Origin of the sequence: Kribbella sp. CA-245084 (assembly GCF_050942355.1) — a bacterium.
Lineage (GTDB): Bacteria > Actinomycetota > Actinomycetes > Propionibacteriales > Kribbellaceae > Kribbella.
Window position 1 is genome coordinate 8,069,687 of record NZ_CP192053.1, and the last position, 900,493, is coordinate 8,970,179.

Here is a 900,493-nt window from a genome sequence, read left to right on the forward strand (position 1 = left end):
GCGCCACCGCCGTACTGGAGATGGACGGCGCGGTGATCGCCTACGGCCAGCTGGTCGGCGGTGCGGACGGGCTCAAGCACCAGCCGGACTTCGCCCGCGTGCTCGCGATGAACGCTCTGATCCTGCGGCGGTACGGCGACCCCGCGCTGGCGGTCGCCTCCGCGGACGCGGCGACCCAGCTGTTCCTGCAGCTCGCGGACCAGATCAACGAGAGCCCGCAGTCTCTGTCGTACGCGCGCTACCTGTGTACGGCGACCGCTGTGTCGGCCGACGTCCACGCGTCCGAGGGGCGGCTGGACCTCGCGCTCGAGGCGGACGAGATCGGGCTGACGACGGCCGACACGCTTGCCGACTCGGACTCGCCGACCGACATGCGCACCCTGGTCGCGGCCCTGGTCAGGAAGGGCAAGCACCTCGGCATCATCGGCCGGCTCGAGGGTGAGTCGTGCCTGCGTACGGCGTACGACACCGACGGCGAGACGGCTGTCCGGGTGGTCGAGGAGCTGGACCGCGGGCTGCCGCTGACGCTCGTCGCAGCGCTGGAGAACGCGGAGATCAAGCTCGGGCCGTTCGAGCAGTACCACCGACTGCTTGCGCTGAGTGAGCCCGCGCCGGGGATGACGCTGGCGACGGTGTCGGGCCGGACCGACCCGGAGTCGGCTGCCGTCCGTGCGACCGAGCTGGCCGAGCTGGTCCGGCCGCTGCTGATGCAGGACGCCGACGCCGGATTGACGCTGGGGCTGGAGGCGCACTACCTGTTCGCGATCTCGTCGGAGCGCGAGTCGCACCGGATGCGATACGAGACCAGCACGTACGTGCCGATCTGGGCGCAGCTCCTGCTCGACGTCTCGGAGGCGTACTACCAGGCCGGCCGGACTGAGATGGCGCTCGACCTGGGCGGCTGGTGCGCGGAGGTCGCCACCGCGCTGATCCCGTTCACCGACGACAACGACACCATGAAGGACCTGGCCGGGTCCTGCTACCGGCACCACGGCGACCTGCTCGCGGCCGCCGGCGACCTGACCGCGTCCCACCACGCCCACGAGGCCGCCCAGCAACTCCAGCTCGGCGGGTAGGTAACCCTGGGGTAATTGACCGGATCCCGTTGCGGGCGGACGCTGACGCTTGGGAGGGGGTGCGGGAGATGGATGTCGTAGAGCTACACAACCGCACGGTCACGAACTTCGCGGAACTGGTCGCGGAAGTCGCAGACAATCAATGGGCGGAGCCGACGCCCTGCTCGGACTGGGACGTCCGGGCGCTGGTGAACCACGTGGTCGGCGAGGAACGCTGGACCGTGCCGCTGATGGAGGGCAAGACGATCGCGGAGGTCGGCGACGCGCTCGACGGTGATCTTCTCGGTGACGATCCGGCCCGTACGGCGTCAGCCGCAGCCCGCGAGGCGACGGCCGCGGCGTCCTGGTCGATCGACAAGGTGCACCTGTCGTACGGCGACGAGGATCCACAGGAGTATCTGCGCCAACTCGCGGCCGACCATCTGATCCACGGCTGGGACCTGGCGGTGGCGATCGGCGCTCAACCGCGGCTCAACGCCGACCTGGTCGCCGAGGTCGCGACCTGGTTCGCGGAACGCGAGGACATGTACCGCTCGGTCGGCATCATCGGCCCACACCTCGACGGCTTCACCACTCCAGCCGACCAGCTGCTGGCCGCCTCGGGGCGTGACCCACGCTGGAGCCCGGCGTTCGGTGTGCTCGAACGGTTCGGGAACGCCTTCGACACGGCGGATCTGGAGACGGTGATGTCGCTGGTCACCGACGACATCGTGTTCGAGTCCACCTCGCCGGCCCCGGACGGCACCCGTCTGGAGGGCGCTGACGCAGTACGGGCGGAGTGGGCGCGGCTGTTCGCAAACACCGACGACCCGCACTTCGAGACCGACGAGACGGTGGTGCTCGGTGAGCGCGCCGTCGTGCGGTGGCGGTACTCGTGGCGTGAAGCATCCGGCAATCGCGGGCACGTCCGCGGGGTCGACGTACTGCGGCTGCGCGACGGGAAGATCGCCGAGAAGCTGTCGTATGTGAAGGGTTAGTCGGCGCGGAGGGCACCGACGAAGAGGCCGGCCTCTTCGTCGGTCATGCCGGTCTCGGAGACGACCAGGGCGGTGGCCTGGTGGAGCTCACCTGCGGCCTTGAGGGCGCGGGTGCGCTCGGCCAGGTTCGTCCCCGGGCGGCGGACGAGCGGCGTACCGGTGGTCGGCGGCACGTAGCGGCCGAGGCGGATGTCGTCGACCAGCTCCTTGGACTGCTTGAGGTCCAGTCCGGTGCGGTCGCGGATCAGCTTCACCGCGTGCACCGCCTTCTTGGTGGTGATCAGGAAGCGCACCTGGTCCACATCATCGGGAGACAATTGGCCCCGCGCTGCGGCGAGGGCAACATTGTCCGTGTCCTGGCTGCTCCGTCGGCTGAAAAGTCCCATGCCGCAATCCTTCCAGAACCGTCCAAGCTGTGGGGACTCGGCGCATTTCGCTCAGCCTGCGAGCAGATTGCGAATCTCGTCCCAGGCCTGTGCGCCGAGCTCGCGATCGGCAGCGTCGGTGCCACCGCGCGCCATCCGCTGCCCGACCGACTTCGGCTCCTCCCCCGGCAGCACCAGTCGATGCCCGGCCTCCGGCCCGACCAGGAGACGGGTCGGACGCTCACCGCGCCGGCGGACGATCTCCTCCGCGAACTCCACAGCCGGCCACACCTGGTCGTCCCCGCCGGCGATCAGCAGCACTTCGCCGATCCGCTCCACCGGGATCCGTGTCTCTTCCGCCGCGCTGAGCAGGCTTTGGCGGTACAGACCGGTGTAGCTCGGCGGGTCGTCCTCGGCCTTCCAATCCTGGTCGAACGGCACGAACGGCAGCGGCTCGCCCCGCCAGGTCCACGCCGACCGCTGGCTCCCGTCCTCCAGCACCCGGCCCCAGACGTAGGCGCTCGGGGCGAACGCGACGACCGAGTCCACCCGCTCGTCGAGCGCACCCAGCAGCAGCGCAGCCTCGGCACCCCACGAGCTGCCCATCACAACCAGCCGATCGTTGCGTTGAGCCAGCTCGTCGAGCGGGAATGACTCCAGCGGCACCTCGTGCGTGACGGTCCACCGCGGCGCGAGTACGTCGTACCCCTCCGCCTCGAGCAGCCGAGCACGCTGGACGTCCGGCGCACCACTCGAACCGTGCAGGAGCAGTACGCCGGTCATGGGGCCTCCCGGCCTGGACTGAGGAGCGGAGGGAGCGAAGCGACCGGAGCGACGAGGGAAGGCCGGGAGTCACAGCCCCGTGACCCGCCGCGACGGAGTCGCGGCATTCAATACAGCCTCAACCGACGACGACCTCGACCCGCTGGAACTCCTTGAGCTCCGTGTAGCCCGTTGTCGCCATCGCGCGCTTGAGGGCGCCGACCAGGTTCATCGTGCCGTCCGGGACCCAGGACGGGCCGAACAGGATCTGCTCCATCGTGCCGGTGACGCCGACCTCGACCCGCTCGCCGCGGGGCAGGTCCTGGTGCCAGGCCTCGGCGCCCCAGTGGAACCCGCCACCCGGGGCATCGCTCGCTCGCGCCAGCGGCGAACCGACCATCACAGCGTCCGCACCGCAGGCGACCGCCTTCGCCACGTCGCCGGACCGCCCGACCGAGCCGTCCGCGATGACGTGCACGTACCGCCCGCCGGACTCGTCCATGTAGTCCCGCCGCGCCGCGGCCACGTCGGCCACCGCACTCGCCATCGGCACGGCAACACCGAGCACCTTGCGCGTCGTGTGCGCCGCGCCGCCGCCGAAGCCGACGAGCACGCCGGCCGCACCGGTCCGCATCAGGTGCAGCGCGGCCTGATGCGTCGCGCAGCCGCCGACGATCACCGGTACGTCGAGGTCGTAGATGAACTGCTTGAGGTTGAGCGGCTCCGCCTGCCCGGACACGTGCTCGGCGGACACCGTCGTACCGCGGATGACGAACAGGTCGACGCCCGCGTCCACGACGTGCTTCGCGAACTGCTTGGTCCGCTGCGGCGACAGCGCACCGGCCACAGTCACGCCCGAGTCGCGGATCTCCTGCACCCGCTGGGAGATCAGCTCGGGCTTGATCGGCGCCGCGTAGATCTCCTGCAGCCGGTGCGTGGCCTGCTTCTGATCGAGGCTGGTGATCTCCTCGAGCAGGCTGGTCGGGTCTTCGTACCGCGTCCAGAGACCTTCGAGGTTCAGTACGCCGAGACCGCCGGCCTTGCCGATCGCGATCGCAGTGGCCGGCGACATCACCGAGTCCATCGGCGCGGCCAGGATCGGCAGCTCGAACCGGTACGCGTCGATCTGCCAGGCGACCGAGACCTCCTCGGGGTCCCGCGTCCGGCGCGACGGCACGATCGCGATGTCGTCGAACGCGTACGCCTGCCGCCCACGCTTGGCGCGGCCGATCTCGATCTCGGTCATCTGGTTCCTAACGGGTTGCAGGCGGTCAGCGGCCGGAGTAGTTCGGGGCCTCTACCGTCATCTGGATGTCGTGCGGGTGGGACTCCTGGAGGCCGGCGGAGGTGATGCGGACGAAGCGGCCGTTCTCCTGGAGCTCCGGGACGGTGCGGGCGCCGGTGTACCACATCGACTGCCGCAGGCCGCCGATCAGCTGGTGCGCGACGGCCGACAGCGGGCCCCGGTACGGAACCTGGCCCTCGACGCCCTCGGCGATCAGCTTCTCGTCGGAGCCGCCGTCGTGCTGGAAGTAGCGGTCCTTCGAGTACGACTTGCGCAGGCCGCCGGACTGCATCGCGCCGAGCGAACCCATCCCGCGGTACGCCTTGAACTGCTTGCCGTTGATGAACACCAGGTCGCCCGGCGACTCCTCGCAGCCGGCCAGCAGCGAGCCCAGCATGACCGTGTCCGCGCCGGCGACGAGCGCCTTGGCGATGTCACCGGAGTACTGCAGGCCGCCGTCGCCGATGACCGGGACCCCGGCCGGCTTGCACGCCAGCGACGCCTCGTAGATCGCGGTCACCTGCGGCACGCCGACGCCGGACACGACCCGCGTCGTACAGATGGAGCCCGGACCGACGCCGACCTTGACCCCGTCCGCGCCCGCGTCGACCAGCGCCTGGGCGCCCACGCGGGTCGCGACGTTGCCGCCGACGATGTCCACGCCGCGGGTCGCCGGGTCGGCCTTGAGCTTGCGGATGATCTCGAGCTGCGCCTGGGAGTGACCGTGCGCGGTGTCCACGACGAGCACGTCGACACCGGCCTCGACCAGGGACATGGCCCGCTTGTACGCCTCGCCGAAGAAGCCGATCGCGGCGGCGACCATCAGCCGGCCGCTGGCGTCCTTGGTGGACAGCGGGAACTTGTCCCGCTTGACGAAGTCCTTCAGCGTGATCAGGCCGGTCAGCTTGCCGGCCTCGTCGACCAGCGGCAGCTTCTCGACCTTGTGCTTGTGCAGCAGCGCCATCGCGTCGTCGGCCGAGATGCCCTGCTTGCCGGTGATCAGCGGCTGCTTGGTCATCACCTCGCGGACCGGGCGGGACAGATCGTTCTCGAACCGCATGTCACGGTTCGTCACGATGCCGACCAGCACGCCGGCGTCGTCCACGACGGGCACGCCGGAGATCCGGTACTGCGCGCAGAGCGCGTCGGCCTCGCCGATGCTGGCGTCCGGGCCGATCGTGATCGGCTGGGCGATCATGCCGGACTCGGAGCGCTTGACCAGGTCGACCTGCTGGGACTGGTCCTCGATCGAGAGATTGCGGTGAAGGACGCCGAGACCGCCCTGGCGGGCCATCGCGATCGCCATCCGGGCCTCGGTGACGGTGTCCATCGCGCTCGACATCAGCGGGATGTTCACCCAGACATTGCGGCTGACCCGGGACCGGGTGACCGCCTCGGAGGGGATGACGTCGGACTCGTTCGGCTGCAGCAAGACGTCGTCGAAGGTGAGGCCGAGGACGGCGAACTTGTCGGGAACTCCAGCGGGTGTGATGTCCATGGGTAAAACGAGCACCTTTACACGGCGAGTACGGAGCCCCATCCTATCCGCGCGCCCACGGACCCCCGAATCGGCCGTCCACAGCACTCCGCCCGCCGCGGACGAGCGGCGGGCGGAGCGGGTGGTCGACTACTTGTTGACCGGCGCGTTCACGACCTGCAGGATCGCCAGGACGTCCGCGTCGGCGGTGGATCCGTGCGTACGCTCGATCGCCGCGTGCTTGCCCTCGGGGTACGCACCGGTGGAGTGCTTGCCGGTCGGGTAGGTCTTGCGGACCGAGCCCGTGGTGACGTTGCCGCTCGAGTGCTTCGCGCCCTTCGCCGCCGCGGGCTTCTTCGCGGTCGCCTTCTTGACCGTCGGCGGCTTGCCTGCCACCTGCGAGCCACCGAAGAACTGCTCGGCGCTCTCGATCGCGATCGGCTCGCCGGTCGGAGTCGGCAGCACCGGCACCGCGCCCAGGGCCTTGTCGAGCAGGTCGGCCACGTCCGGCACATCCGGAACCTGGGTGACCTCGTCGCCCGGCTTCTGATCGTCACCCGGCGTGCTCGTGTCCGAACCGCTGGTGTCGCTCGCACTGGTCCCGTCCGCCCCGGAACCATCGGTTTGGCCGGTGTCGCCCGTCGGCGTGGTGGTCGGCGTACCCGTCGGGTCGCCGGACACCGTGTTGTCGCCTGTGCCGGTGTCGTTCGGCGGCGGCGTGGTGTCGGTCGGCGTCGACGGCGGATCCGTCGGCGTGCTGGACGGCGTGTCCGTCGGCGTCGTCGGAGGCGGCGTCGGCGTGGTCGTCGTGTCGGTCGTGCCGTCACCGGTGGTGTCGGTGGGCGGATCCGTCTTGGTGTCGGTCGGCTTGTCGGCGCTGACGTTGTCCGGGTCGTCCGTCTTGATCCCCGTCGGCACCGGGATCGTCGGCTTCTCCAGTACCGCGGACGGCTTCTCCGGCACGACCGCCGACGGCGTCGTCCTGATCTCCATGGAGTTCGGGTCGAGAGCGGAGAGCGAGCCGACCTTGCCGGTCGCCTGGGCGGCCTTCTCGGCCTGGGCCTGCTTCTTGTAGTCCTTGCCGACCTTGACGATCTTGGTCTTGTCCATCACCGGCAGACCGTCGAGGTCTTCCTTCGGGAAGCTGGTCTGCGGACGGACCGCGTCGACCATCTTCTCGATGACCTTCTCGTACGGCGACAGCGGGTCACCGTTGACCGCTGCAGCCACCCCGGAGACCGACAACGCGGCCACCGCGGCAACTCCGAGCGCCAGACCGCGCGTCGCCATCTTGCGGGCGAACGGGTCGGTGATCGGGTTGAGCGCGGCGCAGCGCGCCAGGAAGCTCTCCGGATCGTCGATGGTCTCCACCGGGAGCTCGTCCTCGACCTCTACCGCCAGCCGCAGATCGGCCAGCAGCGCGACGGCCAGGTCGTGCTCGCCCGCCGCACGGGCGGACTCGCCACCGGCGGCCAGAAGATCGAGCAGTGCGTCATCAGCCTCGATCGCGTCCAAGTCGAAACGGTCAGCCATGATGCCCCTCCCCTGCTCTTCCTCGTTCCAGCTGTGCTTCATGCCCCACATACCCCCTGAGCGTGTTCAACGCCCGATGCTGTGCGACCCTCACCGCCCCCGGTGTCATCCCCAGTGCCCGGCCGGTCTCCTCGGCTGACATCCCCGCAACGACCCGAAGGCGCAGGATCTCGCGCAGTTTCTCCGGCAGCTTGTCCAGCAGGTCCATGATGTGCTGGACCTCGGACTGCCGAACCGCGCGCTCCTCCGGTGTCGGTGACTCGTCCGCGCCGTCCGGCAGGTCCGGCGTCGAAACGTCGGCCACCGCGAACGCACGCTGGGCATCGGCGACCTTGCGGGCCGCGATGCCGTAGACGAAAGCCTCGAAAGGCCTCCCCTCGTCGCGGTACCGGCCCAGCGCGCCGAATACTGCGACACAAACCTCTTGTGCGACGTCGTCGACCATGTCGGCGCCGCCGGGATAGGTCCACAGACGGGACCGTACGTAGCGGTGCGCCACAGCGCGCACCCTTGTGAGCAGGTCATTGAGAGCTGTGCGGTCCCCGTCGCCGGCCAGCGCGGCAAGATCCTTAAGCTCGACCCGGTCGTGGGTGTCAGGTACTCGGACCTCGGTCACCCCTCGCCCCCTCGTGTTCAGACCGGTTCAGCCTGAAAGATGGTACGGCGCTCAACTCTTCTTGCCTAGTGGCAATTCGTGGTCACTACCGGCCGCTTGATCACGATCTGTCACTACTCACGAGTTCACTGATCTCCCTCTCGACCAGCCCGGCGGGATCCACGTCCCTACCGGCGAAATGCCCTGCCAGCTCAAGCGAGAGGACCCCGTGGAGGCGGGTCCAAAACGAAACTGCCCGGTCCGGTCCGACGGCCTCGACCAGCACGGTCAGGATCTCGTCGGAGATCGCGGTGGTCTCGTCGGGCGCGTGATAGCCAGGCACGGGCGTCCCATAGATCAGCAGATACCGCTGCGGGTCGGCCAGCGCCCATGCTCGAATGACCTGAGCCAGTCCGACCGCGTCCGTGCCTCCGTCGTACGCCGTTCTGACCGTGTCGGCGAGGCTGCGGTACGCGTCGCGGATCAGCGCGGTGATCAGCTCGTCGCGGCTCGCGAAGTACCGGTAGAGCGCCGGCCCGCTGACGCCCATCTGTTTGGCAATCGCGTTCAGGGACAGGGCGGAGACCCCTGCCTCGGCGATCTGCACCCACGCGTGCTGCTTCACCTCGTCACGCACCTGAGCGCGATACCGCTCCCGTGGCCCAGCCATGGTTAGAACCTCTCACGTCGGTGCGGTGAACCGGATCAGCTCGGTCGCGTGGGCGCCGCCCCAGTCGATCGGAGTACGGCCGGTCTCCAGCCAGCCGGCGTTGCGGTAGAGGTGTACTGCGGCGCCGCGGTTGTCCACCACCTCGAGGGCCAGATCGCGGTTGGCCGCGGCCGCCGCGGTGACGCAGTGCTGGAGGAGTTGGCGGCCGATGCCGCGGCCAGTCGCCTTAGGATCGACGAAGAGGCGCTCGACTTCGGCGCCTGCCCCGGCGGCGGTGAGGACGACATGTCCGACCACCTGTTCGCCGTCGATCGCTACCCAGATGCCGAGGGCATCCTTCGGCGTCAACCACAGCTCCGGGTCCGCGGGCCAGTTGATCGGATAGCCGGCTCGCTCGTGGACGGCCCGGAGGATCTCGACGCACGCGGGCAGGTCTTCGTCACGACGCTCTCGAATCAGCACAGGCCACATACAAGCACCGCCCGGCAGGTGACCTGCCGGGCGGTGCTGTGTACTACGCGAACTGCGAGGAATCAGTGACCGTGGCCGTGGCCGTGACCGGCCGCCGCGGGCTCCTCGTCCTCGGGCTTGTCGACCACCAGCGTCTCGGTGGTCAGCAGCAGCGCGGCGATCGAGCCGGCGTTGGCGAGCGCGGACCGGGTCACCTTGACCGGGTCCAGCACACCGCTGCCGAGCAGGTCGCCGTACTCGCCGGAGGCCGCGTTGAAGCCGAAGCCCGGCTCCAGCTCGGACACCTTGGCAACGACGACGTAGCCCTCGTAGCCGCCGTTCTCGGCGATCCAGCGCAGCGGCTCGACGACCGCCTTGCGGACGATCCGGACACCGGTGGCCTCGTCACCGTCGAGCTCGAGGTCCTTGTCCAGCACAGTGGCCGCGTGCACGAGAGCGGAGCCGCCGCCGGCGACGATGCCCTCCTCGATCGCGGCCCGGGTCGCGGACACTGCGTCCTCGATCCGGTGCTTCTTCTCCTTCAGCTCGACCTCGGTGGCCGCGCCGACCTTGATCACGCAGACGCCGCCGGCCAGCTTGGCCAGCCGCTCCTGCAGCTTCTCGCGGTCCCAGTCGGAGTCGGTGCGCTCGATCTCGGCCTTGATCTGGTTGACCCGGCCTTCGATGTCCTCGCCCTTGCCGGCGCCCTCGACGACGGTCGTGTTGTCCTTGGTGACCACGATGCGGCGCGCCGTACCGAGCACCTCCAGACCGACCTGGTCGAGCTTGAGGCCGACCTCCGGAGCCACGACCTGCGCGCCGGTGAGCGCGGCCAGGTCCTCCAGCATCGCCTTGCGGCGGTCACCGAAGCCCGGCGCCTTGACGGCGACCGAGGTGAAGTTGCCGCGGATCTTGTTCACCACGAGGGTGGACAGCGCCTCGGCGTCGACGTCCTCGGCGATGATCAGCAGCGTCTTGCCGGACTGCACGACCTTCTCCAGCAGCGGCAGCAGGTCCGCGATCGCGGAGATCTTGCCCTGGTGGATCAGGATGTACGGGTCCTCCAGCACCGCTTCGCCGGCCTCGGCGTCGGTGATGAAGTACGGCGAGATGTAGCCCTTGTCGAACTGCATGCCCTCGGTGAACTCGAGCTCGGTCCCGAAGGTGTTCGACTCCTCGACGGTGATCACACCGTCCTTGCCGACCTTGTCGAACGCGTCAGCGATCAGCGTGCCGATCTCGGCGTCGCGCGCGGAGATCGTCGCGACGTGGGCCATGTCGCCCTTGTCGTCGACGGTGCGGGCAGTGTCGACCAGCTTGGCGGAGATGGCCTCGACGGCCGCCTCGATGCCGCGCTTGAGGCCCACCGGGTTGGCGCCGGCGGCGACCGCCCGCAGGCCCTCGTGCACCAGTGCCTGCGCCAGCACCGTCGCGGTGGTGGTGCCGTCACCGGCGATGTCGTTGGTCTTGGTCGCGACCTCCTTGGCCAGCTGCGCGCCAAGGTTCTCGAACGGGTCGTCCAGCTCGACCTCACGGGCGACGGTGACACCGTCGTTGGTGATGGTCGGGGCGCCCCACTTCTTGTCCAGGACGACGTAGCGGCCCTTCGGGCCCAGCGTCACCTTCACCGTGTTCGCGAGCTTGTCGACGCCGCGCTCCAGCGCGCGCCGAGCGTTCTCGTCGAACTCGAGGATCTTCGGCATGAAAAATCCAGTCCCTCTCTGAAATCGCTAAATCGTTGCAGGCTCGAACCATCGCTGTGCAGTAGGCGAACCCGCCCCACCGCCCCGGTCAGGCCCAACACCGACTCCGCCCCGGCGCCGGTAGGGGCACCAGGGCGGTGTCGGTCAGGAACAGCGAGCGGTCGTCACTTGCTGACGACTGCGAGGATGTCGCGGGCGCCCAGGATCAGGTAGTCCTGGCCGTCGTACTTGACCTCGGTGCCGCCGTACTTGGAGTAGATGACCTTGTCGCCGACGGCGACGTCCAGCGGGACGCGGTTGCCGTTGTCGTCGATCCGGCCGGGGCCGACGGCGAGGATCTCGCCCTCCTGGGGCTTCTCCTTGGCGGTGTCCGGGATCACCAGGCCGGACTTCGTGGTCTGCTCGGCTTCGAGCGGCGCGACGAGGACGCGGTCCTCGAGCGGCTTGATCGTGACCGACACTTGCTGACCTCCACGGTCGATTTGCTTGGCTGCGTTCATGGTGGTCGCGCTCCCCTGCCGTCGCGGGGGTCAAGGGCCGGACCGCTGGCACCCTCGCATCGAGAGTGCCAACACCGAATCTAGGCCGCGATTAGCACTCGGTCAACTCGAGTGCCAAAGGATTCTCACGCTGAGACGTAGGAACCGGTGACCATGCAGGTACAGAATGTGGTCATGGCTCTGCCCAAGCTGTCCGGCCGGACGATCGCGCTCCTGGCCGCCGTCGCCGCGGTCGCGGTCGGAGCCGTCGCCGCCAGCGCGTCGAAGCACGAGTCACCGGCCGCCGCCGCACCCGCCGCCGCTCCGGCACCGAAGCCTTCGACCGACCAGGATGTCTCCCACGACGCCACCGCCGCCGAGTTGAAGGCAGCCGCCGCCCTACCGCAGTGCCGATCCGCCCAGCTCGTCCCGGTCAACCGCAGCTGGGGCATCCCGATGCCGTCGATCTACGCCAGCATGAGCACCACCTGCAACCTCATGTACGGCGACGACCCGTACCGCGGCTCCAACCGGTACGGCGACCCGGACACCGCCATCCAGGTCCTCCAGCGCAACCTGAACTTCTGCTACGGCACCAAGCTCGCTGTCGATGGCATTTACGGCAGCAATACCCGCGCGGTGATCAAGCAGGTCCAGCGCAAGCACCACCTGGTCGTTGACGGCATCTACGGCCCGAAGACCCGCTCCGCGATGAACTGGCGGCTCTACTCGATGGCAACGCGAAGCTGGAGCAGGAGCTGTTCCAGCCCCCTCTAGGGCACGCCCTAAAGTTGCGCGGGTGACAGTCACGGCGTTGCTCGACGGGCCGGGTGCGGAGGTGCTCGCGGCGGCGTGTGCGGAGTACGAGCCTGGGCGTGAGCTCCAGTTGGTCGAGAAGCTTCGGCGCCGGTACGACGCGACGCTGGTCACCACTGCAGTCACGCAGGCCGCGCTGCGGCACCGGGCGGTGACCAAGTTCGGTGCGGACGCCGAGCACATGTACTTCACCCCGGACGGTCTGGAGCAGGCCACGCGGACCACAGTCGGCACCCATCGCGCCGTACGCCTCGCAGCCACCATGCCGGGCGCCAGCGTGGTGGACCTTGGCTGCGGGATCGGCGGCGATCTCATCAGCGCCGCACGCGCCGGCCTCCGGGTAACAGGTGTCGAGCGTGACCCCGAGACCGCAGCTACCGCTCGCGCCAACCTGGCCGCGCTCGGACTGGCCGGCGAAGTACTAGTAGGCGAAGCCGAGTCGACCGACCTCACGCCGTACGACGTGGTGTTCGCGGACCCGGCCCGGCGAGCGGACGGGCGGCGGGTGTTCGACCACAACGCCTACTCGCCGCCGTGGACTTTCGTACTGGAGCTACTGCAACGCACCGCCTGCGTGAAGGTGGCGCCCGGCATCCCGCACGACGCGATCCCCGCTGGTGTGGAGGCGGAGTGGATCAGTGACTCCGGCGAGGTGAAAGAGGCCGCACTGTGGTCCGGCCAGCTCTATGGAGGTACGCCGCGCCGCGCGACCCTCCTGCCCAGCGAGGCCACCGTCTCGGACGCACCGGAGGCGGAGGACGGTCCGGTCGGTCAGTACATCTACGAGCCCGATGGTGCGGTCGTGCGAGCCGGTCTGGTCACTGCGGTCGCTGCGGCGGTGGATGGTTGGCTGCTGGATCCGCGCATCGCTTACGTCACTGCAGCGAAGTACGTCGCGACTCCGCTGGCCTCGGCGTACGAGGTGGTGGAAGAGCTGCCCTACAAGGAGAAGGCGCTGCGCTCGTGGGTGCGTAGCCAGGACATCGGGACGCTGGAGATCAAGAAGCGCGGTGTGGACCTGGACCCCGCCCAACTGCGGAAGAAGCTCGCCCCGAAGGGTTCGGCGTCCGCGACGCTGATCATCACCCGCATCGGGCGGGACGCGGTCGCCTACTCCTGTCGCAGACTGGCCGACCGCCATGGCCGATGACACCCAACCGCTCCGGTCAGAACTCTTTCCTTCTGCGGGCGCGCACGAGTGGGCCTCCGGCGGCACCAGCTCGATGCAGACCCACGAGGAAGGGCATCTGGTGTACGCGGCCCGCGGCGTGCTGTCCGTCCACACCGAGCGGGGTACGTCGATCGTCCCCGCCAACCGAGTCGCTTGGACGCCGGCTGGGTTCACGCACCAGCACCGCGCCCACGGCGAGACCGACATGCGAATCGTCTTCCTATCCCGCGCACTCGCCCGGCACGTCCCGGACCGCCCTGCCGTGTTCCTGGCCTCCGGCCTGGCCCGCGAGGTACTGCTCGCCCTCACCAGCCGCCAGCTCGACGACGACGCTCGCGCCCGCCTCCAGCGAGTCCTCGTCGACGAGCTCCACGAAGCGACCGAGCAGCCACTCCAACTACCGGAGCCACGCGACGACCGCCTGCGCACGATCGCTCAGCACCTCCGCGAGAACCCGGCGGACAACACCTCACTGGCCGAGCTGGGACGCAAGGCCGGCGCGGGTGCCCGCACCCTCAGCCGCCTGTTCCGCGACGAACTCGGCATGACGTACTACGAATGGCGCACGCAGCTGCGGATCTACCACGCCCTCGTCCTACTCGCGGACGGCCACGACACGACGTACGTCGCGCATGCCTGCGGCTGGGCGAACCCGAGCGGCTTCATCGCGGCGTTCGCGGCCGTCGTCGGAACGACTCCGGGACGCCACTTGCGTTCGACGCATATTCGAACATATGATCGATCTCGCGAGCGGGTCTCCGGGTGACAAGCCGGCGGGCGAGGTGCTGCGTCTGCTGCTGCACTCACCCGGAGGCCCGCCACTAACTGCTACAACGTGTTCAGCAGGGATTCACCTGGGTGAGGGAGGCTGGCATGAGAACCGGTTGGCCGCTGACCGTTCGCCTGGGGAGCAAGCGGTGCGCGTTACCCCCGGGCCTCTGTCACCACGCCCGCTGCGAACTATCGCGCCACGCGGAAGCGTTCCTTCACCGGCAGCCGGAGCCGCGCCAGCGCAATCCCGCCGATCGCCGACGCCACCTGGGCGCCGACCTCCGGCAACTGCTCGGTGCCACCGCCGGTCGGCGTCTGCCTGACGAAGTCGGCCACCAAGCGATCCCAGTCCTTCGGGCGCCGCAGCATCGCATGTCCTTCGCCCACGAGCGAATACGTCCTCACCGCCGCCCCGGCAGCCCGTAGCCTCTCCGCGTACGCCGTGGTGCCGGCCGGATCGGTGATCGTGTCGTCGGTGCCGTGCACGAACGTGACGGGCGCCCGCACCGCGACGAGCGGTTCGCCGGCCGGCAGCCACGGGGCCAGCGCGAGCACACCGGCAACCCGCGGATGATCGCCGGCGGCGACAACCGCACGCCCACCCATGGAATGCCCGATCAGAAACACCCTTGAGATCACGGGCGGCAGCTCGTCCAGGACGGTCCGCAGATCAGCCGCAGCGTCACCGCCGTCGTTCCATCCCCGGAAGCGGTACCTCAGGAACCCGACGCCGGCGTCCGGTGCGGCCGACCTCGCGACCGCCGCGAAGGGCCACATCCGCAGCAGCGCCGGCCGCCACAGGTGCGGGTCGGCGCGTGAATGTTCCTGCCCACCGTGTGCAAGCAGCACCAGGTCGGTCGCCCCTGCCGGATGCCGGACGAGATCGACACCCGGACGCCTCACGGCTGGGTGTACAGCTCGGTCGGATCCTGGCGGATGGCCATCATCCGGCCCGGCACCGTCTCGGTGAAGCCGTACGAACGGTAGAGCTCGTGTGCGTCAGCAGTCGCCAGCAGCACCTGCCGCAGGCCCTTCAGCTCCGGATGGTCGAGCAAGGTCGAGACGACGAACCGTCCCAGACCGTGCCCGCGGTGCGACTCCAGGACGAACACATCGGCTAGCCACGCGAACGTGGCCCGGTCCGTCACCATTCGCGCGTACGCGACCATCGCTCCGTCCGCGTCGTACACCCCGAGGTTCAAGGAGCCCGCGATCGCCTTCTCCACGATATCGCGCGGGATCCCGGCCGACCAGTACGACGTACTCAGGAAGCCTTGCACCACGCCGGCGTCGATGCGCTCCGCGTCGTCATCCGCCTCGAAGCCGTCCGCCCCGGTCCACTTCACTTGTTGAGCACCTCCGTGATCGGCATCGACGAGTCGGCCGGAAGATCCAGGGGCGACGGCGCCTTTCCGGCCCGGACGAGCTCCGAGCCCAGCGCGGCGACCATCGCACCGTTGTCGGTGCACAGCCCCGGCCGCGGCACCCGTACGGCGATACCCGCCGCGGACGCGCGCTCCTCGGCCATCACCCGGAGCCGCGAGTTCGCCGCGACACCACCACCGATCAGCAGGTGCTCGAAGCCGCGGTCCTTGCACGCGTCGATCGCCTTGCGGGTCAGCACGTCGCAGACCGCCTCCTGGAAGGCCGCCGCGACATGGTTCACCGGCACGTCCTCACCGTCCCGGCGCCGCGCCTCGACCCAGCGCGCGACCGCGGTCTTCAAACCGGAGAACGAGAAGTCGAACCGGTGCCGCTCGAGATCGCGCTGCGACGTCAGCCCGCGCGGGAAGGTCACGTACAACCTGTCCCCGCCGTCCCGCGCCGCCTTGTCGATGTACGGGCCGCCGGGGAACGGCAGCCCGAGCACGCGCGCGACCTTGTCGAACGCCTCACCCGCAGCGTCGTCGATCGTGCTGCCCATCGGCTCGACGCCGTCGGTGATGTCCTCGACCGACAGCAGCGACGAGTGTCCGCCGGACACCAGCATCGCGACGCAGCCCTTCGGCAGATCACCGTGCTCCAGCGTGTCGACGGCGACGTGGGCCGCCAGGTGGTTCACGCCGTACAGCGGCTTGTCGAGCGACAGCGCCAAACCCTTGGCAGCGGCGACTCCGACCAACAGCGCGCCGGCAAGACCGGGCCCGCTGGTCACCGCGACCGCGTCGACGTCGGTCGGCTTGATGCCGGCCGTCTCGCACGCCCGCCGGATCGTCGGCACCATCGCCTCGAGATGCGCGCGACTGGCCACCTCCGGTACGACGCCGCCGAACCTGGCGTGCTCCTCGACACTCGACGCGATCGCGTCGGCGAGCAGCGTCTGCCCGCGCACGATCCCGACGCCGGTCTCGTCGCACGACGTCTCGATCCCCAGGATCAGGGGCTCACTCATCGATCCTCCACCGCATGATCACCGCATCCTCGCCGTCACCGTAGTACCCACGCCGCCGGCTGATCTCCTCGAACCCGAAGCCCGCGTACAGACCCCGCGCCGATTCATTGCTCAAGGCAACTTCCAGTAGAACCGTCCGGCCCGCACACCGGTCCAGGGCCGCCGTCATCAGCTGGCCGCCGATCCCGGTCCGCCGCTCGTCCGGGGCGACCGCGATCCGCAGTACCTCGACCACGTCCTCGACCACCGGCGGCAACAGCAGTACGACGTACCCGACGACAGCACCTTCGTCCGCGACCAGGATCACCCGGTCCTCGGACTGCCGCTCGAACTCGTCCGACCAGCCGACCGTACTCCAGGCCTGCGGCCCGAAGCACAGCTCGTCCAACGCGACCAGCGCGGGTTGATCGTCCGCGCGAGCCGCTCTGATCGCAGGTCTCACAGCACGCTCTTGGGCCCGGCCGACATGGTCACGTCCGGCCGGCGCAGGTACAGCGGATCCGGAGCCACAACCTCGAGCGTCCGAGTCGCCACGCCGGTCGCGAGCACCTCGGCCGACGGGTACTCCGCAACGTCGGCATCGGCCACGCCCAGCACGTCGGCGTACAGCGCTGCTCCGCGACCGATCACCGGCAGACCGGACAGCACATGCGCGACCTCGGCCGGCTTGTCGACCGCGGGTCCCTCCAGCCGACGACGACTGCCGTCCGCGGCCGGGCCGTCGTACAGCGCCCAGTAGATCTCCTTGCGCCGCGCGTCCGTCGCAACCGCGACAGGCAACGTCAGCGACGACTGCCGCGCGACGACGTCGAGGCTGCAGACGCCGGAGACCTCGATCCCCAGCGCCTCACCCATCGTCCGCGCGGTGACCAGCCCGACCCGCAGCCCGGTGAACGGGCCAGGGCCGACGCCGACCGCGATGCCGGTCAGGTCGCGAGGTGTGACGCCCGCAGATTCCAGCGCCGCTGCGATTGCAGGCGCGAGCAACTCGCCATGGCGCAGCGCGTCCACTGTCGTCGACGAGGCAACGACCTCGCCCGTCGGCGTGGCCAGTGCGACCGTCACTGCGGCGCTCGAGGTGTCGAAGGCAAGCAACATGTCAGTTCTTCTCCAGTACAGACACCCGTACGCCGGACGCCGCCCAGCGCGAGCCCACCGCCGTGATCCGCAGCGCTCGCGTCTCGTCGGTGTCGTCGTCGCCACGGGTGATCACGATCTCGATGCGGTCCTGCGCCAACGACTCGGCGATGCCGTGGCCCCATTCGACCACCGTGACCGCATCCTCCAGACTCGCGTCCAGATCAAGGTCGTCCAGCTCCGCGAATCCACCGAGCCGGTAAGCGTCAACGTGCACCAAAGCAGGCCCGCCAGACAATGAGGGGTGCACCCGCGAGATGACGAAGGTCGGCGACGTCACAGCGCCCCGCACCTTCAGTCCGGCACCAAGTCCCTGGGTGAACGTCGTCTTGCCCGCTCCCAGATCGCCGGACAGCACGAGCAGGTCGCCTGCCCGGAGCTGACCGGCCAACTCTTCGGCGATCGCCCGCATGTCCTCGGCAGTCGGAACCGTCAGCTCGACCGGCAAAGCCTTCGCATAGATCAGGTTCTGCGCTTGCTGGTCGACCACGGAGTACCCGCGGCGCCGCCAGAACTCGACGGTGTCCGGCAGTTCGACGCGCGCGATCAGGTTCACCCGACTGAGCCCACGCCGTACGGCGACCTCCTCGGCGCAGCCGACCATCGCCGAGGCGACACCACGGGCCTGGCTGCGCGGGTCCACGGAGACGCGGCGCAAGTTGAGGACGTCGCCGATCTGCTCGAACAGCATCGCGCCCACCGGGGCGCCGTCGATCAGCACCAGCAACCCACCGTGCTCGGCAACGGCCGCGGCAACGGTGGTCGCGTTCTCGGACAGCGCCGTCGACGGCGGGTCGAGCACCCGCCGCGCAGAGAAGGCGTGATGGATCACGGTCACGATGTCGTCGACGTGTTCGGCTGTGGCGTCGACGACGTGCAAGTCGGTCATACAGGTCCTAGGGGGTGTCTGATGGGTTCACGCCGTAGCGAGGAGGTGCTCGGTGCGGTGCATCGGCGTGCGGGGGCGAAGGTCTCGATGCGGGTTTCATCGTGGCCTTCGCACCCGTGCGGCGAGGTGCCGTGCCGAGCACCCCGCAGTAGGCGTGAACCCATCAGACACCCCCCAGGGATTGTTCGGCTCTCTCGATCATCCCAAGGAGGGCTGCGGTGAATTCACGGTGGTGCTCGATCAGGCCCAGGTGGCCGCAGTTCTTCACCTCGACGAGCTCGGCGCCGGGCACCCGGCGGACGATCTCCTCGGCATGCGCGAACGGCGTCAGATGGTCCTTGTCGCCGCCGATCACCACGCACTCGACCTTCTGCAGCGGCTCGAGGGAGTCGAACTTGTCGTGCAGCGCGAAGATCGGGTAGAACTCCGCGATCACCTCGATCGGCGTCGCCGCGATCATCTCGTTGACGAACTCGGTGAACGCCGGCGGCACCTCGGAGCCGAACGAGTACTTCCGGGTCAGCAGGTAGCTGATGTCCGAGCCGGCCTTCCGGCTGCGCTCGACCACATCGGGGATCCGCGCCAGGGCGGCGACCGTCGGCGTCGCAAGGGATCGCGCGAGCATGCCGAGCTTGCCCGGGAACACGATCGGTACGCCGTCCAGCCCGCCCGCGCTGGTCGAGCACAGGCCGACGCCGATCACCCGGTCGCCGAAGAGCTCCGGGTGCTGCTCGGCCAGCGCCATGATCGTCATGCCGCCCATCGAGTGACCGATCAGGATCACCGGACCGGTCGGCGCGAACCGCTCGATGATCCCGTACAGATCCATGCCGAGCTGCTCGATGCTGACGTGCGACTTCGGCGACCGCCCGGACCGGCCGTGCGAGCGCTGGTCGTAGAACACCATCGTGCCGATGCCGGCCAGGTCACGGCGCTCGAAGTGCCAGGCGTCCATGTTCAGCCCGTAGCCGTGCGCGAAGATCACCGTTAGGTCCTCGGGCGGCAGGGGTAGCTTCCGGCCGAGTCTGCGCTTGGGCGGCGGAGCGGGTCGCCGGGATCGCTTCAGCTCGTCCACTTCGACGTACAGCTCGACGCCGTCGTCAGCGGTGAAGATGTGCGCCGTACCGCGCTGCGACCCGAACGGCTCAGCCTCGAGTTGCTGGCGCTGGCCCGATCGCCGACCGATGACTGTGCGCTCGACCGCGACTCCCGCGGCAGCGCCCGCTGCCAGCACTCCGACCGCGGCTCCGATGAGACCGGCGGTCCGCCCTGCTTTGGACACAGCCGATCTACCTTTCGCTGTCGACGTACCTGCGCGGGATCCGGGCGCCCAGGCGGGTGACGATCTCGTAGTTGATGGTGCCGGCCGCGTCGGCCCAGTCGTCCGCCGTCGGCTCGCCCGACGTACCCGAGCCGAACAGCACGACCTCGTCGCCCGCGGCAGCCTCGTCGTCCTCGAGGTTGACCACGCACTGATCCATACAGATCCGGCCGACGACAGTACGACGCCGGCCGCCGGCCTGGACCGGGGCCCCGTTCGACGCGTGTCGCGGCAGACCGTCGCCGTACCCGAGCGGGATCAGGCCGAGCGTCGACGGACGCGGCGCGGTCCAGGTCAGGCCGTACGAGACACCCGCACCGGACGGCACGCGCTTGACCATCGCGAGCCGCGCCTTCAGCGTCATCGCCGGCTTCAACCCGAGCTCGGACGACGGCAGCGCATGCCCGAACGGCGACAGGCCGTACGTCGCCACGCCCGGCCGGACCAGATTGAAGTGCGTCTCCGGCAGCGCGAGCGTCGCACCCGAGTTCGCCAGGTGCTTGAACTCGGCGTCGATGCCGAACGACTCCGCGACCTCGACCGCCTCGGTGAAGGTCGCCAGCTGGGACTCGTTCACCGGGCTCTTGGGCTCGTCGGACGATGCCAGATGCGACCAGATTCCCTTGACCTCGATCCGCCCGGCCGCCTGCTCGCGCACCGCAGCCCGGATCAACGCCGGCCACTCCTCCGGTACGGCGCCACCGCGCGACATGCCGGTGTCGATTTTGAGGTGCACGCGGGCGGGCCGATCCGTCACCCCCGCCGCCAGCTCGTCGATCTCCCACGGCGCCCCAGCGGACAGGTCGATGCCGGCGTCGATCGCGTCGGTCAGCGGCTCGCCCGGCGTGGTCAGCCAGCAGAAGATCGGTCCGGTGTCACCGGCCTCGCGCAGCGCGAGTGCCTCCTCGAGCACCGCGGCGCCGATCCAGCCGGCGCCGGCCTCGCGGGCAGCGCGTGCGACCTGCACCATCCCGTGCCCGTAGCCGTCGGCCTTGACCACAGTCATCACCTGCGCGCCCTCGGCACGGGCACGCAACGTGGTCACGTTGTGGCGGATCGCAGCGAGATCGACGACCGCCTCAGCGCGAACCGGACGTGACTGAGGAGTAGACATGGTTGGTCCAGTGTCTCAGGCGGCGTGGATCAGGTCGGCGAGGGCCGTCATGTTGTGGAAAACCGTATCCGCATCGGAAAGTTTCGCCGGGTCCGTCATGCCTGCGTACCCGAATACCTTCATACCGGCCGCGACGGCTGCCGCGACGCCGAGCGGGCTGTCCTCGATCACCAGGCAGTCGGCCGGCTTCACACCCATCGAACCGGCGGCGTGCAGGAACAGATCCGGCGCGGGCTTGCCGTGCGCAACGTCCTCGGCGCTGAAGATCCGCCCCTCGAAGCGGTGCAGGAACCCGACCGCGGTCAACGCCGTACGGATCCGCTGATGGGTGCCGGAGGAGGCCAGGCAATACGTGATGCCGCGGGCGTCCAGGTGATCGAGGACAGCCTCAACGCCCTCGATCGCCTGGAGCTGGGCGAATCCCTCGAAGAGCCGCTGGTGGTACCGGTCCTCGAGATCCGCCGGCAGCGGGTGCCCCAACTGCGCCTCGGTCTTCTGCCGCATCGAGGCCATCGAGCCGCCCATGAAGTCCCGCACGGTTTCCTCGAAGGTGTACGGCAGCCCCGCCTCGGTCAGCAGCTCGGCCAAGATCGTGTTGGCCAGCCGTTCGGAGTCCACCAGCACACCGTCGTTGTCGAAAATCACGAGTCCGATCACACCGGAAACCCTAAGCGGCCACTGCTGAGTGCAGTGGCCGCCGGGGTACGTGAGAGCTATCTGGGGGTCAGTTCTCCTGGATGGAGAAGTCGGTGAAGTTGAAGCGCTGCTTGGTGTTGCCGGTCGAGACGACCTCGACGCCGAAGTCGACCTGCCAGGTGGTCTGCTTCGGGGCCCAGCCGCGCTTCGCCATGTCGTTGAAGAAGCTGGCCAGCGGCATCGTGCCGGACTTCTGCGTTACCTGGGACACGTACGCGGTGTAGCCGTTCTCGTGCCAGACGTCGTACGTGAAGCCGCCGAAGGTCACGGTGCCAATCTTGTCGCCGGCCGGGACCTGCTTGGAGTTGTCGGTCCAGATCATCAGCTCGTTGTTCAGGCCGTCGCCGATCCAGGCGTCGAACGCGACGTTGTAGATGCAGGCGGAGCAGTTGGCCGGCGTGGTGGCCGCGAACTTGGCCGACTGGATCTTCGACAGCGGTACGTCGTTGTAGTCCTTGTGCACGTTCGGGTACGCCTGAACACCCTTGTCGCCGGGCAGCGGCTGGGTCACGTCGAGGAACCAGTTGTTGTAGTTACAGGCGCTCAGCGTGTAGGTGCCGTTGTCGTTGTTCCACATGTTGTTGTGGACGTAGTACGCACCGAACGTCCGGCCGTCACCCTGGTTGTTCGTCGAGGTGGTGACGAACGACGGGTTGGTGCAGGTCGCGCTCGGGCTGCCGGTCGACGTGGGCGTCGTCGTGGTCGGCGGGGACGTCGGAGGGGTCGACGTGGTCGGGGGCTTGGTCGGGGTCGACGACGTGGTGTGCGTCGGCGTCGCCGTGGGAGTGGTCGTTGCCGGCGGCTTCGTCGGCGTCGACGTGGAGGTCGGCGTCGGCGTGGTCGGCTGCGCCGGTACGGCGGCGAAGTCGTAGTGAACCGTGTACGTCAGCTTGGTGCCGGCGCGGTACTTGTTGCCGTCGTACCGCACGGCGCGCAGCCGGTAGCTCTTGTCGGTGGTGCGGCTCGGGTCGATCGACACCATCGCGGGACCGGAAGCGGTCGCGGTGATCGCGACCGGCTTCTGGCTGAAACCGTGCAGGACGGTGCAGCCGGAGTACGCGTCGATGACGCAGGTTTCGACGCGTCCGACGTTCGGGAGGGCAGTTACCGTGCTGTCCGCTGCGTTCGCAGTCGAGACCGGCGAGTCCTTGGCCGCATGGACGACGATCGGCGCGGCCACGAGCGCACCGACTGCAAGGACCACCGCCGGGACGAGCTTGCGACTCCGGGCAGTTCGGGTGGGGGGCATGCGAAGAGATCCTTTGTTTGCTCGACGGGTCGCCCTGTTGCCCCAGAACCTCAGCGCGGCCCTCAACTGTTCGATTGAATCCCCAGAAGGGCCGGTTTGTCCGGCCTTGTCGTGCTATTCGCTCTCGCGTACGGCGGTGACGTTATCGAACCGTGATCAGGCCTGCCAACCCTGGGTACCGATTTAACGCAACGCGAACGTGCGCGGTGACGTCCTCTGGGTGTGAACAAACGGATGATCGCTCTGGCCGGAACCGTGCTTCTGCTGGCGGGCTGTGGCCAGAACACAGCCACCGATTCCGGCGCCTCGCCGGTCGGCAAGACGTTCCTCTCCACCTCGGTCACCGAGGACGGGAAGCCGAAGCAGCTCGCTCCGAAAACGCGCGTCCGGCTGCAGTTCACCGACGACGGGCGGCTGGTCGCGGACGCCGGCTGCAACTCGATGCAGACCGACGTGTCGACCAAGGACGGCAAGCTCACGCTCAGCGGCGAGCTGGTATCGACCGCGATGGGTTGCCCCGGTCCGCAGCAAGGCCAGGACCAGTGGCTGGCCGGCATCATCAGTGCGAAGCCGACGTGGAAGCTGGACGGCAACAAGCTCGATCTCGCCACGGGCAGTACGACGATCTTCCTGACCGACCGGGAGATCGCCGAGCCCGACCTCGCCGTCGACGGCACCAAGTGGGCGCTGTCCTCGGTGATCACCGGCGAGGCAGCTTCGCACCAGGCCGGATCCGAGAAGGCGTGGATGACTCTGAACGGCGAGCGTGTTACCGGTTCAACCGGTTGCAACGACTTCCAGGGCACGGTCGCGCGGTCCACCGGCAAACTCACCTTCGGCGAACTCGCCACCACGCGCCGGGCCTGCGCCGGCGAGCCCGCGGCACTGGAATCCCAACTGCTGAAGGGATTGAAGGGCGAGGTGACGTACGAGGTCGACGGCTCGACACTGAAGCTGCGCTTCTCCGGCGGCGGCCTGGACTTCACGGCGGCACGCTGAGGCAAGTGATTGAGGAACACTGGACAGTGCTCGTCCGGGCCGTGGAGCACCCGGGCGAGCAGGTCCGAAAGGCGGCTGACTACGCGATGCGGATATCGAAGGCCTGGACCTCGTTTCGCGTTGTTTCGTAGGAGACGAGCAGGTGGCCCTGGTCCTTCAGCTGGGCGCGTTGAGTGGCGGTCAGCGGGATTGTCCAGTGCTGGACGCCGCGGGTGATGGCTTGCGTCGCCTGGTTGACCAGGTGGCCGCTCATGTTGGGGGACCACGGTGGCGTGGCGCCGTCGGTGATGGCGCACGGGGTGAAGCCGTAGTCCGGTGGCGGGTCGGTGGTGCAGGACGTCGTCCAGACCGGGATCGCTGCTAGTTGTCCGCTGGTCACGAAGGCCCTTGCGGTGCCCGTGCCCTTGGACGAGGTGACCAGGTCGACTCCTGTCGGGCGGACCGTGCTGGACAGGATCTTGAGGTCGTCGGTCGGGACGCGGCCGGAGATCGGCACGCCGTTGCGTGCGGACTGCGCGATCGTTTGCGGTGACAGCGCGCCGTTGAGGTTCGGGTTCGAGACGTTCGGCGGTGTCGGTGTGGTCGAGCGATCGGACGGCGGGGTGTAGCCGGGGAGCGTGGCCAGACCCCAGCGGTACGGGTCGGACTGCACGGACCCGAGCGCCGACCATGCCAGCCGCGTGCTCATGTCGATGTGGCGCAACGTCGTCGTACCAGGTGCTGACGTGTCGTCGTTGTCGTACGGCGTGATGTTCAGACCGAGCCGTGACGGGTCGACGGCGGCCGGGAGGTCGGCGAGCGGGATCTTCACCTCGAGGTCGTACCCGCCACCGGCGTACGCGTGCGGCACTGTCGTCTGGTTGCTGCCGACCCACTGCGCAGTCGACGCGACCTGGACGCCCGGCGCGTTGCCCGTGTCGAGCGCGCCGCTCGAGTAGCCCTGGTGGTTGTCCGCGTCGCGTTCCCAGCACGGTCCGCCGCTCTGGGTGAACGGGAAGACGCCGAGCTTGAACGTGTTCGCGGTGTCCTTCAGCGCCTCGGATGCATTGCCGCGCGGGTCGAGCAGGATCTCGACCGAGTCGGCCTGCCAGTGGCCGACGCATTCCGCCGGGGTCACGGCGTACGACTGGTAGTCGTCGCGGACGTGGATGAAGAAGAACAGCGCGTCGTCGGACCAGCTGACCTTCGCCGTACTGCCTTCTCCTGTTGACGAAACGCCGCAGTCGTCGACGCCCGTGCAGGTCGCTGCGCCCTGCCAGATGCGGCCGAGGTCGAGCGTCTGACCCGGGTACTCACCCGGCTCGGCCTTGCCGTCGACCACCGGGGTTGCCTGCGGGATGACGGTGGTCGGGACCAGTGTGAGAGTCAGCGTCTCGGTGCCGGTCGCGGTGTGGATCGGGATGCTGACGTTCTGATTGGCCGGCAGGGTTGTGTCGGTGTTGGTCAGTTTGAACGTGACCGTCTGGTCGGCTCCGGGCTGCACGTCGTACGGCTTGGACGCCGCGTCGATCGTGAAGTCCGCCGGCAGATCGAGCGAGACCGCGCCGGTCTGCGGCTGCGTGGACCAGTTGTGGACGACGACCGGTACGTCGATCGTCTGGCCGATGCCCATCGACTGGATCGCCTGCGAACGGCCGAGGCGATTGGCCTGCGGCGCGGTGTTCTGCAGCCACTGGTCGTACTCCGCCCAGTTGCCCCACCGCTGGAAGCGTCCCTCGGCGGCGGCGACGATACGTACGACGTTGTCGGTGTAGCCGGTCGCGTGCTTGGTCGTGTAGAGCGCGGAGACCTTCGCGTTCTGGTCGACTGTCGCGTTGGCGGCCGGGGTCACGGTGAACGTCAGGTCGGCGGACGGCTTCTCCTTCACCTGCTGCGGACCGCTGACCGACCAGCCGGCCGGCACCGTCAACGCAACGTTGCCCTTAGCAAGCTTTCCGTGCGGCGCCTTGAGGTGGACGGTCGCCTGGAACGGCTCGCCGGCGACGTTGTAGAAGCGGCTGAAGGTGAGGTTCTCGAGCGTTCCGAGCGGGAGTCCGCCCGGATCCGGCTTCTTCGCGCCGAACAGGATCGCGTCGTCCCGACCGGCCGCGGTGTTGCTGTTCGGCTGGAACGGTACGAACGACTCGGTCATGCCGAACCGCGGGCACGCTGGGACCGAGACGCCCTTGTACATCACGCGACTCTGCGTCGGGTACGCCGCGCGTCCCTCGTCGGCCACCTGCTGCCAGATCTTCCGCGTACCAGCGGTCTGCGCCTGCGAGTTGCCGGCCGGCCAGGTGTACGGCGAGTTGTAGCCGGTCCACACGCCCGCGACGGTGTCGACGCCGGTCGGGGCGAATCCGGTGGTGCAGTTCGCCGCGGTCGTCGTACCGCCGGTCCCTGCTGTGCTGCCACCGGAGAAGACCTTCTTGACCTGCCACGTGCTGAGCGCGTGCGGGCCTTTCAGTTGCTCCGGGAACATGGTCGGGTCGGCGGCCGCGAGCACGCCTTCCCAGATCAGGCGGCCGGCCTGCTGGTGGTTGCCGTGTCCGGCGGCCAGCGTCGGCGTGAAGCCGATGTAGATCTCGGGCTGCGTCTCGCGGATCACGCGCGTGACCCGTCGGAGCGTCTCCTGCTCATCCCAGAAGTACTGCGTCAACGGCGCACTCTGGTTGTAGAAGAAGTCGATCCGGTCGAGGTTGAAGATGTCGACGGTGCCGGAGCGGTAATGCGCGACGCGGTCCTCGTTCTCCCGGCGCAGGCCGAGATCGGGCCCGAGCTCGTTACCGGCCGCGTTCCCGCCACCCTCACCGCGGGTCACCTGGATCACGCCACACTTCACGCCGTACAACTGATGCCACACCCCACACGGCCCGATGATGCTCGTGTCGTCATCGGGATGGGCCCACTCCCCCATCACATCGATCTTCGTCTGGCGATCAGCCACATAAGGCCGCGCCGAGGCAACTGCCGGAACCGGCAGCACCGCAAGTAGAACCAGAACCAAAAACCCCACAAGTCGCTTCACGTGCACACTCCAAAGGCGGCGGAGGCACTAGCAAACCCAGTCCTACGTCCGACCCACCCACCCGCGCAACAGGAATCGCGCGCCCGCCACCGCGACCAGCCCCCGCGCGCTGCCGCGCGTGCGACGACGACCCGTGGGTGGTAGGTGCTCGCGGACAGGTGAACAGCTTGAGCTGTCGTGCATGGAACCACCGGTCGTCTGGCGCTGGGCGGTTGCCGATCGAATACTTACGGACTGTCGGGTTCTGCGTGCCAGGTTTGCCAGAGTTGGCCGTAGGGGCCGTTGGTGGTTACTAGGTGGTGGTGGGTGCCTAGTTCTACTAGTTGGCCTGCCTCCATGACGGCGATTCGGTCGGCGTCGTGGGCGGTTTGTAGGCGGTGGGCGATTGCTATCACGGTGCGGCCCCGGAGTACGGCGGCGAGGGACTGTTCTGTTTGGCGGGCTGTTTTGGGGTCCAGGAGGGAGGTGGCTTCGTCCAGGATCAGGGTGTGGGGATCGGCTAGGACCACGCGCGCCAAGGAGAGTTGCTGGGCGCTGGCGTCGTCGAGTTTGGTGTCCTCGCCGAGTTCGGTGTCGAGGCCCTGGGGCAGGTCGTTCCACCAGGTGGCGCCGACGGCGTTCAGGGCGGCGTGCAGTTCCTCGTCTGTCGCGTTCGGCTTTGCGATGAGGAGATTGTCGCGGACGGTGTCGTGGAAGACGTGATGGTCCTGGGTGATGAGTACGACGTGCTCGCGCAGCTGGTCCGGCGGGAGATCGGCAACCGGCGTACCGCCGATCGTCACCGACCCGATGTGCGGACGATCGAGACCAGCGAGCAGACGCGCCAGGGTCGACTTGCCGGCTCCGGACGTGCCGACGATGGCCAGGCGTTCGCCGGGCTGCACGACCAGATCGATTCCGTGCAGTACGTCGCGGGCGCCCGTGTAGCTGTAGTGCGCGTTGTCGACTCGGATGCGGTCGCCGGCGACGTTCTCGGCCCGCGGCGTCTGCTCAGCCTGCGGGATGTCCGCGAGGCCTTCGACGCGGGCGTACGACGCTCCGGCGCCTTGCAGCTGTTCGATCCAGACCATCACGGTGTCCAGCGGACCGACGAGCTGGCGCAGGTACACCGTTGCGGTCACCACGATGCCGAGGCTGACCAGATCATGGAGGTAGAGGGCGCCGCCGATCAGCAGGACTCCCACCACGGGGAGCGCCAGCGCGACCTCGGACCACGGGAACAGAACGGTCCGCAGCCAGAGTGCCGCCAGTCGCGCCGATCGGGCTTGGGTGATGGACGCTTCGGTCACCTCCGTACGACGGCGCTCCAGTCCGAGGAGTTCGACCGTACGGGCGCCCTTCGCCGTACTGGCGACGACATCCGTCATCTCCGCACCCGTCGCGGCAACCGCCAGGTAGACCGGTCGCGCACGTCGCATGTACCAGCGCACCGCCGCGCCAACGCCGAGCAAGCACACGAGCCCGCACAGCCCGAGCCGCACGTCCAGGACGAGCACCGCGACGATGAGGAACAGAGCGTGGACGCTGGCCACGAGAACCTCAGGCACAGCGGATCGCAGCGTCACCGCGACGACGGACGCATCTGTACTCCCTCGGGCGATCAGGTCCCCGGTCGGAAGATGGTCCGCAACGCGCGGAGGCAACGCCAGGGTCCGCTGCAAGAAGCGCTCTCGGACCCGCGCCGCCGTACGCTCGCCGAACCGATAGCCGATCTTGAGCGCCCACCACGCCAGCACTGTCTGTACGACGGTGAACACCAGCGCACCGAACGCGAGCCGATCCACCGCGCTGAGCACGTCACCGGAGCCGGCTCGGATCGTGTCGATGATTCGCCCGAGCAGCCACGGACCGACCAGACCGGCCGCGGCGGCAAGCCCGTTCACCAGGACGACTGCGACGACAGAACGACGGTCCGCGCCCAAGTCACGGATCAACGCGGCACGTACTTCGGCGGGCCCTGCGACCGGCAGCTGCGTACTCATTGGGCATCACCCTGGGCCCGCGATACGAGGTCGCGATAGTAGGGATCGCTGCGCAGAAGGTCCGCGTGCGTCCCGGCTGCCGACACCTTGCCGTCGACCAGGACGATGACGTCGTCAGCACGGTCCAGTACGAGGGGCGACGTCGTGGTGATGACCGTTGTCGTGTCGCGCCTGACATCGCGGATGCGGTCAACCATCGCCGCTTCGGTGTTCGCGTCGACCGCGGAGGTCGGTTCGACGGCGAGCAGTATGTCGGGCGTCGCGTAGATGGCGCGAGCGAGCCGGATTCGTTGCCGTTGGCCACCGGAGAGATCGCTTCCGCCGGCGGCGATCGTCGCGTCCAGACCACCAGGCAGTGCCTCGACGATGTCCTCGGCGACGGCCACGCGGAGCGCCGTACGAATCCGGTCGTCGTCGGGCTCGATGCGCCCGGCAACAACATCGCGAACCGTGCCGGCGAACACCTCGGCATCGTTGTCGGCAACAACTAAACGGCGCCTGAACTCCTCACGCGCGGGCTCGTCGATCTCCATACCTGCTTGGGAATCGGTGTGCACCTGCCCGAGTCGCTCGATCACCGCGATCGCCTCCGCCGGGCGCGCAGAGACCAAGGCAGTCAGGGCGCCGGGCCTGATGACCACGCCCGACTCCGGGTCCGCCAACGGGACGGTGCCGATCGACGCCGGGTCGCCATCGTTGCGCTTGGCAACTGGCAGGTTGAGCAGGTTGATGATTCGTTGCCCTGCCACCCGAGCGCGGGCGATATCCCCGCCGCCCTCGATGAAGAACGACACCGGTACGACGAGCACCGCGACGTACCCGTAGACGGCGACGACATCGCCGATCGTGATCGCCCCGGTCGCAGCCATTCGCGCCGACAGCCATGCGACGGCGGCGAGGAACAGCGCCGGCAGACCGGTCGACAACGCGACGACCCAACTGGTGGGGCCGGCGACGCGGTAGCCGCGTCGTACCAATCGCTGCGACTGGTCTTGATACCGCTCGGCGACGAACTGCTTGCCGCCGAGACCGTTGAGGACGCGGAGTCCCGCGAGTACGTCGACCAGGCGGACCGTCAATCGTCCTTGGTGCACGCGGTACTCGCCGCCTGTGCGTTCGATGCGCTGGAGGAACGGGCCGACTGCGATGGCGAGCAGCGGTACGCCGGCGAGGACCACCGCGGCGAGCAGGGGGTTGATGGTGAACAGCACGACCGCGACGACGGCGTACGCGATGACTGCGCCGACGCCGGGGCCGGTGACGGTCAGCGCCATCGCGACCGTGTACACGTCGGCGATGCCGACGGTCACGACCTCACCAGCGCTCACCCGCTTCGCCAGTGAGGCACCCAAGCGGCTCGTGTGCCAGACCGTCGCCCGCACCGCGCGGAACGACGCGTCCATCCGGATCTTGGTCATGGTTCTGTGCCGCGCAATGCCGAGCAGCGCGTTCGTCACGCTGACCGCAAGCAGGAGTAGAGCCCAGCCGACGAGCGCGGACGTATCGCGTGCAACAAGTCCGTCGTCAACGGCGCGGGACAGCACCCATGGCGGCACGGTCAAGCCGACCGTCCAGCAGGTGCCCAGCACCGCACCCAACACGATCCGCCGGCCCTGCGAGCGGGTCAGCCAGTAGAGGAAACGCATGGGACTCGCGAGGTTGCTCGCGGTCGGCGGGACCCACGTCTCCTTCATCGTGTCCAGCCACGCGCGTACGACCGCCCCTCGCCGCCCACGGTCGCTGGCCATGCCCCAGATCCTTCCAGCTATATCGGGCCATCCGGGCCTTTGTGATTGGCTTCACAAAGGCAGTGTGCTCAGCTGTGCCGGTCGAGGAACGAGGCGAGTTCGACGACGTACTGCGGGCGCTTGTCGCGGCGTACTGAATGGCCTGCGCCGGCAATGTGTGCGGCTTGGAACTCGCCGGCCGCTGCTCGGGCGCAGCGCTCGGCGTACTCGGTGGAGATCAGGCCGCCGCGGTCGGTGTCGCCGTGGATCAGCAGCACCGGGCAGGTGATCTCGGCCAGCAGGTTGGTCAGCGGCACCGGGTCGCGATACGGCAACTCGAACAGCTGCGGGTTGACCTGCGCCTTCGACACGGCCCACGGCTCAAGCTCGTCCTCAGGCCAGTCGGGATCCCCCGCCCGCCCCCGCGCCATCCGCGCCGCCACATCCAGCCCCCGCAACTCCGCAAGCCACCCCGGCATCAACATCGGCCCATCCTGCTCGTCCCCGGCCAGCAGGTCCTGGTCGCCGCCCGGCGCCTCCTGGTCGACGGCCAGCTCACCGGTCGGCGCGACCTGATCGGCGGCCGGCGGCCCGGTCGGCGGGTCCTCGAGCACAACCGCCCGGACGAGGTCCGGTCTCGCCGCGGCCAGGTAGGCGGCCGCCATCGCCCCCATCGAGTGTCCGACCACGACCACTCCGCCGTTAGCCGGCTGGCTCGACAGTACGAGCGCGGCATCGTCGCGATGTGCGGTGTAGCTGACGGGTTCCTGCGGAAGCCCGGACTCCCCATGCCCGCGCGCATCGATCGCCAACGCCCGGATCCCCGGCATCGCCCCGATCAACGGCTCCCAGCACTGCGCAGAGTCGGAAAACCCATGCAGAAAGGCAACCTCAGCCCCCGCCTCATCCGTCCGATACCACGCCAGATGACCAGTCCTACCGCGCACGCTGAACATGCCTGCGGACGATAGCGCACCGCGAATCAACCGCCCAGAACATATCCGCGCGGCTTCGCGCGACGCGCCCGTCAACCGCCCAGGAGGTAGCGCGTGGCTTCGGGGAGGGCGGCGGCTACGGACATTGCGGTGATTGGGCCTGAGGAGGAGGCGAGGTTGGCGGCGGCGGCGTGGAGGTAGGCGCCTACGCTGCCGGCGTCTAGTGGGGTTAGGCCGCTGGCTAGGAGGGAGCCGCAGAGGCCGGCTAGGACGTCGCCGGCGCCGGCGGTGGCTAGCCAGGGGGTGGCGTTGGTGTTGACGCGGACCTGACCGTCGGTGGATGCGATGACGGTGGTGCTGCCTTTGAGGAGGACGGTTACGTCGTACCGTTCGGCGGCCAGGCGGGCGTGTTTGAGGCGCTCGGCTTCGACCGTGGCACGGTCTACGTCGAGGAGCCGGGCCAGTTCGCCGGCGTGAGGCGTGGCCAGTACGTCGACGTGGTCGCCGGAGTCGTCCAAAGCCTTCAGGCCGTCGGCGTCGAGGACCACGGGTTCTTCGGCGTCGAGCAGTTCGCGGATGCGTGGAATGTCGAGCTCGTCGCCCAATCCTGAGCCGATCGCCCATGCCTGCACGCGGCCGTTGCCGGCGACGATCTCAGGATGGGCGGCGCGAACAGCTTCCGCGACGGTGTCGGGGCCGACGTACCGGACCATACCTACTGGTCCGCCGAGGGCGCCGGAGGTCGCGATGACGGCGGCGCCGGGGTACTGCGTGGAGCCGACCATCAAGCCCAGTACGCCGCGGGAGTACTTGTCGGACTCGCCGTGGGGGACGGGGTAGAGGCGGCGGATGTCGGAGGTCTGGAGGGACTCGACTTCGGCGGGCGGGAGGTCGAGGCCGATGTCGATGAGGTGGACCGGGCCGCAGGCGGTGGCGGCGGGGTCGATGAAGTGGCAGATCTTGTGGGTGCCGAAGGTGACGGTGAGGGCGGCGTTGACGTGAGGTTCGGGGGCTTCGCCGGTGTCGACGTCGACGCCGGACGGGGTGTCGACAGCAACGATCGGTACGCCGAACCGCTCCGCGAACTGCACCACCGCCAAGGCGTCCTCGCGGAGTCCCGGTCGCCCGCCGATCCCCACAATCCCGTCCACCACAACATCCGCGCTCCGAATGAGCCCTTCGACGCCGGACGGGGAGATGAGGCGGCCGCCGGCTGCGTGGAGGGCTTCGGTGCCGGCCTGGTGGGCTTTGTCGGACAGGAGGATGGCTGTGACTTGGGCGCCGCGTCGTGCTAGCCGGGCGCCGGCGTACAGGGCGTCGCCGCCGTTGTCGCCGGAGCCGATGAGCAGGACCACGCGGGCGCCGTACGTGCCGCCGAGAAAGTTGCTGATGGCAACTGCCAGGCCGGTGGCGGCGCGTTGCATCAGGGTGCCTTCGGGGAGGCGGGCCATCAGGTCGGCCTCGGCGGCGCGGACCTGCTCGACGGTGTGCGCGCTGCGCATGGTCAGCCCTCCAGGATCACCACGGCCGAGGCGATGCCCGCGTCGTGGCTGAGCGACAGGTGCAGGTTCTGTACGCCGAGCCGCGACGCCTGCGCCGCCACGGTCCCGCTGATCTCCAGCCACGGCCGGCCGGTCTCGTCGGTCTGTACTTCGGCGTCGTGCCAGTGCATGCCCGCGGGAGCGCCGAGCGCCTTGGCCAACGCCTCCTTCGCCGCGAACCGAGCCGCCAGCGAGGCTGGCGGCTTCACCGCCTCGAGCGGCGTGAACACCCGCTCCCGCAAATTCGGCGTCCGTTCCAACGTCCGCATGAACCGATCCACGTCGACCACATCAATACCCACGCCGACGATCATGCTCGCCAGCCTAACGGAGGGGTGCAGCTCGACAGGAGGTGTCCGCCGATCGTGCCGGATTCCTCGTGTGCTCAGGCGTGGCGTCGGCGGCAGTGGGCGTATACGTCCTGTCGAGCTGACCTACCCCGGGGCAGCGGTGGAGTTGCGGACTCTCATGTCCACGGCGAGATCCAGGCGGAGGGCGGCGGGGGTGCGGCCGCGGGAGAGGTCGAGGACCACGCGGGCTGCGAGCTCGGCCATCTGGTGGAGCGGTTGGTGGACGGTGGTGAGAGCCGGCGTGACGAACTGGGCGACCGGGAGATCGTCGTACCCGACGACGGACAGATCGCGCGGGACGTCCAGGCCGAGTTCGCGGGCGGCCTGATAGACGCCGAGGGCCTGCATGTCACTGCCGGCGAAGATCGCGGTGGGGCGGTCGGGTAGCCGCAGCAGGGCGAGCGCCTCGCGGTGCGCGCCGCCGACCTCGAAGTCGCCGTACCGGATCAGCGCCGGATCGACCTCGATGCCGGTCGACCGCAGGGCGTCGGTATAGCCGTCGACGCGTTGCCGTGAGCAGAGCGTCTCGATCGGGCCGCCGATCATCCCGATCCGGGTGTGGCCGAGCGTGCGGAGGTGGGTCGTCGCCATCCGCCCGCCGTTCCAGTTCGCCGAGCCGATCGACGGTACGTCGTCCCCCACGTCGCCGACCGGATCGACGACCACGAACGGGATCCGCCGCGCCTCGAGCTGCGCGCGCTGGTCCGTGTCGAGGTCCGAGAACACCATGATCACGCCGAGCGGCCGCCGGTTCAGCACGGATTCGATCCACTGCTGCCGCGGCCGCAGCGCGCCGCCGCACTCGGACAGCACGAGCTCGACGCCCTCGGCGCGGGCGACCTCCTCGACGCCGCGGATCAGCTCCATCGCCCACTCGCCGCCGAGCTGGTTGAACACCAGGTCGATCATCGGGCTGGCCGCCGTGCCCGGGCTGCGCCGTCGGTACCCGTGCTCCTGGATCAGGCTCTCGATCCGGGCCCGGGTCGCCTCGGCCACATCCGCGCGCCCGTTCAGCACCTTGGAGACGGTCGGCACCGACACGCCGGCCTGTTCCGCAATTTTCGCAATGGTCGGTCGCTCGTTCACCACACCCCCTGGCTCGAAACTTTCGAACCAGCTTAGCGGTGGATCGTGCGCCCGTGGGTATCCGGTACGCCGCTGAGCCGGTAGAAGAACGTGTTGACCTGGTCGCGCCACTCCCGTGCGTTCACGAGCTGCGCCTCGAACCGGGCCGTGATGTTCTCCCGCACCACCGGCTCGAACCGCTCGGCGATCACCCGCCAGCGCGCGACCATCGCCTCCACCTCGGCGTATCCCTGGAAGTGCGTGTCGTAGATGTGCTGCAGCACCGTGCTGCCGTCGTGCAGAACGTGGTCATAGGCAACGTGATGGAAGAACAGCAACAGCTCGTCCGGGCACGTGGTGACGTCTTCGTACGTGCCGGCGAGCGGTTCCGGATACTGCCCGGTGAACCCCGACCCGGTCTTCACGGTCCGGTCCACGCCGACGCCGTACCGATCGGCGAAGTGATACGTCCCGCGCCCCGAGTACTCGTACCCGTTGACGCTCGGCCCGTAGTGGGTCTGCGGCGTGACCATGAACCCGACGCCCAGCGGCGCGGTGTACCGCTCGTACGTCCGCCACGATCCGGACATGATCGTGACGAGCTCGCTCCGCGTTCGATCATCCATCGCGAACGTCGCTGCGGCCCACTCGTGCAGCAGGCTGACCGGATCCGCGGCCGGCTCCCACGCCAGCCGGCCGAACGCGTAGAGATTGCTCTGAGCAAGTTTGTGACCGGTCCAGTTGGGGGCATCGCCAACGTTGGATACAGCAACGATCGCGCCGATGCGGTCGGCAACCGTCGTACCGCCGCCGCCCGTGGTGTCGAACTGCAGGATCTCCCGCCACCAAGGCGCGAGGTAGCACAGATCCTGCTGCTGCCCTGAGTACTCCTGCGTCACCTGCAACTCGAGCGCGAACACGGTCTCCTGCAGCTCACCGAGCAGCGGCGACATCGGCTCGCGGACCTGGAAGTCCGTCGGTCCGTGTTTGACCTGCAGTACGACGTTCTCCTCGAACCGCCCGTCGAGCGGGATCAGGTGGTCGTACGCCGCCCGCGCACGATCCGCACCGCGATCACGCCAGTCGTGTGCCTGCTCGTCACCGGAGTACCGCCAGAACACCGTCCCGCCGTACGGCGCAACCGCCCGCGCGAGCAGGTTCGCGCCCTCGGCATCACGGCCCGCCCGAACTACGAGACCGCCGAAGTCCGGTACGGCGTCGTACACGCGGCTGATCGTTGCCGACCACCAGCGAGCCACCCGCTCGTCCGACGGATCGTCGGTGAACTCGACCGAGAGGCTCACTGCGATCCCGTACTCGCGGAACATCGCCGCCAGACGGGCCACCTCGGGCAGGTCGGCGTTCGCGAGCGCGACCGCGTTGATCCCGATCGACGCCAGCAATCGCGCGTACGCACGGACCCTGGTCAGGTCGGCTACCGCGCTGCCGTCGCGGAAGAATATCGATCGACCTGAGTACCCGCGTTCGACGGCACCGGACAGCTGGTCCCAGTGGTCCAGCATGCGGATCGGCACGGCCGGCTGTTCGACGACGGTGAAGTCGCCGCTCATCCACTCGAAGTACCGGAGCAGGTAGAAGTAGCCGTAGAGCAGTCCGTGTCCGCCCTCGGCCGCGACGACGAGATCGTTGCCGCGTCGTACCACCACGAATCCTTCGACGCCCAGGCCGTGCTCGGGCACTGCCGCCTCGACCTCGCGCCATAACGGGGTCTCGCGGACGCGGGTCATGATGCACACGGCAACTTGTACGTCGGTCCGGAGACGGCGCGTCTGCCGGAGCTCGGCACGGATCGTCTGAGCCAGCGCTCCGGAGGCGTGGACAGTCACCTCGGGAAGCCGCTGCGTGCCGAGCCAGGCGGGGTCGTCGGTCATCGACCGTGATCTTTCCACACCGGGCGGTCGCCGAAAGTTTCGACGTTGTGCCGCAGCTGAGACGAAGGCCACGTCGGCCCGATGTGGGTGCAATCCGCGCCGGTGGGAAGAATGGGCCACATGCTGCAGCCGTCGCGGGAGGTGACTCCCTACACCGAGCTCGACCGGGCCACCTGGGCGCAACTGGCCGAGACCACGGTCTCCCCGCTGACGGCGGACGAGGTCGAGCGGCTTCGCGGTCTCGGTGACGAGATCGATATGGACGAGGTCCGCGAGGTGTATCTGCCGCTGTCGCGGATCCTCTCGCTGTACGTCCGGCACGCCCGCGCGCTGCACGCCGACACCGAGAGCTTCCTCGGCAAGCCGGCCGCGACCCGCACCCCGTTCGTGATCGGCATCGGCGGATCGGTTGCCGTCGGCAAGTCCACGACCGCCCGCCTGCTGCGCGAGCTGCTGGCGCGCTGGCCCGAGCACCCGCGGGTCGCGCTCGTCACCACCGACGGTTTCCTCTGGCCGAACGCCGAGCTCGAGCGCCGGAACCTCATGCAGCGCAAGGGTTTCCCGGAGTCGTACGACCGCAAGTCCTTGCTTCGCTTCGTCGTCGAGGTGAAGTCAGGCATGGACGCGGTCGAGGCGCCGGTCTACTCGCACCTGCATTACGACCGCATGCCCGGCGTACGGACGACTGTCGAGCAGCCGGACATCCTGCTGCTCGAGGGGCTGAACGTCCTGCAGCCGGCGCCCCGGCACGCGGACGGGAAGAGCGGCCTCGCGGTCAGCGACTTCTTCGACTTCTCCGTGTACGTCGACGCCGCTGCCGATGACGTCCGGTCCTGGTACGTGGCGCGCTTCCTCAAGCTGTGGGAGACGGCGTTCCGCAACCCCGAGTCGTACTTCGTCCGGTACGGCGAGCTGAGCCGCCAGGAAGCGATCAAGAAGGCGGAGTCGCTCTGGGACGGCATCAACGGCCCGAACCTGCGCGAAAACATCCTCCCGACTCGCTCCCGCGCGACCCTGGTCCTCCGCAAGGGTCCCGATCACGCCGTTCGCTGGATCAGGCTGCGGAAGCTTTAAGCGCCGGTACGACGGCGACCGCGACGACTGCGGCGGTCAAGGCGAACGCGATCGAGAAGCCGACGCCACCGACGACCGCGCCGAAGATCAGCGCGCCGGCACCCCAGCCCCCGTCGTACGCGAGGTTCCACAGGGCGCTGACCTGGCCGTAGCGGGTGCGGTCGACGCGGTTGTACATCAGGGTCAGGGTGAGGTTCTGCGCGGCCCCGAAGCCGATGCCGAAGCAGGTCGATCCGATGAGGATCGCGATGGCACTCGGGAGGAAGACCAGCGATCCGGCGCCGACCGCAGCGAGGATCAGCGCGGGTGCGAGCAGTTTCGCAGGGCCGATGCGGTCGGCGTACCGACCCGCCAACCAGCGAGCAATGGGGGCCGCGATCGCCTGCAGCAGAAGGGCTGTGGCGACCAGCGACTGCTTGTCTCCGGCAACGGCCAGCGGCAGGAACGTGACGCTGATGCCCGCGGCAACAGTCACTGCGGCGAAGATCAGGGTCGGGATCAGGAGACCGCTGCGCCGTACGCCGCCGAGTACCTTCACGTGCTGCTCTTCTTCAGAGGTGTTCACCCTCGCGGGCAGACCGACCAAGGCGACGAGCCCGGCGAGTGAGGCGATCGCGGCGATGACGAACAGTGCGCCGAAGCCGATCACGTTGGTCAGGTAGACGCCGAGCGGGAGACCGATCACCGCAGGTACGCCGACAGCCACGCCGTACACGCCGAGCGCCTCGCCGCGGCGGGTGGACGGGGTGAGGTCGGCGACCAGTGCTACTGCTCCGACGACCAGGATCGCGAGGCCGGCGCCACGGACGACGCAGACGGCGAGCACGACCGGCAGCGCTGCGGAGGTCAGCAGCACCAGCGAAGGTGCGCCGAGGAGCACCAGCCCGAGTCCGAGGACGACCTGGTATCCCCAGCGAGCCAGCATCCGCGGCACCAGCAGCTCCACGGCCACCGCGGAGAACATCATCGCGGCAGTCGACAGCCCCGCGCCGACGCCACCGGAGCCGTTCGCCGCCAGGTAGAGCGGGACGACCGAGGTGAGCAGATACATGCTCAGGCCGGAGCCGAAGACCATCGCCAGCAGCCGGCCGAACTGGCTGGTCAGCAGACGGTCGGCAGCAACAACCTGCACTGTGGGGATCTCGCACGCGGTGGTCATGACACTCACGCTAGAGACATACCGGTCCGCCCTACAGATCCAGTTCTGGACCGCCCGAGAGGACCAGTTGGTCGGTGATGAAGGCGCTCAGGCGGTTCAGGGCGGCGTCGATCTCGGGCAGGGTGACCGCGCTGCACGACAGGCGGAGTGCGTTGATCGGGGCGTCGCCGTCGTAGAAATGGCTCATGGGAGTCCACAGGACGCCGTACTCGTGGGCCGACTTCTCGAGGAGGGCGTCGTCGACCGGGAACGGGACCGTGACGACAACGAAGAAGCCGCCGGCGGGGATGGTCCAGGTGATCTCGCCGTTCGGGAAGCGGGTGGCTAGGCCGTCGGTGATCGCTTGGAGGTTGGCGGCGTAGACAGCGCGCTCGCGTTCGTTGGCGGCGACGAGGCTGCAGTCGTTGGCGAGGAGTTTGCCGCCGACGACCGCCTGGGCGACCGGTGAGGTGTTGACCGTCAGCATGCTCTTCAGCTTGGAGAGTTCGTCGGCCAGCAAGCCTGTGCCGACGGTCTGGTCCGCGACGACGTAGCCGACTCGGGCTCCGGGCAGACCAGTCTTCGCGAACGAGCCTAGGTAGACGACTCGGCGCGAGGTGTCTAGGGACTTCAGAGTGGGCATGCGCTGATGACCCTGGGCCGGGAAGAGACCGTACGGGTTGTCTTCCAGCAGCAGGATGTTCTCGGCTGCGGCGATCTCCAGCAGCTTGTGCCGGGCCGAGACGTCCATGCTCAGCCCGGATGGGTTGGCGAAGTCGGGCATCACGTAACAGGCGCGCGGACGCCGCCCCTCCGCGCGGACCGACTTCAGCACGGTGGCCAGCTCGTCCTCCTCCCCCACCGGTACGACGGGGAGGTCGACGAGGCGGGCCGCGCCGGTGATGCCGACGTACGTCGGGGAGATGGCGAGCAGTACGTCGTCGGGGCCGGCGCAGAGGGCGCGCAGCGTCAGGACCATCGCCTCCTGGCAGCCGACCGTGACGACGATCGCCTCTTGGTCGACGTGGATGTCCTCGTCGATCGCGAGGTTGCGCGCGACCAGGTCCTGGATGATCCCCTTCGTCCGCCCGTACTGGAAGATCGTCCGCCGGACCGCGGCCTCGTCGTACCCCTGGTCCCGCAGGTACTGCGCGAACAGGTCGAGGTACCGATGCAGATCGTCGAGCGCGAAGAACTCCTCGGTCGGACGTCCCGCGGCGAGCGAGATCGCGTCCGGGTAGTGGTGCGAGATCTCGTTGAGGAAGTTCATCGAGTTCAGCGCCCGGTCGGTGAGCGAGCCGTGCAGGTCGCTCAGCTCGAGATCGGCCATGTCGCTCTCCCCACGCTCAGTTCCCGTACTGCGGCCAGATCCGCACACCCCGCCAGCAGCATCGCGTCCCGCACCTCCCGGCCGAGCAACGCCAACGCCTCATCCGCGCCTGCCAGAGCAAGTGCCCACAGCAACGGCCGTCCGACCAGTACGCCGGAAGCGCCCATGGCAACCGCCTTCAGCACATCGAGCCCACTCCGTACGCCGCTGTCCAGCAACACCACGCAATCCTTGCTGACAGCATCCACAACCGGGCCCAGGGCATCGATCGACGCGACCGCACCGTCCAGCTGCCGGCCACCATGGTTGGACACGACGACTCCGTCCGCACCCACTTCAACGGCCCGTCGAGCGTCCCTAGGGTCCAGAATCCCCTTCACCACAAGGGGGATCGGACACCGCGTCCGTAGCCACTCCAGATCCCGCCACGACACGGCCGGCTCGAACGCGGAAGCCGTGTGCGCAGCCACCGCCGACAACCCCGGTGTCCCCGCGTGCGCTTCTGTCACTTTGTCGACAAGGTTCTCCGGCGCGACGTCTGGCGGGAGCGCGAACTCGTTGCGGATGTCCCGCAATCGTCGGCCCATCACCGGTACGTCGACCGTCACCATCAACGCGCTGCACCCCGCGGTCACCGCTCGCTCCACCAGGCTGGTCACTACGCGACGGTCCCGCAGCCAGTAGAGCTGGAACCACGACTGGGTCACCCCGGCGATCTTCTCCAGCGGGACGCTGCTCAGGGTGCTGATGGTGTACGGGATGCCGGCTCGCGAGGCGGCCGCGGCCAGGAGCAACTCGCCCTCGGGGTGCAGGAGCTTCTGGTAGGCCATCGGTGCAACCGCGAACGGCAGCTCCCACCGCGCGCCGAGGACCGACCAGGAGGGGTTCGGCTTCGCCGTGCCTGTGAGGATGCGGGGGGTCAGCGTGATTGCGTCGAAGGCGGCGCGGTTGAGGCGAAGGGTGTGTTCGGAACCGCTGCCACCGGCAACAAAGTCGTACACAGCCGCCGGAAGAGCCTCACGAGCAAGCGGCTCGAAGTCAGCGAGAGTCTCAGCCATCTGTGAAGGTTCTGGCTAGCCAGGTCGATGCCTCGGCCATCGCCTTCTTGCCGCCGTCGAGGATGCCGGACATAGCGAAGAAGCCGTGGACCATACCGCTGTAGCGGCTGAGGGTGGTCGGTACGCCGGCCGCATGGAGCTTCTCGGCGTAGTACTCGCCCTCGTCGCGGAGCGGGTCGTACTCGGCGGTGATCACCAACGCGGGCGGCAGGTCTGCGTGCGACTCCGCGAGCAGAGGCGAGGCCAGCGGGTTCTGGCCGTCTGCGGGATCGGACAGGTAATGCTTCCAGTACCAGCCGACTGAAGTGTTGTTGAAGAGGTACGGGTCGGTGCCGTTGCGCATCGAGATCGTGTCCGAGCCGTACAACGTGTTCGGGTACACCAGCAACTGTCCCGCCAACGCCGGACCGTTGTCGCGGGCAAGCAAAGTCACCGCTGCCGCCAGGTTGCCACCGGCACTGTCTCCACCGACCACAAGTCGCGCCGGATCAACCTGCGGCTGCGCTGCGATCCACTGCGTCGCCTTGTGGCAGTCGTGGACGGCCGTGGGGAACGGATGCTCGGGCGCCAGCCGGTATCCAACGGTGACGACCTGACAAGGTACGGCGTTCGCGAGCTTGCGGCTGATGCCGTCGGCGGTGTCGATGCTGCCCAGTGTCCAACCGCCGCCGAAGAAGTAGACCAACGTCGGCAGCGGACCCTCCAGGTCAGGGCGATAGACCCTCAGCGGCAGCCCGTCGTCGGTCGTGACGTCCTCGACGGAGTGGACCGGCTCGACCTCGCCGCCCGCGGCCCGGATCGAGGCGAGGTCCGCCTCCCTGGCCTCGGCCAGCGTCTGGGTGTAGAGCTGCGGCACCTGGTGAGACTCACGTTCGGCGCGCATCGCCTCGACCTGTGGATCCAACGGCATCGGTTCACCCCAATCGGATCGGCATGGACGCATGTCCACGCAGCAGCAGGCTATGACTGCGAACCGGCTCCCCCGCCAGTTGCAGCTGCGGGAATCGCTGGAACAACTGCCCGAACGCCGCCCGCCCTTCCATCCGAGCCAGCCCGGCGCCGACGCAGTAGAACGGCCCCGCACCGAACGACAGGTGCTGCAGATCCACCCGGTCCGGATCGAACGTGTCAGCGTCCGGATGCTTGGCCGGATCGCGGTTCGCGGCGCCGGGCAGGATCAGCACCAGACTTCCCTCGGTGATCGTCTCCCCGGCCAGTTCGAGGTCGACCGACGCCTTCCGGCTGATCAGCTGGACCGAGCTCTGATGCCGCAGGATCTCCTCGACACAGTCCGCGGCCCGGGCAGGCTCGTTGCGCAAGGCATCGACCAGGGCAGGCTGAGCGAGCAGCAGCTCGAGTCCGTTGGTCAGCAGATTCATCGTGGTGACGAAGCTGGCGTTGACCAGGACCAGCAGGTTGTCGATCAGCTCCTGCTCGGCGAGCTCCGAGTCAACCAGCGAACTCACGAGATCGTCGCGCGGCTGGACCCGGCGATCGGCAAGCATCCGCGCGTAGTAGTCGTTCAGCTCGTCCGCGGCCTGATTCGCGGCGGCCAATCGCTCCGGAGCCTTGCCACCGAGGTCGAGGTAGTCGTCGATGGCCTTCGTCCGGTCCCGGAACCAGCCCAGCTCCGACCGCGGGATGCCCAGGAACGTGCCGATGACCGTGATCGGCAAGCGATACGCGAAGTCCACGAAATCGATCACCTGGCCGTCCCGGCCGGCCTTGCCCAGATCGTCGAGCAGCTCGGTGGCCAGCGCCTCCACGACCGGTTCGAACCCGGTCAGCCGACGCGGCGTCAGCACGGCCTGGAACACCTTGCGCATCCGCAGATGATCGGGCTCGTTCTTGAACATCATCGACCCGCCGAGCCGCCGCAGTACGGCGTCCTGAGGGTCCGGGTCGGCCGTCAGCAGCCGGCCGAATCGCGTGTCCTTCAAGGCTTCCTGCGCCGCGTCGTACCCGTTCACGACGACGGCGTACGGCGAGGTGCCGGGCTCGATGCGGCAGACCGGGCCGATCCGATGCAGCTCCGCGAAGAGCGGCATCGGATCGCGACGGCCCTGCTCGGAGCCGAGGGCGGCGAGAATCTCGTTCGCACTCCGAGCAGCCATGTCAACGCACCAGGTTCAGCGGGACCGAGGCCGCCATCAGCTGGTAGCCGGCGTCGTTCGGGTGGATGTGATCACCCGAGTCGATGTCCGCGCGCAGCTTCGACGGCGCAGCCGGGTCGCGCACGACCTTGTCGAAGTCGAGCACACCGTCGAACTCGTGGCTCGACCGCAGGTAGCTGTTCACCGCCTGCCGGGTCGCCTCCTTGGCCGGCGTCCAGCTGTCCGTGCCGGAGAGTCCTTCGAACGGCGTGATCGTCGTGACCAGGCTGCGGATACCGCGCTCCTTGGCTTGTACGTTCACCTGCCGCAGCGCGCCGATGATCTCGGCGGCGGAGTCGTCGGACATCCAGATGTCGTTGATGCCGAGCTCGGTGATCACGGTGCGTACGCCGGTCTGTGCGAACACGTCCTCGTTCAAACGGGCCAGCGAGTTCACGCCGACCTCGCCGAAGCCGGGGAACGCGCCGTTGTCGGACGGCTCGGTGCCCTCGTGGTTGAGCCGGCTGCCGGCCAGACCCGCGTTCAGCACGCTCGGGAACGGCTTGTGCCCGGCCGATGCGGCCAATCGCTCGGCGAGCTGGTCCGGCCAGCGGTTGTTGGCGTTCGGCGTGCTGTTCGTGCCGTCACTGATCGAGTCGCCGAGGACGACGATCGAGCCGGCCGAGTCGTCGGTCTGGACGTCGACACCCGACAGGAAGAACCAGCAGCACCGACGTGTCGTCGGGTAGTTCGCGCCGCCCGGGTCGCTGACGTGGTTGCCGACGCCGACGAAGTTGTCCTGGATCGACGAACCGTGGAACGTCGTCGGGCCGGTGTTGTCCTGGAAGTACAGGCTGACGACGAGGTCGTCGAGCGTGCCGATCCGCAGGTTGACCGGGTCGCTGAGCAGCTCGCTGCCCTTGACCATCGACGCGCTCCCCGATCCGTTGAACGTCAACGTCCGCAGGGATGCCGGGTCGATGTCGGACAGTTCCGGCGTCGCCTTGTTGGGCTTGGCAACGGTTGCGGCGGCGACCGTGACGGTCTTCTCGCCGTAGATGTTCGACAGCCGGACGCGGATCCGGTTGCCGCCGACGGTCGGGCGGATGTTCAGCCGGACGCTCTGGTCGGTCAGCCCGAGATTCGTCGAGCCGGTCGCGTCGCCGTGGGTGACCGCGGTCGCCCAGGTCCCGACCCATTGGGCGTCGTTGTGGCCACTGAGAGTCGAGCCGGCCAGGCTCGATCCGGCGAGAGTGAGAGCCGCGGTGACCGCAACCGCGCGCCAACTGCTGGAAATGGACATGGACTGACCTCCAGGCGGAATGGATGCGGACGGAACGTAATACGCCAGAAGGAATCCGGTCAATGAATCAGAATGCATTTCTTTCGGTCCCGGCGCAGCGGTTAGCGGACCGGTTCCACTCCCGAATCGCAGGGGTATTCCTTCACACCGCGCAGGGCGCCGATCGAGTAGAGTCACAAGGGACGGCTGGGGGTGGCCGCGCATCCTAGGGGAAGCAGACGAGAATGCCGCCTGATTTCGTCATGCCCGGAAACAGTACCAATTACGTGGGCCAGGTCCTGCAGCTGTTCGAGGAATTCTCCGGGCGTCCCGCACTAGCCCGCGGTGACCGTTCCGCGACGTACGGTGAATTGATCGCCGACGTACTGCGGTTTGCAGGCGCATTTCGCGATGCCGGCGTCCGGCCGGGCGGCAAAGTGCTGGTGATGGCGGCCAACTGCTTCGACGCCCCGGCGCTCCAACTCGCCCTCCACCTGCACGGTTGCCGGGTGTTGTGGAGCGCGCCGATCACGTCCCGCCGCGAGATCGATCGCTTCGCGGCGCTGGCCGACGCCGACTTGTTCGTGTACGACGAAGCGAGCGAGCTCGGCCAGGAGCTGGCGGACTCGCTCGCCCCGATGCCGGCGTACCGGATCGCTGAGCTCGACTCGTCGACGCCGTACGAGATCAGCGCGACACCCGCGCCGGACTCGGTGTTGCAGACCAGCGGGACGACCGGCGATCCGAAGCTGGTTCATCACACGCAGGCGTTCTACGAGCAGATCCTCGAGTTGGCCGCGGCCTTTGTCGCACAAGGGTTTCCGATGCTCCGGCACTACTCGGGGTCACCGCTGTGGCTGGCGAGTGGACAGATCACCACGTTCTTCAACCTGTTCACCGGCGGGGTGCTGTTTCTGACCGACACGTGGTCGCCGGAGGAGTTCTACCGGATCGTGCCGACGGAGCGGATCACATCGACGTATGTCACGCCGCCGATGTTGTACGAAGTGCTTGATTATCCCGGTGGCGCGGAGGTCGATTGCAGCAGCTTGTTCATGTTCAACGTCGGCGCGGGTCCGGCGACGCCGGCGCGGTTACGGCAGGGGATCGAACGCTTCGGTCCGGTACTGCGGATCGTGTACGGGCTGAGCGAGTGCGTCGTGGTGACCGCGCAGCCCGGGTTGACCGCGGACGCGCGGCTGGCGTCGGCGGGCACGCCGTACGGCGATGTGCGGATCGAGATCCGGGACGACGACGGGAAGGTGCTGCCGAACGGACAGACCGGCGAGGTGTGGGTGCAGAGCAACCTGGTCTTCGCCGGGTACCTGAACCAGCCGGAGCTCACGGCCGAGACGCTTGTCGACGGATGGCTGAGGACACGCGACCTCGGGTACGTCGACGACGACGGCTTCCTGTTCCTGGTCGACCGGGTGCACGACATGATCGTCACCACCCGCCGCAACTGGGCGATCTTCTGCCGGCCGATCGAGGACGTGCTGAGCAGTCACCCGGCGGTCAGCACCGCGGCGGTCATCGGCGTCCCCGACCCGGTTGTGGGCGAGGCGGTGCATGCGTTCGTTGTCGTGCGTTCGCCGATCGCAGCAGAAGAGTTGCAGGAGCTGGTGACCACGACCCTGAACGAGATGTGGGCGCCGGCCGCGATCGACTTCGTCGACGAGCTCCCGCTGACGAGGATCGCGAAGGTCGACAAGGTTGCCCTCCGCAAGCTCTACGCCGAGCTGCACCCACAGTCATGACACCCAAACGCGGTCTCGTCATCCTGTTCATCGCGGACGTGCTGTCCGCGGTCGGCAGCCGCATCACCATGGTGGCGATCCCCTGGCTGGTGCTCGTCACCACGGGCAGCGCGGCCCGGATGGGTCTGGTCGCCGCGGTCGAGCTCGTGCCCTACATCATCGCGAGCATCATGGCCGGCCCACTCATCGACACCCTCGGCCCCCGCCGTACGTCGATCCTCGCGAACCTCTCGAGCGCCGTCGCGGTCGCGGCGATCGCGGCCACGACCAGCCTGGGCTTCGCCGCCCTGCTCGTCCTCGTCGCGGTCGCGGGCGCACTCCGCGGTGCAGCCGACCGGGCGAAGGATCTGTTGGTACGCCCAATGGCCGAGGCTGCCAACGTCGAACTGATCCGCATCACGTCCCTGCACGAGGCCCTCGCCCGTGGCGCGACCCTGCTCGGCGCACCGCTCGGCGGCCTGCTGATCTTCTGGACCGACGCCGCCAGCGTGCTGTGGATCGACGCGGTGACGTTCGTGATCTGCGCAGTCCTCGTCGCCGCCTTCGTCCGCCCGCCCGAGGTCGTCGCGGACACCCGTCGGGACAAGTACTTCCGCTCCCTGGCCGAGGGCTTCTCGTTCGTACGACGGGACGAGCTGCTCGCGACGATGCTGATCACGACGTTCACGATCAACATCTTCGCCAGCGCGAGTACGGCGGTCTTCATCCCGGTCTGGGTCCGCGACGAACTCGGTTCACCCGCCGGTCTGGGTCTCACACTGGGGGCATTCTCCGCCGGCGCCTTGCTCGGCAGCATCACGTTCGCCGTACTCGCCACCAAGGTGCCGCGCTACCTGACCTTCGCGATCGGCGCCTTCGTCGGCGGTAGTCCACGGTTGCTAGTTCTCGGTCTCAGCGACAACCTGGCCCTGGTCATGGTGGTGACCTTCCTGTCCGGCATCGGGATCGCCGCGATCAACCCCGTCTTCGGCGCTGCCCTCTACGAACACGTCCCGAAACATCTCCAAGCCAGAGTCATCGGTCTGGTGGCAGCGACATCATTCGCCGGCCTTCCACTAGGTGCCTTGCTGGCCGGTGAGTTGGTCAGCGCCCTCGGCCTGACCCCGGCTTTGATCTGGTCAGGCCTTGCCTGCCTGGTCGTCAGCGTGTTCCCCTTGGTCCACCGCCGCCCCGGGAAGGTTCTCGACGCACCGAGCCCAGTGGAGGCAACGTGAACGAAGCCACTGACCCCTACTGCCTCCGCCCCGGCGAGAGCCTCGAGCTCCTCGCAGACCATCCGTGGCGGAGGTTCGTCGTCCTGGGTGACAGCGTCGTCGAGGGATTGTGCGAGCCGGTCGAGGGATACAGCGATCTCCAATGGGCGGATCGCATCGCCGCCGAGCTCCGCGCCGTACGTCCCGAGCTCGCCTACCTCAACCTCGGCGTCAGCGGACTGCGGACTCGCGAGATCCTCGCCACGCAGCTCGAGCCGGCTCTTGCCTTCGGCCCGGATCTCGCCCTGGTCGTTGGCGGAGGCAACGATGCGTTCCCGGCGACGTACGACGCGGACCGGGTCGATCGCGAACTGACGCTGATGATCACCACGCTGCAAGGTGCGGGCGCGGAGGTGATGACGCTCGGCATGTTCGACATCTCGTACAGCCCCGCTGTCGTCGACTGGTTGCGTCCGGGCCTCAGGCAACGAATGCGAACCCTCTCCGATCACACGGCCGAGATCGCCGAGCAGCTCGGCACGATCCACATCCACCTGACCGACCACCCGCTGTCGACCGATCCGAGTCTCTACAGCAGCGACGGTCGCCACGGCAACGCTCGGAGCGATGCCGTCGCGACCGCCGAAACACTCAGAGCGATCGGGCACCGCCTCAAGGCACCAGCAGCAGACCACTCGTCAGCGCACCCTGGCCAACGTTGACCACCGGCCCCGCGCCGGGAACCGTGAACCGGAGGTAGGCGCCGGCCGCCGTACCTCCGAACAGGTACGGCGCGATGCAGAACGGCACGTCCGCCTCCTGCGTCTCCTCGGTCTCGAGTTGCACGAACTGCATGGTCAACCGGTCCACGTCGACGTGCTGCTGGACGATGTACCCGCCCTCGCTCAGGGCTTCCTCGACTGCGTTCGCCCAGGTTGCCTCATCGACCTCAGGACCGACCACCACACCGACTCCGCCGTACGAACCGTTGGGCTTGAGCACCAGCTGGTTGCGGTCGGCAAGTACTCGATCCCGCAGTCCGGCTGACAGGATCTCGGTCCGCGGGACGTGCTGCCGGACGACCTCGGCATCCACCGGGTCCAGCTCGTAGAGGTCGCTCCACAGCCAGGCCAGGATCGTCTTGCTCGCCAGCAACCAGCTCGCGGTCGCGGTGAACATCCGCACCGACCCGCCGGCGACGGCCGTCCCCAGCGCATCCAGTCCGTCGCTCGGCTTCATACCTTGCGGGACGAACATCCGCAGTACGGCGTCGATCGGCCCGTCGTCGACGCAGAGTCGACCGTCGGCGTCCAGCGTGAGCCACTCGACCGGATACACCCGCATGTCCAGACCGAGCTCACGACCGCGCTCACTGAACGGTTCGAGCAGCTTGATCATCGCCAGGCCGTCCTGCGAACCCGGGTATGTCCCGCCGGTGGTGAAGACCATCGCCAGCCGATCGTCCCCGGTCAGCTGTAACGCCGATCGGACGGCCTCGTACCGCGCGTCGACCGCCGACGCCGGCGCCGTCAACCCAAGATCGTCCAGCACAGGGTCGCCCGCGTAGGCGTTGAGGAACCGGTGAGCGACCCCGTCCGAGTCGTGCGCCCCGCCGAGCGCGCTGTCGATATTGGCCTCCACGACGTACGGCGTCCCGTTGCTCAGCAGGATGTCCGCGCGTACGCCGCCGAGCAGGTCCTCGCTCAACGGCAGGTCCTCGTCCAGCAGGTCGATGTATCCGACCGGCATCCCGAGCGCGCGCCGCAGCTCCCCTGCAGTCGTTGCCCGCCGCAAACACGCGCCCAGGATCAACCGCGCGACGGTTGCCGACAGCTCCGTCATCGATCGGTAGGTGGTGGCAGCCATGATCGGCGGCCGGAGCGGTCGCCACTCCTTGTTGTGCGTCGCCACCCCGTCGTACACCTCCCGCCACGCGGCAGCCCCGCGCGTCACGAGCGCCGTCCGGGTTGCTTCAGGCAACTGGTTCCACACGTCGGTCATCGGTCCTCCAGTACGGCGTTGATCGCGGCGACGAGTTGGTCCCGGTCGGGCTGGATCGCTCGGTCGAGGGCAAGTGCGAACGGCAGGACGGCACCGTCGGGCCGGGTCACGCGGCGAGGTGGGGCGTCCAGGGTGAAGCGTTCGGCGGCGACCGCGAGGATCTCGGCGGCGAATCCGCTGGTCCGGTTGGAGTCGTCGATCACGACGAGGCGGCGGGTCTTGGCGACCGACTTGGCCAAGCCGTCGAGGTCGAGTGGGTAGACGGTGCGCGGATCGAAGACTTCGACCGAGATCCCTTGCCCGGCCAACTCGTCCGCAACGGCCAGCGCATCATGGACCAGGTGGCCGAGGGCAACGACCGTCACATCGTCGCCGGCCCGCACCAGTCGCCCAGTGCCGAGCGGGACAGGCGCGAGGGTGGGGAAGTCGACGTCTTCCCGGACTCCGAGCGCGCCTGAGGGTGCGAAGAAGACCACCGGGTCGTCGTCGCGGATCGCCGACACCAGGAGGCCGTAGGCCTCCGTGGGAGTTGCGGGGACGACGGTCTTGACGCCGACGTGGGCGAGCAAGGTGTAGGGATGATCCGAGTGTTGGCCGGCCCAGCCGGTGCGGGAGCCTGATCCGGTGACGACGTAGGTCACGGGGACCTTGCACTGGCCGCCCGTCATCAGGGAGAACTTGTGGGCCTGGTTCGCGATCTGTTCGAAGACCAGGAACAGCAGCGACGGGATCTGGAACTCGATCACCGGGCGCATCCCGGCCAGCGCCGCGCCGGTCGCGAAGTTCGTGAAGGCCTGTTCGGAGAGCGGGGTGTCGAGTACGCGGTCCGGGCCGAAGCGGGTGAGCAGTCCAGCGGTCAGGTTGGACGCGGCGACGCGGATGTCCTCGCCAAGGAGGAAGACGGACGGATCGTTGTCGAGGGAGTCGGCGAGGGCACGGTTCATCGCCTTCAGGTACGAAAGCTTCGGCATCAGGGCATCACCGCGTACAGGTACTTGAGCGCCTCGGCCGGATCCGGATAGGCGCTGCCCAACGCGAACTCGGCCGCCACGTCGAGGATCGCCTCGACCTCGGCGTCGACCTGTTCCCGCTCGTCGTCCGACAACCGTTCGCCTTGGATCACGACCGGATCCCGCGACCGACCGAACGCGAGCTGATCGGCCGAGCGGTAGTCGAGCCGGACGCGATGCTCGAACGTGTGGTGCGCGTCGAAGCGATACGTCATGCACTCCATGAACGTCGGCCCCTCGCCGGCCCGAGCCCGCGCAACCGCCGCTGTCGTTGCCTCCAGCACCGTTTCCGGATCCTGCCCGTCCACGATGTACGCCGGGATGCCGAACGCTTCTGCCCGCTCCGTGATGCTCCCGGCCACCGCCGACTCGACCGGCATCGTCGTCGCATACCCGTTGTTCTCGCACACGAAGACCACCGGCACTCGCCACAACGCAGCCAAGTTGAGTGCCTCCAGCAACATCCCTTCGTTCATCGCACCATCACCGAAGAACGTGACCGCGACCGTGTCCCGCCCTTGCTTGCGATGGGCCCACGCGGCTCCCGTCGCGATCGACGCGGCAGCGCCGACGATCGCGTTCGCCCCGAGAATCCCCAAGCTGAAGTCGGCCGCGTGCATCGAGCCGCCACGCCCCTTGTTCAGCCCGCTCTCCCGTCCCATCAGCTCGGCGAGCAACCGGCGCGGGTCGACCCCGCGGGCAAGCACATGGCCGTGCCCGCGGTGCGTGCTGGTGATCACGTCGTCCGGCGTCAACGCCGCGCACACGCCCGCCGCGATCGCCTCCTGCCCGACGTACGGATGGATCCCACCGACGATCTCCCCGGACCGCACGAACTCGATCGCCCGCTCCTCGAAGCGACGGATCAAGCGCACGGTCCGGTAGAGATCGACAGTGCTCATCTGGTCAGGCCTTCACAGCCGCGAGGATGGCGTCCCAGAGCCGGGCGCGGGCGGCGAGTGCGCCGTTGATGGTGTCGGCGCAGGCGTCCCACTTCGTCTGGTCGTCGCCGCAGAGGTCGGTGACCATCTGCATCGCCATCGGGGTGTGCTGCTCGCCGTCGACCTCGATGTGCCGCTCGAGATAGTCGACGAAGGTGTTGAGCCGGTTGGACCGCTCGTTCACCGCGACGACCTGCTGGAACATGTCCGGGATCAGATCCTCCCGCCCGAACGCGAAAGCCGCCGCCTGGCAGTGGATCGGCGCGTTCTCGATGATGTCCCAGGTGGTTCCGGCAAAGTCGATCGACGCCTGCGGTACGCCGGCTGCCTTCAACGAGTCGAGCACGGCACCGCCGTTCCGCAGCAGCTCGACCAGCTCCGTGATCGCCGAGGTGTCGGATCCGGCCTCCACCATCCCGTTTACGTACAGCTCGAAGTGGCTGATGAAGCCGTCGCCGAGCTCGTCGCTCTCCTCGACCATGACGATGTCGTTGATCAGCCGACGGCTGCCGGTATGCGCGGTCGGGATCCACGGCACGGTGACACAGGTGAGTTCGCGTTGCAGGGACTTGAGCAGCGACATGAAGTCCCACACCGCGAACACATGGTGTTCCATGAAAGTGACGAGGGCTTCGTGCGTGTCGAGGTTCGCGTACAGCGGGTGCTGGACGACCTTGTCACGGGCATCGCTGACGGCCTTCTCCAACTGCTCGATGCCGGGGTGCGTCTGACCCCAGTCGTAACGGGACATGTCCTGATCTCCTAGCGGTCGGCCCAGAGGGTCGGGCAGTAGTCGGGGTCGGCGTAGTCGGGGTGGCCGGCGGCGGTGCGGCGTACCAGGGCGTCGTGGTTGTAGGCGGCGAGGGTTCCGTCGCTGAGGGGGAACTCGCGGTAGGCGTTGGCGCCGTCCTGGAGGTGCAGCGAGATCGCGCGGCGCGGGCGGTCGGACACGTTGGCGCCGCTGCCGTGGTACGTGCGGCAGTGGTGGAAGTTCATGTGACCGCGCGGGATCGTGATCGGCAGCTTGGTCACCTCGACGCCGTTGTACGCCGCGTTCTCGGCCAGCATCTGGTCGAGCTGCGACCGGTCCCGCTCGGCGAAGTGACGTACGACGGTGTCGTCCGAGCCGATCTCCTGCCAGCGGTGGCTGCCGTCGACCATCGTGATCGTGCCCATCTCCGGCGGGCAGTCGTGGAACGGGATGAACGCGGTCAGCATCCGGTCCGACGACGAGGACGACCAGTAGTGCTTGTCGAAGTGCCAGGGCACGATGTTCGAGGGTTCGCCGGAGATCGGCGGCTTGTAGATCATCGTGGACTGGAAGATCCGGATCTCGTCGGTCTGCGCGAGCCGGGCCGCGACCGCGCCGATCAGCGGCTTGCGGAGGATCTTGGCGAGACCGTCATGCTCGTAGTGCACGTAGTCGTTGTGCCGCTGGACGTCTCCCTTCGACGGGTCCCAGTACGCGAGCTTGGGCGGTGCGAGCGGGAGGGTGCGGTCGCGCTCGCCGGCGTAGTACCGCTCGCTGGCGTTGACGAGCTCGTCGGTCTCGTCGTCGGTGAGCAGCTTCTTGGAGAGGTACCAGCCGTGCTCGTTGAAGAAGGCAACGTCCTCGTCGGTGGGGAGGAGCTCGATCTCCTCCTCGGACAGCTTGAACTCCAACGTCATGAGACCCCCTCGAGCTCGCGCTCCTTCGCCTCGTACAGCGCCTTGATGTTGCCGCTGCCGAACGTCATCGCGCCGCGGCGCTCGATGATCTCCAGGAACAGCGTGCGGCGGACATGCATCGACTCGGTGAAGATCTGCAGGAGTTGACCCCAGTGGTCCCGGTCGACCAGGATGCCGAGCTTCTCCAGGTCCTCGATCGGCGTCTCGACTTCGCCGACCCGTTCGGGCAGCGCCTTGTAGTACGTCGACGGCGACGCGAGGAAGTTGACGCCGCGACCGGCGAGCGTGCTGACGGCCTCGACGATGTTGCTGGTGCGCAAGGCGATGTGCTGTACGCCGGCGCCCGCGTGCCAGCTGAGGAAGTCGTTGATCTGCCCCGGACGGCGGTTCGGATCCGGCTCGATCAGCGTGAATGTGACGTGCTTCGACGGGCTCTGGACGACGGTCGACTCCATCCCCTGCCCCGCGACCTCGATGGTTTCCTCGAAGATCGGCAGGAACCCGAAGACCGTCTCGTAGAACTCGACCGTCGGCTTCAGCTGCCCCGACGGTACGCAGATCGCCAGGTGGTCGATCTCGCTGAACAGCTTCTCGTCCGGCCCGCTCGCCGGCTCGGTGATCTGGATCGCGCCAGGCAGGAACTCGTGCCGCGGTCCACGCCGTTCGACGAGCCGATGGATCACATCGCCGAAGCCACCGACCTCGGCGATCACGACCGTCGTCTCCTGGTCGGTATAGATCACCGGCGCGGCGACCGATTCGGCGCCCCGGGCAAGCAACTCGTTGTAGGCACCCCCAGCGTTGTCGACCTCCAGACCGACGACGGCGACCCCGTCACCATGTCGTTGGACATACGCGGCCGCCGGATGCTCTGCGGTCAGGCCGGACGTCAGCACGATCTGTACCGCGTCCTCGCGCAGCAGCAACGAGCGCTGGCCGGGCAGGCCGGTCTCGGGTCCGCCTTGGCCGTGTATCTGCAGGCCGAACGCGTGCCCGAGGTAGAACGCCGCCTGCCGAGCGTCGCCCACATACAGCTCGACGTGGTCGATCCCGTAGATCTCCATTACGCCATCTCCTCACTGTTGATGTCGCGCCGCTCCGGCGTTGTGGCGGTGCCGAGGAGCAGGCTGACGTTCTGACCGCCGAAGCCGAACGAGTTCGACAGCGCATACTCGAGCCGGACGTCGCGGGGCTCCTTGCGGACGTGATCCAGCGGGCAGGCCGGATCCGGGTCGTCCAAGTGGTACGTCGGGGGCAGCAGCCCGGTCGTGATGGCACCGACTGCCGCCACCGCCTCGACCACACCGGAGGTCCCGAGCATGTGGCCGGTCAGCGCCTTGGTCGAGCTGACCGCCGGCTGGTGCTCGCCAAAAGCTTTGCCAATAGCAACCGACTCGGCCACGTCTCCGAGCTTCGTACTGGTGCCGTGCGCGTTGACGTAACCGACCTGCTCGGGCCGGATCCGGCCACTTGCCATCGCCAGCCGCATACACGCCGCAGCGCCCTCCCCGTCGGGCCTCGGAGCAGTCGGATGATGCGCGTCGGAGTTCACCCCGTAACCCGCCACATCCGCATACCCGGCGGCACCTCGGGCTGCAGCATGCTCTGTGCTTTCCAGTACGAGGAGAGCGGCGCCTTCGCTCAACACGAACCCATTCCGCCGTACGTCGAACGGCCGGCTCGCCTCGGCCGGGTCCTCCCATCCACGAGCCAGCGCCCGTGCGTTGGCGAAGGTCTCCGCGAAGGTGGGGAACAGCGGAGCCTCACTCGCTCCGCACAACACCACGTCGACCTCGCCGGAACGGATCAGCCGTACGGCGTCGGCGATCGCCTGGGCGCCGGATGCACACGCCGTACCGACTGAGGACGTATATCCGCGGATGCCATGGCGGATGGCGACTCGGGCGGCCGGCATATTCGGGAGGATGCCGGTGAGGAGGTACGGGCTGACCGCGGCGCGGCCGCGTTCTGCGCGGGACAGGACTTGCTGCTCGAGGGTCGCCATCCCGCCGACCCCGCCCACGATGATGCCGATCCGCTCGGGATCGACGGTGTCGCCGACGACCAGCCCGGCATCGGCGAGCGCGTCCGCGGCGGTGAGTTGGGCGAGGATGACGGTGCGGTCCATCACCTTGCCGTCGGGGCCCTTGGTGAGGTCGCCGGCGTCGAAGGGCGGCAGGATGCCCGCCAGTTCGATCGAGTTGGCGATCGGGTGGTCCGCGGGTGGTTTGACGATGCCGGATCGCCCGTGCAGCAGGGCGTCGTACGCCTCGCGTGGGGTGCGGCCGACCGGAGTCATCAGGCCGATTCCCGTGATGGTGGCGTTCATGAGCGAGCCTCCCGGAGGGCGACCTTGCGGACCTTTCCGGTCACCGTGACCGGCACCTCGCCCGTGCCGACGACAGTGACGTTGCGAAGAATTGCGGCGACCTCTTCCCCGACGGCTGCGCGTACGTCGGCGGTGCGGTCGCGGTCGGGGGCGTCCGGGGAGAGTTCGAGCAATACGTCGGCGACGTACCGGCCCTCGTCCGGGGTGATGATCACCGTGCAGTCGTCGACCTCGGGGAGTGCCGCGAGGATGCGTTCCTCGGACATCGAGGTGAAGAGTTGCGGACCTTCGAAGCCGGCTACCGCATCCGGCACGCGGTCGAGGTGGAAGTAGTGGCCGGTGTCGTCGCGGTACGCGAGGTCGCCGGTGAGGAACCAGCCGCTCAAGCGGAAGCGGTACGTCGTCACCGAGTCGTTCCAGTAGCCCGGCGACACGGACGGCGAGCGGAAACCGAGCAGGCCGACCTTGCCCGGCGGCAGTTCCTCGCCGGTCGAACTCAGGACAGCTGCCTGCGCGAACTCGTACGGCTTGCCGATGCAGCGGCCGTACTGGTCGCTGTCGACCGTGTGCGTGATGTGGAAGCCGTTGTGGCCCATCTCGCTGGAGCCGAGACCGTCGATGAAGTGACTGCCCGGGACGGTATGGCGTCCTTCGCGGGTGACCCTCTCACGGGTGCCGACGGCAACGAGTTTGCGGATGTGGGGTTCGTGCGCACAGTCGCCGGTGTTGAACCACATCCGGACCGAGTCGAGGTCGTGGTTGCTCAGGTCCTCGCGGGCGAGTCCGGCCCAGGTGACCGCGAATCCGTAGACCGAGTGCGGCTTCCAGCGCTCGATGTTCCGCAGGACGTACGGCGCGTCCTGGCTGGAGAGCAGGAGCATCTCGGCGCGGTTGCCGAGGACCTGGTTGACCATCAGGACCGTCGCCGTGTGCGGCATCGGCAGCGCGTTCAGGATCCTGTCGGTGCCTTGCGCCTGCGGCATGGTCAGGAGGTGTTTGAGAGCGGCGTACAAGGTGGTGTGGGTGTGGAGGACAGCCTTCGGTACGCCGGTGGTGCCGCTGGTATGCGTGATGACGACCGGGTCGTCCGCGTGATGCTGGTAGTGCTCGGGGGCCTTGGTGGGATCGCCGACGGCCTCGCGTGGCTCGGCGAGGACGTCTGTTTGCAGGAGCGGTTTGTGAGCCGCATCCGCGAGTACCGCGGTCGCGCGCAGCCGGCGGATGTACTCGTCGGCGATGGCCGGGGCCATCTTGCCGTTCATCAGGGCCGGGATCGCACCGACCCGCGTCAGCGCGAGGAAGCTCAGCACAACGTCTTGCGCCTCGGTCGCCCAGACGGCGACCACGTCACCGCGGGTGATGCCGTGGTCGTGCAGCCACGCCGTACGTGCTTGAACTCGTTCGTTGAGTTCACCGAGGGTCAGGGGGTGCTCGGCCGGGAAGTGGTCGACCGGGGTGTCGAAGGTCAGGCCGGGGCCGCTCGGGTCGGCGCCGTACTTGAGGACCGTTGCCAGGACGTTGCCGGTGCCGATGTCCGGATCGGCGGCCAGTTGGGCTCTGAGACTCTTCACGTCGGATCTCCCCCACTCACGATCTGCGCGAACGCCCGGTCCGCGGTCACCTGCACGATCAGCACCTGCTCGGCGTCTCCGTCGGCGAGCAGCAGCTCGGCCTCGTCGGGTCCGCCGTTCGTCACGCACACCACCGGGCCGCGCAGCTCCCACTTGGCCGCGATCCATCCGGCGATGCTGTTGGGCACCGACTGGAAGAAGTACAACGGACCGATGCGCTTGCCCTCGGCAACTGCTTGCCTCACGTGCTCCGCGCCGGCGCGATCACCTTCACTCACGAGCACGATCCCCGTCAGCGGTTCGGTATCCACCTGAGCCAGACACCGCTCAGCAGCCGCAACCACCATCGGATTGAACGCCGACCCCACAAACCCCGGCACCCCCGGCAGTTCGCCGCCATCCCAGCGCCCCTCGGCCAACGTCTTCATCCGACCCGCACCACCAATGCGGTATTAGCCCCACCAAACGCAGAGTTGAGCGACATGGCGTACGGCGAGGTAACCAACCGAGGCGCATCCAAAATCAAATCCACCTGACAGGCCGGATCCGCCTCCAGAAACCCAGCATTAACCGGCAACTTCCCTTGCCGAAGCGCAGCCACCATCACCACAAACTCCACCAACCCCGAAGCCTCCAACGCATGCCCGTGCACGCCTTTCGTAGAAGAAACACCTGGCCCGCCTCGCCCCGCTCGGCCGGCGGCGGTGAATGCCGCGCCGGCAGCACTCATTTGGTGGGTTGACTCACCAGGCTGGGGGTTGGCCAACTGCATTCGGGTGGGTGAACCCACAATCTGGTGGGTGAGCCCACCAAACGTGTGGGTGAGGGCGGCGGCTTCGGCGTTGTCGGCGAAGGCCGTGCCGGTGGCGTTGGCGTTGACGTAACCGATCTGGTCCGGAGCGACACCGGCCTTACGGAGTGCGCTCTGGATGGCGGCCGCCAGTCCGCGCCCGCTCGGCGCGGGTTGGACGGGGTGGTGGGCGTCGCCGGTGCGGGAGCAGGCGAGTAGCTCGGCTAGGCCTTCGCCTGGTTGGAGGACTACTGCGGCTACGCCGTCGCCCAACAAGGTGCCCGTGCGGTCTAGAGAGAAGGGGCGGACGGCGCCGTCGGTTGAGAGGGCTCGGCCGGTGTCGAAGAGGGCGTACTGGTAGGGCTCGACCAGGTAGGCGGCGGCTACTACGACCCGGCTGAGGCGACCTAGGCGGATGAGGGTGGCTGCGTCGGCGAGGGCTGTGGTGGCGGAGACGCAGGCTGAGGTGTACGTGCGGAGTTGGCCGAAGTCGCGGGTGGGCGGCTCGTGGAGGGCGAGCAGGAGCGGTGTCGTGTTGCGGTCGACACCGGCCTGCGCGCACGCCTCCGCGATTGCATGGTCGAGTTCTTCTTCCAGCGTGCCGGCGTCCACGGCGATCGCGGCGTGGTGCGTACGGCGGTTGCTCGTGTCGAAGCGCGTGACCTCGGCGAAGGCCGGCGTACCCGACAACTGCGCCGAGGGACCACGGCCGAGCGCAGTCATGATCGACATACCGGTGACGGCGACCGGCAACGACTCAGACATGGCTCGTCAGCACTTCGCGGAGTACGGCGACCGCGTCGTCGATCGTGCTCATGCGTTCGAGCTGGTCGTCGTCGAGCGCGACGCCGTACTGCTGCTCGACCTGATGGACCAGCCAGGCCAGTTCCATCGAGTCGAGCCGTTCGGCGTCCGGCGGGCGCGGGCCGAGGCCGGCCAGCCAGGTGAGGATCTCGGCCCGCCCGGGCGGGGGTGGGGTCAAGGTCATCAGACCTGCTGAGCTACCCGGCCGGCCACCTCGGTGGTGAACTCGCCGACCGTCATCAACGCCAACTGCTCGGACTCGTCGTCGGAGAACCTGACCCCGAACCTGTCCTCGACCCGCACCGACAGGTCCGCCAGCGCGAGCGATTCCAGATCCACCCCGGCCGGCCCGAGCGTGGTGTCGTCGTCGACACCTTCGGTGTCGTAGTTCATGTCCTGCAGCTGCGCAATGACGAATGCGCGAACCTCGTCCTTCATGGGGTTACCTTCTTTCGGTGGGAGCTCCGGTACATGTCTGGGTGGCGCCGGCCGGCGCCGAGCCGCGCGCGGCGGCCCACACACTTCTGCTCGAGTTGGCGGGCACGCTCGTCCCCAGTCCTCGGCTCAGCCACGGCCCGGACGGTCAGCCGCTCGTCCCGGGGCTGGCGGTGAGCGTCAGCCACACGCATCACCTGGTCGCCGTCGTCGCGTCGTACGACGGGCCGCTTGGCGTGGATCTTGAGGAGGTGTATCCCCGCGAGGTGCAGGCGTTGGCCATGCGGTGGTTCGGCGCGGAGGAGCTGGCGTGGACGAAGCGGCAACCTGATGAACTGATCGCCTTCCTTCGACTGTGGACGGCGAAGGAAGCCGTGGGGAAGGCGCTTGGGAAGGGATTGCGCGGGACGGGGTTGCGGCGGGTGATGCCGCTTGGAGGTGGAGTGGTGGAGTCGGAGCCGCACCTGTTGGTGACGTATGTGCCGTGGCCTGGTGCGGTGCTGGCCCTTGCGGCGCCCGTCGGCCTGACGGAGATCGTCGTCCATCACGAGACCGCTTTGCGCAGCGTGGACACGTCACGGACGAGCTTGCCGGTGGTTGTCCGAGGCAACTGATTGAGCAGGTGCACGGTGCGGGGCCGTTTGTACGTCGCCAGCTGCTGCGCCAGCTCCGCCTCGAGATCCACCAACGACCGCGGCTGGTTCAGCTGCACGTACGCCGTGATTGCGCCGTCGAAGGCGACCACCGCGGCCTCGACCCCGCGCAACGACGCGAGCGCCGCCTCGACCTCCGTCAGATCGACCTTCAACCCGCCGACGGAGACCTGCGAATCCAGCCGGCCCTTGATGCTGACCAGCCCCGTCTCCGGATCGACAACGCCGGCGTCCCGCGTGTGCAGCCAGCCGTCGGACCAGCGGGTCGGATCGGACAGCCCGAGGTACGGCGACTCCGCGCGAGCCACCTGCAGTTCGCCGTCGACGACGCGGACCGAGATCCCTGGCGCGGGCCGGATCGCCGGCCGGTGCTCGCCGTACAGGTCGGTGCCGATGACCCCGACCTCGGTCATCCCGTACATGTTCCCGAGCGGTACGCCGTACTTCTCCTCGAACGCCCGCGATACCGCCGCCCGCACCAGCTCCCCACCCGTGGTCATCCGCTTGAACTGCGGCAACCACGGCGGATCCTGCACCGACGCGAGCAACCCGATGTGGAACGGCACCCCGAGCACCGTCGCCGGTGTCGTCGCCGCCCCGATCGCCTGCACGATCGCATCCCCCGTGAGACGAGCGGGCGGCTGCAGTTCGACGCCGGCATGCAGCCCGTGGAGCAGACCGCCCACCAGACCGAGGACATGCACCATCGACGGCAGCAGGATCAGTCGCTCACCACGCTGCGGTACGCCGTCGATCTGCGTGTACCGCAGTACCTCCGCGACCAGGTCGTCCGCAGTACGCCCGATCACCTTCGACGGCCCGGTCGATCCCGAGCTCAGCTGTACGACGGCATGCGCGGTGCCGGCCGGATGACCGGAGTAGCTCGCCAGGTCCGTGTCGACCTCGACGAACGTCCGCAGCCCGGACTGCACCGGACGCTCCGGCGACACGACGACCTGCGGCACCAACCGCTCGATCGCCCGCCGGACCTCGTAGTCGGTCAGCCGGTGGTCGAGCAGAATGGCCTGCCCGCCGCCGCGCCAGATCGCCAGCAAATGCGTCACGAACGCCATCGACGGCGGCAACCGCAACGCCACCGCACCACCCGGCCGGAAACCGGACTGCGCCAATTCCGTTTGCCGTCCGAGCACCAAACGGCGTAATTTCAAACGATCAATAGGATCGGGCAGCCGGAAGCAAACCTCGTCGTCCGGCCCGGCCAGCAAGACATCGTCGACCCACTCTGCCCCTAGGGTGGTCCCAGGCACAACGACAGCACCATCGGTCATCCGAGCTCCAAAGTTCTTTACACACAAAGGATTCGAAGACCAGTGCCCCCACCAAGGCCTGGCGATGACGCGACGATACGACACGATCACACAACTGCGCCATGAACCAGCGGCAATGAAAAGCCCTCGATCGAGTCATTCAAATAGCCGAATTGCAAACCGCTCGAAATCGTCGGGCAGGTTAGAAATACAGTCGCCCGCATCGACTGGATGCCGGGTTCTCCCGCACCGGACACGCGGCCCGGCAGACCGCCGCGCGTCACCGACTCTTGACCCACCGTGCGCGCGTGGGTAACTTTCGCGTCGTGGGGGAGTATCTGTAATTCAATTACCTTGGCGCTCGCCCCTGCCCGCCTGCACAGAGTTGGTGACCCCCATGGAACTGACCCGCCGCCAGACCCTCGGCCTCGCGGCGGCGACCGTCGCGGGGACGACGGTCGCTGCCAGCACGAGCGCAGATGCCACCCCGAACCGCTGGGTCCGCGACACGATGCGCCGGATGACGCTCGAGCAGAAGGTCGGCCAGCTGTTCGTCTGCTACGCGTACGGCCCGACGGCCGGCACCGCCGACGCCCGCAACACCAGCCTGTACGGCGTGGCCACGCCGGCCGAGGTGGTCGCCAGGTTCAACCTCGGCGGCGTCATCTACTTCACCTGGACCGACTCGACGAAGGACCCGCAGCAGATCGCGCGCCTGTCGAACGGCCTGCAGGAGGCGTCGCTCGCCAACAGTGGCATCCCGCTGCAGATCGGCACCGACCAGGAGCACGGCTCGGTCGTCCGGGTCGGTCCGCCCGCCACCCAGTTCCCCGGCGGGATGGCGCTCGGCGCGACCCGCTCAGCGGCGTACGCGCGCTCGGCCGGAGCGATCGCCGGCCGCGAGCTGAAGGCAATCGGCATCACCACCGACTTCGCCCCGGATGCCGACGTCAACGTCAACCCGCTGAATCCGGTGATCGGTGTCCGCTCGGTCTCCTCCGACCCGACGTTGGTCGCCGAGCTCGTCGCCGCACAGGTGAAGGGCTACCAGCGCGACGGCCGCGTCGTCTCGACCGCGAAGCACTTCCCCGGCCACGGCGACACCGCGACCGACAGCCACACCGGCATCCCGGTGATCGGTCACACCCGCGAGGAGTGGACCCGGATCGACCTGCCGCCGTTCCAGGCCGCGATCCGGGCCGGCATCCAGTCGATCATGACCGCGCACATCGTCGTACCGGCGCTCGATCCGTCCGGCGATCCGGCGACGTTGAGCCGGCCGATCCTGACCGGGATCCTGCGCGAGCAGCTCGAGTTCGACGGGGTCGTGATCACCGACTCGCTGGGGATGCAGGGCGTCCGCGACAAGTACGGCGATGCCGAGATCCCGCTGCGGGCGATCGAGGCCGGCGTCGACCAACTGCTGATGCCTGTCGATCCGGGGCTCGCCTACACCTCGGTCCTCGACGCGGTGCGCAGCGGCCGGATCAGCGAGGCCCGCATCGACGAGAGCGTCGGGCGCATCCTCACGCTGAAGCACGACACCGGTCTGGTCGACCATCCGTACGTCGACCTGGCCCGCGTCGCGAAGATCGTCGGTACGCCGGCCAACTACGCCGAGGCCCAGCACATCGCGGACCGCAGTACGACGCTCCTCCGCGACGACGCCGCCCTCCTGCCGCTCTCCCCCGCACCGCGCACGATCCTCGTCACCGGCTACAGCCCGACAAACCTGGCGACGGCGCTGCAGTCCCGGGGCGCGACCGCGGTCGTGAAGGACACCGGCACGACGCCGACCGACGCCAAGATCGCCGACGCGGTGGCGACGGTGGCGGATCTGACGGTCGTGCTGACCAACAAGGCATGGGACACGGCGGTCACCGACAAGCAGGCCAAGCAGCAGAAGCTCGTCAACGCGCTACTCGCGACGGGACGACCGGTCATCGTCGTCCCGGTCCGCGACCCGTACGACGTCGCGTACTTCGACCCCGCGCCGACGACACTCGTCACCTACGGCAGCACAGCGCCGTCCATGGAGGCGCTCGCCAAGGTCCTGTACGGCGAGATCGCGCCAACGGGGAAGCTCCCGGTGGAGATCCCCGGCAAGCCGGATCCGAACGGCGGCCCCGTGCCGGTCATGCACCCGTTCGGCCACGGCCTGACCTTCGACGCGAAGCAGACCCGCCTGACCGTTGCCTCTTACAACATCCACGCGGGCGCCGGCGAGGACAACGTCTTCGATCTCGACCGCACCGCCCAGGCCCTGAAGGCGCTCGATGCGGATGTGATCGGCCTGCAGGAGGTCGACGTCCACTGGGATGTTCGTAGCCAGTGGCTGGACACTCTCGCCGAGCTCGCGGCCAAGCTGGGCATGCACTTGGCGTTCGCGCCGATCTACGACTTGGACCCGCCCGCGGCCGGTCAGCCGAGGCGTCAGTACGGCGTCGGGCTGCTCTCCCGCTTCCCGCTGATCCGGACCGAGAACCATCCGATCACGCGCCTGTCCACGCAGGATCCGAATCCGGTCCCTGCCCCCGCGCCCGGCTTCCTCGAGGCCGAGCTCGAGGTGCACGGACGTCGGCTGCATGTCTACTGCACGCATCTGGACTATCGAGCCGATCCGTCCGTTCGGCAGCTGCAGGTAGCAGACACGCTCAAGATCCTGGCCCAGGACCGCAAGAAGGATCTGCAGGTGCTGGTCGGCGACTTCAATGCGGAGGCCTCGGCGCCCGAGCTGGCCGGGTTGTGGACGCGGCTCACCGACTCGTGGTCCGCGGCCGGTTCGACGACCGGCGGGCCGTACACCTACCCGGCGGTCGCCGCCACCAAGCGGATCGACTTCGTCACGGTCGGTACTAACCTGAATGTGCTCCGTGCCGAGGTGCCCGCCGAAGTCCCCGTGGCTGAGGCTGCCAGCGACCACCGCCCGATGATTGCTGACCTCTCGTTCCGTCCCTGAGGAGATGCCCATGAAGCGACGTAGTTTGCTGGCCGGCGCCGGTGCGCTGGCCGCCGCACCGCTGATCGACGTACCGGCCGCCCAGGCCGCAGAGCCCGCGTCGAAGCGCAAGGTGATGACCGGCGCCGAGGTGCTGGCGAAGGACGGCTGGCGCGCGCTGGCCGGGCAGAAGGTCGGCGTGATCAGCAACCCGACCGGGATCCTGCCGGACTACCAGCACATCGTCGACACGATGCACGCGTCCGGGAAGGTGAACATCGTCGCGGTGTTCGGCCCCGAGCACGGCTTCCGCGGCAGCGCCCAGGCGGGCGGTTCGGAGGGGGATCACGTCGACCCGCGCACCGGGATCATGGTCTACGACGCGTACGGCGCGAACGCGGACAAGCTGGCCGGCCTGTACGCGAAGTCCGGCGTCGAGACCGTCGTCTTCGACATCCAGGACGTCGGTGCCCGCTTCTACACCTACATCTGGACGATGTTCGAGGCGATGCTCGCCGCGGTCCGCACCGGCGCGAAGTTCGTCGTCCTCGACCGCCCGAACCCGGTCGGCGGCTACGCGCGCGGTCCGATGCTGAAGCCCGGATATACCTCGGGCGTCGGTAAGAAGGAGATCGTCCAGCAGCACGGTATGACCGTCGGCGAGCTGGCCCGCATGTTCAACGCGGAGTACCTGCCGCTCGAGCCGAACGGCGGCCGGCTGAAGGAACTCCAGGTCATCGAGGTGTCGAACTGGAAGCGCGACCAGCTGTACGACGACACCGGTCTGACCTGGGTGATGCCGAGTCCGAACATGCCGACCCCGGACACCGCCCTGGTGTATCCGGGCCTGTGCCTGTTCGAGGCGACCAACATGTCCGAGGGCCGCGGTACGACGCGGCCGTTCGAGCTGATCGGCGCGCCGTACGTCGACTATCGGTGGGCCGAGGCGCTGCAGACCAAGCACATCCCGGGAGTCGCATTCCGGGAGGCGTACTTCACGCCGACGATCAGCAAGAACGCCAACGTGCTCTGCGGCGGCGTCCAGGTCCAGATCACCGACCCGCACAGCGTCGAGGCGATCACGGCGGCGACGCACATGATCGTCGAGGCCCGTAAGCTCTACCCGGAATTCACCTGGCGGGAGGAGACCCCACCCGGCCGGTGGATCGATCTCCTGACCGGCTCCGATCGGTTCCGGACCATGCTTTTGGCGGATGCGACCGCCGAGGAGATCGTGGCAGCCTGGAAGCCCGAGACCGACGCCTGGACGGCGCGGCGGGCGAAATACCTTCTGTACAAGGGCGCGCACCGATGAGACGGCTGGCGGCGCTCACGATTGCTTCGGCGGTGATGGTGACGATGGGAACGCCTGCAGTTGCTGGCGGCAACAATTCGGGCCGGTTCGACCACCCGTACGACGGGTACGCGCCGAAGTCGACGCTGCTGCGTGACTCGACCCCGGCTGCCGCGGGTCTCGACCCGGCGCCGATCGACGCGGCCCTGACCCAGGTCGCCGGCTGGACGCAACCGAGCGGAGCGACGAAGCCGCTGTATGCCGGCGCGGTCACGCTGCTCGGCCACGACGGGAAGGTCGTCACCCGGACGGCCACCGGCATGGCGCTGAAGTACGCCGACGGCGCCGGCACCGAGCTGCCGCCGGACCAGCAGATCCCGATGCGGACCGACACGATCTTCGACCTGGCGTCGGTCTCGAAGCTGTTCACGTCGATCGTCGTGATGCAGCTGGTCGAGAAGGGCAAGATCGACCTGGACGCGCCGATCGCGACGTACGTCCCGGAGTTCGCGGAGAACGGCAAGGAGTCCGTGACCGTCCGGATGGCGCTCACGCACACCAGCGGCTTCCCGTCCTGGCTGCCGCTGTGGAGCTCGCAACCGGACCCGGCCTCGCGGCTGCACATGGCGCTGACCGCGAAGCTGCAGAACCCGCACGGCTCGACGTATCTCTACAGCGACCTGAACCTGATCTCGCTCGGCGAGGTCGCGCACCGGGTGACCGGCAAGACGCTCGACAAGCTGGTCGCCGACGGCATCACCAAACCGCTGCAGATGCGCGACACCGGCTACAACCCGGACCCGAAGAAGAAGCCCCGGATCGCAGCCACGGAGTACCAGACCTCGCCGCCGCGCGGGATGGTGTGGGGCGAGGTGCACGACGAGAACGCCTGGTCCCTGGGCGGCGTCGCCGGACATGCGGGCGTTTTCAGTACTGCGGACGACCTCGCCGTGCTGGCGCAGACGTTCCTGAACGGCGGCAGCTACCGCGGCGCGCGGATCCTCAAGGAATCCTCGGTCACCGCGATGATCACGAACTTCAACCAGGGCTTCCCGGGGAACGACCACGGCCTCGGCTTCGAGCTCAACCAGCGGTGGTACATGGGTGGCTTGTCCGGGCCGCGCGCAGCCGGCCACACCGGGTACACCGGCACGTCGATCGTGATCGACTTCGACTCGCGCTCGTTCGCGATCCTGCTGACCAACCGGGTCCACCCTTCGCGTGATTGGGGTAGCAACAACCCGGCCCGCAGGGCTGTGACCCAGGGGCTCGCGCTGGCGCTCGGCGTCGGCCCGCGCCACGGCAAGGACGCCTGGTTCTCCGGTACGACGGACGGCGCGACCACCACGCTCTCGACCAAGGTCGCCGTACCGGCGGGCGGAGCGAAGCTGGCCTTCGACCTGTTCGTCGACACCGAGGACACGGATCTGCTGTATCTGGAGACGTCCGCGGACGGCTCGACCTGGACCAAGGTGCCGTTCTCGGTGCGTGATCGCGGCTCGGTGACCGATACCGACGGCTCGATCAGCGGTTCCGGCGACCGGCACTGGCATCAGGCGACCGCGGAGCTCGGCGCCGGCGACCAGACGATCCGGTGGCGGTACACGAGCGACCCGCTGTACCAGGGCCGCGGTGTCTACGTCGACGGTGTGAAGATCACGAGCGGGACTGGTGTTCTTCTCGACGGTGAACGAACGCCTGAATCATTTACCGCAACAGGTTGGAGACTTTCGCGTCGGTGACCCCACTTCGTGCATAGTCGCCGTACCGTGGCTGTCATGAATTCAACGACCTCTCCAGAACCCACGGGGCCGCTGCTGGTCCGGGTCCGCGCGGTGATGCCCGCGCTGGCGCCGGCCGAGCAGCGGGTCGCGAACGCGGTCCTCGCGGACCCGGGCGGAGTGGCGGCGATGACGATCTCCGAACTGGCCGAGGTGGCCTCCACCTCGGAGACCACGGTCATCCGGTTCTGCAAGCAGATCGGGGTCCCCGGCTACCCGCAGCTCCGCCTGCAGTTGGCGGCCCAGTCGGCGACGGAGAGCCTCCGGCCTGAGGTGGGTGGCGACATCGAGCCGGGCGACTCGCTGGCCGATGTGGTCAGCAAGGTCGCGTTCGCCGATGAGCGAGCGGTCCGCGAGACCGCGCAGCAGATCGACGTCGACGCGCTCGCCAAGGTCGTCGACGCTGTCGTGAAGGCTCCGCGGGTGGACCTCTACGGCTTCGCCGCGAGCTCGTTCGTCGCGCTCGATCTGCAGCAGAAGCTGCACCGGATCCGGCGCGTGGCCTTCGCGTGGTCCGACGTACACATCGCGCTGACCAGCGCCGCGCTGCTCGGCGAGGGCGACGTCGCGATCGGAATCTCGCACACCGGCACCACGGTCGAGGTCGTCGAGGCGCTCGAGGAGGCCGCCAAGCACGGCGCCACCACAGTCGCGGTGACAAACTTCCCGCGGTCTCCGCTGGCGCGTACCGCGGACCTCGTGCTGACCACGGCTGCGCGCGAGACGACGTACCGCTCGGGGGCGATGGCTTCGCGAATCGCGCAACTCACAGTGATCGACTGCCTGTTCATCGGGGTCGCACAGCAGGTGCTGCCGGATGCGCGGAAGGCGCTCGAGGAGACCGCCAGCGCGGTCCGCGGGCACCGACTCAAAGGATCCGAGTGACGTCAACCGTTTCCGTCAAAGATGAACGGAATTGAAAATCCTTCAGTAGAAAACTAACATCGATCCTGTGACCTCACCGACCGAGCAGCGCAACCCGAGGACGCTGGCCATCGATGCGGTGGGCACGTCCGAGATCCTCCAGATGCTGAACAACGAGGACGCCCGCGTCGCGGGTGCCGTGAGTGCAGTGATCCCGGAGCTGACCAAGGCCGTCGACGCCGCCGTCGAGGCGGTCCGCGGCGGCGGCCGGGTGCATTACTTCGGCGCCGGTACGTCGGGACGCCTGGCGGTCCTGGACGCCGCCGAACTGCTGCCCACGTTCCACGTGCCGGACGGACTGGTGGTCGCCCACCACGCCGGTGGGATGGAGGCGCTGCTGCGCGCGGTCGAGAACGTCGAGGACTCCGAGGACGGCGGCGCCGCCGATGCGGTCGCGGTCACCGGCCAGGACCTCGTCGTCGGCCTCGCCGCTTCCGGAAGCACGCCGTACGTCGCCGGCGCCCTGAAGGCCGCCCGCGCGGCCGGGGCGACCACCGTGCTGGTCACGTCGAACCCGGACGCCCCGCTGGCGCCGCTGGCCGACGTCGTGATCGCCGCGGACACCGGGCCCGAGGTCATCGCCGGCTCGACCCGGCTGAAGGCCGGCACCGCGCAGAAGATGATCCTGAACGCGTTCTCGACGACGCTGATGATCAAGCTCGGCCGCACCTGGTCGAACCTGATGGTCGACCTGGTGGCGACCAACAAGAAGCTCCGCGGCCGGATGCTGCGCATCCTCGCCGAGGCCACCGGCGCCGACGAGGCCGCCTGTGAAGCCGCCCTGGCCGAGGCCGACGGCGAGCTCAAGCCCGCCCTTGTCCACCTCCTGACCGGAACACCCGTCAGCGAGGCCCGGACCGCCCTGGAGGCTGCTCACGGCCGCGTGGCGACCGCCCTAGCCGAGCTCCGCAACCCCAGCTGACCGCTCCACCGGCGGGTGCACGACCAGCGTCGCCACGATCAGCGCCATGAACACGGCGGTGAGGGCGAACGGGATCGGGATCAGCGGGTCCAGCAGGACCAGGACAGCACCGAGCGGTACGACGAGATTGACGGTCCGATCGGCATTGTCGCGAATCGCGATCCACCAGATGCTGAGGACGAAGATCGCGATCGGGATCGTCACCGTGTAGGACGCGGCGACGTCGCTCAGCTCGGTGTGGTGCGTGATGCTGTCGATCTCGACCTCGATTCCGGCCGAGAACGCACCGGCTGCGGCGAACACGAAGTAGTGCGTGTAGCCGTACCGCAGTGAGCTCGTGAACGACCTGATCGCGGTGTGATGCGGCGGCCAGAAGTAGATCCACCACATCGCCGCGGTGACCACGAGCGTGAGTACCGAGAGCGCGATCAGCGGGCCGAGCGACTCGTGGTCGTGGACGGCCTCGATGATCGCGTTGGCGGACGCGAGCAGGCTCTCGCCGAGCAGGATCAGCGTGAACAGGCCGTACCGCTCGGTGATGTGGTGCGGGTGCCAGGGCGTCGTCCAGCGCCGCTCCGCCACCACCGGTACCGCGAGCTCGGCAAGCACGAAAATGCACCAGGCGACCACCACCACCGGCCCGGACATCACCAGCGTGGTCAGCCAGAGCACCTGCACGATGGCGATCCCACCGGCGTACCGCAGGGTCGCCTGCCGGCTCTCCCCGGTCCGGTGGGACGCCCGCAGCCATTGCGCGATCATCGCGACCCGCATCACGACATAGCCGAACACCACCACGGTGAAGTCGCGGTCGGCGAAGACCTGCTCGATACCTGCGGCGAGCACGAGTACACCGCTCATCTGCAGGATCGTCAGCAGCCGGTACAGCCAGTCGTCGGTGGCGAACGAGGTGGCGAACCAGGTGAAGTTCATCCACGCCCACCAGATCGCGAAGAACACCATCGCGTACGACCCCAGGCCGTCGACGATGTGCTTGTCCGACAGCGCGTGGTGCAGCTGGGACGCGGCGACACTCACCGCGACCACGAACACCAGGTCGAAGAACAGTTCCAGCGAGGACGCGGTCCGGCCGGGCTCTTGCGGGTCCCTCGGGCGCATAGGGATCAGCCGCGACCGCGTCATCGTCATGGCGCTTAGGCTAAACGGAAATATCCACCGAGGGGCGGAGCTTGGCGGCTGCGGCCAGGGCGTCGTGGGCCGGGTTGTCCACGAACTCCTCGAGGAGTGTCGCATCGGCCGGGTTCTGCAGCTGAGGGAGCGCGATCTGCTCGTACGCCGCCTGGAAGCGCGGGCCCCAGCGACGGGTGCCGAGGCGGGCGGTGCGCGAGCAGTTGTCGACCATGTACGCGACGTCGCGGGCGTGCATGTACGGCAGCAGCGAGTCGACCGCTTCGATCACCGACTCGTTCACGATCTCCGACCAGGCGTGCCCGCGGGCGGCGAACTCGTCGACCTGCGCCATCATCGTCGCGACGAACAGTCCCGCGGTGACCGGATCAATGGTGCTGTCTGATCCCCGGCGGGCATGGACCGCGGTGCTGTGCGACCACATCGGGCTGCCGCCGATCTCGGTCATCGGCCGGGTCGCGAGCCGCTGCTCGGCCAGGATTACGCTGCGCAGTTCGGTGCCATCGGCAACTTCATCGTAGATCTCCGCGACCAGGTCACGCGCCGGCCGGTACGCCGCGGAGTACGCGCGGTCGAACAGGTCCTGATCCCCGCAGGCCGCCCGGACAGCGACCAGGCCGTCGTTCGAGATCGTCCGCGCGATCGGCCCGGTGATCGCCTCGGTGGAACGCTCGTACGCCGTCACCGGATCAGCCCCGTCGATCCGGAAGTACCTGTACATCGCTTCCACCAGCCCGTGGACGGCGCCGAGCAGGATCGCCCGCTCACCGACGATGTCGGACCGGTACTCGTCGGCCAGCGTGGTCGCGAACGTGTACGGCGACCCGAGCCCGATCGACCACGCCAGGGCCCGATCCCACCCGTGCCCGTCCGGATCCGCGTGGACGGCGATGCTCGCGTTGATCCCGGCGCCGTTGACCGTTTCGCCTTGCCGGTAGAGACGGCGAACGGAATCTCCCATCCCCTTCGGGCAGACCGCGATCACCGGATGCCCTTCCGGGAAGTCCGACCCGATCGCGGTGAGGTGCCCGAGGAGGAATCCGTGGGACAGGCCAATGGTCGCGCCTGGCTTGAGCACGGCGAAGATCTGCTCGTGGTTCGCCGCCAGCGCCGCATCCGCGATCAGCAGAATCACCAGATCCGAAGCTTGGGCAACCTCGAGCCAGCCCCCCAACGTCCCGTTCTCTTCGGTGAACCCCTGCGTCCGAGCATCCTCTGCAGACGCCGACCCCGGCCGAAGCCCAACGCTCACAGTGATCCCGGTCCCGGCGAGCGAGTCCCGCAGGTTCAACGCCTGCGCCCGTCCCTGCGGCCCCCAGCCGAGTACGCCGATGCGCTCTACCCCGTGCAGCGCTTCGGGCAGCAGCGGGAACAGATCCCGCCCGCCCCGCACGATGGACTCCGTCCCACCCGGCACGACCATGCTCTCGACCTGAAACACCGAACTCTTCATGCCTCCAGTCAAAGGGCGGTGCGTACATTGCAGCAAGCGCAATGTACGTACCGCCCCGTTGCAGGAGGTGAAAGGCTAGAGGCCGACGGCCTTCAAGGGGTTGGGCCACGCCTTCAGCGCGGCGTGGAGGGCTGGATCCTCGGTGGTTGCGAGGGCCTCGTCGTACGCGCCAGTGATGACGTCGGCGATGCGGACCGGCGCTCCGGTGTCGGCGGAGCGGACGGCGGCCTCGACCATGGCGAGGCTTACGACGTTGGAGTGGACTTCGGATTGCGGGGTCGTCGACGTACGGACCGCGTTGACGAACTCGACCAGCGAGCCGGCGATCTCCTGGGGCTCGTCGGACATGGTGGCGAGGAGGGGCTCGCCCGACGTGAGCTCGGCGACGGGTGCGTTGTCGCCGTCCCAGGTTGCTGTGCCGCCGGCGGTGCTCGCGCGCCAGAAGCCGTTCCAGGACGTCTCCAGGCCGGGCGCGCACCAGCTGCCGTCGAAGGAGAAGCGGGTGCCGTCGGCGTACGTGAAGATCGCGGACGCGGCCGCGTTGCCGTCGAACCAGCTCCACGGCGGGTTGTACGAGTCGCAGTACACCGAGACCGGCTCGGAGCCGATGAGCTTGCGGGAGAGGTCGAACTGGTGGATCGCCATGTCGACGAGGAGCGGCTCGGCCATGCGTTCGCGGAAACCGCTGAAGTGTGGCGCTTTGTAGAACTCGCACGACAGTGTGCCGATCGGGCCGAGCTCGGCCAGCTGACGTTGGAAGGCTGCTACGGCGCGGAAGTAGCGCCGGGATTGCGAGACCATCAGCAGCTTCCCGCTGACCTCGCTCGCCGCCACCATGACCAGGCACTCGCGGACCGTCTCGGCCAGTGGCTTCTCGCAGAGAACCGGGAGGCCGCGGAGCAGTGCGTCGACGCTGACTTTCGGATGGGCTACCGGGACGGTCACGTCGATGACCGCCTCGGCATCCTTGCTCAGCTCGTCGATCGAGGTCGCGATGGGGAGGTCGGTGAAGCCGTGCTGGTCAGCAGCCGCCCGGGCGGTCTCGAGGTCGAGGTCTACCAGGCCGACCAGCCGTACGTCGGGATTGGCGGCGATCGTGCGGAGCCAGGCGCGGCCCATGCCGCCGGCGCCGACCTGGAGGAGACGCAAGGGGTCAGGCATCCGCGCCGTCCTCAACAGACTCAGCCTCGATCGGGCCCTTGTAACCCTGACCGTTGAAGAAGTCGTCGGTCTCGTACCGCAGCAACGTCGGCAACGCCCGCTCCGGCAGATCGGTGCGAGCCCACTTCACGCCGTTCGCGATCACCCTGCGGACGTCCTTGTGGTGGTACACCGGGAAGTCCTGGTCGCCGGGTGAGAAGTAGAAGATCTTCCCGTGCCCACGACGGAACGTGCAGCCCGAGCGGAACACCTCGCCGCCGGAGAACGACGACACGAAGATCAGTTCGTCCGGGACGGGGATGTCGAAGAACTCGCCGTACATCTCCTGCTGCTCGATCACGATGGGATGCGGGACGCCCTCTGCGATCGGGTGCGTCGGGTTGATCGTCCACACCAGCTCGCGATCGCGCTCACTGCGCCAGCGCAAGGTGCACGTCGTACCCATCAGCTTGCCGAAGATCTTGGACCAGTGACCGGAGTGCAGCACGATCAGCCCCATGCCCGAGAGCACGTGCTGGTACACGCGGTCGACCACCTTGTCGTCGACCTCACCGTGCGCGGCGTGCCCCCACCACACGAGTACGTCGGTCTCGGCCAGCACCTCCTCGGTCAGGCCGTGCTCCGGCTCGTCCAGCGTCGTGGTGGTGACCTTGGCGTCGGTGAGGTTCTCGGCGATACCGGCCGCGATCGTGTTGTGCATGCCGTCGGGATAGATCTCCCGGACGTGCGGCTCGATCTGCTCGTGCCGGTTCTCGCCCCAGACGAGTACGTTCGTCATATTCGTTGTCCTTAAGGGTTATTTGACGGCCCCGCCGATGGCACCGGCGGCGATGTACTTCTGCGCGACGACCAGCAGCACGATGGCCGGGACCGCCGAGAGCACCGCGGTCGCCATCACCGCGTTCCAGTTCTGCACCTGCGTGCCGAGGTACTGGTAGATCCCCAGCGTCACCGGCCGTACGCCGCCCTTCGTGGTCAGCGTCAGCGCGAACAGGAAATCGCTCCAGGAGAAGAGGAAACTGAACAGTCCCGCGGTGATCAGCGAGTTCTTGCTGATCGGCAGCACGATCGCCACGAACGCCCGGAACAGCCCGGCGCCGTCCACCCGCGCGGCCTCCACCAGCGACGGCGGCAGCGACATCATGAACGAGCGCAGGATCAGGATCGCGAACGGGATCCCGCTGCTGCAGTTCGCCACGATCAGCCCCGGGATCGAGTTCAGCAGCCCGATCCGTTCGTAGGCCGTGTACAACGCGTTCGCGATCACGATCCCCGGGATCATCTGCGAGATCAGGATCGCCAGCAGCCCGATCGACACCCAGCGGGACCGGAACTGCGAGAGCGCGTACGCACACGGTGTCGCGATCGCGAGACTCAGTACGACGGTCCCGGCCGCGATGATCATGCTGGTGACGAGGTTGCCGCCCTGCTCGTCGAGGGCGCGTTTGTAGCCGGTGAACGTCGGGTGCAACGGCAGGAATCCCGCGGTCAACGTGTTCCCGGACGGCTGCAGGGACGCGTTGACCATCCAGTAGACCGGGAACAGCATCACGGCAAGGATCACGATCCCGATGACGGTGTACGCCGTACGTCGCATGCTGCCCTCCTACTCGTCGACTGCGCGGCGGGTGCTGCGCAGGTAGAAGATCGCGAACACGAACGAGATCGCGATCAGGATGTTGCTCAACGCCGCGCCCTGCCCGAACTTGAAGTCCACAAAGGATTTCTCGTACGACTGGGTCGCGAGCGTCTGCGTCGCGTTCGCGGGTCCGCCCCCGGTCAGGCCGAGGATGATGTCGAGGACCTTGATCGTGTAGACGACGCCGAGCATCAGCACCACGCCCGCCACCGAGCGCAGGTTCGGCCAGGTGATGTGGACGAACGCACGCCATCCGGTCGCACCGTCGAGTTGGCCGGCTTCGTACAGCTCGTCCGGGATCTCGCTGAGACCGGAGTACAGCAGCGTCACGTTGAACGGGATGCCGATCCAGATGTTCACGCCGATCACCGCGATCAGCGCGACCGACGGCGAGTTCAGCCACGGCACCGGATCGTCGACGATATGCAGGCCCGTCAGGGTCCGGTTCAGGATGCCGCTGTCCTGCTCGAGGATCGAGCGCCAGGTCGCACTCGACACGATCAGCGGCAGCAGCCATGGCAGCAGGAGCAGCGAGCGCAACAGGCCGCCGAGCGGGAAGCGATTCCGGAAGAACAGCGCCAGGCCGAGCCCGATCACGAATTGGAACGCGATCGACCCGATCGTGAACAGCGCGGTGTTGAGCATCGCGTCCGCGAACAACTTGTCGTGCACGACCGTGGAGTAGTTCTGCAGCCCGACCCACGGCGCGACGCCCGTGAAGAACGTCTTCAGGGTGTAGTCCTGCAGACTCATCAGCAGGTTCTTCACCACCGGGTAGCCGAACAGCGCGACCATCGCCACCGCGGCCGGCAGCACGAACAGGAGCTTGGTCAGGTCCTCGCCCCGGCGGCGCCGGCCGCGAACTCGCTCGCGGCCGGCCACCGTCGTACGTGTCAGAGCCACCATGGATCAGCCTCCGGACGCCTGCTTGAAGGCGTCCTGGGGCGAGGCCTTACCGGTCAGCGCCAGCTGGATGGCCTGGTAGATCACCTTCGCCGCATCCGGCCACTTGTCGCCGAGCTTGCCGGTCCGGGACCGGGCGGTCTTCACCTGCTCGGTGAAGGCCTTCATCGACGGCACGTCCTTGACGTACTGGTCGAGCAGCGCGGTCTTGGTCGGAATGGTGTACCGGGCCTTGGCCCAGGCCAACTCGTTCTCGTCCGAGTTCAGGCACTTCACGAAGTCCGCGGCCTTCTGCTGCTTGGCCTGGTCCTTGTTCAGCGGGACCGTCCAGGCCTCGCCGCCGAGCGGCGCGACCGGGGTCTGATCCGGCTTGTTCACCGGGAACGTGACCACGTCCCACTTGATCTTGGGGTTCTTGTTCAGCGACGGGATCTGCCACGGGCCGTTGACCATCATCGCGGTCTTGCCGGCGATGAACTGGTCGTTGACGTCGCCCTGGGTCCAGTTGATCACGCTCTTGCTCGCGGACCCCGACTTGACCAGATCCGTCCACAACTGCAGGGCTTCGGCCACCTGCGGGCTGGTCAGGTCGGTCTCGTCACCGCCGTTGGTCCACATCGCCGGCAGGAACTGCCAGGAGCCCTCGTACGTCGCGTTGGCGTTGAACGCCATCCCGTACCGGCCGGGCTTGGTGAGCTTCTTGGCCGCGGCCTTCAGCTCGTCCCACGTCTTCGGCGGTTGTACGCCGGCCTCGGCCAGCATGTCCTTGTTGTAGAACAACGCGATCGTGTTCGTCACCGGGGCAAGTCCGTAGAGCTTGCCCTGGTACGACGTCGCGTCGACCATGCCCTTGATGACTCCGTCGCCGGTCAGACCCATGTCGTTCAACGGCGCGAGCGCACCGGTCGCGGCGATCTGCTGGACGTCGGGGTTGTCCAGCATCAGCACGTCGGGCAGCGTCTTCGAGGACGCCTGCTGCAGCACCTTCTGGATCAAGGTGTCACCAGGCACCGTCTCCCGCTGGATCGTGATGCCGAGCTGCGTCGCACAGGAGTCAAGTCCCTTCTGCACAAGGGATTTGTCCGGGTCGTTGTTGTAGTAGTCCAGGATCGTGAGGCTCTTGACGCTGTCGCCGGACGAGGACGACGACTGGCTGCCGCCGCCGTTGTCGCCGCAGGCGACCAGCAGGAGCGACACCGTCGTCGCACCCGCTAGCGCGGCGGCGATCCGCTTGCTGATCATGACATCGGACTCCTTCTAAGCGTTTAACCAAGGGACGAGGAAAACCTGTGATGCTCTTGTCGATTGGGCGGTAAACCGCTTAACTGAGGCGTTGAAGGACTATGTTCCGTAGGTCACATCGCTGTCAAGAGGTCAGAGGGGGTTGAATCGATGGTCACGATGCGGGACGTCGCTCAGCGTGCCGGGGTGTCGATCGCGACCGTCTCGTTCTTGCTGAACGACACCAAACCGGTGACGGCGGCGACCCGGGCGCGGATCGAGCAGGCGATGGTCGAGCTCGGATACCGGCGCAACATGGTGGCCCGCGCGCTGGCCAGTCGGCGTACCCACATCATCGCGATGGCGTACCCGGCACTCGAGCACCGGTTCGGGATGTCGACGGCGGAGTTCTTCACCAGCGCGGCCGAGGCGGCGCGCAAGGAGGACTACCACCTGGTGCTGTGGCCGGTCGGCAACGACGGGGTCGAGTTGCGCGAGCTGCTCGGGCAAGGCCTGGTCGACGGCGTCGTGCTGATGGAGGTGCAGCTGGACGATCCGCGGGTCGACGTACTGCAGCAGGCCGGTACGCCGTTCGCGTTGATCGGCCGGACGACCGAGCTCGAGGGTTTGTCGCACGTGGACATCGACTTCGACACGACGGTCGAGGACGCGGTGAAGCATCTGTACGAGCACGGGCATCGCGAAATGGCCTTGATTTCGGGCGATCTGGACGATCCGCGGTTCTATGCCTATGGTCCATGGGTCCGCACCGAGGACGCCTATCGCCGGGTCGCCGCCTCGTACGGGCTGCCGGTCGTCGTACTGCCCTGCTCGGACACAACTCAGGCCGGCAAGCTCGCCGCGGAACGCTTGCTGGCCGAGCATCCCGAGACGACAGCGATCCTGGTCCTGAACGAGTACGCCGCGCTCGGCGTCGTCTCCGGCCTGCGGCGCAGCGGCCGCGAAATCCCCGCCGACATGTCAGTCCTGTCCCTGCTGATGGTCCCGGAAACCGCGGCGATGACAGACCCAGAACTCACGATGATGCGAACCCCGGGTCCCGAACTCGGCCAGCTCGGCACCGAAGCTCTCATCCGCGAACTCGAAGGCGCCGACCCGCTCCCGCCCCAACTGGTCCCCGCCAAACTCTTCCCCGGAGCGACGGTCACAGCCCCCAAAGCGCCGCAACCAAAGGCCGCCGCAGGTCGCCGCGCCGCACGCAAAGCCCGATCGTAAGCGGCTCCAACTCCCCCGGCACCTCAACGAGCTGCTCTCGCACAACTGACGACTCGAGCACCAGCCGCGGCACAACTCCTGTCCCACATCCGAGGGCTACCAGGGCGAGCAGCGCTTCATGCCCATCCGGCTCGGCCGCAATCGTCGGCTTCGTCCCAGTCTTCCGGAACCAGCGGTACGCCGCCTCGCGGACGAGCCCCCGCGCCGGTACGACGTACGAGCCGTCGGGTTCGGTGTCCCGTGCATGCACCAGCACGAGATCTGTGACCGCGACCGGACGACTCACCAGCGTCTGCGGCAGGCGCTTCGGGATGCCGGCGACTGCCGCATCCACCTCGCCCTCGTCGAGCCGCGCGAGCGCAGCCGCCGCATCGCCTGTGCGCACGTCGAGCCGGATCTGGGGATGCGTTGCCCGCAGCGGCCTGAGAAGGTCGGGCAGCAGTGTCTGACATGCCGTGACGGTGGCGAAGATCCGCAGGTCGCCGGTCAGCCCGGCCGGCTCGTCGGACGCCGCTCGATAGTCGTCCCACAGCTCCAGCGCCTGCTCGGCGTAGGCCGTGAACCGCCGACCCTCTTCGGTCAGTACGACGCCCCGCGGCCCCCGATCCAGCAACCGGGCGCCGACCCGCGTCTCCAACCGCTGGATCGTGCGGGTCAGCGTGGCCGCGCTGACGTGGCATTCGAGGCTGGTGCGTCCGTAGTTCAGCGTCCGCGCCAAATGCAGGAACAGCTCCAGCTCTCGATGCTCCACTACAACTTCAGCGAAGTCGCAACCACGTCGGCCAGTGAATGGGCGATCTCGCGTGCGGTGTCCGAGGACTCGGCTTCGACCATGACGCGCACGAGGGCCTCTGTGCCCGACGGGCGCAGCAGGACCCGGCCGGTGTCGCCCAGGCGCGCGGTGGCCTCGGCTACGGCGGACTGGACTGCGTCATCGGTGCCCGCGCGGTTCTTGTCCACGTCCTTCACGTTGACCAGGACCTGCGGGAGGCGGGTCATCGCGCCGGCCAGGTCGGCCAGGCTCTTCCCCGTCTGCGCGACCCGGGCCAGCAGCATGACCGCGGTCAGCGTGCCGTCGCCGGTGGTGGCGTGGTCGGACAGGATCACGTGCCCGGACTGCTCACCGCCGAGCTTGTGGCCGCCGGCCTTCATTGCCTCGAGCACGTACCGGTCGCCGACCTTGGTCTGCTCGACCGCGATCCGCTCCCGCACCATCGCCTGGACGAAGCCCAGGTTGCTCATCACGGTCGCGACGACCGTGTCGTTCGACAACCGGCCGCTGTCGCGCATCGCAAGCGCCAGTACGGCGAGGATCTGGTCCCCGTCGACGAGCTCGCCGCTCGCGTCCACCGCCAGGCAGCGGTCCGCGTCGCCGTCGAGCGCGATGCCGACGTCGGCGCGGTGACCGATCACCTCACGCTGCAGACCCTCGATATGCGTGGATCCGCAGTTCAGGTTGATGTTCAGGCCATCCGGCGCGGCGGCAACCGTGACCACCTCGGCACCGAGCCGGCGCAGTGCCTCCGGCGCGGTCTGCGAGGCAGCGCCGTTGGCGCAGTCGATGACGACCTTGAGGCCGTCGAACCGGTTCGGGGCCGAGCGGACCAGGTGCGAGACATATGTCTCGAAGCCCTGCCCGTCGTCGGTGACCCGGCCGACGGCGGCGCCGGTCGGACGCTGCCACTCCTCGTTCATCCGGGCCTCGATGGCGTCCTCGATCACGTCGTCGAGCTTGATCCCGCCGCGGGCCAGGAACTTGATGCCGTTGTCCGGCATCGGGTTGTGGCTGGCGGACAGCATCACACCGAGATCGGCGCCGGTCGAGCCGGTCAGGTACGCGACGGCCGGGGTCGGCAGTACGCCGAGCCGGACGACGTCGACGCCGGCGCTGGCAAGACCAGCGACAACGGCGGCTTCGAGGAACTCACCACTGGCACGAGGATCCCGGCCCACAACGGCGCGCGGCCGGTGCCCTTCGAAGGCACCGGCCTCGCCGAGTACGTGAGCTGCCGCGACCGAGAGGTCGAGCGCCAGCTCCGCGGTCAGGTCCACGTTCGCCAGGCCACGGACTCCGTCCGTACCGAACAAACGCCCCATCAGGTGATCAGCGCTTGCTGTACTGAGGCGCCTTACGGGCCTTCTTGAGACCGGCCTTCTTACGCTCCTTGATCCGCGAGTCGCGGGTGAGCAGACCGGCCTTCTTCAGACCCGGGCGGTTGGCCTCGAGGTCTGCCGCGTTCAGGCAGCGGGCCACACCCAGCTGCAGCGCACCGGCCTGGCCGGTGATGCCGCCGCCGTTGATCCGCGCGATCACGTCGTACGAGCCCTCGAGGCCCGCGACGACGAACGGCTCGTTCACGTGCTGCTGGTGGACCTTGTTCGGGAAGTAGACGTCGAGGTCCTTCCCGTTGACCTTCCACTTGCCGGTGCCCGGGACGATCCGAACGCGGGCGATGGCCTCCTTGCGGCGACCAGTGGCGCCGGCCGGGTTGATCACCGCGACCCGACCCTGCTCGGCGCGCTGCTCCGGAGCCGGGTTGGTCTCGGAGGTGTAGGCGACCGGGCCCTCGGTGTCGATGGGGACCTCGGTGTCGAGTTCTTCGGTCTCGGTGGTGATGTCGCTCACGCTGTGAATCCTCGTTTACCTGGTTCGTCGATCGCTTACTGGGCGATCTGGGTGATCTCGAACGGCTTCGGCTGCTGGGCCGTGTGCGGGTGCTCCGGGCCGGCGTACACCTTCAGCTTGGTCAGCAGCTTCCGGCTCAGACGGTTCTTCGGCAGCATCCCCCAGACGGCCTTCTCGACGGCCTTACGCGGGTCCTTGTCGAGGATCTCGCCGATCGGCGTCGCGGTCAGACCACCCGGGTGACCCGAGTGGCGGTACGCCAGCTTGTCGGTCCGCTTGGTGCCCGACAGGGCAACCTTGGAGGCGTTGACGACGATGACGAAGTCGCCGCCGTCCACGTGCGGTGCGAACGTCGGCTTGTGCTTGCCGCGCAGCAGGGTGGCGATCTGGACGGCGAGCCGACCGAGCGTGACGTCGGTGGCGTCGATCACGTGCCACTCACGAGTGACGTCAGCAGGCTTCGGGCTGTACGTGCGCACGGTCGTTGACCTTCGTTTCTCAGAGGTTGACTAAAACTGGACGTCGGCGAGCGGTCAGCCGACACGGCATCGACCTGGAACGCACAACAGCAGCCCAGAATACCGGCGACGGCACGCGTGGGTCAAAGCGAGCCCACACGCCGAGGGGACCCCGGCTTGGAAGCAGCTGAGGACCGCACTAGTTTAGCGGTGAAGATTGCAGTCCGAACCCGCGTCCCGCCGGCTGATCTACCCTCATTCATCCAGGCGATGACGCCAGCTTCCGAAGAGGGCATTGTGACCGAACAGTCGCTCACCGTCCGGGACAACCGGACCGGCAAGGACTTCGACCTTGCCATCACCGATGGCACCATCCGTGCCGCCGACCTCAAGCAGATCAGCGCATCCGACGGCGACGGTGGCCTGGCCACCTACGACCCCGGCTTCGTCAACACCGCGTCCTGCCGCTCCTCCGTCACGTTCATCGACGGCGACAAGGGCATCCTGGAGTACCGCGGGTACCCGATCGAGCAGCTCGCCGAGCAGTCCAATTACCTCGAGGTCGCGTACCTCCTGGTGAACGGCACGCTGCCCAACAAGGCGGAGTACGAGGCCTGGGCCCACGACGTGACGTATCACACGTTCGTGCACGAGAACCTGAAGACCTTCATGCAGGGCTTCCGGTACGACGCGCACCCGATGGGCATGCTGCTGGCCTCGGTCGGCGGGCTGTCCACGTTCTACCCCGAGTCGCGCAACATCTTCGACGAGGAGTCGCGGGCGCTGCAGATCCGCCGGCTGATCGCGAAGATGCCGACGCTCGGCGCGTTCGCCTTCCGGCACGCACAGGGCAAGCCGTACGTGTACCCGGACAACGAGCTCAGCTACACGGCGAACTTCCTGTCGATGCTGTTCAAGATGAGCGAGCCGAAGTACGCCGCCGACGACCGCCTGGTGCGGGCGCTGGAGATCCTGTTCATCCTGCACGCCGACCACGAGCAGAACGCGTCCACGAACGCGGTCCGCGCGATCGGCTCCACCCAGGTCGACCCGTACACCGCGGTGGCCGGCGGGATCGGAGCGCTCTACGGCCCGCTGCACGGCGGCGCCAACGAGGCGGTGCTGAAGATGCTCCGCCGGATCGGCTCGGTCGACAACGTCCCGTCGTTCATCGAGGGCGTGAAGAACGGCGAAGAGCGGCTGATGGGCTTCGGCCACCGGGTCTACAAGAACTACGACCCGCGCGCCAAGATCATCAAGAAGGCCGCCGACGACGTCTTCGAGGTCACCGGCATCAACCCGCTGCTGAAGATCGCAGTCGAGCTGGAGAAGATCGCGCTGGAGGACGAGTACTTCGTCTCCCGCAAGCTCTACCCGAACGTCGACTTCTACTCCGGCCTGATCTACGAGGCCCTGCAGTTCCCGCCGGAGATGTTCACCGTCCTGTTCGCCATCCCCCGCACCTCCGGCTGGCTGGCCCAGTGGCTGGAGATGCTCGGCGACGGCGACCAGAAGATCGCCCGCCCCAAACAGATCTACACCGGCGAACGAGGCACCCAGTACGTCCCCATGGGCGACCGCTGACCTCTCACCTGAACAACCCCTCGACCCGATGGTCGAGGGGTTGTTTTTGTTAGAGGACACCGCGCAGAAAGGACACCACTTCGCGGCGGCTCTCTTGTCGGCCGCCTCCGGCGGCGTGCACAGGCAGTTTTTTTGCGGCAGACCTATTCGGCGCGTGTGCTGCCCGTGGGGAGCCAGGCGTGCGTGGACCGCCTACCTGCTGAAAGCCCTCGACGCCGAGCGCGGTCCGCGTACGCCACAGGACGCGACCGGCAGAACGGCCCGCGCAGCGGCCCCCTCTCCAGGCCCCACGACGGGGCAGCACCTGCGCCAACCACTTCCACCCGGATACGCGGTCTGCGCACGCCGCCGGAGGCGGCCAACAAGACGGCCGCCGCGAAGCGGTGACCTTTCCACGCCCCTCGACCAGCAGCACCCGCGCCAACCACCTCCACCCGGAAAGGCGTGCCGCGCACCCCGCCGAAGGCGGCCAGCAAGACAGCCGCCGCGAGGCGGTGTCCTTTCACGGCGCTCCACGGGGCAGCCCGCCGCCGAACACATCCACGCGTGCCGACGGTTCCTGCACGCCGCCGGAGGCGGCCGAGCTGCCGCGGAGCGGTGTCCTTTTGGTGGCGGAGGTGGGCGGGGGTGTGGATTGGAGATGGCCCCGGGCGGGCTGTGCCTCGGTCCGGGGCCATCTGGCGCCTCTGGGGACTAGGACGCCGCTGGAGCGGTGGCTGGTTCCCGTAGGTGGGTGATGAGTTGTTCGACCTGGCCGCGAGCTCGGATCATTGCCAGGTGGTCGATGTAGTCGCGGGACTCGACGATCAGGCCGTCGCGGACGCGGAGTACGAAGATCGCGGGGGCGGTGAAGGGCTCGCCGGTCGCCAGGACGGTGCCGGCGTAGTCGAATTCGGCGACGATCACCTCGGGGTCGGCGGTCTGGTGGACCCGGATGTTGGCCGGCTGGAAGCGGACCAGCTCGCTCACCCGCGGTCCGTTCACGCCGAAGTGCTCCGCGAGGGCGGCGCGGGACAGCAGCGGGTGGTCGCCGTACGGGTTCATCGGGTGCCGTACGTCGGTCTGTTCGGCGTACAGCTCGGGCAGTACGGCGAAGTCGCGGTCAGCGACGCCGTGGACCAGCTTCAGGAAGACCTCTTCGGGAGTCATCGGGTTCCTCACAGGAGATAAACGGAGTGACGACTATCGAATATATGGAGTAACGACTTCGTTTACAACCCTGGGCCGGTTCGCGGCGTCTCTTAGGCTGAGGGCGACGAAGGGGAGCTGGGGTGCGAGCAGACGCGCGCGACAACCGGGCGAGGATCATGACCGCGGCGGACGATGTCTTCGGGCGATCGCCGAGCGCGTCGACCGACGATGTCGCGCGGCTGGCGGGGGTCGGTATCGCGACCGTGTTCCGGCACTTCCCGACCAAGACCGAGCTGCTCGAGGCCGTGCTGACCTTGCGACTCGAGCGCCTGCGGGACCGCGCGCTCGAGCTGGCCGGCAGCGACGATCCAGGCAAGGCATTCTTCGAGTTCTTCACGCAGGTCGTGTCCGAGTCGGCGTCGAAGCTGGCGATCGGCGAGGCCCTGACGGCAGCCGGAGCTGGTGCCGGCGAGGAAGCGCGGGCGGCCGGACGCGGCATGCGCGAGGCATTCAACGGCCTACTTACCGCAGCACAGCGGACCGGCGCGGTGCGGTCTGACGCGGAGATGGCCGAGGTGTACGCGCTGATGATCGGCGCATCCCGCGGCGCGACCGCGGCCAAGCTCGAACCGCTGGTACGCGACCGGATGCTCGGCCTGATCTACGACGGCCTGGCGCCGCGTTCGTGAGACGCCACTGGCGCTCCTGGTCCCGCCTCCGCCGAGTCCTCGTCTCGGTGGCGCTCGCCGTCGTCGTTGTGGTGATCGCCCCCCTCACCACCTATGCAGCCTCGCTGAGACTGCAGTACGCCGGTGAGCCGTCCGCCGAGGCGCGCACCCGCAACCACGACGCACTCTGGCTCGGCCACGCCTGGGTCGACGGCCGCAAAACCACCGCCGACGTCACCGCGCTCGCCCAGCGCCTGCAAACCACCGGCATCCGCGATGTATACGTACACACAGGACCGCTCGAGCACGACGGCTCGTTGCCATTGGCAAAGGTTTCGCCGAAGGCGCGCTGGTTCGTCGACGCGATGCACGCGGCGGCCCCCGCCGTACGTGTGCAGGCCTGGCTCGGCGACGTCGTACAACCCGGCAAGAACCCCGGCATGAACCTCGACGATCCCAAGGTCCGCCAGCAGGTGGTCGCATCGGCGAAAACCGTTCTACAGCAGGGTTTCCAGGGCATCCACTACGACTTCGAGCCGGTCCGCTCCGGTTCGAAGGGCTTCCTGGCGATCCTCGACGAGACCCGCGCGCTCAAAACCACACTCTCGGTCGCAGCCGCGCAGATCGACCCGCTCTGGTACCTGCACGCGATCCCGATCGACAAGTGGTGGTCGCAGGAGTACTTCGCCAAGGTGGCGAGCCGGGTCGACCAGATCGCCGTCATGTCCTACGACACCGCCATGCCACTCGAGTCCTTGTACGGCGGGTACGTCGCCAAGCAGACCACGCTGGCGCTAGAGGTCACTCCCCCGAACACCCTCCTCCTCATGGGCCTCCCGGCGTATTGGGAGAGTAATCCGTCCCACTGGGGCCACGCCGAGACGGTCACCGCAGCAGTCCGCGGCGCCCGCCTCGGTCTGGGCAACTCAACCCGCCAGAACTTCGGACTGGCTCTGTACGTCGACTTCGCCGCCACCGAAGACAACTGGACCGCCTACCGCGACGGCTGGTGCGTCGAGCCCTAGAACGGGCTAAAGCGCGCCAGTACGAGGATCAGTGCGCAAACGGTCAGAAACGCGACGTCGATCACCAGACAGGGCGCGACCCGACGACCGACCGCCTCTGCCGGCAGACCGGTGCGGGACCGCAGCCGGAGCGTCTCGAAGACAGCAGCCGCGCGAGCCGTCTCCTTCTCGGCTATGCCGCCGACGACATGCCAATCGTCCCCACTCTCGAGATTCAGCCGGTCCTCATCGACCTCGACCGACTCGACGGACCGCCAGGGCACGCGGCGCTCGAACCAGCCACTCCGGATCCACAGCTCAGTAGCGGTTGCCGTCACCCGGTAGAACGTCCGTACGCCGACAAAGTGGACCAATTGCCCAGCGATCAAGGTCCCCGCGATCGCCGGGAACCACTCGCCCGACACCGCAAAGGCGCCGATAGCAACAGGTCCCAGCACCAGTACGGCGACCAGCCCCGGGCGATCCCACCAAGGCCGAGGCTGCAGGGGTACCTCCCACGGAAGCGTGGGCAACTCCTGGGCAGGCTCGAACGGCACGCTCGGGACTTCTCGCCGGACGCGATCCTGAGGCAGGCCAGCCACCGGCTCGTTGCCCCACGGCATCCGGCGCGGCGCACGGAACGGACCCACCGGCCGGAGCACCTGCTCACCGAGCAGCAACGACGGCCAGCTGCCCTCAGCAAGGTCGCCGAGCAGCAACGCTTCGCCGCGGTACCGCCGAAGCGTCTCCTCCCACTCCCGCTTGAGCTTGGCCGGCGCGTCGTTCTCCTCCTCGTCCAGCGCGTCGAAAGCGTCGAACAGCCGCGCATCGCCTTCGTCATCGTCCAGTTCGGTGTCCAGGAAGCCGAGCAGGATCGCGCCGTCCGCCGATCGGACCGCGAAGGCGCCGGTGGAGTCCGGCTCGATGCGCACCGGAAGACCTTGTCCCGTCCAGGACCTGCGCGGGCGGGCCCGGCGGACGCGTACGTCGCGCAGTACCAGCAGGACCGCCAGTACCCAGGCGCCGCCGGCGACCGTGTACCAGTAGGTGTAGTCGGCGAGCTCGGCGCGCGGCCGCAGCCAGCCGCTGTCGGCGGGGTCGACGAAGACCGGGATGCTCGCGCCGATGGCGTAGTCGTCCAGCATGGTCACGGTGTGGTGGCGGCCGTCAGGTAGCTCGAGAACGAGGTCCCCGTCGTCGGTCTGGCTCTTCACGACAGCTGTCTGCTCGACAGCGCGTCGCAGGTGGGTTTCCTCGCGCTGGTCCTGCCAGCGCATCAGACTGAGCGCACCGACGCCCACGAGCACCAGAGCCCCGGCCACGAGAAGCCTGATCGTCACACCGATCCGTGTGGCCGCTGGGACCTGCACTTGCTGCCGTGGCACACCGGCAACCATGGACCGCTGCCTGCGGCGACTGACGACGAGCCAGACGAGCAGAGCGGTGCACGCAGCGCCGTACACCGTCCAGGCAGTACGTGCGCCTGCCACGTCGTCGTACCGAAGCTCGATGGTCAGGAACAGCACGCCCGCTGCGGCCGCGAGGATCGGCTGCCACCACGACAGCACGAGCGAGGCGAAGCAGACGATCAACGCCAGCGAGAAGGTCCGGTCCGGCCCACACACCGTGGGGTCCTCGACCGAGCACCGACCGGTGTCGGACGCCACGGACACCACGATGGCCGCGACCCAGCCCGCGGGCATCAGCCAGCGGTAGATCCAGCTCGGAACAACGGTGCCGGCCCAGCGGGCAGCCACATCGGCTGTCATTTGGAGTCCCCCTCCATGAGGTGGGAGAACTCTAAGGGTCAGCGAGCCCGCTCGACGCGGCCTTCGTCCCAGACTGGTTCGTCCGGCTCGTAGACGGAGCCGTCGGCGCCGAAGACGAGGTAGCGGTCGAAGCCGCGGGCGAACCACCGGTCGTGGGTCACGGCGAGCACTGTGCCGTCGAAGGCGTCCAGCCCCTCCTCCAGTGCCTCTGCGGACTCCACGTCCAGGTTGTCGGTCGGCTCATCGAGCAGGAGCAGCGTTGCACCGGACAGCTCGAGCATCAGGATCTGGAACCGGGCCTGCTGCCCACCGGACAGACTCTCGAACGTCTGCTCGGCCGCATGCGCCAGCTCGTACCGGTCCAGCTTCCGTGACGCCAGCTCACGCCCCATGCCCTCACGGTGGTCGTCACCGCGGTGCAGGATCTCCAGCAAGGTCCGGCCCATCAGCTCCGGGTGCTCATGCGTCTGCGCGAACCAACCGGGCCGTACTCGCGCACCGAGCTTCGCGTTGCCGGTGTGCGCGACCGGAGCGATCTTGACCTCACCGACGGGCTGGTGCTCCACATCGGGATCCGAACCACCGTTGGCGAGCAGCCGCAGGAAGTGCGACTTCCCGGACCCGTTCGATCCCAGTACGGCGACACGTTCGCCGTACCAGACCTCCAGGTCGAACGGCTTCATCAGACCGGTCAGCTCGAGCTGTGTGCAGACAACGGCCCGCTTGCCGGTGCGGCCGCCGGTGAGGCGCATGCTGACCTTCTGCTCGCGCGGCAACGCCTGTGGCGGCCCAGCCTCCTCGAACTTGCGCAGCCGGGTCTGGGACGCGCGGTAGCGCGACGCCATGTCGGAGTTGTACGCCGCCTTCTGCTTGTACATCAGCATCTGCGCGCGGAGCTTCGCGTGCTCCTCGTCCCACCGCTTGCGCAGCTCCTCGAACCGCTCGAACCGGTGCCGCCGCGCCTCGTGGTACGTCGCGAAGCCGCCGCCGTGCGTCCACGCCGTATTGCCCGCGGCACCCAGCTCGACGGTGACGATCCGGGTAGCGGTGTTGGCCAGCAGCTCCCGGTCGTGGCTGATGTACAGCACGGTCTTGTCACTAGTGCGCAGCTGCTCCTCGAGCCAGCGCTTCCCCGGTACGTCGAGGTAGTTGTCCGGCTCGTCCAGGATCAGCACCTCGTCCGGTCCGCGCAGCAAGGCCTCCAGCACCAGGCGCTTCTGCTCGCCGCCGGACAGCGTCTTCACCTCACGCCAGCGACAGCGGTCGAACGGTACGCCGAGCGCGGCCGTCGTACACACGTCCCACAACACCTCAGCGTCGTACCCGCCGACCTCGCCCCAGTCCGACACGGCCTGTGCGTACTTGAGCTGGGTCTTCTCGGTGTCGTCCTCCATCATCACCAGCTCGGCCTTGTCCAGCTTGGCCGCGGCCTGCTGGATCCGCTCCGGCGCGACGGCCAGCAGCAGGTCGCGGACGGTCGACGAGTCCCGCACCGAGCCGACGAACTGCCGCATGACTCCCAGCCCACCGGACCGGGAGATGCTGCCGCTGTGGGCCTTCAGGTCGCCGGCGATGATCCGGGTCAGCGTGGTCTTGCCGGAGCCGTTCGCACCGACCAGTGCGACCTTCGCACCGTCGCCGACGCGGAACGTGATGTCGTCCAGCAACACCCGCCCGTCCGGCAGCTCGTACCCGACTCCAGCTACATCCACGTGACCCATCCCCCCAGTCTGACCGTCCGGCCCCCGCCCCGGCGACCGGTTATCGTTTGCCGGTGCCGCGCAACCTGAGAGGACGCGAGATCCTCCCCCACACGCGGGAGTACCAGTGGGTCGCGAGCATCGTGGCCGCGGTAGAGCGCCGTACCGGCGTCCCGTCGTCCTGGGACAGGCGGCTGTACGACGAGCACAGCGGCACCGGCGCGACGGCGGAGTACGACGGGCCGATGACGGTCAGCCGGCAGCTCGTCCTCGAGCCGGTGATGCGCGCGTACGACGCAACCGGACCGCTCGACCTCGACACGGTCGGCTGGGCCCGGATCGGTGCGATGACCGTGATCCACGAGACCGACCACCACCAGCACCCTGCTGGCGACGAGCACGCACCCGATGCGGTCCGCTTCTACTCGCCGGAAGCGGAGGCGGTGATCGAGGGCCTCGCCGACAGCAACCGGGACCGGATCGCTGACCCAATCATCCAGGACATCGGGATGGACAAGGCTGTCCCGCGGATCCTCGAGGTGCACGCGGTGATGCCGTACGCCGGCTACCAGGCCGGTGTCGAAGGGGTGCTGCACGGTCTGCACACGCTCAGCGGCCGGTCGCAGCACGAGGTCTGGACCGCCGTCGACCAGACTCCGTTCGTACAGCGGTACAACGCGATGGCCGACGTCGTCATCGACTCCCGGCTGGCGGGTCTGGTGCCGCCGGAGCACCGGTCTCAGATCAGGCTCCAGCTGAGTCAGCCGTTGAAGGAGGAGCTCGGCGGGCTCACTGCCTACACGGCGGAGACGGAGCCCCCGGTCCAGCTCGCCGTACGGGGTCGTGAGACCGCGACCAGGGCGGTGCAGCGGCTGGAGCAGGAGCTGAGCACAGTCGAGCAGCACTACCAGCAGTACGGCGAGCACCCGCCGCGGATGCCGATGTCCGCGGAGCAGACGGCGCTGGTTCAGCGCATCGAGGCGCACTACGGGCGGTCGACCGACCTGGAGACCGCACACCTCCGACGGTTCGTGGACAGCTCGGCCAGTGCTCGGCTGGGCGGCGCTGCGGGCGGGAGTGGTGCGGCCGGCGGGGCTGCGGCAGCAGCGGCGTCGGGGCCCGCAGTGGCCTGGGGCGGTTGGCGGCCGGACAGGTCTCGTTCGGATGGCGGAGCGGCGCGGTAGGCGACCCTCTGGCGAGGAATGATCGGCGCCGATGGACGCATATCGTGAGGCGCAGCGGCTGTACGCCGAAGCAATGTTGTCGACTGCCACGGGGCAGGAGCGGATCGCCGTACTGCAGCAGACACTGCAGCGGATCGGCGACCTGGTACCGCAGGCCGCTCCGGACGAGCGGCCCGCAGTACTGCTCATGAACAGCTCGATCGCCCAGCTGATCGCCGGGGAGAGCCGATGAACGGGATGCCCGAGCGCGGTGCGGAGATCCTCCCGGACACCTGGGAGTACCAGTGGTTCGCCTCGGTCGTCGCCAAGACCGAGGAGTTCGCCGGACGGCCCTCCCACTGGAACAGGAAGCTGTACGACCAGCCGGGAGCGATCGCCGGCGTCATCGAGGCCGACGGAAGCATGACGATCAGCCGGGAACACGTCCTCGACCCGGCCCGTCCCGGTTACACCGAGGGCCGTTCGCTCACCCACGACGAGCGCTACGCGGCCGGGGGTGCGACGAGAATGGCGGTGTTCCGGGCGCGGGCCTCGCTGTCCGGGCTGGGAGACGACACCGGCCCCGGCGTGTCGCCGATCGGGTCGCTGGAGGACATCGCCCTCGAGAGCGCACTCGCCGACCGCTTCACGGGGACGTACGGCGGCCGGATCGCCGAGAGCCTGACCGAGCAGGACCTGCCGGTGGACAGCTTCCCGGCGTTCCCGGCGTACACGACGGCCACGGACCGGCTGATGTACTCACTGAGCAGACCCACCGATCTGGGCCCCGGCGAGCTCCGCGACCTGCTCGAGAGCACGGATCGTTCGCAGCGGTTCAACGTGATCGCCGACCGGGTGATCGACACCCAGCTCGGCGACCGGGTGCCCGAGTCGCACCGGGACCAGCTGCGCCAGGACCTGACCGGATCACTGCGGCGCGGGCTCAGCGGCCTGACCATGGCCGAGTGCAGCCAGCTGACGCACCAGGGCTCGAAGCTGACGTGGGGCCATGACGCCGCCGAGCTGACCGAGATCGAGTTCGACGTCAATCTCGAGGACATCAAGGCCCACTACGACTCGTGGGACGCAGAGCACCCAGGGGTGAAGCCACCCGAACTGCCTGACTCGCTGCGGGAGACGTTCCTCGACCGAGAGGAGGACATGCGGCAGATCTGGGCCGAGCGGGGTTGGCCGGCGCAGCAGCCGGTCGCCGGCCGCGAACAGGAGTACTACGAGGGGCTGCGCGAGCAGATCTACCCGAACGAGCGCGAGCAGGAGATCGCCCAGCTGCAGCAATTCCTGTGGTCGCACACGGCACCGAGCCGGCACACGGATTCAGCAACTGGTGCCGGCGAGCGACCCAACAACGTGCACGACATCGGTTCGACCCGCAAGGGACAGCGCGGAATCGAGTAGCTACCAGTCCTTGAGCGCGTCCAGGTAGGTGCCGCCGGACGGACGGACCGACCCGGTCATGAACAGCTTGAGCGGCGCGGAGAACAGGCCGTACGTGTGCGTGCCGGTGAAGAAGCCGGCCGACTCGCAGCCGTCGTACCAGACCCAGATCTCGCGGATGCCGTCCGCGGTGTCGAACCGGAGCACGATCGCCTCGGACGGCTTGGAGACCTGCGGCGCGCACTTGAACACCGGGAGCTTCGCGTTCCGCTCCGGCAGCACCTTGATCTCGTTGACCACCTGCTGCGCGGTCGCGGCGTTGAACGACTCCTGCCCGAGCAGACCGGTCCCGCCCTCGGCGAAGCCGTAGCGGCAGGCACGCAGCCCGGTCACCACGGTGTTCAGGTCGAGCCCGGTGCCGGCCGGCACAGCGTCCGGACCAGGAGCAGTCAGGACCGGATGGTCTACCGGACACCCAACCTGCGCCTGTGCAGAGGGCCCCACGCCTTCGGCCGTGTTCGGAGCCAAAGCCTTACTGTCTCCACTGGAGTTGCTGTTGCTGTCGCTGGTGGCAACCGGTGACTCTCCACCGGCAAAGCTCCACACACCACCGATCGCAGCAGCAACCAGCACGGCACCGGCTGCCACCGACCACGTCTGACGACGCCGGTGCACACGTCGACGGGCCTCCCGGGCCAGTCCGCTCGTCTGTAGGTCACTCTGTACGCCGGCCTGGTTGTGCAGGGCAGACGTGAACTTGGGGCCGAGCTCCTGCTCAGGGTCGTGCTCAGGCATCCTCGGCTCCTTCCGTGCTCTCAGTGCTATCGGTGCTCTCGGTACTCAGCGTGGTCTTCAATGCAGCCAATGCTCGATGGACATGCGACCGTGCGGTCGCCTCGGCGCAGTGCAGCAGCTGCGCGATCTCGGCGTACGACAGCTCCTCGTAGAACCGCAGTACGACGGCTGCGCGCTGCTTGTCCGGCAGCGTCGCGCACAGCGCCCAGATCGCCTCCGACTCGGCGCGTGCCGCCGTACCGTCGGAAACAGCTCGCGCAGTCCGCACCGGATCCGCAGCAGGCGCCTCACGGCGACGGAACTTGCGCCACCAGGAGATGTGCGCATTCACCACCATCCGCTTCACGTACGCCTCAGGATCGTCAGCCCGGCTCACCCGGCCCCACCGTGCACAGGCCGTCGTCAGCGCATCCTGTACGGCGTCCTCGGCCAGGTTGGCGTCTCCGGTCAGGACATAGGCGAACCGCAGCAGGGCGTCCGCCTTCGCGCTGACCCACACCTCGAAGTCAAGCGGCCCTGTCCGCGCCTCCGCTGCCACCAAGGCTGCCTCCATACCCCTCAGGACGGCGCCGGGGCCGCGTTCGTTGCACGCAGTACCCGGAACCCTTTGGCGCTGCCGATCCGCTCGCAGGGGTAGCCCTGCTCGGTCAGCCAGCGCTGCAACGAGTCGCCGCCAAGGTTCTTGCCGACGACGAACCTTGCCACGCCGCCGGGGGCAAGGCGAGTCAGCCAGCGCAGCAGCATCTTGTGTAGCTCCGGCTTGCCGATGTGGATGGCCGGGTTCGACCAGATCTGGTCGAACAGCAGGTCCTCGGGTACGTCGTCCGGCAGCGCCGCATGCACCCGCTCGGCCACCCCCGCGGCCGCCGCGTTCACCCCGGTCAGCTCGAGCGCCCGGTTGTTCACGTCGACGGCCCACACCGTCGCCTTCGGGACCTCCAGTGCCAGCGCGCAGGCGATCGGCCCATAGCCACAGCCCAGGTCGAGGAACGTACCGGCCTGCTTCGGCGGCTCGGTCTCCCGCAGCAACACCGCCGTACCGATGTCCAGACGGTCCCGGGAAAACACACCGGTCGCTGTCGTGAAGACATACGGCTTCCCCCAGATCCGCGCCTCGACGGTACGCCGTACGTCCGCCGACTGCGGGTCCGCGGAGAAGAAGTGGTCACCCACGCTGATGCACCTCTCCCCTGACCTGCCTGGCCTGCAACGCCCGTGCGGCCAGCTCGTCGTCTGCCGGATACCGCACTTCCTCCAGCGTCAACCCGTGTGCCGGCAGCACGGACACAGCCGAGTCCCGCACCTTCCCAGCCAGTACGACGCCCGGCCACTCCACGTCCCGCCGTCCGTCGCCCACCGGGATCATCGAGCCGACCAGGGCACGCACCATCGAGTGACAGAAGGCATCCGCGATCACAGTGCCCTCCAACTGGCCGATACCCGTCCGCTGCCACGAGAAGTCCAGCAGCGCCCGCACTGTGCTGGCACCCTCCCGCTTCTTGCAGTACGCCGCAAAGTCGTGCTCACCGAGCAGACCGGCCGCGGCGGCGTTCATACGGTCCACGTCGAGCGGTCGCCCTACCCGCAGTACCTGTCCCCGGGTCAGCGGGTCCCAGCCGGCCGGGTCGTCGCACAGGCGGTACACGTACCGGCGGGCCAGAGCGGAGAACCTGGCGTCAAAGCCCTCTGGAGCCGCCGTGACGGCCGTGACAGCTACATCCTCGGGCAGGACGCCGTTCAGCCCTCTCAGGAGCCTCAGCGGGTCTACAGCGCCTTCGACGTCGACATGGGTGACCTGGCCGCGAGCGTGGACCCCGGTGTCGGTCCGGCCGGCACAGGTCACGGTCAGCGGCTCCGGCAGCCGTAGTACGACGCGGATCGCTTCTTCCAGCGTGCCCTGCACGGTACGGAGTCCCTCTTGACGCGCCCAGCCGTGGAAGCCGGTTCCGTCGTACCTGAGGTCTATCCGCCAACGCACACGGCAATCTAACGCAACAGAGCCCCCTCACCGTGCGGTGAGGGGGCTCTGAAGGAGTGCTTACTTGTCGTCGTCCTCGGTCTCGCCGGCCTTGGCGAAGCCCGCGGCCTCGGCGTCCGCCTCGGTCTTGAACCAGACCTCGGCGACCGTCTGGTCGTACCACGGCGACTCGGTGGTGTGGAACTTCATCGAGTTCTCGTTGCCCTTGATGGTGAAGCCCTCGGGCGCGGAGCCGTCCTCGAGCGGGGCGGCGGAGTTGTCGAACTTCCCGGCCACGACGTCCTGGACCTTCTCGTCCTGCGGCTCGTCGGCCTTCTCCTCGGCCTTCGGAGCGGCCGCCTTCTTGGCCGGAGCCTTCTTGGCGGTCTTCTTCGCCTTCGGCGAGTCGGCCAGCGCCTCGACCAGCTCGATCTTCGCCATCGGGGCGTTGTCGCCCTTGCGCGGGCCGAGCTTGGTGATCCGGGTGTAGCCACCCGGACGGTCGGCGTACCGCTCGCCGATCTCGGTGAAGAGCACGTGCACGATGCTCTTGTCCTTGATCCGCTTCATCACCTGACGGCGCGAGTTCAGGTCACCACGCTTCGCCTTGGTGATCATCTGCTCCGCCAGCGGCTGCAGGCGCTTGGCCTTGGCCGCGGTGGTGGTGATGGCGCCGTGCTCGAACAGCGACGTCGCGAGGTTGCTGAGGATCAGCTTCTCGTGCGCCGGGCTGCCGCCCAGCCGGGCACCCTTGGTGGGGGTAGGCATCTCATACTCCAGAAATCTCAGGCTCGTCGAGCCGTTGGGATTGGGCCCGACGGGCCTTGGTCAGCTCAGTACTGCTCGGTCTCGGCGAAGCTCTCGTCCTCGTCGTCCGCCTCGTTGCCGTAGGCACCGGACGCGGCGCGGAGGTCGAACCCGGGCGGGGAGTCCTTCAGCGACAGTTGCATCTCGGCCAGCTTCAGCTTGACCTCGTCGATGGACTTGGAACCGAAGTTGCGGATGTCCAGCAGGTCCTGCTCGCTGCGCGAGATCAGCTCACCCACGGTGTGGATGCCCTCGCGCTTCAGGCAGTTGTACGACCGGACGGTCAGCTGCAGGTCCTCGACCGGCAGGGCCAGGTCGGCGGCCATCTGCTCGTCCACCGGCGACGGGCCGATGTCGATGCCCTCGGCCTCGACGTTCAGCTCGCGAGCCAGACCGAACAGCTCGACCAGGGTCTTACCGGCCGACGCGACGGCGTCGCGGGGCAGCATCGACTGCTTGGTCTCGACGTCGACCACGAGGCGGTCGAAGTCGGTGCGCTGCTCGACACGGGTGGCCTCGACCTTGTAGGTCACCTTCATCACCGGCGAGTAGATCGAGTCGACCGGCATCCGGCCGATCTCGGCGTCGGCGGACTTGTTCTGTACGGCGGACACGTAACCGCGGCCGCGCTCGACGACCAGCTCCATCTCGAGCCGGCCCTTCTCGTTCAGGGTGGCGATCTTCAGGTCCGGGTTGTGCACCTCGACACCGGCCGGCGGCGCGATGTCGGCGGCGGTCACGTCACCGGGGCCCTGCTTGCGCAGGTACATGGTGACCGGCTCGTCGTGCTCGGACGAGACGACCAGGTCCTTCAGGTTCAGGATCAGCTGGGTGGCGTCTTCCTTGACCCCGGCAACGGTCGAGAACTCGTGCAGGACACCGTCGATCTTGATGCTGGTGACGGCTGCACCCGGGATGGAGGACAGCAGGGTCCGGCGGATCGAGTTACCGAGGGTGTAACCGAAGCCCGGCTCCAGCGGCTCGATCACGAACCGCGAGCGGTACTCGTCGACGACCTCTTCGGTCAGGGTGGGGCGTTGTGCGATAAGCAACTTCGTGTTCCTTCTCTGTCGCGACGACCACTATTTGAGGTCGCGAGGGGTGAAGAAGACACCGGACCGGCCGGCGGCCCTGGGGCCACCGGCCGGCACGCGGTCAGTTCTTCGAGTAGAGCTCGACGATCAGGTGCTCGGCGACCTGGGTGTCGATCTGCTGCCGGGTCGGCAGCTGGTGGACGAGGATCCGCAACCGCTCGGGCATCACCTCGAGCCACGCGGGGACGACACGCTCTGCGTGCGCCTCGCGGGCGATGATGAACGGCGTCGTCTCGACCGACTTCTTCTTGACATCGATGATGTCGTGAGCAGCCACCCGGTACGACGGGATGTTCACCTTGACGCCGTTCACGGTGAAGTGACCGTGGACGACGAGCTGACGGGCCTGCCGGCGCGTCCGGGCCAGGCCGGAGCGGTAGACCACGTTGTCCAGGCGGGACTCGAGGATCTGCAGCAGGTTGTCACCGGTCTTGCCGGAGCGCCGCGAGGCCTCCTCGTAGTACCGGCGGAACTGCTTCTCGAGAACGCCGTACGAGTAACGCGCCTTCTGCTTCTCGCGCAGCTGGAGCAGGTACTCGCTCTCCTTCGGGCGGCCGCGGCCGTGCATACCCGGCGGGTACGGACGACGCTCGAACGCCTTGTCGCCACCGACGAGGTCGACCCCGAGACGGCGCGACTTCTTGGTCATAGGTCCGGTGTAACGGGCCATGGTTCGCTACCTTCCTCTCTCTGGGGTCAGACCCGGCGCCGCTTGGGCGGGCGGCATCCGTTGTGGGCGACTGGGGTGACGTCCTGGATGGTGCCGACCTCGAGGCCGACCGCACCCAGCGAACGGATCGCGGTCTCACGGCCGGAGCCGGGACCCTTGACGAAGACGTCGATCTTGCGCATGCCGTGCTCCATCGCGCGGCGTCCGGCAGCCTCGGCGGCCATCTGCGCGGCGAACGGGGTCGACTTGCGCGAACCCTTGAAGCCGACGGTTCCCGCGGAGGCCCACGAGATGACCGCGCCGGTCGGGTCGGTGATCGTCACGATCGTGTTGTTGAACGTGCTCTTGATGTGCGCGTGGCCGGCGGCCACGTTCTTCTTCTCCTTGCGGCGCACCTTCTTCGCGCCGGCCGCGCTGCGGCTCTTGGGAGGCATAGGTCAGTTGCTCCTGGGGTCGACGGTCATCCGGGTCACTTCTTCTTCTTGCCGGCGATCGCCTTACGGCGACCCTTGCGGCTACGGGCGTTGGTCCGCGTGCGCTGACCACGCACCGGCAGGCCGCTGCGGTGCCGGCGACCCTGGTACGACCCGATCTCGATCTTGCGGCGGATGTCCGCGGTCACCTCGCGACGGAGGTCACCTTCGATCTTGTAGTTGCCTTCGATCCAGTCCCGGAGCTTCACCAGCTCGTCGTCGCCCAGTTCGTGGACGCGCTTGTCACCGGAAATGCCGGTGGCTTCGAGCGTCTTCAGGGCGCGAGTACGACCTACACCGAAGATGTAGGTGAGAGCGACCTCGATGCGCTTGTCGCGCGGCAGGTCGACCCCTACGAGGCGTGCCATGTGGCGGTGTTCCTTTCGTCGGCAGAGGTGTGGTGGCGCGCCGCGTCCCCGCCCGCCTCGGTGAGAAGTTGTTTCACCGGCAGGGCCCCGGCCTCTGTTCCGGGGGCAACATCCGGGAACTTCTCCCGGATGAGCGTGCGCGCTGTGGTGCGAAAGTGCCTGTGTACTGCGTAGGGCTTTGTCAGCCCTGCCGCTGCTTGTGCCGCGGGTTCTCGCAGATCACCATGACCCGGCCGTGACGGCGGATCACCTTGCACTTGTCGCAGATCTTCTTGACGCTCGGATTGACCTTCATCGAGCTACTTTCTTCGACAGGTGTTGGTGGGTCTTACTTGTACCGATAGACGATCCGACCCCTGGTGAGGTCGTACGGCGACAGCTCCACGACGACCCGGTCCTCGGGGAGGATCCGGATGTAGTGCTGCCTCATCTTGCCGCTGATGTGCGCGAGCACTTTGTGCCCGTTGGACAGCTCAACACGGAACATCGCGTTCGGCAGGGCCTCGACGATGGTGCCCTCGAGTTCGATTACTCCCTCTTTTTTGGGCATGTCCTCGCACTTCTGTAGACGTGACTGGCTATGGCTACAAAGAGCCAAGGAAAAAGTGTACGCCACGCACCCACACGAAACCCAATCGAGCCCTCCGGTCAGGTATTGGTGGCCGCCCACTGCTCGCCCTCGCGCCAGACCTGCTCGGGCATCAGATCCAGCAGATCACAGGCTGCATCCAATTGTGCGAGCGCAGTGACGGAATCGCGGTACGCCGGGAGGATCGCGACGAACCGCCGCCCTTCGCAGCTGAAGCCGAACGGGGGTACGTCGGCCAGCGCCTCGACCGCCCGCGGGTGCAGGATCGCCATCGCGTGGTCCTCGCGGCCGTTGAACAAGCGGTACTGCGCCGGCAGCCCGTCGAGGGTGAGCGGCAGCGGCAGCAGGCTCGCCGCCGCAACGGGCGAAAGGCCCGCGGGCAGCACCTGCAGCGGCGGCAGGGGCCGATCCACCTGGAGGTCGAGGAAGTCGAAGCCGAGCTCACGTCGCCGTACCTTGTGCCGGAACCGTCCGGTCCAGAACTCCCGGCCGCGGTGCCGGCCCGTGGTCACGTCCACGATCGCGGCACGCGGATCGACGTCGAACGGTGGGAACGGCCAACGATCCCGCAGTTCCTCCCCCGAGGCGCTGATCCGCCAGCCGAGCTGGTGCGCCGTGTCGGCCCACGCCTGCTTGCGGCGGCCGTCACCGATCCGCAGCGCCAGCGTGAACCCGATCAGCACCAGGAACCAGATCAGCACGAACCAGCCCACCCAGCGCGGCTCCAGCAGCAACCCGACGATCGCCAGCGGTACGGCGATCGCGAACCAGATCACGTAGACGACCGCAGATCCGTGATGCAGCTGCCACGCCCAATCCGGCCGAAGCCGTGGGGCAGCGACGCGGCGACTGACCGGGGCCGCCGTCAACGGCGCCTGCCGAGGCCGCCGAGGGCGATGATCGCCCAGGGAATCAGCAGCCAGACCGGCCAGAACGACGGCCAGTGGCCGCCGTTGCCGAGACCGATCACGAACCAGATCACGACGTTGATCAACACCACGCCGGTGAAGCCGCCGATCGCGTTCCCGCGCTTGTGCGGGTGGTTGTCCTTCTTCCGCTCCGGGAAGTCACCGGGCGCAGGCGCCGGCTTGGTGTCCTGCACGACCTCGGGCGTCTTGTACGTGCTCACCGGCGGCAGGTCCCGCACCAGCGGCTCGAGCTCGCCGTACGTCTGGACGGTGTAGAGCCGGTCGAGGCGGGAGGAGAACTCGGGCTGATCCAGCCGGCCGTCCGCGAACGCATCCCGCAGCCGTCCGGCGATCTTGTCGCGGTCGGCTTCGGTGAAACGCTGGTACGGCTGGTACTGAGGCATGTCTCAAGTGTGCCTCAGCTACGGTCCGCTCCGCGTCCCCCGACGGGTGGACGCCAGCGGTCCGTCAATCAGCCAGTGGGCCGAACTTGATCCCGAGCTCGGCCAGCTTGGACTCGCCGCCGTCGATCGCGGTCAGCACCCACGGTCCTTGCGGAGTGAGAGTGAACGAGTGCTCGGTGTGCGCGGCCGACCGGCCGTCGTCGGTGACGACCGTCCAGTCGTCCTCGAGCGTGTGGTTGTCCTGCTTGCCGAGGGTGAGCATCGGCTCGACGGCCAGCGCCATCCCCTCGACCAGCTTCGGGCCGCGGCCCGGGCGACCGAAGTTCGGCACGTTCGGCGGCTGGTGCATGGCCGAGCCGATCCCGTGCCCAACGAAGTCCTCGACGATCCCGTACGACGAATTGGCGCGGACGTGCGCCTCGATCGCCGCCGAGATATCGGTCAACCGGCCGCCGAGCCGCGCCGCGGCGAACCCGCGCCACATCGACTCCTCGCAGATCCGCGCGAGCTCGAGCAGCTCGTCCGCGGCCTCGCCGACACCGACGGTGATCGCGGCGTCGCCGTGCCAGCCGTCCACGATCGCGCCGCAGTCGATCGAGATCAGGTCCCCGTCGGCCAGCACCCGGCCGCCCGGGATGCCGTGCACGATCTCGTCGTTCACCGACGCGCAGATCGAGCCGGTGAAGCCGTGGTACCCCTTGAACGACGGGGTCGCGCCGGAGGACCGGATGTTGTCCTCGGCGATCGCGTCCAGCTCGCCGGTGCTGATCCCGGCCTTCACCTGCCCGCGGAGCAACTCCAGCGTGCGGCCGACCACCAGGCCGGCCTTGCGCATCGCCAGAATCTGCTCGCGGGTCTTGATCTCGATTCCGCGGTCCCTGAACATCTCGCCTTACTTACTCGGTGACGGTCTTACTCGGTGACGGTCTTGAGAGCGGCGAGCACCCGCTCGCTCACTTCGTCGATCTCGCCGACACCGTCGACCTCCACCAGCAGGCCGCGCTCGGCGTACACCTGCAGCAGCGGCTTGGTCTCGGCGGTGTAGACGTCCTGCCGGTGCCGGACGACCTCTTCGGAATCGTCCGTCCGGCCTTCGATGTGCGCCCGCTTGGTCATCCGCTCGACAAGTACGTCGATATCGGCGACCAGCGCGACCACGGCGTCCAGCTTGTGGCCGTGGTCGGCCAGGATCCCGTCCAGCGTGCCCACCTGGGCCAGCGTCCGCGGGTACCCGTCGAGCAGGAAGCCTTCGCCGGCGTCGGCCTCGGACAGCCGGTCACGCACCATCGAGTTCGTGACCTCGTCCGGGACGTAGTCGCCGGCATCCATGTACCGCTTGGCCTCGACGCCCAGCGGCGTCTCGTCCTTGACGTTCGCACGGAAGATGTCGCCGGTGGACACGGCCGGGATATTCAGGCGATCCGCAAGCACCTTTGCCTGCGTGCCCTTGCCCGCCCCGGGCGGACCCATCAGCAACATTCTCATCAGCGCAGGAACCCTTCGTAGTTTCGCTGCTGCAGCTGAGACTCGATCTGCTTCACCGTGTCGAGACCGACGCCGACCATGATCAGGATCGACGTACCACCGAACGGGAAGTTCTGGCTCGCGTTCAGCAGGACGAGAGCGACCAGCGGGATCATCGAGATCGCCGCGAGGTAGATCGCGCCCGGCAGCGTGATGCGGTCCAACACGTACTTGAGGTATTCCTCGGTCGGCCGACCCGCCCGGATCCCGGGAATGAAGCCGCCGTACTTCTTCATGTTGTCGGCGACCTCCTTCGGGTTGAAGGTGATCGAGACGTAGAAGTACGTGAAGAAGATGATCAGGGCGACGTACGTCACCATGTAGATCGGGTGGTCGCCCTTGACCAAGTTGCCCTGGATCCAGTTCGACCAGCCCTTGCCTTGCTGGAACTGACTGACCAGGACGGGGAGATACAGCAGGCTCGACGCGAAGATCACCGGGATGACGCCGGCCTGGTTGACCTTCAGCGGGATGTACGTCGACGTACCGCCGAACATCTTCCGGCCGACCATCCGCTTGGCGTACTGGACCGGGATCCGGCGCTGGGCCTGCTCGATGAAGATGACCGCGGCCATGATGACCAACCCGATCGCGATCACCACGACGAACGTGGTGACGCCCTTCTGCTTGCGGATGCTCCACAGCTGGGTCGGGAAGGTGGCGACGATCTGGGTGAAGATCAGGATCGACATACCGTTGCCGACGCCGCGGTCGGTGATCAGCTCACCGAGCCACATGATCACGCCGGTACCGGCGGTCATGGTCAGCACCATCACGCTGATGGTGAACCAGTCGTCCTTGTACAGCAGCGGCTCGGTGCAGCCCTGGAACAGCCGGCCCGGCGTCCGGGCGAGCGCCACGAACGCGGTCGACTGCAGGATCGCCAGACCGACGGTCAGGAACCGGGTGTACTGGGTGATCTTGGCCTGTCCCGCCTGGCCCTCCTTCTTCAGCGACTCCAGCCGCGGGATCACCACGGTGAGCAGCTGCAGAATGATGCTGGCGGTGATGTACGGCATGATGCCGAGCGCGAAGATCGCGAGCTGCAGCAGCGCACCGCCGGAGAACAGGTTGATCAGGTTGTAGAGGTTCGCGTTCGCGCCGCCCTGCGAGATCTTGATACAGGTGTGTAGCGACTGAACGTTCACGCCCGGGGCCGGCACGACCGAGCCGATCCGGAAGATCACGACGATGAAGAGCACGAACAAGATCTTCCGGCGCAGGTCCGGAGTCTTGAACGCGTTGGCAAAGGCGCCTAACACCCTGTCCTCCCACAAGTTTCCCTCGCCGCGGGCACGGCAGGGGCCTAGCTAAGCCGCTGGGCAAGAGACGAGCCAGGGCTCGTCCGACCGGCGCAGGATATCAAGCACCGGGCGTTACGAGCCCTGGACCACGTGTCACACCTCGGTCGTGGTTCCCCCGGCCGCCTGGATCTTGTCCGTGGCGGACTTGGAGAACTTGTGCGCCGAGACCTGCAGAGCCACGGTCAGTTCGCCGTCACCCAGCACCTTGACCGGCTGACCGCGACGGACCGCGCCCTTGGCGACCAGTTCGGCTACGCCGACCTCGCCGCCTTCGGGGAACAGTTGTCCGAGCTTGTCCAGGTTAACGACCTGGAACTCCACCCGGTTCCTGCTCTTGAAGCCCTTGAGCTTCGGCAGCCGCATGTGCAGCGGCATCTGGCCACCCTCGAACCACTCGGGGATGTTGTTGCGGGCCTTGCTGCCCTTGGTACCGCGGCCGGCCGTCTTGCCCTTGCTGCCCTCACCACGACCCACGCGGGTCTTGGCGGTCTTGGCACCGGGCGCCGGACGCAGGTGATGAACCTTGAGCGCCATGTCAGTCGACCTCCTCGACGGTGATGAGGTGGCGAACCGCACGGACCATACCGCGAACCTCAGGCTTGTCCTCGTGGACGGCGGTGTCGCCGATCCGCTTGACGCCCAGGGTGCGCAGCGTGTCGCGCTGGTTCTGCTTGCCACCGATGCCGGAACGGGTCTGCGTCACCTTCAGGCGTGCCATCAGGACGACACCTCCGCCCGAGCCTTCAGCAGGGCCGCCGGGGCAACGTCCTCGACCGGCAGACCACGGCGCGCGGCCACGGCCTCCGGGGTCTCCAGGCTGCGCAACGCCTCAACGGTGGCGTGCACCACGTTGATGGAGTTGGACGAGCCCAGCGACTTGCTCAGGATGTCGTGGATCCCGGCGCACTCCAGTACGGCGCGTGCCGAGCCACCCGCGATCACACCGGTACCGGGAGCGGCCGGACGCAGCATGACAACGCCTGCGGCCTTCTCGCCCTGGACCGGGTGCGGGATGGTGCCCTGGATCCGCGGCACCTTGAAGAACGCCTTCTTGGCCTCCTCGACACCCTTGGCGATCGCCGCGGGCACCTCCTTGGCCTTGCCGTAACCCACACCGACGGTGCCGTCACCGTCACCGACGACCACGAGGGCGGTGAAGCTGAAGCGACGACCACCCTTCACGACCTTGGCGACACGGTTGATGGCTACCACGCGCTCGATGTAGGCGGTCTTGTCCGCCTGCTGACCGCGACCACCGTCGCGGCCACGGCGCTCACCACCGGCGCCGCCTCCGCGACGCTGCTGGCCTCCGCTCATTTCGAACTACCTTCTTCCCTTGTCGCCATCAGAAGCCGAGCCCGCCCTCGCGGGCGGCGTCGGCCAGGGCTGCAATGCGGCCCTGGTACTTGTTCCCGGCCCGGTCGAACACGACCGAGTCGATCCCGGCAGCCTTGGCACGGTCGGCGATCAGGCCGCCGACGGTCTTGGCCTTGTCGGTCTTGTTGGCCTCGGCGCCGCGCAGGTCGGCCTCCATGGTGGAGGCGGAGACCAGCGTCTTGCCGGCCACGTCGTCGATGACCTGAACGAACAGGTGCCTCGAGGACTTGGTGACCACCAGCCGCGGCCGCTCGGCCGTGCCGTTGATCTTCTTCCGGACCCGGATCTGCCGACGCAGCCGGGAAGCCGTCTTCTTGGCGGAGTGCTTGTGCGGACGCAGTCCGATCGCCATGGGTTACTTACCAGCCTTTCCGACCTTGCGGCGCACCTGCTCGCCGGCGTACCGCACACCCTTGCCCTTGTACGGCTCGGGCTTACGCAGCTTGCGGATGTTGGCGGCGACCTCACCGACGGACTGCTTGTCGATGCCGATCACCGAGAACCGGGTCGGCGCCTCGACGTTGAACGTGATGCCTTCCGGCGCGTCCACCGTGATGGTGTGGCTGTACCCGAGCGAGAACTCCAGCTGGGTCGGTCCCTTGGACAGGACGCGGTACCCGACGCCGACGATCTCGAGCTTCTTCTCGTAGCCGTCCGTGACACCGGTGACCAGGTTGGCGATCAGGGTGCGGGACAGGCCGTGCAGTTCCTTGCTCTTACGCAGGTCGTCCGGACGGGTCACGGCGATCGCGCCGTCCTCGTCGCGGTCGACCGCGATCGGCTCAGCGACGACGTGCGACAGCTGACCCTTCGGACCCTTCACAGTGACCGTCTGGCCGTCGATCGTGACGTCGACGCCGGACGGGACCGTGACCGGGAGTTTTCCGATGCGAGACATTTCAGTGGTCCTCCTTCCGGTTCTTCGTCACCAGACGTAGGCGAGGACTTCCCCGCCAACGCCCTTGTTCTTCGCCTGACGGTCGGTCAGCAGTCCCTGGGACGTCGAGATGATCGCGACGCCCAGGCCGCCGAGGACCTTGGGCAGGCCGGTCGACTTCGCGTAGACCCGCAGGCCCGGCTTGCTGATCCGGCGGACGCCCGCAATGGAGCGCTCCCGGCTCGGGCCGAACTTGAGGTCCACGATGAGGGTCTTGCCGACGGCGCCCTCCTTGGGCTCCTCCACCTTGTAGGAGGCGATGTAGCCCTCCTGCTGGAGAATGTCGGCGATACCCTGCTTGATCTTGCTGTACGGCATCGCGGTCGACTCGTGGTACGCCTGATTGGCGTTCCGCAGACGCGTCAACATGTCTGCGATCGGGTCGGTCATCGTCATGGCCTGGGGCCTCTTTCCCGCCGTGGTTTCGCCGGCTGGCGACCTACGGTGACTAGATTTTGAATGGGGAGAAGTTCGGGGGTGGAGACGGTCACCAGCTGGACTTGGTCACACCGGGCAGCTCGCCCCGGTGCGCCATCTCCCGCAGGCAGATCCGGCACAGGCCGAACTTGCGGAAGACCGCCTTCGGCCGGCCGCAGCGCTGGCAGCGTGTGTAGCCACGCACCGCGAACTTCGGCTTCCGGGCCTGCTTGACCTTGAGTGCTGTCTTCGCCACGTCAGTTCTCCTTGAACGGGAAGCCGAGCGCCCGCAGCAGGGCCCGACCCTCGTCGTCGTTCTTCGCGGTGGTCACCACGGTGATGTCCATACCCCGGACCCGGTCGATGCGGTCCTGGTTGATCTCGTGGAACATCACCTGCTCGGTCAGACCGAAGGTGTAGTTCCCAGTGCCGTCGAACTGCTTCGGCGACAGCCCGCGGAAGTCGCGGATCCGGGGCAGCGCGAGCGCCAGCAGCCGGTCCAGGAACTCCCACATCCGGTCGCCGCGCAGCGTCACGTGGGCGCCGATCGGCATCCCCTCACGCAGCTTGAACTGCGCGATCGACTTACGGGCCTTGGTGACCTGGGCCTTCTGGCCGGTGATCGCGGCCAGGTCCTTCACCGCGCCGTCGATCAGCTTGGAGTCGCGCGCCGCCTCGCCGACACCCATGTTCACCACGATCTTGGTGAGCCCGGGCACCTGCATGACGTTGGCGTACTTGAACTCGTCCTGCAGCTTGCCGACGATCTCCTCGCGGTACTTCGTCTTCAGCCGCGGCTGGACCTTGGTCTCGGTAACTGCCGTGCTCATCAGATCTCCTCGCCGGTACGCCGGGCGATCCGGACGGACCGGAAACCGGTGTACGTCGAACCGTCGGGACGGCGCTTCTGCACCTCGACGCGGTTGTAGCCGACGCGGGTGGTCACCTTCTGCTTCTTGCCGTCCTTGTCGACCTCGACCAGAAGCGCCACGTTCGAGACGTGGATCGGGGCTTCCTGGGTGACGATGCCACCGGTGGTGCCGCCGCGCTGGGCCTGCTGCACCTTGGTGTGCTTCTTCACCCGGTTGACGCCCTCGACGATGACCTTCTCGTCGTCGGGGAAGACCTGGATGATCTTGCCCTCGAGGCCCTTGGACTTACCGGCGATCACACGGACCTGATCGCCCTTCTTCACGTGCAGCTTCTTCTGCTGGGCCATCTCAGAGCACCTCCGGCGCGAGCGAGATGATCTTCATGAAGCGCTTCTCCCGCAGCTCCCGGCCGACCGGCCCGAAGATACGGGTGCCGCGCGGCTCACCGTCGGCCTTCAGGATCACCGCGGCGTTCTCGTCGAAGCGGATGTAGGAGCCGTCCGGACGCCGGCGCTCCTTCACGGTCCGCACGACGACCGCCTTCACGACGTCACCCTTCTTGACACCACCGCCGGGGATCGCATCCTTGACGGTGGCGACGATCGTGTCACCGACACCGGCGTAGCGCCGACCGGAGCCACCGAGAACGCGGATGCACAAGATCTCCTTGGCACCCGTGTTGTCGGCGACCTTCAGTCGCGACTCCTGCTGGATCATCTGTTGATCTCCTGGTTGTCTCGCTGGTTCTCACTCACATGAGCCTTGCGGAACGAATAATTTCGATTGGTTGCCGGCCGGAGCCGGAACTACTTCGCCTTCTCGAGGACCTCGACGACGCGCCAACGCTTGGTCGCCGACAGCGGCCGGGTCTCCATCAGGAGGACGCGGTCGCCGATCCCGGCGGCGTTCTGCTCGTCGTGCGCCTTGAGCTTGCTGGTACGGCGGATGACCTTGCCGTACAGCTTGTGCTTGACCCGGTCCTCGACCTCGACGGTGACGGTCTTGTCCATCTTGTCGCTCAGCACCAGACCCTCACGGGTCTTGCGGCGGCCTCGCGCCTCGGGGGTCGTGCTCACGGTCTCGTCCTTCACGTTCTCGGTCATGCGTTGGCCTTCTCACTGTCGTCCGCAGTCTCGTCGGCCTCCGCCTCGGCAACCGGGGCGTCGACCTCCTCGGTGATACCGAGCGCACGCTCGGACAGCACCGTGTAGATGCGGGCGATGTCCTTGCGGACGGCGCGCAGCCGGCCGTGGGACTCCAGCTGGCCCGTGGCAGCCTGGAACCGGAGGTTGAACAGCTCCTCCTTGGCTTCACCGAGCTTGGTCATCAGCTCGTCCCGTCCGAGGTTCCGCAGCTCGGCGGCGGTCAGGGTAGCCATCAGTTCTCACCTGCCTCTCGGGAGATGAAGCGGCACTTCATCGGCAACTTGTGGATCGCGCGGCGCATCGCCTCGCGAGCGATGTCCTCCGGAACGCCGGAGAGCTCGAACAGCACGCGTCCGGCCTTGACGTTGGAGATCCACCACTCCGGCGAACCCTTACCGGAACCCATCCGGGTCTCGGCAGGCTTCTTGGTCAGCGGACGGTCCGGGTAGATGTTGATCCACACCTTGCCGCCACGCTTGATGTGCCGGGTCATCGCGATACGCGCGGCCTCGATCTGCCGGTTGGTGACGTAGTGGTTCTCCAGCGCCTGGATACCGAACTCACCGAACGCCAGCGTCGTACCGCCCTTCGCGGCGCCGGAGCGCCCCGGGTGGTGCTGCTTGCGGTGCTTGACCTTGCGGGGGATGAGCATGGTTCAGCTCTCCGTTCCGGTCGTCGCGGCCGGCTTCTCGGCCGCCGGGGCGGCCTCGGCCTTCGGCGCGTCGTTCCGGGCGTTGTTGTCGTCGCGACGACCACCACGGTCACCACCGCGACCGCCACGGTCTCCACCGCGACCACCACGGTCGCCGCGGTCGCCACCGTCACGGCGGGCCGGACGGCCACGCTGCTGGGTGGCGGCGCGGGCAGCGGCCTGCGCCTCCCGCTCGGCGCGGGTACCGGCGACGTCGCCCTTGTAGATCCAGACCTTCACGCCGATCCGGCCGAAGGTCGTCCGGGCCTCGTAGAAGCCGTAGTCGATGTCGGCCCGCAGCGTGTGCAGCGGGACGCGGCCCTCGCGGTAGAACTCCGACCGCGACATCTCCGCGCCACCGAGCCGGCCGGAGCACTGGATCCGGATGCCCAGGGCGCCGCCACGCATGGTGGTCTGCATCGCCTTGCGCATCGCGCGGCGGAACGCCACGCGGCCGGACAGCTGCTCGGCCACACCCTGTGCGACCAGCTGAGCGTCGACCTCGGCGTTCTTCACCTCGAGGATGTTCAGCTGCACCTGCTTGCCGGTGAGCTCCTCCAGCGATCCGCGGATGCGGTCCGCCTCGGCGCCACGGCGGCCGATCACGATGCCCGGACGGGCGGTGTGGATGTCGACCCGGACTCGGTCACGGGTGCGCTCGATCTCCACGCGGGAGATGCCGGCGCGCTCCATGCCCTTGCTCAGCAGACGACGGATCTTGACGTCCTCGCCCACGTAGTCCTTGTACAGCTTGTCGGCGTACCAACGGCTCTTGTGGTCGGTGCTGATGCCGAGACGGAACCCGTGCGGGTTTACCTTCTGTCCCACGTCAGGACTCCTTCTTCTCAGCGGTGGCCTTCTTGGCGGCCGACTTCTTCGCGGTCGCCTTCTTGGCCGGCTTGTCGGCGGCTTCTGCCTTGTCGGCGGCCTTCTTGGCCGTCTTCTTGGCGGGAGCCTTCTTCGCCGTTTCCGCGGTGTCCGCGGACTTCTTGGCGGCCGTCTTCTTGGCCGGGGCCTTCTCGACCGGCTCGTCGGTGACGCGCGGGGTGACCACGATGGTGATGTGGCTGGTCCGCTTGTCGATCCGGGTGGCCCGGCCCTGCGCACGCGGGCGGTGACGCTTCAGCGTCGGACCCTCGTCCACGAGGACCTTGGCCACGACCAGGTCGGCCCGGCTCAGGTGCTCGGTGCCCTCGGCGTTCGCCGCGGCGCTGTCGACGACCTTGTACACGGTCGCGGCAGCGGCCTGCGGGGCGAACTTCAGAGTGGCGAGTGCGTCGTCGACGCCCAGACCGCGCACCAGATCACCCACGCGGCGCGCCTTCATCGGCGTCACGCGGACGAAGCGCGCGACCGCGAAGGCCCCGGGCTGCTCGCCCAGCAGGCTCTCGCGACGGGCGCTGATCGCCCTACGCTCTTGAACGCTCATGATGTTCGAATCTCTCCGTAGGTTGCTTTCGCTTCGTCACTGACCATGGGTCAGCGACGCCGTGACTTCCGGTCGTCCTTCTCGTGACCCTTGAACGTCCGGGTCGGTGCGAACTCGCCGAGCTTGTGCCCGACCATCGCGTCCGTCACGAACACCGGCACGTGCTTGCGGCCGTCGTGCACCGCAATCGTGTGGCCGATCATGTCCGGCACGATCATCGATCGGCGGGACCAGGTCTTGATGACGTTCTTGGTGCCCTTCTCGTTCTGCACCTCCACCTTCTTTGCCAGGTGGTGGTCGACGAACGGGCCCTTCTTCAGGCTGCGTGGCATTCTGGCCGGCTCCTATCAGCGCTTCTTGCCGGCCTTGCGGCGCCGGACGATCATGCGGTCGCTTTCCTTGCGGGTGCGGGTACGGCCCTCAGGCTGACCCCACGGGGACACCGGGTGGCGACCACCCGAGGTCTTACCCTCACCACCACCGTGCGGGTGGTCGACCGGGTTCATCGCGACACCGCGGACGGTCGGGCGCTTGCCCTTCCAGCGCATCCGGCCCGCCTTGCCCCAGTTGATGTTCGACTGCTCGCCGTTGCCGACCTCACCGAGGGTGGCGCGGCAGCGCACGTCGACCATCCGGACCTCGCCGGACGGCATCCGCAGGGTGGCCATCCGGCCTTCCTTCGCGACCAGCTGGATGCTGGAACCGGCGGAGCGGGCCATCTTGGCGCCACCGCCCGGCCGCAGCTCGACCGCGTGGATGGTGGAACCGACCGGGATGTTGCGCAGCGGCAGGTTGTTGCCGACCTTGATGTCCGCGGCCGGGCCGTTCTCGACGACCGTGCCCTGCTGCAGGTTCGACGGGGCGAGGATGTAGCGCTTCTCGCCGTCCACGTAGTGCAGCAGCGCGATCCGCGCGGTGCGGTTCGGGTCGTACTCGATGTGCGCGACCTTGGCCGGCACGCCGTCCTTGTCGTACCGCTTGAAGTCGATCAGCCGGTACGCCCGCTTGTGACCGCCACCGTGGTGCCGGGTGGTGATCTTGCCGGAGTTGTTCCGGCCGCCCTTCTTGGGCAGCGGACGCAGCAGCGACTTCTCGGGGGTCGAACGGGTGAGCTCGACGAAGTCGGCCACACTCGAGCCACGGCGGCCCGGGGTCGTCGGCTTGTACTTGCGGATTCCCATTACGACTGGCCTCCGAAGATATCGATGCGGTCGTCACCCTTGAGGGTCACGATCGCCCGCTTGGTGTCGGGACGCTTGCCGAAGCCACTGCGGGTCCGGCGGCGCTTGCCCTTGCGGTTCAGCGTGTTGACGTCGGCGACCTTGACCTTGAACACCTTCTCGACCGCGAGCTTGATCTCGGTCTTGTTGGCGTCCGGGTCGACCTCGAACGTGTACTTCTGCTCGTCCAGCAGGCCGTAGCTCTTCTCGCTCACGACCGGCCGGCGCAGCACGTCACGGGGGTCCTTGTTGACTCCGTGGCTCATGCCCCAGCCTCCTCATTCAACGCAGTCTCCTCGGCCTCAGTCGACGTGGCGACGGCCTTGACGGACTTGCCCCGCGGGGAACCCGCCACGAAGGAGTCGAGCGCGCTCTTGGTGAACACGACCGCGTCGCTGCACAGCACGTCGTACGCGTTGAGCTGGTCGGCCGCGATCAGGTGCACGTGCTGCACGTTGCGCAGGCTCAGCCAGGTCAGCTCGTCGGCGCGGTCGACCACGACCAGCGCCTTACCCGGGTCGGTGACCTGGGAGAGCACCTTCAGCGCCGACTTGGTGGAGGGCGTGTCGCCGTCCACGAAGCTCTCGACGACGAACACGCGGCCGTCGCGGGCCCGGTCCGACAGCGAGCCGCGGAGCGCGGCGGCGATCATCTTCTTCGGGGTCCGCTGGCTGTAGTCGCGCGGCACCGGGCCGTGGACGACGCCACCGCCGGTGAACTGCGGCGCGCGGGTCGAACCCTGGCGGGCGCGACCGGTGCCCTTCTGGCGGTACGGCTTGGCGCCACCACCGGACACCTCGCCCCGCGACTTCGCCTTGGCCGTGCCCTGACGGGCCGCTGCCAGCTGGGCCACCACGACCTGGTGGATCAGCGGCACGTTGACCTGTACGTCGAACAGCTCGGCCGGAAGCTCGGCGGAGCCCTTCTTGCTGACCTTGTCGCCCTTCACGACGACGACGTCGACGGTGCTCACTTCGCAGCTCCCTTCGCGGCGTTGCGGATCAGCACCAGACCGCCCTTGGGGCCGGGTACGGCGCCCTTGAGCAGGATCAGGCCGCGCTCGGTGTCGATCGCGTGCACGCTGATGTTCTGCGTCGTGATCTGCTCGGCGCCCATCCGGCCCGCCATCCGCAGGCCCTTGAAGACCCGGCCCGGGGTGGCGCAGCCGCCGATGGAACCCGGCGAACGGTGCTTCTTGTGCACACCGTGGGTGGCGCGGAGGCCGTGGAAGCCGTGCCGCTTCATCACACCGGCGAAACCCTTGCCCTTGCTGGTCGCGGATACGTCGACCCGCTCACCGGCCTCGAAGGCCTCGGCCTTGATCTCCTGGCCCAGCGTGTACTCGCTGGCGTCGGCGGTGCGCAGCTCCATCAGGTGGCGCCGCGGCGTCACGCCGGCCTTGTCGAAGTGGCCGCGCAGGGGCTTGGTCACCTTGCGCGGGTCGATGTCGCCGAAGGCGATCTGGACGCCGTCGTAGCCGTCCCGGTCCGCGGTGCGGACACCGGTGACGACACAGGGCCCGGCCTGGATCACGGTGACGGGGACGACACGGTTGTTCTCGTCCCAGGTCTGGGTCATGCCGAGCTTGGTGCCCAGCAGACCGCGCGTGTTCTTGGTAGCAATGCTCATTGGCTGTTCGCGTCCCTCAGAGCTTGATCTCGATGTCGACGCCGGCCGGCAGGTCGAGACGCATCAGCGAGTCGACGGTCTTCGGCGTGGGGTCGATGATGTCGATGAGCCGCTTGTGGGTGCGCATCTCGAAGTGCTCGCGGCTGTCCTTGTACTTGTGCGGCGAGCGGATGACGCAGAACACGTTCTTTTCCGTCGGCAACGGCACCGGGCCAGCAACCTTCGCACCAGTACGCGTCACCGTGTCGACAATCTTGCGTGCCGAGCTGTCGATGACCTCGTGGTCGTAGGCCTTCAGCCGGATGCGGATCTTTTGTCCCGCCATCGCTTCGCTTCGTCCTTCTCTATCGTCTTTCGGTGCGTTGCTCCGACCCCCGCGGTCGGGTGTGTCGCGTACGCGGCACGCGCGTGACCCACCGCTTCTTCGACCTGGGATGGTGATCGGGGCCCGGTCTCGGACCGGAACCTCGGCATGGTCTCCGGTCCGGCGCACCAGCCAGATCGGAATGATCTGGGGCGCGCCCCGGCGGCCTCGCCTGAGCAACCTGAATATTGTGCCAGAGATCAGCGCCGAAACGCCAATCGGTTGGCTCCGCGCCTGATCCGGTACCACCTGAGCGCCGGATCAGGCGCAAAGCAGAGGTCCGCGGGGCTCAGACTGCGAGCCCTCGCGGACCTCGTGGGATCACTTGAGGATCTTGGTGACCCGGCCGGCGCCGACGGTGCGGCCACCTTCACGGATCGCGAACTTCAGACCCTCTTCCATGGCGATCGGCTGGATCAGCTCGACCGACATGTCGGTGTTGTCGCCCGGCATGACCATCTCGGTGCCCTCGGGCAGCGTGACGACGCCGGTGACGTCCGTGGTGCGGAAGTAGAACTGCGGACGGTAGTTCTGGAAGAACGGCGTGTGCCGGCCGCCCTCCTCCTTCGACAGGATGTAGACCGAAGCGTCGAAGTTGGTGTGCGGGGTCGTGGTGCCCGGCTTGATGACAACCATGCCGCGCTCGACGTCCTCGCGCTTCGTGCCGCGAAGCAGCAGACCGACGTTCTCACCGGCCTGGCCCTCGTCGAGCAGCTTGCGGAACATCTCGATACCGGTGACCGTGGTGGTCTGCTTCTCCGGACGGATGCCGACGATGTCGACGGTCTCGTTGATCTTGACCACACCGCGCTCGATCCGGCCGGTGATGACCGTGCCGCGACCGGTGATGGTGAAGACGTCCTCGACCGGCATCAGGAACGGCTTGTCGACCTCGCGCTCCGGCTGCGGGATGTAGGAGTCGACCGCGTCCATCAGCTCGATGATCGACTCGCCCCACTTGGCGTCGCCCTGCAGCGCCGGGTGTGCGGCAACCCGCACGATCGGCGCGTTGTCGCCGTCGAACTCCTGCTCCGAGAGCAGCTCGCGAACCTCGAGCTCGACGAGCTCCAGGATCTCCTCGTCGTCGACCATGTCGCACTTGTTCAGCGCGACGACCATCGCCGGCACGCCGACCTGACGGGCGAGCAGCACGTGCTCACGCGTCTGCGGCATCGGGCCGTCGGTGGCGGCGACGACCAGGATCGCACCGTCCATCTGGGCCGCACCGGTGATCATGTTCTTGATGTAGTCCGCGTGACCCGGGCAGTCGACGTGCGCGTAGTGCCGGGCCTCGGTCTGGTACTCGACGTGCGCGATGGAGATGGTGATACCGCGCTGACGCTCTTCGGGCGCCTTGTCGATCTGATCGAAGGCCGACGCCTCGTTGAGGTTCGGGTACTTGTCGTGCAGCACCTTGGTGATCGCCGCGGTAAGCGTGGTCTTACCGTGGTCGATGTGACCGATGGTACCGATGTTGACGTGCGGCTTGGTCCGCTCGAACTTCGCCTTCGCCACTGGGGCCCTCCTGGATAAATGTTGACTACGCCGTACGCCGACGCGCTGTGGGTGTGGTGGTCAGGAGCGAGAGATTACTCGCCCCGGGCCTTCTTGATGATCTCTTCCGCCACGTTCTTCGGAACCTCGGCGTAGGAATCGAACTGCATCGAGTAGGACGCGCGGCCCTGGGTCTTGGACCGCAGGTCACCGACATACCCGAACATCTCGGACAACGGCACCAGAGCCTTCACGGCCCGGCTGCCACCGGGGCCTTCGTCCATCGACTGGATCTGGCCACGGCGTGAGTTGAGGTCGCCGATCACTTCGCCCATGTAGTCCTCGGGGGTGATCACCTCGACCGCGAACATCGGCTCGAGGATGACCGGGGTCGCCCGCCGGGCCGCGTCCTTGAACGCCATCGAACCGGCGATCTTGAAGGCGAGCTCGGAGGAGTCGACATCGTGGTAGGCGCCGTCGGTCAGCGTGACCTTGACGTCCACCATCGGGTAGCCGGCCAGTACGCCGAACTCCATCGCTTCCTGCGCGCCCTCGTCCACCGACGGGATGTACTCCCGCGGGATCCGGCCACCGGTGACGGAGTTGACGAACTCGTAGCCGCCTTCGCCGCCGGCCTCGACCGAGGTCGGCTCGATGTTGATGATCACACGCGCGAACTGACCGGAACCGCCGGTCTGCTTCTTGTGCGTGTAGTCGACCTTCTCGACCTTCTTCTTGATCGTCTCGCGGTAGGCCACCTGCGGCTTGCCGACGTTCGCCTCGACGCGGAACTCGCGCTTCATCCGGTCGACCAGCACCTCGAGGTGCAGCTCGCCCATACCGGCGATGATCGTCTGGCCGGTGTCCTCGTCGGTCCGGACCTGGAAGGTCGGGTCCTCCTCGGCGAGCCGCTGGATCGCGACGCCCAGCTTCTCCTGGTCGGCCTTCGACTTGGGCTCGATGGCGACCGAGATGACCGGGGCCGGGAACTGCATCGACTCCAGCACGACCGGCTTGGCCGGGTCGGACAGGGTCTCACCGGTGGTGGTGTCCTTCAGGCCCATCACGGCGACGATGTGGCCGGCGCCGATCGACGCGATCTCCTCACGCTTGTTCGCGTGCATGCGGTAGATCTTGCCGATCCGCTCCTTGCGGCCCTTCGTCGGGTTCAGCACCTGCGTACCGGTCTCGAGCTTGCCCGAGTAGACCCGGATGAAGGTCAGCTTGCCCAGGTGCGGGTCGGCCGCGATCTTGAACGCCAGCGCCGAGAACGGCTCGTCGTCGGCCGGCTTGCGCAGTACGACCTGCTCCGCGTCCTTGACGTCGTGGCCCTCGATGGCCGGGACGTCGAGCGGGCTCGGCAGGTAGGCGTTGATCGCGTCGAGCAGCGGCTGGACGCCCTTGTTCTTGAACGCCGTGCCGGTCAGCACCGGGGTCAGCTTGCTGGCGATGGTCGCCCGCCGGATACCCGCGACAACCTGCTCCTGGGTGGGCTCGTCACCCTCCAGGTACATCTCCATGATCTCGTCGTCGGCCTCGGCCAGCGTCTCGATCAGCTTGTCGCGCCACTCGGCGGCGATCTCGGTGTGGCTGGCCGGGATCTCCTCGACGGTGTAGTCCTCACCCATCGTGGTCTCGCCGCGCCACGTCAGCGCGCGCATCCCGACCAGGTCCACGACGCCGATGAAGTCGGCCTCGGAACCGATCGGCAGCTGCAGCACCAGCGGCACCGCGGCCAGCCGGTCGACGATCATGTCGACACAGCGCATGAACTCCGCGCCGGTCCGGTCCAGCTTGTTGACGAAGCAGATCCGGGGCACGCCGTACCGGTCGGCCTGGCGCCACACGGTCTCGGACTGCGGCTCGACGCCGGCGACACCGTCGAACACGGCGACAGCGCCGTCGAGGACGCGCAGCGAGCGCTCCACCTCGACGGTGAAGTCGACGTGGCCCGGGGTGTCGATGATGTTGATGGTGTGGTCTTTCCAGGTGCAGGTCGTCGCGGCGGACGTGATCGTGATGCCGCGCTCCTGCTCCTGCTCCATCCAGTCCATCGTGGCGGCGCCGTCGTGGACCTCACCGATCTTGTAAGTGATACCGGTGTAGAAGAGGATCCGCTCGGTCGTCGTCGTCTTGCCGGCGTCGATGTGGGCCATGATCCCGATGTTGCGAACCTTGGCCAGGTCGGTGGTGATTTGTACGGCCACCTCGGTGGTCTACCTCTCGATTCTGTACTGCTGTCAAAGGGTGAGCGCTGGGGTCCGGATCGGACCCCGGATCACCAGCGGTAGTGGGCGAAAGCCTTGTTGGCTTCGGCCATCTTGTGCGTGTCCTCGCGACGCTTCACCGACGCACCGAGACCGTTGGACGCGTCCAGGATCTCGTTCATCAGGCGCTCGGACATGGTCTTCTCGCGACGGGCGCGGGAGTACGACGTCAGCCAGCGCAGCGCCAGCGTCGTGGAGCGACCGGGCTTGACCTCGATCGGCACCTGGTAGGTGGCACCACCGACGCGGCGGCTCTTCACCTCGATGCTCGGCTTCACGTTGTCCAGCGCACGCTTCAGCGTGATCACCGGGTCGGTGCCGGTCTTGGTGCGAGTGCCCTCGAGCGCGTTGTAGACGATGCTCTGCGCGATCTGCTTCTTGCCGTCGACCAGGATCTTCGAGATCAACTGGGTGACGAGCGGCGAACTGTAGACCGGGTCGATGATGACCGGGCGCTTCGGGGCGGGGCCCTTGCGCGGCATTAGCTCTTCTCCTTCTTCGCGCCGTAGAGGCTGCGAGCCTGCTTCCGGTTCTTCACACCCTGGGTGTCGAGCGAACCGCGGATGATCTTGTACCGGACACCGGGGAGGTCCTTCACGCGGCCGCCGCGGACGAGCACGATCGAGTGCTCCTGCAGGTTGTGGCCGACGCCGGGAATGTAGGCGGTGACCTCGATACCGCTGGTCAGGCGGACACGCGCAACCTTACGAAGCGCCGAGTTCGGCTTCTTCGGCGTGGTCGTGTAGACGCGCGTGCACACACCACGACGCTGAGGGGAACCCTTCAGGGCCGGCGTCTTGTTCTTGGACACCTTGTCCTGGCGGCCCTTGCGGACCAGCTGGTTAATGGTGGGCACCGCGTGGGTCTCTTTCTGTCGTCCGGCTGGGTTTGTAGCTCTTACCTGACCCCCGCGGTCGGGTGTGTCGCGTGCGCACGGGCACACCGAGGCCTTAATCTCAAGACTGTCGGCAAGAAGTCCCGTGCCACGCGGCCCGACCCGTTGGACGAGGGGCACGCATGACGGCCCAAGGAAGACCCCGGGCACGATCGTTAAGACTAGCGGGTGCCTCAAGCACGGTCAAAATGAGTAATCAACCACGGTCGAGGAGCTTCCGCTTTTCCAGTGTACAGGGCCCCCGGTTTGGCCTTTGGCAAACGCTTCCAGGGGCCCTGCCAACAGCGGTCAGGCGCGGAACTCGACGTCGGTGATCAGGCCGTCGATGACGCGGTACAGGCCGAGTTGCGGGGTCGGCCCGCCGTCGTCGTACGACACGACGTGCTCGACGACCCACTCCCCCAGCATCAGTCGCTGGACGATTTCGGTCTTGCACTGGCCGGCGTCGAAGCGCGGGCGGTAGTGCTCGCGCAGGAACCGGCGGCCCTTCAGCTCGGTGCCGTCGGCGAGCAGGATCCGCGCCGTCGGCGAGTACATGGCCAGGAAGGCCTCGAGGTCGTGCGCGTCGAACGCGGCGTGCTCGCGGCTGATCACCCGGGCTGCCGGGGTATCGGCGGTGACGGCCGCGACCGTCGCCATACCCAGATCGGCCAGCGGGGCCTGGACTGAAGCCGCAGGAGGGGCTGTAGCAGGGGCTGGAGTGGCTTTGGGGGCCGGGGCGGGTGTCTGCCGGGTAGCGGGGCCGGCAGGTGCCTCCTTGACCGCTGTGGCCGGTCTGGCGGCTGACGTCGTCCGCCGGGTCGAGGTCGTCTTCTTGGTGGCCGGGGGTGGGACGAGGAGCTTGCCGTCGTCACCGGGCTCCTCGCCGAGGTGGGCAATAGCCCAGTCGAGAGCCTTGGTGACGGCGGCGCGTGATTCTTCGGTGTGGTCGAGCATGTCGAACCCGTGGTGCCCTTTCGGTACGTCGATGATGTCCAGCGCGGCGCCTCCCGCGGAAACGAACTCCGCGACCGGACCGGCGAGCTCCTCACGCTCGAGTCCAGCTCTGGTCAGCAAAACCGGCACGTCCTTGTGTTTGCCGATCACTTCGGCGGCGGTTACCAAATCGTCGACACCGGGCGGGGTGGCGAGCAGGGGGTAGGTCAGGGCGACGAACCGCAACCAGTCGGGGCGGCTGTCCAGCCACTCCCCGGCCAGCAGGCCGGCGCCGGAGAAGAACCACAGGCCGACCCGATCAGGGTCCACCCGCGGATCCGAACGCAGTACGCCGACCGCGGCCTCCACCTCGTCCGCGGCCGCGACCAGTCGGTCGAGACCGTGGATCAGGCTGTGGTCGACGACCGCCGCAACCAGGCCTCGCCTGGCGGCTGCGGTCGCATAGCCCTTGTAGACCGGCCACGCCCGAGGCATGACCTCGAGACCGGCAGGTCCGGGACCCCCGTGCACGAACAGAATCGCTCCCGTCCGGGCAGTGCCGGACGGGCGGTAGAAGTCGATCTCCCCCAGGCTGTCAACGCGCACACCTGGATCGTCCAAGACTCCCAGGACGAAAGGCCTCAGATAGGCCGGGAGATCCGTCATGCACCAATCTTGGCCTATCCCCGGGACACTTTCAGCCGCCACCCCGAGTGTCTTTTCCAGCGCCGGTCATACAAGCTTTTGAATGCCGCGAGGGCGGCACCCCGAAGTGGGGTGCCGCCCTCGGCGGTTTGACTGCGAATCAGTTCTGGTAGGAACCGAGGTCGAAGTCGTCGAGCGGGACCGACTGGCCCGAGGACGGGCCGAAGTCGTAGTCGTACGACTCGTAGCCGACCATCGAGTACATCGCGGCCTTCGCCTCCTCGGTGGGCTCCACCCGGATGTTGCGGTAACGGTCCATGCCCGTACCGGCCGGGATCAGCTTGCCGATGATGACGTTCTCCTTCAGACCGACCAGCGAGTCGGACTTGCCGTGGATCGCGGCCTCGGTGAGGACGCGGGTCGTCTCCTGGAAGGAGGCGGCCGACAGCCACGACTCGGTGGCCAGCGAGGCCTTGGTGATACCCATCAGCACCGGACGACCCGAGGCCGGCGTACCGCCCTCGGCCACGACGCGACGGTTCTCCGCCTCGAACATGATCCGGTCCGCGAGCTCACCCGGGAGCAGGTTCGCGTCGCCGGACTCGATCACCGTGACCCGGCGCAGCATCTGCCGGACGATGATCTCGATGTGCTTGTCGTGGATGGCCACACCCTGCGACCGGTACACCTCCTGGACCTCGTCCACCAGGTGCTCCTGCGCCTTGCGGACACCCAGGATCCGCAGAACCTCCTGCGGGTCCGGCGTACCCTGCGTCAGCTGCTGACCGACCTCGACGTGCTGACCGTCCTCGATCAGCAGCCGGGCCCGCTTCGACACCGGGTAGGCGACCTCCTCGGAACCGTCGTCCGGGGTGAGCACCAGCTTCCGGGTCTTGTCGGTGTCCTCGATCGCGATCCGGCCGGCCGCTTCGCCGATCGGCGCCTTGCCCTTGGGCTGGCGGGCCTCGAAGAGCTCGACCACACGCGGCAGACCGTGGGTGATGTCATCACCCGCGACACCACCGGTGTGGAAGGTACGCATCGTCAGCTGCGTACCCGGCTCACCGATGGACTGGGCCGCGATGATGCCGACCGCCTCGCCGATGTCGACCGGCTTGCCGGTCGCCAGCGAACGGCCGTAGCACTTCGCGCAGGTACCGGTCTTGGCGTCACAGGTGAGCACCGACCGGACCTTGACCTCTTCGATCCCGGCCGCGACCAGCTTCGCGATCGACACGTCGCCCAGGTCGGCGCCGCCGGCGAGCACGACGTTGCCGTCGGCGTCCAGGGCGTCGGTGGCCAGGGTCCGCGCGTACGCGCTGGTCTCCACGTTCTCGGCGTGGACGACCTTGCCGCTCGGGTCCTTCTCGCCGATCTGCTTCGGCAGGCCCCGCTCGGTGCCGCAGTCCTCCTCGCGGATGATCACGTCCTGCGAGACGTCCACCAGACGACGGGTCAGGTAACCCGAGTCGGCGGTCCGCAGCGCGGTGTCGGCCAGACCCTTCCGCGCACCGTGGGTGGCGATGAAGTACTCGACCACCGACAGGCCCTCGCGGAAGTTGGACTTGATCGGCCGGGCGATGATCTCGCCCTTCGGGTTGGCCACCAGACCACGCATACCGGAGATCTGCCGGATCTGCATCATGTTGCCTCGGGCACCGGAGTGCACCATCATCCAGATCGGGTTGTCCTTGGCGAAGTTCTCCTCCATCGCCTTACCGACCTCGGCGTTGGCGCCGGTCCAGATCTCGATCAGCTCCTGCCGCCGCTCGGACGAGGTGATCAGACCCCGCTCGAACTGCTTCTGGACCTTCTCGGCCTGGGCCTCGTACCGAGCCATGATCTCCGGCTTGGACGGCGGCGTGCTGAAGTCGTCGATCGACACGGTCACCCCGGAACGGGTGGACCAGTAGTAACCGAGGTCCTTCAGCGCGTCGAGGGCGTGTGCGACCTCGACCTTGGTGTACCGCTCCGCCAGGTCGTTGACGATCCCGCCGAGCTGCTTCTTGCCCACCTCGGTGTCGACGAACGGGTAGTCCGCCGGCAGCGCCTCGTTGAACAGCGCCCGGCCCAGCGTGGTCTCCAGCGCGAAGCCGCCGTCGGCCAGCTCGACCGCGTCGGCCGGTGCCGCGGAACCGCTCAGCCGCAGCGAGATCTTGGCCTGCAGTGCCAGCTCGTGGCGGTCGAAGGCCATGATCGCCTCGGCCACCGAGCTGAACGCCCGGCCCTCGCCCTTGGCGCCGTCCTTCAGCATCGTCAGGAAGTAGATGCCGATGATCATGTCCTGCGTCGGCATCGTGACCGGACGGCCGTCGGCCGGCTTCAGGATGTTGTTGGTCGACAGCATCAGGATCCGGGCCTCGGCCTGCGCCTCGGCCGACAGCGGCAGGTGCACCGCCATCTGGTCGCCGTCGAAGTCCGCGTTGAACGCGGAGCAGACGAGCGGGTGGATCTGGATCGCCTTGCCCTCGATCAGCTGCGGCTCGAACGCCTGGATACCCAGCCGGTGCAGGGTTGGTGCACGGTTGAGCAGAACCGGGTGCTCGGTGATGACCTCTTCCAGCACGTCCCAGACCTGGGCGCGCTGACGCTCGACCATCCGCTTGGCGGACTTGATGTTCTGCGCGTGGTTGAGGTCGACCAGCCGCTTCATCACGAACGGCTTGAACAGCTCCAGCGCCATCGCCTTCGGCAGACCGCACTGGTGCAGCTTCAGCTGCGGGCCGACCACGATGACCGAGCGGCCCGAGTAGTCGACGCGCTTGCCCAGCAGGTTCTGACGGAAACGACCCTGCTTGCCCTTGAGCATGTCGGACAGCGACTTCAGCGGCCGGTTGCCCGGGCCGGTGACCGGACGACCGCGGCGGCCGTTGTCGAACAGCGCGTCGACGGCCTCCTGCAGCATCCGCTTCTCGTTGTTGACGATGATCTCCGGCGCGCCCAGGTCGAGCAGCCGCTTGAGCCGGTTGTTCCGGTTGATCACCCGGCGGTACAGGTCGTTCAGGTCCGAGGTGGCGAACCGGCCGCCGTCGAGCTGAACCATCGGCCGCAGGTCCGGCGGGATCACCGGGACGCAGTCGAGCACCATGCCCATCGGGCTGTTGTTGGTGGCCAGGAACGCGGTGACGACCTTGAGCCGCTTCAGGGCACGCGTCTTGCGCTGGCCCTTACCGGTCTTGATCGTCTCGCGCAGGTTGTCCGCCTCGGCCTTCAGGTCGAAGGTCTCCAGCCGGCGCTGGATCGCGGCGGCACCCATGGCGCCCTCGAAGTACTTGCCGAACCGCTCCTTCATGGCGCGGTAGAGGATCTCGTCGCCCTCCAGGTCCTGGACCTTGAGGTTCTTGAACCGGGTCCAGACCTCGTCGAGGCGGTCGATCTCGCGCTGCGCACGGTCGCGCAGCTGCTTGACCTCACGCTCGGCGCCTTCCTTCACCTTGCGGCGTACGTCGGCCTTGGCGCCCTCGGCCTCGAGCTGCGCCAGGTCCTCCTCGAGCTTCTTCATCCGCTGCTCGATGTCGTTGTCACGACGGTTCTCGAGCTGCTTGCGCTCCACGTCCACCCGGCCCTCGAGCGAGGACAGGTCGCGATGCCTGGCCTCGTCGTCGACGTCGGTGATCATGTACGCCGCGAAGTAGATGACCTTCTCCAGGTCCTTCGGGGCGAGGTCGAGCAGGTAGCCGAGCCGCGACGGGACACCCTTGAAGTACCAGATGTGGGTGACCGGCGCGGCCAGCTCGATGTGGCCCATCCGCTCGCGGCGCACCTTGGAGCGGGTGACCTCGACGCCACACCGCTCGCAGATGATGCCCTTGAAGCGAACGCGCTTGTACTTGCCGCAGTAGCACTCCCAGTCCCGGGTGGGACCGAAGATCTTCTCGCAGAAGAGACCGTCACGCTCGGGCTTGAGCGTCCGGTAATTGATCGTCTCCGGCTTCTTGACCTCGCCGTGCGACCACTGGCGGATCTCATCCGCGGTCGCCAGGCCGATCCGAAGCTCGTCGAAGAAGTTCACGTCGAGCACGATGTGTTATCTCCCGTTGCTAAAAGTGGTCTGAGTGAGTTGGTTGTTGATGTCAAGCGGCAACCCGCTCAGACCTCCTCGACACTGTTCGGCTCGCGCCGGGACAGGTCGATGCCCAGTTCCTCTGCCGCCCGGAAGACGTCCTCCTCGCTGTCGCGCATCTCGACCCGGCTTCCGTCGGACGAGAGCACCTCGACATTGAGGCAGAGGGACTGCATTTCCTTGACCAGAACCTTGAACGACTCCGGGATACCCGGCTCCGGAATGTTCTCGCCCTTGACGATCGCTTCGTACACCTTGACCCGGCCGACGACATCGTCGGACTTGATCGTCAGCAGTTCCTGCAGCGCGAAGGCGGCACCGTAGGCCTCGAGGGCCCACACCTCCATCTCGCCGAACCGCTGGCCACCGAACTGGGCCTTACCGCCCAGCGGCTGCTGGGTGATCATCGAGTACGGACCGGTCGACCGCGCGTGGATCTTGTCGTCGACCAGGTGGTGCAGCTTCAGGATGTACATGTAGCCGACACCGACCGGTTCCGGGAACGGCTCACCCGAACGGCCGTCGAACAGGCGTGCCTTGCCCTGCCCGTTGACCATCCGGACACCGTCGCGGTTCGGCAGCGTGGAGGACAGCAGGCCGGTGACCTCGTCCTCGGTCGCGCCGTCGAAGACCGGGGTGGCGACGTTCGTCATCGGCTCGGCCGCGCCGGCGCCGATCTTGATCAGCCGCTGCGCCCACTCCTCCTCGTTCTCCGGGTCGACCTCCCAGCCGCGGGAAGCGATCCAGCCGAGGTGGGTCTCCAGCACCTGGCCGACGTTCATCCGGCCGGGCACGCCCAGCGGGTTGAGGATCACGTCGACGTGGGTGCCGTCCTCGAGGAACGGCATGTCCTCGACCGGAAGGATCTTGGAGATGACGCCCTTGTTGCCGTGCCGGCCGGCCAGCTTGTCGCCGACCGAGATCTTCCGCTTCTGGGCCACGTACACGCGGACCAGCTGGTTGACGCCCGGCGGCAGCTCGTCGCCGTTGTCGCGGTCGAAGACCCGGACACCGATGACGGTGCCCTCCTCGCCGTGCGGCACCTTCAGCGACGTGTCGCGGACCTCGCGCGCCTTCTCACCGAAGATCGCACGGAGCAGCCGCTCCTCCGGGGTCAGCTCGGTCTCGCCCTTCGGGGTGACCTTGCCGACCAGGATGTCACCGGTGGTGACCTCGGCGCCGATCCGGATGATGCCGCGCTCGTCCAGGTCGGACAGCATCTCGTCGGAGACGTTCGGGATGTCCCGGGTGATCTCCTCCGGACCCAGCTTGGTGTCGCGAGCGTCGACCTCGTGCTCCTCGATGTGGATCGAGGTCAGCAGGTCCTGCTGTACGACGCGCTGGCTGAGGATGATCGCGTCCTCGTAGTTGTAGCCCTCCCACGTCATGAACGCGACGAGCATGTTCCGGCCGAGGGCCATCTCGCCCTCGTCGGTGCACGGACCGTCGGCCAGCGGCGTACCGATCTCGACCCGCTGACCGGCGTCGACCAGCGGGCGCTGGTTGATGCAGGTGCCCTGGTTCGAGCGGCGGAACTTCGCCATCCGGTAGGTCTGGTACGTGCCGTCGTCGGCGGCGATCTCGATCAGGTCGGCCGAGACCTCCTTGACCACACCCGCCTTGTCGGACACGACCACGTCGCCCGCGTCGACCGCACCGCGGAACTCCATGCCGGTGCCGACCAGCGGCGCGTCCGAGGTGATCAGCGGCACCGCCTGGCGCTGCATGTTCGAACCCATCAGCGCGCGGTTGGCGTCGTCGTGCTCGAGGAACGGGATCAGGGCCGTCGCGACCGACACCATCTGGCGCGGCGAGACGTCCATGTAGTCCACGTCGTCGACCGGCACGAGCTCGACCTCACCGTGGCGGCGACGGACCAGCACGCGCTCCTCGGCGAACCGGTTCTCGTCGTTCAGCGCGGCGTTGGCCTGCGCGATGACGAACCGGTCCTCCTCGTCGGCGGTCAGGTAGTCGACCTGGTCGGTGACCTGGCCCTCGACGACCTTGCGGTACGGCGTCTCGACGAAGCCGAACGCGTTCACCCGGCCGTACGACGCGAGCGAGCCGATCAGGCCGATGTTCGGGCCTTCCGGGGTCTCGATCGGGCACATCCGGCCGTAGTGGGACGGGTGCACGTCGCGGACCTCGAAGCCGGCCCGCTCACGGCTCAGACCACCCGGGCCGAGCGCGTTCAGCCGGCGCTTGTGGGTCAGACCCGCGACCGGGTTCGTCTGGTCCATGAACTGCGAGAGCTGGGAGGTGCCGAAGAACTCCTTCAGCGCCGCCACCACCGGACGGATGTTGATCAGGGTCTGCGGCGTGATCGCCTCGACGTCCTGGGTCGTCATCCGCTCGCGGACCACCCGCTCCATCCGGGCCAGGCCGGTGCGGAGCTGGTTCTGGATCAGCTCGCCGACCGTGCGCAGACGGCGGTTGCCGAAGTGGTCGATGTCGTCTTCCTCGACGACGATCTCGCCCTTCGGGGCCGGCAGCTCGGTCTTGCCTTCGTGCAGCGCGACCAGGTACTTGATCGTGGCGACGATGTCGTCGACGGTCAGCACCGCCATGTCGTGCGCCTCGTCACGGCCGAGCTTCTTGTTGATCTTGTAGCGACCGACCTTGGCCAGGTCGTAGCGCTTGCCGTTGAAGTAGTAGTTCTCCAGCAGCGCCTGCGCGGCCTCGCGGGTCGGCGGCTCACCCGGACGCAGCTTGCGGTAGATGTCCAGCAGCGCGTCGTCCTGACCGGAGGTGTGGTCCTTCTCCAGGGTCAGCCGGATCGACTCGTACTCGCCGAACTCTTCCAGGATCTGCGCGTCGGTCCAGCCGAGCGCCTTGAGCAGGACGGTGACGTTCTGCTTGCGCTTGCGGTCGAGGCGGACGCCGACCATGTCGCGCTTGTCCACCTCGAACTCCAGCCACGCGCCGCGCGACGGGATGATCTTGGCGGTGAAGATGTCCTTGTCGGACGTCTTGTCCGGCGTGCGCTCGAAGTACACACCGGGCGAGCGGACGAGCTGGGACACGACGACCCGCTCGGTGCCGTTGATGACGAAAGTGCCCTTGCGCGTCATCAGCGGGAAGTCGCCCATGAAGACGGTCTGGCTCTTGATCTCACCGGTTTCGTTGTTCATGAACTCGGCGGTGACGAACAGCGGCGCGGAGTACGTGACATCGCGCTCCTTGCATTCGTCCACCGTGTTCTTCGGAGGCTCGAAGCGGTGGTCGCGGAACGACAGCGACATGGTGCCGCTGAAGTCCTCGATCGGGGAGATCTCCTCGAAAATCTCTTCCAGGCCGCTGGGGCCGGACAGGTCCGACCGCCCCTCGGCCTCGGCGGCGGCCACACGGGCCTGCCACGTTTCGTTACCGACCAGCCAGTCGAAACTGTCCACCTGAAGCGCAAGCAGATCCGGAACCTGGAGCGGCTCGGAGATCTTTGCGAAGGAGATGCGGCGGGGGCCGGTGACGTTGGAAATGCTGTCGGACTGGGGGTTGCGCGAGGCGACCAAGGGGCGTCCTTCCACGGGCTCGCAAAATCACATCGGTGCTGGGAGCGCACGCCAAGCCGCCCCAGTCAAGTCGAGACCCGAAGCCGAGGCGAAGAAAAGGCAGCGCAAAGCAATAGGCTACATGATCCAGGCAAGCCTGTCCAATGGGGTCCAATAGTCTGCCGTTGGACCACCCACTCCGTCAAGGACCGACCCGGGATCTCCAGCAGGTAGATCACCCACGAGCCACCCGGCGTCCTCTTGGTGCGGAGTCACCTAGAGGTTACAGTCCGGCGATCTCCTGGACCAGCCATCGATCGCCGTTTCGGACCATTGTGAAGCGGGTCCGGTTCAGATCCACCCGGGGACTACCCTTCGTGATCGTGCTCGTGGTGGTCTGGTTGACGAAGATGATCAGCGTGACCCGGTCGGCGTCGCCGTCGCGGACCCCGACCTCGCGGACGTCGGCCTTCACCGTCGCCTTGGTCTTGGTCGCCAGCTCGCCGGCCACCTTGGCGGTCGCGTCGAACTTCTGGGCGAAGTCCGGAGTCATCGTCGCGCGGGCCGCGGCGAAGCTTTTGTCCAGGTCACGGTAGTCATAGCTGAGTGCGGTCTCGGCCGCCTTCCGGCCTGCGGCGGCGGCCTGGTCGCGGGCGTCCTCGGCCTGCTTCCCGTGCCACGCCTTGACCCCGAGCACAGCCGCCACGACCAGCGTGATGACGACGACCAGACCGAGGGCTGCCAGCAGTACGTCGCTCTGCCGACGGTCACGCTTTGTGACGACAGCGGGCTTGGGTTCGGCCTTCGGGGGCTCGGGTGTGGCTGGTGTCACATCCTCCGGAGGGGTATCGGACACCTTTTCTTCGACTTCTTCGACGACCGGGGCCTCGTCCAGCGTGGGCGTCGCCCCGGAGGTGCGGCGCTGGCCGGCGATGCGGGGGCGATTGCGGCGGTCTGCCATCAGCCCACCACCTGGAGGTCGGCGGTCAGCCAGTGGTTCTTCTCCCGGACCAGGTCCAGCTTTATCCGGTACCGGCGCTCGACCCCGTCGGTCGAGGCCGTGTTCGTCACCACTGCGTTCACGATCACCAGCACCTGGGCGGAGTCCTTGTCGTTCGAGACCACGGCAGCCTCCTTCACGTCTCCCTTGGAGGTCGCCTTGTTGGTCACCACGTCGGTCTTCACGGCATCGATCCCGGACTGGAACTCCTGTTTGAACTGCCCAGTCGAGTCGTCCAGCACCCGCTTCGAGTCCGCGTCCCAGGTCTGGTAGTCGTACGTCGTGAAGTCCAGCGCCAGCTGCCGCGCCGCCTTCATCGCGCCGTCGCGCTGCGAGTCGGCGGCCCGCTGCTTGCTCAGGCCGACCACCGACAGCGTCAGCCCGGCGAGCGCCACCAGGAGCAGCACGCTGAGCGCCCACGCCAGAATCATCCGGCTGTTCCGTGCGATCACTTGCTCGTCACCGGTCCGAGGATCAGGGCCTTCCAGGAGTCGCTGCCGAGCAGCTCCTCCTGTCCGCCGGTCGAGCCGAGCGTCAGCGCCGGCATTCCGTCCGAACCGCCGGCCTCGCCGGTCACCGGGTCGTACCCGACGCCGTAGCCGGTCCGGTTCAGGTCGCGCGACGACGGGCTCGGCTTGTTCTGCGAGCCGCGGACGTTGATCCCGCTCGACGGGCTCGCCGTACAGCCGGCCTTGGTGTTGGCCGGGGTGTTCGTCGTTGCCTGCGGGACCCGCTTGGCGGTGCCGCCGTACCCGGGCCGGCAGGCCGGCGGGGTCAGGCCGACGACCAGCCCGAAGTGCGCGTCGTAGTGCCCGGTGCCCGGGTCCTTGGCCGGTACGACGTACCCGCCCATCGCCACCGCCGGGTAGACGACGAACAGTTGCTCGACGGCATCCAGCCGGACCGCGGTCAGTTCGCTCACCGTCAGCAGGTTACCCAGCAGCACCGCGATGTCCGCGCGGTTGTCCTGGATCAGGCCGGTGATCTGGGTGGAGGCGAGCGAGCCCTGGTCGATCACCTTGCGCAGGTTCGCATCCGAGCTGACCAGGGTGTCGGACAGCAGCGCGAGGTTCTTCGCCCAGGTCTTGATCGCGTCGCCGCTGGCCACCTGGGTGGCGAGCACGGTGTCGCCGTCGTTGATCAGCTTGATCGTCTGCAGCACGTTGGCGTCCGCGGTGTCGATCAGCTGGCCGGAGCTGTCGATGATCTTCTGCAGATCGGTGCCCTTGCCCTTCAGGGCCTCGCCGAGCTCGCGGACGGTCGTCTTCAGGCTGTTCTTGTCGACCGAGTTCACCAGCTGGTCGAGGTTCAGCAGCAGCTCGGTGGTGTCGATCGGTACGGCGGTGTCCTGGCGCGCGATCTTCGAGTTGTTCTGCAGGTACGGCGATCCGTCGCGGCGCGGCTGCAGGTCGACGTACTGCTCGCCGATCGCCGACCGGTTCGCGACCACTGCCATCAGGTCGTTCGGGATCTTGAACTTCTTCTCGATCACGAGGTTCACGTCGACGCCGTCGGACAGCAGCTTGAGCTGGCCGACCCGGCCGACCGGCTGGCCGCGGTACGTCACCTCGGCGCCGGAGAAGATACCGCCGGACTCGGCGAAGCTGGCGCTCACGGTGTAGTCGGTGTCGACGACCAGCTTGTCGACCTGGGCGTACTTCGCGCCGACGAACGCGACGCCGACGACGGTGATCAGCAGGAACACCATCAGCTGGATCCGGACCGCTTTGGTGATCATTTGACCGCCCCCGGCATCAGCGCGCGGGCAAGGTCAGGATCGAACCCGGACCGCTTCAACTGCGGCGTACAGACCGGCAGCCCGAGAACGGTGATGCAGGTGGTCGCCGTACCGGTCGGGACCGGGAGCGTCGGCAGGATGCCGCCGCCGCTCTTGCCCGGACTGGTCGGCAGGTGCACCGGGAGGCTGATCCGGCCGGTCGGCAGCGCTGTCGGGCCGACTGTCGGCAGGTTCAGACCGAGCAGGCCCTTGAGTGCCTTCTGGGTGTTCACGTCGAGGGTGATCCCGAGGTTGGTGAAGTCGCCCTTCGCGGCGTTGGCGGCCTGGTCCGGGAAAGGATAGGTGAACAGCAGCTCCAGCGACTTCGGCAGGTTCGCCCCGGCCTCGGCCAGCTTGGTCAGGATCGGGTACAGCGACTGCAGGTTGGCCACCAGGTCCTTCTGCGCCGAGGTGATCACCCGGGTCGCGGTGTTGCCCAGCGTCGCCAGCGCCTGCAGGGTCTTGACCAGCGCGGCCCGCTGCTTGTCCAGGGTCGCGATCGACTTCGGCAGCGAGTCGATCGCGGTCGCCAGCGTCGCCTTCTGGGCGTTGAGCTTCTTGGCCAGCGCGTCCACCGAGGTGATCGCGGTGACGATCCGAGCCTTGTTCTGGTCCAGGGTGCCGACGAAGGTGTTCAGCTGGGTCAGCACGTCCCGGATGGCCGGCTCGTTGCCGGTCAGCGCCTTGTTCAGCTCCTGGGTGATGATCTGCAGCTGCGCGACACCGCCGCCGTTCAGCAGGAGCGAGAGCGCCGACAGGACTTCCTCGACCTCGACGTTGCTGGTCGTCCGCGACAACGGGATCAGCTCGCCGTTCTCGAGCTCGCCGCGCGGCTGCTCGGAGCCGGTCGGCCGCGACAGCGACACGAACTTCTCGCCGAGCAGGCTGGTCTGGCGGATCGTGGCGTGCGTGTTGTCCGGCAGCGCGAGGCTCTTCGGCAGCTTGATCCGCACCTTAGCGATGTACCCGTCCAGCCAGACCTTCTCGACCGTGCCGACGGTGACGTCGTCCACCTTCACCGTCGACTTCGGCACCAGGTCCAGGACGTCGGCGAACTCGACGGTGACCGTGTACGACGGGCCCTTGATCTTCGCGCCGCCCGGCAACGGCAGCGAGTACACGCTGAAGTCGCACCCGGTCAGCAGGGTCGCAAGCGCGAGCACTCCGGCAACGATCGACGTACGGCGCTTCACTTGACCAGCCCCCCGAGCGTCGGATCCACGGGGTCAGGGCTATTCAACGGAGCCTTCGGCGTCGGGGCCCACGGCGTACCGGCCGGGCCACCGCTGACGGGCGCGTTGGCGCCGGTCAGCTGGGTGATCAGCGGCAGCTTGGCCAGGGCGTCGAGGACCGGCTTCAGCGCCGAACAGGTCGACATCGACTGGTTCGCCTGCAGCAGCAGCGAGCAGATGAACGTCGCCGGATCGTCGAGCTGAGCCGGGTTGATGCGCTGGTCCAGCGTGCCGAACTGCGGGTTGTAGATCCGGGCCAGGTTGCCGAGGCCGAGCGGCGCCGTGTCGAGCACCTCGGCGATCGCGGCCTTCTCCTTGACCAGGATCTGCGACAGCTGAGTGGCACTGCTGACCGTGGTCTTCACCAGACCGCGGTTGTCCTTGACGAACGTCGCGACCTCGCCGAGCGCAGTCGCCAGCAGCGACAACGCGGAGCCGAGGTCCTGACGTTCGCCGGCCAGAGTGGTCGAGACCGCCGCGAAGTTCGAGTTGAACTGCCGGACCAGCTGGTCGTTCGCCGCCAGCGCGGACACGAACGTCTGCAGTTGCCGGATCGTGTTGAACAGCGCCGAGGAGTTGCCCGACAGCGTGCTGGTCAGCTTCGAGACGTCGGTGATGGTCTGGTTCAGCTTCGCGCCCTGGCCGTTCAGGTTCTTCGCCGAGACGTCCAGCAGCCGCGCCAGCGCACCCTGGTCGTTCGCGCCCTTCGGCCCGAGCGCCACGGACAGGTCGTTCAGGCTCTGGTAGATCTGGTCGAGCTCCAGCGGTACGGCGGTGCGCTCGATCGGGATCTGTGCGCCGTCGGCCATCACATCACCCTTGGAGTACGCCGGGGTGAGCTGGATATACCGGTCGGCGACGATCGACGGCGAAGCGATGACGGCCTTCGCGGTCGCCGGCACCTTGTGCTTGGCGTCCCACCAGAACTTCACCCGGACGGTCCGCCCGGCCGGGGTGATGCTCTCCACCTCGCCGACCTTGATGCCGAGGATCCGGACGTCGGACCCGGGGTACACCGAGACCGCGCGCGGGAAGTACGCCGTCGCGGTCACTCGGTCGGGCTTCGGCCACAGCGTCACGGCGCTGACCGCGAGGATCACCACGACCACACCGATCGCGATCAGCCGGGACAGGGCGTTGACCTTCATCAGCCGCCACCTCCCAGGATCGCCGGCAGGCCGGGAATCGGGACCTTCGGAAGCGGGATCTCCGGGACCGGCGCCAGGTTCTGCAGGTAGGTGTCGAACCACGGCCCGGTGCCGAGTGTGTTGGTGAAGACCCGGACGAACGGCGCCAGACCCTTGATACTCGCGTCCAGGGAGGTCTGGTTCTGCAGCAGGACGGCGAGGACCGCGTTGACCTTCTGCAGTGTCGGGGCGAGATCCTTGCGGTTCTCCCGGACCAGCGCGGTGATCTGCGAGGACAGCTGCTGCGTCGACACCAGCAACTGGTGGATCAGCGCCCGCCGCGCCTGCACGGCCTGGAAGACGGTGTTGCCGTCCTTCATCAGCTTGATCAGCTGTTGGTTGCGGTCGGCAAGGACCTTGGTGACCACGTTCGAGTGCTGGAGCAACAACTTGAGCTGCTCGTCGCGGGCGGCCACGTTGCGGGACAGCCGGGACAGCCCGGTCAGCGAGGCCTGCACCTCTTCGGGCGTGTTCTTGAAGGTCGCCGACAAGGTGTCCAGCGCCTTGGCCAGCTGGGCGGTGTTGATCCGCTCGGTCGTGTTGGCAAGATCGGTGAACGCGTCCACGACGTCGTACGCCGCAACCGTCCGCGCCAGCGGGATCTCCGAACCGGGCTTGAGCTTCCCCTGGCCGGCCGGGTCGAGCTTCAGGTACTTCTGCCCGAGCAAGGTCTTGATCTTCATCTCGGCGCCGGTCTGGTCGCCGAGCTTCACGCCCTTGTCGACGACGAAGTCGACCCGGACGTGGGTGCCCTCCAGCTCGACCTTGCGGACCTTGCCGACGCGGACGCCGGCCACCCGGATCTCGTCGTTCGGCTTCAGGCCGCCGGCCTCGGAGAACTGCGCGGAGTACTTCGTCCCGCCGCCGATCAGCGGCAGGTCCTGCGCCTTGAACGCGGCCAGCATGATCAGGCCGATGACGGTCAGGCCGATCACGCCGATCGTCACCTGGTTCTGCTCGCGGAACGGCTTCACTTCTTACACCTCGCCGAGTTGAGGTCGTACGCGACCGGAACGCGGGTCCCCGTCGGCAGCGTGACGTTGCCGTCGAAGTTGCACAGGTAGAAGTTGAACCAGGAGCCGTACGACGCGGTGCGGGTCATCGAGTTCAGCTTCTGCGGCATGAACTGCAGGGTCTTCACCCAGATCGCCTGGGTGTCGTCGAGCGTCGAGGCGGTGATCCGGAGCTTGTCCAGGTCGGCCTTGATCGGCACCCGGGTCTGCTGCAGCAGGCCGGCGGTCTTGGTGTTCAGCGAGTTGATCGAGCCGAGCGAGTTCAGGATCGGGGTGACGTCCTGACTCAGGCCGGTGATGAACTGCTGCAGGTTGACCAGCAGCTGGGAGAAGTTCTGCTGGCGCTGCGAGACGATCTGCAATGTCGAGGTCAGGTTCGTGATCAGGTCGCCGATCACCTGGTCCGCGTCGGCCAGCGTGGTGGTCAGCGACGCGGTCTTGGCCAGCAGCGACTCGATCGTGCCGCCCTCGCCCTGCAGCACCTTGATCACCTCGAACGCGAACTGGTTCACGTCGGCCGGCGTCAGCGCGGTGAACAGCGGCTTGAAGCCGTTGAACAGCACCGACAGATCCAGCGCGGGAGTCGTGTGCTCCTTCGGGATGATCCCGTTCTTCTTCAGCCGGTCCCCGCCGCCGACGCCGTCGGTCAGCGCGATGTACCGGTTGCCGACCAGGTTCCGGTACCGCAGCGTGGCGTGCGTCGAGGTGTCGACGACCTGGTCGGAGTCGACGCTGAACGTCACCATCGCCAGCGTGTCCTGGTACAGCTGGATCTTGTCGACCTGACCGACCTTCACACCCGCGATCCGGATGTCGTCGCCCTGGTTCAGCCCGACCGCGTCGGTGAACACGGCGCGGTACTTCGTCGTCGAGTTGAAGGTGATGTTGCCGATCGTCACCGCGAGCAACGCGGTCGCGATCGTGGTGATCACCACGAAGATCCCGAGCCGGACGGTGTCGAACGTCGTCTTCTTGTCGAAGAAGCTCATCCTAGGTTCACCTGGCCTCCGCGGAGCAGCGGTCCGACCAGCAGTGTGGTCAGGTCCGGTACGTCCTCCGGCGCGACGCCCATCTCGGGGCCGACGACCGAGTCGACGACCTTCTGCTCGGCGGGCGTGCCGACGCCCTGGGTGTCCATCGCGAACCCGGGCATCGCCCGGTTCAGCTGCAGGTCGAGCGGGAAGCGCTGGTTCTTGCCGTGGTCACCGATCACGCCGTCGTCACCGGTGATGTAGGGCGCCGGGTTCTCCTGCGTGTACGGGCCAGGCTTCGACCCGGGTTGGCTGTAGTTCTTGCCGACGCAGGTCGGGCCGCGGTGGTCCTTGTAGGCCGGGAGCTCGTTCGGCTCGTACGGCGTCGGCTGGTTGGTGATCAGCTCGAGGTTGATGTTCAGCCGGCCGTCGCGGAACGTGTCGTTCAGGATCGGGGCGGTGTCGGCCATCACCTGCAGGAAACACGGCACCTCGGGCGAGTACTTCTCGAGCAAGTCGAGCACCGGGCGGGTGACCTGGCCGAGCCGGATCACGCGGTCCTCGTTCTCCTTGAGGAACGCGTTGCCCGTCGTCGACAGGTTCTGCACGTTGCCGAAGAACTGCTGCAGTTGCTGTTCCTTCTCCACCACGGTGTTGCCGGTGATGGTCAGGTTGCGCAGGGCACGGACCAGGTCGGGCGTCACGTCGCCGTACAGATCGGCGGTCTGGGTGAGCTTGACCAGGGCGTCCATCAGCTTGGGGATGCTCGGGTTCAGCTTCTTCAGGTAGCCGTCGAGCTGGGTCAGCGTGCCGGCGATCTCGGTGCCGCGGCCCTCGAGTGCGGTCGCCAGCGTGTTCAGCGTGGCGTTCAGGTCGGCCGGGTCGACGGCCTGCAGCAGCGGCAGCGCGTCGTTCAGCACCTTCTCGATCTCGATGCCGACCGCGGTCTTGTCCCGGCTGATCACGTCGCCGGCCTTGATGTGCTGGCCTTCGGGGCCGTTCGGCGGGACGAGTGCGACGTACTTCTCGCCGAACAGCGTCTTCGGCAGGATCCGCGCGCTGACCGCGCTGGAGATCTCGTCGACCTGGTCGGGTTTCAGCGACAGCTTGACGGTCGCCTCGTCGCCGTCGGTGGAGACCCCGCGGACCTCGCCGACGATGATCCCGCGCAGCTTCACGTCCGCATGGTTGTTGAGCTGCAGGCCGATGTGGCTGGTCTTCAGCTCGATGTCCACGGTCTTGGTGAAGACCTTCGCGTAGAACGCGTAGGTCAGCCAGAGCAGGAAGCACAGCACGCCGATGAAGGCGACGCCGAGGATCTTGTGCGAGATCAGCTTGGTCACGTCAACCCGCCAGCCTGACGGTGGTCGTCGTACCCCAGATGGCCATCGACAGCAGCAGGTCGACGACGTTGATCACGACGATCGACGTCCGTACGGCGCGACCGACCGCGACGCCGACGCCGGCCGGACCGCCGGTCGCGTGGTAGCCGTGGTAGCAGTGCACCAGGATGACCAGCACCGAGAACACCAGCACCTTGCCGAACGACCAGAGCACGTCTCCGGGTGGCAGGAACAGATGGAAGTAATGGTCGTACGTGCCGGTGCTCTGCCCGTAGAACGTGGTCACCGTGAGCCGGGTCGCGAAGTACGACGAGAGAAGACCCACGACATACAGCGGGATGACGGCGACGAGCCCCGCGATGATCCGGGTGGTGACGAGGAACGGCAGCGACGGGATCGCCATCACCTCGAGGGCGTCGATCTCCTCGCTGATCCGCATCGCGCCGAGCTGCGCCGTGAAACCGCAACCGACCGTCGCAGCGAGCGCGATCCCTGCGATCAGCGGGCCGATCTCACGGGTGTTGATGTACGCCGACACGAAGCCGGCGAACGCCGACGTACCGATCTGGTTCAGCGCCGAGTAGCCCTGCAGGCCGACCTCGGTGCCGGTGAAGAAGGCCAGGAACGTGATCACGCCGACGGTGCCGCCGATGACCGCGAGCGCGCCGGTGCCGAGCGTCACCTCGGCCAGCAGCCGGAAGATCTCCTTGCGGTACCGCGTGACGGACTTGCCGGACCAGGCGAGCGCCTTGATGTAGAACGCGAGCTGTTCACCGAGGTGGTCGAGCGAGTTCAACGGCTTCTTGACCAGGTTGTCCATCAGGGCCGACACGTCACGCACCCTTCGGCGGGACGAGCTGGAAGTAGATCGCGGTCATCGAGAAGTTCGCGACGAACAGCAGCATGAACGTGATGACGACGGACTGGTTCACCGCGTCGCCGACACCCTTCGGGCCGCCGCCCGCGTTCACACCCTTGTACGCCGCGACGACCGCGGCGATGAACCCGAAGACCAGCGCCTTCACCTGGCCCTGCCACAGGTCTGGCAGGTGTGCGAGCGCGGTGAACGACGCGATGTAGCTACCGGGCGTGCCGTCCTGCAGGACGACGTTGAAGACGTAGCCGCCCATCACGCCGACCACGCTGACGAACCCGTTCAGGAAGAACGCGACCAGCATCGTCGCCAGCACCCGCGGTACGACGAGACGCTGGATCGGGTCGATGCCGAGCACCATCATCGCGTCGAGCTCTTCACGGATCTTCCGCGAGCCGAGGTCCGCGCAGATCGCGGAGCCGCCAGCCCCGGCGATCAGCAACGCGGTCGCGATCGGCGACGCTTCTCGTACGACGGCCAGCACCGCGGCCGAGCCGGTGAACGCCTGCGCGCCGAACTGCTTGATCAGGCCGCCGACCTGCAGCGCGATCACCGCGCCGAACGGGATCGCGACCAGCGCGGTCGGGATGATCGTCACGCTCGCGACGAACCAGGCCTGCTGGAGGAACTCCTTCACCTGGAACGGCCGGCGGAACGTGGCCCGGCCGGTGTCGAGTGCGAAGGCGAACAGCGAACCTGCGTGCTTCAGCGGGGCGGTTGCAGACACTGTCACCTGGCGCCCACCACGTTCGACTCGAACGAACCCGGGGGCGGAGTCACGCCGTTGTCCCGGCACCAGGCGCCCGGCTCGCGCTGGGTCGGCCGGAGCATGCCGCTGCTGGGCAGCTGCTGGATCGGGATCGGCGGCAGCGGCGGCAGCTCCTGCCCGGCCTCGGCGGCCAGCTCCTCGGCGTCCTTCTCCTCGGACATGCCGATCGGGCCGACCATCTGCGCGTTCAGGAACTGGCGGACCACCGGCTCCTCGCTGGACAGCAGCATTTCCCGCGGGCCGAACATGGCCAGGTGCCGGTGGTACAGCATGCCGATGTTGTCCGGGACCGTCCGCGCGGTGTTCACGTCGTGGGTGACGATCAGGAACGTGGGGCTGAACGCCTCGTTCAGGTCGATCATCACCTGGTTGAGGAACGACGTCCGGACCGGGTCGAGGCCGGAGTCGGGCTCGTCGACGAGCAGGATCTCGGGATCGAGGACCAGCGCGCGGGCCAGGCCGGCCCGCTTGCGCATCCCGCCGGAGATCTCGCCGGGCAGCTTCCGCTCGGCGCCGACCAGGCCGACCATCTCCATCTTCTCCATCACGATGGAGCGGACGTCTGACTCGGACTTCTTGGTGTGCTCGCGCAGCGGGAAGGCGACGTTGTCGTACAGGTTCATCGAGCCGAACATCGCGCCGTCCTGGAACAGCACGCCGAACAGCCGGCGGATGTCGTACAGCTCGCGCTCGCTGCAGGTGGCGATGTCGGTGCCTTCGATCCAGACATGTCCCTTGTCGGGCTTGAGCAGCCCGATCAGCGTCTTCAGGAAGACCGACTTGCCGGTGCCGGACGGGCCGAGCATCACGCAGATCTCACCGGCCGGCAGGGTCAGGGACACATCGCCCCAGATCAGCTGGCTACCAAAGGACTTGGTGAGACCTTCGACGCGGACTTCGACGCCCACCGGTCCTCCTCACGGGAATCTTTCTGGCTGCCCCGAACCGACGAGTACGCGGTATCAACGACGGAGCAGTGGCCTAGGTTACGCACGAGTACGGTTTTCCGTAACCCCTGGAAGTCAAGCGGTTGCGATACTAACCATCACGGAATGGCAGAAGGGCGGCCCCCTTGCGGGGACCGCCCTTCTCTACACATTCGTTACGCTCCTTGACGGAGCGTAACTCAGATCACTTGAGGGTGACGGTGGCGCCGGCGCCCTCGAGGGCCTCCTTGGCCTTCTCCGCGGCAGCCTTGTCGACCTTCTCGAGGACGGCCTTCGGGGCCGACTCGACGAGGTCCTTGGCCTCCTTCAGCCCAAGGCTGGTGAGACCGCGCACCTCCTTGATGACCTGGATCTTCTTGTCGCCCGCGGCCTCGAGAACGACGTCGAACTCGTCCTGCTCGGCGGCCTCTTCGGCCGGGGCGCCTCCGCCCGCAACCGGGCCGGTGGCAACGGCGACCGGGGCGGCGGCGGTGACGCCGAACTCCTCCTCGAACGCCTTAACGAACTCCGACAGCTCCAGCAGGGTCAGTTCCTTGAACTGGCCGAGGAGCTCTTCGGTGCTGAGCTTCGCCATGATGGCGGTCCTTCCTGACAAATGTTGCTTGGTGATCACTGATGGGGTGTTACGGATGAGATCTGCCTCAGCTTTCGGCTGAAGCGGTCTCCTCGGTGCTCGCCTCGGCAGGTGCCTCGACCGTGTCCTGCACGGCCGGCGCCTCGTCCGCCACTGCATCCTGCACAGGAGCGGCTTCGGCCGGCAGCTTGTCCTGCAGCGCCGCGAACAGGCGCGCGGCCTGCGACAGCGGAGCAGCGAACAGCGACACCGCTTGCTGCGGGGCCGCCTTCATCGCACCTGCGAGCTTCGCGAGGAGGACCTCACGCGACTCCAGGTCAGCGAGCTTGCTGATCTCGTCAGAGCCGAGTGCCTTACCGTCAAGCACTCCACCCTTGATGACGAGCAGGGGGTTCGCCTTGGCGAAGTCACGCAGTCCCTTGGCCGCAACCACCGGATCGCCCTTGATGAAGGCGATCGCGGAGGGGCCTTGGAGCAGCGAGTCGAACGTGTCGACACCTGCGTCCTTGGCAGCGATCTTGGTCAGCGTGTTCTTCACCACGGCGTAGTTCACGTCGTCACCGAGCGCAGTCCGCAATTCCTTGAGCTGCGCAACGGTGAGACCGCGGTACTCGGTCAGCACGGCGCCGTTGGAGCTACGGAACTCGTCCGTCAGCTCCGCGACAGCGGCTGCCTTGTCCGGCCTCGCCATGGGGGTCTCCTTCTATCGGCTTCCACGCCAAGGACCCCTGAGACAAAAGAAACGCCCCTGCGCAGGCGCAAGGGCGTGAACAAACGTGCTTCACTTTCCAAGTCACCTACGCGGGCCGCCCACCTGAGTGGGACTTTCAGCTACCTAGGGCAGCAACCAGCGGTCTTCGGCAGTAGACAGTGTGCCTTGCGTACACACGCTTAGCAAATCCGCTGCGGATGAGGCGGGATCCACCGGTGCATCGCCGTCGCCGCGGCCCATCCTGTTCCGGCCATGATGACGATCGCCGGCCCCAGCCCGAGGAGCGCTGTCGCCCCCGCCAGCAGCAACGGCCCAGCACCGTTTCCAGTGTCCGCGAAGAGTCGGAACGCACCCAAGAACTGAGCCCGTCCGATCTGCGGTGACGCGTCCGCACCCAGCGTCATGATCACGCCGGCGCCCAGCCCGTTCCCGATCCCCATCAGCATCGCGACGAGAGTCAATGTGACGGTCGTGTGTGTGAGCGGTAGTAAGAGGTGTGCCAGCCCCAGCACGAACATCGACGGTACGGCGACCCACTTGCGACCCAACCGGTCCATCACCGAGCCGGCTGGATAGAACAGCAACATGTCGACCGCACCGGACAGTCCGAAGATGATGCTGGTCGTCTGCGGATCCAGCCCGATGTGCAGCGCCCATAGCGGGATCACCACCTGCCGGGACGCACGGACGGCTCCTACTAGTAGTGCGCCGACGCCGAGAGTTCGCAGTACCGGGAGGTGGTCGCGGATGACGACCCAGGTCGACTGTGCGGCGACTGGTGTGCGCCCACGGGTGTGTGCGACGTCGGGCAAGCTCACCAGGACCGCACAGGCAAGCAGTGCAGCCACCAGGTGGACCCAGTAGGCACCGTCCGTACCGAGGAACTTCATCACCAGCGCACCGAGGAACGGGCCGATGAAAGAGCCGATGCGCTGTACGCCGCCCAGCGTCGACAGTGCGCGAGCGCGGAGCTCGATCGGCACCGCCTCGCTGAGATATGCCTGCCTAGCAAGGCCCCAGACCGCACCGGCCAGTCCGGTGCAGCCGATGGCGATGGCTAGTCCCCAGACGCTTTGCACGAGCAGACAGGCGGCCAATGCGAGCGCAACAAGGACGGTGGCGCCCAGCATCGCTTTGCGTTCACCGATGCGGTTCGTCAGCGCACCAGCTGGGATGTCGCCGATCACCTGCCCCAGTCCGGCTGCTGCGACGACCAGACCAGCCACAGCTACCGATGCGCCGAGATGAGTTGCCGAGAGCGCTACTACCGGAGCGATGGCGCCCTGACCGATTCCGTACAGCAGGGCCGGCAGATAGACCGCCGGTGCGATCTTCCAGAGACTTCGGGCCTGGGACATCACCGGCCGCCGGCCAGCGCCGTACTGCGGTCCCGTGCGACCGGGGTGGCGCCCAGCAACTCCGACACCGACCAGGCACCCGCGACGACCCGCATCCCGAACTCCTCCATCCGATCCACCGGCATCCGCATCTCGGGGCCGGACACACTCAGACAACCCGCGACCTGGCCGGAGTAGCCGAACACCGGCGCCGCCACACTGCAGATCCCTGCGGTCCGCTCGGTTCTGGACATCGCGTACCCGCGCCGGCGGATGTCCGCGAACTGCTCGGCCAGTACGTCGGGATCGGTGATGGTGGCCGGCTGGACCTGCTCGAGCGGACCCTTCAGGACCTCCTGCTGCCGCTCGAACGGCAGGAACGCGAGCAACGACTTCCCCGGCGCACCGAGCGGCAACGCGACCGGCAGGCCGAATTCCGTGTAGGTACGGCGCAACTGGTGGTGACTCTCGACCTGGTCCAGTACGACGCGCTGCCCGGACGGCAGCAGCTCGTGCACAGCCGCGGTCTCCCCTGTGTCATCGCGAAGTGCACGGAGCACTGGCATCGCAGCGTCCCGCAGGCCGGCCGGAATCCCACCGCTGTGCGCGAGCTGCACGACCAGCGGGCCGATCGCGTACCGCCGGTGAGCCGTCTGCCGGACGAGCCCGTTCTCCTGCATCGCCAGCAACAGCCGATGCACCGTGCTCGTGGACAGTCCTGTCGCCCGGGCCAGATCGCTGATCCCGAGATCCGGAGTACGCGCGTCGAAACACCGCAGGATCGCCACAGCCCGGTCGATCGACTGCACCGATCCGCGGGTTTCCTGCATTGTGAAACCATATCCCGCCATGCGGGAAAGCGCGCGGGCATTCCAAAGCCCGGACCACGACGGGTCCGGGCTTCGGGTGGATCAGCTGAGGACGGCGAGGGCGTCGATCTCGACCAGCATGTCCGGCAGCGGCAGGCCGGTGAAGACGGTGGTGCGGGACGGGAGCACGCCGCTCGGGGTGCGGGTCGACACGAACTCGGCGTACGCCTCGTTCATCGCGGCGAAGTTGTCGCGCTCGGTGAGGTAGACGCGCAGCATCACCACGTCGTCGATACTCGCCCCGCCGGCCTTCAGGATCGCTTCGATGTTCTGCAGGACGCGGGTGGTCTGCGCCTTCACGTCACCGTGGAACACGAAGTCGCCACTGGCCGGGTCGACCGAGCCCTGGCCGGACACCTGCAGGATGTTGCCCTTGCGGACGCCTTGGGAGAACACGGGCATCGGCGGCGGCGCGTCGGTGGTGGAGACGACGGTCTTGTCGGACATCAGGTCTGACACCTCTCAGTTGTAGTCGGCACTGATCGCGTTGGCGGTGGCGAGCAGCTCGGGTAGCAGTTCGAGCACCTGCTCATAGTTCAGCAGTACGTCGGGAACCGACAGCGACACGGCCCCCACAACGCGACCGGTGCTGTCCTTCAGCGGCGCACCGATGCAGTTGATGAACGCCTCGTGCTCCGCCTTGTCCTGGGCCCAGCCACGCTCCCCCACCGCGTCCAGCTCATCCCGCAGCCGGTCCGGGTCAGTGATCGTGTTGGGCGTGTACACGTGGTAGTCCAGCGACTCGACGATCGCCTCCCGCCGCCGCTTGGGCTGCGCGGCAAGCAGGACCTTCCCGACGGCAGTGCAGTGCAACGCAGCCGGTACGCCGACCTGCGAGTACATCCGGACCGATCGCACACTGTCGAGCTTGTCGACGTAGATGACCTCACCGTTCTCCCAGGCCGCCAGGTGGACGGTCTGGCCGGTCTTCTGGTTCAGCTCACGCAGATGCGGTGCGGCGACTTCGCGTACGACGTGTTGCTCGCGGGCCAGGTCCGCGAGAGCGAACAGCCTCGACCCCAGCCGATAGCGGTGCGCGGCGTCCCGGCGTACGAACCGGTCTGCCTCCATGGTGCGCAACAGCCGCAGCACTGTGGTCTTGTGAACACCCAGCTCGGTGGCGAGCTGGTCCAGCGAGCGCTCACCCTCACCGAGACTGGTGAGGATCTGCAGCGCCCGACCGAGGCTTTGGCTCATGCCGGGCCGATCTTCGTTGCCGCCCACTCCTCGTCGGAGCAGTTCAGCAACCGCTGCCGCACCTCCGGCGCCGGAGGTGGCGCGTGATCCTCTGGCGCGGTCAGCACAGCCGCCGCCGTCAAATGCCCCAACCGCAACCGCTGGGCCATCGAAAGCTCCTGCAACGTGCCGGTCAGGAACCCCGCCGCGAACGCATCGCCAGCCCCGACCGTCTCGACCACGTCAACGGACAGTGCTGGGACCTCAGTGCGTCCGTCAGGCTCGAGCACCATCGCGGTATGCGCGTCGTCCTTCACCACCAGGGTCTTCGCCCCCAGACGCTCGTACAACTCGTCCGGATCGCTCGTCCCGGCGAAGACCTCCGCCTCATCCGCCCCGATCAGCACGATGTCGGCCGCCTTCAGCAATCGCCATAGCGGCGCCGGATCCTTGTCCCGCCAGAGCATCGGCCGCCAGTTCAGGTCGACACTCAACAGGAACGACCGCGGCTCCGTGGCCAGCCGCTCCAACATCTGCGCGCTGCTCGAGGAGATCGCCGCAGTGATGCCGGTGGTGTGCACCAGCCGCGCCTGCTCGAGCCGTTCGCGCACAGCAGGCCGGTCCAGGAACGCAGGGTCCATAGCTGCAGCCGCGGAGCCGGTCCGGTAGTAGTGCATCCGCGACCGACCGTCCTCCGACTCCTTCACATACAGAGCCGTCGGCCGGACCGCATCCACCTCCACGCCCCCGACGTCAACGCGCCGCTGCTGCAGGTCCCGCAGTACGTGCTGGCCGAACCCGTCGTCTCCCAGCCGTGAGATCCACGCCGTCGGAATCCCCAGCGCAGCAAGCCCGCCGGCCACGTTGCACTCGGCGCCGCCGACCGACCGCCGGAACACCTCGACATCCGCAAGAGGCCCCGGCCCGCCGGCCAGCATGATCATCGCCTCGCCGATGCAGACTGCGGCCGTCTCAGGGAGCGGTTCGGGCATCGGCACTCCTTGGCGGCGGGGTGATGGGATGGGGTGTGCGTTGACGCAACTTTGGCCGCGATGCTACAACCGACGAGTCAGAATACGCAATGAGCGTTGCGTATTCTGCAACTTCGACCCCAGGGGATCAGATGCCTGCTTACGATGCCGCCGCCGTCGCCGCTCTCGCTGACCAGCAGGTGAGCTGGCGGGACAAGGCCCTGCCGCCAGGTTTCTGGGGCCGGACCGTCGCCGAGCTCGTCGCCGATCGGCCACGGCTCTCCCAGCTGCCCACCCCGCTGATGACGCTGTCCGCCCCCGGCCTGCGCCACAACGTGGACACCCTCGACACCTGGTGCAAGCGCCACGGCGTCGAGCTCGCGCCGCACGGCAAGACCACGATGGCGCCCGCGCTCTGGGCGATGCAGCTGGACGCCGGCGCCTGGGCGATCACGCTCGCCAACGGCTTCCAGCTCGGCGTCGCCCGCGCGTACGGCGTACAGCGGGTGCTGATCGCGAACGCCGTGATCTCCCCGCTGCAGCTGCGCTGGATCGCCGACGAGCTCGCGGCGGACCCGTCGTTCGAGGTGATGGTGTGGGCCGACTCGGTTCGCACGGTCGAGATCATGGAGGCAGCGCGGTCGGCGTACGTCGGACCAGACGCACGCCCGCTCGATGTGATGGTCGAGGTCGGTGGCATCGGCGGCCGGACCGGCGCCCGCGACGCCGAGACCGCTCTGGCCGTCGGCCATGCGATCGCGGACGCGCAGACCCTGCGGCTTGTCGGTGTGGCCGGGTACGAAGGTGCGATCGGGCATGGGGTCGACGAGGCCAACCTCGAGGAGGTCCGCGCATACCTGCGCGACCTGGCCGAGGTCCACCATCGACTCAAGGGCGTGTACGACGCGGACGTCGTACCCATCGTCAGCGCGGGCGGGAGCCAGTACTTCGAGCAGGTCGCGAAGGTCCTCGCATCCGAGGCCGGCGACGGCGCCCGGGTGGTACTGCGATCGGGCGCGTACATCACCCACGACGACGGGCTGTACCGCCGGGTGTCCCCGCTCGGCGAGCACCCGCGGACGGACGGCGAGCAGCTCGTCCCGGCGATGCACGGCTGGATGCGGATCACGTCCCAGCCCGAGCCGGGCCTGGCGATCTTCGACGGCGGGCGTCGCGATTTCCCGTTCGACCAGGACTGGCCCGAGCCGCAGCTGATCCGGCCGCGGTCCGAGGGTTCGCCGATCCTGCCGGCCACCGGGATGACCGTCACGAACCTGAACGACCAGCACGGCTACCTGCGATTCGGCGACGAGCAGTCGGTGGTGATCGGCGACGAACTCCGTGTCGGCCTCTCCCACCCCTGTACGGCGTTCGACAAGTGGGGCCTGATCCCGGTCATCGACGACCCGGACGCGGCCGATCCCGTCATCGTCGACCTGGTCCGGACGTTCTTCTGAGATGACCGACCTACTCATCACGGGGGCGCTGGTCATCGACGGCTCCGGCTCCCCCGGGTACCACGCCGACGTCGCGGTCGACGCCGGGCGGATCGTGGTCATCGGCAACGACCTGCCCGCCGCGGACCGGACGATCGACGCCGACGGGCTGGTGCTGTCACCCGGGTTCATCGACATGCACTCACACTCCGACCTGCAGATCCTGGTCAACCCCGACCACACCGCGAAGGTCAGCCAGGGCGTCACGCTGGAGGTGCTCGGCCAGGACGGGCTCTCGTTCGCGCCGATCGACGATCCGACGCGGGCAGTCGTACGTCGTCAGATCGCCGGCTGGAACGGCGAACCGGACGACTTCGACTTCACCTGGTCGACCGTCGCCGGGTACCTCGATCGCCTCGACGAGGGCGTCGCCTGCAATGCGGCGTACCTGGTCCCACAGGGCACGCTGCGGATGATGGTCGTTGGCACGTCCAACCGTCCCGCGAGTCCTGATGAGCTTGCCACGATGAAGCAACTGCTCGCGGACGGCCTGCGCGACGGGGCTGTGGGGATGAGCAGCGGGCTGACCTACACGCCCGGCATGTTCGCCAGCACCGACGAGCTCGTCGAGCTCTGCAAGGTGATTGCGCAGCACGGCGGGTACTACGCCCCGCATCAGCGCTCCTATGGCAAGGGCGCATTAGAGGCGTACAGCGAGATGGTCGACGTGGCACGTCGTTCCGTGTGCGCGCTGCACCTCACACACGCGGTGATGAACTTCGCGCCGAACGCCGGCCGCGGAGTCGAGCTGGTCGCGATGATCGACGAGGCGCTCGCCAGCGGGGTCGACCTCACCACCGACACGTACCCATACTTGCCTGGGGCAACCACTCTGGCCGCGATCCTGCCGAGCTGGACCGCCGAGGGCGGGCCGGACGCGTTGCTTTCGCGGCTTCGCGATCCGGCGGCGCGGTCGAAGATCACCTACGAGCTGGAGCAGGTCGGCTCGGACGGCTGTCACGGCTGCGTCGTCGAGTGGGACACGATCGAGATCGGCGGCGTACGCAACCCGTTGCTGTCCGACGCCGTCGGCCACACTGTCGCCGAGCTTTCGGCACGCTCCGGCACTCCCGCCGCCGACATCTTCTTCGACATGCTGGTCGGCGACGATCTCGCCACGTCGATCCTGCAGCACGTTGGCCACGAGGAGAACGTCCGCGCGATCATGCGGCACCCGTCGCACACCGGCGGCTCGGACGGGATCCTCGTCGGCGGCAAGCCCCACCCGCGTTCGTGGGGCACCTTCCCCCGGTACCTCGCGCACTACGTCCGCGAGCTCGGCGTACTCGAGCTGGCCGACTGCATCCACCATCTGACCGGCCGCCCGGCGCGCCGCCTCCGCCTGCCCGACCGGGGTTTTGTCCGCGAGGGGTACGCCGCCGATCTGGTTCTGTTCGATCCCGGGGCCGTTCGCGACGCCGCCACCTTCCCCGAGCCTCGCCAACAGGCCGAGGGAATTCCGTACGTGTTCGTCAACGGCACGCCCGTCATCGACGACTCGCACCGAACGACCGCCCGCCCCGGGCACGCCATTCGCCGTACCACCAGCTGAGAGGAACTTGTTGTGAACACCGTGGAGCTGCTTCGAGCCGACCGGGTGCTGACCGTCGTCCGCGCCCCGGAGATCTCCGACGCCCGCGACCTCTGCGCCGCACTGGTTGCCGGCGGCATCCATGTCGTCGAGCTCACCTACACCACCCCCGACCTCCCCCGGCACCTGGAACGCGCCGCGTCCACCGCCGCCGAGACCGGGGCAGTGGTCGGCGCCGGTACCGTACAGACCGCGGACCAGGCAACCCAGGCGATCAACGCCGGCGCCCAGTTCCTCGTCACCCCGGGCCAGGGCCCCGAAGCCGCCGCCGTCGCCGAGGCAGCGCGCGCCGCGGGGATCCCCGTCGTACTGGGCGCCTTCACCCCCTCCGAGGTGATGACCGCGCTCGCTCTCGGCTCGGCCGCGGTGAAGATCTTCCCGGCGCACCACCTCGGCCCGAAGTACTTCAAGGACCTCAACGGCCCGTTCCCCGGCGTGCCGCTGATCCCGTCCGGCGGCGTCAACGCCACCAACGCCCACGACTTCCTCGCCGCCGGCGCTCTGGCCGTCAGCGCGGGCACCGACGTCGTCTCGCCCGCCGACGTCGCCGCCGCCAACTGGTCGTCGATCACCGCCAAGGCGAAGACCTTCTGCGCCGCCCTGTAGCTACTGGACGGTGATGCTGCCGTAGCTGGATCGCAGGTAGAGATGGCGGGTGGCAGTGGGATCGTTCGGCACGTGGAGGTCTGTGGAACCCTGTGCGGCGACCGCGTCGATCGCGTACGTCGCACTGCGCGGCACCCGCAAAGTGAGCGATCCGTCGCTCGTGGTCGCCGACACCTGGTCGGGCGGGTTGTCGAAGCTCAGCGTGGCCGAACCGCGTTGGACGTCCACCGAGACGCGCGGACTCCGCACCTGCACCAGGTCTGCCGATCCGTCGCTGACCGTCAGGTTCAGCGGTGACGCGACGCCGACCACGTTGGCCGAGGCTGTCTCGACCTTCGCCTGGACTGCCGCGGATGCCGGCACCTCCACGGTCAGATCTACCGAGCAGTGCACGTCCGGGCACCTGGTCTCGACGAGCAACTGACCGCCGGCTGTGGACACCTTCACGTCCGGCTTCGCCACGGCATACGTGCCGTCGACGTTCACATGCACCTGCCCGTCGACACTGGCCAGCACCTGGGTCGGCACATCGGCCGTGATCCGCACCCCGCCGGCCCCCGGCACGAAGCCGGCCGAGTAGCTGTACGACAACTTGCCCCGGATCAACGACGACGTCACCGCGGCGCCGGTGATGACGAGCACCAGCAACGGCACCAGCCCGATGATCAGCATCCTTCGCTGCGCGCTCGTCATCACGTGCCCAGGAACTTGAGGACAGCGAGCACCCGGCGATGCTCTCCGTCGGTCGGCGTGAGGTTGAGCTTCAGGAAGATGTTGCTGATGTGCTTCTCCACGGCGCCTTCACCGACTACCAGCGCCTGGGCGATCCCGCCGTTCGACTTGCCCTCGGCCATCGCGCGGAGAACGTCCTGTTCCCGGGGGCTCAGCATCGCCAGCGGATCCACCCGTCGCGAACGCACCAGCAGCTGCGAGATCACCTCCGGGTCCAGCGCCGCGCCGCCGCCCGCGACCCGGCGCAGTCCGTCGATGAACTGATCCACATCGGCGACCCGGTCCTTCAGCAGGTACCCGACACCACCTGGATTCCCACCAATCAGCTCGCTCGCATACCGCTCCTCGACGTACTGCGAGAGCACCAGCACGCCGACGTCGGCGTACTGCTCGCGGATCACCAACGCCGCCCGCAGTCCTTCGTCGGTGAACGTCGGCGGCATCCGTACGTCGACCACGCACACGTCGGGCCGATGCGCCGCGACAGCCTTCAGCAGTTCGTCGCCGTCCCCGACCGCCGCGACCACCGTGCAGTCCTGCTCCTCCAGCAGTCGCACAATGCCTTCACGCAGCAGCACCGAGTCCTCGGCGATCACCACCCGCAGCTCAGCCACAAGGCACCTCCGCGATCAGCGTGGTCCCGCCACCGGCCGGGCTGTCCACCGTGAGTCGTCCATCCACACCCGCCACCCGGTCCGTCAGTCCGCGCAACCCGCTACCGCCCGCCGGGTCGGCACCACCTCGCCCGTCGTCGCGTACCTCGACCCGCAGTACGTCGCCGACCCGTGTCACCAACACCTCCGCTTGTGCCGCCTCAGCATGCTTGGCCACGTTGGCCAGCGCCTCCGTCACGACAAAGTACGCGATCGACTCGATCGTCAGCGACGGTCTGGGCTGTACGTCGACACTCAGCCGCACTGGCACCGGTGAGCGGGCCGCAACCGCGGACAGCGCCGCGTCCAGACCACGATCGGTGAGCACCGGCGGATGCAGGCCCCTCGTCAGATCGCGGATCTCGGCGATCGCCTGCATCGCCTCCGAATGCGCCTCCTCGATCAGCGTGCGTACGGCGGGCTCCTTGTCGCCCAACCGGTTCTTCGCCCGCCCTAGTGTCATCGCCAGCGACACGAGCCGCTGCTGCGCGCCGTCGTGCAGGTCGCGCTCCATCCGGCGCCGCTCGGCCTCGACCGAATCGACCACCTGCTGCCGGCTCGTCACCAGCTGGGAGACGCGCTCCGCCAGCGCTCCGGTCTCGGATCGCCCGAGCAGCGATCGCGCGAGCTCCGCATCCAGGGCCGACGCCGCGCGGATCAGCCAAGGCGATGCCAGCAGCAGGAAGAGCGCCGCGATCGCCGACGCCACCGACGCCTTCGTGACCGTGTCGATCACGAACGGCCCGAGCTGCGCCTGCGAGGCGGCGAAGTGCGAGTAGTACGCCGGTAGCGCGATCAGCACCGGCGGGATCGACCAGGCGACCACGATCAGCACGATCCAGGTCATTGCCAGCGGCAACAGCAGGACGTAGTACAGGAACTGCCGCCACAGTCCTTGGTCCGTCACCGCCTGCCGTGCGTCGGCGATCCGGGAACCGGTCGGCAGCGGCGGTATCAACGGCTGGATCTGCTGCCCACGGGTGATCCGCGCCCGGGCGAGCTCCCAGCCGGCCAGGTAGTAAACGAATCGGTTTGCGCCGACGGTCAGCGGGATCCCGATGAACGCCAGCGGAAAGGCGAGGATCCCGATACCGACGGTCAGCAGGAGCAGCAGGCCGGACGTCAGCACGACCACCGCGTCGCCGAGCAGGTGGATCGTTGCCAACCACAAGTACGGCGAACGCCACAGCCGCCACGGAGCCCAGGGGACCGGGTTCGCAGCAACCGTCATCCGGACCACCTCCCCGTGTCAGCGCCTGCTTGCCGTCACAACTTACGTCGTCGGGACGGGCAGCCGGCATGAGGACATCCCACGGACCTGACCGGGGGTTATCCCCACCCCGGTTCGTGGGCTGACCGGACTGTGCCGGGCGACCGCCGCCGGGATGCTCGAAGACATGACGACGACACTCGGCAACAGGGCATCTGACACCCTGGACGGCAAGCTCGGCGACGCGATCGACGACCGTGTGGCCGACGCTCTCGAGGACTACATCGCCGAGGGCAGGCTGGACGGCCGGATCCGTCCGCGCCGATCCCCTCAAGGGCTGGCCGCGCTGGTTGCCGCCGGAGTTGCCGCGGTGCTGCTTCCGTGGTGCCTGATTCTCGCGGCCACGCTGCCGAGCACCTACCAGGCTGGTCATTGGAAGCTCACCTGGATCGGGCTCGACTGCGGCACCGCGATCGCCGCGGGCCTCACGGCGTACCTGCTGCACAAACGCAACAGGTACGCCGCTCTGACCGCTATGGCCGCCGGGACGCTGCTGACGGCCGACGCCTGGTTCGACGTGAGTACTGCGTCGGCCGGCTTCGACCGCACCCTCTCGCTGACCGAGGCTCTGCTGCTGGAGCTGCCCCTGGCCGTGTGCGCCTTCGTGGTCGCGGCCCGCGAACTCAAGACGCGATGAGCTCCATCACCGGACCTTCGTGCAGCGCCCGGTACACCTTGTCCCGCAGGGAATTGGCTTCCGCGTCGGTGAGGGTCCGGTCCACCGGCCTCAGTACCAGCCTGACCAGCAGATTGCGTTGACCCGGCGTCAGCTGGAGGCGTTCGCGGGCAGCCGTCGGCAAGTCGTCGTACGACGTTTCGCCCAGCACCTCCAGTGACTCCGCCGCATCGGCGTCCGGTCCTAGCGCGGCGCGGACCTTGTCACCGAGGACCTCCGCCGACACATCAGCTTCCTGTCCCACGACAACAGACAGGTCGCGTCGTACCGGCGGCATGGACGAGACCGGCTTGTACGGCGAGAGATCCAGCATCTGGCTCGCCACCCGCGGCTCCGTCGACCTGAGCAGGCGGATGTCGCGGATGCCCTTGCGGAGCATCATCAGCCGGTCGAGACCAGGTCCCATCGCGAGCCCGGTCCAGCCCTCGTCCAAGCCGGCCATGCGCAGGACGTGGGGCGCCGCCACTCCGCACTCACCGATCTCGATCCACTGATCGTCCAGCAGAACGTCGATCTGACGGCCGTGGATCGTGTACGGGTGCACCGCCGGCACAGTGCGGTAGGTCTGGCCGGGGAGGATCGTGTCGACCAGGCGGGCGATCATCTCCTCCAGCTCCGGCTCCCCCAGCGTGACGTTGCGGCTGACCCGCCACAGATCGAGCTGGTGCGGGGTCCCGGTGTGCTGCCAGTCGACCGAGTCGCGGCGGTAACAGATACCCGCGCAGATCATCAGCACGTCGGATGCGTCGGACTTCGCCAGCTCACGCAGCGCGGGCGGGATCATCGCCGACGTGTGGCTTCGCAGTACTTCGGCGTCCGAGACGTAGCGCGTGTAACGGGCCTCGCGGGTCACCGCGTCGGTCGCGTACCCGAGGTTGTCGTAGTTGTCGGCCAGCGGTACGACGGGATGATCGCGGCGCGTCCAGATCTCGGTGTACGGCCAGGCCGCGCCGAGAGCCGTACGGATCGAATCGACGACCAATTGGACGGCGTGTGGTCCCTGAGCGGGGTCCGTGAGGTCGCGGAGGGCCAGGGCAGCGTGCAGTTCTTCAGCGGTGAGGACAGACATGAGTTTCTCTCCAGGATGACGGTCTCGACGGGGGTCCACCCCGGTCGGCCGCGGTCACCTCAGGAGAGAGCGCAGCAGCAGCTCACCCCGTCGGCACCGTCGTGCCGGCCGGGGCGCAGAAATCGCCGCCCGTACTGCGTCATACCGTCCACTGTACCGGCCGCACACCAGCCCCGCCCGCGAAATTCATCCCGCCCCGGCCGGAGCGAGTGCGACGATGGGCCGCATGCGATGGATCGACACTCTGGAAGCTGCGGCCGCCGAGAAGCTGCCGGAGGCCGTGCACCGCTACTTCCGGCAGGGCTCCGCGGGCGGGGTCAGCGTCGGCGAGGCGACCGCGGCGTGGTCGGCGTACCGGTTCCGGCCGCACGTGCTGAACGATGTCTCCGCGGTCGATCTGCGGACGACCGTGCTCGGCGTACCTGTGGACGCACCGATCCTGGTCTCGCCGTCGACGATGCACCGGATGGCCGACCCGGACGGCGAGCTCGCGATGGCGCGCGGCGTCGGCGCGGCCAAGTCGCTGCTCGGGATCTCCAGCAACGCGGGCACGACATTCGGCGAGCTCGGTGCGACCGGGGTGCCGTGGTGGCTGCAAATCTATGTCCTGCGGAACCGCGAGATCACCCGGCGCATGCTCGACGCCGCGGTCGAGGCCGGCGCGCGTGCCGTCGTACTCACCGTCGACACACCGGTGGTCGGCCGGAAGGAAGACGACGGCGACACGGTCTGGGACCTGGCGCAACCCGGACAGTTCCTGGCCAATCTGCCCGACGGCGAGTGGAGCGACGACGACCTCGACAAGGCCGACGACCTGAACCCCGACGTCATCGGCTGGCTCGCCGATCGGACCGGTCTACCCGTGGTCGTGAAGGGCGTACTCCGCGGCGACGACGCCAAGCGCTGCGCAGACGCGGGCGCCGCCGGAATCATCGTCTCGAACCACGGCGGCCGTCAGCTCGACGCCTCGATCCCGACCGCCCAGGCCCTGCCCGAGGTCGCTGAAGCCGTTGCCGGAACCGGGGTCGAGCTGTACGTCGATGGCGGGATCCGTCGCGGCGAACATGTCCTCGCCGCCCTGGCCCTCGGCGCCCGAGCCGTCTTCGTCGGCCGGCCGGCGCTCTGGGCACTGACCGTCGATTCGTCGGCAGGCGTGACCCGGCTGCTCACCGATCTCGGCGAAGAGCTCGAGCACACCCTCCGCCTGGTCGGCCAGCCGACGCCGTCATCGCTGACCCCCGACCTTGTCACCCTCAGGAGATGACGTTGCGGATCGTTGGCCTGAACGCGTTCCTGCCCGGCTTCCGGCTCGTCCACGAGTTCGCCGAACAGAACGGGCACGAGCTCGTGCTGGTGGTGACGCTGCCCGAGACCGGCAGGTACGGCGCTGCCGATCCGATGGTCGCCGGCCTGCCGGACGACATGAACGTCCTGATCACCCGCAAGCTCCGCCCCGTCGCCGCTCCGGTGATCGCCGCGCTCCGGCCGGACGTGGTCATCTCGGCCGCGTTCCCCCGGCTGATACCGGACGAGATCCTCGAGATCCCGAAGTACGGCGCGATCAACTGCCACCCGTCGCCGCTACCCGCAGGACGCGGACCGACACCGCAGCGGCTGATCTACGAAGGTGACGAGCGGGTCGGGGCGACGGTGCACCGGACCGCGTCGGAGTTCGACACCGGCGCCATCCTCGCCCAGCGCATCACGCCGCTGCCCGAGGATCTCAACGGCACCGGGCTGATGCAGTCCTGGGGGACGCTGCTGCGCGAGTGCCTCGCCGAGGCCGTACCGCGTCTGGTGGCCGGTGATCCCGGCGAACCGCAAGATCCTGCGTCGGCCTCCGAAGCGCCCTTCTTCACCGACGCCGAACGAGTCCTGGATCTGACCGAGCCGGCCCGCGTCATCCGCCGCAAATGCGCCGCCCTCAACGTCACGTCCCCCAGCGCCCAGGCCGACCTGGACGGCGCGACCCACCTCATCATCCGCACCGACCCGGCTGATCTGCCCCGCTCAGCTGCACCCGGCACCATCATCGAGGGCCACGACGACGGCTGGACCGTCCAGACAGCCGACGTCGCCCTCCGACTGACCCGAGCCTGACAAGCAGAAAGCCCCCGGGAGAACCCGGGGGCTTTCTGTGCGAAGAGGTGAGGCTCAGGCCTCGATCGACTCCTCGGACAGGTTGCGGGACAGGTTGGGGTCAACCTGGACACCCGGTCCCATCGTGGTCGAGAAGACCGTCTTCTTGATGTAGCGGCCCTTCGAGCTGGCCGGCTTGAGCCGCAGGATCTCGTCGAGCGCGGCGCTGTAGTTCTCCACCAGCTGGGCCTCGTCGAACGACGCCTTACCGATGATGAAGTGCAGGTTCGCGTGCCGGTCGACCCGGAACTCGATCTTGCCGCCCTTGATGTCGTTCACGGCCTTCGTCACGTCCGGGGTGACCGTGCCGGTCTTCGGGTTCGGCATCAGACCACGCGGGCCGAGAACGCGGCCGAGGCGGCCGACCTTGCCCATCAGGTCAGGGGTCGCGACGACGGCGTCGAAGTCGAGCCAGCCGTCGGTCACCTTCTTGATCATGTCGTCGTCGCCCACGAAGTCGGCGCCGGCGGCCTTCGCCTGCTCGGCCTTCTCACCGGTGGCGAAGACGAGGACCCGTGCCGTCTTGCCAGTGCCATGCGGAAGGTTGACGGTGCCGCGCACCATCTGGTCGGCCTTGCGAGGGTCGACCCCGAGGCGCATCGCGACGTCGATCGTCGAGTTGAACTTCTTGCTGCCCGCCGCTTCCTTGGCCAGCTTGATGGCCTCGAGCGGGGTGTACAGGTGATCGAAGTCGATCTTGTCCGCGATCGCGCGGTATGCCTTGCTGCGCTGTGCCATTTCCTTGGTCTCCTGTGTGCGAACGGTGTTGATCGTTCGCGGGTTGTGGTGATCGGGCGAGGTTGCGCCCTGCCACTCCTGCTGGTCCGCCGCGGCGGACCGGGTGACGTTACTTGTCGACGACGACGCCCATCGAACGGGCGGTGCCCTCGATGATCTTCATCGCGGCGTCGATGTCACGGGCGTTGAGGTCCGGCATCTTGGTCGTGGCGATCTCGCGGACCTGGTCCTTGGTGATCTTGCCGACCTTGTCGCGCTGCGGAACGGCGGAGCCCTTCTGCAGACCGGCGGCCTTCTTGATCATCTCCGGCGCCGGCGGCGTCTTGGTGACGAACGTGAAGGAACGGTCTTCGTAGATCGTGATCTCGACCGGTACGACGTTGCCACGCATGGACTCTGTCTGGGCGTTGTACGCCTTGCAGAACTCCATGATGTTGACGCCGTGCGGGCCGAGCGCGGTACCGACCGGCGGGGCCGGCGTCGCGGCACCGGCCTGGAGCTGCACCTTGACCAGGGCAGCGATCTTCTTCTTGGGAGGCATTCTGTCGGGTCCTTAGACTTTCTGGATCTGGTTGAAGCTGAGTTCCACCGGGGTCTCCCGGCCGAAGATCTCCACCAGGGCCTTGATCCGCTGGGCCTCGGCATTGATCTCCGTGACTGTGGCGTGCAGGGTCGCGAACGGCCCGTCGACCACCATGACCGAGTCTCCGACTCCGAAGTCGGCGACCTCGACCTTCTTCTTGGCCGCGGTCTTGGCGGGTGCGGCGCCGGCTTCGGCAGCCGCCGCTTCGGCCGCCGCCACGACGGCCGGAGCGAGCATCTTCTCAACCTCTTCGAGGCTGAGCGGGACCGGCTTCTGGCTGTTCCCGACGAAGCCGGTCACCGACGGCGTGTGCCGCACGGTCGACCAGGACTCGTCGGTCAGGTCCATCCGGACCAGCACGTAACCGGGGAGGACGGTGCGCTTGACCATCCGGCGCTGACCGTTCTTGATCTCGGCGACCTCTTCGGTCGGCACGATGATCTCGAAGATGTAGTCCTCCATGTTCAGGGAGTTGATCCGGTTCTCGAGGTTGCCCTTGACCCGGTTCTCCATCCCTGAGTACGTGTGGACGACGTACCAGTCGCCGATCTGCGAACGCAGCCGGCTGCGGAGCTCCTCGAGCGGGTCGCCCGGCTCCTCCGGCTCCGGCTCCGCCTCTTCGGCGTCCTCGTCGTCGGCCTCCGCAGCGGCGGCGGCTGCCGCCAGCGCGTCGGCGTCGGCGTCGTCATCGTCGGCCTCACCGCTGGAGAAGACCACCTCGTCGGCAGCAACGGGCTGCTCGGCGGTGGTCAGCGGCGCGGTCTCGGCGGTCTCCTCGGCCAGCTCCTCGGCGGCGTCCTCGACATCCTCCTCGGTCACCACCTCGGCGTCCTCGGCCTCGTCGGCGGCAGCGACCACGACAACCGGCTCGTCGTCGGACGTGTCGTCGTCCGCCGGCGGCGTCTCCGACTCGTCGTCGGCGGCGTACTCGTTGTCGGACTCTTCCTCGACCACGTCCTCGTCGCTGTCCTCGTCGTCGAGGTCCGCGAACGGGTCGTCATCATCGTCGTCGTCGTCACCGAACAGGTCGTCATCGTCGGTGGCGTTCTCGTCGAAGTCGACCTCGAGGTCGACGTCGGAGTCGGATACGTCGAACTCGTCCTCGTTGTCGAGGATCTCGTCGTCGCGCTCGGACACGTCGTACTCCGTCATCTGGATCGGGGTCTGTCTGCTTCGGGTCGGGCCGGGGCCCTGGGCCTACGGTGGGTCGTTCGGCGAACCTCAGCCGAAGATCTTGAACATCGCCCAGCCGAAGGCGAGGTCGAGGACCGAGACGATCGCGATGACGAACACCACGAAGGTCAGCACGACCACGAAGTAGGTGGAGAGCTGCTTGCGGGTCGGCCAGACGACCTTGCGGAGCTCGGCGACCACCTCGCGGTAGAAGCGCACCAGTCCACGGCGCTGCTTGCCTTCCGCAGGCTTGCCGGCGCCGGACGGTGCCGGGGTGCGCGTCTCCGTCACGACCTACCTCTTTCGCTAGCGGCGGCCTGACCGGCCCTGCGCCGGTCAGGATTTGCAGGGCACGAGGGACTTGAACCCCCAACCTTCGGTTTTGGAGACCGATGCTCTGCCAGTTGAGCTAGTGCCCTCTGCAATCCATCCGGACGCCGCGTCGGACCTGATCTCAGGCATGCCGGATCAGGGCCACCAACGCCCGGACTAGAAGAGTGTACGGGGTCTGAGCCACCTGGTCGAACTGAGGCCCTAGCCCGTACGACCCCCTGCCGGGCGCCGCACCGCGGTCAGAACCATACAGCCTCCAACCGTTCCCAACGGACCGCACCCCTGGCGTGTTCCCGGCGACCGTCCCGTGAAACCGGAGAGCACCGCCGGACGGCCTGGTGCCAGGATGGAGGCCATGGGTTCCAGGATCTCGGCGCGGATCGGCGCCATCAGTGAATCGGCGACGCTGGCGGTCGACGCCAAGGCGAAGGCACTCAAGGCGGCCGGACGGCCGGTCATCGGGTTCGGCGCGGGTGAGCCGGACTTCCCGACGCCGGACTACATCGTGGAAGCAGCGGTCGCGGCGGCGCGGGATCCGAAGAACCACCGGTACAGCCCGGCCGGCGGCCTGCCGGAGCTGAAGCAGGCGATCGCGGTCAAGACCAAGCGGGACTCCGGCTACGAGATCGAGCCGGCCCAGGTCCTGGTCACGAACGGCGGCAAGCACGCGGTGTACAACGCGTTCGCGACGCTGCTCGACCCGGGCGACGAGGTGCTGCTGCCGGCGCCGTACTGGACGACGTACCCGGAGACCATCCGGCTGGCGGGCGGTGTGCCGGTCGAGGTCTTCGCGGACGAGTCGCAGAACTACTCCGTCACGGTCGAGCAGCTCGAGGCGGCCCGGACCTCGCGGACCAAGGTGCTGCTGATCTGCTCGCCGTCGAACCCGACCGGTGCCGTCGACAGCCCGGAGACGATCGAGGCGATCGGCCGCTGGGCGCTCGAGCACGAACTGTGGGTGATCACCGACGAGATCTACGAGCACCTGACGTACGGCGATGCCCGGTCGACCTCGATCCCGGTCGTCGTACCCGAGCTGGCCGACAAGACCGTCGTACTGAACGGTGTCGCCAAGACGTACGCGATGACCGGCTGGCGGGTCGGCTGGATGATCGGCCCGAAGGACGTGATCAAGGCCGCGACCAACCTGCAGTCGCACCAGACCTCGAACGTCTGCAACGTCGCCCAGCGGGCCGCGCTCGCCGCGGTCTCCGGCGACCTGAGTGCGGTCGACGAGATGAAGAAGGCGTTCGATCGCCGTCGGCGGACCATGGTCCGGATGCTCAACGAGATCCCCGGCGTCGAGTGCCCGGAGCCGACCGGCGCGTTCTACGCGTACCCGTCGGTCAAGGGTGTGCTCGGCAAGGAGATCAACGGACGGACGGCGTCCACCTCGGCGGAGCTGGCCGACCTGATCCTGGACGAGGTCGAGGTGGCGGTCGTGCCGGGTGAGGCGTTCGGTGCGCCGGGGTACCTGCGGCTGTCCTACGCGCTCGGCGACGACGACCTGGCCGAGGGGCTGAGCCGGATCGCCAAGCTGCTGGGTTGACACCTGGATTTCGTCCGGCGGGTAGGGCCTCGGTAACCTTCGGTAATGACGCAGCGGGATCTGCGGGTGCTGCCGAAAACACACCTGCATCTGCACTTCTCCGGGTCGATGCGGCATCTGACGCTGGTCGAGCTGGCGGACAAGCACGGGGTCCGGCTGCCGGACGCACTGCGGACGGACTGGCCGCCGGAGCTGTCGGCAGCGGACGAGCGCGGCTGGTTCCGGTTCCAGCGCTTGTACGACATCGCCCGTTCGGTGCTGCGGACGGAGGACGACGTGCGGCGTCTGGTCCGGGAGGCGGCCGAGGACGACCGCGCCGACGGGTCACGCTGGCTGGAGATCCAGGTCGACCCGTCCGGGTACGCGAACCGGTTCCACGGGATCACGGAGTTCACGGACCTGGTGCTCGACGCCGCGCGCGATGCGTCGCAGTCGACAGGCATCTCGGTCCAGGTGATCATCGCCGCGAACCGGACCCGTCATCCGCTCGATGCACGGACGCTGGCGCGGTTGGCATCGCAGTACGTCGGCCGCGGGGTGGTCGGGTTCGGCCTGTCCAACGACGAGCGCCGCGGCACGACGTCCGAGTTCGCCCCGGCCTTCCGCATCGCCCGCCACGCGGGGCTCCTCGCAGCACCCCATGGCGGCGAGCTCTGCGGTCCGGCGACGGTACGCACCTGCCTCGACGAGCTGGGCGCCGGCCGCATCGGCCACGGCGTACGTTCCGTCGAAGACCCTGACGTGTTGAAGCGCGTGGTCGACGCGCAGATCGCTCTGGAGGTCTGCCCCGCCTCCAACGTCTCGCTAGGCGTCTACCGCCGCCCCGAAGACGTCCCCCTCCGCTACCTCTACGAGGCCGGCGCCCGCATCGCCCTCGGCGCCGACGACCCCCTGCTCTTCGGCTCCCGCCTGGCCGAACAGTACGAAACCGCCCGCACCGTCCACGGCTTCACCGACCCCGAGCTCGCCGACCTGGCCCGAAGCTCGGTCCTGGCCTCCACCGCCCCACCCGAAACCCAAAAATCCCTCCTAACCGAAATAGACCAATGGCTAGGAACCCCAGCAACAGTCCCAGCCTGACCGTCTACCTCGCCCGCCACGGCCAGACCGAGTGGAACGCCACCGGCCGCCGACAGGGCCGGTTGGACTCACCACTCACGGCCCTCGGCCTGCAACAAGCTGGGCAGAACGCTGAGCTGCTGTCCGGGGAGGGCATCGACGCAGTCTTCGCGAGCCCGCTCGGCAGGGCGGGAAGGACAGCTTCGATCATCGGCTCGACGCTCGGTCTGACCGTGACGGTGCTCGACGAGCTGTCCGAGATCGACCACGGACTGTGGTCGGGGCTCACGTCGGGCGAGATCGACGCGGGGTGGCCGGGGCAGCGTGGGGTTCGCGAGCGGGACAAGTTCGGGTTCCGGTTTCCCTGCGGTGAGAGTTATGCGGACGGAGATGTGCGGGCCGGCCGGGCGCTGGCTGAGGTTGCGCGGGCCGGCGTACGGCGGCCGTTGCTGGTGTCGCACGAGATGATCGGGCGGATGCTGCTGCGACAACTCGGCGTACCGGATGCGCTCGGGACGCGGCAGCCGTCCGACGTGGTCTACCGCGTGCAGACCGGTGCCACGGTCGAACGGTTGACCAGTGCAAATTAAGTGCTGGGCGAGTTCCGGTTCAGGTCGTTGCCTGGGGATTTGGGCGGGCCTAACTTTGCTGGCATGACGCCGACGAAGATCCTGCTGCCAGAAGACGAGATGCCGACACGGTGGTACAACGTGCTGCACGATCTGCCGACGCCTCCGCCGCCGGTGTTGCATCCGGGGACGGGGCAACCGATCGGGCCGGATGATCTGGCGCCGCTGTTCCCGATGGACCTGATCATGCAAGAGGTCTCACAGGAGCAGTACGTCGATATCCCGGGCGAAGTGCTCGACGTCTACCGGCTGTGGCGACCCAGCCCGCTGTACCGCGCCCATCGGCTGGAGAAGGCGCTCGATACCCCGGCACGCATCTACTACAAGTACGAAGGCGTCTCCCCGGCGGGATCACACAAGCCCAACACCGCCGTCCCACAGGCGTACTACAACGCGAAGTCCGGCGTCCGGAAGCTCACCACCGAGACCGGCGCAGGCCAGTGGGGGACGGCGTTGGCCTTCGCCTGCGCGCAGTACGACTTGGAGTGCGAGGTCTGGCAGGTGCGGGCGTCGTACGACCAGAAGCCGTACCGGCGGACGATGATGCAGGTCTTCGGCGCGACCGTGCACCCGAGCCCGTCGGATCTCACCGAGGCCGGACGGAAGATCCTTGCCGAGCACCCCGACTCCCCCGGTTCCCTCGGGATCGCGATCAGCGAAGCAGTCGAGGCCGCGGTGCAGGATCCGGAGGTGCATTACGCCCTCGGCTCGGTGCTCAACCATGTGCTGCTGCACCAGACGATCATCGGCGAGGAAGCGCTGATCCAGCTCGCGATGGTTGGCGAGACCCCCGACCTGCTCGTCGGCTGCACAGGCGGCGGGTCGAACTTCGGCGGCCTCGCCTTCCCGTTCCTGCGCGAGAAATGGGCCGGCCGGATGTCACCCGTCGTCCGCGCGGTCGAGCCCGCGGCCTGCCCGTCGCTGACCCAAGGCACATATGCGTACGACTTCGGCGACACCCTCGGCATGACACCGCTGATGAAGATGCACACGCTCGGCCACGACTTCATCCCCGACCCGATCCACGCCGGCGGCCTGCGGTACCACGGGATGAGCCCGCTGATCAGCCACCTGTACGAGTCCGGCGAGATCGAGGCCGTCGCCAAACCGCAGTCCGAGTGTTTCGCGGCAGGCGTTCAGTTCGCCCGCACCGAAGGCATCGTCCCGGCCCCCGAGCCGACGCACGCCCTCGCCGCCGCCATCGAGGAAGCCCAACGCTGCAAGGAGTCCGGCGAGGAGAAGGTCATCCTCACCGCCCTCTGCGGCCACGGCCACCTGGACCTCGCGGCGTACGACGCCTACCTCTCCAACGCGATGACCGACCGCAGCTGGGACGACGCCGAGATCCAATCAGCAGTCGCCGAAGCCCTTACCCGCCTGCCCGCCCTTGGCTAGTGTCTGACTCAGGACACTAGCGTCCGCCGCGTTTCCACCACGGCTTCGGGCGCTTGGCGACAGCGGTGAGCCAGTCCGGCGGGATGGCCCATCCGCGCGAGCTCAGCGCCTCGAAGTAGCCGGCCTTCAGGCTGTCCGGCAGCCAGTACGTCGCTCTGCGCTGCCCGGACGCCTCGAAGTACGTCGTCCGTCGGCGCTGGCTCCAGACCGTTGCCTGGCTGGAGCTGTACGCGAGCCGCACGTAGTCCCAGCGCGCCTGCTCGTCGTCCATATCGAACTCGCGCTCGGGCACACGTGCCGTGCCGCGGGGTTCCTGATCGATCTCGTCGATCAGTTTCTGTACGACAGCGCGGTCGTCGGTCATCTCTTCCGGCAACCGCAGCCCGACCGGATCCAGCACGACCGCACCCAACCGCGGCCGAGCCACCTCCAGAAACACCTCGAGCAGCGCGAACCCTTCCTCGGCCCGCCCGAACAGCTCCAGCTCGGCACGCAAGGTAGTAACCGCTTCCTCGACCACCCGACAACCCTAAGGGCTGCCCACCCCGAGTGGAGGGGCTGCCCCTATCTGCCCCGGGTTGCCCCGCGATGCCCCGCCGTGCTCACGCTCAGCAAGCATGGCGGCACGGCGTCATCGCTGTTGCCACGCTGATTTACGGCCACGAAGCGGTCCACGATTGCGGCCAGAACCCTTTCCCAGCAGTGTTTTCGGGGCAGCTCGGGGCATCGTGGGGCAGATCATCCACAAGGCCCGATTTCGTGGTCGCAGAGGGTGTTCGGCGTCTTACAGTTACCGCCATGTCAGAGCCCAACGAGATGTTGCGCGGCGCGCGAGAGAGCACACCCTCGCGCCGCGCGCCGGGCGAACACATGTCCCGGGCCGAGCTCGCCGACGCGATCTGTGCCTGGCTCTGGGACACGACCGAGATCAAGTACGAGCTCGACGGCCACTACATCGCCAAGCTGGAACGCGGCGCCGTCCGCTGGCCCGGCGCCGCCTACCGCTCCGGTCTGCGTCATGTCCTCGATGTTGCCGCCGACAACGAACTCGGGTTCTTCCCGCCGTCCGGCATCGCCGTCACCGAGCCGGAGCCGACACCGCCGTCGATGGTCGGCCACGACGACGACCTGGTCCACGCGAGTGACGAGTCCATCGCCCTGCTGTCGTTCGCCGAAGAGTCCAACGTCGGCGAGCTCACCGTCGAGCAGCTGCAGGCCGACATCGAGCGCATCGCACAGTCCTACCTCCGTACGCCGACCAGACCGCTGTTCGCCAAGAGCCGCGCGATCCGCGACCGTGCCTTCGCGCTACTCGCCGGCAACCAATCCCCACGCCAGTCCCGCGACCTGTACTCGGCAGCCGGCTGGGCGATCACCATGCTCGCCTGGATGTCCGTCGACCTCGGCCGCCCCGACATCGCCGAGAGCCACACCCGCACGGCCTGGGCCTGCGCCGAGGCCGCGGACCACGACGTACTGCGGGGCTGGATCCGCGCCACCCAACACACCGCCGCCTTCTGGCAGGAGGATTTCGCCCGCGCCGCGGCGTACGCCGAAGACGGACTGCGGTACTCCGCCGGCACCTCACGACTGTTCCTCGCCAGCGCGGCGTCGGTCGACAACGCCCGCGCCGGCCAGCCCGACAAGGCCCGCGACATGCTCGACCTGGCCCAACAGCTGTCCGTGCGCCAGGCCGACTCCGAGCCGGGCGGCCTCCTGCTCTGTACGCCGGAGCGCGCCGAGGGATTGTGGGCGGATACCTATCTCGCCTTCGGCCAACCGGAGCACACGTCGAACCACGCCGATCACAGCGTCGCCCTGTTCGAGGCGGCGCCGTACGTGCTCCGGAACCCGGGATCCGAACGCATGGCCCGTTTGCAGCAGGCGAAAGCGCGGCTGCTTCTCGGCCAGCTCGACGGTGCGATCGAGGCCGTCGAGCCGGTGCTGGATCTTCAGCTGGAGTACCGCGTTCGCCCGCTGATTCATCGCCTCGCGGAGGTCGCGGCGCTCACGTCGCCGTACGCCCGCACGCCGAAGGCGCGCATGCTCCGCGCGCGCATCGCCGAGTTCACCCAGCTCCCGGCACGCAGGAAAGAGGACCAGACATGATCCAGGACGTCCGCGATCACTGGTACTGGCGCCCCAACTGGCGGCCCGGGCGATCGTTCTACACCTGGCATGTCGTCTTTCCGGAAGACTCCGTGGTCACGGAGGTCCACGCGGCGTACCAGCACCTGGTCGACTCGCTCCCCGGGATCACGCCGGTGCCGGTGCGGTGGCTGCATCTCACGGTCCAAGGAGTCGGCTTCACCGACAAGGTGCCGCGGGCGGATCTCGACCTGATCGTCGAGGCCGCGCGCCGGCGGCTCGAGCACTTCCGGCCGTTCGAGATCAAGCTCGGTCGGGCCGTCGTCGATGTCGAGAGCCTGCAGCTCCCGGTGGAGCCCGTCGACCGGATGCGCCGCCTCCGCGCCCAGCTGCGCGCCGCGATCACCGACGTATGGGGCCGCGACTCCGTGCCCGCCCTGCCGGAGCTCGATCCGCACATCTCGCTGGGCTACTGGAACCAGGTCGCCCCGGCCGAGCCGCTCGAGAAGCGCGTCAAGGCGCTGGGCGGCGGCATCGCCAGGACCGAGCTGACCGACGTCACGCTGATCGAGCTCAACCGCGACCACAGCCAGTACGAGTGGACGCCGTACGCGACCGTGCCGCTGGGCATCCACGTGTCACGCGACGGGACCGGCGGATGAACGCCACCGCAACCAGCCTGTACGCCGGGGACGCGGCCGCACGCGTCATCCGAGCCCTCCTTGACTTCCGCAGCCTGTGGACAACCCATGACCTGGTCACCACCAGTGGCATGCCGGCCCAATCCGTACGCCGAATCATCGACGCCCTCGACCAGGAAGACCTGGTCGAACGCCGAGCCCCCGGAGTAGTCACCGTCCCCAGCTGGCTGGCCCTGGTACGCCGCTGGAACGAGGACTTCCGCTTCACCCGCAACACCCACCTCACCTACTGGCGCACCAAACCCGGCACCCCGCCTCTCCTGGACCGAATCCCCTCCACCCCGATCCGCCACGCCGTCACCGGCACCACCGCAGCCCACCACTGGTCCCCAGAAACCCCCGTCGGCCGCACAGTCATCTACACCCCAGATGCCCAAGCAGCGGCCACCCTCTGGGAGCTAGTCCCAACCGAGACGAGGTACAAGTCGGTCGTGCTGGCCGAGCCCGAGTCGGACGTCGTCTACACCCGCTCCCGCAAGACGCCCACAGGCCTCCGTCTGGCCGCTCCCGCCCAGGTCGTCGCAGACCTACTCACCGGAGCCGCAACTTCCCGCACCTCGACCGCGGCCCCGTTGACCCAGTGGATGCAACAGAACGAACTCGAATGGCGCTACTGACCGTAGGCGCGGATTGAGACGACGTGGGCTCGGGGGGCTCCGTTGGTGCGGTTTGTGGTGAGCCGGAGGTGGGTGGTTCGGGTGGGGGTTTGTAGGTGGTGGTGTTGGGTGCGGTGGTGGTTGGCGATGACGGTGGCAATGGGGTGCCAGGGGGTGTCGGGGCCAGTGCGGGATTCGAGGGTGTAGTCGGAGAGGAGGGTGGGGAGGGACTCGAAGGGGGTGCGGTGATGGTGGAGGTTGATGAGGTCTTCCTGGACGTCGGCGTCGAGGATGACGACGACCTCCGAGAGTTCGACCGGCTCGGGCCAGGTGAGTTCGAGCCACGGGTTCGGGTCCCACGCGAGGTCTTCGGAGGACCAGAGGTTAGGCCCGCCGTAGGGGCGCGAGTAGCCGCCGATCACCTTCGAGGGTGCGTACGCCGCGGTCTCGCCGAGGCGGATGCACAACCCACCGCGGGGCAGGATGTGCTTCCAGGCGCGGAACTGTTCGGTCCATTGCTCATCGGGACCCGGCTCGCGATGGACGAAATGCACCGTGCCCGGAAGCGCGGTCGACGCCGTGTGGACGGAGATGTCCGGCGTCTTCCGCAGTACGACGAAGGCGTTGGCCGGGGCGGACGGGTGCCACGACAGCGGCACCTCGATCCACCGCTTCTCACCCGCGGGTACGTCGATCGTGCAGGAGCCGACGAGCGCGGCGGGCAGGTAGTTCTGCGGCTTGACCGGATCATGCAGCTCGACGGTCAACGACCCGCCGGCGGAGTCGACGAGCAGCTCGAAACCGTCCAAAGCCGGGTCAACCGGGATGACCATGCCCAGATCATCTGTCAGCGCCAGAGTGCCTGACGAAACCTCGACCACCGGGCGGGTCAGCGTCGAGGACGCCCTCACCGAAGCAGACAAAGCAAGGTTCGCAGGATCGTCATCGACCACACCAAGGACGGACGAGTCGGCGCGGGTGAGTGTGTGCTTCACCAGGTCGAAACGCGAGCGCGCCACCTCCCGGGGCGACAAACCGTTGCGCAGGGCAATGGAAGCGCCGACCCCGGCCGCCTCGCCGAGCAGCGCACATGTCGCCATCACCCGCGTCGTACCGAACGCTACGTGACTCGCGCTGATGTTGCGGCCGGCCATCCACAGGTTCCGCACGTTCCGCGAGTACAGCGACCGCAACGGGATGTGGTAGTTCCCGTCCGGATGCCAATGCTTCGACCCGTGCTCGGCCGCATAAACGCCACCAGGCGGGTGCAGGTCGATCGACCAACCCCCGAAGGCAACACGGTCCTCAAACAGAGTCTGTTCCAGAACATCCTGCTGGGTCAGAACATGATCACCCAGGAATCGCCGGTACTCGCGCTTCCCCGGCACCGACCCGATCCACTCCAGCGTCAAGTTGTCCGCATCGAACCGCCCGGAGTTCTTGATGTAGTCCCAGATCCCGTAAACCACGCCCTGCAACTCGTCCCGGATCGCCTCGTTGTCGTCGACGACGTCGAGCGAGCCGCCCCACTCGATCCACCAGAACGCGCACCCGTTCATATCGGTCCGGATCACCCGCCGATCCGGGATCGCAGTCTCGGTGACGTCCTTCGCGAACGACGGCGGCACGAACCGCACCGGCTCGCCGGCGTCCTTCGTGTAGAAGAGAATCGTGCTGCCGAGCGTGTTCGAGTCCGGTACGTCCGGCGCCCACGACTCGTCATACAGAGATCGAGGCTCCCGCCCGGTCCGATACTCGGCCCCGGCGAGCACCCCGACCAGCCCGTCACCCGAGCAGTCGACGTACGCCGGACTGACGAACCGGATCTCCTTCTCCGACCCCATCTGCCACCCGGTCACCGAGCTGATGACACCGTCGGAAGCCTGCACCGAACGCACATCAGTGTTCAGGTAGAGCGTGATCAGCGGCTCGGCGCGGACCGCCTCGAGCAGCACGAGATCCCAGTAGTACGGGTTCCCCAGCGGATTCTGGTACTGGTTCTCGACGAACAGCTCGCCCATGATCCCGGTCTCGCGGGCGAAACTCTGGACGCCGTGCGCGGTCGCCCCGCACACCCAGACCCGCACCTCGCTGGACGAGTTGCCGCCGAGCACCGGCCGGTTCTGCACCAGCGCCACGCTGCTCCCCTGCCGCGCGGCGCCGATCGCCGCGCAGATCCCGGCGAGCCCGCCGCCGACGACGGTCAGATCGGTCTGGACCTCGAGCTGCTGCATGCAGAAACCTTTCAGGTATCAGGATTGACGAAGGTGTCGGGATGGAGATCGGTGTCCGGATGTACGACGGGTTGCCCCGGCCCGTTCGGGTGGTTGGCGGTGAGGTGATCGGGCACCCGCTGCGCGACCAGCACGAACAGCAGGCCGGCCGTCAGTACGTCGCTCGCACGGCCGGCGAAGAACTCGGTCCAGTTGGCGCCGTTCGGCGTACCGGTGTCGAAGGTGACGTCGGCCAGCCGCGCGATCGGCGAGTCGACCATGCCGGTGATCGCGACCGTCAGCGCCCCCTCGTCGTGTGCCCGGCGGACGAACTCCAGCGTCGTCGGGTCGGTCCCGGAGCGGGTGACGGTCAGGGCAACGTCCCCGGAGCCGAGCAGCCCGGCACCGATCTGCGATGACTGCGGTCCGTCGAAGAACCACACCGGGATCCCGATCCGCAGCAACCGGATGTAGAGCTCCCGGGCCGGGACCGCGTCGCCCCATTCGCCATAGATATGAGTACGGCGTGCGCCGGCGATCGCGTCCGCGACCCGCGTCGCCGCGGCGAGATCGATCGCGGCGAGCGCGTTGCGCAGTGCGTTCGCCTGGGTCGACGCGAGCACGTTCAGCACCTGCTCGGGCGGATCGGCCGGACCGATCGCCATCCCGATGTCGCTCGCCCACCCGGCCTCCAGCCCGCGGCCGACCTCCATCGCCAGTGCCGCCCGTAGCGCGGGATAACCGGCGTACCCGAGGTGCGTCGACAGGCGCGTCACGGTCGCGGCCGACGTCTGGGCGACCTCGGCCAGCTTGGTGATCGACCCGCGCGCGACCTCGTCCGGGTTCGCCAGGATGTGCTCGGCGACCCGCTGCATCGCACCGTTCAGCTCGGGCAGGGCCCGCTTGACCAGCTGCAACGGGCTCGGGCTACCAGCTCTCTCCATGTCTGCCATCCAGCGATCATCACGTATAGACGAACTGGGCACTGGCCACACCGTCGGTGTCGCTCACCACCCGCACCCAGTGCGCACTGAACCCAGGCGGGAACACGTGCGTCCGAATCTGCCCCGGCTCAACTGTCAGCGTCTCCACCGCGCCGAACCGCCCATGCCCGTGGAAGTCGATCTCGACCGTCACGTTCATCGCCGAAGAGCCGAGGTTCTCCAGGTGAAGGCACTTCCCGTCGAACCCCGTCATCAGGTACGGATCCGACGGCACTCCGGCTTCCACCGGCGTCTCCCACCACGGCCCGCCCCAACCGGCCGGCTTCCCGAAGCTCCACAGATCGTCGGTCTTCCCGAACCACAACCCCGACTGCGGCTCTGCCGTCGTCGGGTTCAACCCGTGACTCGGCGACGCGTTGTCCGCGCCAGCGACCAACATCCCGCGCCACGAACAGAAGTCACCCAGCACCCACAAGTGCGTCGAGATCGGCCGCACGCCCCAGATCCGCCCGCCGTACGCCCACGGCGACAGCTCGTAGAACATCCCGTGATGGTCGAGCAGCAGCCGCTCGTGCTCGACCTCGCGGATCCGCGGCCATTCGGTCTGCCACTTGTGGTCGAAACAGTGCGACGCCTTCGGCAGCCGGTACCGCGTCCACTGCTGATCCGCCTCGGTGAACACCTCGAGGATCGCCGACGCCCGGTCCCAGCCGGTCGCGAAGATCGTCCCGCCGAATTCGTGCCGCCCGCCGATCGCGGTGAACGGATCCTCCCGCAGTACCTTCCACGCGCTCCCGTCGTACTCCGCCAGCCGGCCGCGCGACCGCTGACCGGCCCACTCGGGCTCGGCGTACTCGTTGGAACACACGACGAGCCGACCGAACGACGTGTAGCAGTCCTTGTAATGGACCTTCATCTCGCCGTCGGTGCCGAGCTCGTCGTTGAGGTCGAAGAGCTGCGTGCATTCGTACGTCGTGAGGTCGAGCTCGAGCAGCTCGCCTTCCATCGCCAGCACGTACACGTGCGTGTCGGGCTTGGTCAGGTGTCGCGCCGTACCGCAGACGCGCAACGGCTGCAGCTCCGGGATCGTGACGATCTTGTGGTGCTCGTCGATCACGTGCGGCCCGAGTACGAGCTTGGACGTCGGGAAATGCACGAACCGGTTGGTGTACGTGCCGTCGACACCGAGCGTCTCGGCGACGATCTCCATCGAGAAGTCGGCGTCGATCCGGCGAAGGCTGACGCCCGCGCCGGACGGAGCCTTGTGGGAGTTGTAGTTCTGGACGTAGAGCTTCCCGTTCCACGGCATCAGCGAACCGACACCGAGCTCGCTGCGCGGCGGACCGAAGTCGCCGATCTGGGCGAGATGCGGGAAGACACCTGAGACGTTGTTCATTTGATCCCTGTGTGAGTCATGGCGGCGATGAACCGGCGTTGCAGGACGACGAACACGATCAGCACCGGCACGATCGAGATCACCGAGGCGGCCATCGTCAGGCCGGGTGCGATCTGTCCCTGTTCGTCGACGAAATTAGTCAGGCTGAGCGGCAGCGTGTAGCGATCCGGGTTGCTGATCAGCACCAGCGGCGTCTCGTAGTCGTTCCACGACCAGACGAACGCGAGGATGCCGAGGGCACCCATCACCGGTGTTGCCAGCGGCAAGTAGATCCGGGTGAACACGCGCCACTCGTTCGCGCCGTCCATCCGGGCCGCTTCGGCGAACTCGGCCGGCTGGCTGATGAAGAACTGCCGCATCAGGAACGTGCCGAGGACGGTGAACATGCCGGGCAGGATCAACGCCCACAACGTGTCGTAGAGGCCGAGCTTCTGGAAGTAGATGAACCGCGGCACGAGCAGCAACTGCGCCGGGATGATGGCGGTCGCCAGATACAGCAGGAACAACTTGTCGCGGCCCTTGAACGACATCCGCGCGAAGGCGTAGCCGGCCATCGTCGCGGTGATCAGCTCGCCCGCGACCCGCAGGACAGCGACGAAGATCGAGCGGCCGAACGCTGGGAGGACCGAGGTCGCACCGGTCAGCACCGTGGTGAAGTTGTCCCACTGGAACGGGTTCGGGATCCACTGCATCGGGATCTTGTACGCGGCCACGTCGGGCTTCAGCGCGGTCGAGATCATCCACGCGAACGGCGCGAGGAACGCCAGCGCCAGGATCCACAACGGGATCCCCCACATCCACTTCTTACTCATTGAGGGCCCTTCCTCGCTGCGCACGCCAGGTCAACAGCGTCAGGACGAGTACGCCGACGAACGTCACCAGGCCGATCGCGGACGCATAGCCGAACCGGTAGAACTGGAAGCCTGTTTGGTACATGTAGTACGAGATCGTCGTGGTCGAATCGCCCGGACCGCCCGCGGTGATCAGCGCGATCAGGCCGAAGCCCTGCGATGCCCCGATGATCAACGTGACCAGCAGGAAGATCGTTGTCGGCAGCAACGACGGCCAGGTGATCACACGGAACTTCGCCCACGCGGACGCGCCGTCGATGTCGGCCGCTTCGTACAGCTGCCGCGGTGCGTCCTGCAGCGCGGACAGATAGATCAGCGAGCAGTACCCGACGCCGCCCCAGATCGCCATCACGATCAGCGCGGGCAACGCCCAGTGCGAGGAGGCGAACCAGCCCGGTTGGATGCCGAAGGCATCGAGGACCTGGTTGACCAGGCCGGCCTTCGGGTTCATCAGCATCAACCACGTCATGCCGATCGCTACCACGTTGACGATGTACGGAAGGAAGAAGATCGCCCGCAGTACGGCGCGTCCCGGCAGCGGGCGGTTGAGCGCGATGCCCAGGGCCAGCCCGAGTACGACGGTCAGCGGGACCGACACCACGACGTACACCAGCGTCAGGCCGATCGCGTGCCAGAAGCCGGGGTCACGGGCGATCGCGACGAAGTTGTCGATGCCGTTGAAGGTGATGCCGCCGAGACCGGACACCAGGTTCCAGTCGGTGAACGCGAGCACGACCACGCTGATCAGCGGGATCAGGGTGAACGCGATCACGCCGAGCAGGTTCGGCGCGATGAACAGGAAGCCGATCCAGCCGCGCGGTTTGATCCCGGGCGCCTTCTCGGTCCGGACCCGCGAGGCGGTGGCGACTGCGGCGGTGGCCATCAGGGCCTCCTCTCGTTACGGGCGATCGCGGCGTCGGCGAGCCGCCGTACCTCACGGATCGCGACGCCCGGGTCCTTCTCGCCCAGCCAGCACAGGTCGCGCTGCTGCTTCACGGCGAGAGTGATCTCGGGGAACCCGGTCAGCCGGGTGTCGGTCGCGAGCTTGGGATCCGCCTCGAGGACGACGCGGCGGAACGAGTCCATGTCGAAGTACTTGTCCGGCTCCTTGCCGAGCATGCCGGTGATCACCTGGTCGTCGGTGACGCCGCCGAGCGCGGGCAGCTTGCCGCCCTTGAGCATCGGCGTCGCGCCCTCGGTCAGCCAGAACTTCACGAACGCCCAGGCCGCCTCGAAGTTCGGCGACTTCGGGTTGATCATGATGAAGTTGCTGTACGAGCCGCCGTTCCAGTCCTTGCCGTCGACGGTCGGCGACGGGGCGAACGAGACCTTGAAGTCATGCGGGTACTTCTTCGCGTCGTACAGGTAGCGCAGGTTGAACGGCGCGGTCGACCAGAGATGGAACTCCTCGGTCAGGAACGAGTTCTGCTGGTACGCATCGAGGTGGCGGGCGAGCACCTCGGTCCACGGGAACGCCGTACCGTCGGCGATCATCTCGCGGCCGACCCGGAACCCTTGCTCGAAGTGCGGGTCGCCGAAGTTGCTGCGGTTGCCGTCGTACCAGTAGTTGGGTCCGAGGACGATCCGGGCGATGTCCGGGACCGTGTAGGCGCCGACGGTCTTGTCCGTGGTCAGTCGCTTCGCCGTACTGCGGAACTCGTCGATGGTCCACGCGTCCGGAAGGTCCACGCCGGCCTGCTGCCGGAGCTTCTCGTTGAACAGCACGAAGAACGGCTCGCGTGCGGTGGCGAGCGCCTTCACCTTGCCGTTGTCGATGTACGACCGCGGCTGCTCGGTGTCGAGGAACACCTTCAGGTCCGGGTCGTTGGTGACCCGGTCGGTCAGGTCCGCCGCGAGCCCGGACCCGGCCCTCAGCGCCATCGCGCCCTGCGAGTAGGTGAAGTACACGTCGATGTCGACGCCACCCTGCAGCGCGGTATCGAGCTTGAGGTTGCCGCGATCGTCGTTCACGAACCGTGTGTAGTTCACCGCGTACTGCGGAAACTTCGCCTGAAACGCCTTCACCACATCCCCCGGCCCAGACGCGGCCGGCACCCCACCCCAAACCTGCAAAGCCCCCGACTGCCCGCCGCCGCCACTCCCACACCCCGGCACCACGGCAGCCGCCAACCCCGCACCCATCCCCGCGAGAACCTCCCGCCGAGAAAATCTTTTGCGCCTCACACTCCACCTCCCGCCAACTTTCGCAAAAGATTAGCGAGACCAGCCACTCAGGGGAAGAGCATCTGTAAAACTTTTTCAGAGACCGCGAAGGCCGGCTACCGACAGGAGGTAGTGCCCGAGCAGCACCGGTCGCAGCCGTCCCGCCTCCGCAAGACCGGCTGGGCCGCGCACTACCTCCTGTCGTTAGCGACCCCGGACCGCACGCTCTCCACGACCCAGGCCGGGTCTCCGATCACCTGTTGATAGGTGAACCGGAGGACGAGCCAGCCGGCGGTGACCAGATCGTCGTACCGTCGGCAGTCCGCAGCGAAGGCCGCCGGGGAACCGTGGAACTCGTACCCTTCGGCCTCCAGCGCGACCCGCGCCGCTCGATGACCAAGGTCCACCCGAGCCCGAGTGCCACCGGATTGCACAACAACCTGGGACTCGAATCCGCCGATTCCCGCGGTGATGAGCAGGCTCCGGAGCATGGACTCCAGGAAGCTCTCCGACTGCCTAGTGGCCTCAGCTGCAACGCGAACCGCGTTCGGTCGGCCTGGCCCACGCATCGCGGCGGCCGCTGACTCGAGTTCGTCCTTGGTCAGCCGGCCGGTGGCGAGCGCAGCGTCGGCTATCGCCAGCGCCTCGCCGAAGGGCAGGATCCGGGCACAGTCGAGCACCGTTCGCAGAAGGGAGGTCAGCCGGTCGGCACGCTCTGCCCGGGAAACTCCGGCCCAGTGCAGCTCGGCCGGACGCCCGGCTCTCGGTCTCCGGTTCGCGGGAACCGTCACATGCGGCTTCTCCGGCCGCACGAGCACCGGCAGCCCCCAGGCAACCGCGGCACTCGTGTGTGAAACGACCCCGTCATACCCGATCGCAGCAAGCCGGGCCTGCCCGAGACTCGCCAACCCATAAACCCCACGGGCGAGCCGTTCAATTTCACCCCGCGCAACCGCCGCCTTCAACGCCGCTGACGTCACACCGGACAGCTGGGCGGCCGTCGCACAACCACCCAACCGATCCAGGATTTCAGCAACCGACGGCACCCATAGATCGTCCTGGATTCGGCCGGACCGGGGCCGAAGTTGTCCACAGGCTTGCTAACGACAGGAGGTAGTCACCTCAGCCAGCCGCCGCCACGCTCAACCGACCCTCGGGAGCGCCGGCCGGAGGCACTACCTCCTGTCGTTAGCCCCTCAGAGGGAGCAGTTCACCAGGACGGGTTCGTTTACCAGGGTGATGTTGAAGGAGTGTTGGACCTGGGTGCGGACGTGGGTGGCCAGCGTGAGGAGTTCTTTGGCGGTGGCTCCGCCCTGGTTGGTGAGGGCCAGGGTGTGTTTGGAGGAGACGGCGGCGGCGCCGATTGTGTAGCCCCTGGAGACGCCGGCGTGCTCGATGAGCCAGGCTGCGCTGGTTTTTACCCGGCCGTCGGGTTGCGGCCATTGGGGGGCGCCGGCGGGGACCTCGGCGGGGGTGTCGAGGATGGGGTTGGTGAAGAAGGACCCGGCGCTCCAGGTGTCGTGGTCGGCGGGGTCCAGGACCATGCCCTTGCTGCGGCGCAGGCCCAGGACGGCCTCGCGGACCTCGGCCATCGGCGCGCGGGAGCCTGGTTCTACGTCCAGGACCCGGGCCAACTCGGCGTACCCGACTTCCGCGGACAGGTCGCCCAGCGTCAGCTGGAAGGTGACCTCGAGTACGACGTATCGCGACGGGTCGGCCTTGAAGCGGGAGTTGCGGTAGCTGAACCCGCAGTCCGCCGCGAAGATCGTCTCGACCTTCCCCAGAACCCGGTCCCAAACCCGCACCGAAGCGATCGTCTCGGCGACCTCGTGACCGTAGGCTCCGACGTTCTGCACCGGTGTCGAGCCGGTCAGGCCGGGGATGCCGGACATCGACTCGAGACCGCTCCACTCCTCGGCGATCGCGCGTTGTACGACGCCGTCCCAGTCCTCGCCGGCCGCGATGTTCACCATCGCGCCGGAGCACATGTCCGCGTCGACCCGGATCCCCGCCGTCGCGATCTTGATGACAGTCCCGCGGAATCCGTCATCGCCGATGACCACGTTGCTGCCGCCCGAGAGCAGCAGCACCGGCTCGCCGGCGGCGTCCGCGTCGCGGACCGCGGTGATCAGGTCGTCCTCGGTACTGACCTCGAGGAACTTGTCGGCCGGCCCGCCGATCCGCAGCGTGGTGTAGTCGGCCAGCGACACATGCGTACTCACTGGACGCGCACGACCGCCCTGGCCCGGCCGAGTACCTTCTCCTCGCCGGCAACTGCAGTGATGTCGATCTCGGCCCGCCCGTCCACGACCTTGTCGACCTTCGCCGAGAACGTCACGTTCACGCCCTTGTCGTCATCCGGTACGACGACGGGCTTGGTGAACCGCACCCCGTACTCCAGCAGGTCGGCCGGATCGGAGATCCAGTCGGTGACGACGCGTACTGCGGACGCCATCGTGAGCATGCCGTGCGCGATCACGCCGGGCAGACCGAGCGCGCCGGCCATCCGGTCGCTCCAGTGGATCGGGTTGAAGTCGCCGCTCGCCCCGGCGTACCGGACCAGGTCCTCGCGCCGCAACGTCACAGTCAGCGGCGGGAGCTCGGTGCCTACCTCGATCACGATTCACCCCGGTTGTGCGAGATCGTCGACGTCGACGTGGCGATCGGGTCGCCGTCGACGGTGGTCAGGGCGGTCTCGTACATGATCACCTCGACGTCACCGGCCTTGCGCACGGTGGTGATGGTCGCGGTCGCGGCGATGTCGTCGCCGGCCTTGATCGGGCGGGTGTAGCTGAACTTCTGCGCACCGTGCACGATCCGGTCCAGCCGCAGGCCGAGCTCCTCGTCGTTCAGCAACTGCTCCAGCGCGCGGCTGCCGAGCATGAACGCGAACGTCGGCGGCGCGACCGCGTCATCACCGGTGTACGCCGGGTTGGGGTCGCCGATCGCGGCGGCGAACTCGCGGATCTTCTCCCGGCCGACCTGGTAGGACTCGGCGGCCGTGTAGCTCCGGCCGACCATCGTGGCGTCGATCGTCATATCCGCTAACCCTACTGGCAGACTGTTCCCCGGGTGCCGCCGCCCACGGTCCGACTGGGGAAGGTTGATGGTGACGGCAGTTGCTGGACTGGCGCAGTATGCGCCGAGGTACAAGGTGCACCTCGGTGTGCCGGAGGGTTCGGACTGGCTTCGGGTGGACCGGATTCTCGAGCCGGGCAGCCCTGAGCTCACCGAGCTGCTCAAGCGTGACGACGAGGCCAGCAACCACCGCACCGCCCACGCGAATGCGCTCAGCATGATGTCGTTCTACGCCGGCCGCGCACCGGCGACCGCGCTCCTGCTCTGGGCGCTGGAGGGCCGCGTCCTCGACATCCGCCCGGAGAACCTCTGGGTCCGCCCGCACGAGGGCCACGGGATCGCAGCCGTCGCCGTACGCTCCGCCACCTTCCTCCCCGGCGGCTTGGAGACGCTGTACGACGTCGTACTGCGCCAGCACCTGCTCCCACTGTCCGAGGAGCTGCACCAGCGGACGCGGGCCGGGCTCCGGCAGGTACACGGTGCGGTCGCGGCCGGATGTGCGATGGGCTTCTGCGCGGCGACCCGCGAGGAGACCACCGTGGAACCGGCCTATCTACTGGACCGCTGGCGGACCTTCGTGGCGAAGGCACCCGGCGGCCTCGAGCGGCTCGGCGACGTGGAGGTCGCGGCCGGGAAGCTCGTCTACCTGCGGAACACCTGCTGCCTCTACTACACGAGCGAGGTCGGCAGGGGCACGCTCTGCGGCTCCTGCTGCCTCACTCCGCGTGACGAGCGTCTCACCGCGTACGAGGGCGGCCGCCCGATCCTGACCGTGTGAGGGGACAGCAAAAGGGCCGCTTCGGCAATCCGAAGCGGCCCTCGCAAAGACGCTGAGATCAGCGGGTCTCGCGGTGATCGGTGTGGTCGTTGCACCGGTGGCAGTACTTCTTCAGCTCAAGACGGTCCGGGTCGTTACGCCGGTTCTTCTTGGTGATGTAGTTCCGCTCCTTGCAGACCGTGCACGCCAGCGTGATCTTCGGGCGAATGTCGGTTGACTTGGCCACTGCTGCCTCTTCTTGTCAGGAGTGCGCAACTGAGGTGATCGCACTCTCGAGATACTGCATCGGTGGTGGTAGCGGGGGCGGGAGTCGAACCCGCGACACCACGATTATGAGCCGTGTGCTCTAACCACCTGAGCTACCCCGCCGGGAGAGTTCGCCATCCCACCCGGAGGTGGGACGCCGTTCTCAGAGCCCCTTTACGGAATCGAACCGTAGACCTTCTCCTTACCATGGAGACGCTCTGCCGACTGAGCTAAAGGGGCGGGCCGAGGAGAGAGATTACACGGTCCGCCACCTCGATGTGAAATCGAGCCGGCCAACCCTGCAGGCCCCTCAGTCCGTCCCGGAAAGCATACCGGTTCCCCGGAGTGCTTCTGACCAATTTTCAGTCGAGTACGGCGTCGTCCGCGGAGAAGTCGTCCGACGCGTCGACCGGCGGGTTCGCCAGGTGCCACCGGACCGAAGTCAGCAGGGTCCCGGCCGGGTCCGCGGGCGTCCAGCCGAGCACCGTCCGCGCCTTCGACGAGTCGACCAGCAGGTGCTGCGCGACGGTCCCGGTGAGCAACAGATCCTCCGGCAGCAGGTCGTCCCGCACCTTCACCAGCTCCACGTCCGCAGCGTCCGCCGCCGCCAGGATCTGTTCGGCAAACAGCCGGTACGGCGCTGTGGACGGTTCGGCCAGGTTGAACGCGCCCGGGAAGTCCCCTGCGAGCGCCAAGGACACCGCGGCGGCCACGTCCCCGACGTACACGCGGCTGAAGAGGAACTGCCCCGATCCGACCGGTATCCGCTTCCGGCCCGCGCGCACACGACGCAGTACGAACTCGAATCGTGTCTGGTAGTCGTGCTCGCCGTAGACCGCGCCCAGCCTCAGCACAGTCGCCCCACGCGGCAGATACCGCTCCTCCATCTCCAGGTTCTCGTACTGCGATCCGTCGATGAATCGGCGCTCCCGCAGCGGCGACTCCTCCGTCAACGGCAGGGCATCCGTCGTACGGTCCGAGTGCACACCGTCGTACGCGCGGTAGACGTCACAGCTCGAGATCGCGATCAGCTTCACCTCCGGTCCGACCGCACCGAGCGCTGCGTCGGCGGCCGCGGCGTTCATCCCGGAGATGTCGACCAGCGCCTCCGGGTCGAACGGTTTGAGCGCCGCAGCCAGCGCCGCGCCGTCGTGGCGGTCCACATGGGCATGCTCGACCGGTGCCAGGCCGGACGGCTCGTGGTCGCCGCGGTGGACCACCAGGAGCGTGTGTCCCTCCGCGGTCAGGCGTTCCACGACAGCCCTGCCGATGAACCGGGTTCCACCCAGAATCGCGATTCTCATGCGCACAGTCCTATCGGTCCGGGCACCGGGAACCCAGACTCGTCTGCGACCGGCAGAAATTCGATGTCGAGAAGGGCCGGGCGGCTTCGTCGTAGGAGTAGGACCTAGGAGAAGGAAGGACAGCTCATGACTGCAATGCCGACAGTTGTCTCGGCTGAGGAGTGGGAGAAGGCTCGCGCGGAGCTGCTGGTCGCGGAGAAGGCGGCCACTCGCGAGCAGGACCGGCTGGCCGCTCAGCGCCGCCGGCTGCCGATGGTGGAGTTCCCGGAGTACACGTTTGCGTCGGTCGACGGGCCGGTGACGCTGCTGGAGCTGTTCGGCGACCAGCAGCAGCTCGCGCTCTACCAGTTCATGCACTCCGGCCCGGATCACTTCTGCCCCGGCTGCACGCACTTCACCAAGCACGTCAGCAACCTCGACATCCTGGCGCGGAGCGGCCTCGCCTGGGCGACCGTGTCCGACATGCCGATCGACCAGATGGCCGGCTACTGGAAGAAGATGGGCTGGGACGTCCCGTTCGCCTCATCGGCAGGTACGACGTTCTCCGCCGACTGCGGCGCCGGCGGCGGTTTCCTCCTCAACATGTTCCTGCGCGACGGCGACACCGTGTATCGGACGTACTCGACCGGCTCGCGCGGGGTCGACCGCCTGCTGTTCGTGAACCACCTCCTCGACCACGCGCCGTACGGCCGCCAGGAGGACTGGGAGGACTCCCCCGAAGGCTGGCCCCAGGACCCGACGTACGGCTAGGTCATCTGGGCTTCTTCTCGCCTGCGGTCACCGGTAGCCCGAGGCGGTTACCGGCGACCGGGGCGGGGCAGGTGCCGTAGGCCGTGAAGGCGAAGGGCAGGTTGACCGTGCGGTTGAAGTCGATGACCACTGAGCCGTCCCGCCCGACCGGTCCGGTCGTCACCGTGCGCCAAGGGGCGGTCTCCTCGCCGTTGGTCTTGTCGTGGAAGGACAGGTTGAGGCGCCCGTCTCCGGCGGCCGTGGCGACCAGTTCGTACGCCGTACCGCCTAGTGCGACATGCACCGCGCCAACCGCGGTCACATGCTGGCGTAGGTCCTCCCGCGCAGTGGACACCTCCACTCGCTGCGGCTTCGCGATCGGCGTGAAGTAGCCGGTGACGACCCAGCGGTCATCCAGCGGGTACGTCGGTACGCCAGTGAACTCCTGCCTCGTTGCTGCCCGTGGGTCCCGCTGGCGTACGGCGTACCGGCCGCCGCGGAGCACCAGCTCGACCAAGCGGTCGCCGTACAGCAGCCAGCTGAGTGAACCGGCTTCGGAAACGCTGGCGGACACCGTGCCGTTCACGGGCTCACTGCTGAGTGTCAGCTGCCCGTCGGCCGTCACGTGGGCACGCTGGTCGTCGGACCACCAGATACCTGGCAGGCCGCGCAGTGCGACCGGTGAGGTCGGCAGCCAGTCGAAGGCGACGACGGACAGCCAGCCGTAGTCGGTGTCCAGGTCGCGTTCGCGCGCTGCGTGCCAGGTGTGCCAGTCCTGCTCGAGGTCCGAGATGACGGTCATGACGCCTTCCTCTGTTCGCGGTGGGCTACCTCGGAGCGGACCAGCGGGATGACGTAGCGGCCGAAGTCGATCGCTACGTCGTAGATGTCGTAGCCGCGGGCGGAGAAGATGCGGATGCCGAGGTCGTAGTAGTCGAGGAGCGCGGCCGCGACGGTGTCCGGCGTACCGACAAGTGCCGTCGAGTTACCGCCTCCACCGGTAACACCGGTCGGCGCGGTCCAGAGCGCGCGGTCGTGGCGCTCGCCTTCCGCGACGGCCTTGAGGAGGCGCTGGGAGCCGGCGTTCTCGGGCGTCTTCGAGCGGAGACGTGTCGGAGCGGGTCCGTTCTTGATCCGGCCGAGGATGCTCTCCGCCTTCTCCCAGGCGAGTTCCTCGGTCGGCGCGATGATCGGCCGGAACGCGATCTGGATCGTCGGGCGATCTGCCCGCCCGGCGCGAGCCGCCTCGGCGTCGATCGTGGCGAGCTGGTCGCGGGTCCCGGCGAGCGGTTCGCCCCAGAGCGCGAAGATGTCCGCCTCGGCAGCACCGACGGCGTACGCCGCAGCGGACGAACCACCGAACGAGATCCGCGGCCGCGGCTGCTGGAGCGGTTTGATGTCGGCGAGGAACTGCTCGAACCGGTAGTGCTCGCCGTTGAAATCGAAGCGCTGGTCCGAGGTCCAGGCCTGCTTGAGGATCTGGATGAACTCACGCGTCCGCCCGTAGCGGTCGTCCTTCGGGAGGAAGTCACCCTCGGCCGCCTGGTCCGCGGTCGAGCCGCCAGTGATCACGTGTACTTCGAACCGGCCGCTGCTGAGGTGGTCGAGCGTCGCGAACGTCTTCGCGGTCAGGGTCGGGTAGGCGACGTTCGGCCGGTGCGCGACGACCAGGTTGATGTGGTCGGTACGGCCGGCGACGTACGCCGCGACCTGGGCCGGGTCGGGCGATCCGGAGTGATAGGCGAACAGGATGCGGTCCCAGCCGTTGTCCTCGTGGGCGCGGGCGAGCTTGGACGTGTACTCGAGATCCAGCGGACCGCCGGTTCGCGGCGTGACCTCGCTGGCCGGGTTGGTCCCGGCGATGCCCAGGAACTCAACTGGCATGGCGTTCTTCCTTCCGTATGGTGGGTGCGAGCAGCTTGAGCAGGTCCCGCGCCACGGCGTCGTTCTGCCGGAAGCCGGGACCGTTGAAATGCGGGCGGGAGAACCCGGACGAACCGGCCGACCCCGACACGGACGGCCCGAGCAGGAACAGCGCTTCATGCGTGGACCCGTCGGCGCGGATCGCCCGGGACCGCGAGTCAGCCTTGAGCTGCCCGCCACCGAGGCTGATCCCGTCCGCCGCGAACAGTTCGTCAGCCGCCAGCGCGCCGGAGTCGAGCAGACCGCGCAGCAATGGATCGTTCGTCGCGAGTACGTCGGGCCGCGGCAACCGCGCTTCGACGAATGCTCGCGCGCGTATCTCGCCGGACACATTGGGGCTTGTAGCAACGAATTGATCGTTGTCGATCGCAACGTCCAGATCAGGCCCGGCGAACCGCACGATCCCGGCGCGGTGCAACGCGAGCAGTTCTTCCAACCTCCGCGGCGGCGGCCCGCTGGCCACGAACGAGAAGAACCCGTGCCACTCGGTCTCGACCTTCCGCACCCGATCCTCATCGGACAGCTGCCCCTCGGTGATCGCCCGGGACAGCACGCTGTAGATGCTGAGCAAGGCGTTGAACACCGCAAGATCCGCCGAGTACTTCGCATCCGCTCGCCTCAGCAGATCGCCTTCGATCAGCCCAGTCATGAACCGCTCGAAGCCTTCCCGGTCCTCGAAGACCAGACCGTCCAGAGGCCGATCTACCTCGCGCCGGACGAACCGATCCGCAGCATCCGGCACAGCAGAAGTCACCACAGCCTCGAACTCGGAAGACCACTCATCCAGGGCATTCGAGAACTCATCCCACGGACCTCGGATTCGTTCGGGGTGGGCAGTGAACAGTTGCTTGTAGTGGGCGTACGCCAGCTCCTTCTCGATCAGCGGCGCCACATCGCGATCGAAGTCGAGCACGCCTTCGCCAAGGGCCTCGGCAGCCAAGTACCGCGTAGGCACCGGCTTGGTCCCAGCAACGGTGTAGCCGAGCTTCGCGTGGTACGGCACGCCTCGCCGCGACCCGACGTACAAGATCGGCTCGTCACCGGACGGGTGATAGGTCAGCAGCCCGTCGCACTCGTCGTACCAGCCGCCGCGCCCCTCGGTGAGCAACACCATCAGGTCGATGAACGCCTGACCGAACCCGCGCACGATCACCGGCGCCCGAGGCCACAACCCGTCGAGCTCGACGTCGGCGGTATAACCAGGCGGGATATACGTCAGCCCAGCGTCAGCCGCCTGCGCCGCCCACGCGGACTCCGATGCCGTAGGCAACCGATCCAGGTAGCCGAGGGCAAGTACTACCGCGTCGGCCGCGATCTCCCGACCGGACTCGAGAACCACCCGCTGGTCCGCGGTGAGCTCGACGGCCCGCTCGCGATGGGTGGTCACGGTCGCGGGGAGATCGCGGACGACGCGCTCCCACACCCACGCCAGGTACTCCGCCTGTACCAGCCGCGGCGGGAAGTCCATCGGCCCCGGCTGCTCGAGCCCGGCCTTCTCCAGGATCACCGCACCCTCGCCGGCAACCCAGGTCGCGAGGTCCGGGCCGGGCACGATCGGCCCGTCGCACTCGACCGACTCGTCGGTGAAGATCGTGACGTCCGACGTCATCGAGTTCATCCACAACAGTCGCGACTGCTCCCGCCGCCAGATCCGCCCACCACCCACCGGATACGGATCCACCACATGGATCTCGACGTCGCGCCCCTCGAGCAACTCCCCGGCACTGGCCGCGAACCGCTCGAGCAACCCGACGGTCCTCGGCCCACCACCCACGAACACGATGGTTGCCTTCCAGGGATGCAGCTCCGCCAAACTCATGCCTGCAGCCCGAGGTGCGAGCGGAGCGTCATCCCGGCGTACTCCGAACGGAAGACACCGCGCTCCCGCAACAACGGCACCACCCGGTCGACGAACTCGTCGAGGCCGCTCGGCGTGAGGTGCGGGACAAGCACGAAGCCGTCCGCGGCGTCCTCCTGGACGTGATGGTTGATGGCCTCGGCGACCGTGGTCGGCGAACCGATGAACGTCTGCCGGTTCTGCTGGTTGATCACGGTCTGCCGCAGCGACCAGCCGTGCGCCTCCGCCTGCGCCCGCCACTCCGCGACGATCGGGAACGGATCGTTGTACCCGACCCGCCCCTGCGTCACCGACGAACCCACCACCGGGTCCTCGGCCGGCAGCGGACCGTCCGGGTCGTACGCCGAGAGGTCGCGTCCCCACAGCAGCTCGGCGAGCACGAGCGCGGTCGGACCGGACACCTGCTGCTCCCGGATGTACGCCGCCTTGTCCACCGCCTCGTCGTCGGTATCAGCGACCACGACCGTCACCGCGGGCATGATCTTCAGCGAATCCTCGCTCCGCCCGTACTTCGGCAGCCGCGACTTGACGTCTTTGTAGAAGGTCTTCCCGGCCTCGAACGTCCCGTGCCTGCTGAAGATCACGTCCGCGTCGGACGCCGCGAACTCCCGACCCTGGTCGCTGTCACCCGCCTGGATGATCACCGGCCGGCCCTGCGGCGACGGCGGCAGGCCGAACCGTCCATGGATGGTGAAGTGCGCGCCGTCGTCCTCGAAGGCCCCAGCGCCCTCGCGGGCGAACGCACCCGCCGCCTGGTCGAGGACGAGCTGGTCCTCGCTCCAGGAGTCCCAGAGTTTGCGGACGATCCGCAGCGATTCCTGGGCGCGGACGTACCGGTCGGCCTTGTCGAGGTATCCGCCGCGGCGGAAGTTCTCGCCGGTGAACGCATCCCAGGACGTCACGACGTTCCACGCCGCGCGCCCGCCCGACAGGTGGTCGAGCGTGGACAGTCGCTTCGCCAGCTCGTACGGCTCGTTGAACGTCGAGTTCACCGTCGCCGCGAGCCCGAGCTGCGTCGTCACCGCAGCCAGCGCGCTCAACACAGTCAACGACTCAGGCCGGCCGACCACGTCGAGGTCGTGGATCTTTCCCTTCACCTCGCGCAGCCGCAAACCCTCAGCCAGGAAGAAGAAGTCGAACGTCCCTCGCTCCGCCGTCTCCGCCAAATACCTGAACGAACCGAATTCGATCTGCGACCCCGTCAGCGGATCCGCCCACACCGTCGTGTTGTTCACACCCGGAAAGTGGGCCGCCAGATGAATCTGCTTGGTCATCGCCGACTCCCCGCCAACCGGTTCCCCAACCCCAGCCGCCCTCGCAAACTCCCACCCCGCGCGGCGGGCCTGACTAGGCCGCCCTCGCGCAGCCGTGGAATCACCTCGTCGGCGATGAGCGGCACGTCGAGCTCGAGGGAAGCCGGCCGGAGGTGCACGCCGTCGGCGCCGGCCTCGGCCCATCGCTCGATCAGCTCGAGCACAGCATCCACGCCATCCACGTGCGGCCGCGCTGCCACCGACACCAGGAGGAGTGGTCCTCCGGCCGTCCCGCCGGCGTTGGAGGTCAGGGCGACGCTCCGGCGACCGACATCCGCCGTCACGATCACACTTCGTCGAGCGGGGTCCCTCAAGGCGGACAGGTAGCCTCCCACGTCGTCGGACTCCGGCAGCAGCACCAGCTCGGCGTCGGACGCGGCCTCCAGCGCCTCGGACGTGTTTACCCGGATCGCCGTCACGGGGTGCCCTTGTGGCGGTCGCGGCACGATGGACGGGCCCTTGATGTTGAACGACGGCGATTCGAAGTCGACGTAGTGCAGCTTCTCGCGGTCCACGTACCGGCCGGTGGACGCGTCGCGGATGATCGCGTCGTCTTCCCACGAGTCCCACAGCCGGCGGCTCACGTCGACGACGTACCGCGCCTCCCGCCACGTCTCCGCGGCAGGGGCGGGCTCGCGTCGACCCACCACCGCAGCCGCCGCGGCCGACGACGACACGTCCGCGACCCATCCACCCCGCCCACCAGAAATATGGTCGAGCGTCGCCACCGACGCCTGCACATGGAACGGCTCCGTGTGCGTCACCGTGATCGTCGGCAACAACCCGATCCGCTCCGTCAACGGCGCGATCCGCGCAGCCAACCCCAGCGCATCCAGCCGAACACTCACGCGATCAGGTACGTCGTCCGGCGCCTCCATCGCGTCCACGAACGTGACGAAGTCGACCCCCGCCGCCTCCGCCCGCTGCACCGCCCGCAAGGCCAACTCACCGGTGAGAATCGCCCGCGGATCAACCTCCGGCCCACGCCAGGCAGCCGGATCCGCACCCGCACCATCGATCTCGAGACCAACGATCATGACGCCACCTTCAAAGCCACCGGAATCTCCTTCGTGAAGGGCAGTGGACCGATCGACTCGGGATCGATCGACGTGTCGAACTGCGGCTCGAACCCGGCCGCCAGATACAACCCGGCCGCCTCCGGCTGCCGCGGACCCGTCGTCAGGTACAGCCGCCGATACCCAAGATCCGCAGCCGCCGTCTCCAACTCGTTCAGCACCCGACGTCCCAACCCCTGCCGCCGATGCAGGTGAGACGTCCACATCCGCTTCACCTCGGCGGTCTCGTCGTCATACCGACGGATCGCGCCGCCGGCCACCGTCTGACCGCCGTACCGCAGCAGCACGAACGCCCCGCCGCTCTCGACGTGAAAATCGGACGCTGGTACTTCGGTCAACTGCGTGTTCGCATTCGTACGGCCATAACGAGTGCTGTACTCGACCACGAGATCCGCCAGCAACGGCGCCGCCTCAGGATCCTCCGGCCGTACGCGGACCGCCTCGACCGCAGCTGCCTGCACCGCCCCGCCCTCGACAACTTGCTCGCCCTCGACCGTCGCCAGAAACGCCTCCGTCACGCCGTACAACGGAACGGAGGCCGCCGGATCGAGCAGCAGCCCGCCCCCGTCGTACAACCGGATGTGCGACGACAACACGAACCACCCTTGCCCGATCGCCCCCGCGCCAAGGCTCGTCAGCACCGGCCGCAGCGCGTAGTCGATCACCAGCACATGCGCCGGCGTGCCGCCCGTTGCCAACGGCAACACCGTCTTGCCCTTCAACGCGTACTGCGGCAGCAGGTCGAGGAACACCTTCAGCAGACCGGAGTACGCCGCCTTGTAAACCGGCGTCGTGACGACGACAGCATCCGCAGCCTCGAGGACCGCGGCCGCCGCAGCGATCGCCGGATGATCGGCCTGACCTCGCAGCAACGGCTCGGCCGGAAGGTCGCGCAACACGATCGGCGTGACGGTGTGACCGTGGCTGATCAGGCGCTTGGTGACATAGTCGAGAACGGCATCCGTACGGGACGGGACCGAGGGACTGCTCGAGAGAGTTGCAATGGTCGCCATCGAGTTCTCCTATTTCTTCGGCAGACCGGGCGGGTTGATCAACGACTTCGGGACGGCCTCGGCCTGCAGGCCCCACTTGGCCAGGACCTTCGCGTAACTGCCGTCCGCGATCGCCGCGTTGAGCGCATCGGCGAGCGGCTTGACCAGGCCGTCGTCCTTCTTGGTGGTGATGCCGACCAGACCCTGCACGGGATAGCTGGACGAGACCGTGCCGACGATCTCGGTCTGGTGCTGCGTCGCGACGTGGTGCGACGCGTTCGGGTTCGGGCCGAGGTACAGGTCGATACGGCCGGACTGCAGCGCGAGGTACGTGTCCGCGGCCTGCTGGTAGTACTTGAGGTTCGCGGGTTTGCGGCCGGCGGCGACGTTCTGTTTGTTCCAGTCGACGAGGATCGCTTCCTGCAGCGTGCCGGAGCCGACCGCGACGGTCTTGCCGGAGATGTCGGCCGGGCCGCTGATCTTCAGACCGGAGTCCTTCTTCGCCTCGAAGGCGTGCAGGCCGAGCCGGTACGTCGCGAAGTCGTACTTCTCCTTACGCAACTCGGACACTCCGATGTTCGAGATCCCGACCTGGTACTTGCCGGAGTCAAGCCCGAGGAACAGGTTCTCCCAGCTGGTGGTGTCGATCTCCGCCTTCAGCCCGAGCACGCTCGCGACCAGGTAAGCAATGTCGATCTCGACCCCGATCGGCGTCTTGTTGTCATCCGCCGTGAACCCCAGCGGCGGCAACCCACCACCTGCCGACCCGTTGCCCACCACAAGGTTCCCGCTCTCCCGCACCTTCGCAGGCAACTCAGCCGCAATGCTGTCGACCTTGGTCGAGGTGATGTGCTCTTGCTTCGCCGAGGTGTCAAAGGCAACTTCTGACGGTGCGGTCGCATTCGTCTGCGGGTCAGCGCACGCAGCCGCAGCCAGCAGAACCACCGCGAACAACAAACTCCAACGCTTTCTCATCAGTCGTCCTCAGCTCGTCAGTTGGAGGCCGGGAGGGTTGATCTCCGAAGTGCTGACCGCCTCGTTCGAGACGTTCCAGCGGGCGAGCACATTGGCGTAGCTGCCGTCTGCGATCACCGCGTTGAGTGCCGCCTGGTACGCCTTCACCAGCCCGTCGTCCTTCTTGGTCGTCGCAGCGATCAGCCCCTGCAGCGTCGGCCCGGCGCCGGAGAACTTCCCGATCGTCTCGATCTCGCCGGACGTCTTCACGTGGTACGCGATCGACGGATTCGGCCCGAGGTACGCGTCGATCCGCCCGGAGCTCAGCGCCAGGTACGTGTCGGTGTTCTTCTGGAAGTACTTGATCGTTGCTGCCGGCAACCCAGCCTTGACGTTCGCCTCGTTCCAGTCGACCAGGATCTTCTCCTGGTTCGTCCCGGACCCGACCGCGATCGTCTTCCCGGCGATGTCCTTCCCGCCGGCGACCCGCCAGCTGCCGCCCTTCTTCGCCTCGAACGCGATGTCGTCCTTGCGGTACGTCGCGAAGTCGTACTTCTGCTTCCGCTTCTCCGTCACGGTGATGTTCGAGAACCCCACGTCGTACCTGCCGGAGTCGAGCCCGACGAACAGGTTCTCCCAGCTCGTCACCTCGATCTCCGGCTTCAGCCCGAGCGCCTCGGCGACGAGGTACGCGATGTCGACCTCGAGACCGATCGGGGTCTTGTTGTCATCGGCATAGAACCCGAGCGGCACGCTGCCGGACCCGAACCCGCCGCCGACGATCAACGTCCCGCGATCGCGAACCTTGGCCGGCAGCAATGCGGCAGCGGCATCGCTGCGAGTGGTGGTGACCCGGTTCTGCTCGGCCGACGCATTCACGCCGGTGTCCGAGGCAGCGGTTGCCTGCGCGCCGCAGCCGGCAAGGGTGAGCAGCGCAAGGGAAAGGACAAGAAGCCGTTTCATCAGAGAACCTTCGAGATGAATGCGCGCGTGCGCTCGTGGACAGGGTTGTCGAGCACCTCGCGTGGTGCACCCGACTCGACGATCCGGCCGTCGTCCATGAAGATCACCGTGTCGGCGATCTCGCGGGCGAAGCCGATCTCGTGGGTGACGACGACCATCGTGGCGCCGTCGCGGGCGAGCTCCTTGATCACGTCGAGGACCTCGCCGACCAGCTCCGGGTCGAGCGCACTGGTGGGCTCGTCGAACAGCAGGACCTTCGGTTTCAGCGCCAGCGCGCGAGCGATCGCGACGCGTTGCTGCTGCCCGCCGGACAGCTGCCGCGGGTACACGTCGGCCTTGTCGGCGACCCCGACCCGCTCGAGCAGTTCCCGCGCGTACGGCTCGACCTCGCTGCGCTTACGCCGTTGCGCGGACACCGGAGCCTCGACCACGTTCTGCAGCACGGTCAGGTGCCCGAACAGGTTGAAGGTCTGGAACACGAACCCGACCTGCGACCGCTGCCGCAGGATCTCCCGCTCGCGCAACTCGTGCAGTTTGTCGCCGCGCCGCTTGTACCCGATCAGCTCGCCGTCGATCCGGACCAGCCCGCGATCCACCTTCTCCAGATGGTTGATCGACCGCAGCAGCGTCGACTTGCCCGATCCCGACGGCCCGAGGATCACGGTGACCGCGCCCGCCGGTACGTCGAGGTCGATGCCCTTCAGTACTTCGAGCTCGCCGAAGCTCTTGTGCACACCCTTGACGTCGATCATCGCGTCGTACCTCGCGCGAAGCGGCGCTCCACGTAGTACTGCACGATCGACAGCAGCGTGGTCAGCACGATGTACCAGACCGTCGCGACCATCAGCAGCGGTACGACGCGGCTGTTGCGGCCGTAGATCACCTGCACCTGGTAGAAGAGCTCGGGGATCGCCATCACCGACACGATCGACGTGCCCTTGAACAGGCTGATCACCTCGTTCGCACCGTTCGGCAGGATCGACCGCATCGCCTGTGGCAGCACGATCCGGAAGAACTGCCGGATGCGCGGGATGCCCAACGCCGCCGCCGCTTCCAGTTGGCCGGCGTCGACCGAGATGATCCCGCCGCGGATGATCTCCGCGGCGTACGCGGCCTGATGCAACGCGAGCCCGAGTACGGCGGCACCGAGCGGACCGAACAGGTCGTTCGTACTGAAGTGCACGAACTCCGGGCCGAACGGGATGCCGATGCTCAACTCCTTGTACAGGTACGCGATGTTGAACCAGAAGAGCAGCTGCACGATCAGCGGGATCGAGCGGAAGGCCCAGATGTAGCCCCAGGCAACTACTTGCAGGAAAGGGCTACTGGACAAGCGCATCGACGCGAGGACCGCACCGAGCACGAACCCGAGCACCGTGCCGTACACGGTCAGCTGCACGGTCACCCAGAGCGCGGAGAAGATCGTCCTGGTGGCGAAGAACTCGAAGAACGTCGGCCAATCCCAGCCCGGGTTGGTGGCGAGACCGTGCACGAACATCGCCAGCAGGACGAGCACAACGGCGACACCGACCCAGCGCCACGGATGCCGGCGGGCGACAACGGGCAGGTCGGCTTCAAGCGGTACTGCGGACATCGGCGGGCCGGATGTACCGGACACAGACGTGACTGACGTGGTGGACACGATGAGACTCCCTGGCGGTGGGCAGGCTTCGCGGACGTCCGGAACGGGACGTCTCAGCGGTACGAGAAAGGGTTCAGGTCAGCGCAGACACAGCGCGCTGGAGACCCGGAGAAGGTCGATGTGGAGGCGGTAGTACGGCGGCTTGCGCGTCATCCCCGTCTCCTCTCGTCGCTCGTGTCATTTCAGTATGGGACGCCATTGAAAGTTTAGTAAGTCGGTCGACAAAGCTCTCAATATATGGACGGCTTATACCGGTCCGGAGGGCCTGCTCGGCGCCAATCGGGCGGTGATCCGCGTCACGCCGATAGTTGAGTCTTCACTGGGCAGGTTCACGCCTGAGTGTGCACACGGCGGCAGGACGGCCTTACCCAGTGTGTTCGATTTCGTTGATCTAGTCGCAACCTGTGTTTGAGGCGTTTGAGATCTCCTCGTTATGGTCGTTGAGGTCGCCGTACCCCCTCAACGGCGAACGCCCCTCCCTGGAAGGTTTTCTCGTGCCTACGCACCAAGACGTGCCGGAAGCTGATCGGCCGGCATCACGTCGTCCGACTGCCCCGCGCCGGGTGGCCAAGCACCGCTCACTCAGTCGACTCGCAACCCGCCGTACCCAGCTGATCGGTCTGACCGCCGCTCTGGCTGCCGCAGCCGGTACGACCGCCGTCGGGCTCAGCTCGTCGGCCGCCGGTCCGGCCGCCGCGAACGAAGGCACCGGCCTGAGCCCCTCACAGGCCGGCGCTCTCACCTCGGCCCGGATCGACCGTCGGGACCTCGGGTCCCGCGATGCGTCCCGGATCGACCTGTCGCTAGCGGCAAGTCAGAAGGCAGCGGCCGACAAGGCCGCCAAGCAGCGCGCCGCGAAGCTGGCCGCGAACGCGACGCTGACGCAGCGCCGGGCACTCGCCCTGGCGGCGGCGAAGGCGGCCGCGGCGAAGAAGGCAGCTGCCTCGGCCAAGGCCCTGGCCGTGGCGAAGCAGGAGGCGATCGCGAAGGCGGCCGCCATTGCGAAGGCCGCGCCGAAGATCGTCCTCCCGACGACCGGGTACCACCTGACCGCCCGCTTCAACCAGGCCGGCGGCCGCTGGGCCCACAACCACACGGGCCTCGACTTCGCGGCCCCGATGGGTACGCCGGTCCGTTCGGTGATGGCCGGCGAGGTCATCCAGGCCGACTGGGAAGGCGCGTACGGCCGGCAGGTGAAGGTGCGTCACGCCGACGGCACGGTCACGTCGTACAGCCACATGGAAGAGTTCGACGTCTCCGTCGGCGACTCGGTCCAGGCCGGCTCGATGGTCGGCCGCATCGGCATGACCGGCAACACCACCGGCCCCCACGTCCACTTCGAGGTCCTCCCCGGCGGCGGCGCCCCCATCGACCCCGAACCCTGGCTCCGCAACCACGGCCTCAACCCGTAGTCCGCTAGCGTTCCCCCACACACTTCCAAGAGGGGGAACTCTTGAAGCTCTACAAGACGACGCTGGCTCTGCTTGCCCTGATGGCATCCAGCCTTGTCACGATCCAACCGAGCCAGGCGGCCACCGCGCGCGTCGCGGCGGCTACCTGCTCGTTCAAGGTGCCGGCCAGGCTCGCGATGACTGCGGCAAACACGCACTACGCCGTTCCGCTCGGGAGCGACTGTCCGGCCACGATGGTCCGCGGTGCCTGGGCGGCGACCTTCAAGAACGGCAACGGCGAGACCGTTCTCTGCCAGAACGGCACGTGCCCGGGCATCTCGTTGTCGACGGGGTTCGTTCCGGTCGGCAAGGTCACCTGGGTGGGCGACGCCTCCGGCGGCGTCGACCAGAACAACCAGAAGGTCGCAACCCTGCTGCCTGCCTACTCTGAGGTCAGGTTCGGCTCGTCGGCGAGCGTGAATGCCGGACGGAAAGGCACGAGGACCGCGTTCCTGACGACGGTCTGGTACTTCAACCCGAAGACCGACACCTACTCCCGCTGGGCCGGCCGCAAACTCCTGCTGCAGTACCAGGAGATCGGTACGACGACCTGGAAGGGTCTCGCGTACACCACCACGAATGCCAGCGGGCAGGCGGCGTACACCTACTACCCCGGTCGGACTCGCAGGTATCGCGTGTACGTTCCGGCGTCGACGTCAGTCTGGGACTACTACGGCCCAAGCATCAGCCGTTAGAGCATTTTGGCCATGTCGAGGGCGGCTATCAGGGCGCCCTCGATGAGGAATTCGTTGGGGTGGGTGCCTTCGATGATGTAGCCGTGGCGTTCGTACAGGGTGCGGGCGGCGGTGTTGGTGCTGTGGACGTGGAGTGAGATCTTGCGGGCGCCGCGCAGTACGCCCTCGGCTGTCGCCGCGTCCAGCAGCGCGGATGCCGCGCCGAGCCGTCGCGCCGTGGGCGCGATCGCGAGGCCGTTGATCGTCAGGACGCCGGCGCCTTCTGGGAACGGGTACTTGTCCTGCAAGCGCAGATACCCGACCACCTCGCCGTCGTACTCCGCGACCAGGTGCGCCTCCGGACCGCTGCGCGCGAAGAACGTGTCCTTCAGATTCTCCTGGTACGACGGGAAGCCCGACGACGCGTCCCACGACACCTGCTCGATCGCGAGCAGCGCGGCATCGTCCTCCTCGACGGCACGTCGTACGGTCACCTCGTGGTCGGCTGAAGGCCGTTCGTCACTCACCGCACCATCCTCTCCCGCAGACCGGGCCAACCGCTTGCCGGGTCAGGTATCGATGCGAGCCTCAGGCAGTACGACGGTCGCCGTCAGCCCGCCGTCCACGTTCGCGACCAGTTCGAGCCGCCCGTGATGGACCTCGACGATCCGATCCACCAGCGCCAACCCCAGCCCGTGCCCCGCGCCGTACCTGCTCTTCGCGAACGGCTCCACAAACGTCCGCACCACGGCCGGGTCGAGCACCGCGCCGTCGTTCCGTACGACGAGACTCCCCCGGGCGACCGTGACGACGACGGCGCCACCACCGTGCCGGATCGCATTCTGCACCAGATTGGTTACCAGTTGATGCAGTAACACATCGTTGCCCTCTACAACGGCCTCCTGGGGCTCGGACGAGAGCCGCACCCCAGCCTCGGCCGCCTCCGACGACAGAGCCGGCCACGCGGACCGCAGTACCGTGGCCAGATCGACCGGGTCCAGCTCCACTTCCCGGTTGCTCAGCGCGGTCAGACTGAGCAGCGTTTCAACGATGTTGATCCCGCGCTGATTGGTCTCCGCCAGCCGCTTCACCAGCTGCGGCACGTCCTGATGCTCGGGATCCGCCTGCGCCACGTCGAGCATCGTCTTCATCACCGCGTGCGGCGTCCGCAACTCGTGCGAGGCGTTCGCCGCGAACCGCCGGTACTGCTCGAACGACCGCTGCAACCGCTCCAGCATCTCGTCGAACGTGTCGGACAGATCGGTGAACTCGTCCCGGATCCCGGTCAGCCCGATCCGATGATCCAGCGAGCCGCTCGCCGCCTTCCGCGCCGCGGCGGTGATGTCCTGCAGCGGCTTCAGCATCCGGCCCGCGAGGAACCACCCGCCGACGAGCCCGATGATCGCCAGGACTCCCAGCGCCCATCCGGACAGCGTTACCACCAGGTGGAGGATCTCGCCGCGGGTCGGCGCGGGCTGTTGGTCGCGCGGGTTGGCGGCTGTGAGCGGGTAGTTCGGCACGATCCGGAAGACAAGCCAGATGATGCATGCGACCACGGCGCCGGCGACGACCAGCAGACCCGCGTAGCTCAGCGTCAACCGCAGCCGAACCGTCAGCCGCGGCCGCCAAGTCATCAGCCGTTCGTCGCTCATGGCTCACCGATTCGGTAGCCGACGCCCGGCACGGTGTGGATGACCCACGGATCACCCAGCCGCTTCCGCAACGCCGAGATCGTCAGCCGGACCGAGTTGCTGAACGGGTCCGCGTTCTCGTCCCAGGCCTTCTCCAGCAGCGTTTCCGCGCTGATGACCCCGCCGCGCGCCGCCATCAACACCTCCAGTACGGCGAACTGCTTGCGCGCGAGCTTCACGTAGCGCCCGGAGCGGTACACCTCGCGCCGGTACGGGTCGAGCCGCACCCCGGCGTACTCGATCACCGTCGGCGTGGCGGCAGCGGGCCGTCGTACCAGAGCCCGAAGGCGTACGACGAGCTCGCGCAACTCGAACGGTTTCGTCAGGTAGTCGTCGGCGCCGAGCTCGAACCCGGCGACCTTGTCGTCGAGATCTCCTGCCGCGGTGAGCATCAGCACCCGGCATCCGATGCCTTGCGCAACGATCTGCCGGCAGACCTCGTCGCCGCTGATGCCGGGCAGGTCGCGGTCGAGGATGACCACGTCGTACGCGTTGACCGTGACGGATTCGAGCGCGGCGCTGCCGTCGAACGCCAGATCGGCCGCGATCGCCTCCAGCCGCAGCCCCGCCTGGATCGCCTCGGCGAGATAGACCTCGTCCTCGACGACTAGCACCCGCATACCACCCATTGAACCAGGCCGGGCGTATCGAAAACGTATCCGGATTTACAGACGCTCTCGCAACATCGCCTTGGATGAACTGTCAGCATGCTCACCGATCACCGCACCACCGTCGTGGCGATTGTTGCCGCAGTCACCTGTCTGGGGCTGGCCTCGTGTACGGCGGCCTCGGCCCAGGACGACGCAACCCCGTCGACGTCAGGCTCGAGCGGCCCACCCCGCTCGGCAGACGGCGTACTCCCCGACCACACGTCGGCGTACGACACCGATCTGCCCGGCATCGCCAAGCTCGACCCGGCGCTCCGCAAGGCTGTCCAGCAAGCCGAAACCGCAATGCAGGACGACGGCATCAAGATGCAGGTCACCACGGGCTGGCGAAGCAAGAAGTACCAGGAAGAGCTGCTGGACAAGGCAATCCGCAAATACGGCAGCAAGAAGAAGGCCCTCGAGTACGTCGCCGAACCCGACGCGTCCCACCACGTAACCGGCCACGCCGTAGACATAGGCCCCACCAACGCCGACGACTGGCTCTCCCGCCACGGCAACCGCTACGGCCTCTGCCAAACCCTCACCAACGAAATCTGGCACTTCGAACTAGCAACCAAACCAGGCAAAGCCTGCCCCCCAATGACCGACCCGACGAAGAGCTAGCGCCGAATGGCTGCACCTGGGGGATAAGCCGGAGGTGGGTAGGAGCGCGCGTAGCTGGCGGGCTGAGGAGCGGAGCGACGAAGAACGACTGCGTAGCACGCGGAGTCCGGCGGTAGCCGGAAAGGATGCACCGGCGATGAGCCGGGGGGCGGGTGGGGGCGGGCATAGCAGTTGCGGCGGAGGAGCGGAGCGACGACAGAGCGGCTGCGTAGCACGCGGGGGTCTACCAGCTAGCTGGGTTCCTGGGGTGGGTTGGGGTGGGTTGCTAGGGGGCGTTGGACCCAGGCGACGTCGTGCCAGGTGTTGAGTTTCCAGCCGATGGCTCGGTAGGTGCCGATTGGTTCGAAGCCTAGGGACTTGTGGAGGCCTTCGCTGGCTGGGTTCGGGAGGGTCATGCCGGCTACGGCGGTGCGGTAGCCGCGGGCGGTGAGGCGGGTGAAGAGAGCCTCGTAGAGCGCGCGGCCGGCGCCGGTGCGGCGGCGGCCCGGTTCTAGGTAGACGCTGACTTCGCAGGACCAGCGGTACGCCGCGCGCGGTTTCATCGGGCCGCCGTACGCGTAGCCGATGACGCGATCCTCGTCCTCGACGACCAGCCAGGCATGGGTCGACTGGGCCTGAGCGATCCGCGAGGCCATCTCAGCAACGCCAGGCGGGTCGATCTCGAAGGTGATGGCGGAGTCGGTGACGTAGGGGGCGTAGATCGCCGCGCAGGCCTCGGCGTCGGCTGCCGAGGCGTCTCTAACCTGAACCATGGCACGATAGTAGCCACAACTGCCGCTATAGTGGCAACGTGATTGACGATCTGTCTCGCTCTCTGGCCGCGACCGTGCAGCAGGCCCGCACGGCGCAGGACCTGTCCGTGAACGCACTGGCCGAGCGATCCGGAGTATCGCGAGCGATGATCGGCAAGATCGAGCGCGGCGAGGCGCAGCCCACCGCCGTACTGCTGGGGAAGCTGTCGGGAGCACTCGGCATGACGCTGTCCGAGCTCGTCGCCCGCGCGGAGAACACCGGCGAGCTGCTGCGACGAGCACAAGACCAGCCTGTCTGGACGGACCCGGTCACCGGGTACCACCGCCGCGCGGTGTCCCCGGTGACCGAATCACCGCTGGAACTGGTCGAGGTAGAGCTCCCGGCCGGCGCATCGGTCTCCTACCCGGCCGACGCGTACATCTTCAAATACCAGCAGCTCTGGATCCTCGACGGCCAGCTCCGCTTCCACGAAGGACCACAGGTCCACGAACTGCAGCCCGGCGACTGCCTACAGCTCGGCCCACCCTCGGCGACAACCTTCCACAACCCGGGTACGGCGCCGTGCCGCTACCTCGTCGCACTCGTCAAAGGCCGCGCCTGAAACCAAACAGCGAGCGCGTCCCGTAGACCGTCTCGCTCGACAACCCCGTCGTGCTCCGCGGCCCATGCGACATACCCGTCGGGTCGAATGAGCAGAGCGATCTGACGATCGCCGCGGCCGGTGACCACGTCCACCCCAGCAGGTACGTCGGTTGTGGCGAAGGCGCCGTCCGTGGTCAGGTCCACGAGGAGCGGGCGGCCAGGGCGCATCAGCTCGGCCAACCGAACCGACGCAGGGAATGAGGAGGAGCCCAGAGCCGACCCGGAGGCCGAGGCGGACTCGGCGCGGGCGGGCGATGGTAACTCGGGAACCTCCAGCGTGAGGTCTGGCGCCCAGCGGCCGATGAGTGGGTGGGGCCCGTCGTAGTACCGAATGTCCGCGCCGGTGATCAGCTCCGCGATCCGCTGGACGTTCCGCGGCTCGGTCAGCAGCTCACCGAACAGCTCCCGCAACGCCGTCACTTCATTGCCCGGAGCAACCAATGCGGTCTGCGCCTGCGTCTGCATCACGACCCGCTCGCCGACCGGCCGCCGCTCGGACTCATAGGTGTCGAGCAGCCCCGCCGGCGCGCGCCCCTGAACCTCCGCCGCCAGCTTCCAGCCGAGGTTGATCGCATCCTGCAACCCGAGGTTCAACCCAGGCCCGCCCATCGCCGAGTGAACGTGGGCAGCATCTCCGACCAGCAGCACCCGACCTTCGCGATACCGATCCGCCAACCGACTGTTCCCGCCGACAAGCCGGCGCAGCAGCCGAGGCCCGTCACCCTCCGGCGGTGTCAGCGGGAGATGCACACCAAGCACGCGATCGGCGCTCGCCTGCAGCTCCTCGAACGTCATCTCGACGTCATCGGCAGGATCGTCCCACTCACCCGTACTCACCGCAGAACGCCCGGGGAACGGCGCGAACACGAACATCCCGCGCTCCGTCCGGTGGTGCATGAACGGCGGGATCACGCCGTACCCCGGGATCCTCAGCGCGCCAGACGGATCGATCAGCTCAGCAGGCACCAGCGCACTCGCCGTACGGGAGACCATGCGGTCGTTCGTCACGCCGGGGAAATCAATACCGGCCAGCTTGCGGGTGAGGCTGTGGCCGCCGTCGGCGCCGACGAGATAGCGGGTCCGCAGCTCGTACACACCGTCGGGACCAGCGACCTCCACCGTGACCGAATCCGCGTCCTGCGCCAGACCCGTCAGCGAATGACCCGGACGAATCTCGGCGCCGAGTTCCAGCGCCCGCTCGCGGAGTACAGCCTCGACCCGGACCTGGGGCACGGGCAGCATATAGACCGGGTTGTCCTCGAGCCCGGCGAGCGGCAGCTCCATGGCCCCGAAGATGTACGCCGGTTGTGGTTGCGGCGGACCCGGCGTACCAGCGAGGGGCTCGTACAGCCCGCGTCGGTCGAGCATCCGCACGACCTGGCCGACGAGGCCGTTGGCCCGCGGGGTGGAGTTCGGTTCGGGCAGCCGCTCCAGCACCAGCGGCTGGACCCCGGCCAAGCGCAGTTCGATGGCGAGCATGAGGCCGTTCGGTCCGGCCCCGGCAATGACGACTTCGGCATCCATGACGTTCCTCCATAGGCATGACTGACCACCCCGGCGACTGACCGGGGGAATCAAGAAGTTGGTTTATTCAGGCACTGGCAGGCCGGCCTCGATCTGGTCGAGCGCCTCGGTCAGCAGGTCGGCGATCGAGCGGGGCGGATCGGCCCGCATCCACTCGGCCATCACGACCCCTCGGGCCGCACCGATCACGTCGGCGACGAGCCGCGGGTACATCCCGGTGATGCCGGTCCGCTCGGAGATGGCGGCCGCCAGCTCCTCGCCGACCCGGGCGTAGGCGAGCACGATCGCACCCTGCAGCGCAGGCTCGGTCATCATCAACCGGATGCCCTTGACCCACTGCTCGTCCGGCGGCGTCCGTCCGCCGTGGCCCTCCGCACCGAGCGCGAAATGGGCCTCGATCGCGGCCCGGATCGCCACCCACAGCGGCTCGTCGGCGGGCCGGGCGCGCAGCTCCTCGGCGATCTTCAGGCTGCGATCCACCTCGCGCGCGGCGATCGCGTCCGCCTTGCTGTCGAAGTAGTTGCGGAACGTCCGCAGCGAGACCCCGGCCTCCGCGGCGATGTCCTCGATCCGGACCGCGCCGTACCCGCGCTCGACGGCGAGCCGGACGGCCGCCCAGCTCAACGCGATCCGCGTCTCCTGCTTCTTCCGCTCCCGCAACCCTTCGGCCATGATCCGACGGTAGCAGAAGTTGCCGAAAGAGCAAAGATGCCTTTTAGGCAAATTTACGACAACTCGGGAATCCCGCCAGCCCGCCATGGTTGGGTTACGACATGACGGTGTCCCCGCTGGTCTGGGTGCTGACCTTGCTGGCGATTGTCGGCCTGCTGCTGTTCGACTACTTCTTCCACGTCCGGTCGGCGCACGTCCCGACGCTGCGCGAGGCCGCGGTCTGGTCCGCGCTGTACGTCGGGATCGCGGTCCTGTTCGGTCTCGGCGCGCTGGTCCTCGGCGGCACCGAAATGGGTTCGGAGTACTTCGCCGGGTACGTCACGGAGAAGGCGCTCTCGGTCGACAACCTGTTCGTGTTCCTGATCATCATGACCGGCTTCCGGGTGCCCCGGGAGAACCAGCAGAAGGTGCTGCTGGTCGGGATCGTGGTCAGCCTGATCGCCCGGGCCGGGTTCATCTTCGCCGGCTCGGCGCTGCTGCACACGTTCTCCTGGGTGTTCTACCTGTTCGGGGTCGCGCTGCTGCTGACCGCCGGAAACATGCTCAAGCCGGAGACCGAGGAGTCACACCAGGCGCAGAACATCGTGGTCCGGCTGGCCCGACGCCTCTTCCGCACCAGCGAGGAGTACGACGGCGACCGGCTGACCACCGTGGTCGACGGCCGCCGGATGCTGACGCCGATGCTGCTGGTGATGGTCGCGATCGGCGCCACCGACCTGCTGTTCGCGCTCGACTCGATCCCGGCGATCTTCGGCCTGACCCAGAACGTGTACGTCGTCTTCACCGCGACCGCGTTCAGCCTGCTCGGCCTACGGCAACTGTTCTTCCTGCTCGACGGCCTGCTGGACCGGCTGATCTACCTGTCGTTCGGACTCGCCGCGATCCTGATGTTCATCGGCGCCAAGCTGATCCTGCACGCGCTGCACGAGAACAACCTGCCGTTCGTGAACGGCGGAGAGCACGTCGAGGTGGTCGAGATCAGCACCGGCCTCTCGCTCGCGGTGATCCTGGTCGTCCTGCTGATCACGATCTTCGCCTCACTGTTCAGCACCCGCGGGCGGACGCAGACCGCGATGGCCCACATCCGCCGCGACGCCAACGCGTACCTCGACCCGGAGTACACCGACGACCCGGACGAGCGCGAGCGGGTCTTCCAGCGACTGCTCCGCGCCCGCGACCACATCACCGACCTTGGCCCGAAGGCCAAGCAGCACGTCCTGAACGAGGACGACCTGATGGCCCTGTGCCGCCAGGTCGGCGAAGCCCACGCCACCGCCCACTCCGACCACGAGATCCGCCCTAGCCTTTGACAGCTCCCGATGCCAGCCCGCTGACGTAGAAGCGCTGGAGACCGATGTACAGCACCACGCACGGGATCATCGCGATCACCGCGCCGGCGACGAGTGAGCCGAAGTTGATCTCGCCGTACGCGCCGGCCTGCACGTTCACCAACGCGACCGGCAGCGTGTAGAGCCTCTCCTTGGTCAGGAACGTGAGTGCTCCGAGGAACTCTGTCCAAGCAGCCAGGAACGCGTAGAGCGCGACGGTCGCCGCGCCCGGCATGATCAACGGGCGAAGTACCGAGCCGAGCATCCGGAACGTGCCGCAGCCGTCGACGTGGGCCGAGTCCTCGAGCTCGACCGGGACCGAGGCGAACGAGTTCCGCATCACGAAGACGCCGAACGGCAGGTTGACCGTCGTATAGAACAGCACGAGCCCGAGCAGGCTGTCCGTCAGCCGGAGCGTATTCATCTCCAGGTACAGCGGGGTCAGGATCGCCTGGAACGGGATCATCATCGACACGACCACGAGTGCGAACAGTACCGGCGCGCTCCGGAACCGGAACCGCGCGAAGCCGTACCCCGCGAACGTCGCCAGCAGCGCCGTCAGGATGGCGGTGCTCAGGGCAACGATCAGACTGTTGCCGACAGCCCGGACCAAGTTGCCCGGTCCCTCGATCAGCGTCCGGAAGTTGTCCCAGGTCAGATGGAAGAACGTCGATGCGTTCGGCGCCGCGACGATCACGTCGTTCGGCTGCACCGACCGGAAGAGTGCCCACAGCAACGGTACGGCGAAGACCAGGAAGGCGCCGCCGCCGCCGATCACATAGAAGGTGTTCTTGAGTCTCATCAGTCCTTCTCCCGAAGCAGCCGGAACTGGGCCGCGGTGACGAGGCCGACCACGATGACGAGCACGATCGACAGCGCGGTCGCGGCACCGAGCTGTAGCTGGACGAAGGCCCGGTTGTAGATGTACTGGACCACCGTCGTGGTGTCGGTCCCCGGACCGCCGCGGGTCAGGATGTAGAACTGCGAGAACGCGAGCAGCGATCCGATCACGGAGATGATCACGGCCATCGCGATCGTGCGTCGCAGGATCGGGATCGTGATCTCCCGCTCGGTCTTCCACCAGCCGGCGCCGTCGAGCTCGGCCGACTCGTAGTACTCCCGCGGGATGGCCTGCATGCCGGCCATCAGCAGCATCATCGTCAGCCCGCTGACCGCCCAGATGACCAGTACGCAGATCAGTCCGGTGGCGAGCGGCCCGTCCACCAGCCAGGCCGTCGTACCGTCGGTGATCCCGAGCTTCTTCAGCACGATGTTGATCACGCCGCTCTCCGGCTGCGCCTCCAGGACCGTGACGAAGCTGAGCGTCGACAGTCCGACGACGAACGGGAGGAAGAAGACCGTTCGCAGAAACGTCGAGCCGCGGCGCTTGCGACGTACCAGGACCGCGAGGGCGTAGCCGAGCACCAGGATCGGCCCGGTCACGATGACCGTGTAGAGCAGCGTGTAGAGGACGGACTTGGCGAAGGCGGCATCGGAGACGATCGCGGTGTAGTTCTTCAGCCCGCTGAACTTCACCGAGCCGATCAGCGGCCAGTTGGTCAGCGAGATCACCAACGCGAACCCCAACGGCACGAGCACGAAGACGCCGACGAAGAGAACCGCGGGGGTGACCAACAACAACCCGGTGCGTCCCGGGTGCGTCAAGGACGAGCGCGGCGTACTCATGCCTGCCCCTGCTTCAGGATCCGGTCGTAGTTCTGCTGGGCTTCCTTCATGGCGGCCTCCAGTTCGCCGTCGAACACGGCGCGGCGGAACATCTGCAGCCACGGCCCGTCCGGCTGGTTGTAGAGGAGGTTGTAGGACAGCGTGGTCGGCGCGTACCCCTCCTGGATGCGCTCCAGTGGCAGGGTCGCCAGCGGATACTTCTTCGCGAACTCCGCAGTCCGCGCATCCGACCGCACCGGTGTATAGCCACCGGCGGGCAGATCGATCTGTTGCGGCAGATCCAGCGCGAACCGCACGAACTCCCACGCCCCCGATGCATTCCGAGCCCCGCGTGGGATACACATGTTGTCGCCGCCGTCGAAGAACGCCGCACCGCCGTCAGGCCCGGACAGCAGCCGCGGCGTGACCTTCTTGTGGAACGCATCGTCTGACCCGGACACGACCACGCTGTAGTTCGACGGGAAGATGCCAATCTTGCCGGCTCTGAAGTCGCTGCCCCACCGGGACGCGTCGTCGGAAAAGTTTGCCCTCGGCACCAATCCGTCCGTCCACAGCTTCTGGTGCAGCTCGAGCATCCGCTGGACGACGTCGTTCCCGACGATGTGCCCGGACTGGCTGCCGATCGTGCCCTGGATCAGGTCGGTGTCGGCGGCCCAGACCATCGGCTGTACGACGAACCCGAGCGCGCCCGGGCTGTTCGCCGGGAAGCTCCACGCGTAGATGTCGTCGCCGAGCTTGCGGAGCTTCTTGGCCGCGTCGAGCAGGTTGTCGAACGACTTCACCGCCTCGTCCGGATCGACCTCGGCGCGGTCGCACAGCTCGGTGTTGAACCAGAACATCGAGTTGTCCGCGAGGTACGGAACGCCGTACACGCGCTCGTTCTTCGTTGCCAGCCGCAGGTGGCCCGGGCTGAGTTTGTCCCGGAAGTCCAGTGCGGCAAGCGGTTCCGTGAGATCGGTGAACGCGCCGCGATAGATGAACAGCATCGAGTTGATGTCGTCGATGTCGACCAGGTCCGGCACACTCCGGCCGCGGATCGCGGTCGCCAGCTTGGTGACGTACTGCGCGTCCAGGACCGGCGTCAGCTCGACGGTCAGCCGGTCCTGGGACGCGTTGAACTTCTTCACCAGGTCGGTCAGACCGGTCTGGGTCGCCGCCCGGCACCACACCTGCACGGTGCCGGTGGCCTCCTGCCCGAAACCCGCCGCCTGGACGTCGGGTTCGGGCAGGACCGAGCTACAGCCCGGGAGCAGACCGGCCGTGGTCGCTCCGGCCGCAAGGCCGAGGAACTGCCGACGCGTGACCACAATCAGCCCCTGGGCAGCCAGACACGCATGGCACCGATCTCCCGGTTGGCCCACGCGTAGTACGGAACCGCGGTCACCTCGACAGCATCCCCGGTCGAGTCGTCAACGCCGGGCTCGAACGACCACCCTGGCTTGTGCCCTGTACCTACACGTCCCTGGGCCTTCAGCACAGTCACCCCGCCCAGAAGATCCGACGCCTCGGCAGTAGGTGCCTCCGGCAACAGATGCAGGTCGTCCACGGTGGCGGAGTTGTCCACTTGCTCGACGGCATACACCAGCGGGCCGCGTTCGAGAGCAACACAACCGCGAACCGCGTCGATCCGAGGATCTGCTCCGACCACCCTGGACTGCAGCGGTAGCTCGAGGACGATGTCGGTGGCGGCGACGCGGGCGTAGGTGCCGGGCTGGGCCGGCTCGCCGTTGACGGTGGCACCTTCTGCCCACGCAGGAATGCGGAGCTCGACGACAGTCGCTTCCGGAGCCGTGATGTGGACTGTGCCGTCCCACGGGTAGGCCGTCTCCACCTGCAAGTCGCCGATCACACCAGTTGCGTACTGATGGATCTGGATCGCGTCATCCGTGGTCGTCGCCAGGTAGCCGTCGAGGCTCGACAAGGTGCGCATGATATTCGGCGGGCAGCAAGCGCAGTCGAACCAGCCGCGTCGACCGTGCGCCGGACTCCGCCCGTTGTCCGGGTGCGCAGCCCCACGCAACTGCAGCGGATTCACATAGAAGTACTCCGTGCCGGACAACGACACACCAGCGAGGAAGCCGTTGTAGAGCATCCGCTCGATGGCGTCGGCGTACGACGCCTCGCCTGTCGCGAGCAGCATCCGCCACGCCCACTGGATGCCGCCGATCGCCGCACACGTCTCGGCGTACGCGCGGTCCGCCGGCAGCTCGTACTCGTCGCCGAAGGCCTCGCCCTCCCAGCGTGCACCGAGACCGCCGGTGACGTAGGTCTTCGTCGACCACATGTGGTCGAACTGCCGCTTCAGCGCTTCGAGCAGCTCCGCGTCGTCGGTCTCCAGCGCGACGTCGGTCGCGCCCGCGGCCAGGTAGACCGCGCGGACCGAGTGCCCCTCGACCGTGGTCGCCTCGCGGACCGGGAGACGGTCGGAGAAGTACGTCGGCGAGTGCCCGTGGTTCTCGATGATCCCGTGCCCGCGCGCCTCGACGAACCACTTGGCCAGATCGAGGTACGCCGCCGTACCGGTTTCTCGATAAAGCTCGACCAGGGCCATCTCGATCACCGGGTGACCGTCGACGTCAACGGTCTTGCCGTCGCCGAACGTCGCCACCAGATGATCCGCGAGCTTGGTCGCAACCTCGAGCAGCGCGGTATCGCCGGTGCAGCGGACCTGGGCAACCGCGGCCTGGATCAGGTGGCCGGCGCAGTAGTGCTCGTGGCTCCAGACGAGTTGCTGGTAGCGCCCCTCATCGCCGTACCGGAGCTGGACGACCGAGTCGAGGTACCCGTCCTCGCGCTGCGCGGCCGCGACCACCGCGGTCAGATCGCGGATGCGCTTGAGCAGGTCCTCGTCGGGAGTGCGCCCGTACTCCCAGGCCGCGGCCTCGAGCCATTTGTAGACGTCGGAGTCGGCGAAGACCGGACCGATCGCCTCGCCCTCGCCGATGCCGGCGGCCAGGCGGAGGTTCTGCAGGTTGCCGGCCTTCTCGAGCTGGTCCTGGCCGCTGGGGATCGCATCGAGACCGTTGCGGGTCTGCCGCGGCGCCCAGAAGCCGCCGGTGATCGTGGCCTGGCCGAGTCCGAGGGGGCGCCGGCGCCCCTTGGTCGTGGCGGCCGGGCTGCGGGTGGCTGCGCTCATATGTCGTGGCTCCTGAGTTAGGAAAATCCGGAACACGTTTTCCTGCACGAAGGTAGAGCGGATGATGGCGGCGGTCAACCCTTCGGGCTAGACTCCCGGAAACCTCGGAAAGGAGTTGCCGGATGGCGTCACCGCTGCGCTCACAGCCGCGGATCACCGACGTGGCCGCGTTGGCGGGTGTCTCCACGAGCACGGCGTCGAAGGCGCTCAACGACACCGGCCAGCTCCGCGAGGAGACCCGCGAGCGAGTACGCCGGGCCGCCGAGCAGCTCGGATTCACGCCCGACAGCCGCGGCCGGGCGTTGTCGTCCGGGCGGAGCTTCACAGTCGGGCTGATCACGACCGACAGCTCCGGCCGGTTCAGCATCCCGATCATGCTCGGCGCCGAGGACGCGCTGAGCGCCGGCGAGATGGCGCTCGTGCTGTGCGACACCCGCGACGACCCGCTCCGCGAGCAGCACTACCTGAAGTCGCTGGTCTCCCGCCGGGTCGACGGCATCATCGTCACCGGTCGCCGGACCGAGCCGCGCGCGCCGATCGACGTACCGATCCCGGTCATCTACGCGTTCAGCCCGTCGACCGATCCGGACGACACGTCGGTGATCGTCGACGACCATGGCGGCGCCGCCTCGGCCGTGCGGCACCTGCTGTCGCTCGGCCGCTCGAGGATCGCGCATGTCACCGGGCCGGACTCCCACCACAGCGCGCAGGTCCGCGCCGCCGCAACTGTCGAGGCGGCCGGTGACGCGTTCGCCGGCGAGCCTCTGCACGGCGAGTGGAGCGAACGCTGGGGCAGGCACGCGGTCGACGTACTGCTCCGTGCCCAACCCGCCGTCGACGCGATCGCCTGCGGCAGCGACCAGATCGCCCGCGGGGTCTGCGACCGCCTGCGCGAGCTGGGCCGCTCGGTCCCGGACGACATCGCGGTCACCGGCTACGACAACTGGTCGGTGATGGCGCTCGCGAGCCGGCCGCCGCTCACCACCGTCGACATGGAGCTGGAGGAGCTCGGCCGCCGGACGGCGAATCTGCTCCTCGACGCGATCGCCGGCTCGGCCCATCCCGGCCCGATGGAGCTCCCCACCCGTCTCATCCCCCGGGAATCGACGCTAGGCACCTGACACGGGCACCTGAACGTCACCTCGGCGACTCCCAGTAGTCGCCGAACGGGCCCTAGATTGGTGCGGGTGCTGCGCAAGCTCGTGATCGGCGTAGCGGTGATCGCCACCCTCGTGGCGGGGGTGGGCACCGCACGTCTGGTTCTTGATCCCACCGACGGCGTGATCAAGCAGCTCGCATTCCTGCGGGCCGAGATCGAGGACGGAGCGGATCGAGCTGCGCAGAAACAGTTTCCGGAGGGGTACTTCTTCCTGAACGTGCTGTACGGGCTCAGCTGGGTCCAGGTCGGACTCGAGGACTCGGCGCGGTCCGCCGACGCGACCGCGGAGGTCCGCTGGTCCCTCGACCGACTCGCGTCCACGGACGGTACGGCGCCCTTCGACCCGTCGCTGCAACCGCAGTACGGCGTCTTCTACGCGGGGTGGACGAACTGGCTGCGTGGCGGTCTCATCGCCCTCGGCCACTCCGACGCGGCCGAGCTGGACACATTCACCAGCGAGTCGGTCGAGCTCGCCACCGCGTTCCGGACCGCGACGACGCCGTTCCTCGCGTCGTACCCGGGTCAGGCCTGGCCGGTGGACTCGATCGTCGCGATCGCCTCACTCCGCCAGTACGACGCTTTGGTCGCGCCGCGGTTCGGGCAGATCGCGCGGAACTGGGTGACGATGGCGAAGACCAAGCTGGACCCGGCGACCGGGTTGCTCCCGCATCAGGTGGCGCCGCAGGTGTCCGGTGCGCGCGGTTCGTCGCAGGCGATGATCCAGCGCTTCCTGGTCGACATCGACCCGACGTTCGCCCGAGCGCAGTACGAGATCTTCAAGGACAAGTTCGTCACCGGGATCGGCGTCCGCGAGTACCCGAAGGGCACCGGCGGCAAGGGCGACGTTGATTCCGGGCCGCTGGTGCTCGGGATGAGCCTGTCGGCGACGGTGGTCGCGGTGGGCGCCGCGCGGGTGCACAACGATCCGCTCGGCGATCGGCTCGGGCGGGAGGGCGAGCTGCTCGGGCTTCCGCTCTCCGGTTTGAAGACCAAGCGGTACGCGTTCGGCGCGGTGCCGATCGGGGACGCGTTCCTCGCCTGGTCCAACTCCGCGCGGCCGTTGGTGGCGCCCGAGCAGCCGAACCTTGACGGCGGCTCCGGCTGGTGGCGGCTTCCGTGGCTGCTGGCGCTCTGGTTGCCTGCGCTGCTCCTGTGGGGCGTACTCCGGCTCAGGCACCGGGGACGACGACGGAAGCGTGCACACTAAGCTGTTTCCGTGCAACGGATCTCGTCGCGGAACGCCAGGTTCCAGGTGTGGCAGGCGTCGCTGACCAATCGGACCAAGCGGCAGCGCGCCGGCGAGTTCCTGGTCCAGGGCGTGCGGCCGATTTCTGTTGCCGTAGACAACGGTTGGCCGGTGCGGACGGTGATCACCGACGCCTCCCGGCCGCTGTCGAAGTGGGCGTCCGAGTTGCTGCAGCGACTCCCGGACGTCGAGCGGGTCGCGATGGCGCCGGAGTTGCTGGCCGAGCTCGGCGAGAAGGACGAGGCGGCCGAGCTGATCGCCGTACTCGAGCTGCCGGCCGACGATCTCGATCGGATCCCGGTCGGGCCGGACTTCCTCGGGGTCGTGTTCGACCGGCCGACCGGGCCGGGGAACATCGGGTCGATCATCCGGTCCGCGGATGCGTTCGGCGCCGACGGGCTGATCGTCACCGGACATGCGGCCGATGTGTACGACCCGAAGGCGGTCCGCGCGACGACGGGATCGCTGTTCGCGGTTCCCGCCGTACGCGCGGCATCCCATCGCGAGGTCCTCGACTGGGTACGCCGATCGTCGATCCCGATCGTTGTCGTCGGCACCGATGAGCACGGGTCGACCGACGTCTACGACTTCGACTTCACACAGCCGGTGCTGCTCCTGATCGGCAACGAGACGGCCGGCCTGAGCTCAGCCTGGAGAGAAGCGGCCGACCACCTGGTCCGTATCCCCATCACCGGCTCAGCCAGCTCGCTCAACGCGGCCAACGCCGCAACGGCAGTCCTGTACGAGATCTCTCGCCAGCGTTCACGCCCGGCACAGTAGTTCGCCGTGCAGGATGGAAATGGTCGCGTCCGGCGTGGCCGTCCACGTCTGCCAGGCTTGCGCGATCGCTTCCAGCTGCTGCTCCGGTACGCCGGACGCGCGGGCCTGATCCGCGAGCGCTGACTTGAGAATGCGATCCGCCCACATGCCGCCCCAGAACGCACGGTCCTCGGGGTTGGTGAACGCCCAGGTCGAGGTCGTCGCATCGACGTTCTCGAAGCCCGCCGCCAGGGCCCAGGACAGGAGGCGTCGACCGGCATCCGGCTCGCCGCTGTTGGCGCGGGCCATCCGCTGGTAGAGCGCCATCCATTCGTCGAGCTCGGGCAGCTCCGGGTACCAGACGAAACCGTGATAGTCCGAGTCGCGGACCGCGACGATGCCGCCCGGCTTGCAGACCCGGCGCATCTCGCGCAACGCCTGCACCGGATCCCCGACGTGCTGTAGGACTTGGTGCGCGTGCACGACGTCGAACGTGTCGTCCGGCAACTCCAGCGCGTGCACATCGCCGACGACGAACTCGACGTCGAGGTCCAGGTCGGCGAACGTCGCCTTGGTGATGTCGAGGGCAGCGGCGTTGGCTTCCAGCGCGGTCGTCCGGCCGGGCTCGACCAGGCGGGCGAGGTCGGCGGTGATTGTGCCGGGACCGGCGCCGACGTCGAGCAACGACATCCCCGGCCGCAGGTGCGCCAGCAGATAGCCGGCCGAATTCTCCGCAGTACGCCAGCTGTGCGATCGCAGTACCGACTCGTGATGTCCGTGCGTGTACACGTTGTTCATCCCAGGCTCCTTTGCCCTCTCTCGACAGTCTCCACGCTAATCCACAATCTTGATTTATGAGACATATTGTCTCGCGATACAAGACGACGTACATGACCGAATATGGCCAGACCGGGGCGTCGCGGGACGCGAACCTTGAGGAACAAGACCTCAGGAGGGTTCAGATGCTGGCAAAGGTGTTTCCGATCAAGCTGAAGGACGGCAACCAGGCCGCCGCCGAGGCGATCGTGCAGGAGTTCGCGCCGAAGGGGCCGGGTGCGGAGGAGGGCACGCTGTCGTTCCGCGTGTACCGCGACCCGGCGAAGCCCGACTACCTGTTGTTCGTCGAGCACTTCGCGGACCAGTCGGCGTACGACGCGCACACGGGATCGTCGGCGTACAAGGAACTGATCGCGGGCCGGTTCGCCGACCTGATCGTCGAGTTCGTCGAGATCGACCACGAACTGCTGGTCAGCCTGTGAGCACGCAGAACGAGTTGGCGCGGCAGTTGCGTGCACTGCACGAGGGGTCGCCGCTCGTGCTGCCGAACGCGTGGGATGCGGGTTCGGCGCGGGCGATCGAGGCCGCGGGGGCAAAGGCAATCGCGACGACGAGCGCCGGTGTTGCTTGGGCGCATGGTGTTGATGACGCGGGCGGTCTGGATCAGGAGTCGGCGGTCGCGGCGCTGCGGTTGATCTGTGCGGCGGTATCGGTGCCTGTGACGGCTGATATCGAGGCCGGGTACGGCGATGTCGCGGGCACGGTGAGCGGCGCACTCGAGGCCGGCGTGGTCGGGGTGAACCTCGAGGACAGTACTGGGCGGGTCCTGGATGATCCATTGGTGCATGTCGAGCGGATCAAGGCGGCGCGGGCGGCGGCTGTTGCCTCGGGCATCGAACTCGTGATCAATGCGCGGACCGATACGTACCTGTTCGGCGACAAGACCGGGACGCTGGAGCGCGCGAAGATGTACGCCGACGCGGGAGCCGACGTGCTGTTCGTGCCGGGTGTCGTCGACGCGGCGACGATCGCGGAGCTGGTCGAGGGATCACCGTTGCCGCTCAACGTGATGGTCGGTCCGGGGGCTCCCACGGTCAGTGAACTCGCGGAGTTGGGTGTCGCACGAATCAGCGTCGGCCCGGCAATCACCGGTGCCGCCTATGCGTTGGCGACCACCGCCGCAAAGGAAATGTTGACCAGTGGCACCTACGAGGCGTTGGTCAGCTGATAGACGGCGGCGAGCGAGCGCCATGGTCGGAGGTGCTCGCTCTCGCCGGCTAGCGGCCACGCGTCGCGGGCGCCGAGGCGGAGCGCGACCTCTTGTGCCGCACGGTTGCTCATCACTCGCGTCAGTGTCTTCACCTCGGCGTCGAGAATGATGTTGCTGTCAGCAACTTCACGCGCGAGTGGGCCGACCAGCTCCGCATTCGTCAGCGCATCTGGCCCGGGGAACGCGTGCGTCAGGCCGTGATCGAGCCCTGGTATGGGTACGCCGTACACCTGGACGAGCTTGTGCAACGCCTCGATCGCGTCCTCCGGTGGCGGCTGGTCGCGGACGACCGCTGAAACCGCGACCTCGAACGGACCCCACGCACCGGGCACCCGAACGCCGGGCCGCGCCGCAACCAACGGGCCGAACTCCGGGTCCGCGGCCAGATGTGCACGTGCGGAGACCGGCTCGCAATCCAGACCGACCAAGCACGCGGCCCGGTCCACGACATGCATGACGCCTTCCCAGAACGGCAGATGCGCGCGAAGGAGCAGATAATCATCGCCGCCTGCACCCACCTCCAGCACACCCGGCTCACCGTCGATCGAGATCGTCCGCCGATACACGCCGCCCTCGACCGACTCGACACCCGGGATCGCGCGCGCCTGCAGAAACGCACACATCGCCTCCCAGTCGTACGGCGGGGTGAACGGCAATCGCAGTACCAAACCCCCATCCGCGGCCAAGCGATCGCCGCGACGTCGGCGATCGCGGAGCTCGCGCGGTGACGCCCGGAAGATCTCCCGCATCGCCCGATTGAACTGCCGCAGACTGCCGAAGCCCGACGCGAACGCGACGTCCGCGATGCTGAGATCGGTGTCGTCGAGCAACCGCCGCGCGAAGTGCGCCCGCCGCGACCGCGCGAACTGATCCGGCGTGACACCGAGGTGCTCGCTGAACAGCCGCCGCAGATGCCGCGCCGACACCCCGAGCCGGGCGCCCAGCGCTTCTTCCCCGGACTCATCCAACAGACCGGAAATGATCAACTGCACCGCGCGACAGACCAGCTCCGGCGCCTCGTCCGCAACCGTCCCGGCCACCCGATACGGACGGCAGCGCAGGCACGCACGGTACCCGGCCGCCTCCGCTGCGGCAGGCAGCTCGAACGTGCTCACGTTCTCGGCGAGCGGCTTGGCACCACAGCCGGGCCGGCAGTAGATCCCCGTCGTGCGCACCGCGGAGTACGTCGTCACAGGTCCAACGCTAATCACGCCCACCGACAGTTCTGACACGCTCCTTACACCGCGCGCCGACGGTCACCGCTAAGGTACGGCGGGTGCATTCGAAACCGATGCTTGTCGTGATCAGCGGTCCGCCTGGGACCGGGAAGACGACGTTGGCGCACCGGCTCGCGACCGCGATCGGCTGCCCGGCGATCTGCCGCGACGAGATCAAGGAAGGCATGGCACACGCGACGCCCGGATTCGTCCCCGGGCCTGGTGATCCGCTCACAATGCGGACACTGTCGACGTTCTTCGACGTGATCGGCCTGCTGGTCGGCCGCGGTACGACGGTCGTCGCGGAGGCGGCGTTCCAGGATCGGCTGTGGAATCCCGGACTGACCCCGCTGCTCGGCCGCGCGGACATCCGGATCGTGCACTGCGTCGTACCGGCCGAGGTCGCGCTCGCGCGGATCACGGCCCGGACGACCTCGGACCCACGCCGTTCGGCCCACGAGGACGGTCAGATCAGCCCCGACGCCCGGCTGCGGACCCACAACGCCTTCCAGGCGGTTGATCTGCCCGTCCCCAGCCTCACCGTTGACACCACCCGTGAGCCATCGCTCGACGAGATCCTTGTGTTCCTGTCCTAAGGTCGTCTCCGGAGCCGATCGAGAGGGGCCGGGGATGCTGGAACGGTTTGCGGGACTGACCACGGCGCATGTTGCCGATGCTTGCGTTCGGGCGGGTGTGCCGGTGCGGACGGTGTCGTTGACGGCTGTCGTCGGCGAGCGGGTCGCGGGGAGGGTGTTGCCGGCTCAGCATGTGGGCAGCGTGGACGTGTTCCTGGAGGCGTTCGAGTCCGCAGCTGCGGGCGACGTACTGGTCGTGGACAACGGCGGCCGGCGGGACGAGGCCTGTGTCGGCGATCTGGTTGCGCTGGAGGCTGCGGCCGCCGGGATCGCGGGGATCGTGATCTGGGGATTGCACCGCGACACCGTCGACATCACCGCGATCGGGATGCCGGTGTTCAGCCTCGGCGCGTTGCCGACCGGGCCGTTGCGGCTCGATCCGCAGCCCGCGGATGCGTTGTCCAAGGCAACGATCGGCGAGTGGACGGTGACCCGCGACGACGTCGTACTCGCGGATGAGGACGGCGCGATCTTCGTACCGGCGGATCGGGTCGACGAGCTGTTCGGGCTGGCGGAGTCGATCCGGGACACCGAGCATCGGCAGGCGGACGAGATCCGGGCCGGCCGCTCGTTGCGCGAGCAGGTGCGGTTCGCGGAGTTCCTGACTGCGCGGGCGGCCGATCCGTCATTGACCTTCCGGCAACATCTTCGTGCGGTGAGAGGGGCGATCGAGGAATGACCACAGCAGCTGCGGCCGGCACCTGGAAGCTCGGCGACGTGACCGTCAACCGGATGGGCTTCGGCGCCATGCGGATCACAGCGAACCCGGACCACTCGGTCGCGATCCAGGTACTGCGGCGCGCGGTCGAGCTCGGCGTCAACCACATCGACACGGCCGCGTTCTACGTGTCGCCTGGTGGGACGCTGCGGGTGGGTGAGGGCGAGAAGCGGTACGCGAACGAGCTGATCCGCGAGGCGTTGGCGCCGTACCCGGATGATCTGGTCATCACGACGAAGGTCGGGCCGGGTGACAATGCCGAGCGTGGGTTCTACCACGCGACGACGGCAGCCGAACTGCGGGAGCAGGTCGAGACGAACCTGCGACAGCTCGGCGTCGACGCGCTCGACGTGGTGAACCTGCGGATCATGAAGAAGCCCGGCGAGGACTCGATCACCGAACGCTTCGGCTGGCTCGCCACCCTCCGCGACGAGGGCCTGATCCGGCAGCTGGGCGTCTCGAACGTCGGGCTCGACCACGTCGAGGAGGCGCTCGCGATCGCGCCGGTCGTCTGCGTGCAGAACAGTTACGCCGTCGACCTACGCCGCGACGAGGACCAGCTCATCGCGTTCTGCGCCGAGCGCGGTATCGCCTATGTCCCGTTCTTCGCGATCGCCGGCTCGTCCCGCGAGGGCGGCGCCACCACCGACCACTCGACGGCCGTCCAGAAGATCGCCACCACTCATAACGTCACCCCACAACAGGTCCGCCTCGCCTGGACCCTCCACCACTCTCCCAACATCCTCGCCATCCCCGGCACCGGAAACCCGGCCCACCTCGAGGAGAACATCGCCGCCGGAGCCCTGGAGCTCTCTCCCGAAGAACTCGCCGCGCTCAACTGATCGCTGAGCGGATGGCGGGGACTACCTCCTGGGACCAGCGGGCTAGTTGTACCCCGTAGGGGTCGGCGCCGCGGGGGAAGAGGGTGAAGCCCGCGGCGTTGTGGTTGAGGATGGCGTCGGTGAGTTCTTCGACCCACTGGGATGGGGAGCCGCCGACCCAACGGCCTTCTTCGTCTCGGGTACGGCGGACCGGGGTCGCGGTGATCGCGCCTGGGATGTTGTAGATCGTAGCGACGTCGGAGGGTTTGCGACCGACGGACTGCGCAGCCTCGTCGATGATCGGGCGGGACCAGCGGTAGCGGTCGCTCAGCCAGTCGGCGGCGTGGCCGGGGATCCAGCCGTCGGCCTGGCGGCCTGTCGCGGCGAGCGACTTCGGGCCGTTCGAGCCGGTCCAGATCAACGGCGCTGGTACGGCGGCAGGCCGGAGCGCGCCGATCGGGTAGTGCTTCGTCGGCTTCGGAGATCCACCGTCGGACATCGAATGCACCAACTGCATCGCCTCTTCGAACGCCTCGACCGCCTCGGCCGGACGCAGCTCCGGCACGCCCATCGTGGTGATCCGGTCCCACGCCCCGCCGGCGCCGAGACCGAGGACGAATCGCCCACCGGACAACGCCGACAACGACGTCGCCGTACGCGCGAGAACCGGCGCAGGACGCAGCGGCAGGTTGGTGACGTTCACGAACGCCGACAGCCGCTCGGTCCGGCCGAGGATGAACGCGATCGCGGCGTACCCGTCGAGCATGTCCGGGACGTATGGATGGTCCGCCAGGCTGACATGGTCGAGACCGTCGCGATCGGCCTGCTCGGCGAGCCGCAAGATCGCCGCCACGTCCCGCACTCCATCCGGTGATCCGTATCCGAAACGCACGTCCATGGTCACTCCCCAGATAGTTCGCTGTCCTAACTAGTAGTACCACGAATCATTAGAACAGCAAACTATTAGGCGACCGGACTATCATGGGCTCATGGTGACGACGACGGCTCGGGATTCCGACCTCGCGAGTGCGCTGGTCCAGACGATGCACCGGCTGCAGGACCTGCACGCCGAGACAAGCCGGCCGCTCGGCCTGACCCCGCAGCAGGCCCATCTGCTGTGCGTCCTGATCACCGGCCCGCTCGGCATGACGGAGCTCAGCCGGATCCTGAGCATCGAGCGCTCGAGCTTGACGAGCATGGTCGACCGCCTCGAACGCCGCGACCTCGTCGCCCGCGTCGCCAACCCCGCCGACCGCCGTGCCTGCCGCATCGAGCTCACCGCCGACGGCAAGGACCTCGCCCACCAGTGCCACGACGCAGTCGTCGACCGCATCCAGGAGCTCACCTCGGACCTCCCGGCCAGCACCCGCGCAACCCTCACCAAGGCCCTGCAGTCGATCCTCGCCCAATGACCTACGAGTACGCCGAGTTGGCCGGCGCCCGCATCGCCTATCGGGCAAGCGGTTCCGGCCCCGCGCTCGTACTGATGAAGAACAACCGCCGCCCTCCGGACTACCCGATCGCCGACGCGCTCGCCCAGCGGTTCCGGGTGCTGCAGATCCACCCGGTCGGATTCGGCGCCAGCGACCGCCCGGACGAGTTCGACTTCGGCAACATCGGCGACCAGGTCCTCAGGGTCCTCGACCGCGAGGGCATCGACCAGTTCGCCATCTGGGGCTTCTCACAACCAGCCTGCATGTCCGCGATCGCCGCCCGGTCGACGGATCGCGCGACCGCGCTCGTCATGGGCGGCGTCCCGCCGATCGGCTTCCCGACTGACGGCGAGATGCGCCGGATGGAGCGTGAGCCGCGACTTCGCAAGCCCGTGTTGGAGTTCTGGCGGAGCTACCGCTCGTACGACTGGCACCACGAGCTCCGGCTCTACCCGGGCGCGAAGGTGGCCTACCTGGGCACCGCAGACCAAGCGATCCGAAGGTTTCGCAGGCTCAAGCCGGTGCTCGAAGGCATCGGCTTCACGTGTCTGGAGTTCGACGGGCTGACGCACGGCAGCGCCGGGTTGGGCGACGCGTCGGCCGATGGTCGGCGCGTCGCCAAGGCTGTGGTGGATTGCCTGATCAGCCGCGGCGCGGTCGCTTCAGAGTGAACGACTCGAACTCCGCGAGTTCGCCGCCGGGGCCGAGTACGTCGTAGTACGTGACCGCCATCGTGGTCCGGCCGCCGGGGTGGCCGGGGTCGACCGTGAAGGCTGCAAAGCCGTACGGGTGGGCGGCGTTGCGCGATGCGGACCAGGGAGCCGGCTCCTGGACGTACACCGGCGGGCGCTTGCCGGTGGTCGGATCCGGTGCGCCGACCGACGTGATCACCCGGCAGGCCGGCGGGTTGAACAGGACGCCGTTCGAGCCCACCGACGTACCGCCGCCACCGATGACCATGTGGACGGTGCCCTTCGACGTGTCCACGAGGTCGGTCCGCGTCGCGGTCGGGATCGGGGTCAGCGTCGGGTTGGGCTGCTGGCCGCGGATCGGGTGCGAGCGCTCGTAGTGGTGCTCGTGCCCGCAGACGACGAGGTCGACGCCGTACTTGTCGAACAGCGGCACCCATTCCTGCCGGATGCCGAGGTCGGCGCCGTTGGCCTGGTCCGCGCTGCTGACCACGACCTGGTGCATGCAGACCACGATCCAGTCGATCCCGCGGTCGGCATTCGTTGCCTTGAGCTCCTTTTCGAGCCAGGCCTTCTGCGCGCCATCGGAGTACCCGCGGACGTAGCTGTTGCCGCCGTCCTGGTAGCAGACGTCGTCGTTCGCCAGGCTGATCACGCGCACCGAGCCGACGGTGAACGCGTACCAGAGGCCGCGCGTCACGTCCGTCTGACCGGCCTGGCGCGGCAGCGAGAAGTACGTCTGGTACGCCTCGTAGCCGATCGGGCCGTTGCCGAGCTCGTTCTCGTGGTTGCCGGCCGACGGCATCCACGGGCGGTTGCGGGCGCTGCGGCTGTTGTTCTCCCAGAAGTCGTTCCAGGTCCGCACCCGGTCGTCAGCCAGGTTCGCGTAGCAGAGGTCCCCGTTGAACAGGTGGAACAGCGGGCGCACCCGCTCCACCCCGGCGGTGACGTCACCCGCAGCAGGCGAGCCGAGGTTGTCGTTCACGAACGGCGGGTTCGGGATCGTCACGCCGGCCGGCGGCACGTACCGCTTGCCCAGCGTCGGCGTGCCCTGGTCACCGAAGCTGGTGAAGGTGAACTTGGCCCGGCCCTTCGGCGCGGTATGGAACGTCCCGAACTCGGTCTCGGCTCCTTCGTGTACGGCGGCGTACACGTACTCGTTGTCAGCGCGCAGCCGGCTGATCCGGGCGTGGTGGACGTAGACATTCTGCCCGGACTTGGCGTCGGTGTAGCTGGTGCTGACCGCGGTCACGGTCCGCTCGAAGTCCCCGTCCGGACCACCGAGCAGTACGCGCGGCCGCCGTACCGGCTGGCGGCTGTGCCAGGAGACGACCACCTCCGACGCCGCGTCGGCGCCGAACTGCAGATGCAGGCCGCCGACCCGGGGCGTGGTGACCGGGTCGGCGGCCGGTGCGGACTGCAGGACCGGAGCGGCCTGTTCCGTTGCGGCCTGGGCGGGCGCTGCGGTTGTCAGCAGCGCACCGCCGGTGACGACCGCGGCAGACGCGAGAATTCCACGCCGTGAGAAGTGCGACTCGAACAGCTCTTCGTCATCGATCACCTCTCCACGCTGGGCGCGGGAGGTGAATCCGGGACCAATTCGCTACCGCCTGCCGCCGAACTCCCAGGGATGTACTTCGGCATCCGGCGCCTGGACGAGTACGGCGGCTGCCGCGGCGTCCGGCGCCTCGACCAGCGCCGCCCGACCTACGTGCGTATCGCCGTCGAACAGGTCGCCGTACACGATGAGGTGGTCCGACGTCAGCGGTCGCGGGCCGTCCTTGGTGAGGACGAGGTAGCGGCCGAGGCCCTCGACCGCGGTCGTGAACTCCCACATCGTGCGGCCGGTGTGGTTGTGGAAGCGGTACAGCTCGACCGTGTCGAACGCGCCGCCGACGTAGTACGGCTCGTCGTACGCGAAGGTCTTCAGTGCCTCGTCGTCAGGGAGGTCGACGATGTGCAGACTGCCCGTCGACTCCTCCCGGTCCTCGGTGAGGGTCGGGCCGCGGGCGATCAGCTCGTCGGCGTACCCGTCCATGAAGGCCCAGTGCTCCTCGGTCAGCTGGGCCTTCAGTTCGCCGGCGCCGGCGCGATCGCGGCCGTAGACGAAGTACTGCGTCACTTGCCGGCCAGGTGCAGGCGAAGGATCGTGTCGTAGTCGACGATCTCCACACCCACCGCGGGCACCACCGTCTCCTGGCTCGGCACGATCAGCAGCTGCCGCGGGTCGGCCACGTCGACGTCGTACTTCGACTTCACCTGCGAGCGGTTGTCCTCGGCCGCGAAGTACTCCGCGTAGCGCTCGAGCTCGGCCGCGCTTTCGAGGACCGGCAGGCGGAAGGAGCGGCGGCGCTTCTTGCCGTTGACCACGTCGACGACCGGGAGCTCGAGGCGGCCGACGATGTGACGGCCGTCGGCGCGCTCGAGGATGAAGTCGGGCTGCAGGTCGTCGAGCGACGGCTGCCGGACCAAGCGGGTCGCGCCGAACGCCGACAGCAGGATGCTCTCGTGCTTGCCGAGGAACTCGTCGACGGTCGAATCCTGCAGACCGTGCGCGAGGTAGGTGCTCTCGAACGCGTCAGCCTTCAGCTCCGCCGGGTCGACCGGCAGGCTGATCGTGCCGATCGGGTCGAGGTGCGGCTGCGAGTTGGAGTAGTTCCGCAGGAAGTCCAGGTACTTGTCGACCGGCTCCGAGCGGTGGATCGCCAGCGCGAAGAACACCCAGTGCGCGCGCAGCGAGTCGCCGCCGCCGTGCACGAGCAGCGTCCGGTCGAAGGTCGAGTAGTTGCCGGGCGCGAACCGCAACAGCTCCTCCGCCGGGCCGACCAGCTCGTTGCCCAGCATGTTCGCGGCGGTCGGGAACCGCTTGTCCAGCGAGTTCCGGCCGGTCTCGGTCGCGATCGTCGCGTCCTTGAACCAGTTCTGCCCCTCGAGGTTCGCCACCACGGTGCCGTCGCCGACTCCGAAGTACTCCTCGACGCTTGCGCGCTTCTGCCGCCGTACTTCGGGGCTCCGGTACTCGCGGCTCAGTCCGACCAGCTCGAGGATGTTCCAGTCCGGCGTCTCGGTCAGCACCATCATCCGCGGGAACAGCATCGGCCCGAGCAGCTCACCCCGGTGGCTCACCGGCAGGTGCCCGGCCGCCTCCTTCAGGTGCTCCCCCCAGAACTGCGCGTTCACCTTCACGAACTCAGTGGGTTTCATTGCTCTCCTCGCTCGGACACTCCGTCATAACCGACAACTCCCGCCCAAGCAGACCCTATTCCCCAGCCGCCTCCGAACAGGCCGAGGCCTCTATCGGAGGGCGATCAGCCCGTCCTCGCCGCTGACCAGGACCAGGTTCCCGGCGGCGACCACGCCGTACCCGCAGGAGACGGACCGGTCGAGGTCGTGGTACGCGACCGCGCCCTCGGTGACCGTCGCCAGCCGGCAGAGCCCGCCGTTGTACGGACCCATCGCGACCACCACGCCGGCCGCTGTCACGGCGTACCGCTGATCGAACCGGAACTTCACCGAGGCCGTCGACACCACCTGCCCGCTGCTTGCGTCGACGATGCGTACGACGGTGTCGGTTAACTTCTGCGCCTCGCTCGGACAGCTGATCAGTACGACGCGGTTGCCGGACGCCTCCGTCTTGAGCGGGCACGCCCACTCGTTCGGGATCTCCGAGCGCCACTTGATCTCGCCCGAGCGCGGATCGACTCCCACCAGCGGGCCGCTCCGCCCTTCGAGACCGACGACCAGGCCGCCGGCCGCCGTCAGGTCGGTCAGCGAGGCGTCCTGGGTCCACAGCTTCTTGCCGTTCTTCAGGTTGAGACCGACCAACTGGTCCGCCTCGCTCCCGCAGCTGTGGTTGAGCTCCGTGACGACCGTGTCGGCGGTGGCGGTCCCGCTGATGCTGGTGCAGCGACCGGGCTCGTAGGTCCAGCGGTTCGAGCCGTCGGTGTTCGTGCCGTACAGCTTGTCGGAGCCTTTGCTCACCGACTTCCCGGTGACCAGCGGGTCGGCGTTCTGGATGTCGTCGTCGCGGGTGCCCTGCGGCCAGGCGGCTTTGCGTTTGCCCGTGTCGGCGTCCAGGACGACGTACCCGAGGTCGTCGTACGACGCGAGCACCTGCTGGCCGCCGTTCAACGCATAGAGATGCGGTACGTCGTCGGTGTCGGCGCGGGTATAGCGCCAACGCGACTGGCCGGTTGCCGGGTCGAGCATCTCGATGAAGCCGCGTGCGCGGGCGACCGCGATCCCGTGGGCGGTCGCGACGAGGTTCTGCAGGTTGCCCGGGCCGGCCCAGAGCGATCCGCCGGCGAGGGTCGAACGTACGTCGACATCGGCGGGCCGGTGCTGGCTTTCGAGGTACTCGTTCGCGCTGACCAGGTAGGCACGCTGCGCCGGGTCGATGACAAGGAGGACCGCGAGGACCACGACGACGACTGCGCCGAGACCTGCGAGCACCTGGCCGCGGTTCCTGCTGTCGTTGCGGGTGAACCTGCTGGCGGCAAAGGCCGCCGTACCGGCCACGATCAGCATGACGGACACGATCATCAGCATCGGGACCCGCTCGCCGACTCCCGAGGCGCCGTTGGTCTCGGGGGTTGTCCGCCAGACGGCCAACACCCCGATGACGCCGACCACGGCCGGGGCGGCCGCCAGGATGCGGGCGTTGCGGCGTACGGCGCTGTAGACGACGGCAACGGTGACGAGCGCGATGAGCATGAGGATGACCGCGGGCCAGGCCGAGTCGCCGTCGTACTCCGGGTTCCGCCACGGCGCCCGCACGGCGGCCACTCCTGCGACGAACGCGACACATGCCGACAGCACGGCCGTCACCGTAAGCGCGGCCCGCTGCCAACCGCGCCACGGGTGCGGCGTCAGGCCGTCGAGGGTGGCGAGCTCATCGGTGAGATTGGCGCGGGCCGCGGCCTCGTACCGGTCGTAGGCGAGCTGCGTGTGATAGATCCGGTCGGCCGCGAGTAAGGCCTCGACCCGCGGACGCCGGCTTTGTATGTCGTACCGGCTGTCCCGTCGTACTTCGGACGCATGGGTCGCGTACCGCGGATCGGCGTACACGGACTGAACCGCGTCGAGCAACACCTGGCCGTTGGCATCTGTCTCGGTGACGTCCATCGTGCCGGTCAGCTTGATGAGCCGGGCGATCTCGGCGGTGCGTACCGGGCTCACGTCGTACTTCGGCAGCAACTGCTCTGCCAGCCGGGCCGACGCCTCGGCATCGTCCGTCGTCCCCTTGGCATGCTCGGCCCGATGGAACCAGGCCGCCAGTCGGACCGCCGCCGGATCCGTACACAGCTGCGTCAACGCATCGAGCGCCGTCAGCACGCCGACGAGATACCGCTCCCGGTACGCGACCCGCTTCCCGCCGTACCGCTTGATCACCTCGTCCCTCAATGCCTCCGGCAACGACTCGTCCCACAACTCCCGAAGCCCAGCCACCCGCAGATCCTGACACCTACCAAGCTCGCTACTTGCGCTGAGGCTTGAAGCGGCGGACTTCCTGCGGCCAGCCGCAGCCCTCGGCGACCTTGGCGGCCCACATCTTGGCGGTCTCGTCATCGGGTACGTCGACCAGCGCGAAGCCGCCCAGGTACTCCTTGGACTCGAGGTAAGGCCCATCGGTGATCAGCACGTCGCCGCTCGTCGGGTCGGCGCTGAACAGCGGGACGTCATCCTCTTCCAGTCCCCCGGCAAAGACGTACACGCCGGCCGTCTTCATATCCTCCACAACCGCCCTGGCGAGCGGCCCGCGGCTGGCGAACCACTCCTCGGTGTGGTCGCCCACCCACTGCTGGTTGAAGTAGATGAGGTACTCAGGCATGACCTGCTCCTTAGCTAGAGCGGACCCCACGTCCGCCTCCACCCACGCTACGAACGCCATCCCCCGAATCCGACAACCAACCCCGAATTTCGCAGAATCAGGCCCGTTACGATCTCGCACATGGCCCACTACCTCTTCAACCTCACGGGCTCAGGCCAATCCCTCCCCGACCAGGCCGCAGCCTTCCTGCGCTCCAACACGTGGCCCATCGACCCCACCGAGCCCCACGCCCAGGCCCTCGCCTCCGGCGATCAGGTCCTCATCTACCTGGGCCCGCCCGAACGCGTCTTCATAGCCCACGCCGAACTAGCCTCCCCCTGGACCGACGCCACCCAAGGCGTACTCCTGACCCACGTCGAGCGCTGGACCCCACCCATCCCGATGGAAACCGTCCTCGCCAAAATCCCCCCGACCGAGAACGCCCAAGCCGACTTCCCCAGAGCGGTAGTCCGCATCACCCGGGTCGAATACGAATCCGCCCTGTCCGCAGCTACAAACTGAACGCAATCCCCCGCAGAATCAGCGCCGCCACGAACACCGCCGTGAACGCAAGATCAAACGCCATCCCCCCAGCCCGCACCGGCCGCAACCGCCGCCGCACCGGCGCAATCACCGGCTCGGTCCAAGCATGCGTAACCCCCCGCACCCGCCCCACCCACGCCGCCCCGTTAGCCGCGAACACCCCCGTCCAGTCCAGCACCATCCGCACAATCAGCAACAAGATGAACGCCGACAGAACGTACCCAACCAGGGCACCAATGAGGCTCATAACCCACACTCCTCCACGACCAACCCGGCCGTCTCCCCCAGTATCACCACCCCACCCCACCCAAAGCCCCCCAAACCCCACCTTCTTAGCCGACTATCAGCCAAGCAAAGCGAAGCGACGGCGCCGGCCAACCCGCCCCCGCAGCCGAGCGAAGCGAAGGCCCAGCCCCAGCGGTGACCTAACCACCCAACCCAGCCACGGAGCCGAGCGAAGCGAAGGCCCCACCCCAGCGGTGACCTAACTACCCACCCCAGCCACAGCCGCCGAGCGAAGCGAAGGCGCAGGGGGTGCGGGTGGCGGAGCCCCCGCGGCGCGGCGAGCGGAGCGAAGCCGCACAAATGACGAGGGCGAGGCGGTCAGCGCACGTAAGTGCGCGACACACCTCGCCCATCGCACTCGTGGCGGGTGCAGGGTTCGAACCTGCGTAGGCATACGCCGACAGATTTACAGAGGGGCGCAGACAGTGCTCTGAGCTGGGCAACAGTCCTACCCAGGGCAAACTTCCGCACCATCTCCGCGCGTCGGCCCGCGATTTATGTCCGTTTCGCCAGCTACCCTCCGCGCTAGGGCAAGCCTGGGGAGGGCGAACGTGGAGCTTCGAGAGCTCATTGGGCGCATTGGCCGAGAATATGACCGCCGATTGGACTTCCAGAGTCCAGCTCAGCAGTTGCTTAGGGCGGCCGGCAAGGAGATCGAGCAGTGGGCGCCGGTCGGGTATGTCGGTTTCGGCAGCGGCGGCATGGGCACCACCGCGACTATCCCGTGGATTGCTCTGTTCGACCCGGATGAGACCACGACCGCCCAGCGCGGCTTGTACGTGGTCTACCTCTACTCAGCCGATGGACATCGAGTCTTTCTCGCCCTTGCTCAGGGCGTCACCGAAGTCACCAAGAGCCTTGGGGTCAAACTGGGCCGAGAGAAGCTCTACTCACAGGCTGCCGCGATCCGCGAGAAGGTGCCTGAGGCGTTGAGAGCCGGACTAAGCCACCAGATTGACCTGCGGTCGACGGTCCCCCTGGCAGTGAACTACGCAACCGGAACCGTCCTTGCACGGGAGTACTTGACTAGAGACCTTCCTGACGAGGAGACCCTCGTCGCCGACCTCAGAGCGATGGTTCAGCTCTACCAGAGCGGCATAGAGATCCGCGAGCAACTGCGGATCGCTGGAGTTGATCTGGTGGTGCCTTCGTCGGCAAGCAAAAAGGCTGTGAATGCTAGCCCCGAGTTCAAGCCGAAGAATGACGGTGATTACCGCCAGGAGATCGCCGCGCGAGTCATTGTGAAATCTCGCAAGCACGAGACTCTGGTAAAAACATATGGGCAGTTCCTAAAGGGACGCGGCCTTGTCGTTGCAACCAACGTTCATCCGCGGGACATGACCGCGGATCGAGGCGCACACCACTGGCTGATCGAGGCAAAGACAGTCGATCGAGGTAACGGCGTGAAGGCTGCGCGAGACGCTTTGGGCCAACTGCTTAGCTACCGATATTTCCTGTACGAGACACCCGACGAGATTAGAATGCTTGCTCTATTCAATGAGCCAATCGGGGATGCATGCGTAGCAATGCTCGAACATTCCGGAGTCGCCGCCGTCTGGAACTTTGGTGGGACGTGGCACGGGTCAACCACGGCGATCAAAGACGCGTTATGTTGAGGACCGTACCTGGCCCGACGGACGAGTTCATCTCCCAAGCAACGGCGGGTGCGGCCCCATCATGAGCGACGACGAAGAGCGCACCCTGCCAATCGAGTGGCCTACCGCACACCGTTATGCGAATCTGGTCGGCGGTGAAGGATTGGGCGCCTGGATCCGATACAAGGTCTGGTCGGCAGATTGGTACATAGACACCCTGGATCGTGTCGGTGCTCAACTGGGAGAGGACTACGATCGCTACATTGGCGTCGAGATGGCGCTTGATGGAGCACTTGCGGCGCTTTGCGGAGCTTTCGACGCTGCGGTCGGTGGAATTATTAGCGAAGCGGAGGAGTTTCTGAACGTGTCGAAGGCTACGCCAGTTCACAGATACAGCTGGGATACTTGCCGACCACTGCTGAAGAAGCTACCTGAAACCTGCTTGCCGCCGCCGCGTGCGCTAATTGAGACAGTCGATTCGGCGCTGGAGGGAAAGAGTTCTCCTGAGCCGATTGGGTGGCTGGCGGTTTTGCAACGATTGCGAAACCGTGCGATTCATCAGAACTCGCTGCGCCGTCACATATACGGCTCGACCACTGGTCGCGGCCTCGGAACGAAAATCACCGTGCTCGATGCTGCAACTCATCCGGTTAGCTACCTTAGAGACGCCGCCGACAACATGTACGCTCTAGTCAATGACATGATTTCGGTTGTCCAATGCATCGATGGTGACATCGGGTTCGGGCAACCGGTGGAGCGATCGACCTGGCTCGCGCCCTGCCTGCCAAGCGGGCATCAGCCGCCTACCCGCTTCGGAGCTCAGACGCCCTCCTGAGTTGCTCGACGCCTCTCTGGCCGCCCGGGCCTTATTTGGTGACACGAACCTCGATGGTCGATTGCATGCCCAGATCATTGCGTATCGCCACCTTTAGGTCGTCGAAAGATCGAAGGACTTCGTCGTGTCGATCGATGGGATCATCGTGAAATAGCGCCAGTTGCCACTCTGCGAGCAGAGCATACGTCTCGCCGGCGGCAGCTTCTATTTCTGAACTAAAGAGAGAAACTTCCGCCAACGTGTCCAAGAATGGAGACCTCCAGTCGTTTCGGAGATCCTTGATGCGTTCAAGTCTTTGTGCCGCCCCGTGTGGATGGCCGGGCATTAGGTCGATAAGGTCAATGCGCCACCCGTTGAGATGTTGGACGAGTTGAACGTAGGCGTTTCTTTTGGTCTCGCTAAAGAGGCGTTCACGTTCATTCTTCCGCCGCTCCGCGGACTCCTTTTTCTCCCAGTCGAGCTTCCTGCCTTCCCGTTTCGCCGTAAAGGCCGCCGCGACTAGCTGACCTGCTATCGCGCCGGTCGCGCCAATAGCTGACGCGATGATCGCAACGGTCGCTGTGTCCAATTCAGAAACCTTTCATTTTCAGTGTCCGATTGCGGAGTGCCGGTTGTTACCTGCAGCAGGCGAGCCCGCGTCCCTCGACGTCCGTAGCTGTCCAGGGAGATGCGGGGTCGTTGTCACTCACATAGTCACCCAGCATCTGTCGCCTGCTGGCCCTCGTTTGCCTCCGCGGCGCGAGTACGCTCCCGCGCTAGGAAACCCATGTAGCTGTTGGTCTGCATCGCCCTCAACTGGACATCTGCCGAGAGTCCTAGCTCCGCCATGAGAACCAGGTACAGCAGTTGCTCGGTCACCGACTCAAGGTCGTACATCTTGCGCGCCTCTGCGGCCTTCGCCGAGTGCGCAAGACCATTCCGGGCGTTTCCAAGGTCTCGCGCCCAGGTGTCACGGTCCGGGATGATGAACTCGACAGCCTCTGGTGCCGGTTTGATCGCGAGATCCAGCATCCGCTCTCGGTAGCTCGGCTCGTTCCGCAGCCTATTCCGGACCCACGCCCCATCGTCCTCGTCCCTTATAGAGCGAAGAGCCTGGGTGCTTATGCGCTCGAAGTCTCTAGGCAACATCGCGATCGTGTCAGGGTAGAGCGCGCGATGCAGCGCTTCAGCCGCGACAGCGACGGCTAGCAGCCTAACGCTCGGGATCTCGGGCGGCGCATACTGCAATCCGAACAGGACTTCGCAGGCATTGGCAGCATTTGCCCTGAGGGGAAGCCACCGAGACACCAAATTCGCGAACGATTCATCCCTACAAGTGAAGAGAAATGTGCGGCTGTCTTTCGACGGTGATTCCGCGCTGCCTCGGTAGAATTTTTCTCGGATCACTTCAGCTAGTCCCGCTGTCGGCGTTGTTTCGGATACGCCATCCGGTGTGATACCCGTGAAAGTATCCGGATAATAGAGCCTCTCACCGAGAATCCCGCACGCCTCACCACTCGCCAACGTGAGAAGGTCCATCAACGATTCGGTTAGTCGATCGAATCCGGTATATGTCGTACTGTCGCTCGGCGTTACCCAAAGAACTGTCTTAACACTGCCGGTAATCTGGACTGAATCACGCAACTCTTCTAAAGCGAATACACCTTCCGTTGTCGAGACCCGAATAGTAGCCTCGGGAATCTCAACCACCTGAGCCTCGGGACGAGTGATGTGCGCAGAAGACTCGCTACCATCTTCATTGAATCGGTAGTCAACTCCACCTAGCCCTGCCCATGCCGCTAGATTCTCAAGTCGAATTTGCGCAGAGTCGAATATCGGGTCATCAGTACTCGACAGATGCACGCCAACCAGAAGCACTCTCGACGTGAGGTCTTGGTGATCGATTCTTGAGCCCTCCCCTATCCCCCCGTGCTGCCTGGCAACTCTCGAATCGATAAGAGTGACCTTCTTTGCGCCTGAGGCTCCGTGAATTATGGGCAATCGTCGCCACCTCCCATCGAATGTGCGACCTCTCCCACTCCGCGACGGCGTACTTAGCCGCAACTCGAATCCGCCGACTAGCTCCAGGCGAATATCGCCCTCATCGTTAACCTCCGCAGTTCCGCCGAGCGCAGCCTCCGTGTCTTCTGGCACCCACCAGTAGCCGCGCCACTTTCCAGCCATCCCCCACCCCTCTCATCAGAGCATCCCCGGGTCGCTAGTTAGGCACTCCTAGCTCCGACCGCACTGCCGCTCGCCAACTCTCCCCCGCTTCAAAAAACACTTGCTCAGCCTGCCGGACCTCTTCGATCAGCTTGTCCACACGATCACAGTCGGCACGGGAAGGCACTGACTCATTCGATGCCGACCAACGACCTCGACGATCCAACATGATCGCCTCCAGCATCAGTCCGCCCTTAATGGGCTCCACGGCCCACTTGAGCGCCAGGCGCTCGTATCGGGCGATTTCATGAAGGACGTCCTCTAGCTTCGCTACCAGTTTCCAAGCGGCTTCGCGTGGCCCATGGGTCGAAATGATCGAACATTCTTCCAACTTCGCTTCTAATACCTTGGCTGCATCCCGGATTCGCGTGATTGCAGTCGCAATCTCCAAACGATCATCAAGGCGCGTCAGCTCTGCCGAGTTTCGCAGCACAACTTGATAGGCTGACGACGCAGTCCTGTAGGCATCAAGCCGGCGCTCTCTCCACTCCATCGTGTCTCGCTGCAGTCGCTCGCGAGCCTGGGACTCACGTGCATCAGCGAGCTGAAGGTTCAGGCGCTCGATCTCTGCGCCTTGCCGAGATCGATCAGCCGCAGCGTCTCTTCGACCCTGTAGCCATGCGCCAATCTGCCCGGCCAGAAGACCCACGGCCCCCGTGACCAGAATGGCCCAGATCTCCACAGTGCCTCCCCGATCAGGTGTTAAGCGTCGGGTGTGGTCTTCGACTGGCGATCGATTACACCAGCAACATTCGGCGGCCGATACAGCTCGCTCTTCTGCACCTTGCCGTCTCGTTCGATGGGCCGACCATCGGCCCCAAGCTTCGTCATGTTCGCCTTGTGAATCTCGGCAATCACCGCGTCAAGGTCGATCCCGTAGCTGATCGCAGTCCCGTAGGTGGCATAGACGACATCCGCCAGCTCGTGCGCGATTTCGACCAGGTCTCCACCGAGTGCAGCTGCTGCTACCTCGCGCACTTCCTCATCGAGGATCCGCTGTCGCGCCTCAGCCAGCTCGGCTATCAAGGGCGTCGGGCGGCCGGGGTGCGCCAGCTCGAAAACCTCGTGGAACTCGCGCACTAGCCGCCACGGGGACTCACTCGCCAACGGAGCCGTTCCTCTCGGCCGGGACAGTCTCCGCTGTCCTGGGCTCCGGTTGCCGGCCAAATTCCGAGTAGATCGGAGCACCCTGTTCAAGCGCCTGCTGGGCACGCGCCAACCGCCTGACCATGGACGGTCGCATGCGGGGAGCCGCCTTATCAAGCGTCATGAACTGGAAGCGGCGAGCCTCGGTCGCATCGAGGGTGATCTGAGCGATCTGATCGTCAGTCAGCACTCCCCCGTCGAAGATGAACATGATCCCGTCGAACCACGGGCCCGACGCCGGAATCCAGTCCACAACGAGCGGTGAGCCGATCTCGATATCGATCCCGATCTCTTCACGAGCTTCCCGCCGGACGGCATCCAGAGGCGATTCATCGAACTCCGCCACACCGCCTGGAATCTCAAGCGTCGGCTTGTACACCGCTTCAAGGAAGAGGATCAGGCCCTCGCTGTTGCGGACGAGGGCACCTGCCGCCGTTGTCTTCTTGGGCAGTCGTCCGGCGATCCCTGGGTTGAACTCCTTCTCGGGCTCACCATCGGCTGCTAGGTCAGCTTCGCGGTAGGGGTGATTCATTTACCTGCACCTTCTGGGTTAAGCCCACTCTGGTCAAAGAAGTCTCGAACAACCTGTGTGTTCATGAACGGCTTGAGCTTCACGGCCAAGCGTTCGAGGTGGCGATGCGCACGGCTGGAATCAACGTTGCCTGTCAGAGCGACTATTTCCGTTCCATAGTGACAAGCTAGTTCCAGTTCACCTTCTCGGGTGGCCGCTATCCCGAGCTCGGCTGCGCTATAGATTCGGCGTCGGGGCCGGTCTCCCGATCCTTCCCAAACCTGCGTGAGATGCCTCCTCGCTTCCTTGGTGTTGCCAAGGTCGTTCCAGCACGTCCCTGCATGGCTGGCGAACATGATTTCATCCCACTGCGGCTCCCAGGCACGCGGTGCCACCGCCTGAACCTGCTCGTATGACCGCTCTGCTCGATGGAGTGCACCTGTCGCGTCCCCTACGGCTCCGAGGGCGGCGTGAGATCGAGCGACCAAGAGGTCAGCCTCAACGAGCACCTGCGGACTACCGGCAGACTCGGCAACGTTCTGGGCTGCCTTGGCTACACGCAAGGCTGACGCGGCCTGCCCGACATGAAGCGCCTGGTGGGTGATGCTGGTCATCAGGTACGCCGACAACGCGACGTCTCCGACCTCGCGCGCCAGCCGCAGCGCCTGGGTGAAGTACGCCTGCCCCATGCCGTGACGTCCCGCGTCGTAGTACATCCACCCGACGATCTCGCACAGCTCGGCCACAGCGGAGAAGAGTTCAGAGCGAGCCTGTGACTCGATCTCCTTTTGGAGCAAGGGCAAAGCAACGTCATGCAGATACTTGCGGGCCGTTGCTCGACACTCGGCACCACCTGCCCGTCGTTCAATGGTGTCGATCGCCGTGATCATCGCCCGGACCTGCTGCACGCTCGCGCTGGTAACACGGCTGCCGTCGGCGCTGACAACGGCCTGCCCTACTGCCGACATCAGCCAGTCGAGCACGGTGGCCGCGAGATCGTCGGGGCGATACACGACGCTGTCGGCCGCCGGTTCCGCAAGACCCTGCAGGATCGTCACGGCCACTTCCAGGCCGGAAGGGTAGACCGTCAGCGAGTGGCCGGCCTCGGGTGGAGACCCCTCGGCCACCAGCGCGGGGCGCATCTCCCTGAAGCGCTCGATGACGGGCTCAGGAGCACCGGCCAGCGCATGGGACAACACCCCTTGCATGTCCTGCCTGAGAGGGGTCTGCGGGCGCTTCCGCCAGTTGTATAGCGTGCGTGGCGCGACCCCGAGAACATCCTGCGCAAACGCCTCATCCGTCATCGCCGGATCGGCGGCACGGTAGGCGTCTTGCAGTACCTGAACGGTCTCCGGGGTCCACGCCCCACGCTGCACATTCATTCAGCTAGACCACCGATGTGCAGAGCAATGTGCAGATGAGTTGCAGACGCCTTTCATGGTTTGGCGCCTGGATCGGCCGTTGACTTGTCGTCATGAGCCTCCAAGCGTTCAACCCGAGCAGTGAGCATCGCGACGGTCTCACGAAGGTCTGCAATCTGGGCCTCGGGAGTCGTCTGGTCGTACACGCCAGTGAGGGCAGGGACGTCGATGTCGTCGCTGACGAAGGTGCCGCGCCCTCGGGACGAGATCACCACCCCTTCGCGCTGAAGCTCGCGAATCGCTGCGTGGACCGTCATCTCGGCAACGTCGTACTCGGTTGTCAGCGCACGGAGCGCCGGCAGCTTCGCGCCCGGCGCGAACTCCCCCGTACGGATTCGGCGGCGGATGTCTTCTGCCACCTGTGCTTGCAGCGGCTGTGCGCTGCTCCGATCGATCGCCACCCCACAACCGTACCCGAAACCACTAGGGCACGGCGGGGTATTGACAAGAATCAAAACCCTAGAGCACGCTAGGGCAATCACGAGTGACGCCCCGGCGGCGGCTACCGCCGAGGCGTCCAGGCCGCACTAATCCATTCGCGTAGAGGAGCACAACCCAATGAGCATCATCCACCTGTCGGCAGTGAATGACGAAGGGCCGACCGCTGCGGACCTCGCCGCCATCGAGCGGGAGTGGCCGCAGATCGCTGCCGACCTGGAGCTGTTGAACGCGCAGATCGAATTGATGAAGGCCGGACCGTTCGCGTCGGTCCTGGACTGGCGGCGGGTCCGCCGGGCCGAACGCCGGATGCTGGACCTCGCCGGGAGCATCGCCGACCGCCGTACCGAGACGGAGGGCGTCGCATGACCGCCGCTTTTGCTGCCTACCTCGCAGCTCTCCTGGCCGCCCACACCGTGGCTGACCACTGGATTCAGACTCACCACCAGGCCATGTGCAAGGGCAAGCCCGGACTGGTCGGCGTACTCGCTTGTCTGCGCCACGTCGCCACTTACACCGCTACTACCGCCCTGTTGGGTCTGCTGGTCTGGCAGGTCCTCGACCTTGAGCTGAGCTGGCTCGGCTTCCTGGCCGGACAGTTGCTATCGGCCGCAACGCACTACCTTGCCGACCGCCGGACACCCTTGGAGCGCTTCGTCCGCTGGGTCGGCAAGGCCGACTTCCTCAAGCTGGGAGTGCCGCGCACCGGCACCGACCGGAACGGCAACGAGTATGACGACAACCCGTCCCTCGGCACCGCCGGCTACTCCCTCGACCAGTCGTTCCACCACCTGTGCCTGTTCTTCGCGGCTCTGCTGACGGTGGTCCTGTGATCGGCCGGGCCTCTCGCGGGCTGGATCTGGTCGACGTGTACGCCGACCGGCTTGGGATTGAGTCCCGCGACGCCGTCCGGGGTGAGCTGGCTTCGCAGTTCGAGCACCTGTCCCGGCTGGTGCTGGGTGGAGAGATGCCCCCGGCCGGTACGGCGTCGGCTGAGGGTGCGACCGCCTATGGCGAGCTGTGCGTCCTGGTCGGCTTCCTGGCCGATGCCCACGACCTGCTTACCCGGAAGGAGACGCTCCGATGAGTACCCCGCTTCGTACGACGTACCCGGTCCCGGTCAACGACCTCATCCCGACCGCACGCAGCCTCGCGACCGAGCTGGGCAAGGTTCCGTCCCAGAACCAGTTGATGAAGGCGCTGCATGTCGGCAAGGACAAGGCCAAGGCCGTCCACGCCGCTCTCCTCGCCGAGCACACCGACACCCGCCCCGAGACCCACCTGCGTTCGGTCCCGGACACGGACGAGACCACCACCGACGCCGAGCTGATCGATACGGCACCCAAGACCGCTCCGGAGGAGATTTCGCAGGTCAGTGAGCCTGTAGCCCCGGTCCTGGTTGCCGAGGTTGCGCGTGTCGAGCTGGTCCCCGCGGTTACCGGGAGCGGGGGCATCTCCCCAGCCGTTGAGCCGACCACGGAAACCGCTCCGGAGACCGATACCGACGCCCGTCCGATTCGGTCGTGGCCGGTGCTGCTGCTGGCGCTGCCCGCGTTCGTCGCGGTCTGGTCCGGCTGGGTCGGACTCGGCGAGCTGACCGGCTTCGGAGTCGTTCACCCGCTGCCCGGTATCGCGGACGGCTTCACGATCAACTCCGCGATCACGCTGCCTATCGGTGTCGAGACCTACGCAGCGTTCGCGCTGCGGGTTTGGCTGTCCGGCCGCGTCCCGGCCCGTGCCCGCCGGTTCGCCAAGCGCACCGCACTGTCCGCGCTCGCCCTGGGCGCGCTCGGACAGGTCGCCTACCACCTCCTGGACGCCCAAGGCGTCACGGCCGCTCCCTGGCCGATCACCACCGCCGTTGCCTGCCTGCCCGTTGCCGTGCTCGGCATGGGTGCCGCGCTGGCCCACCTGATCCACACCCGCGAGACCGGGAGCCACTGACATGACTGAGCCGATGAACAAGCTGCCCGACCCGATCGACCTGGACGCGCACCGCGCCCGCCGCGACGACGACACCAAGCCCGCCGACGAATCGGCCGGCACGCTCGTGCCGCTGTCGCCGGGCGAGGTGCAGTCGATGGACACCGCCTACGAAATCGCGCTCGACGACACCGACGACGACCCGACCACGGGCAAGGTCATCGTTCCGGTGGACACAGCCGGTCTCGCCGTGCCCGTCGCGGCCGGGCAGCGGCTGCCGATCATCCCGACCCATCTGCGCCGGGAGAACCTGCGCGCCACGACCACCCGCGCCTTGGCCCGTAGCGGGCATGTGACGGCGTTCCACGCGGTCCGTTCGCCCTGGTATGCAACGAAGTTCGGGTGGTTCGCGAGCCGCGGTCTGTCGCGGCTGATCGGGCGACAGATGCGCTGGTGGTGGGTGCCGAACTCGGTCGCGCTGGAGCAGAAGGCCGCCGACGCGGGCGAGCTGAAGGAGTGGGAAAAGATCCACCGCCAGCTCAAAGCCACCCGCATGTGGCGCGGCGGCGTGCTCGCCGTGCAGAACCTAGGCCTGCTGATCGGGGCCCCGATCCTGTGGAACGCCGCCCCCGCCGCTGGTCTCGTGGCGGTGAGTGCGGCTGCGGTCGCAGCTCTGGCGCACTACGGCCGACCCGCAGGTCAGACCCTGGTCGGTACCGCTGTGGTTGCACCGCGGTTCCGCAAGCTCAACTCCGACATTGTGCTGCGCGCCTACTACGCGGCCGGTCTCGGCAAGCCCGACAAGACCGACCAGGAGGTGCGGTTCGGGTCGCCCATGTCGCGGGACGCGCGCAATACCGGGTCTCAGGTGATGGTGGATCTGCCGTACGGCAAGGGCTGGTCGGACGTGGCTGGTGCTCGGGAGAAGATCGCGTCCGGTCTGGACGTGCACGTGAACCAGGTGTTCCTGACCCCGGACAAGACCAGCTCCCGGCGCCACACCCTGTTCGTGTCCGACCGCGACCCGCTGGCCGTCGCGGTGGGCCGCACGGAGATGCTGGACTGCAAGCCGCGCTCGATCTGGGAGCCGGTGAAGCTGGGCAAGGACGAGCGCGACGCGCTGGTCACGTTGCTGCTGATGTGGAACTCGCTGCTGGTCGGCGCGCAGCCGCGTAAGGGCAAGACGTTCTTTGCCCGGCTGGTGGCGTTGTGGGCGTCGCTGGACCCGTACGTGAAGATCATCGTTGCTGACGGCAAGAACTCCCCGGACTGGCTGGGGTTCAAGAAGGTCGCGCACCGGACCGTGTTCGGGACGCACCCGAACCCGAACGATGACAACCCCGTCGAGCGGCTGCAAGCGATCCTGGACGAGGTCTTGAAGCACATCGATACGGTGAACTCGATCCTGACGTCGTTGCCGGTGACGATGTGCCCGGACGGCAAGCTGACCAAGGAACTCGCCCGCGACCACCGCTACCCCGACCTGCGGGTGCTGGTGATGGTGATGGAGGAGTTCCAGGTCTACTTCGAGACCGAGGACCAGGCCGTGAACAAGGAGATCGCGGCCAAGCTGTCCCGCATCCAAGCCGTAGGCCCAAGCGCCGGCGTCGTGCTCATCTCCAGTTCGCAGAAGCCGTCAGGTGTCGGCGCGGGTGACGTGTCGCGCCTGTTCAACCGCTACCGGGACAACCACTCGGCACGGTTCGCGCTCAAGTGCGGCAACCGCACCGTGTCCGAGGCGATCCTGGGCGGCGACGCCTACCAGGAAGGCTTCGACGCCTCCACCCTGCCGGTGGGCGACGAGTACCGGGGCGTCGGTTACCTGTACGGGGTCACCGACTCCACGCCTACGGTGCGGTCGTTCCTGGCTGACGCGGCCGACGCGGACAAGATCCTCACCGCCGCCCGCAAGCATCGCGAGCAGCTCGGCACCTTGACGGGTGAGGCGGCCGGGGAAGAGCTGGAGCGCGCCTCCCGTGACGTGCTGGCCGACCTGCTGGCCGTGATGGGGCCCGACGCCACCGCGCACTGGGACACCGCGGCCGGACGGCTCGCCTCGCAGATGCCCGAGCAGTACGACGGCACCACCCCGGACGCGATCTCCGCACAGGCCCGCGCCCAAGGCGTCCCATCGGTGAACGTCAAGCGCGACGGCGTGGTCCGCAAGGGCGTCAAGGCCGACGACCTGCGCGCCGCCATGGCCCGCCGCGACACCTAAGCCGCGGGCAACAGAGAGTAACCAAGCTCGACAGGGGGTGCGGGACGGCCGAAGTAGCGGCCCCGACGCTACTGGTAGCGGCTGCGCTACCCGTCCCGCTACCCCGCAACCCAAACCTGACCAGGCCGTTCGCTCACGCGTAGCGAGTAGCGGCCCCGGCTCCTCACGCCCAAAAACAGCCCGTAGGAGGCTCACCATGCTGTCCCGCGCCGCTACCGCTATCCCTCACGCCGCTACCCACCGTAGCTACCTGGGTAGCGACCCGTCCGCCGCCGCTACCCTCACCGCGACCATCCACACGGCCGGACAGGTCGCCACGGTCCTACTGATCGTGACCATCGTCGTCGCGTTCTACCTGTTCACCTGCCTGGTCTGGCCGTTCGGCAAGTGCCGCCGCTGCAAGGGCGTCGGCAAGTTCAAGTCGCCGTTCGGCCGCGCCTACCGGCACTGCGGACGCTGCCAGGGTTCCGGGCTGCGAGTCCGGCTCGGACGCCACGTCATCAACCACATGCGCGCCGTCCGGGGTGCCGGGCAGAACTCCACCAGCAAAGGCGACAAGTGATGCGCGCCTCGCTGGACGGCCTGAGCCTGCACCCGGCGAAGTCGCAGTGGGTGGAGCTGTGGAACGGCAAACAGGCGCTCGGCTGGGACTACTACGGCACGCCGGTGTTCCGGTTCCGGTGGGCACCCGCAGGACTCGCCACCCGCCGCCAGCTCCGAGCAATGCGCATGAGTCCGGGCGGCCACGAACCGTACGCGCTGCTGGTCTGGCGCAAAGGCAAACGCTGGGCCTGGCTGTACCGACTCGACCTCGCCAAGCCCTGCCGCGTGCCGTCGCCCGCGCAGCTCAACGCGCTGGACAAGGCGATGGAAGCCCGCCGCCGCTGCCAGCTCTGCCGGACAGTCACCGACTACTGCATTCCCACCTCAGACGGCCGATGCCACGCCTGCATGAAAAGCCCAGTCCCCGCCTAAGGACTCTGCGGCGGGGACTGGGCCGCGCCCATTCCCCGGCACACGCGACACCGGTCAAAAGAGGGGGTAACCGGGGCCGGAAGGGATAAGGGCCAGAACTTCACGCTACCCCCGTCCGAACCCGGAAAACCACCCCGCAGTGCACCACCACAAACCGTGACGCCACCTCGAGGAGGAACCACCGATGAACGACCTTCGGAGCGCCGCTCTCGCCGCTGCTGGACGCGGCTGGCCGGTGTTCATGCTCGGTCGCTCCAAGCGGCCAGTTGCCAACTGCGACACCTGCCACGACAACCCCCACGACCCGGCAAGCTGCGGTCACCTCACCTGCCACGGGTTCTACGCCGCCACCACCGACCCCGACCGCATCGCCGCGATCGTGACCGCCGTACCGCCCGGGCAACTCGCCGTGCGAACGGGTGCCGTGTCCGGGCTGCTGGTGGTCGACGTCGACCCCGCGCACGGCGGCAACGCCAGCCTGGACGAGCTGGTCGCGCGTCAGTTGGTGCCGCGCACGCTGTGGGTTCGCACCGGTTCCGGTGGCGCGCATCTGTACTACCGCCACCCCGGCCACGACATGCCGTCACGGCCGATGCCCAACCGGCCGGGGATCGATGTGAAGGCAGACGGCGGCTACGTCGTGCTCCCGCCCTCGATCCACCACCGGACCGGCCAGCCGTACCGGTGGGGCGCGGGTCCGGCCGACGTAGTGGAGATGCCCCCCGCGCTGATCACCGCGTGCCTGCCCGCTGCGCCGGCCAATTCTCCCGCCCCATCGTCCAGCTCGATACGGACCACTGAAGCGGGGGGCATCTCCCACCCTGACCGGCTGCTCGGCGCACACCTGGACGCCGTACGCCACGCCCCCGAAGGGAAACGTCGAACGACCCTGTACGGCGCGGCCAGAGGCATTGCGCGGATGGTCGCGGCCGGTGTCGTCACCCACGCGGACGCCGTCGCCGCGCTGACCGACGTGGGACAGCAAGCCGACCAGACCACCCGCGAAATCCGAGCCGCCATCGCCGGGGGCTTCCGTGCCGAAGGGATCGCCGCGTGACTGCCGAGCTGCCCGACTGGCTGCCCCCGCTGCCACCGATCACCGAGCCCCCCGACGACCCATGGGACCCCGTACCGCCGACCCCAATCCGGCCGCTCGCAGAAAACCGTGCTCGGGATCCGCAGCGCGACTTTCCGCAGCCAGCCGCCGTACAGGGATGGGACGGGCCACCGGTCCCACTGAAGACCAAGCGGCTCGTCCGGCCGTTCCCGGTACAGGTGTTCCCCGGCTGGCTGGCCGACCAGGTCAACGCGGTCGCGGAAGCGACACAGACACCGGTCGACATGGCCGCGTCGGTCGCGCTGGCGTGCCTGTCCACGGCGGCCGGTGGCAAGGTGCTGGTCCGGGTGACCCGGTCGTGGGTTGAGCAGGTCAACCTCTACACCGTCACCGCACTCCCGCCAGGGTCGCGCAAGTCGCCGGTGTTCCGGGCGATGACCGCGCCCCTGGCCGACGCCGAAGACGCCCTGCGGGAGATCGCGGCAGGGCAACGGGTCGAAGCAGAGCTGGCCGCCCGGGTCGCGTTTGCACGCGCCGAAGACCTTGCCAAGAAGGCCGAGCGCGCCACCGCCAACCCACGCGAGGCGTTGGCCGACGCGACCGAAGCCGCCAAGGAAGCCGCGGGCATCGTCGTACCCGAGCTGCCCCGGCTGACAACCGACGACGTGACCCCCGAGTCCTGCGTCTCCCTGCTCGCGACCCACGGCGGCCGGATGGCTGTCCTGTCGGCCGAAGGCGACGTGTTCGCCACCCTCACCGGCACCCGCTACTCCGCACAACCCAACCTGGGCGTCTTCCTCAAAGGCCACGCCGGCGACAAGCTCCAAGTCGACCGCAAAGGCCGCGAATCCGAAACCGTCGAACGACCCGCACTGACCCTGGGCGTCACCACACAGCCGGGAACCCTTGCAGGGCTGGCCGCACAGGCCGGGTTCAGGGATCGCGGTGTCCTCGCACGCATCCTCTACAGCCTGCCGCCCAACACCGTCGGCAACCGCAACAACGAAGCCGAACCCGTCTCCGAGCACACCGAAACGACCTACCGCGACACGCTCAAAACCCTCGTCCTGGTCCTGGCCGACCACGACACCCCGCACCAACTCGACCTCGACCCCGAAGCCGGGCAGGTGCTGCTCGACTTCCAGAACTGGCTAGAGCCACGGCTGCACCCGCAGACCGGGCAGCTCGCCGGAATCACCGACTGGGCCTCCAAGCTCGCCGGTGCTGTCGTCCGGCTGGCCGCACTCCTGCACGTGGCCCACAACCTCCACCACGGCTACGCCCGACCCATCACCGCTGACACCATGCGCGCCGCCGAAAACGTCGGCCGCTACTACCTCGACCACGCCCTAGCCGTCTACGACCTCATGGGCCGATCCGACCCCGACCTAGACGACGCACGCGAAGTCCTCACCTGGCTCACCAAACACGGCCACACCACCTTCACCCGCAGAGATGCCCTCCGCTCCCTCCAAGGCCGCACCCGATTCGCCACCGCCGCCGACCTCGACCCCGCCCTCACCATCCTCACCGACCACGGGCACATCCGGCCCAAAACCCCCGAGACCACCGGCAAACGCGGCCGTCCCTCAACCGCCTACGAAGTCCACCCCGCAGCCCTCACCACCCCATGACAGAAATGACAAAAACGACAAAACCCCGAGGGCTGTCAATTTTGTCAATTTTGTCGGAGCCTCACGACCTCGAAGGAGACAACTGCGTGAGCACGGCAACCCCGGCCCGGCGACAGGCGCACCTCACGATCGCTGACGTGTGCGCCGACCTGGGCGTAGCTCGCTCGACCTTCTACGACTGGCGAGCCGCGAAGAAGGCTCCCCGCTGCATCAAGCTCCCGAACGGCGATATCCGCATTCGTCACGCCGACTACGAACGCTGGCTCGAAAGCCTGGAGGATGCTGCATGAGCACCGACAACCTGTCCTACGACGTCCGCATCTTCAAGATCACCACGTACGCGGGGAAGCGCGGGAAGACCTACACCATCCGGTGGGAGGTCGCCGGCAATCGATCGCAGGAGACGTTTGCCACTAGCAAACTTGCCGACAGCTTCCGATCGAAGCTGACAACGGCTGCACGTGAGGGGGTGCCGTTCGATGTCGAGAGCGGTCTCCCGCTGACGATGCTTCGGGAGTTGAGCCGACGGACATGGTACGAACACGCGGCAGAGTTCGTAGATGCCAAGTGGCCGCACGCATCACCGCGTCACAGGAAGAACATCGCGGAGGCGCTCGCAACCGTGACCGTTGCATTGCTGCCGAAGCGGACCGCCGATGACATGCAGCGGATTCGCTCGGTCCTACGGAACTGGTCTTTCAACAGGGCCGCCCGCGGCGGTGCCTCGGTGGCGGAGGCGACACGACCGAGCAATGACGCCACGCTGCTGCGGTGGATTGCGGAGAGTTCGCCGGATCTGTCCAAGCTGCGCGAGGCACTCGTGATGCGCCGAGTCCTCGATGCGCTTGCAGTGAAGCTCGATGGCAAATCGGCGGCACCTGCCACGGTCACGCGGAAGCGGTCCGCCTTCTACAGTGCACTGGAGTACGCCGTGGAGCTGGAGCTCTTCGAGGCGAACCCGATCGACAAGGTGCAGTGGACGAAGCCGGAGTACACCGACATCGTTGACCGCCGTGTCGTCGCCAATCCGCACCAAGCGCGGGCACTCCTCCAAGCGGTCGGAGAGATCTACCCCGCACTAGAGGCATTCTTCGGGTGTCTCTACTTCGCCGGACTGAGGCCGTCCGAGGCGAAACACCTGCGCGTCACGGACTGCAAACTCCCGGATGAAGGTTGGGGCGAATTGCTGCTGACAGGCTCGACGCAGCACGCCGGAGCCGAGTGGACCGACAACGGCGAGGCGAGCGAGGACCGGAGCTTGAAACACCGGTCGGAGAAGGCCACTCGCCCCGTTCCGGCGTGCCCTGAGCTGGTCGAGCTCCTGCGCCGGCACATTGCGCAATTCGGCGCCGGGGCGGGTGGACGATTGTTCGTGAGTCGCACCGGCAAGGCGGGCATCCCGCTGCCACCGCCGTACAGCAATCCGGTGTCTTCGAACACCTACGCCCGCGTCTGGAACAAGGCTCGGAAGATGGCGCTCAGCGAAGTTCAAGCCGCCTCGCCTCTTGTGAGACGGCCGTACGACCTTCGCCACGCCGCCGTATCGCTGTGGCTAAACGCAGGAGTGCCCGCGACTCAAGTAGCCGAATGGGCTGGACACAGCGTCAACGTCCTTCTCAAGGTCTACGCCAAGTGTCTCGATGGGCAGGATGCCGTGGCGCGGCGTCGGATCGAAGCAGCGCTCTCATCCGAGACCAAGCACGCAGCCTGACGCTCGGTCAAACGGCCCAACCTCAACTATGACGGCCAGTAAGCTGAGGCGCCTCTGATCTGTCCTTCACCAGGTCGGAGGTGTCTGAGCTGCGCCAGCAGCCAGGTTGATAGGAGCTTCAACGAACATCAGGCAGAACGTCACTTAGCACCTCTTGCCGCGTCTCCTCGCTTAGCCTCGACCACGTCTTTTCGTCGCGTGCGAGGTTGTATTCCGGCTGAACCGCTTTGCTGGATTTCGTCCGGTGGTTCCATTCCGATCGGATCGTTCGCCTAGAAGTCTTGATCAGGGGCTCCACATACTTGTCGAAGGTTGCCGCTGAAGCAGTGAGGGTTCGATAGTCATTGAATGTCTCACCGCGGATCGCTTCAAGGCCAACTGCAACTAGCCCCACGGCATATCTGGATAGGCGATAGAGATACTTAGCCTCTGGCAAATCTTTGGTAGCAGGATCAGTTTTCAGAGTCTTGGAGACGGCCTGAACGCGCTCATTGATGGTCAGTGCTGCCGCAAATTGGGCCAGTTCCTCTGCGGTCCAGTGATCTGTTTCATTTCCGTCCGAGCCGAATGCCGCCCAGTACAGACCACCACGATCGAAGAACTGCTGAGGCTCCCTGTAGCCGGCCGTCGGGCCGTGCAGGAAAGCATGACGAATTGCGGCAAGTTGCTCGATCCGCAACCCTTTCCCCGTGGCCCCCTTCGGCTTGTAGCCGGACTTGTACACATAATAGAAATTCGGCACCGGCCCTTTGCCCGCCACTTTAAAGAGGTTGTCGCGCAGCCACTCTTGGATGGCATCGTTAGCGAAGAAGTCACTAACCTTGACCGGATTCTGCGTATTATTGAATCGAATAATATTCTCAGTGAATTGCCCGCCATAGGACTCCGCGGTCTCAGTTAGGCGAAAGAGCACATAGACGTCAGCGTTGGGTGAGCGACGGGCAGCTTTAGCCAGTGCGCTCACGGTCTGAGCGCCGTTGATGATCTGGAAACGTTCGGCTTCTACGACGTTCCCCTTGCGCGTGTACTTAGCACAGACCGCCGCAACGCCGTTGTTGTAGTAGAGGAAATGCCTGCCCTCGGTACTCGACGTCGCCGTATCGACAATCTTCGGATTCACCTTCCGACTGGTCAGCGGAAGTCTAATGTTGAGATTGAAGAGATTATTTCCGACGCCGCGACGCCGATAAAGATCGGCTAACTCATTCCCTTTGACGACGCCAATGACGGTCCGGTAAGGGTCGTTCAATTCAATCAATTTGCCGTCCTGGAAACGCAGTTCCACCTTGTCAGCGATTCCACCTTTGAGCGCCGAGCGAAGTTCCGCTTCTCGGCGTAGGAGCTCCGACTCACCGAAGAGCTCACAAGTGATCGCTTGGTCTCCCTCCTCATACTGAGCGTTCTTCACCTCAACCAACTCTTGTAGTCGGTCGTTCATACCGACCTTAGCGTTGGTGACGAAGCGCAAGGAGATTTCCCATCCGTCGCGGACCGCGTCCCCGAAGTTTCCCAATAGCTCCTGAATCTGCTCTCCGCCCTGAGCTAGATAATCAGCCGACATGAGCTTCGCGGGCGAATCAAAGAAGGCAGCTACCTTATCTTCTTGAAGGCCCTTGCGTCGCCATGCGGCTTGGACGAGAATGATCCGCCGGCCCATCTCATCCTCAAGAACGGCATCAATTCCCAAATCGTCCGATCGGCAAATTCGCTCTTGCAGATCTGCCTCTTTGGTTGGCTTCCCGTCAAGGACAGGATTGAATCCTTCTTCTTGAGCAAAGAGGTGAGCCGCGTATCCTTCCAGGCCCCGTTCAAGGTTGTCGGCGGAGTACTGATACTTCTCGGCGTAGAACTGGCAGGCACGCCGGAGAGCGTTGGCGTCACCGATCACTTCAGTCAACTTCGCTCCTCTAATGGCGTGGGCTTCAGAGCAGAGCCTAGTGCTCGATCTGCGGTTTGTGATCGAACACCGTGACTGTCCAGAACGCGACGCGCGCGTGAGCCGGCATCCCCCGAGGCGGGGTCGAGAGCAACGGATTGCCCGAACGGGCCGCGCAGGAGTTCGCACAAAACTGGCCGGACGATCCGGGGAGTTCCACGACCCTGCGGGTTCCGCAGTGCTCTGTCCCCGGGTGAGCGCCGCCGCGTCGGCCACCACGGTTGATCTGGGACCCCATCGGATGTAGCGAGACGGTCTACAAGGCCGCGGGCTCAACAAAACTTCCGCACGGATTCCGCACGGACGGCCGTATAGAGCCGTAGTCAGCCGGACACAGCCGGACACAACGAAGCAGCCCCTGACCTGCGTTTCCGCAGGTCAGGGGCTGGTTCGCAGCGTGTGGCGGGTGCAGGGTTCGAACCTGCGTAGGCATAAGCCGACAGATTTACAGTCTGCTCCCTTTGGCCGCTCGGGCAACCCGCCAGGGTGCTGCCGGTTCGTGAACCGGCGTGGGAGACGATACAACAGGTAGTGGCCCTGACAGCAAATCGGAAAGGATGTGCCCATGGCTTCGGAGTCCTCCTTCGACATCGTGAACAAGGTGGACCGTCAGGAGGTGGACAACGCCGTGAACCAGGCGGCGAAGGAGATCAGCCAGCGGTTCGACTTCAAGAACGTGGACGCCGGGATCAAGTGGTCCGGCGAGGCGATCGACATGCAGGCGAACACCGAGGAGCGGGTGAGCGCCGTGCTGGACGTGTTCAAGGACAAGCTGGTCAAGCGGCAGATCTCGCTCAAGGGGCTGGAGGCCGACGAGCCGAAGCTGTCCGGGAAGATCTACAAGATCAACGCGACGATCGACGCCGGGATCACGCAGGAGAACGCGAAGAAGCTGTCCAAGCTGATCCGCGACGAGGGCCCGAAGGGCGTCAAGGCGCAGATCCAGGGCGAGGAGCTCCGCGTCTCCAGCAAGAGCCGCGACGATCTGCAGGCCGTGCAGGCGCTGATCAAGGGCCAGGACCTCGACTTCGCCGTCCAGTTCGTCAACTACCGCTGACCCGCCCAGGCCGTCACGCCCGGTAATCGGGTCGCACCCGAGTCGGTTGCCGGGCATGCTGGCGGGCGTGGGTGAGACGTTGTTGCGGAAGTGGTTGCTGGGGGACTTCGGGCTCGAGGTGGTGGAGCTCACACCGGTGGCGTACGGCGCTGACATCGCCGCGCAGGTGTGGAAGGCCGGTACGGCGACCAACACGTACGCCGTGAAGTGGAGCGCCGCCGGGACGAACACGGGCCATCAGGTGGCGGCGTTCCTGGCCGACAGCGGGCTGCCCGGCGTACCGGAGCTGATCCGGACCGCCGAGGGCGGCCTGTGGTCCGTCCATGCGAAGAAGCGGCTGACGATCACGCCGTGGATCGACGGCGTACGGGCGGCTCAGTCAGGGCTGACGGAGGAGCAGTGGGAAGAGTACGGCGCACTCATCCGCCGCGTGCACGACTCGGAGCCGCCGCACCGCCTGAGGGATGCCCTGCCGAAGCACAGCCACATCGACGCCCGGACGCCGGCGATCGCGGACGAGGTCGGCGAGCGCCTCGAGACGCCTGAGGGCGAGGTCGAGGAGGAGTTGGCGGCGGTGTGGAAGCAGTTCGAGTACGTCATCACCGACCTCAAAACCAACCGCCCGCCGGCGCCGTCCGGCCCGCGGGTGATCTGCCACGGCGACCCGCACCTCGGCAACGTCCTGGTCGACGAGCACCTCCACCTAATCGACTGGGACGACGTCATCTACGCGCCCCGCGAGCAGGACCTGATGTTCATGCTCGGCGGCATGGGCGATGTCGGACCGACCACGCCCGTCCAGCGCGAAGCGTTCCTCAACGGCTACGGCCCGCACACCATCGACCAGGACGCCATCCACTACTACCGCCACGTCAGAGCCTTCGAGGACGTCATCGGCTGGGCCCACCAGGCCATCACCGGCCCCGACGAGTCCTATGCGCTGGCCGTGGTCAAGGGCATCCTCAACCACGGCCTGGCAGCTTTGGCGGTCAGTGCCGAGCGCTGATCCAGCCAGCAACCTGAGTGCCCAGTACGTCGCCATCCACCATCGAGTGACGGAAGTGCAGCCCTGAGACGATCCGAGCCTCCCGTACGTCGCTCCGTACGGCGGACAGGTCCGGGTACACACGCGTCGTACCGGTGACCAAGCTGGACATCACCAAACGCACATGTGACGTGTGGAAGAACGCCTGCAACGCCCCCGCCGCACCAGCCGTGAAGCAGGCGTGGCCGGACGGGTACTCCGGGTGGTTCACGTTCAGCAGCGACTGCCAGCTCGGATCAGCCTGCGTACGCGGGTTGCCGTCGGTGTCGGCTCGCTGAACAGCATGGACCGGCCGCCACGACAGATAGTGGAACTTGGCATCCCAGCACGCGATCACCGAGTCACCAGCCGAGACATGCGCCAGTGCGAGCATCTGCGCGGCACTGGACAGTGACAGATGCCGGTCAGTCGCCAACTGCACCAGCGCCCGACTCCACTGCTGAGCGGTCTGTTCCGACCAGAACATAGCCGCCTGGGTCTGCTCAGCAGTCCGCGTCGTACTGTCCGAACGCCCGAGCGAAGCGACCTCAGCCACATCCCGTGCGTACCGCTTGCTCGTCAGCGCATCCGGCCCGTCCGGACGGAACTGCGCCCGATACCGCAGCGCCAGCGGCCGAACCTGCGTCAGCACGATGTCCACCGGCGGAGTCGGCGCAGTGGGCTCCCACACCCCCGGCCCCGGCGCCCTCTGCACATACGGCACGGTGTTGCCCAGCCCATCCCCCGCACGCCACGCCAGCACTGCGGCTGCCACCGACCGCCCCAGAGCCACACCACGGTCCTTCGCACGCCCGGCCGGCACACCGGCCAGATAGTCGGCGTACGTCGCGTCCAGCCCAGCAGCATTAGGCACGCGAGCCCGCAGTACGTCGTACGCCGCCGTAGCAACCGCCGCCGCAGGAGACGCCCCACGATCCGGCCGTACTGCGAACTTGAACGGCCGGCCGTATCCGAGCCCGGCCACCGTGTCCGCGATCGCGATGTGCACGATCCCGAGCAGCACCTCCGAACTGGCCGGCGGACGACCGGCCACGATCGCCTGCGTCGCGTACCGACTCCAATCAAGCACCGGCGCAGCACCGGCCGAACTCACCCCAACCGAGCTCGCCGGCGGCGACAACCCGACCCCCGTCAGAACCAACGCCCCAGTGACCAGCAACGCGACACGGCGAGGCAGCAGCTTCATGAGATCCCCTGCGCATGCATGCGGGGCCGGTGCAGGACGATGGCGGTCAGGATCGACGCGATCACGGCCGCGCACAGCATCAGGCCGATCACCTGCAGTGTCGACGGTCCGACAGCGTGAACGATCGACGGCGCGACATTCGACGGCGGGGCACTCGCGGGCACCGCAGCAGGGACGGAATGCCCCCAAGGATCACGCGGCTGCATCGCGAACGCCGTACCGGACAAGGCCACCCCGGACAGGACCAGCGTGCCGAGCAGTGCGGCAAGACGAGTCAGTAGCTTCATGGTCGTTCCTTCCCGAGAACGAGCGGCGCGATACCGCCCTCATCCACCGTTGCCGCGAGCGGACCCGGCAGGCCATACGCAGTTCGGCGTATTGCCCCGTGGCGGATCGGGCCTAGGCTGAATTCCAGGGGGAGTGCAGCCATGGAACAGTTGACAGTGACCGAACGCGATCTCCGCCGGATGCTCGACGTCGTCGACCACCAGCGGTGGGGCGGCGCCGGGCAGGAGTTCCCGCGGGAGGTACTCCGCGCGCTCCGCGAGCTGATCCCGGCCGACGACATCACGTTCCAGGTGAGCCGGCCGCACGATCGCGTCTTCATCGGCCTGGAGGAGCTGACCAGCCTGCCTCCGGAGGACGAAGAAGACGGCTGGGACGACCTGTTCTGGAAGTTGTACTGGCGGCACAAGACCTGTAGCCGGCCGCAGCGGACCGGTGACCACGAGAGCGTCTGGATGTTGTCCGACTACCTGTCCGTGCGTCAACTGGTGAACAGCGAGGAGGGCCTGTGGGATCGGATGAACGGCATACGCAGCGAGATCGCGGTGCCGTTCCCGGAGCATGACGGTGAGGACCGCCGGATGCTCCTGTTCCGCACCACCGGGCCCGGTTTCTCAGAGCGTGAGCGGTTGATGCTCCAGCTGCTCCGGCCGCACCTGGTCGACATCCGCCGCGACCTGGAGCGCCGCCGCGCCGGCATCCCCGATCTGACCAGCCGCCAGTGGGAGCTGCTACGTCTGGTCGCCGCCGGACACAGCAACACCCAGATCGCCCGCCGGTTGTTTGTTGCCGAGGGCACCGTTCGCAAGCACCTGGAGAACATCTACGAGCGCCTCGGCGTGAACAGCCGCACCGCAGCCGTCGCTACGGCGTTCCCGGTCGCCGATACGGCTTAGGCGTGGCGGAGCCAGATGTTGGGTTCGACGTACGAACCGAGGTCGGCGTCGCGGTCGATATCGAGCGTCGTCAGGCCGGCAGGGATCGTGTAGGTGCCGGTGGACGGGAACTGCATCCCAGTCCACTTCTCCCATTCGGCCACGCTGCCGGTCATGGTTTGCGAAGCGGGCGCCGGGGCCAGAAGAGTTGCGCCGAGGCGGACGTGGGTGCGAAGCCAGGGGTCCAGAGGTAGACCGTCGGAGCGGGTCCACGTCATGAACGTCTCGATAGGCGTGAGCGGGTAACGAGACTTCAGGGTCGGGCGGACCGGCGCGATCACCTGCGGCAGGCCATTGGCGACTGCGCGATCGCGGACGGCGGTGATGACCCGGCCGGCGTGGCCCTGGCCCTGCTCGTCGGAGCGTACGGCGGCCGCCATCAACACGAAGGTGTTCGGTACGACGCCTTCCTCGTACGACGTGACCGACCGCGCAAGCGAGTCCGTGAACCCACCGGGCAGATCCGCGACCGTCCCGTCCCACGCGATCGGCACTCCCCAGCACCCCGCGATCAGCCGCTCCTCGGACGACACGAGATAGAACTCCCACTGCGGGAAGTACTGCAGGCGCCGATCCCGGTACGGCTTCACGCCCTCGTCGTGGAAGATGAACTCCGGCCACTCCTCGACGAAGCGCTGCTCGGCCTCTTCGTCGTACTGCGGACCGTCGCCGGCCGGGATCAGCTCATACATGTCTCGAACGCTAGCCCGCCGACGTCGCACCGGCCACCGCATTACGCACCGCGCGCGGTGACGCGCCGAGCTCGCGGTGGCAGGTCTTGTTGAAGGCCTGCAGGTCTGCGATCCCCACCGAAGCGGCCACCGCGGGGATGGACAAGGTGGAGGACACGAGGAGGTGCCGGGCGCGGTTCATCCGCCGGGTGCGGATGTAGGCGATGACCGTCTGACCGGTCTCGTGCTGGAAGAGACGGGTCAGGTGGTTGTGCGAGACGCCGGCGAGCCGGGCCAGCGCGGGCACGGTCAGCGGTTGGGCGAGGTTCGCCTCGATGTAGGCGATGGCGGTGGCGACGGCTGGATGCCCGGTCTCGGTGGTCGCAGGCGTGAGGTCGGCGATGCGCCACAGGGCGGTCCAGACCTCGGCGGTGGTGCGGCCGGAGCCGGACGGGGAGGACTCGATGGCGGACCGCAGCAACGTGGAGAGCAGCGGCGCGATCGCAGCCGCGTCCTGTACGACGGGGACGTGCGAAGGCTGGCCGGTCACACGCGGTCGGAAGTGGGCGTACAGGTGTTCCGAACGACCCAGGTAGTCGAACTGCACCAACGCCCCGGCAGGTGTCAGCGAGACGCAGCCCGGCGTGACGGGGTAGGTGGTGCCGTCTACGGTCAGGTCGGCTGTGTAGTTGTAGACGTGCAGCTGCCAGAGGTCCGGCAGGCGGAAGACGTCCCTGCGCTTGCGCACCCCGTGGATGCCCGCGCCGACGTTCACCACTTCGGGCGGAGCGGCCAGATGCAGCTCGATCATGGTGAGAAATTACCACTAGTGGTGATCACAGCCCACGCGAGACAACGCTGTCCAAACTTACGCTGGAGGAGTAGTAACCACTACCCACCATGGGAGTCTTGATGCCCCATCCGCATCGCAAGCACCTGCTCACCTCGGTACAGATGGCGCATTTCGTGGCCACCGGCGCGTTCCGGATGGACGCCGTCGTACCCGACGAGATGAACCAGCAGGCGATCGAGGTCCTGAAGAACGGCATCCCGGGGGTCCCGTACGGCACCCCGTTGTCGGAGGCGTTCACGGACAGCGAGTTCGTCCAGCGGCTGGTGGAGTTGCCGGAGGTCGCCGGCGCCATCCACAGCCTGGTCGGTCCCGAGCCGACCGTCGACCACCACGCCGTACACATCCGCAAGGCGCACGAGGGCGAGGCGCAGAACCTGCACGGTGACGCGATCATCGACGTCCGCACCGACGCGTTCGACGTACAACTCATGTACTACCCGCAGGACGTGACGCTCGAGATGGGCGGCACGCTCAGCGTTCCCGGCAGCCACCTGCGCCGGACCAACGAGTCCGACACCGGCCGCTACCAGAACCTGCTCGGTCAGACCCGCCTGGTCTGCCCGGCCGGCACCGTCCAGCTGCTGCACCACGGCATCTGGCACGGCGGCCGCAAGAACGACAGCGATCTGGACCGCTACATGTTCAAGATCCGCTTCAACCCGACCGTCCGCCAGGTCCGGCTCTGGAACACCGACGACCTGTACGACGACGTAGTCGCGGCCGAGCTCGACCAGAGCTTCCCGTGGTACGAGAACGCCACCGGCCGGCTGGAGAAGTACAACCGCATCATGCTGTGGCGCGCGATCAGCGGCGACGACACCTACGACCCGAACTACTGGGTCACCCGCGTCTCGAACCGTCCGCAGCGTGTCGTGACCGACCGCGCCAACAACCCGCACGCCAAGGTCAAGAAGGAGATGGTATGACCGCGACGGCAGAGACTCCCCTGCAGACCGGACTGCGCCAGCAGGTGCTGGTGCTGTACTTGGCCTCCTCCGCGCTCGACGCGCGCGTGGTCGGCTGGTCGACGTACGACGGCACCGGCGAGACCCACCCCACCACGGGTGACTCCGACGAGCCGCCGTACCAGACCGGACTGGACGCGCTCAAGGACGGCTGGCGTCTGTTCCAGGCGTCGCAGCTGAACCCGCCGTACCCGGGTCACGAGTACGACGTGTCGTTCCTCAAGCACGAGTTCTTCTTCGAGAAGCTCGTCTAGGACCTACACCGGCAGGATGCACACCGGCTTCGGCCAGCTGACCGGCTCACCTGTAGCGGTCAGCTTGCCGTCGTCGGCGATGCTGAAGGTCGCGATCTGGTCCGAGCGCTCGTTGGCGGCGTACAGCGTCCGACCGTCGTTGCTGAAGGCAAGGTGTCGCGGCCAGTCGCCGCCGGAGCCGATGGTCTGCACCAGCTCCACGGACAGGCCGTCGGCCGCGGTCGCGAAGACCGCGATGGTGTTGTCGCCGCGGTTCGAGCCGTACAGGAACCGGCCGTCGGCGGAGATCAGCAGCTCGGCCGGGAAGTTCTCCCCCGGGGAATCGGCCGGCCTCGTCGAGGCGGTCTGCACGGTCTGCAGCTTCCCGCCGGCGTAGCTGCAGACGGTCAGCGTCGAGTCGAGCTCGTTGATCACGTACGCCGCGCCCGCGGTCGGGTGGAACACCATGTGCCGCGGCCCTGCACCCGGATGGATGTGCAGCTGGTCGACCTCCTTCAACTGCCCGTCCTCGGTCAGCGTCGACGAGTAGACGGTGTCGGATCCGAGGTCGATGTCGAACACGTACTCACCGGCCGGGTCGAACGCGATCTGGTGCGCGTGCGGGCCTTCCTGGCGCTCGGCGTTCGGTCCGGTCCCGGAGCGCTGGATGAAGTACGCCGTCTCGCCGAGCGAACCGTCCTCGTTGATCGGGTGTACGGCGACCGACCCGGACGTGTAGTTGGCCGACAGCACGAACCGGCCGGACGGGTCGACGGCAACATGGCAGGGGTGCACCCCGCCGGTCGGCTGCTGGTTGAGCAGCTCGAGGCCGCCGTCCGGCTGGATCACGAACGCGGCGATCCGGCCGTTGTCCTCCTCGTCGGTCGAGTAGAGGAACCGCCCGTCCGCGGACCTGACCAGGAACGACGGATCGGCGATCGTCGCCACCGTTGCGATCCCGTCCAGCGGGCCGAACGCGATCCCCTCGCCGCCGCCGGCCTGACTGGTGTAGCTCCCGACATAGATCCGCTCAGAAGTCATGAGCCCTACCCTGCCAGGTCAGGGGCTTTCCGGCACACCTCTGTCCAAACCGTAGAGTGCCGACCCCCAGCCGAGGTCCGGGACCAGCACCTGCCATCCCAACCGTCGGTACAGCCGCGGTGCCGGACGGTCATCGGAGTACGTCGTGAGCAGCGCCTTGCGGTTCGGCACACCGGCCATCAGCGCCGTCATCAGCTCTGTGCCGAGACCGTTGCGCTGGGCATCGGGGCGTACGGCGAGCTCGACCACCTCGAAGTGACCGCCGATCCACGCGTCGGCCAGCTCCGCGGACACCGCTTCGGCGATCCGGTCCGGCCACCACTGCCCGCGCCGTCCGGTGAACCCGTACGCGAACCCCACCACCTGACCGTCCGCCCGCGCGGTGACCAGTCTGAAATCCTCGCGGTCCGCGTGCGTCGGGAGCTGGTCGGTCGCGAAATGCTCGGCGTCAGGCTCATCGTCGTACCCAGGTGTGCTGAAGGCCGCGGCGAACACCTCGCCGAGCTCAGGAGCTATGGCAAGTGCTGCTGTTCGGTCGAGGGTCTCGATCACCTCGCCTAGCCTAAGGCGCATGGATACCACGGCGTTCTTGCAGCGGATCAGTGTCGGCGAGTACGACGGTCCGCCGCGGCTGGAGGCGTTGACGCGATTGCACGAGGCATTCGTCGATCAGGTGCCGTACGAGTCGATCCAGTTTCAGCTGACGCCGGGCGGTCCGCTGGAGCCGGAGGACGTGGTGAAGCGGATGATCACGCGGGAGGCCGGCGGGTACTGCTTCCAGATGAACGGGTCGTTCGCGCTGCTGCTGACGGAGCTCGGGTACGGCGTGCGGATGCACCGCGGCGGCGTACAAACGGCCAACCGTCCTGGCGGAGTCGACGCCAGCCACATGGTCCTCACGGTGACCGGGCTGATCGAGGATCCGGACCGCGTCTGGCTGGTCGACGTCGGTCTCGGTGACGGCCTGCGTCAGCCGATGCCGCTCGAGGTCGGGGAGGTGTACCAGTACCCGTTCACCCTGCGCCTCCGTCCGTCGGAGCTGACCGACGGCTGGCGCCTCGACCACGACCCCGCGCAAACGTCATCGGCATGGACTTCGAGTCGGCACCCGTCGGGCTCGACGCGTTCGCCGCCCAGCACGCCCGCCTGTCGACCGATCCCACCTCACCTTTCGTCCGGCTCGCGTCCGCGTTCCGCCGTACGCCGAAGTCCGTCGTCGTACTCCGCTCCATCGGCCTCAGCGAAACCTTCGCCGACCGAGTCGACAACACCCTCCTCGAAACCCCAACCGACTACTTCACCGCCCTCGCCGACACCTTCCAACTCCCCCTCCCCCACTACACCGCCGCCGACCGCGACCAGCTCTGGCGCCAGGTGTGGTCGCAGTACGAAGACTTCCTGGCGCGGACTACTCCGTCGTGATGGAGAGCACCGCATCCTCACCGTCGTAGGCCTTCAGGGCCGCGTCGTACATCACGCCGCCCGGCTCGTCGCCCCAACCCGCCCCGCCGGCGCCGTCGAGGTGGAAGTCGTAGCAGTCGAGCGGATTGTCCTGCTTGCACGACAGCATGTGCACGGCACCGTTCGCGACGGTGAAGTCGAACGCCAGCTTGCCGATGGTGATCCGTGCGGATCGATGGAGCAGGACCTCGCACTGCCCGTCGCGGCAGGCCTCGTAGTTCGTACCGTCGGCCGGCTGATAGATCGGCAGCTTCGTGGGCGTCGGAGTCGTGCTCCGGGGCGTCGCGCCCGCGATCGGCGTACGGAGTCGCGTGGGCGTCGGGGTGCCGACTGTCGTGATCGCGACCACGGCAGTGTCACCTTCGTGGAAGGTCACCTCGAGCCTGGGCTCGGCACCGGTGAAGCCACTCATGGGAGCCGGACCGCCGAGCCCTGACACATGCAGGAAGCCGCCACCACCGCGTTCGTCGAACGAGCCTTCGGCGACCTTGAAGGTGAACTTCACCCCGTAGACGGTGATCACGGCCGAACCGCGGATCAGCACCTCACAGTTGCCATCGGCACAGGCCTTGTAGTTCTGCCCGTCCTTCGCTGTAGGAGGGGTCACCGGCGCTGATCTCCGCGCCACGGGCGTCGCCGTAACGGACTCGACCTGCACTGGAGTCGGTCTGGTCGCGGTGGTGTCCGAAGTTCCGCATCCCGCCAAGGCCCCCAGCGCCAACAGAACTACCAGACGTCGCGCGCTCACCCGCCGAACGTTAGCCGGTGGTCAGGTCGCCAGGGCGAACATGATGCTGGGGAGGACTGAGAGGACTGCGGTGAGGGCGGCGCAGAGGGAGATCATGGCGACGGCTGGGGTTTCGATGTCTACCGTGAAGGGGTCGTCGGCGGGGAGGCGGAAGAGTTCGGCTACCCAGCGGAGGTAGACGGCGAGGCCGATCATCACGTTGATGGCCATCACGATCGCCAGCCAGCCGAGGTGGGCGTCGATGACGGCCTGGAAGGCGGCGAACTTCGTGAACAGGCCCGCGATACCCGGCGGCAGGCCGGCCAGGACGACCAGGAAGAAGATCAGCGCCGCGGCGAGACCGGGCTCGGAGCGGACCATGCCGCGGTAGTCGGTCAGCAGACCGCCGGGGCGGTGACGCTGTACGACGGCGACCGCTCCGAAGGCGCCGAGCGTGACCACGACGTACGCCGCCAAGTACCCGACGACCGCTTGCGCATCACCGACGGCGAGCGGCGCGAGCAGGAAGCCGACCTGGCCGATCGACGACCACGCGAGCAGCCGGACCGCCTCGACCTGACGCAGCGCGGCCAGGTTGCCGACCGTCATCGTGAGAGCCGCGAGGATCGCGATCACCGTCCGCAGGTGCGAGCCGTCCGGTGCGATCCCGGACGTCACCAGCACGAGCAGTCCGGCGACCCCGGCCGACTTCGAGACAACCGCAAGGAACGTGGTGACCTCGATCGGCGCACCGACGTACGTGTCCGGCAACCACGCGTGGAACGGCACCGCCGCGATCTTGAACGCGAACCCGACGATCACGAACAGCCCAGCCGCGAAGGCCACCCGCCCGAGGTCGGGGTCGAGACCGGTCAGCCGGTTCGCGATCGTGGTCAGGTAGAGCGAGCCGGTCACGCCGTACAAGTAAGAGACGCCGAAGAGCATCACTGCGGTCGACAGCACCGACACCAGGAACGCCTTCATCGCGCCCTCGGAGCCGCGCCGGTCCCGCCGCAGTCCGACCATTGCGAAGCTCGGCAGCGACACCACCTCGAGCGCGATCACCAGCGTCGCGAGATCCCGCGCACCCGCCAGTACGGTCGCGCCGGTCAGCGCACTCAGCAGCAGGAAGTGGTACTCACCGATCGGCACATCCGAGGCGAGCAACCGGTACGTCGACAGTCCCACCACGCCGAGCCCGCCGACCAACAGCACGGCCCACAACCCGGCCGTCAACGGCTCGAACACGAAACTGCACTCCGCCGGTCCCTCGACCGCCGGCCGACAGAACGCGGGCTTGAACCCGCCCCGCTGCGCCCACACGAACACGAGCCCGAACAGAAGCACCGCGCTCGTCAGCAGCGTGACGACGGTATGCCGCAACTCTGCCGAAGCGCTCTTCCAGAAGCTGTCGACCAGCAGCACGGCAACCGCGCCGATCGCCAGCACCAGCGGTACGGCGATCGCCTGCCAGTCAGTCCACGTCAGCGTCATAGGAACGTCCACTGGTTGAGCAGCGTGAAGGGCCAGAGGCCGAGGAACACGGTCAGCACGACCAACGGCGCGAAGGTCACGAACTCGATCCGGCTCAGGTCGACGGCGAACGCGGCCGGCGGATTCTCGGCGGGATCACCTTGGCACAGCTCGCGGATCAACCGCAGGAAGTACGCGGCGGTCAGTACGGCGCCCAGCCCGGCGATCACCATCAACACAATGAAAGTAGCTCGAGGCAACCAATCGGCCGGGTGGTAGGCGCCCAGCAGGACAAGCATCTCGCCCCAGAACCCAGCCAGGCCGGGCAACCCGAGCGACGCAAGGCAGGCGTACGTGAGCAGCCCGCTGATCCGGGGAAGCCGCGCGTACAACGCCCGGCCGATCGCCCGCAGGTCGCTGGTGTCGTGGCGGTCCTTGATCGCCCCGGCCAGGAAGAACAGCAGTCCGGTGATGATGCCGTGGGCAAGGTTCGCGTACAGCGCGCCGTTCAGACCCTCCGGCGACATCGTCGCGATCCCGAGCCCGATGAAGCCCATATGCCCGACGCTCGAATACGCGATCAGCCGCTTCACATCGGTCTGCGCCAGACAGGCCAGCGACCCGGCGATGATCGCGACCACCGAGAACCCGGCCAGGTACGGCGCGATGGTGGCCGTCGCGTCCGGCAGGACCGGAAGCAGGATCCGGATCATCCCGTAGCTGCCCAGCTTCAGCAGTACGCCGGCCAGCAGCACCGAGCCGACCGTCGGCGCCTTGGCATGGGCGTCCGGCAACCAGATGTGCAACGGCCACAGCGGCATCTTCACCGCGAGTCCGACCGCGATCAGGATCGCCGCGGCCAGGGGAACTCCATGCCCGCCCTTGATCGGATGCTGCCCGAGGAACACCAGATCGAACGTCCCCGCGTGCCGATTGATGAGCAGGAAGCCCAGCAACATCAGCGCCGACCCGAGCACCGTCATCAAGATGAACGTGGTCGCCGCTCGCCGGCGGCCGGCTCGGTCGTGGTCGTCGCCCCAGATGTCGATCACGAGCCACATCGGGATCAGCACGATCTCGAAGAACACGAAGAACAGCACGAGGTCGGCGGCCGCGAACGTGCCGATCACACCGGTCTCGATCACCAGCAGCAACGCGATCAGCGAACGGGTCCGGCCGATGCGCGGCGTGATCTTCAACGAGTAGACGCAGCAGAGGAGGACCAGGAGCGTCGTCAACGCGATCAGCGGGATCGAGATCGTGTCGATCGCGAGGTGGAACCGCACGCCCAACGACGGGATCCACGCGGCATTGATATCGACGTACGGCGTCAGCTTGCCCGGCAGGGTCCTCGGTAGCGGGCCGTAAACTGCCTCGGCGGTGCATGGACAGTTCGGACGGCTCATGTCCCACCAGAGGACGAACGACACGACCAGCAGGACCCCGGACACGATTGTCCCGACGAGCGCCGCGATCCGATCGGCCGTCACCACAGGCAGCGCCCACAGGACCACGGCGGTCAGCGTCGGCACCGCGATCAGGGCGATCAGCAACCATTCGTTCACGAGCCGATCACCCCCGCCAGGATCGCGAGCGCGACCGCACCCACCACGGCCGCGGTCAAGTACGTCTGCACGTTGCCGGTCTGCAGCTTCCGGAAGCCCTGCGACGCCAGTACGCCGGCCCGCCCGGTCGCCCGTACATAGGCCCCGATCACATCCCGATCGTTGCCGACCGCGAGCTTCGCCAACCATCCCACCGGTACGACGAACAGTCGCTGGTACGCCGGATCGACGCCGTACTCACGCTCCAGCACGACCGGTCGCGGATCGGCGCCCCGATGCCAGAGCGAGTACGCCGCAAGGCCGCCGAGCAGGGCGAGAAAGGTCGTGATGGACGCGATCGCCAAGTTCAGGTGCACGCCGTCGGTGTAGCCCAAGCCGATCGCCCCGACCGCGAGCAGCACCATCGGCGCGAGCATCAGCCACGACCCGTCGCGGAGCTTGTTCGCGTCCGGCTCGTCGAGATCCGCCATCGGGTCGTCGCCTTCGAACGCGCCGACCGCGCCCGCGAGGGCCGGCGTACGGAAGAACACCCACAGCCACATGCGCACGCAGTAGAACGCCGTCATCGCCGCGGTCAGGCAGACGGAGACGAGCACGATCCAGCCGACCGTCGACCCGTCCTTGGCCTGCTCCCACGCGGCTTCGACCACGGAGTCCTTGGAGAAGAATCCGGCGAACCCCGGCACGCCGGCGAGCGCCGCGAGGCCGATCGTCATCGTCACGAACGTCACCCGCAACTGCTTCCGAGAAGCGCCACGGCGGGTATAACGGCGCAGTACGACGAAGGCGGCGCTGCCGACCTGGTGCAGGAGTACGCCGGCGCAGAGGAAGAGCAGGCCCTTGAACGCCGCGTGCGTCAGCAGGTGGAAGAGCGCGGCCCGGCGACCGTCGTGCGTACCGAGCGAGAGGCCGGCGAACATGATCGCCAACTGGCTGACGGTCGACCAGGCCAGCACCCGCTTCACTTCGACGGCCGCCATCGCGCAGGACGCGGCGAACAGCATCGTCACGCAGGCGACCACGGCCAGCACGGTCAGGGTGGTCTGCGCCTCGACGAACACGTTGTACAGCCGGGCGATCAGGAACACACCGGCGGCAACCATCGTCGCCGCGTGGATCAGCGCACTGACCGGACTCGGGCCGGGCATCGCGTCGGGAAGCCAGGTCTGCAGCGGGACCTGCGCGGACTTGCCGATGACGCCGACCAGCAGCAGGATCGTGCCGATCGTCAACGTGTGCGGCTCGATCGGGCCGCTGCCGAGCTCGGAGATCCGGAAGGTGTGATACCCGACGCCGAGCACGAAGATCCCGAACAGGAACCCGACGTCGCCGAGCCTGGTCATCAGGAACGCCTTCATCGCACCGGCCCGGGCGTCGCGGCGCTCCCAGTAGTGACCGATCAGCAGGTACGAGCAGACGCCCATCACCTCCCAGCCGATCAGCAGGAGGAACAGGTTGTCCGAGATCACGACAGTCACCATCGCCGCGGTGAACAGCGTGACGAGAGCCGTGTACGACGCGATGCGCTCGCGGACGTACCCGATCGAATAGATCTGCACGCACGCGGAGACGACACCGACGACGGCGAGCATCAGCACGGTGAGGCCGTCGGTGCGGAACTCGTACGAGAACCAGAAGTCCTCGCCGATCATCGCGCCGCCGGCCGTGGTCTGCTGCGGGTCCACGCCGTACAGGAGGGCGGCGGCCAGCACGACGACGAGCGAGAAGCCGACACCGGCCACCCGCCAAGCGGTGGCGATCACGTGACCGTCTCCTGTTCGGCGAGGTCCCGGGCGGCGTCGGCGTCGACGTGACCGTGGCCGCGGAACAGCAGCAGGACGATCGCCAGGCCGAGACCGATCTCGGCCGCCGCCAGCGTGATCACGAAGACGGCCAGCGTCTGACCGGTGGCGTCATTGATCCGCCAGGCGTCGAAGGCGACGAGGTTGAGGTTGACCGCATTCAGCATCAGCTCGAACGACATCAGCAGGGTGATCACGTTGCGGCGCGCGAGAACGCCGTACACCCCGATGCAGAACAGCACGACGGCCAGCAGCAGCGGGAGGATCAACGGCACGTCAGTCCTCCTTCTTCCGCTGGGACAGGGCGATCGCGCCGATCAGCGCGGCCAGCAGGAGGACCGAGAGAACTTCGAACGGGAGCACCCAGGTCTTGAAGACCTGCGTCCCCACGGCCTGTGCGGATCCGTCCGCCACCGGCTTGATCTTCTCGTTGCCAAAGGCAAGAACCACGCCGGTGCCGAGGATCAGCGCGAGCACGGCCGCGACGACGGCCGCGAACGGGCTGCGGCCGGTCGTCAGGCTCGGCAGCGGGTTGGTCGGTGCTTTGGTCAGCATCAGCGCGAACAGCACGAGTACGACGATCGCGCCGACGTACACGAGGATCTGGACCAGCGCGACGAACTCCGCATGCAGTACGCCGAAGCAGCCGGCGATCGCCCCGAGCGCCACGACCAGCCAGAGCGCGGCGTGCACGATCCGCTGGGAGGTCACAACGAAGACGGAGGCGATGAGGGCTACGGCTCCCGCAACGCTGAACAGGGCAGTTGTCACGCCTCGTCCTCTGTCGCGGGGCCGGGGTCGATAGGTTGCGGCGCCGGCACGGTCCACATCCAGTCGCGGAGGCGGTCCTTCTCGTGGGTCAGGTTGCGCAGGTCGGTCTCGGCGTACTCGAACTCCGGCGACCAGAACAACGCGTCGAACGGGCAGGCCTCGATGCAGATCCCGCAGTACATGCACAGACTGAAGTCGATCGCGAACCGGTCCAGCACGTTCCGGCTGCGCTCCCGCGCCTGCTCACCGACCGACGGCGCGGTCTCGGTGTGCGAGTCGATGTAGATGCACCAACTCGGGCACTCGCGGGCGCACAGCATGCAGGAGGTGCAGTTCTCCTCCATCAGCGCGATCACACCACGACTGCGCGGCGGCAACTCCGGCAGAACATCCGGATACTGCTCAGTGACAGACCGACGGGCCAGCGTCCTCGCGGTGACCTTCAGCCCCTCGACCAGCCCCTTACCCGGCACCCCCATGCTCCACCTCCCGTCTCTAAGCAGGACACTAGCGTCCCACGGCCCGATCCGCCGCGCTAAAGCTCCCGCTCGAGCCGGGCGGCGACCTGCCGGTACCGGCTCACCGGTATCAGATGAACGCCGTCGAAGGCACCCGAGTCACGGATCTTCAGGATTTGCTCGCAGGCGTGGTCTACGCCGGCGTCCCGGTCCTTCTCGACCGCCTCGACCAGTTGCTTCGGGATGCTGAGCTGAGGCAGGGCCGCGAGGTTGTGGGCCATCTGCGCGGACGCGAGCACCATGACACCGGCGTACACCGGGATGTCCAGGTCGACCGACTCACGCCAGCGGAGGAGCTCGTCGAGGTCGTAGCTGACCTGCACATACAGGAAGTCGGCCTCGGCCTTCCAGCGCGGGACCTTCGTCAGGCGCGTCGCGGCGCCGACCTGGAAGGGGTTGCACCCGGGGTACGTCGTGTCGCGCGCCTGCTCGATCATCGTGCGGACCGTGAGCTGACTCGTCCGTGCACCCTCCGCGGGATCGTCGCCGTGGACGAACAAGAACTGCTCCACGCCGTACGCCGCCGCCGTCAGGAGATCCCGGCGGAAGCCGAGCAGGTTGCGGTCCCGGGAGTTGAGGCAGGCGATGCCTCGGGCCCCCATCAACTGCACCTCGTTCGCCACCGCGACGCTGGAAACGGTGGCCCGGCCGATGTGGTTGTCCGGGATCAGGAACCCGTCCGCGATCGGACTCATCACCCCGATCTGATGCCGAACCCGCTTCAAATCAGGCCGAGTAGGCGGCTCCACCTCACAAACCAACTCAAATCCCGGCACACCGGGACCCTACAGAACCGCGGGTCAGCTCGGCGGGAGGTTCTCGAGGCGTGACCGGAGGAAGTGGTGCTCAGCTTCGTTGGTGGTGAGGGCGAGGGCCGCGGCGTACGCCTCGCGCGCCTCAGAGGGGCGATCCAGCTGGGTGAGGAGGTCGGCGCGGATCGCGTGGAACAGGTAGTAGGTGTCGAGGTCGAGCCCGTCGACGAGGGTTAGCGCCGCACCGGGGCCAGCTACCTCGGCTACGGCGACTGCGCGGTTGAGGGCGACTACCGGAGAGGGCTCGAGGGTGAGTAGGTGGTCGTACAGCTGGACGATCTGGCGCCAGTCCGTGGTCTCGGCGGTCGCCGCGTCGGCGTGGACGGCGTTGATGGCGGCCTGGAGTTGGTACGGGCCGGGGTGGTTGCGGCGGAGGCATTGGCGGACCAAAGCCTGGCCCTCGGTGAGTAGCGGGCGGTCCCAGAGTGTGCGGTCCTGCTCGCGGAGGCGGATGAGCGCGCCGTCGGGACCGACTCGGGCCGGGCGGCGGGATTGTTGGAGGAGCATCAGGGCGAGCAGGCCGACGGCCTCGGGTTCGTCGGGCATGAGGTCGGCCACCAGCCGGCCGAGGCGGATGGCCTCGAGTGCGAGTTCGTCGCGGACCAGCGTTTCGCCCGACGACGCGGCGTACCCCTCGTTGAAGATCAGGTAGACGACCGCGAGTACGCCGCGGACGCGCTCGGGCAGGTCGGCCTCGTACGGGACGCGGTACGGGATGCCGGCCGCGCGGATCTTCGCCTTCGCGCGGACCAGGCGTTGCGCCATCGTCGGCTCGGGGACGAGGAACGCGTGCGCGATCTCGGTGGTGGTGAGGCCGCCGAGCATGCGGAGGGTGAGCGCGACCCGGACGTTGAGCGCGAGGGCCGGGTGGCAGCAGGTGAAGATCAGCCGGAGACGGTCGTCGTCCACGGCACCCACCTCCTCCGGCTCGTCCTCGGCATGCAGCAGCGCCGCCTGGGCCGCCTGGGCCTGCTTGTCGGCCCGCGCGGACTCGCGGCGCAGGCGGTCGATCGCCCGGTTCCGGGCGGTCGTGATGATCCAGCCGGCCGGACTCGGCGGTACGCCGCTCTCCGGCCACTTCTCCGCCGCCGTCGCGAACGCATCCTGTACGGCGTCCTCGGCGATCTCCAGATCCCCGAACACGCGCGTCAACACGGCAACCGCCCGCCCGTGCTCGGCGCGGAAGATGCCGGCCAGATCAGGTGTCACGACTGGAAGGGTCTGACTTCTACGGAGAGGTTGCGAAGAACCTTGGCAAGACGCCGCGCCCAGTGCAGGGCCGCGTCCAGGTCATCCACCTCGATGACGGTGAACCCGCCCAGATGCTCCTTGCCTTCGGTGAACGGCCCATCCGTGATCAGGACCTCTTCGCCACGTGCCTTCAAGACAGTCGCGGTCTCCGGCGGGTGCAGCCCGGCCGCGAACACCCACACGCCGGCCGCCTGCATCTCCTCGTTCAACGCCTGGAGCTCCCGCAGAATCGGCTCCAGCACCTCGGGCTCGGGGGTCGGGCCGTCGGGCTGGTAGATGCTGAGCAGGTACTGGTTCATCGTTTCCTCCTTCTCGTCATCTGTACGAATCGACTCAGCCCGGATCGACAGGCAGCTCCACAGTAATTTCCAGACCGCCGCCGGCTCGCGGCACGGCGGTTACGGTCCCGCCATGTGCCTCGGCAACGGAGCGGACGATCGACAGCCCGAGCCCGGCACCTTTCCCGCTGACCAGCCGCTCGGCGCCCAGTCGGTAGAACGGCTTGAACAGGCTCTCCACCTCGTACGGCGGAATCTCGGGGCCGGTGTTCGTCACCACCACCTGCACTTCGTCCGCCACCGTCCTGCTCATCACCCGAACCCACCGCCCGGGCCCGGATCCCTGGCCCATCACAATCGACGCGTCCGCGTCGCCGCCCGCGTCACGATCCCCAGCGGGCGAGATTGTGATGGCCTGGGGATCCGCGTTGTGCCGGATCCCGTTCTCGACGAGGTTGTGCACCAGCCGTTCGAGCAGGAGAGCATCGCCTCGGGTGGGCGCGTCGCCCGGCCCCCGCTCAACCGAGACCCCGGCCGCATCAGCCTCGCCCGCCAACTGACTGCAAACGTGGCTCACCACATCGGCCAGATTCACCGGGTAGACCGTCGTCAGCTGCTTCTCGGAGTCGGCGAGGATCAGCAAGCCCTCGATCAGCTGCTCATGTCGGGCGTTGATCGTGAGCAGGCTCTCGCCCAGTTCCTTCACGTCGGCAGACGCCGTACGTCGGTGCATCGCGACCTCGACCAGCGCCCGGCCGAGCGTCAACGGCGTACGCAGCTCATGCGACGCGTTGGCAACGAAGCGGCGCTGGCCGTCGAACGAATGGTCCAGCCGCTCGACCATTGTGTCGAACGCATCAGCCAGGTTCTTCACCTCGTCGTCAGGGCCCTTCAGCGCGATCCGCTCATGCAAAGCCGCAGGTGAAGCCGAGATCCGGCGCGCCGTGTCGGTGACCCGATGCAGCGGCGCCAGCACCCGTCCGGCCACCAGCCACCCGAATCCCGCCGCCAACCCACCGACCGCGACCAGCGCGATACTCCCCTGGATCAGCAGCGACTTGATTGCCGCCTGCCGCACCTGCTCGCGCTGCTGCTGGAGCACCTTCTCCGCATCCGACCCGGTGAGTACGGCGCCGTCCTTGTTCATCACATAGACGTCATTGGTCGGCGGCGACGGCGGCTTCTGAGCACCCGGCCCCGGGCTCAGATACGTCCCCTTAACGATCACGCGGTACTGCTGGCCGAGGTTCGCGTTGAACAGCGCATACGTCACCCCGAGCAGCAGCACCCCGGCCACCATGAACAACCCGCCGTACAGCAAGGTCAGCCGGCCCCGCAGCGTCAGCCGCTTCATGGGATGCGGTACCCGACGCCGGTGACGGTCTCGACCAGCCCCGGCTCCCCCAGCTTCCGGCGCAGCTTGAGGATCGTCAGCCGCACCGCCCCGGTGAACGGGTCCACGTGCTCGTCCCATGCTTTCTCCAGCAGTTGTTCGGCCGACACGGTCGCGCCGTCGGCCCGCAGCAGCTCCGCGAGTACGGCGAACTCCTTCTTCGACAACGGCACGTACCGGCCGTCGCGGAACACCTCGTGCCGCGCCGGATCCAGCGTCACCCCGGCACGTCGCAGTACGGGCGGATCGGCCGGACGACTCCGCCGCCCCAACGCCAGCACCCGGGCAGCCAGCTCAGCGAACGCGAACGGCTTGGTCAGGTAGTCGTCCGCACCGAGCCCGAGCCCCTCCACCCGGTCCGTGACCGCGGCAGCGGCCGTCAGCATCAGCACCCGGGTGTCCGACCCGGACTGCACCAGCTGCCGGCATACCTCATCGCCGTGCACGACCGGGATGTCGCGATCCAGCACGAGTACGTCGTACGCGTTCACCGACAGCCGCTCGAGCGCAGCGCCGCCGTCACCGACCAGGTCGACCGCATGTGACTCGTCACGCAGCCACTCCGCGATCGCTGCCGCCAGCAACGGTTCGTCCTCGACCACCAGAACCCGCACGCACCCATGATCCCCGACGCCCGTGTTTCCCCCGTGTTAGCGCACTCGGAAACGGCCGGGAAACGGCGTCCGGCGAAGGCTTCGGGGAAACGAGAGGAGCGCACCGATGCGCAAGACCATCCTGGCCGCCACCGCGCTGGCGGCCGCCGTACTCATCACCGGCTGCGGAGCGGACAAGCCCGACGCCCAGGTCGCCTCTGGCTCCGGCGCCCAGCAGTCCACGACGCCGACCAGTGCGCCGGCCAGCCTGAGCCAGGACGAGATGGCGGTCAAGTTCACCCAGTGCCTGCGGGAGAACGGCCTGAACGTCCCGGACCCGGAGCCGGGTAAGGGACCAATGCTGAAATTCGACAAGAACTCCGGTGTCACCCAGGAGAAGGTCCAGAAGGCGATGGAGGCCTGCCGCGAGTTCGACCCGCAGGCGCAGGGCAGCGCCAACCCGCAACAGGCAGAGAACGGCCGCAAGTACGCCGAGTGCATGCGGAAGAACGGCGTCGAGAAGTTCCCGGACCCGAAGCCGGACCAGCGCGGCATCATGATCGGCCCGGGCATCGCCGACGACCCCGACTTCCAGAAGGCGCAGGACGCGTGCCAGAGCATCCTGGCGGCACGCTGATGCGCAAAGCGCTGACGGCTGTGGTCGTCCTGGCCGCCGGGGGCGCCGCGAGCGCGTTCCTGGTGAACCGGGGCGACACCAGCCAGGCAACGAACCAGCCCGCGCAGGCCTTGCCGGTCAACACCACCAAGGTCACGCAGCAGACCTTGAAGGACACCGAGACCGAGGACGGGCAACTCGGCTTCGGTACGACGTCCTCCGCCGTCAGCCGGATCGCCGGCACCGTCACCGCCGTACCGGACAGCGGGCAGGAGCTGCGACGCGGGAACACCGTCTACAGCATCGACAACAAACCGACGATCCTGCTGTACGGCGCTCTCCCGGCGTACCGGAAGCTGTCGATCGGGGCTGAGGGCAACGATGTTCTGCAGCTCGAGCAGAACCTGAAGGCGATGGGTTACACCGGATTCACCGTCGACGACGAGTACACCGACGCCACCGCCGAGGCGGTCGAGGCGTGGCAGGACGATCTCGGTCTGGACGACACCGGCGTCGTCGAGCTCGGCAGCGTGCTGTTCGCGCCTGGTCACATCCGCGTCGACAGCGTGCAGGGTCAGGAGGGTACGCCGCTCGGCCCGAACCAGCCAGTGCTCTCCTACACCGGCACGACCAGGGCCGTCACGGTCCAGCTCGACGCGGCGGACCAGCGGTTGGCCACGCCCAACGCGGCGGTGACGGTCGCCCTGCCGGACGGCAAGACCGTGCCGGGCCGCATCCAGAAGGTGTCGACGGTGATCATCCCGGCGGAAAGCCCGGACAAGGATCCCGAAACCAAGGTCGAGGTGATCGTTGCCATCGCCAACCAAAAGGCCGTGGCCGCTTGGTCGTCAGCTGCAACTGATGTCATCTTCACCGCCTCGGAACGCAAGAACGTGCTGACCGTCCCGGTCGCGGCTCTGGTCGCGCTGCGCGAGGGCGGGTTCGGGGTCGAGGTGACGGACGGCTCGACGTCGCACTACGTCCCCGTGAAGACCGGGTTGTTCGCGAGCGGTCAGGTCGAGGTCAGCGGCTCCGGAATCAAGGCCGGCACGACAGTCGGGATCCCGAAGTGATCGAGCTGAGCGAGGTGACCAAGGTGTATCCGGGCGGCGTGAACGCGCTCGGCGGAGTCAGCTTGCGGATCGATGCGGGCGAACTTGTCGCGATCGTCGGCCCGTCCGGCTCCGGCAAGTCCACGATGCTCAACGTGCTCGGTACGCTCGACCGTCCGACCTCCGGCACGGTCCACATCGATCGGTACGACGTGGCGCGGCTCTCCGACGCCGGCTTGTCGGCGTTGCGGGCGACCCGGATCGGCTTCGTGTTCCAGCAGTTCCATCTCGCAGCCGGCGTTCGCGCGGTCGACAACGTGGCCGATGGGTTGTTGTACTCCGGTCTGCGGTTGGGGGTGCGACGGCGACGGGCCGCGGCCGCACTGGTACGGGTCGGGCTCGGGCACCGGTTGGATCACGAGCCGCACGAGCTGTCCGGCGGTGAACGACAACGTGTCGCCGTCGCCCGGGCAGTCGCCGGCGAACCCGCCGTACTGCTGGCCGACGAACCGACTGGGGCCCTCGACTCGGCATCCGGTGCAGGCGTGATGGAACTGCTGCGCGACCTGCACGCCGCCGGTACGACGGTCGTCGTCATCACGCACGACCGGGACATCGCCGCCTCGCTCCCCCGTCAGGTCCGCATGCGTGACGGCCGCATCATCGAGGAGGTGAGGTCATGAGAGGCGAACTCAAGCCGGCATCCCTGAAGTTTCGGGACGTTGTCCGGGTCGGCGCGGTCGGACTGCGAACCCGGCCCACTCGGGCGTTCTTGTCCGCCTTGGGGATTGCGATCGGGATCGCCGCGATGGTCTCCGTCGTCGGGATCTCGTCCTCCTCACGGGCCGAGCTCGACGGACAACTCGATGCCCTGGGCACCAATCTTCTGACGGTTGCCCCAGGCACCCGACTGACCGGCGAGCAGGCCCAGCTGCCACTCACCGCCGAAGCGATGGTCCGCCGGATTGCCCCGGTCCGGGCCGAGTCCGCGGTCGGCAAGGTCGACGACACGTCCGTCTACCGGACCACCAAGATCCCGGACGTCGAGACCAACGGCATCATCGCGTACGCCGCCCGCACCAACCTGCTCGACACGATCGGCGCAACGATCCGCAGCGGCAAGTGGATCGACGCGGCGACCGGCTCGTACCCGGCGACCGTGCTCGGCTCGAGCGCCGCCGACCGGCTCGGGATCACCAAGGCGGGACCGGACACCCAGGTGCTGATCGGCAATGTCTGGTTCACCGTCCTCGGCATCCTCGAACCGGCCGCGCTGGCGCCCGAGCTCGACAGCGCAGCCCTGATGGGTTGGCCGGCTGCTGGTCGGCTCTCCTTCGACGGGCATCCGACCACGATCTACACCCGGTCGGACGACGCCCAGGTGCCGGCGGTCCGATCGGTGCTCGGGGCAACGGCCAACCCCGAGGCGCCGAACGAGGTCGAGGTCTCGCGGCCGTCCGACGCGCTCGCCGCGAAGCAGGCCGCCGGGCAGGCGTTCACCGGTCTGCTGCTCGGACTCGGCGCGGTCGCACTCCTGGTCGGCGGCGTTGGTGTCGCAAACATCATGGTGATCTCGGTGCTCGAACGCCGCGCAGAGATCGGCCTACGCCGCTCACTCGGCGCGACCCGCGGCCAGATCCGCACGCAGTTCCTCACCGAGTCGCTGTTGCTCTCGGCGCTAGGCGGAGTCGGTGGCGCGGCGCTCGGATCCGCGGTCACGGCGGCGTACGCGTCGTACCAGAGCTGGCTGACCGTCATCCCGGTCTGGGCACTCGCCGGGGGCGTCATCGCCACGCTGATCATCGGCGCCCTGGCCGGCCTCTACCCAGCCGTCCGAGCCTCACGCCTCTCACCGACGGAGGCCTTGGCCACGCCGTAGCGGACCTCCGCCACTGACCAACTGCCTCGATCGGCGGGCGCGCACGCTCAGCACCCTCGCCAACCAGCACCTCAGGCGGGGTTGGTCAGTGGTGCAGGTCCGGGTCAGAAGGCGACGACGCCGATGCCGGTGAGTGCGAGCTGGGCGAGCGCCACCGGCACCAAGCCCTGCCAGGCGAGCTTCTGCAGCTGGTCGGCGCGCATGCGCGGGAACGACACGCGCACCCAGATCACCACGAGCGAGACCAGCGCGACCTTCACGATGGTCCAGATCCAGCCGATCGACTCCGGCCCCGGTCCGCTCCAGCCGCCGAGGAACAGCACCGTCGTGAGCCCCGCGAGGACGACGATCCCGGCGTACTCGGCCAGCAGGAACATCGCGAACCGCAGGCCGGTGTACTCCGTGTACGGGCCGAAGATCACCTCGGAGTCCGCGACTGGCATGTCGAACGGCGGCCGCTGCAACTCGGCCAGACCAGCAATGAAGAACACGATCATGCCGGGCAGCTGCCACAGCAGCCACCACGGATTCCACGCGTGTGCGATGCCGGTCAGGCTCAGCGAACCGGCCGCGACCGCGACACTCGCCGCGGACAGCACGAACGGCAGCTCGTAGCTCATCAGCTGCGCCGCGACCCGGAGTCCACCGAGCAGGCTGTACTTGTTGCCGCTGCCCCAGCCCGCCATCAGCGAGCCGAGCACGCCGATGCTCATCACGGCGAGCACGAAGAACAGGCCGGAGTCCAGATCGGCGCCGACGATGCCGGGCGCCAGCGGGATCGCGGCGAGCGCGGCGAGGTACGGCAGGATCGCGACGATCGGCGCCCATTCGAAGACCCGCTTGTCCGCGGCCGCCGGGACGACGCTCTCCTTCTGGACGAACTTCACCCCGTCGGCGACCAGCTGCGCCCAGCCGTGGAACGCGCCGGCGTACATCGGGCCGAGCCGTGACTGCATGTGCGCCATCACCTTGTGCTCGGCCTGACCGACCAGCAACGGCGCCACCAGGAAGGCGACGAGAACGCCCACCACCCGCACCACGAACTCCAGCATGTGCGTCAGCCTAGTGTGTCCAGCTTGACCTCAACCAATGTTTAGGTCGAAGGATCGTGTCATGACTACCGTTCTTGTCACTGGAGCCACCGGCCGGGTCGGCCGGCATGTCGTCGCCGGACTGCGCGCGGCGGGGGTGACCGTTCGCGCCCTCGTCCGTACGCCGGACCTCGCCGGATTCCCGCCCGACGTCGAGCTGATCCACGGCGATATCACCGACGTTGACGCCGTACGACGGGCCGCGGCCGGCGTGGATGCAGCGTTCCTGCTGTGGCCGTCGTTCAGCGCGGATGGAGCGTCTTCAATCGTCGGCGCATTGCCTGAGCGGGTGGTGTACCTGTCGTCGCTCAACGCCGCCGAGGGCGGGGTCTGGGGTGATGTCGAGCAACTGCTCCGCGATGCGGGCAAGGCGTGGACGTTCCTGCGGCCGAGCGGGTTCGCGGTGAACGCTCAGGGGTGGGCCGGCGACTTCCGCTCCGGCGACACGCTCCGGCTTCCCTACCCGGAGGCGTCGCGGTCTCTTATCCATGAGCGCGACATTGCGGCGGTCGCCGTACTCAGCTTCGTGAACCCCGGCCACGTCGGCCAGATCTACGAACTCACCGGTCCCGAGGCGCTCACCCAGGCCTCGCAGGTTGCCACCGTCGGTCGTGCGGTCGGCAAGGACATGCACGTCGTACCGCTCACAGGGGACGCCGCCCGCCAGGCGATGCTCAACCAAGGCGCCGATCCCGCGCTCGCCGCGAGCGCGGTCAGCTACTGGGCCTCGCTCGTCGACAACCCCGAACCCGTCACCACCACAGTCGCCGAGCTAACCGGCCGCCCCGCCCTCACCTTCGCGGACTGGGCTCGCGAGCACGCCGACGAGTTCCGCACCCTCTCCACCGCCGAGGTCGCCGCCGGGTACGTCGAAGCGCTGTCGGCCGGCCGACTAGACGAAGCACTCGCCTACTTGGCCCCCGATGTGATCCGCACCGCCCCACTCGAATCCGCCACCGAACTCAAAGGCATCGACGCAATCCTCGAAAACACCCACCGCCTCAACGCCAACGTCGAATACCTGGCAGTCGAGACCCTGGGCCCACTCCTCCACGACAGCCACTTCGCCATCCGCTTCACCTTCGACCAACGGAACACGGTCACCGGCGTGCGAGCCCAAACCACCAAGCTGTCGCTCTGCACCGTCGAGTCCGGCCGCATCACCCGCGAGGAGGTCTTCTACTACACGCCGCCGAGCGGGAGTTGAAGCCAGCCGCCTACGTCGTGGCGGCCGGCGGTGAGGGCGGCGGTGCGGGCGCCTTGGTTGGCGGAGTGGATGGTGCCGATGAAGATGCGGGTCGGGTCGGGGAGGGCCTGTGCGAGGAGCGTGCTCAGGTGGGGGCCGTAGCCGTGGCCGCGGTGGTGCCTGGCGAGGATGAGTTCGCGGACGACGTACGCCGGGAGGCCCAGGGCGTCGTCGGGCTTGATGATGGCGGCGGCGTACCCGGCCCACTCGTCGTTCACCGTGATCTCGAAGAGCAGACCGTCGTCGGCGGACTCCTGGAGATCCTCGAGGTCCTGGATGGTGGCTTCTTCGGTGTGGTGCGGGTGGTCGGCGTCCACGGCTTCGTACGCGCGGCGGGCCTCGTCGTAGTGCTCGACGCTCTTCGCGGGGCGGAGCGCGAGGCCGGGCGGTACGTCGTGTGGTTGCAGCTCGCTGATCGGTGCGGCGAGGAAGCGTCGGTCGGGCACGGTGCCGTCGACGCCGGGGGCGGCGCTCCAGAGGCGGAGGTAGAGCGGGTTGTGGATGCCGTAGTACTGCTGGGCTGCGTCGGCGAGCGCTGGTAGGTCGCGCGGCTCGGGTGAGCGGCTCATCGGGGTGGCGTCGACGAAGGGCTTGGCGACGTTCATGTTCTCGAAGCGCATGCTGAACATCACCTGGAGATCGTTGCCTACGGCAACCCAGTGGTTGAGCATCGCCTCGGCCGGCTTGCCCGGCGCCAAGCGCGCGGTCCGCTGGGTCGCGATGTCGAGGTCCTCGGCCAGCAAGATATCCAGCGCCGCATGCTCCTCGGCCAGAATCGCCAGCCGGCGTACGTCGTCCACCCACGTACGCGTCAACGGATGCTGCCGCTCCAACGTGTACCGAGCCAACACCTCAGCCGAAGGAATCACGACTGCTCGCCCGACTCATCCCCCAGTTGCTTGGTGGGGTCCGCTGGCGTGGGTTCCGGTGTCGTGGGAGGTGCCGCCGCGGTATCTGCCGGGGCCGGGGCCGTGGGGGCTTCGGCGGGTGGTGGGGATTGCCGGCGGGCGCGCCTCTCGCCTCCTGCGGCCGCGCCTGCGCGGCGGGGGCGGGCGGGAGTTGCGGCTGCCTGCGCGGCTGCCAGGGGGTCGGGCTCTGGGGAGCCGGGTGGGCGGGGGCCCCAGGTTTCGGGGTCGGGGACGCCTGGGGGGAGTGTGCGGCGGCGGCTGGGGGCGCCGGTGGGGGCGTGGTCGGATTCGCCGGGTTCCTTGGCGCCGGGCCAGGGCTTGGCGACCCGGGAGGCGAGGACGAACTCCTTCCGGAGCGGGTGGCCCTCGAACTCGTCCGGGAGAAGCAGTGTGATCAGGTTCGGATGACCCTCGAAGCTGATCCCGAACATCTCGAACGTCTCGCGCTCATGCCAGTTCGCCCCGGCGTACACCTCGGACAGCGTCGGCAGCACCGCCTTGTCCCGCGGCACCAGCGTCCGCACCAGCACATGGTCGACATGCGACCCACCCCAGAAGTCCGCCAGGTGCGACACCACCCGGAAGCCATCGGTCAGCTCATCCGAAGCGCTCAGGAAATCGAAGAACGTGAACCCGACGGCATCTCGCAGTACCTCATGCGCCGCCACCCACGACTCCGGCGGTACGTCGATCGCGGTCGGGCCGAAGCTGTCCGTCGACGTCGCGGTGATGCCGGCACTGGTCAGCGCCTCCAGTGCGTCGGCGCTCAAGGCTGCACCAATCCGCGGGTCAGCGCCGCCGCGGACGGCTCTTCGTACCGGTCGACGAGCGCCTCGCCCGCGATCTTCTCCTGCAGTTTGAGGATCCCCTGCAGCAACGCCTCCGGCCGCGGCGGGCAGCCGGGCACGTACACGTCGACCGGGATGATCTGGTCGACACCCTTCGTCACGCAGTATGAATCCCAGTACGGGCCGCCCGAGTTCGAGCAGGAGCCGAACGAGATCACGTACTTCGGCTCGGGCATCTGGTCGTACAACCGCTTGATCGCCGGCGCCATCTTGTCCGTCACGGTGCCCGACACGACCATCAGGTCGGCCTGCCGCGGTCCGGGCGCGAACGGGATCACGCCGAGCCGGATGAAGTCGTGCCGGCCCATCGACGCGGCGATGAACTCGATCGCGCAGCAGGCCAGTCCGAAGTTGAACACCCAGAGCGAGTACTTGCGCCCCCAGTTCAACAGGTACCGGACCGGCTCCGGCGCGAGTCTGGCCAGCGCGCCGACTGCCGGTCGCACCGTCGGCATCCCCAGCTCGGTCATGCGCTCAGCCTAGTCCGACAATCTCCTCCGCGAGGACCTCCGGGTATTCGAGTGGCGCGTAGTGCCCGGCGCCATCGACGTACCGCACCCGGACGTCGCTGAAGAAGTCGTCCACCCGGTCCGACCACGCCCGCGGGAACAGCGGGTCGAACTCCGGCCACAGCACCACGGTCGGTACGGCGATCCGGTCGTACGACGGTGGCGCCGTCTCGGCCGCGGACACTGCGACCGACCCGGCACCCGCCCGGTACCACTGGATCGACGCCGTGAACGCACCCGGCTGTGAATACGTATCCACCAAGTGATCGAGGTCCGGCTCGAACCCCGGCCCGGACCAATGCGTCCAGAAGTGGTTCAGGTACGAGCGAACCGCGTCGGGCTTCCCATCGATCAGCTCTTCGATCACCGTCAGCCGATGGAACGCCTGGTACCAGAACTCCGCCTGCGCCTGCTCGGAGAAGACCCGCTTGCCGATCCCGGGCAGCGGCGGTGCGACCACGATGCCGTCGATCAGTTCCGGCTGATTCCGCGCGATCCCCTGCGCGATCCGGCTGCCGACGTCGTACCCCGCGAGGACCGGACGCTCCAGCCCGAGCTCCGCCATCAGACCCACGATGCTCCGCCCCTGTGCGGCAACGCCGTACTGCGCGGGGTCGGTGTCGGCCGCGTCGGACTCACCGAACCCGCGGAGGTCCGGCACCACCACCTCGAAGCCACGTTCCGCGAGCATCGGCGCCAGCAACCGGTAGTCGGTGCGATCACCCGGCCAGCCGTGCAGCAGAACCACCGCCGGCCCCTCGCCGATCCGGTCGTACGCCAGCCGGAATCCGTCCACCGCTTCAGTCAGCATGGCCTCAGTTTTCGACCACCGCGCATTGTTGACCACCCCGACACCCGGGCTTACCGTGATTGAACAGGACTGAACAGGTCCACTCCGGTGGGGAGACACCATGGCTGATCAGCTCGAGGTGCAGCAGACCCGCGCGCTCTCGGTGGAGAGCAACGGGCTGAACGTGATCGCCGACGCGGACCGGAAGGGCCGCCCGAGTCAGCTGTTCTGGCCGTGGTTCGGAGCGAACGTCTCCGTGCTGGGGCTGAGCTACGGCGCGTTCGCGCTCGGATTCGGGATCTCGTTCTGGCAGGCGGTGATCGCCGGGGTGATCGGGGTGGTGTTCTCGTTCCTGCTCTGCGGGCTGATCGCGCTGGCCGGCAAGCGCGGGTCGGCGCCGACGATGGTGCTCAGCCGCGCCGCGTTCGGTGTCCGAGGCAACAAACTGCCGTCGCTGGTGTCCTGGTTGCTGACGGTCGGCTGGGAGACGGTGCTGACGATCCTCGCGACGCTCGCGACCGCGACCGTGTTCGAGCGTCTCGGCTGGGGCGGCGGCAACCTCACCAAGGTGATCGCGCTGGTCGTGGTCGGTCTGCTGACCGTGGCGTGCGGCGTACTCGGGTTCGACCTGATCATGCGGGCGCAGACGATCATCACCGTTGTCACCGGCGTACTCACCGTCGTTTACATCATCCTGGTCGCCGATCAGATCCACTGGAGCACGGTGTCCGCGCTGCCGAGTGGTTCGTCGCAGGCGGTGATCGGCGCGCTGGTCTTCCTGATGACGGGCTTCGGGCTCGGCTGGGTGAACGCGGCCGCGGACTACTCGCGGTACCTCCCCCGCCAGGCGTCGAGTCGCGGCGTGGTCGGCTGGACGACGTTCGGCGGCTCGGTGGCTCCCGTCGTACTGCTGGTCTTCGGTCTGCTGCTGGCGGGTTCGTCACCTGACTTGAGCAAGGCGATCGGCGCGGACCCGATCGGTGCGCTGGCCGAGGCGTTGCCGACGTGGTTCCTGGTGCCGTTCGTGATCGTCGCGGTGCTCGGCCTGGTCGGTGGCGCCGTACTCGACATCTACTCGTCCGGCCTCGCGCTGCTGTCGCTCGGTCTGCCGGTCAAGCGGTATGTCGCGGCGTTCATCGACGGTGTGGTGATGATCGGCGGGACGATCTACGTCGTCTTCTACGGCGGCGATTTCCTCGGGCAGTTCCAGGGATTCCTGATCACGCTCGGCGTACCGATCGCGGCCTGGTGCGGGATCATGCTCGCCGACATCGCCGCTCGGCAGCGGGACTACGCCGAGGACGACCTGTACCGGTCGAACGGACGGTACGGCGACGTGCAGTGGTTGCCCGTGGCCACGATGCTCGTTGCCACCGGCATCGGCTGGGGACTCGTCACGAACACGCTGGCGTCGTGGCTGACCTGGCAGGGCTACCTGCTCGGGCCATTCGGCCTCGGCGGCAAGAACGGCGCGTGGGCGTACGCGAACCTCGGCGTACTGGCCGCGCTCCTGATCGGTTTCCTCGTGCAGTGGTTCGGCCGCGGGCCCGCAGTACGTCGGCAGGAGGCGGCTGCCTGATGGTTCTGGCGCTCATCGACCTGCAGCGGATCTTCGCGGACCCGGAGTCCGGCTGGGCGACTCCGGACTTCGAGCGGGTGATCGCGCCTACGAAGGAGTTGCTGGAGATCTTCGGGTCCGATGTCGTCTTCACCCGGTTCGTGGCGCCGAAGAAACCGTTCGGTGCCTGGGTGCCTTATTACCAGGAGTTCCCGTTCGCGTTGCAGCCGGCGGACGCGGCGGAGTACGAGTTGGTCGACGAGTTCAAGGGCGCTCCAACTCTGGACAAGATCTCCTTCGGGAAGTGGGGTCGGGAGTTGGCGGCCGCGGCGGACGGCCGGCTCGTACTCGGCGGGGTGACGACGGACTGCTGCGTGATCAGTACGGCGCTGGCCGCGGTCGACGCCGGCGTACAGGTCCAGGTCGTCGAGGAGGCGTGCGCCGGATCGACCGACGAGAACCACCGCAAGGCGCTCGACATCATGCGGCTGTATGCGCCGATGATCGAGATCGTGCATGTGGAGCAGTTGCGGTGATGCGCCGGATCTCCCTGAAGCACGAGCGGGTCGCGCGGGTGCTCGCGCGGGAGATCAGGTCCGGCGTCGTACGGCGTGGTGCGCAGCTGCCGGGCGAGGTGGAGCTGGCTCGCCGGTTCTCGGTCAGCCGCAACACGGTCCGCGCGGCGCTCGCCGTACTGGCCGAGGACGAGCTGATCGCGACGCACACCGGCAAGGGTTCGTACGTGCTGTTCGACGGGCGACCGCTGGACGGGCGGCTCGGGTGGACGCATGCGCTGTCCGAGCAGGGCGTGGAGACCCGGATGCGGACCGTGCGGATCGAACGCTCGACGGATCCCGGGCTGGCGTCCCGGCTAGGTCTGGAATCGCCCCGGGTGGTCGTGATCGAGCGGGTCCGGCAACTGACCGACGGTACGGCGATCTCCCTCGAACGCAGCCGGATCCCGGCGCTGGACGCACTACGCGACCTGCCGGAACGCGGCCTCGACAACGGGTCCATCAGCGTCACCCTCAACCGCGCCGGCCTCTACCTCGACCACTGCGAACAACGCCTCCGCGGCCGCCCCCTAACCCCCATCGAAGCCGGCCACCTCAACCGCCCCGACGGCACCTGGTTCCTCCACACCACCCGCACCAGCTGGACGGCAGACGACCGCTTCGCCGAATACGCCGACGAACTCCTGGACCCCGACCACTACGAACTAAGCCTCTCCTACCGCAGCTGATCCCGCGCGTGCTGCTTCACGCCGCGACCGCTCGGGCGCGCTCTGATGAACCTTGGACACCCGGTGGTGACCTTGGATAAGCCATTGCATGTGCACAGTCACCGTCGGCTATCCCCAATCCCACTCAGGCCACCCCCGAGCAGGCGCCGGGGGCGCCAACCACCGACTAAGGCGTTAGTTGCCCTCGGCATAGGGAGTTGTGCGGATGTGAGGGCCCTCCTCAGGGGCGCACTGTCTACTCATCGACAGGAGCTCGGAGGAGATCATGTTCATGTACTCGACCGACGCGGTGCGGGCCGAGATCAAGTACCGGCAGGACCGTATCCGGCACGACTTCCAGCGTCCGTTCTGGTTCCAGCGCAAGCCTAAGCAGCAGCCGCCCGCGCCCTGTGCGCCCGAGCTGCGTGCCCGTCCGGCGATGTGACCGCGAGGTCACCGCCCCAGGCCCCCTCCCCCCAGGCGCGGCCGGCTCACCAGAGCCGGCCGCGCCTCCTTCGTTTCAGGCTCAAAGAGACCCCCTTAGGCGGCTCCTAGGACCCCCTAAGGCGAAGTAAGGCACCAACCGCCCCGCGGATAGGGAGGAGTTCCGATGTGCGGGGCTACCTCAGGCGAGCAGATTGACACCTGTCAGCAAGAGCTGGCACCGAAAAGCGGAGGAAGACATGTACTCGAACGAATCGGTCAAGGCAGAGGTTGCTTACCGCAGGGAGCGTCTCAGCCGGGACTTCCGGCAGCACCGGAGCACCGGGGCTCGTCGGACCATCAGCCACCTGTTCGGCCGGAAAGCCTGAAGGGAGGGAAACCATGTTCAACACTCCACTGAGTCAGGACACGATCAAGGCGGAGACGGCGTACCGGTTGGAGCGGACCAAGCGTGACTTCGGGTCCGTGAGCCGCAAGCAGCGCCCGGCGAAGGGCTCGCAGCCCGAGTCGCGGCACTCGCGCCGTGCCCTCCGACCCACCACGGCCCGATGACCGCCCCAGCCGCCGTCCCTGATCACACGATCAGGGACGGCGTTCTTTTACCCGCGAAGACCCAGGCTGACAGCAGAACCGGGGCTCAGCGGACGGGATGCCGTCGATTTGTGTCGGCTTCAGGGGCGAAGATGGACAACGTGCCCTGGAATTCGACACCTCTCGTCGGCCGCTCGTCCGAGATGGCCGCCATGCTGAGCGCCGTGGACGACGCGAAAACGCGTCGCGCCGGCGCCGTACTGCTGTCCGGTGATGCCGGCGTCGGCAAGACCCGGATGCTGGACGAGGTGGCGACCGGTGCGCACGAGCGCGGCTTCGGCGTATTGGTCGGGCACTGCACCGACTTCGGCGATGCCGGCCTGCCGTACCAGCCGTTCTCCGAGATCTTCGGCCGCTTGGCCGGCGACCGCCCCGACCTCGTCGAGAGCGTGCTGACCAACTTCCCGGCGATCAGCCGGCTGCTCCCCGCTCACCGGCTGCTCAGCGCCCAACCCGCGCCGCAGGACGGCCAGCTCGACCGCGCCGCGCTGTTCGACGCCGTCCTCGGCGCGTTCACCGCGCTGTCCACCAGCGAGCCGATCCTGGTGATCATCGAGGACGCCCACTGGGCCGACGACTCGACCCGGGACCTGATCGGTTTCCTGATCACCCGACTGACCTCGCAGCGCCTGGCGCTCGTCGTGTCGTACCGCAGCGACGACCTGCACCGTCGCCACCCGCTCCGCCGGCCGATCGCCGAGTGGTCCCGCAACCCTCGGGTACGCCGGGTCAACCTGCTGCCGCTCGACGCCGACGAGTCCCGCACTCTCCTCAACTCGCTGCTCGCCGAGCCCCTGTCCCCGATCGAGGAGCGTCGCATCCTCGAGCGTGCCGGCGGCAACGCGTTCTTCACCGAGGAGCTGGCCGCCGCGGCCTCGATGGGTGACGGCGACACCGTGCCGCCCGATCTCGCCGACCTGCTCCTGGTTCGCCTCGACCCGGTATCGGACGACGCCCGGCAGGTCGCCCGCGTGATCGCCGTGGCCGGCCGCCGCGTCCCGCACGATCTCCTCACCGCGGTCGCCAAGCTGCCGGACCGGGAGCTCGACGACGCCCTGCGCGAGCTGATCGACGCGCACATCATCGACGTACCGACCAACGATCGGTACTACTTCCGCCACGCCCTACTGGCCGAAGCGGTGTACGACGACCTCCTGCCAGGCGAGCGCGTCCGCGAACACGCGGCGTACGTACAAGCACTCGAAGACAAGACGGTCGCAGGTACGGCGGCTGAGCTGGCCGGGCATGCAACTCGATCGCACGACCTGGCGACAGCGTTCGAAGCCCGCGTCCGAGCCGGCCAGGAAGCGCTGTCGGTCGCCGCGCCGCAGGAGGCGTTGAAGCACTACGAGATGGCGCTCGAGCTGTTCCCGAACGCGGCGCCGACGAGCACGGTCGACAAGACCTGGTTGATCGTCGACACGGCGACGGCAGCCACCTTGTCCTCGCAGCACCTGCGCGCGCTCAAGCTGCTCCGGAAGGCGCTGGCCGATCTGCCGGCCGACGCACCGAAGCTGCAGCGGGCCGAGCTTCTCCTGCCGCTGGCCGATATCGCGCTGATCATCGACCAGGACAAGGAGGCCAGCGAGGCGATCTCGCAGGCGCTCAAACTGGTCCACGACGAGCCGTCCAGTGTATTCAAGGCGCAGGTCGCCTCGCTGTACGCGCGGGTGTCCGACGCGCTGGGCCGGCCGATGGAGGCCGAGCGCTGGGCGCACCGGGCGCTCGAGATCGCCCGCGAGGCCGGTCAGGAGTCCGCAGCCAGCGACGCCGGCATCACGCTCGCCCAGCTCCGCCGACGGGCCGGCGATCCGGAGACGGCCGCAAAGCAGCTGGAGGAGGCCGCCGTACGCGCGCAGCTCACCGGCGATCCTGCCGCCGAAGTGCGGAGCCGGTTCCTGCTCGGGTCGACGCATTACGAGCAGGGCGACCTGCTGAACGCGAAGTCCGCGTTGTCGTTCGCGGCGAAACGGGCCGGTGAGCTCGGGCGGCAGTGGGCGGCGTACGGGTTCGACGCACGGCGGATGCTCGCGCTGACGCAGTTCATGCTCGGCGAGTGGGACGAAGCGACCATGACCGCCCGCACCGACACGATGACGCCGGCGGCGGCCGCGGCTGCGCTGCGGGCGGTGGAGTTCTCAGTGCGGAGCGGGCGGGGTGACACCGCGGTCGCCGAGGAGTTCGAGCTGTCCCGGAAGTGGTGGGATCTCGACATCATGCTGCCGCTCATCGGGCTACAGCCGGCCGTCGAGGCGTACCTGCAGCTGGATCAGCCGGCCGAGGCAGAGAAGCTGATCGCCGATGTGTCCACGCTGTGCGCCGACCTGTTCCAGACGGAGTGGTTCTTCGCCCGGATCCGGTTCTCGGCCCTGGGTCTGCAGTTGCTGTGCCACCGCGCCGTCGGCGAGCCGTCAGCTGCCGCCGAGCTGGTCGCCCGCGGCGCGGAGCTGGTTGCGCTCGGGCAGGCGACGGCCGAGAAGGGTCTGCCACCCGGACGGTTGATGGGCGTCGAGGGACTCGCCTGGCTGGCGCGGCTGGAGTCGGAGTGGGATCGACTGCGGTGGCTGGCCGGCGTCGACGCGCCGACGCCGCAGGAGCACGTCTCCGCTTGGGAGCGGACGACGGACGCCTTCGGGTACGGGTACGTCCACGAGCAGGCGTGGTCGCGGGTCCGGTTGTCGGCTGCGCTGCGGGCCGCGGGCCGGGTCGCCGAGGCAAACGAGCAGACGGCGCTGGCCGCCGAGGTCGGTCGCGAGCTGCGGGCGAAGCCGTTGATCGCCGAGACCGGTGGCGGCGAGACGGCCGGCGCGAGTGCGCTCACGTCGCGGGAGACCGAAGTACTGCGGTTGCTGGCCGAGGGACGCACCAACCGGCAGTTGGCGCGCGAGCTGTACATCAGCGAGAAGACCGTCAGCGTGCACGTGTCGAACATCCTGGCGAAGCTCGGCGTCCGCTCGCGGACCGAGGCCGCAGCGGTAGCGCGTCGAGACGGACTGCTCGACGCGGACTAGGGCATGTCTTAGCCGTGTTTGCGGTGGCGGTCCGGCTCGGGGCGCGCGTGCCGTGTGCGAGCCCGGGCCAGGTCGTCGGCTGTGACCGGCGGCGTGAGTCGGATCGGCCGGTTCAGGTCGGTGATGTTGTCGAAGACTTTACGGGCGTGCCGCATTCGGGCCGCGGCCAAGAGCACCAACCCGGCCGCAGCGAGTGCAATCACTACCCACAGTTGCCACGACATAGCCTCACCGTCCGGTATTCGCCCCGTACCCCCGTGTAATCACGATAGCCCCGAACCCACCGGTTGGCGACCGTTCGTACGCATACCGTTAAGCAAGCCGATTGAAACTCACGTTTGTTGCCAACCGCAATCACAAACGGTGATCAGGCAACGAGTTGGGATCCGGCGCGGCGACTACTTTCAGTCACGGCGGGGCGTGAGGCGACCCATCCGGAAGATGTGCGTCGCGCGACCGTCGATCGGTCCCCTGAACGCCATGACGTCGTGCATCCCGCCCTCCGGCTCGGCCGTGATCAGCCGCGACTCGTCGAGTGGCAGGAGCCGGTGACGCTCCGGCTCCGGCAGCACCACCTTCGCGTCGTCCTGCACCGCCTCGATCAGCAACCAGAACTCGCCGTTCTCACTGCTGATCGTTGACCGGAACAACACGCCCTCGTACCGTCCGACGACGAGCTCAGGGGCGATCTCGGCCGGCTCCGCGGGCGGTACCAGCCGCGCCGGCAGTTCGATCCCGGCCGTCTCCCGCAGGACGTGACCCATCAGTTCGTCGTACAGCGCCGAGGCCCTGCCGCCGTTGGTGAGCAGCGCGACGGCCACGCCGCGGTCCGGGACCAGCCGGAAGAACGCGGCCTGTCCGACCGTGCCGCCGTCGTGCCCGTAGTACGGTCCGTGTTCGCTGTCGAAGATCATCCAGCCGAGGCCGAGCTGGTGCAGATCGCCACCGGTCGGGGGTACGTCGACCTGGGCCTCCCAGAGCCGATCGATCGTCGCCCGATCGAGCAGCGTCGCGTCGAGGAACGCCCGCCCGAAGCTGATCAGGTCGCTCGCGCTCATCGTCAGCAACGATCCGGCCGGCGCCATCCCGTGGACCAGGCTCCACACCGGCGCGACCTCGAGCGGCGCGCCGGGCTTGGGCGAGACATGCCCGACCGCGGCCCGATAGAAGAGAGCCTCGTCCGGGATCGTGGCGACGTGCCCGAGCTCCAGCGGTACGGCGATGTGCTCGCGGATCAGCTCGTGGAACGGCTTCCCGCGCAGTACCTCCGCGATCCGGCCGAGGACGACGAAACCGGCGTTGTTGTACGAGAACCCGGCGCCGAGCGGGACCTCCTGCGCCAGGCCCGGTACGACGTCGCGGACGAACAGCTCGACGCCGTCGTCACCGCGCGACGTCGGGATGAAAGCGTCACCGGAGAAGCCGCTGGTGTGGGTCAGCAGGTGCCGCGGGGTGACCGCCGCCGCGGTCGGCTCGTCGGCGAGCTTGAAGTCCGGCAGGTACTCGCGGACCGGGTGGTCGAGGTCGACCCTGCCTTCGCCCACGAGCTGCATGATCAGCGTGGTCGTCCAGAGCTTGGTGATCGAGCCGACCTGGAAGACCGAGTCCACAGTCGCCTCGACCCCGGTGTTCTGGTTCAGGACGCCGGCCGCCGCCGTACTCACCTCACCGTCCGCGAACACCGCGATCGACGCGGCGGGTACGTCGTGCTTGCCGATCAGCCGGGTCAGGTTCTCGTCGAGCCACTGCTGCATGAAGCGCTCCTTACGGAAGGCGGACGGTGCTCAGCCGAGAATGCGGACCAGGTTCTCGCCGAGGACCTTGCGGATGGTTGCTTCGGGCAAGCCTCGGCGGACCAAGGCGTCGGTGACGAGGGGCATGCCGGCCGGGCCCTCGAGGCCGGGGACGTACAGCTCGGCGTCGAGGCCCTGGATGATCACCGGGCGGTCGCAGGCGGGGATCTTCTCGCCGAAGACCTCCGCGACGAAGTCGCTGCCCAGGCCGACGTGGTCCTCGCCGGCGATGTCGAGGATGTGCAGGATGTGGTCGGCCAGGTGTTCGACGGTCGGCTTCTCGGCTGTGGTGAGGAAGCCGGCGAAGAAGTTGACGCAGACCACGCCGCCGGTCGCGGCGATCCCGCGGAGCTGCTCGTCGGTCAGGTTGCGGTGGTGGTCGCGCAGCGCGAACGCACTCGAGTGCGACGCAACGACGGGCTTGGTCGCCAGCTCGAGGATGTGCTCGACGCCGGCGCGGCCGACGTGCGAGACATCGATCAGTACGCCGAGCTCCTCGAGCAGCCCGACCGCCTCGACGCCGGCATGCGTCAGCCGGCCGCCGGTCGCGTCCTCGCCGGAGCCGTCGCCGAGCGCGCTGCGGCCGAAGTGGGTGAACGAGGCCATCCGTACGCCGAGCCGGTGCAGCGTCTGCAGGAGCTCGACGTCGGTGTCGATCTGCGGGCAGCCCTCGAGTGCGAGCACCAGCGCGATCTTGCCCGCGGCGGTCGCGGCCTCGATGTCGCCGGGCGCCGTACACAACGCGACCTCGTCGGAGTTCGCCGCCGCGATCCGGTGTGCGGCCTCGATCATCCGCAGGGTCTCGCGGAGCGCGCCTTCGGGCAGGAACTCCGAGTCGATGAACACCGGCAGCACTTGTACGTCGATCCCGCCCTCGCGCAGCTGCGGTATCCACCGCTCCCGGAAGTACGCCGACCAGACGTCCTTCGGCCGCCGAGCCACCAGCATCAAGAGGTCGTTGTGTCCGTCAGCGACGATCGCATCGCGGTGCAGATCCATCGCCCCAGAATATGCTCGCCGGGTGAAGGTGCTTTCTGCTGAGGATGTTCGCCGGCTGGTTCCGATGAGTACGGCGGTCGACGCAGTGCGGGACGCGTTCCGCGAGCTGGCGGCCGGGAACTTCGTGCTGCCGCCGCGGCAGATCTTCGGCGACGGGACGGTGCTCGTGATGTCGGCGTACCACACGCCGACCGGGACCGCGGTGGTGAAGAAGATCGGGATCGCGCTCGACCAGGTCCCCGCGATCCGCGCGACCGTGATCTGGACCGGCAACGGCGAACAACTCGTCGCCGACGGCGGCTCGATCACCACCTTGCGCACCGGCGCAGTCGTCGGTGTCGCGACCGACCTGCTCGCTCAGCCCGACGCCACCCGCCTCACCCTGATCGGAACCGGCGCCCAAGCCGCAGACCAGGTCCGCGCCGTTCTCGCCGTACGACGTATCACGCGGGTCACCATCACCGGCCGATCGGCCGACCGCGCGACCGCCCTCGCAGACCAGTTGGCGACCGAGTTCCCCGAGGCGAAGGTCACCGCCGGTACCAGCATCAACGAAGCGATCGCCGACACCGACATCATCTGCTGCGCCACCTCGTCAACCACCCCACTCTTCGACGCTGACACCCTCCCCACCACCGTCCACGTCAACGCCATCGGCGCCTTCCGCCCCACCATGCGAGAACTCCCCCGCAACCTCCTCACGACCGCATCGGTGGTAATGGTCGACCAACGCGAAGCCGCCCTCGAGGAGTCCGGCGAGGTAATCGACGCGATCGCCAACAGCACCCTCCGAGAAGCAGACCTGGTCGAGCTCGGCCAAGCTCTCGCGACCCCGCCGACCCCGCACGGCCGCACAGTCTTCAAATCCGTCGGCGTCGGCGCCCAGGACTGGGCCATCGCCGCAGCACTCGCCCGCAGCTGACTGGGGTGCGGACCTGCACCACTCACCAACTGCGGGTGGCCGACGCGACTCACGCTCAACTACCGGCTGAAACCCGCCGATGAGGAGGGTTGGTCAGTGGCGCAGGTGCGCTGCGACGCGCTCGCTCGGCGTTGGCAACCCAGCCGCCCTCGCCCGCGGTTGAGTGGGGTGCGGACCTGCATCACTCACCAACCCCGCGTCGTCCAGGCAGCTCACGCTCGACTGCCGGCCGCGACCAGCCGCTGACGCAGGTTGGTCAGTGGCGCACGTCCGCCCAGACTCGGGGACAGCGGATCTCCAGGCCATCACAATCCGCCACCCACAGGCGCCCTGAGCGCAGCGCCGGGCCGCCGCCTCGATTTTGATGGGCTGGAGATCCGCCTTACGTCCAGCGGAGGACGCCCTTGCGGTAGGCGTAGAGCAAGCCGACGGCTACGAAGGCTAGGAAGATGAACATCTCGATGAGGGTTGCGTAGCCGAGAGTGCTGAAGATGGTGGCCCAGGGGAAGAGGTAGATCGCGTCTACGGCGAAGATGACGTAGAGGTACGCGAACAAGTAGTAGCGGATGTGGACCTGGGCCCAGCCCTCGCCGACCGGGTCTACGCCGGACTCGTAGGTCTTGAGTTTGTTCTCGGTCGGGTACGTGACGGTGAGCGCCTTGTTCAGCGCGAACGCGCCGATCAGCCCGACCAGGCCGAGGGCGACTACCGCGGCGACGACGCCATAGCTGTCCGACACAGGAGCAGCTTAGTTCGTGCAGAGCAGCAGTGAGTCGATCGAAACGTACGGCCCGTATCCGGACCGGATGTCCGCGACCTGCAGCCGGAGTCGGGTCACGCCGGAGATGTCGTAGTTCAGCCAGGTCTCGGTCTCCTGCTGCATGCGGATCGACGTCATCGCCGTCGTCCCGTTGTGCAGCGACACCCGCACCAAACCGTCGGTCAGGTTGCCGAGCCAGTTCCGCACGTAGCGGCAACCCGTCGAGTCCACCTCGCCCCAGACATACCCGCCCTGGTTCGCCAGCAGATCAGCCTCGGCCCGCCGCGGCCCTTCGTTCGGCGGTACGACGGTGAACTGCGGCTGGCCGGCCCCGCCCGCGGCGACCAGCCCCTTCTTGAACATCCCGCGCCACACGTAGTGCTTGAAGCTGATCATCGGCGAGACCACCGCGGCGTACGGCGCCTGTGCACCGACAGCGATCCGGTACGTCCGGACCGAGCCGGGCTGGACCGTGGTGATCGTCACGCTGTTGCCGGACGAGTACCCGTGCGCGACCTCCTGCCACCGCTTCAGCGAAGGGATCCATTGATGCAGCGGGATCCGCGTGCCGGTCGCCGGCGCCGGCGTCAACGTCCCGACCACCGTGATCACGCCCTTGGTCGCGTCCGTCGTCCGAATGCTCGCGATCTTCGCCGTCCGCGCCGGCGAAGGGACCGCAGACGCGATCGGCGCCGCGACCCCCGCGACGAGCAACGTCAGCAGTCCGATCAGCACACGACGCATGAAAACAACTCCTTGAATCACAGCTTGATGACGACACCCTGCCGGTTCTCACTTCGGATCGCAAGCGAGCCGCTGCGGAGTGTCACACTGGGAGATTTCGCCACTACCTGACCCAACGACCCGTTAACACCGCGTCCCAGGCTGTGGACCACCGGGGCTTCCGCATGGTTCTGTTCTAAGGGCGAACTAATATTGGGGTTATCGCCCTGACGGGGGGATCGGCCTGTTGCCCACAAGGCGGCCGGACGACCCAAGCTTCGACTTGGAGATGAAAAGAACAGTGACCATCGAGGTCAAGCAGCTCGACCGCGTGGTGATCCGCTTCGCCGGCGATTCCGGTGATGGGATGCAGCTCACGGGGGACAGGTTCACAGCGGAAACAGCATCGTTCGGCAATGACCTGTCGACGTTGCCCAACTTCCCAGCCGAGATCCGGGCACCAGCCGGGACCCTGCCGGGAGTGTCGTCCTTCCAGCTTCACTTCGCCGACCACGACATCCTCACGCCTGGCGACGCGCCCGACGTGCTGATCGCGATGAACCCGGCGGCCTTGAAGGCGAACCTCAAGGACGTCCCCCGCGGCGCGACGCTGATCGTCGACACCGCGGACTTCACCGCCCGCAACCTGAAGCGGATCGGGTACGACGAGAACCCGCTGGAGACCGGCGAGCTCGACGCGTACCACGTGGTCCCGCTCAACCTGACCGGCATGACGGTGGAGTCGGTGAAGGAGTTCGGGCTGAGCCGCAAGGACGCGTCCCGGGCGAAGAACATGTACGCGCTCGGCCTGGTGTCCTGGCTGTTCCAGCGGCCGGTCGAGTCGACGATCACGTTCCTGCAGACCAAGTTCGCCTCGAAGGCGGACATCCGCGACGCGAACATCGCGGCCTTCCGCGCGGGCTACAACTTCGGTGAGACCGCCGAGGAGTTCTCGGTCCGGTACGAAGTGAAGCCGGCCAGCATGGCCACCGGCACGTACCGGAACATCTCCGGCAACCTCGCGCTGGCGTACGGCCTGGTGGCGGGCGCCCAGCGGGCCGGCTTGCCGCTGGTCCTCGGTGCGTACCCGATCACCCCGGCGTCCGACGTACTGCACGAGCTGTCGAAGCTCAAGCGGTTCAACGTCACCACGGTCCAGGCCGAGGACGAGATCGCCGGTATCGGCGCGGCACTGGGTGCGTCGTTCGGCGGCGCGCTCGGCGTGACCACGTCGTCCGGTCCGGGTATCAGCCTGAAGTCCGAGACGATCGGCCTCGGCGTGATGCTCGAGCTGCCGCTGGTCGTCTGCGACATCCAGCGCGCCGGTCCCTCGACCGGTATGCCGACCAAGACCGAGCAGGCCGACCTGCTGCAGGTGATGTTCGGCCGCAACGGCGAGGCCCCGCTGCCGATCCTCGCGGCCCAGTCCCCCGCGGACTGCTTCGCGATCGCGGTCGAGGCGGCCCGGATCGCGATCACCTACCGCACGCCGGTGATCGTGCTGTCCGACGGTTACCTGGCCAACGGCTCGGAGCCGTGGCAGATCCCGGTGGTCGCCGACCTGCCGACGATCGACCCGAACTTCACCGTCGAGCCGAACGCGACCGACGACAAGGGCCAGCCGACGTACCTCCCTTACCTGCGCGACCCGGAGACCCTGGCCCGCGCCTGGGCCGTCCCGGGTACGGCGGGCCTGGATCACCGGATCGGTGGTCTGGAGAAGGAGGACAAGACCGGCAACATCTCGTACGACCCGGCGAACCACGATCTGATGATCCGCACCCGCCAGGCCAAGGTGGACGGCGTCGAGGTTCCGCCGATCGAGGTGGACGACCCGGACGGTACGGCGAAGGTGCTCGTGCTCGGCTGGGGTTCGACGTACGGCCCGATCGGCGCCGGTGTCCGGCGGGTTCGCAAGGTCGGCGGCAAGGTCGCCCAGGCGCATCTGCGGCATCTGAACCCGTTCCCGGAGAACCTCGGCGACCTGCTGAAGTCCTACGACAAGGTCCTTGTCCCGGAGATGAACCTCGGTCAGCTCGCGATGCTGCTGCGGGCGAAGTACCTGGTCGATGTCGTCTCCTACGCACAGGTCCGCGGTATGCCGCTCGGCGCCGCGGAGCTGGCGGAGGTGATCGGCAACCTGGTCGAGGAGACCGAGGGCATCGACGACGACGCCCGCCATCTCGGTTCGGCCGCAGCCAGCCTGACGCACGGCGAGGCGCTGCACACCGAGCCGAACGGCCGGTCCAACGGCCAACTGCACGAGTCGGAGGGAGCACGATGAGCACGGTCGACCTCGGCCTGCCGAGTCTGCCCGGTGGCCTTCGCGGCGTACCGGCCGCGACCGAGCCGCAGAACCGCAAGGAATACGTGTCGGACCAGGAGGTCCGCTGGTGCCCGGGCTGCGGCGACTACGCCGTACTCGCGGCCTTCCAGGGGTTCCTGCCCGAGCTCGGGATCAAGCGCGAGAACGTCGCGATGGTCTCCGGGATCGGCTGCTCGTCGCGCTTCCCGTATTACCTGTCGACGTACGGCATGCACTCGATCCACGGGCGCGCGCCGGCGATCGCGACCGGGCTCGCGGTGGCGCGGCCCGACCTGAGCGTGTGGGTGGTGACCGGTGACGGCGACGCGCTGTCGATCGGCGGCAACCACCTGATCCACACGCTGCGGCGCAACGTGAACCTGAAGATCCTGCTGTTCAACAACCGGATCTACGGCCTGACCAAGGGTCAGTACTCGCCGACGTCGGAGCCGGGCAAGGTGACCAAGTCGACGCCGATGGGCTCGGTCGACAACCCGTTCAACCCGGTCTCGCTGGCGCTCGGCGCCGAGGCGACGTTCGTGGCCCGGACGGTCGACTCCGACCGCAAGCACCTCACCTCGGTGCTGCGCGCCGCCGCCGAGCACCGCGGTACGGCGTTCGTCGAGATCTACCAGAACTGCCCGATCTTCAACGACAACGCGTTCGACGCGTTCAAGAACCCGGAGACCCGGGACGACGCGATCATCCCGCTGGTGCACGGCGAGCCGATCCGCTTCGGCACGGACGGGCACCTTGGCGTGGTCCGCGATGGATTCGCGTCCCTCGCCGTACGGGAGGTCGCGGACCTGCCGGGCGGCGAGGCGGATCTGGTCGTCCACGACGCGCACACCGAGGATCCGGCGTACGCGTTCGCACTGTCGCGGCTGACCGACGCGGGCGTGCTGCACCAGGCTCCGATCGGCGTCTTCCGCTCGGTCGAGCGTCCGGCGTACGACGACCTGGTGCGCCAGCAGATCACCACCGCCCAGGAGACCCAGGGCACCGGCGACCTGCAGGCGCTCGTCACCGGCGCCGACACCTGGACGATCAACTAGGCGAGGAATTCCCGGACGACTTTCTGGAAGGCGTCCGGGTTCTCGATCCACGGGTAGTGTCCGACACCGTCGAGCACTACCCGTTCTGCGTTGGGCAGCGCTTCGAGCAGGCTGTCGGTCACGTACGGCGGCCGCAGGTCCTCCGCACCGTGCACGAGGAGCGTTGGTACGACGACCTTGGCGCAAGCGCTCGCCCGATCTGTCAGCGTCGTCAACTCCGCTCGCAGTGCATCCGCACAGACCTGGTTGGGCTCGAAGCGCGGCGTGTTCAGCTTCCGAGCCTGGTTCAGGGCCGTCGCCCGATCGGCGAGGTTCACGGAGATCTGCGCGATCCACGGATCGGTTTCCGGCGTACCGGCGAGGCGCTCGGCGACCCGTGCGCGGTAGTCGGCCGGCGGACCGTCGAGGCCGACCGACGACACCAGCGCCAACCGGGACACAGCATCCGGATGTGCTTGGGCAAACTCCAGTGCGAGCGAGGCTCCCCAGGAATGTCCGATCACGATGCACGGATCCGGGCCGCACACGGTGGCGAGGTCGGCGACGTAGCGAGCGAGGGTGTACGGGCCGCGGCGGTCGGAGCGGCCGCAGCCTCGCTGGTCCCACCTGTGCAGCGTGAACCCGGGCAGCGCCAGGTCGTGGAACACGTCCCACCAGCCAGGACCGCCGTGGACCAGGACAACGCGCGGGCCGTGCCCGGCGACGTGGGTCCACAGGCGGCAGCCGTCGTCAGTGATCACCTGCGGGTCAGCCCAGCGCGCCATACACGGCAGCCCTGAGTTCGCGGCGGATCGGGTAGCGGGCGGAGGGGACGAGTTGGGTGAGGAAGACGACGACCAGCTCGTCGGCCGGTGAGACGAAGAACGCCGTCGACGCCTTGCCGCCCCAGAAATACTCGCCGGCCGTCCCGATGGTCTGCGCGACCGTCGGATCGAGCAACACGCCGAAGCCGAGCCCGAACCCTTGCCCCGCCCGCTTCGTCTCACCGCCGAAGTCCGCGCACGCCGCGAGATCCTGACCACCGGGCAGATGGTTGGCGGTCATGAACCGCACCGTCCTCGGCCCGATGGTCCGCGTCCCGTCGAGCGAACCGCCGCCGGCGAGCATCCGGGCGAACCGCAGGTAGTCGTTCGCTGTCGACACCAGCCCGGCGACCCCGGACAGGAACGTTCGCGGCCGGGCGTAGGGGCTGGTCCGCGGATCGTCGGTCAGCTGGAAGCCGCCGTCGTCGTACCCGTAGCAGGCCGCGAACCGGGAAAAGCTTGCCTCGGGCACCGAAAAGCCGGTGTCGGTCATGCCGAGCGGTTCGAAGATCCGGGTCCGCAGGTACGCGTCCAGCGGTTGCCCGCCGATCACCTCGCACAACAGGCCGACGAGATCGGTGGAGACCCCGTAGATCCAGCGCGCGCCGGGATCCGCCTGCAACGGAAGGCCTGCCAGCCGACCCGGCAACTCGGACAGCGGTGCGTCCGAATCCATCCCGGTCAGCCCGGCCTGCTGATAGAGCAGGCTGACCGGGTGCTTGCCGTTCGACGCGGCGAGTCCGGACGTGTGCATCAGGAGGTCCCGCACGGTCATCTCGCGGATCGACTCGCGGAGCGTGCCGTCGTCGTACACCTTCGGCCGGCCGAGCTCCGGCAGGTACTTCGCCACCGGGTCGTCGAGCTGGAAGCGTCCCTCTTCGTAGAGCTGCATCAGCCCGAGACTCACGATCGGCTTGGTCATCGAGTAGATGCGGAAGATCGTGTCCGCGGTCATCGGCAGGTCCCGCTCGACGTCGCGACGCCCGTACGCATCGAACAGCAGGACCTCGTCGCGGTGCGCGACCACGGTGACCGTGCCCGGGAAGCGGCCGTCGTCGACGTACCGCCGGACCAGCGCCGTCACGTTCTGCACCGCGACCTCCTGTAATGATCGCTTCAGAGAGTCGAATCTCTGTCGCAAAGACTACATCAGGTCGAGCAGATTCGTCCCTGCCGCGCGATCCAGGTGCCGCGCGGGCAGCCCGGCCGCCTGCGCGCCGAGCACATCGTTCTCGAGGTTGTCGCCGATCATCAGGACGTCGGCCGGCTCGGCTCCCAGTGCCTCACAGGTGCGCAGGTAGGCCTCCGGGGCCGGCTTGCTGAAGCCGAGCGCCTCCGAGGTGCAGACCACGTCGATCAGGTCGGCCAGCCCGATCGCCGCCAGCTTCGCGTTCTGCTGCACCGTGTTCCCGTTGGTGAGCACGCCGGTCCGCCAACCGTTGCCTCGAGCAACTTCCAGCGCGGGGCGCGCGTCCGGGAACGCGATCCAGTTGTTCCGGTACTGCGTCAGGTAGCCCTCGAACACCTCGTCCAACCCGGCCTCGGTCGTCGGGACAGCGCGATCGATCAGCGGGAGGAAGGCGCGCAGCCGAGCACGGCGCTGGCCCTGATGGGTGAGCTCTCCGGACAGCCAGCGCGGGTACTGCTCGTCCTCGATCACGAACCACTGCGCAACCAGCTCGTCCGTCGGCGTGAGCCCGAGCTCGGTCACCCAGCTGCGCAGCCCACGTTCGGCGGAGCCGGTGTGGTCGAACAGGGTGTTGTCGAGGTCGAAGATGACCGCCTTCACGCGCGGACCACCGAGTCGCGGTTGAGCTCGCGGTGGTTCGCGTACCCGGACAATGCCAGCGTGAGATCGAGCTCGGCCAGGAAGCAACGCAGTACATGCTCGACACCGGCTTGTCCGGCGAGTGCGAGGCCGTAGAGGAGCGGACGGCCGAGGAGCACGGCCTTGGCGCCGAGGGCGAGCGCCTTGGCTGCGTCGGAGCCGGTGCGTACGCCGGAGTCGAACAGGACTGTCAGTTGCTCGCCGACCGCATCCGCGATCGCGGGGAGCGCGTCGAGCGATGCGACCGCGCCGTCGACCTGGCGGCCGCCGTGGTTCGAGACGACGATGCCGTCGACGCCCTGCTCAGCCGCGAGTTTGGCGTCCTCGACCGCGGTGATGCCCTTCAGGACGATCGGACCGTCCCAGTTGTCGCGCAGGAACGACAGGTCGTCCCAGGCCAGGCCGACGTTCGGGAAGATCTGCGCCCAGAGCATCACCGCAGCGCCGGGATCCTCTGCGATCGGCTTGGCCAGCTTCGATTGGAAGGCCGGGTCGCTGAAGTAGTTCGCGAGCCCTTCCCCCTTCAGGAACGGGAGGAACCCGCGATCCAGATCGGCCGGCCGCCACCCGATCGTCCCGGTGTCCAGCGTGACGACGAGTACGCCGTACCCGGCGGCCTTGGCGCGCTGGAGGAAACTGAGGCAGACGTCGCGGTCGGTCGGGTAGTACAGCTGGAACCACTTGTTGCTCGCCTCGATCTGCTCGATCGCGTGGCTCGCCTGGGTCGAGTGCGTGTAGGTCAGACCGAGGGTGTCGGCAGCCCGGGCCGTGGCCAGCTCGCCGTCGGGGTGCGCGAGGGTCTGGACACCGATCGGTGCGACCAGGAGCGGCGCGGGCATCGCCGTACCGAGGATGGTGCAGGACAGGTCACGTTCGGTGCTGCCGCGGAGCATCCGCGGTGCCAGCCGCCAGCGGTCGAACGCCGCCTGGTTCGCCCGGGCGGTCGATCCGCCGCCCGCGCTCGGCACGATGTACCCCATCGCCTCCAGCGTGAGCTTCCCGGCCGCCTGCGACTCCAGCCGGGCCAGGTCGGTCGTGATCTCCGGCTTCGTCCCCTGCAACATCCCCTGCAGGTAGATCTGCAACTGGTAGTCCCCGAAGTTGGCCATGCCGGATGTTTTCACGCCCGCCGCGGGACCTCAACAACAGCATCCCGGCCAGCGCCACCAGGCCGCACAACCAGGCGAACCAGTCACCCCAGGCGGTGTAGAGCGTGTGATCGATCCCCGGTCGCAGCTCGCCGATCAGGACGGCCGGTCCGTTCGCCGGGGCGATGGTTTCGGCGACGATGCGGCCGTTCGCGTCGGTCAGGGTCAGGCGGCCCTGGCTGCCGTCGCGGGCGATCGGGATGCCGTTCTCGATACCGCGCAGCAGCGCCATCCGGCTGTGCAGCCAGCCGTCGTCGACGAAGTCGAGCGCGGGGACGAGCAGGAGCGAGGTGTCGAGTTCGCCGTACTGCCGGGCGAGGGCCGGGAAGTCCAGGTCCTTGCAGATCATCAGACCCCAGGTGTCGTACGTCGCCAATTGGTCGCCCGGTGTGTACGGCTCGATACCCGGGATCAGGTGGTGCTTGTCGTACGACGTGGGCGCGGCGCCGTCGGGGTGGAACATCAAGGCGCGGTTGTGGTCCCCGTCGCCGAGCACCGTGAGCCCGACGACAAGCTCGATCTTGTTGCTCGTGGCAAGCGTTTGGAACTGGTGTGAGAGCTGCGGGAGGTCGGTGGTCCGGACGTCGACGATCTTCTCCGGCAGCAGGACGATCTTCGCTCCGGCTTGGGCGGCGTCGGTGATCATCGGGCGATAGCGGTCGATGATCTGCGGTCCGGCAGCGTTGGGCCAGCCTGCGTTGTCTGCTCCTTGTGCGGACAGTACGGCGATCTTCACCGGCTCGCTCTGCGGTGTGCCGTGCAGCCGCACGACGCCGTACAAACAGGTGCTAGCAGCAACAATCGCCAGCACGCCGATCAGTGCGGGTTTGCGCGCGGCAATCACCGCAGCCGGGAACAACAGCAAGAAGCTGAGCCCCCAAGGCCCGGTCAACGACACGATCTGGTTGACCGGGGCAACCTCCACCTGCGTGTACGCAAGACTCGTAAACGCACCGTGCGGCGAGACGCTCGCAATCAGATAGTCAAGCCCCGCCCACAAAGCCGGCGCCGCAACCGCCGCCACCACCGGATGCCCCCGCACCACCAGCGCCCTGAAAAACAACACCGTCCCGGCAAACACCCCCGCCAACACCACCAAAAACCCCAATACAACCACCGGCAACTCAAGATCCCCAAGCAAGTACCGCGCCAAATTGGCAAGCCCCAAAAGCCAACCCACAAACGCAGCCACCCCAGCCACCCCACCCCGAAGCCGAGCCGCCACCAGAAACACAGGAACCGGAGCAAGCCAGGTCAGCGCAGGAATCGCATGCAAACCAGACCCGAAGTACAACAACACCCCAGTGGAAACCGCCGCCAACCCAGCCACCAGTACGCCTCGCACACCAACCCACCTGGCGGCTCCCGCACCTGCTAGCCGGGTCGAGCCGGCCGGGGGCCGGCGAGGGCCGGCGGGTTTCTTATTGTCGTCGTAGTTCATTGATCATCCTTTCGCCCAGGCGTAGGCAGAGGGATCGGAAGGCTGCTTCCGGCATGCCTATGCGGTCGCCGTGGTGGAGTTGGATCAGGCCGTGGAGTAGGGCGGCGAACATCAGGCTGGTTTCCCAGATGTCTGTGTCGGCGCGGAACAGTTCCTGCTCGACGCCGGCGGTGATCGCGTCGGCGACGAGGTTGAGCGTGGGTGACTTGCGAGCGCGGAAGTCCGCGGGGAACTTGCGCGCCTGGTCGCGGCGCTCGGTGAACATGTAGTCGTAGAGCCGGGGATGCTCAAGCGCGAAGTCGACGTGGTCGATCAGCATCTCCCGCAGCAACTCGTCCGCCGACGAAGGACGCTCCGCCGACTCCCAGCGCCGCACCAGCTCGACGAACGCCGCGTCCGCGATCGCGTTCAGCAACGTCTCCCGGTCACCGAAGTACTGGTAGATCGCCATCGGCGTGATCCCGACCGCGGCCGCCACCTTCCGCATCGACACCCCGGCCGCGCCGTGCTCGGTCAGCAGGTACGTCGCCGCGGCGGTGATGCGGTCCTTCGTCGTCACGTCGCTCATGACGACCATTAAATACACATTCCCTATACGCCGTATAGGCAGAATTACCCTGACTGAACCCTGAGCCATGACATCCGTCAGGCCCGGGCCCCGACGTCCGTCAGCGCCGGAACCGGACGGATCGCATCCGCACCACCGCCCAACCCGCACGAGAGTTGTAGCCATGACGAACACGAACGTGGTGACCGCGCCGAAACACAGCAGCGTGAAGCGGAGCTTGCCCGCCCTCGGCCTGTTCTTCCTGTCGCCCCTGGTCGCGGAGTTCCTGCTCGGGAACATCCCGATCAGCGCACTGTTCGCGTTGCTGGGCCTCGCCCCGCTGTACGGCGGCGGCGCCGTACTGATCCGCGAACTCGTCCGGCGGCGCGGCTGGGGATACCCGAGCGTCGTGCTGCTTGCGCTCGCGTACGGCGTCCTCGAGGAGGGTGTCACCACCCAGTCGCTCTTCAACCCGAACTACGTCGACCAGCACCTCCTGTCCCCGGGGCACATCGGCTTCCTGGGCATGGGCGCACCGTGGACGGTGTTCGTCCTCGGCCTGCACACGATCTGGAGCATCACGGTGCCGATCGTGCTCGTCGAGTCGATGTCACGGCGGCCGCGTGAGCCGTGGCTTGGCAAGATCGGCCTGAGTGTGTACGGCGCCTTGTTCGTGGTCGGCATCATCGCGACGACCGCCATCCAGCTCGGGATGGACTCGTTCGTCGCATCGCCGGCACAGTTCGCCGGTGTCGCGGTCGCCATCGTCGCCTTGGTCTTCCTGGCCGCACGGGTCGGCCGGCGGGCCCGGCCTCGTACCCCGGGCACGGTGCCGCCGGTCTGGGTGCTCGCAGTGGCCGGTCTGGTGGTGAGCTCGGGATGGATGGTCACGAGCGACGCGGTGAAGAACGGCTGGCTGGGTGCGGCCCTGATGCTCGCCATCGAGATCGCGGCGGCTGTCGTCCTGGTGCACTTCTCCCGGCGTACGAGCTGGACGCAGAAGCGCACGCTGGCCGTCGCGGGTGGCGCAATGCTCACCTACGCGTGGCACGCGTTCCCGGAGAAGCCGGTCTTCGACGCCCCGCACAGCACCGACCTGATCGGGAACGCGGTCTTCGCCCTGTTGGCGGTGGCCCTGCTGATCTCTGCGACAATCAGGCGTGACAAGTTCGGTGACTCCTGACACACGCGGTACTTCGCGGCACGTCAGCCTGGCGTTGTTCGCGCTGGCAACCGGTGGATTCGCGATCGGGACGACCGAGTTCGTGACGATGGGGCTGCTGCCGCAGATCGCGGACGGCGTGCACGTCTCGATCCCGACGGCCGGCCATGTCATCTCGGCGTACGCGCTGGGGGTCGTGGTCGGCGCTCCGGTGATTGCGGCGCTCGGCGCACGGACCGGGCGGAAGCGGTTGCTGCTCGGGCTGGTCGCGCTGTTCGTGATCGGCAACGTGCTGTCGGCCGTTGCCTCGAGCTACGAGTTCCTGATGGCGGCGCGGTTCCTGTCCGGCGTACCGCACGGAGCGTTCTTCGGGATCGGCGCGGTCGTCGGCGCGTCGATGGTGGCGCCCGAGCGGCGTGCGCGGGCGGTGTCGATGACGATGGTCGGGCTCCCGGTCGCCAACATCATCGGCGTACCGCTGACGACGTTGCTGGGCCAGCGGCTCGGATGGCAGGTGCCGTTCCTCGCGGTCGGCGTACTAGGGACACTGACACTAGTTGCAGTGTGGCTATGGGTGCCGGCACAACCGGTCGGCAGCGACGTGAACGTCCGGAGCGAGCTCAGCGCCCTCAAGAGACCGCAGGTGTGGATGGCCCTACTGGTCGGGATGGTCGGCTTCGGCGGGATGTTCGCGACCTACTCGTACATCACGCCGACGATGACGGAGCTGTCCGGCTTCTCGGAGTCCGCGGTGACGATCGTCCTGGCCGTGTACGGCGTGGGCATGACGGTCGGCACTGTTGTCGGCGGGCGGCTCGCGGATCGGTCGCTGATGGGCAGTGTGTACGGCGGACTGGTCGCAGTGGCCGTCGTACTGGGAGCGTTCGGCTGGCTCGCGCAGACGCGGCCCGGTGCGCTGATCGCGGTGTTCGCGTTGGGGTGCTCGGCGAGCATCCTCGTACCGGCGCTGCAGACTCGCCTGATGGACGTCGCGCACGAGGGCCAATCACTGGCCGCGTCGCTCAACCACTCCACGCTGAACATCGCCAACGCACTCGGCGCCTGGCTCGGCGGCGTCGTACTCGCGGCCGGCTACGGCTACGAGTGGCCGAGCCGATTGGGTGCCGGACTCGCTGTCGCGGGTCTGACGCTCGCACTGATTTCCGGTCTGATGGAACGTCGAGGGACAAATCAGGTGCTTGCCTGACCTGCTGATCACCGCCCACTTGGTTGAATCGGGGTATGGCGACCATGACCCTGAGCCCGGCCGATCAGGTACGGCGGCGTGGGCTGCGGCAGATGCGGTCCGTGGCGTTGGCGCTGCTGGTGCTCGCAGCAGTGATCTACGTGGCGACGCTGCACCTCAGCGGCGGCTGGGCCTACCTGAACGCGGCGTCCGAGGCGGCGATGGTCGGTGCGCTGGCGGACTGGTTCGCGGTCACCGCGCTGTTCCGGCATCCGCTCGGGCTGCCGATTCCGCACACCGCGATCGTCCCGACCCGGAAGGACAGCCTGGCCGAGAGCCTGGAGCAGTTCGTCACCGAGAACTTCCTGTCCGAGGAAGTCGTCGCGGAGAAGATGCGTACGGCGGAGGTGAGCCGCCGGGTCGGTGAATGGCTTGCCGACGGCAACCACGCCGAGCGGATCGTGGCGGAAGGCGCGCGCACGATCGGGGCGGCGCTGCCGAAGCTCGGCGATGAAGATGTGTCTGCGTTCGTGCGAGGGTCGTTGCTGCCGCGGTTCGTGAAGGAGCCGTTGAGCCCGATCGCGGGGCACTTCGTGCAGTCCGTGGTCGAGGACGGCGCGCATCACGCATTGTTCGACCTGCTGATGGTCGAGGCGTACGACTGGCTGGCGAACAACCGCGAACTGCTTGCGGACGTGGTCGGTCCGCGGGCGCCGCGCTGGTCGCCGCAATGGGTGGACCGGCTGGTGATCGACCGGATCCACCGCGAAGCGCTGGCGTGGCTGGCCGACGTACGCGACAACCAGACGCACCCGGCGCGACGGGCAGTCGACCGGCTGCTGGCGCAACTGGCCGACGATCTGCAGCACGACCCCGAGACGATGGAACGGTTCGAGGCGTGGAAGGCACGGATGCTGACGCATCCGGACATGGGCTCGAGCCTGACTGCGGTGTGGGACGCGATGCGTACGGCGCTCATCGACTCGATCAACGACCCGAACAGCACGCTGCGGGGGCGGGCGGTCAAGGCGATCCATGAGCTGGGCGGCCGGCTCCAGGACGACGAGGGTTTGCGTTCGAGCGTCGACACTCGCGCATCAGAGGCCGTCGGGTACGTCGTCCGCACGTACGGCACCGAGATCGTTTCCGTCATCTCCGACACGATCGAGCGCTGGGACGGTCGCGAGGCATCCGCGCGGATCGAGCTCCACGTCGGGCGGGACCTCCAGTTCATCCGGATCAACGGCACCGTGGTCGGTGCGCTCGTCGGTCTGCTCATCCACACGGTGAGCCAGTTGCTGTGAAGACGACGTACATCCGCAAACGCAAACGGCCTTCGGGGTCCGGGCTGTGGTCGGCGTACCCCTTGACCACAGACGAGTTCGGCACGTGGTTCTACACGCCGGCACATTCCCACTTCCGCGCCGGCAACGGCGAGATCTGCGAGGTGGCCCAACTCGGCCCGGGCGGTCCGGGCGAGCATTGTGTCCAGCTCGCACCGCACGACGGCTGGTGGTTCGCGTACTTCCGCCAGAGCGGACTCCTACACGTCGACATAAGCACCCAACCGACGGTCGTCGGATCAGAGTGGACCTTCGAGGACCTCGAACTGGACCCGTTCCGCCGGTCCGACGGCACCATCGGCACACAAGACTGGGACGAACTGGCTGCCGCCCACACAACCGGCCTGATCACAGACGCCGAACGCGAGGCCGCCGAACAAGCCGCCGGCACGCTAGAGCACGCCTTCGCCGCAGGCACCGAACCCTTCGGCCGAGTCGGCTGGGACCACTTGGCAGCGGCGATAGAACTCGACCTACCGCCGCTCACCAACTTCGGAGACCACCCGCTGGACTAGATGCCGCAGTTGGGCGCACTCCACGAGTTCGTCGTACGAATGTCTACGTGGGTGTGGTCGTTGTGGTCGGGATAGCCGGGGCCGAAGATCCCGCCGAACCCGTGGTTGCGGGCCTCCTTCGCCATCGTGCAGAAGGAGTGAACACCGGTGAGGTCGGCGGAGCGGCCGTACAAGTGCTGGCTGTTGCTCGCGCCGCCCACCGAGTTGTTGCACGGGATACTGCGGAAACCACTCGAGATGTTGAGCGCCTGGTCCCCGAGCGCGTGCCGAAGCGCCTCCAACTGCCACATCGTCTGCAGCGCATTGGCCTTGGTCGCCGCCTCCGAGAGCGGACCACCGTCGTACCCGGATCCACCGCAGCCGTCATCCAACTCGGCGTACGTGAAGTGGATCGGCGTGCAGTCATCGTCCTGCAGCGCGTAGATCTTGCTGAACGTCGCCGGCCCGGCAACCCCGTCCGCCCCCAATCCGTACGCCGACTGGAAGCGCTGCACCGCCGCCTTCGTGGCCGGCCCGAAATCACCGTCGGTCGCGAGATGACCGCCGTACCCGGGATAACCGGCGACCCGGATCTGCAACTGCCGCACATCCTCGCCGTTCATCCCCTGGCTGAGCGTGCGACCCCAGGTGTAGCAACCGTCGGCATGCGCAACCGTCGTCGCGACGACCTGCGACGCGGTGAGGGTTGCCGCAAACAGCAGCAGTACGGCGAGCAGTCGTGGGAACGTGATGGACATCGGACACCTCCGGGGCGGTGAAGGAATCTGTCGGACCCCAGCATTCCGGCACAATCCGTCGGTTGGCCAGTGCTCAGTGAAACTTTCCGACCAATCGCCCGGGGCAACCATTCGAGTGGGTCAGCTGGTCCCTCAGGATGTGAGCATCGATGACGGTGTGGTGACGACGGGGGTGACGCGGGTGCGGGCTGACGACGGCACGGGGAGCTTCGACGCCTTTGTGGCGGCGCGCTCGCAGAGCCTGCTGCGGACCGCCTACCTGTTGACCCGCGACCACGCGCTGGCCGAGGACCTCGTCCAGACCGCGCTGGCCAAGGCCTGGTTCCACTGGGCGCGGATCCGCGAGGACAACCCCGAGCCGTACGTCCGGCGGATCCTCGTCACGACGTACTCCTCCTGGTGGCGCCGCCGCTGGAACGGCGAGATCCCGACCGAGGAGCTGCCCGAGTCCCCCGCCCCGCACGGCGAGGACCAGCTCGACTCTGGGACGCGATCGGCCGCCTCCCGCGCCGCCAACGCGCCGTCGTTGTCCTGCGCTTCTACGAGGACCTCAGCGAAGCCGAGACCGCCCGCCTGATGGCCAGCACGGTCGGCACCGTCAAGAGCCAGACCGCCAAAGCACTCGCCAAACTCCGCGTCGACCCCGCGCTGACCGCCGGTACGACGGCAGACCTGGAGACCCCGCGATGAACCTCCAAGACCTGCGCGACGAGCTCGCGACCCGCGCCACCGCCGCCGACGAGCACCCGGCCGATCTGCTCCCCGGCGTCAAGAACAAGATCCGCGGCACGCGTCGCCGCCGTACGTTCACCGCCCTCGGCGTGATCGCCGTCATCGCCGCGATCGGCGCCGGGCTCGTCCCCAGCCTGCGGTCCACGCCGCCCGACCCGGCCGACGACACCCCGCACGACTACACCAGGAACGGCATGACGGTCCCCGGCATGGTCGGCAACGACAAGTTGCTCAAGGCATGGATCGGCGACCGCAACCAGGACAAGCTGTCGTTCGCCTGGACTCCGCAGACGACGTCGGTCACGCTCCGCGTCGACTGCGGCGGCGTCGGCGGCATGTACGGGGTCCGGTTCAAGCTCAACGGCTGGTATGTCGGCGATGCCGGCTGCGACGGCGGGCCGGGGACCTGGAACCTGGGCGCTAGCGCCGAGATCCGGCCGGACGACGCCCTCTGGCTGACCTCGCCCGTCGGCAGATCGGCGCAGGTCACGGCCGAGGTGATCGACCTGCAGACCCGCCGGCCGGGCGCGAAGAACGCCCAGCTCGCCGTGGGCATCTACGCCACCGCGCCGAAGCCCACGGCGTCCGGCGGTCCCCCGACCCGGCCAGTCCCGGCCGACCCGAACGCCTACAGCAAGGACGGCGTGGTCTACCGGTCGACGATCGGCGGCGACACTCTCGCCGGAGCGAAGGTGGCCGACCCGGGACGGACCGAGGTGCGGTTCATCTTCACCGCGACCGGCAACCGCCTGGTCCTGCACGACTTCTGTACGGCGAACGCGGGCTCCGACTCCGCCGACCGGCCGTACTCCGTCTCGATCCGGGTCGGACCGGGAGCGCCGTACAGCTCCACCTGCGAGGCGAGCTCCACCGACGCCGGGACCGGCAGCAGCATCACGATCGCTTCACCGGTGGCCGCCGGCCAGCGCGTCGACGTGGTCGCGCAGATCGTCCCGTCGCACCAGGGCGGTCCGGCAGCGCCGCCGGATGCCCGGCTGGGTCTGGGCATCTACTTCGAGGGCAACCAGCACGTGGTCGACGGAGTTCTCCTCCCCGAGCGGATCGAGAGCGGCGGGTACGACTACAAGCTCGCGGACGTCCGCACAGCCGCCGGGCCGAGCAAGACGATGTCGATGGTCACACCGGCGGACACGCCGTACGTGATCGCCTACGGCAGCTCGCCGCTCGGCATCTCCGGCCACGTCGAAGGCACGCTGCGGGTCGGCAAGTCGGAGAGCGGCATCGGCGCCGCCGCAGGCTCGGGCGGGTCACTCGGGATCGCCTACGACCCCCGCCCGGCAGGCCCGGCGGACACCGCCACCGTGACCGTCACCGGCGGCACACCGACGAAGGGCAAGCTGATCCTGGCGATCTACCGGCCTGCTTAGGTCCTGTCTGGACTACCAGACAGGACCTATATCCAGCTGTGCAGGTCGGCGGCGTCCTTGGAGAATTGTTCCGTGGAGTCGTCGGCGACGAACTCGAGGAGGGCGTTGATCTCGCGGGGCTCGGCGGCGAGGCGGTCGAGGACCGGGCGCCACAGGGACTCGCGGGCTGCCAGCGGCAGCCGGTTGTTGGACGGCCACCACGAGAACACGTGGACCGTGCTCAGCCACGGCATCAGTGCCTCCAACTGCTGCAGGCACTGAGCGTCGTCGAGGTCGACCGGCGGCTGCCAGTACGTCTTGAGGTTCGAAGCGCCGACGTCGAGCAGCAGCGTGATCGTCGAGTCGACCTCGTCGGTGAGCGTGTTCCGGTGGAACTCCATCGCGATCTCGATGCCCGCACCGGCGGCCATGTCGGCGAGTTCGCCCAGTCCGCGCGTCACGGCCATCCGGTCGCCGACGCCCGCTTCCGCCGTACCGACGTTGCCGGCCCAGACCCGGATCCGCGGCGCGCCGAGGGCCTCGGCAGTGGCGACCGCCGAGCGCATCTCCTCGCGGTCCACGTTGCCCGCCCGGAGATAGGAGCCGTACGCCGCGACCTGCAGGCCGTGTACTTCGGTCAGGTTCCGCACCCGCTTGGCGTTGACGAGGTTGCCGAGCGGGACATGCACGTCACCGCCCCACTCGATCGCCGCGAGCCCGGACTTCGCCGCTACCTCCACCACCTGGTCGACCGGCAACTGCCGAAACGTCACCGAGACCAGACCGGTCCTCACACCCACGCGCGCCTCCTGGTGTTCACACCACCATCCAACCCCATGACACCAGCGCACTCACGCGCCGCGTCACCCGATGGACGGTCCGCTCCGGTGCGACTGACCTGGTTTGAACGCTGCCACTCCTGATTTTGCGACGGCGACCGGCGCGAAGGCGGGACCGGCTGCAGCCCCGGCCGCGGCGGCGGAACCGACAGCGGCGGCCGGACCGGCGGCGGCAGCCGGCGCCTGGGACGGGCCACCAGGCAGTTTCCTGGTCGCGGCCTCCGCGGCAACAGTGACCTCGTGCGCGATGTAGTCCTCGGCACGCTGGGTCAGCAACGGGTGGTAGCGGCTCGACCGGTCGTCGGATGCCACCAGGTCAGCAGCCAGCTTCCCGGCCGGCGTCTCGCGGACAGCCTGATCGGGGCCGCCCTGTTCCCGGTGCCTGGTGTCCATGTGCGCGGCGAACCGATCCGCCTCGGGCCCATGGCTGTCACCGTGGGTCATCGCCAGTACGTCGTGATGCGCGCGCACCGCCGTCTGCTCGATCGCCTCCTGAACCCGCTGCCGGGCCAGCACGCGATCCTCCGGCCCCAGGTCGGCCGATCGGAGCGTGGTTCGCGTCACGTCGTCGACCATCGCGTCGAGCAGTTCACGTCGGGACGGCATCCGGTTACCTCCTGTGGTTGTGGCAGGTCGCCGCACAGACTAGCGGCACTGCGTCTCACGTCATGAGCAAAGTAGTTGGATGCGACTGTCGGGCGGGCTTACGCTGACGCCGTGCCGGAACAGCGAAGAGGATTCACCTACGGGTTCACCGCCTACCTGATCTGGGGTCTCTTCCCGCTGTACTGGAAGCTGCTCGACCACTCCGGCGCGGTCGAACTGCTCGCCCACCGCATCCTCTGGTCGCTGATCACGATCGCGATCCTGGTCGCCGTACTGCGGAAGTTCGGCCGGGTGAAGGCACTCCTCGCGGAGCCACGCCGGCGCTGGCCGTTGATCGCGGCGGCCTTCCTGATCTCGGTGAACTGGGGCACCTATATCTGGGCCGTCGGCCACGGGCATGTCGTGGAGACCTCGCTCGGGTACTTCATCACGCCGCTGTTCACGGTCCTGCTCGGCGTCTTCGTCCTGAAGGAACAGCTACGGCCGATGCAATGGACGGCGCTGGGGATCGCCTTCGTGGCCGTCCTCGGGCTTGCGATCGAGAACGGGAAGCCGCCGTGGGTGGCGATCATCCTGACGCTCTCGTTCGGGTGCTACGGCCTGGCGAAGAAGCAGGCCGGCGCCGGCGCGATCGAGGGCATGGCCGTCGAGTCCGGCACGGTCGCTCCGCTGGCGATCGTGGCGATCGTCGTACTCGGACTGCAGGGCCACGCGACGGTCACGCACCACGGGACGGCGTACCTCATCCTCGTCCTGCTGACCGGCCCGATCACCGCCGTACCCCTGCTGCTCTTCGGCGCCGCGGCCACCCGCATCTCGATGACGACCCTCGGCCTGCTGAACTACATCGCCCCGATCATGCAGTTCATCTGCGGCCTGCTGATCTTCCACGAACAGATGACACCGATGCGCTGGGCCGGCTTCAGCCTGGTCTGGGTAGCGCTCGCCCTGTTCACCTTCGACAGCATGCACACCCGGCGCCGCACCCTCGCCGTCGAACGCGCCGCCCTCACCGCCTCCGCAATCTGACGCACAGCTGACGCGTCAGTCCTGAGCTGATGGGCACAGGGAACCATGGCGCACGACTGGTTCCTGACAGCGGCTGAACGTGGAAACCCCGGGACAGACATCGACTCCGACGGTGCCTGGTCCGAGGGGAACCTCGTGCGGCCGCTGGTGCACGGGGCGACGTACTTCCGGTGTCTGTACGACGAGCTGTGCAGGCTGCAGCCGGGCGATCGGGTGTACTTCACCGACTGGCGCGGCGACCCGGACGAGGTGTTGTACGACGGGGGTCCGTCGATCGGCGAGGTGCTGTGCGACCTCGCCCGATCCGGGGTCGAGGTGCGCGCGTTGCTCTGGCGATCGCACTCCGACCATCTCAGCTTCAACGCCCAACAGAACCAGCACCTCGGCACCGAGCTCAACGAGGCCGGCGGTGAGGTGCTGCTGGACCAACGGGTACGCCGGCTCGCCTCGCACCACCAGAAGCTGTTCGTGATCCGGCACCGCGACGATCCGGCCGCCGATGTCGCGTTCGTCGGCGGCATCGATCTGTGCCACGGCCGGCGCGACGACGAACGCCACCTGGGTGATCCGCAGACCGCACCGATGGATCCGCGGTACGGCGACCGGGCGCCCTGGCACGATCTGACGCTCGAGCTCCGCGGGCCTGTCGTCGGCGACCTGCTGCGTACCTTCGTCGAGCGGTGGGACGATCCGCATCCGCTCGACCGGCGTACGCCGTACCGGATGGCGATCCAGCGAATGGCCCGGATGCCGCGACACCCGGGCGACCTGTCGGAGGCGTTCCCGGATCCGCCAACGGCCGGGAAGGACACCGTCCAGGTGCTGCGGACGTACGCGCACAAGCATCCCGGATTCCCGTTCGCGCCGCGTGGTGAGCACAGCATCGCGCGCGCCTACCTGAAGGCGTTCGGACGGGCGAAGTCCCTTATCTACTTGGAAGATCAGTACCTGTGGTCCGAACCGGTGGCCGAAGCACTCCGGGAAGCGCTGGAACGGTCGCCGGATCTGCACATCATCGCGGTCGTCCCGCGGTACCCGGACCAGGACGGCCGAGTCAGCGGACCACCCGCACGGCATGCCCAACTGGAGGCGCTCCGCCGGCTGAACTCCGACCGGGTCGCCGTCTACGACCTGGAGAGCGAGAAGGGCGTACCGATCTATGTCCACGCGAAGGTCTGCATCGTCGACGACACCTGGATGACCTGCGGATCGGACAACTTCAACCGCCGTTCGTGGACCAACGACAGCGAACTGACCTGCGCGATCGACTCCCCTGACCTCGCCCGATCGCTGCGCGAACAACTCTGGTCCGAACACCTCGGCGTACCCGACCCCGACCTGGACCCGATCACCGGCTTCACCTACTGGCAGACGACAGCCGCAACCCTGGACCAGTGGTACGCCGACAAGCGCCGTGGGCCACGACCCACCGGACGGATCCGCGCCCATCACCCGCAACCCCTCGGCCGGTTCAAGTCGCTCTGGGCCGGCTGGCTCGCCGACCACGTCTACGATCCCGACGGCCGCCCGCGCGCGGCCCGCCGCCGGAACACCTTCTAGCGGGGTGTGAGGTCTGACACGACACGTCACAATCTCGGTCGCTGCGGGGTCGTATGTATGACCGAGGAGGGCCGAATCGTGCCGGGTCCCTTGAACAATGTGCGCAATCTGCGCGGGAGAGTATTCCCTGATCACTGGTCGCTGCTGTTCGGCCAGATCGCCTTCTACAGCTTCGTTCTGGTGACGCTCACCGGCCTTGTGCTGATGGTGCCCTACCAGCCGTCGGTCGGACACGTTGTGTACGACGGTCCGTACGCACCGCTGCACGGCGTACAGATGTCGCAGGCCCTGGACTCGACGATGAAGATCAGCTTCGAGATGCGCGGCGGCCTGCTGATCCGCCAGATGCACCACTGGGGCGCACTGATCATGGTGGCGGCGATCCTGCTGCACCTCTTGCGGCTGTTCTTCACCGCGGGGTTCCGCCGGCCGCGGCGGCTGAACTGGCTGGTCGTCTTCGGGCTGCTGATCATCACGCTGGGTGCGTGCCTCACCGGTACGTCGCTCCCGGACGACATGGCGTCCGGCACGAGTCTCGCCGTACTCGACGGCGTGCTGCAGGCGACTCCGTTCCTGGGTACGCAACTGTCGGCGCTGCTGTTCGGAGGGGACTTCCCGGGCGATGTGATCAGCCGGTTCTACCCGCTGCACATCATCGTCCTGCCCGCACTGCTCGTTGTGCTCTTCATCGTCAGCGGGATCCTCGCGCTGAAGAACAAGCCGGCGCAGTTCCCCGGCCCCGGGCGTACCGAGGAGAACGTGGTCGGAAGTCGGGCGGCTGTCGCGGTGGTCAAGGGTGCGGGCCTCTTCTGCTTCGTGGCCGCAGTGGTGACCCTGATGGCCTCGCTGGCCACCATCAACCCGGTCTGGCTGTTCGGTCCGGCCGATCCGGCGGACACCTCGGCCGGAGTCGGTCCGGCCTGGTACCTCGCCTTCCTCGATGGTGCGCTGCGGCTGGCGCCCGGGTGGGAGGCCGTCTGGTGGGGCAGAACCATCAGCTTCGCCATCCTGCTCCCGGTCGGGGTCTGCACGCTGTTCCTGGCGCTGCTCGGGATCTACCCGTTCATCGAAGAGCGAGTGACCCGCGACCGGCGGGAGCACAACCTCCTCGAACGCCCCCGCAGCAACCCGATCCGCACCGGCATCGGCGTAGCTGGAGTCGTCTTCTATGGCACCCTGTGGGCCGCGGCAGGCGCCGACACGATGGCGGTCCAGTTCCACCTCTCGGTGAACGCGCTGATCCACCTGTTCCAGGCACTACTGATCCTCGGCCCGCCGATCGCCTTCAGCATCACCCGCCGCCTCTGCCTGAGCCTGCAGCTGCACGATGCGGACGTCGCGGCGCACGGCATCGAGACCGGCCGGATCCTCCGGCTTCCCAGCGGCGGGTACGTCGAAGAGCACGGCCCGGCGAAACCTCAGCTCACGTCATCGGAGGACAGCCGCGTGGATGCGACCGGTAGTCGTTGACAGCGGCCGAGCACTCGCCGCGCTGCGCTGCGCGATGATCTCGGCCGCAATCGAGATCGCGGTCTCCTCGGGAGTTCGGGCGCCGAGATCGAGACCGGTCGGCGACAACAGCCGGGCCAACTCCTCCTCGGTCACACCCGCGGCCCGCAGCCGGGACAGTCGATCCTCATGGGTACGCCGCGAGCCCATCGCGCCGATGTAGCCGGCGTCCGTCCGTACAGCCAACTCCAGCAGCGGTACGTCGAACTTCGGATCATGCGTCAGCACACAGATCGCCGTACGGCTGTCGATCGCGTCGAGCTGACCGGCGAGGAACCGGTGCGGCCAATCGACCACGACCTCGTCCGCCTCGGGGAACCGCAGCCGCGTCGCGAACACGCCGCGGGCATCGCACACCGTCACGTGATAGCCGAGGAACTTGCCGACCCTGGCGACCGCGGCCGCGAAGTCGATCGCGCCGAACACGAACATCCGCGGCGGTGGCGCGAGCGCCTGCACGAACACCGCGACGTCCGTACGCCGGCATTCGCCCTGAGCGCCGTACTCGCGGATCGCGGTCGCGCCGGTGTCGAGCATGGTCACCGCGTCCTCGATCACGGCCGCGTCCAGGCCCGGATCGCCCAGGCTGCCGGTGACCGCGTCCGCCTCGACGACGATGCGCCGCCCCAGGCTTTCTCCCGGCGTGACGACGGTCGCGACCGCTACCGGTCGGCCTGAGGCGACCGAGGCGGTCACCGTGCCGAAGTCCGCGAACGACGCCGCGTCCACGGGCTCGACCAGGACCTCGACCACACCGCCACACGTCAGACCGATCGCGAAGACGTCGTCATCGGACACGCCGTACCGGCGTACCTCGGGCCAGCCTGTCCGGATGACTTCCTGCGCCACCGCGTAGACGTCCGACTCGACACAGCCGCCGGACACACTGCCGACCGCCACGCCGGCGCCGGACACCGCCATCGCCGCGCCGGGCTGGCGAGGTGCCGATCGGAACGTGTCGATCACCGTGGCGATCGCGAACCGGTCGCCCTCGGCGTACCACCGGCGCACGTGGGGCAGGACGTCACGCACCCATGTCCTCCGCGCCGGCCTTGACCGCTTCGCGAATCCGGGAGTACGTGCCGCAGCGGCAGATGTTGCGCAGCTCGTCGAGGTCCGCGTCGGTGATGTCACGGCCCTCCTTCTGGGCCTGCTTCACCTTCGCGACCGCGGCCATGATCTGACCCGGCTGGCAGTACCCGCACTGCGCGACGTCGTACGTCAGCCAGGCCTCCTGCATCGGGTGCAGGTCCTTGCCGACGGTCGCCGGCAGCCCTTCGATCGTGGTGACTTCGTCGGTCGGCTCGATGTCCTTGACCTGCACCGAGCAGGGATTGAACGCCTTGCCGTTGATATGCGAGGTGCACGACCTGCAGACCTGGAGCGCGCAGCCGTACTTCGGTCCGGTGACACCGAGCAGGTCGCGCAGGACCCACAGCAGCCGGACGTTGTCCTCGGCGTCGACGCTGATCTGCTTGCCGTTGAGCTTGAACGTGTGCGTAGGCATGGATTCCTCAGAACGTGTGGTCGAGGCCGTCGGTCGGCGACTGCGGAGTGGACGGCTGCAACGGCAGCGGCTCGAAGCCGAGCGTGCCGTGGTTGATCGGGAAGTACGTCGGCATCGTGCCGGTCGCCCGCGCATAGGCACACGCGACCGCCGCGAAGGCCGGAGCCACCGCGAGCTCGCCGGCGCCGCTCGGGCTCTCGCTCGTGTTCGGCATGATCACCACCTCGACGTCCAGCGGCGTGTTCCACTCGCGGGTGTAGAAGTAGTTGTCCCAGCTGCCCTCGAGCGGGATGCCGTCCTTGATGTGCAGGCTCGACGTCAGCGCCAGCGCGATCGCATCCTGCAGCCCGCCGATCATCTGGGCCTCCAGACCCCGCGGGTTGATGCAGAACCCGGGATCGACGACGATCACCGCCTTGGTGACCCGCGGACCGGTCACACCTTCGCCGTCGACCGGCCGGTTGACCGTCGCCGGCCGGCAGTCGATCTCGACCAGCGTCGCGACCGCGGCCCGGTACTCCGAGTGCACGCCGACGCCCTGCGCCGTACCCTTCGGCATCGCCTTGCCCCAGTTGCCGACCTCGGCCGCCTTGTTCAGTACGGCGAGCAGTCGCTTGTCCTTGAGGAAGCTCCGCCGGAACCGGACCGGGTCCTGCCCCATCTTCGCGGCGAGCCGGTCGACCATCAGTTCCTCGGCGCAGACCACGTTCGGCGAGTAGATGTTGCGCATGCTGCCGGTGTTGAACTTCAGCGGCACCTCGTTGAGCAGCTGGGTGGTCACGCCGAAGTTGTACGGCGACGACTGGGTGAGCTCGAAGATCGTCTCGGCGAACGACAGGTTGCCGCCGACCGGCAGATCCGCGGCGAACGCGGTGATCATCTCGCCGAGGCCGTGCCCGAAGTCGGTCTGCACGCTCGTGTGCCGCTGCTCGTAGCTGAGCACGTTGCCGGCCAGGTAGTTCACCCGGACACGGGAGGTGCTCATCGGGTGCGTGCGTCCCTGCCGGAAGTTGTCCGTCCGCGACCAGGACAGCTTCACCGCCTTGCCCATCTTCTGCGAGATCTCCGCGGCCTCGGCCGCGACGTCGTGGAACAGGTGCCGGCCGAACGATCCACCGCCCTGGATCACATGCACCTTGACCGCGTCGATCGGCAGACCGAGCTGTTTGGCGATGTCCTCCTGGGCCACGATCGGCACCTTGAGGCTGGACCAGATCTCGGCGCTGTCCGGCCGGACGTCCGCGATCGCACAGTCCGGCTCGAGCGGGCTGTTGCTGGCGAACGCGAAGACGAACTCGGCGTCGATCGTCTGCGACAGCACCGGCGGCACGACCATCGGCAACTGGGCCGCACGCAACTTCGCCAGCACGGTGGCGTCGGACTCGTCGTCCACCGTGCCCGGTCCCCAGGTCGCGTCGACCTTCTGGATGGCGTCGATGCACTGGCCGAACGTGTCGCCCCTGATCGCGACACCGTGGGTGATGCCAACGACATCGGAGATCCCCGGCATCGACCGCAGGGCGGCGAGGTTGTTGATCGACTTCAGCGTCCCGTTGATCGTCGGCGGCCGGGCCACCATGGTCGGCTTCGCGGCCGGGACCTGCAGGTCCATCGCGAACTGCTTGCGACCGGTGACGATGTCGTGGCCGTCGACCCGGTTGCGTGGCCGGCCGAGAACGTTGAACTCGGACGGAGACTTCAGCTCGGCGGACACCGCGATCGTCTTGATGGTCGCAGCGGCCTCGGCCAGCGATCCGTACGTCGCCGTACGGCCCCCTGGACCCGTGAGCACCCCGGCCCGCGTCGTCACCTTGCCGGCAGCGACGCCCCAGTGCGCCGCGGCCGTGTCCACCAGACGCTGCCGGGCGATCGCGGCGGCGGTCCGGACCGGCAGGTACATGCTGCGCATCGAGTTCGACCCGCCGGTCAGCTGGTTCATCAGCAGCTCCGGCCGCGCGTCCGCCAGGCCGATCTCGACCTTGTCCATCGGCAGATCGAGCTCTTCGGCAACCATCATCGCGAACGCGGTGGTGATGCCCTGGCCGACCTCGGCCCGCGGTACCGCGAAGAACGCCGTACCGTCGGTCTTCAGCTCGACCGTGATCAGGCCGGAGGTCGGCGCGGCCGCGAGGTTCTGCAGGTCGCCGAGGTCGAAGATGTCCTCCGGCTGCGGCAGCGACGGTACGGCGGCATCGGCCGCGCGTGGGTCGGCATCGTTGACCAGCCAGCTCACGCCGACCGCGAGGGTCGGCGCGGCGATCAGGTATCCGAGGACGCGACGCCGGCCCAGCAGTCCGCGTCCGCCGCTCGGCTGATCGGTTGGTCGGTCCAACGAACGGGGGCGTTCGGCCATCAGGGTCCTCCGTGCTCGAGCAATGCTGGGAACGCAGTCTGGCACCGCCGATCGCGCGGCGGGATGGCCACGATGCCTACGTTTCGCGCGGTTTCACTGTGCACAACGCACAGGACCACCGTTGGGTCACGGAGTCGGAGGGAACAGTCTGAAGGCACGCAGCGCGAGACCGAGCTCCAGCTGGAAGCCTTCGTCGGTGAGGTTACGCCCGGTGATCTGGTGGATCCGGTGCAACCGGTTGATCACCGTGTTCCGGTGACAATGCGCAAGCTCGGCGGTACGACGGACCGAGCCGGCCGCCGTCACCCAATTGTCCAGCGTGCGGAGCAGGAGCTCACGTTCGGCCGCGGGCACCGTCATCAGCGGCACCAGCCAGGTCTGCACGAGCTGCTCCGCCAATTCCGGTGCACTCAGCAACAACGCCTCAGGAAGCCGCTCCACCAACGCAACGACGTCGATCTGACCGGCAGGCAGGGTCCGGCGTGCCATCATCGCCTGACGATAGGCGACGTCCACCTCGGCCAGGCCGGAGACGACGCCGGACAAACCGGCGGGTGCATCCACGATCTCGCGCAGGATGCCGAGGACCTTGCCGGACGATTCCGTGCCCAGGGCAAGCAGGCCGACGACTGTCTGCGGCCGCACCTGCCACGCGGAACTGACGCGGATGCCGGCGAGGCGGCGCGCGAACGAGGTCGTCGTACAGTCGTCGTCGACCAGGTTGTCGATCGCCACCACCAGGTAGGGGCCGCCCACCGGAAGGTCGAGGACTGTCGCCGCTTCCTGGACGAAGGCCCGATTCGCCCGGCCCTCCAGCAGCCCTTCCCAGAGCGTCGACCTGCGTTGCTCGTCGGCGCGGACGAGGTACCGCTCGGCGGCGTGGTAGGCGTCGGCGACCTGCGACGACGTACGGTCCACGACCTCCCACACCTTGCCTGCGACGTCCAGCAAGACCTCGGACTCGGCCATCCCCTGGGCGCGCGCCTCGTCGATCAACGCCTCCCAGACCAGCCGGCCACCGAGGCGGAAGGACTTGAGTACGTCGTCCAGCGGCATCCGCTGCTCGGCCCGCCGGCGCCCGGTCGCGAGCGCGGCGTCGAAGAAGTGAACCCCCGGGTTGTCGCCCGCGGCAATCATCTGCACGACCCGGGCAACGTTGTCATGGCACGAACGCCACAGATCCTGCCGCGGCACCGAGCCCATCTCGCGGTACGCCGGATTCTGCTCGTAGATGGTCTCCACCAGCGCATCGGTCAAGGCCGGCAGATGAAGCAGCACGCTCTCGGCGAGCGCCTCCACGGTCAGCGTCGCCACCGGCAGCACGACGTCCCGACCTGTAGCCCTACTCATAGTCGGCACAGCATCGCACAGAGTCGCCGTACCGACCAGCCCTCAGCCGCGCCGGACCCCACCGCGGAGAAACCAAAGAAGATGGGAGAGAAGACAAGAAACTACAAGGGCTATTCAGAAGTCTGAGCAGGCTTTCAAGCCACAGACCCCGCGACATCCCCCGTGCCACATGCCTGCGCCAGCATGAACAACACCCTGCTGTTGTCCAGTTTCCGCCACCCGTCAGCCTGCGTCATCCACAACCACGCCGAGTCGTGGCGAACGGTTCCGACCCCGAACGCCGAGTCGTGGATCACGGCAGATTTCCTGAACCACTCTCCACGACTCGGCGTTCGGCCTCGGAGCCGGTTGCCACGAGTCGGCGAGCGGGCGGATTTGGCTGTGCCGTCGGCTGGCACCGGCGCGCCGAGACCGGGCAGGCACCAAACTGTGCTCTGTCGTTCATCTTCGAGGCTATGTCTGCCTCGAAGGCTTTACCCGGGACTTCAGACGGAGCGGGTTGCTACCAGGTCGCAGAGGGTGTCGAGGGCTTCTCGGCCGGGGCCTTCGGGGAGGGTGCTGAGGAGTTTGCGGGCGTCGGCGGCGCGGCGGCGTACGTCGTCCTCGGCTTGCTGGAAGGACGGGTGGGAGCGGAGGAGGTCCAGCGTCTCGGACAACCGATCGTCGTCGGAGAGGTCGGAGTCCAGGAGCTCCAGCAGGCGCGCGTCTGTGGGATCGGTGGGATCCGCCTGGGCGCGGAAGATCAGGACCGGGAGCGTCGGTACGCCCTCGCGGAGATCCGTGCCGGGCGTCTTGCCGGACTGGTCGGACTCCGAGGCGATGTCGAGCAGGTCGTCGGCGAGCTGGAAGGCGACGCCGATCTCCTCGCCGAACGCGCGCAAGGACTCCTGCACGTCCTCCGGGGCACCGGCGTACCGGGCACCGAAGAGGGCGGACGTCGCGATCAGCGAACCGGTCTTGTCGGCGACCACCGACAAGTAGTGCTTCAACGGGTCCTGGCCTTCGCCGACACCCATCGTCTCGCGGATCTGACCCTCGACCAGCCGGCCGAAGGTGCGGGCCTGGATCCGGACCGCTTCCGGCCCGAGGTCCGCGACCAGGTCCGACGCACGGGCGAACAGCCAGTCGCCGGACAGGATCGCGACCGAGTTGTCCCAGCGCGCGTTCGCGGTGGACGAGCCGCGCCGCAGCGCCGCCTCGTCCATCACGTCGTCGTGGTGCAGCGTCGCGACGTGCGTGAGCTCGACGACGACCGCCGCCTTCACCACCTCGTCGGAGGCGACGTCAGCGCCGAACTCGGCCCCGAGCAGCACCAGCAGCGGACGGAACCGCTTGCCGCCGGCAACCATCACGTGCTGGGCGGCCGCAGTGACGAACGGCGCCTCGGACTGGGTCGCGTCGAGCAAGGCCTGCTCGACCCGTTCCAGCCCAGCACGAACCCGGGACTCGAGCGCCGCATCGGCGAACTCGAATCCCAGGCTCTCGGCCGGCAGCGGGGTCGGACTCAACGGATGAACTCACCAGCTCGGGCCGCCAGGTCGAGCACCGGTCCGGGAACCAGACCGAGCACCACCGTGGCGGCAAGACCCAGCGCGACCGCCGACGTGGTCTGCCAACCCGGCAGCGCCACGTCCGGCGCGTCGGCCGGCAGGTCGGAGAAGAACATCAGCACGATCACGCGGACGTAGAAGAACGCGGCCACGAGGCTCGACAGTACGGCGACGACGACCAGCGGCCACGCGCCGCCCGTCCACGCCGCGCTGAAGACCGCCCACTTGCCGGTGAAGCCCGCGGTCAGCGGGATACCGGCGAAGGACAGCAGGAAGAACGCGAAGATGCCGGCCAGCAGCGGCGACTTCTTGCCCAGGCCCGCCCAGCGGGACAGGTGCGTCGCCTCGCCGCCGGCGTCGCGCACCAGCGTGACGACGGCGAACGCGCCGATGGTCGGGAAGCCGTACGAGACCAGGTAGAACAGCACCGCCTGGGTCGAGGTGATCCCGTTGTGTACGCCGCTGCCCGCCTGCGCGAGGCCGACGAACGCGGTCAGCAGGAAGCCCGCGTGCGCGATCGACGAGTACGCGAGCATCCGCTTCACGTCGGTCTGGGTGATCGCGACGATCGAACCGACCACCATGGTGAGGATCGCGACGATCCACATCATCGGCGCCCAGTCCCAGCGCGTCCCGCCGAGGGCGACGTAGAAGACCCGCATCAGCCCGACGAACGCGGCGATCTTGGTGCAGGCCGCCATGAAGCCGGTGACCGGCGTCGGGGCGCCCTGGTACACGTCCGGCGTCCAGGAGTGGAACGGCACGGCGCCGACCTTGAACAGCAGGCCGACACCCACCAGGCCGGTCCCGGCCAGCAGGATCGTGTCGCCACCGGTCTGGGTGGCCAGCGCGTCCGAGATCCCGCCGAGCGACATCGTGCCGGCGTACCCGTAGAGCAGCGCGATCCCGAACAGCAGGAACGCCGACGAGAACGCACCGAGCAGGAAGTACTTCATCGCGGCTTCCTGCGAGATCAGCCGGCGACGACGCGCCAGGCCGCAGAGCAGGTACAGCGGCAGCGAGAAGACCTCGAGCGCGACGAACAGCACCAGCAGGTCGTTCGACGACGCGAACAGCATCATGCCGCCGACCGCGAACAGGGTCAGCGGGAAGATCTCGGTGTGCTCGATCCGAGCCGCCGTCCCCTCCCGTTCGGCCTCGGAGCCGGGTACGGCGGCCGCCTGGCCGGCGAACGCGGACAGGCCGCCGTCGATCGAACGCTCGGCGAACAGCAGCACGCTGATCAGCGTCAGCGCCAGCAGGATGAGCCAGGTGAACAGCGCGGGGCCGTCGACCGAGATCGCACCCTGCGCGGCGATCAGCTCCTTCTTGTCGTTCATCAGGATGCCGGTCAGGACCCCGGACACGACCACGGCGACCACCGTGATCGCCAGCTGCACCAGGTGCCGCAAGGGCCGCGGCAGGAACGCCTCGACCAGGACGCCGACGCACGCCGCACCGAAGACGACGAGCAGCGGCATCAGCTCGTTGTACTCGATCTTCGGCGCCGTGAAGTCCGCCAGCGGCAGCAACATCGCGCTCACTTCTGTCCCTCCGTCACGGGGATCTGCGGTGCCTTGTCGGTCACGCCGACCCGCTGCATGGTCGATTCGACCGCGGGCTTGATGATGTCGACCACCGGCTTCGGGAAGATCCCCAGGCCGATGATCAGGATCACGAGCGGCGCGATCGCGAGCAGCTCACGCGGGTTCAGGTCTTTCAGTTTCTCGATCCCGTCGCGGACCGGACCGGTCATCGTGCGTTGGTACATCAGCAGGATGTACAGCGCGGCCAGCACGATACCGAGGACGGCGATCACCGCGATCACCTTGTGCCGGCTGAACGTCCCGGCCAGCACCATGAACTCGGAGATGAACGGCGACAGACCGGGCAGCGCCAGGCTGGACAGGCCGGCGAAGAGGAACGTACCGGCAAGCACCGGCGCCACCTTCTCGACCCCGCCGTAGTCGGCTATCCGGGCGGACCCGCGCCGGGAGATCAGGTACCCGGCGACCAGGAACAGTGCCGCGGTGGAGAGACCGTGGTTGAACATGTACAGCGTCGAACCGGTCAGGCCCTGCGACGTCAGCGCGAAGATACCCATCACGATGAAGCCGAAGTGCGAGATCGAGGTGTACGCGATCAGCCGCTTGATATCGGTCTGCCCGATCGCCAGCAGCGCGCCGTACAGGACCGAGATCAGCGCTAGCACCAGGATGACCGGCGTGGCCCACTGGGACGCGTTCGGGAACAGGCCCAGGCAGAACCGGATCATCCCGAAGGTGCCGATCTTGTCCAGGATGCCGACCAGCAGCACCGACGTACCCGGCGTCGCCTCACCGGCCGCGTCCGGCAGCCAGGTGTGGAACGGCACCATCGGCGCCTTGACCGCGAACGCGAACATGAAGCCGAGGAACAGCCAGCGCTCGGTGTTCTGGCTCATGTCCAGCTTCACCATGTCGCTCAGCAGGTACGACGGGGCGCCGTGCTTGGCCGAGACGACGTACAGGCCGACGACCGAGGCCAGCATGAGCAGACCGCCGAGCAGCGAGTACAGCAGGAACTTGACCGCGGCGTAGGAACGCTGCGGGCCGCCGAAGCCGCCGATCAGGAAGTACATCGGGATCAGCGTGGCCTCGAACAGCACGTAGAAGAGGAACACGTCGGTGGCGGCGAACACGCCGATCGACAGGGCCTCCAGGCCGAGGACCCAGGCGAAGAAGGACTTCTCCGACCAGCGGCCGTTCTGTGCGTCGTTCCAGGACGCGATGATCACGATCGGCGACAGCAGCGCGGTCAGCACCACCAGCACCACGCCGACACCGTCGAGACCGAGCGCGTAGTGCGCGCCGAAGGCCTTGATCCAGGTGTACGTCTCGGCGTAGTCCTCGGCGCCGTTGCGCTGGTAGCCGATCGCGACGATCGCGGTCAGCACCAGCGTGACGAGCGAGAACCCGAGCGCGACCTGCTTGGCCAGCAGGCCTTTCGCCTTGGGCACCAGCATCGTCGCGATGGCCCCGACGAACGGCAGGAGCAATAACAGGGTCAGCCAACCGATGTTCACGACAACCTCACCGCGAGGAGGGCGACGACCACGAATGCGGCGCCGAAGACCATGCTGAGTGCGTACGAACGGACGAAGCCCGTCTGGACCCGGCGGAGCCGGCCGGACAGTCCGCCGAAGAGTGCGGCCAGGCCGTTGACCAGGCCGTCGACGCCCCGGTTGTCGAGCCAGACCAGCGTCCGGGTCAGGTACTGCCCCGGACGCATGAAGACGGCCTCGTTCAGCGCGTCGCCGTACAGGTCACGCCGCGCGAACGTGGTGACCGGCGAACCGGCCGGCGCCTCACGCGGGATGTCCCGGCGGTACATCAGCACCGAGATCGCGATGCCGACGGCAACGACCGCGAGGGTGATGACCGTCATCGCGGCCGCGTTCAGCGGAGCGTGCTCCTCCTCGTAACCGACGACCGGGGTCAGCCAGTCGACGATCCAGTGGCCGGCGAAGTACAGCAGACCGCCACCGAGGGAGAGCGCGGCCAGGATGATCAGCGGCCACGTCATCACCTTGGGCGACTCGTGCGGGTGCACCTCGTCGTCCCAGCGCTTCTTGCCGAAGAACGTCATCATCATCACCCGCGTCATGTAGAACGCGGTGATACCGGCGCCGAGCAGCGCGCAGAGACCGATCACGATGTTGTCCGCGAACGCGGCCTCGATGATCTTGTCCTTGCTGAAGAAGCCGGCGAACGGCGGGATGCCGAGGATCGCCAGATAGCCGAAGCCGAACGTCACGAAGGTGACCTTCATCGCCGTCCGCAGGGCCCCGTAATGGCGCATGTTGACGTCGTCGTTCATGCCGTGCATGACCGAGCCGGCGCCGAGGAACATGTTGGCCTTGAAGAAGCCGTGCGTGAGCAGGTGGAAGATCGCGAACACGTACCCGGCCGGGCCGAGGCCCGCGGCGAGCATCATGTAGCCGATCTGGCTCATCGTCGAACCGGCCAGCGCCTTCTTGATGTCGTCCTTGGCGCAACCGATGATCGCGCCGGCGAGCGCCGTGACCGTACCGACGATCACCACCGCGGTGGAGGCGGCGTCGGACTGCTCGAAGATCGCGTGCGAGCGGACCACCAGGTAGACGCCCGCGGTGACCATGGTCGCCGCGTGGATCAGCGCCGACACCGGGGTCGGGCCTTCCATCGCGTCCAGCAGCCAGGACTGCAGCGGCACCTGCGCGGACTTACCGCAGGCGGCCAGCAGCAGCATCAGGCCGAGCAGCGTGGCCCAGGTCTTCGACAGGTGTTCGGCGCCGGCGTTCACGGTGCCGAAGGCCGACGAGCCGAACAGCGCCCACATGCTCATCACCGCGAGCGACAGGCCGATGTCACCGACCCGGTTCACCACGAACGCCTTCTTCGCGGCGACCGCTGCCGTCGTCTTGTACTGCCAGAAGCCGATCAGCAGGTACGACGCCAGACCGACGCCCTCCCAGCCGACGAAGACCAGCAGGTAGTCGGCGGCCAGCACCAGCAGCAGCATCGAGGCGATGAACAGGTTCAGGTACCCGAAGAACCGCCGCCGGCGCTCGTCGTGCTCCATGTAGCCGATCGAGTAGATGTGGATCAGCGAACCCACACCGGTGATCAGCAGCACGAACAGGATCGACAGCGGGTCGATCAGCAGCGTGAAGTCGACCTTGATGTGGCCGACCGAGAACCACTCGAACAGCCGGACCGTTTCGGACCGCTCGTCGTCGGCCTTGCCGCGCATCTGGAAGAACAGCACGACGCCGAAGGCGAAGGAGATCAGCGGCGCCAGCGTGCCCAGCATGTGACCCCATGCGTTGGTGGCCTTGCCACCGAGCAGCAGGATCGCCGCGGACACCGCCGGTACAGCGACCAGCAGCCACGTCAGCTCATGACTCATCGGTGCTTACCTCAGTACTTGAGCAGGTTGGCGTCGTCGACCGAGGCCGAGCGACGGGTGCGGAAGATGGCCATGATGATCGCCAGCCCGATCACGACCTCGGCCGCGGCCACCACCATCACGAAGAAGGCGGCGATCTGACCGTCGAGGTTGCCGTGCTGGCGGGCGAAGCTGACGAACGCGAGATTGGTCGCGTTCAGCATCAGTTCGACGCACATGAAGACGACGATCGCGTTCCGGCGGACCAGCACGCCGAGCGCGCCGATACTGAAAAGGATCGCCGCGAGCACGATGTACGGCTCGGTGCTCATGCGCGCCCTCGCTTCGCTCCGGGCGCGCATGAGCAAGGGCTGCTGCGCTTAATGGCTCGCTCGCTCCGCTCGCTCACGGCTTCTCTCCCTCGTCGTAGTCGTCGCCCGCGTCGAGCTTGCGGACCTCGTCGACGTCCGCGCGCTCCTCGGTTTCGGGGAACACGGTGCCACGTGCCTGGAGCACGCGCGAAACCGAGGTCGGTGCGATCGACCCGTCCGGCAGCAGCGCCGGCGTGTCGACGGCGTTGTGCCGGGCCAGCACACCGGGGGTCGGCAGCGGACCCGGGTGGATGCCCTGCTCGGCGTACTTGCGGATCCGCTCCTCGGCGTGGTCGCGCTGGGTGCGCTTCTTGGTCAGCCGCTCACGGTGGGCCAGCATCATCGCGCCCATCGCCGCGGTGATCAGCAGCGCGGAGGTGACCTCGAACGCCCAGACGTACTTGCCGAACAGCAGCGCGGCGATCGCCTTCGGGTTCCCGTCCGGCTGCGCGTCGCCCAGCCCGGTCGGGTGCCCGAACGTCGCGTTGCCGACCGCGGCGAGCAGCAGGACGCCGAACGCGATGAACGCGATCGAGGCCAGCAACCGCTGACCCCGGATCGTCTCCACCAGCGAGTCGGACGCGTCGACGCCGACCAGCATCAGCACGAACAGGAACAGCATCAGGATCGCGCCGGTGTAGACGATGATCTGTACGGCGAACAGGAACGGCGCGTCCAGCGCGGCGTACTGCACCGCGAGGCAGATCATCACGGTCGCCAGCAGCAGCGCCGAGTGCACCGCCTTGCGGACCAGCACCATGCCGATCGCGGCCAGGATCATCACCGGGGCCAGCATCCAGAACGCGACCTCCGGTCCGGTAACCAGGCTGATCACTTCGCGTCACTCCCCTCGGCCGGTACGGCAGCACCGGTCAGACCGAGGTAGTAGTCCTTCTCCGTCGCGCCGAGCTGCATGTCGTGCGGCGGCTCCTGCATCCCCGGGAGCAGCGGCGCCAGCAGGTCCTTCTTCTCGTAGATGAGGGACTCGCGGCTGGTGTCGGCCAGCTCGTACTCGTTGGTCATCGTGAGCGCCCGGGTCGGGCAGGCCTCGATGCACAGACCGCAGAGGATGCAGCGCAGGTAGTTGATCTGGTAGACGCGCCCGTACCGCTCACCCGGCGACATCCGGCCGCCCTCGGTGTTGTCGGCGCCCTCGACGTAGATCGCGTCCGCGGGGCAGGCCCACGCGCACAGCTCACAGCCGATGCACTTCTCCAGCCCGTCCGGCCAGCGGTTCAGCTGGTGCCGGCCGTGGAAGCGCGGTGCGGTCGGCTTCTTCTCGAACGGGTACTGCTCGGTGAACACCTTCCGGAACATCGTCCGGAAGGTGACCCCGAACCCGGCTACCGGGTCCCAGAGGGACTCTTTGACACTAGCCACGGCTGCCTTCCTTGCTCCGGATATCAGTCTCGCTGCGGCCCGCCGTGCCGGCGAGCGGTGGGGGGACCGGGAAGCCACCGGCGAAGGCGTCGAACTCCTTGCCGTCGGCAACCTCAGGCTTGTCTTCGTCCTTCGGCTTCTGCGGGACGAACATGCTCACGACCGCGATCACCAGCACCACGGCGGCTGCGACCAGCAGCGTCGTCCGGCTGAAGTTGGTCTCCCGGCCGACCGCGCGAACGGTGGCGACCAGCAGGATCCAGGCCAGCGAGATCGGGATCAGGATCTTCCAGCCGAGCTTCATGAACTGGTCGTAGCGCAGCCGCGGCAGCGTTCCGCGCAGCCAGATGTAGAAGAAGATGAAGCCCATCAGCTTGCCCATGAACCACAGCACCGGCCAGTAGCCGGAGTTCGCGCCGTCCCAGAGCGAGATCGGCCACGGGGCCCGCCAGCCGCCCAGGAACAGTGTGGTGGCCAGTGCGGACACGGTCGCCATGTTGATGTACTCCGCCAGGAAGAACATCGCGTACTTGATCGAGGAGTACTCGGTCAGGAAGCCGGCCACCAGCTCGCCCTCGGCCTCGGGCAGGTCGAACGGCGCCCGGTTGGTCTCGCCGACCATCGAGATCACGTAGATCACGAACGACGGGAACAACAGGAACGCGTACCACCCGGGCAGCGGGATCGCCGTCCCGAACCAGTGCACGGTCTGGTGCGACTGCGCCGCCACGATCTCCGAGGTGGACAGCGAACCGGCGAACAGGAACACCGTGACCAGCGCGAGGCCCATCGCCACCTCGTACGAGATCATCTGCGCGCTGGACCGCAGGCCACCGAGCAGCGAGTACGTCGAGTTCGAGGACCAACCGCCGAGCACGATGCCGTAGATGCCGATCGAGGCGATCGCCAGGATGTACAGCACCGAGACCGGCAGGTCGGTGAGCTGCAGCCTCGTGTAGGTGTCGGTCCACGGGATCCGCACCGTCGGCCCGAACGGGATCACCGCGAAGGTGAGGAACGCCGGTATGGCGACGATCGCGGGCGCCAGCACGAAGACGAGCCGGTCGACGCCCTTCGGCATCAGGTCTTCCTTCAGCATCAGCTTCACGCCGTCGGCGAGCGACTGCAGCAGACCGAAGGGTCCGTGCACGTTCGGGCCGATCCGGTGCTGCATCCGCGCCACCACCCGGCGTTCCCACCAGATGTTGAACAGCGTCAGCACCACGAGGAAGACGAAGATGAAGAGGACCTTGATGAGGATGACCCACCAAGGGTCGTGCCCGACCCCCGCATCCGGCACGGCGAGTGGGATTGTCATGCGTTCCCTCCGGCGATCGTCACGATCGAGCCATGGTCTGCGTGCAACGACCGGCGGACATGGGAGTCGGCCGAGTTCGTCGGCAGCCAGACCACGTTGTCGGTCATCGGGGTGATCACGACCGGCAGCCGGATGCTCCCGGCGTCGGTGCTCACCACCAGCTCGTCCCCGTCGGCGACACCGACCCGGCGCGCGGTGGTGAGCGAGATCCGCGCGACCGGCGTACGGGCGGTCGCGGTCAGGTGCGGCTCACCGTCGCAGGCCCGGCTGTCGTCGATCAGCATCCGCCAGGTCGCGAGCCGGGTGGAGTCGAACGCACCGAGCGCCGGAGCGGCCTGGTACGTCGGCTCCTGCGCGCGGTCGCCGTCCCAGCGGCCGAGCTCGTCGAACTCGCGCTTGGCGGCTTCCGGCGTACCGAACCCGATCGAGCGGCCCATCTCCTGCGCCAGCGCGGCCAGCGCGCGGACGTCCGGCATCGCGGTCGGCACCTTGAGCACGACCGGGAACGACCGCTCGCGGCCCTCCCAGTTCACGAAGGTGCCGGACTTCTCCACCGTCGGCACGACGGGGAAGACCACGTCGGCGTACTCGGTCACCTGGGAGTTGCGGACCTCGAAGCTGACCACGAACGGCGCCGCCTCGAGCGCGGCCAGCGCCGCGGCCGGGTCGGGCAGGTCGTCGATCTCGACACCCGCGACCACCAGCGCCTGCAGCGATTCGGCGGCGGCGAGGATCTCGGTCAGGTCCTTGCCGGTCTCACCCGGCAGGTGGTCCACGTCCCACGCGGCCTGCAGGTCGACCCGCGCCTGCGGGTCGGTCACCAGCCGGCCACCGGGCAGCAGACCCGGCAGGCAGCCGGCCTCGAGCGCACTCCGGTCACCCGCACGGCGCGGGATCCAGGCCAGCTGCGCACCCGTGTCGAGCGCCAGCCGCAGCGCGGCCGAGTACCCACCCGGGACGCTCGCCAGCCGCTCGCCGACCACGATGATCGAGTCCGCGCCGAGCGCGGCCCGGGCAGCTGCCCCGGCCTCACCTGCGTTGCCGAGATCACCGAGTACGGCGGCCTCGGTGCCCGGCGACGTCAGTACGGCGACGCCGTCGAGCTTCTCGATCCCGCGCGAGCGGTGCGCCGCGACCGTGAACACCTTGGTCCCGTGCGTCCGGACGCCCTTGCGGACCCGGAGGAAGACCGACGGTGCCTCTTCCTCGGGCTCGAACCCGGCGAACAGCACGGAGCCGGCCTTCTCCAGGTCGGTGAACGTCGTACCCAGGCCGGTGCCGGCCACCGCGGCGGCGAGGAAGTCCGCCTCCTCCGCGGAGTGCGGCCGGGCCCGGAAGTCGATGTCGTTGCTGCCCAGTGCGACCCGGGTGAACTTCGAGTACGCGTAGGCGTCCTCGAGGGTCAGCCGGCCACCGGTCAGCACTGCCGCGTTACCGCGGGCCGCGTTCAGCTTCTCGGCCGCAAAGGTCAGCGCCTCGGGCCAGGACGCCGGCCGCAGCGCGCCGTCCTCGCGGATCATCGGGTGGGTCAGCCGGTCGCCGGTGTTCGCGTACTGGAACGCGAACCGGTCCTTGTCGGAGATCCACTCCTCGTTGACCTGCGGGTCGTCGCCGGCCAGCCGGCGCATCACCTTGCCGCGCCGGTAGTCGATCCGGATCGCCGCACCGGACGAGTCGTGCTCGGCCACCGACGGCACCGACACCAGGTCGAACGGCCGCGAGCGGAAGCGGTACGCCGCACTCGTCAGCGCACCGACCGGGCAGATCTGGATCGTGTTGCCGGAGAAGTAGCTCTCGAAGGGCTCCTTCTCGTAGATGCCGACCTGCTGCAGGGCGCCGCGCTCGATCAGCGCGATGAACGGGTCGCCGGCGATCTGCTCGGAGAACCGCGTGCAGCGCGCGCAGAGGATGCAGCGCTCGCGGTCCAGCAGCACCTCGGCCGAGATGTTGATCGGCTTCGGGTAGGTCCGCTTGATCCCGTGGCTCGTGTGGAACCGGGACTCGCCGCCGCCGTTGGACATCGCCTGGTTCTGCAGCGGGCACTCGCCGCCCTTGTCGCAGACCGGGCAGTCCAGCGGGTGGTTGATCAGCAGGAACTCCATGTTCCCGTGCTGTGCCTTGTCGGCCACCGGCGAGCTCACCTGGGTGCGGATCACCATGCCGTCGGCCACCGTCAGCGTGCAGGACGCCTGCGGCTTCGGCATACCGCGGCCGTTACCCGCGTCGGTGACCTCGACCAGGCACTGCCGGCAGGCGCCGACCGGGTCGAGCAGCGGGTGGTCGCAGAACCGCGGGATCTGGATCCCGATCTGCTCGGCGGCCCGGATCGCCAGGCTGTTCTTCGGAACCTTGACCTCGATGTCGTCGATGGTCACGGTGACCAGATCGGTCCGCTCCACCTCCGACCCGGCCGGCGGGTTCGCTTGGATCGTCATGCGCTAGCTCCAGCGGTCGCGAAGACAGTGCTTGCCATCGGGTCGAACGGGCAGCCGCCGTTCTCGAAGTGCGCCAGGTACTCGTCCTTGAAGTACTTGATCGAGCTGCTGATCGGCGCGGTCGCACCGTCGGCCAGCGCGCAGAACGAGCGGCCGGTGATGTTCTCGCACAGGTCCAGCAGCGTGACCAGGTCTTCCTCGGTGCCCTTGCCGTGCTCGAGGCGCTCGAGGATCTGCACCAGCCACCAGGTGCCTTCACGGCAGGGCGTGCACTTGCCGCAGGACTCGTGCTTGTAGAACTCGGTCCACCGCAGTACGGCGCGGACCGCGCACACCGAGTCGTCGAAGATCTGCAGGGCCTTGGTGCCGAGCATCGACCCGACCGACCCGACACCCTCGTAGTCCAGCGGTACGTCGAGGTGCTCGCCGGTGAGCAGCGGCGTGGACGAACCGCCCGGCGTCCAGAACTTCAGCGTGTGGCCCTCGCGGACCCCGCCGGCCAGGTCGATCAGCTCGCGCAGCGTGATGCCCATCGGAGCCTCGTACTGCCCCGGGCGGGTGACGTGCCCGGACAGCGAGTACAGCGTCATGCCCTTGGACTTCTCGGTGCCCATCGAGCCGAACCAGTCCGCGCCGTTCTTGATGATGGCGGGAACCGACGCGATCGACTCGACGTTGTTGATAACAGTGGGGCAGCCGTACAAGCCCGCGACCGCGGGGAACGGAGGACGCAGACGGGGTTGACCGCGACGTCCTTCGAGCGAGTCCAGCAGTGCCGTCTCCTCGCCGCAGATGTAGGCGCCGGCGCCGGCGTGCACGACCACGTCGAGGTCGTAGCCGGTGCCGAGGATGTTCTGGCCGATCAAGCCCGCGTCCTTGGCCTCCTGCACGGCCTGCTGCAGCCGGCGGATCACGTGCAGCACTTCACCGCGCACGTAGATGAAGGCGGCCGACGCGCGGATCGCGTAGGACGCGATGATGACGCCCTCGACCAGCGTGTGCGGCGAAGCCATCATCAGCGGGATGTCCTTGCAGGTGCCCGGCTCGGACTCGTCCGCGTTCACCACGAGGTACTTCGGCTTCGGGTTGTCCTGCGGGATGAAGGACCACTTCATCCCGGTCGGGAAGCCCGCGCCGCCACGACCGCGCAGACCGGAGTCCTTGACGGCGGCAACGACATCGGCCGGCTGCATACCGAGCGCCGTACGAAGTGCGTCGTACCCGCCGGAGCGCTGGTACGACGCCAACTGCCAGGACCTGATCTGGTCCCAGTTGTCGGACAGCACCGGGGTCAGCGTGTCAGCCATGGTCAGCCCTCCCTCTGGGTGTCGGCGTTGGAGGAGCCGCCGGGAGCGGTCCAGTTCCGTTCGCGGGCGAGCCGGAGACCGGCCAGCGTTGCCTTGCCGCCGGTCGGGCCTTCGTCGGCGCGGCCGTCGGAGAAGCCGGCCAGCACCCGCTCGGCCTCGCGCCAGGTGCAGATCGTGGCGCCGCGCGGCGACTTCACCTCGGTGCCCTCGCGCAGGTCGTCGACCAACTGGGTCGCCGTCTCCGGCGTCATGTCGTCGAAGAACTCCCAGTTCACCGTCATCACCGGCGCATAGTCGCAGGCGGCGTTGCACTCGATGTGCTCGAGGGTGATCTTGCCGTCCTCGGTGGTCTCGTCGTTGCCGACGTCGAGGTGCTGCTTGAGACGGTCGAAGATCAGGTCGCCGCCCATCACCGCGCACAGCGTGTTGGTGCAGACGCCGACGTGGTAGTCGCCGACCGGGCGACGCTTGTACATCGTGTAGAAGGTCGCCACCGCCGACACCTCGGCGCCGGTCAGCCCCAGCAGTTCGGCGCAGATCTCGATGCCTTCCGGGGTGACCCGGCCCTCGACCGACTGCACCAGGTGCAGCATCGGCAGCAGCGCCGACTGGGCCTGCGGGTACCGAGCCATGATCTCGCGCATTTCCGCGATCGTGGCGTCGGTGATCTTCGAGTCGCCGGTGCTGTAAGGCACCGGCACGTCGGTAGCAGTCGCGTGGTTCTCGGCCATTTAGCGGTCCACTCCACCCATCACCGGGTCAAGGCTGGCGACGGCGACGATCACGTCGGCGACCTGGCCGCCCTCGCACATGATCGGCATCGCCTGCAGGTTTGCGAAGGACGGGTCACGGAAGTGCACCCGGTACGGCTTGGTGCCGCCGTCGGAGACGACATGCGCGCCGAGCTCGCCGCGCGGCGACTCGATCGCCACGTAGGCCTGGCCGGCCGGGACCCGGAAGCCCTCGGTGACCAGCTTGAAGTGGTGGATCAGCGCTTCCATCGACTCGCCCATGATGTGCTTGATGTGGTCGAGCGAGTTGCCCATCCCGTCGGCGCCGACGGCCAGCTGGCTCGGCCAGCCGATCTTCTTGTCGGCCACCATCACCGGCTGGCCTTCCATCTTCTCCAGCCGGTCGGCGCACTGCTCGACGATCTTCAGCGACTCGTGCATCTCCTGCAGCCGGACGCGGAACCGGCCGTACGAGTCCGAGCTGTCCCAGGTCGGTACGTCGAAGTCGTACGTCTCGTAACCGCAGTACGGCTGGGACTTGCGCAGGTCCAGCGCGTAGCCGGTCGAGCGCACCGGCGGGCCGGAGATCCCGAGCGCCATGCAGCCGGCCAGATCGAGGTAGCCGACGTTCTGCAGCCGGGCCTTGAAGATCGGGTTCGCGTTGCAGAGCTCGGCGTACTCCTTGAGGTGCTTGTTCATCCAGGTGATGTACTCGCGGATCTTGTCCAGCGCACCCGGCGGCAGGTCCTGCGCGACACCGCCCGGCCGGATGAACGCGTGGTTCATCCGCAGGCCGGTGATCAGCTCGAACAGGTCGAGGGTCTTCTCCCGCTCGCGGAAGCCGATCGTCATCACGGTCAGCGCCCCGATCTCCATACCGCCGGTGGCGATACAGACCAGGTGGCTGCTGATCCGGTTGAGCTCCATCAGGAGCACCCGCATCACGTTGGCCTTGTCCGGGATCTGGTCCTCGATCCCGAGCAGCCGCTCGACCGCGAGGCAGTACGCCGCCTCGTTGTAGAACGGCGACAGGTAGTCCATCCGGGTGACGAACGTGACGCCCTGCACCCAGGAGCGGAACTCCATGTTCTTCTCGATACCGGTGTGCAGGTAGCCGATGCCGCAGCGGGCCTCGGTCACCGACTCGCCCTCGAGCTCGAGGATCAGCCGGAGCACGCCGTGGGTGGACGGGTGCTGCGGGCCCATGTTGACGACGACGTGCTCTTCCGGCTCGTCACCGAGACCGGAGACGACCGAGTCCCAGTCCTGACCGGTGACGGTGAAGACCTTGCCCTCGGTGGTGTCCCGAGTCGTCGCGTACGGATCTGTAGCGGTCATTAGTTGTACGACCTCCGCGTGTCGGGCGGCGGGATGACGGCGCCCTTGTACTCGACGTCGATACCGCCGAGCGGGTAGTCCTTGCGTTGCGGGTGGCCCGGCCAGTCGTCGGGCATCTGGATCCGGGTCAGCGCCGGGTGTCCGTCGAAGACGATGCCGAAGAAGTCCCAGGTCTCCCGCTCGTGCCAGTCGTTGGCCGGGTAGACCGCGACGATCGACGGGATGTGCGGGTCGCCGTCGGGCGCCGACACCTCCAGCCGGATCCGGCGGTTGTGGGTGATCGACAGGAAGTGGTAGACGGCGTGCAGCTCGCGGCCGGTCTCCTCGGGGTAGTGCACCCCGCTGACACCTGAGCAGAACTCGAACCGCAGCGCCTCGTCGTCGCGCAACTGCTGGCAGACCTCGACCAGGTTCTCCCGCTTGATGTGCAGCGTCAGCTCGCCGCGGTCGACCACGACCTTCTCGATCGCGCCCTCGCCGACCAGCCCTTCCAGGCGGTCGGTGGCGCCGTCGAACCACGAGCCGTACGGCTTCGGCGTACTGCCCGGAAGCGCGACCTGGCGCTTCAGCCGGCCGAAGCCGGAGGTGTCACCAGTACCCCGGACGCCGAACATGCCCTCGCGCTGCTCGATGACCTCGGCCTGCGGGGTCTGCGCGTCGCCGGCCGCAGAGGTCGCCGGCAGGTTCTCGGGTTGCGTGTCGCTCACCGGAGCAGGCCCTTCATCTCGATCGTCGGCGCGGCGACCAGGGCCGCGGCCTCCTGCTCGGTCTGCAGCGCCTTCTTGTGCGCGCCGAGCTTCATGTGCTGGATCTGGTCGTGGATCTTCAGGAACGCGTCCAGCAGCATCTCCGGCCGCGGCGGGCAGCCGGGCAGGTACATGTCGACCGGTACGACGTGGTCCACGCCCTGGACGACCGCGTAGTTGTTGAACATGCCGCCCGACGACGCGCACACGCCCATCGCCAGCACCCACTTCGGGCCGGGCATCTGGTCGTAGATCTGGCGCAGTACCGGGGCCATCTTCTGGCTCACCCGGCCGGCCACGATCATCAGGTCGGCCTGCCGCGGCGACGCCCGGAAGACCTCCATGCCGAACCGGGCGGCGTCGTAGCGCGGCGCGCCGGTCGTCATCATCTCGATCGCGCAGCACGCCAGCCCGAAGGTTGCCGGCCACAACGACGCCTTACGCATATAGCCCAGCAGGCCTTCGACCGTGCTCAGCAGTACGCCGGCCGGAAGCTGTTCTTCAAGACCCATGTCAGTCCCACTCCAGTCCGCCACGACGCCATACGTAGGAGTACGCGATGAAGACGGTGACGATGAAAATGACCATCTCGATCAGCCCGAACAGCGCCATCTGGTCGAAGGCGACGGCCCAGGGGTAGAGGAAGACGATCTCGATGTCGAAAACGATGAACAGCATCGCGGTGATGTAGTACTTCACCGGGAAGCGCCCACCGCCGACCGGCTGTGGGGTCGGCTCGATGCCGCACTCGTAGGAGTCCAGCTTGGCCCGGTTGTAGCGCTTCGGGCCGACCAGCGCGCTCACGGTGATGCTGCCTGCGACGAAGAGCGCCGCGAGCACACCAAGAGCGAGAATCGGTGTGTAGGGGTGCATCGCTGGGTGCTCCCTCCTTCAGCCGGTTGATTCAGTCGATCGGGTCAGCCCCAAGACGGTGTTGCTGTCCAGGACTGTGTTATCAGTAGCGCTGTGGCTCAGTTCACTCGCCCCGCCGGTCACGCCGCCGGTGCGAGCTTGGTAAGTCCGTTGATGATTTTGTCCATCACGTCCCCGTCACGCGGGTCGGTGAGGTTCGCGAGCAACTTCAAGGTGAACTTCATCAGCGTGGTGCGCGGCAGACCGTACTTCGTGCACAACCGCATCACCTCCGGATTTCCGATCAGCTTCACGAAGATCCGGCCGAGCGTGTAGTAGCCGCCGTACTCCTGCTTCAGCGCCTTCGGGTACGCCGTCAACGCGCGCTCCCGCTGGTTCGGCTGCCGGCGCAGCGCCTGGGCGGCGACCTCGGCGGCGAACGCCCCGGACTCCATCGCGTACGGGATGCCTTCGCCGTTGAACGGGTTGACCATGCCGCCGGCGTCGCCGAGCAGCATCAGGCCGCGGGTGTAGTGCGGCTGCCGGTTGAAGCCCATCGGCAGGGCCGCGCCGCGGATCGGGATGGTCTGGAACTCGTCGCGGAACTGCCACTCGTCCGGCGTGACCTTCAGCCACTGCTTCAGCAGGTCGGCGTAGTCGACCTTGCCGAACGCGTCGGAGGTGTTCAGGATGCCGAGGCCGACGTTGACCGTGCCGTCGCCCATCCCGAAGATCCAGCCGTACCCGGGCAGGAGCACCTTGCCGCCGGGCTGCTTCGGGTCGTCGGCCCACAGTTCCAGCCAGGACTCGAGGTAGTCGTCGTGCGTGCGCGGGCTGGTGAAGTACGTCCGGACCGCGACACCCATCGGCCGGTCGTCGCGCTTGTGGATGCCCATCCCGATGCTCAGCCGGGACGAGTTGCCGTCGGCCGCCATCACCAGCGGCGCCCGGAACTCGAGGTCGGCGCCGGCCCGGCGGCCGTTGTCGTCGACCGGCTTCGCGGTGACGCCGACGATGAAACCGCGGTCGTCGAGGATCGGCGCGCTCACGTTGGCCCGCTCACGCAGCCGCGCCCCGGCCTTCACGGCCTGGCGGGCGAGCATGTCGTCGAAGTCCATCCGGTTGCGGGTCAGGCCGTAGTTCGGGTGGCTGGCCAGATCCGGCCAGTCGAGCTGCAACTGGTGCCCGGCACCCTGGATCCGCAGACCGTAGTTGCGGATCCAGCCGGCCTCTTCGGAGATGTCGATGCCCATGTTGATCAGCTGCTTGGTGCCGCGCGGGGTGAGCCCGTCACCGCACACCTTCTCCCGCGGGAACGCGGTCTTCTCCAGCAGCAGTACGTCGAGTCCGGCGTTCGCCAGGTGGTACGCCGCCGCTGATCCGGCCGGCCCGGCACCGACGACGATCACATCGGCGGTCTCCACCTGCTGCGCGCTCGGCACGCTCTGGCTCATCTCGATTCCTGGCCTGGCTGAGGGGGCTGGTGCGCTCGTGAATCGCTTCACGAGCACTCGTCACCTGACAGTCTAGGACTGCCTGACACGGACACGAAACTCGCCCCAACCCCCTTGCCAGCAAGCAAATTACGCTTAAGTTCCGTTGCGTAATTAAACGGGCTTCACGCCTCTGTGGATCGCGACCAGGCCACCGGTCAGGTTGCGCCATTGGACGTGGGTCCAGCCTGCTTGCTGGATGGTGCGGGCCAGGGGTTCCTGCGGGAGCCAGGCGCGGGTGGACTCGGCCAGGTACTCGTACGCCTCGGGGTTGCTGGAAACCACCTTCGCGACGGCAGGTACGGCGCGCATCATGTACTCGAGGTACACGACCCGGAACGGCTTCCAGGTCGGGTGCGACTGCTCGAGTACGACGAGGCGCCCGCCGGGACGCGTCACCCGCAGCATCTCCTTCAGCGCGACCGTGACGTCGTTCACGTTCCGCAGGGCCCACGAGATCGTCACCACGTCGAAGGTGTCGTCGGTGAACGGGAGCCGGAGCGCGTCGCCGGCGATCAGGTCGAGCTCGGGGTGGCGGCGCTTGCCGACCCGGAGCATGCCGACCGAGAAGTCGCACGACACCACCTCGGCCCCGGCCTCGCGCAGTTTGATGCTCGACGCACCGGTCCCGGCGGCCAGGTCGAGGATCTTCATCCCCTTCCGCGGCGCGATCTCCGTGAAGGTCTCCGGCCGCCAGTAGTACTTCTCCAGGCCCATCGTCGCGACCGCGTTGGTCCGGTCGTACCCCTCGGCCACGTTGTCGAACATGGCCGCCACGGCATGCGGTTCTTTGCTCAGGTCTGCGCGCGTCACCTGTCTAGTTCATCACGGGTGAGGCGGTCCGCCGATGGGCAGGCATACGCTTGCATCTCGTGAGTACATCTCTTGGGAGCCGTCAGGCCGCCGCAACCCGGGGCCGCAGCACGCGCGAGGAGTGGTCCCGTGAGTTTGTCTGAGCCGGTTCGCAACCAGGCTCCGCGCCTGGTGGTCCGCAGCCAGGTGGTCGACGATGTGTCCGCGCAACTGCTGGACCATCTGCCCGCCGAGGGGGGACTCGCCTGGGTCCGGCGGGGTGACGGCCAGGTCGGCTGGGGCGTTGCCGCCCGGCTCGACGTTGCCGGTGGCAATCGCTTTCAGGACGCGATGCACTGGTGGCAGGAGGTCACGTCCGCAGCAGTGGTGCGCGACGACGTCGGCGTACCAGGCTCCGGACTGGTCTGCTTCGGATCGTTCGGCTTCACCGACGAGGACCCGAGCGTTCTGGTCATCCCCGAAATCATCGTCGGCCGCCGCGCCGGCACCACCTGGGTGACCACGCTGTCGCCGGCCAGTTCGCTGGCCGCGCCTCCCGAGCTGGTCAAGCACGAGCCGTCACCGGTGTACGACGTAACGTTCGCGGACGGCGCCCGTACCGGGACCGCCTGGTCGAGCATCGTCGCCGAGGCCGTACGCCGGATCACCGCGGGTGAGCTCGACAAGGTGGTGCTCGCCCGCGACCTGATCGCGATCGCGGCGCAGCCGATCGACCTGCGCTGGCCGCTGCACCGGCTCGCCACGTCGTACCCGAACTGCTGGACGTTCTCCGTCGACGGCCTCATCGGCGCGACGCCGGAGCTGCTCGTACGCCGGGAGAAGGGCCTGATCACGTCGCGCGTGCTCGCCGGCACGATCCGCCGTACCGGAGACGACGCGCACGACCTCGCCCTGGCGGCGTCGCTGGCTCGGTCGTCGAAGGACCTCGAGGAGCACGAGTACGCCGTACGGTCGGTCGCCGAGGCGCTCGAGCCGCACTGCAAGTCGATGAACGTGCCGGAGACGCCGTTCGTCCTCCACCTGCCGAACGTGATGCACCTCGCGACCGATGTCGCCGGCGTCGCCAACAACGGCGCGTCCGCCCTCGGCCTGGCCGCTGCGCTGCATCCTTCCGCCGCGATCTGCGGTACGCCGACGCCGGTCGCGCGCGACCTGATCGGCGAGATCGAGGGCATGCAACGCGGCCGCTTCAGCGGACCGGTCGGGTGGATGGACGCGTCCGGCGACGGCGAGTGGTGCATCGCCCTCCGCTGCGGCCAGGCCGACCCGGACAACCCCCGCCGCATGCACCTGTTCGCCGGCGCCGGCATCGTCGCCGGCTCCAACCCCAACGCCGAACTAGCCGAAACCAACGCCAAGCTGGTCCCGATGCGAGACGCCCTAGGAGACTGAGAAGTGAAGCTGACGAAGTTTGCGCATGCTTGTGTTCGGTTGGAGAAGGACGGGAAGGTTCTGCTGATCGATCCCGGATCGTTCAGTGAGGACGCCGCATTCGAGAAGGCGGACGCGATCCTCGTCACGCATGAGCATCAGGATCACCTGGACGTCGACCGGGTTGCCGCGCTCGACGTACCCGTGTACACGAACGCCGGCGTCGCCGCGCAGCTGACCGCACTCGGCGAGCGGGTGCATGTGGTCGAGGGCGGGCAGTCGTTCGAGGCTGCGGGCTTCTCGGTGAGTGCCTATGGCAAGGACCACGCGGTGATCCTGCCCGAGTGGGGCGTGCCCTGCGAGAACATCGGCTTCCTCGTCGACGACGCCGTCTACCACCCGGGCGACTCGTTCACGCAGCCCGACCGCGCCGTACACACCAACCTCGTGCCGATCTCCGGCCCGTGGTTCGCACTCCCGCCGGCCGTCGACTACGCCCGCTCGATCAAGGCCCAGCAGACCGTCGGCATCCACGACGCCCTGCTCAGCCCGATCGGCCAGAGCATGTTCTCCCGCTTCCTCAACACCGACGACCGCCCCTACCTCGGCCTCGCCCCAGGCGAATCCACCGAGATCAACTGAAGGCATACCCGACGAGGTCGCGCACCGGGCGGAAGCCGATGGCCGCGTAGATCTTGTTGGACGTCGGGTTGGCAAGGTCGGTGAACAAGCACACGTGGTCACCGGCCTTGCTGAGGTGGTGTGCCACTGTGGCCGTCAGCGCGCTCGCGTACCCCCGGCCGCGGTACTTCGGCGGCGTGTACACCGGGCCGATCCGCGCGGCGCCGAACACCGGCTCCTGGTGACCGACGAGACTGACGATCCGACCGCCGTCCTCCCACACCCACACGCGATCGCGCACGATCCGCTGCCCGATCCAGCGTCGATCCGCCGCCTCGCCCTCACTCGCGTGCCCGGACTCGGCGCGGAAACCCCCGAACATCGGCCCGACCACATCCAGATCGTCCACCGTCGCGAGACGCGGCGCACCATCCGCCTTCTGCTCGACCAGCTCCCCCAGCCGGTGCAGCCGAGCCCGCTCCGTCTCGCGGAATGCCCGCCCGGTGCGTACGGCGTACTGCTCCGCGAACAACCGCGCCGATTCCTCCGGCCCGACCACGCCGATCGACCGCGGTGACGCCTCGGCCAGCACGTCGACCACGACCGGCACGAGCTCTACCGGGAGATCAGCGAGGTTGATGCCGCGCAGCGTCGTACTCAGGACCACGCCGACCACCTCGTCGTCGCCGTCGTGCACCGAGACGAACACGGGCGGCTCGGGGTCGTCCATGATGCCGGTGACGCGGTCGGCGATGTTGGTCAGGATCGTCGAGTTGCGGACCGGATCGCCTTGCAGGAAAGGAAAAACGAGCTGCCGGAACGCGACCGGATCGTTGGTGGTACGGACGATCATGCGCTGAACTCCACGTCGACGAAGTCGGCCACCGGCCGGTAGCCGGCCTGATGGTAGATCTTGTTGGAGGTCGGGTTGGCCAGCTCCGTGTACAGGCAGGCCTGGTTGCCGTCGGCAAGGATCACCGCGGAGACGTGGCTGGTCAGCGCGCCGGCGTACCCGTGACGTCGGTGCTCCGGTGGCGTGTAGACCGGACCGACGCGGCAGACGTCGAAGAGCGGGAGGTGGTAGCCGACCATGCTCACGGCCTCGCCGTCGACCTCCCAGATCCACAGCGTCCCGTCCGCGAGGTGGCGGGCGGCCCACTCGTGGTGGCCGGTCGCCAGCTCCTCCGCGAAACCGTCCTTGCCCCAGGCGGCGACCAGGTCCACCTCGTCGACGTTCATCGGGCGCGGCGTTCCGCCGTCCGCCGAGAGCGGGGTGAGGTCGATCAGCTTGTGCAGCCGGGTGCCTCGCGTCTCGGCCAGGCTGCCGCCGCGTCGCTCGACCCACCGCTGCGCGAACCTGTGCGCCGCCGGGCGGTCGCCCGCAACACCGGCGAGCTCGGGTAGTACGTCGGCGTACGCGTCGGCGATCGGTACGGCGAGCTCCTCCCGGAGCGCACCGAGGTACACGCCGCGGCCCGGCGTGCGCATCGCGACGCCGATCACGTCCGGATCGTGCACAGAGACGAAGTACGACGGCTCGGACTCGGCTCGCGCCGTACCGTTCGCGCGCTCGTGCACGTTGCTCATGATGATCGTGTGCAGCACCGGATCCTGTTGCAGGAAAGGGAACACGGTCTGCTCGAACGCCTGCGGATCGCTCGTCACCCGGACATCCATGGCCCGGATCGTACGCCTGGAGGCGGTTGCGGGTCGTCCGGATTTACACTGCGACCATGTCCACCACGCGGTTGTTGCTGCTCGGCGTCGTGCGGATCTTCCAGCCGGCGTACGGGTACCAGCTGCGCCGCGAGCTGATGACGTGGAACGTGCAGGCGTGGGCGAACATCAACCCCGGCTCGATCTACACCGGCCTGCGGACGCTCGCCAAACACGGCTACCTGCTCGAGCTGGAGCAGGACGGTGCCCATCGCCCCGGCCGCACGTCGTACAAGCTGACGACCGACGGCGAGACGGAGTACTTCTCGCTCCTGCGCGGCACGCTCTGGACCGTCGACGGCTTCCACCCCGACAAGATGCAGGCCGCGCTGGCCTTCATGTGGTCGCTCCGCCGCGACGAGGTGCTGGATGCGCTGGAGGCCCGCATCTCCCAGCTGGAGGCCTGGCTCAAGTCCGGCCCGTACTCCGAACGCCAGATCCGCGAGGACCCCGGCACGCCGAACCACGTCGTCGAGATGTTCCGCATCACCACCGCCCGCGACAACGGCGAACTCGACTGGACCCGCCAGTTCCACACCCGGATAAAGTCCGGCGCCTACGCCTTCGCCGGCGAACCCGCCGACTGGGAGCCCTACCCCGGCATGGTCACCCACTGGGGCGAAATCCCCGACCCACCCTCTAATCAACATTGACTAGTCAAAGTTGATTAGTAACACTGGCTCGCATGATGATCGAAGCTCGTGGGTTGGTGCGGACGTTCAAGACCAAGCGGGGGCCGGTGGAGGCCGTGCAGGGTGTTGATCTGGATGTGGCTGACGGGGAGATCGTCGGTTTTCTCGGGCCGAACGGCGCCGGTAAGACCACGACGATGCGGATGCTGGCAACCCTGATCAAGCCGACCAGCGGGACCGCGACCGTGGCCGGTTGTGATCTCGCGAAGGACCCGGTCGGCGTACGTCGCGGTATCGGGTACGTGCCGCAGAGCGGATCCACGCTCCCCGAGGCGATCGCCGGCGACGAAGTAGTCGACCACGCCAGGCTGTACGGCGTACCGAAAGCGAAGGCGTCGGCGGACGGGCAGCGTCTGTTCGAGGAGTTCGATCTGCCCGGCCTCTGGCGGCGGCAGTGCAAGACGCTCTCCGGCGGCCAGCGCAGGCGGCTCGACATCGTGATGGGCCTGATCCACGACCCGAAGCTGATCTTCCTGGACGAGCCGACGACCGGCCTCGACCCGCAGGCCCGCGCCAACCTGTGGGACCACATCCGCGGCCTCCGCGACCGGGGCGCGACGATCTTCCTCACCACGCACTACCTGGACGAGGCGGACGCGCTCTGCGACCGGATCCTGGTCATCGACCACGGCAAGATCGTTGCCTCCGGCACCCCGGAGAACCTCAAACAGCAGGTCTCCGGCGACGCGGTCCGGCTGAGTCTCGCCGACACCACCCAGGCGCCGGCCGTGATGAAGATCGTCCGCGAGCTCGACGGCGCGGTGGAGGTCGAGACCGACGCCGACGTGGTCGGTTTCCGCATCCAGCGCGGCGGCTCGGTGCTCCCGGGCCTGCTCCGCTCGATCGATGCCCAGGGCATCGAGTTGCACGGTGTCGAAGTACACCGCCCGACCCTCGACGACGTGTTCCTGACCATGACCGGCCGCTCGCTGCGCGACGAGGGCGCCGCCGCCCCCACCGACGAGAAGGAAGAGGCCGTCGCATGACCGTCCTCCGTGAAACGTGGATCGTGTTCCACCGGCAGATGCGGCTCTCGCTGCGCAACCCGATGTGGTCGATCCTGATGCTCAGCCAGCCGCTGATGTACCTGTTCCTGTTCGGCCCGCTCCTCAAGCCGCTCACCGCGCAGATCAGCCAGGGCCAGGCCACGAACGCCTACCAGGTGTTCATCCCCGGTCTGATCGTCCAGCTCGGCATGTTCGGCGCGATGTTCGTCGGCTTCGGCCTGATCGCGGAGTACCGCGCCGGCGTGATCGAGGCCGACCGCGTCACCCCGGCATCCCGGATGGCCTTGATGGCAGGCCGCGTACTGCGCGACGTCGTCGTGCTCGTCGTCCAGTCGATCCTCCTGCTCCTCGCCGCGCTCCCGCTCGGCCTGCGCGCTCCGTGGGGCGGCGTGCTGCTCTCGCTCGTGATCGTCGCCCTCCTCGGCGCGACGTTCGCCTCGCTGTCGTACTCCGTCGCGCTGATCACCAAGAGCGAGGACGCGCTGGCCCCGCTGCTCAACGGCATCGCCATGCCGTTGCTGCTGCTGTCCGGCATCCTCCTGCCGATGCAGATCGGCCCGATGTGGCTGCAGCGACTGTCCGACATCAGTCCGCTCAAGCACGTCGTCAACGGCGTCCGCGCCCTGTTCCGTGGCGACATCAGCAGCTCGGCATCGCTGTGGGGCCTGTTCTGGGTCGTGCTGCTCACAGTGATCGGTCTCGCCGTCGGAGCGCGCACTTTCCGTAAGGAGTCCGCCTGAGGCTAGGCACTGTTCATTTGGAGGTCGCTCAGAGCCACTAGCGTTTCGGGTATGCGTTCGCCGATGGTCCGTGGGCTGGTCGGCTCTGTCGTCGTTGCTCTGGCCAGCCTGGTGACCTCGGTAGTGCCCCAGTCCTCCTGGGTCGCCAGCCTGCCGATCACCGGCGATCTTCGCCACTCGCTGCTCGGCCGGATGGTCGGCCTCACGTTCATGGTCGCTGGGCTCGGGCTGATGGCCTGGGCCTGGCTGGCCGTGGGCCGCCGGGTCATGGCCGGCGAACGGCTCCCGCTGCTCCGCCTGACGGCGTACTGGAGTGCACCTCTGCTGCTGGCCCCGCCGCTGTTCAGCCGCGACGCCTGGAGCTACGCCGCGCAGGGAGCACTCGTCGCCAACGGTTACAACCCGTACGACGTCGGCCCCGGCGTACTGTCCGGCCACATCATCGAGGCGGTCGACCCGATGTGGATGCAGACACCTGCGCCGTACGGGCCGTTGCCGCTCGCGTACGGCGGACTGGTCGCGCACGTGACCATGAACCCGTACACGCTGATGCTCGCGCACCGCCTCCTCGCAGTACTGGGCATCGCACTCATCGCCTGGGCTGTACCGCGTCTGGCGAGCGCATGCCGCGTCGACCCGGCCTTCGCGACCTGGCTGGTCGTGCTGAACCCGATGCTGATCACCCACGGCATCGGTGCGGCCCACAACGACGTACTGATGATCGGACTGGCCTGCAGCGCGTTCGCAATCGCACTGACTGGCCGGTGGGGTACGGCGTCTGTCATAGCGGGCGCCGCAGCAGCGGTGAAGCTGCCAGGTGGACTCGTGGTGATCGCTATAGCCGCTGTGATGAGCCCACTGGCCGGACGGCTGCTCCGGTTCGCCAGTCTGGCGATCGCCGGGGCTGTGTCGGTGCTGACGCTGTTCACGATCGGTGCACTGACCGGTGTGGGCTCTGGGTGGTTCGGTGCGCTGGATGTGCCCGGACTAGTCCGCTCGCCGTTCTCCATCGCCAATCTGATCGGCATGGCGGCATCCGGCGTACTCGGCTGGCTAGGCGAGGACACTGCGGCCGCGCAGGCACTCCAGATCGTCCGACTGGTCGGAATGGTCGCTGCGCTCGGGCTGATCGCAGTGTTGAGTCTCCGGTCGTCGATCCACTACGCCGCACGGGCAGTCGGCATCGCACTGCTCGTAGTGGTCGTGCTGGGTCCGAGCGCGCACGACTGGTACTTCCTGTGGTGCCTGCCATTCCTGGCCGTCGCGAGGCCAGGCCGGAAGCTGACGATGATCATGACCGCGGTCAGTCTGATCTTCACGATCGCCGCACCGCTGAACTCGTCGCTGCGCGGAGCGACGATCCCGATCCTGACCACGACCGCGCTGGTGATCGCGGCAGCGCTGCCGTTGCTCAACCACCTCCGCACCATGCACCCGGCGCGGAATCCGACGAAGGTTCCGGTTACAGCCGCTTGAGCGCAGCCACCATCGCCTCACCCAGCGGGCGGTGGTCGTCGCGTGAGACCTTCACCTCGACGACGTCCATGCCGGCCACCGTCGGCGTAAGCGCAGTACGCAGCTCGTCGACCGTCGCGACGCTCCTGTACGGCGTACCTGTCGCGGCGCACAGTGCGCCCAGGTCCACGTTGTGCGGCGTACCGAAGACTCGCTCGAAGTGCGTGGCATGTGTCGGATCGCCCTGCTCCAGCGTGGAGAAGATCCCGCCGCCATTGTCGTTGACGACCACGATCCGCAGATCAGGACGAGCTTCGTCCGGGCCGATCACAAGCCCGTTGCTGTCGTGCAGGAACGCGAGATCACCGATCAGCGCGTACGTCGGACCCGCGTTCGCCAGCGCCGCACCGACGGCCGTCGAGATCGTGCCGTCGATGCCGGCCAGGCCGCGGTTGGCGATCGTGCGGATCGGGACGACCGGGGCGAGGTCGAGGTCGCGGATCGGGTTCGAGGACGCGACGACGAGCATCCCGTCGGCGCCGACGGCCTCACCGACGAGGGCTGCGACGCGCGGTCCGCTCAGGCTGTCCGCGAGTACCTTGTCGATCTCCGGACGCGCCAGCTGGTCGGCGTGCTGCCAGCGCTCGAGCCAGTCGGTCGTATCGGCGTCGGTGACCTCGAGCCCGGTGACGACGGACCTCGCGCGCCGGGCCGGGTCCGGCCACAGACCGGTCGGCGAGACGACGATCATCTCCACCTCGGGGCGGGCCAGCAGCTTCGAGATCGGCCGGGACAACGTCGGGTGCCCGAACACCAGCACCCGTTCGATCTCCGACCCCAGGGTGCTTGCCTGCAGCAACAAACGGTACGCCGAGATGACGGACGGACCGATCCGCGCCCGGCTAGACGGCTCCGCGAACAGCGGCCACTTGCCTGCCTCCGCGACCAACCGCGCGGCCTGCGACGCACCATCACCTGCGACCACTACCGTCTTCGGTCCTGGTGAGATGACCGACGGCTTCCCGGCTGCCGCATGTACTGCAGTCCACGGCCCAGTGCTGCGGCCCTGCAACGACTCAGGCCACTCCGGGCCGTCTGTCGGCACGAGCGGTTCACTGAGCGGGCAGTTGAGCTGCACCGGTCCGGGGTCAGCGGAGCGAGCGCCTGTTGCGTTGGCGACTGCTCGCGCGACCTGAGACCGCCAGTACGCAACCTGTCCGATCTCGCGGACCGGCGTACCCATCTCATGAAACAGCCGGACTGCAGAGCCGAACACCTTGATCTGGTCGGTGGTCTGGTTCGCGCCGCTACCCCTGAGGGCCGGCGGGCGGTCCGCACTCAGGATTATCAGCGGGAGCCCACTGTGCGACGCCTCCAGTACGGCGGGGTGCAGGTTCGCCACCGCCGTACCGGACGTGGTGACCACTGGGACCGGCAGACCGGTGCCGCGCATCAGCCCGATGGCAAGGAATCCCGCCGTACGCTCGTCGATCCGCACGTGCAGCCTGAGCCGTCCACTGCGATCCGCCTCGGCCAGCGCCAACGCCAGCGGGGCGCTCCGGGAGCCGGGTGAGACCACCGCTTCCCGTACGCCGTTGCGGATCAGCTCATCGACCACCACAGTCGCAAAGGCCGTGGACGGGTTCATCCCGCACTCCTCACTCGCTCCAGGCGTTCTTCCCACACTTTGGTCCGCTCCGCATCGGCAAGCGCCGCTTCCACCAGGTATGCATCCGGGACAACTCGCTTCACCGGCAGGAATCCGTCGACTGCAACTAGTGGCTCTGCAACTAGTTCGGATGTGAACATCGACACCGTCGCCAGACCACACGCGTAGGGAAGCTCCGGCAACGCCGCTGCTAACGCCACCCCGGCAGCAATCCCCACCGAGGTCTCCAACGCCGACGACACCACCACCGGCAGCCCGATCTGCTCGGCGATGTCGAGGCAGGCGCGAACGCCACCGATCGGCTGCACCTTCAGTACGGCGATGTCCGCGGCGTCGAGCTTCTTCACCAGCAGGGGATCCTCAGCCCGCCGGATCGACTCGTCCGCCGCCACCGGTACGTCGGTACGCCGCCGCACCTCGGCCAGCTCCTCCACGGTCGCCGACGGCTGCTCGACGTACTCGAGGCTGAAGCGCCGCAACTCTTTGAGGCTCCGCACGGCCTGATCGACGGACCAGGCACCGTTCGCATCGATCCGCACGTGTCCTGCGCCGATCGCGTCCCGCACTGCTTCTACGCGGGCGATGTCGTCGGCCAGCGTCTGTCCCGGCTCGGCCACCTTCACCTTCGCCGTACTGCAGCCGCTTGCTCTCACGATCTCCGCGGCCTTCTCGGGACCGATCGCGGGCACGGTGCAGTTGACCGGGACGCGGTCGCGCACCGGCGCCGGCCAACCGACCTCGGCGGCTTCGCGCGCGGCGCGTAACCAGGACACGCAGGTCGCATCGTCGTAGTCCAGGAACGGGCTCCACTCCGCCCACCCCGCCGGACCTTCGAACAGCATCCCCTCGCGGACCGTGATGCCACGAAACTTGTTCTTCAGCCCGATCGAGTACGTGATCACCGCACACCCTCCAGCAACCCCTGCCGATCAACCTTGCCCGAGGCAAGCATCGGCAACGCATCCAGCCTGATCACGTCCTGCGGAGCCCATGCCCGAGGCAACGTCTCACTCACCCAGTCGCGCAACGCATCTCGTTCAACCCCGACCGGCTCACCGACCACGAACGCGACCACTCGCGTCCCCCACTCCGCGTCCGGAACGCCCAGCACCACAGCATCTTTCACCTGCGGATGCTCGAGCAGCCGCGCCTGGACCGTGGTCAGCGTGACATTCACCCCACCGGAGATCACCACATCGTCGACCCGACCAACGACCCGCAGCCGCCCGTCCACCAGCCCGCCCCGATCCTGCGTCCGGAACCACCCGTCCCTCAGCACCTCGGCCGTCAGCTCCGGCCGCAACCGGTACCCGGAGAACAGCGTGCTCCCCTTGATCAGGATCCGCTGTTCGTCATCGAGCGAGATCGACGTACCGTCCAGCGGCACCCCGGCGTACACACAGCCGCTCCCGGTCTCGGTCATCCCGTACGCCGGAATCGCGGTGACACCGGCCTCCGCCGCCTTCGCCTTCAACGGCTCCGGCGTCGACGCCCCGCCGATGATGATCGCGTCGAACGACCGCAGCGCATCCGCGTCCGTCTCCAGGTACCGCGCCAGCTGCGTCGGCACCATCGCCGTGTACCGCCGAGCACCTGTCATCGCGGCAGCGCTGTCCGTGAAGCTCTCCCCGAGCATCACCGGCGTCGTACCCGCGACCAGCGACCGCGTGAGGATCTGCAACCCGCCGACGAAGTACGGCTTCATCGGCAGCAACCACTGCCCCGGCCCGCCGAGCCGATCGTGCGTAGCCACCGCTGACGCGATCAGCGCCTCGCGGGACAGCAGCACGCCTTTCGGCTCGCCCGAGGACCCGGAGGTGGTCAGCACCACAGCGCATCCGTCGTCGACCGGCTCTGCCGGCACCGCAGCCTGCTCGACCCGAGCGGCCCCGACCGCATCCTCCGGCACCGGCGCGAACGGCGTACCGCTCCCGTCCAACACACCGGCAAGCGCCGCCAGCACCGCATCCGGCGTCCCCGAAACCAGCCGCAACGTAGCCATAACACCCCGAGCGTACGGCCCACCTCCGTGCGCCTGACTCGCGGCTGACAGAATCGACGGTCATGGCCACACCTGCCCAGTGGATCGAAGGCGCCCGCCCCCGCACCTTGCCCGCCGCGATCTCCCCCGTCCTCGTCGGAACCGGCGCGGCCGCGTACCTCGACGGCTTCGTCTGGTGGAAGGCGCTGCTGGCCCTCGGCGTCGCGCTGGCGCTCCAGATCGGCGTCAACTACGCCAACGACTACAGCGACGGCATCCGCGGCACCGACGAGAACCGCGTCGGACCGCTGCGCCTGGTCGGCTCGAAGGTCGCCTCCCCCGGCCAGGTCAAGACCGCGGCGTTCACCTGCTTCGGCATCGGCGCCGCCCTCGGCATCGTCCTCGCCGCGACCACCACCTGGTGGCTACTGGTCGCCGGCGCCGCTTCTCTCCTCGGCGCGTGGTTCTACACCGGCGGCAAACGCCCGTACGGCTACCGCGCGCTCGGCGAAGTCAGCGTCTTCCTCTTCTTCGGACTGGTCGCCGTCCTCGGTACGACGTACGTGCAGGCCGAAACCATTACCTGGCCCGCCGTCGCCGGCGCCGTCTCGGTCGGCTCGATCGCGTGCGCGCTCCTGGTGGCCAACAACCTCCGCGACATCCCGACCGACTCCGTCACCGGCAAGCGCACCCTCGCCGTGGTCCTGGGCGCCGCGCGCTCGCGCCAGTTGTACGCCGCACTGGTGATCCTCGCGTTCATCCTGGCCGCCGTCTCCGCGATCGCCACGCCCTGGACCCTCCTCGCCTTCATCGCCGCACCGCTCGCAATCAAGTCGATCCGGGTAGTCCTCAGCGACGCAGTCGGCCCCGCCCTGATCCCGGTCCTCAAGGGCACCGGCCAGACCGAACTCCTCTACGCCATCGGCCTAGCGGTCGGCCTGGCGCTGGGCGGCCGGTAGTCCGGCAGGATCAAGCTGCTGTTGGCTTCCCGGCCCTGATCGCCCGTCATGCTTGCGGCCCGGAGTTCAGCATTGCGTGCGTCGAGGACCTCTTGGGTGCCGGGGGCAACAACCTGCTTGCCGATCTCGACCAGCGCCTGGTTCTCCTCGACGAACGCGCGGATCCGCGTCTCGTACGCCGCGAACGCGTCGGCGTGATCGGCGTACGTCGCCAGCTCGCCGGCCAGCACGTACGCCCCGACGAGCGAAACACTCGAGCCCTGACCCGACATGAACGAGGTCGCGTACGCCGCGTCGCCGACCAGCCCGACCCGGCCGCGTGACCACGTCGGCATGTGGATCTGACTGACCACATCGAAGAACAGATCGTCGGACTCCCGCATCGCGGCGACCAGTCGCGGCACGTGCCAGCCCTGATCCGGGAACGTGGCGGCGACCAGTTCGCGCTGCGCCTCGGGATCGCGGAAGGCGTCGTACGGCGGCTCGTCCAATCGGAACGTGAGGAAGCCGTGCATGAGCTCACTCGGCTCGTGCGCGTACAGCACCGCCGCCCGGCCGGGGACGTTCCACGAGACGCCTTCGTGGGCGAGCCCGAAGTCGTTGTCGAGCGTGAAGCCGGCGAACGCGTAGCCCTGGTACGAGTGGAACGCCTCCTCCGGGCCGAAGACGAGCCGCCGTACGTTCGAGTGCAGGCCGTCGGCGCCGATGACGAGATCGAACGTACGCCGGATGCCGCTGTCGAAGACGACGTCGACACGATCGCCCCGATCATCGAGCTGCGCGATCGAGTCACGGAACAGGAAGTCGACCTTGTCGCGGATCGGCGTGTAGAGCGCGTCGGCGAGATCACCACGCCGTACCTCGAGATCGAGCCCTTCCGTGCCACCGGTCATCGCCTCGGGCCGGATCGCGGCGATCAGCTCGCCATCGGCATCCACGAACGAGATCCGATGCGTGTCGACATGCGCCTTGCGGAGCTGCGGCAGGAGTCCCATCCGGTCGGCGACGTCCCTCGCCGTACCGCGGATGTCGATCGCGTACCCGCCGCCCCGGACCTCCGCGGCCTTCTCCACCACGGTCACCTCGAACCCGTACCGATCCAGCCAGTAGGCCAGCGCCGGCCCGGCGATGCTTGCACCTGAGATCAGAACAGTCGTCATGATGGTGATCCCTTCCAGAAGTATGTACCTTAGGTATCTAACTCCTGGATCATAAACATACCTAAGGTAGGTAATCAAGTGGCGGCTGACTCCGGAGACGAGCTGGCGTTGCTCCCCCGCCTGGCCCAGCTAGGCACGGCGATGAACCGCGGCCGCGTCGCCCAGCAGGCCACGGAGGCGACCGGGTTAGCCCTGGACCGTCCGGCGATGACGATCCTGCTGACCCTCTCCATGGCAGACACCCCCCTCCGCGTAGGCGAAATCGCCGACCGAATGCAGGTCGTCGGCCCCCACGTCACCCGCCAGGTCCAGGCCCTGGAACACCGCGGCCTGGTCCGCCGCGTCACGGACCCCCACGACCGCCGAGCCAGCCTCATAGAACCCACCCAAACCGGCACCGAAGCCGCCAACCGCTACACCGAAACCATCGCCACCTGGTTCCGAGACCTAATCGCCAACTGGCCAGCCGAAGACCGCGCAGACCTAAACCGCCTCCTAACCAAACTCACCGACGACATCACCGCCCGGCTAGCCGACTCCTGAAGACGCCGACATCCGGAGACGGCAGCCTGCAAGTCACCGCCAGGCGGGCAGGAGCGCCTAGCCGGCGCGTCGGACAAGCACGCGACGACAGAGCAGCTGCGCAGCACGCGCCGACTGACAACAGCCGGCCGCCAACCACGGTCAAGCCGCGAGCATGCGCGCCCCGCAGGCACCCGCGAGCACGCGTGGGGCCAACCGCAGTCCGCCCGGCCGCAGGCGTTGGCCAAACAGTCACCGCGAGCGGAGCGAGCGCACCCGCGGCGGCAGCCGGCAACATCCGGGCGGCAGCCCGGACACCCGGCGGCAGCCGGCAGTACGGCGATGAGCCGGGGGTGGGTGGGAGCGCGTGGAGCGGGTGCTTCCGAGGAGCGGAGCGACGAGAGAGCGCCTGCGTAGCGTGCGGGGGCGGGCTGTTACTCCGGTTCCGTCCAGACGCCGGTGTGGGTGAAGGTTTCGAGGGTGACGGTGTACGGCGTGATGTCTATGCCGCTGGTGCGCAGCCAGGCGTCGTCGTAGTACGTGTTGCCGTAGCGTTCGCCGCTGTCGCAGAGGAGGGTGACGATGCTGCCGCGGGTGCCGGACTTGCGCATTTCGGCGGCCAACCTCAGCGAGCCCCACAGGTTGGTGCCGGTGGAGCCGCCGACGAGCCGTCCGGTGACGCGGGAGCAGAAGCGCATCGCAGCAATAGACGCAGCGTCCGGGACAGAGATCATCCGGTCAACGACGCCCAGCACGAACGACGGCTCCACCCGCGGCCGGCCGATGCCTTCGATCCGCGACGGACGACCAGTGGAGAAATCGTGGTCGCCGGCTTCGAACGCGGGGAAGAACGCGGAGTTCTCCGGGTCGACCACCGCGACGCACGTGTCGTACCGCTGGTAGCGCACGTACCGCCCGATGGTCGCCGACGTACCACCGGTGCCGGCCCCGACCACGACCCACGTCGGGATCGGGTGCTGCTCGAGCGACAGCTGGCCGAAGATCGACTCGGCGATGTTGTTGTTGCCACGCCAGTCCGTCGCGCGCTCGGCGTACGTGAACTGGTCCATGTAGTGCCCGCCGGTCTCCTCGGCCAGGCGCTTGGCCTCGCCGTAAATCTGGCCGGAGCGTTCGACGAAGTGGCAGCGGCCGCCGTAGAACTCGATCAGCTCGACCTTCTCGGGGCTGGTCGAGCGCGGCATCACCGCGATGAACGGGAGCCCGAGCAGCCGCGCGAAGTACGCCTCGCTGACCGCTGTGGAGCCGCTGGACGCCTCGATGACGGTGGTGCCTTCGTGGATCCAGCCGTTGCAGAGGGCGTACAGGAACAGGGACCGGGCGAGCCGGTGCTTGAGCGAGCCGGTGGGATGTACGGACTCGTCCTTGAGGTACAGGTCTACGCCGGTACCTTCCGGCATCGGGAACACATGCAGATGGGTGTCCGCGCTGCGGTTCGCGTCGGCGTCCACGATCCGGATCGCCTCGGACACCCAGGCGCGCGCCTTCTCGTCCCGCCGGTCGACCTCGCGGCACACCCTGTCAGCCTCACTCATGCGGGCCAGGCTAGGACCTACAGCCCGATTTGAGTATTCCTACGCTCGGTGACCGGGGTCCGTGGGCGACAGGATCGAACCCATGATCCCCCTCGGAGCGGTCGAGTTCACCCCCGGCGAAGTCGCCCTGATCCTCGCCGTACTGACGCTCGGAGCCACCGCCCTCGCCCTCCCCGCAACCCTCACCTTCGCCTGGGTCGGGCACCGCCGCGCCACCCAACACCGAGGCTGGACCGCGTTCGGATACTGGCTCACAGGTACGGCGATCTCCCTCGCCACCACCGCCCTCGCGGCAGACAAAGGCCTCGGCTGGTGGGCGGTGCCACTGGGCTGGATCCCGACCCTGTTGCTGGCCGTAGTGCTCAAACCTCGAACAGACCCAAAGGCGAGCTAAGTTGGGGGTCCATGACGAGCGGGAAGCAGGGGGAGCGATGAGCGAGAACGGCGATCGGCCGACGCGGCAGCGGGTGACGTTGACCGATATCAGTTCGCGGGCGTGGGAGCACCCTGCGGACCGCGGCGCGCTGGTGGCGCTGCGGCAGTTGAAGGGCTTCGACTACCTCCTGCGGAAGATGTCGGGGATGATCAACGAGCGGGCGTTCCGGCTCCAGTTCCTCGGCTCGGCGATCCGGGTGGACGAGCGGCAGTTCCCGACCATGCACCGGCTGTACACCGAGGCCGGCGCCACCCTCGACGTCCGCCAGCTCCCCGAGCTGTTCGTCACCAACAGCCCGATCTGGAACGCGATGACGATCGGCATGGACAAGCCGTTCATCGTGGTCAACAGCGCGCTGCTGCAGGGCATGGACGAGGAAGAACTGCGGTGCGTCCTCGGTCACGAGCTCGGTCACGCCCAGAGCGGCCACGCTCTGTACCAGTCGCTGCTGCTCTGGCTGATGCGCCTCACCGGCGCGTTCAACTGGATGCCGATGGGAGCGCTCGGGCTGCGCGCGATCATCGCCGCCCTGCAGGAGTGGTCCCGCAAGGCGGAGCTGTCCGGTGACCGTGCCGGTCTGCTCGCGGTGCAGGACCCGGCGGTCGCGCTGCGCGTCCAGATGAAGCTCGCGAGCGGCGGCCAGCTCGCCGAGCTCGACACGACGGCGTTCCTCGCGCAGGGCACGGAGTACGAGAGCGCGGGCGACCTGCGTGACAGCGTGCTGAAGCTGCTGCTGCTGGAGGCGCAGTCGCACCCGCTGCCCGTGATCCGCGCGCACGAACTGCGCCGCTGGGTCGACGACGGCGAGTACATGACGATCGTGTCCGGCGACTACCCGAAGCGGCAGGACGACGCCAGCGCGTCGATGTCGCAGGAGGCGAAGAACGCCGCGAAGTCGTACACCGACGCGTTCAACCGCTCGCAGGACCCGCTGGCCAAGCTGATCCGCGACCTCGGCGACGGCCTCGGCGGCGTCCGCGACTGGGTCTCCTCGAGGTTCCCACCCCGAAACTGACTGGTCCACCGTCCGGGCCGACTGCGATCCTGTCCGCGTGATCGACATACAGGCCATCGGCCCGGACGACTGGAAATCCTGGAGCCGACTCCGGCTCGCCGCGCTGGAAGAAGCGCCGTTCGCCTTCGGTTCGCAGCTCGCGGACTGGATCGACGCCACCGAGGACCGCTGGCGCGAGCGGCTCAGCGCGCCCGGCGCCTACCAGGTGATCGCCTCGATCGACGGTACGCCGGCAGGCATGGCCGGCGGGTTCCCGGCCGACGACCACGCTGAGCTGGTGTCGATGTGGGTCGCGCCGGCCGGTCGCGGCAAAGGCGTAGGCAACGCACTGATGACCGCCATCGAGGACTGGGCCCGCAGCATCGGCGCAACCGCCCTCAAGCTGTCCGTTGTCCCCGGCAACGATCCCGCGCACGACCTCTACCTACGCCACGGGTACGTCGACACCGACGACCTCGGCGACCTGATGCCCGACGGCGTACGCCGCGAGATCGTGATGAGCAAAACCCTTTAGACAAAGACGAAGGGCCCGCTTCCCCCCTCCCGGGAAGCGGGCCCTTCGAGTATCAACAGCAGATCAGCCCATGTGGACCGGGGCCTGGCCGTCGTTCGCCAGGTCCTTGTGCTTGATCGACAGGCCGACCAGCGTGATCAGCGCAGCGCCCAGCGCCAGGAACGCCGACCAGATGAACGCCCGGGTGAACCCGTGCGTCGTAGCGAGCGCAGTGAATTGACCCTGCAACTGCTTGATCTGTTCCGGCGACTGCCCGGACTCGGCCGCCTTCTGCAGGCCCGGGGCCAGCTCGGCGAACTTGTCCTTGATCGCGCTGGTGGAGATCGTGCCCAGCAGCGCCAGGCCGACCGCACCGCCGATCTGCTGCACGGTGTTCAGTACGGCGGATCCGACACCGGAGTCCTCCGCGGCGACCCCGCTGACCGCGGTCAGCGTGAGCGGCACGAAGATCAGGCCCATACCGAACGAGAGCACCAGGATGTACGGCAGCAGGTGCGTCCAGTACGTCGAGTCGACCTGGAGCCGGCTGAACCCGAACATGCCGGCCGCCACGAACACGCCACCGGTACCGGCGATCCACCGCGGGTCGACCCGCGCCACCAGCGTGGACGCGACCTGGGCCGCGATCACGATGCCGAGGCTGAACGGCAGGAACGAGATACCGGTCTTCAGCGCGCTGTAGCCCATGATGCTCTGCACGAAGATGCCCAGGAAGTAGAACATCGAGAACATCGCCGCACCGACGATCAGCATCACGAAGAAGCTGACCCCGCGGGTCCGGTTCGCGAGGATCCGGAACGGCATCAGCGCGTGCTTCGAGCGGGCCTCGATCGCGAGGAAGATCCCGATCAGCGCCAGACCGCCGAAGATGTACGTCAGCGTGAGCGCGTCGCCCCAGCCGTTGGTCGCGGCGTGCGTCAGGCCGTAGACCAGCGAGGTCAGACCCAGCGTGCCGGTGATCGCACCGGGCAGGTCGAACTTGCCGGTCTGCCGCTCGGACTCCCCCAGGAACCGGAAGGCCAGTACGGCGACCAGCAGGCCGATCGGGGTGTTGATGAAGAACGTCCAGCGCCAGGACGCCTCGGTCAGCGCGCCACCCAGGATCAGGCCGACGGCAGCACCCGCACCGGACATCGCGGCGTACACGCCCATCGCCCGGTTGCGTTCCTTGCCGGCCGGGAACGTCGTGGTGATCAGCGCGAGCGCGTTCGGCGAGGCCGCCGCGGCCGCGAGGCCCTGCAGGATCCGGCTGGCCAGCAGCACGGTCTCGCTCTGCGCGATACCACCGACGAACGACGCCAGGCCGAACAGGATGACGCCGAACACGAAGACCTTGCGGCGACCGAGGATGTCACCGATCCGGCCGCCGAGCAGCAGCAGACCGCCGAAGGCCAGCGCGTACGCGTTGACGACCCACGGCAGCGACGCGTCGCTGAAACCGAGCGCGCCCTTGATGTGCGGCAGCGCGATGTTGACGATGGTGCCGTCCAGCACCACCATCAGCTGCGCCATGCAGATCAGCGCGAGCGCGATACCGAGATTGCGGTGACCGTGGCCGTTGGCACCGACCGCATCGGTCGGCCTGCCTTCCGGCGGATCGGCCTTGATGACTTCTTCGGACATAAGAGAACTTCCCCTCTTGGGCAGACTGTCTTGCTATTTCGCGGACCGGCCCCTCACCGGTCAGCTCACCTGCGACCCCCGCGCCGCAGGCAGGATCACGTTGTCGATCACTCGGAGGATCAGATCGTCGGTCGGCTCGACGCCGAGGATGTACGCGTGGTGGATGATCACCGCGGGCAACGTCACCGACAGCAGGTCGACGTCGACGTCCGGCGCGATCTCGCCGCGCTCGACGGCACGCTCGTACACCTTGTTGGTCAGGGCCTGCCGGGGCGCCAGGAAGCGCTCACGGAAGGCCTTCTGCAGCTCGTCGTCACGATGCAGCGCGGTCAGCAGACCGGCGATCACCGACATCGGAAGCTCGTCGGTGAAACCGCCCGCGCCGCAGGCCATCGAGATCAGGTCGCCGCGCAGGCTGCCGGTGTCGACCTCCTCCGGCATCGGGCACCCCTTGGCCCGGCTGATCGCGTCGACGACCAGCTCGGCCTTGGTGGACCAGCGCCGGTAGAGCGTCGCCTTGCTGGCCTTCGCCGCCGTCGCCACCGCGTCCATCGTCAGCCGGTCGTAGCCGAGCTCGGCCACCACCGCCACGGTCGCATCGAGGATCTCGTCCTCACGACCACCCTCGACCCGCGGCCGCTGCCGTACGCCTACGTTGTCCACCTTGATCACCCTGCGTAGCTACAAGAACACCGATAGAACGAAACTGTTTCGTTTCATCCATCACTCTACGACTCATGTGAAGGGATGCACAAAGGATTTTCTGAGGAATTCATAAGTGGCATAGGTCACTCTCCGTACCAGTGGATCACTGGTACGGCGTGGTCACGCCGGACGGAGGCTCAGTCGTCGTCTTCGGCGGTGCGAGCCTGCTCGAGGCGCTGCGACATGTTCGCGGCACGGGTCTCGATCTTGCCGGCCAGCCGTTCGCGGGCGGCGCGCAGTACGAAGATCGAGAGGATCGACGACAGGATCAGGGCGACCAGGAGCAGCGGGAAGACCGTCAGCCAGTTGTTCAGTGCGAGCCAGAGCGCGCCGAAGCAGACGGCGAACAACACCGCCCGCAAGCCGGTGTAGATGGCGAACTCTTTCATCTCAGACCCCAGCGTAAGAGTGCAGGCCCGAGACCAACAGGTTCACGCCGACGAAGTTGAAGATGAACACGAACCAGCCGACGATCGCGATCGTCGCGGCCCGGCGGCCACGCCAGCCGGCGGTCGCGCGGGCGTGCAGGTAGGCGGCGTACACCACCCAGGTCACCAGCGACCAGACCTCCTTGGGGTCCCAGCCCCAGTACCGGCCCCAGGCGTGCTCGGCCCAGATCGGACCGGCCACGAGTACGCCGAACGTCCACAGCGGGAAGGCGAACGCGAGCACCTTGTACGCCGTACCGTCCATCGCCTCGGCGCTCGGGAGCCGGCGCAGCGATGGCGACATCGTGCCGCCGGCCAGGACCTTGCGCTCGGCGCGGGCCTTCACGAGGTACAGCACCGAGACGAGGCCGCCGACGGTGAACGCACCACCGGAGATCGCGGCCGAGGAGACGTGGATGACCAGCCAGTACGAGTGCAGCGCGGGGACGAGCGGGCCGGCCGGGGTGTAGAGCGCGAGGGAGGCCAGGCCGAGTACGGCGGCGATCACGAAGGTCACGCCGAGGCCGAGCCACTGCAGCTTGTACTTCGATACGAAGATCAAGTAGACGATCGCGACGGCGAGCGATGCGGTGATGGAGAACTCATACATGTTCCCCCACGGCACCCGCCCGGCCGCCAACCCACGCGTCACCACACCACCCAGGTGGAGAACAAACCCCAACCAGGTCAGCAGCAAACCGATCCGGCTGGCGGCATCCATCCGCTCGGACGACGCGGCGCCTTCGGCGCCGGAACTGGAGGAGCCGGCCGAACCCGGGGCGACGGCGGACGCCGTCGAAGCCGACGACGCAGAGGCGGAGGTGGTGGCGCCGGAGGCGACCAGGAGCTCGGCATCGGTCTGCTCCGCAGGAGCAGCTGCCTTCGCCACACCAGACCGGCCGAGGGCCCACTCCATCGCGTGGGAGATCAGGGCCAGGACGTAGATCACCGTCGCGGTCGGGATCAGCAGGTTGGAGACTTGTGCGTAGGTCTCCGGGCTCATGGCTGCTCCTCGTTGCTCGGGCCGGGCTTCAGACTCTTGGTAATGGCTTGGATCTCGTCGCCGAGGCCGCGTTCGGGGCCGCGGTCCAGACCGGCGACCTCGACAACGGTACGCCCGTCCTCCTCGCGGACGCGCACCCAGGTACGACGCGGATGGATGAACAGCGAGCCCATCAGCCCGAGGATCGCCAGCAGGATGCCTGCCAGCGCGAGATCCGTCCCGGGAGTGTGGCTGACCTGCAGCTTCACCCACCGGCTGTATCCGTTGAACGTGATCGACCCGGCCTTGTCCGGCAGCGCGACGGTCTGCCCGGGCGCGAGCTGGAACCGCCACTTGTCGCCGTTCTGCTGGAACTGCGTCAGCTTCGACTTGTCCAGCTGGTACACCGACTCCGGCTTCCCGGTCTCCGGCTGCGGCCGGCCGTAGTACCCGGTCATCACCAGTTGCGGGTTCAGATCGTCGGGGAACACCGACACCGGACCGTCCGGACCGATCACCGCGGTCGGCAGGAAGAAGCCTTCGAAGCCCAGCGTCATCGGCCGCGCGTCCGGCGCCTTGACCACACCGAACGAGGAGAAGTTCGAGTCCTGCGGCAGGAACGGCGCCGGACCGGAGAACGCGACGTTCCCCTGCCCGTCCCTGACCGTCACCCGCGGCGCGTATCCGTGACCGAGCAGGTAGACGCTGCTGCCGTCCAGCTTCAGCGGATGGTTGACCAGCAGGTCGTACGACTTCTCCGGCGCGTCCGGCGTCTCCTGGTAGGCAAGCTGCGCCTTGAACTCCCGCGCCGCACCCTTCTGCGGACCGTCCTCCTGGAACTTCACCTCGAAGTTCTTGACGGTCAGCGAGAACGGCGGCAGGTCGTCGTCACCGCTGAACGCACGCCCCGGCGTGAAGTCGTCGTACTGCGCGACCGTGTTCGAGAACCCGTTGCCCACGACAACCAACACCGTGCCGCGATACCCGAACAGCGAGCCCCACGCGACGCCGACCAGCGCGAGGATCAACGAGAAGTGGAAGAGCAGGTTGCCCGCCTCACGCAGATAACCACGCTCCGCGCCGACCGCTCCGTCGTACGCCTGCACGCGGAAGCGCCGCTTGCGCAGCTCGCGGGTCGCGGCCTCGAGGACGTCGTCCCCGGCGTCGACCTCGAACCGTTCGTACCCGGGCAGCCGGTTCAGGTTCCGCGGCGGCTTCGGCGGCCGGGCCCGCAAGCCCTTCGCGTAAACGGAAAGCCGGGGTACGACGCAGCCGATCAGCGAGATGAACAGCAGCAGGTAGATCGCCGAGAACCACGCCGACTTGTAGACGGCGAACAGCCCGAGCTTGTCGTAGATCGGTCCGAGCGTCTTGTGCGCCGTGAGGAAGTCCGAGACCTTGATCGGGTCGATCGCCGTCTGCGGGACGAGCGATCCGGGCACCGCGCCGAGCGCGAGCAGGAACAGCAGCACCAGCGCCGTCTTCATCGACGTCAGCTGCCGCCAGGTCCACCGCAGCCAGCCGACCAGTCCCATCGCCGGCGGTGTCGACGGCTCCTCGGGCTTCGAGGACGCCGCGATCCGGTCCTTGACGTCGCTCATCTCAGACCGCCGATCCGAAGTTGGCGACCCACTGCCGCAGGTCCGCGGTCATCGCATCCCACACTCCCGTCAGCAGCAGCAGTCCCACCGCGATCATCAGTACGCCGCCGATCCGGATCACCAGCAGCTGGTGCTTGCGGACCCACGCCACCGCGCCCAGCATCCGCCGGAACGCCAGCGCCGCGACGATGAACGGAATGCCCAGCCCGAGGCTGAACACCAGCGCCAGCGCGGCGCCCCGCGCGGTACTGCCCTCGGTGGTGGCCAGCGTCATCACGGTCCCGAGCGTCGGACCGATACACGGAGTCCACCCGAATCCGAACAGTACGCCGAGCAGCGGCGCCGCCGCGATCCCGACCGCCGGAACCCGGTGTACCCGCAGGTCCCGCTGCATGAAGCCGAACCCGCCGAGGAAGATGATGCCGAGCACAACGGTCAGTGCACCGAGCACCCGGGTGATCGCGGTCTGGTGATCGATCAGCAGATCACCGGCCTTGCCGAACACCACCCCGGTCAGGATGAACACCGCGGAGAACCCGGCCACGAACAACGCCGTACCGGCCAGCATCCGGCCGCGCTTGGCCGAGTCCAGCTCGGCCGCGGACAAACCCGTGACGTAGGAGAGGTAACCGGGCAGCAGCGGTACGACGCACGGCGAGAAGAACGAGATCGCGCCGGCGAGCACCGCGATCGGCAGTGCTACCAGCATCGACCCCGTCATCGAGTCGGCGAACCACTGTCCCATCAGCTCAACCGGCGTCCTTGACCATGCCGAGCAAGGTCTGCTTCGTGACTTCGCCGACGACCCTTCCGGCGACCTTGCCGGTCTTGTCGATCACCAGCGTGGTCGGGATGGCGGCCGACGAGATCTGCCCGCGGAACCGCAGCAGGCCCTTGCCGTCCGGGTCGTAGAGGTTCGGGTACGGCACCGCGAACTCCTGGACGAACTTCTTCGCCTGCGCCTGATCGAGGTCGCGGGTGTTCAGCCCGATGAACTGCACCGACGGGCCGAGCTCCTTCGCCGCCGCGACCAGGTCAGGTGCTTCCTTGCGGCACGGCGGGCACCACGAGCCCCACACATTCAGTACGACGACCTTGCCGGCCTGGTCGGACAGCGTCCAGGTCTTCCCGTCCAGCGTCTTCCCGGTGAGCTCCGGAGCGGCCTTCCGGTCCCCGGCCGCGAACACGGACACATTGCCGTTGCCGCTGACGAAACCCGACTGGCCCTGCCGGCTCTGCGAAGCCTGCTGACCCGAGCTGCACCCCGCGACGAGGAGCAACCCGGCCACTGCGACCGCCGTACGACGGATCATCACGCACCACCCACGAACTTCTTCGGGGGCTTGACCGGCAACAGGTCCTTCGCCGGTTCGGAGTAGCCGACCGAGACGATCTGGTCGCCGTGGAAGGTGAACGAGGTCAGGCTGGCCAGGCTGCACTGCCGTTTGCGCGGGTCGTGCAGCATCCGGCGGCCCTCGACCGCCGACCGGACGGTCCAGATCGGCAGCTGGTGCGACACGATCAGCGCCTCGTGCCCGGCGGCCTTCTCCCGGGCGGTCTCGATCGCGTCGCGCATCCGCCGGACGATCTGCTGGTACGGCTCACCCCACGACGGCTTCCAGGGATTCCGCAACAACCACCAGGCGCTGGGCCGGCGAAGCGCGCCGTCGCCGACGCCGAACTTCTTGCCCTCGAACAGGTTCGCCGCCTCGATCACCCGCTCGTCGATATCGGGCGTGAGTCCGAAGACCTTGGCGATCGGCTCCATCGTCTCCTGGGCCCGCTCCAGCGGCGAGCTGACCAGGTGCACGATGTCGCGGCCCTTGACGTGCTCGGCCACGCGCTCGGCCATCGTGCGGCCGAGCTCGGACAGGTGGAAGTCGGGGATCCGGCCGTAGAGCACGCCGGTCGGGTTGTGCACCTCGCCGTGACGCATCAGGTGCACGACCGTCGTTTCGGTCACCGCTGTCCCTTCAGTCTTGTACTGCGGCTGCTGCCCGAGCAGCCGGGGCGAGAGCCGACTCCAACGCGGCCAACGCGTCGTCGTCGATGGCCGCACTGACGAACCAGGCCTCGAAGGCGCTCGGCGGCAGGTAGACGCCGGCGTCCAGCATGGCATGGAAGAACGCCGTGAACCGGGCCAGCACCTGAGCGTTGGCACCGGCGAAGTCCCGGATCTCGGCAGGTCCCTCCGAGGACTCCACGAAGAAGACGCTGAAGAGGTTCCCGGCCGCCTGGATGACGTGCGGCACACCCTCCTTGTCCAGCGCGGTCGACACCAGCCGCTGGATCGTGAGCGACGTCTCGTCGATCTTGGCGTAGACCTCGTCGGTCGCCAGCCGCAGCGTGGTCAGACCGGCCGTGGTGGCGATCGGGTTCCCGGACAGGGTGCCGGCCTGGTAGACCGAGCCCTCGGGTGCCAGGTGGGCCATCACATCGGCCCGGCCGCCGAAGGCCGCGGCCGGGAAGCCTCCGCCCATCACCTTGCCGAACGTCATCAGATCCGGCTGTACGCCGTCGACGCCGTACCAACCGGAGCGGGTGATCCGGAAGCCGGTCATCACCTCGTCGGAGATGAACAGCGCGCCGTTGTCGCGGCAGGCCTGCGCGAGGAAGGCGTTGAAGTTGTCGCGCGGCGGGACGACGCCCATGTTCCCGGGCGAGGCCTCGGTGATCACGGCCGCGATCTGGTCGCCGTACTCCGCGAACGCAGCGGTGACGGCGGCCTGGTCGTTGTAGGGCAGCACGATCGTGTCGGCCGTGGTCGCCTCGGTGACGCCCGGCGTACCGGGGATGCCCAGCGTGATGACGCCGGAACCGGCTTGGGCCAGCAGTGCGTCCACATGGCCGTGGTAGCAGCCGGCGAACTTGATGATCTTGGCGCGACCGGTGAACCCGCGGGCCAGCCGGAGCGCGGACATGGTTGCCTCGGTCCCGGACGACACCAGCCGGACCTTGTCCACCGGTGTCCGGGCGACGATCTCCTCGCCGAGCAGTACTTCGGTCTCGGTCGGCGTCCCGTACGACGTCCCCCGGGCGACCGCGGCCTGGACGGCGGCGATCACCTCCGGGTGCGCGTGTCCGAGCAGCAGCGGACCCCAGGACGAGACCAGGTCGACATAGCGGTTGCCATCGACGTCGGTCATGTGACATCCGTCACCAGATGCCATGAATCGCGGTACGCCGCCGACGGCGCGGAACGCACGTACGGGAGAGTTGACCCCTCCCGGAGTGACTGCGGAGGCCCTGTCGAAGAGCTCGGCGGACTGTTCTGTGTGTGCGGGCACGCCGGACATTCTCCCCGACCGGCCACACGGCCCGGTGGGCAGGGCAGTCCGAATTACACCGGTGGATCGTGCGCAGGGGGTTCACAGGCGCTTTGTTACGCGCCAGTATGGGTACCCGGTGACCGCACGTACACGGTCTCGTCCGGCGCGTAACCCACGCAACGGGGCGGACGTTAGACCTATTACGACGGCAACCGAGGAAGACTACGAGACTGTCCGCGGCGTGGGGCCGGGCTGGTCGATGAGTCACGGAGGGGAATCATCGATGGCGAAGGGCAAGCGCCGCGCCACGGCTAGCGGTTGGCGTCAGGTGGCGCCGCTGATCCCGGTGGCGTTGTTCGCGAGCGCATTCACCGTCAGTGCCACGGATGATCCGGCGGTCGCCACGGCGTCGCTGGAGCAGGGTCTGTCCGGAGGTAACTCGGTCGTCGTTCCGAAGCAGCCGATCTCCCAGCCGGCCAGCGTGCCGCAGCCGGGTGTGGTCGGTCCGGGCGTCGATCCTGGCGAGCAACCGACCCAGGTGGTCTCCGGACTGTCGAAGAACGGCATCCCGAACGCCGCCCTGAAGGCGTACTCCCGGGCCCAGCAGGTGCTGGCCCAGGCCGACCCGGCCTGTCACCTGCCCTGGACGCTGGTGGCTGCGATCGGCCGGGTCGAGTCCAACCACGGCCGCTTCGGCGGCAATGCGCTGAACTCGCAGGGCGTCGCAGTCCCCGGTATCTATGGCCCGCGGCTGGACGGTTCGTCCGGCATGGCCCGGATCTCCGACACCGACGCGGGCGCGTTCGACGGCGACGGCGCGTTCGACCGCGCGGTCGGCCCGATGCAGTTCATCCCCGGCACCTGGCGAGCCATGGGAGTGGACGGCGACGGCGACGGCGTGCGGAACCCGCAGGACATCGACGACGCGGCCATGTCGACCGCGGTCTACCTGTGCTCCGGCAAGACCGACCTGTCCGATGCCTCCGACCTCAACGCGGCCGTGCTGCGCTACAACCACTCCCAGCAGTACGTCGACCTCGTGGTCAGCATCGCCAAGGCGTACGCCGGCGGCAGCTGGATCGCGGTCGGCAACGGGACGTCGGGTGACGACGTGGACGACGCCGGCCAGCAGATCGGCGGCGGGGACATCAACGCGCCGTCGGACAAGAACCTGCCGAAGACGATCGACCTGCCGACCCCGCCGCCCACGGTGATCACGACGCCGACGGACGAGCGGGACGACACGCGGCCGACCGTCGTTCCGACCGACCGCCCGACGTCGAAGCCCACGCCTGGCAAACCGACGTCGAAGCCGACGCCCGGTAAGCCGACCCCGACCAAGCCGACGTCGAAGCCGACCACCCCGACCACGACCACGCCCGGTGTCTCGACCCTGACGACGGCGGTAGGCCTGATCGTCGGCACGGTCGGCTCCACGGTCGCCGAGCTGCAGACGGCCACGACGTACTGCCAGTCCGAGATGGCGAAGGTGACGATCACCAAGCCGACCCAGGACCAGCTGCAGAAATGCGTGACCGCCTACCAGACCGGTGGGGCGAAGGCGGTCGACCAGGTCATCCGCAACCTGCTGTCCCTGCTGGGGCTGCTGGGCGTTCTCGGTGGAGGCATCCTCGGGAGCTGATCCCCCACAGACCGGCGCGCCTGCCCCCACCCCTCCCTAGGCGCGCCTCTGGCGACGCCACGGAGCACATCCCCCCGGCTTCGTGGCGTCGCCTTTTTAACGATCAGAACGTCCAGGCTTTGTCGATCGTCTGGATGATGCTGTTGCCGAGCAGATCGGTCGCCCTCACCCGCACACTCGCCGCGGACGCGCCCGCCGGCGGCGCCGGCAGCTTCGCCCGGACGGTGCCGATGCCTCGCAGCGACAGCTTCTGCCAGGTCTTCCCGTCGTAGGAGATCTCGGCAGTCGTGCGGAAGATCGGCGCCCCGCGCACGCCCGGCTGGTAGGCCGGCGTGAGCTCGAGCCACCCGTCGGTGTGCTTGTAATCGACCTGCACGAGCGGTAGCACAGCCCGGCTCTTCGTCGGCACCGACAGGAAATGCCACGTCGTATGGGTCGACGTCGACGTGGTTGCCCAACTGTTGGCGCCGCGCTTCTGGTCCAGCGTCAGGTCGTACCACGCGGTCCGCGCCGGCACCGCCCACTGCGCCACCGACCAGTTCGCACTCCCGAGCTCCACGCCGTTGCTGCTGAGCTTCATGCTCGTCACGTCGCCGCGATCGCCCCAGCCGAACACGCTCCGATCACCGCTCACGTACTGCGGAATCGCGATCCGCAACGCATTCTCGAACCGCGCCGGCGGCCAGCCCTGCGCCACATCTCCAGCGGAGTCCGACAACCCCGGTACGGCGGGACGCATCAGCGACTCCCACCAACCCCGCGTGACCTGCTCCCCCGGCCGATAGCTACGAGGGATCGTCGACTCGTATCCGCTCTCGTTCCACTCCCCTGCCGACGTCGTCTCGTCCCAGGTCACGCCCTTGAGATCCGTGACGAGGTAGTCGGTACGGCTCACCGGTCCGGTCACCGCCCGCATCGACGTCAGCCCGGTGCTGATCCCGGGCAGGTGCGCGATCCGCTGGTCGGTGTGCAGGAACCACGCGTCGTTCCGCTGGAAGTTCGTGGTCACCACGGCCGGATGCATCTTCGCGACGTCGTACGTCAGCGGTCCCTTCACCGTCGACGGTCCGATCGCGACGTCATACCGGTAGGTGCTGTCGAGGACGCCGCTCAGCTTGAGCGAGACCGGTCCCTTCGCGAGGGTGGCCAGCAGTTGCTTGCCCTGGTCGGACCGCAGGAGGTAGAGCGGGATGCCCTGCTCGGTCCCGGTCGACCAGTAGCCGGGCGCCTCGTTGTAGAGGAACACCACCTTGGCACCGGCCGCCTTCGCCGCCTGGACCTGCGCCTCGATGTCGTCCGGCGACATCCAGCGGATCAGCGCGATCTTGCCTTTGGCACCGGTCAGCTCCGCCGGCGTACCGTCGCCGCCGTTGTAGAGCGGGAGGTTCTCGTTCCCGACGTACACAGTCCGGTAGGAACCCTGGCCGGGCGTCGGCAGGCGGCCGGCGCCCGGTACGTCGACGGTCAGCTGCGGCTGGGCGAGATCCCAGCGCTGCACGACCTGGAAGGTGCCGTTGGCAACCTTTCCGAAATCCTGAGCGTAGATGCCGTTGGCAACCTTGCCGTCGAATCCCCAGCCGGACACGGCGTCCCGGTCGCCGACCTTGCGGTGCCAGGCGATCCCGATGCTCTTGGCATCGGCCGGCCGCGGCGTCTTGATCGTCACCTTGTGCGCGGTCCGTGCGTCGAACGTGAAGGTCCGGTCGCTGCCGATCCACTCGTCCGGATCGCCGAGCAACGTGATCGAGTTGGCCCAGTTCGCCTCGTCACCGCCCACGGCGTACGCCATGACGCTGTAGCGGCCGGTCGGTACGTCGAGGGTGCGGCTGCCGTTCTCGTCGAACGCGATCGCGTTGACGTCACCGGTGTCCTGGTTCCACAACTGCACGCCGCTCGCGCCGGCCTCGGTGGTCGCGGGCTTGCCGTCGCGGCCGATCGCCTTGACCGTCACCTGGTTCAAACGACCACCGGCGGCAAATCCGATCCCGGTGCGGACCGACTCGCTTCCGGCCGCCATACCAGACCGTATGGTACGGGCGGTCAGTGCGCCGGCGTAGTTGGCGGGCTGGGTCTTGGCGAGGTCCAGCGTGACCAACGCGGAGGCGGAGCCGTGCGCCGGGACAGTCAGGCGGGACGGGCTCACCGAGACGGCGGCCTTGACGCCGGCCGGGGACCGCACGTCGACGGACAGGTCAAGGCTCACCGCACGGTTCGAGCTGTTGCTGTAGGCAACCTTCCGGGTAACCGGCGCGGGTGCGGTCGGGCCGGTCCAGGAGAGGTCGCCGAAGAACAGGTTGGCGGTGTCCGGGAGGACCTTCGGGTCGAGTGCGTTCGGGATGTCGATCCGGCCGAGGCCTTGCTGGTCGGTGCGGGCACCCGCGGACGGGACCGCGGTCGAGGCCAGCGCGGCCTTCAGCTGCGGGCCGGTCCAGTCGGGGTGGCGCTGGGCCAGGATCGCGGCGGCACCGGCCACGTGCGGCGTCGCCATCGACGTACCGCTCATCGCGGTGTAGTACTGGCCGAGGATGTGGCCCTGCGCGGTGCCGGCGGCGCGGGCAGCGGCGATCTCCACGCCCGGCGCGGTCACCTCGGGCTTCAGGGCGCCGTCGCCGATGCGCGGGCCGCGGCTGGAGAAGCTCGCGAGGCTGTCATCGCGGTCGACCGCTCCGACGGTCAGGGCCTCGGAAGCCGCGCCCGGAGAACCGACGGTTTCCTCGGCGCCGGAGTTGCCGGCCGCGATGACGAACAGGGTCCCGCTGGACTTCGACAGCCGGTCGACGGCCTCGCTCATCGGGTCGGTGCCATCCGACGGGAGACCGCCGAGGCTCATGCTGACGACCTTCGCGCCCTGCTGGACGGCCCACTCCATACCGGCGATCGCCTCGGAGTCGTAGCCGCCGCCGCTGTTGTCGAGAACCTTGCCGATCAGCAGCTCCGCGCCGGGCGCAACGCCCTTCCGCTTACCGTCGGACGCAGTACCGAGACCGGCGACGATCGACGCGGTGTGCGTGCCGTGGCCGTGCAGGTCCTGGACCGCCTCGTCCGGGACGAAGCTCTCCGACGCGACGACCTGCTTGGCGAGGTCGGGGTGCCCGGCGTCGTACCCGGTGTCGAGGACGGCGACCTTGACGCCGTGCCCGTCGTACCCCTGCTTCCAGGCGGTGGGGGCGCCGATCTGCTTGTCCGACTGGTCGTCAGTGGCGTGGGTGCGGCCGTCGAGCCAGATCTTGGTGACCTGGCTGGTCCTGAAGGTTGTCGGACCGCTGATGCCGTCCCAGAACGCCTTCGCGTCGGACTTCTGCACGGTGACCGCAGAGCTTCCGACGCTGGTGAGGGTACGGCGGAGGGTCGCGGCCGCCGGGGTGGTTGGCGCGCTGCGCAGGGTGGCCGGCGCGGTGAGGAGGAGGGGCAGCCGGTCGCTGCTCGCGTCGTCGTACCCCTGCGCAGCGAGTTCGGTGAGGTTGAAGAGGCGCTTGTCGAGGCGGCCTGCGCTGAGCAGCGGGTAGGCCTCGGACGGGATCAGGCTGAGCTCACCGTCGAACGTGCCGAAGTAGTACGGCTCGTCGTCGGTCAGCCGGGCCGACACCTGCCCGTTCGCGCTCGTGGTCAGCTCGGCGACGTCGCCGGTGACGAGCGTGATCCGCTTGACCGACGCGCCCGGCGTCGGGCTGACGGCGCCGCTGGACTGCGCAGCGCCGGCGGGCTGGGCGGCGTGCGCCGGGGTGGTCGTCAGCAGCAGGGAACTGACGACCACCGCGGCGAGCAGGCCTGACGCGAACCGTGGCGATCGGGCGGCTGATTTCGAATACGGCACAGCGGGACACCTCCCGATGCCCCGACCCACGCGAGGCCATCGTCAGGAGCCTCACAGTTGCCCCATCCCCCAGTCCACCCACTCCCTTGCCCAACACCCGCCATGACCGATTCCAGCCACTTTGTGCACCCACCAACCAAAACGCCGGCCGAAAAGTGGTTGGTGGGTGCTCAAAGTCAGGCGAAGCGCTTGGCGACGTTCTCGACGCGCTCGAGCAGATCGAGGTCGTAGGCGACGCCGGGGATGTAGAAGAGCACGTAGTCGGCGCCGGCCTCGAGGACCGCCTCGACCTTGTTCGCGATCTCGTCCTCGGTGGTGATCAGGTTGTCCCGGTCGAACTTGTCCCGGTTCATCGGGCCGAGCGCCTTCTCGGTCGCCTTCTGCGGGTCGTCACCCTTGTCGATCGGGAACACGTTGAAGTTCGTCGACTTGATGATCTCGTCGTAGTCCCGGCCGACCTTCTGGCAGTGGCCGCGAAGGATGTCCGCCTTCTCCTTGAACGTCTCCGGGTTGCCACCGCCGATGTTCGCGGCGTCGGCGTACTGCGCGACCAGCTTCAGCGTGACCTTCGGGCCGCCGCCGCCGATCCAGAAGCTCGGGTGCGGCTTGCGGACGCCCTTCGGCTCGTTGATCGGCGCGTCGATCGAGTAGTACTTGCCGTTGTAGACCGGCTTGTCCTCGGTCCACATCTTGTAGATGATCTCGGTCGCCTCGCGGAACGCGGCCATCCGCTGCGGGATGTCGGTCCACTCGTAGCCGTACGCCTTCCACTCGTGCTCGTACCAGCCCGCGCCGATCCCGGCGTACAGGCGGCCGTGGCTGGCGACGTCGACGGTGGACGCGATCTTCGCGTACAGCGACGGGTTGCGGTAGCCGTTGCAGCCGACCATCTGGCCGATGTTCACCCGCTTGGTGTCGCGGGCCAGCGCCGCGGTCGCGCTCCAGCACTCGAAGGTGGTGTTGTCACTCGGCTCGGGCACCGTGTGGAAGTGGTCGAACAGCCAGATCGAGTCCCAGGATTGCTCGTCGGCGCGCTTGGCGACATCCGTCATCGCCTCCCACTGCTCGATCGGATCGGCGATCTGGGCCAGATCCATCTTCCAGCCCTGCGGGACGAATACCCCGAAACGTGTAGTCATGCCGCCATCCTTTCCATCGATGGCGGCATCGGTCCATGAATATGAGTACTGAATTTGCACTCAATCGGACCACTGCAGCTTCTTAATTCATCTGGCGCTCAGGACTCCCGCTCCGACGCCGGGGCCGGGACGATGGACGGCCCGCGCGGCGAGGATCGCGTTCAGGGTGATCGGCGCGAGGCGTCCGCCGAACTCCTGCCGGGTCAGTGCCGCCACGCCCGCGGCGCTCGGCGCGGAGGCCGACGTACCGAAGAAGAGGCAGGCGCCGGTGGTCGTGGTCGGGCAGGTACCGGAGCCGAAGCCGCCGGCGCCGCTCACCGAGACTCCGTCGGACGCGAGCCAGTACGGCGCCGGGAAGCTCACCGAACCGGGACCGGAGACGCCCTTGCACGGGCCGGGCTCACCGCCCGGGCAGCGGGTCGTGGTGATCAGCTGCGTCGGACCGGCCGCGCTGTACGGCTCCAGCGGCGTGGTCTTCGGGTCCACCGACGCGTTCGCGTTAACGGCACCGGCGCTGGTGGCGAAGCCGATGTAGTTCGAGTCCGGGTTCATCGAACCTGCCCGCTCCGGCGGGTCGATCGTCTGGACGCCCGCCGACAAGGCCCGCCAGCGCAGGTCCAGGATCGGTGCCTTCTTCGCGGTCGAGGTGCCCTGGACGTCGACGACGAGCTTCACGGCCTGGGCCGCGTCGGTCGTGTTGTCGTACTCGAACTGCTCGATCGTGTCACCGACGCCGTTGGCCTGGACGCCCGTGCTGGACGCGAGGCACTTCGTACCGGTCGAGTCCATCAGGTACAGGTTGAGGTCGGTGAAGCCGCCCTGGCCGGCGGTCGGGAAGACGGCCCGCGGCTCGCTCCACTGCAGGGTCGGCAGGATCGACGCCCCCGGCAGCAGGTTGAGGTCGTACGACGTGTCGGCGCCGCGCAGCTTCACCACGTTGTCCGGGGCGAGCGGACAACCGGTGTACGGTCCGGTCGCTCCGTCCGCGCCCTTGCCGGTGCCGACCGCGGCGACGCGCGGAGCGTGCCGCCCGCCGAGGTTGCCTGCCGACGAGCTGACCCAGATGCCGTGCCTGGCGAGGCCCTCCGCGGTCGCGGCGCCGATGCCCTGCTGGAACGCCGGCTCGTCGTCGAGCGCGATGTCCTCGGCGATCATCGTGACGCCGGCGTTGGCGAGGGTGTGGAAGGCCTCGACGTACTGCGCGGTGGTGTCCTGCGTGCTCGCGTACGCCAGCTTCGCGCCGGGCGCCATGTCGTGGATGATCTCGAGCATCGCGGTGCCCTCGTCGTCGACGTACGACGCCGCCTGCTGCAGGACCTGGACATCCGCGGGCAGCTCGCCCTGAGCGATGGCCGCGGCGATATTGTCGACGTCGCCGGAGATCGCGCCGACCTTCTGGCCTTTGCCGGTCAGACCGCGCGCCTGGGCCTTGTCGGCCTTGTGCAACTGAACGGCCTCGGCGGTGACCGGTCCGACGTCTACGGCGGGCCGAAGCGACGGGCGCAGAGCGGTCACCCAGCCGAGACCGGCGACCGCGTCGAGCTTGTCGTACGGCACGGATGCGGACACGAGCCCGGTGGCCGGTAAGTCGGCTCCGGGGACGGCTTTGAAGTCGGCGGAGTTCTTCTCGACCGTGACGCCGAGCGCGGTGAGGGCTGCCTCCTGCGCGGCGGTGACGGGCGCGGCGGCGTACACCTGGACGCCGAGGCGACCTGGACTCTCCACGCTCATTGCGCGCGGCTGCACAGCGGTCGTCTTGCTCTTTGCCGCGGCGGCCGCCTTGTTGGCGGCGTCCCGCAGCATGCTCGGGATCTTGGCTGACGCTGCCGGCACTGCCGACTCCTGTGATGACGCCGCGGATGCGGGTGACACCACCGCAACCACAGCCATCGGAACGATCAGCGCCACGCTGCTCAGCACATAACGGAGCTTCATGGAGTCCCTCCCCCTCGTCGCCGCGACCACAGTCACCCAACCGACAACCAACTGTCCAGACTTCGCGTCCTAACCCGAACCGACTCAAGGGAGAACTCTCATCAACAAGTTCGACCGGCTGTTCACCGACGCGGCCCAACAGATTGCGCAGGGCACTCATCAGCGCGACGAGCTGCCCAAGGACGGCGGTCGCTGGCCCATCAGCGTCGTACTGCGCCCTCCGCGGGACTGCGCCCTCGCACACGCGTTGGACACACTGACCGCGGAGGCAGCCGCGCTATCCGGTCCAGGCCACTGGGAAACCGGCCAGCTCGACTCTGCCCACCTGACCGTCCGCGCCCTCGAACCACGCCGTGACGTGATCCCTCCGGACGACCCCACCCTCGGCCGCTACCAGTCCGCCCTCGACCGCGCCACGAAGGCCAGCACCTGGCCGCTCCGCTTCCACGTCACCGGCCTCACCCTCACCCCGGGCTCAGTCATGGCCTGTGCCCTGCCGGTAGACGGTGGCGCCGACCTCTTCAGCGACCACCTCACCGCCGAACTCGGCCCCGACGCTCGGCACGAGCCCGAACGCCGCGACATCTGGTACCTCAACCTGCTCCACTTCACCACCGACATCGCGAAGCCCGACGAGTTGATCGACTGGGTGGCTGCCCGCCGCCACACGACCGTTGGCACGACCACCATCGGCGTACCGGAGCTGGTCCGCGCCGACCACCAGCCCAGCCCGCGGCCGCATATGCGCCTGGAGCCCGTGAGAGCGCTCTAGTTCCGGAACCGGCGAGGTATTGACCAGTGCGGCGGGAGGGCTGAGAGTCGGGCCCGACGCGGGTGTGCGGCCCGCGCTGAGGTGGGGAGCGCCCATGCGTGGTTTCCGGCGGATTGCTCTGGTTGCGGCGGCGGCTCTGGTTGCCGGGCTGATGCCGCTGGATGCAGTGGCTGATGATCCGACACCGATCACGCTGGCGGCGTTCGAAGGAGGCGAGCCATTCGCGTCCCCGCCGAACGCGGGCATCTTCACCTGGGGCAGCGACGCGGACGACCCACCCACGATGGAACTGCAGACCCGCGCTGACGCGCCGGCCGGCGAGAAGGTCCTGCACGGCACCTACAACATCAGCGGGTACGGCGGCTTCAGCCACGACATCACGTACGACGTGAATCCGGCGGACTGGTCGGCGTACAAGGGGATCCGGTTCTGGTGGTACGGGCAGAACACCGCTCCGTTGCCACCCGGCTCAGGGAAGCGGATCTTCTTCGAGATCAAGGACGGCGGCGCCAACGCCGAGGCCTCCGAGCTGTGGAACACCAGCTTCACCGACGATTGGCAGGGCTGGCACCAGGTCGAGATCCCGTTCAGCCAGCTCGTGTACCGCGGTGACTACCAACCCGTCGGCGGGATCGACCAGATCCTCAACCTGACCCACATGTGGGGCTACGCGTTCACGATGCCGGTCGGCTCACCCGGCGAGTTCGCGATCGACCAGGTCGAGGTCTACGGCAAGGCCGACCCGGCGCTGAAGGCGAGCGTCACCACCGACGCCGGCGTGTACCCGGTCAAGGAGGGCGGCACCGCTGCCGTGAAGGTCTCTGTCGCGACCACCGACGGCTCATCGCTCGAAGAGCCGGTCACCGTCGACTACAAGACCGGCACGGGCAGCGCGGGCGCCACCGACTACACGCCAGTCAGCGGGACGATCACCTTCCCGGCCGGTACGGCGTCCGGCACCAGCCAGGCCGTCGCGGTCACAACAAAGAAGGACCACACCGCCGAGGCCGCCGAGACCATCCCGCTCGAGCTCACCGTCACCGGCGCGAAGGCACCGGCCAACCCGGTCGTGGTGATCAACGCGCACGACCTCCCGTACCTGAACCCGAAGCTCCCGATCAAGAAGCGCGTCGACGACCTCGTCGCCCGGATGACGACGGCCGAGAAGGTCGGCCAGATGACGCAGGCCGAACGCAACGCGCTGCGCTCCCGCAGCGACATCGCGTCGTACGCGCTCGGTTCGCTGCTCTCCGGCGGCGGCTCGGTCCCGACGCCGAACACCCCGGCCGCGTGGGCCGCGATGATCGACAACTTCCAGCTCAACGCGCAGGCGACCCGGCTGCAGATCCCCTTGATCTACGGGGTCGACGCCGTCCACGGACACAACAACGTGGTCGGGGCAACGATCCTGCCGCACAACATCGCGATCGGCGCGACCCGCGATCCTTCACTGGCGGAGAAGGCCGGTGAGGTGACCGCGACCGAAGTCCGCGCGACCGGCATCCCGTGGGACTTCGCGCCGTGCGTGTGCGTCGTCCGCGACGACCGCTGGGGCCGTGCGTACGAAGGCTTCGGCGAGGACCCCGCGCTCGTGCAGTCGATGGCGACCGTGATCACCGGCCTGCAGGGTAAGGCCGACGGCAGTCAGCTCAAGCAGAACAACCACGTGCTCGCGACGGCGAAGCACTTCGTCGGCGACGGCGGTACGACGTACGGCAGCTCGACGACCGGCTCGTACAAGATCGACCAGGGCATCACACAGGTCACGCGGCAGCAGCTGGAGACCATCCACCTCGCGCCGTTCAAGACCGCGGTCGATCTCGGCATCGGCACGGTGATGCCGTCGTACTCGAGTATGTCGATCGACGGTGCGCCGCCGGTGAAGATGCACGGTGACGGCGAGCTGATCAACGGCGTACTCAAGCAGCGGATGGGCTTCGACGGGTTCGTGATCAGCGACTGGCAGGCGATCGACCAACTGCCGGGCGACTACGCGAGTGACATCCGTACGTCGATCAACGCCGGCCTCGACATGATCATGGTGCCGACGAACTACCAGGGCTTCACCCAGGGACTGACCGACGAGATCGCGGCCGGGCGGATCCCGATGACGCGGATCGACGACGCCGTACGGCGGATCCTGACCGAGAAGTTCAAGCTCGGCCTCTTCGAGCACCCGTACGCCGACACGTCGAACATCTCCTCGATCGGATCGGCCGCGCATCGTGCGGTCGGGCGTGAGGCCGCGGCGAAATCCCAAGTATTGCTGAAGAACGACGGCAACCTGTTGCCGCTGAACGCCGGTCAGAAGGTCTATGTTGCCGGGAGCAACGCCAATGACCTGGGCAACCAGATGGGCGGCTGGAGCATTACCTGGCAGGGCGGTTCGGGTGCGACGACCACCGGCACGACGATCCTCGACGGGATCAAGCAGGTGGTGCCGACGGCAACCTTCAGCGCGGACGCCTCCGCTCCGCTCGAGGGTCACGACGTCGGCGTGGTCGTGGTCGGCGAACGCCCGTACGCCGAGGGAATCGGTGACGTGGGCAACGGTCACGACCTGCAGCTCACGGCCGCCGACAAGGCCGCGGTGGACAAGGTGTGCGGCGCGATGAAGTGCGTCGTACTGATCGTGTCCGGGCGGCCGCAGGTGATCGCGGACCAGCTCGGCAAGATCAACGCGGTGGTCGCGTCGTGGCTGCCCGGGACCGAGGGCGCGGGTGTTGCCGACGTACTGTTCGGAAAGGTCCCGTTCAGCGGCCGCCTGCCGGTCAGCTGGCCGCGCACCGAGGACCAGGAGCCGTTGAACGTCGGCGACGCGTCGTACGATCCGCAGTACCCGTTCGGCTGGGGTTTGACCACGCAAGCGGCCGCCCGTCAGCAGCTGACCGCCGCGCGCAACAGCCTGCTGCGTAGCCACGATCCGTATGCATTGGCAGCCGGGGTTGCGGCGAGCGTCGCTTTGAGCGTCAAGGACTGGTCGGGGCCGCAGGCAACTATCGCCCTGGCCGCGGCCGCACAGTCCGCCAAGCTCCTCGAGCGCACCAAGGCCGACACCTTCGCCGAAGACGATGCCGTCGTCGGGGTGGCCCGGTGGATCGCCCAGAACCACATCGGCCAGAACCTCAACGAGCCGGCGTCCAAGCTCATCTCGGACGCGGATCACGCCCTCCTCAGCGGGCAGCTCTCCACCGCGACCACCAAACTGATCGCGGCCTCGAAGCTCCCCCAGTAAACAAAGTTGGTTCCGGTCTAAACAGAAGTTCGGCTGCGGAGGCGGCGGAGCATGCGGGCGTCTTCGAAGCCGACAGTGCGGGCCGCTGTCTCGATCGTGGTGCCGTGGCCGATGAGGTTTTCGGCGCGCTCGAGGCGGAGGAGTTGCTGATAGCGGAGCGGCGTGAGGCCGGTCGCGGTGGTGAAGAGGCGGGTCAGGGTGCGCTCACTGACGCCGACCTGGCCGGCGAGGTCGGAGAGCAGGAGACGATCGGCGTACCGGGCGTCGATGACGTCCTGCACGCGGTGGGCCAGATCGTTGAGATGGTCGCGGTGGCGGAGCATGGCCGACTCCTGCAGCTCGTCACCGTTGCGACGGGCGTAGACGACCATCTCGCGAGCGATACGGGCGGCCGCCTCCGCGCCGTGGGCGACCGCGACCAGGTGGAGGGTGAGGTCGATACCGCTGGCGATCCCGGCGGAGGTGATGACGCGATCGTCCTCGACGTACAGCACATCGCGCACGATGGCCGCCCGCGGATAGCGGGCGGCCAACTCGTCCGTCAGGTCGTGGTGCGTCGTGAACCGCCGGCCGTCGAGCAGACCGCTGGCTCCGAGCGCATCGGCACCAGAGCAGACACTCGCGACGGTGCCGCCTGCCGCGTGGTGGTCGCGCAGCCGCTGGCGGGTCGCCGGCCCGATCGGCGGGACCGGTGACAACCGTGGCGATCGCCACCCCGGCACGACGATCAGGTCGTCCGGCCCGATCTCCGGCCAGTCCAGTTGTGCCCGTAACGGCACGCCCTGCGCGGTTGTGACCTCTTCGGACTCGGCGACGTAATGCACCTCGTATCCGTACCCGAAGTCGTTCGCGGTCGTGAACACCTGCGCCGGCCCGGCGAGATCCAGCAGGTGCACCTTGGGCACCAGCACGAAGACCACCCGAGTGGGACGCATTCGGTCAGGATGTCACGGGTACGGCGGTGAGCTCGTCAAGTGTCCGGATCGTGGCGAACCGGCCGGCCAGCACGTACTCCGTACGCCCGGCGACCTGCTCCGCGGTCAGGGTCCGCGGGTCGGCGAGGATCTCCTCGATCGACGCCTCGTCGCGGATCGACCAGTGCGCCAGCGCCATCGTCGCGGTCGCCTCGGTCACGAACACGACGTCGTACCCGAGGTCGGAGCCGACGCGGGCGGTCGTCTCGCAGCACTGCTCCGTACGGATGCCGCTGACAACGATCTCGGAGATGCCGTGCTGGGTCAGCAACTGCTGCAGATTCGTTGTGGTGAAGGCATTGTGGGACGTCTTCGTGATCCTCGGCTCGTCGGGCAACGGTTCGAGTCCGTCCATGAGCCGGACATAGCCGTTGGCCGGGTCGAACGCGCCGCCGGTGCCGGGCTCGGTGTGCAGCACCCACACGACGAGGTCACCCTTGTCGCGGGCGGCCTGCACCAGACGGTTGACCCGCTCGGCGATGTCCGGATGGTTCACCAGCTGCCAGTTCGGGCGGGTCCGGAAGGATTCCTGGACGTCGATCACGATCAGTGCGGTTCGGCTCATGGGACCAGGATCGCGCGCGGACGGCGTACCGGAGAAGGCTCGATCGGGGCCGGGACCGGACCGATCCGGTCATCACAGCGAGCACCGTGAAGAGATCGGACGAATTCACACTGATCCGAACTGTTCCAAACACCGGTCTGGCGCGCTTATCGTGCCAAGGTCCTGCTTTCTACAACGATTGAGGGGATTGCGATGCCCGATCACCTGCCCCGCCGCCAGGTCCTCCGGACCGCCGGCGCACTGGGCCTCGGTGCCGCCGCCGCGGGCGCACTCACCAGCACCGCGGACGCCACAACTCACGCCGCGAGTACGCCGGATAGGTTGGCCGCCATGGGCGAACACCACGGCAAGCTCGAGATCCGCAAGGACCCGTTCGGCACCACCCCGGACGGCCAGGGAGTGGACGTGTACACGTTCACCAACGGCCGGGTGACGATCTCGATGCTCACCTGGGGCGCGACGATCCAGAAGGTCATCACGCCGGATCGGCGCGGGAAGAACGAGAACATCAGCCTCGGCTTCGACAACCTGCCGGACTACGCGGCGCTCAGCCCGTACTTCGGCGCCACCATCGGCCGCTACGGCAACCGGATCGCCAAGGGCAGGTTCACGCTCGACGGGACGACGTACCAGATCCCGATCAACAACGGCGAGAACGCGCTGCACGGCGGCACGATCGGCTTCGACAAGAAGGTGTGGAAGGCCAAGATCGTCAAGTCCGACATGGCTGTCGGCGTCGCGTTCACCTACGTCAGCCCGGACGGCGAGATGGGCTTCCCCGGTGAGCTCACCAGCACCGTCACGTACACGCTGGACAAGCGCGACAACCTCCGGATCGACTACCACGCGACCGTTGCGGGCAAGCCGACCATCGTCAACCTGACCAACCACGTGTACTTCAACCTGCTCGGCGAGGGCAACGGCACCATCTACGACCACGTGCTCGAGCTGAACGCCGCGAAGTACACGCCGGTCGACGTGAACCTGATCCCGACCGGCGAGATCGCCCCGGTCGCCGGCACGCCGTTCGACTTCAACCGGCCGACCGCGATCGGCGCCCGCCTGCGCGGCGACCACCAGCAGCTGATCTTCGGCCGCGGCTACGACCACAACTTTGTGATCGCCGGGCAGGCCGACCACGACGGCATGCGCTTGGCCGGCCGCTTCACCGAGCCCGAGCACGGCCGCACGATCGAGGTCCACACCGACCAGCCCGGCGTCCAGTTCTACAGCGGCAACTTCCTCGACGGCACTTTCCTCGGCATCGGCAACAAGGCCTACCGCCAGGGCGACGCCTTCGCCTTCGAGACCCAGCACTTCCCCGACTCCCCCAACCACCCCAACTTCCCGTCGACGGTCCTCCGCCCAGGAGAGACCTACAAGAGCACGACCATCTACAGCTTCGGCACGAAGTAGGAGACCGGATCTCCAGGCCATCACAAATGCGGCCGGGACTGCCCGCTGAGCGTGGGCGGCCCGGCGGGCCGCCAACTGTGATGGCCTGGGGATTCGGCATTGCCTGGTGCCGCCCGCGGGGGCACGCTGACTAGGGGGACCGACTCAGCGATCGCCATCTCGACGACCGTTTCCAAGGGTGAGGCGGTGGCTGTGGTGGGGGGATCGGCGGCGGTACCCGCAGTTGCCCGGGGACCGGGCGCCTGGGCGTTGTGGGGGACGGTCGCCCTCGGCTTCGGCACCCTCCTCGGCTCGATCGGTCTCGCACTGGCGGGCGACGAGCTGGTTCGGCCCGGCCTGCAGGCGTTCCTGTTCAACTGGATCACGATCCCGTACCTGATCAGCGGCACCCTCGCCTGGTGGCGCCGGCCGGACAGCCGCCTCGGTCCGCTGATGATCGCCACCGCCTTCGTGATGGCGCTGACCGCGTTGCAATGGTCGTCGGTGCCCGCGCTGCACACGTTCGGCCACCTGCTCGACATGGTGCCGTCCGCCATGTTCCTGCACGTGTTCCTCGCCTACCCGACCGGGCAGCTGGAGACCCGGCCGCGCCGGATTCTGGTTGCCGCGGCCTACGTGAACGTCGTGATCCTGCAACTGGCGAAGATCCTGCTCGGCGGAAATCCGGACAGCCTGCTCGCGATCACCTCCCAGCCGGCGCTGGCAGCGCGGATCGAACAAACGCAATTGATCGCCATGAGCGTTCTGCTCCTGGCGGGCGTCGTTCTGCTTCTGGTACGGCGACCCGCCGGCCGGAGACGACCGGTGACCCTGCTGGTGGACACGTTCGGTCTGGCCCTGGTGATGCTCGCGATCCTGTACGTCGCGGGCTTGCGCGGCTGGCCGCAGATCGAGGTCGTCCGGCACATCACCTTCGCCGCCGTCGGACTCGCCCCGGTCGCGTTCCTGCTCGGTCTGCTGGACTCCCGGCTGGCGCGCACTGACGTCGGCGCCCTGCTGATGGAACTGCGCGCGCACCCGACCAGCGATCTCCGCGAACCCTTGGCACGGACCCTGCACGATCCGTCCCTGATCCTTGCCTACTGGCTGCCCGACTACGGGACCTGGGCCGATCCGGACGGTCAGGCCGTCTCCCTGCGGGGCCCCGAGGACGGCCGGGCGACCCGCGTCATCCATCGCGACAACGAGCCGGTGATCGCCCTGGAGTTCGACCGATCACTCCAGGACGAGCGGGAGTTACTGGACGCAGTCGTCGCAGCGGCCGGGATCGCCCTGGAGAACAACCGGCTTCAGGTGGAGCTCCGTGCCCGCCTGCTGGAGCTGCAGGGCTCACGCGCCCGGGTCGTCGACGCGGGCCAGAAGGAACGGCAACGCCTCGAACGCAACCTGCACGACGGCGCCCAGCAACGCCTGGTCGCCCTGGCACTCGAGCTGCAACTGATCGCACGGAGCTCCTCGAAGGATCCAGAGACGTCAGCACGGCTACTGAAAGCCAAGCACGAGGTGACCGCCTCGCTCGACGAGTTGCGAGACGTCGCGCGCGGCATCCACCCAGCAGTGCTGACAGGCCACGGCCTGCCGGTCGCGCTGGAAACGCTGGCCGTCCAGGCCGCCGTACCTGTCGAGCTCGATGTCGCGGTCGACGGCCGGCTGCCCGAGCGGATCGAGGTCGCGGCGTACTACGTGGTCAGCGAGAGCCTCACGAATATCGGCAAGCACGCAAAGGCGACCGCGGCCTCCGTGCGGGTGACGCGATCGGAGAAGGCCGTTGTCGTGGAGGTCGTCGACGACGGTATCGGCGGCGCGGACACCGAGCGCGGGACCGGGCTCCGGGGTCTGGCCGACCGGGTCGAGGCTGTCGGTGGCCGGCTGCGGATCTGGAGTCCGGCCGGACGCGGGACCCGGCTCGAAGCGGAGCTCCCATGCGAGTAGTGATCGCCGAGGACAGTGTGTTGCTGCGCGAGGGAGTCACCCGGATCCTCAGCGACGCCGGGCTCGACGTGGTCGCGGCGTACGACAATGCCGACGACCTGCTGCGGTACGTCCGGAGCTTCCCGCCGGAGGTCGCGATCCTCGACATCCGGTTGCCGCCGACCCACAACGACGAGGGGATGCGCGCCGCGTTGCGGATCCGCGAGCAGCATCCGGGGGTCGGCGTACTCGTGCTCTCGCAGTACCTCGAGCTCGGTCTGGCGATGCAACTGCTGTCCGAGTCGGCCGAAGGAGTCGGCTACCTGCTGAAGGACCGGATCAGCGACGTGGACGACTTCGTCGCGGCGGTACGGCGGGTGGCCGGCGGCGGCTCGGCGGTCGATCCGAAGATCGTCTCCACGCTGCTGAAGCGGCGGCGCGGTGACGACCCGCTCGCGGTACTGACGCCGCGCGAACGGGAGGCACTCGAGCTGATGGCCACCGGCGCCTCCAACCAGGGCATCGCCGACGCCCTGACGATCACGTTGCGGGCCGCGGAGAAGTACGTCTCCGGCATCTTCACCAAACTCGGCATCCCGACCACCCGCAACGAGTCCCGCCGGGTGCTCGCCGTACTGCTCTATCTCCGGGCCTGACACCAGAAACCCGAACCCCTCCTCCACCGGTCGACCGGTCTCCGGAACGCGCCCGCGGGCGCGAGTCTCGGACGTAGACCGAGTCCCTGGAGGAGCAGTGCACAAGTCCCGCGTGATCCAGCCCGAGCCCGACCCTCGGCCCAGCCAGGAACCAAGCCCCGATCCGCAGCAGAGGAGATCCGTCATGACCTTCATCCGCAGTCACCCAGTACTCAGCTTCTTCGTGCTCGCCTACGTCCTCGCCTGGGGCGGGGTCCCGTTCGGGAGCTTCTTCGCCCCGGGCGCCCTGGTCGCCGCCATCATCGTCGTCTCCCTGACCGAAGGTCTCGCCGGGCTACGCGCCCTCGGAGCCCGGTTGATCCGTTGGCGGGTCAACTGGATCTGGTACGCCGTCGCGATCGCCGTACCGCTCGTCGTCCACCTCGTCACGATCTCGCTCAACCAGGCGCTGGGTGCGCCGGCACCGAACACCGCGCAGTTCACACCGTGGTACGGACTGTTCGCCGTCATCGGCATGATCATCGTCGACCCGACTGGCGGCCCGTTCAACGAGGAACCGAGCTTCCGCGGCTACGCCCAGCCGAAACTCCAGACCACGCGCACTCCGCTGGCCGCGACCGTGATCCTGGCCCTGGCGATCACCGGCTGGCACGCACCGCTGTTCTTCATCTCCTCGTTCGGGCTCCAGCCGTTCGAGGCACTGACCACCGTCGGCGTCACCTTCTGGTACGCGTGGCTGTTCAACCACGCCGCCGGCAGCGCTCTCATCACCCTTATCGCCCATGCCACCGAGGGCAGCATCAACACCAGTGATCTCTGGCCGACCGGCGCCGACCTGACCCGCGAGACCTGGCTGTACGTCGGAGTGTGGTGGGCCGTGGCCATTGTCTTGCTGATCGTCAGCCGTCGCTTCTGGACAAGTCCCGCACCAGCCGCAGCCGTCGCCACGACCATCGTGAAGGAGCCAGTCTCATGACCACCATCTCTTCTCCCCCGGCCCAACGCACGTGGGGTGGCGGGCGCACCGTGCTCGTCGTCGTGGGCGGCCTCTTCGGCATGGTCAGCCTCATCCTGTTCGCGATCGGCGGCTTCGGCCTGTGGGCTCAGCAGCAGCGCGACAACGGGTCCTTCACCGTGGGACCGGAGCGGGTCACCACAAGTACGTCCGCGCTGCTGGCACCGTCCCTCGACATCGGCGGGACCGGGCCGGATGCGTTCTACAGCGACGACTTCCTCGGTGAGGTTCACATCGACGCAACGACGAAGAACGGCACCCCTGTGTTCATCGGCATCGGCCCGGCGGCCGAGGTCGCGGCGTACCTGAAGGGCGTCGGGTACGACGAGGTTGCGGACTTCGACGTCGATCCGTTCAAGCTCTCGACGACGGCACGGGCCGGCGACAAGCCTGCCACCGCTCCCGCCGATCAGTCCTTCTGGGTCGCCGCTGGAACCGACTCCGTGCGCTGGAACGCCACCGGAGGCGACTGGTCCGTCGTGATCATGAACGCCGACGGATCGCCGAACGTCGACGCCGAACTCAGCATGGGTGCGACCTTGCCGGTCGTCGAAGGCATCACCATCGGCTCTCTGATCGGCGGAGTCGTGCTGCTGATCATGGCCGCCGCCTTCATCGTGCCGGCCGTCGTCACCGGTCCGCGACGCGCGGGAGCCTGAAGCAAGGGTTACCTAACTTGCTTAGGGTTGAAGCCATGGTGCTGGAGATTCCGTTCGAGGATGCTTTTCAGTTCGATCCGTCGCCTACGTTCGCCGAGCTGCGGGAGAACCAGCCCGTGGCTCGGGTGCGGACGCTCGCGGGGGCCGAGGTCTGGCTGGTGACGCGGTACGACGACGTGAAGCTCGTGCTGGCGGATCCGCGGTTCTCGCGGGCCGCGGTGGTGAAGCAGGGAGCACCTCGGGTCGCGCTCGCGAAGCCGATGCCGAACAGTCTGACCACGACCGACCCGCCGGAGCACACCCGGCTGCGAAGGTTGGTGGTGCCAACGTTCGCGCACCGGAAGATCGAGCGGACCCGGCCGTGGGTGGCGGAGCTGTCGGCGCAGCTGGCCGAGGACGTCGCCCGGGCCGGCGACGGTGCCGACATCCGGCAGCTCGTCGCGCTGCCGTTGCCGATCCAGGTGATCTGCCAGCTGCTCGGCGTACCGTATGCCGACCGTGCGCAGTTCCGGGAGTGGACCGAGCTCGGGTACAGCATGAAGATGGCCGAGAAGGACCTGGTCGAGGACGCGATGACCAACCTCACGGCGTACATCGAGGACCTGGTCACGAAGAAGCTGGCGAACACCGACCAGCCGGCCGAGGACCTGCTCGACGAGCTCGTGCGAGCACGCGAGGAGGGCGACCGGCTCAGCCAGGAAGAGCTGATCGCGTTCGGCGTGAATCTGCTGGTCGCCGGGCACGAGACGTCGGCGAACCAGATCTCGAGCTGTGTCGCGACGCTGCTGCGCTGGCCGGAGAACTGGGCCCGGCTGGTCGACGAGCCTGAGCTGGTCCCGACCGCGATCGAGGAACTCCTGCGCTTCAACCGATTCAGCGAGGTCGGTCAGCTGCGGGTCGCGGTCGAGGACATCGAACTGCACGGCGTACAGATCAAGGCCGGCGAGGGCGTGATGGCCGCGCTCAACTCGGCGAACCGGGACCCGCGCGCGTACGACGCTCCCGACGAGCTGCGCGTGGATCGGCAGGACAACAAGCACATGTCGTTCGGCTTCGGCCCGCACTTCTGCCTCGGCGCACAGCTGGCGCGGATCGAGCTGCAGGAGTCGTTGCTGGCGCTCGTGCGCCGGTTCCCGCGGATGAGCCTCGCGAAGCCGGCCGAAGAGCTCGAGTGGCGTCGCGTGCTGGTGAGCGGTCTCGCAGAACTGCCGGTGAACCTGGGAGGTTCACCGGCAGCGGGGTGAATCAGTTCTGCGAAACGAGTACGACGCCGTGCTCGGCCTGGTACTGCTCGATGTACCTGCGCGCCATCGGTTCACTGCACGCGATCGCATCGGCGATCTTCTTGGCGGTGAGTTCACCGCGCTCCGGCCCCCAGTCGGACAGCAACGCGTACGCCCGCGTCCGCCTCTTCTCCAGCAGCGTCGGCTCCGGCTTGTCCTCCTCCGGCTCCGCAACGACAACGGGCTGCGGGTCGGGCAGCACCGGCTCGACCTTCGGGGTGGTGATGAGGGCCGGCGGTTGCGGGTCGGCCGGGGCGGCGAACGGCGACGGCGGCTTCGGCTTCTCCACCAGCGGTTCGGCCTTCGGCTGCGGGGCGAACGGCTTCAGGCTGCTCGACGTACCGTTCACGACGTGCTGCGGTTCGCTCTCGTCCTCGACGACGACCGCCTCGGACACGTTCCCGCTGTCGGTGGGGTCCTGGTCGACGATCGCCATCAGCTCACCGGTCCAGGCGTCGTCGTCACGCAGTCCTACCCCGGTGCCGTCCGCCCGCCGCGGCTGACCACCTTCGAGCACCCAGACGGCGGCCGGCACGGCCGGACCCTCCTCGGGCTCGGGCGGCGGCGAGATCGCCTTGGTCAGCTTGCTGGTGATGACCTCGTAGTTGATCCGCTCCTCGAGCATCCCGGCCAGCCGGTCCGGGTCGTACGTCGTCTCGGCGATCTTCGCCAGCCGCTCGTCCTGGTGCTCGGACCGGATGTACTCCGCGACGGTGCCGGCAATCGCCTCGCGACGACTCCGGTTGCGGATCTGGTGCTGGGCCGCACGCAGGCTCTCGTACAGGCCGTAGCCGTGCTCGATCGCCAGCGAGCGCGCCAGCCAGGTGACCCGCGGTTCGCGGGCCCACTGCACGACGCCGTACACCGGACCGGTCTCGCGCATCTGCCCGGCGCGGCGCAGTGCGTCACGACGACGGGCCGAGCTGTGGATCAGCCAGAGCACGTACGCGAACGCGGACAGGCCGCCGAAGCCGAAGGCCAGGAACCGCTCCTCCGGCCGCCAGTGGCCGACCACGTTGAACACGACCGCGACGAGCGCCGCGAAGAACGACATCGCGCGGTAGGCATAGGCCTGTTCGCCCTTACGCCGCCGCAGGTCGGCCAGCGCTGCGGTGGCGACGCCACCGAGCTCGAGCACCGCGACCGCGGGCGTGACGAGGACGATCTTGAGCAGCTGCGAGAAGCCGCTGTCCGGCCAGGGGATGTGGGTCACGCCGGCCCAGACTTGGCCGACCAGCGCCGCGGCAGCCGCGGTCGCATAGAAAGCGTAGGCAACCTTGTCCGCACCGGTAAGGGGTACGTTGACCAGTTCGCCAGTACTGGTGCTGCTGGTGTTCTCCTGCAAGACGTGCACTCCTGACCGGTTTGGGCTCTCCGGCAGTTCGTCGGGTGGGTGGAACGGCGGCCCCCATATAGCGCGCTGCACGAGGCTACCGGTTTCCGGCCCCGGAAGGGGAGGCGAATCCGGAAACGTCTCGAACCTCCCCACAACATCCGTCATTCAAACGACTCATATCCTCGCATCCATGATCCCGTCCGTGCGCTCCCTCCCCGACCCCGACGCCCTCGCCGCGCACCTCGCCGGACGCTACGGTCTCGATTTCACCGGCGCCGTACTGCTCCGTTCGCTGGTGAACGACGTCTACGAGGTGACCGCCGGCGACGGCGCCCGGTACGTCCTCAAGCTCTATCGGTACGACGGCCGCCATCCGGACGAAATCCGTTGGGAGACAGGGCTTTCGGCACATCTGCTGGCAGCCGGCGTACTCGTCCCGTCGGTGGTTCCGTTGCTCGACGGCGACACCGTCGGGCTGCTCGACACACCGGAAGGACCCCGGGCGTTCACCCTCTCGTCGTACGTCGAGGGGAGCAAGCCGGAGCGACCGTTCACCGACGAGTTGTACGCCGCCTTCGGTGCGCAACTCGCCGCATTCCACAATGCCGCCGGCAACTACACGTCGCCGTACTTCCGGCGGCCGGCCGACGTCGTCCACCGGCTCGACGAACCGCTCGAGCAGATTCTCGCTGTGGATAACTCGGAGGAAAACCTGCTCCGCTCGCTCGCGGGTGCTGTACGGAACAACCTCGCGCAGTACTCAAAGGCAGGAACCTGCCACGGCGACGTCACGATGGACAATGTTTTGTTGACCGAGCAGGGACTTCTGCTCCTCGATTTCGACCTCGCGGCGGTCGGCCCGTTGGCCGCGGATTTCACCGGCGTCGCGACGACGCCGCACTGGAACGCGTTCAAGGCCGGGTACGGCGGGATCGGTGCAGAGGACGAAGCCGTGATCCCGTACCTCCAGGTTGTCGGGAGCATCTTCAACCTGCGCTTCCACCTCGTCGAGAAGCCGCGGTTCCGCGGTACGGAGTCGCGGGCCGAGGGGTGGGCAGCGGCGGAGCTCGACGGGCTACGCGCGGCGGCCGCAGTACTGCTCTGAGTTCACAGCCAGGTGCCAGCAAACGTGGAGGCTGTCTGAGGGGTTGCCGCACATGCTGGGGGCATGAGGGTTGCGGCGCGGTCGTTGAGTGTGCGGGTCGCGGCGGCGATGGTGGTGCTGGTTGCGGTGGTGAGTCTCGTGATCAGCGCGCTGACGACCGCCGCGATCAGCTCGTACCTGACCAAGCAGCTCGACGGGAAGGTGGCCGCAACCCAGGGGCGCGCGATCAACGCCCTGACGAACGGCAATCCGAGCGGCCCGCCGAAGGACGCGCCGCACGGACAGGACGCGGGCACGGTGACTGTGACCGTCGGTCCGTCCGGGGCCGCGGGCAACGTGATCACCAGCGACGGCACGCTCATCGAGCTGAGCGATCAAGCGGTCGGCGTACTCGACGATCTGACCGCCGGCCAGAACAGCACGGTCGACCTGCCGGCGCTCGGCGAGTACCGCGTGCACGCGTCCAGCGTCGGCTCGGTCATGGTGATCACGGGGCTGCCGACGAAGGACATCCAGAACACCGTCAACAGCCTGATCGGCTGGGAGGTGCTCTTCGGCGGCATCGGCGTACTGACCGCGGGTGGTGTCGGCGTCCTCGTCGTACGGCGTCAGCTGCGGCCACTGCGCCGCGTCGCGCAGACCGCTCGTGAGGTGGCCGGTCTACCGCTCGACACCGGGGAGATTGGGGTGACCGCACGCGTACCCGATCAGCTGACCGACGAGCGCACCGAGGTCGGGCAGGTCGCGGTCGCCCTCAACACCTTGCTCGGTCATATGGAGAACGCGCTCGACGCACGGCACCGCAGCGAGCAGCAGGTCCGGCAGTTCGTTGCCGATGCATCCCACGAACTCCGTACGCCGCTCACCACCATCCACGGCTACGCGCAGCTGAGCCTCCGCCAACGCGATCCCGAGCTCTACGGGCACGCCATGGGAAAGGTCATGGTCGAGACCACCCGCATGGCGTCGTTGGTCGAGGACCTCCTGCTGCTCGCCCGCCTGGACGCCGGCCGCCCGCTCGACCGCCGCCCGGTCGACCTGTCCCGGCTCGCCCGCGACTCGATCACCGATGCCCAGATAGTTGCCCCCAGCCACCATTGGGCGTTGGAGCTGCCACCCGACCCGATCGTCATCATCGGTGACGAGCAACGCCTGCACCAGGTCGTCACCAACCTACTCACCAACGCCCGCCGCCACACCCCCGCCGGCACCACCGTCACCGTCGCCGCCAAGCTCGCCGACCGTTCCGCCGTACTCACCATCCACGACGACGGCCCCGGCATCCCCGCCGACCTACTCCCGAACGTCTTCCAACGCTTCACCCGAGCCGACACCGCCCGCACCAGCACCACCGGCGGCACCGGCCTCGGCCTCTCCCTAGCCCGCTCCATCACGGAGGCTCACCAAGGCACCCTGACCGTAACCTCAACCCCCGGAAACACAACCTTCGCCGTAACCCTGTCCGCCTGACCAAACAAAGGACAAGCAAAGCAAGGAAGAGACTTGAAGAAAAGACAGAAAAGAACAGACATGGAGTGGTGACCGGCTTCAGTGACCGGCCGGAGGTTCGCCTGCGGGCCGTGTTCTCGGAACATAACTGACGCTGAGCGCAAACTTCTTTCCACAAAGCGCCAGCCTAGGCCGGCGCCGAGCCTGCCCCGACACCAGCCGGATCCGGTGTCGGGTTCGTCGAGTCGTGGGTTCTGGCAGACTTTTGCAGCCGCTGTCCACGACTCGGCGTACCGGCCCGGGGCCTTTCTCCACGACTCGGCGAACCAGCCGACCGGAGTTGCCGCTGGAGTCAGCCACCCCGCCGAATCCGTTTCCCCGCGGCCCCATCCGAGACTTCTGAATAACCCTCAAAGAAGAAAGAAGAGAAGAGATATAGAGAGGTGGCTGGCTTCGGCGATCAGCCGGAGGTTTTTGAGGGCAATGATCTAGCTGAGGTTGCCGATGGAGAACGTCTCGGACACAACCTGAGCAGCAAACCCTGCCAGGCAGCTAGTGGCGGCCGAGCCGGTCCAACACTCCGCTGCTCGTCTTTCTCTTCGAGCCCAACCCTCTCTGTCTGTCTTGTCTTTCTCTTCCTCCATCTGGCTGTCGGCGCCGGGTGTGCTAGTGCATTGTCAGGGCCTTCTGGGCTTGGGTGGCGAGGGAGTTGGCGCGGTCGTCGTCGGAGAGGCCGTTGGCGACCAGTACGGCGTAGCGGAGGTGGAGGGTGTTGTTGGTGGGGAACGGGAGTTCTTCGGAGAAGAAGGGGGCGGGGCAGACGGCGGCGAAGTCCTCGGAGCGGACGAACCATTCCGGTGGGTGGCGGACGTTGTCGGTGGCGTCGGCGATGATGATTGTCGATGCTGTGTCGGTCTCGTCCTGGCGGGCGGTGAAGCCCATCCACGGTGCGCGTTGACCACGCAGCTCGTCGCGGCCCTTGCCTTGCGGGGCGAGGATCGTGCCGTTGGTGAAGGCACGCGGCCCACGCCAGAACAATCCGCCGTAGCCGGCGTTCGGTCGGCCGGCCGTGGTCGGGCTGCCGATCTGGATGTTGTCGCCGGACACGTTGGTCATCGCGGTCTCGTAGACCAGCACCCAGCCGTCGTCGGCGAGCCGCGTGGTGATCGTGCGGGTCTCGTCGACTACATGCTTGCCGCCCTCGGTATGCCAGGACAGGTGGTGCGCGAACCGGACCTCGTCGTCGGACACGTCCAGCGCGTCGACCCGGTCGTGGTCCTGCGACCCGTTGTTGCCGAGCGGCTTGTACCCGTTCTCCTTCGTGTACGTCGGTCCGCCCCAGAAGTTGTCGTGCCCGAAGTGCGGCAACGACCACGACATGCCCTTGTGCCACAGGTGATCCCACGGCCGGTACACGCTGACCAGGTCGCCGGTCAGCGTGCGCATCGGGTGGAAGTACGGTCGCGGCGACTCGTACTGCGGGTCGTCCGCGTTGTAGACATACGTGAACAGCTCGTCGCCGCCTGCCGTCACCTGGATCGATTCGTTGACAGCATGGTTGCAGCCGAGATTCATCAGCTCTCCCGTGGTGATCGCGTGGTCCATGGCGCGCCGAGCTCGCTGAACAGCGCGAGCTCGTTCGAGGCGCGGTCGATCCAGTTCTCGACGTCGAGGACGATCGGGCGGCGTTCCAGGCCTTCGCCTTCCCAGCGGACGAGCTCGGCCGGGATCTCGCGTGGCGGGTCTGCGAGCCGCACTGCCTCGACGACCGTCGTGAAACCACCGGTCGCCGAGAGCGGGACGTACAGCGGTACGGAAGGGTCCGCCCGATGGTCGAGCAGGTTCTCCAGGAGGTCGGCGCGCTCGCGCTTCTTGACGGTCATGCAGCTGCCCTGGTGGATCTCCAGTGTGTCCGAGGCATACCGCAGTACGGCACGACCCGTCGAGCCATGCACGATGACCGACGGCTCGAGGTGCTCGTCCGCGCACAACGTCACGGCGACGAGGAGCGTCGTACCGCGGCTTGTCACGATCCGGACCGCCGACGTGTCGTCGGACTCGATCGGATTCGCGCGGTACAACTCTGTCTCGACCGACCGTACGTCGTCCACGCCGGTCGACCGGTCCAGCAGCAACGCCGCCGCGGTCGCGTGGGCGAGCGGATTCGTCACCGCGCCGTCGACGACATCGACGCCGTCGAGCCGCCGTTTCCCGGCCCAGCGCGCCCGCTGGAAGTACTTCGCGGTCCGCACCCATTTGCCGACCGCACTGATCCCGCGGATGTCACCGAGCTGCCCTGTGGCCATCATCTCTGCGAGCGTCAGCGTCGCCTCGGATGCCTGCGCCTGGAAACCGACCTGACAGGCGCGCCCGGTCTCCGCGACCACAGCAGACAGTTCCTCGAACTCCGCAAGCGATGCAGTCGGAGGCTTCTCGAGCAGTACGTCGGCGCCCGCGCGCATCGCCAGCGCCGCCAGCGGCACGTGCGTCTGGATCGGCGTGCTGATGATCACGACATCGACTTCGGTTGCCGCGAGCAACGCCTCGAGGCTGTCGAAGGCGCGCACACCCTCGGTAGGCCGGGGATCCGCGACCCCGACCAGTTCGGCCCGGCCGGCCTCGGCCAGCCGGGCGACGTTACGAACATGGGAGGCGCCGTGACCGTGGACTCCCGCCACGGCCACACGCGGCCCCGTCATCGACAATCAGTTGCCATTAGCAACACTATTTGAGATTCCCCTTGACCTCGTCCAGGAAGCCCTTGGCGGCCTGGTCCGGCGTCTGCCGGCCGAACAGTACGTCGGTCGTGTACCGCTGGATGATCGTCCCCGTCTTACCACCTCCGACGGGCGGCGCCGGCGACGGGTCGCCGAGCTCCTTACTGATGTCCTGAATGAACTTCGCAGTCGCGGCGTCGGCCGGCTGCAGCTTCGGCGAGACCTCGGCGCGGACGTCGGTGTTCGGCGGCACACCCCGTTCGGCCAGCAGGACGTTGCCCGCGGCGGTGCTGTTCGCGAGATAGTTGACGAAGTCCGCGGCCTCCTTCTGGTGCTTCGACCGCGACGAGATCGACCAGAACATCGAGCCCTTGTAGAAGGAACCGTTGTCACTGGCCTTGCCATCGGTGCTCGGGATCCGCAGCAGCTTCAGCTGCTGCCCGGACGCCTTGCTGTAGGCGACCAACTGGTTGCTCCAGATGAAGCTCATCGCGACCTTTCCGGTCGCCATCGCGGACTGGTCGAGGGCTGCGTTCATGTCCTGCGAGGTGAAGTCCGCGGGCGGGGTCGCCTTCATGTCCCGCAGCTTCAGGACGTACTTGAAGAAGTCGGTGGTCTTCTCCGGCGAGACGCCGAGCTTGCCGTCCTTGGTCCAGAGCGACTCACCGCTCTGCCGGGCCCACAGGTTCAGTCCGACCTCGTTGGTACCGATCGCAGCGGACCCCCAGGCCTTGCCGTTCAGCTTCGTGGAGAGCTCGGCGGAGATCCGGGCGAAGTCGTCCCAGGTCCACGTCGTGTCGTCGGGAATCGCCACCCCGGCCGCCTTGAACACGGCCGGGTTCGCGACCACCGCGAACGAGTTGATGCCGGCGTTGAGCCCATACAGACCGCCCTCGGCCTCTCCGGCACTCAAGGTGTCCGGCTGGAACTTGCCGGTGTCCAGGCCCTGCGCCTTCTTCAGGTCGAGCAGGGCGCCGCGGTCGGCGTACTCCCGCAGGTAGGCCTCGTCCATCTGGATGATGTCCGGGGCGTCGTTCGCCGCGACCGTGGTGGCGAGCTTGTCCCAGTAGCCGGACCACTCGCCGAACTCACCCTTGATCGTGACGTTCGGATGGTTCTTCTGGTACGCGTCGATCACCTGCTGGGTGAGCTTGGTCCGGGTGTCCGAGCCCCACCAGGTGAATCGGAGTGTGACCTTGCCGCCGGCGTCCGACGACCCGCCCGAACCGCCGGAGTCGCCGCCGCAGGCGCTTGCCGCCAGCAACGTGGTGGCCAGGGCCAGGGCCGTTGCCACGCGTGGGATGTGCAGCCTCATGATGTGGACCTTTCAGGGGGAACTACTTGATACCGGTGGTCGCGATGCCCTTGATCAGGAACCGCTGGCCGAACAGGAAGGCGAGGAAGACCGGGACGAGGGACACGACCGACATCGCGAACATCGATCCCCAGGAGCTGCTCGAGGTCGAGTCGATGAAGCCCCGCAGCGCGACCGGGACGGTGTACATGTGCGGGTCGGTCAGGTAGATCAGCTGGCTGAAGAAGTCGTTCCAGGTCCAGATGAACGTGAAGATCGTCGTGGTGGCCAGCGCCGGCACCATCAGCGGCAGGATCACCCGCAGGAAGATGCTGCCCCGGCCGCAGCCGTCGATCCGGGCGGCCTCGTCCAGCTCGCGCGGGATACCGCGGATGAACTGCACCATCAAGAACACGAAGAACGCGTCCGTGGCCAGCAGCTTCGGCACGATCAGCGGCAGGAACGTGTTGATCCAGCCCAGATGCGAGAACAGGATGTACTGCGGCACGATCACCACGTGGATCGGCAGCATGATGCTCAGCAGCATGATCGCGAACCAGAACTTCTTGCCGAGGAACTCCAGCCGGGCGAACGCGTACGCCGCCATCGAGCAGGACACCAGGTTGCCGAAGATCGCGCCGAGCACCACCAGTGCCGAGTTGAGCAGGTAGCGGGTGAACGGTTCGGTCAGTGCGTTCCAGCCGACCCGGTAGTTCTCGATCCGCAGGTCCTTCACCAGGATGCCGGGATCGCGGAAGATCTCGTTGCCCGGCCGCAGCGAGCTGACCACCATCCAGATCACCGGGTAGAGCATCACCAGCGCGGATCCCGCGAGTACGACGTGGATCACCAACGGCCGGACCCGGCCCCACGTGATGACACCGGTCCGCCGGGCGGTGACGGTCGTGCGGAGCGTTTCAGTCGTCATAGAACACCCAGTACTTCGAGGCGAAGAAGTTCGCCGCGGTGAAGACCCCGATGATCACGAGCAGGAACCACGCCATCGCCGACGCGTAGCCCATGTCGAAATTCCCGAAGCCCCGGTCGTAGAGGTACAGCGTGAAGAACATCGTCGAGTCCGACGGCCCGCCGCTGCCCCCGGAGACGACGAACGCCTGGGTGAACGACTGGAACGCATGGATGATCTGCAGCACCAGGTTGAAGAAGATGATCGGGGTCAGCAGCGGAAGCGTGATGCTGAAGAACCTGCGCAGCGTCCCGGCGCCGTCGACCGATGCGGCCTCGTAGTACATCGACGGGATCTGTCTCAGCCCGGCCAGGAAGATCACCATCGGCGAGCCGAACGTCCAGACGTTCAGGATCACGAGCGTGCCCAGTGCCGTACTCGGGTCGGAGATCCAGCCCTTGCCGTGGATGCCGACCACGTCGAGCAGCTGATTGAGCAGGCCGGTCGTACCGAAGACCTGCCGCCAGAGGATCGCGATCGCGACACTCGAGCCGAGCAGCGACGGCAGGTAGAAGACCGACCGGTAGAACGCCATCCCGCGGACGCCACGATCGAGTACGACGGCCAGCAGCAGGGCAATCGCCAACTGCAGCGGGACCGACACGAACACGTAGGTGAACGTCACTCGGAGTGAGTTGTGCAGCCGCTCGTCGGACAGCATCCGGGTGAAATTGTCCAGGCCGATCCACTTCGGGGCCTGGATCAGGTTGTAGTCCGTGAAGGACAGGTACAGCGAGGCCAGCATCGGCCCGATCGTGATCAGGAACAACCCGAGCAGCCAGGGTGCAAGGAAGAGGTATCCGGCCAGGTTGTCCTTCTTCTGACCTGCACTTTTCTTCCCCCGGAGGCTGCCGAGCTCACCGAGCGCACTCACATCACACCTCCGGAAAGCGCTTGCCTTGGCCGGTCAAACTAGTACAAGAAACCGGTTCCCGCAAGGGTTCATCGATGTAGGAAGGGGGCCGGATCCGGCCGCTGTGCGAGGTATTGACAGGACAAAGTTCCGGGGCGACAGTTCTGAGCATTTGGCAACCGCTTACCGCCCAGGAGATGCCGATGCTGCGACGTACTTTCCTCACCGGTTCGCTGACCACAGTTGCGGTCGGCGCACTGCAACCGACCACGGCGCGTGCTGAGGTAGCTGCTGTGGACGAGGACTTCCTGACCCTGCTGACCAACGCCAACCAGGCCCAGATCCCGCTGGTGCTGGCGAACTACCAGAACGCCGGCGACAGCATCCGCACGGTCGCGCGAAAGGCCCGGCGGCTGATCTCCGGGTACGTCTGGGGCAGGTCGTCGTACCACCATGACGCGACGCTGCTCGGGCCGCTGGGCTGGCTGGTCGATCAACTCGCGGCGCGGCAGCACGACGACGGCCTGTACGACGTCGGCAACCTGCACTCGCCGCCTGACAGCTCGTTCGCGATCCAGGACGTCTGTGTCCTGTACGCCTTGCTCGACGCGGATGGCTCGGCGGAGACAGCCTCGCTGCGTACGACGCTTGCCGCCGTGATTCGCAAGGCGGCGCCTGCGCTAGCCGTCGGCGGCGTACACACGCCGAACCACCGGTGGGAGGTGTCGGCGGCGCTCGCCCGCGCGCACCACCTGTTCCCGGACCGGCGGTACGCGGCGCGGATCGACGACTGGCTCGACGAAGGCGTTGATGCGACCCCGGACGGGATCTACAGCGAGCGGAGCTCGACGTACGCCGCTGAGGTGACGAATCCGTGCCTGCTGACAATCGCCTGGCTCCGCGACAAGCCGGGGCTGGTCGACTACGTACGACGGAACCTCGAGGCAACCTTGTACTTCCTGGAGCCGAACGGCGAGGTCGACACGACGGCCTCCCGGCGCCAGGACCAGAAGGGTCTGCGCGAGGTCTGGTGGTATCTGACGCAGTTCCGCGAGCTCGCGCTGCACACGAACGACGGCCGCTTCACGACTGTTGCCAAGAGCATCGAAACCCGCGGCACCGGTGAGCTCGGCGACTTCCTGGCCGAGGTGCTCGAGCGGCCCGAGCTCGCGGCCTCTCTGCCGACCGCGGCGCCGGTGCCGACCGACTTCGTCCAGCACTACCCGTCGCAGGCGTCGGCACGCGTACGCCGCGGTGCGCGGACCGCGACTGTGTTCGGTGGGACCGACTTCCACGACATCCCGGTGATCTCGTCGGGGCTGTCGACCAACCCGACGTTCTTCAAGCTGCGCAACGGCGCGGCGATCCTGGAATCGGTCCGGCTGTCGCCACAGTTCTTCAGCACCGGTCATTTCCGGAGCGACGGTCTGCAGGTGTCAGGGAAGACGTTCAAGCTGTCCTCTGAGGTGAAGGTCCCGTATCACCTGCCGCTTCCGAAGCGATACCGCCGGGCTGATGGGCGCTATGCCTTGACTCCGGACGGCCGCTTCTACGCGTCGATGGACTTCGGCCACCGCCCTAAGCAGTATCGGACGTTGCGGACCGAGATCGCTGCCGCGGAGGTATCGAACGGGTTCGACCTGGTCTTCGATTTCGCCGGCGACGAGACGGCGTACGCGATCGAGCTCTGCTTCCGCCCTGGAGGAACGCTGGCGGGCGTTGAGGCACTGGATGCCTCGGGCAACTATCAGCTCGTCTCCGGCACGGGCAGCTACACGGTCGGCTCGGATCGGATCGAGTTCGGTCCGGGGAACGGCGCTGCGCGGGTGACGATGGATCCGGGCGAGCGGTACACCTACCTCGGCGGCAGCCTGACCCCGGAAGGTCTGCGCGTCTACCTCACCGGCCGGATTCCCGGGCGTCAGGTGCTGAGGTTGCGGATGTCTTAGTAATTCGAATTATCACTGTCTTTTTCTTGACGGCGGACCGTCGTCGGGCTACTGTCGGGCGATGCCACAGAAGGCGACCCGGCTGACCCAGCGCGACATCGCGCGACTGGCGAACGTCAGCCAGACGACGGTCTCACTGGTGCTGAACAATCGCAGTGACGCGACCGCCCGGATCCCGGCCGAAACCCGGGACCGGGTGCTCAAGGTGATCCGGGATACCGGGTACCAGGCGGATCCGCTGGCCCGGCGGATGCTCAAGCAACGCAACCAGATCCTCGGCGTGTTCACGTACGAGTCGGTCTTCCCGAGCACGAGCGGCGACTTCTACTACCCGTTCCTGGCCGGCATCGAGGACCGCGCCGAGCGCCTCGGGTGGGACCTGCTGCTGTTCACCAGCGCCCCGGTCGCGGAAGGCCACCGCCGGATCTTCCACGAGAACAACCGCCTCCGGATCGCCGACGGCTGCCTGCTCCTCGGCCGCGATGTCCCTTCCGACGAGCTCGCCCGCCTGATCGCCGAGGACTACCCCTTCGTCTCGGTCGGCCGCCGCAACGACGCCGGCGCCCCCGTCCCCTCCGTCGGCGCCGACTACACCACCGCCACCCGCCTACTGGCCGACCGAGCCCTCAAACTCGGCCACCGCCACCTCGCCTACCTCGGCCCCGCCACAGGCCCCGCCCCCATCCCCGAATCCTCCGCAGACCGCCTCCAAGGCTTCCACCAGGTCACGGGCCCCAAGGCCCTACTCCTCCAAACCGCGCCGCAGGGACGGTGGGTTGGGGAGGTGCTCGACGTGTTGCTCGAGCGGCGGATTACCGCCGTGTTTGTGGAGGAGCGGGCGGATGCTGTCGCGTTGTTGAGCGCAGCGACCGCGCGCGGGATCGACGTACCCGGAGATCTGTCGGTGGTTGCGCTTGGTGATTCGACGCGGCCTGTGGCGAGTGACGTGGACTTCGGCGGGTTTCACGTGCCGCGGCGAGCGATGGGGGTGCAGGCCGTCGAGCTGCTCGAGGCGATCCTGAGCGGCACCGCGACCTCGCAGCAGATCTTGCTCCCGTGCGAGCTGACCGAAGGAACCACTCTCACTCCACCCAAAGGTGTCTGAATGCATACAGAGGTACTTGTGGTCGGCGGCGGACTCGGCGGCGTTGCGGCGGCCCTGGCTGCGCTGCGTGCCGGTCGATCGGTCGTGCTGACCGAGGAGTTCGACTGGCTCGGCGGACAGCTGACGAGCCAAGCCGTACCGCCGGACGAGCACAGCTGGGTCGAGCAGTTCGGCGTCACAGCGTCGTACCGCGCTCTCCGCGACGGCATCCGCGAGTACTACCGCCGGCACTACCCGCTCACCGCTGCCTCTCGCGCGTTGCCGCAGTTGAACCCGGGCGCTGGATACGTATCCAAGCTTTGCCACGAGCCGCGCGTCGCACTCGCTGTACTCGAGGCCATGCTCGCGCCGTACCGAGCGAGCCGTCGCCTGCAGGTGCTCCAGCCGTACCGTCCCATCGCTGCGGAGACCGACGGCGATCGCGTCACGGCGGTGACCGTGCAGCATCGTGATTCCGACGAGCAAGTGACCGTCACAGCGCCGTACATCCTCGATGCGACCGAGACCGGGGAGCTGCTGCCGCTCACCGGGACGGAGTACGTGACCGGGTTCGAGGCGCAGAGCGAGACCGGCGAGCCGAGCGCCCCCGCGCAAGCGCAGCCGATGAACATGCAGGCGGTCTCGTACTGCTTCGCGGTCGATCACGTCGACGGTGACCAGGTCGGCGACAAGCCGGCCAACTACGCCTTCTGGCGGAACTACCAGCCGTCGTTCTGGGGCGACCGCCTGCTGTCCTGGACCGCGCCGAACCCGCGAACGCTGGAGACGTCACACCGTTCCTTCACGCCGAACCCCGACGACGACCCCCTTGCGGTGGTTGCCGATCAGCGACTGACCGGCGGCGACACGAACCTGTGGACGTTCCGCCGGATCGCGGCGCGCCGGCACTTCGTCCCGGGCGCGTACGAGAGCGATATCTGCCTGGTGAACTGGCCGATGATCGACTACTTCGAGGGCGCGGTCATCGACGTACCGGACGCGTCGAAGCATCTCGCCGCGGCGCGTGAGCTGTCGCAGTCCGTCTTCTACTGGCTGCAGACCGAAGCGCCTCGCCCCGACGGTGGGTCCGGTTTCGCCGGGTTGCGGTTGCGCGGGGATCTGCTCGGTTCCGCGGACGGGTTGGCGCAGGCGCCGTACATCCGGGAATCGCGGCGGATCAAGGCGGAGTACACGATCGTCGAGCAGGATCTCTCGGTCGCGGTGCGCGGCGACCGAGGCGCGGTCGAGTACGACGACACGGTCGGCGTCGGGATGTATCGCATCGACCTGCATCCGTCGTCTGGCGGCGACAATTACATCGATGTCGCGAGCAGCCCGTTCCGCATCCCGCTCGGTGCGCTCATCCCGCAGCGCGTCGAGAATCTCCTTCCTGCCAACAAGAATCTCGGTACGACGCACATCACCAACGGCTGCTACCGGCTCCACCCGGTCGAATGGAACATCGGCGAGTCCGCTGGTGCGCTGGCCGCGTTCTGCCTGGACCGGGCCGCGACGCCGCGAGCGGTCCGCAGTACGCCGGCCCTGCTCGCGGAGTACCAGTCCCGCCTGGCCGCCGACGGGGTGGAGCTGAGCTGGCCGGAAGTGTCGGGCTACTAAAATGTCGGTGTGAGCTTCCACGCCGCTGCCTTCATCGCCACCAGCCTCGACGGCTACATCGCCCGCCCCGACGGCTCCGTCGACTGGCTCACCACCCGAGCCGAACACGCCGGCGAGACCGGGTACGACGAGTTCATGTCCTCGATCGACACCGTCGTACTCGGTCGGAACACCTATGAGCTGGCCCTGACGTACGACCTCTGGCCGTACGAAGGCAAGCAGGTGGAGGTCCTCAGCTCGACCCTCGACCCGAACACCGACGACCGCATCCTCGTCCACCGCACCCTCGACGCCCTGGTCGAAACCCTCACCGACCGAGGCGCCCAACGCATCTACACCGACGGCGCCCGAACCATCCAAACCTTCCTGACCGCCGGCCTCCTCAACGAACTGACCATCACCACAGCCCCCGTCCTCCTAGGCACCGGCATCCCCCTCTTCGGCCCCCTGACCTCCGACATCCCCCTGACCCACAACGCCACCCGCACCCTGAACGCCGGCTTCACCCAATCCGACTACACAATCCAGCACTAACCACAGGAACGTCGGCGGCGCATGATGGGGAAATGGACGCGTTGCCCGGACTGACAGTTCAGCGGGACGATCCGCCTGTCGCGATGCAAGCGCAACTGATCGGAACGCTGGACATCGACCCCTCGACGAACTGCCTGGTACTCCGCCCCGCCAACATCGACAACATGCAGTTCGTCGACATCGCCTGGCCCCGAGGCTGGAGCCTCACAACCCACGACGGCAACCCCACCCTGACCGACCGGGCCGGAGTACCAGTCGCTCAGCTCGGCGACGAGGTGTCCGTCGGAGGAGGTTTCGTAGACACCGCCCGAGCCAAAGTCACCGCCTGCACAGGCCAACAGGCCGTATTCATAGCCTCCGACCTGACCCACCTTTGACGCGCTCCCCCGCTCTACGTCACCTGTGGTTCAGGAGGTGGGCGGCTTCTGCGGCCCAGTACGTCAGGATGGTGTCGGCGCCGGCTCGGCGGATTGAGGTTAGGGTTTCCAGGATGGCGGCGTCGCGGTTGATCCAGCCGTTGGCGGCGGCGGCTTCTACCATGGCGTATTCGCCGGAGATGTTGTACGCGGCAACGGGGACGTTCACGTGGTCGCGGACCTGGCGGATGATGTCGAGGTAGGCGAGGGCCGGCTTGACCATGACGATGTCGGCGCCTTCGGCGATGTCGAGGTCGACCTCGCGGATGGCGTCGCGGGCGTTGGCGTTATCCTGCTGGTACGTCTTCCGGTCGCCGGTGAGCGACGAGTCGACGGCCTCGCGGAACGGGCCGAAGAACGCCGATGCGTACTTCACGGCGTACGCGAGGATGACGGTGTCGATGAAGCCGGCCGCATCGAGCGCACTGCGTACGACGCCGACCTGGCCGTCCATCATCCCGGACGGACCGACGACGTGTGCGCCCGCCGAAGCCTGCGCAACACCCATCTCGGCATAGATCGACAGCGTGGCGTCGTTGTCCACCCGGCCAGCGGAATCGAGTACGCCGCAATGCCCGTGCGACGTGAACTCGTCCAGGCACAGGTCCGACATCACCAGCAGCGAGTCACCGACCTCGGAAACAGCATCGGCGATCGCGACATTCAAGATCCCAGCCGGATCCAGCGCCCCCGACCCAACCTCGTCCTTCACCGAAGGTACGCCGAACAGCATCACTCCACCGAGGCCGAGCGACGCAGCCTCAGCGACAGCCTTCCGCGCCGTGTCCCGGGTGTGCTGGACAACCCCGGGCATCGACCGGATCGGGATCGGCTCCCGGGCGTCTTCCCGGATGAACATCGGCAGGATCAACTGCCGCGGCTCGATGACGGTCTCCGCGACCAGTCGACGTACCGCCGCCGACGACCGAAGCCGCCGCGGCCTGACCTCCGGGAAACCACCAGGCATGGAACTCAGCTCTTCCGACGAGATCCCGAGCGACGCTCGGACGGACGGGTGACCGGCTCACCGGCCTCCACCATGGTGTCACGCCGGTCCGCACCGAAGCGGGCGAGGGCGTCGGCCAGCTCCTCGACCGACGGCGACTCGGCCATCGCGTCGACGCGCAGGCCGTGCTCCTCGGCGGTCTTCAGCGTGGCCGGGCCGATCACCGCGATCACCGTCGACGCGTGCGGCTTGCCGGCGATGCCGACCAGGTTCCGCACGGTCGAGGACGAGGTGAACACGACCGCGTCGAACTTGCCCGACTTGATCGCCTCACGCGTCGGTGCCGGCGGCGGCGCGGCGCGCACGGTCCGGTACGCCGTGACGTCGTCGACCTCCCAGCCGAGATCGGTGAGTCCGGCAACGAGTGTCTCGGTGGCGATGTCCGCGCGCGGCAGGAAGACCCGGTTGATCGGGTCGAGCACCTCGTCGAACGGCGGCCAGTCCTCGACCAGCCCGGCGGCCGACTGCTCACCGGACGGGACCAGGTCCGGACGGATGCCCCAGGCACCGATCGCCTCGGCGGTCTTGTCGCCGACCGCCGCGATCTTCAGCCCGGAGAACGCCCGCGCGTCCAGCCCGTACTCGTCGAACTTCTCCCGGACCGCCTTCACCGCGTTGACCGAGGTGAACGCGACCCACTCGTAGCGTCCCTCGACCAGACCGCGGATCGCCTTGTCCATCTGCTGCGGGTTGCGCGGCGGCTCGACCGAGATGGTCGGCACCTCTTCAGGCATCGCGCCGTACCGACGGAGCCGGTCCATCAGCGGGCCGGCCTGGTCCTTGGTCCGCGGGACCAGGATCCGCCAGCCGAACAGCGGCTTGGTCTCGAACCAGGACAGCGCCTCGCGCTGCTCGACCACGCTGCCGACGACGATGACGGGCTCGCCGGTCACTTTCGCTGCGCGCAGGTCCGTGACGATCGTCTCCAGCGTGCCGACGACGCTCGTCTGCGCGGTCGTCGTACCACCGACCGTCGCCGCGACCGGGGTCGAAGCGTCGAAGCCGGCCTCGACGAGCGCGGCAGCGGTCTCCTTCAACGTCTCCGACGCATTCAGCAGGACCAGTGTCTGCTTCGGCTGCAGGCGGGTCAGGTCGAGCTTGTTCTCGGCCAGGTCGACGACGGTGACCTCGCGGTCGCCCTTCATCGTCAGCGGGATCCCGGCGTACGTCGGGACCGCGCTCACCTCGCTCACACCCGGGACGACGTTGAACCCGATCCCCGCCTTCTTGCAGGCGGCGGCCTCCTCGGCGCCGCTGGAGAAGGTGAACGGGTCGCCGGTCAGCAGGCGTACGACGTTCGCGGCGGTCTTGGCCGTCTTCACGACGAGCCGCGCCCGGGCCGCGATCCGCAGCGCCCGGCTGCCCTCGGCGCCGGAGCCGTCGACAACCTCGACGCCTGGCCTGCAGTAGGTCAGGAACGCGTCGTGTTCGGGGCCCTCGACAACGACCGCGTCGGCGTTGGCGAGCACGTCACGGCCGGCCAGCGTCAGCAGTGCGGGGTCACCGGGGCCGACGCCGACGAATGTCACGTGGCCGAGTGGTCTGGTCTGCTTGACGGTACTGGTCGCAGCCTTCTGAGGTGCTGCGGTGGCCGCTGTCTTCGCGCTCACGTCTGCCTTCGCCCTCGTCGTTTTCCTGCTGGTCTTGTGGGCCGTCTTGTGGGCCGCGGTCGTAGTGCCCTGTGCCGGTGTCATGTTTGCTCCAGCAGTTCGTGCGCCAGTGCCTTGCCGACCGACTCCGGGTCGTCGACCGACCCGTTCGCGGAGAGGCGTCGTACGCCGTCCTCCTGGCCGAGCGCGCCGCGCAGCCAGAGCTCCGGGCCGTCCTCGCCCTCAACCACCTCGGCCAGCGCGCCGACCGGAGCCGTACACCCCGCCTCGAGCGTGGCCAGCAACTGCCGCTCTGCTGTCACCGCCGCGCGGGTGGCCGGGTCCTCGAGGTGCGCCAGGGCGGCCAGCACCTCGGTGTTGTCCGACCGGCACTCGATCGCCAGCGCACCCTGCCCAGGCGCGGGCAGCATCTGGATCGGGTCCAGCGTCTCGGTGACCTCGGACAACCGCCCCAGCCGGGACACCCCGGCGCGCGCGACGATCACCGCGTCGACCTTGCCGTCGGTGACCAGCGAGATCCGGGTGTCCACGTTGCCGCGGACGCCGGTGCACTCGACGCCCAGGCCGAGCGCGTCGATCTGCGCGACACGACGGGCAGCCCCGGTGCCGATGACAGCGCCGCGCGGCAGCTCGCCGAGCGTCAGGCCGTCACGGGCAATGAGTACGTCGCGCGGGTCCTCGCGGAGCGGGATGGCACCGATCACCAGACCGTCGACCGGCGCGGTCGGCAGGTCCTTGAGCGAGTGCACCGCGATGTCGATCTCGTCGGCCAGCAAGGCGTCGCGCAGTGCGCTGACGAAGATGCCGGTGCCGCCGATCTGCTCGACCGGGGCGCGGTTCACGTCGCCGGTGGTCGTGATCAGCACGAGCTCGACCTCGTGGCCGAGCGCGCGCAACTCGTCCGCGACGAGGGTCGACTGCGCGGTCGCGAGCGCGGAGCGACGGGTACCGAGCCGGATCATGCCTGCTCACCTCCACCGTGCCGCGAGTCCGCGGGTGTCTTGCTGGTGTCCTCGGGAGACTTGACCGCTGTCACCGCGTCCACCGTTGCCTGGTCGAGCGCGAACAGCTCGCGCAGCGCATCGGCGTACGTCGGTCCGCCCGGGTCTCCCCCGAGCTCCTTCACCCGCACCGTCGGGTTGTGCAGCAGCTTGTCGACGACGCGGCGGATGGTCCGTCCGACCTCGTGCCGCTGCTGCTCGTCGAGGCCGGGCAGCCGGCGATCCAGCCGGGCCAGCTCGGAGTCGACCAGCTCGGTCGCCATCGTCCGCAGTGCGACCACTGTCGGCGCGACCGACGCGGCCCGCCGGGTCGCCTCGAACGCACCGGTCTCCTCACCGACGATCCGCCGTACCTCGTCGATGTCGGCCTCGCTGCCGCCCGCCGTACCGGCGAGGTCGGCAAGTGTGACCAGCGTGACGCCGGGGATCCGCGCCGCCTCGGGCGCGACGTCGCGCGGCAGGGCGACATCGAGTACGCCGAGCGGCCGTCCGTCCGACGCGTTCCGGATCATCTCTTCGGTCAGTACGACGCCACGCGCGCCGGTGCACGACACGATCAGATCGGCCTCGCGCAGCGCATCCGGTACGTCGGCCAGCGGGATCGGCGTACCGCCGATGCGATCGGTCAGCGCGACCGCGCGGTCATAGTTGCGGTTGGCAATGGTCACGCTCTTGGCGCCACCGTTGATCAAGGTCTGTGCCGCCAGCGAGGCCATCGAACCGGCGCCGACGATCAGTGCGCGGCGGCCTTCGAAGCCACCGACTGCTTCCAGGCCGGCCGACACGACCGAGCGGCCGGCGGAGTCGATGCCGGTCTCGGTCCGGGCCCGCTTGCCGACCCGCAACGCGTGCTGGAACAGGGCATTCAGCTCGGTGCCGATGGTCTCCAGGTCCTGGCCGACGCGCAGCGTCTCCTTCACCTGGCCGAGGATCTGGCTCTCACCGACGACCATCGAGTCGAGCCCGACCGCGACCTGGAACAGGTGCGCGACCGAACCCTCCTCGAAGTGCACGTAGAGGTGTTCGGCCAGATCCAGCAGCGGCACACCGGTGACGTCGGACAGGATCGCGGTGACCTCGTCCATCCCCGCGTGGAACCGGTCGACGGTCGCGTAGACCTCGGTTCGGTTGCAGGTGGCAATGACTGCGGACTCCGCAACGGCCGGAGTGTGCTTGACGGCCAGGGCCAGCTTGGTCGCCGCATCCGCGTCGAGCGCCACCCGCTCGAGGACGTTGATATCAGCGGAACGGTGACTGATGCCGACGACCAGGTAACTCATGCGCCGACACCTCCCCCAACACTCGGAAGATCGCTCAGACCGTTCATCGCTGGTAGCTCGGGCACCTGGGGGAGCGCCGCCTCTCCGGACTTTCGTTGTTCGTGGTACGCCAGGATCTGCAACTCGATCGAGAGGTCCACCTTGCGGATGTCGACGCCGTCGGGCACGGACAGCACCACGGGCGCGAAGTTCAGGATGCTGGTCACGCCGGCGGCGACCAGCCGGTCGCAGACCTCCTGGGCCGGACCGGCGGGCGTGGTGATCACGCCGATCGAGACCCGGTCGCGCTCGACGATGTCCTCGAGCTCGGCGAAGTCGCGGACCTCCATGTCGCCGATCCGCTCGCCGACCAGCTTCGGGTCGGCGTCGAGGAGGGCGACGATCCGGAAGCCCCGGGTGCCGAAGCCGGAGTAGTTCGCCAGCGCGTGGCCCAGGTTTCCGATCCCGACGATGACCACGGCCCAGTCCTGGGTGACGCCGATCTCGCGGGCGATCTGGTAGCGCAGGTACTCGACGTCGTACCCGACGCCGCGGGTGCCGTAGGAGCCCAGGTAGGACAGGTCCTTGCGGAGCTTGGCAGAGTTGACCCCGGCCGCGGTGGCCAGATCCTCGCTCGACGCGGTCGCGATGCCGTTGTCCGAGAGCGCGGTCAGGGCCCGCAGGTAGACCGGCAAGCGCGCGACAGTCGCCTCGGGGATGCCGCGTTCGGTTCTCGTCGGCGGGCCGGGGCGACGGCTGCTGGCACGCGTCACAATTCTCCTGGGAGCGGTTGGTTCACCGCGGTCTGACGGCCGGCGGCAGCTCTTACTCTAGGAGCTTGTGAACGTGAGAACAAAATCGGCGAGGGTGACCTGCAAGACACGCCCTAGCTTGTCAAGGCCTTCCTGAGCCTCGCGGGGTCCACCCGCCAGAAGTCGTGCTGCTTCCCGTCGACGAACGTGACCGGGATCTGTTCGCCGTACTGCGTGAACAGCTGGTCATCCTGGGTGATGTCGACCTCGGTCCACTCCACGCCCGCCTCGGCACACACCCCCCGGATGACCTCCCGGGCGTCGTCGCACAGGTGACATCCCGGCTTCCCGTACATCACAACCCTGCTCATCGGTCCCGCAACCGCCCCTTGGCGACCTTGCCCGTGACCGAGTGCGGCAGCTGGTCCACGACCTCGATCTCGACCGGGGATTTGAACCGCGCGAGCCGGCCCTCGGCGTACTCGCGGACCGCCGCGACATCCACCGTGGTGTCAGTCTGCGGTACGACGAACGCCTTGACCGCCTCACCCGTCTCTTCGGACGGCATCCCGATGACGGCCGCCTCCCGTACGCCGGGAGCGGCGACCAGCACTTCCTCGACCTCGCTCGGGAACACATTGAAGCCGGACACGATGATCAGCTCGCGCAGCCGGTCGACCAGGAACAGGTCGCCGTCCGAGTCCAGGAACCCGACGTCACCGGTGCGGTACCAGCCCTTCGCATCCGGACCGTCCACGCCGTCCGGCCAGTAGCCGGAGAACAGGTTGCCGCCGCGGATCAGGATCTCGCCGGGATCGTCGCCCTCGACGTCCTCGCCCTGCTCGTCGGCGATCCGGAGCTCGACGTTCGGCAGCGGACGGCCGACGGAACCGGGCTTCGGCTCGGACTCGCCCAGGGTCGTGGTGACGCCCGGGGAGGCCTCGGTCAGGCCGTACCCCTGGTGCACGAAGTGGCCGCTGACCTGCTCGAAGCGGTCCGCGAGCGTGCGGTCGAGCGTGGACGCGCCGGTCAGCACGACCTTGACCGACTGCAGTGCCTCGCGCAGATCGGCTCGACCCAGGAGGGTGTGCAGCGCCGGCGGGGCGAGCGGCAGGCGCGTCACGCCGTGCTTGCCGACCAGGCCGAGGGTCTCCTCGGGGTCGAACCGCTGCTCGACGATCAGCGCCGCGCCGGTGGCGACGGCCCAGCCCAGTACGGCGTTCAAGCCGAACGCGTGGAACATCGGTAGCACCCCGAGAACCACGTCCTCGGGCCCCATCCGGTCGGTTCCGAGCTCGGTGAGGTTCTGCACATTCGCGGAAAGTGCCCGATGGGTGAGCATCGCGGCACGCGGATCTCCACTGGTTCCGGACGTGTACAGCAGGACCGCGAGCGCCTCGGGATCGATCGGCAACGGTAACGGAGCGTCACCTTCGAGCTGGCCCGGCGCCACCGTCCGGACACCCTCGATCCGGTCCGCGAGGCCCGGTCCGGCGACCGCCAACCGCGCTCCGGAGTGCGCCGTGACGGTCGCGATCTCGGGCTTGGTGAGCCCGGTATTCAGCGGCACGGCAACCAGTCCGGCCCGGAGAATGCCCAGGTAGGACGTCACGAAGTCGATGCTGTTGGCAACCAGGAGCAAGACCCGGGCCCTGGGCACCAAACCGGCCGCGGCCAGCCCCTGCGCGGTCCGGTCGACGGCGGCGTCGACCTCGCTCCAGGTCAGTCGGCGGTCCCCGTCGACCAGCGCGGGACGCTCGCCGTGCCGTTGCGCTGTGTCACGAAGAATGTCCGCGAAATTCACGTTCACCAGGTGAGTCTGTCACGGCCACGGGGGCCACGGACTTTCAACCGGCTTGCCCAGAACGGTTGCAGCAGAGCGTGACCACCGATATACAGGTGACTTCGCGGGCGCGCTTCTGTCGAACCTCACACTGCAGAAACCCGGCCGCGCGGGGAACCTCATGCGCGATGCTCCACCCTCCCCACAGCAGGCTGCTCCGACTGACGGACGCAGTCCGCTGGCGCATTCGTGACGACCCAGACCGGACGGAAGGCGGCACGCCTCAGGCTGTTGACAGTATGTGTCCGAGCGACGACGCTCGGTGCTGCCTCAGCCACTGTGGCCATTCGCGGATGTGTCAGAAGACGTGTCAGTTGAACGGGGAGAAAACTTGACCACGCCGGAGCCAAGCCCGGACGGGATGAGACGTGCAGAGCTCGTCGATCGCGCCCAGGCCGGGGACGTCGGTGCCTTCGGTGAGCTGTACGACGAGTACTCGCTCACCGTCTATCGCTACATCTATGCGCGGGTGTCCTCGTCGGCACTCGCAGAGGACCTGACCAGCGAGACCTTCGTCCGGGCGCTGCGCGCGCTGGACTCGTTCCGCTGGCAGGGCCGGGACTTCGGCGCCTGGCTGGTGACGATCGCCCGCAACCTGATCACCGACCACTACAAGTCCGGCCGGGTCCGGCTGGAAGTGGTCACCGACGAGATCGAGACCCACGACCGGCAGACCGAGGGTCCGGAGATCGATGTGCTCGCCGCCGCGACCGCCGAAGTACTGCGGGACGCGGTCGCGGGTCTGCCGGACGAGCAGCGCGACTGCCTGACGATGCGGTTCTTCGCCGGCCTGTCGATCGCGGAAACGGCCAAGGCGCTCGAGAAGTCAGAGGGCGCCGTCAAGCAACTGCAACTGAGGGCCGTGAGGCACTTGGCGAAGGTTATCCCCAAGGACTTGAGGTGAGGCGGATGACAACGAATGTCTTTCGTAACCCGTCAGCGAGTTTCCTCGTTCCTCTTCATGAGGACCTGTCGGTGACCCCGACTGGCCATTGAGGAGAACGAACATCATGAGTGACCTACACAGGGCTCGAGCGCGCGCGGAGTCATTCGCGCACGCCGTCGATCACGGGCCCCGTCACTCCGCGCGACTGAGCGAAGACCCCGAGTTGCTGGAAGCTGTGGAGCTGGTCGGACGGCTGAGGACCGCCGGCGCAGTTGCACCGCGACCGGAGTTCAGCGCCGAGTTGCGGCACCGTCTGCTGGAGCAGGCGGCGGCGCGCGCGGCAACCACTGCGACTCCGATGATGGTGCGCAGCGCACCGGACAGCTCGGACGACCCGCCGGGTCGCGAGGACGTTGGCGCGTCCGTGACAGATATCCGCCGCCGACAGGGCCGGAGGATCCGGCTCGTGGCCAGTACCGCCGCGCTCGTCCTGCTCGGAGGTGGCATCGGTTCTGCCGCCGCCGCCCAGCAGGCCATGCCCGGCGACACGTTGTACGGAATGAAGCGCAGCATCGAGAACGTGTCGACCAATGTGAGCGTCGGAGACGACTCACGCGGCCGGCGCGACCTCGAGCACGCGATGACCCGACTGTCCGAAGTCCGCCAGCTCGCCGCCAACGGCGGATCGGTGGACACGATCAATGCGACCCTGGACGACTTCTCGGTGCAGTCCCGCAAGGGCGTGTCCCGACTGGTTGCGTCGTACCAGCAGAACGGCGACGAGAGTTCGATCAGCGCGATCACGGCCTTCATCACCAGCGCCCGCCAGGCTCTTGTGGGGCTCGCGCCCAAACTCCCGCCGGAGTCGCTGAAGTCCGGAGTGGAGGCGCTGGCGACGATCGAGCAGCTGGCGCAGCACACCTCGGCGGCCTGCCCGAAGTGCGCAGCGCCGAAGTCGGCCACCACCGGCGGCACCACCACCAGCAAGCCGAACCGGACGACGCCCGGTAACGGCGAGCCGAGTGACCCGGCCAAGCCGGGGACGAGCACCAAGGCGTCCTCGACCGTCCCGACACCCGGTACGTCGACCACGCTCCAGCCGAGCACGTCACCGACCAACATTCCGAACACCACGATCGTCGAGGAGTCCACGGACCCGCCTGCGACGGTCCTGAAGACACCACCGAAGCCGTCGTCGTCAAACTCGCCGATTGCGACGCCCACCGTGCTGCCTTCGCTGACCCCGACCACGCCGTCCTGGCCGTGGCCGTTCCCGACCACACCGCTGATCGATCTCCCAGGGATCATCAACACCCTGCTTCCGCCCTGGAAGTAGAGCACGACGCACAGAAGCCCGGCACACCGATCGTGTGCCGGGCTTCTTGTTTGCCCTGGTCAGAAGAAGACGCTGCGGCGTTGCATCAGCAGGGTGTAGAGGGTCTGCTGGATGGTCTCGCGGACCTGGTCGGTGACGTTGAAGACCAGCATCGGGTCGTCGGCGGCGCCGTCGGGGAACTCGTCGGTGCGGATCGGCTCGCCGAACTCGATCAGCCACTTCGACGGCAGCGGGATCAGCCCGAGCGGTCCGAGCAGCGGGAAGAACGGCGTGATCGGGATGTACGGGACGCCGAGCAGCCGGGCCAGCGAGGCGATGTTGCCGACCAGCGGATAGATCTCCTCGGCGCCGACGATCGAGCACGGGACGATCGGTACGCCGGTCCGCATCGCGGCACTGACGAACCCGCCGCGCCCGAAGCGCTGCAGCTTGTACCGCTCGGCGAACGGCTTGCCGAGGCCCTTGAATCCTTCCGGCCAGACGCCGACCAGGTTGCCCTGGCGGAGCAGCCGTTCGGCGTCGTCGTTGTTCGCCAGGGTCGCGCCGCCCTTGCGGGACAGCTCGCCGACGAACGGCGTCTGGAACACCAGGTCCGCCGCCAACGTGCGGAGCGGCCGGCCGGTGTGGTCCGCGACGACGACCTGGGTCACCAGTCCGTCGATCGGCATCGTGCCGGAGTGGTTCGCGACGATCAGCGCGCTGCCGTCGGTGGGGATGTTCTCGATACCGCGCACCTCGACGCGGAACCACTTCTCCACCATCGGGCGCAGCATCGGCAGCAGCACCTGGTCGGTCAGGTCGGAGTCGTACCCGAACTCGTCGAGCTCGTAGTCACCGCTCAGCCGCCGGCGCAGGAACGCCAGCCACTCGGCGACCCGGCGCTCGCCGTCCTCACCGAACAGCTCCCGCACGGCCCGCTCCAGCCGCCCGAAGTCCAGCCCGCCGAGATCCAACCCGGACAGGTCAGGCCCGTCGACGTCCGGCGCGGCACCGACCGACTCGACCGGAGTCGAGTCTGCCCCGCCGAGGTCATCACTACTTGCTTTGGCCCGGCTGTTCTTCTTCGAGCGGTTGCCTGGTCCTGCGAGTGCGCGGGCGGCGGCGGACGGCGTCGTACGGCGTCCGCTCCCGCGCCCGGGCCGGCCGCCGGAACCGATCGGGATCACGTCCGCGTCAGCCACGCAACGCTCCCAGCCCCGCGCCGAGCAGGCCTGTGAACCGCGTCGTCGCGCCGACCCCGAGCGAAGAGCGGAAGTCGTCGAACGCCTCCGCGGTCGTGTACTTCGGCTCGAACCCGAACTCGGTCCGCATCCGGGTCGTGTCCACACCGCGCCCGTACGTCAGGAAGGTGATCTGGTCCGGCGAGAAGTCCGCGAGCCGGGCCCGGCGGACGGCGGCGGCCGTGCTGGAGGCGGTGGACGAGGGCAGCCGCAGGGTCGGCCGGCCGAGCCGGCGGATCGCCTGGGACAGCGAGAGCATGCCGTCGCCGGCGAGGTTGAAGGTGCCGGGAAGGTCGTTGACGGTCGCGCGCTGGATCGCCTCGACGCCGTCGTCCTCGTGCAGGAACTGCAGGCGCGCGTCGTACCCGAAGACGGTCGGCACGACGGGGAGGGCGAAGTACCGCGTCATCGGGGAATCGGTTTTGGGGCCGATCCAGTTCGCCATCCGGAGCGTGGTGACGCAGACGTCGGGGCGGCGCCGGGCGAAGCCGCGCACGTACCCCTCGACCTCGACCGCGTCCTTGCTCAGCCCGTGGTGATGGATCGCCCGCGGCGCCATCTCCTCGGTGAACATGGCCGGATCGCGCGGACCAGCGCCGTACACCGTGGTCGAGGACTTGACCACCAGCTTGGCCACGCCGGACGCCTTCTGGCAGGCGGCGAGCAGCTGCATGGTGCCGATGACGTTGATCTCCTTCATCGACGAACGACCACCGGCACTGCCGGGGGTCGCCACGACGCCCGTATGGACGACCGTATCCACGCCTTCGGCCGCGATCACCTTGGCGATCACGGGGTTGCGGATATCGGCCCGGACGAACCGGACCCGCCCGAGCTCGGCCCGTGGCGGAACCACATCGACACCGAGCACGGTGCCGATCGCCGGGTCATCAGCCAGCCTGCGGGCACAGCGAGCACCGGCGTCTCGCGAGACGCCGGTCACCATCACTACCTGTGCCACGAGCTACCCCCAGCCGGACCGGGCGCGGCGGAACAGTACCTGCCGGCTACTTGCCGAGCTTGCGGCGCTGCACCCGCGTCTTCTTCAGCAGCTTGCGGTGCTTCTTCTTCGCCATACGCTTGCGGCGCTTCTTGATTACGGAACCCACGTCGGACCATCCAAACTCAAAGAGAACGTCGGCAAAGCTTACCTGTAGGTCACTCCCCCGACCTAAAGCAGCCTCCTCCACTAAACTTGGAACGACCTGGGGAGGCACGTATGACGGCAGGTACGACGGCCCGCTACGACGGTCTGGCGGACTGGTACGACGACCGGTTCGTGGTGAATGCGGAGCCGAATCAGCCCGGTGTGCTCGAGTTGCTCGGGCCCGGATCCGGGCCGTGCCTGGACATCGGCTGCGGCACCGGCCGCAACTTCGCGACCATTCAGGAGAGCGGTCGCACGGTGGTCGGCCTGGACTTGTCCGTCGATCAGCTCAGGCTTGCCCGGACCCGCACGGACGGACCTCTGATGCTCGCCGACGGCGCCGTCCTCCCGTTCGCGGACGCGTCTTTCGACACGGCGATGGTGATGTGGATCTCAACCGACGTGGACGACTTCAGCAAGGTGCTCGGCGAGGCCGCGCGAGTGCTGCGACCGGACGGGGTGCTGGTGGTCTATGGCGTGCATCCCTGCTTCAACGGGCCGCACGTCGTCTACAACGAGGACGACGGCAGCCGGTTGATCCACCCGACCTATCGGACCGCCGGCTGGCACGAGCCGGCGCCGTGGTGGGCCGATGACGGGATCCGCCGGCGGATCGGCATGAGCCACGTCCCGCTGGCGGAGTATCTGAACGCGATCATCAGCTCCGGTCTGACGGTCGAGCGCTTCGAGGAGCCCACCGGGCCTGACATCCCGCACGCACTGGCGTTCCGCGCGCGGCGTACCGGCTAGGCGGCTTTGCGGACGACGACCTCGGCGACCGGCTTGGTGAGGACGGCCAGGTGTGGGGTGGCGGTGGTCTTGGTGGTGCTCGCGTAGGCGGCTGGAGTGAACGCGACGGCGGCCAGGCCCAGAGTGGCGATGGTGCCTACGGCAACTGTTTTGACGATTCGGATCGGCATCGGGAGCCTCCTTCTGGTTGGTGGTTCCATCCTGGTGGCGCGGGCTGCGACGGTCCTGGAAGGAACCTGGGAGCCCGCTGGGAATGGCGCAGTACGGTGGTGGCATGGCGTACGTCGTCTTCATCGGTGGACTCGTGGCGGTGCTCGCGGGGCTGACCTGGTTCGCCTCGTGGGCTAAGCGGCGCGGGTACGGGTCCGGGGTGGCCGGCGCGCTCGCGGCGTACGACGAGGCGTATCGGACGACAGCGCATCAGTCGCACCACGAGCTGCGGCAGCAGGCTGACCGGAAGTCCGAGAGCGGTTCACCGGACGATCTCTAACGCAGGAAGTTCGCTACCGGGCCGAGCGTGAGCAGACCGCTGCCGGCTGCGTGCTCGTCTGCTGCCGGTGCCAGGGCGGCCTGCGCTTTCTCCAGCAACTGCGCGTCACCCGACTGCCGAGCCGCGTGGACGGCTAGGGCCCAGTAGGCCTCGAGCAGCAGGCCGGGCGGCGGCTCGGGCGTCGCCCGACGGGACGCCCGCGGATCGCCCGATGCCTTTACCCACGGCGCATGTGGGCCGTAGGCAGCCTCGGGGATCGGTTCGCCGTGACGGATGGCGTGCGCGGCCAACGCGAGCGGGAGCAGGCCGTCGCTCAGCCCTGGCATGCCGGCGCCATCCAACAGGGCAGCGGCTTCGCGGTAGGACTCGGGAGTGTCGTCGCGGAGGGCGGCGTACCAGCGGGTGAAGACGCCGACGAGCGGAAGTTCGTGACGAGCGGCCAAGGCGTCGGCGGCCGCGGCGTGTTCGTCGGCGGATGTGTGGTCGGCTCGCGCGCAGGCGGACTGGAGCCTGATCAGGTGACCCAGAACCTCGTAAGTAAAGAGGTTGTGGCGTTGCGAGAGGGTGATGAGCTCGGCGCCGATCGCGTCGCGTTCGGGAGCGAGACCGGCTCGGTAGCAGGTCTGCATGAAGACACCGTTCAGCGTGAACGCCAGCAGCGCCGGATCGTCCAGACCGCGCGCGAGCTGCTCGGCCTCGAGCGCTGCCTCGCGAGCACGCGTTGACCGCGAACCCCGCGATTCGAGTGCGATGGTCGCGAGCAGCCGAGCGCGGATGCTCGGATGGTCCTGCGTCGGCAGAACCCGTTCGGCCTTGGTGACGATCGCGGCAGCTTGCCCCTCGTCGTCGGATCGCGTCCAGATCGCCGGTACGTCGTACGCGCCAATCACTCGCGCCGTCAGATCGGGGTCGCCCAGCTCCTCAGCGGCGGTGATCGCAGCGAGGCGATGCCCACGAGCGGCCTCCAAGCCATCGCCCCCTGTGACCGCGAGATTGCGCAGTAGGCCGACCGTCGACTCGATCCGGGCGCGCGTCCCGCCGACCACGCGGTCGTACGCCGCGGCCGTCTCCGCCCACACGCTCCCGGCCGGCGTGAGATGCGCGGCCTGGTTGAGGATGTCGGTCTCCAGCCGACTGAGCGCCGGACCGGGATCGACGCCGAGCTGACCGATCAGAGTCTCCCGAGCGCGACGCAGTACGGCGAGAGCGTCGCCCTGCCGCTCGCTGCGGTACAAGGCCAACGCCAGCAACCGCCAGGCGTCCTCGCGCCACGGGTGCTCGGTCACATGCGCATCCAGGTCCGGCACCGCCTCCGCGGCGAGCCCCAACGCCAGGCGCGCCTCCCCGACCCGCTCCACCGCCCGCAACCGCAGCTCGTTCAAGCGTGAACGCTCGGCCAGTGCCCACCCTTCATCCGCAAATTCGGCGTACGCCGGACCACGCCACAACGCCAACCCTGCAAGCAGTTCCGGCAACAACTCCCCCGGCGGCAACGATGCCTGCACCGCCGCCTCGAACCGCCACGCATCCACTGCCTCGGTCCGCAACGCATAGCCAGGACCTTCCGTCACCAGCAACCTCGCCGGTGTCCGCGGTTCCCGATCCGGCTCGATCGCCCGCCGAAGCGCAGCCACAAACGTCCGCACCGCACTCAACGCCCCCGCCGGCGGATCCACCCACAAGTCATCCACCAGCACCCCCGCCGGCACAACCCGCCCCCGCGCCACAATCAACCGCCCCAACACCGCCCGATGCCGAGGCCCCTTCAAATCAACCGGGTCCGGGTCCCACGCCCCGACCGACCCAAGCACCCCGAACTCCACCCAGCCACCGTAGCGTGCTCATCGAACGCTCATCGGCATCCACCAGGCTGACCAGCGTGAACGTATTCGACTATCAACAGGTCCACGCGAACGGCGTGACCTTGAACGTTGCCGTCGCCGGTTCCGGTACGCCGGTCGTCCTGCTCCACGGCTTCCCGCAGACGCATCTGATGTGGCGGCACGTGGCGGTTGGGTTGTCTGCCGACCACACCGTGATTTGTCCGGATCTACGTGGGTACGGCGAGAGTGAGAAGCCGGACGGGGATTACTCGAAGCGGGTGATGGCGGCGGATGTCGTCGCGGTGGCTCGGGAGCTTGGACACGACCGGTTCGGGTTGGTGGGGCATGACCGGGGTGCGCTGGTGGCGTTTCGGGCGGGGCTGGATCATCCGGGGGCGGTCTCGCACCTGATGTGTTTGGACGTGTTGCCGACACTCGACATGTGGGACGTGATGCACGGGACGAGTGCGGCGGTGGGGTTTCATCTGTATCTGATGGCTCAGCCGGTCGGGTTGCCGGAGAAGATGATCGCGGCGGCGTCCGACGAGTTCTTCGGGTACTTCCTGGATCTGTGGACAAAGGATCCCGCGGCGATCCCGCCCGAGGTGCGGTCCGTGTATCTGGACGCGTCGCGGCGGGCGGTGCCGTCGATCGTCGCGGACTATCGGGCCTCGGCGACGATCGACGTCACGCACGATTCGGAAGATCTTGCTCAGGGCAACAAGCTGCGGATGCCGGTGACGGTGATCCAGCAGGACTGGGGCACCGCGCTCGGCTTCGACGCGGCCGCACGCTGGAAGGCCTGGGCGACCGACCTGCACCACCAGACCACGACCGCCGGCCACTTCATGGCGGAGGAGGCGCCGGACGAGATCAGTACGGCGATCCGCGCACTCCTCAAGCGGTGAGGTATGCCGTCGATTCGGCCAGCGCACCGAGCGCGTGATCCACCGATGTACTGACCAGCAGGCCGTCGCGCTTCACCGGCGTACCGCCGACGAGGACTGTGTCCACGTTGCCGGGATGCGCTGCGGTCACCACCGTCGCGACCGGGTCGTGCAGGCCGCCGGCGAGGTTGATGTCCGTACTGCGCAACAGCACGACGTCGGCCTTGTTGCCAATAGCAAGCGAACCGACGTCCGGCAAGCCGAGCGCTCGAGCACCGCCGTGGGTGGCCAGCTGCAGCACGTCCGCGGCGGAGAACGCCTTGTAGCCAAGGGCAAGCACCTCGTGCATCGCGCGGAACATGTCACCGCCGGAGGTGGTCACAACATCGATCCCGAGGCTGAAGTCGACCCCGGCCGCGCGGAGTCGACCAGCGAGCGGTTGACCCATCTCCATCCGGGCTTCCACCGTCGGGGTGACGGAAACTGTCGCGCCAGTCTCGGCGATCACCTTCAGTTCGGAGTCCGGCAGGTTGTTGCCGTGCACGTAGAGCGTGTTCGGCCGAGCCAGGCCGGCGTCGCGTAGTTGCGTGATCGGATCAGGCGTCTGCGAACTGCTGCTGATGTGCACCACAACCGGCACGCCCAGCGAGTCCGCGAGTTCCCAGTCCGCTTGGACAGTCTCGAACGGTGCGAACGAGGGCCCGATCGCCGCGACAGCAAGGCCAAGGCGGTCGGACTGCCGCGCCATGATGCGCCGCATCTCCGCCGGGTCGACGGCGCCACCACCGAGCGGAGAAGGACCGTAGCCGAAGACCGCCCGGATCCCGCTGCGCTCCAACGCATCCAGCGCGGCGTCGGCATGCTCGGGCGTCCGCTGCACATGTGAATAGTCCTGGACCGTGGTGATTCCGGCGTTCAAGCACTCCAACGCGCCGACAAGGTTTCCTGCCGCAACATCTTCCGCGCGGAACCTGGCCCCGTACGCCCCCAGCACCCGCTCGAAGTACGTCCCGAGGTCGTCGTCGACCGTGATCCCGCGCAACGCCGTCTGCCACAGATGCCGATGCGTGTCCACAAACCCGGGCAGCACGATCCGCCCACTCGCGTCGATCACCTCGGCATCCACGTCCAGACCGGGCCCGACCGCCGCGATCCGCCCGTCCTCGATCAGTACGTCGGTCTCCCGTCGCACGACCACCTCCGGGAAGGTGTCGACCACCGTCCCACCCCTGAGCAACAACCTCACCAGCATCCCCCTCACTAGAAAGCTTTCTTAAAAGCTACCACCAAAGCATTCTAGGATGTCAACCATGAAAGACGATCCGGTCGACCGGCTGATTGCTTCCTGGTGGCAGGAGTTGCCGGAGGTGCTGTATCCGAGCAGCGAGCTGGCGAAGCGGATCATGCTGCTCGCCGGCGAGCTGAACGAAGCGACCCGACGGGTACTCCGCGACCTCGGCCTCACCACCGCGGAGTTCGACGTGATCGTCTCCCTCCGCCGAGGCGGCACGCCATACCGCCAGAAGCCCTCCGACCTCAGCCGGAACCTCCTCCTTTCGTCGGGCGGCACCAGCAACGTGACGAATCAGCTCGTACGCCGTGGACTCGTCGTCCGCGAGCCGGACCCTGATGACGGCCGCGGCACACAAATCCGCCTGACACCGGAGGGGGTCAGCCTTGCGGAGCGAGCGGTGAAGGCGAGCTCGGCCGCGCATCACGAGCTCTGGGCGGACCTACCGGACGGGACCGTCGACCAGGCAGCGAAGGCGCTCCGACCGCTCTTCAGACCGCAGGCATGACGAAGGGGCCGGTCCTCGGTGGGATCCGGCCCCTTCGACTCTCGTTGTTATCCGGCCTGGAAGAAGGCGCCTTTGAGGTAGTCGTGCACGGCGTCCTCCGAGACCCGGAACGAACGACCTACCCGCACCGCGGGGAGCTCTCCGGAGTGCACCAAGCGGTACACAGTCATCTTGGACACGCGCATGGCCGTGGCGACCTCCGCCACGGTCAGGAACTTCACCTCGGCGAGCGGCTGCTCACCACCGGACTTCTTTGATGCCATTGCGCACCGCACTTCCAGCACGGATCGTGCGCCGGCTTCCCCTCCGGCACCTCCGTCCGTGCATACAAAGAGCGTAGTGGCTGTTGGTACGAATGGGAAAGAGGGGGACTCCTGTGACTCAATAGGTTGAATCAAGACCTAACAAAGGGAACGACGCATCGCGTGTCGCCTTGATTGCGCGGTCCAGCCATGTGTTGGGGTTGTAGCCGGTCGACCAGTCGACGTACTTCGCGTCCTGGCCGTCGGTCATCCGCATCGGGGCGACCCGGCCGAACCGGATCTGGACCTCCTCGCGCCACCCCTCCGGCACCGGCGTCAGCGGGGCGATCGGGTCGCCCGCGACGATCGCCAGCAGGTGTGTCCAGGCCCGCGGTACGACGTCGATGATCGCGTACCCACCGCCGCCGGTGGCGACCCACTTCCCGTCCGCCACCTCATGCGCGAGGTCGTGCAAAGCCGCGTACGCCGCCCGCTGCCCGTCGATCGTCTTCGTCAGGTGCGCCAACGGATCCTCGACATGCGAGTCACACCCGTGCTGTGTGACGAGCACCTCCGGCCGGAACGCCTTCACCACATCCGGGACGACCGCATGGAACGCCCGCAACCAACCCGCATCGCCAGTACCCGGCGGCAGCGCGACGTTGACCGCCGTACCCTCGGCGCCCGGCCCACCCGTCTCGCCAGCGCTCCCAGTCCCCGGGAAAAGCGTCGTCGGCGACTCGTGCAGGCTGACGGTCAGCACCCGCGGATCGTTGTAGAACACGGTCTGTACGCCGTCCCCGTGGTGCACATCCACGTCGACGTACGCGACCCGCTCGGCGCCGTGGTCGAGCAGCCACTGGATCGCGATCGCCGGATCGTTGTACACGCAGAAACCGCTGGCCTGGTTGGGCATTGCGTGATGCAGACCGCCGGCGATATTCGCGGCGTGCAGTACGTCGCCCTCCCAGACCGCGCGCGCCGCCTCGACCGAAGCGCCGACGATCTGCGCCGAGACCTCGTGCATCCGCGGGAAGCAGTACGTGTCGGAGGTGCCGAGGCCATGGACGGGATCAGCCTCGTCGGGGTGCTCCCCCGCGCTCTTCACAGCAGCGACGTACTCCGGGGTGTGCACGGTCTCGAGCAGCGCATCGTCCGCCGTCGGCGCGGGCACGACCTTCAACTGATCGAGTACGCCGAGCGCCCGCGCGAGCTTGATCGTCAGCTCGACGCGGATCGGACTCATCGGGTGCCCACGGCCGAAGTCGTACGCCGTCAATCCGTCATCGAAGACCAGCAACGCCTCACCGCTCATGCACCCGACCTTAACCTTCACGCGCCAGGAAGTGGTTTCCCGAACCTGGCGCTCATCCAGTAAGCGCCTCGCCGGGAAGCCTATGGCGACGAGGGTGGAACAGCGGCAGCGGACTGAGGCACGGATCCTGACGGCCGCGCGCCGGCTGTTCGGCGAGCACGGCTTCGATCGGACGACGATCCGCGCGATCGCCACCGAAGCCGGCAGCGATCCTGGCCTGGTGATGCGGTACTTCGGATCCAAGGAGAAGCTGTTCGCGCAGGCAGCCGCGATCCCCGCGGACGGGCCGATCGAAGGTTCGCCAGAGCAGATCGCCCAGCTGCTCACCGCCGCACTCAGCGACAAGCTGGCGGACGAGCCCACGGCTGCCCTCGCCGCTCTACGGGCGATGTTCAGTCATCCCGAGGCCGCCGAGGAGGTCCGCGCGGCGATGACTTCGCAGCAGCGGCAGGTCGCGGCACGGCTGCCCGGGGAGGACGCCGTACTGCGGTCCGGGGTGATCGGAGCGTTGACGCTCGGGCTGGTGGTCAGTCGCCACCTGGTCCGGCTGGACGGATTGGACGCGTCGCCGGAGGAATTGATCGCGGTCGTCGGCCCGATCATCGAGGAGCTGGCCACGGGTGCGTGACGAAGAGCGACGGGGCGGCGCGACACCCCTCCCTGGTCGCGCCGTCCCGTCGGCGGTCCAACAGTCGATTTATCGCTGACGCGCTGCAAAGCGTTACAGAATTTTGCAACTTCCTGCAGAACTGACTGCGGACAGTGAGATTCAGACTTGCGGGGGTGACCGTCGAACCCGCACAGTACTTTCCGTGAGGCAACTGAAACCCAATCGGCGGCAGATCTTCACGGTCGGAGCGGCAGCCGCCGTGACTGTGGCCGTCTCGACCGAAACCGCATCCGCCACCACGGCGTCCACCTTTGCAACCACTTCTACGACTACCGGTCCGTACGGCTCGGGCGTGCTCGGCTCCTGGGCGAACGGCACCCGGGCCATCTCGACCACCGCGCAGATCCATCGCGTCCTCGACACCGACGGCGTGTACATGTTCGGCGACAGCATCTCGGTCCAGGACGGCAAGTCGCTCGCGACCCGGCTGCTCGGTCGCGACGGCAGCCAGATGGCCGTGAACAACTGGTCCAGCCGACCCACGTCCGGCGCCGTCGACGCGCTGCAGCAGTGGGCGACGGCGTACGGGCTCCCGCGCCGGATCCTGATGGCGAGCGGATCGAACGACATCTTCGATCCGCCGAAGTTCGCCGCCCAGCTCGATCGCGCGATGAGCATCGCCGGCCGCACCCGGACCGTGTACTGGGTCAACATCCAGGCCGTCCGCAAGAGCGTCGGCGCGACCATGCAGCTCGCGGACCAGCGCAACAGCTCGTGGCTCAACATGCAGATGTACGACGCGCAGGAGAAGTACTCGAACCTGCGGATCATCCGCTGGGCCGAGTGGCTGTGGGTCAAGCCGTACCGGCTACTGAACTACCTGCGCGACGGCGTACACCCGTCGGTGCCGTTGGGTCAGGACGCCCGCAACGAGTTGATCGTCCAGTCGCTGACGGCTCGATGAGGTACGCTCGTTCCGTGAACACAAACTTGCAGCTGTGGTGGGCCGCCTAGGGCGGTCCACCCGGCGTGTTCGCACGCAGCCACCAAGGCCGCCTCACCGAGGCGGCCTTTTTCTATGCCTGACTCGGTGAGGCCCATACACCGAAAGGGCACGATCATGACCTCGCTTTCCGGCATCACCCCGTCCGGCCGACTGACGCTCGGCAACCACCTCGGCGCGCTGCGCCGGTTCACCGACCCGGACGGTTTCTACTTCGTCGCGAACCTGCACGCGATGACGACCAAACACGATCCGCGAAGACTCGCCGCGCTGACCCGCGAGTTCGCGACGCTGATGCTCGCCGCCGGCGTACCCGAAGGCACCGTCTTCATCCAGTCCGACGTGCCCACGCACGCCCAGCTCGCGTACCTGCTCGAGTGCACGTCGTACGTCGGGGAGCTGTCGCGGATGATCCAGTACAAGGAGAAGGGCAACCGGCCGATGACGCGGGCGTCGCTGTTCACGTACCCGTGCCTGATGGCCGCGGACATCCTGCTGTACGGCGCGGAGCGGGTCCCGGTCGGCGGCGACCAGGACCAGCATGTCGAGCTCGCCCGGGACATCGCGATCCGCTTCAACCGCGAGTACGGCGAGACGTTCGTCGTACCGCAGCTGAACAAGGCGGCGCTGGCGACGCGGGTCAAGGACCTGGCCAACCCGACCGCGAAGATGAGCAAGTCGGCCGCCGACGACGCGATCGGCACGATCCGGCTGCTGGACCCGCCGGACGTGATCCGCCGGCAGATCATGCGCGCGGTGACCGACTCCGAGAACGAGGTCCGGCACGACGAGCAGAACAAGCCGGGCGTCACCAACCTGCTGGACATCCTGGCCGCGTGCACCGACGGCGATCCGGTCGAGCTGGCCAAGTCCTACGCGTCGTACGGCGCTCTCAAGCAGGATGTCGCCGACGCTGTTCTGGCGGTGCTCGACCCGCTGCAGAAGGAGTATGCGCGCCTCACGACCGACCCCGGGGCGATCGACCACCTGCTGGCGCAGGGCCGGGATCGGGCGCTCGAAGAGAGCACTCCCCGACTCCAGGCGGCGACCCGAGCCATGGGTTTGGCAGGATCGACCCCATGAAGCTCCGCCCAGGTATTCGCGTGGCCACGTTCAACATCCGCAACTCCTCCGCACCCGACGGCGACAACGCCTGGCTGGTACGGCGGAAAGCGACCGTGGCGGCGATCGAGCATCTGGACGCGGACGTGGTCGGGTTGCAGGAAGTGCTGCCCGACCAGCTCGAGTACCTGGCCTGGCGGTTCCCGAAGTACGAGATCGTCGGCGCCGGCCGGGACGACGGGATGAGTGCGGGTGAGCACTCAGTCGTCCTGGTCCGGCCCGGCGACTGGCGGATCGAGAAGCACGAGACCCGCTGGCTGTCCGACGACCCTGGTACGCCGGGATCCGTCGGCTGGGACGCTGATCTGACGCGGATCGCGACCCTGGTTTGGCTGCGGCACCGCAACGGTACGACGGTCGGCGTCGTGAACACGCACTACGACCACGCCGGCGAGGTCGCGCAACTGCAGTCGTCGCGGCTGATCGCCCGCTGGATCAGCGGATCGCTCCCGTGGATCGTGATGGGCGACCTCAACGCGACGCCCGACTCTCCCCCGGTGAAGTCGCTCGTCGAGTCCGGCCTGTCCCTCGCCGTACCGCTGGAAGCCGGCGGCAGCTGGCACAACTTCACCGGCGCGATGGACGACGACCGCATCGACCACATCCTCGTCACGTCGACGTGGACGGTGACCGACGCGGCCGTCTCGCACTACCGCCCGGACGGACGGGTGCCCAGCGACCACTGGCCCGTGGTCGCGACGCTAGAGCTTCTGTAGTACTTCCTCGCGGAGGCGCTCCAACGCATCGAAGCGCCGGTTGCCGTCGCCGAGGAACGCATCCGGCACGAGCAGCTCGTCGATCCCGGCCGCGGGGTACTCAGCGACTACGTCGAGCACCTCCTGCGCGGACCCCATGATCACGTGCGCGCCGTTGCCTTCCAGCCGCTGTTTGCGCTCAACCGCCTCGGCATCGCCCGGTTGAATTACTTCGAGGAACGTCTGAGCCGACCGCCTTACGTTCTGAGGATCCCGCCCCACTCGCTCACAGTGCTGGGCAAACACCGCACCCTTCTGCGCCGCCAACTCCGGCCGCCCCCAGTGGTTCCACTCATCGGCGTACTTCGCAACGATGCCCAGGGCAACCTTTTCACCCGAAGCACCGATCAGAATGGGAAGATGCGCAGGCTTCGGCTCACACGGCGCATCCGTGAGCTGGTAGCACTTGCCGTCGAACGTCGTCCGCTCCTGCGTCAGCAGGCCTTTGATCACCTGACAAGCTTCCTCGAACCGCTTCAGCCGCGGACCGATCGCCGGCAGCTCGATCCCGTACACCTCGTGCTCGTTGACCTGCCATCCCGCGCCGATCCCGAGCACGAACCGCCCGTTCGCCATCTGGTCGATCGTGGCGGCCGCGTTCGCAACCACCGCCGGATGCCGGTACGTATTGCCGAGCACCATCGAGCCGACCCGCACCCGGGACGTCCGGGCGACGATGCCGGCGATCAGCGCGAGACACTCGTTGACCGGCACGGTCAGGTCGTCGCTGTTCTGCATGAAGTGATCAGCTATCCACACGCCGTGCCACCCGGTGCGTTCGGCGTACTCCGCTCCTTCGAGTACGTCGTTCCAGGTCCGGGAGGCCGCAGGCCAGAGAGAGAAGTCCATGCGGTCATCCTGCCTCTTGGGCCGCGAGGACTGCGTCTCCGTTCTGTTCTGCCCATTCTGTGAGCATGCGGATCGGGCCCATCAGCGTGCGGCCGAGCTCGGTCAGGTCGTACTCGACGCGTGGCGGTACGCCGCCGTAGTCGGTGCGGGTGACCAGACCGTTGGTCTGTAGGCGGCGCAAGGTCTGGGTCAGCACCTTCTTCGAGATGCCGCCGATCAGGTCGACCAGCTCGGAGTGCCGTCGCGGATGGTCGTTCAGCCCCCAGAGAACGACGACGGCCCATTTGTCCGCGATCACCTCGACGGCCAACCGCGCTGGGCAGTCGGCCAGGAAGATGTCGCCGGGTTCCACGCCGTACACAGGTCTCAGGGTACCCAGGGGTTCCCACGGCGCTGTCTAGCGTTCCATGCCATGAACGCTCTTCCCGAAAGCACCCACCGGCTCTTCACCGAGCCGAAGGACGTCACGATCATCACCATCGATCCGGACGGCTCGCCGCAGGCCTCGCTGGTCTGGGTCGAACGCGACGGCGACGAGCTCCTGATCGGTCTCCAGGCACCGCACCGCAAGACCCGCAACCTGTTCCGCGACTCCCGCGTGACCCTGCTGATCCAGGACGACCAGGTCAGCGCGCGCGGCCTCACGCAGTACCTGGTCATCCGGGGTACGGCGAAGCTCCACGGTCCCGGTGTCGCGGACGATTACAAGGCGCTGATGGACCGCGAGACCCAGCGGTACCTCGGCCTGCCGGAATTCCCGTTCGGCGAAGGGATCTGGGACACCGGCGTGGTGGCACGGGTGAGCGTCGAGCGGATCAGCGGCGAAGGACCGTGGACGGTCAGATGACGATGTGCCAGCGGAGCAGGAAGGCGCCGATCGACAGCACCAGGTACAGCAGGACGAGCGCGGCGCCGATGCCCGGACGCGGGCGGTGGCGGCGTACGGGCGTGTCCGCGGCCTGAGCCCGGATCGCCTCCATCACGGCGCCGACCTCGGCGGTGCGGTCCTTGGGGATGCCGTTGATCTCGCTCTCGTCCTGGCCGCGGGTCAGTACGACGTTGTCGTCGCCGATCTCGATCGAGTCGACGTCCTGCCAGGCCAGGCTGCGGATCAGCATGCTGGTGCGGGCCTTCAGCGCGGTCTCGGTCAGCTCGACCCGGTACAGCACAACGCCGCCGGCGACGCGGACGACCGACGCGCCGATGATCGTCAGCAGGCCGACCGCGAGCATGTCGCGGGCGCCCATCCAGAGCCACGAGTTCAGCCCCGGCACGACGATGAACGGCAGGATGAACAGCGCCCAGGCCCACCACGGAGCCGGATCCAGTGGCACACGCCACGGGAGTTGGGGCACGTCAGCCTGCTGCGCAGGCGCGGTGTCGGGCTCGACCGACCGATTACCCATGGGCGGGACCATAGCGACTCAACCCTTGAACAAGGAAGGAACTGCGGCGCATAACCATAACGCCAGCAGTGCGAGAGGTGTTATTCGGCGGCTAAGTCGCGGGAACGGTTGCGTGCGGCCTCGATCGCCGAGAGGAACGCGGCGCGGACCTTGTGGTCCTCGAGTTCGCGCACGGCGGCGGCCGTCGTACCGCCCGGGGACGTCACGCGCTCCCGCAGTACCGTCGGGTGCTCGCCGGTCTCGCGGAGCAGCTTCGCCGAACCGACAACGGTCTGTACGACGAGGTCGGTCGCCGTACCGCGCGGGAGGCCCATGTGGACGCCGGCCTCGATCATCGACTCGACCACGAAGAAGATGTACGCCGGGCCCGAGCCGGAGATCGCGGTCACCGCGTCCTGCTGCTTCTCCGGGACCCGCACCACCCGGCCGGTCGCGGCCAGCAGGCTCTCGGCCAGCTCGAGGTGGCTCTCGTCGCAGTGCGCACCGCGGGAGATCGCGGCCATGCCCTCGTCGACCAGCGCCGGCGTGTTCGGCATGACCCGCACGACGGCGACGCCCTCGGGCAGGCGGGACTCGACGAACTTGGTGGTGATACCCGCGGCCAGCGAGACCACAGTCTGGCTCGGCTGGACCGCCGGGGCGATCTCAGCCAGCAGATCCGGCATGTCCTGCGGCTTCACCACCAGGACGAGCGTCTCCGCCTGCTTCGCGGCGTCCAGGTTGGAGACGACGTCAACGCCGTACCGCTCCCGCAGCTCGGCGGCGCGCTCCTCCCGGCGCTCGGTGATCAGGAGGTCCTCCGGTCGCCGTCCGGCCCGAATCAGCCCGGACAGCAACGTCTCCCCCATCACACCGGCCCCGAGGACGGCCACCTTTGCACTCATGCCCACAGACTACTGACGAACTGCCCAGATTCCGGTCCCACTGCCCATCTGCCGGGACATAGGCTCTCGTCTCCCGGCCCCTCCGCCCCGAGAAGGCCCTGCCTCAGAAGGACCTGCCGATGAGACTCCGCCGTACCCTCGCCATCGCCGCCGCCGGACTCCTGCTGCTGGCCGGCGGCTCGACCCAAGCCACCGCCGTCGCACCAGGAGCGACCGCCGTCGTCCAGGCGGCGGACACCGACACCGACGACCCCGACGCCGGAACGCTGACCAGTCCGACCATGGCCACCGCGGTCGACCCCGCGGCCAGGTCGACAGCGATGTCGACGGCGGGCTTCTCCTACACCGCCCCCGTTGACCACTGCATCCTCTACGGGTACGAGATCGGCGCCACCTGCTTCGAATGGGTTGGCGACGACCAGTGGGTGGTGGACGGTATCGCCAACGGCTGGGCGGCCGTCGTGCACGTCCAGACCAACTACGGCAAGGACCGCTACTGCCAGGCGCTCCCGGCCGCCGAGGGCTGGGCGAAGTGCAACTACGACCACCAGGAAGGCAAGTGCGTCCGCTGGCAGATGTACGAGCTGAAGGACGGCGACACCCGGAACTTCACCGGCTGGAGCGCCTGGTACGGCACGGCGTACGGCTACCCGTGCTGACTACTTCTTGCTGACTACTTCTTGCTGATGAGTGAGCGGGCGAAGAACTGGAGGTTGGCGGGGCGCTCGGCGAGGCGGCGGACCAGGTAGCCGTACCAGTCCTCGCCGTACGGGATGTAGACGCGCATGGTGTGGCCGAGGCCGGCGAGGCGGAGCTGCTCCTCGGGGCGGATGCCGAAGAGCATCTGGTACTCGTAGCTGCCCGGCTGGCGGTTCGCGCGGTCCGCGAGCGCGCCGGCGATCGAGATCAGCCGCGGGTCGTGCGAGGCGATCATCGGGTAGCCGGTGCCGTTCATGAGGATCTTCATCGCCCGGACGTACGCCTTGTCGACCTGGCGCTTCTCCTGGAACGCGACCGACTCCGGCTCCTTGTACGCACCCTTGCAGAGGCGGACGCGGGAGCCGGCGTGGGCCAGGTCGCGGCAGTCGGCCTCGGTACGCCGGAGGTACGCCTGCAGGACCGCTCCGGTCTCGGGGAAGTCCTGGCGCAGCTCGCGCAGGATGCCCAGCGTGGAATCGGTGGTGGTGTGGTCCTCCATGTCGAGGGTCACCGTCGTACCGGCGTTGCGGGCGGCGAGGCAGATGGTCCGGGCGTTCTCCAGCGCGATCTTCTCGCCGTCACCGGGCAGCGCCTGGCCGACCGCGGACAGTTTGACCGAGACCTCGGCGTTCTTGGTGAGGCCCGCGGCGGCGAGCTTCTTCAGCAGGTCGAGGTACGCGTCGGCGGTGGCCTGTGCGGCGGCCAGGTCGGTGACGTCCTCGCCGAGGTGGTCGAGGGTGACGTTCAGCCCGTTGCTGACCAGCTTCTCGGTGGCCAGCACGGCCTCCGGAGCGGTCTCACCGGCCACGAACCGCGCCACGATGCCGCTGGACACCGGGAGCGACGACACCGCTTTCTTGATCTGGGGGCTGCGGGACATGCCCAGCAGGACTCGCCGAAGCACTACGTGTTCCTCCTCATCAACCCACCCATCTGCCAGTGGTGTCAGCAGGTTACGCGCCTGAACCTGGCTTTGCGGAATCCTGTGGCCCGGGCCACACGCACCCTACGTTGTTAGAAGATGCGCTCATGCCCATCTTCAAGCGTCGCCGTCGCAACGCCGCGGACGCCGATCCGATCGGCGCGTTCTGGTCCTGGTGGTCGGGTTCCGGCGCTGCCGCCGTCGCCGACGCGATCACCCGCCAGCAGCCGACCGACATGAACGTGGAGCTGAACGAACGGATCGCCCGGATCAACCCCGACCTGGAGTGGGAGCTGGGCCCCGGACTGCACGCGACGCACGTCCTGATCGTCACCGCCGCCGGCAACCCGGCCCAGCGCGCGGTCGCCCGCCGCTGGCTCCGCGCCGCCCCGCCGTCGGACCAGACCTGGGAGTACGCCGACCTGCGCCGGCCGGGGCCTGCAGTGACGATCCAGTTCGACGGGCTGCCCCCGGTGGCAACTGACGAGTCTGTGGTGTCGATCGAGCCGGACACCGCGTCGGTGCACGTCGGCGTACATCATCCTGTGTTCGCGTCTCTTTCGGTGGATGCGCAGCGGCGGGTGACGTTCCTGATCCTGGACCTGGTGCTCGGGGAGGAGATGGTGGAGACGTGGGTCGGCGCCATCGACACACTGCCCGCGCCGCCGGATGACGCCGTACCGATCGGTTCGCTGCTGCCTGCGGTGGCTGGGTTTGCTGCGGAGCACACGCTGGAGGACGGCAGCCCGGCGTGGAAGATGCTGGAGGGCACGCGCGACGGGCAGCGGGTGATCGCGACCGCGGAGTACCCACTGCGCTCGATCCGGCGGCCTCACCTGGACACGCATGTCGCCGTGTCGATCCACTACCCGGTGGTCCGGGAGGACGGGCTGCCCGAGTCGGAGATGCTCGACGAACTACGGGCCTTCGAGGACCACCTCACCGATCGCCTCGGCGGCTCCGGCAACCTCCTGGCCCACGAGACGTCGGCCGGCACCCGCATCCTGCACTACTACACCGACGGCACCACCCCCGCCGACGCCCAACTCCAAGCCGCCACCACCGGCTGGCCCCACGGCAAAGTAACCCTAACCACAGAACCCGACCCCGCCTGGCACAACGTCGCCCACCTCTCCGGGTAGCTGTACTACCTGGGTTCGACGCGGAGGGTCGTCGGTTTGGCTTTGGGGTTGACGATGGCGTCGGTGGCTGAGCCGTTGCCGTATTTCTTGTAGTAGGCCGCGTCGAGTTGGTCGTCGGCTGTGGCGTCGGGGATGTAGGTGACGTCGCGGGTCTTGCCGTCCCAGGAGATAGCGCCCTCGTAGTGACGGATGACGCCCTTGTACCAGCTGCCTTCGGCGCCGCGCACCGAGCGGACGTAGAGGTTTCCGTTGACGACTACGTGCCAGACGATCGTGAGGGTGCGCAGCGAGCCGTCCTGGCGGCGGCCGGCTACGCGGATCTCGCTGATTCGGTCCAGCGCCTGCAGTTCGTCAGCAGTCCAAGTACTCATCAGTTTCCTGCTCCTTCGGCTGGGCTCAGGCTTCGGGGATTGGTCTGCCGAACTTTTCCAGAGTCATGCTTTCGGGTTCCGGTCCGCCGCGTTTGCCGGTGTCGAGGGCGTCGATGGCTGCGAGCTCGTCGGCACTCAGTTCGAAGTCGAAGACGTCGAGGTTCTCGGCGATCCGCTCGGGCTTGGTCGACTTGGGGATGACCGAGCGGCCCTGCTGCAGGCCCCAGCGGAGCATCACCTGGGCCGGCGACTTGCCGTGTTCACGCGCGATCTCGCCGATGACGGGATCTTCCAGAGCGCTGGTGTGACCGCTGTCGCGATAGAAGGTGATGCCGCCGATGGGCGACCAAGCCTGGTTGAGGATTCCGTGCTCGTTGTCGAGAGCCTGGACCTCGCGCTGCTGGAAGTACGGGTGGATCTCGAGTTGATTGACCGCCGGAACCACGGTCGCGGCATCGAGGAGGCCGCGAAGGTGATCGACCATGAAGTTGCTGACGCCGATCGCACGAACCTTGCCATCGGCAAGGAGGGTTTCGAGGGCGCGGTAGGCCTCGAGGGTCTTGCCGAAGTCGCTGGGCAGTGCCTGGTGGAGGATCAGCAGATCGAGGTGCTCGACGCCGAGCTTGCCTGCGCTCTTGTCGAAGGCGTGCAGCGTCTCGGCGTACCCGTAATCGCTGATCCAGACCTTGGTCTCGATGAACAGCTCGTCTCGCGGGACACCGGAGTCGCGGATGGCCTGCCCGACTTCACGCTCGTTGCCGTAGGCGGCAGCCGTGTCCACGTGGCGATAACCGACCTCCAGAGCCGCACTGACCGCAGCGCGCGTCTCGTCCGGCGGTGTCTGGAAGACGCCGAGGCCGAGGGCAGGCATCTGTACGCCGTTGTTCAGGGTCAGGGTTTGCATCATCAGTCCTTCAGAACCGGCGGCGTTGGTCGGGGCGGAGTTCGTGGTCGCCGTAGCTGTTGTCGGCGGGGTTGACGGTCACGCCGGGCGCGACGATCTCGTCGATGCGGTCGAGCACGTGCTGGGTCAGTACGACGTCGGCGGCGGGCAGGAATGCATCGAGCTGTTCCATCGTGCGAGGGCCGATGATCGCCGAGGTCACGCCGGGGTGATTGATGACGAACGCAACCGCCAGTTGGATGAGAGTCAGGCCCGACTGCTCGGCCAGCAGCGCCAGCTCCTCGACGATCTCGAGCTTGCGCTGGTTGGCCGGGGTCGACATGTCGAAGCGAGCCGGCGGACGTGCGGACGAAGTCGGAGCCCCGGCCGAGTCCTTGCGCCAGCGACCCGAGAGCCAGCCGCCCGCAAGTGGGCTGTAAGTGAGCGTGCCCATGCCGTGCCGCAGCACGGTAGGAAGAACGTCTTCCTCGATGCCGCGCACGAGCAGTGAGTACGGCGGCTGCTCGGTCACGAAGCGCTGGAGGTTCCGTTCCCGCGCTGCCCATTGGGCCTCGACGATCTGGGAGCCGGAGTACGACGAGGAGCCGAGGTAGCGAACCTTGCCCTGGTGGACCAGGTCGGAGAGCGCGCCGAGAGTCTCCTCCACGTCCATGCCAGGGCTCGGACGATGGACTTGGTAGAGGTCGATGTAATCGGTGCCGAGCCGCCTCAGCGAGTTCTCGACCGCCTGGATGATCCAGCGGCGCGAACCGCCGCGCATGTTGGGGTCGTCCTGGCTCATCGGCATGAAGAACTTGGTGGCGAGGAACACCCCGTCACGCCGGCCGGCGAGCGCCTGGCCGACGATCTCCTCGGAGACGCCAGCGGAGTACACATCGGCGGTGTCGACGAAGTTGATGCCGGCGTCGAGCGCGCGGTGGATGATGCGGGTCGAGTCGGCGTGGTCGTCGTTGCCCCACGGGCCGAACATCATCGCGCCGAGGCACAGCGGGCTGACCTGGACACCGGTGCGCCCAAGCGGTCGGAACTCCATGTTCATTCTTCCTTGTCGTGCACGGCGGCGGTCGGTACGCCGGGTGCGGGTTCGCGGGCCGTCCAGCTGTAGTACTCGACGCTGATACCGGCAAGCGGCGCGACTTCCTCGCGGCGCATGCCGGTGACGCGCCGGTTGGCGCCGTACACGGGCAACCCCGCCTGGTTCGCGGCCATGACTTCACGCTACGTCGTCAGGCTGGGCGTGCCAGACCCTGTCAGTACCCCTCTCGACAGTGACTTTTCTCGGGTGGACCTGGTGGGGTGCAACCTGGAGGTTCTGGGGTTCCGTCTTGAGGGGGAGATGGAGAGTGGAGGACCGGATGGCGGAGCGGGACCTGGAGTTTGTGGAGTTCGTGGAGGGGGCGGGGGCTTCCTTGCGGCGGACCGCGTTTCTGGTGGTGGGGGATCGGCATCGGGCTGATGACGTCGTACAGGACGCGTTCTACAAGCTGTACCTCGCCTGGCCGAAAGTGCGGCGGGTAGGGAATCCGCTCGCTTATGCCCGCCGGATGGTGGTCAACGCCGCGCATGACGGCGGGCGGCGGCCGTGGCGGCGGGAGGTTGCGATCGGCGACGTACCGGAGCGGGTTGATCACGAGGACTTCGCGGCCGGCCATGCCGACCGGGACGAAGTACTCGAGGCACTGCGATCGCTCGGGCCGCGGCAGCGGGCGTGCGTCGTACTGCGGTACTACGAGGACCTGTCCGTCGAGCAGACCGCGGAGATCCTCGGTTGTACGACGGGCACTGTGAAAAGCCAGGCCGCACGTGGTCTCGACACTCTCCGACGAGCCATCGACCGGCGGCGGACGAGCCGGGCGCTGTGAAGGAGAACGAGATGGAAGACGTACGTGAGGTCAGCGCCGAGCTCCACCGGCTCGCCGATTCAGAACCACTGGACCCCTTCGACACCAATGCGCTGCTGACCCGCGGTCAGCGCGGACGACGCCGGCGCAAGACCTTCGCCATCAGCGGAGCGGTTGCCGGCGTCGCAGTGATCGCACTGGCTGCGGCCCTGTTGCCCGGGCTCACCGAGGCCGGCAAGAAACCACCGGTGGCCGGTGAGCAGAGCCAGACCGCGCTGTTCGAATCCGTGCAGGGCGTTCCGCGCGGGGAAGCGGCCGTCGGCAAGCGGCTGACGATGGCCGAGGCCCAGCGGCGGTGCGGCCTGCGGTTCCCGGGCGAGAAGCGCGGGTTCGAAACGCCGTACGACGGACCGTTCGTCGGGCAGCGGCTGTCGTACAAGATCACGATCGGCGCCCGGATGCTGATGTGCACGGTGCCCGGCGGTGACAAGCCGACCGCGGCCCTGCTGGCCCAGGTCGCCAAGGATCCGTTGCCCACCACAACCGCCGGCCAGTTGCGGCACTGCTCGGTGCAGACATGGGTAGACGTCACCGGGTGGCGCGTGACGGCGACGGCCCGGTCGACCCAGACCGGGGCCTCGTTGCTGACCGCCGTCTCGCCGAGCGGCAAGACCGCGATCGCCTGCGAGATCGACAAGAGCACGCTGGACGGCGGGATGATCACCCAAGGTACGTCGCTGCTCTCACTCGACCACCTGCGCTACGACAGCAACCAATACACGCATGCGACGTCGACCCAGCCCGCGCAGCTGTGGACAAGAAACAACATCGGCGGGAACGCCAACGGGTACACGACGCTGGCCTGGGGCAAGCTCAACGGCAACCCGACCAGGATCCATCTGCAGATGGACGCGAAGACCCAGACCGACGTACCGGTCACGGACGGCTGGTTCGCCTACTACTGGACGACTCCGCCGACGAAAGCGAAGATCGGCGACCTGCGCATCACGGCGTACGACAAGAACGGAAAGGTCGTCAAGGTTCTCCTCAAGTGACCTGAATCGTTATCAACCAAAGGGATTCGTGGATGGTCTCACCCTTCGCAGACCGATGAAGGGGGAGATATGAGGAAACTGCACACGATCCTGACGATGGTGGCGGCGGCGGCCGGGATGGTCGCCGCCGGCACGACGACGGCGGCCGCAAGCCCGGCCATCTCGTCGACGACGACCGCGGCATGCGGGCTGAACCTCGGTTCGGTGACGGCCGGTGGTGACCAGACATTCCAGCGGCTCACCACGATGCCGTCGGCAGGCGCGAAGAGCGTCGTACCGAATCTGTACGCCGATGGCGCGGTGCGGATGAGCGGGTCGTTCGTGAACGAACCGACCGCCACCGGCAGCTCGCGGTACGGGCGCGTGGTGCTCGGAGATGCGATGTACCAGCACTGGGTCGAGCTCGACAAGAGCGGCAAGGTGACGTCGTCGCAGCTGGCCCGGATCGGCGGCGGGTGGAGCAAGTTCATCGATCACGAGACATCGACGTTCAACGACGACCCGACCCACCCGCGGACCTATGAGTACGCGCTGCGGTCGGACGGCACGCTCTTCCGCTGGGTCGTCGGCGACACCGGCGTCTGGAAGGCGTACGGATCGGCGCCGGGGTTCGCGTCGGTCAAGTCGATGACGCTGATCAGCAAGGCCGCGGCGTACGACACGTTCCTCGCAAACACCCGGGGCGGCGCGCTGTACACCATCCACATCCCGGTCAACAACGCGATGAAGCCGGTCGTCACCAAGGTGCGCGCCGCCACATGGCAGGGGTTTGAGACGCTGGTCGCCGGCCAGTGCGGCAACTACGGAACAGTTGTCGCCGGCATCGACAAGGACACCAAGTCCGCGTTCATCTACACCTTCGGCCACGCAAACGGCGCAAAAACCTCAATCACCGGCCACGGCAAACTCCCCGGCACCTTCACCGACCCGACCTACTTCCGCTTCGCCCCACCGGTGAAGTCAGACTGGCTCTTCGGCGAGTAGCGAAGAAGAGAAACTTTGGAGTTGCGGCTGACCTCGGCGATCAGCCGCACCTCTGCCTGGGAAGGCTATTCAGAAGTCTCCGAGTGGCCCGCTCGTCCGGGTCTTCCGGGTCTTCCGGGTAGCTCGGGTCAGCTGTCGGGTGTGGGGTTGGGTAGGCGGTGGGTTCCGGTCGGGTCGACCTGGAACGTGAAGCCGTGGGGTGTGGTCCATTCCAGCGTCTTCACATCTACGCGGCGGACGTCCCAGCCGCGGGCGTGGGTCTTCACCCGGTGCGCGAACCGGCTGAGCGGCGCGAGGTTGCGGGTGCTGGTCTGACCTGTGGGGCCGTACGGGTCGTAGGGCTGGATGTGGTCGAGGTCGATGCTGCGATGGGTTTCGCGGGTGCCGTAGGGGAACAGCTCGACGGGGTAGGTGAGTCGCACCCGTTCGCGGATCCGGGTCGGGATCTCGTAGGCGTCAGCGCTGACGGCGTCGTTGAGGTCGATCACGGGTTTGACGGCGTACGGCGCGTGGCCCACCAGCTCGCTGAGCTGATCGGCAAGCAGCGGACCGATCCCCTCAGCACGCAGCACCCCGTTACCGGTAGCCAGCGTGAGGTCGGTGAGATGCACGAACACCTCGGTCTGCCCAGGACGCACCTGTCCGCTGGAACTCGCCGGGTTGGCGTAGGCGTCGTGCTTGATCTGCGCAAGCCGCGCGTCGAGAGCCCGTTGCGCAGCACAATCCATCGGCACACCTTCGTCGGGCTCGGTCCGCGGCCCGGGGATGTATTCGATTGGCCGACTGTCGAACGGATCACTCGGCGGATCAGGATCGTACGGTCCCGCGCCATCGGCCAACGGAGGTTCCCACAGCTCGACCGGGCCAGCGACCGGCTCAGCCAGGTAGGCACCGCCATCGGGGCGGTCGTACGGCGGGTTTGCTGGGACCGCCGTAGTGCCACCGCGTGCCGGGTCCGCTGACGTACAGGGTGTGTCGTTTGAGCGGTCGCGCGGGCCGTCGTACGGCGGGCTTGTCGGCCCGGCTGTGAGCGTCGTAGTGCCGCCACGTGCCGGGTCCGCCGAGGTACACGGTGCGTCGCTCGACCGGTCGAGCCGACCGAACGCACCGCGGCCTACCGCCGCCGATCGCGCGCCGACACCTGAGGTTGCGCTCGCTGCCGCCGATCTCGTGCCGGCACCTGACGTCGAGCCCGCTGCTGCGGATCCCGTGCCGACGCCTACGTGCGAGTCCGCCGTTGCGGATCGCGTACCGGCGGCTGTTTGCGGGTCTGTTGCTGCGGGGTGCGGGCCAGGGGCGGCTTCGGAGCTCGCCTTCGCCGAACGCCTGCCAGGGGTCGAGGCTGGGCGCGAGGGTTCTGCGGAGGCGGCGGTGTTGGCCGACGGCGTTGGGGCGGTGGTGGTCGGGGTGGTGGTCGGCGCTGGGTGCGTGCGGGCTTGGGTGAGGAGTTCCTGGGTGAAGCGAGGGTCGGCGATGATGCCGATCGCGTCGGCGCGGCGGTGTTGGACCTGGCGGGTGTCGCCGAAGGTCTTGAGCGCCTCGGCGATCGCGGCGATGGTGGCATCGTGGCGGATGACCGCGCCGGCCGGGGCCTTGGCGTAGATGGTTTTGTTGCCGTGGTTGTCGCTGCGGCCGACGAACACGCCACGCTCGCTTGCCGCTTCGGCGGCCTCGTCGCGGGCCAGGTCGGGGTCGGCGTGAGCCTTGGCGGCACGGATGATCCTGTTCAGGCGGTACGGGGTGATGGAGTCGATCAAGGGTGCGACGCGCCGGTCGACGGACCGGGCGGCTTGTTCGGACAGTTTCAGGCACAGCGTGGCGAGTTGGCGGGCTTTCCAGGGGGTGGCGTCGCCGGACTGGACGCGGGCCCAGGTGAACGGGAACCGGTGCTGCAGGGCCAGCGCCTCGCCGAGGAACTGGCGTGCGACCATCGGTGAGATTCCGAGCATGACGCCGAACTCGGTGACGGCGAACTCGGCGATCGGCGGGCAGCCGTCACCACCCAACACGACGGCCCGCTCTCGCCCGTCACAGGTCCGGCGGCCGGGCCGGATGCGGCAGGTGGAGGGGTGGAAGCGGTCGGCGTAGATCTGGGCGTGCTGCAGCAGCCGCGCATCGGCCTGGTTGGCGATCGCGCGGTGCTCGGCGGCGGACTCGAGCAGGTCGGCCGTGGAGAGCTCACTCAGATCGTTCTCGAACATGTGTTCGATTCTACCTGTCTATCGCGCGCCTGCCAAATCGTCCCGACCGCCAAAACCCCATTTACAAGCCGAACGAGCGCTCGACCCCGCGATCGCGGTCGGTCCTCGGTCGAGGGCAGCAGCCCTCCGCGAGGACCGGTCAGGGCGCCGCGCAGCCTCCGCGAACTGCGCCCATTCGTGAACTGACGACTGAGTAGATCTCCATGCGCCGGCCGCATCGTTCTTACTCTGCCCACCCGGCACAAACCGAGGGCCAACAGGCACGTTGCGTCGCACTCCAACTCCTCGGCCACCATGGGTCGATGTATGCCCTGACGCTCTATGCAGCCCAGCAAACCTACAGGCGACCATCGAAGCTGACGACTGCCCTAACTCTCTTCTTTCCTTGAAGACCTACTCAGCACTTCTGACGACCGTGGGTCGATCTACTGACGCCACGCGAAGAACCTCCGGCTGGTCGCCGAAGCCTGCCACCACCCTAAATCTCTTCCCTCCTCCATCTTTCCTATAATCTCTTCTTTCACTTCTCCGCTTGATCTCTTCCCTCAAGCCGTGCGGCGTTTGAGGGTGGCGGCGCCTAGGACTAGGGCTGCTAGGACGAAGGCGAGTACGACGAGGGCGTCGGCGCCGGTGCCGCTGGTCAGGCCGTTGCCCTGGGCAACTCCGATGACGGCGTCGACGGCATAGGACAACGGCAGTACGTCGCTGACCGCGTGCAGCACCGAGGGCAATTGGTCGCGTGGGACGAGCAGGCCGCACAGGAGGATCTGCGGGATCATCACCGCCGGCATCATCTGTACGGCCTGGAACTCCGTCGCAGCGAAGGCGCTGGCGAACAACCCCAACGCAGCACCGAGTACGCCGTCCAGAACTGCAACGACGCCCAACTGCCACGCATCGCCCTGGATGTTCAGATCCAAGAGATACAAGGCGATCGAGACCACGACGAGCGCTTGTACGACGGCGATCAGCGCGAACGCGAGTGCGTACCCGAGCAGGAAATCGAGCTTCGCCATCGGCATCGTGAACAGCCGCGACAATGTCCCACTCGACCGCTCGCGCAACGTAGCGACCGACGTGACGACGAACATGATGATCGCCGGGAACACCGCCAGCAGCGGCCCGCCGATCCGGTCGAACGTCCCCGGTGAGTCATGGAAAATCCACCACATCAGACTGACCAGCAAGGCCGGCAGCACGATCAGCATCGCCACCGTCCGGTGGTCCCGCCGCAACTGGGCGAGCACCCGTGCCGCAACCGCAAACGTCACCCGCGGAGTCATCGCGCACCTGCCTTCCGGTCGATCAGGGTGAGGAACGCCTGCTCGATATCCGCCGTACCGGTAGAGGCGAGCAGGTTGTCGGGAGTGTCGTCGGCGAGCAGGTCGCCGTCGCGCATCAGCAGGAGCCGGTCGCAGCGTGAGGCCTCGTCCATCACATGGCTCGAGACCAGCAACGTGGCGCCTTCGTCGGCCAGCTTGTGGAACAGCTCCCAGAGGTCGCGGCGCAGCACAGGGTCGAGCCCGACCGTTGGTTCGTCCAACACCAGCAGCTCCGGGCTGCCGAGGAGTGCGGCGGCGAGGGATGCGCGGGAGCGTTGACCGCCGGAGAGCCGGTCGACGCGTGCGTTGGCATGACTCGTCAGGTCGACGGCTTCGATCACCCGCTCGACATCGGACGACGCGACGCCGAGGACCGCGGCGAAGAAGCGCAGGTTCTCCGTGACGGTGAGATCGCCGTACACACTCGGCTCCTGGGTCACGTACCCGATCCGGCCGCGCAGCTTGGGCGCGCCCGCGGGCAGCCCGAGGACCGAGACATCGCCGGTCACGCGAGCCTGCAGGCCGACGATCGCGCGGATCAGCGTCGTCTTGCCGCAGCCGGACGGCCCGAGCAGCCCGGTCACGGTCCCGGCCCGGAGGTCGAACCCGACCCCGTGCAGCACCTCACGGTCGCCGCGGACGACGACCACCTCACGGCAGCTCACCGCGTTTTTCATCATATGATGAATTTAGCGCGCGCATCGACCCTTGGCAACAGCGCGGTCAGATGACGGTGTACCCCGTGGCGGCGCTCAACGGACCGAGCTGCGGCTCGCCGTACTGCGCTCGCAACACACCGAACCTCGAGACCTTGTCCGGCCCAAACCGCGCGACCTCCGCGGCGTATGTGTCACCGGAGACGAACACCGGCGGCGTCCGCTTGCTGTGGAACTTGTCCGCGTACAGGACCAGCTCCTCCTCCGGCGTCCGCGGCAGGTAGTCGTCGACCGGGATCGGCAGCGCCTGCCGTACGACGTCGTCCCGCGTGATCCCAACTCCCGTATGGCACGAAGCGAACCGGCAGATCTCGACCGGAAACCCCAACGAAGCAAGGAGTTCATACCCGAGAACGCCGTGCCGGACATAAGCAGAAGACTCGAGCCGATAGACCCCGATGTCATGCAGCAGCGCACCGGCCCGCACCAGATCGGTGTCCACAGCAAGCCCGGCGAAGAACTGCGAGGCAAGCGAACACACGAGCTGGCAATGCTCGAACACGACCTCGAAGGCGTCCCGGGTCGGCGCGTACTCCCGATGCAGCGCGCGGATCTCGGCGTCGGTCGGGATCTGCATCAGTCGCTGACGTAGGACTGGATCGCGGGACCCATCCGGTCGACGAGCGTGCTCAGGTCCGCACTCGCCACCGGCTCGAGCTCGACCACATAGCGGGTCAGCGCCATACCGATCAGGTGACCGGCGATCAAGCTGACTCGCAGGAGGGCGTCCGGTACGTCGAGGAGCTGCGAGACAGGCTGCAGGATCATGCTCGTCATGCCCTCACGCATCAACCGGGCGACGTCGTCGCTGGTGACGACGCTGCGCAGCATGGCCTTCATCCGCTGCTGTCCCTCGTCGGATTCCCAGACGCCGAGGAAGACCGTCACGATCCGCCGGCCGAGCTCCTCGCGCGGGCCGTCGAGGATCCGGGCGGCGACCTGTCGGGGGTCGAGCGGCAGCGCCATCGCCTGGACGAACAGCTCTTCCTTGCTGTCGAAGTAGTGGTGCACCAACGCCGCGTCGACCTCGGCCTGCCGCGCGACCGCGCGGATCGAGGTGGCCGCGAATCCCTTGTCCGCAAAGGATTCCCGGGCGGCTTGCAGGATCTCTCCCCGGGTGTCCGGTCCGCCGGGGCGGCGTCCCGGCGTACGTCGGGAAGCGGTCACGGCGTCAGCTCCGAGATTTCACCTTCCGGGGTGACCGCGAACGACGTACGGCGGGAGGTGCTGCGGACGAAGTGCTTGCGGGTGAACTCGAGCGACTCGACCAGGTCGACCTCGCGCTCGGAGCGACTGGTCGCGCGGCGGGTGTTGATCTCGATGATGATGTGCCCGCGGAAGTCCTGGTTCGCCAGCGTGCCCAGCAGGTCCGCCGCGCGCTGCGTCCCGCGCCCCGGCACCAGGTGCTCGTCCTTCGCGGAGCCGGTCCCGTCGGTCAGGTGGACGTGGGTCAGGCTCTCGCCCATCGTCGCGGCGAGCTCGACGCAGTCCTGCTCGGCGGTCGACGCATGCGACAGGTCGAGGGTGGTGTGCGCGTACGTCTGCTCGGTCGGGTCCCAGCTCGGCGCGTACGCCTGCAGGTCCCGCCCCGGTGCACGCCACGGGTACATGTTCTCGACCGCGAGCGTCACGCCGGTTTCGGCCTCCAGCCGGGCGATCCCCTCGACGAACCCGCGCGCATAGTCCCGCTGCCAGCGGAACGGCGGATGTACGACGACAACGTCCGCGCCGAGCTCCCGCGCGGCCTCGGCGCTGCGCTCGAGCTTGCTCCACGGGTCGGTCCCCCAGACCCGCTGCATGATCAGCAGCGTCGGCGCATGCAAGGCGAGCACGGGGAGCTGGTGGTAGTCGATGAGTCGCTTGATCGCGTCGATCTGGGTGCTCAGCGGATCGATGCCGATCATCACCTCGACACCGTCGTACCCGAGCCGGGCGGCGAGCTCGAAGCCGCTCGCGGTCGACTCGGGGTAGACGGAGGCTGTGGACAGACCGATCTTCGCGGTTGTGCGGGGGTTCATTGGTTCACCGGGGTTGCAGCTGGTCGAGCCGGGACAAGATGACGCCCTCGCGGAGCGCCCAGGGGCAGATCTCGAGCGCGGGCAGGTCGAACAGGTCCATCACGGCGTCCGCGACGAGTGCGCCGGCGACCAGCTGCGACGACCGGCCGGCCGATACTCCCGGCAGCGCGGCCCGCTCGGCGGCGGTCATCTTGGTCAGCTTCGGGATCCAGTCGTTCAGGTCGTCCCGGTTCAGGGTGCGGGCCACGTACGGGCCGTCGGCGGACGGAGCCGCTCCGGCCAACCGGGCCAGGGAACGGAACGTCTTGCTGGTGGCCACCGAACGCTGCGGCTTGCCGGCCCGCAGCACCGGACCTGCAACGGCCGCCATCTCCAGCCGGATCCGCCGCCGCAGTTCACGGACCTGGTCCTTGTCCGGCGGGTCCGCGGTCAGGGCCTCGCGGGTCAGCCGGCCGGCGCCGAGCTGGACCGAGACCGCGACGGTCGGCTGCTCGTCCGATCCGGCCGCGATCTCCAGCGACCCACCGCCGATGTCGAACACCGCCAGCCGGCCGGAGGACCAGCCGAACCAACGCCGTACGGCGAGGAATGTCAGGCGGGCCTCGTCGTCGCCGCTCAGCACCTCGAGGTCCACGCCGGTCTCGGACCGGACGCGGTCCAGCATCTTCTCGCCGTTCGGCGCCTCGCGCAGCGCGGAGGTGGCGAACGCGAGCACCGACTCGCAGCCCTTGTCCTCGGCCAGCACGACAGCTTCCTTGGTGAACGCGATCAGTCCGTCGGCCCCGGACTCGTCGATCTTGCCGTCCTTGTCGAGGTGCTCGGCCAGCCGCAGCTCGGTCTTGTGCGAGTACGCCGGGAGCGGCGCGGCACCGCGATGCGCGTCCACCACGAGCAGGTGGACGGTGTTTGATCCCACGTCGAGTACGCCGAGCCGCATTCCCCCACGCTACTGGACCGCAGGAGTAACGGCGGTTCGGGAGTGGGGGTTCACGGTTGGGGACCGATCGCGCGTACGCTTTCTGAGTGCCTGAGGTTTCTCTTGATTTCCCCCGTGCCTGGGTCGAGTTCATCGACCCCGACGACTCCGACCAGGTGTTCCGCTGCGACCTGACCTGGCTGACGTCCAACTGGTCCTGCATCTTCGGCGGTGGCTGCCAGGGGATCTACAAGGGCCGGCCGAACGACGGCTGTTGCACGCTCGGCGCGCACTTCTCCGATGCCGATGACGAGAAGCGGGTGAAGAAGTGGGCCAAGGAGCTCGGCAAGGAGGACTGGCAGTTCCGTAAGGAAGGCCGGGCCAACGGCTGGGTCGAGACCGACGACGAGGGTGAGCGCAAGACCCGGGTCTGGGACGGCGCCTGCATCTTCCTGAACCGTCCGGGTTTCGAAGGCGGCGCGGGCTGTGCGCTGCACGGCCTGGCGCTCAAGCGCGACATCCACTTCGTCGAGACCAAGCCCGACGTCTGCTGGCAGTTGCCGATCCGGCGGACCTTCCGCGAGGTCGAGCGACCCGACGGCACGACGTACACCGAGGTCGGCATCGCTGAGTACGACCGGCGCGGCTGGGGCCCGGGCGGGCACGACCTCGACTGGTACTGCACCGGAAACACCGAGGCGCATGTCGGCGTCGAGGCGGTCTTCGAGTCGAGCAAGGTCGAGCTGCAGACCCTGATGGGCCACAAGGCGTACGACGTACTCGCCGAGATGTGCCGTCAGCACCTGGAGGCAGCCCGACCGCTGCTGCCTCACCCGGCGTCTAAGTAGTGATCTTGCCGTTGTCGACGAGCCACCCGATCGCGTCCAGGGCGGCCTCGACCGCAGAGTAGCGCGGGCGGAAGCCGAGCAGGCGGGCTGCCTTGTCCATCGAGCAGTTCGGGCTGTGCTCGATGTGGTCCCGCGTGGCGCCTGCGTCCTGGTCGGAGACGGTCTGGCGCCATTCGTCCCAGGACGCGAAGCTCAGCCGGGCTTCCTGACCGAACCAGCCGGCCACGGTTTCGGCGTACCCGCGGAGCGTCACCGCATCGCCGGCGACCGCGTGGAAGCTCTCGCCGATCGCTGTCGAACGGTTCGCGATCGCAGCCAGGAAGACGCCCGCGACGTCGGCTGCGTGGACCGGGTTGAGCGTCTCGAGGCCCAAGTTCGGCAGCAGGACACCGTCGCCTTGGGCAAGCTTGTCGTAGACGCCGAGATTGAAGTTGCCGGCCGGGTTGACCGGCGTCCATCCGGGTCCGCAGATGTGACCGGGGTGGACGATCGTCACCGGCAGTCCGTGGCGGCGCGCCTTGCCGAGCAGGTACGCCTCGATCGCCGCCTTCTGTACGCCGTACTCGCCGAACGGCCTGCGCGGCGTGTCCTCGCGGGTCGGGACGATCACGCTCGGGCCGTGCACCCAGATCGTGCCGCAGTGCAGGAGATGCTGGATCTTTCCTTGCACCGCCTCGGCGAGTTGCCGCGCACTGTCCTCGGTGAAGCAGATCAGGTCGATCACGATGTCCGGGCTCAGCTCGGCGACCCGCTGCCCGAACGTGCCGGCAGCATCCTCGGCCTCCCGGTCGACCTGGATCAGCTCGACCCGCTGCCACGCTCCGTCCGACTGGTACGGCGTACGTTCGCCGCGGCTGAGCACCGTGACCTGATGACCGAGGCGGACCAGCGCCGGGACCAGGTACGTGCCGATATGACCGGTTCCTCCGATAACGACCGTGCGCATGTCCTAGAGCCTAACGACACACCCGGTGGCGGCAACTGTCGGTGGGTGAGGACAGAATGACTGGCATGCGTCTGGATCATCTGTCGTACGCGTGCGGGCCCGAGGGGTGCCGTGCGACCGTCGAGCGGTTGTCCACGCTGCTCGGAGCGGAGTTCGTCGACGGTGGGGTGCACCCGCGCTTCGGCACGGTGAACCACATCCTCCCGTTGGAGAACGACCGCTACATCGAGGTGGTCGACGTACTGGACCACCCGGCCTCCGACAAGGCTCCCTTCGGTCAGGCGGTGCGCGCCCGCAAGGAGCTCGGCGGCGGCTGGCTGGGCTGGGTGGTTGCCGTCCGCGACATGGAGCGGATGGAGCAGCGCCTCGGCCGGCAGGCGGTTCCGGGCAACCGGCACCGGCCCGACGGGGTCAACCTGACCTGGCGGCAGATCGGCGTGAAGGGTCTGATCGCCGACCCGCAGCTGCCGTTCTTCATCCACTGGGACGACCTCGGCGAGCACCCGTCGGTCGGCGGCAAGGGCGTCAAGCTGACCGCCCTCGAGATCGCCGGCGACCCGGTCCGCGTCACCGACTGGATCGGCCACCCGGCCGACCACCTGCTGAACGACCTCGACGTCGCCTGGGTCGGCCCCAACGGCCAGCCCGGCCTCAATGCAGCCGTCTTCGACACTCCGAACGGGATCGTTCGCCTGTAACTCGAACCCCCGGTCTCTCTTGACCGGGGGTTTTCTTCGGCCTAACATACAACCAAATGGTTGTAGATGAGGTTCTGACAGATCGGTTGCTGCACGCGTTGGCGGATGCGACGCGGCGCGACATCGTGCGGCGGTGCCTGGGCGAGGCGGCATCGGTGTCCCGGTTGGCCGACGTGTATCCGATGAGTTTCGCCGCGGTGCAGAAGCACGTCGCCGTCCTGGAGCGGGCCGGCCTGGTGAGCAAGGAACGACGCGGGAGGGAGCAGCTCGTGCGCAGTGAGATCGACGCCGTACGGCGGGCCCGGGAGGCGCTGGACCAGCTCGAGGCGACCTGGCGCGGACGGATCGAGCGGATGTCCGACCTGTTGGCCGAAGACGAAGGAGATGGAACACATGGGCGTGACCAGCATTAACAAGGATTTTGAGGCGTTGACCCTCACCCTGGTGGCGGACTTCGACGCGTCCACCGACAAGGTCTGGGAGCTGTGGGCCGACCCGCGCAAGCTCGAGCGGTGGTGGGGGCCGCCGACGCATCCGGCGACGATGGTCGATCACGACCTGACGCCGGGCGGCCGGGTGTTCTACTACATGACCAGCCCGGAGGGCGAGAAGTTCCACGGCCTGTGGACGTTCATCGCGGTGGATCCGCCGAAGTCGCTCGAGTTCGTCGACGCGTTCGCGAACGCCGACGGGGAGATCGACGACGCGCTCCCGCCGTACATCGCGCATCTGGAGCTGACGGCGTCCGACGGCGGCACCCGGATGGAACTGCGCGCTTCGTTCGACACCCGCGAACAGATGGATCAGCTGCTCGGCATCCAGATGGACATCGGCATGCAGCAGGCCATGTCGCAGATCGACGCCCTGCTCGCCGGCTAGTGGATGTTCTCGAGGTCTGTCAGTGAGGTCTCGAGGTGGCCGAGCATGCGTTGCAGGTGCGGGACGGTCCGGCGGTCGCCGATCAGGCCGAAGTGGAGCTGGTGGTCGTAGCTGGTGACGCTGATGTTCAGCGCCTGGCCGTTGAGCACGATGCTCGCCGGGTACATCCCGAGCAGCCGCGACCGGTTCCAGTACAGCGGGCTCTCGGTGGGTCCCGGGACGTTCGAGATCACCACGTTGTACGGCGGCCTCGTATGGCTCGCCACACCGGGGAGGACCGCGGCCGGGCCTGCGACGCCGAAGCCGAGCGCGCCGACGATCAGGTTCTGCAGCGGGCTGAGCTCGGACAGCACGCCCTTGCCGTGGGCGGTCGAGGCCATGATGCGGCGGATCCGGCGATCGGGATCGGGCAGGTCGGTGGCGAGGTCGGCGATCAACGTGGTGAGCGAGTTGCCACCGCCGGGCGCCCCGTCGCGGTCCCGCAAGGAAACCGGGACCATGGCCGTCAATGCCCTGTCCGGAAGGGCGTCCAGCTCGATCAAGTAGTTGCGCAAGGCCCCTGAACACATCGCGAGCAGTACGTCGTTGAACGTCGCACCGGTGATCGCCCGAACCTTCTCCAAGCGCTCGAGAGGCCAGGACTGCGCCGCGAACCGCCGAGCCCCGGTCACCCGCTGATTGAAGATCGTCTTCGGCGCCTGGAACGGCATCGTCGACTGCAGCAGGCCCTTGACCCCGGCCAACGGAAGACCTGCCAGATCGGCGAGCGTCTTGACCGCGTCGACCGGCATTCGTGCGAGCGACGGCAGCCGGCCGGCGCTCGCAGCCGGCTCGTGCTGCTGCGGCAGCGCGTAGGTGGGTGGCATGCCGGTACTACGAGGGTCGGTGGTGAGGGTGTCCTGCATCCAGCGAAGGGCGGTGACGCCGTCGATCATCGAGTGGTGGATCTTGCTGTAGAGCGCGAAGCGGCGGCCCTCGACCCCTTCGATCAGGTGCATCTCCCACAGCGGGCGGTGACGGTCCAGGAGCGTTCCGTGCAACCGGCTGGTGAGCTCGAACAGCTCTCGGTAGCGCCCCGGGCGAGGCAGCGCGGACAGCCGGACGTGGTACTCGAGGTCGATGTCCGGATCCTGCTCCCAGGACCAGTAGCCGAGATCCTGCGGCCGGTTCCGCACCCGCCGTTCGAACATGGGATTGACCGACGGCGCCGCGAGCATGTCGCGGTACAGCCGGGAGACGAAGTCCCGCGAGCTCTCCGGGAACACATTGTCCCGGCCGGCGCCCTCCGGAAGCTCGAACAGCATCAACCCACCGACATGCATCGGCTGCTCCCGGGTCTCGCCACCCAGGAACATCGCGTCCAGCGGCCCCACCGCGGTCATGCGTCCTCCGCTCCCCGACCCGGCCCTCCGACGCTTCATCGTTCGCCAGACACGGCCGGGTCGTCTACCCCTGCTCACAGGGATTACGGAGATTTAGTTATCCCCTCAGCTATCGAGTGGGCGGTAGTTCACGCCGAGTCGCTCGATCCGGGCCAGGTGCGGGCGGAGCCGGCCGAGGAACTCGTCGTACGAGACCTTCTCCGAGCCCCAGGCCCGCTCGGCGAACGCGGACAGCCGCGGTAGCACCATGTAACCGACCTGCTCCGGGCCGGGCATGTACTCGGTCCAGATCTGGCACTGGGTGCCGACGATCAGCGCCTTCTCGTCGTCGGTCAGCGACTCCGGGATCACCTCGAAGTCGTACACCTTCTCCAGCGGGATGAAGTTGCCGATGGCAAGCGGTTCGGTGGCCGGGTCGCCCTGGTAGTAGTCGAAGTACACCGACTCGCACGGCGCCATCACGGTCTCGTGACCGGCCTTCACCGAGATCTCGCCGCGCTCGGCACTCCGCCACGCCATGATCACGGCGTCGTCCGGGCAGTCGGTGTCGACCATCTCGTCCCAGCCGACCAGCCGCCGGTCCTGCTCGGCCAGCACCTCCGCGACCTGCGCGGTGAACCAGCCCTGCAGCTGGCCCGGCTCGTCCAGCCCCAGCTCGGCCTGCCGCTTCTGCGCCGCCTCGGACTCGCCCCACTGCACCGACGGGCACTCGTCACCGCCGAGGTGGACGTACGGCGAGGGGAAGATGTCGAGCACCTCACGCAGCACGGTCTTCACGAACTCGACCGTCGCGTCGTTGACGTTCAGCACGTCCTCGCTGATGCCCCAGTACTGGCGGACCGTCAACTGCTGGTCCGGGTGGTTCCCCAGCTCCGGGTACGCCGTGATCGCGGCCTGCATGTGCCCCGGCAGGTCGATCTCCGGTACGACGGTGATCCCCCGCTCAGCGGCGTACGCGACGATCTCGCGGAGGTCGTCCTTGGTGTAGAACCCGCCGTGCCGCTGACCGTCGTACTCGAACTCCTTCTGGCCGCGGGTCATCTTGCCGACCATCGTCTCGGCCCGCCACGCGCCGATCTCGGTGAGCTTCGGGTACGCCTCGATCTCGACCCGCCAGCCCTGATCGTCGGTGAGGTGGAAGTGCAGCACGTTCAGCCGGTGCAGGGCGAGCACGTCGATGATCTTGAGGACGAACTCCTTCGGCATGAAATGCCGGGCCACGTCGAGCATCATCCCGCGCCAGGCGAACCGCGGCGCGTCGGCGATCCGCGCCAGCGGGACCGCGACCTTGCCGAACTCGTCGGTCGGCTCGGCCGCCTCGATCAGCTGCGCGTACGTCGTCTCCGCGTGCCGGAGCGCGTCCTCGGAGCCGGCCGTCAGGCGGGCGCCGTCCAGGCTGACGTCGATGCGGTACTCGTTCGGCTCGAGGTTCTCGACCACGTCCCGGACGGCCTCCCCGAGCGGATCGGCGGTGATCCACCGGCCCTCTTCGACGGTGAGTTCTCGCGGGGCAGGGACGATCGCGATGTCGGACATCCGGACTCCAAGCAGCCTGGGTCGATTTATGTCAGGACGATCCTATAATCAGCTTCCGCGTCAGGTTTCATGAGAGGGTTTGCCCGTGACCAGCGAGCAGCAGCGGACGACCCTACGCGTGCTGGTCGCCAGCAACGCACTCGGCGGAGTCGCGACCGCCAGCGGCTTCGCGGTGGCTGCCCTCCTCGCCGAGAACGTCTCCGGCTCGACTTCGCTGGCCGGCCTGGTAGCCACCTCCACCACGCTGGGCGCCGCCGCGCTCGCCGTACCTCTGGCAGGCCTGGCTCGCTCCCATGGTCGACGGGTCTCACTGAGCCTCGGCTACTTGATCGCCTTCGTAGGAGCCGCGCTGACGATCCTCGCTGCCCAGCTCGGCTCGCTCACCTTGCTGCTCGCAGCCGGCTGCCTCTTCGGCAGCGGCTCGGCTTCCAACCTGCAGTCGCGGTACGCCGCTACCGACGCCGCCGAGCCCAGCCGCATCGCCCGCTCGCTCGGGCTGGTCGTCTGGGCCACCACGATCGGCGTGATCGTCGGCCCGAACCTGACCGGCGTCGGCGGCTCGATCGGGTCGTCGCTCGGCATCCTGACGCTGGCCGGGCCGTACGTCTTCTCGGTCGTCGCCTTCGGACTCAGCGCAGTCACCGTTTGGGTAGGCATGCGAAGCCAGGTGAGACCGACCAGGGTGGAGCGCCAGCCGCTGGCAGAGACCTTCCGGCAGGTGATCGCGATTCCGCATGCCCGCCTGGGGCTGCTAGCCATCGCGACTGCGCACGCGGTGATGGTCGGGGTCATGTCGATGACGTCAGTGCACCTGCGACACCACGGCGCGTCCCTGACCATCGTCGGCTTCGTCATCAGCGGACACGTCGCCGGCATGTACGCACTGTCCCCGGTGACCGGCTGGCTGGCCGACCGGCTCGGCCGCATTCCCACGATCGGCATCGGCCTCGGCATCCTCGCGATCGCGATGACGCTGGCCGCCGTCGCGCCGGATGACGCGCACGCGCTGACCGGACTCGCCCTGTTCACGCTGGGCCTCGGCTGGTCCGCCTGTCTGGTCGCCGGGTCGACGCTGCTGTCCCGGTCCGTCCCGGACGGCATCCGCACTTCGGCTCAGGGCCTGTCCGACCTGACCATGGGCGTCCTGGCTTCCCTTTCGGGCACGGCTGCCGGCCCGGTCCTCGCCTACCTCGGCTTCCACTGGCTGGCGGTCTTCTGCGGGCTGCTCCTGATCCCGGCCGCCCTGACTGCTGCACTAACCAAGCAGCAGATGCAGCGTGCGTGAACCCGGCCGAAAGCCGAAGCTCTGGTACAGCGCCCGCGCCTGCGGGTATCCGTCATCACCTCGTGGACAGACGACCGCCTTGGTCCCACCTGCTTCTCGCAACGCATGCAGTGCGGCCAGGTTGACAGCCGCACCGAGTCCACGCCGCCGGTACTCCGGAGCACACCCGACGGGCTCGACCAGTCCGACCTGGTGCTGCTCGTCCAGCCAGATCAGCGCCGAGGCGACGAACTCTCCGGCCTCGTTCTCCACGACCCAGTCCAGCTCGGGTCGGTAGGGCCAGGTCGACATCACCTCGGCCATGTCGTCGTCGGTCACCTTTGACGGCCCCCAGTCGGACCAGGCCGCCCGGTGCGCAGCAGCCCGCTTCGCCACCTCGTCTTCCCGTACGTGCCGCAGCGTCAGGCCTTCGGGGACGACTGGTTCGGCCAGTGCGTCCAGCGAGATCCAGTGGTGGGTGTAGTACGGCGCATCGTCGTCACGCTGGAAGCCGGCCGACTCCAGGGCGGCCAACAAGTGCTTCTCGGTCTCCAGCACACCGGCGGCCAATCGCGGGCCGTCCGCTGTCGCCTGGAACCACTCCACGACCGCACCTGCGAGCTCCGGCCGGTCCGGGTCCACGGTCATGAGGAGATGACCCGGCTGCGCCAGCCACCCCCAAGCCACCACGTCGTCGCCGTCACGCCAGACCGCCGTACGCCAATCCGCAGACGAGCGGCGGGCGTTCACGCTTCGCTCCCAGGCGACGTCGCCGAGGTGCAGCCGGGACACTGGACTCCACGTCCGCTGGACGAGCTCCTGCATGTCACTGAGGCCGTCAGGGCCGGCGTACTCGGTCATCTGCACGGAGGGCAGCATCGCAGCGCCGGAGGGCCGCCTCAACTGTATTAGGCTCGAACGTCGTGAGCATCGCGGAGGGTGGGATCCCGAGTCCCAACATCTGGCACCACCCGAAGGTGTACGAGATCGAGAACCGGGCAGTGGACCCGGATGGCGTGATCGAGCCGGCGATGCGGGCGATCCGGGACTGGGCCGGCGCAACGCTGCTCGACATCGGCTGCGGTACCGGCTTCCACCTGCCCAAGTTCGCCGCGACTGCCGGACGAGTGATCGGCGTGGAGCCGCACGGCGCGCTGGCCGACGCCGCCCGTCGACGGACGCAGGCGTTGCCGAACGTCGAGGTACGGCAGGGTACGGCGCAGGCCCTGCCGGTGCCGGACTCGTCGATCGACGTGATGCATGCGCGCTGGGCGTACTTCTTCGGACCGGGCTGTGAACCCGGGCTGGCCGAGCTGGACCGGGTGATGCGCCACGGCGGGACCGCGTTCGTGATCGACAACGACGGCAGCCGGTCCACGTTCGGCGGCTGGTTCAGTACGTCGTACCCGATGATCAAGCCGGCCGAGGTGGAGCGGTTCTGGACCGACCGCGGCTGGCACCGGACGGCGCTGGACATGGGCTGGCGGTTCGAGAGCCGGGCCGACTTCGAGGCGGTGGTGAAGATCGAGTTCACGCCGAAGGACGCGCAGCGGATCATCGCCTCGCATGCCGGCGCCGAGGTCGACTACGCCGTCAACCTGTGGAGCAAGAGCTTCTAGCCGACACTCTCTGTGGTCTGCGGACCGACCTTCAGTACTCATAGGGTTAACGAGATGGATGGTCTGCTGCTCGAACGCGTACCGGGGCTGCCGGAGCGGCTCCGGATCGACGTAGGTGAGCAGCGCGCGGTCGTCGTACCGCACGCCGCCGATCGTCGCCGGCTCGCCGACGTACTGACCGGACTGGATGACCCACCGCCCGGTGCGGTCGTGCTGAAGGGCGGACCGGTCCGGCTGGTGCCGGCTGAAGGCGGACTGCTCCCCCACCTGACCGTCCTCGGCAATGTGATGCACGGCCACCGGACGACACATCAGGTCACCACGCAGGCTGCCCGGGACGAGAGCCTGGTCAAGGTCATCGGCTGTGGTCTCGAGGACGTCCAGGACCGCTACCCGCACGAGATCACCCCAGGTCGTCGCAGGCTGGCCGGAGTGGCTCGTGCACTCGGCGCGTACCCGCGAGCGATCGTGCTGGAGGACGCGACCGGCCTGCCTACCTGGGGATCGCTCCTGTCGATCCGACCCAACCCCGACCTCGCCTCGGTCGCACTGCTGCTCATCACCACCAGCGCGACACGCATTGCCGGGTTTGACGATGCCGAGTAGCCGCAGAGCATTCCTCGGTGCCGCAGGAGCGCTTCTGCTCACCGGGTGTTCGAGTGACGTGCTGGGACTGCGGCGTGCTGTTCGGGTGGCCGTCAGCTGGAGCGGGCAGGAGCTGCGCGCGTTCCATAAGGTCCTCGACGGTCTGGGAGCGCTCGACTACCCGGTCGAGGTCGTACCGCTCGGCGACGACATCTCCACGGCGTTCGGTGCACGCTCCACGCGACGCCCGGACATCGTCATGCTCCCGCAGCCCGGCCTGGTCCCACGTCATCTCAGCGACCTGGAGCCGATGCCCGACGATCTGGCTCCGCTCGGGCAGGCTCGTTTGTGGAACGAGCTCCTGACGCACAACGGGACGACGTACGGCGTGCCGTTCAAGACTGCGCACAAGTCGGCGGTTTGGTATCGGCCCTCGGTGTTCGAGCAGGCCGGCGTACAACCGCCTCGACTGTGGTCGGAGTGGCTGACGCTGAACCGGACGCTGACGCAAGCTGGCATCACACCGTTGTCGCTGGCGGCAGGTGACGGCTGGGTGCTCACCGACTTCCTGGAGAACGTGCTGCTCGGTATTGCGCCCAGCGTCTACGTAGGACTCGCTGCAGCGACCGACCCGCGCCCGTCGCAGCAGCCGCAGTTCGGCGCGGCACTGCGGTTGCTGGGGACCATGTGGTCGGCGCCTGGAGTACTGGCGGGTGGAGTCAAGGAGTCGCTCGTCCAGCAGTTCCCGGATGCGCTGATCGAGGTGTTCGGCCATCGCAGAGCGGCCATGGTGCTGGCATCCGACTTCGCCGAGCCGGTTGTCCGCTCGTTTGCCGCCGACCCCGATGACATCGGTCTCTTCACGTTCCCGCCGATGGGTCCGGGAGCTGCAGCACCTGTGGTGGTCGGTGGCGACGTGATGGTGCTGCCGAAGCCGACCAGGGACGACGCCCGCGATCTCGTACGCCGCCTGTCCGCGCGGACCGCTGCTGACCCGTGGATCAAGGAGGGCGGGTTCCTGGTCGACGGACGGGTCTCTGGGTACACGCCTGAGCTCACTCGACTTGCCGTGCAGTTGACCGAGCCCGGTGAGCAACTCCAGTTCGACCTGTCCGACCAGCTCGGTCGGCTCGGCGACATCAACGGGCTGTGGCGTGTGCTGACCGACTTCCTGATCCAGGTCGGCGGTCGCGGCGCTGCCGTCGTACCAGGGGCTGTGGACGACGCGATCGACGAGATGCGCAAGGTGGAGGAGAGCTGATGGGGCTGCACACCAACGGCTTGTCCCTCGAGATCGTCGGCCGTGAGATCACCGGTCGCCCGGTCCCCGGCAAACCCCGTCGGCCGGCCGGACCGTACCTACTGGGGCTGCCGGCGTTGCTGCTCAGCTGTCTGCTGCTGGTGCCGATCGGAGTGACCGTTGTAGCGGCGTTCCGGACACCCGGCGGGTTCGGGTTCGGCAACTTCGGGGTGATGACCGACCAGGGCGCATTGCGTGCCGTCGGCAACAGTCTGCTCTGGGTGCTGGTTGCGTTCGGGATCGTCGTGGTCGGATTCTTCCTTGCCCTGTTGAGTTATCGACTGCCCGCGGTGACGACATTCCTGCAGCCCGCACTGGTCATTCCGTTCGCAGTCTCGGTGCTGGTGTCCGGTGCGACGTTCCGGCTGCTCTTCGACCCGACACCCGAGCGTGGGACGGTCACGGCGGTCTGGACACGACTGTTCGGGACGAGCCCGGTGTGGCTCGGGCCTGGTCTGTTCTGGCTCGTGCTGGTGTCCGCGTTCGGCTGGACCTGGCTCGGGTACGTCGTGTCGCTCTTCCGGGCCGGTCTGGACGCCATACCCGACGATGTGACCAGAACCCTCACGGCAGAAGGCGTTCGGGGCTGGCGGCGCCTGCGTGCGTTGGAGATCCCGTTGCTGCGGCCGATCACCGGTGTGGTCACGCTGACAGTGGTGATCGCTGCGGTGCGGGTCTTCGATCTCATCCTGATCGTCGTGCCAGGGTCGATGCAGCGGTCCGCCGACGTACTCGGGCTGAACTGGTGGCGAGCGACGACCAGTGGTGACGACACGGGACGTACGGCGGCGCTCGGCGTCGTACTGTTCGCGATCGTCGCTGCGGTGGCGCTGATCGGCGTACGGGGCTTGCGTCGGCGGCGGTGGGCGATGCCGGTGACCGTCGTACGACCGGATCCGTCGCTCGGGCGGCCGAAGCCTCGACGTTCCGTACGGCGGTTCGGCTGGCTCGTCGGGCTCGCAGTAGCGCTGGTGTGGATCTTCCCGGCCGTAGTACTCGTCATCACCGCGTTGCACTCCCCTGCGGAAGCCGGTGTGCGTGGCTGGTGGTCCGCGTCGGGACTCGGGTTCTCGTCGTTCGCTGCAGCGGCGAATGTCGGGTTGTTCCGGGCCATGCTGTCCACACTGATCATCGCGAGCGCTGCCACCGCCGTGCTGCTCGTGATCGCCGTACCGACTGCCTATCTGGTCGCGTGGGGCGGTCTACCGATGCGCGTCGGCCGGACCGTGATGGCAGTGTTCGTCGTACTCGCGGTGACGCCCGTGCAGATGTACGCCGCTCCGCTGCGAGACGCGATCGACGCAGCCGGACTGGCCGGCTCCCGGATCGCACTAGCTCTCGTGCACGCGGCAGCAGGTCTCCCGTTTGCTGTGCTGTTACTGCGGTCCGCCTTCGCGTCTGCCCCACCTGCGTTGGTGTCTGAGGCGCTGCAAGGCCCGGTACGGCAGAGCGCCGTACTGGCGACTGTGCAGCGGACGTACCGTCCCGCGCTGATCGCTGTCGCGGTGCTGGAGTTCGCACTGGTGTGGAACGACTTCATCGTCGGGTTCCTGATCAGCGGACCGGGTACGACGCCGTTGTCGCTCGTGCTCTGGGGTGAGGCGCGACAGTTCTCCGCATCGAGCGGACCGGTCGCCGCCGCGGCCGTCGTCGCGTCGATCGTGCCCGCGGTCCTGATGCTGTCGTTCTGGCGGACCGTCGTACGCGGACTGACGACGGGGAGTCGGCCATGAGCGAGGAGGAAGAGAAGGCGCCGGAGAAGGAGGAGTCGCCGTACCAGACGCGCGGATTCCGCTTCGTCATCGGCACTGTGGCGTCGGGACTCCTCACCGGGCTCGCCTCGGAGATACTCAACCAGAGCCTCGACAGCGGCGGCTGGGTGCAGTGGATCGGCCTTGGTGTGACCGTGCTGCTCGGAGCGATCACGCTCATCCAGTACGGCCCGGCGATTCGGCGATCCTGGCAGCACAGCGGCGAGAGTGCTGCTGAACTGCACGCGACCGCGGAGGAGGCCGAGCAGTGGATGATCGCGCTCGGCTCTCATGCCGGCGGTATGGCGGCGGCCGAGTGGTATGCCCTGCACGAGGAGTGGCTCCGCGATCTGCTGATGACCGAGAAGCCGCACGTCGACACCATCGACGACTTCGCCCGCATCTGCGACGCCCTCGAGGCCTGGTACGTACGGCGTGCCGACCCGGATGCACTGCTCCAGCTCAGTGACCTGTTGAGTGCCGCAGCCGAGGTGTGCAGTCGCCGTGATCTCGCCGAGCTCGCCGCGGCGCGCGCGGCAACGGCGTACCGGATGTTGGGCGACCTGGACACGGCCAGCACCCGGCTCGGCATCTCCGACAACATCGCGACCCACACGCGCACTGCAGCTGCAATGACGACGCGGCGGCAGGTCGAGCGGGCTCTGCTGTCTCTTGCTCGCGCGGACCGCTCACCTGCCGGGAACGATCGCGACGAGGCGGTCCTGAACGCACGCGACCGGCTGGACGAGGCACGGCTCAAGCGCCCCGGTCCGGACCTCGCGGCCGACGTGGCGATCGCCGTCAACCTCGCCGTCGTACACCTCTACCAGCAGGACGCCGAAGGCGCGCTCGACCACCTGCGACCGGCTGTCGCCCGGGCAACAGCCGCAGGCGATCTGAGCGGCCAGGCGCACGCACTCGAGCTCATGGGCATGGCCGCCTGGATGCAGGACAACAAGCACGAGGCCGTCAGCCGCTGGGACCACGCCGCCCACCTGTACGCCGAGATCGACGAACGCGAAGGCCACGCACGCTGCCTGCAACACCTCGGCTCCGCGGAGGTCGACGCCGGTCGCATGACCGCCGCACTCGAGCTCCTCGAGCAGAGCGCGATGCTGCGGCGGACCGAGAGCGAGATCCTCACCAAGTACCTCGACGCCGCGCGGCAGCCGTCCGAGTTGCCGGTCGTCGCCGACGATGCGCCGCGCCGTACGGTCGGCTGGTTGAAGCGGCTCCTCCGGTCGTTGAAGGGATTTGTCGGACGCTCCGTTTAGGTTGGTGCCATGGCGAAGGCAGCGACACAGGCGAAGGGGAAGTCCGCGTACGCGTGCTCGGAGTGCGGATGGACCTCGGCGCGCTGGATCGGGCGGTGCGGCGAGTGCCAGGCCTGGGGCACGGTCGCCGAGGTCGGTGCGCCCAAGGCCGCGCGGATCACGGCGGGTCCGGTGTCCTCGCCCGCGATGCCGATCGCCAAGGTGTCCGCGATCGAGGCCGAGTCGCGACCGACCGGCATCGGCGAGCTCGACCGCGTGCTCGGCGGCGGCGTCGTGCCGGGCGCGGTGATCCTGCTCGCGGGTGAGCCGGGTGTCGGCAAGTCCACCCTGCTGCTCGAGGTCGCGGCGCAATCGGCACGCGGCGGCCAGCGCACTCTCTACGTTTCCGGCGAGGAGTCGGCTGCTCAGGTGCGGCTGCGCGCCGGCCGGACGGACGCTCTCGTCGACGAACTCTTTCTTGCTGCGGAGACCGACCTGTCCGCAGTGGTCGGGCAGATCGACGCGGTCGAGCCGGCCTTCCTGGTGATCGACTCGGTGCAGACGATGGCGCATCCCGAGGTCGACGGCGCACCGGGCGGCGTGACGCAGGTTCGCGAGGTGACCGGCGCGTTGGTCCGGCTCGCGAAGGAGCGGCACATCGCGGTCGTGCTGGTCGGCCACGTGACCAAGGACGGCGCGATCGCCGGTCCGCGGATGCTCGAGCACCTCGTCGACGTGGTGCTCGCGTTCGACGGCGACCGGCATTCGGGGTTCCGGATGGTGCGCGCGACCAAGAACCGGTTCGGCCCGTCGGACGAGGTCGGCTGCTTCGACATGGTCGACACCGGGATCGTCGAGGTCACCGACCCGACCGGCCTGTTCGTGTCCGAGCACGCCGAGCCCGTCGCCGGGACGTGCGTGACCGTGATGATGGAGGGCCGTCGCCCGCTGCTGGCCGAAGTACAGGCGCTGGTCGGGCCGTCCGCGGCACCACAACCGCGCCGGACCACGTCCGGGTTGGAGTCGTCGCGAGTCGCGATGGTGCTCGCCGTGCTCGGGAACAGGGCCGGGCTGAAGCTGACCGACAAAGAGGTGTACGTCGCGACCGTCGGCGGCGTGAAGATCACCGAGCCGGTCGCGGACCTGTCCGTCGCGATCGCGGTCGCGTCCTCGGTGATGGACAAGCCGATCCACCCCGGACTGATCGCGATCGGCGAGGTCGGCCTGGCCGGCGAGGTCCGGCGGGTCGGCGGTCTGGAGAAGCGGCTCGCGGAGGCGGCCCGGCTCGGATTCACCAAGGCGATCGTCCCGGCCGACATCCCGAACCGGAGCAAGGACCTCAAGCCGATGGACATCCAGAAGAAGTACGGCCTGCGTACCTTCGCCGCTCCGGACCTGCCGTCGGCACTGATGGCCGCCGGTCTCGCCTGAGGGTTGTGTTCCCCGCCACAGGACGGACGGGGGATCAACAGACTCCCGGTCGGGAACGTACTCTGGGGGCGCCCCCACGCCGGGTTCATCGTTGAACCTGGGTATCCCCCGGATGACTGCAGGAGCACCTGATGACCGGATCAAGAGTTGTCGCGCTCGGCCACTACCAGCCGGAACGGGTGCTCACCAACGACGAGCTCGCCACCATGGTCGAGACCAACGACGAGTGGATCCAGAGCCGGGTCGGCATCCGCGAGCGCCGGATCGCGGCCCCGGACGAGTCCGTCGACGAGATGGCCTGGCGCGCCGCCGACAAGGCGATCGCGAACGCCGGCCTGGACATCGCCGAGATCGACTACGTGGTCGTCGCCACCTGTACGGCGATCGACCGCTCGCCGAACATCGCCGCCCGCGTCGCCGCCCGGCTCGGCCTCGGCAACCCGGCCGCGATCGACCTGAACACCGCCTGCTCCGGGTTCGCGTACGCGCTGGCCACCGCCGACCAGGCGATCCGGGCCGGCGCCGCGACGAAGGCCGTCGTGATCGGCGTCGAGAAGCTCAGCGACTGGACCGATTGGACCGACCGCACCACCTGCGTGCTGATCGGCGACGGCGCCGGCGCGGCCGTCGTGGTCGCCGACGAGGACCCCGGGATCAGCCCGGTGGTCTGGGGTTCGGTGCCGGAGATGTCCGACGCAGTGCGGATCGAGGGCCGCGAGGGCCCGTTCCAGCAGGAGGGCCTGAGCGTCTTCCGCTGGGCCACCACGCAGCTGCCCGAGATCGCCCAGCAGGTCTGCGAGAAGGCCGGGCTGAAGCCCGAGGACCTCGGCGGCGTCGTCCTGCACCAGGCCAACCTGCGCATCATCGAGCCGCTCGCGAAGCGGCTCGGCGCGACCAACGCGGTGGTCGCGAAGGACGTCGTGGAGTCCGGCAACACCTCGGCCGCGAGCATCCCGATCGCACTGTCGAAGCTGGTCGAGAAGCGCGAGATCCCGTCCGGCGCGCCGGTGCTGCTGTTCGGATTCGGCGGCGGCCTGTCGTACGCCGGCCAGGTCATCCGCTGCCCCTGACGCGACAACCGTCGTACCGCCGTCCCGCGTGATCACGCGGGAATCCAGTAGTGCACGGTCCGGATGCACGGGCGGGTGCACGCGCAACCGCGACTGCGGACCGCGCTGCACCGCGTGCGCCCGGCCGAGCGGCAGATATCCGCACAACTGCATCCGCGTAACCGCATAGACTCAGGTTCCGTGGCACCGAACACGGACAAGAACAGCACCGGCGCCCGCCTGCGCTCGACACTCGCGGCGGTCGCGCCCGGCACCGAACTGCGCGAAGGCCTGGAACGGATCCTGCGCGGCCGGACCGGCGCACTGATCGTGCTCGGTCACGACAAGGCCGTCGACGCGATCGCCACCGGCGGCTTCGAGATCGACGTCGAGTTCACCGCGACCGGATTGCGCGAGCTCAGCAAGATGGACGGCGCGATCGTCCTCGACCGCGATGCGACCCGGCTGATCCAGGCCGCCGTACACCTGATGCCGGATCCGGCGATCGTCACCCAGGAGACCGGCACCCGGCACCGGACCGCCGACCGGGTGGCGCGGCAGACCGGGTTCCCGGTGATCTCGGTCTCGCAGTCGATGCACATCATCGCGCTGTACGTCGACGACCAGCGGTACGTGCTGGAGGACTCCGGCGCGATCCTGTCCCGCGCGAACCAGGCCCTGGCCACCCTCGAGCGGTACAAGCTGCGCCTGGACGAGGTGTCCGGCACGCTGTCCGCGCTGGAGATCGAGGACCTGGTCACGGTCCGGGACGTGGCCGCGGTCGCGCAGCGGCTCGAGATGGTTCGCCGGATCGCCACCGAGATCGACGGGTACGTCGTCGAGCTCGGCACCGACGGCCGGCTGCTCACGCTCCAGCTCAACGAGCTCGTCGCCGGTGTCGCCGGCGAACGCGAGCTGGTCGTCCGCGACTACCTCCCGCCGGCCACGGGTCGCCGGCCCAAGACGGCCGACGACGTACTGCTCGAGCTCGATGCGGTCAGCCCGACGGATCTGCTCGACATCGGCCAGGTCGCCCGCGCCCTGCAGCTCGGCGGCGCCGAGCAGCTCGACGCCGCGGTCACCCCACGCGGCTACCGGCTGCTGGCCAAGGTGCCGCGTCTCCCGGGTGCCGTCATCGACCGGTTGATCGACCACTTCGGCCACCTGCAGAAGTTGCTCGCGGCAAGCATCGACGACCTGCAGACGGTCGAGGGCGTCGGCGAGAACCGCGCCCGCACGGTCCGCGAGGGCCTGTCCCGCCTGGCCGAGTCCAGCATCCTGGAACGCTACGTCTGACCACTCGTAGTCACTAGACGCCTCCGGTTCGTGAAAGAGCCGGAGGCGTCTTGCATTCCAGCGCGGATCGGCTAATACTCCACATGGAACATTTGGCGCGGAACAATCCACCTGGAGGATCATGGCCGACCTCACCCCGCTGGCGATCTCGGTGCTGGCGTTGCTCGAGGAGAAGCCGATGCACGCCTACGAGATGTACCAACTGCTCGTCAGCCGGCACAACCACCGGATCGTGAAGGTCCGGCCCGGTTCGCTTTACCACACGGTCGAGCGGCTGGCCGGGCAGGAGTACGTCCGGGCGATCGGCACCGAGCGGGCCGGGAACCGCCCCGAGCGGACGACGTACGAGCTCACCCCGGCCGGCCGCGAGGCGATGGTCCGGCGGGTCGAGAGCGGTATCGAGACCTTCGTCTACGAGTACCCGGTCTTCCCGGTGTTCCTGGCCGAGGCGCACAACCTCGAGGCCGAGGACGCCGTACTGCGGTTCCGCCGCCGGATCGAGGAGATGGACTTCTGGCTGGCCGACGTGGACAAGGCGATGGCCAGTGCCAAGGCCCGGGACGTCCCGGAGCCGTACTGGCTGGCCGGCACCTATGTCCGAGCCCAGGTCGCGGCCGAACGCGACTGGCTCACCACCATCATCGAACGTATCGAGAGCAAGGACCTGGAATGGCAACCGGACAAGACGCAGTGAGGCCCGAGGTGCGGCCCTGGCCCGCACTGTGGGCGTTGGTGCTCGGCTTCTTCATGATCCTGGTCGACTCGACCATCGTGTCGGTCGCGACCCCCGCGATCCTCGAGGACCTCGGGTCGGACGTCGGCACCGTGGTCTGGGTGACGAGCGCTTACCTGCTGGCGTACGCCGTACCGCTGCTGATCACCGGACGCCTCGGCGACCGGGTCGGCCCGAAGAAGCTCTACCTGACCGGACTGGCGTTGTTCACGCTCGCGTCGGTCTGGTGCGGGCTCACCAACTCGATCGAGATGCTGATCGTGGCCCGGGTCTTCCAGGGTCTCGGCGCCTCGATGATGACGCCGCAGACGATGGCCGTCATCACCCGGATCTTCCCGCCGGACCAGCGCGGCCGGGCGATGAGCCTGTGGGGTGCGACCGCCGGCGTGGCGACGCTGGTCGGCCCGATCCTCGGCGGTGTGCTCGTCGACGGGCTCGGCTGGCAGTGGATCTTCTTCATCAACGCGCCGGTCGGCGTGGTCGGCTTCTTCCTGGCGATGCGGCTGGTGCCGGACCTGCCGACGCACAAGCACAAGTTCGACCTGATCGGCGTCGTGCTGAGCGCGGTCGGCCTGTTCCTGCTGGTGTTCGGCATCCAGGAGGGGCAGAAGTACGACTGGGGTCAGATCAAGGGCCCGATCACGGTCTGGTCGCTGATCATCTCCGGCCTGGTCGTGCTGGCGATCTTCGTCTTCTGGCAGTCCCGCAACCGCGGCGAGCCGTTGCTGCCGCTGAGCCTGTTCAAGGACCGCAACTTCTCGCTGGCGAACGTCTCGATCACCACGGTCGGGTTCGCGATCACCGCGATGGCGTTCCCGCTGATGCTGTACGCACAGGCCGTCCGCGGGCTGTCGCCAACCAAGTCGGCGCTGCTGCTCGTGCCGATGGCGGTCATCTCCGGTGCGCTCGCGCCGTTCGTCGGCCGGCTGGTCGACCGTACGCCGCCGCGGTTCATCGCCGGGTTCGGGCTGCTGTGCTGCTCGGTGTCGATGTTCTGGATGAGCCAGGTGATCGAGCCCGACGTCGCGATCTGGAAGCTGCTGCTGCCGATCGCACTGCTTGGTGTTGCCAACGGCTTCATGTGGGCGCCGATCGGCACGACCGCTACGCGGAACCTGCCGATGCACCAGGCCGGCGCCGGTGCAGGCGTCTACAACACGACTCGTCAGGTCGGCGCGGTCCTGGGCAGTGCGAGCATCGCCGTACTGATGGAGTCGCGGCTGGCACACAACCTGCCGGGGGTGGCCGGGGGCGCGTCCGAAGGGTTCACCGGCAAGTTGCCGGAGGCCGTGCGGCAAGGCTTCAGCGACTCGATGGCGCAGTCGCTCATCCTGCCGGCCGCAGTACTGCTGATCGGGTTGGCTGCGGCGCTGCTGTTCGTGGCACCGTCGCACCTGCAGAAGAAGACCGACGACGCGCCCCAGCAGGCCAAGGCCGCCTGATCAGACGACCTGGAAGGCCTGTGCGCTGGACAGGTGGCCGTCGTACTCGGCTTTGACGACGTACGTTCCGGGCTTGGCGACCGGTTGACCCGGTAGACAGCCAGGCCCGGAACGGTGCCCGTTCCACGGCACCGTGAACGCCGCCTGCTTGCTCTTGGCAACGACCAGCGTGGCGCTCTGGATCACCTTGCTGCATTGGCTGGTGCTCCAGATCAGGTCATTGCCCGACGTGACGGTCACGGTCAGCTTGTCGTTGCTGATCGCGGCCTTGCACTCGTCGTCGACCGGGCTCAGTTGGACCACGAAGTTCAGCACCGAGCCGGAGACGATCTTCCGGTTGCCCGGCAACGCGTCGATGCGTACGTCGGAGCCCTTGCAGGCCAGGTCCGCGGGTGGCGTTGTCTTCGTCGGCTTCGGAGTCGGTGTCCGCGACGGCGTCGTACTCGATGAGGTGCTCGGGGCCGAGGCCGGCGGGGCGCCGGACGGGTTCGGCTGCGGGTCGGTCGCGGCGGTGTTCTGCGCGTCGCCGTCGCCGGAGAAGAGCCGGGAGATCAGAAAGACCAGCACAACTACGACCGCGAGCACCAGTCCCCGGCGGAACCAGTACACGCTGGCGGGCAGGTGCCCGACCGGACGGAGCAGGCTGCTCATGAAGCGCACTCTAATATCGGCCCTGTGCTCGACCAGTCAGGCTCGCCGCTAGCCACCGCTCTCCACGACCCGGTACTGCGTTGGTACGACGCCAATGCCCGGTCACTGCCGTGGCGGGAGCCGGATGCCGGAGCGTGGGCGGTCATGGTCAGCGAGTTCATGCTGCAGCAGACACCGGTGAACCGGGTGCTGCCGGCGTACCGGAGCTGGTTGGAGCGGTGGCCGAAGCCGGTGGACCTGGCCGCAGCGGCCCCTGGTGAGGCTGTAAGGGCCTGGGACCGGCTCGGGTACCCCAGGCGCGCCTTGCGGCTGCACGCGGCGGCTCAGGCGATTGTGGAGCGTCACGGCGGCGAAGTGCCGGACGACCACGCCGCACTGCTCGCACTGCCGGGCGTCGGGACATACACGGCTGCCGCGATCGCATCGTTTGCCTTCGGCCAACGTCATGCCGTCGTCGACACCAACGTCCGCCGGGTCCTCGCCCGAGCCCTGACCGGCGTCGCCCAGCCGAGCATCTCCCCCACCGCCGCAGATCAGCGCCTGGCAACCAGTGCGCTCCCGGCTGACGAGCCGACAGCCGCCCGCTGGGCCGTCGCCTCGATGGAGCTCGGCGCACTCATCTGCACCGCCCGTACGCCGCGATGCGCCGACTGCCCGATCCGCTCGCGCTGCGCATGGGTCCGCGCCGGCAGCCCGCCGTACGACGGCCCGCCGCGCCGCGGTCAGACCTACGAAGGCACCGACCGCCAAGCCCGCGGCCGGCTCCTCGCCGTCCTGCGGGCCGCGTCGGCGCCCGTGCCCAAGGACAAGCTGGACGCGTCCTGGCCGGATGCCGTGCAGCGCGAACGTGCGCTGGACGGATTAGTTGCCGACGGCCTCGTAGAACCGCTCGCCCGCAAGCGTTACCGGCTCCCCGAATGAGCAAGAGGCCGGCTCGACGAACTCGAGCCGGCCTCTTAGCGGTGCTTCAGTTCTTCTTGCTGCCGGCGGGTGCTTCTTCGTCGTCGGCCAGCAGGTCGAGCGGCATCGCCGGGCTGCCGGACAGCGTCGCCAGCATCTGGCGGACGTTGGTCAGCTGCGCGTTGATGCTGTCACGACGCTGCGTCGCGGCGGCGAGCTCACGCTCGGACTCGGCGCGGATCCGCTCGGACTTGTCCTTCGCGGCGGCGACGATCTCCTGGGCCTGCCGGTTGGCGTCGGCCAGCTGCTGCTGCGACAACCGCTCGGCCTCGGAACGCGACCGGTCGGCCTCCCGCTGCACCTGGGCGGCGCGGTCGGTGACGGCGGCCAGCTGCTGCTCGGCCAGCGCGGTGCGGGCAGCGAACTCCTGCTCGACCTTGCCCCGGCGCTCGGCCAGGGTGGTCTCGAAGGCGGCCGCGGCCTGAGCGGACTTGGCCCGCTCCTGCTCGTACAGCGCCTGGGCCTCGCTGCGGCGCGCAGTGGCGTCGCGCTCGGCCTCGTCGCGCATGTCGTCGGCCTGGGTCCGGGCCTCTTCGAGGATCCGGGCGGCCTCTGCGTCGACCTCGCTCTTCCAGTCCAGGGAGTACTGCTCGGCCTCCTTGCGGACCTTCTTCGCGTGCGACTCACCGTCGGCGACGATCGCCTCCGCATCGGTGCGCGCGCGGGTCACCAGGTCACGGGCCTCGTCGTCGGCCAGCGACAGGATCTTCGCGACGCGCTCACCGAACTCGGTGAACGTCGGCGTCCGGTCCTTGGAGTCCTCCTGGGCGGAGATGACGGCCGCTTCCGCTGCGTCCGTGCGGGACTGCAGCTCCTGCACATGACGCTGCAGCTGCTCGGACTGCTGCTGCAGCGCAGTCAGAGAGGTGGTCAGCTCACGGATGTGCTGATCCACCTGGGCAGGCTCGTAGCCACGCAGAACGGTACGGAACGGGGTTGGGCTTTCACTGCTCATGTTTTCCGATGCTCACTTCGATGGGTGGGTGGATCACACATTGTCACTGACAAGGATCTGACTGTCACGTCCTCATCCTGATTCCCCCGTGGAACCCTCACTGGAGGACATTCCACCACCTGGGCGGAACCCCGGTACAGCGAGTGCCTCGATCACACCCGAAAGCTGGGTGAGCTCCTTGGTGATCTCATCACGGCGCTGGTTCAACGCCGCGACCCTCGCCTCGGCTTCGGCGAGAAGTTTTCGTGCCTGTGCGCGAAGACTATCGGCGTGGTCGCGCGCCTGCGCCTCCAACTGCTGGGCTTCGCCCCGCGACCTGCGGATCAGCTCGTGCGACTGACGCTGTGCTTCGGCCAGGTCGTTGGCCGCGCGCTCGCGCAGATGCTGGGTCGCGGACTCTGCCTCGGCCTCACGACGGTTGGCCCGCTCGATGATCTCGCGGGCGTCGTTCGCGGCCGAGCCCTTCAGCCGGTCGGCCCGGACCTGCGCCTGGGCGGTGACCTTCTCGGCCTCCTGCTTCGCGGCGGCCAGCGTCGCCTCGGCCTGCTCGCCGGCGGCGTACAGCGTCGTCTCGGCGAGCGTGGTCAGCTCCGCGTTCTCCTTGGCGATCGCGTCCTGGGTCTGCTTCAGGCGGCTGGTCGAACGGCCGACGACGCGGCGCAGATGCGCACGCTTCTGACGCATCAGCTCGGTGGCTTCGGCGGCGGCCGCGTCGCGGATCGACTGCGCCTCGGTCTCGGCGGCGCCGATCAGGTCATCGACGGTCTTCTTGCTCCACAGCGTCTGCTTCTCGGCCTCGGCCATCGCCAGCTCGGCCGACCGGTTCGCGTCCTCGACGATCCGCTGCGCCTCGGCGGACGCCGTCCGCCGGTCTGCCTCGATCGAGTCGACGACGAGCTTGGCCTGGGCCCTCGCGTCGGCCATCAGCCGCTCGTTGCCGGCTTCGGCCTCGGCCTTGCGCTCGGCGATCTCGGCGACGGCCTCGGCCCGCAGCTTGTCGATCTCCAGCGAGATCGACGCCAGCTTGGCCCGCTCGGTCTCCTCCAGCTCCGCAGTACGGCGCTCGAGCTCGGTGCGGTTCTCGCCGCGCAGCCGCTCGATCTCGGCATGCGCCTCGCCGATCTCGCGACGGGACTTCTCCCTGGCCACCTCGACCTCGCGGTCGACCGCGGCCCGCAGGTCGCTCGCCTCGGCCTCGGAGCGGGCGATCAGGTCGGCCTCGTTGCGTACGGCGGCCTGTGAGACCAGCGCGGCCTGCTCGCCTGCATCCGAGACGAGCTGCTGCGCTTCCTTGCCGGCCCGCTCGACGGTGGCCTGCGCGGACTCGCGGGCGAGCTGGGCCTCTTCGAGCAGCTCGTCGGCCTCGTCCTTCAGACGTGCTGCTTCGCTCTCGGCGGCAGCGATCCGGCGCTGCGCCGCAGCCTGCGACTCGGCCCGCAACTGGTCTGCGGTCGCCTGGCTCTCGATCTGCAACTGCTCGGCCGCGGCCTCCGACTCCGCCCGGCGCTTCGCGACCTCGTCGGCGACAGTGGCGCGCAGCTGCTCTGCGGCGGACTCCGACTCGGTCTTCAGCCGCTCCGCGATCGCGGTGGCCTCGGAACGGACCCGATCGGCTTCCGCGTTGGCATCGCTGGTCAGCTTGTCGGCCGCGGCGGCAGCATCCCGACGCACCCGATCGGCTTCGCCGGTGGACTCCGCACGCAGCCGGTTGGCGGCTTCCTCGGCCTCGGAGCGGACTCGCTCGGCCTCGGCCTTGGAATCGGTGCGGAGTTGCTCGGCGGAGCGCTCCGCGTCGTTCAGGACCCGCTGGGCAGCCGCCATCGCGTCGGTCCGGAGCTTCCGGGCGGCGGCCTCGGCCTCGGCCTTCAGCTGCTCGTTCTCGGCGCGGATCCGGCCGGCCTCGTCGCGGGCCACATCGTTCTCGTGCTCGGCCTGCTCGCGCAGCGTGTCCGCGATCCGCTGGGCCCGCTCGAGTACGCCGCCGGCCTGCCGCACGCCAAAGGAACCGGTGTCAGCGACCGGTTCCTGGGTCAGGGGCAGACGCGGAGCGTCCATGCGACGAGATGATTCCATCCCCGGCCCCCTTTCCGACAGTCCGGGTCCGAACAGCGTGCTCACAGGGTTAACAACGCAGTAGACAGGCGGTAGGTAACTGCTTCATCAGCAGTTGCGCGATCTTCCCATCGATACGTTGGCGGGCGCGACCCACTCCCGTATCGAAGTGGTCACGCTCCGCAGGACGATACGACCAGTCAGTAGCCTTCGCGCAAATCAGGCGTGTCGCACCGATACGCAGAACCGCGGCGCAGTACTCCGGACATGCAGAAGGCCCCGCCGGAGCGGGGCCTTCTGGGTTGGCGTCGGTTACGTGTCCTGGACGCCGGAAGTCGGACCGTTGCTGCCGCCGGCGGTCAGGTCGGTCAGCTCCAGGTCGGACGTCGAGGACTTCTCGGCACCGGTGAACTTGAAGAACTCGGTCACGCCGTCGTCGTTGACCTTGCCCTCGGGCACCGCGTCGACCAGGACGATCTGGCCGGGACGCAGCTCCCCGAACAGGATCTTCTCGGCCAGCACGTCCTCGATGTCACGCTGCAGTGCGCGACGCAACGGACGAGCACCCAGCACCGGGTCGAAGCCACGCTCGGCGGCCAGCTTCTTCGCCGCCGGGGTGAGCTCGATCCCCATGTCCTTGTCCTTCAGCCGCTGCTCGATCTGGGCGACCATCAGGTCCACGATCCGGACGATGTCCTCCATCGTGTGCTGGTGGAAGACCACGATCTCGTCGACACGGTTCAGGAACTCGGGCCGGAAGTGCTGCTTGAGCTCCTCGGTGACCTTCGCCTTCATCTTCTCGTACGAGCCGCCGACATCGTTCGCCTGGGAGAAGCCGAGGCTCACCGACTTGGCGATGTCCTTGGTGCCCAGGTTCGTGGTCATGATGATGACGGTGTTCTTGAAGTCGACCACGCGGCCCTGGGCGTCGGTCAGACGACCCTCGTCCAGGATCTGCAGCAACGAGTTGAAGATGTCCGGGTGGGCCTTCTCCACCTCGTCGAACAGCACCACGGAGAACGGCTTGCGGCGGACCTTCTCGGTCAGCTGGCCACCCTCTTCGTAGCCGACGTACCCGGGAGGCGAACCGAACAGCCGGGAGGCCGTGTGCTTCTCCGAGTACTCCGACATGTCGAGGCTGATCAGCGCGTTCTCGTCGCCGAACAGGAACTCGGTCAGCGCCTTCGACAGCTCGGTCTTACCGACACCGGACGGGCCGGCGAAGATGAACGAGCCGCTCGGGCGACGCGGGTCCTTCAGCCCGGCGCGAGTACGCCGGATCGAACGGGACAGCGCCTTGACCGCGTCCTCCTGGCCGATGTAGCGCTTGTGGAGTTCCTTCTCCATGTCGAGCAGCCGGGACGACTCTTCCTCGGTCAGCTTGAACACGGGGATGCCCGTCGCGGTGCTCAGCACCTCGGCGATCAGCTCCTCGTCGACCTCGGCGACGACATCCATGTCGCCGGCCTTCCACTGCTTCTCCCGCTCGGACTTCGCGTTGATGAGCTTCTTCTCGTCGTCACGCAGCCGGGCGGCGCGCTCGAAGTCCTGCGCGTCGATCGCGGACTCCTTCTCCCGGCGAACGGTCGCGATCTTCTCGTCGAACTCGCGCAGGTCCGGCGGAGCCGTCATCCGGCGGATCCGCAACCGGGCCCCGGCCTCGTCGATCAGGTCGATCGCCTTGTCTGGCAGGAACCGGTCCGAGATGTACCGGTCGGCCATCTGCGCGGCGTTCACCAGCGCGGCGTCGGTGATCGTCACCCGGTGGTGCGCCTCGTACCGGTCGCGGAGGCCCTTGAGGATCTCGATCGTGTGTGCGATCGAGGGCTCAGCCACCTGGATCGGCTGGAACCGGCGCTCGAGCGCGGCGTCCTTCTCGACGTACTTGCGGTACTCGTCGAGGGTGGTCGCACCGATCGTCTGCAGCTCACCACGGGCCAGCATCGGCTTCAGGATGCTCGCGGCGTCGATCGCGCCCTCGGCCGCACCGGCCCCGACGAGGGTGTGGATCTCGTCGATGAACAGCACGATGTCGCCGCGGGTGCGGATCTCCTTGAGCACCTTCTTCAGGCGTTCCTCGAAGTCACCGCGGTAGCGCGAACCGGCTACCAGGGCGCCCAGGTCGAGGGAGTAGATCTGCTTGTCCTTCAGCGTCTCCGGGACGTCACCACGGACGATCTGCTGGGCCAGACCTTCCACGATGGCGGTCTTGCCGACGCCCGGCTCACCGATCAGGACAGGGTTGTTCTTGGTCCGCCGGGACAGCACCTGCATGACCCGCTCGATCTCCATCTCGCGCCCGATCACCGGGTCGAGCTTGGCCTCACGAGCGGACTGGGTGTAGTTCCGGCCGAACTGGTCGAGCACCAGGGAGCTGCTGGGGGCGCCCTCGGCGGGCGCACCGGCAGAGGTCGTCTCCTTGCCCTGGTAACCGCTCAGCAGCTGGATGACCTGCTGCCGGACCTTGTTCAGGTCCGCACCGAGCTTGACCAGGACCTGCGCGGCGACACCTTCACCCTCGCGGATGAGGCCGAGCAGGATGTGCTCGGTGCCGATGTAGTTGTGGCCCAGTTGCAGGGCCTCGCGCAGGGAGAGCTCCAGCACCTTCTTGGCGCGGGGGGTGAACGGGATGTGCCCGCTCGGGGCCTGCTGCCCCTGGCCGATGATCTCCTCGACCTGGGAACGAACGGCCTCGAGCGAGATACCCAGGCTCTCGAGAGCCTTGGCGGCGACCCCTTCACCCTCGTGGATCAGGCCGAGCAGGATGTGCTCGGTCCCGATGTAGTTGTGACTGAGCATCCTGGCCTCTTCCTGAGCCAGGACGACTACCCGACGGGCGCGGTCCGTAAATCGTTCAAACATCGCCAAAGCGCTCCTTGCCTCAGAGGAGTCGGACGTGCCGTGGTGGCCGACCCCCGTACATGCATGCTAGTCCCCGGTGCCGACAGGCTCGCTCTCGGCGAACACCCGATCACGCTCCCACCGACTGCCCGGATGGCATCACAAGGGGACAACCGCACTGATCACCAGCGTGTTCCCGGGTGGACCCGATCAGACAGCATGTTCGCCACCAGCGAATTTCCCCAACTACCTGTCCGGTCAGTCACCAGATCCGACACGCCGTGTCCCACTCTGTGAAACAACCGGAATGCGGACGGTCCCGGCACCCTTTGCAGGGGGCCGGGACCGGTGTCCGGAAAAGTTACTTGGCTTCGTTGTACGCCGCGCGCACCTCGGCGGAGATCCGGCCCCGCTCGCTGACCTCGTAGCCGTTCTCCTTGGCCCAGGCCCGGATGTCGGCGGAGTCCGACGCCGAACGGCCCCGGCCACGCGTCCGGCCCGCACCGCCGCGGCGGCCGGAAACCCGGCGCCCCGAGCCGACATATGCGGCCAGTGCGTCACGCAGTTTTGCGGCGTTCTTCTTGGACAGGTCGATCTCGTACGTCGTTCCGTCCAGCCCGAAGGTAACGGTCTCGTCGGCCTTACCGCCGTCGAGATCGTCCTCGAGAACCACCTGAACCCTTTGCGCCATCGATGACAACCTTTCCGCGCCCGCCATCGGGCACAATCCCCCTGCCGAATTGTTAGCACCTGATTTGTACCGCACAAACCGGGTTCGTGTCATTCATCGACGCCGCACCGCCATCGTAACTTTGAGTATTCATCCCGTCCGAAACCGGCTGGACCGGAATGAATTGACCCCGGATTTGCCGAACGAGTCCGTTGTGCTATGCAACGATCTGCGGAGGGATTCGGAGCATCATTCCGGCCGCAGCAACGGGAAGAGAATCGTCTCCCGGATACCGGTCCCGGTGAGAAGCATCACCAACCGGTCCAGGCCCATCCCCATGCCGCCGGCCGGCGGCATCCCGAATTCCATCGCCCGGAGGAAGTCCTCGTCCAGCTCCATCGCTTCCGGATCGCCGGCCGCGGCCAGCAACGACTGCGACACCAGGCGATCGCGCTGGATCACCGGGTCGTTCAGCTCGGAGTACGCCACCCCGAGCTCGACGCCGTTGAAGAACAGGTCCCAGGCCTCGACCAGGCCCGGAATTTCGCGGTGCGGCTTGGCCAACGGCCGCGCCGACTCCGGATAGTCGCGGACAAAGGTGGGCTGGATCAGCGTGTGCTCACAGAGCTTCTCGAACAAGTCGACCGCGATCTCCCCGGCATTCCGGCCCGGCTGCAGCTCAACGTCGTGCTGCTCGGCCAACTTGGTCAGAGCGGCCAGGTCGGTGGTCACGTCGACGCTCTCGCCGACCGCTTCGGAGAGCAGCCCGAAAAGCGTCGCGTGCTGGAACGGCTGCTCGATGTCGACGGTCGACCCGTCGCGCCCAGTGATCGTCGTACGACCGATCGCACGGCCGGCGTTCCGGATCAGCTCCTGGATGAGTTCGGCCATCGAGTCGTAATCGCCGTACGCCTGATAGGCCTCGATCATCGAGAATTCCGCCGAGTGGGTGGAGTCCAGCCCCTCGTTGCGGAACGTGCGGCCGATCTCGTAGACCCGGTCGACGCCGCCGATCATCGCGCGCTTGAGGTCGAGCTCGAGCGCGATCCGCAGCTTCATCTCCTGGTCGAACGCGTTCAGGTGCGTGCTGAACGGGCGGGCCGCGGCGCCGCCGTTGGTCAGCTGCAGCACCGGCGTCTCGACCTCGACGAAGCCGTGCTCGTCGTACGTCGCGCGCAGCGACTTCAGCACGGCTGCCTTCGCGCGGACCATCTCGCGGGCCTCGGGCCGGACGATCAGGTCGACGTACCGCATCCGGACGCGGGCCTCTTCGCTGAGCGGCTTGTACTCGTTCGGCAGCGGGCGCAGCGTCTTGGCGGCCATCTGCCAGCTGGTCACCTGCACCGACAGCTCGCCGCGCCGGCTGGTGATGACCTCGCCCTGAACAGCCATCAGGTCGCCGATGTCGACGAGCTGCTTGAACCTGGCCAGCTCCTCCTCGCCCAGATCGGCCAGCGACAGCATCACCTGCAGCTCGGTCCCGTCGCCCTCCCGGAGCCGGACGAAGCACAGCTTGCCGGTGTTGCGCAGGAAGATCACCCGGCCGACCACCGAGACCTGCTCACCGGTCCGGGTGTCGGGCTCCAGGTCCTGGCTGTCGTACTTCGCCCGCAGGTCCTTCAGCAGGTGCGTCCGCGGCACCGAGATCGGGTACGGCGGGACGCCTTCAGCCACCAAACGGTCACGCTTCTCCCGGCGAACCCGCATCTGCTCGGGCAGGTCGTCCTGCCCGTCGTCGGGGTTCACCGGGTCCACGTGCGTATCTGTCATGGCTCAAGGCTAGTGACTGACCGCCTCCAGCTCCGAATCCTTTACCCGCAGCACGAACGCACCGGCCACCGCCGCAGCCGCCGCACAGGCGATCCCGCAGGTCACGAACGTCGCCCGCGGACCGAGCAGCGCACCGGCCGCGCCGCCCAGCAGCAGGGCGAGGATGCTGAACGACCGGACCGTTCCGTTGAGGGCCGCGATCACGCGGCCGCGGACGTGCTCGGCCGACCTCGTCACCACGAGCGCGCTGGTCGCCGCGTTCAGCATCCCGCTGCCGACGCCGATCGTGGTCGCTCCGATCATCAGCGTCACGAAGTTGCCGGCCAGACCCATCAGCACACAGGAGCCGCCGATGGCCGCCATCCCGGCGACGATGCCCCACGACCGTCCGAGGTCGGCACGCAGCCGGCCGCTGTACCAGGCGCCGGCGATCGCACCGAGGCCGGTGGCCGCGCCGGCAGCGCCGTACAAGGACGGGCCGAGGCCGAGCTCGCGGGTGATCAGGAAGACCTCGACGACGTTGACCGCCTCGCCGACCACGACGAACAGCCAGAGCGCCGGGACGAGGATCCGCAGCAGGTCGTCGCCGAAGATCGCCCGCAGTCCGGGCATCACGCCGCCCTGCTCACCATCCTTCGCCGGCTCCGGCCGGCGACGGGTCTGAACCATTCGGGCGACCAGGACGAGAACCAGGAAGCTCCCGGCGTCGACGAGCAGTGCACCACGGGTCCCCGCCGCACCGACCAGCAGACCGCCGGCCGCCGAGCCGGCCAGTGTCGCAACCCCGATCAGGGCCTGGCTCGTCCCGGTGGTCCGGCCGACCAGCTGCTCGCCGACGATCCGCGGGATCAGCGCTCCCCACGCGGGACCGGCGACGGCCTGTCCTACTTGGAGAACGCAGACCAGGAGCAGCGTGTTGACCAGGTCGTGCACGAAGGCGAGGCCGACGCCGGCCACGACCTGCAGCAAACCCGACCAGACCAGGACCGTGCGGGAATCGAACCCGTCCACGATCCGCCCGGCGAACGGGATCGTCGCGACGGTCGGTACGGCGAACGCGAGCAGCAGGGCGGTGACCGCGGCCGGGCCGTGGCCGTCGGACACGCGCAGCATCAACGCGATCAGCGCGATCGAGTCACCTGCATAGGAGAGCGCACGGGCGGGCAGCACCAGGCGGATGTCGCGGTGCGACCAGATCGAAGTCTGAAGGGTTTGCTTCATAGATGTGAAGTTAATGCTTCATATTCCGATCCGTCAAGGGGTTCGCTACGCTGACGTCGTGGCCAAGCAGAAGCCCGTCGTGGTGATCTCCGATCCGCAGGCGATCCGTGCCCTGGCCCACCCGGCCCGGCAGCGGGTGATCGACGAGCTCTACAACGGCAAGGTGCTGACCGCGACCGAGTGCGCGGAGATCGCCGGCCTCACGCCGTCGGCGATGAGCTACCACCTGCGGGCGCTGGAGAAGTGGGGCATCATCGAGCGCGCCGAGGAGTCCGCCGACGGCCGCGAGCGCCCGTGGCGGGCGCGGGCGGCGAGCCTCCGGATCGACTCCACCAGCGCGGGAGCCGGGCGGCTGGCGGGCCACGCGATCATGCGCACCGCGATGAACGGCGTACTCGAGCAGTTCCAGGACCTGTCCGACGAGGACCCGTGGGACGAAGTCAGCACGCTGAGCCGGTCCCGGTTGTGGCTGACCCACGAAGAGGCCGTCCGGTTCGGCAAGGAGCTGAACGACCTGGTCGACCGGTTCAAGAAGAAGCGCACGCAGAGCGACCACCCGGCCGACGCCCGGCAGATCAGTTCGCTGTACGCCGTCGTACCGATCGGGAAGGCTCCGGAAGAGAGCTGAACCGTTAGCAACACAACGACGTATCCAGGAGTACCTTCGAAGTAGAGGTACATGTCATGCAGTCCTGGGTGCTTTGGGTGATCGTCGCCGCCGTCCTCGGCACGGCTGAGTTGATGGCAGCGACCTTCGACCTGCTCCTGCTCGCCATCGCAGCGCTCTCCGCGGGTGCGATCGCCGGGATCGGACTCGGTATCGGCTTCCAGGTGCTCGCCTTCACGGTCACCGCCGCCACGCTGGCCGTCCTGGTCCGGCCGGTGGCGCGCAGGCATCTGACCGGGCATCCGCATCTGCGCACCGGGGTCGCCGCCCTGATCGGACGAGAGGCCGTGGTGCTCGCTGCTTGTGACCGGGACGACGGCCGGGTCCGGATCGGCGGCGAAGAGTGGAGCGCCCGTTCGTACGACCCCCACCTGCACATCCCCGCGGGCACCCGGGTCGACGTTTTCGCCATCGAGGGGGCCACCGCCCTCGTCCATCCCCAGGAGGAGCCATGGCCGAACTGATCATCGGAATCGTCGTCGCATTGCTCGCGGTCGTGCTGGTACTGCGGACCGTCCGCATCGTCCCGCAGGCCCGGGCGAGCAACGTCGAGCGCCTCGGCCGGTACCTTCGCACGCTGGAGCCCGGGCTGAACGTCGTGATCCCGTTCGTCGACCGCCCCCGGCCGCTGATCGATCTGCGTGAGCAGGTGGTCTCGTTCCAGCCGAACTCCGTCATCACCGAGGACAACCTGGTCGTCCACATCGACACGGTCCTGTACTTCCAGGTCACCGATCCGCGCGCAGCGGCGTACGAGATCTACAACTACATCCAGGCGATCGAGCAGCTGACCGTCACCACGCTGCGAAACGTGATCGGCAGCCTGGACCTGGAGAAGACGCTGACCTCGCGCGAGCACATCAACTCGATCCTGCGCGGCGTACTCGACGAGGCGTCCGGCAAATGGGGTATCCGGGTGAACCGGGTCGAGCTGAAGGCGATCGAGCCGCCGGCGTCGATCAAGGAGTCGATGGAGAAGCAGATGCGGGCCGAGCGGGAGAAGCGGGCCGCGATCCTGAACGCCGAAGGTCAGCGGCAGTCGCGGATCCTGACCGCGGAGGGCGACCGGCAGGCCGCGATCCTGCGGGCCGAGGGCCAGGCGAAGGCGATCGACACGGTGTTCGAGGCGATCCACCGCAACGACCCGGACCCGAAGCTGCTCGCCTACCAGTACCTGCAGATGCTGCCCGAACTGGCGAAGGGCCCCGGCAACACGTTCTGGGTCATTCCGTCCGAGGTCACCAGCGCATTGCAGAACGTCACCAAGGCGTTCACCGGCGACACCGCGCCGACCCCACCGGCAATCCCGTCGGAGAACGGGCACAACCCTGAGATTTCCCGGGGATAAGTCGTGGCTGGTCGTCCCACGCCGTAGCGAGCAGGTGCTCGGTGCGGTGCATCGGCGCGCGGGGGCGAAGGGGTCGATGCGGAGCATCGTTCCCTTTGCACCCGTGCGGCGAGGTGCCGTGCCGAGTGCCGCGCAGTAGGCGTGGGACGACCGGCCACGACTTTATTGCCCCGTCACCAAATCGGTTGTCCCTCGATGTCACTATGGGTGCATGGGGGAACCTCTGTTGCTCGCGCAGGCGATCGCCATCCCGACCGGTGTGGCGATCCTCGCCTATCTCGTGGTCGGACTCGTCATCGGCGTCGAGAGCATCGGCATACCGCTGCCGGGTGAGACCACGCTGATCGCGGCCGCCCTGCTCGCCTCGCAGCACCATCTGCGGATCGAGTTCGTGATCCTCGCGGCAGCAACGGGCGCGATCATCGGCGACTCGATCGGGTACTTCGTCGGTCGCAAGGCAGGCCGTCGATTGTTCGAGCGACTCGGCAAGCGGTTCCACCACTTTTCCGAGGACCGGATCGTCCGCGCCGAGAAGTACTTCCACAAGTACGGCGTCTGGACGGTGTTCTTCGGCCGGTTCGTCGCGCTGCTGCGGATCTTCGCGGGCCCGATGGCCGGCATGCTGCGGATGCACTACCCGCGCTTCCTGGCCGCCAACGCCGCCGGCGGTATCGCCTGGTCGGCCACGATCGGCATCGTCGCGTACAAGATCGGCGACAACGCCGACAAGATCTTCGGCCGGGTGTCGCTGTGGGCGCTGGTCGGGATCGCGGTCGTCGTGGTCACGCTGTACGTCGTCCACAAGGTCCGCAAGCCCCACGACGTACCGGAACCGACGCCGAAGCCGGCCGAGTCAGCGGACGTGTAGCTGCAGGCCGGCCGTGGTGATGCCCTGCATCGGACGGCCGAACATCATCGGGCCGGGGATCACGAACCGGTAGACGAAGTCGCCCGGCTGCCCGGCCTTGAATGCCAGCGCGGTCTGGCCCTGCCGCATCGCCATCGCCTTGAGGTTCGCCCAGGTGCGGGTCTGCCGGTTCCAGGCCTGCAGCATCACGGTCGTGTTCATGGCCGGCTTGACCGTCAACGAGATCGTCACCATCGAGCCGGCCTTCTTCGCCGTGTCCCCACCGGCGAACCCGCCGGAGGCGACCCGGACCACACTCTTCGTGTACCCCGGCTTGCTCGTCGACGTCCCGGTGATCATGCCCGCCTTCGAATACACCGGCACGGTGATCTTGTACGGCCGGCTCCCCGTGGTCGCTACGCCGACGTCGTAGTACCCGCCCGCCGTCGTGGCACCGCGCCCCGCCGGGGTCCACCGCGCACCCGGCGTGACCTGCGTGAGGACCACGACCGGCACCCCGGCCGGTGTCGCCCGTTGACTCGTGCACGGGCTCTCCAGGTCGCAGCCGACCTGGTGCAGGATGACCCGCCCGCGGACCCGGATCGGCACGCTGTACTGCGCCAGCGGCGGCACTACGCCGCTGATCGAGCTGGTCAGACCGAGGACCTGACCGCCGATCTGCGTGCTCCACTCGTTCGTCGTCCGGAGCTGGAAGGCGTACGGCGGCTTGATGCTCTTGATCACCTGCCGGTTCGACATGGTCGCCGGGCCGATCGCCTTCAGCATCTGACCGGGCCGTCCGACCATCGGCACGTACCGCTGCGTCTTCTTGCCCTTGATGTCCAGCGGGTCGTTCGGGGTGAAGTCCTGCGGCGCAACCGGCACCGACCATCTGATCAGCACGCCGCGCCCCTGCGGAGCGACCGCGGCCGCACTCGGGCGCACCGGCCCGTCGGTGTCGAACACGGGCGACTTGGTGAGCTTGCTGGTCACGCCGCCCTGCGACGTACCGGTCGCCACCGCGACCTTGTAGTTCCCGTCCGGCGGGAACGCCGAGGTCGGGATCTCCCAGTGGTTCGGGTCACCGGCCGGGACGTACTTCACGTACGACGGGCTCTCGCTGAGCACACCCTCGATCGTGATCCGGTTCGGCTGGTTGGTGTCCTTCCAGGTCACCAGCACCGCCGCCCGGCCCTTGGGCGCCCAGGCCACCGACACATCGCTCGGCGCCGGATCCGAGGCACACGCGGTCAGCAAGGTCGCACCCACGACCATTGCCAGCGCCACGGCAAGCACGCGCCGCACTCGAACCACCTCGTCTCAGCTGCCTCACAACCGACCGGTGAACCATACCCAGTCCGCAGTACCTGATCCCCACGGCCGTTGCCGGATCGGTATCACGCTCCTACCGTGAGAGGAGCCACAAAGGGGGGAACAACGATGGCGTTCATCGACACACCCAAGGAACCGGAGTTCTTCGAGGCGAACCGAGCCCCGGCCGGCCACGTGCCCAACTTCGTCCAGACCTTCGCCGCACGGCCGGCCGTCTACGACGCCTGGAAACAGCTGAACGGCGCGATCAAGGAGTCCATGGACCTGCGCCGCTACGAGCTGGCCACGCTCGCCGCCGCGACCGCGCTGAAGTCGAGCTACTGCAGCCTCGCCCACGGGCAGGTGCTGGCCGACAAGTTCTACACAGCCGAGGAGGTAGCGGCGCTCGTCGACGAGCCGCCGCACAACCCGGTCGACGAGGCAGTGATGGCCTTCGCGAGGAAGGTCGCACTGGGAGCCGACAAGGTCACCCAGGCAGACGTCGACGGGCTGAAAGCAGTCGGCCTCACCGACGCCGACGTACTCGACGTTGCCCTGGCCGCCGCGGCCCGCGCGTTCTTCTCCAAGACCTTGGACGCCACCGGCACCCAGCCCGACTCGGTCTTCAACAACCTGCCCGACACCCTTCGTACGGCGCTGACCGTCGGCCGCCCGATCTACTCGGGGTGATTGTTCGGCCCGCCGCCGATGTGGAACTTCGTGCTGACGCCGTTGTACATCAGGTGCGTGATCAGGCCCTGTGCCGCGTGCGGCAGGTTGTGGCAGTGGTCCATCCAGATGCCCGGGTTGTTCGCGACGAAGGCCACCTCGTAGCTCTCCTTGTTCTCGACGTTGAGGGAGTCCGTCCACCACGGGCTCCCGGTCGCCTTCACCCCGTTCCGGCTGAGGACGACGAGGTGGTGGCCGTGCAGGTGCATCGGATGGACCTGACCCGAGGTGTTCTTGATCGTCATCCGGACGATGTCGCCCTCGCTCACCACGAACATCGGCACGTCCGGGTACTGGTGCCCGTTGATCGTCCACCACCGCAGCCCGGGCTTCCCGTCGAAGAACCCGATCCGCCGGCCGATGTCGTACCGGAACACCCGCGTCGCCTTCGCCGGGTCGAGCCCGATGGCCTTCGGTGAGCCGTAGGTCAGCAGATCGACGTGGTCCTTGGGCTCGGTCCCGGTCGGCGCATCACCGTCCCCGATCACCAGCGTCGTCGGTCCGCCGCCGAGCCCGATCCGCACCGGTTTGTCCGTGCGGATCTCCAGATCGACCCGCCCGCCGGCGGTCACGAGCACCTTCTTCCCGCTCACCTCGGTCGGCGCGTTCACGTCGGTCCCGTCGACCGCGACCACCTTGTACGACGCCCCGTCGACCCACACCGACATCGGTCCGTTGTCGGTGTTGATCAACCGCACGCGGGCCGTCGGGCCCGGTGCCTTCACCCGGCGTTCGCCGTACTCGCCGTTGACCGTGCGGATCTTGTCGTAGGTGTGCACGGCGGCGATCACATCATCGGTTGCGGGCTGGACGATCAGGACGCCGTACAAGCCCTTCTGCACCTGCTCGTGCGCGATCTGGTGCGAGTGGTACCAGTACGTGCCGACGTCCTTCGCCACGAAGCGGTACACGTACGACTTCCCGGGCTGGACCGCGTCCTGGGTGACACCCGCGACACCGTCTTCGGCATTCGGTACGTCGACACCGTGCCAGTGCAGCGTGACCCCGTCGGCCACGTTGTCGTTGTGCAGCGTGACCTGGATCAGATCGCCTTGTTTTGCGACGATCCGCGGCCCGGGCGAGGTGTGGTTCAGCGTGTAGCCGTCGAACGAGCCGCGGCCGGGGATGTCGAACCGCTCCTTGCGGGCGACCAGATCCACCGCGACATCGGGCTTCTGATCGGGCGGTCCGGTCAGCTCGCTGACGTCGACGCCGTGGTGCTCATGCTCCGACACCGGCCCGCCGCCGTAGTCGGCGTACCCCATCGACATCGGCGACAGGTTGTTCGGGACCAGGCTGCGCGTCCAGAAGAACACGATCGGCGTCAGTACGACGATCGTCGCGAGCAACGCGACCAGCACCCGGCGAGGCGGCAACCGCAACGTCACGGCCGCCGCCTGTCAGTTGCCAAAGGCATCTAAGCGGTCGCCTCGGTCGACTCCGTCGTGGCCGCCGGTGCAGGTGCACCAGCAGCACGTCTGGCCGCGATCCCGGCGACGGCGAGCAGAGCCAGCGCGTTCGCACCGTGCAGGGCGCCGACCACCGGTAGGGCGAAGGCCGCGAAGGCGAAGGCGATCTGCAACACGACCAGGCCGAAAACGTACAGCGCCCACTTGACGCCGCCCTGCACATGGGCGAAGAACGAGACGATCAGCAACAGCAGTGCGAGCAACGGGATGATCATCGACCCGACGATGCCGTGGAGGCTGTGGCCCCAGTTGCCTTCCCAGTTCTTGTCGATGACCAGACCGTCGTCCATGTCCTTCAGCGCGATGAACCAGCCGACCGCGATGGCCATCGCCTGGACCACGACGCCGATCGCAATGAGACCGGCCAGTACCCGATAAGTAGCTCTCATGGTTTCCCCCCAAAGTAGCTGGACTCATCGTGATCCAGATCACCTCAAGGGCACAAGAGGTTAATTGCCTCAGCTGTGGTTCCGGGCGTACGCCTGGTACAGACCGTGCAATGTCAGCAACGGTTCGTCGCGGATCGGAGTCGTCAGCTGGCCGATCAGGAGCGGTGCCAGCGCGCCGGTGAGGACGACGGGACTCTCCGCGTTCAGAGACTGCTCGGTCCGGATCCTCGCGACCAATCCGTCGACCAGGGCGGCGAACCCGTGGATCGCACCGGACTGCAGGGCCTCGACGGTGTTCTTCGCGACCACCGACCGCGGCCGGACCAGCTCGACGCGACGCAACTGTGCGGCGGCGTACCCGAGCGCGTCGGTCGCCGTTTCGATGCCTGGGGCAATCACTCCGCCGATGAACGCGCCGGCCGGGTTGACCACGTCGATCGTGATCGCCGTACCGACATCGACGATCAGGCAGGGTGCGCCGTACTTGTGCACCGCGGCGAGCGCGTTCGCGATCCGGTCCGTGCCGACCTCGCGCGGGTTGTCGACGAGCACCGGCAGCCCGGTCTTCACACCCGGCTCGACGACGACGCTCGGCACGTCGTGGTAGTACCGCGAGACGACGTCCCGCAGCTCGTGCAGCACATGCGGTACGGCGGAACACACGGCGATCCCGGACACCGGCGACTCACCGGCGAGCAGGCCCTGCAGCAGCACGGCCCACTCGTCCGCCGTACGTCGTGGGTCCGTGCCGACCCACCAATGCCGCTTGACCGTGCCTTCGAATACCAGGCCGACCAGCGTCCTGGTGTTCTCGACGGCGACGGCCAGCAACATCAGGACTCCTTCAGGTCCAGGGCGATATCGAGGACCGGAGCCGAGTGCGTCAAGGCACCGACCGCGAGGAAGTCCACCCCGGTCTCGGCGACCGCCCGGGCCTTGTCGAGCGTCAGTCCGCCGGAGGCCTCGAGCCGCGCGCGGCCGCCGACCTTCTCGACGGCTTCGCGCAGCAGCGGAACATCCATGTTGTCGAGCAGGATCAGCTCGGCACCGGACTCGACCGCGATCAGCGCGTCGTCGACCGAATCGACCTCCACCTCGATCGAGATGTCCGGATACGCCTTGCGCACCAGCCGGTACGCTTCCGCGACCCCGCCGGCCGCGATCACGTGGTTGTCCTTGATCAGCGCAGCGTCGGACAACGCCATCCGGTGGTTCTTGCCGCCGCCGCAGCGGACGGCGTACTTCTCCAGGGACCGCAGCAGCGGCATCGTCTTGCGGGTGTCGCGGATGACCGCTCCGGTGCCTGCGACCGCGTCCACCCAGCGCCGGGTCAGCGTGGCGACTCCGCTCAGGTGGCACAGCAGATTCAGTGTGGTGCGCTCGGCGGTGAGCAGCTGGCGGGTCTTGCCGCGGATCGTCATCAAGATGGCGCCGGCCTGCACGGACGCGCCGTCACGAACGGAGTGCTCGATCTCGATCTCGTCCGGAGCGGCGACCAGCCGCAGTACGAGCTCCGCGATCTCCAGCCCGGCCACCACGCCGTCGGTCCGCGCGACCAGCTCGGCAACCGAGATCTGGTCGGGGTCGATGGTGGCCGTGGTGGTCACGTCGACGCCCCCGGCGAGGTCCTCTTCGATGGTTGCCCGCACGAGGTCAACGACCCACTGGCGGTCGACTGTCTCATCCATGCCGGTGATTCTCCTCGGAAACGTGGGGAACGAACGTGGCCTGCGGCACAGCCCGCTCGGCCACGGCAGGCAGCGTCAGGTCCAGACTGCCGGACCAGTGCAGATCATCGCGATCCGGGTGGTCCTCGCGCCAGTGCGCGCCACGACTTTCCTCACGGGCGCTCGCGGCGGCCAGCAGCGCGGACGCGACCGTGACCAGGTTCGTCGCCTCCCATCCCGGCGTACCGGGCTCGTCGGCCGGCTGCTCGATCAGCTTGCCGATCGTCGCACCCGCGTCGGACAGACCGGCCGCGCTGCGGATCACGCCGGCGCCGGCGGTCATCGCCCGCTGCAGCTCCGGTACGACGTCCGCGTCGACCAGGCCCGGCGTACGGACGTCGACAGCCGGCTCCCTCCGCTCAGGCAGACCGTCGGCGAGGTGTGCGGCGATCCGGCGGGCGAACACGAGTCCTTCGAGCAACGAGTTCGACGCGAGCCGGTTGGCTCCGTGTACTCCGGTGCACGCGACCTCACCGCAGGCGTACAGGCCGGGCACCGAGGTCTGCCCGTTGAGGTCGGTCCGCACGCCGCCGGACGAGTAGTGGCAGGCCGGCGCGACCGGGATCAGCTCACGCACCGGGTCGATACCGTGCGAGCGGCAGGACGCGAGGATGGTCGGGAACCGCACCCGCCATTTCTCGTCGCCGAAGTGCCGGGCGTCGAGGTAGACGTGATCCTTGCTGGTGGCAAGCATCTGCCGCATGATCGCCTTCGCCACGATGTCGCGCGGAGCGAGGTCCGCGAGCTCGTGCTGCCCCTGCATGAATCGCTTGCCGGTGTGGTCGACCAGGAACGCGCCCTCGCCCCGGACGGCCTCGGAAACCAACGGCTGCTGGCCTTTCGCGCTCTTTCCCAGCCAGAGCACGGTCGGGTGGAACTGGATGAACTCGAGGTCGCGCACCTTGGCGCCGGCCCGCAACGCCAGCGCCATACCGTCACCGGTCGACACGCTCGGGTTGGTCGTTGCCGCATACAACTGTCCGAGACCGCCGGAGGCCAGGATGACGACGCGCGTGCGGATCGCTCCGACGCCGCCCAGCTGCCCTTCACCCATCACGTGCAGCGTGACGCCTGCGACCGCGCCGTCCTCGGCGGTCAGCAGGTCGAGGACGAGAGCGTGCTCGATCAGCCGGATGTCCTTGGCCCGCTTGACCGCGGCGACCAGTGCCCGCTCGATCTCCGCACCGGTCGCGTCGCCGCCGGCGTGCGCGATGCGGTTGCGGTGGTGTCCGCCCTCACGTCCGAGCGAGATCTCGCCGTCGGCCATCGTGTCGAAACGCGCGCCCAACTCGATCAGGTCGCGCACCGCGTCGGGGCCTTCGGTGACGAGCACACGGACGGCTTCCGGGTCGCTGAGCCCGGCGCCCGCGACCAACGTGTCCTGCAGGTGCTCCTCGGGCGAGTCCTCCGGGTCGAGCGCGGCGGCGATGCCGCCCTGTGCCCACTGCGTGGAGCCGGACGCAACGACATCCTTCGTCACCACGAGCACGGATCCCAGCTCCCGCGCCTTCAACGCAGCGCTCAGCCCCGCAACCCCGGAACCGATCACCACCACGTCGACAGAGTCGGTCCAGCCAGGCTCAGCTGCGGCCAGCCGTTGCGGGACTGCGGGTGCGGTCATTCGGCGACCGTATCAACCGGATTCATCGCAGGGTGATGGAAATGTTGTCAATGAGACGGGTCAGACCTACCCGGGCGGCGATCAGCATCCGCGCCTCTCCAGGCCCGATGACAGGACCCAGATCGGGCGCGCGAAGGGCCAAATAGTCGATCTTCACCGACGGGACGGCCTCCAACTCGGCCTGGGCGGCGGTCATCACTGCATCCGGGCCATTCATCCCTGCTTTCGCGCCGGCGCTCAGCGCGCGGTGCAGCACCAGCGCCTCGTCACGCTCGGTCTCGCTCAGGTAGCGGTTGCGTGAGGACATCGCGAGCCCGTCCGGCTCGCGCACGGTCGGAACCGGCACGATGTCGGTGTCCATGTCCAGGTCGCACACCATCTCGCGGATCAGCGTCAGCTGCTGGTAGTCCTTCTCACCGAACAGCGCGAGATCGGGCGCGGTCAGGTGCAGCAGCTTCGAGACCACGGTCAGTACGCCGGAGAAGTGGCCGGGCCGGAACACGCCTTCCAGCTCGTCGGCCAACGGCCCCGGGTGCACGGTGATCGACGGCTCGTTCGGGTAGAGCTCATCGCGCGAGGGGTTGAAGACCAGGTCGACACCCTCGTTCTTCGCGATCGCCAGGTCGCTGGCCAGCGTCCGCGGGTACCGGTCGAAGTCCTCCGACGGCCCGAACTGCAACGGGTTCACGAAAATCGTCAGCACCACGCTGCCGTCCGGTCCGACCCGCTCGCGAGCCTCGGCCAGCAACGCCGCGTGGCCCTCGTGCAGGGCGCCCATCGTCATCACGACCGCCCGGGGCCGGATCGCGGCCGCTGCTCGCAGTTCGGCCTTGGTCTGGGTGAGTCTCATCGCGGTGTCTCCCCTGTCCGATCCTGCCCTGGGACCCCTGCCCGGTGCCCGTCCAGCACCTCGAAGAACCGGCGGGCCGTCGCCGCGTCCAGCCGCCCGTCCGCCTCCACCATCTCCACCGTCGCGCGGGCCAGCTCGGCGTACGTCGTCGCCGTGCGGTCCCGCAGTACCTGTAGTGCTGTCAGATGTGCTGCCACCGTGTCGACATCGCCGCGGGCGATCGGCCCGGTGAGCGCATGATGACCGGATCGCAGCGTGTTGTCGAGGGTTGCGACCAGCAACGGCTGCAGTGTCGCCACCGGATCCGCGACGCCGGCCTCCCGCAGTACGCCGATCGCCTGGGAGACCAACGTGGTCAGGTGGTTCGCACCGTGCGCGAGACCGGCGTGGTACCGCGCTCGCTGCTCGTCGGCTACCCACTGCACCTGTGCACCCAGCGACTTCACCAGTCGCTCGACAACCGGCCTGGCCGCGTCGGGAGCGGTCGCGGTGAACATCACGTCGTCCAACGGCACCAGACCGCCGGGAAAAGTCATCGAGGGGTGCAGCGCGACTGGTATCGCCTGTAGCCCCTTGAACGGATTCAGTCCGTGCGCGCCGGACAGGTGTACGACGTACTGCGCGCTGGTCAGCGGGAGCGTCTGCGCCACTTCATGGATCAGGTCGTCCGGTACGGCGACCAGCACGACGTCAGCGCGCTGGGTGACCTCGTCGGCGGTCAGCACCGGCACAGCGGGCAGTAGCTGCGCAACGCGGTCCCGGGACGCGTCCGAACGCGCCGTCACTCCGACCAACCGATGCCCGGCTGCCGCCAAGGCTGCTCCCACGGCGGTCCCGGCCCGGCCGGCTCCGATCAAGCCGATCCGTTCCATCACTCACTCTCTTCTCGTTCCAGTCCCACGGCGGGGTACCAGACGATCTACTTGCCAGGGTAGGTGATGAGAGCATGTGCGGGTGAGCGATGCGTGGGCAGCACGGACCGAATTGACCGCGATTCTGATCACAGTTCCCGAGCTGGCGGCGTACACGGACCGTTGGCGTTCGGTGTCACGGTCGACTGCCAGACCGCAGGTCCCGTTGACAGAGCTGATCCCACCGCATGTGACCGTGCTGGTCCCGTGGGTTGCAGAGCCCACAGACGCCGACATAGCTCGACTGCGGTCCGCTGTCTCGTCTGTGGAGCCCTTTGAGCTCAGCTTCCCGACAGCAGGTCAGTTCCCGAATGGCACGGCCTGGCTGAAGCCGGAGCCGTTCGACACCGTCCGCTCACTGCTCCACAGCGTGTTCGCGGCCTTCCCGGAGTGCCCGCCGTACGGCGGTGAGTTCCCGGACGTGCATCCGCATCTGACCATCTCGTCGTCCACCCAGGGCGGTCCGGCCGTCGTAGCCGAGGCGCAGGCTGCCCTGGCCGCGACACCAGCCCCGACAATCCAGCTGACCGAGCTGGGCCTGTGGCGCGAGGACACGGCTGGGAGCTGGCACCAGTTCGGCGCCGTACCGCTCAGCTCTTGAGCTGGAAGCCCACCGTCCCGGCTGCGTCCTTACCCCGCCAGTCCTCCGGTACGTCGGCAGGCGTCAGCTCACGTACTTCGTCGAGGCTCGGGTCCGTCAACGCACTGATGCGAACCGACTGCTGCGAGACCGCGGCCTCGAAGAGGTTGCGCACCTCCCGGCCGTTGCCGAAGTCGGCCGCGTTCCGAACGCGGTCAAGCAGCGAGCCAACCCGTTCGCCCACTCCGTCGGCCAGGACGTATCCGGCCTTGCCGCTGAGGTACTGGAAGATCTCCTGCAGCTCTGTCCGCGAGTAGTCCGGGAACTCCAGCGTCATCGGCACGCGGGACTTCAAACCGGGGTTCTGCAGGAAGAGCCCTTCCATCGGCCCGGTATACCCGGCCAGGACGACGACCAGGTCGTCGCGGTGCTCCTCCATCAGCTTGATCAGCGTGGCGAGCGCATCGGTCCCGAAGCCTCTCGGATCGGCCAGCGTGTACGCCTCGTCGACGAACAGCACGCCACCCAGGGCCTGCTCCACCAGGCGCTGCACCTTCGGCGCGGTCTGACCGACGTACTCGCCCATCAGCTCGTTGCCGCTTGTCTCGACCAGATGGCCGACGCCGAGCAGCCCGAGGTCCCGGTAGATCTCGGCGATCAGTCTGGCCACTGTGGTCTTCCCGGTGCCCGGATTGCCGGTGAAGACCATGTGCCGGGACCGCTCCGTCGGCGGCATCCCCGCTGTCGCCCGCAGTACGTCGGCCTTCGCCTCGGAAGCGAGCCGCTCGACCGTGGCCTTCACCTGGGTCAGTCCGGTCATGGCTGCGAGCTCTGCCTGCGGATCGGTGTGCCTGGGCTGGTTGCTGTCGTCGGCGACATCGGTGACGTCGGCGCGCTCGATCGTCCGGACCTGCCCCATGCTCGGCGATTCCAGCGCGGCCAGGCGGACCGCTTGCAGTGTCGCGATCCGCTCGAGCAGCGTCCGTACCGTGCGCGCGTTGCCGAACCCAGGTGCCCGCGGCACCTTGTGCAGATCGGCCAGGACCTGCTGGGACACCCCGTCGCCGAGCACGAACCCGACCTGCTCGGCGTTCTCGAGGAAGATCTTGTGCAGCTCGGCATCGGTGTAGTCCGGGAAGTTGACGAACTTCCGGATCCGGGACTTGATGCCCGGGTTGCTGTCGATCAGCGAGTACATCTCGTTGGGGTAGCCGGCCATCACCACGACCAGGTTGTCGCGGTGGATCTCCATCAGCTGGATCAGCGTGGCGACGGCCTCCCGGCCGAAGTCGCGACCGGAGCCGTTGAACAGCGCATATGCCTCGTCGATGAACAGCACTCCGCCGAGCGCGCGCTCGACCACGTCGGTCACCTTCGGCGCGGTCTGACCGATGTACGACGCGACCAGGTCGGCCCGCCCGACCTCGACCAGATGACCCGACGTGAGCATGCCCAGGTCCCGGTAGACCTCGGCCAGGATCCGGGCCACCGTCGTCTTGCCTGTGCCGGGGTTGCCGCTGAACACCAAGTGACCCATCGGCTTCGGCAGCCGCACTCCGGCCTCGGTCCGCAGCTTGGCCAGCTTCGCCTCCGCCACCAGCTCGTGCACGCGTGTCTTCACCGGGCCCAGCCCGGTCATCGCGTTCAGCTCGGCGATCGGATCGCCGCTGGCCGGCGAGTCGGTCCGCAGCTTGTCCGGCGCGGCCGCGTCCGCCTCGACAATCGCTTTCGGCGGCCGGAACGAGTTGAGGTCGCGCAGTCCCCGGAAGAAGCCGGTGACGAGGTACAGCTCCTTCGAAACCTTCGCCTTGTCGGGCAGCCCGTTGAGGCTCGCACCGACCTGGTACGTCGCAGCCAGCCACTCCCGCGCTTCGAACGCGGCACCTGCCTCGACCGCCCGGATCATCCACGCCTGCCGCCGACGCCGCCATTCGGCCGGGTCCACCCGGGTCTGGGTGCTCTCGAGCTGCTTCTGGACCTCTGCCGTCCCGGACGGGCCCAGCGCCGAGAAGGTGAGCCCGGCGGGCAGATCGGTCCGCCCGATTTGCTGCAGCAGTCCAGCCACCTCATGGGAGAACGGCCGCTCCGCCTCCGCACTCACCTCGGCCACGCCGTGGTAGGCCGCCTGCAGCCGGTTCATCCCGTACACGAGCAGGTCGAGCGGATTGCCGGACAGATGCGGGTAGGCGTGGCGGATGTCGTCGTCGCTGAACTCCTCGATCCAGCGCTTCGTCACCGCGGGCCGCGTCTGGGTCGTGTGCAGCTTCAACAGCTCCGGGTCGGCCAGGATGCGGTCCAGCATCGTCGCCATCGCCGTACGCCGTGCCTCGAGGCCGGGGATCCCGGTCAGCAGGTCGAGCATGTCGCGGCTGGCGCGGATGACCTCCTCCTGGGACTCGACGTCGTTCCGCAGCGGGAACGGGATGTCGAAGACGCCGCCGGTCTCGCGCCAGTTGGCGATGTCGGTGTCGATCTCCTGCGGCTCGCGGCGATACTCGTTGACCAGCAGGAAGTGCAGATTCCGCGCACCGCCGGCAAGGATGCCGATCGGCGGCCACAGGCTCCGGAACACGAAGTAGAACGTGTCGACCAGTAGCGGTGAGCCTTCTGTGAAGTGCTTGTTGCTCGCCGAGACCTTTCCGAGCGTGGGCCGGTCGACCAGCTCCGCGATCTTGGCCTTCGTCGTGTCGAGCCACTCCGGCGTGACCACGAACGGCGGCTCCGCCCCGACCACGTCGAACGCCGGGTCCGCGCCGAAGAGCACCGCGAGCTGGTCAGGAAGGTTCGCCACGAGCATCGATCCTAAGATCGTTGCGGTCCACACCTCTTTCGAACGGCGGACGATGACGGAGACCTTCCGGGCAGCTTGGCAGCAGGCTCTCTACGGCCCCGACGGCTTCTACCGGCGGGAGCGGCCGGCGGCCCATTTCCGTACGTCGGTGCACGCGTCGGCGCTCTTCGGACAGGCGATCGCGCGCCTCGCTCGGCTGCTCGAGCTCGATCAGGTTGTGGATATTGGCGCTGGCTCAGGCGAGCTGGGGAAGGTCCTCCGCGCCGAAGGCCTCACCGTTCTGGACATCGAACTGGACGACGAGCTCTCCGAGCGCCTGTCCGGGCTGGTGATCGCCAACGAGTGGCTCGACAACATTCCGTGCGAGGTCGTCGAGTGGGACGACGAAGGCGTTCCGCACTACCTGCTTGCCGATCTCACCCCAGGACCAGTTGTCGAAGGCAACGATCTGGCCTGGCTCGAGCGCTGGTGGCCCGGTGAGCCGGGTGATCGGGCTGAGATCGGAACCACTCGTGATGAGTCCTGGGCCGGAGTGACCGACCGCCTTGCGCCGGGGAGTCTCGCCCTTGCGATCGACTACGGCCACCTCAAGGCGGCCAGGCCGCCGTACGGGACCTTGACCGGCTTCCGCGACGGCCGCGAGTGCGACCCGACACCCGACGGCACCTGCGACATCACCGCCCACGTAGCCCTGGACTCCCTCGGCGGCACAACCGTGAGCCAGCGCGACGCACTGAAAGCCCTGGGCGTCAGCGCAACCAGACCACCGCTCGACCTGGCGCATACGGACCCAATGGGCTACCTGTCCGAGCTGTCCTCAGCCGGTGAAGCGGCCGAGCTACTGGACCCGTCCGGCCTCGGCGGGTTCGGCTGGGTCTGGACTGCGAGAGGTGCCGACACCGTACGTCGTGCCTCGCGCGCCCTGTCCGCCTGAGCCTGCACCAGCGCTGCAGCCTCCGCCTGGTCGCGGTGCAACGCAACGGCATCCGTCGGCCCGAGCGGGGTGTCCACATGCACATTGGCCAGCCCCAGCCGCCGCTGCAGCGGTCCCTGCTCCATCCGCACGGATTGCGTCTTGTGGTGCAGCACGATCGATGTACGGCGGCTCACCCAGCCTCGCGTCGTCACCATGACCTGGTCGTCTACGCCGTACGTCAGGTAGCGCCAGCCGATCGGACGGAGCCACTTGGCCCGCTCCGGCGCGACGTGCATCTGGATGGCGGCCAGATCGAACCCTGGCAACACCCGGGAGAGCACGTAGGCCACCTCGGTACGCTCACCGACCGGCAGCAGCTGCGCGCCCTCGTTCTCGTTGTCACCGTCTTCCTTCTGACCGGCCACCCCCGCGATGTCCAGCTCGACGCGGGACCAGCCGATCAGCCGCCAGATCAGCGGCTCGGTGATCAGCAGGCCCTGCACCCGGCCCGGCGGGACCGTCTGCCGCTGTACGTCGAACAGCCCGCGCTTGGTCCGCAGACCGTGGCTGGTGTCGGACAGGGTGAATCCGTGGTTGCCGACGACCTGCTTCCAGATCGGCTGCACGACACCGAGCAGCAGCGGCAGACCGGCGAACAGCCCGATGTGGAAGTTGAGCACCATGGTGGCGACGATCAACCAGATCAGCGCGCCGGCACTACCGACGACGGTGGACGACAGCAGGGTCGCACCGAGCAGGCGGGTGGTCGGGACAGTCAGCAGCGGCGGAGCCTCCGCCTCGGCCAGTTGCTCGCTCTCCTGCTGCTCAGCGGCCTGCTGGCCCTTTGCGCGGACCAGCAGCGTCGTACGGAGCTCCTGCGCCTCGGCGTAGCTGAAGTAGCTCAGCTTGCCGTCGCTCTTGCCGCCGCCGGCCACATCCATCCGCAGCTCGGCCATGCCGAACAGCCGCGCGACGAACGGCTGCGCGACGTCGATCGCCTGGATCCGGTCGAAGCGGATGATCCTGGTACGCCGGAACAGGAATCCGCTGTCCACGCGGATCGCATCGCCGGTCAGCTGCCACTTGGTGAACCACCAGGACAGCGTGCCGAGCAGGATGCCTCCGATGAGGACCGCGGCCAGGCCGATGCCGGCGAACGTCAGGTTCTGCCGTAGACCCTCGTTGTTGACCAGCGCGACGGCTGCTACGACGAAGTACCCCCAGCCTTTGACGAACGGTGTCAGGGGGTGGAGCCTCTGCCCCACGACCTCAACGGTCTGCTGTGTCACCGGTTCTTGGGTCACAGGCCCCACGCCTGCGCCTGACCGAGAGCGGACAGCCGGTCACGCAGCCGGCCGGCCTCATCCGGATGCAGCCCCGGGATCTTGGCGTCGGTGGCCGGAGTGGCGGTGTGCAGCTCCACAGTGGCCATCCCGTACGCGCGCTCCAGCGGCCCGGCGGTCACGTCGACGAACTGCATCCGGCCGTACGGTACGACGACCAGCTCGCGGAACATGATCCCGTGGCTGACCAGCAGCTCGTCCTCGCGCTCGGCGTACTTCCAGGACCGCTGGTTGCGCCCGATCAGGATCCAGGCCCAGGCGAGTACGAGCGCGATCACGACCACCGCGAGTACGCCGTACAGCCAGCCGAGCGTCAGTCCGAGCGCGAGCAGCGCCGCGATCGCAGCCAGCCCCGCCACGATCGACGCGTTCAGCCGGCGCAGCGTCGCCAGCTTGGGCGAGACCGGCGTCCAACTCACATCCGAGGGTGCGAAGAGGTCATCCACACACCCAGCCTGTCACGATAGGGGGCATGAGCACGGAAAGAGTCGTCGGAGTCGGGGCCGGAGCTGCCGGATTCGACCCTGCTTATGAGCGTGGCGGAGCCGGATCGGACCTGCCGACCACCGACATGGTGCTCAACATCGGTCCGCAGCACCCGGCGACCCACGGCGTACTGCGGCTGCGGCTCACGCTCGACGGCGAGCGGATCGTGAGCTGCGAGCCGATCATCGGCTACATGCACCGCGGCGCCGAGAAGCTCTTCGAGGTCCGCGACTACCGGCAGATCATCGTGCTCGCGAACCGGCACGACTGGCTGTCGGCGTTCGCCAACGAACTCGGCGTCGTCATCGCGGTCGAGCGGATGATGGGACTCGAGGTACCCGACCGGGCAGTCTGGCTGCGGACCCTGCTGGCCGAGCTGAACCGGGTGCTGAACCACCTGATGTTCCTCGGCTCGTACCCGCTCGAGCTCGGCGCGATCACGCCGGTGTTCTACGCGTTCCGCGAGCGCGAGACGATCCAGGCGGTGATGGAGGAGCTGTCCGGCGGCCGGATGCACTACATGTTCAACCGGGTCGGCGGGCTCAAGGAGGACCTCCCGTACGGCTGGCTCGGTCGCGCGTCCGCCGCCTCCGCCGCGGTCCGCAAGCGCCTGCCCGATATCGAGGAGATCATCCTCGGCAACGAGATCTTCCGCGCCCGCACGATCGGCGTCGGCAAGCTCGCCCCCGAGCTCGTCGCGCAGTACGGCGTCTCCGGCCCGATCGCCCGCGCTTCAGGTGTGGATGCGGACCTCCGCCGCGACGAGCCCTACCTCGCGTACGGCGACCTGCAGGACGTACTCCGCGTGGTCACGCGCCCCGAAGGCGACTGCTACGCCCGCTTCTCCGTCCTGCTCGAGCAGGTGAAGGTCTCGCTCGACCTGGTCGACGCGTGCCTCGACAAGCTGTCCGCGCTGCCGGCCGGACCGGTGAACGTACGGCTGCCGAAGATCCTCAAGGTCCCCGAGGGCCAGACCTACGCCTGGACCGAGAGCCCGCTCGGCATCAACGGCTATTACCTGGTCTCGCGCGGCGACAAGACTCCTTGGCGGCTGAAGCTCCGGTCGGCCAGCTTCAACAACATCTCCGCACTGCCGGCGCTGCTGCCTGGCACGATGATCCCCGACATGATCGCGATCCTCGGCAGCATGTTCTTCGTCGTCGGCGACATCGACAAGTAGCGCGGTCAGAACTCGCGGCCGGCCACCGGCGGACGGTGTGCGGCCGCGATCAGTTGCACGAGGCTGGCCACGGGCAGCGGCTTACCCGGATCGGCGTGCCCGGCGGCGCGCTGTTTCGCCGTACTCGCCTTCGACAGGTACGGCGTGACGTACGCCGCCGTCTCCGGCTCGAACCGCCAACTCTCGCTCAGCGGACCGACGTCGACCACGTCGAAGCCCAGCGTCTGGATCAGCGTCGTGGCTGCGGCCTTCGCGTCCGCGTCGTCGCCGGCGATCGGCAACGCACTGCGATCCGTCGCGTCGTCCGGTCGCGCGAGCGTCACGATATTGCGGGCGCTGATGTTGTTGAACGCCTTCACGGTGTGGGCCTCGGGCAAGTGTTCCTGCAGCAGTTGCGCGGTCGTCACCACCTCGCGGTCGAGCCGATCGATCCGGCCGTCGCGATGCGGGTAGTAGTTCATCGTGTCCAGCACGACCTTGCCCGCGAACGGTTCGACCGGCAGGTCGGCGTACCGTCCGAGTGGGATGGTGACGAGGACCCAGTCCCCGGCGCGCACTGCCTCGTCGACGGTGCCGGCGCGGACGCCGAGGTCGCGGACCTTGTCGGCAAGGCTCTCCGGGCCGCGCGAGTTCGCCATCACCACGTCGAGGCCCGCGTCGACCGCGAGCCACGCGACCACCGACCCGATGTTCCCGCTGCCGATGATTCCTAGCGTCGCCATCGAGAGCCCCTAGCCGAGCAGTTCCTGGAGCGGTTCGCGGATGCCGTCGGCGACGGCGAAGACGCCGCGGGACTCGGGCGCGTGGTCGGTGCCGTCCAGGTCGAGTACGGTCACGCCGGCCTCGCGGCAGATCGCCACGCCGGCCATCGTGTCCCACGGCTTGTTGGAGAACATGATCAGCGCGTCGAAGTACCCGTTCGCCGTCCAGGTGAGCGCGGTCGCCGCCGTACCGATCATCCGCAGCCGCTGCACGCGCGGGTACAGGCGCTGAGTCAGGGCGAGTCGATCGGCGTTCACCGCTTCGGCATCCGGCCCGACGGCATAGTCGCCCACGGCAACCAACGCGTCGGTCAGGTCGGTGCACTCACTGCCCCGGATCGCCTTCCCGTTGCAGGTGGCACCGAGACCTTCGGCGGCGACGTACGTCGTGTTCAGCGCCGGGTGGTCGATCACGCCGGCGACGGCGCGCCCTTCGTGGATCAGGCCGAGCGAGATCGCCCACAGCGGTACGCCGTGGATGAAGTTGACCGTCCCGTCGACCGGGTCGAGCACCCAGCGCGTCCCGTCGGTCGCGCCACCCTCTTCCTCACCGAGCACCCCGATCTCCGGCGTCTCCCGCTCGAGAAACGCCCGGACCTCCCGCTCCACAGCAAAGTCCACCTCGGAGGCCATGTCCCGATCCCCCTTGGCCGTCAACTCCCCCACCGCCCGCGTCTGCGTCACCACCCGCCCGCGCTCAACAGCAGCCTCAGCAACCTTCACCAACTCCGCAAGATCCACACCCCAAAACCTACTTCGAACCACCCTCAGCCGGCCCGTGCGGGTCCATCAGGCGGTCCCCAGTTCCCGCCGTCGGCGGCGCCAGGCGGCGGCTGCCGCGGCTCCGCCGATTGCCAGCGCGCCGACCGCGGCCGCTTGGCCGATCTTGATCGGGCAGCCGGAGGCGCAGTCCGGGATGGCGTACGGCTGACCCGGGTTCAACTCATGCGTTTCTTCCGCGGACACGTACGCCTCTGCGGCCGGGAACGGGAAGCCCTCGGGGTTCAGCAGGCGGTACCAGTACAGGTCGTCCCACGCCTTGCGCCGGCACGTCACGTTCACCGACGGTGACTCGTACGGCGTCGGACCCAGTTGCCCGATCGGCAGATGGTCCTCGTTGTAGACCGTGACATGGCCGTTCGGATCGTTCATCGTCACAGCCGGGTAGTTCGCATCCAGCCCCATTACCGCAGTATGGGGCCCGGCTCAGGAGGCGGCCAGACCTCGGAGCTTCAGGTCTACGACGGTCGGGGCGTCGGCCTGCGAGTGCTTGTCGCCGGCGGCAACGACCGTGGCGACCTCTTCGTCGATCTTGTCGAGGCGCCGGTCGATCTTGTCCAGTCGGCGCTGCATCAGGTCGACGAACTCCGCGTTCTCGACCACACGGGCGCTGGTGATCCGCGAGTATTCCTGCGCGACCTGCGCGCGCTCGTCCGAATGGGCCAGCCGCTCGACCAGCAACTGGTGGCGGAACAGGACAGAGCCGGCGATCGCGACCAGAGCCGCACCGACCGCGGCCGCCCGGAGAATCCAGGCATTCTGTGAGAAGAGCGCGACACTCACACCCACGCAGACAACGATCAGCGATGCGTTGGCAACGGTGAGAACGGTGGTCCTGGTTCGACGGCGGCTACCCCTTGACCCCATGGACCGACATGTTAGGGGGTCTCGTCGGGGTCCTCGGGAATGCGACACGCGCGTTCGAGCAACAATCCGGCCGTGACGACCAGCACAGAGATCACCGCCGCTGCAGCGGCCATGATCACACGGTTACGAGGGCCGGAAGAGCCCATCGCCTGCAGGAAGCTTAACGCGAACCCTGCGTAAACACCGGCACATAACGCGCCGACGAACGCGCTCGCCTTCCCGATCATCAACAGGAACACCGCGCGCGACGGCTCCATCCGCTCCCGGCGTACCTGGATCCGCTGGTTGGTGTTGCGGGCGGCGGCGAACAGCAGCGCGGCCAGGAACGCCCAGGCGATCAGCGTCAGCCACGACACCGCCGGCGCGACCCCGCCGCCGGACTCGATCGCCTTCACCATCGTGACGCCGATCGCGACCCCGAGTACGGCGATCGCGACCAGCAGCCGGCGTGACGTCGGCCGCACCGAGCCCGGACGTGGCGGCTCCTTCTTGTCCCGGGGTGCCTGCCCCGGCTCGGTACCGCCGGACACGACTACTGCAGCTCGATGTCGAGCTTGGTCACGCCGTCGGTCCCGACCTTGGCCAGCAGCTCAGAGACCGGGCCGTGGCCCGGCAGGACGGCGTCCCGCTCGATGTCGAGCCAGGGCGCGAGGACGAACGCACGCTCGTGCGCCCGCGGGTGCGGGATCGTCAGCTCCTCGGTCTCGATCGTCTTCTGCCCGAAGGTGATCAGGTCGACGTCGAGGGTCCGCGGCGCGCCCGGCACGCTGCGCTCCCGGCCGAACGCCTGCTCGATCGCCTGGGCGCGCTCCAGCAGCAGGTCGACGCCCAGCGTGGTGTCGGCGAGCAGGACGATGTTCAGGTACGGGCCGGACTCGTCCGGGCCGCCGACCGGCTGGGTCTCGTACACCGGCGAGACCTCGACCACGACGACGTCCGGGGTGTCCCGCAGCGCATCGACCGCGCCCTGCAGATTCGCCTCACGGTCGCCGAGGTTGCTGCCGAGCGACAGGATCAGCTGACGGATCGGCTTCAGACCACCGCTCAGGGTGTCCGCGTCGATGACGTGGGGACTAGGGGTCTCAGTCACGAGGATTCTCCGGCTCTGCGCTGCACGGTCAGGACAACGTCGTCGAACGGCACCGAGATCGGCGCCGAGGGTTTGTGGATGGTGACCGCCGTCGCTGTCACCCGCTTGTCGGCGAGGCAGAGATCGGCGATGCGCTGGGCGAGGGTCTCGATCAGGTCCACCGGGTCGGTCTCGATCGCGGTGTGCACCTGCTCGGCCACCACCCCGTAGTTCACGGTGTCGGCCAGGTCGTCGGAGGCCGCGGCGGACCGGGTGTCCAGCTCCAGCCGGACGTCCACGACGAACTCCTGTCCGTCGGCCCGCTCGTGCTCGAACACCCCGTGGCGCCCGAAACCGCGGATGCCCCGGATCTCGATCACATCAGGAGGAATCGCAACGGGACCGCTCATTCCGCCTCCTCCTGTCGGCCCCCAGACGACGACAGTACCGGTGAGGCATGGTGGATCCACAACCGCCAGCCGCTAGAAGTTCGACGGAAAACGTTCGTGGCGAGCGCTTTACCGCCCGCGAAGCCGTCCTCGGGGGCACCTTCACCCGAGGACAGGACATTCTCCGTACACGTGACGTATGCCACGTCTTCATCCACCCGGACCTGCACATCAGTGAGGAAGAACTGGATGTACGGCGTGTTCGCGAAGATCATCGCCCAGGCCCGCATCAGCTCGGCGTACCCGGAGATCGCCGCGTTGCCGGGGTGGATGCAGACCGGATCCGGCTCCGGCAGCCAGACGGCCGCCATCAGGTCCAGGTCGCCGGCCTCGAACGCGTTGTAGAACGCGGTGTTCGCATTCAGTACGACGTCCTCGACGGTGGCACCGCGTGCACCATCGCCACCGGTGCCCTGCCGCGGTCCGTCCGTCATACGGTTCCCCATCTCTTCGCCACTCTGACCGCGTCCGCGTTCGGTGCCACCGCGTGCGCCCTGACACACCAGGCACCCGCTGCGGCGGCCAGGGCGGTCACGGCCACGCTCGCGTCGTCTCGTCGTACGGCCGGTCTGGGTTCACCGGTCTGCTCGTCGGCGAGCAGCCTACCGAGGAACGTCTTCCGGGACGCACCGATCAGCAACGGTCTTTCCAGTACGGCGAATTCCCGCAACCGGCGCAGAATCTCCCAGTTGTGCTGCGCGTTCTTCGCGAAACCGAGCCCGGGGTCGAGCGCCACCCGGTTCAGGTCGATACCGGCCTGCCGCAGTACGTCGAGCCGCTCGCCCAGTTCGGCGATGACCTCGGCGACGACGTCGTCGTACTCGGCCCGGTTCTGCATGTCGATCGAGTGGCCGCGCCAATGCATGCACAGGTACGGCGTTTTGCGCTCGGCCACCAGCGGGAGCATGTCCGGATCGGCCTGCCCGCCGGACACGTCGTTGATCATCGTGGCGCCGGCGTCGAGCATCAGCTCCGCGACACCGGCCCGCATCGTGTCGACGGAGATGATCGCGCCTTCGGCCGCGAGGGTCTCGATCACCGGGAGGACGCGGCGGATCTCTTCCTCGGGCGTCGGCCGTACTGCGCCCGGCCGCGTCGACTCCCCGCCGACGTCCAGCAGGTCGGCGCCTTCGGCCAGTAACTCCCGCCCGTGCTTGATCGCCGCGGCCGGCTCGAACCACTCACCGCCGTCCGAGAACGAGTCCGGCGTCACGTTCACAACGCCCATGACCAGACACCGGTCAACCACCGGCAGCCCGTCCACGTGAACCCGCTCGACATCCTTCACCAGACCACCGTAGTGGCCCGCACCCCCAGACTCGCGCCTGGGCTCAGTTGGCGAGGATCAGCCTGGACGCGGTGGACTGCAGAACCTCGGCGATGGGCTGCGAGTAGGACTCGTTGGTCTGGCCGGACTTCTCCAGGCACTGGCCGTTGATCAGGGCCGCGCCGCTGGTGATCCCCTGGGCGTAGTTGCCGGTCATGTTGGCGCCACCGGAGTCGCCGGCCTCCACGCACGCGGTGTGCTGGAACAGGCCGCGGACGATGCGGTTGTTGCCGTAGTTCACCGTGACGTTCCGCGCGACGATCCGCCCGCAGGTCCAGCCGGTGCTCTTCCCGGACTTGCACAGCGTCGATCCGACCGTGGCGTCCGCGAGCCCCTTGACCGCGACGTTGCCGGCGCCCCAGCCCTCGACGTACCCCTGCTGGTCCCAGCCCTCGATCACGCCGACCGAACCGAAGTCGTTGCCGGGGAAGCTCGAGGTGTACGTGTTGCCGAGGACGTAGCCGTTGCGGGAGAACGACGGCTTGCCCGCCGTACAGTGGCCGGCGGTCAGGAAGATCCGGTTGCCCTTGCGGGTCCGGGCGTTGAAGCCGAGCGAGCAGACGTACCCGGTGTTCTTGTCGACCTGTACGCCGCCGCGCAGGCTGAAGTCGTCCGCTGTCAGGCGAATCGTCCCCGTCACCTGGCGGACCGTCACTCGCTCGCCGTTCGCCACGGCGCGGGACAGGAACCTGTTGGTGATCGAGTCGTGCGCGCCCTTCGGCACCGAGACGACCACGGTCCCCGTGACGGGATCGACGTACCACGACCGCACCTTGCCGGCGCTGGACGTCATCGCCACCTTGTTCAGCTCGCTCTGCACGGCGTTCAGCTGGCGGGCGGTGAACCGGACCAGGCGCGGGATCGCACCGATCTGGCGGACCAGCTCGGCCGTCGCGAGATCCGACACGGCGACGATCAGCTCGCCGGAGTTGTCGTAGTAGCTGCCCACCACACCTGAGTCGGACCCGAGCTGCGACTCCAAGGTCTCCGCCACCAGCGGGTCCTCGGTCTGCTTCTGCGAGCCCTTCTGGGTGGTCTTCTGGGTGCTCTTGGTCCGCGTGTCCGCGGTGGCCCAGTTCGCTGCGACCAGCCCGCCGGCCGTCAGGACGACGACCCCGGCAAGTGCGGCGCCGACCCGGAAACGCCCCGACATCCTGTCCTCCTCACACCGGCACTCTGGTCCCCGTTGGCCGAGCGCCACTACGGAAAGTAAACGCTCAGCGACAGAATGTCCATAGTCACGGACTCTCAAACGTCAACGAGGGCAGGCGGCCGGGGGCTACGGTTCAGCCCACAATCAGGCTCATCGCCTCCGCGCGGGTGACCGGATTGCGCAGCTGACCGCGGACCGCGGACGTGATCGTCTTGGCGCCCGGTTTCCGGACACCGCGCATGGTCATGCACAGGTGCTCGCACTCGATCACGACGATCACGCCGCGCGGCTCGAGGATCTCGACCAGCGATTCGGCGACCTGGGTGGTCAGCCGTTCCTGGATCTGTGGTCGTTTCGCGTACACGTCGACCAGTCGGGCCAGCTTCGACAGCCCGGTGATGCGTCCGTCCCGGCTCGGGATGTACCCGACGTGCGCGACGCCGGTGAACGGGACCAGGTGGTGCTCACACAGGCTCCAGACCTCGATGTCCTTCACCAGGATCATCTCGTCGTGCTCGAGCGCGAACGTGGTCGTCAGGACGTCCTCGGCGCTCTGACCGAGCCCGGCGGTGATCTCGGCGTACGAGCGCGCCACCCGGTCCGGGGTGTCCCGCAGGCCCTCGCGGTCCGGGTCCTCCCCGATCGCGAACAGCAACTCGCGTACGGCGTTTGCCGCCCGCTCGTGGTCGAAATTCGGTGAGGTCATCCGGCCACTGTAAATTTCCAGGCCGCAAACAGCGACGCCGCCACCCGGTGGGTGGCGGCGTCGCAGTTGTCACTGCTTGTTCGGCGGAGTCGGCCCGCTGCCGTAGTCCGTCGGCCGGATGGCCTCGTCCGGACCGACGGAGCCGCCCGGCAGCACGTCGTGGAGCGAACCGTTCTGCTCGGCGCGGCCGTTGCCGGCGGTCGGCATCACCGGCGGCTGGTCCGACGGGATCCGGGTGGACGAGCCGGTCCAGGCCGGCCGCCGCTCCCGCATGATCACCGGCTCGAAGATCCGGGCGATCTGGTGCTTGTCCAGCGTCTCCTTCTCGAGCAGCTCCTCGACCAGGTGGTCCAGGACGACGCGGTTGTCGACCAGGATGTCGAAGGCCTCCTGATGCGCGTTCAGGATCAGCTTGCCGACCTCTTCGTCGACCGCGGCCGCGATCTCCTCGGAGTAGTTCCGCTGGCTGCCGAAGTCGCGGCCGAGGAACGGCTCGCTGCCGTCCTGGCCGAACTTGATCGCGCCGAGCCGCTCGGTCATGCCGTACTGCGTGACCATCGCCCGGGCCAGCGCCGACGCCTTCTCGATGTCGTTGCTCGCCCCGGTGGTCGGGTCGTGGAAGACCATCTCCTCGGCCGCGCGGCCACCGAGCATGTAGGCCAGCTTGTCGAGCATCTCCGACCGGGTGGTCGAGTACTTGTCCTCGTCCGGCATCACCATCGTGTAGCCGAGCGCGCGGCCTCGCGGCAGGATCGTCACCTTCTGCACCGGGTCGGAGTGCGGCAGCGCCGCGGCGACCAGGGCGTGTCCGCCCTCGTGGTACGCCGTGAGCACCTTCTCCTTGTCCGACATCAGCCGGGTCCGGCGCTGCGGACCGGCGATGACGCGGTCGATCGCCTCGTCCAGCGCGCGGTTGTCGATGATCTGCGCGTTCGACCGGGCGGTCAGCAGGGCCGCCTCGTTCAGCACGTTGGCCAGGTCGGCACCGGTCATACCCGGCGTCCGGCGGCCGACGGCGACCAGGTCGACGTCGGGCGCCATCGGCTTGCCGCGGGAGTGCACCTTGAGGATCTTCTCGCGGCCGGGCAGGTCCGGCGCGTCGACGGCGATCTGCCGGTCGAAGCGGCCGGGCCGCAGCAGGGCCGGGTCGAGGACGTCGGGCCGGTTGGTGGCCGCGATCAGGATCACACCGCCGCGGACGTCGAAGCCGTCCATCTCGACCAGCAGCTGGTTCAGCGTCTGCTCGCGCTCGTCGTGGCCACCGCCGAGGCCCGCACCACGGTGCCGGCCGACGGCGTCGATCTCGTCGATGAACACGATCGCCGGGGCGTTCGTCTTGGCCTGCTCGAACAGGTCGCGGACGCGGGAGGCGCCGACACCGACGAACATCTCGACGAAGTCCGAACCGGAGATCGAGTAGAACGGCACGCCGGCCTCACCGGCGACCGCACGGGCCAGCAGGGTCTTACCGGTACCGGGCGGGCCGTAGAGCAGGACGCCCTTCGGGATCTTCGCGCCGACCGCCTGGAACTTGCCGGGCTCCTGCAGGAACTCCTTGATCTCGCCGAGCTCCTCGACCGCCTCGTCGACGCCGGCCACATCGGCGAACGTCGTCTTCGGGGTGTCCTTGGTGATCAGCTTGGCCTTCGACTTGGCGAAGCTCATCACCCGGGAGCCGCCGCCCTGCATCGAGTTCATCAGGAAGATGAACACGACCGCGATCAGCAGGAACGGGATCAGCGTGGAGAACACCTGGCCGATGAAGCTCGGCTTCGGGTTCTCGACGTCGTACCGCTCGATCTTGCCGTCCTGGAACAGCGACTGCAGGTCGGTGCCGAGGGTCTCGGCCTGGCCGTCGACCCAGTGCGCCCGGAGCTTGGTGCCGTCGGTCTTCTCGACCCGGATCTCCTGGTCCGGATCGATCAGCGTCACCGACTTGATCGTCTTGTCGCTCGACGACTTGGCCTGCTGGATCAGCTGCACGACCTGGCCGGTGGCCTCGGTCTTGTACCCGGTCGAGCCGGTCAGGAGCTGCCCGATCACCAGTACGCCCAGGAAGGCGACGACGATCCAGAACAGGGGTCCGCGGAAGATGCGCTTCACGTCCATGATCGAGGCCTAAGCCCCGTCCCTCCTAGCTCGGCAGGCCCGGGTATGGCGGGCTTGTGACGGTAATACCAGTCCAAGTGTCTCGTGTCGCACAAGACAACACAGCACGAGGGTCACCAAAGGACAGTACGACCCGTTGTACAGGCCGTCACCAAGTCTGCCTTGTCGGAGCGGGTCAGGAGTAGACGTGCGGGGCCAGCGTGGCCACACAGCGCAGATTCCGGTACTTCTCGGCGTAGTCCAGACCGTAGCCGACGACGAACTCGTCCGGCAGCTCCAGGCCGACGTACTTCACCGGGACCCGCATCTTGGCGGCGTCCGGCTTCACGAAGGCGGTGCACAGCTCCAGCGAGGCCGGCTTGCGTGACTCCAGGTTGCTGACCAGCCAGCTCAGCGTGAGCCCGGTGTCGATGATGTCCTCGACGATCAGCACGTGCCGGTTGGTGATGTCGGTGTCCAGGTCCTTCTGGATCCGCACCACACCTGACGACTTGGTCCCCGAGCCGTACGACGAGATGGCCATCCAGTCCATCTCCACGTGCCGGCTGAACGACCTGGCCAGGTCGGCCATCACCATCACCGCACCGCGCAGGACGCCGACCAGCAACAGGTCCTTGCCCTCGTAGTCGGCCTCGATCCGCGCTGCCAGCTCCCGCAGCTTCGCGAGGATCTGGTCCTCGGTGTAATGGATCTTGGTCAGGTCCTTCTCGATGTCCGCCGCATCCACGGCCATCAGCCTGTCACATCCGGGCCGAGGATGATGAATCCGCCCTTGCGGATCGCGCGAACGCCCTGTGGTAGGTCGATCCAGCGCTGTCCCCGCCAGTCGGTCACCAGCGCGTCGACCGATGCAACGTGTCCCGCGGTCAGGTCCGTGGCCCGGCAACCGGCTTCCAGCGCGGCCTGCCGCAGTACCCGCGTGCGGATCGCGGCGGGCTCGTCGGTCAGTACGCCGACTTCAGCGCGCACCTCGCCCTCGGCGCGACTCAGTGCGGTCTCGGCAGCATCCGCAGCGAGCAGGTCGAGCGCATCGGCGTCCGCCCGCAGCAATCCCGCCGTACGGGCCAGCGCCTCGACCACACCAGGGCCCAGCGCCTCCTCCAGCACCGGCAGCACCTCGTGCCGCACCCGCACCCGCGTGTACGCCGGGTCGTCGTTGTGCGGGTCGTGCCACGGCCGAAGCCCGGACGCGATACACGCCGCCGCCGTAGTGGCCCTCGGTACCTCTAGAAACGGCCGCCGGAGCAGTCCGACCGCCGGAGCCATCCCAGCCAGCGACCGCGCCCCCGACCCACGCCCCAGCCCGAGTAGAACAGTCTCCGCCTGATCATCACGGGTGTGTGCCAGCAGTACGACGTCCGCTGCCAGCTCGTCCGCCGCATCCCGCAGAGCGTCGTACCGCGCAGCCCGGGCCGCAGCCTCCGGACCGCCGTCGCTGCCGACCTCCACCGCACGCACCAGCACAGGCTCGAGCCCTAGCGTCCTGCACTGCTCAGCTGCGGTCGCGGCGATGTGCGCGGAGTCCGGCTGCAGACCGTGATCGACGACGACCGCTCCGGCCCGTAGACCGAGCTTGGGCGCCTCGAAGGCGGTCACGGCCGCTAGAGCGAGTGAATCCGTGCCGCCGGAGCAGGCGACCAGCACGGTGGTCCCCCGAGGCAGCTCGGCGAGCGTCGCCCGGACCGCCTCGCGGGCGCGAGCTATGGCCGGGTGCAGCTTCCCCCGTCTGCGCTCGACCAGCTCTTCCACAGCCGACTCAGCCGACTGAGCCGACTGAGCCGACTCAGCCGTGGAGTCGGGTGACCCAGGCATCGGGGTTCGCGATCTCGGTCTTGGTCGGCAGCGTGTTGGGGCCGGTCCAGACCCGGTTGAAGCCCTCCATACCGACCTGGTCGACCACGCGACGTACGAACGCCGCACCGTCCTTGTACTGACGCAGCTTCGCGTCCAGCCCGAGCAGCCGCTTCAGCAGCTGGTCCACCGGGCTGCCGCTCTGCCGGCGCGACGTGAACTTGGAACGGATGTGCTCGACAGTCGGAATAACCGACGGCCCGACGCCGTCCATCACGAAGTCCGCGTGGCCCTCCAGCAACGACATGACCGCGGTCAGCCGGTCCAGCACAGCACGCTGCTCCGGCGACTGCATCAGGTCGACCAGGCTCAGCTCAGCCTCACCACGCACCGACCGTCCCAGCCGCTGCACAGCCTCCCGGAACATCGCCGCGTACGCCGATGCGTCCAGCTCGGCCTGGTCGAGGAACAGCGCGATCTCGGACCGCAGGTGGTCCCGCAGCCACGGAACGGCGGTGAACTGCACCCGGTGCGTCTCCTCGTGCAGACACACCCACAGCCGGAAGTCCCGCGGTACGACGTCGAGCTCGGACTCCACGTGCATGACGTTGGGAGCCACGAGAAGCAGCCGACCGGTCAGGTGAGGCCGATCCGGGTCTGGCTCCGCCGGGTAGAACGGGTCGAACTGACCGAGCACCCGGGACGACAGGAAGGCCAGCAGCGCACCCGCCTCGATGCCCGTCACGCGTGAGCCGACCGCGGACGACAGACCGGCCGTCCGGTCGGCCTTCTCCCGCAGCTTGTCCGCCAGCGGCTGCAGCACGGTCCGAAAGCCGTCCGCGTTCGCCTGCACCCAGCCGGGCCGGTCGACGATCACCACGGGCGCTGTGGCCGACGTGGCCTGCAGCCCGGTGAACTCGCGGACGTGGCCCTCGGACTCGGCCGCGAACTGACGCAGCTCCGCGACCACCTGGTCCGCCTCCGCGCGGCTGACCGCCGGGCCGGGGCGCAGCAGCTTCCGCGCCACACCGGTCGCCAGCTGCCAGTCGACCATCTCGGTCGTGGTCTCGCCTTCAGCCGTACTCATACAACGACCCTAGTGCTATGTCCCAACATGCGCCCGTGGTCAGCAGCCGCAGTTGGCCAATGCTGCTGTGGTCCGATCGAGGGCGGCGCGGGCGTCCAGCGTCTTGGGAACCGGAACACTGTCGCTGGCGACTGCGAACACCAGCAGCGTGCCAGAGCGGTCGCGGGCGTACCCAGCCAGGCTGTGGACGCCGGTCAGTGTCCCGGTCTTCGCATGGACCAGTCCGGTCCCTGTGCCGGTGCCAGCGGTAGTGAATCGCTCCCTGAGGCTCCCGTTGAAGCCGGCGATCGGGAGTCCGGTCAGGAGATGCCGCAACTCCGGGTGGTCCTTGGAGATCGCCACGCGGACCGCACCGGCCAGCAGGTCGAGCGGGACCTTGTTCGCGCGGGTCAGACCGCTGCCGTCGTAGATGCGGGCTTTGCTGACATCCAGACCGAGCTTGGTCAGCGTGGCGCGCACGCCCTTGACCCCACCGACGTACGAACCGCCGTTGCCGGTCGCGAGGCCGACCTGCCGCAGCATGACCTCGGCGCCGTCGTTGTCGCTGTGCTGGTTGATGTACTCGACGATCTGCCCGAGCGTCGGCGACTTCACTAGGGCCAGCGGGGCGACCTTGGCCTGAGCCGTCGCAGCCTTGACGGTCGGGGCCACAGTGATCCCATAGGTGCCCAGCAGCTTCGAGAACGAGGTGGCTGCGGCCTGGGCCGGCAAGGGTGCCCGCTTCGCCATCCCGGGCGAGAGCCGGCCCTCGTTCACCCACAGTGCCGTCGTCGGCGCGGCGATTCCCTCTGGGACGTAGTTGGCTTCCCAGTTCGCGTTGACCGCCGGACCGGTGAACAGCGAGGCGTCGTACCCGAGGGCGACCCGGGTGACGCCCTGCGCCTTCAAGGCCTTCGCAGTACTTGCTGCGAGCGTCTGGAGGGTCGCCCGAGCCGGGTAGTCCGATGCCTGCTTCACAGCGAGCAGCGGGTCGCCACCGCCGACCAGGACGATCGAGCCCCTGCCGGCGCTCACGACCTTGGTGGTGAACGTGTGGTCCGGCCCAAGCGTCGCCAGCGCCGAGACCGTGGTGAGGAGCTTCAGAGTCGAGGCAGGTGTGTACGGCGTCGCCGCACCGACCGAGAACACCGGCTTGCCGCGCGAGGCGTCGTACACATAGACACCGTGGTGCGGGCCGAGCGACGGGTCCTTGAGAATCGCAGCGAGCGCCTTGCCGACCCCGGCCGCCGTCGGCGCGACGCCCTCGGTGGTCAGGGGAGCCAGGACGGGCGGTGCCTGTTCGGTGGTCTGGACTGATCCGGGTACGGCGCGTGCGCTGCTCACCAGGCCGGCGCACATGCTCGTGCACAGCGCCGTGGTGAGCAGCGTGACGAATGCCGCACGGGCAGGTCGTGCCACCTGGCTGCTCCTGTCATTCGGTCGGTCGGAACCGTGACAGTATCTGCCGTATGGAGTTCGACGTCTTCATCGAGATCCCCAAGGGCACCCGCAACAAGTACGAGCTGGACCACAAGACCGGGCGGCTCCGGCTGGACCGGACGCTGTTCACGGCCACCCAGTATCCGTCCGACTACGGGTTCATCGAGGACACCCTCGGTCAGGACGGCGACCCGCTGGACGCGCTGGTCCTGCTGACCGAGCCGACCTTCCCCGGCTGCCTGATCAAGGCCCGGGCGATTGGCATGTTCCGGATGACCGACGAGAAGGGCCCGGACGACAAGGTGCTCTGCGTCCCGGCCGGTGACCCGCGCCAGGAACACCTGCGCGACATCCACCACGTGCCGGAGTTCGACCGGCTCGAGATCCAGCACTTCTTCGAGGTCTACAAGGACCTCGAGCCCGGCAAGTCCGTCGAGGGCGCCACCTGGGTCGGCCGCACGGACGCCGAGGCCGAGATCACCGCTTCCTTCGAGCGCCTGAAGACCGAAGGGCACTAATCGCCTGACAGGCGGCGGAGCAGCCCGAGCAGGGTCTTGCGTTCCGCTGGCGTCAAGGGCTCCAGTAGGTCCGCCTCGGCGGCGTAGATGAGTTGGTCCATCGCGTCCAACTGCTTCTCGCCGGCCGGGGTGATGGCGACGATCTTGCGGCGCCGGTCGGCCGGGTCGACCCGCCGGGCCAGCAGCTTCAGCTCCTCCAGCTCGTCGAGCAGCGTGACCAGATCGCTGCGGTCGAAGCCGATGCGGTCGGCAAGCGTCGCCTGAGCGGCCTCGCCGTCGTCGGCGAGGCTCGCGAGCACGTGGTAGTGCTGCGTCCGGACACCGGCCTGCGTCATGTGCTGCCGGACCAGCCGCTGGGCGTGCTGACTCGACCGCCCCAGCGCCCACAGCACCTGGTCGGCCAGCCGATGCGTCGGCGCCTTCTTCACCCCCCAACTCTATTGGCATCGTTCACTCCTGGCGTTATCGTAGGACTCTCCTATTATTTATAGCTCCCATGATTTGGAGATCCCACCATGCGCGCAGTGCGCTTCCACCGCCACGGCGGACCCGAAGTCCTCCAGCTCGAGGAGGTCGCCGTACCTGAACCCACCGCCGGTCAGGTCCTGATCGAGGCCGAGGCGATCGGCGCGAACGCCATCGACGCCGTACTCCGACGCGGCGGCTCACCCTGGGACCGCCCGCTCCCCGGCACCCTGACCGGGGACGTCGTCGGCCGCATCGTCAAGCTCGGCCCGGACACCCCGCCCGGCGTGGCCGTCGGTCAGCGCGTCTCGGCGCTCACCGTCGACGCCTTCGCCGACTACACCGTTGCCGACGCCACCTTCCTCGCCACGATCCCCGACGACGCCGACGCGGCCGAAGCCTCGATGATGTCACTGACCGCCCCGCTCGCCCTTCGCGTGCTCGAGTCGGGTCACATCCCGGCCGGCGGCACGGTCCTGATCCAGTCCGCCGCCGGCACCATCGGCCACCTCGCCACCCAGTTGGCCCGCTTCTACGACCCGAAGACGATCATCGGTACGGCGTCCAGCGCGAAGAAGCTCGACTTCATCCGCGAGCTCGGCGCCGAGCCTGTCGACCTCAGCGACCCCGACTGGCCGGCCAAGGTCCGCGCCCTGGCACCGGATGGCGTCGACGCGGTCCTCGACGCGGTCGGCGGCACCGTCTTCGACCAGGGCCTCGAGCTGGTGAAGCCGCTCGGCCGGATGGTCTCGTACGGCGCCATCACGACCGAGGTCCCGGCCGTCCCCGCGCTCGGACTCCAGCTCCGGATCGTCACCGGCGTCTCGCTGTACGGCTGGCAGCAGGCTCGCCCCGACGAGGCCCGCGCCGACATCGCCGAGGTCGTCCGCCGCTGGCAGTCCGGCGACCTCCGCCCGATCGTCCACGCCACCCACCCGCTGACCGACGTCGCCCGCATCCACGAGACCCTTGACGCCCGCGAGAACCTCGGGCGCCTGATCGCCGTCCCGTGAAACCATGACCGGGTGGAGCTTCGGCAGATGCGGTACTTCGTGGGCGTCGCCGAGGAGCTCCATTTCGGCAAGGCCGCCGAGCGTCTGTACATCTCCACCCCGACCCTGAGCCAGCAGATCAAGCAGCTCGAACGTGAAGTCGGCACGACGCTGCTGATCCGGCACAGCCGCGGCGTCGAGCTCACCCCGGCCGGCCGGGTGTTCCTGGCCCGCGCCCGGGAGACGATCCAGGCGGCCGGCCTGGCGCTGAAGGACACGCGCCGGGCCGCCGGCCTGGACGAACCGGTCCTGCGGCTCGGCCTGCTGAACGGCATCCCCGGCTGGCTCCCCGCCGCCCTCGAACAGCTCGCCACCGAACGCTTCCCGAACAGCACGGTCACCCTCGAGGCCGGCACCACCACCGATCAGCTCCGCATGCTGACCGCCGGCGAGATCGATCTCGGCCTGGTCCGTACGCCGCTAACGTTGCCTCCAGCAATCACTTCGGAACATCTCGCCGCCGAGGAGCTCGGCGTACTGCTGACCGCGAACCACCCGCTCGCCGTACGTCCCGAGCTCACGCTCGACGACCTGACCGGCCTCGAGTTGATCTGGATCCCGCGAGCCGCCGCCCCGGAGTTCTACGACGAGGCGATCCGCCGGCTCGGTCCCGGCGTCCGGCTCAGCGACATCAGCATGAGTCACTCGCAGCTCCGCTCGGCGCTGCTCGTCCGCAGGTCCGCGATCAGCCTCGGCTCCCGCCGTGCCGCGACCCCGGACGTCGTCTGGCGACCTATCGAAGGCCGCCCGCTGATCGCCCGGTACGCCGCGGTCTGGCGCACCGATTCACGCAACCCCGTGCTCCAGGCAATGATCGTTAGCCCCGGCCTAACGATCGTTAGCCAGCAAGTCGTGGCCGACTGACCCGTCCGGTGGTTGGCTCGAAACGTCAACCACCGAAGGAGTTTCAGTGCAGGAACACGTAGTGATCGTCGGCGGGAGCTCCGGCATGGGTCGCGCGCTCGCCGCCGAACTCGTTGCCCAAGGCAGCGAAGTCACGATCGCCGGCCGCTCGCCCGGCAAGCTCGACGCGGTACGCCGGGAACTCGGCGTACACACCGTTGCCATGGACCTCGGCATCGAGCGGGACATCGAACGGCTCTTCGCCACCACCGGCAAGGTGAACCACATCGTCACTACCGCCGCGGACGTCGGCGGCGCCTACCAGCCGATCAGCGAGTACGACGTGGACGCCGCCCGAGCTGCGGTCGATTCCAAGCTGCTCGGACCATTGCTGCTCGCCAAGCACGGCGCGTCGGCGCTCGAACCCGGCGGCTCGATCGTGTTCACCTCGGGCATCGCGGCGTACCGTCCCGGACCGCGTGCATCGTTGCTCGCGGCACTCAACGGCGCGCTGGCGTCACTGGCCGCGGCGCTCGCGGTCGAGCTCGCGCCGATCCGGGTCAACGTGGTGTCCCCCGGCTGGGTCGACACCCCGATCTGGCAGGACGTGGCCGGCGACGCGGCGCCCGCCACGTTGGCCGCGATGGCGGACCGCCTCCCGGTCGGCCGCATCGGCCGGACCCAGGACATCGCGGCCGCCATCATCGCCCTGCTGCGCAATGGTTTCATCACCGGCACCGTTCTACACGCCGACGGCGGACACCGGCTGGTCTAGGGAGATAACAGGTCAGGGACGGCCGAAGAAGTTCGGCGGGATCCAGTAGTACACGCTGTCGATCTGCACCGGCTTCCCGGTCCGCGGTGCGTGGATCATCTGCCCGTTGCCGAGGTACATGGCGACGTGGTGGATGGTCCCCGGGTCGCTCGGGTTCGTCGCCCAGAAGATCAGGTCGCCGGGCCGCAGCTCGTCCTCGTCGATGTGCTGGATCTGCTCGTACTGCGCGACGCTGTAGTGCGGGAGCTGGACACCCGCCCGCTCCCAGGCGCCCTGGGTCAGACCCGAGCAGTCCCACCGCGACGGACCGGTCGCGCCCCACAGGTACATGTCGCCGAGCTGCTTCAACGCGAAGTTGATCGCGTCCCGCGAGCTGCCGCCCGAGCTGTGCCCGCCACCGTCGTTGCCGTTGTCGTCGTTACGTCCCGGCGAGGACGGCTTGTGCTTCGGCGGCTTCTTGCCGTGGTTCTTCTTCGCCTCTTCCCGCGCTTCCTTCTCCTCGCGGGCCCGCTCGGCCGCCTCCGCGCGGCGTTCCGCGGCCTCGCGGGCTGCGATCCGGCGCTTCAGCTCGGCGGCCTTCTTCGCGGCGAGAGCGGCGGCTCGTTGTCGCGCAAGCTCCTCGAGCCCCCGCTGCCGCTGGGCAGCAACCTTCACCGAGGTGTTCTGCAGTACGGCGAGCTGCGCGATCGACTTCGTGCGCTGCACCCCGATCGCAGTCACGGCGGCCGACTGAGCAGCCTCCGCGTCCTCGGCCGCCTTCTTCGCGGCGGCCGCCTCGTCGGTCGCCTTCTTCACCTTCACGACCGCCTGGTCGGCCTGCACCTTGAACAGGTTGGTCATCACCTGCGTCGCCGAGAACCGCAGGTACGAACCCTGCATCGCGGCCGACACCGAGCGGGCCGCGCCGGCGGAGTCGAGCAGGTCCTGCGGACCGTTCGCGGTGAACAGCGGCGCGATCTTCGCCACGTCGCCGCCACCCTGGTACGACGCGGCGGCGAACCGGCCGATCTGCGCGCGCTGGGTGGCGAGTGTCTTCTCCGCCTCGGTCGCCCGGGCCGCGGCGGCGGCCGCGTCGGCCTTGGCCTGCTGCAGCCGGTAGACGGCGCCGTTGTACGCCTCGTCGGCGATGCCGGACTGGATGCCGAGCTGCTCGAGCCGCGCATTCGCCGCGGCTAACTGGCGCTCGATGGTTGCGACCTGGCCGGCCTTCGAAGCGGCGGCCTGCTTGGCGCGCTCGACCGCGGCCTTGGACGGGATCACCGGGGGCTTCGGCTTGGCAGCCTCGGCCGGAAGCGTGGGCATTGCCATCGTGCCGGCCAAGCAGATCGCGAGCACCCCGGACAGCAGGGCTTTGCCTGCCCGACCGGTCTTCCCAGTGCTCCCGACCCGCCCGCCGGACGTGGCCCTGAGGGGCGTCCGCATCGGGATCGTTCCTTCCGCCGGTCACGAACCCCTTCCCCAGGGTTCGTGAACTTTTGGTCCTCCTGGACCACATACGTGACACTAGTTGCCTACAGCCCCATTGGGAACAGCTTTCACACAAGTAACTTTGTTTCACCCGTGTGTCGACTTGACAAACTACAAGCTTGTAATTCCGCGAAGCCCCAGGTCGGCGCACGAAAACGCCCTCCGGCCGGAGCCGGAGGGCGTTCAGGTGACGCGTCAGGGGTTCAGCGGAGGGCGAACGAGGCGACCACCGGGAGGTGGTCCGAAGCCGGCGTCACAGGTACGTCGGCCTTCACCGCGCGCAATCCCGCGCTGTGCAACTGGAAGTCGATCCGCTTGGTCGGACTGCCCGCCTCGATCGTGTAGCCGGGGCCGACACCGACCTCGGTCCACGTGTCGTCGTACACGGCGGTCAGGGTCTTGATCTCCGGCGCCTCGGGCGTCGCGTTCAGGTCGCCGACGAGCAGCGTCGGAGTCTTCGACTTGCCGAGCAGCTCGACCACCTTCTGCGCCTGCTCCAGCCGTTCGGCGTTGTTGTTGCTGGTCAGGTGCGTGTTCGCGAACCGTAGGTCGGCCCCACGAACCTTGATCTTCGCCACCGCGAGACCGCGCTGCTCGCCGGTCGGATACAGCGGGAGCAGCGTGTTCTTGAAATCCTTGATCGGGTACTTCGACAGGATCGCGGTCCCGTACTGGCGCCGCGGCTCGCCCGGATTCACCGGCGGGAGGTCGAGGTTGGCGGCGTACGCGTAGTGCATCTTGAGCCGCTGGGCGAACCAGGCCGGCTGGTCGACCCAGTTGCTCCGCACATCCCAGTGCTTGTCGACCTCCTGGAGCCCGATCACGTCGGCCCCGGACTGCTCGATCAGTACGGCGATCCGCTCGAGATCGAGCACACCGTCGATCCCCGCACCGTGATGGATGTTGTACGTCATCACCGTCAGCGGCCGCTCCGGCCGCCCGGCGTCCGGCTTCGCAGCGGCAACGGTCGGTACCGCGATAAGAAACCCCACCAGGACCGTTAGCAATTTACGCATGCACCCATCCTTCCGGAAAACCGGCGACACCCGCACAACGAGCGAGTGTCGCCGGTCTGAACGGTCAGTGCATCAAGCGGCCTACTGCACCCTTCGCACCGGACGCCCAGCAGCCGGCCTGGGAGCCGTGGCCGGCGCATTCGACGCTGTCGAAGCTGCCGTCGTAGAACTGCTTCCAACTGCGCCCGCCGTCGAAGCTCACGTCGCTCCCGGACGGTCCGACCGCGACGACGGTCGACGGGGACCACGGCACGAAGTGGGATCCGCTGCGGTACCCCTTCGGCGCCTTGTCCGCGGGCACGAGCTTCCAGGTGCGGCCACCGTCGTACGTGATCGACGCCGCCTTCACCGCCTCGGTCGGCTTCTCGAAGTCACCGCCGACCGCGACGCCGAACAGCGGGTTGCGGAAGGCGAGGCTGAAGATCCCCGCGGCCGGACCACTGGCCATCGGCGAGTCCGCCACCTTCCAATGTCTGCCACCGTCAACAGTCCGGAACACCCGCGGCCGATCGCCGCCGCCGGTCGCGAACCACGCGGTCCGGCCAGGCCCGGCGACCAGGCAGGTCCCGCTCGCCGCGAACGCGAACTCGCCGGGCAGCGCGGCCGGCATACCGGCGTTCGACTGCACCTTCCACGATTTCCCGCCGTCCGACGTCGCCGCGATCCGGAACTTCCCGTCGACCGGGTCGCTCATCGCCAGCCCGTGCTTGTCGTCATTGAAGGCGAAGCAGTCGTAGAACGCGTTCTCGTCGGTGTTCCGGAACGTCTCGGTCCAGCTCTTCCCGCCGTCGGCGGTGCGGTAGACCCGGGAGTCCTCGCCGACCCCGATCGACAACGCGACCGCACGCTTCGCGTCGAACGCCTCGACATCGCGGAACTGCAACGCCTCCGCTCCGGCCGGGCTGACGTTCTGCCAGTGCCTCCCGCCGTCGACGGTTCGCAGTACCGTCCCCTCGGTCCCACCCACCCAGGCGACGTTCTTGCTGACCGCCGCAAGCCCGCGGAACTGCGCCGTACTTCCGGTCGGCGTCAGCCCCCAGCGGTACGACGGCCCGCCGTGCGCCTGGGCGGGGATGACCTGGGACGACATCACCAACAAACCTCCTGCCGCGAGAGCGGCCACACGCAGGATTCTCATGCGCCGCAATCTAACCGCAGGTCACGTCAGCTTGAAGGACTGCGACGCACTGGAGTTGCAGGTGAGTTGGACCAGTTGGGTGCTGTCGGCGGTGGAGCCGCCGGGCACAGTCAGGCATTTGTTGCTGAAGCGGCTGATGAAGTGGAAGTAGCCGCTGCCTTCGGAGACGGCCTGCCATTGCTGGTTGTTCCCGTTGCTGTACGTCCACAACTGCAGGCCGGCGTTGTCGGCGGCGGACACCCCGGTCACATCGATCACCTTGGTGGCGTCGTTGTGATTATTGACCCGCGTGAATCCACCGGACGTCGGCTGGAACTGGAACTGCTGCGCCTGCGTGCCGTTGCAGCTGTACTGCTGGATCACGGTCCCGTTGGCGACTCCGGCCGCGCGGGCGTCGACGCACTTTCCGTTGCCCTTGTTGGCGAGCTGGTACCACGCGGTCGGCGACGGCTGGTCGACCGGCGGCGTCGTACCGCCACCACCCAGCCACTTCAGCGCGTCCATCATGAACTGGTTCTGCGCCGGGCTGTCGAACGTCGACGAGAGCCGGGTGTTGGTCTCGTAGTTCATCGCGTTGTGGCCGAAGTTCGCGTAGATCAGCTTGTAGTTCTTGTTGGTCCAGATGATCGGGTAGTAGCCCGACGTCCAGATGTTGCCCTGCTGGTTGCCGACCGGGAAGCTCGACGGATCGATCGAGGCGAGGACCTGGATGTCGGGGTTGTTCCGCAGGTCGTTCTGCCAGCTGTACCACTCGCTCACCGACGAGCGGAACGTCGCTCCGGTGTTCACCAGCGACGGGTGCGAGCGGTTCTCGGTCCGCAGCGTGACCGCGCTGGGTCCCCAGGTGTTCGACTCGAACCGGCCGGTGCCGAGCAGCGTGTTGTTGAACCACGGCCAGCCGCCGCTCGCATCGTTGTACGCCGACACGTGGAAGCCGAAGAAGGCGCCGCCGTTGTCCATGTAGTGCTGGAACCCGTTGCGCTGGGCGTCACTGTGCGGTGAGTCGTCGAGGAACATGACGACCTGGTACTGCGACGCGCTCAGGTTGTTGAGCTGGTCCCAGTTGGTGGTCGCGGTGTACGAGAACCCGTTCTGCGCACCGAACTGCGGGAAGCGCTGATTCGCTTCCTTCTCGAAGTCGATGTGCGCGGCGTCGTAGGTGCCGCTGTAGAACGCGAGCACGTTGAAGGTTGCTTCAACTTTGGCGACCGCGGTGGAGGTGAGCCCGCTGATCAGCACGACCAGGGCGAGCAGGAGGGCGGGCAGGCGAAAACGATCGGAAAGCATGGGGGCGGACCTTTCCGTCAGAACCTTATGAAATTTCAGGACTTAAATTAACTCCCGATCAAAGCCCTGTCCAGAGTTCATCGCCTGACTGCCCAGAACACCCAGCAACTGCAGCTTCTCCGCGGACTCGCTCCCGGGTTCCGCGGTGAACACAATCAGCGTCTGCTGCCCGTCCCGGTTGTCGATCAGCTCGCAGTACAGCTCGAGGTCGCCGACCACCGGATGCTTGAACCGCTTGGTCCGGCTGTGCGCGACGACCACCTCGTGCGCGTCCCAGACCTCGACGAACTCCGGGCTCAGCTTCTGCAGCGCCTTCACGAGCGAGGCGGAGTACGACTTCGGTCCGTCGATGGTCGCGGTCGTGCGCAGCATCGAGACGAGCAGCTTGCTGTGGGTGGTCAGCTCGGGCTCGGCGTACAGCGTCCGGGTCTCCGGGTGGGCGAACCAGCGATAGACCTCGCTGCGCTCCATGCCCTGGAAGTTGGTTTGCTCGCCGGCGAACGCGACATGCGCCGGCGTCTGCGCGAGCACTTCGCCGCAGCGGTTGAGCAGCATCGCCGGGGTGTCGTGCAGGCGGTCGAGGATCCGCAGCATGCCGGGGTCGACGTGACATGCCCGCGTCGTGCGCGGCGGCGTACCGTGGCCGGCCAGCAGGAACAAGTGGTCGCGCTCCTCGAGCGTCAGCCGGAGCGCGCGGGCGATCGCGCCGAGCATGTCCACCGACGGCTGCGGGCCGCGTCCGCCCTCGAGCCGGCTGTAGTAGTCGGCCGACATCGACGCCAGCGCGGCGACCTCCTCGCGTCGCAGACCGGGGGTACGGCGCCTGCGCCCGCGGGGCATGCCCACGTCTTCGGGTTGCAGGGCCTCCCGGCGTTTGCGCAGGAAGTCGGACAGATCGGCGTACTCCATGACTCCAGTGTCCACGTCGTACGGGCGTTATCCACTGCTTGCGGAGCAGTGGCTGAGCGCGGCCTGGTTGCCATCGGCATCCGGTCGCAGGCTGGAGACATGAAAACCACAGGGAACACGATCTTCATGACCGGCGGTACGTCGGGTATCGGCCTCGAGCTCGCCCGCCGGTTCCGCGACCTCGGGAACACCGTGATCATCAGCGGCCGCCGTCAGGAGCTGCTCGACACGATCGCCGCCGAGGACGGGATCGAGGGTATCTACCTCGACGTCGCCGACCCGGCCTCGATCACGGCCGCCTTCGAGAAGGTGACCGGCTCCCACGACGTCAACGTGCTCGTCACGATGGCCGGCATCATGCAGATCGAGAACCTTCGCGACCCCGGTCACCTCCCGACCGCGGAGCAGACGATCGAGATCAACCTGCTCGGCACGATCCGCACGATCGCCACGTTCACGCCGTACCTGCTGCAGCAGACCGATCCGGTGATCCTGACCGTTTCGTCGGGTCTCGCCTCGGTGCCGCTGACGGTCACGCCGACGTACAGCGCCACGAAGGCCGCGATCCACAGCTACACCCAAAGCCTGCGCATCCAGCTCGCCGACACCGGCATCCAGGTGATCGAGGTCGTCCCGCCCGCCGTCCAAACCACCCTGATGAACCAGGAGAACGACGACCACGCGATGCCCCTGGACGACTACATCAACGAAACGATGACCCTCCTCCAGCAACACCCCGACGCCGACGAGATCCTCGTCAACCGAGTCCACTTCCTCCGCCACGCCGAACGCGAAAACCGCTACGCCAACGTCCTCGGCGTACTGAACTCAGTCCGCTAGTGCCTGTTCGATGCGGTTGACCTTGGCAGTTAGTTGGCCGGTGTAGCCGGGGCGGATGTCGGCCTTGAGGACGAGGCTTACGCGGGGTGAGACGGCGGCGACCGCGTCGACGGCCTGTTTGACGACGGCCATCACCTCGTCCCACTCGCCTTCGATGTTCGTGAACATCGCGTTGGTCTCGTTGGGAAGACCGGAGGCGCGGACGACGCGGATGGCCTCGGCCACCGCCTCGCTCACACCCCCGGTCTCGTCACCGGCCGACGGGCTGATGCTGAAAGCGACGATCATGCGTCCAGTTTGTCAGGCTCCTCGGCGGCGCGGCGCTCGGCTCCGGATGTGGTCAGTAGCGCCTTCTCCTTGATGAAGAGGACGGCGACCAGCGCGAGGATCGCGAACGGCACCGACATCATGAACAGGTCGGCCGTCGCGTCGCCGTACGCGTTCTCGACGACCGTTCGGACCTGCTCCGGCAGGTCCTTGATGTTCGGTACTGCGCTGCCGCCGCCGGACGACGTACCACCCGGGTTCAGCGTCTCGGTGACCTTGTTGGCCAGGATCGCGCCGAGCACGCTGACGCCGATCGTGCCGCCCATGCTGCGGAAGAAACTCACCGCCGACGTGGCGGCACCCAGCTCCCGAGCCGGTACGTCGTTCTGCGCGGCCAGCACCAGGTTCTGCATGACCAGACCGATGCCGACACCGAGCACCAGCATGAACGCCCACAGCATGTACTTCGACGTGTGCGCGTCGATCGTGCCGAACAGCGCCAGCCCGATCGGCAGCAGCACGCTGCCGATGACGAGGTAGATCTTCCACCGCCCGTACTTCGTGATCAGCCCACCGGCGATCGTCGACGCGACCATCATGCCGATGATCAGCGGCAGGCTCATCAGACCGGCCTTGGTCGGCGAGTAGCCCTGCGCGATCTGGAAGTACTGCGCGAGGAACACCGAGCCGCCGAACATCGACACACCGACCAGCGCACTGGCGATGATCGACAGCGTCACCGTGCGGTTGCGGAACAGGTCCATCGGGATGATCGGCTCGGGGTGCCGGCGCTCGACCAGCACCGCGGCCACAAGCACGACCAGCGCCGCGCCGACCAGTCCGAAGCTCCAGCCGGAGACCCAGTCGAACTTGTTGCCGGCGAACGAGGACCACACCAGCAACGTGCTCACGCCGCCCATGATCAGGACCGCGCCCCACCAGTCGATCTTCACCTGCCGTCGTACGGTCGGCAGCTTCAACGTGCGCTGCAGCAGGATGATCGCCGCGAGCACGAACGGGACGCCGACGAGGAAGCAGGCCCGCCAGCCGAGCGGCGAGTCGACCAGGAAGCCGCCGAGCAACGGTCCGCCGACGGTCGCCGACGCGAAGATCGCGCCGAAGATGCCGGAGTACCGCCCGAGCTCACGCGGCGGGATGATCGCCGCCATCACGATCTGCACGAGCGCGGTCAGACCGCCGCCGCCGAGACCCTGCAGGACCCGGCTGCCGAGCAGTACTTCGATGTTCGGCGCGAAGCCCGCAACCAGCGAACCGACCACGAAGAAGCTCAGCGACAGCTGGACGAGCAGCTTGTTGTTGTAGAGGTCGGCCAGCTTGCCCCACAACGGCACGGTGGCCGTCATCGTCAACAGCTCGAGCGTGACGACCCAGGTGTACGACGATTGGCTCGCACCCAGGTCGTGGATGATCCGCGGCAGCGCGGTCGACACGATGGTGCCGGCCAGGATGGCCACGAACAGCCCCATCATCAGACCGGACATCGCCTGCACGGTCTGCCGCGGGGTGAGTGCAACGGTGGCCTCACCCGTCGCCGGATCCGGCGTGGATGACGTCGTCGTCATGGTTGACCTTTCTTCTTGTCGGGCCCGAAGGCAGGGTCGATGCCTTGGGCAAGTAGTTGGAAGCCTTCGCGGACGAACTCGTGGACCGGGCGGCCGGGGGCGGCCTTGTGCAGCTCCATCGCCACCCGGCAGGCGGCGCCGGCCGAGCTGACGATCAGCGCCGGCCGGGTCGAGCCGGCCGGTTCGCCCATCCGCTCCGAGAGGGCCGCGGTGAGCTGCCGCTCGTCGTCGAAACTCGACAGCATCAGCTGGTACAGCAGGGTCGGGGAGCTCATGATCAGCTCGCCCCGGCGGGACAGCTCGCCGTCGCTCTCCAGGTCGCGCAGTACGTCGTGGACGATGTGCCACATCGTGGTCAGCGGCGACTCCTCGGCGGGCGCGGTCCGCATCCGGTCCAGCGCCCGCGCGAGGTGCTCGGGATTGCGCCCGAGGATCGCATGCTCCTTGTGCGGGAAGTAATTGAAGAAGGTCCGCACCGAGACGTCCGCCGCCTCGGCGATCTCCTCGACCGTGACGTGATCCGGCCCCTTCTCCAACGCCAGCCGCAACGCGGCGTCGGCCAACGCCGCCCGCGTCTGCAGCTTCTTGCGCTCCCGCAACCCACCCTCAGCCCTCACACCATCGAGGGTAAGAAAAACTTGCAGTCAGTGCAAACTATTAACCCTGCAACTTTGCAGCACTGCAAAGCTCAGCGTAGCCGGAGACGTGGGATCCACGCTGGTACTTTTTCGCGGTAGTCGTCGTACTGACGGCCGTACTGCTCGTGGAGGACCGGTTCCTCGTAGGCCTTCACGAAGGTGGCCATCACGGCCCACGCGATCACGCCGTACAGCAGGACCCGCCAGTCGAGGAAGAGGAGCGCCTGCCCGAGGATCGCGGCCACCACGCCGACGTACATCGGGTTGCGGACGAAGCGGTAGTCACCGCCGACCACGAGCTCCTCCGTCGGCGCGACCGGTGCCGGCGTACCGCGGCCTTCCCGGACGAAGCGGACAAAGGCTCGCAGTACGACGAACGCGCCCGCCGCCACGATCACGAAGCCGGGCCAGAACCTCGGCGCCGCCCAGCCGCTGATCCACCACGGCAGCACGCCGCCGACCACACACGGCGCCGCGAAGAAGAACACCGTGCTGCCAAGGATGGCTTTGACCATCGGGAATCCCTTATAATTAATAGGAAGCCTCCGACACGGTTCCCGTGTGCGGAGGCTTTTTCGTATGACGACTCTCTACAAAGCCGCCGGCGAAATCCGCGGTGACGACATCCTGCCCCTCAACGACCTGCGCGTGCACTACCCCGACCTGTACGAACGCCATTTCGCGAAGTACGCCGATCGACCGCACCGCGTGAACGCCCCGGTCTACCCGCTCGACTGCACCTGGGCCGACGTCGTGTTCCTGTCACCGGTCCACCCGGCCCCGATCTTCGAGGCACTGCACGAGTCCGGCCGGATCGGCCCCGCCGTACTCAAGTACTGGACGCTCGACGCCGAGCTCCTCGACCCGGCCAGGACCTGCATCCTGCTCAAACGCCACGACCCCGAGCAGCGCCCGCAACCGCCCGAGGACTTCATCCCGTACTCCGCCGACGCCGCCGCCGCGCTCGCCACCCCGTCCGAGAAGGCCCTCCACCGCCTCCGCAACCTCAACGCGACCGAGCCGCTGTATCCCTGGGCCGACATCCCGCACATCCTGCACCGCGGTCCGATCCCCAAGCGTCTGTTCCGTACCAGTACCGGCACCGCCGTGGTGAGTTGATCGCCGGACAGAGTTCGAGTCTGGTAAGAAATTGACCTAGGGTCGACACACCCGATGCCAAGGAGGCCCCCGTGTACAAGGTCAGCCGCACCGGCCGTCGCGCGCTCAGTGCCGGCGCCGCGGTTGCCACCGCCACCCTGCTGGTCGCAGGGTGCTCAGGCAACGCGTCCCAGGGCTCCGGGTCGGCCGGCTCCGACTCCACGCTGGTCTTCGGCATCACCGCGGATCCGACGCAGATGGTCCCGTGGACCAGCACCTCCGAACAGTCGATCCAGGTGCTCTCGCAGGTCTACTCGACCCTGCTGGACACCGACGCGGACCACAATCCGATCGCCGGCCTGGCGGAGCTCCCGAAGATCTCCGCCGACGGCATGACGTACACCTTCGCCCTGAAGAAGGGCCTGAAGTTCACCAACGGCTCCGCGCTCGACGCCACCGACGTGAAGTACACCTTCGACAAGATCATGGACCCTGATTCCAAGGCCAGCTCGAGGTCGTACTTCGCGTCGGTCGCCGGCGTCCAGGCGCCGGATCCGAACACCGTCGTGGTCAAGCTGAAGAAGCCGGACGCATCGTTCCCCGTCGGGCTGACCGGGGTGAACACCGGGATCGTTCCGTCGGACGTCGCGGTCGACAGCCTGGAGACGAAGCCGGTCGGCTCCGGCCCCTATCAGTTCGTCGAGCGGACGCCGAACGAGTCGATCAGCCTGCAACGCAATCCGGACTTCGCCGGCGGCAAGCCCGGCGCGGCCAAGCTGGAGTTCCGCATCATTCCCGACGACCAGTCGATGGTCTCGGCGCTGAAGACCGGATCGGTCGACGTGGCGGTCTTCGACAACCCCGTGACGGCCAAGACCGCGACGTCGGACAAGGTCCAGGTCGACACCGTCTCCTCACTGCAGTACCACGTGCTTCAGCTCCGGGCGGCCGCTCCGGTACTGGCCAACGTCAACGCCCGGCTGGCGATCCAGTGCGCGATCGCCCGCAAGGAGGTGGTCGACTCGGCCGCGCTCGGCGCGGGCGACATCACCGGCCCGATCACCTCCCCCGAGTTCAAGTCCGACCCGAATGCCCAGCCGTGCGCGACGCAGGATCTCGCGAAGGCGAAGGACTACCTGGCCAAGGCGGGCAAGCCCGGCGGCTTCGCGCTGAACCTGATCACTTCGCAGGGCCTGTACTCGACCGCGGTGAACGAGGCCCAGAACGTCCAGGCCCAGCTCGGCAAGGTCGGCATCAAGGTCAATGTGCAGACACTGGACTCGAACACCTACGTGCAGAAGTGGCTCGCGGGTGACTTCGAGGCCGCCATCGCGCAGAACGGCGGCAGCGCCGACCCGAACACCATGTACGCCCGGTACTTCACGTCCACCGGCAGCTACAACAAGGTGGCCGGCTACAGCTCGCCGGAGCTCGACAAGCTGTTCGCCGAAGGTATCGCCACCACCGATACCGCTAAGCGGCAGACGATCTACAAGCAGCTGTCGGACCAGCTCGTGAACAACGCGGCCTGGGTCTGGCTGTTCACGCCGAAGGAATTCATCGCGGTCAACACGAAGGTCAAGAACTTCGAGGCGCGCAGCGACGCGAGCCTGTCGACGCTCTGGAAAGCCTCGCTGTCCTGATGATGTACCTCCGTCACCCCATTACCCGGCGGGTCGGTGAGGCCGTCCTGACGCTGGTGGGTGTGTCCGTACTGACGTTCGTACTCCTGCGCGTTGTCCCAGGCAACCAGATCACCGCGTCGTACGGAACAGCCGCCGGTGAGCTGTCGCCGGAGCAGGTCCGGTCCCTCGAGGCGTACTACGGTCTCGACAAGTCACTGCCGGTCCAGTACTTCGACTGGCTTCGCGGGGTGCTGACCGGCAACCTCGGCGTTTCCACTACCTCGCACGTCAGCGTGGCGCAGCTGACCGCGCAGGCGTTGCCGAACACCATCGAGCTGGCCGTACTGTCGATCCTGGTCGGTCTTCTCCTAGGTGTGCCGCTGGGTGTGCTCGCCGCGAGCCGTCCGGGCAAGTCTCGGGACAACCTCACGCAGTTGAGCAGTCTGCTGGCGTTGTCCGTTCCGTCGTTCCTGCTGGCCACCGTCCTGGCCAGCTGGCTGGCCAACAACTTCGGCTGGTACCCCAACGGCGAGGGGTTCCGCACACTCGCCCAGAACCCCGGCCTGAACCTGCAGCAGATGATCCTGCCCGTCCTCGTGCTCGGAATCAGCATCGCTCCGCCCGTCCTGCAGACCACGCGGACCGCGATCCTGGCCATCCGCGCCGAGGACTACGTCCGGACGGCCCGAGCCAAGGGCGTGCCCGAGCGACGTCTGCAGACCAGGCACATTCTGCGCAACGCCCTCATCCCGGTGGTGACGATGACCGGCCTGCAGTTCGGCTTCCTGCTGGGCGGCGCCCTGGTGGCCGAGCAGATCTTCGCGATCCCGGGGATCGGCCGGCAGGTCCTGCTCGGCCTCACCCAGAAGGAGTACGCCGTCGTACAGAGCACTGTGCTGATCATCGCGACGATGTTCGTGCTGGTGAACCTGCTCACCGACCTCGTCTACCGCGTCGTCGACCCGAAGGCGCGGGTCCGATGAGCGCAGCGACCGAGCTCAACAACGTTCCTGACGTCCCGATCGACGCGACGCGGCGTAAGCGCGCATGGTTGGCGGCCTTCCGGACCCCGGCCGGCATCGTCGGCGTTGTCCTGATGCTGCTCGTTCTCGTCGTCGCACTGCTGTCGCTGTTCGGCCTCACGCCGAACGACCCTGCGCATCAGAACGTCGCAGACTCACTCAAGGCTCCCGGCTCGGGTCACTTGTTCGGCACCGACCAGTTCGGCCGGGACATCTTCTCGCGGGTCTCGTCCGGACTGGCGAACTCGTTGCGGATAGCAATCGTCTCGGTGGCCGCGGCCGCGATCGCGGGGACTGTGCTCGGCGTTCTCGGCGGCTACTACCAAGGAGTCGTCGACCGAATCGTCGGCGTCATCACCAACGTCCTGTTCGCCTTCCCGTCGCTGCTGCTGGCGCTCGCCCTGGCCGCGACGCTGAAGCGCAACTGGTTGACGGTCAGCATCTCGATCGCCATCGTCTACCTGCCGATCTTCGCCCGCGTCGCGCGCGGGCCCGTACTGACGCTGCGCACCGCCGACTACGTGCTGGCCTCGACCGCGATCGGCCGCAGCCGGTTCTCGACCTTGTTCGAGCACGTCCTCCCCAACATGCGCGGCATCCTGGTCGTCCAAGTCACCCTGTCGCTGTCGTGGGCGATCCTGACCGAGGCCTCGCTGAGCTTCCTCGGCTTCGGTACGCCGCCGCCGGCCGCGTCCCTCGGCGGCATGGTGTACGACGCCCAGACGCTGTCGAGCGTCGCGCCGTGGATGCTGCTGTTCCCGGGCATCGCGCTGATCGTGGCAGTCATCGGTCTCAACCTTCTCGGCGACAGCCTCCGCGCCGCGCTCGACCCCAGGTCCGGGGGCCGTCGATGACCGCGCTCGGCGACGTCGTCGACCGGCTGCTCGGACTCGGCGACGAGCGCCACCGACCCGCAAGCGCCATCGCCGGAGTCCGCATCGGTTCGGAGAGCGACGTACGGGCCGGAGGGTGGGCAGTGCTGCCTGGTCCGGGGACGGTCGGTGTCCCGATGACCCGCTCGTTGGCCCTGGACCTTGCCTCGGTGACGAAAGTTGCCTCAACGACGACGCTCGGCATGTGCTTGGTCGCCCAAGGCCAACTGGACCTGGAAGCACCGGCCCAGCGGTACCTGCCGCACTTCGTCGGCGATGCCACCGTCGAACAGTTGCTGACGCACACAGCCGGACTACAACCTTGGTGGCCGCTGTACTGCGAACCCGGCGACCGCGACACCGCCCTGCACCGATTACCTCTCGTCGCTGCACCGGGCACTACCTGGAAGTACTCCGACCTCGGCCTGATCCTGGCCGGACTCATCATCGAGCGCATCACCACGCTCACCCTGGCTGAAGCCTTCCAGAAGCTGATCGCCGAGCCGCTTTCGCTCACCGCGTCCTACGGTCCGATCCCCGCTGAGCAAGCGGTCACCAGTGCTGACAGCGACGCCTGCGAGTTCCAGATGATCGCCACCGGCCGGCCGTACGCCGTTCCCTTCACCACTGAATCGTTTGACGGTTGGCGCCACCGAGCTCTCCGCGGTGAGGTCAACGACGGCAACGCCGCCCATGCGTTGGGCGGCGTCGCCGGTCACGCCGGTCTCTTCAGTACGGTCGACGATCTCCTGCGTCTCGGCGCCGCTCTGCAGAGTGGAGAGCTGTTCGGTCATGAAGTGTTGGAGCGATTCGCACGACCGACGACTATTCAGCCTGATCAGGCGGTCGGATTCCGCCGGACTACTCGAGGACCGTTGACGCTGCTCCACCACGGCGGATTCACCGGCACGTACTTCGCCCTCGGCCTCGAGCGTCCCGTGGTGATCGCCGGTGGCGCCATGCGTCTGTACGGCACCCTCGGCCCGCTGGGGTCGGCGTTCCCCACGGACCGGCTCGTCACCGGCGCCGAGATCAGCGCCTGCCTGCTGGACGGCGTCGTACAACTGCTCGATCAGTCCGCGACCGCGAGTGAGGAACGATGACGACCAGCCCCGCGCCGGCTCGCGAGCTGGTTCTGAAGGTCCGCGACCTGTCGGTCACCTTCACCACCTCGCGCGGCGAGGTGGAGGCCGTCCGCAACGTCAGCCTGGACGTCGCCGCGGGCGAGACTCTCGCGATCGTCGGGGAGTCCGGCTCCGGCAAGTCCACGCTGGTCGCGTGCGTGAATCGGTTGCTGGCCGACAACGGCCGGATCTCCGGCGGCACGATCATGCTCGACGACCTGGACCTGACCGCCGCGAGCGAGAGGCGTATGACCGCCATCCGCGGCAACCGCATCGGTCTGGTCCCCCAGGACCCGATGACGAACCTGAACCCGGTGATGAAGATCGGGGCGCAGATCGTCGAGGCACTCGAGGTACACGGCTTGGCCAAAGGACAGGCCGCGCGGGCGGAGGCGGTCCGGCTCCTCGGCGAGGCCGGCATCAGCGATGCCGAGGCACGTTTCCACCAGTATCCGCACGAGTTCTCCGGCGGCATGCGCCAGCGGGTGCTGATCGCGATGGCGCTGGCCTGCCGGCCCGAAGTACTGCTGGCCGATGAGCCGACCTCCGCGCTCGACGTGACCGTTCAGCGTCTCGTCCTGGACCAGATGGGGCAGCTCGCTTCCGAGCTCGGCGCCGCCGTACTGCTGATCACGCACGACCTCGCACTGGCCGCGGAGCGCGCTGATCGGGTCGCGGTCATGTATCGCGGCGAGATTGTCGAGACCGGTCCGGCCGCCGAACTCATCGCGGATCCGCAGCACGAGTACACCCGCCGGTTGCTGGCCGCGGCACCTGGAATGGCCAGTGCGAAGGTGGCGCCCGTCCGTGCGGCAGAGTCGGAGAACTTGTTGGAGATGACCGGCGCCGTCAAGCAGTACCGCATCCGCGGCCGTCGCGATCCGTTCCTGGCCGTCGACAACGTCGACCTGGTCATTCCTCGTGGCCAGACGGTGGCGATCGTCGGCGAGTCGGGGTCCGGCAAGTCGACGACCGCCCGGCTCGCGCTGCGACTCGAGGACGCCGACGGCGGCACCGTGCGCTACCGCGGGACCGACATCTCTACCCTTCGAGGCAAAGAACTGATGGCGTTCCGCCGTTCCGTCCAACCGGTGTTCCAGAACCCGTACGGTTCGCTGGACCCGCGGTACACCATCGGGCAGGTCGTGGCCGAGCCCTTGCGAGTGCACAAGATCGGCGACGCCGCGGCCCGCCGGAAAGCAGTGACCGGCCTGCTGGACCAGGTCGCCCTGCCGGCCTCGTTCGCCGACCGCTACCCGCACGAACTGTCGGGCGGTCAACGGCAACGCGTCGCCATCGCGCGCGCTCTCGCGTTGAACCCGGAGCTCGTGGTCATGGACGAGGCTGTCAGCGCGCTGGACGTGCTCGTCCAGGAACAGATCCTCGACCTGATGGTCTCGCTGCAGGAGGAGCTGGGGCTCTCGTACCTGTTCATCAGCCACGACCTGGCCGTCGTACGACTCGTGGCCCACCAGGTCTACGTGATGAGCGCAGGACAGATCGTCGAGTCCGGCGACCCGGACACGATCTTCCGCTCACCGCGCGAGGAGTACACCAAGCAACTGATCGCCGCCATCCCCGGCCATACGCTGACAGCGGCTTAGCGCGCCAGATACCGCCGTACGTCGTCGGCCACCTGCGCGCGGCTGTCCAGCTCGTACTTGCGCAGAATCGTGCTGAGGTGGGACTTCACCGTGTTCGGACTGACCCCGAGCTCGGTCGCGAGCTGGTCGTTGTCGTACCCCTCGACCAGCAGTAGCGCGACGCCTTGCTGCGCGCGGGTCAGACTGATGAAGCGACGCTCCGGGCCTTCGTCGACGTCGAGCATCATCTCGATCAGCTCGGACTGCGTGCGCTCGGCGGTCCGGATCACCCCGGCCAGCCGTTCCTTCACGGCCGCATCCATCTCACCGGCGTCCATCGCGTCGGCCGCCATCATGCGCAGCAAGGCGATCTGGTTCGACAGGTACTCCATGACGTGGTCGGAGGTGAGCACGTTCGGGGTGTCCTCGCCGGCGGGGAGGAGGCGCAACGCCCGGCGATCCTCGTCCTCGCGGGCAACCACCCTCGCGACCATCTCGGCGAGCCACTCGAACGCCCGTACTGCGTTGTCGTCGTAGCTGTCCGGCTGGTAGCTCTGCATCGAGATCATGCCGAGCAGCTGACCGTTCTGGCGGAACAGCGGCACGGTGACCGCATCGGCCGACTGCTTGCTGGTGTCACCGCACGGTACGCCGGCGTTCAGCACCATGCCGCTGTCGTAGGCGAAGCGATAGGTCTGCTGATGCTTGAGCAGCCACGCCGTCTGCCCGTTCGGGCCGTAGGTGTGCGTCGCCGGATCGTCGAACTTGCCGCTGTCGTACCCGTACGGGTAGCGCACGCGGTTCGAGCCGTGCAGGAAGCCGATATAGAAGGTGTCGACGCGAGCGAGCTTGCACGCCACGGCGCGGACATAGTCGTACAGCCCGTGATGGTCGCTGCGATTCAGCGCCTCGATCTTGTGGTACGCCTCGCGCAGGATGATCGCCGTCTCGGCGTCGATCCGCAGTACCCCCTCAGATTTTCCGATCGGCATGTTCTCCCCCTCCAGCCAGCCGGAGTCTGCACTATCCCCCGACTACGCCGCGTTGCCAAGTGATCTCGTTCACTTCGCATGGAGATACATAGCATTCCTATGTATATTTGTCAGTGTGATTGCTACGGATCTGACGCGGCTCGGCGAGGATGTCGTCGTTGCGTCGTCACGGTTGAACCGGATGGCGACCCGCGATGTGAACACGCTGCCGCACGCCGCGATGCGCGTGCTCGGGCGGCTCGACGAGCTGGGACAGGCCCGGATCAGTGAGCTGGCCAAGGCCGACCGGTGCTCCCAGCCGACGATGTCCAACCTCGTCCAGCGCCTGGAAGAGCAGGGGTGGGTACGCCGCGAGGCGGACCCGGCCGACTCCCGCGCCAGCCTGATCAGCCTCACCGATGCCGGCCTCGCCGAGCTCAACAGCGCCCGGCGGCAAGCCGGCGTCGCTCTGGCCTCCCGGCTTCATCAACTCTCCGCGACGGACCTCACCACGCTGCAGGCCGCGGTCGCCGTCATCCACAAACTCCTCACCCTCGAACCTCTGGAGGACACGCCCCGGTGAGTAACTCATCGTTTCTGAAGCAGCCCAAGTCCGTCTGGGCGGTCGCGTTCGCCTGCGTGATCGCCTTCATGGGCATCGGCCTGGTGGACCCGATCCTCAAGCCGATCGCCGAGCAGTTGCACGCGAGCCCGTCCCAGGTCTCGCTGCTGTTCACCAGCTACATGGCAGTCATCGGGGTCGCGATGCTGATCACCGGCGCGGTCTCCAGCCGGATCGGCGCCAAGCGCACCCTGCTCATCGGCCTGGCGATCATCGTCGTCTTCAGCGCACTGGCCGGCGCGTCCAACAGCATCGGCATGATCGTCGCGTTCCGCGCCGGCTGGGGTCTCGGTAACGCGCTCTTCATCGCGACCGCCCTCGCCACAATCGTGAACTCGGCCGCCGGTTCGGTCGCCGAGGCGATCATCCTCTACGAGGCCGCCCTCGGGGTCGGCATCGCGGCCGGCCCACTCGTCGGCGGTGAGCTCGGCACGATCTCGTGGCGCGGCCCGTTCTTCGGCGTCGCCGTACTGATGACGATCGCGCTCGCCGCGACCGCGTTCCTGCTGCCCGCATCGCCGCCCGAAGCCCGCCGTACGTCGATCCTCGAGCCGCTGAAGGCGCTGCGGCACCGGTCGCTGGCGACGGTGGCGATCACCGCGCTGCTGTACAACTTCGGCTTCTTCACGCTGCTCGCGTTCACCCCGTTCCCGCTGGCGATGTCGGCGCGACAGATCGGGCTGATCTTCTTCGGCTGGGGCCTGTGTCTCGCGTTCACCTCGGTGTTCGTTGCGCCGCGGCTGCAGCGCCGGTTCGGCACGCTGCCGGTCGCGATGACTGTGCTGCTGCTCTTCAGCGCGGACCTCGCGGTCATGGGTCTCTTCGCCCACCACAAGGCCGTGCTGGCGATCGGCGTGGTCGTGGCCGGTCTGTTCCTGGGCATCAACAACACGCTGATCACCGAGGCCGTGATGTCGGCCGCTCCGGTCGAGCGCGGTACGGCGTCCGCGGCGTACTCCTTCGTCCGCTTCTCCGGCGGTGCGGTCGCGCCGTGGCTGGCCGGGAAGCTCGGCGAGGAATTCAACATCCAGCTGCCGTTCTACGTCGGCGCCTTCGCCGTGCTGCTCGCGGTCGGCGTGCTGGCCACCGGCTGGAAGCCGCTGTCGCATCTTCGCGTCCCCGCCAACCACTCCGAGGTCGAAGCCGAAGCACTCACCGTCGCCGACGCCTAACCCCCACCCGGGCCTAGCCGCCGAGTCGTGGATTCGGCCCGCAACACGCCGGGACCCAACAGCCCCAATCCACGACTCGCGGTTTCGACCTCGAACCATCCACCACGACTCGACAATCGACGGCCAGGCAGCGGATCGGCTGGAGGACAGGTCACGCATGGTCGCGGCTGTCCCGCCCAGCACGCCGCCCGCCCGTACGGCGCTCACCCGGCACGCCGCCCCGCCCGTACGTTGTGCCGCTCAGCACGGCGCCCGCCCGTACGTCGGCCGCCGAGCAAGCCGTCTAGCACGCCGCCGTCCCGTCGGCCTCCCCGTACGTACCCCCGCTGTACGTCGCACGCCCGGCAGGTCGGCGCGCGGCGCGCGGCGGCTGACCGGCACACGCGGCAGCTCGGAGGTGGCGGCTGACCATACCAAACCGTATGGTATGTTTTGAGTGTGGTTACACGGATTGAGTGGTTGGATGCGGGGCTTGAGTTGTTGGCGACCGAGGGGGCGCCGGCGATCACGATCGAGCGGTTGACCGACCAACTCGGGGTGACGAAGGGGTCGTATTACCACCACTTCGGGAGTGCCGGCGGTTTCAAGGCAGCGCTCATGGAGTACTTCGAGGCGCAGTACACGACCCGGCTGATCGACACCATCGACGCGGAGGACGCGAAGCCGCGGGCGAAGCTGGAGCATCTGTTGCGGCTCGTGCTGGCCGATCCGGACAGTGCAGCGTTGGAGATTGCCGTGCGGGCGTGGGCCTTGCAGGATCCCGACGTGCGGGCGGCGCAGGAGCGCGTGGACGAGGCACGCACGGCGTACCTGAAGGAGCTGTGTCGCGGGCTGGGCGCGGACGTTGATCCGGATCGGTACGCGCAGTTGCTGTATCTGATTCTGATCGGCGCCGAGCAGGTGCTGCCGCCGGTCGAGCGAACCGATCTGCGTGAGATCTACAACCTCACTCTCCGCCTGATCGATTAGAGGGAGCGAACGATGCCGACCACCCTGCACGAGCTCGACGACCTGATCCCGGTCATGGACGAGATCGACGTGAAGACGGCGCGCGGCGACGTGACGCTGCGGGAGTTCGTCGCGGGTGCGCTCAGCCACAGTCCGTTGTGGGTCAAGGGATTGTTCGCCATCCGGATCGCGGTCGCCACCGTACTGCGACTCGAGACCGCAACCGTGCCGGATTCGCGCAAGCTGCGCCCGGAGACGGTGAGCTTCACCCCGGGCGAGAAGGACGCGTTCTTCACCGTCATGCGCGGCGAAGAGGATCACTACCTACTGCTGAAGATCTCCGACAATCACCTGATCGGATACCTCGCGTTCATCACCGACAACGAGCGGCCGGCCAAGTTCCAGGTAGTCACCCTCGTGCAGTACCTGCGGCCGGCCGGGCGGTTCTACTACAACCTGATCCGCCCGTTCCACCACCTCGTGATGCTCAGCCTGTGCCGAGCCGGCGAGACGTCGCACGCCAAGCGGTGAGGGCAGCAGCCGCCCCGACCACGACCAGCGCCGACGCGAAGATCGACCCGAGCAGCCGCCAAGGAATCGCCAACGCAGCAAGGCCGTAAGGCCCCGCCGCGATCCCGGCGAGCGCGGCCGCAGCCACCAGAGCACCAAGCAGTACGCCGACCACCACGGCCGTCGCGGACTCCACCACGGCAATCGCAACGACCTGCCCACGCGTCAACCCGGCCATCCGCCCCAGCGTGAACTCACGCCGCCGATCAGCCGTCGACATCACGACCGCATTGACCACCGCGACGGCCGTGAAGATCCCCGCCAACCCCATCAGCGCAGCGAACAAACCGGAGTTGCTCCGCTGCTGCGCCTCGCCCCGCGCCTCGGCCCACTCCTCAACAGTCTGGCCGTCCATCGTCGTACCAGGCGCGAGCTTGACCAACGTCTCGGTCCGCCCACCGGCAGGAAGCAGGCTCCGCGGGATGAAGAAGTTCTCGCTGACGTCGAGCGTCTCCGGCATGATCGCCACAACCTTCACCGCGATCTTTCTGTTGCCAAGAGCAACCTTGAGAACAGACCCGAGCTTGTAACCCTCAACGGCCATCCCAGGCCCGATCGCGATCGTCCGCCCGGTCAACCGATCCAAGGAACCCTTCCGCGGCCGCAGCTTGTGCGTCTGCTGGTAAGCCGCCGCATCGATCCCGATCGCCTCGGAGTACACGGTGTTCTTCCGCCGCGTGACAACGATCGGTACGGCGGTCTGCGCCGACGCCGCCACGATCCCCGGCCCCGGCGCAACCGCATGATCGACGACGACATCCGCCGTGATCAACCGCTCCTGCTCCACCCCGACCGCCTTCGCCAGCGAGCCGAACGTCCCCCACAACCCGACGACCAGTCCGACGAGCACGATCAGCGGCGCCGCGGTCGCCACACTGCGTCGTACTGCGTGCAACACACCGGCCCGCGCGAGATCCGCAATCAAGTTGCCGCGGACAACGATCGCGGGAACGCGGCCGACGAGCGGTACGACGACCGGGCTCAACTGGCTCAGCGCGACCGACCCGCTGATCATCACGACCAGCCCGATCATCAACCCCGCAACGAGATCCCGCGCCGCCTGCGCCGCGATCACCAGCAGCACCGTGCCGAACGCGGCCGACAACCCCCAGAACCATCGCCAGCCCGTCATCACCCGCCGTGCGGCCGATCCCTCCACGACCGCCTCGAGCGCGTTGATCCGCGACGCCCGCCAGGCCGCCGCGAGTACGCCGGCCAGCGCCGTACTGACCCCGACGATCATCGCCGCCCACACCGCACCCTGATCCCACGGCGCCTCGAACCAGCTTGGCAGCATCCCCAGCTGCACGAGCAACCACGACTGAGCCCACGTAGCAAGCACTCCGAGTGGCAGACCGACCACGCTGCCCACCAGCCCGAGCAGTCCGGCCTCGGTGACGACCATCAGGCACAGATAGCCCCGCTGCGCGCCCACCAGCCGCAGCAGTCCGAACTCCCGCCGCCGCTGCACAGTCATGAAGCCGAACGTCGTACTGACGATGAACACGCTCAGGAACACAGCCAGCATCACCGACATCCCCAGCAACGTCGCGGCGCCGACGTATCCCTCGCGCACCTGAGCCCGCTGGTACGCCGGCAGCCCGGCCGGCAGTACGGGCCGATCCGTCGCAGCCAGCATCTGCAACCCGGACTGCACCAGCCCGACCCCTAGTGCGACCGCGACCACCGCACCGGCGAACAACTGCCACCTGGTCCGCAGCGCTCCGACAGACAACCTCAGCATGCGCCCAGCCAACCTGCTCCGACTGCATCAGCACTCTGGCCTCAGCACCCGACCACAGGTAGCCCGTGCGCTACCTCAGCACCTGCACCAGCGCCGCGACGTCCTGCTGGTCAATCTCACGCGCACCTATCAGTGCCTGCATCAGCAACCCATCCAGGGCGGCAACCAGCAGCCGCGCCTTCTGCGGATCCGCGGTGAACGTACGGGCGATCTCCGTCAACGGCTCCAGCCACGCCCCAGCCGTTTCGCGAAGCTCCGGCCGGCGCGCGGCGTACAGGTAGAGCTCATAGAGCGCGAGCGTCCGGCCACGCCGCCGTACGACGCTGTGCTCGATGAGCCGCGCCAGCTCATCGGCCGGGCGCGCGCCGAGCTCACTGCCTCGCCCGTGCAGTTCGACGGCGAGATCCTCGGCGGCTGAGCGGAGCGCGGCGACGAGGAGATCGTCCAGCGTCGGGAAGTGGTACGTGATCGAGGCGACCGAGACATCGGCCGCTGCGGCCACCGCGCGATGGCTCACACCTGCGACTCCGTCGCGTTCGATGACGGTCAAGGTCGCGCGCAGCAGCTCGCTCCGCCGCTGCTCACCGCGCAGCCGGCGACCGTCCGTAACCCTCCTGACCTGCACAAACAGCAAACTATCAGGACGTCTGTACGGATTGTTTTTGGTGCCCGGAATCGCGAGATCGATCGGTTTTCCCGTCTTAGGCTCGGATTTCGTGGCCAACGATTTGAGTACTGCGATGCGGCGCGCGTTGAAGCGTGCGGATGACGGCAAGACCCTCGACCCGGCGGAGGTGGAGGTGCTGCTCGGCGCGAGCGGCGACGCACTGACCGCCCTGATGGCGACCGCGGCCCGCGTCCGCGACCAGGGCCTGGCCGATGCCGGCCGCGCGGGCATCATCACGTACTCGAAGAAGGTCTTCATCCCGCTGACCCGGCTCTGTCGGGACCGCTGCCACTACTGCACGTTCGCGACGACGCCGGGTCGGGTGCACTCGCCGTACCTCTCGCCGGACGAAGTGCTGGAGATTGCGCGGCAAGGCGCGGCGCTGGGTTGCAAGGAGGCGCTGTTCACGCTTGGCGATGCGCCCGAGGAGCGGTGGGACGCAGCGAAGCAGTGGCTGGAGGAGGCCGGATACGACAGCACGCTCGACTACGTACGGGCGATGGCGATCCGGATCCTCGAGGAGACCGGTCTGCTGCCCCACCTGAACCCGGGCGTCATGTCGTGGCAGGACCTGCAGCGGTTGAAGCCGGTCGCACCGAGCATGGGGATGATGCTCGAGACCACCTCGCGGCGACTGTTCGAGGAGAAGGGCCAGCCGCACTTCGGGTCGCCGGACAAGGACCCCGCGATTCGGCTGCGGGTGCTGGAAGATGCCGGGCGGTCGAACGTGCCGTTCACGACCGGGCTGCTGATCGGGATCGGCGAGACGCTGCCGGAGCGGGCGGACTCGATCTTCGCGCTGCGTCGCGTTGCCAGGCAGTACAACGGGATCCAGGAGGTCATCATCCAGGGGTTCCGGGTGAAGCCGGACACGGCGATGCGCAACGACGCCGACGTACCGCTGGACGAGTGGCTGGCCGCGATCGCGGCCACGCGGATCGTGCTCGGGCCGCGGGTACGCGTGCAGGCGCCGCCGAACCTCGTCGACCTCGCCGAATGCCGTGCGCTGCTTGACGCCGGCGTTGATGACTTCGGTGGAGTGTCGCCGCTGACGCCTGACCACGTGAACCCGGAGCGCCCCTGGCCCCAGATCGACGACCTGGCGAAGGTGACGGCGGACGCGGGGTTCGTACTGCGTGAGCGGCTGACGGCGCACCCGGAGTACCTGCGTGAGCCATGGCTCGACCCGCGGCTGATCTCGCACGTCGAGGCGCTGGTCGATCCGGCTTCTGGGTTGGCTCGTGAAGACGCCAAGCCTGTCGGCCTGCCGTGGCAGGAGCCGGACGGCGGCTGGGACAGCGTCGGCCGCACCGACCTCCACACCGCGATCGACACCGAGGGCCGCCGCACCGAAACCCGCTCCGACTTCGACGCGGCGTACGGCGACTGGGACGTCCTACGCGAGGACGTCGCGGCGCGACGCGCGGCAGAAGCAGAAGCCGCCTCCAGCGGGGCCGGGACCGGCTCCGCCTCCCCTGAGCGGATTTCTGCCGAGGTGAAGGCGGCCCTGGCCGCTGCCGAGCGGGATCCGGCCGGGCTCTCCGACGCCCAGGCGCTCACGCTGATGACGGTTACCGGGCCGGCGCTCGACGAGCTTGCTCTGATCGCCGACAACTTGCGTAAGGCAACGGTCGGGGACGACGTCACATACGTGGTGAACCGGAACATCAACTTCACCAACGTCTGTTACACCGGCTGCCGGTTCTGTGCGTTCGCCCAGCGCCGCACCGACGCCGACGCCTACTCGCTGTCGATGGACGAAGTCGGTCAGCGCGCCGAGGAAGCCTGGGTCATCGGCGCGACCGAGGTCTGCATGCAGGGCGGTATCCACCCCGACCTCCCCGGCACGGCGTACGCCGACCTGGTCCGCGCGGTCAAGGATCGCGTACCGGAGATGCACGTCCACGCATACTCCCCGATGGAGATCGTGAACGGCTCGGTCCGCACCGGCCTGTCGATCGAGGAGTTCCTGATCTCGGTGAAGGAGGCCGGCCTGGACAGCATCCCCGGCACCGCGGCCGAGATCCTCGACGACGACGTCCGCTGGATCCTCACCAAGGGAAAGTTGCCCACGGCAAGCTGGATCGAGGTGATCAGCACGGCGCACAAGGTCGGCCTGCCGTCCAGCTCGACGATGATGTACGGCCACGTGGACGCGCCGCACCACTGGGTCCAGCATCTGCGCACGATCGCCGCCGTACAGGACCAGACCGGCGGGTTCACCGAGTTCGTCCTGCTGCCGTTCATCCACCAGAATTCGCCGATCTACCTCGCGGGAGTCGCGCGCCCGGGTCCGACGTACGACGAGAACCGGGCAGTGCACGCGATGGCGCGGATCATGCTGCACGGGCGGATCGACAACATCCAGTGCTCGTGGGTGAAGCTCGGCGTCGACGGCTGCGTCGCCGTACTGAACGGCGGCGTCAACGACATCGGCGGCACGCTCATGGAGGAGACCATCAGCCGGATGGCCGGCTCCAAGCACGGCAGCCGCAAGTCGATCGCCGAACTCACCGCGATGGCAACCGCCGCCGGCCGCCCGGCCCGCCAGCGCACCACGACGTACGGCGAGGTCCCGGCCCGCCCGTCCCTAGAACTCGCCTGATCGCTTGCCCTGCAGCGTCTTGACGAGTGGTTAGTTGTTGCAGAAGGCAACATCTGTACGGAAAGTGAGGAAAGTTTTACTGAGCGTTGCCTACTTCAAAGGCAATGCAAATGTTTGAACCGGATGATTCCCGGTAGTAGCGACCCCGTGACAACGTTCTCTTGTCGGCGGCGGACGGGTCGCCGGCACCGGGTCCAGGTGGTTGCCCGACGAGCTCCCGTCCGCGACCGGACTGTACCTCCCCTGCCGGCCTCGGAATGAGCTTCGGGCCCACCCTCCTTCGGGCCACTTGCCCTCTCGGGGCAACAGCAGGACGCCGGCCGTGCCGGTCGGGCGTTGGTCGCCAGTGAGGTGGCGACCAACGTCCGGCACGGTCGGCGTTTCTATGTGGAGACTTCCTCGCCGTACTGGTGCTGCTGGGGACCAGTACAGCGGGGAAGTTCCCTTTCGGGGTCTGCTGGTTAGTAGGGGTAGGTGTCGTCGCGCCGGGTCGGGTCCAGGTCCCACAGGGAGAACTCGACCACCTTGTGCGATTCCTCGCCGCCGCCCGGGATCAGCCCGAACGACTCGTACTCCTTCGATCCGAGTCCGTCGAGGTAGCAGAGCAGCTCGAACGCCGACTGCGCGTCCTCGATGTCGTCGATCACTTCGTCGTTCTGTGCTTCGTCCGCGCGGCTCCGCACGTACTGCACGAAGGCCTCCGGGTCGGTCACCACATAGTCGTAGCGCGCCTGGTAGCTGAGCCGGACACCGTCCTCCGGCAGCAGCGGCTCCCCGAGCTCCTCGAGATCGTCCAGGCCACCGCCCTCGACGATCTCCCGGTAGTCCGCCGGGTCGTCGAAATCGTCCGGCCCCAGCGGCAGGTCATCCAGCTCGTCGGGGTCGTACGAGTCGATCCCGAGGAAGATGTCGCCCCAGCCGCGTTCGTGGACCGCGTCCGCGAGCGCCCGGGCCTGGACCCGGACGTTCTCGATCGCGCTGGTGGCCCGCAGGTCGTGCAGGTCCAGAGCGTCGGCTTGCTCAAGAAGTACCCGGGCGAGTTCGCGGGCGGCTTCGGCAGCCGACGCGGGTTCGATCGACTCACTCATGCTGTGACGGTACAACCATCGGCACCTCCACTGCCGAGCCCGGTACTCCGAACGCGTCGACCAGCTCCACCGCAGCGGGCCGGACGGCGGCGCACAACTCGTTGACCAGCGCGGTGATCGCCTTCGACCGACCCGCCGACAGCCGCCCGTGCTCGAGGTACCACGCGCGCTCCGCCTCGATCGTCGCCAGCGCATGCAGGTCGTACAGGTCCTGCAGCCGCTGTTTGATCTCCACCGGCGCATCCCGCACCGCCGCCTGGAACGCCTCCAGGACGACCCGGTCGACATGCGCCCGCCCGGCCGCGATCACGTGGTCCTGGCACCGGTTGAACACCTCGAACGGCTCGTCGCCCGCATCGATCCCGGCCTTCAACCGCCGCGCGACGCCGGACAACATGTGCTGCTCGCGGAACCGCAGCAACCCCGAGTGGTACGCGTCGTCCCGCAACCCCGCGTCCGGATCCGCTGCGTCATTCCGATTCGGTACGACGTCCCGCAGCCGCTCGATCACCGGTCGCAGCGCAGCCTTCTCGACCGCGATCTCCACCGCCTGCGCCGCGATGAACCGCGCCGTGCCGAGCGGGTCGAGCTTGCCGAACGACTCCCGGTAATCCGTCAGCAGACCCTTGGCCACCAGCTGCAGGAGGACGGTGTTGTCGCCCTCGAACGTCGTGAACACATCGGTGTCCGCCTTCAACGTGGCCAGCCTGTTCTCCGCCAGGTAGCCAGCGCCGCCGCACGCCTCGCGGCACATCTGGATCGTCTCGGTCGCATGCCACGTCCCGAGCGCCTTCGTGCCGGCTGCCTGCGCCTCCAAGGCTCGCCGGTCGTGCTCGTCGCGATCGTCGTTGAACACCCGCGCGAACTCCTCGACCAGCTCGGCCTGCGCGAAATGCAGCGCATACGTCCGCGCGAGTAACGGCAACAGTCGCCGCTGGTGCATCCGGTAGTCGAGGAGCACCGTCTCGTCGGCACTACCCGGAGCGCCGAACTGACGCCGCTGATCGCCGTACCTGATCGCGATCGTCAGCGCGACCTTGCTCGCGTTGATCGCCGCGCCGCCGACGGACACGCGTCCTTGCACGAGCGTCCCGAGCATCGTGAAGAACCGTCGGTCCGGGTTCTCGATCGCGCTCGTGTAGTTGCCGTCAGCATCGACCTGGGCGTAGCGGTCCAGCAGGGCGTCACGCGGCACCCGGACCTGGTCGAAGACGATGCGCCCGTTGTCGACGCCGTTCAGCCCGAGCTTGGGCCCGCAGTCCGACAGCGTCACGCCCGGCAGCGGCGTACCATCGTCGGCCCGGATCGGCACCAGCAAGCAGTGCACGCCATGACTTTCACCACCGACGACAAGCTGCGCGAAGACCGCCGCCATCCGCCCATGCCGCGCCGCGTTACCGATGTAATCCTTCCGCGCCTCCTGTGTCGGTGTGTGTACGACGAACTCTCCCGTTGCTTCGTCGTACGTCGCTGTCGTGCCGAGGGCCTGCACATTCGACCCGTGGCCGGTCTCGGTCATCGCGAAGCAGCCGAGCAACCGCCCGCTGACCGCATCCGCCAGATACCGCTCGTGGTGCTTCTCCGTCCCGAGATGCTGGATCGCGCCGGCGAACAGCCCGAACTGCACCCCCGCCTTCACCATCAGCGAAAGGTCACCGAAGGCCAGCGTCTCGAACCCCGCGATGAACCCGCCCAGATCACCCTCCCCTCCGTACTCCTTCGGATACCCACGCGCCGGCAGCCCGTCCGCCGCCGACTCCATCAACAGCTCCAGCACCTTGTCCCGATACTCATCCCGCGGCAACCGCACCGCCAACTCCGCCAACTCCCCGTGCCCAGCCAACCTGGCACGCACCACATCCCGCGCCGCCTTGTACGGCCCGTCCAAGTAGTCCCGCATCCCCGATGTGCTCATGTCCTTAACTTATGCGGATTGCCTACCTCGATCCGTCATCGGTTCGTAACTGTGGACAACCTGGCACCAATCCGCAGGTGCGGCGGTATGCTGTCTACCGTGCCGAACTTGCGGGTGAGTGAGGCAGCCGCACTTCTGGGGGTCAGCGACGACACGGTTCGGCGCTGGATCGATCAGGGGCGGTTGCCGTCGAAGCAGGAGAGCGGCCGGATGGCCGTCGACGGGCAAGCGCTCGCCGCTTTCGCCCAGGAACTGGCCGACTCCCCGGAGCCCGGCCATACCACCGCCGCCTCGGCGCGCAACAGGATGCGGGGGATCGTCACCCGCGTGCTGAAGGACGGCGTGATGGCCCAGGTCGAGATGCAGGCCGGGCCGTTCCGCGTCGTGTCGCTGATGAGTCGTGAGGCCGCGGACGAGCTCGGGCTGGAGCCCGGCGTGGTGGCCGTCGCGTCGATCAAGTCCACCCATGTCGTCGTCGAAATACCGGAGGCCTGATGTTCCGTCGTACCGCGCTCGCCGCCCTCGCCACAGTCGCCGCGCTCACCATGGCCGGCTGCGGCGACGACAGCCCGGCCGCGTCGTCCTCGCCTTCGAGCAGTTCGAGCAGCTCCAGCAGCACGCCCGCCGTGTCCGGCACGATCGCCGTGTTCGCGGCCGCGTCGCTGACCGGGACGTTCACCCAGCTGGGCAAGGACTTCGAGGCCGCGAACCCCGGCACGAAGGTGACCTTCAACTTCGCCGGCAGTTCCGCGCTCGCCAAGCAGATCAACGAGGGCGCGCCCGCGGATGTGTTCGCCTCGGCGGCGCCGAAGAACATGGACGACGTGAAGGACAAGGGCACGCCGACGAACTTCGTCAGCAACACGCTCGAGATCGCCGTACCGAAGGGGAACCCGGGCAAGGTCACCGGGCTGAAGGACTTCGCCGACAAGAACAAGAAGATCGCGCTCTGCGCGGTGCAGGTTCCGTGTGGCGCGGCGGCCGACAAGGTGTTCAAGGCAAGCGGTATCACCCCGCAGCCGGACAGCCTCGAGCAGGACGTGAAGGCCGCGCTGACCAAGGTCGGTCTCGGTGAGGTCGACGCCGCGCTGGTCTACAAGACCGACGTGCTGTCCGCCAAGGACAAGGTCGAGGGCATCGAGTTCCCTGAGGCGAGCAAGGCCGTGAACGAGTACCCGATCGCCACGCTGACCAAGGCTCCGAACGCTGCCGGCGCGCAAGCGTTCGTCGACTACGTTCTGTCCGACAAGGGCAAGGCGGTCCTGAGCGCAGCCGGCTTCTCCGCACCGTGAGTCGTCGTGGCAGGAGTACGAGCGGGCGACTGCCCCTCGTGCTCCTGCTGCCTGCTCTGATCGGACTGGCGTTCCTGCTCGTCCCACTGATCGGCCTGCTCGCCAAAGCGCCTTGGTCGACGCTGCCGGCGAAGCTGCACAGTGCTGACGTCTGGCAGGCGCTGAGGCTGTCTCTGGTATGCGCCACGTCCGCCACTGCGTTGTGTCTGGTGCTGGGCGTTCCGTTGGCTTGGTTGCTGGCTCGTGGCGGGCTGCCGGGGCGTAGCTTGATCCGTGCGTTCGCGACCGTGCCTCTGGTACTGCCGCCGGTGGTTGGCGGCGTCGCACTGCTGCTGGTGCTCGGGCGACGCGGTCTGGTCGGTCAATACCTCGACTCATGGTTCGGGATCTCCTTGCCGTTCACAACTGCCGGCGTGATCGTGGCGGAGGCGTTTGTGGCTATGCCGTTCCTGGTGATCTCTGTGGAGGGTGCACTGCGCGCAGCCGACCCGCGGTACGAGGAGGCGGCCGCAACACTCGGTGCGGGCCGCTGGACGACGTTCCGCCGAGTGACGCTGCCGTCTATCGCCCCAGGGATCGTTGCGGGGACTGTGCTGTGCTGGGCGCGCGCACTGGGCGAGTTCGGCGCCACCATCACCTTTGCCGGCAACTTCCCCGGCCGTACGACGACTATGCCGCTGGCTGTCTACTTGGCGTTGGAGACTGATCCGGATGTGGCCGTCGTACTGAGTCTGGTGCTGCTGTTGGTCTCCGTCGTCGTACTGGCGTCTCTGCGCGAGCGCTGGATCAGCGGGCTCCAATGACTCTGTACGCTGACCTCCAGGTGAGACGTGGTTCGTTCGCGTTGTCCGTGGACCTGACTGTCGAGCCGGGCGAGGTAGTCGCACTCCTCGGCCCTAACGGCGCCGGCAAGACCACTGCGCTCCGTGCGATCGCCGGACTGCTCGCCCTGGACGGCGGACGCATCGCACTGGACAACTCTGTCTGGGACGAGCCGCCGCGCACCTTCCGTACGCCAGACAGGCGGCCGATCGGCGTGGTCTTCCAGGACTACCTCCTCTTCAACCACCTGAGCTGCCTGGAGAACGTTGCCTTCGGCCTCCGAGCCCGCGGCGTCGAGAAGCAAACCGCCCGTGCAGAAGCTGCCCGTTGGCTAGAGACCGTTGGCCTGTCGGAGTACGCCCGTACGCGGCCGCGCGCTCTGTCCGGTGGCCAAGCCCAGCGTGTAGCCCTGGCTCGCGCTCTGGCTACGGATCCCGAGCTACTACTCCTCGACGAACCGCTCGCCGCCCTGGACGCCAGCACCACCCTCCACGTCCGAGCCGAGCTCGGCCAACATCTCCGCCGCTTCGAGGGCCGCACCCTGCTAGTCACCCACGACCCGCTCGACGCCATGGTCCTCGCCGACCGCCTGGTCATCATCGAAAACGGGCAGGTAGTCCAAGAAGGCAAGCCCACCGAGGTAGCCCACCGCCCCCGCACCAACTACGTAGCCCAACTCGTAGGCCTAAACCTCTACCGAGGCACCGCCACCGGCACCACCGTCACTCTCGCCGACGGCGCCACCATCACCCTCGCCGAACCAGCCACCGGCCCGGTCCACGTCGCCTTCCCACCCACTGCCGTCAGCCTCTACACCACCGCACCGTCCGGCAGCCCCCGCAACACCTGGCCCGCTGTAGTAACCGGCATAGAACAACACGCCCACACCGTCCGGGTCCGCCTCAACGCCTCCCCCACCGGCCCACCCGACCTCCTGGCCGACATCACCCCCGCAGCCGTAGCCGACCTCCACCTAACCCCCGGCCAAACCCTCCAAACCACCCTCAAAGCCACCGAGGTCCACACGTACCCGGTGTAAGTAGCGCCGGCCCTGCATAGGGAGGGCTTGCACGAGGTAGGCGGCATGGGGTTACGGGTTGTGATGGGATTGTCGCGGATTGACATGTTGTTACGGGGGGAATCGCGCTCAGGTTGTGCAATACGGTAACGAAGAGTGTTTAGATACTCACTCGTAGTGTGTGGGTTCTTCACATGAGAGTGATGACATCGTGCACTACGCCGAGCCCTGTGGTGGCGCCCAAGATGTGGCGGGGCACCACGAAAGGGGGGTCGGACAGTCATGCATGAGAGTTACGAGTTCTACTGCCTTGCGGATCGGCGGTTCTACGAGACGCCGGCCAATCGCGGTGCTCAGCATCCGGATTTCGCCATCGCCGGGCGGGCGGTGCCGGACGGGTGGCGGCATGTGCCGGGTGAGCAGTGGATGCATTACGCGCCCGGCGATCTCCGGCCGCCCGCGCAGGGGTGGAAGATCCACGTGTCGGCGCGGTTGCAGGATGTGGAGCGGACGCTCGAGGCGGTGTGGGAGTACTGCGTCCCGCGTGGCATCGCGTTCAAGTTCCTGCGCAACGAAGCCGTCCTGGTGATGGTCAACTCGAAGGCTGCTCCCCGCGGGTCGAGCGGCAAGCTGGTGACGATCTACCCGACCGACGACGCCCAGTGCGAACTGATCCTGAAGGACCTCGCCGAGCTCCTTCAAGGCGTCGAAGGCCCTTATATCCTGAGCGATCTGCGCTACGGCGAAGGTCCGCTCTTCGTGAGGTACGGCGCGTTCGTCAGCCGCCACTGTCTCTCGCCGACCGGCGAACGCGTTCTCGCCATCGAAGATGCCCAGGGCAACCTTGTCCCGGACCACCGCGGCCCGACCTTCGTCACGCCGTCGTGGATCACGCTGCCGGACTTCCTGCGGCCGCACCTCGACGCGCGCAACGCGGTCACCACCAACGACCTCGCGTACACGATCGACGGCGTCATCCAGTTCTCCAACGGCGGCGGCGTGTACGTCGGCCACCACAACGAGACCGGCGACCGCGTCGTACTCAAGGAAGGCCGTCCGTACGCCGGGCTCGACATGGCCGGCCGGGACGCGGTCGCGCGGATCGCTCACGAGCGCGACATCCTCGAGCAGCTCGACGGCCTCGACGCCGTGCCGACGCTGCACGACTACCTCCAGCTCGGCGAGCATCACTTCCTCGTGCAGGAGCACATCGACTCGGTGTCGCTGCAACGCGAGCTGGTGCGCCGCTATCCGCTGACCCACCCGGATGCAACCGAGGCAGACAAGGCGGAGTACGCCGAGTGGGCGACCGCGATGATTGCCAAGGTCGGCGAGGCCGTGGGTCAGCTGCACGAGCGCGGCGTCGTGTTCTGTGACCTGCACCCTGACAACCTGCTGCTCGACGCGGACGGCAAGCTCACGCTGATCGACTTCGAGGTCGCGACCAAGGCCGAGGACCAGGCCCGCTCGACGCTCGCCCACCCCGGGTACGCCGCTCCGCAGGACCGGCAAGGCGTCGACGTCGACCGGTACGCGCTCGCCTGTATCGCCCTCGGCGTTTATGCGCCGCAGGCAACGATCTTGCTCAACCTCCATCCGGGCAAGGCGTTCCAGCTCGCCGGCATGATCGCCGACACCTTTCCGGTGCCGCGCGCCACGCTCGACGAGGCCGTCAAGACGATCGTCGGCCCGGGCAAGACGCACGACCCGGCGATGGTCGACCTCGCGCTGCCGGGCGAGGCCGAGTGGACCGACGTACGCGACGCTCTCACCAAAGCCATCGTCGCCAGCGCGACGCCCGAACGCACCGACCGGCTGTTCCCCGGCGACATCGCGCAGTTCCGCGACGGCGGCGGCATCGACCTCGCGACCGGTGCAGCCGGCGTGCTCTATGCGCTGAGCAAGACCGGCGCGCGCTTCCCGCAGTACGACGAATGGCTGCGCAAGCGAGCCGTCGACACCGAGACCGGACCAGGTCTGTACGACGGCCTCCACGGCGTCGCACATGTCCTCGAGGACCTCGGCTACCGGCAGGACGCGCTCGACCTGGTCGACCGTACGCTCGCCGACGACTGGAGCTCCCGCGAGCTCGGGCTGCACTCCGGCCTCGCCGGCATCGGTCTGAACCTCCTGTACTTCGACACCGAGCCGACGCTGCGAGCGAGAGCTGTCCGCGTGCTCGACCTGGTCGCCGATCGGCTGCAGGTCGACGTACCGGAGATCAGCGGCGGCCAGCACGCGCGCGCCGGGCTGATGTACGGATCGTCCGGGCCGGCGCTGCTGTTCCTCAACGCGTTCGAGCAGCTCGGCGACACCGGTCTGCTCGACCTCGCCGAGATCGCGATCCGGCAGGACCTCAAGCGGACCGTGCTCACCGACGACGGGATGCGCCAGGTCAATCAGGGCTGGCGGACCCTGCCGTACCTCGAAGAAGGCTCAGCCGGCGTCGCACTGGTCCTCGAGCGGTACCTGCGCCATCGGCCGTCCGAAGAGCTCGCCCTGACGCTCAACGAGCTGAAGCGAGTCACGCACTGCGACTACTACGTCCAGCCCGGCCTGTTCATGGGTCGCGCCGGCCTGCTCCTCACCGCCGCTGCACTCGGCGAGGACCAGGCGACGGTCGACGACCTCGTGCACGGTCTCGGCTGGCACGCGATGCCGTTCGAGGGCGGCCTCGCGTACCCGGGCAACCAGCTGCTCCGTCTCTCGATGGACCTGGCGACCGGATCGGCCGGCGTACTGCTGGCCCTGGGTGCGGCGCTGCACGATGCGCCGGTCGCCCTCCCGTTCCTCGGACCTCCCCAGTGGTCCGAGTCCATGTCCCGACGATCTACACCGAAGGAGGTGTAAACACATGGCACTTCTCGACCTTCAGGGTCTGGAGACCCCGGGTTACGGCCACGGCGGCCACCACCACGGCGGCTCCACGCTGACCGTGCTGGGCTGCGCTTCGCAGACCCCGAGCAACCTGAGCCTGCTGCTCTGCCACTGATACGGCACCTGTATTGCCAGGTAGTGAGGCCCTGGGTGGGCGGCAATCCACCCAGGGCCGACCTGCATTCAGGGACCGATCGGGACCGCCGGTGACCGACTCGCCTCGGTCGCCGGGCGGCTTCTTGTAGCTCAGCGAACTAGCGCTCGTTGTGTTGGTGGGGGACGGAAGAAGAGAGTGAGGTGATCGATTCCGTGCAGTCTTATCCATGCGCCGAGCGCTCGTCGCTCGTGGAGCAGGTGCACGGTCGTAGCGTCGCGGACCCGTACCGCTGGCTCGAGGACTCCTCGACCGTTGAGACCAAGCACTGGTCAAGGGCTCAGGACGACCTGTGGCTGACGTACGCCGGCACGCTGAGCAGCCGGTTCCGCTGGAAGAACAGGGTGCGACAGCTGTCCGATGTCGGCAGCGTGTCCACGCCCGTCTGGCGAGGCGGCCGCTGCTTCACGCTGCGGCGCGAGCCTGGCCAGCAGCCCGTAGTCTTCGTCGACGAGACTCCGCTGATCGATCCGAAGCGGCTCGATCCGACCGGACTGACCACGCTCGACGCCTGGCAGCCGTCACCGGACGGCACCAAGCTCGCGTACCAGGTCTCCCGCGGCGGCGACGAGCGCTCGACTCTGAACATCCTCGACATCACGACGGGTGAGCTCATCGACGGCCCACTCGACGGCTGCCGGTACTCCCCCGTCGCTTGGCTCCCGGACGGCAGCGCGTTCTACTACGTGCGCTTCCGTCAGGTTCGACGCCACCACCTGGGCGACCCAGCCGACGTCACGGTCCTCGACCGCGAGGCGTCGTACGGGCTCGAGCTCAGCGCCGACGGCCGCTGGCTGACGATCTGTACGACGAACGACCTGTGGTTCGCGGACCTGTCAACAGACGACGAGCCCAAGCACCTCCGGCAGGAAACCACCACGATCATGTCGGTCGGCCCCGACAACCGCCTGTACGTCGTTACCGCCGGCGGGATCCACATCGGCGACCCGGTCGAGCCGACGGTCTGGCGTGACTACATCCAGCTGGATGCACCGCTGACCGGCCTCGCGATCCTCGACGACGTCGTCCTCACAAGCACAACCAGCAAGATCGCAATCCACGACCGCGAGACCGGTCGCCGGCAAGGCACCATCGACCTCCCAGGTGTCGGATCCGTCGGCTCCCTGAGCAGCCACGGCAATCGAGCCTGGTTCACCTACACGGACAGCATCACGCCGCCGACGGTCCACTGCTACGACGCCAGCACCGGCCAGACGACAGGGGCCAGCAACAGTCGGGAAGCAGAAACGCAGCACCTGAGCTACACGTCGCCCGACGGCACCGAGCTCGAGCTGCACGTGATCGGCAAGCCAGGTGGACCCACCATCCTCTACGGGTACGGCGGCTTCGGGCAGGCGCTCACCCCGACGTACTCCGCTTTCGCGCTCGCCTGGGTTGAAGCCGGCGGCGCGTTCGTGACCGCGACCATTCGCGGCGATGCCGCACACCGCGACGCAACGAAGCAGCAGACGATCGACGACTTCATCGCCGCCGCGGAGCACCTGATCGCCGAAGGGACCCCCGCCGACCAGTTAGCAATCTGCGGAGAGTCCAACGGCGGCCTGCTCGTCGCCGCGGCACTCACCCAGCGCCCTGAGCTGTTCGCGGCAGCCGTCGCATCCGCGCCACTCACCGACATGCTCCGCTACGAGCTCTCAGGTCTCGGCGAACGCTGGACGGCGGAGTACGGCTCGGCCAAGGACCCCGACGACTTCGAGACGCTGGCGAGCTACTCGCCGTACCACCAGGTCAAGAGCGGCGTGAAGTATCCGGCCGTCCTGCTGACAGTCTTCGGGAACGACACTCGCGTGGATCCCTTGCACGCAAGGAAGATGTGCGCGGCACTCCAGCACGCAACCGCAAGCCAACGGCCGGTGCTGCTCAGATTCGAGCCGGACGCAGGTCACACCACCGGTGGGATCAACCTGGCCGCCGACATGCTGGCCTTCCTCGCCACCGAGACAGGCCTGGACCGATGATCACCTTCAAAGAGGTGGCGAAACGCGGCCGCGGCTGGTTGCCGCTGATCGGTCTCAACGCGCTCATCGGCAGCGGCGTGACGCTCGCGCTGCCGACAGTCCTCGGCCGTTCCGTCGACGCGATCGTGGCCGGCCACGGGTACACCCGCTGGTTGATCGCCGCCGCCGCGCTGATAGGCCTGGGCATCGCGGCGAGCATCGTCGACGCGTTCGCCGGAGCGGCCTGTGTCGCCGAAACCACCGCCTGGCTGCGTCATCGCCTGGTACGCCACGTCGTCCGCGGCGGCCCCGCCGGCACGCGCGACTTCGAGACCGGCGATCTGGTCACCCGGGTCTCGGCCAACGCCACGGACGCCGCCCAGGCCGGACCGGCCGCGGTCACAGCCATCGCCGCGATCGCACCCCCACTCGGCAGTCTCGTGCTCCTGGCGCTGATCGACCCGTGGCTCGCCGCCGCCTTCTTCGGCGGCGTCGTGCTCGTGATCCTCGTCCTGTGGACGTTCGCCAAGCGAACCGCCGACGTCAGTCTGAACTACCAGGAGACGCAGGGCCGCATCGCCGCCCTGTTGTCCGAGTCACTCACCGGCATCCGCACGATCACGGCCGCTGGTACGACGGAACGCGAGGAGGGCCGCATCCTCGGCCTCCTCCCCGAGCTCCACCGCAACGGCGTCGTCACCTGGCGGATCCTCGCCCGCTCCGGCGCGCAGGCCGCAGTGGTCGGCCCGCTCGTATTGGTCGCCGTACTCGCGGTCGGCGGTCTGCAGCTCGTCGCCGGCCACATCACCGCGGGCGAGCTGTTCGCCGCCTCGCAGTACGCCGTCCTCGGCGCCGGCCTGGGCAACCTGACCGGCGTCCTCGGCGAACTCGCTCGCGCGAAGGCCGGCGTACGCCGGTCCGCCGAGGTGATCGCGATCGACACGATCGCCCACGGCACGCTGACGGTCCCGGCCGGACCGGGGCAGCTCAGCTTCGACGGTGTGAGCGTGATCGCCGACGGGAATGTCCTGCTGGACAACGTGAATCTCGACCTTCCGGGCGGTCTCACCGTCGCCGTGGTCGGCCCTAGCGGTGCCGGCAAGTCCGTCCTCGCGGCGGTCGCTGCCCGGCTGCGGGATCCGTCGACGGGACAGGTCTCGCTGGACGGCGTACCGCTGCAGGCCATCAGCCGGCATGAGCTGCGTCGCGCGGTCGGCTGCGCGTTCGAGCGTCCGCAGTTGGTCGGCCGGACTGTGGGCGAGGCGATCGATCCGCACGCGGTCAGCCCGATCCGGGCGCTGGCCGCCGCGCGCGCCACCCATGCTCACGACTTCGTCAGCCGTCTGCCCAACGGGTACCTCACTTCGTTGCGCAGGGCACCAATGTCCGGCGGCGAACGTCAGCGGCTCGGCCTCGCCCGCGCCTGGTCCGCACGCCGCCTCCTGGTCCTCGACGACGCCACGTCGAGCCTCGACACGGCCACTGAGCGCCAGATCACCCGCACCCTGACTGAGGACCGCCACCACCGCACCCGCCTCATCGTCACGCATCGCCCCGCGACCGCGGCCCGCGCCGACCTGGTCATCTGGCTCGACCACGGCCAGATCCGCGCCATCGCCCCGCACGCTGACCTCTGGCACGACACTTCCTATCGAGCAGTCTTCGGATGAAGCGGGAGCTGTCGTACGGCGCAACCGCGCTGCGGAAACGAGCCACGGTCAAGCTGATCGCGTGGTCGGTTCCGGAGATCCTGCCGACGGCGGTGTACGGGATCGCGGTGGCACGAGCGACCGACAGCTTCCTTGCCGGACACGCATGGCAAGGGATCATGTGGCTCGCTGGGCTGGTCGTGACCGCTGGCCTGGGCGCCGCCGGGGCGCGGCAGGTCTATGCACGGCTAGGCGACCTCGTCGAGCCGCTCCGCGACGATCTGGTACGACGAGTTGTCGGGGGCGCGCTGCGAACCGGAGACGACGGCGCCGTCGCGCGACTGAACCGACAGGTGGAGATCGTCCGCGACACGTTCGCGGGCTTGGTCCTGGTACTGCGAAGTTTCGCGGTCACGCTGTTCGGCGTACTGACCGGGCTGCTGTCGCTTGCCCCGCTCGTCGCGGCGTTCGTCGTACCGCCGTTCCTCGTCGGGTTCGCGTTGTCGCTTGCGGTGCTGGGGATGGCGGCGGATCGGGTCCGCGCGTCGTTGACGGCTGACGAGGACCTGGCAGCGTCGGCAGGCATGGTGTTCAGCGGCGTCCGCGACGTCACGGCGGCCGGCACCGAGGAGTACGCCGAATGGCTGGTCGGCCAGCCGATCGAGGCGCACGCGGCGGCGGAGCGCGCGCTGGCGAAGGTCGCGGCCCTGCGGACGTTGTGCTTCGCGGTCGGAGGGTGGCTGCCCCTGCTGATCCTGCTCGCGACCGGTCCGTGGCTGGTCGACCGAGGCGTCAGCACAGGCACGCTGCTCGGTGGACTCACCTACGTGCTGATCGGCTTGCAGCCCGCTCTGAACACGGTGATGAACGCACTCGGCGACAGCGGCCTGCGATACGTGATCACGCTCGGCCGGATCCTCGACGCGTCCAGTCCCGCGGAGCAGCCGCGGCCGGTCGACGACCTCAAGGGCTACCAGGTCCGGCTCCAGAGCCTCACGTTCGCCTATGGCCCGAAGGCCGAGCCCGTGCTCGACAAACTGGAGCTGACCATCCCCGAAGGCGAGCACCTCGCGGTGGTCGGACCGAGCGGTATCGGCAAGTCCACGCTGGCCGGCCTGGTCTGTGGCATGCTCACCCCGACGAACGGCCGCCTGCTGCTCGGCGGTGCACCACCGACCGAGGTGACCACCGCCGAACTCGCGAAGACCAGAGTGCTGATCCCTCAGGAGGCATACGTCTTCAGCGGGAGCGTGCACGACAACCTCACCTATTTGTTGCCCGATGCAACGACAGAGCAGGTCAGGCAGGCCGTCGAAGCGGTCGGCGCCACGCGGCTGATCGAGCGACTGAAAGAAATCAAGCCCGGCGAACTGTCCGCCGGCGAGAAGCAACTGATCGCACTGGTCAGGGCTTATCTCTCACCCGCACCGCTGGTCGTGCTCGACGAGGCGACCTGCTTCCTCGACCCGGAGGCCGAGCGCCAAGCCGAAGAGGCGTTTGCCAAGCGCAACGGGACGCTGATCGTCATCGCCCACCGGATCAGCTCCGCCCTCCGCGCGCGCCGCATCCTCGTCCTCGACGGCAACCAGGCCGCGATCGGCACGCACGCCAGCCTGATGCGCACATCGCGTCTCTACCGCGACCTGCACGGCAGCTGGACGCCCAGCGCTCAGCCCAGGGCTCAGATCCAGCCCGCGTCCTGAGCTTTGCGGATCGCCTCGATCCGGCTGCGAGAACCAGTCTTGGCGAGGATCCGGGACAGATAGTTCCGCACGGTCCCAGCACTCAAGCTGAGCGTGCGCGCGACCTCCTGCGCAGTCGCTCCCGTAGTGACCTGACGCAGTACTTCGCACTCGCGATCGGTGAGCGGGTTGTCGCCCGCCTTCAAAGCAGCCACAGCGAGGCGTACGTCGACCACCGGCAGGCCCTTCGCCACATCGCGCACGGCCTGCACCAGCTGATCGGTCGTCGCGTCGGTCGCGATCAGTCCGATCCGCGGCGCCTGCTTCACCAGCGCCAGGCTGGTGGCCGCAATCGCCTCATGGTCGATCAGCACCAGTACGCCGCGGCCGGCGAGCTTGCGGCAGAGCTCCTCGATCCGGATCCGGCCAGGCAGCTGTGGATCGAGCAGGAAGACGTCCGGGCGCCGTCCGGCCACCTGGAGAACGTCCTCCGAGCGGTCCAGCTCGGCCACCACGTCCAGGTCGTTCTCTCTTGCCACCACCGCGGCCAGTGCACCACGCACCAACGTGCCGCGATGGCCGAGAGCCACTCGGATCACGCCTACTGCCCCCATCACATCCGTCGCCTCATCCGCCGGCCCGCCCCCAGCGGTAAAACAGCTGCCGGACGGCGGTGCCCGTGCTTCGATCAACGAGTGAACTCGCCCGATGGCACGCATGAATCAACGGTTTGTCCCGGCTGCCGCGCCGTACTTCCATCGTCGGAGTGGCCCGACACCCCGAAGTACAACGCCTCGCCGGAGTGTGCGGAGGTCGCCGGTGAGCTGCTCGGGTTCGAGGTCGAGAACGCGGCCCGGCTCGGCTACCTGCACCAGCTCCGGATCGACGCGTACGGCGGACAGCACGTCAAGCCCGATGCCCCGCGCATCGGCCCGGCGTTCGCGCTGAACGGCCTCTACATGTTCCTCGAGCGCGGCTCGGGCAACGTCGACGTACGGACGGCTCACGGCATCATGGCGAACTCGTACGACGACTGGCCGCGACTGGTCCCGCCGGATCGGGTCGGCGAGCTCACGGCGTACGACGTCCTGATGTCCGGCGGGGTCGACGAGGTTGAGTCGGCCCTGCTCAAGTGGGCTCGCCAGGTCTGGGAGTCGTGGCCCGACGGCGTCCGGGGAACGATCCGGGAATTGACCGTGGAACTGGTCCCGGAACGCTATTTCAAGCGCTGATAAACCGATCGGTTCCAGGCCGCGGCCGATCGGCGTGTCGGCCCGGAAACCGTTCTGTTGTTGGGGTTTCGGTACGTCAAAGGGTGGAAAAAGTTCGGGGCAGATCCGAATCTGCACTTGCGTTTCGGAGGAACCTCACCGAGGATGACTCAGGTCGCGTCGTTACCGTGGCGTGATCATTCGGACGCTGTCCTGTGACCTGCTGTGGGATGTGTCCGGATTGCCCCTCCCCCTGCACGAGGGCCTGGTGTGCCCCACCATGCCCGAGCTCACAAGGAGCGCTTTCTGATGTCCAAGGCCCGACATGCGCGCGCCCGGCGAAGTACTCGCCGGGTGGCTCGAACCCTCTCCATCGCCGGTCTGGGAGCCGGTATCACCGCCGCCGGAGCCGGTGCGGCGTTCGCGACCGATTACCACGTGAAAGCCGGCGACACCCTCTCCGAGATCGCCCAGGCCAACGGTGCCGACTGGCACGAGCTGGCCCGGATCAACAACCTGAAGGACCCGAACCTCATCCTGATCGGGCAGACCCTGACCCTGGACGGCGCGAAGAAGGCCACTCCCGCGTCGAAGGTGGTCAAGAAGTCCGAGACCAAGAAGTCGACCGCCAAGAAGGCCGACCGCGACGGCCGCTCGAGCCGGTCCGAGGACCGCCCGAAGGCGAGCAGCGGCAAGGCGAACCTGAGCGGCGCCTGGGCCAAGGTCGCCAACTGTGAGTCCAGCGGAAACCCGCGCGCCGTGAATGCTGCCGGCTACTACGGGTTGTTCCAGTTCGACTTGCAGACCTGGCGCAGCGTCGGCGGCTCCGGCAACCCGGCGAAGGCCTCCGCGGCCGAGCAGCTGATGCGCGCGAAGAAGCTCTACGCGCAGCGCGGCGCCTCCCCGTGGCCCGTCTGCGGCAAGTACCTCCGCTGACCCGGCAGCCGGGCGGGTCGGTGGTAGACCATCCTCCCGCCACCTGCCCGGCACCCCCTGGACCGCTTCCCGCTCATCGTGGCGGGTAGGCGCAAACTCATCCGTGATCGCGATGAGCGGGAAGCACCAGAGATTGAGGGCGTCTGAGGACCCTGCGCCGTCGCGAGCAGGTGCTCGGCGGAGTGCCTCGGCGTGCTGGAGGGGAGGCCTCGATGTGGTTTCATCGTGGCCTTTCCTCCAGTGCGCCGAGGTGCCCGCCGAGTGCCGCGCAGTAGGCGCAGGGTCCTCAGACGCCCTCCTAGCTGCGGGTGATGACGAGCATTTCGTTGGCGCCGAGCTGGAACTCGTAGGGGACCTTGCGGATCTCGGTGGTCACGCCCTCGAGCGACGCGAGGAGGTCCGGCAGCCACGGGATCGGGTCGCCCGCACCCTGCTGCACCAGCGGGAAGATCCGGACCTCGGAGTTGCTGACCCGGATCAGCTCGCGCAGTGCGGTCTCGTGCCACTCGCGGTCGTACTTGTCCGACCAGGTGAAGAGCAGGTGCGAGCAGAGCACCAGCTCGAAACGGCGATCACCGAAAGGCAGCTCCGGCAGGCCTGCGGCGACGTACCGCTCCGGCGCCGCCATCACGTCCTGCAGGAACCGGTCGGCGGCCTCGATGCGGTACTGGTCCTTCCGCTCCGGCGATCCGTACCAGTGCCAGACGAAACTCCCCTGATGCTCGTCGACGATTCCCGACGTGGCCGGCAGGCTCCGTCGGACGGCGTCCACGAGTTCCGGCGTCTCCAGTTCGTACGCCGGGTCGGCGGCGATCGCATCCACGCCACGTTCGGCGGCCTCGGCGGTGAAGCTGGCGCCACCGGCGCAGCAGTCGAGGATGGAGTCCGGGAGTTCCTTCAGGTCGAACATCGCTTCGTACTCGGCGTACGAGCGCGAGGTCACCAGCACTGGTCTACCTTTCGACGGTTGTGTTCCGACGCAACCGGCGATCGAGGGTGGTTGCCCCGGCCGCCAGAGCCAGGAAGAGTACCGCCACCAGGAGACAGTTCAGCAACACCCGTCCGTACCCGTGCTCGTCGACGTTCACGAACGGGTACGGGTAGAACCCGACGAACGCGCCGCGGACCAGCGTGAACACCAGCCACAGCACCGGGAACACGATCGACCAGCCGGTGATCCGCCAGTCGGTGAGCCCGCGCGGCCCGAACGCAAGCCACCCGAGCACGCCGACCAAGGGCGCCACAGTGTGCAGGAGGAAGTTCGCCACCCACGCCCAGCCGTGCAGCTCATCCGATCCTGCGAGCACCGCGTGGTAGACGATCCCGGTCACCGCGATGCACAGCACGCCGTTCAGCCGCAGGGTCTTGAACAGCTCGCCGCCCGACCGGTCCGGCTGCAGCGCCAGCATCAGCACCGTCCCGCCGAGCAGCAGGTTCGACTGGATCGTGAAGTAGGCGAACACGTTGAACACCCGCTCGGGGTTGTCCGGGAAGAACCCCGCGTTCCCACTCGCTGTCACGAAGAGCTGGATGACGATCCCGCACGCCACCACTGCCGCGGTGACCGCAGCCCAGATCCGCCCAAGCGTCGTCATGCACGAAATGTACGACGAGTAACCGCGCGGACCGGGGACGTCAGACCGACTGCTTCTCGCGGTCCCGGTCGAAGGAGTAGCTGAACGACACGATCGCGTCGATCACGAGCACGAGCGTCCACGTCCCGGCCGGCGCGAGCACCGCGTCGTACCCACGACCGGACAGCAGGCCGAGACCGATCATGATGCCGACGCCCACGACGTACGAGGCCAGGTGCCGGAACCAGCCGGCCCGCTCCCGGCGGGCACGCTCGGGACCGCGCTTCGGTGGCTTCGCCGGACGCGGCGCACCGCCGAGGTAGTGCGCGGCCCACTGGTCCGCCCACTTCAGCGTCTGGTGCCCGAAGCCGACGCTGACGCCGATGAAGATCGCGGCCAGTGAGTGCTTGAACGCCGGCTCGGCACCGCGATGGATGTCGATCACACTCGCGACCAGCATCACGACGTCGACGAGCGGTACGGCGGCCAGCAGAACCATCCCGGCCTTCGGCAGCTTCAGCAGGTACCGCGTGACGAGGCCAGCGGCGAGCAGCACCCAGAACCCGATCTCACACGCGGCGATCACAGCGACGAGCACGTCGTTCACCCTTCCGAGGTTTTTCAGCACGACTGTGTTGTAAAAGACACTAACACAACTGTGCTAAAAAGGACTCCATGCCGAAGATCGTCGACCACACCGCCCGCCGCGAGGAGATCGCCGAGGCGCTGTGGCGAGTGGTCCGCCGGGACGGGATCCGGGCCGCGTCCGTCCGGACGATCGCCGCCGAGGCGGGCTGGTCGGCCGGCGCGGTCCGCTACTACTTTCCGGACCAGGACGGTCTGCTGAGCTTCGCGATGGACCTGGTGTCGCGCCGGGTGACCGATCGGGTCAGCGCGATCGAGCCCAAAGGCAGTGTCGAGGCCATCGTGTTGCGCTACCTCGACGAGGTGCTGCCGCTCGACGCCGAACGCCGCGCCGAGTTCGACGTCTGGCTCGCGTTCATGGCACAGGCCCGGGCCGAATCGGGCGCCGGCGCGTTGCAGGAACACCTCGACAAGGTGCACAACGAACTGCGTCAACTGTGCGAGACGCTGCTCCGTTCGCTCGCCGATGCCGGCGTACTCAAGGACGGTCTCGATCTGCGTCGCGAGGTCGAGCTCCTACATGCTCTGCTCGACGGCCTCGCCTTGCACGCGGCAATCCAGCCGGATCGTACGACGCCGACCCGGCTGCGGCAGCTGATGCGCCGGCATCTGGAGTCGGTGATGGCCGAAAACCCCTGACAAAACTAGGGTTTTCGGAGAAGAATCGCCGCGACCGGTTCAAAACCTTGCGCCACGTGGCACGATCACCGCATGGAGTCCGAGGGGGTGATCGTCGTCAGTGGAATCACGGCGGCGGGGAAGTCGTCGGTGTCCCAGATGCTCGCCGAAAGATTCCAGTACGGCGTGCATCTTCGGGGGGATGTTTTCCGGCGGATGATCGTCAGCGGACAGGCCTCGATGGCCGACGACGTACTCGAAGCGCAGCGTCAGCTCCAGCTCCGTTACCGGCTCGCCTGCATGGCCGCCGACGAGTACGCGAACGCGGGTTTCACCGTCGTACTGCAGGACGTCGTGATCGGTGAATTGCTGCGCGAATTCCTCGACGGCATCCGGACCCGCCCGCGGTATCTCGTCGTACTGACGCCTCGGCCCGAGATCATCTCCGGCCGGCTCGGCGGGGCGCATCATCTGGTCGACGAGCTCGATTACGAGCTGCACGCGTTCAGTCCGCGGCGCGGATTGTGGCTGGACAACTCCGACCTGTCGGTCGGCGAGACGGTCGACGCGATTCTCGGACGACTCGACGAGGCCGTCTTCGACTGATGGCGAGTCTTCCTACCCGAGGGTAGTTTGAGTGGATGACCGTACGGCGGACCTCGTGCAACCTGTGTGAAGCGATCTGCGGCGTGCTCGTGACCGTCGAGAACGGCCGCGTCACCGACATCCGCGGCGACGAGTCGGACCCGCTCTCGCACGGTCACATCTGCCCGAAGGCGGTCGCGCTTCGTGATCTCCAGGAGGACCCCGACCGGTTGACCACGCCGGTACGACGGACGCCCGACGGCTGGCAGGAGATCGGGTGGGACGCGGCGTACGAGCTCATCGTCGACAAGCTCACCGGGATCCAGAAGGAGCACGGCCGGAACTCGATCGGCGTGTACCTCGGCAATCCGAACGTTCACAGTCTCGGCGCGCTGACGCATATGCCGACGATGGTCAGGCAGCTGCGGACCCGGAACAAGTTCAGCGCGACGTCGATCGATCAGCTGCCGCACATGCTGTCGTCGTACCTGCTGTACGGGCATCAACTGATGGTCGCGGTGCCGGACATCGACCGGACGTCGTACCTGTTGATGCTCGGCGCGAATCCGCTGGCGTCGAACGGCAGCATGATGACGGCGCCCGGGTTCGGCCGGCGGCTGAAGGACGTGCGCAAGCGTGGTGGAAGGGTCGTCGTCATCGATCCGCGGCGGACCGAGACAGCGGCGGTCGCCGACGAGCATCACTTCGTGCGGCCGGGGACGGACGCGGCGTTCCTGCTCGCGTTGATCCATGAGGTGATCTCGCTGGGCGCAGCCCGTCCGGCGGAGTACGTCGACGGGCTGGCGACGGTCGAGGAGGTGGTTGAGCCGTGGACGCCGGAGCGGGCGGCGGGGATCACCGGCATCCCGGCTGACGTGATCCGGCGGATCGCTCGCGAGTTCACCGAGGCTGACCGGGCCGCTTGCTACGGGCGGGTCGGGGTGTCGACGCAGCAGTTCGGCGCGATCTGCCAGTGGGCGATCCAGGTGCTCAACATCATCACCGGGAACCTCGATCGGCCGGGCGGGACGATGTTCCCGCGGCCGGCCGTGAACGCGTTGCTCGGGTTGGGGCGCGGGCATATCGGCGTGTGGAAGAGCCGCGTGCGCGGGCTGCCCGAGTTCGGCGGCGAACTGCCGGTGTCGACGATGGCCGAGGAGATCCTGACGCCGGGCGACGGCCAGATCCGGGCGATGGTGACGGTGGCCGGCAACCCTGTGCTGTCGACGCCGAACGGCCGCAAGCTGGACGAGGCGCTCGGCTCGCTGGACTTCATGGTCGCGGTCGACCCGTACATCAACGAGACCACCCGGCACGCGGACGTGATCCTTCCGCCGGCGCCGCCGCTTGAGCGCGACCACTACGACGTGATCTTCCACCAACTCGCCGTACGCAACACCGCGCGCTGGAACGACGCAGTACTGCCCAAGCCCGCGGACGCTCGGCACGACTGGGAGATCTTCCGGGATCTCGGGTTGGCTCTTGTACGGCGTACTCCGTGGAGCCGCCGGCGGGTCGAGGTGACTGCTCGGCTGCGGGTCTCGCCGCGCAGGATCGTGGACGCCGGGCTGCGGATCGGGCCGTATCGGCTGTCGGTGAGCAAGCTCCGGAAGTCACCGGGCGGCATCGATCTCGGACCGTTGCAGCCCGCCTTGCCCGCAGCGCTGCATCACAAGTCGAAGCGGATCGATCTGGCGCAACGGATGATCCTGGACGACCTGCCGCGGCTGGATTCACTCAACGAACTGGACGGCCAGCTCCTCCTGATCGGCCGACGCCACCTCCGCAACAACAACTCCTGGATGCACAACTCGGCGCGGTTGGTGAAAGGCAAGCCCCGGCACCAGCTGCTGATGAATCCCGACGACCTGGCCGAGCGCGCACTCACCGACGGCCAGTTCGTCACGGTCACCTCCGCGGCCGGCTCGATCTCCGTGGAAGTTGCCTCCAGCAACGACATCATGCCCGGGGTCGTCAGCCTGCCGCACGGCTTCGGCCACAACCGGCCCGGCGCCCGCCTCACGATCGCGAACCAGGTGCTCGGCCAGAGCGTCAACGACGTGACCGACGCCGGATACACCGACGCCGTGGCCGGCACCGCCGCGGTCAACGGCGTACCGGTCACGGTGACGGCGTCCTAACGCGGAGGCGCCGAACTGTCGCGGATGATCAGCAACGGCGTCGAGTACAGGTGGGCCTGAGGCTGTGCGCCGGAGATCAGGGCCAGCAGACGCTGGGTCACTTCCGCGCCGTACCCGACGATGTTGTGGCTGAGCGCCGTGAGCGTGGGATGGGTGATCCGGCACAGCGCCGAATCGTCCCAGGCCACGAGCGTGAGATCGTCCGGAACGCGGAGGCCGAGGCCTTGGATGACGGCCAGGCCGGCCACCGCCATCAGGTCGTTGTCGTAGATGATCGCGGTCGGGCGCGGCGAGGCGGTGACCACGTCGCGCGTCGCGGCAGCGCCCTGGGCGGCGGAGTAGTCGGTGTGATGGATGCGGGTCTCGATCGACAACCGGCGGGTGGCCAGCTCGAAGGCCTGGTCGCGGATCCAGACATCGCCGTACTCCGGCGGCCCCGCGACGCGCGCGATTACCCGGTGGCCGAGCGACGCGACGTGATCCAGGGCCGCGTTCATCGCCGCCGTACCGTCGGTCCAGACGCACGGCATCCCGTCCGCGAGCGCCGGATCCCCGACCAGAACGGCCGGCAGCCCGAGCTTCCGCAGTACCGGAAGGCGGGGATCGGCGACGCGGAGGTCGACGACGATCACGCCGTCGACCCGGCGCTCGGCGGCCCACTTCCGGTACGTCGCCAGCTCCTCGTCGAGATCGGTCACGACCTGCAGGGCCAGCGCGTACGACTTCTGCGCGAGGACCGACTCGACGCCGCCGACGAAGCCCATGAAGTACGGCTCCTCGATCAGGGTCTGCGCCGACCTCGCGAGCACCAGCCCGAACGTCTCGCTGCGCGCGGCGGACAACTGGCGGGCGGCCCGGTTGGGCACCCACTCCAGCTCCGCGGCGACCTGCAGCACCCGCGCGCGGGTGGCCTCCGACACCCCGGGCTGGTTGTTCAGGGCGTACGAGACGGCGCCTTGGGAGACACCACAACGACGGGCGATCTCCTTGATGGTCACACGGGACACAACGGTTCACTCCTCACGGGCGACCGGACCGCTGACGGTCGGTCCGGAATCCTTCAGTGTGCGCCTGACCTGAACACCCTGTCATCACTTGAGCACACAAAGTGACCGTTTGATCAAACTCGGGAATCCGAGAGACTTGCTAGGTGACCGCCCAGTCGTTGGGCGGAGGGTGGTGCCGCCGGGGCTCGGTGGGATACCGTTGCCGTCGTTACTTAACCGGTTCGGCTTATCAGTCGGCGTAAACCCCAGGGCAGCGGGTGACGCGCCGCCGACAAGGAGAAACCAATGGTCGCAGTGGACCACCTGTCCCTCCAGTTGTACACGGTCCGGGGCAAGCTCGAAGAGGACTTCGACGGCACCCTGGCACGCATCGCGGAGATCGGCTACACCAAGGTCGAGCCCTTCGGTGTGACCGCCTACGCGGACCGTCTGGCCGACGCGCTGCCCAAGCACGGACTTTCGGCCCCCACCACGCACGCCGGCCTGCTGCGCGACGAGGCCGGCCCGATCTACGCCGCCGCCAAGCGCCTGGGCATCAGCACGGTGATCGACCCGCACACCGATCCCGCTCGCTGGCAGACCGCCGACGACATCAAGGTCATCGCGGACGGGCTGAACAAGGCCGCGATCGAGGCCGCCGACCACGGCATCACGGTCGGCTACCACAACCACCAGTTCGAGCTCGAGTCGAAGATCGGCGGCGCGCACGGGCTGGAGATCCTGGTCGACAACCTGTCCGACGACGTGATCCTCGAGGTCGACACGTACTGGGCGGCCGTCGGCGGCGCCGACGTACCGGCGCTGCTCGGCAAGTTCGGCGACCGGGTGAAGGCGATCCACGTCAAGGACGGCGACGGCACGCTGAACAACAAGGCCCAGGTCGCGGTCGGCGACGGCGTCATCGCGGTCCGGGACATCCTGGCCGCCGCGCCTGCCGCGCTGCGAGTCGTCGAGCTCGACGACTTCACCGGCGAGATCATGGACGCGGTCGAAGGCAGCTACACGTTCCTCACCGGAGAGGGTGCGCCTGCATGACAGCAGTCGGCGTAGGTGTGATCGGCGCCGGAGTCATCTCCGACGCCTACATCAAGAGCATGCAGAGCTTCCCGGACCTGAAGGTCGTCGCGATCGGCGACCTGCGGCCGGAAGCCGCCGAGGAGAAGGCCAAGCAGTACGGGATCGAGGCCCACGGCGGCCCCGAGGCCGTGCTGAACAACTCCGACGTCGAGATCGTGGTCAACCTGACCATCCCGATCGCGCACGTCGAGGTGGCCCTCGCAGCGGTTGCCGCAGGCAAGCATGTCTGGAGTGAGAAGCCGTTCTCGCTGGACCAGGACAGCGGGCTCAAGCTGCTGGCCACGGCACAGGACGCGGGCGTGCGGCTGGGCTGCGCACCCGACACCATCCTGGGCCCGGGTCTGCAGGAGTCCCGTCGCATCATCGAGCGCGGTGACATCGGTACGCCGCTGACCGCGCTGACGCTGATGCAGTCCCCCGGCCCGGAGTCCTGGCACCCGAACCCGGCGTTCCTGTTCCAGGAGGGCGCGGGCCCGCTGTGGGACATCGGCCCGTACTATCTGACCACGCTGGTGCAGCTGTTCGGTCCGGTCGCCGCGGTCGCGGGGATCGGGTCGAAGTCGAAGGAGAAGCGCACGATCGGCTCCGGTCCGCTGGCGGGGACCGACTTCGACGTGACCGTGCCGACGCATGTCAGCGCGATCGCGAAGTTCGAGTCGGGTCAGTCGTCGCAGAGCATCTTCAGCTTCGACTCGCCGCTGTCGCGGGCCGGGTTCGTCGAGATCACCGGCTCGGACGCGACCCTCGCCGTACCGGACCCGAACGGGTTCGACGGTGAGATCAAGATCCGTCGCCGCGGCGCCGACGACTGGGAGACCGTCGCCGACACCAAGGCGGTCGCTCAGCGCGGAACCGGTGTGCTGGAGATGGCGCGGGCGATCCGGGCCGGCCGGCCGCACCGGGCGACCGGGGCGCTGGCGTTCCACATCGTCGACGTGATGGCCTCCATCACCGACTCGATCGACACCGGCGCGTTCGTCGATGTGAACAGCACGGTCGAGGTCGCGCCGATCCTGCCGGACGACTGGGACGTGACCGCAGCAACGCTATGACCAGCATCTTCCTCGATCCCCGGCGGACCGTCGTGTTCGCCGGGGACTCGGTCACCGACTGCGGCCGCCGCACCGACCCTTCCCGGCTCGGGAACGGCTATGTCCGCGATCTCTACGACGACCTCGGCGAACACCGGCCGAAGATCGTCAATGCCGGCATCAGTGGCAACCGGGCGGCCGATCTGGCCGACCGGTGGTCGACCGATGTGCTGGCCCACGACCCGTCGCTGGTGTCGATCCTGATCGGGATCAACGACACCTGGCGGCGCTACGACGAGAACGACCCGACGACGGCGGAGTCCTTCGAGGCGTCGTACCGGGCGCTGCTCGACCCGCTGAACTGTCCGGTGGTCCTGATGGAGCCGTTCCTGCTGCCGGTGAAGGACGGGCAGGACGCGTGGCGTGAGGACCTGGACCCGAAGCTCGAGGTGGTCCGGAAGCTGGCCGTCGAGTACGGCGCGATCCTGGTGCCGACCGACGTCGAGCTGACCAAGCAGGCCGCGTCCGTCGGCCCCGAAACGCTCGCCGGAGACGGCGTGCACCCGAGCCCGGCCGGACACCGTGCCCTCGCCGATCTGTGGCGACGGTACGTGCTGGACAACTGACGTCCGCCGCTCCTCACTCCGTAGTGAGGAGCGGTTCTACTAAACCGGTTCACCTCCCTGGAGCCCGACTGTGACCTCGCTGAAGACCCTTGACCTCACCACCGACGGCGGTGCCGCCTGGACCGTCCGCGCCGTCGACGGCCCGGCGCCCGATGGCCTGCTCGACCGGCCGGTGGCCGCGACCGTGCCGGGTGAGGTGCACACCGACCTGCTCGCTGCCGGCGAGATCCCGGACCCGTTCGACGGCGACAACGAGTCGAAGCTGCACTGGATCGGGCGGACCCGCTGGAGCTACCGGACGACGTTCAGCTGGACTGCTGACGGCAACGACCGGCAAGAACTGGTCGCCGAGGGGCTCGACACGGTTGCCACCGTCGCGCTGAACGGTCAGGAGGTCGGCCGGACCGCGAACCAGCACCGTTCGTACCGGTTCGACGTCACCGGCGTACTGGTTGCCGGGGACAACGAGCTGGTGATCGAGTTCGAGGGTCCGGTGGCGGCGGCCGAGGCGGAGCGGGCGAAGGTCGGCAGCTGGCCGCACACCAACCTGCACCCGTACAACGAGCTGCGGAAGATGGCCTCGAACTTCGGCTGGGACTGGGGACCGGACGTCGCGACCGCGGGTATCTGGCAGCCGATCCGGATCGAGTCCTGGTCCGGCGTACGGATCGATTCGGTCCGGCCGCTCGCGGGCGCGGACGGCGTACTGAACACCTTCGTCTCGCTGGCGTGGACCGATACGGCCGCCGAGTACGCGACTGTCACGGTGGAGGTCGGCGGGACGACGCAGACCGCGAGCGTCAAGCCCGGGTGGGACACCGTCGTACTCACCAACACGGTCCCCGAGGCGAACCTCTGGTGGCCGCGCGGGCACGGCCAGCAGCCGCTGTACGACGTGGTGGTGACGCTGACCGACGACACCTGGAACGGGCGGGTCGGCTTCCGCGACATCACCGTGAACGTTGCCCCGGACAACGACGGTTCGCCGTTCGTCCTGTCGGTGAACGGCAAGCCGATCTACGTGCGCGGCGCGAACTGGATCCCGGACGACGCGTTCGTCACCCGCTTGAATGCCGAGACGTACCGGACCAGCATCCAGGACGCCGTCGACGCCGGCATGAACCTGCTGCGTGTCTGGGGCGGCGGGATCTACGAGAGCGAAGACTTCTACGACGTCTGCGACGAGCTGGGAATCCTTGTCTGGCAGGACTTCCTGTTCGCCTGCGCGGCGTACTCGGAGGAGGAGCCGCTGCGGAGCGAGGTCGAGGCCGAGGCGCGCCAGGCGGTCACGCGGCTGAGCAAGCACGCCAGCCTCGCGGTGTGGAACGGCAACAACGAGAACATCTGGGGGTACGTCGAGTGGAGCTGGCGGGTCCCGCTGGCCGGGCGGCCGTGGGGCGCCGGGTACTACCTCGACCTGCTGCCGAAGATCGTCGCAGAGCTCGACCCGCGGACGCCGTACTCGGCCGGTAGCCCGTACTCGTTCGACCAGTTCATCCACCCGAACGACGAGCGGCACGGGACCATGCACATCTGGGATGTGTGGAACCAGGTGGACTACACGACGTACCGCAACTACAAGCCGCGGTTCGTGTCGGAGTTCGGTTTCCAGGGGCCGCCGGCGTGGTCGACGCTGACGTCGGTGGTGCACGACGCGCCGCTGGATCCTTACGGTTCGCAGATGCTCGTGCATCAGAAGGCATTCGAGGGGAACCTCAAGCTCGAGCGAGGGCTGGGTGAACACCTGCCGGCCTGGAAGGACATCGACGACTGGCACTGGACCACGCAGCTGAACCAGGCTCGGGCCGTTGCCTATGGCATCGAACACTTCCGGTCGTTGTTCCCGTTGAACACCGGCGCTGTGGTCTGGCAGTTGAACGACAACTGGCCGGTGGTCTCCTGGGCAGCCGTCGACGGGCACGGGATCCGCAAGCCGTTGTGGTTCGCGCTGAAGCGCGTGTACGCCGATCGCCTGCTGACCGTGCAACCGCGGGAGGACGGGCTGGTCGTTGCCGCGCACAACGACACGGACGACGCCTGGACCACCGAGGTAACGGTGACCCGGCGGTCGACCGCTCGCGATGGTGAGGTGCTGGCTCGCGAGACGTTCACTCTTGAGGTGCCGGCTCGGTCGGCGGTGCTCAACGGCCTGCCCGAGTCGGTTGCTGTCGCGTCCGACCCGGCGGCGGAGTACCTCGAGGTCCGCGGCAACTCGACGGCGGCGCACTGGTACTTCGTCGAGGACACCGCCCTGGCGTTGGCAGCCGACGCGTATTCGACCACCGTCACGAAGACCGACGATGGGTACGACGTGACCGTGACGGCCAGCGCATTGGCGAAGGATCTGGCCCTCTTCCCGGACCGGCTGGACCCGGCGGCGCGGGTCGACTCGTGCCTGATCACGCTCTCGGCCGGCGAGACTCATACGTTCCACGTCACCGGTGCGACCGCCCCGTCCGAGGTCGGCGTACCCGTGCTGCGGTCGGCCAACGATCTGGTGAACTGATTTACGTCGAGACCTTGACTAAAGGTGTGGCGGGACCGCTACTTAGGGGTGAAACTCCCTGGTCCCGCCCCACCTTGGAGGTCTTGTCGTCATGCGCTCTCTCGCCGTTGTCCTGCTGAGTTTCGCTTCTCTGCTGGTGGCTCCGGCCACCGCGTCGGCCGCGTTGCCGACCTGCCAGCACTTCTACACCGGTCCGATCCCCGACCGGCCGATCTCCGGTGGTCACGGCAACGGGACCACGGCACCGCCGTACGACGTCAGCGGCCGGCTGCCCGCGCCGGGTGGGATCAGCGGCGGGCTGGGTGCGGACGGGAAGGTGACGTTCACGTTCAACCGGGTGGCCGGCGCGAAGGCGTACCGGGCGTTCCGGAACGGTCAGGCGCTGCAGTGGATCAGCGACTGGGGTCAGCCGACGCTGCAGGTGACTGACGCGAGCCCGTGCGCTGGTGCGCACTACCAGGTGTACGCGATGTCGGCCGAGGACACTGCGGCGTCGTCGATCGGCCAGATCAGTACGTCGTACCGGCTCGACTCGTCCAACCACCTGGCGTCGTACCGGATGCCGGTCGGGACCACGCTGAACTACCGGGTGTCGGCGTACAACGACGTGGCGCAGACTGCGCTCGGCTACAACGCGGGCACCGGGATCTGCGCGGTGGACGCCCGCATCATCCCGTGGGGCACCCGCCTCTACGTCCCCGGCTACGGCCACTGCTACGCGGCCGACATCGGCAGCTGGATCAAGGACGACATCGTCGACGTATGGTTCCCGCCGGGCTCGGACGCCGACAACTGGGGGATCCAGCGGCTGACGCTGACCGTAGAGTGAGCGGATGCGCTTTGCCGTTCCGCTGACCGAGTCTGCCGAGTTGCGGCCGCTTGAGCCGTGGCAGGCTGCTGAGTTCCTGGCTCATGTGGACAAGGCTCGGGACGCGCTCGCGCCGTACGCGCCGTGGGTCGAGGTGGTGACGGACTTGGAGAAGGCCCGGAACTACCTGAGCAGCTACGCGCGCCGGCAGGCGGCCGACGAGGGCCGGATGTACGGCATCTGGCTCGACGGTGAGCTCGTCGGCGGTATGCAGTTCCGCGGCTTCGACACCGACCTGGGGATCACCGAGCTCGGCGCGTGGGTGGCTCCGGAGGCTGAGGGCCGCGGACTGGTCACGCGGGCCGCCCAGCGGATGATCGACTGGGCGTTCGGCGTACGCGGACTCAACCGGGTCGAATGGCGCTGTACTGCGGACAACGCCCGGAGCGCAGCGACCGCGAAGCGGCTGGGGATGGTGCACGAGGGCACGCTGCGGCAGGCGTTCGTGCACCACGGCGTACACGACGTGCAGGTGTGGGCGATGACCCGGACCGACTGGGAGCAGCGACCCTGGCGGTAGGCATACTGGGGGATCGTGACCTGGGGGAAGCACGTAGTAGCCGGTGCCCTGCTGTTGACGCTTGTTGCTTGCAGCAACACTCGGCCGATCGAAACGCCGCAGACGCGCGCACCCTCAGTGCCTGTGCGTACTGCGAAGCCGATCCGTCCGACGATCGCGCCAGTGCAGGCCAGGCCTGGCGCGTCCAGCAACGCGAAGCTCATGCCTGTGCTCGATCACGGGCCGCGCGACAAGAAGCAGATCGCGTTGACGTTCGACGCGGATCTGACCGCGCTGATGCGCAAGCGATTGGTGTCCGGCAAGGTCAAGTCGTACTACAACAAGCCGCTGATCGACGAGCTACACGCGCTGCACGTACCGGCGACCATGTTCCTGACCGGGATGTGGATGGAGCAGTACCCGGATGTCACCCGTCAGCTCGCCCATGACCCGCTGTTCGAGCTGGGAACCCACACCTACGACCACCGCGGCTTCACCAAGCATTGCTACACGCTGGGGACGGTGCCGCGCGATCAGATGCTTGCCGACGTACGACGGGCAATTGTCGAGCTGGACCGCGTAGATCCCCACGCCACCAGGTGGTTCCGCTTCCCGGGCGGCTGCTACGACACCACCGCACTCCGCGAGCTGGCCCCGGCCGGCGTCACCGCAGTGGGCTTGGACGTCCCCGGCGCAGACGGCTTCGCCAAATCACCCGACCCCATCATCAAACAGGTCCTCAACCACGCCAAAAACGGCTCAATAGTAGTCCTCCACATGCACGGCGGCGACAACGCGCCATACACCGCCCAAGCGGTCGGCCCCATCGTCCAAGAACTACGAGCCCGCGGCTACAAACTAGTCACAGTAACCGAACTAGTCAGCTAAGAAAGAAAAGAAGGAAAGATAGAAGGGCAGTTGGGTGCACAGCTGGGTCCGGCGGTCCAGTATCAGTCAGCAGGTGCTGTCCAGCCGACCAGGCTGTTCCCGGTGTGGAGCGTCTGAGGGGTTACCCCCGAGGTGGTCAGTTGCCCGCCTGTACGCCAGCGGTCAACGGCCCGTCCCTGGCAGATGCCCGACCGGCACTGCGGCGTCCCGGCAACCCAACCGTCCGCGCCGCGGTCGGCTGGTCCGCCGAGTCGTGGAGAAGAGCCCCAAGCCGGTACGCCGAGTCGTGAACAGCGGCTGCAAAATATCGCCAGAACCCACGACTCGACGAACCCGACACCGGATCCGGCGCGGCCAGTCAAACTGGCAGCTGTTCGCCCGAACCAGCCACTACTCTAAATCTCTTTCCTTGCTCTTTAGTCGATGTTTACTGCTACGTATTTGAGTTCTAGGTATTCGTCTATGCCTACTGTGCCGCCTTCGCGGCCGAGGCCGGATTGTTTTACGCCGCCGAAGGGGGCTGCTGGGTTGGAGACGATGCCCTGGTTGAGGCCGATCATGCCGGCCTCCAGGCGTTCGGATACCCGGAGTGCGCGGCTCAGGTCCTTGGTGAACAGGTAGGAGACCAGGCCGAACTCCGTGTTGTTCGCCATCTGTACGGCCTCGTCCTCGGTTTCGAAGGCGGTCAGTGGTGCGACCGGGCCGAAGATCTCCTCCTTCTGGAGCCGCGCGGTCGCCGGTACGTCGGCCAGCACCGTCGGCTGGAAGAAGTATCCGTTGCCCTCAGCAACCGAACCGCCGGTCAACGTGCGCGCACCCCGGGCGATCGCGTCGGCGACCAGGTCGGCGACCTTGTCCCGTTGCTTGCCGTCGATCAGCGGGCCGACGTTGACGCCCTCCTCCGTACCGCGGCCGACCTTGAGCGCCGCCATCCGCTCGGTCAGCCGGGACGAGAACTCCTCCATCACCGACGAGTGCACGTAGATCCGGTTGGCCGACGTACAGGCCTCGCCGCCGTTGCGCATCTTGGCCAGCATCGCGCCGTCGACAGCCTTGTCCAGGTCGGCGTCCTCGAACACGAGCAGCGGCGCGTTCCCGCCGAGCTCCATGCTCGTCCGCAGTACCTGGTCGGCGGCCTGCTCGATCAGCTTGCGGCCGATGGGGGTCGAACCGGTGAAGGACAGCTTGCGGGCGCGACCGTCGCGGATCAGCGGCTCCATCACGCTGCCCGCATCGTTGGTGGTGACAACGTTCAGCACACCGGCGGGGAGACCGGCCTCGGTCATCAACTCGGCCAGCTTGAGCATCGACAGCGGCGTCTGCTGTGCCGGCTTGATCACCATCGTGCAGCCGGCGGCAACGGCCGGTCCGATCTTGCGCGCGCCCATCGCTGCCGGGAAGTTCCACGGGGTGATCAGCAGGCACGGTCCGATCGGCTGGCGCATCAGCAGGAAGCGACCCGAGCCGTTCGGCGCGATCTGGTACCCGCCCTCGATCCGGACCGCTTCCTCCGCGAACCAGCGGAAGAACTCAGCCGCGTAGGCGATCTCGCCCTTGGACTCCGCGACCGGCTTGCCCATCTCGAGCGTCATCAGCAGTGCGAGGTCGTCGGCACGCTCGGTCATCAGCTCATAGGTACGGCGGAGGATCTCGCCGCGCTCACGTGGTGGTGTGGCGGCCCACTCCGCCTGCGCAGCAACCGCTGCATCCAGCGCGGCCTTGCCGTCGGCCGGACTGGCATCCGCCACGTCGCAGAGCGTCGCACCGGTGGCCGGGTCCTCGACGGCGAGAGTCTTACCGCCCTCGGCCGCTACCCACTTGCCTCCGATGAACAGCTCGGTCGGACACGCCTCGACAACTTCCCGCTCCGATGACATGGACCCGCCTCTCGTCTGGTTCGCAGTACCCAGACTAGGCGGTGGCTATCAAGGGCGGTGAGTGTCTGGGGACGGTACGGACGATGCGGGTCAGGCCGGCTGCGACGGTGCGGAGGATCGCCGAGCGGATCAGCCCGTCGAAGGCCAGCGGGACGAGCATGACCTCGTCTGCCGTCGTACTCGCGACCAGTGCGCCTAGCCCGGCTGCCACGGTCGCACGCGAGCCGACGATGTGGCCCGGGTCGTCCAGCAGCCGCTCTGCACGTCCACGCTCGCGCCCGGTCAACGGTGGTTCCAGCAACCCCATCAGCTCGCCCGACGTTGCCCGCGGTCCCGCTGCGGCCAGTCGGGTCTTAACCCGGACGTACTCCGCGAATCGGGCGAAGGCCTCCTCCTCGGAGTCGGCTGCCACGACACCGACCGTAACGGCGAGGTACGGCCGTACCTTCGGCCCGGTCGGCTCGAAGTGGTCCCGGTACGCCGCCACCGCAGCCGGCGTCACCCCAGCCGCGCAGTGGTGCGCGAGGAAGAGAGGCAGTCCGCGTACGGCGGCAGTCACCGCAGTACCGGCGTGGTCGGCCAGCACGAACACCGGTGGCGGCAGCCCAGCCAGCGACAGCCGTACGTCGCCGACCGGCACCCGGCCCGGCGTACCGTCGCGCAAGAACCCGCATAGCTCGTCCAGCCGCTGCGGGAACGAGTCACGCGCGCCACCCGCGAGCGCCGCCGCAGTACTAGGTGCAACGCCGCGCTGCTCCCCCACACCGAGGTCGATCCGACTCGGGTAGGCCGCGGCGAGTGCAGCGAACTGCTCTGCGACAACAAGCGGCTGGTGGTTGGTCAGTAGTACTCCGCCGGCGCCCAAGCGGATCCGATCGGTCCGCGCCGCCAGCACAGCGGCGAGCACAGCTGGTGCTGCTCCGCCGACGCCTCGGACACCGTGCTGCTCACCCAGCCAGAACCGGCGGTATCCGAGGTCGTCGGCGGCCAGTGCTACCTCTGCTGTCTCCCGGAGAGCGGCCGCAGCCGACTGACCGGGCAGCTGCGGAACAACGTCCAGCACAGAGTGAGCCGAGACGGGTAGTCCGGGAGCGACAGTGGTGAGCACTGGCCCACCGTGACAGCGCGGGTCCTGTTCACGCATGGGGATTCGCCACCCAAGTTCACGCGGAGTTGCCCCCATCCTCATTGCCCCCAGAGGCCGTCCGAAAATGGGTGTTCACAGCCCTTGCCGCGCCAGGTCCGGCGCGGGCATCGTTCCGGGGTGCCGCCGGCTTTCCACCAAGGGCCGGGCGGCCCGGTCTGCTGCCGCGGGGTCGTCAACCCCCCAGTCGTCACCCCGCGGCAGACACCGGTCGACACTCAGCTACACCTACCCGGAACGGCGAAGAATATGGGGGCTGAGTACCCATGCCCGGGCCCTGTCCCCGATGGCAGCCTGAGCCCGTGCTCAACTCAGCGACCGCGGGAACGGCCCGGATCAGCCAGCGCAAGAGCTGGTGGTCGGCGGGCGTCCGGCCGCACGAGTTGACCCACTCCGCGCCTGCCTGGGCCGAGTACGTGGAGCGCAGTACCTCTCTCCCACCGAGCGCGCCTGCCGCCGGTCGAGACCCTGCAGGGACCGGTGTCATTGGCGGCTACACGTCAGGTGGAGCGGCCGCGGCAACGGATGGGTCCGGCACGGACTGGCGGCAGGCGCTCATGCCTTGCCTGGAACCGCTGCTGGACTCGGCTCGCCGGGACCTGGCCGCGGCCGGGCACACCGGCGTACTCGCCGAACAGTTCCTGCAGCGGCTAGGCCTCCGCCTGGTCAAGCTGGCCGCCCGCACGCTGGTCCTGGAGCTCGCCCGGGCCCGGGACCGCGGCGAGCTGGCCGGCGACACCCCTGCTGCCCGGTTCCTCGACTTCGCCCACCGGCTGGTCGGAGGCAGCGAGCTGGCGGAGTTCCTGGCCGCGTACCCGGTGCTGGCCCGGGTCCTGGGCGAGTCGTGCCGACAGGGCGTCGAGGGTCACCTCGAGCTGCTGGCACGGCTCGCTGAGGACCGTGAGTCACTCGTCACCGGACTGCTGGACGGCCGCGACCCCGGCGCACTGACCGCGATCGACCCGGGCGGCGACCCTCACAGGGGCGGTCGGTGCACCGCGATCCTCACCTTCGCGGACGGCCGGCGGCTGGTCTACAAACCCAGGTCGCTGGAGCTCCACCAGCACTTCAACACCTTCGTGGACTGGCTGAACGCCAAGACCGCAGTGGACATCCGCACGGTCGGCCTCCAGACCCGGGACAGCTACGGCTGGCTGGAGTACGTCGACCACGAGCCGTGCGAAGACTTCGCCGGTGTACGGCGGTTCTACCAGCGGCAAGGTGCTCTGCTGGCGTTGCTGTACGTGCTCGACGGCACCGACATGCACTTCGAGAACCTGATCGCCGCCGGCGACCAGCCGGTGCTGGTGGACGTCGAGACGCTGTTCCACCCCAGCCGCCTCCCGGCGACCTCGTCGAGCCACGATCCGGCGGACCGCGCGTTGGTTGCCTCGGTCTACCGCACCGCGTTGCTTCCCCTCCTGGTGTCGGGAGAGTTCGGCGTCGCAGATGTGTCCGGTCTCGGCGGCGGGTCGACCGCTCCGATGAGCGTGGTCGACTGGGCCGACGCGGGACTGGACTCTATGCACCTGGTACGTCGTCCCGGACAGACGACCAACGCCGTCAACCGGCCGATGCTGGACGGGGCGACGATCGAGCCGCGCGAGCACGAGATCACTGTACTGACAGGGTTCCGGGCCGCGTATGAGGCGATTGCCCGGCACCGCGACGAGTTCCTCGGACCGCACGGATTGCTGGCGCAGTGCGCCTCGGACGAACTCCGGTTCGTGCCGCGCAGCACGTCTCTCTACAAAGGTCTGCTGGATGAGTCGACCCACCCGGACGCACTGCGTGACGCGGCCGGCCGGAGTCAGCTGCTGGACCTGTTGTGGGACGCGGACGAGTCGCTGCACGCGATCGTCCCGCAGGAACTCGCCGACCTGTGGGCAGGCGACGTACCGCTGTTCACTGCTCGCCCGGACAGCACCGACGTGTGGGCGTCCGACGGCACCCGGATCGCCGATGTCCTCGCAACGACGGGGCTTGCGGCGGTCGAGGCGAAGATCGCAAACCTCAGTGACGTGGATGAGCATCGGCAGACCTGGCTGATCTCCGCGTCGCTGGCCACCCGTCCGGAGCCCGTCAAGCACGTCAGTACGAGGACGAGGCAACATCTCGGCACGACCGAGGCCGACCCCGATCAGCTCCTCGCCGCGGCCACCGACATCGCCGACGAGATCGTCGCGCAGGTGATCGGTGAAACCGGCGGCGCGGCCAACTGGCTCGGTCTCGAACTGCTCGACGACCACCACTGGGCAGTGCGTCCCATGGGCGCCGGCCTGTCCAACGGCTACACCGGTACGGCGCTGTTCCTCGCACAGGTCGGCGCACTCACCGGAGCCGGCAAGTACTACGAGCTGGCCCGCGACGCGATCCGTCCGATCCCGTTGCTGCTCGAAGCGCTGGCCGGTGACCTGGAGTCGGCTCAGTTCGTCGGACCGGGCTTCCACGGCCTCGGCGGTATCAGCTACGGCCTCCACCGGCTGTCCACCCTGCTCGGAGACTCCCGCCTGACCAGCTGGCTGGAGGTATCGCTGGAGCTCACCGAGCAGCTCACGACGGACACCACCGAGTTCCCGTCGTACGTCGAAGGCGCGGCCGGCGGACTGGCCGCGATGCAAGCAATAACAGGATTTCCGGCCGCCGGCCGATTGGCCGAGCGGTATGCGAATCACCTGGCCACCACAGTCGAGAGCGGCCTCCGTGGCCGAGTAGCAGCGGATCACGGCTTCGCTCGCGGCTATCAGGGGATCGCATGGTCGCTCGGACAGTACGGCGTACCTGGTGACAGGTACCTGGATGCCGCCCGGACAGCAGCCGACCTCGACCGGCGGAACGCACCCGCCGGCCACGGCTGGTGCTCGGGCGACGCCGGGACCGCACTGGCTCGGGCGGCGGCCGGAGTACCAGCGGACCTCGACAGCTACCTGAGGGCCGCGGCAGAACGTCCGGTGCTCGCCGACCTGAGTCTGTGCCACGGCGAGCTCGGCGCGGTGGAGTCACTGATGTGGCTCGCCGCACGTGAGTACCCAACTGCAGAGGCGGTACGACGACGTCGTGCCGGGTTGGTGCTCGCGGCAGTGCAGCAGTACGGGCCGCAGTGCGGAACACCACGCGCCGTACCGTCTCCAGGCCTGCTGACCGGTCTGGCAGGGATCGGGTACGGGCTGCTCCGTCTTGCGTACCCCGAACGGGTTCCGTCCGTCCTGTTGCTCGAACCACCCACCGGGTCGAGGTGTGGCACAGCGCCAAAGCCCACACTGTGACAGGAGAGCAGCATGACCGCCCAGCACCACCACGATGTTCAGCACGAAGCTCCGGCAGACGAGCATTTCACGACGCCGGACCGCACCGAGACGCTGTCGACGTTGCACAAGGTCGGCGCGTGGGCAATGGCCCTGGCCGGCGTCGCCGGCATCAGCACCATGGCGGTTACCGTCATGTCGTCTTCCAGTTGCCTGCCCTGGACGTGCGGCGGCTGAGCCACCTGCGGACACCAGCGAACGTTTGACCGAGGGCCGGCGGGGGCCGGCCCTCGGTCGAGCTGTCTGCGGTGCCAGCAATTCCTCGTTAAGGTTGGCAACCATGCAGACCCGTTCGCCTACGGTGGTCGGCAGAGACCGGGAGATCGAGAGCCTTCACCGCCTGCTGGCCGGAGCCCGCGGCGGTCACGGTGGTGCGATCTTCCTGGTCGGTGAGCCCGGCATCGGAAAGAGCCGGCTGGCCGCGACCGCCACCACCCAGGCCCTCGACGCGGGGATGACGACACTGCGCGGACGGGTCGGGGCGATCGGCACAATGGTTGCCTTCCGCCCGTTCACCGAGGCCCTGTTGTCGTTGATCCGGCGCGGCGAGATGCCCACGACCGAAGGTCTCGGGCCGTACCGGCACGTGCTCGGCCGGCTCGTTCCGGACTGGGACGACGGCACTGCACACGACACCGCTGCGTCACCGGTCGTGCTCGGAGAGGCAGTGCTGCGACTGTTGACGCTGGTCGGCCGCGATCGCGGCTGCTTGCTCGTCCTCGAGGACCTGCACGGCTCCGACCCGGAGACGCTGGCCGTGATCGAGTACCTGCTCGACAACCTGGACAACCAGCCGATCGCGCTCGTGGCGACGATGCGGTCCGAGCTGTGCGAAGCGTACGAACTGGCACGACTGTCGGCGCACCGAGGTACCGCCGAACTGATGGAGCTGCAACCGCTGCGGCGGGGTGAGGTCGCCGAGCTCGCCGCGGGTTGCCTGGAGGTTCCGGTCGACGGCGTCCCGGAGCAGCTGGCGGACCAGCTGTGGAACGACAGCGCCGGAGTCCCTTTCATCGTTGAGGAACTGCTGCAGGAGGCGAACCGGAGCGGACAGCTGGTGTCCGGGCCGGACGGCAGCGTGCAGGTGGTCGACGACCTACACACGAACGTCCCGCCGGCGGTGGTGCGCAGCATCAGCAGCCGGACCGCGCAGCTCGGGCCGCAGTCGCGGGACATCCTCGTGCTGGCCGCTGTGATCGGGCACCGGTTCCCGCTGAGCGTCGTACGCGAGGCGACCGGCACGGACGAGCGGTTGCTGCTGGCCACGCTCCGGGCCGGCGTGGCCGCCCAGCTGGTCGGTCCGGACGAGCCGGCGCCGGACTGGTACGCCTTCCGGCATCCGCTCACCGCCGAATCGCTGCTCGCCGGACTGACGCCGACCGAACGCTCCAACTTGGCCGGCCGTTGCGCGGATGCGGTCGAGGAACTGCACCCGGGACTGCCCGGCGAGTGGTGCCCGATGGTCGCCGAACTCGCCGAGACCGGTGGCGACTCCGTCCGCGCCGGCCGGTTGTTCGCACTCGCCGGACGGCGATCGTACGACGACGGCTCGACCGGTTCGGCGGCCAACCTGCTGGACCGCGCGAACACCTTGCTGGCAGCCGATCCCGACATCGGCCACCGGGCCGACGTGCTCGGCGCCCTGCTGCTCGCACTCAGCGCGACCGGACGCTTCGAGCAGCTGGCTGTACACGCAGCGACCGTCGATGAACTGGCCGACCGCAATCTCGACAGCCGCAAGGTCGCCGCGCTGCACGTCCAGCTCGCGAACGCGGAGATGGTCGCCGGCCGCTGGGCGGCTGCGCTCCAGCATGTCGCGACTGCCCGGTCGCTCCTTGGCAGCGATGCCGGCGACGCCGACCTGGCGCCGGTCGACGTGGTCGCCGCAAACCTCGAGTTCGCCCGGACCAGCCCCGGCCGGCTGAAGACCACCGCCGAACTGGCCACCCGCGCCGCCACGGCCGCCGAACGCGCCGAGCTGCCCGAGGTGGCCTGCGAAGCCCTGCAACTGCTGGGCATTCTGGCCCGCGAGCACGACCTCGACCGGTCGATCGACTACTTCCACCGGGCCCGGCAGATCGCCGAGGACCACGGGATGACGCTCCAGCGGGTCGTCTCGCACATCCTCCAGGCGGTCAGCGTCTACCTCGCCGACGGCAGCATCGGCGAGCTGGAGCGGTCCCGGCAGCAGGCGCTCCGGATCGGCGCCATCACGCTGGTGTACGAGGTGGACAGCATGCTCGGCCAGCAGCTGATCCTACGGTCGGAGTACGCGCGGGCCGCCGAGATCATCGACGAGTGCGTCGAGGTCACCCGGCGGATGCGGCTCGGCCGGTCGGCGACGTTCTTCCTGGCAACGAAGGCGATCCTGGAGGCTCACCAGGGCCGCAGGTCCGCGATGGAGACGACGCTGGCAGAGATCGCGAACTGGGGCGGCGAGCGAGCGTCGTACGAGCTGCCGTACTCGTACGGACTGGCCCGGACGTTCTGCGCACTCCTGGAGGAGAACCGCGAGCTCGCCGACTCCGAGTTGGCGCAGGCGCTCGCGTACGACGCTCAGAACCCGACCACCTTCCAGCTCTCCGGGAAGAACGGTCTGGCACTGCTGCTCGGCGTACTGTCCGGCCGGAACAGCTGGGCGCACTTCGAGGCGGTCACAGCCACAGCGGCGAGTGGGATGCGGTGGAACAAGCAGTTCGTGCAGCTGGCGCACGCCGTACTGCTCGGACGGGACGGAGAGGTCGAGCAGGCCAACGCGAAGGTCCTGGAGGCGATGGGGACAGCGTCGCTGTTCCCGCTGGCGTGGAACCTCGGCCTGCGGATGGTGGCGGAGCCGGCGCACGTGGACGGGTGGGGCGACCCGGTGGGGTGGCTGCGGCAGGCCGAGGACTACTTTCACAACGCCGGCATCCAGCCTGTGGCGAGTGCGTGCCGCAGTCTGATGCGGCAGCTCGGTGCGACCGTGTCACAGCGCCGGAACGGCTCCGAGCAGGTGCCGGCGCATCTGCGGCAGCTCGGGATCACCACCCGCGAGTTCGAGGTCTGCCAGCTGCTGGTGGACCGGATCGGGAACAAGTCGATCGCGTCCCGGCTACACATCTCGCCGCGGACCGTGGAGAAGCACGTGGCAAGTCTGATGAGCAAGACCCAGCAACCTGATCGGGAGGCACTGAGCAGTTTCGCCCGGACCGCGCTCCAGGGTTGAGCCATAACCTGACCCGATTCCGGGCAGCGATGCGTGTGCTGGAACATCTGGCACCTGTTGGGTGATAGTTGTCGACTCACGCATCGGTCTCCGCCAGCCGACGCGGCCAGTGGACAGTATTTACGAACGCTCGCTATCTATACTGTGCGAGTGGCAGGCAAGGGGTCGGACATGAGCAAGGGAACGGTCGGCGGCGGCGGTACTACGATGCTGCGGCGGATCAATGTCGCCTCGGTCCTGGATGCGGTCCGACGGTCCGCGCCGGCACCGTTGCGCGTCGCTGAACTGGTCGAACGGACCGGTCTGGCCAGACCGACGGTCGCACAGGCCGTCGATGAGCTGCTCGACGCCGGTTGGCTGCAGCAGCACGGCCCGGACTCCGCCGACCGATCGCTCGGTCGCCCGGCGATCCGCGTGTCGCTCCGCGGCCGTGCCGCGCCGGTGCTCGGCCTCGACGTCGGTCCGCACCGCGTGACCGTCGGCGTCTCCGACTTGGCCGGCCGAAAGCTGTCGCTGGTACGGCGCTCTGGACCGGGCTGGACCGCACAGGAGCTGCTCGGCGTCATCGGTGAGGTGATCACCGAGGCGCTGGCTGAGGCCGAGGTGCCGGCCGAGGACGTGGCCGCTGCGGTCGCCGCGAGCCCTGGCATCGTCGACGAGCACACCGGGCGGGTCCAGCTGGTTCCTAGCGTGCCGGGCTGGTCGGCGATCGACCTGATCAAGCATGTGCGAGGTCTGCTCGACTGCCCGGTCATGCTGGACAACGACGCCAACCTGGCCGCGCTGGCGATCGCTGCCGCGCGAGGTGGCACCGGCACGCTGCTGGCGGTCCAGTGGGGCGAACGGCTCGGTGCCGGCATCGTGATCGACGGCCGACTGCACAGGGGCACCGGGGCGGCTGGTGAGATCGGCTTCATCGCCACAGATCCGGATGACGTGATCAACCCCGAGGACAGCCGCGGACCGCTCGAGCGTGCTGTCGGCTCGGAGGCGATCGCAGCACTCGGACGTCAGGCCGCGCTGGACCACCCGGAGTCGCGTCTCGCCGAGCTGGGCGGTGACCAGCTCGACACCGCGGACGTGTTCGCTGCCGCGGCGGATCGTGACCCGGTCGCGCAGGCCGTCGTACAGCAGGTCGCACGGTCGTTCGCGCGCGCACTGGCTCCGTCCATCCTGGTGCTGGACCCGACTGCCGTGGTCATCGGTGGCGGTGTCGCCCGCGCCGGCGCCGTACTGCTGGACGCCATCTCCGACCAGCTGCGCCTACTGACGCTCAACCACCCGAAGCTGGAGCTGTCCGCCCTGGCCGAGGACGCCGTGGTCACTGGCGCGATGCGCATGGCCCTGGACGAGGTCTGGCAGCGCAAACTCCCCACCCCCGCCATGACCAGCACTACCTAGGGACTGGGAAGGGTTTACCGGGGTACGGCGGCGGCGATCGCGTCTGGGCGGTCCAGGTGGACCAGGTGGGCGGAGTCCGGGAGCACCTCGACTGTGGCGCCGAGTTTGTCGGCCAGGCGGCGCTGGCCTGCGAGCCAGCGGGTGGCGGTGAAGCGGGAGCTGCCGCCGGTGGCGACGAGCAGCGTGGTCGGAGCCAGTGCGCCGACCGGTCCCGCGACCAGCTTCTGCACCTCGGCGGCCAGCTCCCAGCTGCCCGCCAGCTCGTCCCAGAACAGCAGCCACGACGAGTCCGCGCCGTACCTGCTCCTTGCCGTTGCCTTCGACAACAGGTCGTGGTTCGACGTGCTGCCGACGCGGACGCTCAGCCGGCGCAGTCCCGTACCGATGACGCTCGGCAGACCGGTCCGCCCGAGGAACCGCGCCAGCGCCCGCACTGCCCGGTCACCACGCGTGCCGGGGTAGAACGCACGCCAGCCCGTCTCCGAGGTCAGACTGGTGTCGACCAGCACCAGCCGGGTCACCTCGAGCGGCCGCGTCAGCGCCCACCGCAGTACGGCGAGTCCTCCGATCGAGTGCCCGATCAATCCGATCTCCGCATCGCGCGGTACGTCGGCCGCCGCGCGCAACGCGTCCACCTCGGACGTGATCGGCGTCAGCCACGGATCGATCACCCGGACGTCCTCGTCCGGCAACAGCTCGACGACCCGGGCGAACTCCTCCGGAGTCTCGGCCAGGCCGGGCACCACGATCCAGATCACGGTCATCGAGAGAAAGCTTGCCTCAGACCTGGTAGCAAAGTCCCCAACATTAAGCAGAACAGCAGGGTCGAAGCCCGTTGGAGGATGCCCGGCGCAGCCACCTCCTCGCCGCTCAACGTCTCGTAGGCGACCACCGACCCGAGCCAGACCTGCGTGACCAGGACCCCACCGGCGAGTACGGCGAGCAGCTTGCTGGACCAACCGCCCCAGCCGCGGCGATGCAGCGCGATCAGAGCGAAGACGGCCATGGCAATCGTGCCGACACCGGCAATGGTCGACGTCGCCTCGTGCAGCACCAGCGCGGCGCCGGCCTGCCCGTTCACCTCGCTCGCACGGCACGCAGCACTCGCCGACGGTGCGCAGTCCATCGGTGAGAACGAGTCGAACATCGTGCCGAACGCGAAGACCGCAGTACTGATCAGCAACCCGGCCAGCTCACGACTCCGGCGGGCAAGGAGGACTGCGAGCAGCGTCAGCACGCTGCTCGACAGGTCCATCGCCCGGGCGTACCAGCTGGTCGACTGGTCCCGTGCGCCGAGCTCACTGAGGAACGACGTGCGGACGTTCAGCGGGAACCCGGCCGCCGCCTCCAGCAGCAGGCTGCAGTAGAGCACGGCGGCGGCCAGCAACAGGTTGCGGACCGGGCGGTACGGGACGGCGTCCATGCTCGTCAGCGTGGCATGTCAACCAAAGTATTGGCTGTGGCGTCAGGGGTAGGGTCGAGGTAGTGCTAGGTCGACCGAAGTCTCAGCGAACTAATGGGATGATCGGCTGGTGCGGTCGGAACAAGCAGTAGTCATACCGGTGTGGCAGCACCGGGCCGCGGTCTGGGTAGGCCGCGTCGTCGTGCTCGCCTCCGTCTGGTCGTTCCTTGCCATCCCGCTGCACATCGGAGCGCCGATCCTCGTCAAGCACGTGGACATGGCGTTCGACTTCGTCGGCATCCCGGCCGGTCACACGATCTTCTCCGCCGTCTACCTCGCTGTCGTCGGTAGTGCCTTGTTGCGCGGGAAGCGAGCCGCACTGCTCTGGGTGCTGTGGGTCTTCGAAGCGCTGTGGCTCCTCGGCCTGACCACTTACATAGCGTTCAGCACCGTCCGGCTGAGCAGTCCGAGCGGCACCGAGTGGCTGTCCGACCTGGACCGGACCACGGTCCAGGACCTCGAGTGGGCGATCGTCCAATGGGTCGTCGTCGCCGCGATCATCGTGCTGCTGTGGAAGATCCGCAGTGCTTTCCCGGCCCGCCTCGCACCTGGTACCCGTCGGCTCGCGGTCGGCGCGCTGGTCTTCGGCATGCTGATCTCGATCGCGGTCAGCATTACTCTCACGCAGATCTTCCCGCGGACGTTGAGCGGTCAGCGACAGAAGATCGGCTGGGCGATCATCGCCGCCCTCGGCCAGTCCCGCAGCAAGCTGGGCGGCCACGAAGGGCACGGCTGGGTCGGCCTGTCGGTCGGCGCGATCTCGGCGGCCTCGCTGGTGATCGCGTTCTGGATCTTCCTCCGCTCGGTCCAACGCGTCCGGTACCTGACCCAGCCCGAGGAACTCGAAGTACGACGGCTCCTGCTGCTGCACGGCGAGCGGGACTCCCTCGGGTACTTCGCCACCCGCCGCGACAAGGCGGTTGTCTTCTCGCCGGACAACGAGGCCGCGATCGCCTACCGCGTGGTCAACGGCGTCAGTCTCGCGAGCGGTGATCCACTGGGCGATCCGGTCGCGTGGCCGGCCGCGATCCAACGCTGGCTCGAAGAGGCCCGACGGTACGGCTGGTCCCCCGCAGTCCTGTCCGCGAGCGAGGAAGCAGCCCAGGCGTACGTCGACGCGGGCCTGCGCGCGTTGTCGATGGGCGACGAGGCGATCATCGATGTCGCGGACTTCACGCTCGAGGGCCGGACGATGCGCCCGGTGCGGCAGGCGGTGACGCGCGTACAGCGGGCCGGGTACCACGCGGAGGTTGTGCGGCACGGCGACCTATCGCCGGAGACGTTGTCGCAGTACGTGCATCTGGCCGAGCGGTGGCGGGGCGCGCGGACCGAGCGCGGGTTCTCGATGGCGCTCGGGCGGCTCGGCGATCAGGCCGATGCGCGGTGCGTGATGGTCATCGCGCGGGACGCGGACGGCGTCGTACGCGGGCTGTTGTCGTTCGCTCCGTGGGGCGTGCGGGGTGTGTCGCTCGACCTGATGCGGCGCGATCCGGAGTCCGCGAACGGGTTGATGGAGTTCATGGTCACCTCGCTGATCGAGGCGTCCGGCGATCTCGGCATCCACCGGATCTCGCTGAACTTCGCGATGTTCCGCGAGATCTTCAGCGATGCGGAGCGGGTCGGCGCCGGTCCGGTACTGCGCTTCACCAACGCGCTGCTCACCGGCGCCTCGCGCTTCTGGCAGTTGGAGAGTCTGTACCAGTCGAACGAGAAGTATCTGCCGCGCTGGTCGCCGCGGCTGATGTGCTACTCGCGGGGTGCGTCGCTCGCCCAGGTGGTGCTGGCGGCCGGTACGGCGGAAGGCTTCCTGCCCGCGCCCCGGCCGTGGACCCGCGTCGACACCGTCGACACGGCCGAGCGGCACGCGATCATGGCCGCACACGGGCGTGCGTTCGCCGCCGCCGTACGCGAGCAGGAGAACGAGCTGCTGCGGCCGGCGTTGCCGGAGCGCAAGCTGACCGAGCAGGAACAGATCCGGCGGACGAAGCTGACCGAGCTCGTTGCCGCGGGCATCGATCCGTACCCGGTCAGCGTGCCGCGGACCGAGACGCTCGAGCGCGTGCGAGAGCTGTACCCGAACCTGCCGTCGGACCATCACACCGATCACCTGGTGTCGGTGACCGGTCGCGTGACGCGGATGCGGAACCACGGCGGCCTCGCGTTCGCGCAGTTGCAGGACGGGTTGACGCACCTGCAGGTGATGTTCACGGCCGAGGCGTGCGGCGACGTACCGCTCGAGCAGTGGCGGCGACTCGTCGACATCGGCGATCACGTCAGCGTGACCGGCGAGGTGGTGACGAGCCGGCGCGGTGAGCTGTCGATCGCGGCGACGTCGTGGGTGATGGCGGCCAAGTGCCTGCATCCGTTGCCGGACAAGCGGAAGGGGTTCACCGATCCCGAGGCGCGGGTGCGGCAGCGGCATATCGACCTGGTGATGAACCCGGACTCGCTGCGGATGATGCAGCAACGCAGTGCCGCCGTACGGGCCGTCCGCAACGGTTTCGAGACGCGCGGGTTCATCGAGGTCGAGACGCCGATGCTGCAGGCGGTGCACGGCGGCGCGAACGCACGGCCGTTCGCCACCCACATCAACGCCTACGACACCGAGCTGTTTCTCCGGATCGCGCCGGAGCTGTTCCTGAAGCGGCTGAGCGTCGGCGGGATGGGCAAGATCTTCGAGCTGAACCGGAACTTCCGCAACGAGGGCGCGGACGCGACCCACAACCCGGAGTTCACCTCGGTCGAGGCCTACCAGCCGTACGCCGATTACCACGTGATGCGCGAGCTGACCCGTGAGTTGCTGATCGAGGCTGCGACCGCGGTCTTCGGCAAGCCGGTGGTACGCCGGGCCGACGGCGAGATCGACATCTCCGGCGAGTGGCCCGTCGTCACAGTCCACGACGCGGTCGGCCAGGCGGCCGGCGTGGACCTCGATTCGAACACCCCGGTCGAGCAGCTGCGCGAGATCTGCGCGGAGCACGGCGTACACACGACGTTCGAGATGTCGGCCGGTGAGCTGGTGCTGGAGCTGTACGACGAGCTCGTGGAACCGAACACGACGTTCCCGACGTTCTACACCGACTTCCCGCTGGAGACCTCGCCGCTGACCCGCAACCACCGGTCCGATCCGCGGCTGGCCGAGCGCTGGGACCTGGTTGCCTTCGGCGCCGAGATCGGTACGGCGTACTCCGAGCTGGTCGATCCGGTCGAGCAGCGCCGCCGCCTGACCGAGCAGTCCTTGAAGGCCGCCGCGGGCGATCCCGAGGCGATGTCGCTGGACGAGGACTTCCTGTCAGCACTCGAGTACGCGATGCCGCCGACCGGCGGTCTGGGCATCGGCGTCGACCGCGTGATGATGATGCTGACGGGCCAGAACATTCGAAGCACGCTAGCGTTCCCGTTCGTTCGTCCCACCCCTAGGGACTGACGGGTACCCTTGCTGCTTCAGGGGTGAGGGGCGACCTGGGGGGTTGGGGATGAGGCGCTGGGCTGCGCTGTGTGTCGGGGTGGGACTGCTCGCGGGATGCGCCGCGAAGCCGGGGCCTTCGCCGACTGCTCCGTCGTCGGCTGCGGCCAGTGCTGTGCCGGCGCCGGCCTCGTCGGTTCCGCCGGCGGGACCGTTGGGTACGGCGGCGTACCAGGCCGAGCTGACGCGGATCGACCAGGTGCTGGCGGGACCGGCGTCGCGGCTGACGCGCGTCCGCACCGCCGAGGGACTGAGTGACGCCATGAATACGCTGGCGGAGACCTTCAACACGGTCTCGGTGCGGCTGGCGGCGATCAAGGTCTCCTCGCGACTCGACGCAGCACATTCCTTACTACAGGTGCGGATCGGCGTGGCCGCTACCCAGCTGACCGGCCTGGCCGACGAGACCGAGGACGACGCGCGGTGCGGAGGCGTCGCGTACACCTCGCAGAACGTCCAGCGTCAACTGCGCACCAATCTCGGCTCCGCCCTCACGCTGCTGCAACAGCTCAAGCTGACCTTCGGCACGACACTGCCCAACCCCGGCCCCGCGCCGAAGGAGATGCGCCCGGACAGCGGCGACGTCCTGGTACGGCGAGGCCCGGACGGAACGGGACAGCTCAAGATCACCAACGGCACGGCGAAGGACGTCGCCGTCTCGATCGTCACCGACGGCCAGCCGCCCGGCCGCCCGCAGGTCATGATCTACCTCCGGGCGACCAAGGCCACCACAGTGAAGGAGATCGGCGGCGCGTACCACCTCTACTTCAAGAGCGGCACCGACTGGGACGCGGACAACCGCAAGTTCCGCGCCGACTGCGCCTTCAAGAAGTTCGACCAGACCTTCGGCCGCAACCAGGGCTGGCAGGTGAACCTCCAGCCGATGCGCGGCGGCAACGCGGACACCACCGAGGTCGAGGCGTACTAAAGCCCTAGCTTGTCCAGGAGGCCGCCGAGGAGACCGCCGAGGCCGCCGCCACCCGGTTGATCCGGGTCGTCGGGGGTGGTGGGCGGGCTGGTCGGGGTGCTGCTGGTCGGCGGCGGCTCGGTCGGAGTGGACGTCGTCGGTCGCTCGCTGGGCACGCTGGTCGGGCGGCTACTCGGGTGCGCGCTCGGCACCGTGGTCGGCGCCGTCGGCGGCACGGTCGGCGGCCGCTCGGTCACCACCGTCGTCGGCCCGGTCGTGTCCACGACCTGCGGGGTCGGCGTACCGCCGGTGATCGCGGGATAGCCCGTGGTCGTGAGGCCGGTCGGCAGCAGGGTCTCACCCGGCTTGATTGCTGTCGGCAACTGCGTGGGTACGGCGGTGGGCGTCGTACCCGAGGACGGCGACGCGGTGCGCGGGATGGCCGGGAGGTTCTGCGTCGGTCGACCGGGCTCGATCCCCGCGACCGGACTGGCGGGCTGCGGACCACGGCTCCAGAACGAGAGCAGGGCGAGCACGAAGCAGCCGAGCAGCAGTACGCCGACGCCGGCGGCGGCCTGACGACGGCGCCGCGGGTTCTGCCAGGGCGGGCGGCGGGATGCCGTGGCAGGGATGGGCCTCACAAGACCCGGAGATTATCGGTCGAAGAGCCGATTCAAACAGCCCTTGGAAGAAATTCCACGAAAGAACTTCACATTCCAGTAATTACGAACCGCCTACGCAACCGTAGGAATGCAGTGCGTTAGCTGATTGCTCAGATCAAGGTCTGCAGGCCGATGACCGACAGCAGCCGCAGCTTTTCGGCCGCCTCCGTATTCGGCGCGGCGGTGTACACGACGATGCGCAGATCGCTGCCCGGGACCGCGAGCACGTCACAGTCGATCGTGAACGCACCGACCTCGGGATGCCGGATGGTCTTCTGCTCGGACCGGTGGAACCCGACGATCGGCTGGCCCCACAGTCGCGCGAACTCCGCGTCCCGAGCGCGGAGCTCGTCGATCAGCGCAAGCAGCTCGGCGTCGTGCGGGTAGCGCGCGAGCGACGCCCGCAGATCCGTCACCATCGCGATCTGGAAATCCCGCTGCTGCTCCGGCGTCTGTACGACGCGATCGCCCGGCGACACGAAGTGGCGGTAGATGATGTTGCGGTCCCGCCCGCGCCACTCGGACGGGTCGCCGATCACGGCGGCGAACAGCGGGTTCCAGGTGATGATCGTCCAGGCGGCGTCGCACACGCACAGCGGTGCGCCGTCGAGCTGGTCCACGATCCGCTGCACACCGGGCGGGATGTACGCCGACAGCCGCCCGGGCGACGGCTCGACCTCGCCCGCGAGCACGAACAGATGGTTGCGCTCGGCATCGGACAGCCGGAGCGCCCGGGCCAGCGCGGTCAGCACCTGCGCGGACGGCGAGTCCGACCGGCCCTGCTCGAGCCGGATGATGTAGTCGACCGACAACCCGGCGAGCTGGGCCAGCTCCTCGCGTCGTAGCCCCGGCGCGCGTCGCTTCCCGCCTGCGGGCAGTCCGACCTGCTCCGGGGTCACCCGATCGCGCCAGGCGTGCAGCGTCCTACCGAGCTCAGCCATGCTCCCAGTATTCCGCGCCCGCTCCCGGACAGCCTGGTACTGCCATTCCCTAGGACATCGCGGGTACTACCTGCGCGATGCCCGCGGCGGGAGGGTGAAGCCATGACCACGACACTCATCACCGGGGCGAACAGAGGCCTCGGATACGAAACCGCCAGGCAGTTGATCGCTGCCGGACACACTGTGTACCTCGGTGCCCGCGACCCGGAACGCGGCAAGCAGGCAGCCGCCGACCTCGGAGCGGAGTACCTGCAGTTGGACGTCACGAGCGACGAGTCCGTCGACGCGGCTGCACAACAGCTGGAGTCACTCGACGTACTGATCAACAACGCCGGCATCCCAGGACCGCGCAAGGAGATCCGGGATCTGACCGCCGACGTCTTCCGTGAGGTCTTCGAGCTGAACGTGTACGGGCCGGTGCGGATGATCCACGGCTTCCTGCCGCTGCTGGAGCGCAGCGACAACCCGGTGATCGTGAACGTCTCCAGCGGTCTCGGCTCGATCGCCACCGCCGTGGATCCGGACGTCGCGACCAACGTGCCCGTCTGGGTGCCCGCCCCGGCGTACGGCTCCTCGAAGGCGGCGCTCAACATGCTGACGGTGCAGTACGCGCACCAGCTGCCGAACCTGCGGATCAACACCGTCGACCCGGGCTACACCGCGACCGACTTCAACGGCCACAGCGGCTACCAGACCGTCGAGGAAGGCGCGGAGATCATCGCCCGGCTCGCGCAGATCGATCAGACCGGCCCGACCGCGGAGTACTTGAGCCTGCACGGGACGGTCCCGTGGTGATCAGCACTCGATGACGTTGACGGCCAGGCCGCCGCGGGACGTCTCCTTGTACTTGATCTTCATGTCGGCACCGGTCTCGCGCATGGTCTTGATGACCTTGTCGAGCGTGACCACGTGGACGCCGTCGCCGTGCATCGCCATCCGGGCCGCGTTGATCGCCTTCACCGACGCCATCGCGTTCCGCTCGATGCACGGGATCTGCACCAGGCCGCCGACCGGGTCGCAGGTCAGCCCGAGGTTGTGCTCCATCGCGATCTCGGCCGCGTTCTCGACCTGTTGCGGCGTACCGCCGAGGACCTCGCACAGCCCGGCGGCGGCCATCGAGCACGCGGATCCGACCTCGCCCTGGCACCCGACCTCGGCGCCGGAGATCGACGCGTTCTCCTTGTAGAGCACGCCGATCGCACCGGCGGTCAGCAGGAACCGTACGGCGCCGTCCTCGGTCGCGCCCGGCACGAACCGCCGGTAGTAGTGCAGTACGGCGGGAATGATGCCCGCGGCACCGTTCGTCGGCGCGGTGACGATCCGGCCGCCAGACGCGTTCTGCTCGTTGACCGCGAGCGCGAACAGGTTGACCCAGTCCATCACCTTGAGCGGGTCCACCGACCAAGGATCCTGGGTGAGCTTCGTGTGCAGCGCGTGGGCCCGGCGCGGCACCTTGAGACCGCCGGGCAGGATGCCTTCGGTCTCACAGCCCTCGCGGACGCACTCCTGCATCACCTGCCAGATGTGCAGCAGGCCGTCGCGGATCTCGTCCTCGGTCCGCCAGGCCAGCTCGTTCGCGAGCATCACCTCGCTGATCGACAGCTGCGACTCCCGGCAGCGGTCGAGCAACTCCGCGCCGGTGGTGAACGGGTACTTCAGCGGGGTCGTGTCCAGCACGATCCGGTCGCCCGCCGCGGCGTTCTCGTCGACGACGAATCCGCCGCCGACCGAGTAGTACGTGCGCTCCCGCAGTACCGCGCCGGCCGCGTCGCGGGCGATGAAGATCATCCCGTTCGGGTGGTACGGGAGGGCCTTGCGGCGGTGCATGACCAGATCGGTGTTCTCGTCGAACGCGATCTCGTGCTCGCCGGCCAGCACGATCCGGCCGCGCTCACGGATCGTCTCGACCCGGGCGTCGACCGAGTGCGTGACGACGGTCTCAGGGTCGGCGCCCTCGAGACCGAGCAGGACGGCCTTGTTGCTGCCGTGACCGTGCCCGGTCGCGCCGAGCGAACCGAACAGCTGGGCGTAGACGGTCGCCGTCGCGGCCAGCAGGCCGTCGGCGGCAAGGCCGAGTGCGAAGGTGCGGGCGGCACGCATCGGTCCCACGGTGTGGGAGCTCGACGGGCCGATCCCGATACTGAACAGGTCGAAGACGCTGATCGCCATCGTGTGGAGGTTCCTTCCGGTCGCCGTTGACCGTTTGGTGTCCTCCCCGCTCTGTCAGACGGGAGGTCTTCCAGAGGTGCCTCGCCCGTGCGGTGAAGGTGCCTGAGAGATTCTTGGGGAGAGTTGCTCCTACGGCGCCCGGTTCCAGTGTCTACTCAGCCCGGGTCTCTCCCGCACGGGTTCATGCGGCTGTTGAATTGACTGACGGTCTGGACGGTACGGCGGTGCGCCCGCCAACGTCAATCCAGCGACCCCAGTAAGCCCCGATGCCGCGATCGGGGTCGGGCGGGGCTCGTCCCTGATGCCTTCAGCAAGCGATTGCCGAAGGATCGTTCGCATGAAGTTCATCCGACGCGCCCTGGCCGGCGCTGTAGTACTCGGCGTTGCGGCAGCCGGGCTGACGACGACCGCATCCGCGACCACAAGTCAGGTGCAATGGGCTGACTGCAAACCGGAAGGGCACGACGATCCCGCCCTGGTGAAGGGCTCGCAGTGTGCGACGCTCCGACTGCCCGTCGATTGGCGGAACCCGAACGGACCGACCTTCGACCTCGCGATTGCCCGCCGTACTGCGAAGGGCGAGCGGGTCGGGGTGCTGGTGTTCGGACCGGGCGGGCCCGGGGACTCCGGGGTCGACCGGATCAAGACCGGCATGACGCGGTTCAGCGCGAACCTGCAGGACCGGTTCGACATCGTCAGCTTCGACCCGCGCGGTGTCGCCCGTAGCAATCCGGTGGAGTGCTCGGCGGCGCTGCTCGCGAAGCAGCCGTCGCCGATCATCACGAGCCCTGCCGAGTTCACCGCGACGATCAGCTACAACCGGCAGCTCGCGACGGACTGCCGCGAGCACACCGGTCCGCTGTACGACCACATCGACACCTGGCAGACGGTCCGCGACGTCGACGCAGTACGCCGCGCGCTCGGTGAGTCCACGATCTCGTTCCACGGCAGCTCGTACGGGACGCTGCTCGGAGCGCAGTACGCCGAGACGTACCCGAACCGGGTCCGCGCGATGGTGGTGGAGAGCGTGATCGACCACGGCTCACCGACGACGAAGTCGTTCCTCGACGTCCAGGCGGCCGCGGCGCAGGACTCGTTCGACGAGTTCGTGAAGTGGTGTGACGCGTCGACAAGCTGTGCGCTGCACGGGCAGGACATTCATGCGCTGTGGGCTGGACTGCTGGCTCGGTCGAGTGATCCGTTCAAGCTGAGCTTCCAGGTGTTCAGACTGCTCTACGACCCGGAGTGGAGGGTGCTGGCTCAGACGTTGAAGGATCTCGAGACCCCGTCAGCCGCCGCCGTCCCGAGTGGACTCGCCCAGAACCCGTTGGCGGTGTTCTGCCAGGACTGGAACCTTCCGGTCAAGGACTACCGCGAGTACGCCGCACATCTACAGCGGCTGGCGCGCAACAACCAGGACATGCGCTACCCAGGTCAGCTGATGGCGGTGTCGATGTGTCTCGGTGCACCGAAGGCGAACAACCCGCAGCACGTGCTGAACGTCCACGGGCTCAAGACGCCGGTGCTGCTCGCCAACGCGATCCACGACCCGGCCACGCCGTACAAGATGGCGCAGAGCGTGCAGCGCCAGCTCGGCCGGTCCGGAGTGCTGCTCACATACGAAGGCTGGGGACACGGGAGCTACAACTCGAGCCCGTGCATGCAGAGCACGATCGACAACTACCTGATCGGGCGTGAGGTACCGAGGCGCGGCAGCGGTTGCGCCGCCGTACCGCCGGTCGGCTGAAGGTCAGACCGGTACGCCGGTGACTTCGAGGACGCGGTCGAGCTGGTCCCCGCGGACCAGCCGGCCCGTCATCAACCGGAGCTCGCTGCAGGCGGTCTCGAGCGCCTGCGCCTGGGTCCGGCAGTTGTCGACGAACCAGAACGGATCGTCGGGCTGCGGATCATCGGCGTCGTCGATGTCGGCGTACCAGTGCCGACTGCCGTAGTGCACTACTCGCACCCGTAGATTCATGATGACTACTCCCCGTACCCAGGGATACTGGGTCCCCCCTGGCCCCAGTCGGGGCCGCCTCGGCCTGGCGCGTGGTACGCGGCCCCCCACTAGCCACGCACCCGGCCGAGTTCGACCCTCCCCCGCTCTGTACATCGTGCTGGGCGGGCGAGTGTTACCGGTTGTGACGGTTAATTTTGAGCGATCGCTTGATTACTTCAGGTGTGACTTGGTCCACTGCTCCAGGCCGTCGGTGGTGATCGGCAGGTCCTCGGTGAGGATCTCCAGCCGGTCGGGGTGTACGACGACGTTGTCCTCGATCCGGATGCCGATGCCACGCAGCTCCGGGGGCACGGTTTCGTCGTTCGGGTGGAAGTACAGGCCCGGCTCGACCGCGAGCGCCATACCGGCCTCGATGGTGCCGGCGAAGTACGCCTCCGGACGGGATGCGTCACAGTCGTGGACGTCGAGGCCGATGTAATGGCCGGTCCCGCAGACGATGTAGCGGCGGTGCTGCTGGCCGTCCGGACCGAGCAGTTCGTCGATCGACGCCTCGAGCAGGCCCCAGTCCCGCAGCCCTTCGGCCAGCACCCGCAGCGCTTCGTACTGGAAGGCGCGGTACGGCGCTCCGACCTTGACCGCCTCGAGTGAGGCGAGCTGTGCCTTGTGCACCAGGTCGTGTACCTGCCGCTGCGCAGCGGTGTACTCGCCGGTGGCCGGGAACGTCCGGGTCACGTCCGCGGTGTAGAGCGTGCGGGTCTCGACGCCCGCGTCCAGCAGAATCACGTCGCCCTCGTTCACCGGGCCGTCGTTGCGGACCCAGTGCAGCACAGGTGCGTGGTTGCCAGCAGCAACGATCGACGCATAGCCGACGCCGTTGCCCGCGGTCCGCGCGCGACGGTCGAAGGTGCCCTGCAGCCAGCGCTCGCCGCCACCACGGATCGCCTCCGGCAGCTCGCTCGCCACGTCGCCGAACGCGAGCACACTGGCCGCGACCGCATCTCGCAGCTGGTCGAGCTCCCAGTCGTCCTTGATCCGGCGCAGCTCGGCGAGCGTCTGCCGCAACGCGTTGCCGTCGGTGGGCGACGTCCGTACCAACGCGTCCAGCATCGGCTCGACGCCGGGCACCGAGAGCATGAACGGGACGGCGCCACGCACCGCCGCGGGCAGCTCCTCGAGCGGACGGCAGGCGATCTGCAGCGCGTCCGACCAGTCCTTCAGGCCCGGCACCGGGCCGATCCACAGCTCACCGTCGCGCGCGTTCGCGAAGAAGTCCGCCTCCTCCGGGCCGGCCGTCTCGCGCAGGTAGAGCGTCGAGTCGCCGTCTCCGGAGATCACCAGTACGGCGCCCTCGGCCTGGCAGCCGGTCAGCCAGACGAAGTCGCTGTCGGCGCGGAACTGGTAGTCGGTGTCGTTCGACCGGACCGGCGCCCGGCCGGCCGCGAGCGCGATCCGCCGTCCCGGCAGCGCCGCGGCGAGCTTCCGTCGATGCTCGGCGGCCGCTTCGGCGAGCCCTTCCGGCACCGAAACCGACCGGTCCACCGGCCCCCAGCCACGCGAGATGAACTCCCGGAACCCCTTGGCGTCGATGGGGCGGTACGACTTCGGCGTTTCTTCGGTCCGGGCGTCATCGGACATGAGTGAGCTCCCCTTTGCAGCTGACGGTTTGATTCATCAACTCAGGTTCGGACGGGCACGCGCAAGCCCTTATCCCGGAACGCGGCGAGGATGCCTGCCTCGGAATCCAGCAGGTACTGATGCAGGTCGGCCGCGGCCTCGTCGTACCTGCGGGCTTCGAGCAGCTCGAACAGCCTGCGGTTCCGCTCGATGTACGGCTCGTGCAGCTCGCGCGGGGTCGCGATCACGTGGAAAAGGAGCCGCAACTCCGCGAGCAGCCGGCCTGTCATCGCGTCCATCCGGGAGCTGTCGGCCAGACCGATCAGGTGCTCATGGAAGCGCATGTTCGCCGTACCGACGACTGGCCAGCGGTCCGCGCGGGCAGCGGCCTCGGCTGCCTCGACGTCGTCCTGCAACGGCTCGAGACGGCTCGCCGGCAGCTCGGGATCGCGGTCGGCCAGTCCGCGTACGACGTCCACCTCCAGGACGCGGCGCAGTCGGTACAGGTCGATCACGTCACGCTCGTCCAGCTCGGGGACGAAGACTCCGCGGTGCAGCTTGTAGACGAGCAGACCCTCGTGGGTCAGCAGGCGGAAGGCCTCGCGCAGGGTGTTCCGGCTGACCTCAAGGACCTCGGTCAGCTCGATCTCGGAGAGTTGGGCGCCGGGCGGCAGGGCGCCTTCGGTGATACTGCGGCGAAGGATGTCGGCGGCGCGCTCCGCGGAGCTGCTCCGGTCCAGTCGCGCGACGTCGGCGGCGACGGTACGCAACCACGCCTGCCGTTCGGTCTCGGCCCCACCCGTACTCATCTCCGCATCATCCCGCACCGGAGCGGCCAGGAAAAGTAGAACAAGCCTCTTGCAGGATTGTTGAACAATCTCTAGGCTCGATCGAGGGAGGTGGCCGCATGGACCTCAACGCGGACATGGGTGAAGGTTTCGGTTCCTGGTCGATGGGCGACGACTCGGCCTTGCTCGACGTTGTCACCAGCGCGAACGTGGCCTGCGGATTCCACGCCGGCGATCCGTCGACCATGCGGCGGGCGACGGCCGAGGCGGTCGAGCGCGGCGTCGCGATCGGCGCCCACGTCGGGTACGCCGACAAGCCCGGATTCGGGCGGCGCTTCCTCGACATCGAGCCGGCCGCGCTGCGCGACGAGGTGGTGTACCAGCTCGGTGCGCTGGACGCATTTGCTCGGATAGCGGGTGATCGCGTGCGGTACGTGAAGCCGCATGGCGCGCTGTACAACACGATCGGCCACCACGTCGAGCAGGCGACCGCAGTAGTCGCTGCGGTGGCGGAGTACGACAAGACGCTTCCCGTGCTCGGCCTGCCGGGTTCGGTGTGGTTGCGACTCGCGGCCGAGGCAGGTCTGACCGCAGTACATGAGGCCTTTGCCGACCGTGCGTACACACCCGAGGGGACGTTGGTGTCGCGGCGCGAGGCTGGGTCTGTGCTGCACGACGCGGACGAGATCGCGGCCCGGTGTACGGCGATGGCGACCGGGCAGCCCATTCACGACAGCTCTGGCGGCTCGCTAATGGTCGACGCGACGTCTATCTGCGTTCACGGTGACACCCCTGGTGCCGTCGACATCGCTCGGCGGGTGCGTGGCGCGTTGGAGGGAGCGGGCGTCACCCTGCGCCCGTTCACCGGCTGATGCGAATCCTCCCGGCGGGTGACCGGGCGCTGCTGGTCGAGCTCGACGATCTCGACGAGGTGCTCGGGTACTACGCCGCGCTGACCGCGGATGCACCGGCGGATGTCGTCGACATCGTCCCGGCCGCCCGGACCGTGCTGGTCACCACAACCGGCGACCTCGCCACCTTGTCGCGAACCCTGCACGAGGTGACCCCTACCCGCGACAGCCGGACGGCCGGTGATCTCATCGACATCCCGGTGATCTACGACGGGGCCGACCTGGACGACGTCGCTCAGATCCTCGGCTGTTCCCAGGACGACGTGGTCGCGCGCCACACCGCCGACGAATGGACCGTCGCCTTCTGCGGCTTCGCGCCGGGATTCGGCTACCTGACCTCCACCGGCAGCTGGGACATTCCTCGCCGGTCATCGCCTCGGACGAAGGTCCCCACCGGCGCGGTCGCGCTGGCCGGCGAGTTCAGCGGCGTCTACCCGCGCGAATCCCCCGGTGGCTGGCAGTTGATCGGTCGCACCACGGCGAAGATCTTCGACCAGGAGCGCGACCCGGCCGCGCTGTTCCACCCGGGCCGTAGGGTCCGGTTCGTCGACGCGGGCCGTGGATGAGCAGCCTGACCATTCTCGAACCGGGGCCGTTGGCAACAATCCAGGACCGCGGGCGAGCGGGTCAGGCGGCACTCGGCGTACCGGCGTCGGGCGCCTGCGACCGGTCTGCCTACGAACTCGCGAACCGCCTGGTCGGCAATCGCCCCGGCGCGGCGGCACTCGAGGTCACCTTCGGCGGGCTGGTGATGCACGCCGACATCGACCTCGTCGTCGCGATCACCGGCGCGCCCTGCACCGGCGTACCTCTCAATGCTCCCGCCACCTTGCGGGCCGGCCAGCTGCTGCGGCTCGGTCCGCCGGCCACGGGTCTGCGGACGTACGTCGCGGTCCGCGGCGGCATCGACGTACCGCCAGTCCTTGGGTCTCGTTCCACCGACCTGCTGTCCGGCCTCGGACCCGCACCGCTGACGCCGGGTCTGACGCTGCCGGTCGGTCGCGCTGTCGAACCGATGCCCGGCGTCGACCTGGCTCCTGTCGCACACCCGGCCGGCGGGAAGGTTGCGCTCCGGGTGACCGCTGGCCCGCGACGAGACTGGTTCACCGACGCGGGCTGGGAGTCGCTGCTTTCCCAGACCTACCAGGTCAGCAGCAACAGCAACCGCGTCGGCACACGCCTCGACGGCCAGCCGCTGGAACGCGCTACGGCTGGTGAGCTGGCAAGCGAAGGCATGGCCCGCGGCGCCATCCAGATCCCACCCTCCGGCACGCCGGTCATCTTCCTGGCCGACCATCCCGTCACCGGCGGCTACCCCGTCATCGCGTACGTCGCCGACATCGACCTGGATGCCTGTGCACAGCTGAGGCCGGGCCAGCCGGTGCGGCTCGTCACCTGACTTTCACGTTGTCTGGAAGCGGCGCAAGTACTCCGTCGGCGTGATGCTGAGATGTCTCGCGAACGCACGTCGCAGGGTCTCGTCGCTGCCCATCCCGCTGAGCCGAGCTGCTTTGGTGATGCTGTGGCCGTCGAGCAGCAGCTGCTGAGCCCGGTCGAGTCGCACTCGCTCGACCCAGCGGCTGGGCGTGGTCTGGAACTCGCTCTCGAACAGACGGGCCAGATGCCGCGGACTGACGGCGGCAGATGCCGCCAGGTTCGGCAGGGTGTGGTCGCCCGCGGGATCGGCCACAACGGTCTCGGTTACCACCCGCAGCGGATCGCTTCGCGCCGGCGGCGTATCCAACGCTGTCGAGAACTGGGACTGCCCACCCGGCCGCTGCAGGAACACCACCAGTTCGCGGGCCGTTGCCCGCGCTAGTTCGGCGCCGTGGTCGGCCTCGACGAGAGCGAGCGCAAGGTCGATGCCGGCGCTGATGCCCGCCGACGTCACGTAACGGCCGTCGGTGATGTGCAGCGCATCGGGCTCGACGTTCACCTTCGGGTACTGCCGCGCCATCGCGGCCGCGTGCCGCCAGTGCGTCGTCGCCCGCCGCCCGTCGAGGAAGCCGAGCGCCGCGAGTACGAACGCCCCGCTGCACACCGACGCCACCCGCTCAGCCCCGTCCGCAAGCGCCCGCGTCACGTCGGCGACCTCCGTCGGCACTCCCTCCACCAGATGATCGGCACCGGCCACCACCACCGTGTCGACCGCTCCAACCTCCGCGGCCGCGACCACCCCGGCGAGCATGACGCCCGATGCCGTCGTCACCTGCCCACTCTCTTCGGATACCAACACCGTGTCGTAGCGGCTGCTGCCCTGCGCCCGATTGGCCTGATGAAGGACTTCGAGCGGACCGGTGACGTCAAGGAGCGTCACCCCGTCGTACACCACGAACGCGACTCGGCGTGTCCGAATCTGTGGTTGATGTGGCGAATTGGACATGGCACCAGCGTAACCCGCACCGCGAACCTGGAGTCATGATCGAAACCATCGCCGGGATCCCGATCCCCGACAGCGCCCTGGGCCGCGAGGCCACCGAACTCGTCCGCGACGTGGCGTCGCCCCTGCTGTTCGACCACTCCCGCCGCGTGTTCCTGTTCGGCGCGCTCCGCGGCAAGGACCTCGAATACGACGCGGAACTGCTGTACGTCGGCGCCATGTTCCACGACCTCGGTCTGACCGAGCGCTACCGCCGCATCGACCAGCGCTTCGAGATCGACGGCGCCGATGAGGCCCGGCGTTTCCTCCACCAGCACGGTGTCACCGGCGAGGCCGCCGACCGGGTGTGGACAGCGATCGCGTTGCACACCACGCCGGGGATCCCGCTCCACCTGCCCGCCGAGGTCGCGCTCGTCACCCGCGGTGTCGAACTCGACGTACTCGGCCTCGGGTACGACGTGATCACCGACGCGGAGCGCGACGCCGTCGTCGCCGCGCACCCGCGTCCGGACTTCAAGAACCGGATCCTCGACGCCTTCACCGAGGGAATCCAGGACCGGCCGGCGACGACGTTCGGCAACGTCAAGTCCGACGTTCTCGAACACTTCGTGCCCGGTTTCCACCACACCGACTTCGTCGACATCATCAAGAACTCCGCCTGGCCCGAGTAGCCGGAGCCTGCTTGTCCGGGAAGGGCGGAGCGGTAAGGATGTGCGGTATGACGGAGACGCCGGGTATTGACAGCACTGTCCCTCCGAGCGGCACCGGGTGTGTCGAGTGCCTGGCAGCCGACGGTTGGTGGTTCCACCTCCGCCGCTGCGCTGAGTGCGGCCACGTCGGCTGCTGCGACTCCTCCCCCGAGCAGCACGCCTCCCGGCACGCGGCCGAGAGCGGTCACCAGATCGTCCGCAGCTTCGAGCCGGGCGAGGACTGGTTCTGGCACTACGGCGAGTCCGAGTACTACAACGGCCCCGAGCTGGCCCCGCCGGCCGCCCACCCCGAGAACCAACCGGTCCCCGGCGGCAACGTCCCCTCCGGCTGGCAGGGCCAGCTCCACCGCTGAGGCGCCGTGACTGATTTGTCCGCCGATGCCGTCGTCGGCGACTTCACCACGTCCACGCCGGGGCGGCTGCTCTCGGCGCAGTTCGTCATCTCCCGGCCGTACCTGAACTTCCAGATCTGCGGCGGCGACTACGAGTACAAGACCTGCCTGAACGTCGTCGTCAACGGGCAGGTCGTCCGTACCGAGACAGGGCGGGCCACCGAACGCCTGCACGCAGCGACCTTCGACCTGACCGACTGGCTCGGCCAGGATGCGCACCTCGAGCTCGTCGACGAGGCCGACGGCGAGTGGGGGTATGTCCGCGTCAGCGACATCGTCCAGAGCTCGACGCCGACTGTCGTGACCGCGAAACCCCCGCTATATCGGGAAGCTCTGCGACCGCAGCTCCACTTCACGGCCCGGCAGTGGGCGATGCACCGGCTGAACCCGGTCGAGCGCGAGGAGGGCTGGCTCAACGACCTCAACGGGCTGGTCTTCCACGACGGCGAATACCACCTGTTCGCGCAGCGCTGGAACAAGTGCTGGATCCATGCCGTCAGCAACGATCTGGTGCATTGGACCGAACTGGAGCCGGCGTTCTTCGAGGAGTCCCTCGGCACCGGCGTGCAGTCGGGTAGCTGCGTCGTCGACGTCGACAACACCTCGGGCCTCGCCGGGCCGGGCGAGGGTCCGGCGATGGTTGCCTTCTGGTCTCGCAACGACAACCGGTCGCAGTGCGTCTCGTACAGCCTGGACCGCGGACGGACCTGGACGCACTACGCCGGCAACCCGATCATGGACCTGCCGGAGCGCGATCCGATGGTGTTCCGCGATCACCGGCGCGCGCAGTGGGTGATGGTGCTGTACGGCGACGATCGCTACCAGCTGCTGCGCTCCGACGACCTGTTGCACTGGGAGTCGCTGGACAGTTCGATCTCGGACAGCTTCGAATGCCCGGACTTCTTCGAGCTCGGTGTCGCCGGCTCCGACGAGTCACGCTGGGTCCTCGTCCGCGGCGACGGCCGATACTCGATCGGCTCCTTCGACGGGAAGACTTTCGTCGAGGAGACCTCGCAGTTGCAGGTCGACGGCGGCCCACACTTCTATGCAACCCAGAGCTGGGCGGCGCCAGGCGGCGGCACCGCTCCCCGCCGGGTCCAGGTCGCCTGGATGCGCGGCGGCCACTACCCAAACATGCCGTTCAACCAACAGGTAAGCATCCCCTGCGACCTAACCCTGCACCGCACCCCAGCCGGCCTACGCATGTACCGCAAGCCCGTCCCCGAACTGGAGACCCTTTCGCGCACCCGGCACACCTGGCCCGCCCGCACCCTGTCGCCGGGAACCCCATGGCAGCTAGGCACAGCCTGGCCACTACTCCGCATCACCTGCAACGCAACCCTCCCACCAAACGGCGAACTAACCCTCACCATCTGCGGCACCCAGATCACCGTGACCTCAGCCACTATCGCCCTACTCGCACCCGACCAACCAACCACCACGTCCGCCGAACAGCCGACCGCCGTGGCCGTGCAGACGACGATCACCGCGGTTGGCAAGCTCGACATTGTCGTGGATACGACGTCTATCGAGGTGTTTGCGAATGACGGTGAGGCGTCGCTGACTGCGTGTGTGCCGCCGGGGCACTACGGGCTGACGCTTGCCGCGTCCGGAGCTGACTGCAGTCTGGGCGAGCTCGAGGTGGTCGAGCTCGCTTCGATTTGGCCGGTGGTCTAGAGGACGAAGCCGGTTGGGAATGGGTCGTCGGGGTCCAGCAGGTAGTTGGCGGTGCCGGTGATCCAGGCTCGGCCGGTGACGGTGGGTACGACGGCGGGGTGCGGGCCGACCGTCGTTTCCTCGATCAGGCGGCCGGTGAAGCGGGTGCCGATGAACGACTCGTTGACGAAGTCGGTGTTGAGCGGGAGCTCGCCGCGGGCGTGGAGCTGGGCCATGCGGGCCGACGTACCGGTGCCGCAGGGTGAACGGTCGAACCAGCCCGGGTGGATCGCCATCGCGTTGCGGGAGTCGGCGCCGTCTTCACCCGGCGCGGTGAACTGAACATGCTTACAGCCGTTGATACCCGGGTCGAGCGGATGGACCGGGCGGTCCGTCGCGTTGATCGCATCCATGATGTCCAGGCCGGCCTGCAGAATGCGGTTCTTCTCGGCACGGTCGAACGGGATCCCGAGCTGCTCCAACGGCAGGATCGCGTAGAAGTTCCCGCCGTACGCCATGTCGTACGTGACCTTCCCCAGTCCGGGCACGTCGACCGAAGCGTCCAAGGCATGCGAGTACGACGGGACGTTGCGTAACGTCACATGCTCCGCGCGACCGTTGCTCACGGCAACGTCTACGACGACCAGCCCCGCGGGCGTGTCGAGCCGGACCTGCGTGACCGGCTCGGTCACCTCGACCATGCCGGACTCGACCAGCACGGTCGCGACGCCGATCGTGCCGTGACCGCACATCGGCAGCAGGCCGGAGACCTCGATGTACAGCACGCCCCAGTCGGCGTCGGAGCGGGTCGGCGGCTGCAGGATCGCTCCGCTCATCGCGGCGTGACCACGCGGTTCGTTCATCAGGAACAACCGCAGGTCGTCCAGGTGCTTGATGAAGTACTCGCGCTTCTCGGCCATCGTCGCACCCGGGACCACGCCGACCCCGCCGGTGACGACGCGGGTCGGCATGCCCTCGGTGTGCGAGTCGATCGCGGAGATCGTCCGGACGGACCTCATGCCAACGACTCCACGGCCTTCTTCATGTCCTGCTCCAGTTGGGCGACGTGCTCGGGGACGAGCGGTCCACGCGGCGGGCGGCACGGCCCGCCGTACCGACCGACGTAGTCCATGCCGTACTTGATCGCCTGGACGAACTCGGGCCGCGAATCCCAGCGGAACGCGGCGACCAGCGGCTCGTACAGTGCGCGGGCCTCTTCCAGCTTGCCCTCCAGCGCCAAGTCGTACAAACGGACCGATTCCTTCGGGAACACGTTCGGGAAGCCGGCGAACCAGCCGGTCGCACCCATCAGCAGCGCCTCGAGCGTGAGGTCGTCAGCGCCGGCGATCACGGCCAGGTCCGGCGCGAGCTCGCGGATCTCCAGGACCCGGCGGACGTCACCGGAGAACTCCTTCACCGCGACGACGTTCTCGATCCCGGCGATCTCGGCGAGCAGGTCCGGGGTCAGGTCGACCTTGGTGTCGAGCGGGTTGTTGTAGACCATCACCGGCAGCCCGGCCTTCGCGACCTCGGTGAAGTGGCTGATCACCTCGCCACGGTTCGCCCGGTACATCGTCGGCGGCAGGCACAGTACGCCGTCGGCTCCGTCCTCGGCCGCCTTCTCCGCCCACGCGCGCGCCTGGTGGGAACCGACACCGTGTACGCCGACGACCACGACACCGTCGTCGCCGACCGCCTCGATCGCCGTCCTCGCCACAGCGCGCCGCTCGTCGTCGGTCAGCGACGAGTACTCACCGAGTGACCCGTTCGGTCCGACGCCGCGGCAGCCGTTGTCCACCAGCCAGCGGCAGTGCTCGGCGTACCTGTCCAGGTCCGGCCGCAACCCCGCCGGCGCCGACGCATCCTCGGCGTACGGCAACGCGGTCGCAACGATCACGCCGTCCAGTTTCTCGCTCATGAATTCTCCTCAGCTTGAGCTAGATCGCGCAGCCTCACTGGTACGGCGATCGGTCGTTTCATGCTTGGTTTCGGTACGTCGCCCGGCGCGGCCAGCAATGCGGCGACGGTGCGCGAACACACCCGCCCCTGACACATCCCCAGCCCCGCGCGACTGCTGAGCTTCATTGCCCGGCCGTCGTCGAGACCGCGCTCTCCGGCGACGGTTTCGAGCTCTCCCCGCGTGACTTCCTCGCAGCGGCAGACGATCGTGTCCGCGTTGCTCCAGCTCTTCCACCCGTCTCGCACGGGATACGCCTTGGCCAACGCTGCCGCAAACCGTCGACCCCGCGTGACAGCTGTTGAGTCCAAGGAAGGTGACTCGCCACCGAGCGCGTGATGAGCTGCCGCTGCGCCGGCCAAGCCGCCTTCTGCGCTGGACAGCGCGGCACCACCGATGCCGGTGAGCTCTCCGGCGGCGTAGATACCCGAGGTGGTCGTTTGCTGGTTGGCGTCGACGGCGACCGCCGGGCCGCCGTCGGGACCTGTGGTGAGGTTGCAGCGGGCCGAGACCGCGAGCTCGAGGTTGGAGGTGAAACCGAAGCCAACGCAGACCGCATCGACATCCAGGCGGCGTTCGCTCCCGGGAACCGGACGCCAGTTGGAGTCGAGCCGAGCGATGGTGACGGCTTCGACGTGGCACGTCCCATGCGCGGCGATCACGGTCCAGCCATGGCGGAGCGGGACGCGGTGCCGGGCGAGCAAAGCGCCGTACCCGACGGCCTCCCGAAGCTTGCTGGGGGCAACCAATGGATCCGTCGACCAGCCTTTGCGCACGGCGGTCAGCGAGTTTGCCTCGAGCAGCGCGACCACCTCAGCGCCGACGCCGAGGAGCGACTCGGCCACCGGCAGCAAGAACGGACCGGTGCCCGCGACCAGAACGCGTTGCCCGATCGCAATGCGTTGTCCCTTGGCCAGCGCCTGGGCCGCCCCTGCCGTGTACACACCGGGCAGATCCCAGCCAGGAAAGGGAAGCACGCGGTCATAGGCACCGGTCGCCAGCACCACGGCCTTCGCGGCGATCGGGAACGGCTGCCGACCGGCCGCGTCCGCCGGCCCTTGCTGCGCCCAGAGGCGAAGGTCCTCGATCGCCCAGATCGAGGTCTCTGGGAGGTAGGTGATCCGCGGATGACTGCCAAGGGCGTCCCGCTGGGCCGCAAAGGCCTTCCACTCGTGCTGAAGGCGATCCGGCCGATGCGCGGCGAACTCCTCGGGAAGCTGCCGGTTGTACTGACCGCCGATCGCCCGGCCGTTGTCCACCAGCAGCACCTCAGCGCCGGCCTGCGCAGCAGCAAGCGCGGCCGCGACACCCGCCGGACCAGCACCCACGACCACAACCTCGGCCGACATCGGAGAATGTGCGACGGTCTGAGGCGCCGAGGTAGCAGGCAGGACCGCACCGTTCTGCGTCGTGATCGCGTCGCCGGTCGCGATCGTCCGCTGACACGCGCGCACGTCGGCAAGACCGTTGACTGTCACCAGACAGTCCTGACACGCCCCGATCCCGCAGAAGGTCCCGCGAGGTCGGTCGTGGACGCGAGTCGTCCGCCACGTGTCGCGGCCGTTCGCCAGCAGTACGGCGGCCACGGTCTGACCGGCATGAGCCGTGACCGGATGCCCGTCGACCGTGAGGTCCACCGCCGGCGATGCACCGACCTCGGACGGATCGCCGGAGCGGGGTCGAAGATAAGCGCTCATGACGCGATCACCGCCGGGCGGTCCACGCGGAACGGTGATGGGTCGACGTGTGGCGTGAGACCGAGGAACAACTCCGTGATCAGTCGTCCCGTCGACGGCGCGAGCCCGATACCCGCGCCCTCATGACCGGTCGCGTGCCACAGCCCAAGAACTCGTGGATCCGCACCGATGACCGGCAGATGATCCGGCGCGTAGGGACGGAAGCCGCCGTACGCACGCATCACCTGCACATCGCCGAGGAACGGGAACAGCCCGACCGCCTTCCGTGCAAGCTCCCGCAGCACCCGCACCCGGACCGCCTCGTCGAACCCGATCCGCTCCCGGCTCGACCCGATCAGCACCGTCCCGGCCCGCGTCGACTCGACCACCGTGGACGTCTGCAAGTCGGCGTCGCCACTCCCGACCGCGCCGACATAGTCAGCGTCGTACACCTTGTGGCGCACGGACTCCGGCAGCGGTGCGGTCACCAGGATCATCCCGCGTCGTGGCAGCACCTCGATCGGCGCACCCGCCGCCGCACCGAAGGCACCGGCCCACGGTCCGCACGCGTTGAGCACTGCCCCACAAGCGATATCGCCGTCCGAGGTATCCACACCGACCACACGTCCACGCGACTGCCGCACCCCGAGCGCGGTCACCCCCGATCTCACCTCGCCACCGCGCTCGCGGACGGTTGCCAGCAGAGCCGTTGCAGCCAGCACCGGCTGCACCTGGGCATCGTCTGGGTAATGCACCCCGATCGTGACTCGGGGCGTGATCAGTGGCTCGAGGTCGAACACCTCAGCCGGCGTGATCACCTGCGCCGCAACCCCTGCCTCCTGCTGCTTGGCTGCAAAGGCGGTCAACGGCTCGGGATCACCCGTCGCCACCACCACGCCGCCCTTGGCTTCCCACTCGATATCGGCGAAGTGGTCGGCCAGGCGGCCGCGCACGACGTCCCACTCAGCCCGCGACGCGACTGCCAGGTCGAGCTCCGGCCCGGGCTCCTTGTCCGAGACCAGCACATTGCCCTCACCGGCGGCTGTCGTCCCCGCGGCCGGCCCGTCGCGATCGATGACCAGCACCCGCACGCCGGCCGCCGACAACGCCTCCGCGCAGGCCGCCCCGACCATGCCCGCGCCGACCACCACCACATCGGGTGTCGCGGACCGGTGCATGACGACTCTCCTCGAAGACGTTCGCTAAAATGAACGATATCGAGAGTACGCGCGGTTCCGACGACCGGTCAATGCACTCAACCGGACCTCTCCCGGACTTCTTCCGGAACTATCCCGGCAAATGCGGCCCACCGGCCGCCGTCGGATACACATCCGGCGGATATTCGAGCAGCAGCACCGACCGCACCGGGCCGTCGACAGCCTCGTAACCGTGCGGTCCGGCCGCCCGGAAAGCAAGGTAGTCGCCAGGCCCCAGTTCCTCGGTCCGCCCATGTGTGCTGACGCGCAGCCGACCAGCCAGGACGATGTGATGCTCGGTCCCCGGATGCCCGTCGGACTGCTGGACCGCATCCGGCCGGATCTCCTGGTTGTAGATCTCGAACAGCCCGCCCGGATGCTCGAGCCGTCGCAGCATCCGCAGATCGATCGCCTCACCGGACAGTACGTCGACATCCGCGGACCGCACGAGGACCAGGTCCGACGCCGGCGACTCGGCCAGCAGAGCGGACACCGGCACGCCGAGAGCGTTCGACAAACTGAACACTGTCTCGATCGTGGGGTTGCCCGCACCGGACTCGAGCTGCGACAGCGTGCCCTTCGCGATCCCGGACCGGCGGGCCAGTTCGGACAGCGAGATGCCCTGCTCGTCCCGCCGCGCCCGCAGATTGGTCCCGAGCAGCTTTCCCGCACCCATCGCCGTCACAGCCCGGAGCATGCCACATCGAGGCGGTAACTTCGGATCCGTTGCGCGCATCAACCTCACTGAGAGGACTGGTGACCCACATGAAGCTCCTGCGCGCCCTCCCGGCGCTCGTACTCCCCCTGACCCTCCTGACCAGCCCGGCCCAAGCGGCACCGACCGCGACGGCCTGCACCATGGATCTCGGCTCCATCACCAGCCAAGGCGTTGTCCAGTACCGGACCGTCACGGCCACCCAGCCCGCGACGGTCTCGTCGATCCAGCGGCAGGTGACCGTCTTCAGCCCCGGCGAGGCCCGGTTGAGCACGATCTGGAACTGGAGCAGCAACCTGCCGTCGCTCGAGTCCGGCATCGTCGTCAACAAGAGCAACTTCATCGGACAGGCGTCGTACAACTCCAACACAGCGGAGCCCGCCGACCCGTCGTTCACCCAGATCAGTGCCGGCTGGGGCCCGTACTCCGCGATCGGCCTGTCGGTCGACGCCGACCGCCGGACCGCTCGGAACCAGTTCTACGGCCTCAGCAACGGGACAATTCACCGCTGGGTCATCAACAGCTTCGGGTGGACGCCGAGCGGGCAGACCGGTGGCTTCAGTGCCGTGAAGACGTGGGCGCTGCTCGGCCAGTCCACGACGTACGACACGTTCCTGGCCACGACCCGCGGTGGGGCGCTGTACACGATCCGCTTGCCACTGACCAAGGCGATGACCCCAGTGGTCAAGCAGGTCCGTTCAGGGACCTGGGGAGCGTTCGACTACCTCGTCGCCCAGCGCTGCGGCCAAGTGAGCACACTGCTCATCGGCGTCGACAAAGACGCCGGTACGGCGTACCTGTACGCGATGAGCCACGCCAACGGATCGTCGACGGTCATCCAGTCGCTCGGCAAGCTCCCCGGCACCTACACCGACCCGATCTACTTCCTCCGCACCCACGGCACCGATCTGCGCGGCGACTGATCAGGGAATGATCCGCTGCCGCCGCAGCTCGGCGAAGATGTCGTAGAACATCTGCTCGGTCTCGACGTACTCGTGGAATCCGGCTCGCCGGGACTTCGACGAGTCGGCGAAGAAGTCGTAGTCCCATCCGAAAACGAAGTCCGCGAACGGCCACGACGACACCTCAGCGAAGGACGTCGTGGCCAGTCCATGGGTGGCCTGCATCTGCTTCCACAGCGGCTCTTTGTCAGCCATCACGTCCTGCAAGGACATCTGCAGCGGCGGCGCCGCCTCGAGTCCGAACCAGGCCGCCAACCGTGGCCACAGCTCGCTCCACCGGAACAGGTCGCCGTTCGTGATGTTGAACGCCTGGTTCGCCGCGCCCGGCGAGGTCGCCGCCCAGACCGTTGCCTTCGCCAACAAACCGGCATCGGTAACTTCGAGCAGGGCGTCGTACGCACCGGGCTTGCCCGGAAAGCGCAGCGGTACGCCGAGCTCCTTGGAGATCGACGCGTACACAGCGATCGCGACGGCGAGGTTCATGGGATTCCCCAACGCTGCGCCACCGACGACGGACGGCCGCAGCGCCGACCAGGTCCACGCCTTGCCCTGCTGCCGCTCCTCCAGGAACCGCTGCTGGTCGACGTTGAACTCCGGCGGCAGATGCGGCGGATCGTCCTCCCGGGCCGGCGTCTTGAACGGACCGAGATGCGCGCCGTACACCTTGTAGCCCTGCATCAGACTCACGTGCTGCAGCCCACGCGCGACTGGCTCGATGGCGTCCACGACGTTCACCAGCATCGCGAGATTCGGCGCGACCAGTTCGGCCCACGTCGGCCGGTCCTGGTAGGCGACGTAGAACACGTGCGTCACGTCGGACAGTCCCGAGAGCTGGGTCCGCGTGTCGTCCGGATCGAGCAGGTCGACGGCGACATGCCGGACGCGGCCGGGTACGTCGACACCGCCGCGACGGGACAGGCCGATCACGCGCCAGTCCGGCAGCGAGGCCAGATGCTCGACCAGATTCGTCCCGATGACTCCCCGGGCGCCTACGACCAACGCGACGTTCTCCATGTCCAACAGCCTTGCTGACCTGCGCAGATAAATCCAAGGCATAGTTTTCACTGAAGCCATAAACTCAGATCATGGCAACGCTGAGGCAGCTCGAGTACTTCGTCACGGTTGTCGACGAAAGCTCCTTCACCAAGGCCGCTGAGCTCCTGCACGTCACCCAGCCGGCGCTCTCGCACCAGATCCGCACGCTCGAACGCTCAGCCGGCGGACCGCTGCTCGAGCGACTCCCCCGTACGGTCCGCCTCACGCCGACCGGCCGCGCAATGCTCCCGCACGCGCGCGCTGCCCTCGCCGACGCCGAGCGCGCCCGCTGCGCCGCCCGTCAGGCCGCGGGGCTCGAGGTCGGCGAACTGCAGATCGCCACGCTGTACTCGATCACCCTCGGCGTACTCCCGGCCGCGCTACGCCGGTGGCGACAGACGCATCCCGACGTCGGCATCCGGCTCTTCGAGCACCGCCATACCGAGGATCTCATCGAGGCGATGAACGCCGGCGAAGCCGACCTCGCAGTCGGCCCCGAGCCCACCGACTGGTCTGGCGTCACCCGCACGATCGGCCACGAGGAACTCGTCGTAGTCGTTGCTTCGGACGATCCCGCCGCCAGCGGAGACACCATCAAGCTGCAGGACCTCGCCGATCGCGCCTGGGTCCACTACGCACCGGGCCACGGACTCGCGGACGTCCTCGACCACGCGTGCGCACAGGCGGGCTTCGAGCCGCGGATCGCAGTACGCACGGAGCAGACCGCCGCCGCACCGGCTCTTGCCGCGGCCGGCCTGGGACCCGCCCTGGTCCCGGACAACATCTTGGACAACCCCAAAGGCAGCCACGTCCTCCATCTGGATCCGCCAGTCCGTCGCACGCTCACGGCGTACACCCGCGGCGAACCCGACCCGCTGGCCGCAGCGTTCATCGACGTCCTCGTTTGGGGTGATGGCGCCGCGGGCACGCGGAGGTGATGGCGGACGAAGAGTCGGACGCAACAGTCCTGGTGGCCGGTACGGCGAACCTGGCGATCGCGATCGCCAAGATCGTCGCCGGGCTGCTGTCCGGATCCACCGCGCTGCTCGCCGAGGCAGCGCACTCTGTCGCGGACACGCTCAACCAGGTGTTCCTGCTGGCCGCGCTGCACCGCAGCCGTAAGCCGGCCGATGCCCGGCATCCGTTCGGCTATGGCATGGAGCGGTACTTCTGGTCGCTGCTCGCGGCGGTCAGCATCCTCGTCCTCGGCGCCGGCTTCTCGATCACCGAGGGCCTGCGTTCGATCTTCGCGCCGTCGCCGATCGCCGCCCTGGCCGTGATCTATCCGGTGCTGGGGATCTCGTTCGTGTTCGAGGGGAGCTCCTGGCTGCGGGCGGTGCTCCAGCTCCGGCGCGAGGCTCGCGAAGCCGACGTACCGCTCATGACGCACCTACGGAGTGCCGAGCCGGCCGTGAAGACCGTGGCCTTCGAGGACTCGGCCGCACTGATCGGACTGCTCATCGCAGCGGCCGGTGTGACGTTGGCAGTCGTCACCGGCAATCACATCTGGGACGGCGCCGCGTCGATCGCGATCGGCCTGTTGCTGATCGTGGTCGCATTCACGTTGGGCCGGGACAACAAGACCATGCTGATCGGACGCGCGCTACCGGCCGACACCCAGCGCGAACTGCGTCAACTGATCACCGGTACGCCGGGCATCGACGACGTACTCGAGCTGCTCACTCTGCAGCTCGCGCCGGACCGGGTTCTCGTCGTCGCAACGGTCGACCTGGACGACTCCGAGACCACCGGCGCCGCTGTTGAACAGCTCGCCGAGAAGATCGACGTACAGGTGCGGGAGGCGTTCCCGATGGTGCGGCACCTCTACCTCGACCCGACGCCTGCGGACGCTGACGTCAGCGCTGATCGTGACCCCAGTTCGCCACGATGACGGCAATCGGCGGCAGTACGGCGGCTACCGCGCTCATCCCGATCGCGACCGGGATCGAGAACAGCCGGACGACGAACCACGCCAGCCCGATCAGGGTGAGGCAACTGCCCATCAGCCAGTAATAGGCCTTCCGGTTGTCCCACCGGCGCGCCATGTCACACCGCCAGCGACAGCTTCCCGAGGGCGTCGACAAGCGGCGAAAGCTCGGGCAGCTCGGAGGCGTTCTTCAGTGCGGACGTCAGTACGGCGTCGTGGGTCGGCTGAGCCTGGTCCAGCAGCTCACGGCCGGCCTCGGTGACCTCCGTGTAGATGCCACGCCGGTCCGTCGGGCACAGGTACCGCTCCAGGAGCTTGCGGTCCTCCAGCCGGTTCACCAGCCGGGTAGTAGCGGACTGGCTGAGCACCACAGCGTTGGACAACTGGTTCATCCGCAGGTGGTAGTCGTCCTGCCGCGCCAGCACGTCGAGCACGCTGTACTCACTGACGGACAGACCGTGCTGCTTCTGCAGCGCGCGCTCCAGCTCGTCCTCGATCCGGGCATGCAGAGCGGCCAGGGTGCGCCACCCCTGCGCCCGCGCCTCCGCGGCGTCATCCGGTAGTCCCACGACACCTCCACTTGAACTTCACGCTTGCATGCGCAATCATAGCGCTTGTGCAATAGCCCGCGTATGCAACTATCGCGCACGCCGGTAACAGTCATAAGACTACATTCGAGGGAGAAGTCGAGTCATGCCCGCAGCCCTGCTCGCCCTGGCCATCGGTGCGTTCGGGATCGGCACTACCGAGTTCGTCATCATGGGCCTGCTGCCGGAGGTCGCCACCGACTTCGGCGTCAGCATCCCGTCGGCCGGCATGCTGATCTCCGGCTACGCGCTCGGCGTGGTCGTCGGCGCACCGCTGCTGACCGCGATCGGCTCGAAGGTCTCCCGCAAGACCGTCCTGATCGCGCTGATGGGCGTCTTCATCGCGGGCAACCTGGTCTCCGCGCTAGCGACGTCGTACGGCGTTCTGATGACCGGGCGGATCATCGCGGCGCTGTCCCATGGAGCGTTCTTCGGAGTCGGATCGGTCGTCGCCGCGTCGCTCGTACCGAAGGCTAAGCAGGCCAGTGCGATCGCGCTGATGTTCACCGGACTCACTGTGGCCAACGTGCTCGGCGTACCGGGTGGGACTGCGCTCGGACAGCACTTCGGTTGGCGATCGACGTTCTGGGCCGTCACTGCGCTCGGCGTGGTCGGTCTGCTCGGCATCGTGTTCTTGGTACCGCGACAGGGCACCGCTGAGGGGCCGGGGCTGCGGACCGAGCTGGCCGTGTTCAAGAACGTGCAGGTGTGGCTGGCGCTGGCTATGACTGCGCTCGGCTTCGCTGGAGTGTTTGCGTCCTTCACCTACATTGCACCGATGATGACCGGCGTCGCGGGCTTCTCTGCGGGCGCAGTGACCTGGCTGCTGGTGCTGTTCGGCGCTGGGCTCGTCGTAGGCAACCTGCTGGGCGGCAAGGCAGCAGACCGGTCGCTGATGCCGAGTCTCTACCTGATCCTGGCACTACTAGCCGCCGTGCTGGTCGCCTTCGTGTTCACAGCCCACGCCAAGCTCCCGTCCGCTCTGACGATCGCCCTCTTCGGAGCAGCAGGCTTCGCTACTGTCGCTCCGCTGCAGAAGCGCGTGATGGACAAGGCGAAGGGCGCTCCGGCGCTGGCGTCCGCGGCCAACATCGCCGCGTTCAACCTGGGCAACGCAGCCGGCGCATACCTCGGTGGACTCACCATCGAGCACGGTCTCGGCTACACAGCCCCGAACTGGGTCGGCTCTGCGCTCGCAGTATCCGGCCTGCTCGTCGCTCTCGTCTCTGGCCTACTGGACCGCAAGGACGTCGCGCAGCCAGGCGAACGCAGCGGCCTGCATCGCTCGGTCGAACTTGTGGGGCCCGTCGAAGAACTGACCGACGTACGACGCTGAGGACCCGGCGGCGGCGTAGTGCGCCGAGATGCGCTCATGCGCCGCCTCCTCCCCGCCCAGCGGAAACAGCTCGTCCTGCCGGTTGTACTGCACGAGGAGCGGCGCCGGAGCCTGACAGGCGGCCACGTCCGACCAGTCGACCTGCGGCGGGAACATGCGAGGCATGAGCATCCAGGTGTGGGACACGACGTTCTGGTCGAGCAACGAGTTGTAGGTACCCATCATCCCGATGACGACGGCAGCGGTCAGCTCGCTGCTCGTTGCCCGTAGCAACGCCGACCGGCAACCGCCGCCGGACAGTCCGATGCTGGCGGTCCGGTCGGTGGTGTCGTCGCGGCCGCGCAGGTAGTCCAGAGCGATCCGGTCCTCCCGCGCGACGACGGCGGCGAACGTCGTACCGAGCAGGGTGCAGTACTTCTCGACCAGGTGCTCGTGACGGCCGGCCGCAGCGTTGTACGCGGCGGCATCTCCGTCCACCGCATCTTCCCGGACCTGCGGCGGCATCTCCGTCAACGGGAACCGGCGACTGCCCCAGCAGAAGGCATCCGGCGCCAGTACGACGTACCCCTGCGCCGCCAGGTCGTTGGCGTAGGCGCGGCCCTCGTAGTACTGCTCCCGCAGTGCCCGCACTTCGGCCACGGGCTCCTCATCGGTGTCGGCTATCTTCTCGCGGCCGTAGTACTTGAAACCGTCATGACCGTGCAGAGCGAGTACGCCGGGCAGCGGGCCGGTGGCGTCCGCCGGCTTCAGCACCCGCGCACGGGTCCGCGGCCCGAACCCGACCGAGTACGAGATCTCCTCGCCGACCAGCCCGTCGGCCGTCCAGCGCCGCTCGACGCGCACGTCCGAGGGCCCGTCGTCGTCACCGGCGGTCGACACCATCCGCCGGACGATCTCGCGTACCTGATCCGCAGCCGGTTGCGCGGACTCCCGTACGGACGGCGCGATCGCATGCTCGATCCAGTCGCTGTAGACACCCAAGTGTGTGGAGCTCATCCCCGCAGACTGTCACGACCCCTGGCGCCGACTTCGCCGGTACGCGGGGCGGGTCGTCGTACGGAGGTCGCGGGCTGCCCGACTTTGGTCGCGTGAAACGGTGTGTTTGTGTGTGACACACTGTTTTAGTGCGAGAAGCGGATCGGCGCTGGGATCGGTGTGGCTGCGGGACGAGCCGGAGCCGACTCGCGCGCGGCTCAGCCGGGACGACATCGTCAAGACTGCGATCCGGGTGCTGGATCGTGAGGGCCTCGACAAGTTCTCGATGCGGATGATGGCGGCGGAGCTGGACGCGGCCGCGACGTCGGCTCTTTACTGGCGGATCGCGACCAAGGACGACCTGCTCGAGCTCGTGGTCGACGAGATCTTCGCGGACGCGCTCGTCCCGCCGCCCGAGCGCGGCGATTGGCGGGACCACGTCACGACCGTTGTCCAAGCGGCGTACGACGCTCTGTGGGAGCACTCGTGGGCGGCGCGGCTACTCGCGTCCCACGGCGGGCTCGGGCCGAACTACAACGCACTCATCGACCGGGTCGAGTCCGTCCTGGACGCGGCCGGCTTCAAGGGGACGCACCTGGACGCCGCAGTGTCCGCGATCTTCCACTACCTGGTCGGCTCCGCAGTCACCGATGCGGCCTGGCTCTCCGTGGTACGTCGCAGCGGCATGAACGATTCCCGCTGGGCCACCGAGTCGGCGGGCCGGATGGGCGTCGACGCCGGCCACCTCGCCGCCTACCTCAACCGCAAGAGCCGCTCCGGCCCGGAGGCCCGCTTCGCCTCCGGCCTCCGAGTCATCCTCGTCGGCCTAAGGCCGCGTCAACTCTCCTAGGACTTCTTCTTCGGCTTGAGCGAGCGCGCGTACTCGGCGCTCACCGCAAAATGCTCGCGCAGCTGTTCGGTGTCGGCGAGGAGCGCGTCGGGTACGGCGACGTACTCCTTCTGCACCACGCCGTGCGCGACGTTGAGCGCCGCGTCGTACCTGGTCAGGAACGCCTCGCGCTCGGCGGCGGGCAGGCGCAGCGCGAGGACGCCGTTCTCGTTCAGCATCGAGAACATATTCCCGTTCACCGAGGTGTACGGGAAGCCGGCGCCCTTGCGCTCGACGTCTGGGAACAGCGTGACGAGTGCGTCGAACAGGGCGACCTTGTCAGCCGGAGCTTTGGCCATGCCGCCACCGTAGGACGCGATTACAGATCTGCGAAGACCGAGGCCGGGTTCTCGAAGGCGTCGGCGACGAAGCGCAGGAAGGCGGCTGCTGTGCCGCCGTCGCAGACGCGGTGGTCGAAGACGAGAGACAGTTGGGTGAGCTTGCGGATGGCGAGTTCGCCGTCCACCACCCACGGGCGATCGATGATCCGGCCGACGCCGAGAATCGCCACCTGTGGATGGTTGATGATCGCCGCGCTGCCGTCGACACCGAAGCTGCCGTAGTTGTTCAACGTGAACGTCCCGGAGGTCAGTTCCTGCTGAGTCAGCTTGCCGTCCCGCGCCGATTCGGTCAGCCTTCGGATCTCGACGTCCAGCCCGCGGGTGGTCATCGCGTGCGCGTTGGCGACGGCCGGTACGACGAGACCGCGGTCCGTCTGCGCGGCGAGGCCGAGGTTCACGCCGTCGTACTGGACGAGTTCCTCACGCTCGGTGTCGACGTACCCGTTCAGCTCTGGGTACTTGAGCAGGCCGGCAACGACGAAGCGTGCCATCAGAGCGAGCAAGCCCGGCCCGGGGTCTGTTGCTGAGCGCAACGATGCCCGGAGGTCCATGAGCGCGGTCGCGTCTACGTCGACCCAGGTGGTGGCCTCGGGGATCTCAGCCCGGCTGCGGGTCAGCGTTGCGACGACGGCCTTGCGGAAGCCGCTCATCGGCGTACGGCGCAACTCCGGAAGCCCCGTTCGCGGCGCTACAGGCTGGGTCGGTTGTGCGGCCGGGGCCGGCTCCAGTTGCGTGCGGCGTGCGATGGCCAGCTCCACGTCACGGCGGACGATCAGGCCGTCGGGACCTGTGCCGTCCAGCGTGCGCAGGTCCACCTCGGCATCGCGCGCCAAGCGCCGTACCAGCGGCGAAACCACCAGCGGCACCCGTCGCGGCGCTTTCTCCGGCACACGCTCCTGGTTTGCCCCGGCGACCATCGACCGCGGCTTCCTTCGCCGACCCGCTCCGGACATCTCGGTCGTGCCGTAGCCGACGAGCACGTTCCCGGAGCCGGCACGCTCTTCCTCGCGGTACGCCTCTCCCGCCGGATCGCCAACCGTGATGAGCGGCTTGCCGACCGGGATCGTCGTACCGGGTTCGCCGTGGAGCTCTTCGATGACACCGGCGTACGGCGACGGCAGCTCGACGATCGACTTCGCCGTCTCGACCTCTGCGACCGGCGTGTCGACGACGACCACGTCACCGACCTTCACCAGCCAGCGAACGATCTCCGCCTCGGTCAGCCCTTCACCGAGGTCCGGGAGAAGGAACGTGTTCACGAGTCCTCCCACTGCAAGTCGTCCACCGCGTCAAGGATCCGGTCGACGCTCGGCAGCTGGTACTTCTCCAGCTTCGGTGGCGGGAACGGGATGTCGAACGCGGTGACCCGCCGTACCGGAGCCGCCAGCGAGTGGAAGCACTTCTCGGTGACCCGGGCAACGATCTCGGACGACACACTCGCGAACCCGCTCGCCTCGGCGACCACGACCGCCCGGCCGGTACGCCGTACCGCCGCGCACACCGTCTCGTCGTCGAACGGCACCACCGAGCGCAGGTCCACCACGGTCAGCTGACGCCCTTCGGCCGCCGCGACCTCGGCCGCCTCCAGCGCGACCGGTAGTGCGGGGCCGTAAGCAATCAACGTCGCGTCCGCGCCTTCACGCCGTACGACGGCCTTGCCGATGCCGGGCTGCTCCTCGGTCAGGTCGACCTCTTCCTTTGCCCAGTAGAGCTTCTTCGGCTCCATGAACACAACGGGATCGGGGAACTCGATTGCCTTGCGCAACAACCCGTAGGCGTCCGCGACCGTTGCCGGCGTCACCACAGTCAGCCCGGGTGTGTGCGCGAAGTAGCTCTCCGACGAGTCGCTGTGGTGTTCGACGCCGCCGATGCCGCCGCCGTACGGAATCCGGATGACCATCGGCAGCTGGACGCGTCCGCGGGTCCGGTTGCGCATCTTGGCGACGTGCGAGACGACCTGCTCGAACGCCGGGTACCCGAACGCGTCGAACTGCATCTCGACGACCGGGCGCATCCCGTTCATCGCCATCCCGACCGCCATACCGACGATGCCGGCCTCGGCCAACGGGGTGTCGAAGCAACGATTCTCGCCGAACTCAGCGGTCAGCCCGTCGGTGATCCGGAAGACGCCGCCGAGCGCGCCGACGTCCTCGCCGAACATCACGACCGTGTCGTCCGCGTGCATCGCGTCCCGCAGCGCCTGGTTGAGCGCCTGGGCCATCGAGATCTTCGTGTGTGTCATGGCGTCAGGCCTCCTCTCGCGCCAGCTCGTCGCGCAGGAACGCCGCCTGCTCGCGCAGTTGCTGGGTCTCCTCGGCGTACAGGTGCTTGAACAGGTCCGCCGGATCCACCTCGGGCTCCGGCATCAGTCCGTCGCGCAACTGCGCGGCTACCTCGACGGCCTTGGCCTCTGCCTGCTGGCGTACGTCGTCGTTCAGCCAGTTCTGCTGCTCGAGGTACGTCGTCAGTCGCTCGATCGGGTCGCGGTCCAGCCATGGCGTGACCTCGTCGTCCTGGCGGTACCGGGTCGCGTCGTCGGCGTTGGTGTGCGCCTGCACGCGGTACGTGTGCGCTTCGACCAGCTGCGGCCCTTCGCCATTGCGAGCCTTGTCCACCGCCTTTTGCAGGACCGCGAGCAGGCCGGCGAGATCGTTGCCGTCGGCCCGTTCGCCCGGTACGCCGTACCCGATGCCCTTGTGTGCAAGGGATGGCGCGGCGCTCTGCTTGGCGAGCGGGACCGAGATCGCGTACTCGTTGTTCTGGATGAAGAACACGACCGGTGCGTGGAACACGGCCGCGAAGTTCAGCGCCTCGTGGAAGTCACCCTCGCTCGTACCGCCGTCGCCGACGAGCGCCATCACCACCGTGTCCTCGCCCTTCAGCCGCGCCGCGTGCGCGACGCCGACCGCGTGCGGCAGCTGCGTCGCGAGCGGGGTCGACTGCGGCGCGACCTTGTGCGCGTACGGGTCGTAGCCCGAGTGCCAGTCGCCGCGGAGCAGCGTCAACGTCTCGATCGGGTCGACGCCACGGCTCACGATCGAAACCGAGTCGCGGTACGTCGGGAACAGCCAGTCTCCTTCTCTGAGGACCATCGTCGCCGCGACCTGGCAGGCCTCCTGCCCGTGCGAGGACGGGTAGACCGCAAGCCGGCCCTGGCGCACGAGCGCACTCGCCTGGTCGTTGAAGCGGCGGCCGCGGATCAACTCTGTGTAGCCGTCGAGCAGAGCTTCCTTGGTGGGCAGCTCGTACGACGGGTGTTCGTGCGGCAGACCGTTCTGATCGATCAGACAGACGGGTTCCGCGGAGGGGAGCAAATGCTCCTCGACGGTGCTCATGGACCCTCCAGCGCAGGAGACGGACGGTAGCCACATCGTCCTGCCTCCTGGCCAAGTGGATCTATAGCTGGAAGAATTGAGAGACGTTTGGCCCGGGTCGCCGCTTTAGGAGGTCGCACAATGTCCGACGAGGTGATGGTCCACCGGGCCGGTCCTGGACAGATTGTCGTCGCTCCGGCCCTCGACGAGATCGATCGACAGATCATCGAGGCCCTCGGACGGGACGGACGGCTGTCCATCCGTGCCCTGGCAGACGAGGTGCACATCTCCCGGGCGAACGCTTATGCGCGGGTCGAGCGCCTCACGAACACCGGCGTCATCACCGGCTTCACGGTGACTGTCGACCCGCTTCGGCTGGGTCTCGCGACATCGGCGTACGTCACGCTCAGTCTGCGCCAGAGCTCGTGGCGAACCCTCCGCAAACAGCTCCAGGCGATCCCCGAGATCAAACACATGGCTCTCGTCGGCGGCGACTTCGACGCCATCCTGCTCGTCCGAGCCGCCGACAACGAAGGCCTACGCCGCCTCGTCCTGGAAAAACTCCAAGCCATCCCCGAAGTCCTGGCCACCCGCACCGCCCTCATCTTCGAAGACGTAGGAGCGCTGTAGAAGCAGCCCGCGTGCTAGCAGCCGCAGGATCTGCGGACGATCAGGTCTGTTGGGAAGGTGATGGCTTCGACGGCCTCTTCGCCGTCGATCAGTCGGCTCACTGCCGCTTGGGCCATGCGTTCCAGAGGTTGGCGGACGACTGTGAGCGGGGGCCAGCTGTACTCAGTCTCCGCCGTGCCGTCGAAGGCGACGACGGCTACGTCTTCGGGGACTCGCAGACCTGCCTCGTGAAGGGCTGCGAGGACGCCTACTGCTTGGAGGTCTGAGCTGGCGAAGATGGCGGTGGGGCGATTGGTTGCTTGCAGCAAGGCGTTGGCGGCGGCTCGGCCGCCTGCGCGGCTGAAAGTGGTGCGAGCGATTGGGCCAGGTTGCAGGCCGGCTGCCTCGAGGGCGTCTTGCCAGCCGAGCTCGCGTTCCGGGTGGCCGGTGCCGCCAATGACTAGGCCCACTACCTGGTGGCCGTGTTCCATCAAGTGCTCGACGCCGTGGCGGGCGCCTTCGCGGTAGGCGGGGCGGACCGAGCTGACTGTCGGCAGCACGCGGTTGATTGCGATCGCCGGCACCTCGGCGTCACTCAGGTCTGGGTCCTCGTGCGGCGCGACCAGCAGTAGTCCGCTCACCCGGCGCGTGAGGAGTTCGGCGATTTTGGCGCGCTCGGTGGCTGGATCGCCGTCGGCGCTCGTCTGCAGTACGACGTACCCGCGGGACGCCGCCTCCCGGTCGATCGCCTTCGCCAGCTCCGCGAACAGCGGATTCCCGCCGTCCGGAGTGATCAGCCCGAACGTCCGCGTCGTACCCATCCTCAGCGCTCGCGCAGTCGCATTCGGGCGGTACCCGAGAGCGCGGATCGCCTCCAGCACCCGCTCCTTCGTCTCGGGCGCGACCTTGCGCGGGCCCTCGTTGACGACGTAGCTGACAACGGCCGTGCTGACCCCGGCGTACTCCGCCACGTCGTTGCGCGTGACCGGTTCCTTCGGCATGCAGTGATGGTACGACGGTTGACCACCGCGGAAAGCGGTTGTTAGCGTGTGTCATCTACACGAGTAGAAGGAGACCGCCGTGGCCAGACGCTATGCCGTCGCCGGGACCGGATCGCGGGCGCAGTCGTATATCCGCGCGATGTTCCAGGCACACCCCGAGGAAGCCGAGCTCGTCGCCCTGCTCGACCCGAACCCCGGGCGGCTCGCGTTCCACCAGCGACTCGTTACGGAGCTCGGTGGACCGGAGCTCCCGCAGTACGGCGCTGACGACCTGGAGCGGATGGTCAAGGAGCAGTCCGTGGACCGGGTTGTGGTGACGAGCCCCGACTACACGCACGCATCGGTCGTGTCGCAGCTGCTGCGCGCCGGCGCGGACGTGATCGTGGAGAAGCCGCTGACGATCAACGCCGAGGGGACGCGGCAGATCGTCGACGCGATGAACGAGTCGGGCAAGTCCGTCGTCGTCACCTTCAACTACCGCTACTCGCCGCGGAACAGCGCGCTCCGCCAGGTGATCGCGGACGGCGAGATCGGCAAGGTCACGAGCGTCGAGTTCCAGTGGGTGCTCGACACGCGGCACGGCGCCGACTACTTCCGCCGCTGGCACCGCGAGAAGCTGAACTCCGGTGGTCTGCTGGTCCACAAGGCATCGCACCACTTCGATCTCGTCAACTGGTGGATCGCATCCTCGCCGACACGGGTGTTCGCATCCGGCGGGCTGTCGTTCTACGGCGACGAAAACGCCGCCGATCGGGGCCTCGGGCAACGACCGGCTCGCGGTACGATCGATGGTTCAGCCAACGATCCGTGGTTGCTTGACCTACGCAACGATGACACGAACCGGCAGTTGTACTACGAGAGCGAGAAGTACGACGGGTACCTGCGCGACCAGGACGTATTCGGTCCGGGGATCACGATCGAGGACAACATGTCCGTCATCGCGGAGTACGCGAACGGCGCGCGTCTGAGCTACTCACTCAACGCCCACTCGCCGTGGGAGGGGTACAAGGTGTCGGTCAACGGCACTCTCGGCCGCGCCGAGCTTGAAGTCGTCGAACGCGCCGCGGTCGTCGACGACCAGATCGACCCGAGCTACCCGTCCGACCGCGTGATCGCCGGTGACGTTCGTACCAACGGCGAGCGACTGGTCCTGCAGAAGCACTGGGCGACGGCGGTCGAGGTCGAGATCCCCCGCGGAGAAGGCGGTCACGGCGGCGGCGACCGCCTCCTCTACACGGACCTCTTCGTGGGACCCACCAACGACCCGCTGGCTCGCGCCGCCGACGTCAACGACGGCGTACGAGCCGTTGCCGTAGGCATCGCTGCGAACCAGTCCCTCGCGACCGGTCAGCCGGTGACGATCACCGACCTGAACCTAGGCGGCTGGTCGGTCTAGCCCCGTCTCCCGAAGGATCTGCTGGACCGTCGCGTCGAGCGAACTCGACTCGTCGATGATCGTCTCGCGCGGCCGCACCAGCAGATCCTTCGGCCGGTACCAGTCGGCCATGTCCTCGGCCGTGAAGGCGTTCGCCTTGTCGCGCGTCGCGTGCCGGCGAACGGTCTCTTCGAACGGGATATCCAAGTAGTAGAAGTGCCCGTCGTGGTCGCGGGCGAGCTCGGCCAACATCCCGCCGTACCGGACTGTCGGCATGATGCCCTCGACAACGGTATGGAAGCCGCGCGCGAGGGCATGCCTCACCATCTGCCCGATCAGTTCGATGTTGGCGCCGTCGGGCTCTTCGAGTTCCTGGAAGATGATGCGTCGTACGTAGTCCTGCTCGATGTACGCGATGCCGCGCCCGTACGCCGCACGGATGCCTTCGACAACAGAGCTCTTGCCGGAGCCGGAGTTTCCTCGGATGACGATCAGGCGCGGTTCCACCCCCGATGTTTACCAGTTGGCCGGCTGACCGGGGCGGTGCGTGCCGAAGGTCCACTCGTACCCCTCCGGGTCCGCGACGCGGCAGCGGTAGTTGCCCCACTTCGACAGCTCCGGCGTCCAGACCGACTCCGCGCCGGCTGCGGTCGCCGTCGCGTACACCGCGTCGACCTCGTCCTGCGTGTCGAACGCGATGTACATCCCGTGGCCGACGGTGTCCCCCTTACGGGTCGGCCGGTCGTACCCCGGCTCGTCGGTGAAGAGCGTGAACGCGACACCGCCGTACCGCATCTCGGCGTGCATGACGCCGCCCTTGTCGTCCGGGACCTCCATGGTCGTCTCGAACCCGAAGGCCTTCTCCAGCCAGCCCAGTGCGGCCGGAGCGTCGCGGTAGCCGAAGTACGCGTGGAACGTTGCTGTGTTGGTCATGCATCCAGCATTTCGGAGGTAGCGGACAGGGATCGTCCGCTACCTCCTGCGATTACTTCCGGAACTGCCCCGGGCCGAGGACCGACCAACCCTTGGCGGTCGGGGTCTTGATCGAGCCGATCGGCATCAAGAACGTGTGCACCAACCGGTTCGGCCGGCTGATCGCCCAGAACGTCGGGTGCCGTGGGTCCGAGCGATCCCACGCGATGCCCTGGCCCTGTACGTCGGGCAGGTTGACCGTCGCGATCCAGCGCAGCTCGGAGCCCGCCGTCGGGAGCTCCATCACGTACGCCTCGCCGAGGTCGTGACCGGTCAGCCAGAGCCGGCCGTCCGGACCCCACGAGCCGCCCGAGTTCGACATCGGCTTGAAGCGGTCGAGGATCTGCTTCGGGATCGTGTACGACGCGAGCGGCTCGAACTTGTCGTTGAGCTTCACGATCTGGGTGTTGTACGTCTGACCGTACGGCTCGCCGGTCTCGTCCGAGACGTCGTCGTAGTTCGCGAATCCGGCCCACCACGCGCCGTCGTGCCTGTCGAGCCAGGTGAGCGAGCCGCGGTAGATGCCGAACGAGTACGAGTCGACGTGGCGCATCGTCTTCGTGTCGAACACCTCGATCGAACTCTCCATCGGCCAGGCGGAGTAGTTCGAGTGGACGGCGTACAGCTTGTCGCCGAGGACCATGCCGCTGTCCATGTGGATGATCGGACCGTCTTTGTCGCCGGCGAACTGCAGCAGCGGCTCACCGGTCCGGCGGTCGTGCTTGGTGATCGTCTGATTGTTGACCGCGTAGAAGTACTTCGAATCGACGGCGATCGCCTGGTTCGCGTCGAACGCGGCGTACGACTTGAGCGGGGTGGCGTCGTACGTCGGCGGCTCCGCGACTACCGCGGCCGCCGCCGGAGCCGCAGACGCAGGCACAGCCGGAGCCGCAGCCGCAGGCACAGCCGCAGGCACAGGCACAGCCGCAGGCACAGGCACAGGCGCAGCCATAGCCGTAGCCGTAGCCGTAGCCGCCGTACCATACGGTTTGGTATGGCCCAGGTCTGCCGCCATACCAAACGGTTTGGTATGGGCCTGGACCGCGGGACGGGCGGCCGAGGCGGGTGGGAGGGCGACCGCGGCGAGGACAGTCGTCGCGACGATGAGGGCGGGGAGCTTTCGCATCACAACCTCCGAGGGGATGGATCCTGCTCCCCCGACCCTCGTTTCGCCGTCCGAACGCCGCGTGAATCTGATGCGTCAGACAGCTTGCCGTCGCGCTGTTCGTTGGCGGCGGAACCACATCGCCAGCGCGATACACGGCACCACCAGCCCGCCGATGCCCAGCACGAGGAAGTCCCACTCGGCGTTGATGTGGTCGACCAGCCAGCCGAAGTTCTGTCCGAAGAACCCGGTCAGGAAGGTCAGCGGCAGGAAGACCGTGGCCAGCTTGGTGAGCTGTTCCATCGATGCGTTCTGCCGGACGCCGACCTTGGTCTGCTCGACGCCGATCACCGCCATGTTCGCCTCCAGGACCGTGGCGAGCAGGTCTCGTTGGGCGGCGACCTCCTCGTTCACCAGGACGAGGTGGTCGTGTACGTCGCGGAAGTACGGCAGGAGGGCGGTGTCGCGGGCGCCTCGCTCGATCGTCGCGAGTACGGCGAGCAGCGGGTGAACGGCCCGGTAGAAGTCGGTGACCTCACGGCGGAGGAAGTAGATCTGCTCGGTCGGCGCGACGGCGCCGGCGAAGACCGTCTGCTCGACCCGCTCGATGTCGCGCTCGAGCTCGGCGACGACGGGGCCGTAGCTGTCCACCACCTGGTCAAGGATCGCCCAGAGCACGGAGCTCGTACCGCACTCCAGCAGCTCGGGGCGTTGCTCGAGCCGGATCCGGGCGCCGTGCAGATCGCTGGCCACACCTTGACGGACCGTGATGACGAACGACGGTCCGACGAAGACGCTCACCTCGCCGAAGTCCACTTCCTTGCGCTCGTCGTCGTACCGGGCGGTGCGGAGGATGACCAGCTCGACCTCACCGGCGTACGGCTCGACCTTGGGCCGGAGATGGAAGGTCTGCGCGTCCTCGACGGCCAGCTCGTGCAGGCCGAAACTCTCTCTCGCCTGGGCGAGTTCCTCGGCGGTGGGCTCGAACATGCCCAGCCACACGAACCCGCCCCGCTGACAGTGGGCAGCAGCTTCCTCGACCGACATCGCCTCGACGTGCTGGCGGCGTCCGTCCCGGTAGTACGCGCAGTCGATGATCATGGTGACCTCCTCCCCCGATCGTCGTACTCGCAGCCGATAGGAAATAGGGTTGGCCGGGAAAGCAGTGGTGAACATCCGTGAGGAGCTGCCGTGGGACTGCCAGTCGTACTGATGCCCGGCCCGATGCACCAGGCCGTCGCCGAGGGCCTCGCTGACCACTGCGAGCTGATCCGGCTCTGGGAGGAGAGCGACCCGGACGCCGTACTCGCGGCCCGCCGGGACGAGATCGTTGCCGTCGCCACCGGTGGTACGACGATCGACGGCGCCTTCCTCGACGACCTCCCCGCCGTACGGCTGGTCGCGAGCTTCGGCGTCGGGTACGACCGCATCGACGCGACCGCTGCCGCCTCGCGTGGTGTCGTGGTCACGAACACGCCCGGCGTTCTGGACGACGAGGTCGCCGACACGGCACTCGGTCTGCTGCTGATGACCGTGCGCGAACTGGGGCGCGCCGAGCAGTACCTCCGCGAAGGCAAGTGGGCCGCGGGCCGCCCGTACCCGTTGGCCCCCGCAACGTTGCACGGCCGCCGCATGGGCATCCTCGGCCTCGGCCGCATCGGCCAAGCCATCGCCGACCGCGCCCAGCCCTTCGGCGTCTCAGTTGCCTACCACAACCGTCACCCGAAGGACGTCTCCTACCAGTACTACGGCTCCCTGGTCGAGATGGCGGCCGACGTGGACATCCTGATGATCGTCATCCCCGGCGGCGACGACACCCGCCACCTGGTCGACGCCTCAGTCCTCAAAGCGCTGGGCCCCGACGGCATCCTCATCAACGTCGCCCGCGGCACAGTCGTCGACGAACAAGCCCTCGTCGACGCCCTCCGCACCAACACGATCCTCTCCGCCGGCCTCGACGTCTTCGAACACGAGCCCAAGGTCCACCCCGACCTCCTAACCCTCCCCAACGCCGTCCTCCTCCCCCACGTAGGCTCCGCCACCATCCCCACCCGCACCGCCATGGCCAACCTGGTCGTCTCCAACATCCGCCAGTGGCTAACCGACGGCACTCCCCTCACCCCAGTCCCCGAATCCAACGACCTGGTGAAGTAGTCCCCGCCCACCGACGTACCGCGGCAAACCCGCGCGCCACGCAGCCGCTTCCCTCGTCGCTCCGCTCCTCGACGCGGCCGCTACGCCCGCACCCCACCCAACCCCCGGCCCGCCGCCGGTGCATACTTCCGGCTCCCGCCGGACCCTTGCGGGGCTACCGCCCGCGAGCACCCGCTTGTCGCGCCTCGACGGGGTTATGTCGGCCCTCTCCGTCAATGGACTCTGGTCCCGTGGACTGCGGGCTTACGCGGGGCCTTTCGATGTAGCAGCCGACCGGCCCAGCCTGGCAGGAGGCCTGAGCGGCCCAGGGACGGGAAGACGTCAACACCCGCCCGGACGTTACCGACTCATCTGGGGGACGGGGCAGGCGTCGTGGTCTCGGAGTCCTGGTCGGCGAACACGATGGTAAATGCGCCGCGAAAGACAGCATCTGCTCCGAGCTCGGTTTCGAAATTGATCGCGATCATGTCGTCCATACTGATGGGATCGTCGTCGGCCAGACTGTCAGCCACATGCCTGAACAGGGCGGTCAGAGATTGGTCCTGTGCGTCGTCCGGTAGACCGATCGAGAAGTGCTTGCAGCGATACCCGCGCATCATGGGCGCATGGTTCCACACGCCAACTTCGTGTGCCCCCAACGTGCCCCCGGACTGCCCGGCCCTAGGCGGCCGCACCGCCGGGTGGCCTATCGACCAGATCATCACCCACCTCCTGACCCGTTCCCTCCATGATGACGATCGCCAGCAGGGTCAGGGACCCGTCGCCCCAGCCGCGGAGCGCTGGAGAGACCGGGTCCACTGGAGTTACCGGCGGCCTGCTGCCCCGCTCGAACGTGCCGGCACGTTGGCGCATGGTGTTGCCAGCGGCCTGAAGCCCGGCTGGAACGTGCCGGAAGGTTGGGCGCTTGGTGTTGCCAGTGGACTGCAGCCCGGCTGGAACGTGCCGGAAGGTTGGGCGCTTGGTGTGGTGCCACGACGGATGCGGCTCGTTAGATGAGTGCTGTATCGCCCCACGGGTCCGGGTGAATCGGATCGCTCGAGGTCGATGACCTGTCTTGAGCGTGCGCAGCGCTGTCAGGGGCCTCGGTCGCCGCGGGCTCGCCCCAGACCGCGAATCGGGCGGCTTCCTGCATCATCGGTTCGTCGGCCGACCAGCGACTGGACCGCCGACCTGAACGCCCTCCGGAACGGCGCCTCCGCGCGGTAGGCCCCGCCGCAGGTCCCGTCGCAGGTCCCGTCGCAGGTCCCGTCGCAGGTCCCGTCGCAGGTCCCGTGGCAGGTCCCGTCGCAGGTGCTGCGGCAGATCCCGTCGTAGATCCCGGCGCAGGTGCTGTGGCGGCGCGGGCGTCTGGTTTGTGGGCAGGGGTGTCTGGTCGCAGGGTGGGTGCCGCGAGGAGAGTTGAGATGGTTGGGGTTGGTTGGGGTGGTGGGTCGGCCCAGGTGGGTCGGGATACCTGGACGTGTCCGTTGGTGATGGTGATGAGCCAGTGGCCGGCGTGGAGGGCGCGGTGGTGTGCCCGGCAGAGGAGTACCAGGTTGTGGATCGCGGTTTCACCGCCGTCGATCCACGATCGGAGATGATGGGCGTCGCAGTGGATCGGTGGGGCGCCGCACACCACGCAGCCCTTGTCGCGAACGTTCAAGGCGCGCCGCATCGCCCGTGTCACCAGGCGTTCGGCCCGACCGACGTCGAGAGGCTCGGAGTTGGATCCGAGCACCAGCGGGATGATCTTCGCGTCGCACGCCATGCGACGGATCGCTGCAGCCGACAGCCCATCGCCGTACACAAGCTCGCCGGTCGCGTCGGCGGCGGCAGACTTCAAGTCTTCGAAATCGATCGTGACAGTGATGTTCGCCTTCGCGCCGAACCCAGGCACCCAACAACCCGCACCGCCCGCCGCTGAGCCGTCGACTACCGCTTCGTCCGCCGCACGACCGACAGAACTCACCTCGGCGCCTACATCCGCAGGACGAGCACCGACGCCCGCTCCCTCGGCACGGGAGTCGCCGCTCGCATCTGCGGCACGGGAACCGGCGGCCGCGTCGGCGGCACGGGAATCAGCACTCGCGTCCGCGGCGCGGGAGTCCGTGGGCGCGGGGCTGGGATGGCCGTCGGGGCCGGCCCCGCCACTCGCCTCCGCGGCACGGGAAGCGGGGCTCGAGTCCGCGGCGCTGGTGGGCGCGGCGCTGGGATGGCGGTCGGGGCCGGCCCCGGCGCTCGCGTCCGCGGCACGGTAACCAGCGCCCGCCAGCGCAGCACCGGAACCAGCACTCGCCTCTGCAGCACCGGAAACGGCGCTTGCCTCCGCGGCGCGGGAACCGGGGCTTGCGTCTGCGGCGCGGGGGTTGGCGGGGGTGGGGCTGGGGTGGGTGGCGGGGGCGGCGTTGGTGGGGCGGGTAGTGGGAGTGGGGGGCTTGAAGCCGGTTTCGGTGGCTGTGGCGGCGATGGTTAGGGTGGTTGTGAGGGCGTCGGCTTGGCGTTTTTCGCGGGAGCGGGGGTCGAGTTCGCCGTCTATGGTCTTGTGGGGCCGGGCGGCGGCGTGGATGCGGGATCGGAGCAGTTCGGCGTTCTCGTTGGCCAGGTAGCCGCGGAACTTGACGCCGTTCTCGGCCTCGACCAGGGTCAGCGATTCACGGGCATACGCAGCGTTCTCGTCGGGCTCGGGACCGTCGGAGTCCAACAAGCCACAGATCTCCCGTGCGGCCTTGGCAAGCTCGCCCGGCGACAGGTGCGCGGCGAGGTTGACCAACTGCTCCTCTGCCACCTCGAGGTCTTCCACCGCGACTCTGGAGCTGACTCGCTCCAGCGCGGTGACGATCGCGCTCGCCTGGGCTGGACGCAGCGGCCGAGTCTCATCGGTGAGGGCTGTCGACACCGCATCGTACTTCGGCAGACTGCGAGACAGCTTGACGTCGCGGTGGGCGTCACGGCGGTCGATGCGGTGGCGCATGGCAAGCAGCTCGGCGGTGTCGCGGGCGCCAAGCTCCGAGGCCAGACCGATCTTGTCGACACGGCCGATGAGCTGCAGACGGTAGGTCAACAATTGGGTGACCGCAGCGTCCACCTGGTCGATGGTCGGCAGCAGCTCGCTGTCGCTCATCGACCAGATCGGCCGCTCACCCGGAAGCTCCATACCCACAACGATAGGCACACCCTCCGACAGTTTCCAAACCGGAATCCCCTTATTTTCAAGGCGATTCGGTTATCCACAGCTACAAAGATCATCCCAGCCGACGTGCTTCCCACAGGTATGCCACCAACTCGATCTGGTTCTGCAAGTCGAGTGTGTCCACCTGGATGCGGTGGTCGGCGTCAGGCGGGTTCGCCGCGTCCGCCTCGTGCAGCACTCGGAACTCGTCGTCAGTCAGCCAGACCTCGCGGGACGCCGCACGCCGCATCGCCTCTGGCAGGTCGACCGTCATGTGCACGATCAGCGACCTGGGCAGCTCCCGTCTGTACAAATCGCAGGTCTCCGGCGTGAGCACATCCGCGACGACGACCTCAATGCCCGCGGCCAGGAAATTGCGAGCCAGGCTGCATGCGTTCATCGCACCGAGTCTTTGCTGTTGCCGGCCTTCCGTTCCCTCCCACGGAGCGGCGGCGCCGGTGATGACGAGCTGGCGTACGTCATCCACATCGATGAACGCACACCTCGGACGACCTTCCGCCAGGGCACGGCCTGTCACGCTCTTTCCCACCGCCGGCCCACCCGTGAGGATCAATGGTGGAAGAGTCATCGCTGCAGCAGCCGACTGGTCCTGCACGGCGAGGACGACCAAGTTGTGGACCCGGCCACCACCGCGCCTCGGTCAGCCGAGCTCGTGGTGAACGGCATGCTCAAGACGTACCCCGGCTACCCACACGGCATGCCGACCACGCACGCCGACGTCATCAACCCCGATCTGCTGGCCTTCATCCGATCCTGACACGGTTAGGCGTCTGACCCCCGGGTGAGGGTGATTTCCTCCGCCAGGTGGGAGAGCTTCGCGGGGTTCCGGACGGAGTACATGCCGGCGATCAGGCCGTTGTCGACGTGGAGGACGGTGACCGTGTCGACCTCCTCGCCGAAGCGGAGGATCAGGGCGGGTTGGCCGTTGATCTGGGTCACTTCCAGCGAGGCGTCGGCCAGGCGGGTGATCGCCATGGCCAGGAGGCGGGCCACCTTGTCGGCGCCCACTACCGGGCGTGGGAGAGCCTGGACCACGCCACCGCCGTCGCCCAGGAAGACCACGTCCGGGGCGAGGATGTCGACCAAGCCTTGGAGGTCGCCGGTGTTCACAGCGCGCTGAAACGCGGCCAGGGCGTCGCGGGTCTGGTCGGCGGAGACGACGCCGCGTGGGCGCCGGGCGGCTACGTGGGAGCGGGCTCGGTGGGCGATCTGGCGGACGGCGTCCGGTTTCTTGTCGACGGCCTCGGCGATCTCGTCGTACTCGAGGCCGAAGACTTCGCGGAGGACGAAGACGGCGCGTTCGGTGGGCTTGAGGGTCTCGAGGACCAGGAGCATCGCCATCGAGACGCTGTCGGCGAGTTCCACGTCCTCGGCCACATCGGGCGCGGTGAGGAGGGGCTCGGGCAGCCACGGGCCGACGTACGACTCCTTGCGACGGCCCAGGGTGCGGAGGCGTTGGAGGGCCTGGCGGCTGGCGATGCGCACCAGGTACGCGCGGTGGTCCAGAACCGTGTCGAGGTCGACGCCGACCCAGCGCAGCCAGGTCTCCTGGAGGACGTCCTCGGCGTCCGCGGCCGAACCGAGGAGCTCGTACGCGACCGTGAACAGGAGGTTGCGATGGGCAACGAAAGCCTCGGTGGCTTTGTCGGTACCGGTCATGGCTGGACTCCTTGTTCGCGCGGGTGTCGCCCATCAGATGCCGGCCGCCGGACTTCTGTGACACGACGTCCGGTATGGCGCTCGTCACGTTCTGGGACCGTCACAGCACACCCGGCGGCGGCATCTCGTGGTCATCCAGTAGATCTCACGAGTAAGGACGACGACGATGGAACCCCGTATCGACGTGATGCAGAGCGAGTTCGGCGCCAAGGTGGCCAAGCGGCTGTTCGCAGTACACGGACTGTTGCAGCAGACGGCGCTGCCGCACGCGACGCAGAACCTGGTCATGCTGCGCGCCAGCCAGATCAACGGCTGCGGGCACTGCATCGACATCCACTCCAAGGAGGCCGCAGCGGAGGGCGAGACCACGACCCGCCTGAACCTGGTCGCCGGGTGGAGGCACTCGACGGTCTTCACCGAGGAGGAGCAGGCCGCGCTGGCGCTCACCGAGGAGGCGACCCGGCTGGCTGACGCCTCCGAGGGCGTCTCCGACGAGACCTGGGCCCGGGCTGCGAAGTACTACGACGAGAACCAGCTGATCGCGCTGGTGACGCTGATCGCGATGATCAACGCCACCAACCGGATGGCCGTGACGTTCAACCAGCTCGGCGGCTCCTACGAGCCGGGCCTGATGGCAGCCGCGATCAGCCAGTAACCCCGTCGGCAGGCAGGTCCCAGATGCGCTCGGACTCCCAGGCGTACTCCCACGCCTGGATGTCCGGGGGCTCGATGCCGAGGCCGGTGAGGATGGCGCAGACCTGCTCGCGGTGGTGGTTCGCGTGGTTGATCGCCTGGGCGATGAAGATGCCGACCCGGGTACCGCGGGTGTTGTTGTCGACGATGATCACGCGTTCGACGTCGATCGGCTGGGTCAGGAACACCTCCCACAGCGCGCCGGCCTCGGCGTTCCAGCCCTCGACGGTCTCGAGATCGGTCGCGGGGTCGCTGTCCACATAGTCGAGCGGCCGGTCCACGATCCGGCGCAGGTAGCTGCCGTCGCACCGGACGATGTGGTCGAGGGTCGCGAGAATGCCGCCGTACGTGCCGACGCCGGTGATCTCCAGCTGTTCGGCCGTGAGTTTCTGGTCCAGGCAGAACCGGGTCAGGCTCCCGGTCGCCCAGTTGTTGTGCCGGATGGGGTCGGACAGCAGGTCGTTGAGTCCCATGCAGGCCAAGCTAGCCGTGCCCGCCCGGCCCGGGGTACTGGATTTCGCCCCGGGCGAGGCGCGCGTACGGCGAAGTCAGCTCGCGGCGATGTTGACCATCCAGTTGATGCCGAACTTGTCGGTCACCATGCCGAACTCGTCGCCCCACATCTGCTTCTCCAGCGGGACCGTCACCTTGCCGCCGTCGGCGGACAGCTTCTCGTAGTAACCGCGCAGCTCGTCGCCGTCGCCGCTGAGGCTGATCGAGATGTTGTCGCCCGGGTTGTACGGCATGCCCTGCGGGGTGTCGGCCGCCATCAGCGTGAACCCGCTCGGGGTCTCGAGCTGGGCGTGCATCAGCAGCTCGTCGTCCTCCGGGCCGTGGCCCGCGCCGAACTCCTTGAAGGTGTTCCTGGCGACCTCTCCGCCGAATACCCCCTGGTAGAACTCCATCGCCGGACGCGCTTCACTCTTGAACTGAATGTACGGATTGAGCCGGGATGCCATCGAATCGTTCCTTCCCCCAACAAGCCGAACCCTCTGGTACGGCGCTTATGCCGCACAGTAAACCCGGCCGCCGACAGTCCGCGACACTTCGAACCCACCCGTCCGGTTAAGGTCTCGGGATGATCGTGCGACACATAACCATCGATGCGGCCAACCCCTACGAGCTGGCGCAATTCTGGAGTACCGTGACCGGCTGGCCGCTCGCCGACGGCGACGTACCGGGCGACGACGAGGTGCTGCTGGTGGCGCCGGCGCCGGTTCCCGCACTGCTGTTCATCGCAGTACCGGAGGGCAAGACGGTGAAGAACCGGGTGCACCTCGACTGGGGTCCGACCGAGCGCACCCGCAACGAAGAGGTCGAGCGCATCCTCTCCCTCGGCGGGACGATCCACGAAGACCACCGAGCGCCCGACGGCCGCGGCTGGGTCACGATGCGAGACCCGGAAGGCAACGAATTCTGCGTCGAACGCAGCGAAGCAGAACGCGCCGGCTGATCCGGCCTGGCCGAAAACCCTATGCGTGGGTCGGGTCTTCGGGGATGCTTGGGGGGTGAAGTGGTGGTGGCGGAGGAAGAAGAAAGCTGCTGAGGACGGGGAACCTCGGCGGCGGGGGACGCGGCGGGACGAGGTCAAGGACCTGCGGGCTCGTCTGACTGGTGAGGGGTACACGCTGAAGCACTGACCGCTCGATGCAACCAAACGGGCGGGCTGGGGCGTTTAGTAAGTGGGGGGCCGGGGGGATGCACCAGGTTCGGGGCGCGCCGCGTCATGTCGCGGCGCGCAGGCGACTCACGCTGGGGGGTGTCGGCACGCTGAAACAGGTCCGCGTCCACCCGCAGCACGAGCGCGTATCGATCCTCCGGGCATTCCTGGGATCAGTCGCCTCGATCTTCGTCACGTTGGTGGTACTCGCGGTGCTCGCCGGCGCGCTCGTCGTACTCGAGCCGCGGACCACCGACGCAGACACCACCGCCGACGGCACCGGTTCGTACAGCGTGCCGACGAAAGGCCCTGGCCTGTATGGATCGGGCACGCTCGGCTCGTGGCAGGACCTGATCCGGCGGATCTCCCCCGAGGACCAGATCCGCGACGTACTCGCGTTCGACGGCATCTTCCTGTTCGGCGACAGCATCGCCGTACAGGACAGCGCGGCCCTCGAACGTCGACTGGCCGACAGCACCGGCGACTCGATCGCCTTCCACGACTGGTCCGGTCAACCCACCTCGGCGGCGGTCGACGCACTCGAGGAGTGGTCGCGTGACTACGGTCTGCCCCGGCGGATCGTGATGGCCGTCGGTACGAACGACATCTTCGACCCGCCCGCGTTCGCCGCCCAGGTGGAGCGCGCGATGAAGCTCGCCGGGCCGGACCGGACGGTGTACTGGGTGAACGTGTACGTCAGCCGCACCAAGCAGCCGCCCGCCGTACGGGATGCGGATCTCGCGAACAGCGCCTGGGTCAACGACGAGCTCTACCAGGCTTCGCTCGAGTACCCGAACCTGCGGATCATCGACTGGTCCGCGTTCCTCACCTCGCGGCCGGACGGGCCCACGCCGTACCTGCGCGACGGCGTGCACACCAGCGAGCCGCTCGGCGGCAGCGCGCGCAACGAGCTGATCGCCGAGGCGATCAAAGGCAGCCACTAGGACAACCGCTCGACCTCCCTCCGCGTCCGCAGTACGGGAGGGACGAGCCATGTCACGCATCCGGAGTTGGTCGGCGTCGGCCGCGATCATTGTGGTTCTGACGGCGTTCCTCCTGGCGCTCCTGCATTTCAACGCCCCGGCCGCCCATGCGAAGACGACCACGTCTGCCGTCGGCACAGGAAGCTACGGATCCGGCACGCTCGGTTCCTGGCAGGGGAACAACCGGGTGATCTCCAGCGGCGCCCACGTCCGTCACGTCGTCTCGACGAACGGCGTGGTGCTGTTCGGCGACAGCATCGCCGTACAGGACGGCGAAGCGCTGGGCCGGCTCCTCGGACAACAGCTGGGTACGACGTTCGCGGAGTACAGCTGGTCCGGCCAGCCGACCTCGGCCGCTGTCGACGCGATGGCTTCGTGGGCTCGTGCGTACGGCCTGCCGAAGCGGATCGTGATGGCAGTCGGGTTGAACGACATCTTCGATCCGCCCGCGTTCGCCGCACAGGTCGAGCGAGCGCTCCGGATCGCCGGGCCGAGCCGGACCGTGTACTGGGTGAACGTACAGGTCTCGCGCAGCGATGAGCCGACGTCAGTACAAGTGGCCGATCAACGCAACAGCGGATGGATCAACCTGCAACTGGAGCAGGCGGTATCGGATCATGCGAACCTGCGGATCGTACCGTGGGCCGAGTTCCTTGCAGCACGACCCGAACGGATCCACACCGAGCTTCGCGACGGCCGGCACACCACTGTGCCCGCCGGGCAGAACGCGCGGAATGCCCTGATTCTGCAGGCGATCCGGCGCGGCTGACGCTGCCCTTCCGGGCAACACCTAACCGGAGTGGCCGATCCGACGCAACCTTTTGACCCCCTCGCGACATCTATACAACAGAGGCACCAAGCTGAACCTCGGGGGGAACCGATGGCGAAATATCTGACCGGAGTCTGACCGGCAGCGAATTCGATGCCGAAAGCAACCTTTGGTGGTCCGCGGGCCGTTTCTGAAGTGCAGCGTTTCTCAAGGACAGGCGTCTCTCCAGTACAGGCGTCTGTGAAGTAGCAACGAAAACACCCTGACCATTTTCCCGGGGATCGCCCCACCCGAATTCAGGTCTAGGCCAGAACAGGCATGCCCAAAAGCATGCGGGGGAGGACGAACGATGCCCGCGAGACATCTGCGCACGACCAGAACCACGCTCCGACTCATGATCCCGCTGCTCGTGAGCGCCGCCGTACTGGCCGCCGTACTGGTGATCCCGTGGGGCGGGTCCGAGCCGGAGGCGGCCCCGGACCCGACCGTGAGCCAGACTCCCGAACCGCCGACAGCACCGCCGACCCCGGCGAAGCAGAACACCTACACCTGCCCGGCGTACAGCGGGATCGATCACGCGAACCCGGTCGCGAACCTCTACCAGGACACGTTCACCTGGGGTACGACGCCGCCGACGAAGGTGGGCGACGGCAAGGGGAACATCAACTGGCGGATCAACCCGGACAAGAACCCGAGCTGGTACATGTGGCTGCACTCGCTTCGTTGGCTGGGGCAAGGAATCAACGCCGGCGCACACGGCGACAAGCAGGCCCTGCAGCGGGTCAGCAACATCGCGCGGGACTGGGTCAACGACAACCCGTACTCCTGGAAGTCCGACGTCGGCGCGTACGAGTCGACCATGCACCGCACCAACGTGCTGATCTGTCTGCGACAGGCAGTGCTGTCCGGGTTGCATGTGGTGAAGCTGCCGCTGACGTACACCTGGCTGGACGATGCGCTGATGGAGCACGCGTGGTTCCTGCAGAAGAACTACAGCGGCGACTGGAACCACGGCACCGACGAGAGCCTCGCGCTGTTCGGCATCGGGTGCACGCTCCAGCGCAACGACCTCAAGAAGATCGCGTCCGATCGGCTGACGAGTGCGATCAAGACCTCCATCGACACGCAGGGGTCTACGAATGAGCAGTCGACGGCGTACGCACAGTTCAACTACGCGCTCTGGGGACGGGCCATCGACGTACTGCGGAAGTGCGGGGTCGATCCCGGTACGACGATCATCGCGCGCCGCCGGGAACTCGCGAAATGGCTCGCACTCGCGACCAACTCGCTCGGGAACCTGCCGCAGCTGGGCGACTCGGAGGTCGTGCGCACGGTGCCCGTTCCCGGGACCGTTCTCGAGTACGCCGGGACGCTCGGCAAGCAGGGGATCCGGCCGACGCAGCGGGTCGGCATCTTCGACGCCGGGTACATCTTCGGGCGGACCGGGTGGGGCGAGAAGCGAGCGTTCACGCAGGAGTCGACGTACAGCATCCGGTTCGGACCGTCGCAGAAGCTGCACGGGCACAACGACCACACGTCCATCACGTACACGTCGCACGGGCGCGACATCCTGATCGACGGCGGGCATGCGGGGTACAAGGTCGACGACTGGCGGTTCTGGGCGAAGAGCCAGTTCGCGCACAACGAGATGACGGTGAAGTCGGCGACCGGGCACCCGGAGACCCGCCTGACGCGGTCGTCGATCGGCGCGACGTCGGAGTTCTACGAGCTGCACGACTCGCCTGGTCCCGGCATCGACCGGACCCGGGGGGTGTTGGTGCTGAAGGATCCAGATCTGATGGTGGTGCTGGACCGCGGGACGTCCGGGTCCGACGAGGACTACTCGACGTTGTGGCACCTGCCGTCGGATCAGAAGGTGGTTGTCAGTGGCAACGACCGTGCGGTGGCTTTGAAGCCGGGCGATCGGGTGAAGACGACGCTGCTGCAGATCCCGTTCCAGCAGCAGACGACACCGATCGAGGTTGTCTCCGGTGCGCAGGATCCGATCCAGGGGTGGCACTACAAGACGATCGACAAGCGGGTGGCGGCGCCGGTGGTGAAGTTCAACCGCTCCGGGAACAGCGCGAAGATCCTGTCTGTCATCGCGCCGACCCGGACCAACGCCGCCGTCAGCTACACCGCCGTTTGGCAGGGCTCGCGCCTGCTGGTGAACCTGAAGGTCGACGGCGTCACCACGGTCATCGCCGTCTCGCAGGACGGCACGCTGCAGCGGATCAAGTAGCGCTCTTGGGCTTCCAGTCGCTGGGCGGGTCTTCGCCGACCCGCCCGTCGACAGCCTCGCGGATGAGGTCGGCGTGGCCGGTGTGGCGCCCGTACTCCTCGATCAGGTCGCAGACGAGTCGGCGAAGGCTCGCGTGCTGCCCGTCCGGCCAGCTGATGTCGGCCGGCTGGTCGAGCCCGCCGTCCGCGATGGCCGCGGCCAACGTCTTGCGCGAACGCTCAACCGCGCCGTCCCACAGGGCATACAGCTCCTCCGGGGTGTTGTCGACCGCAGAGTTGAACTCCCAGTCGTTGTCGTCCCGCCAGCCGTTCTCCACCCACGGCCCGTCCATCGGCAACCCGCGGAACTTCACGTTGAACATGTAGTCCTCGTTCGCCGCGAGATGCTTCATCAACCCGCCGAGCGTGATCGACGACTTCCCGATGGTCGTGTTCAGCCCGTCGGCGTCGAGCTCGTCCACCTTGTACCGGAACGTCGTACGCAACCGATCCAACGCCCCGACCAGATGCTCAGCATCGCTCCCCGCAATCGGCGGCTCCCACCACGGCGAAACCCACTCATTCTCAGCCATACCAGCAAGCTAGCCCCCATTCCGGACGCTCCCCTTCCGGAACAACCAGCCATACTTCTCGGCATGTCAGCCGACACCTGCCCGAGCTGCGGCCGCGGCCTGGACGCCCACGATCGCCACATCCGATTCACGCTGCCGGACCCCGTCCTCGACCTGCCGGACCAGGAGCGCACGCCCGATACCTGGCTCAGCCATGGGACGCCTCGTGAATCCGTGATGATGCAGGTGCCTGGGGCCGGGGCGTTCGTCCGGGTTCTGCTGCCGGTGCAGCTCGACGGCGGTTATCGGGTGACGTTCGGTGCTTGGCTCGCCATTCATCCCGCTCAGTTGCAGTCGACGTTCGCGGTCTGGTGGGAGCCTGAGTACACCGATCTCCGCCTCGAGGGCTTCCTGGCCAACAAGATCGCCCCCTGGGGCTTGCTCGCGGCTCCTGTCATCGCAACCGTCCGCAACGCCGACGAAACGCCGTACCTGACCGAGTCGCCGGACCCAACCCTCTCCGCCGTACTAACCAACCCCTGGCCCCACGACGAGATCCTCGCCCACCTACCCGACTAGGGTTCGGCGGATGGGACGGTATGCGGGTGTGGTTGCGCGGTACGGCGGTCAGGTGGCGCTTGTTTGGGAGCAGTACGAGGCGTGGGACGGGCCGTATTGGAATCTTCCGAGTGGTGCCGTCGAGGAGGGCGAGACTCCGACTGCCGGTGCTCTTCGTGAGCTGCGCGAGGAGTCGGGGCTACTTGCCGCTGAGGCGGAGCTTGCGTTGGTGTGGACGACGCAGGTGTTGATCGACGGTCGCGTGACGTCGCGGTCGTGGAACTACGTGGTCGACGTGCGGGATCCGGCGTTCGCGATCGACGATCCGGACGGGTCGGTGATGGAGGTGCGCTGGTTCTCGGTGGAGGACGCCGTACGACGGCTCCGCCAGCTGCCGTATCCGCCCATCGCGGTGCCGGCGATCGACTACCTGACCTACGGCGTACGACGCGAGGACTGGACCTTCACGCTGGACGGTGAGACCTGGGGCTGGGACTCATAGCCCCCGGCGTACGACGATGTTGCGTTTGGATTGGGTGCGGTGTTCGGCGTACGGCGTGAAGCCGGCGTCCAGGAAGGTGCTCAGTACGCCACGGCCGGGATCGCCGGGCATTGTCTTGATCGGGTAGGCCTCGATGAGGCGGGCGCCGGCGGTTCGGGCGTGGTCGACGGCTGACTCGATCATCGGCAGGGTCAGGCCGCGGCCTCGGTAGCCGGCCTTGACGAAAAGGCAGTTGATGGCCCAGATCGTGTCGTCATCGGGGTCGTCGATGGGCAGCGTTCGCGAGTGGACGATCGCGTAGTACTCCGGTCGCGGCGCCACCGCACACCAGGCGGCCGGGCGCGCATCGACGTACCCGATGAGGCCGACGGGGATTCCCGCCTCGACGAAGTGTTTTAGTGCTGCGCGGTTCTCGTCGCTTCCGTTTCGGGCGACGTCGCGGCTGGGTAGGCGGCGCGCCATGCACCAGCATCCGCGCGTCCCGCCGCTGGGTCCGAACAGCTCGACCAGGTCGTCCCATCGCGCCTGGTCGACGGGGTGAACGTCCATCCGCGCAGTCAATCACGCAACACCGACAGAAACGGGTGGCATCGGGGCCGCGCCCGTGGAAGGGTCGGACGCCATGAGCGCCTCCGACCTGACCGCCTTCCTGCGCGGGCGGGGCGTTGATGCCGCGAACGTCGTACCGCTCCTCGGCGGGGAGAAGAACCGCAGCTGGCTGGTCGACGGTGCGTTTGTTGCCCGGAGCTACAGCACCAGCACGCCGGTCGAGGTGTCGTACGAGCTGCATGCTTGCGAGTTCCTCGCGCAGCAGGGCTTCGCTACGCCCTCTCCGGTGCGCGCCGATGACGGATCGCTGTGGGGCACGATCGACGACCGCCCGGCGGCGATCTTTACGTACGCCGCTGGCTCGCATCCAACTGACCTGATCGACGGCTACTTCTCGGCCGACCTCCGGCTCGGCCGAGAGGCCGCCGGGCTGGCCGCCCAGATGCATGTCCTGGCTGCAGATCAGAGCTTTGACGGCGCAAGAACAGCACGGCTTGATCCCCTCAAGCGCGTCGAGACCTTCCTGCGCTCGCCGTACGCCGACCTCCCCGTACTCCGGGAAGCAACGCGCCGCCTGACCGCCCTGCAGGAGAAGATCGCCGACGTCTACGCCAACCCGACGGGTCTGCGACAAGGCCTCGTCCACAACGACATCAGCGCAGTCAACCTCCTGCTCGACGACTCCGGCGAGATCACGGCCCTGATCGACTTCGACGACTGCATGACGTCCTTCCAGCTGTACGACCTCGGCCGCATCGCCGAAACCTGGGGCCGCACCCCCGACCGCCACGCAGACCTCACCCGCATCAAGGACCTGATCGAGGCGTACGATGCCGTCCGCCCGCTCACCGACCGCGAGGCCGAGCTCGCCGTGGACCTGATCGCCGCGTACGCCGCCGCGACCGGAGTCGACATCCTGACGAACATGCTCCGCGCCGGCGCCGACGTACAAGGCCCTGCGGACAGCTACTCCATGCTCTTCTTCCTAGACCTGACCGGAGAGCAATGAGACACATCTACCTCGTCACGCACCCCGAGGCACAACACCACGTCGACGGCATCGTCGGCGGCTGGCACGACTCAGTTCTGACCGCCCGCGGCCACCAGCAGGCCGAACGCATCGCCGACGTACTGGCCAGCCGAATCGGACAGGCCGCCGATCGCCGGGACGACGCCGAGCCGGCTTCCGAGCCGGTCGAGGTCTACTCCTCCGACCTACGCCGAGCCAGCCAGGCGGCAGAGCGGATCGCCCGCAGGTTCTCCGTCGAGGTCCACACCGACGCCCGCCTCCGCGAAAGATCCAACGGCGAGGCCGACGGCCGCCCTCAAGCGTGGCTAGCCGAACGCCGCATCCCCCTCCCCGAGTACGGCGACCGCCTCGCCCACCACGACGGCCCCACCGGCGCCGAGACACGACTCGCCTTAGTCGAACGCCTCTACCCCGCCCTCGCCGACATCCTCAGCCGCCCAGCCACAACCCAGATCATCGTCTCCCACGGCTCCGCCTCCAGCTACCTGATCGCCGCCTGGATAGGCATGCCGATGACATCCACAGACCGAGTCTTCTTCCCCCTCACCTCCGGCAGCATCACCACCCTCCACCGCAACAACACCCACTTCAGCCACCAGGTCCTCACCCTCAACGAGACCGCGCACCTGCTCGGATGACAGAACCCCGGCATCGAGTGAGGGCCGTCAAGCGGGTTTCAGTCGGCGGATCAGCTGGTACGCGTGGCAGCCCAAGCACAGACCGGTGCAGGCGTTGAGGGCAACCAGGGCGAAGGTGAGAGCGGTGAGGCCGTAGCCGGCTACCTCGACGTCGAGTACGAACGTGGCCAACGCCGCGGCGGTCAACACGAAGCCGACGAACTGGGCGAATCTCGGCGGCCGGGCATCTTCCAACGCTGCCGGCGCTCCGATCCGCGGCCAGATGACACGGGCGAAGATCTGCGCCCACACCGACCACTGGAAGCTCACGAACGCGGTGAACGCAAACACGGCGACCTGAGACGCGAGCAGGCCGAGACCCACCGGTCGAGCGACGTCAACGATGAGCAGTACGACGACTAGCACGCTCGCCGTAGCCCCGGCGCTGAATCGCAGAAGGCGAGGATCGACCTAGGCCCGGAGCGGGCACGCGCCACCGCTGGTGCCGGCCATGTGGTCTCCAGACCGTGAGATGCCAGCTGGTCAGATCCAGATCACGCTACTCGTCCGACCCCGAAACGACAGCACCCCCAGCCTCAGGGACTGACCTCTGATCTGGGGGTTCGTGGAGCCGCCTGTCGGAATCGAACCGACGACCTTCTCATTACGAGTCCGTTGCCCTGAGCCCCAACTACGCCACGACCCCCGACGCTGCGCAGTGATCGTGATTAGCCGCCGGGGGTCGTTGACGGCTGTTCACGGTCCTTCGGGGGCATCTCGGGGGCACCATCTAGCCCACAGACCTCCATCGCCGCGAAACGGGTAGAATTCGAAAAAATGTTCGACGGAGGCACAAATGGGCACCTTAGCCGAGGCAATGATGCGATCGGGTGCGAACAGCGTGGTCGCTCGGGTGAACGAGCAGGCCGCGAGCATTCTTGCCAAGACGCAGATGAGCTCCCGCTTCTTCGAGGGCCTCGCCGCCACTCCACAGACCAGTCGCATCGTCGCCCAGATGAACGAGCAGGCCGCCAGCATTCTCGCCAAGACGCAGACGAGCTCCCACCTATCCGCGAGCATTCTCGCCGAGATGCAGACGAACTCCCGCGTCTTCGAGGGCCTCGCCGCCACTGCACAGACCAGTCGCATCGTCGCCCAGATGAACGAGCAGGCCGCCAGCATTCTCGCCAAGACGCAGATGAGCTACCGCCTGTCCGCGAGCATTCTTGCCAAGACGCAGACGAACTCCCGCGTCTTCGAGGGCCTCGCCGCCACTCCGGAGTGGGCTCGCATCAGCGCTCGGATCAACCAGGCGGCGGCGAACACCCTGGTCGAACTCGGTACCCGGCCCGACAGCGCCCTCCGTGATGCCGTCGTTGCGAGCCCAGAATTGGAGCAGGTCGTCGAGCTGGCCACCACGGTCGCGACGGATGCCGCCCGACCGAAGCCCCTTATCGACTCGTCCGTTCCCCCGTTGGTCATTACCGCGACGATCTTCGTCGCCGTCTACGCCTTGTTGCTCACTCTCTACTTCGACGCATTCGAGGGCACCAGCGACTACCTGCTGGCGGGGAACATCGTCGAGCGGCTGGACATGATGAATTCGCTAGCCGAACTCGCTGGAGCGATCGCGTTCGCATGCACGCCCAGGCGGAAGCGCTGATCACACCGGGCAGGCGATACAGCTCTCCTGCGGTCGCCGCCATACCTGACCATTGCGTCTTCCCGTCTGCCGTTCAGCCCACGCGTAGCGCGATCAGGAGACGCCAGAGGGGCCAAGATGGAGCGCCCCACCGGACGAACGATCTTGGCCCCTCTGGTGACTCCTGATAGGTCCTGACTGGGCTGAGCGGCAGGCGGGAAGACGCACCCAGACCCCGACGCCGACAGCCGGCCAAATTCGGACCGTCATCCCGGAGTCGTGAGGCCCCCGCCGGAGGCGTCTGTCGTTGCTCAGGAAAGACAACCGAGAGCGGGCGCGGCGGTGAACGGCCGGAGGCCGCATGCGCACGCCGCGCCGCGCGCCGAAGGCGCGCCTTGATCCATAAGAGCCAAATTCGGCAGGGCGCGACGCTCCCGCCATGTGATGCGCGACACTGGTTGATTCGGCCACGCTGAGCCCAGTGTCACCTACCGTCATGATGACCACGGATACGTCGTTGGAGTCGTCTCGCGACTTGAGCCACTCATCATTTGGGCATGGGAGGAGTGCTGCGATGGGGCATGAAGCCGTTGGTTCGAGTTCGACACGGCTGATCACGTTGAGAGGCAACAGCGGGTCGGGGAAGTCGGCGGTGGCCGCAGCCGTCCGGGCCGCGCGCCCCTTTGGCACGGTTGCCATCCTCGGACAGGACGTCATCAGGCGCGACATCCTGGGATCTGGGGACGACGCAGGCGGCCACCCGATCGGGCTCATCGACCTTGCTGGGCGATACCTGCTGGGGCGAGGCTTCGATGTGATCATCGAGGGGATCCTGAATGCGAAGTGGTACTCGCAGATCCTGCCGTGTCTGGTTGCAGATCATCGCGGGGTGTCTCGCAGCTATATCTACGACCTGTCCTTCGAGGAGACCGTCCGCAGGCACTCGACAAAGCCAATCGCGGGGGCCTTCGGTGAGGCCGAGATGCGGCAGTGGTACCGGGGATTCCAACCGATCGCCGACCTCGATGAAGGTGTCATCACGGCGGGCGACAGTCTCGACGCCACCGTCGCACGCGTTCTCGAAGACTGCTGGCCGCGGGACTCCTAGAGTGGGCGCCTCAGTTCCTTACCCATGTCGCACATCATGTGACGCGAATCCATCGTGCATCACCCGGCACAGGCAAGAACGGCGTCAGGTGATGGAGGGGACGAGAGTGATCCGCATCCGGCGAGTTGAGGTGTCGGGCTGGCTCGGGGTCGGCAGGTCGTGCGGCAGCTCGGTGATTGCCGCGTCGGGCTGAGCCTGGTGCGGGTCAGTGGACTTCCGCTGGAACAGGGCTCCGGACGGGTAGTCGCTCAGGTCGAGCGTTCGGACGTGGACAAATCCTCGTTGCTCGTAGTACCGGTGCAGTCCGACGTTGTCGGTCCACACGTCGATGCGGACCCAGTTGTTGCCGAGTTCGCCGGCTCGCTTGCACGCCCACTCGATCACGTCGGTGCCGAGTCCGGAGTACTTGCGGCGCACGATTAGCCGGTGGAGGTACATGGACGGCTCGCGCTGCTCGTCGGGCGTCCAGAGCTTGGGATCGGAGAACGAGTCGAGCGCGACGGTGGCGGCGGTGGCCCCGTCATCGTCACGGACCATCCACGTCTCCCCTGCCCTAATGCTGGTGAGGATGCGCTCGGACTGTGCCTCGGGCGTCGGCCACGCGGCGGCCCACTGGTCGATACCCAGCTCGGCGAGCCAATCGCTCGCCTCCTGCCGCATCGCGAGGATGACCGGCAGGTCGTCGATGGTGGCCTGTTCGATGATCACGACGCGTATCCGTTCTCGCCGTGGTAGCCGCTGATGTCGCCGAGCTCGTAGACGAGCCGGTTCCGGTCACCCGCGAAGATCGTCAGCGTAAGGCGGAGCGGGCGCGTGTCGCTGTAGGTGGTGCGGACGTAGACGAGGACCGGCGTACCGATACCCAGTCCGAGCTTCCGTGACTCGTCCGGCCGGGGCATCCGCGTGGTGACTTCGTCGACGTAACCGATCTCTACGTGCCCCTTGGCGGCCATGGCGCGAATCGCTCCGCCCGCCACGTCGTGCGGGGTGAGTAGGCCGCACTCCTGGGCGATGTCCATCGGGTAGTAGCTGTCCTGCAAGCTCGACGGCTCGCCGTCGACCTGGCGGACAAACGATCGCGAAACGAGCGAGTCCCCCTCGTCGACGCTCAGCCGTTCCGCCAGGTCGGGCGAGGCCGGGACGATCCGCATCTCGAAGTCGCGGTAGGCCGACTTGTGCCCCTGGGCGGCCTGCTCGGCGTGGAAGGCATCGACCTGGTCACTCGACATCCGGTCGCGGCTCTCGGCCCAGCTCGCGTGATAGGTCGTGATGACCTGCTCGCGCACGATGGTGCCGCGACCCTGGGTGCTCGTGATCATGCCCTCGTTCTGGAGCTGGGCGAAGGCAAGCCGGACGGTATTCCGGGAGACGCCGTACTGCTCCCGCAACTCGGCCTCGGTCGGCAGCCGGTCCCCTGCCTTGAGCTGACCGCCGCGAATCTGCTCGCGAAGGTCGGCCGCGATCTGCCGATAGAGCGGCTCTGACTGCGCCATGTGCGTACCTTCCGAAAGTTGTCCCAACAAATGGTCTCATCCCTCTTGACCTGGCACCAATCTGTACCTAAAGTCGGTGATGTACCAAAGGTTGGTACGAATCGAAGAGTGAAGGTGAGATCACACCATGGCGATGCCCCGCAAGATCAAGGTGACCTTCGACGACGCGTTCCCATATGGCGCGTTCGCGGTTTCGGCTGTGACTGAGGTGAGGGACTTCGACCGCTCGACCAAGGAGCGGGCGGTGTTCGCGACCGACGAAGAGACCGGCCTGCCGATCTGGTCGGTGGACGTGATCGACGGCGACCCGGATGCTCGGAAGGCGGACCGGACCGTGTCGATCAAGATCGTGTCCAAGGTGCAGCCGGTGCTGCCCGCGAAGGCACCGGGTAGCCCGTTCACGCAGGTGGTCTTCGAGGGCATGACGGCGACCCCGTACGTCGCGGAGAACGGCAACCGCGCTCGGCTGGCATGGTCATTCCGGGCCACTGAGATCCGAGCGCCGAGACACTCCGCCGCCGCGAACAAGCCTGCGGCCTGAGAACGGTGACCGTGATGCTTGACGAACTCAGCGCGCGCGTGTCGGTCGGAGTCCATCTTCGGCCGACCACTGGTCTCCGGCTCGCGAGCTTTCCTCGCGCTACTACCGGTTCGCCGTTCGTGTCCATGCAGATCGGCGACGGTGCCGGAGAAGTCGCCGTCATGACTCACGACCTGGCCGACCTGGATCGACTTGGCGACTTGATCGCAGAGGCCCGCAAGTCGCTGGCCTCGATGCTCGTAGATACGGCGTGGGAGCGGCATGACGACCCGACCGTAGAAGACAACCCCCTCGACGACGAAGACGACTTCGAGGACGGCGAAGACGACGACGATTCGACGATCTCCGGTTCGCGACTGCTGTACGCCGAGGGGTGGATCTGATGCCGCTCTTCGCGACTCGGCGTGACCTGGACGTGTGGGCTGACTCGCTCGGGGTCGCCAACGATGACGAGGCTGTCGGGGTTCTTCAGCGGCTGCTCGGTCGGCTGCTCGACGGTCAGGACCGGGTCCGGTCTGCCGCCCGCGCCGTTTCTGGTGCCCCGAGCAAGGACCTCAACGGCGAGCTGAGCAAGGCGCTGGGCCGCATCGACCTGTCGGTGACCGCGGTCGAGGACGCTTTGCGCGGCTTCCGAATCCACGAGAGGCGGTGACACCGATGGCTGTAACTCCGAAGGGTCGGCTCCTGGTCGCCTGGGCCAAGGCGCTTGGTGTCGACAACGACCTGGACGCGATCGTCGAGCTGCACCGGGTGATGAACCAGCTCGACGACGCCAGGTCCGTTCTACAGAAGGCCAACCGGCTTCTCGTGAACGCACCCGATCCCGACGCGGCACGCGGTTGCGTCCTCGCGATGGGGTCCCTGGAACGGGCAGGCGCAGAACTGCTCACGGTCGCACGGCGATTCCACAAACACGAACGAGGACGGGGCTGATGAACCCATGGTTACCAAACTGGCTCAAGTACTGGGGCGGCTGGTTAAGACCCTCGCCTACCTGGTGTTCGCGCTGCTGCGCCGTCCGGGCCTCACCGGTCCGCTCATGGTCGCCGCAGTGGTGGCCGTGCAGGTGTCCCGGTGGGGTTGGCTCGTCCGCGTCTTGGTCGTGGTCCTCGTTTTGGCCGGCGCATTGGGGTGGCGGTTCAAGCACCGGTCGTCGTTCAACCGGCTGGTCTGGGTCCCGGTTGTGCAGTGGTATCGCCGCTGGATCCGCTACGGGCTGGCCTGGCGGTTTTGGATGGGACGCTGTGGCCTCGGGATCACCGATGAGACCACCGGCCGGGTGATGCGTCCCCGGATCGTCAAACTGCGCTACACCCCCAGCGTCGACCGGCTCTTGCTCCAACTCCCGGTCGGACTCACAAGCAAGGAACTCGACGACAAGCGCACCCACCTGGCCGAGTCGATGCGCGCCCTCGACGCCCGGACCCGCAAGGACCGTCCGGGCCGGGTCTGGCTGGACCTGGAGATGCGCAACCCCTTGCAAGCAACCATTTCCGCGATCCCGATCGTCGAGTCACTCGATCCGGCAATCCTCGATGGACTGGTCATCGGGTACGCCGACGACGGCATGCCCTGGCGGCTGCGCGTCCGTGGCTCGCACGTCTTCATCGCTGGTGCGACCGGCTCGGGCAAGGGCTCGATCATCTGGTCGACGCTGCGGGCGCTGGCCCCGTTCATCCGTGCCGGGCTGGTCGAGATCTGGGCCGTCGACCCCAAAGGCGGGATGGAGCTGGAGTTCGGCAAGGACCTGTTCACCCGCTACGAACGCGACGACTACGAAGCCATGGTGGCACTCCTCGAAGACGCTGCCAGCGACATGGACGAACGCTGCAGGCGGCTGCGCGGTACGACCCGGAAGTTCAACCCGACCACCGCGACACCGCTCGTGATGGTGGTCGTCGACGAGCTGGCGACCCTGACCGCGCTGCAACCTGACCGGCGTCTCCAGGGCCGCGCTGAGAACGCGCTCGGTCTGCTCCTCACGAAGGGCCGCGCTCCGGGCTTCCACGTCCTAGCCGCAGTTCAAGACGTCACCAAGCGAGTGTGCGAGTGGCGCGACCTGTTCCCGGACAAGATCGCGCTCCGGCTCGGCAAGGCCAACGAGGTCGACATGGTGCTCGGTGACGAGGCCTGGGACAACGGCGCGTTGTGCGACTCGATCCCCCGATCTCTGCCCGGCATCGGCTACGTCCTGACCGAAGGCCACGCGCACGCGACCAGGGTCCGCGCCGCCTACGTCACCGACGACGAGATCCGCGCCATGGCACGCGACTACCGCCCGCGCCGGGTCCTGCACTCCATCGATGCCCCCGGCAACACCACCAACCCGACCGACAACCCCGAGACGGGAGAGGCAGCATGAAGGTCCGCGAGATCCCCGGCCAGCTCGAACTCGTCTTCGAGACCCCGACCCTCACCGTCGACCAGCGAGCCGAGATCGGCGCATACATCGTCGCGGGCTGGCAAGGCATGGGCGAATGCCGCTCGGTGGCTGACGACTCCTGCTTCCCCGAACCCGGCCAGGCCACCGCTGCCGCAGTGGACCGGTGCTCGTTCTGCCCGGTCCGTCGTTCCTGCCTCGCCTCGGCCCTCGCGAACGATGAGGAGTTCGGCGTGTGGGGTGCCACGACCGAGGTTCAGCGCGACGTGATCCGGACCGATATCGCTGCCGGTGTCCCGATCGTCGACGCCCTCGACGGCTCCACCTTGCTCCCGGAACTGCTGTGGAGGCAGGCGTCATGACCGTGCGCCTCCGCGTCTCCGGCGACCCCGAAGAGATCGAGATCATGCTGAAGGTCCTCGCAGTGGTGTTCGACTTCACCGGCTCACACCGGCTCTACCCCAACCACGGTTCCCCGGGCGTCCGCGTCTACCTCACGGCACGGATCCCGTGGGCCGGTGACCGAGACCAGCCACGGCGGGGAGATGGTCCCCGATGATCTCCACCCTCGGCCAAATCGCCCCCGACGTCCTGCATGACCTTGCCGTCCGCAACGGTGTCTGCGTCCGCCCGGTGCTGTCGCGGATGACCGACACCACCACCGGTGAACAGTCCGTGATCCCGATCCCGTGCGGCTCCACCCAGCACCGCCAATGCCCACCGTGCGCCGACCGTGCCAGGAAACTCCGCATGCAGCAATGCCGCGAGGGCTGGCACCGCGACGACGAGATCCCCTCGGTCGACGACGACCAGGCCGACGAGCTCGCGGAAGCCTCGGACAACGACGAGGACCAGGCCGACGACGAAACCGTGCGCCGTGTCCGGTCTACCCGCCGCCGCCAGGACGCTCCCGATCTGCCTCGGGTGCCGATGGACAACCGCACCGTTGGCACCACGTTCACCGGCGCCAACGGCCAGACCTACCGGCCGTCGATGTTCCTCACCCTGACCCTCCCGTCGTACGGCAAGGTCCGGTCCGACGGCACGCCGGCCGATCCCGAGTCCTACGACTACCACCGGGCCGCGATGGACGCTCTGCACTTCCCCAAGATCGTTGACCGGTTCTGGCAGAACCTGCGCCGCTGCGCCGGGTACAAGGTCCAGTACTTCGCCACCGTCGAAGCGCAACGCCGCCTCGCCCCCCACCTGCACGCCGCCGTCCGGGGCGTCATCCCGCGTCAGACCGTCAAGGACGTTGCCGCCGCCACCTACACCCAACTGTGGTGGCCACCGTGCGAGCGCCCGGTGTACGTCGGCGACGAGCTGCCCCGGTGGGACGAGCTAGCCGGCGCTTTTGTCGACCCGGTCAACGGCTCGCCCCTGCCGACCTGGGACGAGGCACTCGACGCGATCGGAGACGACCCGGGCGCCGCTCCCGCGCATGTGGTCAGGCTCGGGACTCAGCTGGATTACCAAGGCATCCTCGGCACCGCTGACGACAAGGTCGGCAGAGCGATCGGCTACCTGACCAAGTACCTCGCCAAGTCCATCGCCGACACCTACGGCGACGACGACGAAATCACTGCTCCACAAGCGATCCACCTCGACCGGCTCCACCGCGAAGTCCGCTGGCTCCCCTGCTCCCCGACCTGCTCCAACTGGCTCCGCTACGGCGTCCAGCCCCAAGGCGCAGAAGCTGGCATGCGGCCCGGCTGGTGCCCCTCCAAGGCCCACGACCGGCATCACCTGGGACTCGGTGGGCGTCGGGTCCTGGTGTCGCGTCAGTGGACCGGCAAGACCCTGTCAGAGCACAAAGCCGACCGCGCCGAAGTCGTCCGTCAAACCCTGGCCGCTGCCGGAGTCGACATGCAAGACACCGACCGCTACGCCGCGACCGAACACCTCGAGGACGGAACACCCCGCTACCTCTGGGAACCCGTCGACCGCAACAACGACAACGACCTACCCACCTGGCACGGCGTACTCACCCGAGGCATCAACGAACGCATCCGCTGGCGAACCGACTACGAGCAAGCCAAACGCGCCGGACCCGCACCCCGCGACTCCAATTCGGCAACCGACCACGACCCCGCCACCCCGGCGGCATGACACGAGGGGATGCAGCCATGAACGAGGCGGTTCTTTGGAACATCGATGAGGTTGCCCAGCACCTCCGGGTACCTGTGCTCACGATCCGTTGGCTTCGTCAGGAAGGTCGGTTCGCTCCGGCGATCAAGGTTGGTCGACGGCTGGTCTGGGACGCGCGAGACATCGCTACCTGGCTCGAATCGCAGCGCGAGTCTGAGGCCGCCTGATGAGCGTCCAGCGCTACACCAAGGGTGGGCAGGTCAGGTATCGCGCACGGATCAAGTCGCACGGCCGAGAGGTGGCTACTCGCGTCTTCGATCGGAAGTCCGATGCCGTGGCGTGGGAGCAAGACCAGACTCGCAAGCTCCGGCTCGGCGAGTGGACGGATCCGAAACGGGGTCGTGTATCTCTTTCGGCAGTTGCGATCGACTGGCTTGAGTCCCGTAGCTCAGCGAAGCGCCGGACGCGGGAAGCCGACGAAGCCGACTGGCGACTCCACATCGCTCCACGTTTCGGCAACGCCCCGCTCGTCTCGATCACCTCGGCTGAGGTTTCGAGCTGGGTCGGTGCGCAAATCACTGCCGGTCGGAGTCCGTCCAGCGTGACCCGCTACCTGGCAACCCTCCGCTCGATCCTCAACTATGCAATCGCTGACGGTCGGATGACGGTGAACGTGGCAGCAGCGGTCAAGCTCCCGAGCGGTGGACAAGCGCGCCGAGACGGCATCCATCTGACCGAGGACCAGCTCCACGACCTGGCCGACGCCTGCCAGGGCACGTACGCCGAGATGGTGCTCGTACTCGGGCTGGGTGGCCTGAGGTGGGGCGAACTAGCCGGACTGCAAGCAGGAGACCGGGTGTACGTGCCGGGACGTGGTCTGCGTCTCCAACGCGCCGTGCTCGCCAGTGGTGGATCCGGCGAGCTGTTCGTTGACACGCTGAAGAACAAGCGCGCCAGGACGGTGCCCCTCGTCGACGACCTGGTCCCGATCGTCGACCGCTGGGCAGGCGACAAGGTGAACGCTGCGTGGCTGTTCCATGCTCCACAAGGTGGGCCGCTGAGCGAAGGCAACTGGAAGCGATCGGTCCGGTGGTCAGCTGCGATCAAGGCCATCGGTATGCCTAAGCTGCGCGTCCACGATCTGCGGCACACGGCGGCCTCCGTCTGGCTGGGCGCGGGGGCAGATCCGAAGGTCGTCCAGCGCATCCTGGGGCACGCCTCTGCCGCCATGACGATGGACCTCTACGGGCACCTGATCGACCAGAACCTGTGGGACGCCGCCAAGAGGATCGGGGGCACCAGAGGGGCACCGAGGGAACTTGGGCCGGGAACGACAGAACCCCCGGGCGAGGAAACTGGGTCCTGACCTGGGGGTTCGTGTGGAGCCGCCTGTCGGAATCGAACCGACGACCTTCTCATTACGAGTGAGACGCTCTGCCGACTGAGCTAAGGCGGCGGGTGCCGAGGCAAGAGTGTAGCGGGAGTCGGGGGGTGATTCCGAATCGGTTGCCGGCGGAGGGGGTGGGGCTGTGGTGCGGATCACCCGGCCGGGAACCTGGGCGGGACGGCGTACGTCGGACCGGTGCGGAATTAACCGGGGGAACAAATGATGCGGGAAATGCGTTGACTTGGTTGAGCGGGATGGGCGAGACTAATTCCCGCAAGGACCGAAACCCTGAGGAGACATCGTGTACGGCGTAAGCACTCTGACAAAGACCTGGCGGCGCGGCCGCATGGTTTTGTCGGCATGCCTGCGACCCGTCGACGAGAACGCGTTCGACTACCACCAGCTCTGCATCGAGCCTAGCCCGCACGCGGGCGGTCCGCCTGGGTGATCTCCGAGTGGGGAGACCTCCAGGAGCCGTCTGAGCCGGGTACCGGCAGCAGGCGGCTCTTTTCTTTTGCCCGCAACCCGGGTCAATTCGACATGTAATTTTCCGGTATTCACGAATACCGGCACGACCAATTGACAATTGCACAGAAATTACCAGCTGTAGGCCAGCGGCGAGGCCACCTCATTTGGGATGAGGGCGACGGAGGTTCGAGTCCTCCCAGCTGGACCAGGCGCCCGCAGGATGCTTGCTACCGGCCGAGCGGGCGCCGCAAGCGTGCCCTGCGACGGAAATCCGCAGTACATCCGGCGCAGGGCACACGAACGCCCGTGGCTCAACTGGAGAGAGCACCGGCCTACGAAGCCGGGGGGTGCAGGTTCGAATCCTGCCGGGCGTGCTGTGTCCGAAGCAGAAGCGGGCGATGCACCGGGACGTGGCCCCGGAGGAAGCGGGTTCGAGCCCCGCCGGACACCCTCAGTACGCCGGCCTCACGCACAGTCGCCGTACGCAACACCACGCAGTACCGAGATCGCCGACCTGGGAACGCCAGGTCGGGCACACTGGATGGGAGGAGGTACCTGATGAGCGGTGTGATCGTCCTGAACGCCTCGTACGAGCAGCTGCACGTCGTGTCGATCCCGCACGCCATCCGGATGCTCGTCCGCGAGGTCGCCGTCGTCGAGGAAGCCCACGACGGCGCCAGCATCGGACCGTTCCCCCTCCCCCGCGTACTGCGTCTCGTCCGCTACGTCGTGATGAAGTGGCGGTACGCGTCGGGACGGCTGCAGTACACGCGCGCCGGCGTGCTCAAGCGCGACAAGTACCTCTGCGCGTACTGCGGTAAGCCCGGCGCGAGCACGATGGATCACGTGATCCCACGATCACGGGGCGGCCGCGGCGAGTGGCTGAACGCCGTCGCCGCGCACTCCGGGTGCAACGAGAAGAAGGGCTCGCGAACACCGGAAGAGGCCGGCATGCCACTGCTGTGGCAGCCGTGGATCCCTTCCCGTGCCGAGTTAGCGCTCTGACGCGACACCCACCCGGTGTCGCGGCGGAACGCGATGCCAGGTGGGCGCCGGCGACCCACCCTCGGTTCTGACCCGAGGCCCCGCAGGTTCGACTCCTGCCCTGGCAGCTGTACGCCATCGAACAAGGAGGGGAATCGTGGAGCTTCCGGTTGAGCTGAGTGGTGCCAAGAGCTCCACACTGATGTGGGCTCAGGAGTACGACGTGGACGCGAAGGCACTGCAGCAGCTGCGAAACATTGCGGCGCTGCCGTGGGTTCACGGGGTTCGCGTGATGCCGGACGTGCACCTCGGCAAGGGCGCGACCGTCGGGTCCGTGATCGCGATGTACCAGGCCGTGTCGCCGGCTGCCGTCGGCGTCGACATCGGGTGCGGCATGGAAGGTGTCCTGACCTCGCTGACAGCTGCGGATCTGCCGGACGACCTGTCCCGCATTCGTTCGCGGATCGAGGCCGCCGTACCGGTTGGGTTCCGCTCGCACGGGGACCCGGTCGGCGTACGTCGGCTCGGGCTGGACCCGCGGCCGTGGGATCGGCTGTGGGGTGGGTTCACGAGCCTGCACGACGGGGTGCAGGACCGCGAGCGCAAGGCCAAGCAGCAGATGGGATCGCTTGGCGGAGGCAACCACTTCATCGAGGTCTGCCTGGACGACGAGGACCGCGTGTGGCTGATGCTGCACTCCGGCAGCCGCAACATCGGCAAGGAGCTCGCGGAGCGACACATGCGGATCGCCCGGGAGCTGCCGCACAACGCGGACCTTCCGGACCGTGACCTGGCGGTGTTCCTGTCCGGTACGCCGGAGATGGACGCGTATCGCCGGGACCTCACGTGGGCCCAGGAGTACGCCGCCCGCAACCGCGCGGTGATGCTCGCACTGGTGATGCAGGCGGTGCGGGAGTCGTTCGCGGTCGAGGTGCGGTTCGAGCAGCCGATCTCGTGCCACCACAACTACGTGGCCGAGGAGCAGTTCGACGGGCTCGATCTGCTCGTCACTCGCAAGGGCGCGATCCGGGCGGGGCTCGGGGACCTCGGGCTGATCCCGGGGTCGATGGGCACCGGTTCGTACGTCGTTCGCGGTCTCGGCTCGCAGCGCTCGTTCTACTCGGCCTCACACGGGGCAGGCCGCCGAATGAGCCGCAACGAGGCGAAGCGCCGCTACACGGTCGACGACCTGGTCGCGCAGACCGCGGGTGTCGAGTCCCGCAAGGACGCCGGGGTGATCGACGAGATCCCCGCCGCCTACAAGGACATCGACTCCGTCATCGCCGCCCAGTCCGACCTGGTCGAGGTAGTGGCCCACCTCAAGCAGGTCATCTGCGTCAAGGGCTGAACAGGTTCCTGCCGTCCTCAGGGGGACGGCAGGACACCTCAGGTGAGATCCGCCTGTGGGTAAGGGCAGCGGTTTGCTAAACCGTCCGTCGGCTGGCATGTCGGCTCGTGAGTTCGAATCTCACTCTCACCGCTGGGCGGCCGGGAAGGACCGGCCGCCCTGCCAACAACAAGAAGGAGAGGAGGACCGGCTATGGCCGACCTCAGGAAGAAAAGAGTGCCCGGCGGTAGGACCGGTGCTCCGGTGAAGCAGGGTCATGCGTTGCGGCGGGTGCAGCTCGCCTGCGGGCACGTGCAGCGGGATCGGATCGCCCACGCGGGTGATCACGTGTGGTGCGAGGCCGACTGCTCCGACTGGATCCGCGTTATCTCCGTCGAGGAGTAGTCACTCAGCTACTGAAAATGATGAGAAGTCATCGCAACTTTCTCCACCCACTCACCATCGTGGCGGTTGTACAGGTCTGTCACCGCCGGCCGGGGGGCCGCGGGCGAGTGGGTGGGGAAATGCATGACGAGATGGTTACTGGTGCTCGGGCTCGTGGCCGCGGGCCTCGCGGGCACCACCGGTGTCGCGACGGCTCAGACCGGGCCGGGGATCGCGATCGCCGCGGATCTGCCGGAGCCTGAGGCAGCGCAGTTCGTGCCAGGGGCAACAAACGTGGTCCCGGCGACCGCAGTGGCTGCGAAGAGTGCCCAAGCGATCACCACAGCAACAGGTGGCACCTACACCTGCCCGGGTTTCAGCACGGTCGACGACGCGACGCCGCTCTCGTCCGTGATGCAGGACACCTACACGTGGGGCGGGTTCAAGCCGTACAAGGTTGGTGACGGCAAGGGAAACATCAACTGGAAGCTGAACCCGTACAGCAATCCCAGCTGGTACATGTGGTTCCACTCACTTCGTTGGCTCGGCCAAGGGATCACCGCCGCCGGCCTGGGCGACACCGCCGCGATCGACCACGTGACGACGATCGTCCACGACTGGGTCCGCGACAATCCGTACTCCTGGAAGGGTGACGTCGGCGCCTGGGAGTCGACGATGCACCGCACCAACGTGATCATTTGCACCCGGCAAGCAGTCCTCGCCGGGTTGAACGTCACCACGCTGCCGACGCAGTACGCATGGCTCGACGCGGCGCTGCTGGACCACGCGACGTTCCTGGTCAACAACTGGAGCGGTGCCTGGAACCACGGCACCGACGAGAGCATCGCGCTGTTCGGCGTCGGCTGCACCCTCGACCGCACCGACTACATGACGCTCGCGCAGCAGCGCCTGAACGCCGGCATCACGACCTCGATCGATGCCGAGGGTTCGACCAACGAACAGTCGACGGCGTACGCGCAGTTCAACTACTCCCTCTGGGGCCGTGCCGTCGACGTACTGCGCGCATGCGGCGCCGACCCCGGTACGACGATCTCCGCGCGCCGCACGCTCCTGGCCAACTGGCTCGCGCTGGCAACGAACTCGCTCGGCAACCTGCACCAGATCGGCGACTCCGAGGTCGTCCGTACGGCGCCCGTCGCCGGCACACCGCTCGAGTACGCCGGCACGCAAGGCGCGACCGGGGTCGCACCGACGGACCGTGTCGGCATGTTCTCCGCGGGCTACGTCTTCGGCCGCTCCGGATGGGGCAGCTTCGCGGGCCAGTCGTCGTACAGCATCAGGTATGGGCCGACACGGCAACTACACGGTCACAGTGACCACACGTCGCTCACTTACACCGCCCGCGGGCGGGACATCCTGATCGACGGCGGGCACGCCGGGTACCAGAACGACGTTTGGCGGGCCTGGGCGAAGAGCCCGTTCGCCAGCAGCGCCATGACGACGCCGCTCTCCGCCGACACGCTGCCCGCGACCAAGCTGACCCGGTCCCAGGTGAAGCCGGGCGCTGACTTCTTCGAGTTCTCGGACGTACCTGGGCCCGGCATCAGCCGCGTCCGCGCCGTACTCGTGCTGAACAACCCGGACCTGGTCGTCACGCTCGACCGCGCGTCGTCGAAGACCGCCCAGCAGTTCCAGACGCTGTGGCACCTGCCCGCGGACCAGAAGGCGACCGTGTACTCACGGACCACCGCCCTGGCGTCGAAGACGGGTGAGGACACCCGGACGATCCTGTTCCAGGTGCCGTACCGGCAGGCACTGCCACCCGGCGCGATCCTCCTCAAGCAGGCTCAGACCAAGCCGATCCAGGGCTGGACCTACCCGAACATCAACACCCGGCTGTCCGCGCCGACGCTGATGTTCGCACGCTCCGGCACTACGGCGTCGATCCTGTCGTTCATCGCACCGGTCAAGGCCACCGGCGCCGTCACGTACGCCACCCGCTGGTCCGGTACGACGTACATCGTCGACCTCAGCGTGGCCGGCGTACGCACGTCGATCGGAATCACTGCAGGCGGCTCCTTGGTCCGCCTGACCTGACAGGATCGCCCGTAGGATGCGCGGGACGGATCGAGACGGGTGGTGACATGTCGGGACGCGAACAGCCGATCAGGGCGGGGCGGGCCACCATCTACGATGTGGCCGGCCTCGCCGGTGTGTCCCGGCAGACCGTGTCCCGGGCGATCAACGACAAGGGCGAGATCGACCCGGAAACCAAGGAGCGGGTGTTGCAGGCGGCCCGCTCCTTGGGCTACCGGCCGAGCCGGTTCGCCCGCGGCATGCGCGGGCGCGACACAGTCACCGTCGGCCTGGTCGTCTCAGACCTGACCAACCCGTACTTCCCCGAGGTTGCCGCCGGCGTGCTCGAGGTCGCCAAGGATCGCGGCTGGCAGGTCGTCGTCGCCGAGTCGCGAGGCACCGAGGACGAACTCGAAGCGCTGGACACGCTGTCGCAGCAGGTCGACGCGGTCGTCGGGTACTGCGACGCCAGCGACGACGTCCTGGCCGAGCATGTCCGAGGTCTTCCGCTGGTGATCCTCGAACGCGCTCCCGATCAGACCCGGTTCGGTGCCGTCGGCATCGATGTCACCGACGGGATGCGGCAGGCAGTCGCCCACTTGGTTGCCAAAGGCCACGTGCGGATCGGGATGCTGGACGGCTCGCCCGAGCAGGAACCGAGCGTCCGGCGCTTGGCATTCCTGGACCAGACCCGGGAGGCGGGCCGGACGATCACTGGCGCTCCCCACAGCGTCGCAGGCGGCGAGGTCGCAATGACCGAACTGCTGGACGCACATCCGGACGTCACCGCGGTGATCGGCTTCAACGACCTGATCGCGGTGGGCGCTGTCCGGACCGCGATTGCTCGCGGACTCCGGGTTCCCGAGGACATCGCAGTCATCGGGTTCGACGGCCTGGCCCTCGGCGACCTGATCACCCCGCCGCTAACCTCGCTGGTGATCGACAAGCGGCAGGTCGGCCGGCTGGCGGTCGAGCAGGTCGTGCGGATGCTGGCCGGCCAGGAGCCGCTGACCGGCGACGGCGCCTGGGTGCATCCCGAACTCGTCGTCCGCTCCTCAGCCTGAGGCGCTGTTCAGAAGGCTTGGAGGACCTTCCCAGGGTTGAGGAGGTTGTCGGGGTCGAAGGCTTGCTTGATGCGGCGGTGGAGCTCAAGGCCGACCGGGCCCAGCTCGGTCTCCAGCCACTGCGCCTTGAGGGTGCCGATGCCATGCTCGCCGGTGATCGTTCCGCCGAGACGTAGGCCCAACTCCATCACGGCGCCGAACGCTTCCAGGGCTCGCTCCTCGGCCGCCGGGTCGTTGCGGTCGAAGACCACGGTCGGGTGCATATTGCCGTCGCCTACGTGCCCTGGGCAACAGATCAGCACCTGGTACTTGTCGCCGATCTCGGCGATCCCGCGCAGCAACGCGACCAGCTGCGAACGCGGTACGGACACGTCGTCGATCAGCGTCGTCCCGAGCGGTTCCAGCGCGGAGTTCACCAGGCGGCGCGCCTCGAGCAGCATCCGTGACTCTTCGACGTCCGAGGCCTCGGCGACCTCGATCGCGCCGTGTTCTGCGCAGATCGCCGCGATGCGGGCCACGTCCTCGGCCGCTCGGGGCCCGCGGTCGGACTGCGCGAGCAACATCGAGCCGACATCGCCCGGAAGACCCATGTCGCGGTAGTCCTGGATCGCGCGCAGAGTCGGTTGGTCGAGGAACTCCAGCAACGACGGCCGCAGCCCGGACGCCATCACCGCCGCCGCGGCTGCGATCCCGTCCTCGATCGAGCGGAAGGTCGCCGCCGCGGTCAGCGCCGCCTCAGGCGCCGGACGCAACGCAAGCGTCGCCTCGGTGACCACACCCAGCGTGCCTTCGGATCCCACGATCAGCCGCGTCAGGTCGTATCCGGCAACGCCCTTCGCCGCACGCCGCCCGGTACGGACGATCTCGCCCGACGCCAGCACCACCTCGACGGCGCGCACGAAGTCCGACGTCACGCCGTACTTCACACAACACAACCCGCCCGCGTTCGTCGCGATGTTGCCGCCGATCGTCGACATCTCCCACGACGACGGGTCCGGCGGATAGAAGAGGTTCTTCTCCAGCACGGCCCGCGAGAGGTCGGCGTTCACGACACCCGGTTGGACGACGGCGACCTGGTCCCCTACCGAGACCTCGAGGATGCGGTTCATCCGCGCAGTCGACAGCAACAAGCAGCCATCGATCGCGTTCGCCGCGCCGGACAACCCGGTCCGCGCGCCTTGTGTGACAACCGGTACGCCGAAGCTGCCCGCGGCTCGCAGTACCTCGGCGACCTCGCTGGTCGACGCCGGCCGCACCAGCACGCGCGGCACCCCGGCTGGTGAGAACGTCGCGTGGTCGTGCCGATGGCTGTCAAGCACATCGGGATCATCGACCACCGCCGCGTCGCCCAACGCGGATCGAAGCCGGGCTACGAGAGTCATGCCTCATCCTGTTCGGCGAGCAGCCGCAGGATCAACTCCGCCCGCCGGACACGCTCCCGTCCGAGGGCTTCCGCCGTACCGGCCAGGTGTGCGCCGACCGGGTAGATGTTCGGCGCGTTGCGCAGGCCCATCTTCAAGTAGACCGGCGCCGCGACGCGGACGATCTCCGGTACGTCGTAGAAGCGGACGTGGCCGCCTTGGTCGTCGGGGACCTCGATGTACATGTCGATCGGAACCGTCGTCACCGAGCGGATCTCCGCGAGCACCGGCACGGGTAGGTCGGTCGACACGTTCAGGCTGGTCGCACCGAGACGCTCGTACAGCTGGGCGGTCGGTGCGTTCGGCAACGGCATCAGCACTGAGGTCTTCAGCACCAGATCCGCGGGCAGCTCGCCCTCGACCTTCAACCGGCCCATGATCTCCAGTACGCCGATGTCTCCGACCAACAGACTCCGTACGCCGAGCTCCACCGCACGGAATGCGTCGCACAGCGATGCCGCGACCTGCTCGTTGCCCCGCGCAACACCACCGACCGCGGCCGAAACCTTCGCCTGACCGCCGATGTCCCACGAACCGCGGGGACCGAGGAACAGGCAGACCTCGACACCGGAGGAAGCGCCGAGCGAGAGCATCTCCTCGATCTCGCCGTCGGTCAGCATCATCACGCCGCTGCCCTGCGACACCCGATCGATCGTGATCCCGCGCGACTTTGCCTCCTCCAGCACCGCGGTCATCACCCGCGGGCCTTCACAGGAAGGGATCTCGACCTTGTACGGCGACCCGTCCGGGAACGTCCGGGTCGAGGTGTCCCCCGGCGCGAAACCGCGATCGGCGAGCAGGGCACGTGCTTCGCGAAGGTTCATCACTCGCTCCAAGGTCCGAGGCTCCCGCCCGACGTCAGGTCGCGCGCCGTACCGGTGATCTCCAGGTCGAAACGCTCAGCCGCCTCGTCGAGCAGAGCCGGCGTCACCATCAGCTCGTGCGGGGACAGCGTGTCCTTGATCCGGGCCAGCCGCAGCTCGGACCAGTGCCGTCGCCCGCACATCGTCACAGCCGCGAGTACGGCGGCCTCGTCGTCCTCCATCACCATCGGCAACCGGGAACGCCGCGCACCGCCGGCACCGGAGGTCAACGCGTTCACGTAGCTCGCCCGCAGATCGATCTGCTCGAGCAACCGGGCCGGGATAACGTCGGCGAGCCCGAGTCCGGATGCGTTCCCGTGCGATGCGGGCGTCAACGAGTGCACGCTGATCGCCGCGATCGATGGCGACTCGAACTCCGGGATTCCGTGCACCCAGCAACGACCGATCACGTTGGTGTCCATGCCGGCGCCGGACTTGTCCTTGCCCAGTTCATCGATCACCAGAACGTCGAGCTCGTCGAACGGCAACCGGCCGAGCATGCTGGAAGCCCTTTGCAGCAAGGCATTCTCGGCCGATCCGGCGATCCCGTCGGCCTCGACGAGTTCGACAGAGGCCGTCTGATCGAGCGAATTCTCCAGGATCGCGAGACCGCCGAGGATCTTGCCCTGCGCAACAACCATCCGGGCCGCGGCCTCGATGTTGCCGCCGAGGGACGGGATGCCGCCGGCGTGCAGCGAGGCGGCGCCGCGATGGTTGCCAAGACCGATCGCGAGAACCTTCGCGATCCCGCTCTCGATCTGTCCGTGGAAGTCCGTGTGCGGTTTGACCCGGTTGACCAGGAGTACACCGTCGGCCTTGGCGGCGATCGCGTCGTGGTGGATCTCGGTGCCGTCGTCGAGCGTGCCGACGACCACGGTCTCCATCGTCGCCTCGATCGGGCAGCCGACGGACTCGGGCGTGATGCCGAGCCCTTCGAGCATCTCGCGCTGCCCGTCCGCGGTCGCGCCGCCGTGCGAGCCCATCGCCGGGATGACGAATGGTGCGGCGCCGGCGTCCTTCAGCCAGTCGACGGCGGCCTTCACCACCGGCACGAGATCGCGGATCCCCCGGCTGCCCGCAGTGACCGCGATCCGCGCGTCGGGCCGGATCCGTTCGCGGAGCGGCTCGAGCGCAGCGCGCGCTTCGGCGTACGGATCGGCCGAGGTCGGCACCTCCGACAGGATCCGCCTGATCGGCGTCACCTGCGGGAGGGTGCCGGACGGCCGAAGTCCTCGAACCGCCTCGAAGGGTCCCCAGCTCATCAGTGACTCTGCCGTCCGACGGCTGAACCTGTGCGGCCGACCAGGAAGTCCAGGTCGCAGCCCTGGTTCGCCTGCGTGACATGGTCGACGTACAACCGGGCCCAGCCGCGATCGGTCGGCGGCGTGGGCGGTTGCCAGTCGGCTCGCCGCTTCTCCAGCTCTTCGTCCGACACGTCCAGATGCAACCGTCGCGCCGGTACGTCGAGCTCGATCCAGTCACCGGTCCGCACCAGCGCCAGCGGCCCACCGACAGCCGCCTCCGGCGTGACGTGCAGTACGACGGTCCCGTACGCCGTACCGCTCATCCGGGCGTCCGAGATCCGCACCATGTCGTCGACACCGATCTCGGCGAGCTTCCGCGGGATCGTCATGTTGCCGACCTCGGGCATCCCCGGATACCCGCGCGGGCCAGCGTTCTGAAGCACCAGCACGGTGTCCTCGTCGACGTCCAGGTCCGGGTCTTCGACCGCCTTGTCGTAGTCCTCGATGCTGCTGAACACCAGCGCCTTGCCGCGGTGCCTCGACAGCCGCTCGGACGCGGCCGACTGCTTGATGACCGCACCGTCCGGCGCGAGATTCCCCTTCAGTACGGCGGTTCCCGCGCCGCTCCCGAGTGGATCGCCGACTGGCCGGATGACGGCGTACGTCGGATCGCCCGGAGCACCACCGGGGTACGTCGCCTCGATCCGTTCGGCGTTAGCGACGTTCTCGCCGAGGGTCTTGCCGGTGACCGTGATCGCGTCGGTCTTGAGCAGCGGCAGGATCTCCTTCAGCACCGCGGGCAAGCCGCCGGCGTAGTAGAAGTCCTCCATCAGGTACTTGCCCGACGGCTGCAGGTCGACCAGCCACGGGACGCCGCGCGCCCACTGGTCGATGTCGTCCAGCGTCACGTCGACGCCGACCCGGCCGGCGATCGCGAGCAGGTGGATGACGAAGTTCGTCGAGCCGCCGATCGCCGCATTCGACCGGACGGCGTTCGCGAAGGCATCCCGGGTCAGGATGTCGCTGATCTTGAGGTCTTCCTTCACCATCTCGACGATCCGCTGCCCGGACTTCTGGGCGACCACGTACCGGCGGGAGTCGACGGCGGGAATGGCCGCGCCGCCGGTGAGCTGCAGACCGAGCGCCTCGGCCATGCACGCCATCGTCGACGCCGTGCCCATCGTCATGCAGTGGCCGTTGCTGCGCGACTGGCCGCCCTCGGCGGCGGCGAAGTCCTCGGCCGACATCCGGCCGGCGTTGAGGTCCTGCGTGAACCGCCAGACCGCCGTACCGGAGCCGATGTCGCAGCCGCGGAATTTGCCGTTCAACATCGGACCGCCGGTGACGACGATCGTCGGCAGGTCGACGCTCGCGGCGCCCATGATCGAGCCGGGCGTCGTCTTGTCGCAGCCGGTCAGCAGGACCACACCGTCGAGGGGATTGCCGCGCAGCGACTCCTCGACGTCCATGCTGAGCAGGTTGCGGAACAACATCGCGGTCGGCCGCAGCAGCGTCTCGCCTAGCGACATGACCGGGAACTCCAGCGGGAATCCGCCGGCCTGCCAGACGCCGCGCTTGACCGACTCGGCGAGCCGGCGCAGGTGCGCGTTGCACGGTGTGAGTTCGGACCAGGTGTTGCAGATCCCGATCACCGGGCGGCCGTCGAAGGCCTCCTCGGAGAAGCCCTGCGACTTCATCCACGACCGGTGGATGAACCCGTTGCGGCCCTTCTCGCCGAACCAGTGGTCGTAGCTCCGCAGCCCGATCGGCTCGTCCGGTTCGTCGACGGCGCGCTCGTTGGTCGGTTCGTCAGTCATCGCGACACCTCACCTGTGGTCACGGTTCCGTTCACCCGGCGGCTGATGCCGGCCGGGTTCGAGTCCTTGAGTACGTCGGGGAGCACCGCGTCGGGCGCGTCCTGGTACGCCACCGGGCGCTGGAACCGGCGGGCCGCCGTCACGCCGACGCTCGTGTGGATCGAGCCGACCGTGGACGGGAAGGGGCCGCCGTGGTGCTGCGCCCAGCTCACCGCGACGCCGGTCGGCCAGCCGTTCCACAACACGCGACCCGCTCGGGCGGTCAGCAGTGGGAGAAGTTCACGGGCGAGGTCGGCGTCTTCGTCCTCGGCGTGCAGCGTCGCGGTCAGATTGCCTTCGAACGCTTCGACGGCCGCCTTCAGCTCGTCGACGCCGTCGTACTCGACGACGATCGAGACCGGGCCGAAGCACTCCTCGAGGATCTCGTCGCGGCGGGCGAGTAGCTCGGTGACCGTTGTCTGCAGAAGCGTTGCGGCGCCGGTGGACCAGACCCGGAGGCCGTCGACCTTTTCGAGGCGGTCGAGGCCGGAGCTGAAGCCGTCCTTGATCCGGTCGTTGAGCATCGGGGCTTCGGCGACTCCGCCGACGGCCTCGACGAGCTGCTCTTGCAGGCCGTGGCCGGTCGGCAGGAACAGCAGTCCGGGCTTGGTGCAGAACTGCCCGACGCCGAGCGTGAACGAACCGACGTACCCGCCGGCAATGTCCTTGCCACGGGCATCGATCGCCGCCTGCGTGACGAAGACCGGGTTCAGGCTGCCGAGCTCGCCGTAGAACGGGATCGGCTCCGGGCGGGTGACGGCGATCTCGTGCAGCGCCTTGCCGGCCGGGACCGAGCCGGTGAAGCCGGCCGCGGTGATGCGCGGATCCTTCAGCGCGGTGACGCCGACGTCGAAGCCGGCGATCAGGCCGAACGTTCCGTCCGGTGCTCCGGCGGTCTTCAGCGCCGCGATCATCACCTCGGCGGTCCGCGCGGACAGCTCCGGGTGTCCAGGGTGTGCCTTGACGATCACCGGGCACCCGGCCGCCAGCGCGGAGGCGGTATCGCCGCCACAGACGCTGAACGCGAACGGGAAGTTGCTGGCGGCAAACACCAGGACCGGCCCGAGCGGGACGAGTACGCGCCGAAGATCCGGCCGCGGCACCGGCTTAGCCTGCGCATCGGCGGTGTCGATGACGACTTCGAGCAGCGAGCCTTCTTCGAGCACGTCCGCGAACATCCGCAGCTGTCCGGTGCTCCGGGCAACCTCGCCGGTCAACCGGGCCTGAGGCAACGAGCTCTCGCGCATCGCGATCGGCACCAACTCGCCGGACGCCGCATCCAACGCATCCGCGACGGCGCGGATCCACCCGGCCCGGACGGCCGGCTCGGACGAACCGAACGCGGGCGCAGCAGCCGTCGCGGCGGCCAGCGCCTGCTCGAGCTCGGCGGGCGTGGTGTCCTGCGTCATCGGATTCCCTCCAGGTTGTCGGTTGCCAGGAACGCGAACGGTTCCCGGCCTACGGCCACGGTATTCGTGAGGGTGCCGACCTCGTCGATCGTGATCGTGATGACGTCCCCTTCGGCGAGGGCGAAGTCCAGCTCGGGGACGATCCCGGTGCCGGTCGCGAGGATCACGCCGTCGGGGAAGTCGTTCGGCAGGAACAGTACGTCGATCAGGTCCTGCAGCTCCCGCACCAGCTTCGCCGTCGACGTGGTGTCCGAGAACACCTCCGCGCCGTCCCGCTCGATCACCAGCCGGATGCCGAGGTTCTTCGGATCGGAGACCTCCCACGCCGGGCGGATCCCGGACGCCAGCGCACAACCGCCCGCGAACAGCTTCGCCTGCGGTACGTACAGCGGATTGACGCCCTCGATCGAGCGCGAGCTCATGTCGTTGCAGACCGTGAACCCGACGATCTGACCGTGGCTGTTGGCAACTACCGCGAGCTCCGGCTCCGGTACGTCGTGACCGGAGTCGGACCGGATACCGACCGGCTCGCCGTCCACGACGACCCGCCAGGCCGGCGCCTTCTGGAACAGCTCAGGCCGGTCGGCGCTGTAGACCTTGTCGTACACCGACTGCTCGGTGCTCTCCTCCATCCGGGCGCCGCGCGACCGCTCGTACGTCACGCCCGCGCACCACACCTCACCACGCCCGTCGAGCGGCGGCAGGAACTTCAGCCCTTCCGCCGGCTCGCCCTCCCCGAGCTTGCCGACCGCGCCCTGCAGGTCCTCGAGCGAGAGTTGCAACAGCTCGGCAAAGGTGTTGATGCCGGGGAGCGACGCCACCGTGTCGCCGGTGCGCACACCGGGGATCGGACGACCGTCCACCGGGGACAGATAACGGACGAGGTGCATTGACAGGCCTTTCTTTTCTAAAAGCACAGTTACATCGAGGTGCCGAGCAGACCACGGGTGATCTGGAAACCGACATTGCCAGAGGCAACAGCTTTGGGAACGAGTCGGCGACTGGCGACCGCGGCGATGGTGTCGAGCCCGATCCGCGCCTGCTCGGCCGCGTCGCCGGTGGCGACCGCGTCCAGATCGTCGCCGTACGTCGCGACCGTCTCCGGATCGTTGCTGAACTCAACAACCGGCACGAACCGCTGCGCCGACAAGGTGCCGCCGGCAACATGCGCGAGGATCTGCTGGACACCGGTCGCACCGAATCCGGTCGCGGTCTCCATCCAGTCCGTCCCCGGCATCCGCATCACGTGCCAGCCCGGCTTCGCGAGCCGCTGCCCATGCGCGACAGTCGGCCCGACCGGATCCGCCGACCCGAACGCCGCAGTACGGAATCGGTCATCCGTCAGCAGCGCGCCACGCGACGACAGTACGACGGAACCGCCCGAGCCCACGATCTCGCGGCCGATCAGCGCGAACGCCTCGGCGGTCGCAGCCGAGAACGGACCCCGCGCTTCGAGGCCGACGGTGAGCGCGCCGAGATCCCCGCGTTCGTCCTTCGGTGCAGCCAAGTCGAAGCTGCTGAACCAGTCCTTGACCTTGTCGCCGACCGCATCGAGACCGCCGTCGGCCTGGATGCTCGCCCAGCCGAAGCGGGACGGATCCTTGCCGGCCTCGACGAGTCGCGAGCGGAAGTAGTCGTTGTGGGTCTTCTCGCAGCCATGCTCGAGCAGCAGGGCCATCCGGGTGTTCGGGTGCAGCAGGTACCCGAGCATGATCCGCGCGAACGTCTCTTCGGACGCGCCACCACTGCTGCCGCAGCCCTCGGTGTGCGGCAGCGCGACCATCCGGGTGACCGCGTCGCCTGCCCACTTCTCGAGCTCCGCCTGGGCCGCGATGCGCAGCGCGATCTGGCCGGAGCAGAGGCTGGTCGGCAGGATCAGGCCGACCGCTTCGGGCACCAACCGGTCGTCGACTCGCAGCAGCTCCGCAGGTGTCCGGTTGTCTGAGGAGTGACCAAGATGCGGCAGGCCGTCGAGCGGAGCGTCGCGATCCTCGACCGGGAGGTCGGTGAGCTTGCGGCTCATCCGGCCGTCGGTGGTGATCGAGATCCCCTCGACCGGGCCGACCTGCTTCCAGTTCCGCCAGATCGACACCTGGCTATGGCCGGCGCGTTCGCCCGCGCTCTTCTCCCCGGACGCGACCCGGATCGTGAGGTCGAACGTCTCCGCGGTGAGGTCCGCCATCGGCGTACCGGTCAGGTATTTGCCTGCGTCAACGTCCATCTCGGCGTGCAACCGCTCGTACCGGGCGCTCGTCGTGACGAACTTGAGCGTGGGCACGAACGGGAAGTTGGTGATCGAGCCGTTGCCGGTGGTGAAGAAGATCAGGTTGCAGCCGCTGCCGATCTGGCCGGCGACCGATTCCAGGTCGTTGCCCGGACTGTCCATGAAGATGTAGCCGCTGCCCGGCAGCGGTTCGCCGTACTCGATGACGTGGTCGAGCCGGACCTCGCGCGGAAGTTTGCGCGCGGCACCGATCGACTTCAGCACGATGTTGTACAGGCCGCGGTACACGTTGCCGCCGGACGGGTTGCCCTCGGCGGTGTGGCCGTGCCAGCCGACGCGCTCCTTGAACGACTTGATGATCGCGAGGAAGTTCTTCGCGGTCGCGAGGTCGCGGACGTTGTTCAGGACGTAGGGCTCGGCGCCGATCAGCTCGTCGGTCTCCGCGAGGACCGCCGTACCTCCGTGCCGGATCAGCTCGGCGCTGACCTGACCGGCCAGCGGGTTCGCCGAGATGCCTGAGAACGCGTCGGAGCCGCCGCATTGCAGCGCGATCTTGAGATCCGCCAGCGGGACCTCCTCGCGCTGCTGCACGTCGACGACCGGCAGCCACGGCTCGATCAGCGCGCCGGCCATGGTCAGGTCGTGCTCGAAGCCGGCCTTCCGGGTGAAGTACGCGTGCGGCACCTTGATCGACGGGTAGCCGTTCTCGGCCAGGAAGTTCTTGATCGCCTCGCCCGAGACGACGTCGCCCTCGGTGTCGACGATCAGGACCGCGCCGACATTCGGGTTCAGCGTGAAGCCGGCCAGCGTGGCGAGAAGGAAGTGCAGGTTGTTCGGTACTTCATCCTCGCCGCCCTCGGTGTGCGCCACCGGTACGACTCCGTCGCCGGCCTCCGCGCCGTCGAAGCGCCGCGCGAGCTCGGTGACGAACCCGCTGCTGCGAGAACTGGTCGCCATCAGTACGACGTGGTTGCGCGTGCCGGCCGCGCCCTGTTCGCGCGGGTAGCCGAGGAACGTGCCGGGCTGCTCGACGCTGGTCACCTGGGCGCCGAAGTTCAGCGCGGACTCGTCCAGCTCGTACGGGTCGAGTGGCTCGTTGGTCGCGCTCGGCACCTCGGGCAGACCGTCGACGCCACGGGCCGTGACGGCGGCGAGGCTGGTCGGCGTACACACATAGTCACCGGGGACGAGGTCGCGGGATGCGCGCGCGAACGCGGTGTTCCACGAGGTCAGAGCGTCGCCGGTGCTCGCCGGGGTGACTACGAAGCGGTGCCCTTCGAGCACGGTGTGTGGCAGCGTCACCGTCGTACCGTCCAACTCGACCTCGGTGCCGGCCTCCAGCCGCCGGGAGGCGATCGCCACGTTGTCCCCGGGCTCGGGCAGAACGCCGATCTCTTCGAACCTCACCATCGTTCGCGCCTTCCCATAGCTACCTCGAGCCAGAATCGTGCATGATGCATGATTACCAGTGTTACCCTGCCGAAACCTGACCGGTGGGGTCAAGGGCGCGACCAGATTCCGGAGACAGCTGATGGCTGACGCGTTGGGGCCGATGGAGCCGGTGACGCCGGTATCGCCGGTGGACCGGCGGGTGCTGCGGCGGCAGATGCTCGCCGACGACGTGTACGAAGCCATCAAGACGATGCTGATGGACCACGTCATCCGCCCCGGCGCCCGGATCTCGATCGACGGTCTGGCGCGCGAGTTCCAGGTGTCGTCGACGCCGGTCCGGGAGGCGCTGGCACGGCTCGAGTCGGAGGGTTTGGCGGTCAAGGAGCCGCTGAAGGGCTATCGTGCGACGCCGCTGCTGACGCTCGACGAGTTCGACGACCTGTACCGCTTCCGTCTCCTGCTCGAACCGTGGGCCGCGCGGCGCGCCGCCGAGCTGATCTCTTCTTCGGGGCGCGAACAGTTGCGGTCCGAGCTGGCGAACGCAGTCGAGCCGACGTCGATCGACTACGCCGGCTACAAGTCGCTCACCGCGCACGACAACCGCTTCCACTCACTGATCGCGTCACTGTCGGGGAGCGAGCAGGTCCGGCTCGCCTTCGAACGCACCCACTGCCACCTCCACATCTTCCGCCTCCACTACGACCGCGACATCGGCCCGGAAGTGCTGACCGAACACCGCATGCTGGTCGAGGCGATCACCTCCGGCGATCAAGTCGGGGCCGAGGCCGCGATGACCCGACACATCGAAAACTCGATGACACTACGGTTGCGCCGCATCTACGAGTGATGCGCTTTCCCCTGGAAATCCCTCCAGCGCTAGCGGCGTACATCCTCGACCTGCACTGGGACCTCGAGCTGTTGCACGCCCTCGACCTGCCGGTGGTCGAGCTCCCCTTGGCCGACTTCGCCGACCACCTCGACCTCCCGTTCTGGGCGTACGACGACCGCCCGTTCCAGATCACTCCACACCAGGTCGCGGCCGATCCGGTCACCTATCGCTCCCAGTACGAACGCACCCTCGCGGCAGACCTCCGCCACCCGATAGACGCCGTACGCCGCCCCGACAACCGCCTCACCATCCTCGACGGCGTCCACCGTCTGCTCCGCGCCGAGCTCGAAGGCCACACCGCCGTCGCCGTACGCATCCTCCCTTGGCCAGACCTGAACCAGATCGCCGTCCGCGGCGGCGGATTTCTGCCGCCCCCGCGTGCCTGACAACTACTTCGTGATCACCAGGGCGTCGCCGACCGGGCGTTCGCCGGTTGCGTCTGACGGTGTGTTCAGTACCTTGCCGTCGGCAACCATCGTTGTGGAGCCGCCGCCGTCCAGGTTGATTGCTTCGGTGAGGTGGAACGACTTGGCTACCGCAGCCGCCTCGGAGATCGAGAGTCCGAGGCTGTTGACGTTGCGGCCGTCGGCGGTGATCAGGACCGTGCGGCCGCGGTCGTCGACGCCGGCGATCGTGCGCGGGTTTCGCTTGTGGACCCAGCCGTAGTAGAAGCTCGGCGTGTCCTGCACCATCCCGTCCGCCGCCGCGGTCGCGTGGATCCGCCCGTCGCGGACCAGCTCCGGTCCGCCGTTGACGATCGTCGTACGGCGGGACAGCGGGACCGGCCGACCGTGCTCGTCGAGCAAGGTCGAGCGGACCGTCAACGGCCTGCCAACCCGAGCCGCAGCCAGCAACGGCGCCACGAGGTTGCCGATCGCCTGCACGGTGCGCCCGCCTTCAGGGATCGCCCCGCCGCGAGTCGTCGTACGAACAGCAGTCACGATCCCGCGCCGATCGAGCACGACCTCGGCACCGGGTCCGCTCGGCGTGGCAACGCCGTACGACTCGTCGAACGCGACCAGTTCATCCGCGTCGGTGCAGGTCGTGTCGTGCATCGGCTTCGCGGTGGGCAGGTCATCCGCCGTACCGCCACAGTTGCGGATCAAGCCAGGCACGCGGTTGAGGCCGTCGAGCGGAAGCGCCTTGCCGACGCCCTGGACGGAACCACGCCACGTGAACCGGTCGACGGAGGTGCCGCGCGGGCCGAGCACGAGGGCCGGGCGGCCGTTGGTCGGCTCGCTGACCAGGCGCCCGTCGTACACACCAACACCGGCCGGATCGCCGGGCGCCCCGGACTTCGGGTCGAGGACGAAGAAGCCGGCGTTGATCGCGGCCGTCGCGCCGGTCAGGGTCGCGAGCGTGCTGGTGGTTTCGCGCTGCTCGATGTCCGAGCCGTACGTCGCATCGAGCGTGCCGCGGAACTTCTTCGGGTCGATCGTCAGCACCTGGACGTGCCACGGACCGGTCGAGCCGGCGATGTCGTCGGGCTCACCGTCCCAGCCCGTGTAGATGCTCGATCCGCTGAGCCCGGCCGCGATCACCTTGGTACGCAGGGCGTCGGCGTCCGCCTTGTTCGCGAACAGCCCGAGGCGAACGCGGTACCCGAGGCTGCCCCCGCCCGCGTCAGCGAGTCGCGGCGTCGGCACGTCCTCGACGCGCGGCTCGAGGCCCGCGGCACGGAGCTTGTCGGCGGCCTTGTTCGCGCCGGCCTGGTCGGAGATCGCGGCCGCGGGCGCGTCCGGATCGGGCGAGGAGGACGGGATTGCAATCTCGACGGTCCAACCGGCCTTGGCGTCGGTCTGGCCGCGGACGATCGTCGTCAACGTGACACCCGGCTGCAGCGTACGAGTGTCGCGGGTTTCGGTGAGGTTATCCGGACCGAGCGGCAGCTGCTGCGTCGGCGGTGTGGCAACAGCAGTCGTGCCACCAAGAGTCAGTGAAAGGCAAAGGGCGGACAGGCCCAGACGTCGCAGGGTCATAGAACGTTCCTACGTTCCCCCCACCCCTGCCGCAACCTGACCGGAGCGTCGCCTCCTTGAACAACAAACGTCACTCCAACGACGCCCCACCATAGGAGACCTCGTTGCCGTCCGGATCGAAGAACGTCGCATGCCGCACCCCGTTCTCGTACGTCTCCTGTACTGCGGGCACCAGGCCGCGCTCGGCGATCGCCCGCAGCACTGCATCAAAGTCGTCCACGAACAACGTGTGCTGCGCATGCCCCGCGTGCGCGGGCACCACCTCGGTGTAGAGGAACTGGTGCTCGCCCAGCTCCCACACCGCCTCGACATCATTGGGCAGAAAAGTCGGCGCTCCACCCAGCAACTGCTCGTACCACGCAACCGCGGTGGCGTAGTCACGCACGGAAACTCCCGCAAACAGATCCATACCGGACCCTATCGACCGACAACCTCGGTCAGGTGCGCGTGCTCCGGCTGCGCTTGCAGACCGCGGATCCTGTCCGCACCACTACGCGTCGAATAGATTTGCTGGAGATGCAGGCACCGACCGTGAGGACGAACCATGTCGCCGCATGAGGTCATCGGAGAGTTCACCCTCGGGCTCGTGGTCAACGCTGTCAGTAGAGGCGCCGGCATGTTGGCCGCGCTCCTGCCCATCGGCGAACCGGTCAGCGAACAAACTTGGTCACGCGGTTCTGTGAACCTCGCAGTGCAGGCCGAGCTCGAGGATCATGACCTCTCGCCTGACCTCCTGATCCGGGTCGGCGATTTCCTGCGCCAGTCGCCCGAGGCACAGCACCTTGCCGAAGCCGCACTTCTGGTCGCGCTGCTGCGAGGTGACACGGAGTCGATCCAGAGCAAGTTCCGGGCCGAGGTTCGAGCCGCCCTGATCCTGACGATCGCCCCTGACCAGGACGACCTGCCGGCGGTCGCCGGCGCAATCACCGCTGGTCTGCTGGCAGCCGCGGGAGGGCTGTACAGCCACGCCAAGAGCCGGTTCAGCCGCGGTAGCGGGGACGGAGCCAAGTCGTACCTCGAGCAAGCCGCCAACCGGGAACTCCTCGCGCAAGCATTGCAGTCGAGGTTGAACCTGGTTGACTTCGCCGCATTCGTCGGCTCGTACCGGAATCTCGCGCAGCAGAAGGCCGAGAATCTCACGTTGGCGCAACTCGACCAGCAGCGGTCGATCCGGCTGCAGGACGTCTATGTCGCACCGGACCTGCAGGCGATCGACGGCGGCTGGGACTCGGTCGCACCCTCTGACCGCCTTGACCTCCGGGACGTCTTCGCTTTGTCGGCGCGGACTGTCGTCCTCGGGGATCCAGGAGCTGGCAAGTCGACCCTGCTCCAGCACCTGATGCACGAGACCAGCAGCGCAACGGAGCAGAACGCGCGGGTTCCGTTCCTGGTGGAGCTCCGCCGGTACAACGACGCCAAGACACGGGATCCGCGTCGAATCCTCGATCACATCGAGAGTTGCGTGGCGGAGGATTACCAGCTGGTCCCGCCCCCTGGTTGCATCGAGTGGCTCCTGATCAGCGGTCGCGCCGTCGTCATGTTCGATGGTCTTGACGAGGTGGTCAACGGGACGTCCCGGGCAGCCGTCAAGGACTCGGTCCTGGCCTTCGCGAGTCTCTATGCCGCAACACCGATGGTGGTCACCTCGCGTTCGGTCGGGTACGACATCGCCTCGTTGTCGAGGACGCACTTCACCCACTTCAGAATCCTGCCGTTCTCCGACGAACAGATCCGCCAGTACTGCGAGTCCTGGTTCCGGATCGACGAACGCCTGAATCCGCAGGTGCTGGAACAGCGGGTGGATTCGTTCGTCGCAGAGTCCGCAGAGCATGCCCCGGACCTGCGAGCGAACCCGCTGATGCTGAGCCTTCTGTGCGCGATCTACATGGGCGAGAGATCAATCCCTGAGAACCGGCCGGAGCTGTACGAGAAGTGTGCCGCCCTGCTGTTCGATCGCTGGGACGCGCTGCGGCGCATCGACACTCCGCCTGCGTTCAAGGCCGACGCCAAGATTGCGCTCTGTGAGATTGCCTTGTGGATCTATCAAAGCGCCGAACGCCAGCAGGGTGTGACCGAAGCGGCGCTGGTGAAGCGGCTGACCAGATTCTGGCAGCAACAGCGTCTTGCCGACGTCATCGCGGCCCGCGAGGCCGCTCAGGAGCTCGTCTCTCTGTGGCGTGGCCGGGCCTGGTTGATCACCGACCTGTCCTCCGGACCGAACAGCCAGCCGATCTTCGCCTTCACCCACCGAACCTTCCTCGAGTACTTCGCCGCGGTGGAGCTGGTTCGCAGGGCGGGCAGTCCCAAGGAGTTGCTCTCCAAGCTCGCCCCTCACCTGGAGATCGCCGAGTGGGAGGTCATCGGCGAGGTATCGGTCGCGGTCCTCGACAGCTTTCAGCATCGCGGAGCCGAGCGATTCATTCTGGAGCTCTGCCGCCGGGCGGCCCGATCCAGTCAGAAGCGCCGCTACATGCTGACGGCCTTCGCCCTGCGTCTGCGCGAGTTCGGATTGCTGACCCCCAAAGCGGTCGAACGGCTCGCCTCGCAGGTCCTCAGAACCTATCTCGAGTCACAGAACCCCGGCCGGGACTATCGCGAGATCCGGACCTTCTTCGTTCGCTGGTCGTACTGGGAGGACCGCGATCTGCCTGCATCCAGTGCGGACCTGCCTGGAGCGCTCAAGGAATCCCTCGGCAAGGTCGCCGGAGACCCGCAAAGCCAGGACGACATCACGCCGTTCCATGGAGAACTCCTGCTGCTCAATCTGCTCTCGCAGTTCCCCGACGCGATGCGAGTGGTCGAGCAGCTGGTCGACGAGCTAGGGGAGCTGATCGACAAGTCCGATGCTCGGTGCGGGGCGTCGTACCGCGTGCTCGCCTGCCTACCGGCTCTGGTTCAGCTCGCAGGTCGGCCGGCTGAGGGCGTCGCCGCACAGACCCAGGAGATGATCAGCAAGCTGCATGCTCGGGACACATCGGGGTCGCTCTACGAGAGCGGGCCGCTGACTGTACTGGCGGCTGTCGACCGGGGCATTCCGGTCAGCGACGAAGTTCTCGACGCGCTGCCATGGCAGTTGTTCGTCGCCCGGGAGCCGATCCTGGTGTCGAACTTCACGAACTTCGACACCATGCCGAGGCTTCAACCGCTGCTCGACGGCAACCCACCATCGGAATGGATCGAGGCTCGCCTGAGCGCACTCGGCCTCCGCTTCATGGCTGCCATCGAAGATCTCGAGGCCAGCCAGATCGAGGTCTGGATCAACTCCGACGATTTGATCCCGATCGAGCAAGTCTTTGAACGGCTGGTCGACGCAACCGTACCGGCGTCACCGGGGACTGCGACCGTCTACTGGCTGCTGGCTACCTTGATGTCGCAGGCGAACGAAGTACGGCTGAACGACGCTCTGCCGATCTGGCTCGGCGAGATGTTCGCTCGCTTTCCGGCCGAGTTCAGAAGGCTCCTTGTCACCACCTACCGCCGGCGTCCGGCACAGCCTGGGCACCTGCCGGAAGAAATCGTCCGGCTGTCGGAGAGCCCGCCCCGGCTGGTGGAACTGGACTAGGGCCGAGCCGGCCGCAATCCAGTTCCTCCCACTGTGCTCGTCAGGCCGGGGCGTCGCCGTGGTCGGGGATTTCTAGTTGTACGCCGCCTTGGAGGGCGGACTGGTGGGCGTAGATGCCGGGGAGGGTGTAGCGGGCGGAGATCCAGGCGTTGATTGGTGGGAGGGTCTTGTCGGCTACCGCGCGGACGAAGTCGTCGGCGAGGAAGTGGTGGGAGCCCTCGTGGCCGTTGTGCATGCCGGCGAACTGCTCCGGCAGACGGCTGCGGTCGTGGACCGGGGAGAGGCCGGAGCGGAACGCGTCACGTAGGGCCGGGTCGACATTCGCCAGGTCGGCGTCGTCGAGGGAGCTGCTCGGCTTGGTCTCCATCAGGTGGGAGACGTCCTCGACGCCTTCCTTGTTCTGCCACAGGGTCGTGGTGGCGAGCTGCTCGAAGCTGCCCTCGGTACCGAACACGCGCAGTCGCGACTCGCGGATGTGCGACGGGTACCCGACGCGGCGCATCTCGTTCGTCCGCATGATGCCGCCGTCGGCGAGCTTGAAGAGCGCGGTCGCGTTCGAGAAGTCGTTGTTGAACTGGCTGACGTCCTTGTCGAAGACGCCGTCGCCGCGGTCGTCCTTGACCCCGATCGCCGACACGTGCGTGGCATGCTGACCGGTCACCGAGAGAACGTTGCCGACGGCATGCGTCGGGTAGAGCAGCGGCGGGAACGACGCGGTCTTCTTCCACTCGTCGCCGCCGGAGTACTGGTACGCCGCGTAGAACCCGAGGTCCATGTCGTGGACGTAGTCGCCCTCGGAGTAGAACACCCGCCCGAACGCGCCCTCGGCGAGCTTCTGCCGGCAGTAGACCGACGACGGGTAGTAGAAGCTGGTCTCGCCCATCATGTACGTCAGGCCGGTCTCCTTGACCAGCTCGATGATGCGCGCGATCTGGTCCGCCTCGATCGCCATCGGGACCGTCGAGTACACATGCTTGCCGGCCTCGAGCGCCTTGATCGCCATCTCCCCGTGCAGCCAGCGCTGCGTGAAGATCGCGACCGCGTCCAGGTCCGACTCGAGCATCTCCTCGAACGACGCGTGCGTGACTGCGATGCCCTGCTTGGCGGCCATCTCCGCGGTCCGCGCCGGGATCACGTCGGTCAGCCGCACCTCGGACACGTCCGGGTGCGCGGACCACAGCCGCAAGAACGAAGGAGCAAACTGTCCGGCGCCAACCACACCGATGCTGATTCCCATGCGAGATAGGCAATCACACATTTATGTTCTACGGAAGAACAAATTCAGACGTTGGAACGTGTGGACTCAAACCGACGCCGCCTCCGGCGGCGGGGCGAGAGGGTGCGTTGGAACGTGTGGACTCAACCAACCCCGCCTCCGCGGCGGGGCGAGGTGGGGTGAGGGTGGGCGGATCGCCAGGCCATCACAATGTGGGGGCGCCGCCGGCCGTGCGCTTGGCGGGCTGGGGGACGGGCGATTGTGATGGGCTGGGGATCCGCTATTTCGCCGGCCGGAGCAGGTGAGGGTTGTCTGTGGTGATCCCGTCGACACCCAGGGCTACGGCTTGGGTGAGGGTTTTGGGGTTGGGGACGGGCCAGGCGGTGACGGATAGGCCGGCTGCGTGGAGGGCGGCGACGCCGGCGGGGGTTAGGCCGGTGATGCCGCAGAGGGACCAGGTTGCGCCGGCGGCGCGGGTTCGGGTGATTACTTCGGGGATGTCCGGCGTACGGCCGAAGATGTGGCCGGTGGTTGCGTCTGGGTAGGCCTCGCGGATGGCCAGCAGGATTTCGGGGTGGAAGGACGTGACGAGGGTGCGGGCGGCGAGGGACGGGTTCGACTTCAGGGATTGGGCGAGGAGGGGTACGGCGGCCTCGGCCTTGATTTCGGCCTGGATGCGGATGTCGACGGCGGCGACCGTTTCGGACCAGGTCGGGATCTGCTCGCCGAGGCCGGCGTCCAGCGCCTGGAGTTCGGCAAGCGTCAGCGAAGCGACCTCGCCCGACCCGGAGGTGGTTCGGTCGACGGTGGCGTCGTGGATGATCAGGAGTTCCCCGTCGGCGCTCACCCGCAGGTCGAGCTCGATCTCGTCGCACCCGTCCGCGACCGCCCGGCGGAACGAACGCAGCGTGTTCTCCGGCTCCGTCCCCACCGCACCGCGATGCCCGGTGATGATCACGACAACAGCTCCTCGGTCGACCCGGTGATCACAGCACCTTCTCCTCGTAGAGACGTTTGACCTCGGTGCCGATCGCGTCGAGCCGCTTGGCGACCGAGCCGAACACCTTCTTGGGTTGCGCGTTGTCCGCGTAGATCTGCTGCAGCCCGGTGTAGATCTGCACGTTCGCGTTCCGCCCGTAGAGCCGGATCGCGTCCTGCTGCCGCGCGTTCTCCAGCTGCGCGATCGCCACCCCGTAGTTCGGCTGCTCGGCGATCAGCTTCTTCAGCTCGGCGTCTTCGCGCGCCTTGTTCACCACCGGCAGGTAGCCGGTCTGCGTCGTCCACCAGGCCGAATTCTCCGGATGCGCCAGGAACTGCAGGAACGTCGCCGCGGCCTGCTTGCGCTCGTCCGAGATGTTCCGCAGCATCCCGATCCCACCGCCGCCGGTCGCGAGCCCGGTCGCGACCTCGGACGGGATGAACCCGGCCCCGACCTTGAACTTCGCCTTGCTGCTGATGGTCTTCATGCCGCCGGTCGATTCCTGGATCACCGCGACCAGCCCGTTGGCGAAGTCCGTACTCGGGCTGCTCGCCATGTACGCCGCCCCGAGATCGTGCACCATCGACCGCTGCCACTCACCGGCCGCGACCGCGCCGGCCTCGTCGATCGTCACATCCAGACCGCGCGAGTACGCCCCGCCGAACTGCCACACGTTCCCCTGGAACTGCCAGTCCCCGTCGATCTTCGCGAACGCGATCGTCCGCAACGAACGCCCGCCCGACTGCACCTTCGCCAGCGACGGCACCCACGACCGCAGCTCGCTCCACGTCCGCGGCGCACGATCCGGCAGCCCGGCCTTCTCGAACGCATCGCGGTTGTAGTACAGGATCGGCGTACTGCGGGCGAACGGAACCGCCCAGCTCTGCCCCTTCACGACGTACTCGCCGAACAGCTTCTCCTGGAAGACCCCAGGGCCGAAGCCGTCGGTGAAGTAGCCGTTCAGCGGCTCGAGCGCCTCGTTCAGGAAGAACCGCTCCCAGGTGACGTCGGAGAGTACGGCGAGATCCGGCGCCTGCTTGGCGACCAGCGCGGCCGCGACCTTCTGGGCCACGTCGTCGTAGCTGCCCTGGAACTGCGTCTCGACGTACACGCCGTCCTGCGAATCGTTGAACTTGGCAACGAGCTTGTCGACCGCCTTGCCGTTGACTCCGCCGTACGGCGACCAGAAGACGACCCGCTGGCGATTCGCGTACTGCTTCGGCACCGCCCCGGCCGGCTGCGAGTAGACCGCATCCACCGACCGGTACCCGCAGCCGGCGAGCGTCAGACCCGCCGTCACCCCGAGGAAAGTCCTACGATGCATGCTCATCCCTTCAGAGCTCCCTGGGTGATCCCGCCGACGATGTAGCGCTGGGCGATCAGGAAGATCAGCAGCATCGGCGCGAGCACCAGCAGCGTGCCGGCCATGATCGTGCCCCAGGCTGCGAGCCCCTCCTCGTCCTTGAGGATCAGCAGCCCGACCGGCAGCGTCCGCATCGAGGCGGTGTTGGTGACGATCAGCGGCCAGACGAAGTTGTTCCACTCCTCGACCGCCGTGATCACCACGACCGTGACCAGCATCGGCTGCGACATCGGCAGTACGACGCGCCACAGCGTGCGCAGGTGACCCGCGCCGTCGACCGCGGCCGCGTCCGTCACCTCGGACGGCAGCGTGAGGAAGTGCTGTCGCATCAGGAACGTCGCGAAGGCGGATCCGATACCGGGGATGATCAGCCCGGCGTACGTGTTGATCCAGCCGAGTGTTGCCACGGTCAAGTAGTTCGGCAGCAGCGTCACGTGACCAGGCACCATCATTGCCCCGAGCACCAAGAAGAACAGCACCTTCTTGAACGGGAATCGCAAGTACGCAAAGGCGTACGCCGTCAGCACGGCGTTGATCACCTTCAACGCCGTACCCACCACGGTGATGATCGTGGAGTTCAGGAAGAACCGGTCGAACGGCGCGGCCTTCCAGGCCAGGCTGAAGTTCTCCCAGGTCAGATGCGGCCACCAGGCCGGCGGCCACTGATAGATCTCACTCGGCTGCTTGAACGCCGTGGACAGCAACCAATACAGCGGTCCGAGGAACACGGCCGCCACACCAACGAGTACGACGTACTGAATCGCGCGCGCCTTCATCGGTAATGCACCCGCCTCTCCATCACCTTGGCCTGCACCGTGGTGACGACCAGCAGGATCACGAACATGATGATCGACAGCGTCGCCGCGCGGCCCGCGTTGAACGCCTGGAATCCTTCGTTGTAGATCGACCAGCTCAGCGTGGTGGTGGCATCACCAGGGCCGCCACCGGTCATCACCGCGATCACATCGAAGGCCTGGAACGTGCCGATCACCGTGGTGATCAGCAGGAAGAAGGTGATCGGGGCAAGCAACGGCAGCTTGATCGCCCGGAACCTGGTCCAGGTCGAGGCACCGTCGATCGCGGCCGCCTCGTCGAGATCCTTCGGCAGGCCTTGCAAACCTGCCAGGTAGATCAGCGCGGCGAAGCCGACGTTCTTCCACAGGTAGACGATGACGAGCCCGGGCAGCGCCCAGTCGGAGTTGTTCATCCAGTCCGGCGGCTCCGCGCCGAACGGCTCGATCAGCGCCCGCATCAGGCCGTAGCCCGGGTCGAAGATGAACGCCCAGATCGTGGCGACCGCTGCGCCGGACAGGATGTGCGGCGCGAACGCGATCGTCCGGACCGCGCCCCGGCCCTTCAGCGGCAGGTTGAACAGGAACGCCAGCGCCAGCCCGATGATCAGGCTGCCGACCACGATCAGGCCGGTGAACACGACCGTGATCCACAGCGTCTTGTGGAACGCCGGATCGGTCAGCGTACGGCCGTAGTTGGCGAGCCCGATGAACTTCGGCCGGGCGGCGATCATGTTCCAATCGGTCAGGCTGAGGAACGCGTTGTAGATGATCGGCCAGTACGCGAAGACCGCGATCACCAGCAGGTTCGGCGCGACGAGCAGGGCGAACAGCCCGTACTCGCGGCGGCGCCGGCGTTTCAGCTGGTCATTGCCAGTGGCAACTGTTTGTTCGTCCGGATGCGTCCGCGCCGGCAGGTCTACTACCGTCACACCGACCTCCTGGGGGTGAGGATGTCGAGAAGTCCGGCCGCCAGGGAGGGGGCGGCCGCCAGAATGCCTTGTGGGAAAGCCGTTTCGGGTCCGCGGACCACGGTGGCGCCGGCCTCGCGGGCGATCAGGGCGCCGGCAGCGATGTCCCACGGTTGGATGAGGTGCTCGTAGTACGCGTCCGCCGTACCGTCCGCGACCGAGCACAGATCGAGAGCAGCGGATCCACCACGACGGATGTCGCGTACGGCGGGGAGGAGCCGGCGGAGGTGCTCCGCCTGTTCGGCGCGGCGGTCGGGGAGGTACGAGAAACCCGTGCCCACCAAGGCCGCCTCCAACCCGACCTCCCGCAACGGACCCAACCGCCGACCGCCAGACCAAACCGTTTGGTATGGAGCGTCGTCGCCCGATGGCGGGGTGTCGCGGCGGTGGACGCCGCCGTTGCGGGTGGCGGACCAGGTGGTGCCCGTGCGGGGTTGGTGGACCACGCCGGCCAGGGCGCCGTGTTCGTCTTCGACGGCGATCGAGACGCACCAGTCGAGGCGGCCGTACAAGTAGTTGACTGTGCCGTCGAGCGGGTCGATCACCCAGGTCAGGCCGGTGGTCGACGGACGGGAAGCACCTTCTTCACCGAGCAGTCCGTCGCCGGGACGAGCCGCAGTGATGCCGTCGGTGATGAGCTTCTCGGACGCACGGTCGGCCGCGCTGACCGGGTCGCTGCCCGACGTTTTGGTTTCGACATCGGCCGCATCGATCGACAGACTCTGTTGACGGGCCAGGAGCTCCTCGCCCGCCGCGACTGCCAGCCGAACGGCCAGTTCGCAGAGGTCAACGGGTGTCGGGGAGGCGAGCATGCCGGTGAAATTATCACCGTTGGATGGTTACGTATAGAGAATCACTGTGATTTTCTCACGAAGATCACATCCAGAAGCAGAATCGTTGCAATCCCGCCGACGAGCAGCCCGAGCCGGTGCAGCCCGGCGTCGGTCGCCGGCCCCGCGAAGACCAGCGCGATCGCGGCCGCGGCGAGGTTCGCCCCGACGTACTGCGAGGTGCGGAACAGACCGGCCGCGGCGCCGGCGACCTCGGGCGGGGCGGCGCGGTAGACGGCAAGTTGGTTGCCGAGTCCGTTGAAGCCGTTCGGTACGCCGAGGACCGCGCTGATCACCACGAGTACGACGATCGGCGTACCGGTGTGAACTCCGAACGCGAGCGCCGCGCCCCCGATCAGTAGCCCGGCCGAACCGATCATCAATAACAGCCGAGGACCGTGCCGACGGGCGAGTTTGGTCGCGATCGCGACGGTGATCGCGCCGAGCGTGGCGATCGGGAGGACGACCAGCCCGACCCGCGTCGGGTCGAGGCCGCGGGCCTGCTCGAGCCAGCCGGGCAGGCCGTAGAAGATCGCGTAGAAGGCGACGTACGTGAGCATCGTGCGGAGGTAGCCGAGGGAGAGCGGCGCGCTGCGGGCAAGCAGGCGTACGTCGACGAACGGGGTCGTTGAGCGGCGTTCCCAGAGGATGAAGAGAGCGCTGAGCGGAATCGCTGCCGCGAGCAACCACCAGTTCGGACGGGTGGTCAGTGAGAGCAGGACGAGCATCAGCGCGGTCATCGCGAGCGTGAACAGGACCAAGCCGGCGAGGTCGATCTCTCGCCAGAGCTTACGGTCGTCGTCCGCCGGCCGAGGCGGATCCTTCGGGACCAGGCGGAGTACGGCGATGCCCGCGACGGCGGCGACGGGGAGGTTGACCAGGAAGATCGCCTGCCAGTCGAAGCTGCCGACGAGGAAGCCGCCGACGCTCGGACCGAGCGCGGCCGAAGTCTGTGCGAAGACGGACAACAGGCCGAGCGCGCCAACCGCGGAAGCTTTTCGGCGGTCCGCGATCCGGCGGATCATCGCGACACCCGAGGGGAACTGCGCGCCGGTCCCGATGCCGAGCAGGACCCGCGCGACGATCAGCCAGCCGAGGCTCGGTGCGAGCGGGGCCAGTGCCGATACGACCGCTACCAGCGCAAGTCCCGCGAGGAAGACGCGTCGGGCGCCGACCAGGTCAGCCAGTCGCCCGGCCGTCGGCGCCGAGACCGCTGTCGCGAGGTACAGCCCCGAGACCAGCCACTGCGTCTCGGTCCCCGCGTGGAATTCCGCGCCGATAGCGACCAGCGCGACGGCGATCATCGACGAGTTCAACGGCTGCAACAAGGTACCGAGCCCGACCGAAGCGGCGTACCGCGCCGGCAGCTCCCCCGCCCGATCCACCTTCCCCTCCTCCGCAACCTTCGTCACGCCGCACCCTCCAGGAGCTCTTTGAGCACCCACCGACCATTTCGCGGTCGCGAGAATGGTTGGTGGGTGCTCAAAGTCGGGGTGGCTGTCACTCCGATACCTCGGAGAGTTGGTTCATCAGGCGGGCGGCCAGGTGGAGGAGTTCTTGCTCGGTGGGGGTGAGGGTGGCGTCCATGGCCTTCGCCAGGAAGGTGTCCCGGCGACGGCGGTCCTCGCGGACGAGGGTGGCGCCGGTGGGCGTGATCTCGAGGAGGATCTGACGGCGGTCGGCAGGGTTATCAGCACGGCTGATAAATCCGCTCGCTACCAGGTCGGTCGTGGCGCGCATCATCGTCTGCGGGGTGACACGCTCGGCAGCGGCTAGGTCGGCGTTCGTCATCGCGCCTTCACGTTCCAGCCAGCCCAGCACGTTGAACTGGGAGTAGCTGAGCTCACCCTCGGGACGCTCCTGCCGCAGCCGGCGGACCAGCCGGAACAGGCTGGTCCGGATCTCATGGGCAGCAACATCCGAAGAACTCATACCATCAGCATAGCTGATGATATCAATCGTCGTCGTCGTCCCGCAGTCGCACCCCGGTGACCCCGTCGAGGTCGTCCAGTGCGAGCACCAGGTGCTGCAACGGCGGCCGTCCAGTGAACCGCATCGACGCCCGGACCTGCGGCGGCAACCCGTCCCGATGCAGCACCTCGGTCCCGAGCACAGACGCCTCGAACCCCATCGAGGTAGCGGTCGCCAGGATCGTGCGCAGTACGCCGGAACCGTCGTCGTACCGCACCGTGACGATGCGGCGCCGGTCCGGCGAGGGCAGGAGCCGACCGAGCCGCGCGAACGGGCCGACCGCGACCAGATGCAGCACGGTCGCGGCGACCGCGAGCACCGGCATCCCGGCGCCGCAGGCCATCCCGATCGCCGCCGTCATCCAGATCGTGGCGGCGGTCGTGAGCCCGCGGACCACGTCGCGGCGCATGAAGATCACTCCGGCGCCGAGGAAACCGACGCCGGAGACGACCTGGGCCGCGATCCGGGACGGGTCCAGGTTGACCTCGGTCCCGAGGACGGCGCTGAAGCCGAAACCGGAGACCAGGGTGAACAGCGCCGCACCGGTGCCGACCAGCGTGTGCGTCCGCATCCCCGCGCTCTTCTGCCGCACCTGCCGTTCGATGCCGATGATCATCGACAGCACGAACGCGATCAGCAGCAGAAGGAGTTCGATCCCGGTACTCGACGTTGCCAGTTTCATGATTAGTACCCTGTGCCCCCTACTACGCGGACACCAGTCCTACCGGATCCTTTCCGGACAGGAAGGCTGCTACCGCCTCCGCGGCGATGGAGCCGGCTCTGTGGGCGGTCTGGCGGGTTGCGCCGGCGAGGTGAGGCGTCATGACGATGTTCGGCGCGGTCAGCAACCGCGACCCCGCGGGGAGAGGCTCGGCCGGGAAGACGTCGAACGCCGCCGCCCCGAGCTGACCCGACTCCAGCGCGTCCACCGTGGCGTCGTAGTCGAGCAAACCACCGCGGGCAGTGTTGACCAGTACGGCGCCTCGCGGCATCGACGCGATCTGCTCCGCACCGATCATGCCGCGGGTCTGGTCGGTCAGCCGGGCGTGCAGACTCACCACGTCGGACCGCCTCAGCAGCTCATCGAGCTCCACCAGCTCGATGCCATCGGGCGCCTGATCGACGTACGGATCGGTGACCAGGACATGGGCGCCGAAGGCAAGCATCACCCGCGCGACCCGTTGCCCGATCGCGCCGTACCCGACCAGCCCGACCGTGGATCCGTCGAGCTCGACCCCGCACTCGTCGTACGCATAGAGATCGGAGCGCCACTCCCCCTGCTCCAGTGTCCGCTGCAACCGCGGAAGGTTGCGCAAGGCACCCATCATCAACGCGACCGCGTGCTCGGCAGCTGCCACAGCGTTCCGCCCGGGCGTCGACGCGACCACGATCCCGCGCTTCGCCGCGGCGGCAACGTTCACGTTCACCGGGCCACCCCGGCAGACGACCAGATAGCGCAGGTCAGGCGCGGCCTCCAGCACCCGCTCCGTGAACGGCCCCATCTGCGTGACCGCGAGCTCGACCCCGGCCAGCGCCTCGATCAGCTGGTCCTCCACGTCGCTGGCCTCGTCCACCTCGGCGACCCGTCCGTACGGCGTCAGCGGCCAGGGCAACGTGACCTCACGAAACTCGAACGCGACGTCCGGGATCGTGCTGAGCGCAGCGGCGAGCAGGTCGTTGCGTACGAAGTGATCGCCGGCGAGCAGCGTCTTGACGGTTCTCATCGATCTCCTGTGAACGTGGGTGCTGGGTCGGACCAGCGCGGGCGGGCCGCCTCGATCCGGCGCAGGTAGTGGGCGTATCCCTCGGCGTAGAACTCGGCGCGGGCCGGATCCGGGTCGACCTGGCGGGTCTCGGCGATCCACTCCGCTCCGGCGCTGTCCGGGTCGACGGCGCGTCGCGCGCAGATCACCGCACCGCGCGCGGCGACCTGTTCGGCCTCGGCGGTGTGCAGCGGCGCATTCAGTACGTCGGCGAGGATCTGGGTCCACTCGCTGCTCCGGGCACCGCCGCCGCAGACCGTCACGCGACCGGTCCAGCCGGCTGCGTCGAGGCAGTGGCGAGCGGCGTACGCGATCCCTTCGCAGGTGGCACGGACCAGGTCGGCCGTCGTCGTGGCCAGCGAGATGCCGTCGATCGTGCCGCGGGCGCGGGTGTCGACGAACGGCGCGCGTTCACCGGCCTCGGACAGGTAGGGCAGCACGGTCACGCCGGACGCGCCGGGCGGGCTCTCGGCGAGCAGGCCGGGCAGTTCCGCAGTACTGACGCCGACGAGTGCGAGCACGCGATCGAGGGCCGCCGTACCGACCATTGCCGGCATCGCGCGCAGCCAGACACCCGGCGTCCAGGTGCCGAGGAACAGGCCGGCAGGCTCGCCGTCGACGGGCAGTTCACGGGTGACGACTTGGCACGCCAACGTTGTACCGACTGTTAGAAGCGCGTCCCCAGCCTCAGTCACGCCCGCACCGGCCGCAGCGGCGGGAAGGTCGTACGGTCCGGCAGACACCCTCGTCCCGGCGGCCATGCCAGTCGAGTCGTCACGCAACTCGCCAACCGGCCCGCCGGCCGCCACCGGCGCTAGCAGTCGACGTACTTCGGACAGCCCCGTCGCTGCCAGCGCGTCGTCGTCGTACTCCCCGGTCCTGGGATCGAGAAACGGCGCCGACGCATCCGACACATCCGTCGCCCGTACTCCGGTCAACGCCTGCATCACAACGTCCTTGCAGTACGCCGCCGTGCCGGCCCGCTCGATCTTTTCAGGCTCTTCCGCCCGTACGGCGGCCAGCAGCGGCCCCGACGCGCCGGGAAACATCCGGTTGCCCGATCGCCGGAACACCCGCTCGGCGACTCCGTCCGTCGTCCATCGCTCGAGGATCGGGCTCGACCGCGCGTCCAGCCACGAGATCGCCGGGCGGACCGGCGTACCCGCGTCGTCGACCAGCCAAAGCCCGTCACCCTGAGCCGTGATCGCCAACACACCGGGCCGATTCCCGACCGCGCCGGCCAACTCCTGCACGACCTCGTTGACCGAGGCAACTATCTCCTCGGTCTCGTGCTCGAACCGCCCGGTACTGCGATGAACCAGGCGTGTCGGCCGGGAGGCCTCGGCCAAGGGACGGCCGTCGGCGTCGAAGGCGACCGCCTTGGTCACGGTGGTGCCGACGTCTACTCCGACGTCCATAAGCCCCCTCCTAGAGTTTGGCTACCTCCACGGTGGCGCCGTGGTCGCGCAGCGGTTCGATCAGGTCCTGTGGGGTCTTCTCGTCCACGATGACGAGGTCGAAATCGGTGAGCGGCGCGAGCCGATGCAGGGCGGTGCGCTGCAGCTTGGCGTGGTCGACCAGCAGCACCTTGGTCCTTGCCGAGCGCAACATCGCCCGCTTCACCAGGACGATCTCCTCCTCCTGGTGGAACGCGTGCGTCGACGACACCGCGGACACCGAGCAGAACAACAGGTCGGTGTGCAGCGCCTCGACGGCTTCCGCGCACGGCATCCCGCCGAACGAGTCGTGGGTCGCGGAGTAGATCCCGCCGAGGGCGAGCAGCGTGATGTCGCGCAGCTGGGACAGTCGGGTGATCGCGGGCAGGAAGTTCGTTGCCACGGTCAACGGTGTGATGTCCTCGATCAGGTCGATCAGGGCCAGCGCGCTGGTCGAGTCGTCGAGCATCACCGACATCCCCGGCTCGATCATCGCCCGCGCGTGCCGGGCGATCGCGGCCTTCTCGGCGTGCGCGGTGTTCAGCCGGTACGCGACGTTGCTCTCGAACACGCTGGTCGGCTGCGCGCTGACCCCGCCGCGGTACTTACGGACCACGCCCTGCCGCTCGAGCTCGTCCAGGTCGCGGTGCACCGTCATCACGCTCACCCCGAACGCCTCGACCAGGTCGTTGGCCGAGACCGAGCCGTGCTTCACGACGTACGCCGCGATCTCGGCCTGCCGGCGCGCGGGCCGGCTCAGTTCGGTGGTGTCACCATCGACTTCCGATGTCATTCCCGGGTCTCCATTCGCGCAGGATCGATCACAGGTGGAACGTTGTACGCCTCGAGACCCACTGTGCCGTCCTGCCACCGGAAACGCACCAGCGCCGCGGGACCGAGCGCAGGTAGCAGTCTGCGGTAGTCGTTCAGTCGCAGTCCGAGCACCCTGCACACGAGCAGCCGGACGAGCGTGTTGTGCGCGACCACGAGGACCCGCTGACCCTCGTGCCGCTCGGCGATCTCCGCGACGACCTCGTGTACCCGGTCGGCCGCATCGGCGGGATGCTCGCCGCCCGGGAAGTGGTCGAGCACCGGGTCCAGCACGAACGCCTTCGCCACCGCCGGGGGCAGTTCGCTGAGCATCTTCCCCTCGGCCGAGCCGAAGTCGACCTCCCGCAGCCGGGCATCCAGAGTCGGCTCCAGCTCCAGCGTCCGAGCGATCGGTCCGATCGTCTGCCGGGCCCGCAGCATCGGTGAACACCACAGCGCGTCCGGCGCATAGTCCAGCGCCCAGTCCTTCAGTTGCTGCGCCTGTTGTACGCCGACCTCGTCGATCGGAAGGTCCGTCGCACCGGTGTAGCGGTTCCCGTGATGCCACTCGGTCCGGCCGTGGCGGGCCAGGACGATCGTCGTTCTCATCCGCGGTACCCCCGACGGTCGAGCTCCGCGACAAATGCGCCGTACAAGTCGTCAAGTCGTTGGCCGGTTGGCTCGAGCACGCGATCCACCCGCACCATCCGGCGCGCTGCTCCGGTGAGGTCGGTCCCGCCTGACGCGGCCAGGACAGCCATGCCGTACGCCGGATCCGGTACGGCCGGAAGCTCCACCGGTACGCCGAGAACGTCGGCGCGGAGCTGGTTCCAGTAACCGCTCCGCGTGGCTCCCCCGGTGAGCGAGACCGAACGCACCGGCTCGGCGCCGAGCGTCTCGAGGTGCTCGAATGCGAGCCGCTCGATGAACGCGACGCCTTGCAGCACCGCGGCGTACATGTGCAGGTCGTCGGGAGTGCTGCCGAGGGTGAAGCGCTCGGCCTGCGGCGCGACGAACGGGAACCGCTCGCCGGTCTTGGTCAGTGGATAGGTGACGGCGTTGATCGGCCCTGCGGCGCGGGCCGCGTGGCCGAGTGCGTCGAGGTCGGCTCCCGGGAGCAGCTCGGTGAGTACGCCGGCGCCGGTGCTGGATGCGCCGCCGGGGAGCCAGCCGCCGTCGGGATGACGATGGCTGTAGACGGCGCCGGTGGGGTCTGTCAGGAGATCGTTGCTGACGCCTTTGAGGACGAGCGTCGTACCGAGGACGGAGTTCCAGGCGCCGGGGCTGAGCGCGCCGGCGGCGATCTGGGCGGCGCAGCCGTCGGTCATGCCGGCGTGGACGGGGACGCCGGCGGGGGTGCGGCCGAGCTCGACGCCGGGGCGGACGACCTCGGGGAACACAGAGAGTGGGAGGCCGAGTTTGTCGAAGGCTTCGGTCGGCCAGGCCTCGGCGACCAGGTCGTATCCGGTCTTGAGGGCGTGGCTGGTGTCGGTGGCGACGGGATGGCCGACGAGGTGGGCCGTGACGAAATCGGCGCTGTGGACGACCCGGCGATCGGCGAGGTCGTGACCGTCCGCGACCAGGTCGAGGATCTTCGGGAGGGCCCAGGTGGGTTGCATGCTCGTGGCCCAGCGGTCCGGGTCGGCGTCCACGATGTGGTCGCGACGGGCGGCCGCGCGCGCGTCGTCGTACATCAGGGCCGGGGTGACCGGTCGGCCAGAGAGGTCGGTCAGGAGGAAGGTGCCGGAGGTCGAGCAGATCGCGATGCCGTCGAGCTCGGTCGCGCCGACCTCGGCCAGGACTGCGTCGACGGCGCTGAGCCAGCTCTGTGGATCCTGCTCGTGGCGTACGCCGTCGCGGTGGCTGGTGAGCGGACGGGTTGCCCGGGCCAGCACGTGGCCCTTGGCATCGGCCAGCACGGCACGCACACTTTGCGTGCCGAGGTCGAGACCGATCCAGCCCACGAAGCCTCCAGGTGAGTGTTATCTAGGTTGATAACATAACACCAGAAGGCGATAAGAACGCGCCAGCGAGGTGGCCGAACGCGGACACAACGCGGCTCCCGCAGCCGGTCGGCATGCGGGAGCCGGAGTTGACGATCAGGAGTGCATCAGCACCAGGGCCGGGTCGACCGTCGCGAGCTCGAGGCGGCCGGCGTCGACGGCGCCGTACGCGCCGATCGGGCCGCTGCTGCGGCGGCCGCTGCGGTTGGTCCAGAACCCCCAACCGGCCGGTGCGTCGGGCCAGGCCGGGTCCGGCTCCCAGCCCATCGGCGGGCGCCAGGTGTCACTCGGTGGTTCAGGCCAGTCAGGTGGAGCGTTGAACTTGTGCACGAGCGGTCCCTCCGGATTCCCCAGCGATCCGCTGATTCGCGAACTGCCTGACAGATCAACGAGCTGGCGCGCCGAATGTCACGGATAAATCTTCGTAAAGTTTCATCCGGCACACGGAGACCTATCTCACCACCAGAACCCCACCCCGGCAACCGTTCTCTCACTAGCCGGACTGCACGTGCATCCTCACCGGCATTAGTTGCCTCCTCCACAACCAACCCCCAGGTTGTCCACAGCAACCGTCCACATATCCACAACCAAACCCCGTTATCCACACCCCTTTCTGTGGACACACAGCGTGTCAGTGGCTGTACAGACGGGCGTGGGCTCGGGTGTGGTCGGTGAGGGATCGGGTCACGGAGTAGCCGAGGGAGCGGTAGGCCTCGAAGTCCCATTCGTCGTAGAACTGGTCGCCGGTGGTGCGGCGGGGGAAGTCGGTGTGTTCGACGGCGTACTGCTCGAGGTCCCAGTCGAGGTGGCCGGCGAGGACTGCTTTGACGAAGAAGACCTCGGTTTTGTAGGGCTTCTCCTCGCCGTCCTCTTGCGGGTGGGTGGCGATGCCGTAGGCCCAGGCGCGGTCGGCGCGGGGCTTGGTGCCGCGGACCATCGGGGACGGGTCGATGTCGACCTCGATGCCGTGATCCATCCGGGCGGTCGCGATCGCCTCGGCGAGGGCGGTGAAACGGTCCTCGACGTCGTTCGACGCGTCGATCACGATCACCTGCGCGGGCTTGCGGCGGAGCGCTTCGACCAGGCCGAGGTTGTCGTAGTGCCCGCCGTCGGTCACGTAGATCCGTCGCTCGTACATCGACGGCGAGCCGACCGCCTCGTGCAGCAACCGGTACGGTCCGGGCTTGTCGATCACGCTGCCGACGTACCGCCGTACCTTCGCGATGAACCCGTGGCGATCCGGGAACGCGGCCTCGGCGCGGTTGTTCCAGTACGGGTTCGGCAGCCAGACGCCCAATCGCGCATTGAGTACGGCGAGCAGCAACCGCACGGGTCTGGTCCGCGCGTTCACCCGACCGGTGAGCGGGCTGAACGCGGCCCCGCTGATCGCCATCGCGGCCGGCACCGTCACCTCACGCTTGAGTACGTCGGCCTCGCGCTCGTAGTCGTCCGTCACGCGACGTCCGCCGTCCGGCAGCGACCGGTCCCCCACGATCCCGATCTGCTCGGCGTCGAACACGAACGGCACACAGTCACGCTCCGTCGGCACGAAGTCTGGATCGTCGACGTTCGCGACCCCGGCGATGACCAGCTGCGGCCCGCCGTCGATCGGCTTCGCCCAGTCCGAGTACCGCAGCCGCAGGTGGTAGTCGAGCGCGACCGCGGCGCCGTTCTCCTGCCGCGTCACCAGGAACGCGCGCGACAACCGCTCCCGGTAGAACGAGTGCAGCGACGTCCGGTTCGCGTCGGTGAGCAGCTTGATGGCGAGCGCGATCGCGGCCAGGATCAGCGCGACGTTCCAGTCCTCCTGGTACGACGCGTCGGTCGCGTACCCGCCCGTCCAGCGAAGCAGAACGATGATCGCGGCAACCACAATGATCGCGCTGCCTGCCCACGGAGCGAGCTTGGTCCGCGCGAACACCAGCAGCTTCGCCCGCAGCCCGGTCGCGGCCTTGCTTTCGACCGTCAGCCCGTTCCACACCGACTTGCCGAGGCCGATCAGTACGACGACCAGCGCGCCGAACGACGCAACGCCCTGCTTCGTTGGGTCGACCAACGCCAAGAGCAATGACGGGAGATCGCCGGACCCTTCGGGGAGATTCCCCAGTAAATAAAGGCCTCCCGGCACGCCGAGCAGGAGGACGGCAACAGGTACGCCGTACTGCAGCGTGATGTTGCCGATCGTAGTAAGGATCGTCCGCACGATGTCCGGCATCCGCGCCCAGCGGTCCCAGACCTTCTCGATCAGGAACATCAGCGCACTGATCGCGAGCAGGAAGACGGACAGACCGACGAAGTACCAGGAGTCGTTCGGCCGCCAATCCACCTGCAGCCCTGGCGTGATCACCTTCTGGTCAGCGAGGAACCAGCCGAGCACCCATGCGATCGCGCGCAGCATGATGCCGATCAGCAGCAGATTCACGACCAGGCCGAACAGCACCGACAGCGCCGCGCGGAACATCGCCCGGCCGCCCGACAACAGGTACCGCGTCTGCCGGCGCAGGCGGGCCAGCTCGGGTGATCCAGGCGAGAACGGGTCAGCGCAGGTACGACGGAGTACATGAAAGGCGGCCGCCATGTAGCCGCCGCCGCTCACACCGATGACGGTCGACGCCTTGTCGTACAGCTCGCGCTCGCGCAGCAACTGCAGCGCGCCGAGACAGAACGAGGCGGATCGGATCCCGCCGCCGGAGCAAGTGACGATGAGCCGGCCGGCGTCCTTGTTGTCGCGCTTGGCCCGCCGGAACGTCGCGGGCGGCGTCGGCTCGACGCCGTACCACTTCTGCTGGCCGAAGCGGCTCGTCGCGAGCAGGCAGACCGCGAGGATCAGTACGCCGACCAGGAAGACTGCTCGCATCAGCCAGGTCAGCCATCCGGTGGACAGATCAGCGCAGGGACCGGATCCGAAGTCGCTCCAGAGCCGGATGTCCTCGACGATGTCGAGTGCGGCGGCGGTCAGGACGAGCCAGGAGCCGACGGCCGCGATCTGCTTCCAGGACTGGCGATTGAGGAACTTGACGTACTTGTAGGCCCGGTACGCCGCGTAGACGTAGGCCATGATGAACGTCGCGTCGACGAGGAGCGACAGCCGCCCGGGCGCCGCGCAACCGAGGGGCGCACCGGTCGCCTGGCCGACCGCCGAGCGCATCGGGACCTGCACGATCGCGAGGATGATCGCGAGCTGGAGGGTGCTGGTGAAGGTCCGGCGCCGGCCGACCTGCTCGATCGTCGCGTCGCCTCTGGTGCCGTCCGATTCACCGAGCATCGGCCTATGATGCCCGGTCGGGGGATCAAGCGGCGATGGTCTCGCTGATCCGGGACGGAAGCGTGCCGGTGGCAACGGCGTGGTCGAGTGCGGCGAGCTGGGAGCAGGCGAGCGCGATCGCCTCGGCCTGGGTGTGGCAGCCGTCGGCGTACCAGAACGGGTCGTCCGGCTGACGATCATCCGCGTCGTCGATGTCGGCGTACCAGCAGTCGTGCCGGTAGTGCACGACCCGCACCTTGAGCTTCATGTGCGGTGAGACGCCAGATCTCACCCACAGGTTCCTCTCGATCCCTGTTTGAAGGGTTTACAACGATGGTAAATCCGTCGTACGACTGTTCATCCAGGTGTTGGTCCGCCCCCAGCCCGGAAGGTGTCCGTCATGAGGTTCGTCCGCCCCGTCCTCTGCACACTGCTCGCCGTACTCCTGACCGGCTCGGTCGGGGCGAACGCTCCCGCCGTCGAGAGGAACGCGGTGTCGTCGCAAACCTTCCGGAATCCGGTGAATCCGTCCGCGGATCCGTCGCTGATGTTCTACAACGGCAAGTACTACGTCGCGACCACCCGCGGCGACCGGATCGGGATCTGGTCGTCACCCAGTCTCGCCACGTTGCTCGTGCAACCGGAGCAAGTGGTGTGGCGGGATTCGGACACCACCCGCAACACGCAGATGTGGGCGCCGGCGTTCCGCCACGTCGGCGGCCGTTGGTACATCTACTACACGGCCTCGGACGGCGTCGACGCCAACCACCGGATGTATGTCCTCGAGTCCGCCGGCGACGACCCGCTCGGCCCGTACTCCTTCAAGGCCAAGATCGCAGACTTTGGCGAGTACGCGATCGACGGCGAGCCGATCACGGTCAACGGCCAGCAATACTTCGTCTGGACCGGCCCTGGCCGTGGTCAGGGCGGACCGGCCCAGCTGTACATCGTCCGGATAAGCAACCCGTGGACGTCTGTCGGTGACCGGGTTGCCATCCCGGCGGACGGCGGCTGTTCGGAGGTCCGCGAAGGACCGACACCGCTGTACGGCGCGACCCGTACGTTCCTGACCTACTCGACGTGCGACACCGGCAAGCCGGACTACCAGCTGTGGATGAAGAGCATCGCGAACGGCGCCGACCCGATGGTCGCGTCGAACTGGGTCCAGCACGCCGGCCCGATCTTCTCCCGCAACGACGAGACCGGCGTCTGGGGTCCGGGCCACCACTCGTTCTTCAAGTCACCGGACGGCACCGAGGACTGGATCGCCTACCACGGCAAGAACACCAGCGTGTATACGTATTCATTCCGCACCACCCGAGTCCAGAAGATCACCTGGAACGCCGACGGCACGCCGAACCTCGGCCGGCCGCTCGCCGCCGGCGCCACGCAGAACCTGCCGTCCGGCGACCCCGGCTCGTCGAACTACTGGATCAACGACACCGACAGCACGGTCGAGTACGCCGGGAACTGGAGCTCGGGATCCGGCTGCGGCAACCAGTGCTTCTGGGGCAACGACCACTGGAGCGGCGAGACCAACGCGACCGCCACGATCCACTTCACCGGCACACGCGCCGCACTGCTCAGCGTCGCCGACACCGGCAACGGGATCGCCGCGATCTCCGTCGACGGCGGCCCCGAGCAACGCATCGACTACTACAGCTCGATCCGCGTCGGCGAGCAACTGATGTACATCAGCCCGACCCTCGCCGCCGGCCCCCACACCCTGAAGGTACGAGTCACCGGCGACAAGAACCCAGCATCGACCAGCGCAGTCATCAGCCTCGACCGCATCGAGGTGTATTAGGTGCGGCGTACCGCGAGCCCGTCGACCTGGTAGATCTGGCCGGACGTCCGCGTGGTCAGCAGGACGGAGCCGGTCAGGAAGGTCGCCGGCACCGGCAGAGGGATGATCGCCTGGTACTCGGTCGTGGCTTTGTACAGGTTCACGGCACCGACGTACTTGCCGTTGTAGTAGACGTTCAGTCCGCCGCAGGTGACGCACTTCGTCGCGATGAGGAACAACCGCTTGGCCTGGACGCTGCGCGAGACGGAGATGCCCTTCGCGGTCGTCGCGGTCGCGGTGCCCAGGTAGTACGCGCGGTTGGAAGCCCGGACCCATCCCTTGGCGGCGCCCATCAGCCGGTCGTCCGACGGCCGGGAGAAGCACTTGTCGGCAGTCCAGGCCGAGAGGTTGCCCGCGACGTCACGTGCCCGGACGGAGATGCAGTACTCGTAGCCCGCCGCAAGACCGATCGCCACCGACGTGGCCGTCGTACCGGACTTCACCGAGGCGTAGGCACCGAAGTTCCCGGCTGTGGACGCGATCCGCCAGCGGACGTCGTACGACGCAACGCCGGTGTTGTCCGATCCGGCGTACGTGACCGTGGCAGTGGCGGCCTTCGTGACGTCGTACGTCGGCCCGGTGATGCGGGCTGTCGGGGCGGTGGAATCGACGGTCAGCCAGCGGACGGCTTCAGTACCCCGCCCGATCTCTCCAGCCCGGACCCGCAACGTGTGGACACCGGCCGCGACACCGGCCTTCTGGAAGGGCGATGTGCACGGCTCGGTCTTCACGCCGTCGAACTCACAGTAGACGTCGGGCGAGACCAGTCCGGTGGTGTCGAAAGGCACCGACAGGTTCGGTCCGACGATCGCCGCGGTCGGTGTGATCGTGACGCGCGGTCCCTGCCAGACGGCCGACTCAACCGTCTCTCCGGCCGGCGGGACGAACAGCTCCCCGTTCACGTACGGCCGTCCGTCGTTCACCGGGATCTGCTGGAGGGTGCTGCTCTCGGTGTCGGTCCGGCGGGCGACGAGCAAGAGGGCGGAGTTCGCCCAGCTGATCGAGTCCCCACCCGTGCCGTACGGGTAGGCCGGTACGGGACTACCGCCGGCGACCGGGATCACGTTCACCGAGGTGTTCTTGAAGTAGGCGATCCAGAGACCGTTCGGTGACGCGACCGGGTGCTGTGCCAGCTCGGTACCGGCGTACGTGGTCAGGACCGCACCGCCGACCTTGGCCTGGATGCGTTGCAGCTTGCCCGTCACCTGGTCCTTGACGATCAGCGTCTGGTTGTCTGGCAGCCACGACGGGGCGGCCAGGTTGCATCCGACCCGGATCGGCGTGCCGCCGGTAGCCCCGACGACCTCGACACAGGATGTGCCGCTCTGTTCGCGTTCGAAGGCGATCCGGGTACCGTCCGGCGACCAGGACTTCTCGGTGATCCCGCTCGAGCCGTCGAGGATCTTGACCGGCTGCGCGTGCGGGACGACCGCCGGGACCGTCCACAGGCTGGTCTGCCCCTGCGAGAAGACGACCTGGCGTCCGTCGGCCGACGCCGCGATGGCCTTGTCGACCTGCTGCGTCGGACCGGACGTGGCGAGCGGGATGACCTGGGTCGCCCCCTGGACGGCGATCTGGCCGAGGAACGTGCGGCTGACGCCGTCGTTCGTCACGGTGTGAGCGACGGTGATCGCATCGGTCGGCGCGGCGAACCGTGCTCCTGGCACGGTGTCGGCCGGGCCGGGAATGCTGGCCGGTCCCTCACCGTCGGCGTCCACCGCGGCCACCGAGTACGTCGCACCCGGGAGTCGCTCGGTGTCCTGCCAGTTCAGCTTGGTCGGCGGCACTGAGTACGTGGACTCGGTCCCGTTCACGCTGCGGTGAACGACGAAGCCGGTGAGGCCGGTCCCTTCGTCGGCCGGCAGGCTCCAGGCCAGGTCGATGCCGGTGAAAGTGCCCTTCACCCGCACACCGGCCGGCACCGAGGGAACGGCCGCAGCCTGTTCGCCCGATGCCATGGCCGGAGCCGCCGTGGTCAGAGTCAGTGCCGACAGAGCCATTGGCGCGGCGAAACGCAGCAGGACGTTACGCAAAGGAACCCCCAGAGTCAGAATGGGCGAACCGATGCGCCCCGCTGTTGTATCGAGGCATGCACCCCGGTGTTACATCACACGAATGTCTTGACGATCGTGCGGCCGTTGATGAGCAGGAAATGCCCGTCGTTCCGGATCTGTACGACGGTCCCGGCGCGGCGGGCGTCGTACCCCCAGGTCTCGTCGCCGTCGCGGTTGAGAGTGCCGAAGCGGCCGCTGCTGTCGATGTAGGCCCTGGACTCGGGCCATCCGGTCTTGCCGGTGCTCCACAGCACGGTCTTGCCGTTCTTCAGGAACACCAGGTTGCCCGTCGTCAGCAGTTGCAGCGTGTAGACATGGTTGGTCGAGTACATCGTCACGTCACGCCCGATGCTGTCCGGCGCACGCAGGAGTGCGTTGGGCATCAGCGTCCCGATCACCATGTGCCGGTTCCAGACTGCCTTGTTGCGGGTGTTGTAGATGCCGAGCAGACCGGTGTTCGGCAACACGAGCTTCGCCTGCGGGCTGGCGGCGCCCATCGCCCAGATCGTGGTCCGGCCGTAGATCACCCGCATGACGCCGTCCGTGCCCATCACGAGCACGGCTCCCGGCCGGTAGGTGTTGGTCATCCACAGCGGGTCCCCAGTGCCGCGCTGGAGCAGCGTCACGTTGCCGTTGCGCTGCATCGTCAGCGTGTACACACCGCTGGCCGATTTGATGGATTGCAAGGCCAGCAGCTTCTGGCCTGGCAACAGTGTGTCCTTGACCGCCGCCTCGGCCGGAGCCGCAACCACGGCCCCGCCCAGCAGCGCCCCGACGGCCAACAGCCCGGCCAATAACCGACGTACCATTTCGCCTCCCCCTTCGTGAAAGGACAGTGTCCTGTACGAAGGAGGTCAGCCCTTCAGGCCGGACGCGAACCCGCGAATGACATAGCGCTGCAGGATCAAGAACAGCAGCAGGATCGGGAGAGCAGCGAGAATCAACCCGGCGGCGACCAGCCCGTAGTTCGACGTGTACTGGTTGACGAAGGCGAACACCCGCACCGGGACGGTCTCGTGCCCGGAGCCGCCCAAATACAGCAACGGCGTGAAGAAGTCGTTCCAGATCTGTACGGCGTTCAGGATCAGGACTGTCCCGGTGATCGGCCGGAGCAGCGGGAAGATCACGTGTGCGAAGGCCTGCAGATGCGATGCGCCGTCGATCAGCGCGGCGTTGGTGTAGTCCGCCGGGAGCGACCGGATGAATCCCGTGTACAGGAAGACCGTGAACGGTAGCTGGATCCCTGTGTAGAAGATGATCATGCCCTGGTACGTCCCGAGCAGACCGGCATTGTCGACGAGTTGGTACAGCGGGATCATCCCCAGCTGGAACGGCAGGATGATGCCGACCAGGAACAGGATGTAGAGGCTGTAACTCAGGCGCGTCGCCGTACGGGCCAGGAAGTACGCCGCCAGCGAGCCGAAGGCGATCAGCAGCACGACACTGACCGCGGTGATCAACGTGCTGTTCAGCAAGGCCGAGCTGAGGTCGGCCGACCTCCACGCCTCGCCGAAGCTCCCCACGCTCGGCGGGGACGGCAGCGACAACGGCCGGTTCGCGATCTGCTGCGGATCCTTGAACGCGAGCGTCACCAGTACGTACACCGGGAACAGGAACCCGATCGCGACCGCGATCATCACCAGCTCCAGCAGGAACGTGCGCGGGCGATACCTCATGCCGCCGTCTCCCTCGACCTCAAGTACCCGATCTGCAGGAACGACACGGCCGCGACGAAGATCGCCAAGACCAGCGCGACCGCGGTGCTGTAGCCGAACTTCCCGAACACGAACGCCTGCTTGTACAACACCGTCGACAGCGTGTCCGTCGCGTACCCGGGCCCGCCGTTCGTCATCGCGATGATCTGGGTGAACAACGTCAGCCCGCCCACCGTCGACAGCATCACGTTGATCGTCACGGCCGGCGCCAGCAGCGGCCATGTGATGTGCCGGAAGCGCGCCACCGTACCGGCGCCGTCGACCATCGCCGACTCGTGCAGCTCCGCCGGCACGCCTTCAAGCCCGGCCAGGAAGATCACCATCGAGTACCCGGCGCACTGCCAGATCACCGTGAACGCGACCGACCACAACGCCAGCGACGGATTCCCCAACCAGTCCTGCCGCAATCCGCCGAGACCGACGGCTCCGAGCGCCGCGTTCAGCCCGGCGTCCGGCGCCGGGTTGTAAACGAACTTCCACAGGAACGAGACCATCACCGGACTCACCACGACCGGCGCGAAGAACACCAGCCGCAACGCCATCCGGCTCTTGATCCCGGTGTGTACGCCGAGCGCCAGCAGCAGCCCGATCCCGTTCTGTACAACGACGATCGCGACCGTCAGCAGCAACGTGTTGCGCAACGCCCCCAGCGCCTGGCTGTCATGCGCGAGCTGTTTGAAGTTGTCGATCCCGACGAAGGTCTTGGCGTTCCCGATCCCGGACCAGTCCGTGAACGCCGATCCCGCACCCGCGATGCTCGGATACAGGACCACAACGGCATACACCAGAACCGCCGGCACCGCGAACCACCACGGCGGGGCAATGCTGCCCCTGCGCCGTCCCGCCCGCAGAGCATTCGCCCGTACTGAATCAGGTGTTGGAGCCGTAACTGTTGTCATCGGACCGGTCGCGGAGTCCTGCAAATCAGGGTGGGAGCGCGCCACGACTGCCTCCTTCCAAGAACTCGGGACTGTCGGTTCGAGCTGATTGAGTGAAGGGCATGTCGCGATTCCGGATGTACCCGACCTCCGCACAGCGAGACTCGCTGCTGCAACAGTGCGGGCATACGCGCTTCGTCTGGAACCTTGCCCTCGAGCAGTGGTTGATGTGGACGCGAGACAAAGTCCTGACACCTGGGTACGTCGAACAGGCGCGGCAACTGACCGAGGCACGAGCCGCGTTCACCTGGCTGAGTGAAGGATCCCAGACCGTGCAGCAGCAAGCTCTGCGAGACTTCGACCAGGCCACCAAGAACTTCTACAGGGGCACACACCGGCGACCCACCTGGCGCAAGGCCGGCCTGCACGAGGGACTTCGTGTCGTCGGCGCCCAGGCCCGGCGATTGGTCAAGCTGAATCGCAAGTGGGCGGCGGTCAACGTGCCAAAGGTCGGCTGGGTGCAGTTCCGCTTGTCCCGCGCAGTACCTGAAGCGAAGTCGTACCGCATTAACCGCGACCGATCCGGCCGTTGGCACATCGCGTTCGCAGCAATCCCGACGCCGATGCCAGCACCCGACACGGGTAGCGTCGTCGGTGTCGACCGTGGGGTGACAGTCTCGGCAGCGTTGAGCACTGGAGAGCTTCTGACCTGCCCTGGCTTGTCGAAGGCCGAGTGTGTACGGATGAAGCACTTGCAACTCCGCCTGGCCCGCTGTCGACGAGGTTCCGGCCGCCGCGCGCGGGTGAAGGCAGCAATCGCCAGGCTGCACGCCCGGGCGGCAGACCGTCGCAAGGATTGGGTGGAGAAGACCAGCACGGACCTTGCGCGGCGATTCGACCGTATTCGGGTCGAGGACCTGCGCATCGTCCAGATGACCAAACGCCCAAAACCCAGGACTGATCCCGAACAGCCAGGTAGGTATCAGCCGAACCGCCGTCGCGCCAAAGCAGGACTGAACCGCGGCATTCTTAGCAGCGGCTGGGGGCTCCTCGTACGTCGTCTGGAGGACAAGGCACCGGGCCGAGTCGAGCGCGTCCGGCCCGCGTACACATCTCAGACCTGCAGCGACTGCGGGCACCGCGCGCCGGAGAACCGCAAGAACCAAGCGGTCTTCTGCTGCGTGGCCTGCGGACATGAGGCGAACGCAGACGCAAACGCAGCACGCAACATCGCGGCCGGACGGGCCGTCAGTGCACGCCGAGAGACGCCCGTACAGGTCTCCCTGAAGCGTGAACCTCAACTCGCTACCTCCAGGTAGTCGTTGGAATCCCCATCGTTTCGGGGAGGACGTCAAGCTTTCTTCCGGTAGGCCTCGTCCATTTTTTTCAGGGCGGCGTCGACGGTTGTCTTGCCGCCGAGGAGCTCCTGTACGACGGCGAAGTGCGTTGGCTGTACTTCGGCGTTCGGCCAGCGCTGGTCCATGAACGGGACCGCCTTGTTCGCCTTCAGCGCCGGCAGGAACAGCGTCAGCGCCGGGTCGACCTTCGCATCGCCGTACAGCGGGACGCAGGAGACGGCCTCGGCCCAGGTGTTGAGGTTCTCCTGCTGGCCGCAGTAGTCGAGGAACGACTTGGCCTGGTCGGTCTTCTTGCTCTTCGCGCTGATGGCGATCCCGACCACCACACCGGCGGGAATCCAGTTGTCAGCGGCAACATCCGTGGCCGGGAACGGGAACATCGACAGGTCGTCCGGCGTCTGCGACGCGGCCCGGAACGCCCCCAGTACGGCGGACACCTGGACCGCCATCGCGGCCTTGCCGGTGGCAACCATCGAGGTCGCCTGCTCGTACGTCGTGCCGTTCGGGTTGTCGTTGAAGAAGCCCTTCTTCTGCAGCTCGAGGTACTTGTTCATCGCGTCGACCCAGCCGGAGTCCGCGAACGAGGCCTGGCCGGCGAGCATCTTGTCGTCGAAGTCGGGCGTCTTGGCGTAGACCGTGCCCGGGACCAGCGCGTACGGGATCAGCTGGGTGATCCACGGCGTCTGCGCGCCGAGCGCGATCGGGACGATGCCCTTCGCCTTCAGCTTCTCGCAGACCGACAGCAGCTCCGACCACGTGGTCGGCGGCTCGACGCCCGCGGTCGCGAACGCCTTCTTGTTGTAGATCGCGCCGAGCATGCTCGAGCCGGGCGAGTAGATGTAGGTCTTGCCGTCGCTCTGGAAGGCGCCCTTGAAGCCGTCGGGAATCTTCTGCGTCCAGGACTGGCTGCTGAGGTCGGCGAGCAGTCCGGCCTTGGCCAGCTGGGCCATCGACATCGCGCTGCCGTTGCCGGGGTACACGACATGTACGTCGGGTGCGTTGCCGCCGCCGAGCTGGGTCCGGAGCGCGGTCTGCACCTGGTCGGCCGGCGCGAACGAGAGGTTGAAGTCGAAGCCGGAGTGCGACGACTTGTACGTGTCGAGCAGCTTCCGCAGACCGGCCTCCTGGTCGCCGACGCCGATCACCTTGAGCGTGCCGCCGGACGACGACGAGCTGCTGCCGCCTCCGCCGCAGGCCGCCAGGGTGCCGACCGCAGTGGCGGCGACGGAGGCACCGCCGATCAGCTGCAGGAGACGCCGTCGGCTGACGGACTGATCGAGTGCCATGGGTCCTCCTGAGCGCCGGAGATACCGGCGAAGAGTGTGAAGTAACCGCAGGATCGTGTTACTTTCGTCACCGGGACGCTACGTATGGCCTGGGAGGGTGTCAAGTCCTCGTTGAAAGGATTCAGTCAGGAGCGGTGTGAAAAGGTCTCCGCCGCGGTTTTGGGCTCGTGCCCGTCTCTCCTGAGAAGATGGCGCCGTGCCCGTGACCGCCTCCCCACATCCGGCCGGTACGCCGTACCTCGTACTGCTGCCCGGCGGTCCCGTCATGTCCACGCAGTCGACCTGTGGACCGGTGCAAGCGTGAGACGAGTCCTCCTGGCCGGCCTCCTGCTGCTGGCTCTGGCGCTTGGCGTCGGCGGTGGGTACTACACGGGCGACCGCCTGGACGCCCCAGAACCAACCGCCTCCGGCACCGCGGGCCCCTTGGGCACAGTGTCGGAGTCCCCGTCACCGACCCCGACAGAGCCGCCCCTGCCGGTGAAGACCCCGGTCCCGAACAACCTCGAGCCCCTCGAACCGGGCTTCGACTACACCAGCCGCAGCTTCACGGTCACCCCGCAGGACCAGCCGTCCGTCCAACTCTCGATCGAGATCCCCCAGGGCTGGAAGCAGACCCGCGACCCGAAGCGGCCGCAAGAGGTGAAGTACCTGGACGACCAGAAGGAGCGAGGCGTCCGGGTCGAGGCGGTCGAGCCGGTCGACACGACCCCTGCGGCCGCGATGGCCCAGCTCATCGTCGACCTGAAGAAGAGCCAGCCGCCGGAGAACGACGTACAGATCGTCAGCCACACCACCGACCAGATCCAGGGCGAGGACGGTGATCCCCGGCCGGTCGCGACGCTGATCTACACCTTTATCCCGGGCGATACGCTCCGCTACGTGATCGTGCGCTGGATCGCGATCGACGGCCAGTTGACGAATGTCGAGATGAGCATCACCGGCATTCCCGAGGACGCCGCCGCCCTGGACGAGGTTCTGCAGCGGACCTCGACGTCGGTCCACGAGGTCGGCTGAGCGCTTTTCACGGAATTGTTACCTCGGGACATGCAACCTGAGAGTGCACTCAGGTGTCTTCTGTTGAGTAGGGACTGGGGAAGGTGGGGGCGTGAAGAGGACGATGTCGCGGCGCGCGCTGCTCGGCGCCGGCCTGCTCACGCTGGCCGGAGTCGGTGGCGTCGGCGGGTACGGCGTCGGTCTTTTCCTTACCGAAGAGCCCAGCCTGGCCGGTACTGCGGCACCGCTGCCGATGGCAGTCACTTCGGGGCCGTCGGCGACACCGAGTACACCGGCCCCGCCGCCGAAGAAGATCGTCCCCGATGACACCGAGGCGCTGGACAAGGACAACCTGGAGTACAGGGTCCGTGAATTCACCGCGACCAGCGTGGTGCGGTCGGATGTCCGCCTCAAGGTGCCGAGGGACTGGGGATTCACGCAACCCGATCCCCCGAAGATCGGCCGCTACACCGACCCGACCTCCAAGCGCTGGATACGGATCGAGGCCGGGTTCACCATCCGCCGGCCACCCGCCGAATCTATGGCGCAGAGGCTCACGGACCTCGCCACGGTGCCGGCCACTCAGATGCTCTCGATCAAATCCCATACCGTGGATCCGGACACCAAGGAAGCAACGCTGGTCTACACCTACGTGCCGGAGAACTCGCTCCGCTACGTGATCATCCGGTGGGTCGCCAACGGCGAGGGTCTGTGCACGTTCGAGATTGCGGTCACCGGACTACCTCAGGACCAGGAAGCGATGGAAGACATCCTGGACCACGCGGCCAACTCGGCTACTCGGGACGACTCGCCGATCCGCCCCTCCTAGCCTCCGAGCAGTCCGGCGAGCGACTGATGTCCGGCGTCGGTAAGGTCGACGGCTCGTTGGTTGGGGCGGCGGTGGAGCCAGTTGTTGGCGAGGAAGCTGTCGACGACGGATGCTCCTAGTCGGCCCGACAGGTGGTGGCGTTGTTCGCTCCAGTCGACGCAGAACCTCAGGAGTTGGCGGCGGGACGGCTGGTTGTCGAGGGCGACGCCCAGTTCGCCGAATACCTCGGTGGCGTTGGGGCCCAAGGCATACGGGCCATCCGGGAGTTGGGCGGCCAGTGGGTCGTCAGGACGGCGGTCCGCGCCGGTGCCGCCGTCGGTGCGGGTCAGGGCTTCCCGGCGTACCAGACCGTCCAGCAGGGCGACGCCGAGGCGACCGGCCAAGTGGTCGTAGCAGGTGCGGGCTTCGCGGAGTGCTGCGGCGCGGGTGCTCTGACGGAGCGACTTGATCGGCTGGGGTTTGGCCAAGCGGGCCAGGGCTTCTATGGCCGCAGCCACTTCCGGTCCGGACAGCTTGTAGTACCGATGTCTCCCGGACTGCTCGACGGCGACCATTCCGCCGTCCAGCAGCTTGCGCAGGTGACCGCTGACGGTTTGCGGTGACACACCGGCCTCTGAGGCCAGCAAGGAGGCAGGCAGCGCGCGGCCGTCCGCCAACGCCATCAGGACCTTCGCCCGCGCAGGCTCGGCCATCAGGCCGGCGGCGCGAGCCACATCGGCATCTCCGCTCATGTACTCCATGCTCACACCGTCATACTTCGGCGCAACCCGAAGTGTTTCGGTGAGAACTTGGGAAGCATGCTTCTCGCGTTGCTGTGTATCGGAATCTTCCTCGTCCAGCTCGACGTGACCGTGGTCAACGTCGCGCTGCCGACGATCCGGACCGGCCTCGACACCAGCGCATCCGGGCAGCAGTGGGTCGTGAGCGGCTACATGATCGCGCTGGCCGGGTTGCTGCTCGTCTGCGGAGCGCTGGGCGACCGCATCGGCCACCGCCGTACGGTGCTTGCCGGGCTGACGGTCTTCGGATGCGCGTCCCTGATGTGCGGCATCGCGCCGAACATCGAGCTCCTGGTCGCAGCACGCGCACTCCAGGGCGTCGGCGCCGCGCTGCTCCTGCCAAGCACGCTGGCCGTCATCACCGATCAGTACGTCGACAGCGCCGCAAGGGCCCGCGCCGTTGGGATCTGGGCCGGTGCGGGCGCACTCGCGTTGGTCGCCGGGCCGATCCTCGGAGGCGTACTGGTCAGCGGATTCGGCTGGCGGGCGGTGTTCCTGATCAATCTGCCGATCATCGCGTTGGTGCTGCCAATGGCTTGGCGGATGGTGCCGCGACGCCGTACGGCTCGAAGTGAGGCACACGTCCGGCTGCGCATCGGCTCGGCGTTCGTCGGCGCCAACGTGGTCTCCGGCCTGATGAATCTGGTTGGTCTAGGCACGCTGCTCGCTCTGACCCTTTATTTACAAGAGCATCTGGACCAATCCGCGCTTCGTGCCGGACTTGAACTGCTGCCTGTTCTGCTGCCGCTGGCCGTCCTCGGACCGGTGTCGGGCCGCATCACCGCTCGGTACGGCTCTCGGCTCCCGATGTCGTTCGGCCTTGCTCTCGGGGCTATCGGCTCGTTCTGTCTACTGGTCGTCCACCCGGACAGCCGTTACGGCGCGGTCATTCCCGTCGAGGTCTGCCTGGGCATCGGCATGGGTTTGCTGACGGCCGCAGTGGTGCACGCGGCCATCGCAGCACTGCCCCCGGATCGCGCTGGCCTGGCCAGTGGCGTCAACAACACCGCGCGGCAGGCCGTCGGCGCAGCGGGCGTAGCGCTCTACAGCGCGGTCCTGAGCCACTCCGCGACCTTCACCGCAGGTCTCCACACCCTTGCCTGGGTAGGCGGCACCCTGTGGGTGGTTGCGCTCGGCATCACTTGGCTGACAGTCGATTAGTCGACCGGCCAGATGGTGCGGAAGATCGTGGAACGCAGCCGATAGAACGTACGACGAGCAGACTGCATCAGCGCCGGCGACGGCCGCAGCCGTTCGGTCGGAAAACGCATGGGGACTTCCTAGGCGCTAGTACTTCACCGAATTGGCGATCTCGGCAGCCCGGGCGGCATCTGGCGTGATCACCTGGACGAGCAGCGAGCCGCCGTCCCCGCGATCGACGACCCGTTCGAACAGGACCATATCCGCCCCGGCGCATCCACTGGAAATCCGGTCCGTGGTCGGCTGGTCATTGAACGTGCCCGGATAGGTCGGGCCGGGCTTGCACCCGAGCGCCGTGTTGTCCGGAAGAGCGAGCTTCGAGCCCGCGACGCCGATGAACACGCCCGGTGTCGTCGCGGACCAGTCCGAGTCCCGGCTGACCCGGAACGCGGGCGTCCGAGCCTTGCTACCAGGAGCCAGCCAATCGGTCTGGGCCATCGACTTCGCCCAGGACCGCGGCACCGTCACCTGGAACTGTCCTTGCGAGACGACGATCGCCTTGCGGCTGGACAGATACCACTGCCCGGCGTACCCCGCGCCGCCGCCGACCACCAGCGCGAGCAGGGCGGCGACGACCCACCGGCCGCGTTTCCGCTTCCGCTTGGGCGGTGGCTCGAGCTTCTCGGTGGTTTCTTCTGGTACGGCGGGTGCCTCAACCGCGACGGTCTCTGCGTCCGCCGACGGCTCGTCGAGTTTCACGATCGTCAGCTGGTTCTCGTCGCTCAGCGCGGTCTTCGCACCCAGGTGGTCCGTGTCCACGGCAATCACTTCGCGGATCGACAGCGGGAAGTCGTGCGTGGTCTCGTCGAGCCCGCCCACGAGCTCCCGCGTGAACGACTGGACGTCCGGCCAGCGCTTCTCCCGGTCCGGGTCCAGCGCGCGGACGATCGCGGCGTCGACCTGGTCGGGCAGCTCGAACCCGAGCGAGCTCGGCGGCGGCGCCACCTCGACCCGGCTGGCCGCGCCGAGCCCGTCGACCTGATGCGGGGACCGCCCGGTCAGAGCGGCGTACGCGACCGCGCCCAGCGAGTACTGGTCGGCGCGCTGGTCCAACCGCTCCCCCAACGCCTGCTCGGGAGCGACGTACGACGGGGTGCCGCCGGGCATCGTGATCCTCGACACCTCGTCGAGCGCCTTGCCCAGGCCGAGGTCGGACAGGACGGCCCGCTCGCCGTCGTCCGTACTGCGGAAGAGAACGTTCGCGGGTTTCACGTCGCGGTGCAGCAGACCGCGGCGGTGCAGGGCCTGCAGGCCGCGGCCGACCTGGACCACCACGTCGACGGCCTCGGTCAGCGGGAGGGGCTTCTTCTTCAAGCGGTCGGCCAGCGTGCCGCGATCGGCGTACGTCAGCACCAGAAAGGGGCGGCCGTCCTCCAGCTCGCCCACGTCGTGCACCTGGACGACATGCTCGGACTCGACCCGGCGCAGGAACCGGCCCTCCTCGAGGAACCGGTGGCGGACCGAGTCGTCGTGCCCCCAGTTGTCCGCGAGCACCTTGATCGCCACTTCGGCATCCAGTTGCTCATCGTGAGCAAGCCATACCGTAGCGAAACCGCCTGAGCCCAGGCGTCGGCGCACGACGTAACGCCCGAGTCTGGTTGGGACCCCCATACAGGGCATTATGGAGTACTGGAGTGTCCCGTGCCGGGGCCGATCGAGAGCAAAGGCGCAGATGAGCGAGAGCACCAGCCCGACCGACGACCTCGCAACCCTCGCGGAGCAGGCGCAGGCGGGCGACAAGAACGCGATGGACGACCTGCTGCGGCAGGTCTATCCCCGCGTCCTGCGGATCTGCCGGAGCGTCCTGCCGTACTCGGCCGACGCCGAGGACGCCGCCCAGGAAGCGCTCCTGAACATCGCCACCAAGATCAACACGTACTCCGGCCGCAGCAGCTTCTCCACCTGGGTCCACTCCGTCGCGGCCAACTCGGCGCGCTCGACGTACCGCAAGCTGAAGCGCACCGCCCAGGCCGCGCACAACCCGGAGCAGATGGAGAAGCCGGACCCCCGCACCACCAGCGTGATCGCCGGCACCCGTCTGGACCTCCTGGAGGCGCTGGAGACCCTGGAGCGCGACCGGCCCCAGATGGTCACTCCCCTGGTACTGCGCGACGTCTACGGCCTGTCCTACGAGGAGATCGCCGCCGAGGTCGGCGCACCGCTGGGCACGGTCAAGTCCCGCATCCACGACGCCCGCGAGGTCGTCCGCCCGCTCCTGCGCCCGAAGGACTGAATTGCATCAACGTGCAATGCATCAGGCCGGATAACTGACCTGACGCCCGCATACCCTCCGAGTTATGTCCGCCCGGGGGTTATTGCACAACGGTGACTATCTCAAGCTGCTGACCGGCCAAACGATCAGCTCCATCGGCTCCGCGATGAGCTCGTTCGTCTTCACCCTGCTCGGTCTGGCCATCACCGGCTCCCCCGTCCAGGCAGGCCTCGTCGGTACGGCGTACGCGCTCGGCGCAACGCTGGCGGCGCTGCCCGCGGGTGCGCTGGCCGACCGGTGGAGCCGGCGCCGGATCCTGATCGGCTACAGCTTCGTCGGCGCCGTCCTGTTCGGTTCGGTGGCCGTCGCCGGCTGGCTCGGCCACCTGACCCTGCCGCACCTGATGGCCGTCAGCCTCCTCAACGGCGCCGGGTTCGCCATGTTCATGCCCGCCGAATCCGCAGCGCTCCGGCAGATCGTCGAACCGGAGGACATCAGCACCGCCCTCGCCGCCGCGCACGGCCGGCAGAACATCGCCGGCCTGGCCGGGGCCCCGCTCGGCGGCCTGCTCTACGCGATCGGGCGAGTCGTCCCGGTAGCCATCGACGCGCTGTCGTACCTGGTGATGGCGATCCTGCTCATGACGATCCGCCATCCGCTGCCCGCCGCGAAGCCGGACAACGAGGCGCACGAGCCGATGCTCAAGGCGATCCGCTCCGGGCTGACCTGGCTGTTCCGGCAGCCGTCGCTGCGGACGATCGCAGTGGTCGGCACGATCCTCAACTTCGCCGCGAACGGCACCATCCTGGTCCTCATCCTGAGCATGCAGCAGCACGGCGTACGACCGTCGGTCATCGGGTTGCTGGAGACCGCGATGGGGATCGGCGGGCTGGCCGGCGCGATCGCGTCGCCGAAACTGCTGGCCAGGTTCACCACCGGCCGGATCACGGTCGTCGCCGGCTGGATCGTCACGATCACCTTCACCGCGACCGCCGCCAGCACGCATCCCGTCGTACTGATCGCGCTGCCTGCCTTCGCGATGTTCCTGCTGCCGGCGCTGAACTCGGGCCTGTTCGGCTACCAGATGCTGATCACGCCTGACAACCTCCAGGGCCGGACGCAGAGCGCGGTGATGTTCCTTTCCAACCTGACGATGCCGTTGGCGCCGTTCCTCGGTGGTCTGTTCCTGCAGACCCTCGGCGCGCGGACCGCCCTGCTGGTCTTCGGCGGCATCCTCGTGGTCGGCTCCGTACTGCTCACAGTCAGCCGCTCGATCCGGTCCATCCCGTTGCTCTCCGAGGTCGAGGCTGTCTGATCGGGGGCTCCCGTTCTGGGCGGGCGTGTGCTCAGATGGGGACTTGACGTCCTCCTCGGCCTGGTGGCGGGGGATTTCAACCTACGCAACCAACGGAGGTGCGTGTTGAGGTTCACGCTTCTCAGAGACGGATGCTGCGGTCTCTCCGCGTGCGTTCACGGCCCGTCCGGCCGCGATGTTACGTGCGATGTTGATGGCTGCGTTCACGTCGGCGTTGGCCTCGTACCGGCAGGCGATGCACCGGAACACCGCTTGGTTCTCGCGGTTTTCCGATGCAACATACCCACACGCACTGCAGGTCTGCGAGGTGTACGCGGGATGAACTTTCACGACTCGGCCCATCGCTTTGTGCTCCAGCCGCCGGACGAGGCTGCCCCAGCCTTGGGCGAGGATTCCACGGTTGAGTCCGGCCTTCTGCCGAACGTTGCGGCCCGGTGCGTCGCGGGTGCCCCGCGCCGACTTGGTCATGTTACGGATCCGCAGGTCTTCGACACCGACCACGTCGAACCGTCGGGCGAGGTCGGTGCTGGTGTGCTCGACCCAGTTCTTCCGCCGGTCGCTCTCCCGGGCCTTGAGTCGTGCGATCGCGGCCCGGATCTTCCCGCGCCGGTTGCTGCCCCGCTCGGCTCTGGCGAGCTTGCGTTGCAGATGCTTGACACGCTGCTGTTCCTGCCTCGAGAGGCCGGGGCAAGACAACAGTTCCCCGGTCGACAGGGCCGCGGACACGGCGACTCCACGATCCACACCCACCACCTCACCGGTACCTGGTGCCTGGATGGGTTCGGGGACGACCGCAAACGCGACGTGCCAACGCCCCGCCCGATCACAGGTGACGCGGTACGACTTCGCGTCCGGCAGTTTCCTGGACAACCTGAACTTGACCCAGCCGACCTTCGGCACCAGCACCCGGCCCCAGTTCCGGTTCAGCTTCTCCACCCGGAGGGCCTGGGACCCAACGACACTGAACCCCTCATGCACCCGTTCGCGGCGCCACGTCGGTCGACGATGGGTTCCTGCGTAGAAGTTGCGCCACGCCTGGTCGAGATCCCGCAGCGCCTGCTGCTGCACAGTCTGCGACCCAGCCCTCAGCCACGCCTCCACCGCGCGAGCCTCGGTAAGTTGCGCCGCCTGCGCCACGTAGCCCGGGGCAGAGGGTGGGCCGTATCGCCACATCAACCGCTGCTCCAGCCCCAGATTCCACACGTACCGCGAATGCCTGCAGTGCTCCAGCAAACCAGACCGCTGAGCTGGGGTAGGTGCAAGGCGGTAGCGGGACACGACACATACCCAAACAGACTGCACCGACAGTTTTGGATGAAGGGAGGCCATTGCGATGAAGAAGCTCATCAACGACCCAGGTGATGTTGTGAGTGAGGCGCTGCGGGGGATGGCGGCAGCGCATCCGGATCGGTTGCGGGTGGATCTGGAGAACCGGATCGTCTACCGCAAGGACGCGCCGAGGCCGGGCAAGGTGGGGCTCATTTCCGGCGGCGGGTCGGGGCACGAGCCGATGCACGGCGGATTCGTCGGGCTCGGGATGCTGGACGCGGCGTGTGCGGGTGAGGTGTTCACCTCGCCGGTGCCGGACCACATGATGGCGGCGACGAAGGCGGTCGACGCGGGCGCCGGCGTGCTGCACATCGTGAAGAACTACACCGGCGACGTGATGAACTTCGAGATGGCCGCCGAGCTCGCCGCGGCCGACGCCGGCACCGAGGTGCAGTCGGTCGTGACCAACGACGACGTCGCCGTCCAGGACAGCCTCTACACGGCCGGTCGCCGTGGCGTCGGTGTCACCGTGCTGCTGGAGAAGATCGTCGGCGCGGCTGCCGAGGAGGGCCAACCGCTGGCTCAGGTCGCGGATCTCGCCCGCCGGGTGAACGACAACGGCCGCAGCATGGGGATGGCGCTCACGTCGTGCACGGTCCCGGCCGCTGGCAAGCCGACGTTCGACCTGGCCGACAACGAGATGGAGGTCGGTATCGGCATCCACGGCGAGCCCGGCCGCCAACGGTTGCCGTTGGCACCGGCCAAGGACATCGCCGCCATGCTGGTCGACCCGGTGGTCAGCGATCTCCCTTACCAGCAAGGCGATTCGGTCATTGCTTTCGTCAACGGCATGGGCGGCACGCCGTTGCTCGAGCTATACCTGATGTACAACGAGGTGGCCCAACTACTCGACCGCGCCGGCATCACCGTCGCCCGCTCGCTGGTCGGCAACTACATCACCTCGCTGGAGATGGCCGGCTGCTCGGTCACGCTGTTGAAGGTGGACGACGAACTGGTACGCCTCTGGGACGCGCCAGTGAACACCCCCGGCCTACGCTGGGGCGCGTGAGCATGGGAGTCGATGCCTTCGTCAACTGGTTGCGGGATGCCGCGGGTGTGCTGCACGAGAACGCGGCGTACCTGACCGAGTTGGATTCGGCGATCGGGGACGCGGATCACGGCGCGAACATGGATCGCGGGTTTCAGGCGATCGTCGCGGTGCTGGACGAGACGTCGTTCGACAGCGCCGATGAGCTGTTGAAGAAGGCCGGGATGACGCTGGTCAGCAAGGTCGGCGGGGCGAGTGGGCCGTTGTACGGCACGTTCTTCCTGCGGTTCGGGACCGCGCTGGCCGGGGTCTCGCCGATCAGCGCCGAGGCAGTCGGCAAGGCGCTGCATGCCGGTGTCGAGGGTGTGCTTGCCCGCGGCAAGGCGGAGCTCGGCGACAAGACGATGTACGACGCCTGGGCGCCCGCGCTGCAGGCGTACGACGCAGCGGTTGCAGGTGGATCGGAGGTCGGTCCGGCAATGACTGCGGCAGCGGAGGCGGCGGCGAAGGGGCGGGATGCGACGGTGCCGTTGGTCGCGCGGAAGGGTCGTGCGAGCTACCTGGGCGAGCGGAGCGCGGGGCATCAGGATCCGGGAGCAACGAGTACGACGCTGATTCTGGAGTCTGCGGCCCGAACGCTCACATGATCGGCATCGTCGTGGTGTCGCACAGCCGCGCCTTGGCTGAGGCGGCGGTCGGGCTTGCGTCGGAGATGGTTGCCGAGGACAAGCGCCCGGTGATCGCGGTCGCGGCCGGTTTGGACGCGACGACGTTCGGGACGGATGCGATGGCGGTGTCGGAGGCGCTGGCTGCTGCGGACAGCCCGGACGGGGTGCTGGTGCTGTTGGACCTGGGTAGTGCCGTGCTGAGTGCGGAGATGGCGCTCGAGTTCGTGGATCCGCCCGTTGCGGAGCACGTCCGGCTGAGCAGTGCTCCGTTGGTGGAGGGGTTGGTCGCCGCGGTCGTGACTGCTTCCACTGGTGCATCCCTCGATGCTGTGGTTGCCGAGGCGGAGCGCGGTCTGGTCGGCAAGCAGGACCACCTCGGAGACGCTGTGGCCGTCGACGCTGCTCCTGCTGCGGACGCTGACCAGAGCATTGAGGTTGTGGTCGGCAACGAGCATGGTCTCCATGCACGACCTGCGGCTCGGTTGGTCGGGTTGGTCAACGGCTTCGACGCGACGGTCACGCTGACGGACTTGGACACCGGCCGCGGTCCGGTGGATGCCGGCAGCCTGAGCATGGTGGCCACCCTGAACGCCCAACAAGGCCACCGCGTGCGCGTGGGCGCAAGCGGCCCGCAGGCATCCGACGCCTTGGCCGCAATCGAAGAACTCGCCGCCGAAAACTTCGGCGACACACCCCCAACAGAACCAGCGTCGAGCGGCGCCGCCGCTGCCGTGGGCGGGTCCGGGTTGGATGTTGCGATCGGACCTGCGGTGCTGGCAGGTACCGGCGTCGACCTTGGCGGTTATGTTGCTGGGGACAACGAACTTGGGCGGCTGCACGACGCTCTGACAACTGCCGGCGAGCAGCTTCGTGAGTTGCGGGACACGACGCCCGAGCATGGGGACATCTTCGTGGCTCACCTTGCGTTGCTGGGGGATCGGAAGGTTCTTGACGCTGCCGAGCGTTCGATCTCGGACGGGGCCTCGGCGACGACCGCCTGGCAGGGCGTGTACGACGACCTGGCGACCACCTTCGAGGGGCTCGACGACGCCTACCAGCGCGAACGCGCGCAAGACGTCCGCGCAGTACGAGATCGCGTACTGCGGATCCTCGTCGGCGCGACCGAAGAATCACCGGCGGACGGCATCCTCGTCGTACCGGAGCTGGACGCGGCCACTGCGGCAACGCTTGATGCAACCCGGATCGCAGGGATCGCCGTACGAGCTGCCGGGACGACCGGCCACGGCGTGATCGTGGCGCGCTCACGCGGCATCCCGCTGATCACCGGGATCGGCGACGTCGACGTACGGCAGGGCGCAACGATCGCCTTCGACGCACGCACCGGGTCCTTCGAGGTCGCGCCGGACGAAGACCGGGTCCACGCGACGATCCGCGAACGGCAGAGCGAGCGCGCGCAAGCAGTCACCCAAGCCAACGAGCCCGCAATCACCCGCGACGGCAGGACAATCGACGTACTGGTCAACGTCGGTGTCCTCCAAGACGCCGTCGACGCACAAGGCGCGGACGGGTCGGGCCTGGTACGGACCGAGGTGCTCTTCGGCGACCGTCGTACGCCGCCGACCGTCGACGAGCAGGTCGAGGCCTTCCGCGCGATCGCACGAGCGCTGGGGAACAGGCCGATCACTATCCGCACCTGGGACATCGGCGGCGACAAGCCGCTCCCGTTCCTCCCCCAGGCCAGGGAGGCGAACCCGTTCCTCGGCGAGCGCGGCCTCCGTGTCTTCCGCCGTCGTCCCGAGCTCCTGCGCGACCAGCTCGAAGCGATCCGTCGAGTGGCGACCGAGACGCCGGTCCACGTGATGTTCCCGATGGTGACAACCGCAGATGAGGTGGCCTGGGCACTGGACGAGCTCGGCCTACGGGACGGTCTCGAGGTCGGCATCATGGTCGAGGTCCCCGCGGCCGCATTGCGCGTCGCCACCCTCGCCAAGGACCTCGATTTCGTCAGCATCGGGACGAACGACCTCACGCAGTACACAACCGCCGCCGATCGCACCAACACGGCGGTCGCCTCACTCGCCGACGGCCTGGACCCTGCAGTCCTCCAACTCATCGACCACGCCGTACGCAACGCCGGCGTCCGCGTAGCGGTCTGCGGCGACCTCGCCAGCAACCCACAAGCCGCAGTACTACTCGCAGCCCTAGGGGTCACCGAGCTCAGCGCCGTCGGCCCACAGGTACCCCTCGTCAAAGCACAACTGCGGCAGGCCGACCTGACTCAGGTCGACACTGCCGCAGTGCTCAAAGCCAGGGACGCGGATCAGGTGCGCGGCCTGCTGTAGTAGCGCAGTTCGACCAGGTTGAAGCCGGAGGTGCGTGAGGGCTTGGCGGGGAGGGTGTAGGACTCGCCGGGCTCCAGGTAGGTGACGTCCGGGTGGTCGAGGTCCAGGTCGACCACGAGCGCTGGGTACGCGCCGGTGTGCCAGGTGTACGACTCGCCGGCCTCGGGTGTCACGTGCTGGACGCGTACGTCGTCCTCGTCGACGACCAGCTTCACCGGGAGCTCACCGGCCTGCTCGAAGCCGGACTCCGCCGGGACGCCCGCGATCGCGAAGTACGGGTCGCCGCTGGCCTCCTCGCCCAGATCGAGAACCTCGATCAGGCGGTTGAGGTACAGCGCGTCGCCGTCGTTGGTGAGCATGTGCACCGGGGACACCGGGCGGTACACGGACCCGCCGACGGTCTCACTCAGCTGGCGCGCCGGACTGCCGTCCAGCCAGTCCATGTGGCACGGCGACGTCGACAGGCACAGCACGACGTACGGGTTGTGGTGCAGGTGCCAGCCCTGTGCCTCACCGGGCTGCAGCTCCACCTCCCACACGCGCACGCGCGAGTTCTTCAGCAGCACGCGGGTCCCGATCTCACCCAGTACGACGTCGCTGCCGTCGGGCGCGCTGACAGTAGTACCTGCGGTCATGCCATCTCCTCGAGATCTATCGGTCGTTCCATCGCGACACCGGCGAGCACAGTGCCGTCCGGCATCGGTAGCTGGGCAGCCTCCACCTCGGTGAAGCCAAAAGCCTTGTAGAGCGGTACTCCGGGCAGCGTCGACATCAGCGCCAACTTGGTGAACCCCTCCGCCCGCGCAGCATCCGTACACGCGGTCAGGATCGCCCTGCCGAGGCCACGCCGTGTCCAGTCCGCACGGACGAACATGGCCCGGATGCGCGCCGGCTCGGTCGCGGGGTCGAGCAGGCGGTCGTCAGCTCCCGCAGTACTGGCGTTGAACAGCTTGTTCCGGCGGCTCCACCCGCCACAGGCGACGATCTCGCCGTCAGCCTCGTGCACGTAGTAGGTGCCGTCGTCGATCAGCGCAGTGTCCAGCGTGGTGATGTGCTCCGCGGCGCTCGCAGTCTCCAGCGGGTCGTAGTAGGCCGGGAACACGTCCAGCACGGAGGCCCGGGCCAGCTCGGCAATGGCAGCTCCGTCGGACGGAACGGCCAAGCGCAGTACAGGATCCACGCGCACAGGCTAGTTCACCTCGATCGGCGCTTGTCGGCCCAGGATCGGTAGCTGAGGAACATGTTGCCGGCCGTCACCACGAGGTCGACCAGGAGCAGGGTCACGCTGGCGTCCGACAGGATGATGATGACTGCGAACACCATCCCCACCACGAGGCTCTTGGACAGGTTCACGATCAACTCACGATCCACCGGCTTCGGCTCGGCCTCGAAGCGCGGCGTCCGGGGAGCCGGAGCGGTCGTTGCCGGCACGGGACGGCGGACCGGCGTGGGGAGGTGAGGCATCGGCAGACCCTCGAAGACCACAGCCAGGTCATCCCGGGTGCGAGCGCGGTAGAGCAGGTCCGTACGTCGAGCCATCTGTTCTCTGCCGATCCGCCCGAGAACGAAGTTCCGCGTCAGCGCTTCCGAGCACAACCCCCACTCGTCCGCGGTCAACACGAGAGCCTTCGGTCGACGCTGCGGTGGCCGCCGCTTGGCGACGGTAGGCCGCTTGGCGACGGGGACGGGCGAGGCGGTGCTCCGTCCGACCTGAGCCAGGCGCTCCACCCCTGCCGGCGTCAGCTCGTAGTCAGCCGGCCCGATGTCCTGCGGTCGGCGGATCACGTGTGAGGTGCCGACCAACTCGTCCAGCACAGCCTGGACCTGATGGTCGGTGGCCCTGGTACGGCTGACCAGCTCGGCCCGGCTCAGCGGCCGGCCCTCCAGGTGTCTCAGCACCAGGCGCTCGACCCGCGGATCCGTCACTTCCGCCCGCGCCGACTTCGGAACGGCCACAACACCTTGCCGACGACGATGAGCGTGAACAGCACAGCCGTCGGGAGACTCGCGTGCCCGAACCCGATCGAGCCGGCGACGAGCGTGACGATGACGATCACCGGCAGCAGCATCAAGGCAACCGTTCCCCAGCCAGGCCCCTTCGCTCCGGGTGGCAGCGTCACGGGATCGATGAGCTCGGGCGGCGGCAGCCCCTTGAAGACCGGGTCCAGCTCGCCGCGGGTCTTGGCAGCGAGGAGGAGGTCCGTACGACGACCCAGCTCCGCCTTGTCGATCCGGCCGACGGCGTACTGATTCGCCAGCGCTTGCGAGCAGGCCGATCGGTCCTCGTCGGACAGCAGCAGGTCCCGCGGGTCGGCGGGCGTCGTTTGCCGCGGCCGGATGGTGTCGACGAGAGTCGCCGCGAAGAGCCTCCCCATCCCCTTCAGCGGCGATTCGACGAGGTCCTCGACCAGCTCCAACCGGCCGGATCCGGCCGCGGTGATCTCGTAATCGGCCGGTCCGGCATCCTGCGGGCGTCGTACGACGAAGGTCCCCCTCACCAGTTCGTCGAGCGCCGCCTGGACCCGGTGGTCGCCGAAACCGGTACGGCGTACCAGCTCCGCCCGGCTCAACGGCGCGAACTGCAGATGCTCCAGGAGCGCATGCTCCAACGCTGGCTCTTCCCCCACCTGTCCATTTTCGCAGGTCCAAGCGGTCAGTCGAATGTCAAAAGTAGCAATCCTCCGGAGTACGTCGGGCGTAGTGCCGCCTCTACCCGGACGTACTGCGCACGCACCGGCGTGAACGTGGTGGTGTTGGTCCGGTCGACTGCCACGTCGTACGGCGTGGTGTTGTCGACCGGGCGCCACGTGTCCCCGTCGAGCCACAGCACGCGCCAGGTCTGGGGCGCGCGGCACTGTCCGGAGCCGGTGTCGTCGTACCAGTACGCCGAGACCTGCGATAGCTCGCACGCCGAGCGCAGGTCGAAGGAGATCCACTCCGTCGTCCCGCGCCGGTCCCACCACGTGAAGCGCGGAATCGACGTGTCTGCAGAGGACTCCGGCACGCGCCCTGAGTCAGGAGCTTCCAGCGAGTCGCCGTCGTTGACATGCGATGCAGTGATCCGCGTCCGGTGGCTCCACTCCTTGCCGTGCGGCGAGACCTGCGGGAACGACGTGACCCGCAGTCGAGCCGCACCCATCGGAATCAGCGTCACAGTCTCCACAGGTTCTTCCGACCGCGCCGGACCGGGCTGCAGCAGTCCGACCACGTCCTCGGTATCCGTCTCCCACTGCGGAAGCCGTCGCGCCTGGGTGGTCAGTGCGAGCGGCACTCCCTCGCTAGTGAAGGGATTCGCTCCGGCGTCCCGTCGTACGACGTCAAAGCGCGCGCCCGCGACCAGACCGTAGTTCCAGGGGGACTCTGGATAGACGGAGAGCTCAGGCCACTCGTCGGTCCCACCAATGCGCTCGTACCGCTCATCGATCTGGAGCGAATAGGTCAACGGACCACGGTCCACAGAAACGGAGCGCTGGTTGTCGTCCCAGACCCTGGTGCTCGTGCGCATCGGCAGCACGAGCTCCACGCGATCACCGGAACTCCAGGTGCGGTCCAGCTTCAGCCAGTCGCCGCTGACGTCGACCGGTTGACCGTTGACCTTCACCGACACCTCGTGCGCCCAGCCAGGACGCCTTAAATACAAGGGGAATCGCGCCGCACCCTGCACGGTGAACGAGATGGTGTCAGAGAACGGGTACTCCGTGTCCTGCACGATGCTCACCGTCTCCCCAGCAGCCCCTACGCGAGCGGTCACCTTGCTGGCGGCGTACATCGACGCGGCCAGCCCGTTGTCCGTGGTCGCCAGCCAGAGCTCCTGCGCGTAGTACGGCCAGCCCATGCCGTAGTTGTGCGGACAGCACCGGTACTGATGGACGCCGTACTTGTACGCCTCCATCGGGAACGGGTTCTGGAACTGCCCGTGCTTCGGCTGGTCGTCCAGCTGCACACTGTTCGCACAGGTGATGTAGTGCATCACCTGCTGCTGCGGGTCGTACGACGCCGGCAGCGAGTTGAACGCCAGCTCCTCACACCGGTCCGTCCAGGCCCTGTCACCGGTGAAACGGGTGAGCAGCTCACAGCTGTGCATCAGCTCGACGATCCCGCACGTCTCGAACCCCTGCCGCGGGTCACCGAACCCAGGCCGCGAGTTCTCGTCACCGGCGAACCCACCACCAGGGAACTGCCCGTAGAGCCCCATCACCGTCGCATAGTTCCGGTACGTCGCCGCGCGGTGCTTCTCGTCGCCAGACAACAGCCAGTACTGCAACGGCTCCCGGAACCCCTGCGCCAGGTTGACGTTGTGCCAGGTGGGAATGCCGTCGACGTAGTCTGCCGACCCGCTGTGCATCTTGTGCACCAGGTCGAGCAGCCACTCGTCTCCGGTGCGGTTGTAGAGCCAGTACGCACTGTCGATGTTGTCGCCCCAGCGGAACGCACCCCACGACCGGTTGAACACCTCTGGCGGCTGCGTGTTCTGGAACCCCAGGTACTTCGTCATGAACGGAATGACCCGCTCGTCGCCGGAGTACTCGTACCAGGACCGGAACGCGGCCAGCAGGGGCATGCCCGGCCAGAAGTCCGGTCCGCTCTCCAGTGAGGTCCGCAGCCGCTCCGGACCGAACCATCCGTCGGCAGCCTGGGTCCCGAGGATGCCGTCCATCCACCGCTGCGTCCTGGTCAGTACGCCGGTGTTGCCGGTGACATACCCCAGGTCGCCGAAGCCGCGGAGCCAGTACGGCAGCTCCTCCCACGCTCCCTGCGCAGGGTCGACCCAGCCGTTCGTCTCGTAGACCAGGAAGTCCGAGATCTCGTCGTACCGGCCGCAGAGTCCGTCGACCTGCAACTCGAGCTGCTGCGCCAGCCAACCGCGCGGCTCGATCGCACCTGGTGGCAGCTTCTGGAACGGCACGGGCCGGAGCGGCGCGCGATGCGGGACGTAGTGGCCCCCACGGCCGGCAGGCGGGTTGGGCATGGCGATGCCTTTCTGACGAGGAGATGCGGAAAGACCGCACACGTTTTCCGTCGTTGACAACGTAGGACTGACCACAGCCTTGGTCAAGATCAAAGCGCAGGTCAGCAGGGTTCCAAGACAATCCTGCTAGGCTTCCGCAGCAGAATGGAAGGAAACGCTATGAATAGGCCAGGGGTGCGGATCACCGACGTAGCCGCGCTCGCCGGCGTGTCCGCCGGGACCGCCTCGAAGGCGCTGAACAACACCGGCCAGCTCAGCCAGGAGACACGAGCCCGAGTACGACGGGCCGCCGCCCAGCTCGGGTTCACGCCGGACGCCCGGGGCCGCGCGCTCTCGTCCGGCCGGACGTACACGGTCGCTCTCCTGACCACAGACAGCTCGGGCCGGTTCAGCATCCCGATCATGCGCGGCGTGGAGGACGTACTCAGCGCAGGCGAGCTGGCGACCGTCCTCTGCGACACCCGCGACGACCCGCTCCGCGAACAGAGCTACCTGCGCACACTGGTCGCACGCGGCGTCGACGGCATCGTCGTGACCGGTCGGCGGACCGAGCCACGCGCGCCGATCGACGTATCGCTGCCAGTCGTCTACGCGCTCGCTGCCTCGACCAATCCGACAGACGCCTCGGTCATAGTCGACGACGCGGCCGGCGCCGCCGCCACGATCACCCACCTGCAAGGTCTGGGTCGCACCCGGATCGCCCACATCACCGGCCCGGCCCACCACCGCTCCGCAGCCGAACGCGCCGAAGCCGTCGCCGCGGCTCTCTGCACCGAGCCGCTGTTCGGCGAGTGGTCCGAACGCTGGGGCCGTCAAGCCACAGACCTGGTACTACGCCAGCGCCCGGACGCAATCACCTGTGGCAGCGACCAGATCGCCCGCGGCGTCTGCGACCGCCTCCGCGAGCTGGGCCGCTCAGTCCCAGACGAGATCGCCGTAACCGGCTACGACAACTGGCCGGTGATGGCCCTGGCCAGCAGGCCGCCACTCACCACCGTCGACCTCCGCCTCGACGACCTGGGGCGCCGCGCCGCCTCCCTGCTCCTCGAGGCGATCGCGGGCACGCCACACCACGGCGTACTCGAACTCCCTGCCCAGCTGGTCACACGGGAGTCGACGCTAGGAGCCTGATCGGTGGCGTTCCTCCCGGGCCGGTCGTGACGCCCACCGGTACGCGTAGAACGTCCACGCCAGCGCCGGCAGTGCGAAGATCGCCGCAGCGATCTCGCGTCCGAACACCATGAACAGCAGCCCGGTCAGCACGAACGGCACAGCCAGCCAAGCGGCCGCAGCGAAACCAGCCCACCGCCACTTCCCCGGCTTCCGCTCCGGCGGCTTGTACAGCGAGGGAGTCGGTAACCCGGCAAAGATCGGCTGCAGGTCGCCATGCGTCACGGCATCGTTCAGCAGATCGACCCGCCGATGCAGCTCCAGCTCATCCAACCGCCCGATCGCGAACTGCTCCGCCAACTCATCGGTGGCGACCCGGCGCTCCTCGTCCGTCAACCGGATCTGAGCCATCCGCCGCCGAGCCGCGGCAGCCCGAGCCTCCTGGCCGGCCGCAGCCGCCAGCCCCATCAACTCCCCCGGCTTGACCGGCCGCCGCTCCGCCATCCCTCACCTCACTCGTCCCCACCGAGTGTGCCAGACGGGTGGCTACCCCAGGACCGACGGCAGCGTGGCTGTCCACGCCGTGCGGAGCTCGGTCAGCGGGACTTCGAACTGGTCCTGGACGTCGAGGGTGTCGCCGGTGATGACGCCGATCTTCGCGTGGGGGAAGCGGCGGGCGGTGCACATGTCGGTGAACCGGACCTCCTCGGTCCGCGGTACGGCGACGACCGCGCGGCCGGCCGATTCCGCGAACAGGAACAGGAACGGGTCGAGCCCGTCCGGCGCCCACACCCGCGCACCGACGCCGCCGCGCAGCACGGACTCGACCAGCGTCTGGGCGACACCGCCGTCGCTGACGTCGTGCGCCGCGTCGATCAGCCCGTCCCGCGACGCGTTGATCAGGATGTCGGCCAGCTGCTTCTCGGCCTCGAGGTCGACCGCCGGCGGACGCCCGCCGAGGTGACCGTGGATGACGTTGGCCCACTCGGACCCGGACAGCTCCTCCTCGGTCTCACCGAGCAGGTACAGCTGGTGGCCCTCCATCTCGGCCGTGAACCCGATCGGCGTACGGCGGGTGACGTCGTCGATCACGCCGAGCACACCGATCACCGGAGTCGGCAGGATCGGGGTCTCGCCGGTCTGGTTGTAGAACGACACGTTGCCGCCGGTGACCGGGATGCCCAGCTCGATGCAGCCGTCGACCAGACCGCGGATCGCCTCGGTGAACTGCCACATCACGCCCGAGTCCTCCGGCGAACCGAAGTTCAGGCAGTCCGTCACCGCTGCCGGACGCGCACCCGTGGTGGCCACGTTCCGGTAGGACTCGGCGAGTGCCAGCTTCGCACCCGTGTACGGGTCGAGCTTGGCGAACCGTCCGTTGCAGTCGGTCGAGACCGCGACGCCCAGGCCGCTGGTCTCGTCGACGCGGATCATCCCGCTGTCCTCGGGCTGCGAGAGCACCGAGTTGCCGAGCACGTACCGGTCGTACTGGTCCGTCACCCACGACTTGTCGCAGAGGTTCGGCGACGCGACCAACCGCAGCAGGGTGTCCCGCAGCTCCGCGCCGCTGCTTGCCCGAGGCAACTTCTCCGCGCCGTCGGCCTGCAGCGCGTCCTGCCAGTCCGGCCGCGCGTACGGGCGGTTGTAGACCGGGCCCTCATGTGCGACCGTCTCCGGCAGTACGTCGACGACGCGCTCGCCGTGCCAGTCGATCTCCAGCCGCCCGGTGTCGGTCACCTCGCCGATCACATCCGCCTGGACGTCCCACTTCGCGCAGATCTTGAGGAACGCCTCGACGTTGTCCGGGGTGACGCAGGCCATCATGCGTTCCTGCGACTCGCTCATCAGGATCTCCTCGGGCGACAGCGAGGCGTCCCGCAGCGGCACCTTGTCCAGCGATACCCGCATGCCGCCGTCACCCGCGCTGGCGAGCTCCGAGGTCGCACACGACAGGCCACCGCCGCCGAGGTCCTGGATGCCCTCGACCACATTCGCGGCGAAGAGCTCGAGCGTGCACTCGATCAGCAGCTTCTCCATGAACGGGTCGCCGACCTGGACCGCCGGCCGCTTGGTCGGGCCGCCCTCGGCGAAGGTCTCCGACGCCAGCACCGACACACCGCCGATGCCGTCGCCGCCGGTCTTGGCGCCGTACAGGATCATCTGGTTGCCGACGCCGGTCGCGTTGGCCAGGTGCAGGTCCTCGTGCCGCATGACACCGATGCAGAGCGCGTTCACCAACGGGTTGCCCAGGTACGTCGGGTCGAAGACGACCTCGCCGCCGATGTTCGGCAGGCCGAGGCTGTTCCCGTAGCCGCCGACGCCGGACACGATGCCCGGCAGCACCCGCTTGGTGTCCGGGGCGTCCAGCGGGCCGAAGCGCAGCGGGTCCATCACCGCGACCGGGCGGGCGCCCATCGCGATGATGTCGCGGACGATGCCGCCGACGCCGGTCGCCGCGCCCTGGTACGGCTCGACGTACGACGGGTGGTTGTGCGACTCGACCTTGAACGTGACGGCGTAGCCCTCACCGATGTCGATCACGCCGGCGTTCTCACCGATACCGGCCAGCATCTTCCCGGTCGGCGTCTCCTGCGGGATCTCGCCGAACCGCTTGAGGTGCACCTTGGACGATTTGTACGAGCAGTGCTCACTCCACATCACCGAGTACATCGCCAGCTCACAGCTGGTGGGCCGGCGGTCCAGGATGTCCCGGATCCGCTGGTACTCGTCCGGCTTCAGCCCGAGCTCAGCCCACGGCTGCTCGACCTCAGGCGTGTTGGTGGCGTTGCTGACGGTGTCGGTGGACACGTTTAGGACTCCTGCACTAGGTGGGACTCAGGTGAAACGGTAGCGGGCTGCCGGGAGGCCATGAGATGAGCCATCAGCAGTGGGAGGGCGAAGCCGATCATGATCGCGGGCAGTGCGACCCCGGCGTCGTTCAACAGCATGCCGACCAGACCGCAGGTCGACATGGCCAGCAGCGTGGGCCGGACCATCGGCAGGCTGCCGTAGAACTCGCGGAAGGACTCCGAGGGCACGCGGTCCGGCAGCACCGTGGCCAGCATGCAGAGGATGACGCCGACGAGCATCCCCCAGCCGGCAGGTCCGCTGAAGAACTGGACCGCCATCTGGAGCTTGCGGATCAATACGTCGCTGACGTCACCGTCGAGCAGCCGCGCGACGAACGTACCGAAGTGGCTGCGCTGCTCGGGCGGACGCAGGTAGTCGAGGAAGGCGACCACAGACACCGCCAGTACGCCGGCAACGCCGACGCCGATCAGTGCGCGCAGCGAGATCGTGCCCTTCCAGGTCAGCCAGGCCATCAGCAGCACCGCCGGGGTCAGCGCGATGATGCCGCCGAAGTCAGTACCCCAGCCCGGCTTGCCGTCCACAACGATCGCAGCACCGCCGATGGCCAGTACTGCGAGTGCGGCCTGCACTCTGCTCTTGTCGAGCAGCTTCTGCGCGGCCCACCCGGCAGTGACCAGCGCACCGACCGCCAGCGTGGCGAAGGTCGAGTTGCCGAAGCCATAGAACCGCCCGCCGATCACAGGCCCGTCAGCGAACATGCTGCCGACCTGCATCGGCGTACCGAGCACTCCGTCGACCAACAGGAGCAGGTACGCCGCCATCGCGAGCCCGAGGTACGCGTACCGCTTCAGGAACACCTGCGCGACCGCTGCGGAGAGCACGCTCATGCCGATCGTCACGGCGTACAAGGAGAACCCGGGCGACGGCCACCGCCACCACACCGTCGCCTGCGCGAGGAAGACGGCGATGTAGAACCCGCCCTGCACGAGCAGCGCGAACACCGCGGTACGACGGGACGCCGGGCTCCGCCTGATCAGGAACCACACCAGTGCGAGCACCTCGGCGCCGACGATCGTCAACGCGACCGCGAACAGCACCGGCCGAGGCTGCTCGAACCGCTGGTTGGCATCCAGCCTGTCCTCGATCACCGCCGCCGCATCCGTGTGCAGGGCACCGGTGAAGTGGATCTCCGCGCCGTCGAGCGGTCCTGCCTTCTCGGACCCGGCCGGGTCGACCGACTTGGCCTCACCACGCAGGACGGTGGCCGTGATGTCGGTCAGCTGGATCATGCCGGCGCGACGGGTCGAGTCGCTGGTCAGCCAGCGCGGCCCGTTGTCCGGAGGGAGCTGCATCGCCACCAGCGTCTGCTGATGCGCGTCGGCCGTCTCCTGGCCGACGCCGACGAGCAGGACCCAGCCACCTGCTGCTCTGGCCTGCGCGACCAGGTCGGCTACATGCTTGCGTGCTCCGTCGCGTCCTTCGCGGAGCGGCATCGCTCCGGCGTCGACGATCGCGTCGCCGCACGCAGTACTGGCGAGCTTGGAGTCGTCGAACTCCGGGCTCCAGTTGGCGACCGTGCCGTCCGTCTTCGCTACTGCGATTGCCGCGCCGGGTCCGAAGCCGCAGACGCGGTCACGGCTGACGCCGAGGCGGCCGATGGGTGCGCCGGTGTGATGCTCGGCCTGGCGGTCGACGTACGTCTGCCAGCCGGTGATCTTGCCGTCGGTTACCGCCGGCAGTTCGCCGCACGGCTGGTCCGGGACGTTGCCCCAGGCCCGCGTACCGGCGCTGATCGTCAGCCAGCCGTCGATCGGACAGGTGTGCGGCCCGGCCGTCTTCACCGAGATCGACCCGACGTGTGACTTGTTCACCAGAGCAGTCAGCTCCGGCGACGCCTTCACGTCGTCCCAGGTCAGCCCAGGCACGCCAATAACAACAACCTTGGCCATCAGGTCAGCTGCACCGGTCGGCGCGGCGTGTGCGGCGGCCGCCGGCGTGATGACGGCTGCTGTGGCGGCCGCCACTGCGGCGGCACGGACCAAGGCCCGACCGGACCGCCAGCGCCGGAACAGCTTCATCAGGAGGCGACGACGGCCTTCAGCACCGAGGTGAAGAAGCCAAGGCCGTCCGTGGTCGGTCCGGTGAGAGTCTCGACGCAGTGCTCCGGGTGCGGCATCAGGCCGACCACGTTGCCGCGCTCGTTGGCGACACCGGCGATGTCGCGGTACGAGCCGTTCGGGTTCTCGTCCAGGTAGCGGGCGACCACCCGGCCCTCACCCTCCAGGCGGTCCAGCGTCGCCTCGTCGGCGACGTACGAACCGTCCTGGTTCTTCAGCACGATGGTGATCTCGTGGTTGGCGTCGTAGTCGCTGGTCCAGGCGGTGCGGTTGTTCTCGATCCGCAGCGGCTGGTCCTTGCAGATGAACTTGCGGTGGTGGTTCTTGATCAGTGCGCCCGGCAGCAGGTGTGACTCGCACAGCACCTGGAAGCCGTTGCAGATCCCCAGCACCGGCATGCCCTCGCCGGCCTTCTTGATGATGGTCTCCATCACCGGGGCGAACCGGGAGATCGCACCGGCGCGCAGGTAGTCGCCGTACGAGAAGCCGCCGGGCAGGACGACCGCGTCCACGCCGTGCAGGTCGGCGTCACCGTGCCAGAGCGCGACTGCCTCGGCACCGGCCACCGCGGCCGCGCGACGGGCGTCGACGTCGTCCAGCGAGCCGGGGAAGGTGACGACCCCGATCTTCACTGCCCGTTCTCCACGTGCAGCGTGTAGTCCTCGATCACCGGGTTGGCCAGCAGGGTGTCCGCGGCCTTCCGGATCTCGGCGACCCGCTCCTCGGTCGCCTCACCGTCCAGGGTGATCTCGAAGCGCTTTCCCTGCCGGACGTCGGCCACGCCGTCGAAGCCGAGCCGGCCGAACGCGCCGTGCACCGCCTTGCCCTGCGGGTCGAGAATCTCGGGCTTGAGCATGACGTCGACGACAACGCGAGCCACTGACTACTCCAGGTTCGTTGCGGGGTGACGCCTGAATCCTACCGAGCACGGTCCAGAATGCCGCATCCTGGACTATTCACTCAGTACATACACGCGGTGTATAGTCACCGATATGGCCACCGCAGAGCTCGTGCTCGGGCTCCTGTCCTCCGGCCCGGCACACGGGTACGACGTGAAGCGCGGCCATGACGCGTGGTTCCCCGACAGCCGCCCTCTGGCCTTTGGCCAGGTGTACACGACGCTGGGGCGACTGGAGCGCGACGGACTGGTCGAGGTGGTCGACAAGACATCCGGCGGAGGCCCGGACCGGACCGTGTACGCGCTCACAAGCAAGGGCCGCGACCACCTGGCCGACTGGCTCAACGATCCGGTCCCACCGGCCTGGGGCAGTGCCGACGAGGTACTGCGGAAGCTCGTGGCAGCCATCCGCACCGGAGGGGACGCTGCCGGCTTTCTCGCCCGTCAGCGCGCCAGCCACCTGCGGCGGATCCGCGAACTGCGTGAGACTCCCGCCGACGACGACCCGACCTCACCACTGGTCCGCGAGTACATCGTGGCCCACCTTGACGCCGATCTGCGCTGGTTGGACAGCGCCTTGGAGCGCATCTCAGAGCAAAGGGGGGCTCACAGATGACTGGACAACCTGTGCTGGAGCTGCAGGGCGTCGAGTACTCGTACCGGCGGAACACTGCGCTCCGAGGCGTCAGTCTCCAGCTGAAGCCAGGCGAGGTGGTCGCGGTGACCGGGGCCAGCGGATGCGGCAAGTCCACACTGCTGCACTGTGCCGCCGGCATCCTCACTCCGGATGCTGGCACGGTCCGTGTGGACGGTGAGGACCTCTCCGCTCTGCCGGAGGAGCGGCGAGCGGCACTTCGGCGTACGAAGGTCGGCATCGTGCTGCAGTTCGGGCAGCTGGTGCCGGACCTGCCGCTGATCGACAACGTCGCGCTGCCACTCCTCCTGGACGGTCACGAACGTGGCGAAGCCCACGTGGCCGCACGCCACTGGCTGGAACAGGTGGGGATCGCCGACGACGCCGATGCGGTGCCGGCCGAGCTATCGGGCGGTCAGTCGCAGCGTGCTGCGCTGGCGCGGGCACTGGTCACCGGACCGTCCGTCGTACTCGCTGACGAGCCGACCGGCAGTCTGGACAGTCGCGCCGGGCAGGAGCTCCTCGACGTACTGCTGCAGGCTGCCCGATACCGCGGCGCCGCACTGCTGATGGTGACGCACGACAACGTCGTCGCATCCTCGGCAGACAGGGAGATCAGGCTGCGCGACGGCCTGATCCAGCATGAGGTGTCGCTCTGATGACACTCGAGACGCTGGTCCAGCTGTCCCGCTCGCGGACCCTGGCGGATCGCAGCCGGGTCCAGCTGGCCACCGGGGCCCTCGCGCTCAGCGGCGCCCTGCTGCTCGGCGCGCTGCGGATCGCACGGCTGGGTAAGGGCGAGCTGAGTGAGGGCGTCTACAGCAACTACGTCGCCGAGAGCGGTCTCCGGTCCGGTCTGATCGCGATCCTCATCATCCTTGCCGTACTGACCGGAGGGCTCGCGGTCCAGGCCTTGCGCTTGGGTACGGCGGCACGCGAACGGCGACTGGACGCGCTGCGACTGGCAGGCGCATCGAGGAAGCAGCTGCGCCAGCTGACGGTGACCGATGCGTCGATCGCGGGCCTGGTGGGCGGTCTGCTCGCCGGACCGGCGTACCTGCTGCTCAGCCTGCTCTTCGGCGCACTCCCCCGGATGGCTCGCATCCTGCCGGGTGCGGAGGTGCTGGACGTGGCGCTGTGGATCCCAGTGGTGATCGCCATGACGGCCGCCGGTGCGGTGATGGGCAGTCTGCTCCACCGCGACGGTCCAGTGCCGGCCGCAGCGGAGTCGGCGGCGCAGCGTCGTACGGGCATCATCGCTGGGCCGGTGCTGATCGTGATCGGTCTGCTGACCTCGCGGTACCTGGGCTACGTGGCGTCCACGATCGCGCTCGCCGGGATCGCACTGTTCTTCCTCAGCACCTCGGCGGTGTGGATCCGCGCCGTCGGGCGGCGGCTGCAGCGGTCGAGCGATCCGGCGTACATGCTGACCGGACTCCGGCTGGTGACCGACTCGCGCCCGTCGTCCCGCATCTGCATGTTGCTGGGCTGCTGCGGCTTCCTCGTCGGCACCATGGCCAACGGGATCGCCAGCGTCCAGGCCGACGCGCAGGCAGGTGGCAGTCCCGCGTTCTACAACACCGGATTCGGGCTGACGATCGCCGGGCTCGTCCTGGTCGCGCTGACCGCGATCGCCGCGCTGATCGTCGGTGTCGCCGACCAGTTGGTCGACCAGCGTCGCCAGTTCGCCAGCCTGACCGCACTGGGCGTGGACCTGGCGTTTCTGCGCCGGGTGATCCGCCGCCAGCTGACCGCGGTCGCCGCGCCGGCCCTCGCGACCGGCCTGCTGCTGGGCACCCTGATCGGCCTCGGTCGGGTGGTCGGCGGTGCGGTCGACCCATTCGAGCCAGGCACGCTGCTGATCGCGGCGGCCTTGACGGCCGGGGGCTGGCTGCTCGGTCATCTCGGCGGCGCGGCCGCCGGCTATCTCCTTCGCAACCAACTCCGGGACGCACTGGATCCCGAGAATCTGAGGGCCGCATGAGTTCGACCCCCTTGGCGGTCCGGCCTGCGCTGCTGCTGGGCTTGCCGAACCGCATCACCCTGGTCCGGACCTTGATCGCGATGACGGTCGCCACATTCGCGTTCCGGACCGGCGATCTGACCTGGCTGGTGCTCGGGTACTTCTCGTACTGGTTCGGCGACAGTCTCGACGGCTGGGTGGCTCGCAAGCGGGGCGAGGAGTCGCTGTCGGGCGCCGTGTTCGACATCGTCTGCGACCGGGCATGCTCGTTCCTGCTCGCCGCCGCGTTCATGGCGACGTACCCGGCGACGATCGGTCCGCTGGCGATCTACCTGGCGCAGTTCGGCGTACTGGACACCATGCTGACGTTCTCGTTCCTGCTCTGGCCGTGGATGCTCAGCCCGAACTACTTCTACAAGGTCGACCGGCCGATCTACCTCTGGAACTGGTCCAAGCCCGCCAAGGCGCTGAACACCGGCGCGGTCGTGATCTCGCTGGTCGTGGCCGGTCACACCGGCCAGCAGTGGCTGCCGTACGCCGTCGCGATCGCGGCGCTGGCGGTCAAGGTGGTCTCGTCGTACCGACTCGTCATGATCCTGTCCGGCCGCTGGCTCGCCGCCCCGGGGCAACCGCGATGAGGGGGTGGACCCTGGTCTACCCCCGAAGGTGGGCCTGAGTTCCGTGGGAATGGCCGCAATGGCGCATAGCCTCGGAGTCATGTGGGTATGGCAACTGGTACTCGCGGTGGGCTTCGGCATCGGCTCCGCCGTCATACCGGTGATGAACGCGGAGGCGTACGTCCTCGCCGTCGCGGCTACGCATGCCCTGAACCCGGTCGTCGCCGCGGCCGGCATCTCGGTCGGGCAGACCATCGGCAAGGTCGCGATGTTCCTCGCCGTCCGGTACCGCCCCGGCTACGCGGCGCGCAAGACCAAGGAGCCGAAGCCGGTCAACCTGGACACCCGCTGGGGCCGCTTCGTCCAGTGGAACCGCGACCTCACCAAACGCCTGCTGGACGCGATGAGCGACAGCCGCTGGGGTATCCCGGTCACGCTGCTGAGCGCGTTCGTCGGCGTCCCGCCCCTGTACGGCGTGGCGCTGATCGGCGGCGCCTCGCGGATGAAGACCGTCGTGTTCGCGCTGTCCGTCCTCGCCGGCCGAGGCGCCCGCTTCATCCTGCTCGCTCTCGGCGTGAGCTCGTTCTAGGCCTTGAATGTGCGACCGGTGAGCTGCTCGTAGGCGTTGATGTACGCCGACCTGGTGCGCTCGACCACCTCGTCGGACAACGGCGGCGGGGCCTCGCCGGACGTCCGGTCCCAGCCCGACTCGAACTGCAGCCAGTCGCGGACGATCTGCTTGTCGTACGACGGCTGCTGCTTGCCCGGCGACCACTGGTCGGCCGGCCAGAAGCGGCTCGAGTCCGGCGTGAGCACCTCGTCCGCGAGCACGAGTGTCCCGTCCGCGCGGGCGCCGAACTCGAACTTCGTGTCGGCCAGGATGATCCCGCGGTCCTCGGCGATCGCCCGCGCCCACGTGTAGATGTCCAGCGTGGTGTCGCGCAGGGTCGAGGCCGTGTCCGCGCCGACGGTCGCCACCACCGCGTCGTACGAGACGTTCTCGTCGTGTTCGCCGAGCTCGGCCTTGGTCGCCGGGGTGAAGATCGGGACGTCGAGCCGCGAGCCCTCGACCAGACCGTCCGGCAGCGGGATGCCGCAGACCGCGCCGGTGGCGTTGTAATCGAGCAGGCCGGTGCCGCTCAGGTACCCGCGGGCGACGCACTCGACCGGGTAGATCGCCAGCTTCTCGCAGACCACAGCGCGGCCCGCGACCTCGGCCGGCACGTCGGTGGAGATGATGTGGTTCGGCATGTCCAGCTGCTCGAACCACCACAGGCTCATCGCGGTGAGCACCTTCCCCTTGTCGGGGATCAGCGACTCCAGGATCCAGTCGAACGCGCTCATCCGGTCGCTCGCCACCATCAGCAGATCGCCGGACTCCAGCTCGTACAGGTCCCGGACCTTGCCGGAGTGGATGTGCTTCGCGCCGGGGATCTCCGGCGCCTGCGGCGTTGTGATCACGCCGCGAGCCTACTTGCGGGCGCGCAGTGCCATCAGCTTGCCCCCTAGGCCGAACAGCCCGTCGCGGAGCGAGCACACCAGCGGATTCTCGACCTGTCCGAGCCGGCCGACACTCCGGGAGCGCTTGATCAGCTTGGTCGTCGCGGGTCGCCGTTCAGCGTCGTACGCCGTCAGCGCCTGGGTGAGCTCGCCGGCTTGGAGGTGTCGCGCCAAGGCACCGGCGTCCTCGATCGCGGAGCAAGCGCCGCGGCCCAGGTTCGGCGTCATCGCGTGGGCGGCGTCGCCGAGCAGGACGATCCGGCCCTGGACGAACGGGACCAGCGGCAGGGTCAGGTCGTGGATATCGTTCTGCAGCACCTTCTCGCTGCTCGCGATCAGCCTCGGGATCGGGTCGTGCCAACTCTTGAACACGGTCGGCTCGCTCGTCTGGCCGGCCGGCTGGTTCGCCGTTCCGTACCAGTAGATGCGCCCGTCGATCAGTCGCGCGAACCCGAACAGTTGCCCCCGGCCCCAAGTCTCTCCGCCACCGTCGTCGATATCCACATCCGCAATCCCCCGGTACGCCGAGACGCCGGAGTACCGCGGGCCCTTGTACTGCGGGTACAGCGCGCCCCGAATCACGCTTCGGATCCCGTCCGCGGCGACCACGAGGTCGGCGTGGAGCTCGCCGTTGACCGTGACGCCGTCCGAGTCCTGCGTGACGGACCGTACGTCGTACCCGGTCCGGACTGTGACGGCCGGACCGAGCTCGGCCGTGATCAGCTCGTGCAACTGCGCGCGGTGGATCATCACCGGTAGCTCGACGCCGAGCTCGGCCGCAGTGACCACCCACCGGCCGTCGGCCTTCCGCATGCCGGCCGGCTTGGACTGCACCGATGCCTTCTCGACGCCCTTCACCCCGAGCTCCTCGAGCACGGCGACCGCCGACGGCCAGACCGAGATGCCGGCCCCTACCTCACCCAACTCCGGTGCACGCTCCAGCACCGTGACCTGCCAGCCGCACTGTTGCAGCGCGACAGCAGCCGTAACCCCGCCGATACCCGCCCCCACCACGATCGCCGTACTCATGAACGTGACTCTACATCTGTAGAGTTTGATTGGGAAGTGCGAGACTGACGGGCGTGACGAAGCAGGTTCCGCGGGGTGCGGATCGCCAGGACGCCATCGCTGATGCCGCGATCCATCTGGTCGCGACCCGCGGGCTGCGTGGGCTGACGCACCGCGCGGTCGACGCCGAGGCAGGTCTGCCGCCGGGATCGACGTCGTACTACCTACGGACGCGCAACGCCCTGCTCACGGCGTGCGTGAGCCGGATGCTCACCCGGGACGTCAGCGCGATGCCACCGGCCGGCGCGGATCCGGTCGAGCTGATGGTGGGGATGACGGTCGGGATGGCGCGCAATCGGCCGGACGACCTGGTCGCGCGGTACGAGTTGTCGCTGGAGGCGAGTCGTCAGCCCGAACTGCGGACGGCGATCAACGAGGGTGGGCGGGAGTTGCGGGCGATGCTTGCGCAGTTGCTCGACGGGCTCGGCGTACCGGAGCCGGAAGCGGCGGCGTGGCCGGTGGCCGCGATGATGGACGGGCTGATGTACGACCGGGTCGCGGGTGCGGGCGCAACGCTCTCACCAGAAGCGTTCGAGGCCGCCGTACGACGCTCTGTCGTGGCGCTGATCGCCGGCCTCAAAGGCGCTCGGTGAACGTGACGAAGGTGAAGTAGCAGACGCCGATCAGCATGCCGACGTGGCCGAGGACGGAAAGGCCCGCACCGGAACCCCACGCATCACTCTGCGTGTCCTGGGAATGCTTGCCTCCACCCGGCAACCAACGGGCCAGAAGCAACAATCCGATGACCGTGAGCAACCACCACCCGGCCAGCATCACCACGGCGATCCCCTGCCGACCGGTGACCAGGGCAACGACCCAGCCGAGCAACGTGATGACGCCGACGACGGTGTGCAACCGCAGCAGGGCAGCGGAAAACCCGTGCCGGCCCGCGCCGTGACCGGTGCCGTCCACCACCGTGCCGCCGAGACGGACGCGCGTGATCAGTACGACGACCGCACCGAGCGCGGTCAGGAACCAGGTGACGTTCGACCATTCCACGCCCCCATCCCTACCCCACCCCGTGCGCCGGTGAACCATTCCGCGTGTCGTCTCATGACTTGACGACCGTCCAGAAACAGCGCCCGGCGGGCCGAGTGTCCGCTCATTGACCCGCCGGGCCGCCTACTTAAACCCAACTTCACCCGCCCTACGTCACCCGTTCTGCGTCACCAGTCCCACGTCACCCCGTCCCGCGCAACCCCGTCCCGCGTCACCAGTCCCGCGTCACCCGTTCTGCGTCACCCGTTCTGCGTCACCCGTTCTGCGTCACCCGTTCTGCGTCACCCGTTCTGTGTCGTCCCCGGCTGCTGCTGGGTTCCCTGGCCCTGCTGGGTTCCCTGACTCGGCAGCGTTCCCTGCCCAGGCACCGTCCCTTGCCCCTGCCCTGTCCCTTGCCCAGTTCCCTGCCCGGTGCCTTGCCCAGTCCCTTGCCTGTTGCCCTGGAACCCACGTCCGAAGCCACCACCACCAGGCCCACCGACCTGGCCCTGCTGGTTACTGGTCCCGTCCCACGAATGCCCAACCGCCATCCCGCCAAGGAACGCAAGCACCGCAAGCACAGACCCAGCCCCAGCAAGCACCACGTTGCTAGGCCGCTTCCCACCCGCCAACCCGGACTGCCCCGAGGAAGAAGCCGCCACCGCACCACCCTGCTGCCCATACCCCACCTGCGGCGCAGAACCCGCGTACGGCGCGGCGCCGGCCTGCGCGGCAGAGCCGGCATGCGGCGAGGGGCCACCCAGCGCCTGCGACGCAGCACCTTCCGCAGCAGAGCCCGCCTGGTACGTAGCACCCGCCTGCGGCGTACCACCAGCTTGCGCTGCAGCACCACCGTCCAGCGCGGAACCCGCCTGCGGCGCAACGCCAGCTTGCGCGCCGGAGCCCGCCAGGTGCGCAGCACCCGCCTGCGGCGTACCACCGGCTTGCGCTGCAGCACCACCGTGCAACGCGGAACCCGCCTGCGGCGCAACGCCAGCTTGCGCGCCGGAGCCCGCCAGGTGCGCAGCACCCGCCTGCGGCGTACCACCGGCTTGCGCGCCGGAGCCCGCCTGGTGCGCAGCACCCGCCTGCGGCGTACCACCGGCTTGGGCTGCAGCGCCCATGTGCAACGCAACACCGGCTTGCGCGGCAGCGTCTGCGTGTTGTGAAGCACCGGGTGCCGGTGTGGAGCCGGGGTGCGGGGAGCCGGTGGGCTGGGCTGCCTGGGCTGCCTGGGCTGCCTGCCATTGGGCTTCTTGGTGGGTCATGTTCATGCTCCTGTTCCGGTGGAGAGGTCGTACACGGTGGTGCTGCCAACGGTCTGGGCGGTGAAGTTCTCGCTGACCCAGGTGGCGATCTCGCTCGAGGTGCCGTCGCGGCCGCCCATCATCCCGCCGCCACCGCTCCCGATGAAGTAGTGGACCTTGCCCTGAGCAACCAGCTGCTTGAACTCGGCCAGCGACGGCGCCGGGTCGGTCCCGTTGAACCCGCCGATCGCCATGATCGGCTCACCGGACGCGATCTGCAGCGGCGCGGCACCGTTCGCGGTCACCGCCGCGGCGGCCCAGGTGTACCCCTTCGCACCCTGCTGCAACAGCGTCACCAGCTCACTGGACACTCCACTGATCCCGCCACCACCAAGGAACCCGCCAACACCACCACCAGCCATTCCACCTCCGGTAGTCGTACCGGTCCCAGGCTGCCCGGTAGTCCCGGTCCCCGTACCAGTCCCGGTTCCGGTCCCCGGCTGCCCCGTAGTACCGGTCCCCGTACCAGTGCCGGTCCCCGTGCCAGTCCCAGTCCCAGTGCCGGTCTGACCAGGCGGCGTACCCATTCCTCCGCCACCCGGGAACCCACCGCCACCACGCCCGCCACCCATACCGCCCATTCCGCCCATCCCACCGGGCCCAGCCGTCGGGATCGCCCCGGTATGCGCCGAGCTGATCGTCGACAGCGAGTACGCCGTAGGCCCGGCCAACGCGCTGAAGGCGAGAATCGCCGCCGCAGCCACCCCAGCCCGCCGAGCCGCCGCCCGATGCAACCGAAGCTCAGGCAGCAGCATGATGAGCCCGGCCGCCAGCACACCTGTGATCAGCACAACCCACCGCAACCACGGGTGCCAGGTAGGAGTCCCGTTCAGCAACGCGAAGCTCCAACCCGCCGTCAACAGCGCACCACCAGCAAGAGTTGCCCGAGGCAACCACTCCGTCCGTCGCTTCCAGAGGATCGACATCGCACCACCGATCACCGCGCCGAACGCGGGCGCCAGCGCGATCATGTAGTACGGGTGGATGATGCCCTGCATGTAGCTGAACACCAACCCGGTGGCTACGAGCCACCCACCCCACAGCAGCGCAAAGGCCCGCCTCTTGTCCGTCCGCGGAGCCTTGCCCGCAGCAACGATCAGTACGACGGTCGCGAGCAACGCGGCCGGCATCAACCAAGAGATCTGTGACCCGAACTCGCCACCGAACAGCCGCTGCAGCCCGGTCGCCCCACCCCACCCGGGGTTCCCGACACCGCCGCCGACCGATCCGGATTCGTTGCCGCTCAACCGACCGAGGCCGTTGTACCCAAGGGTCAACTCGAGAATGCTGTTGTTGGACGACCCACCGACGTACGGCCGAGCCGACGCCGGCAGCAGCTCGACGATCGCGACCCACCAACCAGCGCTCACGATCAGCGAGACCGTCACCAGCACCAGATGCAGCAGCCGCTTCCCCAGCGCAGGCTTCCCGGCCACCAGATAAGCAATCCCGAACGCCGGCAGGATCAGGAACGCCTGCAGCATCTTCGTCAGGAACCCGAACCCGACCAGCGCACCGGCCAGGATCATCCACCGCGCGGAGTGCTTGACCGAGTCGATCGCCCGCATCACCGCCCACGCACCGGCGCACAGCAGCAGGATCAGCAGCGCGTCCGGGTTGTTGAACCGGAACATCAGCACCGCGACCGGAGTCAGCGCGAGGATCGCACCGGCCAGCAGACCGGCGTTCGCGGAGAACCAGCGCCGCACCGCGACGTACACGAATCCGACGCTCGCGACGCCCATCAGCGCCTGCGGCACCAGCATGCTCCAGCTGTTGAAGCCGAAGATCCGCGCGGACAACCCCATCACCCACAGCGAGCCCGGGGTCTTGTCCACGGTGATGAAGCTCGACGAGTCGAACGACCCGAAGAACCAGGCCTTCCAGCTCTTCGACCCGGCCTGTACGGCGGCCGCGTAGTACTCGTTGGCGTATCCGTTCTTGGACAGCCCCCACAGGTACGCGATCGCGGTCAGCACGAGCAGACCGCCGTACAGGACCTTGTCCCGACTCAGCGTGTACTGCGTTGTGATCGAGCGAGGCCGGGTGGCCTCGACGGGATCAGTCAGCGTGGTCATCTCAGTTGCTCCGGGTGTGGTCGAGAACCGCTGGGGGTTCGAAGGCGGGCAAAGTAGGCGCGTCGTCGTCGAACACCCACGTCTGGAAGAGGCTGAACCGGACCACGGTCGCGGCCAGGTTCGCGATGGTCAGCACGGTGATCTCCACCGCTTGGTGCGGCGCAGTGATTGCCGTGTGCAACAGCCAGAGCGACGCCGCGGTCAAGCTCCAGCCGATGCCGAAGGCAACCAGGCCGCGCAGCTGATGCCGCCACCGTCCCTCCACGCCGCGTACGCCGAAGGTGATCCGGCGGTTCAGCGTGGTGTTGCCGACAGCTGTGATCAGCAGAGACAGCAGGTTCGCCACCTGGGCCGGCATGCCCTGGCGCAGCACGAGGTAGAGCAGCGCGTAAGCCGCCGTACTCAGCACCCCGACCGCACAGAAACGCAGTACCCGGGCCGCCATCGCCGTGCGAGGATCGAGGATCCGCGGCCGGCCGTACTTCTGCCGGACCGGCTCGAGGTCGACGCGACTGCGCATCAGTCGAGCGATCCCCCGCAGATCCTCGCCGACAGTCTTCGCGATCGCGACCCGGGAGTCGAGGTCGTCGACCCAATCCACCGGTACTTCGTGGATCCGCAGCCCGGCCTTCTCCGCCAGCACCAGCAGCTCGGTGTCGAAGAACCAGCTGGTGTCCTGCACCAGCGGCAGCAGCTCGTGGGCCACGTCGGCGCGAATCGCCTTGAAACCGCACTGCGCGTCCGAGAAGTGCGCGCTCAACGTTGCCCGCAGCAACAGGTTGTACGAGCGGGAGATGAACTCGCGCTTCGGCCGCCGGACCACCCGCGAGCTCTTCGCCAACCGGGTGCCGATGGCAACATCACTGTGCCCGGCCAGCAGCGGCGCCACCAGCGGGAGCAGGGCGTTCAGATTGGTGGACAGGTCGACGTCCATGTACGCGAGCACCTCTGCGTTGCTCGCGGACCAGACCTGCTTCAGCGCGCGGCCGCGGCCGGACTGCTCGAGCCGGACGATCCGGACCCCGGGCAGCTCGCTCGCGAGCAGCATGCCTATGTCATATGTCGCGTCCGTACTTCCGTTGTCCGCGATGCAGACCTCGGCCGGGAACGGGAAAGCGGTGTCGAGGAACTCCCGCAACCGTCTGATATTCGGTCCGAGGTCGTTTTCCTCGTTCTTGACGGGTACGACGATCTCGACCCGAGGATGACCTGGAATCTGCATGACACCGATGCTGTCCGGTCAACCTGTGCCACTCCCTGCGTGTGGCTGGCAGTTCCCTGGCAGTTACCGAGTGCGACGCAGCCAGAGCAATCCGAGAACCGGCAGCACCACCGGCACGAAACCATAGCCCTGCCCGAAGTGCGACCACACAGTCGCATCGGGGAAGTCATCAGGTGCGGCGTAGCTGAACGCGCCGATCGCGAGTACGCCGATCAGCTCGATCACGATCGCGGTCGTGGCGACCTTGCGGGACACCTTGGTTGCCTTGGCCAACGCGAACGTGGCCGCGCAGTAGATGATCGCGGCAACGGCCGACAGCAGGTAGGCGATCGGCGCATCGGTGAACTTCGTCGCGATCTGTACGCCGGCACGCGCGGTCGCGGCCAGCGCGAACACGCCGTACACCGCGATCAGGATCCGGCCCGGGCCGTGCTTGGTCGCTGCGGGATCGGTCATGTCAGGCCGTCCAGACGTCGTACAGCCGGAGCTCGAGGATCGGGATCACGACGCAGGCAATCGCCAACGCGCCGGCGCCCCAGCGGCTGCTCTCCGCCAGCGCCCACAAGGCTCCGATCGGCAAGATGATCAGCGAGCCGATCAGGTACCCGATGAAGAACGGCCCGGAGACATCCCGCGTCGTCCCGCTCAGCTGCACGATGCCGACGACCAACTGTGCCAGCAGCGCGACCTCGATCACCCCGAGCATGCCGAGCAATGTCCAGTTGATCCGCTTGTCGCGCGCCGCGAGTACGACGGCGAACAGTGCCGCGGCGAGCGACAGCGCGACCAGGAACCAGGTGAGCGGTGCGAACACGGGTTAGAGGATGTCACCCGGCGTGTAGGCGGCCGCCTCCGGGTAGCGCTTCGCGAGATCGTCGATCTTCCCGACGACGGCTCCGACCTGGGCGACGGCTGCGCCGGTAAACGTCAGCGGCTCGCCGACGATGCCGACGATCTGCTCCTCGGTCAGCCCGAGCCGGCCGTCCGCGCCGAGCCGGTGGAACAGGTCGTTGGCTGCCAATCCCTTGCGCAGATCGAGCGCAGTCGCGACGGCGTGCTCCTTGATCACCTCGTGCGCGGTCTCCCGGCCGACGCCGTTCTTCACGGCGGCCATCAGCACCTTGGTCGAGGTCAGGAACGGCAGGTACCGCTCGAGCTCGCGCGACACGACCGCCGGATACACCCCGAACTCGTCGAGGACGGTCAGGAACGTCTCGAACAGCCCGTCCAGCGCGAAGAATGCGTCGGGCAGCGCAACCCGCCGTACGACGGAACAGAAGACGTCGCCCTCGTTCCACTGGTTGCCGGCCAGCTCGCCGGCCATCGACGCGTAGCCGCGGAGGATGACCGCGAGGCCGTTGACCCGCTCGCAGGACCGGGTGTTCATCTTGTGCGGCATCGCGGAGGAACCGACCTGGCCCTCCTTGAAGCCTTCGGTGACCAGCTCGTGCCCGGCCATCAGCCGGATCGTCGTCGCCAGGCTCGACGGCCCGGCGGCCAGCTGCACCAGCGCGGAGACGACCTCGTAGTCGAGCGACCGCGGGTACACCTGGCCGACGCTCGTGAGCGTGTGGCTGAAGCCCAGGTGCTGCGCGATCGTGCTTTCGAGCGTGGCGAGCTTGGTCTCATCACCGCCGAACAGGTCGAGCATGTCCTGCGACGTACCCACCGGACCCTTGATGCCGCGCAGCGGATACCGCTCGATGAGCTCCTCGATCCGCGCGATCGCGACCAGCAGCTCGTCCGCGGCCGACGCGAACCGCTTGCCCAGCGTGGTCGCCTGCGCGGCGACGTTGTGGGAGCGACCGGTCAGCACCAGCGCCGCGTGCTCGGCCGCCTTCTGACCGAGCTGCACGGCAGTTGCCACCGCGCGGTCCCGGACCAGCTCGAGACCGGCGCGGATCTGGAGTTGCTCGACGTTCTCGGTCAGGTCACGACTCGTCATCCCCTTGTGGATGTGTTCGTGCCCGGCGAGCGCGCTGAACTCCTCGATCCGCGCCTTCACGTCATGCCGCGTGACCCGCTCCCGGGCCGCGATCGACGCCAGGTCGACCTGGTCGATCACCCGCTCGTAGTCCTCGACGACCCCGTCCGGAACCTCGACCCCGAGCTCCTTCTGGGCCTTCAGCACCGCCACCCAGAGCTTCCGCTCGAGCACGATCTTGTGCTCCGGTGACCACAGCTCCGCCATCGACAGACTGGCGTAGCGCGCGGCGAGAACATTGGGGATCAGGGGCTTGGTCACGAGCCCCATTCTCGCAGACGGGGACTACTTGACGGTCACCAGACCACAGAGCTTGGCGCCCGAGAGGGTGCACACCTGGTAAGAACCGGCGGCGAGACCCTTCGGCATGGCCAGCGTGTACGGCCCGGCGCTGGTGTATTGCGGGATCGCGATCCCCGACTCACCCGGGTTCACCTTCATCGAGTACGGCGTGGTGGCGTCGCCCGGCACCTTGGCGACCAGGGTGTACAGCGGCACGTTCGGCTTGGCCGTCGACGCGAGGGTGAAGGTCACGTTGCGGACCTGCTTGTCCGGGAACGAGGCGACGACCTGGCCACCGGCGACGAGCGCCTTCGCCGAGGTCAGCGTCAGCGGACCGGCCTTCACGGCGGGCTCCGGGTTCGGCTGCACGGACACCTCGGGCGGGGCGACCATGTTCGTCGGGACCGGGCTGTCGGCCACCGGCGTGTTGTGCGCCGGCCGCAGCGTCGGGACGATTGCGACGGCGCCGACCACGACGGCCGCGCCGAGCACGGTCAGGCCGGCGGTCATCCGGCGCTTGCGGGAACGGGCCGCGGTCAGGACGGAGTCGAAGTCACCGGCGGACTCGGCGGCCTTGCGGTCCGCCAGGGCCTGCAGGTCCTCTTGCAGATCAGGCATGGTCGTCACTCCTCAACAGCAATGAATCGGACAGGGCGTCCCGGGCGCGGGACAGGCGCGACTTGACCGTGCCTTCCGCGATCCCGAGCGTGTCCGCCACCTGAGCCACGCTCAGGTCACAGACGTAATGGAGGACGACGACCTGCCGGGTCGGCATCGGCAGGCCGGCGAGAGCCTGCTCGAGATCACCGGCGTACCTGTCGGCGGGGTCCGGGACGTGTTCCGCCGGCAGCCGGTGGAACAGTTGCGTGAACCGGTTGCCGTCACGGTGCCGATTCGCGGCGAGCCGCACGGCGACCAGGCGCACCCAGGCCTCCGGTGAGTCGTACCGCGAGACCTTCTGCCACCGGGGCACCAGCCGGACGAACGCCTCTTGGACGATGTCTTCCGCCTCGGCCCGCGACCCGGTCAGCAGCGAGATCACCCCGACCAGCCGTGGCTGGTGCGCGCGGTAGAACTCCCGCAGCCCCTCCGTCTCCATGCCCACTAACACCCCCGACCCCTAGATCCGGTTCCATCGGATTGCTGACCCTATCGAAGCTCACTCTGAGTACATGGACAAGCTATCGACGTACGAGGTCGCCTGGCTGGTCGGCGGCGCGGAGCGAGCCGCCCTGGTCACCTTCGTGGCGCTGGCCGCCGACGGGCGGCTGGACATCGCTTACAAGCGGCAGCGGGTGAAGGTGGCCCGCACGGAGTCGACCTACCCGGTCGAGGCCGCCGCCCTCGCCCTGATCCAAGAGAGCGGGATCGGCGTGACCGAGTTCCTCGCGCGGCTCGCGGCAACACCGGAGATCGCTGGCCTCGACGCTGCCGTGCGAGCGAAGGGCCAACTCCGATTCCTCCGCTGGTTCAGCTCGACGTACCGCGACCTGGCCGCGCGGCCCGGCACCGGCCTCCGGCGAGTGGCCGTCCTCGGCATAGCGGGGATCGAAGACGTGCACCTGCGGGAGATGTTGGAGCACCCGCTGCCGGACATGCCGAAGATCGATCCAGTCGTCCCGGTCCGCGACAACACCATCGACGGCTCTATCGGGCCCTCGTCGGGCACCTGGACCGCCGGGTAGGTCAGACGGTGATCTCGCCGCGTTCGGCCTTGAGGGCGATGTCGGTGCGGTGCTGCGAGCCCTTGATGCGGATCTGACCGACGGCGGCGTACGCGCGTTGACGGGCCTCAGCGAGGTCCTTGCCGACGGCGCTGACCGCCAGTACGCGGCCTCCGGACGTGACGAGCTCTTCGTCCTCGAGCGCCGTACCGGCGTGGAAGACCCGTACGTCGTCGCTCTCGGCCTGCTCGACACCGGCGATCGGGTCGCCCTTGCGCGGGCTGGACGGGTACTTCTTCGCGGCGACGACGACCGCGACCGACGCGGCGTCCCGCCAGCTCAGGTCGCCCTGGTCCGCCAGCTTGCCGGTGGCCGCTGCGAGGAGCAGACCGCCGAGCGGGGTCTTCAGCATCGGCAGGAGGGCCTGTGTCTCCGGGTCGCCGAAGCGGCAGTTGAACTCGATCACCCGGACGCCGCGCGACGTCAGCGCGAGACCGGCGTACAGGAGGCCGCTGAACGGCGTACCGCGGTGGCGGAGCTCGTCGATCGTCGGCTGCAGGACCTTTTCGGTGATCTCGGCAACCAAGTCGTCGGGTGCCCACGGCAACGGTGTGTACGCGCCCATGCCGCCGGTGTTGGGACCCTCGTCGTTGTCGGCGAGGCGCTTGAAGTCCTGCGCCGGTTGCATCGGCAGGACGGTCGTGCCGTCGGTGATCGCGAACAGCGAGACCTCAGGGCCGTCCAGGAACTCCTCGATCAGCACCTGCTCGCACTGGGCCGCGTGCGCGAGCGCTTCCTCGCGGTCCGACGTGACCACAACACCCTTGCCCGCGGCGAGCCCGTCATCCTTCACGACGTACGGCGGCCCGAACGCGTCGATCGCGGTCGCGGCCTCCTCGGGCGTCGTGCACACGTACGCGCGACCGGTCGGCACGCTCGCCGCAGCCATCACGTCCTTCGCGAACGCCTTCGAGCCCTCGATCTGCGCGGACTCGCGCGACGGACCGAACACCGCGATCCCGGCATCCCGCAGCGGATCGGCCAGCCCGGCGACCAGCGGCGCTTCCGGGCCGACGACGACCAGGTCGGCGTCCAGCTCCTGCGCCAGCGCGACGACCGCGTCGTGGTCCTCGATGTCCACCGAACGGCAAACGATCGTTTGCCCGTCGTGCGCGGGACGCAACGTCGCGATACCAGGGTTACCCGGCGCCGCCACCACCTGCTCGACCTCGGGGTCCTGGGTCAACGCCCAGGCCAGTGCGTGCTCACGACCACCGGACCCGACCACCAAAACCTTCACGGGCGCTCAGCCTAGCGTGCCCCGAGCTTGGCGTTTGCCTCAGTAGTGCCAGTAGTAGCGGCCGTCGGCATTCCAGGTGAGGGGGACTGTGGTGCGGTTGGTGAAAGCCATGCCCAGGCCTTTGGCCAGCTCTACGGTGCGGGCTAGTTGTAAGGCGTAGGGGTGTTGGTTGTCGTCCCACCACTGTTCGGACTGGGTGATGCACGTCTTGCCCGTGTAGTACGGGTTCGTGCACGGGTGGGGTGGGAGCCACTTCTGTAGGTGGCGGAAGTTGACGGTGGTTGAGCCATCCGGAGGCTTGATAGTGCCGGTCGCGTCTAGGCAGTAGCCGGTGGTGGGGATGGTCCATTGGACGTAGTGCTGGCGGCCGCCGTTGGACGGGATCGGCTTTAGGTTGTTGCAGTTGGCGTCGCCTCGTTGCTCGGTGCTGACGCGTTGGATCTGGGTCAGTGGGCGGCCGGCGCCGTCGTTGTAGCCGTCGAGGAGGACCCAGTCGCCGTCGTGGATGAAGTGTTCGGCGGACTTCGGCGGCCATGCCGTGGGATCGCCCCAGGAGATGTCGGACTCGGTGGCGCTCAGCGGGGTCCAGGCCCATTGGCCGGCAGCGGTCCCGCCGGCGAAGTACTGGCCGGCTGATTTTTCGAACATCAGCGAGTACTGCGCATAGGTCTCCGTCGCCGCGTCGGAGCTCCGCGGATCCGCCACCACGACGCCCGACGTCAGCACCGCGGACAGGCCGATCACCAAAGCGAGCTTCTTCATCACGGAGGGCAACTTTAGTGCCGATCGGGTTCCGGTTGAGTTCCTGTTCTGTCCGCCCACCGCGGTCTAGGCTCACCAGCACCAGACCGACGCAGAGGAGCTGTGATGCCAGAGCCTGTGACCCAGACGCTCGACGTGCCCGGAGCCACGCTGACGTACGACGTTCGCGGCGACCTGGCGAACCGCCCGGTGCTCTTGATGATCGGCTCGCCGATGGCCGCCAGCGGATTCCCGACCCTGGCCTCGCATTTCGCCGACCGCACTGTCGTCACCTACGACCCGCGCGGCGTCGAGCGGAGCGTCCGCACCGGTGAGATCACCGAGCTGTCTCCGGACGATCACGCCGCGGACCTCGCGGCGCTCATCGAGCACCTCGACGTCGGCCCGGTCGACCTCTTCGCCAGCAGCGGCGGCGCGGTGAACGCGCTGGCCCTCACCGCGAAGCGTCCCGATCTCATCAACACCCTAGTCGCCCACGAGCCGCCGCTGGCCGCGATCCTCCCCGACAGCGAGGCTGCGCTGGCCGCGGTCGCCGACATGTACGCGACGTACCAGCGTGACGGCATGGGCGCCGGCATGGCGAAGTTCATCGCCTTCGTCGGGTACGACGGCGAGGTCCCCGCCGACTACACGCAGCAGCCCGCGCCGGATCCGGCCATGTTCGGCCTTCCCACGCAGGACGACGGATCCCGCAACGACGCACTCCTCGGCCAGAACCTCCGCGGCTGTACGTCGTACCAGCCCGACTTCGACGCCCTGGCCAAGGCGAAGGAGCGGATCGTCATCGGTATCGGCGAGGAATCGGCGAACCAGATGGCTGCCCGCGGTGGCAAGGCCGCCGCCGCGAAGCTGGGGCTGGACCCCGTCGTGTTCCCGAGCGGCCACGGCGGCTTCCTCGGCAACGAGTACGGCCAGCCCGGCAAGCCAGAAGAGTTCGCCACCACCTTGCGCCAGCTCCTCGGCTGATCGCGCCCGGAGGACCACAACCGGTCGCACGCTCGCAACCGGTTGTGTCCGGCGTTCCGCTAACAGCGGAACAGGGCTGACATGGAGGGTCCAGGACTCGACGCCGCCGACGGGTCTGCTTAGCTGGTGGCATGACTGACAAGCCAGAGATCGACTTTCCGGACGGGCCGCCCCCGGCGGATCTCGAGATCACCGACATCACCGTTGGCGACGGCGACGAGGCGAAGGCCGGTTCGCGGGTCAACGTGCACTACGTGGGCGTGGCCCACTCGACCGGCGAGGAGTTCGACGCGTCGTACAACCGGGGCGCCCCGCTGGCGTTCCAGCTCGGCGTGGGCCAGGTCATCCAGGGCTGGGACACCGGCGTGCAGGGCATGAAGGTCGGCGGCCGCCGCAAGCTGGTCATCCCGCCGCACCTGGGCTACGGCGACCGCGGCGCCGGCAACGCGATCAAGCCGGGCGAGACCCTGATCTTCGTCGTGGACCTCGTCAGCGTCAGCTGAACCAAGCGCTGTCCCGAACCCTCGCGTCTCCGTCACAATGACGGAGTCGCGGGGGTTCTTCGCGTAGTTGTACTCATCCGCCCCGCCCAGCGGCTCGATTGACTGGGAGGCATGACGACGATGGCTGTGACCACGGTTCCCGGTACGCGGACCAACTGGCTGCGGTACGCCGCCCTGGCCGCGAAGGTGCTGCTCTTCGCATTGTTGCTCTCGGCCCTGATCTGGCCGGACCTCAGCGGGATCAAGGGCAAGGCCTCGACCGCCCGCCTGGTTGTGTACCCGATCGGCGCGATGGCGCTCCCGCTGTGGTGGTGGGCCTACGGGCGCACGCGCAGCAAACTCCACAGCACGTTCCCGTGGCATGCGGACCTGTTGATGACGCTGCCGTGGTTGATCGACCTGATCGGCAACCGGCTCAACCTGTTCGACACGGTCGACTGGTGGGACGACGCGATGCACTTCATCCTCTGGGGCTTCCTCACCGCGGGTGTCCTGCTCGCCTTCGCGCCCCGCGGCCTGTCCCGAGGCCTCACCGCGTTTGTAGCCCTTGGCTTCGGCGCCACCGCCGCAGTCGTGTGGGAGCTGGGCGAGTACGTCGCGTTCGTCCGCAACTCCCCCGAACTACAGACGGCGTACACCGACACCCTCGGCGACCTCGCCCTCGGCACGCTGGGCGCACTGCTCGCCGGCCTGATCGTCTACCAGTTGAGTCGATCCCCCTCTACTTCCAACGTATAGCGGCACAGGGGACTTGCCGCAAGCCCCGGGTCAGCCCGCAGAATGTTGAGCCGATCAGCTCGTCAGAGCTCGGGGAACGGAGATTGGCCAGTGCGTTTTGTGTTGGCAACGTGGGGATCGCGCGGTGATGTGGAGCCGTTGGCAGGGCTTGCGGTTGCGCTACAGGAGCTCGGTGAAGAGGCAACGGTCTGCGCACCGCCGGACGACGACTTCGAGGCGCTGCTCGAGCGGGCCGGCGTACCGGTGGAGCCGCTCGGGCCGTCGGTGAAGTCGGTGGTCGCGGCGCCGAAACCGCCGTCGGGGCAGGCTGCGTTCGAGCTTGCGCCCCGGTTGGTCGCCGCGCGGTTCGAGACGCTCGGCGCCGTGGCGAAGGGCTGCGACGCGATAGTCGCGAGCGGTCTGATGCCGGCCGGGGCGCGGGACGTGGCGGACAAACTCGGCATCCGTTATGTGCTCGCGTGCTTCCATCTGGGCGGCATCCCGTCACAGCATTTCTCGCCGGGAGCGCGGCCGGGTACGCCGTCGCCCGAAGGCGAGACCGATCGACGCGTGTTGTGGCAGCAGGACGCCGAGCGCGTCAACGCCTTGTACGGCCCCTCCCTCAACAGCCACCGCGAGGAGATCGGCCTGCCACCCGTCGAGAACGTGCGGGACTACGTGCTCACCGAGCACCCCTGGCTGGCCGCGGATCCGCTTCTGTGTCCATCGGAGGGCATGACCGAACTCGACGTCGTACAAACGGGCGCGTGGTTGCTGCGTGACGACCGTCCACTGGCCGATGAACTGATTGCGTTTCTCGAGGCCGGGGAGCCGCCGGTGTACGTCGGGTTCGGGAGCATGGCCGCGCACGCGCCGAAGGACATCGCCCGAACCGCCATCGAGGCGTGCCGCGCACACGGTCGCCGCGTGCTGCTCAGCCGCGGTTGGGCCGGGCTCGACCTTGCCGACGAAGGCAAGGACTGCTTGGTGGTCGGGGAGGTCAACCAGCAGGCACTGTTCCCGAGGGTCGCCGCGATCGTGCACCACGGTGGCGCCGGTACGACGACGACCGCCGCGCGCGCCGGTACGCCGCAGGTCGTGGTACCGCTGATTGCGGATCAGCCGTACTGGGCGTCCCGGGTCGACGCGCTCGGGATTGGAGCCGCGCACGAACGCGCGACGCCTACGGTCGACTCGCTGACTGCTGCGCTCGAGGTCGCCTTGAACGCGGAAACGCGAGCACAAGCCGCGAAGGTCGGCGGAGAGATCAAGACCGACGGGGCGGCGGTAGCCGCCAAGCTTCTGATCGACGGCCGCTAGTCGACTGGGCGGTGAAGCGCGTGCAGCAGGTGTGAGACGACGGTGTCCGGTGAGCGGGTCCAGTCCGTGGTGAGCACGTGGTGGACCCGCCAGCCCGTCGTGGCCAGTGCGCTCGGGTGAGTGGTCAGGCGTTCCAGCAGGGTGTCGGAAGCGACCCGGTCGGGTGTGTCCACGAGTACTGCGAGGCGGTGGCCGGCGTCCTCGGGCAACTTGAGCGCGAGATCGCAGCGGAAAACCGACTCCCCTACCGCGGTGTCCACGTCCACACCGCGGGCTTCGAGCGCCGCGGCGAGCTGCTCGATCACAGCACTCGGTCGCGCTGACGGCGGGGCCTTCACGGCGTACGGCGTGAGGGCGGCCTTCGCGGCGACCTGGTCGCCTCGGGAGACCGCAGTGGCGTACGCGAGGAACCGGCGGAGGGTGTTGGCGCCGTCGTTGTAGGTGTTGGTGATGGCCTCGGGTTCGATGCTGCTGACGATCACCATGTGTTCGCGGGCACGGCTGAAGATGACGTTCAGGCGCTTCTCGCCGCCGGAGGTGTTGATCGGGCCGAAGTTCATCAGCATCCGGCCGTCCGGACCGGTGCCGTAGCAGACGCTCATCAAAATGATGTCGCGCTCGTCGCCCTGCACGTTCTCGAGGTTCTTCACGAACAGCCCCGCGTCCTGCTCGCCGTGCGTACGCACCTGCTCAGCCTCGTACAGCGTCGCGAACTCCGGGTCTGCCTCCGCCAACTGATCCAGCGCCCGCTCGATCTCACCTTGCTGGGCCTCGGAGAACGCCACGATCCCCAGACTCTTCCCGGTCTGCCGGATCAACGTCTCCCGCACCAAGGCGGCAATCCATCGAGCCTCGGCAGGGTTGGTACGCCGGACGTACACGCCATCGACGAGCCGCACCGCCGTGATGCTTCCGGCCAGCATGCTGTCGCAGACCTCGGACACCATCGGCGAGTCCGACCGCACGGTCCACGGCGGCGCCGCATGCGGTGGCAGCCGATCCGGAACCGTCGCGAGCTTGCCCTGGTAGAACGCCGAGTTGCTGAACGAGATCAACGCTTCCGAACGACTCCGGTAGTGCCACGTGAGCATCGTCGACGCGAGCCGTAGTGCGCTGATCGAGAGGAAACTGTCTTCGGTCAGGGCGATCCCGACCTGCTCGGCTGCCTCGTCTTCGACGTCGATTTCTTCGTCTGCTGTCCGCACGCGGAAGTACTGCGTCGGCGGCAGCTGCATCTGGTCGCCGACGACGATCACCTGCGGCGCGCGGTGCAGTGCCGGGATCGCCTCCTCCACGGGGATCTGGCTCGCTTCGTCGTACACGACGACGTCGAATGAAGTTGTCAATGGCAACGTCTCGGACACCGAGGACGGGCTCATCAGCCAGACAGGCCGGAGGACCGAGACCACCTCGCCGGGTGCGCCGGAGGCCAGGTCGCGGATCGAGCGGTACCGCATGACCTTGCCGAACTCGTGTTCCAGCTCGCGTCGGCCGGTCGCGAAGGTCTTCTTGCGTTCGCGGTCCTCGGGCGACATGCCGGTCACGCTCTGCTCGGAGTGCGCGACCTCGGCGAGGAAGCGGCGGCGGACCTGCGCGGTGACGACTCGGGCGTTGAGCTCGGTCAGGTCGTCGTACACCATGCTCAGTTCGCCGACGATCGCGTCGACTCGGGCTGAGGAGAGTTGCAGGGGTGCGGCTGCGCGGGCGCGTTCCCATTCGGCGGCGCAGACGGCGTACTCGAGCTGGTCGGGTGAGGCGTCGAGTTGGCGGAGGGCTGCGATGACGGAGGGTGGGGCGGTGGCGAGGTCGCGCAGTTTGGGGCCGACTGCGCGTACGACGGGACTCTCGGCGACGAGCCGGTCCGCGAGGTCGCGGAGGCCGTCGACCGTCAGCGTGTCCCAGTGGTCGGCGAGCAGATCGTGGGTTGGTTCTTCGGCTTGGTCGAGCGCGTCGGCCAGGCGGGAGAGCTCGGCGGGCGCGCCGTCACGAAGTACGAACCGCCAGTCAGGCACGGCATTGCGGGCGGCTGCCAGTTGGTCAATCAGCACGCGCGGGTCGTCGACCGCCCAGTCGCGGCGGGTCTGCTCGGTGTGTTGCTCGACGGCGGCCGAGGCGGAGTGCGCGGCGACCAGGTCCGTGAGGGTGTCGGTGACGGATGGTTGTACGGCGCGGTCGGTCGCGTCGAAGCGGGCGCGAACGAGGTTCTTCACCCGCCGCCAATCACCACTCAGGAAGGAGAACACCCCACCTTCCTTGCCCTGAGCAACCTTCAACGCCGAGCGCGCATCAGCCGGCGCCAACGGATCACTCCACCCCGCGGCCTCCCTCCAAGCCGCCCCCTCAGCCACCACCAACCGCTCCCGCTCAACCCCAGCAGCAGCAAGTTCACGAGCCACATCAGACCGAGGCACAATCGCCCCCACCCGATCCACCCCCACCAACGCCCCCACCACCCGCCCCAACCCCGCCAACCCCCGCACTTCCTGCACACCCCGCGCGCCGCCTACGGCGCCGGATTCGTTAGTAGGCGCCGCCGCACCGACGAGAGCACCGGCATGCCCCGCGCCACCTCCGGCGGCAGACTCGCTGAAAGGCGCCGCCGCACCGGCGACACCGCCCGCATCCCCCGCGCCACCTCCGGCGGCAGACTCGCTGAAAGGCGCCGCCGCACCGGCGACACCGCCCGCATCCCCCGCGCCGCCTGCGGCGGCGGATTCGTTGGGAGGCGCCGCCGCACCGGCGATAGCACCCGGCGCATCCAGCGCCGCCAAGGCGGTCGCTACCGCGTCCCATCGGGCCCGGAGTTCGCGCGCGGCGAGGGTGACGTCGGTGTCGTCCCAGTGCTTGGTCGCGACAAACGCGAGCGAGCTGCGCGCAAGCACGCCACCGGTGGACGGATCCATCGAGGCCAGCTCCCGAGCAACCTCACGCACCGCGTCCCGCGCCGGCCACCACTCCCCAACCCCTGGGAACGGAGGCGGCGGCGAAGCCGCCCCAGCACGAGCAGCCGCCGTACCGGCGCGAGGCGAAGCCACCCCGGCGGAGGCAGGCGCCGTACCCGCGGGAGGCCAAGCCGTACCGGCCGAAGCAGACGCCGTACCGGCCGAGGCAGACGCCGTACCCGCGGAGGCAGACGCCGTGCCGGCGGGAGGCCAAGCCGTACCGGCCGAGGCACGCGCCGTACCGGCGGAGGCGGGCGGGTCGGCGGGGTGCCAGGCGTGCTGGCTGAGTTCGGCGAGGCGGTTGATGAGGGCTCGGAGGGGTGGGTTGCCGGTGGTTAGTTGGTGTTCGAAGGTGTCGACTGTGGATAGCAAGCGGTCTACGCGGGCGGTTAGGTCGGCTCGGTGGGTGGTTAGTGTGTCGAGGTCGTCTTCGGTGGATAGCCAGGACTCGTAGGTTTCGCGTAGTCCGTGGACAAACGCCTTCTTGTCGGCCTGGGAGTCGTGGATGAGTGCGCACAACCCGTCCAACCGCCGGCTCGCCAACCGCGCGTGCACCACGTCGAGCGCAGCCCGCTTCTGGCAAACGAACAGGACACGCTTCCCGCGTGCGACGAAGTCGGCGATCAGGTTTGTGATTGTCTGCGACTTCCCCGTCCCGGGCGGTCCTTGGATCACGAAGCTCTCGCCCCGCCGCGCGCGAGCGATCGCCGCCACCTGCGAACCATCAGCAGGTACGACGAGATGGCGATCGGCCGGCGCCAACTCAGGCGGCGTACTGCCGATCGGTCGCGGCCGGTCCGAGAACAAGTGCTCGAACGACGCCGCCGACTCCCCGCTCGTCAGCAGCTCGTCGTAATCACGGACCAACCCCAGCGTCCGGTAGTTGAAGTTCGCCAGCGAGACCGCGCACAGGTCGACGTCCCACGAGTACGGCCCGCCCTCGGTGTCCAGCGAGTACACGTCGGTCTCGAGAGCCTGCGCCGGCCGCGGCGTCTCGCCCAGCGCGATCCCCAGCGGCAGCGTCTGCTCAGCGATCTGCGTCCGATAGATCTGCACACCCAGCGGCTGATAGTCCGTACGCCGATACGAGTACGGGTACTGCTTCCCGCCGAACCCGGTCGCAACGTTCCCGCGCCGCCGCCGGTTGTACGTGCGCAATCGCGTCATCGCCCGCTGCCGCACCAGATCGATCCGCGGCTTCTCCCGCAGGTGCAACTGCAGCCCCGGCTCGGTCGCCTGGATCTCCTTCGCCAACCGCTCGTGCAGCTCCCGCAGCGCACCCGGCGACGACAGATCGACCGTCTCCGGCAACGTGATCCCGTACAGGACCCGCAAACTGTGTCGCAGCGTCGGATTGACTTCGGCGATCGGATCGGTGACCCGCAACGTGTACGAATCCCGCACGCCGCGCTTCCGCGTCAGCTCCACCTTCGCCAGCACCAACGGCGACGCGATCCGCGTATCCCGGTCGTTCTTCAAGTCATGCCAACGCAGGAACGCCGGCACCAGCCGCAGCTGATCCTGCCCGTAGTCGGCCCGGTCGCGACGAGCCGTCGAGATCAGCTTGTCCAAGGTGTTCGCGGCGTACGGCGCCTCGTCGTACCGGATCCACTTCCCCAGCGGCTGGGCCTTCTTCAGCAACTCGCCCGCGAGCTCGTCCCGCCACGTGAACAGCTGCTCCGAGCGGATCGTCCGTACGTCGAGCATCAGCGGCACCGACACCTCGGTGAGGTTCAGCGTCTGCGCGGTCGGCCGGAAGTTGATCAGGCGATTGCGCCGCGACAGGTCGAACAGCCTGTCCCGCAACGCGCCCAACACCGCCGTACGCCGATCCGCCGCGCCCCGGACGATCGCCTCGACATCGAAGTCCAACGGCTGATCGCGGTAGTTCTCGAGCTGCTCGATCAGCGAATGCAGGTCCTGCGCGCGCCGGTGCCGGTCCGGCTCGACCATCTGCGCCGCGACCGAGACGATCACCGGATGCAGATCCGGATCGAGCTTGTACAAGTTGCCTCGGGCATCGATCAGAGTCGCGACGTCCGCGGTCCGGGACAGATCGAGACCGCAGCCGAGCGCGAGCAGCAACTGCCCGAGGCTGAAGATGTCAGTGAGCTGGTCGTGGTGACCGACCACGTGCTCCCAGCTCTGCCAGCCGGCCACCAGCGTCGGCGCCGTGATCGCGGAAGGCACCGGCTCGGGCACGACCGTTTTCTCCTGACCGCCGCCCTCCCCCAGATCTAAAGAGGACTGCCGATGCGCGACGACCTCAACCGCGGTCGGTCGCGACCCCTGCCGAGCATCGAGCTCTCGCACAGCCAGCGTCGGCCGGCCCGCATCCGCTGCAGCAAAGCCGAGTCTGTTCTGCTCGTCGACGACGATCCGATCCAGCCCACGTAACGGCGCGACCAGCCCGCGCTCATGCACCGCGGCCGTCTCGTGGAACAACGGCAACACAGCAGCCAGCAACGCATCGTTGCCCAGCCCGCCCTGGGAGACGGCCAGCGCAACGAGATCCTCAGCGCTCATCCGACCACCTCCGAAGCCTGCACAAACCTCGCTCGTTGCTTGTCGCTCCATCCCAGCTCGTCGTCCGCGACGTCGACGTACCCCGGCAGCCCGGAGCGCCGCGCGAGGGCCAGCGACGCGACCAGTCCGGCGTCGCCGACGTCGGGGTCGGCGGTCGCGAGATCGAGCAGCAGGTAACACAGGTACCGCTTGGTCGCCGCCGCCAACGGTCTCGGTCGCGGCATCGGCGCCCCATCCACCGGACGCACGGTCAACGGCTCGTCGAACCGCACAGTTCCCCCGGACTCGCCCGGACCGCCTGGATCGCCCGTAAAGCCGGCAGCCGCAGTCGCAACCGCATCGGTCCGCAGGCCTTCGGTCTGCGCGATCACAACAGCAAAATCACGGCTGAGCTCGCGCAACACCACAGCGTCGAGCAGGTCCGGAGCATCCACGTCGAGCGGCCCCGTGACCAGCTCCTCGACGTACTCACCGTCGACCCAGTTCTTCAACGCCCAGGCCCGTCCGACGGCCTCAGGATGCGTCGTCCCACGACTCCCCGAGCGCAGATCGAGCGACTGCGCCTGGCGCAGGTACGCCGCGGGGTCCGCAGTACTCAGACCAGTCTCCAGCTTCAGCAGCGCGCGGATCGTCGTACTCAGGTCGCCACACGCCGTCAGCGCACCACGGTCCGCGAACAGCTCCGTCGCCAACGACCAGCGCCGATGCGTCTCGAGGTACTGCGACGGTGTCCGCGCGTCACCGGCCGCCGCGTCGAGCAGCCTGTCGACGGCGAGATACCCACCGTCCTCGGCCTCCCACAACAGCCGGTGGGCGAGCTCATGCCCGATCACCGCCGTCAGCTCGTCCTCGTCCAGCCGATCGAGCAGCGGCCCTTGGAAGAGAATGACCGGCCTGACCTGGTGGATGTACGCCGCGTTGGGCTCCCCACTCACCTGGAAGTACTCGACCTCCGCCGAGACCCCCAAGGCCTCGGCGGCACGCCGCCCCGCCCGATGTACGACGGGATGCGCGTCCTCCTCCAGACGGTACGCATTCCGCAACAGTACGTCGCCGAGATCGCCCTCGGGCACACCGAGCAGCGCCGTCCACGCACGCTCGTCCTGACGACGCACAACCGCCAGGACAGCCCGGTGATATCCAAGGACGGACAACATGAGGGTCACCCTAACCAGCCTCACCGACGGAAAGGTGCGCTAGCGACAGGAGGTAGTCCCTCCGGAGGCCAGCCGGCGCGCCTGAGCGAGGCGATCAGCCGCGCTTGTGACCCGACACCTCCTGTCCTTACGACCGGATCAGCTGGACGTCGGGCGGCAGACGCCGTTGGCCGCGGCGCTGGCGGCCAGGGCCGCGGCCGCCGGGTTGGACCCAGCCGCCGAGCCATTCGGGCCGGGAGTGTCGTCCCGGGTCGTGTGCCGGCCGATCGGTACGACCATCGGCGTACCGGCGACTGGATCGGGGACGACCTTGACGGCCAGGCCGAAGACGTCCTGGACGACGTCTTCGGTGATCACCTCGGTCGGGTTGCCCTCGGCAACGATGTCGCCGTCCTTCATCGCGATCAGGTGGTCGCCGAATCGGCACGCCTGGTTGAGGTCGTGCAGCACGAGCACGATCGTGCGGTCGTCGGACTTGTTCAGGTCGACGAGCAGATCGAGTACTTCGAACTGGTGCGTCAGGTCGAGGAACGTCGTCGGCTCGTCCAGCAGCAGGATGTCGGTCTCCTGCGCCAGCGCCATCGCGATCCACACCCGCTGCCGCTGACCGCCGGACAGCTCGTCGATCGGCCGGTCCGCGATCGACAGTACGTCGGTCGACGTCATCGCCTCCGCGACCGCTTCGTCGTCGGACTTCGACCACTGCCGGATCCATCGGGTCCGCGGGTACCTTCCACGCCCGACGAGGTCCGCGACCGTGATCCCCTCCGGCGCGGTCGGCGACTGCGGCAGCAGACCGAGCTTGGTCGCCACCTCGCGCGTCGGGATCTGCTGGATGCTCTTGCCGTCCAGCAGCACGGTCCCGCGCGACGGCTTCAGCAACCGCGCCAGCGTCTTCAGCAGCGTCGACTTACCGCATGCGTTGGCGCCGACGATGACTGTGATCTTCCCGGTCGGGATTCGCACCGACAGGTCGTGGATGATCTCCCGGTGGTCGTACCCGACCGCAAGACCGTCGGCAGCCAAGCTGTGTGGTGTCACGGGTTCCACAACGTTCTCCATCTCTCAGCCACCACTTCCGACACGGTTGGCCCGGGCCAGCAGGAACATCAGGTACGGCGCACCCACCACGCCGGTCACGACGCCGACCGGCAGTTGCGTGTCCCCGAACGCGTGCTGGGCGACAAGATCCGACAAGGCCACCACCAGCGCTCCGAGCAACCCGGACACGATCATCGCCGGCCCCGGCGACCGGGTGAGCCGCCGCGCGATCGGCGGTGCGACAAACGCCACGAACCCGATCGGCCCCGCCGCCGCCGTAGCCACCGCAGCGAGCAGTACGGCGATCACGATCAGCCCGAGCCGGGACACCTCCACCCGCAACCCCAGCCCGTACGCCGTCTCGTCGCCGAGCTGCAGGATCCGCAGCTGATGCACGAGGACCACCATGAACGGCAGCAGCACGACGAACGTGATCGCCAGCGACCGTACGTTCGACCAGTCCCGCCCGTTCAGGCTCCCGGTCAGCCAGATCAGCGCCTGCTGAGCGATCTCCACCCGCGCCTTCGTCAACAGGTACGACGTGATGCTGGTCGCGATCGCACCGATCCCGATGCCGATCAGGATCAACCGGTAACTCGACACCCCATGCCGCCACGCGAGCACGTACATGAGGAACGCGGTCAGCACCGCGCCGGCGATCGCGAACGCCGACACCGCAACGCCGGTGACGCCAAGCGTCACGATCGCGAACACCGCGAACGCGCTCGCGCCGTACGTCACCCCGATGATGTCCGGGCTGGCCAGCGGGTTGCGGGCGATGCTCTGGAAGATCGCGCCGGACAGGCCCAGCGCCGCACCGACGAGGAGGCCGGTGAGTGCCCTGGGCAATCGAAGCGTGTTGACGATGAACTCGGTCGCGTGATCGCCGCCGCCGAACAGCGTCTTCACCACGTCGATGACCGGGATCTTGAAGTCACCCAGCGACAACGAGACGCAGAAGGTCGCGAACACCACGACTGCCAACACGACTGTGACCACGAGCGAACGGGTCTGACGGGCGGCGCGCGCCCGGGCAATGACCTGAACTGCCTCGGCCGTCACAGGTCCGCCAGCTTCCGTCGGCGTACCAGGATGATGAAGAAAGGCGCACCGATTATCGCGGTGACGACGCCGACCTGCAGCTCACCGGGCAGCGCGACGACCCGGCCGATCACGTCCGAACCGAGCAGCAGGATCGGCGCGAGCAGCATCGAGTACGGCAGGATCCATCGGTAATCCGGACCGGTCACCAGCCGCGCTACGTGCGGGATGGTCAACCCGATGAACCCGATTGGCCCCGCCGCCGCAGTCGCTGCGCCACACAGCAGTACGACGACCACCGCGACGAACAAGCGAGCCAGTCCGACCCGCTGACCGAGCGACTTCGCCACGTCGTCCCCCAGCGACATCGCGTTCAGCACTCGCCCGCAGAACAACGACAGCACGACCCCGACCAGGATGAACGGCGCCACCTGCGCCGCGACGTCCGAACCGCGACCGGCGAACGACCCGACCGACCAGAACCGGAACTGGTCGAACGTGTCCACGTCACCGATCAGCAGAGCCGTCGTCAACGACCCGAGCATCGCCGTCAGCGCCGCCCCCGCGAGCGCAAGCTTCACCGGCGTGGCGCCCTCACGTCCAAGCGACCCGAGGAAGTAGACGGCCACGGAGGCTGCCGCGGCGCCGGCGAAGGCAAGCCAGACGTACGCCGTCAGCGTGCTCAGCCCGAACCAGTAGATGCCCCCGACAACGAACAACGCGGCGCCGCCGTTCACCCCGAGGATGCCCGGATCGGCCAGCGGATTGCGGGTCACGCCCTGCATCAACGCCCCGGAGAGCCCGAGCGCGGCGCCGACCATCAGACCGATCAGCGTCCGCGGCACCCGCAGCGACCTGACGATCACGTGATCGGTGTTCGACTCGTTGTAGTGGCGCAGGGCATCGATCACCGTGGACAGCGGGATCTGCTTCGACCCGATCGCGATGCTGAGCAGGCAGATCAGTACCAGCAGGATGGCGCAGACGACCAGTCCGAGGACAAGGGTGGTCCGCCGGGCCCGGCGGAGAGGACGCGCGGGAGCGGCTGCGAGGTCGGGGTCGGCGGATGCGACGGCACTAGGCGGGGGCATTGGACTTTCGGGATCCTCTTAGGTAAGGCTAACCTCTAGGTGCTTCACCATAACCTGGCCGCCCTCGGGTGCGCACCCGAGCCTCCCCTGCGAGGTTTCCTGACCGGGGCGGTGGGGCGGGCATAGAGACGAGAGAGTGAAACCACAGTATGACGACTGTGCTCGAGCGACCGATCGAGTTCGACTCGCTCCTGGCCACCGTGGCGGCCGTTGACGACCTGAGCCCGCACCTGCGCCGCGTGACGTTCGTCGCACCGCGGATCGCGGAGGCGGTGACGGCAGGCCCGGACCAGCGGATCAAGGTCCTGCTCGCCCCGCCGAACGGCACCGCGATCAAGCTGCCGTCCGGCCCCGAGTGGTACGCCGAATGGTGCGCCCAGCCGGTCGACGAGCGTTTCATCATGCGGACGTACACCGTGCGCGCGCTCCGCCCGGAGGTCGCCGAGCTCGACGTCGAGTTCGTCCTGCACGGGGTCAACGGGCCGGCGTCGGCGTGGGTCGGCGAGGCTCAGGCCGGCGACGCGGTCGGTCTGCTGCTGCCGTTCGCGGTCGACACCACGAGCATCAAGGGCCTGCTGCACTCCGGCGTCGACTACGTGCCGCCGGCAAGCAGCGTGCGCCGGATCCTGGTCGCGGACGAGACCGCGCTTCCGGCGGTGGCCGGCATCCTCGAGGAGCTGCCGGCCGACGTACATGCCACGGTGTTCATCGCCGTACCGGATGCCGCGGACAGGCGGCCGCTGCCCGGGAACGCGGACATCACCTGGGTCACCGACGGATCGTTGCTCGAGGCACTCAAGGCGGTCGAGCTGCCGTTCGACGCGGACTACGCCTGGGTCGCCGGCGAGTCCTCGATGATCAAGTCGGTACGCCGTCACCTGGTGAACGTCGTCGGCATGCCGAAGGCCGCAATCTCGTTCCAGGGCTACTGGAAGCGCGGCGAGGCCCACTGCTGACGATCCGGGAGAGCTGAAGGGCAGAGATCCAGCCCTCCCGGAAGCCTTCTGCTAGGACGGGTTCTCGGCGTGGGTCAGCGTCTCCCACGCGACGAACAGGTTGTTCGAACCCGCCGGACGGCGGGACTCGGTCAGCGCCTGGGTGTTCGCCATCGCGATGCCCAGCCGGGTGTGCAGTGCGTTGAAGCAGACCTCGGCGATCGGGCCGAGGCCCCGGTTGACCGTGCCCTTGCAGAGCCAGGACGGCACCGGCTCGAGGTTGCGCTCCCAGCGGGACTGGAACCCGAGCGCCTGACGGAGCCGTTCACCGAACTCGGGGTACATGTCGATGCCCTGGATCCGCGCGGTCTCCAGCACATGCGAGATCGACGAGATGCCGTAGCCGGTGTGGGTGAAGTCGCGGCAGGTCTCCTGAGTCAAGCCTGTCACGAACGTCCCCTGGCCCTGCCAGTAGCTGACGATCTTGTCGCGGGTGTTGAGGTTCTGGCTCGGCACCGTCTTGGGCAGGGCGCCGTCCGACTCCAGGTAGACGTACGCCGGAACACGCAGCCGGTACAGCGAGATCGCCTTGTCGTAGATGGTCCTGTCCTCGAGGAACACGCCGATGCCCTGGAGGGCCTCGGTCATGCTCAACTCCCAGTTCCCGTTGGAGTTCGAGCCGTTGATCATCTCCGGCACGTAGACGTTGCGCAGCATGGTCGCGAACCGGCCCGAGTTCGGCCAGTTGCCGTACACGTGCTTGATGATCTCCGCAGCCTTCGGCCACGAGGACGCGGACCAAGCCGTCTGCAGCGGTGCGTTGCTGTTGGTGTGGTCCTGGATTGTTGCCGACCACGCGTCCATCAGCTGGATCGACTTCTGCGCATAGCGGTCGTCACGGGTCAGGTACCAGAGCAGAGCGTCCGTGTACGCCGCGATGGCGTCCTCGCGCTCGTCGGTGCAGCCGAGGTTCGGGTTCGAGTACGGACCGCATTCGACCACCGCGCGCGGTTTCGGCGTGCGGGAGAGGGATGCGTACGTGCTGCTCTTGGCCTGGTTGAAGGCGTCGGTCCACGGCTGTGCGCCGGCCTGCACCTTGGCCCGGACGAAGTCGAGTTGAGCCACGCTCACACCGACACCGGGATGGGTGAACGTGGCCGGTGCGTCCTCTTTCGCCGGAGCGTTCGAGGACGCGACTGCTGGGCTGCTGAGGGTCCCGGCAACCAGCGCAGCACAAGCTGCGGCCAGGACCAGGGGTTTCTTTCTCATGGGCGGTGTCCTGTCTTCGGGGGCGGTAAGACAGCTGCGCTTCCCCCACTAGCGCAGGGTCTTTGCGAAAGTTTGACGACGGACCGTAAGGGCGTCAACATCTCAGCGAGAAGAAAATTCACTTCGGAACAAAACAGGAGATTTTCCCAGCTCAGTGGAACAAAGTGAGGATCTGTCCCATGAAACGACGTCAGTTCCTAGCGTTCGGAACCGCAGCCATGGCCGCCCCAGCACTACCCTCCGTCACCGCCCCAGACGTACCTCGACCTCTATGAGCTCGAGCCGTCGCCATGCCACCGTTCGCACGACTCGGGAAGCTTCGCGGCGACCCGGCGTACGCGACGAAGCTCTACCAGCTCTACGCGTCGGCGACCGTCCCGAATCCAGCCAACCCATCACCTACGACTCCACCGCCGACTTCGGCGTCGGTGGCTTCCTGCTCGCGGGTGCCGAACTGGCAGCCCTCAGTGCCCGAGCTGGCTCGTGATGCGCTCGACGACAACACTCGTCGCGTAACGCGTCGTACCCGGCGGCTCGACGTCGTTCCAGCTGCCGGTGTACTTCCGCGCAACCGCCTGCTCCAGCGTCAGCTCCGGATCCGGCACGAGCTCGTCGATCCGGCCTCGCAGCTCGACGTAGTACGTCGGCCGGGCCGGGTCAACGACAACCAACGAGATCGCCGGATTGCGCTGCAGGTTGCGCAGCTTCTGCCGACCCTCCACCAGACTGAACCGGACCCGCTCGCCGTCCCAGAGGAACCACAGCGGTGTCACCTGCGGTTCGCCGCGCCTGCCGATCGTCCCCACCATCGCGATCGCCGTCGAAGACAGCAGGTCGTCGAACTGCGCCGGAATCTCCACGATGGCGAGAATACGGTCAGCTGAGGGCGAACTCGCCCGCGTGCACGCCGGCAGCGTTCATCAGCGCCGATGCGGTAGCGGCGCCGATGCCGCCGAGCGGTTGGGCTCGGACTACCGCTCGGGCGCTCGCGCCGTCGAAGATCATGGTGAGCTGGATGGCGAGCGTGGACGGATCCTCGGCGCCGGCCTTGACCAGCTCGCGGTGGAAGAAGTCGGTCAGCTGCTGCTTGAAGTGCCGCGCCACCACCGACCCCGGGTGCTCCGGGTTCTTCAGCTCTACCGCCGTACTCACATAGGGGCAGCCGAGGTAGTTGCCCGAAGCAACCAGCTCGTCCTGGCGCTCGAACACGGTCAGGATCCGCTCCCGCGGCGACCGGTCGTCCTCGGCCCCCGGCTGCAGCAACGTCTGGTACGCCGGGCCGCGGCTGGCGAGGCTCTCCGCGATCAGCTCGTCCTTCGACCGGAACAGCTGGTACATCGACTTCTTCGACACCCCGGCCGCCTTGCAGAGCGCGTCCACTCCGATGTTCACGCCGTCGCGGTAGAAGAGTTCCCCCGCGGCGTCCAGCAGTCGCTCACGGGGTGTCGCCGAAGTGCTCATGGAACGAGGGTACCGGTTGGATTTGAAAACGGAAACCGATCGGTTTACTGTGGTCGAAACAGATCGGTTTCCTCCTAGGGAGTTTCAGATGACCACACTCGAAGGCGCCGTCGTCCTCGTCACCGGCGGGCAGCGCGGCATCGGCAAGGCGATCGTCGACGACCTGCTGAACCGCGGCGCCGCCAAGATCTACGCGACCGCCCGTACGCCGAAGCCGAGCACCGACCCGCGCGTCGTACCGCTGCCGCTCGAGATCACCGACCAGGCCTCGATCGACGCCCTGGCTGCGGCCGCACCGGACGTCACGATCCTGATCAACAACGCCGGCGCCGGCTCGCCGGACACCTATCTGGACAGCTCGATCGAGGACATCCGCGCCGTCTTCGACGCGAACTTCTTCGGCCCGCTCCAGCTCACCAAGGCGTTCGTCCCGATCATCGAGCGCAACGGCGGCGGCCACATCCTCAACGCCCACTCGGCCCTGTCCTGGGTCGCCCGGCACGGCGCGTACTCCGCGACCAAGGCGGCGTTCTGGCTGCAGTCCAACGCGATCCGCGTCGAGCTGCTCAACCGCGGCATCGGCGTCACCGGCCTGCACATGGGATACGTCGACACCGACATGACGTCCGCGGTCACGGCCCCGAAGTCCCGCCCCGAGGACATCGCCAAGCAGGCCCTCGACGGCATCGAGTCCGGTGCTCACGAGGTCCTCGCCGACGACACCGCCCGCGGCGCGAAGGCCGCCGTCTCCGGCGACCTGACCGGGCTCTACCCCGAGCTCGCGGACGTCAGCCACTGACCAACCCGACGTCGTCGACGGGTCGCACGCTCAGCGCGACCCGTCGGGGTCGCTCTCACACGAGTTGCTGAGTGTCTGAGGTCCACACGTCCCGATCCCGCGCGTACTCCATCGCCCCGGCGATCCCGTCGGCGACATCCGCGCCGAGTTCGCGCTCGACGACGTGTAGCGCGAGATCGATCCCGCAGGTGATTCCGCCGGCGGTGACCAGCGTGCCGTCGTCGACGACCCGGTTGGTCTTCAGGTCAGCGCCGAAAGCCTCCAGCTCGGCCCAGGCGCCACGGTTCGTCGTGGCCGGACGCCCCTTCACCAACCCCGCCTCGGCGAGCAGCATCGAGCCGGTGCAGACCGAGCCGATCCACTGCAGCGAGGGCGCAAGCTCGGCGATCCGCGCCGTCATCACGCCACGACGAGCCTCGGCCCAGGAGCCCTTCTCCGCGCGGTTCATCCATCCACCACCCGGAACGAAGAGCGCATCGGGCTGACCCAGGCCTTCCGGAGCCTTGAACTGCAGGCCGTGCAGCCCGGTCACCTCGGCCGGCCCGTCCAGCCCGACGAGCGCCAGCTCGAACTGAGGCTGCCGGGCGGCGTGACTCCAGACCTCGAACGGCCCCATCACATCCATCTCGTCCACACCGTCGAACACCAGGATCTCGATTCGCATACCTCCACCCAACCGGGCCGGATCAGAGGCAGCCAGTGGCCACGATGCCCATGTTCGCAAGGATCTGGCCACCATCCTCAAACCAGTACGTCGGTGGCCTTGTGCTTGCGGTCGACGCCCTCGACGAAGATCACCACGCCGTCGGAGTTCCCGGTCCGCAGCGGCAGGATCTCGCGGTAGTCGGGCGACTCGTACCAGTCCCGCAGGTGGTCGTAGTCCGGGAACTCGATCACGATCGGCGCCCCCGCCCACTCGCCCTCGATCTGCTCCGCCGTCGCGCCGTGGACGAGGAAGTGACCGTCGTACGGCGCGAGCGTCTCGTCGATCCGCTCGAGGTACTCGACGATGTCGGCGCCCATCCGGACGTTGCGCAGGTAGGCGATCGCGTAAGCCTTCATTCTCTGGGTCATGACTCCAGCCTTGACCACGGGGAGAATCCGCGCGATTACCTCTGACGTCATCGGGACGGCTTGATCTGCTCCCGACGTACCGTAGATGCCATGTCAGTCACAGGGGGACCGCCTTCCACCCACGCGGAGGAGGTGGAGGACGAGCGGCTCGGGCCGTACCGGTTGATCCGGCGGCTCGGCCAGGGCGGCATGGGTGTCGTCTACCTCGCCGAAGGCCCTGATCATCAGGAGGTCGCGGTCAAGGTACTGCGACCGCACGTCGCGCACGACCCGATCGCACGGGCCCGGTTGCAGCGCGAGGCGACCACCCTGCAGAAGGTGGACCACCCCGGTGTGGCCGGCATCCTCGACCACGACCTGGAGGCCGAGCGGCCCTACCTGGTGACGCGGTTCGTCCCGGGCCGGCCGCTGGACGAGCAGGTGGACGAGCGCGGCCCGCTGACGCCCCGCAAGTGGCTGCCGCTGGCCGGCTGCCTGGCCGAGTCGCTGCAGGCGATCCACGCGGTCGGAGTGATCCACCGCGACCTGAAGCCCGGCAACGTGATGATGTTCAACAGCAAGCCGGTCATGATCGACTTCGGCATCGCCCAGGCCGCCGACGACCTGCGACTTACCCAGACCGGTCTCGTGATCGGTACGCCGGGCTATCTGGCTCCCGAGCTCATCGAGGGCGAGATGGTGTCGCAGTCCGCGGACTGGTGGGGCTGGGCCGCCACCGTGGCGTTCGCCGCGACCGGACGAAGGCCTTTCGGCAAGGGACCGTTCGAGGCAGTGCTGGCGCGCGTGCACTCCGGTCAGGCTGATCTGGAGGGGCTGGACCCGCGGCTGAAGCCACTGCTCGCCGCGGCGCTCTCCCCGAGCAAGGCCGACCGGCCGACGCAAGAAGAGATCATGGACGGTCTCACCCGCTACTCCGAGGGCCGCGACGCCCTGCTGCCGCGCGAGACGCCCACTATCGCCGCCGTGCCGCCGACCCGGCTCGTGACGAAGCTCATGCCGACGGATGCAGAACCCCCGGTGGGCCCGACACCGACTGAGGTCGCGCAGCTTGTGCCGCCGGTGATCCCACCGCTGTCGGCGTTCACACCGATCCGGGACAAGATCCGGGACGCGGCGACGAAGAAGCCGGTAGCTGAGGTGCCACCGCATCCGGCGACGTACAGCCCAGCGCCTAACGCGGCTGCTCCGGCCGGGATGCCGTTGCCGTACCAGAGCGGTCCGCCAGCGCCGTACTCACAGCCCTACCCACAGCCCTACTCGCAGCCGTACCAACAGGCCGGTCCGCCTGCGACCGTCCAGCCCGCGACTGTTCAGCCTGCGACTGGTCAGCCCGCCAAGGCTCCGCCGACAGGTCGGCGTACTGCGGTCATCGTCGGCTTGATGGTCGCCCTGACCGGATTGATCGCGCTGACCCCGGTGGTCGGCTCAGCCGTCGCCGTCATCCTGCTGGTGCTCGCGCGGACAGTCGACCGTTCGAGTACGGCGTTGATGCGGCGCCGTCAGGTCCGCGGACGTTCCGGCAAGTCCGACGGCGTCATTGCAGCAGCCGCCAGCCCGCTGCAGCTGGCGATGGCCGCGCTGATCACGCTGCCCTGTCTGATCCTGCCGCTGATCATGGCGGTCGTTATCGGCGGCATCGTCACCGCCGTAGCCGCCACGACGTACGACCTCAACTGGCAGCCGCTCTCGGCAGTCGGCTTCGGCAGCGCCGCACTGACTGCGCTCTTCACCGCCTGGTGGGGCCCCGGCGGCAGCTCGCTGCGTCGAGGCGCCCACATCGCGGCGCGCAACACGTTCCGCGCGCATTGGCTGTCCGCGCTGATGGCCGTTGTACTGCTGGCCATTGGCGGCATCACGTTCTACAAGGCCACCCAGGGCGCCGGCGCCGACTGGGCACGCACTCCGATCGAGACGCCGAACATCGAGCGTCCGACGCTCGGCGACCTGCGCAACGCGCCGTTCATCCGGGACCTCCCCATCATCGGAAACTGACGACGGGGAGGCCGCTCGGCGTTACAGCTGGACGATCTGGCTGCGCTCGGGGCCGACCCCGATGGCGGAGATCCGCGCACCGCTGAGCGACTCGACCGCGCGGACGTAGGACTGCGCTTCCTTCGGCAGGTCCTCGAACGTGCGGCAGCCGGTGATGTCGTCGGACCAGCCGTCGAACTCCTCGTAGACCGGGACCGAGTGGTGGAAGTCGGTCTGGGTCATCGGCATCTCGTCGTACCGGACGCCGTTCACGTCGTACGCGACGCAGACCGGGATCTTCTCGCGGCCGGTCAGGGTGTCGAGCTTGGTGAGCACGAAGTCCGAGACACCGTTCACGCGGGCGGCGTACCGGGCGATCACCGAGTCGTACCAACCGCAGCGACGCGGGCGGCCGGTCGTCGTACCGAACTCGGCGCCTTGCTGGCGCAGCCACTCACCGTCGGCGTCCAGCAGCTCGGTCGGGAACGGGCCTTCGCCCACGCGGGTCGTGTACGCCTTCACGACGGCCATCACGCGGTCGATGCGGGTCGGCGGGATGCCGGTGCCGGTGCAGGCGCCCGCGGAGATCGCGTTCGACGAGGTGACGAACGGGTACGTGCCGTGGTCGACGTCGAGCAGGGTGGCCTGACCGGCCTCCATCAGCACGGTCTTACCTTCGTCGAGTGCCTTGTTCAGCAGGAGGCTGGTGTCCGCGACCATCGGGCGCAGGCGGTCGGCGTACGCGAGCAGCTCGTCCAGCACCTCGCGGATCTCGACCGCGCGCCGGTTGTACACCTTCACCAGCAGCTGGTTCTTCTGCTCCAGCGCGCCGGTGACCTTCTGCTCGAGGATCTTCTCGTCGTACAGGTCCTGGATCCGGATGCCGACCCGGTTCATCTTGTCGGCGTACGTCGGACCGATACCGCGGCCCGTGGTCCCGATCTTCCGGCTGCCGAGGAACCGCTCGGTGACCTTGTCGAGGGTCCGGTTGTACGGCGGGATGACGTGCGCGCTCGCGCTGACCACGAGTCGCGACGTGTCCACCCCGCGCGCCTGCAGCGCGTCGAGCTCCTCGAACAGCACGCTGAGGTCGACCACGACCCCGTTGCCGATCACCGGGGTCACACCCGGTGTGAGGATGCCGCTCGGGAGCAGGTGCAGCGCGTACTTCTCGGATCCGATCACCACCGTGTGGCCGGCGTTGTTACCGCCGTTGAACTTCACCACGTAGTCGATGACCTCGCCCGTGTTGCCGAGCAGATCGGTCGCCTTACCCTTGCCCTCATCGCCCCACTGGGCGCCGACGAGCACGATTGCGGGCATCTCAGCCCTCCTCTTCACGCACCAACTTCACACCCCGTGGCGGTCGGTGCTGGAAACGGTGAAGCCCGGAGACGTTCACCGGACATTCATCCGGTAACGCATCCAGGCTCTTGCGACCAAAGCTTACCGGAACGCGGGCCAGGCGTTTCGGGCCTGTCCACAACCTCTAAGCGACCGTTTCAAGTATCTGTTTCATCAGGTGACGGGTTGCCAATCTGAGTGATCGCGTGCACACTCTTAGTCAGCGGCCCGCCGAAACTGCCGCAGGGGACGGTTCCGGCGGGCCGCTTCCTTATGCTCGGGGATTTACTCGAGGCCCTCGGGGTTCGAGGCGAGCCACTCCTTCACCCGCCGGTCTGCCTCCTCACGGGAGACGTCCTCGACCTTCGTCAGGATCGCCCAGCGATGCCCGAACGGATCGATGACCGTGCCGAACCGGTCCCCGGTCATGAAGGTCTGTACCTCTTCCACAGACGTCGCGCCGGCCTCGATCGCCTTCGCGTACGTCGCGTCCACGTCCGGCACGTAGTGCACCAGCGAGGAGTGCACCCACTCGCCGTTCGGCGCGCGCAGCCCGATCTGCGGCATCTCGTCGCTCAACTGCAGCATCGAGTTACCGAACTTCAGCTCGGCCTGACCGACCCGCCCGTCCGGCATGTCCTGCCGGCTGATCACCTCCGCCCCGAACACCGACTGGTAGAACTCGATCGCCTTCGGCCCGTCCGAGACGGCGAGGTACGGGGTCAGCGAGTGATAACCGTCGGGGATGGGGTTTACCGTGTTCGTCGTCATGCCCTTAGTCAAAGCTCTGGGGGCCATAGCGGTCTTGTAAGAAAGCGACAGCCAGCCTTGACCCAGCCACCGGACAACGAGCGAGGCATCCTGCACCCCAGGGAGCAGGCCCGGCACCGTTCGCTGCACCGCCTCGCAGCCGGCCCGGACGCCGGCCGGTTCGTGGAGTGGTACTGGATCGTCGAGTGGGATCTGGACGAGCCGTACACGGCCGAGGTGCTGCCGTACCCGAGCGTGAACGTGACGTTCGAGCAGCCGGGCGGCGCGTTCGTGAACGGGGTCTGCACACGCAAGTTCGAGCGTGAACTGGTGGGTCGCGGCCGCGCCTTCGGGGTGAAGTTCTGGGCCGGCGGCTTCGGGGCGATCACCGGCCTCGACGTCGGCTCGTTCCGCGACGAAGTACTGCCGTTGACCGACGTCTTCCCCGACGGCGATCGGCTCGCGGACCTGATGTTCACTGCCGAGTCCGACGAACGCCGCCGCGCCGTGTTCGAGGCATTCCTGCGAGACCACCTCGCGCCCCCGGATCCGTCGTACGAGCTGGTGCGCGAGATCGTCACAACCATCGCGTCCGACCGATCGTTGGCCCGCGTAGACGAGATCACCGACCGCTTCGACGTACCGATCCGCACGCTGCAGCGACTCTTCCGACGCTATGTCGGCGTAGGCCCGAAATGGATCTTGCGCCGCTACCGGCTCCACGACGGCGCCGAGCTTCTGGCGCAGGGCGAAGTAGCCGAGCTGGCGGAACTGTCCGCGTCCCTCGGCTACTTCGACCAGGCGCACTTCTCGAAGGAGTTCAAGCAGCAGATCGGTCTGACGCCGGCTGAGTACGCAACGCGAGCCGCCGCCGAACGTCAGATCACCTACCGCTGAGCTTCACCGTCATTGCCATCAACGTTGCCGTCACAGCTGCTGCGAGCGCGACCATGAAGCCGTACTGCGCACTGTGGCCGTCGACGACCCAGCCAGCGAAGGCGGAGCCTAGTGCGATGCCAGCTGCGCCGCCTGAGTTCAGCCAGGTGAATGCCTGGGTCAGGATCGCAGGGTGGACGGTCGACTCGGCTAACACCGCGGACAGGGTCTGGAACGGCGCAATCGCCAAGCCAGGAAGGGCCAACGCGATAGCTGCTGTCAGCGGAGTGTGCGCTGCGATCAAGGGCACGCAGCTGATGGTCAGCCAGATGAAGGCGATGACGAACTGTGTCTCCGGAGCAGTCCGCCAGCGTCGTGCGCCGTACACGAGTCCGGCGAACAGACTCACCAGGCTGGTGATGCTGTAGAGCGGTCCGGCCAGGCCCGGCGTACCTCTCGAGACTGCGAAGGCGGTGACGGAGACCTGCATGCTGCCGAAGAAGAGACCGATGCCGATGTTCGTACCGACCAGGCCGGCGAATCGCTTGTGCAGTAGGCGTTTCGCGCTCGCGTGCTCACCAGGTGCCGTCGGCGGCGGCGCCGTACCTCGCTGCATCGCCAGGATGAGGCCGCCGGCCACCAGGAGACTTGTCGCGAGGATCGAGCCAGCTGCTGGGCTGGTGGACGAGCTCACGATGCCGACCAGCCCTGGACCGACCATGAACGCGATGCCGACGCTCAGTGCCTCCAACGCGAACGCCGACGAGAGCAGTGGGGTGTCGCGTAGCGCGTACGACCACCGGGCCGCCGTCTGTGCACTCACCTGCGGTAGCGATCCGCCCGCGAGGACGCCGGCCACAACGAGCGACCAGAGCGACGCGTCGGAGACGGTGAGGCTGATGAGCAGGGCCATCGTCGTCGCGTGCACCAGCAACGTGATCGGCAACATCCGGGTCTGACCGAAACGGTCGATGAGTCGCGCGACCTGCGGTCCGGCGACCGCTTCGGCCACAGCGAAGCCGCCGGTGACGCTGCCTGCCGCGGCGTACGAGCCGGTCGATCCGTGGACCAGCCAGACAACGCCGAGGCCGGTCATAGCGATCCCGATCCTTGCCGGGGCCGCTGCCAAGTAGAACTTCCACGCGCCAGGAGTACGCAGTACCGCTGCGTAAGTGGGCGCGCCTATCCGTCCGGTGAGAGCCGGCACGGTGTGACCTTCCGCTGCCCGGAGGGGCGGGGGACCCGACCGTGGGCGTCCAGCTTCGCCGGTCTGTCCGTCCGCCTAGAACCGTCCATGTTCGGCAAGAAGCGGGGACGCTCGCCGCCTGCCGGCACTGTCAACGGGCAATCATTTGGTTCAGGTTGACCGGAACATCGTACCGTCCTCGAGCACCGGCACGCTCGTGCTCTCATCCACCTCCGCCGCGATCGCGACGTCCTCCGGATAGCCGTACTGCGTGAGCTCGCGACCGCCGGCGCATTCGTGCAAGAGCTTGGGCAGCTCATCGGCAACCGCGTCGTACGCCGCGACCGCCGCGCGCGCCTCCGGGGACAGGTCGTCCTGGTCGAGCGCACTCAGGAACCCGCCGGCTCCCCACAGATCCTCGACGGCCGGCCGAAGCGATCCGTCGGACCACCGTTCCCCGGCCGCGATCGCGACAACCCGTCGGCCGGTGCCCTGCTCTCGGACCCAGTCCGCAGCCGCTCGGCGGTTACGCAACGACACCGCGATCACCGTCGCGCCGCTGTCACTGAGCTGCTTGGCAATCGTGGATCCGTTCGGCGATGGCAGCACCACCCTGCTGATGCCATGTGATTGCCGGATCGTCGCCGGCGACAGACTCAAGTCACCCGACCGGGCCTCGGACCGCCCCACCGCCAGCTTCGCGCTCCACCGCTCGGCATAAGCGACAGCCGACTCGTCGCGCCACTGATACGGGTAGACCGCGATCCCGAGATCGGCCGCGACCGTCACAGCCGTCGTGAACGACAGGACGTCCACCACCGCAACGATGTCCCCGGCAACCACCTCGGCTCCGACCGGTCCCCAGTCGAACCCGAGCCTGAAGCCGCTCTGTGCATACGGGCTAGCCACCCGACGGATCATGCCGTCGGGCAACCAACCCCACAAGCAGGTTTCAGCTCAGAGCGTCGGCAGCAGCCGGCGACGAGTCACGCAGGAAGGTAACGCAGCGCTCCGCCTCGTCCTTCTCGTCGATGAGCGCGGCCGCCTTGCCCAGCGCAGCCAGTGCGCGCAGGAACCCGCGGTTCGGCTCGTGTTCCCACGGCACCGGTCCGTGCCCCTTCCAGCCGTTGCGGCGGAGCAGGTCCAGCGCGCGGTGGTAGCCGGTGCGCGCGTACGCGTACCCCTCGATGGTCCGGCCGTCCGCCAAGGCGCCCTCGGCGAGCACGGCCCAGGCCAGCGACGACGTCGGGTGCTTGGCGGCGACGTCCGCCGGAGCGGCCCCGTCGGCGAGTTCCGCCGCGGCCGGGTCGACCGGTAGTAGTGTCTCGGGTGGGCCTGAGAGCAGATTGTTCAATTCCATAAGCACATCTTCGCCGATCACGCAGCCGTACCGGCACGTGACCGTCTGACGAAATCCGTTGACCGTTCACCCACCGGCCACGGATGCTTGAGACCCTGCGTCAAACCGCCGTGGTTCCCAGCTACGGCCGGAAGGAGGCACCGGATGAGCGTCATAGTCCTGAACGCGTCGTACGAACCGCTGCACACCGTCTCGATCCAGCACGCCATCCGGATGCTGGTGCGGGAGGTCGCAGTGGTGGAAGAGGCGCACGGAGAGCGAACTATCGGCCCCTTCCCGGTCCCTCGCGTCCTGCGCCTGGTCCGGTACGTCGTCACCCATTGGCGCTATGCAGCCGGCCGGATGAAGTACAGCAAGCACGGTGTCCTCCGCCGGGACAAGTTCCGCTGCGCGTACTGCGGTCTCGAGAACGCCGACACCATGGACCATGTCCAACCCAGATCCAGGGGCGGCCGCACCGAGTGGCTGAATGCCGTGGCCGCCCATGCCTCGTGCAACGAGCGGAAAGGCAACCGCACTCCGTCCGAAGCCGACATGCCGCTCCTTTGGCAACCCTGGGTACCAACCCGCGCCGAGCTCGTCATAGACAGATGACGAGCTTTTTTCATGCCCTTGGAGATCACCACAGTCGCTGATCGCCCCGAGCTCGCCAACGCAGACGTCGACGTACGCGGCTGGCCCGAGTTCATGCGCCACAACCGCGTATCCGAGGCGTACTTCGGCCAGGTCCCGTCGGCCTTCCCCGAAACCTGCCTGATCGCCACCGAGGGCGACCGCGTCATCGCGGACGCCCACGCGGTCCAGTTCGCCCGTCGCTCGGACTTCCCGGCCGGCGGATGGGAGCAGGCAGTCATCTGGGCCTTCGCCGACGAACGTCGCGGCGTACGACCTGACACGGCCTGTGCCCTCAACATCAGCGTTGCGCACGACCTGCAGAATCAGGGCATCGCGGCCCTCATGCTCGCCGCCCTTCGGCAGGCAGTGGGTGATGCCGGTCTGGACGTCCTGGATGCGCCTGTGCGGCCGACTCATAAGCATCTTGAGGTTGGGACGTCCATGGCCGAGTACGTCGCTCGAACGCGTGCTGACGGGCTGCCGTGGGATCCGTGGCTGCGTACTCATGTCCGGGCCGGCGGTGAGATCGCTGGGGTCGCGCCCGTGTCCTGGGTGGTCGCGGGGTCGCTGGCCGAGTGGCGTTCCTGGACCGGGCTTCCGTTCGATCGCAGCGGCCCCGTCGAGGTCGCGGGCGGACTCGTCCCGGTCGACTGCGACACCGGTGCCGATCGCGCGGTCTACGTCGAGCCGAACGTGTGGGTGCGGCACAAGTTCTCCACAGCTTGAAAATCATCGGTCTGCGCGAGGGTCGATCGCGGCACTTTCTAGGGCATGAATCCTCAACTTGCTGTGATGGCGTCGATCCGCGGTGGCGTGTTCACCCGGGCCGACGCGCGTGCCTGTGGTTACCCCGACGCTGACATCGACTCTTTGCTGGGCACCGGCTGCTGGCGCCGGATCCGGCGCGGGACGTATGCCGCCCAACGCTCACTCATGCTCGTCACCAACGAGGTTCTGCACCTGCGGAAGGTGTACCGCGTCCTCCGCGCCGGCGGACCCAACGTGTTCGCGAGCCACCAATCGGCCGCGGCCTTGCATGCCTTACCTGTCTGGGGTCTCGACCTGACGCGCGTCCATGTGACAGCTCCCGACGGGCGGTCCGGCCGAATACGCGGCGGTGTCCATCGCCACATCCGCGATCCCGTCGGCTCGGGCCTCCAACTGTGGAACGGGCTGCGCATGGCCTCACCCGCCCGCGCGATCGCCGAGGTCGCCGCCACCGCGCCACCGACCTCTGCGGTCGTGCTCGCCGACGCTGCCCTGTACGCCGGTCTCGTCAGCAAGCGCACGCTGAAACACGAAGTCTCTTCGCTCGACCACGGCAACAAACGTGCGCTCGCCGTCCTGGATCGCCTCACCGGTGCCGCCTCGATCGCCGAGTCGCGGCTCCGCCTGATCCTCGCCACCGCAGGCTTGCCGATCCCCAGCCCATCACTACCGCCAGAAGCCGACGACCCGGACTTCCCGGCCGAAGGACTCTGGTTCCCCGACGAACGCACGGTCGTCGAGTTCGAGGCGCGTTTCCCCTTCTGGTGCGAGGAATTCGAGCCCTCTGTGGATGAACCACTCCCTGAACCACAAGCAGCCGATCCCGACGGACCGCAACCCGTAGAGCACTGCCGGATCTCCTGGGCAGACCTCGACGACCCACCGACCGTGGCCGACCGCATCCAGGCCACGTTCACCCGAGCAGCCCGCCGCACCGGCATCCGCCACTTCGACCTGGCCCGAGCCCGGATGTGACAGACAGAAAGGCTCACCGCCGCGTGCATTCACGCGGTGGTGAGCCCCTCGAAGATCCCCTTGAGGAGGACCCAGCTGATGTCAGCCGTTCAGCGACGTACCGGTCGAGCGGAGGCTCTCGCAGGCCTCGCCGACGCGGTTCGCCATACCCACTTCGCCCGCCTTGCCCCAGGCGCGCGGGTCGTAGGCCTTCTTGTTGCCGACCTCGCCGTCCACCTTCAGCACGCCGTCGTAGTTGCTGAACATGTGCGCCGCCACCGGCCGGGTGAACGCGTACTGCGTGTCGGTGTCGACGTTCATCTTGATGACACCGTGGTCGACCGCGGCCCGGATCTCCTCGAGCGTCGAGCCGGAGCCACCGTGGAAGACCAGGTCGAACGGACGCTCCTTGCCGACCTTGGCGCCGACCTGCTCCTGGATCTCCGCAAGGATCTCCGGCCGCAGCTTGACCGCGCCCGGCTCGTAGACGCCGTGCACGTTGCCGAAGGTCAGCGCGGTCAGGTAGCGGCCGTTCTCACCGGTGCCGAGCGCCTCGACCGTGGCCAGGCCGTCCTCGACCGTGGTGTAGAGCTTCTCGTTGATCTCGTTGGCGACACCGTCCTCCTCGCCGCCGACGACGCCGACCTCGATCTCCAGGACGATCTTCGCCGCGGCCGTCTTGGCCAGCAGCTCCTTGGCGATCTCCAGGTTCTCGGTCAGCGGCACCGCCGAGCCGTCCCACATGTGCGACTGGAACAGCGGGTTCTCGCCGCGCGCGACGCGCTCGGCGGAGATCTCCAGCAGCGGCCGGACGAAGCCCTCGAGCTTGTCCTTCGGGCAGTGGTCGGTGTGCAGCGCGATGTTCACCGGGTAGTTCTTGGCGACCTCGTGCGCGTACGCCGCCAGCGCGACCGCACCGGACACCATGTTCTTCACGGTCGGACCGGACAGGTACTCCGCACCGCCGGTGGAGACCTGGATGATGCCGTCCGAGCCCGCCTCGGCGAAACCGCGGATCGCGGCGTTCAGCGTCTGCGAGGAGCTGACATTGATGGCCGGGTAGGCGAAGCGGTTCTGCTTGGCCTTGTCCAGCATCTGGGCATAGACCTCAGGGGTTGCAATAGGCATGTCTCGCGGTACTCCTCACAACACAGTTCTTGTGGGTTCGGCTCAGGGCGTGTCTTCCGATCCCACGCCGTAGCGAGCAGGTGCTCGGCGGAGTGCCTCGGTGAGCTGGAGCGGAGGGCTCGATGCGGGTTCATCGTTCCCTTCGCTCCAGCTCAGCGAGGCGCCCGCCGAGTGCCGCGCAGTAGGCGTGGGATTGGGAGACACGTCCTAAGTATTGCCGCCTGGCACTTCGTCGTGACCAGCGGCCCGCCTGCCGGTCCGGCCCGGTGGCCGGGGAGCGATCGGCAGGGATGTAGACCAGTTGATGAACAGGACCGATCCAGTTCGTTGCGTCCGGATGATCTCCGGGAACCGACGCCGGTCCGGGGACGGTCAGGCGGACCCGGTTCGCGGGCCGCGTGGGGTCAGGGCCATGTGCAGCCGGTAGCGGTCGGCGCGGTAGGCCGACCAGGACAGCTCGACGACCTTGCGGCCGGCGAACGTGGTGCGCTCGAGGACCAGCAGGGGTGCCCGCCTGGCCACGCCGAGCACCCGGGCGACATGACCGTCGGCGTTGTCCGCCCGGACGGTCTGCTCACCGGAGGTGACGACGACGTCGTACTCACTGGCAAAGACGTCGTACAGGGTGCCGAGCTCGCGGCCGAGCAGGCCGGGGAAGAGCGCGGACGGGTAGTAGCCGACCTCGTAGGCCATCGGCGACGCGTCGGCCGTGCGGAGCCGCTCGACCCGGATCACCTTGGTGCCCTTGGGGACCCGCAGGCCCTTGGCGGTCTCGTCGGAGGCCTCGATCTCGCTGGCCGACAGCACCACGGTCCCGGGCTCGAGGCCACGGGCCCGCATCTCCCGGGAGAACGAGGTCAGGTGCAGCTGGGAGTCGACCTGGGGGCCGGTGACGAAGGTGCCCTTGCCGTGCACCCGCTCCAGCGCGCCGGACTCGACCAGGTCGCTGATCGCCTGCCGGACGGTCACCCGCGAGACGTTCAGCTTGTCGACCAGGGCCCGCTCGGACGGGATCGGATCGCCGGGATGCAGCTCGACATCGATCAGCCGTTCCAGCACCGATCGGACCTGGGCCCGCTTGGTCGCCACCATGGAATCTCGATCCTCCAGACCTGGGCGGATCTCGGGGGTGCCCCGGGACGCCGCTCACTGCTATCGTGCGCAGCATACCTGTTAAGACCAGATAGGACCAGTGATCCCAGTGGTGTCTGTGCCCGCCCAGGAAACCCAGATGGCGCGCGAGATCGCCGAGCAGCCGGCGGCGCTCGCGGCGACGTTCGAGCATGTTCTGCCGCTGCGGCACGACATCACCAGGCTCGCCGCCGGGCGGCGGCACGTGATCTTCGTCGCCCGTGGATCGTCGGACAACGCCGGGGTCTACGGGCGGTACCTGACCGAGATCCACGCCGGCCGGCAGGCGTCCCTGGCAGCTCCGTCGGTAGCCACGCTGTACGGCGCGAACCTCGACCTGTCGAACTCGCTGGTCGTCGCGGTCAGCCAGTCGGGTGCGACGCAGGAGATCGTCGACACCGCCGAGTGGGCGAAGCGGAACGGCGCCGCGATTGTCGGCATCACGAACGACGGCGACAGCCCGTTGGCCTCGACGGCCGACGTCGCGCTGATCACGCAAGCTGGCAAGGAGCTCGCTGTACCGGCCACCAAGACCTATACGACGCAGCTGGCCGCGATCACAGTTGCCGTGGACGCGCTCGCGCAGCGGCCGGGGACGCTCGACGCGGACATCGGGCGGGTTCCGGACGAGGCGGCCAAGATGCTGTCCGGATCGGTCGAGTCCGCCGCGGACCTGCTCGCCGGCGCACACGACGTACTCGCGAGCGGTCGTGGACTCACGTTCGGCACGACGCTCGAGGTTGCGCTGAAGCTCGAGGAGACCTGTCTCCAGCCGGTCCGCGGACTCTCGTACGCCGACCTGAAGCACGGCCCGATCGCCGTCGTCGACGCCGACCTGGTCACGATCCTGGTCGCGGCGGGCGACGGACCCGCACTGCCGGGCATGACCGAGTTGGCCGGTCTCGTCCGCGAGAAGGGCAGCAAGATCCTCGGCATCGGCGGCGACCCCACGTTCGCCTCCCGCTGCGACGTGAACCTCCCCGGCCCCGCCCTCCCTGAGACGCTCGCCCCGCTCGCCCTCGTCATCCCCGCCCAACGGGCCATCGAGCTCCTCGCCCGCAAGCTGGGCCTCGACCCCGACGCACCCCGAGGCCTCCGCAAGGTCACCCAGACGGACTGAGCCTGTGCCGCTGCTCGTCGATCCAGCGCTGCCGGAAGGAACGCTGCGAGCTGCCACTCAGCCGCGCCTGAGGACGAACGACGGATTGGTCCTGCGGCCGTGGCAGCGCAACGACGCGGGCGCTGTGCTGACGGCGTTCGCCTGTCCGGAGATCCAGCGGTGGCACGTCCGCCGGCTCGACACACTCGAGGAAGCAGCTGAGTGGGTCGGGCAGTGGGCTGGCCGCTGGGAGGCCGAGACAGCGGCGAGCTGGGCGGTCGTCGACGGCGATGATCAGCCGCTGGGACAGATCGGTCTGCGCAACATCTCGCTCGCGGAGGGGTCAGCCAGCCTGTCGTATTGGGCGACCCCGGCGGCTCGGGCTCGTTCCGTCGCGGCGAGGTCGGTCGACGAGCTATCCGCCTGGGCGTTCGAGTCGATCGGCTTCAACCGGCTGAACATCCAGCACTCCACCGTCAACACAGCGTCGTGCCGAGTCGCCGAGCGGACCGGTTACAGCATCGAGGGCACATTGCGGCAGGCGATCAAGCACGCCGACGGCTGGCACGACTGGCACCTCCACGGCCGCCTGCGCACCGACAGATAGACCTCGTCCAACAAAGTGCTCACTCGGTGAGCACTTTGACTGGAATCGTGGTGGTCATCAACCGGGAAGACCCGAGGAAAGGACCACCACGATGTTGCGAGGATTCGCCACCGTCAGCTTCTACGCCGCGGATGTGAAGGCGGCACGCGCCTGGTACGAGGAGTTGCTCGGCATCGAGGCGTACTACGCCGTGCCGAGCGCCGACGACCCGGCGTACGTCGAGTTCCGCTTCGGCGACTTCCAGTGCGAGCTGGGGATCATCGACTCCAAGTACGCGACCCACCAGGTCACCTCAGGCCCGGCCGGCGCGGTCATCCACTGGCACGTCGACAACCTGGAAGCCGAGCTCCAACATCTCCTCGACCACGGCGCCACCCTCCAAGAACCAATCACCGAACGCGGCAACAACACCGGCTTCCGGACCGCGTCGGTGGTCGATCCTTTCGGCAACCTCATCGGCATCATGAACAACCCGCACTACCTGGAGATCTTCGAAGGCCTGAAGAGCGCTTAGAAGTCGCCGCGGCGGGCTAGAAGTTGCCGCGGTGGGTCAGGGCGGTGGTGATTTGGGCGGCGGCTTGTTGCAGGTGCGGGAGGGCTTCGGTGCGGAGTGAGGTGGGCGTCGAGCGGGAGGCGTGGGCGGAGACGTTGAGGGCGGCGATGACGCGGCCGCGAGAGTTGTGGATGGGAGCGGCGATCGAGCGAAGGCCCTGCTCGAGTTCCTGGTCGACGAGCGCGTAGCCGTCCGCACGGGCCCGTGCGATCGTGGCGCGCAGATTGTCCGGAGACGTGACCGTGCGCTGGGTGAGCGCCTCGGCCTGCAGAGAGTCCAGGTACGACGTCAGCTCATCCTCCGACAGACCCGCGAGCAGGACGCGGCCCATCGATGTCGGGTACGCCGGAAGGCGGGCGCCGACGCCCAGCGCGACCGTCATGATCCGGCTCGTGGGGACGCGGGCGACGTACACGATGTCCGGAAGGTCTAGCGTCGCGATGGAGCAGGACTCGCGGGTCTTGGCGCTGAGCTCTTCCATGAACGGGCCGGCCAGTTCGCCGAGATCCAGCGATGACAGGTAGGCCCAGCCGAGGGCGAGTACGCGCGGGGTGAGTGAGAAGCGGCGGTGGTCGCTGCGGACGTACCCGAGCTCTTCGAGCGTGAGCAGGATCCGCCGGGCGGTCGCGGGCGTGATGCCGACCGCTCGCGCCACCTCGCTCAGTGTCAGCGACGGCGCATCGGCGGAGAACGCGCGGATCACCGCGAGCCCGCGCTCCAGGCCTTGCAGAAACGTGCCTGTAGACGCGTCACTCGCCATCGGCTAGCCTACTTTTCGTTGAAAGAAGAACTATTCGCTGAGCGAAATCCTATCGGAGCTGCCGATGCCGCGTCCAGCTGAACCGGGACGAGCGGAGCCTCAGGCCGGGTTCGTGCACACGTTCCTGCCGGGCCGAGTGGTGTTCGGAGCGGGCTCGCTCGACCAGGTGGCCGGCGAGGTCGAGAGCCTCGGGGTACGGCGGGCGCTGGTCGTGGCGACGAAGTCCGCACGCGACGCGGCGGACGTGGTCGAGGTGCAGCTGGGCGACCGGTTCGCGGGGCGGATCGATGGTGTGACCCAGCACGTGCCGACCGAGCTCGCGGAGCACGCCCGGGCCAAAGCGCATGAGCTCGACGCCGACGGGATCATCGCCATCGGCGGCGGTTCAGCAATCGGCCTCGCGAAAGCAGTCGCCCTCACCAGCGAGGTGGCGATTGTTGCGGTGCCCACGACGTACGCGGGGTCTGAGATGACGCCGGTGTGGGGCGAGACGTCCGGCGGAAGCAAAACGACCGGCACTGACCTGCGGGTGCTGCCGCGGGTTGTCGTGTACGACCCGGTCCTCAGCCAACACCTGCCGAAGAAGGTCACCGCAGCAAGCGTTGCCAACGCGATCGCGCACTGCGTCGAGGCAGTCTGGACGCCGAAAGCCGACCCGATCACCGAAGTGACCGCGGTCGAAGGACTCCGCGCCCTCGCCACCGGCCTCCGTCAAACACTTGCCGAGCCACTAGATTTAGATGCCCGCAGCAACCTTCTGTACGGCGCCTGCTTGGCCGGCTCGGCGTTGGCGACAGCCGGGACGGGACTGCACCACAAGCTGTGCCACCTGCTGGGCGGCACCTACAACCTCCCTCACGCGGAAACGCACGCGGCCGTGCTGCCACAGGTCACCCGCGTCAACGCGCCCGAGGTGCCCCGATCAAAAGCACAACTGGAAGCTGCACTCGGCACCGAAGACCTGGCCGGCGGACTGTTCGACCTGTTCACGGCAGCGAAAGTCCCGACCAGTCTGAAGGAACTAGGGCTCACCGGGGACCAGGCGCGAGAAGCAGCGAAGGCGTTCAGGCCCACCGACAACCCGATCCCCGTGACCGAGGACCTGGTGCGCGAGATCCTCACCCGCGCCTGGGCCGGTACGCGACCTTGATGAACCTTGATGAACGAGGAGACCGATGGATCTGCAAGGCGATGACCTGACCGAGGCGGTGGTAGCCAGCTTCGACGGCAGCGCGAGCGACCGCTACAAGGACGTGATGAGCGCCCTCGTACGCCACCTGCACGCGTTCGCGCGGGAGGTGGAGCTGACCGAGGACGAGTACTTCACCGCGATCGACTTCCTCACCCGGACCGGCCAGATCTCGACCGGTACGCGGCAGGAGTTCGTGCTGCTGGCCGACGTACTCGGGCTGTCGATGCTCACCGTCGGACTCGGCAACCGCAAGCCGCCGGAAGCCACGCAGTCCACCGTGTTCGGCCCGTTCTTCGTCGAGGGATCGCCCGAGGCACAGCTCGGCGACGACATCGCGAACGGCGCCCCGGGACAGCCGTGCCTGGTGAGCGGCAAGGTCCTCAACACCAAGGGCGAGCCGATCGCCGGCGCGCTCGTCGAGACCTGGCAGGCCGATGAGGACGGGTTCTACGACGTACAGAAGGATCTCGACGGACCGCAGAACCGGGCCCACCTAACGACCGATGCCGAAGGCAACTACCGGTTCTGGGCGGTGAAGCCGGTCGCCTACCCGATCCCGGACGACGGACCGGTCGGCGAGCTGCTCCGAGCCGGCGGACGCGGCCCGATGCGTCCGGCGCACATCCACTTCATGGTCACGGCTCCCGGCTACAGCCGGCTCATCACCCATGTGTTCGCGGCCGGCGACGAGTACCTAGACACGGACGCGGTCTTCGGAGTCAAGCAGTCCCTGATCGCCGATTTCACCGAACACCAGGAAGACGGCAAGACCTACTACTCCGTCGAGTACGACCTGGTGCTCGCGACCACCGAGGAGACGCAGCAGTGATCACGACAGACGTCCTCATCGTCGGCAGCGGCCCCGCCGGCGGCGCCGCGTCGCTCTTCCTGTCCACGTATGGCGTCGACAACATCGTCCTGACCCGGTACGGCTGGACCGCGAACACACCCCGCGCGCACATCACCAACCAGCGCACGATCGAGCTCATGCGCGACATGGGCATCGAGGACCAGGTCAACGACAACGGCACTGCCCACGATCTGATGGGGCAGACGGCGTTCTGCACCAGCCTCGCGGGCGAGGAGATCGGCCGGATCCGCACGTGGGGAACGCATCCGCGCCGGCTCGCCGACTACACCGAGGCGAGCCCGTGCCTGCCGCGCGATCTCCCGCAGACGCTTTTCGAGCCGATCCTCGTCAGTACGGCGGCCAGCCGCGGCGCGCAGCTCCGGTTCAACACGGAGTACCTGTCGCTCGAGCAGGACGAGGACGGTGTGACCGCGACCGTCCGCGATCGGCTGAGCGACACGACGTACCAGATCCGGGCGAAGTACTTGATCGGTGCCGACGGCGGGCGCAGCAAGGTTGCCCAGGACATCGAGCTGCCGATGGCCGGCGCGATGGACATCGAGGGTTCGATGAACATCGTCTTCGAGGCCGACCTCAGCAGGTACGTCGCCCATCGCCCGAGCGTCCTGTACTGGGTCCTCCAGCCGGGTGCGCAGATCGGCGGGATCGGCGCCGGACTGGTCCGCATGGTCCGCCCGTGGAACGAATGGCTGATCGTCTGGGGCTACGACATCAATCAGCCCGCGCCGGTGGTCGACGAGGCGATGGCGACCGAGATCGTGCACAACCTGGTCGGCGACGACACCATCGACGTGAAGCTGAAGGGTACGTCGGTCTGGAGCGTCAACCACATGTACGCCGAGAAGGCGTCCAAGGGCCGCGTGTTCTGTATGGGCGACGCGATCCACCGTCATCCGCCGAGCAACGGTCTCGGCTCGAACACGTCGATCCAGGACGCGTACAACCTGGCATGGAAGCTCGCATTGGTCCTGAAGGGCCAGGCCTCCCCCGAGCTCCTCGACACCTACGACGACGAGCGGGCGCCGATCGCGAAGCAGATCGTTGACCGCGCCAACAAGAGCCGCAATCAGTTCGGGCAGATCTTCCGCGCGCTCGGGATGACTCCGGATGCGCCGGCCGGCCGGACGATCGAGTCCCGCAAGGACGACACTCCTGAAGGCGCCGCACAGCGCGAGGAGCTGCGCCAAGCGATCGAGCTCAAGGACTACGAGTTCAACGCGCACGGCGTCGAGCTCGGGCAGCGCTACAAGTCATCCGCCGTGATCGACGACGGGACGCCCGAGCCGCCGTACGAGCGGGATCAGGAGCTGTACTACCACCCGACAACCTGGCCGGGCGCCCGGATCCCGCACTGCTGGCTGGCCCGCGGGTCCGAGACCGTCAGCACGCTGGACGTGGTCGGCAAGGGCCGGTTCACGCTCCTCACCGGCATCGGTGGCGACGCGTGGGTGAAGGCGGCGCAGTCCGTGTCCGAGCACCTCGGCGTACCGATCGAGCCGTACGTGATCGGGCCCGGCCGCGAGCTGGACGACCTGTACGGCGACTGGGCGCGGGTGCGCGAGATCCCGGACGAGGGCTGTCTCCTCGTCCGTCCGGACGCACACATCGCCTACCGTTCGTTCGACCAGCCCGACGACCCGACGGATGCGCTGCAGCAGGCCGTCAGCGCGCTCCTAAGGGGTGTCTGACGGCCCCTTAGGCCGCGGATGATGCTTCGGAGCGGAGGATCTGGTCGAGGATCGCCGAGATCTCCGCGGTCTCGGCGTCCAGCAGGGTGATCAGCGCGACCCGCGACGTCTCCGAGCGCGCCTCCAGAGCCGCGGCGCTCAAGGCGCGCACGGTCCCCAACTCGTGTATCAGTTCGTCCCACAGAGCGTTCATCAACAAAACCCCCATGATTCCCGTCACAAACCCAACGACATGCTTGATGCACGCCGAGCCCCCCGAGTTGGGGCTGACTTTGGTCGAGAAGCCTCACTTCTGTCATCAAGTACAACGCGGCACCCCGGCCGCACGTTACGGATGTGTCAAGAATTTCCAGCTGTGCGGCGGGACGACGACCGCATCCTCGACCGGGAACTCAGCGTCCGAGTCCGAGACATTGAGCAGGAGCAGCACCCATTCGTCGCCGTGGCGAGCGCGCAGGGCGATGGTCTGATTGGTCACGTGCTCGACCGTCGTCCGGGCGCGGGTGAGCCAGGAGTGACGTCGCCGCAGGCCGATCAGCTCCTGGTGCAACCGGTATGTCGGCCAGCCGTCCGGCGCGAGCCCACCGGGCGTGTCCGGAAAAGCAGGCCGAATCGCGTCGTCACCACCGACGCGGTCCTCTTTCAGCCCGCGGAACGCCTGCTCATCCCCCGAATAGATGCTCGGTACGCCGCCGACCGTGAACAGGATCGCCAGCGCGTGCCCGAGACGCCGCTCGTCCTCGAGGCGGGTCGCGAGCCGCGTCACGTCATGATTGCCGACGAACGTCTGCGGGACGAACGTGTCGAGCAGCGCGTTGTGCCGGCCCAGCGCGTACGAGAGCTCGAAGAAGTTGCCGTCGTTCAGTGAACTCCAGATCGCCTTCCACAGTTCGTACTGCGTGACCGAGTCGAGCCCGCTCTTCTCGACGTACCCGGCGTAGTCCCCGTGGATCACCTCGCCGAAGTACCAGGCGTCCCGGTCTCGCGGCAGGACGGCGCGCCAGAATTCGGGCGGCACGGCGTACGCGACATCGAGGCGCCACGCGTTCACGCCGCGGTCGAGCCAATGGCGGAGTACGTCGCCGACGTACTCCGCGACGGCGGGGTTGCTGTGATCGAGGGCGACCAGGTGCTCGTGGCCCTCGAAGGTTGCGCCGTCGCTGCGGAACCACTCCGGGTGGTCGAAGCTGCGAGCAACGTGGTTGAAGACGCCGTCGAGGGCGATCCGAAGACCGCGGTCGTGCGCCTTGGCGACCAAGCGGTCGAAGTCGGCATCGTCGCCCAGGCGAGGGTCGATGCGGAAATGATCGATCGTGTCGTAGCCGTGCGTCTCGGAGGCGAAGATCGGACCGAGTAGGAGTCCGTTGCAGCCCAGCTCGATGGCGTAGTCGAGCCAGTTCTCCAAGTGCGCCAGGCGGGCGCCGGTCCGATCGGCTGTGAAGCCGAGAGGGTAGATCTGCCACCAGATCGCGTGGTCAGCCCACATGTCTTCTCCTCAACAGCAAAGTAGGAACGATCGCGATCAGGCAGCCGATCACGGTGTCGATGAGCCGGTACCCGACGGTCGAGAGCTCAGGCGTACGGCCGAGGTCCATCAGCAGGACTACCAGCGGGGTCATGACGGTGGCATAAGCAGCGTAGTTGCGTTCCTTCAGCAACGGCCGCAATCCGGCAAGGACACTGACGACCGCCACGATCACCCCTGACGGCGGCACCCACAGGATGAGCACGCCACCGAGCAGTACGCCGGCACAGGTCCCGGCGCAGCGTTGTGTTGCCCGAAGCAACGATCCGCCACGGCGTCGTACAACGATCACCACTGCCAGCGCGATCCAGTACCCCTTCTCCTGATGCCATAGCTGGCCTATCACCTCCGCCACAGCAAGCGCGGGAACCAACTGCACGGCGTACCGCCAGCCGTCGAACTGCCGCAGCTTCCCGCGCCACCGCCGCCACAACTGCCGGTACGTCGGCCGCGCGGCCTCGGGTCCAGCGGACGAGAACGCCAACCCCAGCACGATCGCCCACGCGACCCCGAGCGCGAACCAGCGAGCCACCTCCCACGGATCCGCCGTACCCAGCCCGGTCGCCATCACGAGAAATGTGACGAACCGCGTCGTCGCGTCAGCCATCCACCGGCTGAACCCACCGACCACGGCGGCCACCGCCGCCAACCCCACCACGCCGGCCGCGCCACCCCATCCCCGCCCACCCAGCCACACCCCGACCAACGCGGCGACCGTCACAACCGTCCCAAGACCACTTTGTGCACCGGCCAACCACAAGAACCGCCCTCGAATGGTTGGTGCGCGCCCAAGGTGGGGCATGGTCAGGGCGCCGAGTGCTGCGAAGGAGGCGTGGGCGAGGTGATCGGTGGTGACGCCGTACGTGATGGGAGCGGCCATCGCAAGAGCTGCGGTGACCAACTGGGCCGGAACGACAGGTGTGTCCCGCGACCAGTGGATTACACTCATAGTAAGCTGAGCTTAGCATTGCCAAGCGTCAATAGGAGAAGGATAGTAAGTGGAAGCTTATGACACAGCAGTCGCGCTCCGGCGGACCAGCACTCGGCTGGCCCTGCGGCTGCGGGCTGAGCGGACCGGTGACGGCCTCGGCAGTACGGGCGTTGCCGTGCTCGGCCAGCTGCATCGGCGGGGAGCGCTGACGGCGAGCGAGATCGCAGCATCCGAGCGCGTGCAGCCACAGTCGTTGACGCGGGTGCTGGCGAGCCTCGAGGAGCAAGACCTCATCAAAAGGGAGCAGGACGCCCAGGACCGCCGCCGGCACACGATCGAGCTGACGGACGACGGTCGGCAACTGCTCCGCGAACATATGAAGAGCTCCGACGACTGGCTCGCCGAAGCCATCGAAACCCGGCTCAACCCGACCGAGCGCGCAGTACTTCAGCTGGCCGCGGGGATCCTGGATCAGCTGCTCGACGGCTGACCGAAGGTGTGGCGGCGGATCCATGCGTGCATGGCGATCGCGGCTGCTGCGCTGGCGTTGATGGAGCGAGTCGAGCCGAACTGTGCGATCGAGAGAACGGCTGTGCAGATCGCATGGGCATCATCGGTCAGCCCGGGACCTTCTTGACCGAAGAGCAGGACGCATTCGCGCGGTAGGTCGTACGTCTCCAGCGGGACCGAGCCGGGCAGGTTGTCGATGCCGATGACAGGCAGCCCGTGCGAGGCGGCGTACGACGCCAGGTCCGCGAGGGTCGGCTGGTGGCGGACGTGCTGGTACCGGTCGGTGACCATCGCGCCGCGGCGGTTCCATTTGCGGTTGCCGACGATGTGGACCTCCGCCGCGAGGAAAGCGTTCGCCGTCCTGACGACCGAGCCGATGTTCAGGTCGTGCTGCCAGTTCTCGATCGCGACGTGGAACGGGTTCCGCTGCCTGTCCAGGTCCTCGACGATCGCCTCGAGCTTCCAGTACCGGTATTTGTCGACGACGTTGCGCCGATCGCCCTCGGCGAGCAGCTCCGGATCCAGGCGCGGGTCGTCCGGCCGATCGCCCACCCACGGGCCGACGCCGACCTCGCTCGGCCCGACCATGTCCGCGCCCCGGAGGTCGCTGCTCAGCTCATGCACAGGTCGGGACGCTACCCTGTCCGCGTGCTTCCTCTTGTCGCGATGCTGATGCCCAACTGGATGGACCCGGAGTACCTCCTGAACTGGATGGGTAACTGGGCCCTCTGGGGCACGCTGATTGTGGTGTTCATCGAGTGCGGGGTGCTGTTCCCGATCCTGCCCGGTGACTCACTGCTGTTCGCGGTCGGCCTGTTCATCGCGCGCGGCACCATCGACGTACCGCTGTGGCTGGCCTGCGTGCTGCTGACCGTGGCCGCGTTCCTCGGCAACGTGTCCGGCTACTACATCGGCCGATTCCTGGGTACGTCGCTGTTCCGCAATCCGAACGCCCGGATCCTGAAACCGAAGTACATCGAGCAGACGCACGAGTTCTTCGATCGCTACGGTCCGCGGGCGCTGGTGATGGCCCGCTTCGTGCCGATCGTCCGCACGTTCGTCACGATCGTCGCGGGCGCCGGCAAGATGGATGCCCGCAAGTTCTTCGTCTGGACCGCGGTCGGCGCGGTGCTCTGGGCGCCGACGATCACCCTGCTGGGCCACGCGCTCGGCAACGTCGAGTTCATCCACAAGAACCTCGAGGCCGCGCTGGTCCTGCTCGTGCTGATCTCGCTGATCCCGATGCTCGTCGAGTACCTGCTCGCCAGACGCCGCAACCGCAACAACAAGTCCGACGGCCCGGGCGCCGCGAAGCACGCCGCGCCGAAGCACGCCGTACCGAACGACTGACGGTCAGTGCCCGAAGGGAAAGTGCGGGTCCGACCAGACGAAGTCGGTGCTGAGTAGCAAGAGGTCAGCGACTTCGACCGGTCCGGCGAGCAGTGGGCCGACCACCTGGCCGGAGCCGAGTGAGCAGGCCACTCGGATCCGGTCTGCCGCCTGGTACCAGACCAGCGCCCCCCGTGGCGCCGCCCCTTCACGGAGCAGGTCGTGGTGATTGAGCCAACCGACCGCATCAGCCGCATCGTGCCAACCGCTGTCGTGCGCATAGCCGAACGCCATCCGCTGGAACTTCAGCGGCCAGTCCTTCCAGGCCGCCGATCCGAGCCGTTCCAGCTGCCAGTTCAGCGCCGCCTCGTTGTCCCGCGGGTTCACCACCCGCGGGACGTTCGGGCGCTCCACGGCAACCTCCCCCCAGGCCATAGGTTCTCCCCCGATTCCCCCGAAAACCTCGGCCTGTGCCGTGGCATGGTCAGATCCTGTCCGACCGCGATACAGCCGCCGTACATTCGGCTCAGCCGGCCGCAACCCCTGTTTCAGACCCTGCGAGCAGCCGGCGACAGGCCGTGGCGGCGCCGTCGTTGCCCGCCTGCTGCCACACGCGCGCGGCGCGCTCGAGAGTACGGCGGGCGTTGTCGAGGCTGCCCGTGGACAGGTAAAGCTCACCGAGGTGCTGCGCCGCCTCGCCCTCGACACTGCGATCGCCGAGCCGGTGACCGATGTCGATCGCGTCCAGCAGCGTCTTCCGCGCCGCGGCAACCTCTCCGCGCTCCATCAACGCCTGCCCGAGCAGCGCCCGGGTGTACGCCGCACAGTGGTCGTCGCCCATCCCGTCGAAGATCGCCAACGCCTTACGCAGCTGCCGTACCGCCTCGTCGTGCCGTCCTTGATTGACGCGGAGCGCTGCGATGCGCCGTCGTACCTTGGCCTCCCGATGCGCGTCGGCCCGGCGTACGGCGATCAGGAACGCCTGCGCCAGCAGGCTTCGCGCGGTATCCAGGTCGCCGCGGACCAGGTACACGTTCGCCGCCGCGGTCCGCGCCAGAGCCTCGGCGTTCCCGTTGCCGTCCTCGACGAACGCCTCGATCGCCTTCTCGTACTGCGCGAGCCCCTCGTCACGCTGCCCGCGTTCGCGCAGCCAGGTGCCAAGTCCGACTGCTACCACGCCCTCGCCGAGCCGGTCGCCCACCTCGGCGAACACCTCCGCGGCCGCGTCGAAGTGCCGCCGCGCGTTGTCCCAGTCGTCCTGGTAGACGGCGAGCTGGCCGAGGTTGCGGTGCATGATCGCCTCGCCGTGCCGGTCGCCGCACTCGATCGCACTCAACAGACCCTGCTGATGCGAACCGTTCCAGTCGTCGAATCCGGCCCGCAGGTCGAGGTACGGCCCCCACGCCGCCGCGATCCGCCACGCGTGGTCGTGCAACCCGTTCTGCGCAGCGGCTCGGATCGCCGGCACGAACGTACTGCGTTCGCTGTCCAGCCACGCGATCGCGTCGGCCTCGGTGAACGGCGACGGGTCCGGCGCCGTCAGCGGCCCGGTGTGCTCGAGGACGCCGAAATACTCGAACGACAAGGCGTCGTTGGCGCGGCGGATCTTGTTCAGGATCGCCTCGACGACCGTCTCGACGTCCCGGACCGCCTGCGCCTTCTGCTCGTCGTCGCCGACCCCGAGCGCGTGCAGCCGCAGCAGATCGTGGACGCGATAACGCGCCGTACCGCGTTGGTCGACCGAGCTGATCCGGACCAGGTTGACCTCGATCAGCCGGTCCAGACTCCGCCGTACGGCGGCCGGCGACGCGACCGCCTCCAACGCACGGGCCGAGAAGACACCGACCGCGAAGTGGCCAATCAGCCTGTACAGCCGGGCCTCTTCCGGATTGAGCGCGTCGTAGCTCAGGTCCGCGCTGGTCCGTACGGCGAGCTCGCCGATGCTCAGCTCGTCCAGCCGTGACGTCTCGTCGCGCAACCGTCGCGCCAGCTCCCGCGCGCTCAGATCGGGCCGCTGCGCCAGCCGGCTGCCGACGATCCGGATCGCGAGCGGCAGGTTCGCGCACGCGGTCAGGATCTCCTCGGCTTCCGGAGAGGACGCGTCGATTCGCCCGGACCCAGCCACCGACGACAGCAGTACTGCGGCCTCGCGGTCGTCGAACGTGTCGAGCGGCATGCTGTCTGCCCCGGCCAGGTCCATCAGCCGGTTGCGACTCGTCACTACTACTGCGGACGCACCGGTGCCGGGCATCAGCGGCGTGACCTGACCGGCTGCGGCGACGTCGTCGAGGATGATCAGCACCCGCCGGCTTGCCAGCTCGGACCGGAGCATCGCGGACCGGCGCTCCGGATCGGTCGGGATCGCGAAGTCCGGGAGGTTGAGGCTGAGCAGCAGATCGGTAAGTGCGGCGGCCGGATCGCGCGGCTGAGTCGCGCCGTGCATGTCCAGGTAGATCTGCCCGTCCGGGAAGTACTCGCGGACCAGATGGCCGAGCCGAACGGCCAGTGAGGTCTTCCCAGTCCCCGGTGCGCCCGAGATGACGGCGATCGGCGGCCGGACCGGATCACGACCGCAGACCAGGTCCCGCAGCTGCTCGAGATGGCCCTGCCGCCCACTGAAGTCAGCCAGGTCGAGCGGCAGCTGGCTCGGCGGCCGGACCGGGTCGGTCAGCTCAGGCGCGGCCATCGGTCCGGGTTGTGCGGTCGGCTCGGGGCGTTCCGCCGTACGGTCTGCTGGGATGCCTGGGTTGGGCCAGTTGGCCGAGCGGCCGTTCTCGGCGCGCGCGCCGGCAGCCTCCAGCTCCGGACCGGGCTTGATGTCGAGCTCGTCGGCGAGCGTCTGCACCGCCTTCTGGTACGCCGCACGCGCCTCTCCGACCCGGCCGGCCGCGACAAGCGCGTCGACCAGGCGTCGCCAGAGCTGCTCGTCGTACGGGTCGTCCGTCAGACGGGCGCTGAGCAGCACAGCCGCGCCACTCGCGTCGCCGTACTCGAGCCGCAGGTCCAAGAGGTTGTCGACGAGTCCGCGGTGCTGCGCCTCCAGGCGGGCGATCGAGCCCTCCCATGCCGCGGGCATCGGCAGATCGTCGAGCGGACGGCCGCGCCAGAGCGAGTACGCACGGGACAGGACCTGCATCGCCTGCCGACCGTCGCCGGCGTCCCGCAGGTGGCCGCCCTCGGCCAGCAGCGACTCGAACAGGCTGGCGTCGAGCTCGTCGACGCCCACCTCGATGCTGTAGCCCGCGGCCGAGGTGTCGATCGGCGCAGGCAGTCCGGCGTCCTGCAGCACGCCACGCAGCGCGCGGACATACGTCCGGATGTTCGCAGTGGCCGACCGCGGCGGACTGCTCTCCCAGAGCGCGTCAGCGATCAGATCGGTCGAGACGAACCGGTTCGGGTGGAGCAGCAGGGTCGCGAGCAGCTGGCGCGGTTTGGCGGCCTTCAGCGGCTGGCCCTGGACGTGGACGAGCCGCAGAGGTCCGAGGATCGCGTACCTCAGACTGTCCACTCGTCCGACCTCTCCACTCTTGAACCGGCTTATCGTGTCATCCGGCCGGACCATGCGGAAGCCCGATGTACGCCGGATGTATCTCGCTGCGGCACTGTTGACTCAGGTACCGGGGGGAGGGCAGGCCCGGTGTGGCGACTTGACCGCCGTCACTCCGGGTCTGGCACTGGGAGAGAGTCCGGGGTCGGGGGTCCTGGGCTACGGGGATCCGGTGCCTACTGGCCACCGGTGAATGGCGGCTGACCGTCCTGTGGAGCGGGGGAACCCGCAGGCGGCCCGCCCACCGGTGGCTCTCCCTGTCCCTGGTACTGCCCGGGCGGCGGGTACTGGCCCGGCTGGCCCTGGTACGGCGGCTGCGCCGGAGGCTGCTGGTAGCCGCCCGGGATCGGCTGCGGCGGCGACTGGTAGTTGCCCTGGTCACCCGGCATCTGCGGGTGGATCTGCCCCGACGACGGCGCGCCCGGCTGCATCTGCGGCGGCGCCTGCTCACCGGCGACCGACCCGATCGTGCCGAACGAGACCTGCGGTACGGCGCGGACCTGCTCGTCCTTGACCTCGAAGTACCCGGCCTTCTCGAACTTGAAGCCGCCCGCGATCAGGTTCGACGGGAACGCCTCGATCCGGGTGTTGTAGTCGCCGACGTTCGCGTTGTAGAACCGGCGGCCGGCCGCGATCCGGTCCTCGGTGTCGGTCAGCTCGCGCTGCAGGCCGAGGAAGTTCTGGTTCGACTGCAGCTGCGGGTAGGCCTCGACCGAGATCATCATCTGACGCAGCGCGCCCGACAGCTGACCCTCCGCCGCGGCCCGCTGCTCCGGGGTCGCGCCCTGCACGTTCACCGCCTGGGTGCGCAGCCGGGCGACCTCCTCGAACACGTGCCGCTCGTGCGCCGCGTACGCCCGGACGGTCTCGACCAGGTTCGGGATCAGGTCGTACCGGCGGTGCAGCTCGACGTCGATCTGCCGCCAGGACTCCTGGATCAGGTTCCGTTGCTTGACGAACCGGTTGTACGACGTGATCAGCATGATCGCCAGAATGACGATCACCGCAACGATCACGATGATGACCCAAACCATGACGAGCTCCCGAGGGTTGGCAGTGCTGCCTGCGACTCTACGGGTCCTCGGGTCCGCGTAGGTGTTACTGAACGCGGGGGTCGATCCCCGCGTAGTCGCGCCAGACGTACGGTGGGACGTTCTCGATCACCTGCTGGAGCAGACCGAGGCGGTTCATCAGCTGGTTCGGGTCGTGGTCGCCCCTGCCCCAGCCGACCAGCGAGTTCCCCTCGGTGCGCCAGCCGATCTCACCGCGGGCGAGCAGCAGCTCCATCATCCGCGGGGTGACCACAGCGTGCCCGAACCGCTCGTCGGTCGCTTTGACCCGGAACCGCCGGTTGAACTGCTCGCTCTCGAACTGGATGTCGCGGAAGCCGAACGCGTTCGCCACTGCGCCGCCGAAGATCCCCTCGTGCGTCACCTCGAGATGCGGCAGGGCTCCCGGGAGCTGCATCACGACCACGGCGTATCGGTGCGTCGTGGTCCGACGCTGACCCCGCCCGTTGGTCGTGTGGGTCTGGTAGCTGTAGTCGAAGGCAACCATCGGGTGCCCGTTGTACGGACCGGACAGCACGTTCTTGACGCGGTAGTTGTCGCCGGTCTGGAACGGCGTACCCGACCACTGGCCGGCCAGCGACGGATTCGACGGCACGTACGACCAGCCCTGCTGGGCCGCGAGACCCGAGAACTGTTCGCGACGCTTCTTCGCCCGGTAGTAGTTGAAGTAGACGAGACCGACACCGACGACGACAGCCACCAGCACGAGCAGGATGGTGCTGCTCTGCATCAGCTGACCCCCAGGTCGTCGAGTCCGAACACGGTCCGGTACTCCAGGCCTTCCGCCTCGACCCGCTCCTGCGCGCCGGTCGACCGATCCACGATCACCGCAACCGCGACGACCTCGGCACCCGCCTCACGCAACGCCTCGACCGCCGTCAGCACCGATCCGCCGGTCGTCGAGGTGTCCTCGACCGCGAGCACCCGCCGGCCCTTCACGTCCGGCCCTTCGATCCGCCGCTGCAGACCGTGCGTTTTCTCTGCCTTCCGTACGACGAACGCGTCGAGCGTCCTGCCCTGCTGAGCAGCGGCGTGCAGCATCGACATCGCGACCGGGTCGGCCCCGAGCGTGAGCCCGCCGACCGCGTCGTACTCCAGGTCCTTGGTCAGCTCGAGCATCGCCGGACCGATCAGCGGCGCCGCGGCCGCGTCCAACGTGATCCGCCGCAGGTCGACGTAGTAGTCGGCTTCCTTCCCCGAAGCCAACGTCACCCGCCCATGCACGATCGCCTTGCTCTTGACCTGCTCCAGCAACCCGTCCCGGTCGTAGCTCATAGGCGCTGAGCTTAGAACACAGGTCAGTTCAGGACTTCTTGCTGACCTTGACCAGGTGCCCGAAGGCTACAGAACGGTCTGGGGAGTGGAAGAGGTCCTGGCAGGTGGTAAGGGTGATGATCGAGGTGGTCGGGGTGTCGCGCTTGCCGGGGACCGGGTCCAGTACCCAGGTGTCGGTCGGCTTGACGGTCAGGTCGCGGGGAGAGCCGTCGAGTTCATAGGTGTAGACGGCGTCCTGGGTTTCGACGACGATCTGGTCGCCCTTCTGCAGTTCGAGGAGCTTGCGGAACGGCGAGCCGTGCGTGACGCGGTGCCCGGCGATCGCGAAGTTGCCGGGCTGGCCCGGCAGTTGGGTCTGTGGATAGTGCCCGATCCCGCGCGCCAGGTCGTCCGCGTCGACGCCTTCGACGACCGGCTTCTGCCAGTCGGTGCCGAATCGCGGGATCCGCAGCAGCACGAACGGCTTCCCGGTCGACGGCTTCACAACCGCAGGAGCCTTCCACTGATTGCGCAGCGAGTCCTCCGCCTTACCCATCTGGTGGTTCGAGCTGATGCCGGTACCGAAGTACTGCCAGCCGACCCACCCGAGCAGCCCCACACCCACCACGAGGAACACGATTCCGAGTCCCCTGACTACTCCCCGCATAGGCTCAAGTATGCAGTGGAGCTGTAAAGGCTGTGCACGACGTGTCGATGGACGGGGATGGTTGCCCGGGACGACGATGTGGGCATGAAGGCGCTCGTGAAGGCTGAGGCCAAGCCCGGTCTGTGGTTGCAGGATGTTCCGGAGCCGAAGATCGAGGCGGACGAGGTCCTGATCAAGGTCCTCCGTACCGGTCTGTGCGGCACCGATCTGCACATCCAGAACTGGGACCCGTGGGCGCAGAAGAACGTGCCGGTGCCGATGGTGACCGGACACGAGTTCTGCGGTGAGGTGGTCGAGATCGGCGTCGGCGTCCGCGATGTCGCGGTCGGCGACCTGGTCAGCGGCGAGGGCCACCTGGTCTGCGGCCGCTGCCGCAACTGCCGGGCCGGCCGGCGCCACCTGTGCATCAAGACGCGCGGGCTCGGCGTCCACGTGCCGGGCGCGTTCGCGGAGTACGTCGCTCTGCCGGCGACCAACGCGTGGGTACACAAGGACCCGGTGGACCTCGACGTCGCCGCGATCTTCGACCCGTTCGGCAACGCCGTACACACTGCCCTGTCGTTCCCGCTGGTCGGTGAGGACGTGCTGATCACCGGCGCCGGCCCGATCGGTGTGATGGCTGCCGCGGTCGCGTTGCACGCCGGTGCACGGAACGTGGTGATCACGGACCTCTCGGAGTACCGCCTCGACCTCGCTCGGAAGATCGGCGTCACCCGTGCGGTGAACGTCGGCGAGGAGACGATCGCGGAGGCGCAGCAGAGCCTCGGCATGCGCGAAGGATTCGATGTCGGCATGGAGATGTCCGGCCAGCCCGCCGCCCTGCGCGACATGCTCGCGAACATGACGCACGGCGGGAAGGTCGCGATGCTCGGCCTGCCGTCGGACGAGATCGCGATCGACTGGGGCACGGTCGTGCTCAACATGCTGACGATCAAGGGCATCTACGGCCGGGAGATGTTCGAGACCTGGTACTCGATGTCGGTGATGCTCGAGCGCGGGCTGGACCTGACGCCGGTGATCACCCACCGGTTCGGGTACGGCGACTTCGAGCGCGCGTTCGACGTGGCGCGCGCGGGGCAGTGCGGCAAGGTGATCATGGACTGGACGACTGAGTCTCTGGAGGAGAAGCACTGATGTTCGGACGGATGCGGGACGACCTGACGGCGACCATCGGCGAGATCCGGGACGCCGGGCTGTACAAGTCCGAGCGGGTGATCACCTCACCGCAGCAGTCCCTGATTTCGGTTGCGTCAGGCAACGAAGTACTGAACTTCTGTGCGAACAACTACCTCGGGCTGTCCGACCACCCGGAGGTTGTCGCCGCGGCCAAGGAGGCCCTCGACCGGTGGGGGTTCGGGCTGTCGTCGGTACGCTTCATCTGCGGCACCCAACAGATCCACAAAGACCTGGAAGGTGCCCTGAGCAAGTTCCTCGGCACTGAGGACACCATCCTGTACAGCTCCTGCTTCGACGCGAACGGCGGACTCTTCGAGACCCTGCTCGGCGCCGAGGACGCGATCATCTCCGACGAGCTCAACCACGCCAGCATCATCGACGGCGTACGGCTCTCGAAGGCCAAGCGCTACCGGTACAAGAACCGCGACATGGCCGACCTCGAGGCGCAGCTCAAGGACGCCGCCGACGCCCGGTACCGGCTGATCGCGACCGACGGCGTGTTCTCGATGGACGGGTACGTCGCCCCGCTCGACGAGATCTGCGACCTGGCCGAACGGTACGACGCGCTCGTCATGGTCGACGACTCGCACGCGGTCGGCTTCGTCGGGTCGGACGGCGCCGGTACGCCGTCGCTGTTCGGCGTGAAGGACCGCGTCGACATCGTCACGGGCACGCTGGGCAAGGCCCTCGGCGGCGCCTCCGGCGGTTACGTCTCCGCCCGCCGCGAGATCGTCGAGCTCCTCCGGCAGCGCTCCCGCCCGTACCTGTTCTCGAACTCCCTGGCCCCGTCGGTCACCGCCGCGTCCCTGAAGGCCCTGGAACTCATCGGCTCCTCCAGCGCCCTGCGCGACAAGCTGGGCGCCAACACCCAGCTCTTCCGCACGAAGATGACCGAGGCAGGCTTCAACGTCCTCCCCGGCGACCACCCGATCTCCCCCGTCATGATCGGCGACGCCGCCGAAGCCGGCCGCCTGGCCGACAAACTCCTCGACCTCGGCATCTATGTCATCGGCTTCTCGTACCCCGTCGTACCGCAGGGCAAGGCCCGCATCCGGGTCCAGCTCTCGGCGGCGCACTCCACCGCGGACGTCGAACGCGCCATCGCCGCCTTCATCGAGGCCCGGGCGGCGCTGGCGGGGTAGCCGCCTCCGGACGCGGCTGTCCGAGGGCTTGTTCGAGCCGCGCGGAGACCGCGTCCAGGTCCTGTGGCATCGTGATCGCCGTGGCGGAGGCCAGCAGGTTCTCGATGTCGTCGCGGGCTGCCCGGACGGCGTCGCGGAGGGTACGGGCCCGGGTGCCGGCGGCTTCGTCGGGCGCCGACTGTTCGAGTGCGGTGAGCTTGTCCTCGGCCGTGACGACCCGGCCGGACTCGACGTTCCACGCGCCGGCGGCCTGCGCCGGCGAAGGCTGCCGGCGGAGTTCGGGGACGAGCACGCGGGCGAACCACGCCACCTCGTCCTCACCGGACGCGAGGCCGTCGCGCCAGGCCCGACGACGGCGCGACCTGACGATCAGCGGTATCCCCACGGCGAGCGCGACCACGATCGCCCCCAGCACCCACCACAGCCAGGTGGGCGTCCCGTCGGTCTCGGCCGCGGTGGGCTGTGTCGAGGAGGTGGTCGCCGCGGACGGCCCGACCGACGCTGTCCGGGTCGCCGTGGTGGTCTCGGTCTCCGTGGCCCTCCTGGTCTCCGTGGCCCTGGTCGTCTCGGTCTCGGTAGCCCTGGTCGTCTCTGTCTTCGTCGCCCTGGTGGTCTCGGTCTCCGTCTGCGTCTTGGTCGTTCTGGAGGTCTCCGGCTCGGTTGGCGCGGACGTCGTTGCGGCCGGCTTCTCCGAGCGTTCGGGCGTACGGGTCGCGCTCGGGAGTGTCGCGGTCACCGAGGCCGGCGTCCGCGTCGACGAGCCGGACGGCCGCTCACCGGACCCGCCACAGGACACAAGCAGGAACGCCGCCAGCACCAGACCAACCACTCGCCTCATCAGTGGCCACCCCATCCCCTCCGGCTCGATGGTGCGCAGCTCGGGCTCTCATGACGAAGATCCCACCTCCGGCGCCGGGCCCGACTCATCCCGGCGGGGCGATATTCGGACGGCCCGCTGCCCCACTTTGTCGGTCCGCGCAGGCAGGATGTGGGCATGTCGGTTCTGAATGCGAGGGCGGTCAACAGGGCAACGCTGGCCAGGCAGCTGCTGCTCGAGCGGGCGAACGTCCCGGCGGTTGACGTGGTTGGGCGGTTAGTGGGGATGCAGGGGCAGGAGGCCAAGCATCCGTACGTCGGGTTGTGGACCCGGATCGACGGGTTCGAGGAGGCCCAGCTGGATCAGGCCGTCACATCGCGGGACGTGGTGCGGGCGACGATGTTCCGGGGGACGTTGCATCTGGTGACGGCGGCGGACTACCTGCGGTTCCGGGTGACGGTGGCGCCGGTGCTCGAGGCCGGGTTGCGGGTGCTCGGGGATCGTGGCGCGGGGCTGGAGCCGGACAAAGTCGTCGCGGCGGCGGAGAAGTTGCTGGCGAAGGAGCCGCTCACCTTCACCGAGGTGCGGGACGCGTTGCAGGAGCAGTTCCCGGAGGTGAACGAGCGGGCGCTCGGGTTCTGCACGCGGATGCTCGTGCCGCTGGTGATGTATCCCGCGGATGTGCGGTGGTCCTGGACGGCGAACTCACGCTTCACGCCGGCCGAGGAGTGGATCGGGAAGAAGCTGCACAAACGCGCCGAGCCGGCCGAATTGGTCACGCGATACCTGCAAGCCTTCGGACCGGCCACGCCCGCTGACTTCCAGACCTGGTCCGGGTTGCAGAAGGCCAGGCCGTTGTTCGACGAGCTCGAGCTGGAGACGTTCACCGACGAGGCGGGCAAGACGTTGTTCGACGTACCGGACGGACCGCGGCCCGATGAGGACACTCCGGCGCCGGTGCGGTTCCTGCCGGAGTTCGACAACGTGCTGCTCTCGCACGCGAAACGGGAGCGGATCATCGCCGACGAGCACAAGCCGCACGTCTTCACGAAGAACCTTCGCGTCAAGGCGACGTACCTCGTCGACGGGCTGGTGGCCGGGCTGTGGACGGCCGAGAAGAAGCGTGGTGTGGCCACTCTCACGCTCACGCCGTTCGGCAAGCTGTTGAAGAAGACGCAGACCGAGCTGGAGCGTGAGGGCAGCGCCCTGATCCGTTTCCTGGAGCCGGATGCGAAGACCCACGAAGTGGTTACTACCGGTTAATGAGGTTGTTGTCACACGTCGGATGACTGGGCCAGAAACCCTTTGCCGGGTGGAATGGGCAGATGAGCACAGTCCCCTCCATCACTCTGGACAACGGCGTCGAGATCCCGCAGCTGGGCCTGGGGGTCTGGCAGGTCGAGGACGAGATCGTCGCCGACGTGGTGACCCGCGCGTTCGAGACCGGCTACCGGCACATCGACACCGCCGCGGCGTACCGCAACGAAGCCGGCGTCGGGCGAGCCATCGCCGCGTCCGGCCTGCCCCGTGACGAACTGTTCATCACCACCAAGCTGCAGAACAGCGACCAGGGCTACGACTCCACGCTGGCGGCGTTCGACAAGAGCATCGACCAGCTCGGCCTCGAGTACGTCGACCTGTACCTGATCCACTGGCAATGCCTGAAGCAGGACAAGTACGTCGACACCTGGAAGGCGTTCGAGCAGCTGTACGCCGACAAGCGGATCCGCGCGATCGGCGTCTCGAACTTCCACGAGCCCGCGCTGCGGCGGATCTTCGAGGAGACCACGATCCGCCCGGCGGTGAACCAGATCGAGCTGCACCCGGCGCTGCCGCAGGACGAGCTGCGCGCGTTCAACGCCGAGAACGACATCGTCACCGAGTCGTGGAGCCCGCTGGCCTCCGGCGAGCTGATCGACGACCCGGCGCTGAAGACGATCGGCGCGAAGTACGGCAAGTCGGCGGCCCAGGTGATGATCCGCTGGCACCTTCAGCTCGGCAACGTGGTGATCCCGAAGTCCAAGACCGCCGGCCGGATCAAGGAGAACTTCGAGGTCTTCGACTTCCGCCTCGACAACGACGACATGGCAACGATCGCCGACCTCGAAACCGGCGTCCGCACCGGCGGCGACCCGGACGTGTTCGGCTAAAGGCCCTCAATCAGCTCGAGGAAACGCGCCAGTACGGGCGAACGGTTGTCCGGCGACCAGGCTACGGAGAGTGGCCAGGGTGGTAGGTCGTCGGACAACTCGCGGTAGACCACGGCGTCCGGGTTGGTCGGCGGGGTCGGGCTGATCAGCAGGGAGACCCCGAGACCGGCCGCGACCAGCGCAATGATCGTCTGCACGTCGGCGGCCTGCTGGATCCGCGGGGTGAATCCGGCCGCCCGGCAGAAGCCGATGATTGTGTCGTGCACGACGGGCCCACTCGGCCGCGAGTAGAACACGAACGGCTCGTCCGCGAGCTCCGCCAGCCGCAGCCGCTTCCGCCGAGCCAACCGATGCCGCGCCGGCAGCACCGCCACCAGCGAATCCTCGGCGACCACCCGGGACGCCAGTCCCGGCGCCAACCGCACCACCGCCGTCGCGTCGGCCGGCGCCGTCGGGCGCAGCAGCCCCACGTCGATGCGCCCGTCCCGCAGGGCCTCGGTCTGCCGAAGTGTCGTCCACGACTCGAGATCGAGCACAACCTCGGGATACGCCTGCCGGAACGCGCCGAGGATCTGGGGCAGCGGCTCGAAGGTTGCCGACTGCACGAATCGCAGCCGCAGCGCCCCGAGCTCACCGCGTTGCGTCCGCTGCGCCGCGCGGACCGCTTCTTCCGACCGGCGCAGCAGGTCCTGAGCCTCGGCCAGGAACGTCTCACCCGCAGCCGTCATGACGAACCGCCGCTTCACCCGGGCGAACAGCTCTACGCCGAGATCGCGCTCGAGCGCCGCGATCTGCCGGCTGAGCGACGGCTGGGTCAGGTGCAGCCGCGTCGCCGCGCGCCCGACGTTCATCTCCTCGGCCACCACCACGAACGACCTCAGCTGCCGTAGCTCCATGACCCCAATCATGCACCAGACACATCAACTCTGCGCAGAACTTTCATTGGACGTATCAAGGCCCTGGTTCCTACTGTCGAAGAGTCGAAAGGAACCACCGTGCAATACATCCCGTTCTCGATGATCAAGTCGATCCACGAACAGACCCACTCCGCCAGGCCGGATGCACCGATCCGGCCATATGTACCGAGACGCCACCCGATCCGCGACGCCTTCCGGCGCTGGCGGGAACGTCGTACGCCGACTCCGCAGCCTGTGGAGCTGACCCTCATCGCATCCCCAACCGTCGCATGCGAAGCTGAGGTCCGTGATCGAGGTACGACGCCTGCGGGTGTTGCGCGCGCTTGCTGACCACGGGACTGTGACCGCGGCGGCCGAGGTGCTGCATCTGACGCCCTCGGCCGTCTCGCAACAACTGGCGGCCCTGGAGTCAGAGGTCGGCCAGGAACTGCTCGAACGCCGCGGCCGCCGGGTCGCGATCACCTCCGCCGGCCGCCTGCTCCTCGAACACACCGACACGATCCTCGCCGAGGTCGAACGCGCCGAGGACGCGATGCGCCTGCACGCGAACGGCGCCAACGGCGAGGTCCGCATCGTCGCGTTCGCCACCGCGATCACGCTGCTCGTCGCACCGGCCCTCCCCCGGTTGCGCGAGACCACGCCCGGCCTCGATCTCGTCGTACGCGATGCCGAAGGCCACCAAGGCATCACCCACCTGCTCGACGGCGACGCCGACCTCGCGATCGCTGTCGAGCACCGCGGTTCACCCCGCCCCGACGACCGGCGCCTGGTCCGGATCCCCTTGTACGCCGAGCCTTTCGTCGCCGTCCTGCCGCCGACGCACCCGGCCGCGGACCAGGACACGATCGAACTCGCGATGCTTGCGAACGACGACTGGGTGATGACCGCGCCGGGTAACCCGATCCGCGACGTCGTCGTCCTCGCCTGCGAGCAGGCCGGATTCCAGCCGCGGATCGTTCACCAGTCCGACGACTTCCGCGCCGTCGCCGCCCTCGTCGCGGCGGGCGGCGGCGTCTCGCTCGTCCCGCGCCTCGCCGTACCGGAGCCGACACTCGCGCTGATCCGCCCGCTCCCCGACCCCGTGCCGACCCGCCGCGTATACGCCGCCGTCCGCGCGAGCCGCGCCGATCACCCGCTGATCACCGCCACCCTCGCCGTCCTGACCGAGGTCGCCGAGAAGCTGTAGCCAGCTGAGTCAGTTGGCGATCACGACCGTCTTCCGGATCAGGTCGGCGTTGTCGACCGCGTTGAGCAGGTACGCCGCGACATCCGCTCGCGTCATCGAGAATCCACCGCGCACAGTCCCTTCCGTGTTGCTGCGGAAGGTCCCCTTCGCAGCGCCGTTGGTCAGCCGCGGCGGACACGCGATGGTCCAATCCAGCTCACTAGCCCCGACGACGGCCTCCATCCGGCGTGCGTCCGCGAACGATTCCCGCAGGATCCGTTGCAGGATCGGCTTCACGACGTACTTCGTGAACGGGTCGTCGCCTGTGCTGTGAATACCCGCCACACTGACCACGAGGAACCGCCGTACCCCGCTCTCGCCCATCGCCTGCAGGATGCTCTGCGCACCGTCGGTGAGGACTGTGCTCAAACCTGACGGACGGGGCCCCAGTGCGGAGAGCACAGCGTCGTGTCCCTCGAGGATCGGCGCCATCGCCCGCGGATCCATCACGTCGGCGGTCACGAGGTCGACCAGTCCGCCGGTGACGCCGGCCCGCGCGGCGACCAGCCGGAGCTCGGGTAGTGCCACCTGAAGACTCGATCCTTCGCGGACGACCGCCGTGACCGTGTGCCCGGCCGCCACGCCTTGGCGCACCAGCTCGGTCCCGATCCGGCCGGACGCCCCGAACACCACCAGCTTCATCGTCAACCCCTCCAGGTTAGTAAACACTCACTCGCCATGGTTAGTGAACACTCACCAACCTGTCAAGATAGGCTGCCGACCATGGGGACGAGAGACGACATCCTGGACGCGGCCGCGGAGGTGCTGCGGACGCAGGGATTCGCGCGGGCCACGACCAAATCGATCGCCCAGGTCGCCGGGTACTCCGAAGCCGCGCTGTACAAGCACTTCGCGGACAAGGCCGCGATCCTGCTCGCCGTTATGCACGAGCGGATGCCCACTCTCCCCGGTTCACTCAAGGAGCTGATCGGCAGCCCGGGCTCGGCGACGGTCCACGCCAACCTGATCCGACTGGCCGGGATCGCCATCGACTTCTACGTCGAGGGTTTCCCGATCCTGGTGTCACTGTTCTCGTCCCAGGACCTTCTAACCGCACATCGCCGGCGTCTGCAGGAATTGGACGCCGGGCCCCACAAAGCGCAGGAAGGCCTGGTCCGCTACCTGCAGGAAGAGCAAAAGCTAGGCCGCGTCCGCCGTACCGCCGATGTCGAAGCCGCGGCCGCACTGCTGCTCGGCGCCTGCTTCCAGCGCGGCTTCGAGGTCAACTTCACCGGCCGCACGCCGTCCGTCGAGGAGCACAACGCGTACGCCGGCGCGCTCGGTAGGACGGTCTACGAATCCCTGCGGCCGAATCCGCTCAAGCGCGGCGTCGGCCGTCCAGGCCCACGGTCGAGACCCGCGCGATGAGCGCCCGCGGGATGAAGCGGGTCCCGGCGACGATCAGCTTGTAGCGACGGCTGGGGATCGAGATCGCCTTGCCGCGCATCAGGTCCTTCCAGGCCGCGTCAACCAGATCAGCCGCGTCCAGCCACATGAACGACGGGATCAGCGACTTGTCCATCCCCATCCGCTCGTGGAACTCGGTGTGCACGAACCCCGGGCACAACGCCATCACCGCGACGCCCTTCGCGTGCAGCTCGAGCGCGAGCCCGGCCGAGAAGTTCGTCACCCAGGCCTTGTGCGCGCTGTAGACGTTGCGCTGCAGGAATCCGGCCACCGACGACACGTTGATCACCGCGCCCGAGCCGCGCTCGATCATCGGCAGCACGGCCGCGTGCGTGAGCCGCAGTACGACGCGAACGAGCAGATCCAGCTGCTTCTCCTCGACGTCGACCGGGTTCGCCCAGAACGGCTTCTTCTGCCCGAAGCCCGCGTTGTTCACCAGCACCTCGATCGGACCGGTGCGGAACCGCTCCTCCACCCGGGCCAGATCGTCGGCGTCGGTCAGGTCGGCGGCCAGCACCTCGCACTCGACCCCGTGCAGCCGGGTGATGTCGGTGGCGACCTCCTTGAGCTTGGCCTCGTCCCGCGACACCAGCACCAGGTCGTAGCCCTCCAGCGCCAGCTTGTCCGCGAACGCACGGCCGATCCCGGTCGCCGGCCCGGTGACAAGCGCAGTCGGCATGTTCTCCGTCCTCCCTCACGGGACACTCGTGTACCGCCCTCAGTCTGTCACCTACGCTGGTCGGGTGCTGGCGGACATCAACACCTGGGTTCTCGATCTCGACAACACCCTCTATCCCGCCCGCTCCGCGCTGGCCGAGCAACTCACGCACGGCATCCTGTCGACGATCGCGCAGTACTACGGGACCGACCTCGCCGGCGCCCGCAGGATCCAGTCCGAGCTGGTCGCGGAGTACGGCACGTCGCTGCGCGGGGCGATGGTGACCGGGACGATCGACCCGCACGAGTTCCTCGGCTTCGAACGCCGCCTCGACTACTCGGTGATCGGCCCGGATCCCCTGCTGGCGGAAGCGCTCACCTCGCTCCCCGGCCGCCGGTACGTGTACACGAACGGCTCGGCGTACCACGCCGAACAGGCACTCGGACGCCTCGGCCTGACCGACTGCATCGACGGCGTCTTCGACATCCTCGCCGGCGACCTGATCCCCAAGCCGTACGCCGAGAGCCTCGACGCGTTCCTCGAGCTGTACGGCGTCGACCCCGCCCGCGCCGCGATGTTCGACGACCTCGAGGTGAACCTCACGCTGCCGCACGAGCGCGGGATGACCACGGTCTGGGTGACCGACGGGACGGCGTACGAACAGGTGGCCGAACGCCGGTGGCGGACGACCGACCTCAGGACCTTCCTGAGAGCCCTTGACGTCTGATGAATCGCACGACCTCTCGCACACGCCAGGCGGGCGAGCGTCGGATGTGACCGGAAATGGTCTGAGGACTTACGCTTCGGGGAGGAGGTGGCGGATGGCTGCTACGGACAAGGCGCTGGCTGGTCTGCGTCAGATGATCGCGTCGGGCGAGCTCGGGCCGCGGGCGAAGTTCCCGCCGGAGCCCGAGCTGTGCGACCACCTGGGGGTGTCCCGCAGTTCGTTGCGCGAGGCGGTGCGGTCGCTGGCCGCGCTCGGCGTGATCGAGTCCAGGCACGGATCGGGTACTTACGTCTCGGCGCTCGACCCGGCCTCGATCATCAGCCGGTTCTCGTTGTCGGTCGAGCTGATCCCGCTCGAGGGCGTGCTCGAACTGCTGGAGGTACGCCGGGTGCTCGAGTCGCACGCCACCGCCGCCGCGGCCGCTCGTCAGGACCCGGACCTGGCCATCAAGCTCGGTGAGATCCTCGACCGGCTCGAGTCGACCACGGACGCGACCGAGATCCACTTCCTCGACGCCGAGTTCCACGGAGCGATCTGCTCGGCCGGCGGCAACTCGACGGTCACCGCGCTCACCGGCGTGATCCGCGGCCGGGGTGGCCACTACCGGATCTTCGAGCCCGGCGCCGACTTCAACGCGATCAAGCAGACCAGCGACCGCGGCCACCGCGCCATCCTCGACGCGATCACCACCCGCGACCCCGCGGCCGCCGCCACCGCAGCGTCCGCGCACATCGCGCAGACCGAGCTCTGGCTCCGCGCCCTCCGCCCCGAGCCCCAGCCCGACCTGCCATGAGGTGGACGCTGCGCCCCGCCAAGCCGACCGACCTCGAGGACCTCGTCGAGCTGCGGGCCGTCGTCATGCGCCCGGACCTGGAGCGCCTCGGCCGGTACGACGCGCATCGCGTCCGGCAACGACTGCGGGACGGATTCGCGCCCGAGCACACCCAGATCATCGAGGTCGGCGGCGAGCTGGCCGGCTCGATCGCGGTGAGGCCGGCCGAGGATCGCCGATGGCTGGAGCACTTCTACCTGGCCCCACAGCACCAGGGCCAAGGCCTCGGCACCGCAGTACTGCGGACCGTTCTGGATCGCACCGACGGGACCGTCTGGCTGAACGTCCTGCAGGGCAGTCCGGCCCGCAAGCTGTACGAGCGCCACGGCTTCGTTGTGGATAGCGAGGACACGGTCGACGTCTTCATGGTCCGGAAATTTCTCTGACCTGTCGAGATCTTGCGCGGAGATCGTCGGGTGCATAACCTCCAGACACTTCGTCCGGAGGGGATCCGCCAATGTCCCGTTCACGCTTGCTCACGGTCGCGTGTGCGACCGCACTCCTCGGTGCCGTCCTCGTAGCTCAACCAGCCGCCGCGCATCCGGCGCCGCGGATCACGCGGGCCGGCCTCGATCCCGCCTTGGTCGCCGGCCGCGGCGCCGACGTACCGTTCGTCGAGCAGGAGGCGGAGAACGCCGTCTTCACCGGCGAGAAGATCGGCCCAGGACGCGACGCGTACACGCTCCCGGCTGAGGCCTCCGGGCGGACCGCCGTACGGCTGCAGCCCGAGCAGTACGTCGAATTCACGCTGACCCGTCCGGCGAACGCGCTGACGCTGCGGTACAGCATCCCGGATGCGCCGGGCGGTGGCGGGATCACCGCGCCGCTCGACGTCTCGGTCAACGGGAAGCACAAGCAGACGATGACGCTGACATCGCAGTACGCCTGGCTCTACGGCATGTATCCGTTCTCCAACGACCCGAATGTCGACCCGACCCCGGGCTGGTGGAAGCCCGAGCCGGACCCGGTCGCCAAGCCCTTCCGGCCGAACCACTTCTACGACGAGCAGCGCGTGATGCTCGACCGCACGTACCAGGCCGGCTCGCGCGTCCGGTTCGCCGTACCTCGAGCGACCGCTGCGGCGTGGACCGTGCTCGACGTCGCCGACTTCGAGCTGGTCCGAGCACCCCTGAAGCAGCCCGGTCGCTCGTTGGACGTGCGACTGTTCGGTGCGGACCCGACCGGTCGATACGACGCGGCGCCGGCGATCGAGCGCACGATCGCCGCAGCTCGACGAATCGGCTGGTCGGTGTTCATCCCGGCCGGCACGTTCCAGGTCAACCGGCACATCGTCGTCGACAAGGTGACGATCCGCGGCGCCGGCAACTGGTGGACGATCATCAAGGGCAAGGTCCTCCCGCTGGCCGAGCCCGCGCCGGACAAGTCCGTGCACAGCGCGCCCGGGTTCTACGGCAGGTACGCCGCGGACGGCGGGAGCACCGGCGTACACCTGTCGGACTTCGCGATCGAGAGCGACGTACGCGAGCGTATCGACACCGACCAGGTGAACGGGATCGGCGGCGCGATCGGCGGCGGTTCGACGATCGAGAACCTGTATCTGCATCACACCAAGGTCGGCATCTGGCTCGACGGCCCGATGGACGGGCTGCTGATCCGTAACAACATCATCACCGATGCTGTTGCCGACGGCATGAACCTGCATCTTGGGGTGTCCAACGTTCGGGCGACCAACAACTTCGTACGCAACAGCGGCGACGACGGGCTGGCGATGTGGTCGGAGTCGAACGCGGACGGCCTCGTGAACCACAACAATGTGTACGACCACAACACCGTCCAGACGCCGGTCCTTGCGAACGACATCGCGATCTACGGCGGGCGGGACAACGCGGTCACCGACAACCTGGTCGCGGACCCGATCCGCGAGGGCAGCACGCTGCACGCGGGTTCGCGGTTCAACGCGACGCCGTTCGAGGGCACGCTGACCTTCGCCCGCAACACCACGGTCCGCGGCGGCCCGCGGGATCTGAACTGGGACATCGGGCTCGGCGCGATCTGGCTGTACGCCTTGCAGTCGACGATGTCCGGGACGATCGAGATCACCGACAGTTCGTTCCTGGACTCGACGTACAACGCGATGATGTTCGTCGTCGACTGGCCGGTGAAGGACGACTACGCGATCACGAACGTTGCTGTTCGCAACATCAAGGTCGACGGAACCGGGACCAACGTGGTGAACGCCCGGGTCGGCGGCTGGGCGACGTTCGAGAACGTTGACGCACGCAACGTCGGCGCGCCGTTCGTCAACAATTGCGGGACGTTCCACTTCAACGGCCCGCCGGAGTTCGAGGTCCGCGACCTGGGTGGCAACGACGGCGGCTGGACCGGCGCGACATGGTGCGAGGACCGCCCCACCGTCGTACCGCCCCCGCCGCCGTCACCTTGGAGTTGAGGATCTCCAGCCCATCACAATCACGCAGTGCCGGCCGGCTCACGCTCGGCGGCCCGCGGCTCCGGGGATTGTGATGGCTTGGGGATCCGGAACGCGAGCACCAGGACGATGGCGCCGACCAGGACGATGCCGGCGCCAACGAGGGCCGCGATGTGCATGGCGTGGATGAAGGCGTCGTTCGCGGCCTTCACCAGCTCCGGGCGACCGAGCGTGCCCGCGACGTGCCGGGTCGTCTCGGCCGACGTACCGGCGGCATCCGGGAGGCCGACGAGCGACGGCGCGATCCGGTGCTGGTAGGTCGACGAGACGATCGTGCCGAGAATGGCGACCCCGAGCACGCTGCCGACCTGGCGAAGAACGTTGTTGACGGCCGATCCGGCGCCCATGCGATCGAGTGGAAGTGTCGCCAGTACGGCGGTCGTTGTCGGGGCCGTAGTCATACCGATGGACAGGCCAACGAGTGCACCGACGACACCGACCCACACCAGCGAGGTGTCGACGTCGTAGAGCAGGTTCAGCGAGGAGCACGCAGCCAGCACGAAGACCGCCGTACCGGAGACCTTGGCCACGCCGAACCGGGCTGCCAGCCTCGAGCCCAACTGCGAACCGACGATGACACCGCTTGCTGCAGGCAACGACATCAGGCCGGCTGACAAGGCGCTCATCCCGCGGGCGCCCTGCAGGTAGAACGCGAGGTAGAAGCTCTGACCGGTCAGCAGCAGGAACACGACCGCCAGGGTGAAGTTGCCGGCCGCGAACCGGCGGTTGCGGAACAGGCGCGGGTCGAAGCTCGGCTCCCGCTCCCGCCACTCGGAGAAGACGAATCCGGCGAGCAGGACGAGTCCGGCCGCGATGCTCGCCCACACCTGCCAGCGATTCCAGCCGCCCTGGTGGCCGCCTTCGATCAGCCCGTACGAGAGGCCGAGCAGACCGAGGGTGGACAGGCCGAGGCCGAGCGGATCGAGCCGGCGGCGCTGCGGGCTTCGCGGATTCGGCAGGACGAGTGCCGCGCCGACCAGGCCGAACGCGACGATCGGCAGGTTGATGGTGAAGACCGAGCCCCACCAGAAGTGGTCGATCAGCAGGCCACCGAGCACCGGTCCGACGGCGACGCCGACACCGGCCGACGAGCCCCAGATCGCGATCGCGCCGGCCCGGCGTTCCGGCGGGAAGGTCCAGCCGATGATCGCCATCGACGTCGGCATGATCAGAGCGCCGCCGAGGCCCATCGCGGCGCGAGCCAGGACGAGCGCGACGGGTCCGGTGGCCCAGGCGGCCCAGGCCGAGGCGCCGCCGAAGACCAGCAGACCGAGCATGAGGATGGTTCGGTGGCCGAAGCGGTCACCGAGAGCACCGGCCAGGAACAGCGCGGTGGCGAAGAGCAGTGAATAGATGCCGACGGCCCACTGGAGCTGGCCGGGCGTAGCGCCGAGGCCGTCGACGGGGTCGGCCAGGCGTTCGAGAGCGATACCGAGAACGGTCGAGTCGATCCAGATCAGGACGGCCGAGACGACCAGGATGGCGAGGATGCGGCGTTGCCGCCGCTCGGGGATGAGGTCGATCGAGGACACGAAGTCTCCTATAATTGTCAGGACCCTGACGAGATCTCGATCATCCTCGATTGACAGGAACCTGTCAATCTCCTTTTCGTGTCCACTCGCGGACCCGGGCAGAATGGGGAGCATGGACTCCTATGGCGACGACGGCTGCGTGACGTTCCTCGTCCGGCACGCCTGGCTGAGCATGCGCTCCGTGCTCGCCGAGGCGCTCGACGAGCACGGGCTGTCGGTGCAGCAGTACGGGACGCTGCTCTGCGTGCGGAAGGATCCCGGCCTGACCATCGCCGACGTCGGCCGGGTGGTCGGCACCACGCGGCAGTCCGCCAACGAGCTGATCACCGGGATGGAGCGGGCCGGGCTGATCGAGCGCAGGCCGAACCCGAAGGATCGGCGTACCCAGCAGGTCCACCTGACCGACGCCGGAGCCCGCCGACTCGACGAGGCGACCCCGGCGATCCGCAAGGTCGAGGACGAACTCGAGGCGTCGTTCACCGCAGCCGACCGCTCAGCCGCGCGCGCCTGGCTTGCGCACATGGTCACCGCCGTCGAAGGTTGACGAATGCGAGCACATGCTGAGCGGTTGGACGGGCTGGGTACGACGATCTTCGCCGAGATGTCCGCGCTCGCGGTGGCGACCGGGTCGGTCAACCTCGGTCAGGGCTTCCCGGACCGCGACGGGCCGGACTCGTTGCTCGAGGATGCGATCGCGGCGATCCGCGCGGGCGCGAACCAGTACCCACCGGCTCGCGGCGTACCCGCGTTGCGGCAGGCGATCGCGGATCATCAGAAGCGGTTCTACGAACTGGTTTATGACCCGGACACGCAGGTCCTGGTCACCACCGGCGCGACTGAGGCGGTCGCCGCGGCGCTGCTCGCGTTCGTGGAGCCGGGCGATGAGGTGATCGCCCTCGAGCCGTACTACGACTCGTACGCCGCCGGCATCGCCTTCGCGGGCGGACGCCGCGTGCCGGTGACGCTGCGCGCCCCGTCGTACCGGCTGGATCTCGACGAACTGCGGGCCGCGATCACGCCGCGGACGAAGGTCCTGCTGATCAACTCACCGCACAACCCGACCGGCACCGTCCTCACCGACGACGAACTCCAGGGCATCAGCTCACTGGCGGTCGAGCACGATCTTGTCGTCATCACCGACGAGGTCTACGAACATCTGGTGTACGACGGCCTCCAGCACCGGCCGCTCGCGTCGTACGACGGCATGGCGGACCGCACCGTGTCGATCAGCAGCGCCGGCAAGACCTTCGCCGTCACCGGCTGGAAGATCGGGTGGGCGACCGGGTCTCCGGAAGTAGTCACCGCCGTCACGACCGCCAAGCAGTTCCTCACCTTCACCTCCGGCGCCCCGTTCCAGCCCGCCGTCGCCAACGCGCTTGCCCTAGGCAACGACTACTTCGACGCCCTCCGCGCCGACCTCCAGTCCCGCCGCGACCTCCTCGCCAACGGCCTAGCCGACCTAGGCTTCGAGGTCCACCGCCCCGCCGGCACCTACTTCATCACCACCGACATCCGCCCCCTCGGCCACACCGACGGCATCACCTTCTGCCGCATGCTCCCCGAAAAAGCCGGCGTAGTAGCCATCCCCCACCAAGTCTTCTACGACAACACCGACCTGGGCCGCCCCCTAATCCGCTGGGCCTTCTGCAAACAACCCGAGGTTCTCCAAGAGGCCCTGAACCGCCTACAGAAACTCTGAGGTCGGCAACAGCGAGGACAACTGCCACGGTCTGTGTAATACTTGTGACAGCTCGCCACGCGCTGCTTGGTGAGAAGTGAAGCTGGGATTCCCGCCGGAATGACGGGCCCCAGCTTTCGCGCTGTCTGGGGCTTGATCGACCTGCTTCAACGGACGACGACCCGATGAATCGTCACGACAGAATCCATGGCCCCCAGCCAGCGCGCCTCACCCAGCACAGCTGCCGACATCGCTCCGGCAACCGCGTCAGGCAGCCAGAGCAAAGGCTCCCCCGCCGGTCTGGCGAACCGAACCGTCAGCTCCTTGGAGATCAAGCACTTGCGGCGCGCGCTGTCGACCAGGTGAAGATCACGGCGATCCTGCACTGACCTGCGCGACTCCAGCCACGCCTCCGAGACACCGAACCGATCCAGTTCATACAGCAAGCGCTCGAGGCAGCAACGTCGAGCACGCTCCTGCCGTGAGCGCTCCATCGGTGTGCCCACCGTGAGAATCGCGGCGATGTCCATCCGCGCGATCGCCTCGGCGATGAGATCGCGGCGCTTCATCGACTCACCCACCCAGTGGAGCCGGACGCCGGGCTTGATACTCATATTCGCGAGCTCACGGCGGAGGTCTTCGCAGCGTGCGTTGTCGGTCACAACGGCAGCCATCGTGTACGTCCCCGGCTCACCGCCGGCCCGGACGACTATGGACTCGTCGACCCATGCAGAGAGGCTGAAGGCTGACTCGGACAGACTCGGCATTCACCGAATTCTCCCGGAAACGCGAGCCTGACGGCCGGCGTCATCCACAGGTGTCGTGGGGTATCCCGGGGCATCCTGGGGCAGATGACTAGGGCAGGAACTTGGCGAGGGTTTCGGGGTCGCGGGCTATTGCGGTGGTGTTGTCGGTGGCGGTGATTATGGGGCGTTGGATGAGGATGGGGTGGGTGGTCATGGCCTCGATCCAGGTGGTGCGGTGGGCGGCGTCTCGGGGGACGGTGCGGAGGGGTTCGGCTTCGGGTTCGTTGGGGCGGATCAGGTCCCAGGGTTCTAGGTTGAGGCGGGTGAGGAGCTCGGTGAGTTCCTCGGCGGTGGGTGGGTCGTCCAGGTAGCGGCGGACGGTGTAGGGGATGCCGGCCTCGTCGAAGGCTGCGGTGGCTGCTTGGCATTTGGAACAGGCGGGGTTGATCCAGATCTCCACTAGGGCCTCCCGAACCAGAGTTTGGTGGGGCGTTGGAGCATCAGGATCAGGAGGGTCAGGTGGATCGCGAGGCCCAGGATGCTGGCGGGTAGGGCCATCACGCCGCCGGCGATGCCCATGGCGGCGACTGCGATCAGCATGTAGCGCGACCAGCGGCGGCGCTTGCGGAGGTACAGGGCGGGGACCAAGTAGATGAACGCGCAGATCATCGCTGCCGCGACCGCAACCGGTGCGTTGCCGCGGGAGCCGGTCAGTACTTCGGAGATCTGGTCGCCGGCCGAGGTGAGCGTGAGGATCGCGAGCAGCAGGCACATCAGGCCGAGCCCGATCGCGATCACGGAGGCGATCGTCACCTGCTTGGGCGGAGTCAGCTGATAGCCGTACGTGTCCGGAGCCGCACCGAACAGACCGCTGTACGGTCCTGGTCGCTCCTCGCCCGGCAGGTCGCCGCGCTGCTCACTCATTCGGTCCGATGTTCCTTCCACCTGCCCCCGCCCCGATCCTGCCAGATCACCCAAGCCGCACCACGCCAACATCGAGATGGGAGAAACCCAGGTACGGCGCGACATCGGCGTACGGCAGGTCAGACAGGAAGTGCACCGTCGTACCCGTCGTCCCGTCGGAGGCGACCGGCTCGAGGTCAGTCACCGGGATGCCGTGCTCGTAGCGCTGCGTCCACGACCCGTTCGTACGGCGGTTGGTGTGGATCAGCCAGTCGCTGAGCGCGGCAACAACGGACATCCCGCGCCGCGGATGGCCGTCGGGGAGCATCGGAGCGGCCGGGTCGTCGAAGAATCGGAGGTCCTTCGTCGCCATGACCGGCTTCTTGACCACGTTTCCGTGCTCGTCGACGCGCGTGTCGGTCCCGCGTCCGTTGTCGGCGATCGAGATCGAGCCGTCCTCGTGCAGCGTGACCGTGCACTGCCCGCGCTGCGCCGCGGACTCGGCCTCGTCGTCCGCGTAGGCGAGCACTTCCAGCACCAGATGCAGTACGCCGCCAGGCGCATACCGCTCGGCGTCAGCGCGGATCGCGCCCAGATGGTCCCTGTCGACGGAGGCTGCCCAGTCGTGCGTGGTGTTGATCCATTGCGTCACTTCCCTATTCTCCCCGATTCCTTTCGGGTCCGCGGCCGGTCTACATAGCAAAGACCCGAAAGGAAGAGATATGCGCAAGATCATTGCCTCGGCACTGGTGACGCTCGACGGGGTCGCCGAGGATCCAGGCGGCTACAGCGGTACGTCGTACGGCGGATGGGCGCTGCCGTACTTCGGGGAGGAGTCGGTGCGGCTGTCCATCGAGAAGCTCGCGGGATGCGACTACTTCCTCTGCGGACGTCGTACCTATGAGATGTTCGCGGCCGCGTGGGGCAACGCCGAGGGGCCGTACGCCGATCGGCTGCGGAGCCTGCCGAAGCTGGTTGCCTCCAGCACCCTCAAGGGCGACCTGACCTGGAACGCCACGCTCCTCGAGGGCGATGCGATCGCCGCCCTGAAGCAGCTCAGGGAGCAGGAGGGCGGCGACATCATCATGTACGGCAACCCGACCCTGTTCCGCAGCCTGCTCGAGAACGACCTGGTCGACGAGCTCGACCTCATGCTGCACCCGGTGCTGCTCGGGACGGGTTCGAAGCTGTTCGTCGACGAAACGCCGCCTACGAAGCTCACGCTCGACAGCCACACCGCGCTGGACAACGGCGTGACGATCCTGACCTACCGGATCTGAGAAACGGGGCCCGGTCATGAAGACCGGGCCCCGCTTCCGTCAGGACACCTCGAGGGCGTCCTTGGCTTCGTTGAGTGTGACCTTGACGGTCTCGCCGTCGCGGACCGAGCCGTCGAGCAACCCGCGAGCCAGCTCGTCACCGATCGCGGACTGGACCAGCCGGCGCAGCGGACGGGCGCCGTACACCGGGTCGTACCCGGTCATCGCCAGCCACTCCATCGCGCCGTCGTCCACCTCGAGCGTGATCCGCCGGTCGACCAGCCGCCGCTGCAGCGCGGCGATCTGCAGCGCCACGATCTTCGTCAGCTCCTCGCTGCCGAGCGCGTCGAACAGCACGATCTCGTCCAGCCGGTTGATGAACTCCGGCTTGAACGACTGCCGCACGACGGCCATCACCTGGTCCCGCTTGGCCTTGTCGTCGAGCGACATATCGGCCAGGTACGCCGAACCCAGGTTGCTGGTGAGGATCAGGATCACGTTGCGGAAGTCGACCGTACGGCCCTGGCCGTCGGTCAGCCGCCCGTCGTCCAGCACCTGCAGCAGGATGTCGAAGACCTCGGGGTGCGCCTTCTCGACCTCGTCCAGCAGGATCACCGAGTACGGACGCCGCCGCACTGCCTCGGTGAGCTGGCCGCCCTCTTCGTACCCGACGTAGCCGGGCGGGGCGCCGACCAGCCGCGCGACGCTGTGCTTCTCGCCGTACTCCGACATGTCGATCCGGACCATCGCCCGCTCGTCGTCGAACAGGAAGTCCGCCAGCGCCTTCGCCAGCTCGGTCTTACCAACGCCGGTCGGACCGAGGAACAGGAACGAGCCAGTCGGCCGGTCCGGGTCGGAGATGCCGGCCCGCGCACGTCGTACGGCGTCACTGACGGCCTTGACCGCCTCGCGCTGACCGATCAGCCGGTGACCCAGCTCGTCCTCCATCCGGAGCAACTTGCCGGTCTCGCCCTCGAGCAGCCGCCCGGTCGGGATCCCGGTCCACATCGCGATCACCTCGGCGATCTCGGTCGGACCGACCTCCTCGTTGACCATCGCGTCCGGGCCATCGGTCACCTCGGGCTCGGCCGAGGCCTCCTCGAGCTCCTTGGTCAGCTCCGGGATCTCGCCGTACAGGATGCGGGAGGCGGTCTCGAAGTCACCGTCGCGCTGGGCCCGCTCGGCCCGCCCGCGCAGCTCGTCGATCCGCTCCTTGATCTCGCCGACCCGGTTCAGGCCGGACTTCTCCTTCTCCCACCGCGACTCCAGCGCACGCAGCTCCTCCTCGCGGTCGGCGAGGTCGGCACGCAGCCGCTCGAGCCGCTCCTGGCTGGAGGCGTCCTCCTCGCGGGCAAGCGCGAGCTCCTCCATCTTCAGCCGGTCGACCGTACGACGGAGCGAGTCGATCTCGACCGGGGACGAGTCGATCTCCATCCGCAGCCGGGACGCCGCCTCGTCGACCAGGTCGATCGCCTTGTCGGGAAGCTGACGGCCAGAGATGTAGCGATGCGACAACGTGGCCGCGGCAACCAAGGCAGAGTCGGAGATGGCGACCTTGTGGTGCGCCTCGTACCGCTCCTTCAGACCACGCAGGATCGCGATCGAGTCCTCAACCGAAGGCTCGCCCACGAACACCTGCTGGAACCGACGCTCCAGCGCCGGGTCCTTCTCGATCCGCGTCCGGTACTCGTCCAGCGTCGTGGCACCGATCATCCGGAGCTCACCGCGGGCCAGCATCGGCTTCAGCATGTTGCCGGCGTCCATCGCGCCCTCGCCGGACGCACCGGCGCCGACGACGGTGTGCAGCTCGTCGATGAACGTGATGACCTGACCGTCGGACTCCTTGATCTCGGTCAGCACCGCCTTCAGCCGCTCCTCGAACTCACCGCGGTACTTCGCACCGGCGACCATCGCGCTGAGGTCCAGGCTGATCAATCGGCGGCCACGCAGCGACTCGGGCACGTCACCGGCCACGATCCGCTGGGCCAGCCCCTCGACGACGGCGGTCTTGCCGACGCCGGGCTCACCGATCAGCACAGGGTTGTTCTTGGTACGACGGGACAGCACCTGGACCACGCGCCGGATCTCGGAGTCACGGCCGATCACCGGGTCGAGCTTGCCTTCCCTGGCCCGCTCGGTCAGGTCGACGCCGTACTTCTCCAACGTCTTGGTGGTGCCTTCAGCCTCCGGAGAGGTGATCCGGCGGTTGCCCCGCATCTGGTCGAACGCCTGCAACAGCGCGTCCGCAGTCACGCCGAGCGCGGTCTGGGCCACACCCTCGACGGTCGCCAGCGCGATCAACAGGTGCTCTGTGGAGACATACTCGTCCCCGAGCCCGAGGGCCCGCTGCTCTGCCTGGTTCAGCACGTCGCCGGTCTTCGGCGACAGGCTCGGCGCCTGTACGCTGCCACCGCTCGCCTTCGGGAGCCGGCTCAGCTGCGCGGCGGTCTTCTGGCGCACGACGTCGAGGTCGCCGCCTGCTGCCTCGAGCAGACCGATCGTCGTCCCCTCGGGCTGCGCGAGCAGCGCGGAGAGCAGGTGAATCGGTTCCACGGTCGGGTTGCCCGCCGCGGACGTCTGACGGATCGCGACCGACAGGGTTTCCCGGGCCAGCGTCGTCAACCGCTGAACGTCCATCTATTTCCAGCCTTTCAGCTCAACTAACAGGTCTCACCAGACACAACCTATCGAAACTTGAGTCCATTCCACTCAACTCTGAGAAATCCCAGGGTGTACTCAGGGTTCCAAGCTCCCCTCACTACAAGTTGTATCCGTTTCCGCACGCTTCGCGGCCGACGAGATCTGCGCCTGTGGACAACTCGACGACTACCGCTGGCCGGCCGAGACCAGGCCGGCGTCGTACGCGAGGATGACCGCCTGGACCCGGTCGCGCAGGCCCGTCTTGGTCAGCATTCGGCTGACGTGGGTCTTGACCGTGTGCTCGGTCAGGTGCAGCTCTGCCGCGATCTCCGCGTTCGAGTTGCCCTTGGCCACCAGGACCAGGACCTCCCGCTCGCGCGCCGTGAGTACGTCGAGCCGCGTCGCCACCGCCGGGTCGAGCCTGATGTCGGCGAATCGGTCGATCAGCCGACGCGTCACCGGCGGCGCCAGCAGCGCGTCACCGGCCGCGATCACCCGGACCGCGTTGATCAACTCGTCCCGCGACGAGCGCTTCAGCAGGAACCCGCTCGCACCGGCCCGCAGGGCGTCGTACACGTACTCGTCCAGGTCGAACGTGGTCAGGATCAGCACCTTCGGCCCACCGGCCAGCCGCCGGGTCGCCTCGATCCCGTCCATCACCGGCATCCGCACGTCCATCAGCACGACGGCCAGATCGAGGATCGCGGCTGCCTTCTGGATCGCGTCCGCGCCGTCGACCGCTTGCGCGACCACCTCGATATCCGATTGCCCGTCGAGGATCATCGCGATCCCGTCCCGGACCAGGTCCTGGTCGTCGACCACCATCACCTTGATCACCGAGCGGCTCCGACCGGGATCCAGGCCTTGATCGTCGTACCGGCACCTGGCCCGGTGCCGATGTCCAGCGTGCCGTGGTGGACGCGCACCCGCTCGCGCATGCCGGCCAGCCCGTGGCGTCCGCTCCGACGTGCGGCGGCGGGATCGAACCCGGCGCCGTCGTCCACGACCTCGACCGCGATCCCCTCAGCGCCGATTGCGACCGTGACGTTCACCTTGGTCGCCTTCGCGTGCCGCACTGCATTGGTCAGCCCCTCCTGCACCAAGCGGTACGCCGTGAGCTGGTGTCCGGCCGGCGGCAGCGCTGGATCGCCGGTCAGATCCAGCGCGACCGGAAGCTGTTCGGACGACACATCGGTCACCAACTGACGCACATCCTTCAGTCCGGGCTGTGGAGCCAGCTGCGGATCCGGCACGCCGTCAGCGTCCCGCAGCGCCGACAGCAACCGGTCCAGCTCGCCCAGCGCTCGCCGCCCGGCGTCTCCGATCCGCTGATACCCGGCCAGCACGTCGGCCTCGCCGCGCCGTACCAGATCTGGCCCTGTCTCGGCCTGGATCACCATCAGGTTGACCGCGTGCGCGACGACATCGTGCAGGTCACGGGCGATGTTCGACCGCTCGGTGAGCACCACCTGCTCGGCCTCGCGCTCGACGGCCTGCTGCTCGAGCTCCACCTCCCGGCGAGCCGCCTCGCGGTTACGCCAGTACAAGCGGACCGCGATCCCCGCGCACACCGGCAGCAGCAGGACCAGCGACAGGCTGACCGGCCAGCGGTGCGCCATGATCGCGGCGTACCAGGCATTCCGGAGTACGCCGTCGGAGTCCCAGTCGAACCCGACCTGGCGGATGGCCGGGAAGATTACCGCCATAGCGGAGTAGGGCATCCAGTAGCTGATGAGCGGCAGCGCTGCGAGGACGGCTGCGGCTGTCGGAAAGGTCCAGCGCAGGCTCCGGCCGTGCTTCGGCGTCACGATCAGCCAGTACAAGGCGAGCCCGAACGCGCAGTACAGCGAGATGATGTCCGTCGATGCCTGCCAGTTCGCGATCAGCGACGCCACCGCGAGTACTACGACCGGAACGACGGACCAGCGTCGGAGCAACAGCGTCAGCGCGGCGTAGGCAACGACGTACGGCATCCAGCGCGGAGCGCTCCACCAGTTGCCCTCGAACAGGTCCGCACCGATCTCGGTCAGGATCAGCCCCGAGGCCAGGACTGCCAGGATGACGTTGCGCAGCAGCAGATAGTCAGGGTCGCGGAGGAACCCGCGCAGGTCGATCATCCGCTCCCGCGCAGTCACTGCCTGGGCCCAGCTCCGATGACGCAGCGCCAGGAACACGAGTGCCAGTACGACGATGAGCAGCGCCTGCCAGCGCGGCCAGCCGCTCCCGGCGATCTTCTCGTAGTCGTGGGTAGTGATGCCAGGGCCCGAACTGCGGTAGAGAACCTTCATCAGCGGCAGACGGACCAGACCCAGCAAGAGCGGCACCGCCGCGGCCGCACCGGCAACAGCCAGAACTGTGGGCACGCGGCAACGACCGGCCAGCGACCACAGAGCCAGCACGCACCCGACCAGCAGGATCCAGTCGAGCTGACCGACCAGACCGGCCAGGTAGGCGCCACCGACCAGGCCCAGGAGCGCCACCGCCGGCTCGAACCAACGGATGACGATCAGCACCGGAAACACCATGACGAGCATGCGGAGCCCGAGCCAGACATGCGGCCAGCCGTCCGTGTGACTGTTGGCAGCCCCGAGTTGCAGACTGACCAGCCCGACCACCGCGACCGCAGCGTCGAGCCAGATCGCCCGCTTACCGACGGACAACCAAGCCAGCACCCCGCGTGTACTCACGCCTCCCATTCTGCTTGCGAAGGGGTCTCGGGCCGTCACTCTTTGGAGTGACACGGCCGTCATTCGAAAGTGCTCCAGCCTTGGGTACGACGTCCCTCGCGCCACCGATCCGGGTTCGCTCCCGCTGGCGATGTGGCCGACCGGGGTACGCCGGGAGGGTCGAAGGCATGACCATCGACCTTGTTCCACCGCGGGTCCGGCGGGGTGTTCCGGCCCGGGTGTTGGTGCTGGCGGCAACGATCTTGCCGCTGCTCTGCGCGTTGATCTGGCGGCCGTCGTTGATGATGTCCGACCTGCGGGTGTACTACGCGGCGGCCACCGGACTGCTGCACGGACAGGACATCTACACCGTCCACCACCAGTACCCCGGAATGGGACTCGGGTTCACCTATCCCCCGTTCGCGGCGATCGTGCTGGCACCGCTCGCGATCGGGCAGGAGTTCGCCCGACTCCTGATGACGTTGCTGTCCGGCGTGTCGCTCCTCGTGATCGGCTGGGCAACGGCGAAGGCCCTGGGCTGGGGACGCACTGCCGGGCTGGTGATTGCGTTCGCCGCGCTGGCGTTCGAGCCGGTGTGGTCCACCTTCGGACTCGGTCAGATCAACCTCATCCTGTTGGCCCTGTTGATGCTCGACCTGCTCGGCCACGTGCCGCCGCGGTACCGCGGCGTCCTCGTCGGTCTTGCCACCGGCATCAAACTGACCCCGGGCATCTTCATCGTCTTCCTGCTGATCACCAAGCGATTCCGGGAAGCCGCGATCGCGGCGGGTACGACGTTCGCGACCATCGTGATCGGCTGGCTGGTGATGCCCGGACCGGCGACGGCGTTCTGGACGCGTTACATCTTCGACCCGGGCCGGCCAGGACCAGCGCAGTACGTCGGCAATCAGTCGGTGCGTGGCGCGATCGCCCGGATCACGCACAACTCGGCGACACCAATCTGGTTGCTAGCGGCAACCGTTGTCGGTGTGGCCGGTCTGCTGACGGCGCGGCGTCTGCACGATCGTGGCCTCAGCTTCGAGGCGGTGATCGCAACCGCGTTCACGGGACTGCTCGTGTCGCCGATCTCCTGGACGAACCACTGGGTCTGGGCCGTGCCCGCCGCGGCGGTGCTCTGGGCGCGACGTCGTACCGTGCCGGCAGCTCTGTTGACGGCGGTCTTCGTGGTGGGTTTGCCGTGGCGGATGCCGTTCGCGGGCGACCGTGAGTACGACTGGACGCTCATCCAGTCGGTGGCGGGCGACGCCTACCTGTTGAGCGGGCTCCTGCTGCTCTACGTGCTGAACTCGGAGGCGCGCATCCGGTAGACCTGCAGATTGAGGTCGTAGTACTTGTCGGTCTCGCCGACCCACTGCATGCCGAGGCGGGTCGCGGTCGCGATCGCGCGCTTGTTGTTCGGGCGGGCGACCGCGAACAGCTCGTCGACGTCGCCCTCCTTGAACGCCCAGGTCATCAGCCCGCGGCTCGCCTCGCTCGCGTACCCGTTGCCCCAGGCGCTCGGCCGCAGCTGCCAGCCGATCTCCAGATCCTCCTCGTACGGCGGGAGCAACCGGATCAGCAGAGCGCCGACGATCTCGCCGTTGTCGCGACGTGCGACCGCCCAGCGGCCGGCCGGGACCACGAAGTTCGGCTGGGCCTCGATCCAGGACTGCAGGATCAACCGCATGATCGCGGCATCCGGCACCTTGTCGATGGCCGGTGACAGCCAGGGCGCCACGTCGGCGGAGCCAAAGATCTCCAGCGCGGCGTCGGCGTCGTCTTCCTCCCAGTCCCGGATCAGCAGCCGGTCCGTCTCCAGCTTCAGCGTCACCTCGCCAGAGTATGCGGTCCGTGGCCGGAGACAACAGGTTCTGCGCTGACCGGCAGCTGAACGCACGCAAAGCCTCCGGCCGGTGCGGCCGGAGGCTTCGGTGAAGAGGCCGCAGGGCGGTCCATGACGGACCACCCCGCGGGGTCGAAGGGCGCCGGGGGGAATGACGCGCCTTCGACTGTGGAGGCGTCGCGGGGGAACGACGGCCTCCACCGGAGCCGGAGGCCTCCGAGGGTGGGTTTCGGAGTACCTCCGGTGGTCTGGTGAAAACCCCCGGGGTGAAGGATCAGCGCGAGCCGAGTTCCAGTGGCTGGGTGCGGATCCATCGTGTCGTGGTCTGCTGCCGGCCCATGGCGATCACGTCGCCGGCTGGACCGGCCGAGAAGACCCGGCTGGTGGCGGTGCGCCGAGAGGCGCCGACACCGCGTTGAACCTCGGCCAGAAGCTGGTTGACCCGCTGGCGCAGGTCCTCCACCTCCGACTGTAGCGCGAGGATGTGGCGAATTCCCGCGAGGTTGACGCCCTCTTCCTGGGACAGGTGCTGCACATAGCGCAGCTTCGCCACGTCGTACGCCGAGTACCGCCGGCCGCGGCCGGACGCCCGGCTCGGCACAACAAGCCCGAGCCGGTCGTACTGGCGCAACGTCTGCGGATGCATGCCGGCCAGCTGGGCCGCGACCGAGATCACATAGATCGGGGTGCGGTCGTCCCAGGTCGGCACCTGGCTGAACGGGATACCCATCACGAACTCCCGAACAACCCGGCCCGCAGATCAGGATGATCCGACGCGGAGTTGAACTCCTGCAGCTTTTCCTTCTGCTCGTCGGTCAACTCGTGCGGAACCTGCACAGCCAGCGTCAGCATCAGGTCGCCCTTGGTCCCGTCCCGCCGGACCGATCCCTTGCCGCGGACGCGCAGCTTGCTGCCGTTCGCCGTACCGGCCGGGATCCGGACCGTGACGGGCAGGCCGTCCAGGGTCGGAACCTTGATCTCGGCACCCAGCGCCGCCTCGGTGAAGCTCACCGGGACGTTCAGCGTCAGGTGCTCGCCCTGACGACCGAAGATCCGGTGCGGCTTGACGTGCACGGTGACGTAGAGGTCGCCCGCCGGGCCACCTCGCTCGCCGGCCGCACCCTTGCCCTTGAGCCGGATCCGCTGGTTGTCCTGCACGCCCGCGGGGATGCGAACCTGCATGGTCTTGCTCGACTGGCCGCGGCCGGAGCCGTGGCAGGTCTCGCACGGCTGGTCGACGACCAGGCCACGACCCTTGCACTCGGTGCACGGCTCGGTCATGGCGAACACGCCGCCCTGCACCGAGGTCTGCATACCCGTGCCTTCGCACTTCAGGCAGACCTTCGGCACCGTGCCGTACTTCGCGCCCGTCCCATGACAGGTCGGGCACGGCGCGTCGCTGGTCATCCGGAGCCCGACCGTGACACCGTTCACGGCCTCGGCGAACTCGATCGTCGCCTCGGTCTCGATGTCCTGGCCGCGCCGCGGACGGGCCGTCGTCGAGGTGGTCGTACGCTGGCCACCGCCGCCGAACATGCCGCCCAGGATGTCGCCGAGCCCGCCGCCGGTGCTGCCGGAGCCGCCGCGGTTGAACAGGTCGCCGACGTCGAAGTTGAACCCGCCGCCGCCTTGGCCGCTGCCGGTCGGCATCCGGAAGCCGCCGCTGCCGAACAGCCGGCGCGCCTCGTCGTACTCCTTGCGCTTCTTCGGGTCGCCGACGACGTCGTACGCCTCGGAGACCTCCTTGAACTTGGCCTCCGCGGACGCGTCACCGGCGTTGGAGTCGGGGTGGTACTTGCGCGCCAGCTTGCGGTAGGACTTCTTGATCTCGTCGGCCTCGGCGGTCTTGGAGACGCCGAGAACCTTGTAGAAGTCCTTCTCGAGCCAGTCCTTCGTGCTCATCTGACGCCTCCCCTCCCGTCGTGGTCGTTGCTACTCCGCGGACCTGTCCGCGTCATCATCTGTGCTCTCCGCCGGTACGTCGGCCTTCGCCGCGTCGGCCGGCAGTTGTTCGGTCGGCTCCGACACGGCCACCCGGGCCGCGCGCAGGACCCGCTCGCCGAGCCGGTAGCCCGGTTGCATGATCATCGTCGCGGTCGGGCCGTCGACCTCGTCGGAGTAGTTGTGCAGCAGGGCCTCGTGGATCCGCGGGTCGAAGGTGTCACCCTTCTCGCCGAACTTCACCAGGCCGAGCTTCTCGGTGACGCGCTCCAGCGATTCCGCGACCGCCTTGAACGCACCCTCGAGCTCACCTGCCTCGCGGGCCCGGCCGACGTCGTCGAGCGTCCCGAGCAGCTCGGTCAGCACCGAGCCGATCACGAGCTCCCGCGACGCCTCCCGGTCCCGGTCGACGCGGCGCTTGTAGTTGACGTACTCGGCCTGCAGTCGCTGCAGGTCCGCCGTACGCTCCTTGAGCGCTTCGGTCAACAGGGCCTCCTGGGCGGACGGACCGACCAGGTCGGACGGGTCCCGGGGCGGCTGTGCGCCCGGGGTGCCCGGCGTACCCGGCTGGGCGCCGGGCGCGGGGGCCGCAGACGAATCCGCAGTCTCCCGCGCCGCGCCGGTGTCCGGGTCGATCCGGCGCTTGTCCCGCACGACGGGCTCGCCGTCGCCGAACTCGCTGCCTGTGGGTCGATCCGTCACTTGTCCTCCGTCTTGTCCTGCGGCCGGTCCTCGTCCACGATCTCGGCGTCGACGACATCGTCGTCGTTGCTGGTCGAGCTCTCGTCGGAGGTGTTCTCCTCCTCCGAGGACCCGCCGGCGGCCTGAGCGTTCGCGTACATCGCGGCGCCCATCTTCTGGCTGGACTGGGCGAGCTTCTCCGAGGAGGTCTTGATCGCCTCGGCGTCGTCACCCTCGAGGGCCTTCTTCAGCTCCGCGACAGCGTCCTTGACCTCGGTCTTGACGTCGTCGGGGACCTTGTCCTCGTTCTCCTGCAGGAACTTCTCGGTCTGGTAGACCAGGCTCTCGGCCTGGTTCCGGTTCTCGACGGCCTCGCGGCGCTGCCGGTCCTCCTCGGCGTACTGCTCGGCGTCGCGGACCATCTGGTCGATGTCGGTCTTCGGCAGCGCGGAGCCGCCCGTGACCGTCATCCGCTGCTCCTTGCCGGTGGCCAGGTCCTTGGCGTTCACGTGCACGATGCCGTTCGCGTCGATGTCGAAGGTGACCTCGATCTGCGGCACGTTCCGCGGCGCCGGCGGCAGGCCGGTCAGCTCGAAGTTGCCGAGCGACTTGTTGTCGCGGGCCATCTCGCGCTCGCCCTGGTAGACCTGGATCATCACCGACGGCTGGTTGTCCTCGGCCGTGGTGAAGATCTCCGAGCCCTTGGTCGGGATCGTGGTGTTGCGCTCGATGATCTTGGTGAACACGCCGCCCTTGGTCTCGATACCCAGGCTCAGCGGGGTCACGTCGAGCAGCAGGACGTCCTTGACCTCACCCTTCAGCACACCGGCCTGCAGGGAGGCGCCGACCGCGACGACCTCGTCCGGGTTCACGCCCTTGTTCGGGTCCTTGCCACCGGTCAGCTCCTTGACCAGGTCGGCCACCGCGGGCATCCGGGTCGAACCGCCGACCAGGATCACGTGGTCGATCTTCGACACGTCGATGCCGGCGTCCTTGATGACGGCCTTGAACGGGGCGCGGGCGCGCTCGAGCAGGTCGTTGCTCATCTTCTGGAACTCTGCCCGGGAGAGCTTCTCCTCCAGGTGCAGCGGGCCGGAGTCGGTCAGGCTCAGGTACGGCAGGTGGATCGTGGTCTCGGCCGCGGCGGACAGCTCGATCTTGGCCTTCTCGGCAGCCTCGGTGAGGCGCTGCATGGCCATCTTGTCGCCGGACAGGTCGGTGCCGTTCTTGTTCTTGAACTGGGTCACCAGCCACTGGACGATCCGGGCGTCCCAGTCGTCACCGCCGAGGTGGTTGTCACCGCTGGTCGCCTTCACCTCGAAGACGCCGTCGCCGATCTCCAGCAGCGACACGTCGAACGTGCCGCCACCGAGGTCGAAGACCAGGATGGTCTGCTCGGTGCCCTTGTCCAGGCCGTACGCGAGCGCGGCCGCGGTCGGCTCGTTGACGATCCGGTGCACCTTCAGGCCCGCGATCTCGCCGGCCTCCTTGGTCGCCTGGCGCTGCGCGTCGGAGAAGTAGGCCGGCACGGTGATGACCGCGTCGGTGACCTGCTCCCCGAGGTACGCCTCGGCGTCCCGCTTCAGCTTCTGCAGCACGAACGCGCTGATCTGTTGGGGGGTGAACTTCTTGCCGTCGATGTCGACGCTCCAGCTCTCGCCCATGTGACGCTTGACGGAGCGGATGGTGCGGTCGACGTTCGTGGTGGCCTGGCGCTTCGCCACCTCGCCGACAAGGACCTCGCCGTTCTTGGCGAAAGCCACCACCGAGGGCGTCGTACGCGCTCCCTCGGCGTTGGGGATGACGGTGGGCTCGCCACCTTCCAGTACGGCGATGACGGAGTTCGTCGTACCGAGATCGATTCCGACCGCGCGGGCCATTCTGTTACCTCCACGAAGTTGAGTGATGCAGACTCAATGTTGCCCGTTCGTCCGCCTCGGTTCAAATCCGTGACGCAACAAACTTGAGTTCACTAGGCTCAACATTGCACATCGCCCAGGTCATTCCCAAGCTCGGGCCCGAATTTCGGGGTCCGGGCCAGGGTGCGGCCAGGGAGACCCCTCCCGGGGAAAGGTTTACCGTGCGACCCTGTCCCTGTGAAACTCCGCGCGATGAATCCCGCCGACTACGGCGCGGTGCTCGCGCTGAACAACGCCGCCGCCGGGCTGGTCGATCCCCTCGGCGCCGACCGCCTCGACTGGCTCCGGCTGATCGCCGCCCACGCCGCGATCATCGACCTGGACGGCAAGCCCGCCGGCTTCGTGCTGACCTTCACCCCGGGTTCGGCGTACGACGGCCTCGAGTTCGACTGGTTCACCCAGACGTACGCGAACCGCTTCCTGCTGATCGAGCGGATCGTCGTCGCGACCGAGCACCGCCGCGAGGGCATCGCCTCGCAGGTCTACCGCGCCATCGAACGCGCCGCCAAGCCGTTCGACCGCGCCGTCGCCCGCGTCCGCACCCACCCCCTGGACGACGCCGGTGTGACCTTCCACACCACCCGCGGCTACGTCGAAATAGGCAAACAACGCCTCCCCGACGGCACCCCCGCCCTCCTCCTCACCAAAGAACTAGCCGACTAGACCCGCCGCACGCCGAGCAGCCCTCGCACCGGCTGCTCATGCCGCAACCGAGGCTCGGTGAGCCCGTCCACGACACACGCCGCCCCGATCCACCGCGCGCCGGCCTCCTCCACCAACGCCCGCGCGGTCACCGCCGTCGCGCCGGTGTCCACCCAGTCGTCTGTGAACAGCACGCGGTCACCCGATCGCACCAGGTCGCGACGGAACCCGAAGACGACGTGCCGATCCCGGTAGTCGGGCCCGCTGGTACGCCGCACCCATCGGTCGCTGTCGAACGCCGGGCCGCATCTGGATATGTCGCACCTCCCGCACTGATCAACCTCGCCGCGGTTGTCGCTCTTACGGTCAGGTCGGCTGCGATTCTGACCCTGCCAGGCAGGTTGGTCAGTGCCGGAGGTCCGCCTGTGGACAGTTGACCCCGCCCGTGCGCCGGTTCCACCACCATGGAGGTATGGCGGACGTGATCGAGGTGCTTGGCAGGCGTGGGGGGAGCGCGACGTTCGCCGATCTCCGGGCACTCGTCTCCGCGCGAGCCATCCGGAGCGCGCTGGCCGACGGCTGCATCCGCCGGGTCGCAAAGGGTGTCTACGCTCTGCCCGAAGCTCCGCGCGCACTGACGGCCGCACGCAGCCACGGCGGGGTCGTGTCGCACCTCAGCGCTGCCCAGCACTGGGGTCTCGGCGTCATCAATCCACCGGCCCTTCCGCACGTCACCCTGGCCCCGGCCCGAGTGCGACGCCGGACCGGGCTGCCCTGCATCTTGCACTGGGCACCCGTGGCCGCCCTGGACGATGTGACCACTCCAATTCGCACTGTCCTCGACTGCCTTCGCACCCTGCCGTTGGGTGAGGCACTCGCGGTCGCGGATTCGGCCCTGCGGTCGGGCTGCGTCGATCAGGACGAGCTCCTCGAGGTCGCGACGAAGCTCCGTGGACCACACCGGCGGCGCATCCTGCGAATCGCCGAGCTCGCCGACGGGCGGGCCGAGTCGGTGCTGGAGTCGTCGCTGCGGGCACTGCTGATCGAGCGAGGGATCGACGGCTTCGTCCCCCAGGTGCTCGTTCAGGACAGCCTGTTCTCCGCGCGTCTCGACCTGGCGATGCCCGAGATCCGACTGGGCCTCGAGGCGGATGGGTTCGAACATCACGGCACCCGTCGGGCTCTTGTGCGCGACTGCCGGCGGCAGGTCAACCTGACGGTCCGAGGCTGGACGATCCTTCGGTTCAGCTGGGAGGACGTGATGTTCGACGAGGAGTGGGTCGTGAACGCGGTAGAGCAGGCGGCCGGACGTCAGCCACTGACCAAGCCTCTGCTCCGCGCAGCTTGATCGGAGAGCCGAGCGTGCGGGAGACGCCGGATCGGGAGTTGATCAGTGAGGGGCGTCCGCCTAAACCGGGCGGCCGGCTATGAAGGTTTGGGTTATGAGGGGGACGGCGGGGCGGTAGGAGAGGTGTAGGTGGGAGGGGGCGTCTAGGACGGACAGGTCGGCTTGGGTGCCGGGGGTTAGGTGGCCTCGGTCGGGGCGGCGGAGGGAGGCGGCGCCGCCGGCGGTGGCGGACCAGAGGGCTTCGGCGGGGGTCATGTGCATGTCGCGGACGGCGACGGCGATGCAGAAGGGCATCGAGGAGGAGTAGCCGGAGCCGGGGTTGCAGTCGGTGGCCAGGGCTACGGTGACGCCGGCGTCCAGGAGGCGACGGGCGTTGGGGTACGGCGAGCGGGTGGAGAACTCGATCGCGGGCAGAAGCCCGGCGACGACACCTGCCGAGGCCAGGGCGTCGATGTCGGCGTCGGTGAGATAGGTGCAGTGGTCCGCAGAGGCGGCGCCGACCTCGCAGGCCAGTTGTACGCCGGGGCCCTCGCCGAGCTGGTTCGCGTGGACCCGGGGCTGGAGGCCGCGGGCGATGCCGGCCTGCAGGATCGTGCGGCCCTGGTCGGCGTCGAAGGCGCCCCGCTCGACGAAGACGTCGATCCACTTCGCGTGCTTGGCGGCCGCGTCGAGCATCGGGCCGGTCACCAGCTCCACGTAGCCGGCCGGATCATCGGCGTACTCGGCCGGCACGACGTGCGCCCCGAGGTACGTCGTCTCGTCGGTGAACTGGCCCGCGATCTCGAGCGCGCGGGCCTCGTCGGCGACGGTCAGCCCGTAGCCGGACTTGATCTCGACCGTCGTGGTGCCCTGCCGGCGCATCTCGGTGACGAGGCGAGACACGTTCGCGGTCAGGTGTTCGTCGGTGGCTTCGCGGGTCGCGGCGACGGTGGTGCGGATGCCGCCCGCGGAGTACGGCGTACCGGTCATGCGGGCGGCGAACTCCTCGGCGCGATCGCCCGCGAAGACCAGGTGCGAGTGGGAGTCGACGAAACCGGGGATGACGGCGCGGCCGCCGAGGTCCAACGCTCCGTCGGCCGCCGGTGCGTCGCGGCGCGAGCCGACCCAGCCGACCTTGGTTCCGTCGATGACCAGGGCCGCGTCGTGGAGTTCGCCGAGGAGACCGCCGTGGGCAGGGTCGTTGGTCACGAGCGAGCTGATGTTGGTGAGCAGGAGTGAGGTCATCGGGTCACCGCCTCGATCGATTTCGTCAGCTGGGCTGGGACATCCAGGCGAATATGCTTGCCATCAGCAACCAGCTGGTCCCCGGAGACGACTACGTCGGAGACATCCGCAGCTGACGCCGCGAAGACTGCAGTCTCCAAGGTCCCGCCGGTGCCCGCGGTGCGGACGGTGTCCAGACGGATCGCTACCAGGTCGGCGCGGGCTCCGACCTCGATCGCGCCCGCGTCCTCGAAGCCGATCGAGCGGTGGCCGTCCGTGGTGGCTGCCTTGAAGAGCTCGGAGGCGGACCAGGTGCCGCGCTCGTGGGACGCGAGGCGTTCGTTCAGCTCGACGGCTCGCATCTCCTCGAAGAGGTCGATGATCGCGTGACTGTCGGAGCCGAGGGTCAGCGGCGAGCCTGTGTCGCGCAGTTGCACGGACGGGCCGATACCGTCGGCGAGGTCGCGTTCGGTGGTCGGGCAGAAGCAGGAGTACGTCGCGGAGCTCCCGAGCAACCCGACGTCGACATCGGTGAGATGCGTGGCGTGGACCGCGCTCGTCCGCCCGCTGAGGAACCCGGCCTCGTCGAGCACCTGCGCCGGCGTCCGCCCATAGGCCTTGAGACAAGCGGCGTTCTCCGCGACCTGCTCGGACAAGTGAATATGGAGCGGTACGTCGGGAAAGGCCGACGCCACCGCGCCGAGCTGATCCTGCGGCACGCCCCGCACCGAGTGGGCTGCCGCACCGATCACGACGCCATCGTCACCGCTCAACTGCGCGACCCTGGCGGCCCACGCGGTCGCGTCGCCGTCGCTGAAACGCTGCTGTACGTCGTTGAGCGGCTGGTCGATGCCGCCGGCGAGGTAGCACGTGTCGAGCAGCGTGATCCGGATGCCGACGTCACGCGCGGCCGCGATCAGGGCCTGGCCCATCGCGTTTGGGTCGTCGTACCGCCGGCCGCCCGGCGCGTGGTGGAGGTAGTGGAACTCCCCGACCGCGGTGATCCCGGCGAGCAGCATCTCGCCGTACACGGCCCTCGCGAGCTCGTAGTACGTGTCCGGGGTGAGCGCGGCGGCGACGGCGTACATCTGCTCGCGCCAGGTCCAGAACGTGCCGCGCTCGGTCTGCGTCCGGCCGCGGAGCGCGCGGTGGAATGCGTGGCTGTGGCAGTTCGCCAGGCCTGGGATCACGAGGCCGTTGAGGACCTGCGCGTCACCGGGGGCCGCATCCGGCTCGACCGAGGTGAAGCGGCCGTCCGTCGTCGTCACGAGGACGCCGCGGGCGAGGCCGGTCGGGAGGAGCGCGGCCTCACACCAGTACGACGTCACTTCGCAAGATCCTTCAGCACTGCGGCCAATGCCTCGACGCCCGCGAGACAGTCGTCCTGCTCGGCGTACTCGGCGGGCGAATGCGAGATGCCGGTCGGGTTGCGGACGAACAGCATCGCGGTCGGGATGCCGGCGTCCGAGAACACGCCCGCGTCGTGGCCGGCGCCGGTCGGGAGGACCGGGGCGCCGTCGAGTACGCCGACCAGCCGATCGCGCAGGCCGGTCGGGAAGTTGACGATCGGCGAGACCGATTCCGGGGTCACCTGGAGAGTGGTGCCGTCGCGTTCGGCGCGTTCGGTGGCTTGTTTGGTGATTGCCGCGAGCAACAATTCCAGCGTTGCGGTGTCGGCGGCTCGTGCGTCCAGCCAGGCGGTGACCTGCGACGGTACGGCGTTGGTGCCGTTGGGCTCGACCGATACCCGGCCGAAGGTGGCGCGGGCGCCGGCCAGGCGGGCCTGTTTGTTGGCGGCGAGGGCGGTCATCGCGTACGTGAGCATCGGGTCGTGGCGGTCTTCCATCAGCGTGGTGCCGGCATGGTTGGCCTCACCACCGAAGGTGAACCTGAACCGCCCGTGCGGCCAGATCGAGCTGGCCACACCCACCGGCGCCGTCAACCCTCTGCCCTGCTCGACATGTAGCTCGACGAACGTCCCCATCCGCTGGAGCAACGGCGACGGCCCGACTCCAGCCGGATCAATCCCCGCCTGCTCCAGCGCCAACCCCAGCGGCACACCGGCCCGATCCGTCAAAGCCAGCGCCTTCTCAGCCGACAGCACACCAGCCGCCACCCGAGACCCCAAACAAGGCATCCCGAACCGGGACCCTTCTTCTTCCACAAACGCACCCACCCCAATAGGCACGCTGGGCTCAAACCCCTCAGCCCGCAACCGATCAACAGCCGCCAACGCAGACACCACCCCCAGCGGCCCATCAAACGCCCCACCATCAATCACAGAATCCAGATGGCTCCCCGTCACCACCCCCGGACCATCGGATGCACCCCACCACGCGATGAGGTTGCCTATGCCGTCGGATTCGACTGCCAGGCCGCGGGCGGCGCACTGGTTCAGGAACCAGTGCGTCGCCTCGCGTTCGGTGGGGGTCCAGCCGCCTCGGGTGTAGCCGCCGGTGTCGGGGTTGCGGCCGATGGCGGACTGGTCGGCCCAGAGGGATTCGAAGCTCAAGACCGGCTCACGACAAGGGGTTCTTCGACAGCCAGTCCTTGGCGACCGCGTCCGCGCTCTCCTTGCCGACGTCGATCCGCTTGACCAGGTCGGTCAGCGCATCGGTGGTCAGCTTGGCGTCGACCGCGTTCAGCGTCGCCGCGATCTCGTCCGACTTGTGGTCGGTCCGGATCAACGGAACGATGTTGTTCGGGGGCAGGATGTTCTCCGGGTCGTCCAGCTGGACGAAGCCCTGCTCCTTGATCACCGACTGGGTGGTGAACAGGTTGGTCAGCTGAATCTGGTTGTCCTCCAGCGCCTTGATGCTCAGCGGGCCGCCGGCGTCCAGCGTCTTGTACTCCTTGAACTCGACGCCGTACTTCTCCTTCAGCCCCTTCAGACCGGCGGACCGGACCTTGAACTCGGAGCTACCGCCCGCGACCATCTCCTTGCCGACCGGCTTCAGATCGGCCAGCGACTTCAGGCTGTACTTGTCCGCGGTCGCCTTGGTCACCACGATGGTGTCCTCGTCGGCGGCCGGCGACTTGTCCAGCACCTCCAGACCGGGCGTCAGCGCCGCCTTCAGCGCGTCGTACGCCTTGTCCGGGTCGGTCTCGGTCGAGTTCTTGTCGAAGTAGGCCAGCGCGGCCCCGGTGTACTCCGGGACCAGGTCGACCGACCCGTCCTTGATCGCGGCCATGTAGGTCTCGCGGTTGCCGATGTTCGGCTTCTTCTTGACCTCGATGCCCTTGGCGGCGATGGCTTGACCGTAGATCTCCGCCAGCAGCTGGCTCTCGGAGAAGTCGGCCGATCCGACGGTGATGCTGCTCACCTTGGAAGGCGCGGGCGAGGACCCCGCGTTGTCACTGCCGAGCTGGTCGCCCCCACCCCCACAACCAGCCAGGCCGAGCACCGCCACCCCGGCGATCGCAGTACGGATGAGTGTGGATCTCAACACGAGAGCCTCCAGTGTCTCGTCAGCCACCGGCCGGTGCCGATGGATGTTCCAGGTTCTCAAGTTCATCAGATACGTCGGACAGTTCAGCCGGCCCGCAACCCTTCCGAGACGGTGAGCCGGCCGATCAGCGCGAACATGGCGTCGAGCAGGAGGGCGAGCAGAGCCACCAGCAGGGCGCCGGTGAACATCTGCGGGAAGTCACGGAGCTTCAGCCCATCGATCACGTAGCGTCCGAGACCGCCGAGCGACACCAGCGCCGCGATCGTCGCCGTCGAGACGATCTGCAGGGTCGCGCTGCGGACGCCCGAGATGATCAGGGGCATCGCGATCGGGATCTCCACCTTGGTCAGGATCTCGCGCCCGGTCATCCCCATCCCCCGGGCCGCGTCGATCGTCGCCGGATCGACACCGGACACACCGGCGTACGTCGAGGCGAGGATCGGCGGGATACCGAGAGCGACCAGCGCGATCAGCACCGGCAGGAAGCCGATGTTGTCGGTCAGCAGGACCGCGAGCATCAGCAGGCCGAGGCTGGGCAGTGCGCGGGCAGCGTTGCCGGTGTTGATCGCCAGGAACGCCCCACGCCTGGTGTGCCCGATCCGCAACCCGATCGGCAACCCGATCAGGACGGACAGGGCGAGCGCGGAGAACGTATACCAGAGGTGCTCCAGGATCCGGGCCCAGATTCCCTCGGGGCCGGACCAGTTGTACGGGTCGGTCAGGTACTGCCACATGTCAGACCACCTCTCCCACCTGAGTCGTGACGCGCGACCACGGCGTCAGGACCCGCTGCAACCCGACCAGGATCAGGTCGCACACCAGAGCCAGCAGCAGCGAGAGGACCACGCCGACCACCACCGGGGTGAGGAAGGCCTTCTGGAAGCCGAGCGTGAACAACTCGCCCAGACCGCCGATTCCGATCACGGCCCCGACGCTCACCATCGAGATGTTCGCGACGGTGACCACCCGTAGCCCGGTGAAGATCACCGGTACGGCGATCGGCAGGTCGACCGCGATCAGGCGGTGGATCGGGCCGAACCCGACGGCGATGGCCGACTGCCGCACATCGACCGGTACGGAACGCAGCCCGTCGATCACGTTGCGGATCAGCAGGGAGACCGTATAGATGGTCAGCGCGATGATGATGTTGGCCGTGGCCAGCACCTTGGTCCCGAGGACCGCCGGGATCACGATGAACAGCGCGATCGACGGCAGCGAGTACAGCACGCCGCCGAGCGCGATCAGCGGGTTCGCCAGCCAGGAGTAGCGCGTGGCGACGTACCCCAACGGGACCGAGATGATCAGCCCGAGGATCACCGGGACGATCGCCAGGTAGATGTGTTCGCGCAGCTGTTCCCAGATCAGCCCGAGGTTGTCACCGATCCACGTCATGATCGCAAGGCCTCTGCGACCGTGGACTGGTCGATGACGCCGACGGCCCTGCCCTCGTCGTCCACGCAGACGCCGCAGCCGGTGGGCGACGTCAGTACTGCGTCCAGCGCCGCGCGCAACGAATCGCCGCGCTTGAACACCGCGCCGAGCGGCAGCAGCTCGCCGGACCCGTTCTTCCAGCCGACCGGTACGCCGTCCTTCAACGCGAGCTCGTCCGGAACCGGCTGCACCGGCAGCTCTTCGGGATGCACGAACGTCAGTGCACGGTAACCGCGATCCTGTCCGACGAAGCCGCGGACGAAGTCGTCGGCCGGCTCGCCGAGCAGCTCGGCCGGCGGCGCGAACTGGGCCAGCTTCCCGCCGACCTGCAGTACTGCGACGTTGTCGCCGAGCTTGATCGCCTCATCGATGTCGTGCGTGACGAACACGATCGTCTTGCCGATATCGCGCTGCAGCCGGAGCAGCTCCTCCTGCAACTGGTGCCGGACGATCGGGTCGACCGCGCTGAACGGCTCGTCCATCAGCATGACCGCCGGATCGGCCGCCAGCGCACGGGCGACGCCGACTCGTTGCTGCTGGCCACCGGACAGCTGGGCCGGATACCGCTCGGCCAGCTTGATGTCCAGGCCGACGCGTTCGAGTAGCTCCATCGCCGTACTGTGTGCCTTGCGCTTGTCCCAGCCGAGCAGCTTCGGGACGGTTGCGACGTTGTCGACAACGGTCTTGTGCGGGAACAGGCCGGCGTTCTGGATCACGTAGCCGATCCCCCGGCGCAGCGTGACCGCATCCTTGCCGTTGATGTCCTCGCCGTCGATCGAGATCGTCCCGCCGGTCCGCTCGATGGTGCGGTTGATCATCCGCAGCGACGTGGTCTTGCCGCACCCGGAGGGCCCGACGAACACCGTGATCTGGTTGCTCGGGATCCGCAGGGACAGTTTGTCGACGGCGACGGTGCCGTCCGGGTACTGCTTGGTGACGTCCTCGAACTCGATCATGGCGCCCCTTCGCGCTCGTCGTCGGTCGCGGATGCGACCCTAGCGGAACGACAGACCGAATCCACGCGGTCGCGCGGTTTCTCGTCTTGTGAAATGTGCACCGTAGCACTACAGATTGCCACGGTCGCCCACAGTCAGCCTTCCTGCATCGGGATGCGCACACCCCGCTGGTCGGCGACCTCGACAGCCTTCTCGTAACCGGCGTCGACGTGACGGATCACACCCATCGCCGGGTCGTTCGTGAGGACCCGTTCCAGCTTCTGCCGGGCCAGGTCGGTGCCGTCGGCAACCGACACCTGGCCGGCGTGGATGGACCGGCCGATACCGACGCCGCCGCCGTGGTGGATCGACACCCAGGAAGCACCGCTGGCCACGTTCACCATCGCGTTCAGCAACGGCCAGTCCGCGATCGCGTCCGAGCCGTCGAGCATGCCTTCGGTCTCCCGGTACGGCGATGCCACGCTGCCGGTGTCCAGGTGATCGCGGCCGATCACGATCGGCGCCTCGAGCTCGCCGGAGGCAACCATCTCGTTGAACCGCACACCGGCCTTGTCCCGCTCGCCCTGTCCGAGCCAGCAGATCCGGGCCGGCAGACCCTGGAACGCGACCCGCTCGCCGGCCAGCTTGATCCAGCGGGTCAGGTGCTCGTTGTCCGGGAACAGGTCCAGGATCGCTTGGTCCGTCTTCGCGATGTCGGCCGGATTGCCGGACAGCGCCGCCCACCGGAACGGGCCCTTTCCTTCACAGAACAACGGCCGGATGTACGCCGGTACGAAACCGGGGAAGTCGAAAGCGCGGTTGAAGCCCGCCTTCCGAGCCTCATCGCGGATCGAGTTGCCGTAGTCGAACACCTCGGCACCCGCGTCCTGGAACCCAACCATCGCCGCCACGTGCCGAGCCATCGATGCCTGCGCGCGCTCGGTGAACCCGGCCGGGTCCTTCTCACGCGCGCTCACCCAGTCGTCGAACTCGATGCCGACCGGCAGGTACATGAGCGGGTCGTGCGCCGAGGTCTGGTCGGTGACGATGTCGATCGGCGCACCCAGCTCCAGCAGCTCCGGCACGATCACCGCGGCGTTGCCCAGGACACCGATCGAGAGCGGCCGGCGAGCCTTCTTAGCCTCCTCCGCCAACCGCAGCGCGTCGTCCAGGTCCTTGGCCCGTACGTCGAGGTAGCGGTGCTCGATCCGGCGGTCGATCCGCGACGAGTCGACGTCGATGCAGATCGCGACGCCGTCGTTCATCGTGACGGCCAGCGGCTGCGCGCCGCCCATGCCACCAAGGCCCGCAGTGAGCGTGATGGTCCCGGCCAGGGTGCCGCCGAAGCGCTTGTCGGCAACGGCGCCGAACGTCTCGTACGTGCCCTGCAAAATCCCCTGCGTGCCGATGTAGATCCACGACCCGGCCGTCATCTGGCCGTACATGGTCAGCCCCATCGCCTCGAGCTTGCGGAACTCCTCCCAGGTGGCCCAGTCGCCGACCAGGTTCGAGTTCGCGATCAGCACCCTCGGCGCCCACTCGTGCGTCTGCATCACCCCGACCGGGCGGCCGGACTGCACGAGCATGGTCTCGTCGTCCTTGAGCGTGGTCAGCGTCCGGACCATCGCGTCGAACGAGTTCCAGTCGCGGGCGGCCTTGCCGGAACCGCCGTACACGACGAGTTCGTCGGGGTGCTCGGCGACCTCGGGGTCGAGGTTGTTCTGCAGCATCCGCAGCGCGGCTTCCTGCTGCCAGCCGCGCGCGGTCAGAGTGGTGCCGCGGGGTGCGCGCACAGGACGGGGTCCGGACATGGGTGATCCAGCCTTTCTCAGTTGAGCGGGCCGGTGACGGCCTCGGTAGCTTCGATGTAGGTGCCGTTGGCAACGAGTTGGACGGAGTGCTCGAGCTCGGGCGCCAGGTGGCGGTCCGTGCCGGGGCCCTCGACGTGCTCCCGCAGTACGGCCTTGGCGGCTTCGGTTGCCGGGGCCGGGGTGAGCGGTGCGCGCAGGTCGAGCGCGCGGGCGGCGGTGAGGATCTCGATCGCGAGCACCCGCTGCAGGCCGTCGACCGACTTGCGCAGCTTGCGGGCCGCGGACCAGCCCATCGAGACGTGGTCCTCCTGCATCGCGCTGCTCGGGATCGAGTCGACGCTGGCGGGTACGGCGAGACGCTTGAGCTCGGACACGATCGCGGCCTGCGTGTACTGCGCGATCATGTGGCCGCTGTCCACGCCGGGATCGTCGGCCAGGAAGGCGTTCAGCCCGTGGTTGCGCGCGACGTCGAGGAAGCGGTCGGTACGACGTTCGCTGATGCTGGCCAGGTCCGCCACCGCGATGGCGAGGAAGTCGAGCACGTACCCGACCGGGGCGCCGTGGAAATTGCCGTTGGACTCGACGCGGCCGTCTTTCAGTACTACGGGGTTGTCGATCGCAGCGGCGAGCTCGCGGTCGGCGACCGATGCCGCGTGCGCCGCGGTGTCGCGGGCGGCGCCGTGGACCTGCGGGGAGCACCTGAGCGAGTACGCGTCCTGGACGCGGTTGCAGTCCGGACCGCGATGGCTCGCGACGATCGCGCTGTCCTTCAGGAGCGTGCGGAGATTGGCAGCGGACGCGGCTTGGCCGGGATGCGGGCGCAGGGCCTGCAGGTCCTCGGCGAAGACCCGGTCGGTGGCAAGCTGAGCCTCGACGCTCATCGCGGCCGCGAGGTCGGCGGTCTTGAAGAGCCGGTCGAGGTCGGCGAGCGCGAGGACCAGCATGCCGAGCATGCCGTCGGTCCCGTTGATCAGTGCGAGGCCTTCCTTCTCGGCCAGCACGACCGGCGCAAGACCGTTCTGCCGCAGGGCTTCACCCGCGTCGAGAAGGTTGCCGTCGGCATCACGGACCTTGCCTTCGCCGAGGATCGCCAGCGCGACGTGCGACAGCGGTGCGAGATCGCCGGAGCAGCCGAGGCTGCCGTACTCGTGCACGACCGGAGTCAGGTGCGCGTTGAGCAAACCGGCGTACGCCTGGGCGGTCTCGACCTTCACACCGGTGCGGCCGGTGGCGAGGGTGGAGAGTCGCAGCAGGGCAAGCGCCCGTACCACCTCGGTCTCCACCTCGGGGCCGGAGCCGGCCGCGTGCGAACGGATCAGGCTGCGCTGCAACTGCGCGCGCAACTCGGGCGCGATGTGCCGCGTCGCGAGTGCGCCGAACCCGGTCGAGACGCCGTAGTGCGGGGTGTCCGCGTGGGCCAGCGCCTCGATCGCGGCGCGTGACTTCGCGATCTCTTCGAGGGCCTGGTCGTCGATCCGTACCTGCGCGCCGTACCGTGCGACCGCGACCACCTCGGCCGGGGTCAGCGGTCCGATACCGACTATCACCGTGTCTTCCACCCGATCATTGGACCGCGCCGCGATGCTCCCCGACAGGAGCGGCATACCAGTTTCTGTCTCGAATCTGAGACGTCGGGCGTGGACCCGCGAACACATAGAGTCAAGCCATGGTGTTCGAGATCCGGCCGGCGCGGCCGGCGGACGCGGTCGGCGTCGCCCAGGTCTGGGCTGCCGTGATGCCGCATCTGGTGAAGTCGGCGCGGGCGATCGAGACCGAGCTGCGAGGTGGCCACAGCCGCGTGATCCTGCTCGCCGTGGACGGTCCGGACGTGGTCGGGTACTCGAACCTCTACCTGCCCGAGGCAGGCGCGGCCGGGGCGCGGGTGCGGATCACGGTCCAGGTGCCACCGGCGCAGCGCAAGCGCGGGATCGGCAGTGCGTTGCTGACCGCGATCTCCGCGGAGGCTGTCACCGCCGGGGCCGGCCGGTTGCTGGTCGCCGTGGCTGACGACGACGATTCCAAGGCGTTCGCGGACAAGCGCGGGTTCGCGCTGGGGCGGCGGATGAGTCATGCCGCCGCCGATCTGCGTGAGGCGCGCGAGCCGGTCGCGCCACCGGCCGGGCTACGTCTGACCACGTACGACGACCTCGAGCCGCGGCAGGTGTTCGACGCGGAGATCCAGGTGCGGGACGACGATCCGAGCGGGTTCTCCGGCGGGCCGGCGTACGACGAATGGGTGAAGGTGTCGTGGAACAACCCGGACATCCGCCGGGACCTGAGCTTCGCTGTGCTCGACGGTGACCGGGTGCCGTCGTTCGTCACCACGACTGCTGATCCGGACCGCGGGGTGATCTGGTCGAATCTGACCGGCACGATCCCGTCGGACCGCGGGCGCGGACTGGCGAAGGTGGTGAAGTCACACGCGCTGGCCGCGGCCCGGGACGCCGGATTCGTGACGGCATCGACCGGGAACGACGCCGGCAATGCGCCGATGCTGGCGGTCAACCAATGGCTCGGCTACCGGACGACGTCCGGCGCGTGGACCGCGGAGAAGGCCCTGTGAAGCGACTCGTTACCTCGTTGCTGTTCTTTCTGGTGGTGTCGCTCGCGGTCGGGTTGCTGCTCTCGGGCACGGAGTTCCTGGACTGGGGCGTCGCCGGCGGGCTGTTCGCGATCGCGGTCGCCGGCGAGGGCCTGCGGTTCTGGCTCCGACGGAGCCGCGCGAAGAAACGCGAATCGTCAGGGATCTAAGACCGGCCGGGATACCCTGCCGTTGTGAGCGGCAACGTTCCCGCCTCGACCCGCACGCTGCGGGTGCTGACGTTCCTGGCCACCCAGCCCGGTCCGGTACCGATGGAGCGCATCGCCTCCGCGGTCGGCCTGCCGCGCTCGTCGACGTACCACTTGCTGCGGGCAATGATCGACGAGGGGTTCGTCACCCATCTGCCGGAGGAGAAGCGGTACGGACTCGGGGTTGCCGCGTTCGAGATCGGGTCGGCGTACCTGCGGCACGATCCGTTGGAGCGGCTGGCGCGGCCGTTGCTGGTGCAGTTGGTGCACGAGGTGGGGCAGACGGCGCATCTCGGCGTACTGCACGGTCGGGAGCTCGTCTACCTGCTGAAAGAACAGCCGCCGCGGCCGGTCACGCTGGTCACCGATGTCGGGGTGCGTCTTCCGGCGACCCTCACCGCGTCCGGTCGTGCCCTTCTCGCCGAGCTTCCTCCGGCCCAGGTGCGTGCTCTCTTCCCCACGCCTGAGTCCTTCGTCCGCCGCACCGACCACGGCCCGCAAACCCTCACCCAACTCCGCCGCCTACTGGCCGACGAAAAACGCCAGGGCTTCGCCGTCGAAGACTCTTTCATCACCCCTGGTATGGCCTCCGTAGCCAGCGCCGCCGTCGACCACGCCGGCCACCCGGCCGCCGCCATCAGCGTCACCTTCCGCACAGACGCCATACCACCGCCCGACCGCCCCCACCTGGCCCACCGAATCCGCCAAGCCGCAACCGCCCTCACTCGCCGCCTCCATGGGTAGTAGCTCTAACGACAGGAGGTAGTGCTGAAATCGGCCCGACGCGGGGGTGAGCTGAGCGTGAACCAGCCGGACACCTCCTGTCGTTAGCGCACCTAACCCGACTCGGCTGGGTGTTCGACCTGGCGGTCGCCCCACTGGGTTAGTAGGCCGCGGCCGATCTCGAGGTCTTCGCGGAGGGAGCGGTCGGCTAGGTCGTCGGGGAGGGCGGCCAGGGCGTCTGCCAGCCAGGGGCCGACGGCGGCGGGTGCTAGGTCGTCGGGGGTCAGGCCGGCTAGGCGGATTGCGCGTACGGCGGTTACCAGTTCGCTGGCTAGGACCTCGCGTAGGGCGTCCAGGAGCTGAGCGGTTAGTACTGCGGCCTGCGGCGCGAAGCTCGCGTGGAGCTCGGCGCCGCGGGACAGCGTCGCGGTGCCGAGCGTGGCGGGCTGGGCGGCGGACCGTACGGCCGCGAGCGCGTCGTGGGCGACGTACTCGATCATCATCACGCCCGAGCTTGCCTCCGCGCCGCTGGCGAGGAATCGGCTGAGGCCGGTGTAGTCCGGGTCGACCAGGTTCGCAACGCGGGTGGTCGAGAGGGTCGCGACGCTGTGCAGGCTGAGCCGGAGCGAGTCGAGGGCGAGCGCGATCGGCATCGCATGCCAGTTGCCGTTGTGCAGCACGGTATCGCCGGCCACCAGCGGGTTCTCCGCGGCGGCGTTGATGTCGATCCGCACGCTGTTGCCCAAGGCATCGGAATGATCGACGGCAGGCCCGAGCACCTGCGCGAAAGCCCTTAGTCCGAAGGGATCCTGGACGCGCGCAGGCGGGAGCGGCAACCCGTCGAGCAGCCCGCGCATCCGGCGCGCGACCCGTACCTGCCCCGGCTGCGGACGAGCCTCGTGGACGCGTACGTCGTACACCTCGGCGTTGCCGCGCAGCGCGACATGGGAGAGCGCGCCGACCAACGGTACGACGTTGATGAGCGTGACGGCTTCGACGTACGCGAGGCAGCATTCGGCGAGCGTGAGCGCGTTGCTGGACAGGAGCGGAAGCGCACTGGTCCCGTCGATGACATCGCCGAGCGCAAGCCCGAGCTCCGCGAGCGGACCGAGGTCGCCGGTACCGATCGCGCCGCCGCGATGCAGGTCAGGCAAGTCATCTTCGTTGAGCAGGCCAACGATCGCGTCCGCCACCGCCGGATCGAGCCCGGATCCGCCCGCGGCGAGCTGGTTGACCCGGATCAGCAGCCCGAGCCGGACGACATCCTTCGGGTACGACGTCGTACCGGTCGTACTGTGCGACCCCAGCAGTCGCGCGCCGTGCTCCGGGTCGGACGTGAGCACGTCGCGGTTCGCGCCGACACCGGTCGTCCGCCCGTACACCGGCCGCCGTGCCGCGACCTCGGCCACCACCGCGGCCGACGCCTCCATCCGCTTCCGCGCGACGTCGCTCAGCCGAACCGCCGTACGCCGCTGTCCGAGCGCGACCGCTTCCAGCGGGCTCAACCCGGCACCCGTCAGCTCAACCGGCTCCATCCCCACAGTGTGGAACCGCCCTGCCCGGTCGGGTAAGCGCCGCGCCCACCTAAACGTCTCGAATCCGAGACGAGCATGATCGGGGCATGACAGTCGAGGACGAAGTACGCGCGGAGGCGGCCGAGGCGGACGCAGTACTGATCGGCAACGACGCCGAACTGATCGCGAACTGCTGGACCGACGACTGGGTGGCCGTCGATGCCAACGGAGTCACGCCCAAGGCCGACATCATCGGCTGGATCGCGTCGGGACGACTGCAGCATCACAGCATGACCACCGTCGGCGGGGAGCGGATCGTCCGGGTCGGCGACACGGTCGTCCTCACCGCCCGGAAGGCGAGTACCGGCACCTGGGACGGAACGCCGTACGAGATCGAGGAATGGATCAGCCAGGTCTACGTGCGCTCGGACGGACGCTGGCTGCAGGCGTTCTGCCACAAGGCGACGGCTGCCTGAGCGAAGAACAGCCCGTCGCCCTCGGTGGGGGCGACGGGCTGTGGGAAGACCAGGGTTACTTCTGGCCGTAGCGCTTCTTGAACTTCTCCACGCGGCCCTGGGTGTCCATCACGCGCTGCTGGCCCGTGTAGAACGGGTGACTCGCGGACGAGATCTCGACGTCGACGACCGGGTAGCTGTTCCCGTCGTGCCAGACGACTGTCTCGTTGCTCTCGCGGGTCGAACCGGTGAGGAAGCTGAAGTTGCCGGACTTGTCCCGGAAGACGACCCGGCGGTAGTCGGGGTGAATGTCCTTCTTCATGCGGCAGTACTTCCTTCCAGATAAGGGGCGAACGGGTCGGTCAGGGGATGGACCGCTTCATCCGCACGAAGGACACAACCGTCGAGCAGGGCGGTTAATTCCCGCGGATCCAGACCGGGGCCGGTGATCGACAGGTACGACGCGCGGTCGCCGTACTCCGGATGCCACTCGAGGGCGGACCGGGCTTGATGCTGCTGACCGACCGAGGGCCAGCGGTCCGCCGGGAGGTCGGCCAGCCACGGACCGAGCACGCCGATGGAGATGTTCGTGCCGAAGCTGTCCCAGCTGAGCCGGTTGCGATGCTGGGTCGCGATCCACAATGTCCCGCGGCCGCGAGCGGATCCGGCGACCAGGTCCTCCAGGGCGTCGTACAGGCGCTCCGGGTGAAACGGTCGATTGGATTGCCAGACCAGTGTCGGCACCTCACCGTCCGCGGGCGCCGCGATCGAACCTGGCTCGACGACGTTCCCAGCAGCATGCAGCCGTACGCCGAGCAGCCCGGCCGGCGTGGTTTTGATCAGCAGTTGCGGATTGATCGCCTGGACCAGCGCAGCCGGATCCTCATCGCTCAGCACTGCCGCATCCGCCGACTCCAGTTGCCGTACGACGACCTCGGCGATCGCGCGACCGTCCTCGACAGCCGTCGGGATGCCGCGATCCCGGATCAGCTCTTCGCCGGTCAGGTCAGCGACCACGGTGGCGGCGTCGACGGTAGTGACGACGGCGTCGATGCGGAGGTCGTCGGCCGTCGCGAGCTCGGCCGCGATCGCCTGGGTGTCACCGGCGGCGGGGACGTTGACGATCGCCGCGCCGTACCGCTCGATGGCCGCGATGCTGGAGAGCAGCTGGACGAGGGAGCCGCGCATCGCGCAGGAGACGCACGGGTGGTCCATGGTGATCACCTCGCGGTCGATCACGCCGGCCGCCGTACGAGCGAGGCGGACGACGGAGCCTGCACTCAGGCTGCTCACGTCGTACTCCACCAGGACGCCGGTCGGGCCGGCGGCTGCCAGCAGATTCCCCGCGACGGCGCCGCGGAACCCCTCGTCGAGGCCCGTCAGCAAGGTCACCGGCAGCATCGATTCTCCCGTCTTATTGAAAACGACAACCACTACAAAGTACCCCGTCGGCCGGAATAGCCGCCACCCGGCCGGCGTTCATCAGAGTGTGGGTCACCCGCCAGGTGATCCGGGAAAGGACAGCATGGCCAAGCGCAACGACCTCCGCCCCATCATCAAGCTCCGCAGCACCGCAGGCACCGGCTTCACCTATGTAACGCGGAAGAACCGCCGGAACAATCCCGACCGGCTGATCATCCGCAAGTACGACCCGAAGACCCGCGCCCACGTCGACTTCCGCGAAGAGCGATAAATGACAAAGTCCCCCGCCGAAGCGGGGGACTTTTGTGTAGCTAGAGACGGTTGTAGGCCTTCAGTGTTCGGAGGGCGCCGACGGTCACGATGCCCCGGTACTCCAGGGTGGCTGCGGGGCCGGGCGGTTCCCAGGTGATGGCCCAGCCGCCGTCGTCTTGCTGGTCGGCGATCAGGCGGTCCAGGTGCGCCTCGAGCTGCTCGTCGGTGAACAGCTGCTTCCAGAAGCTGTCCGGCGTCGGCGCCAAGTGCAGCGGCGTGACGCCGTACGTCGGATCCGCGGCGTCGGCGCGGAACCATTGCAGCTTGGGCAACCAGTCGCGGACTCGATCGACGTCGACGTCGTCGGTGTGCTCGAGGAACTCCAGCGCCTCGTGCATCCCATGGGCATCCTCGGGGAACTCCTTCGCCAGCTCCGCCGCGCACCAGGCGCCGGCCTTGTCGCGCCACGGGTGCTCGACGCCGAGCGTGTAGAGCCGGCCGACCAAGCCCGCGGTGGGGTTGATGCCAGGCTGGTAGGTCCACTCGGTGATGTGCTCGGCCCGCGGGTAGCCCTCCACCGCCGGACCGCACAGCGGCACCGCACCATCAGCATTGGCGAGCTGAGCCAACCAATCAGTCGCCCGCCGGACCATCTCGTCGTCCCGACCATCAGCCGCGATCAGTGTGCTGAACGCGACCTCCACATCGAGCGGCAAGCTGTCCGGACACCGCTTGTCCGGCTCCAGCCCCCACCCGAAGCCCCCGTCGGCATTCTGGAACCCGCGCAGCGCGTCGACCACACCTTGCGGATCAGCGCCTTCGAAAACCGTGGCGAAGAGCCGACGCTCAAGCAACCGAGCGTCCCGCCGTACAAAGTCCCGACCTGCCGTGAAGATGTCCATGCGCCCACCATTCCGCAGATCCCGCCGGAGGTCTTGAACGAAACGGACACGCTCAGGGTTCGAAGCGGTAGCCCATGCCTGGTTCGGTGAGGAGGTGTTTGGGGCGCGCTGGGTCGGGTTCGAGTTTGCGGCGGAGTTGGCCCATGTAGAAGCGGAGGTTGCCGCTGGCGGTCTCGTAGCCGGGGCCCCAGACCTCGGTGAGGAGCTGGCGTTGGGACATCAGCTTGCCGGGGTTGCGGACGAGGACCTCGAGCAGGTGCCACTCGGTCGGGGTGAGGCGGATGTCTTCGCCGGTCTCCAGCGTCACGCGCTTCGCGGCGAGGTCCACGACCGCGCCGCCGACGGTCACTACCGGCTGGTCCTGGGCGATGTTGCTGCGGCGCAGTACGGCGCGCATCCGGGCCAGGAGCTCGTCGATCCCGAAGGGCTTGGTCACGTAGTCGTCCGCGCCGGCGTCCAACGCCTCGACCTTGTCGGTCTGGTCGGTCCGCCCGGACAGGACGAGGATCGGCGCGTCGGTCCAGCCGCGCAGCCCGCGGATCACGTCCACGCCGTCGAAGTCCGGCAGTCCGAGGTCGAGGATCACCAGCTCGGGCGGGTGCTGCGCGGCGACCTTCAAAGCCGACGTACCGGTGCCGGCCAGATGCACCTCGTATCCCCGCGCCTTCAGGTTGATCTGCAACGCCCGCACAATCTGCGGCTCGTCATCGACCACCAGGATTCTGGTCATGCGGCCTCCCGGCCTGGACTGAGGAGCGGAGGGAGCGAAGCGACCGGAGCGACGAGGGAAGGCCGGGAGTCACAGCCGCATGACCCGCCGCGACGGAGTCGTGGCATCAGTACAGTCACTCCTGCTCCGATCGTTCGCGTGTTCCCGGGACCGGGGCGTCGGTTGGGCGGAGGGTGGCGGTCGGCATGGTGACCACCATGGTCAGTCCGCCGCCTGGGGTGTCCTCGGGCAGCAGCGTGCCGTGCATTGCCTCGGCGAGGCCGCGGGCGAGCGCCAGCCCCAGACCCACGCCGACCGTGTTGTCGGTGTCGCCGAGGCGCTGGAACGGCGCGAACATCCGGTTCCGGTCCTCGCGCGGGATCCCCGGCCCGCGGTCGATCACGCGGACCTCGACGATGTCGCCGAGAGCGCTTCCCGTGATCAGCGGCGGGCGCCCGGGAGGTGAGTAGCGGATCGCGTTCGCCAGCAGGTTCGCGACCACGCGCTCGAGCAGCGCCGGATCCGCCTCGACCAGCGGCAAGGTGTGCGGGATGTCGACCGTCACCTGGTCGGCCTCATCACCCAGCTCGGCCAGTACGCCGGGCATGATCTCGTCCAGCGCCATCGGCCGCGTGAACACGGGCAGCACTCCGGCCTGCAGCCGACTGAGGTCCAGCAGGTTGTCCACCAACCGCGACAACCGATCCAAAGACTCGTCCGCTGTCTCCAGCAACTCCTCCCGCTCCGACTCGCTCCACTCCACGTCGTCGCTACGCAGCGACGTCACGGATGCCTTCGCCGACGCCAGCGGCGATCGCAGGTCATGGCCGACCGCGCGCAACAACGCAGTACGCAGCTTGTCGGCCTCGGCGAGCGGCTTGGCCTCGGCGGCCGCCTCGCTCAACCGGGCGCGGTCCACCAACGCGGCGGCGTGGGCCGCGAACGCCCCTACCAGCCGCCGCTCGTCAGCCTCCAACTGATGACCCTGCAGCACCAGCACCAGGTCGTCCCGCGCGGGGATCTCCGCGTCGGCCTCCTCCGGACGGGTGCAGGTCAGGGAGCCGGCCGAGGCCAGCGGTCGCCAGACCTCGGTCAACTCGTCGTCGTCCACACGTTCCATCAGACACGCCCCGGTCATCCCGAAGGCCTCGCGCACTCGTTCGAGCAGCGCGGGCAGGGCTGTCTCTCCCCGCAATACCGATCCGGCCAAGGTCGCCAGCGTCTCCGATTCCGCGGCCGCCCGGGCCGCCTGCCTGGTACGTCGTGCAGCACGGTCGACGACCGAACTGACCATTGCCGCTACCAGCACGAAGATCAGCAGTGCCAGGGCGTTGTTGAGCTCGGCAATCGTGAAAGTCCGCCGCGGTGGCGTGAAGAAGTAGTTGAGGACCAGCGATCCCCCGATCGCCGTCACCATGGCCGGCCACATCCCGCCGACCAGCGCGACCACCACGACCGCGAACAGGAACGCCAGCACGTTGCTGGTCAAGTTGAGCGTGTCCCCGCCCAGCCCGAGGACCAGCGCCAGCACCGGCGGCAGTGCCACCGACAGCACGAAGCCCTGAATCTTGCGGCGGCGGGAAAGTGCTCCCCGCTGCCGCGGCAGCCGGCCACGCCCCATCAGCGAATGCGTGACGATGTGTACGTCGATATCGCCCGAATCGCGGATCGTGGTGGCGCCGATCCCCGGCCCGGTGAACAGCGAGCCGATCCGCGACCGGCGACTGCCGCCGAGCACCAACTGGGTCGCGTTCTCGGCCCGGGCGAACGTGAGCAGCGCGGCCGGAACGTCGTCACCCACCACCTGGTGATAGGTCCCGCCGAGCTTCTCGACCAGGTTGCGCTGCTCCGCCAGCTTGCTCGGGTTCGCACCGGTCAGGCCATCGGACCGCGCGACATGTACGGCGAGCAGGTCCCCGCCGGACGACCGGGCCGCGATCCGGGCAGCGCGCCGGATCAGCGTCTCGCCCTCGGGTCCGCCGGTGAGCGCGACGACGACCCGCTCCCGGGCCTCCCAGGTCGAGTCGATGTCGTGCTCCTGCCGGTACTGCTGCAGACCCGCATCCACCCGGTCTGCCAGCCAGAGCAGGGCCAACTCACGAAGGGCGGACAGGTTGCCGACCCGGAAGTAGTTGCCCAGGGCAGCGTCGATCTTGTCTGCGGCGTACACGTTGCCGTGCGCCATCCGCCGCCGCAGCGCCTCCGGCGTCATGTCGACCAGCTCGATCTGGTCCGCCGCCCGGACCACCCGGTCCGGGACCGTCTCCTGCTGCGGTACGCCGGTGATCTTCTCGACCACGTCGTTGATCGACTCGAGGTGCTGGATGTTGACCGCCGAGATCACGTCGATCCCGGCGGTCAGCAGCTCCTCGATGTCCTGCCAGCGCTTCTCGTTCCGGCTGCCCGGGACGTTGGTGTGCGCGAGCTCGTCGACCAGCGCGACCTCGGGCCGCCGGGCAAGTACTGCGTCGATGTCCAGCTCGGTGAAGCTCGCACCGCGATAATCGATGATCCGCCGCGGGACCACCTCGAGTCCGGTCAGCATCCCCGCGGTGTGTTCACGGCCGTGGGTCTCGACGAATCCGACCACCACGTCGGTGCCCCGGGCGAGGCGCCGCTGCCCCTCGCCCAGCATCTTGTACGTCTTCCCGACACCAGGCGCGGCACCCAGATAGATCCGCAGATGCCCACGGCCGTTCTTACTCATGCCTCCATGCTCTCAGTTCAGCCCAGCGCAGCCAGTGCGTTGTTGAGCGTGACAACGTTGACTGCCGGCTCACCGAGGAAGCCGAGCGTGCGGCCCTTCGTGTTCTCCTTGACCAGTTGCTTGACCTGATCCACCGACAGTCCCCGCTCGCGGGCGACCCGGTTGACCTGCAGAGCGGCGTACGCCGGGCTGATCGACGGGTCGAGGCCGCTGCCGCTCGCGGTGAGCGCGTCCGGCGGCACCTGCGACGGGTCGACGCCCTCGAGCGCCGCGATCGCCTTGCGCCGGTCGTCGATCGCCGTGACCAGATCGGCGTTGTTCGGACCGAGGTTGGAGCCGCCGCTGGCCGCGCCGTCGTAGTCGCTCGCGGACGGCCGGGTCTGGAACCACTTCGGGTCCGCGACCATGATCGCGTTGCCGTCGGCATCCTTCTTCCCGGTGTCCATCGTGTACGCCTGGCCGATCAGGTCCGAGGCGACAGCCTTGCCGTCGACCTTGACGATCGAGCCGTTCGCATTGCCGTGGAACAGCGCCTGCGCCACTCCGGTCATCACCAGCGGGTAGACGATCCCGAGGATCGCCGTGAACACGAGCAGCGCCCGTAGCGCCACTCCGAACTGCCGGACCGAGCCGGGCAGATTGCTTGCCATGAACAACTAACCTTTCACCGAAGACCCGGGATCAAGGAGATCACCAGGTCCAGGAGTTTGATACCGACGAACGGGGTGATCAGACCGCCGACACCGTAGATCAGCAGGTTCCTGCGCAGCATCGCCGAAGCCGACGACGGCCGGTACCGGACACCGCGCAGCGCCAGCGGCACCAGGGCCACGATCACCAGCGCGTTGAACACGATGGCCGACACGATCGCCGACTCCGGCGAGTGCAGTCCCATCACGTTCAGCTTGTCCAGACCCGGGTACGCCGCTGCGAACAGCGCCGGCAGGATCGCGAAGTACTTGGCCACGTCGTTCGCGATCGAGAACGTGGTCAGCGATCCGCGGGTGATCAGCAACTGCTTGCCGATCTCAACGATCTCGATCAGCTTGGTCGGGTTCGAGTCGAGGTCGACCATATTGCCGGCCTCCTTGGCGGCCGACGTACCGGAGTTCATCGCCACGCCGACATCGGCCTGGGCCAGCGCCGGTGCGTCGTTGGTGCCGTCACCGGTCATCGCGACCAGGCGACCGCCCTCCTGCTCCTTCTTGATCAGCGCCATCTTGTCCTCGGGCGTCGCCTCGGCCAGGAAGTCGTCGACCCCGGCCTCCTCGGCGATCGCCTTCGCGGTCAGCTGGTTGTCACCGGTGATCATCACGGTCCGGATGCCCATCGCGCGCATCTGGTCGAACCGCTCCCGCATGCCTTCCTTGACCACGTCCTTGAGGTGGATGACGCCGAGCGGACGCGCCGTGCCGTTGATGCTCTCGGCAACGACCAGCGGCGTACCGCCGGAGGCCGAGATACCGTCGACGATCTCGCCGAGCTGTACGTCGATCGACCCGCCGTGCTGGTTGATCCAGGCGTTGACCGCGCCGGCCGCGCCCTTGCGGACCTGCCGGTCGTCCACGTCCACGCCGCTCATCCGGGTCTGCGCGGTGAACTCCACGAAGGTTGCGTGCGGCAACTCTCCGGTGTGACGCTCACGCAGTCCGTACCCGGTCTTCGCCAGTACGACGATCGACCGGCCTTCCGGCGTCTCATCGGCGAGGCTGGACAGCTGCGCCGCGTCGGCGAGCTCGGTGTCGGTCACACCCTGGACCGGGATGAACTCCGACGCCTGCCGGTTGCCCAGCGTGATGGTGCCGGTCTTGTCCAGCAGCAGGGTGTTCACGTCGCCGGCGGCCTCGACCGCGCGGCCGGACATCGCCAGGACATTGCGCTGGACCAGCCGGTCCATACCGGCGATGCCGATCGCGGACAGCAGCGCACCGATCGTGGTCGGGATCAGGGCGACCAGCAGGGCCACCAGGATCACGATGCTCAGGTTCGTGTGCGCGTAGTTCGCGAACGTCGGCAGGGTCGCGGTGGCGATCAGGAACACGATCGTCAGGCTGGCCAGCAGGATGTTCAGCGCGATCTCGTTCGGCGTCTTCTGCCGCGAAGCGCCCTCGACCAACGCGATCATCCGGTCGATGAAGCTCTCACCGGGTTTGGTGGTGATCTTCACGACGATCCGGTCCGACAGCACCTTGGTGCCGCCGGTGACCGCGCTCCGGTCGCCGCCGGATTCGCGGATGACCGGGGCCGACTCGCCGGTGATCGCCGACTCGTCGACACTCGCGACCCCCTCGACGACGTCACCGTCGCCGGGAATGATCTGCCCGGCCTCGACGACCACGAGGTCGCCGAGCTTGAGCTGGGTCGCGGGGACCTCTTCCTCGCGATCTCCGACCAGCCGGCGCGCGGTCGTCTCGGTCTTGGCCCGGCGCAGGGTCTCGGCCTGGGCCTTGCCCCGGCCTTCCGCGACGGCCTCGGCCAGGTTGGCGAAGATCACGGTCAGCCAGAGCCAGACCACGATCCACCAGACGAACACACTCGGATCGGTGATCGCCTTGATGGTCGACGCGGCCGCGCCCACCTCGACCACGAACATGACCGGGTTCTTCACCATCACGCGCGGGTCGAGCTTCTTCACCGCGTCCGGCAGCGAGGTCAGCAGCATCTTCGGGTCGAACGCACCCGACGGCGCCTTCTTCGGGGTAGCCGCCGGTTGCTGCGCGGGCGGTGTCATTACCGTGGTCACAGTCCCTCCGCGAGGGGTCCAAGAGTCAGTGCGGGAAAGTAGGTCAGGCCGGTCACGATCAGGACGGTGCCGACGAGCAGCGTCACGAACAGGGCCTTGTGGGTGGGCAGCGTGCCCTGGGTCACCGGTACCGGCTGCTGCTGGGCGAGCGAACCGGCCAGCGCGAGCGCGAACACGATCGGGACGAACCGGCCGAGCAACATCACCAGCCCGAGAGCCGTGTTGTAGAACGGGATGTTCGCGCTGATACCGGCGAACGCGCTGCCGTTGTTGTTACCGGCCGAGGTGAACGCGTACAGCACCTCGGAGAAGCCGTGCGGGCTGCCGGTGTTCAGGATCGAGGCCCGCGCCGTCGCCAGTCCCATCGCGATCGATGCGCCGACGAGTACGACGGTCGGGGTGGTGAGGATGTACAGCGACACGAGCTTCATCTCGCGCGCGGTGATCTTCTTCTTCAGGTACTCCGGGGTGCGGCCGACCATCAGGCCGGCGACGAACACCGCGAGTACGGCGAGGATCAGCATGCCGTAGAGGCCGGTCCCCGTGCCGCCGGGCGTCACTTCGCCGAGCATCATGTGGAACAGCGGCACCCCACCGCCGAGCGGGGTGAACGAGTCGTGCATCGAGTTGACCGCGCCCGTCGACGTACCGGTCGTCGAGACAGCGAACAGCGACGACGCCCACTCGCCGAACCGGGTCTCCTTGCCCTCCATCGCAGCGCCGGCGGCCTGGGTCGCGGTACCCGCGCCCCGGACCTCGAAGAACGTCGCGAGGAAGACGAACGCCGACCAGATGGTCGCCATCACGCCGAGGATCGCGTACCCCTGACGCTTGTCCTTGACCATCACGCCGAACGTCCGGGTCAGGCAGACCGGGATGACCAGCAGCAGGAAGATCTCGAACAGGTTCGACAGGCCGTTCGGGTTCTCGTACGGGTGGGCCGAGTTGGCGTTGTAGTAGCCACCGCCGTTGGTGCCCAGCTCCTTGATGACCTCCTGGCTGGCAACGGTGCCACCGGGGAGGTGCTGGGTCTGGCCGACCACCGAGGTGACCTCGTGCCCGCCGGAGAAGTTCTGTACGACGCCCATCGCGACCAGCAGCACGGTACCGACGACCGCGATCGGCAGCAGCACACGCAGTACGGTCCGGACCAGGTCGACCCAGAAGTTCCCGACCCGGTCGGTCTTCGAGCGGGAGAAGCCTCGGATCAGCGCGATCGCGACGGTGATGCCGACGGCCGCCGAGAGGAAGTTCTGCACCGCGAGGCCGGCGAACTGGACCAGGTGGCCCATCACCGCTTCGGGCACGTAGCTCTGCCAGTTGGTGTTCGAGACGAACGACGCGGCGGTGTTGAACGCCAGTCCGGACTCGACGTTCGGAAGGCCCAGCGACAGCGGCAGCCAGTGCTGCAGACGCTGGAGCAGGTACAGCAGGATGACGCTGAGCGCGGAGAACGCGATCAGCGACCGGGCGTAGACGCCCCAGGTCTGATCGGCCTTCGGGTCGACGCCGAACAGCTTGTAGGTCCAGCGCTCGACGCGCAGGTCCTTGTCAGTCGTGTAAACCCTGGCCATGTAGCCGCCGAACGGGCGGTAGACGACTGCCAGGCACGCGAGTAGTAGGCCGACCTGCAACAGGCCGGCAGCGGTGTCGGACATCAGAACCTCTCGGGAAAGACCAGGGCGGCGATCAGGTAGAGGACCAGAGCAACGGCCACCACCAGCCCGGCAATGTTCTCGGCGCTCACAACTTCTCCACTCCTCGCAGCGCGAGCCAGACGGCCGCGAACACGACGACGGTGACTGCGAGATAGATGACGTCACCCATGACGGCACGACCTCGCGGTGAAAGTACTCATAGGTTCACTGCACACCGCTAGCTGCCCGGTCAGGAGGCTTCTCGCAGGCCTCTCACACCCGCTGACGGAGCTCTCACAGGCTTCTCACATACTTACGGCTGGCATCCCCACCGACAGACAAGGGAAGATCCCGCACGTGACTGAACTGGACACCCCCGCCCCCGCCGAGCAGTTCTTCTCCGCGGAGACCCGGGCCGCGCTCGCCGACGCCAGCCAGAAGCTGGCCGAGCGCCTGCTGGCCCACACCGAGGCGCTGCTGGCGATGACCGGCGACGAGGACAACTCCGAGCTCTTCGACCACAACGCCGCGCTCGAAGGCGTGGTCGAGGACTGGAACGAGGCCGTCTTCGAGCACACCGGTACGACGCCGCTGCTGCTGGACGAGCCGGACGACGACGCGGACGAGGAAGACGTCGAGCCGGACCACGTGATCAGTGTGGTGTCGCGGTTCGACCTCCGCGTGGTCGACCTGGACGCGCTGCTGGAGGCCGGCCGGGCCGCGCAGGAGCGGCACCCGGCCGAGCTGGACGAGTCCGGCGAGCGGGAGCCGGTCGACTCCGCCGAGCAGGCGATCTACGAGATCAGCCGCGAGGTCGGCGAGGCCTGGTTCGAGCTGCCCGGTATCGAGATGGTCGCCGGAGCGCGGGCGTACGTCGTACCGGAGCCGCCGTTCGAGCCGCTCGACGCCGACGCCGAGGACGTCGTCACCGAACTCATCGCCCCGAACGGCGTCGCGACCCACGCCGAGACCTGGGCCTAGACGAGAAGTTCGCCATCCAGGACTGTGATCGCGTGGCCCTTCAGGTAGACGCGGTCGCCGGATGAGCTGACCTGCACGACTCCGCCTCGGGCGGACGCCTGGTAGCCGACCAGTTCGTTCCGTCCGAGGCGTTCGCCCCAGTACGGCGCCAGACTGGTGTGCGCGCTCCCGGTCACCGGGTCCTCCGGGATCCCGCTGCCCGGCGCGAAGAACCGCGAGACGAAGTCGTACCCCGAACCCTGCGCCGTCACGATCACGCCGCGCAGCTTCTCGCGCTGGATGATCCCGGCCATCACGGCGTAGTCCGGAACCACCCCTCGGACCGTCGCCTCGTCACGGACGACGACGAGCAGGTCACGGAGCTCGCCCGCGACGTACACCTCGAGCGGCTCGACCGCCAGCGACGCGGCCAGCCCGTCCGGGGCCGGCACCTCGTACGGCCGGTTGACCGGGAAGTCCAGCGTGATCCCGTCGTCCTCGACGGTCGCGACGAGGATGCCGCTCAGGCTTGCGAAGGCGACCTTGCCGGACACCTTGCCGTCCGCAGCCAGCGCGTGGGTGGTCGCCAGCGTTGCGTGCCCGCAGAGCACCTCTTCCTTCGTCGGCGTGAACCAGCGCAGATCCCAGTCCGCGTCGGCTCGCTCGGACGGCCTGGCGAAGGCAGTCTCGGCGTGGTTCATTTCGGCGGCGACGGCCTGCATCCAGGCCTCGTCGGGCCATGCCCCGGCGTCGAAGAGGCACACTGCGGCCGGATTGCCGCTGAACGGACGATCGGCGAACGCGTCGACAACCCTGATCCTCATAGCTCGACGCTAAGCAGGACCGCAGCGGGTTTCCATAGCCATTCCGGACCGGGTGGACCGGTCAGGCCATCGCGACGGCCTCGATCTCGAGCAGCCAGTTCTCCGCGTAGATGTCGGCGATGACGACCGTGAGCGCCGGGGCGTGCTCGCCGAGGACCTCTTCGCGGATCTTCGCGTTCAGCGCGCGGTACTGCCGGTCGGACAGGTACGTCGTCACCTTGACCAGGTTCCGGATTCCCATCCCCGCCTCGGACAGCACCGCCAGCACGTTCCGCCACACCATCCGGCACTGCGCCTCGAACGTCTCCGGCACCCGGCCCTGCTCGTTACCCCACGGCACCTGCCCGCTGACGAACACCATCCGCTGCGCGCCGTCGACCTGGACCCCGTGGCTGTACTTCCCCGACATCGGCAGGATCGACGGATTCAGCGGCTCGATCGCTAGATCTGGCATGGATTCCCCCTTCTACTTCATCAATGCTTCCCCACCCGAGTACTCCGCCATGTCTACCTTGCGGCGATTGAACCGCCTAGCCCACCCGGTCGTATCGATGGTGTTCCGCATCCCTACCGACAGGAAAGTGACATGTCACTCCGCTCGAAGGGCCGGCCACTCGCGGTTGCCACCGCACTGGTCAGCGGCCTCGCACTGATCACCCCCGCGACCGCAAGCGCCCACGGATCGCACCACGCTCTCGCCGTACAGCAGGTCAACCTGGTCTCGGACCAAAAGGGCAAGGCGGTCCTCCAGGACGGGGACCTGGTGAACCCGTGGGGTCTGTCGCTCGGCGCGACCACCCCGCTCTGGGTGTCGAACAACAGTACGTCGACATCCACGCTCTACTCGTCCGCGCCCGGCTCGAACACGGTGACCAAGTCGTCGGCCGTCCGGGTGACGGTGCCGCTGCCGACCGGGCAGGTCAACAATGCCGGCACGGGGTTCGTCCTGAGCAACGGGACGACCAGCGCTCCGGCCGCCTTCATCTTCGCCACCGAGACCGGTCAGATCGCCGCCTGGAGTCCGCGGGTCGACGCCCTGATGGGACCGGCCGAGATCAAGGCCACCACGCCAGGCGCGGTCTACAAGGGGCTGGCGATCGCGACCACCGGATCAGGGGACCGGTTGTACGCCGCCAACTTCGTCCAGGGCAGGATCGACGTCTTCGACAGCACGTTCACCCTGGTGAAGAAGCCGAGGTGGGCGTTCCGGGACTTCCGGCTGCCGAAGGGGTACGGCCCGTTCAACGTGCAGACGCTCAACGGCCGGGTCTTCGTCGCCTACGCCAAGGTCAACGCGAAGACCGGCGACGAGATCGCCGGTCACGGTCTCGGTTTCGTCGACGAGTTCACCGCCGACGGCAGGTTCGTTGCCCGGGTCGCCTCCCACGGCACGCTGAACGCGCCCTGGGGCATGGCCCTGGCCCCGGCCACCTGGGGTGAGCCCACCGGCACGCTCCTGGTCGGCAACTTCGGCGACGGGCGGATCAACATCTTCCACCCGAAGCGGTACGGCGGCTACAGCTTCGCCGGCCAGGTCCGCAACAGCCATGGCAGGACCCTGGTGATCGACGGCCTCTGGGCACTCCTCCCAGGCACCGCCACCACCGGCGGAACCGAGGCCCTCTGGTTCTCCGCCGGCCCGGACGACGAAACCCACGGTCTCCTCGGCCAACTCCGGATGCCGTAGTTCTCAGAGGGGTTTCTCGAACCAGTGATGCGCGTAGGGCTCGGTGTTGAATGCCGGCACCTCCTTGAAGCCTGAGGAGCGGTAGAGGGCGATCGCCTCCTTCAGGTTGTGGTTGGTCTCGAGTCGTACGGCGGTGGCGTCGTGGGCGGCCGCCGTACGCTCGAGCTCCGCCAGCAGCCGGCGGCCCAGCCCGAGCCCGCGCGCATCCGGTGAGACCCACATCCGTTTGATCTCGGCCGGTTCGGAGCCGTGCAGTTTGAGCGCACCGCAGCCGACCGGCTCCGAACGCAACGTTGCCACGAGCAACAACCCGGCGGGGAGCGTCAGCTCGGCGTGATCCGCCGAGATGCTCCGCGCCGGGTCGAACCCGGCCTCGAACCTGCGCCCGAGCTCCTCGAAGTACGCGTTCAGGCAGTACTGCGCGATCGGCAACCGCGGATCGACTATCTCGACCCGGACCATCGACGCAGTGAGCAACCTGGTGACCTCGTCCATCGCCGCCGTCAATCGGGCCCGCTGCCGCTCGTCGAGCGGTTCGAGGATCGAGGCCGCCAAGTCATCCGACCGCGCATCGAGCACGCGCCGCTCGGCGAGCCCCTTCTTCGTCAGCCTCGCCATCCGCACCCGCGCATCCGCCGCACTCGGCTCGACCTGCACCAGCCCAGCGCTCGTCAACGAGCGCAGCAGCCGGCTCATATACCCGGAGTCGAGATCAAGCCGAGCGCGCAACGTCCGCACGTCACACCCGTCCGCTCCGATCTCCCACAACACCCGGTCCTCCCCCAGCGGACGACCGCGCGCCAAATAGTCCTCCTGCAACGCCCCCACCCGCTGCGTCACCATCCGATTGAACCGCCGCACCTCCACAACACCCATCCTCTGACCTTAGTCAGAGATCTGCCCGCTGGCCTACTCCGAACAGCAAAGAACTCGACTGGACCATCTCCGGATACCTGTCCGCGAGCCGCGCGCACTCGAGCGCCGTACGCAGCGGATCCGGCTCCTGGAGACTGTCGGGGAGCGGACGGTCGCCGTAGTGTGCGTCGATCATCACGGTCAGCCAGCCGCCCGGTCCGGTGAGGCCGTGGATCATCACGCCGCGCAGGCCGGCGTGGGTGAGCTCGGCCCGCAGCTGGGCGACGGTGTGGTACGTCGTGTGCGCCATCCGATCGTTGCGCGGGCTGTACCCGTCGCGCAGGATGTCCGTCACCACGGCCTGCCGTTCGATCAACGTGTTGGCCAGGGCCGACCCGATCAGATTGGCGGCCCGGTTGATCGCAACCACCGCAACGAACCCGCCGAGCTTCGTCACCCGGATCGCCTCACGCAGCGCGAGCTGGCGTTCGGCCGGCTCCCGCAGGTGATACATCGGCCCGGCCACGAACGCGGCGTCGAACTCCTCGTCCTCCCACGGCAGCCGCCGCGCATCGCCTTGTACTGCGCTGATTCCGGCGTCGGTCGCCTGTTGGACGTGGCGCTCGACCGGGTCGAGCAGCTCCACGTCGTACCCGCGGCGTTTCATCCAGCTCGCATGCACGCCAGGCCCGCCGCCGATGTCCGCGACTGCTGCGGGAGGTGGTGGCAGGTACCTGTTCAGCAGGTCCTGTACCCGGGCCAGCTCCAACCGCCCTTTGACAGTCGACCCCAGCCGGCTCGCTTCGTCGTACCGCTCGGTGTAGTGCTCCTCGAGCTCCAAGTGCATCGTCATGACACCCGAGTCTGAACACAAAACCCACCCCCAGGCAGGCCAGATCCCGGGGCAGACCCATCTGCCCCGAGATGCCCCAAAGAGATCGAGAGGCGACGCGCACACCCGTCGGCCCGCGTCATCCACAACCCCGCCGAGTCGTGGCGAATGATTCCGACCCCGAACGCCGAGTCGTGGATCGCGGCAGATTTTCTGAACCACTCTCCACGACTCGGCGAACTGGCCCGGAGCCGGTTGCCACGACTCGGCGAGCGTTGTCGCTCAGTCGATGGGGCGGAGTTCGTCGGCGTAGGAGACGGAGACTCGGCGGAGGACGCCTTCTTTGACGGAGTACTGGCCCATGCGCCACAGGGGTGGGCTGTAGGCGTGGACGGTGACGCTGCCTTTGTCGAGGCCGGTGAGGCGGTGGATGTGGTCGGGGCCGAAGCCGTAGACGTCGCCGGCCTCGACCTCGGTCTCGACCGACTCGACGCCGATGGCGAGGTTGTGCTCGACGAGCTTGCCGCGGGCGACCGCGACCGCGCCGGAGGAGACGTCGTGGTCGTGCCAGCCGGTGTCGTTGACCGGGGTCCAGCAGATCAGCCAGACGTCGACGTTCGCGTCGCGGTGCAGGGAGGCGAAGACCCGCTCCTCGTCGGAGTACGCGACCTGGTCCTCCCACAGGTGCGGCTGCGCGGCGATCGACGCGGCCAGCTCCGACAGTTCGTCAGGACTCAGGTCCCGGCCCGGAAGGTCATCCAGCGACAGACAGTTGTTGAGCTCCACGAGCCGGCTGGCCTGGCGAGCTGGGACGTTCGGTACGTCGATCGGCTGGGCAGTCACTGCACTCCCCTCTCAGGAGTAGTACCGGCGCCGAACAGGAGCCGGTGTGGATTGTCGTGGCGGATCACCGCGGTCGCGGCGTCGCCCTGGCGGAGGTCGGTGGTCCCGGCGTACGGCCGGTCGGTGCCGTGCACGACCTGGTCGATGCCGAGGATCCGCGCGACCGCGTCGATCCCCTGCGGGCCGTAGCTCGAGGTGTCGACGTACAGATTGGGGTCGATGGTGCCGAGCCGCCCGCCGCGGGCGGCCAGCCGCTCGTGGTGCACCGGCGCGAGTCCGGCCGCGGCGGCGAAGCACAACCGCAGGCGCGGGTACGTGCGCCGTCCGCCGAACACATGCCACGCCCACCAGGCCGCTTGCAGCTGAGTGGTGTAGTCGACGACCGGCGCCCACCAGCACGGCGCTTCGTTCGAGCTGGCCGAGCCGGGGTGGACGAGGATCGGCTTGTTCGACCGCTCCAGGGTCCGCAGCAACTCGCCCAGCGCTTCCCAGGACGAGGGTGAGCTGAGCACATGTGCTGGCAGCTGCAAGCCGAGAAATCCCTTGCTCAGAAGGGATTCCAGCTGCTCGACCTCAGGATTGAGGAGATCGACGGATGCCCAGGCCTTGAACGGCTCTGGGAAGAGCGAGGCGCCTTCATGCCAACCATTGAGTAGTTCGGCATCCCCGAGTTCCTCGACGCCCAGCGGGCTCGAGAGCGACACCACGGCGAGCGTCGTACCGGCGTCCTGCTCCAGCGCTACCCGCTTGCCGAGCTCGTGCGCCGCGGGATCCACGTCGTACGGCGCCTCGGTCGCGGTGTGCAGCGTCCAGCCGTCGAGGTACGGCGGCTCGCGGCGCGCCCGGAGCCGGTCGACGAACGCTTCCGGCCACAGGTGCTGGTGGACGTCGATCATCGGCTCCCCCTCTCCGGAGTTTGATCAGATTGAAGCGCTTCAGGATGCTTAGAGTGAAGCGCTTCAAAGAGGTGCTTGTCAAGTTTTTGTCCGAGGGGCGGGCTAGGGTCGTGGGCATGTCCGGAACCGGCCGGAGGCCAACCCTCAAGGACATCGCCGCCGAGACCGGGCTCTCGATGGCCGCTGTGTCGTACGCGCTGCGCGGTCTGCACGGCACGCCCGAGACCCGGCAGCGGGTCCAGGACGCGGCCGACCGCCTCGGATACCAAGCCGATCCGGTTGCCCGCGCGCTCGCCTCGGGCCGCAGCGGTTCCATCGGCGTGCTGTGCGCGTCCCTCGAGGACCTCTGGCAGCAACGCGTCGCAGCCGCGCTGGGCCGAGAGCTGCTCGCCCCGGACCGCAACGCCTGGATCATCGACTCGGCCGGCGACGCCGACCGGCAGCTCGAGCTCGCCCAGCACCTGGTCGACCATCGCGCTGACGCGATCGTCGTGATCCCGATCGACCCGGCTGCCAAAGGCTGGGCCGAGATCGCCAAGCAGGCGCCGGTGATCGCGATCGGCGACGCCCTGCCCGGCGCGAAGGCGAAGTCCGAGGTGATCTTCGACAACGAAACCGGCGTCAGTACGGCGCTGCGCCGGCTCGCGGACGCCGGTCACCGCCGCGTCGCCGTGCTCAGCCCGACCCGACCCTTCGAGGTCGAGCGCCCCGCCGAGGAGCTCGCCCAGCGGGTGGCGGCCGACCTCGGACTGGAGATCCGCCTGCTGCAGTGCCCGCACGACCTGGCCGGCGCGACCGACGTCGCGCGGACGCTGCTGACCAGCACGACCCGCCCGACCGGCATCCTCGCGCTCGCCGACTCGATGGCCTTCGGCGTGTACGCCGCCAGCCGCGAGCTCGGCCTGCGCATCCCGGACGACCTGTCCCTGCTCGGCTACGACGACCAGCCGATGTCCCAACTGCTCACGCCGCCCCTGTCGACGTTCCACTGGCCCCTCGACGACCTGGTCACCCACGTCGTCACCCGCGTCACATCCGCCGTCGACACCAACCGCCGCGTCCGCCGCACCACCCTCACACCAACCCTGATAGAACGCGGCTCGGTAGCCGCCCCACCCTCCACCTAGGCGAGCCGACCCCCGAAGTCTGACGATTTCCACACACCGAAACTAGACTAATCCACTACACTTACTATCCGTTGTCCACCATGCGGGCGGAGCTGCTCGGTTGCGGTCCAGACCTCGCGGGCCAGGGATTCGTCGTACGAGATGGTGGATGAACGGACCTTCGTGAAGCGGTCGTAGTAGCCGGTTGGTTGGGTGTTGCTGGTGGCTAGCTGGACCAGGGGTTCGGCGCCGCGGCGGGCGGGGAGGGCGAAGGCTGAGATTGCGGCGACTTGGAGGCGTGGGAACTGGCGGCCGAGGTCTGTCCGCACGACGCCTGGATGTACGGCGACCACACCCCACTTCGGGCGGCGCCGTTGCAGTTCGTAGCTGAACAGCAGGTTGGCCAGCTTGCTCCGGCTGTAGGTGAGGAAGGGATCGAACGATTCCGCTCCGTCCGCCAATCGCGCGGAATCGAGCCGCACGACCCCGCCGCGCATCGGCGACCGGTGGCCCTCGGAGTTCACGTTCACGACTCGACCGCCGGGTGGGATCAGCGGCGCCAGCAACGCGACCGTCGACCACGGAGCCAGATGGTGTACGGCGAGGTTCAGTTCGATCCCTTCCGCGGTCACCTGTCGGGTCGGCGTCATCACGCCCGCGTTGTTGATCAGTACGTCGATCCGCTCGGCCCGGTCCGCGATCTCGGCCGCGACCTGCTCGACGCCGGATCGCACCGACACGTCCGCTGCGACAACCGTTGCGTTCGGCAACTGCTTGGCCAGCGCGGCCGCACGCTCCGGATCACGTCCGACGAGGAACAGCCGATGCCCACCCGCGGTGAGCTGCTCGGCCGCGCGGCGTCCGAGGCCTGAGGTAGCGCCGATCAGAACGATCGTGCTCATCGCCCAGTTCCGGTCGCGTGTCGACTCCGATGGTCCGCGGCCAGACCTGGCGCGTTATCTCTCACGGCTTGATGCCGTTCAGGCCGACGGCTCCGCTGAGGACGCGATCTCTTAATCCTGCTGGGAGTTTCGGGAGGATTGCGCCCAGTGTGCGGGCCTCCGCGACGGCGTACCGGCGACGTGGGTGGCGGGCCTCCACGGCACGAACGATGACCTTGGCGACCTTGTCTACCGGACCCGGTTTGAACCGGCTCATCGCCTTCTCGTAGGCGGCCAGGTGCTCTGCGTACAAGTCGACCCGGTCATGATCAGCCTGCTGCAGCGCGACATCCGCTGCTGCGCCGGCCCGGGTGAAGATCTCTGTCTGCGTTGTCCCGGGCTCGATCACCACCACCGGGATCTTCCAGGCTGCCAGCTCCAGTCGGAGCGCGTTCGACAGGGCCTCCAAACCGGCCTTGCTCGCCGAGAGCGCGCCCAGCAACGGCATCGCCACCCGGCCCGTCGCCGCACTCACGTTGACGATCCGCCCAGCAACCCGACCCCCAGGACCGCTCGCAGAGCTGGTCGCAGAGCCGGCCGCGGCTGAGCCTGCTCTCAGCAGCGGGAGGAATTCACGGATCACCGAGGCCGGGCCGAGCGTGTTCACCTCCAGCTGTCGGCGCCACTCATCGGCGGGCACCAGCTCGAGCGGACCCTGGACGATCACGCCGGCGTTGTTGATCACTGCCCACAGCCCGTCGACCTCCCCCGCGACGCGCTTGGCCGCCGCCGCGACACTCGATGGATCCGCCACATCCAACGGCACCACCCGGACCCCCGGCTCGAATGCAGCCGGCCCGCGCGCTCCGGCGTACACGATGAAGCCGCGGCTCTGTAGCAGCCGGACCGTCGCCGTGCCGATGCCGCCGGTTGATCCGGTGACGAGAACTGCCCGTGCCTCACTCATATGAACTCCTCGCAGATGTTCTCATGGACATGTCCCTAGGGACATGTTCGAGCATGCACATGTCCCACCGGACATGTCAAGATGGCGGTACAGCGAAGGAGGTGGACATGTCATTGCGGCACGGGTTGCTCGGGCTGCTCGCCGAAGGGCCGGCCAGTGGGTACGACCTGGCCAGACGGTTCACCGAGGTGCTCGGATCGATCTGGCCGGCGCAGCACCCGAAGATCTACGCCGAGCTGAACAAGCTCGCTGCCGAGGGTCTGGTCGAGGTCGAGAGCGAAGGACCGCGGCGGCGAAAGGCCTACCGGATCACGGATGCCGGGACCACTGAAGTGAAGCGCTGGCTGACCGAGGTCGACGTCGACCACACGATGCGGCTGCAGCCGCTGCTGCGCTCACTGTTCTTCTGGATGATGGACACCGACGAACTGCAGCGCCACCTCGAGGCCGAGGCGACCTACTATCGCGAGCTCGCCGACCAGTACCGCGACTACGCGGCCCGCAAGGACCGCGGCGAATTCGGGTACAGCGAGCAGACCCAGTCGATGCGCGTCACGATCGAAGCCGGCATCCGGTTGTACTCCGCCCTCGCCGACTGGGCCGAGTGGGCGCAGACCGTCCCGCCGGCCAAACCCGGCAAACACAAGTGAAGGCCGGCCGAGCAAAGAGCTCGGCCGGCCTTCACGCAGTACTGCGTTACTTCTTGCCGAAGACCTGGATCTCGGTCATGTCGGTGAACTGGCAGCCACCGAACGCGCCGTCCGGGCAGTTCGTCTTGAAGTCCGGAACCTGCGGGCTCGTCATCACGAACCGGACGTACTGGACGCCGGTCGCGTTGCCGGTCGGGGCGACCAGGTTGTACTTGCCCCGGTTCGTGGCGTCGAAGGTGCCCGACGCCGCGACCGCCCAGGTGGTGCCATCGGCCGAGGTCTCCACCCGGTAGCCACCGGTCGAAGCGCTGCCCGGGTCACCACAGGTGTTGGACGGGTCGATGTTGAACCCGCTGACGTTGACCTTCGCCGGCAGCTTGATGTCGACGTGCTTCTCGATCATCGTGTTGGTCGGCGTGCCGTTGTCGTCGCCGGTCGTGCTGCCCCAGCCGGTGCCCTGGGCGTTGTCGATCGCGAACGCCGGGCCGCACTGCGGCGTGAAGTCCGGACCGTTGAAGTCGGTTACCGTGCCACCGCCGGAGGAGGCGGCCCAGTTACGACGTGGCGCGAAGTTCGCCTTGGCGCCGGGCTTGACCATGGCCGGCTGCACCAGCAGCTCGTACCCCGGTGCGGACATCACGAGCTTCGGGTACGTACCCGGTGCCACGCCGGTGATGGCGTAGTTGCCGTTGGCATCGGTCGTGCCGGCGTAGTCACCGGCGTACCCGGAGGAGTGGCCGCCGACGTAGACCAGCGCGCCGGCCACCGGAGCACCGGTGTCCTTGTCCTTCACCGTGCCGGTCAGGGTCGTGGTCGCACCCGTCGGCGGCTTGTGGAAGTCCTCGGCCGGGAAGCTGTCGCCGCCGTCGATGACACCGGCGTACCAGCCCATGCCGCGGTTGGCGAAGACGGTCCAGATCGTGTCGGCGTTCTTGCCGCCGCTGGCGACCAGGTCGGCCTGGACGATCGCGTTGCGCATGTCGAGCATCGTCGGGTCGGCCGGCGACAGCTCCATCGCGCGGGTGATGATGCTCATCGCGTAGCTCCGGCCGAAGCGCTCACGCAGGTCCCACAGGGTCTGCGCCCACACCTCACCGGAGGCGTGCACCTCGGGCGTACCGCCGATGGTCGGGAAGTCGGCGTAGGTGTAGCCGCCCTTCGAACCGTCGGGCTGGATGCAGTTCGGGCTGACCGCCTTCACGCGGCAGTCGATCGCCTGCGTACGGAACAGCTCGCCGTGCGAGACGTACCGGCCCTCGAGGACCTCGCCGGGAGCGGTGGTGTCCTTCTCAAGGCCGTGCGAGACCAGGTAGTCCATCGCGTAGAAGTCGCTCCAGGCCTCGCCCATCGAGCCGGCCTGGATGCTGTTCAGCGTGGAGTTCCCGGTGGCGTCGACGACCAGGCGGTTCGACAGACCGTGGGTGTACTCGTGGTACAGGATGCTGGCGTCGTTCGCGCCGCTCGACGGAACGTAGCCCTCCTGCTCGTCGGTCGTCCCCGGGAAGTGCCACAGGTACATCTGCATGGTCGGCGACTGGCCGTCCGGCGGGGTCGACATGTTCGCGTTGTCGATGTGGTTGGCGTCCGGGCCGCCGTTAGCGGCGGTGGCCGCGCCGTCCAGCGCGTTCAGCATCACCGGGTCGCCGCCCGCGGCGTCGAACGAGCCGGCCGCCGGGGTGAAGCTGATCGGCGGCTTCGCCAGCCAGTCGTGGAAGTTGCTGGCCAGGTAGAACGCGTTGGTGACGTCCTGGTTCATGTTGGTCTTCCAGGAGTCCGGCTTCGCCGGGTCCCAGGTGCAGATGAACGCGGCCGAGCAGAACGACGAGGCGTTCTGGAAGGTCGTCAGCTTGTACTCCGAGCCGGTCTTGGTGCCGGGCACCTTGACCGTCTCACCCGGGTTCGGGGCGTTGTCGTCGTTGACGTCGGCGAAGGCCGAGACCGACGTACCGTCGAGGAGGGTTTTCGCGTTCTTCGGCAGCCACTTGTTGTAGATCAGGTTCTCGGTGCGCTGCGTACCGCCCTTGGCCGCGCCCGGGTAGTAGTCCTGCACGAGCGCGTCGCCGTTGCCCTCGCTGACCAGGTCCTTGCGGTAGAGCGTGGCACCGGTCTGGGCGTCGACGACATGGCTGTAGATGTTCTGGCCGCCGGAGTTGGTGTAGGTCAGCCAACCCTTCTGCAGCCCGTCGGCGGTGTGGAACCACACCTGCTTGGCGGTGTCGCCGTTGCTCCACTTGGTGTTCACGCCGGACGTGGTCGCGGACGCGGACTTCGCCGTACCGCCGACGTCCTTGATCGCGGCGCTGCGGGCGCCGGCCGCGGAGACCTTCGGCGCAGCCTCGGCGGAGCGCGCCTGGGCGGCCGTGGTAAGGCCGGACACGGGCGAGCCCATCACGGAGATGAGCTGGCCGTTCTTGGTGACGTTGGACTTCAGGCCGTTGCCGAAGACCTCGACGCCGTCGACCACCTGGGTCCAGAAGATGTGGTGGGTACCGAGGTCGTCGACGTAGTCCTTGCGCAGCTTCAGCGTGCCGAGGTCCGCGTCGGAGAGCTTGAAGATCTCCGGGTGGGCCTTCACGTAGCCAAGGGTGACGTCGGTGGCCTTCTTGGCGCTCTTGCCGGTCAGGAAGCCGTTCAGCTTGGTGACCTGGGCCGGGGTGCCGGTGTTCGGGTCGACCTGCACGACGCCTTGGCTGCCGAGCGATTCGCGGTACTTCTTCGACGCGGCCGTCTCCTTGCCCTGCACCTTGGCGGTGCGGGCGTAGGTGGTCTTGGCGTTCGGCGTCCGGGCGTCGTAGTTGCCCTTACGCTCCTTGCCCGACGTCTGCTTGTCGGCCTGGGCAGGCTTCTTCGCGTCGGCGCCACCGGGCTTCTGCGCGGCGTCCGCGCCACCGGCGGTCATGGCCAGCACGACGGCAGCCGCGGAGACGGCCGAGACTGCCAGGAGCCCCCGCCCTCTGCGTGATGTTGTCACAGAAAATCTCCATGGAGTTCGTATTAGCGGATCGCCCTCCACGACCCGTCCCGGGGGCTGACCTTAAGCCTGCCGGAGCGTCCGGGGAAGAGAAATCCCCGGAATGTCGTGGAGTTGAGGGTTGTCCTTCGTGCTCGGAACAGTACTAGGAGCGACCGGACAATGGTTGCATGCAGCCACAGTCCGGTCGCCCAGAGTGTTACGGCGTGTCAGAAAGCGCCGGCGCCGTTCGGAGTACCGAGGCCGGTCGGGCCGTCCCAACCGGTACGGGCGTTGCACCACTGGGTCGTGGGGCACGAACCGTTGCTGCCGCTGGTCACATCGAACAGCGAGCCCGGGTGGGCGTACGGGAACGCGTTCGCGTAGCCGCTGGTGTTGCCGGACAGCGCGTAGACCGCGGCAATGATCGGCGCGGCCTCACTCGTCCCGCCGAACTGCGCCCAGGTCGACGCGGTCTTGCTGGTCGGGTAGTAGATCGCCATGCCGCCCTTGCCCGGGTCGGCCGCGGCGGAGACGTCCGCCATGGCACGCTTCGAGCAGCCGGTGCTGAACGACGCTGCGCCCGGCAATGCGGTGTTGTACGTCGAGCAGCCCGAGCCCGCACCGCTCCACACGCTCTCGCTCCAGCCCCGAGAGTTGCTGGCGGCAACCAACGACGTACCGCCGACGGCCGTCGTGTACGACGAGGACGCCGGGTAGCTGCCGCCCTGGTAGCCGTCGTCACCGGTGGATGCGGTGACTGCGATACCCGGGTGGTTGTAGTACGCGCCATAGGTGGCATCGGAGGCGTCGCCGCCGCCGTAGCTGTTCGAGATCGCCACCACACCGGCCTGCTTGGCGGCGGTCTGGACCGCAGTACCGAGGTCGGCGAAGCTGGCGGAGTTGGCCTGTACGACGACGATCTTCGCGTCCGGCGCTGCCGCGGAGACCGCGTCGACGTCGAGCGCCTGCTCGCCGGCCCAGCCCGCATTGAACCGCGGCAGCGACGTGCCGCCGGTCTGGTTGATGACCTTCAGGCAGCCGTTGGCCGTCGTACACGCGGACAGGCCGAACTGGGAGCGGTAGACGCCGAGGTCACGCTCCAGGTTCGGGTAGCCGTAGGCGTCGACGATAGCGACCGTGCGACCGCCTGCGCTCAGGCCGTTGAGCTTGTACGCGTCACGCAGACCGGTTGGGGTCAGGCCGGTCGCCGGCGGCGCGCTGGCCGCCGGTGCGAACCCGTCCGGGTTCACCAGTTTCACTGCGTTGCAGCTTGCGGTGTGCTTGACCTTGGCGGTCGAACACACGCGGGCGGCATGCTTCCCGGCGGTGTAGGGGGTCGCCGCGTCGGCTCCCGATGCGGATAGTGCTTGGACGGTCAGTCCCGCGACGGCCAGTGCGCCGACGCCCAGGGCGGACACGAGAATCCGTTGCCTCAACTGGACTCCTCGAGTTGGGCAGGCCTCCGCTCACGAGCCCAATCGGCCGGGGCGGAGGCCAGCATTAATGGGGGGTGTTCGCATCGTCCGTCGGCCGGGTGAGCGGATGCCAGCGATCGGACCACTGACAAATGTCATGGGTGAACCCATGACACCCGCACCGATCGGACCAGAATTTCCGCGTGATCGCGGGCTTACGCAGGGTGCGCACGGCGATGAAGGTTTCCCCCTGAGTTTCCCGGGTCCCGCATCTTGACACGGTTTGGACAGCCGGGGCTATGCTGCCGGGAACCTTCGAGAAATCGATTTCCCTGCCTGGAGGACCGGTCATGGATCAGCCCCTGTTGAGTCGGCGGAACTTCCTCCAGGTGACGGGCGGTACGGCGCTTGCCGCTGCGCTCGCCGCCTGCGGTGGCGGGGGTGGAAGCGGCGGCGGCTCGTCGTCCAAGGAGCTCTCGTTCGTGTACATGGGCACGGCCGAGCAACAGGCGACGTGGAACAAGCTGTTCGCGAAGTTCACCGAGCAGCACCCGGAGATCAAGCTCAAGGCAGAGGGCATCCCACTGTCGAACTGGGGCGACTTCTTCAACAAGCTGTCCACCCGGATCGCCGGCGGTCAGGTGCCGGACGTGATCCAGATCGCGACCGAGGGCCAGCGGCTGTTCGCCTCCAAGGGTCTGCTCGCGCCGCTCGACGACTACATCGCCAAGGACAAGTCGACGATCGACGAGTACTACGGCGACATGGATCCGAACCTGGTCGAGTGGGACAAGAAGTACGCGTCGACCGACGGCAAGACGTACTACCTGCCGGGCGAGTTCAACACGATGTGCATGTGGTACTCGAAGGACCTGTTCGCGAAGGCCGGCGTACCGGAGCCGACGCCGAAGTGGACGTGGGACGACTTCCGGCACGCGTGCGAGCAGATCAAGGCCAAGACCGGCGCGTTCGGGTACGCCGCGGGTCCGGAGTACTTCGCCGCGATCATGCCGTGGCTGTTGACGAACGGGACCAGCAGCTTCAGCGACGACTGGTCGAAGCCGACGTACGACGACCCTCGCGTCATCGAGGCCGCTGACTTCAACCGGAAGCTGGTGGCGGACAAGCTGTCGCCGCCGCCCGGCGGCACGTTCGACGCGACCACCGCGGCGGCGCAGGGCAAGCTGGCGATGTTCGGCGGCGGGCGCTGGCCGATCATCAGCATCCGGAACCTGAAGGCGACCGCGAAGATGGGGATCGTGCCGTGGCCGGTGAAGGCCGGACAGGGCTCGCCGGTCGGCTGGAACGGGTACCCGATCCTGAAGGCGTCGAAGAAGAAGGACGACGCCTGGACGTTCATCAAGTTCCTGATCTCCAAGGAAGGCTCGTCGTTCTTCGCCCAGCTCGGCGGGACGATCGTGCCGGCCCGCAAGTCGGTCGCGAACAGCCAGTCGTTCCTCGAGGACGCGCCGAAGGGCACGGAGTACCTGTACCAGGCGCTGTCCTACGCGACGCCGATCCCGTCGCCGGACAAGGGCGCCGCCGTACAGAAGGCGATCGAGGACGGCTGGAAGCAGGTCCTCACCGGCAATGCCTCGTCGTCCGACGCGCTCGGCAAGGCACAGACCGCGCTGGAGGGATTGGTCTGAAACCCCCCTTGAAACCGAACCGCCGGGACTGGCTGCCGGGCTACCTGTTCATCAGCCCTGCCGTCCTGCTCTTCGTCGTCTTCGTCGCCCTGCCGCTGGTCGCGGCGTTCGGGCTGAGCCTGTTCCACTGGGATCTGCTGAGTACGCCGGAATTCGCCGGGCTGGACAACTTCAAGCAGTTGGTCACCGACGGTGCGACGATCCGCGCGGTGGTCAACACCTTCGTCTTTGCGCTGGCCTCGGTGGTGACGCACATCGGCCTGGGCATGCTGCTTGCGCTCGGCGTGCATCGCACGATGACGCGCGGGACGAAGTACTTCGTGCGGACCGCGTACTTCTTTCCGTTTCTGGTGTCGTGGGCCGCGGTCGCGCTGATCTGGAAGTACGTTCTGGATCCGGCCTTCGGGCTGGCGAACTACTACCTCTCGACGACGACGAACTGGTTGGCATCGCCAACGTGGGCACTACCAACGCTGATCGTCGTCGACTGGTGGCACACGATCGGGTACACGTTCATCATCCTCCTCGCCGGTTTGCAAACGGTGCCTGCGCAGTTGCTCGAGGCAGCGCGTGTTGATGGCGCGAACGCGTGGTGGCGGTTCTGGAGCGTGACGTTGCCGGTGATGTCGCCGACGATCTTCTTCGCCACGGTGATCACGTTCATCGGCGCGTTCCAGATCTTCGACCCGATGGTGATCATGACGCAGGGCGGTCCGGACGGCGCGACCCGCAGCATCGTGCAGTACACGTACGAGAAGGGCTTCCAGTCCTTCGAGGTCGGGTACGCCGCTGCACTGTCGCTCGTGCTGTTCGTGGTGATCATGGTCGTGACCGGGCTGCAGTTCCGGCTGAGCCGACGGTGGGTGCATCAGTGAAGGGCAAGCTGCTCGACCTCATCCTGGTGCTCGGCGGGCTGCTGATGATCGCGCCGTTGGTCTGGTTGATCGTGACCGCGTTGTCGCAGCCGATCAATGCATTTCAGTTGCCGCCGCAGTGGATCCCGCGGCCGCCGACGCTGCAGAACTTCCAGCAGGTGCCGGATCTGATCCCGTTCGCCCAGATGGCCTGGAACAGTTTGCAGATCGCGGTGCTGACGACGGCGGGTGCGTTGCTCACCAGCGCGTTGGCGGCGTACGCGTTCAATCGGTTGCGGTTTCCGGGGCGCGATCAGATCTTCTCGGTGCTGCTCGCGGCACTCGTCGTACCTGTGCAGCTGACCGTGGTGCCGATCTTCATCATGATGCGCTGGCTGCATCTGGTGGACACGACGGTGGCGATCTGGCTGCCGGCGTTGGTGAACGTGTTCGGGATCTTCTTCCTGCGGCAGTACATCTCCTCGATCCCGCGGGAGCTGGACGAGGCCGCGATCATGGACGGCGCCGGCCACTTCTGGATCCTGTTCCGGGTGATCCTGCCGCTCGCGCGACCCGGCCTGACCGCGCTGGGCATCTTCGTCTTCGAGGCGTCGTGGAACAACTTCTTCTGGCCGTACATCTTCCTGTCGTCCCCGGAGAAGATGACGCTGCCTGTCGGGCTGGTGTCACTGCAGGGCGCCATGGGAGGCGGTCCGGCCGTGGTCCTGTTCGCCGCGATCACGCTGGTCGTCCTGCCGATCCTCGTGCTCTTCTTGATCTTCCAGCGCTCGTTCATCGCCTCCATCGCGTCGACAGGTATCCGCGCATGACCTATCTACCCAACGCGTTCAAGGCTTTGTGGCACGAGCTCCCGGTCCTGGCTGCCGCGGGTGTCCTGGTGTGCGCGGCCTCTGGTCTCGTCGTCCTCGTCAGCCCCGGCCTGTCCCCGATCAGCCTCCTGCTGGGCGCTGTCTTCGTCGGACCGACGTGGGCAGCCGTGACTGCCACGACCGACTCCATCGTCCGCGACTCTGGCGGCGGCGTGCTGTTGCTACTCCGGAACGCCAAGCGCCAGGCTCTCGCCGGGCTCGAGGTCGCCTGCGTGCCGGCCGTCGTCACCGCGCTCGCGCTGCTCAACTGGCAGGTGTACTCCGGCCCGCTGTTCGCGGTGCCGCTCGCAGTCAGCTGTTGTGCGGGTGTCTTGCTGCTGCTCGCCTCCTGCTATGCCTTCAGCCTGCGGGTGACCGCCGGTCTGCGCGGCAAGACGCTCTGGATAGCTGCATTGCAACTAGTTGCACGTGCACCACTAGTGCCCCTCGGCGTACTAGCGCTCGCCTTCGTGGCTCTGTTACTAGGCACGTCTGTAACTGCCTCGCTGCTTCTGCTCGCCCCCGGCCCGGTGGCGTTGTTCGCCTCTGCTGGTACATGGACGGAGAAACATGCACTACACCGGTGACAACCTTCGACACTTCGCTCTGCCGCTCGGCGGGCTCGGCACTGGCACGGTCGCGCTGGCCAGCAACGGTGCGCTGCGCCAGTGGCAACTGCACAACATCGGCAACCACGAGGGGCATGTGCCGGACAGCTTCTTCGCCCTTCGTCTCTCGCAGGTCGAGCCGCCGCTGGATGAGGTTCGTCTGCTGCAGGGGCCACCGCTGGAGCCGACTGATACTCCGCTGGTGACTGACGACGTGGTGCCGGCTGGTGAGAGGCGACTGCAGGAAGTCATTCGGCCGATCGGTCCGACCAGGGTGACTGCGACGTACCCCCAGGCACGTGTGGACTACGAGGCTGATCTGCCGGTTGACGTCAGCCTGTTGGTGTTCAACCCACTGGTGTCGAGTGATGCGGAGGCGAGCTCGCAGCCGGTGGTGGCGTTCACGTTCACGTTGCACAACCCGGGTGAGTTCGCACTGCACGGGAAGCTGGCCGGTGCGTTGCAGAACTCGGTCGGCTGGGACGGCGTCACCCCCATCGACGGCACCACGTGCAGCCTGTACGGCGGCAACACCAACCGCGTCCGACGAGCAGCCGGCTGGACGCAACTCGTCCTCGAGAACACTGCCTTGCCCATCGACCATCCCGGTTCTGGGCAACTGGTGCTCTGCGCCGATGCAGCTGATTCGCTCGTTCACCCGCAGTGGTCCCGCCCGGAAGAATTCGTTGCCTTCCTCAACGGTCCGGTCACCCCGGCCAGCGGGCCCAGCGCCGCCGGCTCGACCTGGAACGGGGGCCTGGCGGTGCCGTTCAACCTCGAGCCCGGTGAGACCAAGCAGGTACGGTTCCTGATCGCGTGGCACTTCCCGAACCGATACGTCGACTTCAACCAGTTCGGCCCGCACCCGGAGTACGGCCACAGCCGCTTCTGGCTCGGCAACGCGTACACCCGTCGTACGCCGGACGCCGTCGCCGCGGCCGAGTCCTTCATCTCCCAGTGGTCCGAGCAGGAAGCGCTGACCACTGCGTGGGCTGAGGCGTTCGAGTCGAGCAGTCTGCCCGGTGAGGCGGGTTCACGGCTCGCTGCGCTCGTTGCCGACGTACGGAGCCCGACCGTGTTCCAGACCGCTGACGGCGACGTACTGGGGTTCGAGGGCGTGCTCGGTGCGTCCACGGGGATGTGGGGCGGTCGGTACGGCGGCTCGTGTCCGCTCAACTGCACGCACGTGTGGAACTACGAGCAGACGCTCTCCCGCCTCTTCCCGTCGCTCGAGCGGAACATGCGGGACACGGAGTACGACGTGATGCAGGCGCCGGAGGGGTACATCCCGCACCGCGTCCGCGCACCGCTCTACATGAAGCAGCTGTGGGACGTGGTGATCGGCGGCCCGGAGGAGCCCGCACTGGACGGGATGCTCGGCAGTGTGCTGAAGACGTACCGCGAGGTGCGCCAAGGCGCCGGTCTGGACTGGCTGGGTCGACGCTGGCCTCAGGTGGTCCGGCTGCTCGACCACATCCACGAGAAGTGGCTGCAGGACGGCGTACTGCGTGGCATCCAGCCCAGCACGCACGACATCGACCTGTGTGGCGTCAACTCGTTCATGGGCACGCTGTGGTTGGCGGCGTTGCGTGCTGCTGAGGAGATGGCGCTGCTGCTCGGTGAGGACGGTACGGCGTACCGGAAGCTGTTCGAGGCCGGCAGCAAGGCGTACGACGAACTGCTGTTCACAGGCGAGTACTACCGGCAGATCCTCGGGCCGGACGAGACCAGGGACTTCCAGTGGGGCGATGGCTGCCTCGCGGACCAGCTGATCGGGCAGTGGTGGGCGCATCAGCTCGAGCTCGGCTACATCCTTCCGGCCGACCACGTGCGGACCGCGCTGCGCAACGTAGTACGCCATAACCTGCGGACCGGGTTCCACGACTTCGACCACCCGTACCGCGTCTTCGCAGACGCCGACGACACCGGGCTCCTCATGTGCACCTGGCCCCACGGCGGGCGGCCCGACGTACCCACCCGGTACTGCGACGAGGTGTGGACGGGATCGGAGTACCAAGTAGCCGCCCACTGCCTGTACGAAGGCCTCACCGACGAAGGCATGTCGATCCTGAACGGCCTCTGGACCCGGTACGACGGCACCCGCCGCAACCCGTTCAACCCGATCGAATGCGGCGACCACTACATCCGCAACGCCGCCGGCTGGTCCGTCCTGGAAGCCCTAACCGGCTATCACCACAACGCCCTCACCAAATCCATCACCTTCGCCCCACTCCCCCTAGCCCGCTCAGCCGACACCTGGCACTTCCCCTTCACCACCAACACCGGCTGGGCCACCGCCACCCACACCCCCAACACCCTCACCCTCACCTGCAAAGCCGGCCACCTGGACCTCGAGTCCGTCGAGGTAGACGGCACCACCCACGCCATCACCGCCCCGATCCACCCGGGAAACCCGTTAGTCATCCCAACCATCTGACGGAGGTTGCCGGGGGCATCGATGGCGGGTATGTAACCGCTAGCGGGTTGTAACCTGCCAGCAGTCAGGTAGAGCGTCAGTGACTCATCCCAGGCCGGACGCTGCGCCCGTGACGCTACCCAGCCGCCCCTGTGACGGTTACTTCGGTTAGGTGGAAGGTGTTGTTGGCGGAGTTGGAGATGCCTTCTACTCGGATGTAGCGGGTGGTGGTTTCGGTGTGGAAGGTGTCGCCGGGGTCGGTTACTGGGGTGGTGCCCTGGCGGCCGCCTAAGAGGTACCAGTGGGTGGCGTCTTGGCTGCCTAGGAGGCGGTAGTTGTAGTAGCGGGTGCCGTCTACGTAGTTGCGGATGTTGACGGACGAGACGAGGGATGGTGCGCCCAGGTCCACCTGCCACCACGTCGGGCCCAGTGGGCCTCCCCAGTAGGGGTTGTTCGAGCGGCTGCCGTCGTTGGCTGCGGTGGCGGGGTGGCCGGCTTCCGCGCCTAGGGCGGTGACTGGCTTGCCGACGCTCAGTACGGCGTCGGCGGACGTGTCGCGCGGTGCGTACGGCGCGAGCGTGAAACCGTGGAACGTCGCGACTCCCGTGACCCCGGTGTGCGTGTTCACAGCGCTCATGAACACACCGACGTCCTGGACCGCCGCAGCGCCCGGCACCACAGCCGACCCGGCGACTGTCCAGTTCACTCCGTCCTGACTGCAGGCGCCGCTGAGCCGCCCATCGGACCGGGCAATCCGCACGTACACAGGCTCAGTGAACCCATCCGCCGCCGTGTAGGTGTCCAGCGTCCCGTCACCGTCAGAGTCCCAACTGAACAGACACCCATGCTGCGGAGTGACCGCAATGTTCGCGTAGCCGACCGGAGCAGCTGCCGACAGGTCGTTGCCGACCAACAGCCCCGCCCGGCCGTACGGCGCGGTCGCGTCCTGCGAGGTGACCTCACTGGTCACCGCCTGCCCCTCGCCGAGCACCTGCGAGCGATACACGGTGCCGTGCTCATCCGTGCCCTTCCACATGTCGTCGCCGCCACCGGCGATCCCCACGTCGTCGCCCGACACAGCAAACGACGCATCGTTCGTCGACATCGTCTGCCACGGCGTACTGACGTCACCGCTGACCAACAACCGAGTACTGGCAGACTCCGAAGCGGACGACCACCTCGCAGTGGCGGTCAACGTTGGCACGTCCAACGGATGTGCAACAGCAGGGACAGTGACCGAATAAGCGACACTGAACGTCCCACCAGGCGCAACCTGAGCGGCCACGGTCGGCCCGACCGGCTTCACGTTGTACGCCGGCGGAGCGCTCAGCCCCACCCGCACCGCACGCGCCGCCCGGAGCGTGTTCGTGTTGGTGTACGTCGCCGTGACCCGCACCGTCGCACCAGCCCGGACCCCGCGCACCGCCGGCTCGACCCGCACCGCCCCGGTCGGAATCGCCGCGATCTGCGACGCCAATTGATAAGCGTCGCCCCGCCCCTTCACCGGGTACGGCGTATCCGTGTGCGCCCGCTGCTCCGCATAAGCCTTCCAGTCGGTCGGCACAACCGACTGCCCCGTAGACAGCGCCTTGTCGAGCGAAGCGAAGTAGGTCCGCCACCGACCGCCGTAGTAGTCGCCGACCAGCCCGTTCCACTCCCGCCGGGCATAGTCCTGCAGAGTCGCTGCACCAGTCCAGTCCGTCAACAACGTGCGCACGTCGTACCGCAACGCCGCAGCCTCTTCCGGCGAAGCAGCCTGCGCCGTAGCGCCCGCCAGCCACGACCCGAGCAGGAAGTTGTCGTCAGTACCAAGCAGATCGTCGAGCTGATCCACCCGCCGCGACCAGTCCGCAGTGAGCTTCCGGAACGCAGTCAGGTCACCAGAGTGGTACGCCGTCGCAATCCGCGGCAGCAACGTCCGGCTGTCATTAGCAACCACCTGCCGCGCAACGTCCACCAGGTCATAGCGGTACGCCGTACTCCGCCGCAGCGCAGGCTGCACCGCGAGCAGTTCACCGAGCGCCTGACGGAACACCTCCGGGTCATACGGGATCGCCGTACCGCTGACGCCCAGACTGGGCTCGTAGTCGAACAGCCCGGTCGGGTGCTTGCTGTCCGCCTCGGCCGGCCAGCTGTAGACAGTGCTCCCGAGGATCCGCCACGCAGCGATCGCATGCGGGTCAGCAGCGCCGTACCGGCTCGTGGCGTAGTCGGCGAACCACTGCTGCAGGTCTACCGGCTGGCTCTGCCAGGCCAGGTCGGTGAAGAACGCCACCGCGGCCGGGTTGTTGTCGATCGCCTCCGGCATCAGCGCGATACCGTTCAGCGCAGTACCCGGTTTGTCCAACCAGGCATGGAACTTCTGGTTCCACAACGCCAGGCTCGCGCCGAGGTTCGAGTGCCCGCCGAAGTTCCAGATCGTCCCGAACGCGTACGGCGTACCCAGGAAGTCCTTGTCCCGGTCGGTGATGTTCGGCGCCTCGGAGATGCCGTCGACGACCAGCATCTTGGACCGGTCGATCGACTGCAGCGTGGCCGGCAGCGGGTTCTTCTGCCACCCTAGAATCGTCCAGATCGCACCCGGATGCGCAGTCTCCAATGCAGCCTGCACCGCGCGAGAAGCGTCCGGAACACTGACGTCCCCAGCCGTACCGCCCTCATGCAGCAGGTCCATCTTGTACATCGTGCTGTCACCGAAGAGCGAGGTCTGCACCCGATAGAACTCGGCTGCGACCTGTGCGAACACCGGATTGGTCGGGTCGAGCCAGTCCGGCCGGGCCAGGCCGTCCCACTTACCCTGCGGCACAGTCTTCGCACCAGGGTTCCGGCTGGTGAAGCCGGACGGCACAGTGCCGAAGTACCCGGGCAGGACTGGCACCATGCCCAGCTCGCGCAGGTGATCGGCCATCTGCTGTCCGAGTACGACGCGCCGGTCGATCAGCTGCTGCGAGATCGGACTGCCGAGACAGCACTCGTTCTGCAGCAGCCACCACGCCTGGTGCGCCGGCTGCGGGATCCACGCGCGCAGCTCGTCGGCGGAGTACCCGAACTTCTGGAAGGCCTGTTCGTACACGGCCTCCTGCCCCTCGTACACCAGCACCTGGTTGATGCCGTGCAGCGCCAGTACGTCGATGCGCCGCTGCCACTGCGTCCAGTTGAGGTACGGGCCGGCGTACCCCTCGTTGGTGTCGTTGAGCGCGAACCGGTTGTCGACGGAGGCACGCTGCTCGACCGGCTGCGTCGGCAGCGGCAGCCGCGCCGGCAGGTTGAGCTGCTCGCCCTCCAGTTCGATGTCGGCATGTACGACGTGGCGCAAGTACCAGCCGAAGCCGGTCAGCTGTACGGCCGGAGTGGTCCCGGCGATCACCAGCCGGCGGCCGACCGCGAACACCCGGAAGTAGTCCTTTCCGGTACCGCGGTCGAGCGTCTGCAGCGTGACCTGGTCGGCGTACTGCCGTCCGACCAGCCGAACCAGCGCATCACGCGCAGGCGAAGGAACAGCTACAGAAGCGTGGGCGACGGGTGTGATCGCAAGAGGAATGAAGACGAGAAGAGCAGTCAGGGCTGCGCGAAAGGAAGGTCTCATGGCGGGTCACCTCGGGCGAAGGGCAACGCACTTAAGAACGGATCATTCCGAAAGAAGTTTCCGGATGAGCCTTCCCTCTTCGGCAAGATCTGTCAACCACAACAAGAGTGCCGCCCGTCCGGCAACGCCACCGGACGGTCGGCACTCGCTTCAGAGGAGTCCGAGCGCTGCGGACTCCTGGTCGGTGAAGAGACGGGAACGGATCAGGAAGCGGACGCCCTCCGGGGCCTCGACCGAGAAGCCGCTGCCGCGTCCCTTGACCACGTCGACGGTGAGTTGGGTGTGCTTCCAGTACTCGTACTGGTTCGCGGACATCCAGAAGCCGATCGGTTTGTCCAAACCGTCGACGACAAGATCGCCGAGATGCACGTCCGCCGACCCCGTTCGAAATTCCCCGTCCGGGTAGCACATCGGCGAACTGCCGTCGCAGCAGCCACCGGACTGGTGGAACATCAGCGGACCGTGCATCTCGGTGAGACGGCGGAGCCAGTCCGCCGCCTCGTCCGAGAGCAACACCTTGTCGACCTGCATGATCAGAAGAACCCCGCCCGTTGCGTGCTGTAGCTGACCAGCAGGTTCTTCGTCTGCTGGTAGTGGTCGAGCATCATCTTGTGGTTCTCCCGGCCGATGCCGGAGTTCTTGTAACCGCCGAAGGCCGCGTGCGCCGGGTAGGTGTGGTACGAGTTGGTCCAGACCCGGCCGGCCTGGATCTCCCGCCCGGCCCGGTACGCCGTGTTGATGTCGCGCGACCAGACGCCCGCGCCCAGACCGTAGAGCGTGTCGTTCGCGATCTTCATGGCGTCGGCGTAGTCGTCGAACTTGGTCACCGAGACGACCGGCCCGAAGATCTCCTCCTGGAAGATCCGCATCTTGTTGTCGCCCTCGAAGATCGTCGGCTGGATGTAGTACCCGCCGGCCAGCTCGCCGTCGAGCTCCGCGCGAGCCCCTCCGGTGAGCACCTTCGCGCCCTCGGCCTGACCGATATCGATGTAGGCGAGGATCTTCTCGTACTGGTCGTTGCTGGCCTGCGCGCCCATCATCGTCTCGGTGTCGAGCGGGTTGCCCAGCTTGATCGCCTTGGTCCGCGCGGTCGCATCGCCGAGGAAGTCGTCGTAGATCGACGCCTGGATCAGCGCCCGGGACGGACAGGTGCAGACCTCGCCCTGGTTCAGCGCGAACATCGTGAAACCCTCGAGCGCCTTGTCGTAGAAGTCGTCCTTCGAGGACGCGACGTCGGCGAAGAACACGTTCGGGCTCTTGCCGCCGAGCTCCAGCGTGACCGGGATGATGTTCTCCGAGGCGTACTGCATGATCAGCCGGCCGGTCGTGGTCTCACCGGTGAACGCGACCTTCGCAACTCTGTTGCTCGAGGCAAGCGGTTTGCCGGCCTCGACGCCGAACCCGTTGACGATGTTCAGTACGCCGGGCGGCAGCAGGTCCTCGATCAGCTCCATGAACACATGGATCGACGCCGGCGTCTGCTCGGCCGGCTTCAGTACGACGGTGTTACCTGCCGCCAGCGCGGGCGCCAGCTTCCAGGTCGCCATCAGGATCGGGAAGTTCCACGGGATGATCTGCGCGACCACGCCGAGCGGCTCGTGGAAGTGGTAGGCGATCGTGTCGTCGTCGATCACCGACACGGAGCCTTCCTGGGCCCGGAGCGCGCCCGCGAAGTACCGGAAGTGGTCGATCACCAGCGGCATGTCCGCGCCGAGCGTCTCGCGCACGGCCTTGCCGTTGTCCCAGGACTCGGCGACCGCGAGCAGCTCGAGGTTGGCCTCGACCCGGTCGGCGATCTTGTTCAGGATGTTCGCCCGTTCGGCCGGTGAGGTGCGGCCCCAGGCGGGCGCGGCACCATGGGCGGCGTCGAGGGCACGCTCGACGTCGTCCGCCGTACCGCGCGCGATCTCGGTGAAGTTCTCTCCGTTGACCGGAGACGGGTTCTCGAAGTACTGGCCTTTCGACGGCGGTACCCACTCGCCGCCGATGTAGTGCTCGTAGCGCGATTTGTAAGTGACTGGGCTGCCATCCTGGCCGGGAGCTGCGAAGATCGTCATAGGTCCTCCTTGGAAACCCGACGTTGGGACCGACACTAGGCAGCGGGACGTTGCACGGACGTTGCAGCGCGGAGTGAGGCGGTATGGACCAACGGGAGCAGGCCCGTCGGCTGAGCGAGTTGTACGACGAGGTGCTCGGCGGCGTGCGGATACCTGGTGCGCCGCGGGCACTCGTCGCCGCGTCCTGGGAGCGCTCCCTCGCCGCCGCTGTCGACCCGGAGCTCGATCAGCCGCCGCTCGTCGTCGACCACGAGATGGTCGAGACGTTGCGCGAGAACCATCCGCTCCGCGCGGTCCTGCCGGTACTGCGGCAGACGCTGACGACGATCGCCGACGAGGCGTCGCACATCATGATCATCACCGACGCGCAGGGCATGATCCTGTGGCGCGAGGGCTCCGCCGAGGTCAAACGCCAGGCCGATCGCATCGCGCTCTCCGAGGGTGCGGTGTGGTCCGAGGACCAGATCGGCACGAACGGCATGGGTACGGCGCTGGCCGTCGGCGCGCCCGTGCAGATCCACTCGGCCGAACACCTGGTACGCCGGATCCACGCGTGGACCTGTGCCGCCGCGCCCGTCCACGACCCCGACACGGGCAAGCTGCTCGGCGCGGTCGACGTCTCCGGACCGCTGCGCACGGTCCATCCCGCAATGGTCGCGCTGGTGACGGCGGCGGCCCAGCTCGCCGAAGGCCAGCTGAAGGTCCGGATGGCCGCGGCCGACGAGATGCTCCGCGCGCGCAACATGCGGCACTTGATGGCGCTCGGCGATGCACCGGGCGCTTTGCTGACCCCATCCGGTCGCGTGCTCGCAGTACAGCCGCTCGAGTGGCTGCCCGACCGCCTCGTCGTACCCGACGGCGCCGATCGCATCGATCTCGGCGACGGACGTGAGGGACTGGTCGAGCGACTCGACGAGGGCTATCTACTCCACATGCCCGGTGCGCGGGTACGCCGGTCGCGCCCGTCACTCCAGCTGAAGCTGCTCGGCTCCGGCCAGCCGACCGCGATCGTCGGCGGCCGCGAGATCGCGCTGACGTTGCGGCGGGCCGAAGTACTTGCACTGTTATTACTGCACCCGTCGGGTCTCACCGCTGAGCAGCTGATGCTCCAGCTGTACGGCGACGAGGGAAACCCGACAACTGTGCGCGCGGAGATGCACCGGCTGCGCAACCTGCTCGGCAGCGGCGTACTCGACACCAAGCCGTACCGGATCATCGCCGACGTGACCGGCGACGTGACCCAGGTCCAGACCGCTCTCCGCCAGGGAAACCTGCACACCGCACTCACCCTGTACGCCGGTCCGCTCCTCGCCCGCTCGGACGCCCCGGCTCTCCGACTGGAACGCGACGAGCTCGACGCCACCATCCGCCGCTCCGCCCTCGACACCCGCAGTCCGGACGTCCTGTGGCAGTTCGCCCAGACACCCACCGGCGCGGAGGACGTGGAGATCTTCGAGTCGCTGGCCGCCGTACTCCCGACCGACGATCCCCGCCACGCCGCGGTCGCCGCGCGGCTCGCCAGACTGGTCGACTGAGCACAACGTGACACGAAACACGCGGGCGTGATCATGACCGCAAGCACATGACTGACGAGTAACCAACCAATAACATCGCTGGTATGCAGATCCTCGCCATCGTCGTCTCGCTCGCGGTGACGCTTGTCGCCGTTGCGCTGTTCGGCAAGACGATCGGGCACATCGTGTCCGTCATCAAGCTCGGACAGCCGGCCGGCCGGACCGACAACCCGGGCAAGCGGACCGTCACCCTGGCCAAGGAGACCCTCGGCCACACCCGGATGCTGCAGTGGAGTCACATCGGGGTGATGCACTGGTTCGTCGCGTTCGGGTTCATCGGGCTGTTCCTGACGCTGGTGACGGCGTTCGGCCAGCTGTTCGACCCGCATTGGGCGTTGCCGATCATCGGGCACTGGTTCGTGTTCGAGTGGGTCAGCGAGGCACTCACCTGGACTGGTCTGGTGTCGATCATCGGCCTGATCATCTACCGGCTGATGCACCTGCCGAAGGGCGACAACCCGCGCTCGTCCCGGTTCTACGGCTCGACGTCCTGGCAGGCGTACTACGTCGAGTACACGATCCTCGGCGTACTCGTCTGCATCCTGCTGCTGCGCGGACTCGAGTATCAGCTCGGCGACGTGTCCAATTCTAGGGGCGACAAGTTCCACTTCCCGATGACGTTCTTCATCGGCTCCGGACTGTTCGGCGGGCTGAGCGAGAACGGTTTGGAGAACGCGGTCTACCTGGTCGCGATGGTCAAGATCCTGATCTCGTTCGCGTGGATGATCACGATCTCGCTGAACGCGACGATGGGCGTCGCCTGGCACCGCTTCACCGCCTGGCCGAACATCTGGTTCAAGCGCAAGGCGGACGGCGGTACGGCGCTGGGCGCCTTGCAGCCGATCATGGTCAACGGCGCACCGATCGACTTCGAGAACATCGAGGAGCTCGACGAGGACGCAGCGCTCGGGGTCGGCAAGGTCGAGGACTTCACCTGGAAGGGCCTGCTCGACTTCACCACCTGCACCGAGTGCGGGCGATGCCAGTCGCAGTGCCCGGCGTGGAACACCGACAAGCCGTTGTCGCCGAAGCTCATCATGATGGGTCTGCGCGACCACGCGTACGCCAAAGCGCCGTACCTGCTGGCCGGCGACGACGACGCGCGGAAGTCGCTGCCGGAGCTGGTGCTTGCCGAGCAGGACAAGCCGTTGGTCGGACCCGCGGATGTCGCGGTCATCGACGAGGAAGCGTTGTGGGCCTGTACGTCGTGTGGCGCGTGCGTGCAGCAGTGCCCCGTCGACATCGAGCACGTCGACGCGATCATGGACATGCGCCGGTACCAGGTGCTGATCGAGTCGTCGTTCCCGTCCGAGCTCAACGGGCTGTTCAAGGGCCTGGAGAACAAGGGCAACCCGTGGAACATGAACCCGTCCGGCCGGATGGACTGGGCCAAGGACCTGCCGTTCGAGGTCAAGCAGGTCGGCACGGACGTCGAGTCGCTGGACGAGGTCGAGTACCTGTTCTGGGTCGGCTGCGCCGGCGCGTTCGAGGATCGCGCGAAGAAGACCACGCAGGCGGTGGCCGAGCTGCTGAACATCGCGGGCGTGACGTTCGCCGTACTCGGTGACGGCGAGACCTGCACCGGCGACCCGGCCCGGCGATCCGGCAACGAGTTCGTCTTCCAGCAGCTCGCGATGCAGAACGCCGAGGTCTTCAAGGAGACCAAGGTCCGCAAGGTCGTCTCCACCTGCGCGCACTGCTTCAACACGTTGAAGAACGAGTACTCGCAGCTCGGTGTGGAGCTCGACGTCATCCACCACACCCAGTTGCTGAACCGCCTGGTCCGCGACGGCAAGCTGACCCCGGTCGCGCCGGCGGACAGCTCGCTCAACGGCCAGACGATCACGTACCACGACCCGTGCTACCTCGGCCGCCACAACCAGGTGTACGACGCTCCGCGCGAGCTGCTCGACATCATCCCGGGAGCGCAGTACGCCGAGATGCCGCGCAATCAGACGAAGTCGTTCTGCTGCGGGGCCGGCGGTGCGCGGATGTGGATGGAAGAGAAGCTCGGCACCCGCATCAACCTGAACCGCACGACCGAGGCGGTCGAGACCGGCGCCGACAAGATCGCCACCGGCTGCCCGTTCTGCCGCGTGATGCTGTCCGACGGCCTCACCGCCAAGCAGGCCGACGGCTCCGCACGCGAGTCCGTCGAGGTCCAGGACGTCGCGCAACTACTGCTGGCCTCTGTAAAACGCAGCGAAAACTGAGCTGCAACTAGCTGCAAAACCCTTCCTCCCCAGGCGGTCCAGACCATAAGATCCGACGGCTGCGCATCACCTGGGGAGGACAAAGTCCATGAAGTACCGCGCTGCGGTGGCCACGCTGGCCGCCGTACCACTCGCCTTCGGCCTGGCCGCCTGCGGCGGTCAACCCGAAGCCACCGGCTACCGCCCGTCGGCCCCGGCCGAGACACCGGTCGCTACCAAGACCGCGGCGCCGATCGAGAAGGCACCGGTCACTCGCCTGAACCGGGTCACGTTCGTCCCGGCGATGAACTCCGCGCTGACGAAGCAGAAGTCCTGGCGCCTCGTCGGCACGATGACCGTCGACGGCACCACCGTGATGACCATGGACGGCTTCCAGACCGCCGACCCGCCGGCGATGTCGATGACCATGACCAGCGGCGAGACCGGCGGCAAGAGCTTCAAGGTGCTCACGGTCGGAAAGACCGCCTACCTGTCGATTCCGGGCATGACCCCGGCCGGCAAGTACGTGAAGCTCAAGGGTGCGCAGACCGGCGATGTCGGCCAGATGCTCGACGGGGGCGACCCGACCAAGATCTTCAAGTCGTTCGGCGGCGGCGTCGGTAGCGTGAAGTTCGTGCGCGCGGAGCGGATCGGCGGCCAGCTGCTCGACCGCTACGACGTCTCGATCGACACCGCGAAGGCCTTCGGCCTGCAGGGCCGGAAGCTGCCCGCCGAAGCACCGAAGACCACGACCTACTCGCTCTGGATGGACAAGGCGCACCTGGTCCGGCGGATGTCCTTCGACCTGCTCGGCGTCTCGATGGTGATGTCCATGACCGACTACAACAAGCCGGTGCACATCGTCGCGCCGCCGGCGAGCAAGGTCGTTTCGCGGTAACGGCCGGTATCGGTCATTTTCCCACCCCGTTGTGTGAACTTCTCGTAATCTCCCGTTACGGATGTGATCACCTCTCGATGATCGGGTGGGGCCTGTGCCGATGCGGAGTAGTCGACGAACCTTTCTGACAGCGACCGGGGCGGCGGCAGCGCTCGCGCTGACCGGCAGTCTCCCGGAGATCAAGAGTGCCGCGGCCGGCTGGACCGGCCGTCCGGACCGGCGGGACCCGTTCACGCTCGGCGTCGCGTCCGGCGATCCGTTGCCGGACGCGGTCGTGATCTGGACCCGGCTCGCGCCGGATCCGCTCGCGCCGTTCGGCGGGATGGATCGCCGGCCGGTCGATGTGGAGTGGCAGGTCGCGGAGGACGAGCACTTCCATCGGGTCGTCCGCCACGGATCGGTGAAGGCCGGTCCCGAAGCCAGTCACTCGGTCCACGTCGACGTACGTGGGCTGCGTCCGTGGCGGCACTACTGGTACCGCTTCCGCGTCAACGGTCAACTCAGCCCGGTCGGCCGGACCAAGACCGCGCCGACCGCGGACACCCAGCTGTCCAAGCTTTCGTTGGCGTTCGCGTCCTGCCAGGCGTGGTGGGAGGGCTGGTACACGGCGTACGCCGACATGGCGAAGCGCGACCACGACGTCGTGTTCTTCCTCGGCGACTACATCTACGAGTTCGGCATCGACCGCGGCATCCGCCCGCACTCGAACGAGCCGTACATCACCCAGCAGACGGTGACGCTCGACGAGTACCGGCAGCGCTATGCGGCGTACAAGCTGGACGCGGATCTCCAGGCCGCGCATGCGAACGCACCCTGGATCGTCACGCTCGACGACCACGAGGTGGTTGACAACTGGGCCGACGAGGCGCATCCGAGCGCGCCGCCGGCGCAGTTCCGCGTACGCCGGGCCAACGCGTTCCGCGCGTACTGGGAGCACATGCCGCTGCGGCTCGCGCAACTGCCGACGGGCCCGGACATGCAGCTCTACCGGCGGATCAAGTACGGGCGGCTCGCGGAGTTCAACGTGCTCGACACGCGCCAGTACCGATCGGACCAGGCGTACGGCGACGGCACGAAGGCGCCCGGACCCGAGACCGCAGATCCGGCCCGCACGATCACGGGGGACGTGCAGGAGAAGTGGTTGCTCGACGGCTGGTCGGCGTCGCAGGCGCGGTGGAACGTGATGGCACACCAGACCGCGATCGCTCGCCTCGACACCAAGGACGGGCCGGAGGTACTCGTCCCGATGGACACCTGGGACGGGTACGAGGCGTCGCGGAACCGGATCCTCGGCGGCGCCGCGCAGCGCAAGGTCCGCAACCTGGTGTCGATCGCCGGCGACCTGCACCGCAGCGTCGCGTCGGACCTGAAGCTCGACTTCACCGATCCGGCCTCGGCGACGGTCGGCGCCGAGTTCGTCGGTACCTCGATCACGTCCGGGATGGACGGCGAGGACCTCGACGCTGGTGGCGCCACGTTGCTGCGGGAGAACCCGCACATGAAGTTCGGCAACTTCCAGCGCGGCTACGTCAACTGCACGATCACACCGCAGCAGTGGGTCTCGGACTACCGCGTCGTCGACAAGGTGTCGGTCCAGCACGGCACTGTCAGCACCCGCGCCAAGCTCCTCATCGAGGACGGCCGCCCCGGCATCTCGGAGGTCCAGGAATGAACATCCCCCGGCAGACAGTGATCGCGGTCGGCACGGTCGTGGCGGCCGCGCTGCTCGGCTCCAGCTCGGTGCCCAAGGCAACTACCTCGGACGTGGCGGTGAGCGTCGCGCCGGAGCAACTGAGCGTCGTCGGCCTCCCGTGCTTCCCGGGCATGCTCAACCTGACGATGACCAACACCGGCGCGCAGGACCGGTACGCCGACCTCACGCTCGACCCGACCGGTCCGCTGCAGCTGTCCCGCACCCTCTTCTCGTCCTGGCTGCCCGCACTCGACCCCGATCAGCCGGTCTCCGCGCCCGTCGAGGTCCGCGTACCGCGCGACGCCAAGCCCGGCTCGTACACGATCGGCGTCGAGGTCGACCGCCGGCGCGTGACCGTCCCGGTGACCGTCAACCCGCTACCGCCGAAGGGCCCCGGCGACAACCTCGCGCTCGGCGAGCAGGCGACGGCATCGTCCACCCACGGCAACTTCACCCTCTGCGGGGCCGTTGACGGCGACAAAGACTCCGAGCACTGGGACACGCTGACCGGCTGGAACGACGGCACGCGCGCCGCCTTCCCCGACACGTACGACGTGGCTCTGTCGACGCCGGCAACCATCGGCCGGGTCGAGCTCTACACGCTGGACTCCACGAAGTACCCGGCCCGCGTGAACGGGCTGCGCGACTGGGACGTCCAGGTCAAGGTCGGCGACACCTGGCAGACCGTCGCCCAGGTCCGCGGCAACACCGTCGGGCACGTCACGTCGACCTTCGCCCCCGTCCAGGCGGACGCCGTACGCATCCTCTGCCTCGACGGCAACGACCACACCTACTCCCGCATCGTCGAACTCGAGGTCTACGGAAGCTGACAGACCGGCAGCTTCAGGCGTAGCAGGGCACCGGTCCGGGACGGCACGGCTTCGGCCGTCCCGCCGTGAGCCTCGGCGACCTGTCGGACGATGGCCAGACCTAGCCCGGATCCGGGATGCGCACGAGCGGCGGGTGAACGGTAGAAGCGGTCGAAGACGAACTTGAGGTCGCTGTCGGGGATCCCCGGGCCGGCGTCCGCGACGTCGAGAGCGCCCGCCTCGAGGGTGATCAGGACCCTGCCCCCAGGCGGGCTCCACTTCACGGCGTTGTCGACGAGGTTCGCAACGGCGCGTTCCAGGGCGTCGGGATCGCCGTGGACGAGGGTCGGCGCACAAGCCAGGTCGAATCCGATCTCTGCCGCTGCCCGACGTGCCGCGCGGGCCGCGACGCGCTCGGCGACGAGATCGAGGCGGACGTCTTCGGTGTGGAAAGCGGGTTGACCGTAGCGGGCCAGGTCGACCAGGTCGTTGATCAGGGTCCTGAGTTCGCCGGCCTGGCCGAGCGCCTCGGCAGCCAGGTGTGGGGCCTGGGCGTCGGCCAGGTTCTCCGCCAGCAGTTCGAGATTCACGGTCAGGCTTGTGAGTGGTGTGCGCAGTTCGTGCGAGGCATCTGCGACCAGACGCCGCTGGGCACCGACGGATTCGTCCAGGGCGGCGGTCATCCCGGCGAACGCGGAGCCGAGCCGGCCGATCTCGTCCTGGCTGTCGGTGGGGATCGGGATGGCCAGGTCTCCGGTCGTACGGATCAGCTCGACGGTCTCGGTGAGCCGCCGTACCGGGCGCAGGACGCGGCGGGCAGCCAGACGGGAGGCGAGTGCTGCAAGGAGTCCGGCGGCCACCGTCGATCCGGCGAGCAACCAGGCGAGTTGGTGCAGGGTGGGTGCGGGATCGGATTGCGGGATCGCTGTGCGCACGAGCGTTCCGGGCGCCCCTGGGAAGGGGGCGGTGTAGATGCGGTAGGCAACGCCGTCGTAGACCGCCGTACGGAAGTAGGCAGCGGCAGTTCCTTTCGCGACCTCGACGTCGCGGGCGGTGAGGTCGACGAACTCCGTCGACGGCCCGGCCTGGACCGGGTCCGGCACGATCTGCAGTTGGGTGCTCCCGATGTCCAGCGGAACACTCGGCAAGGCCGATTCGTTGGCCGTCCCCTTGAACTTCTGCTTGATGGCTGTTGCCACGTCCGGGGCCTTTGCGGCCGCGGCGACCAAGGAGCTGTCGATCTGGCCGCGGAGGTTGGCCTCGACGGCCGGGTACAGAACCACCGACACGAGCAGCATCGCGCCCGCGGCAATGGCTCCTCCGGCGATGGCCAGCCGGGTGCGCAGGTTCACGGCTCCTCACGCAGGACGTACCCGAGGCCGCGCACCGTCTGGATCAGTCTGCTGCCGCCGTCGGATTCGAGCTTGCTGCGCAGGTAGCTGATGTAGACCCACAGCGCGTTCGACTCCGGGCCGAAGTCGTAGCCCCACACCGACTCGAAGATCTGGGTCCGGCTGAGCACCCGCTCGGGATTGCGCAAGAACAGCTCCAGCAGGGACAACTCCGTCTTGGTCAGCTCCAGGCGCCGACCGGCGCGTTCGACCCGACGGCCGCTCAAGTCCAGATCGACATCGGCGAAATGCAGCACCTCGGCCCTTGCGCCGCTGCGCCGCAGCAGTGCTCGGAGCCGAGCTCGCAACTCCTCCAGGGCAAAGGGCTTCGCCAGGTAGTCGTCGGCCCCCGCGTCGAGCCCGGCGACCCGGTCGGTCACCAGGTCCCGGGCCGTGAGCATCAGGATCGGCGTATCGTGCCCGCCCGAACGCAGCCTCCGGCATACCTCGAGCCCGTTCGGTTCAGGCATGAGGACGTCGAGCACCACCGCGTCCGGGCGGAACACGCCGTGCTCGGCGAGGGCGGACGCCCCGTCCATGGCGGATGCCACGTCGTAGCCGTCCCGGCGCAACGCATGCTCCAACGACCGCCGTACCGCCGGGTCGTCATCAACGACAAGTATCCGCATGGCCGTCCATCCTCGCCGTCAATCATGAAGGTCTGATGAGGTGAGACACAACGGCTGTCAGCCCTTGGCGAGTGACTGCTTCAGCTCTCCCAACGCGGTCATGAGGCGGTCAGTGCTGACTCCGAGAGAGGCGGCGATCTGGCGGAAGGCCTTGGAGGTCGGAGTGATTCCGTCCGGAGCCGAGACCAAGGTGATCAAGGCGGCCTTGGCCTTGGCCCGAGAGACGCCGAGCTTCGCGGCCAGACTTGCCGCCGCGGCGTTCGACGCGAACGGCGAGTTCTTCGGGTCGCCGCCCTCCTTGCCCTTGTGCTCCTTGTCGCCGGCACGAGGGCGCCCGGGCTTGAGAATCAGCGGTTCCACAGCTGCTTTGACCCGAGAGACAGGCATCCGCAGATTGGCCGCGACCGCCGCGACGAATGCCTGCGGCGTCACGTTGGTCCTGCCGGCCAGCGACCGCTTCGGCGCGACCAGCGCGGCAGTGAGCCGGTCCGTCGTCACCCCGAGCTTCGCCGCGATCGCGGCGAAGTCGGCATCGGCGGCCGGCTTCGACTTCCCATCCACCTCTGCCGCGGCACCGGATTTCGCGGCATCGGGTTTCGGATCCGAACCTGACGTCCCCGCCGACGCGGTACCGGTCGTGGCCAGTGCCGCGAGCACGACCGTGGCCACGATTCGCTGTGAGCGTTTCATCATCGTGAGTCCTTCCGTCCACAGAACGCGCCGGCCGAGAACCGGCGCCGTGGGGACAACACAAACAGCGCGGCCTCAGGTGTGGTTTCAGCCAGCTTTAGAGCTTCCTTAGAAGCTCTGGTTATGCGTCGGCTATGACCGGACGGAGTGCCTCAGCCGAGTGCTGCGAGGACGGTCAGCAGCACGGCGAGGGCGACGATTACGCCGACCATGCCCAAGAGCGCGCCGATGCCCTTCCGCTTTACCTTGCTGTGGCCGATGCTCCCGGACGTGAACTGGTGGAAGGGCGACGCGTAGAACACCGGCACCGCCTGGTTCGGCTGGACCGTGCAGTCGAGCGCGGCCTTGCCATAGACGCGAATCCACTGCGAGTGGACGTCGACGTGCAGCGGTCCAGCAGGCACCGGGATGTCGTTGCGGCCGTACTTGACCGGCACCGGGTAGCCGTTGAGGTGCACGGTCGGCGGGATCATGTTGGACGTCATCGCGCTGCCCTGGATGGTCAGCTGCAACATCCCCATCGGACCCGGCGGCTGATACTGCTGCTGCGGCTGAAACTGGGGCGGCGGCTGCTGCTGGAAGCTCATGCCGCCAAACGATAGAGCGTGCCAGGGGCCCCAGCAGATCGGCCCCACGATCGAACGCTTGTTTGCGCCCCACTGAGCTCTGGAGCGGGTGACGGGAATCGAACCCGCACTGTCAGCTTGGGAAGCTGATGTTCTGCCATTGAACTACACCCGCGCGTCGCCGGTCTCCCGGCAGCAGAGATGAGGATAGCCGATCGGCGGGCTCCCAACCATGCCGGGTCCGCGCGTCGGTTGTTGCGCGGTCAGGGTGTTGTCCCCAGAAGGGGCCGAATGCATCGAAAATTGCGGTGCGGACGGTTTGCGGTGGGGGTTCTTGGGCAGTTTTCCACAAAGGGCGCGTTCAGGACTGGGCAGGTACGTCATCTTCTGGCAGATTAGAACGCGTTGCCGGGGGCAACATTCGACGCAACGTGAGGACGCGGTCCTCCGGACCGGACAAGATGGTTGCGGGCAACTGGATGAAGGGGTGAACGGTGGCAACAGACACAAGTGACGCGGTGGACAACCTGGAGAAGGAACTCGTCACGTTGGCACGGCGGCTGCGGGGTCTGCAGCGGACGCTGTCCGACGAGGCGCACCCGGACCTGGAGCCGGCGCAGTACGCGTTGCTGAACCACGTCGAGGAGCTGGCGCCGGTGCGGATGGCCGACCTGGTGGCAGCGCTCGAGGTGGACAAGGGTCCGGTCAGCCGGGCCTGCGCGCGACTCGAGGAAGAGGGTCTGCTGAAGCGTGCCGCCGACAAGTCGGACGCACGGGCGACCCTGCTGACACTGACCGCGGCCGGCAAGCGCAAGCTGACGGCGGCCCGGAAGAAGCGGCACAAGGTGATCGAGGACCTGCTCAAGGACTGGTCGCCGGCCCAGGTGAAGACCTTCGCCACCCAGGTGTCGAAGTTCAACAAGCTGTCCGACTGAGGTTAGTTGCCTCAGGCCCAGGTTGGTGGTGCGGTCCTGCCGGAGAGCTGAGGGCTCCGGACGATTCACCACCAGCCCTTGGGAAGGCCTGACGCTGTGCGGATGAGCAGCACGCTGCTAACGTGCGACCGTGCTGCTCTCCGACCGTGACATCTTGGCCGAGCTCGACGCGAAGCGGGTCCAGCTGGATCCGTTCGATGCTGCGATGGTGCAGCCGTCGAGTGTCGACGTACGGCTGGATCGGTTCTTCCGGGTTTTCGAGAACCACCGATACCCGCATATCGACCCCGCCGAGGAACAGCCGGATCTGACCCGGCTGGTCGAACCGGACGGCGAGGAGCCGTTCATCCTGCATCCCGGTGAATTCGTCCTGGGATCGACGTACGAGCTGATCACACTCCCCGACGACGTCGCGGCCCGCCTCGAGGGCAAGTCGTCGCTCGGCCGGCTGGGGCTGCTGACGCACTCGACGGCCGGCTTCATCGACCCGGGCTTCTCCGGGCACGTGACGCTGGAGCTGTCGAACGTCGCGACCCTGCCGATCAAACTGTGGCCGGGGATGAAGATCGGCCAGCTCTGCTTCTTCCGGCTGTCCTCCCCCGCGGAGCACCCGTACGGCTCGGCGAAGTACGGCTCGCGGTACCAGGGCCAGCGCGGCCCGACACCGTCGCGCTCCTACCGCAACTTCCACCGCAGCGACATCTGACGACCTCAAAGAAGGGCCCCGGGACGAGAGTCCCGGGGCCTTTCTTTATGTCAGAGATCAGGCGGTCGCCTTGACGAAGATGCAGACCGACTCGAGATCCGTCGAGTCGTTGCCGGTCGGCAACTGCCGGTAGACGCCCCCGAAGGGGGAGACGGCAACGGGCGACCCCTGCTTGCCGTTGTAGAGCGTCAGGCCCAGGTCGCCGTTGCCCGGAGTGCCGTTGTCCGACGGGGAGTCGCTCTCGGACGGGGTGTCACCGGACGACGGGGTGTCACCCGACGAGGGCGTGTCGCCGGAGGACGGCGTGTCGCTCGAGCTCGGACCGCCCGACGGGGCCGCGCTCGGCAGGTCCTGGCCGGTCTTCGCGTCCAGCAGCACCGGCTGCGCCTCGGTCTGCGCGTACACGACGCCGTGGTACGCCGCCGTCACCTGCTGGGGCACGACCCGGCCGCCGGACAGACTCGTGTATCCCCAGGTCTTCTTGCCGGTGGTGTCGTCGAGCCCGAGGATCTCCTGGCCACCACCGGAGTTCCCCTTGCTGGTGCAGACGATCGAGGTCGCCTGGTCTGCGAGGCAGTCGTAGCCACTGACGTTCTTCTGCTGGAGGCCAGGAGCCGTCTGCACCACGGCGCCGGTCGACAGGTCGAGCGCGTAGATCGCGCTGACGGAGATCCCGGCGTCGTAGTCGGTGTACCTACTGCCGTAGAAGTACGCGTGCTTGGCGCCGCCGGCGAGGGGCGTCAGGACGGGCTGATTCAGCGGGAGCTGCTTGGTGACCTTCCCGCTCGCACCGTCGGCCAGCAGGATCGCGCCGTCGGTGGCTTTCGCGTCGTTCGAGCCCTTGGCGCCGGCGACCACGCCGTCGTGCACAGCGGCCGGGGTGATGGCCGGCATGATCGTCGACTTCTGCGTCTTGGGGTCCGCGAACACCGCCAGCGTTTTGCTCAGCACGCTCGAGTTTCCGGCGGTGCTGACACCGACCGCGACCTGGCCCGTCTCCGGGTCGTACGCCGTGTTCGTCACGTTCGGCGTACCGACCGCGTCGCTGCCGGTGCCCTCCAGCGTGCTCACCGGCGTGGAGACCTCGGCGATCTTCTTGCCGGACATGACGTCGATCCACTGGACGAGGACCAGTCCGCTCGGCTTCTGGGTGCCGTTGCCCTTGTCGGCTTCGCCGTACGCGACCACCGCGACGTCCTTGCCGTCGAGCTTGGCCGCCATCGGCGCGCTCGCGCTGCTGACCGTAGTGGTGTCGGCGGACTTCGACGGGATCATCCACTGATTGTTCGGATTGACGACGTCACGCCCGCTGAGGCCGGCGAAGCCGCCGATCAGCGCGACCTGGCCGGCGATACCCATCCGGGACTCGTCGAGTGCCGAACGGCCCGGGTAGTCGGCCGACGGGAACGCTGCCGCGACGCTGAGCGCCTTGGGCGGGTCGAAGGACGGGACCGTCGGAGTCGACGGGGTGGCGGAGGTGGTGGACTGACCGCCGTTGTCGGAGCCCGAGTCGGATTTCTTGTCGCTGCCGCCGCAACCGGCCACGAGGATCAGGGCGGCGGTGACGGCTGTAGTTGCCACCATCGGGCGCAACATCGTTGGTTACTCTCCCCAAGGTCGACCGAGAATGATCGACTGAACGCTAGCAGTGTCCATGGGTCGGCCCGGCAGTTATCCACAGGCGTTGCAGGAAGCTGCAGACGTCCGGGGATCGCTCAGGTGGTCCGGGCGAGCCCCAGACGCTGCAGCAGGTGGTAGAGCGCGGCGGCCGCGCTGTTCAGCGGTACGCCGTTCATCGGACGATCGAGAGCCCGGTCCCGCGGTGGCGGGGCTGCTGGTCGGCCAGAACCCGGGAGGCGGGCTCGGCCAGGCGGCGGGTGGGCTCCAGCCGGTCGGCCAGCCGGCGCAGTGCGCTGGCGAGGCCCTCCCGCGGGCTGGTGCGGTTCACCTTGCGGGGGTGAAGCAGAGCGCGGGACTCGGCGGCGCGCAACTGCTCGGCAACTCGGTAGCGGGCAACTTCCTGGTGTTCGGTGATCATGATTGTGCTCCCCTCGCGTAATCCCCGTGACTGGTTTTTGGCAATGCTTCGCTCAGGTCCCGCCGCCGCAGGTGCGCGGCGGGACCTCGATCGCTTACATCAACCCAACGAACCCGACCGCGCCGATCCGACGCGTACGGCGTTATTTGGGGTCAGACCTTGTAGACCGTGATGTCGCCGGAGACGGTGCGGGCCCGCAGCATCAGGGCGCGCTCCCCCTCGGCCGGCTTCTCGCCGGGCTCGAGATCACACCGGATCTGCCCGGTGACGGTCTTCAGGTCGAGGTACGTCGGGAGGCCCTCGGGCACCCCGATCTGGACGTCGCCGCGGGCCGTCTCGGCCTGGACGCTCGGTCCGTCGGCGATCTCGACCTTCACGTCGCCGGAACCGGAGGTGGCGACCGAGTGGTCGCGGATCCGCTCGATGGTGATGTCACCCGAGCCGACCTTGACCGAGGTGGGACCGTTGGCGTCGCCCACGGTGACGTCTCCGGAGCCGGTGCTCAGGCCGAGCGCGTCGCCGGCCTCGTCGATGTCGATCGAACCGGAACCGGTGCTGGCCTTGACCGCGCCGGTGACCGACTCGACCTTGACGTCTCCGCTGCCGGTGTTGACGCCCAGCTCGCCCTCGACCCGGGTCAGCTGTACGTCGCCGGAGCCGGTGGACAGTCGGGCCCGACCGAGCGGCACCTCGGAGGTGATGTCTCCGGAGCCGGTCTTCACCCTGGCCTCGAGGACCGCCGAGGTGGCGATCCGGACCAGGATCTCCGGTCCGCGGCGGACGTTGCGCGGGCCCTCGATGATCAGCTCACCATCGACGACCTCCACGATCACGTCCTCCTCCCGGCCTTCGTCGACGTCGATGGCGACCGCGGTCCCCTCGCCGTCGGAGTTGGCCTTGAGCTCGACCAGACCGGAGCCGATCTCGATCCGGATCCGCTCGATCCGGTCGTTCTCGTCGTCGGTGATCTGCTGGCTGAACCCGCTCATTCGACCCACCCCGTCATCCGTTGTCCCGGGCCGTGTCCGCCCTTGCGTCGTTCCTTGTCCTCGCGGCGCCGGTCGCGATCGTCACGCCGGCGGTCGCGGTCGCGGCGTCCGCCACGCTCCGAACCGAAGACTCCCTCGTCACCGAAGGGTCCGTTCGGACCGAACACGCCGTTCGGACCGAAGACGCCGTCGGGGCCGAGCGGGCCGTTCGGGCCCAGCGGGCCTTCCGGACCGAAGACCGGACCGCGCGGCGGGCGCGGCGGCCGGGGCGGACGCGAGCTGCCACGGCCGCTCAGCTCGGTCATCACGGTGCGCATCAGCCACGCGTTCGAGGAGATGCCCTCGGCATTCGCGGCCTCGTCCACCTTGTTCTTGATCGACATCGGCAGCCGGAGGGTGATCCGGGCGGTCGGCTCGTCGGCGTCGAACACGAACTGCTCGTTCGCCTCCGCGTCGGCCTCGTCGTCGATGTCGTCGTCGGTCTCGTCCGGACCGGTCAGCTGGCTGGGCGCCGGCGTGACCACGAACTCAGGACGGCCACCGGCCATCCGGAGCTCGACCGAGCCCGGGGACAGCTCGCGGCTGATCTCCCCGGCGGCGTCGGACAGGGCTGAGATGAGGGCCAGGCGGCCCGCGTCATCCAGCGTTGCCCCGAGGCGCTGGGCCACGGAGCGGGTTTGCTCGTCAGCCAGGGCGGTGGCGTTCTCAACGCTCCGCCGGACCGACTCGAGGTAGTGGTCAAGTTCCATGGCAGCAATCATGACGTCATCGTGACGTCAGTGTCAACCCCTTCTGATGTCAGGTCGTCGTCAGAGTGGCGGCACAGGCAGAATGGCGTGCAGTCAACCAAGGAGGATCCGTGTCCAGAGGAGTACTCATCACCGGCGCATCCCGAGGTGTCGGCGCGGCCGCCGCGCAGGCGTTCGCACGAGCCGGCGACCGGGTCGTGCTGCACTGCCGCGGGGCGGTCGACCGCGCCGAGGAGATCCGTGCCGGACTGCCCGGCGACGGCCATTCAGTGATCGCCGCGGACCTCGGCGACCCGGCCGCAATCCCTTCCCTGGTTGACGAATCGGCCACCGTGCTCGGGCGGATCGACGTACTCGTCAACAACGCGGCGATGTTCGTCGACGAGCCGGTCGGCGGGTCGCGGCGGGTCGGTCACCCGCTGGCCGAGACGTCGTACGACGAATGGGTCGCGACCTGGCGTCGGACCCTGGCCGTCAACCTCGAGGGGGCGGCGCATGTGACGTGGTGCGTGGCGCGGCAGATGCTCGACAAGGACCCCGCAGACGGCGTACGGCGGGGCGCGGTCGTCAACGTCGGATCGCGTGGTGCCTACCGCGGCGAGCCGGATGTGCCCGCGTACGGTGCCTCGAAGGCCGGGCTGCACTCGCTCGGGCAGTCGCTGGCGGCATCCCTGGCGCCGCACGACATCAGCGTGACGTCAATCGCGCCCGGATTCATTGCCACCGACATGACCCAGACGTTCCTGTCGGGTCCCGGCGGTGACGCGATCCGTGCCCAGAGCCCGTTCGACCGGGTCGCCACCGCCGAGGAGGTGGGCGACGCGATCTTCTGGCTCGCCTCACCCCAGGCGAACTGGGCGAGCGGCGCGGTTCTCGACTTCAACGGAGCGTCGTACCTGCACTGACAGGAGGCGCAGCTTTACCGGTCCGAGGTCAGCCCGTAACAGATTCTTGTTGGCTCAGTTATTCAGTGACAACGGGTGAGCGTCCGGATACCCGAAGAGGGTCCGGGCCACGATCCCGCCGTCCCGGTGCACCCGTCCGTCGCCGGGCTCGTCGTACAACGGGAGCCTCTTCATGCGTTTCGCCCGCATCACCCTGGGCCTGCTGCTGACGCTGGCAGGTCTGGTGGCCACCGTGGCCGGAGCCGTCGCCGCCTTCTGGCTGGTCGGTCCGGACAACACGATCTCGACCCCCAGCCGTGAGTTCGCCAGTTCGGGACTCGCGGTTGTCACCGCGCCCACGCTGCTCGACCGGCACGGCCCGACGCTGCACGTGAACGCGTCCGGCGACAAGCCGCTGTTCGTCGGCATCGGGCAGGACCTCGACGTTCGCGACTATCTCGCTGGGTCGGCGCACACCAGGCTGACCCGCTTCGACCCGCCGGGCACATTCGGCACGCAGGACCTGCGCGGCCGCAGCGGCAAGCTGACGCCGCCCGGCCAGCTCGACTGGTGGGTCGCGCAGTCCGCATCCGGCTCGCAGTCGGTGAGCTGGCCGATGCAGGACGGTCGGTACGAGGTCGTTGTCATGAACGCGGACGGCACACCGGCCGTCGGAGCGCAGGTCAGCTTCGGCGTGCAGGTGCACCGGCTCTTCGGGATCTGCCTGCTGGTGCTGGGCGCGGGTGTGTTGGTGCTCGCGTTGGGTCTGGCGCTGATGTTCCGCCGTCGAAAGGTTGCGGCTGACACGGAAACGACGACCGAGATCCCGGTGCTGGTTTCCTCGCGGATCCCGGTGCTGGTTCCGGTCGCGGCCGGTACGTCGGACGACAACGCCCCGGCGTACCGGGTCTCGCCGTTCGCACCTGAGCGGGTCAGCCCGTTCGCCCCGAACCAGTCGAAGCCTGCGGCCGTCCAGTCGAAGCCCGCGGTGGTCAAGCCGGCTCCGATGAAGCCGACGCCGGTGCCGGCTGCGCCGATGTTCATGTCTGCCGCCGCCGTCGCCCGAGCCAAGTCGCCGGCGTTGATCGGCGCCGGTGCCTCCCAGCGGTACGACGAGCCGGCGCGGCCCGCGCCCGACGCGCCGGCAGCCGTCGAGCGCACCGAGACGGTCGGGCCGGAGACCGTTCCGCTCGCCGCGTCGCCGGAGTTCGAGAAGAGCGACGAGGCGGTCCGCCGTACCGCCGCCCTGCTGGCCAGCGGTGCCTTGTTGCTCACCACAACGAGCTGCGGGCTGATGCCGCCGAAGAACAGCCTGGCCGCGCCCGACAGCCGTCCGGCCGTCACGCTCGCCGACGCGCAGGCCGTCGTCCAGCGCTACAACCAGCTCAACAACCAGGCGAACCAGACGCGCGACGCCAAGCTCTCCGCGACGATCGAGGGCAACCCGACGCTCGCGCAGACCCAGGCGGGCTTCGTCATCGGACGCAAGCTCGACGCCGCCGGCAAGGATGTCTCGAAGCCGTTCAGCTACACCGACCCGGAGATCGGCGCGCCGCAGTTCGCGTCGTACCCGATGCGGTTCGTGGTCAGCTCGGGCGTCTCCAACGCGCCGGGCAACCGGCAGCTCGGCGTCTGGCAGCGGGAGAACGCCGGCAGCCCGTGGCTGTTGACGCACTCGGTCTACCCGCCGAAGGGGGCCGAGCTGCCTTCGGTCGACGGGATGCGCACCCCGGACAAGAGCGCCTTGAGCAAGCTCCAGACTCAGCCCGCAACAGTCGCGAAGGACCTCGCGGCGTACCTGACCGGCGGCCCGAACGCCCCGCAGTCGAAGCTGTTCACACCGTCCCCCGCGCTGTCGAGCATGCTCAAGCTGCGGGCGACGACGAAGGCCAACGACACCGCGGAGCCGTACATCGCGAGCGTGACCGACGCGTTCCTGCCGTCCGGCGACCCGCTGACCTTCATCACGTCGTCCGGCGACGCGCTGGTGTTCCTGACGCTCACCGAGCAGTACCTGCAGCGCGTCGAGCCGGGCTCGAACGCGTACTGGACGAGCGGCGAGGCGACCGCCTTCAGCAGCATGGTCAAGTACACGCAGAGCCTGCACCAGGACTACCTCCACCAGGTCGCCCTGGTCATCCCGACCAAGTCCACCGACGAAGCGGTCCGGGTCCTCTCGATCGACCCTCAACTCATCGGAGCCGGCGGCGACTAATCGCAGGCAAGCGGTTGCCGGAAGATAGTTCCGGCTGATTGACTCTCGGGGTGAGGTTTTTCCCACCGCCTGGGAGTTTCAGTGGATATCACCCGTCGCCGCCTGCTGTCTTTCGTCCCCGCCACCGCCCTGTTGACCGCGGTCAACCCGGCTCCGTCCGCCCGCGCTGACGGGCGGACGGTGACCGCCGACCCCAGCCAACTGCTGGCCAACGCGATCGCGATCTACGCCGGTACGGCGGAATCGAACGCGCGCTCCGAGGTCGCCGCGAAGGTCGCCGCGATCGACAGCACCGCGCGGACCTGGTTGTCCGCGCTCGACCGCGCCGGCTCCGGCGAGCTGTTCGCCGGCCTGCCCCTCGGCACGAGCGATCCGAACCTCAGCTCGTCGTACCAGCACCTCTACGAGATCGCGCTCGCCTTCCGCCGGCCCGGACCGGCATCCGACCTGCAGGGCAACGAGCAGGTGCGCGCCCGGATCGCAGAGAAGCTGCTCTGGCTCCACGCGAACTACTACGGCGACCAGTCGAAGGGGTACTACGGCAACTGGTTCACGTGGGAGATCGGCATCTCGACGTTCGTGTCGAAGACGCTCGCGCTGATCGACGCCCCGACCGATCTGATCACGCAGTACGTCGCCTCGATGGACGCGTACCTGCGCAACGGGAAGGACGGCGACGTCGACCTCGACTCGCGCTTCCACACCGGCGCGAACCTCGTCGACATCACCGCGAACCGTGTCCTTCAGGGCGCCCTGCTGAACGACGACGCGCGGATCCGGAAGGCGCTGCAGGACCAGTTCACGGTCTTCGCGACGATCGACCCGTACAACCTCCAGCACGACGTCACCGACGGGTACTACGCGGACGGCTCGTTCATCCAGCACGCGTCCGTCGCGTACACCGGGTCGTATGGAAAAGGCCTGCTCAGCCGGGTTGTGCAGACGATCAAGGTGCTCGCGGGGACGGAGTACGCGCAGGGTGACGACCTGGTCGGCGTGGTGCAGGGCTGGGTCGAGCACGGGTTCGCGCCGCTGATCTTCGAGGGCTGGATGATGGAGATCGTCAAGGGTCGCGCGGTGTCCCGGACGGCGACCGGGTACGACGACGTGGCGGTCGTCGTCGAGGCGATCGTCGACCTGGCCGACTACGCGACCGGGGCGGATGCCCAGCGTTTGAAGGCGTTCGCGAAGTTCACCGCGCGGCCGACGATCAACGTGAACAGCTTCGTCTCACCGGTCAGCATCGGACGGTTCGCGGACCTGAAGAACGATCCCGCGATCGTCCCGGCCGACCTCAATCCGGCCGAGAGTACGACGGCCTTCAACGCGATGGACCGGACCGTGCATCGCCGGCCCGGGTACGCGTTCGCGGTCGCGCGGAACTCGCAGCGGATCAGCAAGTACGAGTACATGAGCGGCGAGAACCTGATGCCGTGGTTCCAGGGCGACGGCGCGCACTACCTCTACCTGGCGGGCGAGGACCAGACGAAGTCGTTCGGCATCGACTACTACACGACGGTCTCGCCGTACGCGCTCGGTGGCGTGACCGCGCCGGTCGAGACGCGCAAGACGGTGCCGGAGCTCTACGGGACGGCGTGGTACGACAATCCGCCGACGTTCACGGCGTCATCGGAAGAGCAGAACACCTACGTGTACTTTCCGACCGGCACCAACGTGCATTCCGGCGGCGCGACCCTGGACGCGTACGGCGCGGTCGGCTGGGTGCAGTCGGACGATTTCGCGTACGCGTCACGCGCGAGCCTCCCGGACGACTTCGTCGTCTACAAGAACGCGTCGGCGACCAAGTCGTGGTTCCTCCTCGACGACGAGATCGTCGTACTGGCAGCCGGCGTCGGCGACGCGACCCGCGCCGTCACGACCACCCTCGACACCCGGATCGCCGGTGCAACTGATCCCGTCACCATCACCGGCGTACGCCGCGACGGCCGCCCGTGGACCGGCTCCGGCACAGTCGCCCCACGATGGCTCCGCTACGCCAACAGCACCGCCTCCATCGGCTACCACTTCCTCCAGCCGACCGAGCTCTCCGTCGATCTGCAGGCAATCACCCGAAGCCGCCGGGTAGTGCGCACGTCGAACCCGGACACCGCGATCACCAAGCAGGTCTTCGCTCTCACCGCCACCCAACCCGCGGGCGCCAACGGATCACTCGCCTACGTATTGGTGCCTAACGCAACAGAATCCGCCTTGAAGGCATACCAGCACAATCGGATCCTGCCGCTCGCCAACACCGTTAAAATGCAAGCGATCCAGCACCTGGGCCTCCGCCTGACGGCCGCCAACACCTTCACCGCCGGCCCTCACAACCTTCCCGGGCTCACCATCGACGGTCCGGCCTCGCTGCTCCTCCGCCGTCAATCGTCGAGCGTGCAGGTCGCGGTGTCCGATCCGACGACGCAGCGCGACCGCATCACCGTCAACCTCTGGGCGCAGTACCTCAAGGCTGCGACGCCCACACCAGGCGTTCAGGTGACGCGGACGCTCACCGGCACACGATTGACCTTCACCACCCGCCACACCTACGGGAGCAGTCTGGCGATCAAGCTTCTTCCAGCTTGGTGATGATCGCCTGCATGGTGGCGAGCGTCGTACGAAGGTCGTCGAGGTCGGCAACCTTCGCGAGCTCCGACGTCCACGGGTGCTGGGCGACCGCGATCTGGCGGATCGCCCAGTAGCCGGCCTCGGTGCAGGCGAGCAGCTTGGCGCGACGGTGGGCCGGGTTCGGCCGGTACTCCGCGAGCCCGCGCTCCACGAGCAGATCCGCGATCCGCTGCACACCTTGCCGGCTGACGCCCATGATCCGGCCGACGTCGGCGACCGACCGCGGCTCGTCGAGTACGCCGCCCAGCACCTGCCACCACGCAGCCGTCAGTCCGCCGTGCGCCGCCAGGTCCTGGGCAGCCTCCATCAGCCGCGCGTTCAGCCGGAAGGTGGCGAGGACGACATCCGTCAACACCGCACCACCTTCCGACTGCTTGGTCGGCTTCGGCCACTCTTGTCTGGGTGGAACCGTCATCCCACCAGCGTCGCGTACGCCGCGGGGTCGGCGCGATGGAACACGCCTTCGTACGCATCCAGCTTCCGCTCGTCGGCCAGCTCGAGCCGCTGCAGCACCGCTCGCGCGAACTGCACCGGCGAGTCCGGCCCCGCCGTGATCAGATCCCCACCGATGACGGCCCGCTCGTCGATGTAGTTGCCGACGCCCTGGTATCCGGTCGCCTGCAGGTACTCCTTCGCCGCACTCGTGTGCTTGCGCTCATCCAGCAACCCCGCCCGAGCCAGCCCCGCCGTCGCGCCACAGATCGCCGCCACCGGCACCGACGCCTCGAGGAACCGCGCCGCCAACTTCGCGAACGCATCCCCACCGCCGTTGTCCCACAGCCCCGACCCGGCCAGCACCAGCAGGTCACCCGCATCGGGCTCGACGTCGGCAATCGTCACGTCCGGCACGACCCGCATCCCACCCATGGTCACCACCGGCTCCAGCGACTCCCCCACCGTCACCACAGACCACGGCACCCCGGTAAACCGCCCGGTCCGCAACTCCACCACCAGATGCCCGATCTCCCAGTCCGCCAACGTCTCGTACACCGCCACATAAGCTGTCTTCATAGACAACATGTTGTCATCCCGACAACATGTTGTCAACGGATTAGGCAGGTGCATTGACCGTGAGATCGGCTGCCCGGGCGGCGTCGGCGAGGCGCTTGTCGTAGGTGACGAAGGCTGTGAGCGGCTGGATGCGAAGGGCTGTCGCGAGGTGGATCGCATCCAGACTCCGCACGGTCGCCGGCCGAACGGTCTGGGCGAGGATCCGGCTCCCTGCATCCAGGTCGACGAGCTCGATCAGATCCAGGACCAGATGCAGGCGCGACACCGCCTGAGGCGCATGCCGCGCCAAGGCCCGGAACGACTCGATCTCGGCGAGGACCGAGCTCACCCACCCGAGCTCCGCCCGTTCGTCGAGCCAGTCACGGAGGGCCTGCGATTCGGACTCGGCATGGACCAGCTTCACGATCGCGGCCGAGTCGAGGTAGATCATCAGCGCTCGCCATCCCGGTCCTGGGACAGTTCACCCCCGACGTCGACGCCGTCCGGCTCACCGAGCGGCATCCGCAGTACCGCTCGACGCATCTCGGCCGCGCGCTCCCGGCGCGCCGCCGCCTCGAGCACCGCCTGCCTGATGACCGCCGACCGCGAGCTGCCGTCGTGGGTCAACACCGCCAGCGCATGTTCGGTCTCCACGTCAGTACGAATCGTGATGGTATCCGCCATGCCACTATCGTAAGACAGTTCGTCTTACAAGACCAGAAATCGGGTGGTTGTGGGGTGGGTGGGCTGGGAGGGTGGGGGGATGGGTGTGCGTGAGCTAGTGCTGGACGACTGGGGTGGGTTGTGGCCGTTGGTGAAGGGGTTCGGGACTGAGTTTTCGGAGGTGGAGTCGCGGGGGTACTTCGAGGAGCTGGTGGAGGATCCTCGGTGGGTGGCGTTGGGGTACGACGACGGTGGGGAGCTGATCGGGTACGCCGCGGTGCAGGACTATGGGACGCACTTGCGCGCGGGGCGGAGGCACCACGGGCGGTTGCATGACCTGTATGTCGTGCCGGACCGGCGAGGCGGTGGGGTTGGGCGGGCGTTGATGGATGCGGTGGCGGAGTGGGCGTCGACCCGGGTCCGGTATCTCGAGTGGCAGGGCCATCACGAGCGGGCGGCGCCGTTCTACGAGAAGTTGGGGTATCGCGGTGAGCCGTGTCCGCAGCCCGACTACCCGACCTTCGAGATCGACTTCGGTAGGTAGGCGCGCAACAGCATGAAGCCGGCGAATGCGGTCGCAGCGGCGGCGAGGACAAGCGCGCGGCGTACGTCGAGCGTGGCGAGGAGATTCATCGACACGATCAGCGGAACGGTCTGCACCAAGGACAGCAGCGACTGAAGCCGGGTCAGATGCGATCTTGGCGTACTGCGGACGAACACCGGCGCAAGGTGCGACGTGAAGAGCCCGATGCCGACGCCCTGCACAAGAGTCGCGCCGACCGCCAACGGGACGGACGGTGCCAGCGCGAGACCCGAGATCCCGACCGCGGCGAGCAGACACCCGGCGCCGCCCGTCAGCTCGGCACGTTCGAACGTGCCTAACCGCGCGACCAGGATCGTCACCGCCAACCCGCCACAAACGTTGCCCGCCACAACAAACCCCGCTTGCCCGGCCGTCCATCCGTGCGATCGGGCAAGCAGCGGAACGCACAATGACGTCACCGGCAGAACGAAGGTCGCGACCAGCGCCACCACGGCCAACACCATCCGCAGCACAGGATCTCCAGCAGCAACTCGCAACCCATCCAGTGCCTCACGCACAACAGAACGGTCAGGCCTCTGCTGAGGACTCACGTCGTACGGCGGTCTGAGCATCAACAACACGAGGAACTGCACCGCGAACGTCACCCCGTCGAGCATCAGTGCCCCGACCAGCCCGACAGTCGCAACGAGCAGCCCGCTGAGTGGTCCGCCGGCAAGCGTGATGAGCTGCGTGGCCGACGTACGCAGAGCCATTGCCCTGGGCAACTGATCGTCCGGCACGAACAGCCGAGGCAGCACACCCGCGGCCGGCAGCGCGAAGGCATCGACCGTGCCGACGACCACCGCCGTCATCAGCAGCAGACCGGCCGAAGTCCCACGAACCCCAACCACCGCGGCCAGCAACAAGCAGCACGTGCCGACGATCGCGCTGCACGCGAGCAGCAGCCGGCGTGGACCGATCCGGTCACCGAGGACGCCACCGAGCAGGAGAAGTACGGCGCGCGGCAGCGTGAACCCGGTCAGCACCAGCGCGGCGACCTGCGGGCCGATGCCCGTCGCCGCCCACCCGAGCGCGAAGAACAGCGCGGTGTCGCCGAGTACCGAGAGAGTGGAGCCTGCCAGCCAGCCGTAGTACGACCGCGTCACCCGTCCAGCCGGACAGGCATGACGAGCGTGGTGAACGTGCCCTGGTCGGCCGATCGTACGACGACCGGTCGCGCCGGCTCGCAGATCTCGAGCAGGACGTCCGGCCCGACGCTCGCCTCCAGCGCGGCGGCGAGCATACTCGCGGTGAACCCGACCCGCACCGCCCCGGACCCGATCGCGTCGAGCTTCACCTCGTCGCCGATCCGCAGACTCTCGGAGTCGATGTCAAAGGCAACAACATCCCGCCCGACCAGTACGTCGAGCAGCCCGGCCCGATCCACCACCACCCGGCAGACCGGCGGTGTCAGCCCGTCGAGAATCTGCTGGTACGCCGGATACTCCGCATCAACCACGGCGAGCTCGCGCGACTCGTCGCCCCGCACGAGCTTCAGCCCGCCGGGTGCGAGCTCCATCCGCACGACGTCGCCGGCTGCAGCCCAACGGCTGATCTCCGCAAGCTCATCCGCGCGCACCAGGGCCCGCCCACCAGTCCCACCGAATTCCACCGGCCGAACGGTGCGGACCGCCAACCGATATCGGTCGGTGGCCACAAAGGTGATCTCGTCCGGCGAAAAGTCGATCAGCACACACGCCAGCACCACCTGCAGTTCCTCCGGCCCAGCCGCCGGAGCAGACGAGTTCGGCCCGGCCGCCGGAGCGGATGAGGGCGGCCCGGCCGCCGGGTCGGCTGAGGCCGGGCGGGCCGCGGTGGGGGTTACCTGGCGGATTGCGCTGGCCAGTTCGGGGCCGCCGAGAGCTGCTGTTGTTCGGTGCGCCTCCAGTTGCGTGAGGAGGCGCGCGGCGGCTTCGCGGGTTGCGGTGGATTTGGCTTCCAGGGTGCGGAGGTGGGACCGGACCAGGTCAGCCACGTCAGCCACGTCGGCGTCCAGTGCGACGCGGACGTCGGGCAGCGGGAGGTCGATCTCCCGCAGGTCGCGCAGCAGACGAGCCCTGGGTTGTTGCGACCTGTCGTAGTACCGGTAGCCATTCGCCGCGTCCACGAAAGCGGGCGGCAGCAGCCCGCAGTCGTCGTAGAACCGCAGGGCGCTCGGCGCCAGCCCCACCATCCGCGCAAACTCACTGATCGTCAGCCTCATGCGCCCGACCCTGATCCCTGAACCAACTCGAAGGTCAACTCCGGAGCCGGCCCCACAGGCTGACGGTCTTGCCGAACCGTTCGCCGCGGATCCAGTCGAGGATGCTGCGAGCCACGCGGTCGGGCGAGAGGTCACCGCGGACCGAGCGCGGGACACGGGTCCGCAGCTCGGCCGCCTCGGCGAGAGCGTCGGCGATCTGGTCCTCGGCCCAGCCGCGGAGCGCGAGGCGTTTGCGGCGAATGGCGTCGGGACAATCGAGATGCAGCCAGCGACCCTCGGGAAGCTCCGCAGGCAGCAGCGGAGACAGGAGCAGCACCGGGATCCCGGACCGCCGGATCAGCTCGGTGATCCGCAACCAGAGCGCGTTGTACGCCGGCCAGATCGGCGCCGCCGTCGGACTGGCGATGTCGATCCCAAGCAGCCGTCCGTCGTCGTCCAGCAGCTCGTCCATGTCCATCACGACCAGGTTCCCCGGGCTGAGCCGCACCAACTCCGGCACCACTGTCGTCTTCCCCGACCCGGGTGCTCCCGTCACCACGAACATCCTCGTCACAGCACTAGTGTGCGGTCACTGCACCAGAAGGCGCATCGGAGGTCGTGCCTCGCCTGTGATCGTCGGCAGTCCGCTCAGGCCCGGTGTGACCGATCCAAGGACGCTGGAGTGTGCCGCACCGGTGCAGCTCGGGACTGTCCCGCCGAGGCCGTGCACGCTCAGGAACCCGAGTACGGCGAAGGCGTACGCCTCCTTCGCGGCCGACGGCATGCCCAGCTCGTCGGTGGTCCGGACCGGAATCTCCAGCTCGTCCGCCAGCAGATGCATCAGCGCCGGATTCTGGATCCCCCCTCCCGATGCGACCACCTCGGTCCCGCCGTACCGCCGCACGGCGTCGGCCACCGTCCGGGCGGTCAGCGTGGTCACGGTGGCGACCAGGTCCTCCGCCGGGATCTCCGGCAGCCCCTCCATCGCCTTGGCCACGTAGGCGAGGTTGAACAGCTCCTTGCCCGTCGACTTAGGCGCCGGCCGCTGGTAGTACGGCTCCGCCAGCAGCCGACCGAGCAGCTCCTCGTGTACCTGACCCCGCGCCGCCATCACCCCGTCCGCATCGAACGGCCGCCCGGTCAGCTCCGTCACCACGGCGTCGATCAGCGCATTCGCCGGACCGGTGTCGAAGGCAACCGGATCGCCGTGGACCACGGTGATGTTCGCGATCCCCCCGAGATTCAGAGCCACCGGTACGCCGGGACGCCCGCGCAACCACAGCACGTCGATGATGCTGACCAGCGGCGCACCCTGCCCGCCCGCTGCCACGTCCCGCGCCCGCAGGTCCGACACCACAGGTACGCCGGTCGCCTCCGCGATCCACGCCGGCTGCCCGAGCTGCAGCGTCCCGCGCACCGTTCCGTCGTCGACCCAATGGAACACGGTCTGCCCGTGCGAGACGATCAGGTCGGCGTACCCGCCGCACAGCTGCTCCACCGCCTGCCGGGCCACCGCGGCGAACGCCTGCCCGATCCCGGTGTCGAGCCGGCAGACCTGCTCGACAGTCGTCGATGCCGGTGGCAACGACGCTGCGACCGCGGCCCGCAGCTCCGGCGGATACGGCTGGCTGAGCATGCCCAGCGGGGTCAGCACCAGCACGTCGCCGTCCAGCCGCAGGTCCGCGGCTGCCGCGTCGATCGCGTCGTACGACGTCCCGGACATCAGCCCGATCACTCGCATATCAACTCCCGTCGATGGCGGTCGGAGCGTCCATCTTCATCCACAACGCCGCCACGCCGCGACTCGGGCAATGCAACCTTCCGGTCTGCTCCGGTGTCTACCTGTCTACGAGGACGATCACCGAGGAGGGGTGAATGGTCACGCGGGGTGATGATTTCGACGACTTCGTCCGGGGGAGCTCGACCCGGCTGTTACGGACCGCAGTGCTGCTCGTCGGCGATCGGTCGGCGGCCGAGGATCTCGTCCAGGAGATGTTCGAGCGGGTCTACGTCCGCTGGCGGCGGATCCACAGCGCACCGGACGCGTATGCCCGCAAGACCCTTGCCAACCTCGCCGCGAACCGCTGGCGCAGCAAGGGCCGCAAACCCGAGGTCGCGCTCGCCGACCACGACCGGCCGACGCCCGACAGCGCCGAGGACCACGCGGTCCGCGCCCAGCTGATCACCGCGCTGCAGGAGCTTCCGCCGCGGCAGCGAGCCGTGATCGTCCTTCGGTACTACGAGGACCTCACCGAGGCCCAGACCGCCGACGCGCTCGGGTGCTCACTCGGCACCGTGAAGAGCCAGACGTCCCGCGCACTGGACCGGCTCCGCCTGATCACCGAACCAGCCATCCTGGAAGGACTGCGATGACCGAGACCGAACTCAAGCAGCGGCTGAGCGCTGACGTGGACAGCGTCGAGGCGCCGCCCGACCTGCTCGACCGCGCCCGGGCCGGCGGGGCTCGCCGACTCCGGCGCCGCCGCTTCCTCGCCGCGGGCGCGATCGCACTGACGTCGGTTGTCGTCGGCGGGGTGGCGATCACCGCGCCGACGATGCTCGACCATCGCTCCGATCCGCCGGTCGCATCTACCCCCGGCGAGGGCGACCCGTACGCGTTCCTGATGAACGGTCCGACCCGGGGCGACCTGGCCGGCGACGCGACGTACCTGAAGCAGGTGCTCGAGGCCTGGCGGTCCTCGCACGGCAACTCGATCAACCACGACCGCGGCATCTTCAACCACCTGCAGGGAGACGCGAAGGTCGCCTGGGCGAGCAACACGCCCGGCGGGCGGGCCGCGATCGTCGTCGAGAACTCCGACCTCCGCAACCACTCGGATGTGCAGCTGTACCACGAGGGCGTCGCGGCGCTGGTCGGGTACGTCATCGACGGTAAGGACGGCAAGCCGGCCGTGATCGGCGACGACTACCCGGTTCCGGGTTCGTCCCAGCAGACCGCGTTCGTCGTCGGGAAGGACGGCACCAAGGCACTGGTCGTCCTGCAGATGCCGGGCAAGCAGATCGGCCTGTCGCTGGGCCGCACGTACGCCGAGGACGGTTCCGTCAAGCGCACGTACACCCCGCTGACGTTCCACGACCGGGTCGCGGTCGTGAAGCTTCCGGCCGGGCAGAAGGACGACGACCTGCGGATCAACCGGATGCCGGGCACCGCCTTCTCCTATCTCGCGGTCCTGTACACCGGGCCGACGGTGATGGAGACCCCGGACAACCGCCTCTGGTCCGACTTCGCGCAGGAGGGCGACGGCCTCTGGGCGATGACCGACGGCGCGAACACGCTGCGCACGAAGGCGAACGAGGTCTTCAACGACGCGATCGGAAAGGTCAGCGACCCGAACGCGAACGGCACCGCCTCCTCGATCTGGACCGGGTACGGCGTCACCGCCGACGGGACCGCGGTGTACATCGGCGAGCAGGCGCTCGACAACGACCCGACCCACGTGTACGCCGTGCTCAAGCCGAAGACGGGCAAGCTCCGGATCGTGCACGGCGGCGTGCCCGAGGCGTCGGCCGCGCTCCCGGTGGCGATCAAACTCCCCGACAACCAGGGCTGGGCCGTCGCCCGCAAGGACGCACAACTGTCCTACCGGTACGACGGCGGCACCTGGAATCCGGCGCGCTCGAACGCGCTTCTGGTACCGGCCGGAAAGCACGCCGAGGTCAAGGTGGAGGCGGGCGGCAGGACGGACGTCGTACCGTTGCCATGAACCCTTGACACCGGGTTTGGGCCGATCGATGATCGGTGTCGCTATACCGGTTTATCTCCTGTCGCCGCCTGGGCCACCCTCCGGGCGGCGACGGGTGCTTAACCGATATAGCGACCCGCCCACCGTGATGAGGAGTCGATCAGCTCATGAAGCGAAGGACCCTGTTGTCAGCTCTGGCCGCCGGCACCGCCGCGGCCGCCACCGGTGCCGCACTGCCCGCCGAGGCCGCGCCCAAGTGCCGCCGCGCACAGAAGACCGGCCCGGTCACCGTCGCGTACATCGAGGTCAACGACCACAGCATGCTCAGCGCCGGCAAGTACACGCTGGCGAACGGCGGTGCGCAGGTGATCGATGTCGCGGTGATCTTCGCGGCGAACATCAACTACGACGGCTCGAACGCGTACCTGTTCTTCAACGACCAGGTGACGAACGTCCTGAACAACGTCGCCACCCAGGTCCGCCCGCTGCAGCAGAAGGGCATCAAGGTCCTGCTGTCGATCCTCGGCAACCACCAGGGCGCCGGCTTCGCCAACTTCCCGAACCAGGCGGCCGCCGACGCGTTCGCGCAGCAGCTCGCCGACGCGGTCAACCAGTACGGCCTGGACGGCATCGACTTCGACGACGAGTACGCGGAGTACGGCAACAACGGCACCGGTCAGCCGAACGACTTCTCGTTCGTCTACCTGGTCCAGGCCCTCCGCGCCAAGCTCCCGAACAAGCTGATCACTCTCTACAACATCGGTCCGGCCGCGGATCGCCTGACCTACAACGGCCAGAGCATCGCCGAGACCTTCAACTACTCCTGGAACCCGTACTAGGGCACGTGGGGCGTCCCGAGCGCGCCGAGCGAGAAGTCGCGCGTCTCCCCCGCCGCGATCTCCTACACCGACACCAGCTCGTCAACCGCCGCGAGCCTCGCCCAACGGACTGTCAGCGAGGGGTACGGCGTCTTCCTCACGTACAACCTGACCGAGGCCGACACATCGTCGTACATGTCGGCCTTCACCCAGAAGCTGTACGGCAGCGCCACCGTCTACAAGGCGTAGGTCCAGCCGGGCCGCCATTCGAACGGCGACTCGATCAGGTCCTCGATCGGTTTCCTACTCCCCAGCAGGTGGTCCAGCGCCCACCGGTTGGCGGAGTGGGCGACCACGAGGACGGTCGCATCGGCGTACCAGCGCTTGACGTCGGCGAGGAACGACCGGGTCAACTCGACGACGTCCCCGTAGCTCTGACCGCCGGGGAACGGAGTGTGGGCGCGGTCGACCCGCGGTTCCAGCTCGCCTGCCGGTGCCCCGTTGAGCTCGCCGTAGTTGCACTCGCGGAGTCGCCAGTCCACGAAATGCGGCACGGTCAGCCCGGACAGCTCGACCGTGTTCACCGCCCGGCGCAGGTCCGAGCTGAACACCACGTCGACGTCCGGCCACCGCAGCCCGAGCTCGCGCGACTCCGCACGCCCTCGCTCGGACAACTCACCGGGCAGCCACCCGGTAGCGATCCCTCGTTCGTTGTCGACGGTGGTCGAGTGGGTCTCGTATATCAGCCTGGTCACAGGTCACAGCTAACCCTCTTTGCCTTCATTACCGACGGGTATATACTCAAGTTACTCGTGAGTATGATGCTTAGGGGAATTCTGTGAGCGAGCGAAGCGAACGAGCAAATATGCACAGCAGCCTTCTGGCTCACGCCGGAACCGAGCGAAGCGAGGTGGAGGCGTGAGCCACTACAAGTCGAATCTGCGGGACATCGAGTTCAATCTGCTCGAGGTACTGGGCCGCGGCGACGTCCTCGGTCAGGGCCCGTACGCCGACATGGACGTCGACACCGCCCGTGAGGTGCTCGCGGAGGTCGACCGGCTGGCCAAGCACGAGCTGGCCGAGTCGTTCGCGGAGGCCGACCGGAACCCGCCGGTCTTCGACCCGGAGGCGCACGAGGTCCGGATGCCCGAGGCGTTCAAGAAGAGCTACCACGCCTACATGGACGCCGAGTGGTTCAAGCTCGAGCTGCCCGCCGAGCTCGGTGGCCAGCCGACGCCGCCGTCGCTGCGCTGGGCCGCCGCCGAGCTGGTGCTGGGCGCCAACCCGCCGGTCCACATGTACGCCGCCGGCCCGAACTTCGCGCACGTGCTCTGGCGCAACGGCATCGATCGCGACAAGAAGATCGCGCACCACATCATCGAGCGCGGCTGGGGCGCGACCATGGTGCTGACCGAGCCGGACGCCGGCTCCGACGTCGGCGCCGGTCGCACGAAGGCCACGCTGCAGGAGGACGGCTCCTGGCACATCGAGGGCGTCAAGCGGTTCATCACCTCGGGCGAGCACGACATGACCGAGAACATCGTCCACCTGGTTCTCGCGCGGCCGCAGGGCGTCGACGGTGTCGGCGGTCCGGGGACGAAGGGCCTGAGCCTGTTCGTGGTCCCGAAGTACGACTTCGACCTCGAGACCGGCGAGCTGACGGGCGAGCGCAACGGCGCCTTCGTCACGAACGTCGAGAAGAAGATGGGCATCAAGGTCTCCACGACCTGCGAGATCACCTTCGGCGATGGCGTGCCCGCCAAGGGCTGGCTGCTCGGCGAGGTGCACGACGGCATCGCGCAGATGTTCCAGGTGATCGAGTACGCACGGATGATGGTCGGCACCAAGGCGATCGCCACGCTGTCCACCGGCTACCTGAACGCGCTCGAGTACGCCAAGGAACGGGTGCAGGGCGCGGATCTGACGCAGCCGGCCAAGGACGCGCCGCGGGTCACGATCACGCACCACCCCGACGTACGGCGGTCGCTGCTGACGCAGAAGGCGTACGCCGAGGCGCTGCGGGCGCTGGTGTTGTTCACGGCGACGTACCAGGACCGGGCCGAGCAGGCGCGGTACGCCGGTGAGCACGACGACCTCGCCGAGCGGGTCAACGACCTGCTGCTGCCGCTCGTGAAGGGCTACGGCTCGGAGAAGTCGTGGACGCTGCTCGGCACCGAGTCGCTGCAGACGTTCGGCGGGTCCGGCTTCCTGCAGGACTACCCGATCGAGCAGTACGTGCGGGACGCGAAGATCGACACGCTCTACGAGGGCACGACCGCCATCCAGGGCCAGGACCTGTTCTTCCGCAAGATCATCAAGGACCAGGGCAAGGCACTCGGTCACCTGGCCGAGCAGGTGCAGGCGTTCGTCGCCTCCGAGGCAGGCAACGGCCGGCTGAAGGAGGAGCGCGGACTGCTCGCCAAGGGCCTCGAGGACACCCAGAAGATCCTGGGCATCATGGGGCAGGCCCTGATGGCCAGCAACCCGCAGGCGGAGAACGGCGACCCGCGCAACATCTACAAGGTCGGCCTGAACACCTCGCGGCTGCTGTTCGTCCTCGGTGACGTGGTCTGCTCGTGGCTGATGCTCCGCCAGGCGGAGGTCGCGCTGGAGCGGCTGGGCGGCGAGCTTTCCCCCGCTGACCAGGACTTTTACACCGGCAAGGTGGCGGCGGCCCAGTGGTTCGTCCGCAGCACGATGCCGTCGGTCCGGGCCGAGCGGATCAAGGCCGAGCTCACCGACCTCGACGTGATGGACCTCCCGGAGTCCGCCTTCTAACAGCTCCTCCGGCTCGGGTGCTTGCGCGGTCGAGCCGGAGGGTTCCAACTCGGGGCAGATTGATCTGCCCCGGGATGCCCCGCGATCTGCCCTGTTGTAAAGCGGGGTGTTGTAGCAACGTTTCTGCCCTGCAACACCGTGACCCTGGCTTGGCTTCCCCTGTCCAGGCCAGGGTCGCGTCTACTCCGGAACCAACCGAGCGGATGCGGCGTCCGTGTGAGTGTGTCCAAGTCGGGTAGTCGTAGGCTGTCGGCGATGTCCGCCGCCCGTCTCCTCGCCGCCCTCGTCGCGCTGTCGGCGTTCCTGCCGGCGCTCCCTGCGCAGGCCGGCACCCCCGAACTGCCCGACCGCATCGCTGCCGCCTGGCGGACCGATCACGTCTCCGTGGACGAACGCCTGCGGGCGACGATGCCGGCGTCCGAGCTGGCCCGGATCCGTACTGCGATCCGCACCGCCGGCCTGCCGGTGTACGTCGCACTCGTGCCGCAGTCGCCGTACCTCCGGGCGAGCGGCTACGACCTGCCGACGTTGCTGCACGCTCGGATCGGCGAGCCCGGGGTCTACATCGTTGCCGTTGTCTACGACAACTACTGGTCGGACAACGCGCAGCTGTTCCGGCCGGCCGGGCTGCGTGGCCGGGACCTCTCCAGCGTCCGCGCCGACGACAAGCAGGACTCCGATGTCGTCGACGAACGTCCGGCGCCACAGATCGTCCGGACGATCCAGCAAGCCTCCACGGCGTACGACGGTCGTCCGCTGCCGCAGGTCCCGGCCGCTGATCTGGAGCCGCAGCGCAGCGACGGCGGGTTGTCGGTGACCGACAAGGAGGATCGGTCCGCGTACGTCGGGCTGGGGGTCGGCGGGGTGCTCGGGTTCGCATTGGTTCTGTTTCTCGGACTTCGGCGCCGGCGGCCGGCCAAGCGGGTGAGGCGGGAGCGCGGCGACGGCAGCCCGCCGATCGAGGCGTGGGACGTGGAGCTCAAGGCGGACGACAAGATCAAGCAGGCCGAGCGGGCGCTCGTGCGGCTGGACAAGCGCAACAACAAGTCGACGAAGCAGCTCGACCAACGCGATGACGCGTACCGCCGGCTGGATGCGGCGCGCACGCTGCGCGCGGATCAGCCGGAGGACCTGCTCGCGGCCGCCGGTGCGCTCGTCCTCGCGCGGCAGGCCGAGCGTGTCGCCTCGGGAGCGGAGCTGCAGCCGCCGTGCTTCTTCAACCCGACGCACAACCCCGGAACAACCACGGTCGACTGGGAGGACGAGGTCGAAGTACCCGCGTGCCAGTCGTGCGTGAGCGTGATCCGGCGCGGCCGGACGCCGATCGGGTTGCGGGTCTGGAGCAAGTCCGGGTTGCTCGGTCACGACCGCAAGCAGGTGCCGTACTGGACGCTCGATCCGGAGGACAACCCGATGGTCGCGACCGGCTTCGGCGCGCTGTCCGACGACCTGCCCGAACGGATCGCGGTCCGATGAGGCGCGTCATTTTGTTGCTGATGACAACTATCTTTGCATTGACCGGGACGGCCTGGGCTGCCACGCCCACCGATCCTCGGATCGCCGCAGCTGCTGGCGCCTGGGCGAAGCAGGGGCTGTACGTCGACCCCGACTTCACCTCCGTTGCTGATGGCAACGAGATGTTGCGGGTGATCTCAGCGGCGAAGATGCCCGTCTTCGTTGCCGTCGTACCGACCGGAGCCTGGTTCCCGGAGAAGGGCGACGCGGATCTCCTCGCCGGCCGGCTGGCCGCCGCGAACGGGAAGCCGGGCGTGTACGTCGTGATGGACGGCGACACGACGTACGGCGTGGCGCACGAGCTCGCGGCGTACGCCCCGGACAGCACGTGGCGGGAGAAGGACGAGGCACTGAGCGCCCAGCTTTCGAAGTACCTCGACAATGTCGAGCTGAATGCTCGCTACTCGACCGAGCCGGCCCGGACCGAAGCGGTGCCGACGGAGCCGGAGCCTTCGTACCCGGAGGAGAAGTTCACCGTCGGCAAGGCGATCGGGAACGGACTCGGCGGCGGCGCGCTCGGGATGATCGGCGGCGGGATCCTCGCCGGAATCGTGTTGATCGTGGCGGCGATCGCCGCCCGGCGTCGGAAGGGAAGCGCGTGAAGGGCCTGTTGAGCTGCCTGGCGGCTTTGGTGTTGTTGGTCGCGGTCCCGGCCGAGGCCGCCGCTGATACGGCGCTGACGCCGGCGGAGCGGGCTCGGGAGATCGCGACCGCGTTGACGAAGGATCCGCTGTACATCGATCCGGCGTACGCGTCGGCGCTGCCGGAGAAGCTGCGGGCCGACGTACGGACGAAGGCCAAGGCGGTCGGGTATCCGATCTACACGATCATCCTGCCGCTGACGCCGAGCGACGAGTTCCAGGGCGAGGAGAGCACCGTGCTCTCCCTGGTGATGGACGCTCTGCGCAAGCCGGGGCTGTACGTCGTGGTCGACGGCGGGGATCGCTTCCCGTGGTACGAGGCGCGCGACGTACCGCAGGTCAGCGAGGACAAGCTGCAGGCGGCGCGCGAACGTGCGCTGGACGACGAAGGGTACGACGCTGGGCCGACCGAGGTGCTGGCCCGGATGTACGAGCTGCTCGCTGCGCCGGGGATCCCTTCGACGACGCCTCGTGCGACCTCGCCGCGATCAACGTCCGACCCTTCCGACTCGGACTCGGGTGGGCATGGTTGGGTCGTTGCGCTGTCGATCGTCGGCGGGCTGGTCGTGCTGGTTCTGCTCGGTTTGGTGATCGGGCTGCGGCGACGCGCGCCCCAGCAGGAGAAGGCCTTCCGCATCCCGCCGCACGTTGCCGCAACGGTCGCAGCCGAGCGGCGCCGGCGACTCGAACGGGACACGACGGCCGAGCTGACCACGCTCGGCACGAAGCTCGCCGCGCTGCCCACGACCGACGGGCCGGGTCTGGCGCACCAACAGGCGGCGCTCGACGATCACGCAGCGGCCGGGAAGGTTCTCGACTCGTCCACGTCGTTGGTGGATCTGGTCGGTGCGATGGTGCTCCTCGACAAAGCTCGCCGGGAGTACGACGTCGCGGTGACGGGCCGCGCGGACGCCGTACCGGATCTGTGCGCGTTCAACCCGCTGCACGGCCGGTCCGCCGGAAAGCCCACCCAGGTGGAAGCCGACGGCACCACCCTCACTCTCCCCCTCTGCGCCGCCTGCCGGCGAGCCCTCAAACGCGGCACCGCCCCGTCATCGCTGCCCGGCGACAACGGCCCCTACTGGTACGACGACACCCTCTGGGCCCGAACCTTCTACGGCACCACCGGCGACGACCTGGCCGAGTCCGTCTCTCGAGGGGAGCTCCACCGCTGATTACCGCGCGTGGAGTTCGATGTCGCCTGAGGTTGTTGTGGCGGTGAGGTCGTGGGAGGCGTCGGTGGAGTTGCCGAGGGAGTTCTCGACGTCGCCGGTGCGGGACTCGGTGGAGACCTTGTAGTCACCGCCGGGCGCGGTGATCTCGATGTCGCCGCTCGTCCCCTTCGCGTGGACGTCGTTGGCCTCGGCGAGCTGGAGTTCCATGTCTCCCGACGAGGTCTCGACGTTGACCGGGCCGCCCTTCAGATCCGCGGCCTCGATGTCGCCCGAGTTCGCCTTCACGTCGAGTTTGCCGGTGAGGTCGCTGACCGATACATCGCCGGACGTCACGTCGAGGTTCACATCGCCGTCGATCTCGCGAAGCTCGACCTGACCGGAGCGGGACTTGGCGTCGACGCCGGCGACTCCGGTCAGCTCCAGGTCGCCGCTGCCATTCTCGCCGGTGACCTTCGTCCCGCGGGGGACGGTGACCTCGAAGTCGGCGCTGCACTGCCAGCCGCAGTCGCCGTCGAGCTTGAGTACGCCGTCCTTCACGGAGTACGCGTCGCCGTGCTTGAAGAACCAGTACTTGCGCTGCTCCTGGACGGTGGTCGTGTCGTCGTCGGACACCTTGATCGTGATGTCGGAGTGATCGGCGGCGAGCTGCACCGTGGTGATCTTGTCGTCGACCTTGTGCGTGTCGTCGGAGTCCTTGCCCCCGAACTGCCAGAACGCCAGCCCGGCCGCCGCTACCAGCAGGATCACGCCGAGCTGCTTGTTCTCCGCCATCGTCCGCCTCATCTCGAGCCCACCCACGTTGTCGCATCGACAGTAGGTGGCGAGGCGTGCTCACTGGATCAGGCAGATCCCCCGAGCTGTCCCTGAGCGTTCCTCAGGGATGCTCGGGAACCCCGCCTACTCCTTGATGTCGCGGTGGTGTTCCTCGACGACGCGGTATTCCTCTTCGACGGCCGGGTCGATGGCGTCGGTGGCCACGCGGCGGCGGCGGTTGGTGATGTAGAAGGACAGCAGGATGCCGGCCAGGCCGGCCAGCAGCAGGATGTAGCCGACCACCTGCAGGTTCACGGCGTCCCACGTGTCGCGGACAGCGAACGCGAGCACGGCACCGACCACCATCAGAAAGATCCCCACACCGATGCTCATCCGAGCGCCTCCCAGTGAGTCGTCCTACATCGTCAAAGCTACCTCTCTGTACCCACGCACCAAACAGCTAACTGATGGAAGGCCGGCGAGCGGTTCCCCGGTGCAGGGCCAGATGCCCGCCGAGGAAGCCCGCACCCGCCATCACCAGGTTCCCAGCCATCGCCAGCTTCGTGCCCAACGCGTGCCGCCCGCGCAGACGAGCGACGAGCGAGCCGGTGAACAGGAAGATCGCCGTGTCCGCGCCGAGCGCGTGGACCGCTCCGATCCTGCGCTCCTCACCTGACAGTTCCGACCAGTCAGCCGCGCCCGCGAGAGCCGTCGGCAGGGACGCCAGCAGCCCGAACCCCGCGAGGATCGTCGCCCCGCGACGCGACTGGGACCCGCCCGCGAGGTCGAGAAGCGACGTACCGAGCCAGCACCCGGTGGTCACGTCGGTGAGCGACGGATGCAACGAATGACCGAGTACGTCGGTGTGCAGCGGACTGTCCCGCGCCCAGTCGATCAGCGGCTCGTACGCCAACTCCTGCGCGCGGGCAAGCCGCTCGGAAAGGGGGCTTTCGCCGACCGCGCGAACTGCGCGCTGCGGCAAGGATCTCGATGCCACGCTCTCAAGGTACGCTCCCGGCCATCGCCCCCGGAAGCGCTCGCTACTTGCCGCCGGAAAGCACGAGCTCGACGCGGTCAGGGCCGTCGGGCGTGACGCGGATGGGGACGCCCCAGTCCTGCCGGTGCATGTGACAGGCGGGGAACTCCACTTCGGATGCGTCGTCGCAGGATGCAGCCTGCACGGCGACGTGGAGGACGCCGGTGCCCGCGTGCGGGTCGATGACCAGGCGGCGTACGAGGTCGCTGGAGTCGCCGGCGCCCTCACGTAGAAGCGTGTCGGGGGTCGCGGACACGAGGAGACGGGTGGACGGGCCGTAGCGATCGTCGAGTTTCTGGCCGGGCGGCGGGGTGAAGACGACCTCCAGGGTGACCTCGCCGGCGGCCACATCCATCGGCGGGCGCTGGGTCTGCGTGCTGAACTCGTCCGCGGTGGCGGACGCTCCCAAGGGCACCCGGGTCAGGCGATGGGCGGCCGACTCGACGACGAGCAGTTCGTTGCCCACGACAACCGCGCCGCTGGGCTCGGCCAGACCGGTCGCCATCGTCTCGAGGACCTCGGTGCGCGGGTCATAGCGGCGTACGGCACCGTTGTAGGTGTCGGCGATCGCGATCGACCCGTCGGGGAGAACGGTCACGCCGAGCGGGTGCTGCAGCAACGCCTCGCTCGCCTTCCCGTCCCGCAGCCCGAAGTCGAACAGCCCGGTCCCGACGGCAGTGTGTACTTCGGTGTCGATCCACCGCAGCGCAGAGATCTCGGAGTCGGCCAGCCACAACCGATCGCCATCCGCCGCGAGCCCGCTGGTCTGCGCGAACCACGCCTCCGCCAGCGGCCCGTCCTTCAGCCCTTCGTTGGTCGTACCAGCGGCAACCTCAGTCACCCCGGTAAACGGGTCGAAAGTCCACAGCTGATGTACGCCGGCCATCGCGATCCACACCTTGTCGCCCCACCACGCCACGTCCCACGGCGAGCTCAGTACGTCGGTGCCGTCGCCGTCCATCCACTGCTTGCCCGTGCCAACCAACGTCCGCACGTGACCATCCGCCAACGAGATCCCCCGCAGCGCATGATTGACGGTGTCCGCGACAACCACGTCGTACCCGAGACGACCGGCGACGTCGGGCGGAAGAACCACCAGCCCGTTCGGCTCCGAGAACGACGCTTCGTCCGCGGACCCGTCCGCGAATCCACGCCGGCCGGTACCGATCCGGCGTACGACGGTGGTCGCGTCGGCGGCGAGCTCGACGATGCTGTGGTTGCCTGCGTCTGCGACGAGAAGCCCGTTGTCCAGAGCAACGACCTTCGCCGGGAAGCGGAGATCGGTGGGCTCGGCAACAGGTGCGACGTACGGCGACTTGCCGCGGGTGAGCGTGCCGGCCTGTTCGTGCTGCACGA

889 protein-coding genes, 10 tRNA genes, 7 pseudogenes and 1 riboswitch (2 of these 907 cut by a window edge) are annotated in these 900,493 nt (G+C 67.9%); of the genes and pseudogenes, 345 read left to right on the forward strand and 561 right to left on the reverse strand.

The features are described from left to right. Positions 1-1,076: the 3' portion of a hypothetical protein gene (locus tag ACQPYH_RS38600; RefSeq protein ID WP_432882047.1), read on the forward strand. Its footprint begins 373 nt before the window's first position; only the last 1,076 of its 1,449 coding nucleotides appear in the window; the start codon falls outside the window, past its left edge; it ends in the stop codon at positions 1,074-1,076. A 68-nt stretch (positions 1,077-1,144) separates the two neighbouring features. After that, on the forward strand, positions 1,145-2,053 hold the full coding sequence (locus ACQPYH_RS38605) for a TIGR03086 family metal-binding protein (RefSeq protein ID WP_432882050.1): 909 nt from the start codon (positions 1,145-1,147) through the stop codon (positions 2,051-2,053). On the opposite strand, the gene ACQPYH_RS38610 is transcribed toward ACQPYH_RS38605, so the two are convergent. The 10 genes from ACQPYH_RS38610 to groES all read right to left on the reverse strand — a co-directional run bounded on the left by ACQPYH_RS38610 (position 2,050) and on the right by groES (position 11,354). Further along, the gene (locus tag ACQPYH_RS38610) at positions 2,050-2,439 is read right to left on the reverse strand and encodes a hypothetical protein (protein ID WP_130441296.1); all 390 of its coding nucleotides are present in this window, start codon (positions 2,437-2,439) and stop codon (positions 2,050-2,052) included. The genes ACQPYH_RS38605 and ACQPYH_RS38610 overlap by 4 nt on opposite strands. Positions 2,440-2,490: 51 nt before the next feature. Next, positions 2,491-3,201, reverse strand: coding sequence for an alpha/beta fold hydrolase (locus ACQPYH_RS38615; RefSeq protein ID WP_432882053.1), 711 nt, complete (start codon positions 3,199-3,201; stop codon positions 2,491-2,493). 118 nt (positions 3,202-3,319) lie between these two features. Continuing rightward, entirely contained in the window at positions 3,320-4,426 is a 1,107-nt protein-coding gene (locus ACQPYH_RS38620; protein ID WP_130441299.1) for a GuaB3 family IMP dehydrogenase-related protein, read from the reverse strand. 25 nt (positions 4,427-4,451) lie between these two features. Beyond that, positions 4,452-5,963: an IMP dehydrogenase gene (gene guaB / locus ACQPYH_RS38625; protein WP_130441301.1), complete on the reverse strand. Its 1,512-nt coding sequence runs from the start codon at positions 5,961-5,963 to the stop codon at positions 4,452-4,454. 129 nt (positions 5,964-6,092) lie between these two features. Beyond that, positions 6,093-7,475, reverse strand: a complete 1,383-nt coding sequence (locus tag ACQPYH_RS38630) for a hypothetical protein (RefSeq protein WP_432882056.1) — start codon at positions 7,473-7,475, stop codon at positions 6,093-6,095. Next, positions 7,468-8,091 (reverse strand): RNA polymerase sigma factor ShbA, encoded by a 624-nt coding sequence (gene shbA, locus ACQPYH_RS38635; protein ID WP_432882058.1) that lies wholly within the window; start codon positions 8,089-8,091, stop codon positions 7,468-7,470. Before shbA ends, ACQPYH_RS38630 begins: the two co-directional genes overlap by 8 nt. Before the next feature lie 100 nt (positions 8,092-8,191). After that, positions 8,192-8,740, reverse strand: a complete 549-nt coding sequence (locus ACQPYH_RS38640) for a TetR/AcrR family transcriptional regulator (protein WP_432882060.1) — start codon at positions 8,738-8,740, stop codon at positions 8,192-8,194. Positions 8,741-8,752: 12 nt separating this feature from the next. Beyond that, positions 8,753-9,211, reverse strand: coding sequence for an N-acetyltransferase family protein (locus ACQPYH_RS38645; RefSeq protein ID WP_432882062.1), 459 nt, complete (start codon positions 9,209-9,211; stop codon positions 8,753-8,755). 62 nt (positions 9,212-9,273) lie between these two features. Continuing rightward, positions 9,274-10,893, reverse strand: a complete 1,620-nt coding sequence (groL, locus tag ACQPYH_RS38650) for a chaperonin GroEL (RefSeq protein ID WP_432882064.1) — start codon at positions 10,891-10,893, stop codon at positions 9,274-9,276. A gap of 164 nt (positions 10,894-11,057) precedes the next feature. Further along, the gene (gene groES, locus ACQPYH_RS38655) at positions 11,058-11,354 is read right to left on the reverse strand and encodes a co-chaperone GroES (RefSeq protein WP_130384566.1); all 297 of its coding nucleotides are present in this window, start codon (positions 11,352-11,354) and stop codon (positions 11,058-11,060) included. Between the two features lie 213 nt (positions 11,355-11,567). Here groES and ACQPYH_RS38660 point away from each other — a divergent pair, with 213 nt between their 5' ends. From ACQPYH_RS38660 to ACQPYH_RS38670, 3 genes are read left to right on the forward strand one after another with little or no spacing between them, the layout of a single operon-like run. Continuing rightward, positions 11,568-12,149, forward strand: a complete 582-nt coding sequence (locus tag ACQPYH_RS38660) for a peptidoglycan-binding domain-containing protein (RefSeq protein WP_432882068.1) — start codon at positions 11,568-11,570, stop codon at positions 12,147-12,149. 22 nt (positions 12,150-12,171) lie between these two features. Then, positions 12,172-13,338 (forward strand): class I SAM-dependent methyltransferase, encoded by a 1,167-nt coding sequence (locus ACQPYH_RS38665; protein ID WP_432882070.1) that lies wholly within the window; start codon positions 12,172-12,174, stop codon positions 13,336-13,338. Then, positions 13,328-14,125, forward strand: a complete 798-nt coding sequence (locus ACQPYH_RS38670; RefSeq protein WP_432882073.1) for a helix-turn-helix domain-containing protein — start codon at positions 13,328-13,330, stop codon at positions 14,123-14,125. The genes ACQPYH_RS38665 and ACQPYH_RS38670 overlap by 11 nt, the downstream gene beginning before the upstream one ends. Before the next feature lie 194 nt (positions 14,126-14,319). On the opposite strand, the gene ACQPYH_RS38675 is transcribed toward ACQPYH_RS38670, so the two are convergent. From ACQPYH_RS38675 to ACQPYH_RS38720, 10 genes are all read right to left on the reverse strand, one after another. Further along, positions 14,320-15,033 carry an alpha/beta hydrolase gene (locus ACQPYH_RS38675; protein ID WP_432882076.1) on the reverse strand — a complete coding sequence of 238 codons (714 nt, stop codon included), beginning with the start codon at positions 15,031-15,033 and terminating at the stop codon, positions 14,320-14,322. After that, on the reverse strand, positions 15,030-15,476 hold the full coding sequence (locus ACQPYH_RS38680; protein WP_432882079.1) for a GNAT family N-acetyltransferase: 447 nt from the start codon (positions 15,474-15,476) through the stop codon (positions 15,030-15,032). Before ACQPYH_RS38680 ends, ACQPYH_RS38675 begins: the two co-directional genes overlap by 4 nt. Continuing rightward, a complete protein-coding gene (gene tsaD / locus ACQPYH_RS38685; RefSeq protein WP_432882082.1) occupies positions 15,473-16,522 on the reverse strand; it encodes a tRNA (adenosine(37)-N6)-threonylcarbamoyltransferase complex transferase subunit TsaD in 1,050 nt (349 codons plus the stop codon). Before tsaD ends, ACQPYH_RS38680 begins: the two co-directional genes overlap by 4 nt. Further along, entirely contained in the window at positions 16,515-16,964 is a 450-nt protein-coding gene (locus ACQPYH_RS38690; RefSeq protein ID WP_432882084.1) for a GNAT family N-acetyltransferase, read from the reverse strand. Before ACQPYH_RS38690 ends, tsaD begins: the two co-directional genes overlap by 8 nt. Beyond that, positions 16,961-17,620, reverse strand: a complete 660-nt coding sequence (gene tsaB / locus ACQPYH_RS38695) for a tRNA (adenosine(37)-N6)-threonylcarbamoyltransferase complex dimerization subunit type 1 TsaB (protein WP_432882087.1) — start codon at positions 17,618-17,620, stop codon at positions 16,961-16,963. Before tsaB ends, ACQPYH_RS38690 begins: the two co-directional genes overlap by 4 nt. A gap of 1 nt (position 17,621) precedes the next feature. Further along, positions 17,622-18,548, reverse strand: coding sequence for a tRNA (adenosine(37)-N6)-threonylcarbamoyltransferase complex ATPase subunit type 1 TsaE (gene tsaE / locus ACQPYH_RS38700; RefSeq protein WP_432882090.1), 927 nt, complete (start codon positions 18,546-18,548; stop codon positions 17,622-17,624). Between the two features lie 163 nt (positions 18,549-18,711). After that, positions 18,712-19,830, reverse strand: coding sequence for an alpha/beta fold hydrolase (locus tag ACQPYH_RS38705; RefSeq protein WP_432882093.1), 1,119 nt, complete (start codon positions 19,828-19,830; stop codon positions 18,712-18,714). Between the two features lie 7 nt (positions 19,831-19,837). Then, on the reverse strand, positions 19,838-20,983 hold the full coding sequence (gene alr, locus ACQPYH_RS38710; protein ID WP_432882096.1) for an alanine racemase: 1,146 nt from the start codon (positions 20,981-20,983) through the stop codon (positions 19,838-19,840). Between the two features lie 15 nt (positions 20,984-20,998). After that, positions 20,999-21,640, reverse strand: a complete 642-nt coding sequence (locus ACQPYH_RS38715) for an HAD family hydrolase (RefSeq protein WP_432882098.1) — start codon at positions 21,638-21,640, stop codon at positions 20,999-21,001. Between the two features lie 67 nt (positions 21,641-21,707). Beyond that, positions 21,708-22,928, reverse strand: coding sequence for a GH12 family glycosyl hydrolase domain-containing protein (locus ACQPYH_RS38720; protein ID WP_432882101.1), 1,221 nt, complete (start codon positions 22,926-22,928; stop codon positions 21,708-21,710). Positions 22,929-23,150: 222 nt separating this feature from the next. Between ACQPYH_RS38720 and ACQPYH_RS38725 the strand changes: the two genes are divergently transcribed. Beyond that, positions 23,151-23,927, forward strand: coding sequence for an META domain-containing protein (locus ACQPYH_RS38725; RefSeq protein WP_432882104.1), 777 nt, complete (start codon positions 23,151-23,153; stop codon positions 23,925-23,927). A 79-nt stretch (positions 23,928-24,006) separates the two neighbouring features. Here ACQPYH_RS38725 and ACQPYH_RS38730 read toward each other — a convergent pair whose 3' ends face one another. The 8 genes from ACQPYH_RS38730 to ACQPYH_RS38765 all read right to left on the reverse strand — a co-directional run bounded on the left by ACQPYH_RS38730 (position 24,007) and on the right by ACQPYH_RS38765 (position 36,426). Further along, positions 24,007-26,934, reverse strand: a complete 2,928-nt coding sequence (locus ACQPYH_RS38730) for a sugar-binding protein (RefSeq protein ID WP_432882107.1) — start codon at positions 26,932-26,934, stop codon at positions 24,007-24,009. 227 nt (positions 26,935-27,161) lie between these two features. Continuing rightward, on the reverse strand, positions 27,162-28,916 hold the full coding sequence (locus tag ACQPYH_RS38735) for an ABC transporter ATP-binding protein (protein WP_432882109.1): 1,755 nt from the start codon (positions 28,914-28,916) through the stop codon (positions 27,162-27,164). Further along, positions 28,913-30,664, reverse strand: a complete 1,752-nt coding sequence (locus tag ACQPYH_RS38740) for an ABC transporter transmembrane domain-containing protein (RefSeq protein WP_432882112.1) — start codon at positions 30,662-30,664, stop codon at positions 28,913-28,915. The genes ACQPYH_RS38735 and ACQPYH_RS38740 overlap by 4 nt, the downstream gene beginning before the upstream one ends. A gap of 68 nt (positions 30,665-30,732) precedes the next feature. After that, positions 30,733-31,599: an alpha/beta fold hydrolase gene (locus ACQPYH_RS38745; protein ID WP_432882115.1), complete on the reverse strand. Its 867-nt coding sequence runs from the start codon at positions 31,597-31,599 to the stop codon at positions 30,733-30,735. A gap of 71 nt (positions 31,600-31,670) precedes the next feature. Next, a complete protein-coding gene (locus ACQPYH_RS38750; RefSeq protein WP_432882117.1) occupies positions 31,671-33,080 on the reverse strand; it encodes an NAD(P)H-hydrate dehydratase in 1,410 nt (469 codons plus the stop codon). A 2-nt stretch (positions 33,081-33,082) separates the two neighbouring features. Continuing rightward, entirely contained in the window at positions 33,083-33,433 is a 351-nt protein-coding gene (locus ACQPYH_RS38755) for a holo-ACP synthase (RefSeq protein WP_130441349.1), read from the reverse strand. Between the two features lie 120 nt (positions 33,434-33,553). After that, positions 33,554-34,555 (reverse strand): LacI family DNA-binding transcriptional regulator, encoded by a 1,002-nt coding sequence (locus ACQPYH_RS38760; RefSeq protein ID WP_432882120.1) that lies wholly within the window; start codon positions 34,553-34,555, stop codon positions 33,554-33,556. Between the two features lie 32 nt (positions 34,556-34,587). Then, complete coding sequence (locus ACQPYH_RS38765; protein ID WP_432882122.1) at positions 34,588-36,426, reverse strand: alpha-glucuronidase; 1,839 nt, start codon at positions 36,424-36,426, stop codon at positions 34,588-34,590. Positions 36,427-36,546: 120 nt separating this feature from the next. Between ACQPYH_RS38765 and coaA the strand changes: the two genes are divergently transcribed. Next, positions 36,547-37,500, forward strand: a complete 954-nt coding sequence (gene coaA / locus ACQPYH_RS38770) for a type I pantothenate kinase (RefSeq protein ID WP_432882125.1) — start codon at positions 36,547-36,549, stop codon at positions 37,498-37,500. Here the strand turns inward: coaA and ACQPYH_RS38775 are convergent. Genes ACQPYH_RS38775 through ACQPYH_RS38800 form a run of 6 tightly spaced genes read right to left on the reverse strand, consistent with a single transcriptional unit; the run spans position 37,481 to position 44,422 of the window. Further along, a complete protein-coding gene (locus tag ACQPYH_RS38775) occupies positions 37,481-38,659 on the reverse strand; it encodes an MFS transporter (RefSeq protein ID WP_432882128.1) in 1,179 nt (392 codons plus the stop codon). The genes coaA and ACQPYH_RS38775 overlap by 20 nt on opposite strands. Before the next feature lie 31 nt (positions 38,660-38,690). After that, the gene (locus ACQPYH_RS38780; protein ID WP_432882130.1) at positions 38,691-39,968 is read right to left on the reverse strand and encodes a PLP-dependent aminotransferase family protein; all 1,278 of its coding nucleotides are present in this window, start codon (positions 39,966-39,968) and stop codon (positions 38,691-38,693) included. Further along, a complete protein-coding gene (locus tag ACQPYH_RS38785; protein WP_432882133.1) occupies positions 39,950-41,026 on the reverse strand; it encodes an alpha-hydroxy acid oxidase in 1,077 nt (358 codons plus the stop codon). The genes ACQPYH_RS38780 and ACQPYH_RS38785 overlap by 19 nt, the downstream gene beginning before the upstream one ends. Then, complete coding sequence (locus tag ACQPYH_RS38790; RefSeq protein WP_432882136.1) at positions 41,019-41,936, reverse strand: alpha/beta hydrolase; 918 nt, start codon at positions 41,934-41,936, stop codon at positions 41,019-41,021. The genes ACQPYH_RS38785 and ACQPYH_RS38790 overlap by 8 nt, the downstream gene beginning before the upstream one ends. Before the next feature lie 4 nt (positions 41,937-41,940). Next, positions 41,941-43,140: a cytochrome P450 gene (locus ACQPYH_RS38795; protein ID WP_432882138.1), complete on the reverse strand. Its 1,200-nt coding sequence runs from the start codon at positions 43,138-43,140 to the stop codon at positions 41,941-41,943. 1 nt (position 43,141) lies between these two features. Beyond that, positions 43,142-44,422, reverse strand: a complete 1,281-nt coding sequence (locus ACQPYH_RS38800) for an SGNH/GDSL hydrolase family protein (RefSeq protein ID WP_432882141.1) — start codon at positions 44,420-44,422, stop codon at positions 43,142-43,144. 242 nt (positions 44,423-44,664) lie between these two features. Between ACQPYH_RS38800 and ACQPYH_RS38805 the strand changes: the two genes are divergently transcribed. The 3 genes from ACQPYH_RS38805 to ACQPYH_RS38815 are packed head-to-tail and all read left to right on the forward strand — an operon-like array spanning position 44,665 to position 48,073. Further along, complete coding sequence (locus tag ACQPYH_RS38805; protein ID WP_432882144.1) at positions 44,665-46,158, forward strand: class I adenylate-forming enzyme family protein; 1,494 nt, start codon at positions 44,665-44,667, stop codon at positions 46,156-46,158. Beyond that, complete coding sequence (locus ACQPYH_RS38810) at positions 46,155-47,372, forward strand: MFS transporter (protein ID WP_432882147.1); 1,218 nt, start codon at positions 46,155-46,157, stop codon at positions 47,370-47,372. Before ACQPYH_RS38805 ends, ACQPYH_RS38810 begins: the two co-directional genes overlap by 4 nt. After that, complete coding sequence (locus ACQPYH_RS38815) at positions 47,369-48,073, forward strand: SGNH/GDSL hydrolase family protein (protein ID WP_432882149.1); 705 nt, start codon at positions 47,369-47,371, stop codon at positions 48,071-48,073. Before ACQPYH_RS38810 ends, ACQPYH_RS38815 begins: the two co-directional genes overlap by 4 nt. Here ACQPYH_RS38815 and ACQPYH_RS38820 read toward each other — a convergent pair. The 12 genes from ACQPYH_RS38820 to ACQPYH_RS38875 are packed head-to-tail and all read right to left on the reverse strand — an operon-like array spanning position 48,024 to position 58,903. Next, positions 48,024-49,352 (reverse strand): hypothetical protein, encoded by a 1,329-nt coding sequence (locus ACQPYH_RS38820; RefSeq protein ID WP_432882152.1) that lies wholly within the window; start codon positions 49,350-49,352, stop codon positions 48,024-48,026. The two genes, ACQPYH_RS38815 and ACQPYH_RS38820, sit on opposite strands and share 50 nt — an antisense overlap. Further along, positions 49,349-50,323 carry an alpha-ketoacid dehydrogenase subunit beta gene (locus ACQPYH_RS38825; RefSeq protein WP_432882155.1) on the reverse strand — a complete coding sequence of 325 codons (975 nt, stop codon included), beginning with the start codon at positions 50,321-50,323 and terminating at the stop codon, positions 49,349-49,351. Before ACQPYH_RS38825 ends, ACQPYH_RS38820 begins: the two co-directional genes overlap by 4 nt. Next, a complete protein-coding gene (locus ACQPYH_RS38830; protein ID WP_432882157.1) occupies positions 50,323-51,264 on the reverse strand; it encodes a thiamine pyrophosphate-dependent dehydrogenase E1 component subunit alpha in 942 nt (313 codons plus the stop codon). Before ACQPYH_RS38830 ends, ACQPYH_RS38825 begins: the two co-directional genes overlap by 1 nt. A gap of 4 nt (positions 51,265-51,268) precedes the next feature. After that, the gene (locus tag ACQPYH_RS38835; protein WP_432882159.1) at positions 51,269-52,054 is read right to left on the reverse strand and encodes a DUF3050 domain-containing protein; all 786 of its coding nucleotides are present in this window, start codon (positions 52,052-52,054) and stop codon (positions 51,269-51,271) included. Between the two features lie 11 nt (positions 52,055-52,065). Continuing rightward, positions 52,066-52,971, reverse strand: a complete 906-nt coding sequence (locus ACQPYH_RS38840; protein WP_432882161.1) for a phytanoyl-CoA dioxygenase family protein — start codon at positions 52,969-52,971, stop codon at positions 52,066-52,068. Further along, positions 52,968-54,035 (reverse strand): 4-hydroxyphenylpyruvate dioxygenase, encoded by a 1,068-nt coding sequence (gene hppD / locus ACQPYH_RS38845; RefSeq protein WP_432882162.1) that lies wholly within the window; start codon positions 54,033-54,035, stop codon positions 52,968-52,970. The genes ACQPYH_RS38840 and hppD overlap by 4 nt, the downstream gene beginning before the upstream one ends. Next, complete coding sequence (locus tag ACQPYH_RS38850; protein WP_432882165.1) at positions 54,035-55,300, reverse strand: beta-ketoacyl-[acyl-carrier-protein] synthase family protein; 1,266 nt, start codon at positions 55,298-55,300, stop codon at positions 54,035-54,037. Before ACQPYH_RS38850 ends, hppD begins: the two co-directional genes overlap by 1 nt. Further along, the gene (locus ACQPYH_RS38855) at positions 55,297-56,871 is read right to left on the reverse strand and encodes a class I adenylate-forming enzyme family protein (protein ID WP_432882168.1); all 1,575 of its coding nucleotides are present in this window, start codon (positions 56,869-56,871) and stop codon (positions 55,297-55,299) included. Before ACQPYH_RS38855 ends, ACQPYH_RS38850 begins: the two co-directional genes overlap by 4 nt. Next, positions 56,868-57,299, reverse strand: coding sequence for a beta-ketoacyl synthase chain length factor (locus tag ACQPYH_RS38860; RefSeq protein ID WP_432882170.1), 432 nt, complete (start codon positions 57,297-57,299; stop codon positions 56,868-56,870). Before ACQPYH_RS38860 ends, ACQPYH_RS38855 begins: the two co-directional genes overlap by 4 nt. Continuing rightward, on the reverse strand, positions 57,296-58,426 hold the full coding sequence (locus ACQPYH_RS38865) for a beta-ketoacyl synthase N-terminal-like domain-containing protein (protein ID WP_432882173.1): 1,131 nt from the start codon (positions 58,424-58,426) through the stop codon (positions 57,296-57,298). The genes ACQPYH_RS38860 and ACQPYH_RS38865 overlap by 4 nt, the downstream gene beginning before the upstream one ends. Next, entirely contained in the window at positions 58,419-58,649 is a 231-nt protein-coding gene (locus ACQPYH_RS38870) for a phosphopantetheine-binding protein (RefSeq protein WP_432882176.1), read from the reverse strand. The genes ACQPYH_RS38865 and ACQPYH_RS38870 overlap by 8 nt, the downstream gene beginning before the upstream one ends. After that, positions 58,649-58,903, reverse strand: coding sequence for an acyl carrier protein (locus tag ACQPYH_RS38875; protein ID WP_132147744.1), 255 nt, complete (start codon positions 58,901-58,903; stop codon positions 58,649-58,651). The genes ACQPYH_RS38870 and ACQPYH_RS38875 overlap by 1 nt, the downstream gene beginning before the upstream one ends. Positions 58,904-58,920: 17 nt before the next feature. Here ACQPYH_RS38875 and ACQPYH_RS38880 point away from each other — a divergent pair, with 17 nt between their 5' ends. Continuing rightward, a complete protein-coding gene (locus ACQPYH_RS38880; protein ID WP_432882180.1) occupies positions 58,921-59,514 on the forward strand; it encodes a 4'-phosphopantetheinyl transferase family protein in 594 nt (197 codons plus the stop codon). On the opposite strand, the gene ACQPYH_RS38885 is transcribed toward ACQPYH_RS38880, so the two are convergent. Further along, on the reverse strand, positions 59,445-60,842 hold the full coding sequence (locus ACQPYH_RS38885; protein WP_432882183.1) for a class I adenylate-forming enzyme family protein: 1,398 nt from the start codon (positions 60,840-60,842) through the stop codon (positions 59,445-59,447). The genes ACQPYH_RS38880 and ACQPYH_RS38885 overlap by 70 nt on opposite strands. Before the next feature lie 376 nt (positions 60,843-61,218). On the opposite strand from ACQPYH_RS38885, the gene ACQPYH_RS38890 reads away from it, so the two are divergent. The 5 genes from ACQPYH_RS38890 (at position 61,219) to murQ (ending at position 68,680) form a co-directional block, all read left to right on the forward strand. Next, on the forward strand, positions 61,219-63,780 hold the full coding sequence (locus ACQPYH_RS38890; RefSeq protein WP_432882186.1) for a glycoside hydrolase family 3 N-terminal domain-containing protein: 2,562 nt from the start codon (positions 61,219-61,221) through the stop codon (positions 63,778-63,780). Positions 63,781-63,790: 10 nt separating this feature from the next. Next, positions 63,791-65,074 (forward strand): exo-beta-N-acetylmuramidase NamZ family protein, encoded by a 1,284-nt coding sequence (locus ACQPYH_RS38895; RefSeq protein WP_432882188.1) that lies wholly within the window; start codon positions 63,791-63,793, stop codon positions 65,072-65,074. Then, on the forward strand, positions 65,071-66,795 hold the full coding sequence (locus ACQPYH_RS38900) for a serine hydrolase (protein ID WP_432882190.1): 1,725 nt from the start codon (positions 65,071-65,073) through the stop codon (positions 66,793-66,795). Before ACQPYH_RS38895 ends, ACQPYH_RS38900 begins: the two co-directional genes overlap by 4 nt. A gap of 36 nt (positions 66,796-66,831) precedes the next feature. Then, positions 66,832-67,719, forward strand: coding sequence for a MurR/RpiR family transcriptional regulator (locus ACQPYH_RS38905; protein WP_134120200.1), 888 nt, complete (start codon positions 66,832-66,834; stop codon positions 67,717-67,719). Positions 67,720-67,786: 67 nt separating this feature from the next. Next, the gene (gene murQ, locus ACQPYH_RS38910) at positions 67,787-68,680 is read left to right on the forward strand and encodes an N-acetylmuramic acid 6-phosphate etherase (RefSeq protein WP_432882193.1); all 894 of its coding nucleotides are present in this window, start codon (positions 67,787-67,789) and stop codon (positions 68,678-68,680) included. Here murQ and ACQPYH_RS38915 read toward each other — a convergent pair. From ACQPYH_RS38915 to ACQPYH_RS38945, 7 genes are all read right to left on the reverse strand, one after another. Then, positions 68,654-69,829 carry a low temperature requirement protein A gene (locus ACQPYH_RS38915; RefSeq protein WP_432882195.1) on the reverse strand — a complete coding sequence of 392 codons (1,176 nt, stop codon included), beginning with the start codon at positions 69,827-69,829 and terminating at the stop codon, positions 68,654-68,656. The genes murQ and ACQPYH_RS38915 overlap by 27 nt on opposite strands. A 10-nt stretch (positions 69,830-69,839) precedes the next feature. Continuing rightward, entirely contained in the window at positions 69,840-71,282 is a 1,443-nt protein-coding gene (locus ACQPYH_RS38920) for a ketol-acid reductoisomerase (protein WP_432882198.1), read from the reverse strand. Between the two features lie 75 nt (positions 71,283-71,357). Next, a complete protein-coding gene (locus ACQPYH_RS38925; protein WP_432882201.1) occupies positions 71,358-72,443 on the reverse strand; it encodes a Gfo/Idh/MocA family protein in 1,086 nt (361 codons plus the stop codon). Next, positions 72,436-73,221, reverse strand: a complete 786-nt coding sequence (locus tag ACQPYH_RS38930) for a ThuA domain-containing protein (RefSeq protein ID WP_432882204.1) — start codon at positions 73,219-73,221, stop codon at positions 72,436-72,438. Before ACQPYH_RS38930 ends, ACQPYH_RS38925 begins: the two co-directional genes overlap by 8 nt. Before the next feature lie 18 nt (positions 73,222-73,239). Next, positions 73,240-74,040, reverse strand: a complete 801-nt coding sequence (locus ACQPYH_RS38935) for a carbohydrate ABC transporter permease (protein WP_432882207.1) — start codon at positions 74,038-74,040, stop codon at positions 73,240-73,242. A 9-nt stretch (positions 74,041-74,049) separates the two neighbouring features. Next, positions 74,050-74,988 carry a carbohydrate ABC transporter permease gene (locus ACQPYH_RS38940; protein ID WP_432882209.1) on the reverse strand — a complete coding sequence of 313 codons (939 nt, stop codon included), beginning with the start codon at positions 74,986-74,988 and terminating at the stop codon, positions 74,050-74,052. Between the two features lie 3 nt (positions 74,989-74,991). After that, positions 74,992-76,227 carry a sugar ABC transporter substrate-binding protein gene (locus tag ACQPYH_RS38945; RefSeq protein ID WP_432882212.1) on the reverse strand — a complete coding sequence of 412 codons (1,236 nt, stop codon included), beginning with the start codon at positions 76,225-76,227 and terminating at the stop codon, positions 74,992-74,994. Between the two features lie 150 nt (positions 76,228-76,377). On the opposite strand from ACQPYH_RS38945, the gene ACQPYH_RS38950 reads away from it, so the two are divergent. Further along, positions 76,378-77,442, forward strand: a complete 1,065-nt coding sequence (locus ACQPYH_RS38950) for a LacI family DNA-binding transcriptional regulator (RefSeq protein ID WP_432882214.1) — start codon at positions 76,378-76,380, stop codon at positions 77,440-77,442. Here the strand turns inward: ACQPYH_RS38950 and ilvY are convergent. From ilvY to rplM, 4 genes are read right to left on the reverse strand one after another with little or no spacing between them, the layout of a single operon-like run. Then, positions 77,372-78,193 (reverse strand): HTH-type transcriptional activator IlvY, encoded by an 822-nt coding sequence (ilvY, locus tag ACQPYH_RS38955; protein ID WP_432882217.1) that lies wholly within the window; start codon positions 78,191-78,193, stop codon positions 77,372-77,374. The genes ACQPYH_RS38950 and ilvY overlap by 71 nt on opposite strands. Further along, entirely contained in the window at positions 78,193-79,539 is a 1,347-nt protein-coding gene (gene glmM / locus ACQPYH_RS38960) for a phosphoglucosamine mutase (RefSeq protein ID WP_432882219.1), read from the reverse strand. Before glmM ends, ilvY begins: the two co-directional genes overlap by 1 nt. A 7-nt stretch (positions 79,540-79,546) precedes the next feature. Continuing rightward, positions 79,547-80,068 carry a 30S ribosomal protein S9 gene (gene rpsI / locus ACQPYH_RS38965; protein ID WP_432882221.1) on the reverse strand — a complete coding sequence of 174 codons (522 nt, stop codon included), beginning with the start codon at positions 80,066-80,068 and terminating at the stop codon, positions 79,547-79,549. Between the two features lie 35 nt (positions 80,069-80,103). Further along, positions 80,104-80,547 (reverse strand): 50S ribosomal protein L13, encoded by a 444-nt coding sequence (rplM, locus tag ACQPYH_RS38970; RefSeq protein ID WP_130441431.1) that lies wholly within the window; start codon positions 80,545-80,547, stop codon positions 80,104-80,106. Positions 80,548-80,823: 276 nt separating this feature from the next. Between rplM and ACQPYH_RS38975 the strand changes: the two genes are divergently transcribed. Next, positions 80,824-82,110, forward strand: a complete 1,287-nt coding sequence (locus ACQPYH_RS38975; RefSeq protein WP_432882224.1) for a citrate synthase — start codon at positions 80,824-80,826, stop codon at positions 82,108-82,110. 693 nt (positions 82,111-82,803) lie between these two features. Here the strand turns inward: ACQPYH_RS38975 and ACQPYH_RS38980 are convergent. Next, a complete protein-coding gene (locus ACQPYH_RS38980; RefSeq protein WP_432882226.1) occupies positions 82,804-83,259 on the reverse strand; it encodes a nuclear transport factor 2 family protein in 456 nt (151 codons plus the stop codon). 122 nt (positions 83,260-83,381) lie between these two features. On the opposite strand from ACQPYH_RS38980, the gene ACQPYH_RS38985 reads away from it, so the two are divergent. Both ACQPYH_RS38985 and ACQPYH_RS38990 read left to right on the forward strand, forming a co-directional pair. Continuing rightward, positions 83,382-83,930, forward strand: a complete 549-nt coding sequence (locus ACQPYH_RS38985; protein WP_432882229.1) for a TetR/AcrR family transcriptional regulator — start codon at positions 83,382-83,384, stop codon at positions 83,928-83,930. After that, positions 83,927-84,934 (forward strand): hypothetical protein, encoded by a 1,008-nt coding sequence (locus ACQPYH_RS38990; protein ID WP_432882232.1) that lies wholly within the window; start codon positions 83,927-83,929, stop codon positions 84,932-84,934. The genes ACQPYH_RS38985 and ACQPYH_RS38990 overlap by 4 nt, the downstream gene beginning before the upstream one ends. Here ACQPYH_RS38990 and ACQPYH_RS38995 read toward each other — a convergent pair. Beyond that, positions 84,931-86,682: a hypothetical protein gene (locus tag ACQPYH_RS38995; protein WP_432882234.1), complete on the reverse strand. Its 1,752-nt coding sequence runs from the start codon at positions 86,680-86,682 to the stop codon at positions 84,931-84,933. The two genes, ACQPYH_RS38990 and ACQPYH_RS38995, sit on opposite strands and share 4 nt — an antisense overlap. 38 nt (positions 86,683-86,720) lie before the next feature. Next, a complete protein-coding gene (locus tag ACQPYH_RS39000) occupies positions 86,721-88,403 on the reverse strand; it encodes an ABC-F family ATP-binding cassette domain-containing protein (RefSeq protein ID WP_432882237.1) in 1,683 nt (560 codons plus the stop codon). Between the two features lie 53 nt (positions 88,404-88,456). Between ACQPYH_RS39000 and ACQPYH_RS39005 the strand changes: the two genes are divergently transcribed. The 3 genes from ACQPYH_RS39005 to ACQPYH_RS39015 are packed head-to-tail and all read left to right on the forward strand — an operon-like array spanning position 88,457 to position 90,961. Beyond that, positions 88,457-89,566 carry a hypothetical protein gene (locus ACQPYH_RS39005; protein WP_432882240.1) on the forward strand — a complete coding sequence of 370 codons (1,110 nt, stop codon included), beginning with the start codon at positions 88,457-88,459 and terminating at the stop codon, positions 89,564-89,566. A 31-nt stretch (positions 89,567-89,597) separates the two neighbouring features. Continuing rightward, positions 89,598-89,798, forward strand: a complete 201-nt coding sequence (locus tag ACQPYH_RS39010; protein WP_432882242.1) for a hypothetical protein — start codon at positions 89,598-89,600, stop codon at positions 89,796-89,798. Then, positions 89,795-90,961, forward strand: a complete 1,167-nt coding sequence (locus ACQPYH_RS39015) for a hypothetical protein (protein WP_432882245.1) — start codon at positions 89,795-89,797, stop codon at positions 90,959-90,961. Before ACQPYH_RS39010 ends, ACQPYH_RS39015 begins: the two co-directional genes overlap by 4 nt. On the opposite strand, the gene ACQPYH_RS39020 is transcribed toward ACQPYH_RS39015, so the two are convergent. The 62 genes from ACQPYH_RS39020 to ACQPYH_RS39325 form a co-directional block, all read right to left on the reverse strand. Further along, entirely contained in the window at positions 90,962-91,735 is a 774-nt protein-coding gene (locus ACQPYH_RS39020; protein ID WP_432882248.1) for a hypothetical protein, read from the reverse strand. Next, positions 91,728-92,288: an RNA polymerase sigma factor gene (locus tag ACQPYH_RS39025; RefSeq protein ID WP_432882250.1), complete on the reverse strand. Its 561-nt coding sequence runs from the start codon at positions 92,286-92,288 to the stop codon at positions 91,728-91,730. Before ACQPYH_RS39025 ends, ACQPYH_RS39020 begins: the two co-directional genes overlap by 8 nt. 5 nt (positions 92,289-92,293) lie before the next feature. Beyond that, positions 92,294-92,908 (reverse strand): class I SAM-dependent methyltransferase, encoded by a 615-nt coding sequence (locus ACQPYH_RS39030; RefSeq protein ID WP_432882252.1) that lies wholly within the window; start codon positions 92,906-92,908, stop codon positions 92,294-92,296. Next, a complete protein-coding gene (gene truA, locus ACQPYH_RS39035; RefSeq protein ID WP_432882255.1) occupies positions 92,901-93,713 on the reverse strand; it encodes a tRNA pseudouridine(38-40) synthase TruA in 813 nt (270 codons plus the stop codon). The genes ACQPYH_RS39030 and truA overlap by 8 nt, the downstream gene beginning before the upstream one ends. Positions 93,714-93,773: 60 nt before the next feature. After that, positions 93,774-94,460, reverse strand: a complete 687-nt coding sequence (gene rplQ / locus ACQPYH_RS39040; protein ID WP_432882258.1) for a 50S ribosomal protein L17, sunset domain variant — start codon at positions 94,458-94,460, stop codon at positions 93,774-93,776. Between the two features lie 65 nt (positions 94,461-94,525). Next, positions 94,526-95,551 carry a DNA-directed RNA polymerase subunit alpha gene (locus ACQPYH_RS39045; protein WP_432882260.1) on the reverse strand — a complete coding sequence of 342 codons (1,026 nt, stop codon included), beginning with the start codon at positions 95,549-95,551 and terminating at the stop codon, positions 94,526-94,528. Positions 95,552-95,654: 103 nt separating this feature from the next. Continuing rightward, complete coding sequence (gene rpsD, locus ACQPYH_RS39050) at positions 95,655-96,263, reverse strand: 30S ribosomal protein S4 (protein WP_130441460.1); 609 nt, start codon at positions 96,261-96,263, stop codon at positions 95,655-95,657. 26 nt (positions 96,264-96,289) lie between these two features. Next, a complete protein-coding gene (gene rpsK / locus ACQPYH_RS39055) occupies positions 96,290-96,697 on the reverse strand; it encodes a 30S ribosomal protein S11 (RefSeq protein WP_130384622.1) in 408 nt (135 codons plus the stop codon). Between the two features lie 35 nt (positions 96,698-96,732). Next, positions 96,733-97,104, reverse strand: coding sequence for a 30S ribosomal protein S13 (gene rpsM, locus ACQPYH_RS39060; protein WP_130441462.1), 372 nt, complete (start codon positions 97,102-97,104; stop codon positions 96,733-96,735). A 181-nt stretch (positions 97,105-97,285) separates the two neighbouring features. Then, on the reverse strand, positions 97,286-97,399 hold the full coding sequence (gene rpmJ / locus ACQPYH_RS39065; protein ID WP_008361054.1) for a 50S ribosomal protein L36: 114 nt from the start codon (positions 97,397-97,399) through the stop codon (positions 97,286-97,288). Positions 97,400-97,432: 33 nt separating this feature from the next. Continuing rightward, a complete protein-coding gene (infA, locus tag ACQPYH_RS39070; protein WP_012923661.1) occupies positions 97,433-97,654 on the reverse strand; it encodes a translation initiation factor IF-1 in 222 nt (73 codons plus the stop codon). Positions 97,655-97,752: 98 nt separating this feature from the next. Further along, positions 97,753-98,469, reverse strand: coding sequence for a hypothetical protein (locus ACQPYH_RS39075; protein ID WP_432882268.1), 717 nt, complete (start codon positions 98,467-98,469; stop codon positions 97,753-97,755). Positions 98,470-98,558: 89 nt separating this feature from the next. Further along, on the reverse strand, positions 98,559-99,005 hold the full coding sequence (locus ACQPYH_RS39080) for a DUF1707 SHOCT-like domain-containing protein (protein WP_432882270.1): 447 nt from the start codon (positions 99,003-99,005) through the stop codon (positions 98,559-98,561). A 64-nt stretch (positions 99,006-99,069) separates the two neighbouring features. After that, positions 99,070-99,891 (reverse strand): type I methionyl aminopeptidase, encoded by an 822-nt coding sequence (map, locus tag ACQPYH_RS39085; protein WP_432882272.1) that lies wholly within the window; start codon positions 99,889-99,891, stop codon positions 99,070-99,072. 26 nt (positions 99,892-99,917) lie between these two features. Beyond that, on the reverse strand, positions 99,918-100,490 hold the full coding sequence (locus ACQPYH_RS39090) for an adenylate kinase (RefSeq protein ID WP_432882275.1): 573 nt from the start codon (positions 100,488-100,490) through the stop codon (positions 99,918-99,920). Then, positions 100,490-101,791, reverse strand: coding sequence for a preprotein translocase subunit SecY (gene secY, locus ACQPYH_RS39095; RefSeq protein WP_432882278.1), 1,302 nt, complete (start codon positions 101,789-101,791; stop codon positions 100,490-100,492). Before secY ends, ACQPYH_RS39090 begins: the two co-directional genes overlap by 1 nt. Positions 101,792-101,926: 135 nt before the next feature. Continuing rightward, positions 101,927-102,367 (reverse strand): 50S ribosomal protein L15, encoded by a 441-nt coding sequence (gene rplO / locus ACQPYH_RS39100; protein WP_130441472.1) that lies wholly within the window; start codon positions 102,365-102,367, stop codon positions 101,927-101,929. 1 nt (position 102,368) lies between these two features. Beyond that, positions 102,369-102,551 carry a 50S ribosomal protein L30 gene (gene rpmD / locus ACQPYH_RS39105; RefSeq protein ID WP_020388092.1) on the reverse strand — a complete coding sequence of 61 codons (183 nt, stop codon included), beginning with the start codon at positions 102,549-102,551 and terminating at the stop codon, positions 102,369-102,371. Next, positions 102,551-103,150, reverse strand: coding sequence for a 30S ribosomal protein S5 (rpsE, locus tag ACQPYH_RS39110; protein ID WP_432882281.1), 600 nt, complete (start codon positions 103,148-103,150; stop codon positions 102,551-102,553). Before rpsE ends, rpmD begins: the two co-directional genes overlap by 1 nt. A 28-nt stretch (positions 103,151-103,178) precedes the next feature. After that, entirely contained in the window at positions 103,179-103,562 is a 384-nt protein-coding gene (gene rplR, locus ACQPYH_RS39115) for a 50S ribosomal protein L18 (protein ID WP_130441476.1), read from the reverse strand. 3 nt (positions 103,563-103,565) lie between these two features. Then, the gene (gene rplF / locus ACQPYH_RS39120) at positions 103,566-104,108 is read right to left on the reverse strand and encodes a 50S ribosomal protein L6 (RefSeq protein WP_130441478.1); all 543 of its coding nucleotides are present in this window, start codon (positions 104,106-104,108) and stop codon (positions 103,566-103,568) included. 27 nt (positions 104,109-104,135) lie between these two features. Beyond that, positions 104,136-104,543 (reverse strand): 30S ribosomal protein S8, encoded by a 408-nt coding sequence (gene rpsH / locus ACQPYH_RS39125; protein ID WP_130441480.1) that lies wholly within the window; start codon positions 104,541-104,543, stop codon positions 104,136-104,138. A 91-nt stretch (positions 104,544-104,634) separates the two neighbouring features. Further along, on the reverse strand, positions 104,635-104,820 hold the full coding sequence (locus ACQPYH_RS39130) for a type Z 30S ribosomal protein S14 (protein ID WP_012923674.1): 186 nt from the start codon (positions 104,818-104,820) through the stop codon (positions 104,635-104,637). A gap of 1 nt (position 104,821) precedes the next feature. Beyond that, positions 104,822-105,394 carry a 50S ribosomal protein L5 gene (gene rplE / locus ACQPYH_RS39135; RefSeq protein WP_130441482.1) on the reverse strand — a complete coding sequence of 191 codons (573 nt, stop codon included), beginning with the start codon at positions 105,392-105,394 and terminating at the stop codon, positions 104,822-104,824. After that, the gene (gene rplX, locus ACQPYH_RS39140) at positions 105,394-105,783 is read right to left on the reverse strand and encodes a 50S ribosomal protein L24 (RefSeq protein ID WP_130441484.1); all 390 of its coding nucleotides are present in this window, start codon (positions 105,781-105,783) and stop codon (positions 105,394-105,396) included. The genes rplE and rplX overlap by 1 nt, the downstream gene beginning before the upstream one ends. 1 nt (position 105,784) lies before the next feature. After that, positions 105,785-106,153, reverse strand: a complete 369-nt coding sequence (gene rplN, locus ACQPYH_RS39145; protein WP_012923677.1) for a 50S ribosomal protein L14 — start codon at positions 106,151-106,153, stop codon at positions 105,785-105,787. Positions 106,154-106,242: 89 nt separating this feature from the next. Further along, positions 106,243-106,539 (reverse strand): 30S ribosomal protein S17, encoded by a 297-nt coding sequence (gene rpsQ / locus ACQPYH_RS39150; RefSeq protein WP_130441486.1) that lies wholly within the window; start codon positions 106,537-106,539, stop codon positions 106,243-106,245. Then, complete coding sequence (gene rpmC, locus ACQPYH_RS39155) at positions 106,536-106,814, reverse strand: 50S ribosomal protein L29 (protein ID WP_130441488.1); 279 nt, start codon at positions 106,812-106,814, stop codon at positions 106,536-106,538. The genes rpsQ and rpmC overlap by 4 nt, the downstream gene beginning before the upstream one ends. Further along, positions 106,814-107,233 carry a 50S ribosomal protein L16 gene (rplP, locus tag ACQPYH_RS39160; protein WP_130441490.1) on the reverse strand — a complete coding sequence of 140 codons (420 nt, stop codon included), beginning with the start codon at positions 107,231-107,233 and terminating at the stop codon, positions 106,814-106,816. Before rplP ends, rpmC begins: the two co-directional genes overlap by 1 nt. A gap of 3 nt (positions 107,234-107,236) precedes the next feature. Further along, entirely contained in the window at positions 107,237-108,100 is an 864-nt protein-coding gene (gene rpsC / locus ACQPYH_RS39165; RefSeq protein ID WP_130441492.1) for a 30S ribosomal protein S3, read from the reverse strand. A 1-nt stretch (position 108,101) separates the two neighbouring features. After that, on the reverse strand, positions 108,102-108,701 hold the full coding sequence (gene rplV, locus ACQPYH_RS39170; RefSeq protein ID WP_432882290.1) for a 50S ribosomal protein L22: 600 nt from the start codon (positions 108,699-108,701) through the stop codon (positions 108,102-108,104). 50 nt (positions 108,702-108,751) lie between these two features. Next, positions 108,752-109,033: a 30S ribosomal protein S19 gene (gene rpsS / locus ACQPYH_RS39175; RefSeq protein ID WP_130441496.1), complete on the reverse strand. Its 282-nt coding sequence runs from the start codon at positions 109,031-109,033 to the stop codon at positions 108,752-108,754. A 15-nt stretch (positions 109,034-109,048) separates the two neighbouring features. Then, the gene (gene rplB, locus ACQPYH_RS39180; RefSeq protein ID WP_130441498.1) at positions 109,049-109,882 is read right to left on the reverse strand and encodes a 50S ribosomal protein L2; all 834 of its coding nucleotides are present in this window, start codon (positions 109,880-109,882) and stop codon (positions 109,049-109,051) included. Beyond that, positions 109,882-110,187, reverse strand: coding sequence for a 50S ribosomal protein L23 (gene rplW / locus ACQPYH_RS39185; RefSeq protein WP_130441500.1), 306 nt, complete (start codon positions 110,185-110,187; stop codon positions 109,882-109,884). Before rplW ends, rplB begins: the two co-directional genes overlap by 1 nt. Beyond that, the gene (gene rplD, locus ACQPYH_RS39190) at positions 110,184-110,894 is read right to left on the reverse strand and encodes a 50S ribosomal protein L4 (RefSeq protein WP_432882295.1); all 711 of its coding nucleotides are present in this window, start codon (positions 110,892-110,894) and stop codon (positions 110,184-110,186) included. Before rplD ends, rplW begins: the two co-directional genes overlap by 4 nt. Then, positions 110,891-111,550, reverse strand: a complete 660-nt coding sequence (gene rplC / locus ACQPYH_RS39195; RefSeq protein WP_130441504.1) for a 50S ribosomal protein L3 — start codon at positions 111,548-111,550, stop codon at positions 110,891-110,893. The genes rplD and rplC overlap by 4 nt, the downstream gene beginning before the upstream one ends. A gap of 16 nt (positions 111,551-111,566) precedes the next feature. Further along, a complete protein-coding gene (gene rpsJ, locus ACQPYH_RS39200; protein WP_012923688.1) occupies positions 111,567-111,875 on the reverse strand; it encodes a 30S ribosomal protein S10 in 309 nt (102 codons plus the stop codon). Positions 111,876-112,235: 360 nt separating this feature from the next. Continuing rightward, a complete protein-coding gene (gene tuf, locus ACQPYH_RS39205; protein ID WP_432882301.1) occupies positions 112,236-113,429 on the reverse strand; it encodes an elongation factor Tu in 1,194 nt (397 codons plus the stop codon). 74 nt (positions 113,430-113,503) lie between these two features. After that, complete coding sequence (gene fusA / locus ACQPYH_RS39210; protein WP_432894586.1) at positions 113,504-115,564, reverse strand: elongation factor G; 2,061 nt, start codon at positions 115,562-115,564, stop codon at positions 113,504-113,506. A gap of 122 nt (positions 115,565-115,686) precedes the next feature. Next, positions 115,687-116,157 (reverse strand): 30S ribosomal protein S7, encoded by a 471-nt coding sequence (gene rpsG, locus ACQPYH_RS39215; RefSeq protein WP_130384648.1) that lies wholly within the window; start codon positions 116,155-116,157, stop codon positions 115,687-115,689. Then, positions 116,157-116,531, reverse strand: a complete 375-nt coding sequence (gene rpsL, locus ACQPYH_RS39220) for a 30S ribosomal protein S12 (RefSeq protein WP_130384649.1) — start codon at positions 116,529-116,531, stop codon at positions 116,157-116,159. The genes rpsG and rpsL overlap by 1 nt, the downstream gene beginning before the upstream one ends. A 327-nt stretch (positions 116,532-116,858) precedes the next feature. Next, positions 116,859-118,091, reverse strand: a complete 1,233-nt coding sequence (locus tag ACQPYH_RS39225) for a nuclear transport factor 2 family protein (RefSeq protein ID WP_432882306.1) — start codon at positions 118,089-118,091, stop codon at positions 116,859-116,861. Between the two features lie 199 nt (positions 118,092-118,290). Next, positions 118,291-122,151, reverse strand: a complete 3,861-nt coding sequence (locus ACQPYH_RS39230) for a DNA-directed RNA polymerase subunit beta' (protein WP_432882309.1) — start codon at positions 122,149-122,151, stop codon at positions 118,291-118,293. A gap of 68 nt (positions 122,152-122,219) precedes the next feature. Continuing rightward, positions 122,220-125,702 carry a DNA-directed RNA polymerase subunit beta gene (gene rpoB, locus ACQPYH_RS39235; protein ID WP_432894589.1) on the reverse strand — a complete coding sequence of 1,161 codons (3,483 nt, stop codon included), beginning with the start codon at positions 125,700-125,702 and terminating at the stop codon, positions 122,220-122,222. Between the two features lie 262 nt (positions 125,703-125,964). Then, complete coding sequence (locus ACQPYH_RS39240; RefSeq protein WP_432882312.1) at positions 125,965-126,642, reverse strand: hypothetical protein; 678 nt, start codon at positions 126,640-126,642, stop codon at positions 125,965-125,967. Then, a complete protein-coding gene (locus tag ACQPYH_RS39245) occupies positions 126,642-127,112 on the reverse strand; it encodes a hypothetical protein (protein ID WP_130441520.1) in 471 nt (156 codons plus the stop codon). The genes ACQPYH_RS39240 and ACQPYH_RS39245 overlap by 1 nt, the downstream gene beginning before the upstream one ends. Before the next feature lie 17 nt (positions 127,113-127,129). Then, positions 127,130-128,419, reverse strand: a complete 1,290-nt coding sequence (locus tag ACQPYH_RS39250) for an MCE family protein (RefSeq protein WP_432882315.1) — start codon at positions 128,417-128,419, stop codon at positions 127,130-127,132. Continuing rightward, the gene (locus tag ACQPYH_RS39255; RefSeq protein ID WP_432882317.1) at positions 128,416-129,651 is read right to left on the reverse strand and encodes an MCE family protein; all 1,236 of its coding nucleotides are present in this window, start codon (positions 129,649-129,651) and stop codon (positions 128,416-128,418) included. Before ACQPYH_RS39255 ends, ACQPYH_RS39250 begins: the two co-directional genes overlap by 4 nt. Further along, positions 129,648-130,838, reverse strand: coding sequence for an MCE family protein (locus tag ACQPYH_RS39260; protein ID WP_432882320.1), 1,191 nt, complete (start codon positions 130,836-130,838; stop codon positions 129,648-129,650). Before ACQPYH_RS39260 ends, ACQPYH_RS39255 begins: the two co-directional genes overlap by 4 nt. Further along, positions 130,838-131,851: an MCE family protein gene (locus tag ACQPYH_RS39265; protein WP_432882323.1), complete on the reverse strand. Its 1,014-nt coding sequence runs from the start codon at positions 131,849-131,851 to the stop codon at positions 130,838-130,840. Before ACQPYH_RS39265 ends, ACQPYH_RS39260 begins: the two co-directional genes overlap by 1 nt. Further along, a complete protein-coding gene (locus ACQPYH_RS39270; RefSeq protein ID WP_432882326.1) occupies positions 131,848-132,879 on the reverse strand; it encodes an MCE family protein in 1,032 nt (343 codons plus the stop codon). The genes ACQPYH_RS39265 and ACQPYH_RS39270 overlap by 4 nt, the downstream gene beginning before the upstream one ends. Further along, complete coding sequence (locus tag ACQPYH_RS39275; RefSeq protein WP_432882329.1) at positions 132,876-134,204, reverse strand: MCE family protein; 1,329 nt, start codon at positions 134,202-134,204, stop codon at positions 132,876-132,878. Before ACQPYH_RS39275 ends, ACQPYH_RS39270 begins: the two co-directional genes overlap by 4 nt. Before the next feature lies 1 nt (position 134,205). Next, positions 134,206-135,024, reverse strand: coding sequence for an MlaE family ABC transporter permease (locus ACQPYH_RS39280; RefSeq protein WP_130443647.1), 819 nt, complete (start codon positions 135,022-135,024; stop codon positions 134,206-134,208). Between the two features lie 13 nt (positions 135,025-135,037). After that, the gene (locus ACQPYH_RS39285; protein ID WP_130441531.1) at positions 135,038-135,811 is read right to left on the reverse strand and encodes an MlaE family ABC transporter permease; all 774 of its coding nucleotides are present in this window, start codon (positions 135,809-135,811) and stop codon (positions 135,038-135,040) included. Continuing rightward, positions 135,808-136,755 (reverse strand): ABC transporter ATP-binding protein, encoded by a 948-nt coding sequence (locus ACQPYH_RS39290; RefSeq protein WP_432882331.1) that lies wholly within the window; start codon positions 136,753-136,755, stop codon positions 135,808-135,810. Before ACQPYH_RS39290 ends, ACQPYH_RS39285 begins: the two co-directional genes overlap by 4 nt. A gap of 223 nt (positions 136,756-136,978) precedes the next feature. Further along, on the reverse strand, positions 136,979-137,368 hold the full coding sequence (gene rplL / locus ACQPYH_RS39295) for a 50S ribosomal protein L7/L12 (RefSeq protein ID WP_432882333.1): 390 nt from the start codon (positions 137,366-137,368) through the stop codon (positions 136,979-136,981). 67 nt (positions 137,369-137,435) lie between these two features. Further along, positions 137,436-138,059 carry a 50S ribosomal protein L10 gene (gene rplJ, locus ACQPYH_RS39300; protein ID WP_432882336.1) on the reverse strand — a complete coding sequence of 208 codons (624 nt, stop codon included), beginning with the start codon at positions 138,057-138,059 and terminating at the stop codon, positions 137,436-137,438. Positions 138,060-138,259: 200 nt separating this feature from the next. Next, positions 138,260-139,438 (reverse strand): MFS transporter, encoded by a 1,179-nt coding sequence (locus tag ACQPYH_RS39305; RefSeq protein WP_432882338.1) that lies wholly within the window; start codon positions 139,436-139,438, stop codon positions 138,260-138,262. After that, positions 139,438-140,247: an IclR family transcriptional regulator gene (locus ACQPYH_RS39310; RefSeq protein ID WP_432882340.1), complete on the reverse strand. Its 810-nt coding sequence runs from the start codon at positions 140,245-140,247 to the stop codon at positions 139,438-139,440. The genes ACQPYH_RS39305 and ACQPYH_RS39310 overlap by 1 nt, the downstream gene beginning before the upstream one ends. Before the next feature lie 81 nt (positions 140,248-140,328). Further along, positions 140,329-140,733 (reverse strand): RidA family protein, encoded by a 405-nt coding sequence (locus tag ACQPYH_RS39315; RefSeq protein ID WP_350859617.1) that lies wholly within the window; start codon positions 140,731-140,733, stop codon positions 140,329-140,331. A gap of 15 nt (positions 140,734-140,748) precedes the next feature. Continuing rightward, complete coding sequence (locus ACQPYH_RS39320) at positions 140,749-141,483, reverse strand: IclR family transcriptional regulator (protein WP_432882343.1); 735 nt, start codon at positions 141,481-141,483, stop codon at positions 140,749-140,751. Beyond that, on the reverse strand, positions 141,480-142,454 hold the full coding sequence (locus ACQPYH_RS39325; RefSeq protein WP_432882345.1) for a sugar kinase: 975 nt from the start codon (positions 142,452-142,454) through the stop codon (positions 141,480-141,482). The genes ACQPYH_RS39320 and ACQPYH_RS39325 overlap by 4 nt, the downstream gene beginning before the upstream one ends. A gap of 131 nt (positions 142,455-142,585) precedes the next feature. Between ACQPYH_RS39325 and ACQPYH_RS39330 the strand changes: the two genes are divergently transcribed. The 3 genes from ACQPYH_RS39330 to ACQPYH_RS39340 are packed head-to-tail and all read left to right on the forward strand — an operon-like array spanning position 142,586 to position 146,126. After that, positions 142,586-143,890 (forward strand): amino acid deaminase, encoded by a 1,305-nt coding sequence (locus ACQPYH_RS39330; protein WP_432882348.1) that lies wholly within the window; start codon positions 142,586-142,588, stop codon positions 143,888-143,890. A gap of 1 nt (position 143,891) precedes the next feature. Then, positions 143,892-145,481: an N-acyl-D-amino-acid deacylase family protein gene (locus tag ACQPYH_RS39335; RefSeq protein WP_432882351.1), complete on the forward strand. Its 1,590-nt coding sequence runs from the start codon at positions 143,892-143,894 to the stop codon at positions 145,479-145,481. A 12-nt stretch (positions 145,482-145,493) separates the two neighbouring features. After that, positions 145,494-146,126, forward strand: a complete 633-nt coding sequence (locus ACQPYH_RS39340; RefSeq protein WP_432882353.1) for a bifunctional 4-hydroxy-2-oxoglutarate aldolase/2-dehydro-3-deoxy-phosphogluconate aldolase — start codon at positions 145,494-145,496, stop codon at positions 146,124-146,126. On the opposite strand, the gene ACQPYH_RS39345 is transcribed toward ACQPYH_RS39340, so the two are convergent. The 3 genes from ACQPYH_RS39345 to ACQPYH_RS39355 are packed head-to-tail and all read right to left on the reverse strand — an operon-like array spanning position 146,127 to position 148,742. After that, entirely contained in the window at positions 146,127-146,798 is a 672-nt protein-coding gene (locus ACQPYH_RS39345; RefSeq protein ID WP_432882356.1) for a DUF4097 family beta strand repeat-containing protein, read from the reverse strand. Between the two features lie 20 nt (positions 146,799-146,818). Next, complete coding sequence (locus tag ACQPYH_RS39350) at positions 146,819-147,463, reverse strand: response regulator transcription factor (protein ID WP_432894593.1); 645 nt, start codon at positions 147,461-147,463, stop codon at positions 146,819-146,821. A 1-nt stretch (position 147,464) separates the two neighbouring features. Continuing rightward, positions 147,465-148,742 (reverse strand): sensor domain-containing protein, encoded by a 1,278-nt coding sequence (locus tag ACQPYH_RS39355; RefSeq protein ID WP_432882359.1) that lies wholly within the window; start codon positions 148,740-148,742, stop codon positions 147,465-147,467. Between the two features lie 166 nt (positions 148,743-148,908). On the opposite strand from ACQPYH_RS39355, the gene ACQPYH_RS39360 reads away from it, so the two are divergent. Next, positions 148,909-149,418 (forward strand): hypothetical protein, encoded by a 510-nt coding sequence (locus ACQPYH_RS39360; protein ID WP_432882361.1) that lies wholly within the window; start codon positions 148,909-148,911, stop codon positions 149,416-149,418. Here ACQPYH_RS39360 and ACQPYH_RS39365 read toward each other — a convergent pair. Then, on the reverse strand, positions 149,405-150,526 hold the full coding sequence (locus tag ACQPYH_RS39365; protein ID WP_432882364.1) for a hypothetical protein: 1,122 nt from the start codon (positions 150,524-150,526) through the stop codon (positions 149,405-149,407). The genes ACQPYH_RS39360 and ACQPYH_RS39365 overlap by 14 nt on opposite strands. A 226-nt stretch (positions 150,527-150,752) precedes the next feature. Here ACQPYH_RS39365 and ACQPYH_RS39370 point away from each other — a divergent pair, with 226 nt between their 5' ends. Together ACQPYH_RS39370 and ACQPYH_RS39375 are read left to right on the forward strand one after the other, a co-directional pair. Further along, complete coding sequence (locus ACQPYH_RS39370; RefSeq protein WP_432882367.1) at positions 150,753-151,790, forward strand: alpha-hydroxy acid oxidase; 1,038 nt, start codon at positions 150,753-150,755, stop codon at positions 151,788-151,790. Then, positions 151,787-152,626 (forward strand): methionyl-tRNA formyltransferase, encoded by an 840-nt coding sequence (locus ACQPYH_RS39375; protein WP_432882370.1) that lies wholly within the window; start codon positions 151,787-151,789, stop codon positions 152,624-152,626. Before ACQPYH_RS39370 ends, ACQPYH_RS39375 begins: the two co-directional genes overlap by 4 nt. Positions 152,627-152,680: 54 nt before the next feature. On the opposite strand, the gene rplA is transcribed toward ACQPYH_RS39375, so the two are convergent. From rplA to ACQPYH_RS39400, 5 genes are all read right to left on the reverse strand, one after another. After that, positions 152,681-153,403: a 50S ribosomal protein L1 gene (gene rplA, locus ACQPYH_RS39380; RefSeq protein WP_432882372.1), complete on the reverse strand. Its 723-nt coding sequence runs from the start codon at positions 153,401-153,403 to the stop codon at positions 152,681-152,683. A 109-nt stretch (positions 153,404-153,512) separates the two neighbouring features. Further along, a complete protein-coding gene (gene rplK / locus ACQPYH_RS39385) occupies positions 153,513-153,944 on the reverse strand; it encodes a 50S ribosomal protein L11 (protein ID WP_130441571.1) in 432 nt (143 codons plus the stop codon). A 12-nt stretch (positions 153,945-153,956) separates the two neighbouring features. Then, the gene (nusG, locus tag ACQPYH_RS39390; protein WP_432894596.1) at positions 153,957-154,844 is read right to left on the reverse strand and encodes a transcription termination/antitermination protein NusG; all 888 of its coding nucleotides are present in this window, start codon (positions 154,842-154,844) and stop codon (positions 153,957-153,959) included. Positions 154,845-155,207: 363 nt separating this feature from the next. Then, positions 155,208-155,450 (reverse strand): preprotein translocase subunit SecE, encoded by a 243-nt coding sequence (gene secE / locus ACQPYH_RS39395; protein ID WP_134107100.1) that lies wholly within the window; start codon positions 155,448-155,450, stop codon positions 155,208-155,210. Between the two features lie 55 nt (positions 155,451-155,505). Then, positions 155,506-155,578 (reverse strand) — tRNA-Trp (locus tag ACQPYH_RS39400). A 269-nt stretch (positions 155,579-155,847) separates the two neighbouring features. Here ACQPYH_RS39400 and ACQPYH_RS39405 point away from each other — a divergent pair. From ACQPYH_RS39405 to ACQPYH_RS39420, 4 genes are all read left to right on the forward strand, one after another. Continuing rightward, complete coding sequence (locus ACQPYH_RS39405) at positions 155,848-157,041, forward strand: pyridoxal phosphate-dependent aminotransferase (protein WP_432882376.1); 1,194 nt, start codon at positions 155,848-155,850, stop codon at positions 157,039-157,041. Between the two features lie 45 nt (positions 157,042-157,086). Then, the gene (locus ACQPYH_RS39410) at positions 157,087-158,121 is read left to right on the forward strand and encodes an adenosine deaminase (protein WP_432882379.1); all 1,035 of its coding nucleotides are present in this window, start codon (positions 157,087-157,089) and stop codon (positions 158,119-158,121) included. Continuing rightward, a complete protein-coding gene (locus ACQPYH_RS39415) occupies positions 158,088-158,690 on the forward strand; it encodes a histidine phosphatase family protein (RefSeq protein ID WP_432882382.1) in 603 nt (200 codons plus the stop codon). The genes ACQPYH_RS39410 and ACQPYH_RS39415 overlap by 34 nt, the downstream gene beginning before the upstream one ends. A gap of 63 nt (positions 158,691-158,753) precedes the next feature. Further along, positions 158,754-160,124, forward strand: coding sequence for a TrpB-like pyridoxal phosphate-dependent enzyme (locus ACQPYH_RS39420; protein ID WP_432882385.1), 1,371 nt, complete (start codon positions 158,754-158,756; stop codon positions 160,122-160,124). Positions 160,125-160,140: 16 nt separating this feature from the next. Here ACQPYH_RS39420 and ACQPYH_RS39425 read toward each other — a convergent pair whose 3' ends face one another. Beyond that, positions 160,141-160,644, reverse strand: coding sequence for a hypothetical protein (locus ACQPYH_RS39425; RefSeq protein ID WP_432882388.1), 504 nt, complete (start codon positions 160,642-160,644; stop codon positions 160,141-160,143). 278 nt (positions 160,645-160,922) lie between these two features. Between ACQPYH_RS39425 and ACQPYH_RS39430 the strand changes: the two genes are divergently transcribed. The 3 genes from ACQPYH_RS39430 to ACQPYH_RS39440 are packed head-to-tail and all read left to right on the forward strand — an operon-like array spanning position 160,923 to position 163,530. After that, positions 160,923-162,233 carry a hypothetical protein gene (locus tag ACQPYH_RS39430; RefSeq protein ID WP_432882391.1) on the forward strand — a complete coding sequence of 437 codons (1,311 nt, stop codon included), beginning with the start codon at positions 160,923-160,925 and terminating at the stop codon, positions 162,231-162,233. Then, positions 162,230-162,874, forward strand: a complete 645-nt coding sequence (locus ACQPYH_RS39435) for a 2'-5' RNA ligase family protein (protein ID WP_432882393.1) — start codon at positions 162,230-162,232, stop codon at positions 162,872-162,874. The genes ACQPYH_RS39430 and ACQPYH_RS39435 overlap by 4 nt, the downstream gene beginning before the upstream one ends. Continuing rightward, a complete protein-coding gene (locus ACQPYH_RS39440) occupies positions 162,871-163,530 on the forward strand; it encodes a hypothetical protein (RefSeq protein WP_432882396.1) in 660 nt (219 codons plus the stop codon). The genes ACQPYH_RS39435 and ACQPYH_RS39440 overlap by 4 nt, the downstream gene beginning before the upstream one ends. On the opposite strand, the gene ACQPYH_RS39445 is transcribed toward ACQPYH_RS39440, so the two are convergent. From ACQPYH_RS39445 to ACQPYH_RS39490, 10 genes are all read right to left on the reverse strand, one after another. Continuing rightward, complete coding sequence (locus ACQPYH_RS39445) at positions 163,524-165,743, reverse strand: FAD-dependent oxidoreductase (RefSeq protein ID WP_432882398.1); 2,220 nt, start codon at positions 165,741-165,743, stop codon at positions 163,524-163,526. The two genes, ACQPYH_RS39440 and ACQPYH_RS39445, sit on opposite strands and share 7 nt — an antisense overlap. Before the next feature lie 11 nt (positions 165,744-165,754). After that, entirely contained in the window at positions 165,755-166,675 is a 921-nt protein-coding gene (locus tag ACQPYH_RS39450; protein ID WP_432882401.1) for a MurR/RpiR family transcriptional regulator, read from the reverse strand. A gap of 10 nt (positions 166,676-166,685) precedes the next feature. Next, positions 166,686-168,062, reverse strand: coding sequence for a hypothetical protein (locus ACQPYH_RS39455; RefSeq protein ID WP_432882403.1), 1,377 nt, complete (start codon positions 168,060-168,062; stop codon positions 166,686-166,688). After that, positions 168,059-168,874: a carbohydrate ABC transporter permease gene (locus ACQPYH_RS39460; RefSeq protein WP_432882406.1), complete on the reverse strand. Its 816-nt coding sequence runs from the start codon at positions 168,872-168,874 to the stop codon at positions 168,059-168,061. The genes ACQPYH_RS39455 and ACQPYH_RS39460 overlap by 4 nt, the downstream gene beginning before the upstream one ends. Next, the gene (locus tag ACQPYH_RS39465) at positions 168,867-169,796 is read right to left on the reverse strand and encodes a carbohydrate ABC transporter permease (protein WP_130441597.1); all 930 of its coding nucleotides are present in this window, start codon (positions 169,794-169,796) and stop codon (positions 168,867-168,869) included. Before ACQPYH_RS39465 ends, ACQPYH_RS39460 begins: the two co-directional genes overlap by 8 nt. Next, positions 169,796-171,055 carry an ABC transporter substrate-binding protein gene (locus ACQPYH_RS39470; protein WP_432882410.1) on the reverse strand — a complete coding sequence of 420 codons (1,260 nt, stop codon included), beginning with the start codon at positions 171,053-171,055 and terminating at the stop codon, positions 169,796-169,798. Before ACQPYH_RS39470 ends, ACQPYH_RS39465 begins: the two co-directional genes overlap by 1 nt. 212 nt (positions 171,056-171,267) lie before the next feature. Next, positions 171,268-172,122, reverse strand: a complete 855-nt coding sequence (locus ACQPYH_RS39475; protein ID WP_432882412.1) for a type IV toxin-antitoxin system AbiEi family antitoxin domain-containing protein — start codon at positions 172,120-172,122, stop codon at positions 171,268-171,270. Between the two features lie 150 nt (positions 172,123-172,272). After that, positions 172,273-173,298 (reverse strand): UDP-N-acetylmuramate dehydrogenase, encoded by a 1,026-nt coding sequence (locus ACQPYH_RS39480; protein ID WP_432882414.1) that lies wholly within the window; start codon positions 173,296-173,298, stop codon positions 172,273-172,275. Next, positions 173,295-173,699 (reverse strand): MaoC/PaaZ C-terminal domain-containing protein, encoded by a 405-nt coding sequence (locus tag ACQPYH_RS39485; RefSeq protein WP_432894599.1) that lies wholly within the window; start codon positions 173,697-173,699, stop codon positions 173,295-173,297. Before ACQPYH_RS39485 ends, ACQPYH_RS39480 begins: the two co-directional genes overlap by 4 nt. Further along, complete coding sequence (locus ACQPYH_RS39490; protein ID WP_130441605.1) at positions 173,693-174,115, reverse strand: FAS1-like dehydratase domain-containing protein; 423 nt, start codon at positions 174,113-174,115, stop codon at positions 173,693-173,695. The genes ACQPYH_RS39485 and ACQPYH_RS39490 overlap by 7 nt, the downstream gene beginning before the upstream one ends. A 67-nt stretch (positions 174,116-174,182) precedes the next feature. On the opposite strand from ACQPYH_RS39490, the gene ACQPYH_RS39495 reads away from it, so the two are divergent. Continuing rightward, positions 174,183-174,932: a hypothetical protein gene (locus ACQPYH_RS39495; protein ID WP_432882417.1), complete on the forward strand. Its 750-nt coding sequence runs from the start codon at positions 174,183-174,185 to the stop codon at positions 174,930-174,932. Between the two features lie 58 nt (positions 174,933-174,990). On the opposite strand, the gene rpmG (ACQPYH_RS39500) is transcribed toward ACQPYH_RS39495, so the two are convergent. From rpmG (ACQPYH_RS39500) to ACQPYH_RS39515, 4 genes are all read right to left on the reverse strand, one after another. After that, complete coding sequence (gene rpmG / locus ACQPYH_RS39500) at positions 174,991-175,158, reverse strand: 50S ribosomal protein L33 (protein WP_130384703.1); 168 nt, start codon at positions 175,156-175,158, stop codon at positions 174,991-174,993. 66 nt (positions 175,159-175,224) lie between these two features. Beyond that, a tRNA-Met gene (locus ACQPYH_RS39505) sits at positions 175,225-175,301 on the reverse strand. A gap of 44 nt (positions 175,302-175,345) precedes the next feature. Next, positions 175,346-175,418 (reverse strand) — tRNA-Thr (locus ACQPYH_RS39510). A 122-nt stretch (positions 175,419-175,540) separates the two neighbouring features. Continuing rightward, positions 175,541-176,482 carry an NAD-dependent epimerase/dehydratase family protein gene (locus ACQPYH_RS39515; protein ID WP_432882421.1) on the reverse strand — a complete coding sequence of 314 codons (942 nt, stop codon included), beginning with the start codon at positions 176,480-176,482 and terminating at the stop codon, positions 175,541-175,543. A 126-nt stretch (positions 176,483-176,608) separates the two neighbouring features. Between ACQPYH_RS39515 and ACQPYH_RS39520 the strand changes: the two genes are divergently transcribed. After that, a complete protein-coding gene (locus ACQPYH_RS39520) occupies positions 176,609-177,232 on the forward strand; it encodes a DUF899 family protein (RefSeq protein WP_432882424.1) in 624 nt (207 codons plus the stop codon). Between the two features lies 1 nt (position 177,233). Here the strand turns inward: ACQPYH_RS39520 and ACQPYH_RS39525 are convergent, their stop codons facing one another. The 11 genes from ACQPYH_RS39525 to ACQPYH_RS39575 all read right to left on the reverse strand — a co-directional run bounded on the left by ACQPYH_RS39525 (position 177,234) and on the right by ACQPYH_RS39575 (position 188,085). Further along, positions 177,234-178,013 (reverse strand): DUF1684 domain-containing protein, encoded by a 780-nt coding sequence (locus ACQPYH_RS39525; protein ID WP_432882426.1) that lies wholly within the window; start codon positions 178,011-178,013, stop codon positions 177,234-177,236. Then, a complete protein-coding gene (locus ACQPYH_RS39530; RefSeq protein ID WP_432882429.1) occupies positions 178,010-179,095 on the reverse strand; it encodes an LLM class flavin-dependent oxidoreductase in 1,086 nt (361 codons plus the stop codon). The genes ACQPYH_RS39525 and ACQPYH_RS39530 overlap by 4 nt, the downstream gene beginning before the upstream one ends. Continuing rightward, positions 179,085-180,953 (reverse strand): FAD/NAD(P)-binding protein, encoded by a 1,869-nt coding sequence (locus ACQPYH_RS39535; protein WP_432882431.1) that lies wholly within the window; start codon positions 180,951-180,953, stop codon positions 179,085-179,087. Before ACQPYH_RS39535 ends, ACQPYH_RS39530 begins: the two co-directional genes overlap by 11 nt. Beyond that, complete coding sequence (locus ACQPYH_RS39540; protein WP_432882434.1) at positions 180,950-182,266, reverse strand: NtaA/DmoA family FMN-dependent monooxygenase; 1,317 nt, start codon at positions 182,264-182,266, stop codon at positions 180,950-180,952. The genes ACQPYH_RS39535 and ACQPYH_RS39540 overlap by 4 nt, the downstream gene beginning before the upstream one ends. Further along, positions 182,263-183,342, reverse strand: a complete 1,080-nt coding sequence (locus ACQPYH_RS39545) for an LLM class flavin-dependent oxidoreductase (RefSeq protein ID WP_432882437.1) — start codon at positions 183,340-183,342, stop codon at positions 182,263-182,265. The genes ACQPYH_RS39540 and ACQPYH_RS39545 overlap by 4 nt, the downstream gene beginning before the upstream one ends. Continuing rightward, positions 183,339-184,394, reverse strand: coding sequence for an NADPH-dependent FMN reductase (gene ssuE / locus ACQPYH_RS39550; protein ID WP_432882440.1), 1,056 nt, complete (start codon positions 184,392-184,394; stop codon positions 183,339-183,341). Before ssuE ends, ACQPYH_RS39545 begins: the two co-directional genes overlap by 4 nt. Positions 184,395-184,403: 9 nt before the next feature. Then, a complete protein-coding gene (locus tag ACQPYH_RS39555; RefSeq protein WP_432882443.1) occupies positions 184,404-185,348 on the reverse strand; it encodes an ABC transporter substrate-binding protein in 945 nt (314 codons plus the stop codon). Positions 185,349-185,357: 9 nt separating this feature from the next. Then, complete coding sequence (locus ACQPYH_RS39560; RefSeq protein ID WP_432882445.1) at positions 185,358-186,290, reverse strand: ABC transporter substrate-binding protein; 933 nt, start codon at positions 186,288-186,290, stop codon at positions 185,358-185,360. Continuing rightward, positions 186,290-187,042: an amino acid ABC transporter ATP-binding protein gene (locus ACQPYH_RS39565; RefSeq protein ID WP_432882448.1), complete on the reverse strand. Its 753-nt coding sequence runs from the start codon at positions 187,040-187,042 to the stop codon at positions 186,290-186,292. Before ACQPYH_RS39565 ends, ACQPYH_RS39560 begins: the two co-directional genes overlap by 1 nt. Continuing rightward, the gene (locus tag ACQPYH_RS39570) at positions 187,039-187,932 is read right to left on the reverse strand and encodes an amino acid ABC transporter permease (protein WP_432882451.1); all 894 of its coding nucleotides are present in this window, start codon (positions 187,930-187,932) and stop codon (positions 187,039-187,041) included. Before ACQPYH_RS39570 ends, ACQPYH_RS39565 begins: the two co-directional genes overlap by 4 nt. Before the next feature lie 78 nt (positions 187,933-188,010). After that, the gene (locus tag ACQPYH_RS39575) at positions 188,011-188,085 is read right to left on the reverse strand and encodes a putative leader peptide (protein WP_355483003.1); all 75 of its coding nucleotides are present in this window, start codon (positions 188,083-188,085) and stop codon (positions 188,011-188,013) included. Between the two features lie 341 nt (positions 188,086-188,426). Here ACQPYH_RS39575 and ACQPYH_RS39580 point away from each other — a divergent pair, with 341 nt between their 5' ends. Next, positions 188,427-189,344 (forward strand): M23 family metallopeptidase, encoded by a 918-nt coding sequence (locus ACQPYH_RS39580; RefSeq protein ID WP_432882453.1) that lies wholly within the window; start codon positions 188,427-188,429, stop codon positions 189,342-189,344. Positions 189,345-189,385: 41 nt separating this feature from the next. Further along, positions 189,386-190,078, forward strand: coding sequence for a hypothetical protein (locus ACQPYH_RS39585; RefSeq protein ID WP_432882455.1), 693 nt, complete (start codon positions 189,386-189,388; stop codon positions 190,076-190,078). Here the strand turns inward: ACQPYH_RS39585 and ACQPYH_RS39590 are convergent. The 3 genes from ACQPYH_RS39590 to ACQPYH_RS39600 are packed head-to-tail and all read right to left on the reverse strand — an operon-like array spanning position 190,075 to position 192,368. Further along, complete coding sequence (locus ACQPYH_RS39590) at positions 190,075-190,584, reverse strand: N-acetyltransferase family protein (protein ID WP_432882458.1); 510 nt, start codon at positions 190,582-190,584, stop codon at positions 190,075-190,077. The genes ACQPYH_RS39585 and ACQPYH_RS39590 overlap by 4 nt on opposite strands. 42 nt (positions 190,585-190,626) lie before the next feature. Further along, the gene (locus ACQPYH_RS39595) at positions 190,627-191,709 is read right to left on the reverse strand and encodes a sensor histidine kinase (RefSeq protein WP_432882460.1); all 1,083 of its coding nucleotides are present in this window, start codon (positions 191,707-191,709) and stop codon (positions 190,627-190,629) included. Then, positions 191,706-192,368 carry a response regulator transcription factor gene (locus tag ACQPYH_RS39600; RefSeq protein ID WP_432882462.1) on the reverse strand — a complete coding sequence of 221 codons (663 nt, stop codon included), beginning with the start codon at positions 192,366-192,368 and terminating at the stop codon, positions 191,706-191,708. Before ACQPYH_RS39600 ends, ACQPYH_RS39595 begins: the two co-directional genes overlap by 4 nt. An 87-nt stretch (positions 192,369-192,455) precedes the next feature. On the opposite strand from ACQPYH_RS39600, the gene ACQPYH_RS39605 reads away from it, so the two are divergent. Continuing rightward, the gene (locus ACQPYH_RS39605) at positions 192,456-193,019 is read left to right on the forward strand and encodes a M15 family metallopeptidase (protein ID WP_432882464.1); all 564 of its coding nucleotides are present in this window, start codon (positions 192,456-192,458) and stop codon (positions 193,017-193,019) included. A gap of 230 nt (positions 193,020-193,249) precedes the next feature. On the opposite strand, the gene ACQPYH_RS39610 is transcribed toward ACQPYH_RS39605, so the two are convergent. Beyond that, a complete protein-coding gene (locus tag ACQPYH_RS39610; protein ID WP_432882467.1) occupies positions 193,250-193,771 on the reverse strand; it encodes an N-acetyltransferase family protein in 522 nt (173 codons plus the stop codon). Between the two features lie 38 nt (positions 193,772-193,809). Here ACQPYH_RS39610 and ACQPYH_RS39615 point away from each other — a divergent pair, with 38 nt between their 5' ends. Then, entirely contained in the window at positions 193,810-194,373 is a 564-nt protein-coding gene (locus tag ACQPYH_RS39615; protein WP_432882469.1) for a helix-turn-helix domain-containing protein, read from the forward strand. On the opposite strand, the gene ACQPYH_RS39620 is transcribed toward ACQPYH_RS39615, so the two are convergent. Together ACQPYH_RS39620 and ACQPYH_RS39625 are read right to left on the reverse strand one after the other, a co-directional pair. Continuing rightward, positions 194,340-195,938 (reverse strand): FAD-dependent monooxygenase, encoded by a 1,599-nt coding sequence (locus ACQPYH_RS39620; protein ID WP_432882471.1) that lies wholly within the window; start codon positions 195,936-195,938, stop codon positions 194,340-194,342. The genes ACQPYH_RS39615 and ACQPYH_RS39620 overlap by 34 nt on opposite strands. 63 nt (positions 195,939-196,001) lie before the next feature. After that, positions 196,002-196,610 carry a TetR family transcriptional regulator gene (locus ACQPYH_RS39625; RefSeq protein WP_432882474.1) on the reverse strand — a complete coding sequence of 203 codons (609 nt, stop codon included), beginning with the start codon at positions 196,608-196,610 and terminating at the stop codon, positions 196,002-196,004. 101 nt (positions 196,611-196,711) lie between these two features. Here ACQPYH_RS39625 and ACQPYH_RS39630 point away from each other — a divergent pair, with 101 nt between their 5' ends. Further along, on the forward strand, positions 196,712-197,920 hold the full coding sequence (locus tag ACQPYH_RS39630; RefSeq protein ID WP_432882477.1) for a TerC family protein: 1,209 nt from the start codon (positions 196,712-196,714) through the stop codon (positions 197,918-197,920). Here ACQPYH_RS39630 and ACQPYH_RS39635 read toward each other — a convergent pair. From ACQPYH_RS39635 to ACQPYH_RS39650, 4 genes are read right to left on the reverse strand one after another with little or no spacing between them, the layout of a single operon-like run. Then, complete coding sequence (locus ACQPYH_RS39635; RefSeq protein ID WP_432882480.1) at positions 197,910-198,740, reverse strand: carbohydrate ABC transporter permease; 831 nt, start codon at positions 198,738-198,740, stop codon at positions 197,910-197,912. The two genes, ACQPYH_RS39630 and ACQPYH_RS39635, sit on opposite strands and share 11 nt — an antisense overlap. Continuing rightward, positions 198,740-199,624: a carbohydrate ABC transporter permease gene (locus ACQPYH_RS39640; protein ID WP_432882482.1), complete on the reverse strand. Its 885-nt coding sequence runs from the start codon at positions 199,622-199,624 to the stop codon at positions 198,740-198,742. The genes ACQPYH_RS39635 and ACQPYH_RS39640 overlap by 1 nt, the downstream gene beginning before the upstream one ends. Beyond that, complete coding sequence (locus tag ACQPYH_RS39645; RefSeq protein ID WP_432882485.1) at positions 199,621-200,931, reverse strand: extracellular solute-binding protein; 1,311 nt, start codon at positions 200,929-200,931, stop codon at positions 199,621-199,623. Before ACQPYH_RS39645 ends, ACQPYH_RS39640 begins: the two co-directional genes overlap by 4 nt. A 2-nt stretch (positions 200,932-200,933) precedes the next feature. Then, a complete protein-coding gene (locus ACQPYH_RS39650) occupies positions 200,934-202,760 on the reverse strand; it encodes a glycoside hydrolase family 127 protein (protein ID WP_432882488.1) in 1,827 nt (608 codons plus the stop codon). A 122-nt stretch (positions 202,761-202,882) separates the two neighbouring features. On the opposite strand from ACQPYH_RS39650, the gene ACQPYH_RS39655 reads away from it, so the two are divergent. From ACQPYH_RS39655 to ACQPYH_RS39665, 3 genes are all read left to right on the forward strand, one after another. Further along, positions 202,883-203,881, forward strand: coding sequence for a LacI family DNA-binding transcriptional regulator (locus ACQPYH_RS39655; protein ID WP_432882491.1), 999 nt, complete (start codon positions 202,883-202,885; stop codon positions 203,879-203,881). Positions 203,882-203,947: 66 nt separating this feature from the next. Beyond that, entirely contained in the window at positions 203,948-205,126 is a 1,179-nt protein-coding gene (locus ACQPYH_RS39660) for a hypothetical protein (RefSeq protein WP_432882494.1), read from the forward strand. A gap of 9 nt (positions 205,127-205,135) precedes the next feature. After that, positions 205,136-205,945 (forward strand): TrmH family RNA methyltransferase, encoded by an 810-nt coding sequence (locus ACQPYH_RS39665; protein WP_432882497.1) that lies wholly within the window; start codon positions 205,136-205,138, stop codon positions 205,943-205,945. Here ACQPYH_RS39665 and ACQPYH_RS39670 read toward each other — a convergent pair. After that, positions 205,928-206,722 (reverse strand): class I SAM-dependent methyltransferase, encoded by a 795-nt coding sequence (locus tag ACQPYH_RS39670; protein WP_432882499.1) that lies wholly within the window; start codon positions 206,720-206,722, stop codon positions 205,928-205,930. The two genes, ACQPYH_RS39665 and ACQPYH_RS39670, sit on opposite strands and share 18 nt — an antisense overlap. A 164-nt stretch (positions 206,723-206,886) precedes the next feature. Here ACQPYH_RS39670 and ACQPYH_RS39675 point away from each other — a divergent pair, with 164 nt between their 5' ends. Both ACQPYH_RS39675 and ACQPYH_RS39680 read left to right on the forward strand, forming a co-directional pair. Further along, positions 206,887-207,183 carry a putative quinol monooxygenase gene (locus ACQPYH_RS39675; protein WP_329003573.1) on the forward strand — a complete coding sequence of 99 codons (297 nt, stop codon included), beginning with the start codon at positions 206,887-206,889 and terminating at the stop codon, positions 207,181-207,183. After that, positions 207,180-207,929, forward strand: a complete 750-nt coding sequence (locus tag ACQPYH_RS39680; protein ID WP_432882501.1) for an isocitrate lyase/PEP mutase family protein — start codon at positions 207,180-207,182, stop codon at positions 207,927-207,929. Before ACQPYH_RS39675 ends, ACQPYH_RS39680 begins: the two co-directional genes overlap by 4 nt. Here the strand turns inward: ACQPYH_RS39680 and ACQPYH_RS39685 are convergent. Then, positions 207,908-209,164 carry an AlkA N-terminal domain-containing protein gene (locus tag ACQPYH_RS39685; RefSeq protein ID WP_432882504.1) on the reverse strand — a complete coding sequence of 419 codons (1,257 nt, stop codon included), beginning with the start codon at positions 209,162-209,164 and terminating at the stop codon, positions 207,908-207,910. The two genes, ACQPYH_RS39680 and ACQPYH_RS39685, sit on opposite strands and share 22 nt — an antisense overlap. Before the next feature lie 83 nt (positions 209,165-209,247). Here ACQPYH_RS39685 and ACQPYH_RS39690 point away from each other — a divergent pair, with 83 nt between their 5' ends. Genes ACQPYH_RS39690 through ACQPYH_RS39700 form a run of 3 tightly spaced genes read left to right on the forward strand, consistent with a single transcriptional unit; the run spans position 209,248 to position 211,383 of the window. Beyond that, positions 209,248-209,784 (forward strand): AAA family ATPase, encoded by a 537-nt coding sequence (locus ACQPYH_RS39690; protein WP_432882507.1) that lies wholly within the window; start codon positions 209,248-209,250, stop codon positions 209,782-209,784. A gap of 34 nt (positions 209,785-209,818) precedes the next feature. Further along, positions 209,819-210,502 carry an RraA family protein gene (locus ACQPYH_RS39695; RefSeq protein WP_432882510.1) on the forward strand — a complete coding sequence of 228 codons (684 nt, stop codon included), beginning with the start codon at positions 209,819-209,821 and terminating at the stop codon, positions 210,500-210,502. Next, positions 210,499-211,383 carry an oxidoreductase gene (locus tag ACQPYH_RS39700; protein WP_432882512.1) on the forward strand — a complete coding sequence of 295 codons (885 nt, stop codon included), beginning with the start codon at positions 210,499-210,501 and terminating at the stop codon, positions 211,381-211,383. The genes ACQPYH_RS39695 and ACQPYH_RS39700 overlap by 4 nt, the downstream gene beginning before the upstream one ends. Here the strand turns inward: ACQPYH_RS39700 and ACQPYH_RS39705 are convergent. Next, complete coding sequence (locus ACQPYH_RS39705) at positions 211,376-212,260, reverse strand: LLM class flavin-dependent oxidoreductase (RefSeq protein WP_432882515.1); 885 nt, start codon at positions 212,258-212,260, stop codon at positions 211,376-211,378. The two genes, ACQPYH_RS39700 and ACQPYH_RS39705, sit on opposite strands and share 8 nt — an antisense overlap. A 91-nt stretch (positions 212,261-212,351) precedes the next feature. Here ACQPYH_RS39705 and ACQPYH_RS39710 point away from each other — a divergent pair, with 91 nt between their 5' ends. After that, positions 212,352-212,774, forward strand: coding sequence for a MarR family winged helix-turn-helix transcriptional regulator (locus ACQPYH_RS39710; protein ID WP_432882517.1), 423 nt, complete (start codon positions 212,352-212,354; stop codon positions 212,772-212,774). Continuing rightward, on the forward strand, positions 212,771-213,466 hold the full coding sequence (locus ACQPYH_RS39715; RefSeq protein WP_432882520.1) for an alpha/beta fold hydrolase: 696 nt from the start codon (positions 212,771-212,773) through the stop codon (positions 213,464-213,466). The genes ACQPYH_RS39710 and ACQPYH_RS39715 overlap by 4 nt, the downstream gene beginning before the upstream one ends. Here the strand turns inward: ACQPYH_RS39715 and ACQPYH_RS39720 are convergent. From ACQPYH_RS39720 to ACQPYH_RS39740, 5 genes are all read right to left on the reverse strand, one after another. Beyond that, positions 213,438-215,045 (reverse strand): purple acid phosphatase family protein, encoded by a 1,608-nt coding sequence (locus tag ACQPYH_RS39720; protein WP_432882523.1) that lies wholly within the window; start codon positions 215,043-215,045, stop codon positions 213,438-213,440. The genes ACQPYH_RS39715 and ACQPYH_RS39720 overlap by 29 nt on opposite strands. A gap of 42 nt (positions 215,046-215,087) precedes the next feature. Continuing rightward, complete coding sequence (locus ACQPYH_RS39725; RefSeq protein WP_432882526.1) at positions 215,088-215,606, reverse strand: YciI family protein; 519 nt, start codon at positions 215,604-215,606, stop codon at positions 215,088-215,090. Next, on the reverse strand, positions 215,603-216,688 hold the full coding sequence (locus ACQPYH_RS39730) for a hypothetical protein (RefSeq protein WP_432882528.1): 1,086 nt from the start codon (positions 216,686-216,688) through the stop codon (positions 215,603-215,605). Before ACQPYH_RS39730 ends, ACQPYH_RS39725 begins: the two co-directional genes overlap by 4 nt. Positions 216,689-216,778: 90 nt before the next feature. Next, the gene (locus tag ACQPYH_RS39735) at positions 216,779-218,932 is read right to left on the reverse strand and encodes a PQQ-binding-like beta-propeller repeat protein (RefSeq protein WP_432882531.1); all 2,154 of its coding nucleotides are present in this window, start codon (positions 218,930-218,932) and stop codon (positions 216,779-216,781) included. A 28-nt stretch (positions 218,933-218,960) separates the two neighbouring features. Further along, positions 218,961-219,314, reverse strand: coding sequence for a YciI family protein (locus ACQPYH_RS39740; RefSeq protein WP_432882534.1), 354 nt, complete (start codon positions 219,312-219,314; stop codon positions 218,961-218,963). Between the two features lie 120 nt (positions 219,315-219,434). On the opposite strand from ACQPYH_RS39740, the gene ACQPYH_RS39745 reads away from it, so the two are divergent. Next, positions 219,435-219,815: a hypothetical protein gene (locus tag ACQPYH_RS39745; RefSeq protein ID WP_432882536.1), complete on the forward strand. Its 381-nt coding sequence runs from the start codon at positions 219,435-219,437 to the stop codon at positions 219,813-219,815. On the opposite strand, the gene ACQPYH_RS39750 is transcribed toward ACQPYH_RS39745, so the two are convergent. After that, complete coding sequence (locus ACQPYH_RS39750) at positions 219,805-220,083, reverse strand: YggT family protein (RefSeq protein ID WP_432882538.1); 279 nt, start codon at positions 220,081-220,083, stop codon at positions 219,805-219,807. The genes ACQPYH_RS39745 and ACQPYH_RS39750 overlap by 11 nt on opposite strands. Before the next feature lie 589 nt (positions 220,084-220,672). Here ACQPYH_RS39750 and ACQPYH_RS39755 point away from each other — a divergent pair. Together ACQPYH_RS39755 and ACQPYH_RS39760 are read left to right on the forward strand one after the other, a co-directional pair. Next, positions 220,673-221,737, forward strand: a complete 1,065-nt coding sequence (locus ACQPYH_RS39755) for an MrcB family domain-containing protein (protein WP_432882541.1) — start codon at positions 220,673-220,675, stop codon at positions 221,735-221,737. Positions 221,738-221,798: 61 nt separating this feature from the next. Next, a complete protein-coding gene (locus ACQPYH_RS39760; protein WP_432882544.1) occupies positions 221,799-222,551 on the forward strand; it encodes a hypothetical protein in 753 nt (250 codons plus the stop codon). 31 nt (positions 222,552-222,582) lie between these two features. Here ACQPYH_RS39760 and ACQPYH_RS39765 read toward each other — a convergent pair whose 3' ends face one another. The 7 genes from ACQPYH_RS39765 to ACQPYH_RS39795 form a co-directional block, all read right to left on the reverse strand. Then, complete coding sequence (locus ACQPYH_RS39765) at positions 222,583-223,119, reverse strand: hypothetical protein (RefSeq protein WP_432882547.1); 537 nt, start codon at positions 223,117-223,119, stop codon at positions 222,583-222,585. 125 nt (positions 223,120-223,244) lie between these two features. After that, on the reverse strand, positions 223,245-224,714 hold the full coding sequence (locus ACQPYH_RS39770) for a HEPN domain-containing protein (RefSeq protein ID WP_432882550.1): 1,470 nt from the start codon (positions 224,712-224,714) through the stop codon (positions 223,245-223,247). Between the two features lie 34 nt (positions 224,715-224,748). After that, positions 224,749-225,435, reverse strand: a complete 687-nt coding sequence (locus ACQPYH_RS39775) for a hypothetical protein (RefSeq protein ID WP_432882553.1) — start codon at positions 225,433-225,435, stop codon at positions 224,749-224,751. A 20-nt stretch (positions 225,436-225,455) separates the two neighbouring features. Next, positions 225,456-225,833, reverse strand: coding sequence for a MazG nucleotide pyrophosphohydrolase domain-containing protein (locus tag ACQPYH_RS39780; protein WP_432882555.1), 378 nt, complete (start codon positions 225,831-225,833; stop codon positions 225,456-225,458). A 16-nt stretch (positions 225,834-225,849) separates the two neighbouring features. After that, a complete protein-coding gene (locus ACQPYH_RS39785; protein WP_432882557.1) occupies positions 225,850-226,431 on the reverse strand; it encodes an NUDIX domain-containing protein in 582 nt (193 codons plus the stop codon). Next, positions 226,428-227,792 (reverse strand): hypothetical protein, encoded by a 1,365-nt coding sequence (locus ACQPYH_RS39790; RefSeq protein WP_432882559.1) that lies wholly within the window; start codon positions 227,790-227,792, stop codon positions 226,428-226,430. Before ACQPYH_RS39790 ends, ACQPYH_RS39785 begins: the two co-directional genes overlap by 4 nt. 53 nt (positions 227,793-227,845) lie before the next feature. Beyond that, positions 227,846-228,232 carry a winged helix-turn-helix domain-containing protein gene (locus ACQPYH_RS39795; RefSeq protein WP_432882562.1) on the reverse strand — a complete coding sequence of 129 codons (387 nt, stop codon included), beginning with the start codon at positions 228,230-228,232 and terminating at the stop codon, positions 227,846-227,848. 157 nt (positions 228,233-228,389) lie between these two features. Between ACQPYH_RS39795 and ACQPYH_RS39800 the strand changes: the two genes are divergently transcribed. The 11 genes from ACQPYH_RS39800 (at position 228,390) to ACQPYH_RS39850 (ending at position 237,787) form a co-directional block, all read left to right on the forward strand. Continuing rightward, positions 228,390-228,638, forward strand: a complete 249-nt coding sequence (locus ACQPYH_RS39800; protein WP_432882565.1) for a DUF6284 family protein — start codon at positions 228,390-228,392, stop codon at positions 228,636-228,638. Continuing rightward, positions 228,635-229,102, forward strand: a complete 468-nt coding sequence (locus ACQPYH_RS39805) for a DUF3307 domain-containing protein (protein WP_432882568.1) — start codon at positions 228,635-228,637, stop codon at positions 229,100-229,102. Before ACQPYH_RS39800 ends, ACQPYH_RS39805 begins: the two co-directional genes overlap by 4 nt. After that, positions 229,099-229,356, forward strand: a complete 258-nt coding sequence (locus ACQPYH_RS39810; protein ID WP_432882571.1) for a hypothetical protein — start codon at positions 229,099-229,101, stop codon at positions 229,354-229,356. Before ACQPYH_RS39805 ends, ACQPYH_RS39810 begins: the two co-directional genes overlap by 4 nt. After that, complete coding sequence (locus ACQPYH_RS39815; protein ID WP_432882573.1) at positions 229,353-230,213, forward strand: ABC transporter permease; 861 nt, start codon at positions 229,353-229,355, stop codon at positions 230,211-230,213. The genes ACQPYH_RS39810 and ACQPYH_RS39815 overlap by 4 nt, the downstream gene beginning before the upstream one ends. 1 nt (position 230,214) lies before the next feature. Continuing rightward, entirely contained in the window at positions 230,215-232,410 is a 2,196-nt protein-coding gene (locus tag ACQPYH_RS39820) for a cell division protein FtsK (RefSeq protein WP_432882575.1), read from the forward strand. Between the two features lie 196 nt (positions 232,411-232,606). Then, a complete protein-coding gene (locus ACQPYH_RS39825; RefSeq protein WP_432882578.1) occupies positions 232,607-232,972 on the forward strand; it encodes a hypothetical protein in 366 nt (121 codons plus the stop codon). Beyond that, positions 232,972-233,385 (forward strand): RRQRL motif-containing zinc-binding protein, encoded by a 414-nt coding sequence (locus ACQPYH_RS39830; protein ID WP_432894603.1) that lies wholly within the window; start codon positions 232,972-232,974, stop codon positions 233,383-233,385. The genes ACQPYH_RS39825 and ACQPYH_RS39830 overlap by 1 nt, the downstream gene beginning before the upstream one ends. Before the next feature lie 184 nt (positions 233,386-233,569). Beyond that, a complete protein-coding gene (locus ACQPYH_RS39835) occupies positions 233,570-234,442 on the forward strand; it encodes a bifunctional DNA primase/polymerase (protein ID WP_432882581.1) in 873 nt (290 codons plus the stop codon). Continuing rightward, the gene (locus tag ACQPYH_RS39840) at positions 234,439-236,076 is read left to right on the forward strand and encodes a YfjI family protein (RefSeq protein ID WP_432882584.1); all 1,638 of its coding nucleotides are present in this window, start codon (positions 234,439-234,441) and stop codon (positions 236,074-236,076) included. The genes ACQPYH_RS39835 and ACQPYH_RS39840 overlap by 4 nt, the downstream gene beginning before the upstream one ends. An 86-nt stretch (positions 236,077-236,162) precedes the next feature. After that, a complete protein-coding gene (locus tag ACQPYH_RS39845; RefSeq protein ID WP_432882587.1) occupies positions 236,163-236,366 on the forward strand; it encodes a helix-turn-helix transcriptional regulator in 204 nt (67 codons plus the stop codon). Beyond that, complete coding sequence (locus tag ACQPYH_RS39850; protein WP_432882589.1) at positions 236,363-237,787, forward strand: tyrosine-type recombinase/integrase; 1,425 nt, start codon at positions 236,363-236,365, stop codon at positions 237,785-237,787. The genes ACQPYH_RS39845 and ACQPYH_RS39850 overlap by 4 nt, the downstream gene beginning before the upstream one ends. Before the next feature lie 118 nt (positions 237,788-237,905). Here ACQPYH_RS39850 and ACQPYH_RS39855 read toward each other — a convergent pair whose 3' ends face one another. Together ACQPYH_RS39855 and ACQPYH_RS39860 are read right to left on the reverse strand one after the other, a co-directional pair. Then, positions 237,906-239,675 (reverse strand): AIPR family protein, encoded by a 1,770-nt coding sequence (locus tag ACQPYH_RS39855; RefSeq protein WP_432894606.1) that lies wholly within the window; start codon positions 239,673-239,675, stop codon positions 237,906-237,908. Positions 239,676-240,123: 448 nt separating this feature from the next. Beyond that, positions 240,124-240,206: transfer RNA gene (locus ACQPYH_RS39860), tRNA-Tyr, on the reverse strand. A gap of 82 nt (positions 240,207-240,288) precedes the next feature. On the opposite strand from ACQPYH_RS39860, the gene ACQPYH_RS39865 reads away from it, so the two are divergent. Then, entirely contained in the window at positions 240,289-240,780 is a 492-nt protein-coding gene (locus ACQPYH_RS39865) for a YajQ family cyclic di-GMP-binding protein (RefSeq protein ID WP_130441698.1), read from the forward strand. Positions 240,781-240,847: 67 nt separating this feature from the next. Then, a complete protein-coding gene (locus ACQPYH_RS39870; RefSeq protein WP_432882593.1) occupies positions 240,848-241,786 on the forward strand; it encodes a phosphotransferase enzyme family protein in 939 nt (312 codons plus the stop codon). On the opposite strand, the gene ACQPYH_RS39875 is transcribed toward ACQPYH_RS39870, so the two are convergent. Both ACQPYH_RS39875 and ACQPYH_RS39880 read right to left on the reverse strand, forming a co-directional pair. Further along, complete coding sequence (locus ACQPYH_RS39875) at positions 241,770-243,011, reverse strand: vanadium-dependent haloperoxidase (RefSeq protein ID WP_432882596.1); 1,242 nt, start codon at positions 243,009-243,011, stop codon at positions 241,770-241,772. The genes ACQPYH_RS39870 and ACQPYH_RS39875 overlap by 17 nt on opposite strands. Beyond that, positions 243,008-243,298, reverse strand: coding sequence for a hypothetical protein (locus ACQPYH_RS39880; protein ID WP_432882598.1), 291 nt, complete (start codon positions 243,296-243,298; stop codon positions 243,008-243,010). Before ACQPYH_RS39880 ends, ACQPYH_RS39875 begins: the two co-directional genes overlap by 4 nt. Before the next feature lie 141 nt (positions 243,299-243,439). On the opposite strand from ACQPYH_RS39880, the gene ACQPYH_RS39885 reads away from it, so the two are divergent. Next, positions 243,440-244,192 carry a response regulator transcription factor gene (locus ACQPYH_RS39885; RefSeq protein WP_432882601.1) on the forward strand — a complete coding sequence of 251 codons (753 nt, stop codon included), beginning with the start codon at positions 243,440-243,442 and terminating at the stop codon, positions 244,190-244,192. On the opposite strand, the gene ACQPYH_RS39890 is transcribed toward ACQPYH_RS39885, so the two are convergent. Beyond that, positions 244,189-244,923 carry a hypothetical protein gene (locus ACQPYH_RS39890; RefSeq protein WP_432882603.1) on the reverse strand — a complete coding sequence of 245 codons (735 nt, stop codon included), beginning with the start codon at positions 244,921-244,923 and terminating at the stop codon, positions 244,189-244,191. The genes ACQPYH_RS39885 and ACQPYH_RS39890 overlap by 4 nt on opposite strands. Positions 244,924-244,933: 10 nt before the next feature. Beyond that, positions 244,934-245,713 carry a helix-turn-helix domain-containing protein gene (locus tag ACQPYH_RS39895; RefSeq protein ID WP_432882605.1) on the reverse strand — a complete coding sequence of 260 codons (780 nt, stop codon included), beginning with the start codon at positions 245,711-245,713 and terminating at the stop codon, positions 244,934-244,936. 101 nt (positions 245,714-245,814) lie between these two features. Here ACQPYH_RS39895 and ACQPYH_RS39900 point away from each other — a divergent pair, with 101 nt between their 5' ends. Together ACQPYH_RS39900 and ACQPYH_RS39905 are read left to right on the forward strand one after the other, a co-directional pair. Beyond that, positions 245,815-246,681: a phytanoyl-CoA dioxygenase family protein gene (locus tag ACQPYH_RS39900; protein ID WP_432882608.1), complete on the forward strand. Its 867-nt coding sequence runs from the start codon at positions 245,815-245,817 to the stop codon at positions 246,679-246,681. Continuing rightward, positions 246,678-246,974 carry a hypothetical protein gene (locus ACQPYH_RS39905; protein ID WP_432882611.1) on the forward strand — a complete coding sequence of 99 codons (297 nt, stop codon included), beginning with the start codon at positions 246,678-246,680 and terminating at the stop codon, positions 246,972-246,974. Before ACQPYH_RS39900 ends, ACQPYH_RS39905 begins: the two co-directional genes overlap by 4 nt. Positions 246,975-246,977: 3 nt before the next feature. Here ACQPYH_RS39905 and ACQPYH_RS39910 read toward each other — a convergent pair whose 3' ends face one another. Together ACQPYH_RS39910 and ACQPYH_RS39915 are read right to left on the reverse strand one after the other, a co-directional pair. Then, positions 246,978-247,994, reverse strand: coding sequence for a lactonase family protein (locus ACQPYH_RS39910; RefSeq protein ID WP_432882614.1), 1,017 nt, complete (start codon positions 247,992-247,994; stop codon positions 246,978-246,980). A gap of 18 nt (positions 247,995-248,012) precedes the next feature. Further along, entirely contained in the window at positions 248,013-248,546 is a 534-nt protein-coding gene (locus ACQPYH_RS39915) for an N-acetyltransferase family protein (protein WP_432882617.1), read from the reverse strand. A 19-nt stretch (positions 248,547-248,565) separates the two neighbouring features. Between ACQPYH_RS39915 and ACQPYH_RS39920 the strand changes: the two are divergent. After that, positions 248,566-248,967 (forward strand): annotated as a pseudogene (locus ACQPYH_RS39920) (arylamine N-acetyltransferase); the annotation flags it as partial. A gap of 116 nt (positions 248,968-249,083) precedes the next feature. Then, positions 249,084-249,416, forward strand: coding sequence for a hypothetical protein (locus ACQPYH_RS39925; protein ID WP_432894689.1), 333 nt, complete (start codon positions 249,084-249,086; stop codon positions 249,414-249,416). Here ACQPYH_RS39925 and ACQPYH_RS39930 read toward each other — a convergent pair. The 12 genes and pseudogenes from ACQPYH_RS39930 to ACQPYH_RS39985 form a co-directional block, all read right to left on the reverse strand. Next, a complete protein-coding gene (locus ACQPYH_RS39930) occupies positions 249,403-250,062 on the reverse strand; it encodes a hypothetical protein (RefSeq protein ID WP_432894692.1) in 660 nt (219 codons plus the stop codon). The two genes, ACQPYH_RS39925 and ACQPYH_RS39930, sit on opposite strands and share 14 nt — an antisense overlap. A gap of 162 nt (positions 250,063-250,224) precedes the next feature. Beyond that, the gene (locus tag ACQPYH_RS39935) at positions 250,225-251,676 is read right to left on the reverse strand and encodes an NADH-quinone oxidoreductase subunit N (RefSeq protein ID WP_432882619.1); all 1,452 of its coding nucleotides are present in this window, start codon (positions 251,674-251,676) and stop codon (positions 250,225-250,227) included. Beyond that, the gene (locus tag ACQPYH_RS39940) at positions 251,673-253,220 is read right to left on the reverse strand and encodes a complex I subunit 4 family protein (protein WP_432882621.1); all 1,548 of its coding nucleotides are present in this window, start codon (positions 253,218-253,220) and stop codon (positions 251,673-251,675) included. The genes ACQPYH_RS39935 and ACQPYH_RS39940 overlap by 4 nt, the downstream gene beginning before the upstream one ends. Continuing rightward, positions 253,217-254,983 carry an NADH-quinone oxidoreductase subunit 5 family protein gene (locus ACQPYH_RS39945; protein WP_432882623.1) on the reverse strand — a complete coding sequence of 589 codons (1,767 nt, stop codon included), beginning with the start codon at positions 254,981-254,983 and terminating at the stop codon, positions 253,217-253,219. Before ACQPYH_RS39945 ends, ACQPYH_RS39940 begins: the two co-directional genes overlap by 4 nt. Further along, positions 254,980-255,297: an NADH-quinone oxidoreductase subunit NuoK gene (gene nuoK / locus ACQPYH_RS39950; RefSeq protein WP_432882626.1), complete on the reverse strand. Its 318-nt coding sequence runs from the start codon at positions 255,295-255,297 to the stop codon at positions 254,980-254,982. The genes ACQPYH_RS39945 and nuoK (ACQPYH_RS39950) overlap by 4 nt, the downstream gene beginning before the upstream one ends. A gap of 1 nt (position 255,298) precedes the next feature. Next, a complete protein-coding gene (locus ACQPYH_RS39955; RefSeq protein ID WP_432882629.1) occupies positions 255,299-255,793 on the reverse strand; it encodes an NADH-quinone oxidoreductase subunit J family protein in 495 nt (164 codons plus the stop codon). A gap of 128 nt (positions 255,794-255,921) precedes the next feature. Then, a pseudogene (locus tag ACQPYH_RS39960) lies at positions 255,922-256,137 on the reverse strand (4Fe-4S binding protein); the annotation flags it as partial. A 191-nt stretch (positions 256,138-256,328) separates the two neighbouring features. Then, positions 256,329-257,006 (reverse strand): methylenetetrahydrofolate reductase, encoded by a 678-nt coding sequence (locus ACQPYH_RS39965; RefSeq protein WP_432882632.1) that lies wholly within the window; start codon positions 257,004-257,006, stop codon positions 256,329-256,331. A 105-nt stretch (positions 257,007-257,111) separates the two neighbouring features. Then, positions 257,112-258,332: an RNA polymerase sigma factor gene (locus ACQPYH_RS39970; protein WP_432882634.1), complete on the reverse strand. Its 1,221-nt coding sequence runs from the start codon at positions 258,330-258,332 to the stop codon at positions 257,112-257,114. Then, positions 258,329-258,673, reverse strand: coding sequence for a YciI family protein (locus ACQPYH_RS39975; RefSeq protein WP_432882636.1), 345 nt, complete (start codon positions 258,671-258,673; stop codon positions 258,329-258,331). The genes ACQPYH_RS39970 and ACQPYH_RS39975 overlap by 4 nt, the downstream gene beginning before the upstream one ends. A gap of 34 nt (positions 258,674-258,707) precedes the next feature. Further along, positions 258,708-260,006 carry a sensor histidine kinase gene (locus tag ACQPYH_RS39980; protein WP_432882639.1) on the reverse strand — a complete coding sequence of 433 codons (1,299 nt, stop codon included), beginning with the start codon at positions 260,004-260,006 and terminating at the stop codon, positions 258,708-258,710. Further along, the gene (locus tag ACQPYH_RS39985; RefSeq protein WP_432882642.1) at positions 260,003-260,659 is read right to left on the reverse strand and encodes a response regulator transcription factor; all 657 of its coding nucleotides are present in this window, start codon (positions 260,657-260,659) and stop codon (positions 260,003-260,005) included. The genes ACQPYH_RS39980 and ACQPYH_RS39985 overlap by 4 nt, the downstream gene beginning before the upstream one ends. Before the next feature lie 106 nt (positions 260,660-260,765). Here ACQPYH_RS39985 and ACQPYH_RS39990 point away from each other — a divergent pair, with 106 nt between their 5' ends. The 4 genes from ACQPYH_RS39990 to ACQPYH_RS40005 are packed head-to-tail and all read left to right on the forward strand — an operon-like array spanning position 260,766 to position 264,185. Further along, positions 260,766-261,275 carry a hypothetical protein gene (locus ACQPYH_RS39990; protein WP_432882645.1) on the forward strand — a complete coding sequence of 170 codons (510 nt, stop codon included), beginning with the start codon at positions 260,766-260,768 and terminating at the stop codon, positions 261,273-261,275. Then, on the forward strand, positions 261,248-262,327 hold the full coding sequence (locus tag ACQPYH_RS39995) for an efflux RND transporter periplasmic adaptor subunit (RefSeq protein WP_432882648.1): 1,080 nt from the start codon (positions 261,248-261,250) through the stop codon (positions 262,325-262,327). Before ACQPYH_RS39990 ends, ACQPYH_RS39995 begins: the two co-directional genes overlap by 28 nt. Then, a complete protein-coding gene (locus ACQPYH_RS40000; RefSeq protein WP_432882651.1) occupies positions 262,324-262,989 on the forward strand; it encodes an ABC transporter ATP-binding protein in 666 nt (221 codons plus the stop codon). Before ACQPYH_RS39995 ends, ACQPYH_RS40000 begins: the two co-directional genes overlap by 4 nt. Then, a complete protein-coding gene (locus ACQPYH_RS40005; protein WP_432882654.1) occupies positions 262,986-264,185 on the forward strand; it encodes an ABC transporter permease in 1,200 nt (399 codons plus the stop codon). The genes ACQPYH_RS40000 and ACQPYH_RS40005 overlap by 4 nt, the downstream gene beginning before the upstream one ends. 104 nt (positions 264,186-264,289) lie before the next feature. On the opposite strand, the gene ACQPYH_RS40010 is transcribed toward ACQPYH_RS40005, so the two are convergent. Next, entirely contained in the window at positions 264,290-265,237 is a 948-nt protein-coding gene (locus tag ACQPYH_RS40010; RefSeq protein WP_432882656.1) for a complex I subunit 1/NuoH family protein, read from the reverse strand. Positions 265,238-265,298: 61 nt separating this feature from the next. On the opposite strand from ACQPYH_RS40010, the gene ACQPYH_RS40015 reads away from it, so the two are divergent. After that, the gene (locus ACQPYH_RS40015) at positions 265,299-266,483 is read left to right on the forward strand and encodes an NAD(P)H-binding protein (protein WP_432882658.1); all 1,185 of its coding nucleotides are present in this window, start codon (positions 265,299-265,301) and stop codon (positions 266,481-266,483) included. On the opposite strand, the gene ACQPYH_RS40020 is transcribed toward ACQPYH_RS40015, so the two are convergent. The 4 genes from ACQPYH_RS40020 to ACQPYH_RS40035 are packed head-to-tail and all read right to left on the reverse strand — an operon-like array spanning position 266,459 to position 269,598. Beyond that, positions 266,459-267,391 (reverse strand): GNAT family N-acetyltransferase, encoded by a 933-nt coding sequence (locus tag ACQPYH_RS40020; protein ID WP_432882661.1) that lies wholly within the window; start codon positions 267,389-267,391, stop codon positions 266,459-266,461. The genes ACQPYH_RS40015 and ACQPYH_RS40020 overlap by 25 nt on opposite strands. Then, on the reverse strand, positions 267,388-268,200 hold the full coding sequence (locus ACQPYH_RS40025) for an NADH-quinone oxidoreductase subunit C (protein WP_432882663.1): 813 nt from the start codon (positions 268,198-268,200) through the stop codon (positions 267,388-267,390). The genes ACQPYH_RS40020 and ACQPYH_RS40025 overlap by 4 nt, the downstream gene beginning before the upstream one ends. Further along, positions 268,197-268,748 carry an NADH-quinone oxidoreductase subunit B gene (locus ACQPYH_RS40030; protein ID WP_432882666.1) on the reverse strand — a complete coding sequence of 184 codons (552 nt, stop codon included), beginning with the start codon at positions 268,746-268,748 and terminating at the stop codon, positions 268,197-268,199. Before ACQPYH_RS40030 ends, ACQPYH_RS40025 begins: the two co-directional genes overlap by 4 nt. Positions 268,749-268,752: 4 nt before the next feature. Then, positions 268,753-269,598, reverse strand: a complete 846-nt coding sequence (locus tag ACQPYH_RS40035) for an alpha/beta fold hydrolase (protein ID WP_432882668.1) — start codon at positions 269,596-269,598, stop codon at positions 268,753-268,755. Positions 269,599-269,698: 100 nt separating this feature from the next. Between ACQPYH_RS40035 and ACQPYH_RS40040 the strand changes: the two genes are divergently transcribed. The 6 genes from ACQPYH_RS40040 to ACQPYH_RS40065 all read left to right on the forward strand — a co-directional run bounded on the left by ACQPYH_RS40040 (position 269,699) and on the right by ACQPYH_RS40065 (position 276,403). Further along, positions 269,699-271,156, forward strand: coding sequence for a purine-cytosine permease family protein (locus ACQPYH_RS40040; protein WP_432882675.1), 1,458 nt, complete (start codon positions 269,699-269,701; stop codon positions 271,154-271,156). Beyond that, entirely contained in the window at positions 271,156-271,671 is a 516-nt protein-coding gene (locus ACQPYH_RS40045; RefSeq protein ID WP_432882679.1) for a cysteine hydrolase family protein, read from the forward strand. Before ACQPYH_RS40040 ends, ACQPYH_RS40045 begins: the two co-directional genes overlap by 1 nt. Continuing rightward, positions 271,671-272,378 carry a GntR family transcriptional regulator gene (locus ACQPYH_RS40050; RefSeq protein WP_432882683.1) on the forward strand — a complete coding sequence of 236 codons (708 nt, stop codon included), beginning with the start codon at positions 271,671-271,673 and terminating at the stop codon, positions 272,376-272,378. The genes ACQPYH_RS40045 and ACQPYH_RS40050 overlap by 1 nt, the downstream gene beginning before the upstream one ends. 271 nt (positions 272,379-272,649) lie before the next feature. After that, positions 272,650-272,802 carry a hypothetical protein gene (locus ACQPYH_RS40055; RefSeq protein WP_157997036.1) on the forward strand — a complete coding sequence of 51 codons (153 nt, stop codon included), beginning with the start codon at positions 272,650-272,652 and terminating at the stop codon, positions 272,800-272,802. Between the two features lie 380 nt (positions 272,803-273,182). Further along, positions 273,183-273,353, forward strand: a complete 171-nt coding sequence (locus ACQPYH_RS40060) for a hypothetical protein (protein WP_432882687.1) — start codon at positions 273,183-273,185, stop codon at positions 273,351-273,353. A 131-nt stretch (positions 273,354-273,484) separates the two neighbouring features. Further along, entirely contained in the window at positions 273,485-276,403 is a 2,919-nt protein-coding gene (locus tag ACQPYH_RS40065) for a helix-turn-helix transcriptional regulator (protein ID WP_432882690.1), read from the forward strand. 8 nt (positions 276,404-276,411) lie between these two features. On the opposite strand, the gene ACQPYH_RS40070 is transcribed toward ACQPYH_RS40065, so the two are convergent. The 3 genes from ACQPYH_RS40070 to ACQPYH_RS40080 all read right to left on the reverse strand — a co-directional run bounded on the left by ACQPYH_RS40070 (position 276,412) and on the right by ACQPYH_RS40080 (position 279,195). Next, complete coding sequence (locus ACQPYH_RS40070) at positions 276,412-276,627, reverse strand: hypothetical protein (RefSeq protein WP_432882692.1); 216 nt, start codon at positions 276,625-276,627, stop codon at positions 276,412-276,414. 180 nt (positions 276,628-276,807) lie between these two features. After that, positions 276,808-278,157, reverse strand: a complete 1,350-nt coding sequence (locus ACQPYH_RS40075) for a serine hydrolase domain-containing protein (RefSeq protein ID WP_432882695.1) — start codon at positions 278,155-278,157, stop codon at positions 276,808-276,810. A 30-nt stretch (positions 278,158-278,187) separates the two neighbouring features. Further along, positions 278,188-279,195 (reverse strand): dipeptidase, encoded by a 1,008-nt coding sequence (locus ACQPYH_RS40080; RefSeq protein WP_432882698.1) that lies wholly within the window; start codon positions 279,193-279,195, stop codon positions 278,188-278,190. A gap of 22 nt (positions 279,196-279,217) precedes the next feature. Between ACQPYH_RS40080 and ACQPYH_RS40085 the strand changes: the two genes are divergently transcribed. Beyond that, complete coding sequence (locus tag ACQPYH_RS40085; protein WP_432882700.1) at positions 279,218-280,117, forward strand: ornithine cyclodeaminase family protein; 900 nt, start codon at positions 279,218-279,220, stop codon at positions 280,115-280,117. Between the two features lie 382 nt (positions 280,118-280,499). Here the strand turns inward: ACQPYH_RS40085 and ACQPYH_RS40090 are convergent, their stop codons facing one another. Both ACQPYH_RS40090 and ACQPYH_RS40095 read right to left on the reverse strand, forming a co-directional pair. Then, positions 280,500-280,856, reverse strand: coding sequence for an NADH-quinone oxidoreductase subunit A (locus ACQPYH_RS40090; RefSeq protein WP_130441765.1), 357 nt, complete (start codon positions 280,854-280,856; stop codon positions 280,500-280,502). Positions 280,857-280,865: 9 nt separating this feature from the next. After that, the gene (locus tag ACQPYH_RS40095; protein ID WP_432882703.1) at positions 280,866-281,621 is read right to left on the reverse strand and encodes a hypothetical protein; all 756 of its coding nucleotides are present in this window, start codon (positions 281,619-281,621) and stop codon (positions 280,866-280,868) included. Between the two features lie 268 nt (positions 281,622-281,889). Between ACQPYH_RS40095 and ACQPYH_RS40100 the strand changes: the two genes are divergently transcribed. Both ACQPYH_RS40100 and ACQPYH_RS40105 read left to right on the forward strand, forming a co-directional pair. Continuing rightward, the gene (locus tag ACQPYH_RS40100; protein ID WP_432882706.1) at positions 281,890-283,884 is read left to right on the forward strand and encodes a 2-oxoacid:acceptor oxidoreductase subunit alpha; all 1,995 of its coding nucleotides are present in this window, start codon (positions 281,890-281,892) and stop codon (positions 283,882-283,884) included. Then, complete coding sequence (locus ACQPYH_RS40105) at positions 283,881-284,960, forward strand: 2-oxoacid:ferredoxin oxidoreductase subunit beta (RefSeq protein ID WP_432882708.1); 1,080 nt, start codon at positions 283,881-283,883, stop codon at positions 284,958-284,960. Before ACQPYH_RS40100 ends, ACQPYH_RS40105 begins: the two co-directional genes overlap by 4 nt. Here the strand turns inward: ACQPYH_RS40105 and ACQPYH_RS40110 are convergent. The 7 genes and pseudogenes from ACQPYH_RS40110 to ACQPYH_RS40140 all read right to left on the reverse strand — a co-directional run bounded on the left by ACQPYH_RS40110 (position 284,957) and on the right by ACQPYH_RS40140 (position 290,748). Beyond that, positions 284,957-285,724, reverse strand: a complete 768-nt coding sequence (locus ACQPYH_RS40110; RefSeq protein ID WP_432882710.1) for an alpha/beta fold hydrolase — start codon at positions 285,722-285,724, stop codon at positions 284,957-284,959. The genes ACQPYH_RS40105 and ACQPYH_RS40110 overlap by 4 nt on opposite strands. Further along, positions 285,708-286,856 carry a serine hydrolase domain-containing protein gene (locus ACQPYH_RS40115; protein ID WP_432882712.1) on the reverse strand — a complete coding sequence of 383 codons (1,149 nt, stop codon included), beginning with the start codon at positions 286,854-286,856 and terminating at the stop codon, positions 285,708-285,710. Before ACQPYH_RS40115 ends, ACQPYH_RS40110 begins: the two co-directional genes overlap by 17 nt. A 51-nt stretch (positions 286,857-286,907) precedes the next feature. Next, positions 286,908-287,552: an HAD family hydrolase gene (locus ACQPYH_RS40120; RefSeq protein WP_432882715.1), complete on the reverse strand. Its 645-nt coding sequence runs from the start codon at positions 287,550-287,552 to the stop codon at positions 286,908-286,910. Next, positions 287,549-288,571, reverse strand: a complete 1,023-nt coding sequence (locus ACQPYH_RS40125; protein ID WP_432882717.1) for an alpha-hydroxy-acid oxidizing protein — start codon at positions 288,569-288,571, stop codon at positions 287,549-287,551. Before ACQPYH_RS40125 ends, ACQPYH_RS40120 begins: the two co-directional genes overlap by 4 nt. Beyond that, the gene (locus tag ACQPYH_RS40130) at positions 288,459-289,598 is read right to left on the reverse strand and encodes a nitrilase-related carbon-nitrogen hydrolase (RefSeq protein WP_432894609.1); all 1,140 of its coding nucleotides are present in this window, start codon (positions 289,596-289,598) and stop codon (positions 288,459-288,461) included. The genes ACQPYH_RS40125 and ACQPYH_RS40130 overlap by 113 nt, the downstream gene beginning before the upstream one ends. A 45-nt stretch (positions 289,599-289,643) precedes the next feature. Continuing rightward, positions 289,644-290,180, reverse strand: a pseudogene (locus ACQPYH_RS40135) (hypothetical protein); the annotation flags it as partial. Continuing rightward, complete coding sequence (locus ACQPYH_RS40140; protein ID WP_432882721.1) at positions 290,161-290,748, reverse strand: TetR/AcrR family transcriptional regulator; 588 nt, start codon at positions 290,746-290,748, stop codon at positions 290,161-290,163. The gene ACQPYH_RS40140 and the pseudogene ACQPYH_RS40135, both read right to left, overlap by 20 nt. A 163-nt stretch (positions 290,749-290,911) precedes the next feature. On the opposite strand from ACQPYH_RS40140, the gene ACQPYH_RS40145 reads away from it, so the two are divergent. Genes ACQPYH_RS40145 through ACQPYH_RS40160 form a run of 4 tightly spaced genes read left to right on the forward strand, consistent with a single transcriptional unit; the run spans position 290,912 to position 294,933 of the window. Beyond that, positions 290,912-291,910: a hypothetical protein gene (locus tag ACQPYH_RS40145; RefSeq protein ID WP_432882724.1), complete on the forward strand. Its 999-nt coding sequence runs from the start codon at positions 290,912-290,914 to the stop codon at positions 291,908-291,910. Next, positions 291,900-293,096, forward strand: a complete 1,197-nt coding sequence (locus ACQPYH_RS40150) for an MFS transporter (RefSeq protein WP_432882727.1) — start codon at positions 291,900-291,902, stop codon at positions 293,094-293,096. The genes ACQPYH_RS40145 and ACQPYH_RS40150 overlap by 11 nt, the downstream gene beginning before the upstream one ends. A 35-nt stretch (positions 293,097-293,131) precedes the next feature. Beyond that, complete coding sequence (locus tag ACQPYH_RS40155; protein WP_432882729.1) at positions 293,132-294,379, forward strand: DUF445 domain-containing protein; 1,248 nt, start codon at positions 293,132-293,134, stop codon at positions 294,377-294,379. Further along, complete coding sequence (locus tag ACQPYH_RS40160; RefSeq protein WP_432882731.1) at positions 294,376-294,933, forward strand: DUF402 domain-containing protein; 558 nt, start codon at positions 294,376-294,378, stop codon at positions 294,931-294,933. The genes ACQPYH_RS40155 and ACQPYH_RS40160 overlap by 4 nt, the downstream gene beginning before the upstream one ends. Here the strand turns inward: ACQPYH_RS40160 and ACQPYH_RS40165 are convergent. Further along, the gene (locus ACQPYH_RS40165; protein WP_432882733.1) at positions 294,930-295,670 is read right to left on the reverse strand and encodes a D-Ala-D-Ala carboxypeptidase family metallohydrolase; all 741 of its coding nucleotides are present in this window, start codon (positions 295,668-295,670) and stop codon (positions 294,930-294,932) included. The genes ACQPYH_RS40160 and ACQPYH_RS40165 overlap by 4 nt on opposite strands. A gap of 139 nt (positions 295,671-295,809) precedes the next feature. On the opposite strand from ACQPYH_RS40165, the gene ACQPYH_RS40170 reads away from it, so the two are divergent. Genes ACQPYH_RS40170 through ACQPYH_RS40180 form a run of 3 tightly spaced genes read left to right on the forward strand, consistent with a single transcriptional unit; the run spans position 295,810 to position 297,790 of the window. Next, positions 295,810-296,247, forward strand: a complete 438-nt coding sequence (locus tag ACQPYH_RS40170) for a sigma factor (RefSeq protein WP_432882735.1) — start codon at positions 295,810-295,812, stop codon at positions 296,245-296,247. Continuing rightward, on the forward strand, positions 296,202-296,360 hold the full coding sequence (locus tag ACQPYH_RS40175; protein ID WP_432894611.1) for a sigma factor-like helix-turn-helix DNA-binding protein: 159 nt from the start codon (positions 296,202-296,204) through the stop codon (positions 296,358-296,360). The genes ACQPYH_RS40170 and ACQPYH_RS40175 overlap by 46 nt, the downstream gene beginning before the upstream one ends. Then, positions 296,357-297,790: a hypothetical protein gene (locus ACQPYH_RS40180; RefSeq protein ID WP_432882738.1), complete on the forward strand. Its 1,434-nt coding sequence runs from the start codon at positions 296,357-296,359 to the stop codon at positions 297,788-297,790. The genes ACQPYH_RS40175 and ACQPYH_RS40180 overlap by 4 nt, the downstream gene beginning before the upstream one ends. Positions 297,791-297,816: 26 nt before the next feature. Here ACQPYH_RS40180 and ACQPYH_RS40185 read toward each other — a convergent pair whose 3' ends face one another. Together ACQPYH_RS40185 and ACQPYH_RS40190 are read right to left on the reverse strand one after the other, a co-directional pair. Then, a complete protein-coding gene (locus ACQPYH_RS40185; RefSeq protein WP_432882741.1) occupies positions 297,817-298,569 on the reverse strand; it encodes a sugar phosphate isomerase/epimerase family protein in 753 nt (250 codons plus the stop codon). Positions 298,570-298,632: 63 nt separating this feature from the next. Then, positions 298,633-299,214, reverse strand: a complete 582-nt coding sequence (locus ACQPYH_RS40190) for a hypothetical protein (RefSeq protein ID WP_432882744.1) — start codon at positions 299,212-299,214, stop codon at positions 298,633-298,635. Between the two features lie 111 nt (positions 299,215-299,325). Here ACQPYH_RS40190 and rarD point away from each other — a divergent pair, with 111 nt between their 5' ends. The 3 genes from rarD (at position 299,326) to qcrB (ending at position 303,273) form a co-directional block, all read left to right on the forward strand. Beyond that, positions 299,326-300,243, forward strand: coding sequence for an EamA family transporter RarD (gene rarD, locus ACQPYH_RS40195; RefSeq protein WP_432882746.1), 918 nt, complete (start codon positions 299,326-299,328; stop codon positions 300,241-300,243). 45 nt (positions 300,244-300,288) lie between these two features. After that, positions 300,289-301,803, forward strand: a complete 1,515-nt coding sequence (locus ACQPYH_RS40200; RefSeq protein WP_432882748.1) for a phospholipase D-like domain-containing protein — start codon at positions 300,289-300,291, stop codon at positions 301,801-301,803. 78 nt (positions 301,804-301,881) lie between these two features. Continuing rightward, positions 301,882-303,273, forward strand: coding sequence for a cytochrome bc1 complex cytochrome b subunit (qcrB, locus tag ACQPYH_RS40205; protein WP_432882751.1), 1,392 nt, complete (start codon positions 301,882-301,884; stop codon positions 303,271-303,273). Here the strand turns inward: qcrB and ACQPYH_RS40210 are convergent. From ACQPYH_RS40210 to ACQPYH_RS40310, 21 genes are all read right to left on the reverse strand, one after another. Then, positions 303,232-304,344 carry an XdhC family protein gene (locus tag ACQPYH_RS40210; protein ID WP_432882754.1) on the reverse strand — a complete coding sequence of 371 codons (1,113 nt, stop codon included), beginning with the start codon at positions 304,342-304,344 and terminating at the stop codon, positions 303,232-303,234. The two genes, qcrB and ACQPYH_RS40210, sit on opposite strands and share 42 nt — an antisense overlap. Then, positions 304,337-304,819, reverse strand: coding sequence for a (2Fe-2S)-binding protein (locus ACQPYH_RS40215; protein ID WP_432882757.1), 483 nt, complete (start codon positions 304,817-304,819; stop codon positions 304,337-304,339). The genes ACQPYH_RS40210 and ACQPYH_RS40215 overlap by 8 nt, the downstream gene beginning before the upstream one ends. A gap of 7 nt (positions 304,820-304,826) precedes the next feature. Continuing rightward, positions 304,827-307,172, reverse strand: coding sequence for a molybdopterin cofactor-binding domain-containing protein (locus ACQPYH_RS40220; RefSeq protein ID WP_432882760.1), 2,346 nt, complete (start codon positions 307,170-307,172; stop codon positions 304,827-304,829). 126 nt (positions 307,173-307,298) lie between these two features. Beyond that, a complete protein-coding gene (locus ACQPYH_RS40225) occupies positions 307,299-308,522 on the reverse strand; it encodes a PucR family transcriptional regulator (RefSeq protein ID WP_432882763.1) in 1,224 nt (407 codons plus the stop codon). Positions 308,523-309,007: 485 nt separating this feature from the next. Continuing rightward, positions 309,008-310,030 carry a polyprenyl synthetase family protein gene (locus tag ACQPYH_RS40230; protein WP_432882766.1) on the reverse strand — a complete coding sequence of 341 codons (1,023 nt, stop codon included), beginning with the start codon at positions 310,028-310,030 and terminating at the stop codon, positions 309,008-309,010. Continuing rightward, on the reverse strand, positions 310,027-311,607 hold the full coding sequence (gene nuoN / locus ACQPYH_RS40235) for an NADH-quinone oxidoreductase subunit NuoN (RefSeq protein WP_432894614.1): 1,581 nt from the start codon (positions 311,605-311,607) through the stop codon (positions 310,027-310,029). The genes ACQPYH_RS40230 and nuoN overlap by 4 nt, the downstream gene beginning before the upstream one ends. Positions 311,608-311,612: 5 nt before the next feature. Continuing rightward, complete coding sequence (locus tag ACQPYH_RS40240; RefSeq protein WP_432894617.1) at positions 311,613-313,076, reverse strand: NADH-quinone oxidoreductase subunit M; 1,464 nt, start codon at positions 313,074-313,076, stop codon at positions 311,613-311,615. A gap of 56 nt (positions 313,077-313,132) precedes the next feature. Beyond that, positions 313,133-315,001 carry an NADH-quinone oxidoreductase subunit L gene (gene nuoL / locus ACQPYH_RS40245; RefSeq protein ID WP_432882770.1) on the reverse strand — a complete coding sequence of 623 codons (1,869 nt, stop codon included), beginning with the start codon at positions 314,999-315,001 and terminating at the stop codon, positions 313,133-313,135. 11 nt (positions 315,002-315,012) lie between these two features. Beyond that, the gene (nuoK, locus tag ACQPYH_RS40250; RefSeq protein ID WP_130441814.1) at positions 315,013-315,312 is read right to left on the reverse strand and encodes an NADH-quinone oxidoreductase subunit NuoK; all 300 of its coding nucleotides are present in this window, start codon (positions 315,310-315,312) and stop codon (positions 315,013-315,015) included. A gap of 73 nt (positions 315,313-315,385) precedes the next feature. Further along, positions 315,386-316,186 (reverse strand): NADH-quinone oxidoreductase subunit J, encoded by an 801-nt coding sequence (locus ACQPYH_RS40255; protein WP_432882773.1) that lies wholly within the window; start codon positions 316,184-316,186, stop codon positions 315,386-315,388. After that, positions 316,183-316,731: an NADH-quinone oxidoreductase subunit NuoI gene (nuoI, locus tag ACQPYH_RS40260; protein WP_130441818.1), complete on the reverse strand. Its 549-nt coding sequence runs from the start codon at positions 316,729-316,731 to the stop codon at positions 316,183-316,185. Before nuoI ends, ACQPYH_RS40255 begins: the two co-directional genes overlap by 4 nt. After that, positions 316,724-318,049, reverse strand: a complete 1,326-nt coding sequence (gene nuoH / locus ACQPYH_RS40265) for an NADH-quinone oxidoreductase subunit NuoH (protein WP_432882777.1) — start codon at positions 318,047-318,049, stop codon at positions 316,724-316,726. The genes nuoI and nuoH overlap by 8 nt, the downstream gene beginning before the upstream one ends. Further along, positions 318,046-320,484, reverse strand: coding sequence for an NADH-quinone oxidoreductase subunit G (locus tag ACQPYH_RS40270; protein ID WP_432882780.1), 2,439 nt, complete (start codon positions 320,482-320,484; stop codon positions 318,046-318,048). Before ACQPYH_RS40270 ends, nuoH begins: the two co-directional genes overlap by 4 nt. Next, a complete protein-coding gene (gene nuoF, locus ACQPYH_RS40275) occupies positions 320,481-321,791 on the reverse strand; it encodes an NADH-quinone oxidoreductase subunit NuoF (protein ID WP_432882782.1) in 1,311 nt (436 codons plus the stop codon). Before nuoF ends, ACQPYH_RS40270 begins: the two co-directional genes overlap by 4 nt. A gap of 2 nt (positions 321,792-321,793) precedes the next feature. Further along, positions 321,794-322,522, reverse strand: a complete 729-nt coding sequence (nuoE, locus tag ACQPYH_RS40280; RefSeq protein WP_130441825.1) for an NADH-quinone oxidoreductase subunit NuoE — start codon at positions 322,520-322,522, stop codon at positions 321,794-321,796. Then, positions 322,523-323,860, reverse strand: coding sequence for an NADH-quinone oxidoreductase subunit D (locus ACQPYH_RS40285; RefSeq protein ID WP_130441827.1), 1,338 nt, complete (start codon positions 323,858-323,860; stop codon positions 322,523-322,525). Continuing rightward, on the reverse strand, positions 323,860-324,567 hold the full coding sequence (locus tag ACQPYH_RS40290; protein ID WP_432882787.1) for an NADH-quinone oxidoreductase subunit C: 708 nt from the start codon (positions 324,565-324,567) through the stop codon (positions 323,860-323,862). Before ACQPYH_RS40290 ends, ACQPYH_RS40285 begins: the two co-directional genes overlap by 1 nt. After that, a complete protein-coding gene (locus ACQPYH_RS40295) occupies positions 324,564-325,118 on the reverse strand; it encodes a NuoB/complex I 20 kDa subunit family protein (RefSeq protein ID WP_130441831.1) in 555 nt (184 codons plus the stop codon). The genes ACQPYH_RS40290 and ACQPYH_RS40295 overlap by 4 nt, the downstream gene beginning before the upstream one ends. A gap of 1 nt (position 325,119) precedes the next feature. Beyond that, on the reverse strand, positions 325,120-325,479 hold the full coding sequence (locus tag ACQPYH_RS40300; protein ID WP_130441833.1) for an NADH-quinone oxidoreductase subunit A: 360 nt from the start codon (positions 325,477-325,479) through the stop codon (positions 325,120-325,122). A gap of 119 nt (positions 325,480-325,598) precedes the next feature. Continuing rightward, a complete protein-coding gene (locus ACQPYH_RS40305; protein WP_432882790.1) occupies positions 325,599-326,912 on the reverse strand; it encodes a geranylgeranyl reductase family protein in 1,314 nt (437 codons plus the stop codon). Between the two features lie 153 nt (positions 326,913-327,065). Beyond that, positions 327,066-327,764, reverse strand: a complete 699-nt coding sequence (locus tag ACQPYH_RS40310) for a demethylmenaquinone methyltransferase (RefSeq protein WP_432882793.1) — start codon at positions 327,762-327,764, stop codon at positions 327,066-327,068. A 129-nt stretch (positions 327,765-327,893) separates the two neighbouring features. Here ACQPYH_RS40310 and ACQPYH_RS40315 point away from each other — a divergent pair, with 129 nt between their 5' ends. Continuing rightward, positions 327,894-329,156 (forward strand): isochorismate synthase, encoded by a 1,263-nt coding sequence (locus tag ACQPYH_RS40315; RefSeq protein ID WP_432882795.1) that lies wholly within the window; start codon positions 327,894-327,896, stop codon positions 329,154-329,156. 3 nt (positions 329,157-329,159) lie between these two features. After that, positions 329,160-329,777, forward strand: a complete 618-nt coding sequence (locus ACQPYH_RS40320) for an MBL fold metallo-hydrolase (RefSeq protein WP_432882798.1) — start codon at positions 329,160-329,162, stop codon at positions 329,775-329,777. On the opposite strand, the gene ACQPYH_RS40325 is transcribed toward ACQPYH_RS40320, so the two are convergent. Further along, positions 329,770-330,609 carry a GNAT family N-acetyltransferase gene (locus ACQPYH_RS40325; protein WP_432882800.1) on the reverse strand — a complete coding sequence of 280 codons (840 nt, stop codon included), beginning with the start codon at positions 330,607-330,609 and terminating at the stop codon, positions 329,770-329,772. The two genes, ACQPYH_RS40320 and ACQPYH_RS40325, sit on opposite strands and share 8 nt — an antisense overlap. Further along, positions 330,606-331,433 carry a GNAT family N-acetyltransferase gene (locus ACQPYH_RS40330; RefSeq protein WP_432882803.1) on the reverse strand — a complete coding sequence of 276 codons (828 nt, stop codon included), beginning with the start codon at positions 331,431-331,433 and terminating at the stop codon, positions 330,606-330,608. The genes ACQPYH_RS40325 and ACQPYH_RS40330 overlap by 4 nt, the downstream gene beginning before the upstream one ends. 56 nt (positions 331,434-331,489) lie before the next feature. Here ACQPYH_RS40330 and ACQPYH_RS40335 point away from each other — a divergent pair, with 56 nt between their 5' ends. The 4 genes from ACQPYH_RS40335 to mptB are packed head-to-tail and all read left to right on the forward strand — an operon-like array spanning position 331,490 to position 335,387. Continuing rightward, positions 331,490-332,125, forward strand: coding sequence for a PadR family transcriptional regulator (locus ACQPYH_RS40335; protein ID WP_432882806.1), 636 nt, complete (start codon positions 331,490-331,492; stop codon positions 332,123-332,125). Between the two features lie 32 nt (positions 332,126-332,157). Beyond that, positions 332,158-333,150 (forward strand): ATP-binding cassette domain-containing protein, encoded by a 993-nt coding sequence (locus ACQPYH_RS40340; RefSeq protein ID WP_432882809.1) that lies wholly within the window; start codon positions 332,158-332,160, stop codon positions 333,148-333,150. After that, positions 333,147-333,911 carry an ABC transporter permease gene (locus tag ACQPYH_RS40345; protein WP_432882812.1) on the forward strand — a complete coding sequence of 255 codons (765 nt, stop codon included), beginning with the start codon at positions 333,147-333,149 and terminating at the stop codon, positions 333,909-333,911. Before ACQPYH_RS40340 ends, ACQPYH_RS40345 begins: the two co-directional genes overlap by 4 nt. Before the next feature lie 51 nt (positions 333,912-333,962). Beyond that, positions 333,963-335,387: a polyprenol phosphomannose-dependent alpha 1,6 mannosyltransferase MptB gene (mptB, locus tag ACQPYH_RS40350; protein WP_432882815.1), complete on the forward strand. Its 1,425-nt coding sequence runs from the start codon at positions 333,963-333,965 to the stop codon at positions 335,385-335,387. Here mptB and menD read toward each other — a convergent pair. The 3 genes from menD to ACQPYH_RS40365 are packed head-to-tail and all read right to left on the reverse strand — an operon-like array spanning position 335,374 to position 339,037. Further along, on the reverse strand, positions 335,374-337,014 hold the full coding sequence (menD, locus tag ACQPYH_RS40355) for a 2-succinyl-5-enolpyruvyl-6-hydroxy-3-cyclohexene-1-carboxylic-acid synthase (protein WP_432882818.1): 1,641 nt from the start codon (positions 337,012-337,014) through the stop codon (positions 335,374-335,376). The genes mptB and menD overlap by 14 nt on opposite strands. After that, positions 337,011-337,937, reverse strand: coding sequence for an o-succinylbenzoate synthase (locus tag ACQPYH_RS40360; protein WP_432882821.1), 927 nt, complete (start codon positions 337,935-337,937; stop codon positions 337,011-337,013). Before ACQPYH_RS40360 ends, menD begins: the two co-directional genes overlap by 4 nt. Next, positions 337,934-339,037 carry an AMP-binding protein gene (locus ACQPYH_RS40365; RefSeq protein WP_432882823.1) on the reverse strand — a complete coding sequence of 368 codons (1,104 nt, stop codon included), beginning with the start codon at positions 339,035-339,037 and terminating at the stop codon, positions 337,934-337,936. The genes ACQPYH_RS40360 and ACQPYH_RS40365 overlap by 4 nt, the downstream gene beginning before the upstream one ends. Positions 339,038-339,099: 62 nt before the next feature. On the opposite strand from ACQPYH_RS40365, the gene ACQPYH_RS40370 reads away from it, so the two are divergent. Then, positions 339,100-339,975, forward strand: a complete 876-nt coding sequence (locus ACQPYH_RS40370) for a 1,4-dihydroxy-2-naphthoate polyprenyltransferase (RefSeq protein WP_432882825.1) — start codon at positions 339,100-339,102, stop codon at positions 339,973-339,975. Here ACQPYH_RS40370 and ACQPYH_RS40375 read toward each other — a convergent pair. After that, on the reverse strand, positions 339,930-341,135 hold the full coding sequence (locus ACQPYH_RS40375) for an FAD-dependent monooxygenase (protein ID WP_432882828.1): 1,206 nt from the start codon (positions 341,133-341,135) through the stop codon (positions 339,930-339,932). The two genes, ACQPYH_RS40370 and ACQPYH_RS40375, sit on opposite strands and share 46 nt — an antisense overlap. A 78-nt stretch (positions 341,136-341,213) precedes the next feature. Here ACQPYH_RS40375 and ACQPYH_RS40380 point away from each other — a divergent pair, with 78 nt between their 5' ends. After that, complete coding sequence (locus ACQPYH_RS40380; RefSeq protein ID WP_432882830.1) at positions 341,214-341,678, forward strand: MarR family winged helix-turn-helix transcriptional regulator; 465 nt, start codon at positions 341,214-341,216, stop codon at positions 341,676-341,678. Between the two features lie 413 nt (positions 341,679-342,091). Here the strand turns inward: ACQPYH_RS40380 and ACQPYH_RS40385 are convergent, their stop codons facing one another. Continuing rightward, positions 342,092-343,210: a PLP-dependent cysteine synthase family protein gene (locus ACQPYH_RS40385; protein WP_432882832.1), complete on the reverse strand. Its 1,119-nt coding sequence runs from the start codon at positions 343,208-343,210 to the stop codon at positions 342,092-342,094. A gap of 82 nt (positions 343,211-343,292) precedes the next feature. On the opposite strand from ACQPYH_RS40385, the gene ACQPYH_RS40390 reads away from it, so the two are divergent. The 3 genes from ACQPYH_RS40390 to ACQPYH_RS40400 are packed head-to-tail and all read left to right on the forward strand — an operon-like array spanning position 343,293 to position 345,175. Further along, positions 343,293-343,604 carry a hypothetical protein gene (locus tag ACQPYH_RS40390; RefSeq protein WP_432882835.1) on the forward strand — a complete coding sequence of 104 codons (312 nt, stop codon included), beginning with the start codon at positions 343,293-343,295 and terminating at the stop codon, positions 343,602-343,604. Positions 343,605-343,641: 37 nt separating this feature from the next. Beyond that, positions 343,642-344,661 carry a M48 family metallopeptidase gene (locus ACQPYH_RS40395; protein ID WP_432882837.1) on the forward strand — a complete coding sequence of 340 codons (1,020 nt, stop codon included), beginning with the start codon at positions 343,642-343,644 and terminating at the stop codon, positions 344,659-344,661. Between the two features lie 37 nt (positions 344,662-344,698). After that, on the forward strand, positions 344,699-345,175 hold the full coding sequence (locus ACQPYH_RS40400; protein ID WP_432882840.1) for a GNAT family N-acetyltransferase: 477 nt from the start codon (positions 344,699-344,701) through the stop codon (positions 345,173-345,175). Positions 345,176-345,238: 63 nt separating this feature from the next. Here ACQPYH_RS40400 and ACQPYH_RS40405 read toward each other — a convergent pair whose 3' ends face one another. The 9 genes from ACQPYH_RS40405 to hemL form a co-directional block, all read right to left on the reverse strand. Then, a complete protein-coding gene (locus ACQPYH_RS40405) occupies positions 345,239-346,798 on the reverse strand; it encodes an MFS transporter (protein WP_432882843.1) in 1,560 nt (519 codons plus the stop codon). A gap of 60 nt (positions 346,799-346,858) precedes the next feature. Continuing rightward, positions 346,859-347,461, reverse strand: coding sequence for a TetR-like C-terminal domain-containing protein (locus tag ACQPYH_RS40410; RefSeq protein ID WP_242000303.1), 603 nt, complete (start codon positions 347,459-347,461; stop codon positions 346,859-346,861). A gap of 179 nt (positions 347,462-347,640) precedes the next feature. Next, positions 347,641-347,892 (reverse strand): DUF4229 domain-containing protein, encoded by a 252-nt coding sequence (locus ACQPYH_RS40415; protein ID WP_432882846.1) that lies wholly within the window; start codon positions 347,890-347,892, stop codon positions 347,641-347,643. Position 347,893: 1 nt separating this feature from the next. Then, entirely contained in the window at positions 347,894-348,934 is a 1,041-nt protein-coding gene (ccsB, locus tag ACQPYH_RS40420; RefSeq protein WP_432882848.1) for a c-type cytochrome biogenesis protein CcsB, read from the reverse strand. Then, on the reverse strand, positions 348,931-350,514 hold the full coding sequence (gene resB / locus ACQPYH_RS40425) for a cytochrome c biogenesis protein ResB (protein WP_432882850.1): 1,584 nt from the start codon (positions 350,512-350,514) through the stop codon (positions 348,931-348,933). Before resB ends, ccsB begins: the two co-directional genes overlap by 4 nt. A 1-nt stretch (position 350,515) precedes the next feature. After that, the gene (locus ACQPYH_RS40430; RefSeq protein ID WP_432882852.1) at positions 350,516-351,259 is read right to left on the reverse strand and encodes a cytochrome c biogenesis CcdA family protein; all 744 of its coding nucleotides are present in this window, start codon (positions 351,257-351,259) and stop codon (positions 350,516-350,518) included. A 4-nt stretch (positions 351,260-351,263) separates the two neighbouring features. Then, entirely contained in the window at positions 351,264-351,827 is a 564-nt protein-coding gene (locus ACQPYH_RS40435; RefSeq protein ID WP_432882855.1) for a TlpA family protein disulfide reductase, read from the reverse strand. Beyond that, on the reverse strand, positions 351,827-352,450 hold the full coding sequence (locus tag ACQPYH_RS40440; RefSeq protein WP_432894620.1) for a histidine phosphatase family protein: 624 nt from the start codon (positions 352,448-352,450) through the stop codon (positions 351,827-351,829). The genes ACQPYH_RS40435 and ACQPYH_RS40440 overlap by 1 nt, the downstream gene beginning before the upstream one ends. 37 nt (positions 352,451-352,487) lie before the next feature. Next, positions 352,488-353,810 carry a glutamate-1-semialdehyde 2,1-aminomutase gene (hemL, locus tag ACQPYH_RS40445; protein WP_432882858.1) on the reverse strand — a complete coding sequence of 441 codons (1,323 nt, stop codon included), beginning with the start codon at positions 353,808-353,810 and terminating at the stop codon, positions 352,488-352,490. Positions 353,811-354,066: 256 nt separating this feature from the next. On the opposite strand from hemL, the gene ACQPYH_RS40450 reads away from it, so the two are divergent. Next, on the forward strand, positions 354,067-355,425 hold the full coding sequence (locus ACQPYH_RS40450; protein ID WP_432882860.1) for a lytic murein transglycosylase: 1,359 nt from the start codon (positions 354,067-354,069) through the stop codon (positions 355,423-355,425). A gap of 103 nt (positions 355,426-355,528) precedes the next feature. On the opposite strand, the gene ACQPYH_RS40455 is transcribed toward ACQPYH_RS40450, so the two are convergent. The 3 genes from ACQPYH_RS40455 to ACQPYH_RS40465 form a co-directional block, all read right to left on the reverse strand. Next, the gene (locus ACQPYH_RS40455) at positions 355,529-359,239 is read right to left on the reverse strand and encodes a S8 family peptidase (RefSeq protein WP_432882863.1); all 3,711 of its coding nucleotides are present in this window, start codon (positions 359,237-359,239) and stop codon (positions 355,529-355,531) included. 176 nt (positions 359,240-359,415) lie between these two features. After that, complete coding sequence (locus ACQPYH_RS40460) at positions 359,416-360,378, reverse strand: LLM class F420-dependent oxidoreductase (protein ID WP_432882866.1); 963 nt, start codon at positions 360,376-360,378, stop codon at positions 359,416-359,418. 87 nt (positions 360,379-360,465) lie between these two features. After that, a complete protein-coding gene (locus ACQPYH_RS40465) occupies positions 360,466-362,313 on the reverse strand; it encodes a hypothetical protein (RefSeq protein WP_432882868.1) in 1,848 nt (615 codons plus the stop codon). 247 nt (positions 362,314-362,560) lie between these two features. Between ACQPYH_RS40465 and ACQPYH_RS40470 the strand changes: the two genes are divergently transcribed. Together ACQPYH_RS40470 and ACQPYH_RS40475 are read left to right on the forward strand one after the other, a co-directional pair. Next, complete coding sequence (locus ACQPYH_RS40470; RefSeq protein ID WP_432882871.1) at positions 362,561-363,085, forward strand: hypothetical protein; 525 nt, start codon at positions 362,561-362,563, stop codon at positions 363,083-363,085. Between the two features lie 94 nt (positions 363,086-363,179). Next, entirely contained in the window at positions 363,180-366,320 is a 3,141-nt protein-coding gene (locus tag ACQPYH_RS40475) for a glycoside hydrolase family 3 N-terminal domain-containing protein (protein ID WP_432882873.1), read from the forward strand. A 17-nt stretch (positions 366,321-366,337) separates the two neighbouring features. Here the strand turns inward: ACQPYH_RS40475 and ACQPYH_RS40480 are convergent, their stop codons facing one another. Next, positions 366,338-367,255: a GlxA family transcriptional regulator gene (locus ACQPYH_RS40480; RefSeq protein WP_432882876.1), complete on the reverse strand. Its 918-nt coding sequence runs from the start codon at positions 367,253-367,255 to the stop codon at positions 366,338-366,340. A gap of 4 nt (positions 367,256-367,259) precedes the next feature. Continuing rightward, positions 367,260-367,859 (reverse strand): isochorismatase family protein, encoded by a 600-nt coding sequence (locus tag ACQPYH_RS40485; RefSeq protein WP_432882879.1) that lies wholly within the window; start codon positions 367,857-367,859, stop codon positions 367,260-367,262. Positions 367,860-368,051: 192 nt separating this feature from the next. Here ACQPYH_RS40485 and ACQPYH_RS40490 point away from each other — a divergent pair, with 192 nt between their 5' ends. The 6 genes from ACQPYH_RS40490 to ACQPYH_RS40515 all read left to right on the forward strand — a co-directional run bounded on the left by ACQPYH_RS40490 (position 368,052) and on the right by ACQPYH_RS40515 (position 374,760). Then, positions 368,052-369,275 (forward strand): aldose epimerase family protein, encoded by a 1,224-nt coding sequence (locus tag ACQPYH_RS40490; RefSeq protein WP_432882882.1) that lies wholly within the window; start codon positions 368,052-368,054, stop codon positions 369,273-369,275. 186 nt (positions 369,276-369,461) lie between these two features. Then, positions 369,462-371,207, forward strand: a complete 1,746-nt coding sequence (locus ACQPYH_RS40495; protein WP_432882885.1) for a histidine kinase — start codon at positions 369,462-369,464, stop codon at positions 371,205-371,207. Continuing rightward, positions 371,198-371,842 carry a response regulator gene (locus tag ACQPYH_RS40500; RefSeq protein ID WP_432882888.1) on the forward strand — a complete coding sequence of 215 codons (645 nt, stop codon included), beginning with the start codon at positions 371,198-371,200 and terminating at the stop codon, positions 371,840-371,842. The genes ACQPYH_RS40495 and ACQPYH_RS40500 overlap by 10 nt, the downstream gene beginning before the upstream one ends. Before the next feature lie 184 nt (positions 371,843-372,026). After that, a complete protein-coding gene (locus tag ACQPYH_RS40505; protein ID WP_432882891.1) occupies positions 372,027-372,818 on the forward strand; it encodes a CPBP family glutamic-type intramembrane protease in 792 nt (263 codons plus the stop codon). Then, a complete protein-coding gene (locus tag ACQPYH_RS40510; protein ID WP_432882894.1) occupies positions 372,815-373,516 on the forward strand; it encodes a hypothetical protein in 702 nt (233 codons plus the stop codon). Before ACQPYH_RS40505 ends, ACQPYH_RS40510 begins: the two co-directional genes overlap by 4 nt. A 35-nt stretch (positions 373,517-373,551) precedes the next feature. After that, complete coding sequence (locus ACQPYH_RS40515; RefSeq protein ID WP_432882897.1) at positions 373,552-374,760, forward strand: cytochrome P450; 1,209 nt, start codon at positions 373,552-373,554, stop codon at positions 374,758-374,760. A gap of 1 nt (position 374,761) precedes the next feature. Here the strand turns inward: ACQPYH_RS40515 and ACQPYH_RS40520 are convergent, their stop codons facing one another. Further along, the gene (locus ACQPYH_RS40520) at positions 374,762-376,144 is read right to left on the reverse strand and encodes a hypothetical protein (RefSeq protein ID WP_432882900.1); all 1,383 of its coding nucleotides are present in this window, start codon (positions 376,142-376,144) and stop codon (positions 374,762-374,764) included. Between the two features lie 181 nt (positions 376,145-376,325). Between ACQPYH_RS40520 and ACQPYH_RS40525 the strand changes: the two genes are divergently transcribed. Next, on the forward strand, positions 376,326-377,240 hold the full coding sequence (locus ACQPYH_RS40525; protein WP_432882902.1) for a phosphotransferase enzyme family protein: 915 nt from the start codon (positions 376,326-376,328) through the stop codon (positions 377,238-377,240). A 63-nt stretch (positions 377,241-377,303) separates the two neighbouring features. Further along, positions 377,304-378,710 (forward strand): sensor histidine kinase, encoded by a 1,407-nt coding sequence (locus ACQPYH_RS40530; RefSeq protein WP_432882904.1) that lies wholly within the window; start codon positions 377,304-377,306, stop codon positions 378,708-378,710. Between the two features lie 645 nt (positions 378,711-379,355). On the opposite strand, the gene ACQPYH_RS40535 is transcribed toward ACQPYH_RS40530, so the two are convergent. The 5 genes from ACQPYH_RS40535 to ACQPYH_RS40555 are packed head-to-tail and all read right to left on the reverse strand — an operon-like array spanning position 379,356 to position 384,541. After that, positions 379,356-380,294 (reverse strand): PmoA family protein, encoded by a 939-nt coding sequence (locus ACQPYH_RS40535; RefSeq protein WP_432882906.1) that lies wholly within the window; start codon positions 380,292-380,294, stop codon positions 379,356-379,358. Beyond that, positions 380,264-381,388 (reverse strand): Gfo/Idh/MocA family protein, encoded by a 1,125-nt coding sequence (locus ACQPYH_RS40540; protein WP_432882908.1) that lies wholly within the window; start codon positions 381,386-381,388, stop codon positions 380,264-380,266. Before ACQPYH_RS40540 ends, ACQPYH_RS40535 begins: the two co-directional genes overlap by 31 nt. A 25-nt stretch (positions 381,389-381,413) precedes the next feature. After that, complete coding sequence (locus tag ACQPYH_RS40545; protein ID WP_432882910.1) at positions 381,414-382,721, reverse strand: ABC transporter substrate-binding protein; 1,308 nt, start codon at positions 382,719-382,721, stop codon at positions 381,414-381,416. Positions 382,722-382,743: 22 nt separating this feature from the next. Continuing rightward, positions 382,744-383,628, reverse strand: coding sequence for a carbohydrate ABC transporter permease (locus tag ACQPYH_RS40550; protein ID WP_432882912.1), 885 nt, complete (start codon positions 383,626-383,628; stop codon positions 382,744-382,746). Next, positions 383,618-384,541, reverse strand: coding sequence for a carbohydrate ABC transporter permease (locus ACQPYH_RS40555; RefSeq protein WP_432882915.1), 924 nt, complete (start codon positions 384,539-384,541; stop codon positions 383,618-383,620). Before ACQPYH_RS40555 ends, ACQPYH_RS40550 begins: the two co-directional genes overlap by 11 nt. Positions 384,542-384,723: 182 nt before the next feature. On the opposite strand from ACQPYH_RS40555, the gene ACQPYH_RS40560 reads away from it, so the two are divergent. The 5 genes from ACQPYH_RS40560 to ACQPYH_RS40580 all read left to right on the forward strand — a co-directional run bounded on the left by ACQPYH_RS40560 (position 384,724) and on the right by ACQPYH_RS40580 (position 390,081). Continuing rightward, positions 384,724-386,469, forward strand: a complete 1,746-nt coding sequence (locus ACQPYH_RS40560; RefSeq protein ID WP_432882918.1) for a hypothetical protein — start codon at positions 384,724-384,726, stop codon at positions 386,467-386,469. A gap of 61 nt (positions 386,470-386,530) precedes the next feature. After that, positions 386,531-387,574 (forward strand): LacI family DNA-binding transcriptional regulator, encoded by a 1,044-nt coding sequence (locus ACQPYH_RS40565; RefSeq protein WP_432882920.1) that lies wholly within the window; start codon positions 386,531-386,533, stop codon positions 387,572-387,574. Beyond that, on the forward strand, positions 387,575-389,170 hold the full coding sequence (locus ACQPYH_RS40570) for an FAD-dependent oxidoreductase (RefSeq protein ID WP_432882922.1): 1,596 nt from the start codon (positions 387,575-387,577) through the stop codon (positions 389,168-389,170). Positions 389,171-389,179: 9 nt separating this feature from the next. Further along, on the forward strand, positions 389,180-389,704 hold the full coding sequence (locus tag ACQPYH_RS40575) for a dihydrofolate reductase family protein (RefSeq protein ID WP_432882925.1): 525 nt from the start codon (positions 389,180-389,182) through the stop codon (positions 389,702-389,704). Between the two features lie 32 nt (positions 389,705-389,736). Beyond that, positions 389,737-390,081 carry a hypothetical protein gene (locus ACQPYH_RS40580; RefSeq protein WP_432882928.1) on the forward strand — a complete coding sequence of 115 codons (345 nt, stop codon included), beginning with the start codon at positions 389,737-389,739 and terminating at the stop codon, positions 390,079-390,081. Between the two features lie 19 nt (positions 390,082-390,100). Here the strand turns inward: ACQPYH_RS40580 and hemB are convergent, their stop codons facing one another. The 7 genes from hemB to ACQPYH_RS40615 form a co-directional block, all read right to left on the reverse strand. After that, positions 390,101-391,087 (reverse strand): porphobilinogen synthase, encoded by a 987-nt coding sequence (gene hemB / locus ACQPYH_RS40585; protein WP_432882930.1) that lies wholly within the window; start codon positions 391,085-391,087, stop codon positions 390,101-390,103. Positions 391,088-391,092: 5 nt separating this feature from the next. Beyond that, positions 391,093-392,820, reverse strand: a complete 1,728-nt coding sequence (locus ACQPYH_RS40590; RefSeq protein ID WP_432882933.1) for a uroporphyrinogen-III synthase — start codon at positions 392,818-392,820, stop codon at positions 391,093-391,095. Further along, positions 392,817-393,698, reverse strand: a complete 882-nt coding sequence (gene hemC / locus ACQPYH_RS40595) for a hydroxymethylbilane synthase (RefSeq protein WP_432882936.1) — start codon at positions 393,696-393,698, stop codon at positions 392,817-392,819. The genes ACQPYH_RS40590 and hemC overlap by 4 nt, the downstream gene beginning before the upstream one ends. After that, positions 393,695-395,017, reverse strand: coding sequence for a glutamyl-tRNA reductase (locus tag ACQPYH_RS40600; protein WP_432882938.1), 1,323 nt, complete (start codon positions 395,015-395,017; stop codon positions 393,695-393,697). The genes hemC and ACQPYH_RS40600 overlap by 4 nt, the downstream gene beginning before the upstream one ends. Beyond that, positions 395,014-395,769, reverse strand: coding sequence for a redox-sensing transcriptional repressor Rex (locus ACQPYH_RS40605; protein WP_130441960.1), 756 nt, complete (start codon positions 395,767-395,769; stop codon positions 395,014-395,016). Before ACQPYH_RS40605 ends, ACQPYH_RS40600 begins: the two co-directional genes overlap by 4 nt. Positions 395,770-395,882: 113 nt before the next feature. Continuing rightward, positions 395,883-396,119 (reverse strand): glutaredoxin family protein, encoded by a 237-nt coding sequence (locus tag ACQPYH_RS40610; protein WP_432882942.1) that lies wholly within the window; start codon positions 396,117-396,119, stop codon positions 395,883-395,885. Beyond that, the gene (locus ACQPYH_RS40615) at positions 396,116-397,558 is read right to left on the reverse strand and encodes a class I adenylate-forming enzyme family protein (RefSeq protein WP_432882945.1); all 1,443 of its coding nucleotides are present in this window, start codon (positions 397,556-397,558) and stop codon (positions 396,116-396,118) included. Before ACQPYH_RS40615 ends, ACQPYH_RS40610 begins: the two co-directional genes overlap by 4 nt. A gap of 394 nt (positions 397,559-397,952) precedes the next feature. Here ACQPYH_RS40615 and ACQPYH_RS40620 point away from each other — a divergent pair, with 394 nt between their 5' ends. Both ACQPYH_RS40620 and ACQPYH_RS40625 read left to right on the forward strand, forming a co-directional pair. Next, the gene (locus ACQPYH_RS40620) at positions 397,953-398,495 is read left to right on the forward strand and encodes a sigma-70 family RNA polymerase sigma factor (protein ID WP_130384882.1); all 543 of its coding nucleotides are present in this window, start codon (positions 397,953-397,955) and stop codon (positions 398,493-398,495) included. 106 nt (positions 398,496-398,601) lie between these two features. Further along, entirely contained in the window at positions 398,602-399,813 is a 1,212-nt protein-coding gene (locus ACQPYH_RS40625; protein ID WP_432882948.1) for a DUF5667 domain-containing protein, read from the forward strand. A gap of 59 nt (positions 399,814-399,872) precedes the next feature. Here ACQPYH_RS40625 and ACQPYH_RS40630 read toward each other — a convergent pair whose 3' ends face one another. The 3 genes from ACQPYH_RS40630 to ACQPYH_RS40640 are packed head-to-tail and all read right to left on the reverse strand — an operon-like array spanning position 399,873 to position 402,142. Beyond that, positions 399,873-400,994: a lysophospholipid acyltransferase family protein gene (locus tag ACQPYH_RS40630; RefSeq protein ID WP_432882950.1), complete on the reverse strand. Its 1,122-nt coding sequence runs from the start codon at positions 400,992-400,994 to the stop codon at positions 399,873-399,875. Then, positions 400,987-401,994 carry an NAD-dependent epimerase/dehydratase family protein gene (locus ACQPYH_RS40635; RefSeq protein WP_432882952.1) on the reverse strand — a complete coding sequence of 336 codons (1,008 nt, stop codon included), beginning with the start codon at positions 401,992-401,994 and terminating at the stop codon, positions 400,987-400,989. The genes ACQPYH_RS40630 and ACQPYH_RS40635 overlap by 8 nt, the downstream gene beginning before the upstream one ends. A gap of 46 nt (positions 401,995-402,040) precedes the next feature. Next, positions 402,041-402,142, reverse strand: coding sequence for a 30S ribosomal protein bS22 (locus tag ACQPYH_RS40640; RefSeq protein WP_008356322.1), 102 nt, complete (start codon positions 402,140-402,142; stop codon positions 402,041-402,043). 110 nt (positions 402,143-402,252) lie between these two features. Between ACQPYH_RS40640 and ACQPYH_RS40645 the strand changes: the two genes are divergently transcribed. After that, entirely contained in the window at positions 402,253-402,930 is a 678-nt protein-coding gene (locus ACQPYH_RS40645) for a class I SAM-dependent methyltransferase (protein WP_432882956.1), read from the forward strand. Here the strand turns inward: ACQPYH_RS40645 and ACQPYH_RS40650 are convergent. Further along, the gene (locus ACQPYH_RS40650) at positions 402,927-403,100 is read right to left on the reverse strand and encodes a hypothetical protein (protein WP_432882958.1); all 174 of its coding nucleotides are present in this window, start codon (positions 403,098-403,100) and stop codon (positions 402,927-402,929) included. The genes ACQPYH_RS40645 and ACQPYH_RS40650 overlap by 4 nt on opposite strands. A gap of 104 nt (positions 403,101-403,204) precedes the next feature. On the opposite strand from ACQPYH_RS40650, the gene ACQPYH_RS40655 reads away from it, so the two are divergent. Further along, the gene (locus ACQPYH_RS40655) at positions 403,205-403,420 is read left to right on the forward strand and encodes a hypothetical protein (RefSeq protein ID WP_432882961.1); all 216 of its coding nucleotides are present in this window, start codon (positions 403,205-403,207) and stop codon (positions 403,418-403,420) included. On the opposite strand, the gene ACQPYH_RS40660 is transcribed toward ACQPYH_RS40655, so the two are convergent. Further along, the gene (locus tag ACQPYH_RS40660) at positions 403,417-405,243 is read right to left on the reverse strand and encodes an AfsR/SARP family transcriptional regulator (RefSeq protein ID WP_432882964.1); all 1,827 of its coding nucleotides are present in this window, start codon (positions 405,241-405,243) and stop codon (positions 403,417-403,419) included. The genes ACQPYH_RS40655 and ACQPYH_RS40660 overlap by 4 nt on opposite strands. 56 nt (positions 405,244-405,299) lie before the next feature. On the opposite strand from ACQPYH_RS40660, the gene ACQPYH_RS40665 reads away from it, so the two are divergent. Then, positions 405,300-406,151, forward strand: a complete 852-nt coding sequence (locus ACQPYH_RS40665; protein WP_432882967.1) for an alpha/beta fold hydrolase — start codon at positions 405,300-405,302, stop codon at positions 406,149-406,151. Here the strand turns inward: ACQPYH_RS40665 and ACQPYH_RS40670 are convergent. Further along, entirely contained in the window at positions 406,141-407,376 is a 1,236-nt protein-coding gene (locus ACQPYH_RS40670) for an amidohydrolase family protein (protein ID WP_432882970.1), read from the reverse strand. The genes ACQPYH_RS40665 and ACQPYH_RS40670 overlap by 11 nt on opposite strands. 64 nt (positions 407,377-407,440) lie before the next feature. On the opposite strand from ACQPYH_RS40670, the gene ACQPYH_RS40675 reads away from it, so the two are divergent. Further along, entirely contained in the window at positions 407,441-407,929 is a 489-nt protein-coding gene (locus ACQPYH_RS40675) for a MarR family winged helix-turn-helix transcriptional regulator (protein WP_432882973.1), read from the forward strand. A 47-nt stretch (positions 407,930-407,976) separates the two neighbouring features. Here ACQPYH_RS40675 and ACQPYH_RS40680 read toward each other — a convergent pair whose 3' ends face one another. Next, complete coding sequence (locus tag ACQPYH_RS40680; protein WP_012923942.1) at positions 407,977-408,192, reverse strand: helix-turn-helix domain-containing protein; 216 nt, start codon at positions 408,190-408,192, stop codon at positions 407,977-407,979. Positions 408,193-408,310: 118 nt separating this feature from the next. Further along, on the reverse strand, positions 408,311-409,486 hold the full coding sequence (locus ACQPYH_RS40685) for an acetoin utilization protein AcuC (RefSeq protein WP_432882977.1): 1,176 nt from the start codon (positions 409,484-409,486) through the stop codon (positions 408,311-408,313). Positions 409,487-409,568: 82 nt separating this feature from the next. Here ACQPYH_RS40685 and ACQPYH_RS40690 point away from each other — a divergent pair, with 82 nt between their 5' ends. The 4 genes from ACQPYH_RS40690 to ACQPYH_RS40705 all read left to right on the forward strand — a co-directional run bounded on the left by ACQPYH_RS40690 (position 409,569) and on the right by ACQPYH_RS40705 (position 412,937). Beyond that, the gene (locus tag ACQPYH_RS40690) at positions 409,569-410,114 is read left to right on the forward strand and encodes a TetR/AcrR family transcriptional regulator (RefSeq protein WP_432882980.1); all 546 of its coding nucleotides are present in this window, start codon (positions 409,569-409,571) and stop codon (positions 410,112-410,114) included. A 184-nt stretch (positions 410,115-410,298) separates the two neighbouring features. Further along, a complete protein-coding gene (locus tag ACQPYH_RS40695; protein ID WP_432882983.1) occupies positions 410,299-411,060 on the forward strand; it encodes a hypothetical protein in 762 nt (253 codons plus the stop codon). A gap of 156 nt (positions 411,061-411,216) precedes the next feature. Further along, positions 411,217-412,182, forward strand: coding sequence for a tryptophan--tRNA ligase (gene trpS, locus ACQPYH_RS40700; RefSeq protein ID WP_432882986.1), 966 nt, complete (start codon positions 411,217-411,219; stop codon positions 412,180-412,182). Continuing rightward, on the forward strand, positions 412,179-412,937 hold the full coding sequence (locus tag ACQPYH_RS40705; RefSeq protein ID WP_432882989.1) for an endonuclease/exonuclease/phosphatase family protein: 759 nt from the start codon (positions 412,179-412,181) through the stop codon (positions 412,935-412,937). Before trpS ends, ACQPYH_RS40705 begins: the two co-directional genes overlap by 4 nt. On the opposite strand, the gene ACQPYH_RS40710 is transcribed toward ACQPYH_RS40705, so the two are convergent. After that, entirely contained in the window at positions 412,923-413,825 is a 903-nt protein-coding gene (locus ACQPYH_RS40710) for a TIGR03560 family F420-dependent LLM class oxidoreductase (RefSeq protein WP_432882991.1), read from the reverse strand. The genes ACQPYH_RS40705 and ACQPYH_RS40710 overlap by 15 nt on opposite strands. Positions 413,826-413,829: 4 nt before the next feature. Further along, positions 413,830-414,186: a winged helix-turn-helix transcriptional regulator gene (locus tag ACQPYH_RS40715; protein WP_432882994.1), complete on the reverse strand. Its 357-nt coding sequence runs from the start codon at positions 414,184-414,186 to the stop codon at positions 413,830-413,832. A 51-nt stretch (positions 414,187-414,237) separates the two neighbouring features. Here ACQPYH_RS40715 and ACQPYH_RS40720 point away from each other — a divergent pair, with 51 nt between their 5' ends. Continuing rightward, positions 414,238-414,672 carry a pyridoxamine 5'-phosphate oxidase family protein gene (locus ACQPYH_RS40720; protein ID WP_432882997.1) on the forward strand — a complete coding sequence of 145 codons (435 nt, stop codon included), beginning with the start codon at positions 414,238-414,240 and terminating at the stop codon, positions 414,670-414,672. Here ACQPYH_RS40720 and ACQPYH_RS40725 read toward each other — a convergent pair. Together ACQPYH_RS40725 and proC are read right to left on the reverse strand one after the other, a co-directional pair. Next, positions 414,665-415,231 (reverse strand): hypothetical protein, encoded by a 567-nt coding sequence (locus ACQPYH_RS40725; RefSeq protein ID WP_432883000.1) that lies wholly within the window; start codon positions 415,229-415,231, stop codon positions 414,665-414,667. The genes ACQPYH_RS40720 and ACQPYH_RS40725 overlap by 8 nt on opposite strands. A gap of 80 nt (positions 415,232-415,311) precedes the next feature. Beyond that, a complete protein-coding gene (gene proC, locus ACQPYH_RS40730; protein WP_350860172.1) occupies positions 415,312-416,115 on the reverse strand; it encodes a pyrroline-5-carboxylate reductase in 804 nt (267 codons plus the stop codon). Positions 416,116-416,234: 119 nt separating this feature from the next. Between proC and ACQPYH_RS40735 the strand changes: the two genes are divergently transcribed. Then, positions 416,235-416,774, forward strand: a complete 540-nt coding sequence (locus ACQPYH_RS40735) for a hypothetical protein (protein ID WP_432883002.1) — start codon at positions 416,235-416,237, stop codon at positions 416,772-416,774. A gap of 14 nt (positions 416,775-416,788) precedes the next feature. Here ACQPYH_RS40735 and ACQPYH_RS40740 read toward each other — a convergent pair whose 3' ends face one another. Then, on the reverse strand, positions 416,789-417,718 hold the full coding sequence (locus ACQPYH_RS40740) for a proline dehydrogenase family protein (protein ID WP_432883004.1): 930 nt from the start codon (positions 417,716-417,718) through the stop codon (positions 416,789-416,791). A 125-nt stretch (positions 417,719-417,843) separates the two neighbouring features. On the opposite strand from ACQPYH_RS40740, the gene ACQPYH_RS40745 reads away from it, so the two are divergent. Beyond that, entirely contained in the window at positions 417,844-418,878 is a 1,035-nt protein-coding gene (locus tag ACQPYH_RS40745) for a DUF695 domain-containing protein (protein WP_432883007.1), read from the forward strand. Positions 418,879-418,883: 5 nt separating this feature from the next. Here ACQPYH_RS40745 and ACQPYH_RS40750 read toward each other — a convergent pair whose 3' ends face one another. The 4 genes from ACQPYH_RS40750 to ACQPYH_RS40765 are packed head-to-tail and all read right to left on the reverse strand — an operon-like array spanning position 418,884 to position 421,362. Further along, positions 418,884-419,249, reverse strand: a complete 366-nt coding sequence (locus tag ACQPYH_RS40750) for a DUF2255 family protein (RefSeq protein WP_432883009.1) — start codon at positions 419,247-419,249, stop codon at positions 418,884-418,886. A gap of 25 nt (positions 419,250-419,274) precedes the next feature. Beyond that, complete coding sequence (locus tag ACQPYH_RS40755; protein ID WP_432883011.1) at positions 419,275-420,153, reverse strand: aldo/keto reductase; 879 nt, start codon at positions 420,151-420,153, stop codon at positions 419,275-419,277. A gap of 10 nt (positions 420,154-420,163) precedes the next feature. Beyond that, the gene (locus ACQPYH_RS40760) at positions 420,164-421,186 is read right to left on the reverse strand and encodes an aldo/keto reductase (RefSeq protein ID WP_432883014.1); all 1,023 of its coding nucleotides are present in this window, start codon (positions 421,184-421,186) and stop codon (positions 420,164-420,166) included. A 2-nt stretch (positions 421,187-421,188) separates the two neighbouring features. Beyond that, entirely contained in the window at positions 421,189-421,362 is a 174-nt protein-coding gene (locus ACQPYH_RS40765) for a hypothetical protein (RefSeq protein WP_432883016.1), read from the reverse strand. A gap of 146 nt (positions 421,363-421,508) precedes the next feature. Between ACQPYH_RS40765 and ACQPYH_RS40770 the strand changes: the two genes are divergently transcribed. The 3 genes from ACQPYH_RS40770 (at position 421,509) to ACQPYH_RS40780 (ending at position 424,033) form a co-directional block, all read left to right on the forward strand. Then, a complete protein-coding gene (locus ACQPYH_RS40770; protein ID WP_432883018.1) occupies positions 421,509-422,015 on the forward strand; it encodes a SigE family RNA polymerase sigma factor in 507 nt (168 codons plus the stop codon). Positions 422,016-422,026: 11 nt separating this feature from the next. Beyond that, entirely contained in the window at positions 422,027-423,049 is a 1,023-nt protein-coding gene (locus tag ACQPYH_RS40775) for a hypothetical protein (protein ID WP_432883020.1), read from the forward strand. Positions 423,050-423,118: 69 nt separating this feature from the next. After that, positions 423,119-424,033 (forward strand): hypothetical protein, encoded by a 915-nt coding sequence (locus tag ACQPYH_RS40780; protein ID WP_432883023.1) that lies wholly within the window; start codon positions 423,119-423,121, stop codon positions 424,031-424,033. 128 nt (positions 424,034-424,161) lie between these two features. Here ACQPYH_RS40780 and ACQPYH_RS40785 read toward each other — a convergent pair whose 3' ends face one another. The 7 genes from ACQPYH_RS40785 to ACQPYH_RS40815 form a co-directional block, all read right to left on the reverse strand. Continuing rightward, complete coding sequence (locus ACQPYH_RS40785) at positions 424,162-426,234, reverse strand: hypothetical protein (protein ID WP_432883025.1); 2,073 nt, start codon at positions 426,232-426,234, stop codon at positions 424,162-424,164. A gap of 545 nt (positions 426,235-426,779) precedes the next feature. Beyond that, on the reverse strand, positions 426,780-427,517 hold the full coding sequence (locus tag ACQPYH_RS40790) for an ABC transporter permease (protein ID WP_432883027.1): 738 nt from the start codon (positions 427,515-427,517) through the stop codon (positions 426,780-426,782). Next, positions 427,514-428,236: an ABC transporter ATP-binding protein gene (locus ACQPYH_RS40795; protein ID WP_432883029.1), complete on the reverse strand. Its 723-nt coding sequence runs from the start codon at positions 428,234-428,236 to the stop codon at positions 427,514-427,516. The genes ACQPYH_RS40790 and ACQPYH_RS40795 overlap by 4 nt, the downstream gene beginning before the upstream one ends. 43 nt (positions 428,237-428,279) lie before the next feature. Continuing rightward, positions 428,280-428,849 (reverse strand): HDIG domain-containing metalloprotein, encoded by a 570-nt coding sequence (locus ACQPYH_RS40800; RefSeq protein ID WP_432883032.1) that lies wholly within the window; start codon positions 428,847-428,849, stop codon positions 428,280-428,282. Then, on the reverse strand, positions 428,849-429,439 hold the full coding sequence (locus ACQPYH_RS40805; protein ID WP_432883034.1) for a TetR family transcriptional regulator: 591 nt from the start codon (positions 429,437-429,439) through the stop codon (positions 428,849-428,851). Before ACQPYH_RS40805 ends, ACQPYH_RS40800 begins: the two co-directional genes overlap by 1 nt. After that, positions 429,436-430,290 (reverse strand): sugar phosphate isomerase/epimerase family protein, encoded by an 855-nt coding sequence (locus ACQPYH_RS40810; RefSeq protein WP_432883036.1) that lies wholly within the window; start codon positions 430,288-430,290, stop codon positions 429,436-429,438. The genes ACQPYH_RS40805 and ACQPYH_RS40810 overlap by 4 nt, the downstream gene beginning before the upstream one ends. 4 nt (positions 430,291-430,294) lie before the next feature. Beyond that, positions 430,295-431,227, reverse strand: a complete 933-nt coding sequence (locus ACQPYH_RS40815) for a Ppx/GppA family phosphatase (protein WP_432883039.1) — start codon at positions 431,225-431,227, stop codon at positions 430,295-430,297. 86 nt (positions 431,228-431,313) lie between these two features. On the opposite strand from ACQPYH_RS40815, the gene ACQPYH_RS40820 reads away from it, so the two are divergent. Beyond that, entirely contained in the window at positions 431,314-432,054 is a 741-nt protein-coding gene (locus ACQPYH_RS40820; RefSeq protein WP_432883041.1) for a hypothetical protein, read from the forward strand. Here ACQPYH_RS40820 and ACQPYH_RS40825 read toward each other — a convergent pair. Then, positions 432,047-433,000 carry an NAD-dependent epimerase/dehydratase family protein gene (locus ACQPYH_RS40825; RefSeq protein ID WP_432883043.1) on the reverse strand — a complete coding sequence of 318 codons (954 nt, stop codon included), beginning with the start codon at positions 432,998-433,000 and terminating at the stop codon, positions 432,047-432,049. The two genes, ACQPYH_RS40820 and ACQPYH_RS40825, sit on opposite strands and share 8 nt — an antisense overlap. A 65-nt stretch (positions 433,001-433,065) precedes the next feature. Between ACQPYH_RS40825 and ACQPYH_RS40830 the strand changes: the two genes are divergently transcribed. The 3 genes from ACQPYH_RS40830 to ACQPYH_RS40840 are packed head-to-tail and all read left to right on the forward strand — an operon-like array spanning position 433,066 to position 434,577. Further along, positions 433,066-433,698, forward strand: coding sequence for a VOC family protein (locus ACQPYH_RS40830; protein ID WP_363878869.1), 633 nt, complete (start codon positions 433,066-433,068; stop codon positions 433,696-433,698). 56 nt (positions 433,699-433,754) lie between these two features. Continuing rightward, positions 433,755-434,111 carry an ArsR/SmtB family transcription factor gene (locus ACQPYH_RS40835; protein ID WP_350866815.1) on the forward strand — a complete coding sequence of 119 codons (357 nt, stop codon included), beginning with the start codon at positions 433,755-433,757 and terminating at the stop codon, positions 434,109-434,111. Further along, positions 434,098-434,577: an SRPBCC family protein gene (locus ACQPYH_RS40840; protein WP_432883047.1), complete on the forward strand. Its 480-nt coding sequence runs from the start codon at positions 434,098-434,100 to the stop codon at positions 434,575-434,577. The genes ACQPYH_RS40835 and ACQPYH_RS40840 overlap by 14 nt, the downstream gene beginning before the upstream one ends. Here the strand turns inward: ACQPYH_RS40840 and ACQPYH_RS40845 are convergent. After that, a complete protein-coding gene (locus ACQPYH_RS40845) occupies positions 434,574-435,959 on the reverse strand; it encodes a WS/DGAT/MGAT family O-acyltransferase (RefSeq protein ID WP_432883050.1) in 1,386 nt (461 codons plus the stop codon). The genes ACQPYH_RS40840 and ACQPYH_RS40845 overlap by 4 nt on opposite strands. Before the next feature lie 105 nt (positions 435,960-436,064). Next, positions 436,065-437,495 (reverse strand): beta-N-acetylhexosaminidase, encoded by a 1,431-nt coding sequence (locus ACQPYH_RS40850; RefSeq protein WP_432883053.1) that lies wholly within the window; start codon positions 437,493-437,495, stop codon positions 436,065-436,067. Between the two features lie 85 nt (positions 437,496-437,580). Here ACQPYH_RS40850 and ACQPYH_RS40855 point away from each other — a divergent pair, with 85 nt between their 5' ends. After that, positions 437,581-438,780, forward strand: a complete 1,200-nt coding sequence (locus ACQPYH_RS40855) for an MFS transporter (protein ID WP_432883056.1) — start codon at positions 437,581-437,583, stop codon at positions 438,778-438,780. Here the strand turns inward: ACQPYH_RS40855 and ACQPYH_RS40860 are convergent. Beyond that, positions 438,751-439,620 carry a GNAT family N-acetyltransferase gene (locus ACQPYH_RS40860; protein ID WP_432894623.1) on the reverse strand — a complete coding sequence of 290 codons (870 nt, stop codon included), beginning with the start codon at positions 439,618-439,620 and terminating at the stop codon, positions 438,751-438,753. The genes ACQPYH_RS40855 and ACQPYH_RS40860 overlap by 30 nt on opposite strands. A 62-nt stretch (positions 439,621-439,682) precedes the next feature. On the opposite strand from ACQPYH_RS40860, the gene ACQPYH_RS40865 reads away from it, so the two are divergent. The 10 genes from ACQPYH_RS40865 to ACQPYH_RS40910 all read left to right on the forward strand — a co-directional run bounded on the left by ACQPYH_RS40865 (position 439,683) and on the right by ACQPYH_RS40910 (position 451,218). After that, positions 439,683-440,378: a class I SAM-dependent methyltransferase gene (locus ACQPYH_RS40865; protein WP_432883058.1), complete on the forward strand. Its 696-nt coding sequence runs from the start codon at positions 439,683-439,685 to the stop codon at positions 440,376-440,378. A 54-nt stretch (positions 440,379-440,432) separates the two neighbouring features. After that, positions 440,433-440,984, forward strand: a complete 552-nt coding sequence (locus ACQPYH_RS40870; protein ID WP_432883061.1) for a hypothetical protein — start codon at positions 440,433-440,435, stop codon at positions 440,982-440,984. Further along, a complete protein-coding gene (locus ACQPYH_RS40875) occupies positions 440,974-442,224 on the forward strand; it encodes an ABC transporter substrate-binding protein (protein WP_432883063.1) in 1,251 nt (416 codons plus the stop codon). The genes ACQPYH_RS40870 and ACQPYH_RS40875 overlap by 11 nt, the downstream gene beginning before the upstream one ends. Then, positions 442,224-443,996: an ABC transporter permease subunit gene (locus ACQPYH_RS40880; protein WP_432883066.1), complete on the forward strand. Its 1,773-nt coding sequence runs from the start codon at positions 442,224-442,226 to the stop codon at positions 443,994-443,996. The genes ACQPYH_RS40875 and ACQPYH_RS40880 overlap by 1 nt, the downstream gene beginning before the upstream one ends. Beyond that, on the forward strand, positions 443,993-445,288 hold the full coding sequence (locus ACQPYH_RS40885) for a hypothetical protein (protein WP_432883068.1): 1,296 nt from the start codon (positions 443,993-443,995) through the stop codon (positions 445,286-445,288). The genes ACQPYH_RS40880 and ACQPYH_RS40885 overlap by 4 nt, the downstream gene beginning before the upstream one ends. A 9-nt stretch (positions 445,289-445,297) precedes the next feature. Then, on the forward strand, positions 445,298-446,698 hold the full coding sequence (gene radA, locus ACQPYH_RS40890) for a DNA repair protein RadA (RefSeq protein ID WP_432883070.1): 1,401 nt from the start codon (positions 445,298-445,300) through the stop codon (positions 446,696-446,698). A 131-nt stretch (positions 446,699-446,829) separates the two neighbouring features. Then, positions 446,830-447,768 carry a beta-ketoacyl-ACP synthase III gene (locus tag ACQPYH_RS40895; protein ID WP_432883072.1) on the forward strand — a complete coding sequence of 313 codons (939 nt, stop codon included), beginning with the start codon at positions 446,830-446,832 and terminating at the stop codon, positions 447,766-447,768. Positions 447,769-447,948: 180 nt separating this feature from the next. After that, on the forward strand, positions 447,949-449,043 hold the full coding sequence (disA, locus tag ACQPYH_RS40900; RefSeq protein WP_432883075.1) for a DNA integrity scanning diadenylate cyclase DisA: 1,095 nt from the start codon (positions 447,949-447,951) through the stop codon (positions 449,041-449,043). Positions 449,044-449,164: 121 nt separating this feature from the next. Next, positions 449,165-449,737, forward strand: a complete 573-nt coding sequence (locus ACQPYH_RS40905; RefSeq protein WP_432883077.1) for a PadR family transcriptional regulator — start codon at positions 449,165-449,167, stop codon at positions 449,735-449,737. Further along, entirely contained in the window at positions 449,713-451,218 is a 1,506-nt protein-coding gene (locus tag ACQPYH_RS40910; RefSeq protein ID WP_432883079.1) for a DHA2 family efflux MFS transporter permease subunit, read from the forward strand. Before ACQPYH_RS40905 ends, ACQPYH_RS40910 begins: the two co-directional genes overlap by 25 nt. On the opposite strand, the gene ACQPYH_RS40915 is transcribed toward ACQPYH_RS40910, so the two are convergent. Further along, positions 451,219-451,869, reverse strand: a complete 651-nt coding sequence (locus ACQPYH_RS40915; RefSeq protein WP_432883081.1) for a hypothetical protein — start codon at positions 451,867-451,869, stop codon at positions 451,219-451,221. A gap of 24 nt (positions 451,870-451,893) precedes the next feature. Here ACQPYH_RS40915 and ACQPYH_RS40920 point away from each other — a divergent pair, with 24 nt between their 5' ends. After that, a complete protein-coding gene (locus tag ACQPYH_RS40920; protein WP_432883083.1) occupies positions 451,894-452,790 on the forward strand; it encodes an A/G-specific adenine glycosylase in 897 nt (298 codons plus the stop codon). Positions 452,791-452,836: 46 nt separating this feature from the next. On the opposite strand, the gene ACQPYH_RS40925 is transcribed toward ACQPYH_RS40920, so the two are convergent. The 6 genes from ACQPYH_RS40925 to ACQPYH_RS40950 all read right to left on the reverse strand — a co-directional run bounded on the left by ACQPYH_RS40925 (position 452,837) and on the right by ACQPYH_RS40950 (position 462,338). After that, a complete protein-coding gene (locus ACQPYH_RS40925; RefSeq protein ID WP_432883086.1) occupies positions 452,837-453,724 on the reverse strand; it encodes a DivIVA domain-containing protein in 888 nt (295 codons plus the stop codon). 132 nt (positions 453,725-453,856) lie between these two features. Next, positions 453,857-455,839: a kinetoplast-associated-like protein gene (locus ACQPYH_RS40930; protein WP_432883088.1), complete on the reverse strand. Its 1,983-nt coding sequence runs from the start codon at positions 455,837-455,839 to the stop codon at positions 453,857-453,859. A 309-nt stretch (positions 455,840-456,148) separates the two neighbouring features. After that, complete coding sequence (locus tag ACQPYH_RS40935; protein ID WP_432883091.1) at positions 456,149-458,698, reverse strand: ATP-dependent Clp protease ATP-binding subunit; 2,550 nt, start codon at positions 458,696-458,698, stop codon at positions 456,149-456,151. Between the two features lie 340 nt (positions 458,699-459,038). Continuing rightward, positions 459,039-459,368 (reverse strand): histone-like nucleoid-structuring protein Lsr2, encoded by a 330-nt coding sequence (locus ACQPYH_RS40940; protein ID WP_134109801.1) that lies wholly within the window; start codon positions 459,366-459,368, stop codon positions 459,039-459,041. 228 nt (positions 459,369-459,596) lie between these two features. Further along, complete coding sequence (lysS, locus tag ACQPYH_RS40945; protein ID WP_432883094.1) at positions 459,597-461,117, reverse strand: lysine--tRNA ligase; 1,521 nt, start codon at positions 461,115-461,117, stop codon at positions 459,597-459,599. Positions 461,118-461,126: 9 nt separating this feature from the next. Continuing rightward, positions 461,127-462,338 (reverse strand): MFS transporter, encoded by a 1,212-nt coding sequence (locus ACQPYH_RS40950; protein WP_432883097.1) that lies wholly within the window; start codon positions 462,336-462,338, stop codon positions 461,127-461,129. 58 nt (positions 462,339-462,396) lie between these two features. Between ACQPYH_RS40950 and ACQPYH_RS40955 the strand changes: the two genes are divergently transcribed. The 4 genes from ACQPYH_RS40955 (at position 462,397) to ACQPYH_RS40970 (ending at position 465,221) form a co-directional block, all read left to right on the forward strand. Continuing rightward, positions 462,397-462,966 carry an ArsR/SmtB family transcription factor gene (locus ACQPYH_RS40955; RefSeq protein ID WP_432883099.1) on the forward strand — a complete coding sequence of 190 codons (570 nt, stop codon included), beginning with the start codon at positions 462,397-462,399 and terminating at the stop codon, positions 462,964-462,966. 56 nt (positions 462,967-463,022) lie between these two features. Beyond that, the gene (locus tag ACQPYH_RS40960; RefSeq protein ID WP_432883102.1) at positions 463,023-463,469 is read left to right on the forward strand and encodes an NfeD family protein; all 447 of its coding nucleotides are present in this window, start codon (positions 463,023-463,025) and stop codon (positions 463,467-463,469) included. Further along, entirely contained in the window at positions 463,457-464,353 is an 897-nt protein-coding gene (locus ACQPYH_RS40965; RefSeq protein ID WP_432883104.1) for an SPFH domain-containing protein, read from the forward strand. Before ACQPYH_RS40960 ends, ACQPYH_RS40965 begins: the two co-directional genes overlap by 13 nt. A 211-nt stretch (positions 464,354-464,564) precedes the next feature. Continuing rightward, positions 464,565-465,221 (forward strand): DedA family protein, encoded by a 657-nt coding sequence (locus ACQPYH_RS40970; protein WP_432883106.1) that lies wholly within the window; start codon positions 464,565-464,567, stop codon positions 465,219-465,221. Here the strand turns inward: ACQPYH_RS40970 and ACQPYH_RS40975 are convergent. Continuing rightward, entirely contained in the window at positions 465,207-466,505 is a 1,299-nt protein-coding gene (locus ACQPYH_RS40975) for a hypothetical protein (RefSeq protein ID WP_432883109.1), read from the reverse strand. The two genes, ACQPYH_RS40970 and ACQPYH_RS40975, sit on opposite strands and share 15 nt — an antisense overlap. 135 nt (positions 466,506-466,640) lie before the next feature. Between ACQPYH_RS40975 and ACQPYH_RS40980 the strand changes: the two genes are divergently transcribed. Beyond that, positions 466,641-467,201, forward strand: coding sequence for a carboxymuconolactone decarboxylase family protein (locus ACQPYH_RS40980; RefSeq protein ID WP_432883111.1), 561 nt, complete (start codon positions 466,641-466,643; stop codon positions 467,199-467,201). Here ACQPYH_RS40980 and ACQPYH_RS40985 read toward each other — a convergent pair. From ACQPYH_RS40985 to ACQPYH_RS41015, 7 genes are all read right to left on the reverse strand, one after another. Next, complete coding sequence (locus ACQPYH_RS40985) at positions 467,189-468,628, reverse strand: multicopper oxidase family protein (RefSeq protein WP_432883114.1); 1,440 nt, start codon at positions 468,626-468,628, stop codon at positions 467,189-467,191. The genes ACQPYH_RS40980 and ACQPYH_RS40985 overlap by 13 nt on opposite strands. A 29-nt stretch (positions 468,629-468,657) precedes the next feature. Beyond that, positions 468,658-469,098, reverse strand: coding sequence for a hypothetical protein (locus ACQPYH_RS40990; protein ID WP_432883115.1), 441 nt, complete (start codon positions 469,096-469,098; stop codon positions 468,658-468,660). A 69-nt stretch (positions 469,099-469,167) separates the two neighbouring features. Beyond that, a complete protein-coding gene (locus tag ACQPYH_RS40995) occupies positions 469,168-469,932 on the reverse strand; it encodes a type III pantothenate kinase (RefSeq protein ID WP_432883118.1) in 765 nt (254 codons plus the stop codon). Beyond that, positions 469,932-470,786, reverse strand: a complete 855-nt coding sequence (nadC, locus tag ACQPYH_RS41000; RefSeq protein ID WP_432883120.1) for a carboxylating nicotinate-nucleotide diphosphorylase — start codon at positions 470,784-470,786, stop codon at positions 469,932-469,934. The genes ACQPYH_RS40995 and nadC overlap by 1 nt, the downstream gene beginning before the upstream one ends. Next, positions 470,779-472,446 carry an L-aspartate oxidase gene (locus ACQPYH_RS41005; RefSeq protein ID WP_432883122.1) on the reverse strand — a complete coding sequence of 556 codons (1,668 nt, stop codon included), beginning with the start codon at positions 472,444-472,446 and terminating at the stop codon, positions 470,779-470,781. The genes nadC and ACQPYH_RS41005 overlap by 8 nt, the downstream gene beginning before the upstream one ends. A gap of 22 nt (positions 472,447-472,468) precedes the next feature. Continuing rightward, positions 472,469-473,296 carry a pantoate--beta-alanine ligase gene (panC, locus tag ACQPYH_RS41010; RefSeq protein ID WP_432883125.1) on the reverse strand — a complete coding sequence of 276 codons (828 nt, stop codon included), beginning with the start codon at positions 473,294-473,296 and terminating at the stop codon, positions 472,469-472,471. Next, positions 473,293-474,168, reverse strand: coding sequence for a Rossmann-like and DUF2520 domain-containing protein (locus ACQPYH_RS41015; RefSeq protein WP_432883127.1), 876 nt, complete (start codon positions 474,166-474,168; stop codon positions 473,293-473,295). The genes panC and ACQPYH_RS41015 overlap by 4 nt, the downstream gene beginning before the upstream one ends. Positions 474,169-474,250: 82 nt before the next feature. Here ACQPYH_RS41015 and ACQPYH_RS41020 point away from each other — a divergent pair, with 82 nt between their 5' ends. Beyond that, complete coding sequence (locus ACQPYH_RS41020) at positions 474,251-474,808, forward strand: 2'-5' RNA ligase family protein (protein ID WP_432883130.1); 558 nt, start codon at positions 474,251-474,253, stop codon at positions 474,806-474,808. On the opposite strand, the gene ACQPYH_RS41025 is transcribed toward ACQPYH_RS41020, so the two are convergent. Then, positions 474,798-477,578, reverse strand: a complete 2,781-nt coding sequence (locus ACQPYH_RS41025; protein ID WP_432883132.1) for an AAA family ATPase — start codon at positions 477,576-477,578, stop codon at positions 474,798-474,800. The two genes, ACQPYH_RS41020 and ACQPYH_RS41025, sit on opposite strands and share 11 nt — an antisense overlap. 52 nt (positions 477,579-477,630) lie before the next feature. On the opposite strand from ACQPYH_RS41025, the gene ACQPYH_RS41030 reads away from it, so the two are divergent. Beyond that, positions 477,631-478,512 (forward strand): SAM-dependent methyltransferase, encoded by an 882-nt coding sequence (locus ACQPYH_RS41030; RefSeq protein WP_432883134.1) that lies wholly within the window; start codon positions 477,631-477,633, stop codon positions 478,510-478,512. Between the two features lie 77 nt (positions 478,513-478,589). Here the strand turns inward: ACQPYH_RS41030 and ACQPYH_RS41035 are convergent. Both ACQPYH_RS41035 and ACQPYH_RS41040 read right to left on the reverse strand, forming a co-directional pair. Then, positions 478,590-479,807 (reverse strand): annotated as a pseudogene (locus ACQPYH_RS41035) (PH domain-containing protein); the annotation flags it as partial. Then, on the reverse strand, positions 479,795-480,283 hold the full coding sequence (locus ACQPYH_RS41040; protein WP_130442104.1) for a PH domain-containing protein: 489 nt from the start codon (positions 480,281-480,283) through the stop codon (positions 479,795-479,797). The gene ACQPYH_RS41040 and the pseudogene ACQPYH_RS41035, both read right to left, overlap by 13 nt. A 26-nt stretch (positions 480,284-480,309) precedes the next feature. On the opposite strand from ACQPYH_RS41040, the gene ACQPYH_RS41045 reads away from it, so the two are divergent. Further along, entirely contained in the window at positions 480,310-481,503 is a 1,194-nt protein-coding gene (locus ACQPYH_RS41045; protein WP_432883136.1) for an NADH-quinone oxidoreductase subunit D, read from the forward strand. 5 nt (positions 481,504-481,508) lie between these two features. On the opposite strand, the gene ACQPYH_RS41050 is transcribed toward ACQPYH_RS41045, so the two are convergent. The 16 genes from ACQPYH_RS41050 to dacB all read right to left on the reverse strand — a co-directional run bounded on the left by ACQPYH_RS41050 (position 481,509) and on the right by dacB (position 495,000). Next, complete coding sequence (locus ACQPYH_RS41050; protein ID WP_432883138.1) at positions 481,509-482,225, reverse strand: NADPH-dependent F420 reductase; 717 nt, start codon at positions 482,223-482,225, stop codon at positions 481,509-481,511. Between the two features lie 9 nt (positions 482,226-482,234). Beyond that, positions 482,235-483,005, reverse strand: coding sequence for an inositol monophosphatase family protein (locus ACQPYH_RS41055; RefSeq protein ID WP_432883140.1), 771 nt, complete (start codon positions 483,003-483,005; stop codon positions 482,235-482,237). 48 nt (positions 483,006-483,053) lie between these two features. Then, positions 483,054-483,449 carry a hypothetical protein gene (locus ACQPYH_RS41060; protein ID WP_432883142.1) on the reverse strand — a complete coding sequence of 132 codons (396 nt, stop codon included), beginning with the start codon at positions 483,447-483,449 and terminating at the stop codon, positions 483,054-483,056. 21 nt (positions 483,450-483,470) lie between these two features. Beyond that, positions 483,471-483,833: a hypothetical protein gene (locus ACQPYH_RS41065; RefSeq protein WP_432883145.1), complete on the reverse strand. Its 363-nt coding sequence runs from the start codon at positions 483,831-483,833 to the stop codon at positions 483,471-483,473. A gap of 89 nt (positions 483,834-483,922) precedes the next feature. Beyond that, on the reverse strand, positions 483,923-484,441 hold the full coding sequence (locus tag ACQPYH_RS41070) for a DUF3180 domain-containing protein (RefSeq protein ID WP_432883147.1): 519 nt from the start codon (positions 484,439-484,441) through the stop codon (positions 483,923-483,925). Between the two features lie 2 nt (positions 484,442-484,443). After that, positions 484,444-485,001 carry a 2-amino-4-hydroxy-6-hydroxymethyldihydropteridine diphosphokinase gene (folK, locus tag ACQPYH_RS41075; RefSeq protein WP_432883149.1) on the reverse strand — a complete coding sequence of 186 codons (558 nt, stop codon included), beginning with the start codon at positions 484,999-485,001 and terminating at the stop codon, positions 484,444-484,446. After that, a complete protein-coding gene (folB, locus tag ACQPYH_RS41080) occupies positions 484,998-485,390 on the reverse strand; it encodes a dihydroneopterin aldolase (protein WP_432883152.1) in 393 nt (130 codons plus the stop codon). Before folB ends, folK begins: the two co-directional genes overlap by 4 nt. After that, positions 485,387-485,863: a nuclear transport factor 2 family protein gene (locus ACQPYH_RS41085; RefSeq protein WP_432883155.1), complete on the reverse strand. Its 477-nt coding sequence runs from the start codon at positions 485,861-485,863 to the stop codon at positions 485,387-485,389. The genes folB and ACQPYH_RS41085 overlap by 4 nt, the downstream gene beginning before the upstream one ends. Then, entirely contained in the window at positions 485,860-486,657 is a 798-nt protein-coding gene (gene folP, locus ACQPYH_RS41090) for a dihydropteroate synthase (RefSeq protein ID WP_432894626.1), read from the reverse strand. The genes ACQPYH_RS41085 and folP overlap by 4 nt, the downstream gene beginning before the upstream one ends. A gap of 103 nt (positions 486,658-486,760) precedes the next feature. Beyond that, the gene (locus ACQPYH_RS41095) at positions 486,761-487,909 is read right to left on the reverse strand and encodes a S1 family peptidase (protein WP_432883157.1); all 1,149 of its coding nucleotides are present in this window, start codon (positions 487,907-487,909) and stop codon (positions 486,761-486,763) included. Between the two features lie 133 nt (positions 487,910-488,042). Beyond that, positions 488,043-488,615: a GTP cyclohydrolase I FolE gene (folE, locus tag ACQPYH_RS41100; RefSeq protein WP_432883159.1), complete on the reverse strand. Its 573-nt coding sequence runs from the start codon at positions 488,613-488,615 to the stop codon at positions 488,043-488,045. 69 nt (positions 488,616-488,684) lie between these two features. Beyond that, complete coding sequence (ftsH, locus tag ACQPYH_RS41105; protein ID WP_432883162.1) at positions 488,685-490,724, reverse strand: ATP-dependent zinc metalloprotease FtsH; 2,040 nt, start codon at positions 490,722-490,724, stop codon at positions 488,685-488,687. A gap of 175 nt (positions 490,725-490,899) precedes the next feature. Further along, a complete protein-coding gene (gene hpt / locus ACQPYH_RS41110; protein ID WP_130443709.1) occupies positions 490,900-491,451 on the reverse strand; it encodes a hypoxanthine phosphoribosyltransferase in 552 nt (183 codons plus the stop codon). Between the two features lie 5 nt (positions 491,452-491,456). Beyond that, the gene (gene tilS / locus ACQPYH_RS41115; protein ID WP_432883165.1) at positions 491,457-492,473 is read right to left on the reverse strand and encodes a tRNA lysidine(34) synthetase TilS; all 1,017 of its coding nucleotides are present in this window, start codon (positions 492,471-492,473) and stop codon (positions 491,457-491,459) included. A gap of 34 nt (positions 492,474-492,507) precedes the next feature. After that, a complete protein-coding gene (locus tag ACQPYH_RS41120) occupies positions 492,508-493,602 on the reverse strand; it encodes a zinc-dependent metalloprotease (protein WP_432883167.1) in 1,095 nt (364 codons plus the stop codon). Positions 493,603-493,641: 39 nt separating this feature from the next. Then, complete coding sequence (dacB, locus tag ACQPYH_RS41125) at positions 493,642-495,000, reverse strand: D-alanyl-D-alanine carboxypeptidase/D-alanyl-D-alanine endopeptidase (RefSeq protein WP_432883170.1); 1,359 nt, start codon at positions 494,998-495,000, stop codon at positions 493,642-493,644. A gap of 50 nt (positions 495,001-495,050) precedes the next feature. Between dacB and ACQPYH_RS41130 the strand changes: the two genes are divergently transcribed. Then, complete coding sequence (locus tag ACQPYH_RS41130) at positions 495,051-495,539, forward strand: inorganic diphosphatase (RefSeq protein WP_350866722.1); 489 nt, start codon at positions 495,051-495,053, stop codon at positions 495,537-495,539. Here the strand turns inward: ACQPYH_RS41130 and ACQPYH_RS41135 are convergent. Then, the gene (locus tag ACQPYH_RS41135; protein ID WP_432883173.1) at positions 495,536-495,967 is read right to left on the reverse strand and encodes a MarR family winged helix-turn-helix transcriptional regulator; all 432 of its coding nucleotides are present in this window, start codon (positions 495,965-495,967) and stop codon (positions 495,536-495,538) included. The two genes, ACQPYH_RS41130 and ACQPYH_RS41135, sit on opposite strands and share 4 nt — an antisense overlap. A gap of 87 nt (positions 495,968-496,054) precedes the next feature. Between ACQPYH_RS41135 and ACQPYH_RS41140 the strand changes: the two genes are divergently transcribed. Genes ACQPYH_RS41140 through ACQPYH_RS41150 form a run of 3 tightly spaced genes read left to right on the forward strand, consistent with a single transcriptional unit; the run spans position 496,055 to position 498,674 of the window. After that, positions 496,055-497,017, forward strand: coding sequence for a quinone oxidoreductase family protein (locus tag ACQPYH_RS41140; RefSeq protein ID WP_432883175.1), 963 nt, complete (start codon positions 496,055-496,057; stop codon positions 497,015-497,017). Between the two features lie 12 nt (positions 497,018-497,029). Continuing rightward, positions 497,030-497,920, forward strand: a complete 891-nt coding sequence (locus ACQPYH_RS41145) for a LysR family transcriptional regulator (protein ID WP_432883178.1) — start codon at positions 497,030-497,032, stop codon at positions 497,918-497,920. A gap of 46 nt (positions 497,921-497,966) precedes the next feature. Then, on the forward strand, positions 497,967-498,674 hold the full coding sequence (locus tag ACQPYH_RS41150; protein ID WP_432883180.1) for an SDR family oxidoreductase: 708 nt from the start codon (positions 497,967-497,969) through the stop codon (positions 498,672-498,674). 12 nt (positions 498,675-498,686) lie between these two features. Here ACQPYH_RS41150 and ACQPYH_RS41155 read toward each other — a convergent pair whose 3' ends face one another. The 5 genes from ACQPYH_RS41155 to ACQPYH_RS41175 all read right to left on the reverse strand — a co-directional run bounded on the left by ACQPYH_RS41155 (position 498,687) and on the right by ACQPYH_RS41175 (position 504,491). After that, positions 498,687-500,096 (reverse strand): NlpC/P60 family protein, encoded by a 1,410-nt coding sequence (locus ACQPYH_RS41155; protein WP_432883182.1) that lies wholly within the window; start codon positions 500,094-500,096, stop codon positions 498,687-498,689. A gap of 248 nt (positions 500,097-500,344) precedes the next feature. Continuing rightward, positions 500,345-501,157 (reverse strand): endonuclease/exonuclease/phosphatase family protein, encoded by an 813-nt coding sequence (locus ACQPYH_RS41160; protein ID WP_432883184.1) that lies wholly within the window; start codon positions 501,155-501,157, stop codon positions 500,345-500,347. Positions 501,158-501,221: 64 nt separating this feature from the next. Then, positions 501,222-502,295 carry a WD40/YVTN/BNR-like repeat-containing protein gene (locus tag ACQPYH_RS41165; RefSeq protein WP_432883186.1) on the reverse strand — a complete coding sequence of 358 codons (1,074 nt, stop codon included), beginning with the start codon at positions 502,293-502,295 and terminating at the stop codon, positions 501,222-501,224. A 21-nt stretch (positions 502,296-502,316) separates the two neighbouring features. Continuing rightward, positions 502,317-503,582, reverse strand: a complete 1,266-nt coding sequence (locus ACQPYH_RS41170) for a ThuA domain-containing protein (RefSeq protein WP_432883189.1) — start codon at positions 503,580-503,582, stop codon at positions 502,317-502,319. Between the two features lie 42 nt (positions 503,583-503,624). Then, positions 503,625-504,491 (reverse strand): helix-turn-helix transcriptional regulator, encoded by an 867-nt coding sequence (locus ACQPYH_RS41175; protein ID WP_432883192.1) that lies wholly within the window; start codon positions 504,489-504,491, stop codon positions 503,625-503,627. Between the two features lie 99 nt (positions 504,492-504,590). On the opposite strand from ACQPYH_RS41175, the gene ACQPYH_RS41180 reads away from it, so the two are divergent. After that, positions 504,591-505,331, forward strand: coding sequence for an SDR family oxidoreductase (locus tag ACQPYH_RS41180; RefSeq protein ID WP_432883194.1), 741 nt, complete (start codon positions 504,591-504,593; stop codon positions 505,329-505,331). Here the strand turns inward: ACQPYH_RS41180 and ACQPYH_RS41185 are convergent. From ACQPYH_RS41185 to ACQPYH_RS41200, 4 genes are all read right to left on the reverse strand, one after another. Continuing rightward, on the reverse strand, positions 505,320-505,619 hold the full coding sequence (locus ACQPYH_RS41185) for a thiamine-binding protein (RefSeq protein ID WP_432883196.1): 300 nt from the start codon (positions 505,617-505,619) through the stop codon (positions 505,320-505,322). The two genes, ACQPYH_RS41180 and ACQPYH_RS41185, sit on opposite strands and share 12 nt — an antisense overlap. Continuing rightward, the gene (locus tag ACQPYH_RS41190) at positions 505,616-507,181 is read right to left on the reverse strand and encodes an MDR family MFS transporter (RefSeq protein WP_432883198.1); all 1,566 of its coding nucleotides are present in this window, start codon (positions 507,179-507,181) and stop codon (positions 505,616-505,618) included. Before ACQPYH_RS41190 ends, ACQPYH_RS41185 begins: the two co-directional genes overlap by 4 nt. Then, entirely contained in the window at positions 507,178-507,798 is a 621-nt protein-coding gene (locus tag ACQPYH_RS41195) for a TetR family transcriptional regulator (RefSeq protein WP_432883200.1), read from the reverse strand. The genes ACQPYH_RS41190 and ACQPYH_RS41195 overlap by 4 nt, the downstream gene beginning before the upstream one ends. A 71-nt stretch (positions 507,799-507,869) precedes the next feature. Further along, a complete protein-coding gene (locus ACQPYH_RS41200) occupies positions 507,870-508,334 on the reverse strand; it encodes a methyltransferase family protein (protein WP_432883202.1) in 465 nt (154 codons plus the stop codon). A 64-nt stretch (positions 508,335-508,398) separates the two neighbouring features. On the opposite strand from ACQPYH_RS41200, the gene ACQPYH_RS41205 reads away from it, so the two are divergent. From ACQPYH_RS41205 to ACQPYH_RS41230, 6 genes are all read left to right on the forward strand, one after another. After that, positions 508,399-508,938 (forward strand): hypothetical protein, encoded by a 540-nt coding sequence (locus ACQPYH_RS41205; protein ID WP_432883205.1) that lies wholly within the window; start codon positions 508,399-508,401, stop codon positions 508,936-508,938. 71 nt (positions 508,939-509,009) lie between these two features. Next, the gene (locus ACQPYH_RS41210; RefSeq protein ID WP_432883208.1) at positions 509,010-510,560 is read left to right on the forward strand and encodes an ABC transporter substrate-binding protein; all 1,551 of its coding nucleotides are present in this window, start codon (positions 509,010-509,012) and stop codon (positions 510,558-510,560) included. Further along, the gene (locus ACQPYH_RS41215; RefSeq protein ID WP_432883210.1) at positions 510,560-511,525 is read left to right on the forward strand and encodes an ABC transporter permease; all 966 of its coding nucleotides are present in this window, start codon (positions 510,560-510,562) and stop codon (positions 511,523-511,525) included. The genes ACQPYH_RS41210 and ACQPYH_RS41215 overlap by 1 nt, the downstream gene beginning before the upstream one ends. Continuing rightward, the gene (locus tag ACQPYH_RS41220; protein ID WP_432883213.1) at positions 511,522-512,418 is read left to right on the forward strand and encodes an ABC transporter permease; all 897 of its coding nucleotides are present in this window, start codon (positions 511,522-511,524) and stop codon (positions 512,416-512,418) included. Before ACQPYH_RS41215 ends, ACQPYH_RS41220 begins: the two co-directional genes overlap by 4 nt. After that, positions 512,415-513,539, forward strand: a complete 1,125-nt coding sequence (locus ACQPYH_RS41225) for a serine hydrolase domain-containing protein (RefSeq protein WP_432883215.1) — start codon at positions 512,415-512,417, stop codon at positions 513,537-513,539. The genes ACQPYH_RS41220 and ACQPYH_RS41225 overlap by 4 nt, the downstream gene beginning before the upstream one ends. Beyond that, positions 513,536-515,164: an ABC transporter ATP-binding protein gene (locus ACQPYH_RS41230; RefSeq protein WP_432883218.1), complete on the forward strand. Its 1,629-nt coding sequence runs from the start codon at positions 513,536-513,538 to the stop codon at positions 515,162-515,164. The genes ACQPYH_RS41225 and ACQPYH_RS41230 overlap by 4 nt, the downstream gene beginning before the upstream one ends. Here ACQPYH_RS41230 and ACQPYH_RS41235 read toward each other — a convergent pair. Then, positions 515,161-516,135, reverse strand: a complete 975-nt coding sequence (locus ACQPYH_RS41235) for a LuxR C-terminal-related transcriptional regulator (protein ID WP_432883220.1) — start codon at positions 516,133-516,135, stop codon at positions 515,161-515,163. The two genes, ACQPYH_RS41230 and ACQPYH_RS41235, sit on opposite strands and share 4 nt — an antisense overlap. 115 nt (positions 516,136-516,250) lie before the next feature. Between ACQPYH_RS41235 and ACQPYH_RS41240 the strand changes: the two genes are divergently transcribed. The 4 genes from ACQPYH_RS41240 (at position 516,251) to ACQPYH_RS41255 (ending at position 519,387) form a co-directional block, all read left to right on the forward strand. Beyond that, a complete protein-coding gene (locus ACQPYH_RS41240; protein ID WP_432883222.1) occupies positions 516,251-516,697 on the forward strand; it encodes a MarR family winged helix-turn-helix transcriptional regulator in 447 nt (148 codons plus the stop codon). Beyond that, a complete protein-coding gene (locus ACQPYH_RS41245; RefSeq protein ID WP_432883224.1) occupies positions 516,694-517,908 on the forward strand; it encodes an MFS transporter in 1,215 nt (404 codons plus the stop codon). The genes ACQPYH_RS41240 and ACQPYH_RS41245 overlap by 4 nt, the downstream gene beginning before the upstream one ends. A gap of 438 nt (positions 517,909-518,346) precedes the next feature. Continuing rightward, positions 518,347-518,877 carry a TetR/AcrR family transcriptional regulator gene (locus tag ACQPYH_RS41250; RefSeq protein ID WP_432883227.1) on the forward strand — a complete coding sequence of 177 codons (531 nt, stop codon included), beginning with the start codon at positions 518,347-518,349 and terminating at the stop codon, positions 518,875-518,877. A gap of 12 nt (positions 518,878-518,889) precedes the next feature. Continuing rightward, positions 518,890-519,387 (forward strand): DUF2867 domain-containing protein, encoded by a 498-nt coding sequence (locus ACQPYH_RS41255; RefSeq protein ID WP_432883230.1) that lies wholly within the window; start codon positions 518,890-518,892, stop codon positions 519,385-519,387. On the opposite strand, the gene ACQPYH_RS41260 is transcribed toward ACQPYH_RS41255, so the two are convergent. Together ACQPYH_RS41260 and ACQPYH_RS41265 are read right to left on the reverse strand one after the other, a co-directional pair. After that, positions 519,344-521,170: an ABC transporter permease gene (locus ACQPYH_RS41260; protein WP_432883232.1), complete on the reverse strand. Its 1,827-nt coding sequence runs from the start codon at positions 521,168-521,170 to the stop codon at positions 519,344-519,346. The two genes, ACQPYH_RS41255 and ACQPYH_RS41260, sit on opposite strands and share 44 nt — an antisense overlap. 70 nt (positions 521,171-521,240) lie before the next feature. Next, complete coding sequence (locus ACQPYH_RS41265) at positions 521,241-521,795, reverse strand: TetR/AcrR family transcriptional regulator (RefSeq protein ID WP_432883234.1); 555 nt, start codon at positions 521,793-521,795, stop codon at positions 521,241-521,243. A gap of 115 nt (positions 521,796-521,910) precedes the next feature. Here ACQPYH_RS41265 and ACQPYH_RS41270 point away from each other — a divergent pair, with 115 nt between their 5' ends. Beyond that, positions 521,911-524,442 carry a bifunctional FO biosynthesis protein CofGH gene (locus tag ACQPYH_RS41270; RefSeq protein ID WP_432894629.1) on the forward strand — a complete coding sequence of 844 codons (2,532 nt, stop codon included), beginning with the start codon at positions 521,911-521,913 and terminating at the stop codon, positions 524,440-524,442. 461 nt (positions 524,443-524,903) lie between these two features. On the opposite strand, the gene ACQPYH_RS41275 is transcribed toward ACQPYH_RS41270, so the two are convergent. Continuing rightward, on the reverse strand, positions 524,904-525,530 hold the full coding sequence (locus tag ACQPYH_RS41275; RefSeq protein WP_432883236.1) for a hypothetical protein: 627 nt from the start codon (positions 525,528-525,530) through the stop codon (positions 524,904-524,906). Continuing rightward, complete coding sequence (locus tag ACQPYH_RS41280) at positions 525,523-527,445, reverse strand: acyl-CoA dehydrogenase family protein (RefSeq protein WP_432883239.1); 1,923 nt, start codon at positions 527,443-527,445, stop codon at positions 525,523-525,525. The genes ACQPYH_RS41275 and ACQPYH_RS41280 overlap by 8 nt, the downstream gene beginning before the upstream one ends. 99 nt (positions 527,446-527,544) lie before the next feature. Here ACQPYH_RS41280 and ACQPYH_RS41285 point away from each other — a divergent pair, with 99 nt between their 5' ends. The 9 genes from ACQPYH_RS41285 to ACQPYH_RS41325 all read left to right on the forward strand — a co-directional run bounded on the left by ACQPYH_RS41285 (position 527,545) and on the right by ACQPYH_RS41325 (position 538,918). Then, positions 527,545-527,940 carry a TOBE domain-containing protein gene (locus ACQPYH_RS41285; RefSeq protein ID WP_134109952.1) on the forward strand — a complete coding sequence of 132 codons (396 nt, stop codon included), beginning with the start codon at positions 527,545-527,547 and terminating at the stop codon, positions 527,938-527,940. Further along, positions 527,940-528,737 (forward strand): molybdate ABC transporter substrate-binding protein, encoded by a 798-nt coding sequence (gene modA / locus ACQPYH_RS41290; RefSeq protein ID WP_432883242.1) that lies wholly within the window; start codon positions 527,940-527,942, stop codon positions 528,735-528,737. The genes ACQPYH_RS41285 and modA overlap by 1 nt, the downstream gene beginning before the upstream one ends. 38 nt (positions 528,738-528,775) lie before the next feature. Then, on the forward strand, positions 528,776-529,540 hold the full coding sequence (modB, locus tag ACQPYH_RS41295; protein WP_432883245.1) for a molybdate ABC transporter permease subunit: 765 nt from the start codon (positions 528,776-528,778) through the stop codon (positions 529,538-529,540). 20 nt (positions 529,541-529,560) lie between these two features. Next, the gene (locus tag ACQPYH_RS41300; RefSeq protein ID WP_432883247.1) at positions 529,561-530,598 is read left to right on the forward strand and encodes an ABC transporter ATP-binding protein; all 1,038 of its coding nucleotides are present in this window, start codon (positions 529,561-529,563) and stop codon (positions 530,596-530,598) included. Positions 530,599-530,859: 261 nt separating this feature from the next. Next, positions 530,860-533,427, forward strand: a complete 2,568-nt coding sequence (lanKC, locus tag ACQPYH_RS41305; RefSeq protein ID WP_432883249.1) for a class III lanthionine synthetase LanKC — start codon at positions 530,860-530,862, stop codon at positions 533,425-533,427. A 4-nt stretch (positions 533,428-533,431) separates the two neighbouring features. Further along, positions 533,432-533,569: a SapB/AmfS family lanthipeptide gene (locus ACQPYH_RS41310; RefSeq protein ID WP_130387812.1), complete on the forward strand. Its 138-nt coding sequence runs from the start codon at positions 533,432-533,434 to the stop codon at positions 533,567-533,569. A 194-nt stretch (positions 533,570-533,763) separates the two neighbouring features. Continuing rightward, positions 533,764-535,587: a prolyl oligopeptidase family serine peptidase gene (locus ACQPYH_RS41315; RefSeq protein ID WP_432883253.1), complete on the forward strand. Its 1,824-nt coding sequence runs from the start codon at positions 533,764-533,766 to the stop codon at positions 535,585-535,587. Beyond that, positions 535,584-537,236 (forward strand): ABC transporter ATP-binding protein, encoded by a 1,653-nt coding sequence (locus ACQPYH_RS41320; RefSeq protein WP_432883256.1) that lies wholly within the window; start codon positions 535,584-535,586, stop codon positions 537,234-537,236. Before ACQPYH_RS41315 ends, ACQPYH_RS41320 begins: the two co-directional genes overlap by 4 nt. After that, positions 537,233-538,918 (forward strand): ABC transporter ATP-binding protein, encoded by a 1,686-nt coding sequence (locus tag ACQPYH_RS41325; protein WP_432883258.1) that lies wholly within the window; start codon positions 537,233-537,235, stop codon positions 538,916-538,918. The genes ACQPYH_RS41320 and ACQPYH_RS41325 overlap by 4 nt, the downstream gene beginning before the upstream one ends. Here the strand turns inward: ACQPYH_RS41325 and ACQPYH_RS41330 are convergent. Beyond that, on the reverse strand, positions 538,897-539,496 hold the full coding sequence (locus tag ACQPYH_RS41330; protein ID WP_432883261.1) for a response regulator transcription factor: 600 nt from the start codon (positions 539,494-539,496) through the stop codon (positions 538,897-538,899). The two genes, ACQPYH_RS41325 and ACQPYH_RS41330, sit on opposite strands and share 22 nt — an antisense overlap. On the opposite strand from ACQPYH_RS41330, the pseudogene ACQPYH_RS41335 reads away from it, so the two are divergent. Then, positions 539,473-539,997 (forward strand): annotated as a pseudogene (locus ACQPYH_RS41335) (DUF5946 family protein); the annotation flags it as partial. The gene ACQPYH_RS41330 and the pseudogene ACQPYH_RS41335 overlap by 24 nt on opposite strands. Here the strand turns inward: ACQPYH_RS41335 and ACQPYH_RS41340 are convergent. Then, positions 539,893-540,246: pseudogene (locus ACQPYH_RS41340) on the reverse strand (hypothetical protein); the annotation flags it as partial. The pseudogenes ACQPYH_RS41335 and ACQPYH_RS41340 overlap by 105 nt on opposite strands. Positions 540,247-540,417: 171 nt before the next feature. On the opposite strand from ACQPYH_RS41340, the gene ACQPYH_RS41345 reads away from it, so the two are divergent. Then, positions 540,418-541,044 carry a transglycosylase family protein gene (locus tag ACQPYH_RS41345; protein ID WP_432883263.1) on the forward strand — a complete coding sequence of 209 codons (627 nt, stop codon included), beginning with the start codon at positions 540,418-540,420 and terminating at the stop codon, positions 541,042-541,044. A 298-nt stretch (positions 541,045-541,342) separates the two neighbouring features. Here the strand turns inward: ACQPYH_RS41345 and ACQPYH_RS41350 are convergent, their stop codons facing one another. From ACQPYH_RS41350 to ACQPYH_RS41360, 3 genes are read right to left on the reverse strand one after another with little or no spacing between them, the layout of a single operon-like run. Beyond that, positions 541,343-541,993 (reverse strand): class I SAM-dependent methyltransferase, encoded by a 651-nt coding sequence (locus ACQPYH_RS41350; RefSeq protein WP_432883266.1) that lies wholly within the window; start codon positions 541,991-541,993, stop codon positions 541,343-541,345. Between the two features lie 4 nt (positions 541,994-541,997). Then, positions 541,998-542,639 (reverse strand): Pr6Pr family membrane protein, encoded by a 642-nt coding sequence (locus ACQPYH_RS41355; RefSeq protein WP_432883269.1) that lies wholly within the window; start codon positions 542,637-542,639, stop codon positions 541,998-542,000. Between the two features lie 40 nt (positions 542,640-542,679). After that, a complete protein-coding gene (locus ACQPYH_RS41360; RefSeq protein ID WP_432883271.1) occupies positions 542,680-543,225 on the reverse strand; it encodes a 2TM domain-containing protein in 546 nt (181 codons plus the stop codon). Between the two features lie 68 nt (positions 543,226-543,293). Here ACQPYH_RS41360 and ACQPYH_RS41365 point away from each other — a divergent pair, with 68 nt between their 5' ends. From ACQPYH_RS41365 to ACQPYH_RS41375, 3 genes are all read left to right on the forward strand, one after another. Then, entirely contained in the window at positions 543,294-543,902 is a 609-nt protein-coding gene (locus ACQPYH_RS41365) for a TetR/AcrR family transcriptional regulator (protein WP_432883273.1), read from the forward strand. A 72-nt stretch (positions 543,903-543,974) separates the two neighbouring features. Further along, complete coding sequence (locus ACQPYH_RS41370) at positions 543,975-544,487, forward strand: AAA family ATPase (RefSeq protein ID WP_432883275.1); 513 nt, start codon at positions 543,975-543,977, stop codon at positions 544,485-544,487. Between the two features lie 35 nt (positions 544,488-544,522). Continuing rightward, positions 544,523-546,607 (forward strand): molybdopterin-dependent oxidoreductase, encoded by a 2,085-nt coding sequence (locus tag ACQPYH_RS41375; RefSeq protein ID WP_432883278.1) that lies wholly within the window; start codon positions 544,523-544,525, stop codon positions 546,605-546,607. On the opposite strand, the gene ACQPYH_RS41380 is transcribed toward ACQPYH_RS41375, so the two are convergent. Next, on the reverse strand, positions 546,604-547,614 hold the full coding sequence (locus ACQPYH_RS41380; protein ID WP_432883281.1) for a LacI family DNA-binding transcriptional regulator: 1,011 nt from the start codon (positions 547,612-547,614) through the stop codon (positions 546,604-546,606). The two genes, ACQPYH_RS41375 and ACQPYH_RS41380, sit on opposite strands and share 4 nt — an antisense overlap. Before the next feature lie 285 nt (positions 547,615-547,899). Between ACQPYH_RS41380 and ACQPYH_RS41385 the strand changes: the two genes are divergently transcribed. The 7 genes from ACQPYH_RS41385 (at position 547,900) to ACQPYH_RS41415 (ending at position 555,109) form a co-directional block, all read left to right on the forward strand. Continuing rightward, positions 547,900-548,649: a sugar phosphate isomerase/epimerase family protein gene (locus ACQPYH_RS41385; RefSeq protein WP_432883284.1), complete on the forward strand. Its 750-nt coding sequence runs from the start codon at positions 547,900-547,902 to the stop codon at positions 548,647-548,649. After that, the gene (locus ACQPYH_RS41390; protein WP_432883287.1) at positions 548,646-549,743 is read left to right on the forward strand and encodes a Gfo/Idh/MocA family protein; all 1,098 of its coding nucleotides are present in this window, start codon (positions 548,646-548,648) and stop codon (positions 549,741-549,743) included. The genes ACQPYH_RS41385 and ACQPYH_RS41390 overlap by 4 nt, the downstream gene beginning before the upstream one ends. After that, positions 549,740-550,348 (forward strand): SGNH/GDSL hydrolase family protein, encoded by a 609-nt coding sequence (locus tag ACQPYH_RS41395; protein WP_432883290.1) that lies wholly within the window; start codon positions 549,740-549,742, stop codon positions 550,346-550,348. The genes ACQPYH_RS41390 and ACQPYH_RS41395 overlap by 4 nt, the downstream gene beginning before the upstream one ends. Positions 550,349-550,418: 70 nt before the next feature. Then, a complete protein-coding gene (locus tag ACQPYH_RS41400; protein WP_432883293.1) occupies positions 550,419-552,854 on the forward strand; it encodes a glycoside hydrolase family 2 protein in 2,436 nt (811 codons plus the stop codon). 91 nt (positions 552,855-552,945) lie between these two features. Then, positions 552,946-553,683 (forward strand): 3D domain-containing protein, encoded by a 738-nt coding sequence (locus ACQPYH_RS41405; protein WP_432883296.1) that lies wholly within the window; start codon positions 552,946-552,948, stop codon positions 553,681-553,683. Between the two features lie 4 nt (positions 553,684-553,687). After that, entirely contained in the window at positions 553,688-554,242 is a 555-nt protein-coding gene (locus ACQPYH_RS41410; protein WP_432883298.1) for a GNAT family N-acetyltransferase, read from the forward strand. Between the two features lie 123 nt (positions 554,243-554,365). Next, the gene (locus ACQPYH_RS41415) at positions 554,366-555,109 is read left to right on the forward strand and encodes a polysaccharide deacetylase family protein (RefSeq protein ID WP_432883301.1); all 744 of its coding nucleotides are present in this window, start codon (positions 554,366-554,368) and stop codon (positions 555,107-555,109) included. 416 nt (positions 555,110-555,525) lie between these two features. Here the strand turns inward: ACQPYH_RS41415 and ACQPYH_RS41420 are convergent, their stop codons facing one another. Both ACQPYH_RS41420 and ACQPYH_RS41425 read right to left on the reverse strand, forming a co-directional pair. Further along, positions 555,526-556,986 (reverse strand): NAD-dependent succinate-semialdehyde dehydrogenase, encoded by a 1,461-nt coding sequence (locus ACQPYH_RS41420; RefSeq protein WP_432883303.1) that lies wholly within the window; start codon positions 556,984-556,986, stop codon positions 555,526-555,528. 34 nt (positions 556,987-557,020) lie between these two features. Continuing rightward, on the reverse strand, positions 557,021-558,049 hold the full coding sequence (locus tag ACQPYH_RS41425; protein ID WP_432883306.1) for an MsnO8 family LLM class oxidoreductase: 1,029 nt from the start codon (positions 558,047-558,049) through the stop codon (positions 557,021-557,023). 383 nt (positions 558,050-558,432) lie between these two features. Between ACQPYH_RS41425 and ACQPYH_RS41430 the strand changes: the two genes are divergently transcribed. The 4 genes from ACQPYH_RS41430 (at position 558,433) to ACQPYH_RS41445 (ending at position 566,041) form a co-directional block, all read left to right on the forward strand. After that, positions 558,433-561,396: a type 2 lanthipeptide synthetase LanM family protein gene (locus ACQPYH_RS41430; RefSeq protein WP_432883308.1), complete on the forward strand. Its 2,964-nt coding sequence runs from the start codon at positions 558,433-558,435 to the stop codon at positions 561,394-561,396. Positions 561,397-561,408: 12 nt separating this feature from the next. Next, on the forward strand, positions 561,409-561,612 hold the full coding sequence (locus ACQPYH_RS41435; protein ID WP_432883311.1) for a hypothetical protein: 204 nt from the start codon (positions 561,409-561,411) through the stop codon (positions 561,610-561,612). A gap of 103 nt (positions 561,613-561,715) precedes the next feature. After that, positions 561,716-564,640, forward strand: a complete 2,925-nt coding sequence (locus ACQPYH_RS41440; protein WP_432883314.1) for an ATP-binding protein — start codon at positions 561,716-561,718, stop codon at positions 564,638-564,640. A 171-nt stretch (positions 564,641-564,811) separates the two neighbouring features. Further along, positions 564,812-566,041 (forward strand): ROK family transcriptional regulator, encoded by a 1,230-nt coding sequence (locus ACQPYH_RS41445; protein WP_432883317.1) that lies wholly within the window; start codon positions 564,812-564,814, stop codon positions 566,039-566,041. A 14-nt stretch (positions 566,042-566,055) separates the two neighbouring features. Here the strand turns inward: ACQPYH_RS41445 and ACQPYH_RS41450 are convergent, their stop codons facing one another. Together ACQPYH_RS41450 and ACQPYH_RS41455 are read right to left on the reverse strand one after the other, a co-directional pair. After that, positions 566,056-566,805, reverse strand: a complete 750-nt coding sequence (locus tag ACQPYH_RS41450; RefSeq protein WP_432883319.1) for an alpha/beta fold hydrolase — start codon at positions 566,803-566,805, stop codon at positions 566,056-566,058. Beyond that, positions 566,802-567,464: a DUF998 domain-containing protein gene (locus ACQPYH_RS41455; protein WP_432883321.1), complete on the reverse strand. Its 663-nt coding sequence runs from the start codon at positions 567,462-567,464 to the stop codon at positions 566,802-566,804. Before ACQPYH_RS41455 ends, ACQPYH_RS41450 begins: the two co-directional genes overlap by 4 nt. A gap of 109 nt (positions 567,465-567,573) precedes the next feature. Between ACQPYH_RS41455 and lysX the strand changes: the two genes are divergently transcribed. Further along, positions 567,574-570,930 carry a bifunctional lysylphosphatidylglycerol synthetase/lysine--tRNA ligase LysX gene (gene lysX, locus ACQPYH_RS41460; protein WP_432883324.1) on the forward strand — a complete coding sequence of 1,119 codons (3,357 nt, stop codon included), beginning with the start codon at positions 567,574-567,576 and terminating at the stop codon, positions 570,928-570,930. A gap of 49 nt (positions 570,931-570,979) precedes the next feature. Beyond that, positions 570,980-571,897 (forward strand): hypothetical protein, encoded by a 918-nt coding sequence (locus ACQPYH_RS41465; protein WP_432883327.1) that lies wholly within the window; start codon positions 570,980-570,982, stop codon positions 571,895-571,897. Here the strand turns inward: ACQPYH_RS41465 and ACQPYH_RS41470 are convergent. Further along, complete coding sequence (locus ACQPYH_RS41470) at positions 571,894-572,517, reverse strand: hypothetical protein (RefSeq protein WP_432883330.1); 624 nt, start codon at positions 572,515-572,517, stop codon at positions 571,894-571,896. The two genes, ACQPYH_RS41465 and ACQPYH_RS41470, sit on opposite strands and share 4 nt — an antisense overlap. Positions 572,518-572,648: 131 nt before the next feature. Beyond that, the gene (locus tag ACQPYH_RS41475; RefSeq protein WP_432883333.1) at positions 572,649-573,479 is read right to left on the reverse strand and encodes a helix-turn-helix transcriptional regulator; all 831 of its coding nucleotides are present in this window, start codon (positions 573,477-573,479) and stop codon (positions 572,649-572,651) included. Between the two features lie 102 nt (positions 573,480-573,581). On the opposite strand from ACQPYH_RS41475, the gene ACQPYH_RS41480 reads away from it, so the two are divergent. Beyond that, on the forward strand, positions 573,582-574,274 hold the full coding sequence (locus tag ACQPYH_RS41480) for an SDR family NAD(P)-dependent oxidoreductase (RefSeq protein ID WP_432883336.1): 693 nt from the start codon (positions 573,582-573,584) through the stop codon (positions 574,272-574,274). Here the strand turns inward: ACQPYH_RS41480 and ACQPYH_RS41485 are convergent, their stop codons facing one another. After that, positions 574,275-575,648, reverse strand: a complete 1,374-nt coding sequence (locus tag ACQPYH_RS41485) for an L-serine ammonia-lyase (RefSeq protein ID WP_432883338.1) — start codon at positions 575,646-575,648, stop codon at positions 574,275-574,277. It abuts the gene before it with no gap. Between the two features lie 80 nt (positions 575,649-575,728). Then, a riboswitch (glycine riboswitch) is annotated at positions 575,729-575,832 on the reverse strand. A gap of 153 nt (positions 575,833-575,985) precedes the next feature. Here ACQPYH_RS41485 and ACQPYH_RS41490 point away from each other — a divergent pair. Then, positions 575,986-577,395, forward strand: coding sequence for an alpha/beta hydrolase (locus ACQPYH_RS41490; protein WP_432883341.1), 1,410 nt, complete (start codon positions 575,986-575,988; stop codon positions 577,393-577,395). A 3-nt stretch (positions 577,396-577,398) separates the two neighbouring features. On the opposite strand, the gene ACQPYH_RS41495 is transcribed toward ACQPYH_RS41490, so the two are convergent. From ACQPYH_RS41495 to ACQPYH_RS41505, 3 genes are all read right to left on the reverse strand, one after another. Further along, on the reverse strand, positions 577,399-577,626 hold the full coding sequence (locus ACQPYH_RS41495; RefSeq protein WP_130442273.1) for a hypothetical protein: 228 nt from the start codon (positions 577,624-577,626) through the stop codon (positions 577,399-577,401). Between the two features lie 192 nt (positions 577,627-577,818). Next, positions 577,819-579,243: an aminopeptidase P family protein gene (locus ACQPYH_RS41500; RefSeq protein ID WP_432883344.1), complete on the reverse strand. Its 1,425-nt coding sequence runs from the start codon at positions 579,241-579,243 to the stop codon at positions 577,819-577,821. A gap of 41 nt (positions 579,244-579,284) precedes the next feature. Continuing rightward, complete coding sequence (locus tag ACQPYH_RS41505) at positions 579,285-580,031, reverse strand: GntR family transcriptional regulator (RefSeq protein WP_432883346.1); 747 nt, start codon at positions 580,029-580,031, stop codon at positions 579,285-579,287. Positions 580,032-580,129: 98 nt separating this feature from the next. Between ACQPYH_RS41505 and ACQPYH_RS41510 the strand changes: the two genes are divergently transcribed. Genes ACQPYH_RS41510 through ACQPYH_RS41520 form a run of 3 tightly spaced genes read left to right on the forward strand, consistent with a single transcriptional unit; the run spans position 580,130 to position 582,320 of the window. Then, a complete protein-coding gene (locus tag ACQPYH_RS41510; RefSeq protein ID WP_432883348.1) occupies positions 580,130-580,882 on the forward strand; it encodes a LamB/YcsF family protein in 753 nt (250 codons plus the stop codon). Further along, positions 580,882-581,487, forward strand: coding sequence for a 5-oxoprolinase subunit B family protein (locus tag ACQPYH_RS41515; protein ID WP_432883351.1), 606 nt, complete (start codon positions 580,882-580,884; stop codon positions 581,485-581,487). The genes ACQPYH_RS41510 and ACQPYH_RS41515 overlap by 1 nt, the downstream gene beginning before the upstream one ends. Continuing rightward, positions 581,484-582,320, forward strand: coding sequence for a biotin-dependent carboxyltransferase family protein (locus ACQPYH_RS41520; protein WP_432883353.1), 837 nt, complete (start codon positions 581,484-581,486; stop codon positions 582,318-582,320). Before ACQPYH_RS41515 ends, ACQPYH_RS41520 begins: the two co-directional genes overlap by 4 nt. Before the next feature lie 3 nt (positions 582,321-582,323). Here the strand turns inward: ACQPYH_RS41520 and ACQPYH_RS41525 are convergent, their stop codons facing one another. Next, the gene (locus ACQPYH_RS41525) at positions 582,324-583,304 is read right to left on the reverse strand and encodes a GlxA family transcriptional regulator (RefSeq protein ID WP_432883356.1); all 981 of its coding nucleotides are present in this window, start codon (positions 583,302-583,304) and stop codon (positions 582,324-582,326) included. A 35-nt stretch (positions 583,305-583,339) separates the two neighbouring features. Between ACQPYH_RS41525 and ACQPYH_RS41530 the strand changes: the two genes are divergently transcribed. The 3 genes from ACQPYH_RS41530 to ACQPYH_RS41540 are packed head-to-tail and all read left to right on the forward strand — an operon-like array spanning position 583,340 to position 586,080. Beyond that, positions 583,340-583,972, forward strand: coding sequence for an HD domain-containing protein (locus ACQPYH_RS41530; protein WP_432883358.1), 633 nt, complete (start codon positions 583,340-583,342; stop codon positions 583,970-583,972). Positions 583,973-584,019: 47 nt separating this feature from the next. Continuing rightward, positions 584,020-584,364, forward strand: a complete 345-nt coding sequence (locus ACQPYH_RS41535) for a UBP-type zinc finger domain-containing protein (protein ID WP_432883360.1) — start codon at positions 584,020-584,022, stop codon at positions 584,362-584,364. 6 nt (positions 584,365-584,370) lie between these two features. Further along, the gene (locus ACQPYH_RS41540; RefSeq protein ID WP_432883363.1) at positions 584,371-586,080 is read left to right on the forward strand and encodes a GH32 C-terminal domain-containing protein; all 1,710 of its coding nucleotides are present in this window, start codon (positions 584,371-584,373) and stop codon (positions 586,078-586,080) included. Here the strand turns inward: ACQPYH_RS41540 and ACQPYH_RS41545 are convergent. The 5 genes from ACQPYH_RS41545 to ACQPYH_RS41565 form a co-directional block, all read right to left on the reverse strand. Further along, on the reverse strand, positions 586,077-587,078 hold the full coding sequence (locus ACQPYH_RS41545) for a proline racemase family protein (RefSeq protein WP_432883365.1): 1,002 nt from the start codon (positions 587,076-587,078) through the stop codon (positions 586,077-586,079). The two genes, ACQPYH_RS41540 and ACQPYH_RS41545, sit on opposite strands and share 4 nt — an antisense overlap. Beyond that, positions 587,075-587,977, reverse strand: coding sequence for a dihydrodipicolinate synthase family protein (locus tag ACQPYH_RS41550; RefSeq protein ID WP_432883367.1), 903 nt, complete (start codon positions 587,975-587,977; stop codon positions 587,075-587,077). The genes ACQPYH_RS41545 and ACQPYH_RS41550 overlap by 4 nt, the downstream gene beginning before the upstream one ends. Next, positions 587,974-589,713, reverse strand: a complete 1,740-nt coding sequence (locus ACQPYH_RS41555) for a 2Fe-2S iron-sulfur cluster-binding protein (RefSeq protein ID WP_432883369.1) — start codon at positions 589,711-589,713, stop codon at positions 587,974-587,976. Before ACQPYH_RS41555 ends, ACQPYH_RS41550 begins: the two co-directional genes overlap by 4 nt. Then, positions 589,710-590,870: an NAD(P)/FAD-dependent oxidoreductase gene (locus ACQPYH_RS41560; protein WP_432883372.1), complete on the reverse strand. Its 1,161-nt coding sequence runs from the start codon at positions 590,868-590,870 to the stop codon at positions 589,710-589,712. The genes ACQPYH_RS41555 and ACQPYH_RS41560 overlap by 4 nt, the downstream gene beginning before the upstream one ends. Positions 590,871-590,979: 109 nt before the next feature. Further along, positions 590,980-591,564, reverse strand: coding sequence for a helix-turn-helix domain-containing protein (locus ACQPYH_RS41565; RefSeq protein ID WP_432894632.1), 585 nt, complete (start codon positions 591,562-591,564; stop codon positions 590,980-590,982). An 89-nt stretch (positions 591,565-591,653) separates the two neighbouring features. Between ACQPYH_RS41565 and ACQPYH_RS41570 the strand changes: the two genes are divergently transcribed. Further along, positions 591,654-592,526: a hypothetical protein gene (locus ACQPYH_RS41570; protein WP_432883374.1), complete on the forward strand. Its 873-nt coding sequence runs from the start codon at positions 591,654-591,656 to the stop codon at positions 592,524-592,526. Here the strand turns inward: ACQPYH_RS41570 and ACQPYH_RS41575 are convergent, their stop codons facing one another. Then, positions 592,527-593,579: an SDR family oxidoreductase gene (locus ACQPYH_RS41575; RefSeq protein WP_432883377.1), complete on the reverse strand. Its 1,053-nt coding sequence runs from the start codon at positions 593,577-593,579 to the stop codon at positions 592,527-592,529. A gap of 71 nt (positions 593,580-593,650) precedes the next feature. Here ACQPYH_RS41575 and ACQPYH_RS41580 point away from each other — a divergent pair, with 71 nt between their 5' ends. Together ACQPYH_RS41580 and ACQPYH_RS41585 are read left to right on the forward strand one after the other, a co-directional pair. Next, a complete protein-coding gene (locus ACQPYH_RS41580; protein WP_432883379.1) occupies positions 593,651-594,538 on the forward strand; it encodes a LysR family transcriptional regulator in 888 nt (295 codons plus the stop codon). Then, positions 594,538-595,491, forward strand: coding sequence for a cation diffusion facilitator family transporter (locus tag ACQPYH_RS41585; protein ID WP_432883382.1), 954 nt, complete (start codon positions 594,538-594,540; stop codon positions 595,489-595,491). The genes ACQPYH_RS41580 and ACQPYH_RS41585 overlap by 1 nt, the downstream gene beginning before the upstream one ends. Here the strand turns inward: ACQPYH_RS41585 and ACQPYH_RS41590 are convergent. Continuing rightward, positions 595,457-595,645 (reverse strand): DUF3099 domain-containing protein, encoded by a 189-nt coding sequence (locus ACQPYH_RS41590; protein ID WP_329003994.1) that lies wholly within the window; start codon positions 595,643-595,645, stop codon positions 595,457-595,459. The genes ACQPYH_RS41585 and ACQPYH_RS41590 overlap by 35 nt on opposite strands. A gap of 1 nt (position 595,646) precedes the next feature. Then, positions 595,647-596,096 (reverse strand): MarR family winged helix-turn-helix transcriptional regulator, encoded by a 450-nt coding sequence (locus ACQPYH_RS41595; RefSeq protein ID WP_137256382.1) that lies wholly within the window; start codon positions 596,094-596,096, stop codon positions 595,647-595,649. A 124-nt stretch (positions 596,097-596,220) separates the two neighbouring features. On the opposite strand from ACQPYH_RS41595, the gene ACQPYH_RS41600 reads away from it, so the two are divergent. Next, positions 596,221-597,450, forward strand: coding sequence for an MFS transporter (locus ACQPYH_RS41600; RefSeq protein ID WP_432883385.1), 1,230 nt, complete (start codon positions 596,221-596,223; stop codon positions 597,448-597,450). On the opposite strand, the gene ACQPYH_RS41605 is transcribed toward ACQPYH_RS41600, so the two are convergent. Beyond that, entirely contained in the window at positions 597,346-598,446 is a 1,101-nt protein-coding gene (locus tag ACQPYH_RS41605; protein ID WP_432883387.1) for a dienelactone hydrolase family protein, read from the reverse strand. The two genes, ACQPYH_RS41600 and ACQPYH_RS41605, sit on opposite strands and share 105 nt — an antisense overlap. A 157-nt stretch (positions 598,447-598,603) precedes the next feature. Here ACQPYH_RS41605 and ACQPYH_RS41610 point away from each other — a divergent pair, with 157 nt between their 5' ends. Continuing rightward, a complete protein-coding gene (locus ACQPYH_RS41610; protein WP_432883389.1) occupies positions 598,604-599,275 on the forward strand; it encodes a TetR/AcrR family transcriptional regulator in 672 nt (223 codons plus the stop codon). On the opposite strand, the gene ACQPYH_RS41615 is transcribed toward ACQPYH_RS41610, so the two are convergent. The 4 genes from ACQPYH_RS41615 to ACQPYH_RS41630 are packed head-to-tail and all read right to left on the reverse strand — an operon-like array spanning position 599,272 to position 602,990. Then, positions 599,272-599,613, reverse strand: a complete 342-nt coding sequence (locus ACQPYH_RS41615) for a hypothetical protein (RefSeq protein ID WP_432883391.1) — start codon at positions 599,611-599,613, stop codon at positions 599,272-599,274. The genes ACQPYH_RS41610 and ACQPYH_RS41615 overlap by 4 nt on opposite strands. A 20-nt stretch (positions 599,614-599,633) precedes the next feature. Beyond that, positions 599,634-600,914, reverse strand: a complete 1,281-nt coding sequence (locus ACQPYH_RS41620) for a dihydrolipoamide acetyltransferase family protein (protein WP_432883393.1) — start codon at positions 600,912-600,914, stop codon at positions 599,634-599,636. Beyond that, positions 600,911-601,897 carry an alpha-ketoacid dehydrogenase subunit beta gene (locus ACQPYH_RS41625; protein WP_432883395.1) on the reverse strand — a complete coding sequence of 329 codons (987 nt, stop codon included), beginning with the start codon at positions 601,895-601,897 and terminating at the stop codon, positions 600,911-600,913. The genes ACQPYH_RS41620 and ACQPYH_RS41625 overlap by 4 nt, the downstream gene beginning before the upstream one ends. Before the next feature lie 4 nt (positions 601,898-601,901). Next, the gene (locus tag ACQPYH_RS41630; RefSeq protein ID WP_432883397.1) at positions 601,902-602,990 is read right to left on the reverse strand and encodes a thiamine pyrophosphate-dependent dehydrogenase E1 component subunit alpha; all 1,089 of its coding nucleotides are present in this window, start codon (positions 602,988-602,990) and stop codon (positions 601,902-601,904) included. Between the two features lie 120 nt (positions 602,991-603,110). Here ACQPYH_RS41630 and ACQPYH_RS41635 point away from each other — a divergent pair, with 120 nt between their 5' ends. Continuing rightward, the gene (locus ACQPYH_RS41635) at positions 603,111-603,599 is read left to right on the forward strand and encodes an Lrp/AsnC family transcriptional regulator (protein WP_432883400.1); all 489 of its coding nucleotides are present in this window, start codon (positions 603,111-603,113) and stop codon (positions 603,597-603,599) included. A 14-nt stretch (positions 603,600-603,613) separates the two neighbouring features. Here the strand turns inward: ACQPYH_RS41635 and ACQPYH_RS41640 are convergent, their stop codons facing one another. Further along, positions 603,614-604,579: a LacI family DNA-binding transcriptional regulator gene (locus ACQPYH_RS41640; RefSeq protein ID WP_432883402.1), complete on the reverse strand. Its 966-nt coding sequence runs from the start codon at positions 604,577-604,579 to the stop codon at positions 603,614-603,616. A gap of 79 nt (positions 604,580-604,658) precedes the next feature. On the opposite strand from ACQPYH_RS41640, the gene ACQPYH_RS41645 reads away from it, so the two are divergent. Then, positions 604,659-605,975 (forward strand): Gfo/Idh/MocA family protein, encoded by a 1,317-nt coding sequence (locus tag ACQPYH_RS41645; protein ID WP_432883405.1) that lies wholly within the window; start codon positions 604,659-604,661, stop codon positions 605,973-605,975. On the opposite strand, the gene ACQPYH_RS41650 is transcribed toward ACQPYH_RS41645, so the two are convergent. The 4 genes from ACQPYH_RS41650 to ACQPYH_RS41665 form a co-directional block, all read right to left on the reverse strand. After that, positions 605,955-606,461, reverse strand: a complete 507-nt coding sequence (locus ACQPYH_RS41650; RefSeq protein WP_432883408.1) for an AAA family ATPase — start codon at positions 606,459-606,461, stop codon at positions 605,955-605,957. The two genes, ACQPYH_RS41645 and ACQPYH_RS41650, sit on opposite strands and share 21 nt — an antisense overlap. Positions 606,462-606,470: 9 nt before the next feature. Beyond that, complete coding sequence (locus ACQPYH_RS41655) at positions 606,471-606,887, reverse strand: VOC family protein (protein WP_432883411.1); 417 nt, start codon at positions 606,885-606,887, stop codon at positions 606,471-606,473. Positions 606,888-606,939: 52 nt separating this feature from the next. Then, on the reverse strand, positions 606,940-608,052 hold the full coding sequence (locus tag ACQPYH_RS41660; protein ID WP_432883413.1) for a hypothetical protein: 1,113 nt from the start codon (positions 608,050-608,052) through the stop codon (positions 606,940-606,942). Positions 608,053-608,127: 75 nt separating this feature from the next. Then, positions 608,128-609,132 carry a magnesium and cobalt transport protein CorA gene (locus ACQPYH_RS41665; RefSeq protein ID WP_432883416.1) on the reverse strand — a complete coding sequence of 335 codons (1,005 nt, stop codon included), beginning with the start codon at positions 609,130-609,132 and terminating at the stop codon, positions 608,128-608,130. A 90-nt stretch (positions 609,133-609,222) separates the two neighbouring features. Between ACQPYH_RS41665 and ACQPYH_RS41670 the strand changes: the two genes are divergently transcribed. Further along, a complete protein-coding gene (locus ACQPYH_RS41670; protein WP_432883419.1) occupies positions 609,223-610,185 on the forward strand; it encodes a 2-hydroxyacid dehydrogenase in 963 nt (320 codons plus the stop codon). Between the two features lie 347 nt (positions 610,186-610,532). Here ACQPYH_RS41670 and ACQPYH_RS41675 read toward each other — a convergent pair whose 3' ends face one another. From ACQPYH_RS41675 to ACQPYH_RS41685, 3 genes are all read right to left on the reverse strand, one after another. After that, positions 610,533-610,784 (reverse strand): hypothetical protein, encoded by a 252-nt coding sequence (locus ACQPYH_RS41675; protein ID WP_432883422.1) that lies wholly within the window; start codon positions 610,782-610,784, stop codon positions 610,533-610,535. Positions 610,785-611,173: 389 nt separating this feature from the next. After that, positions 611,174-613,318, reverse strand: a complete 2,145-nt coding sequence (locus tag ACQPYH_RS41680) for a DUF222 domain-containing protein (protein ID WP_432883424.1) — start codon at positions 613,316-613,318, stop codon at positions 611,174-611,176. Between the two features lie 88 nt (positions 613,319-613,406). Continuing rightward, a complete protein-coding gene (locus ACQPYH_RS41685; RefSeq protein ID WP_432883426.1) occupies positions 613,407-613,733 on the reverse strand; it encodes a hypothetical protein in 327 nt (108 codons plus the stop codon). An 18-nt stretch (positions 613,734-613,751) separates the two neighbouring features. Between ACQPYH_RS41685 and ACQPYH_RS41690 the strand changes: the two genes are divergently transcribed. After that, positions 613,752-614,111, forward strand: coding sequence for an alpha/beta fold hydrolase (locus ACQPYH_RS41690; protein WP_432883429.1), 360 nt, complete (start codon positions 613,752-613,754; stop codon positions 614,109-614,111). Between the two features lie 5 nt (positions 614,112-614,116). Here the strand turns inward: ACQPYH_RS41690 and ACQPYH_RS41695 are convergent, their stop codons facing one another. After that, on the reverse strand, positions 614,117-615,013 hold the full coding sequence (locus ACQPYH_RS41695; protein ID WP_432883432.1) for an RNA polymerase sigma-70 factor: 897 nt from the start codon (positions 615,011-615,013) through the stop codon (positions 614,117-614,119). Between the two features lie 166 nt (positions 615,014-615,179). On the opposite strand from ACQPYH_RS41695, the gene ACQPYH_RS41700 reads away from it, so the two are divergent. Beyond that, a complete protein-coding gene (locus ACQPYH_RS41700) occupies positions 615,180-615,668 on the forward strand; it encodes a carboxymuconolactone decarboxylase family protein (RefSeq protein WP_432883434.1) in 489 nt (162 codons plus the stop codon). Here the strand turns inward: ACQPYH_RS41700 and ACQPYH_RS41705 are convergent. Then, entirely contained in the window at positions 615,658-616,179 is a 522-nt protein-coding gene (locus ACQPYH_RS41705; protein ID WP_432883437.1) for a DinB family protein, read from the reverse strand. The genes ACQPYH_RS41700 and ACQPYH_RS41705 overlap by 11 nt on opposite strands. Positions 616,180-616,254: 75 nt before the next feature. After that, on the reverse strand, positions 616,255-616,665 hold the full coding sequence (locus ACQPYH_RS41710) for a VOC family protein (RefSeq protein ID WP_432883440.1): 411 nt from the start codon (positions 616,663-616,665) through the stop codon (positions 616,255-616,257). 119 nt (positions 616,666-616,784) lie between these two features. On the opposite strand from ACQPYH_RS41710, the gene ACQPYH_RS41715 reads away from it, so the two are divergent. The 4 genes from ACQPYH_RS41715 (at position 616,785) to ACQPYH_RS41730 (ending at position 621,360) form a co-directional block, all read left to right on the forward strand. Next, positions 616,785-617,159: a VOC family protein gene (locus tag ACQPYH_RS41715; RefSeq protein ID WP_432883443.1), complete on the forward strand. Its 375-nt coding sequence runs from the start codon at positions 616,785-616,787 to the stop codon at positions 617,157-617,159. Between the two features lie 245 nt (positions 617,160-617,404). Continuing rightward, positions 617,405-618,310 (forward strand): hypothetical protein, encoded by a 906-nt coding sequence (locus ACQPYH_RS41720; RefSeq protein ID WP_432883446.1) that lies wholly within the window; start codon positions 617,405-617,407, stop codon positions 618,308-618,310. Positions 618,311-618,359: 49 nt separating this feature from the next. Then, positions 618,360-619,118 carry a hypothetical protein gene (locus tag ACQPYH_RS41725; protein WP_432883448.1) on the forward strand — a complete coding sequence of 253 codons (759 nt, stop codon included), beginning with the start codon at positions 618,360-618,362 and terminating at the stop codon, positions 619,116-619,118. 394 nt (positions 619,119-619,512) lie between these two features. Beyond that, complete coding sequence (locus ACQPYH_RS41730; RefSeq protein ID WP_432883451.1) at positions 619,513-621,360, forward strand: heparinase II/III domain-containing protein; 1,848 nt, start codon at positions 619,513-619,515, stop codon at positions 621,358-621,360. On the opposite strand, the gene ACQPYH_RS41735 is transcribed toward ACQPYH_RS41730, so the two are convergent. After that, positions 621,353-621,931 (reverse strand): DUF664 domain-containing protein, encoded by a 579-nt coding sequence (locus tag ACQPYH_RS41735; protein ID WP_432883453.1) that lies wholly within the window; start codon positions 621,929-621,931, stop codon positions 621,353-621,355. The two genes, ACQPYH_RS41730 and ACQPYH_RS41735, sit on opposite strands and share 8 nt — an antisense overlap. A gap of 63 nt (positions 621,932-621,994) precedes the next feature. On the opposite strand from ACQPYH_RS41735, the gene ACQPYH_RS41740 reads away from it, so the two are divergent. Together ACQPYH_RS41740 and ACQPYH_RS41745 are read left to right on the forward strand one after the other, a co-directional pair. Beyond that, entirely contained in the window at positions 621,995-622,489 is a 495-nt protein-coding gene (locus ACQPYH_RS41740) for a hypothetical protein (protein ID WP_432883456.1), read from the forward strand. A gap of 10 nt (positions 622,490-622,499) precedes the next feature. Beyond that, positions 622,500-622,970 (forward strand): NUDIX hydrolase, encoded by a 471-nt coding sequence (locus tag ACQPYH_RS41745; protein WP_432883458.1) that lies wholly within the window; start codon positions 622,500-622,502, stop codon positions 622,968-622,970. Here ACQPYH_RS41745 and ACQPYH_RS41750 read toward each other — a convergent pair. Next, positions 622,965-623,519: a GNAT family N-acetyltransferase gene (locus ACQPYH_RS41750; RefSeq protein WP_432883461.1), complete on the reverse strand. Its 555-nt coding sequence runs from the start codon at positions 623,517-623,519 to the stop codon at positions 622,965-622,967. The two genes, ACQPYH_RS41745 and ACQPYH_RS41750, sit on opposite strands and share 6 nt — an antisense overlap. A gap of 73 nt (positions 623,520-623,592) precedes the next feature. Between ACQPYH_RS41750 and ACQPYH_RS41755 the strand changes: the two genes are divergently transcribed. Next, positions 623,593-624,528, forward strand: coding sequence for a phosphotransferase (locus ACQPYH_RS41755; protein WP_432883463.1), 936 nt, complete (start codon positions 623,593-623,595; stop codon positions 624,526-624,528). Next, positions 624,525-625,187 carry a histidine phosphatase family protein gene (locus ACQPYH_RS41760; protein ID WP_432883466.1) on the forward strand — a complete coding sequence of 221 codons (663 nt, stop codon included), beginning with the start codon at positions 624,525-624,527 and terminating at the stop codon, positions 625,185-625,187. The genes ACQPYH_RS41755 and ACQPYH_RS41760 overlap by 4 nt, the downstream gene beginning before the upstream one ends. Positions 625,188-625,214: 27 nt before the next feature. Here the strand turns inward: ACQPYH_RS41760 and ACQPYH_RS41765 are convergent, their stop codons facing one another. Then, complete coding sequence (locus tag ACQPYH_RS41765; protein WP_432883468.1) at positions 625,215-625,592, reverse strand: DUF4395 domain-containing protein; 378 nt, start codon at positions 625,590-625,592, stop codon at positions 625,215-625,217. Positions 625,593-626,022: 430 nt separating this feature from the next. On the opposite strand from ACQPYH_RS41765, the gene ACQPYH_RS41770 reads away from it, so the two are divergent. Then, positions 626,023-626,829 carry a hypothetical protein gene (locus tag ACQPYH_RS41770; RefSeq protein ID WP_432883471.1) on the forward strand — a complete coding sequence of 269 codons (807 nt, stop codon included), beginning with the start codon at positions 626,023-626,025 and terminating at the stop codon, positions 626,827-626,829. A 475-nt stretch (positions 626,830-627,304) separates the two neighbouring features. Continuing rightward, positions 627,305-627,916, forward strand: a complete 612-nt coding sequence (locus tag ACQPYH_RS41775; protein ID WP_432883474.1) for a kinase — start codon at positions 627,305-627,307, stop codon at positions 627,914-627,916. An 84-nt stretch (positions 627,917-628,000) separates the two neighbouring features. Here ACQPYH_RS41775 and ACQPYH_RS41780 read toward each other — a convergent pair whose 3' ends face one another. Together ACQPYH_RS41780 and ACQPYH_RS41785 are read right to left on the reverse strand one after the other, a co-directional pair. Continuing rightward, a complete protein-coding gene (locus ACQPYH_RS41780; RefSeq protein WP_432883476.1) occupies positions 628,001-628,624 on the reverse strand; it encodes a GNAT family N-acetyltransferase in 624 nt (207 codons plus the stop codon). Beyond that, the gene (locus ACQPYH_RS41785) at positions 628,621-629,409 is read right to left on the reverse strand and encodes a GntR family transcriptional regulator (RefSeq protein ID WP_432883478.1); all 789 of its coding nucleotides are present in this window, start codon (positions 629,407-629,409) and stop codon (positions 628,621-628,623) included. Before ACQPYH_RS41785 ends, ACQPYH_RS41780 begins: the two co-directional genes overlap by 4 nt. Positions 629,410-629,536: 127 nt before the next feature. Between ACQPYH_RS41785 and ACQPYH_RS41790 the strand changes: the two genes are divergently transcribed. Genes ACQPYH_RS41790 through ACQPYH_RS41835 form a run of 10 tightly spaced genes read left to right on the forward strand, consistent with a single transcriptional unit; the run spans position 629,537 to position 635,784 of the window. Next, entirely contained in the window at positions 629,537-629,950 is a 414-nt protein-coding gene (locus tag ACQPYH_RS41790; RefSeq protein ID WP_432883480.1) for a hypothetical protein, read from the forward strand. Positions 629,951-629,964: 14 nt separating this feature from the next. Then, positions 629,965-630,333, forward strand: coding sequence for a hypothetical protein (locus ACQPYH_RS41795; protein WP_432883483.1), 369 nt, complete (start codon positions 629,965-629,967; stop codon positions 630,331-630,333). Further along, positions 630,333-630,602, forward strand: coding sequence for a hypothetical protein (locus tag ACQPYH_RS41800; protein WP_432883485.1), 270 nt, complete (start codon positions 630,333-630,335; stop codon positions 630,600-630,602). The genes ACQPYH_RS41795 and ACQPYH_RS41800 overlap by 1 nt, the downstream gene beginning before the upstream one ends. 5 nt (positions 630,603-630,607) lie before the next feature. Continuing rightward, entirely contained in the window at positions 630,608-630,883 is a 276-nt protein-coding gene (locus ACQPYH_RS41805; RefSeq protein ID WP_432883488.1) for a hypothetical protein, read from the forward strand. Between the two features lie 7 nt (positions 630,884-630,890). Further along, positions 630,891-632,312, forward strand: a complete 1,422-nt coding sequence (locus tag ACQPYH_RS41810) for an FtsK/SpoIIIE domain-containing protein (RefSeq protein ID WP_432883490.1) — start codon at positions 630,891-630,893, stop codon at positions 632,310-632,312. Then, positions 632,309-632,692, forward strand: coding sequence for a WhiB family transcriptional regulator (locus ACQPYH_RS41815; protein WP_432883493.1), 384 nt, complete (start codon positions 632,309-632,311; stop codon positions 632,690-632,692). Before ACQPYH_RS41810 ends, ACQPYH_RS41815 begins: the two co-directional genes overlap by 4 nt. Further along, the gene (locus ACQPYH_RS41820; RefSeq protein ID WP_393163056.1) at positions 632,689-632,889 is read left to right on the forward strand and encodes a hypothetical protein; all 201 of its coding nucleotides are present in this window, start codon (positions 632,689-632,691) and stop codon (positions 632,887-632,889) included. Before ACQPYH_RS41815 ends, ACQPYH_RS41820 begins: the two co-directional genes overlap by 4 nt. Continuing rightward, a complete protein-coding gene (locus tag ACQPYH_RS41825; protein ID WP_432883496.1) occupies positions 632,886-634,439 on the forward strand; it encodes a replication initiator in 1,554 nt (517 codons plus the stop codon). The genes ACQPYH_RS41820 and ACQPYH_RS41825 overlap by 4 nt, the downstream gene beginning before the upstream one ends. Before the next feature lie 17 nt (positions 634,440-634,456). After that, entirely contained in the window at positions 634,457-634,645 is a 189-nt protein-coding gene (locus ACQPYH_RS41830; RefSeq protein ID WP_432883498.1) for a helix-turn-helix transcriptional regulator, read from the forward strand. Next, a complete protein-coding gene (locus ACQPYH_RS41835) occupies positions 634,645-635,784 on the forward strand; it encodes a tyrosine-type recombinase/integrase (RefSeq protein ID WP_432883500.1) in 1,140 nt (379 codons plus the stop codon). The genes ACQPYH_RS41830 and ACQPYH_RS41835 overlap by 1 nt, the downstream gene beginning before the upstream one ends. A gap of 14 nt (positions 635,785-635,798) precedes the next feature. On the opposite strand, the gene ACQPYH_RS41840 is transcribed toward ACQPYH_RS41835, so the two are convergent. Continuing rightward, a tRNA-Thr gene (locus ACQPYH_RS41840) sits at positions 635,799-635,874 on the reverse strand. Positions 635,875-636,405: 531 nt separating this feature from the next. On the opposite strand from ACQPYH_RS41840, the gene ACQPYH_RS41845 reads away from it, so the two are divergent. From ACQPYH_RS41845 to ACQPYH_RS41885, 9 genes are all read left to right on the forward strand, one after another. Continuing rightward, a tRNA-Pro gene (locus tag ACQPYH_RS41845) sits at positions 636,406-636,481 on the forward strand. A 92-nt stretch (positions 636,482-636,573) separates the two neighbouring features. Further along, positions 636,574-636,647: transfer RNA gene (locus ACQPYH_RS41850), tRNA-Arg, on the forward strand. Between the two features lie 184 nt (positions 636,648-636,831). Further along, entirely contained in the window at positions 636,832-637,278 is a 447-nt protein-coding gene (locus ACQPYH_RS41855) for an HNH endonuclease (protein ID WP_432883503.1), read from the forward strand. A 34-nt stretch (positions 637,279-637,312) separates the two neighbouring features. Further along, positions 637,313-637,385, forward strand: a tRNA-Gln gene (locus ACQPYH_RS41860). A 29-nt stretch (positions 637,386-637,414) separates the two neighbouring features. Continuing rightward, positions 637,415-638,605 carry an RtcB family protein gene (locus ACQPYH_RS41865; RefSeq protein WP_432883505.1) on the forward strand — a complete coding sequence of 397 codons (1,191 nt, stop codon included), beginning with the start codon at positions 637,415-637,417 and terminating at the stop codon, positions 638,603-638,605. Positions 638,606-638,646: 41 nt separating this feature from the next. After that, positions 638,647-638,737 (forward strand) — tRNA-Ser (locus tag ACQPYH_RS41870). A 60-nt stretch (positions 638,738-638,797) separates the two neighbouring features. Beyond that, positions 638,798-638,989 (forward strand): hypothetical protein, encoded by a 192-nt coding sequence (locus ACQPYH_RS41875; protein WP_134110201.1) that lies wholly within the window; start codon positions 638,798-638,800, stop codon positions 638,987-638,989. 123 nt (positions 638,990-639,112) lie between these two features. After that, entirely contained in the window at positions 639,113-641,026 is a 1,914-nt protein-coding gene (locus ACQPYH_RS41880) for a heparinase II/III domain-containing protein (protein WP_432883508.1), read from the forward strand. A gap of 47 nt (positions 641,027-641,073) precedes the next feature. Then, entirely contained in the window at positions 641,074-642,069 is a 996-nt protein-coding gene (locus ACQPYH_RS41885) for a LacI family DNA-binding transcriptional regulator (RefSeq protein ID WP_432883511.1), read from the forward strand. A gap of 8 nt (positions 642,070-642,077) precedes the next feature. Here the strand turns inward: ACQPYH_RS41885 and ACQPYH_RS41890 are convergent, their stop codons facing one another. From ACQPYH_RS41890 to ACQPYH_RS41920, 7 genes are read right to left on the reverse strand one after another with little or no spacing between them, the layout of a single operon-like run. Beyond that, positions 642,078-643,451: an FAD-binding oxidoreductase gene (locus ACQPYH_RS41890; RefSeq protein WP_432883513.1), complete on the reverse strand. Its 1,374-nt coding sequence runs from the start codon at positions 643,449-643,451 to the stop codon at positions 642,078-642,080. Beyond that, complete coding sequence (locus ACQPYH_RS41895) at positions 643,448-644,314, reverse strand: U32 family peptidase (RefSeq protein WP_432883516.1); 867 nt, start codon at positions 644,312-644,314, stop codon at positions 643,448-643,450. Before ACQPYH_RS41895 ends, ACQPYH_RS41890 begins: the two co-directional genes overlap by 4 nt. Beyond that, positions 644,314-645,555, reverse strand: coding sequence for a DUF2088 domain-containing protein (locus ACQPYH_RS41900; RefSeq protein WP_432883518.1), 1,242 nt, complete (start codon positions 645,553-645,555; stop codon positions 644,314-644,316). Before ACQPYH_RS41900 ends, ACQPYH_RS41895 begins: the two co-directional genes overlap by 1 nt. 59 nt (positions 645,556-645,614) lie before the next feature. Beyond that, the gene (locus ACQPYH_RS41905) at positions 645,615-647,414 is read right to left on the reverse strand and encodes an IlvD/Edd family dehydratase (RefSeq protein ID WP_432883520.1); all 1,800 of its coding nucleotides are present in this window, start codon (positions 647,412-647,414) and stop codon (positions 645,615-645,617) included. After that, positions 647,411-648,862 carry an aldehyde dehydrogenase (NADP(+)) gene (locus ACQPYH_RS41910; RefSeq protein ID WP_432883522.1) on the reverse strand — a complete coding sequence of 484 codons (1,452 nt, stop codon included), beginning with the start codon at positions 648,860-648,862 and terminating at the stop codon, positions 647,411-647,413. Before ACQPYH_RS41910 ends, ACQPYH_RS41905 begins: the two co-directional genes overlap by 4 nt. Further along, complete coding sequence (locus ACQPYH_RS41915) at positions 648,859-649,725, reverse strand: fumarylacetoacetate hydrolase family protein (RefSeq protein WP_432883524.1); 867 nt, start codon at positions 649,723-649,725, stop codon at positions 648,859-648,861. The genes ACQPYH_RS41910 and ACQPYH_RS41915 overlap by 4 nt, the downstream gene beginning before the upstream one ends. Positions 649,726-649,781: 56 nt before the next feature. Further along, positions 649,782-652,496 (reverse strand): UxaA family hydrolase, encoded by a 2,715-nt coding sequence (locus ACQPYH_RS41920; protein ID WP_432883526.1) that lies wholly within the window; start codon positions 652,494-652,496, stop codon positions 649,782-649,784. Positions 652,497-652,617: 121 nt separating this feature from the next. On the opposite strand from ACQPYH_RS41920, the gene ACQPYH_RS41925 reads away from it, so the two are divergent. Continuing rightward, positions 652,618-653,325 (forward strand): GntR family transcriptional regulator, encoded by a 708-nt coding sequence (locus ACQPYH_RS41925; protein ID WP_432883529.1) that lies wholly within the window; start codon positions 652,618-652,620, stop codon positions 653,323-653,325. Next, positions 653,325-653,753 (forward strand): hypothetical protein, encoded by a 429-nt coding sequence (locus ACQPYH_RS41930; RefSeq protein ID WP_432883531.1) that lies wholly within the window; start codon positions 653,325-653,327, stop codon positions 653,751-653,753. Before ACQPYH_RS41925 ends, ACQPYH_RS41930 begins: the two co-directional genes overlap by 1 nt. A 3-nt stretch (positions 653,754-653,756) precedes the next feature. Here the strand turns inward: ACQPYH_RS41930 and ACQPYH_RS41935 are convergent, their stop codons facing one another. After that, positions 653,757-655,346 carry a phosphodiester glycosidase family protein gene (locus tag ACQPYH_RS41935; protein ID WP_432883534.1) on the reverse strand — a complete coding sequence of 530 codons (1,590 nt, stop codon included), beginning with the start codon at positions 655,344-655,346 and terminating at the stop codon, positions 653,757-653,759. Positions 655,347-655,416: 70 nt separating this feature from the next. Continuing rightward, positions 655,417-655,731 carry a VOC family protein gene (locus ACQPYH_RS41940; protein WP_432883536.1) on the reverse strand — a complete coding sequence of 105 codons (315 nt, stop codon included), beginning with the start codon at positions 655,729-655,731 and terminating at the stop codon, positions 655,417-655,419. Between the two features lie 159 nt (positions 655,732-655,890). Here ACQPYH_RS41940 and ACQPYH_RS41945 point away from each other — a divergent pair, with 159 nt between their 5' ends. Continuing rightward, positions 655,891-658,908: an NACHT domain-containing protein gene (locus ACQPYH_RS41945; protein ID WP_432883539.1), complete on the forward strand. Its 3,018-nt coding sequence runs from the start codon at positions 655,891-655,893 to the stop codon at positions 658,906-658,908. Positions 658,909-658,948: 40 nt separating this feature from the next. On the opposite strand, the gene ACQPYH_RS41950 is transcribed toward ACQPYH_RS41945, so the two are convergent. The 17 genes from ACQPYH_RS41950 to ACQPYH_RS42030 form a co-directional block, all read right to left on the reverse strand. Further along, a complete protein-coding gene (locus ACQPYH_RS41950) occupies positions 658,949-660,145 on the reverse strand; it encodes a Gfo/Idh/MocA family protein (protein WP_432883542.1) in 1,197 nt (398 codons plus the stop codon). Positions 660,146-660,404: 259 nt separating this feature from the next. Beyond that, positions 660,405-661,082, reverse strand: a complete 678-nt coding sequence (locus ACQPYH_RS41955) for a glycerophosphodiester phosphodiesterase (RefSeq protein WP_432883544.1) — start codon at positions 661,080-661,082, stop codon at positions 660,405-660,407. Positions 661,083-661,110: 28 nt separating this feature from the next. Continuing rightward, positions 661,111-662,427 carry an ABC transporter substrate-binding protein gene (locus ACQPYH_RS41960; RefSeq protein WP_432883546.1) on the reverse strand — a complete coding sequence of 439 codons (1,317 nt, stop codon included), beginning with the start codon at positions 662,425-662,427 and terminating at the stop codon, positions 661,111-661,113. Between the two features lie 2 nt (positions 662,428-662,429). Then, positions 662,430-663,242 (reverse strand): carbohydrate ABC transporter permease, encoded by an 813-nt coding sequence (locus ACQPYH_RS41965; RefSeq protein WP_432883549.1) that lies wholly within the window; start codon positions 663,240-663,242, stop codon positions 662,430-662,432. Further along, positions 663,239-664,189, reverse strand: a complete 951-nt coding sequence (locus ACQPYH_RS41970; RefSeq protein WP_432883551.1) for a carbohydrate ABC transporter permease — start codon at positions 664,187-664,189, stop codon at positions 663,239-663,241. The genes ACQPYH_RS41965 and ACQPYH_RS41970 overlap by 4 nt, the downstream gene beginning before the upstream one ends. Continuing rightward, a complete protein-coding gene (locus ACQPYH_RS41975) occupies positions 664,186-665,040 on the reverse strand; it encodes an inositol monophosphatase family protein (protein ID WP_432883553.1) in 855 nt (284 codons plus the stop codon). The genes ACQPYH_RS41970 and ACQPYH_RS41975 overlap by 4 nt, the downstream gene beginning before the upstream one ends. Positions 665,041-665,081: 41 nt before the next feature. Continuing rightward, on the reverse strand, positions 665,082-666,470 hold the full coding sequence (locus ACQPYH_RS41980) for an MFS transporter (RefSeq protein WP_432883556.1): 1,389 nt from the start codon (positions 666,468-666,470) through the stop codon (positions 665,082-665,084). 88 nt (positions 666,471-666,558) lie between these two features. After that, the gene (locus ACQPYH_RS41985; protein ID WP_432883559.1) at positions 666,559-666,990 is read right to left on the reverse strand and encodes a MarR family winged helix-turn-helix transcriptional regulator; all 432 of its coding nucleotides are present in this window, start codon (positions 666,988-666,990) and stop codon (positions 666,559-666,561) included. A 22-nt stretch (positions 666,991-667,012) separates the two neighbouring features. After that, positions 667,013-667,711: an MgtC/SapB family protein gene (locus ACQPYH_RS41990; protein WP_432883562.1), complete on the reverse strand. Its 699-nt coding sequence runs from the start codon at positions 667,709-667,711 to the stop codon at positions 667,013-667,015. A gap of 22 nt (positions 667,712-667,733) precedes the next feature. Further along, positions 667,734-668,753, reverse strand: a complete 1,020-nt coding sequence (locus ACQPYH_RS41995; RefSeq protein ID WP_432883564.1) for a 2-hydroxyacid dehydrogenase — start codon at positions 668,751-668,753, stop codon at positions 667,734-667,736. Further along, complete coding sequence (locus tag ACQPYH_RS42000) at positions 668,750-670,210, reverse strand: FGGY family carbohydrate kinase (RefSeq protein ID WP_432883567.1); 1,461 nt, start codon at positions 670,208-670,210, stop codon at positions 668,750-668,752. The genes ACQPYH_RS41995 and ACQPYH_RS42000 overlap by 4 nt, the downstream gene beginning before the upstream one ends. A 10-nt stretch (positions 670,211-670,220) precedes the next feature. Next, positions 670,221-671,021, reverse strand: coding sequence for a DeoR/GlpR family DNA-binding transcription regulator (locus ACQPYH_RS42005; RefSeq protein ID WP_432883570.1), 801 nt, complete (start codon positions 671,019-671,021; stop codon positions 670,221-670,223). Then, a complete protein-coding gene (locus ACQPYH_RS42010) occupies positions 671,018-671,647 on the reverse strand; it encodes a histidine phosphatase family protein (protein WP_432883572.1) in 630 nt (209 codons plus the stop codon). The genes ACQPYH_RS42005 and ACQPYH_RS42010 overlap by 4 nt, the downstream gene beginning before the upstream one ends. Continuing rightward, positions 671,644-673,002: an FGGY-family carbohydrate kinase gene (locus ACQPYH_RS42015; RefSeq protein WP_432883574.1), complete on the reverse strand. Its 1,359-nt coding sequence runs from the start codon at positions 673,000-673,002 to the stop codon at positions 671,644-671,646. The genes ACQPYH_RS42010 and ACQPYH_RS42015 overlap by 4 nt, the downstream gene beginning before the upstream one ends. 135 nt (positions 673,003-673,137) lie before the next feature. Then, positions 673,138-673,371, reverse strand: coding sequence for a hypothetical protein (locus ACQPYH_RS42020; RefSeq protein WP_198681545.1), 234 nt, complete (start codon positions 673,369-673,371; stop codon positions 673,138-673,140). A gap of 301 nt (positions 673,372-673,672) precedes the next feature. Then, a complete protein-coding gene (locus ACQPYH_RS42025) occupies positions 673,673-676,306 on the reverse strand; it encodes a hypothetical protein (RefSeq protein ID WP_432883577.1) in 2,634 nt (877 codons plus the stop codon). 25 nt (positions 676,307-676,331) lie between these two features. Next, positions 676,332-676,577 carry a hypothetical protein gene (locus ACQPYH_RS42030; protein ID WP_432883580.1) on the reverse strand — a complete coding sequence of 82 codons (246 nt, stop codon included), beginning with the start codon at positions 676,575-676,577 and terminating at the stop codon, positions 676,332-676,334. A gap of 108 nt (positions 676,578-676,685) precedes the next feature. Between ACQPYH_RS42030 and ACQPYH_RS42035 the strand changes: the two genes are divergently transcribed. Further along, a complete protein-coding gene (locus tag ACQPYH_RS42035; protein WP_432883583.1) occupies positions 676,686-678,092 on the forward strand; it encodes a glycoside hydrolase family 43 protein in 1,407 nt (468 codons plus the stop codon). On the opposite strand, the gene ACQPYH_RS42040 is transcribed toward ACQPYH_RS42035, so the two are convergent. The 4 genes from ACQPYH_RS42040 to ACQPYH_RS42055 form a co-directional block, all read right to left on the reverse strand. Then, a complete protein-coding gene (locus tag ACQPYH_RS42040; protein ID WP_432883585.1) occupies positions 678,089-680,089 on the reverse strand; it encodes a hypothetical protein in 2,001 nt (666 codons plus the stop codon). The two genes, ACQPYH_RS42035 and ACQPYH_RS42040, sit on opposite strands and share 4 nt — an antisense overlap. Before the next feature lie 149 nt (positions 680,090-680,238). Further along, the gene (locus ACQPYH_RS42045) at positions 680,239-680,994 is read right to left on the reverse strand and encodes a hypothetical protein (RefSeq protein WP_432883588.1); all 756 of its coding nucleotides are present in this window, start codon (positions 680,992-680,994) and stop codon (positions 680,239-680,241) included. 45 nt (positions 680,995-681,039) lie between these two features. Then, positions 681,040-681,861, reverse strand: a complete 822-nt coding sequence (locus ACQPYH_RS42050; RefSeq protein ID WP_432883590.1) for a carbohydrate ABC transporter permease — start codon at positions 681,859-681,861, stop codon at positions 681,040-681,042. Then, entirely contained in the window at positions 681,858-682,700 is an 843-nt protein-coding gene (locus ACQPYH_RS42055; RefSeq protein ID WP_432883592.1) for a carbohydrate ABC transporter permease, read from the reverse strand. The genes ACQPYH_RS42050 and ACQPYH_RS42055 overlap by 4 nt, the downstream gene beginning before the upstream one ends. A gap of 200 nt (positions 682,701-682,900) precedes the next feature. Between ACQPYH_RS42055 and ACQPYH_RS42060 the strand changes: the two genes are divergently transcribed. Further along, positions 682,901-684,097 (forward strand): RNA-guided endonuclease InsQ/TnpB family protein, encoded by a 1,197-nt coding sequence (locus ACQPYH_RS42060; RefSeq protein WP_432883595.1) that lies wholly within the window; start codon positions 682,901-682,903, stop codon positions 684,095-684,097. Positions 684,098-684,129: 32 nt separating this feature from the next. Here the strand turns inward: ACQPYH_RS42060 and ACQPYH_RS42065 are convergent, their stop codons facing one another. Then, complete coding sequence (locus tag ACQPYH_RS42065) at positions 684,130-685,422, reverse strand: ABC transporter substrate-binding protein (RefSeq protein ID WP_432883598.1); 1,293 nt, start codon at positions 685,420-685,422, stop codon at positions 684,130-684,132. A gap of 300 nt (positions 685,423-685,722) precedes the next feature. Here ACQPYH_RS42065 and ACQPYH_RS42070 point away from each other — a divergent pair, with 300 nt between their 5' ends. Together ACQPYH_RS42070 and ACQPYH_RS42075 are read left to right on the forward strand one after the other, a co-directional pair. Continuing rightward, positions 685,723-686,436 carry a hypothetical protein gene (locus ACQPYH_RS42070; RefSeq protein WP_432883600.1) on the forward strand — a complete coding sequence of 238 codons (714 nt, stop codon included), beginning with the start codon at positions 685,723-685,725 and terminating at the stop codon, positions 686,434-686,436. A gap of 91 nt (positions 686,437-686,527) precedes the next feature. Further along, the gene (locus ACQPYH_RS42075; RefSeq protein ID WP_432883603.1) at positions 686,528-687,244 is read left to right on the forward strand and encodes a hypothetical protein; all 717 of its coding nucleotides are present in this window, start codon (positions 686,528-686,530) and stop codon (positions 687,242-687,244) included. On the opposite strand, the gene ACQPYH_RS42080 is transcribed toward ACQPYH_RS42075, so the two are convergent. Next, entirely contained in the window at positions 687,241-687,984 is a 744-nt protein-coding gene (locus tag ACQPYH_RS42080) for an ArsR/SmtB family transcription factor (RefSeq protein ID WP_432883605.1), read from the reverse strand. The genes ACQPYH_RS42075 and ACQPYH_RS42080 overlap by 4 nt on opposite strands. 57 nt (positions 687,985-688,041) lie before the next feature. On the opposite strand from ACQPYH_RS42080, the gene ACQPYH_RS42085 reads away from it, so the two are divergent. After that, positions 688,042-689,184, forward strand: a complete 1,143-nt coding sequence (locus tag ACQPYH_RS42085; protein ID WP_432883608.1) for an MFS transporter — start codon at positions 688,042-688,044, stop codon at positions 689,182-689,184. Between the two features lie 126 nt (positions 689,185-689,310). Here ACQPYH_RS42085 and ACQPYH_RS42090 read toward each other — a convergent pair whose 3' ends face one another. Beyond that, positions 689,311-690,843: a serine/threonine-protein kinase gene (locus ACQPYH_RS42090; RefSeq protein WP_432883610.1), complete on the reverse strand. Its 1,533-nt coding sequence runs from the start codon at positions 690,841-690,843 to the stop codon at positions 689,311-689,313. Between the two features lie 52 nt (positions 690,844-690,895). Between ACQPYH_RS42090 and ACQPYH_RS42095 the strand changes: the two genes are divergently transcribed. Both ACQPYH_RS42095 and ACQPYH_RS42100 read left to right on the forward strand, forming a co-directional pair. After that, a complete protein-coding gene (locus tag ACQPYH_RS42095) occupies positions 690,896-691,456 on the forward strand; it encodes an RNA polymerase sigma factor (RefSeq protein ID WP_432883612.1) in 561 nt (186 codons plus the stop codon). Positions 691,457-691,520: 64 nt separating this feature from the next. Continuing rightward, entirely contained in the window at positions 691,521-692,750 is a 1,230-nt protein-coding gene (locus ACQPYH_RS42100; protein ID WP_432883615.1) for an MFS transporter, read from the forward strand. Between the two features lie 81 nt (positions 692,751-692,831). On the opposite strand, the gene ACQPYH_RS42105 is transcribed toward ACQPYH_RS42100, so the two are convergent. Next, a complete protein-coding gene (locus tag ACQPYH_RS42105) occupies positions 692,832-694,079 on the reverse strand; it encodes an RNA-guided endonuclease InsQ/TnpB family protein (RefSeq protein ID WP_432894635.1) in 1,248 nt (415 codons plus the stop codon). A gap of 4 nt (positions 694,080-694,083) precedes the next feature. On the opposite strand from ACQPYH_RS42105, the gene dhaK reads away from it, so the two are divergent. From dhaK to ptsP, 4 genes and pseudogenes are all read left to right on the forward strand, one after another. Beyond that, positions 694,084-695,088 (forward strand): dihydroxyacetone kinase subunit DhaK, encoded by a 1,005-nt coding sequence (gene dhaK, locus ACQPYH_RS42110; protein ID WP_432883617.1) that lies wholly within the window; start codon positions 694,084-694,086, stop codon positions 695,086-695,088. A gap of 2 nt (positions 695,089-695,090) precedes the next feature. Beyond that, positions 695,091-695,714: a dihydroxyacetone kinase subunit DhaL gene (gene dhaL, locus ACQPYH_RS42115; RefSeq protein ID WP_432894638.1), complete on the forward strand. Its 624-nt coding sequence runs from the start codon at positions 695,091-695,093 to the stop codon at positions 695,712-695,714. Continuing rightward, a pseudogene (gene dhaM, locus ACQPYH_RS42120) lies at positions 695,711-696,121 on the forward strand (dihydroxyacetone kinase phosphoryl donor subunit DhaM); the annotation flags it as partial. The gene dhaL and the pseudogene dhaM, both read left to right, overlap by 4 nt. Before the next feature lie 51 nt (positions 696,122-696,172). After that, positions 696,173-698,038, forward strand: coding sequence for a phosphoenolpyruvate--protein phosphotransferase (ptsP, locus tag ACQPYH_RS42125; protein WP_432894641.1), 1,866 nt, complete (start codon positions 696,173-696,175; stop codon positions 698,036-698,038). On the opposite strand, the gene ACQPYH_RS42130 is transcribed toward ptsP, so the two are convergent. The 5 genes from ACQPYH_RS42130 to ACQPYH_RS42150 are packed head-to-tail and all read right to left on the reverse strand — an operon-like array spanning position 698,017 to position 703,007. Continuing rightward, positions 698,017-698,673, reverse strand: coding sequence for a hypothetical protein (locus ACQPYH_RS42130; RefSeq protein ID WP_432883620.1), 657 nt, complete (start codon positions 698,671-698,673; stop codon positions 698,017-698,019). The two genes, ptsP and ACQPYH_RS42130, sit on opposite strands and share 22 nt — an antisense overlap. Then, the gene (locus ACQPYH_RS42135) at positions 698,670-699,218 is read right to left on the reverse strand and encodes a GNAT family N-acetyltransferase (protein WP_432883622.1); all 549 of its coding nucleotides are present in this window, start codon (positions 699,216-699,218) and stop codon (positions 698,670-698,672) included. Before ACQPYH_RS42135 ends, ACQPYH_RS42130 begins: the two co-directional genes overlap by 4 nt. A gap of 14 nt (positions 699,219-699,232) precedes the next feature. Further along, complete coding sequence (locus tag ACQPYH_RS42140; protein ID WP_432883624.1) at positions 699,233-699,994, reverse strand: DUF1707 SHOCT-like domain-containing protein; 762 nt, start codon at positions 699,992-699,994, stop codon at positions 699,233-699,235. Next, complete coding sequence (locus ACQPYH_RS42145; protein ID WP_432883625.1) at positions 699,961-700,665, reverse strand: DUF1707 domain-containing protein; 705 nt, start codon at positions 700,663-700,665, stop codon at positions 699,961-699,963. The genes ACQPYH_RS42140 and ACQPYH_RS42145 overlap by 34 nt, the downstream gene beginning before the upstream one ends. A gap of 26 nt (positions 700,666-700,691) precedes the next feature. Continuing rightward, complete coding sequence (locus tag ACQPYH_RS42150; protein ID WP_432883626.1) at positions 700,692-703,007, reverse strand: beta-L-arabinofuranosidase domain-containing protein; 2,316 nt, start codon at positions 703,005-703,007, stop codon at positions 700,692-700,694. 159 nt (positions 703,008-703,166) lie between these two features. Between ACQPYH_RS42150 and ACQPYH_RS42155 the strand changes: the two genes are divergently transcribed. Next, positions 703,167-704,138, forward strand: a complete 972-nt coding sequence (locus ACQPYH_RS42155; RefSeq protein WP_432883629.1) for a LacI family DNA-binding transcriptional regulator — start codon at positions 703,167-703,169, stop codon at positions 704,136-704,138. Here the strand turns inward: ACQPYH_RS42155 and ACQPYH_RS42160 are convergent. From ACQPYH_RS42160 to purS, 5 genes are read right to left on the reverse strand one after another with little or no spacing between them, the layout of a single operon-like run. Continuing rightward, positions 704,127-704,621, reverse strand: coding sequence for a DUF1707 SHOCT-like domain-containing protein (locus ACQPYH_RS42160; protein ID WP_432883632.1), 495 nt, complete (start codon positions 704,619-704,621; stop codon positions 704,127-704,129). The two genes, ACQPYH_RS42155 and ACQPYH_RS42160, sit on opposite strands and share 12 nt — an antisense overlap. Positions 704,622-704,663: 42 nt before the next feature. After that, a complete protein-coding gene (gene purL / locus ACQPYH_RS42165; protein WP_432883635.1) occupies positions 704,664-706,925 on the reverse strand; it encodes a phosphoribosylformylglycinamidine synthase subunit PurL in 2,262 nt (753 codons plus the stop codon). A gap of 2 nt (positions 706,926-706,927) precedes the next feature. Further along, positions 706,928-709,006 (reverse strand): hypothetical protein, encoded by a 2,079-nt coding sequence (locus ACQPYH_RS42170; protein ID WP_432883637.1) that lies wholly within the window; start codon positions 709,004-709,006, stop codon positions 706,928-706,930. Further along, complete coding sequence (purQ, locus tag ACQPYH_RS42175; RefSeq protein ID WP_432883640.1) at positions 709,006-709,677, reverse strand: phosphoribosylformylglycinamidine synthase subunit PurQ; 672 nt, start codon at positions 709,675-709,677, stop codon at positions 709,006-709,008. The genes ACQPYH_RS42170 and purQ overlap by 1 nt, the downstream gene beginning before the upstream one ends. Further along, on the reverse strand, positions 709,674-709,925 hold the full coding sequence (purS, locus tag ACQPYH_RS42180) for a phosphoribosylformylglycinamidine synthase subunit PurS (RefSeq protein ID WP_130387955.1): 252 nt from the start codon (positions 709,923-709,925) through the stop codon (positions 709,674-709,676). The genes purQ and purS overlap by 4 nt, the downstream gene beginning before the upstream one ends. A 112-nt stretch (positions 709,926-710,037) precedes the next feature. Between purS and ACQPYH_RS42185 the strand changes: the two genes are divergently transcribed. The 5 genes from ACQPYH_RS42185 (at position 710,038) to ACQPYH_RS42205 (ending at position 713,746) form a co-directional block, all read left to right on the forward strand. Next, positions 710,038-710,559 (forward strand): helix-turn-helix transcriptional regulator, encoded by a 522-nt coding sequence (locus tag ACQPYH_RS42185; protein ID WP_432883642.1) that lies wholly within the window; start codon positions 710,038-710,040, stop codon positions 710,557-710,559. Further along, on the forward strand, positions 710,556-711,236 hold the full coding sequence (locus ACQPYH_RS42190) for an ABC transporter ATP-binding protein (RefSeq protein ID WP_432883645.1): 681 nt from the start codon (positions 710,556-710,558) through the stop codon (positions 711,234-711,236). Before ACQPYH_RS42185 ends, ACQPYH_RS42190 begins: the two co-directional genes overlap by 4 nt. After that, the gene (locus ACQPYH_RS42195) at positions 711,236-712,561 is read left to right on the forward strand and encodes an FtsX-like permease family protein (protein ID WP_432883648.1); all 1,326 of its coding nucleotides are present in this window, start codon (positions 711,236-711,238) and stop codon (positions 712,559-712,561) included. The genes ACQPYH_RS42190 and ACQPYH_RS42195 overlap by 1 nt, the downstream gene beginning before the upstream one ends. Beyond that, positions 712,558-713,178 carry a CDP-alcohol phosphatidyltransferase family protein gene (locus tag ACQPYH_RS42200; RefSeq protein ID WP_432883650.1) on the forward strand — a complete coding sequence of 207 codons (621 nt, stop codon included), beginning with the start codon at positions 712,558-712,560 and terminating at the stop codon, positions 713,176-713,178. Before ACQPYH_RS42195 ends, ACQPYH_RS42200 begins: the two co-directional genes overlap by 4 nt. Before the next feature lie 79 nt (positions 713,179-713,257). Then, entirely contained in the window at positions 713,258-713,746 is a 489-nt protein-coding gene (locus ACQPYH_RS42205; protein WP_432883652.1) for a hypothetical protein, read from the forward strand. Here the strand turns inward: ACQPYH_RS42205 and ACQPYH_RS42210 are convergent. Together ACQPYH_RS42210 and ACQPYH_RS42215 are read right to left on the reverse strand one after the other, a co-directional pair. Further along, complete coding sequence (locus ACQPYH_RS42210) at positions 713,743-714,618, reverse strand: phosphoribosylaminoimidazolesuccinocarboxamide synthase (protein ID WP_432883655.1); 876 nt, start codon at positions 714,616-714,618, stop codon at positions 713,743-713,745. The two genes, ACQPYH_RS42205 and ACQPYH_RS42210, sit on opposite strands and share 4 nt — an antisense overlap. Before the next feature lie 9 nt (positions 714,619-714,627). After that, complete coding sequence (locus ACQPYH_RS42215) at positions 714,628-715,686, reverse strand: FAD-dependent monooxygenase (protein ID WP_432883657.1); 1,059 nt, start codon at positions 715,684-715,686, stop codon at positions 714,628-714,630. Positions 715,687-715,739: 53 nt separating this feature from the next. Between ACQPYH_RS42215 and ACQPYH_RS42220 the strand changes: the two genes are divergently transcribed. Continuing rightward, a complete protein-coding gene (locus ACQPYH_RS42220; protein WP_432883660.1) occupies positions 715,740-716,318 on the forward strand; it encodes a TetR/AcrR family transcriptional regulator in 579 nt (192 codons plus the stop codon). Here the strand turns inward: ACQPYH_RS42220 and ACQPYH_RS42225 are convergent. The 9 genes from ACQPYH_RS42225 to ACQPYH_RS42265 form a co-directional block, all read right to left on the reverse strand. Continuing rightward, positions 716,302-716,724 carry a hypothetical protein gene (locus ACQPYH_RS42225; RefSeq protein WP_432883662.1) on the reverse strand — a complete coding sequence of 141 codons (423 nt, stop codon included), beginning with the start codon at positions 716,722-716,724 and terminating at the stop codon, positions 716,302-716,304. The two genes, ACQPYH_RS42220 and ACQPYH_RS42225, sit on opposite strands and share 17 nt — an antisense overlap. A gap of 281 nt (positions 716,725-717,005) precedes the next feature. Next, positions 717,006-717,971: a hypothetical protein gene (locus ACQPYH_RS42230; protein WP_432883665.1), complete on the reverse strand. Its 966-nt coding sequence runs from the start codon at positions 717,969-717,971 to the stop codon at positions 717,006-717,008. A 2-nt stretch (positions 717,972-717,973) separates the two neighbouring features. Continuing rightward, positions 717,974-720,088 (reverse strand): glycosyltransferase family 39 protein, encoded by a 2,115-nt coding sequence (locus ACQPYH_RS42235; protein ID WP_432883668.1) that lies wholly within the window; start codon positions 720,086-720,088, stop codon positions 717,974-717,976. A gap of 1 nt (position 720,089) precedes the next feature. Next, on the reverse strand, positions 720,090-721,310 hold the full coding sequence (locus tag ACQPYH_RS42240; RefSeq protein ID WP_432883670.1) for a glycosyltransferase: 1,221 nt from the start codon (positions 721,308-721,310) through the stop codon (positions 720,090-720,092). A 63-nt stretch (positions 721,311-721,373) separates the two neighbouring features. Next, positions 721,374-721,766 carry a hypothetical protein gene (locus ACQPYH_RS42245; RefSeq protein ID WP_130442511.1) on the reverse strand — a complete coding sequence of 131 codons (393 nt, stop codon included), beginning with the start codon at positions 721,764-721,766 and terminating at the stop codon, positions 721,374-721,376. A gap of 1 nt (position 721,767) precedes the next feature. Continuing rightward, positions 721,768-722,124 carry a hypothetical protein gene (locus tag ACQPYH_RS42250; protein ID WP_432883672.1) on the reverse strand — a complete coding sequence of 119 codons (357 nt, stop codon included), beginning with the start codon at positions 722,122-722,124 and terminating at the stop codon, positions 721,768-721,770. A gap of 3 nt (positions 722,125-722,127) precedes the next feature. After that, positions 722,128-723,501, reverse strand: coding sequence for an adenylosuccinate lyase (purB, locus tag ACQPYH_RS42255; protein WP_432894644.1), 1,374 nt, complete (start codon positions 723,499-723,501; stop codon positions 722,128-722,130). Between the two features lie 78 nt (positions 723,502-723,579). After that, entirely contained in the window at positions 723,580-724,194 is a 615-nt protein-coding gene (locus tag ACQPYH_RS42260) for a hypothetical protein (RefSeq protein WP_432883674.1), read from the reverse strand. Beyond that, positions 724,187-724,675 carry a SigE family RNA polymerase sigma factor gene (locus ACQPYH_RS42265; protein WP_130442519.1) on the reverse strand — a complete coding sequence of 163 codons (489 nt, stop codon included), beginning with the start codon at positions 724,673-724,675 and terminating at the stop codon, positions 724,187-724,189. The genes ACQPYH_RS42260 and ACQPYH_RS42265 overlap by 8 nt, the downstream gene beginning before the upstream one ends. Positions 724,676-724,748: 73 nt before the next feature. On the opposite strand from ACQPYH_RS42265, the gene ACQPYH_RS42270 reads away from it, so the two are divergent. Next, positions 724,749-725,261: a TIGR04222 domain-containing membrane protein gene (locus tag ACQPYH_RS42270; protein WP_432883677.1), complete on the forward strand. Its 513-nt coding sequence runs from the start codon at positions 724,749-724,751 to the stop codon at positions 725,259-725,261. A gap of 1 nt (position 725,262) precedes the next feature. Here the strand turns inward: ACQPYH_RS42270 and purD are convergent, their stop codons facing one another. Both purD and ACQPYH_RS42280 read right to left on the reverse strand, forming a co-directional pair. Next, a complete protein-coding gene (purD, locus tag ACQPYH_RS42275; RefSeq protein WP_432883680.1) occupies positions 725,263-726,540 on the reverse strand; it encodes a phosphoribosylamine--glycine ligase in 1,278 nt (425 codons plus the stop codon). Positions 726,541-726,579: 39 nt separating this feature from the next. Further along, complete coding sequence (locus tag ACQPYH_RS42280) at positions 726,580-727,302, reverse strand: hypothetical protein (RefSeq protein WP_432883683.1); 723 nt, start codon at positions 727,300-727,302, stop codon at positions 726,580-726,582. A gap of 105 nt (positions 727,303-727,407) precedes the next feature. On the opposite strand from ACQPYH_RS42280, the gene ACQPYH_RS42285 reads away from it, so the two are divergent. The 4 genes from ACQPYH_RS42285 to ACQPYH_RS42300 all read left to right on the forward strand — a co-directional run bounded on the left by ACQPYH_RS42285 (position 727,408) and on the right by ACQPYH_RS42300 (position 730,808). Further along, positions 727,408-728,268 carry an alpha/beta fold hydrolase gene (locus ACQPYH_RS42285; protein ID WP_432883685.1) on the forward strand — a complete coding sequence of 287 codons (861 nt, stop codon included), beginning with the start codon at positions 727,408-727,410 and terminating at the stop codon, positions 728,266-728,268. Positions 728,269-728,399: 131 nt separating this feature from the next. Continuing rightward, positions 728,400-728,771, forward strand: coding sequence for an FKBP-type peptidyl-prolyl cis-trans isomerase (locus ACQPYH_RS42290; RefSeq protein ID WP_432883687.1), 372 nt, complete (start codon positions 728,400-728,402; stop codon positions 728,769-728,771). 111 nt (positions 728,772-728,882) lie between these two features. Further along, complete coding sequence (locus ACQPYH_RS42295; RefSeq protein ID WP_432883690.1) at positions 728,883-729,509, forward strand: hypothetical protein; 627 nt, start codon at positions 728,883-728,885, stop codon at positions 729,507-729,509. A 90-nt stretch (positions 729,510-729,599) separates the two neighbouring features. Next, positions 729,600-730,808: a glycosyltransferase gene (locus tag ACQPYH_RS42300; RefSeq protein WP_432883692.1), complete on the forward strand. Its 1,209-nt coding sequence runs from the start codon at positions 729,600-729,602 to the stop codon at positions 730,806-730,808. On the opposite strand, the gene ACQPYH_RS42305 is transcribed toward ACQPYH_RS42300, so the two are convergent. From ACQPYH_RS42305 to ACQPYH_RS42325, 5 genes are all read right to left on the reverse strand, one after another. Continuing rightward, positions 730,805-736,276: an AAA domain-containing protein gene (locus tag ACQPYH_RS42305; protein WP_432883695.1), complete on the reverse strand. Its 5,472-nt coding sequence runs from the start codon at positions 736,274-736,276 to the stop codon at positions 730,805-730,807. The two genes, ACQPYH_RS42300 and ACQPYH_RS42305, sit on opposite strands and share 4 nt — an antisense overlap. Then, positions 736,273-737,433, reverse strand: a complete 1,161-nt coding sequence (locus ACQPYH_RS42310; RefSeq protein ID WP_432883697.1) for a M48 family metalloprotease — start codon at positions 737,431-737,433, stop codon at positions 736,273-736,275. The genes ACQPYH_RS42305 and ACQPYH_RS42310 overlap by 4 nt, the downstream gene beginning before the upstream one ends. A gap of 138 nt (positions 737,434-737,571) precedes the next feature. Next, on the reverse strand, positions 737,572-738,495 hold the full coding sequence (locus ACQPYH_RS42315) for an ABC transporter ATP-binding protein (RefSeq protein WP_432883700.1): 924 nt from the start codon (positions 738,493-738,495) through the stop codon (positions 737,572-737,574). Between the two features lie 3 nt (positions 738,496-738,498). Beyond that, positions 738,499-739,536 (reverse strand): FecCD family ABC transporter permease, encoded by a 1,038-nt coding sequence (locus ACQPYH_RS42320; RefSeq protein WP_432883702.1) that lies wholly within the window; start codon positions 739,534-739,536, stop codon positions 738,499-738,501. Then, positions 739,533-740,606 (reverse strand): FecCD family ABC transporter permease, encoded by a 1,074-nt coding sequence (locus tag ACQPYH_RS42325; RefSeq protein ID WP_432883705.1) that lies wholly within the window; start codon positions 740,604-740,606, stop codon positions 739,533-739,535. The genes ACQPYH_RS42320 and ACQPYH_RS42325 overlap by 4 nt, the downstream gene beginning before the upstream one ends. 149 nt (positions 740,607-740,755) lie before the next feature. On the opposite strand from ACQPYH_RS42325, the gene ACQPYH_RS42330 reads away from it, so the two are divergent. Beyond that, entirely contained in the window at positions 740,756-741,562 is an 807-nt protein-coding gene (locus ACQPYH_RS42330; RefSeq protein WP_432883708.1) for a siderophore-interacting protein, read from the forward strand. Between the two features lie 51 nt (positions 741,563-741,613). Here the strand turns inward: ACQPYH_RS42330 and ACQPYH_RS42335 are convergent, their stop codons facing one another. Then, a complete protein-coding gene (locus ACQPYH_RS42335; protein ID WP_432883710.1) occupies positions 741,614-742,810 on the reverse strand; it encodes an alginate lyase family protein in 1,197 nt (398 codons plus the stop codon). 179 nt (positions 742,811-742,989) lie between these two features. Here ACQPYH_RS42335 and ACQPYH_RS42340 point away from each other — a divergent pair, with 179 nt between their 5' ends. Next, positions 742,990-743,085 carry a twin-arginine translocation signal domain-containing protein gene (locus ACQPYH_RS42340; protein ID WP_432883712.1) on the forward strand — a complete coding sequence of 32 codons (96 nt, stop codon included), beginning with the start codon at positions 742,990-742,992 and terminating at the stop codon, positions 743,083-743,085. Positions 743,086-743,274: 189 nt separating this feature from the next. Here the strand turns inward: ACQPYH_RS42340 and ACQPYH_RS42345 are convergent, their stop codons facing one another. Both ACQPYH_RS42345 and ACQPYH_RS42350 read right to left on the reverse strand, forming a co-directional pair. Further along, positions 743,275-743,670, reverse strand: a complete 396-nt coding sequence (locus tag ACQPYH_RS42345; protein ID WP_432883715.1) for a PPOX class F420-dependent oxidoreductase — start codon at positions 743,668-743,670, stop codon at positions 743,275-743,277. 16 nt (positions 743,671-743,686) lie between these two features. Next, positions 743,687-744,271 carry a TetR/AcrR family transcriptional regulator gene (locus ACQPYH_RS42350; protein WP_432883717.1) on the reverse strand — a complete coding sequence of 195 codons (585 nt, stop codon included), beginning with the start codon at positions 744,269-744,271 and terminating at the stop codon, positions 743,687-743,689. 88 nt (positions 744,272-744,359) lie between these two features. Between ACQPYH_RS42350 and ACQPYH_RS42355 the strand changes: the two genes are divergently transcribed. Next, the gene (locus tag ACQPYH_RS42355) at positions 744,360-745,070 is read left to right on the forward strand and encodes an SDR family oxidoreductase (RefSeq protein ID WP_432883719.1); all 711 of its coding nucleotides are present in this window, start codon (positions 744,360-744,362) and stop codon (positions 745,068-745,070) included. 55 nt (positions 745,071-745,125) lie between these two features. Here ACQPYH_RS42355 and ACQPYH_RS42360 read toward each other — a convergent pair whose 3' ends face one another. Both ACQPYH_RS42360 and ACQPYH_RS42365 read right to left on the reverse strand, forming a co-directional pair. Further along, positions 745,126-745,734: a DJ-1/PfpI family protein gene (locus ACQPYH_RS42360; RefSeq protein WP_432883721.1), complete on the reverse strand. Its 609-nt coding sequence runs from the start codon at positions 745,732-745,734 to the stop codon at positions 745,126-745,128. A 77-nt stretch (positions 745,735-745,811) separates the two neighbouring features. After that, positions 745,812-746,144, reverse strand: coding sequence for a DUF1330 domain-containing protein (locus ACQPYH_RS42365; RefSeq protein WP_432883724.1), 333 nt, complete (start codon positions 746,142-746,144; stop codon positions 745,812-745,814). A 90-nt stretch (positions 746,145-746,234) separates the two neighbouring features. Between ACQPYH_RS42365 and ACQPYH_RS42370 the strand changes: the two genes are divergently transcribed. Then, positions 746,235-748,136 carry a protein kinase domain-containing protein gene (locus ACQPYH_RS42370; RefSeq protein ID WP_432883727.1) on the forward strand — a complete coding sequence of 634 codons (1,902 nt, stop codon included), beginning with the start codon at positions 746,235-746,237 and terminating at the stop codon, positions 748,134-748,136. A 21-nt stretch (positions 748,137-748,157) separates the two neighbouring features. Here ACQPYH_RS42370 and ACQPYH_RS42375 read toward each other — a convergent pair whose 3' ends face one another. After that, a complete protein-coding gene (locus ACQPYH_RS42375) occupies positions 748,158-749,438 on the reverse strand; it encodes an adenylosuccinate synthase (RefSeq protein ID WP_432883729.1) in 1,281 nt (426 codons plus the stop codon). A 306-nt stretch (positions 749,439-749,744) separates the two neighbouring features. Next, positions 749,745-750,230 (reverse strand): VOC family protein, encoded by a 486-nt coding sequence (locus ACQPYH_RS42380; protein ID WP_432883732.1) that lies wholly within the window; start codon positions 750,228-750,230, stop codon positions 749,745-749,747. Positions 750,231-750,287: 57 nt separating this feature from the next. Here ACQPYH_RS42380 and ACQPYH_RS42385 point away from each other — a divergent pair, with 57 nt between their 5' ends. Further along, positions 750,288-751,106: a DUF6597 domain-containing transcriptional factor gene (locus tag ACQPYH_RS42385; protein WP_432883734.1), complete on the forward strand. Its 819-nt coding sequence runs from the start codon at positions 750,288-750,290 to the stop codon at positions 751,104-751,106. Here ACQPYH_RS42385 and ACQPYH_RS42390 read toward each other — a convergent pair. The 3 genes from ACQPYH_RS42390 to ACQPYH_RS42400 form a co-directional block, all read right to left on the reverse strand. Continuing rightward, complete coding sequence (locus ACQPYH_RS42390; RefSeq protein WP_432883737.1) at positions 751,093-752,181, reverse strand: MFS transporter; 1,089 nt, start codon at positions 752,179-752,181, stop codon at positions 751,093-751,095. The genes ACQPYH_RS42385 and ACQPYH_RS42390 overlap by 14 nt on opposite strands. A 261-nt stretch (positions 752,182-752,442) precedes the next feature. Next, entirely contained in the window at positions 752,443-753,180 is a 738-nt protein-coding gene (locus ACQPYH_RS42395; protein WP_432883740.1) for a 2-phosphosulfolactate phosphatase, read from the reverse strand. 43 nt (positions 753,181-753,223) lie between these two features. Next, positions 753,224-753,631: a DUF3151 domain-containing protein gene (locus tag ACQPYH_RS42400; RefSeq protein WP_130388010.1), complete on the reverse strand. Its 408-nt coding sequence runs from the start codon at positions 753,629-753,631 to the stop codon at positions 753,224-753,226. Positions 753,632-753,775: 144 nt separating this feature from the next. Between ACQPYH_RS42400 and ACQPYH_RS42405 the strand changes: the two genes are divergently transcribed. From ACQPYH_RS42405 to ACQPYH_RS42415, 3 genes are read left to right on the forward strand one after another with little or no spacing between them, the layout of a single operon-like run. Next, a complete protein-coding gene (locus tag ACQPYH_RS42405; protein WP_130442568.1) occupies positions 753,776-754,225 on the forward strand; it encodes an HNH endonuclease in 450 nt (149 codons plus the stop codon). Between the two features lie 12 nt (positions 754,226-754,237). Beyond that, positions 754,238-754,972 (forward strand): N-acetyltransferase, encoded by a 735-nt coding sequence (locus ACQPYH_RS42410; RefSeq protein ID WP_432883744.1) that lies wholly within the window; start codon positions 754,238-754,240, stop codon positions 754,970-754,972. A gap of 45 nt (positions 754,973-755,017) precedes the next feature. After that, complete coding sequence (locus ACQPYH_RS42415) at positions 755,018-755,989, forward strand: type IV toxin-antitoxin system AbiEi family antitoxin domain-containing protein (protein ID WP_432883747.1); 972 nt, start codon at positions 755,018-755,020, stop codon at positions 755,987-755,989. A gap of 81 nt (positions 755,990-756,070) precedes the next feature. On the opposite strand, the gene fbaA is transcribed toward ACQPYH_RS42415, so the two are convergent. After that, the gene (gene fbaA / locus ACQPYH_RS42420; RefSeq protein ID WP_432883749.1) at positions 756,071-757,096 is read right to left on the reverse strand and encodes a class II fructose-bisphosphate aldolase; all 1,026 of its coding nucleotides are present in this window, start codon (positions 757,094-757,096) and stop codon (positions 756,071-756,073) included. A 372-nt stretch (positions 757,097-757,468) separates the two neighbouring features. Continuing rightward, positions 757,469-758,188, reverse strand: a complete 720-nt coding sequence (locus ACQPYH_RS42425) for a GntR family transcriptional regulator (RefSeq protein ID WP_130442574.1) — start codon at positions 758,186-758,188, stop codon at positions 757,469-757,471. A gap of 139 nt (positions 758,189-758,327) precedes the next feature. Between ACQPYH_RS42425 and ACQPYH_RS42430 the strand changes: the two genes are divergently transcribed. From ACQPYH_RS42430 to ACQPYH_RS42440, 3 genes are all read left to right on the forward strand, one after another. Continuing rightward, the gene (locus tag ACQPYH_RS42430; RefSeq protein ID WP_432883751.1) at positions 758,328-759,347 is read left to right on the forward strand and encodes an SIS domain-containing protein; all 1,020 of its coding nucleotides are present in this window, start codon (positions 758,328-758,330) and stop codon (positions 759,345-759,347) included. Positions 759,348-759,351: 4 nt separating this feature from the next. Beyond that, the gene (locus ACQPYH_RS42435) at positions 759,352-759,933 is read left to right on the forward strand and encodes a GNAT family N-acetyltransferase (RefSeq protein ID WP_432883754.1); all 582 of its coding nucleotides are present in this window, start codon (positions 759,352-759,354) and stop codon (positions 759,931-759,933) included. Positions 759,934-760,024: 91 nt separating this feature from the next. Next, a complete protein-coding gene (locus ACQPYH_RS42440) occupies positions 760,025-760,447 on the forward strand; it encodes a VOC family protein (RefSeq protein ID WP_432883756.1) in 423 nt (140 codons plus the stop codon). Between the two features lie 16 nt (positions 760,448-760,463). Here the strand turns inward: ACQPYH_RS42440 and ACQPYH_RS42445 are convergent, their stop codons facing one another. After that, the gene (locus ACQPYH_RS42445; RefSeq protein ID WP_432883758.1) at positions 760,464-761,246 is read right to left on the reverse strand and encodes an IclR family transcriptional regulator domain-containing protein; all 783 of its coding nucleotides are present in this window, start codon (positions 761,244-761,246) and stop codon (positions 760,464-760,466) included. A 64-nt stretch (positions 761,247-761,310) separates the two neighbouring features. Between ACQPYH_RS42445 and ACQPYH_RS42450 the strand changes: the two genes are divergently transcribed. Genes ACQPYH_RS42450 through ACQPYH_RS42460 form a run of 3 tightly spaced genes read left to right on the forward strand, consistent with a single transcriptional unit; the run spans position 761,311 to position 764,997 of the window. Further along, entirely contained in the window at positions 761,311-762,396 is a 1,086-nt protein-coding gene (locus ACQPYH_RS42450; RefSeq protein ID WP_432883761.1) for a maleylacetate reductase, read from the forward strand. Between the two features lie 25 nt (positions 762,397-762,421). Further along, entirely contained in the window at positions 762,422-763,267 is an 846-nt protein-coding gene (locus tag ACQPYH_RS42455) for an intradiol ring-cleavage dioxygenase (protein ID WP_432883763.1), read from the forward strand. Next, the gene (locus tag ACQPYH_RS42460) at positions 763,264-764,997 is read left to right on the forward strand and encodes an FAD-dependent monooxygenase (protein ID WP_432883766.1); all 1,734 of its coding nucleotides are present in this window, start codon (positions 763,264-763,266) and stop codon (positions 764,995-764,997) included. The genes ACQPYH_RS42455 and ACQPYH_RS42460 overlap by 4 nt, the downstream gene beginning before the upstream one ends. Before the next feature lie 7 nt (positions 764,998-765,004). On the opposite strand, the gene ACQPYH_RS42465 is transcribed toward ACQPYH_RS42460, so the two are convergent. From ACQPYH_RS42465 to ACQPYH_RS42475, 3 genes are all read right to left on the reverse strand, one after another. Continuing rightward, positions 765,005-765,190 carry a hypothetical protein gene (locus tag ACQPYH_RS42465; protein WP_432883769.1) on the reverse strand — a complete coding sequence of 62 codons (186 nt, stop codon included), beginning with the start codon at positions 765,188-765,190 and terminating at the stop codon, positions 765,005-765,007. A gap of 135 nt (positions 765,191-765,325) precedes the next feature. Next, positions 765,326-766,483, reverse strand: coding sequence for an alpha-amylase family protein (locus tag ACQPYH_RS42470; RefSeq protein ID WP_432883772.1), 1,158 nt, complete (start codon positions 766,481-766,483; stop codon positions 765,326-765,328). Then, positions 766,473-767,471: an FUSC family protein gene (locus ACQPYH_RS42475; protein ID WP_432883773.1), complete on the reverse strand. Its 999-nt coding sequence runs from the start codon at positions 767,469-767,471 to the stop codon at positions 766,473-766,475. Before ACQPYH_RS42475 ends, ACQPYH_RS42470 begins: the two co-directional genes overlap by 11 nt. 49 nt (positions 767,472-767,520) lie before the next feature. Here ACQPYH_RS42475 and ACQPYH_RS42480 point away from each other — a divergent pair, with 49 nt between their 5' ends. Beyond that, the gene (locus ACQPYH_RS42480; protein WP_432883776.1) at positions 767,521-767,943 is read left to right on the forward strand and encodes a MarR family winged helix-turn-helix transcriptional regulator; all 423 of its coding nucleotides are present in this window, start codon (positions 767,521-767,523) and stop codon (positions 767,941-767,943) included. Here ACQPYH_RS42480 and ACQPYH_RS42485 read toward each other — a convergent pair. Next, on the reverse strand, positions 767,925-768,551 hold the full coding sequence (locus tag ACQPYH_RS42485) for a TrmH family RNA methyltransferase (protein WP_432894647.1): 627 nt from the start codon (positions 768,549-768,551) through the stop codon (positions 767,925-767,927). The two genes, ACQPYH_RS42480 and ACQPYH_RS42485, sit on opposite strands and share 19 nt — an antisense overlap. 60 nt (positions 768,552-768,611) lie before the next feature. Here ACQPYH_RS42485 and ACQPYH_RS42490 point away from each other — a divergent pair, with 60 nt between their 5' ends. Next, positions 768,612-769,313 carry a DedA family protein gene (locus tag ACQPYH_RS42490; protein WP_432883779.1) on the forward strand — a complete coding sequence of 234 codons (702 nt, stop codon included), beginning with the start codon at positions 768,612-768,614 and terminating at the stop codon, positions 769,311-769,313. 3 nt (positions 769,314-769,316) lie between these two features. Here ACQPYH_RS42490 and ACQPYH_RS42495 read toward each other — a convergent pair whose 3' ends face one another. The 6 genes from ACQPYH_RS42495 to ACQPYH_RS42520 all read right to left on the reverse strand — a co-directional run bounded on the left by ACQPYH_RS42495 (position 769,317) and on the right by ACQPYH_RS42520 (position 775,830). Continuing rightward, positions 769,317-769,727: a hypothetical protein gene (locus tag ACQPYH_RS42495; RefSeq protein WP_432883782.1), complete on the reverse strand. Its 411-nt coding sequence runs from the start codon at positions 769,725-769,727 to the stop codon at positions 769,317-769,319. Between the two features lie 91 nt (positions 769,728-769,818). Further along, positions 769,819-772,800 (reverse strand): BTAD domain-containing putative transcriptional regulator, encoded by a 2,982-nt coding sequence (locus ACQPYH_RS42500; RefSeq protein ID WP_432883785.1) that lies wholly within the window; start codon positions 772,798-772,800, stop codon positions 769,819-769,821. Between the two features lie 215 nt (positions 772,801-773,015). Then, positions 773,016-773,873 carry a LemA family protein gene (locus tag ACQPYH_RS42505; protein WP_130442601.1) on the reverse strand — a complete coding sequence of 286 codons (858 nt, stop codon included), beginning with the start codon at positions 773,871-773,873 and terminating at the stop codon, positions 773,016-773,018. 64 nt (positions 773,874-773,937) lie between these two features. Then, positions 773,938-774,639 carry a DUF3137 domain-containing protein gene (locus ACQPYH_RS42510; RefSeq protein ID WP_432883788.1) on the reverse strand — a complete coding sequence of 234 codons (702 nt, stop codon included), beginning with the start codon at positions 774,637-774,639 and terminating at the stop codon, positions 773,938-773,940. Then, positions 774,639-775,184: an orotate phosphoribosyltransferase gene (pyrE, locus tag ACQPYH_RS42515; protein ID WP_432883790.1), complete on the reverse strand. Its 546-nt coding sequence runs from the start codon at positions 775,182-775,184 to the stop codon at positions 774,639-774,641. Before pyrE ends, ACQPYH_RS42510 begins: the two co-directional genes overlap by 1 nt. A gap of 28 nt (positions 775,185-775,212) precedes the next feature. Further along, positions 775,213-775,830: a class E sortase gene (locus ACQPYH_RS42520; RefSeq protein WP_432883792.1), complete on the reverse strand. Its 618-nt coding sequence runs from the start codon at positions 775,828-775,830 to the stop codon at positions 775,213-775,215. 84 nt (positions 775,831-775,914) lie between these two features. Between ACQPYH_RS42520 and tdh the strand changes: the two genes are divergently transcribed. After that, positions 775,915-776,964, forward strand: a complete 1,050-nt coding sequence (gene tdh, locus ACQPYH_RS42525; protein WP_432883795.1) for an L-threonine 3-dehydrogenase — start codon at positions 775,915-775,917, stop codon at positions 776,962-776,964. Beyond that, on the forward strand, positions 776,964-778,148 hold the full coding sequence (locus ACQPYH_RS42530; RefSeq protein WP_432883796.1) for a glycine C-acetyltransferase: 1,185 nt from the start codon (positions 776,964-776,966) through the stop codon (positions 778,146-778,148). Before tdh ends, ACQPYH_RS42530 begins: the two co-directional genes overlap by 1 nt. On the opposite strand, the gene ACQPYH_RS42535 is transcribed toward ACQPYH_RS42530, so the two are convergent. Next, complete coding sequence (locus ACQPYH_RS42535; RefSeq protein WP_432883798.1) at positions 778,117-778,986, reverse strand: hypothetical protein; 870 nt, start codon at positions 778,984-778,986, stop codon at positions 778,117-778,119. The two genes, ACQPYH_RS42530 and ACQPYH_RS42535, sit on opposite strands and share 32 nt — an antisense overlap. A 156-nt stretch (positions 778,987-779,142) precedes the next feature. On the opposite strand from ACQPYH_RS42535, the gene ACQPYH_RS42540 reads away from it, so the two are divergent. Then, positions 779,143-780,228, forward strand: coding sequence for a winged helix DNA-binding domain-containing protein (locus ACQPYH_RS42540; protein WP_432883800.1), 1,086 nt, complete (start codon positions 779,143-779,145; stop codon positions 780,226-780,228). A gap of 62 nt (positions 780,229-780,290) precedes the next feature. Then, the gene (locus tag ACQPYH_RS42545; protein WP_432883803.1) at positions 780,291-781,115 is read left to right on the forward strand and encodes an aldo/keto reductase; all 825 of its coding nucleotides are present in this window, start codon (positions 780,291-780,293) and stop codon (positions 781,113-781,115) included. Here the strand turns inward: ACQPYH_RS42545 and ACQPYH_RS42550 are convergent. Next, the gene (locus ACQPYH_RS42550) at positions 781,112-782,011 is read right to left on the reverse strand and encodes a LysR substrate-binding domain-containing protein (RefSeq protein ID WP_432883804.1); all 900 of its coding nucleotides are present in this window, start codon (positions 782,009-782,011) and stop codon (positions 781,112-781,114) included. The two genes, ACQPYH_RS42545 and ACQPYH_RS42550, sit on opposite strands and share 4 nt — an antisense overlap. Before the next feature lie 307 nt (positions 782,012-782,318). On the opposite strand from ACQPYH_RS42550, the gene ACQPYH_RS42555 reads away from it, so the two are divergent. Then, on the forward strand, positions 782,319-783,218 hold the full coding sequence (locus tag ACQPYH_RS42555; RefSeq protein WP_432883806.1) for a LysR family transcriptional regulator: 900 nt from the start codon (positions 782,319-782,321) through the stop codon (positions 783,216-783,218). 9 nt (positions 783,219-783,227) lie between these two features. Here the strand turns inward: ACQPYH_RS42555 and ACQPYH_RS42560 are convergent, their stop codons facing one another. Further along, positions 783,228-783,899, reverse strand: coding sequence for an NAD(P)-dependent oxidoreductase (locus ACQPYH_RS42560; protein ID WP_432883807.1), 672 nt, complete (start codon positions 783,897-783,899; stop codon positions 783,228-783,230). 81 nt (positions 783,900-783,980) lie between these two features. On the opposite strand from ACQPYH_RS42560, the gene ACQPYH_RS42565 reads away from it, so the two are divergent. Then, positions 783,981-784,625 (forward strand): TetR/AcrR family transcriptional regulator, encoded by a 645-nt coding sequence (locus ACQPYH_RS42565; RefSeq protein WP_432883810.1) that lies wholly within the window; start codon positions 783,981-783,983, stop codon positions 784,623-784,625. On the opposite strand, the gene ACQPYH_RS42570 is transcribed toward ACQPYH_RS42565, so the two are convergent. Beyond that, entirely contained in the window at positions 784,576-785,343 is a 768-nt protein-coding gene (locus ACQPYH_RS42570; protein WP_432883813.1) for an SDR family NAD(P)-dependent oxidoreductase, read from the reverse strand. The two genes, ACQPYH_RS42565 and ACQPYH_RS42570, sit on opposite strands and share 50 nt — an antisense overlap. A 64-nt stretch (positions 785,344-785,407) precedes the next feature. Here ACQPYH_RS42570 and ACQPYH_RS42575 point away from each other — a divergent pair, with 64 nt between their 5' ends. From ACQPYH_RS42575 to ACQPYH_RS42590, 4 genes are all read left to right on the forward strand, one after another. Continuing rightward, the gene (locus ACQPYH_RS42575) at positions 785,408-786,049 is read left to right on the forward strand and encodes a pyrimidine 5'-nucleotidase (RefSeq protein WP_432883816.1); all 642 of its coding nucleotides are present in this window, start codon (positions 785,408-785,410) and stop codon (positions 786,047-786,049) included. A 94-nt stretch (positions 786,050-786,143) separates the two neighbouring features. Beyond that, positions 786,144-786,842: a FadR/GntR family transcriptional regulator gene (locus tag ACQPYH_RS42580; protein WP_432883819.1), complete on the forward strand. Its 699-nt coding sequence runs from the start codon at positions 786,144-786,146 to the stop codon at positions 786,840-786,842. Continuing rightward, entirely contained in the window at positions 786,839-787,267 is a 429-nt protein-coding gene (locus ACQPYH_RS42585; protein ID WP_432883821.1) for a GNAT family N-acetyltransferase, read from the forward strand. Before ACQPYH_RS42580 ends, ACQPYH_RS42585 begins: the two co-directional genes overlap by 4 nt. 71 nt (positions 787,268-787,338) lie before the next feature. Continuing rightward, complete coding sequence (locus ACQPYH_RS42590; RefSeq protein ID WP_432883824.1) at positions 787,339-789,291, forward strand: glycosyl hydrolase family 28-related protein; 1,953 nt, start codon at positions 787,339-787,341, stop codon at positions 789,289-789,291. A 20-nt stretch (positions 789,292-789,311) separates the two neighbouring features. Here the strand turns inward: ACQPYH_RS42590 and ACQPYH_RS42595 are convergent, their stop codons facing one another. After that, entirely contained in the window at positions 789,312-790,862 is a 1,551-nt protein-coding gene (locus ACQPYH_RS42595) for an MFS transporter (protein WP_432883826.1), read from the reverse strand. A 112-nt stretch (positions 790,863-790,974) separates the two neighbouring features. Here ACQPYH_RS42595 and ACQPYH_RS42600 point away from each other — a divergent pair, with 112 nt between their 5' ends. Both ACQPYH_RS42600 and ACQPYH_RS42605 read left to right on the forward strand, forming a co-directional pair. Further along, positions 790,975-791,406: a MarR family winged helix-turn-helix transcriptional regulator gene (locus tag ACQPYH_RS42600; protein WP_432883829.1), complete on the forward strand. Its 432-nt coding sequence runs from the start codon at positions 790,975-790,977 to the stop codon at positions 791,404-791,406. Between the two features lie 3 nt (positions 791,407-791,409). After that, the gene (locus tag ACQPYH_RS42605; RefSeq protein ID WP_432883831.1) at positions 791,410-792,561 is read left to right on the forward strand and encodes a pyridoxal phosphate-dependent aminotransferase; all 1,152 of its coding nucleotides are present in this window, start codon (positions 791,410-791,412) and stop codon (positions 792,559-792,561) included. 146 nt (positions 792,562-792,707) lie between these two features. Here the strand turns inward: ACQPYH_RS42605 and ACQPYH_RS42610 are convergent, their stop codons facing one another. The 4 genes from ACQPYH_RS42610 to ACQPYH_RS42625 all read right to left on the reverse strand — a co-directional run bounded on the left by ACQPYH_RS42610 (position 792,708) and on the right by ACQPYH_RS42625 (position 794,841). Further along, on the reverse strand, positions 792,708-793,307 hold the full coding sequence (locus tag ACQPYH_RS42610) for a hypothetical protein (RefSeq protein ID WP_432883833.1): 600 nt from the start codon (positions 793,305-793,307) through the stop codon (positions 792,708-792,710). Between the two features lie 88 nt (positions 793,308-793,395). Further along, on the reverse strand, positions 793,396-793,746 hold the full coding sequence (locus tag ACQPYH_RS42615) for an ArsC/Spx/MgsR family protein (RefSeq protein WP_432883836.1): 351 nt from the start codon (positions 793,744-793,746) through the stop codon (positions 793,396-793,398). Beyond that, the gene (locus ACQPYH_RS42620) at positions 793,746-794,210 is read right to left on the reverse strand and encodes a hypothetical protein (protein ID WP_432883838.1); all 465 of its coding nucleotides are present in this window, start codon (positions 794,208-794,210) and stop codon (positions 793,746-793,748) included. Before ACQPYH_RS42620 ends, ACQPYH_RS42615 begins: the two co-directional genes overlap by 1 nt. Before the next feature lie 46 nt (positions 794,211-794,256). Then, positions 794,257-794,841, reverse strand: coding sequence for a hypothetical protein (locus tag ACQPYH_RS42625; RefSeq protein WP_432883841.1), 585 nt, complete (start codon positions 794,839-794,841; stop codon positions 794,257-794,259). Between the two features lie 70 nt (positions 794,842-794,911). Here ACQPYH_RS42625 and ACQPYH_RS42630 point away from each other — a divergent pair, with 70 nt between their 5' ends. Beyond that, complete coding sequence (locus tag ACQPYH_RS42630) at positions 794,912-795,469, forward strand: dihydrofolate reductase family protein (RefSeq protein WP_432883843.1); 558 nt, start codon at positions 794,912-794,914, stop codon at positions 795,467-795,469. Positions 795,470-795,508: 39 nt separating this feature from the next. Here ACQPYH_RS42630 and clpB read toward each other — a convergent pair whose 3' ends face one another. The 3 genes from clpB to ACQPYH_RS42645 all read right to left on the reverse strand — a co-directional run bounded on the left by clpB (position 795,509) and on the right by ACQPYH_RS42645 (position 800,775). Further along, a complete protein-coding gene (clpB, locus tag ACQPYH_RS42635) occupies positions 795,509-798,085 on the reverse strand; it encodes an ATP-dependent chaperone ClpB (protein ID WP_432883846.1) in 2,577 nt (858 codons plus the stop codon). Between the two features lie 189 nt (positions 798,086-798,274). After that, the gene (locus ACQPYH_RS42640) at positions 798,275-798,925 is read right to left on the reverse strand and encodes a response regulator (RefSeq protein WP_432883848.1); all 651 of its coding nucleotides are present in this window, start codon (positions 798,923-798,925) and stop codon (positions 798,275-798,277) included. After that, positions 798,922-800,775 carry a sensor histidine kinase gene (locus ACQPYH_RS42645; protein WP_432883850.1) on the reverse strand — a complete coding sequence of 618 codons (1,854 nt, stop codon included), beginning with the start codon at positions 800,773-800,775 and terminating at the stop codon, positions 798,922-798,924. Before ACQPYH_RS42645 ends, ACQPYH_RS42640 begins: the two co-directional genes overlap by 4 nt. Before the next feature lie 167 nt (positions 800,776-800,942). Between ACQPYH_RS42645 and ACQPYH_RS42650 the strand changes: the two genes are divergently transcribed. After that, on the forward strand, positions 800,943-802,082 hold the full coding sequence (locus tag ACQPYH_RS42650) for a glycosyltransferase 87 family protein (RefSeq protein WP_432883853.1): 1,140 nt from the start codon (positions 800,943-800,945) through the stop codon (positions 802,080-802,082). On the opposite strand, the gene ACQPYH_RS42655 is transcribed toward ACQPYH_RS42650, so the two are convergent. From ACQPYH_RS42655 to dnaK, 5 genes are all read right to left on the reverse strand, one after another. Continuing rightward, positions 802,049-802,585, reverse strand: coding sequence for a GNAT family N-acetyltransferase (locus tag ACQPYH_RS42655; RefSeq protein ID WP_432883855.1), 537 nt, complete (start codon positions 802,583-802,585; stop codon positions 802,049-802,051). The genes ACQPYH_RS42650 and ACQPYH_RS42655 overlap by 34 nt on opposite strands. A 286-nt stretch (positions 802,586-802,871) precedes the next feature. After that, a complete protein-coding gene (locus tag ACQPYH_RS42660; RefSeq protein ID WP_432883858.1) occupies positions 802,872-803,327 on the reverse strand; it encodes a heat shock protein transcriptional repressor HspR in 456 nt (151 codons plus the stop codon). Next, on the reverse strand, positions 803,327-804,499 hold the full coding sequence (gene dnaJ, locus ACQPYH_RS42665; RefSeq protein ID WP_432883861.1) for a molecular chaperone DnaJ: 1,173 nt from the start codon (positions 804,497-804,499) through the stop codon (positions 803,327-803,329). The genes ACQPYH_RS42660 and dnaJ overlap by 1 nt, the downstream gene beginning before the upstream one ends. 30 nt (positions 804,500-804,529) lie before the next feature. Beyond that, positions 804,530-805,240, reverse strand: a complete 711-nt coding sequence (gene grpE / locus ACQPYH_RS42670; RefSeq protein WP_130442665.1) for a nucleotide exchange factor GrpE — start codon at positions 805,238-805,240, stop codon at positions 804,530-804,532. Further along, complete coding sequence (dnaK, locus tag ACQPYH_RS42675; protein WP_432883864.1) at positions 805,237-807,099, reverse strand: molecular chaperone DnaK; 1,863 nt, start codon at positions 807,097-807,099, stop codon at positions 805,237-805,239. Before dnaK ends, grpE begins: the two co-directional genes overlap by 4 nt. 231 nt (positions 807,100-807,330) lie before the next feature. Here dnaK and ACQPYH_RS42680 point away from each other — a divergent pair, with 231 nt between their 5' ends. Next, positions 807,331-807,801: a GNAT family N-acetyltransferase gene (locus ACQPYH_RS42680; protein WP_432883866.1), complete on the forward strand. Its 471-nt coding sequence runs from the start codon at positions 807,331-807,333 to the stop codon at positions 807,799-807,801. Here the strand turns inward: ACQPYH_RS42680 and ACQPYH_RS42685 are convergent. Beyond that, a complete protein-coding gene (locus ACQPYH_RS42685; protein WP_432883869.1) occupies positions 807,798-808,058 on the reverse strand; it encodes a hypothetical protein in 261 nt (86 codons plus the stop codon). The two genes, ACQPYH_RS42680 and ACQPYH_RS42685, sit on opposite strands and share 4 nt — an antisense overlap. 194 nt (positions 808,059-808,252) lie before the next feature. Between ACQPYH_RS42685 and ACQPYH_RS42690 the strand changes: the two genes are divergently transcribed. Continuing rightward, entirely contained in the window at positions 808,253-809,128 is an 876-nt protein-coding gene (locus ACQPYH_RS42690; RefSeq protein WP_432883870.1) for a DUF559 domain-containing protein, read from the forward strand. A 60-nt stretch (positions 809,129-809,188) separates the two neighbouring features. Here the strand turns inward: ACQPYH_RS42690 and hutI are convergent, their stop codons facing one another. From hutI to hutH, 9 genes are all read right to left on the reverse strand, one after another. Further along, positions 809,189-810,352 (reverse strand): imidazolonepropionase, encoded by a 1,164-nt coding sequence (gene hutI, locus ACQPYH_RS42695; RefSeq protein ID WP_432883872.1) that lies wholly within the window; start codon positions 810,350-810,352, stop codon positions 809,189-809,191. After that, the gene (locus ACQPYH_RS42700) at positions 810,349-811,659 is read right to left on the reverse strand and encodes a formimidoylglutamate deiminase (RefSeq protein ID WP_432883875.1); all 1,311 of its coding nucleotides are present in this window, start codon (positions 811,657-811,659) and stop codon (positions 810,349-810,351) included. The genes hutI and ACQPYH_RS42700 overlap by 4 nt, the downstream gene beginning before the upstream one ends. After that, positions 811,656-812,843, reverse strand: coding sequence for an allantoate amidohydrolase (locus ACQPYH_RS42705; RefSeq protein WP_432883877.1), 1,188 nt, complete (start codon positions 812,841-812,843; stop codon positions 811,656-811,658). The genes ACQPYH_RS42700 and ACQPYH_RS42705 overlap by 4 nt, the downstream gene beginning before the upstream one ends. 7 nt (positions 812,844-812,850) lie before the next feature. Further along, positions 812,851-813,780: an ABC transporter substrate-binding protein gene (locus ACQPYH_RS42710; RefSeq protein WP_432883880.1), complete on the reverse strand. Its 930-nt coding sequence runs from the start codon at positions 813,778-813,780 to the stop codon at positions 812,851-812,853. Positions 813,781-813,863: 83 nt separating this feature from the next. Beyond that, positions 813,864-814,514: an ABC transporter permease gene (locus ACQPYH_RS42715; protein WP_432883882.1), complete on the reverse strand. Its 651-nt coding sequence runs from the start codon at positions 814,512-814,514 to the stop codon at positions 813,864-813,866. A 1-nt stretch (position 814,515) separates the two neighbouring features. Continuing rightward, a complete protein-coding gene (locus tag ACQPYH_RS42720) occupies positions 814,516-815,172 on the reverse strand; it encodes an ABC transporter permease (RefSeq protein ID WP_432883884.1) in 657 nt (218 codons plus the stop codon). Further along, positions 815,169-816,167 carry an ABC transporter ATP-binding protein gene (locus tag ACQPYH_RS42725; RefSeq protein WP_432883887.1) on the reverse strand — a complete coding sequence of 333 codons (999 nt, stop codon included), beginning with the start codon at positions 816,165-816,167 and terminating at the stop codon, positions 815,169-815,171. Before ACQPYH_RS42725 ends, ACQPYH_RS42720 begins: the two co-directional genes overlap by 4 nt. 134 nt (positions 816,168-816,301) lie before the next feature. Next, entirely contained in the window at positions 816,302-817,957 is a 1,656-nt protein-coding gene (hutU, locus tag ACQPYH_RS42730; RefSeq protein ID WP_432883889.1) for a urocanate hydratase, read from the reverse strand. 17 nt (positions 817,958-817,974) lie between these two features. Next, complete coding sequence (gene hutH / locus ACQPYH_RS42735; protein WP_432883892.1) at positions 817,975-819,516, reverse strand: histidine ammonia-lyase; 1,542 nt, start codon at positions 819,514-819,516, stop codon at positions 817,975-817,977. Between the two features lie 107 nt (positions 819,517-819,623). Here hutH and ACQPYH_RS42740 point away from each other — a divergent pair, with 107 nt between their 5' ends. From ACQPYH_RS42740 to ACQPYH_RS42750, 3 genes are read left to right on the forward strand one after another with little or no spacing between them, the layout of a single operon-like run. Further along, positions 819,624-820,520 carry a GNAT family N-acetyltransferase gene (locus tag ACQPYH_RS42740; RefSeq protein WP_432883895.1) on the forward strand — a complete coding sequence of 299 codons (897 nt, stop codon included), beginning with the start codon at positions 819,624-819,626 and terminating at the stop codon, positions 820,518-820,520. Beyond that, positions 820,517-820,708: a hypothetical protein gene (locus ACQPYH_RS42745; RefSeq protein ID WP_432883897.1), complete on the forward strand. Its 192-nt coding sequence runs from the start codon at positions 820,517-820,519 to the stop codon at positions 820,706-820,708. Before ACQPYH_RS42740 ends, ACQPYH_RS42745 begins: the two co-directional genes overlap by 4 nt. Before the next feature lie 24 nt (positions 820,709-820,732). After that, entirely contained in the window at positions 820,733-821,491 is a 759-nt protein-coding gene (locus ACQPYH_RS42750; RefSeq protein WP_432883899.1) for an IclR family transcriptional regulator, read from the forward strand. Between the two features lie 92 nt (positions 821,492-821,583). Here the strand turns inward: ACQPYH_RS42750 and ACQPYH_RS42755 are convergent, their stop codons facing one another. After that, positions 821,584-823,005, reverse strand: coding sequence for an aromatic amino acid lyase (locus ACQPYH_RS42755; RefSeq protein ID WP_432883901.1), 1,422 nt, complete (start codon positions 823,003-823,005; stop codon positions 821,584-821,586). Positions 823,006-823,091: 86 nt separating this feature from the next. Here ACQPYH_RS42755 and ACQPYH_RS42760 point away from each other — a divergent pair, with 86 nt between their 5' ends. Continuing rightward, positions 823,092-823,460: a nuclear transport factor 2 family protein gene (locus ACQPYH_RS42760; RefSeq protein ID WP_432883903.1), complete on the forward strand. Its 369-nt coding sequence runs from the start codon at positions 823,092-823,094 to the stop codon at positions 823,458-823,460. Positions 823,461-823,515: 55 nt separating this feature from the next. Here ACQPYH_RS42760 and ACQPYH_RS42765 read toward each other — a convergent pair whose 3' ends face one another. Both ACQPYH_RS42765 and ACQPYH_RS42770 read right to left on the reverse strand, forming a co-directional pair. Beyond that, positions 823,516-823,761 (reverse strand): type B 50S ribosomal protein L31, encoded by a 246-nt coding sequence (locus tag ACQPYH_RS42765; protein WP_130442698.1) that lies wholly within the window; start codon positions 823,759-823,761, stop codon positions 823,516-823,518. Then, the gene (locus ACQPYH_RS42770; RefSeq protein WP_432883905.1) at positions 823,758-824,840 is read right to left on the reverse strand and encodes a CobW family GTP-binding protein; all 1,083 of its coding nucleotides are present in this window, start codon (positions 824,838-824,840) and stop codon (positions 823,758-823,760) included. The genes ACQPYH_RS42765 and ACQPYH_RS42770 overlap by 4 nt, the downstream gene beginning before the upstream one ends. A gap of 124 nt (positions 824,841-824,964) precedes the next feature. On the opposite strand from ACQPYH_RS42770, the gene rpmG (ACQPYH_RS42775) reads away from it, so the two are divergent. Beyond that, positions 824,965-825,132, forward strand: coding sequence for a 50S ribosomal protein L33 (rpmG, locus tag ACQPYH_RS42775; protein ID WP_130442702.1), 168 nt, complete (start codon positions 824,965-824,967; stop codon positions 825,130-825,132). A gap of 40 nt (positions 825,133-825,172) precedes the next feature. On the opposite strand, the gene ACQPYH_RS42780 is transcribed toward rpmG (ACQPYH_RS42775), so the two are convergent. The 7 genes from ACQPYH_RS42780 to kdpF form a co-directional block, all read right to left on the reverse strand. Continuing rightward, a complete protein-coding gene (locus ACQPYH_RS42780; protein ID WP_432883908.1) occupies positions 825,173-826,015 on the reverse strand; it encodes a hypothetical protein in 843 nt (280 codons plus the stop codon). A gap of 52 nt (positions 826,016-826,067) precedes the next feature. Next, positions 826,068-826,745 (reverse strand): response regulator, encoded by a 678-nt coding sequence (locus tag ACQPYH_RS42785; RefSeq protein WP_432883911.1) that lies wholly within the window; start codon positions 826,743-826,745, stop codon positions 826,068-826,070. A 115-nt stretch (positions 826,746-826,860) separates the two neighbouring features. Next, complete coding sequence (locus ACQPYH_RS42790) at positions 826,861-829,401, reverse strand: DUF4118 domain-containing protein (RefSeq protein WP_432894650.1); 2,541 nt, start codon at positions 829,399-829,401, stop codon at positions 826,861-826,863. Positions 829,402-829,448: 47 nt separating this feature from the next. Then, on the reverse strand, positions 829,449-830,081 hold the full coding sequence (gene kdpC, locus ACQPYH_RS42795) for a K(+)-transporting ATPase subunit C (protein ID WP_432883913.1): 633 nt from the start codon (positions 830,079-830,081) through the stop codon (positions 829,449-829,451). Between the two features lie 14 nt (positions 830,082-830,095). Then, complete coding sequence (gene kdpB / locus ACQPYH_RS42800; RefSeq protein WP_432894653.1) at positions 830,096-832,162, reverse strand: potassium-transporting ATPase subunit KdpB; 2,067 nt, start codon at positions 832,160-832,162, stop codon at positions 830,096-830,098. Between the two features lie 8 nt (positions 832,163-832,170). Beyond that, entirely contained in the window at positions 832,171-833,832 is a 1,662-nt protein-coding gene (gene kdpA, locus ACQPYH_RS42805; RefSeq protein WP_432883915.1) for a potassium-transporting ATPase subunit KdpA, read from the reverse strand. Then, entirely contained in the window at positions 833,832-833,921 is a 90-nt protein-coding gene (gene kdpF / locus ACQPYH_RS42810; protein ID WP_131283897.1) for a K(+)-transporting ATPase subunit F, read from the reverse strand. The genes kdpA and kdpF overlap by 1 nt, the downstream gene beginning before the upstream one ends. A 247-nt stretch (positions 833,922-834,168) precedes the next feature. Here kdpF and ACQPYH_RS42815 point away from each other — a divergent pair, with 247 nt between their 5' ends. Next, positions 834,169-834,792 carry a hypothetical protein gene (locus tag ACQPYH_RS42815; RefSeq protein WP_432883918.1) on the forward strand — a complete coding sequence of 208 codons (624 nt, stop codon included), beginning with the start codon at positions 834,169-834,171 and terminating at the stop codon, positions 834,790-834,792. Here the strand turns inward: ACQPYH_RS42815 and ACQPYH_RS42820 are convergent. Next, positions 834,789-835,595 carry a PhzF family phenazine biosynthesis protein gene (locus tag ACQPYH_RS42820; RefSeq protein ID WP_432883920.1) on the reverse strand — a complete coding sequence of 269 codons (807 nt, stop codon included), beginning with the start codon at positions 835,593-835,595 and terminating at the stop codon, positions 834,789-834,791. The genes ACQPYH_RS42815 and ACQPYH_RS42820 overlap by 4 nt on opposite strands. A 61-nt stretch (positions 835,596-835,656) precedes the next feature. Beyond that, positions 835,657-836,049, reverse strand: a complete 393-nt coding sequence (locus ACQPYH_RS42825; RefSeq protein ID WP_432883922.1) for a RidA family protein — start codon at positions 836,047-836,049, stop codon at positions 835,657-835,659. Positions 836,050-836,181: 132 nt separating this feature from the next. Here ACQPYH_RS42825 and ACQPYH_RS42830 point away from each other — a divergent pair, with 132 nt between their 5' ends. Next, a complete protein-coding gene (locus tag ACQPYH_RS42830) occupies positions 836,182-837,282 on the forward strand; it encodes a TIGR03118 family protein (protein WP_432883924.1) in 1,101 nt (366 codons plus the stop codon). A gap of 3 nt (positions 837,283-837,285) precedes the next feature. Here the strand turns inward: ACQPYH_RS42830 and ACQPYH_RS42835 are convergent, their stop codons facing one another. From ACQPYH_RS42835 to ACQPYH_RS42850, 4 genes are all read right to left on the reverse strand, one after another. Beyond that, positions 837,286-838,158 carry a GNAT family N-acetyltransferase gene (locus ACQPYH_RS42835; RefSeq protein WP_432883927.1) on the reverse strand — a complete coding sequence of 291 codons (873 nt, stop codon included), beginning with the start codon at positions 838,156-838,158 and terminating at the stop codon, positions 837,286-837,288. Between the two features lie 13 nt (positions 838,159-838,171). Continuing rightward, entirely contained in the window at positions 838,172-838,990 is an 819-nt protein-coding gene (locus ACQPYH_RS42840; RefSeq protein ID WP_432883930.1) for a class I SAM-dependent methyltransferase, read from the reverse strand. A 261-nt stretch (positions 838,991-839,251) separates the two neighbouring features. Further along, on the reverse strand, positions 839,252-839,812 hold the full coding sequence (locus ACQPYH_RS42845; protein WP_432883933.1) for a cysteine dioxygenase: 561 nt from the start codon (positions 839,810-839,812) through the stop codon (positions 839,252-839,254). Further along, the gene (locus ACQPYH_RS42850) at positions 839,809-840,708 is read right to left on the reverse strand and encodes an amidohydrolase family protein (protein ID WP_432883935.1); all 900 of its coding nucleotides are present in this window, start codon (positions 840,706-840,708) and stop codon (positions 839,809-839,811) included. The genes ACQPYH_RS42845 and ACQPYH_RS42850 overlap by 4 nt, the downstream gene beginning before the upstream one ends. Positions 840,709-840,824: 116 nt before the next feature. On the opposite strand from ACQPYH_RS42850, the gene ACQPYH_RS42855 reads away from it, so the two are divergent. Continuing rightward, positions 840,825-841,835 (forward strand): LacI family DNA-binding transcriptional regulator, encoded by a 1,011-nt coding sequence (locus ACQPYH_RS42855; protein ID WP_432883938.1) that lies wholly within the window; start codon positions 840,825-840,827, stop codon positions 841,833-841,835. 47 nt (positions 841,836-841,882) lie between these two features. Here ACQPYH_RS42855 and ACQPYH_RS42860 read toward each other — a convergent pair whose 3' ends face one another. Both ACQPYH_RS42860 and ACQPYH_RS42865 read right to left on the reverse strand, forming a co-directional pair. Then, entirely contained in the window at positions 841,883-842,716 is an 834-nt protein-coding gene (locus ACQPYH_RS42860) for an SDR family NAD(P)-dependent oxidoreductase (RefSeq protein ID WP_432883941.1), read from the reverse strand. A 61-nt stretch (positions 842,717-842,777) separates the two neighbouring features. Next, positions 842,778-843,662, reverse strand: a complete 885-nt coding sequence (locus ACQPYH_RS42865) for an SDR family NAD(P)-dependent oxidoreductase (protein ID WP_432883944.1) — start codon at positions 843,660-843,662, stop codon at positions 842,778-842,780. Positions 843,663-843,769: 107 nt separating this feature from the next. Between ACQPYH_RS42865 and ACQPYH_RS42870 the strand changes: the two genes are divergently transcribed. Beyond that, positions 843,770-844,312 (forward strand): helix-turn-helix transcriptional regulator, encoded by a 543-nt coding sequence (locus ACQPYH_RS42870; RefSeq protein WP_432883946.1) that lies wholly within the window; start codon positions 843,770-843,772, stop codon positions 844,310-844,312. A 46-nt stretch (positions 844,313-844,358) separates the two neighbouring features. Here ACQPYH_RS42870 and ACQPYH_RS42875 read toward each other — a convergent pair whose 3' ends face one another. Together ACQPYH_RS42875 and ACQPYH_RS42880 are read right to left on the reverse strand one after the other, a co-directional pair. Then, positions 844,359-847,283, reverse strand: a complete 2,925-nt coding sequence (locus ACQPYH_RS42875; protein WP_432883948.1) for a M36 family metallopeptidase — start codon at positions 847,281-847,283, stop codon at positions 844,359-844,361. 209 nt (positions 847,284-847,492) lie between these two features. Next, complete coding sequence (locus ACQPYH_RS42880) at positions 847,493-848,701, reverse strand: S53 family peptidase (RefSeq protein ID WP_432883951.1); 1,209 nt, start codon at positions 848,699-848,701, stop codon at positions 847,493-847,495. A 329-nt stretch (positions 848,702-849,030) separates the two neighbouring features. On the opposite strand from ACQPYH_RS42880, the gene ACQPYH_RS42885 reads away from it, so the two are divergent. From ACQPYH_RS42885 to ACQPYH_RS42905, 5 genes are read left to right on the forward strand one after another with little or no spacing between them, the layout of a single operon-like run. Beyond that, complete coding sequence (locus tag ACQPYH_RS42885; protein ID WP_432883953.1) at positions 849,031-850,329, forward strand: ABC transporter substrate-binding protein; 1,299 nt, start codon at positions 849,031-849,033, stop codon at positions 850,327-850,329. 8 nt (positions 850,330-850,337) lie between these two features. Next, positions 850,338-851,204: a carbohydrate ABC transporter permease gene (locus ACQPYH_RS42890; protein ID WP_432883956.1), complete on the forward strand. Its 867-nt coding sequence runs from the start codon at positions 850,338-850,340 to the stop codon at positions 851,202-851,204. Then, complete coding sequence (locus ACQPYH_RS42895; protein WP_432883959.1) at positions 851,189-852,013, forward strand: carbohydrate ABC transporter permease; 825 nt, start codon at positions 851,189-851,191, stop codon at positions 852,011-852,013. The genes ACQPYH_RS42890 and ACQPYH_RS42895 overlap by 16 nt, the downstream gene beginning before the upstream one ends. Beyond that, positions 852,010-852,639 carry a hypothetical protein gene (locus ACQPYH_RS42900; protein WP_432883961.1) on the forward strand — a complete coding sequence of 210 codons (630 nt, stop codon included), beginning with the start codon at positions 852,010-852,012 and terminating at the stop codon, positions 852,637-852,639. The genes ACQPYH_RS42895 and ACQPYH_RS42900 overlap by 4 nt, the downstream gene beginning before the upstream one ends. Then, positions 852,623-855,097 carry a GH116 family glycosyl-hydrolase gene (locus tag ACQPYH_RS42905; protein WP_432883964.1) on the forward strand — a complete coding sequence of 825 codons (2,475 nt, stop codon included), beginning with the start codon at positions 852,623-852,625 and terminating at the stop codon, positions 855,095-855,097. The genes ACQPYH_RS42900 and ACQPYH_RS42905 overlap by 17 nt, the downstream gene beginning before the upstream one ends. A gap of 115 nt (positions 855,098-855,212) precedes the next feature. Here the strand turns inward: ACQPYH_RS42905 and ACQPYH_RS42910 are convergent, their stop codons facing one another. From ACQPYH_RS42910 to exaC, 3 genes are all read right to left on the reverse strand, one after another. Further along, entirely contained in the window at positions 855,213-858,662 is a 3,450-nt protein-coding gene (locus ACQPYH_RS42910) for an alpha-N-acetylglucosaminidase TIM-barrel domain-containing protein (RefSeq protein WP_432883966.1), read from the reverse strand. Between the two features lie 150 nt (positions 858,663-858,812). Further along, positions 858,813-859,193 carry a DUF779 domain-containing protein gene (locus tag ACQPYH_RS42915; RefSeq protein ID WP_432883968.1) on the reverse strand — a complete coding sequence of 127 codons (381 nt, stop codon included), beginning with the start codon at positions 859,191-859,193 and terminating at the stop codon, positions 858,813-858,815. A 2-nt stretch (positions 859,194-859,195) separates the two neighbouring features. Then, a complete protein-coding gene (gene exaC / locus ACQPYH_RS42920; RefSeq protein WP_432883971.1) occupies positions 859,196-860,719 on the reverse strand; it encodes an acetaldehyde dehydrogenase ExaC in 1,524 nt (507 codons plus the stop codon). Positions 860,720-860,802: 83 nt separating this feature from the next. On the opposite strand from exaC, the gene ACQPYH_RS42925 reads away from it, so the two are divergent. From ACQPYH_RS42925 to ACQPYH_RS42945, 5 genes are all read left to right on the forward strand, one after another. Then, complete coding sequence (locus ACQPYH_RS42925) at positions 860,803-862,254, forward strand: GAF domain-containing protein (protein ID WP_432883974.1); 1,452 nt, start codon at positions 860,803-860,805, stop codon at positions 862,252-862,254. Between the two features lie 83 nt (positions 862,255-862,337). Next, positions 862,338-864,506, forward strand: a complete 2,169-nt coding sequence (locus tag ACQPYH_RS42930) for a (Fe-S)-binding protein (protein WP_432883976.1) — start codon at positions 862,338-862,340, stop codon at positions 864,504-864,506. 88 nt (positions 864,507-864,594) lie between these two features. Further along, positions 864,595-865,383 carry a hypothetical protein gene (locus ACQPYH_RS42935; protein ID WP_432883978.1) on the forward strand — a complete coding sequence of 263 codons (789 nt, stop codon included), beginning with the start codon at positions 864,595-864,597 and terminating at the stop codon, positions 865,381-865,383. 100 nt (positions 865,384-865,483) lie between these two features. Continuing rightward, the gene (locus ACQPYH_RS42940; protein WP_432883981.1) at positions 865,484-867,055 is read left to right on the forward strand and encodes an alkaline phosphatase D family protein; all 1,572 of its coding nucleotides are present in this window, start codon (positions 865,484-865,486) and stop codon (positions 867,053-867,055) included. After that, positions 867,052-867,906 (forward strand): galactose-binding domain-containing protein, encoded by an 855-nt coding sequence (locus ACQPYH_RS42945; RefSeq protein ID WP_432883984.1) that lies wholly within the window; start codon positions 867,052-867,054, stop codon positions 867,904-867,906. The genes ACQPYH_RS42940 and ACQPYH_RS42945 overlap by 4 nt, the downstream gene beginning before the upstream one ends. Here the strand turns inward: ACQPYH_RS42945 and ACQPYH_RS42950 are convergent. From ACQPYH_RS42950 to ACQPYH_RS42970, 5 genes are all read right to left on the reverse strand, one after another. Further along, positions 867,894-869,237: a HAMP domain-containing sensor histidine kinase gene (locus ACQPYH_RS42950; protein ID WP_432883987.1), complete on the reverse strand. Its 1,344-nt coding sequence runs from the start codon at positions 869,235-869,237 to the stop codon at positions 867,894-867,896. The two genes, ACQPYH_RS42945 and ACQPYH_RS42950, sit on opposite strands and share 13 nt — an antisense overlap. After that, positions 869,234-869,905 carry a response regulator transcription factor gene (locus ACQPYH_RS42955; RefSeq protein WP_432883989.1) on the reverse strand — a complete coding sequence of 224 codons (672 nt, stop codon included), beginning with the start codon at positions 869,903-869,905 and terminating at the stop codon, positions 869,234-869,236. Before ACQPYH_RS42955 ends, ACQPYH_RS42950 begins: the two co-directional genes overlap by 4 nt. A 57-nt stretch (positions 869,906-869,962) precedes the next feature. Further along, on the reverse strand, positions 869,963-870,595 hold the full coding sequence (locus tag ACQPYH_RS42960; protein WP_432883992.1) for a hypothetical protein: 633 nt from the start codon (positions 870,593-870,595) through the stop codon (positions 869,963-869,965). A 152-nt stretch (positions 870,596-870,747) separates the two neighbouring features. Then, positions 870,748-871,182, reverse strand: a complete 435-nt coding sequence (locus tag ACQPYH_RS42965; protein WP_432883995.1) for a hypothetical protein — start codon at positions 871,180-871,182, stop codon at positions 870,748-870,750. Positions 871,183-871,262: 80 nt separating this feature from the next. After that, positions 871,263-871,336, reverse strand: a tRNA-Gly gene (locus ACQPYH_RS42970). Positions 871,337-871,655: 319 nt separating this feature from the next. On the opposite strand from ACQPYH_RS42970, the gene ACQPYH_RS42975 reads away from it, so the two are divergent. Both ACQPYH_RS42975 and dcd read left to right on the forward strand, forming a co-directional pair. Beyond that, on the forward strand, positions 871,656-872,096 hold the full coding sequence (locus ACQPYH_RS42975) for a MarR family winged helix-turn-helix transcriptional regulator (RefSeq protein WP_130442776.1): 441 nt from the start codon (positions 871,656-871,658) through the stop codon (positions 872,094-872,096). 130 nt (positions 872,097-872,226) lie between these two features. Then, complete coding sequence (dcd, locus tag ACQPYH_RS42980; RefSeq protein WP_432883998.1) at positions 872,227-872,802, forward strand: dCTP deaminase; 576 nt, start codon at positions 872,227-872,229, stop codon at positions 872,800-872,802. A 57-nt stretch (positions 872,803-872,859) separates the two neighbouring features. Here dcd and ACQPYH_RS42985 read toward each other — a convergent pair whose 3' ends face one another. The 4 genes from ACQPYH_RS42985 to ACQPYH_RS43000 all read right to left on the reverse strand — a co-directional run bounded on the left by ACQPYH_RS42985 (position 872,860) and on the right by ACQPYH_RS43000 (position 876,578). Further along, positions 872,860-874,386 (reverse strand): hypothetical protein, encoded by a 1,527-nt coding sequence (locus tag ACQPYH_RS42985; protein ID WP_432884001.1) that lies wholly within the window; start codon positions 874,384-874,386, stop codon positions 872,860-872,862. 208 nt (positions 874,387-874,594) lie between these two features. Further along, complete coding sequence (locus ACQPYH_RS42990; RefSeq protein WP_432884003.1) at positions 874,595-874,840, reverse strand: hypothetical protein; 246 nt, start codon at positions 874,838-874,840, stop codon at positions 874,595-874,597. A gap of 152 nt (positions 874,841-874,992) precedes the next feature. Then, positions 874,993-875,829, reverse strand: coding sequence for a DUF4097 family beta strand repeat-containing protein (locus ACQPYH_RS42995; RefSeq protein ID WP_432884005.1), 837 nt, complete (start codon positions 875,827-875,829; stop codon positions 874,993-874,995). Continuing rightward, positions 875,826-876,578, reverse strand: coding sequence for a hypothetical protein (locus ACQPYH_RS43000; RefSeq protein ID WP_432884008.1), 753 nt, complete (start codon positions 876,576-876,578; stop codon positions 875,826-875,828). Before ACQPYH_RS43000 ends, ACQPYH_RS42995 begins: the two co-directional genes overlap by 4 nt. A gap of 110 nt (positions 876,579-876,688) precedes the next feature. On the opposite strand from ACQPYH_RS43000, the gene ACQPYH_RS43005 reads away from it, so the two are divergent. The 3 genes from ACQPYH_RS43005 to ACQPYH_RS43015 all read left to right on the forward strand — a co-directional run bounded on the left by ACQPYH_RS43005 (position 876,689) and on the right by ACQPYH_RS43015 (position 882,260). After that, on the forward strand, positions 876,689-877,483 hold the full coding sequence (locus ACQPYH_RS43005) for an SDR family NAD(P)-dependent oxidoreductase (RefSeq protein WP_432884010.1): 795 nt from the start codon (positions 876,689-876,691) through the stop codon (positions 877,481-877,483). Positions 877,484-877,655: 172 nt separating this feature from the next. After that, entirely contained in the window at positions 877,656-879,677 is a 2,022-nt protein-coding gene (locus ACQPYH_RS43010; protein ID WP_432884012.1) for a hypothetical protein, read from the forward strand. An 81-nt stretch (positions 879,678-879,758) separates the two neighbouring features. Further along, a complete protein-coding gene (locus ACQPYH_RS43015; RefSeq protein WP_432884014.1) occupies positions 879,759-882,260 on the forward strand; it encodes a polysaccharide lyase family 8 super-sandwich domain-containing protein in 2,502 nt (833 codons plus the stop codon). Here the strand turns inward: ACQPYH_RS43015 and ACQPYH_RS43020 are convergent. The 4 genes from ACQPYH_RS43020 to ACQPYH_RS43035 are packed head-to-tail and all read right to left on the reverse strand — an operon-like array spanning position 882,238 to position 883,973. Further along, positions 882,238-882,714 (reverse strand): MarR family winged helix-turn-helix transcriptional regulator, encoded by a 477-nt coding sequence (locus ACQPYH_RS43020; RefSeq protein WP_432884016.1) that lies wholly within the window; start codon positions 882,712-882,714, stop codon positions 882,238-882,240. The genes ACQPYH_RS43015 and ACQPYH_RS43020 overlap by 23 nt on opposite strands. Beyond that, positions 882,711-883,310: a DJ-1/PfpI family protein gene (locus ACQPYH_RS43025; RefSeq protein ID WP_432884019.1), complete on the reverse strand. Its 600-nt coding sequence runs from the start codon at positions 883,308-883,310 to the stop codon at positions 882,711-882,713. Before ACQPYH_RS43025 ends, ACQPYH_RS43020 begins: the two co-directional genes overlap by 4 nt. A 40-nt stretch (positions 883,311-883,350) precedes the next feature. Next, positions 883,351-883,740, reverse strand: a complete 390-nt coding sequence (locus ACQPYH_RS43030; RefSeq protein WP_432884021.1) for a type II toxin-antitoxin system VapC family toxin — start codon at positions 883,738-883,740, stop codon at positions 883,351-883,353. Next, on the reverse strand, positions 883,740-883,973 hold the full coding sequence (locus tag ACQPYH_RS43035; protein WP_432884022.1) for a hypothetical protein: 234 nt from the start codon (positions 883,971-883,973) through the stop codon (positions 883,740-883,742). The genes ACQPYH_RS43030 and ACQPYH_RS43035 overlap by 1 nt, the downstream gene beginning before the upstream one ends. A gap of 79 nt (positions 883,974-884,052) precedes the next feature. Here ACQPYH_RS43035 and ACQPYH_RS43040 point away from each other — a divergent pair, with 79 nt between their 5' ends. Next, positions 884,053-884,496 carry an N-acetyltransferase family protein gene (locus ACQPYH_RS43040; RefSeq protein ID WP_432884025.1) on the forward strand — a complete coding sequence of 148 codons (444 nt, stop codon included), beginning with the start codon at positions 884,053-884,055 and terminating at the stop codon, positions 884,494-884,496. Here the strand turns inward: ACQPYH_RS43040 and ACQPYH_RS43045 are convergent. The 4 genes from ACQPYH_RS43045 to ACQPYH_RS43060 are packed head-to-tail and all read right to left on the reverse strand — an operon-like array spanning position 884,463 to position 888,458. Continuing rightward, on the reverse strand, positions 884,463-885,641 hold the full coding sequence (locus tag ACQPYH_RS43045; RefSeq protein ID WP_432884027.1) for an MFS transporter: 1,179 nt from the start codon (positions 885,639-885,641) through the stop codon (positions 884,463-884,465). The genes ACQPYH_RS43040 and ACQPYH_RS43045 overlap by 34 nt on opposite strands. Then, positions 885,638-886,738, reverse strand: coding sequence for a MerR family transcriptional regulator (locus ACQPYH_RS43050; RefSeq protein ID WP_432884029.1), 1,101 nt, complete (start codon positions 886,736-886,738; stop codon positions 885,638-885,640). The genes ACQPYH_RS43045 and ACQPYH_RS43050 overlap by 4 nt, the downstream gene beginning before the upstream one ends. Positions 886,739-886,772: 34 nt before the next feature. Beyond that, on the reverse strand, positions 886,773-887,282 hold the full coding sequence (locus tag ACQPYH_RS43055; protein ID WP_432894656.1) for an AAA family ATPase: 510 nt from the start codon (positions 887,280-887,282) through the stop codon (positions 886,773-886,775). Between the two features lie 24 nt (positions 887,283-887,306). Continuing rightward, complete coding sequence (locus ACQPYH_RS43060; RefSeq protein ID WP_432884031.1) at positions 887,307-888,458, reverse strand: anhydro-N-acetylmuramic acid kinase; 1,152 nt, start codon at positions 888,456-888,458, stop codon at positions 887,307-887,309. A 134-nt stretch (positions 888,459-888,592) separates the two neighbouring features. Here ACQPYH_RS43060 and ACQPYH_RS43065 point away from each other — a divergent pair, with 134 nt between their 5' ends. The 3 genes from ACQPYH_RS43065 (at position 888,593) to ACQPYH_RS43075 (ending at position 891,260) form a co-directional block, all read left to right on the forward strand. Further along, positions 888,593-889,090, forward strand: a complete 498-nt coding sequence (locus ACQPYH_RS43065) for a SigE family RNA polymerase sigma factor (RefSeq protein ID WP_432884034.1) — start codon at positions 888,593-888,595, stop codon at positions 889,088-889,090. Further along, on the forward strand, positions 889,087-890,442 hold the full coding sequence (locus tag ACQPYH_RS43070) for a hypothetical protein (RefSeq protein WP_432884036.1): 1,356 nt from the start codon (positions 889,087-889,089) through the stop codon (positions 890,440-890,442). The genes ACQPYH_RS43065 and ACQPYH_RS43070 overlap by 4 nt, the downstream gene beginning before the upstream one ends. 146 nt (positions 890,443-890,588) lie before the next feature. Beyond that, a complete protein-coding gene (locus ACQPYH_RS43075) occupies positions 890,589-891,260 on the forward strand; it encodes an endo-beta-N-acetylglucosaminidase H (protein WP_432884039.1) in 672 nt (223 codons plus the stop codon). Positions 891,261-891,322: 62 nt separating this feature from the next. On the opposite strand, the gene ACQPYH_RS43080 is transcribed toward ACQPYH_RS43075, so the two are convergent. Next, complete coding sequence (locus tag ACQPYH_RS43080; RefSeq protein ID WP_432884042.1) at positions 891,323-891,472, reverse strand: hypothetical protein; 150 nt, start codon at positions 891,470-891,472, stop codon at positions 891,323-891,325. 3 nt (positions 891,473-891,475) lie between these two features. Continuing rightward, on the reverse strand, positions 891,476-891,994 hold the full coding sequence (locus ACQPYH_RS43085) for a histidine phosphatase family protein (RefSeq protein WP_432884044.1): 519 nt from the start codon (positions 891,992-891,994) through the stop codon (positions 891,476-891,478). A gap of 163 nt (positions 891,995-892,157) precedes the next feature. Between ACQPYH_RS43085 and ACQPYH_RS43090 the strand changes: the two genes are divergently transcribed. From ACQPYH_RS43090 to ACQPYH_RS43105, 4 genes are all read left to right on the forward strand, one after another. Next, positions 892,158-894,017, forward strand: a complete 1,860-nt coding sequence (locus ACQPYH_RS43090; protein WP_432884046.1) for an acyl-CoA dehydrogenase — start codon at positions 892,158-892,160, stop codon at positions 894,015-894,017. 255 nt (positions 894,018-894,272) lie between these two features. After that, a complete protein-coding gene (locus tag ACQPYH_RS43095) occupies positions 894,273-895,493 on the forward strand; it encodes a hypothetical protein (protein ID WP_432884049.1) in 1,221 nt (406 codons plus the stop codon). A gap of 20 nt (positions 895,494-895,513) precedes the next feature. Next, entirely contained in the window at positions 895,514-896,134 is a 621-nt protein-coding gene (locus tag ACQPYH_RS43100; protein ID WP_432884051.1) for a hypothetical protein, read from the forward strand. Beyond that, positions 896,131-897,348, forward strand: a complete 1,218-nt coding sequence (locus ACQPYH_RS43105; RefSeq protein WP_432884054.1) for a hypothetical protein — start codon at positions 896,131-896,133, stop codon at positions 897,346-897,348. The genes ACQPYH_RS43100 and ACQPYH_RS43105 overlap by 4 nt, the downstream gene beginning before the upstream one ends. Here ACQPYH_RS43105 and ACQPYH_RS43110 read toward each other — a convergent pair whose 3' ends face one another. From ACQPYH_RS43110 to ACQPYH_RS43125, 4 genes are all read right to left on the reverse strand, one after another. Further along, positions 897,349-898,119: a DUF4097 family beta strand repeat-containing protein gene (locus ACQPYH_RS43110; protein WP_432884057.1), complete on the reverse strand. Its 771-nt coding sequence runs from the start codon at positions 898,117-898,119 to the stop codon at positions 897,349-897,351. 126 nt (positions 898,120-898,245) lie between these two features. Beyond that, the gene (locus ACQPYH_RS43115; protein WP_130442815.1) at positions 898,246-898,494 is read right to left on the reverse strand and encodes a DUF6458 family protein; all 249 of its coding nucleotides are present in this window, start codon (positions 898,492-898,494) and stop codon (positions 898,246-898,248) included. Between the two features lie 67 nt (positions 898,495-898,561). Continuing rightward, positions 898,562-899,098, reverse strand: a complete 537-nt coding sequence (locus tag ACQPYH_RS43120) for a DUF2231 domain-containing protein (RefSeq protein ID WP_432884059.1) — start codon at positions 899,096-899,098, stop codon at positions 898,562-898,564. A 43-nt stretch (positions 899,099-899,141) separates the two neighbouring features. Continuing rightward, a protein-coding gene (locus ACQPYH_RS43125) for an NHL domain-containing thioredoxin family protein (protein ID WP_432884062.1) crosses the window boundary here: on the reverse strand, positions 899,142-900,493 show its 3' portion. It continues 337 nt past the right edge of the window; the window shows 1,352 of its 1,689 coding nt (coding positions 338-1,689); its start codon lies off the right edge, out of view; its stop codon occupies positions 899,142-899,144.

Excerpts from the sequence above, each read along its gene's own strand:
- ACQPYH_RS38765 (WP_432882122.1), bottom strand. The coding sequence starts at position 36,426 with ATGACCGACGACCCCGCCTGGCTCGGCACGCAGCGGCTTCCCGAGGTG.
- lanKC (WP_432883249.1), top strand. The coding sequence starts at position 530,860 with ATGCATGAGAGTTACGAGTTCTACTGCCTTGCGGATCGGCGGTTCTAC.
- ACQPYH_RS43055 (WP_432894656.1), bottom strand. The coding sequence starts at position 887,282 with ATGTTCGTGGTGACGGGAGCACCCGGGTCGGGGAAGACGACAGTGGTG.
- ACQPYH_RS41190 (WP_432883198.1), bottom strand. The coding sequence starts at position 507,181 with ATGACGACGACGTCATCCACGCCGGATCCGGCGACGGGTGAGGCCACC.
- ACQPYH_RS42865 (WP_432883944.1), bottom strand. The coding sequence starts at position 843,662 with ATGAGTGAGGCACGGGCAGTTCTCGTCACCGGATCAACCGGCGGCATC.
- dnaK (WP_432883864.1), bottom strand. The coding sequence starts at position 807,099 with ATGGCCCGCGCGGTCGGAATCGATCTCGGTACGACGAACTCCGTCATC.
- ACQPYH_RS41730 (WP_432883451.1), top strand. The coding sequence starts at position 619,513 with ATGATCCCGCTGCTCGTGAGCGCCGCCGTACTGGCCGCCGTACTGGTG.
- ACQPYH_RS42535 (WP_432883798.1), bottom strand. The coding sequence starts at position 778,986 with ATGAGGCGAGTGGTTGGTCTGGTGCTGGCGGCGTTCCTGCTTGTGTCC.
- ACQPYH_RS41260 (WP_432883232.1), bottom strand. The coding sequence starts at position 521,170 with ATGCTGAGGTTGTCTGTCGGAGCGCTGCGGACCAGGTGGCAGTTGTTC.
- proC (WP_350860172.1), bottom strand. The coding sequence starts at position 416,115 with ATGAGTGCAAAGGTGGCCGTCCTCGGGGCCGGTGTGATGGGGGAGACG.
- ACQPYH_RS39305 (WP_432882338.1), bottom strand. The coding sequence starts at position 139,438 with ATGTCCCAGGCCCGAAGTCTCTGGAAGATCGCACCGGCGGTCTATCTG.
- ACQPYH_RS39330 (WP_432882348.1), top strand. The coding sequence starts at position 142,586 with ATGCCTGCTTACGATGCCGCCGCCGTCGCCGCTCTCGCTGACCAGCAG.
- ACQPYH_RS42360 (WP_432883721.1), bottom strand. The coding sequence starts at position 745,734 with ATGCGAATCGAGATCCTGGTGTTCGACGGTGTGGACGAGATGGATGTG.
- ACQPYH_RS40405 (WP_432882843.1), bottom strand. The coding sequence starts at position 346,798 with ATGTCCGAAGAAGTCATCAAGGCCGATCCGCCGGAAGGCAGGCCGACC.
- ACQPYH_RS41550 (WP_432883367.1), bottom strand. The coding sequence starts at position 587,977 with ATGAGCGAGAAACTGGACGGCGTGATCGTTGCGACCGCGTTGCCGTAC.
- ACQPYH_RS41385 (WP_432883284.1), top strand. The coding sequence starts at position 547,900 with ATGGTCGCAGTGGACCACCTGTCCCTCCAGTTGTACACGGTCCGGGGC.
- ACQPYH_RS40480 (WP_432882876.1), bottom strand. The coding sequence starts at position 367,255 with ATGCGTCCCACTCGGGTGGTCTTCGTGCTGGTGCCCAAGGTGCACCTG.
- ACQPYH_RS38645 (WP_432882062.1), bottom strand. The coding sequence starts at position 9,211 with ATGTGGCCTGTGCTGATTCGAGAGCGTCGTGACGAAGACCTGCCCGCG.
- ACQPYH_RS38670 (WP_432882073.1), top strand. The coding sequence starts at position 13,328 with ATGGCCGATGACACCCAACCGCTCCGGTCAGAACTCTTTCCTTCTGCG.
- ACQPYH_RS42000 (WP_432883567.1), bottom strand. The coding sequence starts at position 670,210 with ATGGACGTCGGAGTAGACGTCGGCACCACCGTGACCAAGGCGGTCGCC.
- ACQPYH_RS41705 (WP_432883437.1), bottom strand. The coding sequence starts at position 616,179 with ATGGGACTCAACGACCTGCTGTCCGACCCCATCCGGCACAACAACTGG.
- ACQPYH_RS39835 (WP_432882581.1), top strand. The coding sequence starts at position 233,570 with ATGAACGACCTTCGGAGCGCCGCTCTCGCCGCTGCTGGACGCGGCTGG.
- ACQPYH_RS42520 (WP_432883792.1), bottom strand. The coding sequence starts at position 775,830 with ATGCGGGGAGTAGTCAGGGGACTCGGAATCGTGTTCCTCGTGGTGGGT.
- ACQPYH_RS41775 (WP_432883474.1), top strand. The coding sequence starts at position 627,305 with ATGATGACCACGGATACGTCGTTGGAGTCGTCTCGCGACTTGAGCCAC.
- ACQPYH_RS41480 (WP_432883336.1), top strand. The coding sequence starts at position 573,582 with ATGACCACGACACTCATCACCGGGGCGAACAGAGGCCTCGGATACGAA.
- ACQPYH_RS39990 (WP_432882645.1), top strand. The coding sequence starts at position 260,766 with ATGCGCAAGACCATCCTGGCCGCCACCGCGCTGGCGGCCGCCGTACTC.
- ACQPYH_RS41785 (WP_432883478.1), bottom strand. The coding sequence starts at position 629,409 with ATGGCGCAGTCAGAGCCGCTCTATCGGCAGATCGCGGCCGACCTTCGC.
- ACQPYH_RS40565 (WP_432882920.1), top strand. The coding sequence starts at position 386,531 with ATGCCACAGAAGGCGACCCGGCTGACCCAGCGCGACATCGCGCGACTG.
- ACQPYH_RS42830 (WP_432883924.1), top strand. The coding sequence starts at position 836,182 with ATGTCACTCCGCTCGAAGGGCCGGCCACTCGCGGTTGCCACCGCACTG.
- ACQPYH_RS43010 (WP_432884012.1), top strand. The coding sequence starts at position 877,656 with ATGCGTTTCGCCCGCATCACCCTGGGCCTGCTGCTGACGCTGGCAGGT.
- ACQPYH_RS43110 (WP_432884057.1), bottom strand. The coding sequence starts at position 898,119 with ATGGCGGAGAACAAGCAGCTCGGCGTGATCCTGCTGGTAGCGGCGGCC.
- ACQPYH_RS41520 (WP_432883353.1), top strand. The coding sequence starts at position 581,484 with ATGAGCAGCCTGACCATTCTCGAACCGGGGCCGTTGGCAACAATCCAG.
- ACQPYH_RS41505 (WP_432883346.1), bottom strand. The coding sequence starts at position 580,031 with ATGAGTACGGGTGGGGCCGAGACCGAACGGCAGGCGTGGTTGCGTACC.
- ACQPYH_RS41325 (WP_432883258.1), top strand. The coding sequence starts at position 537,233 with ATGAAGCGGGAGCTGTCGTACGGCGCAACCGCGCTGCGGAAACGAGCC.
- ACQPYH_RS42155 (WP_432883629.1), top strand. The coding sequence starts at position 703,167 with ATGAATAGGCCAGGGGTGCGGATCACCGACGTAGCCGCGCTCGCCGGC.
- ACQPYH_RS42540 (WP_432883800.1), top strand. The coding sequence starts at position 779,143 with ATGTCGGTTCTGAATGCGAGGGCGGTCAACAGGGCAACGCTGGCCAGG.
- panC (WP_432883125.1), bottom strand. The coding sequence starts at position 473,296 with ATGAGACTCACCCAGACCAAGGCCGAACTGCGAGCAGCGGCCGCGATC.
- lysS (WP_432883094.1), bottom strand. The coding sequence starts at position 461,117 with ATGACAGATACGCACGTGGACCCGGTGAACCCCGACGACGGGCAGGAC.
- ACQPYH_RS39825 (WP_432882578.1), top strand. The coding sequence starts at position 232,607 with ATGCTGTCCCGCGCCGCTACCGCTATCCCTCACGCCGCTACCCACCGT.
- ACQPYH_RS41825 (WP_432883496.1), top strand. The coding sequence starts at position 632,886 with ATGATCTCCACCCTCGGCCAAATCGCCCCCGACGTCCTGCATGACCTT.
- ACQPYH_RS39670 (WP_432882499.1), bottom strand. The coding sequence starts at position 206,722 with ATGAACAACGTGTACACGCACGGACATCACGAGTCGGTACTGCGATCG.
- ACQPYH_RS42215 (WP_432883657.1), bottom strand. The coding sequence starts at position 715,686 with ATGAGTACGGCGATCGTGGTGGGGGCGGGTATCGGCGGGGTTACGGCT.
- ACQPYH_RS42010 (WP_432883572.1), bottom strand. The coding sequence starts at position 671,647 with ATGAGAACGACGATCGTCCTGGCCCGCCACGGCCGGACCGAGTGGCAT.
- ACQPYH_RS40430 (WP_432882852.1), bottom strand. The coding sequence starts at position 351,259 with ATGGGACAGTGGTTCGCCGACTCGATGACGGGGTCGATGCTGGTAGCA.
- ACQPYH_RS42390 (WP_432883737.1), bottom strand. The coding sequence starts at position 752,181 with ATGACCGGCCTCGGCGTTGTCTGGCTGGTCCACGGATCGACCGGCTCG.
- ACQPYH_RS40060 (WP_432882687.1), top strand. The coding sequence starts at position 273,183 with ATGTTCAACACTCCACTGAGTCAGGACACGATCAAGGCGGAGACGGCG.
- ACQPYH_RS41475 (WP_432883333.1), bottom strand. The coding sequence starts at position 573,479 with ATGGCTGAGCTCGGTAGGACGCTGCACGCCTGGCGCGATCGGGTGACC.
- ACQPYH_RS41935 (WP_432883534.1), bottom strand. The coding sequence starts at position 655,346 with ATGACCCTGCGACGTCTGGGCCTGTCCGCCCTTTGCCTTTCACTGACT.
- ACQPYH_RS42990 (WP_432884003.1), bottom strand. The coding sequence starts at position 874,840 with ATGATCACCGAACACCAGGAAGTTGCCCGCTACCGAGTTGCCGAGCAG.
- ACQPYH_RS42720 (WP_432883884.1), bottom strand. The coding sequence starts at position 815,172 with ATGACGTGGATCGGTGACAACCTCGGGCTGATCTGGGAACAGCTGCGC.
- ACQPYH_RS42240 (WP_432883670.1), bottom strand. The coding sequence starts at position 721,310 with ATGCAGATTCCAGGTCATCCTCGGGTCGAGATCGTCGTACCCGTCAAG.
- kdpC (WP_432883913.1), bottom strand. The coding sequence starts at position 830,081 with ATGGCAAGCAATCTGCCCGGCTCGGTCCGGCAGTTCGGAGTGGCGCTA.
- ACQPYH_RS43100 (WP_432884051.1), top strand. The coding sequence starts at position 895,514 with ATGACAACTATCTTTGCATTGACCGGGACGGCCTGGGCTGCCACGCCC.
- ACQPYH_RS43095 (WP_432884049.1), top strand. The coding sequence starts at position 894,273 with ATGTCCGCCGCCCGTCTCCTCGCCGCCCTCGTCGCGCTGTCGGCGTTC.
- ACQPYH_RS40095 (WP_432882703.1), bottom strand. The coding sequence starts at position 281,621 with ATGCGTCGTGTGCTGATCGGACTGCTGACGTTGCTCGTCGCGGGGGTC.
- ACQPYH_RS40030 (WP_432882666.1), bottom strand. The coding sequence starts at position 268,748 with ATGACCGAGCTGGGGATGCCGACGGTGCGACCGGCAGTCGGCGCGCTG.
- ACQPYH_RS42370 (WP_432883727.1), top strand. The coding sequence starts at position 746,235 with ATGTCAGTCACAGGGGGACCGCCTTCCACCCACGCGGAGGAGGTGGAG.
- ACQPYH_RS41215 (WP_432883210.1), top strand. The coding sequence starts at position 510,560 with ATGATGTACCTCCGTCACCCCATTACCCGGCGGGTCGGTGAGGCCGTC.
- ACQPYH_RS41790 (WP_432883480.1), top strand. The coding sequence starts at position 629,537 with ATGGCGATGCCCCGCAAGATCAAGGTGACCTTCGACGACGCGTTCCCA.
- rplO (WP_130441472.1), bottom strand. The coding sequence starts at position 102,367 with ATGGCGCTCAAGGTTCATCACCTGCGTCCGGCGCCCGGTGCCAAGACC.
- alr (WP_432882096.1), bottom strand. The coding sequence starts at position 20,983 with ATGTCTACTCCTCAGTCACGTCCGGTTCGCGCTGAGGCGGTCGTCGAT.
- rplA (WP_432882372.1), bottom strand. The coding sequence starts at position 153,403 with ATGGCACAGCGCAGCAAGGCATACCGCGCGATCGCGGACAAGATCGAC.
- rpsD (WP_130441460.1), bottom strand. The coding sequence starts at position 96,263 with ATGGCCCGTTACACCGGACCTATGACCAAGAAGTCGCGCCGTCTCGGG.
- ACQPYH_RS40760 (WP_432883014.1), bottom strand. The coding sequence starts at position 421,186 with ATGGAGTTCCGACCGCTTGGGCGCACCGGTGTCCAGGTCAGCCCGCTG.
- fusA (WP_432894586.1), bottom strand. The coding sequence starts at position 115,564 with ATGGCCCACATCGACGCCGGCAAGACGACGACGACCGAGCGGATCCTC.
- ACQPYH_RS40015 (WP_432882658.1), top strand. The coding sequence starts at position 265,299 with ATGACTACCGTTCTTGTCACTGGAGCCACCGGCCGGGTCGGCCGGCAT.
- rplP (WP_130441490.1), bottom strand. The coding sequence starts at position 107,233 with ATGCTCATCCCCCGCAAGGTCAAGCACCGCAAGCAGCACCACCCGGGG.
- ACQPYH_RS40505 (WP_432882891.1), top strand. The coding sequence starts at position 372,027 with ATGACCTTCATCCGCAGTCACCCAGTACTCAGCTTCTTCGTGCTCGCC.
- ACQPYH_RS41225 (WP_432883215.1), top strand. The coding sequence starts at position 512,415 with ATGACCGCGCTCGGCGACGTCGTCGACCGGCTGCTCGGACTCGGCGAC.
- ACQPYH_RS38870 (WP_432882176.1), bottom strand. The coding sequence starts at position 58,649 with ATGACCTTGACCCCACCCCCGCCCGGGCGGGCCGAGATCCTCACCTGG.
- ACQPYH_RS41905 (WP_432883520.1), bottom strand. The coding sequence starts at position 647,414 with ATGACTGACGAACCGACCAACGAGCGCGCCGTCGACGAACCGGACGAG.
- ACQPYH_RS41635 (WP_432883400.1), top strand. The coding sequence starts at position 603,111 with ATGTCCGACGAGGTGATGGTCCACCGGGCCGGTCCTGGACAGATTGTC.
- ACQPYH_RS42590 (WP_432883824.1), top strand. The coding sequence starts at position 787,339 with ATGTCCCGTTCACGCTTGCTCACGGTCGCGTGTGCGACCGCACTCCTC.
- ACQPYH_RS40800 (WP_432883032.1), bottom strand. The coding sequence starts at position 428,849 with ATGCAGATCCCGACCGACGCCGAGATCCGCGCGCTGCATCGGGAGTAC.
- ACQPYH_RS40055 (WP_157997036.1), top strand. The coding sequence starts at position 272,650 with ATGTACTCGACCGACGCGGTGCGGGCCGAGATCAAGTACCGGCAGGAC.
- ACQPYH_RS40215 (WP_432882757.1), bottom strand. The coding sequence starts at position 304,819 with ATGCCTACGCACACGTTCAAGCTCAACGGCAAGCAGATCAGCGTCGAC.
- ACQPYH_RS41700 (WP_432883434.1), top strand. The coding sequence starts at position 615,180 with ATGGAACCCCGTATCGACGTGATGCAGAGCGAGTTCGGCGCCAAGGTG.
- ACQPYH_RS39980 (WP_432882639.1), bottom strand. The coding sequence starts at position 260,006 with ATGAAGCGGCTGACGCTGCGGGGCCGGCTGACCTTGCTGTACGGCGGG.
- ACQPYH_RS39420 (WP_432882385.1), top strand. The coding sequence starts at position 158,754 with ATGACGCCGACGAAGATCCTGCTGCCAGAAGACGAGATGCCGACACGG.
- ACQPYH_RS38745 (WP_432882115.1), bottom strand. The coding sequence starts at position 31,599 with ATGTTCAGCGTGCGCGGTAGGACTGGTCATCTGGCGTGGTATCGGACG.
- ACQPYH_RS41855 (WP_432883503.1), top strand. The coding sequence starts at position 636,832 with ATGAGCGGTGTGATCGTCCTGAACGCCTCGTACGAGCAGCTGCACGTC.
- nuoK (WP_130441814.1), bottom strand. The coding sequence starts at position 315,312 with ATGAGCACCGAGCCGTACATCGTGCTCGCGGCGATCCTTTTCAGTATC.
- ACQPYH_RS38810 (WP_432882147.1), top strand. The coding sequence starts at position 46,155 with ATGACACCCAAACGCGGTCTCGTCATCCTGTTCATCGCGGACGTGCTG.
- radA (WP_432883070.1), top strand. The coding sequence starts at position 445,298 with ATGGCGAAGGCAGCGACACAGGCGAAGGGGAAGTCCGCGTACGCGTGC.
- ACQPYH_RS40200 (WP_432882748.1), top strand. The coding sequence starts at position 300,289 with ATGGCGCACGACTGGTTCCTGACAGCGGCTGAACGTGGAAACCCCGGG.
- ACQPYH_RS39530 (WP_432882429.1), bottom strand. The coding sequence starts at position 179,095 with ATGCCAGTTGAGTTCCTGGGCATCGCCGGGACCAACCCGGCCAGCGAG.
- ACQPYH_RS41435 (WP_432883311.1), top strand. The coding sequence starts at position 561,409 with ATGACCGCCCAGCACCACCACGATGTTCAGCACGAAGCTCCGGCAGAC.
- ACQPYH_RS41680 (WP_432883424.1), bottom strand. The coding sequence starts at position 613,318 with ATGGAGCTTCCGGGTGAGCGGCCGATCTGGTCGATGAGCGACAGCGAG.
- ACQPYH_RS38995 (WP_432882234.1), bottom strand. The coding sequence starts at position 86,682 with ATGACAGCCGATGTGGCTGCCCGCTGGGCCGGCACCGTTGTTCCGAGC.
- ACQPYH_RS42530 (WP_432883796.1), top strand. The coding sequence starts at position 776,964 with ATGTTCGGACGGATGCGGGACGACCTGACGGCGACCATCGGCGAGATC.
- ACQPYH_RS40110 (WP_432882710.1), bottom strand. The coding sequence starts at position 285,724 with ATGGCGCGCTGGGCTGACCCGCAGGTGATCACTGACGACGGCTGCCGC.
- ACQPYH_RS42185 (WP_432883642.1), top strand. The coding sequence starts at position 710,038 with ATGGCCACCGCAGAGCTCGTGCTCGGGCTCCTGTCCTCCGGCCCGGCA.
- ACQPYH_RS39535 (WP_432882431.1), bottom strand. The coding sequence starts at position 180,953 with ATGAGTTTGGCGGAGCTGCATCCCTGGAAGGCAACCATCGTGTTCGTG.
- ACQPYH_RS39360 (WP_432882361.1), top strand. The coding sequence starts at position 148,909 with ATGACGACGACACTCGGCAACAGGGCATCTGACACCCTGGACGGCAAG.
- rplQ (WP_432882258.1), bottom strand. The coding sequence starts at position 94,460 with ATGCCTACCCCCACCAAGGGTGCCCGGCTGGGCGGCAGCCCGGCGCAC.
- ACQPYH_RS40240 (WP_432894617.1), bottom strand. The coding sequence starts at position 313,076 with ATGCTGGTGCCCAAGGCGAAAGGCCTGCTGGCCAAGCAGGTCGCGCTC.
- ACQPYH_RS42400 (WP_130388010.1), bottom strand. The coding sequence starts at position 753,631 with ATGGAATTGAACAATCTGCTCTCAGGCCCACCCGAGACACTACTACCG.
- ACQPYH_RS42080 (WP_432883605.1), bottom strand. The coding sequence starts at position 687,984 with ATGGAGTACATGAGCGGAGATGCCGATGTGGCTCGCGCCGCCGGCCTG.
- ACQPYH_RS40785 (WP_432883025.1), bottom strand. The coding sequence starts at position 426,234 with ATGTTCGAGAACGATCTGAGTGAGCTCTCCACGGCCGACCTGCTCGAG.
- ACQPYH_RS41230 (WP_432883218.1), top strand. The coding sequence starts at position 513,536 with ATGACGACCAGCCCCGCGCCGGCTCGCGAGCTGGTTCTGAAGGTCCGC.
- hutU (WP_432883889.1), bottom strand. The coding sequence starts at position 817,957 with ATGTCCGGACCCCGTCCTGTGCGCGCACCCCGCGGCACCACTCTGACC.
- tsaB (WP_432882087.1), bottom strand. The coding sequence starts at position 17,620 with ATGTTGCTTGCCTTCGACACCTCGAGCGCCGCAGTGACGGTCGCACTG.
- ACQPYH_RS42560 (WP_432883807.1), bottom strand. The coding sequence starts at position 783,899 with ATGAAGCTGGTGGTGTTCGGGGCGTCCGGCCGGATCGGGACCGAGCTG.
- ACQPYH_RS38780 (WP_432882130.1), bottom strand. The coding sequence starts at position 39,968 with ATGGCCGATCTCGAGCTGAGCGACCTGCACGGCTCGCTCACCGACCGG.
- ACQPYH_RS40590 (WP_432882933.1), bottom strand. The coding sequence starts at position 392,820 with ATGACACCGGCACAGGGCACTACGACCGCGGCCCACAAGACGGCCCAC.
- exaC (WP_432883971.1), bottom strand. The coding sequence starts at position 860,719 with ATGACGATCTTCGCAGCTCCCGGCCAGGATGGCAGCCCAGTCACTTAC.
- ACQPYH_RS41675 (WP_432883422.1), bottom strand. The coding sequence starts at position 610,784 with ATGATGCGCGGGTATCGCTGCAAGCACTTCTCGATCGGTCTACCGGAC.
- ACQPYH_RS39455 (WP_432882403.1), bottom strand. The coding sequence starts at position 168,062 with ATGAACAACGTCTCAGGTGTCTTCCCGCATCTCGCCCAGATCGGCGAC.
- ACQPYH_RS43065 (WP_432884034.1), top strand. The coding sequence starts at position 888,593 with ATGGTCACGCGGGGTGATGATTTCGACGACTTCGTCCGGGGGAGCTCG.
- ACQPYH_RS39910 (WP_432882614.1), bottom strand. The coding sequence starts at position 247,994 with ATGACTTCTGAGCGGATCTATGTCGGGAGCTACACCAGTCAGGCCGGC.
- ACQPYH_RS42200 (WP_432883650.1), top strand. The coding sequence starts at position 712,558 with ATGAGTTCGACCCCCTTGGCGGTCCGGCCTGCGCTGCTGCTGGGCTTG.
- ACQPYH_RS41490 (WP_432883341.1), top strand. The coding sequence starts at position 575,986 with ATGAAGTTCATCCGACGCGCCCTGGCCGGCGCTGTAGTACTCGGCGTT.
- ACQPYH_RS42570 (WP_432883813.1), bottom strand. The coding sequence starts at position 785,343 with ATGCCGACTGCGCTTGTCACCGGGCCGGCGACCGGGATCGGCCGTGCG.
- rpsG (WP_130384648.1), bottom strand. The coding sequence starts at position 116,157 with ATGCCGCGCAAGGGCCCCGCCCCGAAGCGCCCGGTCATCATCGACCCG.
- ACQPYH_RS40570 (WP_432882922.1), top strand. The coding sequence starts at position 387,575 with ATGCATACAGAGGTACTTGTGGTCGGCGGCGGACTCGGCGGCGTTGCG.
- ACQPYH_RS41545 (WP_432883365.1), bottom strand. The coding sequence starts at position 587,078 with ATGAGGTCCGTCCGGACGATCTCCGCGATCGACTCGCACACCGAGGGC.
- ACQPYH_RS39335 (WP_432882351.1), top strand. The coding sequence starts at position 143,892 with ATGACCGACCTACTCATCACGGGGGCGCTGGTCATCGACGGCTCCGGC.
- ACQPYH_RS41640 (WP_432883402.1), bottom strand. The coding sequence starts at position 604,579 with ATGCCGAAGGAACCGGTCACGCGCAACGACGTGGCGGAGTACGCCGGG.
- ACQPYH_RS40490 (WP_432882882.1), top strand. The coding sequence starts at position 368,052 with ATGCCCGATCACCTGCCCCGCCGCCAGGTCCTCCGGACCGCCGGCGCA.
- ACQPYH_RS43025 (WP_432884019.1), bottom strand. The coding sequence starts at position 883,310 with ATGAAGACAGCTTATGTGGCGGTGTACGAGACGTTGGCGGACTGGGAG.
- ACQPYH_RS42380 (WP_432883732.1), bottom strand. The coding sequence starts at position 750,230 with ATGACGACGAACACGGTAAACCCCATCCCCGACGGTTATCACTCGCTG.
- rplB (WP_130441498.1), bottom strand. The coding sequence starts at position 109,882 with ATGGGAATCCGCAAGTACAAGCCGACGACCCCGGGCCGCCGTGGCTCG.
- ACQPYH_RS39925 (WP_432894689.1), top strand. The coding sequence starts at position 249,084 with ATGGACTTCGAGTCGGCACCCGTCGGGCTCGACGCGTTCGCCGCCCAG.
- ACQPYH_RS42285 (WP_432883685.1), top strand. The coding sequence starts at position 727,408 with ATGCCAGAGCCTGTGACCCAGACGCTCGACGTGCCCGGAGCCACGCTG.
- ACQPYH_RS41830 (WP_432883498.1), top strand. The coding sequence starts at position 634,457 with ATGAACGAGGCGGTTCTTTGGAACATCGATGAGGTTGCCCAGCACCTC.
- ACQPYH_RS39620 (WP_432882471.1), bottom strand. The coding sequence starts at position 195,938 with ATGGATGCCGAAGTCGTCATTGCCGGGGCCGGACCGAACGGCCTCATG.
- ACQPYH_RS41820 (WP_393163056.1), top strand. The coding sequence starts at position 632,689 with ATGACCGTGCGCCTCCGCGTCTCCGGCGACCCCGAAGAGATCGAGATC.
- ACQPYH_RS42040 (WP_432883585.1), bottom strand. The coding sequence starts at position 680,089 with ATGGCATCGGGCGAACAGGCTGCGGCCGTTCCCTCGGTGCCGGCCGGT.
- ACQPYH_RS40475 (WP_432882873.1), top strand. The coding sequence starts at position 363,180 with ATGCGTGGTTTCCGGCGGATTGCTCTGGTTGCGGCGGCGGCTCTGGTT.
- ACQPYH_RS38630 (WP_432882056.1), bottom strand. The coding sequence starts at position 7,475 with ATGGCTGACCGTTTCGACTTGGACGCGATCGAGGCTGATGACGCACTG.
- ACQPYH_RS41165 (WP_432883186.1), bottom strand. The coding sequence starts at position 502,295 with ATGAGAATCCTGCGTGTGGCCGCTCTCGCGGCAGGAGGTTTGTTGGTG.
- ACQPYH_RS40850 (WP_432883053.1), bottom strand. The coding sequence starts at position 437,495 with ATGTCCGACATCGCGATCGTCCCTGCCCCGCGAGAACTCACCGTCGAA.
- ACQPYH_RS43020 (WP_432884016.1), bottom strand. The coding sequence starts at position 882,714 with ATGACGGTTCCACCCAGACAAGAGTGGCCGAAGCCGACCAAGCAGTCG.
- ACQPYH_RS42410 (WP_432883744.1), top strand. The coding sequence starts at position 754,238 with ATGCCCTTGGAGATCACCACAGTCGCTGATCGCCCCGAGCTCGCCAAC.
- ACQPYH_RS42375 (WP_432883729.1), bottom strand. The coding sequence starts at position 749,438 with ATGCCCGCAATCGTGCTCGTCGGCGCCCAGTGGGGCGATGAGGGCAAG.
- ACQPYH_RS40815 (WP_432883039.1), bottom strand. The coding sequence starts at position 431,227 with ATGCGGCTCGGCGTACTCGACGTGGGATCAAACACCGTCCACCTGCTC.
- ACQPYH_RS40225 (WP_432882763.1), bottom strand. The coding sequence starts at position 308,522 with ATGAGTAGGGCTACAGGTCGGGACGTCGTGCTGCCGGTGGCGACGCTG.
- ACQPYH_RS38865 (WP_432882173.1), bottom strand. The coding sequence starts at position 58,426 with ATGTCTGAGTCGTTGCCGGTCGCCGTCACCGGTATGTCGATCATGACT.
- ACQPYH_RS40340 (WP_432882809.1), top strand. The coding sequence starts at position 332,158 with ATGATGATCGAAGCTCGTGGGTTGGTGCGGACGTTCAAGACCAAGCGG.
- ACQPYH_RS41890 (WP_432883513.1), bottom strand. The coding sequence starts at position 643,451 with ATGACTCTCGTAGCCCGGCTTCGATCCGCGTTGGGCGACGCGGCGGTG.
- ACQPYH_RS40045 (WP_432882679.1), top strand. The coding sequence starts at position 271,156 with ATGGTTCTGGCGCTCATCGACCTGCAGCGGATCTTCGCGGACCCGGAG.
- ACQPYH_RS40535 (WP_432882906.1), bottom strand. The coding sequence starts at position 380,294 with ATGGACCACGCGATCACCACGGGAGAGCTGATGAATCTCGGCTGCAAC.
- ACQPYH_RS40995 (WP_432883118.1), bottom strand. The coding sequence starts at position 469,932 with ATGTTGCTGGCCGTCGCCGTCGAGAACACCAGGACGCTGGTCGGCCTG.
- ACQPYH_RS41570 (WP_432883374.1), top strand. The coding sequence starts at position 591,654 with ATGAAGCTCCTGCGCGCCCTCCCGGCGCTCGTACTCCCCCTGACCCTC.
- ACQPYH_RS40285 (WP_130441827.1), bottom strand. The coding sequence starts at position 323,860 with ATGACCGCTACAGATCCGTACGCGACGACTCGGGACACCACCGAGGGC.
- ACQPYH_RS41810 (WP_432883490.1), top strand. The coding sequence starts at position 630,891 with ATGGTTACCAAACTGGCTCAAGTACTGGGGCGGCTGGTTAAGACCCTC.
- rplE (WP_130441482.1), bottom strand. The coding sequence starts at position 105,394 with ATGAGCACGGCAGTTACCGAGACCAAGGTCCAGCCGCGGCTGAAGACG.
- ACQPYH_RS39595 (WP_432882460.1), bottom strand. The coding sequence starts at position 191,709 with ATGAGCGACGAACGGCTGATGACTTGGCGGCCGCGGCTGACGGTTCGG.
- ACQPYH_RS41835 (WP_432883500.1), top strand. The coding sequence starts at position 634,645 with ATGAGCGTCCAGCGCTACACCAAGGGTGGGCAGGTCAGGTATCGCGCA.
- ACQPYH_RS40145 (WP_432882724.1), top strand. The coding sequence starts at position 290,912 with ATGACGAACACGAACGTGGTGACCGCGCCGAAACACAGCAGCGTGAAG.
- ACQPYH_RS40040 (WP_432882675.1), top strand. The coding sequence starts at position 269,699 with ATGGCTGATCAGCTCGAGGTGCAGCAGACCCGCGCGCTCTCGGTGGAG.
- mptB (WP_432882815.1), top strand. The coding sequence starts at position 333,963 with ATGCGTTCGCCGATGGTCCGTGGGCTGGTCGGCTCTGTCGTCGTTGCT.
- ACQPYH_RS41685 (WP_432883426.1), bottom strand. The coding sequence starts at position 613,733 with ATGAACGCATGCAGCCTGGCTCGCAATTTCCTGGCCGCGGGCATTGAG.
- ACQPYH_RS41580 (WP_432883379.1), top strand. The coding sequence starts at position 593,651 with ATGGCAACGCTGAGGCAGCTCGAGTACTTCGTCACGGTTGTCGACGAA.
- ACQPYH_RS40370 (WP_432882825.1), top strand. The coding sequence starts at position 339,100 with ATGGCCACACCTGCCCAGTGGATCGAAGGCGCCCGCCCCCGCACCTTG.
- ACQPYH_RS41220 (WP_432883213.1), top strand. The coding sequence starts at position 511,522 with ATGAGCGCAGCGACCGAGCTCAACAACGTTCCTGACGTCCCGATCGAC.
- ACQPYH_RS38900 (WP_432882190.1), top strand. The coding sequence starts at position 65,071 with ATGAGACGGCTGGCGGCGCTCACGATTGCTTCGGCGGTGATGGTGACG.
- ACQPYH_RS40735 (WP_432883002.1), top strand. The coding sequence starts at position 416,235 with ATGAGACTCCGCCGTACCCTCGCCATCGCCGCCGCCGGACTCCTGCTG.
- ACQPYH_RS38935 (WP_432882207.1), bottom strand. The coding sequence starts at position 74,040 with ATGCGACGTACGGCGTACACCGTCATCGGGATCGTGATCCTTGCCGTG.
- ACQPYH_RS42765 (WP_130442698.1), bottom strand. The coding sequence starts at position 823,761 with ATGAAGAAGGACATTCACCCCGACTACCGCCGGGTCGTCTTCCGGGAC.
- ACQPYH_RS42785 (WP_432883911.1), bottom strand. The coding sequence starts at position 826,745 with ATGACCAGAATCCTGGTGGTCGATGACGAGCCGCAGATTGTGCGGGCG.
- modA (WP_432883242.1), top strand. The coding sequence starts at position 527,940 with ATGTTCCGTCGTACCGCGCTCGCCGCCCTCGCCACAGTCGCCGCGCTC.
- ACQPYH_RS41205 (WP_432883205.1), top strand. The coding sequence starts at position 508,399 with ATGACGACTCTCTACAAAGCCGCCGGCGAAATCCGCGGTGACGACATC.
- fbaA (WP_432883749.1), bottom strand. The coding sequence starts at position 757,096 with ATGCCTATTGCAACCCCTGAGGTCTATGCCCAGATGCTGGACAAGGCC.
- ACQPYH_RS42870 (WP_432883946.1), top strand. The coding sequence starts at position 843,770 with ATGTCATTGCGGCACGGGTTGCTCGGGCTGCTCGCCGAAGGGCCGGCC.
- ACQPYH_RS38875 (WP_132147744.1), bottom strand. The coding sequence starts at position 58,903 with ATGAAGGACGAGGTTCGCGCATTCGTCATTGCGCAGCTGCAGGACATG.
- dnaJ (WP_432883861.1), bottom strand. The coding sequence starts at position 804,499 with ATGAGCACGAAGGACTGGCTCGAGAAGGACTTCTACAAGGTTCTCGGC.
- hutI (WP_432883872.1), bottom strand. The coding sequence starts at position 810,352 with ATGACCTCACTCCTGCTCACCAACATCAGCTCGCTCGTGACCAACGAC.
- ACQPYH_RS40390 (WP_432882835.1), top strand. The coding sequence starts at position 343,293 with ATGATCCCCCTCGGAGCGGTCGAGTTCACCCCCGGCGAAGTCGCCCTG.
- folB (WP_432883152.1), bottom strand. The coding sequence starts at position 485,390 with ATGAGCGGTCCCGTTGCGATTCCTCCTGATGTGATCGAGATCCGGGGC.
- ACQPYH_RS41575 (WP_432883377.1), bottom strand. The coding sequence starts at position 593,579 with ATGGAGAACGTCGCGTTGGTCGTAGGCGCCCGGGGAGTCATCGGGACG.
- ACQPYH_RS40165 (WP_432882733.1), bottom strand. The coding sequence starts at position 295,670 with ATGTCCATCACGTTCCCACGACTGCTCGCCGTACTGCTGCTGTTTGCG.
- ACQPYH_RS40755 (WP_432883011.1), bottom strand. The coding sequence starts at position 420,153 with ATGCAAACCCTGACCCTGAACAACGGCGTACAGATGCCTGCCCTCGGC.
- ACQPYH_RS40880 (WP_432883066.1), top strand. The coding sequence starts at position 442,224 with ATGGGGCTGCACACCAACGGCTTGTCCCTCGAGATCGTCGGCCGTGAG.
- ACQPYH_RS40125 (WP_432882717.1), bottom strand. The coding sequence starts at position 288,571 with ATGGGGTACATCGTGCCGAGCGCGGGCGGCGGATCGACCGCCCGGGCG.
- ACQPYH_RS39605 (WP_432882464.1), top strand. The coding sequence starts at position 192,456 with ATGCTCACCGATCACCGCACCACCGTCGTGGCGATTGTTGCCGCAGTC.
- ACQPYH_RS39025 (WP_432882250.1), bottom strand. The coding sequence starts at position 92,288 with ATGGAGGCAGCCTTGGTGGCAGCGGAGGCGCGGACAGGGCCGCTTGAC.
- ACQPYH_RS38615 (WP_432882053.1), bottom strand. The coding sequence starts at position 3,201 with ATGACCGGCGTACTGCTCCTGCACGGTTCGAGTGGTGCGCCGGACGTC.
- ACQPYH_RS39415 (WP_432882382.1), top strand. The coding sequence starts at position 158,088 with ATGGCTAGGAACCCCAGCAACAGTCCCAGCCTGACCGTCTACCTCGCC.
- ACQPYH_RS41185 (WP_432883196.1), bottom strand. The coding sequence starts at position 505,619 with ATGATCGTCGCTTTCAGCATCAGCCCGTCGGCCGGTGACGAGACCGGG.
- ACQPYH_RS38930 (WP_432882204.1), bottom strand. The coding sequence starts at position 73,221 with ATGACGAACGTACTCGTCTGGGGCGAGAACCGGCACGAGCAGATCGAG.
- rplR (WP_130441476.1), bottom strand. The coding sequence starts at position 103,562 with ATGGCGATCGGACTGCGTCCGCACAAGCACTCCGCCAAGAAGACGGCT.
- ACQPYH_RS39280 (WP_130443647.1), bottom strand. The coding sequence starts at position 135,024 with ATGGACAACCTGGTCAAGAAGCCGTTGAACTCGCTCGACCACCTCGGT.
- ACQPYH_RS39710 (WP_432882517.1), top strand. The coding sequence starts at position 212,352 with ATGGTGACGACGACGGCTCGGGATTCCGACCTCGCGAGTGCGCTGGTC.
- ACQPYH_RS41050 (WP_432883138.1), bottom strand. The coding sequence starts at position 482,225 with ATGGCGACGCTAGGAATCATCGGCAGCGGGAACATCGGGTCGGTGGTC.
- ACQPYH_RS42090 (WP_432883610.1), bottom strand. The coding sequence starts at position 690,843 with ATGCCCTGTATGGGGGTCCCAACCAGACTCGGGCGTTACGTCGTGCGC.
- ACQPYH_RS41605 (WP_432883387.1), bottom strand. The coding sequence starts at position 598,446 with ATGAGCTCCACACACTTGGGTGTCTACAGCGACTGGATCGAGCATGCG.
- ACQPYH_RS41320 (WP_432883256.1), top strand. The coding sequence starts at position 535,584 with ATGATCACCTTCAAAGAGGTGGCGAAACGCGGCCGCGGCTGGTTGCCG.
- trpS (WP_432882986.1), top strand. The coding sequence starts at position 411,217 with ATGACCTCGCTTTCCGGCATCACCCCGTCCGGCCGACTGACGCTCGGC.
- rplC (WP_130441504.1), bottom strand. The coding sequence starts at position 111,550 with ATGAGCATTGCTACCAAGAACACGCGCGGTCTGCTGGGCACCAAGCTC.
- ACQPYH_RS41465 (WP_432883327.1), top strand. The coding sequence starts at position 570,980 with ATGAGGCGCTGGGCTGCGCTGTGTGTCGGGGTGGGACTGCTCGCGGGA.
- ACQPYH_RS41805 (WP_432883488.1), top strand. The coding sequence starts at position 630,608 with ATGGCTGTAACTCCGAAGGGTCGGCTCCTGGTCGCCTGGGCCAAGGCG.
- ACQPYH_RS40795 (WP_432883029.1), bottom strand. The coding sequence starts at position 428,236 with ATGATGAAAAACGCGGTGAGCTGCCGTGAGGTGGTCGTCGTCCGCGGC.
- hemC (WP_432882936.1), bottom strand. The coding sequence starts at position 393,698 with ATGATCCGGCTCGGTACCCGTCGCTCCGCGCTCGCGACCGCGCAGTCG.
- ACQPYH_RS40435 (WP_432882855.1), bottom strand. The coding sequence starts at position 351,827 with ATGATCCGTCGTACGGCGGTCGCAGTGGCCGGGTTGCTCCTCGTCGCG.
- ACQPYH_RS39345 (WP_432882356.1), bottom strand. The coding sequence starts at position 146,798 with ATGCTGATCATCGGGCTGGTGCCGTTGCTGGTGCTCGTCATCACCGGC.
- ACQPYH_RS42770 (WP_432883905.1), bottom strand. The coding sequence starts at position 824,840 with ATGCTGCCGGTGACCTTGCTGACGGGCCTCGACGAGGGGTTCCGCGGC.
- ACQPYH_RS42905 (WP_432883964.1), top strand. The coding sequence starts at position 852,623 with ATGCACTACACCGGTGACAACCTTCGACACTTCGCTCTGCCGCTCGGC.
- ACQPYH_RS41560 (WP_432883372.1), bottom strand. The coding sequence starts at position 590,870 with ATGCACCGGTCCGCGACACCCGATGTGGTGGTGGTCGGCGCGGGCATG.
- ACQPYH_RS41875 (WP_134110201.1), top strand. The coding sequence starts at position 638,798 with ATGGCCGACCTCAGGAAGAAAAGAGTGCCCGGCGGTAGGACCGGTGCT.
- ACQPYH_RS41750 (WP_432883461.1), bottom strand. The coding sequence starts at position 623,519 with ATGGACGTTCACCCCGTCGACCAGGCGCGATGGGACGACCTGGTCGAG.
- ACQPYH_RS42495 (WP_432883782.1), bottom strand. The coding sequence starts at position 769,727 with ATGGCCTGGGGGGAGGTTGCCGTGGAGCGCCCGAACGTCCCGCGGGTG.
- ACQPYH_RS40070 (WP_432882692.1), bottom strand. The coding sequence starts at position 276,627 with ATGTCGTGGCAACTGTGGGTAGTGATTGCACTCGCTGCGGCCGGGTTG.
- ACQPYH_RS40830 (WP_363878869.1), top strand. The coding sequence starts at position 433,066 with ATGCGTCTGGATCATCTGTCGTACGCGTGCGGGCCCGAGGGGTGCCGT.
- ACQPYH_RS42840 (WP_432883930.1), bottom strand. The coding sequence starts at position 838,990 with ATGACGATGCACTTGGAGCTCGAGGAGCACTACACCGAGCGGTACGAC.
- ACQPYH_RS39715 (WP_432882520.1), top strand. The coding sequence starts at position 212,771 with ATGACCTACGAGTACGCCGAGTTGGCCGGCGCCCGCATCGCCTATCGG.
- ACQPYH_RS41450 (WP_432883319.1), bottom strand. The coding sequence starts at position 566,805 with ATGACCGTGATCTGGATCGTGGTGCCCGGCCTGGCCGAGACTCCGGAG.
- ACQPYH_RS39430 (WP_432882391.1), top strand. The coding sequence starts at position 160,923 with ATGTCAGAGCCCAACGAGATGTTGCGCGGCGCGCGAGAGAGCACACCC.
- ACQPYH_RS43075 (WP_432884039.1), top strand. The coding sequence starts at position 890,589 with ATGAAGCGAAGGACCCTGTTGTCAGCTCTGGCCGCCGGCACCGCCGCG.
- ACQPYH_RS41740 (WP_432883456.1), top strand. The coding sequence starts at position 621,995 with ATGTCAGCCGACACCTGCCCGAGCTGCGGCCGCGGCCTGGACGCCCAC.
- ACQPYH_RS38755 (WP_130441349.1), bottom strand. The coding sequence starts at position 33,433 with ATGATCGTCGGCGTGGGTATTGATGTGGTCGACGTGGATCGGTTCATG.
- ACQPYH_RS40560 (WP_432882918.1), top strand. The coding sequence starts at position 384,724 with ATGCTGCGACGTACTTTCCTCACCGGTTCGCTGACCACAGTTGCGGTC.
- ACQPYH_RS41255 (WP_432883230.1), top strand. The coding sequence starts at position 518,890 with ATGCCGACCACCCTGCACGAGCTCGACGACCTGATCCCGGTCATGGAC.
- ACQPYH_RS40885 (WP_432883068.1), top strand. The coding sequence starts at position 443,993 with ATGAGCGAGGAGGAAGAGAAGGCGCCGGAGAAGGAGGAGTCGCCGTAC.
- ACQPYH_RS38735 (WP_432882109.1), bottom strand. The coding sequence starts at position 28,916 with ATGAGTACGCAGCTGCCGGTCGCAGGGCCCGCCGAAGTACGTGCCGCG.
- ACQPYH_RS41945 (WP_432883539.1), top strand. The coding sequence starts at position 655,891 with ATGTCGCCGCATGAGGTCATCGGAGAGTTCACCCTCGGGCTCGTGGTC.
- ACQPYH_RS42430 (WP_432883751.1), top strand. The coding sequence starts at position 758,328 with ATGGCGCGCGAGATCGCCGAGCAGCCGGCGGCGCTCGCGGCGACGTTC.
- ACQPYH_RS42900 (WP_432883961.1), top strand. The coding sequence starts at position 852,010 with ATGACCTATCTACCCAACGCGTTCAAGGCTTTGTGGCACGAGCTCCCG.
- ACQPYH_RS41720 (WP_432883446.1), top strand. The coding sequence starts at position 617,405 with ATGCACCAGGTTCGGGGCGCGCCGCGTCATGTCGCGGCGCGCAGGCGA.
- ACQPYH_RS39625 (WP_432882474.1), bottom strand. The coding sequence starts at position 196,610 with ATGGCCGAAGGGTTGCGGGAGCGGAAGAAGCAGGAGACGCGGATCGCG.
- ACQPYH_RS40540 (WP_432882908.1), bottom strand. The coding sequence starts at position 381,388 with ATGACGGGGCCGCGTGTGGCCGTGGCGGGAGTCCACGGTCACGGCGCC.
- ACQPYH_RS40325 (WP_432882800.1), bottom strand. The coding sequence starts at position 330,609 with ATGATCGTCCGTACCACCAACGATCCGGTCGCGTTCCGGCAGCTCGTT.
- rplF (WP_130441478.1), bottom strand. The coding sequence starts at position 104,108 with ATGTCTCGCATCGGAAAACTCCCGGTCACGGTCCCGTCCGGCGTCGAC.
- ACQPYH_RS41485 (WP_432883338.1), bottom strand. The coding sequence starts at position 575,648 with ATGGCGATCAGCGTCTTCGACCTGTTCAGTATCGGGATCGGCCCGTCG.
- ACQPYH_RS39610 (WP_432882467.1), bottom strand. The coding sequence starts at position 193,771 with ATGGTTCAGGTTAGAGACGCCTCGGCAGCCGACGCCGAGGCCTGCGCG.
- ACQPYH_RS42260 (WP_432883674.1), bottom strand. The coding sequence starts at position 724,194 with ATGCCTGATCTGCAAGAGGACCTGCAGGCCCTGGCGGACCGCAAGGCC.
- ACQPYH_RS39695 (WP_432882510.1), top strand. The coding sequence starts at position 209,819 with ATGCTGGAACGGTTTGCGGGACTGACCACGGCGCATGTTGCCGATGCT.
- nuoN (WP_432894614.1), bottom strand. The coding sequence starts at position 311,607 with ATGTTGCTGCCGCTGGCGGACTTCACGGCGCCGAAGATCGAGTACAAC.
- rpsJ (WP_012923688.1), bottom strand. The coding sequence starts at position 111,875 with ATGGCGGGACAAAAGATCCGCATCCGGCTGAAGGCCTACGACCACGAG.
- ACQPYH_RS41175 (WP_432883192.1), bottom strand. The coding sequence starts at position 504,491 with ATGGAGTACGCCGATCTGTCCGACTTCCTGCGCAAACGCCGGGAGGCC.
- ACQPYH_RS40940 (WP_134109801.1), bottom strand. The coding sequence starts at position 459,368 with ATGGCGCAAAGGGTTCAGGTGGTTCTCGAGGACGATCTCGACGGCGGT.
- ACQPYH_RS39830 (WP_432894603.1), top strand. The coding sequence starts at position 232,972 with ATGCGCGCCTCGCTGGACGGCCTGAGCCTGCACCCGGCGAAGTCGCAG.
- ACQPYH_RS39975 (WP_432882636.1), bottom strand. The coding sequence starts at position 258,673 with ATGAACCAGTACCTGCTCAGCATCTACCAGCCCGACGGCCCGACCCCC.
- ACQPYH_RS42265 (WP_130442519.1), bottom strand. The coding sequence starts at position 724,675 with ATGGAGACGGAGGGGCTGCGGGAGTTCTACCGCGCGCACCAGCCACGG.
- ACQPYH_RS42445 (WP_432883758.1), bottom strand. The coding sequence starts at position 761,246 with ATGGCGAGTGACGCGTCTACAGGCACGTTTCTGCAAGGCCTGGAGCGC.
- tsaD (WP_432882082.1), bottom strand. The coding sequence starts at position 16,522 with ATGAGTGAGCCCCTGATCCTGGGGATCGAGACGTCGTGCGACGAGACC.
- ACQPYH_RS39800 (WP_432882565.1), top strand. The coding sequence starts at position 228,390 with ATGAGCATCATCCACCTGTCGGCAGTGAATGACGAAGGGCCGACCGCT.
- ACQPYH_RS42620 (WP_432883838.1), bottom strand. The coding sequence starts at position 794,210 with ATGAGTGAGCAGCGCGGCGACCTGCCGGGCGAGGAGCGACCAGGACCG.
- ACQPYH_RS42930 (WP_432883976.1), top strand. The coding sequence starts at position 862,338 with ATGCAGATCCTCGCCATCGTCGTCTCGCTCGCGGTGACGCTTGTCGCC.
- ACQPYH_RS43115 (WP_130442815.1), bottom strand. The coding sequence starts at position 898,494 with ATGAGCATCGGTGTGGGGATCTTTCTGATGGTGGTCGGTGCCGTGCTC.
- coaA (WP_432882125.1), top strand. The coding sequence starts at position 36,547 with ATGCTGCAGCCGTCGCGGGAGGTGACTCCCTACACCGAGCTCGACCGG.
- ACQPYH_RS39745 (WP_432882536.1), top strand. The coding sequence starts at position 219,435 with ATGGCCCACTACCTCTTCAACCTCACGGGCTCAGGCCAATCCCTCCCC.
- ACQPYH_RS42910 (WP_432883966.1), bottom strand. The coding sequence starts at position 858,662 with ATGAGACCTTCCTTTCGCGCAGCCCTGACTGCTCTTCTCGTCTTCATT.
- rpsQ (WP_130441486.1), bottom strand. The coding sequence starts at position 106,539 with ATGACCGAGAACGTGAAGGACGAGACCGTGAGCACGACCCCCGAGGCG.
- ACQPYH_RS38850 (WP_432882165.1), bottom strand. The coding sequence starts at position 55,300 with ATGAACGCCACCATCACGGGAATCGGCCTGATGACTCCGGTCGGCCGC.
- ACQPYH_RS41995 (WP_432883564.1), bottom strand. The coding sequence starts at position 668,753 with ATGAGAACCGTCAAGACGCTGCTCGCCGGCGATCACTTCGTACGCAAC.
- ACQPYH_RS42025 (WP_432883577.1), bottom strand. The coding sequence starts at position 676,306 with ATGCTCGGTGAATCGGACGGCACCAGAGGCGACGCGACGATCGAGCAG.
- ACQPYH_RS41735 (WP_432883453.1), bottom strand. The coding sequence starts at position 621,931 with ATGGCTGAGAATGAGTGGGTTTCGCCGTGGTGGGAGCCGCCGATTGCG.
- ACQPYH_RS41695 (WP_432883432.1), bottom strand. The coding sequence starts at position 615,013 with ATGACCGGTACCGACAAAGCCACCGAGGCTTTCGTTGCCCATCGCAAC.
- rpsK (WP_130384622.1), bottom strand. The coding sequence starts at position 96,697 with ATGCCTCCCAAGAGCCGCAGCGCGGCCGGCGCGAAGAAGGTGCGCCGC.
- ACQPYH_RS41665 (WP_432883416.1), bottom strand. The coding sequence starts at position 609,132 with ATGATCATCGACTGCGCGTACTACCGGGACGGACGCCGCCAGCACGTC.
- ACQPYH_RS42860 (WP_432883941.1), bottom strand. The coding sequence starts at position 842,716 with ATGAGCACGATCGTTCTGATCGGCGCTACCTCAGGCCTCGGACGCCGC.
- ACQPYH_RS41365 (WP_432883273.1), top strand. The coding sequence starts at position 543,294 with ATGCCGAAGATCGTCGACCACACCGCCCGCCGCGAGGAGATCGCCGAG.
- ACQPYH_RS39560 (WP_432882445.1), bottom strand. The coding sequence starts at position 186,290 with ATGAAACGGCTTCTTGTCCTTTCCCTTGCGCTGCTCACCCTTGCCGGC.
- ACQPYH_RS40750 (WP_432883009.1), bottom strand. The coding sequence starts at position 419,249 with ATGAGTACTTGGACTGCTGACGAACTGCAGGCGCTGGACCGAATCAGC.
- ACQPYH_RS39650 (WP_432882488.1), bottom strand. The coding sequence starts at position 202,760 with ATGAGCGCAGCCACCCGCAGCCCGGCCGCCACGACCAAGGGGCGCCGG.
- ACQPYH_RS40580 (WP_432882928.1), top strand. The coding sequence starts at position 389,737 with ATGGACGCGTTGCCCGGACTGACAGTTCAGCGGGACGATCCGCCTGTC.
- ACQPYH_RS38940 (WP_432882209.1), bottom strand. The coding sequence starts at position 74,988 with ATGGTGGCTCTGACACGTACGACGGTGGCCGGCCGCGAGCGAGTTCGC.
- ACQPYH_RS42325 (WP_432883705.1), bottom strand. The coding sequence starts at position 740,606 with ATGCCCCCGCCTAGTGCCGTCGCATCCGCCGACCCCGACCTCGCAGCC.
- ACQPYH_RS40220 (WP_432882760.1), bottom strand. The coding sequence starts at position 307,172 with ATGGCCGAACGCCCCCGTTCGTTGGACCGACCAACCGATCAGCCGAGC.
- ACQPYH_RS42305 (WP_432883695.1), bottom strand. The coding sequence starts at position 736,276 with ATGAGCGCTGAGGATCTCGTTGCGCTGGCCGTCTCCCAGGGCGGGCTG.
- ssuE (WP_432882440.1), bottom strand. The coding sequence starts at position 184,394 with ATGGCGACCATTGCAACTCTCTCGAGCAGTCCCTCGGTCCCGTCCCGT.
- ACQPYH_RS40345 (WP_432882812.1), top strand. The coding sequence starts at position 333,147 with ATGACCGTCCTCCGTGAAACGTGGATCGTGTTCCACCGGCAGATGCGG.
- ACQPYH_RS42045 (WP_432883588.1), bottom strand. The coding sequence starts at position 680,994 with ATGGTACGTCGGTTATTGGCCGGGCTGTTGGCCGTCGGGGCGCTGCTG.
- ACQPYH_RS39935 (WP_432882619.1), bottom strand. The coding sequence starts at position 251,676 with ATGACGCTGACGTGGACTGACTGGCAGGCGATCGCCGTACCGCTGGTG.
- map (WP_432882272.1), bottom strand. The coding sequence starts at position 99,891 with ATGTTCAGGGACCGCGGAATCGAGATCAAGACCCGCGAGCAGATTCTG.
- ACQPYH_RS39540 (WP_432882434.1), bottom strand. The coding sequence starts at position 182,266 with ATGACCAAGCAGATTCATCTGGCGGCCCACTTTCCGGGTGTGAACAAC.
- ACQPYH_RS38920 (WP_432882198.1), bottom strand. The coding sequence starts at position 71,282 with ATGAAGAGTTCGGTGTTTCAGGTCGAGAGCATGGTCGTGCCGGGTGGG.
- ACQPYH_RS40075 (WP_432882695.1), bottom strand. The coding sequence starts at position 278,157 with ATGCAGCAGTGGCTCGACGAGAACCTGACCCGGCTGATCGGCAAGCAC.
- ACQPYH_RS42005 (WP_432883570.1), bottom strand. The coding sequence starts at position 671,021 with ATGACATCGGAAGTCGATGGTGACACCACCGAACTGAGCCGGCCCGCG.
- ACQPYH_RS41060 (WP_432883142.1), bottom strand. The coding sequence starts at position 483,449 with ATGGGGCTGGATGCGAACTACCCGGCTGTGACGATGAACGATCCGAAC.
- ACQPYH_RS43060 (WP_432884031.1), bottom strand. The coding sequence starts at position 888,458 with ATGCGAGTGATCGGGCTGATGTCCGGGACGTCGTACGACGCGATCGAC.
- ACQPYH_RS42580 (WP_432883819.1), top strand. The coding sequence starts at position 786,144 with ATGGCTGCTACGGACAAGGCGCTGGCTGGTCTGCGTCAGATGATCGCG.
- ACQPYH_RS41510 (WP_432883348.1), top strand. The coding sequence starts at position 580,130 with ATGGACCTCAACGCGGACATGGGTGAAGGTTTCGGTTCCTGGTCGATG.
- ACQPYH_RS39730 (WP_432882528.1), bottom strand. The coding sequence starts at position 216,688 with ATGAAACCCACTGAGTTCGTGAAGGTGAACGCGCAGTTCTGGGGGGAG.
- ACQPYH_RS40620 (WP_130384882.1), top strand. The coding sequence starts at position 397,953 with ATGAGACGTGCAGAGCTCGTCGATCGCGCCCAGGCCGGGGACGTCGGT.
- ACQPYH_RS41815 (WP_432883493.1), top strand. The coding sequence starts at position 632,309 with ATGAAGGTCCGCGAGATCCCCGGCCAGCTCGAACTCGTCTTCGAGACC.
- ACQPYH_RS42405 (WP_130442568.1), top strand. The coding sequence starts at position 753,776 with ATGAGCGTCATAGTCCTGAACGCGTCGTACGAACCGCTGCACACCGTC.
- ACQPYH_RS39240 (WP_432882312.1), bottom strand. The coding sequence starts at position 126,642 with ATGGCAGACCGCCGCAATCGCCCCCGCATCGCCGGCCAGCGCCGCACC.
- ACQPYH_RS41600 (WP_432883385.1), top strand. The coding sequence starts at position 596,221 with ATGCCCGCAGCCCTGCTCGCCCTGGCCATCGGTGCGTTCGGGATCGGC.
- ACQPYH_RS39820 (WP_432882575.1), top strand. The coding sequence starts at position 230,215 with ATGACTGAGCCGATGAACAAGCTGCCCGACCCGATCGACCTGGACGCG.
- ACQPYH_RS41420 (WP_432883303.1), bottom strand. The coding sequence starts at position 556,986 with ATGTCATCGGAGCGGGAAGTTGTCGAGGCGTGTCCGACCGAGCTGTTC.
- ACQPYH_RS40065 (WP_432882690.1), top strand. The coding sequence starts at position 273,485 with ATGGACAACGTGCCCTGGAATTCGACACCTCTCGTCGGCCGCTCGTCC.
- ACQPYH_RS41045 (WP_432883136.1), top strand. The coding sequence starts at position 480,310 with ATGAGCACGGAAAGAGTCGTCGGAGTCGGGGCCGGAGCTGCCGGATTC.
- ACQPYH_RS41345 (WP_432883263.1), top strand. The coding sequence starts at position 540,418 with ATGTCCAAGGCCCGACATGCGCGCGCCCGGCGAAGTACTCGCCGGGTG.
- ACQPYH_RS42290 (WP_432883687.1), top strand. The coding sequence starts at position 728,400 with ATGACTGACAAGCCAGAGATCGACTTTCCGGACGGGCCGCCCCCGGCG.
- ACQPYH_RS39000 (WP_432882237.1), bottom strand. The coding sequence starts at position 88,403 with ATGGGTCACGTGGATGTAGCTGGAGTCGGGTACGAGCTGCCGGACGGG.
- ACQPYH_RS42465 (WP_432883769.1), bottom strand. The coding sequence starts at position 765,190 with ATGAACGCTCTGTGGGACGAACTGATACACGAGTTGGGGACCGTGCGC.
- hemL (WP_432882858.1), bottom strand. The coding sequence starts at position 353,810 with ATGTCCGGCGTGCCCGCACACACAGAACAGTCCGCCGAGCTCTTCGAC.
- ACQPYH_RS42725 (WP_432883887.1), bottom strand. The coding sequence starts at position 816,167 with ATGATCGAGTTCGAGGACGTCACCAAGCAGTACCCGGACGGCACCGTC.
- ACQPYH_RS41095 (WP_432883157.1), bottom strand. The coding sequence starts at position 487,909 with ATGTCGGGGCGTTTCCGGGTCGGCGCCGCACTTGCCGGGGTCGTCGTC.
- ACQPYH_RS39015 (WP_432882245.1), top strand. The coding sequence starts at position 89,795 with ATGAACGGGATGCCCGAGCGCGGTGCGGAGATCCTCCCGGACACCTGG.
- ACQPYH_RS43030 (WP_432884021.1), bottom strand. The coding sequence starts at position 883,740 with ATGATCTACCTCGACTCGGCCGCGATCGTGAAGCTGGTCCATGCCGAG.
- ACQPYH_RS41565 (WP_432894632.1), bottom strand. The coding sequence starts at position 591,564 with ATGGGTGCGGGAAAGCTGCTCGGGACCAATCTGCGGGCGCGGCGGGAC.
- ACQPYH_RS42065 (WP_432883598.1), bottom strand. The coding sequence starts at position 685,422 with ATGGCACTCGATCAGTCCGTCAGCCGACGGCGTCTCCTGCAGCTGATC.
- ACQPYH_RS38605 (WP_432882050.1), top strand. The coding sequence starts at position 1,145 with ATGGATGTCGTAGAGCTACACAACCGCACGGTCACGAACTTCGCGGAA.
- ACQPYH_RS40330 (WP_432882803.1), bottom strand. The coding sequence starts at position 331,433 with ATGGATGTCCGGGTGACGAGCGATCCGCAGGCGTTCGAGCAGACCGTG.
- ACQPYH_RS40100 (WP_432882706.1), top strand. The coding sequence starts at position 281,890 with ATGAAAAGAACAGTGACCATCGAGGTCAAGCAGCTCGACCGCGTGGTG.
- ACQPYH_RS41515 (WP_432883351.1), top strand. The coding sequence starts at position 580,882 with ATGCGAATCCTCCCGGCGGGTGACCGGGCGCTGCTGGTCGAGCTCGAC.
- ACQPYH_RS39770 (WP_432882550.1), bottom strand. The coding sequence starts at position 224,714 with ATGGCTGGAAAGTGGCGCGGCTACTGGTGGGTGCCAGAAGACACGGAG.
- ACQPYH_RS39600 (WP_432882462.1), bottom strand. The coding sequence starts at position 192,368 with ATGCGGGTGCTAGTCGTCGAGGACGAGGTCTATCTCGCCGAGGCGATC.
- ACQPYH_RS42060 (WP_432883595.1), top strand. The coding sequence starts at position 682,901 with ATGTCGCGATTCCGGATGTACCCGACCTCCGCACAGCGAGACTCGCTG.
- ACQPYH_RS40105 (WP_432882708.1), top strand. The coding sequence starts at position 283,881 with ATGAGCACGGTCGACCTCGGCCTGCCGAGTCTGCCCGGTGGCCTTCGC.
- ACQPYH_RS40680 (WP_012923942.1), bottom strand. The coding sequence starts at position 408,192 with ATGGCATCAAAGAAGTCCGGTGGTGAGCAGCCGCTCGCCGAGGTGAAG.
- ACQPYH_RS41755 (WP_432883463.1), top strand. The coding sequence starts at position 623,593 with ATGAGCGCCTCCGACCTGACCGCCTTCCTGCGCGGGCGGGGCGTTGAT.
- ACQPYH_RS40910 (WP_432883079.1), top strand. The coding sequence starts at position 449,713 with ATGGCAACCGGACAAGACGCAGTGAGGCCCGAGGTGCGGCCCTGGCCC.
- ACQPYH_RS39555 (WP_432882443.1), bottom strand. The coding sequence starts at position 185,348 with ATGAGAAAGCGTTGGAGTTTGTTGTTCGCGGTGGTTCTGCTGGCTGCG.
- ACQPYH_RS42550 (WP_432883804.1), bottom strand. The coding sequence starts at position 782,011 with ATGGAGCTACGGCAGCTGAGGTCGTTCGTGGTGGTGGCCGAGGAGATG.
- ACQPYH_RS39460 (WP_432882406.1), bottom strand. The coding sequence starts at position 168,874 with ATGAGTAAGAAGTGGATGTGGGGGATCCCGTTGTGGATCCTGGCGCTG.
- ACQPYH_RS39470 (WP_432882410.1), bottom strand. The coding sequence starts at position 171,055 with ATGGGTGCGGGGTTGGCGGCTGCCGTGGTGCCGGGGTGTGGGAGTGGC.
- ACQPYH_RS43050 (WP_432884029.1), bottom strand. The coding sequence starts at position 886,738 with ATGAGGCTGACGATCAGTGAGTTTGCGCGGATGGTGGGGCTGGCGCCG.
- ACQPYH_RS40930 (WP_432883088.1), bottom strand. The coding sequence starts at position 455,839 with ATGGACGCTCCGCGTCTGCCCCTGACCCAGGAACCGGTCGCTGACACC.
- ACQPYH_RS41885 (WP_432883511.1), top strand. The coding sequence starts at position 641,074 with ATGTCGGGACGCGAACAGCCGATCAGGGCGGGGCGGGCCACCATCTAC.
- ACQPYH_RS38720 (WP_432882101.1), bottom strand. The coding sequence starts at position 22,928 with ATGCCCCCCACCCGAACTGCCCGGAGTCGCAAGCTCGTCCCGGCGGTG.
- ACQPYH_RS40450 (WP_432882860.1), top strand. The coding sequence starts at position 354,067 with ATGGCGAAGGGCAAGCGCCGCGCCACGGCTAGCGGTTGGCGTCAGGTG.
- ACQPYH_RS39465 (WP_130441597.1), bottom strand. The coding sequence starts at position 169,796 with ATGGCCACCGCCGCAGTCGCCACCGCCTCGCGGGTCCGGACCGAGAAG.
- ACQPYH_RS41895 (WP_432883516.1), bottom strand. The coding sequence starts at position 644,314 with ATGAACCTTCGCGAAGCACGTGCCCTGCTCGCCGATCGCGGTTTCGCG.
- ACQPYH_RS41795 (WP_432883483.1), top strand. The coding sequence starts at position 629,965 with ATGCTTGACGAACTCAGCGCGCGCGTGTCGGTCGGAGTCCATCTTCGG.
- ACQPYH_RS40335 (WP_432882806.1), top strand. The coding sequence starts at position 331,490 with ATGTCCACCACGCGGTTGTTGCTGCTCGGCGTCGTGCGGATCTTCCAG.
- ACQPYH_RS40050 (WP_432882683.1), top strand. The coding sequence starts at position 271,671 with ATGCGCCGGATCTCCCTGAAGCACGAGCGGGTCGCGCGGGTGCTCGCG.
- ACQPYH_RS42690 (WP_432883870.1), top strand. The coding sequence starts at position 808,253 with ATGGCGGACGTGATCGAGGTGCTTGGCAGGCGTGGGGGGAGCGCGACG.
- ACQPYH_RS40645 (WP_432882956.1), top strand. The coding sequence starts at position 402,253 with ATGACGGCAGGTACGACGGCCCGCTACGACGGTCTGGCGGACTGGTAC.
- ACQPYH_RS40845 (WP_432883050.1), bottom strand. The coding sequence starts at position 435,959 with ATGACCGCGGTGGGGCCGCTGGACGCGATGTTCCTGGGTGGCGAGACC.
- ACQPYH_RS42820 (WP_432883920.1), bottom strand. The coding sequence starts at position 835,595 with ATGAGGATCAGGGTTGTCGACGCGTTCGCCGATCGTCCGTTCAGCGGC.
- ACQPYH_RS39815 (WP_432882573.1), top strand. The coding sequence starts at position 229,353 with ATGAGTACCCCGCTTCGTACGACGTACCCGGTCCCGGTCAACGACCTC.
- ACQPYH_RS42995 (WP_432884005.1), bottom strand. The coding sequence starts at position 875,829 with ATGAGCGGGTTCAGCCAGCAGATCACCGACGACGAGAACGACCGGATC.
- ACQPYH_RS40395 (WP_432882837.1), top strand. The coding sequence starts at position 343,642 with ATGAGCGAGAACGGCGATCGGCCGACGCGGCAGCGGGTGACGTTGACC.
- ACQPYH_RS41965 (WP_432883549.1), bottom strand. The coding sequence starts at position 663,242 with ATGAAGGCGCGCGCGATTCAGTACGTCGTACTCGTTGGTGTGGCGGCC.
- ACQPYH_RS43000 (WP_432884008.1), bottom strand. The coding sequence starts at position 876,578 with ATGGAACTTGACCACTACCTCGAGTCGGTCCGGCGGAGCGTTGAGAAC.
- ACQPYH_RS42885 (WP_432883953.1), top strand. The coding sequence starts at position 849,031 with ATGGATCAGCCCCTGTTGAGTCGGCGGAACTTCCTCCAGGTGACGGGC.
- ACQPYH_RS38835 (WP_432882159.1), bottom strand. The coding sequence starts at position 52,054 with ATGTCCCGTTACGACTGGGGTCAGACGCACCCCGGCATCGAGCAGTTG.
- ACQPYH_RS41085 (WP_432883155.1), bottom strand. The coding sequence starts at position 485,863 with ATGACGGACGGACCGCGGCAGGGCACCGGTGGCGATGGTGCACGCGGT.
- ACQPYH_RS40905 (WP_432883077.1), top strand. The coding sequence starts at position 449,165 with ATGGCCGACCTCACCCCGCTGGCGATCTCGGTGCTGGCGTTGCTCGAG.
- rpsS (WP_130441496.1), bottom strand. The coding sequence starts at position 109,033 with ATGCCACGCAGCCTGAAGAAGGGCCCGTTCGTCGACCACCACCTGGCA.
- ACQPYH_RS38945 (WP_432882212.1), bottom strand. The coding sequence starts at position 76,227 with ATGATCAGCAAGCGGATCGCCGCCGCGCTAGCGGGTGCGACGACGGTG.
- ACQPYH_RS38640 (WP_432882060.1), bottom strand. The coding sequence starts at position 8,740 with ATGGCTGGGCCACGGGAGCGGTATCGCGCTCAGGTGCGTGACGAGGTG.
- ACQPYH_RS40080 (WP_432882698.1), bottom strand. The coding sequence starts at position 279,195 with ATGGATCTGCACCGCGATGCGATCGTCGCTGACGGACACAACGACCTC.
- ACQPYH_RS39440 (WP_432882396.1), top strand. The coding sequence starts at position 162,871 with ATGAACGCCACCGCAACCAGCCTGTACGCCGGGGACGCGGCCGCACGC.
- ACQPYH_RS39245 (WP_130441520.1), bottom strand. The coding sequence starts at position 127,112 with ATGATTCTGGCGTGGGCGCTCAGCGTGCTGCTCCTGGTGGCGCTCGCC.
- rpmC (WP_130441488.1), bottom strand. The coding sequence starts at position 106,814 with ATGGCTACCCTGACCGCCGCCGAGCTGCGGAACCTCGGACGGGACGAG.
- ACQPYH_RS40440 (WP_432894620.1), bottom strand. The coding sequence starts at position 352,450 with ATGCGTCACGGCGAGGTGCACAACCCGACCGGCGTGCTCTACGGCCGG.
- ACQPYH_RS40650 (WP_432882958.1), bottom strand. The coding sequence starts at position 403,100 with ATGCCGATCCGAATCGTCAAAACAGTTGCCGTAGGCACCATCGCCACT.
- ACQPYH_RS42350 (WP_432883717.1), bottom strand. The coding sequence starts at position 744,271 with ATGAGCACTTCGGCGACACCCCGTGAGCGACTGCTGGACGCCGCGGGG.
- ACQPYH_RS40775 (WP_432883020.1), top strand. The coding sequence starts at position 422,027 with ATGGAAGACGTACGTGAGGTCAGCGCCGAGCTCCACCGGCTCGCCGAT.
- hppD (WP_432882162.1), bottom strand. The coding sequence starts at position 54,035 with ATGGAGATCTACGGGATCGACCACGTCGAGCTGTATGTGGGCGACGCT.
- ACQPYH_RS39760 (WP_432882544.1), top strand. The coding sequence starts at position 221,799 with ATGAGCGACGACGAAGAGCGCACCCTGCCAATCGAGTGGCCTACCGCA.
- ACQPYH_RS40690 (WP_432882980.1), top strand. The coding sequence starts at position 409,569 with ATGGCGACGAGGGTGGAACAGCGGCAGCGGACTGAGGCACGGATCCTG.
- ACQPYH_RS39520 (WP_432882424.1), top strand. The coding sequence starts at position 176,609 with ATGACTGCAATGCCGACAGTTGTCTCGGCTGAGGAGTGGGAGAAGGCT.
- ACQPYH_RS40610 (WP_432882942.1), bottom strand. The coding sequence starts at position 396,119 with ATGAGCAGGGTTGTGATGTACGGGAAGCCGGGATGTCACCTGTGCGAC.
- ACQPYH_RS39080 (WP_432882270.1), bottom strand. The coding sequence starts at position 99,005 with ATGCCTCAGTACCAGCCGTACCAGCGTTTCACCGAAGCCGACCGCGAC.
- ACQPYH_RS38785 (WP_432882133.1), bottom strand. The coding sequence starts at position 41,026 with ATGGCTGAGACTCTCGCTGACTTCGAGCCGCTTGCTCGTGAGGCTCTT.
- ACQPYH_RS39630 (WP_432882477.1), top strand. The coding sequence starts at position 196,712 with ATGACGGTGTCCCCGCTGGTCTGGGTGCTGACCTTGCTGGCGATTGTC.
- rplK (WP_130441571.1), bottom strand. The coding sequence starts at position 153,944 with ATGCCTCCCAAGAAGAAGATCGCTGCCCTGGTCAAGGTGCAGCTCCAG.
- ACQPYH_RS41910 (WP_432883522.1), bottom strand. The coding sequence starts at position 648,862 with ATGACGCAGGACACCACGCCCGCCGAGCTCGAGCAGGCGCTGGCCGCC.
- ACQPYH_RS43070 (WP_432884036.1), top strand. The coding sequence starts at position 889,087 with ATGACCGAGACCGAACTCAAGCAGCGGCTGAGCGCTGACGTGGACAGC.
- ACQPYH_RS41535 (WP_432883360.1), top strand. The coding sequence starts at position 584,020 with ATGACGGAGACGCCGGGTATTGACAGCACTGTCCCTCCGAGCGGCACC.
- ACQPYH_RS41985 (WP_432883559.1), bottom strand. The coding sequence starts at position 666,990 with ATGAGTTCTTCGGATGTTGCTGCCCATGAGATCCGGACCAGCCTGTTC.
- ACQPYH_RS41800 (WP_432883485.1), top strand. The coding sequence starts at position 630,333 with ATGCCGCTCTTCGCGACTCGGCGTGACCTGGACGTGTGGGCTGACTCG.
- ACQPYH_RS40950 (WP_432883097.1), bottom strand. The coding sequence starts at position 462,338 with ATGAAGCAAACCCTTCAGACTTCGATCTGGTCGCACCGCGACATCCGC.
- ACQPYH_RS41155 (WP_432883182.1), bottom strand. The coding sequence starts at position 500,096 with ATGCGGACGCCCCTCAGGGCCACGTCCGGCGGGCGGGTCGGGAGCACT.
- ACQPYH_RS42485 (WP_432894647.1), bottom strand. The coding sequence starts at position 768,551 with ATGGTCGGGCCGAGCGAGGTCGGCGTCGGCCCGTGGGTGGGCGATCGG.
- ACQPYH_RS42310 (WP_432883697.1), bottom strand. The coding sequence starts at position 737,433 with ATGTTGTCCGTCCTTGGATATCACCGGGCTGTCCTGGCGGTTGTGCGT.
- guaB (WP_130441301.1), bottom strand. The coding sequence starts at position 5,963 with ATGGACATCACACCCGCTGGAGTTCCCGACAAGTTCGCCGTCCTCGGC.
- ACQPYH_RS40460 (WP_432882866.1), bottom strand. The coding sequence starts at position 360,378 with ATGACTACACGTTTCGGGGTATTCGTCCCGCAGGGCTGGAAGATGGAT.
- ACQPYH_RS42835 (WP_432883927.1), bottom strand. The coding sequence starts at position 838,158 with ATGGGTGTTGTGGAGGTGCGGCGGTTCAATCGGATGGTGACGCAGCGG.
- ACQPYH_RS38925 (WP_432882201.1), bottom strand. The coding sequence starts at position 72,443 with ATGCCTGACCCCTTGCGTCTCCTCCAGGTCGGCGCCGGCGGCATGGGC.
- ACQPYH_RS38885 (WP_432882183.1), bottom strand. The coding sequence starts at position 60,842 with ATGACCGATGGTGCTGTCGTTGTGCCTGGGACCACCCTAGGGGCAGAG.
- ACQPYH_RS41555 (WP_432883369.1), bottom strand. The coding sequence starts at position 589,713 with ATGAGCGCTTATCTTCGACCCCGCTCCGGCGATCCGTCCGAGGTCGGT.
- ACQPYH_RS39405 (WP_432882376.1), top strand. The coding sequence starts at position 155,848 with ATGGGTTCCAGGATCTCGGCGCGGATCGGCGCCATCAGTGAATCGGCG.
- ACQPYH_RS40625 (WP_432882948.1), top strand. The coding sequence starts at position 398,602 with ATGAGTGACCTACACAGGGCTCGAGCGCGCGCGGAGTCATTCGCGCAC.
- ACQPYH_RS42660 (WP_432883858.1), bottom strand. The coding sequence starts at position 803,327 with ATGGGTATCCCGTTCAGCCAGGTGCCGACCTGGGACGACCGCACCCCG.
- ACQPYH_RS42850 (WP_432883935.1), bottom strand. The coding sequence starts at position 840,708 with ATGATCGACGTCCACCAGCACCTGTGGCCGGAAGCGTTCGTCGACCGG.
- ACQPYH_RS42100 (WP_432883615.1), top strand. The coding sequence starts at position 691,521 with ATGTCCGCCCGGGGGTTATTGCACAACGGTGACTATCTCAAGCTGCTG.
- ACQPYH_RS40990 (WP_432883115.1), bottom strand. The coding sequence starts at position 469,098 with ATGAGAGCTACTTATCGGGTACTGGCCGGTCTCATTGCGATCGGCGTC.
- ACQPYH_RS40545 (WP_432882910.1), bottom strand. The coding sequence starts at position 382,721 with ATGAGGCTGCACATCCCACGCGTGGCAACGGCCCTGGCCCTGGCCACC.
- ACQPYH_RS39435 (WP_432882393.1), top strand. The coding sequence starts at position 162,230 with ATGATCCAGGACGTCCGCGATCACTGGTACTGGCGCCCCAACTGGCGG.
- rpsE (WP_432882281.1), bottom strand. The coding sequence starts at position 103,150 with ATGAGCGGAGGCCAGCAGCGTCGCGGAGGCGGCGCCGGTGGTGAGCGC.
- ACQPYH_RS38805 (WP_432882144.1), top strand. The coding sequence starts at position 44,665 with ATGCCCGGAAACAGTACCAATTACGTGGGCCAGGTCCTGCAGCTGTTC.
- ACQPYH_RS42475 (WP_432883773.1), bottom strand. The coding sequence starts at position 767,471 with ATGAGTGTAATCCACTGGTCGCGGGACACACCTGTCGTTCCGGCCCAG.
- ACQPYH_RS40915 (WP_432883081.1), bottom strand. The coding sequence starts at position 451,869 with ATGAGCAGCCTGCTCCGTCCGGTCGGGCACCTGCCCGCCAGCGTGTAC.
- ACQPYH_RS38750 (WP_432882117.1), bottom strand. The coding sequence starts at position 33,080 with ATGCGCAGCGCGCACACCGTCGAGCAGGTCCGCGCCGCCGAGGCCGAC.
- ACQPYH_RS40655 (WP_432882961.1), top strand. The coding sequence starts at position 403,205 with ATGGCGTACGTCGTCTTCATCGGTGGACTCGTGGCGGTGCTCGCGGGG.
- ACQPYH_RS39450 (WP_432882401.1), bottom strand. The coding sequence starts at position 166,675 with ATGGCAGACATGGAGAGAGCTGGTAGCCCGAGCCCGTTGCAGCTGGTC.
- ACQPYH_RS42565 (WP_432883810.1), top strand. The coding sequence starts at position 783,981 with ATGGGGACGAGAGACGACATCCTGGACGCGGCCGCGGAGGTGCTGCGG.
- ACQPYH_RS42455 (WP_432883763.1), top strand. The coding sequence starts at position 762,422 with ATGGATCTGCAAGGCGATGACCTGACCGAGGCGGTGGTAGCCAGCTTC.
- ACQPYH_RS41140 (WP_432883175.1), top strand. The coding sequence starts at position 496,055 with ATGCGCGCAGTGCGCTTCCACCGCCACGGCGGACCCGAAGTCCTCCAG.
- ACQPYH_RS42330 (WP_432883708.1), top strand. The coding sequence starts at position 740,756 with ATGACGACTGTGCTCGAGCGACCGATCGAGTTCGACTCGCTCCTGGCC.
- ACQPYH_RS42450 (WP_432883761.1), top strand. The coding sequence starts at position 761,311 with ATGCCGCGTCCAGCTGAACCGGGACGAGCGGAGCCTCAGGCCGGGTTC.
- nuoH (WP_432882777.1), bottom strand. The coding sequence starts at position 318,049 with ATGACAATCCCACTCGCCGTGCCGGATGCGGGGGTCGGGCACGACCCT.
- ACQPYH_RS38840 (WP_432882161.1), bottom strand. The coding sequence starts at position 52,971 with ATGACGTTGGAGTTCAAGCTGTCCGAGGAGGAGATCGAGCTCCTCCCC.
- ACQPYH_RS42925 (WP_432883974.1), top strand. The coding sequence starts at position 860,803 with ATGGACCAACGGGAGCAGGCCCGTCGGCTGAGCGAGTTGTACGACGAG.
- ACQPYH_RS39320 (WP_432882343.1), bottom strand. The coding sequence starts at position 141,483 with ATGAGCCAAAGCCTCGGTCGGGCGCTGCAGATCCTCACCAGTCTCGGT.
- ACQPYH_RS38895 (WP_432882188.1), top strand. The coding sequence starts at position 63,791 with ATGAAGCGACGTAGTTTGCTGGCCGGCGCCGGTGCGCTGGCCGCCGCA.
- ACQPYH_RS41925 (WP_432883529.1), top strand. The coding sequence starts at position 652,618 with ATGGCTGACGCGTTGGGGCCGATGGAGCCGGTGACGCCGGTATCGCCG.
- ACQPYH_RS41170 (WP_432883189.1), bottom strand. The coding sequence starts at position 503,582 with ATGCTTTCCGATCGTTTTCGCCTGCCCGCCCTCCTGCTCGCCCTGGTC.
- ACQPYH_RS39640 (WP_432882482.1), bottom strand. The coding sequence starts at position 199,624 with ATGAGTACGCCGCGCTCGTCCTTGACGCACCCGGGACGCACCGGGTTG.
- dhaL (WP_432894638.1), top strand. The coding sequence starts at position 695,091 with ATGGGAGTCGATGCCTTCGTCAACTGGTTGCGGGATGCCGCGGGTGTG.
- ACQPYH_RS40875 (WP_432883063.1), top strand. The coding sequence starts at position 440,974 with ATGCCGAGTAGCCGCAGAGCATTCCTCGGTGCCGCAGGAGCGCTTCTG.
- ACQPYH_RS41950 (WP_432883542.1), bottom strand. The coding sequence starts at position 660,145 with ATGGGAATCAGCATCGGTGTGGTTGGCGCCGGACAGTTTGCTCCTTCG.
- ACQPYH_RS42160 (WP_432883632.1), bottom strand. The coding sequence starts at position 704,621 with ATGGCGGAGCGGCGGCCGGTCAAGCCGGGGGAGTTGATGGGGCTGGCG.
- ccsB (WP_432882848.1), bottom strand. The coding sequence starts at position 348,934 with ATGAGCCCGGAGACCTACGCACAAGTCTCCAACCTGCTGATCCCGACC.
- ACQPYH_RS42170 (WP_432883637.1), bottom strand. The coding sequence starts at position 709,006 with ATGAAGCTGTTCCGGCGCTGGCGGTCCGGTCGGGCCTTGGTCCGTGCC.
- ACQPYH_RS42505 (WP_130442601.1), bottom strand. The coding sequence starts at position 773,873 with ATGGTTTGGGTCATCATCGTGATCGTTGCGGTGATCGTCATTCTGGCG.
- ACQPYH_RS41280 (WP_432883239.1), bottom strand. The coding sequence starts at position 527,445 with ATGAGCACATCGGGGATGCGGGACTACTTGGACGGGCCGTACAAGGCG.
- ACQPYH_RS41585 (WP_432883382.1), top strand. The coding sequence starts at position 594,538 with ATGGCGGACGAAGAGTCGGACGCAACAGTCCTGGTGGCCGGTACGGCG.
- ACQPYH_RS40515 (WP_432882897.1), top strand. The coding sequence starts at position 373,552 with ATGGTGCTGGAGATTCCGTTCGAGGATGCTTTTCAGTTCGATCCGTCG.
- ACQPYH_RS40270 (WP_432882780.1), bottom strand. The coding sequence starts at position 320,484 with ATGACGATCCAAGCGAACCCGCCGGCCGGGTCGGAGGTGGAGCGGACC.
- tdh (WP_432883795.1), top strand. The coding sequence starts at position 775,915 with ATGAAGGCGCTCGTGAAGGCTGAGGCCAAGCCCGGTCTGTGGTTGCAG.
- ACQPYH_RS40895 (WP_432883072.1), top strand. The coding sequence starts at position 446,830 with ATGACCGGATCAAGAGTTGTCGCGCTCGGCCACTACCAGCCGGAACGG.
- ACQPYH_RS41495 (WP_130442273.1), bottom strand. The coding sequence starts at position 577,626 with ATGAATCTACGGGTGCGAGTAGTGCACTACGGCAGTCGGCACTGGTAC.
- ACQPYH_RS38915 (WP_432882195.1), bottom strand. The coding sequence starts at position 69,829 with ATGACGATGACGCGGTCGCGGCTGATCCCTATGCGCCCGAGGGACCCG.
- glmM (WP_432882219.1), bottom strand. The coding sequence starts at position 79,539 with ATGGGGCGTTTGTTCGGTACGGACGGAGTCCGTGGCCTGGCGAACGTG.
- ACQPYH_RS42295 (WP_432883690.1), top strand. The coding sequence starts at position 728,883 with ATGACGACGATGGCTGTGACCACGGTTCCCGGTACGCGGACCAACTGG.
- ACQPYH_RS39355 (WP_432882359.1), bottom strand. The coding sequence starts at position 148,742 with ATGACGGTTGCTGCGAACCCGGTCCCCTGGGCTCCGTGGCGGCTGTGG.
- ACQPYH_RS40770 (WP_432883018.1), top strand. The coding sequence starts at position 421,509 with ATGGCGGAGCGGGACCTGGAGTTTGTGGAGTTCGTGGAGGGGGCGGGG.
- ACQPYH_RS42190 (WP_432883645.1), top strand. The coding sequence starts at position 710,556 with ATGACTGGACAACCTGTGCTGGAGCTGCAGGGCGTCGAGTACTCGTAC.
- ACQPYH_RS41990 (WP_432883562.1), bottom strand. The coding sequence starts at position 667,711 with ATGAAACTGGCAACGTCGAGTACCGGGATCGAACTCCTTCTGCTGCTG.
- ACQPYH_RS42855 (WP_432883938.1), top strand. The coding sequence starts at position 840,825 with ATGTCCGGAACCGGCCGGAGGCCAACCCTCAAGGACATCGCCGCCGAG.
- ACQPYH_RS39410 (WP_432882379.1), top strand. The coding sequence starts at position 157,087 with ATGACGCAGCGGGATCTGCGGGTGCTGCCGAAAACACACCTGCATCTG.
- ACQPYH_RS39250 (WP_432882315.1), bottom strand. The coding sequence starts at position 128,419 with ATGATCACCAAAGCGGTCCGGATCCAGCTGATGGTGTTCCTGCTGATC.
- rplX (WP_130441484.1), bottom strand. The coding sequence starts at position 105,783 with ATGGCCCAGCAGAAGAAGCTGCACGTGAAGAAGGGCGATCAGGTCCGT.
- ACQPYH_RS39445 (WP_432882398.1), bottom strand. The coding sequence starts at position 165,743 with ATGCAGCAGCTCGAGGTCCAGACCGATCTGACCGTCGTCGGCGGCGGG.
- ACQPYH_RS38980 (WP_432882226.1), bottom strand. The coding sequence starts at position 83,259 with ATGACTCCCGAAGAGGTCTTCCTGAAGCTGGTCCACGGCGTCGCTGAC.
- ACQPYH_RS40965 (WP_432883104.1), top strand. The coding sequence starts at position 463,457 with ATGGCCGAACTGATCATCGGAATCGTCGTCGCATTGCTCGCGGTCGTG.
- ACQPYH_RS39490 (WP_130441605.1), bottom strand. The coding sequence starts at position 174,115 with ATGACGATCGACGCCACGATGGTCGGCCGGAGCTACACGGCCGCCGAG.
- ACQPYH_RS42630 (WP_432883843.1), top strand. The coding sequence starts at position 794,912 with ATGCGCAAGATCATTGCCTCGGCACTGGTGACGCTCGACGGGGTCGCC.
- ACQPYH_RS41525 (WP_432883356.1), bottom strand. The coding sequence starts at position 583,304 with ATGTCCAATTCGCCACATCAACCACAGATTCGGACACGCCGAGTCGCG.
- ACQPYH_RS38775 (WP_432882128.1), bottom strand. The coding sequence starts at position 38,659 with ATGACCACCGCGTGCGAGATCCCCACAGTGCAGGTTGTTGCTGCCGAC.
- ACQPYH_RS39370 (WP_432882367.1), top strand. The coding sequence starts at position 150,753 with ATGCGATGGATCGACACTCTGGAAGCTGCGGCCGCCGAGAAGCTGCCG.
- folE (WP_432883159.1), bottom strand. The coding sequence starts at position 488,615 with ATGACCTCACCGAATTTCGACCACGAGCGGGCGGCAAACGCCGTACGC.
- ACQPYH_RS39090 (WP_432882275.1), bottom strand. The coding sequence starts at position 100,490 with ATGAGAATGTTGCTGATGGGTCCGCCCGGGGCGGGCAAGGGCACGCAG.
- dhaK (WP_432883617.1), top strand. The coding sequence starts at position 694,084 with ATGAAGAAGCTCATCAACGACCCAGGTGATGTTGTGAGTGAGGCGCTG.
- rplW (WP_130441500.1), bottom strand. The coding sequence starts at position 110,187 with ATGAGCCACGGAGTCAACAAGGACCCCCGTGACGTGCTGCGCCGGCCG.
- ACQPYH_RS39790 (WP_432882559.1), bottom strand. The coding sequence starts at position 227,792 with ATGAATGTGCAGCGTGGGGCGTGGACCCCGGAGACCGTTCAGGTACTG.
- ACQPYH_RS39565 (WP_432882448.1), bottom strand. The coding sequence starts at position 187,042 with ATGATCGACGTCAAGGGTGTGCACAAGAGCTTCGGCGAGCTCGAAGTA.
- ACQPYH_RS41160 (WP_432883184.1), bottom strand. The coding sequence starts at position 501,157 with ATGCGTAAATTGCTAACGGTCCTGGTGGGGTTTCTTATCGCGGTACCG.
- ACQPYH_RS41590 (WP_329003994.1), bottom strand. The coding sequence starts at position 595,645 with ATGGCGCGCCGGTGGGACAACCGGAAGGCCTATTACTGGCTGATGGGC.
- ACQPYH_RS42545 (WP_432883803.1), top strand. The coding sequence starts at position 780,291 with ATGAGCACAGTCCCCTCCATCACTCTGGACAACGGCGTCGAGATCCCG.
- ACQPYH_RS39785 (WP_432882557.1), bottom strand. The coding sequence starts at position 226,431 with ATGAATCACCCCTACCGCGAAGCTGACCTAGCAGCCGATGGTGAGCCC.
- ACQPYH_RS38860 (WP_432882170.1), bottom strand. The coding sequence starts at position 57,299 with ATGAAGACGTTGGCCGAGGGGCGCTGGGATGGCGGCGAACTGCCGGGG.
- infA (WP_012923661.1), bottom strand. The coding sequence starts at position 97,654 with ATGCCCAAAAAAGAGGGAGTAATCGAACTCGAGGGCACCATCGTCGAG.
- ACQPYH_RS42150 (WP_432883626.1), bottom strand. The coding sequence starts at position 703,007 with ATGCCCAACCCGCCTGCCGGCCGTGGGGGCCACTACGTCCCGCATCGC.
- ACQPYH_RS42230 (WP_432883665.1), bottom strand. The coding sequence starts at position 717,971 with ATGACCCACCAAGAAGCCCAATGGCAGGCAGCCCAGGCAGCCCAGGCA.
- ACQPYH_RS42050 (WP_432883590.1), bottom strand. The coding sequence starts at position 681,861 with ATGAGGTATCGCCCGCGCACGTTCCTGCTGGAGCTGGTGATGATCGCG.
- ACQPYH_RS41440 (WP_432883314.1), top strand. The coding sequence starts at position 561,716 with ATGCAGACCCGTTCGCCTACGGTGGTCGGCAGAGACCGGGAGATCGAG.
- ACQPYH_RS41180 (WP_432883194.1), top strand. The coding sequence starts at position 504,591 with ATGAAAACCACAGGGAACACGATCTTCATGACCGGCGGTACGTCGGGT.
- ACQPYH_RS40745 (WP_432883007.1), top strand. The coding sequence starts at position 417,844 with ATGCCCATCTTCAAGCGTCGCCGTCGCAACGCCGCGGACGCCGATCCG.
- ACQPYH_RS39905 (WP_432882611.1), top strand. The coding sequence starts at position 246,678 with ATGACCGCGACGGCAGAGACTCCCCTGCAGACCGGACTGCGCCAGCAG.
- ACQPYH_RS41880 (WP_432883508.1), top strand. The coding sequence starts at position 639,113 with ATGACGAGATGGTTACTGGTGCTCGGGCTCGTGGCCGCGGGCCTCGCG.
- ACQPYH_RS41355 (WP_432883269.1), bottom strand. The coding sequence starts at position 542,639 with ATGACGACGCTTGGGCGGATCTGGGCTGCGGTCACCGCGGCAGTGGTG.
- ACQPYH_RS42755 (WP_432883901.1), bottom strand. The coding sequence starts at position 823,005 with ATGGAGCCGGTTGAGCTGACGGGTGCCGGGTTGAGCCCGCTGGAAGCG.
- ACQPYH_RS41745 (WP_432883458.1), top strand. The coding sequence starts at position 622,500 with ATGGGACGGTATGCGGGTGTGGTTGCGCGGTACGGCGGTCAGGTGGCG.
- ACQPYH_RS42415 (WP_432883747.1), top strand. The coding sequence starts at position 755,018 with ATGAATCCTCAACTTGCTGTGATGGCGTCGATCCGCGGTGGCGTGTTC.
- ACQPYH_RS39260 (WP_432882320.1), bottom strand. The coding sequence starts at position 130,838 with ATGAAGGTCAACGCCCTGTCCCGGCTGATCGCGATCGGTGTGGTCGTG.
- ACQPYH_RS38800 (WP_432882141.1), bottom strand. The coding sequence starts at position 44,422 with ATGTCCATTTCCAGCAGTTGGCGCGCGGTTGCGGTCACCGCGGCTCTC.
- ftsH (WP_432883162.1), bottom strand. The coding sequence starts at position 490,724 with ATGGACGTGAAGCGCATCTTCCGCGGACCCCTGTTCTGGATCGTCGTC.
- ACQPYH_RS39325 (WP_432882345.1), bottom strand. The coding sequence starts at position 142,454 with ATGCCCGAACCGCTCCCTGAGACGGCCGCAGTCTGCATCGGCGAGGCG.
- ACQPYH_RS40810 (WP_432883036.1), bottom strand. The coding sequence starts at position 430,290 with ATGAACCCCCGCACAACCGCGAAGATCGGTCTGTCCACAGCCTCCGTC.
- ACQPYH_RS42270 (WP_432883677.1), top strand. The coding sequence starts at position 724,749 with ATGGACAAGCTATCGACGTACGAGGTCGCCTGGCTGGTCGGCGGCGCG.
- ACQPYH_RS42335 (WP_432883710.1), bottom strand. The coding sequence starts at position 742,810 with ATGAGAAAGAAACCCCTGGTCCTGGCCGCAGCTTGTGCTGCGCTGGTT.
- ACQPYH_RS41370 (WP_432883275.1), top strand. The coding sequence starts at position 543,975 with ATGGAGTCCGAGGGGGTGATCGTCGTCAGTGGAATCACGGCGGCGGGG.
- pyrE (WP_432883790.1), bottom strand. The coding sequence starts at position 775,184 with ATGAGCTACGACCGGGACGGGTTGCTGGAGCAGGTCAAGAGCAAGGCG.
- ACQPYH_RS42960 (WP_432883992.1), bottom strand. The coding sequence starts at position 870,595 with ATGAAACGCTCACAGCGAATCGTGGCCACGGTCGTGCTCGCGGCACTG.
- ACQPYH_RS39805 (WP_432882568.1), top strand. The coding sequence starts at position 228,635 with ATGACCGCCGCTTTTGCTGCCTACCTCGCAGCTCTCCTGGCCGCCCAC.
- groL (WP_432882064.1), bottom strand. The coding sequence starts at position 10,893 with ATGCCGAAGATCCTCGAGTTCGACGAGAACGCTCGGCGCGCGCTGGAG.
- ACQPYH_RS38825 (WP_432882155.1), bottom strand. The coding sequence starts at position 50,323 with ATGCCGAAGCTTTCGTACCTGAAGGCGATGAACCGTGCCCTCGCCGAC.
- ACQPYH_RS41120 (WP_432883167.1), bottom strand. The coding sequence starts at position 493,602 with ATGAGTACGGCTGAAGGCGAGACCACGACCGAGATGGTCGACTGGCAG.
- ACQPYH_RS38820 (WP_432882152.1), bottom strand. The coding sequence starts at position 49,352 with ATGACCGACGTGTGGAACCAGTTGCCTGAAGCAACCCGGACGGCGCTC.
- ACQPYH_RS42355 (WP_432883719.1), top strand. The coding sequence starts at position 744,360 with ATGACCACACTCGAAGGCGCCGTCGTCCTCGTCACCGGCGGGCAGCGC.
- ACQPYH_RS42235 (WP_432883668.1), bottom strand. The coding sequence starts at position 720,088 with ATGACCACGCTGACTGATCCCGTCGAGGCCACCCGGCCTCGCTCGATC.
- ACQPYH_RS40510 (WP_432882894.1), top strand. The coding sequence starts at position 372,815 with ATGACCACCATCTCTTCTCCCCCGGCCCAACGCACGTGGGGTGGCGGG.
- ACQPYH_RS40710 (WP_432882991.1), bottom strand. The coding sequence starts at position 413,825 with ATGGACTTCTCTCTCTGGCCTGCGGCCTCCCGGACCTGGAACGACGTA.
- ACQPYH_RS41310 (WP_130387812.1), top strand. The coding sequence starts at position 533,432 with ATGGCACTTCTCGACCTTCAGGGTCTGGAGACCCCGGGTTACGGCCAC.
- ACQPYH_RS41270 (WP_432894629.1), top strand. The coding sequence starts at position 521,911 with ATGCGGCGCGCGTTGAAGCGTGCGGATGACGGCAAGACCCTCGACCCG.
- ACQPYH_RS40140 (WP_432882721.1), bottom strand. The coding sequence starts at position 290,748 with ATGAGCGACGTGACGACGAAGGACCGCATCACCGCCGCGGCGACGTAC.
- kdpA (WP_432883915.1), bottom strand. The coding sequence starts at position 833,832 with ATGTCCGACACCGCTGCCGGCCTGTTGCAGGTCGGCCTACTACTCGCG.
- ACQPYH_RS38620 (WP_130441299.1), bottom strand. The coding sequence starts at position 4,426 with ATGACCGAGATCGAGATCGGCCGCGCCAAGCGTGGGCGGCAGGCGTAC.
- ACQPYH_RS42825 (WP_432883922.1), bottom strand. The coding sequence starts at position 836,049 with ATGCCAGATCTAGCGATCGAGCCGCTGAATCCGTCGATCCTGCCGATG.
- rpmG (WP_130442702.1), top strand. The coding sequence starts at position 824,965 with ATGGCCAAGCGCAACGACCTCCGCCCCATCATCAAGCTCCGCAGCACC.
- ACQPYH_RS39675 (WP_329003573.1), top strand. The coding sequence starts at position 206,887 with ATGCTGGCAAAGGTGTTTCCGATCAAGCTGAAGGACGGCAACCAGGCC.
- ACQPYH_RS42315 (WP_432883700.1), bottom strand. The coding sequence starts at position 738,495 with ATGGAGAACGTTGTGGAACCCGTGACACCACACAGCTTGGCTGCCGAC.
- ACQPYH_RS40365 (WP_432882823.1), bottom strand. The coding sequence starts at position 339,037 with ATGGCTACGTTGCGGCTGGTTTCGGGGACGCCGGATGCGGTGCTGGCG.
- rplN (WP_012923677.1), bottom strand. The coding sequence starts at position 106,153 with ATGATCCAGCAGGAGTCGCGACTGAAGGTCGCCGACAACACGGGTGCC.
- ACQPYH_RS42425 (WP_130442574.1), bottom strand. The coding sequence starts at position 758,188 with ATGGTGGCGACCAAGCGGGCCCAGGTCCGATCGGTGCTGGAACGGCTG.
- ACQPYH_RS40860 (WP_432894623.1), bottom strand. The coding sequence starts at position 439,620 with ATGACCGAGTACGCCGGCCCTGACGGCCTCAGTGACATGCAGGAGCTC.
- ACQPYH_RS42340 (WP_432883712.1), top strand. The coding sequence starts at position 742,990 with ATGAAACGACGTCAGTTCCTAGCGTTCGGAACCGCAGCCATGGCCGCC.
- rpsM (WP_130441462.1), bottom strand. The coding sequence starts at position 97,104 with ATGGCACGCCTCGTAGGGGTCGACCTGCCGCGCGACAAGCGCATCGAG.
- ACQPYH_RS41975 (WP_432883553.1), bottom strand. The coding sequence starts at position 665,040 with ATGCTCGCCTCCCCGACACCCGTTGACCTCTGCGAACTGGCCGTTCGG.
- ACQPYH_RS42680 (WP_432883866.1), top strand. The coding sequence starts at position 807,331 with ATGAATCCCGCCGACTACGGCGCGGTGCTCGCGCTGAACAACGCCGCC.
- ACQPYH_RS41410 (WP_432883298.1), top strand. The coding sequence starts at position 553,688 with ATGCGCTTTGCCGTTCCGCTGACCGAGTCTGCCGAGTTGCGGCCGCTT.
- ACQPYH_RS42585 (WP_432883821.1), top strand. The coding sequence starts at position 786,839 with ATGAGGTGGACGCTGCGCCCCGCCAAGCCGACCGACCTCGAGGACCTC.
- ACQPYH_RS40765 (WP_432883016.1), bottom strand. The coding sequence starts at position 421,362 with ATGGCCGCGAACCAGGCGGGGTTGCCCGTGTACGGCGCCAACCGGCGC.
- ACQPYH_RS41770 (WP_432883471.1), top strand. The coding sequence starts at position 626,023 with ATGGGCACCTTAGCCGAGGCAATGATGCGATCGGGTGCGAACAGCGTG.
- ACQPYH_RS40485 (WP_432882879.1), bottom strand. The coding sequence starts at position 367,859 with ATGAGCCGAACCGCACTGATCGTGATCGACGTCCAGGAATCCTTCCGG.
- ACQPYH_RS41615 (WP_432883391.1), bottom strand. The coding sequence starts at position 599,613 with ATGGCCAAAGCTCCGGCTGACAAGGTCGCCCTGTTCGACGCACTCGTC.
- ACQPYH_RS42205 (WP_432883652.1), top strand. The coding sequence starts at position 713,258 with ATGTGGGTATGGCAACTGGTACTCGCGGTGGGCTTCGGCATCGGCTCC.
- rplV (WP_432882290.1), bottom strand. The coding sequence starts at position 108,701 with ATGAGCGTTCAAGAGCGTAGGGCGATCAGCGCCCGTCGCGAGAGCCTG.
- ACQPYH_RS42365 (WP_432883724.1), bottom strand. The coding sequence starts at position 746,144 with ATGACCCAGAGAATGAAGGCTTACGCGATCGCCTACCTGCGCAACGTC.
- ACQPYH_RS39655 (WP_432882491.1), top strand. The coding sequence starts at position 202,883 with ATGGCGTCACCGCTGCGCTCACAGCCGCGGATCACCGACGTGGCCGCG.
- ACQPYH_RS38660 (WP_432882068.1), top strand. The coding sequence starts at position 11,568 with ATGGCTCTGCCCAAGCTGTCCGGCCGGACGATCGCGCTCCTGGCCGCC.
- ACQPYH_RS38830 (WP_432882157.1), bottom strand. The coding sequence starts at position 51,264 with ATGAGCACTGTCGATCTCTACCGGACCGTGCGCTTGATCCGTCGCTTC.
- ACQPYH_RS41710 (WP_432883440.1), bottom strand. The coding sequence starts at position 616,665 with ATGGCATCCCGGCTCAATCCGTACATTCAGTTCAAGAGTGAAGCGCGT.
- ACQPYH_RS40790 (WP_432883027.1), bottom strand. The coding sequence starts at position 427,517 with ATGACTCCGCGGGTGACGTTTGCGGTTGCGGCACGGGTGCTCGCCCAG.
- resB (WP_432882850.1), bottom strand. The coding sequence starts at position 350,514 with ATGAGCGACGTCAAGGACCGGATCGCGGCGTCCTCGAAGCCCGAGGAG.
- ACQPYH_RS43035 (WP_432884022.1), bottom strand. The coding sequence starts at position 883,973 with ATGGCGGATACCATCACGATTCGTACTGACGTGGAGACCGAACATGCG.
- ACQPYH_RS40530 (WP_432882904.1), top strand. The coding sequence starts at position 377,304 with ATGAGGGTTGCGGCGCGGTCGTTGAGTGTGCGGGTCGCGGCGGCGATG.
- nuoE (WP_130441825.1), bottom strand. The coding sequence starts at position 322,522 with ATGGCCGAGAACCACGCGACTGCTACCGACGTGCCGGTGCCTTACAGC.
- ACQPYH_RS39375 (WP_432882370.1), top strand. The coding sequence starts at position 151,787 with ATGACGTTGCGGATCGTTGGCCTGAACGCGTTCCTGCCCGGCTTCCGG.
- ACQPYH_RS42470 (WP_432883772.1), bottom strand. The coding sequence starts at position 766,483 with ATGTGGGCTGACCACGCGATCTGGTGGCAGATCTACCCTCTCGGCTTC.
- ACQPYH_RS42955 (WP_432883989.1), bottom strand. The coding sequence starts at position 869,905 with ATGCGGATACTTGTCGTTGATGACGACCCGGCGGTACGGCGGTCGTTG.
- ACQPYH_RS39895 (WP_432882605.1), bottom strand. The coding sequence starts at position 245,713 with ATGATCGAGCTGCATCTGGCCGCTCCGCCCGAAGTGGTGAACGTCGGC.
- ACQPYH_RS41455 (WP_432883321.1), bottom strand. The coding sequence starts at position 567,464 with ATGGACGCCGTCCCGTACCGCCCGGTCCGCAACCTGTTGCTGGCCGCC.
- ACQPYH_RS39700 (WP_432882512.1), top strand. The coding sequence starts at position 210,499 with ATGACCACAGCAGCTGCGGCCGGCACCTGGAAGCTCGGCGACGTGACC.
- ACQPYH_RS38610 (WP_130441296.1), bottom strand. The coding sequence starts at position 2,439 with ATGGGACTTTTCAGCCGACGGAGCAGCCAGGACACGGACAATGTTGCC.
- ACQPYH_RS42600 (WP_432883829.1), top strand. The coding sequence starts at position 790,975 with ATGGACTCCTATGGCGACGACGGCTGCGTGACGTTCCTCGTCCGGCAC.
- ACQPYH_RS42760 (WP_432883903.1), top strand. The coding sequence starts at position 823,092 with ATGACAGTCGAGGACGAAGTACGCGCGGAGGCGGCCGAGGCGGACGCA.
- ACQPYH_RS42985 (WP_432884001.1), bottom strand. The coding sequence starts at position 874,386 with ATGGTGGCAACTACAGCCGTCACCGCCGCCCTGATCCTCGTGGCCGGT.
- ACQPYH_RS39875 (WP_432882596.1), bottom strand. The coding sequence starts at position 243,011 with ATGAAGCTGCTGCCTCGCCGTGTCGCGTTGCTGGTCACTGGGGCGTTG.
- ACQPYH_RS40600 (WP_432882938.1), bottom strand. The coding sequence starts at position 395,017 with ATGAGTTACCTGGTCGTCGGCATCAGTCACCGTTCCGCTGATATCAAC.
- ACQPYH_RS39020 (WP_432882248.1), bottom strand. The coding sequence starts at position 91,735 with ATGCCTGAGCACGACCCTGAGCAGGAGCTCGGCCCCAAGTTCACGTCT.
- rplJ (WP_432882336.1), bottom strand. The coding sequence starts at position 138,059 with ATGGCGAGGCCGGACAAGGCAGCCGCTGTCGCGGAGCTGACGGACGAG.
- ACQPYH_RS39850 (WP_432882589.1), top strand. The coding sequence starts at position 236,363 with ATGAGCACCGACAACCTGTCCTACGACGTCCGCATCTTCAAGATCACC.
- ACQPYH_RS41660 (WP_432883413.1), bottom strand. The coding sequence starts at position 608,052 with ATGCGAAAGCTCCCCGCCCTCATCGTCGCGACGACTGTCCTCGCCGCG.
- ACQPYH_RS38795 (WP_432882138.1), bottom strand. The coding sequence starts at position 43,140 with ATGGCTGCTCGGAGTGCGAACGAGATTCTCGCCGCCCTCGGCTCCGAG.
- ACQPYH_RS43040 (WP_432884025.1), top strand. The coding sequence starts at position 884,053 with ATGGGTGTGCGTGAGCTAGTGCTGGACGACTGGGGTGGGTTGTGGCCG.
- nuoL (WP_432882770.1), bottom strand. The coding sequence starts at position 315,001 with ATGAGTCATGAGCTGACGTGGCTGCTGGTCGCTGTACCGGCGGTGTCC.
- ACQPYH_RS40465 (WP_432882868.1), bottom strand. The coding sequence starts at position 362,313 with ATGAAGCTCCGTTATGTGCTGAGCAGCGTGGCGCTGATCGTTCCGATG.
- ACQPYH_RS42510 (WP_432883788.1), bottom strand. The coding sequence starts at position 774,639 with ATGCAGAGCAGCACCATCCTGCTCGTGCTGGTGGCTGTCGTCGTCGGT.
- ACQPYH_RS39315 (WP_350859617.1), bottom strand. The coding sequence starts at position 140,733 with ATGTCCGACAAGACCGTCGTCTCCACCACCGACGCGCCGCCGCCGATG.
- ACQPYH_RS40725 (WP_432883000.1), bottom strand. The coding sequence starts at position 415,231 with ATGGGTAATCGGTCGGTCGAGCCCGACACCGCGCCTGCGCAGCAGGCT.
- ACQPYH_RS41500 (WP_432883344.1), bottom strand. The coding sequence starts at position 579,243 with ATGTCCGATGACGCCCGGACCGAAGAAACGCCGAAGTCGTACCGCCCC.
- ACQPYH_RS40385 (WP_432882832.1), bottom strand. The coding sequence starts at position 343,210 with ATGAGTGAGGCTGACAGGGTGTGCCGCGAGGTCGACCGGCGGGACGAG.
- ACQPYH_RS40190 (WP_432882744.1), bottom strand. The coding sequence starts at position 299,214 with ATGCCGTCCCGACGTGAACTGCTCGACGCGATGGTCGACGACGTGACG.
- ACQPYH_RS41405 (WP_432883296.1), top strand. The coding sequence starts at position 552,946 with ATGCGCTCTCTCGCCGTTGTCCTGCTGAGTTTCGCTTCTCTGCTGGTG.
- ACQPYH_RS39310 (WP_432882340.1), bottom strand. The coding sequence starts at position 140,247 with ATGCAGGAAACCCGCGGATCGGTGCAGTCGATCGACCGGGCTGTGGCG.
- nadC (WP_432883120.1), bottom strand. The coding sequence starts at position 470,786 with ATGGATGAGACAGTCGACCGCCAGTGGGTCGTTGACCTCGTGCGGGCA.
- ACQPYH_RS39750 (WP_432882538.1), bottom strand. The coding sequence starts at position 220,083 with ATGAGCCTCATTGGTGCCCTGGTTGGGTACGTTCTGTCGGCGTTCATC.
- ACQPYH_RS39525 (WP_432882426.1), bottom strand. The coding sequence starts at position 178,013 with ATGACCGTCATCTCGGACCTCGAGCAGGACTGGCACACCTGGCACGCA.
- ACQPYH_RS42605 (WP_432883831.1), top strand. The coding sequence starts at position 791,410 with ATGCGAGCACATGCTGAGCGGTTGGACGGGCTGGGTACGACGATCTTC.
- ACQPYH_RS39890 (WP_432882603.1), bottom strand. The coding sequence starts at position 244,923 with ATGTATGAGCTGATCCCGGCCGGCGACGGTCCGCAGTACGACGAAGAG.
- ACQPYH_RS40035 (WP_432882668.1), bottom strand. The coding sequence starts at position 269,598 with ATGCTGACTGAAGCGGTGGACGGATTCCGGCTGGCGTACGACCGGATC.
- ACQPYH_RS40500 (WP_432882888.1), top strand. The coding sequence starts at position 371,198 with ATGCGAGTAGTGATCGCCGAGGACAGTGTGTTGCTGCGCGAGGGAGTC.
- ACQPYH_RS42965 (WP_432883995.1), bottom strand. The coding sequence starts at position 871,182 with ATGAGCTTCCAGCAGCAGCCGCCGCCCCAGTTTCAGCCGCAGCAGCAG.
- rpmJ (WP_008361054.1), bottom strand. The coding sequence starts at position 97,399 with ATGAAGGTCAATCCGAGCGTCAAGAAGATCTGCGACAAGTGCAAGGTG.
- ACQPYH_RS41725 (WP_432883448.1), top strand. The coding sequence starts at position 618,360 with ATGTCACGCATCCGGAGTTGGTCGGCGTCGGCCGCGATCATTGTGGTT.
- ACQPYH_RS41015 (WP_432883127.1), bottom strand. The coding sequence starts at position 474,168 with ATGGAACGGATCGGCTTGATCGGAGCCGGCCGGGCCGGGACCGCCGTG.
- ACQPYH_RS40305 (WP_432882790.1), bottom strand. The coding sequence starts at position 326,912 with ATGAGCCAGAGCGTGCCGAGCGCGCAGCAGGTGGAGACCGCCGATGTG.
- kdpB (WP_432894653.1), bottom strand. The coding sequence starts at position 832,162 with ATGACACCGCCCGCGCAGCAACCGGCGGCTACCCCGAAGAAGGCGCCG.
- ACQPYH_RS42935 (WP_432883978.1), top strand. The coding sequence starts at position 864,595 with ATGAAGTACCGCGCTGCGGTGGCCACGCTGGCCGCCGTACCACTCGCC.
- ACQPYH_RS41715 (WP_432883443.1), top strand. The coding sequence starts at position 616,785 with ATGATCGTGCGACACATAACCATCGATGCGGCCAACCCCTACGAGCTG.
- rpmD (WP_020388092.1), bottom strand. The coding sequence starts at position 102,551 with ATGGCACGCCTGAAGGTGACGCAGACCCGTTCCGGCATCGGTGGCAAG.
- ACQPYH_RS39865 (WP_130441698.1), top strand. The coding sequence starts at position 240,289 with ATGGCTTCGGAGTCCTCCTTCGACATCGTGAACAAGGTGGACCGTCAG.
- ACQPYH_RS41235 (WP_432883220.1), bottom strand. The coding sequence starts at position 516,135 with ATGCCGATCGGAAAATCTGAGGGGGTACTGCGGATCGACGCCGAGACG.
- ACQPYH_RS42780 (WP_432883908.1), bottom strand. The coding sequence starts at position 826,015 with ATGGACATCTTCACGGCAGGTCGGGACTTTGTACGGCGGGACGCTCGG.
- ACQPYH_RS40980 (WP_432883111.1), top strand. The coding sequence starts at position 466,641 with ATGGCGTTCATCGACACACCCAAGGAACCGGAGTTCTTCGAGGCGAAC.
- ACQPYH_RS40835 (WP_350866815.1), top strand. The coding sequence starts at position 433,755 with ATGGTTGTAGATGAGGTTCTGACAGATCGGTTGCTGCACGCGTTGGCG.
- purB (WP_432894644.1), bottom strand. The coding sequence starts at position 723,501 with ATGGCGGAGCTGTGGTCACCGGAGCACAAGATCGTGCTCGAGCGGAAG.
- ACQPYH_RS42130 (WP_432883620.1), bottom strand. The coding sequence starts at position 698,673 with ATGACCGCAGGTACTACTGTCAGCGCGCCCGACGGCAGCGACGTCGTA.
- ACQPYH_RS40825 (WP_432883043.1), bottom strand. The coding sequence starts at position 433,000 with ATGCGCACGGTCGTTATCGGAGGAACCGGTCATATCGGCACGTACCTG.
- ACQPYH_RS39495 (WP_432882417.1), top strand. The coding sequence starts at position 174,183 with ATGGTGACGGCAGTTGCTGGACTGGCGCAGTATGCGCCGAGGTACAAG.
- ACQPYH_RS42650 (WP_432883853.1), top strand. The coding sequence starts at position 800,943 with ATGACCATCGACCTTGTTCCACCGCGGGTCCGGCGGGGTGTTCCGGCC.
- ACQPYH_RS40415 (WP_432882846.1), bottom strand. The coding sequence starts at position 347,892 with ATGAAAGAGTTCGCCATCTACACCGGCTTGCGGGCGGTGTTGTTCGCC.
- ACQPYH_RS42940 (WP_432883981.1), top strand. The coding sequence starts at position 865,484 with ATGCGGAGTAGTCGACGAACCTTTCTGACAGCGACCGGGGCGGCGGCA.
- ACQPYH_RS42085 (WP_432883608.1), top strand. The coding sequence starts at position 688,042 with ATGCTTCTCGCGTTGCTGTGTATCGGAATCTTCCTCGTCCAGCTCGAC.
- ACQPYH_RS41920 (WP_432883526.1), bottom strand. The coding sequence starts at position 652,496 with ATGGTGAGGTTCGAAGAGATCGGCGTTCTGCCCGAGCCCGGGGACAAC.
- ACQPYH_RS40010 (WP_432882656.1), bottom strand. The coding sequence starts at position 265,237 with ATGCTGGAGTTCGTGGTGCGGGTGGTGGGCGTTCTCGTCGCCTTCCTG.
- ACQPYH_RS40155 (WP_432882729.1), top strand. The coding sequence starts at position 293,132 with ATGGCGACCATGACCCTGAGCCCGGCCGATCAGGTACGGCGGCGTGGG.
- ACQPYH_RS38905 (WP_134120200.1), top strand. The coding sequence starts at position 66,832 with ATGAATTCAACGACCTCTCCAGAACCCACGGGGCCGCTGCTGGTCCGG.
- ACQPYH_RS41445 (WP_432883317.1), top strand. The coding sequence starts at position 564,812 with ATGAGCAAGGGAACGGTCGGCGGCGGCGGTACTACGATGCTGCGGCGG.
- ACQPYH_RS40685 (WP_432882977.1), bottom strand. The coding sequence starts at position 409,486 with ATGAGCGGTGAGGCGTTGCTGGTCTTCGATGACGGATTGACGGCGTAC.
- ACQPYH_RS39365 (WP_432882364.1), bottom strand. The coding sequence starts at position 150,526 with ATGTCTGTCCTCACCGCTGAAGAACTGCACGCTGCCCTGGCCCTCCGC.
- ACQPYH_RS40525 (WP_432882902.1), top strand. The coding sequence starts at position 376,326 with ATGATCCCGTCCGTGCGCTCCCTCCCCGACCCCGACGCCCTCGCCGCG.
- ACQPYH_RS40970 (WP_432883106.1), top strand. The coding sequence starts at position 464,565 with ATGGGGGAACCTCTGTTGCTCGCGCAGGCGATCGCCATCCCGACCGGT.
- ACQPYH_RS41530 (WP_432883358.1), top strand. The coding sequence starts at position 583,340 with ATGATCGAAACCATCGCCGGGATCCCGATCCCCGACAGCGCCCTGGGC.
- ACQPYH_RS39900 (WP_432882608.1), top strand. The coding sequence starts at position 245,815 with ATGCCCCATCCGCATCGCAAGCACCTGCTCACCTCGGTACAGATGGCG.
- ACQPYH_RS41395 (WP_432883290.1), top strand. The coding sequence starts at position 549,740 with ATGACCAGCATCTTCCTCGATCCCCGGCGGACCGTCGTGTTCGCCGGG.
- ACQPYH_RS42105 (WP_432894635.1), bottom strand. The coding sequence starts at position 694,079 with ATGGCCTCCCTTCATCCAAAACTGTCGGTGCAGTCTGTTTGGGTATGT.
- ACQPYH_RS42245 (WP_130442511.1), bottom strand. The coding sequence starts at position 721,766 with ATGACCGATCCCGCAGCGACCAAGCACGGCCCGGGCCGGATCCTGATC.
- ACQPYH_RS40295 (WP_130441831.1), bottom strand. The coding sequence starts at position 325,118 with ATGGGTCTTGAAGAACAGCTTCCGGCCGGCGTACTGCTGAGCACGGTC.
- ACQPYH_RS42610 (WP_432883833.1), bottom strand. The coding sequence starts at position 793,307 with ATGCCGAGTCTGTCCGAGTCAGCCTTCAGCCTCTCTGCATGGGTCGAC.
- ACQPYH_RS40705 (WP_432882989.1), top strand. The coding sequence starts at position 412,179 with ATGAAGCTCCGCCCAGGTATTCGCGTGGCCACGTTCAACATCCGCAAC.
- ACQPYH_RS40720 (WP_432882997.1), top strand. The coding sequence starts at position 414,238 with ATGAACGCTCTTCCCGAAAGCACCCACCGGCTCTTCACCGAGCCGAAG.
- ACQPYH_RS41625 (WP_432883395.1), bottom strand. The coding sequence starts at position 601,897 with ATGACACACACGAAGATCTCGATGGCCCAGGCGCTCAACCAGGCGCTG.
- ACQPYH_RS41930 (WP_432883531.1), top strand. The coding sequence starts at position 653,325 with ATGCGCTTTCCCCTGGAAATCCCTCCAGCGCTAGCGGCGTACATCCTC.
- ACQPYH_RS39010 (WP_432882242.1), top strand. The coding sequence starts at position 89,598 with ATGGACGCATATCGTGAGGCGCAGCGGCTGTACGCCGAAGCAATGTTG.
- ACQPYH_RS40550 (WP_432882912.1), bottom strand. The coding sequence starts at position 383,628 with ATGACGACTGAAACGCTCCGCACGACCGTCACCGCCCGGCGGACCGGT.
- ACQPYH_RS38790 (WP_432882136.1), bottom strand. The coding sequence starts at position 41,936 with ATGCCGTTGGATCCACAGGTCGAGGCGATGCGCGCCGAACGTGAGTCT.
- ACQPYH_RS38740 (WP_432882112.1), bottom strand. The coding sequence starts at position 30,664 with ATGGCCAGCGACCGTGGGCGGCGAGGGGCGGTCGTACGCGCGTGGCTG.
- ACQPYH_RS41655 (WP_432883411.1), bottom strand. The coding sequence starts at position 606,887 with ATGACCAACACAGCAACGTTCCACGCGTACTTCGGCTACCGCGACGCT.
- ACQPYH_RS42280 (WP_432883683.1), bottom strand. The coding sequence starts at position 727,302 with ATGAAGAAGCTCGCTTTGGTGATCGGCCTGTCCGCGGTGCTGACGTCG.
- rpsH (WP_130441480.1), bottom strand. The coding sequence starts at position 104,543 with ATGACGATGACCGACCCGATCGCAGACATGTTGACGCGTCTGCGGAAC.
- ACQPYH_RS42440 (WP_432883756.1), top strand. The coding sequence starts at position 760,025 with ATGTTGCGAGGATTCGCCACCGTCAGCTTCTACGCCGCGGATGTGAAG.
- ACQPYH_RS39885 (WP_432882601.1), top strand. The coding sequence starts at position 243,440 with ATGGAACAGTTGACAGTGACCGAACGCGATCTCCGCCGGATGCTCGAC.
- ACQPYH_RS41375 (WP_432883278.1), top strand. The coding sequence starts at position 544,523 with ATGACCGTACGGCGGACCTCGTGCAACCTGTGTGAAGCGATCTGCGGC.
- ACQPYH_RS42740 (WP_432883895.1), top strand. The coding sequence starts at position 819,624 with ATGGTGTTCGAGATCCGGCCGGCGCGGCCGGCGGACGCGGTCGGCGTC.
- ACQPYH_RS40005 (WP_432882654.1), top strand. The coding sequence starts at position 262,986 with ATGAGAGGCGAACTCAAGCCGGCATCCCTGAAGTTTCGGGACGTTGTC.
- ACQPYH_RS41275 (WP_432883236.1), bottom strand. The coding sequence starts at position 525,530 with ATGAGTGAGTCGATCGAACCCGCGTCGGCTGCCGAAGCCGCCCGCGAA.
- ACQPYH_RS41005 (WP_432883122.1), bottom strand. The coding sequence starts at position 472,446 with ATGACCGCACCCGCAGTCCCGCAACGGCTGGCCGCAGCTGAGCCTGGC.
- tsaE (WP_432882090.1), bottom strand. The coding sequence starts at position 18,548 with ATGACCGACTTGCACGTCGTCGACGCCACAGCCGAACACGTCGACGAC.
- ACQPYH_RS38950 (WP_432882214.1), top strand. The coding sequence starts at position 76,378 with ATGGTCACGATGCGGGACGTCGCTCAGCGTGCCGGGGTGTCGATCGCG.
- ACQPYH_RS41030 (WP_432883134.1), top strand. The coding sequence starts at position 477,631 with ATGACGGAGACCTTCCGGGCAGCTTGGCAGCAGGCTCTCTACGGCCCC.
- ACQPYH_RS40675 (WP_432882973.1), top strand. The coding sequence starts at position 407,441 with ATGAAAGACGATCCGGTCGACCGGCTGATTGCTTCCTGGTGGCAGGAG.
- ACQPYH_RS42915 (WP_432883968.1), bottom strand. The coding sequence starts at position 859,193 with ATGCAGGTCGACAAGGTGTTGCTCTCGGACGAGGCGGCGGACTGGCTC.
- ACQPYH_RS41130 (WP_350866722.1), top strand. The coding sequence starts at position 495,051 with ATGGAGTTCGACGTCTTCATCGAGATCCCCAAGGGCACCCGCAACAAG.
- nuoF (WP_432882782.1), bottom strand. The coding sequence starts at position 321,791 with ATGGCTGACACGCTGACCCCGGTGCTGTCCGACAACTGGGACCAGATC.
- ACQPYH_RS39880 (WP_432882598.1), bottom strand. The coding sequence starts at position 243,298 with ATGAAGCTACTGACTCGTCTTGCCGCACTGCTCGGCACGCTGGTCCTG.
- clpB (WP_432883846.1), bottom strand. The coding sequence starts at position 798,085 with ATGGACGTTCAGCGGTTGACGACGCTGGCCCGGGAAACCCTGTCGGTC.
- ACQPYH_RS39545 (WP_432882437.1), bottom strand. The coding sequence starts at position 183,342 with ATGATCGTTGGTCTCGAGATCGATGGTGCGGGTGCGGATCCGGCTGCC.
- ACQPYH_RS39270 (WP_432882326.1), bottom strand. The coding sequence starts at position 132,879 with ATGAGCTTCTTCGACAAGAAGACGACGTTCGACACCGTCCGGCTCGGG.
- ACQPYH_RS39965 (WP_432882632.1), bottom strand. The coding sequence starts at position 257,006 with ATGAGTCCGATCGCGGACGGGTTCCTGATCCCGGACAACCACATCGGC.
- ACQPYH_RS39740 (WP_432882534.1), bottom strand. The coding sequence starts at position 219,314 with ATGCCTGAGTACCTCATCTACTTCAACCAGCAGTGGGTGGGCGACCAC.
- rplL (WP_432882333.1), bottom strand. The coding sequence starts at position 137,368 with ATGGCGAAGCTCAGCACCGAAGAGCTCCTCGGCCAGTTCAAGGAACTG.
- ACQPYH_RS42035 (WP_432883583.1), top strand. The coding sequence starts at position 676,686 with ATGAGGTTCGTCCGCCCCGTCCTCTGCACACTGCTCGCCGTACTCCTG.
- folP (WP_432894626.1), bottom strand. The coding sequence starts at position 486,657 with ATGGGCGTTGTGAACGTGACGCCGGACTCGTTCTCGGACGGCGGTGAG.
- ACQPYH_RS40780 (WP_432883023.1), top strand. The coding sequence starts at position 423,119 with ATGAGGAAACTGCACACGATCCTGACGATGGTGGCGGCGGCGGCCGGG.
- ACQPYH_RS38890 (WP_432882186.1), top strand. The coding sequence starts at position 61,219 with ATGGAACTGACCCGCCGCCAGACCCTCGGCCTCGCGGCGGCGACCGTC.
- ACQPYH_RS39705 (WP_432882515.1), bottom strand. The coding sequence starts at position 212,260 with ATGGACGTGCGTTTCGGATACGGATCACCGGATGGAGTGCGGGACGTG.
- ACQPYH_RS40960 (WP_432883102.1), top strand. The coding sequence starts at position 463,023 with ATGCAGTCCTGGGTGCTTTGGGTGATCGTCGCCGCCGTCCTCGGCACG.
- ACQPYH_RS42095 (WP_432883612.1), top strand. The coding sequence starts at position 690,896 with ATGAGCGAGAGCACCAGCCCGACCGACGACCTCGCAACCCTCGCGGAG.
- ACQPYH_RS39635 (WP_432882480.1), bottom strand. The coding sequence starts at position 198,740 with ATGAGACTCAAGAACACCTTCTATGTGATCGGCGGCGGCGGCGCCTTC.
- ACQPYH_RS39515 (WP_432882421.1), bottom strand. The coding sequence starts at position 176,482 with ATGAGAATCGCGATTCTGGGTGGAACCCGGTTCATCGGCAGGGCTGTC.
- menD (WP_432882818.1), bottom strand. The coding sequence starts at position 337,014 with ATGAACCCGTCCACGGCCTTTGCGACTGTGGTGGTCGATGAGCTGATC.
- ACQPYH_RS41960 (WP_432883546.1), bottom strand. The coding sequence starts at position 662,427 with ATGCATCGTAGGACTTTCCTCGGGGTGACGGCGGGTCTGACGCTCGCC.
- ACQPYH_RS42945 (WP_432883984.1), top strand. The coding sequence starts at position 867,052 with ATGAACATCCCCCGGCAGACAGTGATCGCGGTCGGCACGGTCGTGGCG.
- ACQPYH_RS40935 (WP_432883091.1), bottom strand. The coding sequence starts at position 458,698 with ATGTTTGAACGATTTACGGACCGCGCCCGTCGGGTAGTCGTCCTGGCT.
- hemB (WP_432882930.1), bottom strand. The coding sequence starts at position 391,087 with ATGCCTGGTGGTTTCCCGGAGGTCAGGCCGCGGCGGCTTCGGTCGTCG.
- ACQPYH_RS40375 (WP_432882828.1), bottom strand. The coding sequence starts at position 341,135 with ATGACGACTGTTCTGATCTCAGGTGCAAGCATCGCCGGGCCGGCGCTG.
- ACQPYH_RS41760 (WP_432883466.1), top strand. The coding sequence starts at position 624,525 with ATGAGACACATCTACCTCGTCACGCACCCCGAGGCACAACACCACGTC.
- ACQPYH_RS40180 (WP_432882738.1), top strand. The coding sequence starts at position 296,357 with ATGAACCTCCAAGACCTGCGCGACGAGCTCGCGACCCGCGCCACCGCC.
- ACQPYH_RS42195 (WP_432883648.1), top strand. The coding sequence starts at position 711,236 with ATGACACTCGAGACGCTGGTCCAGCTGTCCCGCTCGCGGACCCTGGCG.
- ACQPYH_RS40300 (WP_130441833.1), bottom strand. The coding sequence starts at position 325,479 with ATGCACCCCTACACACCGATTCTCGCTCTTGGTGTGCTCGCGGCGCTC.
- ACQPYH_RS41390 (WP_432883287.1), top strand. The coding sequence starts at position 548,646 with ATGACAGCAGTCGGCGTAGGTGTGATCGGCGCCGGAGTCATCTCCGAC.
- ACQPYH_RS40870 (WP_432883061.1), top strand. The coding sequence starts at position 440,433 with ATGGATGGTCTGCTGCTCGAACGCGTACCGGGGCTGCCGGAGCGGCTC.
- ACQPYH_RS42715 (WP_432883882.1), bottom strand. The coding sequence starts at position 814,514 with ATGTGGCAGTACCTGACCGACCCGTACAACTGGTCCGGCCCCGAGGGA.
- ACQPYH_RS41200 (WP_432883202.1), bottom strand. The coding sequence starts at position 508,334 with ATGGTCAAAGCCATCCTTGGCAGCACGGTGTTCTTCTTCGCGGCGCCG.
- ACQPYH_RS41630 (WP_432883397.1), bottom strand. The coding sequence starts at position 602,990 with ATGAGCACCGTCGAGGAGCATTTGCTCCCCTCCGCGGAACCCGTCTGT.